This is a genomic window from Aeromicrobium sp. S22 (assembly GCF_009661045.1).
Classification (GTDB): Bacteria; Actinomycetota; Actinomycetes; order Propionibacteriales; family Nocardioidaceae; genus Aeromicrobium; species Aeromicrobium yanjiei.
The window spans coordinates 951,700-1,780,855 of the sequence record NZ_WJWV01000001.1 but is presented as its reverse complement, the minus strand read 5'-3'; the positions used below and the strand labels follow the sequence as shown (position 1 = coordinate 1,780,855).

General features: G+C 69.8%; 785 protein-coding genes, 6 tRNA genes and 3 riboswitches (1 of these 794 cut by a window edge). Of the genes, 284 read left to right on the top strand and 507 right to left on the bottom strand.

The annotated features are described in order from the left end of the window. Positions 1–344: 344 nt before the first annotated feature. Positions 345–1,604 (bottom strand): tyrosine--tRNA ligase, encoded by a 1,260-nt coding sequence (gene tyrS / locus GEV27_RS08655; RefSeq protein WP_309222122.1) that lies wholly within the window; start codon positions 1,602–1,604, stop codon positions 345–347. A gap of 64 nt (positions 1,605–1,668) precedes the next feature. Beyond that, positions 1,669–2,055, bottom strand: coding sequence for a universal stress protein (locus tag GEV27_RS08650; protein ID WP_153652911.1), 387 nt, complete (start codon positions 2,053–2,055; stop codon positions 1,669–1,671). Between the two features lie 73 nt (positions 2,056–2,128). Here GEV27_RS08650 and GEV27_RS08645 point away from each other — a divergent pair, with 73 nt between their 5' ends. Beyond that, positions 2,129–2,773, top strand: a complete 645-nt coding sequence (locus tag GEV27_RS08645; RefSeq protein WP_309222121.1) for a DsbA family oxidoreductase — start codon at positions 2,129–2,131, stop codon at positions 2,771–2,773. Here the strand turns inward: GEV27_RS08645 and GEV27_RS08640 are convergent. Genes GEV27_RS08640 through GEV27_RS08625 form a run of 4 tightly spaced genes read right to left on the bottom strand, consistent with a single transcriptional unit; the run spans position 2,770 to position 6,207 of the window. After that, positions 2,770–3,180, bottom strand: coding sequence for a universal stress protein (locus GEV27_RS08640; RefSeq protein WP_153652913.1), 411 nt, complete (start codon positions 3,178–3,180; stop codon positions 2,770–2,772). The genes GEV27_RS08645 and GEV27_RS08640 overlap by 4 nt on opposite strands. Continuing rightward, entirely contained in the window at positions 3,177–4,697 is a 1,521-nt protein-coding gene (locus tag GEV27_RS08635) for a tripartite tricarboxylate transporter permease (protein ID WP_153652914.1), read from the bottom strand. Before GEV27_RS08635 ends, GEV27_RS08640 begins: the two co-directional genes overlap by 4 nt. Next, positions 4,697–5,215 carry a tripartite tricarboxylate transporter TctB family protein gene (locus tag GEV27_RS08630; protein WP_153652915.1) on the bottom strand — a complete coding sequence of 173 codons (519 nt, stop codon included), beginning with the start codon at positions 5,213–5,215 and terminating at the stop codon, positions 4,697–4,699. Before GEV27_RS08630 ends, GEV27_RS08635 begins: the two co-directional genes overlap by 1 nt. Continuing rightward, positions 5,212–6,207 carry a tripartite tricarboxylate transporter substrate binding protein gene (locus GEV27_RS08625; protein WP_153933896.1) on the bottom strand — a complete coding sequence of 332 codons (996 nt, stop codon included), beginning with the start codon at positions 6,205–6,207 and terminating at the stop codon, positions 5,212–5,214. Before GEV27_RS08625 ends, GEV27_RS08630 begins: the two co-directional genes overlap by 4 nt. Positions 6,208–6,288: 81 nt before the next feature. Between GEV27_RS08625 and GEV27_RS08620 the strand changes: the two genes are divergently transcribed. After that, on the top strand, positions 6,289–7,875 hold the full coding sequence (locus GEV27_RS08620; RefSeq protein WP_153933895.1) for a sensor histidine kinase: 1,587 nt from the start codon (positions 6,289–6,291) through the stop codon (positions 7,873–7,875). After that, positions 7,872–8,540 carry a response regulator gene (locus GEV27_RS08615; RefSeq protein WP_309222120.1) on the top strand — a complete coding sequence of 223 codons (669 nt, stop codon included), beginning with the start codon at positions 7,872–7,874 and terminating at the stop codon, positions 8,538–8,540. Before GEV27_RS08620 ends, GEV27_RS08615 begins: the two co-directional genes overlap by 4 nt. Before the next feature lie 12 nt (positions 8,541–8,552). Here GEV27_RS08615 and GEV27_RS08610 read toward each other — a convergent pair whose 3' ends face one another. From GEV27_RS08610 to argG, 10 genes are all read right to left on the bottom strand, one after another. Then, positions 8,553–9,098: a DNA-3-methyladenine glycosylase gene (locus GEV27_RS08610; RefSeq protein ID WP_309222119.1), complete on the bottom strand. Its 546-nt coding sequence runs from the start codon at positions 9,096–9,098 to the stop codon at positions 8,553–8,555. 23 nt (positions 9,099–9,121) lie between these two features. Further along, positions 9,122–9,796 carry a peptidylprolyl isomerase gene (locus tag GEV27_RS08605; protein ID WP_153652919.1) on the bottom strand — a complete coding sequence of 225 codons (675 nt, stop codon included), beginning with the start codon at positions 9,794–9,796 and terminating at the stop codon, positions 9,122–9,124. 133 nt (positions 9,797–9,929) lie between these two features. Then, positions 9,930–11,342 (bottom strand): argininosuccinate lyase, encoded by a 1,413-nt coding sequence (argH, locus tag GEV27_RS08600; RefSeq protein ID WP_153910838.1) that lies wholly within the window; start codon positions 11,340–11,342, stop codon positions 9,930–9,932. Further along, complete coding sequence (locus GEV27_RS08595) at positions 11,339–11,854, bottom strand: arginine repressor (RefSeq protein ID WP_153652921.1); 516 nt, start codon at positions 11,852–11,854, stop codon at positions 11,339–11,341. The genes argH and GEV27_RS08595 overlap by 4 nt, the downstream gene beginning before the upstream one ends. Next, positions 11,851–12,780, bottom strand: a complete 930-nt coding sequence (gene argF, locus GEV27_RS08590; RefSeq protein WP_375335587.1) for an ornithine carbamoyltransferase — start codon at positions 12,778–12,780, stop codon at positions 11,851–11,853. Before argF ends, GEV27_RS08595 begins: the two co-directional genes overlap by 4 nt. Positions 12,781–12,785: 5 nt before the next feature. Continuing rightward, positions 12,786–13,949: an acetylornithine transaminase gene (locus GEV27_RS08585; RefSeq protein ID WP_153910836.1), complete on the bottom strand. Its 1,164-nt coding sequence runs from the start codon at positions 13,947–13,949 to the stop codon at positions 12,786–12,788. Next, positions 13,946–14,920: an acetylglutamate kinase gene (gene argB, locus GEV27_RS08580; protein ID WP_153652924.1), complete on the bottom strand. Its 975-nt coding sequence runs from the start codon at positions 14,918–14,920 to the stop codon at positions 13,946–13,948. The genes GEV27_RS08585 and argB overlap by 4 nt, the downstream gene beginning before the upstream one ends. Beyond that, entirely contained in the window at positions 14,917–16,068 is a 1,152-nt protein-coding gene (argJ, locus tag GEV27_RS08575; protein ID WP_153933894.1) for a bifunctional glutamate N-acetyltransferase/amino-acid acetyltransferase ArgJ, read from the bottom strand. Before argJ ends, argB begins: the two co-directional genes overlap by 4 nt. Before the next feature lie 79 nt (positions 16,069–16,147). Next, positions 16,148–17,194 carry an N-acetyl-gamma-glutamyl-phosphate reductase gene (gene argC, locus GEV27_RS08570; protein ID WP_153652926.1) on the bottom strand — a complete coding sequence of 349 codons (1,047 nt, stop codon included), beginning with the start codon at positions 17,192–17,194 and terminating at the stop codon, positions 16,148–16,150. Positions 17,195–17,232: 38 nt separating this feature from the next. Beyond that, a complete protein-coding gene (gene argG, locus GEV27_RS08565; protein WP_153652927.1) occupies positions 17,233–18,666 on the bottom strand; it encodes an argininosuccinate synthase in 1,434 nt (477 codons plus the stop codon). A 62-nt stretch (positions 18,667–18,728) separates the two neighbouring features. Between argG and GEV27_RS08560 the strand changes: the two genes are divergently transcribed. Beyond that, a complete protein-coding gene (locus GEV27_RS08560; protein WP_153910832.1) occupies positions 18,729–19,739 on the top strand; it encodes a DUF2207 domain-containing protein in 1,011 nt (336 codons plus the stop codon). A 187-nt stretch (positions 19,740–19,926) separates the two neighbouring features. Here GEV27_RS08560 and pheT read toward each other — a convergent pair whose 3' ends face one another. From pheT to infC, 7 genes are all read right to left on the bottom strand, one after another. Further along, on the bottom strand, positions 19,927–22,443 hold the full coding sequence (gene pheT, locus GEV27_RS08555) for a phenylalanine--tRNA ligase subunit beta (protein ID WP_153910831.1): 2,517 nt from the start codon (positions 22,441–22,443) through the stop codon (positions 19,927–19,929). Further along, a complete protein-coding gene (gene pheS / locus GEV27_RS08550; RefSeq protein WP_153910829.1) occupies positions 22,443–23,546 on the bottom strand; it encodes a phenylalanine--tRNA ligase subunit alpha in 1,104 nt (367 codons plus the stop codon). The genes pheT and pheS overlap by 1 nt, the downstream gene beginning before the upstream one ends. A 73-nt stretch (positions 23,547–23,619) precedes the next feature. Next, on the bottom strand, positions 23,620–24,660 hold the full coding sequence (locus GEV27_RS08545; RefSeq protein ID WP_153652931.1) for an ATP-binding protein: 1,041 nt from the start codon (positions 24,658–24,660) through the stop codon (positions 23,620–23,622). 54 nt (positions 24,661–24,714) lie between these two features. Then, complete coding sequence (locus GEV27_RS08540) at positions 24,715–25,530, bottom strand: RNA methyltransferase (protein ID WP_153910827.1); 816 nt, start codon at positions 25,528–25,530, stop codon at positions 24,715–24,717. Positions 25,531–25,563: 33 nt separating this feature from the next. Next, a complete protein-coding gene (gene rplT, locus GEV27_RS08535) occupies positions 25,564–25,956 on the bottom strand; it encodes a 50S ribosomal protein L20 (RefSeq protein WP_108578164.1) in 393 nt (130 codons plus the stop codon). Positions 25,957–25,999: 43 nt separating this feature from the next. Beyond that, on the bottom strand, positions 26,000–26,194 hold the full coding sequence (gene rpmI, locus GEV27_RS08530; protein ID WP_108578165.1) for a 50S ribosomal protein L35: 195 nt from the start codon (positions 26,192–26,194) through the stop codon (positions 26,000–26,002). Further along, complete coding sequence (gene infC / locus GEV27_RS08525; RefSeq protein WP_056610155.1) at positions 26,195–26,872, bottom strand: translation initiation factor IF-3; 678 nt, start codon at positions 26,870–26,872, stop codon at positions 26,195–26,197. 326 nt (positions 26,873–27,198) lie between these two features. Here infC and GEV27_RS08520 point away from each other — a divergent pair, with 326 nt between their 5' ends. The 3 genes from GEV27_RS08520 (at position 27,199) to GEV27_RS08510 (ending at position 30,327) form a co-directional block, all read left to right on the top strand. After that, complete coding sequence (locus GEV27_RS08520) at positions 27,199–28,206, top strand: GNAT family N-acetyltransferase (protein WP_153910825.1); 1,008 nt, start codon at positions 27,199–27,201, stop codon at positions 28,204–28,206. A 71-nt stretch (positions 28,207–28,277) separates the two neighbouring features. Further along, entirely contained in the window at positions 28,278–29,153 is an 876-nt protein-coding gene (locus GEV27_RS08515; protein ID WP_153910823.1) for a hypothetical protein, read from the top strand. A gap of 124 nt (positions 29,154–29,277) precedes the next feature. After that, the gene (locus GEV27_RS08510) at positions 29,278–30,327 is read left to right on the top strand and encodes a family 43 glycosylhydrolase (protein WP_194839814.1); all 1,050 of its coding nucleotides are present in this window, start codon (positions 29,278–29,280) and stop codon (positions 30,325–30,327) included. A 5-nt stretch (positions 30,328–30,332) separates the two neighbouring features. On the opposite strand, the gene GEV27_RS08505 is transcribed toward GEV27_RS08510, so the two are convergent. From GEV27_RS08505 to GEV27_RS08300, 43 genes are all read right to left on the bottom strand, one after another. Further along, on the bottom strand, positions 30,333–30,797 hold the full coding sequence (locus GEV27_RS08505; protein ID WP_153910821.1) for an SseB family protein: 465 nt from the start codon (positions 30,795–30,797) through the stop codon (positions 30,333–30,335). Next, positions 30,797–31,201, bottom strand: a complete 405-nt coding sequence (locus tag GEV27_RS08500) for a PH domain-containing protein (protein ID WP_153652937.1) — start codon at positions 31,199–31,201, stop codon at positions 30,797–30,799. Before GEV27_RS08500 ends, GEV27_RS08505 begins: the two co-directional genes overlap by 1 nt. Beyond that, positions 31,198–32,043 carry an ATP phosphoribosyltransferase gene (gene hisG, locus GEV27_RS08495; RefSeq protein WP_153652938.1) on the bottom strand — a complete coding sequence of 282 codons (846 nt, stop codon included), beginning with the start codon at positions 32,041–32,043 and terminating at the stop codon, positions 31,198–31,200. Before hisG ends, GEV27_RS08500 begins: the two co-directional genes overlap by 4 nt. Before the next feature lie 78 nt (positions 32,044–32,121). After that, complete coding sequence (locus tag GEV27_RS08490; RefSeq protein WP_153652939.1) at positions 32,122–32,385, bottom strand: phosphoribosyl-ATP diphosphatase; 264 nt, start codon at positions 32,383–32,385, stop codon at positions 32,122–32,124. 23 nt (positions 32,386–32,408) lie between these two features. Beyond that, on the bottom strand, positions 32,409–32,879 hold the full coding sequence (gene ribH / locus GEV27_RS08485) for a 6,7-dimethyl-8-ribityllumazine synthase (protein WP_153910819.1): 471 nt from the start codon (positions 32,877–32,879) through the stop codon (positions 32,409–32,411). Continuing rightward, on the bottom strand, positions 32,879–34,108 hold the full coding sequence (locus tag GEV27_RS08480) for a bifunctional 3,4-dihydroxy-2-butanone-4-phosphate synthase/GTP cyclohydrolase II (protein WP_153652941.1): 1,230 nt from the start codon (positions 34,106–34,108) through the stop codon (positions 32,879–32,881). Before GEV27_RS08480 ends, ribH begins: the two co-directional genes overlap by 1 nt. Next, positions 34,105–34,746 carry a riboflavin synthase gene (locus GEV27_RS08475; protein ID WP_153652942.1) on the bottom strand — a complete coding sequence of 214 codons (642 nt, stop codon included), beginning with the start codon at positions 34,744–34,746 and terminating at the stop codon, positions 34,105–34,107. The genes GEV27_RS08480 and GEV27_RS08475 overlap by 4 nt, the downstream gene beginning before the upstream one ends. Further along, positions 34,746–35,783, bottom strand: a complete 1,038-nt coding sequence (ribD, locus tag GEV27_RS08470) for a bifunctional diaminohydroxyphosphoribosylaminopyrimidine deaminase/5-amino-6-(5-phosphoribosylamino)uracil reductase RibD (RefSeq protein WP_153933893.1) — start codon at positions 35,781–35,783, stop codon at positions 34,746–34,748. The genes GEV27_RS08475 and ribD overlap by 1 nt, the downstream gene beginning before the upstream one ends. A gap of 89 nt (positions 35,784–35,872) precedes the next feature. Further along, a riboswitch (FMN riboswitch) is annotated at positions 35,873–36,008 on the bottom strand. A gap of 39 nt (positions 36,009–36,047) precedes the next feature. Further along, positions 36,048–36,710: a ribulose-phosphate 3-epimerase gene (rpe, locus tag GEV27_RS08465; protein WP_153652944.1), complete on the bottom strand. Its 663-nt coding sequence runs from the start codon at positions 36,708–36,710 to the stop codon at positions 36,048–36,050. Between the two features lie 32 nt (positions 36,711–36,742). Then, the gene (locus tag GEV27_RS08460) at positions 36,743–37,342 is read right to left on the bottom strand and encodes a TetR/AcrR family transcriptional regulator (RefSeq protein WP_243838694.1); all 600 of its coding nucleotides are present in this window, start codon (positions 37,340–37,342) and stop codon (positions 36,743–36,745) included. A 10-nt stretch (positions 37,343–37,352) separates the two neighbouring features. Beyond that, the gene (locus GEV27_RS08455; protein ID WP_153933892.1) at positions 37,353–38,636 is read right to left on the bottom strand and encodes an RsmB/NOP family class I SAM-dependent RNA methyltransferase; all 1,284 of its coding nucleotides are present in this window, start codon (positions 38,634–38,636) and stop codon (positions 37,353–37,355) included. Beyond that, positions 38,633–39,556, bottom strand: coding sequence for a methionyl-tRNA formyltransferase (gene fmt, locus GEV27_RS08450; protein ID WP_309222117.1), 924 nt, complete (start codon positions 39,554–39,556; stop codon positions 38,633–38,635). The genes GEV27_RS08455 and fmt overlap by 4 nt, the downstream gene beginning before the upstream one ends. 42 nt (positions 39,557–39,598) lie before the next feature. After that, complete coding sequence (locus tag GEV27_RS08445) at positions 39,599–41,593, bottom strand: primosomal protein N' (protein ID WP_309222116.1); 1,995 nt, start codon at positions 41,591–41,593, stop codon at positions 39,599–39,601. A 90-nt stretch (positions 41,594–41,683) separates the two neighbouring features. Next, entirely contained in the window at positions 41,684–42,871 is a 1,188-nt protein-coding gene (gene metK / locus GEV27_RS08440) for a methionine adenosyltransferase (protein WP_153652947.1), read from the bottom strand. A 61-nt stretch (positions 42,872–42,932) separates the two neighbouring features. After that, positions 42,933–44,135 (bottom strand): bifunctional phosphopantothenoylcysteine decarboxylase/phosphopantothenate--cysteine ligase CoaBC, encoded by a 1,203-nt coding sequence (gene coaBC / locus GEV27_RS08435; RefSeq protein WP_153652948.1) that lies wholly within the window; start codon positions 44,133–44,135, stop codon positions 42,933–42,935. A gap of 20 nt (positions 44,136–44,155) precedes the next feature. Next, a complete protein-coding gene (gene rpoZ, locus GEV27_RS08430; protein ID WP_153652949.1) occupies positions 44,156–44,449 on the bottom strand; it encodes a DNA-directed RNA polymerase subunit omega in 294 nt (97 codons plus the stop codon). An 18-nt stretch (positions 44,450–44,467) separates the two neighbouring features. Continuing rightward, the gene (gmk, locus tag GEV27_RS08425; protein ID WP_309222115.1) at positions 44,468–45,091 is read right to left on the bottom strand and encodes a guanylate kinase; all 624 of its coding nucleotides are present in this window, start codon (positions 45,089–45,091) and stop codon (positions 44,468–44,470) included. Beyond that, positions 45,084–45,422 carry an integration host factor, actinobacterial type gene (gene mihF, locus GEV27_RS17770; protein ID WP_153652951.1) on the bottom strand — a complete coding sequence of 113 codons (339 nt, stop codon included), beginning with the start codon at positions 45,420–45,422 and terminating at the stop codon, positions 45,084–45,086. Before mihF ends, gmk begins: the two co-directional genes overlap by 8 nt. A 33-nt stretch (positions 45,423–45,455) precedes the next feature. Then, on the bottom strand, positions 45,456–45,884 hold the full coding sequence (locus tag GEV27_RS08420) for a hypothetical protein (protein ID WP_153652952.1): 429 nt from the start codon (positions 45,882–45,884) through the stop codon (positions 45,456–45,458). A 35-nt stretch (positions 45,885–45,919) separates the two neighbouring features. Then, the gene (pyrF, locus tag GEV27_RS08415) at positions 45,920–46,756 is read right to left on the bottom strand and encodes an orotidine-5'-phosphate decarboxylase (protein WP_153933891.1); all 837 of its coding nucleotides are present in this window, start codon (positions 46,754–46,756) and stop codon (positions 45,920–45,922) included. Further along, entirely contained in the window at positions 46,753–50,073 is a 3,321-nt protein-coding gene (carB, locus tag GEV27_RS08410) for a carbamoyl-phosphate synthase large subunit (RefSeq protein ID WP_153652954.1), read from the bottom strand. Before carB ends, pyrF begins: the two co-directional genes overlap by 4 nt. Next, positions 50,073–51,191, bottom strand: a complete 1,119-nt coding sequence (carA, locus tag GEV27_RS08405; RefSeq protein ID WP_153652955.1) for a glutamine-hydrolyzing carbamoyl-phosphate synthase small subunit — start codon at positions 51,189–51,191, stop codon at positions 50,073–50,075. The genes carB and carA overlap by 1 nt, the downstream gene beginning before the upstream one ends. Further along, positions 51,188–52,486: a dihydroorotase gene (locus GEV27_RS08400; RefSeq protein ID WP_153933890.1), complete on the bottom strand. Its 1,299-nt coding sequence runs from the start codon at positions 52,484–52,486 to the stop codon at positions 51,188–51,190. The genes carA and GEV27_RS08400 overlap by 4 nt, the downstream gene beginning before the upstream one ends. After that, positions 52,483–53,457 (bottom strand): aspartate carbamoyltransferase catalytic subunit, encoded by a 975-nt coding sequence (locus GEV27_RS08395; RefSeq protein ID WP_309222126.1) that lies wholly within the window; start codon positions 53,455–53,457, stop codon positions 52,483–52,485. Before GEV27_RS08395 ends, GEV27_RS08400 begins: the two co-directional genes overlap by 4 nt. After that, complete coding sequence (gene pyrR, locus GEV27_RS08390; RefSeq protein WP_153652958.1) at positions 53,457–54,065, bottom strand: bifunctional pyr operon transcriptional regulator/uracil phosphoribosyltransferase PyrR; 609 nt, start codon at positions 54,063–54,065, stop codon at positions 53,457–53,459. The genes GEV27_RS08395 and pyrR overlap by 1 nt, the downstream gene beginning before the upstream one ends. 430 nt (positions 54,066–54,495) lie before the next feature. Then, complete coding sequence (locus tag GEV27_RS08385) at positions 54,496–55,227, bottom strand: WecB/TagA/CpsF family glycosyltransferase (protein ID WP_153933889.1); 732 nt, start codon at positions 55,225–55,227, stop codon at positions 54,496–54,498. Between the two features lie 90 nt (positions 55,228–55,317). Beyond that, positions 55,318–55,728 (bottom strand): transcription antitermination factor NusB, encoded by a 411-nt coding sequence (gene nusB / locus GEV27_RS08380; protein WP_153652960.1) that lies wholly within the window; start codon positions 55,726–55,728, stop codon positions 55,318–55,320. Beyond that, positions 55,728–56,291: an elongation factor P gene (gene efp, locus GEV27_RS08375; RefSeq protein WP_153652961.1), complete on the bottom strand. Its 564-nt coding sequence runs from the start codon at positions 56,289–56,291 to the stop codon at positions 55,728–55,730. The genes nusB and efp overlap by 1 nt, the downstream gene beginning before the upstream one ends. Then, positions 56,291–57,358 carry a Xaa-Pro peptidase family protein gene (locus GEV27_RS08370; protein WP_153933888.1) on the bottom strand — a complete coding sequence of 356 codons (1,068 nt, stop codon included), beginning with the start codon at positions 57,356–57,358 and terminating at the stop codon, positions 56,291–56,293. Before GEV27_RS08370 ends, efp begins: the two co-directional genes overlap by 1 nt. Next, positions 57,355–58,443: a 3-dehydroquinate synthase gene (gene aroB / locus GEV27_RS08365; RefSeq protein WP_153933887.1), complete on the bottom strand. Its 1,089-nt coding sequence runs from the start codon at positions 58,441–58,443 to the stop codon at positions 57,355–57,357. The genes GEV27_RS08370 and aroB overlap by 4 nt, the downstream gene beginning before the upstream one ends. Continuing rightward, positions 58,440–58,949, bottom strand: a complete 510-nt coding sequence (locus GEV27_RS08360; RefSeq protein WP_153933886.1) for a shikimate kinase — start codon at positions 58,947–58,949, stop codon at positions 58,440–58,442. Before GEV27_RS08360 ends, aroB begins: the two co-directional genes overlap by 4 nt. Then, positions 58,946–60,124 carry a chorismate synthase gene (gene aroC, locus GEV27_RS08355; RefSeq protein WP_153910805.1) on the bottom strand — a complete coding sequence of 393 codons (1,179 nt, stop codon included), beginning with the start codon at positions 60,122–60,124 and terminating at the stop codon, positions 58,946–58,948. The genes GEV27_RS08360 and aroC overlap by 4 nt, the downstream gene beginning before the upstream one ends. A gap of 57 nt (positions 60,125–60,181) precedes the next feature. Then, positions 60,182–60,871: an A24 family peptidase gene (locus GEV27_RS08350; protein ID WP_153933885.1), complete on the bottom strand. Its 690-nt coding sequence runs from the start codon at positions 60,869–60,871 to the stop codon at positions 60,182–60,184. 9 nt (positions 60,872–60,880) lie between these two features. Next, complete coding sequence (locus GEV27_RS08345; protein WP_153933884.1) at positions 60,881–61,684, bottom strand: shikimate dehydrogenase; 804 nt, start codon at positions 61,682–61,684, stop codon at positions 60,881–60,883. After that, complete coding sequence (mltG, locus tag GEV27_RS08340; RefSeq protein ID WP_194944159.1) at positions 61,681–62,805, bottom strand: endolytic transglycosylase MltG; 1,125 nt, start codon at positions 62,803–62,805, stop codon at positions 61,681–61,683. Before mltG ends, GEV27_RS08345 begins: the two co-directional genes overlap by 4 nt. Before the next feature lie 38 nt (positions 62,806–62,843). Next, positions 62,844–63,266, bottom strand: a complete 423-nt coding sequence (gene ruvX / locus GEV27_RS08335; protein WP_309222114.1) for a Holliday junction resolvase RuvX — start codon at positions 63,264–63,266, stop codon at positions 62,844–62,846. Between the two features lie 23 nt (positions 63,267–63,289). Further along, positions 63,290–65,944, bottom strand: a complete 2,655-nt coding sequence (alaS, locus tag GEV27_RS08330) for an alanine--tRNA ligase (RefSeq protein ID WP_153933882.1) — start codon at positions 65,942–65,944, stop codon at positions 63,290–63,292. Continuing rightward, the gene (locus GEV27_RS08325) at positions 65,944–66,222 is read right to left on the bottom strand and encodes a DUF6167 family protein (protein WP_153652971.1); all 279 of its coding nucleotides are present in this window, start codon (positions 66,220–66,222) and stop codon (positions 65,944–65,946) included. Before GEV27_RS08325 ends, alaS begins: the two co-directional genes overlap by 1 nt. Further along, complete coding sequence (locus GEV27_RS08320) at positions 66,222–66,689, bottom strand: hypothetical protein (protein WP_153652972.1); 468 nt, start codon at positions 66,687–66,689, stop codon at positions 66,222–66,224. Before GEV27_RS08320 ends, GEV27_RS08325 begins: the two co-directional genes overlap by 1 nt. Before the next feature lie 52 nt (positions 66,690–66,741). Further along, positions 66,742–68,106, bottom strand: coding sequence for a replication-associated recombination protein A (locus GEV27_RS08315; protein WP_153910797.1), 1,365 nt, complete (start codon positions 68,104–68,106; stop codon positions 66,742–66,744). A 173-nt stretch (positions 68,107–68,279) separates the two neighbouring features. Beyond that, complete coding sequence (gene aspS / locus GEV27_RS08310; RefSeq protein WP_309222113.1) at positions 68,280–70,046, bottom strand: aspartate--tRNA ligase; 1,767 nt, start codon at positions 70,044–70,046, stop codon at positions 68,280–68,282. Continuing rightward, complete coding sequence (gene hisS / locus GEV27_RS08305) at positions 70,043–71,344, bottom strand: histidine--tRNA ligase (protein WP_153933881.1); 1,302 nt, start codon at positions 71,342–71,344, stop codon at positions 70,043–70,045. The genes aspS and hisS overlap by 4 nt, the downstream gene beginning before the upstream one ends. After that, positions 71,344–72,039, bottom strand: coding sequence for an MBL fold metallo-hydrolase (locus GEV27_RS08300; RefSeq protein ID WP_309222112.1), 696 nt, complete (start codon positions 72,037–72,039; stop codon positions 71,344–71,346). Before GEV27_RS08300 ends, hisS begins: the two co-directional genes overlap by 1 nt. Before the next feature lie 63 nt (positions 72,040–72,102). Between GEV27_RS08300 and GEV27_RS08295 the strand changes: the two genes are divergently transcribed. Continuing rightward, on the top strand, positions 72,103–73,338 hold the full coding sequence (locus tag GEV27_RS08295) for a DUF349 domain-containing protein (protein WP_153652977.1): 1,236 nt from the start codon (positions 72,103–72,105) through the stop codon (positions 73,336–73,338). A gap of 148 nt (positions 73,339–73,486) precedes the next feature. Beyond that, positions 73,487–74,446, top strand: coding sequence for a type IV toxin-antitoxin system AbiEi family antitoxin domain-containing protein (locus GEV27_RS08290; RefSeq protein WP_153933880.1), 960 nt, complete (start codon positions 73,487–73,489; stop codon positions 74,444–74,446). A gap of 47 nt (positions 74,447–74,493) precedes the next feature. On the opposite strand, the gene GEV27_RS08285 is transcribed toward GEV27_RS08290, so the two are convergent. The 16 genes from GEV27_RS08285 to GEV27_RS17760 form a co-directional block, all read right to left on the bottom strand. Further along, the gene (locus GEV27_RS08285) at positions 74,494–76,800 is read right to left on the bottom strand and encodes a RelA/SpoT family protein (RefSeq protein WP_375335582.1); all 2,307 of its coding nucleotides are present in this window, start codon (positions 76,798–76,800) and stop codon (positions 74,494–74,496) included. Positions 76,801–76,964: 164 nt separating this feature from the next. Beyond that, positions 76,965–77,495 carry an adenine phosphoribosyltransferase gene (locus tag GEV27_RS08280; RefSeq protein WP_153652980.1) on the bottom strand — a complete coding sequence of 177 codons (531 nt, stop codon included), beginning with the start codon at positions 77,493–77,495 and terminating at the stop codon, positions 76,965–76,967. Between the two features lie 67 nt (positions 77,496–77,562). Continuing rightward, positions 77,563–78,672, bottom strand: a complete 1,110-nt coding sequence (gene secF / locus GEV27_RS08275) for a protein translocase subunit SecF (protein ID WP_153652981.1) — start codon at positions 78,670–78,672, stop codon at positions 77,563–77,565. Next, positions 78,669–80,315 (bottom strand): protein translocase subunit SecD, encoded by a 1,647-nt coding sequence (gene secD, locus GEV27_RS08270; protein WP_153933879.1) that lies wholly within the window; start codon positions 80,313–80,315, stop codon positions 78,669–78,671. Before secD (GEV27_RS08270) ends, secF begins: the two co-directional genes overlap by 4 nt. Beyond that, positions 80,315–80,614 carry a preprotein translocase subunit YajC gene (gene yajC / locus GEV27_RS08265; RefSeq protein WP_194944158.1) on the bottom strand — a complete coding sequence of 100 codons (300 nt, stop codon included), beginning with the start codon at positions 80,612–80,614 and terminating at the stop codon, positions 80,315–80,317. Before yajC ends, secD (GEV27_RS08270) begins: the two co-directional genes overlap by 1 nt. Before the next feature lie 112 nt (positions 80,615–80,726). Beyond that, complete coding sequence (ruvB, locus tag GEV27_RS08260) at positions 80,727–81,794, bottom strand: Holliday junction branch migration DNA helicase RuvB (protein WP_153652984.1); 1,068 nt, start codon at positions 81,792–81,794, stop codon at positions 80,727–80,729. After that, positions 81,794–82,384 carry a Holliday junction branch migration protein RuvA gene (ruvA, locus tag GEV27_RS08255; protein ID WP_153652985.1) on the bottom strand — a complete coding sequence of 197 codons (591 nt, stop codon included), beginning with the start codon at positions 82,382–82,384 and terminating at the stop codon, positions 81,794–81,796. Before ruvA ends, ruvB begins: the two co-directional genes overlap by 1 nt. Further along, on the bottom strand, positions 82,381–82,917 hold the full coding sequence (ruvC, locus tag GEV27_RS08250) for a crossover junction endodeoxyribonuclease RuvC (RefSeq protein ID WP_153652986.1): 537 nt from the start codon (positions 82,915–82,917) through the stop codon (positions 82,381–82,383). The genes ruvA and ruvC overlap by 4 nt, the downstream gene beginning before the upstream one ends. Before the next feature lie 96 nt (positions 82,918–83,013). Then, entirely contained in the window at positions 83,014–83,775 is a 762-nt protein-coding gene (locus GEV27_RS08245; RefSeq protein WP_153933878.1) for a YebC/PmpR family DNA-binding transcriptional regulator, read from the bottom strand. A gap of 29 nt (positions 83,776–83,804) precedes the next feature. Beyond that, on the bottom strand, positions 83,805–84,404 hold the full coding sequence (gene pdxT, locus GEV27_RS08240) for a pyridoxal 5'-phosphate synthase glutaminase subunit PdxT (RefSeq protein ID WP_153652988.1): 600 nt from the start codon (positions 84,402–84,404) through the stop codon (positions 83,805–83,807). A 279-nt stretch (positions 84,405–84,683) separates the two neighbouring features. Next, positions 84,684–85,574, bottom strand: coding sequence for a pyridoxal 5'-phosphate synthase lyase subunit PdxS (gene pdxS, locus GEV27_RS08235; RefSeq protein ID WP_194840023.1), 891 nt, complete (start codon positions 85,572–85,574; stop codon positions 84,684–84,686). A gap of 113 nt (positions 85,575–85,687) precedes the next feature. Next, positions 85,688–87,346, bottom strand: coding sequence for an FAD-dependent oxidoreductase (locus GEV27_RS08230; protein WP_309222111.1), 1,659 nt, complete (start codon positions 87,344–87,346; stop codon positions 85,688–85,690). 3 nt (positions 87,347–87,349) lie between these two features. Next, a complete protein-coding gene (locus GEV27_RS08225) occupies positions 87,350–88,375 on the bottom strand; it encodes a diiron oxygenase (protein ID WP_153933877.1) in 1,026 nt (341 codons plus the stop codon). A gap of 109 nt (positions 88,376–88,484) precedes the next feature. Further along, positions 88,485–89,993 (bottom strand): SulP family inorganic anion transporter, encoded by a 1,509-nt coding sequence (locus tag GEV27_RS08220; protein WP_153933876.1) that lies wholly within the window; start codon positions 89,991–89,993, stop codon positions 88,485–88,487. A gap of 18 nt (positions 89,994–90,011) precedes the next feature. Continuing rightward, positions 90,012–90,650, bottom strand: a complete 639-nt coding sequence (gene pgsA, locus GEV27_RS08215; protein WP_153652993.1) for a phosphatidylinositol phosphate synthase — start codon at positions 90,648–90,650, stop codon at positions 90,012–90,014. An 8-nt stretch (positions 90,651–90,658) separates the two neighbouring features. Next, entirely contained in the window at positions 90,659–91,204 is a 546-nt protein-coding gene (locus tag GEV27_RS17760; protein ID WP_309222110.1) for an HIT domain-containing protein, read from the bottom strand. Positions 91,205–91,346: 142 nt separating this feature from the next. On the opposite strand from GEV27_RS17760, the gene GEV27_RS08205 reads away from it, so the two are divergent. After that, complete coding sequence (locus GEV27_RS08205) at positions 91,347–92,075, top strand: SGNH/GDSL hydrolase family protein (RefSeq protein WP_309222109.1); 729 nt, start codon at positions 91,347–91,349, stop codon at positions 92,073–92,075. Positions 92,076–92,102: 27 nt separating this feature from the next. On the opposite strand, the gene thrS is transcribed toward GEV27_RS08205, so the two are convergent. Further along, complete coding sequence (gene thrS / locus GEV27_RS08200) at positions 92,103–94,079, bottom strand: threonine--tRNA ligase (RefSeq protein WP_153652995.1); 1,977 nt, start codon at positions 94,077–94,079, stop codon at positions 92,103–92,105. A 137-nt stretch (positions 94,080–94,216) separates the two neighbouring features. Between thrS and GEV27_RS08195 the strand changes: the two genes are divergently transcribed. Together GEV27_RS08195 and GEV27_RS08190 are read left to right on the top strand one after the other, a co-directional pair. Beyond that, positions 94,217–96,550, top strand: a complete 2,334-nt coding sequence (locus GEV27_RS08195; RefSeq protein WP_194944156.1) for a PAS domain S-box protein — start codon at positions 94,217–94,219, stop codon at positions 96,548–96,550. Positions 96,551–96,605: 55 nt separating this feature from the next. Further along, positions 96,606–98,135 carry a PQQ-binding-like beta-propeller repeat protein gene (locus tag GEV27_RS08190; RefSeq protein WP_153933874.1) on the top strand — a complete coding sequence of 510 codons (1,530 nt, stop codon included), beginning with the start codon at positions 96,606–96,608 and terminating at the stop codon, positions 98,133–98,135. A gap of 6 nt (positions 98,136–98,141) precedes the next feature. Here the strand turns inward: GEV27_RS08190 and GEV27_RS08185 are convergent, their stop codons facing one another. After that, a complete protein-coding gene (locus GEV27_RS08185) occupies positions 98,142–99,854 on the bottom strand; it encodes an FAD-dependent oxidoreductase (protein WP_153933873.1) in 1,713 nt (570 codons plus the stop codon). Between the two features lie 56 nt (positions 99,855–99,910). Between GEV27_RS08185 and GEV27_RS08180 the strand changes: the two genes are divergently transcribed. From GEV27_RS08180 to GEV27_RS08165, 4 genes are read left to right on the top strand one after another with little or no spacing between them, the layout of a single operon-like run. Next, a complete protein-coding gene (locus GEV27_RS08180; RefSeq protein ID WP_153933872.1) occupies positions 99,911–100,507 on the top strand; it encodes a TetR/AcrR family transcriptional regulator in 597 nt (198 codons plus the stop codon). Further along, positions 100,504–101,946 (top strand): NAD(P)/FAD-dependent oxidoreductase, encoded by a 1,443-nt coding sequence (locus GEV27_RS08175; protein WP_153653000.1) that lies wholly within the window; start codon positions 100,504–100,506, stop codon positions 101,944–101,946. Before GEV27_RS08180 ends, GEV27_RS08175 begins: the two co-directional genes overlap by 4 nt. Continuing rightward, on the top strand, positions 101,943–102,542 hold the full coding sequence (locus GEV27_RS08170) for an acetoacetate decarboxylase family protein (protein WP_208430771.1): 600 nt from the start codon (positions 101,943–101,945) through the stop codon (positions 102,540–102,542). The genes GEV27_RS08175 and GEV27_RS08170 overlap by 4 nt, the downstream gene beginning before the upstream one ends. A 19-nt stretch (positions 102,543–102,561) precedes the next feature. Beyond that, on the top strand, positions 102,562–102,963 hold the full coding sequence (locus GEV27_RS08165; RefSeq protein WP_153933871.1) for a hypothetical protein: 402 nt from the start codon (positions 102,562–102,564) through the stop codon (positions 102,961–102,963). A 3-nt stretch (positions 102,964–102,966) separates the two neighbouring features. Here the strand turns inward: GEV27_RS08165 and GEV27_RS08160 are convergent, their stop codons facing one another. Further along, complete coding sequence (locus GEV27_RS08160; protein ID WP_194944155.1) at positions 102,967–103,776, bottom strand: sigma-70 family RNA polymerase sigma factor; 810 nt, start codon at positions 103,774–103,776, stop codon at positions 102,967–102,969. Between the two features lie 304 nt (positions 103,777–104,080). Between GEV27_RS08160 and GEV27_RS08155 the strand changes: the two genes are divergently transcribed. Further along, positions 104,081–105,010: an ABC transporter ATP-binding protein gene (locus GEV27_RS08155; protein WP_153933869.1), complete on the top strand. Its 930-nt coding sequence runs from the start codon at positions 104,081–104,083 to the stop codon at positions 105,008–105,010. After that, a complete protein-coding gene (locus GEV27_RS08150; protein ID WP_153933868.1) occupies positions 105,007–106,590 on the top strand; it encodes an ABC transporter permease in 1,584 nt (527 codons plus the stop codon). Before GEV27_RS08155 ends, GEV27_RS08150 begins: the two co-directional genes overlap by 4 nt. Positions 106,591–106,607: 17 nt before the next feature. Here GEV27_RS08150 and GEV27_RS08145 read toward each other — a convergent pair whose 3' ends face one another. The 4 genes from GEV27_RS08145 to GEV27_RS08130 all read right to left on the bottom strand — a co-directional run bounded on the left by GEV27_RS08145 (position 106,608) and on the right by GEV27_RS08130 (position 109,971). Further along, positions 106,608–107,633 (bottom strand): alpha/beta hydrolase-fold protein, encoded by a 1,026-nt coding sequence (locus tag GEV27_RS08145; RefSeq protein ID WP_153653006.1) that lies wholly within the window; start codon positions 107,631–107,633, stop codon positions 106,608–106,610. Between the two features lie 504 nt (positions 107,634–108,137). After that, on the bottom strand, positions 108,138–108,329 hold the full coding sequence (locus GEV27_RS08140) for a hypothetical protein (RefSeq protein ID WP_153933867.1): 192 nt from the start codon (positions 108,327–108,329) through the stop codon (positions 108,138–108,140). Positions 108,330–109,009: 680 nt separating this feature from the next. Next, positions 109,010–109,081: transfer RNA gene (locus tag GEV27_RS08135), tRNA-Val, on the bottom strand. Between the two features lie 56 nt (positions 109,082–109,137). After that, entirely contained in the window at positions 109,138–109,971 is an 834-nt protein-coding gene (locus GEV27_RS08130) for an aminotransferase class IV (protein ID WP_153933866.1), read from the bottom strand. Positions 109,972–110,055: 84 nt separating this feature from the next. Between GEV27_RS08130 and GEV27_RS08125 the strand changes: the two genes are divergently transcribed. From GEV27_RS08125 to GEV27_RS08090, 8 genes are all read left to right on the top strand, one after another. Then, a tRNA-Gly gene (locus GEV27_RS08125) sits at positions 110,056–110,127 on the top strand. A gap of 27 nt (positions 110,128–110,154) precedes the next feature. Then, positions 110,155–110,225 (top strand) — tRNA-Cys (locus GEV27_RS08120). Between the two features lie 31 nt (positions 110,226–110,256). After that, positions 110,257–110,328: transfer RNA gene (locus tag GEV27_RS08115), tRNA-Val, on the top strand. Positions 110,329–110,470: 142 nt separating this feature from the next. Continuing rightward, positions 110,471–110,806, top strand: coding sequence for a hypothetical protein (locus GEV27_RS08110; protein ID WP_153933865.1), 336 nt, complete (start codon positions 110,471–110,473; stop codon positions 110,804–110,806). After that, entirely contained in the window at positions 110,803–112,026 is a 1,224-nt protein-coding gene (locus GEV27_RS08105; RefSeq protein WP_153933864.1) for a glutathionylspermidine synthase family protein, read from the top strand. Before GEV27_RS08110 ends, GEV27_RS08105 begins: the two co-directional genes overlap by 4 nt. A gap of 40 nt (positions 112,027–112,066) precedes the next feature. Beyond that, the gene (locus tag GEV27_RS08100) at positions 112,067–112,489 is read left to right on the top strand and encodes a DUF350 domain-containing protein (RefSeq protein WP_153653012.1); all 423 of its coding nucleotides are present in this window, start codon (positions 112,067–112,069) and stop codon (positions 112,487–112,489) included. 356 nt (positions 112,490–112,845) lie between these two features. After that, the gene (locus GEV27_RS08095) at positions 112,846–113,151 is read left to right on the top strand and encodes a hypothetical protein (protein ID WP_153933863.1); all 306 of its coding nucleotides are present in this window, start codon (positions 112,846–112,848) and stop codon (positions 113,149–113,151) included. A 69-nt stretch (positions 113,152–113,220) separates the two neighbouring features. After that, on the top strand, positions 113,221–113,451 hold the full coding sequence (locus GEV27_RS08090) for a hypothetical protein (RefSeq protein WP_153933862.1): 231 nt from the start codon (positions 113,221–113,223) through the stop codon (positions 113,449–113,451). A gap of 72 nt (positions 113,452–113,523) precedes the next feature. On the opposite strand, the gene GEV27_RS08085 is transcribed toward GEV27_RS08090, so the two are convergent. Next, positions 113,524–114,399, bottom strand: coding sequence for a YihY/virulence factor BrkB family protein (locus GEV27_RS08085; protein WP_153933861.1), 876 nt, complete (start codon positions 114,397–114,399; stop codon positions 113,524–113,526). 17 nt (positions 114,400–114,416) lie between these two features. On the opposite strand from GEV27_RS08085, the gene GEV27_RS08080 reads away from it, so the two are divergent. From GEV27_RS08080 to GEV27_RS08060, 5 genes are all read left to right on the top strand, one after another. After that, the gene (locus tag GEV27_RS08080) at positions 114,417–116,066 is read left to right on the top strand and encodes an acyl-CoA dehydrogenase family protein (protein ID WP_153933860.1); all 1,650 of its coding nucleotides are present in this window, start codon (positions 114,417–114,419) and stop codon (positions 116,064–116,066) included. After that, a complete protein-coding gene (locus GEV27_RS08075; RefSeq protein ID WP_153910754.1) occupies positions 116,066–116,692 on the top strand; it encodes a hypothetical protein in 627 nt (208 codons plus the stop codon). The genes GEV27_RS08080 and GEV27_RS08075 overlap by 1 nt, the downstream gene beginning before the upstream one ends. 309 nt (positions 116,693–117,001) lie before the next feature. Next, positions 117,002–118,684 (top strand): nitrite/sulfite reductase, encoded by a 1,683-nt coding sequence (locus GEV27_RS08070; RefSeq protein ID WP_153933859.1) that lies wholly within the window; start codon positions 117,002–117,004, stop codon positions 118,682–118,684. Between the two features lie 190 nt (positions 118,685–118,874). Next, positions 118,875–119,633 carry a sirohydrochlorin chelatase gene (locus tag GEV27_RS08065; protein WP_153653019.1) on the top strand — a complete coding sequence of 253 codons (759 nt, stop codon included), beginning with the start codon at positions 118,875–118,877 and terminating at the stop codon, positions 119,631–119,633. Positions 119,634–119,691: 58 nt separating this feature from the next. Beyond that, the gene (locus tag GEV27_RS08060) at positions 119,692–120,750 is read left to right on the top strand and encodes an AbrB family transcriptional regulator (RefSeq protein ID WP_309222108.1); all 1,059 of its coding nucleotides are present in this window, start codon (positions 119,692–119,694) and stop codon (positions 120,748–120,750) included. Here GEV27_RS08060 and GEV27_RS08055 read toward each other — a convergent pair whose 3' ends face one another. Next, on the bottom strand, positions 120,751–121,587 hold the full coding sequence (locus GEV27_RS08055; RefSeq protein ID WP_153933858.1) for a PPK2 family polyphosphate kinase: 837 nt from the start codon (positions 121,585–121,587) through the stop codon (positions 120,751–120,753). Positions 121,588–121,744: 157 nt separating this feature from the next. On the opposite strand from GEV27_RS08055, the gene GEV27_RS08050 reads away from it, so the two are divergent. From GEV27_RS08050 to msrB, 6 genes are read left to right on the top strand one after another with little or no spacing between them, the layout of a single operon-like run. Beyond that, the gene (locus tag GEV27_RS08050; protein WP_153933857.1) at positions 121,745–122,722 is read left to right on the top strand and encodes a D-alanine--D-alanine ligase; all 978 of its coding nucleotides are present in this window, start codon (positions 121,745–121,747) and stop codon (positions 122,720–122,722) included. Between the two features lie 59 nt (positions 122,723–122,781). Further along, positions 122,782–124,014 carry a sensor histidine kinase gene (locus GEV27_RS08045; RefSeq protein WP_153933856.1) on the top strand — a complete coding sequence of 411 codons (1,233 nt, stop codon included), beginning with the start codon at positions 122,782–122,784 and terminating at the stop codon, positions 124,012–124,014. A 4-nt stretch (positions 124,015–124,018) separates the two neighbouring features. After that, the gene (locus GEV27_RS08040; RefSeq protein WP_153933855.1) at positions 124,019–124,690 is read left to right on the top strand and encodes a response regulator transcription factor; all 672 of its coding nucleotides are present in this window, start codon (positions 124,019–124,021) and stop codon (positions 124,688–124,690) included. 25 nt (positions 124,691–124,715) lie between these two features. Further along, positions 124,716–125,366, top strand: a complete 651-nt coding sequence (locus GEV27_RS08035; RefSeq protein ID WP_309222107.1) for a pyrimidine reductase family protein — start codon at positions 124,716–124,718, stop codon at positions 125,364–125,366. Between the two features lie 38 nt (positions 125,367–125,404). Further along, a complete protein-coding gene (locus GEV27_RS08030) occupies positions 125,405–125,893 on the top strand; it encodes a hypothetical protein (RefSeq protein WP_153910750.1) in 489 nt (162 codons plus the stop codon). Between the two features lie 37 nt (positions 125,894–125,930). Further along, positions 125,931–126,359, top strand: a complete 429-nt coding sequence (msrB, locus tag GEV27_RS08025) for a peptide-methionine (R)-S-oxide reductase MsrB (RefSeq protein ID WP_153653023.1) — start codon at positions 125,931–125,933, stop codon at positions 126,357–126,359. Between the two features lie 70 nt (positions 126,360–126,429). On the opposite strand, the gene hemQ is transcribed toward msrB, so the two are convergent. Genes hemQ through hemE form a run of 3 tightly spaced genes read right to left on the bottom strand, consistent with a single transcriptional unit; the run spans position 126,430 to position 129,518 of the window. Further along, positions 126,430–127,146 carry a hydrogen peroxide-dependent heme synthase gene (gene hemQ, locus GEV27_RS08020; protein WP_153933854.1) on the bottom strand — a complete coding sequence of 239 codons (717 nt, stop codon included), beginning with the start codon at positions 127,144–127,146 and terminating at the stop codon, positions 126,430–126,432. Beyond that, the gene (gene hemG / locus GEV27_RS08015) at positions 127,143–128,474 is read right to left on the bottom strand and encodes a protoporphyrinogen oxidase (RefSeq protein WP_309222106.1); all 1,332 of its coding nucleotides are present in this window, start codon (positions 128,472–128,474) and stop codon (positions 127,143–127,145) included. Before hemG ends, hemQ begins: the two co-directional genes overlap by 4 nt. A gap of 3 nt (positions 128,475–128,477) precedes the next feature. Further along, positions 128,478–129,518, bottom strand: coding sequence for a uroporphyrinogen decarboxylase (gene hemE / locus GEV27_RS08010; protein ID WP_309222105.1), 1,041 nt, complete (start codon positions 129,516–129,518; stop codon positions 128,478–128,480). 70 nt (positions 129,519–129,588) lie between these two features. On the opposite strand from hemE, the gene GEV27_RS08005 reads away from it, so the two are divergent. From GEV27_RS08005 to GEV27_RS07990, 4 genes are read left to right on the top strand one after another with little or no spacing between them, the layout of a single operon-like run. Continuing rightward, entirely contained in the window at positions 129,589–130,182 is a 594-nt protein-coding gene (locus GEV27_RS08005; RefSeq protein ID WP_153653027.1) for a DUF3000 domain-containing protein, read from the top strand. Further along, positions 130,179–131,450 (top strand): ribonuclease D, encoded by a 1,272-nt coding sequence (locus GEV27_RS08000; RefSeq protein ID WP_153933853.1) that lies wholly within the window; start codon positions 130,179–130,181, stop codon positions 131,448–131,450. The genes GEV27_RS08005 and GEV27_RS08000 overlap by 4 nt, the downstream gene beginning before the upstream one ends. Positions 131,451–131,504: 54 nt before the next feature. Beyond that, positions 131,505–132,377 (top strand): iron uptake transporter permease EfeU, encoded by an 873-nt coding sequence (gene efeU, locus GEV27_RS07995; RefSeq protein WP_309222104.1) that lies wholly within the window; start codon positions 131,505–131,507, stop codon positions 132,375–132,377. Between the two features lie 52 nt (positions 132,378–132,429). Continuing rightward, positions 132,430–133,020 (top strand): hypothetical protein, encoded by a 591-nt coding sequence (locus GEV27_RS07990; RefSeq protein ID WP_153933852.1) that lies wholly within the window; start codon positions 132,430–132,432, stop codon positions 133,018–133,020. Positions 133,021–133,328: 308 nt separating this feature from the next. Here the strand turns inward: GEV27_RS07990 and GEV27_RS07985 are convergent, their stop codons facing one another. Continuing rightward, positions 133,329–134,306, bottom strand: coding sequence for an aldo/keto reductase (locus GEV27_RS07985; RefSeq protein ID WP_153933851.1), 978 nt, complete (start codon positions 134,304–134,306; stop codon positions 133,329–133,331). Positions 134,307–134,387: 81 nt separating this feature from the next. Here GEV27_RS07985 and GEV27_RS07980 point away from each other — a divergent pair, with 81 nt between their 5' ends. The 16 genes from GEV27_RS07980 (at position 134,388) to tgt (ending at position 148,038) form a co-directional block, all read left to right on the top strand. After that, on the top strand, positions 134,388–134,735 hold the full coding sequence (locus tag GEV27_RS07980; protein ID WP_153933850.1) for a hypothetical protein: 348 nt from the start codon (positions 134,388–134,390) through the stop codon (positions 134,733–134,735). Between the two features lie 53 nt (positions 134,736–134,788). Beyond that, positions 134,789–137,086: a protein translocase subunit SecD gene (gene secD, locus GEV27_RS07975; protein ID WP_153910741.1), complete on the top strand. Its 2,298-nt coding sequence runs from the start codon at positions 134,789–134,791 to the stop codon at positions 137,084–137,086. 41 nt (positions 137,087–137,127) lie between these two features. Then, positions 137,128–137,883, top strand: a complete 756-nt coding sequence (locus GEV27_RS07970; protein ID WP_153933849.1) for a hypothetical protein — start codon at positions 137,128–137,130, stop codon at positions 137,881–137,883. Positions 137,884–137,924: 41 nt separating this feature from the next. Further along, complete coding sequence (locus GEV27_RS07965; RefSeq protein WP_153910737.1) at positions 137,925–138,230, top strand: SAV_915 family protein; 306 nt, start codon at positions 137,925–137,927, stop codon at positions 138,228–138,230. After that, on the top strand, positions 138,227–138,523 hold the full coding sequence (locus tag GEV27_RS07960; protein WP_153910735.1) for a hypothetical protein: 297 nt from the start codon (positions 138,227–138,229) through the stop codon (positions 138,521–138,523). Before GEV27_RS07965 ends, GEV27_RS07960 begins: the two co-directional genes overlap by 4 nt. Beyond that, positions 138,520–139,788, top strand: a complete 1,269-nt coding sequence (locus tag GEV27_RS07955; RefSeq protein ID WP_153933848.1) for a hypothetical protein — start codon at positions 138,520–138,522, stop codon at positions 139,786–139,788. Before GEV27_RS07960 ends, GEV27_RS07955 begins: the two co-directional genes overlap by 4 nt. Before the next feature lie 90 nt (positions 139,789–139,878). Further along, positions 139,879–140,415: a DUF6318 family protein gene (locus GEV27_RS07950; RefSeq protein ID WP_255489067.1), complete on the top strand. Its 537-nt coding sequence runs from the start codon at positions 139,879–139,881 to the stop codon at positions 140,413–140,415. After that, a complete protein-coding gene (locus GEV27_RS07945) occupies positions 140,412–141,155 on the top strand; it encodes a hypothetical protein (RefSeq protein ID WP_153933846.1) in 744 nt (247 codons plus the stop codon). The genes GEV27_RS07950 and GEV27_RS07945 overlap by 4 nt, the downstream gene beginning before the upstream one ends. A 16-nt stretch (positions 141,156–141,171) precedes the next feature. Continuing rightward, a complete protein-coding gene (locus GEV27_RS07940; RefSeq protein WP_153653044.1) occupies positions 141,172–142,545 on the top strand; it encodes a cystathionine beta-synthase in 1,374 nt (457 codons plus the stop codon). Next, entirely contained in the window at positions 142,545–143,714 is a 1,170-nt protein-coding gene (locus GEV27_RS07935; protein WP_153933845.1) for a cystathionine gamma-synthase, read from the top strand. Before GEV27_RS07940 ends, GEV27_RS07935 begins: the two co-directional genes overlap by 1 nt. A gap of 62 nt (positions 143,715–143,776) precedes the next feature. After that, the gene (locus GEV27_RS07930) at positions 143,777–144,361 is read left to right on the top strand and encodes a DUF998 domain-containing protein (protein WP_194944154.1); all 585 of its coding nucleotides are present in this window, start codon (positions 143,777–143,779) and stop codon (positions 144,359–144,361) included. Continuing rightward, entirely contained in the window at positions 144,358–144,978 is a 621-nt protein-coding gene (locus GEV27_RS07925; protein WP_153653047.1) for an NAD(P)H-dependent oxidoreductase, read from the top strand. Before GEV27_RS07930 ends, GEV27_RS07925 begins: the two co-directional genes overlap by 4 nt. A 10-nt stretch (positions 144,979–144,988) precedes the next feature. Then, complete coding sequence (locus GEV27_RS07920) at positions 144,989–145,711, top strand: hypothetical protein (protein WP_153653048.1); 723 nt, start codon at positions 144,989–144,991, stop codon at positions 145,709–145,711. 49 nt (positions 145,712–145,760) lie between these two features. Continuing rightward, positions 145,761–146,165 (top strand): tetratricopeptide repeat protein, encoded by a 405-nt coding sequence (locus tag GEV27_RS07915; RefSeq protein ID WP_153933843.1) that lies wholly within the window; start codon positions 145,761–145,763, stop codon positions 146,163–146,165. Between the two features lie 4 nt (positions 146,166–146,169). Beyond that, on the top strand, positions 146,170–146,820 hold the full coding sequence (locus tag GEV27_RS07910) for a M50 family metallopeptidase (protein WP_153934033.1): 651 nt from the start codon (positions 146,170–146,172) through the stop codon (positions 146,818–146,820). A 12-nt stretch (positions 146,821–146,832) separates the two neighbouring features. After that, positions 146,833–148,038, top strand: a complete 1,206-nt coding sequence (tgt, locus tag GEV27_RS07905; protein WP_153653051.1) for a tRNA guanosine(34) transglycosylase Tgt — start codon at positions 146,833–146,835, stop codon at positions 148,036–148,038. Positions 148,039–148,176: 138 nt separating this feature from the next. Here tgt and GEV27_RS07900 read toward each other — a convergent pair whose 3' ends face one another. Then, a complete protein-coding gene (locus GEV27_RS07900; RefSeq protein WP_153653052.1) occupies positions 148,177–148,902 on the bottom strand; it encodes a queuosine precursor transporter in 726 nt (241 codons plus the stop codon). A gap of 45 nt (positions 148,903–148,947) precedes the next feature. On the opposite strand from GEV27_RS07900, the gene GEV27_RS07895 reads away from it, so the two are divergent. Next, on the top strand, positions 148,948–150,213 hold the full coding sequence (locus tag GEV27_RS07895; protein WP_153933842.1) for a geranylgeranyl reductase family protein: 1,266 nt from the start codon (positions 148,948–148,950) through the stop codon (positions 150,211–150,213). A 40-nt stretch (positions 150,214–150,253) separates the two neighbouring features. Then, positions 150,254–151,015 (top strand): hypothetical protein, encoded by a 762-nt coding sequence (locus GEV27_RS07890; protein ID WP_153933841.1) that lies wholly within the window; start codon positions 150,254–150,256, stop codon positions 151,013–151,015. A gap of 51 nt (positions 151,016–151,066) precedes the next feature. Here the strand turns inward: GEV27_RS07890 and GEV27_RS17565 are convergent, their stop codons facing one another. Next, positions 151,067–151,708 (bottom strand): hypothetical protein, encoded by a 642-nt coding sequence (locus GEV27_RS17565; protein WP_194944153.1) that lies wholly within the window; start codon positions 151,706–151,708, stop codon positions 151,067–151,069. Between the two features lie 187 nt (positions 151,709–151,895). On the opposite strand from GEV27_RS17565, the gene GEV27_RS07880 reads away from it, so the two are divergent. The 3 genes from GEV27_RS07880 to GEV27_RS07870 all read left to right on the top strand — a co-directional run bounded on the left by GEV27_RS07880 (position 151,896) and on the right by GEV27_RS07870 (position 155,470). Further along, the gene (locus GEV27_RS07880) at positions 151,896–153,548 is read left to right on the top strand and encodes an FAD-binding dehydrogenase (RefSeq protein ID WP_153933840.1); all 1,653 of its coding nucleotides are present in this window, start codon (positions 151,896–151,898) and stop codon (positions 153,546–153,548) included. Between the two features lie 49 nt (positions 153,549–153,597). Further along, positions 153,598–154,422, top strand: coding sequence for an aldo/keto reductase (locus GEV27_RS07875; protein ID WP_153653056.1), 825 nt, complete (start codon positions 153,598–153,600; stop codon positions 154,420–154,422). A gap of 232 nt (positions 154,423–154,654) precedes the next feature. After that, positions 154,655–155,470, top strand: a complete 816-nt coding sequence (locus GEV27_RS07870; protein ID WP_309222103.1) for an exodeoxyribonuclease III — start codon at positions 154,655–154,657, stop codon at positions 155,468–155,470. A 52-nt stretch (positions 155,471–155,522) separates the two neighbouring features. On the opposite strand, the gene GEV27_RS07865 is transcribed toward GEV27_RS07870, so the two are convergent. Beyond that, a complete protein-coding gene (locus GEV27_RS07865; RefSeq protein WP_153910711.1) occupies positions 155,523–156,344 on the bottom strand; it encodes an alpha/beta fold hydrolase in 822 nt (273 codons plus the stop codon). A gap of 291 nt (positions 156,345–156,635) precedes the next feature. Continuing rightward, positions 156,636–158,945 (bottom strand): immune inhibitor A domain-containing protein, encoded by a 2,310-nt coding sequence (locus tag GEV27_RS07860; protein WP_309222102.1) that lies wholly within the window; start codon positions 158,943–158,945, stop codon positions 156,636–156,638. A gap of 302 nt (positions 158,946–159,247) precedes the next feature. Between GEV27_RS07860 and GEV27_RS07855 the strand changes: the two genes are divergently transcribed. Then, entirely contained in the window at positions 159,248–159,712 is a 465-nt protein-coding gene (locus tag GEV27_RS07855; protein ID WP_153653061.1) for a CAP domain-containing protein, read from the top strand. A 223-nt stretch (positions 159,713–159,935) separates the two neighbouring features. Further along, positions 159,936–160,139 (top strand): cold-shock protein, encoded by a 204-nt coding sequence (locus GEV27_RS07850; RefSeq protein ID WP_153653062.1) that lies wholly within the window; start codon positions 159,936–159,938, stop codon positions 160,137–160,139. Positions 160,140–160,214: 75 nt separating this feature from the next. On the opposite strand, the gene GEV27_RS07845 is transcribed toward GEV27_RS07850, so the two are convergent. From GEV27_RS07845 to GEV27_RS07830, 4 genes are all read right to left on the bottom strand, one after another. Further along, entirely contained in the window at positions 160,215–160,391 is a 177-nt protein-coding gene (locus GEV27_RS07845; RefSeq protein ID WP_153653063.1) for a hypothetical protein, read from the bottom strand. A 64-nt stretch (positions 160,392–160,455) separates the two neighbouring features. Continuing rightward, a complete protein-coding gene (locus GEV27_RS07840; RefSeq protein ID WP_153910710.1) occupies positions 160,456–160,602 on the bottom strand; it encodes a hypothetical protein in 147 nt (48 codons plus the stop codon). A gap of 156 nt (positions 160,603–160,758) precedes the next feature. Then, a complete protein-coding gene (locus tag GEV27_RS07835) occupies positions 160,759–161,871 on the bottom strand; it encodes a sorbosone dehydrogenase family protein (RefSeq protein WP_153933839.1) in 1,113 nt (370 codons plus the stop codon). 52 nt (positions 161,872–161,923) lie between these two features. Continuing rightward, positions 161,924–163,387 (bottom strand): DUF6884 domain-containing protein, encoded by a 1,464-nt coding sequence (locus tag GEV27_RS07830; protein ID WP_153933838.1) that lies wholly within the window; start codon positions 163,385–163,387, stop codon positions 161,924–161,926. A 183-nt stretch (positions 163,388–163,570) separates the two neighbouring features. Here GEV27_RS07830 and trxA point away from each other — a divergent pair, with 183 nt between their 5' ends. After that, positions 163,571–163,948, top strand: coding sequence for a thioredoxin (gene trxA / locus GEV27_RS07825; protein ID WP_153653066.1), 378 nt, complete (start codon positions 163,571–163,573; stop codon positions 163,946–163,948). 11 nt (positions 163,949–163,959) lie between these two features. After that, positions 163,960–164,280 (top strand): putative quinol monooxygenase, encoded by a 321-nt coding sequence (locus tag GEV27_RS07820; protein ID WP_153653067.1) that lies wholly within the window; start codon positions 163,960–163,962, stop codon positions 164,278–164,280. 12 nt (positions 164,281–164,292) lie between these two features. Here GEV27_RS07820 and GEV27_RS07815 read toward each other — a convergent pair whose 3' ends face one another. From GEV27_RS07815 to GEV27_RS07790, 6 genes are all read right to left on the bottom strand, one after another. Next, entirely contained in the window at positions 164,293–164,973 is a 681-nt protein-coding gene (locus GEV27_RS07815) for a murein transglycosylase (RefSeq protein WP_309222101.1), read from the bottom strand. A 4-nt stretch (positions 164,974–164,977) separates the two neighbouring features. After that, positions 164,978–165,733, bottom strand: coding sequence for an HNH endonuclease family protein (locus tag GEV27_RS07810; protein ID WP_153934028.1), 756 nt, complete (start codon positions 165,731–165,733; stop codon positions 164,978–164,980). 115 nt (positions 165,734–165,848) lie between these two features. After that, a complete protein-coding gene (locus tag GEV27_RS07805; RefSeq protein WP_153910704.1) occupies positions 165,849–166,667 on the bottom strand; it encodes a dioxygenase in 819 nt (272 codons plus the stop codon). Between the two features lie 29 nt (positions 166,668–166,696). Then, positions 166,697–167,149 (bottom strand): hypothetical protein, encoded by a 453-nt coding sequence (locus tag GEV27_RS07800; protein WP_153910703.1) that lies wholly within the window; start codon positions 167,147–167,149, stop codon positions 166,697–166,699. 28 nt (positions 167,150–167,177) lie between these two features. Next, positions 167,178–168,332 (bottom strand): serine hydrolase, encoded by a 1,155-nt coding sequence (locus tag GEV27_RS07795; RefSeq protein WP_153933837.1) that lies wholly within the window; start codon positions 168,330–168,332, stop codon positions 167,178–167,180. Then, positions 168,329–168,598, bottom strand: coding sequence for a DUF3253 domain-containing protein (locus GEV27_RS07790; RefSeq protein WP_309222100.1), 270 nt, complete (start codon positions 168,596–168,598; stop codon positions 168,329–168,331). Before GEV27_RS07790 ends, GEV27_RS07795 begins: the two co-directional genes overlap by 4 nt. Positions 168,599–168,696: 98 nt before the next feature. Between GEV27_RS07790 and GEV27_RS07785 the strand changes: the two genes are divergently transcribed. Further along, positions 168,697–171,288, top strand: a complete 2,592-nt coding sequence (locus GEV27_RS07785; RefSeq protein ID WP_153933836.1) for a DEAD/DEAH box helicase — start codon at positions 168,697–168,699, stop codon at positions 171,286–171,288. A gap of 120 nt (positions 171,289–171,408) precedes the next feature. Here the strand turns inward: GEV27_RS07785 and GEV27_RS07780 are convergent, their stop codons facing one another. Genes GEV27_RS07780 through GEV27_RS17755 form a run of 3 tightly spaced genes read right to left on the bottom strand, consistent with a single transcriptional unit; the run spans position 171,409 to position 174,191 of the window. After that, positions 171,409–172,668, bottom strand: coding sequence for a histidine-type phosphatase (locus GEV27_RS07780; protein WP_153933835.1), 1,260 nt, complete (start codon positions 172,666–172,668; stop codon positions 171,409–171,411). Between the two features lie 18 nt (positions 172,669–172,686). After that, a complete protein-coding gene (locus tag GEV27_RS07775; RefSeq protein WP_243838705.1) occupies positions 172,687–173,370 on the bottom strand; it encodes an NUDIX domain-containing protein in 684 nt (227 codons plus the stop codon). Positions 173,371–173,423: 53 nt separating this feature from the next. Continuing rightward, the gene (locus tag GEV27_RS17755) at positions 173,424–174,191 is read right to left on the bottom strand and encodes a YbjN domain-containing protein (RefSeq protein ID WP_208430766.1); all 768 of its coding nucleotides are present in this window, start codon (positions 174,189–174,191) and stop codon (positions 173,424–173,426) included. Positions 174,192–174,290: 99 nt separating this feature from the next. Here GEV27_RS17755 and GEV27_RS07765 point away from each other — a divergent pair, with 99 nt between their 5' ends. Then, a complete protein-coding gene (locus tag GEV27_RS07765; RefSeq protein ID WP_153933834.1) occupies positions 174,291–175,760 on the top strand; it encodes an ADP-ribosylglycohydrolase family protein in 1,470 nt (489 codons plus the stop codon). Here the strand turns inward: GEV27_RS07765 and GEV27_RS07760 are convergent, their stop codons facing one another. The 5 genes from GEV27_RS07760 to GEV27_RS07740 all read right to left on the bottom strand — a co-directional run bounded on the left by GEV27_RS07760 (position 175,761) and on the right by GEV27_RS07740 (position 180,906). After that, positions 175,761–176,276 (bottom strand): hypothetical protein, encoded by a 516-nt coding sequence (locus GEV27_RS07760; protein ID WP_153933833.1) that lies wholly within the window; start codon positions 176,274–176,276, stop codon positions 175,761–175,763. It abuts the gene before it with no gap. 113 nt (positions 176,277–176,389) lie between these two features. Next, positions 176,390–177,685 carry an HNH endonuclease signature motif containing protein gene (locus GEV27_RS07755; RefSeq protein ID WP_153933832.1) on the bottom strand — a complete coding sequence of 432 codons (1,296 nt, stop codon included), beginning with the start codon at positions 177,683–177,685 and terminating at the stop codon, positions 176,390–176,392. A gap of 165 nt (positions 177,686–177,850) precedes the next feature. Further along, entirely contained in the window at positions 177,851–178,216 is a 366-nt protein-coding gene (locus tag GEV27_RS07750) for a hypothetical protein (RefSeq protein WP_153653078.1), read from the bottom strand. Positions 178,217–178,266: 50 nt separating this feature from the next. Further along, the gene (locus GEV27_RS07745; RefSeq protein ID WP_194944152.1) at positions 178,267–179,838 is read right to left on the bottom strand and encodes a serine/threonine-protein kinase; all 1,572 of its coding nucleotides are present in this window, start codon (positions 179,836–179,838) and stop codon (positions 178,267–178,269) included. 90 nt (positions 179,839–179,928) lie between these two features. Further along, positions 179,929–180,906 carry an FhaA domain-containing protein gene (locus tag GEV27_RS07740; RefSeq protein WP_153933830.1) on the bottom strand — a complete coding sequence of 326 codons (978 nt, stop codon included), beginning with the start codon at positions 180,904–180,906 and terminating at the stop codon, positions 179,929–179,931. A gap of 77 nt (positions 180,907–180,983) precedes the next feature. On the opposite strand from GEV27_RS07740, the gene GEV27_RS07735 reads away from it, so the two are divergent. Together GEV27_RS07735 and GEV27_RS07730 are read left to right on the top strand one after the other, a co-directional pair. After that, on the top strand, positions 180,984–181,715 hold the full coding sequence (locus tag GEV27_RS07735) for a hypothetical protein (RefSeq protein WP_153910689.1): 732 nt from the start codon (positions 180,984–180,986) through the stop codon (positions 181,713–181,715). Between the two features lie 29 nt (positions 181,716–181,744). Beyond that, complete coding sequence (locus GEV27_RS07730) at positions 181,745–182,323, top strand: hypothetical protein (RefSeq protein WP_153933829.1); 579 nt, start codon at positions 181,745–181,747, stop codon at positions 182,321–182,323. On the opposite strand, the gene GEV27_RS07725 is transcribed toward GEV27_RS07730, so the two are convergent. The 7 genes from GEV27_RS07725 to GEV27_RS07695 all read right to left on the bottom strand — a co-directional run bounded on the left by GEV27_RS07725 (position 182,313) and on the right by GEV27_RS07695 (position 197,012). After that, on the bottom strand, positions 182,313–183,233 hold the full coding sequence (locus GEV27_RS07725) for an NADP-dependent oxidoreductase (RefSeq protein WP_309222099.1): 921 nt from the start codon (positions 183,231–183,233) through the stop codon (positions 182,313–182,315). The two genes, GEV27_RS07730 and GEV27_RS07725, sit on opposite strands and share 11 nt — an antisense overlap. Further along, positions 183,230–183,802: a hypothetical protein gene (locus tag GEV27_RS07720; protein WP_153933828.1), complete on the bottom strand. Its 573-nt coding sequence runs from the start codon at positions 183,800–183,802 to the stop codon at positions 183,230–183,232. Before GEV27_RS07720 ends, GEV27_RS07725 begins: the two co-directional genes overlap by 4 nt. 28 nt (positions 183,803–183,830) lie before the next feature. Beyond that, entirely contained in the window at positions 183,831–187,106 is a 3,276-nt protein-coding gene (locus GEV27_RS07715) for a DEAD/DEAH box helicase (protein WP_194944151.1), read from the bottom strand. 172 nt (positions 187,107–187,278) lie between these two features. Beyond that, positions 187,279–189,054: an exodeoxyribonuclease V subunit alpha gene (recD, locus tag GEV27_RS07710; protein WP_153933826.1), complete on the bottom strand. Its 1,776-nt coding sequence runs from the start codon at positions 189,052–189,054 to the stop codon at positions 187,279–187,281. Continuing rightward, positions 189,051–192,347, bottom strand: a complete 3,297-nt coding sequence (locus tag GEV27_RS07705; RefSeq protein WP_309222098.1) for a UvrD-helicase domain-containing protein — start codon at positions 192,345–192,347, stop codon at positions 189,051–189,053. The genes recD and GEV27_RS07705 overlap by 4 nt, the downstream gene beginning before the upstream one ends. Continuing rightward, the gene (recC, locus tag GEV27_RS07700; RefSeq protein WP_309222097.1) at positions 192,344–195,673 is read right to left on the bottom strand and encodes an exodeoxyribonuclease V subunit gamma; all 3,330 of its coding nucleotides are present in this window, start codon (positions 195,671–195,673) and stop codon (positions 192,344–192,346) included. The genes GEV27_RS07705 and recC overlap by 4 nt, the downstream gene beginning before the upstream one ends. Positions 195,674–195,716: 43 nt before the next feature. Continuing rightward, positions 195,717–197,012, bottom strand: coding sequence for an HNH endonuclease signature motif containing protein (locus GEV27_RS07695; RefSeq protein WP_153933825.1), 1,296 nt, complete (start codon positions 197,010–197,012; stop codon positions 195,717–195,719). Positions 197,013–197,158: 146 nt separating this feature from the next. Between GEV27_RS07695 and GEV27_RS07690 the strand changes: the two genes are divergently transcribed. Next, positions 197,159–197,584 (top strand): hypothetical protein, encoded by a 426-nt coding sequence (locus GEV27_RS07690; RefSeq protein WP_153910680.1) that lies wholly within the window; start codon positions 197,159–197,161, stop codon positions 197,582–197,584. 15 nt (positions 197,585–197,599) lie between these two features. On the opposite strand, the gene GEV27_RS07685 is transcribed toward GEV27_RS07690, so the two are convergent. The 4 genes from GEV27_RS07685 to GEV27_RS07675 form a co-directional block, all read right to left on the bottom strand. Further along, positions 197,600–199,048 (bottom strand): MFS transporter, encoded by a 1,449-nt coding sequence (locus GEV27_RS07685; protein ID WP_153933824.1) that lies wholly within the window; start codon positions 199,046–199,048, stop codon positions 197,600–197,602. Next, a complete protein-coding gene (locus tag GEV27_RS07680; protein ID WP_375335586.1) occupies positions 199,045–200,076 on the bottom strand; it encodes a M20/M25/M40 family metallo-hydrolase in 1,032 nt (343 codons plus the stop codon). Before GEV27_RS07680 ends, GEV27_RS07685 begins: the two co-directional genes overlap by 4 nt. A 21-nt stretch (positions 200,077–200,097) precedes the next feature. Next, entirely contained in the window at positions 200,098–200,364 is a 267-nt protein-coding gene (locus GEV27_RS17750) for a hypothetical protein (protein ID WP_228764930.1), read from the bottom strand. Positions 200,365–200,428: 64 nt separating this feature from the next. Beyond that, the gene (locus tag GEV27_RS07675; RefSeq protein ID WP_153933823.1) at positions 200,429–200,764 is read right to left on the bottom strand and encodes a hypothetical protein; all 336 of its coding nucleotides are present in this window, start codon (positions 200,762–200,764) and stop codon (positions 200,429–200,431) included. A 27-nt stretch (positions 200,765–200,791) separates the two neighbouring features. Next, a riboswitch (SAM riboswitch) is annotated at positions 200,792–200,903 on the bottom strand. Between the two features lie 171 nt (positions 200,904–201,074). Here GEV27_RS07675 and GEV27_RS07670 point away from each other — a divergent pair. The 3 genes from GEV27_RS07670 (at position 201,075) to GEV27_RS07660 (ending at position 203,062) form a co-directional block, all read left to right on the top strand. Next, positions 201,075–201,674 carry a DUF2510 domain-containing protein gene (locus tag GEV27_RS07670; protein WP_153933822.1) on the top strand — a complete coding sequence of 200 codons (600 nt, stop codon included), beginning with the start codon at positions 201,075–201,077 and terminating at the stop codon, positions 201,672–201,674. Between the two features lie 8 nt (positions 201,675–201,682). Further along, a complete protein-coding gene (locus tag GEV27_RS07665; protein WP_153933821.1) occupies positions 201,683–202,270 on the top strand; it encodes a DUF2510 domain-containing protein in 588 nt (195 codons plus the stop codon). A 219-nt stretch (positions 202,271–202,489) separates the two neighbouring features. Continuing rightward, a complete protein-coding gene (locus tag GEV27_RS07660) occupies positions 202,490–203,062 on the top strand; it encodes a hypothetical protein (RefSeq protein ID WP_153933820.1) in 573 nt (190 codons plus the stop codon). 170 nt (positions 203,063–203,232) lie between these two features. On the opposite strand, the gene GEV27_RS07655 is transcribed toward GEV27_RS07660, so the two are convergent. From GEV27_RS07655 to GEV27_RS07640, 4 genes are all read right to left on the bottom strand, one after another. After that, a complete protein-coding gene (locus GEV27_RS07655) occupies positions 203,233–204,186 on the bottom strand; it encodes a hypothetical protein (protein ID WP_375335581.1) in 954 nt (317 codons plus the stop codon). Next, a complete protein-coding gene (locus tag GEV27_RS07650) occupies positions 204,183–205,850 on the bottom strand; it encodes an NERD domain-containing protein (protein ID WP_153933818.1) in 1,668 nt (555 codons plus the stop codon). Before GEV27_RS07650 ends, GEV27_RS07655 begins: the two co-directional genes overlap by 4 nt. A gap of 77 nt (positions 205,851–205,927) precedes the next feature. Beyond that, entirely contained in the window at positions 205,928–207,043 is a 1,116-nt protein-coding gene (locus GEV27_RS07645) for a hypothetical protein (RefSeq protein WP_153933817.1), read from the bottom strand. Between the two features lie 91 nt (positions 207,044–207,134). Further along, complete coding sequence (locus GEV27_RS07640) at positions 207,135–207,611, bottom strand: helix-turn-helix domain-containing protein (protein ID WP_194944150.1); 477 nt, start codon at positions 207,609–207,611, stop codon at positions 207,135–207,137. Positions 207,612–207,684: 73 nt separating this feature from the next. Between GEV27_RS07640 and GEV27_RS07635 the strand changes: the two genes are divergently transcribed. The 5 genes from GEV27_RS07635 to GEV27_RS07615 all read left to right on the top strand — a co-directional run bounded on the left by GEV27_RS07635 (position 207,685) and on the right by GEV27_RS07615 (position 211,506). Then, a complete protein-coding gene (locus GEV27_RS07635) occupies positions 207,685–208,980 on the top strand; it encodes a VWA domain-containing protein (protein WP_153933815.1) in 1,296 nt (431 codons plus the stop codon). Between the two features lie 28 nt (positions 208,981–209,008). Beyond that, positions 209,009–209,797, top strand: a complete 789-nt coding sequence (locus GEV27_RS07630) for an N-formylglutamate amidohydrolase (RefSeq protein ID WP_153933814.1) — start codon at positions 209,009–209,011, stop codon at positions 209,795–209,797. 303 nt (positions 209,798–210,100) lie between these two features. Next, complete coding sequence (locus GEV27_RS07625) at positions 210,101–210,448, top strand: hypothetical protein (RefSeq protein ID WP_153933813.1); 348 nt, start codon at positions 210,101–210,103, stop codon at positions 210,446–210,448. Beyond that, the gene (locus GEV27_RS07620) at positions 210,448–210,918 is read left to right on the top strand and encodes an AAA domain-containing protein (RefSeq protein ID WP_153933812.1); all 471 of its coding nucleotides are present in this window, start codon (positions 210,448–210,450) and stop codon (positions 210,916–210,918) included. The genes GEV27_RS07625 and GEV27_RS07620 overlap by 1 nt, the downstream gene beginning before the upstream one ends. 42 nt (positions 210,919–210,960) lie before the next feature. Then, positions 210,961–211,506, top strand: a complete 546-nt coding sequence (locus GEV27_RS07615; protein WP_153933811.1) for a hypothetical protein — start codon at positions 210,961–210,963, stop codon at positions 211,504–211,506. A 7-nt stretch (positions 211,507–211,513) separates the two neighbouring features. Here GEV27_RS07615 and GEV27_RS07610 read toward each other — a convergent pair whose 3' ends face one another. Beyond that, a complete protein-coding gene (locus GEV27_RS07610) occupies positions 211,514–214,807 on the bottom strand; it encodes a DEAD/DEAH box helicase (RefSeq protein WP_153933810.1) in 3,294 nt (1,097 codons plus the stop codon). A gap of 160 nt (positions 214,808–214,967) precedes the next feature. Between GEV27_RS07610 and GEV27_RS07605 the strand changes: the two genes are divergently transcribed. Both GEV27_RS07605 and GEV27_RS07600 read left to right on the top strand, forming a co-directional pair. Continuing rightward, complete coding sequence (locus tag GEV27_RS07605; RefSeq protein ID WP_309222096.1) at positions 214,968–217,949, top strand: helicase-related protein; 2,982 nt, start codon at positions 214,968–214,970, stop codon at positions 217,947–217,949. 406 nt (positions 217,950–218,355) lie between these two features. Beyond that, positions 218,356–220,146, top strand: coding sequence for a DUF262 domain-containing protein (locus tag GEV27_RS07600; protein WP_309222095.1), 1,791 nt, complete (start codon positions 218,356–218,358; stop codon positions 220,144–220,146). 22 nt (positions 220,147–220,168) lie between these two features. On the opposite strand, the gene GEV27_RS07595 is transcribed toward GEV27_RS07600, so the two are convergent. From GEV27_RS07595 to nrdR, 18 genes are all read right to left on the bottom strand, one after another. Further along, on the bottom strand, positions 220,169–221,371 hold the full coding sequence (locus GEV27_RS07595; protein ID WP_153933808.1) for a hypothetical protein: 1,203 nt from the start codon (positions 221,369–221,371) through the stop codon (positions 220,169–220,171). Next, positions 221,368–223,590 (bottom strand): 3'-5' exonuclease, encoded by a 2,223-nt coding sequence (locus tag GEV27_RS07590; protein ID WP_153933807.1) that lies wholly within the window; start codon positions 223,588–223,590, stop codon positions 221,368–221,370. The genes GEV27_RS07595 and GEV27_RS07590 overlap by 4 nt, the downstream gene beginning before the upstream one ends. Next, positions 223,590–229,850, bottom strand: a complete 6,261-nt coding sequence (locus GEV27_RS07585; RefSeq protein WP_153933806.1) for a DEAD/DEAH box helicase — start codon at positions 229,848–229,850, stop codon at positions 223,590–223,592. The genes GEV27_RS07590 and GEV27_RS07585 overlap by 1 nt, the downstream gene beginning before the upstream one ends. After that, positions 229,847–234,589, bottom strand: coding sequence for a class I SAM-dependent DNA methyltransferase (locus tag GEV27_RS07580; protein WP_228764929.1), 4,743 nt, complete (start codon positions 234,587–234,589; stop codon positions 229,847–229,849). The genes GEV27_RS07585 and GEV27_RS07580 overlap by 4 nt, the downstream gene beginning before the upstream one ends. Beyond that, positions 234,589–237,408, bottom strand: coding sequence for a helicase-related protein (locus GEV27_RS18245; RefSeq protein ID WP_153934020.1), 2,820 nt, complete (start codon positions 237,406–237,408; stop codon positions 234,589–234,591). The genes GEV27_RS07580 and GEV27_RS18245 overlap by 1 nt, the downstream gene beginning before the upstream one ends. Before the next feature lie 161 nt (positions 237,409–237,569). Continuing rightward, positions 237,570–238,769 (bottom strand): nuclease-related domain-containing protein, encoded by a 1,200-nt coding sequence (locus tag GEV27_RS07570; RefSeq protein ID WP_153933805.1) that lies wholly within the window; start codon positions 238,767–238,769, stop codon positions 237,570–237,572. A 220-nt stretch (positions 238,770–238,989) separates the two neighbouring features. Next, positions 238,990–239,901, bottom strand: coding sequence for a hypothetical protein (locus GEV27_RS07565; RefSeq protein WP_153933804.1), 912 nt, complete (start codon positions 239,899–239,901; stop codon positions 238,990–238,992). An 86-nt stretch (positions 239,902–239,987) separates the two neighbouring features. Further along, positions 239,988–240,278, bottom strand: coding sequence for a hypothetical protein (locus GEV27_RS07560; RefSeq protein ID WP_153933803.1), 291 nt, complete (start codon positions 240,276–240,278; stop codon positions 239,988–239,990). 12 nt (positions 240,279–240,290) lie between these two features. Then, positions 240,291–242,033 (bottom strand): DUF1998 domain-containing protein, encoded by a 1,743-nt coding sequence (gene drmB / locus GEV27_RS07555; protein ID WP_153933802.1) that lies wholly within the window; start codon positions 242,031–242,033, stop codon positions 240,291–240,293. Then, positions 242,023–245,124 (bottom strand): helicase-related protein, encoded by a 3,102-nt coding sequence (locus tag GEV27_RS07550; protein WP_309222094.1) that lies wholly within the window; start codon positions 245,122–245,124, stop codon positions 242,023–242,025. The genes drmB and GEV27_RS07550 overlap by 11 nt, the downstream gene beginning before the upstream one ends. Positions 245,125–245,126: 2 nt before the next feature. Further along, positions 245,127–246,902, bottom strand: coding sequence for a UvrD-helicase domain-containing protein (locus tag GEV27_RS07545; protein WP_153933800.1), 1,776 nt, complete (start codon positions 246,900–246,902; stop codon positions 245,127–245,129). Next, entirely contained in the window at positions 246,889–251,499 is a 4,611-nt protein-coding gene (locus GEV27_RS18240) for a sacsin N-terminal ATP-binding-like domain-containing protein (RefSeq protein WP_153933799.1), read from the bottom strand. Before GEV27_RS18240 ends, GEV27_RS07545 begins: the two co-directional genes overlap by 14 nt. A gap of 83 nt (positions 251,500–251,582) precedes the next feature. Continuing rightward, a complete protein-coding gene (locus tag GEV27_RS07535) occupies positions 251,583–252,668 on the bottom strand; it encodes a DNA cytosine methyltransferase (RefSeq protein ID WP_153933798.1) in 1,086 nt (361 codons plus the stop codon). Positions 252,669–252,677: 9 nt separating this feature from the next. Beyond that, on the bottom strand, positions 252,678–253,094 hold the full coding sequence (locus GEV27_RS07530) for a very short patch repair endonuclease (RefSeq protein WP_309222093.1): 417 nt from the start codon (positions 253,092–253,094) through the stop codon (positions 252,678–252,680). Positions 253,095–253,098: 4 nt separating this feature from the next. After that, a complete protein-coding gene (locus GEV27_RS17560) occupies positions 253,099–253,722 on the bottom strand; it encodes a hypothetical protein (RefSeq protein WP_194944149.1) in 624 nt (207 codons plus the stop codon). A gap of 108 nt (positions 253,723–253,830) precedes the next feature. Then, positions 253,831–254,835, bottom strand: a complete 1,005-nt coding sequence (locus GEV27_RS07520; protein WP_153933796.1) for an LLM class flavin-dependent oxidoreductase — start codon at positions 254,833–254,835, stop codon at positions 253,831–253,833. A 309-nt stretch (positions 254,836–255,144) separates the two neighbouring features. After that, entirely contained in the window at positions 255,145–258,078 is a 2,934-nt protein-coding gene (locus GEV27_RS07515; protein ID WP_153933795.1) for a vitamin B12-dependent ribonucleotide reductase, read from the bottom strand. A 115-nt stretch (positions 258,079–258,193) separates the two neighbouring features. Then, a complete protein-coding gene (nrdR, locus tag GEV27_RS07510; protein ID WP_153653121.1) occupies positions 258,194–258,694 on the bottom strand; it encodes a transcriptional regulator NrdR in 501 nt (166 codons plus the stop codon). A gap of 358 nt (positions 258,695–259,052) precedes the next feature. On the opposite strand from nrdR, the gene GEV27_RS07505 reads away from it, so the two are divergent. After that, positions 259,053–262,199 carry an EAL domain-containing protein gene (locus GEV27_RS07505; protein WP_194944148.1) on the top strand — a complete coding sequence of 1,049 codons (3,147 nt, stop codon included), beginning with the start codon at positions 259,053–259,055 and terminating at the stop codon, positions 262,197–262,199. A gap of 3 nt (positions 262,200–262,202) precedes the next feature. Here the strand turns inward: GEV27_RS07505 and GEV27_RS07500 are convergent, their stop codons facing one another. Next, positions 262,203–263,015, bottom strand: a complete 813-nt coding sequence (locus GEV27_RS07500) for a hypothetical protein (RefSeq protein ID WP_153910657.1) — start codon at positions 263,013–263,015, stop codon at positions 262,203–262,205. Between the two features lie 184 nt (positions 263,016–263,199). After that, complete coding sequence (locus tag GEV27_RS07495; protein WP_153653124.1) at positions 263,200–263,457, bottom strand: GlsB/YeaQ/YmgE family stress response membrane protein; 258 nt, start codon at positions 263,455–263,457, stop codon at positions 263,200–263,202. A gap of 143 nt (positions 263,458–263,600) precedes the next feature. Between GEV27_RS07495 and GEV27_RS07490 the strand changes: the two genes are divergently transcribed. Then, positions 263,601–264,173 (top strand): Dps family protein, encoded by a 573-nt coding sequence (locus tag GEV27_RS07490; protein WP_153653125.1) that lies wholly within the window; start codon positions 263,601–263,603, stop codon positions 264,171–264,173. A gap of 63 nt (positions 264,174–264,236) precedes the next feature. On the opposite strand, the gene GEV27_RS07485 is transcribed toward GEV27_RS07490, so the two are convergent. The 3 genes from GEV27_RS07485 to GEV27_RS07475 form a co-directional block, all read right to left on the bottom strand. Next, positions 264,237–264,464 (bottom strand): hypothetical protein, encoded by a 228-nt coding sequence (locus GEV27_RS07485; protein ID WP_153910655.1) that lies wholly within the window; start codon positions 264,462–264,464, stop codon positions 264,237–264,239. Further along, entirely contained in the window at positions 264,461–265,141 is a 681-nt protein-coding gene (locus tag GEV27_RS07480) for a type 1 glutamine amidotransferase (RefSeq protein ID WP_194839830.1), read from the bottom strand. The genes GEV27_RS07485 and GEV27_RS07480 overlap by 4 nt, the downstream gene beginning before the upstream one ends. Positions 265,142–265,230: 89 nt before the next feature. Beyond that, a complete protein-coding gene (locus tag GEV27_RS07475) occupies positions 265,231–265,614 on the bottom strand; it encodes a LysM domain-containing protein (protein ID WP_153910653.1) in 384 nt (127 codons plus the stop codon). 279 nt (positions 265,615–265,893) lie between these two features. Here GEV27_RS07475 and GEV27_RS07470 point away from each other — a divergent pair, with 279 nt between their 5' ends. Further along, entirely contained in the window at positions 265,894–266,868 is a 975-nt protein-coding gene (locus GEV27_RS07470; RefSeq protein WP_194839831.1) for a YihY/virulence factor BrkB family protein, read from the top strand. A 4-nt stretch (positions 266,869–266,872) separates the two neighbouring features. Here the strand turns inward: GEV27_RS07470 and GEV27_RS07465 are convergent, their stop codons facing one another. After that, on the bottom strand, positions 266,873–267,712 hold the full coding sequence (locus GEV27_RS07465) for an SDR family oxidoreductase (RefSeq protein WP_309222092.1): 840 nt from the start codon (positions 267,710–267,712) through the stop codon (positions 266,873–266,875). A gap of 84 nt (positions 267,713–267,796) precedes the next feature. Here GEV27_RS07465 and lexA point away from each other — a divergent pair, with 84 nt between their 5' ends. Continuing rightward, the gene (gene lexA, locus GEV27_RS07460; protein ID WP_153933793.1) at positions 267,797–268,534 is read left to right on the top strand and encodes a transcriptional repressor LexA; all 738 of its coding nucleotides are present in this window, start codon (positions 267,797–267,799) and stop codon (positions 268,532–268,534) included. A gap of 117 nt (positions 268,535–268,651) precedes the next feature. Here lexA and galE read toward each other — a convergent pair whose 3' ends face one another. The 7 genes from galE to miaA form a co-directional block, all read right to left on the bottom strand. Further along, positions 268,652–269,617 carry a UDP-glucose 4-epimerase GalE gene (gene galE, locus GEV27_RS07455; protein ID WP_153933792.1) on the bottom strand — a complete coding sequence of 322 codons (966 nt, stop codon included), beginning with the start codon at positions 269,615–269,617 and terminating at the stop codon, positions 268,652–268,654. A gap of 24 nt (positions 269,618–269,641) precedes the next feature. Continuing rightward, a complete protein-coding gene (locus tag GEV27_RS07450) occupies positions 269,642–271,579 on the bottom strand; it encodes a hypothetical protein (protein ID WP_153933791.1) in 1,938 nt (645 codons plus the stop codon). Positions 271,580–271,662: 83 nt separating this feature from the next. Further along, positions 271,663–273,582, bottom strand: coding sequence for a carboxypeptidase-like regulatory domain-containing protein (locus tag GEV27_RS07445; protein WP_153933790.1), 1,920 nt, complete (start codon positions 273,580–273,582; stop codon positions 271,663–271,665). Between the two features lie 43 nt (positions 273,583–273,625). Then, positions 273,626–275,575, bottom strand: coding sequence for an ATP-dependent DNA helicase (locus GEV27_RS07440; protein ID WP_153933789.1), 1,950 nt, complete (start codon positions 275,573–275,575; stop codon positions 273,626–273,628). Between the two features lie 57 nt (positions 275,576–275,632). Then, a complete protein-coding gene (gene hflX, locus GEV27_RS07435; RefSeq protein ID WP_153653136.1) occupies positions 275,633–277,042 on the bottom strand; it encodes a GTPase HflX in 1,410 nt (469 codons plus the stop codon). Beyond that, positions 277,039–277,875, bottom strand: coding sequence for a diaminopimelate epimerase (gene dapF / locus GEV27_RS07430; protein ID WP_153933788.1), 837 nt, complete (start codon positions 277,873–277,875; stop codon positions 277,039–277,041). The genes hflX and dapF overlap by 4 nt, the downstream gene beginning before the upstream one ends. Before the next feature lie 10 nt (positions 277,876–277,885). Then, the gene (miaA, locus tag GEV27_RS07425; RefSeq protein WP_153933787.1) at positions 277,886–278,812 is read right to left on the bottom strand and encodes a tRNA (adenosine(37)-N6)-dimethylallyltransferase MiaA; all 927 of its coding nucleotides are present in this window, start codon (positions 278,810–278,812) and stop codon (positions 277,886–277,888) included. A gap of 82 nt (positions 278,813–278,894) precedes the next feature. On the opposite strand from miaA, the gene GEV27_RS07420 reads away from it, so the two are divergent. Further along, positions 278,895–279,113 (top strand): antitoxin, encoded by a 219-nt coding sequence (locus tag GEV27_RS07420; protein WP_153653139.1) that lies wholly within the window; start codon positions 278,895–278,897, stop codon positions 279,111–279,113. On the opposite strand, the gene GEV27_RS07415 is transcribed toward GEV27_RS07420, so the two are convergent. Further along, positions 279,114–279,755 carry a hypothetical protein gene (locus GEV27_RS07415; protein WP_309222091.1) on the bottom strand — a complete coding sequence of 214 codons (642 nt, stop codon included), beginning with the start codon at positions 279,753–279,755 and terminating at the stop codon, positions 279,114–279,116. Between the two features lie 83 nt (positions 279,756–279,838). Here GEV27_RS07415 and GEV27_RS07410 point away from each other — a divergent pair, with 83 nt between their 5' ends. Further along, positions 279,839–280,435 (top strand): hypothetical protein, encoded by a 597-nt coding sequence (locus GEV27_RS07410; protein WP_153653141.1) that lies wholly within the window; start codon positions 279,839–279,841, stop codon positions 280,433–280,435. A gap of 2 nt (positions 280,436–280,437) precedes the next feature. Here the strand turns inward: GEV27_RS07410 and GEV27_RS07405 are convergent, their stop codons facing one another. Next, complete coding sequence (locus tag GEV27_RS07405) at positions 280,438–281,070, bottom strand: TetR/AcrR family transcriptional regulator (protein ID WP_153653142.1); 633 nt, start codon at positions 281,068–281,070, stop codon at positions 280,438–280,440. A 91-nt stretch (positions 281,071–281,161) separates the two neighbouring features. On the opposite strand from GEV27_RS07405, the gene GEV27_RS07400 reads away from it, so the two are divergent. Then, the gene (locus tag GEV27_RS07400; protein WP_309222090.1) at positions 281,162–284,041 is read left to right on the top strand and encodes an MMPL family transporter; all 2,880 of its coding nucleotides are present in this window, start codon (positions 281,162–281,164) and stop codon (positions 284,039–284,041) included. After that, positions 284,041–286,077, top strand: a complete 2,037-nt coding sequence (locus tag GEV27_RS07395) for a YhgE/Pip domain-containing protein (protein WP_153933784.1) — start codon at positions 284,041–284,043, stop codon at positions 286,075–286,077. The genes GEV27_RS07400 and GEV27_RS07395 overlap by 1 nt, the downstream gene beginning before the upstream one ends. A 19-nt stretch (positions 286,078–286,096) precedes the next feature. Here the strand turns inward: GEV27_RS07395 and GEV27_RS07390 are convergent, their stop codons facing one another. After that, positions 286,097–286,774: a helix-turn-helix domain-containing protein gene (locus tag GEV27_RS07390; protein ID WP_153910629.1), complete on the bottom strand. Its 678-nt coding sequence runs from the start codon at positions 286,772–286,774 to the stop codon at positions 286,097–286,099. 71 nt (positions 286,775–286,845) lie between these two features. On the opposite strand from GEV27_RS07390, the gene GEV27_RS07385 reads away from it, so the two are divergent. Continuing rightward, a complete protein-coding gene (locus GEV27_RS07385) occupies positions 286,846–287,994 on the top strand; it encodes an acyl-CoA dehydrogenase family protein (RefSeq protein WP_153910626.1) in 1,149 nt (382 codons plus the stop codon). A 6-nt stretch (positions 287,995–288,000) separates the two neighbouring features. On the opposite strand, the gene miaB is transcribed toward GEV27_RS07385, so the two are convergent. Both miaB and GEV27_RS07375 read right to left on the bottom strand, forming a co-directional pair. Then, the gene (gene miaB, locus GEV27_RS07380) at positions 288,001–289,467 is read right to left on the bottom strand and encodes a tRNA (N6-isopentenyl adenosine(37)-C2)-methylthiotransferase MiaB (protein WP_153653147.1); all 1,467 of its coding nucleotides are present in this window, start codon (positions 289,465–289,467) and stop codon (positions 288,001–288,003) included. 322 nt (positions 289,468–289,789) lie between these two features. Further along, positions 289,790–290,314, bottom strand: coding sequence for a hypothetical protein (locus GEV27_RS07375; RefSeq protein WP_153933783.1), 525 nt, complete (start codon positions 290,312–290,314; stop codon positions 289,790–289,792). Between the two features lie 99 nt (positions 290,315–290,413). Here GEV27_RS07375 and GEV27_RS07370 point away from each other — a divergent pair, with 99 nt between their 5' ends. Next, a complete protein-coding gene (locus tag GEV27_RS07370; RefSeq protein WP_153933782.1) occupies positions 290,414–290,683 on the top strand; it encodes an excalibur calcium-binding domain-containing protein in 270 nt (89 codons plus the stop codon). A gap of 553 nt (positions 290,684–291,236) precedes the next feature. Here the strand turns inward: GEV27_RS07370 and GEV27_RS18045 are convergent. The 3 genes from GEV27_RS18045 to GEV27_RS07355 all read right to left on the bottom strand — a co-directional run bounded on the left by GEV27_RS18045 (position 291,237) and on the right by GEV27_RS07355 (position 295,211). Further along, positions 291,237–291,878, bottom strand: coding sequence for a DUF305 domain-containing protein (locus GEV27_RS18045; protein ID WP_153653152.1), 642 nt, complete (start codon positions 291,876–291,878; stop codon positions 291,237–291,239). Beyond that, complete coding sequence (locus tag GEV27_RS07360; protein ID WP_194944147.1) at positions 291,875–294,304, bottom strand: Ig-like domain repeat protein; 2,430 nt, start codon at positions 294,302–294,304, stop codon at positions 291,875–291,877. Before GEV27_RS07360 ends, GEV27_RS18045 begins: the two co-directional genes overlap by 4 nt. Before the next feature lie 358 nt (positions 294,305–294,662). Continuing rightward, positions 294,663–295,211 carry a hypothetical protein gene (locus GEV27_RS07355; RefSeq protein ID WP_153910607.1) on the bottom strand — a complete coding sequence of 183 codons (549 nt, stop codon included), beginning with the start codon at positions 295,209–295,211 and terminating at the stop codon, positions 294,663–294,665. Between the two features lie 181 nt (positions 295,212–295,392). On the opposite strand from GEV27_RS07355, the gene GEV27_RS07350 reads away from it, so the two are divergent. The 5 genes from GEV27_RS07350 to GEV27_RS07330 all read left to right on the top strand — a co-directional run bounded on the left by GEV27_RS07350 (position 295,393) and on the right by GEV27_RS07330 (position 299,627). Beyond that, the gene (locus GEV27_RS07350; protein WP_153911146.1) at positions 295,393–296,121 is read left to right on the top strand and encodes an amino acid ABC transporter ATP-binding protein; all 729 of its coding nucleotides are present in this window, start codon (positions 295,393–295,395) and stop codon (positions 296,119–296,121) included. A 38-nt stretch (positions 296,122–296,159) separates the two neighbouring features. Continuing rightward, on the top strand, positions 296,160–297,065 hold the full coding sequence (locus GEV27_RS07345; RefSeq protein ID WP_153910604.1) for a glutamate ABC transporter substrate-binding protein: 906 nt from the start codon (positions 296,160–296,162) through the stop codon (positions 297,063–297,065). A 64-nt stretch (positions 297,066–297,129) separates the two neighbouring features. Beyond that, positions 297,130–297,777, top strand: coding sequence for an amino acid ABC transporter permease (locus GEV27_RS07340; RefSeq protein ID WP_153653156.1), 648 nt, complete (start codon positions 297,130–297,132; stop codon positions 297,775–297,777). Beyond that, positions 297,774–298,622 (top strand): amino acid ABC transporter permease, encoded by an 849-nt coding sequence (locus GEV27_RS07335; RefSeq protein ID WP_153910601.1) that lies wholly within the window; start codon positions 297,774–297,776, stop codon positions 298,620–298,622. Before GEV27_RS07340 ends, GEV27_RS07335 begins: the two co-directional genes overlap by 4 nt. Before the next feature lie 96 nt (positions 298,623–298,718). Next, complete coding sequence (locus tag GEV27_RS07330; RefSeq protein WP_153910598.1) at positions 298,719–299,627, top strand: SPFH domain-containing protein; 909 nt, start codon at positions 298,719–298,721, stop codon at positions 299,625–299,627. Positions 299,628–299,630: 3 nt separating this feature from the next. Here GEV27_RS07330 and GEV27_RS07325 read toward each other — a convergent pair whose 3' ends face one another. From GEV27_RS07325 to GEV27_RS07315, 3 genes are all read right to left on the bottom strand, one after another. Beyond that, the gene (locus tag GEV27_RS07325; RefSeq protein WP_153910596.1) at positions 299,631–300,068 is read right to left on the bottom strand and encodes a hypothetical protein; all 438 of its coding nucleotides are present in this window, start codon (positions 300,066–300,068) and stop codon (positions 299,631–299,633) included. A gap of 156 nt (positions 300,069–300,224) precedes the next feature. Next, positions 300,225–300,686, bottom strand: a complete 462-nt coding sequence (locus GEV27_RS07320) for a hotdog fold domain-containing protein (RefSeq protein ID WP_153910594.1) — start codon at positions 300,684–300,686, stop codon at positions 300,225–300,227. 44 nt (positions 300,687–300,730) lie between these two features. After that, positions 300,731–301,813 carry an exo-alpha-sialidase gene (locus tag GEV27_RS07315; protein WP_153933781.1) on the bottom strand — a complete coding sequence of 361 codons (1,083 nt, stop codon included), beginning with the start codon at positions 301,811–301,813 and terminating at the stop codon, positions 300,731–300,733. Between the two features lie 47 nt (positions 301,814–301,860). On the opposite strand from GEV27_RS07315, the gene GEV27_RS07310 reads away from it, so the two are divergent. Next, positions 301,861–302,409 carry a PadR family transcriptional regulator gene (locus tag GEV27_RS07310; RefSeq protein ID WP_153933780.1) on the top strand — a complete coding sequence of 183 codons (549 nt, stop codon included), beginning with the start codon at positions 301,861–301,863 and terminating at the stop codon, positions 302,407–302,409. Between the two features lie 14 nt (positions 302,410–302,423). Here GEV27_RS07310 and GEV27_RS07305 read toward each other — a convergent pair whose 3' ends face one another. The 8 genes from GEV27_RS07305 to GEV27_RS07270 form a co-directional block, all read right to left on the bottom strand. Then, complete coding sequence (locus GEV27_RS07305; RefSeq protein WP_228764928.1) at positions 302,424–302,948, bottom strand: regulatory protein RecX; 525 nt, start codon at positions 302,946–302,948, stop codon at positions 302,424–302,426. A gap of 5 nt (positions 302,949–302,953) precedes the next feature. Next, positions 302,954–304,030 carry a recombinase RecA gene (gene recA / locus GEV27_RS07300; RefSeq protein WP_153653163.1) on the bottom strand — a complete coding sequence of 359 codons (1,077 nt, stop codon included), beginning with the start codon at positions 304,028–304,030 and terminating at the stop codon, positions 302,954–302,956. A gap of 167 nt (positions 304,031–304,197) precedes the next feature. After that, complete coding sequence (locus tag GEV27_RS07295) at positions 304,198–305,193, bottom strand: Gfo/Idh/MocA family protein (RefSeq protein WP_153653164.1); 996 nt, start codon at positions 305,191–305,193, stop codon at positions 304,198–304,200. Then, positions 305,190–306,230, bottom strand: a complete 1,041-nt coding sequence (locus GEV27_RS07290) for a LacI family DNA-binding transcriptional regulator (RefSeq protein WP_153653165.1) — start codon at positions 306,228–306,230, stop codon at positions 305,190–305,192. The genes GEV27_RS07295 and GEV27_RS07290 overlap by 4 nt, the downstream gene beginning before the upstream one ends. A 19-nt stretch (positions 306,231–306,249) precedes the next feature. Then, the gene (locus GEV27_RS07285) at positions 306,250–307,611 is read right to left on the bottom strand and encodes a GH1 family beta-glucosidase (protein WP_153653166.1); all 1,362 of its coding nucleotides are present in this window, start codon (positions 307,609–307,611) and stop codon (positions 306,250–306,252) included. Beyond that, positions 307,608–308,429, bottom strand: a complete 822-nt coding sequence (locus tag GEV27_RS07280) for a carbohydrate ABC transporter permease (RefSeq protein ID WP_153653167.1) — start codon at positions 308,427–308,429, stop codon at positions 307,608–307,610. The genes GEV27_RS07285 and GEV27_RS07280 overlap by 4 nt, the downstream gene beginning before the upstream one ends. Then, positions 308,429–309,421 carry a carbohydrate ABC transporter permease gene (locus GEV27_RS07275; protein WP_243838713.1) on the bottom strand — a complete coding sequence of 331 codons (993 nt, stop codon included), beginning with the start codon at positions 309,419–309,421 and terminating at the stop codon, positions 308,429–308,431. The genes GEV27_RS07280 and GEV27_RS07275 overlap by 1 nt, the downstream gene beginning before the upstream one ends. Next, positions 309,422–310,711: an extracellular solute-binding protein gene (locus GEV27_RS07270; RefSeq protein WP_309222089.1), complete on the bottom strand. Its 1,290-nt coding sequence runs from the start codon at positions 310,709–310,711 to the stop codon at positions 309,422–309,424. A gap of 212 nt (positions 310,712–310,923) precedes the next feature. Here GEV27_RS07270 and GEV27_RS07265 point away from each other — a divergent pair, with 212 nt between their 5' ends. Beyond that, positions 310,924–312,000: an ABC transporter ATP-binding protein gene (locus GEV27_RS07265; RefSeq protein WP_153933779.1), complete on the top strand. Its 1,077-nt coding sequence runs from the start codon at positions 310,924–310,926 to the stop codon at positions 311,998–312,000. Here the strand turns inward: GEV27_RS07265 and GEV27_RS07260 are convergent. The 12 genes from GEV27_RS07260 to dapA all read right to left on the bottom strand — a co-directional run bounded on the left by GEV27_RS07260 (position 311,997) and on the right by dapA (position 322,405). After that, a complete protein-coding gene (locus GEV27_RS07260) occupies positions 311,997–312,191 on the bottom strand; it encodes a DUF3046 domain-containing protein (RefSeq protein WP_153653170.1) in 195 nt (64 codons plus the stop codon). The genes GEV27_RS07265 and GEV27_RS07260 overlap by 4 nt on opposite strands. A 26-nt stretch (positions 312,192–312,217) precedes the next feature. Beyond that, positions 312,218–312,520 carry a helix-turn-helix domain-containing protein gene (locus GEV27_RS07255; protein ID WP_153653171.1) on the bottom strand — a complete coding sequence of 101 codons (303 nt, stop codon included), beginning with the start codon at positions 312,518–312,520 and terminating at the stop codon, positions 312,218–312,220. 30 nt (positions 312,521–312,550) lie between these two features. Next, positions 312,551–313,039, bottom strand: coding sequence for a CinA family protein (locus GEV27_RS07250; RefSeq protein WP_309222088.1), 489 nt, complete (start codon positions 313,037–313,039; stop codon positions 312,551–312,553). Beyond that, a complete protein-coding gene (gene pgsA / locus GEV27_RS07245; RefSeq protein WP_153910585.1) occupies positions 313,036–313,644 on the bottom strand; it encodes a CDP-diacylglycerol--glycerol-3-phosphate 3-phosphatidyltransferase in 609 nt (202 codons plus the stop codon). Before pgsA (GEV27_RS07245) ends, GEV27_RS07250 begins: the two co-directional genes overlap by 4 nt. A gap of 30 nt (positions 313,645–313,674) precedes the next feature. Next, positions 313,675–314,112, bottom strand: coding sequence for a hypothetical protein (locus GEV27_RS07240; RefSeq protein WP_153933778.1), 438 nt, complete (start codon positions 314,110–314,112; stop codon positions 313,675–313,677). 2 nt (positions 314,113–314,114) lie between these two features. After that, the gene (locus GEV27_RS07235) at positions 314,115–316,589 is read right to left on the bottom strand and encodes a DNA translocase FtsK (protein ID WP_194944146.1); all 2,475 of its coding nucleotides are present in this window, start codon (positions 316,587–316,589) and stop codon (positions 314,115–314,117) included. Positions 316,590–316,686: 97 nt separating this feature from the next. Then, a complete protein-coding gene (locus GEV27_RS07230; RefSeq protein WP_153653175.1) occupies positions 316,687–317,415 on the bottom strand; it encodes a sirohydrochlorin chelatase in 729 nt (242 codons plus the stop codon). Between the two features lie 343 nt (positions 317,416–317,758). Next, a complete protein-coding gene (locus GEV27_RS07225) occupies positions 317,759–318,946 on the bottom strand; it encodes a molybdopterin molybdotransferase MoeA (RefSeq protein WP_153933777.1) in 1,188 nt (395 codons plus the stop codon). Next, positions 318,943–319,200 carry a DUF6457 domain-containing protein gene (locus tag GEV27_RS07220; protein ID WP_153653177.1) on the bottom strand — a complete coding sequence of 86 codons (258 nt, stop codon included), beginning with the start codon at positions 319,198–319,200 and terminating at the stop codon, positions 318,943–318,945. The genes GEV27_RS07225 and GEV27_RS07220 overlap by 4 nt, the downstream gene beginning before the upstream one ends. Further along, the gene (locus GEV27_RS07215) at positions 319,193–319,798 is read right to left on the bottom strand and encodes a molybdenum cofactor guanylyltransferase (protein WP_153933776.1); all 606 of its coding nucleotides are present in this window, start codon (positions 319,796–319,798) and stop codon (positions 319,193–319,195) included. Before GEV27_RS07215 ends, GEV27_RS07220 begins: the two co-directional genes overlap by 8 nt. 7 nt (positions 319,799–319,805) lie before the next feature. Then, positions 319,806–321,485: a ribonuclease J gene (locus tag GEV27_RS07210; protein ID WP_153653179.1), complete on the bottom strand. Its 1,680-nt coding sequence runs from the start codon at positions 321,483–321,485 to the stop codon at positions 319,806–319,808. A gap of 5 nt (positions 321,486–321,490) precedes the next feature. Then, positions 321,491–322,405 (bottom strand): 4-hydroxy-tetrahydrodipicolinate synthase, encoded by a 915-nt coding sequence (gene dapA, locus GEV27_RS07205; RefSeq protein ID WP_153653180.1) that lies wholly within the window; start codon positions 322,403–322,405, stop codon positions 321,491–321,493. 54 nt (positions 322,406–322,459) lie between these two features. Here dapA and GEV27_RS07200 point away from each other — a divergent pair, with 54 nt between their 5' ends. From GEV27_RS07200 to GEV27_RS07185, 4 genes are all read left to right on the top strand, one after another. Continuing rightward, complete coding sequence (locus tag GEV27_RS07200) at positions 322,460–323,257, top strand: thioesterase family protein (RefSeq protein ID WP_153910572.1); 798 nt, start codon at positions 322,460–322,462, stop codon at positions 323,255–323,257. An 82-nt stretch (positions 323,258–323,339) separates the two neighbouring features. Further along, the gene (locus GEV27_RS07195; RefSeq protein ID WP_153653182.1) at positions 323,340–323,555 is read left to right on the top strand and encodes an amphi-Trp domain-containing protein; all 216 of its coding nucleotides are present in this window, start codon (positions 323,340–323,342) and stop codon (positions 323,553–323,555) included. 64 nt (positions 323,556–323,619) lie between these two features. Continuing rightward, the gene (locus GEV27_RS07190; protein WP_153653183.1) at positions 323,620–324,786 is read left to right on the top strand and encodes a mechanosensitive ion channel family protein; all 1,167 of its coding nucleotides are present in this window, start codon (positions 323,620–323,622) and stop codon (positions 324,784–324,786) included. Then, on the top strand, positions 324,783–325,757 hold the full coding sequence (locus tag GEV27_RS07185; protein WP_153933775.1) for a glycosyl hydrolase family 18 protein: 975 nt from the start codon (positions 324,783–324,785) through the stop codon (positions 325,755–325,757). The genes GEV27_RS07190 and GEV27_RS07185 overlap by 4 nt, the downstream gene beginning before the upstream one ends. Here the strand turns inward: GEV27_RS07185 and GEV27_RS07180 are convergent. Next, on the bottom strand, positions 325,754–326,233 hold the full coding sequence (locus GEV27_RS07180) for a dihydrofolate reductase (protein WP_153933774.1): 480 nt from the start codon (positions 326,231–326,233) through the stop codon (positions 325,754–325,756). The genes GEV27_RS07185 and GEV27_RS07180 overlap by 4 nt on opposite strands. Continuing rightward, a complete protein-coding gene (locus GEV27_RS07175; RefSeq protein WP_153910561.1) occupies positions 326,230–327,024 on the bottom strand; it encodes a thymidylate synthase in 795 nt (264 codons plus the stop codon). Before GEV27_RS07175 ends, GEV27_RS07180 begins: the two co-directional genes overlap by 4 nt. 50 nt (positions 327,025–327,074) lie before the next feature. Here GEV27_RS07175 and GEV27_RS07170 point away from each other — a divergent pair, with 50 nt between their 5' ends. From GEV27_RS07170 to GEV27_RS07155, 4 genes are read left to right on the top strand one after another with little or no spacing between them, the layout of a single operon-like run. Then, positions 327,075–327,584, top strand: coding sequence for a hypothetical protein (locus GEV27_RS07170; protein WP_153933773.1), 510 nt, complete (start codon positions 327,075–327,077; stop codon positions 327,582–327,584). After that, positions 327,581–328,111 (top strand): GNAT family N-acetyltransferase, encoded by a 531-nt coding sequence (locus GEV27_RS07165; RefSeq protein ID WP_153933772.1) that lies wholly within the window; start codon positions 327,581–327,583, stop codon positions 328,109–328,111. Before GEV27_RS07170 ends, GEV27_RS07165 begins: the two co-directional genes overlap by 4 nt. Beyond that, a complete protein-coding gene (locus GEV27_RS07160) occupies positions 328,108–328,779 on the top strand; it encodes an AzlC family ABC transporter permease (RefSeq protein ID WP_153653189.1) in 672 nt (223 codons plus the stop codon). The genes GEV27_RS07165 and GEV27_RS07160 overlap by 4 nt, the downstream gene beginning before the upstream one ends. After that, entirely contained in the window at positions 328,776–329,081 is a 306-nt protein-coding gene (locus tag GEV27_RS07155) for an AzlD domain-containing protein (RefSeq protein WP_194839835.1), read from the top strand. The genes GEV27_RS07160 and GEV27_RS07155 overlap by 4 nt, the downstream gene beginning before the upstream one ends. Before the next feature lie 189 nt (positions 329,082–329,270). Here GEV27_RS07155 and dapB read toward each other — a convergent pair whose 3' ends face one another. Next, positions 329,271–330,014 (bottom strand): 4-hydroxy-tetrahydrodipicolinate reductase, encoded by a 744-nt coding sequence (gene dapB / locus GEV27_RS07150; RefSeq protein ID WP_153933771.1) that lies wholly within the window; start codon positions 330,012–330,014, stop codon positions 329,271–329,273. 118 nt (positions 330,015–330,132) lie between these two features. Between dapB and GEV27_RS07145 the strand changes: the two genes are divergently transcribed. Beyond that, positions 330,133–330,777 (top strand): hemerythrin domain-containing protein, encoded by a 645-nt coding sequence (locus tag GEV27_RS07145; protein ID WP_228764927.1) that lies wholly within the window; start codon positions 330,133–330,135, stop codon positions 330,775–330,777. 3 nt (positions 330,778–330,780) lie between these two features. Here GEV27_RS07145 and kynU read toward each other — a convergent pair whose 3' ends face one another. Continuing rightward, the gene (gene kynU / locus GEV27_RS07140) at positions 330,781–331,968 is read right to left on the bottom strand and encodes a kynureninase (RefSeq protein WP_153933769.1); all 1,188 of its coding nucleotides are present in this window, start codon (positions 331,966–331,968) and stop codon (positions 330,781–330,783) included. Positions 331,969–332,037: 69 nt separating this feature from the next. On the opposite strand from kynU, the gene GEV27_RS07135 reads away from it, so the two are divergent. Further along, on the top strand, positions 332,038–332,211 hold the full coding sequence (locus GEV27_RS07135; RefSeq protein WP_153933768.1) for a hypothetical protein: 174 nt from the start codon (positions 332,038–332,040) through the stop codon (positions 332,209–332,211). A 68-nt stretch (positions 332,212–332,279) separates the two neighbouring features. Here GEV27_RS07135 and GEV27_RS07130 read toward each other — a convergent pair whose 3' ends face one another. Together GEV27_RS07130 and rpsO are read right to left on the bottom strand one after the other, a co-directional pair. Continuing rightward, positions 332,280–334,505: a polyribonucleotide nucleotidyltransferase gene (locus tag GEV27_RS07130; protein WP_153653193.1), complete on the bottom strand. Its 2,226-nt coding sequence runs from the start codon at positions 334,503–334,505 to the stop codon at positions 332,280–332,282. A 248-nt stretch (positions 334,506–334,753) separates the two neighbouring features. Next, entirely contained in the window at positions 334,754–334,993 is a 240-nt protein-coding gene (gene rpsO, locus GEV27_RS07125; protein WP_372490364.1) for a 30S ribosomal protein S15, read from the bottom strand. 205 nt (positions 334,994–335,198) lie between these two features. On the opposite strand from rpsO, the gene GEV27_RS07120 reads away from it, so the two are divergent. Next, on the top strand, positions 335,199–336,089 hold the full coding sequence (locus GEV27_RS07120; protein WP_153933767.1) for an SGNH/GDSL hydrolase family protein: 891 nt from the start codon (positions 335,199–335,201) through the stop codon (positions 336,087–336,089). A 1-nt stretch (position 336,090) separates the two neighbouring features. On the opposite strand, the gene GEV27_RS07115 is transcribed toward GEV27_RS07120, so the two are convergent. Next, positions 336,091–337,020 (bottom strand): bifunctional riboflavin kinase/FAD synthetase, encoded by a 930-nt coding sequence (locus GEV27_RS07115; protein ID WP_309222087.1) that lies wholly within the window; start codon positions 337,018–337,020, stop codon positions 336,091–336,093. A 111-nt stretch (positions 337,021–337,131) separates the two neighbouring features. Here GEV27_RS07115 and GEV27_RS07110 point away from each other — a divergent pair, with 111 nt between their 5' ends. Genes GEV27_RS07110 through GEV27_RS07100 form a run of 3 tightly spaced genes read left to right on the top strand, consistent with a single transcriptional unit; the run spans position 337,132 to position 339,524 of the window. Then, on the top strand, positions 337,132–337,464 hold the full coding sequence (locus GEV27_RS07110; RefSeq protein WP_153933766.1) for a hypothetical protein: 333 nt from the start codon (positions 337,132–337,134) through the stop codon (positions 337,462–337,464). 6 nt (positions 337,465–337,470) lie between these two features. After that, positions 337,471–338,868, top strand: coding sequence for a cell wall metabolism sensor histidine kinase WalK (locus tag GEV27_RS07105; RefSeq protein WP_153933765.1), 1,398 nt, complete (start codon positions 337,471–337,473; stop codon positions 338,866–338,868). Next, positions 338,865–339,524, top strand: a complete 660-nt coding sequence (locus GEV27_RS07100) for a response regulator transcription factor (protein WP_153910542.1) — start codon at positions 338,865–338,867, stop codon at positions 339,522–339,524. Before GEV27_RS07105 ends, GEV27_RS07100 begins: the two co-directional genes overlap by 4 nt. Positions 339,525–339,528: 4 nt before the next feature. Here GEV27_RS07100 and GEV27_RS07095 read toward each other — a convergent pair whose 3' ends face one another. The 9 genes from GEV27_RS07095 to rimP form a co-directional block, all read right to left on the bottom strand. After that, a complete protein-coding gene (locus GEV27_RS07095) occupies positions 339,529–340,380 on the bottom strand; it encodes a serine/threonine-protein kinase (RefSeq protein WP_153933764.1) in 852 nt (283 codons plus the stop codon). Further along, on the bottom strand, positions 340,380–340,874 hold the full coding sequence (locus tag GEV27_RS07090) for a hypothetical protein (RefSeq protein ID WP_153933763.1): 495 nt from the start codon (positions 340,872–340,874) through the stop codon (positions 340,380–340,382). Before GEV27_RS07090 ends, GEV27_RS07095 begins: the two co-directional genes overlap by 1 nt. Before the next feature lie 101 nt (positions 340,875–340,975). Next, a complete protein-coding gene (locus tag GEV27_RS07085; protein ID WP_153910533.1) occupies positions 340,976–342,217 on the bottom strand; it encodes a phosphatidylserine/phosphatidylglycerophosphate/cardiolipin synthase family protein in 1,242 nt (413 codons plus the stop codon). 16 nt (positions 342,218–342,233) lie between these two features. Beyond that, a complete protein-coding gene (truB, locus tag GEV27_RS07080) occupies positions 342,234–343,112 on the bottom strand; it encodes a tRNA pseudouridine(55) synthase TruB (protein WP_153653201.1) in 879 nt (292 codons plus the stop codon). After that, complete coding sequence (gene rbfA, locus GEV27_RS07075; RefSeq protein WP_153653202.1) at positions 343,109–343,555, bottom strand: 30S ribosome-binding factor RbfA; 447 nt, start codon at positions 343,553–343,555, stop codon at positions 343,109–343,111. Before rbfA ends, truB begins: the two co-directional genes overlap by 4 nt. 84 nt (positions 343,556–343,639) lie before the next feature. After that, positions 343,640–346,456 (bottom strand): translation initiation factor IF-2, encoded by a 2,817-nt coding sequence (infB, locus tag GEV27_RS07070; protein WP_309222086.1) that lies wholly within the window; start codon positions 346,454–346,456, stop codon positions 343,640–343,642. 187 nt (positions 346,457–346,643) lie between these two features. After that, positions 346,644–346,901, bottom strand: coding sequence for a YlxR family protein (locus GEV27_RS07065; RefSeq protein ID WP_153933762.1), 258 nt, complete (start codon positions 346,899–346,901; stop codon positions 346,644–346,646). Between the two features lie 39 nt (positions 346,902–346,940). Beyond that, entirely contained in the window at positions 346,941–347,975 is a 1,035-nt protein-coding gene (gene nusA, locus GEV27_RS07060; RefSeq protein WP_153653204.1) for a transcription termination factor NusA, read from the bottom strand. After that, positions 347,975–348,424, bottom strand: a complete 450-nt coding sequence (gene rimP, locus GEV27_RS07055) for a ribosome maturation factor RimP (RefSeq protein WP_153653205.1) — start codon at positions 348,422–348,424, stop codon at positions 347,975–347,977. The genes nusA and rimP overlap by 1 nt, the downstream gene beginning before the upstream one ends. A gap of 139 nt (positions 348,425–348,563) precedes the next feature. Here rimP and GEV27_RS07050 point away from each other — a divergent pair, with 139 nt between their 5' ends. Both GEV27_RS07050 and GEV27_RS07045 read left to right on the top strand, forming a co-directional pair. After that, positions 348,564–349,049 (top strand): hypothetical protein, encoded by a 486-nt coding sequence (locus GEV27_RS07050; protein WP_153910531.1) that lies wholly within the window; start codon positions 348,564–348,566, stop codon positions 349,047–349,049. After that, positions 349,046–349,447 carry a DUF4439 domain-containing protein gene (locus tag GEV27_RS07045; protein ID WP_153933761.1) on the top strand — a complete coding sequence of 134 codons (402 nt, stop codon included), beginning with the start codon at positions 349,046–349,048 and terminating at the stop codon, positions 349,445–349,447. The genes GEV27_RS07050 and GEV27_RS07045 overlap by 4 nt, the downstream gene beginning before the upstream one ends. A gap of 100 nt (positions 349,448–349,547) precedes the next feature. Here GEV27_RS07045 and GEV27_RS07040 read toward each other — a convergent pair whose 3' ends face one another. Genes GEV27_RS07040 through GEV27_RS07030 form a run of 3 tightly spaced genes read right to left on the bottom strand, consistent with a single transcriptional unit; the run spans position 349,548 to position 352,547 of the window. Further along, entirely contained in the window at positions 349,548–351,287 is a 1,740-nt protein-coding gene (locus GEV27_RS07040; protein ID WP_194944164.1) for a proline--tRNA ligase, read from the bottom strand. A 23-nt stretch (positions 351,288–351,310) separates the two neighbouring features. After that, positions 351,311–351,673 (bottom strand): hypothetical protein, encoded by a 363-nt coding sequence (locus GEV27_RS07035; protein ID WP_153653209.1) that lies wholly within the window; start codon positions 351,671–351,673, stop codon positions 351,311–351,313. Between the two features lie 19 nt (positions 351,674–351,692). Then, complete coding sequence (locus GEV27_RS07030; RefSeq protein ID WP_153933759.1) at positions 351,693–352,547, bottom strand: GNAT family N-acetyltransferase; 855 nt, start codon at positions 352,545–352,547, stop codon at positions 351,693–351,695. 161 nt (positions 352,548–352,708) lie between these two features. On the opposite strand from GEV27_RS07030, the gene GEV27_RS07025 reads away from it, so the two are divergent. Next, a complete protein-coding gene (locus GEV27_RS07025) occupies positions 352,709–353,221 on the top strand; it encodes a hypothetical protein (RefSeq protein ID WP_153933758.1) in 513 nt (170 codons plus the stop codon). 27 nt (positions 353,222–353,248) lie between these two features. Here GEV27_RS07025 and ispG read toward each other — a convergent pair whose 3' ends face one another. The 5 genes from ispG to GEV27_RS07000 are packed head-to-tail and all read right to left on the bottom strand — an operon-like array spanning position 353,249 to position 358,654. After that, positions 353,249–354,394: a flavodoxin-dependent (E)-4-hydroxy-3-methylbut-2-enyl-diphosphate synthase gene (gene ispG, locus GEV27_RS07020; RefSeq protein ID WP_153653212.1), complete on the bottom strand. Its 1,146-nt coding sequence runs from the start codon at positions 354,392–354,394 to the stop codon at positions 353,249–353,251. Next, positions 354,391–355,689: an RIP metalloprotease gene (locus tag GEV27_RS07015; RefSeq protein ID WP_153933757.1), complete on the bottom strand. Its 1,299-nt coding sequence runs from the start codon at positions 355,687–355,689 to the stop codon at positions 354,391–354,393. The genes ispG and GEV27_RS07015 overlap by 4 nt, the downstream gene beginning before the upstream one ends. Beyond that, positions 355,686–356,888, bottom strand: coding sequence for a 1-deoxy-D-xylulose-5-phosphate reductoisomerase (gene dxr, locus GEV27_RS07010; RefSeq protein WP_153933756.1), 1,203 nt, complete (start codon positions 356,886–356,888; stop codon positions 355,686–355,688). The genes GEV27_RS07015 and dxr overlap by 4 nt, the downstream gene beginning before the upstream one ends. Before the next feature lie 33 nt (positions 356,889–356,921). After that, complete coding sequence (locus GEV27_RS07005; protein ID WP_153910515.1) at positions 356,922–357,743, bottom strand: ABC transporter permease; 822 nt, start codon at positions 357,741–357,743, stop codon at positions 356,922–356,924. Beyond that, positions 357,740–358,654, bottom strand: a complete 915-nt coding sequence (locus GEV27_RS07000; protein ID WP_153910512.1) for an ABC transporter ATP-binding protein — start codon at positions 358,652–358,654, stop codon at positions 357,740–357,742. The genes GEV27_RS07005 and GEV27_RS07000 overlap by 4 nt, the downstream gene beginning before the upstream one ends. A gap of 128 nt (positions 358,655–358,782) precedes the next feature. On the opposite strand from GEV27_RS07000, the gene GEV27_RS06995 reads away from it, so the two are divergent. The 3 genes from GEV27_RS06995 to GEV27_RS06985 are packed head-to-tail and all read left to right on the top strand — an operon-like array spanning position 358,783 to position 361,625. Further along, entirely contained in the window at positions 358,783–359,937 is a 1,155-nt protein-coding gene (locus tag GEV27_RS06995) for a histidine kinase (RefSeq protein ID WP_309222085.1), read from the top strand. Then, positions 359,934–360,587 carry a response regulator transcription factor gene (locus GEV27_RS06990; protein ID WP_153910510.1) on the top strand — a complete coding sequence of 218 codons (654 nt, stop codon included), beginning with the start codon at positions 359,934–359,936 and terminating at the stop codon, positions 360,585–360,587. The genes GEV27_RS06995 and GEV27_RS06990 overlap by 4 nt, the downstream gene beginning before the upstream one ends. Positions 360,588–360,638: 51 nt before the next feature. After that, positions 360,639–361,625, top strand: coding sequence for an SDR family NAD(P)-dependent oxidoreductase (locus GEV27_RS06985; protein ID WP_153933755.1), 987 nt, complete (start codon positions 360,639–360,641; stop codon positions 361,623–361,625). 5 nt (positions 361,626–361,630) lie between these two features. Here the strand turns inward: GEV27_RS06985 and GEV27_RS06980 are convergent, their stop codons facing one another. The 4 genes from GEV27_RS06980 to GEV27_RS06965 are packed head-to-tail and all read right to left on the bottom strand — an operon-like array spanning position 361,631 to position 364,097. Further along, the gene (locus GEV27_RS06980; protein ID WP_153653220.1) at positions 361,631–362,005 is read right to left on the bottom strand and encodes a histone-like nucleoid-structuring protein Lsr2; all 375 of its coding nucleotides are present in this window, start codon (positions 362,003–362,005) and stop codon (positions 361,631–361,633) included. A gap of 58 nt (positions 362,006–362,063) precedes the next feature. Continuing rightward, the gene (locus GEV27_RS06975) at positions 362,064–362,360 is read right to left on the bottom strand and encodes a transcriptional regulator (protein ID WP_153933754.1); all 297 of its coding nucleotides are present in this window, start codon (positions 362,358–362,360) and stop codon (positions 362,064–362,066) included. Beyond that, the gene (locus tag GEV27_RS06970) at positions 362,357–362,839 is read right to left on the bottom strand and encodes a hypothetical protein (RefSeq protein ID WP_153933753.1); all 483 of its coding nucleotides are present in this window, start codon (positions 362,837–362,839) and stop codon (positions 362,357–362,359) included. The genes GEV27_RS06975 and GEV27_RS06970 overlap by 4 nt, the downstream gene beginning before the upstream one ends. 49 nt (positions 362,840–362,888) lie before the next feature. Then, on the bottom strand, positions 362,889–364,097 hold the full coding sequence (locus GEV27_RS06965) for a saccharopine dehydrogenase family protein (protein ID WP_153910504.1): 1,209 nt from the start codon (positions 364,095–364,097) through the stop codon (positions 362,889–362,891). Positions 364,098–364,210: 113 nt separating this feature from the next. On the opposite strand from GEV27_RS06965, the gene GEV27_RS06960 reads away from it, so the two are divergent. Then, positions 364,211–365,587, top strand: coding sequence for an aspartate aminotransferase family protein (locus tag GEV27_RS06960; RefSeq protein WP_153653224.1), 1,377 nt, complete (start codon positions 364,211–364,213; stop codon positions 365,585–365,587). 57 nt (positions 365,588–365,644) lie between these two features. Here the strand turns inward: GEV27_RS06960 and GEV27_RS06955 are convergent, their stop codons facing one another. The 4 genes from GEV27_RS06955 to GEV27_RS06940 are packed head-to-tail and all read right to left on the bottom strand — an operon-like array spanning position 365,645 to position 369,736. Then, positions 365,645–366,472 carry an ABC transporter permease gene (locus tag GEV27_RS06955; protein WP_153933752.1) on the bottom strand — a complete coding sequence of 276 codons (828 nt, stop codon included), beginning with the start codon at positions 366,470–366,472 and terminating at the stop codon, positions 365,645–365,647. After that, positions 366,469–367,401, bottom strand: coding sequence for an ABC transporter permease (locus tag GEV27_RS06950; RefSeq protein ID WP_243838717.1), 933 nt, complete (start codon positions 367,399–367,401; stop codon positions 366,469–366,471). The genes GEV27_RS06955 and GEV27_RS06950 overlap by 4 nt, the downstream gene beginning before the upstream one ends. Beyond that, positions 367,402–368,589 carry an ABC transporter ATP-binding protein gene (locus tag GEV27_RS06945; protein WP_153933751.1) on the bottom strand — a complete coding sequence of 396 codons (1,188 nt, stop codon included), beginning with the start codon at positions 368,587–368,589 and terminating at the stop codon, positions 367,402–367,404. Next, complete coding sequence (locus tag GEV27_RS06940) at positions 368,573–369,736, bottom strand: spermidine/putrescine ABC transporter substrate-binding protein (protein ID WP_153933750.1); 1,164 nt, start codon at positions 369,734–369,736, stop codon at positions 368,573–368,575. Before GEV27_RS06940 ends, GEV27_RS06945 begins: the two co-directional genes overlap by 17 nt. Before the next feature lie 157 nt (positions 369,737–369,893). Here GEV27_RS06940 and GEV27_RS06935 point away from each other — a divergent pair, with 157 nt between their 5' ends. After that, a complete protein-coding gene (locus GEV27_RS06935) occupies positions 369,894–370,376 on the top strand; it encodes an Lrp/AsnC family transcriptional regulator (RefSeq protein WP_153653228.1) in 483 nt (160 codons plus the stop codon). On the opposite strand, the gene GEV27_RS06930 is transcribed toward GEV27_RS06935, so the two are convergent. Both GEV27_RS06930 and GEV27_RS06925 read right to left on the bottom strand, forming a co-directional pair. Beyond that, positions 370,373–370,822: an AMP-binding protein gene (locus tag GEV27_RS06930; protein WP_194839836.1), complete on the bottom strand. Its 450-nt coding sequence runs from the start codon at positions 370,820–370,822 to the stop codon at positions 370,373–370,375. The two genes, GEV27_RS06935 and GEV27_RS06930, sit on opposite strands and share 4 nt — an antisense overlap. Next, a complete protein-coding gene (locus tag GEV27_RS06925) occupies positions 370,822–371,541 on the bottom strand; it encodes an enoyl-CoA hydratase (RefSeq protein WP_153933749.1) in 720 nt (239 codons plus the stop codon). The genes GEV27_RS06930 and GEV27_RS06925 overlap by 1 nt, the downstream gene beginning before the upstream one ends. A 55-nt stretch (positions 371,542–371,596) precedes the next feature. On the opposite strand from GEV27_RS06925, the gene GEV27_RS06920 reads away from it, so the two are divergent. Next, positions 371,597–372,169 carry a YdeI family protein gene (locus tag GEV27_RS06920; protein ID WP_153933748.1) on the top strand — a complete coding sequence of 191 codons (573 nt, stop codon included), beginning with the start codon at positions 371,597–371,599 and terminating at the stop codon, positions 372,167–372,169. 20 nt (positions 372,170–372,189) lie between these two features. Here GEV27_RS06920 and rlmN read toward each other — a convergent pair whose 3' ends face one another. From rlmN to rpsB, 10 genes are all read right to left on the bottom strand, one after another. Further along, positions 372,190–373,329 carry a 23S rRNA (adenine(2503)-C(2))-methyltransferase RlmN gene (gene rlmN, locus GEV27_RS06915; RefSeq protein ID WP_153933747.1) on the bottom strand — a complete coding sequence of 380 codons (1,140 nt, stop codon included), beginning with the start codon at positions 373,327–373,329 and terminating at the stop codon, positions 372,190–372,192. 135 nt (positions 373,330–373,464) lie between these two features. Beyond that, positions 373,465–374,457 carry a putative zinc-binding metallopeptidase gene (locus tag GEV27_RS06910; RefSeq protein WP_153653233.1) on the bottom strand — a complete coding sequence of 331 codons (993 nt, stop codon included), beginning with the start codon at positions 374,455–374,457 and terminating at the stop codon, positions 373,465–373,467. Positions 374,458–374,500: 43 nt separating this feature from the next. Continuing rightward, positions 374,501–375,391 (bottom strand): transglutaminase family protein, encoded by an 891-nt coding sequence (locus GEV27_RS18235; protein ID WP_309222084.1) that lies wholly within the window; start codon positions 375,389–375,391, stop codon positions 374,501–374,503. Then, positions 375,388–377,844 carry a circularly permuted type 2 ATP-grasp protein gene (locus tag GEV27_RS06900; protein WP_309222083.1) on the bottom strand — a complete coding sequence of 819 codons (2,457 nt, stop codon included), beginning with the start codon at positions 377,842–377,844 and terminating at the stop codon, positions 375,388–375,390. The genes GEV27_RS18235 and GEV27_RS06900 overlap by 4 nt, the downstream gene beginning before the upstream one ends. Then, positions 377,841–381,134: a DUF2126 domain-containing protein gene (locus GEV27_RS06895; protein ID WP_153933746.1), complete on the bottom strand. Its 3,294-nt coding sequence runs from the start codon at positions 381,132–381,134 to the stop codon at positions 377,841–377,843. The genes GEV27_RS06900 and GEV27_RS06895 overlap by 4 nt, the downstream gene beginning before the upstream one ends. Positions 381,135–381,413: 279 nt before the next feature. Further along, a complete protein-coding gene (locus tag GEV27_RS06890) occupies positions 381,414–382,271 on the bottom strand; it encodes a phosphatidate cytidylyltransferase (RefSeq protein WP_153933745.1) in 858 nt (285 codons plus the stop codon). Then, on the bottom strand, positions 382,261–382,782 hold the full coding sequence (gene frr, locus GEV27_RS06885; protein WP_153911136.1) for a ribosome recycling factor: 522 nt from the start codon (positions 382,780–382,782) through the stop codon (positions 382,261–382,263). Before frr ends, GEV27_RS06890 begins: the two co-directional genes overlap by 11 nt. 62 nt (positions 382,783–382,844) lie before the next feature. After that, a complete protein-coding gene (gene pyrH, locus GEV27_RS06880; RefSeq protein ID WP_309222082.1) occupies positions 382,845–383,594 on the bottom strand; it encodes a UMP kinase in 750 nt (249 codons plus the stop codon). 47 nt (positions 383,595–383,641) lie between these two features. Next, positions 383,642–384,457 carry a translation elongation factor Ts gene (gene tsf / locus GEV27_RS06875; protein ID WP_153653239.1) on the bottom strand — a complete coding sequence of 272 codons (816 nt, stop codon included), beginning with the start codon at positions 384,455–384,457 and terminating at the stop codon, positions 383,642–383,644. Positions 384,458–384,508: 51 nt separating this feature from the next. Next, complete coding sequence (gene rpsB / locus GEV27_RS06870) at positions 384,509–385,483, bottom strand: 30S ribosomal protein S2 (protein ID WP_153653240.1); 975 nt, start codon at positions 385,481–385,483, stop codon at positions 384,509–384,511. Between the two features lie 311 nt (positions 385,484–385,794). Here rpsB and GEV27_RS06865 point away from each other — a divergent pair, with 311 nt between their 5' ends. Both GEV27_RS06865 and GEV27_RS06860 read left to right on the top strand, forming a co-directional pair. After that, a complete protein-coding gene (locus tag GEV27_RS06865; protein WP_153933744.1) occupies positions 385,795–386,679 on the top strand; it encodes a peptidoglycan DD-metalloendopeptidase family protein in 885 nt (294 codons plus the stop codon). Between the two features lie 35 nt (positions 386,680–386,714). Continuing rightward, positions 386,715–387,746, top strand: coding sequence for an adenosine deaminase (locus GEV27_RS06860; protein WP_153933743.1), 1,032 nt, complete (start codon positions 386,715–386,717; stop codon positions 387,744–387,746). Here GEV27_RS06860 and GEV27_RS06855 read toward each other — a convergent pair. From GEV27_RS06855 to GEV27_RS06840, 4 genes are read right to left on the bottom strand one after another with little or no spacing between them, the layout of a single operon-like run. Further along, on the bottom strand, positions 387,721–388,656 hold the full coding sequence (locus GEV27_RS06855) for a tyrosine recombinase XerC (RefSeq protein ID WP_153653243.1): 936 nt from the start codon (positions 388,654–388,656) through the stop codon (positions 387,721–387,723). The genes GEV27_RS06860 and GEV27_RS06855 overlap by 26 nt on opposite strands. 27 nt (positions 388,657–388,683) lie before the next feature. Beyond that, positions 388,684–389,820 carry a DNA-processing protein DprA gene (gene dprA, locus GEV27_RS06850; RefSeq protein WP_153933742.1) on the bottom strand — a complete coding sequence of 379 codons (1,137 nt, stop codon included), beginning with the start codon at positions 389,818–389,820 and terminating at the stop codon, positions 388,684–388,686. Then, the gene (locus GEV27_RS06845; RefSeq protein WP_153933741.1) at positions 389,817–391,397 is read right to left on the bottom strand and encodes a YifB family Mg chelatase-like AAA ATPase; all 1,581 of its coding nucleotides are present in this window, start codon (positions 391,395–391,397) and stop codon (positions 389,817–389,819) included. Before GEV27_RS06845 ends, dprA begins: the two co-directional genes overlap by 4 nt. Further along, a complete protein-coding gene (locus GEV27_RS06840; protein ID WP_153653245.1) occupies positions 391,397–391,759 on the bottom strand; it encodes a YraN family protein in 363 nt (120 codons plus the stop codon). Before GEV27_RS06840 ends, GEV27_RS06845 begins: the two co-directional genes overlap by 1 nt. 109 nt (positions 391,760–391,868) lie before the next feature. On the opposite strand from GEV27_RS06840, the gene cobS reads away from it, so the two are divergent. Further along, complete coding sequence (gene cobS / locus GEV27_RS06835) at positions 391,869–392,609, top strand: adenosylcobinamide-GDP ribazoletransferase (RefSeq protein WP_309222081.1); 741 nt, start codon at positions 391,869–391,871, stop codon at positions 392,607–392,609. A 3-nt stretch (positions 392,610–392,612) separates the two neighbouring features. Here the strand turns inward: cobS and GEV27_RS06830 are convergent, their stop codons facing one another. The 12 genes from GEV27_RS06830 to GEV27_RS06775 form a co-directional block, all read right to left on the bottom strand. Continuing rightward, positions 392,613–392,924, bottom strand: a complete 312-nt coding sequence (locus GEV27_RS06830) for a DUF2469 domain-containing protein (protein WP_153653246.1) — start codon at positions 392,922–392,924, stop codon at positions 392,613–392,615. Further along, entirely contained in the window at positions 392,921–393,568 is a 648-nt protein-coding gene (locus GEV27_RS06825) for a ribonuclease HII (RefSeq protein ID WP_153653247.1), read from the bottom strand. Before GEV27_RS06825 ends, GEV27_RS06830 begins: the two co-directional genes overlap by 4 nt. A 7-nt stretch (positions 393,569–393,575) precedes the next feature. Then, positions 393,576–394,235, bottom strand: coding sequence for a signal peptidase I (gene lepB / locus GEV27_RS06820; RefSeq protein ID WP_243838723.1), 660 nt, complete (start codon positions 394,233–394,235; stop codon positions 393,576–393,578). Positions 394,236–394,299: 64 nt separating this feature from the next. Continuing rightward, positions 394,300–394,995: a signal peptidase I gene (lepB, locus tag GEV27_RS06815; RefSeq protein ID WP_228764926.1), complete on the bottom strand. Its 696-nt coding sequence runs from the start codon at positions 394,993–394,995 to the stop codon at positions 394,300–394,302. Between the two features lies 1 nt (position 394,996). Further along, a complete protein-coding gene (gene rplS, locus GEV27_RS06810) occupies positions 394,997–395,347 on the bottom strand; it encodes a 50S ribosomal protein L19 (RefSeq protein WP_153653248.1) in 351 nt (116 codons plus the stop codon). 236 nt (positions 395,348–395,583) lie between these two features. After that, the gene (locus GEV27_RS06805) at positions 395,584–396,837 is read right to left on the bottom strand and encodes an ammonium transporter (protein ID WP_153933740.1); all 1,254 of its coding nucleotides are present in this window, start codon (positions 396,835–396,837) and stop codon (positions 395,584–395,586) included. Positions 396,838–397,033: 196 nt separating this feature from the next. Beyond that, positions 397,034–397,714, bottom strand: coding sequence for a tRNA (guanosine(37)-N1)-methyltransferase TrmD (trmD, locus tag GEV27_RS06800; protein WP_153653250.1), 681 nt, complete (start codon positions 397,712–397,714; stop codon positions 397,034–397,036). Between the two features lies 1 nt (position 397,715). Further along, on the bottom strand, positions 397,716–398,246 hold the full coding sequence (gene rimM, locus GEV27_RS06795) for a ribosome maturation factor RimM (RefSeq protein ID WP_153653252.1): 531 nt from the start codon (positions 398,244–398,246) through the stop codon (positions 397,716–397,718). A 2-nt stretch (positions 398,247–398,248) separates the two neighbouring features. Next, positions 398,249–398,500 (bottom strand): RNA-binding protein, encoded by a 252-nt coding sequence (locus GEV27_RS06790; protein ID WP_153653254.1) that lies wholly within the window; start codon positions 398,498–398,500, stop codon positions 398,249–398,251. A 2-nt stretch (positions 398,501–398,502) separates the two neighbouring features. After that, a complete protein-coding gene (rpsP, locus tag GEV27_RS06785; RefSeq protein WP_309222080.1) occupies positions 398,503–399,009 on the bottom strand; it encodes a 30S ribosomal protein S16 in 507 nt (168 codons plus the stop codon). Positions 399,010–399,136: 127 nt separating this feature from the next. Beyond that, a complete protein-coding gene (locus tag GEV27_RS06780) occupies positions 399,137–400,072 on the bottom strand; it encodes a sterol desaturase family protein (protein WP_153910470.1) in 936 nt (311 codons plus the stop codon). 65 nt (positions 400,073–400,137) lie between these two features. Next, positions 400,138–400,554: a pyridoxamine 5'-phosphate oxidase family protein gene (locus tag GEV27_RS06775; protein ID WP_194944145.1), complete on the bottom strand. Its 417-nt coding sequence runs from the start codon at positions 400,552–400,554 to the stop codon at positions 400,138–400,140. Between the two features lie 68 nt (positions 400,555–400,622). On the opposite strand from GEV27_RS06775, the gene GEV27_RS06770 reads away from it, so the two are divergent. Next, a complete protein-coding gene (locus GEV27_RS06770) occupies positions 400,623–400,982 on the top strand; it encodes an arsenate reductase family protein (protein ID WP_153653262.1) in 360 nt (119 codons plus the stop codon). Here the strand turns inward: GEV27_RS06770 and GEV27_RS06765 are convergent. The 4 genes from GEV27_RS06765 to GEV27_RS06750 form a co-directional block, all read right to left on the bottom strand. Continuing rightward, entirely contained in the window at positions 400,979–402,904 is a 1,926-nt protein-coding gene (locus GEV27_RS06765) for an ABC transporter ATP-binding protein (protein ID WP_228764925.1), read from the bottom strand. The genes GEV27_RS06770 and GEV27_RS06765 overlap by 4 nt on opposite strands. After that, complete coding sequence (locus GEV27_RS06760; protein WP_153933738.1) at positions 402,901–404,637, bottom strand: ABC transporter ATP-binding protein; 1,737 nt, start codon at positions 404,635–404,637, stop codon at positions 402,901–402,903. The genes GEV27_RS06765 and GEV27_RS06760 overlap by 4 nt, the downstream gene beginning before the upstream one ends. Before the next feature lie 198 nt (positions 404,638–404,835). Next, positions 404,836–406,224 (bottom strand): gluconate:H+ symporter, encoded by a 1,389-nt coding sequence (locus GEV27_RS06755; RefSeq protein ID WP_208430760.1) that lies wholly within the window; start codon positions 406,222–406,224, stop codon positions 404,836–404,838. Then, the gene (locus tag GEV27_RS06750) at positions 406,221–406,736 is read right to left on the bottom strand and encodes a gluconokinase (protein ID WP_153910462.1); all 516 of its coding nucleotides are present in this window, start codon (positions 406,734–406,736) and stop codon (positions 406,221–406,223) included. The genes GEV27_RS06755 and GEV27_RS06750 overlap by 4 nt, the downstream gene beginning before the upstream one ends. 105 nt (positions 406,737–406,841) lie before the next feature. Between GEV27_RS06750 and GEV27_RS06745 the strand changes: the two genes are divergently transcribed. Beyond that, a complete protein-coding gene (locus GEV27_RS06745) occupies positions 406,842–407,813 on the top strand; it encodes a hypothetical protein (protein ID WP_153933737.1) in 972 nt (323 codons plus the stop codon). On the opposite strand, the gene ffh is transcribed toward GEV27_RS06745, so the two are convergent. The 9 genes from ffh to GEV27_RS06700 form a co-directional block, all read right to left on the bottom strand. Continuing rightward, on the bottom strand, positions 407,797–409,329 hold the full coding sequence (ffh, locus tag GEV27_RS06740) for a signal recognition particle protein (RefSeq protein ID WP_153653268.1): 1,533 nt from the start codon (positions 409,327–409,329) through the stop codon (positions 407,797–407,799). The genes GEV27_RS06745 and ffh overlap by 17 nt on opposite strands. Before the next feature lie 57 nt (positions 409,330–409,386). Next, on the bottom strand, positions 409,387–411,654 hold the full coding sequence (locus tag GEV27_RS06735) for a [protein-PII] uridylyltransferase (protein ID WP_309222079.1): 2,268 nt from the start codon (positions 411,652–411,654) through the stop codon (positions 409,387–409,389). A gap of 105 nt (positions 411,655–411,759) precedes the next feature. Continuing rightward, positions 411,760–412,098: a P-II family nitrogen regulator gene (locus tag GEV27_RS06730; protein ID WP_153653272.1), complete on the bottom strand. Its 339-nt coding sequence runs from the start codon at positions 412,096–412,098 to the stop codon at positions 411,760–411,762. 2 nt (positions 412,099–412,100) lie between these two features. Continuing rightward, a complete protein-coding gene (locus tag GEV27_RS06725; protein WP_153910454.1) occupies positions 412,101–413,366 on the bottom strand; it encodes an ammonium transporter in 1,266 nt (421 codons plus the stop codon). Positions 413,367–413,592: 226 nt separating this feature from the next. Next, complete coding sequence (ftsY, locus tag GEV27_RS06720) at positions 413,593–414,735, bottom strand: signal recognition particle-docking protein FtsY (RefSeq protein ID WP_153653276.1); 1,143 nt, start codon at positions 414,733–414,735, stop codon at positions 413,593–413,595. Then, the gene (gene cydC, locus GEV27_RS06715; RefSeq protein ID WP_153933736.1) at positions 414,732–416,327 is read right to left on the bottom strand and encodes a thiol reductant ABC exporter subunit CydC; all 1,596 of its coding nucleotides are present in this window, start codon (positions 416,325–416,327) and stop codon (positions 414,732–414,734) included. Before cydC ends, ftsY begins: the two co-directional genes overlap by 4 nt. Further along, positions 416,324–417,940 carry a thiol reductant ABC exporter subunit CydD gene (cydD, locus tag GEV27_RS06710; protein WP_153933735.1) on the bottom strand — a complete coding sequence of 539 codons (1,617 nt, stop codon included), beginning with the start codon at positions 417,938–417,940 and terminating at the stop codon, positions 416,324–416,326. Before cydD ends, cydC begins: the two co-directional genes overlap by 4 nt. Before the next feature lie 5 nt (positions 417,941–417,945). Then, positions 417,946–418,941, bottom strand: coding sequence for a cytochrome d ubiquinol oxidase subunit II (gene cydB, locus GEV27_RS06705; protein WP_153910447.1), 996 nt, complete (start codon positions 418,939–418,941; stop codon positions 417,946–417,948). Between the two features lie 12 nt (positions 418,942–418,953). Then, on the bottom strand, positions 418,954–420,360 hold the full coding sequence (locus GEV27_RS06700; RefSeq protein WP_153653283.1) for a cytochrome ubiquinol oxidase subunit I: 1,407 nt from the start codon (positions 420,358–420,360) through the stop codon (positions 418,954–418,956). Between the two features lie 111 nt (positions 420,361–420,471). Between GEV27_RS06700 and GEV27_RS06695 the strand changes: the two genes are divergently transcribed. Both GEV27_RS06695 and GEV27_RS06690 read left to right on the top strand, forming a co-directional pair. Beyond that, positions 420,472–420,840 carry a BlaI/MecI/CopY family transcriptional regulator gene (locus GEV27_RS06695; RefSeq protein ID WP_153653284.1) on the top strand — a complete coding sequence of 123 codons (369 nt, stop codon included), beginning with the start codon at positions 420,472–420,474 and terminating at the stop codon, positions 420,838–420,840. Next, entirely contained in the window at positions 420,837–421,724 is an 888-nt protein-coding gene (locus tag GEV27_RS06690; RefSeq protein WP_309222078.1) for a M56 family metallopeptidase, read from the top strand. Before GEV27_RS06695 ends, GEV27_RS06690 begins: the two co-directional genes overlap by 4 nt. A gap of 7 nt (positions 421,725–421,731) precedes the next feature. Here GEV27_RS06690 and GEV27_RS06685 read toward each other — a convergent pair whose 3' ends face one another. The 4 genes from GEV27_RS06685 to GEV27_RS06670 are packed head-to-tail and all read right to left on the bottom strand — an operon-like array spanning position 421,732 to position 426,563. Further along, positions 421,732–422,289, bottom strand: coding sequence for an NYN domain-containing protein (locus GEV27_RS06685; protein WP_153653288.1), 558 nt, complete (start codon positions 422,287–422,289; stop codon positions 421,732–421,734). Positions 422,290–422,336: 47 nt separating this feature from the next. Further along, the gene (locus GEV27_RS06680; RefSeq protein ID WP_153933734.1) at positions 422,337–422,765 is read right to left on the bottom strand and encodes a thioesterase family protein; all 429 of its coding nucleotides are present in this window, start codon (positions 422,763–422,765) and stop codon (positions 422,337–422,339) included. After that, positions 422,762–426,313, bottom strand: coding sequence for a chromosome segregation protein SMC (smc, locus tag GEV27_RS06675; protein ID WP_153933733.1), 3,552 nt, complete (start codon positions 426,311–426,313; stop codon positions 422,762–422,764). Before smc ends, GEV27_RS06680 begins: the two co-directional genes overlap by 4 nt. Positions 426,314–426,362: 49 nt before the next feature. Further along, entirely contained in the window at positions 426,363–426,563 is a 201-nt protein-coding gene (locus GEV27_RS06670) for a hypothetical protein (RefSeq protein ID WP_153653294.1), read from the bottom strand. Positions 426,564–426,682: 119 nt separating this feature from the next. Between GEV27_RS06670 and GEV27_RS06665 the strand changes: the two genes are divergently transcribed. Together GEV27_RS06665 and GEV27_RS06660 are read left to right on the top strand one after the other, a co-directional pair. After that, positions 426,683–427,180, top strand: a complete 498-nt coding sequence (locus GEV27_RS06665; RefSeq protein ID WP_153653296.1) for a PH domain-containing protein — start codon at positions 426,683–426,685, stop codon at positions 427,178–427,180. Beyond that, a complete protein-coding gene (locus GEV27_RS06660; protein WP_153933732.1) occupies positions 427,164–428,477 on the top strand; it encodes a PH domain-containing protein in 1,314 nt (437 codons plus the stop codon). The genes GEV27_RS06665 and GEV27_RS06660 overlap by 17 nt, the downstream gene beginning before the upstream one ends. Before the next feature lie 149 nt (positions 428,478–428,626). Here the strand turns inward: GEV27_RS06660 and GEV27_RS06655 are convergent, their stop codons facing one another. The 4 genes from GEV27_RS06655 to GEV27_RS06640 are packed head-to-tail and all read right to left on the bottom strand — an operon-like array spanning position 428,627 to position 433,135. Continuing rightward, positions 428,627–429,886, bottom strand: a complete 1,260-nt coding sequence (locus tag GEV27_RS06655; protein WP_153653300.1) for a uracil-xanthine permease family protein — start codon at positions 429,884–429,886, stop codon at positions 428,627–428,629. A 53-nt stretch (positions 429,887–429,939) separates the two neighbouring features. After that, the gene (gene dusB, locus GEV27_RS06650; protein WP_153933731.1) at positions 429,940–431,082 is read right to left on the bottom strand and encodes a tRNA dihydrouridine synthase DusB; all 1,143 of its coding nucleotides are present in this window, start codon (positions 431,080–431,082) and stop codon (positions 429,940–429,942) included. Positions 431,083–431,136: 54 nt separating this feature from the next. Continuing rightward, positions 431,137–431,724: a hypothetical protein gene (locus GEV27_RS06645; protein WP_153933730.1), complete on the bottom strand. Its 588-nt coding sequence runs from the start codon at positions 431,722–431,724 to the stop codon at positions 431,137–431,139. 25 nt (positions 431,725–431,749) lie between these two features. Beyond that, the gene (locus GEV27_RS06640) at positions 431,750–433,135 is read right to left on the bottom strand and encodes a glycine--tRNA ligase (RefSeq protein ID WP_153653306.1); all 1,386 of its coding nucleotides are present in this window, start codon (positions 433,133–433,135) and stop codon (positions 431,750–431,752) included. A gap of 173 nt (positions 433,136–433,308) precedes the next feature. Here GEV27_RS06640 and GEV27_RS17710 point away from each other — a divergent pair, with 173 nt between their 5' ends. From GEV27_RS17710 to GEV27_RS06625, 4 genes are read left to right on the top strand one after another with little or no spacing between them, the layout of a single operon-like run. Beyond that, a complete protein-coding gene (locus GEV27_RS17710; RefSeq protein WP_228764924.1) occupies positions 433,309–434,235 on the top strand; it encodes a metal ABC transporter substrate-binding protein in 927 nt (308 codons plus the stop codon). Continuing rightward, positions 434,226–435,002: a metal ABC transporter ATP-binding protein gene (locus GEV27_RS06635; RefSeq protein WP_309222077.1), complete on the top strand. Its 777-nt coding sequence runs from the start codon at positions 434,226–434,228 to the stop codon at positions 435,000–435,002. Before GEV27_RS17710 ends, GEV27_RS06635 begins: the two co-directional genes overlap by 10 nt. Next, positions 434,999–435,838: a metal ABC transporter permease gene (locus GEV27_RS06630; RefSeq protein WP_153653311.1), complete on the top strand. Its 840-nt coding sequence runs from the start codon at positions 434,999–435,001 to the stop codon at positions 435,836–435,838. Before GEV27_RS06635 ends, GEV27_RS06630 begins: the two co-directional genes overlap by 4 nt. 9 nt (positions 435,839–435,847) lie before the next feature. Then, positions 435,848–436,234, top strand: a complete 387-nt coding sequence (locus tag GEV27_RS06625) for a Fur family transcriptional regulator (protein ID WP_153653313.1) — start codon at positions 435,848–435,850, stop codon at positions 436,232–436,234. A 15-nt stretch (positions 436,235–436,249) separates the two neighbouring features. Here the strand turns inward: GEV27_RS06625 and GEV27_RS06620 are convergent, their stop codons facing one another. The 7 genes from GEV27_RS06620 to GEV27_RS06590 form a co-directional block, all read right to left on the bottom strand. After that, positions 436,250–436,804 (bottom strand): hypothetical protein, encoded by a 555-nt coding sequence (locus GEV27_RS06620; RefSeq protein ID WP_153933728.1) that lies wholly within the window; start codon positions 436,802–436,804, stop codon positions 436,250–436,252. A gap of 41 nt (positions 436,805–436,845) precedes the next feature. After that, positions 436,846–437,457 (bottom strand): hypothetical protein, encoded by a 612-nt coding sequence (locus GEV27_RS06615; RefSeq protein WP_153933727.1) that lies wholly within the window; start codon positions 437,455–437,457, stop codon positions 436,846–436,848. A gap of 55 nt (positions 437,458–437,512) precedes the next feature. Continuing rightward, complete coding sequence (locus tag GEV27_RS06610) at positions 437,513–437,905, bottom strand: hypothetical protein (protein WP_153653318.1); 393 nt, start codon at positions 437,903–437,905, stop codon at positions 437,513–437,515. 11 nt (positions 437,906–437,916) lie between these two features. Next, a complete protein-coding gene (locus tag GEV27_RS06605) occupies positions 437,917–438,399 on the bottom strand; it encodes a hypothetical protein (RefSeq protein WP_153910412.1) in 483 nt (160 codons plus the stop codon). After that, complete coding sequence (locus GEV27_RS06600) at positions 438,396–439,958, bottom strand: hypothetical protein (RefSeq protein WP_153653321.1); 1,563 nt, start codon at positions 439,956–439,958, stop codon at positions 438,396–438,398. Before GEV27_RS06600 ends, GEV27_RS06605 begins: the two co-directional genes overlap by 4 nt. Positions 439,959–439,968: 10 nt before the next feature. Beyond that, on the bottom strand, positions 439,969–440,304 hold the full coding sequence (locus GEV27_RS06595; protein ID WP_153910409.1) for a hypothetical protein: 336 nt from the start codon (positions 440,302–440,304) through the stop codon (positions 439,969–439,971). Positions 440,305–440,398: 94 nt separating this feature from the next. Beyond that, positions 440,399–440,977 carry a hypothetical protein gene (locus GEV27_RS06590; RefSeq protein WP_153933726.1) on the bottom strand — a complete coding sequence of 193 codons (579 nt, stop codon included), beginning with the start codon at positions 440,975–440,977 and terminating at the stop codon, positions 440,399–440,401. An 86-nt stretch (positions 440,978–441,063) separates the two neighbouring features. On the opposite strand from GEV27_RS06590, the gene GEV27_RS06585 reads away from it, so the two are divergent. Further along, positions 441,064–441,504 carry a GNAT family N-acetyltransferase gene (locus GEV27_RS06585; RefSeq protein ID WP_153653327.1) on the top strand — a complete coding sequence of 147 codons (441 nt, stop codon included), beginning with the start codon at positions 441,064–441,066 and terminating at the stop codon, positions 441,502–441,504. Here the strand turns inward: GEV27_RS06585 and GEV27_RS06580 are convergent. Together GEV27_RS06580 and cimA are read right to left on the bottom strand one after the other, a co-directional pair. Next, complete coding sequence (locus GEV27_RS06580; RefSeq protein WP_153933725.1) at positions 441,501–442,259, bottom strand: hypothetical protein; 759 nt, start codon at positions 442,257–442,259, stop codon at positions 441,501–441,503. The two genes, GEV27_RS06585 and GEV27_RS06580, sit on opposite strands and share 4 nt — an antisense overlap. Before the next feature lie 42 nt (positions 442,260–442,301). Beyond that, positions 442,302–443,909, bottom strand: a complete 1,608-nt coding sequence (gene cimA / locus GEV27_RS06575; protein WP_309222076.1) for a citramalate synthase — start codon at positions 443,907–443,909, stop codon at positions 442,302–442,304. Positions 443,910–444,080: 171 nt separating this feature from the next. On the opposite strand from cimA, the gene GEV27_RS06570 reads away from it, so the two are divergent. After that, on the top strand, positions 444,081–444,776 hold the full coding sequence (locus GEV27_RS06570; protein ID WP_153653330.1) for a hypothetical protein: 696 nt from the start codon (positions 444,081–444,083) through the stop codon (positions 444,774–444,776). A gap of 16 nt (positions 444,777–444,792) precedes the next feature. Here GEV27_RS06570 and aspA read toward each other — a convergent pair whose 3' ends face one another. From aspA to GEV27_RS06555, 3 genes are all read right to left on the bottom strand, one after another. Next, positions 444,793–446,208 carry an aspartate ammonia-lyase gene (aspA, locus tag GEV27_RS06565; protein ID WP_153653332.1) on the bottom strand — a complete coding sequence of 472 codons (1,416 nt, stop codon included), beginning with the start codon at positions 446,206–446,208 and terminating at the stop codon, positions 444,793–444,795. A gap of 107 nt (positions 446,209–446,315) precedes the next feature. Then, positions 446,316–447,413, bottom strand: coding sequence for a branched-chain amino acid aminotransferase (locus GEV27_RS06560; protein WP_153933724.1), 1,098 nt, complete (start codon positions 447,411–447,413; stop codon positions 446,316–446,318). Positions 447,414–447,457: 44 nt separating this feature from the next. After that, positions 447,458–448,531: a 3-isopropylmalate dehydrogenase gene (locus GEV27_RS06555; protein ID WP_153933723.1), complete on the bottom strand. Its 1,074-nt coding sequence runs from the start codon at positions 448,529–448,531 to the stop codon at positions 447,458–447,460. A gap of 501 nt (positions 448,532–449,032) precedes the next feature. On the opposite strand from GEV27_RS06555, the gene GEV27_RS06550 reads away from it, so the two are divergent. Beyond that, a complete protein-coding gene (locus GEV27_RS06550) occupies positions 449,033–449,596 on the top strand; it encodes an O-methyltransferase (protein WP_153653336.1) in 564 nt (187 codons plus the stop codon). Positions 449,597–449,684: 88 nt separating this feature from the next. Here GEV27_RS06550 and GEV27_RS06545 read toward each other — a convergent pair whose 3' ends face one another. Then, positions 449,685–450,383 carry a YitT family protein gene (locus GEV27_RS06545; protein WP_194944144.1) on the bottom strand — a complete coding sequence of 233 codons (699 nt, stop codon included), beginning with the start codon at positions 450,381–450,383 and terminating at the stop codon, positions 449,685–449,687. After that, the gene (locus GEV27_RS17555; RefSeq protein ID WP_194944143.1) at positions 450,380–450,535 is read right to left on the bottom strand and encodes a hypothetical protein; all 156 of its coding nucleotides are present in this window, start codon (positions 450,533–450,535) and stop codon (positions 450,380–450,382) included. Before GEV27_RS17555 ends, GEV27_RS06545 begins: the two co-directional genes overlap by 4 nt. Before the next feature lie 60 nt (positions 450,536–450,595). Here GEV27_RS17555 and GEV27_RS06540 point away from each other — a divergent pair, with 60 nt between their 5' ends. After that, positions 450,596–452,044, top strand: coding sequence for a PLP-dependent aminotransferase family protein (locus tag GEV27_RS06540; protein WP_153933722.1), 1,449 nt, complete (start codon positions 450,596–450,598; stop codon positions 452,042–452,044). 224 nt (positions 452,045–452,268) lie between these two features. On the opposite strand, the gene ilvC is transcribed toward GEV27_RS06540, so the two are convergent. From ilvC to GEV27_RS06525, 3 genes are read right to left on the bottom strand one after another with little or no spacing between them, the layout of a single operon-like run. Further along, complete coding sequence (gene ilvC / locus GEV27_RS06535) at positions 452,269–453,294, bottom strand: ketol-acid reductoisomerase (RefSeq protein WP_153653341.1); 1,026 nt, start codon at positions 453,292–453,294, stop codon at positions 452,269–452,271. A gap of 42 nt (positions 453,295–453,336) precedes the next feature. Beyond that, positions 453,337–453,867 (bottom strand): acetolactate synthase small subunit, encoded by a 531-nt coding sequence (ilvN, locus tag GEV27_RS06530; protein WP_153653343.1) that lies wholly within the window; start codon positions 453,865–453,867, stop codon positions 453,337–453,339. Beyond that, positions 453,867–455,642 carry an acetolactate synthase large subunit gene (locus tag GEV27_RS06525; RefSeq protein ID WP_153653345.1) on the bottom strand — a complete coding sequence of 592 codons (1,776 nt, stop codon included), beginning with the start codon at positions 455,640–455,642 and terminating at the stop codon, positions 453,867–453,869. The genes ilvN and GEV27_RS06525 overlap by 1 nt, the downstream gene beginning before the upstream one ends. Positions 455,643–455,967: 325 nt before the next feature. On the opposite strand from GEV27_RS06525, the gene GEV27_RS06520 reads away from it, so the two are divergent. Beyond that, entirely contained in the window at positions 455,968–456,276 is a 309-nt protein-coding gene (locus GEV27_RS06520) for a hypothetical protein (protein ID WP_153910397.1), read from the top strand. 79 nt (positions 456,277–456,355) lie between these two features. Here the strand turns inward: GEV27_RS06520 and GEV27_RS06515 are convergent, their stop codons facing one another. Beyond that, entirely contained in the window at positions 456,356–457,813 is a 1,458-nt protein-coding gene (locus GEV27_RS06515) for an SDR family NAD(P)-dependent oxidoreductase (RefSeq protein ID WP_153910395.1), read from the bottom strand. A gap of 122 nt (positions 457,814–457,935) precedes the next feature. Between GEV27_RS06515 and GEV27_RS06510 the strand changes: the two genes are divergently transcribed. Then, positions 457,936–458,349: a hypothetical protein gene (locus GEV27_RS06510; RefSeq protein WP_153653350.1), complete on the top strand. Its 414-nt coding sequence runs from the start codon at positions 457,936–457,938 to the stop codon at positions 458,347–458,349. A 1-nt stretch (position 458,350) separates the two neighbouring features. Here the strand turns inward: GEV27_RS06510 and GEV27_RS06505 are convergent, their stop codons facing one another. Genes GEV27_RS06505 through GEV27_RS06495 form a run of 3 tightly spaced genes read right to left on the bottom strand, consistent with a single transcriptional unit; the run spans position 458,351 to position 461,289 of the window. Beyond that, positions 458,351–459,013, bottom strand: coding sequence for a hypothetical protein (locus GEV27_RS06505; protein ID WP_153933721.1), 663 nt, complete (start codon positions 459,011–459,013; stop codon positions 458,351–458,353). A 20-nt stretch (positions 459,014–459,033) separates the two neighbouring features. Further along, a complete protein-coding gene (gene ilvD, locus GEV27_RS06500; RefSeq protein ID WP_153910391.1) occupies positions 459,034–460,719 on the bottom strand; it encodes a dihydroxy-acid dehydratase in 1,686 nt (561 codons plus the stop codon). Between the two features lie 48 nt (positions 460,720–460,767). Further along, on the bottom strand, positions 460,768–461,289 hold the full coding sequence (locus GEV27_RS06495) for a hypothetical protein (protein WP_243838726.1): 522 nt from the start codon (positions 461,287–461,289) through the stop codon (positions 460,768–460,770). A gap of 190 nt (positions 461,290–461,479) precedes the next feature. Between GEV27_RS06495 and GEV27_RS06490 the strand changes: the two genes are divergently transcribed. Next, positions 461,480–461,977, top strand: coding sequence for a Pycsar system effector family protein (locus GEV27_RS06490; RefSeq protein ID WP_153653357.1), 498 nt, complete (start codon positions 461,480–461,482; stop codon positions 461,975–461,977). Here GEV27_RS06490 and GEV27_RS06485 read toward each other — a convergent pair. Beyond that, positions 461,936–462,649 (bottom strand): SatD family protein, encoded by a 714-nt coding sequence (locus tag GEV27_RS06485; RefSeq protein WP_153653359.1) that lies wholly within the window; start codon positions 462,647–462,649, stop codon positions 461,936–461,938. The genes GEV27_RS06490 and GEV27_RS06485 overlap by 42 nt on opposite strands. 56 nt (positions 462,650–462,705) lie before the next feature. Between GEV27_RS06485 and GEV27_RS06480 the strand changes: the two genes are divergently transcribed. Together GEV27_RS06480 and GEV27_RS06475 are read left to right on the top strand one after the other, a co-directional pair. Next, positions 462,706–463,560: a RimK family alpha-L-glutamate ligase gene (locus tag GEV27_RS06480; protein WP_153933720.1), complete on the top strand. Its 855-nt coding sequence runs from the start codon at positions 462,706–462,708 to the stop codon at positions 463,558–463,560. A 205-nt stretch (positions 463,561–463,765) separates the two neighbouring features. Further along, on the top strand, positions 463,766–464,650 hold the full coding sequence (locus GEV27_RS06475; RefSeq protein ID WP_194944142.1) for an alpha/beta fold hydrolase: 885 nt from the start codon (positions 463,766–463,768) through the stop codon (positions 464,648–464,650). A gap of 9 nt (positions 464,651–464,659) precedes the next feature. On the opposite strand, the gene GEV27_RS06470 is transcribed toward GEV27_RS06475, so the two are convergent. The 4 genes from GEV27_RS06470 to gatC all read right to left on the bottom strand — a co-directional run bounded on the left by GEV27_RS06470 (position 464,660) and on the right by gatC (position 468,396). After that, positions 464,660–464,950 carry a DUF1540 domain-containing protein gene (locus GEV27_RS06470; RefSeq protein ID WP_153653364.1) on the bottom strand — a complete coding sequence of 97 codons (291 nt, stop codon included), beginning with the start codon at positions 464,948–464,950 and terminating at the stop codon, positions 464,660–464,662. A 128-nt stretch (positions 464,951–465,078) separates the two neighbouring features. Beyond that, positions 465,079–466,578, bottom strand: a complete 1,500-nt coding sequence (gene gatB / locus GEV27_RS06465; protein ID WP_153653366.1) for an Asp-tRNA(Asn)/Glu-tRNA(Gln) amidotransferase subunit GatB — start codon at positions 466,576–466,578, stop codon at positions 465,079–465,081. Then, positions 466,575–468,086, bottom strand: coding sequence for an Asp-tRNA(Asn)/Glu-tRNA(Gln) amidotransferase subunit GatA (gene gatA, locus GEV27_RS06460; RefSeq protein ID WP_153653367.1), 1,512 nt, complete (start codon positions 468,084–468,086; stop codon positions 466,575–466,577). The genes gatB and gatA overlap by 4 nt, the downstream gene beginning before the upstream one ends. 1 nt (position 468,087) lies before the next feature. Next, positions 468,088–468,396: an Asp-tRNA(Asn)/Glu-tRNA(Gln) amidotransferase subunit GatC gene (gene gatC, locus GEV27_RS06455; RefSeq protein ID WP_153653369.1), complete on the bottom strand. Its 309-nt coding sequence runs from the start codon at positions 468,394–468,396 to the stop codon at positions 468,088–468,090. A 105-nt stretch (positions 468,397–468,501) separates the two neighbouring features. Between gatC and GEV27_RS06450 the strand changes: the two genes are divergently transcribed. Beyond that, positions 468,502–469,341, top strand: a complete 840-nt coding sequence (locus tag GEV27_RS06450) for an alpha/beta fold hydrolase (RefSeq protein ID WP_153653371.1) — start codon at positions 468,502–468,504, stop codon at positions 469,339–469,341. Here the strand turns inward: GEV27_RS06450 and GEV27_RS06445 are convergent. After that, positions 469,338–471,002: an FAD-dependent oxidoreductase gene (locus tag GEV27_RS06445; protein ID WP_153933718.1), complete on the bottom strand. Its 1,665-nt coding sequence runs from the start codon at positions 471,000–471,002 to the stop codon at positions 469,338–469,340. The two genes, GEV27_RS06450 and GEV27_RS06445, sit on opposite strands and share 4 nt — an antisense overlap. Positions 471,003–471,034: 32 nt before the next feature. Between GEV27_RS06445 and GEV27_RS06440 the strand changes: the two genes are divergently transcribed. Beyond that, positions 471,035–471,385 carry a YrdB family protein gene (locus tag GEV27_RS06440; RefSeq protein ID WP_153653374.1) on the top strand — a complete coding sequence of 117 codons (351 nt, stop codon included), beginning with the start codon at positions 471,035–471,037 and terminating at the stop codon, positions 471,383–471,385. On the opposite strand, the gene GEV27_RS06435 is transcribed toward GEV27_RS06440, so the two are convergent. From GEV27_RS06435 to GEV27_RS06380, 12 genes are all read right to left on the bottom strand, one after another. Then, positions 471,382–472,212, bottom strand: a complete 831-nt coding sequence (locus tag GEV27_RS06435) for a pseudouridine synthase (protein WP_208430802.1) — start codon at positions 472,210–472,212, stop codon at positions 471,382–471,384. The two genes, GEV27_RS06440 and GEV27_RS06435, sit on opposite strands and share 4 nt — an antisense overlap. A 137-nt stretch (positions 472,213–472,349) precedes the next feature. Then, entirely contained in the window at positions 472,350–473,267 is a 918-nt protein-coding gene (locus GEV27_RS06430) for an NAD(P)/FAD-dependent oxidoreductase (RefSeq protein WP_153910381.1), read from the bottom strand. A 56-nt stretch (positions 473,268–473,323) separates the two neighbouring features. After that, complete coding sequence (ligA, locus tag GEV27_RS06425) at positions 473,324–475,432, bottom strand: NAD-dependent DNA ligase LigA (protein ID WP_153653379.1); 2,109 nt, start codon at positions 475,430–475,432, stop codon at positions 473,324–473,326. Positions 475,433–475,441: 9 nt separating this feature from the next. Further along, positions 475,442–476,407: a methionine synthase gene (locus GEV27_RS06420; protein ID WP_153933717.1), complete on the bottom strand. Its 966-nt coding sequence runs from the start codon at positions 476,405–476,407 to the stop codon at positions 475,442–475,444. A 96-nt stretch (positions 476,408–476,503) separates the two neighbouring features. Then, entirely contained in the window at positions 476,504–477,592 is a 1,089-nt protein-coding gene (mnmA, locus tag GEV27_RS06415) for a tRNA 2-thiouridine(34) synthase MnmA (RefSeq protein WP_153653383.1), read from the bottom strand. Further along, on the bottom strand, positions 477,589–478,719 hold the full coding sequence (locus tag GEV27_RS06410; RefSeq protein ID WP_375335585.1) for a cysteine desulfurase family protein: 1,131 nt from the start codon (positions 478,717–478,719) through the stop codon (positions 477,589–477,591). The genes mnmA and GEV27_RS06410 overlap by 4 nt, the downstream gene beginning before the upstream one ends. Positions 478,720–478,884: 165 nt before the next feature. Further along, positions 478,885–479,499 carry a hypothetical protein gene (locus GEV27_RS06405; protein WP_153653387.1) on the bottom strand — a complete coding sequence of 205 codons (615 nt, stop codon included), beginning with the start codon at positions 479,497–479,499 and terminating at the stop codon, positions 478,885–478,887. A 66-nt stretch (positions 479,500–479,565) separates the two neighbouring features. Beyond that, a complete protein-coding gene (locus tag GEV27_RS06400) occupies positions 479,566–480,699 on the bottom strand; it encodes a cysteine desulfurase family protein (RefSeq protein WP_153653388.1) in 1,134 nt (377 codons plus the stop codon). Between the two features lie 4 nt (positions 480,700–480,703). Next, the gene (gene nadC, locus GEV27_RS06395; RefSeq protein ID WP_153910370.1) at positions 480,704–481,546 is read right to left on the bottom strand and encodes a carboxylating nicotinate-nucleotide diphosphorylase; all 843 of its coding nucleotides are present in this window, start codon (positions 481,544–481,546) and stop codon (positions 480,704–480,706) included. Positions 481,547–481,549: 3 nt separating this feature from the next. Then, positions 481,550–483,094, bottom strand: a complete 1,545-nt coding sequence (gene nadB, locus GEV27_RS06390; RefSeq protein ID WP_153933716.1) for an L-aspartate oxidase — start codon at positions 483,092–483,094, stop codon at positions 481,550–481,552. A 29-nt stretch (positions 483,095–483,123) separates the two neighbouring features. Next, positions 483,124–484,380, bottom strand: coding sequence for a quinolinate synthase NadA (nadA, locus tag GEV27_RS06385; protein ID WP_153910364.1), 1,257 nt, complete (start codon positions 484,378–484,380; stop codon positions 483,124–483,126). Then, positions 484,377–485,063, bottom strand: a complete 687-nt coding sequence (locus GEV27_RS06380) for an NUDIX domain-containing protein (RefSeq protein ID WP_153910362.1) — start codon at positions 485,061–485,063, stop codon at positions 484,377–484,379. Before GEV27_RS06380 ends, nadA begins: the two co-directional genes overlap by 4 nt. A 124-nt stretch (positions 485,064–485,187) precedes the next feature. Between GEV27_RS06380 and GEV27_RS06375 the strand changes: the two genes are divergently transcribed. Beyond that, complete coding sequence (locus GEV27_RS06375; protein ID WP_153933715.1) at positions 485,188–486,699, top strand: ATP-dependent DNA ligase; 1,512 nt, start codon at positions 485,188–485,190, stop codon at positions 486,697–486,699. 130 nt (positions 486,700–486,829) lie between these two features. On the opposite strand, the gene GEV27_RS06370 is transcribed toward GEV27_RS06375, so the two are convergent. Next, positions 486,830–487,429, bottom strand: a complete 600-nt coding sequence (locus tag GEV27_RS06370) for an SPFH domain-containing protein (protein WP_194839842.1) — start codon at positions 487,427–487,429, stop codon at positions 486,830–486,832. A 169-nt stretch (positions 487,430–487,598) separates the two neighbouring features. On the opposite strand from GEV27_RS06370, the gene GEV27_RS06365 reads away from it, so the two are divergent. Continuing rightward, positions 487,599–488,573 (top strand): sensor histidine kinase, encoded by a 975-nt coding sequence (locus tag GEV27_RS06365; RefSeq protein ID WP_153910356.1) that lies wholly within the window; start codon positions 487,599–487,601, stop codon positions 488,571–488,573. Next, entirely contained in the window at positions 488,570–489,229 is a 660-nt protein-coding gene (locus GEV27_RS06360; protein ID WP_208430960.1) for a response regulator transcription factor, read from the top strand. Before GEV27_RS06365 ends, GEV27_RS06360 begins: the two co-directional genes overlap by 4 nt. Positions 489,230–489,241: 12 nt before the next feature. Here GEV27_RS06360 and GEV27_RS06355 read toward each other — a convergent pair whose 3' ends face one another. The 12 genes from GEV27_RS06355 to GEV27_RS17550 form a co-directional block, all read right to left on the bottom strand. Then, positions 489,242–489,928, bottom strand: a complete 687-nt coding sequence (locus GEV27_RS06355; RefSeq protein WP_153910353.1) for a hypothetical protein — start codon at positions 489,926–489,928, stop codon at positions 489,242–489,244. A 52-nt stretch (positions 489,929–489,980) separates the two neighbouring features. After that, positions 489,981–493,382, bottom strand: coding sequence for an error-prone DNA polymerase (locus tag GEV27_RS06350; RefSeq protein ID WP_153933714.1), 3,402 nt, complete (start codon positions 493,380–493,382; stop codon positions 489,981–489,983). An 84-nt stretch (positions 493,383–493,466) separates the two neighbouring features. Beyond that, a complete protein-coding gene (locus tag GEV27_RS06345) occupies positions 493,467–494,972 on the bottom strand; it encodes a DNA polymerase Y family protein (protein ID WP_153933713.1) in 1,506 nt (501 codons plus the stop codon). Between the two features lie 10 nt (positions 494,973–494,982). Then, a complete protein-coding gene (locus tag GEV27_RS06340) occupies positions 494,983–495,639 on the bottom strand; it encodes a hypothetical protein (protein WP_153653408.1) in 657 nt (218 codons plus the stop codon). 71 nt (positions 495,640–495,710) lie between these two features. Further along, positions 495,711–497,423 carry an ABC transporter ATP-binding protein gene (locus GEV27_RS06335; RefSeq protein ID WP_153653410.1) on the bottom strand — a complete coding sequence of 571 codons (1,713 nt, stop codon included), beginning with the start codon at positions 497,421–497,423 and terminating at the stop codon, positions 495,711–495,713. Next, positions 497,420–498,391: an ABC transporter permease gene (locus tag GEV27_RS06330; protein ID WP_153653412.1), complete on the bottom strand. Its 972-nt coding sequence runs from the start codon at positions 498,389–498,391 to the stop codon at positions 497,420–497,422. Before GEV27_RS06330 ends, GEV27_RS06335 begins: the two co-directional genes overlap by 4 nt. Continuing rightward, entirely contained in the window at positions 498,384–499,313 is a 930-nt protein-coding gene (locus tag GEV27_RS06325) for an ABC transporter permease (RefSeq protein ID WP_153653414.1), read from the bottom strand. The genes GEV27_RS06330 and GEV27_RS06325 overlap by 8 nt, the downstream gene beginning before the upstream one ends. A gap of 135 nt (positions 499,314–499,448) precedes the next feature. Next, the gene (locus tag GEV27_RS06320) at positions 499,449–501,101 is read right to left on the bottom strand and encodes an ABC transporter substrate-binding protein (RefSeq protein ID WP_153653416.1); all 1,653 of its coding nucleotides are present in this window, start codon (positions 501,099–501,101) and stop codon (positions 499,449–499,451) included. Between the two features lie 234 nt (positions 501,102–501,335). Continuing rightward, positions 501,336–502,283, bottom strand: a complete 948-nt coding sequence (locus GEV27_RS06315) for an electron transfer flavoprotein subunit alpha/FixB family protein (protein ID WP_153653418.1) — start codon at positions 502,281–502,283, stop codon at positions 501,336–501,338. 15 nt (positions 502,284–502,298) lie between these two features. Beyond that, entirely contained in the window at positions 502,299–503,078 is a 780-nt protein-coding gene (locus GEV27_RS06310) for an electron transfer flavoprotein subunit beta/FixA family protein (RefSeq protein WP_208430961.1), read from the bottom strand. A 196-nt stretch (positions 503,079–503,274) separates the two neighbouring features. After that, entirely contained in the window at positions 503,275–504,051 is a 777-nt protein-coding gene (locus GEV27_RS06305; protein ID WP_153933712.1) for a hypothetical protein, read from the bottom strand. Between the two features lie 10 nt (positions 504,052–504,061). Beyond that, positions 504,062–505,234, bottom strand: a complete 1,173-nt coding sequence (locus GEV27_RS17550) for a hypothetical protein (protein ID WP_194944141.1) — start codon at positions 505,232–505,234, stop codon at positions 504,062–504,064. Between the two features lie 192 nt (positions 505,235–505,426). Here GEV27_RS17550 and GEV27_RS06295 point away from each other — a divergent pair, with 192 nt between their 5' ends. Genes GEV27_RS06295 through GEV27_RS06280 form a run of 4 tightly spaced genes read left to right on the top strand, consistent with a single transcriptional unit; the run spans position 505,427 to position 509,208 of the window. Further along, a complete protein-coding gene (locus GEV27_RS06295) occupies positions 505,427–506,773 on the top strand; it encodes a glycosyltransferase family 4 protein (RefSeq protein WP_228764923.1) in 1,347 nt (448 codons plus the stop codon). A gap of 1 nt (position 506,774) precedes the next feature. Then, entirely contained in the window at positions 506,775–507,488 is a 714-nt protein-coding gene (locus GEV27_RS06290) for a bifunctional 2-polyprenyl-6-hydroxyphenol methylase/3-demethylubiquinol 3-O-methyltransferase UbiG (RefSeq protein ID WP_153933711.1), read from the top strand. A 5-nt stretch (positions 507,489–507,493) separates the two neighbouring features. Then, on the top strand, positions 507,494–508,561 hold the full coding sequence (locus GEV27_RS06285; RefSeq protein WP_153933710.1) for a prenyltransferase: 1,068 nt from the start codon (positions 507,494–507,496) through the stop codon (positions 508,559–508,561). Further along, a complete protein-coding gene (locus GEV27_RS06280; RefSeq protein ID WP_309222075.1) occupies positions 508,543–509,208 on the top strand; it encodes a class I SAM-dependent methyltransferase in 666 nt (221 codons plus the stop codon). The genes GEV27_RS06285 and GEV27_RS06280 overlap by 19 nt, the downstream gene beginning before the upstream one ends. Before the next feature lie 147 nt (positions 509,209–509,355). Here GEV27_RS06280 and glgB read toward each other — a convergent pair whose 3' ends face one another. The 7 genes from glgB to GEV27_RS06245 form a co-directional block, all read right to left on the bottom strand. Beyond that, positions 509,356–511,272 (bottom strand): 1,4-alpha-glucan branching protein GlgB, encoded by a 1,917-nt coding sequence (gene glgB, locus GEV27_RS06275; RefSeq protein WP_153653428.1) that lies wholly within the window; start codon positions 511,270–511,272, stop codon positions 509,356–509,358. Beyond that, positions 511,269–512,675, bottom strand: coding sequence for a phosphotransferase (locus GEV27_RS06270; RefSeq protein WP_153910343.1), 1,407 nt, complete (start codon positions 512,673–512,675; stop codon positions 511,269–511,271). Before GEV27_RS06270 ends, glgB begins: the two co-directional genes overlap by 4 nt. Continuing rightward, positions 512,672–514,504 carry a maltose alpha-D-glucosyltransferase gene (treS, locus tag GEV27_RS06265; RefSeq protein WP_309222074.1) on the bottom strand — a complete coding sequence of 611 codons (1,833 nt, stop codon included), beginning with the start codon at positions 514,502–514,504 and terminating at the stop codon, positions 512,672–512,674. Before treS ends, GEV27_RS06270 begins: the two co-directional genes overlap by 4 nt. Before the next feature lies 1 nt (position 514,505). Further along, positions 514,506–516,470: an alpha-1,4-glucan--maltose-1-phosphate maltosyltransferase gene (locus GEV27_RS06260; protein WP_153933709.1), complete on the bottom strand. Its 1,965-nt coding sequence runs from the start codon at positions 516,468–516,470 to the stop codon at positions 514,506–514,508. 77 nt (positions 516,471–516,547) lie between these two features. After that, positions 516,548–517,225 (bottom strand): alpha/beta fold hydrolase, encoded by a 678-nt coding sequence (locus GEV27_RS06255; RefSeq protein ID WP_153910341.1) that lies wholly within the window; start codon positions 517,223–517,225, stop codon positions 516,548–516,550. Between the two features lie 70 nt (positions 517,226–517,295). Beyond that, on the bottom strand, positions 517,296–519,422 hold the full coding sequence (gene glgX / locus GEV27_RS06250) for a glycogen debranching protein GlgX (protein WP_153933708.1): 2,127 nt from the start codon (positions 519,420–519,422) through the stop codon (positions 517,296–517,298). Between the two features lie 41 nt (positions 519,423–519,463). Then, positions 519,464–519,961: a hypothetical protein gene (locus tag GEV27_RS06245; protein ID WP_153910339.1), complete on the bottom strand. Its 498-nt coding sequence runs from the start codon at positions 519,959–519,961 to the stop codon at positions 519,464–519,466. A 139-nt stretch (positions 519,962–520,100) separates the two neighbouring features. On the opposite strand from GEV27_RS06245, the gene GEV27_RS06240 reads away from it, so the two are divergent. After that, positions 520,101–520,799 (top strand): hypothetical protein, encoded by a 699-nt coding sequence (locus tag GEV27_RS06240; RefSeq protein ID WP_153933707.1) that lies wholly within the window; start codon positions 520,101–520,103, stop codon positions 520,797–520,799. Positions 520,800–520,911: 112 nt separating this feature from the next. Here the strand turns inward: GEV27_RS06240 and treZ are convergent, their stop codons facing one another. The 5 genes from treZ to GEV27_RS06215 all read right to left on the bottom strand — a co-directional run bounded on the left by treZ (position 520,912) and on the right by GEV27_RS06215 (position 529,162). Then, entirely contained in the window at positions 520,912–522,543 is a 1,632-nt protein-coding gene (gene treZ, locus GEV27_RS06235; protein ID WP_309222073.1) for a malto-oligosyltrehalose trehalohydrolase, read from the bottom strand. Beyond that, the gene (treY, locus tag GEV27_RS06230; protein ID WP_153933706.1) at positions 522,540–524,828 is read right to left on the bottom strand and encodes a malto-oligosyltrehalose synthase; all 2,289 of its coding nucleotides are present in this window, start codon (positions 524,826–524,828) and stop codon (positions 522,540–522,542) included. The genes treZ and treY overlap by 4 nt, the downstream gene beginning before the upstream one ends. Further along, entirely contained in the window at positions 524,825–526,933 is a 2,109-nt protein-coding gene (glgX, locus tag GEV27_RS06225; RefSeq protein WP_153653444.1) for a glycogen debranching protein GlgX, read from the bottom strand. The genes treY and glgX (GEV27_RS06225) overlap by 4 nt, the downstream gene beginning before the upstream one ends. A gap of 9 nt (positions 526,934–526,942) precedes the next feature. Beyond that, positions 526,943–528,874, bottom strand: coding sequence for a 4-alpha-glucanotransferase (gene malQ, locus GEV27_RS06220; RefSeq protein ID WP_309222072.1), 1,932 nt, complete (start codon positions 528,872–528,874; stop codon positions 526,943–526,945). 120 nt (positions 528,875–528,994) lie between these two features. Further along, entirely contained in the window at positions 528,995–529,162 is a 168-nt protein-coding gene (locus GEV27_RS06215; RefSeq protein ID WP_153653446.1) for a hypothetical protein, read from the bottom strand. 100 nt (positions 529,163–529,262) lie between these two features. Between GEV27_RS06215 and GEV27_RS06210 the strand changes: the two genes are divergently transcribed. After that, on the top strand, positions 529,263–529,841 hold the full coding sequence (locus tag GEV27_RS06210) for a hypothetical protein (RefSeq protein WP_153910336.1): 579 nt from the start codon (positions 529,263–529,265) through the stop codon (positions 529,839–529,841). Between the two features lie 85 nt (positions 529,842–529,926). Here the strand turns inward: GEV27_RS06210 and GEV27_RS06205 are convergent, their stop codons facing one another. The 3 genes from GEV27_RS06205 to GEV27_RS06195 all read right to left on the bottom strand — a co-directional run bounded on the left by GEV27_RS06205 (position 529,927) and on the right by GEV27_RS06195 (position 531,777). Further along, positions 529,927–530,706 carry an enoyl-CoA hydratase-related protein gene (locus tag GEV27_RS06205; RefSeq protein WP_309222071.1) on the bottom strand — a complete coding sequence of 260 codons (780 nt, stop codon included), beginning with the start codon at positions 530,704–530,706 and terminating at the stop codon, positions 529,927–529,929. Positions 530,707–530,841: 135 nt separating this feature from the next. After that, positions 530,842–531,252, bottom strand: a complete 411-nt coding sequence (locus GEV27_RS06200) for a hypothetical protein (protein ID WP_153653451.1) — start codon at positions 531,250–531,252, stop codon at positions 530,842–530,844. A 63-nt stretch (positions 531,253–531,315) separates the two neighbouring features. Beyond that, positions 531,316–531,777: an aminoacyl-tRNA deacylase gene (locus GEV27_RS06195; RefSeq protein WP_243838736.1), complete on the bottom strand. Its 462-nt coding sequence runs from the start codon at positions 531,775–531,777 to the stop codon at positions 531,316–531,318. A gap of 49 nt (positions 531,778–531,826) precedes the next feature. Between GEV27_RS06195 and GEV27_RS17705 the strand changes: the two genes are divergently transcribed. After that, the gene (locus GEV27_RS17705) at positions 531,827–532,687 is read left to right on the top strand and encodes an NUDIX hydrolase (RefSeq protein WP_208430756.1); all 861 of its coding nucleotides are present in this window, start codon (positions 531,827–531,829) and stop codon (positions 532,685–532,687) included. Positions 532,688–532,690: 3 nt separating this feature from the next. On the opposite strand, the gene GEV27_RS06185 is transcribed toward GEV27_RS17705, so the two are convergent. From GEV27_RS06185 to GEV27_RS06160, 6 genes are all read right to left on the bottom strand, one after another. Next, a complete protein-coding gene (locus tag GEV27_RS06185; protein ID WP_153933705.1) occupies positions 532,691–533,662 on the bottom strand; it encodes a hypothetical protein in 972 nt (323 codons plus the stop codon). Continuing rightward, positions 533,659–534,528, bottom strand: a complete 870-nt coding sequence (locus tag GEV27_RS06180; RefSeq protein WP_153933704.1) for a hypothetical protein — start codon at positions 534,526–534,528, stop codon at positions 533,659–533,661. The genes GEV27_RS06185 and GEV27_RS06180 overlap by 4 nt, the downstream gene beginning before the upstream one ends. A gap of 144 nt (positions 534,529–534,672) precedes the next feature. Next, positions 534,673–535,596: a tetratricopeptide repeat protein gene (locus GEV27_RS06175; protein ID WP_153933703.1), complete on the bottom strand. Its 924-nt coding sequence runs from the start codon at positions 535,594–535,596 to the stop codon at positions 534,673–534,675. Positions 535,597–535,671: 75 nt separating this feature from the next. Beyond that, positions 535,672–535,830, bottom strand: a complete 159-nt coding sequence (locus GEV27_RS06170) for a hypothetical protein (RefSeq protein ID WP_194839844.1) — start codon at positions 535,828–535,830, stop codon at positions 535,672–535,674. 48 nt (positions 535,831–535,878) lie between these two features. After that, positions 535,879–536,838 carry a methylmalonyl Co-A mutase-associated GTPase MeaB gene (gene meaB / locus GEV27_RS06165; RefSeq protein ID WP_309222070.1) on the bottom strand — a complete coding sequence of 320 codons (960 nt, stop codon included), beginning with the start codon at positions 536,836–536,838 and terminating at the stop codon, positions 535,879–535,881. A gap of 10 nt (positions 536,839–536,848) precedes the next feature. Then, complete coding sequence (locus tag GEV27_RS06160) at positions 536,849–538,039, bottom strand: acetyl-CoA C-acetyltransferase (protein WP_153933702.1); 1,191 nt, start codon at positions 538,037–538,039, stop codon at positions 536,849–536,851. A gap of 130 nt (positions 538,040–538,169) precedes the next feature. Between GEV27_RS06160 and mce the strand changes: the two genes are divergently transcribed. The 3 genes from mce to GEV27_RS06145 all read left to right on the top strand — a co-directional run bounded on the left by mce (position 538,170) and on the right by GEV27_RS06145 (position 541,559). Continuing rightward, on the top strand, positions 538,170–538,619 hold the full coding sequence (mce, locus tag GEV27_RS06155) for a methylmalonyl-CoA epimerase (protein ID WP_153933701.1): 450 nt from the start codon (positions 538,170–538,172) through the stop codon (positions 538,617–538,619). Between the two features lie 291 nt (positions 538,620–538,910). Further along, positions 538,911–540,248: a crotonyl-CoA carboxylase/reductase gene (gene ccrA, locus GEV27_RS06150; RefSeq protein ID WP_309222069.1), complete on the top strand. Its 1,338-nt coding sequence runs from the start codon at positions 538,911–538,913 to the stop codon at positions 540,246–540,248. Positions 540,249–540,368: 120 nt separating this feature from the next. Beyond that, positions 540,369–541,559, top strand: coding sequence for a DivIVA domain-containing protein (locus GEV27_RS06145; RefSeq protein ID WP_194944140.1), 1,191 nt, complete (start codon positions 540,369–540,371; stop codon positions 541,557–541,559). 21 nt (positions 541,560–541,580) lie between these two features. Here GEV27_RS06145 and GEV27_RS06140 read toward each other — a convergent pair whose 3' ends face one another. The 3 genes from GEV27_RS06140 to GEV27_RS06130 are packed head-to-tail and all read right to left on the bottom strand — an operon-like array spanning position 541,581 to position 543,895. Then, entirely contained in the window at positions 541,581–542,375 is a 795-nt protein-coding gene (locus tag GEV27_RS06140; protein ID WP_153653467.1) for an alpha/beta hydrolase, read from the bottom strand. Positions 542,376–542,392: 17 nt separating this feature from the next. Beyond that, the gene (locus GEV27_RS06135) at positions 542,393–542,659 is read right to left on the bottom strand and encodes a hypothetical protein (RefSeq protein WP_153653469.1); all 267 of its coding nucleotides are present in this window, start codon (positions 542,657–542,659) and stop codon (positions 542,393–542,395) included. Between the two features lie 42 nt (positions 542,660–542,701). Then, positions 542,702–543,895, bottom strand: a complete 1,194-nt coding sequence (locus GEV27_RS06130; protein WP_153933698.1) for a 3-hydroxyacyl-CoA dehydrogenase family protein — start codon at positions 543,893–543,895, stop codon at positions 542,702–542,704. A gap of 89 nt (positions 543,896–543,984) precedes the next feature. Here GEV27_RS06130 and GEV27_RS06125 point away from each other — a divergent pair, with 89 nt between their 5' ends. Then, positions 543,985–544,395, top strand: a complete 411-nt coding sequence (locus tag GEV27_RS06125; protein WP_194839846.1) for a hypothetical protein — start codon at positions 543,985–543,987, stop codon at positions 544,393–544,395. Further along, the gene (gene nucS / locus GEV27_RS06120) at positions 544,392–545,069 is read left to right on the top strand and encodes an endonuclease NucS (RefSeq protein ID WP_153653473.1); all 678 of its coding nucleotides are present in this window, start codon (positions 544,392–544,394) and stop codon (positions 545,067–545,069) included. The genes GEV27_RS06125 and nucS overlap by 4 nt, the downstream gene beginning before the upstream one ends. 104 nt (positions 545,070–545,173) lie before the next feature. On the opposite strand, the gene GEV27_RS06115 is transcribed toward nucS, so the two are convergent. After that, a complete protein-coding gene (locus tag GEV27_RS06115) occupies positions 545,174–545,707 on the bottom strand; it encodes a ferritin (protein WP_309222068.1) in 534 nt (177 codons plus the stop codon). A gap of 55 nt (positions 545,708–545,762) precedes the next feature. On the opposite strand from GEV27_RS06115, the gene GEV27_RS06110 reads away from it, so the two are divergent. Continuing rightward, complete coding sequence (locus tag GEV27_RS06110) at positions 545,763–545,927, top strand: hypothetical protein (RefSeq protein ID WP_228764922.1); 165 nt, start codon at positions 545,763–545,765, stop codon at positions 545,925–545,927. A gap of 190 nt (positions 545,928–546,117) precedes the next feature. Here GEV27_RS06110 and GEV27_RS06105 read toward each other — a convergent pair whose 3' ends face one another. Further along, positions 546,118–548,106 carry a protein meaA gene (locus GEV27_RS06105; protein ID WP_153933697.1) on the bottom strand — a complete coding sequence of 663 codons (1,989 nt, stop codon included), beginning with the start codon at positions 548,104–548,106 and terminating at the stop codon, positions 546,118–546,120. 91 nt (positions 548,107–548,197) lie between these two features. Between GEV27_RS06105 and GEV27_RS06100 the strand changes: the two genes are divergently transcribed. Then, positions 548,198–548,770, top strand: coding sequence for a cob(I)yrinic acid a,c-diamide adenosyltransferase (locus GEV27_RS06100; protein ID WP_153653477.1), 573 nt, complete (start codon positions 548,198–548,200; stop codon positions 548,768–548,770). 85 nt (positions 548,771–548,855) lie between these two features. Here the strand turns inward: GEV27_RS06100 and GEV27_RS06095 are convergent, their stop codons facing one another. The 17 genes from GEV27_RS06095 to rpmE form a co-directional block, all read right to left on the bottom strand. Beyond that, entirely contained in the window at positions 548,856–549,107 is a 252-nt protein-coding gene (locus tag GEV27_RS06095; protein WP_153933696.1) for a hypothetical protein, read from the bottom strand. A gap of 136 nt (positions 549,108–549,243) precedes the next feature. Beyond that, on the bottom strand, positions 549,244–549,690 hold the full coding sequence (locus GEV27_RS06090) for a DUF2550 domain-containing protein (RefSeq protein WP_153653480.1): 447 nt from the start codon (positions 549,688–549,690) through the stop codon (positions 549,244–549,246). A gap of 21 nt (positions 549,691–549,711) precedes the next feature. Continuing rightward, positions 549,712–550,107, bottom strand: a complete 396-nt coding sequence (locus GEV27_RS06085; RefSeq protein ID WP_153653482.1) for a F0F1 ATP synthase subunit epsilon — start codon at positions 550,105–550,107, stop codon at positions 549,712–549,714. Then, positions 550,107–551,558, bottom strand: a complete 1,452-nt coding sequence (gene atpD, locus GEV27_RS06080) for a F0F1 ATP synthase subunit beta (protein WP_153653484.1) — start codon at positions 551,556–551,558, stop codon at positions 550,107–550,109. The genes GEV27_RS06085 and atpD overlap by 1 nt, the downstream gene beginning before the upstream one ends. Positions 551,559–551,563: 5 nt before the next feature. Beyond that, positions 551,564–552,496 (bottom strand): F0F1 ATP synthase subunit gamma, encoded by a 933-nt coding sequence (locus GEV27_RS06075; RefSeq protein ID WP_153933695.1) that lies wholly within the window; start codon positions 552,494–552,496, stop codon positions 551,564–551,566. Between the two features lie 2 nt (positions 552,497–552,498). Beyond that, positions 552,499–554,139, bottom strand: coding sequence for a F0F1 ATP synthase subunit alpha (gene atpA, locus GEV27_RS06070; RefSeq protein WP_153653488.1), 1,641 nt, complete (start codon positions 554,137–554,139; stop codon positions 552,499–552,501). A 52-nt stretch (positions 554,140–554,191) separates the two neighbouring features. After that, on the bottom strand, positions 554,192–554,992 hold the full coding sequence (locus GEV27_RS06065; RefSeq protein ID WP_153933694.1) for a F0F1 ATP synthase subunit delta: 801 nt from the start codon (positions 554,990–554,992) through the stop codon (positions 554,192–554,194). Further along, positions 554,992–555,531 carry a F0F1 ATP synthase subunit B gene (locus GEV27_RS06060; RefSeq protein WP_153653492.1) on the bottom strand — a complete coding sequence of 180 codons (540 nt, stop codon included), beginning with the start codon at positions 555,529–555,531 and terminating at the stop codon, positions 554,992–554,994. The genes GEV27_RS06065 and GEV27_RS06060 overlap by 1 nt, the downstream gene beginning before the upstream one ends. Before the next feature lie 23 nt (positions 555,532–555,554). Further along, entirely contained in the window at positions 555,555–555,743 is a 189-nt protein-coding gene (gene atpE, locus GEV27_RS06055) for an ATP synthase F0 subunit C (RefSeq protein WP_153911113.1), read from the bottom strand. A gap of 107 nt (positions 555,744–555,850) precedes the next feature. Next, complete coding sequence (gene atpB, locus GEV27_RS06050; RefSeq protein WP_153653496.1) at positions 555,851–556,657, bottom strand: F0F1 ATP synthase subunit A; 807 nt, start codon at positions 556,655–556,657, stop codon at positions 555,851–555,853. Between the two features lie 175 nt (positions 556,658–556,832). Next, a complete protein-coding gene (locus GEV27_RS06045) occupies positions 556,833–557,237 on the bottom strand; it encodes a hypothetical protein (protein WP_153653498.1) in 405 nt (134 codons plus the stop codon). Positions 557,238–557,250: 13 nt separating this feature from the next. Then, positions 557,251–558,372 (bottom strand): MraY family glycosyltransferase, encoded by a 1,122-nt coding sequence (locus tag GEV27_RS06040; protein ID WP_309222067.1) that lies wholly within the window; start codon positions 558,370–558,372, stop codon positions 557,251–557,253. After that, complete coding sequence (locus GEV27_RS06035; RefSeq protein ID WP_153653502.1) at positions 558,369–559,031, bottom strand: L-threonylcarbamoyladenylate synthase; 663 nt, start codon at positions 559,029–559,031, stop codon at positions 558,369–558,371. Before GEV27_RS06035 ends, GEV27_RS06040 begins: the two co-directional genes overlap by 4 nt. Positions 559,032–559,217: 186 nt before the next feature. Beyond that, positions 559,218–559,760: a hypothetical protein gene (locus tag GEV27_RS06030; protein ID WP_153653504.1), complete on the bottom strand. Its 543-nt coding sequence runs from the start codon at positions 559,758–559,760 to the stop codon at positions 559,218–559,220. A 13-nt stretch (positions 559,761–559,773) separates the two neighbouring features. Further along, a complete protein-coding gene (prmC, locus tag GEV27_RS06025) occupies positions 559,774–560,625 on the bottom strand; it encodes a peptide chain release factor N(5)-glutamine methyltransferase (RefSeq protein WP_153933693.1) in 852 nt (283 codons plus the stop codon). A gap of 10 nt (positions 560,626–560,635) precedes the next feature. After that, the gene (gene prfA / locus GEV27_RS06020) at positions 560,636–561,715 is read right to left on the bottom strand and encodes a peptide chain release factor 1 (RefSeq protein WP_153655082.1); all 1,080 of its coding nucleotides are present in this window, start codon (positions 561,713–561,715) and stop codon (positions 560,636–560,638) included. Positions 561,716–561,811: 96 nt separating this feature from the next. Then, the gene (gene rpmE / locus GEV27_RS06015; RefSeq protein ID WP_108578858.1) at positions 561,812–562,018 is read right to left on the bottom strand and encodes a 50S ribosomal protein L31; all 207 of its coding nucleotides are present in this window, start codon (positions 562,016–562,018) and stop codon (positions 561,812–561,814) included. Positions 562,019–562,217: 199 nt separating this feature from the next. On the opposite strand from rpmE, the gene GEV27_RS06010 reads away from it, so the two are divergent. The 3 genes from GEV27_RS06010 to GEV27_RS06000 are packed head-to-tail and all read left to right on the top strand — an operon-like array spanning position 562,218 to position 565,398. Beyond that, complete coding sequence (locus tag GEV27_RS06010; protein ID WP_309222066.1) at positions 562,218–563,525, top strand: NAD(P)/FAD-dependent oxidoreductase; 1,308 nt, start codon at positions 562,218–562,220, stop codon at positions 563,523–563,525. After that, positions 563,522–564,448, top strand: a complete 927-nt coding sequence (locus tag GEV27_RS06005) for a bile acid:sodium symporter family protein (protein WP_309222065.1) — start codon at positions 563,522–563,524, stop codon at positions 564,446–564,448. Before GEV27_RS06010 ends, GEV27_RS06005 begins: the two co-directional genes overlap by 4 nt. Further along, complete coding sequence (locus tag GEV27_RS06000; RefSeq protein ID WP_153933691.1) at positions 564,445–565,398, top strand: SDR family oxidoreductase; 954 nt, start codon at positions 564,445–564,447, stop codon at positions 565,396–565,398. The genes GEV27_RS06005 and GEV27_RS06000 overlap by 4 nt, the downstream gene beginning before the upstream one ends. Before the next feature lie 4 nt (positions 565,399–565,402). On the opposite strand, the gene GEV27_RS05995 is transcribed toward GEV27_RS06000, so the two are convergent. From GEV27_RS05995 to GEV27_RS05975, 5 genes are all read right to left on the bottom strand, one after another. Beyond that, the gene (locus tag GEV27_RS05995; RefSeq protein ID WP_153653514.1) at positions 565,403–565,885 is read right to left on the bottom strand and encodes a glutathione peroxidase; all 483 of its coding nucleotides are present in this window, start codon (positions 565,883–565,885) and stop codon (positions 565,403–565,405) included. A gap of 101 nt (positions 565,886–565,986) precedes the next feature. Continuing rightward, the gene (gene rho, locus GEV27_RS05990; RefSeq protein WP_309222064.1) at positions 565,987–568,092 is read right to left on the bottom strand and encodes a transcription termination factor Rho; all 2,106 of its coding nucleotides are present in this window, start codon (positions 568,090–568,092) and stop codon (positions 565,987–565,989) included. 191 nt (positions 568,093–568,283) lie between these two features. Next, positions 568,284–569,171 carry a homoserine kinase gene (gene thrB / locus GEV27_RS05985; RefSeq protein ID WP_309222063.1) on the bottom strand — a complete coding sequence of 296 codons (888 nt, stop codon included), beginning with the start codon at positions 569,169–569,171 and terminating at the stop codon, positions 568,284–568,286. After that, positions 569,168–570,232: a threonine synthase gene (gene thrC, locus GEV27_RS05980; protein WP_153910320.1), complete on the bottom strand. Its 1,065-nt coding sequence runs from the start codon at positions 570,230–570,232 to the stop codon at positions 569,168–569,170. Before thrC ends, thrB begins: the two co-directional genes overlap by 4 nt. Continuing rightward, positions 570,232–571,551, bottom strand: a complete 1,320-nt coding sequence (locus GEV27_RS05975; RefSeq protein ID WP_153653518.1) for a homoserine dehydrogenase — start codon at positions 571,549–571,551, stop codon at positions 570,232–570,234. The genes thrC and GEV27_RS05975 overlap by 1 nt, the downstream gene beginning before the upstream one ends. 142 nt (positions 571,552–571,693) lie before the next feature. Between GEV27_RS05975 and GEV27_RS05970 the strand changes: the two genes are divergently transcribed. After that, positions 571,694–574,150 carry a carboxypeptidase regulatory-like domain-containing protein gene (locus GEV27_RS05970; RefSeq protein WP_153933690.1) on the top strand — a complete coding sequence of 819 codons (2,457 nt, stop codon included), beginning with the start codon at positions 571,694–571,696 and terminating at the stop codon, positions 574,148–574,150. Positions 574,151–574,167: 17 nt separating this feature from the next. Here GEV27_RS05970 and GEV27_RS05965 read toward each other — a convergent pair whose 3' ends face one another. Continuing rightward, positions 574,168–575,553 (bottom strand): MFS transporter, encoded by a 1,386-nt coding sequence (locus GEV27_RS05965; RefSeq protein WP_194944139.1) that lies wholly within the window; start codon positions 575,551–575,553, stop codon positions 574,168–574,170. Positions 575,554–575,638: 85 nt separating this feature from the next. Between GEV27_RS05965 and soxR the strand changes: the two genes are divergently transcribed. Further along, entirely contained in the window at positions 575,639–576,085 is a 447-nt protein-coding gene (gene soxR / locus GEV27_RS05960) for a redox-sensitive transcriptional activator SoxR (RefSeq protein ID WP_153933688.1), read from the top strand. 10 nt (positions 576,086–576,095) lie between these two features. Here the strand turns inward: soxR and lysA are convergent, their stop codons facing one another. The 3 genes from lysA to GEV27_RS05945 form a co-directional block, all read right to left on the bottom strand. Then, positions 576,096–577,490, bottom strand: coding sequence for a diaminopimelate decarboxylase (gene lysA, locus GEV27_RS05955; protein ID WP_309222062.1), 1,395 nt, complete (start codon positions 577,488–577,490; stop codon positions 576,096–576,098). 3 nt (positions 577,491–577,493) lie between these two features. Continuing rightward, a complete protein-coding gene (argS, locus tag GEV27_RS05950) occupies positions 577,494–579,158 on the bottom strand; it encodes an arginine--tRNA ligase (RefSeq protein ID WP_309222061.1) in 1,665 nt (554 codons plus the stop codon). Between the two features lie 316 nt (positions 579,159–579,474). Next, positions 579,475–579,870, bottom strand: coding sequence for a response regulator (locus GEV27_RS05945; protein ID WP_153910316.1), 396 nt, complete (start codon positions 579,868–579,870; stop codon positions 579,475–579,477). A gap of 53 nt (positions 579,871–579,923) precedes the next feature. On the opposite strand from GEV27_RS05945, the gene GEV27_RS05940 reads away from it, so the two are divergent. Beyond that, positions 579,924–579,998, top strand: a tRNA-Arg gene (locus tag GEV27_RS05940). 5 nt (positions 579,999–580,003) lie between these two features. On the opposite strand, the gene GEV27_RS05935 is transcribed toward GEV27_RS05940, so the two are convergent. Further along, entirely contained in the window at positions 580,004–580,711 is a 708-nt protein-coding gene (locus tag GEV27_RS05935; protein WP_153933687.1) for an N-acetyltransferase, read from the bottom strand. Between the two features lie 105 nt (positions 580,712–580,816). On the opposite strand from GEV27_RS05935, the gene GEV27_RS05930 reads away from it, so the two are divergent. Then, entirely contained in the window at positions 580,817–581,266 is a 450-nt protein-coding gene (locus GEV27_RS05930) for an OsmC family peroxiredoxin (RefSeq protein ID WP_153653532.1), read from the top strand. Positions 581,267–581,295: 29 nt separating this feature from the next. On the opposite strand, the gene GEV27_RS05925 is transcribed toward GEV27_RS05930, so the two are convergent. Next, positions 581,296–583,602 (bottom strand): glycosyltransferase family 2 protein, encoded by a 2,307-nt coding sequence (locus GEV27_RS05925; RefSeq protein ID WP_153933686.1) that lies wholly within the window; start codon positions 583,600–583,602, stop codon positions 581,296–581,298. A gap of 117 nt (positions 583,603–583,719) precedes the next feature. On the opposite strand from GEV27_RS05925, the gene GEV27_RS05920 reads away from it, so the two are divergent. The 6 genes from GEV27_RS05920 (at position 583,720) to GEV27_RS05900 (ending at position 591,468) form a co-directional block, all read left to right on the top strand. Next, the gene (locus GEV27_RS05920) at positions 583,720–585,303 is read left to right on the top strand and encodes a glycosyl hydrolase family 18 protein (protein WP_309222060.1); all 1,584 of its coding nucleotides are present in this window, start codon (positions 583,720–583,722) and stop codon (positions 585,301–585,303) included. A gap of 34 nt (positions 585,304–585,337) precedes the next feature. Next, the gene (locus GEV27_RS05915; RefSeq protein ID WP_194944138.1) at positions 585,338–586,381 is read left to right on the top strand and encodes a winged helix DNA-binding domain-containing protein; all 1,044 of its coding nucleotides are present in this window, start codon (positions 585,338–585,340) and stop codon (positions 586,379–586,381) included. 130 nt (positions 586,382–586,511) lie between these two features. Beyond that, entirely contained in the window at positions 586,512–590,306 is a 3,795-nt protein-coding gene (locus GEV27_RS05910) for a multifunctional oxoglutarate decarboxylase/oxoglutarate dehydrogenase thiamine pyrophosphate-binding subunit/dihydrolipoyllysine-residue succinyltransferase subunit (RefSeq protein ID WP_153933684.1), read from the top strand. A gap of 20 nt (positions 590,307–590,326) precedes the next feature. Further along, positions 590,327–590,503, top strand: coding sequence for a DUF6104 family protein (locus tag GEV27_RS17545; RefSeq protein ID WP_194839850.1), 177 nt, complete (start codon positions 590,327–590,329; stop codon positions 590,501–590,503). Positions 590,504–590,546: 43 nt separating this feature from the next. Further along, entirely contained in the window at positions 590,547–590,720 is a 174-nt protein-coding gene (locus tag GEV27_RS05905) for a DUF1059 domain-containing protein (protein WP_153653539.1), read from the top strand. Positions 590,721–590,742: 22 nt separating this feature from the next. Beyond that, a complete protein-coding gene (locus GEV27_RS05900; RefSeq protein ID WP_309222059.1) occupies positions 590,743–591,468 on the top strand; it encodes an AAA family ATPase in 726 nt (241 codons plus the stop codon). Positions 591,469–591,563: 95 nt separating this feature from the next. Here GEV27_RS05900 and GEV27_RS05895 read toward each other — a convergent pair whose 3' ends face one another. The 3 genes from GEV27_RS05895 to GEV27_RS05885 all read right to left on the bottom strand — a co-directional run bounded on the left by GEV27_RS05895 (position 591,564) and on the right by GEV27_RS05885 (position 594,281). Further along, a complete protein-coding gene (locus GEV27_RS05895) occupies positions 591,564–592,532 on the bottom strand; it encodes a zinc-binding dehydrogenase (RefSeq protein ID WP_153933683.1) in 969 nt (322 codons plus the stop codon). Positions 592,533–592,550: 18 nt separating this feature from the next. Next, positions 592,551–593,753, bottom strand: a complete 1,203-nt coding sequence (locus GEV27_RS05890) for an NADP-dependent malic enzyme (protein WP_153653557.1) — start codon at positions 593,751–593,753, stop codon at positions 592,551–592,553. Between the two features lie 132 nt (positions 593,754–593,885). Further along, a complete protein-coding gene (locus GEV27_RS05885; protein WP_153653559.1) occupies positions 593,886–594,281 on the bottom strand; it encodes a hypothetical protein in 396 nt (131 codons plus the stop codon). A gap of 153 nt (positions 594,282–594,434) precedes the next feature. Here GEV27_RS05885 and GEV27_RS05880 point away from each other — a divergent pair, with 153 nt between their 5' ends. Next, the gene (locus GEV27_RS05880; protein ID WP_082530375.1) at positions 594,435–594,686 is read left to right on the top strand and encodes a WhiB family transcriptional regulator; all 252 of its coding nucleotides are present in this window, start codon (positions 594,435–594,437) and stop codon (positions 594,684–594,686) included. 72 nt (positions 594,687–594,758) lie between these two features. Here the strand turns inward: GEV27_RS05880 and GEV27_RS05875 are convergent, their stop codons facing one another. Next, entirely contained in the window at positions 594,759–596,213 is a 1,455-nt protein-coding gene (locus GEV27_RS05875) for a sensor histidine kinase (protein WP_153653561.1), read from the bottom strand. 38 nt (positions 596,214–596,251) lie between these two features. On the opposite strand from GEV27_RS05875, the gene GEV27_RS05870 reads away from it, so the two are divergent. The 4 genes from GEV27_RS05870 (at position 596,252) to GEV27_RS05855 (ending at position 602,689) form a co-directional block, all read left to right on the top strand. Next, entirely contained in the window at positions 596,252–597,169 is a 918-nt protein-coding gene (locus GEV27_RS05870; RefSeq protein WP_243838749.1) for a DUF2785 domain-containing protein, read from the top strand. Between the two features lie 45 nt (positions 597,170–597,214). Next, entirely contained in the window at positions 597,215–598,906 is a 1,692-nt protein-coding gene (locus GEV27_RS05865; protein ID WP_153910309.1) for an acetolactate synthase, read from the top strand. Between the two features lie 331 nt (positions 598,907–599,237). Continuing rightward, entirely contained in the window at positions 599,238–600,938 is a 1,701-nt protein-coding gene (locus tag GEV27_RS05860; protein ID WP_194839851.1) for an ABC transporter ATP-binding protein, read from the top strand. Next, the gene (locus tag GEV27_RS05855; RefSeq protein WP_153933682.1) at positions 600,935–602,689 is read left to right on the top strand and encodes an ABC transporter ATP-binding protein; all 1,755 of its coding nucleotides are present in this window, start codon (positions 600,935–600,937) and stop codon (positions 602,687–602,689) included. The genes GEV27_RS05860 and GEV27_RS05855 overlap by 4 nt, the downstream gene beginning before the upstream one ends. Before the next feature lie 26 nt (positions 602,690–602,715). Here the strand turns inward: GEV27_RS05855 and GEV27_RS18145 are convergent, their stop codons facing one another. The 10 genes from GEV27_RS18145 to GEV27_RS05815 all read right to left on the bottom strand — a co-directional run bounded on the left by GEV27_RS18145 (position 602,716) and on the right by GEV27_RS05815 (position 609,541). Continuing rightward, positions 602,716–603,294 carry a hypothetical protein gene (locus tag GEV27_RS18145; RefSeq protein WP_194944137.1) on the bottom strand — a complete coding sequence of 193 codons (579 nt, stop codon included), beginning with the start codon at positions 603,292–603,294 and terminating at the stop codon, positions 602,716–602,718. 88 nt (positions 603,295–603,382) lie between these two features. Beyond that, positions 603,383–603,781 (bottom strand): pilus assembly protein TadG-related protein, encoded by a 399-nt coding sequence (locus GEV27_RS05850; RefSeq protein ID WP_153653570.1) that lies wholly within the window; start codon positions 603,779–603,781, stop codon positions 603,383–603,385. 3 nt (positions 603,782–603,784) lie between these two features. Beyond that, positions 603,785–604,213, bottom strand: a complete 429-nt coding sequence (locus GEV27_RS05845) for a hypothetical protein (protein WP_153653572.1) — start codon at positions 604,211–604,213, stop codon at positions 603,785–603,787. Then, a complete protein-coding gene (locus GEV27_RS05840) occupies positions 604,210–604,596 on the bottom strand; it encodes a TadE family protein (protein WP_243838750.1) in 387 nt (128 codons plus the stop codon). Before GEV27_RS05840 ends, GEV27_RS05845 begins: the two co-directional genes overlap by 4 nt. 2 nt (positions 604,597–604,598) lie before the next feature. Continuing rightward, a complete protein-coding gene (locus tag GEV27_RS17535; protein ID WP_194840033.1) occupies positions 604,599–604,760 on the bottom strand; it encodes a hypothetical protein in 162 nt (53 codons plus the stop codon). A 14-nt stretch (positions 604,761–604,774) separates the two neighbouring features. Continuing rightward, positions 604,775–605,689: a type II secretion system F family protein gene (locus GEV27_RS05835; RefSeq protein WP_153653576.1), complete on the bottom strand. Its 915-nt coding sequence runs from the start codon at positions 605,687–605,689 to the stop codon at positions 604,775–604,777. Continuing rightward, a complete protein-coding gene (locus GEV27_RS05830) occupies positions 605,686–606,546 on the bottom strand; it encodes a type II secretion system F family protein (RefSeq protein WP_153653578.1) in 861 nt (286 codons plus the stop codon). Before GEV27_RS05830 ends, GEV27_RS05835 begins: the two co-directional genes overlap by 4 nt. Then, entirely contained in the window at positions 606,534–607,772 is a 1,239-nt protein-coding gene (locus GEV27_RS05825; RefSeq protein WP_153653579.1) for a CpaF family protein, read from the bottom strand. Before GEV27_RS05825 ends, GEV27_RS05830 begins: the two co-directional genes overlap by 13 nt. A 133-nt stretch (positions 607,773–607,905) precedes the next feature. Beyond that, the gene (locus GEV27_RS05820) at positions 607,906–608,562 is read right to left on the bottom strand and encodes a GAP family protein (RefSeq protein WP_194839852.1); all 657 of its coding nucleotides are present in this window, start codon (positions 608,560–608,562) and stop codon (positions 607,906–607,908) included. A gap of 250 nt (positions 608,563–608,812) precedes the next feature. After that, positions 608,813–609,541 carry an ATPase, T2SS/T4P/T4SS family gene (locus tag GEV27_RS05815; RefSeq protein WP_153653583.1) on the bottom strand — a complete coding sequence of 243 codons (729 nt, stop codon included), beginning with the start codon at positions 609,539–609,541 and terminating at the stop codon, positions 608,813–608,815. A gap of 159 nt (positions 609,542–609,700) precedes the next feature. On the opposite strand from GEV27_RS05815, the gene GEV27_RS05810 reads away from it, so the two are divergent. The 8 genes from GEV27_RS05810 to GEV27_RS05775 all read left to right on the top strand — a co-directional run bounded on the left by GEV27_RS05810 (position 609,701) and on the right by GEV27_RS05775 (position 617,831). Beyond that, positions 609,701–610,219 carry a DinB family protein gene (locus GEV27_RS05810; protein WP_153653585.1) on the top strand — a complete coding sequence of 173 codons (519 nt, stop codon included), beginning with the start codon at positions 609,701–609,703 and terminating at the stop codon, positions 610,217–610,219. 42 nt (positions 610,220–610,261) lie between these two features. Beyond that, positions 610,262–610,885, top strand: a complete 624-nt coding sequence (locus GEV27_RS05805; protein WP_153933681.1) for a hypothetical protein — start codon at positions 610,262–610,264, stop codon at positions 610,883–610,885. Between the two features lie 77 nt (positions 610,886–610,962). Then, complete coding sequence (locus tag GEV27_RS05800) at positions 610,963–611,679, top strand: response regulator transcription factor (protein WP_153910298.1); 717 nt, start codon at positions 610,963–610,965, stop codon at positions 611,677–611,679. Between the two features lie 4 nt (positions 611,680–611,683). Next, entirely contained in the window at positions 611,684–613,126 is a 1,443-nt protein-coding gene (locus GEV27_RS05795; protein WP_153933680.1) for a cell wall metabolism sensor histidine kinase WalK, read from the top strand. Positions 613,127–613,417: 291 nt separating this feature from the next. Next, positions 613,418–615,235: a glycosyltransferase family 39 protein gene (locus GEV27_RS05790; protein WP_228764921.1), complete on the top strand. Its 1,818-nt coding sequence runs from the start codon at positions 613,418–613,420 to the stop codon at positions 615,233–615,235. Then, complete coding sequence (locus tag GEV27_RS05785; RefSeq protein ID WP_153933678.1) at positions 615,232–616,461, top strand: bifunctional glycosyltransferase family 2/GtrA family protein; 1,230 nt, start codon at positions 615,232–615,234, stop codon at positions 616,459–616,461. The genes GEV27_RS05790 and GEV27_RS05785 overlap by 4 nt, the downstream gene beginning before the upstream one ends. A 103-nt stretch (positions 616,462–616,564) precedes the next feature. Beyond that, positions 616,565–617,314 (top strand): PspA/IM30 family protein, encoded by a 750-nt coding sequence (locus GEV27_RS05780; RefSeq protein WP_153933677.1) that lies wholly within the window; start codon positions 616,565–616,567, stop codon positions 617,312–617,314. Between the two features lie 31 nt (positions 617,315–617,345). Beyond that, positions 617,346–617,831, top strand: coding sequence for a DUF2505 domain-containing protein (locus GEV27_RS05775; RefSeq protein ID WP_153933676.1), 486 nt, complete (start codon positions 617,346–617,348; stop codon positions 617,829–617,831). 22 nt (positions 617,832–617,853) lie between these two features. Here GEV27_RS05775 and GEV27_RS05770 read toward each other — a convergent pair whose 3' ends face one another. The 4 genes from GEV27_RS05770 to GEV27_RS05755 are packed head-to-tail and all read right to left on the bottom strand — an operon-like array spanning position 617,854 to position 621,331. Further along, on the bottom strand, positions 617,854–618,147 hold the full coding sequence (locus tag GEV27_RS05770; RefSeq protein ID WP_153933675.1) for a hypothetical protein: 294 nt from the start codon (positions 618,145–618,147) through the stop codon (positions 617,854–617,856). Between the two features lie 8 nt (positions 618,148–618,155). After that, positions 618,156–619,559 carry a wax ester/triacylglycerol synthase family O-acyltransferase gene (locus GEV27_RS05765; RefSeq protein WP_153653598.1) on the bottom strand — a complete coding sequence of 468 codons (1,404 nt, stop codon included), beginning with the start codon at positions 619,557–619,559 and terminating at the stop codon, positions 618,156–618,158. Positions 619,560–619,599: 40 nt separating this feature from the next. Next, positions 619,600–620,751 (bottom strand): hypothetical protein, encoded by a 1,152-nt coding sequence (locus GEV27_RS05760; RefSeq protein ID WP_153933674.1) that lies wholly within the window; start codon positions 620,749–620,751, stop codon positions 619,600–619,602. A 1-nt stretch (position 620,752) separates the two neighbouring features. Beyond that, positions 620,753–621,331, bottom strand: coding sequence for a hypothetical protein (locus GEV27_RS05755; RefSeq protein WP_153910292.1), 579 nt, complete (start codon positions 621,329–621,331; stop codon positions 620,753–620,755). Between the two features lie 190 nt (positions 621,332–621,521). On the opposite strand from GEV27_RS05755, the gene GEV27_RS05750 reads away from it, so the two are divergent. After that, a complete protein-coding gene (locus GEV27_RS05750; protein WP_153653604.1) occupies positions 621,522–621,761 on the top strand; it encodes a helix-turn-helix domain-containing protein in 240 nt (79 codons plus the stop codon). On the opposite strand, the gene GEV27_RS05745 is transcribed toward GEV27_RS05750, so the two are convergent. Continuing rightward, positions 621,745–622,248, bottom strand: a complete 504-nt coding sequence (locus tag GEV27_RS05745; protein ID WP_153653606.1) for a hypothetical protein — start codon at positions 622,246–622,248, stop codon at positions 621,745–621,747. The two genes, GEV27_RS05750 and GEV27_RS05745, sit on opposite strands and share 17 nt — an antisense overlap. 128 nt (positions 622,249–622,376) lie before the next feature. On the opposite strand from GEV27_RS05745, the gene GEV27_RS18140 reads away from it, so the two are divergent. Together GEV27_RS18140 and GEV27_RS05735 are read left to right on the top strand one after the other, a co-directional pair. Further along, positions 622,377–622,988 (top strand): LysM peptidoglycan-binding domain-containing protein, encoded by a 612-nt coding sequence (locus tag GEV27_RS18140; RefSeq protein ID WP_153933673.1) that lies wholly within the window; start codon positions 622,377–622,379, stop codon positions 622,986–622,988. Further along, entirely contained in the window at positions 622,985–623,470 is a 486-nt protein-coding gene (locus tag GEV27_RS05735; RefSeq protein WP_153653610.1) for an Rv3235 family protein, read from the top strand. Before GEV27_RS18140 ends, GEV27_RS05735 begins: the two co-directional genes overlap by 4 nt. A 36-nt stretch (positions 623,471–623,506) precedes the next feature. Here GEV27_RS05735 and secA read toward each other — a convergent pair whose 3' ends face one another. The 9 genes from secA to ahcY form a co-directional block, all read right to left on the bottom strand. After that, complete coding sequence (gene secA, locus GEV27_RS05730) at positions 623,507–626,230, bottom strand: preprotein translocase subunit SecA (RefSeq protein WP_309222123.1); 2,724 nt, start codon at positions 626,228–626,230, stop codon at positions 623,507–623,509. A gap of 62 nt (positions 626,231–626,292) precedes the next feature. Then, complete coding sequence (locus GEV27_RS05725; RefSeq protein WP_309222058.1) at positions 626,293–627,510, bottom strand: DNA glycosylase AlkZ-like family protein; 1,218 nt, start codon at positions 627,508–627,510, stop codon at positions 626,293–626,295. Next, positions 627,507–628,169, bottom strand: a complete 663-nt coding sequence (locus GEV27_RS05720) for a response regulator transcription factor (RefSeq protein ID WP_243838752.1) — start codon at positions 628,167–628,169, stop codon at positions 627,507–627,509. The genes GEV27_RS05725 and GEV27_RS05720 overlap by 4 nt, the downstream gene beginning before the upstream one ends. A 43-nt stretch (positions 628,170–628,212) precedes the next feature. Next, positions 628,213–628,836 (bottom strand): ribosome hibernation-promoting factor, HPF/YfiA family, encoded by a 624-nt coding sequence (gene hpf, locus GEV27_RS05715; RefSeq protein WP_153653617.1) that lies wholly within the window; start codon positions 628,834–628,836, stop codon positions 628,213–628,215. Between the two features lie 103 nt (positions 628,837–628,939). Beyond that, positions 628,940–629,641 carry a ComF family protein gene (locus GEV27_RS05710; RefSeq protein WP_153933672.1) on the bottom strand — a complete coding sequence of 234 codons (702 nt, stop codon included), beginning with the start codon at positions 629,639–629,641 and terminating at the stop codon, positions 628,940–628,942. Positions 629,642–629,701: 60 nt separating this feature from the next. Further along, positions 629,702–631,459: an LpqB family beta-propeller domain-containing protein gene (locus GEV27_RS05705; protein ID WP_153910289.1), complete on the bottom strand. Its 1,758-nt coding sequence runs from the start codon at positions 631,457–631,459 to the stop codon at positions 629,702–629,704. Then, positions 631,456–633,000 (bottom strand): MtrAB system histidine kinase MtrB, encoded by a 1,545-nt coding sequence (gene mtrB, locus GEV27_RS05700; protein WP_153653622.1) that lies wholly within the window; start codon positions 632,998–633,000, stop codon positions 631,456–631,458. The genes GEV27_RS05705 and mtrB overlap by 4 nt, the downstream gene beginning before the upstream one ends. Positions 633,001–633,010: 10 nt before the next feature. Further along, a complete protein-coding gene (gene mtrA / locus GEV27_RS05695; RefSeq protein ID WP_279586736.1) occupies positions 633,011–633,709 on the bottom strand; it encodes an MtrAB system response regulator MtrA in 699 nt (232 codons plus the stop codon). 79 nt (positions 633,710–633,788) lie between these two features. Beyond that, positions 633,789–635,216 carry an adenosylhomocysteinase gene (gene ahcY / locus GEV27_RS05690; protein ID WP_153653624.1) on the bottom strand — a complete coding sequence of 476 codons (1,428 nt, stop codon included), beginning with the start codon at positions 635,214–635,216 and terminating at the stop codon, positions 633,789–633,791. A 174-nt stretch (positions 635,217–635,390) separates the two neighbouring features. Between ahcY and GEV27_RS05685 the strand changes: the two genes are divergently transcribed. The 4 genes from GEV27_RS05685 to mctP all read left to right on the top strand — a co-directional run bounded on the left by GEV27_RS05685 (position 635,391) and on the right by mctP (position 640,088). After that, the gene (locus GEV27_RS05685; protein WP_153933671.1) at positions 635,391–637,070 is read left to right on the top strand and encodes a hypothetical protein; all 1,680 of its coding nucleotides are present in this window, start codon (positions 635,391–635,393) and stop codon (positions 637,068–637,070) included. 1 nt (position 637,071) lies between these two features. Then, entirely contained in the window at positions 637,072–638,076 is a 1,005-nt protein-coding gene (locus tag GEV27_RS05680; protein WP_153933670.1) for a hypothetical protein, read from the top strand. 78 nt (positions 638,077–638,154) lie between these two features. Continuing rightward, positions 638,155–638,424, top strand: a complete 270-nt coding sequence (locus tag GEV27_RS05675; RefSeq protein ID WP_153910283.1) for a DUF3311 domain-containing protein — start codon at positions 638,155–638,157, stop codon at positions 638,422–638,424. Next, positions 638,421–640,088, top strand: a complete 1,668-nt coding sequence (gene mctP / locus GEV27_RS05670; RefSeq protein WP_153933669.1) for a monocarboxylate uptake permease MctP — start codon at positions 638,421–638,423, stop codon at positions 640,086–640,088. The genes GEV27_RS05675 and mctP overlap by 4 nt, the downstream gene beginning before the upstream one ends. 4 nt (positions 640,089–640,092) lie before the next feature. On the opposite strand, the gene GEV27_RS05665 is transcribed toward mctP, so the two are convergent. From GEV27_RS05665 to GEV27_RS05655, 3 genes are all read right to left on the bottom strand, one after another. Next, positions 640,093–640,263: a Trm112 family protein gene (locus GEV27_RS05665; RefSeq protein ID WP_153653637.1), complete on the bottom strand. Its 171-nt coding sequence runs from the start codon at positions 640,261–640,263 to the stop codon at positions 640,093–640,095. A 63-nt stretch (positions 640,264–640,326) separates the two neighbouring features. Further along, positions 640,327–641,691: a phosphomannomutase/phosphoglucomutase gene (locus tag GEV27_RS05660; RefSeq protein WP_309222057.1), complete on the bottom strand. Its 1,365-nt coding sequence runs from the start codon at positions 641,689–641,691 to the stop codon at positions 640,327–640,329. Continuing rightward, a complete protein-coding gene (locus GEV27_RS05655) occupies positions 641,688–642,017 on the bottom strand; it encodes a DUF3499 domain-containing protein (RefSeq protein ID WP_309222056.1) in 330 nt (109 codons plus the stop codon). Before GEV27_RS05655 ends, GEV27_RS05660 begins: the two co-directional genes overlap by 4 nt. A 48-nt stretch (positions 642,018–642,065) precedes the next feature. Between GEV27_RS05655 and GEV27_RS05650 the strand changes: the two genes are divergently transcribed. Beyond that, positions 642,066–642,512, top strand: coding sequence for a metallopeptidase family protein (locus GEV27_RS05650; RefSeq protein WP_153653641.1), 447 nt, complete (start codon positions 642,066–642,068; stop codon positions 642,510–642,512). 1 nt (position 642,513) lies between these two features. Here GEV27_RS05650 and GEV27_RS05645 read toward each other — a convergent pair whose 3' ends face one another. From GEV27_RS05645 to GEV27_RS05635, 3 genes are read right to left on the bottom strand one after another with little or no spacing between them, the layout of a single operon-like run. Next, the gene (locus GEV27_RS05645) at positions 642,514–643,857 is read right to left on the bottom strand and encodes a DUF5719 family protein (protein ID WP_153933668.1); all 1,344 of its coding nucleotides are present in this window, start codon (positions 643,855–643,857) and stop codon (positions 642,514–642,516) included. Further along, positions 643,854–646,640 carry a glycosyltransferase family 2 protein gene (locus tag GEV27_RS05640; protein WP_153933667.1) on the bottom strand — a complete coding sequence of 929 codons (2,787 nt, stop codon included), beginning with the start codon at positions 646,638–646,640 and terminating at the stop codon, positions 643,854–643,856. Before GEV27_RS05640 ends, GEV27_RS05645 begins: the two co-directional genes overlap by 4 nt. Positions 646,641–646,675: 35 nt before the next feature. Next, on the bottom strand, positions 646,676–646,930 hold the full coding sequence (locus tag GEV27_RS05635; RefSeq protein ID WP_153653647.1) for a WhiB family transcriptional regulator: 255 nt from the start codon (positions 646,928–646,930) through the stop codon (positions 646,676–646,678). Between the two features lie 116 nt (positions 646,931–647,046). On the opposite strand from GEV27_RS05635, the gene GEV27_RS05630 reads away from it, so the two are divergent. From GEV27_RS05630 to GEV27_RS05615, 4 genes are all read left to right on the top strand, one after another. Next, entirely contained in the window at positions 647,047–647,817 is a 771-nt protein-coding gene (locus GEV27_RS05630) for a 2-phospho-L-lactate transferase CofD family protein (RefSeq protein ID WP_194944136.1), read from the top strand. Further along, positions 647,814–648,479: a TIGR03089 family protein gene (locus GEV27_RS05625; protein ID WP_153933665.1), complete on the top strand. Its 666-nt coding sequence runs from the start codon at positions 647,814–647,816 to the stop codon at positions 648,477–648,479. Before GEV27_RS05630 ends, GEV27_RS05625 begins: the two co-directional genes overlap by 4 nt. A 79-nt stretch (positions 648,480–648,558) precedes the next feature. Continuing rightward, positions 648,559–649,422, top strand: coding sequence for an ABC transporter permease (locus tag GEV27_RS05620; protein WP_153910277.1), 864 nt, complete (start codon positions 648,559–648,561; stop codon positions 649,420–649,422). Further along, positions 649,412–650,197, top strand: coding sequence for an ABC transporter ATP-binding protein (locus GEV27_RS05615; protein WP_309222055.1), 786 nt, complete (start codon positions 649,412–649,414; stop codon positions 650,195–650,197). The genes GEV27_RS05620 and GEV27_RS05615 overlap by 11 nt, the downstream gene beginning before the upstream one ends. A gap of 18 nt (positions 650,198–650,215) precedes the next feature. Here GEV27_RS05615 and GEV27_RS05610 read toward each other — a convergent pair whose 3' ends face one another. Together GEV27_RS05610 and GEV27_RS05605 are read right to left on the bottom strand one after the other, a co-directional pair. Then, complete coding sequence (locus tag GEV27_RS05610; RefSeq protein ID WP_153933664.1) at positions 650,216–651,628, bottom strand: LCP family protein; 1,413 nt, start codon at positions 651,626–651,628, stop codon at positions 650,216–650,218. Positions 651,629–651,739: 111 nt separating this feature from the next. After that, positions 651,740–653,176 carry an LCP family protein gene (locus GEV27_RS05605; RefSeq protein ID WP_153910275.1) on the bottom strand — a complete coding sequence of 479 codons (1,437 nt, stop codon included), beginning with the start codon at positions 653,174–653,176 and terminating at the stop codon, positions 651,740–651,742. Positions 653,177–653,333: 157 nt separating this feature from the next. Between GEV27_RS05605 and GEV27_RS05600 the strand changes: the two genes are divergently transcribed. Then, on the top strand, positions 653,334–654,467 hold the full coding sequence (locus GEV27_RS05600; RefSeq protein WP_153933663.1) for an LCP family protein: 1,134 nt from the start codon (positions 653,334–653,336) through the stop codon (positions 654,465–654,467). Between the two features lie 4 nt (positions 654,468–654,471). On the opposite strand, the gene GEV27_RS05595 is transcribed toward GEV27_RS05600, so the two are convergent. Further along, positions 654,472–655,122, bottom strand: a complete 651-nt coding sequence (locus tag GEV27_RS05595; RefSeq protein WP_153933662.1) for a DUF4203 domain-containing protein — start codon at positions 655,120–655,122, stop codon at positions 654,472–654,474. A gap of 166 nt (positions 655,123–655,288) precedes the next feature. Between GEV27_RS05595 and dapD the strand changes: the two genes are divergently transcribed. Together dapD and GEV27_RS05585 are read left to right on the top strand one after the other, a co-directional pair. Then, positions 655,289–656,233 carry a 2,3,4,5-tetrahydropyridine-2,6-dicarboxylate N-succinyltransferase gene (dapD, locus tag GEV27_RS05590; RefSeq protein WP_153653663.1) on the top strand — a complete coding sequence of 315 codons (945 nt, stop codon included), beginning with the start codon at positions 655,289–655,291 and terminating at the stop codon, positions 656,231–656,233. 9 nt (positions 656,234–656,242) lie between these two features. Then, a complete protein-coding gene (locus GEV27_RS05585; protein WP_153933661.1) occupies positions 656,243–657,067 on the top strand; it encodes a hypothetical protein in 825 nt (274 codons plus the stop codon). Between the two features lie 103 nt (positions 657,068–657,170). Here GEV27_RS05585 and dapC read toward each other — a convergent pair whose 3' ends face one another. Then, a complete protein-coding gene (gene dapC, locus GEV27_RS05580; protein ID WP_153933660.1) occupies positions 657,171–658,268 on the bottom strand; it encodes a succinyldiaminopimelate transaminase in 1,098 nt (365 codons plus the stop codon). A 6-nt stretch (positions 658,269–658,274) separates the two neighbouring features. Beyond that, positions 658,275–658,598 carry a ferredoxin gene (fdxA, locus tag GEV27_RS05575; RefSeq protein ID WP_153653668.1) on the bottom strand — a complete coding sequence of 108 codons (324 nt, stop codon included), beginning with the start codon at positions 658,596–658,598 and terminating at the stop codon, positions 658,275–658,277. Between the two features lie 96 nt (positions 658,599–658,694). On the opposite strand from fdxA, the gene GEV27_RS05570 reads away from it, so the two are divergent. Continuing rightward, entirely contained in the window at positions 658,695–659,657 is a 963-nt protein-coding gene (locus tag GEV27_RS05570) for a GNAT family N-acetyltransferase (protein WP_153910269.1), read from the top strand. Positions 659,658–659,734: 77 nt separating this feature from the next. Here the strand turns inward: GEV27_RS05570 and GEV27_RS05565 are convergent, their stop codons facing one another. Genes GEV27_RS05565 through mshB form a run of 4 tightly spaced genes read right to left on the bottom strand, consistent with a single transcriptional unit; the run spans position 659,735 to position 663,686 of the window. Next, the gene (locus GEV27_RS05565) at positions 659,735–661,909 is read right to left on the bottom strand and encodes a VanW family protein (protein WP_153933659.1); all 2,175 of its coding nucleotides are present in this window, start codon (positions 661,907–661,909) and stop codon (positions 659,735–659,737) included. After that, the gene (locus GEV27_RS05560) at positions 661,906–662,439 is read right to left on the bottom strand and encodes a flavin reductase family protein (RefSeq protein WP_153653673.1); all 534 of its coding nucleotides are present in this window, start codon (positions 662,437–662,439) and stop codon (positions 661,906–661,908) included. The genes GEV27_RS05565 and GEV27_RS05560 overlap by 4 nt, the downstream gene beginning before the upstream one ends. Continuing rightward, positions 662,436–662,771, bottom strand: a complete 336-nt coding sequence (locus GEV27_RS05555; protein ID WP_153653675.1) for a hypothetical protein — start codon at positions 662,769–662,771, stop codon at positions 662,436–662,438. The genes GEV27_RS05560 and GEV27_RS05555 overlap by 4 nt, the downstream gene beginning before the upstream one ends. A 6-nt stretch (positions 662,772–662,777) precedes the next feature. After that, positions 662,778–663,686: an N-acetyl-1-D-myo-inositol-2-amino-2-deoxy-alpha-D-glucopyranoside deacetylase gene (gene mshB, locus GEV27_RS05550; protein ID WP_153933658.1), complete on the bottom strand. Its 909-nt coding sequence runs from the start codon at positions 663,684–663,686 to the stop codon at positions 662,778–662,780. A 27-nt stretch (positions 663,687–663,713) separates the two neighbouring features. On the opposite strand from mshB, the gene GEV27_RS05545 reads away from it, so the two are divergent. Together GEV27_RS05545 and GEV27_RS05540 are read left to right on the top strand one after the other, a co-directional pair. Next, positions 663,714–663,878 (top strand): hypothetical protein, encoded by a 165-nt coding sequence (locus GEV27_RS05545; RefSeq protein ID WP_153933657.1) that lies wholly within the window; start codon positions 663,714–663,716, stop codon positions 663,876–663,878. A gap of 34 nt (positions 663,879–663,912) precedes the next feature. After that, positions 663,913–665,994 (top strand): S9 family peptidase, encoded by a 2,082-nt coding sequence (locus GEV27_RS05540; RefSeq protein WP_153933656.1) that lies wholly within the window; start codon positions 663,913–663,915, stop codon positions 665,992–665,994. Here GEV27_RS05540 and GEV27_RS05535 read toward each other — a convergent pair. Next, complete coding sequence (locus GEV27_RS05535) at positions 665,984–666,250, bottom strand: hypothetical protein (RefSeq protein ID WP_153653683.1); 267 nt, start codon at positions 666,248–666,250, stop codon at positions 665,984–665,986. The genes GEV27_RS05540 and GEV27_RS05535 overlap by 11 nt on opposite strands. Before the next feature lie 128 nt (positions 666,251–666,378). On the opposite strand from GEV27_RS05535, the gene GEV27_RS05530 reads away from it, so the two are divergent. Beyond that, a complete protein-coding gene (locus tag GEV27_RS05530; protein ID WP_153933655.1) occupies positions 666,379–667,998 on the top strand; it encodes an ABC-F family ATP-binding cassette domain-containing protein in 1,620 nt (539 codons plus the stop codon). Continuing rightward, positions 667,995–669,239, top strand: a complete 1,245-nt coding sequence (locus GEV27_RS05525; protein WP_309222054.1) for an FAD-binding protein — start codon at positions 667,995–667,997, stop codon at positions 669,237–669,239. The genes GEV27_RS05530 and GEV27_RS05525 overlap by 4 nt, the downstream gene beginning before the upstream one ends. On the opposite strand, the gene GEV27_RS05520 is transcribed toward GEV27_RS05525, so the two are convergent. Then, positions 669,226–670,092 (bottom strand): bile acid:sodium symporter family protein, encoded by an 867-nt coding sequence (locus GEV27_RS05520; protein WP_153910263.1) that lies wholly within the window; start codon positions 670,090–670,092, stop codon positions 669,226–669,228. The genes GEV27_RS05525 and GEV27_RS05520 overlap by 14 nt on opposite strands. 101 nt (positions 670,093–670,193) lie before the next feature. On the opposite strand from GEV27_RS05520, the gene GEV27_RS05515 reads away from it, so the two are divergent. After that, positions 670,194–670,931, top strand: a complete 738-nt coding sequence (locus tag GEV27_RS05515; RefSeq protein WP_309222053.1) for a DUF2071 domain-containing protein — start codon at positions 670,194–670,196, stop codon at positions 670,929–670,931. 3 nt (positions 670,932–670,934) lie between these two features. On the opposite strand, the gene GEV27_RS05510 is transcribed toward GEV27_RS05515, so the two are convergent. Next, positions 670,935–671,687, bottom strand: a complete 753-nt coding sequence (locus GEV27_RS05510) for a phosphotransferase (protein ID WP_309222052.1) — start codon at positions 671,685–671,687, stop codon at positions 670,935–670,937. A gap of 9 nt (positions 671,688–671,696) precedes the next feature. On the opposite strand from GEV27_RS05510, the gene GEV27_RS05505 reads away from it, so the two are divergent. Both GEV27_RS05505 and GEV27_RS05500 read left to right on the top strand, forming a co-directional pair. Next, entirely contained in the window at positions 671,697–672,965 is a 1,269-nt protein-coding gene (locus GEV27_RS05505; protein ID WP_153933653.1) for a YibE/F family protein, read from the top strand. A 243-nt stretch (positions 672,966–673,208) separates the two neighbouring features. Further along, positions 673,209–675,332, top strand: coding sequence for a DEAD/DEAH box helicase (locus GEV27_RS05500; RefSeq protein ID WP_153653694.1), 2,124 nt, complete (start codon positions 673,209–673,211; stop codon positions 675,330–675,332). Positions 675,333–675,341: 9 nt separating this feature from the next. Here the strand turns inward: GEV27_RS05500 and GEV27_RS05495 are convergent, their stop codons facing one another. Continuing rightward, positions 675,342–675,536, bottom strand: a complete 195-nt coding sequence (locus tag GEV27_RS05495; RefSeq protein ID WP_153653695.1) for a hypothetical protein — start codon at positions 675,534–675,536, stop codon at positions 675,342–675,344. Between the two features lie 123 nt (positions 675,537–675,659). Here GEV27_RS05495 and GEV27_RS05490 point away from each other — a divergent pair, with 123 nt between their 5' ends. Beyond that, positions 675,660–675,899: a hypothetical protein gene (locus GEV27_RS05490; RefSeq protein ID WP_153653697.1), complete on the top strand. Its 240-nt coding sequence runs from the start codon at positions 675,660–675,662 to the stop codon at positions 675,897–675,899. Between the two features lie 22 nt (positions 675,900–675,921). On the opposite strand, the gene rnhA is transcribed toward GEV27_RS05490, so the two are convergent. Further along, positions 675,922–676,380 (bottom strand): ribonuclease HI, encoded by a 459-nt coding sequence (gene rnhA, locus GEV27_RS05485; protein WP_208430965.1) that lies wholly within the window; start codon positions 676,378–676,380, stop codon positions 675,922–675,924. 59 nt (positions 676,381–676,439) lie between these two features. Here rnhA and GEV27_RS05480 point away from each other — a divergent pair, with 59 nt between their 5' ends. From GEV27_RS05480 to GEV27_RS05465, 4 genes are read left to right on the top strand one after another with little or no spacing between them, the layout of a single operon-like run. Continuing rightward, positions 676,440–676,784, top strand: coding sequence for an HNH endonuclease signature motif containing protein (locus GEV27_RS05480; protein ID WP_309222051.1), 345 nt, complete (start codon positions 676,440–676,442; stop codon positions 676,782–676,784). Between the two features lie 48 nt (positions 676,785–676,832). Next, entirely contained in the window at positions 676,833–678,173 is a 1,341-nt protein-coding gene (locus tag GEV27_RS05475) for an MFS transporter (protein ID WP_309222050.1), read from the top strand. Continuing rightward, complete coding sequence (locus tag GEV27_RS05470; protein ID WP_194944135.1) at positions 678,170–678,778, top strand: hypothetical protein; 609 nt, start codon at positions 678,170–678,172, stop codon at positions 678,776–678,778. The genes GEV27_RS05475 and GEV27_RS05470 overlap by 4 nt, the downstream gene beginning before the upstream one ends. Positions 678,779–678,800: 22 nt before the next feature. Next, on the top strand, positions 678,801–679,283 hold the full coding sequence (locus tag GEV27_RS05465; protein ID WP_153933652.1) for an SRPBCC family protein: 483 nt from the start codon (positions 678,801–678,803) through the stop codon (positions 679,281–679,283). Here GEV27_RS05465 and GEV27_RS05460 read toward each other — a convergent pair. Then, positions 679,280–679,492: a PLD nuclease N-terminal domain-containing protein gene (locus GEV27_RS05460; RefSeq protein ID WP_153933651.1), complete on the bottom strand. Its 213-nt coding sequence runs from the start codon at positions 679,490–679,492 to the stop codon at positions 679,280–679,282. The genes GEV27_RS05465 and GEV27_RS05460 overlap by 4 nt on opposite strands. A 9-nt stretch (positions 679,493–679,501) precedes the next feature. Then, positions 679,502–680,056, bottom strand: coding sequence for a hypothetical protein (locus GEV27_RS05455; RefSeq protein ID WP_153933650.1), 555 nt, complete (start codon positions 680,054–680,056; stop codon positions 679,502–679,504). A 90-nt stretch (positions 680,057–680,146) separates the two neighbouring features. Here GEV27_RS05455 and GEV27_RS05450 point away from each other — a divergent pair, with 90 nt between their 5' ends. Next, a complete protein-coding gene (locus GEV27_RS05450; protein ID WP_153933649.1) occupies positions 680,147–681,331 on the top strand; it encodes an HNH endonuclease signature motif containing protein in 1,185 nt (394 codons plus the stop codon). A gap of 29 nt (positions 681,332–681,360) precedes the next feature. On the opposite strand, the gene GEV27_RS05445 is transcribed toward GEV27_RS05450, so the two are convergent. From GEV27_RS05445 to GEV27_RS05435, 3 genes are all read right to left on the bottom strand, one after another. Then, positions 681,361–681,546 (bottom strand): hypothetical protein, encoded by a 186-nt coding sequence (locus GEV27_RS05445; protein WP_153933648.1) that lies wholly within the window; start codon positions 681,544–681,546, stop codon positions 681,361–681,363. A 12-nt stretch (positions 681,547–681,558) separates the two neighbouring features. After that, positions 681,559–682,095 carry an SHOCT domain-containing protein gene (locus tag GEV27_RS05440; protein ID WP_153933647.1) on the bottom strand — a complete coding sequence of 179 codons (537 nt, stop codon included), beginning with the start codon at positions 682,093–682,095 and terminating at the stop codon, positions 681,559–681,561. 79 nt (positions 682,096–682,174) lie between these two features. Then, complete coding sequence (locus GEV27_RS05435) at positions 682,175–682,798, bottom strand: class I SAM-dependent methyltransferase (RefSeq protein WP_153933646.1); 624 nt, start codon at positions 682,796–682,798, stop codon at positions 682,175–682,177. A gap of 48 nt (positions 682,799–682,846) precedes the next feature. Between GEV27_RS05435 and GEV27_RS05430 the strand changes: the two genes are divergently transcribed. Further along, on the top strand, positions 682,847–683,230 hold the full coding sequence (locus tag GEV27_RS05430) for a hypothetical protein (protein ID WP_153933645.1): 384 nt from the start codon (positions 682,847–682,849) through the stop codon (positions 683,228–683,230). A 1-nt stretch (position 683,231) separates the two neighbouring features. Here GEV27_RS05430 and GEV27_RS05425 read toward each other — a convergent pair whose 3' ends face one another. Next, a complete protein-coding gene (locus GEV27_RS05425; RefSeq protein WP_153653716.1) occupies positions 683,232–683,504 on the bottom strand; it encodes a putative quinol monooxygenase in 273 nt (90 codons plus the stop codon). A gap of 271 nt (positions 683,505–683,775) precedes the next feature. Between GEV27_RS05425 and GEV27_RS05420 the strand changes: the two genes are divergently transcribed. The 3 genes from GEV27_RS05420 to GEV27_RS05410 all read left to right on the top strand — a co-directional run bounded on the left by GEV27_RS05420 (position 683,776) and on the right by GEV27_RS05410 (position 685,922). Beyond that, positions 683,776–684,423, top strand: coding sequence for an ankyrin repeat domain-containing protein (locus GEV27_RS05420; protein ID WP_194944134.1), 648 nt, complete (start codon positions 683,776–683,778; stop codon positions 684,421–684,423). 120 nt (positions 684,424–684,543) lie between these two features. Beyond that, positions 684,544–685,122, top strand: coding sequence for a helix-turn-helix domain-containing protein (locus GEV27_RS05415; protein WP_153653721.1), 579 nt, complete (start codon positions 684,544–684,546; stop codon positions 685,120–685,122). Then, complete coding sequence (locus GEV27_RS05410) at positions 685,119–685,922, top strand: SRPBCC domain-containing protein (protein ID WP_153933643.1); 804 nt, start codon at positions 685,119–685,121, stop codon at positions 685,920–685,922. Before GEV27_RS05415 ends, GEV27_RS05410 begins: the two co-directional genes overlap by 4 nt. 446 nt (positions 685,923–686,368) lie before the next feature. Here GEV27_RS05410 and GEV27_RS05405 read toward each other — a convergent pair whose 3' ends face one another. After that, a complete protein-coding gene (locus GEV27_RS05405; RefSeq protein WP_228765066.1) occupies positions 686,369–687,280 on the bottom strand; it encodes a class I SAM-dependent DNA methyltransferase in 912 nt (303 codons plus the stop codon). Positions 687,281–687,328: 48 nt separating this feature from the next. On the opposite strand from GEV27_RS05405, the gene GEV27_RS05400 reads away from it, so the two are divergent. The 5 genes from GEV27_RS05400 (at position 687,329) to GEV27_RS05385 (ending at position 691,963) form a co-directional block, all read left to right on the top strand. Continuing rightward, on the top strand, positions 687,329–688,327 hold the full coding sequence (locus GEV27_RS05400) for a site-specific integrase (protein WP_153933642.1): 999 nt from the start codon (positions 687,329–687,331) through the stop codon (positions 688,325–688,327). Next, a complete protein-coding gene (locus GEV27_RS05395; protein ID WP_194944133.1) occupies positions 688,258–689,622 on the top strand; it encodes a Shedu immune nuclease family protein in 1,365 nt (454 codons plus the stop codon). Before GEV27_RS05400 ends, GEV27_RS05395 begins: the two co-directional genes overlap by 70 nt. A gap of 13 nt (positions 689,623–689,635) precedes the next feature. After that, entirely contained in the window at positions 689,636–690,061 is a 426-nt protein-coding gene (locus tag GEV27_RS17695) for a hypothetical protein (RefSeq protein ID WP_228764920.1), read from the top strand. Continuing rightward, positions 690,039–690,938 (top strand): DUF4263 domain-containing protein, encoded by a 900-nt coding sequence (locus GEV27_RS17690; RefSeq protein WP_309222049.1) that lies wholly within the window; start codon positions 690,039–690,041, stop codon positions 690,936–690,938. Before GEV27_RS17695 ends, GEV27_RS17690 begins: the two co-directional genes overlap by 23 nt. A gap of 65 nt (positions 690,939–691,003) precedes the next feature. Further along, the gene (locus GEV27_RS05385; RefSeq protein WP_153933640.1) at positions 691,004–691,963 is read left to right on the top strand and encodes a hypothetical protein; all 960 of its coding nucleotides are present in this window, start codon (positions 691,004–691,006) and stop codon (positions 691,961–691,963) included. A gap of 92 nt (positions 691,964–692,055) precedes the next feature. On the opposite strand, the gene GEV27_RS05380 is transcribed toward GEV27_RS05385, so the two are convergent. The 7 genes from GEV27_RS05380 to GEV27_RS05350 form a co-directional block, all read right to left on the bottom strand. Then, entirely contained in the window at positions 692,056–694,374 is a 2,319-nt protein-coding gene (locus GEV27_RS05380; RefSeq protein WP_153933639.1) for a hypothetical protein, read from the bottom strand. An 81-nt stretch (positions 694,375–694,455) separates the two neighbouring features. Then, positions 694,456–694,653, bottom strand: a complete 198-nt coding sequence (locus GEV27_RS05375) for a hypothetical protein (RefSeq protein WP_153933638.1) — start codon at positions 694,651–694,653, stop codon at positions 694,456–694,458. A gap of 684 nt (positions 694,654–695,337) precedes the next feature. Next, the gene (ychF, locus tag GEV27_RS05370) at positions 695,338–696,426 is read right to left on the bottom strand and encodes a redox-regulated ATPase YchF (RefSeq protein WP_153653727.1); all 1,089 of its coding nucleotides are present in this window, start codon (positions 696,424–696,426) and stop codon (positions 695,338–695,340) included. A gap of 19 nt (positions 696,427–696,445) precedes the next feature. Further along, positions 696,446–696,970 (bottom strand): GNAT family N-acetyltransferase, encoded by a 525-nt coding sequence (locus GEV27_RS05365; RefSeq protein ID WP_153933637.1) that lies wholly within the window; start codon positions 696,968–696,970, stop codon positions 696,446–696,448. A 2-nt stretch (positions 696,971–696,972) separates the two neighbouring features. Beyond that, positions 696,973–698,658 carry an alpha/beta hydrolase gene (locus GEV27_RS05360; protein ID WP_153933636.1) on the bottom strand — a complete coding sequence of 562 codons (1,686 nt, stop codon included), beginning with the start codon at positions 698,656–698,658 and terminating at the stop codon, positions 696,973–696,975. Beyond that, positions 698,655–698,957 (bottom strand): type VII secretion target, encoded by a 303-nt coding sequence (locus GEV27_RS05355; protein WP_153653733.1) that lies wholly within the window; start codon positions 698,955–698,957, stop codon positions 698,655–698,657. The genes GEV27_RS05360 and GEV27_RS05355 overlap by 4 nt, the downstream gene beginning before the upstream one ends. Before the next feature lie 10 nt (positions 698,958–698,967). Then, entirely contained in the window at positions 698,968–699,543 is a 576-nt protein-coding gene (locus GEV27_RS05350; RefSeq protein WP_153653735.1) for an LppA family lipoprotein, read from the bottom strand. 131 nt (positions 699,544–699,674) lie between these two features. Here GEV27_RS05350 and GEV27_RS05345 point away from each other — a divergent pair, with 131 nt between their 5' ends. The 3 genes from GEV27_RS05345 to GEV27_RS05335 are packed head-to-tail and all read left to right on the top strand — an operon-like array spanning position 699,675 to position 701,555. After that, on the top strand, positions 699,675–700,001 hold the full coding sequence (locus GEV27_RS05345) for an antibiotic biosynthesis monooxygenase (protein WP_153653737.1): 327 nt from the start codon (positions 699,675–699,677) through the stop codon (positions 699,999–700,001). A 52-nt stretch (positions 700,002–700,053) separates the two neighbouring features. Next, positions 700,054–701,130, top strand: coding sequence for a DNA recombination protein RmuC (locus GEV27_RS05340; protein WP_153910246.1), 1,077 nt, complete (start codon positions 700,054–700,056; stop codon positions 701,128–701,130). A gap of 2 nt (positions 701,131–701,132) precedes the next feature. Continuing rightward, positions 701,133–701,555 (top strand): DUF6542 domain-containing protein, encoded by a 423-nt coding sequence (locus tag GEV27_RS05335; RefSeq protein WP_153933635.1) that lies wholly within the window; start codon positions 701,133–701,135, stop codon positions 701,553–701,555. 86 nt (positions 701,556–701,641) lie between these two features. Here the strand turns inward: GEV27_RS05335 and GEV27_RS05330 are convergent, their stop codons facing one another. Further along, entirely contained in the window at positions 701,642–703,525 is a 1,884-nt protein-coding gene (locus GEV27_RS05330; RefSeq protein WP_153653743.1) for a Na+/H+ antiporter, read from the bottom strand. 101 nt (positions 703,526–703,626) lie between these two features. Between GEV27_RS05330 and ggt the strand changes: the two genes are divergently transcribed. After that, positions 703,627–705,456 carry a gamma-glutamyltransferase gene (gene ggt, locus GEV27_RS05325; protein WP_153933634.1) on the top strand — a complete coding sequence of 610 codons (1,830 nt, stop codon included), beginning with the start codon at positions 703,627–703,629 and terminating at the stop codon, positions 705,454–705,456. Between the two features lie 120 nt (positions 705,457–705,576). Here the strand turns inward: ggt and GEV27_RS05320 are convergent, their stop codons facing one another. After that, on the bottom strand, positions 705,577–706,572 hold the full coding sequence (locus tag GEV27_RS05320; protein WP_153910244.1) for a 4-hydroxy-3-methylbut-2-enyl diphosphate reductase: 996 nt from the start codon (positions 706,570–706,572) through the stop codon (positions 705,577–705,579). A 122-nt stretch (positions 706,573–706,694) separates the two neighbouring features. Then, positions 706,695–706,870, top strand: a riboswitch (cyclic di-AMP (ydaO/yuaA leader). A 2-nt stretch (positions 706,871–706,872) separates the two neighbouring features. Between GEV27_RS05320 and GEV27_RS05315 the strand changes: the two genes are divergently transcribed. From GEV27_RS05315 to GEV27_RS05305, 3 genes are read left to right on the top strand one after another with little or no spacing between them, the layout of a single operon-like run. Further along, positions 706,873–707,382 (top strand): C40 family peptidase, encoded by a 510-nt coding sequence (locus GEV27_RS05315; protein WP_153653749.1) that lies wholly within the window; start codon positions 706,873–706,875, stop codon positions 707,380–707,382. A 26-nt stretch (positions 707,383–707,408) separates the two neighbouring features. Beyond that, the gene (xseA, locus tag GEV27_RS05310; protein WP_153933633.1) at positions 707,409–708,668 is read left to right on the top strand and encodes an exodeoxyribonuclease VII large subunit; all 1,260 of its coding nucleotides are present in this window, start codon (positions 707,409–707,411) and stop codon (positions 708,666–708,668) included. Beyond that, positions 708,661–708,888: an exodeoxyribonuclease VII small subunit gene (locus GEV27_RS05305; RefSeq protein WP_153653753.1), complete on the top strand. Its 228-nt coding sequence runs from the start codon at positions 708,661–708,663 to the stop codon at positions 708,886–708,888. Before xseA ends, GEV27_RS05305 begins: the two co-directional genes overlap by 8 nt. On the opposite strand, the gene GEV27_RS05300 is transcribed toward GEV27_RS05305, so the two are convergent. After that, complete coding sequence (locus GEV27_RS05300; protein ID WP_228764919.1) at positions 708,861–709,388, bottom strand: DUF4245 domain-containing protein; 528 nt, start codon at positions 709,386–709,388, stop codon at positions 708,861–708,863. The two genes, GEV27_RS05305 and GEV27_RS05300, sit on opposite strands and share 28 nt — an antisense overlap. A gap of 110 nt (positions 709,389–709,498) precedes the next feature. Between GEV27_RS05300 and glpX the strand changes: the two genes are divergently transcribed. The 7 genes from glpX to GEV27_RS05265 are packed head-to-tail and all read left to right on the top strand — an operon-like array spanning position 709,499 to position 715,115. After that, positions 709,499–710,506 carry a class II fructose-bisphosphatase gene (glpX, locus tag GEV27_RS05295; protein ID WP_153653757.1) on the top strand — a complete coding sequence of 336 codons (1,008 nt, stop codon included), beginning with the start codon at positions 709,499–709,501 and terminating at the stop codon, positions 710,504–710,506. A gap of 17 nt (positions 710,507–710,523) precedes the next feature. Then, the gene (locus GEV27_RS05290) at positions 710,524–711,450 is read left to right on the top strand and encodes an alpha/beta fold hydrolase (RefSeq protein ID WP_153653759.1); all 927 of its coding nucleotides are present in this window, start codon (positions 710,524–710,526) and stop codon (positions 711,448–711,450) included. Continuing rightward, on the top strand, positions 711,447–712,091 hold the full coding sequence (locus GEV27_RS05285) for an FMN-binding negative transcriptional regulator (RefSeq protein WP_153653761.1): 645 nt from the start codon (positions 711,447–711,449) through the stop codon (positions 712,089–712,091). The genes GEV27_RS05290 and GEV27_RS05285 overlap by 4 nt, the downstream gene beginning before the upstream one ends. Positions 712,092–712,125: 34 nt before the next feature. Continuing rightward, positions 712,126–712,530: a molybdopterin-binding protein gene (locus GEV27_RS05280; protein ID WP_153933630.1), complete on the top strand. Its 405-nt coding sequence runs from the start codon at positions 712,126–712,128 to the stop codon at positions 712,528–712,530. Further along, a complete protein-coding gene (gene modA / locus GEV27_RS05275; protein ID WP_153933629.1) occupies positions 712,527–713,276 on the top strand; it encodes a molybdate ABC transporter substrate-binding protein in 750 nt (249 codons plus the stop codon). The genes GEV27_RS05280 and modA overlap by 4 nt, the downstream gene beginning before the upstream one ends. Before the next feature lies 1 nt (position 713,277). Further along, complete coding sequence (locus tag GEV27_RS05270; RefSeq protein ID WP_153933628.1) at positions 713,278–714,072, top strand: ABC transporter permease; 795 nt, start codon at positions 713,278–713,280, stop codon at positions 714,070–714,072. Beyond that, entirely contained in the window at positions 714,069–715,115 is a 1,047-nt protein-coding gene (locus GEV27_RS05265) for an ABC transporter ATP-binding protein (protein WP_309222048.1), read from the top strand. Before GEV27_RS05270 ends, GEV27_RS05265 begins: the two co-directional genes overlap by 4 nt. Before the next feature lie 10 nt (positions 715,116–715,125). Here GEV27_RS05265 and GEV27_RS05260 read toward each other — a convergent pair whose 3' ends face one another. Next, positions 715,126–715,539, bottom strand: coding sequence for a DUF6314 family protein (locus tag GEV27_RS05260; RefSeq protein WP_153933627.1), 414 nt, complete (start codon positions 715,537–715,539; stop codon positions 715,126–715,128). Between the two features lie 34 nt (positions 715,540–715,573). Here GEV27_RS05260 and GEV27_RS05255 point away from each other — a divergent pair, with 34 nt between their 5' ends. Together GEV27_RS05255 and GEV27_RS05250 are read left to right on the top strand one after the other, a co-directional pair. Then, the gene (locus GEV27_RS05255; protein WP_153933626.1) at positions 715,574–716,215 is read left to right on the top strand and encodes a spermidine synthase; all 642 of its coding nucleotides are present in this window, start codon (positions 715,574–715,576) and stop codon (positions 716,213–716,215) included. After that, entirely contained in the window at positions 716,212–717,597 is a 1,386-nt protein-coding gene (locus GEV27_RS05250; RefSeq protein ID WP_153933625.1) for an aspartate ammonia-lyase, read from the top strand. Before GEV27_RS05255 ends, GEV27_RS05250 begins: the two co-directional genes overlap by 4 nt. 129 nt (positions 717,598–717,726) lie before the next feature. Here the strand turns inward: GEV27_RS05250 and GEV27_RS05245 are convergent, their stop codons facing one another. From GEV27_RS05245 to GEV27_RS05215, 7 genes are all read right to left on the bottom strand, one after another. After that, positions 717,727–719,058: a DUF2079 domain-containing protein gene (locus GEV27_RS05245; protein WP_228765061.1), complete on the bottom strand. Its 1,332-nt coding sequence runs from the start codon at positions 719,056–719,058 to the stop codon at positions 717,727–717,729. Next, positions 719,058–720,221 (bottom strand): ABC transporter ATP-binding protein, encoded by a 1,164-nt coding sequence (locus tag GEV27_RS05240; RefSeq protein WP_153653777.1) that lies wholly within the window; start codon positions 720,219–720,221, stop codon positions 719,058–719,060. The genes GEV27_RS05245 and GEV27_RS05240 overlap by 1 nt, the downstream gene beginning before the upstream one ends. Continuing rightward, positions 720,218–721,198 (bottom strand): carbohydrate ABC transporter permease, encoded by a 981-nt coding sequence (locus GEV27_RS18230; protein ID WP_153933623.1) that lies wholly within the window; start codon positions 721,196–721,198, stop codon positions 720,218–720,220. Before GEV27_RS18230 ends, GEV27_RS05240 begins: the two co-directional genes overlap by 4 nt. Then, complete coding sequence (locus tag GEV27_RS05230) at positions 721,195–722,016, bottom strand: carbohydrate ABC transporter permease (RefSeq protein WP_153653781.1); 822 nt, start codon at positions 722,014–722,016, stop codon at positions 721,195–721,197. Before GEV27_RS05230 ends, GEV27_RS18230 begins: the two co-directional genes overlap by 4 nt. Continuing rightward, a complete protein-coding gene (locus tag GEV27_RS05225) occupies positions 722,013–723,218 on the bottom strand; it encodes an extracellular solute-binding protein (protein ID WP_153933622.1) in 1,206 nt (401 codons plus the stop codon). The genes GEV27_RS05230 and GEV27_RS05225 overlap by 4 nt, the downstream gene beginning before the upstream one ends. Before the next feature lie 84 nt (positions 723,219–723,302). After that, entirely contained in the window at positions 723,303–724,631 is a 1,329-nt protein-coding gene (locus tag GEV27_RS05220) for a PhoH family protein (RefSeq protein ID WP_309222047.1), read from the bottom strand. A gap of 315 nt (positions 724,632–724,946) precedes the next feature. Beyond that, the gene (locus GEV27_RS05215; protein WP_153653786.1) at positions 724,947–725,708 is read right to left on the bottom strand and encodes an isoprenyl transferase; all 762 of its coding nucleotides are present in this window, start codon (positions 725,706–725,708) and stop codon (positions 724,947–724,949) included. A 76-nt stretch (positions 725,709–725,784) separates the two neighbouring features. Here GEV27_RS05215 and GEV27_RS05210 point away from each other — a divergent pair, with 76 nt between their 5' ends. Beyond that, complete coding sequence (locus GEV27_RS05210) at positions 725,785–726,486, top strand: hemolysin III family protein (RefSeq protein ID WP_153653788.1); 702 nt, start codon at positions 725,785–725,787, stop codon at positions 726,484–726,486. Between the two features lie 46 nt (positions 726,487–726,532). On the opposite strand, the gene GEV27_RS05205 is transcribed toward GEV27_RS05210, so the two are convergent. Genes GEV27_RS05205 through GEV27_RS05195 form a run of 3 tightly spaced genes read right to left on the bottom strand, consistent with a single transcriptional unit; the run spans position 726,533 to position 729,609 of the window. Continuing rightward, entirely contained in the window at positions 726,533–728,518 is a 1,986-nt protein-coding gene (locus GEV27_RS05205) for a thioredoxin domain-containing protein (RefSeq protein ID WP_153933621.1), read from the bottom strand. Between the two features lie 29 nt (positions 728,519–728,547). Further along, positions 728,548–728,781, bottom strand: coding sequence for a hypothetical protein (locus tag GEV27_RS05200; protein WP_153910227.1), 234 nt, complete (start codon positions 728,779–728,781; stop codon positions 728,548–728,550). A 9-nt stretch (positions 728,782–728,790) separates the two neighbouring features. Continuing rightward, positions 728,791–729,609 carry an AraC family transcriptional regulator gene (locus GEV27_RS05195; protein WP_153933620.1) on the bottom strand — a complete coding sequence of 273 codons (819 nt, stop codon included), beginning with the start codon at positions 729,607–729,609 and terminating at the stop codon, positions 728,791–728,793. 59 nt (positions 729,610–729,668) lie between these two features. On the opposite strand from GEV27_RS05195, the gene GEV27_RS05190 reads away from it, so the two are divergent. Then, complete coding sequence (locus GEV27_RS05190; RefSeq protein WP_153910225.1) at positions 729,669–730,091, top strand: DUF3224 domain-containing protein; 423 nt, start codon at positions 729,669–729,671, stop codon at positions 730,089–730,091. A 3-nt stretch (positions 730,092–730,094) separates the two neighbouring features. Here the strand turns inward: GEV27_RS05190 and GEV27_RS05185 are convergent, their stop codons facing one another. After that, a complete protein-coding gene (locus GEV27_RS05185) occupies positions 730,095–731,033 on the bottom strand; it encodes a cation transporter (RefSeq protein WP_309222046.1) in 939 nt (312 codons plus the stop codon). A 4-nt stretch (positions 731,034–731,037) separates the two neighbouring features. Beyond that, on the bottom strand, positions 731,038–731,910 hold the full coding sequence (mca, locus tag GEV27_RS05180) for a mycothiol conjugate amidase Mca (protein ID WP_309222045.1): 873 nt from the start codon (positions 731,908–731,910) through the stop codon (positions 731,038–731,040). A gap of 123 nt (positions 731,911–732,033) precedes the next feature. Here mca and GEV27_RS05175 point away from each other — a divergent pair, with 123 nt between their 5' ends. Both GEV27_RS05175 and greA read left to right on the top strand, forming a co-directional pair. After that, entirely contained in the window at positions 732,034–732,408 is a 375-nt protein-coding gene (locus GEV27_RS05175) for a DUF4307 domain-containing protein (protein ID WP_194839860.1), read from the top strand. 68 nt (positions 732,409–732,476) lie between these two features. After that, positions 732,477–732,980: a transcription elongation factor GreA gene (gene greA / locus GEV27_RS05170; RefSeq protein ID WP_153910223.1), complete on the top strand. Its 504-nt coding sequence runs from the start codon at positions 732,477–732,479 to the stop codon at positions 732,978–732,980. A 26-nt stretch (positions 732,981–733,006) separates the two neighbouring features. On the opposite strand, the gene ilvA is transcribed toward greA, so the two are convergent. Further along, complete coding sequence (gene ilvA / locus GEV27_RS05165; RefSeq protein ID WP_309222044.1) at positions 733,007–734,197, bottom strand: threonine ammonia-lyase; 1,191 nt, start codon at positions 734,195–734,197, stop codon at positions 733,007–733,009. Between the two features lie 48 nt (positions 734,198–734,245). On the opposite strand from ilvA, the gene GEV27_RS05160 reads away from it, so the two are divergent. Beyond that, positions 734,246–734,674, top strand: coding sequence for a MarR family winged helix-turn-helix transcriptional regulator (locus tag GEV27_RS05160; protein ID WP_153933619.1), 429 nt, complete (start codon positions 734,246–734,248; stop codon positions 734,672–734,674). 8 nt (positions 734,675–734,682) lie between these two features. Here the strand turns inward: GEV27_RS05160 and GEV27_RS05155 are convergent, their stop codons facing one another. Together GEV27_RS05155 and GEV27_RS05150 are read right to left on the bottom strand one after the other, a co-directional pair. Continuing rightward, on the bottom strand, positions 734,683–735,015 hold the full coding sequence (locus GEV27_RS05155; RefSeq protein ID WP_153933618.1) for an MmcQ/YjbR family DNA-binding protein: 333 nt from the start codon (positions 735,013–735,015) through the stop codon (positions 734,683–734,685). Beyond that, the gene (locus GEV27_RS05150; RefSeq protein ID WP_309222043.1) at positions 735,012–736,121 is read right to left on the bottom strand and encodes an AI-2E family transporter; all 1,110 of its coding nucleotides are present in this window, start codon (positions 736,119–736,121) and stop codon (positions 735,012–735,014) included. The genes GEV27_RS05155 and GEV27_RS05150 overlap by 4 nt, the downstream gene beginning before the upstream one ends. A gap of 142 nt (positions 736,122–736,263) precedes the next feature. Between GEV27_RS05150 and msrA the strand changes: the two genes are divergently transcribed. Genes msrA through GEV27_RS05135 form a run of 3 tightly spaced genes read left to right on the top strand, consistent with a single transcriptional unit; the run spans position 736,264 to position 738,288 of the window. Next, complete coding sequence (msrA, locus tag GEV27_RS05145; RefSeq protein WP_153653812.1) at positions 736,264–736,899, top strand: peptide-methionine (S)-S-oxide reductase MsrA; 636 nt, start codon at positions 736,264–736,266, stop codon at positions 736,897–736,899. Between the two features lie 48 nt (positions 736,900–736,947). Next, the gene (locus GEV27_RS05140; protein WP_243838756.1) at positions 736,948–737,721 is read left to right on the top strand and encodes a potassium channel family protein; all 774 of its coding nucleotides are present in this window, start codon (positions 736,948–736,950) and stop codon (positions 737,719–737,721) included. Between the two features lie 15 nt (positions 737,722–737,736). Then, the gene (locus GEV27_RS05135; RefSeq protein WP_309222042.1) at positions 737,737–738,288 is read left to right on the top strand and encodes a mismatch-specific DNA-glycosylase; all 552 of its coding nucleotides are present in this window, start codon (positions 737,737–737,739) and stop codon (positions 738,286–738,288) included. Between the two features lie 8 nt (positions 738,289–738,296). Here the strand turns inward: GEV27_RS05135 and GEV27_RS05130 are convergent, their stop codons facing one another. Then, positions 738,297–738,656 (bottom strand): helix-turn-helix domain-containing protein, encoded by a 360-nt coding sequence (locus GEV27_RS05130; RefSeq protein WP_153933616.1) that lies wholly within the window; start codon positions 738,654–738,656, stop codon positions 738,297–738,299. 127 nt (positions 738,657–738,783) lie between these two features. Between GEV27_RS05130 and GEV27_RS05125 the strand changes: the two genes are divergently transcribed. Next, positions 738,784–739,635 (top strand): SDR family oxidoreductase, encoded by an 852-nt coding sequence (locus GEV27_RS05125; protein WP_153933615.1) that lies wholly within the window; start codon positions 738,784–738,786, stop codon positions 739,633–739,635. 5 nt (positions 739,636–739,640) lie between these two features. Here the strand turns inward: GEV27_RS05125 and GEV27_RS05120 are convergent, their stop codons facing one another. The 3 genes from GEV27_RS05120 to GEV27_RS05110 are packed head-to-tail and all read right to left on the bottom strand — an operon-like array spanning position 739,641 to position 742,836. Continuing rightward, a complete protein-coding gene (locus tag GEV27_RS05120) occupies positions 739,641–741,056 on the bottom strand; it encodes a cytochrome P450 (protein WP_309222041.1) in 1,416 nt (471 codons plus the stop codon). 6 nt (positions 741,057–741,062) lie between these two features. Further along, positions 741,063–741,881 (bottom strand): SDR family oxidoreductase, encoded by an 819-nt coding sequence (locus tag GEV27_RS05115; protein ID WP_153910219.1) that lies wholly within the window; start codon positions 741,879–741,881, stop codon positions 741,063–741,065. Between the two features lie 58 nt (positions 741,882–741,939). Then, on the bottom strand, positions 741,940–742,836 hold the full coding sequence (locus GEV27_RS05110; protein ID WP_153933614.1) for a pirin family protein: 897 nt from the start codon (positions 742,834–742,836) through the stop codon (positions 741,940–741,942). Positions 742,837–742,952: 116 nt separating this feature from the next. On the opposite strand from GEV27_RS05110, the gene GEV27_RS05105 reads away from it, so the two are divergent. Beyond that, the gene (locus GEV27_RS05105) at positions 742,953–743,897 is read left to right on the top strand and encodes an SGNH/GDSL hydrolase family protein (RefSeq protein WP_153653824.1); all 945 of its coding nucleotides are present in this window, start codon (positions 742,953–742,955) and stop codon (positions 743,895–743,897) included. 80 nt (positions 743,898–743,977) lie between these two features. Here the strand turns inward: GEV27_RS05105 and GEV27_RS05100 are convergent, their stop codons facing one another. Continuing rightward, complete coding sequence (locus tag GEV27_RS05100) at positions 743,978–744,820, bottom strand: Bax inhibitor-1/YccA family protein (RefSeq protein ID WP_153653826.1); 843 nt, start codon at positions 744,818–744,820, stop codon at positions 743,978–743,980. Positions 744,821–744,971: 151 nt separating this feature from the next. Between GEV27_RS05100 and trmB the strand changes: the two genes are divergently transcribed. Together trmB and GEV27_RS05090 are read left to right on the top strand one after the other, a co-directional pair. Beyond that, on the top strand, positions 744,972–745,685 hold the full coding sequence (gene trmB / locus GEV27_RS05095) for a tRNA (guanosine(46)-N7)-methyltransferase TrmB (RefSeq protein WP_309222040.1): 714 nt from the start codon (positions 744,972–744,974) through the stop codon (positions 745,683–745,685). Positions 745,686–745,694: 9 nt separating this feature from the next. After that, complete coding sequence (locus GEV27_RS05090) at positions 745,695–746,081, top strand: DUF3052 family protein (RefSeq protein ID WP_153653830.1); 387 nt, start codon at positions 745,695–745,697, stop codon at positions 746,079–746,081. Positions 746,082–746,100: 19 nt separating this feature from the next. Here the strand turns inward: GEV27_RS05090 and GEV27_RS05085 are convergent, their stop codons facing one another. Next, positions 746,101–748,458 (bottom strand): acetyl-CoA acetyltransferase, encoded by a 2,358-nt coding sequence (locus GEV27_RS05085; protein ID WP_153933612.1) that lies wholly within the window; start codon positions 748,456–748,458, stop codon positions 746,101–746,103. 88 nt (positions 748,459–748,546) lie between these two features. Here GEV27_RS05085 and GEV27_RS05080 point away from each other — a divergent pair, with 88 nt between their 5' ends. Next, positions 748,547–749,092: a TetR/AcrR family transcriptional regulator gene (locus GEV27_RS05080; protein WP_153933611.1), complete on the top strand. Its 546-nt coding sequence runs from the start codon at positions 748,547–748,549 to the stop codon at positions 749,090–749,092. Between the two features lies 1 nt (position 749,093). Here the strand turns inward: GEV27_RS05080 and GEV27_RS05075 are convergent, their stop codons facing one another. Continuing rightward, a complete protein-coding gene (locus GEV27_RS05075; RefSeq protein ID WP_153933610.1) occupies positions 749,094–750,074 on the bottom strand; it encodes an aldo/keto reductase in 981 nt (326 codons plus the stop codon). Positions 750,075–750,192: 118 nt separating this feature from the next. Here GEV27_RS05075 and GEV27_RS05070 point away from each other — a divergent pair, with 118 nt between their 5' ends. Next, positions 750,193–750,888: a GAF and ANTAR domain-containing protein gene (locus GEV27_RS05070; RefSeq protein WP_194944131.1), complete on the top strand. Its 696-nt coding sequence runs from the start codon at positions 750,193–750,195 to the stop codon at positions 750,886–750,888. A gap of 14 nt (positions 750,889–750,902) precedes the next feature. On the opposite strand, the gene GEV27_RS05065 is transcribed toward GEV27_RS05070, so the two are convergent. Then, the gene (locus GEV27_RS05065) at positions 750,903–752,045 is read right to left on the bottom strand and encodes an HNH endonuclease signature motif containing protein (RefSeq protein WP_153933609.1); all 1,143 of its coding nucleotides are present in this window, start codon (positions 752,043–752,045) and stop codon (positions 750,903–750,905) included. Positions 752,046–752,105: 60 nt separating this feature from the next. Continuing rightward, a tRNA-Leu gene (locus GEV27_RS05060) sits at positions 752,106–752,179 on the bottom strand. A 111-nt stretch (positions 752,180–752,290) separates the two neighbouring features. On the opposite strand from GEV27_RS05060, the gene GEV27_RS05055 reads away from it, so the two are divergent. After that, positions 752,291–753,148, top strand: a complete 858-nt coding sequence (locus GEV27_RS05055; RefSeq protein WP_153933608.1) for a methylenetetrahydrofolate reductase — start codon at positions 752,291–752,293, stop codon at positions 753,146–753,148. Here the strand turns inward: GEV27_RS05055 and GEV27_RS05050 are convergent. Genes GEV27_RS05050 through GEV27_RS05030 form a run of 5 tightly spaced genes read right to left on the bottom strand, consistent with a single transcriptional unit; the run spans position 753,145 to position 757,986 of the window. Then, positions 753,145–753,687, bottom strand: coding sequence for a DUF1638 domain-containing protein (locus GEV27_RS05050; RefSeq protein ID WP_309222039.1), 543 nt, complete (start codon positions 753,685–753,687; stop codon positions 753,145–753,147). The genes GEV27_RS05055 and GEV27_RS05050 overlap by 4 nt on opposite strands. A 55-nt stretch (positions 753,688–753,742) precedes the next feature. After that, entirely contained in the window at positions 753,743–755,653 is a 1,911-nt protein-coding gene (locus GEV27_RS05045; RefSeq protein ID WP_153933606.1) for an ASKHA domain-containing protein, read from the bottom strand. Then, entirely contained in the window at positions 755,653–756,537 is an 885-nt protein-coding gene (locus GEV27_RS05040) for a dihydropteroate synthase (protein ID WP_309222038.1), read from the bottom strand. The genes GEV27_RS05045 and GEV27_RS05040 overlap by 1 nt, the downstream gene beginning before the upstream one ends. 28 nt (positions 756,538–756,565) lie before the next feature. Beyond that, positions 756,566–757,231, bottom strand: coding sequence for a corrinoid protein (locus GEV27_RS05035; RefSeq protein ID WP_153653850.1), 666 nt, complete (start codon positions 757,229–757,231; stop codon positions 756,566–756,568). Next, positions 757,228–757,986: an IclR family transcriptional regulator gene (locus GEV27_RS05030; protein ID WP_153653852.1), complete on the bottom strand. Its 759-nt coding sequence runs from the start codon at positions 757,984–757,986 to the stop codon at positions 757,228–757,230. The genes GEV27_RS05035 and GEV27_RS05030 overlap by 4 nt, the downstream gene beginning before the upstream one ends. On the opposite strand from GEV27_RS05030, the gene GEV27_RS05025 reads away from it, so the two are divergent. From GEV27_RS05025 to GEV27_RS04975, 11 genes are all read left to right on the top strand, one after another. After that, positions 757,910–759,565: a trimethylamine methyltransferase family protein gene (locus GEV27_RS05025; protein WP_309222037.1), complete on the top strand. Its 1,656-nt coding sequence runs from the start codon at positions 757,910–757,912 to the stop codon at positions 759,563–759,565. The genes GEV27_RS05030 and GEV27_RS05025 overlap by 77 nt on opposite strands. A 2-nt stretch (positions 759,566–759,567) precedes the next feature. Further along, the gene (gene purU / locus GEV27_RS05020) at positions 759,568–760,437 is read left to right on the top strand and encodes a formyltetrahydrofolate deformylase (protein ID WP_153933605.1); all 870 of its coding nucleotides are present in this window, start codon (positions 759,568–759,570) and stop codon (positions 760,435–760,437) included. A 51-nt stretch (positions 760,438–760,488) separates the two neighbouring features. Beyond that, positions 760,489–761,313, top strand: a complete 825-nt coding sequence (locus tag GEV27_RS05015) for an IclR family transcriptional regulator (protein WP_153653856.1) — start codon at positions 760,489–760,491, stop codon at positions 761,311–761,313. A 118-nt stretch (positions 761,314–761,431) separates the two neighbouring features. Next, the gene (locus GEV27_RS05010) at positions 761,432–762,913 is read left to right on the top strand and encodes an aldehyde dehydrogenase family protein (protein ID WP_309222036.1); all 1,482 of its coding nucleotides are present in this window, start codon (positions 761,432–761,434) and stop codon (positions 762,911–762,913) included. Then, positions 762,910–764,625, top strand: coding sequence for a choline dehydrogenase (gene betA, locus GEV27_RS05005; protein ID WP_153933604.1), 1,716 nt, complete (start codon positions 762,910–762,912; stop codon positions 764,623–764,625). Before GEV27_RS05010 ends, betA begins: the two co-directional genes overlap by 4 nt. Next, positions 764,622–765,656 (top strand): glycine betaine/L-proline ABC transporter ATP-binding protein, encoded by a 1,035-nt coding sequence (locus GEV27_RS05000; protein WP_153653861.1) that lies wholly within the window; start codon positions 764,622–764,624, stop codon positions 765,654–765,656. The genes betA and GEV27_RS05000 overlap by 4 nt, the downstream gene beginning before the upstream one ends. After that, complete coding sequence (locus GEV27_RS04995) at positions 765,653–767,650, top strand: proline/glycine betaine ABC transporter permease (RefSeq protein ID WP_153653863.1); 1,998 nt, start codon at positions 765,653–765,655, stop codon at positions 767,648–767,650. Before GEV27_RS05000 ends, GEV27_RS04995 begins: the two co-directional genes overlap by 4 nt. A gap of 57 nt (positions 767,651–767,707) precedes the next feature. Continuing rightward, positions 767,708–768,679 carry an ABC transporter substrate-binding protein gene (locus tag GEV27_RS04990; RefSeq protein WP_153653864.1) on the top strand — a complete coding sequence of 324 codons (972 nt, stop codon included), beginning with the start codon at positions 767,708–767,710 and terminating at the stop codon, positions 768,677–768,679. 170 nt (positions 768,680–768,849) lie between these two features. After that, positions 768,850–771,366 carry an FAD-dependent oxidoreductase gene (locus GEV27_RS04985; protein ID WP_153933603.1) on the top strand — a complete coding sequence of 839 codons (2,517 nt, stop codon included), beginning with the start codon at positions 768,850–768,852 and terminating at the stop codon, positions 771,364–771,366. Between the two features lies 1 nt (position 771,367). Beyond that, the gene (locus tag GEV27_RS04980) at positions 771,368–772,123 is read left to right on the top strand and encodes an electron transfer flavoprotein subunit beta/FixA family protein (RefSeq protein ID WP_153933602.1); all 756 of its coding nucleotides are present in this window, start codon (positions 771,368–771,370) and stop codon (positions 772,121–772,123) included. After that, positions 772,120–773,103: an electron transfer flavoprotein subunit alpha/FixB family protein gene (locus GEV27_RS04975; RefSeq protein ID WP_153933601.1), complete on the top strand. Its 984-nt coding sequence runs from the start codon at positions 772,120–772,122 to the stop codon at positions 773,101–773,103. Before GEV27_RS04980 ends, GEV27_RS04975 begins: the two co-directional genes overlap by 4 nt. A 9-nt stretch (positions 773,104–773,112) precedes the next feature. Here GEV27_RS04975 and GEV27_RS04970 read toward each other — a convergent pair whose 3' ends face one another. Continuing rightward, a complete protein-coding gene (locus GEV27_RS04970; RefSeq protein ID WP_153933600.1) occupies positions 773,113–774,024 on the bottom strand; it encodes an NAD(P)-dependent oxidoreductase in 912 nt (303 codons plus the stop codon). Positions 774,025–774,115: 91 nt separating this feature from the next. Between GEV27_RS04970 and GEV27_RS04965 the strand changes: the two genes are divergently transcribed. Then, positions 774,116–774,772, top strand: coding sequence for a GntR family transcriptional regulator (locus tag GEV27_RS04965; protein WP_153933599.1), 657 nt, complete (start codon positions 774,116–774,118; stop codon positions 774,770–774,772). 5 nt (positions 774,773–774,777) lie between these two features. After that, positions 774,778–776,016 (top strand): alpha-hydroxy acid oxidase, encoded by a 1,239-nt coding sequence (locus tag GEV27_RS04960; protein WP_153933598.1) that lies wholly within the window; start codon positions 774,778–774,780, stop codon positions 776,014–776,016. 115 nt (positions 776,017–776,131) lie between these two features. Here the strand turns inward: GEV27_RS04960 and GEV27_RS04955 are convergent, their stop codons facing one another. From GEV27_RS04955 to GEV27_RS04920, 8 genes are all read right to left on the bottom strand, one after another. Continuing rightward, a complete protein-coding gene (locus GEV27_RS04955; RefSeq protein WP_153933597.1) occupies positions 776,132–777,544 on the bottom strand; it encodes a rhamnulokinase family protein in 1,413 nt (470 codons plus the stop codon). Between the two features lie 9 nt (positions 777,545–777,553). Next, on the bottom strand, positions 777,554–779,605 hold the full coding sequence (locus GEV27_RS04950) for a bifunctional aldolase/short-chain dehydrogenase (RefSeq protein WP_153933596.1): 2,052 nt from the start codon (positions 779,603–779,605) through the stop codon (positions 777,554–777,556). 16 nt (positions 779,606–779,621) lie between these two features. Then, positions 779,622–780,785: an L-rhamnose isomerase gene (rhaI, locus tag GEV27_RS04945; RefSeq protein WP_153933595.1), complete on the bottom strand. Its 1,164-nt coding sequence runs from the start codon at positions 780,783–780,785 to the stop codon at positions 779,622–779,624. Between the two features lie 91 nt (positions 780,786–780,876). After that, the gene (locus GEV27_RS04940; protein WP_153653879.1) at positions 780,877–781,221 is read right to left on the bottom strand and encodes an L-rhamnose mutarotase; all 345 of its coding nucleotides are present in this window, start codon (positions 781,219–781,221) and stop codon (positions 780,877–780,879) included. 84 nt (positions 781,222–781,305) lie between these two features. Continuing rightward, entirely contained in the window at positions 781,306–782,340 is a 1,035-nt protein-coding gene (gene rhaS, locus GEV27_RS04935) for a rhamnose ABC transporter substrate-binding protein (RefSeq protein ID WP_153933594.1), read from the bottom strand. Next, a complete protein-coding gene (locus tag GEV27_RS04930; RefSeq protein ID WP_153653883.1) occupies positions 782,337–783,431 on the bottom strand; it encodes an ABC transporter permease in 1,095 nt (364 codons plus the stop codon). The genes rhaS and GEV27_RS04930 overlap by 4 nt, the downstream gene beginning before the upstream one ends. Next, the gene (locus GEV27_RS04925; protein ID WP_153653884.1) at positions 783,428–784,459 is read right to left on the bottom strand and encodes an ABC transporter permease; all 1,032 of its coding nucleotides are present in this window, start codon (positions 784,457–784,459) and stop codon (positions 783,428–783,430) included. The genes GEV27_RS04930 and GEV27_RS04925 overlap by 4 nt, the downstream gene beginning before the upstream one ends. Continuing rightward, entirely contained in the window at positions 784,456–785,964 is a 1,509-nt protein-coding gene (locus GEV27_RS04920; RefSeq protein ID WP_153933593.1) for a sugar ABC transporter ATP-binding protein, read from the bottom strand. Before GEV27_RS04920 ends, GEV27_RS04925 begins: the two co-directional genes overlap by 4 nt. Positions 785,965–786,082: 118 nt before the next feature. Here GEV27_RS04920 and GEV27_RS04915 point away from each other — a divergent pair, with 118 nt between their 5' ends. Beyond that, a complete protein-coding gene (locus GEV27_RS04915) occupies positions 786,083–787,093 on the top strand; it encodes a LacI family DNA-binding transcriptional regulator (RefSeq protein WP_153910198.1) in 1,011 nt (336 codons plus the stop codon). 27 nt (positions 787,094–787,120) lie between these two features. Here GEV27_RS04915 and GEV27_RS04910 read toward each other — a convergent pair whose 3' ends face one another. From GEV27_RS04910 to GEV27_RS04870, 9 genes are all read right to left on the bottom strand, one after another. Further along, complete coding sequence (locus GEV27_RS04910; RefSeq protein ID WP_153933592.1) at positions 787,121–788,605, bottom strand: mannitol dehydrogenase family protein; 1,485 nt, start codon at positions 788,603–788,605, stop codon at positions 787,121–787,123. A 46-nt stretch (positions 788,606–788,651) separates the two neighbouring features. Beyond that, positions 788,652–789,578 (bottom strand): Ppx/GppA phosphatase family protein, encoded by a 927-nt coding sequence (locus GEV27_RS04905; RefSeq protein ID WP_153933591.1) that lies wholly within the window; start codon positions 789,576–789,578, stop codon positions 788,652–788,654. Positions 789,579–789,610: 32 nt separating this feature from the next. Continuing rightward, positions 789,611–790,945, bottom strand: coding sequence for a cation:dicarboxylate symporter family transporter (locus GEV27_RS04900; RefSeq protein WP_153933590.1), 1,335 nt, complete (start codon positions 790,943–790,945; stop codon positions 789,611–789,613). An 84-nt stretch (positions 790,946–791,029) separates the two neighbouring features. Beyond that, positions 791,030–791,551, bottom strand: coding sequence for a DUF501 domain-containing protein (locus tag GEV27_RS04895; protein ID WP_309222035.1), 522 nt, complete (start codon positions 791,549–791,551; stop codon positions 791,030–791,032). After that, positions 791,548–791,982, bottom strand: coding sequence for a septum formation initiator family protein (locus tag GEV27_RS04890; RefSeq protein ID WP_194944130.1), 435 nt, complete (start codon positions 791,980–791,982; stop codon positions 791,548–791,550). The genes GEV27_RS04895 and GEV27_RS04890 overlap by 4 nt, the downstream gene beginning before the upstream one ends. 141 nt (positions 791,983–792,123) lie before the next feature. Beyond that, complete coding sequence (eno, locus tag GEV27_RS04885; protein ID WP_153653895.1) at positions 792,124–793,401, bottom strand: phosphopyruvate hydratase; 1,278 nt, start codon at positions 793,399–793,401, stop codon at positions 792,124–792,126. A 39-nt stretch (positions 793,402–793,440) separates the two neighbouring features. Next, the gene (locus GEV27_RS04880; protein ID WP_153933589.1) at positions 793,441–794,364 is read right to left on the bottom strand and encodes a MazG family protein; all 924 of its coding nucleotides are present in this window, start codon (positions 794,362–794,364) and stop codon (positions 793,441–793,443) included. After that, complete coding sequence (locus GEV27_RS04875; RefSeq protein WP_153933588.1) at positions 794,364–795,017, bottom strand: hypothetical protein; 654 nt, start codon at positions 795,015–795,017, stop codon at positions 794,364–794,366. Before GEV27_RS04875 ends, GEV27_RS04880 begins: the two co-directional genes overlap by 1 nt. Before the next feature lie 23 nt (positions 795,018–795,040). Next, positions 795,041–796,552, bottom strand: a complete 1,512-nt coding sequence (locus tag GEV27_RS04870) for an APC family permease (RefSeq protein WP_153653901.1) — start codon at positions 796,550–796,552, stop codon at positions 795,041–795,043. A 197-nt stretch (positions 796,553–796,749) separates the two neighbouring features. Between GEV27_RS04870 and GEV27_RS04865 the strand changes: the two genes are divergently transcribed. From GEV27_RS04865 to GEV27_RS04855, 3 genes are read left to right on the top strand one after another with little or no spacing between them, the layout of a single operon-like run. Next, complete coding sequence (locus GEV27_RS04865; RefSeq protein WP_153933587.1) at positions 796,750–798,045, top strand: HNH endonuclease signature motif containing protein; 1,296 nt, start codon at positions 796,750–796,752, stop codon at positions 798,043–798,045. A 15-nt stretch (positions 798,046–798,060) separates the two neighbouring features. Beyond that, the gene (locus GEV27_RS04860) at positions 798,061–798,621 is read left to right on the top strand and encodes a 1-acyl-sn-glycerol-3-phosphate acyltransferase (RefSeq protein ID WP_153910189.1); all 561 of its coding nucleotides are present in this window, start codon (positions 798,061–798,063) and stop codon (positions 798,619–798,621) included. A 2-nt stretch (positions 798,622–798,623) separates the two neighbouring features. Further along, positions 798,624–799,361, top strand: coding sequence for a hypothetical protein (locus GEV27_RS04855; RefSeq protein ID WP_153910188.1), 738 nt, complete (start codon positions 798,624–798,626; stop codon positions 799,359–799,361). 30 nt (positions 799,362–799,391) lie between these two features. Here GEV27_RS04855 and mfd read toward each other — a convergent pair whose 3' ends face one another. Further along, complete coding sequence (gene mfd / locus GEV27_RS04850) at positions 799,392–802,916, bottom strand: transcription-repair coupling factor (RefSeq protein WP_153653909.1); 3,525 nt, start codon at positions 802,914–802,916, stop codon at positions 799,392–799,394. 59 nt (positions 802,917–802,975) lie between these two features. On the opposite strand from mfd, the gene GEV27_RS04845 reads away from it, so the two are divergent. Next, complete coding sequence (locus GEV27_RS04845; protein WP_309222034.1) at positions 802,976–803,845, top strand: glycosyltransferase; 870 nt, start codon at positions 802,976–802,978, stop codon at positions 803,843–803,845. A gap of 3 nt (positions 803,846–803,848) precedes the next feature. Here GEV27_RS04845 and GEV27_RS04840 read toward each other — a convergent pair whose 3' ends face one another. Together GEV27_RS04840 and GEV27_RS04835 are read right to left on the bottom strand one after the other, a co-directional pair. Beyond that, positions 803,849–804,874, bottom strand: coding sequence for an LCP family protein (locus GEV27_RS04840; protein WP_153933585.1), 1,026 nt, complete (start codon positions 804,872–804,874; stop codon positions 803,849–803,851). Between the two features lie 9 nt (positions 804,875–804,883). Continuing rightward, the gene (locus GEV27_RS04835) at positions 804,884–805,483 is read right to left on the bottom strand and encodes an acyltransferase (protein ID WP_375335584.1); all 600 of its coding nucleotides are present in this window, start codon (positions 805,481–805,483) and stop codon (positions 804,884–804,886) included. Between the two features lie 198 nt (positions 805,484–805,681). Between GEV27_RS04835 and GEV27_RS04830 the strand changes: the two genes are divergently transcribed. The 8 genes from GEV27_RS04830 to GEV27_RS04795 are packed head-to-tail and all read left to right on the top strand — an operon-like array spanning position 805,682 to position 819,284. Beyond that, positions 805,682–810,427: a DUF4082 domain-containing protein gene (locus GEV27_RS04830; RefSeq protein ID WP_153933584.1), complete on the top strand. Its 4,746-nt coding sequence runs from the start codon at positions 805,682–805,684 to the stop codon at positions 810,425–810,427. 13 nt (positions 810,428–810,440) lie between these two features. After that, positions 810,441–811,526, top strand: a complete 1,086-nt coding sequence (locus tag GEV27_RS04825) for a Gfo/Idh/MocA family protein (RefSeq protein ID WP_243838763.1) — start codon at positions 810,441–810,443, stop codon at positions 811,524–811,526. Beyond that, complete coding sequence (locus GEV27_RS04820) at positions 811,523–812,521, top strand: NAD-dependent epimerase/dehydratase family protein (protein ID WP_153933583.1); 999 nt, start codon at positions 811,523–811,525, stop codon at positions 812,519–812,521. Before GEV27_RS04825 ends, GEV27_RS04820 begins: the two co-directional genes overlap by 4 nt. Beyond that, positions 812,518–813,678, top strand: coding sequence for a DegT/DnrJ/EryC1/StrS aminotransferase family protein (locus GEV27_RS04815; protein WP_153653921.1), 1,161 nt, complete (start codon positions 812,518–812,520; stop codon positions 813,676–813,678). The genes GEV27_RS04820 and GEV27_RS04815 overlap by 4 nt, the downstream gene beginning before the upstream one ends. Then, positions 813,660–814,334: an acetyltransferase gene (locus GEV27_RS04810; RefSeq protein ID WP_153933582.1), complete on the top strand. Its 675-nt coding sequence runs from the start codon at positions 813,660–813,662 to the stop codon at positions 814,332–814,334. The genes GEV27_RS04815 and GEV27_RS04810 overlap by 19 nt, the downstream gene beginning before the upstream one ends. Then, positions 814,331–815,434, top strand: a complete 1,104-nt coding sequence (locus GEV27_RS04805) for a DegT/DnrJ/EryC1/StrS aminotransferase family protein (protein WP_153933581.1) — start codon at positions 814,331–814,333, stop codon at positions 815,432–815,434. The genes GEV27_RS04810 and GEV27_RS04805 overlap by 4 nt, the downstream gene beginning before the upstream one ends. Continuing rightward, complete coding sequence (locus GEV27_RS04800; protein WP_153933580.1) at positions 815,431–816,888, top strand: lipopolysaccharide biosynthesis protein; 1,458 nt, start codon at positions 815,431–815,433, stop codon at positions 816,886–816,888. The genes GEV27_RS04805 and GEV27_RS04800 overlap by 4 nt, the downstream gene beginning before the upstream one ends. After that, positions 816,885–819,284 (top strand): glycosyltransferase, encoded by a 2,400-nt coding sequence (locus tag GEV27_RS04795; RefSeq protein ID WP_153933579.1) that lies wholly within the window; start codon positions 816,885–816,887, stop codon positions 819,282–819,284. Before GEV27_RS04800 ends, GEV27_RS04795 begins: the two co-directional genes overlap by 4 nt. Positions 819,285–819,289: 5 nt before the next feature. Here the strand turns inward: GEV27_RS04795 and GEV27_RS04790 are convergent, their stop codons facing one another. From GEV27_RS04790 to GEV27_RS04780, 3 genes are read right to left on the bottom strand one after another with little or no spacing between them, the layout of a single operon-like run. Next, complete coding sequence (locus tag GEV27_RS04790; protein WP_194944129.1) at positions 819,290–820,168, bottom strand: glycosyltransferase family 2 protein; 879 nt, start codon at positions 820,166–820,168, stop codon at positions 819,290–819,292. Positions 820,169–820,215: 47 nt separating this feature from the next. Further along, positions 820,216–821,520: an O-antigen ligase gene (locus tag GEV27_RS04785; RefSeq protein WP_153933577.1), complete on the bottom strand. Its 1,305-nt coding sequence runs from the start codon at positions 821,518–821,520 to the stop codon at positions 820,216–820,218. A 46-nt stretch (positions 821,521–821,566) separates the two neighbouring features. Next, positions 821,567–822,307 carry a hypothetical protein gene (locus tag GEV27_RS04780; protein ID WP_153933576.1) on the bottom strand — a complete coding sequence of 247 codons (741 nt, stop codon included), beginning with the start codon at positions 822,305–822,307 and terminating at the stop codon, positions 821,567–821,569. A 660-nt stretch (positions 822,308–822,967) separates the two neighbouring features. Here GEV27_RS04780 and GEV27_RS04775 point away from each other — a divergent pair. Beyond that, a complete protein-coding gene (locus tag GEV27_RS04775; protein ID WP_194944128.1) occupies positions 822,968–823,711 on the top strand; it encodes a right-handed parallel beta-helix repeat-containing protein in 744 nt (247 codons plus the stop codon). 3 nt (positions 823,712–823,714) lie between these two features. Here the strand turns inward: GEV27_RS04775 and GEV27_RS04770 are convergent, their stop codons facing one another. The 6 genes in view from GEV27_RS04770 to GEV27_RS04745 are tightly spaced (at most 30 nt apart) and all read right to left on the bottom strand, a layout consistent with a single transcriptional unit that may run on beyond the window. Beyond that, positions 823,715–824,611 (bottom strand): FkbM family methyltransferase, encoded by an 897-nt coding sequence (locus tag GEV27_RS04770; protein ID WP_228765050.1) that lies wholly within the window; start codon positions 824,609–824,611, stop codon positions 823,715–823,717. A gap of 2 nt (positions 824,612–824,613) precedes the next feature. After that, positions 824,614–825,783: a non-hydrolyzing UDP-N-acetylglucosamine 2-epimerase gene (wecB, locus tag GEV27_RS04765; RefSeq protein ID WP_153933573.1), complete on the bottom strand. Its 1,170-nt coding sequence runs from the start codon at positions 825,781–825,783 to the stop codon at positions 824,614–824,616. Then, positions 825,780–826,460, bottom strand: a complete 681-nt coding sequence (locus tag GEV27_RS04760; protein WP_153933572.1) for a hypothetical protein — start codon at positions 826,458–826,460, stop codon at positions 825,780–825,782. Before GEV27_RS04760 ends, wecB begins: the two co-directional genes overlap by 4 nt. 30 nt (positions 826,461–826,490) lie before the next feature. Further along, positions 826,491–827,747 (bottom strand): UDP-N-acetyl-D-mannosamine dehydrogenase, encoded by a 1,257-nt coding sequence (gene wecC, locus GEV27_RS04755; protein ID WP_153653944.1) that lies wholly within the window; start codon positions 827,745–827,747, stop codon positions 826,491–826,493. Then, the gene (locus GEV27_RS04750; protein ID WP_153653946.1) at positions 827,740–828,546 is read right to left on the bottom strand and encodes a WecB/TagA/CpsF family glycosyltransferase; all 807 of its coding nucleotides are present in this window, start codon (positions 828,544–828,546) and stop codon (positions 827,740–827,742) included. The genes wecC and GEV27_RS04750 overlap by 8 nt, the downstream gene beginning before the upstream one ends. After that, a protein-coding gene (locus GEV27_RS04745) for a hypothetical protein (RefSeq protein ID WP_153933571.1) crosses the window boundary here: on the bottom strand, positions 828,543–829,156 show its 3' portion. Its footprint extends 562 nt past the window's final position; the window shows 614 of its 1,176 coding nt (coding positions 563–1,176); the start codon falls outside the window, past its right edge — the gene reads right to left on this strand; the stop codon is at positions 828,543–828,545. The genes GEV27_RS04750 and GEV27_RS04745 overlap by 4 nt, the downstream gene beginning before the upstream one ends.

The window sequence follows — 829,156 nt, the reverse complement described above, 5'->3', positions numbered from 1 at the left end:
ACACTGTTGAGTTCTCAAGGATCAGACGCTCACCTCGACCCAGCCACTGGCTGAATCTCAGGGCAACTCGTCCAACTTACACGGCTCGTTTTCACCGGTCAAACCCGGGTCGGTCACCATGTCGCTCTGCGTTCTCAGCGATCCGTTCCCTGGAGCCAGTGAAGGCTCCGTGCCGTTGATCGTTTCGGTTAAGCTGGCTGGAAGCTCGCATCCGGCTGGCGTTTCGGCCTGTCCGCTTGCTGCGCTGTCCAACAAGAAGAACATTACGGGTGCGTCTCCCGGTCCGTCAAATCGCATTCGCGTGCTCCATGCCACAGTCGGCGGGAGCCCTGAAATGACGGGGATCAGCTGATGCGGACGCCTGAGACGGACCGTTTGCCTTTGCGAACGACCGCCCACGTGCTGTAGAGGAGCAGATCGCCCTCGAGCACCTGGTCGGGGTCCGTGACCCGCACGTTGTTGACGTACGCACCCCCGTCGGCGACCGCCCGGCGTGCGGCGGACTTGCTGTCGGCGAGGCCCGATGCGACGAGAGCGTCGACGATCGTGGGTCGGTCGGCCGCGCTGAGGTCGGCGGCGCCGGCCTCGCGCAGGGCGGCGGCCAGCGTGGGCTCGGGCAGCTCGCCCAGCTCTCCCCTGCCGAACAGCGCACCGGCGGCGAGCTCGGCCGCCGCGGCCTCGTCTGCCCCGTGGACGATCGTGGTGACCTCCGCTGCGAGGCGTCGCTGTGCGAGGCGCAGCCCCGGCTTCTCGGCGTGCTCGGCTTCCAGCGCGGCGATCTCCTCCAAGGGAATGAAGGTGAACTGGCGCAGGTACTCCACGACCTTGGAGTCCTCCGCCTGGATCCACGACTGGTAGAAGGCGTACGGGCTGGTGAGATCGGGGTCCAGCCAGACGGTGCCGGACTCGGTCTTGCCGAACTTGGTGCCGTCCGCCTTGGTGATCAGGGGCGTCGCGAGCGCGTGGACCTTGCCGGCGTCCGCCCGGCGGATCAGCTCGACCCCTGCCGTGATGTTCCCCCACTGGTCGCTGCCGCCGGTCTGCAGCACGCAGCCGTGCCGCCGGTAGAGCTCCAGGTAGTCCATGGACTGCAGGAGGACGTAGCTGAACTCGGTGTAGCTGATGCCGGACTCCAGCCGGCTGCTGACGACGTCGCGGGCGAGCATCCGGTTGACCGGGAAGTGCTTGCCGATGTCGCGGAGGAAGTCGATCGTGCTCAGGCAGGCGGTCCAGTCGAGATTGTTGACGAGCGTCGCGCCGGTGGGTCCGTCGAAGTCCACGAACCGCGAGACCTGCGAGGCGATGCGGTCCACCCACTCACCCACGGTCTCCTTCGTGTTCATGATCCGCTCCCCCGCCTCCTTGGGGTCGCCGATCAGCCCCGTCGAGCCCCCCACCAGGAGCAACGGCTTGTGGCCGGCGAGCTGGAGGCGTCGGGCCGTGAGGATCTGCAGCAGGTTGCCGATGTGCAGGCTCGGCGCCGTCGGGTCGAACCCCACGTAGTACGTGACCGGCCCCGCTGACAGCTCCGCTCGCAGTGCGTCGCGGTCCGTCGAGTGCGCGATCAGTCCGCGCGCGTCGAGGTCGTCCAGAACATGTGTCACAGCAGTGCCTTTCGGGGTCGGTCGATCACCGCGACTGTATCGCGGTGGCCTGCGGCCCCTGCGGCTACGGCTTGACGGCCACGACGGGCACCGAGGCGTCCAGCAGGATCTGCTGCGCGACACTGCCCATGAGGATCTTGCCGACCGGGCTGCGGCGGCGGATGCCGATGACGATCGACGTCGCACCCGCCTGCTCCGCCTCGAACAGCACCGCGTCGGCGACGTTCTCGCCCACGGCCTGACGGATCTCGTACTCCACCTTGTCCGCGTCGAGCCTCTCCGCCAACGACTGCACGTGGTTGCCGCGTGCGAAGCCGGTGTCGAGGCGCGGCTCGACCCGGCTGATGTTGATGAGCACGATCCGGTCCCCTGAGGTCTTGGACTGCTCGACGGCCCAGTCGAGGGCCGCGCGCCCGAACTCGTCGGGACGGTAGGCGACTGCAATTGTCATGACATGAAACTACTACCTCGAGCCACCCTTGCGGAAGTGGAATGCCGGCGGATGCCGCGACGTTGACGAGCGCGTGAACGAGACGGTGAAGGTCGACATCTGGTCAGGCATCGCGTGCCCGTGGTGCTTCCTCGGCAAGCGCCGGTTCGAGACCGCGGCGGCGCAGTTCGCGGCGAGCGGCGGGACGGTGGAGGTCGAGCTCCACTCGTTCGAGCTGGCGCCCGACACCCCGGTCGACTTCGAGGGCAGCGAGATCGACTTCCTGGTCAGGCACAAGGGCATGGACGCCGGTCAGGTCGAGCAGATGCTGGCCCGGATGACCGACCTGGGCGCGTCCGAGGGCCTCGCGTACGACTTCGCCGCCCTCCAGCACACCAACACGATCAAGGCCCACGAGCTGCTGCACTTCGCCAAGGGCAGGGGGCGGCAGCTCGAGATGGCCGAGCGGCTGTTCACCGCCTACTTCGAGGAAGGCCGTCACGTGGGCCGCGTCGACGATCTCGCGGACCTCGCGGCTGAGATCGGCCTCGACCGCGAGGAGGCCCTCGAGGCGCTCAAGAACGAGGAGCTCCTGCCGGCCGTCCACGCCGACCAGGCCCAGGCGACCGCGTACGGCATCAACGGCGTGCCGTTCTTCGTGATCGACGGCCGCCTCGGCGTGTCCGGTGCGCAGGACCCCGCCGTCTTCCTGGAGGTCCTGCACAAGGCCCGCGCCTAGTCCAGCAGGTCGTCCGCCCCGTCAGGCTTGACGGCCAGGACCGGGCAGGTCGCGTCGAGGATCAACCGCTGCGCCACGCTGCCGAGCACGAGCTTGCCGACCGGCGTGCGCGGACGGATGCCGACCACGATCAACGACGCAGCCGTCTCGGCGGCCGCGTCGAGCACCGCACCGGCGATGTCGGGCACGACGTCGTGCCGCACCTCGGTGTCGACGTCGAGCCTGCCGAGAACCTTGTCGAGCCGCGCGACGTCCTCGGCACCGGCGAACATCCGGTCGACGTACGCGTCGCCCTTGGTCGGGTTGACGACGACGAGGCGCTCCGAGCGGCGCATGGCCTCCGTGGCCCCGTACGAGAGCGCCGTGTGACCGAACTCGTCCGGGCTGAACATGACGACGACACTCATGAGGACGCCTCTTCCTTGATGGGTTCTTCCCGGGTGGGTTCTTCCCGGGTGGGCCGTAGCCCGTTGACGACGATGTAGACCAGCGCGAGGGCGATGATCGCGTACACGATCACGGCGACGGGCTCGCTCCACAGGGTGCTGACGTCCCCTGAGGAGATCTGGAGCGACGTGGTCAGCTGTTCCTCGAGCTTGGGACCGAGGATCACCGCGATGATGAGCGGCAGCACCGGGAGGCCGAACCGCCGCATCGCGAGCCCCAACAGACCGATGACGAGCAGGATCGCGAGGTCGAAGGGCTGGAAGCTGACGCTGTAGGCGCCCAGGGAGGCGAAGAACAGGATCCCTGCGTAGAGGTACGGCCGCGGGATCTGCAGCAGCTTGGCCCACAGCGGCGCGAGCGGCAGGTTGAGCAGCAGCAGGAGCGTGTTGCCGATGAACAGGCTGGCCAGCAGCGCCCACACGAGCGTGGGCTCGGTGTCGAACAGCTGGGGACCGGTCTCGATGCCGTAGCTCTGGATGGCCAGCAGCATGATCGCTGCGGTGGCCGTGGTCGGCAGGCCGATCGCGAGAAGGGGCACCAGCGTGCCGGCGGCCGAGGCGTTGTTGGCCGCCTCCGGACCTGCGACGCCCTCGATGGCACCCTTGCCGAACTCCTCGGGATGCTTGGTCAGCTTGCGCTCGGTGACGTACGACAAGAAGGTCGGGATCTCCGCTCCTCCCGCGGGCAGTGCGCCGAACGGGAAGCCGAGCGCGGTACCACGCAGCCAGGGCTTCCACGAGCGGCCCCAGTCCTGGCGGCTCATCCAGGGCTGTCCCACCGGGATGATGTCGAGGGGACGACGACGCAGGTGCGCCGCGACCCAGAGCGCCTCGCCGATCGCGAAGATGGCCACCGCGACCACGACGATGTCGATGCCGTCCGCGAGCAGGGGGCTGCCGAACGTCAGCCGCGGCTGGCCGGTCTGCCCGCCGACGAGCCCGATCGCCAGGCCGAGGAAGAGGGCGATGAACCCGCGCAGGCGGGAGGTGCCGAGGACTGCGGTGACCGCGAACAGTGCCAGCAGGATCAGGGCGAAGTTGGACGGGTTGCCCAGCTTGACGACCTGTCCGGCGACAGTCGGCGCGAACAGCACGAGCAGCAGCGTGCCGATCGTGCCGGCGACGAAGGAGCCGATCGCGGCTGTCGCGAGGGCCTGCGCCGCACGTCCCTTCTTGGCCATCTTGTTGCCCTCGATCGCGGTCACGACCGAGGACGACTCCCCCGGGGTGTTGAGCAGGATCGACGTGGTCGAGCCGCCGTACATCCCGCCGTAGTAGATGCCGGCGAACATGATCAGCGCGCTGTCGGGCCCCACGCTGTAGGTGATCGGCAGCAGCAGCGCGAGCGTCATCGCGGGCCCGATGCCCGGCAGCACCCCGACGGCGGTGCCGAGGAAGACCCCGAGGACCGCGTAGAAGAGGTTCTCGAGGGTCAGCGCCGACTGGAAGCCCTCCATCAGCAGGTCGAGCGAGCCCATCACAGGATCCCGTCCAGGACGCCGGCCGGGATCGCCAGACCCAGGCCGGAGTAGAAGCCGTACCAGGTGCCGACCGACAGGGCCACGCCCACGCCGACGTCACGGATCAGCGTCCGGCTCCCGAGGACCCATGCGGTCCCGACGAACAGGATCGCTCCCGTGATCGCCCAGCCGAGCCAGTCGATCAGCGCGATGTTGACGGCGAAGACCGCGACCAGCTTGGCGACGGTCGCCCAGTCGCTCGGCTGGGTCAGGTCGACGTCCTCGCCCTCCTCGGCCTGCGGCACGTCGCCGCGGGCCGTGGCGATCGCCAGCAGCACCGCGAGGCCGAGCAGGACCGCCCCGACGGCGTACGGGAAGGCGTACGGCTGGACCGGCTGGTCCGCGAAGCCGTCCTCGAGGGTCGTGGCGTCGTACAGGATGTAGGCACCGACGACACCGATGAAGGCGGCCATCGCGTACTGGGCCTTGTCGATGATCCTGGTGCCCGCCTCTGTGGGCTTGTCGATCACGCTCATGTCAGTCCCAGCTCCTTCAACGTCGTCTCCACGCGCTCGTCCTGCTCGCGCAGGAAGGTCGCGAACTCCTCGCCGGTGGCGAACGAGTCGATCCAGCCGTTGCGCTCGACCGCGTCTTTCCAGCCCTTGGTCTGGTGCATCTTGGTGAACATCGCCACGAGCCGGTCCCGGGACTCCGCGGAGATGCCGGGTGGCGCGAGGATGCCCCGCCAGTTGGCGAAGGTCATGTCGACCCCGGACTCCTGCAGCGTCGGGGCGTCGACGTTGTCCAGACGCTCGGCCCCCGACACCGCCAGCACCCGGAGCGAGCCGTCCTTCAGCTGTCCCTCGAACTCGCTGGGGCCGGACGTGCCGACGTCGATCTTCTTGCCGAGCAGCGCGCTCGTGAGCGGCCCTCCCCCGTCGTACACGATGTACTTGACCTGCTTCGGGTCGACGCCGATGGTCTTGGCCATCTGCATCGGGAAGAGGTGATCGGGCCCTCCGGGCGACGAGCCGCCGCCGATCGTGACGCTCCCGGCATCGGCCTTCCAGGCCTTGACCAGGTCCTGGACGGTCCTGAACCGCGAGTCCTTGGGCACGATGAGCGCCTCCTGGTCCTCGATGAGGCGGGCGATGGGGGTGGCGTCCGAGACACGGGCGTCCGACTCGTTCGTGTAGGTCGCGCCGACCACGCCGAGGCCCATCGACATCACGAGGTCGTCGACGCCCTCCTCGTTGAGCAGGCGCTGCATCGCGACGGTGCCGCCGGCACCGATGACGTTGGTGACCTCGAACCGGCCGGACAGCTCGGCGTCCTCCAGGACGCGGGCGGCAGCGCGTCCGGTCAGGTCGTAGCCGCCTCCCGGGCTGTTCGGGATGTACATGCTGAGGCGACGGTTCGCCTCCCCCTCGCCGCCGCGGGTGACCCCGCACGCAGAGAGGGTCACCGCCGCGACGAGCGCGAGGGCGACGGCCGCTCGAGCTCGGTGGGTGCGCCTGGTCGACGTCATGGAACCTCCTGGGGTCGACCCGAGCATGGCGCGAAAGTGTGCCGTGGGTCACCATTGCGGAAGCAAAGGAGGTTGTGGACATTGTGGTCACTGCGGCAACGACGGCTGACGCTCGCCGGACAGTTCCTCGTCCTCCAGCTCATCGTGGTCGGTGTCGTGCTGGCGATCGTCGCGGTGATCTCGCTGCGGCAGTCGACGGCGTCCTTCGCCTCCGACCGGGGGACCCAGATGAGATCGGTCGCCGAGAACCTCGCCAACACCTCCGTGGTGCGCGACCAGGTCACCGGGCTCGACCCGGCGGCGGGTCTCGCGCCCGCGATCAACCGGGCGGTGAGCCTGTCGGGCGCCACCGACGTCGCGGTCGCGGACCCCGGCGGCATCGTCATGTCGTCGTCCGACCCGCGCTTGATCGGGACACCGGCGGCGCTGGGTGACTCCGGCGTGCGCGAGGGCCGCGGCTGGACCGGGGACGTCGACAAGAGCGGGCGCCGGTACGTCGCCGGGCACGCGCCCATCATCGACGACAACGGGACCCTCGTCGGCCTCGCCCTCGCCGAGCAGCGCTATCCCAGCGTGTGGGCACGGCTCACCGACGCCGCAGGCGACCTCATCCTGTACCTCGGGGTCGGGGCGCTGCTCGGGGCCGCGGGCTCGTGGCTCGTGTCGCGCCTGGTGAAACGACGGACCCGGGGCCTTGAGCCCCATGAGTTCGCGACGCTTGCCGATCACCGTGAGGCGCTCCTGCACAGCATCCGCGAGGGCGTCATCGCGGTCGACACCGACGGCCGGGTGACGATGGTCAACGACGGTGCGCGTGAGCTGCTCGGACTGGATGAGGACCCCGTCGGCCGCCGCGTGGACCAGCTCGGGCTGCCCGATCAGGTCGCCTCGGTGCTCACCGGCGGGACCGAGACCCACGACGTCGTCCTGCTCGTCGGCGACCGCGTCGTCGTGTGCAACCAGCGGTCCGCGTCCAGCCGCGGCGAGGGCATCGGTACGGTCACCACCATGCGTGACCGGACCGAGCTCGTCTCGATGCAGAGCCAGCTCAGCTCGAACCTGTCCATCACCGACACGTTGCGGGCGCAGACGCACGAGTTCGCCAACCAGCTCCACACGATCTCCGGGCTCGTCCAGCTGCGGGAGTACGACGAGGTGACGTCGTTGGTCGGGACGCTGACGCGCCGGCGCCAGGCCATCAGCGATGCCGTCACGCGGCGCATCAAGGACCGGGCGGTCGCGGCGCTGCTGATCGCGAAGTCCAGCGTGGCGGCCGAGGCCGGCGTGACGCTCACGATCGCGCCCACCTCGAGCCTGCCTCCGCTGCCCCAGGCCGTCTCGGCCGACCTGACGACCATCATCGGCAACCTGATCGACAACGCCGTCGACGCGTGCAAGGCCGGCCCCGACCCGTCCGTGCGCGTGGATCTGCACGCCTCGGACCGCGAGGTCGTCCTGGAGGTGCGTGACTCGGGCCCCGGGGTGGACGAGGAGGTGACCGACGCGATCTTCAGCCGCGGCTTCTCGACCAAGCCCGAGGTGCCCGGCGGCCGGGGCATCGGCCTGCCGCTGGTGCGGCTGGTCTGCCGGCAGCGCGGCGGATCGGTCACGGTCGAGCCGGGGCCCGGCGCCGTCTTCCGGGTACGCCTGCCCGTGGACCTCACGTGATCGGCGTGCTGGTCGTCGACGACGACTTCATGGTCGCGGGCATCCACTCCAGGTTCGTCGCGCGCACCCCGGGATTCGAGGTCGTGGGCACCGCGCGCACAGGAGCCGAGGCCCTGCGCATGTGCGCCGACCTCGACCCGGGCCTCGTGCTCCTGGACGTCCACCTGCCCGACATGAGCGGGCTCGAGGTGCTCCAGTCCCTGCGGGCGGCCGGCAGCGCGGTCGGCGTCGTCATGGTGACGGCTGAGCGGGACGCCGAGGCGGTGCGAACAGCCCTGCACGGCGGGGCGATGCAGTATCTCGTCAAGCCGTTCGAGTTCGACGACTTCCTGGCCAGGATGCAGCGCGTCCGGGAGTCCCTGACGACGCTCGCAGGCGGCGCCCCCGACCAGGCCGCAATCGATCGCGCGTTCGGCGGCCCCACCTCGGTCGCCGCGACCGCGCTGCCCAAGGGCCTCAGCCCGGAGACCGCCCAGCTCGTCCAGGAGGCACTCGTGGACGCCCGCGAGCTGTCGGCGGCCGACTGCGGCGAGCGGGTCGGCCTGTCGCGGGTCAGCGCACGCCGCTACCTCGAGTACTTCGTCGACCAGGGGCTCGCGACGGTGCGGCTCAACTACGGCAACGCGGGACGGCCCGAGCGGCGCTACCGCCCCAGGCCCGTCTAGACCGGGCACACCTCACGCGCGAGGGCTGCGGCGGTACGCGGAGACCGTCGGGTCGCCGGTGACCCAGAAGCGCCACGGCACGTCCGCGGCCTTGGACACCCCGACACGGGGGCCGCAGGAGATCGGCGGGTCCGTGTCCGGCGGGTCCCCCAGGCGTACGCCCTCGGGCGTCAGCAGCTCGGCGCCGAGGTCGTCCAGGGACACCCCGAGAGCCCGGGCGAGGTTGCCGGGCCCTCGGGCGAGCATCACGTCCTTGACGCCCGGTCGGCGCGACCGCGCGACCTCGATGCCCTCGACCACCTCGCCCGCGCGGACCAGCACCGCGGACGCGGTCTCGGTCGGGCCGGTCACGACGTTCGCGCAGAAGTGCATCCCGTACGACCGGTAGACGTACAGCCGCCACGCGGGGCCGTACATGATCTCGCTGCGCGGAGTCCGCGTGTAGGCGTGCGAGGCGGGGTCGAGCACTCCCCCGTACGCCTCGACCTCGGTGATCCGGACCGCGGCGCCGTGGCCGTGCAGCACCCGCCCGAGCAGGCCGCGGGCCCGCTCGACCACCTCGGGGGTGCCGCCGGGGTCGCTCAGGAGACCGACTCGATGACGACGTCCTTGGCCGGCGAGACGCCGTCGGAGGCGTTGCCGTCCTTCTCGATCTCCTTCGCGACCGCCAAGCCGGCGTCGTCGACCTTGCCGAAGACCGTGTAGCTCGCCGGGAGGTCGGAGTCGGCCAGGACGATGAAGAACTGCGAGCCGTTGGTGTCGGGGCCCGCATTGGCCATCGCGAGGGTGCCCGCGGGGTACGTCTCGTCGCCCTTGAGCTCGTCGGCGAAGCTGTAGCCCGGTCCGCCGGTGCCGGTGGCTGAAGGATCTCCGCACTGCAGCACGAAGCCGGGGACGAGACGGTGGCACTTGGTGCCGTCGAAGTAGCCCTGCTCGGCGAGCGACACGAACGAGCTGACCGTGCAGGGCGCGGACTCGGGGGTCAGCGTCGCCTTGATGTCACCCCGGTTGGTCGTGATCGTCACCTCGTCGGCCGCCTTCGGCGTGCTCGGCGGCAGCTCGGCCTTCTTGCCGGGCTCGGAGACCTTCTTGTAGGTGCACGATCCGCCGCCCGCAGGCGCTGACGTCGTGGCGGACGACTCGGGCTTCGCGGACGACGTGTCCGAGCCCTTGTCGTCGTCGTCGGACCCGCCGCAGGCGGCGAGCAGGGACACCAGGAGCACGGACGCCGTGGCGGCGAGCAGTCGAGAGCGCATGTCCCGAGCGTATCGACCGCTCCCCCGCACGTCCCTCCCGAGTGGCGCAACCCGATCCGCGAGTGGCGCAGTTGTGCACGACACGCCGTCTCAGAACCTTCAGACTGCGCCAGTCGCGGATCGGGGGGTGGGGTCAGGGCAGGCGGGAGCGGAGCTCGGCGAGCTGTTCGGTGACGCGGACGAGGGCGGTGCCGCCGCGCGAGTCGCGCGAGGCCAGCGAGCCCTCGACCGTCAGCACCTCGCGCACGCCGGGGGTGAGTGCCGGCGAGATCGCGGCGAAGTCCTCGTCGCTGAGGTCCCACAGCTCGATGCCGCGCTGCTCGCAGAGCTGGACGCACGCCCCGGACAGCTCATGGGCGTCCCGGAACGGCACGCCCTCGCGCACGAGCCACTCCGCGATGTCCGTCGCCAGCGCGAAGCCCTGCGGGGCGAGCTCCTGCATGCGCTCGGTGTTGAACGTCAGCGTCGCGACCATGCCGGTGAACGCGGGCAGCAGGACCTCGAGGGTGTCGATCGAGTCGAAGACCGGCTCCTTGTCCTCCTGCAGATCGCGGTTGTACGCGAGCGGGAGCCCCTTGAGCGTCGCGAGCAGACCGGTCAGGTTGCCGACCAGCCGGCCCGACTTGCCCCGCGCGAGCTCGGCGATGTCGGGGTTCTTCTTCTGCGGCATGATGCTGGACCCCGTGGAGTAGCCGTCGTGCAGCGTGACGAAGTCGAACTCCTTGGTGTTCCAGATGATGATCTCCTCCGCGAGGCGGGAGAGGTCGATGCCGATCTGCGCGGTGACGAACGCGAACTCGGCCACGAAGTCGCGCGCGGACGTGCCGTCGATCGAGTTGGCGGTCGATCCGGTGAACCCGAGATCGGCCGCGACCTTCTCGGGGTCCAGCCCGAGCGACGATCCCGCGAGGGCGCCGGCGCCGTACGGGGAGTCGGCTGCGACGCGCGCGTCCCAGTCGGCGAGCCGCTCCAGGTCACGCACGAGCGGCCACGCGTGCGCCAGCAGGTGGTGCGACAGCAGCACCGGCTGGGCGTGCTGCAGGTGCGTACGTCCCGGCATCGCGACGCCCAGGTGGGTCTCGGCCTGCTCCGCGATCGCCCGGGCGAGGTCGGTGACGAGCCCGCCGATCCGACGCCCGTGGTCGCGCAGGTACATCTTGAACAGGGTCGCGATCTGGTCGTTGCGCGAGCGCCCCGCACGCAGACGTCCGCCGAGATCGGGTCCGAGGCGCTCGAGCAGACCGCGCTCGAGGGCCGTGTGCACGTCCTCGTCGCCGGGCTCGGCGACGAACGCGCCGGACTCCACGTCCGCCGCGAGGGCGTCGATGCCGGAGATCAGGGCCGTGCAGTCGTCGCGGCTCAGCAGGCCGGCCGCCTGCAGCACGAAGGCGTGGGCCCGCGAGCCCGCAAGGTCGTAGGGCGCGAGTCGCCAGTCGAAATGCGTCGACCGCGACAGCTCGACGAGCTCGGGCGAGGGGCCGGTGGCGAAACGTCCGCCCCAGAGCGCAGTCTTCTGCGTGCCGTCAGCGGGGTCGTGGGAGGTCATGGGTTCTCCTTCGGGTGCGGACCGGCGAGGTCCGTGAAGCGTTGCGCCACGGCGGCGCCGCCGGCGGGGTCGCGGCTGATCATCAGCACGGTGTCGTCGCCGGCAATCGTGCCGAGCACGTCCTCGGGGGCGGAGTGGTCGATCGCGGCGGCAAGGTACTGTGCGGCGCCGGGCGGCGTGCGCAGCACCACCAGGTTGGCCGAGGCCTCGACCGTGACGAGCAGCTCACGGACCATGCGGCCGAGCCTCGACCGGGCCGCGTAGCCGCCGGAGGCGGGCCGGGGCGTGCGGTCGCCGCCCTCGGCCGGGACCGCGTAGACCAGCCCGCTCCCCTCGTGGCGCACACGGACCGCGTCGAGCTCGACCAGGTCGCGCGAGACCGTCGACGGCGTCGCGTTGACGCCCTGCTCCTCCAGCAGGTCGACGAGCTCGCCCTGGGACCGCACCGCGTGCCGGGACAGCAGCTCGACGATCAGCTGCTGCCGCGCGGTCTTGCTGTCCGCCGCGCTCATCGCGCCTCCGGCTGGCTCAGCAGCCAGACCAGCAGTGCCTTCTGCGCGTGGAGCCGGTTCTCCGCCTCGTCCCAGACGACACTCTGCGGGCCGTCGAGCACCTCCGAGGAGATCTCGAGCCCCCGGTACGCCGGGAGGCAGTGCAGCACGATCGCGTCGGGCGCGGCGAGCTTCAACGCGTCCTCGGTGATCGAGAAGTCGCCGAACAGCCGCAGCCGGGCGTCCTTCTCGGCCTCCTGGCCCATCGAGACCCACGTGTCGGTGATGACGACGTCGGCCCCGCCGATCGCGGCGGCGGGATCCTCGGTCACCTGCACCGATCCCCCGGTACGCTCGGCGATCGCTGTGGCGTCGTCGACGATGTGCCCGGCCGGCTGGTAGCCCGCGGGCGAGCCGATGCGGACGTGCATGCCGGCCGTCGCGCCGCCCAGCAGGTAGGAGTGGCCCATGTTGTTGGCGCCGTCGCCGAGGTAAGCGACCGTCAGCCCGGCGAGGTGGCCCTTGTGCTCGATCACGGTCTGCCAGTCCGCCAGGATCTGGCACGGGTGGAAGTCGTCGCTCAGGGCGTTGACGACCGGCACCCCGGCGTGCGCTGCCATCTCCTCGAGACCGGACTGGGCGTACGTCCGCCAGACGATCGCGCTCGTCATCCGGCCCAGGACGCGGGCGGTGTCGGCCGTGGACTCGCCGCGGCCGCCCTGCGTGGTCGCGGTGTCGAGGATCAGCGGGTTGCCGCCGAGATCGGCGATGCCCACGCCGAACGACACACGGGTGCGGGTCGAGGCCTTGTCGAAGATCACCGCGACCGTCTGCGGGCCCGCGAGCGGCTTGCGTCCGTACGGATCGGCCTTGATCGCCGCCGCGAGGGCCAGCACCTCGGCCTGCTCCTGCGGGCTCAGGTCGTCGTCCCGCAGGAAGCTGCGCACGCGGGTCACGACGAGACCTCGTCGAGGACCGACCGCAGCGTGGTCACCGCGTCGGCCGCCTGGTCCTCGGACAGGATCAGCGGCGGGGCCAGCCGGAGGCGGTCGGGCGTGGGGTTGTTGAGGATCAGCCCGGCCTCGAGCGCCGCCTTGTGCGCCTCGGCCGCCACGGGCTCGCGCAGCACGACACCGAGGAGCAGGCCCCGGCCGGTGACGTCCGCGACGAGCGGGTGGTCCTGGAGGCCGCGGCGGATCTGGTCGCCGATCGTGGTGACGTGCGCGAGCAGCCCGTCGTTCTCGATGGTCTCGATCACGGCGAGGGCGGCCGACGTGGCGACCGCATTGCCGCCGAACGTCGTGCCGTGGTTGCCAGGCTGCAGCAGGGTGGCCGCAGGTCCGACCGCGAGGCACGCGCCGATCGGGATGCCGCCCCCGAGGCCCTTGGCCACGGTGACGATGTCGGGCACGATGCCCGCCTCGGAGTACGCGAACCAGGCGCCGGTGCGGCCCATCCCGGTCTGCACCTCGTCCATCCAGAGCAGCGCGCCGTGCCGGCTCGTGATGTCACGTGCGGCCTGGAGGTAGCCGTCCGGGGGCACGACCACGCCGGCCTCGCCCTGGATCGGCTCGAGCAGCACCGCCGCGACCGTGTCGTCGACCGCGGCCTCGAGCGCTGCGGTGTCGCCGTACGGCACGAAGACGACATCGCCCGGCAACGGCTCGAACGGGGCGCGGTACGCCTCCTTGGACGTCAGCGCGAGCGCCCCCATCGTCCGGCCGTGGAATGCGCCCTCGGCCGCGACGACCTTGGTGCGCCCGGTGCGCCGCGTGAGCTTGAACGCCGCCTCGTTGGCCTCGGTGCCGGAGTTGGTGAAGAACACCCGGCTGTCGTGCCCGACGAGCCCGGTCAGCCGCTCGGCCAGCGCGATCTGCGGCTCGGTCGCGAAGAAGTTGGAGGTGTGGCCGAGGGTCGTGAGCTGCCGGGTGACGGCCTCGACGATCGCCGGGTGACCGTGGCCGAGCGCGTTGACCGCGATGCCCGCCAGCAGGTCGAGGTATCGCGTGCCGTCGGCGTCCCAGACGTACGCGCCCTCACCCCGCACGAGCATGCGCGCGGGGGTGCCGAAGGTGTTCATGACGGCACCCTCGTAGCGCTCGGACCACGTGGTCATGACGTCCCCTTGTCGACGCTCGTCGCGTACAGCGCGGTGCGCAGCCGGGTCGTGGCGCCGGGCACGACCTGCGTGCCGACGCCCTCGTCGGTGAAGATCTCCAGCAGGACCGCGTGGGGCTCGCGTCCGTCGACCACGGTCGCGCGCTTGACGCCGCCCTCGACCGCCTTGAGGCACGCGGTCATCTTGGGGATCATCCCGCTGGCCAGCTCGGGGATCAGCTCGGAGAGCGCCTCGGGGCCGATCTCGCCGATCACGTCGGTGCTGTCGGGCCAGTCGGCGTAGAGCCCCTCGACATCGGTCAGCACGAGCAGCTTCTCCGCACCCAGCGCGACCGCGAGTGCCGCGGCCGCGGTGTCGGCGTTGACGTTGTGGACCTGCCCGTGGTCGTCGGGCGCGACGGTCGAGACCACCGGGATGCGTCCGGCGTCGATGAGGTCCTGGACGGCCTCGGGGCGTACGCCCACGACCTCGCCCACCAGGCCGATGTCGGTCTCGACCCCGTCGATCACCGGGGTGGTCCGGCGAGCCCTGAACAGGCCCCCGTCCTCGCCCGACATGCCCACGGCGAGGTCACCGTGCTGGTTGAGCAGGCCCACGAGCTCGCGGCCGACCTGGCCCGTGAGCACCATCCGCACGACGTCCATCGTCTCCGGGGTTGTGACGCGCAGGCCACCACGGAACTCCGACTCGATGCCGAGCTTGTCGAGCATCGCATTGATCTGCGGGCCGCCGCCGTGCACGACGACGGGCTTGAAGCCGGCCATGCGCAGGAACACGATGTCCTCCGCGAAGGCCTCCTTCAGCGTGTCGTTGGTCATCGCGTTGCCGCCGTACTTCACCACGATCACCTTGTCGTGGTACTTCTTCAGCCACGGCAGCGCCTCGGCGAGCGTGGCGGCCTTGGCCGTGGCCTTCTTCCACTCCGAGGGGTTCCAGATGTGGTCGGGTGCGTCGAAGTCAGGGGTCATGAGGAGTACGCCGAGTTCTCGTGGACGTACGCCTGGGTGAGGTCGTTCGTCCAGATGGTGCCCGACTGGTCGCCGGACTTGAGGTCGATGGTCACCGAGACCGCGCGGGCCTCGAGGTCGATGGAGTCCGGTGACTCCCCCGGCCCGCTGTTGCGGCAGACCCAGACGTCGTTGAGCGCGACATCGAGATCGGCCGGGTCGAAGGTCGCCCGGGTCGTGCCGACCGAGGCCAGGATGCGTCCCCAGTTGGGGTCCTTGCCGAAGATCGCGCACTTGAACAGGTTGCTCCGCGCGACCGAGCGACCGACCTCCAGGGCGTCGTCGACGGTCGCGGCGTTCACGACCTCGATCGCGATCTCGTGGTCGGCGCCCTCGGCATCGGCCAGCAGCTGCATCGCGAGGTCGTGGCACACGGCCGTGACCGCATCCGTGAACGTTGCGGCGTCCGGCGTGGTGCCCGAGGCACCGGACGCCATCAGTAGCACGGTGTCGTTGGTCGACTGGCAGCCGTCGGAGTCGAGACGGTCGAAGGTCCGGGCGGTGGCCGAGCGCAGCGCCGCGTCGACGGTCGCGGAGTCGACGTCTGCGTCGGTCGTGATCACCACGAGCATCGTGGCCAGCGCGGGCGCGAGCATGCCGGCTCCCTTGGCCATGCCACCGACCGTGAAGCCGTCCGCCTGCACGACGGCCTCCTTGGCGACCGAGTCGGTCGTCATGATCGCGGTTGCCGCGGTGTGCCCGCCGTCGCGGCTCTGGCCCTCGACGGCCGCACGGACGCCGCTCAGCAGCGCCTCACGGTCGTTGAGCAGCCCGATCAGGCCGGTCGAGCAGACCTGCACGTCGATCGCGCCGATGTCGAGCATCTCGGCGACGGTCTCGGCGGTGCGGTGGGTGGTCGCGAAGCCCTCGGCGCCGGTGTAGCAGTTCGCGCCGCCGGAGTTGATCGCGACCGCGACGGCCGATCCGGTCTGGATCGCCTTCTCGCTCCACAGCACCGGATTGGCCTTGCACCGGTTGCTCGTGAACACCGCCGAGGCCGCCGACGACGGACCCTGGTTGACGACGACCGCCACGTCGGGCGCGCCGGTGGACTTGAGCCCGGCCGCGACACCGTAGGCGGTGAATCCCTGTGCGGCTGTCACGCTCATGCGGCCGCCCTCGTCAGAAACGGACGGTACGAGCACGCCCGCACGACTGCTGCTTCATCGTTCATTCGCTGGCGCTCACTCATGGGGCAAGTCCAATCGTGTCGAGGCCCGTGGTCTCGTCGAGGCCGAGGGCGAGGTTCATGGACTGGATCGCGCCGCCCGCGGTGCCCTTGACGAGGTTGTCGATCGCGGACACCACGACCAGTCGGCGGGCGCGCTCGTCGATCGCGACCTGCAGGTGGGCCGTGTTGGCTCCCAGGGTCGCAGCGGTGGTCGGCCACTGCCCTTCGGGCAGCAGGTGCAGGTAGGGCTCGTCGCCGTACGCCGCCTCGTACACCGCGCGCACGGCAGCGAGGTCGACGCCGTCCTTGAGTCGGGCCGTCGTCGTGGCCAGGATGCCGCGGGCCATCGGGACGAGCGTCGGGGTGAACGAGATCGAGACCTCGTCCGCGCCGGCGAGCCGCAGGTTCTGCATGATCTCCGGGACGTGACGGTGGGTGCCGCCGACGCCGTACGGGGACGCGGCCCCGAGGCCTTCGGCGGCGAGCAGGTTGGCCTTGGGCGCCTTGCCCGCGCCGGAGTAGCCGTTGGCGAGGACCGCGACGAGGTCCGTGGCCTCCACGAGCCCGGCCGCGACCGCGGGCTGGATGCCGAGCGTGATCGCCGTGACGTTGCAGCCCGGCACGGCGATGCGATCGACGCCCCTCAACGCGTCGCGCTGGCGACCCTCGCCGACGATGAGCTCGGGGAGCCCGTACGGCCAGGTGCCCGCGTGCTCTCCCCCGTAGAACTCGGTCCAGTCCTCGGCGGACTGCAGCCGGAAGTCGGCGCCCAGGTCGATGACCAGGGTGTCGTCGCCCAGCTGCGCGGCCACCGCGCCCGACTGCCCGTGCGGCAGGCCGAGGAACACGACGTCGTGGCCGGACAGGGTCTCGGCGTTGGTGGGCAGCAGCACCCGGTCGGCCAGCGGCACGAGGTGCGGGTGGTGCCCGCCGAGGGCGGTGCCTGCGCTCGAGGCCGCGGTCAGGGCGCCGATCTCGACGCCCGGGTGCGACAGCAGGAGGCGCAGCACCTCACCACCGGCGTATCCGCTCGCGCCCGCCACGGCGACGGTGATCGTGGTCATGTCTCCACCTTTGCAGAACTGGTCATGGGCGTACGTCGTCAGTCGGTGCCGAGCTCCATCGCGGCGGCGTCGAGCAGTGCTGCGTCGGCGTCGCTCACGGCGGGGTTGGCCTCGATGCGGGTGGCTCCGCCGGCCGGGAGCTCACCGAACAGGGTGCCGTTCTCGACCAGCACCTGCCCCTGGTCGAGGGGCTGCTCGGCGTAGAGCTCGAGCATGGCGCGCGAGTCGGCGATGTCGAGATTGCGCATCGTGAGCTGGCCGATGCGATCGGTCGGGCCGAACGCGGCGTTCTCGGTGCGCTCCATCGAGAGCTTCTCGGGCTGGTAGCTGAAGGCCGGTCCCTGGGTGTCCATGAGCGAGTAGTCCTCGCCGCGGCGCAGCCGGATCGTGACCTTGCCGGTCACGACGGACGCGATCCAGCGCTGGATCGACTCGCGCAGCATCATCGCCTGCGGGTCGAGCCAGCGGCCCTCGTACATCAGCCGTCCGAGGCGGCGGCCCTGCTGGTGGAAGTTGGCGATCGTGTCCTCGTTGTGGATCGCGTTGAGCAGCCGCTCGTACGCGATGTGCAGCAGGGCCATGCCCGGCGCCTCGTAGATGCCGCGGCTCTTGGCCTCGATGATGCGGTTCTCGATCTGGTCGGACATGCCGAGCCCGTGCCGTCCGCCGATCGCATTGGCCTCGTGCACGAGGGCCACGGGGTCGCCCGCGAAGGTCTCGCCGTTGATCGCGACCGGGCGCCCGGCCTCGAACGACACCGTCACGTCCTCGGTCTCGATCGCGACGGACGGATCCCAGAAGCGGACGCCCATGATCGGCTGGACGGACTCCAGCGAGGTGTCGAGGTGCTCGAGGGTCTTGGCCTCGTGCGTCGCACCCCAGATGTTGGCGTCGGTCGAGTAGGCCTTCTCCTGGCTGTCGCGGTACGGCAGCCCCCGCTCCGTGAGCCACTGGCTCATCTCGGTGCGGCCGCCGAGCTCGGCGACGAACGCCGCGTCGAGCCACGGCTTGTAGATGCGCAGCTCAGGATTCGCGAGCAGTCCGTAGCGGTAGAACCGCTCGATGTCATTGCCCTTGAAGGTCGATCCGTCGCCCCAGATGTCGACCCCGTCCTCGTGCATCGCGCGCACCAGCAGCGTGCCGGTCACGGCGCGGCCGAGCGGCGTGGTGTTGAAGTACGTCCGTCCGCCCGAGCGGATGTGGAACGCGCCACAGGCCAGGGCTGCGAGCCCCTCCTCGACCAGCGGCCGCTTGCAGTCGATCGAGCGGGCGAGCTCGGCGCCGTACTCCATCGCACGACCCGGGATGCCGGAGATGTCCGGCTCGTCGTACTGGCCGATGTCGGCGGTGTAGGTGCAGGGGACGGCGCCCTTGTCGCGCATCCACGCGACCGCGACCGAGGTGTCGAGGCCTCCGGAGAAGGCGATGCCGACGCGCTCGCCGACGGGAAGGCTGGTCAGTACTTTGGACATGGCTCACATTCTTGCATGGACCTGCAAGACTTTGCATTCTGGGTGCGTCTAGGATCCCGAGCATGCTGCGGCCCCTCCTACGCGTGCTCGCCCTGGCGGTCGCGGTCGGGCTGCTGGTCGTCCCGGTGCTGGCGTCGTCGCAGGCCCCCCAGCAGGACATCGATCCGCGCTCGGGGCTCATCACCGACTTCCGGGGTGACTACGTCCTGAGCGCCGACGGGACGCTCGCGGCGAAGGAGACGGTCACGACCGAGACCCGGGAGGGACAGCCCGGCGTCGCACGCTCCTGGGACCTGCGCGACCCGTTCGACAGCCACGTGAGGCTGGTGCCGGAGAACATCGCGGTCGAGGTGGACGGGCGCAGCCAGCCCGTCGAGCTGCAGTGGCAGCAGGGACGGCGGGTGCGGGTCGCGCAGATCGCGGACGCCGTCACGGCCGGCACCCACACGTACACGGTCCGCTACACGGTCGACGGTGTGCTCTCCTCCTCGGACGCCGACAGCGGCACCTCCCGTGAGCCGCGGACGCCGTCCGTCCTGCGCTGGGACGTGGTGCCACGAGGCTGGGACATGGAGATCGAGAGGTCCACGGCTCACCTCACGCTGCCGGCCGGCACCGAGAGCGTCCGGTGCGCGACGGGCCGCGACCCCGACACGACGTGCGACATCACCGGCACGGGCTCCGATCGGGTCACGATCACCACCGGGGCACTGCCCGCGCGTACGCCCGTCACGCTCCGCGCCGGGCTGCCCGTCGAGGCACCCGGCCGCGTCACGGCGCCGTGGCCGGTGCAGCTCGACCGGGCCCTCGGACGGTCGGTCCGAGACCTGGCAGCACTGCTCGTCGCGGCGTTCGCCCTGGGCGGCATCGCGTACGCCCTGGACCGGCGCTCGCGACACGCGGCGCCGCACGTCATCCTGACAGTGCTCGCGTGGGTCTCGCTGATCGCGCTGCTGGCGATCGGCATCCTTGCGCACCCGCCCGTCACGGCCTACCTGCTGCCCCTGGCCGGATGTGCGGTCGGCGGCGCCGGCCTCCTCGCCCGCAGGCCCGCCGCGCCCCACCCCCGCTGACGCGAGCCTCCGGTCCGCCGACGCGCGCCTCCGGTCCGTCGACGCGAGGCTTGCGTACGCCGACGCGAGCCTCCGGTACGCCGACCGGACATTCCCGTCAGCGGACGGGAGGCTCCCCTCAGCGGACCGGGGACTCCCGTCAGCGGACGGGGAGCTCCCCCCAGCGGACGGAGGGCTCCCCTCAGCGTCAGGCGCGGAGGGTCGCCCCGTGCTGCTCGTGGGCTGCGGCCACCGCGGACTCGCGGGCGGCGCGGATGTCGTCGTCAGTGAGCGTGCGGTCGGGGGCGCGCAGCCGCAGCGCGAACGCCAGCGACTTGTGCCCCTCGGACACCTGCTCGCCGGCGTAGACGTCGAACAGCCGCGCGGACTCGATCAGCGGACTCGCACCCGCGAGGGTCGCCTCCACGTCCCCGGCCGGGACCGAGGACTCGACGACCAGCGCGAGGTCCTCCTTCGCCACGGGGAAGGTGGAGAACTGCGGGCGCGGACCGACCTCGGGAGAGGCCGCGATCAGCGCGTCGAGGTCGATCTCGGCCGCGACGACCCGCGGCGGCAGTCCGTACGCCTTGAGGACGCGCGGGTGCAGCTCGCCGGCGTGGCCGATGACGACGCCGCGGAGCACGATCGCAGCGCACCGTCCGGGGTGCCACGGCGCGAGCTGCGCCTGCTGCACCTCGACGTCGACGTGGAGCGCGGCCGCGAGGTGCCGGACGATCGCGATAGCGTCGGCCCACACCGCGGGGCGACCCGCGCCGGCCCAGCCCGATCGGACGCGCTCGCCACTCATCACGAGGCCCACGTGGTACGGCTGCGCGGGCAGCGCAGCGTCGAGGGCCGCCAGCTCGTCCTCGGTCGGGCGGCGGTCGACGCCGTAGATCGGGGCTTCCGCGTCACCCGCCCGGGGCAGGAAGACCCGCCCGGTCTCGGTGAGGTGGACGTCGGAGTGGCCGCGGCCGACGTTGAGCACGAGGCTGCGCAGCAGCCCTGACAGCAGCGTCGTGGTCATGCCGGGATCCTCCGCGGACAGCGGGTTCTCCAGCAGGACCTGGCGGCGCCGCACGTCGTCCGCGGGAAGCCCGAGCTTGTCCCAGTCGGCCTCGCCGGCGAAGGGGAACGTCTTGACCTCGACGAGCCCCTCGCCCGCGAGGACGTGGCCGGCTCGACGGCGCAGCTTCTGCGCCTTCGTCAGCCCACGACCCGCGGGCGCAGCCGGGAGGACCGACGGCACCTGGTCGTAGCCGACGACGCGCAGGACCTCCTCGACGACGTCGTACGGATCGGTCAGGTCCGAGCGCCACGGAGGCGGGGTGACTGTGAGCCAGCGGTGGTCGACCCCGACCTCGCAGCCGTTGGCCTCGAGGGCCTCGACCGCCGCGACGGTGTCGATGTCGACACCCGTGACCCGGGCCGGCAGATCGGCGTCGAGCGTGATGTCGGGCAGGACGGGTGCCTCGCCGATGAGGGTCAGCCCCTCCTCGAGCGTGCCGCCACCGTGCTCGACGAGCAGGTCGGCGACCCGGCGCACGGCGCGAGCAGGAAGGGTCGGGTCGACGCCGCGCTCATTGCGCTTGGCGGCCTCGGACGAGAGCTTCTGGGTGCGGGCCGTCCGCGCGATCATCGGCGCGGACCAGACCGCGGCCTCGACCACGACATCGGTCGTGGTCGGGGTCATCTCGACCACCTCGCCGCCCATCACGCCGCCCAGGCCCACGGGGCCCCGGTCGTCGGTGACGACCGCATCGGCCTCGCTCAGGGTGCGGGTCGTGCCGTCGAGCGTCGTCAGCTGCTCCCCCGGCGTCGCCCGCCGCACCACGAGCGGTCCCTTGAGCAGGGACCGGTCGTAGCCGTGGATCGGGAAGCCGAGCTCGAGCATCACGTAGTTGGTGACGTCGACGGCCAGGGAGATCGACCGCATGCCGGCCAGCTCGATGCGCTGAGCGAGCCACGCCGGCGTCGGCCGGGCCGGGTCGATGCCGGTCACGGTGAGCGCGGCGAACACGGGGCACGCGGTCGGGTCCTGCACCTCGACCGGGTACGCGCCGGGGCCGTCGGTCGGGGTCGTGACGGCGTCGATGTCGGCGGGGTCGTGGAACGGCACGCCGAACGCGATCGCGGCGTCACGTGCCACGCCGCGCAGCGACAGGGCGTACGCCCGGTCGGGGTTGACCTCGAGGTCGAGGACCTCCTCGCCGAGCCCGAGCAGCTCGATCGCGTCGTCGCCCGGCTCGGCCGAGCCGGGCTCGAGCACGATGATCCCGTCGGCGTCGCCGGACAGGCCGAGCTCCGCGCCGGAGCAGATCATGCCGTCCGACACGTGCCCGTAGGTCTTGCGAGCCGAGATCTCGAAGCCGAGCGCAGGAAGCACGGTCCCGGGCAGCGACACGACGACGAGGTCACCTTCGACGAAGTTGTGCGCGCCGCAGACGATTCCGCGCGACGGGACGTCCTCCCCCGGGGCGTCCGGCACGGACGGATCGTTGTGCGCTCCCACGTCGACGCGGCACCAGTTGATGGTCTTGCCGTTCTTCTGCGGCTCCTTGACCAGGGACAGGACACGTCCGACGGTCAGCGGGCCGCTGATGCCCGAGGTCGCGATCTCCTCGAGCTTGAGGTCGTACGCCGTGAGGCGGGCGGCGAGGTCGACCGTCGACAGGTCCGCGGGCAGGTCGACGTACTGGCGCAGCCAGGAGACAGGGACACGCATTACAGCTCGATTCCGAAGGGCTCGGTGAAACGGATGTCGCCGTCGAACAGGTCGCGGAGGTCCGCGATGTCGTAGCGCGACGTGATGGTGCGGTCGATGCCGATGCCGAAGGCGAATCCGGAGTAGCGCTCGGGATCGACGCCGCAGGCGACGAGGACGCGCGGGTTGACGACGCCGCAGCCGCCCCACTCGACCCAGCCCTCGCCCTTGCAGGTGCGGCAGTCGGCGACTGCGTCGGGCTCGTCGTGGCACACGTAGCAGAGCAGGTCCATCTCGGCGCTCGGCTCGGTGAACGGGAAGTACGACGGACGGAACCGCGTGGTCATGCCGTCGCCGTAGATCGCCTGCGCGAAGTGGTCGAGAGTGCCCTTGAGGTGGGCCATCGAGAGACCCTCGTCGATCGCGAGGCCCTCGACCTGGTGGAACACCGGCGAGTGGGTCGCGTCGAGCTCGTCGGTGCGGAAGACCCGGCCGGGGCACGCGATGTAGATGGGCGGCTTGCGGGTCAGCATCGTGCGGGCCTGCACGGGCGAGGTGTGGGTGCGCAGCACCATCGCAGCCTTCTCCGGCGCCACCCAGAAGGTGTCCTGCATCGTGCGTGCGGGGTGGTCGGGGCCCAGGTTGAGCGCGTCGAAGTTGAGCCACTCGGCCTCGACCTCGGGCCCCTCGGCGATCTCCCAGCCCATCGCGACGAAGATGTCGGCGATGTGCTCGGACAGGGTCGTGACCGGGTGGCGCGCGCCGACCGGGGCGACGTCCCACGGCAGGGTGACGTCGACGGCCTCGGTTGCGAGCGCCTTCTCCTCCTCGGCCGCCTCGACCTCGGACGTACGCGCTGCGAGCGCCTGGTTGATCGCGCCGCGCGCCTGACCGACACGCTGGCCGGCCTCCTTGCGCGCCTGCGGGGGCAGGGCACCGATCTCCCGGTTGGCCAGCGCGATCGGCGACCGGTCGCCCACGTGGTCGATGCGGACCTGCTTGAGGTCGTCGAGGGTCACGGCGGCGGCGATCGCCGCCAGGGCCTCGTCCCGCATGCGCTCGACCTCGTCGGCGTGCAGCGGGGTGACCTCCACGGGATCGTACGAGGAGTTGGGCGCGGACATGGATGCCTTCCGGAGAGCACAGGTGGTCGAGCGGGCGAGCTCAACTGAGTTTATCGGTCGTTCCCCGGACGGGTCAGTCGGTCATCGAGTCGGGCTCATTGATCGGGAACCAGACCCGGATCCGCGCCCCACCGCCCTCGGAGTCACCGATCTGGGTGACCCCGCCGTGCTCCTCCACGATGCCCCGCACGATGTACATCCCCAGGCCGCTGCCGGCACCCGGACCCGAGCGCCAGAACCGGCTGAACACGCGCTGGCGCATCTCCTCGGGGATGCCCGGACCGTGGTCGTGCACCTCGAGGGCGACCCCCTCCTCGTAGGAGGGGTGCCGCTCGTTCTGCACCACGACCTCCTTGAGGCCGAAGCCGTGGCGCATCGCGTTCTCGACCAGGTTGGTGACGACCTGGTGGATGCGGTCGCTGTCGCCCCAGATCAGGTCGAGATCGTCCTTGATGCTGACCTCGAACGGATCGGTCGCACCGCCGGACACGCTCGTGAGGACGTGCCGGACGACCTCGTCGAGCTTGACCGGGCCACGCTTGAGGGTCAGTCGGCCCGCGTCGATGCGTGCGGCGTCGAGCAGCTCGGTGATGAGCCGGCTCAGCCGGTCCGCGTCGGAGTCGACCGTCTCCAGCATGAGCTGGCGCTGCTCCTCGGTGAACTTGTCCCACTTGCTCAGCAGCGTGGCCGTGAAGCCCTTGATGCCGGTCAGGGGTGAGCGCAGCTCGTGCGCCACCGTGGCGACCAGGTCGGAGCGCTCACGGTCGGCCTGGTTGCGGATGCGCGCATTGCGCACACTGACGACGACCCGTTGCACGGGACCGCCGCGGCGCTCGCGCACGAGCGAGGCGGTGATGAGGTACTCGCTGCCCTTGGGCGACCACCACGAGGACTCCGACGTGCGGGTACGGATGTTCAGACCGTCGTAGGGGCGGTTGCAGTCGTACCAGGAGTTGCCGTTGAGGTCGTCGAACGGGACGGCGTCGGACAGGTGCATGCCGAGCATCTCGTCCCCGACCGCACGTGCCATGAGCTTGATCCGCGGATTGACGTACTCGACCAACCCGTCCGCGCCGGCGATGATGACGCCGTCCGGGTAGTCGTCGTAGTCCATGACGAGAGAATCTAGTACCAATGGACTAGTTCCGACGAGACCGGTCCCGATGTTTCAGTCGTCGTGTCGCGCCCGAGCCGTCGCGTAGAGGCACACCGCCGCCGCGGTGGCGAGGTTGAGACTCTCCGCCCGGCCGTAGATCGGCACCGACACGACCGCGTCCGCCAGGTCCCGGGTCGCGGCCGGCAGCCCCCACGCCTCGTTGCCCATGAGCCAGGCGGTGGGGGCCGACAGGTCGAGCGAGTCGTCGAACAGGCCGACGTCTCCCCCGCCGTCGGCCGCGAGCACCTGGAACCCGGCCTCCTGCAGCGCGAGCAGTGCGCCCGCGGTGTCCCGCTCGATCACGAGGGGCAGGTGGAAGATGCTGCCGACCGTCGCACGTACGGACTTGGGGTTGTAGGGATCGACGCTGTCGCCCACCAGGACTACCCCGTCCGCGCCCGCGGCGTCGGCGCAACGGATCACCGCTCCGGCGTTGCCGGGATCGCGGATGTCGGCGCAGACCACCACGAACGTCGGTGACCGGTCCAGCAGCACCTCCAGCGGCCGGTCGAGCATCGCGCAGCGAGCCACGACGCCCTGCGGCTGCACGGTGTCGGCGATGGCCTCGACGACGTCGTCGGTCACGACGTGCCACTCGACCTGGGCCTGGCGGGCGGCCTCCACCAGATCGGTGTGCTGATCGGTCGCGGCGGCGGTCGCGAGCACCTCGAGGGTGGTGCCGGGTGAGGCGAGCGCCTCGCGCACGGCCTGCGGACCCTCGGCGAGGAACTCGCGCCGATCGGTCCGGAACGCACGAGTGGCGAGCCGCCTGGCGTGCTTGACGCGTCCTGAACGGACGGTCAGCTCACCAGGCGTGCTCGCCACCATGGTTCGTGCTTCAGCTCTTGACGGTCGCAGCGGTCAGGCCGCGGCGCCGTCCTTGGGAGCGTTGACGTCGGCCGGAAGGTTGTCCTTCGCGGTCTGCACGAGCGCCGAGAACGCGGCAGGCTCGTTGACGGCCAGCTCGGCCAGGATCTTGCGGTCGACCTCGACACCCGCGGCCTTGAGGCCCTGGATGAAGCGGTTGTACGTCATGCCCTCGGCGCGGACCGCAGCGTTGATGCGCTGGATCCAGAGACGACGGAAGTCGCCCTTCTTGGCCTTGCGGTCGCGGTAGCTGTAGACCAGGGAGTGAGTGACCTGCTCCTTGGCCTTGCGGTACAGGCGCGAACGCTGGCCGCGGTAGCCCGCAGCGCGCTCGAGTGTCTGACGGCGCTTCTTTTGTGCATTGACTGAGCGCTTGACGCGTGCCATCTCAGTTCTCCTTAAATTCTAGGGATTTGGGGTGGGAACGCGGTCAGAGACCGAGCATCTTCTTCACACGCGGGACGTCGTTCTTGGAGACGGCCGTGGTGCCGTCGAGGCGGCGCTTGCGCTGCGACGACTTGACCTCGAGGAGGTGACGACGGTTGGTCTGCTCGCGACGCAGCTTGCCGCTGCCGGTGAGCTTGACGCGCTTCTTCATCCCCGAGTGGGGCTTGAACTTCGGCATTTATGCCTCCATGTCTGGGTCGAGGTTCTCTGAACGACGACGGGGCTTCTTGGGGGTTGCGACGGCCTGGGCGGCCTCACGGTGGGCCTTGACCTCGGCCTCCTCGGCTGCCTTGTCGGCGGCCTTCGCATCCATGCTCTTGACCTTTTCGGCCTTGACCTCGGCCTGGGCCTCGGACTTCTTCTTGTGCGGACCGAGCACCATGGTCATGTTGCGGCCGTCCTGACGGGCGTTGGACTCGATGAACCCGAGATCCTCCACGTCGGCGGCGAGACGCTGCAGCAGGCGGTAGCCCAGCTCGGGGCGGTGCTGCTCACGTCCACGGAACATGATCGTGATCTTGACCTTGTCGCCGGCCTTGAGGAATCGGACGACGTGACCCTTTTTGGTGTCGTAGTCGTGCTGATCGATCTTGGGACGCAGCTTCATCTCTTTGATGATGGTGTTCGTCTGGTTCCGACGGGACTCGCGAGCCTTCTGTGCGGTCTCGTACTTGAACTTGCCGTAGTCCATGAGACGGCAGACAGGCGGACGAGCTGTGGGCGCCACCTCGACGAGATCGAGATCGGCTTCCGCAGCCAGTCGCAGGGCATCTTCGATACGAACGATGCCGACCTGTTCACCGCCAGGACCGACGAGGCGTACTTCGGGCACTCGGATTCGGTCGTTGACGCGCAGCTCTGTGGTGATGGATCCTCCTGGGGTCGTGTGGAGGGCCCAAAAAAAATAAGGCCCCCGTACGAAACGGACGCCACCGTCGCATCATTCCCCGGCAAGGGAAATGCGCAACCAAGGCCCCCTTGATCTCGGTCTTCACCGCACACAAGAGAACCGCTACCCCGCAGTCAGGAACCACGCAGGTGGGAGGTGACCTCCACTTCGTCCTCAAGGTTATCAGCGCCCGTGCCGGATCGTGAAATCCGACCCGCCGGGACCGCCGTCTTGTTGCCTGCGCGAAACACCGATGTCGTCGCGCGGAAAACTCGCCGGGCGACGATGGTGCCATGCTCTGGCGCGTACGCACGACCCTCGCCGACCGGCCCGGCAACCTGGCCTCGATCGCCCTCGCGTGCGGACAGGCCGAGCTGAACATCGTCTCGCTGCAGGTCTTCCCCACCACGCCGCTCGTGACCGACGAGCTCGTCGTCCGCGCCCCCGAGGGCTGGACCGACGTCCGGGTCGCGGAGGTCTTCGAGCGCGCCGGCGGCGCGACGGTCGCCGCGACCCGGGTCGACGACGACGCGATCGCCGACCCCGCGATCCGCTACCTGCGGGGCGTCCACGAGGTCCTGGAGGACGGGCGCGACATCGCCGACGTGCTGCACGAGCTGCTGGAGACCGAGCCCCCGGACGTCGCCGACTACGCGGGTCACGACGTCATGGTCCTGACCCGCCGGGACGGCTCGGAGCTGCAGATCGGCCGGGCGGTCCCGTTCACGGCGGTCGAGCACGAGCGCGCCCGGGCGATGCTGTCACTGGTCAGCGACGCCGGCATCGACGTCCCGCTCATCACCCCGTCCCCGCTCCACGACAGCGTCCCGGCGGTCCGCGAGGCGACGCTCGCCGACATCGAGCTCGTCTCCGCCCTGCACGAGCGGTGCAGCGTCGACACGTTGTACGACCGCTACCAGGTGCCGCTCAAGATGCCCATGACCACGCGCATGGCACGGCGGCTGGTGGTCCCGGACCACGGCTGCGCGCTGGTCGTGCAGGTCGGTGCCGACGCGGTCGGGCACGGCGTCCTCGCGCTCGACGACGACGTCTGGACCTTCCGGCTCATCATCGAGGACGCCTGGCAGGGCCAGGGCATCGGCGCGCTCCTGCTGCGGCAGGCGGCCGGACGCGCGAAGGGCGAGGGAGCCGAGCGGCTCACGTTCGTGACGGCGGGCTCGAACGACGGCCTGCTGCGCGCGGTGGGCGACGCCGGCTTCGTGGCCCGCGTCGAGCGCCACGACGGCAATGTGCACATCACGGTTCCGCTGCGCGACGTGAGGGAGGTCCGCACCGGGTGAGACCGGCCGTCTCCTATGATCTCGGGACCGGTGGGACCGACCACCGACACGATCACACTCCAGGGGGACACGTGGCACGACAGCTGGCACGGGCATCGGCGGCGCTGGCGCTCACACTGGTCGCCGCCTGCGGAGGCGGCGGCTCCGACGCACCTGCCAAGAAGGCCTCGGCGCCGCCCCCGCGCGTCGAGCTGACCGACCTCGCGGCCTCGCCGTCGGCGCCGTCGGCCACGTACGACGCGCCCATGGACCTCCGGTTGCCGGACGAGTCGTGGCGCGAGGGGTACCGCGAGGTGGCCGCCCGGCTGTCGGACATGATGCGCAGCGCGATGACGGATCCCGCCGGCTGGCAGCTGACGTCAGACAAGGCGGCGTACGCCCTCGTCTACGGCAAGTTCGACGTCACCGAGAGCTCGGGCAGCTACTTGGCCACCGCCCTGTACAAGAAGGCGCGCAGCAAGGCCGAACCGCGCGAGCGCATCGGCCACCGGGTCGCGAGCATCTTCCCGAAGGACGGCATGCCACGACGGGTCCGCGCGTACAAGGTCGGCTGGACCGCACAGGAGGTCAAGGACGGGCTGAAGGTCAGTGCGCAGGCGTGGGTCGGCTACGACGTGGGCAAGCCCGCTCCGGTGCTGATCACTCGCGAGCTGACGGTGACGATCATGCGACGCGACGACCGCTTCGACTACCGGGTGGCCTCGCCGCAGTACGGCACCTACACGGACAGCTGCTCGTCCCCGGTCGACGGCGTGCTCCGCCCGCCGTCGGACGGGCTCGATCGCGCGATGATCCCGGCCTGGAAGAAGGAGACCGGCGACAAAACGGTTCGGCCACTCAAGACGGCGTTCGCCGAGGTCGTCGCAGCGGGCGGATCGAAGGTGTCCGCGGCCAAGACCCGCGCGAAGGTGAAGAAGTGTCTGGCCAAGGCCGCAGCGAAGTCCTGAGGTCGCAGCGCAAAACGGTGGCGTCCCGGGGGTTGTGGTGGTGGTCAAGCGCCCCGATACTGACCGGACCGACATCGATGCAGGGGGACGCATGACGCACGCACGAGCACGACGTTGTCTGACAGTGGGAGTGGCGGCACTGGGTGCCGTGTCGTTGATCGCGGGGCTCAGCTCCGGGGCCTCCGCCGCGACGAAGAAGGTGCGCAAGCCGGTGGTGAAGTCGCTCGCCAATCCCGGCGTCGTGCAAGGAACCGACGGCCGCTGGGTCATCCACGGCACCGGCAGCTGGGCCAGCCACTCGGTGACGGTGTCGAAGGGCACCAGCGCTGCGGGCCCGTACGCGGGCGTCCAGAAACGCAGGCTCCTCAAGGAGTCCACGGTGCCGACGTGGATGGGCGCGACCAAGGAGGGCGAGCGCAACCGGAGCATCTGGGCGCCGTCGGTGGCCCGGTCCGGCGGGACGTACGTCGCGTACTTCGCGGTGACCGTCAAGGGAGCCGGCAGCGCGCGGTGCATCGGCACCGGGGTCAGCACCAATGCGCGAGGCCCCTTCACGGCCAGCCCCAAGGCGCTGGCGTGCTGGAAGGGCTCGGGCGCCAAGCCGTATGACCAGATCGCGTCCGAGGGCAAGGGCTTCTCCCTGATCGACCCCACGCCCACCTGGTTGAGCAGCACCCAGCTGGTGCTGACCTACAAGACGCAGATCAAGAGGAACGGCAAGTGGCACACCACGACGCGGCTGCTGCAGCTCGACCCTGCGGATCCCACGCGCGTCGCCGCCCAGCACGGCAAGAGCATCAAGATCAGCGATGCGCGGAGCAAGTACATCGAGGAGAACCCGGTGCTGGTCAAGCGCGGCAGCAGGTACACGCTGTTCACGTCGTTCGGCTGGTACGGCACGTGCAACTACCGCACCCGCTACCACCAGAGCAAGAACCTCTGGAGCTCCAGGTCCTGGCTGAAGGCCAAGCACACCAACCTGAAGTTCCCCAAGAACACCAACACGTGCGGGAACGGGAACGCCCAGGTCGTCAACACCGGCAGCGACAAGTGGCTCATCTTCTTCAACGGCCACGCCAACCGCAAGAAGACGCCCGGCGGCCCCTCGAACGTCTACGTGGGAACCGTCAAGTGGAAGTCCGCGAAGCCCTACGTGAGCAAGGTGCGCTCCTAGCGCGCCTAGACGACCCAGGCCGGGCCGGCATCGGTGCGCGTCAGCCGGTGACCGGCCGCCAGGTGCTCCACGTCCGCGGTCTCGATGACCGTGAACCCGGGGCTCGCGAGGTCCAGCAGGATCGCGGCCGCTCCTTCATCCAGGGTTGCCCGGGCGGCATCGCGCCCCAGGATCGGGACGGGGCGCGCCTTCGGGTCCCACGCGGCCATCGTCTGGACGCTGCTGAACGCGAGCAGGGCCTGCCGGCCATCGGCGCCGGTCATCAGGACGGCGGCCATGTCGGCGTTCTTGTCGCCCGCGGCCGGGGTCTCCCCCAGCAGCGCGACGATCGGGACGAACACGCGCACGTCCGGCAGGGCCTGCAGCACCGCGACGTCGTCACCGAGGGCGGCCGCGAGCTCGGGCGCGACGGTGCCGTCGTCGCCGGGGAACTGCGGGCTGGCCAGTGAGCGGTCGTGTCCGTGCACCATCAGCCGAGCCGTCCCCGCAGGTAGGCGACCGCCTCACGGGCGTAGCGCCCGTCGCTGCCCTGGATCGCGAACAGCATGACCCGCTCGTCGTCCTTGGTCACGAGGGTCGGCCACGGCGCACCGGTGTTCATCGCGAAGCCCTCGATGTCGGACCACTGCACGCGGTGCCGGCGATAACCGTTGAGCACCTCGAGGCCCTCGTCGGTCGCCCGGACGTAGCTGCGACCGACGCCGTGCAGCAGCGCGAGCACCGCCAGGATGAAGATCCAGAGCGTGACCGTCTCCGCGGTCGTGAAGTAGATCTCGTCGGGCAGCGCGTACGCGATGACCGCGGTGATCACCAGCATGATCACCGCGACGGCGTACGCGACGACGCGCGCGCCGCCGGGACGGAAGGTTCTCATATCCGGCACGCGAGGATGTCCGTGACCAGGATGCCGCGGGCACCCAGCCCGTAGAGCGCGTCCATGATCTTCTGGGAGGCGTCGCGCGGCACCATCGAGCGCACCGCGACCCAGCCCTCGCGGTGCAGCGGGGACACGGTCGGCGACTCGATGCCGGGCGTCAGCTCGACGGCCCGCTCGACCTGCTCGGCACGGATGTCGTAGTCCATCATCACGTACGTCCGCGCGACGAGGACGCTGTCGATGCGGCGCTTGAACACGGCGAAGCCGTCGGGCTCGGGGGCGCCGTGGCGGGTGATGAGGACCGCCTCGGAGGCCAGGATCGGCTCACCGAACACCTCGAGGTCGGCCTGGCGCAGGGTGCTGCCGGTCTCCACGACGTCGGCGATCGCGTCGGCGACGCCGAGGCGCACCGAGGACTCGACCGCACCGTCGAGGCGCACGACGTCGGCCGAGATGCCCCGCTCGGCGAGGTAGGCGCCGACGATGCCCTCGTACGACGTCGCGATGCGGCTGCCCTCGAGGTCCTCGATCGACGTCATCGTGCCGATCGGCGCGGCGAAGCGGAATGTCGAGGCGCCGAAGCCGAGGGTGATGTTCTCGGTGGCGTCCGCCTGCGAGTCGAGCAGGAGGTCACGGCCCGTGATGCCCGCGTCGAGCGTGCCCTCCCCCACGTAGATCGCGATGTCGCGAGGACGCAGGTAGAAGAACTCGACGTCGTTGTCGGGATCGATCGTGACGAGGTCCTTGGCATTGCGGCGCTGCCGGTAGCCGGCCTCGAGGAGCATCTGGGCGGCGGACTCGGCCAGCGCGCCCTTGTTGGGAACGGCGATCTTCAGCATGGGGTCTCTTCTCGGGAGGTCAGTGACGAAGGCGGAGGCACGGACGGGCTCGAACCCGCTCGGGGGCGTGCCGGTCCGTCACAGATGCGCGTAGACGTCGTCGAGCGAGATGCCGGAGGCGATCATCATCACCTGCGCGTGGTAGAGCAGCTGGCTGATCTCCTCGGCGGTCCGCTCGCGGCCCTCGTGCTCGGCGGCCATCCACGACTCGGCGGCCTCCTCCACGAGCTTCTTGCCGATCGAGTGCACACCGGCATCGAGCTCGGCGACGGTGCGCGAGCCCTCGGGGCGCGTCGCGGCCTTGTCGGCGAGCTCGGCGAAGAGTTGGTCGAAGGTCTTCATCGCAGGCAGTCTATCGGGGCGTCTCAGGAGACCGTGCGCAGGACGTTCCACGCGGACAGGGCAGCCTCGACGGCCTCACGACCCTTGTCCTCCTTGCTGCCCTCCAGACCCGCTCGGTCCAGGGCCTGGGCCTCGTCGTCGCAGGTCAGCAGCCCGAAGCCGACCGGGACCCCGCTGTCGAGCGCGACCCGGCTGAGACCGTCGGTCGCGGCCGCCGAGACGTACTCGAAGTGCGGCGTGCCACCACGGATGATGACGCCCAGCGCGATCACCGCGTCGAAGCCCTGTCGGGCGTACGCCTGGCACAGGATCGGCAGCTCGAACGAGCCCGGGGCCCGCACCAGGGTCACGTCGCTGACGTGCGCCTCGGCGAGGGCCGCCTGCGCACCCGCGATCAGGCCGTCCATGACCTGGGTGTGCCAGCTCGACGCCACGATCGCGACGCGTGCGCCGGTGCCGTCGACCGCGAGCGCGGGCGCCCCGTGTCCTGCCATCAGATGTTCTCCAGTCCGGGAAGGTCGTGGCCCATGCGCTCGGCCTTGGTCTGCAGGTAGCGGAGGCTGTCCTCCGTCGGGGCGATCACGAGCGGCAGCCGCTCGCTGACCTTGACGCCGTACGCCTCGAGGGCCGTCGTCTTGTCGGGGTTGTTGGTCAGCAGGCGGACCGACGTGACACCGAGGTCACGCAGGATCTGCGCCCCCGCGGCGTAGTCGCGCTCGTCCTCGCCGAAGCCGAGCTCGAGATTGGCATCGACCGTGTCGCTGCCCGCGTCCTGCAGGGCGTACGCCTGCAGCTTGTGCAGCAGGCCGATGCCGCGCCCCTCGTGCCCCCGCAGGTAGACCACTACGCCGGCGCCCGCGGCGGTGATCTCGGTCATCGAGAGCTCGAGCTGGGGGCCGCAGTCGCAGCGCCGCGAGCCGAACACGTCGCCCGTGAGGCACTCGGAGTGGATGCGCACGAGCACGTCCTCGGTGCCCGGGTCGCCGAACACCAGCGCGACGTGCTCGGAGCCCTCGATGCGGTCGCGGTAGCCGTGGGCCGTGAACTCGCCGAACTCGGTGGGCAGGCGCGTCGTCGCGAGCCGGTCGACCTGCGACTCGTGCAGACGCCGGTAGACCTGCAGGTCCTCGATCGACACCAGCGCGATGCCGTGCTCGTCGGCGAACTCGCGCAGCTCGGGCGCGCGCATGAGCGTGCCGTCGTCGTTGAGCACCTCGCCGATGACGCCGGCCGGGGTGAGTCCCGCGAGGCGGGCGAAGTCAACGGCGGCCTCGGTGTGGCCCGCGCGCTCGAGCACGCCTCCCGGCTTCGCGCGCAGCGGGATGATGTGGCCGGGCTGATTGAGCTCGAACGGCTCGGTCGCGGAGTCCGCGAGGACTCGGCACGTGCGCGCGCGGTCCGCGGCGGAGATGCCGGTGGTGATGCCGTCGCGGGCGTCGATCGAGACCGTGTACGCGGTGCGCATCTTCTCGCGGTTGTGCGGCGTCATGAGCGGGATCGCGAGCCGGTCCAGGATCTCCCCGGTGATCGGCGCGCAGACCAGTCCGCTGGAGTAGCGCACCAGGAACGCCATGAGCTCGGGCGTGGCCTTGCTCGCGGCGAAGATGATGTCGCCCTCGTTCTCGCGGTTCTCGTCGTCGACGACGACGATGGCCTTGCCCTGGCGGAAGTCCTCGACCGCGCGCTCGATGCTGTCGAGCCTCACCGATTCGTGCTCAGTCATGCGTCGTCCTCTTTCGGGTCGATCCGTTGTGCTGCGAGCAGACGCTCGACGTGCTTGGCGAGGATGTCCACCTCGAGGTTGACCCGGTCCCCCGGGCCCTTGGTGCCGAGCGTCGTGTCGGCGAGCGTGGTCGGGATCAGCGAGACTGAGAACCACGCTCCCTCCCCCGTGGACGCATCGGCGTCCGCGACCTCGACGACGGTCAGCGACGTCCCGTCGACCGTGATGGAGCCCTTGTCGACCAGGTACTTCGCGAGGCCGGACGGCAGGCCGATGCGGACGACCTCCCAGTGCTCGCTGGGCGTGCGGTCGATGATGCGGCCCGTGCCGTCGACGTGCCCCTGCACGATGTGCCCGCCGAGACGGGCCCCGGCACGCATCGCCCGCTCGAGGTTGACCTCGTCGCCGACGCCGAGGTCACCGAGCGAGGTCTTGTCGAGCGACTCCTTCATGACGTCCGCGCCGAACGTGTCGCCGTCCTGGGCCATGACGGTCAGGCAGCAGCCGTTGACCGCGATCGAGTCGCCGTGACCTGCGTCGGACGTGACGACGGGGCCACGGATCGTGAGGCGCACGGAGTCCCCGAGCTCCTCCACCGCGGTGATGGTGCCCTTCTCCTCCACGAGGCCGGTGAACATCAGTCGAAGTCCTCTCGCTGCATGCGTCCTGGGGTGCCGATGATGCGGATGTCGGGGCCGATCATGGTCAGGTCCTCGATGTGGATGGGGCGAAGGTCCGCGAGGGTCGTGGCCTCCCCCTCGAGCGCCGCGCGGCCCGATCCGAGCATCGCGGGCGCCATGTAGCCGATGATGCGGTCGATGACCCCGGCGTTCCAGAACGCTCCGGCCAGACGCGGTCCGCCCTCGAGCCAGATGTGCCGGATGTCGTTGTCGACGAGCTTGGCCAGCACGACCTCGGGATCGCGGGACTGGATCATGAGCGTCGGGGCGACCCGGTCGAACACCCGGAAGTAGTTGGGGATCTTGGTCTCGCCGACCACGACGCGCAGCGGCTGCTGGTCGTACGGCAGCGGCATGTCCTTGGCGTCACGGACCGTCAGGCGGGGATCGTCGGCCAGGACGGCACCCGTGCCCGCGACGATCGCGTCGGCACCGGCGCGGAACGTCTGCACGTCGCGGCGCGCCTCCTCGCTGGTGATCCACTTGCTGGTGCCGTCGGGGGCCGCGCTCAGGCCGTCGAGCGTCGCGGCGTACTTCCAGGTCACGAACGGGCGCCCCGACGTCACCGCGAAGGTCCACTCGACGTTGAGGTCGGTCGCCTCCTCGGCCATCACGCCCGGCTCGACCTCGATGCCGGCGGCGCGCAGGGTCGAGGCCCCGCCCGACGCGGTGCGGTCCGGGTCGATCTGCGCGAAGACGACACGCGCGACCCCGGCCTCGATCAGCGCCTGGGCGCACGGGCCGGTGCGGCCGGTGTGGTTGCACGGCTCAAGAGTCACGACCGCGGTCGCGCCGCGGGCGGCGTCACCTGCCTGCGTCAGCGCGTCGACCTCGGCGTGCGGCGTGCCCGCACCGTGGTGGGCGCCGACCGCGATCTCGGTGCCGTCCGGTGCCAGGAGCACACATCCCACGCGCGGGTTGGGCAGCGTACGGGCCGTCGAACGAGCCGCGTCCAGCGCGCGTCGCATCGCGGCGACCTCGACCTCTGATGCCATGTGCGTCCTCCGGGTGGTGGTCCTGGCTCACGCATCCCGGGGTGGGGCGACCGAATCGCCTGCAGGCCTCGGCGCACCGCACCGCGACCCACGCGCTCCTTCCATCCGGACTTTCACCGTCGGTGCCGGAATTCCACCGGCTCAACCGGGCCCCCTGTCGAAGCGGGACCGCGGGTCGCGGACTGTCACCGCCGGTTCGGACTCTCACCGACCCCGGAGCACGCGAGCTACTGCTCGTGAGGACATCCTATCGGGTGGGCCGCATCAGTGGACGTGACGTCCGCCGACGTCCCTCAGCTGCCTGACCATGTCCTCGGGATCGTCCGCGCCGAAGACCGCGGAACCGGCCACGAACACGTCCGCGCCGGCTTCGGCGCAGCGCTCGATCGTCTCCAGCGAGACCCCTCCGTCGACCTGCAGCCAGATGTCGCCGCCGTGCTTGTCGATCATCTGCCGGGCCCGGCGGATCTTGGGCAGGCACAGGTCGAGGAACTTCTGCCCTCCGAAACCGGGCTCGACCGTCATGATCAGCACCATGTCGAGCTCGGGCAGCATGTCCTCGTACGGCTCGATGGGCGTCGCAGGCTTGAGCGCCATCGAAGCGCGGGCGCCCTTGGCCCGGATCTCGCGGGCGAGCCTGACCGGGGCCGCGGCCGCCTCGACGTGGAACGTGATGCTGCCCGCGCCCGCCTCGACGTACGCGGGTGCCCACCGGTCCGGGTCGGCGATCATCAGGTGCGCGTCGATCGGCTGCGCCGCGACCTTGGCGAGGGCCTCGATGACGGGCGCGCCGAGCGTCAGGTTGGGGACGAAGTGGTTGTCCATGACGTCCATGTGCAGCCAGTCGGCGCCGCTGATGCGCGCCGCCTCGGCCTCGAGGTTGGCGAAGTCGGCCGAGAGCATGCTCGGCGTGATCTGGATGCCCATGCCGTCAGCGTAGTGGGGGCGTGCGGCGCGCCTCAGGACGCGTCGGGGGCCCGCAGGATGCCAGCGATGATGATGTCGAGCATCGGACGCGTCGCCGCCTCGTCCAGGCCGGCCTGGTCGGCGGCGCCCACGACCCCGCTCACGAGTCGGGTGACCTCCCGGGACTCGACCCCGTCACGCAGGGCGCCACGTGCCGCGATGTGCTGGAGGACCTGGTCGTTCGCACCCACGAGCACCTGGCACTTGCGGTGGATCGGCGAGGCCACGTCGTCCATCGCGGACACCACCTTGGCGGCGGCTCCCCGGTAGATCCCGACGTTGGCCACGACGCGGTCGAACCACTCGACGAGCGCCTCCCGCGGCTCGAGCCCGGACGCGATCACGGCGTCGGCGTCGGCTGCGACCCGCTCGGCCCAGTCGCGCATGACCGCGGCGATGAGGTCGTCCCGCGTCGGGAAGTGCCGGTAGAGCGTGCCCGGCCCCACTCCGGCGCGCCGGGCGATGTCGTCGAGCGACGCCTGGGCGCCGTTCTCGCGGAACGCGGCCTGAGCGGCCTCGACGAGCTTGTCGTGGTTGCGCTGGGCGTCGGCGCGCATCGCCCGTGACGGGCGATCCTCGGCCTGAGCGTCCACGGCGTCGATCTCAGCTCCTCCGCACGATCGCGCAGAACATCGCATCGGTGCCGTCGATGTGCGGCCACCACTGCTGCGTGGACTCCACGACGACATCGGAGCGTCCACGGGTCACGGCCTCGACGACGCCCGTCGTCTCGCGCAGGTGTGGCGAGCACGTCGCGTAGGCCACCACGCCGCCGGGACGGACCAGCTCGAGCGAGCGCCTGAGCAGGGCCTCCTGCAGCGGCACGAGATCGTCCAGGTCCTCGGGCTTGCGGCGCCAGCGCGACTCAGGACGGCGGCGCAGCGCGCCGAGGCCCGTGCACGGGGCGTCGACCAGCACCCGGTCGAACGAGCCGGGCTCCCAAGGCCCTTCGCGGCCGTCGAAGACCGTCACCTCGACGTTGTCGAGCCGGCGCACGCCGTGACGCACCAGCTCCGCGCGGTGCTCCTGCATCTCGTTGGCCACGAGAGAGGCGCCGCGACCCGCCGCGAGGGCGCCGAGCAGAGCGGCCTTGCCGCCGGGGCCCGCGCAGACGTCGAGCCACCGCTCGTCCGATCCCTCGACGACGGCATCGGCCAGGGCGATCGCGACCAGCTGGGATCCCTCGTCCTGCACGCCCGCACGGCCGTCGCGCACCTCGGCGATCGCGCCGGGGTCGCCGCCCTCGTCCAGGATGCGCGCGTACGGCGAGAGCCTGCCCGGGGTGCCGGGGAGCTGGTCAGGAGAGCTGAGGCCCGGCCGCGCGACGAGCGTGACGCGGGGCGGCACGTTGTCGGCCGCGAGCAGCTTGTCGATCTGCGCGGCGTGCCCCCCGAGCGCCTCCCGCAGGGCCTTGACGATCCACAGCGGGTGGGAGGCGCTGATCGCGCGTGCCTCGTCGGCGCCGAGGCCGGCGGTCACGAGGCCGATCCAGCCGTCGAGATCCTTCTGGCCGATCTTGCGCAGCAGTGCGTTGGTGAACGCGACCGGCTTGTGGCCGATCTCGCGGCGCACGACGTCGACAGTCTCCGAGACCGCGGCGTGCGCGGGCACCCGCATGTTGAGCAGCTGGTGCGCGCCGAGCCGCAGGGCGTCGAGCACCGGCGGGTCGATCGAGCGGACGCCCTTGCTCGCGACCCGGTCGATGATCGCGTCGTACGTGCCCTGGCGGCGCAGCGTCCCGTGCACGAGCTCGGTCGCGAAGGCCGCGTCGCGCCCCTCGATGTGGTGCTCGTCGAGCATCGCGGGCAGGACCAGGTTGACGTAGGCGTCCTGCTCGGAGACTGCGCGCAGCGCGTGGAAGGCGACGGACCGGACGGGATCGCTCATGAGAACCTCGGCTCGGTGTCGAAGCTCGTGCCACGCGCCCAGTCGGCGGCCGGCATCCGCTTCTTGCCGACGGCCTGGACCTCGCCGAGCACGACGTCGGTCGTCGTCGTGCCGACGCGGACCTCGCGCTTGCCGACGCCGATCCGGCCGGGCTCGAGCGTCCGGTCCTCGGCGATGCGGGCCGGACCGATCTTGACCCGGTCGTGACCGAGGACGGTCCAGGCGCCCGGCGCGGGCGTGCAGCCACGGATGTGGCGGTCGATCGCGAAGGCCGGCCGGTTCCAGTCGATGCGGCCCTCCTCCGTCGTGAGCTTGGGCGCGTAGGACACGTTGTCCTCGGGCTGCGGCACCGCGGCGATGTCGCCGTCCTCGATGTGGTCGACCACGTCGACCAGGAGCTTGCTGCCCCAGTCGGCGAGGCGGGCCAGGAGCTCGGCCGAGGTGTCGTCGTCGCGGATGGTCTCGGTGATCGTGCCCAGCACGGGGCCGGCGTCGAGCTCCTCGACCAGGCTGAAGACCGTCGCGCCGGTGACCTCGTCACCGGCCATGATCGCGCGCTGGACGGGCGCGGCGCCACGCCACGCGGGGAGCACGGAGAAGTGCAGGTTGATCCAGCCGAAGCGCGGGATGTCGAGCGCCTCGCGGCGGATCAGGGCGCCGTACGCGACGATCGGCACGCAGTCCGGCGCGATCTCCCTCAGGCGGTCCATGAAGTCCGGGTCCGACGGCTTCGCAGGCTTCAGCACCTCGATGCCGTGACGCTCGGCGGCCTGCGCGACCGGCGACGGGGTCAGCGTGCGACCACGACCCGCGGGCGCGTCGGGACGGGTGATCACCGCGACGACGTCGTGGCGGCTCGCGACGAGCGCCTCGAGGGACGGGATCGCCGTCTCGGGTGTTCCGGCAAAGACGACTCTCACGCCCTTGAGTCTAGGGCGTCGGCCGTGGTCGTCCCGGGCCGGTCAGAACGTCGGCGGATCGACCTGGATACGGGGCAGTGGCAGCTTGGCGGCGCTGCGCTCGGCGGCGTACGCCTTGAGGGCCGTGGCCAGCGCGGCGCCCTCACGACGCGGCGAGCGCAGGATGAGCCGCTCGCCCGCGTCGGGTGAGCGGACGTCGACCGGCACCGGACCCAGGACCTCGGTGTGCGGCGTCCAGGTGCGCGCCGCGAGCTCGGTCAGGACGTCGTCGGCCGCGTCGACCGCGACGAGGCGGGCGGTCGGCGGCAGGTGCGTCTCGGCCCGTGCGGCGAGCTCACGCGCCGCGAACCCCGTCGGATCGGCCCGCACGAGCGCTTGCAGCTGTGCGGGATCGCCGACGGCGACCGCCCGGGCACCCGGGCCGGCCAGGGCCAGCGCATTGAACCAGCGGCGGTGCGACTCCTCCTCGACCCGCACGTCGTCGCGCGCGAGCATCAGCCAGGTGTCCATCAGCACGACGAGGTCGTAGCCGCCGGCGACGTGCGGCTCGGCCCCCGGCGTGGAGAGCACGATGACCCGGCCGGCCGGCACCTCGTCGAGCACCGTGGCGCCGCCCGACGTGACGACCTCGACGCCGGGGAACGCCCGGGCGTACTCCTCGGCCGTGCGCAGCGCACCCACCACGGGCGAGCGCAGCCGGGTGCCGTGGCAGTGCGGGCACTGCCAGCGCGGGTGCTCGTGGGCACACCAGCGGCACACGATGCTCGCGCGCGCGGACGGCTGCACGAGCGGGCCTTGGCACGCCTCGCACCGCGCGGGCTCGCGACACTGCTGGCAGGCCAGCGACTCGCGGTAGCCGCGTCGCGGCACCTGGATGAGGACCGGGCCGGACGTCCGCCGGATCGCCGTGAACACCTCGTGCGGCAGCCGCACCGGCGCGGAGCCTGCGGTCACGCCGTCGGTCACGAGCAGCTGCGGCCAGGCCGAGCGGCGGGTCGCGCGATCCGCGACGATCTCGGTGCACCAGCCGCTCTCGACCAGCGACTGACCCTCGGCCGTGCGCGCGTGGCCGCCGACCAGCAGTCCGGCGCCGGTGGACGAGGCCCGCAGCAGCATGACCTCGCGGGTGTGCGGATAGGGCGCCCGGGGCTCGGCGTAGAGGTCGTCCCCGTCGTCCCACAGCGCCAGCAGGCCGAGATCGGCGACCGGCGCGAAGGCGGCGGCGCGGGTGCCGAGCACCACGCGGACATCGCCGTGGGCGGCCGCGAGGAAGGACCGGTAGCGGGCAGCCGGCTTCTGGGCGGCGGTCAGGACGACGTGCTGTCCTTCGCCGAGCACCGCGGCGAAGACCGCGTCCCAGCGCGCGACGTCACGGGCGTCAGGGACGCACACGATCGCACCGCGGCCCGAGGCCAAGGTCGCCGCGACGGCCTGGGCCACGCTCGTGGCCGGATCGTTGCCGGGCACTGCGGACCACCAGGCACGAGGGCTGGCGCCTTCACGCAACGAGGCGATGAGCTCGCGCCCGCCGACGTAGTCGGTCCAGGCCTCGTCGGTGGTCGACGTGGGAGCGGGCACCGGGGTGGGGCGGACCGCGGCCTCGGCGCGGGCGTGCCGCGGCGGGATCGCGAGCCGCAGGACGTCACCGAGCGTGCCGGCGTAGCGGTCGGCCACGAGTCGCGCGAGTGCCGCGACCGCGGGCGTCAGGACGACCTCGGGCGAGACGACCTTGGCCACGAAGGCCAGCCGTCCCTCGTGCGCCGTCGCCTCGACCCGCTCCAGGACGTAGCCGTCGACGAGCCGGCCGGCGAAGCGCACCTTGACCCGGCACCCCGCGACGGTCCGCTCGTCGAGCTCCGCGGGCACTGCGTAGTCGAAGGGCCGGTCCAGGTGCACGAGTCCTGAGTCGACGATCACCCGCGCGATCGGCAGCCGGGTCGCCCGCTCCATGACCGGCGCGGCGGGCGTGGCCCGACGGCGAGCCGCCGGGGACGGGACGAGCGCGAGCTGGTCCTCGTCACCCTGCTGATCACTCACGGTGCTGTTCTACCAGTCGCCACCCACACCGCGTCCGGACGCACGAGAGCCCCCGCCATGGCAGGGGCTCCCGTGGTGAGGCGGGGTGCGTCAGGCGCCGGCAGCAGCACGCAGGGCGTCGGCGCGGCTGGTGTCCTCCCACGGCAGACCCGGACGGCCGAAGTGGCCGTACGCGGCGGTCTCCGCGTAGATCGGACGCAGCAGGTCGAGATCGCGGACGATCGCCCCGGGGCGCAGGTCGAAGACCTCGAGGACGGCCTCGCGGATCTTGTCGACCGGGACGGTCTCGGTGCCGTAGGTGTCGACGTAGAAGCCGACCGGGTGGGCAACGCCGATCGCGTACGCGACCTGGACCTCGGCCTTGGTCGCGAGACCCGAGGCCACGATCGTCTTGGCGACCCAGCGCATCGCGTACGCGCCGGAGCGGTCCACCTTGCTCGGGTCCTTGCCCGAGAACGCGCCGCCGCCGTGGCGGGCGTAGCCGCCGTAGGTGTCGACGATGATCTTGCGGCCGGTCAGGCCCGCGTCGCCCATGGGTCCGCCGATGACGAACTTGCCCGTGGGGTTGATGTGCAGGCGGTAGTCCGAGGAGTCGATGTCGTACTGACCGAGGACCGCGTCGATGACGTGCTTCTTGAGGTCGACCGCGAGCTGGTTCTCCAGGTCGACGCCCTCCTCGTGCTGCGTCGACACGACGATGGCCTCGACCCGGACCGGCTTGTCGTTGTCGTCGTACTCGATGGTGACCTGGGTCTTGCCGTCAGGACGCAGGTAGGGCAGCGTGCCGTCCTTGCGGACCGACGTGAGCTGCTCGGCCAGACGGTGCGCGATCGTGATCGGCAGCGGCATGAGCTCGGGGGTCTCGTCGACCGCGAAGCCGAACATCAGGCCCTGGTCGCCGGCGCCCTGGAGATCGAGCGGGTCGACCGAGGACCCGACCCGGGCCTCCTCGGCCTTGTCGACGCCCTGGGCGATGTCGGGGCTCTGCGCGTCGAGGGTGACCTGCACCGCGCAGGACTCGCCGTCGAAGCCCTTGGTGGAGGAGTCGTAGCCGATCTCGAGGACCCGGTCGCGCGCGATGCGGGCGATGTCGACGTAGGCCTGCGTCGTGACCTCGCCACCGACCAGCACCAGGCCGGTGGTCACGAACGTCTCGGCCGCGACACGGCTCTTGGGATCCTCGGCCAGCAGCGCGTCGAGGATGCTGTCGCTGATCTGGTCGGCGATCTTATCCGGGTGTCCTTCGGTGACGGACTCGGACGTGAACAAGCGGCTCACATTGTCTCCTGGGTTGATGGCTGTAGGGAAGTGTAACGAGCGGAGTGCCCGGCGGGCCCGTTCAGTCCAAGCGATGGACGACGGCGTCCCAGATCTGGTGCGCCAGGGCGGACTTGGGCCCGTGGGCGAACTCGGTCACCGAGCCGTCGGCCCCGAGCAGCACCGCCTCGTTGTCGTCCTGGCCGAACACCTTGCCGGCGCTGACGTCGTTGACGACGAGCAGGTCGCAGCCCTTGCGGGCGAGCTTGGCCCGGGCGTGCTCGATCACGCTCGCGGTCGCATCGCCGGTCTCGGCGGCGAACCCCACGATCACCGGGCGCTTGCTGGTGCGCGCGGCGACCAGCTCGACCAGGATGTCGGGGTTCTCGACCAGGTGGATCTGCGGAGCGACACCGTCAGGCGCCTTCTTGATCTTCGCGTCGACGAACTCGGCCGGCCGGAAGTCGGCCGGCGCGGCGGCCATGACGACCGCGTCGGCGTCGGAGGCCGCCAGGTGCATCTGGTCGCGGAGCTCCTGGGTGCTGACGACGTCCACGACGTGGGCGCCCGCCGGACGCGGCAGGGTCACGTTGGCGGCCACGACCGTGACCCGTGCGCCGCGGGCGATCGCGGCCTCCGCGAGGGCGAAGCCCTGACGTCCGGACGAGCGGTTGCCCAGATAGCGCACCGGGTCGAGGAACTCCCGGGTGCCGCCGGCGGACACCACGACGTGCCGGCCGGCCAGGTCCTGGCCACGTGCGGCCATGACGTTGAGCGCCGCGGCGTAGATCTCGGCCGGGGCCGGGAGTCGTCCCTTGCCGGTGTCGGCTCCCGTGAGCCGGCCGACGGCAGGCTCGAGCACGACGTGCCCGCGGTCCCGCAGGGTCGCGACATTGGCCTGCGTCGCGGCGTTCTCCCACATCTCGGTGTGCATCGCGGGCGCGAACATCACCGGGCACCGAGCGGTCAGCAAGGTGTTGGTGAGCAGGTCGTCGGCGAGGCCGTGGGCGGCCTTCGCGAGCGTGTTGGCGGTCGCGGGGGCCACCAGCACGAGATCAGCCGACTGGCCGATGCGCACGTGCGGCACCTCGTCGACGTTCTCGAACACGCCGACCTGGACGGGGTTGCCGCTCAGGGCCTCCCACGTGGCAGCGCCCACGAAGTGCAACGACGACTCGGTCGGCACCACGCGGACGCTGTGACCGGACTCGGTGAAGAGTCGCAGCAGCTCGGCCGCCTTGTAGGAGGCGATGCCACCGGAGACTCCGAGGACGATCGATGCCATGGGCGGCCCCGCGAGGGGGATCAGGCCTTCTCTGCCGCTGCGGCTTCGGCCTCGGGGTCGATGTCCTCGACCGTCAGCAGCCCGTCGTTGATCTCGCGCAGCGCGATCGAGAGCGGCTTCTCCTGGACGCCCGTCTCGAGGAGCGGTCCGACGTACTCGAGCAGGCCCTCACCGAGCTGCGAGTAGTACGCGTTGATCTGACGAGCGCGCTTGGCGCTGTAGAGGACGAGCTTGTACTTGCTGTCCGCCTTCTCGAGCAGGTCGTCGAGGGGCGGGTTGGTGATGCCGATGGCAACCGAACGTGTCGTGGACACAGAGCCTCACAGAAAGATCTAGGAACGTACCCGACTCGTGCCGGATCTGAACAAGTCTACCAATTCTTCGCAAGCAGTCTCGACATCGGTGTTGACGATCGTCACGTCGAACTCCGACTCGGCCGCGAGCTCGGTCCGCGCGGTCTCCAACCGTCTGGCCCGCTCCTCGGGACCCTCGGTGCCGCGACCCACCAGACGACGCTCGAGCTCCTCGAAGCTGGGCGGCTTGAGGAAGCACATCAGTGCGTCGGGCATGCGCTCGCGCACCTGCCGGGCACCCTGCAGATCGATCTCCAGCAGCGCCGGGACGCCGGCGGCCAGGTGCTCCTCGACGGGCGCGCGCGGCGTGCCGTAGCGGGCTGCGCTGTGCACGACGGCCCATTCCAGCAGGCCGTCCTCGGCGATGAGCCGGTCGAACTCCTCGTCGGTGACGAAGTGATAGTGCACGCCGTCGACCTCGCCGGGCCGGGCACGTCGCGTGGTGGCGGACACCGAGATCCAGATCTCGGGGTGCGTACGACGGACGGCGGCGGCGACCGTGCCCTTGCCGACCGCGGTGGGTCCGGCGAGCACGACGAGACGTGAGCGGGCGGGGCTGGTGGACTCAGGGCCGGTGGACTCAGGGCCGGTGGACTCAGGCACGACCGGCACGTTCCGCCCGGTCGCCGAACTCCGCGAGGAGGGACGACACCTGGTTGGCACCGAGACCGCGCAGCCGACGGCTGTGCGCGATGCCGATGCGCTGCATGATCTCCTGCGCGCGTACCTTGCCCACGCCCGGCATGGCCTGCAGCAGGTCGACCACCTTGAGCTTGGCGATGACCTCGTTGGCCCGCGCCTCCTGGATCACCTCACCGAGGCTCGCGGTCGAGCTCTTGAGCCGGCTCTTGACCTCGGCCCGCAGCTGTCGGGCGACGGCTGCCTTCTCGAGGGCCGCCGCACGCTGCTCTGGGGTCAGCTCGGGGAGTGCCACTTCGTCACCTTCCTTGAACCGGGTATGTGGTCATCACAGCTCGACGCTGCACTCGGACTTCACGTTGGCCTCGACGCGCTTGCCGTGCTTGGCCACCGTCTTGTTGAACTGGTCGTACGCGTTGTTGAGGCTCTCGCTCTGCTCGACCGGCAGCTCCGCGACCGACGAGACCGAGACGTCCTCCAGCTTCAGTCCTACCGCCTTCTGGGCGTCCAGGACACCGCTCAGCGCGGTGGTCAGCGCGGTCCAGTCCTTCTTGGCCTCCGCAGGGGCCAGTGCGGCGAGCGACCGGGTGGTGCGGCGGTACTTCGCGAAGTCGTCGTTGGTGCGCTTCTTGGCGAACGTCTCCAGCGTGGACTGGTCCTTCTTGACCGCCGCGCAGTAGTCGCTGTCGCCGCCGCACGCGGACAGGGTCGTGGCGGCGACGACCGTCGCGACCAGCAGGGCTGCTGTCTTGCGCATCGAAGAGCTCCTCGGGCGATCGGCCATGAGCGGCGTCACGACCCTACAAGGTCGGCGTTGACGCGAGCCGCAGAATCGCGGAGGGCCTGCACGTCCGGTCCTGCGGCGAGCACACCGCGCGACGTCGACGCGATGACGTTGTCCAGGACCCCGCCGAACAGGCGCCGGATGTCGTCCGGAGTGCCGCCCTGGGCGCCGAGCCCCGGCACCAGCAGCGGCCCGTTGATCGCGAGGTCCTCGTCCGCCTCGCCGATCGTCGCGCCCACGACCGCACCGTACGCACCCATCGGCGTGGCCCCGGCGTTGAGCTCGGCGAGCTGGCGCAGGATCCCGCCCGCGACGGTCTCCCCCGACGCACCGCCCGCGGTGTCGGGCCGCAGGGCGTGCTGCACCTCGGGGCCTTCGGGGTTGGAGGTCAACGCGAGGACGAACACCCCCGCGTCGTTCTTCTCGGCCACCTCGAAGAACGGCGCGAGCGAGCCGAAGCCGAGATACGGGCTGACCGTGATCGCGTCGGCCGCCATCGGGGCGTCGTCGTCGAGGTACGCATCGGCGTACGCCTGGGCGGTCGAGCCGATGTCGCCGCGCTTGACGTCGAGCACGACCAGCGAGCCGGTGTGCCGCAGGTCCTCGATCGTGCGCTCCAGCACGACCACTCCCCTGGCGCCGAAGCGCTCGAAGAAGGCTGACTGCGGCTTGACGAACGCGACCCGGCCCGCGAACGCCTCGACGCACGTGCTGGCGAAGTGGTCCAGGCCCTCGACGGAGTCGGGCAGCCCCCACTGCTCGAGCAGCGACGGGTGCGGGTCGATGCCGACGCACGCAGGACCGTACGCCTGCATCGCGACCCGCGCGCGGGACCCGAAGCTCATGCCCGGGCCTCCGTCACCCGGCGACCCCACTCCTGCAGGGACGTGACGCCGATGCCCCCGCCGATCAACGCCTCGATGCCCTGCACCGCGGCCGCGAGTCCCTGGACCGTCGTGATGCACGGGATGCCCTCGGCGACCGCCGCGGTGCGGATCTCGTAGCCGTCGATGCGGGGGCTGCCGCCCGTGGTGACGCCGTGCGGGGTGTTGATGATGAGCTGCACGTCCTGCTCGCGGATCTTCTCCACGATCGTGCTGCGCGACTGACCCTCCAGCGGCTCCTCGTGGATCTTGCGGATCACCGTGGACTGCACGCCGTTGCGGGCCAGCACCACCGCGGTGCCGCTGGTCGCGAGGATCTCGAAGCCGAGGTCCGCGAGCCGCTTGACCGGGAAGATCATGTGCCGCTTGTCGCGGTTGGCGACCGACACGAAGACCTTGCCCGAGGTCGGCAGCCCGTTCTGGGCGCCTGCCTGCGCCTTCGCGAATGCCTGGCCGAAGCCGGCGTCGAAGCCCATGACCTCACCAGTCGAGCGCATCTCGGGGCCGAGGAGGGTGTCGACGTAGCGGCCCTCGTAAGTGCGGAAGCGGTTGAACGGCATGACCGCCTCCTTGACCGCGATCGGCGCGGAGTCGGGCAGCCGCCCGCCGTCCCCGGTCGCGGGCAGGACGCCGGCAGCACGCAGCTCGGCGATCGACTCCCCCAGCATGAGCCGGGCCGCCGCCTTCGCGAGCGGCGTCGCGGTGGCCTTGGACACGAACGGCACGGTGCGCGACGCGCGCGGATTGGCCTCGATGACGTAGAGGATGTCCGACGACAGCGCGAACTGGATGTTGATCAGTCCCCGCACGCCGACGCCCTTGGCGATGGCTTCCGTGGACTCGCGGATGCGCTGGATCTCCAGGTCGCCCAGCGTGATGGGCGGCAGCGCGCAGGCCGAGTCGCCCGAGTGCACGCCGGCCTCCTCGATGTGCTCCATGACGCCGCCGAGGAACAGGTCGGTGCCGTCGTAGAGCGCGTCGACGTCGATCTCGATCGAGTCGTCGAGGAACCGGTCGACCAGCACCGGACGCTCGGGAGAGATCTCGGTGGCCCGGCCGATGTAGTCCTCGAGGGTGGCCTCGTCGTAGACGATCTCCATGCCGCGGCCGCCCAGCACGTACGACGGGCGCACGAGCACGGGGTAGCCGATCTCGTCGGCGATGTCCTTGGCCTCGGCGAACGTCGTCGCCATGCCGTGCTTGGGGGCCGGGAGGTTGGCGTCCTCCAGCACCTTGCCGAACGCGCCACGCTCCTCCGCGAGCTCGATCGCGGCCGGCTGGGTGCCGACGATCGGGACACCTGCGGCCTCGAGCCCCGCGGCCAGGCCCAGCGGGGTCTGGCCGCCGAGCTGGACGATGACGCCCGCGACCGGACCGGCCTGCTGCTCGGCGGCGACGATCTCCAGCACGTCCTCGAGCGTCAGCGGCTCGAAGTAGAGGCGGTCGGACGTGTCGTAGTCGGTCGAGACGGTCTCGGGGTTGCAGTTGACCATGATCGTCTCGTAGCCGACGGCCGACAGGGCGAGTGCCGCGTGCACGCACGAGTAGTCGAACTCGATGCCCTGGCCGATGCGGTTGGGACCGCTGCCGAGGATCAGCACCGCAGGCTTGGTGCGCGGCTCGACCTCGGTCTCCTCGTCGTACGAGGAGTAGTGGTAGGGCGTGCGGGCCGCGAACTCCGCCGCGCAGGTGTCGACCGTCTTGTAGACCGGACGGACGCCGAGCGCGTGGCGCACGCCCCGCACGACGTCCTCGCGCATGTCGCGCAGCCCGGCGATCTGGGCGTCGGACAGGCCGTGGCGCTTGGCCTTGCGCAGCAGGGCGGGGTTGAGCTCGCTCGAGTCGCGGACCTCGGTGGCGATCTCGTGGATCAAGAACAGCTGGTCCACGAACCACGGGTCGATCCGGGTCGAGTCGTGCACCTCCTGCGGGGTCGCTCCGGCGCGGATCGCGTCCATGACCAGCGTGATCCGGCCGTCATGCGGACGCGCGATCGCGGCCAGCAGCTCGTCCTTGTCGCCCGGCTCGCCGGCCCAGTCGAAGCCGGCACCCTTGCGGTCGATCGAGCGCATGGCCTTGCCCAGCGCCTCGGTGAAGTTGCGGCCGATCGCCATCGCCTCGCCGACCGACTTCATGTGGGTCGTCAGGGTCGAGTCGGCGTGCGGGAACTTCTCGAACGCGAACCGCGGCACCTTCACCACGACGTAGTCGAGCGTGGGCTCGAACGACGCCGGCGTCTCGGCCGTGATGTCGTTGGGGATCTCGTCGAGCGTGTAGCCGATCGCGACCTTCGCGGCGATCTTGGCGATCGGGAACCCGGTCGCCTTGGAGGCCAGTGCGGACGAGCGCGAGACGCGGGGGTTCATCTCGATCACGACGATGCGCCCGTCGGCCGGGTTGACCGCGAACTGGATGTTGCAGCCGCCCGTCTCGACGCCGACCTCACGGATGATGCCGATCGAGATGTCGCGCAGCCGCTGGTACTCCACGTCCGTGAGCGTCATCGCCGGCGCGACGGTGATCGAGTCGCCCGTGTGCACGCCCATGGGGTCGAAGTTCTCAATCGAGCACACGATCACGACGTTGTCCGCCGTGTCGCGCATGACCTCCAGCTCGTACTCCTTCCAGCCGAGGATCGACTCCTCCAGGAGCACCTCGGTGGTCGGGCTGAGCGCCAGGCCGGAGCCGGCGATGCGGTGCAGGTCCTCCTCGTCGTACGCGAGACCGCTGCCCGAGCCGCCCATCGTGAACGACGGGCGGACGACGACCGGATATCCGCCGAGGCCCTCCACGCCGTCCAGGCACTCCTGCATCGTGTGGCAGATGACGGAGTTGGCCGACTCCGCGCCCCACTCGGGCGGGAGGGTCGCGACAACCTGCTTGAAGGACTCGCGGTTCTCGCCCTTCTCGATCGCCTCGATGGACGCACCGATCAGCTCGACGCCGTACTTGTCGAGGATGCCGAGCTTGTCGAGCTGGATCGCGGCGTTGAGGGCCGTCTGGCCGCCGAGGGTCGCGAGCAGCGCGTCAGGGCGCTCGATCGCGATGACCTTCTCGAGGTACTCCGGCGTGATCGGCTCGACGTAGGTCGCGTCGGCGAACTCGGGGTCGGTCATGATCGTGGCGGGGTTGGAGTTGACCAGGATGACCCTGATGCCCTCCTCGCGCAGCACGCGGCAGGCCTGGGTGCCGGAGTAGTCGAACTCCGCCGCCTGCCCGATGACGATGGGTCCGGAGCCGATGACGAGAATCGACTCGATGTCAGTACGCCTGGGCATCAGGCCTCCACCTTCGCTGCGTTCATGAGGTCGACGAACCGGTCGAACAGGTAGGCCGCGTCGTGGGGACCGGCTCCTGCCTCCGGGTGGTACTGCACGCTGAACGCCGGGGCGTCGAGCAGCGCGAGGCCCTCGACGACCTGGTCGTTGAGCCCGACGTGAGTCACGCGGGCCGGGCCGTACGGCGTGTCGAACGAGCCCTCGAGGGGTGCGTCGACCGCGAAGCCGTGGTTGTGGCTCGTGATCTCGACCCGTCCGGTCGTGAGGTCCTGGACCGGCTGGTTGATGCCGCGGTGGCCGTACTTGAGCTTGTAGGTGCCGCGGCCGAGCGCGCGGCCGAACATCTGGTTGCCGAAGCAGATGCCGAAGAAGGGCATCCGCCGCTCGAGCACCTGCTGCAGCAGGGCCACGACGTCACCGGCGGCCGCCGGGTCGCCGGGGCCGTTGGACATGAAGACGCCGTCCGGCGACACCGCGAGGACGTCGTCGATCGTCGCGGTGGCCGGGAGCACGTGGACCTCGACACCGCGCTCGGACATGCGCCGCGGCGTCATGCCCTTGATGCCAAGATCGATCGCCGCGACCGTGAGCCGCTTCTCCCCCACCGCCGGGACGACGTACGCCTCGGTCGTGGAGACCTCGCCGGCCAGGTTCGCGCCGGCCATGCTGGGCGCCGAGCGGACCGCGTCCAGCAGGGCGTCCACGTCGGTCGAGACCGAGCTGATGCCGGCCCGCATCGCGCCGGCCTCGCGCAGGTGCCGGGTCAGGGCCCGGGTGTCGACGCCGCTGATGCCGACGACGCCCTGACGGTCCAGCTCGTCCGCGAGCGGGTGCGTCGAGCGCCAGTTGCTCGGCACGCGGGCAGGATCGCGCACGACGTAGCCCGCGACCCAGATCTTGGACGACTCGTGGTCCTCGCCGTTCACGCCGGTGTTGCCGATGTGGGGAGCGGTCATCGCCACGATCTGGCGGCGGTACGACGGATCGGTCAGCGTCTCCTGGTAGCCGGTCATGCCGGTGTTGAAGACGATCTCGCCGACGGTCTCGCCGACGGCTCCGTACGACTCGCCGCGGAACACGCGGCCGTCCTCGAGCACGAGGATCGCGTCGGTCGTCATGAGGTCACACCTTTCACGAGTGCACGGTCCTGGACGGTCGGCCTGCCACGCAGGAAGGTCGCCACGACCTCGCCGGGCAGGGTCAGTCCGGCGTACGGGTTGTTGCGCGACAGCGATGCCGTGTCGCGCGGGTCGATGGTGCGGGACGCGTCGGGGTCGACGAGCACCAGGTTGGCGGGCTCACCGACGGCGAGGGGGCGGCCCTGGTTGGCGACCCGGCCGATCTCGGCGGGCTTGGTCGACATCGCGGTCGCCACCTGCTCCCAGGTGAGGCGGCCGGTGTCGACCATCGTCTGCTGGACGACCGACAGCGCGGTCTCCAGGCCCAGCATCCCGAAGGCTGCTGCCGACCACTCGCACTCCTTGTCCTCCATCGGGTGCGGGGCGTGGTCGGTCGCCACGATGTCGATCGTGCCGTCGGCCAGTCCCTCGCGGACCGCCTCGACGTCGTCGTTCGAGCGCAGCGGCGGGTTGACCTTGTAGATCGGGTCGTAGCTGCGCACCAGGTCGTCGCTGAGCAGCAGGTGGTGCGGGGTGACCTCGGCGGTCACGTCGATGCCGCGGCTCTTGGCCCAGCGGACGATCTCGACCGATCCACGGGTCGACAGGTGGCACACGTGCAGGCGCGAGCCGACGTGCTCGGCGAGCAGCACGTCACGAGCGATGATCGCCTCCTCCGCCACGGCGGGCCAGCCGGTCAGGCCCAGCTCACCGGAGAGCGGGCCCTCGTTCATCTGGGCGCCCTCGGTCAGCCGCGGCTCCTGCGCGTGCTGGGCGACGACACCGTCGAACGCCTTGACGTACTCGAGCGCCCGGCGCATGACGACTGCGTCGGAGACGCACTTGCCGTCGTCGGAGAACACCCGGACGCCGGCGGCCGAGTCGGCCATCGCGCCGAGCTCGGCGAGCTGCTGGCCCTGGAGCCCGACCGTGACGGCGCCGACGGGCTGCACGTCGCAGTAGCCGCCCTCGCGACCGAGGCGCCAGACCTGCTCGACCACACCGGCGGTGTCGGCGACCGGCTCGGTGTTGGCCATCGCGTGCACGCACGTGAAGCCGCCCCGCGCGGCGGCCTGCGATCCGGTGAGGACCGTCTCGGCGTCCTCGCGGCCCGGCTCGCGGACGTGGGTGTGCAGGTCGACGAGACCCGGGAGGGCCACGAGACCGGCGGCGTCGATCTCGATCTCGCCGGTCGCGCCGGCGCCGATCGCGGTGATGATCCCGTCCTCGAACGCGATGTCGGTGGGATCCCCGCCCAGGAGCCTGGCCTGGCGGATGACGTACGAGGTGGTCATGCACGTTCCTTGTCGCTGGAGAGTTCGTCGGAGCTGCCGTCGGCTGCGCCGCCGAGCAGGAGGTAGAGGACGGCCATGCGGACGGCCACGCCGTTGGTGACCTGCTCGACGATGACCGAGCGGTCGTGGTCGGCCACGTCTGCCGTGATCTCCATGCCTCGGTTCATCGGGCCGGGGTGCATCACGATCGCGTGGTCGGGCAGGCGGTTCATGCGTGCGGTGTCGAGGCCGTAGCGGCGCGAGTACTCGCGGGCGCTCGGGAAGTACGACGCGTTCATCCGCTCGGCCTGGACGCGCAGCATCATGACCGCGTCCGCGCCCTCCAGCGAGGCGTCCAGGTCGTACGACGTCGTGACCGGCCAGCGGTCGACGCCCACGGGCAGCAGAGTCGGGGGGGCCACGATCGTGACGTTCGCCCCGAGCGTGTCGAGCAGCAGCACGTTGGAGCGCACGACCCGGCTGTGCAGCACGTCGCCGACGATCGTGACGTTCTTGCCCTTCAGGCTGCCGTCGCCGTCCGCCGCCAGGTGCCGGCGCATCGTGAACGCGTCCAGCAGCGCCTGCGTGGGGTGCTCGTGCGTGCCGTCGCCCGCGTTGATGACCGCGCCCTGAGTCCAGCGGGCCTCGGCCAGCCGGTGCGGGGCGCCGGACGAGGGGTGGCGGATGATGACCGCGTCCGCACCCATCGCCTGCAGCGTCAGGGCGGTGTCCTTGAGGCTCTCGCCCTTGGAGACGCTCGACCCCTTGGCGGAGAAGTTGATGACGTCGGCGCTGAGCCGCTTGGCGGCCGCCTCGAACGAGATGCGCGTACGGGTCGAGTCCTCGAAGAACAGGTTGACGACCGTGCGACCGCGCAACGTCGGCAGCTTCTTGATCGGGCGGCTCGCGATGCCGAGGAGCTCCTCGGCGGTGTCGAGGACCTGGATCGCGTCGGCGCGGTCGAGGTCGCCCGCGCTCAGGAGGTTCTTGATCATGCGGTCCCGCCGTTCGTCGCCATGGCCTGGATCGTGACCGCGTCGAGACCGTCGGTCTCGGCCAGCGACACCTTGACCCGCTCGACGAGCGAGGTGGGCAGGTTCTTGCCGACGAAGTCGGCCCTGATGGGCAGCTCGCGGTGGCCGCGGTCGATCAGCACCGCGAGCTGGACGGCCCGGGGCCGGCCCAGCTCGGTCAGCGCGTCGAGCGCGGCCCGGATCGTCCGGCCCGAGAACAGCACGTCGTCGATGAGCACGACGACCTTGCCGTCGATGTCGTCGGGGATCTCCGTGTGCTCGAGGGCGCGCGCCGGCTTCATCCGCAGGTCGTCGCGGTACATCGTCACGTCGAGCGCGCCGGCCGCGATCTCGCGGCCCTCGACCTCGGACATGCGCTCCGCGATCCGGCGTGCCAGGTGCACGCCTCGGGTGGGGATGCCCAGCAGGACGAGACCGGCGGAGTCGCGGTTGCGCTCGAGGATCTCGTGGGTGATGCGGGTCAGGGCCCGGGAGATGTCCTGTTCGTCAAGGACCGTCCGGGCGGCGCCTGCCGCGGGGGGTTCGTGCAGCTTGTCAGCACGCGCTACGTCATCGGACGCACTCATGACTGACCTCCTTCTCCGCCTCTCGGGACGGCCGTTAAAGGATGTCGTTGGATCCCCCGAAGACTATCAGCGCGCAACCGTCCCTCCCGACGCGGCGCCACGCTCCCCGCCATCCCAGCCCGAACTCCCCCGGCGCGCCCCAGGCGGGACGAACGATGAGGGCTTGCGGCAGCGTCAACTACCGCAAACCCTCACCCCCCGTCACCCCCACGCCCGGCCGGGACGAACGATGAGGGCTTGCGGCACCCCCAGCAACCCCAAACCCTCACCTCCCGTCACCCCCACGCCCGGCCGGGACGAACGATGAGGGCTTGCGGCACCCCCACCAACCACAAACCCTCACCCCCCGTCACCCCCGCACCCGGCCGGGACGAACGATGAGGGCTCGCGGCAGTGTCAGCTACCGCAAACCCTCATCGTGTGTCCCGGCTCAGACGCGGGCGCGGCGCCAGTAGTGGGGCAGCACGTACTTGACGAAGACGGGCAGGCACTCCACGAAGTAGCGGCGGAAGAGCCGACGGGGCTCCTGCGCGAGGCGGTAGAACCACTCGATCTTCATGGCCCGGACCCAGGTCGGGGCCATCGTGGCGTTGCCGGTGGCCATGTTGACCGCGCCGCCGACGTTGATCACGACCCCGCTGAAGCCCGCCTTGCGGACCTCCTCGCCGATCATGTCGCCGAACGGCGGGGTGACGGCGACGATCAGCAGGTCGACCCCGTACTTCTGCAGCTTCTTGGCCAGCCGCTTGGGCTTCCAGTCACGCCGGTTGCCGTGCTCGCGGAAGACGACGTGCAGGCCCGAGTCGTGCAGCTGCCCGCGGAAGTCGTGACCCACGTGGCGATCCGCCCCGAGCAGCGCGGCCTTCTTGCCGTGGAACTGGCGCCCCGCGAGCATCCGCTCGATGAACTCCGAGCCCGTGACCCGCTCGGGGTCAATGCCGCGCGAGCGCATGAGCGACACGATGGGCCAGCCGTCGGCGGTGATGTAGTCGGCCCGCTCGATCGTCCGGGCGAAGTCGTCGGACCTCGCGGCCAGCGCCAGGTGGTGCAGGTTGACCGTCTGGATGCGCTTGGGCTGATCGTCGAGCACCGCGGCGTCGAAGTCCTCGTCGTTCAGGATGCACTTCTCGGCCATGAGGTCGATCAGCTCGTCGGTGATCACGCGCGTTCCCCTGTCTCCCAGCGAGACCTGTGGGCCTCACCATGGAAGAGGACGCACCACGCCGATCATGACGCGGGACGACGGACGACCTCAGCCGATCAGCGTCGGCTTCAGCTCCACGATCCGGCTGAGCAGCCCGTTGACGAACGACGGCGACTCGTCGGTGGACAGATCGCTCGCGAGGTTGACCGCCTCGCTGACGGCGACCGCGTCGGGGACGTCGTCGAGGTAGAGGATCTCGTACGCGCCGATGCGGAGCAGGTTGCGGTCCACGGCCGGCATGCGGTCGAGGGTCCAGTCCTTCGCGTTGTCGCTGATGATCTGGTCGAGCCGCTCACGGTGCGCCACGACGCCCTCGACGAGCGCCACCGCGTACTCGTTGACCGGGTACTCGGTGTCACCGACCCGGTCGGGCAGGGTCCCGCCGGTCGGGAGGTTCTGCGCCTCCGACTCGAAGAGGATGTCGAGGGCGCGCTTGCGTGACTTCGTCCGTGCCGACATCAGGCCTTCACACGACCGAGATAGCTTGCGTCACGGGTGTCGACCTTGATCTTCTCGCCGGTGGTGATGAACAGCGGGACCTGGATCTCCTTGCCGGTCTCCAGCGTCGCGGGCTTGGTGCCACCGCTCGAGCGGTCGCCCTGCAGGCCCGGGTCGGTGTGCTGCACGACGAGCTCGACCGAGGCCGGCAGCTCGACGAACAGGACGCGGCCCTCGTTGGTCGCGACGACCGCTTCCTGGTTCTCCAGCAGGAAGCCGACGGTGTCGCCCATGACCGCGGGCGAGACCTCGGTCTGCTCGAACGTCGTCGTGTCCATGAACACGTAGCTCGTGCCGTCGTTGTAGAGGTACTGCATCGTTCGCTTGTCGACCGTCGCGGTCTCCACCTTCGTGCCGGCGTTGAACGTCTTGTCGACGACCTTGCCCGACTCGACGTTCTTCATCTTGGTCCGGACGAAGGCCGGACCCTTGCCGGGCTTGACGTGCTGGAACTCCACGATGGACCACAGCTGTCCGTCGATGTTGAGCACCATGCCGTTCTTCAGGTCGTTCGTGGTGGCCATCAGCCAATCTCCAGGAGGTCTTTGGTCATCGTGGTGAGCACCTCGGGGGCACCCGCGGTCACGAGGACGGTGTCTTCGATACGCACTCCCCCACGGCCGGGCACATAGATGCCCGGCTCCATCGTGAGGACGGTGCGACTGGTCAGTTTACCTGCGTGCGTGCCCGACACGAACGGGTCCTCGTGGATCTCGAGTCCGACGCCGTGCCCGAGCCCTGTCGTGAAGGCCTCCAGCCAGCCCGCAGCCTCCAACGAGGCGCGTGCGGCGGTGTCGGACGCCGCCACCGCGACGCCGTCGCGCAGCAGCTCCAGACCCGCCGCCTGCGACTCGCGGACCGCCGCGTGCACCTCGCGCTGCCAGTCGTCCGCGCGCCCGAGCACCACGGTCCGGGTGCAGTCCGCGTGGTAGCCGTCGACCCTCGCGCCGAAGTCGGCCTTGAGCAGGTCGCCGGTCGCCAGGACGCGGTCGGTGGGGCTGTGGTGCGGGATCGCGGTGTTCGCGCCGGACGCGAGAATCGTGTCGAAGGCGATCGCCTCGGCACCGAGGTCGAGCATCGTGTTCTCGAGCTCGCGCGCGACCTGGCGCTCGGTACGTCCGACGAGGCGGCCGGCCAGCACCTGCTCCAACGCACGGGTCGAGATGTCGCAGGCGGACCGCAGCGCCTCGACCTCGGCGTCGTCCTTGACCTCGCGCAGCGACTCCACGACGCGTCCGGCGCTGCGCAGGGAGCCCGCCGCCATGAGCTCGACCAGGCGGGCGTGCGCGTCGACGCTCAGCGTGTGCGACTCGATGCCGTACGTGCCGGGGTGCGTGCGCTCGGCCATGCCGCCGAGCAGATCGCGGGTGATGACGTGCTCGAGGTCGGGCAGCTCGGCGTCGGCCTGGTCCCGGTAGCGGCCGTCGGTCAGGAACACCGCGTCGCCGTCGGCCGGCACGAGCAGCGCGGCGTTGGAGCCGGTGAAACCCGTGAGGTAGCGGACGTTGACCAGCGTCGTCACGAACAAGCCGTCGAGACCGCGGTCGGCCAGCTCGCGCGCAAGGCGCGTGCGCCGGGCCGCCGTGCTCATGACGAGATCGCCCGGTAGGAGTCGACCAGCACCGACTCCTCGGGCCCCGCCAGGATGGTCGGCTCCTCGAGCCCGTCGAGCACCACGAAGCGCAGCTGGTCGCCGCGGGTCTTCTTGTCCATGCGCATGGCTGCCAGCAGCGGCTCCCAGACGTCCGGCCGGTACGTCGTCGGGAGCCCGATGATCTCCAGCACCGAGCGGTGCCGGTCGAGCAGCCCCCGGTCGATGCGGCCCACCCGGTGCGCGAGCTCGGCGACGAACACCATGCCGATCGCGACCCCCTCGCCGTGGCGGATGCGGTAGCCCTCGAAGCGCTCGATCGCGTGACCGAGCGTGTGGCCGTAGTTGAGCGCCTCGCGGCCGATCGAGCCGTCCGCCCCGGTCTCGTGCAGATCGCCCGCGACGGTGCGTGCCTTGACCGCGATGCCCTTGGTGATCAGCTCGGCGACGATCGACGACCGGGGGTCGGCGATGGTCTCCGGCGCGGCCTCGATGAGCTCGAGGATGGACCGGTCGGCGATGAAGCCGCACTTGGCGACCTCGGCCAGGCCGCTGCGCATCTCGGCGGGCGGCAGGGTCTGCAGGACGTCCAGGTCGCACAGCACGCCGGCCGGCTCGTGGAACGCGCCGACGAGATTCTTGCCCTGCGCGGTGTTGATGCCGGTCTTGCCGCCGACCGCGGCGTCGACCATGCCGAGCACGGTGGTCGGCACGTTGACGAACCGCACCCCGCGCAGCCAGCTCGCGGCGACGAACCCGGCCAGGTCGGTCGTGGCTCCCCCGCCGAGACCGACGATCACGTCCGAACGGGTGAAGCCGGTCTCCCCGAGCACCTTCCAGCAGAACGTGAGGACGTCCGCGGTCTTGGCCTGCTCGCCGTCGGGCACCTCGATCAGGTGCACGTCGAGGTCGTCCTCCACGAGCGGTGCGCGCAGGATCTCGGCCTGCCGGCGCATCGACGGGGCGTGGATGATCGCGACCCGCAGCGCGTCCGGGCCGACCAGGCCGCGCAGCTGGTCCTGGACGCCGTTGCCGATCACCACGTCGTACGGCTGCGCGGTGGGGACAGTCAGGCGGGTGGTCATCGGTCCTCCTCCACGAGACGGACGACCTGGTCGACGACCTGGGTCGGGTCGAGGTCGTCGGTCACGATCGTGAAGCGGGCCACCTCGTCGTACAGGGGACGTCGACGGTCCATGAGGGCCTTCATCTGCGAGCGCACGTTGCCGAGAAGGAGCGGGCGGTTGCCGTTCATGCCGACGCGCGAGACCCCGGCGGCGAGGCCGACGTCGAGGAAGACCACCCGGTGACCCGCCAGCAGCGCGCGGGTGGCGTCGCTGAGGACGGCTCCCCCGCCGAGGGCCAGGACGCCGTCGTGCTCGGCGAGTGCGGCCGCGACGGCCTCCTCCTCGAGCGTGCGGAAGTGGGCCTCGCCCTGGTCGATGAAGATCTCGGACACCGGGACACCCGCGCGGGCCTCGACGTCGGCGTCCGTGTCACGGAACCCCACGCCCAGGCGAGAGGCGAGCGCCTCGGCGACGGTCGACTTGCCCGCCCCGGGAGGACCGACGAGGACGACGAGGGGGCTCAACGGAGCCTCAGGTTGGCGAGGTAGCCCTCGACGTTGCGCCGGGTCTCCTCCACCGAGTCGCCGCCGAACTTCTCGACGACGGCGTCGGCGACGACGAGCGCGACCATCGCCTCGGCGACGATGCCGGCCGCGGGGACCGCGCACACGTCGGAGCGCTGGTGGTGCGCGCGCGCCTCCTCGCCGGTCTCGACGTCGATCGTGCGCAGAGCCCGCGGCACCGTGGCGATCGGCTTCATCGCAGCACGTACGCGCAGCAGCTCGCCAGTGGTCATGCCACCCTCGGTGCCGCCGGCGCGACCGGACAGGCGACGGATGCCGTCCTCGGTCGGGACGATCTCGTCGTGCGCGAGCGAGCCACGGGTGCGCGCAAGCTCGAAGCCGTCGCCGATCTCGACGCCCTTGATGGCCTGGATGCCCATGAGCGCCTGAGCGAGGCGACCGTCGAGGCGCTTGTCCCAGTGCGTGTAGGAGCCGAGTCCCGGCGGCAGTCCCTCGACGACGACCTCGACGACACCGCCCAGGGTGTCGCCCTCCTTGTGCGCGAGGTCGATCTCGGCGACCATCGCGGCGCTCGCGTCGGCGTCGAAGCAGCGCACGGGGTCGGCGTCGAGCGCCTCCACGTCGATGTGGGACGGGATCACGCCGGCCGGCGCGCGCACCGTGCCGAGCTCGACGACGTGCGAGACGATCGTCGCGCCGGTCGTCTGCTGGACGAACTGGGCCGCGATCTCGCCGAGCGCGACGCGGGCCGCGGTCTCGCGGGCGCTGGCCCGCTCCAGGACCGGCCGGGCCTCCTCGAAGCCGTACTTCTGCATGCCGGCCAGGTCGGCGTGGCCGGGCCGCGGGCGCGTCAGGGGCGCATTGCGCTTGAGGCCGTCGAGCACCTCGGGGTCCACCGGGTCGGCGGACATGACCTGGTCCCACTTGGGCCACTCGCTGTTGCCGATGCGCAGTGCGATCGGGCTGCCCATCGTGATGCCGTGCCGCAGGCCGCCGACGATCTCGAGCTCGTCCTGCTCGAACGCCATGCGGGCGCCGCGGCCGTACCCGAGGCGGCGGCGGGCCAGGGCGGCCTGGATCTCCTTGCTGGTCACCTGCACACCCGCCGGGAGCCCTTCCAGGACGGCGACGAGCGCAGGGCCATGGGACTCACCAGCGGTCAACCAACGAAGCATGGGGCGATTCTTCCACGCCCCGTGCTGCACGTCGGACCCGTGTCGTGCGGCGGACGGTCAGGTCGCGTGGACGACCGGTCCCCACGCCGTGCCGATCACGGCCCCGGCGACCATGTAGGGCCCGAACGCGTAGCCCTGCGGGTCGACGATCCGCAGCCTGGCCAGCACGACACCGAGCACCGCACCGAGGACGAAACCCGCGTAGATGCCGACGAGCACCTCGCTGCGTCCGAGGGCGCCGAGCGCGAGGGCCAGCACACCCGACAACCGCACGTCCCCGTAGCCGAAGGCACCGCCGAAGAACCGGCTCCCGGCCCAGTGGAGCACCCGGAAGATCACGTAGACGACCACATTGGCCACGATCGCGTGCACGAGCACGTCCGGGTCACCCAGCAGCAGCGCGCCGACCGCCACGAGCAGCAGGGTGCCCAGGTAGAGCCGCGAGACCACCGCGAAGGGCAGCAGCCGCGTGTGCCAGTCGATGTACGCCAGCCAGCTGCCGACCCCCGTCACCAGCACCCACACGGGCACGAGCTCGGGATCGTCGATCGCCCAAGCCGCGACTCCCGCCATCAGAGCGGCCGCTGCGGCGAGCGCCCACGACACGAGCGGACGCGCGGCCAGCACGGCGTACGCGATCTTGTCCGGGTCGCGGTCCGGCTCGGGCGGCTCGGGCAGTCGTCGCAGCACGAGTGGTCCGGCCGCACCGATCAGGGCGGCGACGACGGCGGCGAGGGCGACAGTCACCCCCTGACACTAGCGAGGAGACAGGGCAGAAAGTGCGGCGTCGCGGAGCAGCTGTGGAGAGACGATCGAGCCGGTCATCAGCTCGACCTGGAGGGCGGCCTGGTGGGCGAGCAGGTCGATGCCCGAGACCACCGGCAGGCCGGCCTCGACGGCGGCCCGGCCGAGACTGGTCGGCCACGGGTCGTACACGACGTCGAAGACGGCCCGGGAGGAGTCGGCCAGCTCGTACGAGCGGGAGCCGACGGCCTCGTCGGGCACGGTCGACACCAGCAGGTCGACCTTCTCGATCAACGGCTCGTCGATGTTGCGCACGTGGACCTCGATCCCCCGTCCACGGGCGACCTGGGTGGCCTCGACCGCGCGCGCGGGGTCCCGCACGACGAAGCTCAGCTCCTCGACGCCGAGCCGCACCAGCGCCAGGGCCATCGAGGTCGCCGTCGCGCCGCCGCCCAGGACGCGCGCGGTGCGGGGCGCCTTGACGCCGACCTCCTGGATCGCGGCGATCGCGCCCGGCACGTCGGTGTTGTACGCCGAGAGCATCCCGTCGTCGACGACCAGCGTGTTGGCCACGCCCAGGGTCTCGACGACCTCGTCGTGCTGGTGCGCGGCGGCCGCGGCCTCCCGCTTGAGCGGCGCGGTCACGGACAGTCCGCGCACGTCGTCGCCGAGCGCACCCACGAACGCGCCCAGATCGCCCTCGTGGACCTCGACCGCCTCGTAGGCCCAGTCCAGCCCGAGCTCGGCGTACGCCGCACGGTGCATCACAGGTGACAGCGAGTGGGCGATCGGCGAGCCCACGACGGCACAGATCATCCGCAGACACCCTCCGGAGCCGTCTTGCAGTACTCCTGCAGCTGCGCGACCGCCTTGTTGTGCTCGCCGAAGGTGTCGGAGAAGACCGTCTCGCCGGTCTCCAGGTTCACCGCGACGAAGAACAGCCAGGAGCCCTCGGCCGGGTTGAGCGCGGCCTCGATGGTCTTCTCGCCCGGCGACCCGATCGGTCCGGGCGGCAGACCCGTGTTCTGGTACGTGTTGTACTTCGACGGGTCGGCACGCTCCTCGGGCGTCGTGAAGACGTCGCCCTTGCGCTTGCTGACGTACGACACGGTCGAGTCCAGCTGCAGGGGCATGCCCTGGTCGATGCGGTTGTAGAGCACGCGCGCGACCTTGGCGTAGTCCTCCTCGTTGTTGGCCTCGTACTCCAGGATGCTCGCGACGGTCAGCACCTCCTCGCCGGTCAGGCCGAGCGCCCGGGCCCGGGTGCCGATGTCGAGCGACTTCGCGACGTCGAGCGTCTTGGCGACCATCTGCTTGAGCAGGTCCGTCGCGGAGGTGCCCGGCGGGATCTCGTACGTCGCGGGGAACAGGTAGCCCTCGGGGTTGAGGTTGGCGACGTCCGGCAGGCCCAGCGTCTCGGGCTTGTCGAGCGCGGCCAGCAGGTCCTTCTCCTTGATCTCGCTGTTGGCGGCGATCAGCTCGACGATCTGGCCGACCCGGGCGCCCTCGGGGATCGTGACCTTGCCCTCGACCCGGTTGCCCTTGTCGATCAGGGCCACCAGCGCGGCCTCGGCGGACATCTTCTTGCGCAGGGAGAAGTAGCCCGCCTGCACCGACTGGAAGCGGGAGTCCTTGATCGCGAGCTGGTAGAACGCCTCGGCGCTCTTGACCACGCCGGCGTCCTTGAGGATGGTCGCGATCTGCTGGCCGCCGGCTCCCGACGGGATCTGGACGGTGACCTTGCCCGTGCCCTGGCCCACGTAGTCCTCGGGACCGCTCATCATGTCCGAGACCTTCTGGTAGCCGAACCACGCGGCGAGCAGCAGCGCGACGACCACCACGAGCGCCACGAGGCGGCGGCCCCACGGCTTGCGGGGAGGGCTGCTCGCGCGTCGGCGGCCGGGGCCGGGTGGCTGCTGTGCCTGGCCGTCCGTCATCAGGTCAAGTCCACTGTCACTCATACGTCTGCCGTCCCTCATGTGCTCTCGCCCGGTGCAGAGCCACGGGTCCGTTCGGAGTCCAATGCCGTTTGGAGGATCACCGTAGCGGCAGCCTGGTCGATGATGCCCCGTGTGGTGCGGGACGAGCGCCCGCCCTGGCGCAGCAGGCTGTGGGCGCTGGTGGTCGTCATCCGCTCGTCGAACAGCCGGATCGGGACCGGCGAGATGGCCGGGAGCAGCTCTGCGCAGAACGCCCGCACCTTGGTCGCCGCAGGCCCCTCACGGCCCGACAGCCCCATCGGCAGGCCCACGACGCACTCGAGGACGTCGAGCTCCGCGACGAGCTCGGCGATCCGCGGGATCGCGCCGGGCCCGGCCGCCACGGTCTCGACGGGCGTCGCCAGGATCCCGTCCGGATCGCTCACCGCGATGCCGATCCGGACGTCACCGACGTCCACGCCGAGCCGTCTCCCGCGGCGCATCAGGCGAGCGCCGCCTCGACCGCCGCGAGCGCGGCCGGGATGCCGGCGACGTCGGAGCCGCCGCCCTGCGCGACGTCCGCCTTGCCGCCGCCCTTGCCGCCGATCTGCTGGCCGACGACCTTGATGAGGTCGTTGGCCGACAGTCCGCGCTCCTGGGCCGCAGGGTTGAGCGCGACGACCGCGGCGGGCTTGTCGCCCGCGTCGCCGATCACGACGACGACCGCGGGACGGTCGGCGAGGCGCTTGCGGATGTCGAGCGCGATCGTGCGCACGTCTCCCCCGCCCGCACCGGCCGCGTGGTGACCGACGTACGCGACGCCACCCACGTCCTTGGCCGATCCGGCGATGTCGCCTGCGGCGCCGAGCAGCTGGGCGGCCTTGATCTTCTCGGCCGCCTTCTCGGCCGCCTTGAGGCGGTCCATCAGGTCCTGCACGCGGCCGGGCACGTCGTCGGGCTGGGTCTTGAGGATGTCGGTCAGCTGGCGGACGACGTCGCGCTCCTTGGCGAGGTACTGGAAGCCCTCGATGCCGGTGAGGGCCTCGACGCGCCGGTTGCCCGCGCCGACCGATCCGTCGGACGTGATGACGACCGTGCCGACCTGCGAGGAGTGGTCGACGTGGGTGCCGCCGCACAGCTCGCGGGACCACGGTCCGCCGATCTCGACGACGCGCACGTCCTCGCCGTACGTCTCGCCGAACAGCGCGAGGGCTCCCCACTCGCGAGCCGCGGCCAGCGACATGATGCGTGCGGTGACGGGCAGGTCCGCGCGCAGCGCGCGGTTGGAGACCGCCTCGACGCTGTGCAGCTGCTCGGGCGACAGCGCGCCGCTCCAGCCGTAGTCGAGGCGCAGGTAGCCGGGCCGGTTGTAGGAGCCGGACTGCAGCGCGGTGGGGCCTAGCACCTCGCGCAGCGCCGCGTGCACGATGTGGGTGCCCGAGTGCGCCTGGCGCGCGCCGAGACGCCACTCTGGGTCGACGGCCGCCTCGAGCGTGGCGTCGAGGGTTAGCTCACCGTCGAGCACACGCACCTGATGCACGACGAGACCGCGCACGGGACGCTGCACGTCGAGCACCTCGGCGCGTCCGCCGTCCCACACGAGGTGGCCGGCGTCTGCGTTCTGGCCGCCTGACTCGGCATAGAACGGGGTGCGGTCGAGCACGACCTCACCGATCGTGCCGGCGGCGATCGCCGGCACGGTGGAGCCTGCCGCGATGAGCGCGAGCACGCGCGACTCGGTGGTGAGCGTCGTGTACGCCTGCCAGTCGGTCGGGCCGTTGGCGTCGAGCGCGGCGCGGTAGACCGTGGTGTCGGCGTGGCTGCCCTTCTTGGCCTTGGCGTCGGCCTTGGCGCGCGAGCGCTGCTCGGCCATGAGCGCGCGGAAGCCCTCCTCGTCGACGCTGAGGCCCTGCTCCGAGGCCATCTCCAGCGTCAGGTCGATCGGGAAGCCGTACGTGTCGTGCAGGGCGAACGCCTTGTCGCCGGACAGCGAGGTGCCGCCCTTGTCCTTGACCGCGACGGCCGCGCTCTCGAAGATCTGGGTGCCCTTGCCGAGGGTCTGGCGGAACGCGTCCTCCTCCGCGTACGCGATCTGCGCGATGCGCGGGAAGTCGGCCTCGAGCTCGGGATAGGACGCCTTCATGCGCTCCAGGCTGACCGGCAGCAGCAGCGGCAGCGCGGGGTCCTCGAAGCCGAGCAGGCGCATCGAGCGCACCGCGCGGCGCAGCAGGCGGCGCAGGACGTACCCGCGGGCCTCGTTGCCCGGCGTCACGCCGTCGCCCATCAGCATCAGCCCGCTGCGGACGTGGTCGGCGATGACCCGGAAGCGCACGTCGTCGGTGTGGTCCTTGCCGTAGACGCGACCGGAGACCTCCGACGCCTTCTCGATGACCGGGAAGACCTCGTCGATCTCGTAGAGGTTGTGCTTGCCCTGGAGGAGGTACGCGACCCGCTCCAGGCCCATGCCGGTGTCGATGTTCTTGTTGGGCAGCTCGCCGAGGACGTCGAACTGGTCCTTGGCGCGGACGTTGGTGATCTCCTCCTGCATGAACACGAGGTTCCAGATCTCCAGGAAGCGGTCCTCGTCGACGATCGGTCCGCCGTCGGGGCCGAACTCGGGGCCGCGGTCCACGTAGATCTCGCTGCAGGGTCCGCCCGGTCCGGGGACGCCCATGTGCCAGTAGTTGTCGAGCAGGCCGCGGTCCTGGATGCGCTCGTCGGGCAGCCCGGCGACCTTCTTCCACAGCGCGCGCGACTCCTGGTCGGTGTGCAGCACCGTGACCCAGATCTTGTCGGGGTCGATGCCGAGGCCGCCCTCGTCGACGGATCCGGTGATCAGGCCCCACGCGTGCGTGATGGCGCCTTCCTTGAAGTAGTCACCGAACGAGAAGTTGCCGTTCATCTGGAAGAACGTGCCGTGGCGGGTGGTCTTGCCGACCTCCTCGATGTCGAGGGTGCGCACGCACTTCTGCACGCTCGTCGCGGTGTGCCACGGCGGGGTCTCCTGGCCGAGGAAGTACGGCTTGAACGGCACCATGCCGGCGTTGACGAACAAGAGGTTGGGGTCGTCGAACAGCAACGGCGCCGAGGGCACGACGGTGTGTCCCGCCTTCTCGAAGTGGTCGAGGAATCGGCGGCGGATCTCCGCGGTCTGCATCAGGTTGCCTTCTTGTCGGGTGCGGCCTCGTCGGGGCGGTTCGCCTCGAGGCTCAGGGAGGACTGGGGGTCGTCGGTCAGCCGACGGATGATGTCGCGCTCACGGGTCTGCATGCCGTCCTGCATCTCGGCACTGAACGCCCGCCAGCCGAGGCCGAGCGCCGCGGCCTGGTCGACGAGGCCGGGTGCCGACAGCCGGTAGGCGGCGCGGCGGGTCTTGACGGTGCTGTAGATCCCGGCCGCGGAGCCCGCGACGAACCACACGATGCGCGACCTCATCAGGACCCCAGCCATTCGTCGGAAGGTGACGACGGCCGGGCCGAGCGCACGGCCCGCCGGCCGGCCTGCAGGCGTTCGCGCCGACGGCGACGGAACTCGCGGCGCATCATCGCGGCGATGCGGTCGCGGCTCTCGGCCCGCAGGGCGTGCGCGAAGCCGTGGGCGTACACCGACAGGCGGACGCCCGGGCGACCGAGCGCGGCCTGCACGACCTGCTGCTCGCTCGGAGGGACGACGAGGCGCCCCTCCACGACACGTGGGACGAGCTCGTCGGAGACGACCGCGGCCGGCGCCTCGGGCTCGTGGAGCACGATCTCCGCAGGCCGGGTCACCGCCGGCTCGGGAGCCGGCAGTGCGGTCTCGGCGCGCGTGATGCGGCGCACCGCGCGCACCGCGATCAGGGCAGCGCAGATCGCGACCGCAGCGAGCACTGCGGTCGCCACCAGGATCACGACCTCTGTCGACACGAGGACGAGCCTATCGCGACGACGGCGAGGATCAATGCGCTGGCCGCGGGGCTCAACGGTCGCGCAGGATCTTGCGGATCATCGCGAGCCGTTCGCTGACCCGGGCCTCGAATCCGTGGTCGCCGGGCTCGTAGTAGGTCGCGCCGTCGACGTCGTCGGGTGCGTACTGCTGACCGACCACGCCACGCGGGTCGTTGTGCGGGTAGCGGTAGTCGTGCCCGTGCCCGAGCTTCTTGGCCCCCGAGTAGTGCGCGTCACGCAGCGCGGGCGGCACCGTGCCGACCTTGCCCGCGCGGACGTCGGCCTGTGCGCGGTCGATCGCGACCACGACCGAGTTGGACTTGGGGGCGGCCGCGAGGTGGATCACGGCCTGGGCCAGCGGGATCCGGGCCTCGGGGAAGCCGATCATGGCGACGGCCTGCGCGGTCGCGGTGGCCAGCGGCAGCGCGGTCGGGTCGGCCATGCCGATGTCCTCGCTCGCATGGATCATCAGCCGGCGGGCGATGAAGCGCGGGTCCTCCCCCGCCTCGATCATCCGGGCCAGGTAGTGCAGCGCGGCGTCGACGTCGGAGCCCCTGATCGACTTGATGAACGCGCTGATGACGTCGTAGTGCTGATCGCCCTGCCGGTCGTAGCGGACCGCCGCCTTGTCGACCGCGAGCGCCGCGTCCTCGACGTCGATCTCGGCCTTGCCCTGGGTCGTGGCGGCACCCGCGGCGGCCTCGAGGTACGTCAGCACGCGCCGGCCGTCGCCGCCCGCGAGGCGTACGAGATGGGACCTGGCCTCCTCGGTCAGCGTCACCGCGCCGCCGAGACCACGCTCGTCGGTGAGCGCGCGGTCGACCAGCACGCCGATGTCGTCGTCGGTGAGGCTCTCGAGGGTGAGCAGCAGGCTGCGGCTCAGCAGCGGCGAGATCACGCTGAAGTGCGGGTTCTCGGTCGTCGCCGCGACCAGCGACACCCACCTGTTCTCGACGCCGGGCAGCAGGGCGTCCTGCTGGGACTTGCTGAAGCGGTGCACCTCGTCGACGAACAGGACCGTCTCGACACCGGTCTGCGCGAGGGCCCGGCGGGCGCCGGCGATCGTCTCGCGGACCTCCTTGACGCCTGCGGACACCGCCGAGACCTCGACGAAGCGGCGGTCGGTGTGGGCGCTCAGCAGGCTCGCGATCGTGGTCTTGCCCGTGCCGGGCGGGCCCCACAGCAGGATCGTGAGCGGCTGGTTGCCGTCGATCATCTGCCGCAACGGGGAGCCCGGCGCGAGCAGGTGCTGCTGGCCCACGAGCTCGTCGAGCGAGCGCGGCCGCATGCGTACGGCCAGCGGCGCCGAGGAGTGGGTGTTGCCGCTGAGGCTTCCCCCACCGCTGCCCGTCGTCGGCGGAGCGTCCGGGATGTCGAACAGGCCGTCGGAGCTCATGCCCCGAGCCTAGTTGCCCCCACCGACCCCCGCCCCCGCCCATCACCCGATTCCCAGGAGAACCCCGGTTTCCTCACCGGGTCACGCAGGAACCCGGCACCCCTCCCCCGTCGCAACAGGGGTGAGGTGCCGGGTTCCGGGGTTCTCCTGGGAATCCGCGCCCGAGGTACGCGTCAGGCCTCGGGAGTCTCCGCCTTCGGCTTCCAGTCGACGCCGGCGTCGCGGCGCTGCTCGGGCGTGATCGGCGCGGGCGCCGCGGTCAGCGGGTCGTAGCCGCCGCCGGACTTCGGGAACGCGATGACCTCACGGATCGAGTCCGCACCGGCGAGCATCGCGCAGATCCGGTCCATGCCGACCGCGATGCCGCCGTGCGGCGGGGCGCCGAAGGTGAACGCGTCGAGCAGGAAGCCGAACTTCTCCTGCGCCTCGGCCTCTTCGATGCCCATGACCGCGAACACCCGCTTCTGGATGTCCTCGCGGTGGATACGGATCGACCCGCCGCCCAGCTCGCTGCCGTTGCAGACGATGTCGTACGCCCAGGCGAGCGCGTTGCCCGGATCGGTGTCGAACGTCTCGAGGTCCTGCGGCGAGGTGAACGCGTGGTGCACCGCGGTCCACGCGCCCTTGCCGACCGCCACGTCACCGGACGCCACCGCGTCACCGGACGGCTCGAACAGCGGCGCGTCGACGACCCAGACGAACTCCCAGGCGTTCTTGTCGATCAGGCCGCAGCGCTCGCCGATCTCCAGGCGGGCAGCGCCCAGCAGGCCCCGAGTCGCCTTCGTGGCACCGGCGCCGAAGAAGATGCAGTCGCCCGGCTTCGCGCCGACGTGGTCGGCCAGGCCGGCTCGCTCGGCGTCCGACAGGTTCTTGGCCACCGGACCGCCGAGCTCGCCGTCCTCGGAGATCGTGACGTACGCGAGACCCTTCGCACCACGCTGCTTGGCCCACTCCTGCCACGCGTCGAACTGCCGACGCGGCTGGGAGGCTCCGCCGGGCATGACGACCGCACCGACGTACTCGGCCTGGAACACCCGGAACGAGGTGTCCTTGAAGAACTCGGTGCACTCGACGAGCTCCTGGCCCATGCGCAGATCGGGCTTGTCCGAGCCGAAGCGGCGCATCGCGTCCGCGTACGTCATGTGCGGGATGGGGGTCGGCACCTCGTAGCCGATGAGCGACCACATCGCGCGGATGATGTCTTCCATCAGCTCGATGACGTCGGCCTGCTCGACGAAGCTCATCTCGATGTCGAGCTGGGTGAACTCGGGCTGGCGGTCGGCGCGGAAGTCCTCGTCGCGGTAGCAGCGCGCGATCTGGTAGTAGCGCTCCATGCCGCCGACCATCAGCAGCTGCTTGAACAGCTGCGGGCTCTGCGGCAACGCGTACCAGCTGCCGGGCTTGAGCCGGGCCGGGACGAGGAAGTCACGGGCACCCTCAGGGGTGGAGCGGGTCAGCGTCGGTGTCTCGATCTCGACGAAGTCGCGCCCGGCCAGCACCTCGCGAGCCGCGGCGTTGACCTTGCTGCGCAGACGGATCGCCGCTGCGGGACCCGAGCGGCGCAGGTCGAGGTAGCGGTACTTCAGGCGCGCCTCCTCGCCCACATCCACGTGGTCGTCGATCGGGAACGGCAGGGGTGCCGCGGCGCTGAGGATCTCGACGTCGTCCGCGATCACCTCGATCTCACCGGTCGGGATCGCGGAGTTCTCGTTGCCCGCGGGCCGCTGCTGGACGGTGCCGACGACCTTGATGCAGTACTCGGCGCGCAGCTGGTGCGCGACCTCCTCGCGGACGACGACCTGCACGACGCCCGAGGCCTCGCGCAGATCGATGAAGGCGACGCCGCCGTGGTCTCGCCGACGCGCGACCCATCCGGCGAGCGTGACCTGTTGGCCGATGTTCTCGGCGCGCAGGCTTCCGGCGTCATGGGTGCGGATCACGTGTTCTGCTCCTTGGGGGAGATCGAGGGGGTCAAGTCGATGGTAGGTGGCATCCACTGGTCCGGGTCGGCGTCGACCTGGTCACCGCTGCGGATGTCCTTGACGGCGGACGGCGGGAACCAGACGTACGGGATCCCGCGCTTCTCGGCGTTCTGGATCTGCTTGCCGAACTTGTCGGCCTTCGCGGCGACCTCCGTGGGGATGCCGCGCGCCCGCAGACGTCCGGCGATCGCATTGCTCTCGGCGCGCGAGTCCTCCGAGTCCACCGCGACGAGCACCGCGGACGGCACCGAGCGGGACGCCGACAGGCCGAGCGGCACGAGCAGGCGCGAGACGCCGAGCGAGATGCCGACGCCGGGGTACGTCGAGCGGCGGTCCTGCGCGAGCTGGTCGTAGCGGCCGCCCGAGCAGATCGAGCCGAGGTGCTCCCAGCCGGCCAGCCGGGTCTCGAAGACCGTGCCGGTGTAGTAGTCCAGGCCGCGGGCGATCCGCAGGTCGGCCGTGACGACGACGCCCTCGACCCCTCCGGCCCCCTCGACGACCTGGGCGAGCTCGGGCAGGCCCTCGGCGAGCAGCTCGTGCTCGACGCCGAGCGCCTGCACCCGCTCCACGAAGGAGGTGTCGGTCGTGACGATCTCGGCCAGTGCCAGGACGCGGTCGGCCTGGTCGCCGTCGAGGCCCTGCTCGAGCAGGAGCTCGCGGATCTTGTCCGCCGGCACCTTGTCGAGCTTGTCGACGACCTGCATGACGGCCGCGGGCTGCTCGATGCCCAGGCCCAGGTAGAAGCCCTCGAGGATCTTGCGGTTGCTGATCTGGAGCGTGGGCGTCGGGATCGGCAGCCCGGCCAACGCCTCGGCCATCACGCGGGCGACCTCGATGTCGAAGTGGAACGGCAGCACGTCCCGCGCGACGATGTCGATGTCGGCCTGGGTGAACTCGCGGAAGCGACCCTGCTGGGGACGCTCACCGCGCCAGACCTTCTGGATCTGCCAGCGGCGGAACGGGAACTCGAGCTTGCCCGCGTTCTCCAGGACGTACCGGGCGAACGGGACCGTCAGGTCGTAGTGCAGCGCGAGCTCGGCCGGCTCCCCCTCCGCGGCGGCCAGCCTCTTGACGGCGTAGACCTCCTTGTCGATCTCGCCCTTGCGCAGCAGGACGTCGAGCGGCTCGACCGCACGCGTCTCGATGCCCGCGAAGCCGTGGAGCTCGAACGTGCGGCGCAGGTGGTCCAGCACCTGCTGCTCGACGATCCGCTCGCGCGGCAGGAACTCGGGGAAGCCCGACAGCTTGGTCGCCATCAGGACATCAGCTCCTCGAGGAAGGGGTTGGTCGCGCGCTCGCGGCCGATCGACGTCTGCCCGCCGTGCCCGGGCAGCACGACGACGTCGTCGGCCAGCGGCAGGACGCGATCGCGCAGGCTGTCGAGCATCTGGGGGTGTGAGCCGCCGGTCAGGTCGGTGCGCCCGATCGAGCCGGCGAACAGGAAGTCGCCGGAGAACATGATCTGCGAGACGTCCTCGGGCCCGTCGTAGTCGACGCGGTAGAAGACCGTGCCCGGGGTGTGACCCGGCACGTGGTCGACTGTGAAAGTCAGCCCGTCGACCTCGATCTCGGCGCCGTCGACCGCATCGCGCACGTCGGCCGGCTCGGCGAACTCGGGCATCTCGGTCATGCCCAGCTGGCTCCGCAGCATCGCGGCGGACTGGCCCGAGATCGCGGCCATCGGGTCGCTCAGCAGGTGCCGGTCATCGGGGTGGATCCAGACCGGGCAGTCGTACGTCGCCGCGACGTCCTGGGCGTTCCACATGTGGTCGAAGTGCCCGTGGGTGATGAGGACGGCCTGGGGCCGCAGGTCGTGCTCGGCGACGACCTGGCGCACGCCGTCCATCGCGTCCATGCCGGGATCGACGATCGCACAGCCCGTGCCCGGGCCACGTGAGACGAGGTAGCAGTTCGCCTGCAACGGACCGGCAGGAAATGACGTGAGGAGCACGTGGCACAGGGTACGCGAGGCGGGTGAGATGCCCCGAGCGCGCCTGCACCTAGACTGTGGCTCATGAGCTCTGCGCCCACGAACCCTTGGGGTCGTGTCGACGATGACGGCAACGTCTACGTGAAGACCACCGACGGTGAACGACTGATCGGCCAGTGGCCCGGCGGTGACCCCGCCGAGGCGATGGCCTTGTACGTCCGACGCTTCGAGGGACTCGAGGTCGAGGTCGACCTCCTGGAGAAGCGGCTGGAGGGTGGCACGCTGTCCCCCGACGACGCCGCCAAGGCGATGACGAAGGTGCGTGCGCAGCTCGTCGACGCCCAGGCGATGGGAGACCTCGACTCGCTCGTCAAGCGCCTCGACGCCCTGCAGCCGGCGATCGACAAGCACCGCGAGGAGCGCAAGGTCGAGCGTGCGGCCAAGGTCGCCGAGGCCGCGACGGAGAAGACGCGCATCGCCGAGGCGGCCGAGAAGATCGCCGCGGGCAATGACTGGAAGGCCGGCGCCGACAAGCTCCGCGCCCTGCTGGAGGAGTGGAAGGCGCTCCCCCGTCTCAGCAAGTCCGCCGACGACGAGCTGTGGCACCGCTTCAGCTCGGCGCGCACGACGTACACACGTCGCCGCAAGAGCCACTTCGGCGAGCAGTCGACCCTCCGCGAGGCCGCCAAGGTTACCAAGGAGCGGCTCATCGCCGAGGCCGAGGCACTGTCGACGTCGACCGAGTGGGGTCCGACAGCGGGCAAGTACCGCGACCTGATGGCCGAGTGGAAGAAGGCCGGCTCCGCACCGCGCAACGTCGAGGACAAGCTCTGGAAGCGGTTCCGCGCCGCCCAGGACGCGTTCTTCACCGCGCGGGACGAGGCCAACGCCGAGCTCGACGCCGAGTACGAGGTCAACGCCGAGAAGAAGCTCGAGATCCTCGCCGACGCCGAGAAGCTGCTGCCGATCACCAACGTGGACGCCGCCCGCAAGGCGTGGCTCGACATCGCCGACCGCTGGGAGGCCGCGGGCAAGGTGCCGCGCGCCAAGATCAGCGAGTTCGAGGGCCGGATCCGCAAGATCGAGCAGGCCGTCAAGGACGCGACCGACAGCCAGTGGAAGAAGACCGATCCGGAGAAGTCCGCCCGCGCGGACGACATGATCGGCAAGCTGCAGCGCGCGATCGACGAGGTGGGCGAGAAGATCGCGGCCGCCGAGGCGAAGGGTGACGCCAAGAAGGTCAAGGACCTGACGGCCGACAAGGAGTCCAAGGAGGCCTTCCTCGAGATGGCCAAGAAGGCCCAGGCCGACTTCTCCTGACCCCCGTCCGCTGAGGAGGGGGTTACCGCCCGCTGACGAGGGGGTTACCGCCCGCTGAGGAGGGGGTTACCGCCCGCTCGCGAGGCGGCGCCCACCCCTGTGGACGGCGTGATGGACCGCGCAGGGCTGCATGTACTTGCATGCCCACATGGCGACATTGATCAACGACGGGTTTCCGTTCACGACGGCCCAGGCACCTGAGCTGGGCCTCACCCCGAAGATGCTGCGGCTCCGACTCGACCAGGGGCTCGTCCGTCGCGTCTTCCGCAGCGTGTACGTCGATGCCGCCGTACCCGACTCCCGCAGCGGACGGGTTCGTGCCCTGACGCTCGTCACCCCCGAGAACGCGATCGTCTGCGACGAGACTGCTGCCTGGGTCCGCGGTCTCGACGTGCACGCGCCCGGACGTCGCCGGGACCTCACGCCGTCCATGGTCGTCCGGCACGGCATGGCGAGGGTGGAGCGGCCCGGGAGCATGGGCCGGCAGGCGATCATCTCCAGCGACGACATCGAGTTCGTCGACGGACTGTTCGTCACCACGTCGCTGCGCACCACGTCGGACCTGCTGAGGCGCATGTACCGCCCGTACGCATTGGCCGCCGCGGACGCCTTCGCCCACGCAGGACTGATCGACGTCGACGAGCTCGCTGAGTACGTCGCTCGGCTCAAGGGATACCGGGGCATCGTCCAGGCACGCAGCCTCGCCGCGATCGTGGAGCCCAAGACGCAGTCGCCCGGCGAGTCCTGGCAGCGGCTGCGCATCCTCGATGCCGGCCTGCCACCACCTGAGCCCCAGTTCGAGGTCATCGACGACTTCGGCCGGTCCTACTTCATCGACCTGCCGTACCCGGACGTGCTCGTCGGCACCGAGTACGACGGCCGTGAGTTCCACACAGACGAAGTTCACCGTCGACACGACCAGGGACGCCGCGACTATCTCTCGGAGCTCTACGGATGGCAGTGGGTCATCGGCACACGAGAACGCATCTTCGGCGACGACACATCGTTCGAGCACGAGCTGGGCGAGGCGCTCGGGATCACGCCCTTGTCCCGGTGGTGGGGAACGGGGCAGCGGCGCCCTCGCCGCAGGGCGGCGCGGGCCTCGTGACGGGGCCGGAACCCGCTCCTCGCGGGGCGGGAAGGGCCTCGTCAGCGTTATTGGGTGAGGCGGTAGACGTCGAAGACGCCTTCGACGGTGCGGACGGCGCTGAGGACGTGGCCGAGGTGCTTGGGATCGGCCATCTCGAAGGTGAACTTGGACTTGGCCACCCGGTCGCGACCTGTCGACAGGGACGCCGACAAGATGTTGACGTGCTGATCGGAGATCACGCGCGTGATGTCGCTGAGCAGACGGGGCCGGTCGAGTCCCTCGACCTGGATCGCGACGAGGAACGTGCTCTTGCCGGTCGGCGCCCACCGCACGGCCACCAGGCGCTCGGGCTGGCTCCGCAACGAGATCAGGTTGGCGCAGTCCGCCCGGTGGACCGACACACCGTCGCCGCGGGTCACGAAGCCCTCGATCGCATCGCCGGGCACGGGCGTGCAGCACCGGGCGAGCTTGACCATGACGTCGTCGCCCTCGAGACCCTCGACGATGACCCCGGCGTCGCGCGGATCGGCACGACGCCTCGAGCCGATGCTCGGCAGGGTCGTCGCCTCGGCGAGATCCTCCTGCGCACCCTCGCGGCCGCCCGCGAGGTCGATCACGCGCTCGACGACGCTCTGCGCGCCCACGTTGCCCTCACCGACGGCCGCGTACAACGTCGACACGTCGGGCAGGTGGAGCTCGGCAGCGACGGTCGCGAGCGTCTCGTGCTTGAACAGACGATGGAGCGGCAGGCCCTCCTTGCGCATCTGCTTGGCGATGAGGTCCTTGCCGCGCTCGATGGCCTCCTCGCGACGCTCCTTGGTGAACCACTGGCGGATCTTGTTGCGCGCACGGGGGCTGACGACGAACTCGAGCCAGTCGCGGCTCGGGCCCGCGTCGGGCGACTTGGACGTGAAGATCTCGACGACGTCGCCGCTCTCCAGCGTCGACTCCAGCGACACCAGGCGTCCGTTGACCCGCGCGCCGATGCACGCGTGCCCGACCTCGGTGTGCACCGCGTACGCGAAGTCGACCGGCGTCGCCTTGGCCGGCAGCTGGATCAGGTCGCCGCGCGGCGTGTACGCGTAGACGCCGGCGTTGTTGATCTCGAAGCGCAGCGAGTCCAGGAAGTCGACCGAGCTCTCGGTCTCGGACTGCCAGTCGAGCAGCTCGCGCAGCCACACCATGTCGCTGCTGTCGGGTGCCTTGCCGCCGGTCTTGACGCCGCCGGCCGCATCCTCCTTGTACTTCCAGTGCGCCGCAACGCCGTACTCGGCCCGGCGGTGCATCGCGTAGGTGCGGATCTGCAGCTCGACGGGCTTGCCCTGCGGGCCGATCACCGTGGTGTGCAGTGACTGGTACATGTTGAACTTCGGGACCGAGATGTAGTCCTTGAACCGTCCTGGAATGGGGTTCCACCGGGCGTGCAGCACGCCGAGGACGCCGTAGCAGTCGGCCACGGTGTCGACCAGGATGCGCACCCCGACGAGGTCGAAGATGTCGGAGAACTCCCGGCCGCCCAGCAGCATCTTCTGGTAGATCGAGTAGTAGTGCTTGGGCCGGCTGGAGACCGTGGCCTTCAGCTTGACGTGGCGCAGGTCGGACTCGACGTCGCTGACCACCCGCTCGAGGAACTGCTCGCGCGACGGCGCGCGGTCGGCGACGAGCCGGACGATCTCGTCGTAGACCTTGGGGTGCAGCGTCGCGAACGCGAGGTCCTCGAGCTCCCACTTGATCGTGTTCATGCCGAGGCGGTGGGCCAGGGGCGCGAAGATCTCGATCGTCTCGCGCGCGATCCGCTCCTGCTTGTCCTGACGCAGGTAGCGCAGCGTGCGCATGTTGTGCAGGCGGTCGGCGAGCTTGATGACCAGCACGCGGATGTCGCGGCTCATCGCCACGACCATCTTGCGGATCGTCTCGGACTGGGCCGAGTCGCCGTACTTGACCTTGTCGAGCTTGGTCACGCCGTCGACCAGCTGGCGCACCTCGTCACCGAAGTCCGCGGACAGCTGGTCCAGCGTGTAGGCGGTGTCCTCGACCGTGTCGTGCAGCAGGGCCGCGCACAGGGTCGGGGCCGTCATACCGAGCTCGGCGAGGATCGTGGCCACCGCGAGCGGGTGGGTGATGTAGGGGTCGCCGCTCTTGCGCTTCTGCCCGTCGTGCATCTGCTCGGCGATCCGGTACGCCTTCTGGAGCACCGCGATGTCGCCCTTGGGGTGGGTCGACCGGTAGATCTTGATCAGCGGGTCGAGCACCGTGTCGGGCGAGCTGCCCTTGCTGCCGCCGATGCGGGCGAGACGGTTGCGGACGCGCGCAGACGCAGGAGCCGAGTCGTTCTTCGACTCGACCGCCGGTGCTTCGGTGCGATCAGCCACGCGCTCTCCTCACTGTCTGTTCAGTCTAGTCGGCCGCCGGTCATGCAGCGGTCAGAGGAGCTCGCCGAGCAGGGTCGCTGCGGCGCCGAGCACGAGGATCGCGACCAGCACGAGCGCGACGATGCGGACCTGGTGGGGGTTCATGGCTCTCGATTCGTCAGGGGTCAGTACGTGCGGAGGGCTGCGCAGCCGGTCGGCGCGAGCCGTTCGGCCCCGCCGAGCTCGGAGATCTCGATCAGGACGAGGTTGCCGGCCACGACTCCCCCGGCCTGGGTGACCAGGTCCGTCGCAGCGGCCATCGTGCCGCCCGTCGCGAGGATGTCGTCGACCACGAGCACGCGGGATCCCGACACGATCGCGTCGAGGTGCATGTGCAGCGAGGCCGAGCCGTACTCCAGGTCGTACGACGTGGAGTGCGAGGCGGACGGCAGCTTGCCGGGCTTGCGGACCGGGACGAACCCGGCTCCGATGCGAAGGGCGATCGCCGGTCCGAAGATGAATCCGCGCGCCTCGATGCCCAGCACTGCGTCGACCGGACCGAAGCCCTCGGCGAGATCGACCAGGCCGTCGACGACCGCGGCGAGAGCCTCGGCGTCCGCGAGCAGCGGAGTGATGTCACGGAACGTGACACCCGGCTCCGGCCAGTCGGGAATCTGTCGTACGAGCCGGTCGATCGTGGCATCCAGGTCGGTCATGCAGGTCCTCTCGCGGGCGGGTGCTGGGCGATCGGGCTCGTCAAAGCCCACCGTCCAGGGTACGAGCCTACGAACCGCCCTTGCCGCGCTGGGACCGGGGCTTGCGACTGGGCTGCGCCCGCTTGGCCGCGGCCGACGGTCGCACCGTCCGTGCGGGGGCCGGCGCGCCGGCCGGGACGGGGGTCTCGCCCTCCCGGGCCTCCTTGGCCCGCCGTGCCATGACCCTCGCGGCCTGCGCCTTGATCGCCGGCTCGCGCTCCTTGAGCTGCGAGGCGAGCGGCGTCGCGATGAAGATCGAGGAGTACGCACCGGCGAGCATGCCGACGAACAGCGCGAGCGCGAGGTCCTTGAGCGGACCGGTGCCGAGGATGAAGACACCCGCGAACAACAGGGCAGCGACCGGGAGCAGGGCCGTGATCGAGGTGTTGATCGATCGGACCAGGGTCTGGTTGAGCGCCAGGTTGGCCTGCTCGGCGTACGTCCTGGTGGTCGAGGTCAAGATGCCCTTCGTGTTCTCGCGGACCTTGTCGAACACCACCACGGTGTCGTACAGCGAGAAGCCGAGGATCGTCAGCAGTCCGGTGACCGTCGCCGGGGTGACCTCGAAGCCGGACAGCGCGTACACGCCTGCGGTGATGACCAGGTCGTGGATCAGGGCGACGATGCCGGCCACCGACATCCGCCACTCGCGGAAGTACGCCCAGATGAACACCACGACGATCAGCAGGAACACGATCAGGCCGGTGAGGGCCTTGGTCGCGACCTGTTTGCCGTACGTGGGTCCGATGAGGTTCTGGCTCACCTCGGTCGCGCCGGCCTTCTTCAGCGAGTCGGTGACCTGGGTGGCCTCGTCCTGCGTCAGGGCGCGGGTCTGGATGCGGATCGTGTCGTTGCCGGACGTCTGCACCGTCGGGTCGCCCGCATCGGGCACCCCGGCGTCCTCGACGGCCTGGATCATCGCGTCGGAGGACTGGACGTCGGCGACCGCGACCTTCGCGGTGAACTCGACGCCACCCTTGAACTCGACGCCGTAGTTGAAGCCGCGCACCATGAACGCGAGCGCTGCGACGACGACGATCGCCGCCGAGATCGCGTAGAAGAGCTTGCGCCGGCCGATGAAGTCGAACGACACGCGTCCTTCGTAGAGGTTGTGCCCGAACGTGCTGATGCGGCTCATCGGCTGACCTTCTCTGCCTTGTTCGGTTGCGTGCGCGCGATCTCGGTGACCTTGCGGCCGGTGATGCCCAGGTGACTCGCGTCGAGCCCGGACAGCTTGTGGCCCTGACCGAAGAACTTCGTCCGGGCCAGCAGCGAGACCAGCGGCTTGGTGAAGAAGAACACGACGAACACGTCGATCAGCGTCGTGAGGCCGAGCGCGAACGCGAATCCGCGCACGACACCGATCGCGAAGATGAACAGCGTGATCGCGGCGATGATCGAGACCGCGTCGGCGGCCAGGATCGTGCCGCGGGCGCGTACCCAGCCGGCCTCGACGGCCAGGCGCAGCGACTTGCCGTCACGCACCTCGTCGCGGATGCGTTCGAAGAACACGATGAACGAGTCCGCGGTGATGCCGATCGCCACGATCAGTCCCGCGATGCCCGGCAGCGTCAGGGTGAACCCGACGCCCTTGCCGAGCAGCAGCACCATGACGTACGTCAGGGCCGACGCCACGGCCAGCGAGCCGATGATGACCAGGCCCAGGCCGCGGTAGTAGAACAAGCAGTAGACGATGACCAGGAGCAGGCCGATCACGCCCGCGACCAGACCGGCATCGAGCTGCGTGCCGGCAAGCGACGGGCCGATCTCCTCGCTGCCGTTGACGGCGAACGTCAGGGGCAGCGCGCCGAACTTCAGCTGGTTGGACAGCGCCTTGGCCGAGTCGGCGTTGAAGCCGCCGGTGATCTGCGAGACGCCGTTGTTGATCGGCGCCTGTGACGCGGGCGCCGTGATCGTCTCACCGTCGAGCACGATCGCGAACCGGTTCTGGCCCGGGGTCAGCGCGGTGGTGACGGTCTTGAAGGCCGACTTGCCCTCACCCTTGAGCTCGATGCGCACGCTCCACTCGGCACGCTGCGCGTCGTACTGGGGCTCGGCGCTCTTGATGTCGGAGCCGGGGATGACCGTCGGGCTGAGGATCTGCACCTCGCCGTTGGACGTGTCACAGGTGACCAGAGGCTTGCCGGCGACATCGTCGACGTCGACGCCCTCGGGGTTGCACACGAAGCCGGCCGCCTCCTTCTGCAGCGCGGCGATACCGGCCTGGTACGCCTTGGGCAGCGTCTGGACCCCCTGCAGCTCGGCCTGGATCATCTGGTCGAGCGTGAGCTTGCTCCAGTCGATGCCGTCGATGATCTTCTGCTGGGCCGCAGCGTCCTTGGCCGCGAGCGGCTTGGTCGCGCTCGGCAGGTTGCCCGCCCACAGCAGTCGGAACCGCAGCTGGGCGGTCTTGCCGACCTCGTCGACGATCCCGGCCTTGCGCTCACCGGGGATCTCGATGATGACCTGGTCGTTGCCCTGGGTGGTGACCTCGGCCTCGGTCACGCCTGTCGCGTTGACGCGCTGGTCGATGATGTTGCGCGCCTGGTCGAGCTTGTCCTTGGTGACGTCACCCTCGGTGGCCTTGGCTTGCAGGCTGATGCGCGTACCGCCCTCGAGGTCGAGCCCGAGCCGCGGCTGCCACGCACTGTCCTCGCCCTTGTCGGTGCGGAGGTTGATCAACGCGACCAGTGCGTAGAGCGCCACGAGCACGACCAGGAACAGGGTCAGCGTCCTCTTGGGACGAGGAAGCGAAGAGCTGCGCTGCGGGGATTTTGCCATCAGCTGTCTGTGCTCGATTCAGGCTCGGTCTCGATCTCGTCGGCGATGATGCGCGAGACCGCGTGGCGGTTGACGGTGATCACGGTCCCGGGCGCGACGAGCAGCTCGACGGTCTCGTCACCGATCGTGACGGTCTCGCCGAAGATGCCGCTGGCCAGCATGACCCGCTGACCCGGAGCGAGCCGGCTCTGCAGCCCTTGGAAGTCGCGCCGTTGGGCACGTGCCGGCCGAAGGACCAGGAACCAGAAGGCCAGGACCAAGATGGCAATCGGCAGCAGGGTGGATGCCCAGTTTTCCACGGTGAATCTCCCGTAACGGTGGTGTGACCCGACATCGTCGGGCATGGCCGGAGGGCCGCCGGATAGTTTAGCCCGGCAACCTTCGCAGCATGACACGCGTCACGGTGTGGCGTTACGGCGAGTCGTCGGGCAGCGGGAGCTGATCGAGTCCGGCAGGGGCCGACAGGCCCAGATGGCGCCAAGCCGCGGGCGTCGCCACGCGTCCGCGCGGGGTGCGCGCCAGGAATCCGAGGCGTACGAGGAAGGGCTCGGCGAGCTCCTCCACGGTCTCGCGCTCCTCGCCCACCGCGACCGCGAGGGTCGACACGCCCACCGGCCCGCCGCCGAAGCTGCGGCACAACGCGTCGAGCACCGCACGATCGAGGCGGTCCAGGCCGAGCTCGTCCACCTCGTAGAGCGAGAGGGCGTCGCGGGCCACGTCGTGATCGATGACTCCCCCGGCGCGCACCTCGGCGAAGTCGCGGACTCGGCGCAGCAGCCGGTTGGCGATGCGCGGGGTGCCGCGCGAGCGGGAGGCGATCTCGCGCCCGCCATCGTCGCTGACGTCCAGGCCGAGCAGCCCGGCCGACCGCACGACGATCCGGTGCAGCTCTTCGGGGTCGTAGTAGTCGAGCTGCGCGGTGAAGCCGAACCGGTCGCGCAGCGGGCTGGGCAGCAGACCCGCCCGCGTCGTCGCGCCGACCACCGTGAACGGCGGGATCTCCAGTGGGATCGCGGTCGCGCCGGGACCCTTGCCGACTATGACGTCGACGCGGAAGTCCTCCATCGCCATGTAGAGCAACTCCTCCGCGGGCCGCGACATGCGATGGATCTCGTCGATGAACAGGACGTCGCCCTCGTTGATGCCGGACAGGATCGCCGCGAGGTCGCCCGCGTGCTGGATGGCCGGTCCGCTGGTGATGCGCAGCGGCGCCGAGAGCTGGGTCGCGATGATCATCGCGATGGTCGTCTTGCCGAGCCCGGGCGGACCGGACAGCAGGACGTGGTCGGGGGTGCGTCCGCGGCCCATCGCCGCCTCGAGCACGAGCGACAGCTGCTCGCGCACGCGTTCTTGGCCCACGAGCTCGTCGAGCGTGCGGGGACGCAGGGCCGCCTCGAACGCGCGGTCCTCGGGGCGCGCCTCGGCCACGATCGCCTCGAAGGCCCCGTCGTCGTACGCCTCGTCGTGATCGCCGTGCATCAGCGGGTCTTCGCAAGCGAGCGCAGGGCGTCGCGCAGGATCGAGGAGACGTCGGGGTCGGCGCCTGCAGGCAGGTCGGCGGACACCCGGTCGAGGGCCGCGTCGGCGTCCCTGGTCGACCAGCCGAGGCCCAGCAGGGCCTCGTGGACCTGGGACCGCCACGCGGGCGCTCCGGCGGCCACGGTCGTGGTGACGCCGACCCGGTCCTTGAGCTCGACCACGATCCGCTCGGCACCCTTGCGGCCGATGCCGGGGACCGTGGTGAGCGTCGCGAGATCGCCCTGGCCGATCGCCTGACGCAACCGGTCGGGATCGAGCACGGCCAGCATGGCCTGGGCGACCTTGGGGCCCACACCGCTCGCGGTCTGCACCAGCTCGAACATGTCGCGCTCGTCGGGGGTCGCGAAGCCGAAGACGGTCAACGAGTCCTCGCGCACCACCATCGAGGTGGACAGCTGCACCTCGGTGCCGATGCGCAGCGTCGCGATCGTGCCGGGGGTGCACATGATCTGCATGCCCACTCCCCCGACGTCGATGACGGCGGAGGTGAGGGTGACGGCGGCGACCGGGCCGCGGACGTGGGCGATCATCGGGGACCTCTCGTGGGGGTGGCGCGGGCCGCGGCGACGGCGAGCTCGAGCCGGTTCTTGGCGCCACCGCGCCAGATGTGGCAGATCGCGAGCGCGAGCGCGTCGGCCGCGTCCGCGGGCTTGGGCGCCTCGGTGAGCCTCAGCAGCCGGGTGACCATCTGCGTGACCTGGGCCTTGTCAGCGCGGCCGCTGCCGGTGACGGACGCCTTGACCTCGCTCGGCGTGTGCAGGTGCACCGGGATGCCGTGCCGGGCTGCGACGAGCATCGCGACACCACTGGCCTGGGCCGTGCCCATGACCGTGCTGACGTTGTGCTGGCTGAAGACGCGCTCGACCGCGACCACGTCGGGACGGTGCAGCAGCACGTCCTCCTCGATCGCCTGCTCCAGCCGGTGCAGCCGCCGCGCGGTGTCGAGGTCGGCGGGCGTGCGGTAGACGCCCACGTGCACCATCGTCAGCGGACGTCCCACCGTGCCGTCGACGACGCCCACACCGCAGCGGGTGAGACCCGGATCGATGCCGAGGACCCTCATGCGGGACCCGTCACCCAGATAGAACGCATGTTCGACAGCCTAGACCGCTCCCCCGTCACGCGGACGGCGACGCGCCGCAGGGCAGCCGCCCCGGGATCACTCGACCTGCGCCATGACCTCGTCGGAGGCGTCGAAGTTGGCGAAGACGTTCTGCACGTCGTCGCAGTCCTCCAGCGCGTCGATGAGCTTCATGATCTTGGTCGCCGCCTCGACGTCGACGTCGACCGTCATGGAGGGCACGAACGACGCATCGGCCGAGTCGTAGTCGAGCCCGGCCTCCTGCAGCGCGGTGCGGACCGCGACCAGGTCGGTCGGCTCGCTGATGACCTCGAACGATCCGTCGTGGTCGTTGACCTCCTCGGCACCCGCATCGAGCACCGCGAGCAGGACGTCGTCCTCGTTGGTCGGACCGCCCTCCTGATCCCGCGGGACCATGATGACGCCCTTGCGGTTGAACATGTAGGACACCGAGCCCGGATCGGCCATCGTGCCGCCGTTGCGGGTCATCGCGGTGCGCACCTCCATCGCGGCGCGGTTGCGGTTGTCGGTCAGGCACTCGACCAGCAGCGCGACGCCACCGGGCGCATATCCCTCGTACATGATCGTGGTGTAGTCGACCGCGTCGTCACCCACACCGCCGCCGCGCTTGACCGCGCGGTCGATGTGGTCCTTGGGCACCGAGGACTTGCGGGCCTTCTGGATCGCGTCGTAGAGCGTGGGGTTGCCGTCGGGGTCAGGACCACCGATGCGCGCAGCGACCTCGATGTTCTTGACCATCTTGGCGAACATCTTGCCGCGCTTGGCGTCGACGATGGCCTTCTTGTGCTTCGTGGTCGCCCACTTGGAATGGCCTGACATGGCGCTGCCCCTTACGTACGGATGACGGTCTACGACTGCTTGACGAGGTCCACGAAGTAGCGATGAATGCGATCGTCGCCCCCCACCTCGGGGTGGAAAGAGGTCGCCATCAGGCTGCCCTGTCGGACGGCGACGATTCTACCGGCTGCCTCGCCCGCCGGGATCGTGGCAAGTGGTTCGACGCCTTCGCCGAGGTCCTCGACCCACGGTGCGCGGATGAACACCGCGTGCACGGGATCGCCGAGCCCGTCGAAGTCGAGCTCTCCCTCGAACGAGTCGACCTGCCGGCCGAACGCATTGCGGCGCACCGTGATGTCGAGGCCGCCGAGGGTCTCCTGACCCTCGGCCGCGTCCTCGAGGCGGTCGGCCATCATGATCATCCCCGCGCAGGTGCCGAACGTCGGCATGCCCGACCGGATGCGGTCGACCAGCGGCTCGAACAGCTCGAACGTCCGCGCGAGCTTGTACATCGTCGTGGACTCCCCACCGGGCAGCACGAGGGCGTCGCAGCGCGCCAGCTCCTCGGGACGGCGGACGCGGACGGCGTCGACGCCGAGATCGTTCAGGACACGCAGGTGTTCGCGGACATCGCCCTGGAGGGCGAACACACCGATGGAGGGGGAAGGCACGCGGCAAGCGTACTGAGCAGGTCCGCGTGACGACGGCGGCGGCGTGAGAGACGAGTCTCCAGGGGATACGCCACCGCCGCCGCTCCCTCACGGAATTCCCTCCCGATCGGGTCCAGCGGAGTGAGTGACCCGGCACGAACGACTGGCGTCCGGCGGATCGAGCTCCCTCTTGCGCCAGCACATGAAGTGAGGCACTCCCATACCCCGCACGTGCTGACGTCTCGCAGCATACTCCCGCGACGTGAAATTTTCGCTACACGCCGCGAGAAGTCGGGCGGATTACCAGCCGCGCTCGGCCAGGCGGTGCGGCTCGGGGATCTCGTCGACGTTGATGCCGACCATGGCCTCGCCCAGCCCGCGCGAGACCTTCGCGATGACGTCGGCATCGTCGAAGAACGTGGTCGCCTTGACGACCGCGGCGGCCCGCTCGGCGGGGTTGCCGGACTTGAAGATGCCCGAGCCGACGAAGACGCCCTCGGCACCCAGCTGCATCATCATCGCGGCGTCGGCCGGGGTCGCGATGCCGCCGGCGGTGAACAGCACCACCGGGAGCTTGCCGGCCTCGGCGACCTCCTTGACCAGGTCGTACGGCGCCTGCAGCTCCTTGGCCGCGACGTACAGCTCGTCCTCGTTGAGCGACTGCAGACGGCGGATCTCGCCACCGATCTTGCGCATGTGCATCGTGGCGTTGGAGACGTCACCGGTGCCGGCCTCGCCCTTGGAGCGGATCATCGCCGCGCCCTCGGTGATCCGACGCAGCGCCTCGCCCAGGTTGGTCGCACCGCACACGAACGGGACGGTGAAGTTCCACTTGTCGATGTGGTTGGCGTAGTCGGCCGGGGTCAGGACCTCGGACTCGTCGATGTAGTCGACACCGAGGGACTGCAGCACCTGCGCCTCGACGAAGTGGCCGATGCGGGCCTTGGCCATGACCGGGATCGAGACCTGCTCGATGATCCCGTCGATCAGGTCGGGATCGGACATGCGCGCCACGCCGCCCTGCGAACGGATGTCGGCGGGCACGCGCTCGAGCGCCATCACGGCGACTGCGCCGGCGTCCTCGGCGATCTTGGCCTGCTCGGCGTTGACGACGTCCATGATGACGCCACCCTTGAGCATCTCCGCCATGCCGCGCTTGACGCGGGAGGTGCCGACCGTGGTTGCCTCAATGCTCACTGCAGTGTCCTTCGTGATGTCACCCGGGATGGTGCTGGAAGTCTACTCCCGATCGCAGCGCCACCTCGACGAAGGACAACTGACGGGACGGGACAAGGCCCCCACCGTCACCCCCGGCTGCGGCGTCGCCGGGTGGCGGGTGCCGCGTGGGCAGCGACCTCGAGCATCTCCCCCACGTCGTCCATCCGGCGGCGCGGTCTGCCCTCACGCACACCGGCCGCCCGCTCGTGCCGGTCGATCTCACGCCAACCGCGGACCCCGATCGTCGAGCCCACCCGGGAGCGCACGAGTCGCCGCAGATCTGCCGCGCTGCCGACCGGGACGTCGAGGGCCCCGGTGTTCGCGTCGCCGATCAGGCGGTCGACGGTCTCCTGCGCGCACGTCTTGTTCGTGCCGATGAAGCCGCTCGGACCCCGCTTGATCCATCCCACGGCGTACGTCCGCGGCATCCCGGCGACCCGGCCGAGCTCATGGGGCACCACCGCGCGTGCGTCGTCGAACGGCAGCCCGGCCAGCGGCGCGCCGCGGTAGCCGATCGACCGCAGCACGAGTCCCGTGCTGATCGCCTCGACGTCGGAGGTCTGCACCGACGTGACGACTCCCGTCGTCTCGACGAGGTCGTTGCGGCACACCCTGACCGCCTCGACGCGTCCGTCGCCCTCGAGCTCGAGCGGCGACGTCGCGAACCGGAAGACGATGCGGCGGGCGCCCGGGCGCGCGGGACGCGACTGTGCGGCCCGGAGCGCAGCCAGCTTCTGCTGCACGATCGGGTCACCGGTCACCGCGCGCAGGTCGTCACCCTCCACGACGATCTCGATGTCGTCGCGGGCGAGGAGCCCGACCAGCTCGGGCAGGGTGAACGCCGCTTGGGCGGCGCCCCGGCGCCCCAGCAGCACGATCTCGCGCACCGCGCTGCCGCGGAGCACCTCGAGCGCGTGGTCGGAGATGTCGGTCGTGGCGAGCCGCTCGGGGTCGGTGGCGAGGATCCGCGCCACGTCCAGCGCCACGTTGCCGTTGCCCACCACGACCACCCGCTCGGTGCTGAGGTCGAACGTCCGGGCCGCGTGGTCGGGATGCGCGTTGTACCAGGCGACAAAGGCCGTGGCCGTGTCGCTGCCGGCGAGATCCTCCCCGGGGATGCCGAGGCGGCGGTCCCGCGAGGCACCCGTCGCGTAGACGACGGCGTGGTGATGAGCTGCGAGCTCCTCGTGGGAGAGGTGGGTGCCGACCTCGACACCCAGCAGGTACGAGAACCCGTCCTGCTCCTCGATCTGCCGGAACAGCCCCTCGATGGACCGGGTGCTCTGGTGATCCGGCGCGACGCCCGCGCGCACCAGCCCGTGCGGTGTCGGCAGCCGGTCGAGGACGGTCACCCGCGTACCGGGCCGCTTCAACAGCTCGTCCGCGGCGTACAGCGCCGCGGGGCCCGCGCCCACGATCGCGACGCGGAGCTCGTCCGTGGTCGCCCGCGGGACGACCGCGGGCACGGGAGCCTGCGCCGGGTGGTCCCGCGGGACGTCGTGGAACATCGCGTTGATGTCGACGAACGGCAGCTGCGCGTCGGTCAGCTTGCCCTGCGGAGCGATCGCCCCCACCGGGCAGGCCGTCACGCAGGCACCGCAGTCGACACACGACACCGGGTCGATGTACAGCATCTCCGCGAGGCCGAAGTCGGGCTCGTCGGGCGTGGGGTGGATCGCGTTGACCGGGCACGCGAAGACGCACGACGCGTCGCCGCAGCAGGCCTGGGTGACGACGTGGGGCACCGCTCAGGCCTGTCCTGCAAAGGCGACCGAGGGCTCACTGCGGTAGCGGGAGGGACGGCCGTCGATGCGGCACAGCTTCCACATCCAGCGCGCCGTCCGCGTCTCGCGCAGGCCGGCCTGGTCGGCGAGCATGCGGACATCCCCGAACAGCTCCTGGAGCCGGGCCCGGGACGCCGGCGACCGCCACCACAGGTCCTTCATGACGCGCCGCGGGATGCCGAACTCCCGGCGGAACGACGCCGACGGCACCATGATCACGTCGCACAGCACCCGCATGATGACCGGGAACAGCATCGCCATCACTCGCTTCTCGATCGGTCCGAGCCGCGGGGCGTTGCGGCGGACGTAGTGGTGGGCGAACGAGATGTGCCGGGCTTCCTCGGCGACGTGGATCTCCATGACCCGCGACAGCACTGGAGGCAGCTCCTGACCGCTGCGCAGGATCGCCTTCTGCGTGTGGTCGATCGGCTCCTCGCCGGCCAGCACCCCGATGAAGAACCCGAAGGGCGCTGCCGACGCCGCCCACGGCAGCAGCCCGGCGATGCGGCGCATCAGCCACGGCATGCCCTCGACCGGAGCCCCGATGCGGTTGACGGTCTCCTGGAACATCTGGGTGTGGTGGCACTCCTCGGTCGCCTCGTGCGTGAGGTAGCGGTACTCCGGGGAGTCGTTGGGCAGCGTGAAGACGTACTGCATGATGCCGCGGATCAGGATGTTCTCGAACTGCAGGCCGACCTTGAGGATGTTGGCCTGGCGCCACTGCCCGATCGCGATGCGCCGCTCGAGCGACTGCGCCTGGTACCACGGGTGCGCGCCGAGGGGATCCACGTCCGCGGGCAGGACCCATCGCGGATCGTCGGACCGGACGGCGAAGTCGGGGTGCTCCCACGGGACGTCGACGAACGCGTCGAAGTGCCGGTCGACCGAGGCCTGCGAGAGCGCCCGGAGGATGTCGGCGTACTGCTCGGGCGACACGTCGACGGGGATGTCGGGCAGATCGGCACTGGGCGGGTTGATCGTCTGGGACATCGAGGCTCCTCGGGCTCGGCGGACCGCCAGCATCGCCCATACCCGGGGTATGTGTCAACGTCGATGTCACATAGTTGATGTCACGGTCCGGCCACCGGAGGGGCCCGGGCTACACGGTGCCGCTCAGGCGCCCATGGCGCTCGGCACTCGCCTGGTTCAGCCCGATGATCTGGACGGACGTGCCCCTGCGCTCGTACTTGGTGGTGATGGCGTCGAGGGAGGCGACCGTCGAGGCGTCCCAGATGTGCGACTGCGACAGGTCGATGACCACCGTCTCGGGGTCGTGGGCGTAGTCGAACTGGGTGTAGAGCTCGTTGCTCGAGGCGAAGAACAGCTCTCCCGTCACGGTGTAGACCGCCCGGGACGAGCCGTCGTCGTCCTGCACGATCGTGCGCTCGGTGTGGGTCAGGTGCGCGACCCGGCGGGCGAACAGGGTCATCGCCGTCAGGACGCCGACCGCGACACCGATCGCGAGATTGCGGGTCAGCACGGTGACGACCACCGTCACGAGCATGACGGCCGTCTCGCTGCGCGGCATCCGACGCAGGGTCGCGGGCTTGATCGAGTGCCAGTCGAAGGTGCCGACGGACACCATGACCATGACTGCGACGAGCGCCGCCATCGGGATGAGCGCCACGACGTCGCCGAAGCCGACGACCAGGACGAGCAGGAAGGCGCCCGCGAGGAACGTCGACAGGCGGGTGCGCGCCCCCGAGACCTTCACGTTGATCATCGTCTGGCCGATCATGGCGCAGCCACCCATCCCGCCGAAGAGTCCCGTGACGATGTTGGCGGCCCCCTGGCCCCACGTCTCGCGGGTCTTGTCCGAGCGGCTGTCGGTGATGTCGTCGACGAGCTTCGCGGTGAGCAGCGACTCCAGGATGCCGACCAGCGCCATCGCGAGCGCGTACGGCGCGATGATCGCGAGCGTCTCCAGGTCGAACGGGACGTCCGGGACGAACCACGCGGGCAGGCTGTCGGGCAGATCGCCCTGGTCCCCCACGTCCGGCACGTCGACCGCCCCGACGACCGTGAACGCCGTCAGCGCGACGATCGCCACGAGGGGCGCCGGCACCACCGAGCTGATGCGCGGGAGGCCGACGATGACCGCGATGCCCACCGCGGTCATCGGGTAGACCGCCCACGGCACGTCGATCAGGTGATCGACCTGCGTCTCGAGGATCAGGATCGCCAGGGCGTTGACGAAGCCGACCATGACCGAGCGCGGGATGAACCTCATGAGCTTCGCGACCCCGGCGAGCGCGAGCAGGATCTGGATGAGGCCGCCGAGCAGGACCGTGGCGATGAGGAAGTCGTAGCCGTGGTCCTTCATGACCGGGGCGATGACCAGGGCGACCGCGCCGGTCGCCGCCGAGATCATCGCGGGACGTCCGCCGAGGAACGAGATCGCGACCGCCATCGTGAACGACGCGAACAGCCCGACACGTGGGTCGACTCCGGCGATGATCGAGAACGAGATCGCCTCGGGGATCAGCGCGAGGGCCACCACCAGCCCAGCCAGCACCTCCACGCGGAGCAGGCGCGGGGAGCGCAGGGCGTTGCGGACGGTCGGCTCGAGCGGGGCGGGCTCGCCGGTGGAGGGTGGAGAGGTCTTCAAGGGGTTCGTCGGCCGCCGTCAGGACTCGAGGCCGGGGCTGTCGACGGTCTGCTTGTAGACGATGCGCATGCGCTGCAGCACCGTGATGAGGCTCGCGAACGCCAAGACCCACAGCGTGAGCTCTCGCAGGATCGGCAGGTCGAACAGGCCGGCCAGACCGGTCATGACCAGGATCGCGACCAGCCGGTCGGAACGCTCCGCGATGCCGCCCTTGGCCGTCATCCCGAGCGACTCGGCCCGCGCCCGGGCGTACGACGTGAGGTTGCCGAGGACCAGGCAAGCGAGGCTCAGGTAGAGATAGATACGGGTGTCGCCGAGATCCGCCTCGGCGTCCGACGTCGTGTAGTAGAGCACGAGACCGCCGAACACGGCAGCGTCACCGACCCGGTCGAGGGTCGAGTCCAAGAACGCGCCCCACTTGGACGGCTTGCCCAGCTTGCGGGCCATGTAGCCGTCCATCATGTCGCTGAAGACAAATGCGGTGATGACCAGGACGCCGACGAAGAACTGACCGCGCGGGAAGAACCACAGTGCGCCCGCGCTCACGCCGATCGTGCCGACGACGGTCACCTGGTTGGGGGTGACGCCGAGTCGCAGCAGCAGGTCGGCGAGCGGGGCCCAGACCTTCGTCCAGAAGTCGCGGAAACGTTCGAGCATGGGTTCGTCTACTCCTTCGCCCAGGCGGCCGCGAGCATCTCGCGGGTGTCGCCCAGCAGCTGCGGCATGGTCTTGGTGTGCCCGATGACGGGCATGAAGTTGGCGTCGCCACCCCAGCGGGGAACGATGTGCTGATGCAGGTGCGCGGCGATGCCGGCCCCTGCAGCCTGGCCCTGGTTGAGACCGAGGTTGAACCCCTGCGGGCTCGTGACCGTGCGCATGACCCGCATCGCCTGCTTGGTCAGCGCCGCGACCTCGGCGGTCTCCTGATCGGTCAGCTCGGTGTAGTCCGCGACGTGGCGGTAGGGGCAGACCAGCAGGTGGCCGGCGTTGTACGGGTAGAGGTTGAGCACCGCGTACGCGGACTCGCCCCGGTGCACGATCAGGCCCTCGGCGTCGTCCAGGGACGGGATCCGGCAGAACGGGCAGTCCGCGGCCGCGGAGGACGCGGGCTTGTTCTCGCCCTTGATGTACGCGATGCGATGGGGCGTCCAGAGACGCTCGAAGGCATCGGGGTCGCCCACGCCGTCCTGCTCGTCGCGCTGGTCCGTCACGCCAAACACCCTAGTCGTCCGCACGCGCTCCCCCGGCACCGACGTGCGGCGCGCCACAGCCAGCGGGATCGCTCCTGCCCTGCCCCTCTGCCGGTAGCCTGCTGTTTCCGTCGTCAGGGGGACTGCGCCAATGAGAAGGACCGTGACCGCCGTCGTGTGCGCCCTCACGGCGTGCGCGGCACTGGCACACCCCGGGCGCAGCCAGGACGCGGGCGCCACCGCCGCCGAGGACGTGCGGCAGGCCGCCGCGACGCCCGCACGCGCCACCATGGTCGTCATCGGCGACTCGATCAGCGCGGCCTACTCCGACACCGGCGCGCCCGAGCGGCGCGCGTGGTGGAGCATGCTCGCCGACACGATCGACGTCGACCCGATCGTGGTGGCCGAGGGCGGAGCCGGCTACCTGCGCCGCGGCACCCGTTGCCGTGGCAGGAGCTTCCAGCAGAGCATCGATGCCCACGCCGCGCTCATCCGCGCCGCCGAGGTCGTGGTCATCGAGGGCGGGGTCAACGACCGGTCGTACTGCCTGACCCGCCGCCGCAACGGGCACGGCGACGCGCCGAGCTCGGCCCAGCAGGTCTCCCGTGCCGTACGCCCCGCGCTGCGCCGGGTCGCCGAGCTGGCCGGCGACGACGCGACCGTGATCGTCACCGCGCCGTGGGGCGGGGCGAGGAAGATCGCCCCGAGTGGGCGCTGGATCCCCCGGATCATCGAGGCGGCCGCGCGCGAGAACGGGCTGGAGTACGTCGACACCGCCACGGACGCGATCCGCCCACGGCACCGCACGCTCGACGGCGTCCATCCCAGCCTCTCGGGCAGCACCGCGATCGCCAAGCACGTCTACTTCCGCAGCAGCCTGCACGAGCGCTAGGAGCCCCAGCGCCCGTGCAGCGAGGTCTCAGACCTGGGCGCGGGTCCGGATCGCCTCGACGATGCGCTCGATCGCGTCGTCGACCGCGACGCCGTTCTCCTGCTCGCCGCTGCGGTAGCGGAACGACACCGCGCCGGCCTCGACGTCGTTGTCGCCTGCGATCAGCATGAACGGCACCTTCTGCAGCTGCGCGTTGCGGATCTTCTTCTGCATCCGCTCGTCGGAGTCGTCGACCTCGACCCTGATGCCGAGGGCCTTGAGCCGCTTCGTGAGCTCGTAGAGGTAGTCGGCGTGGCGCTCAGCCACGGGGATGCCGACGACCTGCACGGGCGCGAGCCACGGAGGGAACGCGCCCGCGTAGTGCTCGACAAGGACGCCCATGAATCGCTCGATCGAGCCGAACTTGGCCGAGTGGATCATGACGGGCTGCTGGCGGGAGCCGTCCGCCGCGACGTACTCGAGGCCGAAGCGCTCGGGCGAGGGCATGTTGAAGTCGTACTGGATCGTCGACATCTGCCACGAGCGACCGATCGCGTCGCGCGCCTGCACCGACACCTTCGGGCCGTAGTAGGCCGCTCCGCCGGGATCCGGGACCAGCTCGAGACCGGTCTCGAGGCACACGTCCTCGAGCACCTTGGTCGCATTGGCCCACTCCTCGTCCGAGCCGATGAACTTGTCGGGCTTGGAGTCGTCGCGGGTGGACAGCTCGAGGTAGAAGTCGTCGAGACCGAAGTCGCGCAGCAGGCTGAGCACGAAGTTCAGCAGGTGACGGATCTCCCCGGGCGCCTGCTCGGGGGTCACGTACGAGTGCGAGTCGTCCTGGGCGAAGCCGCGCACACGGGTCAGGCCGTGGATGACACCGGACTTCTCGTTGCGGTAGACGTGCCCGAACTCGAACAGGCGCAGCGGCAGCTCACGGTACGAGCGCTGGCGCGAGCGGAAGATCAGGTTGTGCATGGGGCAGTTCATCGCCTTGAGGCGGTAGTCCTGACCGTCCACGTCCAGCGCCGGGAACATGCCCTCGCCGTAGTACGGCAGGTGCCCCGAGGTGTAGAACAGCCCCTCCTTGGCGATGTGCGGGGTGCCGACGTACTCGAAGCCCTCCTCGATGTGCCGGCGGCGGACGTAGTCCTCCATCTCGCGCTTGATCACACCACCCTTGGGGTGGAACACCGGCAGTCCCGAGCCGATCTCGTCGGGGAAGCTGTAGAGGTCGAGCTCGGTGCCGAGGCGACGGTGGTCGCGGCGCTGGGCCTCCTCGATGCGGTGCAGATGGGCGTCCAAGGCGTCCTTGGACTCCCAGGCCGTCCCGTAGATGCGCTGCAGCTGCTTGTTCTTCTCGTCACCGCGCCAGTACGCCGCGGCGCTGCGCATGAGCGTGAAGGCCGGGATGCGCTTGGTGGTCGGCAGGTGCGGGCCGCGGCACAGGTCGCTCCACGCGACCGATCCGTCGCGCTTGAGGTTGTCGTAGATCGTCAGGCCGCCCTCACCGACCTCGACGCTGGCACCCTCGGCCGCGTCGCCCGCGGTGGACTTCAGGCCGATCAGCTCGAGCTTGTAGGGCTCGTCGGCCAGCTCGGCGCGCGCGTCGTCGTCGCTGATCTCCCGGCGGTCGAACTTCTGACCCTCCTTGATGATCTTCTTCATCCGCGACTCGATCTTGGCGAGGTCCTCGGGGACGAAGGGCTCCGCGACGTCGAAGTCGTAGTAGAAGCCGTCGGTGATCGGCGGGCCGATGCCGAGCTTCGCCTCGGGGAAGAGGTCCTGCACGGCCTGCGCCATGACGTGCGCGGTCGAGTGGCGCAGGATGTCGCGGCCGTCCGCGGAGTCGATCGCGACGCCCTCGACGGAGTCCCCGTCGGCCAGCTCGTACGCGAGATCCTTCAACGTGCCGCTCACCCGGGCCGCGATGATCTCGGGGGTGTCGGCGAAGAGCTGCCACGCCTTCGTGCCCTGCTCGACGGATCGGGACTCGTGGTCGACGACGATCTGGATGTCCGGCACGGTGCTACCTCTGTTCGGGTCGACGCGCCCTACGGATGGCGCGTGCTGGTTCGGACCACCGTATCGCGGGGGTCCGGGCGCGAGATTTCGGCCTCGCAGTGCAGCACGGGACCACTCAGCCCTTTAATCTCGTACATATGGACAACCGCTTGCCGACCGTCGTGGTCGTCGACGACGCACCCGAGGTTCGAGCACTGGTCCGTACGCACCTCAGGCTCTCGGGCGCCTTCGAGGTGGTCGGCGAGGGCGCGGACGGAGCCGACGCGATCGAGCTCGTCCACCAGTTCCGCCCCGATCTGCTGGTCATGGACATGTCCATGCCCGACCTCGACGGCATCGACGCGCTGCCGGGGGTGCTCGCGGTCTCGCCCACCACCCGGGTCGTGGTCTTCACGGGCTTCGAGGGCGAGGGCCTGGCCGAGCTGGCCCGCTCGATGGGCGCCTCGGCGTTCCTGGAGAAGTCCGTCTCCCTCGACGTGTTGGTCGATCGGTTGCGCGACGTGCACGAGGGCCGGGCCCCTGCGGCGCCACCAGCGCCCGCACCGTCCCTTGCGGCTGTCGGCGAGCAGGTGACCGAGACCGACCGCGAGGTGCTGGACGAGCACCTCGAGCGTTTCCGTGAGGTCTTCGACGAGGCGGCCATCGGCATGGCGACGCTCACGCTGTCCGGCGGCATCGTCCGCGCCAACCGGGCCCTGGGCAAGCTCATCGAGCATCCTCACGAGGACCTGGTCGGTGTCGACTACGCCGCGTTGATGGCCGGACACGGGGAGCTGCTCGACGAGGCGCTCGCCGAGATCCAGCACAAGCAGGTCGACGTGATCCGCGTCGAGCACGGCGTCTCGGGGCTCAGGGAGCGCAAGGTCATGTCGACGCTGGCGCCCGTGCGCGACCGCGCCGGTCTGCCGCTCTACGTCTTCCTGCAGGTGCAGGACATCACGGAGCAGCGCGCCGCAGAGGACGAGCTGCGCCGCAGCGAGGAGCGCTTCCGCCTGCTCGTGGAGACGGTGGAGGACTACGCGATCTTCATGCTGGACCCCCAGGGGCACGTCGTGAGCTGGAACGCCGGCGCCGAGCGCGCGAAGGGCTACCGCGCGGACGAGATCATCGGCCGGCACTTCCGCACCTTCTACAGTGCCGAGCTGCAGGAGTCCGGGCACCCCGAGCGCGAGCTCGAGGCCGCCCTCCGCGACGGCCGCTACGCGGAGGAGGGCTGGCGCGTCCGCAAGGACGGGTCCCGGTTCTGGGCCAATGTCCTCATCACGGCGGTGTTCGACGACGGCGGCAACCACGTGGGCTTCGCCAAGATCACCCGCGACGTGACGTCCCGGCTCGAGTCGGAGGAGTCGCTGCGCCAGAGCGAGGAGCGCTTCCGCCTGCTCGTCGACGCGGTGAGCGACTACGCGATCTTCATGCTCGATCCCGACGGTCACATCGTCAGCTGGAACGCCGGCGCCCAGCGCACCAAGGGCTACACCGCCGACGAGATCATCGGCCGGCACTTCCGGGTGTTCTATCCCCCGGAGCTGCAGGAGGCCCGTCATCCCGAGCACGAGCTCGAGATAGCGCTGCGCGAGGGTCGCTACGGCGAGGAGGGCTGGCGCGTCCGCAAGGACGGCTCGCGCTTCTGGGCCAATGTGCTCATCACGGCCGTCCACAACGACGTCGGCAAGCTCGTGGGCTTCTCCAAGGTCACTCGTGACACGACCACCCAGTACCTCGCGCAGCAGGAGCAGGAGAGCGCCGCCCAGTCCCTCGCGGAGGCCAACGAGGCCCTGCAGACCCTCAACATGCAGCTGCGGCACGCGGCGTCCGACCAGTCCCAGTTCCTCGCGGTGACCGCGCACGAGCTCCGGACGCCGGCCACCGTGCTGGGCGGCTCCGCCGACGTGCTGTCCAAGCACTGGGGTGCCCTGGGCGAGGACGAGCGTCTGACGCTCCTCGACGGCATGACCACCAGTGCTGAGCGCATGCGCCGGCTGCTGTCCGATCTGCTCACGGCCTCGCGGCTCGACGCCAATGCGCTGCGCCTGTCCCCCGAGCCGACGGCGCTGCAGCCGCTGCTCCAGGCCGCGGCAGCCACGGCGCTGCAAGCCGCGAGCAATCAGGTCGTCACGGTTCAGGCGCCCGACGACGTCACGGTCATGGCCGACGGTGCACGACTGGCCCAGGTCGTCGACAACCTCCTGGACAACGCCCTCAAGCACGGTCGGTCGCCCGTCCGTGTGGACGTCACGGTGGCCGGGGGCCAGGCCGAGATCCGCGTGGCCGACGCGGGGCCGGGCGTACGGCCCGACGTCCGCTCACGTCTCTTCGGCAGGTTCGCGACGGGCGACGAGCTCGGCGGCACGGGCCTCGGCCTGTTCATCGTCCGCGAGCTGGCCCGCGCCCAGGGCGGCGACGCGACGTACGAGGATCCGACGCCCGAGCGACCGGGCGGCGCGTTCCTGGTCACCGTCCCCCTGGCCTGAGCCGCGCCGCGGCGGTTCCGCCCACCTGGACGGCCTTCTGTGCCAGATTGTCTCCATGAAGAAGATCATCGGGGTGGTCGTCGGCACGATGCTCGCTGCCACGGCGTGCACGAGCGCCGGCAGCGACGACCGGGAGGACAAGAAGGACGCGGCCGCCAAGGCCGCGGCGAAGCAGCTCACGCGGGACGCCACGACCGTGAAGCCCGCGTGGACGGTCAAGCAGAAGATGCTCGGCCAGCCCGAGGTCGTCGGCCGGACCGCCGTGGCGATCGTGAAGGCTCGCCAGAACGAGCTCGATCTCATCGGCGTGGACACCGCGACCGGGACCGTGACCTGGAAGCATCCGTACAGTCCCGGTGCTCAGGCTCCCGGCTATGCCTTGTCGCCGGTCATATCCCAGGACAAGAACGGCACCGCGTCGGTTGTCCTGCTCGAGCCACCGCGCCCGCTCAGCCTGGACAATCCCGGCTACTGGCTCACGCCCATCGTGGCGCTCGACCCGGCCACCGGGAAGGAGCGGTTCCGCACCCGCAACGTGCTGGCGGCCGTCCCGCTTGAGGAGTGCGACGACGAGGTGGATGCCTGCCTGCGCGCCTCCTACGGTTCCGGCACCGACTACCAGAACCTGCGTCTGGACCTCGAGACCGGACGCCTCGCGGTCGACCGCGATGGCCTCGCGGCCAACCGCCGTTCGATTGCGGACGGAGGGCTGTTCTCGACCGACGACCGCCCCGGCGAGCTGATCGGCGTCGAGAGGGACGGCAAGACCCTGTGGACGACCCCGGTCGAGGAGCTGGCGGGAAAGCACCACACCTCCGACACGGGCTGGAGCGTCGACTGGGACGAGAAGACGGACCGTTACACCGGCTACATCGGCATCGGCATGCCGAAGACCGTGAAGGACCGCGCTGCGGCCGGCAAGTCCTATGACTTCGACCTGGCGTGGAGGACACAGATCTCATTCGACGGCAGGACAGGTGAGCTCATCTGGCGCAAGGACGGCGTCAGGAAGCCGTGCCTGGGCGAGGGCGACGACTCCGATGACTCCGACAACGCCACGCGCGACCCCGTCAGGTGCGCCGTCTCGGGCACGCTGCACTTCGTCAAGGGCAAGCTCCGCACGCCCTCCGGCACCTCCGTCACGGTCCAGGGCTACGACCCGGTGACCGGCAGGACCCGATGGTCTGCGCCTCTCGACCAGGACGCGGCCCACGCATTCCTCCAGGGCGACAACGCGGACCTGACCACGGCTCCCGGCACCCTCGTCGTGCCCACCGCCAAGGGGCCCCGTCTGTACGAGGCCAGGACGGGCACGTCGGTCGCCATGGCCACCGATGACCTGTTCGCCTGCGAGGGCAAGACGGCCACCATCAAGTACGTCATCCCCTTCGACGCCGGCGGGGAGAACGAGAACCGGGAACGCTACGGCGACCCGATGATCGAGCAGTGCGGCCCCGACGGCACGGTCGTCGACCGGCCGATGACCGTCGCGACCGTCAAGGACAGCGCCCAGAAGGTGGATTCCTCGACGTACGTCCTGTCCCGCTCGTCGGGGCTCGTCGGCTACACGCTGCCGAAGGGCTGAGCCCGGTCAGCGGGGCGGGACGACCGGGACGGGCAGCAGGAGGGCCGCCGGCGCCCCCTCGGGCACGGCGGGGCTGACCGGCGCCACCGGGGCCACCCGCTCGTACGGCTGCCCGAGCGGTGGCCGCGGGTCGGCCTCCCCCTTGTTGGGCCACAGGGACATCGCCCGCTCGGACTGCGCCGTGATCGTGAGCGAGGGGTTGACCCCCAGGTTGGCGGTGATCGCCGAGCCGTCGCTGATGTGCAGCCCCTCGTGCCCGAAGACGCGCTGGTAGGGGTCGACGACACCGGTCTCGCGACTCTCGCCGATGACGCAGCCACCGAGGAAGTGGGCCGTCAGGGGCACGCCCGCCAGCTCGCCGATCGAGCTGCCGGGGTGCCCGCCGATCCGCTCGGCGATGTCCCGCGCGACCCGGTCCGCGACCGGGATGTACGGCGGGTTGGGCTCGCCGACTCCTTGCTTGCTCGTCAGCGTGCGTCCGAAGGGTCCCCGCTTGAGGTACGTCGTGATCGAGTTGTCCAGCGACTGCATCACGAGCACCACGATCGACTGCTCGGCCCAGCGCCGCGGCTTGTGCACGCGCAGCGCCCCGCGGAGCCCCAGGACCCGGTAGCCACGGACGACCGCACGCAGGCGGCCACCGGGGCCGGGACGATCGGGCAGCGCCATGTTGATCAGCGCCAGCGCGTTGGACCCGTGACCGTAGCGGACCGGCTCGACGTGCGTGTGCTCGTCGGGGTGGAACGACGACGTGATCGCGACGCCCGGGGTGTAGTCGGCGTCCTTGTCCGCCGAGCGCGCCGACAGGACGGCCTCGGAGTTGGTCCGGCTCAGCTCGCCGATCCGGTCCGAGAGGTGCGGGAGCGAGCGCCGCTTGAGCCGGTGCAGCAGGTTCTGGGTGTTGAGCGCATTGCCGGCGAAGACGACCTGGTCGGCCGTGAAGGTCGCGCGGCGCAGCCGGTTGCCCGTGCGCTGCGTGCGCACCTCGTAGCGCGGTGCCCCGCCCTCGACACGGGGCGCGATCGGCCGCACGTCCGTCACGGTCGTCATGGGGTGGACCTCGGCGCCTGCGCCCTCCGCGAGGTGCAGGTAGTTCTTGACGGTCGTGTTCTTGGCGTTGTGACGGCAGCCCGTCATGCAGGCCCCGCAGTCGATGCAGGTGCGCCGCGCGGGTCCCGCGCCGCCGAAGAACGGGTCCTCGACCTCGACACCCGGCTCGTCGCCGAACAGCACCCCGACGTCGGAGGCGTGGAAGGTGTCCTCCACGCCGTACTCCTTGGCGAGGGTCGACATCAGGTCGTCCGCCACGCTCGTCCCCGGGTACGCCGTGACGCCGAGCATCTTCTTGGCCTGGGCGTAGTGCGGGGCGAGCTCGTCCTTCCAGTCCGTGATGTGCGCCCACTGGCGGTCGCGATAGAAGGGGTCGAGCGGTTCGTAGAGCGTGTTGGCGTACACGAGCGAGCCGCCCCCGACCCCCGTCCCGCTCGCGATGAGGACGTCCTTGAGCAGCGTGAGCCGCATGATGCCGAAGCACCGGGCCCAGGGCGCCCACATGTAGCGGCGCGCGCGCCACGACGTCTCGGGCAGCTCGTCGTCGGCGAAGCGCCGACCCATCTCCAGCACCCCGACGCGGTAGCCCTTCTCGGTCAGTCGCAGGGCCGCGACACTGCCGCCGAAGCCGGATCCGATCACGATCACGTCGTAGTCACGCTGAGTCATGGGTCACACCCTACGGGCTTGTTGACACTCTGCCAATAGCGGACGACACTGGTGCCGTGCCCGCCCCCCGACTGCGCCTCGCGCCCGCCGAGCGCCGCCAGCAGATCATCGACGCGGCGCGGGTCCTCTACTCCGATCGCGCCTACGACGACGTGTCGACCGCGGAGCTGGCCGAGGCCGCAGGTGTCGCCCGGGGGCTGATCAACCACTACTTCGGCGACAAGCGCGAGCTGTTCCTGGAGGTCATGCGGGGCTCGATCCTCATGCCGACCCAGGCACTGCCCGACTACGACGGCCGCACGCTCGAGGAGCGGGCGCGGCTCACGATGGACTGGATCCTCGACGCCGCGACCACGTACGGCCAGGCGTGGGTGGCCGCGAGCGGGGCGGCGAACCTGCACGGCGCCTCCGACGTGCAGGCGGTGGTCGACGAGGCGGACGACCGCGCCGCCCGGCTCGTGCTCGACGCCCTCGGGCTGCCGGACTCCCCCCACCTGCGCGCCCGGCTGCGGCCGATGGCGGCGCTGACCAAGGCCGTCTGCCGCGAGTGGCTGCAGCGCAAGACGTACTCACGCGACGAAGCCCTCGACCTGCTGACCGACAGCGTCCTGCTGTTCGTCCACGACCACGCTCCCACGAAGGAACTTCCATGACCTCGATCGGCATCATCGGATCCGGCTTCGGCGCGATCGCCGTCGCCGTCGAGCTCAAGCGGTCGGGACACACCGACCTGCGCCTGTGGGAGCGCTCGGACGACCTCGGCGGCGTCTGGCGCGACAACACGTACCCAGGTGCCGGCTGCGACGTGCCGTCCCCGCTGTACTCCTACTCGTACGAGCCCAACTCCCAGTGGACGCGGCGCTACGCCCTCCAGGAGGAGATCCACGCGTACATCCGCTCGGTCGCGGACAAGCACGGCATCACCCCACTGGTGCGCTTCGGCGCCGAGGTGGTCGCGGCCGCGTGGGACGAGGACGCCGCGCGCTGGAGCGTCACGTTCTCGGACGGCACCGTGGAGACCGTCGACCTGCTCGTCAGCGCGGTCGGACAGCTCTCGCGGCCCAGGCTGCCCAGCATCGAGGGAGTCCAGTCGTTCACGGGGACCTCGTTCCACTCCGCCGAGTGGGACCACTCCTTCGACGCGACCGGCAAGCGCGTCGCGGTCGTCGGTGCAGGCGCCAGCGCGGTGCAGTTCGTACCCCACCTGGCCAAGGACGCGGCGCAGCTCGTGATGTTCCAGCGCACCCCGAACTACCTCCTGCCCAAGCCCGACAAGCCCTACACCGCGTGGCACCGCGCCCTGTTCAAGGCGCTGCCCATCAGCCAACGCATCGAGCGCGGCGGCATCTGGACGATCATGGAGCAGTTCGCCCGCGGGCTGGACGAGAAGTCCAAGGTCGGTCGCATCAACAAGGCGATCGCGATGCGTCACCTCAACAAGCAGGTCACCGATCCGGAGCTGCGCGCCAAGCTCACCCCCGACTACCCCATCGGCTGCAAGCGGATCCTGTTCAGCAACGAGTTCTATCCCGCCCTCGCCCAGCCCAACGTCGACGTCGTGACCCACGGCGTCACCCGGGTCACCCCGACCGGAGTCGTCGACGACACGGGCGCGGAGCACGAGGTCGACGCGATCGTCTACGGGACCGGCTTCGACGCCCAGGACTTCCTGGAGTCGATCGACATCACCGGCGTCGGTGGCCAGAAGCTCGCGACACACTGGACCGACGGGGCGCACGCGTACCTCGGCATGTACGTCCCCGGGTTCCCCAACCTGCTCGTCACGTACGGCCCCAACACCAACCTCGGCGGCGGCTCGATCATCTACATGCTCGAGGCCCAGGCGCGCCACATGCGCCAGGTCGTGGACCGCCTGGAGGCCGGCAGCTATCGCTCGGTCGTCGTGACCGAGAAGGCCGAGCGGGACTACGACCGCGAGCTCACCCGCCAGCTCGACAGCTCGGTGTGGAGCTCGTGCGACAACTGGTACCGCCACCCGTCAGGTCGCATCACGTCCAACTGGCCCGGTGCGACCCTCCCGTTCGCCAAGGCGACCAAGCACCTCGAGCCGGAGGCGTTCGAGTGGGCGTGAACGCATACCCGGCCGAGCCGTGGGACCTGCACGGCCACGCGTACATCGGCGTGTGGCTGGTGCCGGTCAAGGACCTGCCCGCCCCCCACTCGTCCGCGACGCGGCCCATCACCGTGCTCGGACGCGGGATCGTCTCGGCAGCGTTCTTCGTCTACGAGCGGCCCAGCCCGCTGACGTACGACGAGATCATGTCGACCGTGCTCGTCCGGCAGGGCTGGCGCCCCCGGGTCTCGATCACCCACATCTGGGTCGACAGCGCGGCGTCCCGCGACGGGGGGCGTGAGCTGTGGGCGATCCCCAAGGAGCTTGCGGACTTCGACGTCGAGCCCCACCACGCGTACGACGCGCACGGCATCGGCACGCTGACCGTGCCGCGGGTGCGCCGCTTGCCGTTCCGCCTGCCACTCGGGTTCACCATCGCGCAGGACCGCGCGGGGACCCTGCAGGTCTCCCCCGTGCGCGGCCGCGTCCGGCTCGGCGTCACCCGCGGCCGCTGGTCGTTCGCCGCGGGCGGACCGGTCGGCTTCCTCGCCGGCCGCCGACCGCTGCTCACGCTCGCGGCGCGCCCGTTCCGCCTGATCTTCGGCCGCAGCTGATCGGCACTACGCTCGAGGGATGCGCCGACTTGCGATCCTGACCGCGACCGCCCTCCTGCTCGCCGGCTGCACGTCGGGCGGGGACGACTCGTCGTCCGACGGCGCCCGTGGCGGTGACACCGAGACGGAGGAGTCGGGCAAGCCGTCCGCGACCCGGACGACACCGGTCCCCACCGGACCGGACTGCGCCGACGTCTGGAAGGCCGGGGCGACCCTGCCCCAGGACTACGAGCAGTGCCTGCAGGACGGCGAGCCCGGCCCGCAGGACGAGACGCCGTGCCTCGACGGCACGACCCTGGTGATCTTCGACGACGCGCTGTACGCCGTGACCGGCGGCAGGATCGTCGAGCCCGAGGCCTCCCCGCTGCAGGACACCGAGGAGTTCGGCGCCGCCTTCAGCGCGTGCACCGGCGAGGAGTGAACCTCACCCGGCCGTCGTGACCGCCGTCGCGCGGCGGATGGGGGTGACGGTCGCCGACCGCTCCCCGGCGCCCACCGCGGGTGTCGCGACCGCGCTGACCTCGCCGTTGACCTCCTGGAGGTCCAGGTAGACCGCCATGCAGGCCCTGCACGTCTCGAGGTGGGCGTGGACCTTCTCCTGGTCCCGCCGGGACGCGGTGCGACGGACCACTGCGGCGAAGTGCTCGCGGACGAAGAGACACGCCTGTCCGGCCGAGTCGTCCGTCGAGCTGACGTGCTGCTGCAGATAGGCCTCGCGCAGCCCCGCTCGGGCCCGGTAGACCAGCGCCGAGACGCTGTTGGGCTTCAGACCGAGGGCCTCGGCGAGCTCCTGGGGCTTGCGACCCTCGACGTCCAGCTGCCACAGGACCGTTCGCCAGCGCTCGGGCAGCGACTCGTACGCCGCGCGGACCGCGTTCCTCTCGAAGGAGTCCAGCTCACCGGCGCCGAACGGGACGGCGCTGTCGATGACGGTGTCGTCGTCCGTCGGCACGACGCGCTTGACGGCCTTGGCCCGACGACCGCACTCGTGACGGACCGCGGTGAACAGATAGGCCCGAAAGGCGCTGTCCGGGCCCTTGCCGCGCTGCAGCAGCCCGAAGATCTGCGCGAACGCGTCGGAGACGACGTCGTCGGACTCGTCGCGCTGGCCCAGGTGCCGGGCCAGGCGGCGCGCGCTGTACACGTACCGGTCGTAGAGGGCGGCGTACGCCTCGGTGCTCCCCTGCCGGGTGAGCTCGACGAGCGCACCGTCGTCGAGCTCCTCGAGCGTCATGTCGAGGGCAGACGAACGATCAAGATCGTGTTCAACCATCACAAGTAATTCCCCTGGGAGATGAGGATCCGACGGGGTGGTGTCGTCACCTCGATGTAACGGCCAGTTGCAGCCAGGAAAATACTTGCACGTAACCGCCGTCTCCGCGCGGTAACCGGGTGTGACGCAGCACTCCCCCCCGCCGGCGGATCGGCTCCGACGTGCCAGGGACCGACGACTCTGCCGTAGACCGAGTGCAGGCGGCAGTGTGCTGGCGAGAGGTGCGGTCACCCGGACCGTGACCGTACCGGGGAGGGACGCGGCGATGACCCCGGAACCGGCGCAGGACGTCCTGGCGATCCGCACGCACGGGCTGGTCAAGACGTTCGGCTCCTTCCGCGCTCTGGACGGTCTGGACCTGGAGGTCCGGCGCGGCGAGGTCCACGGATTCCTCGGGCCCAACGGCGCCGGCAAGTCGACCACGATCCGGGTCCTGCTCGGCCTCCTGCGGGCCAACGGCGGCTCCGCAGAGCTGCTCGGTGGCGATCCGTGGAGGGACGTAGTGGAGCTCCACCGCCGGCTCGCGTACGTGCCTGGGGACGTCGTGCTGTGGCCGGCGCTGTCCGGGGGCGAGGCCATCGATCTGCTCGGCCGGCTCCGCGGGGGCCTGGATGAGACGAAGCGCGCTGCGCTGATCGAACGGTTCGAGCTCGACCCGACCAAGCGGGGCCGCCAGTACTCCAAGGGCAACAGGCAGAAGGTCGCCATCGTGGCCGCCCTGGCGTCCGACGTGGAGCTCCTGATCCTGGACGAGCCCACCTCGGGGCTCGATCCCCTGATGGAATCGGTCTTCCAGGACGAGATCGCGAAGGTCAAGTCGGCGGGGGCGACGATCCTGCTGTCCAGCCACATCATGAGCGAGGTCGAGGCGCTTGCCGACCGGGTCAGCATCATCCGGTCCGGCACCATCGTGCAGACCGGGGCGCTCGAGGACCTGCGGGGGCAGGCCACGGTCTCGGTGAGGGCGACGCTCGCTCGCCCACCCGGCGACGTGTCGACCCTCAGCATCTTCCGCGATGCGCACGTCGACGAGCACGGCAGGTTCACCGGCAGCATCGAGTCCACCCGCGTCAGCGAGGCGATGGCGGCCCTGCTGCCGTACGAGATGAGTGGCCTCACCGTCACCCCACCCTCGCTCGAGCAGCTGTTCCTCGAGCAGTACGTGACCGCACCGTCCGGACCAGCCGGGCGATGAGCGCCTTTGCAGGGACGAGACCGCTGCTCCGGGTGTCGGCTCGCCAGGACGCCCGCAACATCGCACCGTGGATCGCCGGTGTCACGGCGCTCTCGGCCTCGTCGGTGCTGGCCTACGCCTGGATCTTCCCGGACCGGGAGGACCGTGAGGCGCTCGCGCGGGCGCTGGGCGGCAACCCGGCCCTGTCATTGATCTTCGGTCCGGCGCGCGACCTCCTGACCGCCGACGGCTTCAACGCCTGGCGGGCCGGCGGCCTCGGCGCATTCTTCGCCGCCCTCATGGCAATCCTGGTCGTGGTGCGCAACAGCCGGGCGGCCGAGGACTCGGGCCAGGCCGAGTTGCTCGCCTCGGGGGTCATGGGCCGTCAGACCCGGCTGGGCGTGGCGGTGACGCTCGGCGTGGTCGCGTCCGTGGCGCTCGGAATCGTCTCGTTCCTCGTCACAGTCGCCTGCGGGGGCGGCGCGGCAGCCACGTGCATCCTCTGTGCGACGTTCACCGGCGCGGGACTGATGTTCACCGGCGCGGCCGCGGTGACCGCCCAGATCTCGTCGGACGCCCGCACCGCGACCAGCCTGGGGGTGGCGACCGCGGGTGTGCTGTACGTGCTCCGTGGCTACCTCGACTCGAGCGGGGCTCCGGGCTGGACCGACTGGGTGACCCCGTTCGGCTGGCTCGAGGCGACCCATCCGGCGACCGACAACCGCGTGTGGCCCCTGCTGCCGGCAGTGGCACTCGCGGTCGTGCTCGTCGCCGTGGCCTTCGCGCTGCAGGAGCGCCGCGACTTCGGGCAGGGCGCTGTCGCCACCCGCCCCGGCCCGGCGCGTGGCGGCTGGGTGACGTCCCCCTGGGGCCTCGCCGTGCGTCTGCATCGCGGGCCCTTGGTGGCCTGGTTCATCGCGTTCGCCGCTCTCGGCGTGGTCTTCGGCAACCTGGCCTCGTCGATCGGTGACGTGCTCGCGGCCAACCCCGCAATGGCCGAGACGATCGCGGGCGGGGCGACCGGCCAGCGGGCCGCGACGCTCGGTTTCATCGTGACCATCCTGCATCTCACCGGCATGATCGCTGCGGTGCTGGGCGTCCAGGTGGCGCTGCGTATGCGTGCCGAGGAGGTCGACTACCGGGTCGAGCCGCTCCTGGCCGGATCGCTGCGGCGCAAGGTCTACCTCGCGAGCAACCTCGTGGTCGCCTTGGCGGGATCCGCACTCGCCATGGCGCTCGCCGGCGTGACCATGAGCATCGTCGGGCCGCGGGAGGACATCTCGGCTCGGGACATCATCGGGCAGGCCCTCGCCACGATCCCAGCGGTCTGGCTGCTGGTCGCCATCGCGTTCGCCGCAGTGGGCGCCGCGCCTCGCATCCGCCTGATCGGGTGGCTGGGCATCGTGGCCTCGTTCGGTCTCACGATCCTCGGACCGACGTTCAAGCTGCCGGACTGGGCGCTCGACATCAGCCCGTTCCGCCACGTCCCGGCTGTCGCAGCGTCCTCGACGGACTGGTCCGGTCTGGCCTGGCTGTGCGTGGTGGCCCTCGCCCTGATGGCCGTCGCCTTTGTCGGCTTCCGTCGTCGCGACGTGCTGTGAGTCCCCTTCGCCGAGATTCAGTCGCGGCCCGCCTGCTCGAACAGCCAGTCGCGGACGGCCGGGATCTTGTAGGCGGGCTCGAACGAGGCCATGTGCTCGGCGACGCCGCCGGGTCCGGAGGCGTCGGTCTCCTGCCCGTCCGCCTTCAGCACGGTGCCGGGCTCGAACGTCGCGAAGTTGGCCGTGTCGCCGTCCCCCAGCAGCTTGTTCGCCGCCGCGTCCAGCCGCCGCTCCGACCACGTCGCGTCCCAGGTAGCCGTGCCGAACGGCACCTTGGCGCGCTTCAGGAGGGCCTGCAGGTCCTTCTGCCCGTCCGTGGACCGGGTGTCACCGCCGGCCGCGATGTAGAGGAACGTCTCCGCGGCCATTCCTTCCAGCTGGCTCTTGTCCCACTGGCCCGACACGAGGAGCTCGGCAGCGAAGAGGTCGGGATACTTCGCCGCCAGATACAGGATCGTCATGCAGCCCATCGACTGGCCGGTGCCGTAGACCTCGTCGTCGTCCACGCTGTAGGTGTCCTCGATCGACTCCATGAAGCGTGCGGTCATCTCGACGTACTCGGTGGTCGAGTAGCCGTCGCGGTCGTCGATGATGACGCTCGGGTACTCGGGCACCAGCACGATGCTCTCGTGCTCCTGCTGGTCTCTGTCACCGGCCCAGACCAGGGCGCCGTACTGCGACAGCGGCGCCGTCACGTCCTGCCCCACCAGGCTCGCGTCCCCGATGAACAGCACCACCGGGTACTCCTTGGTCGTGCTGTAGCCGTCGGGCAGGAAGATGTTGTAGGGCAGCGTCCGTCCGGTCTCGGCGTCCTTGTAGGTCTTCTGCTTGAACTTGCTCTTGACCTGCGCCGCGAGCTCGGTGGCGTCGGCGCTGGCCGACGGGGTCTGCCCACCCGGCGGGCCGGTCGACGTCGAGGCGGGAGCGCGCGACGGCTGGTCGGAGTCGCCGTCGCTCGAGGAGCCGCACGCAGCGACACCCAACAGCAGGGCGCTGCAGGCAGCCGCGGTGAGGCAAGGACGGGAGAACCATGAACGTGTCATGTCGGACTTCCTGACGATCAAGATCGGGGAAGCGGTTCACCACCCCCCGTCCGCCCGCAGGACGAGCAGACCACTTGACTGTCCCGCGGTACCGCGCCGGGCAGGCAGAGGACGAAGTCCTCGCCGCCCCGGGCGCTTGGCCCACGGCGGCGAGCAGGCGCCGTGAGACCTCAGTCCCTCGACGGCTTCTCGCGGCGAAACCAGCTCCAACCGAGCACGGCAGCCGCCAACACCCAGTTGACAACGATCACCCATCCTCTGGATCTCTCGTCGTCCAGCGCCCACGCGAACGTGACCAATGCGGCGAAAACTGCAAGAGGCACGGCATCTCGCCACCACGCCCGCGGGCGCGGCACCCGCCCTCGTCCTACCCACCACGTGGATCGCCGAACGTCCGACCGGTCATTCGGCTCGAGGGACGGCATGTCGTCATGCATCACAGGGTGACGATGCCGTCGCAACCACTGGACTGCCGAAGATCCGTACCCCGATGGGAGCGCATGGCTAGTGCATCGCCTTCCAGTGGCGTCGAGCGTTCAGGAAACCGATGACGCCCACCACCGCGCCCACGCCTGCCCCCAGCCACGACTCCCGTGTGAGTGAGAGGACTGCGTAAACGGTGAACGAGGCTCCAGTCACCATGCCGATCCAGAACAACGGTCTGTCGTGCGGCGAGTAGTACACCTCATCGGGCATGACGTCACCGTATCGGTCCGCGCCCCCGATTCCCTCGAATCAGGGTCTCGCGCACCCCTCTTGCAGTCGAGGCTACTCGTCTGGGAAGTCGCTGAACCGGTCCACTACGCGGCCCTCGCCGTCCTGGACAACCCATGAGCCAATGGGTTTCCCGCTGACCGCCTCGAGCAGCGCCCGTAGGCGTTCCTCCTGAGGATCTTGTGCACGTGCGGCGTGGACGACGGCTCCGACTGGTAGTCCGCGTACACCAGAAACGGCTCGCTGCCCACGCTCAGGACGGACTGTCGGACATCCGCCGCCGCGTCATCGAAACTGCCCCATATGGGCCCAATCATGTTGTCCCACTGCTCGGGGGTCATCACGATCTCGACGTCGCGTCCGGTCTCGCGCAGCCTCAGGGTGATCCGACCGGGCGCAACTTCTCGCGCTGAGCCGATGCCGTCGAGAAACGTCAACAGTCGAGTCCACTGTGCCGCCACGTGGCGATCCCCAGCATCGCCATCCGCGTCATGGGTTCTCACGAACCCATTCATCGTCGGAGAAGGTGGGAGGTCAAGGCCGCACCGGTTCACGTCGGTGGCGCCAAGCCCCATGAGCGGCGATGCGGTGCAGGTAGCCCGATGGAGAAACGAGAGACCCTCTGACCGGCGATGATCGCTGATCAGAGGGTTCTGTTGCGGTGGGCGATACTGGGTTCGAACCAGTGACCTCTTCGGTGTGAACGAAGCGCGCTACCACTGCGCCAATCGCCCGCGGGGTGCGTCCGAAACTCTAACCTATCGCTCCTCGGCACCTCGACCCCGGTGACCTACGGGTCCATCCCCCGCATCACCTCACGCGCCCAGATCGCCTGCACGCGCTGCGTGATCGGCCCCGGCGCCGGCAGCTCCCGGTCGTCCACCTTCGCGATCGCCTGCACGTTGCGCGTCGTGCCGACGAGGATCACCTCGTCCGCGGTCTGCAACACCTCGATCGGCGCGTCCTGCTCCGCGACGTCGATCTCACCGGCGCACCACTCGAGCACGAGCGCCCGGGTGACACCCGCGAGCGGGCCGGCCGCCAGCGTGGGTGTGAGAAGTCTCTCCCCCACGACGTAGAAGATGTTGGAGCCCGTCCCCTCGCAGAGCTGGCCGCGCGTGTTCGCCATGACGGCCTCGGACGCGCCGCGAGCCAGTGCGTGCTCGACCATGAGCGCGTTCTCGGCGTACGACGTGGTCTTCAGCCCCGAGAGCGCGCCTCGCTCGTTGCGGGGCCACGGGACCGTCACGACGCTCGAGACGTCGGGAGGACGGTGGCACGGCTCGGAGATCACCACGTACGTCAGGCCTTCGGAGCCGCGCGGAGAGCCGAGCGGCCCACGGCCCGAGGTCACGGTCACCCGGATGCGCCCGAACTCGATGTCCTGGCCGTCCATCGTCGCTTCGACGCCCTCACGGACTGCGCCGACGTCGGGCGTGCCGATGCCGAGCCCTTCCGCGGACCGCACGAGTCGGTCCAGGTGCCGCGTCAACGCGAACGGCTCGTTGCGGCTGATCTGCACCGTCTCGAAGACTCCGTCGCCGACGATCATGCCGTGATCGAGCGGGCTGATCACTGGCTCGTCAGGGAATTTCAGCAGCTGGCCGTTGACCCATGTCTTCATGATCGAAGGCTACGCCGACCCCGGTTTTGGGTCTGCGGGAACCATCGGCTAATGTTTCATCTCGGCCTCCGGTAGAGGCCAAGTGCGGACATAGCTCAGTGGTAGAGCATCACCTTGCCAAGGTGAGGGTCGCGAGTTCGAATCTCGTTGTCCGCTCGGAGAGGGTCTCCATACCCATCCTGCGGTGGGTTGGCCGAGAGGCGAGGCAACGGACTGCAAATCCGTTTACACGGGTTCAAATCCCGTACCCACCTCGAACGTCACAACTTCATAAGCACCAGCAATGGGCGATTGGCGCAGCGGTAGCGCGCTTCCCTGACACGGAAGAGGTCACTGGTTCAAACCCAGTATCGCCCACACGGAAGAAGCCCCCGGAATCCCACAGATTCCGGGGGCTTTTCGTCATTCTCGGGAATGTCGAGGCGGTGGAGACGACCCCGGACGGCAATCGAGACAAGCGTTCGATAACCTTCCCGCCGTGGACAAGCGAAGGCGTTCGATGACCGTGGGAATCGGTGTGGTCACAGTCGCGCTGGTCGGTATCGGCGCCGCGGGCTCGCGGGCCGAGGAGCGCGGCGTGTGTGTCGACCGCTCCAGTGACGTGCGCGTGGCCGACGACCAGTGCGACGACGACAGTGCGACGTCCGGAGGCGGCTACGGGTGGTACTACATCCCCGCAGGCCGACGTGCGCCCGCAGAGGGTCAGGCGGTCGCGGGTCAGGGCTCCTTCGTGACCCCGACCAGCAAGTCGTTCACCAAGGGCGGCGTGTCCGCTGACGGCGGCACCGTGACGCGGGGCGGGTTCTACTCCGGCAAGGGCTCCTTCGGCGGATGAGACGTGTGCAGACGACGGCGCGGCCGGACTGGCTGAGCCGCGTGGAGGAGCAGGGCCTGACGTACGCCGTCGATCGCACCGGCGACGGGAGCGAGGTGCCGTACTGGGACGAGACCGCCTACTACGAGTTCACCGAGGACGACGTCGACTACCTCGAGCGCGTCACGGACGAGCTCCACACGATGGCCATGCAGGCGGCCGCGCGCATGGCGGACGACGCCCAGCTCATCCAGCGGCACAAGCTGCCTCCGGGCGCCGGCGACCTCCTCGCCCGGTCCCTGCGCGACGGCGCGGAGACGTCCATCTACGGCCGGTTCGACCTGGCCTGGGACGGCACCGGCCCCGCCAAGCTGCTCGAGTACAACGCGGACACCCCGGCCGGGCTCGTCGAGGCCGCCGTGTGCCAGTGGATGTGGCTCGAGGACCTGCACCCCGAGCGCGATCAGTGGAACATGCTCCACGAGCACCTGGTCAAGCGGTGGGACGAGTTCCGGCGGACCACGGGAGCCGAGATCGTGCACTTCGCCGTCGGCCAGAACGAGCCGACGGAGGACTGGGCCACGGTCGCGTACCTGCGGGACACCGCGCAGGAGGCCGGCCTCGAGACCGTCGGCATCACGATCGAGAAGATCGGCTGGCACCACGAGCGCCTGACGTTCGTCGACGTCAAGGACCTCGAGATCGCCCACTGCTTCAAGATGTACCCGACCGAGTGGATGCTGGACTCCACGTTCGGCCCGCTCGTGATCGACGGCTCGTCCCGCACGCGGTGGATCGAGCCGCCGTGGAAGCTGCTCCTGGGCTCCAAGGCGCTGCTCCCCGTGATGTGGGAGATGTTCGCGGGCCACGAGAACCTCCTGCCCAGCTACTTCGACGCCCCGTACGCGATGCGCGAGTACGTGACCAAGCCGCTGTTCGGGTGGGAGGGCGACGGCGTCGAGATCCACACCCCGCACGTCCGCGAGGCGGTCGAGGCGACGCACTCGGCCGGCCAGGAGCTCGTCTACCAGAAGTACGTCGAGCTGCCCGACTTCGACGGCAACCACCCGGTGCTGGGCACGTGGGTCATCGGCGGACGCGCGGCCGGGCTCGGTGTGCGCGAGTCGAGCAACCGCATCACCAACACCGAGGCGCGCTTCGTCCCCCACCTCATGTCCACCGCGCGGTCCTCCCCCGAGCAGGTCGCTGCCTGGCTCGCCGAGACCGGGCACACCCTGTGACCGCACGCGTCCCGATCAAACCGCACCACCTAGGAGAACCATGGACCTGCTGAGCTCAGTTGGATACGCGCTGGCCTACGCGGCGATGGGCCTCGCGGTCCTCGGAGTCGGCTATCTCGTGCTCGACCTGCTGACCCCGGGACGGCTCGGGGAGCACATCATGCAGAACGCCTCGGTGAACGCGGCCATCGTCACTGCGGCCGGCATCCTCGGGCTCGGCGGGATCGTCTTCACCGCGATCTGGACCAACGGCGACTCCTCGTTCGGCGCCGCCCTGGGCTGGACCATCGCGTTCGGGCTCGTCGGTGTGGTGATGCAGGCGGCAGCGTTCCGTCTCCTCGACCTCATCACGCCCGACGACCTGTCCAAGATCGTCACGCTGCCCGGCTTCCACCCGGCCTCGCTCGTCGCCGCGGCCACGCAGGTCTCGGTCTCGCTCGTGATCGTGGCCTGCATCGCCTGACATTCGCGAGACGATCCGGGCCGATCTGACATGGTCCAGACATGAGGCTCCTGTCATCGGCCTGTGCCGTCCTCGTTGCTGCCACGCTCGTCGGGTGCGAGACGTCCGGCGGCTCGTCTCCCGGTCCCCCGCGCACTGGAAGCCGGACCGCTGGCGTGACGCCGGACCACGCCGCTGAGCCCTGCCCCGACAAGCTGCCGCAGCCGACTGCATCGACGCAAGGCCCAAACTCGTCCCGCCCGGCCGAGCGCAGGCCGCGGCTGCCTCGGCTGGAAGCCGCCTGGGTGTGCGTGTACGGGGCGTTGACCCCCTCAGGTGACGGAGCAGCTCTCGAGTGGACTCGGCAGCGGCCGCCCGTGCGCGTCCCGCCGGGCCAGCTGCGCCGTTACCAGCGTGACCTGGACCAGCTGGTGCCCGCCGATCGCGAGCGCGCATGCCGGGCAGACCTCGGCCCGCGCTACCTCTTGGTCTACGCGCACGACGCGGGCCTCGCGGGCGTGACCGCCGACGCCTTCGGGTGCGAGGACGTGCGACTCACGGACGATCCCGCTGAGACGGCGCCCGGCGAACGGGGCGCGCCCGGCTCCGTTCCCGGCATCCTGCAGTCCCCCTCCGGGCTCCTGGACGCTCTCGAGGCCACGGCGAATGCGTCCGGCGCCTAGTCGCTCGCGCAGTGCGGGCCTGCACGCGGCCGGCGTGCGACCCCGACCTGCTGGCCGTACGGTCTGGTCATGCGAACGAGTGTGAAGGCCGATGACGCCACTTCCCCCGACCTGGTCCGCAAGATCGAGGCGGCCGACGAGTCCCTGAGGATCAGCTTCTCAGGCATGCCCATCGACGAGGTCGTGCCCGAGGTGGAGCGGTCGCTGAGCGAGCTCGATCTCGACCTCCCGGAGGCCACCGTGCAGGACTGGGCCCAGCACGTCGTGGACCGCGCGGACTACGTCCTCGAGATTCGGTGAGCTGAGCCCGCCACATCTCACGATCCCGGACATCTGGCGGGCTCAAGCCGCCAAATCTTGGTGCCGGCGGGGTCAGCCCCAGCGGGCGTCGTCGACGGCCTGCTCGACGGCGGCGTTGATCGCGGCGCCGATCAGGACCGAGATCGACAGGACGTACAGCCACAGGAGCACCGCGATCGGCGCGGCCAGGGGGCCGTAGATGGACATGCCGCCGGTGGAGAAGCCGAGCGCCCAGCGGACGAAATAGCTGCCGAGGATCCACAGCATGAGCGTGAAGACCGCACCCGGCATACCCACCCGCCACTTCTTCCGCACGGGCACCGCGAGGTGGTACAGCGTCGTGAGGAAGCCGATCGACAGCACCACCACCGCGGGCCAGTAGAACACCCGCAGGAACGACCAGCGGTCCGACAACGCATCGGCCGCGAGCTGGGGACCGGTCAGCACGAGCGGCACCAGCACGATGCCCACCATCAGGGCCGCGACGTACAGCGAGAACGACAGCGCGCGGGTCTTGATGATGCCGCGGTGCCCGCCCAGCCCGTAGATGATCGAGATCGTGTCGAGGAAGACGTTGAGCGCCCGCGACCCCGACCACAGCGCGAGCACGAAGCCGATCGAGATGACGTCGATGCGCCCCCCGCCCAGCACCTCGTCGAGCGTCGGTGCGATGACCTTGTCGACCGTGCTGTCGGTGAGCGCCTTGGACGCGAGGTCGATGATGCGCTCCTTGAGCACGTCGACCTTCGCGACGTCGAAGCGCTCGGCGATGAATCCGATCGTCCCCGCGAGGCCGAACACGAGCGGTGGGAGCGACAGGATCGCGAAGAACGCCGCCTCGGCCGCGAGGCCGGTCACCCGGTAGCGAAAGCAGCTGCTCACCGTCCGCGCGACGAGCTTCTTGACCTCTTCGGGGACGCCCGGTCGGTCTACCGGTTCCACCGCCATGGCTCTACCGTAGCGACATGGATCCCCTGCAGCGCGCACCCTCGAACCAGGCGTCGCCGCTCGTCGGCCACAACGTCGCGACCGGGGACCAGGCGCTCATGGACGCGGTGTCGGCGTTCGGCGGCGAGCACTCCCCCGCGATCGTCGAGGCGCTCACGCCCATCGGGTCCCTGGCCGGATCCGCGGAGGCCCGCGAGCACTGGCACCTCGCCAACGAGAACGAGCCGGTGCTGCGGACGGCTGACCGGTTCGGCACCCGGATCGACGAGGTGGACTTCCACCCCTCGTGGCACTGGCTCATGACGCAGGGCGTCGGGTTCGGCCTCACCGCCGAGCCGTGGGTCTCCCAGAGCCCCGTCGCCCACCTGCAGCGCGCCGCGGGCTTCCTCGCCTGGGGACAGGTCGAGCAGGGCCACATGTGCCCCATCACGATGACGTACGCCGTGGTTCCCGCCCTGCGCGCGGACGACGCTCTGGCGAAGCAGTGGACGACCGGACTGGCCTCCCGCACGTACGACTTCGGCCTCCGGGCTCCCGAGCTCAAGGCCGGCCTCCTCGCGGGGATGGGCATGACCGAGAAGCAGGGCGGCTCCGACCTGCGCACCACCACGACCCAGGCGCGTCCGACCGAGACGCACGGCGAGTACCTGCTGACCGGGCACAAGTGGTTCACCTCCGCACCGATGAACGACCTGTTCCTCGTGCTCGCGCAGGCCCCCGGCGGCGTCAGCTGCTTCGTCGTGCCGCGGGTGCGCCCCGACGGCACCCGCAACGCGTTGTCGATCGTCCGGCTCAAGGACAAGCTCGGCAACCGGTCCAACGCGTCCAGCGAGCTGGAGTTCACCGACGCCTGGGCCGTACGCCTCGGCGACGAGGGCCGCGGCATCCGCACGATCATCGAGATGGTGTCCGCGACCCGTCAGGACTGCATCCTCGGCTCGGCCGGCATCATGCGCAAGGCCGTCTCGGAGGCCGCGTGGCACACGTCAGGCCGTGCAGCGTTCGGTGCGACGCTGGCGGACCAGCCCGCAATGATCAACGTCCTGGCCGATCTCGCGGTCGAGAGCGAGGCCGCGACCATGGTGGCGCTGCGACTGGCCTCGGCGGTCGACAAGCCCCACGACGCCCACGAGCAGGCGCTGCGGCGCATCGGCCTGGCGCTCGAGAAGTTCTGGGTGTGCAAGCGGACCCCGTTCATGGTCGCCGAGGCCCTGGAGTGCCTGGGTGGCAACGGGTACGTCGAGGAGTCCGGCATGCCGCTGCTGTTCCGCGAGTCGCCGCTCAACTCGATCTGGGAGGGCAGCGGCAACGTGCAGGCCCTCGACGTCCTGCGCGCACTGAGCCGTGAGCCGGAGAGCCTCGAGGCCTGGGTCACCGAGGTCGGGACGGTCCGCGGCGAGAACCGTCACCTCGACGCGATGGCCGAGACGGTCCTGACCGAGCTCGCCGACCTGACGGACATCGAGACCCGGGCCCGACGGATCGCAGGACAGATGGCCGCTGTGCTCCAGGGCACGGTGCTGCTGCAGCACGGCGATCCCGACGTGGCCGACGCGTTCTGCGCCTCCCGCCTCGGAGGTGACTGGGGCGGTACGTTCGGCACGCTCCCCCACGGGCTCGCGCTCGCGGGCATCGTCGCCCGCACCACCCCACACCTGGAGTCTTGATGGGCCGTCCCCTCTCGATCGCCGCGCTCACGTCGGCGATCATCACCATCGTGTCCGCGCTCGCCCTGCGCGCCGCCGAGGCCACGCTCGCGGTCGCCGCGGTGGCCGGGGTCGCCGTCCTGCTCACCTGGTACGCCCAGCTGCACGCGACCGAGGACAGCGGCGCCGGCGGCCTCGTGAACCCGGCGTCCGCCGTGGCACTGGCGGTCGTCGGTCGCGGGCCCTGGTCGACCCTGCTGCCGGCCGTCGCCGCACACGCGGTCGGGGCGGTCCTGGGCGGTCTCGTCGCCCTCGCGCTGGACGACCGGCTCGGCGACACCCTGGTCTTCGCCGACCCCGATCTCGTGGTGGCCGGCATCGGGGCCGCCGTCGTCGGGCTCGTCGCCGCCTGGGCCACCCTGAGCATCGACGGCGGCGGGCCCGAGGGCCTCGCCGCGGTGCCGGCCGTCCTCGGCGGGGCGGTCCTGCCCCTCGGGCTGCTCGCGGTCTTCCACCCGGCCGCCGTCATCGGCCTCGCCACCGCCGGGATCGTCCCGTGGGACGCGGCGCTCGTGGCCGCGGGCGCCACCCTCCTGGCCGCCGCGGCCGGCGCGTACGCGGTGTCGGTCCTCGTCCCGGCCGAGTGACGCAGCCCACATACGACAGGGCTTTCCCCCGTGTTCGAAGGAGTGCTGACCAACATGTGGACAACCGTCTCAACCTTCGAGACCAGTGGTTGTCGGGAGAGCGCGGGCTCCCCAGACTGAGGACATGCTTTCGGCACAGACACTCTGGCTCGTGGGACGTCTCCACGTTGACCTCGGTCGTGCCCGCAACATGATGTGTCGCTGATCAACGCGCGACCTCTGCACTGATCTCAGACATCAATCCAGGCGCGCGGCGACCCCGTGACGAGCCTGTCGTGATCGCCGTGTGCCCTGCCCCAAGGGAAGTTCATGGCTACAGCCACCGGCACCAACGCCGCCCGCCGCCCCCGCCCCAAGCGCGGTGAGGGCCAGTGGGCTCTGGGCTACCGCGAGCCGCTCAACGCGAACGAGCAGTCCAAGAAGGACGACAACCCGCTCAACGTCCGCGCTCGCATCGAGAACATCTACGCTCACGGCGGCTTCGACTCGATCGATCCCGGCGACCTGCGGGGCCGGTTCCGCTGGTGGGGCCTCTACACCCAGCGCAAGCAGGGCATCGACGGCGGGAAGACCGCCACCCTCGCTCCCGAGGAGCTGGACGCCGACCGCTTCATGCTGCGCGTGCGCGTCGACGGCGGCCAGCTCGACCTCGAGCAGCTGCGCACGATCGCCGACATCTCGGTCGACTTCGCGCAGGACACCGCCGACCTCACCGATCGCCAGAACGTGCAGTACCACTGGATCGACGTCCGCGACGTGCCGACGATCTGGCAGCGCCTCGAGGCGGTCGGCCTGTCCACCCAGGAGGCGTGCGGCGACTGCCCACGCGTGATCCTGGGATCGCCCGTCGCCGGTATCTCCGCCGACGAGATCATCGACGGCACGTCGGCGATCGACGCGATCGAGAGCACCTTCATCGGTGACCGGAACTTCTCCAACCTCCCCCGCAAGTTCAAGAGCGCGATCAGCGGCCACCCCGACCACGACGTCGTCCCGCAGATCAACGACGTGGCGTTCACGGGCGCGATCCACCCCGAGCACGGTCCGGGCTTCGACGTGTGGGTCGGCGGCGGCCTGTCGACCAACCCGATGCTGGCCCAGCGGCTCGGCGCCTGGGTCTCCCTCGAGGACGTCCCCGAGGTCTGGAAGGGCATCGTCAGCATCTTCCGCGACTACGGCTATCGCCGCCTGCGCACCCGCGCACGGCTGAAGTTCCTCGTGGCGGACTGGGGCATCGAGAAGTTCCGCGAGGTCCTCGAGACCGAGTACCTCGAGCGCCGGCTCCCCGATCTCGACGCCCCCGCGATGCCCGAGACCCCGGCCGACCACGTCGGGGTGTTCCCGCAGACCGACGGGAAGTTCTACGTCGGCGTCGCCGCCACGGTCGGTCGCATCTCCGGCACCCTGCTGAACCAGCTCGCGGACGTCGTCGAGGCACACGGCAGCAATCGCATCCGGACCACCCCGATGCAGAAGCTCGTGGTGCTGGACGTCGAGGAGGACCGGGTCGAGAGCCTGGTCGCCGCGCTGGCCGAGATCGGCCTCCACGCCCGTCCCTCGCAGTGGCGCCGCAACACGATGGCCTGCACGGGCATCGAGTACTGCAAGCTCGCGATCGTCAACACCAAGGACACCGCACGGGTCCTCATCGACGAGCTCGAGCGCCGCGTCCCGGACCTCGACACCGCCATCACGGTCAACGTCAACGGCTGCCCCAACTCGTGCGCCCGCATCCAGACCGCCGACATCGGCCTCAAGGGCATGCTCGTCAACGACGCCGACGGCAACACGGTCGAGGGCTTCCAGGTCCACCTCGGTGGCGCGCTGGGACTGCAGGCCGGCTTCGGCCGCAAGCTGCGCGCGCACAAGGTCGCGGCCGACGACCTGCCCGACTACGTCGAGAAGCTCTCCCGGACGTACCTCGAGCAGCGTGACGTCGAGGAGTCGTTCGCCCGCTGGGTCGCCCGCGCCGACGAGGAGGTCCTTCGATGAGAGGCATCCCCTACCACTGCCCGTACTGCGCCGACGAGAACCTGCGTCCCCATGGCGAGACGCACGGCGAGTGGGAGTGCCGCTCATGTCTGCGCGCATTCCGGCTCGGCTTCATCGGCCAGCTGTCCCCCACCGATCTGACCACCATCGCACCGCCCATCGCACCACCCCCTGGAAGGAGGCAAGCATCATGACCGCACCAGCACTCATTGCTCTTGCGCACGGCAGCACCGATCCGCGTTCTGCCCAGACCATCACAGCCCTCACGGAGATGGTCGCGTGCATGCGTCCCGACCTCCGTGTCCAGCCGGCCTTCCTCGACCACGTGGGCCCCTCGTTCGACGAGGCCGTCGACCAGCTGGTGGCCGAGGGCCACCAGGAGATCGTGGTCGTCCCGCTGCTGCTGAGCGTCGCGTTCCACGCCAATGTCGACGTCCCGCGTGCCGTGGCGGGTGCACTTGCCCGGCACGACGGCATCAAGGTGCACGCCACGGGCGTGCTCGGCATCGAGGCCGCGTTCTTCCACGTCCTCGACAAGCGGCTGCGCGAGGCCCTGTCCAAGAACCGCGTGCGTGAGCTCGACGCCCTGGTGCTGGCCGGCGCCGGCTCGTCCGACCCGATCGCCAACGCGGCGATCTCGCGGGCGGCCCGGGCGTGGGGCTCCCACCACAAGCTGCCGACGATCGCGGCGTTCGCGTCGAGCGTCCCGCCGGCAGCCGGCGAGGCCGTCCGTCAGCACCGCGCCGACGGTCGACGTCACATCGCCGTCGGTCAGCTGTTCCTCGCTCCGGGTGTGCTGCCCGACCGGGTGACCGAGCTGGCGTACGAGGCCGGCGCCGTCGCCGTCGCCGAGCCACTGGGCGTCGACGTCGAGGTGGCCCGGGTCATCCTCGCGCGCTACGCGGTCGGTGCGGTCGACCTCGTCCCGCTGGAGGCGCTCTTCGCCTGACCTGCCGGGCCGGCCGGGGCGCTCCCCGGCCGGCTCGCGCACGTCCTACGTTGGGTGGGTGAGTTCCAGGCCCAGCCGCGAGTCCGTGGTGTCGTGGACGATCCTCGCGGCGCTGGTGGCCGGGATCTCAACGGTCCTCGGCCTCCTCGGCTTCCCCTCGGCCGTGCTGTTCGGGGGCCTCGCCGGCGGACTGGCGTTCTCCCTCAGCACGGGGCGGACCGTCGACGTCCCGGGCTGGTCGTTCACGATCGCCCAGGCGATCATCGGCGTCACGGTCGGCGCGGCCGTCGACTTCCAGACGCTCGCCGACCTCGGGAGCGACTGGCCCGCAGTGATCGTGATCTCGGTGGTCACGCTGGTGCTGAGCGTCGTGGCCGGTCAGCTGCTGCGGCTGCACCGCGGGGTCAGCCCCGTCACGGCCTCGTTCGCGTCGGTCGCGGGTGGCGCCTCCGGCATGACCGCGGTGGCGCACGACCTCGGCGCGGACGACCGCGTGGTCACGGTCATCCAGTACCTTCGCGTCCTCGTGGTGCTGCTGGCCATGCCCGCCGCCGTGTCCGTGGTGTTCCATGCCGACACCGGGACCGCCGCGGGGGTGACCGCGCCGGCCACGTCGGCCGCCGGCGTCGCGTACTCGGTGCTGGCCGTCGCCCTGGGCATCGGCGTCGGTCGGGCGCTCCACCTGCCTTCCCCCGCGGTGCTCGGCGCCCTGCTGGCCTCGATCGCCCTCGGCGCGGTGCCTGCGTTCGCCGACGTCGACGTCCCGCCCTGGGTGCAGGCCGCCGGCTTCGTGCTCATCGGGCTGCAGGTCGGGCTGCGGTTCACCCTCGACAGCCTCCGGGCGATCGGCCGGATGATCCCGACCGCGCTGCTCGTCATCGCGATCATCATCGGCGCGTGCGCCGCATTCGGCGTCCTCCTCGCCCGGCTCACCGGCGTGTCCGAGCTCGACGCCTACCTCGCGACCACGCCCGGCGGGCTGTACGCGGTGCTGGCAACGTCCGCGGACACCGGGGGCAACGTCACGTTCGTGACGGCCGTGCAGATCATCCGGCTCCTGCTGGTGCTGCTGGCCGCTCCGCTGCTGGGTCGGTGGCTGACCCGCCGCAGCGGCTAGCTACATCGCGGCCAGCCGCTTCTTCTCGGCCTCGACGTCGAAGTCAGGCGCCGGCCACTCGAGCTCCAGCGCGCGCAGCTGCTCGAGCAGCAGGGTCGCCACGGCCCAGTTGCGGTACCACTTGCCGCCGCTCGGCACGAGGTGCCACGGCGCCGCCTCACCGCAGCGCTCGATCGCGATCGCGTACGCCTCCTGGTACCCGTCCCAGAGCTCGCGCTCGTCCAGGTCGCCCGGGTTGTACTTCCAGTACTTGGTCGGGTCGTCGAGGCGCGCGGCCAGACGCTCCTTCTGGTCGTCCTTGGTGATGTGCAGGAAGCACTTGACCAGCACGCCCCCGGAGTCGGTGAACTCCTGCTCGAACGCGTTGATCGCGTCGTAGCGCCGCTCGATCTCCTCGGGCGGCGCGAGCTCGCGGACCCGGCCGATCAGGACGTCCTCGTAGTACGAGCGGTCGAAGATGCCGATCATCCCGGGCTCCGGCAGCGCCTTGCGCACCCGCCACAAGAAGTCGTGCCGGAGCTCGGCCCGAGTCGGCTTCTTGAACGACGTGATCGACAGACCCTGGGGATCGGCGAGTCCCGCGACGTGGCGGACGATCCCGCCCTTGCCGGCGGTGTCCATGCCCTGCAGGACCACCAGCAGGCGCGTCGTACCGGCCCCGGTGCGTCCGAGCGCGAACAGCCTCTCCTGCAGATCGCTGAGCTCGTCGCCGAGATCCTTCAGCGCCAGCTTGGCGTCGGCCTTCTTGCCGTCGAAGCCGGGCGTCGCGCGCGAGTCGTACGCCGACAGGTCGATCGCGCCGGACACGGACAGCTGGTACGACAAGGACGTGGGCATGTGGGCAGTATGGTCGCGGACCGGACGGTGCACCACAGGAGTGATCGGACCGGTACCTGAGGGCCGCTAGGCGGTACCTCAGGTGGATCCGAAAGGACAGGCTTTTTTCTACCGTTGCGCGTGAAGAGCCTCGCCCCGCCGTCCCGAGGAGCATCGGATGCCCACCACGCGACCCCTTGGTGTCGCCGTGATCAGCGGCGGGCGCGGCAAGGACGACCCGGCCGGTCTGGCCTCGGCCGCGTCCGTGGCCCGCTCACTGGCCGCCGGTCGCTTCGTCGTCACCCGTCTCATCATCGCGCCGGACGGCATCTGGCACGAGGGCGCGGAGCCGCTCAGCTACACGCCCGCCCGCAGCCTGTCCGCCGCGATCGGCGTCCTCGCCCGGTGCGACGTGGCCTTCCTGTCGGTTCACGGACGGCCCGGGGGCAACGGCGCCGTGGCTGCCCTCTGCACGCTCTCCGGCGTGCCCTTCGTCGGCAGCGACCTGCACGCCACCGCTCTGGCGGCCGACCGGGTCGTCACGAAGCTCGTGGCCTCCTCAGTCGGCATCACGACGCCCTCGGGTGCGATCGTCACGTCCGCAACCGTCCAGTCGGTCCGGTGGAACGGGCCCGTTGCCGTGAAACCGGTCACGAGAGGACGTGGCCGACGAACGGCGCTCGTCCGGGACGCCGCTGGGCTGCAGCATGCCCTCGACACCGCGCTGATGGCCGACGACAGGATCCTCGTGGAGGAGATCGTGGTCGGCCGAGAGGTTCACGTCGGCGTGCTTGGGCGGCCCGACGGCGAGCGTCTGGTCGGCGAGCTGATGGAGGTCACGTCCTCACCTGCCCTGATGGCCGAGAGCGAGACAACGGACGGGTCGGCCGGCATCCGTGTCCCCGCGCAGGTGAACGACGTGGAACGCAAGGGGCTCGTCGAGGCAGCGCTCACGATGTTCGGCGCCATCGGGTGCTCGGGCGTTGCTTGCTTCGCCTTCTTCCTGACGGCTGAGGCAGTCGTGCTCAACGAGATCACCACCACGCCCGGCCTGACAGAGCTGTCCGAGATACCTCGTATGTTCGCCGCCGCCGGCATGCCGTACCCCGCCCTCCTGGCCGAGCTCGTCCGTGCCGCCGAACAGGCCGGGCGGTGACATCTGGTCGCCAGCGTGCCATTCTCAGAGCCGTGCCGTTCGGAGCCGTCGTCTCGAGGATGAACCTCAGCGTGACCTCGCATCCGGTCTTCCGCATATCGTGGCTGCCTGCTCTGGTCAGCCTCCCCGTGGCGGCGCTCGGTTGGTTCGACCTGAAGCTGCGGTACAGCGGCTGGTCGGACGTCCCAGCGGGCGCGTGGGCCGGGATGCTCGGGTGTACGGTCGCCGCGGCGCTGTTGTTCCGTGCCCCGGGTGCTGCCTTGCTGACAGCGTGGCTGGCCAACCTCGCCATGATGACGGCCTCCGTCCACCTGACCTCAGCTCACCTCGTTGCTCTGCTCGTCAGTTTTGGCGCCGCTCGCTACGGCAACGCACTCGTCGTGTGGCTCAGCGGGCTCTCGATCGCGCTGGAGGCTGGCGTCGAGGTGCTGATCTTCCACCAGGACGGCGATCCCCTCGACGTACTACGGGTCGGTGACCGCGCCGGGTCCGTCGCCCACGGCGCGACGTCCGACGTACTCGCCCCCCTTGCCGTCGCCGTGGTCACCCTTTCGACACCCTGGCTGATCGGGCTTCTCCTGCGCAGCCACGACGCCAACGAGCGGTCGCGGATCGACAGGGACGTCGCGGAGGCGAGGCAGCACGAGGCCGAGGCTCGGCTCGCCCACGCCACCGAGGTCGCGGACCTGCGGGCGGCGCAGACGCAAATGGCCAATGAGGTCCACGACGTGGTGGGGCACTCGCTCGCGGTGATCCTCGCGCAGGCGGAGTCGGCCCGTTTCCTCGACGACGACCAGCCCGACCGAATTCGCGAGATTCTCCAGCATGTCGCCTCCGCGGCCCGCCTGTCCCTGCAGGACATCCACGCCGTCCTGCGGGCGGGCGGTTCCGATGCCGGGCCCGCCTCCGTGAGGGTCGAGGACCTCATCGACGGACTCAGAAAAGCCGGCAGGGACATCCGTGTCAGCGTCGTCGGAATGCCGCAGCCCCTTCCCCACGATGTGGAATTCGTCGCATTCCGTGTGCTTCAGGAGATGTTGACCAACGCGTTGCGGCACGGGCTGCTGGACGCGCCGCTGTGGGTGGCACAGCGCTGGGAGAATGACCTGCAGCTCGAGGTGCGCAACGTCGTCCGTCCGCCCTGTGAGCACCGCCCCGGGGGCGGCCACGGCGTGGCGGGCATGCGCCGCAGGGTCGAATCCGTCGGTGGCCGGCTGGCGGTCGAGACGCACGATCATGCCACCGGCGCCATGTTCATCGCCACCGCGAGCATCCCACTTCGCGTACCGTGACGGCATGACCAGCTCGATCCGCGTCGTCCTGGCGGACGACCAGGACCTGTTCCGCGCCGGGATCGCTGCCATCGTCGACGCGCAGCCGGACATGGAGGTCGTCGGGCAGGCGGCCGACGGTGCCGAGGCGGTGCTGCTGGTCGATGAGCAGTCACCGGACATCGTCCTCATGGACAACCGGATGCCCCACACGGACGGAGTGGAGGCCACCCAGTTGATCTTCTCGCCGGATCGAGTCAGCCATCGCGACAGGATCGTCCGCGTCGTCATCCTGACGACGTTCAACCTCGATGAGCGTGCTGCCACGGCGATCCGGCACGGTGCGAGCGGCTTCCTGCTCAAGTACGTCACCCCGGAGATGCTGTGCCAGGCCATTCGCACGGTCCATGCGGGCAATGCGGTGCTCTCCCCCACAGACCTCACGACGCTGATGTCGGCGACCTTCGCGGAGCCGCGTGTGCTCCCCGATGGATACCACGAGCTCACCGATCGGGAGCGCGAGGTGTTCGACGCCGTGGCCCGTGGCCTCAGCAATGCCGAGATCGCGGAGGAGATCTTGTCGAGTGAGTCAACTGTGAAGACGCACGTTGGCGGGATCCTGCGCAAGCTCGGCCTGCGTGACCGCGTACAGATCGTGGTCTACTCCCACGAGCACGGAATAACCAGCACCGTCTGAGCGAACATCGCCCTAGGGTGGACCCGTGAGCTTCGACGACGACGAGATCCGCCGGTTGTACGCGTATCCCTCGTCCGACCGGCCGTGGGTGCGCAGCAACTTCGTGGCCACCCTCGACGGCGCCGCCCACGACGCCGGTGGTCGCTCGGGCCCGCTCGGCGGGGACGCCGACACACACGTGTTCCACGTCCTGCGCTCCCTCGCGGACGTGGTCGTGGTCGGCGCCGGCACCGCCCGCGCGGAGGGCTACGGCCCGTCCTCGGTCCCGATCGCCGTGGTGAGCCGCAGCCTCGACGTGCCCGACGCGCTCGTCGTACCCGGGCAGATCGTCATCACCACCGCGGACGCCCCCGCCGACGCCCTCGCCCGGCTTCGGGAGACCGTCGACGTCATCACGCTGGGCGAGGGCGAGATCGACTGGCCCGCCGTCCTGGCCGAGCTCGGCTCACGTGGGCTTCGTCGCGTCCTGTGCGAGGGCGGTCCCACGCTGCACGGCGACCTCGTCGGTCTGGACCTCGTCGACGAGGTCTGCCTGACAATCGCGCCCGTGCTGGCCGCCGGCGACGCGCCCCGCATCGCCCACGGCCCGCACGCCGTCGACCGCGCCATGACACTCGGGCACGCGGTCGAGCTCGACGGCGTCCTGTTCACCCGATGGGTGCGCGAGCGCACCTAGACCGCACGTACTCTGGCACCAACGAAGGGACATCGCACATGTACGACGTGGCACTGCTCATCGAACGCCAGCTCAACGATCTCGACGCCGACCAGATCATTGCGCTCCACGAGGGGCTCGACGACACCGTCCGCTACCACCTGCTCCTGCCGGTCGAGAACGACGCAGCCGTGCTCGCGTCCTCGATGGGTGCCCTCGGCGGCCAGGTCGTGCCGTACACCGAGCCCGACGCGATCGACGCGGTCGAGAAGCAGATCGTCCGCGCGGGACAGGACGAGCTCGACACGAGCGCAGCACTGCTCGTCGAGCGCGGCCAGCAGGTCACCGCGACCCTGACCGAGGACGACCCGGTCGACGCGCTGCTGGAGCTCGTGAAGCAGACCGGCTCCTCCGAGGCGATCATCTTGACCGAGCCCCACGTCGTGAAGGAGTTCCTGCACATCGACTGGACGTCGCGGGCGCAGCGCAAGCTGGACGTCCCGAGCGTCCGCCTGCTCGAGCACGTGCCTTTCGACGCCCAGCGCTGAGCTCGTCCGGCTGGCCCGCCGACGTACGCTTGGGGGCATGACCCAGCAGAGCGACAAGACGTACGCCGTCGACAAGACCGACGAGCAGTGGAAGGCCGAGCTCAGCCCGGAGGAGTACCAGGTCCTGCGCAAGGCGGGCACCGAGCGTCCCTTCACGTCCTCCTACGAGACCGACCCGACCGTCGGCGTGTACGCGTGCCGCGCTTGTGGGACCGAGCTGTTCCGCAGCGAGACCAAGTTCGACGCCCACTGCGGCTGGCCGGCGTTCTACGCGCCGCTGGCCGAGGACCGGGTCGAGTACATCGAGGACCGCTCGCTGTTCGGTGGCGTCCGCACCGAGGTGCGCTGCGCGACCTGCGGCTCACACCTCGGACACGTCTTCGAGGGCGAGGGCTTCGCGACCCCCACCGATCAGCGCTACTGCATCAACGGCATCAGCCTGACGCTCCAGCCCGACGCCAAGTAGTCCGCGAAAGACCGATCTTTCGGCGTTTGCGCCGCCCTGGCGACGCAAACGCCGAAAGATCGGTGTCCCGTCAGGGCCAGAGCTCGGTGAGCTCGGCGACGGTGTGCGCCTTGCCGGTGTAGAACGGGATCTCCTCGCGGACGTGCCGGCGGGCCTCGGTCGCCCGCAGCTCGCGCATGAGGTCGACGATGCGGTGCAGCTCGTCGGCCTCGAAGGCCAGCATCCACTCGTAGTCGCCGAGGGCGAATGACGCCACGGTGTTGGCGCGCACGTCCGGGTAGTCACGGGCGGCCATGCCGTGCTCCTTGAGGATCGCGCGGCGCTCGTCCTCGGGCAGCAGGTACCACTCGTACGACCGCACGAACGGGTACACACAGACGTACGACCGCACCTGCTCCTCGGCCATGAACGCCGGGATGTGCGAGCGGTTGAACTCCGCGGGACGGTGCAGTGCCATCTGCGACCACACGGGCGCCATGCGCGAGCCGAGGGCCGTGCGGCGGAAGGCGTTGTACGCCGCCTGCAGGGACTCGCTGGTCGGCGCGTGCCACCAGATCATCAGGTCGGCGTCGGCGCGGAGGCCGCTCACGTCGTACGTGCCACGGACCACCACGTCGTCGGCGGCGAGCTTGGTGATGAGCGCATCGACCTCGGCGGCCTCGGCCTGGCGGTCGGCGTCGCCGAGCACGCGGTCCAGGCGGAACACCGACCACATCGTGTAACGGATGGTCTCGTTGATGTCCTTGGCGAGCTTGCCCTTGTTGGGGATAGGCGCAGCAGCAGTCATGACTCCATTGTCCCAGCGTCGAGCAAGCGCCGCGCAGCCGCCCGGCCCGATGCGATGACCGCCGGGATGCCGACCCCCCGGTACGCCGCGCCGCAGACCTCCAGGCCGGCCACCTCGGCCACCGAGCGCTCGATCGTCTCGACCCGGTCGAGGTGCCCCACGTCGTACTGCGGCAGTGCCCCGCCCCAGCGCTGCACGGCCTGGTCCGCGGGCTCGGGCAGCGATCCGAGGGCCTGCCGCAGATCGGCGAGGGCACGGGCGGCGAGCTCCGCGTCGTCGTGCTGCAGCAGCGTGGACTCCCCTGCGCGTCCCACCGAGGCCCGGATGACCGTACGGCCCGAGTCGCCGAGCCAGCCCCACTTGTTGGACGAGACCGTGGCCGCCTTGATGAACGTGCCGTCCACGGGCGGGACCAGGAATCCGGAGCCCTCCGGGACGTCGGCGTCGTCCAGCACGAAGGTCACGATCGCCATGCTGGCGTAGTCGATCGCCGCGAGTGCGAACGCTGCCGCCGGCACCTCGACCGCGAGCAGGCGCGCGGCAGCCGGGGCCGGCGCGGCGACCACGACGGCGTCCGCGTGCACCGACTCGACGTCCGTGGTCGGACCGACGGACAGCCGCCAGCCGTCGCCCGTACGCGCGACGGCGCGCACCGTCGCGTCGAGGCGGACCTCGATGCCGGGGGTCGCGGCGACCGCAGCGGGAAGCTGTCCGATGCCACCGACGAGCCCCGCGAAGACCGGCCCGGTGCGCGTCGCGGCGGCCCGGTTGGCCGCGGCGGCGGCGATCAGGTCCTCGCCGAGATCCGCGATCTGGGGCGTCGTGGCACGCAGCGACAGGTGCTCGGTGCTGCCGGCGTACACGCCGCCGAGCAGCGGCTCCACCAGACGGTCGAGCACGTCGCGGCCGAGCCGCTCGGAGACGAACTCCGCGACCGAGACGTCGTGATCGGGTGCCGGCAGGATCCGTGGCGTGGGCATCTCCGCGATGCCCGAGGCGGCCAGCGCAGCCGGGTCGGCCGGGATGCCCATGACCGTCGGCGGCATGGGACGCAGGGCGCCGTGCGTCCAGATCGCCGCGGTGGTGGTCGCGGGGTGGACGACCCGGTCGTCGAGGCCGATCGCGTGGATCAGGTCGAGCCCCTCCGGACGGCGGGCGAGGATCGACTCCGCGCCGAGGTCGACCGTGAGCCCGCCGACGTCGCCGAGACGCAGCTTGCCGCCGAGCCGGTCCGAGCCCTCCAGCACGACGACCTCGGCCCCTGCGGACGCGAGCTCGTACGCGGCGGCCAGTCCGGCCATTCCTCCACCGACGACGGCGACCCTCACTGCCTACGCCGTCTCGTAGCCGTGGACGAAGTCGACCAGGCGCGCCAGCGCGTCGGGGTCCGTGGCCGGCAGCACGCCGTGGCCGAGGTTGAACACGTGTCCCTCAGCCGCACGACCCGCCTCGAGGACCTCGGCCGCACGCGCCTGCATGAACTCCGTCGGGGCGAAGACGACGGTCGGGTCGAGATTGCCCTGCACCGCCTTGCCCGGACCGATGCGACGCACGGCCTCGTCGAGCGGGACGCGCCAGTCGACGCCCACGACGTCCGCCCCGGCGTCGCCCATCGAGTGCAGCAGCTCGCCGGTGCCGACGCCGAAGTGGATGCGCGGCACGTCGAGATCGGCCACGGACGCGAGCACGGCCGCCGAGTGCGGCTTGACGTACGCCTCGTAGTCCGCGAGCGACAGCGCACCGGCCCACGAGTCGAACAGCTGGATGGCGGACGCGCCGGCCTCGACCTGCGCCCGCAGGAACTGCCCGGCGATCGCGGCCATGCGCCCGAGCAGCGCATGCCACAAATCGGGCTCGGAGTACATGAGCTGCTTGGTCAGGCGGTGGTCGCGGGACGGACCGCCCTCGACGAGGTAGGACGCGAGGGTGAACGGTGCGCCCGCGAAGCCGATCAGCGGGGTCGCGCCGAGCTCGCCGACCAGTGCCGTGACGGCGTCGGTGATCGGCGCGATGTCGTCGGGCTCGATGTCACGGAACTGCTCGAGCTGCGCGTGCGAGCGGATCGGCTCCGCCACGACCGGGCCCGTGCCGGGGACGATGTCCAGGTCGACCCCGATGGCCTTGAGGGGGACCACGATGTCGGAGAAGAAGATCGCCGCGTCGACGCCGTAGCGGCGGACCGGCTGCATCGTGATCTCGACGACCATGTCGGTGCGGAAGCAGGAGTCCAGCATCGTCGTGCCCTCGCGGATCGCGAGGTACTCCGGCAGGGAACGGCCGGCCTGGCGCATGAACCAGACCGGGGTGTGGGCGGGGCGCTCGCCGCGGCAGGCCTGCAGGAACGCGCTGTCGGTCAGGGTTGGGGTGCTCACCGATTCAGTCTCTCAGGTCGTGCGGAGTGTCGAGGCCCAGCCCTGGCCCGGACACGCCTACCATCGCAGGGTGGCAGTCAGAAGCGAGATCGACCGCACGCCCGCCCAGTTCACGGATGCGGTCGCGCAGGTGCGAGGTGCCGTCCTGCGACCCGAGGTCGTGGTCGACGAGATGCCCGCACCCCAACGCATCGCCCCGCACGCATTCGCGATGAGCGGTGACGTGCTGGTCGGCGAGGACGAGCTCGCGACCGGGCGCTTCATCCTCCTGCACGATCCGGCCGGCAACGACGCATGGGGCGGTACGTTCCGCTGCGTCACGTTCGCCCGCGCCGACATCGAGGCCGACATGGCCGCCGACCCCGTGCTCCCGAGCGTGGGGTGGAGCTGGCTGACCGAGGCGCTCGACGCGTTCGACAGCGCGTACGCCGCAGCGAGCGGCAGCGTCACCGTCGTGCGATCCGAGGGATTCGGCGAGATGGCGGCCGATGGCGGTGACGCACAGATCGAGGTGCGCGCGTCCTGGACGCCCTTGGTCGAGCAGCCCACGTCCGACATGGGCGGGCACGCCGCCGCCTGGTCCAACCTGCTCTGCGCGATCGCGGGCCTCCCGCCCCTCGCGCCAGGCGTCATCCCCCTCCAGCGCAGGCGTGGTGCGCGTTGACCACTCCCCCCGAGACCGGGCCCGACGAGACCGCAGGCGCGGCGGAGGAGACTCCCGAACCGGTGGCACCCGAGGCGCCGCGGCTGCAGCTGCGTGACCCACTCCCGCCGGTCGTCGACACCCCGGAAGCCCTGCAGGACACGTGCGAGCGCATCGCGGCGGGCACCGGCCCGATCGCCCTGGACGCCGAACGCGCCTCGGGCTACCGCTACTCCCAGCGCGCCTACCTGATCCAGATCCGTCGCGAGGGCTCCGGCACGCACCTGGTCGACCCCACGGCGTTCGACAGCCTCGTGCCCCTCGACACCGCCTTCGACGGCAACGAGTGGATCCTGCACGCCGCGACGCAGGACCTCATGTGTCTCGCCGAGGTGGGCCTGTACCCCGAGGCGCTGTTCGACACCGAGCTCGCCGGGCGACTGCTCAACCTGCCGCGGGTCGGGCTGGCCGCCCTGGTCGAGCACTACCTCGGGCTGAGCCTGGCCAAGGAGTTCTCCGCCGCGGACTGGTCGACCCGTCCCCTTCCCGAGCCGTGGCTGGTCTACGCGGCACTCGACGTCGAGGTCCTGATCGAGCTCCGCGACCTGATCGACGCCGACCTGCGAGCAGCAGGCAAGCGTGAATGGGCCGCGGAGGAGTTCGAGGCGCTGCTGCTCTTCCAGGGTCCGCCCGAGCGCAAGGAGCCGTGGCGGCGGGTCTCCGGCATCCACAAGGCTCGTGGGCGTCGAGCCCTGGCCCTGGTCCGTGAGATCTGGGAGGCCCGCGACCGTATCGCCGAGGCCCGCGACACGACTCCCGGTCGGGTCCTGCCCGACAGCTCGATCCTCGAGCTGGCGACGTCGCCACCCCAGGACGTCACGGCGCTCAAGAACATGCGCATCATGCGCAACCGAGGTCCCCGCCGGTTCGCGAGCGAGTGGTTCGACGCGGTCGAGCGCGGTCTGGCGCTCGCGGAGATCAAGCTGCCCACCACCAACCAGCGCGTCGACGGTCCCCCACCGCCGCGCGCATGGGCGGACAAGAACCCCGTCGCCGCAGATCGCCTCGGTCGCAGCCGCGAGGTCGTGACCGCGATCGCCGAGGAGCACGACCTGCCGACCGAGAACCTCATCTCGCCGCAGCTGGTGCGCAACCTCGCCTGGGAGCCTCCCGCGGAGATCACGACCGAGGCCGTCGGCGCAGTCCTGCGCGAGCAGGGCGCCCGCGGCTGGCAGGTGGGGCTCGTCGCCGCCCCACTCGCCGAGGCGTTGGCCGACACTTCTTCGTGATCTCACAGGTCCTACGCAGCCAAGGACAGGCATGCCTGCCCTTACACTCATGAGGTGCTCGCCAACTTCCTCATCGGTCTCAGAGAGGGTATGGAAGCCAGCCTCGTCGTCAGCATCCTGATCGCGTACTTGGTGAAGACCGACCGGCGGCACCACATCCGCTACATCTGGATGGGGATCGCGGCCGCGGTCACCCTCGTCCTCGTCGCGTTCACCGCGATCAACATCGCGATCGGCTCCCTCCCCTTCCGCACGCAGGAGCTCGTCGGCGGCACCTTGTCGATCCTCGCGGCGGCCCTCGTCACGTGGATGATCTTCTGGATGCGGCGCACCGCCCGCGGGCTGAAGAAGGAGCTCGAGAGCGAGATGGCCGACGCCGTCACGCTCGGACCGCTCGCAGTCGCGTTCGTCGCCTTCCTGACGGTCGGGCGCGAGGGCCTCGAGACCGCCGCGATCATGTACGGGACGGTCGCGGACGCGTACACCGCAACACCGTTCATCGGCGCCGCAGGAGGGCTGCTGGTCGCGGTCGTCCTGGGCTACCTGATCTATCGCGGGGCCATCACGGTCAACCTCGGCAAGTTCTTCACGGTGACGGGCTATCTGCTCATCGTGGTCGCCGCGGGCGTCCTGGCCTACGGGATCTACGACCTCCAGGAGGCGGCGTTCCTGCCCCGGCTCACGTTCGAGGTCGGCGGCATCTCCGACCTCGGCAACGCAGTCTTCGACATCTCCTCGACCATCCCGCCCGACAGCTGGTACGGCACGCTGCTCAAGGGCACGGTCAACTTCCAGCCGAACCCGTCGTGGCTGCAGGTCATCGGCTGGGCCTGCTACCTGTTCCCCGTGCTGTGGCTGTACTCCCGCAAGCCCGCGGCCCCGAAGGCCGCCGCCCCGGCCGATGCCCAGGTGGACGTCGCCCGGTAGTTGATTCCCGCCGCTAACGTGGGCGCATGACATCGGCCCCCCGCGCAGCTCGATGAACGACTACAAGAAGCCGTCCCTGCCCGGTCCTGCCCTGTTCGAGGCGCAGGCCGGAGGCAGCGATCCCGCCGAGGCGACGGCTGCCGGGCATCGCATCGCCAACCTGCTCGTCCGTGGGCCGCGCACGGTCGACGACCAAGGACTCGTCGACCGGGTGCTGCACCTGGCCGACGAGGAGGGCCTCGGGGTCATCGCCGAGCTGTGGTCGCACGCCGCACCGGACACCGTCGCCGGAGCGCTGTGGCGGCTCTACCTGCTGCGCACGTCGGTGCACCGCCTGCCCGAGCAGGCCGCCCGCGAGTTCGCCGCCGGCAAGGCGTACGCGCCCGTGCACGAGGTGCTGGCCGGCGTCATCGACCCGCCGGGTCCCGACGAGGTGATCGCACTCGTCGACACCGTCGTCCGCGGCATCGTCGGCTCCCACTTCGACGTCACGCTGGACCGCGCCGCGGCGTTCGCGCACATCGTCGGGGTCGGTCGCGCGCAGCTCGAGGGGGGCGACCCCCACAGCGCCGCGAAGCTCGTCGACACCGCCCTGCACCTGCGCAAGGCAGCCGAGCTGGAGCGCGCCGGCGAGCTCCACTGAACGTCACACCGTCGGTGCTTGTGTGGTCACCGCGCTCGGTTAGTCTTGAGGTCGCGTCGGGCTGCGGTAGCCCCGGGTCCCAAAATTAGCCGCTTCGAGCGGCCATGCGCCGTGAGGCGCTTCCCAGCCCGGCGTGACCCCCTCTCCGTGACCACTCGGCATGGTCACCACGGACCAGATCGGCCGCGCTTTCGGTCGTTCCGGCCCCAGCCCGCCGTCCTGCGCCTAGCCTCATGACTGCGGGGACCGTTGAGCCCCCGACCGCCGACCGGCATCGATCCAGGGCGAAGGCCGGTCGGCTCGGTCGGCTATCTGGGTGCGTACGTCGTGTATGACTGCCGCGGACGACCGATCTGCGCCAGCTCGTCCAAATCGTCCGGCGACGGGACCCAGGCGGCCGCCGCGGCGTTGGCCGCGACCTGCTCCGGCCGGGTCACCCCGGCGATGACGCTCGACACGGCCGGCTGGGCCGCCAGACCACCGATCGCGAGGTCCAGCACGGTGATGCCACGGGAGTCGGCGAAGGCCTCGAGCTGCTCGATCCGGTCCCAGTCGGCAGTGCGCAGGCGTTCGGCCTGCGACGCCAGCTCGAGACGCGACCCGGCGGGCGGGGCCTGGTCCCGGCGGTACTTCCCGGTCAGCAGGCCGTACGCGAGCGGGAAGTAGGGCAGGATCCCGACGCCCAGCTCGAGGCACGCGGGGACGAGCTCCACCTCCGCGGTGCGGTTGTAGAGGGAGTACTCGTTCTGGGCGGTGACGTACGAGGCGAAGCCGTTCGTCCGCGAGATCCACGCCGCGTCCACGACCTGCCAGGCCTGCAGGTTCGACGAGCCGATGGCCCGGACCTTGCCCTCGACGACCAGCTCGTTCATCGCACCGAGGGTCTCCTCCATCGGCGTCGTCGGGTCGGGGGTGTGGAGCTGGTAGAGGTCGATGTGGTCGGTGCCCAGCCGGCGCAGGCTCGCCTCGACGGCCGTACGAACGTAGGCCGCGGTGCCCCGACGGCCGCCGTCATCACCGTTGACGCCGCCCATGTCCATGCCGAACTTGGTCGCCAGCACGACCTCGTCACGCCTACCCCGCAACGCCGTCCCCAGCAGGGTCTCGCTCTGGCCGCGACCGTACGAGTCGGCGGTGTCGAAGAAGGTGACGCCGTGCTCGAGTGCCGCGTCGACGACTGCGGTCGTGCGGTCCTGATCGATGCGCGTGCCGAAGGCGTTGCAGCCGATGCCGAGCGCGGACACTGCGATGCCGCTCGAGCCGAGGGTGCGAGAGGGGGTCGTCATGCTGCCACCCTAGGCAGGGGCGCGAGCGTGCACTTGGTCACGTACGACCCACGGTCCTTCCTCTCCCGTAGACTGGGAAGCATGCTCATGAGGTCCGCGGCGCGCAGAACCGCTGCTGTCCTCATGGTGGCGCTGGTCGCCATGCTGCTGGTCGCGACCGGCGGACCCGCGCGCGGCGCGCACCAACGGGTCAGCGCCAGCACCGGACACGCGACGGCCGCCGGTGTGCAGAGCGGGCGACACCTCGACGTGCAGGCCCCGACGCCGCAGCACGACCAGGCGTCCCATCTGCTCGACCTCGCGTCCACTCCCCCGTCTCCGGCCCCTCAGCGGGTCGATGCCGGCTGGACCACCCTCACGACCGACACCGCGACGTACGTCGGCGCTGACGCCGTGACCCCGACCGGACGGGCACCGCCGGCTCGCTGACCCGCGCCCACCCGTCCGATCCACGCCTCCCGGCGTCACCCCGAAAGTCCTCCATGACCTCCCGTGCTCCCTTGTGGCGGGCGATCGCTGCCTTCGCGATCGTCGCTGTGTCACTGCTGCTCGCCCTCAAGCTCGACGCCAAGCTCGGCCTCGACCTCAAGGGCGGCACCCAGATCGTCCTCGAGACCCGCGACTCCGAACGCGTCAAGGCCGACGCGGAGTCGACCGACCGCGCGCTCGGTGTCCTGCGCGGACGCGTCGACGCCCTCGGCGTGGCCGAGCCGACCCTCGCCCGCTCGGGCGACAAGCGCATCATCATCGAGCTCCCGGGCGTCCAGGACCCCCGCGAGGCGGCAAAGGTCATCGGCCAGACCGCCCAGCTCTCGTTCCACGAGGTGCTCGCGGTCCCCGAGGCCGACGCCAAGCCCGGCAAGGGCGAGAAGATCGTCGAGGACGAGGACGGTCGCCCCATCCTCATCGGCAAGCAGCTCCTGGACGGCAATGGCGTCAAGGATGCGAACGCCGGCCAGAACGAGCAGTCGCTGGGCCAGTGGATCGTCAACATCGAGTTCAACAAGGACGGCAGCAGCGGCTGGAAGCAGCTCGTGTCCGATGCGTGCGCCAACCCGGCTGCGGGTCAGCGCATCGCGATCCTGCTCGACAACGAGACCATCTCCTCGCCCGCCGTCCAGCCTGACCTGTGCGCGTCCGGCGGTGGCGGCTCGACCCAGATCACGGGTGACTTCGACTCCGAGAGCTCCAAGGATCTCGCCGCGCTGATCAAGGGCGGCGCACTCCCCGTCCCCGTCGACGTGATCGAGCAGAGGACCGTCGGCCCGACGCTCGGCAAGGTCGCCATCGACGCCTCGATCGAGGCCGCCATCATCGGCATCATCCTGACCGGCCTGTTCATCATGTTCGTCTACCGACTGGTCGGCTTCCTCGCCACGATCGCCCTCGCGACGTACGCCCTCATCGCCTTCGCCCTGCTGGTCTGGCTCGGGGCGACACTCACCCTGCCGGGCCTGGCGGGCTTCGTGCTCGCGATCGGTCTGGCGATCGATGCCAACGTCCTGGTGTTCGAGCGAGCGCGGGAGGAGTACGCCGAACGACGCTCGGCGGGCCTGTCCCCCGCGCTGACCACCGGCTTCAACAAGGCCTGGTCGGCGATCCTCGACTCCAACGTCACGACCCTGCTGGCCGCGGGGCTGCTGTTCTTCTTCGCGTCCGGCCCCGTCAAGGGCTTCGGCGTCACGCTGTCGATCGGCGTCATCGCCTCGATGGTCTCGGCTCTGGTCATCGCACGCGTGCTGTGCGAGTGGGCCATGCGCCGTGCGTTCGTCCGCAACCGTCCCGAAATCAGTGGACTGGCGGGCACCGGCCGCATCCGCAGGTGGCTGACCGAGAGCGGTCCTGACCTGATGAAGCGCAGCGGCACGTGGATCGTGATCACGCTGGTCGTGGCCGTCGTCTCCGTCGGTGGCATCGCGATCCGCGGGCTCAACCTGGGTGTGGAGTTCACCGGCGGACGCCTGCTGGAGTACTCGACGTCCAAGTCCGTCGACGCCGAGGACGCCCGTGTGGCCGTCAGCGACGCCGGGTTCACGCAGGCCGTCGTCCAGTCGTCGTCCGGCGAGGACGGCCGCGAGAACATCAGCGTCCGCCTCGACGAGATCACCAACGACGAGGCGGTCGAGGTCGAGAAGGCGCTCGCGAGCGTCGCGGGCGACGTCGAGAAGGAGCGCGACGAGCTGATCGGCCCGAGCCTCGGCAAGGAGCTGCGCGACAAGGCACTGATCGCCTTCGCGATCGCCGTGGCGGCACAGATGCTGTACCTCGCGTGGCGGTTCCGGTGGACGTACGCGGCGGCCGCCGTGCTGTCGATGTCCTCAGTCGTGCTGACGGTGGTGGGTGTCTTCGCCTGGTGGGGCAAGCCCATCGACGGCGTGTTCCTCGCGGCGGTGCTCTCGATCATCGGCCTGGCCGTCAACGACACGATCGTGGTCTTCGACCGCATCCGGGAGCACACACGGGAGAATCGCAAGCGGCCTCTGCGGGACGTGGTCAACGAGGCGATCCTGCAGACCATCCCCCGCACGATCAACACGGGTCTGGGAGCGATGTTCATCCTGGCGGCGCTGGCCGTCCTGGGTGGGGACTCGCTCACCGACTTCGCGATCGCGCTGCTCATCGGTCTGTCGGTCGGCATCCTCTCGACGATCTTCACCGCCTCGGCGCTGGCGGTCGTCCTGGAGGAGCGCTTCCCGCACGACCCGGACGCGGCCCCCAAGAAGGTCATCGACCCGTACGCCTCGGTCGACGACGGGCGGTCGACGGGTGCCGTGATCTGAAGCGCGTGCGCAGCGCGGCGGGATAGGCATATCGTGTCGCCATGAGCGACATCGGGGAGGTACGTTTCGGCGGGCGCGCCAAGTGGGGCGCCGTCGCAACCAACCTGATCATCGCCGCGCTGGGCACGTTCCTGGTGGTCGTGGCCTTCGTCGCGGTGCCGGCAGACGTCCACGCGCTGCGGGCGCTCGGCTGGTACACCGTGGCCGCCACGGTGCTCACCGTCGCTCTCGCCGTCGCGCTCGCCGCGACCGGCCGGCTGCCGACGGTGCACCGCGTCGACCTCGACGGCGAGGACGCACGTGGTGTCGAGTCGTGGCCCTGGCAGTGGCGCTACGACCTGGTCATCGACCTGGGACTCGGTGCCGCACTCCTCACGGTGGCCGGTATCGGTCTGGTCGAGGGAGGCTCGTGGCTCGTACCGAGCGTCGCTGTCGGTCTTGTCGGCATCTGGTTCCTGGTGCGCGCGATCTTGTCCGCGAGCGGTCGCCGCCGCAACGAGGCGCTGTGGCTCACCTCCGGCGAGCTCGTCCACGACACGGTCAACGGGCGTGAGCGCTGCGGTCGCGCCAGCGTCACCCGGGTCGCGGCCATCGATCAGTACGTGGTGGCTGACATCGAGGGCAGGACCCGGCATCAGCCTGCGCCCCCGCCCCGGCCCTGGCGCCGTCGCCGCCGGCTGGACAACCCGCGCACGGTCGTCTTCGACACGACCCTGACGGGCCACACACCTCAGCAGATGGCCGACTGGCTGCGGACCGAGCTCGAGCTCACCGACCGCCAACGGCTGCGACGCTGACCCACGACCGGGCACGACACGTCGACACACAGGGGATGACGATGAGCACGAGCACCACCGAGTCCGCGACCGGGCGCGCCATGCCGCCGGTCGTCTACGTCCCGACGACGGACGACCCCGACCCGCACCAGCGGCACATCGTGATGCACCACGTCGAGGACGGCAGGACTGCCCTCTACGCGTACTCGGCACCCGACCGGCTGGAGGACTTCTATCTTCCGGGCAGCCCCTGGGTGCTGTGCGACGTACCAACGCTTCAGCGCATCCACGACGAGACGCCCTACGACCTGCTGTTCGTCGACGTCGATCCCGGTCTGCGCGAGGAGACCTCGGAGGTGACCGCATGACCGGCCGCCTCGACGTCGACCTGGCCGCCCTCGCGTCGATCGCGTCGATGTTGGACCGCGGGGCGAGCGGGCTGGATGAGCTGTCCGGCTCGGTGCCGGCAGGCGTCGATGCCGGTCCCATGACGGGCGTCATCGCGAGCATGCTGAGCCAGGTCGTCGACAGTGCGGGCAACGTGTCGTCCGCGTCGAGCGGCGCAGCCGACCTCGTCCGGCTCAGCCGGGACTACTACCAACGTGCTGACGCCGAGGCCGAAGCCACGTTTGCCGACATCAAGAAGGCGACCGAGCGGTGAGCGTCGACACCGAGATCGAGGGCTCGCCGTCGTCCGTCGAGTCTGTCGCGACCTGGCTGCGCAACTCACTGGCGCCCGAGATCGCCGACGCCGCCGACGGCATGAACGACGCGCGCAAGTCCGCCGACGACTCCTGGCAGGGTCCGGCGGGCGACCAGTTCTCGTCCTGCATGTCGGGCGCCCGCGACAAGACGGACTCGCTGGAGAGCGCAACGAAGAAGATGGCCGAGGACCTCGACGACTTCGCCGAGAAGCTGCGCGGCTGCCAGAACGACATGGCCACGATCCGCAGCGACGCGACGGCCGCCGGCCTCACCGTCGTCGGCTTCATGGTGCAGGACCCCGGCCCCGGGCCGGAGCGCCCGCCGGACGGCTTCACCGGCACGCCCGAGGAGGTGACGGCGCACAACGCCAAGGTCACCGCGTACGACACTCACCAGGACAAGATCCGGGCGTACAACCACGCCTCGAGCGAGGCCGCACGCATCGACCGCAAGTACGCCACCGCCTGCCGGTCTCTCCAGGACGACTACACGGTCGGCCAGCACGCGTCGTGGCTGCTGACCACCGCTGACATCCTCGGGGACGCCGCGGTCGGCGCCCTCGGCGTCGCCGTCGCAGGCAAGCAGAGCAAGCTCAACAAGCGCGCGGCGGATCTCGTTGACGAGGCTCGACGCGCGATCGACGACCTGCAGGCCCATCCCGAGCGCTACATGAAGCGCAAGTGGATCTTCTTCAAGAGCCTCGACACGGCCAAGCTGGAGGCGGACCGGCTCGCCCTGGCGGGCAAGCTCGACGAGGCGGAGGACCTGCTGCGGCAGAGCCAGCTCGCAGGCGAGGGCAGGGTCCCCAAGGTGCTGGGCCGGTTCGGCAAGGTGCTCGGTCCGATCGGCCTGGGTCTCGGTGCCTACAACGACTACCAGGAGGGCGAGACCACGACCCAGATCGTCGTCTCGCAGGGCGCGTCGACCGGCGCGGGTCTGCTCGTCGGTGCCGGCGCCACGGTGGGGACGAGCGCGCTCGTCGGTGCCACGATCGGCTCCGTAATACCGGGCGCAGGCACGGCCGTCGGGGCGGTGGTCGGCACCGTGGTCGGAGCCGGCATCGCGATCTTCTCCGACGGCGCGATCGACTCGTTGTTCGAGAACGGTCCGGACGTCGGCAAGGCCTTCGACGAGGGCGTGGACGCGCTGAAGGACACAGGAGGCGCGATCAAGGACGGCGTCTCCGGCGTCGCCGGCAAGATCGGCGGACTCTTCGACTGATCCGCTGCTCCGGCGCCACACCTGGGCAGGTTGTGCACAGATCTGGTCCCAGGTCTTACCGAATCGCTGGTATTTCGGTAGTTTCCGAAGATGCGATTCGGGGGAATTGTCCTGGCGACGGCGTTGGCCCTCGGTGCCTGCTCGTCTTCTGACCCGGCGCCGATCGAGCCCCAGCGCTCGGCCACGACCCCGACGCCGACCGCCACGGCCCCACCCATGCCGGACCAGGCCCGCCAGGACTCCCCCGAGGGTGCCGCCGCCTTCGTCAAGCACTACGTCGACGTCTTCAACTACGCCGCGGCAACCGGGGACGTGGAGGAGCTCACCCGCCTCTCCGCCCCTACGTGCGAGGGCTGCCAGAGCTACATCTCGCTCTACCGCGACACCTACGCCGCGGGCGGCTACTTCAAGGGTGCTGACTGGACGATTGGCGACCTCCGACTACAGGAGGAACGCTCCGTCACTTACGCAACCACGCTGGTTAAGGCGGATCCAGGGCCCTACAGGGAGTCCTCGAAGGAACCAGAACAAGTGAGCAGCGGCAAGGACAATCAAGTCAGCTTCGCGCTTCAGCGATCCGCGACGGCTTGGCAGGTCACCCAAATCGGCCTCGGAGCTGTTCAATGAAGACGCCCCTCGCCGTTCTGGTTCTCATCGGGTTCCCTGTGACCGGTCATGACGACATCCGCGTGAAGCCCGCGCCGCACGAAGCTCAGGTGGTGTTGGAGGCGCGGCAAGTCACGGCTCCGAAATCAGCACCGGCTGCCGGTCGTCCCGGGACTGGATCGCCCGGTGCCGCGCCTGTCAACGATCCGACGTATGACCGGATCTACATGCAGTGTCGGGTGGATCCGGTGAACGCGATCTACGGTTGCCGCACCCAGACGCCGGAGGACCCGGAGGATCCCGAGGCTGAGGAACGGCGCGAGCTCACTCCGGGCGACGTCCTGCGGGCGGCGCGGGAGATCGGGCTGCCGAGCTTGCAGGTGCAGATCCAGCCCGGCGACGAGACGTTGGTGAACGTCGAGACGATCTTCTACGCGCAGCCGCAGGCGTTCGAGCGCAGCATCGAGCTGCTCGGCTACGACGTCGACCTGGTCGCGCAGCCTGCGAGCTATCACTGGGTGCACGGCGACGGCACGACACGATCGACCTCCACACCGGGCAAGCCCTATCCCGCGATGGACGTCACGCACCGCTATCGCGAGCCTGCGGACGACGTACGCGCGCGGGTCGACGTCACGTATCGGGTCCGATATCGCGTCGACGGCGGTGCGTGGCAGACCATCGGCCAGACGCTCGTGGCATCGGGTCCGGCCGCACAGCTCGACGTGAGGGAAGCGGCCCCCGTGCTGACGAGGCGTTGAGTGCAAGAATGGCCGCATGCCCATTGCAAGCCATATCGTCGAGCTGATCGGCAACACCCCGCTGGTCCGCCTCAACTCTGTCACCACGCCCGGATCGGCAACGGTGGCCGCCAAGATCGAGTACCTGAACCCCGGAGGCAGCGCCAAGGACCGCATCGCGGTCAAGATGGTGGACGCCGCGGAGGAGTCCGGTGCCCTGAAGCCCGGCGGGACCATCGTCGAGCCGACCTCCGGCAACACCGGCATCGGCCTGGCCCTCGTCGCCCAGCAGCGCGGATACAAGTGCATCTTCGTGTGCCCCGACAAGGTCGGCGAGGAGAAGCGCAACGCGATGAAGGCGTACGGCGCGCAGGTCGTCGTCTGCCCGACGGCAGTCCCGCCCGAGCACCCCGACAGCTACTACAACGTCTCGGACCGGCTCGTCCGCGAGACCGAGGGCGCCTGGAAGCCCGACCAGTACTCCAACCCCGCGGGTCCTGAGAGCCACTACGAGACCACGGGCCCCGAGATCTGGGCGGACACCGACGGCAAGGTGACGCACTTCGTGGCCGGTGTCGGCACAGGTGGCACGATCACCGGCGTCGGGCGGTTCCTCAAGGAGAAGAACCCCGACATCAAGATCATCGGCGCCGACCCCGAGGGCTCGGTCTACTCCGGTGGCACGGGCCGCCCGTACCTCGTCGAGGGCGTCGGCGAGGACTTCTGGCCCAGCGCGTACGACCCGAGCATCCCCGACCAGATCATCGCCGTCTCCGACGCCGACTCCTTCGACATGACCCGTCGCCTCGCGCGCGAGGAAGGTCTGCTCGTCGGCGGCTCCTGCGGCATGGCCACGGTCGCCGCACTGAAGGTCGCGGCCGAGGCCGGCCCCGACGCGCTCGTCGTGGTGCTGCTGCCCGACGGTGGCCGCGGCTACCTGGGCAAGATCTTCAACGACGACTGGATGTCGTCCTACGGCTTCCTGCGCGAGCCCCTCGACGGCACCTCCCACCAGCTCTCGGTCGGTGACCTGCTGCTGAGCAAGACCGGCGGTCTGCCGGCACTGGTCCACACCCACCCGTCCGAGACGATCCGCGACGCGATCGAGATCCTGCGCGAGTACAACGTCTCGCAGATGCCGGTCGTCGGTGCCGAGCCGCCCATCGTCATCGGTGAGGTCGCCGGCAGCGTCAACGAGCGCGCGCTGATCAGCGCCGTCTTCGAGGGCCGCGCCCAGCTGACCGACCCCGTGTCGCGTCACATGGAGCCGCCGCTGCCCCTGCTCGGCTCCGGCGAGACGCTCGACGACGCCCTCAAGGCGCTCAGCTCGAGCGACGCCGTGATGGTCGTCGAAGAGGGCAAGCCGCTGGGTGTCCTGACCCGCCACGATCTGCTGGGAGTGCACGTCTGATGGGCAACGACGAGAGCGCACGCGACGAGGGCCGGACGCACGGATTCGCGACCCGGGCGATCCACGCGGGCTACGAGCCCAATGCGGAGAACGGCGCGGTCAACGTGCCGATCTACGCCAGCTCGACGTTCGCGCAGGACGGCGTGGGCGGCATGCGCGGCGGCTACGAGTACGCCCGCACCGGCAACCCGACCCGCAAGGCGCTCGAGGGCAACCTCGCGGCGCTGGAGAACGGGACGTACGGCCGCGCGTTCAGCTCGGGCATGGCCGCGACCGACACCGCGCTGCGGTCGCTGCTGCGTCCCGGCGACCACCTCGTGATCCCCGACGACGCGTACGGCGGCACGTTCCGCCTGATCGACAAGGTCTTCACCCAGTGGGGCATCACATACACCCCCGCCGCGGTCAACGACCTCGACGCGATCCGTGCCGCGGTCACCCCGGCCACCAAGGCCATCTGGATCGAGACGCCGACCAACCCGCTGCTCAACATCGGTGACATCGCCGCGATCGCGGAGATCGCGCACGCGGCGTCCGCGACGTTCGTGGTCGACAACACGTTCGCCTCGCCCTACCTGCAGCAGCCGCTCACGCAGGGCGCCGACGTCGTCCTGCACTCCACGACCAAGTACGTCGGCGGGCACTCGGACGTCGTCGGCGGAGCGCTGATCACCGACGACGAGGAGCTCGACGCCGCGTTCGCGTTCCTGCAGAACGGCTCAGGCGGTGTGCCCGGTCCGTTCGACGCGTACCTGACGATGCGCGGCGCCAAGACGCTGGCCGTGCGGATGAACCAGCACTGCGACAACGCCGAGGCGGTCGTCGACTTCCTGCAGGGACACCCGGCGATCTCGTCGGTCCTGTACCCGGGTCTCCCCGAGCACCCCGGCCACGAGGCCGCGGCACGCCAGATGCGTCGTTTCGGCGGCATGGTGTCCGTACGCCTGAAGGATCGGCAGTCGGCGCTCGACTTCTGCTCGCGCACCGAGCTGTTCACCCTCGCGGAGAGCCTCGGTGGCATCGAGTCGCTCATCGAGCACCCCGGCGCGATGACCCACGCCTCCACGGCGGGCTCGTTGCTCGAGGTGCCCGACGACCTCGTGCGGCTGTCGGTCGGCATCGAGGACGTCGCGGACCTGATCGGTGACCTCGAGCAGGCCCTGAGCTGAGCGCGACCCACCGGCTCGGGCTGCTCGGCGCGGCCCTCTGGACGCTCCAACCGCTGTACGTCGTGACCGAGCTGGTGGTCTCGCGTCACACGTCGACGGACTACTCGCTGGCCCACAGCACGATCAGCGACCTCGGCAACACCGCGTGCCGGACGATCCGCGGCGACGTGCTGTGCTCGGACTGGCACGCGGGCATGAACGTCGCGTTCGTCTGGTTCGGCCTGACCCTGCTCCTCGGCGCGCTCCTGCTGGGCCTGCGCGCCCTTCCCGGGCGGGCCGGGCGGGCCTCGGTCGCGCTGTGGTGCGTCTCGGGCCTCGGCACGATCGGGGTGGGCCTCGCGCCGGTCAACGAGGACGGCGCGCTGCACAGCCTGGTGGCGGTACCGATCTTCGTGGCCCAGCCGCTGGCGCTGCTCCTGATGGGCCTCAGCCTGCGCTCCCGCAGCACGATCGTCGTCGCCGGGCTGTCGTTCGTCGGGGTCGTCGGCTTCGCCACGCTGCTGCTGACCGACGCCACGTCGTACGTCGGGGCGTTCGAGCGGCTCGCGCTGTGGCCGGGCTACCTGTGGGTCGCGGTCATCGCTCTCGCCGTGTCGGGCCCGAACGCCGGACGTACGACCTCGGGGGCTGCCAGAATCCCAGCATGAGTCGTGTGATGCTCCTGCTGGCCCACCCCCGGTCGACCAGCTTCTGTCATGCCCTGGCCGAGCGGGTCGCCGAGCAGCTGATCGAGCTCGGGCACGAGGTCCGCTCGCACGACCTGTACGCCGAGAGGTTCGACCCGATCCTCGCGACGTACGAGTCCCACACGACCGGTGACGAGACCGAGTCGGCGCTCGCGCGCGAGGAGGATCCGCTGATCAGCCTGCACCGTGCGGAGCTGCGCCAGGCCGACGGGCTCGCGGTCGTGCACCCCAACTGGTGGGGCATGCCTCCCGCGATCCTGACCGGATGGGTCGACCGGGTCGTCGTGCCCGGTGTCGCGTACCGGCTCGCCGACGCCACCGGGCACCCCGAGCCCCTCGCGCCGGTGCAGCAGCTCTTCGTGGTCAACACGTCCGACACCACGGACGAGCGCGAGGAGACGCTCTACAAGGACCCCCTCGCCTCGATCTGGGGGCGCTGCATCGCGCCCTATCTCGGCAGCCCAGCCGTGACTCGCCGCGTGCTCCGTCCCGTGGCGGGCTCGTCGGACGAGCAGCGCGCGGCATGGCTCGACGAGGTCGGCGTGCTCGCCGCCGAGACGTTCGGGGCCGTCTCCTAGGCTGGAGGACATGTCTGAACGTCGTGGTCTGTTCGGTGAGATCTCCTGGCTTCAGGTCGCAGGCAGCGTCCTGGCCGCTGTCACCTCCGCGTGGCTGGCGTCCCGGCTGGGTGTCGCGGGAACCATGATCGGCGTGGCGCTCGGCAGCTTCATCGCCACCGTCGGCTCGGCGTTCTACGCGCGTACGCTCGACAAGGGCAAGACCCTGCTCGCCCAGACCGCGTCGGGTGCGCTCGTGGAGCGGACGGTCCAGGACGGCGAGATCGCCGAGGCCCTCGACGAGATCGCGGAGGCCGAGCACTCCCCCGTCCGCAGCGCTGAGGTCGTCGACAACGACGGACCCGTCCTGCGCTGGAAGGCGGTCATCATCACGACCGTCGTGGTCGCCCTGCTCGCGCTCGCGGCCATCACGACGTACGAGCTCGTGTCGGACAAGACCCTCGGCGGGTCGAGCGGCACCACGATCGGCGACACGTTCGGCGGCAGCAAGAGCGACAAGGACGCGCCCGGCAAGGACGATGACAACAACAAGGACGACGAGAAGGACGAGGACCCGGATCCGGCGGTGACCCCCGACAACCGCGACCCGGCACCGGCGCCCACGGCCACGAGACCCACGCCGACGCGGACGGCCACGCCGGAGCCCACCCGGCCGAGCCCCTCGGTCGGCGAGACCGCCCCGACCCAGGACGCGCCGGAGCCCACCGATCCCGCTCCCGAGCGGGTGGAATGAACGCCTGCCTCGCGGCGTTGACCGCACCGACTTCTGAGAGGAGCGCAACATGACCATCTACATGACCCCCCACATCACGGACGACAAGATCGCCGCGATGGACGTCTTCGACGCATTCCGTCTGGGTGAGGAGCTCCTCGACTCGCGCTTCCCGAGGGACGCTGCCCGCGTGCTCCGCAAGGTCGTCGACGCCGAGCCCGGCCACGCCGGGGCGTGGGAGCTGCTCGGGCGGGCGCACTTCGCCGCCGCGCAGCTGTCGCCGGCCGAGGAGTCGTTCCGCCGTCTCGTCGACCTCGAGCCGACCAGTGCGTGGGCGCAGACCGCGCTCGGCCTCGCGCTGGACCGGCAGAGCCGCCATCGCGAGGGCGCAGTCCACCACCGCATCGCCGCGGCGATGGGCGCGTCCCCGCGGGACGCGACCCGGGTCGAGCTCGTCGACCGTCCGACAGGCTGATCCCCTGGACCCCACCTGGGCGGCAGCGGCGGCAGCCGTCGTGCTGATCGCCCTGCCGCCCGCCTGGTCCGTCACCCGTCACGTGGTGACCCTCGTCCACGAGGCCGGCCACGCGGGGGTCGCGGTGCTGACGGGCCGGCGCCTCAACGGCATCCGCCTGCACACCGACACCTCGGGCCTCACGGTCTCCTCGGGCAAGCCGCGCGGCCCCGGCATGATCGCGACCGCGGCGGCCGGCTACCTCGCTCCCGCGGCCCTGGGGCTGGCGTCGGTCGCCCTGGTCGAGAGCGGCCGGACCGCGTGGGCGCTCTACGCCGGACTCGCGACCCTCGCGCTCATGCTGGCGTTCATCCGCAACTGGTTCGGCCTGCTCGTCGTCGTGCTCAGCGCTGCCGCAGTGTCCCTGCTCGTGTGGCGGGCGCCGGAGCGGGTCCAGGACTTCGCCGCGCTCACGTTCGCATGGTTCCTGCTGCTGGCGGCCCCTCGTACGTCGATCGAGCTGTGGCCGCACCGGCGTCGCGTACGCACGCGCACCAGCGATGCGGATGTGCTCGCGCGCCTCACGATCCTGCCCGCGGCGGTGTGGAACGTCGTGTTCATCCTGCTCACCGGCGCCGCCCTGGCCGCCGCGGTCTGGCTCGTCGGACCGCCCTGATTGGATGGGGGCATGTTCTCCGTCGGCTCCCAGCTCGAAGGTGCCCTCGGTCGTACGGGCACCATCTCCACCCCCCATGGAGAGATCCGCACCCCCGCGTTCATCCCTGTCGGCACCCGGGCGACGGTCAAGGCCGTGCTCCCCGAGGCCATGGCCGATCTCGGCGCGCAGGCGCTGCTCGCCAATGCGTACCACCTCTACCTCCAGCCCGGCGCCGACATCGTCGACGAGGCCGGCGGGCTCGGGACGTTCATGAACTGGCCGGGCCCCACGTTCACCGACTCGGGCGGCTTCCAGGTGCTGTCGCTCGGCGCCGGGTTCCAGAAGACCCTGTCGATGGACGCCAAGGGGGTCACCGCCGACGACGTGATCGCCGAGGGCAAGGACCGGCTCGCCGTGGTCGATGACGACGGCGTGACGTTCAAGTCGCACCTCGACGGCTCCAAGCACCGGTTCACCCCCGAGGTGTCGATGCAGATCCAGCACCAGCTGGGCGCGGACATCATGTTCGCGTTCGATGAGCTGACGACGCTGATGAACACCAAGGACTACCAGGTCCAGTCGCTCGCCCGCACCCAGGCGTGGGCGCGGCGGTGCCTCGTCGAGCACCAGCGGCTCGACCTTGAGCGCGCGCACAAGCCACGGCAGGCGCTGTTCGGGGTCGTCCAGGGCGCCCAGCACGAGGACCTGCGCCGCCAGGCCGCCCGCGGGCTCGCCGACCTGGAGATCGACGGCCTCGGGTTCGACGGCTACGGCGTCGGTGGGGCGATCGAGAAGGAGAATCTCGGCACGATCGTGCGCTGGGTCAACGAGGAGCTGCCCGACGACAAGCCGCGGCACCTGCTCGGCATCAGCGAGCCCGACGACCTGTTCACCGCGGTGGAGAACGGCTGCGACACGTTCGACTGCGTGTCGCCGTCGCGGGTCGCGCGATCGTCCCGCGTCTACGCGATGACCGGCCGCTACAACCTGCTGGTCGCCGCCTCACGTCGCGACTTCGGACCGATCGACCCCGAGTGCGACTGCTACACGTGCGCCCACTACTCCAAGGCGTACCTGCACCACCTGTTCAAGACCAAGGAGTACATCGCCGCAACGCTCTGCACGATCCACAACGAGCGGTTCACCGTACGCCTCGTCGACGACATGCGCGCCCACATCGAAGCCGGCACCTTCCCCGACTTCCGCGACGACTTCCTCGCCCGCTTCTACGCCTGACCCCTCCGCCGGTTGTCGGTTTCCCACGGGACCGTGGGGTTTGTGCACTTCCCTAGCGTCACAACACGAGGGAAGTGACCAATTACCACGGTCCCGTGGGAAACCGACCACGGGGGAAACGGGGGCCGGGCGGGCGGGTCACTGCCAGTAGGAGGGCTCGCGGCGCTTCAGGGCTCGGATGACGACCATCGTGAGGGGCATGACCAGCAGCTCGACGGCGCACTTGAACAAGAAGCCGACGACGAAGTAGTTGAGGAACGCGCCGAAGCTGTCGACACCGATCGCCGAGGCGGCGATCGCGCAGAAGATCAGCGTGTCGGCCGCCTCGCCGACGCCGGTCGAGCCGGCCAGCCGTCGCCAGAGGCCGGGCTCGGCGGAGCGGGCCTTCATCCGCACCAGGACGTACGAGTTGAGGAACTGCCCCACGAGGTACGCCACCAGGGACGCCGCCACGATCTGCACGCCTGACCAGACGACGCTCTCGAACGCCTCCTGGTTGTCGTAGAACTCCGCGCTCGGCAGCTGCATGACGATCAGGAACGTCACGAACGTCATGATCGCGGTGCCGAACCCCACCAGGATCGCCCGCCGGGCCGCGCGCAGGCCGTACACCTCGGAGATCACGTCGCCGATGATGTACGCCAGCGGGAACAGGACCGCGCCGCCGTCGGAGAACACCGGGATGATCTGCACCGGACCGATCGACACGTCGCCGGAGAAGAACTGCGTGCCCTTGGTCGCCGCGATGTTGGACACGACCAGGACGACACAGAACACCGCGAGCAGGATGTCGTAGTAGGACGATCCGCGAGAGGCGAAGTGCACCTCGCGCTCCGCCCGGGCCGAGGTGTCCGCAGAGCTCATGTGCCCCATCCTGCCAGCCGCCGACCCCTCTGGGAGAATCGCTGCATGACCGCGCTTCCGACCCGCACCGACGTGCTTGTCGTCGGCGCCGGTCCCGCCGGATCCGCGGCCGCCGCCTGGGCGTCCCGATTCGGCCTCGACACCGTCCTCGCCGATGCGGCGACGTTCCCGCGTGACAAGACCTGCGGCGACGGACTGACGCCCCGTGCGATCGCCGAGCTCGAGCGACTGGGCCTCGGCGACTGGGTCCGCGGCCACGGCACCAACCGCGGACTGCGCGCCGCGGGATTCGGCCAGGAGCTCCTGCTCCCCTGGCCCGGCGGCTCCCTGCCCGACTACGGCTCGGCGGTCCCCCGCACCGAGCTCGACGACAAGCTCTTCCGGGTCGCGGTCGAGGCCGGGGCGACCCCGTTCGAGGGCGCCCGGGCAGTGGACACCGTCCGCGACGACGCCGGCCGCGTGACCGGTGTGGTCTTCCACGTCGGCCGCGAGCGCACCCCGCACACCGTCCACTGCGACCGCCTCGTGGTCGCCGACGGCGTACGCTCGCCGCTCGGTCGCGTCCTCGGGCGCGAGTGGCACCGCGACACCGCGTACGGCGTGGCGGGCCGGTCGTACGTCAAGTCCGGCCGCAGCGACGATCCCTGGATCTCCTCGCACCTCGAGCTGCGGGGCCCCGCAGCCGACGGATCGGGCGACATGGTGCTGCCCGGCTACGGCTGGATCTTCCCGCTCGGCGACGGCGAGGTGAATCTCGGCGTCGGCGCGCTCGCGACCGCCAAGCGTCCCGCCGACCTGCAGATCCGTCCGCTCATGGAGCACTACGCAGGCCTCCGCCGCGAGGAGTGGGACCTCAGCGGGGAGCTGCGCATCCCCACCAGCGCCCTGCTGCCGATGGGTGGCGCCGTCTCCGGCGTCGCCGGGCCTAACTGGGTGCTCGTGGGGGACGCCGCGGGATGCGTCAACCCGCTCAACGGCGAGGGCATCGACTACGGCATGGAGACCGGGCGTGAGGCCGCCGAGCTGCTGCGGTCCGAGACGGATCTCGCCGCCGCGTGGCCCGCCCTGCTCACCGCCCGCTACGGCGAGGCGTTCTCGATCGCCCGCCGGCTCGCAGGACTCATCACCGTCCCCCGGCTGCTCCCCACAGCGGGCCCCGTCGGCATGCGCTCGCACCACCTCATGACCTTCGCGCTGCGCGTGATGGGCAATCTCGTGACCGACGAGGACCGCGACCTCACCGCCCGTCTCTGGCGGTGGGCCGGACGCCAGTCGGTACGCCTGGACGACCGGCCGCCCTTCACGTCCTGAACGCCGCGCGGGTGGCGGGCCGGGCCACTACGGTCATGCCATGAGCGACCAGCCGCCCTCCCACGGCACCCCGTACCCCTACGCGTACGGCCCGCCCAGCTACGCCGCGCCCCCGCCGTTCCGCATCCCCGACGCGTTCGGGTGGTCGTGGGACATGTTGCGGGTGCACCTCAAGGTGTTGCTCGCCGCGATGATCCCGACGGTCGTGGTGGGCCTGGCGATCTACGCGATGTACTTCTGGCGGCTCGTGCCGATCTGGATCGACATGGCCGAGCCCACCACCAGCTCGACCGTGCAGCTCGACCGGTTCCAGGACCTGTGGGCGACGGTCGGCCTCTTGTACGCCGCGGCGCTGGTCGTCGCGATCCCGCTGTCGCTCTTCCACGGCAATCTCGTACGGATGTGCCTGCTCATCGCGGACGGTGGCACCCCGTCGTACCGGATGATCCTCAGCACCCGCCGTGCCGGCCGGGTCATGGTGACCACCGCCGTGCTGCTCGTGGCGGGTGTCCTCGGCACGATCCTGTGCCTGCTGCCCGGGATCGCCTTCGCAGCCTTCTCGATGTTCACGCTCCCGCTGCTGCTCGACCGGGACCTTCGGACGTTCGTGGCCATCCGCGCGAGCTTCGCGCTCGTCCGAGCCCACCTCGGCCTGTGCCTCCTGACGTTCGGCCTACTCATCGCCGTGGCCTACGCAGGGACGATGCTGTGCTTCATCGGCATCGCGGCGTCGATGCCGCTCGGCACCCTCATCCTCGTGTACGCCTACCGGTCCCTGCAGGTCACCGGCCGGACAGTCTGAGGACGCACGAAGGGCCCGGCCGAGGCCGGGCCCTTCTGGTGCAGTGTGCGATCAGCTCGCGGGCGGAGCCGGGGGGGCCGGCGGCGCGGGCGGATTCTGCGGTGCAGCCGGGGGCGGCGGCGTCTGAGCGGCGGGCGGCGCAGCCGGGGGCGGCGTCTGAGCCGGCGGCGGCGTGTACGCCTGCGGTGCCTGCGGCGCCTGCGGTGCCTGGCCCTGCGGTGCACTGCCGGTGCCGTTGCTGCTCTTGTTGATCTCCGGGATCTTCTCGCCCGAGTCCTTGAACAGCAGCGCGACGAAGACGACGAAGGCGATCACCGCGACGAACAGGATCCATCCGGACCAGCCCGGGCCGACCGAGATGTCGTCCAGGAAGTCCGGGACGTCGACCGTGAACGGCTTGATGATGAGGATGAGTGCCGCGATGACGGCGAGTGCGAGCGCGATCAGCGTCCAGGGCACCTCACGCGGGAGGGTGTCCCCCGCGAAGGCCTTCACGATGACGAGCGCGAAGGAGGCGATGAGCAGCAGGCACGCCAGGGTTCCCCAGCCGTCCCACGCGTTCGTGACGTTCTCCGACTGGCCACCTCCGCTGATGCGGATGTAGGCCCCGAAGAAGGTCAGGATGATCGCAAGGGCGCCCGATACGAGCGCTCCCTGGGTGTTGATGCCTAGAGACTTCAAGTCAACGGCCATGACAAATTTCTCCCAACGATGAATGATGACGCCCCTGAACATAGTGCTGATGAGTCACCACAGGTAGTCATTTCACCCTCGAAGGGCCCGGCGAGTCGGTTTGTCTCCTGTGGTAACGCGGCCCTTCCGCAGCCGCGTCGACCGCGCTTGGCGGGCCGACGGCACCCGCGTACGACACAATCGCGGCATGGAATCTGATGTGATCGTCGTCGGCGCCGGCCTGGCCGGGCTCGTCGCCACCGCTGAGCTCGTGGAGGCCGGCCGCAGGGTCCTGCTGATCGATCAAGAGGGTGAGCAGGGCATCGGCGGTCAGGCGTACTGGTCGTTCGGCGGGCTGTTCTTCGTCGACTCACCGCAGCAGCGGCGCATGGGCATCAAGGACTCGGTCGACCTGGCGATGCAGGACTGGCTGGGCAGCGCGCAGTTCGACCGCGACGAGGACCTCTGGCCGCGCCGGTGGGCCGAGTCGTACGTCCACTTCGCCGCCGGGGAGAAGCAGGCCTGGCTGAAGGAGAAGGGCCACAGCGTCTTCCCGGTCGTCGGCTGGGCCGAGCGCGGCGGCGGACTGGCGGGCGGCCACGGCAACTCGGTCCCCCGCTTCCACATCACGTGGGGCACCGGCCCCGGCATCGTCGAGCCGTTCGAGCGGATCGTCCGCGAAGGGCATGCGAAGGGACTCGTGCAGTACGCCTTCCGGCACCGCGTCGACGAGCTCGTCGTGACGGACGGGGTCGTCACCGGCGTGACCGGCCAGGTGCTGGAGCCCACGGACGCCGAGCGAGCCGCGCCCACCTCACGCACCGCGATCGGCGACTTCACCGCGTCGGCCCAGGCCGTCATCGTGACCTCCGGAGGCATCGGCGGCAACCACGACCTGGTCCGGGCCAGCTGGCCCGAGCGCCTCGGCACCCCGCCCCGGCACATGATCTCCGGCGTGCCGCAGCACGTGGACGGCCGGATGCTCGCGATCGCCGAGAAGGCGGGCGCCAGCCACATCAACCGCGACCGCATGTGGCACTACGTCGAGGGGATCAAGAACTGGGACCCGATCTGGCCCATGCACGGCATCCGCATCCTGCCGGGCCCGTCGTCGATGTGGCTGGACGGATCGGGGCACCGGCTGCCCGTCCCCGGCCTCCCCGGGTTCGACACGCTCGGCACGCTCAAGCTGCTGCGGCGCAGCGGCCACGACCACTCGTGGTTCATCCTCACCCAGGCGATCATCGAGAAGGAGTTCGCCCTCTCCGGTCAGGAGCAGAATCCGGACCTGACCGGCAAGAGCGTCCGCACACTCCTCAAGGAGCGACTGTCCAAAGGGGCGACCAGCCCGGTCGAGGCGTTCAAGCGCCACGGCGAGGACTTCGTCGTCGCCGACACGATCGAGGAGCTGGTGGCCGGCATGAACGGCCTCACCCCCGAGGCCCCGGTCGACCTGGAGCTCGTACGCCGGCAGGTGCTGGAGCGTGACCGCGAGCTCGACAACGACTTCACCAAGGACCTGCAGATCACCGCGCTGCGGCAGGCGCGGTCGTACCGCGGCGATCGGCTCATCCGGGTCGCCAGCCCGCACAAGATGCTCGACCCCACCAAGGGCCCGCTCATCGCGGTGCGCCTGCACGTCCTGACGCGCAAGTCGCTCGGCGGGCTCGAGACCGACCTGGACTCACGGGTGCTGGGCGCCGACGGTCAGCCGTTGGAGGGCCTGTACGCCGCGGGCGAGGTGGCCGGGTTCGGCGGCGGAGGTGTGCACGGCTACAACAGCCTGGAGGGGACGTTCCTCGGCGGCTGCCTGTTCAGCGGACGGGCCGCGGGCCGCGCCGCGGCGGCCCAGGTCAGCTGACCGGCCTCGCCTGGCTTGTCGAACGCGCCGGCGGACGTACGGTTGAGGCATGACCCTTGCACCCCTCGTGGAGCTCAACGACGGGCGACAGATGCCCGTCCTCGGCTTCGGCACGTACTCGATCGACGACCCGGCGATCTTCACCGAGGCGATAGCCGCCGGCTACCGGCTGCTCGACACCGCGACCCGCTACGAGAACGAGACGGCCGTCGGGCAGGGCATCGCCGACTCCCCGGTCTCGCGCGACGAGCTGTTCGTCACGACCAAGCTGCCCGGCGACGGCCACGGCAGCGAGGGGCCGCGTCGTGAGCTGGAGGCCTCGCTCGAGCGGCTCGGCCTCGATCACGTCGACCTCTACCTGATCCACTGGCCCAACCCGAGCGCCGACCTGTTCGTCGAGACGTGGAAGGCGTTCGTGGGGCTGCGTGAGGAGGGGCTGACGCGCTCGATCGGCGTGTCCAACTTCCTGCCCGAGCACCTCGACCGCATCGTGGCCGAGACCGGCGTGGCACCCGCGGTCAACCAGGTCGAGCTGCACCCCTATCTGCCGCAGACCGAGCAACGCGCGGCCGACGAGCGGCTCGGCACGATCACCCAGAGCTGGACCCCTCTCGGCCGCAAGAGCGACCTGCTCGAGCAGCCCGTGCTCGCCGAGATCGGCAGCAAGCACGATCTCTCCCCCGCCCAGGTCGTGCTGCGCTGGCACACCCAGATCGGCGCGGCACCGATCCCGAAGTCGGCCACACCGGAGCGGTTCCGCAGCAACCTGGACATCTTCGACGTCGAGCTCGACGCCGACGACATCCAGCTGATCGCGGGCCTCGAGAACGGTCAGCGCATCGGCGGAGACCCGCGGACGCACGAGGAGTACTGAGGCGCCTAGCCCCGCCCGGCCGCGTTGCGGCGTCGGCGGCGTCCACTACCCAGGCTCGAGAAGCCTGTGCCGAAGTCGTCGTGGTGGCCGAGCCATGCGGGACCTCTTCGACGACGTGACAGGACACACCGAGGCGGCCGGCCGGACCATTGTGCACGCTCTGCCGGCTCAGTGGGACCAGTCGCCGCCAACTGACGGCTCGCGCGTCGGAGGGCCTCGTTAAGGTGAAGCCGTGCTTCGTATCGCGACCGTCAACGTCAACGGCATCCGTGCCGCCCACAACAAGACCCGAGGCCAGTCGGCCGGCCTGAGCGAGTGGCTCGCCGAGCGCGGCGCCGACGTCGTGACGCTGCAGGAGGTGCGCGCGCCCGACGAGATCGTCCACCAGATCCTCGCCGACACCGGCTATCACATCGTCCACACGGAGGCAGCCGCCAAGGGCCGCGCGGGAGTGGCGGTCCTCAGCCGCAATCCCCCGACCGCTCACCGCATCGGCAACGGCGACGACTTCTTCGACGACTCGGGTCGGTGGATCGAGTCCGACATCCCGCTCGCCGACGGCTCGACGTTGACCGCGGTCTCGGCCTACGTGCACTCCGGCGAGGTCGGCACCCCGCGCCAGGACGAGAAGTACCGGTTCCTGGACCAGATGGTGGTGCGCATGGCCGAGATCCGCGCCACGGGCGCCCACGCGGTCGTCACCGGCGACCTCAACGTCGCGCACACCGAGCGCGACATCAAGAACTGGAAGGCCAACCGCAAGAAGGCCGGCTTCCTGCCCGAGGAGCGGGCGTACTTCGACCGGTTCATGGGTGAGCTCGGCTGGGTCGACGTGCACCGCAGCCTGGCCGGTGACGTGGACGGCCCCTACACCTGGTGGTCGATGCGCGGCAAGGCGTTCGACACCGACGCGGGCTGGCGCATCGACTACCAGCTCGCGACGCCCGAGCTCGCGGCCACGGCGCAGTCCGCCACCGTCGACCGGGCGATCAGCTGGGCCGAGCGCTGGTCCGACCACGCGCCGCTGGTCATCGACTACGACATCTAGGCCGAACGGCGGAGGCAGGGCCTGGCCGCAGGAGCGGAGACATGCTCGCGAGCTACTCGGCGATGAACGCGAGGATGTCGCCGTCGAGGGACTTCTGGTAGTCGCCGTAGATGCCGTGCGGCGCACCCGGGTACACGACCAGCCGGCCGTCCTTCACCAGGTCGATCGACTTCCGCGCGGCGGCCGCGATCGGGACGATCTGGTCGTCGTCGCCCTGCGCGATCATGATCGGTACGTCCAACGCCTTGAGGTCCTCGGTGAAGTCGGTCTCGGAAAACGCCTTGACGCAGTCGAAGGCGGCCGCGAGGTTCACGAGCATTCCTTGGCGCCAGAAGTCGTCCTTCGCACCCTGGGAGACCTTCGAGCCGTCGCGGTTGGCTCCGAAGAAGGGATCCGCCAGCTCCTTGTAGAACTGCGAGCGGTCGTTCAGGACGCCGTCGCGGATCCCGTTGAACGCCTCGATCGGGGTGCCTTCGGGATTGGAGTCCGACTTCAGCATGATCGGCGGAACGGCGCCTGCGGTGATGATCTTGACGACCCGGCCGGCTGCGTGCCGAGCGGCGTAGCGGACGACCTCGCCGCCGCCGGTCGAGTGACCGACGAGCACGAGGTCCCGCAGGTCGAGGGCCTCCACCAGCTGCGCGAGATCGCTGGCGTACGTGTCCATGTCGTTGCCCTCGTACGTCTTGGAGGACCTGCCGTGGCCGCGACGGTCGTGGGCGATGGCCCGATAACCGGCGTCCGCGAGAAGCTTGAGCTCGACCTGCCAGGCATCGGACGACAGCGGCCAGCCGTGGCTCAGCAGGACGGGCTGGCCCGCGCCCTGCTCGGTGTAGTAGATCTCGGTCCCGTCGGTGGTGGTGATGTACGGCATGGTGTCTCCTTCTGGTGGCGTGTCGGACTCGTGACACCCACTCTCGTCCTCCGCGGGCGGTCTGTCGACGGTGCTGACAGCCAACCTGCGGGCCGGCCGACCAGCCCGCGACCCCCAAGCCCGATCACCGGCCGTCGTGCTCGTCAGCATCGCCGTTCTCGCCACGGGCCACCGTCGGAAACACGAAAGGGGGCACGCATCGTCTGATGCGTGCCCCCATCGTGAGGGGGGTGCGAACGTGAGGAGGGACGCCCACCCCCCGATGAGCGTCCCCCCGTCCTTGGGGAAGGTCTAGTTGAACTTGACCTTCATGCTGGTGCCCTTCTCCTCCAGGACACGCATCTTCACACCGGCCGCGGGCAGCTTCACCCCGTGGTTGGGCAGCTCGGCGTACCAATACTTCTTGGTGTCGTCGAACAGCGGCTTGGCGGCCTGGCCACGGATGTAGCTGGGCTTGCCATTGGTGTGCAGCGTCATCGAGTCAGCCTTGTGCAGCGAGAACGGCGCGTCGTACATCTGGATGCGCGCTCGCCACGGGGCGCCAGTCACGATGTTCGTGATCGGCTCGGGGTTGGCGTCGATGATGAGGTTGCGGCCCGTGCCCGGGTGCACGTTGGTGTTGTTGTCCGACTGGGACGTGTCCCAGTACGACACGAGCAGGCCGTGACCGTACTTGTAGTGCTCGACGAAGTCGGGCTTGGTGTTGGCGTAGCCGAAGTTGTACGGCCCCGTCTTCAGGTACTTGTCGTACGAGACGTACGACCGGTGCCCGGCGATGTAGTAGTTGTCCGCCTTCAAGGTCGTCGTGGCTCCGACGATCGAGAAGCCGTCGAACGTCCAGGCGGTTCCGCCGGTCTCGGCGCCATCGGTCAGCAGCGACTGGCCGCCGGCCGTGACAGCGATGTCGTCGACGAACAGTCCGGCCTCGGCGACGCCACCATCGGTCTTGTAGTACAGACGCAGCTTGATCTTCTGGCCGTCGTAGGCGCCGAGCGGGACGTTGAGGTCCGCCCAGGTGGCCTGCTCGCCGTCGATCGCCGGCGAGCCGGACGGATCACCCGGGATGGCCTTGCCGTTGATCGTGCCGGCCAACGCCTTCCACGTCTTGCCGGCGTCGGTCGACGCCTGCACGTACGCGTAGTCGTAGCCCTTCTCGATCGAGTACCGCACCTTGGCCGTCATCGCCGCGCCGGTCTTGCCGGTGAGGTCGACGTCGGTCGTCATCGAGTTGGCCAGATCGTCCCCGGAGCCGGAGAAGAACTGCTTGGTGCCCGACGCCGGGGCGCCGTTGTCGACGAAGACGTCCTTCTGCGGCAGGACGACCACCGCGGCCTGCGCCTTCTTGGAGTTGTACTCCTGCGGGCCGAGGTTCAGCGTCTTCTTCTGCTTGTCGGCGACGACCTCGTAGTCGAGCCAACCGAGCTGCAGCTTGTTCCACGCTCCGAGGTCACCGGCACGGGTGCCGAGGGCCTCGCCCTTGGCGTTGAGCCGGGACTGGGCCATCAGGGTCCAGTACTCGTTGTTGTTGTCGCCGCGGCCGGAGGTGTCGTAGTCGTCCGGCAGACCGAGGTCGTGACCGAACTCGTGAGCGAAGACCGACAGGCCGCCGTTCTCGGGCTGGGCCGTGTAGTCACCCACCCAGATGCCGGTGTTGCCGACCTGGGTGCCGCCAAGACGGTTCTGGGCCGGGCCGGTGAGACCGGCGTCGGTGCCGAACGCGTACCAACGGTGCGACCAGATGGCGTCCTCACCCTGCTGCGGGTCACCGTCCGCCTCGTCGCCGCCGGCGTGGACGATCTGGAAGTGATCGATGTAGCCGTCGGGCTCGTTGAAGTCGCCGTCGCCGTCGAAGTCGTAACGGTCGTACTTGTCGTACGAGGCAATCGTCTTCTTGATCTGGGCGTCGGTCTTGCCGGCGGCCTTCTGATCGGCGACCCACGCGGTGAGCGAGTCCTGGATCAGGTTCCAGACCGTCTTGTAGGACTCGTCGCGGCCGTAGCGCGCCTCGTTGTAGGGCACCTTGACCCAGTCCTGGACCTGGCCGTCGACCGTGTAGCGGCCCGACGACTGCGTCTCGTAGTAGGTCTTGACCGACTCGACGCCCTTGCCGGTGCCGAAGTAGAGGTCCTGGTAGTGCTTGCGGTTGTAGTTGCTCTGCCAGACCGTCGAGTTGTCCTTGGTCCGGTCCGGAGCGGGGATCTTGTTGTGCAGGGGGCCGTCGAACGTCGTGGGACCCTCGACGGTCGGATCGGTGTCCTGGTCAGGGAAGTCCGGGTGACGCTCGTTGCCGAACTCGGTGAGGATCACGAAGATCTTGTCGGCTCGCTCCTGGCTGAGCTCGACGTACTGATCCTTCTGCTTCTTGCCCTGGATCGCCTTGCGCTGCTTCGACGATGCCTTCTTGTTGGCCAGCGCGGCCGCGTCAGCCGGGCTGTAGCCCTTGCCGACCTTGACGACGGAGCTGCCGGAGCGGTTCTGCGCCTTGGCGTCGCCGTCCAGGACCGAGGTGATGCCGGCCTCGCGCAGCGCGCGGCGCTTGGACTCCAGCGGGTTGGGCAGGTCGTCCTTGCCGATCTTCGACGGCTTGTCGTTCGCGTTCACCGATGGTGCGGGTGCCGCCGTGCCCGGTGAGGCGTATGCCAGACCGAGTGAGGCTGCGAGTGTGAGGCCTAAAAGGCCCGAGGTCACACGCTTCACTGTTCCCCCTTGAAAAGAACTTCCGAGATGACGGCGGCACGATCGCGCCCCCGCTGGTGAAGCCCGCCCTTGTGGGGCGGGCTGGATGCAACGTGAGCCAACTTAGGCAATTTTCAGGGGGAACGGCAGTCTTGACTTTTAGCCACAAGTAACCATCTGCAACTAGTTCTTTCTGACCAGAGCGGCCAGGGCGCTACGGTGGGCGGATGAACCGCACCCGCAGGTACACCGTTCGTACGCTCGCCGTGACCGCACTCCTGACGTTCGCGACCGTCTCCCCCGCCGCGGCCGTCTCGTCATCGACGTACGAGAAGCAGGTCATCACCCGCACGAACCACTTCCGCGTCGATCACGACAGGGTCAAGGTCAAGGCGCAGTCCTGCGTGGACCGCTGGGCCGAGGGCCAGGCCAGGTGGATGGCCAAGCACGGCAAGCTCGAGCACCGCAAGGGCCGCCTGCAGCAGGTCCTCGACGACTGCAAGCTCACCGGGGTGTCGGAGAACATCGCCTACGGCTACGGATCGGGCAACAAGACCGTGAACGCCTGGATGAAGTCATCCGGTCATCGCCGCAACATCCTCGCCACCAAGATGCGCTACATCGGCGTCGGCGCCGTGAAGGACGACGACGGGGTCTGGTGGGTCGCCCAGGTCTTCGGCACCCGCAAGTAGCCGGCAGCGAGCAGCTGACTCGTCGCCAAATCAGATGTCCCGGACGATTCCTCTCCCCAAACCCGGTTCCGGTGCCCTAGGCTCTGGGCCAGTTGCACGACGTTGGCCGTACGAATGAATGAGTTTCACTCTCGGGTGTCGAGTTCTTCTTGAAGGTTGGATGTACGTCGCGACCGCCACTCGCGAGAGGCGCGGGGGGTATCTCGTCAATGAGGAGCAGGACATGGCAACAGGCACCGTGAAGTGGTTCAACGCCGACAAGGGCTTCGGATTCATTGCACCCGACGACGGCAGCGAGGACGTGTTCGCGCACTTCTCGGCCATCCAGTCGAGCGGCTACCGCTCGCTCGACGAGAACCAGAAGGTCGAGTTCGACGTCGAGCAGGGCCAGAAGGGCCTGCAGGCGGCGAACATCCGCCCGCTCTGATCAAGTCACCCATGACACAACCCCCGGAGCGCTGCTCCGGGGGTTGTGTCGTTCTCGCGGGAGGGGGCGAACGGGCTACAGGCGCCCGGCCTCGTCCCATGCACGCCGGGTGAAGTCAGTTCCCGGGCTCGACGCCAGGTAGCTGACGTCGCCTGACGGCCTGGCCTCCGTGGGCGCGAGCCGGCGGGCCGGGAAGCGGCGCGAGGCCTCGGCCAGCTGGGCGGAGTCGATGTCGAAGGACGTCTCGTCCATGGCGGTCTCCCTCGGTTGGCAACGTTGACATGAGGATATCCTCATGTTTGCCCCGTGGGGACCCTTACCGGGCGGTAGGTTGCGTGTCCCCCGTCGAGGAGACTGCTGCGGGCGCGTCGCCCGACATGGTCGAGACGTTCGTGGTGGTCACGCTGATCGTGAACAGCGTGAGCAGGCCTGTGGCGACCATGAGACCGGCTGGCTTGCGCATGACGATTTACCCCCTTGGTGAACACGCTTTGCCGCACTCCACCGAGTGGGACGCGTAGACACTAGCGTCACTGGTCGGCCGGCGCTGAGAAAAAAATAAATTGATCCGATCTGTGCGTGACTCGTCAGCGTCCGTGCGTGACTCGTCAGCGTGGGGTCAGACGGTGACGCGCAGGATGCGGTCGTCGCCCTTGCGGGGGTCGCCGCGACCGTCGGTGTTGCTGGTCGTGACCCACAGCGCACCGTCGGGAGCCACGGCGACCGAGCGGATGCGTCCGTGGTCACCGGCGAAGTGGGCGACCGGCTTGCCGGCCCGCTCACCGTCCAGCGGCACCTCGAACAGGCACTCCCCCTGCAACGCGCCGACGTACGCGGTCGACTTCGTGACGGCCACGCCCGACGGGGAGCACTCGTCGGTGCCCCACGTGACGACCGGGTCGATCAGCCCACGGCCGCCGCCCTTGCCCTCGACCCGCGGCCAGCCGTAGTTGCCGCCCTTCACGATCAGGTTGAGCTCGTCCGCACTCTTCTCCCCGAACTCGGCCGCCCACAGCCGCCCCTCCTGGTCAAAGGCGAGCCCCTCGATGTTGCGGTGTCCGTACGACCAGGTCCGGTTGCCGAACGGATTGCCCTTCGCGGCCCGGCCGTCCTGGTCGATCCGCAGCACCTTGCCGGCCAGCGAGTCGCGGTCCTGCGCGAGCTCCCCGTTGCCGGAGTCGCCGGTCGAGACGAACAGGGTGCCGTCGTCGCCGAACAGCAGCCGCCCCCCGTGGTGCCGCGAGCCGATCGGGATGCCGGTGAGGATCGGCTCGACCTCACCCAGCGAGCTCCCGTCGATCGTGATGCGCACGACCCGGTCGTCGGCGGCCGTCGTCACGTACGCGAACAGCGTGCTGTCGTCGCCGGGGGCCAGCGCGATGCCCAGCAGACCCCCCTCGCCGCCGGGCACGCCGTTCGCGCCGGCGACCGATCCGAGCGTCGTGGTCCTGCCGTCGGCGCTCACCCGCACGATGCTGCCGGCGTCCCGCTGCGAGACCAGGGCGTCCCCGCCGGAGAGGAATGCGATCCCCCACGGCACGTTGAGCCCGGTGACGACGGTCCCGGCGATCCGGGGGGTGCGGGCACCAGGAGTCGACGACGCGGTCGGCGCGGGAGTCGTCGACGGATCGGACGGGGCCGGTGCCGGGCGTTCGTCCCGCTCGCGGCTGCAGCCCAGCAGCGAGACGGTACCGATGGCAGCCAGCCCGGTCAGCAGTGCGCGACGTTCCATGAACAGATCATGCCGGTCACGGTCAAGTCCCGCTGCGACCGTCGGCGGCGGATCAGGCGATGCCGCTGCGCATCTGGCCGAGACGGGTGCGGTACTCGGTCGCCGGTGAGCGGTCCACGTTGAGCGGCGGATCGAGCTCGTCGACGACCTGCTGCTCGAGCTCGCGGAGCGCACCGGGCTCGGCGCCCACCCAGCACGACACCGACAGGTGCTCGAGCATCCAGTCGGTGAGCCGATCGTCGTCGAGACTCGTCATCCGCAGGTGGGCGCGCAGCACCGTCGCGAGGTTCATCCGGAACGTCGAGGACCGGGCCAGGCCGTGCAGCTGGACGCGTTCGACGTGATCGCGCAGGTTGAGCACCGGATCGGCGAGCGAGTGCCAGCTGGATCCACCGACCTGACCGACGAAGATCAGGCCCGCTCGCACGGGCAGGCGCAGGCACCGGTTGAGCTCGCGGGCGCCGGCCGGATCGACGAACCAGGCGTACAAGCCCCTGCTCTGCGGCAGTCCGGAGAGGTCCGAGGCGGGCATCGCGCGGTGGGGATCGGCCAGGGCGTGGGCGATCGAGGACGCCGAGCCGATCTGGACGACCGGGGCGAGATCGGGCTCCTCCGGCTCCTGCGCGGGTGCCGGGGGCGCACTGTGCGTGATCGAGGGGATCACGTCTCCCGACGACACGACGGCCCCGGCCTCCTGCAGACCTGCGAAGAGTGGTCCTGCGAAGGCGTTGGGCGCGTCCAGCCGGACGTGGACGCCCTCGAGACAGCCCACGAGCGACTCGAGCCGGGTGACCACCCAGCTGGCCCACACGACCCGGTAGTCCGGATCCAGGTCGGCCAGGGTGCGCGAGTCCGGCGATATCCACTCGTTCGGCGCCACGAGACCGTGCTCGGCGGACAGCACGAACCACTCGCGACCCCACTGCTCGGCGTCGATCCGGCCGAGCTGGAAGGACATGTCGCGGTAGACCTCCTTGGCCGGTGCCGGGACGTTGACCCGCTCCCCCACGCTGCCGAGCAGGATCACGTCGGGGATGGCGGGTGTCTCGGCGTCGCTGGACTCCTCCGGGACCTCCGGGTCCTCGTCGTCGCTGTCGTCGCCGGCGGCCTCGGGCGGGACGGGCGCGCTGTCGCCCGTGGCCACAGGGGGCTGCCGGCGGGCAGCCGAGGGCGCGTGCAGGTGGGCACCGTTGCCCGACATCTTGATCTTGCTGGTCGAGACGGGTGGGGGGCCGGGGTCCTCCCCCCGTTCGTCGACGGGGATGGGTGCGTACTCGCCGCGGGCCACCCGGCGGAAGACGGGCGAGCGCTGGGCGAACTGCACGTGCTTGGCGCGTCCCCCGTCGGTCAGCCCGATGAGATGGGCCCGGATCGTCGCCTCGTTGACCTCGGGGTAGTTGGTGGTGAACCAGCTGCGGACGTCCTCGTAGCGGAACACCGGCGGCATCGCGTCGGCACACCGGTGCATGATCTGCCACACAGGCCTGTCGTACTTCACGACCCAGCTCCCGTCCACGATGACGCTCCCTTGGCCCCACGGCCTGACGCAGTGCGTCGTCCACGTGTGAAGAGCAGTCACGCGCGCCGTCATGACGCGATCTGCACGACAAGTTCGACCGGCCGCGGTTGCGCGCGGGGAATGCGGGCACCCCACTGGCCGTTGTGCACGATGTACGGAGTTTTCCAGCGAGAGGCAATCATGAGCACCGTCACCCTGACCAAGGACACCATCGACGAGGCGCTCGGCGCCGAGGGCATCACACTGGTCGACTGGTGGGCATCCTGGTGCGGCCCGTGCCGCCAGTTCGCCCCCGTCTTCGAGGCCGCGAGCGAGACGCACCCGGACGTCACGTTCGGCAAGATCGACACCGAGGACCAGCAGGAGCTGGCCGCCGCCGCGCAGATCACCTCGATCCCGACCCTGATGGCGTTCCGCGACGGAGTCCTCGTGTTCTCCCAGCCCGGCGCGCTCCCGGCCGCCGGCCTCGAGCAGGTCATCCAGGCCGTCCGCGATCTCGACATGGACGACGTACGTCGCCGCGTGGCCGAGGCCGAGGCCGCCGAGACGCAGGCCTGAGGCGCGGCGAGATGATCTTCATCGTCGTCAAGTTCCGCACCAAGCCTGAGTGGACCGATCGGTGGCTGGAGCTCGTGCGCCCCTTCACCGAGGCGACCCGCGCGGAGCCCGGCAACCGGTGGTTCGACTGGTCGCGCAGCGTCGACGACCCCCACGAGTTCGTGCTCGTCGAGGCATTCGACGACGACGCCGCGGAGGCGCACGTGACGAGCGCGCACTTCCAGGAGGCCATGCAGACGATGCCCCAGGCGCTCGCCGAGACGCCCCGCATCGTCAGCCAGACCGTCGACCAGGACGGCTGGAACGAGATGGGTGAGCTGACCGTCGCCTAGGTGGCCGGCAGATCAGACGACATCGGCGTACGCCGAGGCGGTCCTCGCGATCTTCTCGGCGTACGCCGTGCTCCGGTTGTACGTCAGCACGGCTCGCGACCAGCCCGTGGAGGTGCTGAGGTCGCGGCCCGCGTGGCACAGGTAGCGACCGGCACTCAGCGCGGCGTCGTCGATGTCGTGAGGATCAGGCTCGCCCCCGCTGGCGGAGGTGCCCCACCGCTGCCACGTCGTAGGGATGAACTGCATCGGCCCGACCGCCCGGTCCCAGGTCGTGTCGCCGTCGAGCGCGCCCCCGTCGGTGTCGCGGATCGCACGGTTGCCGCCGGTCCCGTCGAGCGGCACCCCGAGGATGCGGGGAGATGCCACGCCGCTCCGGTCCAGGCGGGCACCGCCGAAGGCGCCGTGGCTGCTCTCGGAGGCGCCGATGCCGGCCAGCGTGTTCCACGCGAGACCACAACGCGGATGCGAGCTCTTGAGCGACTCCGCGGCCTTGACGTACGCCGTCAAGGCCCGACGCGGGATGCCGGCCTCACGTGCCGTCCGGTTCAGGCTGTCCGGGGTGGCTGCGGGCGTCGGCCGATCGACCACCGGCAGATCCGCCCTCGGCTCGCTGTCGGGCCTGGTCACGATGATCAGGGCCAGCGCGACGGCCAGCGCCGCGACCAGCACGATCAGTGGGGTTGAGCGTCTCACCCCTTCAGTGTCCGGGCCCGGCCAAGCCTGCTGCCTCGATCTCGGGACCGCCGCCGAGCGGCACGGCGTACCGGCGCGGCAACCCCTGGTCGGGACAGCGGCCGAGCACACGCCGCATCGCGTCGCGCTCGGCAGCGGTGACCCAGAGGCCGTAGGCCTGCTTGACCGCGATCTGCCGGGCCACGTAGCCGCACCGGAACGCAGCGCGCGGCGGCAACCACGTGGCGGCGTCCCCGCTGCCCTTGGACGCATTCGTGTGCATGTCGGTCGCGCGGAGCTCGAGGACGTCGTTGGCGAACTGCTCGCGCTTCTCCGGCGTCCACTGCTGGGCACCCTTCTGCCAGGCGTCGGACAAGGCCACGACGTGGTCGATCTGCACCGCGCGCGACGTCGTGGTGCCGCGGACGAAGTCGACGACCTCCCCGGAATAGGGAGACGTGAGGGTGCCCGTGAGCACGAGGCACCCACGCGTGCCGGCCTTCAGCGTGATGTCACGCAGGTCGCGGCGCAGCACGTCGTTGCGCTGGTCGCACCCGTTGCGGTCGAGATCTCGCCAGGCCCGGCCGAACTGCTCGCGGGAGTATCCGGTCCGCGGCGCCCGGCCCTTCACCGTGAGCTCCTCCAGGGCGCTCGCGGCCTTGCCTCGGGCCACCGGCGGCTCCGCGACGGACGGTGTGGTGGCAGAAGGCGCCGGCGCCTCGGTGTCACGTCCGTAGGACGTGCCGATGAGCACGAGCGCCACGACCGCCACCAGGGCCATGACGGGGCCGCCTCGACGTGCAGATCCCACAGATGACCCCTCTTGCCCGACTCGACACCGGGCAGAAGTCTCACACGAGCGGTCCGGCGGCCCGCGCGTGGCCGGCCTGCGCCCGTCAGACGGTCACGAACGACCGCATGCTGATCGAGCCCATGTCGATCGAGCTGTTGAAGAACGAGATGTCCTCACCGTCCTCGAGCAGGCTGAGCGCCGCGACCAGGGGGCGGTAGTGGTCGTCGGTGGGCACCGCGAGGCGAGCCTCGGCCCAGGTGCCGTAGGGGTCCAGGAGCTTGCCGACCTGGCGCTCACGCAACGCCTCTGCCGTGTCGGCGTCGAACTGCTCGGCCCAGTCCCAGGCCGCCCCGCCGTCCCAGCGGGCCCGGCCGAGCGCGTGCACGATGTTGCCGCTGCCGATGAACAGGACGCCGCGCCGGCGCATGGCCCGCAGGCGGCCGTAGAGCTCGTAGAGCTGCGGCAGGGGCATCGAGTAGTCGATGCTGATCTGCAGGACCGGCACCTCGGGCCGCGGGGCGAGGAACTTCAGGATGCTCCACGTGCCGTGGTCAAGACCCCACTGCTTGTCGAGCTCGGCCTCGTAGTCGACGAGCTGTCGGGCCAGCAGTCGGGCGACGTCGGTGTCGCCCACCGAGTCGTACTGCACGCGGGACAGCTCGTCGGGGAAGCCGCCGAAGTCGTAGATGATCGGATTCCTCGGGGCGTCCGTGATGTGGGTGCTCCCCGGAGTCAACCAGTGCGCGCTCACCACGACGATCGCCTGGGCCGCAGGGAGCTCTTGGCCCATGCGGGTCCACGTGCGGGTGTAGCTGTTGTCCGAGATCGCGTGCATGGGGTTGCCGTGGCCCACGAACAGCACCGGCATGAGCGCGCTGGGGCTCAGGCGGTTGTCGAGATCGGCGATCGAGTACGTGGCCATGACGCATCCTTCAATAGTTGACCCTTCAACTATATCATCGCCCGCCGGCGCTCGTCGTCGAGATGCGTGCGAGCCCGCATCACCGCCCGGCGGGCGAGCAGCAGGGACTGCCGGTGCTCGTGGGGCACCAGGTGCCGGTTGCGCAGGTCGGTCACGAACCGGCTGATGACGCTGACCTGCATGCGCGCCTCAGCCGCAGAGGTGGGCAGTCGGTCGTCGGTGAGGAAGCCCGGCAGGCAGCGCAGCACGCCGTCGAGACCGAGCACGGTCCACAGCGCCCCGTCACGGACGAACTCGCGCTCCGCTGCCAGGAGGGTCGCGTCGTCGGGGTCCAGCCACTGCGTCATGTCGTCGACGTCGAGGAAGTCGTACAGCCGCAGCCGCACGCGCGCGTAGCGACGCACGGTCTCGGCCTTGCGGCCCTCGGCCAGGCGCAGGAAGAAGTCGTCGATCAGCGGCCAGCCGGGCTCCTCGAAGTACATGCCTGCACTCAACCAGCGGGGTCGGACACTACTGCTCGAGCGCCGCCAGCACCGCAGCGGTGAACCCGTCGAACGTCACCCGGTCGGGTGTCACGGGCCGGGCGCCGAGACGTACGGCGACGACCCCCTCGCTCGGCACGACGGCCACGTACTGGTTGCCGTAGCCGAACGCCCAGAACGCGTCGGCCGGCACGTGCGGCGCGAGCCGCCCCTCGTACGGCGCGATGTCCGCAGGGAATCCTGCCTGCCGATGCACCTCGACGACCCGTCCCTGGGCGTTGACCCACCACAGCAGGCCGTACGCCGCGTTGAGCCCTGACGAGGGACTCGTCGCCTCCTGGACGAACTCGGCCGGGAGCAGGCGCCGGCCCTTCCACACGCCGTCGTTGAGCATGAGGTGGCCGATCCGGGCGAGGTCGAGGCAGGTCGACGTCATGCCCGAGAACGTCAACGCGTTGCCGGCCGGGTCGCGTCCCCACGTCGTGTCGCGCATGCCGAGCGGGTCCAGCAGCCGCTCGTCGGCGTTCGCCGCGACGTCGCTGGAGTCGTCCAGTCCGTCCAGCACCGACTCGAGGGTCTGGACCGCGGTGTTGTCGTAGACCCACGCCTCGCCCGGCTCGCGGTCCTGCCCGACCCCCACTGCGAACGCCGTCGTGTCGGCCTCGCTGCGGATCATCCGGGTGTCGGTGGCGTCGTCCCAGTGCCGGCCGGACGTCATCGCGAGCAGGTCACGCACGGTGATCGCCTCCGCCGGGCTCCCCCGCCACTGCTCGACCTGCCGGGACGCCGACTCGTCGAGGTCAACCGCGCCGTCGCCGACGTACGTGCCGACGAGCATCGCCGTCAGCGACTTCGCGATCGAGTAGACCTTGTGCTGCGCCGCGGGTGCGCCCCCGTTCCAGTACGCGTCGTGGACCAGGCGGCCGTCCTTGACGACCGCGACGCACGTCGACCCGTTCGCCGCGAGATCGGCGTCCAGCGCCTGCCAGCTCCCCTGCTCGGACCGCGCCCACTCCTTGCCGGGGTAGGTCACGGTCGGCGTCGGCGCAGGTGCAGGCGTGGGGGTCGACGAGGAGGCGGCCGGGGCGGGTCTCGTCCGCTCCTCGGCTGCCGGCGCGCTCCCACCCGAGCACGCCGCGAGCAGCGCCAGCGTCGCGACGGCCGCGGCTGCGCGGGCCGTCACCGGCCGTCCGCGTCGGGGCCGGAGCGCCGGATCCGGATCGGTCCTCGCGCCGTGGCGAGGTCGACCGCCTCACCCTTCTGGGTGATGACGACCTGCCCGCGGTCGACGAGGCGTCCGGCCGCGTCTCGTACGGCGTCCATCAACGGGCGCCAGTCCTCCGGGGCGAGGTCGCGGGCGACGTCCGACGGGCAGATCGTGGCGGTCGGCGCGCGGGACGCGAGCAGCGCGAGGATGCGCTGCTCGAGCTCGTGGTCGGTGGGAGGCACGCACCCAGCCTCCCGTGCACGCCGCACGTCCACAAATGGTGACGTTCCTAACGGCACCGCCTCACCCGCAACTTGGACGCGTGGGCGACAATGGAGGGATGCCCTCTGCCATGGATCTGCGCCTCCTGCTGCGCTATCCGGTCGAGTTCGTCGCGAGCGAGGACCCGGCCGACTCGCGGTTCGTCTTCCACACCCCCGACGGCGACCAGACGGCCACCGCGAACGAGGCCGTCGGCCCGCTCAGCCAGGGCATCCGGGTCATGTCCGCGGACAAGTCCGTCCGCGCCTGGGCGACCCCCGCGATCCTCGCGCTGCGCATCATGGCGCGCGGTGCACTGGGCTCCCCCGACGCCACGGAGATCAACCAGCTGCAGAACGCCGGCGCCGCGATCGGTCCCAATGCGGGCGCGGGCCAGGCCTCGATCAACGCCTTCCTCAAGGCTCTCGCGGTGGACGCGCCCGCCGCGGCGTCGACCCCGCAACAGCGTCAGCCGTACGTCTCACCGCACGCCGCGCCCCAGCGCACGCGCGAGACGACCTTCTCGTGGACGCTCATCGTCTCGTTCCTGGAGGAGCCCACGCCGAGCCAGGCCGCGGTCGTACGACTGCGCGTGCATCCCCGGTCGGGATCGTTCGCGGCCTTCGACGCGGGTGACCTGTTCGGCGGCTCCTCGCACCCCATGGCCCAGGACGCCAAGGAGCCGACCGCGGCGATGCTGCGCCGGCTCGAGCCCTGGTGGGCGTCCGCCGCGACCCTGCGCGATCCGCACGCGCGCGGCGCCGTCACCGTCAGTCCCGACGATCTCGCGCGCCTCGGTGACCGCACCCTCGCACCGACGCTGATGGCCAACCGCATCGAGGTGCGCTGGCCGCCCGAGCTCGTGCGGGAGCTCACGACGTCCGCCGTCGTACAACGCCGCGAGACGCCCGGCTCCGACCGGCCCTCGGCGTTCACCCAGGGGCAGCTGTTCTCGTTCGACTGGCAGGTGGCGCTCGGCAGCGACGTGCTGTCGGCCGCCGAGCTCGATCAGCTCGCGCAGTCGCAGAGCGGGCTGCTCCGGCTGCGCGACCGCTGGGTCTTCGTGGACAAGTCACAGCTCAACAAGGTGCTCGAGCAGCGCACCCACGACATCTCCGCGCTCGAGGCGCTGCGCGCGGCCGTCACCGGCGAGCTGGAGATCGACGGCCGCCGCACCGAGGTCGACACGGTCGGCTGGCTCGAGGACGTGCGCCGGCGCCTCGCGGTGCAGGACCGCGACATCCAGCCGGGTCGTCAGCCGAACGATCTCGAGGGGCACCTGCGCGACTACCAGCTGCAGGGCCTGCAGTGGATGACGCAGCTGGTGGATCTCGGCCTCGGCGGCATCCTCGCCGACGACATGGGTCTCGGCAAGACCGTCATGCTGATCGCGCTGCACCTGCAGCGCGCCGTCGAGACGACCGCCCCGACCCTGGTGATCTGTCCCGCCTCGGTGCTCGGCAACTGGGAGCGCGAGATCCAGCGCTTCGCCCCCGGCGTCCCGGTCCACCGCTACCACGGTGCACGACGCACGCTCCAGGACGTCAAGGACGGCTTCCTCGTCACGACGTACGCCACGATGCGCGCGGACGCCGACCTCCTCGCCGAGCACGAGCCGGGCTGGGGACTCGTCGTGGCCGACGAGGCGCAGAACATCAAGAACCCCCACGCGCGTACCGCCCGCGCGATCCGGGACATCCCCGCGGTGGCGCGTCTCGCGCTCACCGGCACCCCGGTCGAGAACAACCTCTCCGAGCTGTGGGCGATCCTGGACTGGACCACGCCGGGGCTCCTCGGGACGTACGAGCAGTTCCGCCGCACCTGGTCGCGCGCGATCGAGTCGCGGCGCGACACCGAGCGGGCCACCGGCCTGTCGCAGCTCATCCGGCCGTTCGTGCTGCGGCGGCGCAAGTCCGATCCGGGCATCGCGCCCGAGCTGCCGCCGAAGATCGAGACCGATCACCGCATCAACCTCACCCGCGAGCAGGTCGGCCTCTACGAGGCGGTCGTGCGCAGCACCATGGCCCAGATCGAGCAGGCGCAGGGCATCCAGCGTCGTGGCCTCGTGGTCAAGCTGCTGACCCAGCTCAAGCAGATCTGCAACCACCCCGCGCAGTTCCTCCGTGAGCCGGAGTCGCGGCTCACCGGACGCTCGGGCAAGCTCGGCGTCTTCGACGAGCTGATCGAGGAGATCGTGTCCGAGGAGGGCGCGACGCTCGTGTTCACGCAGTACGCCCAGATGGGACGCCTGCTGACCCGCCACCTCGACGAGAAGAAGATCGCCAACCAGTTCCTGCACGGCGGCACCACGGTTCGCGGACGCGAGAAGATGGTGCACGAGTTCCAGGGCGGCCAGGTGCCCGTGTTCGTCCTGTCGCTGAAGGCGGCCGGTGTGGGCCTCAACCTCACCCGGGCCGACCACGTGATCCACTACGACCGGTGGTGGAACCCCGCCGTCGAGGACCAGGCGACCGACCGCGCGCACCGCATCGGGCAGACCAAGAACGTCCAGGTCCACCGCCTCATCAGCGAGGGCACGATCGAGGAGTCGATCGCCGAGCTGATCCGCTCCAAGCGCTCGCTCGCCGACGCCGTGGTCAACGGCGGCGAGGGCGCCCTCACCGAGCTCTCCGACGCCGCCCTGGCCGACCTCGTCCGCCTCAAGCGCTAGCCCCGCACCCCGCACCGCGCCCCGGGACCGAGATTTGGCGGCTTCAGCCCGCCAAATGTCGCCGGACGCGCGATGTGGCGGGCTCAAGTCGCCAAATCTCGGTCTGCGCGGGGTGGTGGGTCAGCGGAAGCACTTCTTGAGCTGGGAGACCCGGTAGAAGTAGCCGTTTCCGATCTCGGAGGGCCGGCACGGGCCGGCGAGCTTCACAGGCTGCTCGTTGTGACGGATGGTCACCAGGACCGACCCCGAGGAGTTCTTGTAGGCCGCCCACTCGATGTTGCCGGCCATGCGCCCCACGACGTAGCCGCGCCACGGATTGTTGCCGTACGAGAATGCGGACCTCGCCTGCGTCTGGCTCCGCGGCAGCCGCATCTGCGCCGCGACCGGCATCGTCACCTCTCCGTGCGAGTGACGGAACACCGCGGCGGTCCGGCCGCCCTTGGCGCGCTGGTCGAGCCGCGCGAAGAAGTCGTCCACGACCGGATCGGCCTGCTTGAACGAGCTGCGCTCCCCCGCGACGCCGGGACCGTACCGGTAGAAGTTCTGCGCGTCCTTGACCTCCGCGAGCTTCTTGGCCGCCGACAGCGGGACGTAGTCGGCGAAGCTCACCGTGGTGTCCTGGCTCATGCCGGCACCGATGCAGTACAGGAGGTAGACGTCCAGGGCAGCGTCCACCGGATCCTTGATCGTGGCGACGTACGCGGGTCGGTAGATCCGCAGCAGCACCTTCCTGGCCGCCGCGCGCACGCTGGAGCGACGCTCGACCGCGGCGATCGCGGCCTTGCCCTTCTTGGACGAGCCGTCCTCGATCAGCAGCGACGGGTCGGTGACCTGCTTGGCGTAACCGAGCTGTGGGAACGCCTTGCGCAGGCTGGTCTTCATGTAGTGCGCACTCTGCCGGGTGCGGTAGATCGGCGAGTTCGTCATCGCGACCTTGTCACCGGTCTTGACGACGCCGGCGAAGAAGTCACCGTACGAGGCGGCGGTCCGTCGCCCGATGCCTCGCCACTCGTCCTTGCCAATGGTGCTGAGCCGCCCGTAGCCGAGCTTCTTCTCGGCCTTGCCGAACGCCCTCAGGTCGTTGTCGAACCGCTTGCCGCGCGTGGTCAGCTGGCCCCGCCGCGACGCCGTGGACCACACGGACAGCGCCCGCTTCTCGGCGTTGGGGTTCGTCATCGCGCGTGAGCCGTGGCGGGCGACGGTCTCGAGGAAGAACATCTCGTACCCGCTCGGCGGGGCAACGGTCTTCGCGCTCGCGGGGTTGCCGTACGTCGTCTGGTTCGAGTAGTAGCGGGCGTTGCTGACGTCGGCGGCCACGGACGTCGCCGGCAGCGCCACCGCAAGACCGGTGAGCAGAACGAGCAGACGCCAAGATCGCATCGTTCCACTGTAGGCCGATCAGCGGCGAAGTGGAGGGTGCAGCGTCGTGACGTCACCGAGCGTGTATGTCTTGGCGGGGCGTCCGCGTCCCTCGGAGACCACGTCGCCGGTCTCGCGGACGAATCCCTCGACCGACTGGACCTTGCGCTGGAAGTTGGCCGGGTTGAGGTGCTTGCCCCAGACGATCTCGTAGACCCGGCGCAGGTCACCGATCGTGAAGACCGGTCGGCAGAAGGACGCCGCGATCGGGGTGTACTCGAGCTTGGAGCGGGCCCGTTCGATCGCGTCGGTCAGCATCTGGTGGTGGTCGAACGGCAGATCGGCGGCCAGCAGCTCGTCGACCGGCATCCAGATCGCATCGGCGTCCTTGCCCGTCGATCCCTCCGGCAGGTTGGGCAGCACCGCGAGGTAGAGGACGGCGAACGTCCTCGCGCGGGGGTCGCGGTCCGGCGCGCCGTACGTCCCGACCTGCTCGAGGTAGTCGACCTCGAGACCGGTCTCCTCGCGCAGCTCGCGCCGCGCAGCGGTCTCCAGGTCCTCGTCGAGGTGGATGAACCCGCCCGGCAGCGCGAGGCCGCCGCGATTGGGCTCCCCCGCGCGACGGATGGCCATGACCTTGAGCTGACGGTCACGGATCGTCAGCACCACGACGTCGACCGCGACGTACGCCCACGGGCGCTCCGGCGTGGACTGTGTCGTCACCGGCTCACCTCTCCACGGACAGGCGGTTGCGGGGCGTCGTGCAGGTCATCTGCTCACCAGCCTCTGGGCTTGACGACGTTGTCGGGCGCGTCGGCGAACAGGGGCGCGACGTCGGGGTCGGTGAAGCCTGCGTGCCCGCAGCCGACCCGCGTCAGCCAGAAGACCCGGTCGGGGTGGTCGGCGGCGAACTCGAGGAACCGGGCCGCGGCTCCCGCGAGGACGTCGAAGCCCTCCATCGTCGGGATCGCATAGCTGTCGCCGCGCAGTCCCTCGCTGACGCCGCGCTCGGCCCCGAACCGCTCGACCGCGAGCCGCGCGGCCCCGCCGGTGTGGCCGCCGGCCGCACCGCTGCCGAAGACGAAGACGCCTCCCGGCTCCAGGGACGTGACGGCGTCCGGGGTCGTGCGCGGCCGCGTCGTGCCGTCGTTCGCGATGCCGTAGACGGCCTCGAGCATCGGGCCGCAGTCGCGGGCGTACTCGGCCATCGCGTCCAGCGTGGTGTCGAGCACCTCGGCCGTGACGCCGTCAGGGTGCAGCCGCGCGCTCAGGAAGACAGCGCCCTCGTCACCGAGGATCACCTTCGCCCAGATCATCGCGCTGTTGAGGTGGTTGATCTCCGCCCACGCCTCGGTGGACACCTGCGTCGCGATGCGCGTGAACACGTGGACGTGCGGTCGCGGGTCCTCCACGACTCCCACGTAGATCTGCGTGCCCTGGACGTCGATCGGCCAGTCGCCGTCGTCGTCCACCGCGAGGTGGTCGACTCCGCAGGCCTCCTTGAGGGCCTGCTCGGCGCGATCTCGCATGTCGCTGTCGCTCATGTGCACCATCTCCTTCTCCACCAATGTGCCAGACGGGTCCGCCATTATTGGTGCGAGTGAGTATTAATGTGTTGACGGGTGAGACAGGAGGTGATCGCCATGCTGACGACCCATTCCCACGATCGGGCTGCCGGGGTGCTGCTCGGACAGGCGTGCGGCGACGCGCTCGGCGTGCCGTACGAGTTCGGGCCGGCCCTGCCGGAGTCGACAGTGCCGCAGATGACCGGCGGCGGACCGTTCGGCTTCGACCCTGGAGAATACAGCGACGACACCGCCATGGCCGTGTGCATCGCCGAGGTGGCCGCGACCGGTGCCGATCTCACCTCCGACGCTGCCCTCGACGAGATCGCCGAGCGCTTCCTCGCATGGGGTGCGACCGCCAAGGACGTCGGCAACCAGACCCGCGCCGTCCTTGCTGCCACCGGACGCCGTGAGGGCCCGCGCGGCCGGGCGATGCGTGCTGCTGCCGCCGAGCACGCGGCCGAGCACCCCGGCCGGGTCGGCAACGGCGCCCTCATGCGGACGTCCGCCGTCGCGCTGACCCGTCTGGACGACCGGTCGGCGACCGCGGAGGCGGCCCGCGCCGTCGCCTCGCTGACGCACGCCGATCCCCTCGGGCTCGAGTCCTGCGTGCTGTGGACCGAGGCGATCCGGCTCGCGGTGACCACCGGCCGGCTCGACGTCCTGGCAGGTCTCGACCTCCTCGACGCCGGCAGCCGCGACCAGTGGCGCACGTGGATCGAGGCGGCGACCGACGTCGACCCGCGGACGTTCGCCAGCAACGGGTTCACGGTGTACGCCCTGCAGGCCGCGTGGGCGGCGATCACGTGGACCCCGCAGCCCGCCCTCGACCCGCAGGCCGGGACGTTCCCGGCGCAGCACTTCGCACTCGCCCTCATGAACGCGGTCCGCGCGGGCGATGACACCGACACGGTCGCTGCGATCGCCGGAGGCCTGCTCGGCGGGTACTGGGGATGGTCGGCCATCCCCGCACACTGGTCGAGGCGGGTCCACGGCTATGGCGGTCACCGCGCCCGCGGCCTGGTCACGCTGGCGCTGCGCACCGCCGACCGCGGCACCTCCAGCGACCAGGACTGGCCGGTCGGCCCGGCCATGACGTCGTGGAGCTATCGCAACGCCCCGGACGACCTCGCGACCCACCCGCACGACGATGGCGTGATGCTCGGGACCTACCGTTCCCCCGCACACGCTTGGGACGCGGTCGTGTCGCTGTGCCGGGTCGGCACGGCTGACTTCCCGGGTGTCTCGGACCGGGTCGAGATCCGGCTCATCGACTCCGACGCACCGGACGACAACCCGCACCTGGACTTCGTGCTCGCCGATGCCGCCGCCGCGATCAAGGAGCTGCGCGACGAGGGCAAGACGGTCTTCGTGCACTGCGTCGCGGCACACCAGCGGACCCCCTCGGTGGCAGTGGCGTACGCCCGGCTGCTCGGCGTCCCGGCCGAGGAGGCCCAGGCCGACGTCCGCCGGGTGCTGCCGAGACTTCGCGGGCACGGACGCCTGTGGGAGCGGGCGGCCCTCGTCAAGGCGGCCGAGCACGGCTGATCACGGATCGGCCCGCCCACCGCGGATGAGCCGCAGCGCAGGCCGCCCCGGCGCCGGCGCGTCCTGGGGCGGCCGGCCCAGCCCGCAGCGGGCCGCCTCGATCGCTGCCTCCGTCTCGTGGGCCGCGCAGCCGACGAGGTCCTGATCCAGGAGCCCCGACCGCTGGAGCCAGGCGGCCAGTCGCCCGGCCAGCATGACCTGGGCGCGGGCGTCCGTCACCGGATCGAGCAGCCAGTCGTCATCGACGAACCGACCCAGGCACGCCAGCACCTCCTCGAGGCCGAACACGCCGAAGAAGCCATCCCCTCGTGCCCGCGTCGCGGCGAGCTGGGCGTTCTCCTGCAGATCCAGGCATCTGCTCATGTCGGCCTCGGCGAGGAACTCCATCAGCCGGTCGTGCACCCGGTCATGACGCATCCGCGTCGCGAGGGAGGCACCGCGGGACTGCTGCTCGAAGAATCGGTCGAGGGCCGGGAGCGCCTGCTCGCGGCGGCTCCTCTCGGACGGACGGTTCATGCCCTCGACGCTAGGCGCCGCGAGCCCCCGCGCGTACTGCCTGCCGGACCGCTGTGGACGCACCGGCAGCGCGCCCTCGCCTGTGGAGGGCCCTCTCGCCACGGCGACAGCTCCTACGCTGCGCGGGGCTGTTGTCGCAGGAAGCGGGCGTGACGGCGCGGCACCTGCTCGGGATCGACCCGGGGCGGTGGGATCACCTCGACCACTCCGTTCGGCGCCATGTGCGCGGACCACTCCCCCTCATGCAGCAGGTGGTGGTGGAAGTGGCACAGGAGTGCTGCGTTGTCGAGATCGGTGGGACCGTCCTCGGACCAGAAGGTCAGGTGGTGCGCCTCGCACCAGGACGGCGGCCGGTCGCACCCGGCCCACACGCACCCTCGGTCGCGAGCGGCGAGGGCGAGGCGCTGATATCGGTCGTAGAGCCGCTTGGACATGCCGAGATCGGCGACCCGGGAGTCCGAGTCGAGGTAGAGGGTCACCAGGTGCGCGTTGCACGCGATCCGCTGGGCGGTGGCGACGGACACCTCGGCACCCGACGACGTCGTCGCGGTGCCGAGGCCCGAGCGGAGCTTGTCGAGGTCGACGTTGATCGTGACCGTCGCGGCGAGGCCGCCCGCCTGCGGCAGTGCGTCCTCGCGCATGTGCTCGATGAGCTCGAGGAAGGCCAGCCCGAGACGTTGAGCGTGGGGCAGGGACGTCAGGTCATCGATCGACATGCCGTGCCGGACGGCGTTCTCGGCGTTGCGCCGCGGAGCGGCGATGCCTTCGACGGCCGCACGGAGCGTGTCGGCGAACTGGTCGGGGATCACGAAGGTGCCGCGGGTGGTGCCGTCGCCTCGTGCCCGCATCGCCAGCCGGGTCGCGTTCCACGCCCGCTTCTCCTGGTCCGCCAGCTGCTTGCCCAGCACCTCGTCCGCGCCGTCGGGATCGATCACCTCCAGGACCCGGTTGGCCAACCGCTTCAGATCGTCCAGGTTGTGGTGCCCGGCCAGCTCGATCAGGCGGGCCTCGGCGTCACCGCGCTCCTCGTCCCCGCACCAGTCGGGCAGGGCGTCGATCGCCCGCATGATGACGCCGGCCTGATCGGTCGAGATGGTCCCTGTGGCCCACGCGGCACGCGTCGCCTCGGTGTTGCTGGTCGTGACCCGGGCGAGCCCGACCAGGCGGCCGGCCTCAGCCTTGGAGACACCGGTCAGGTCCGCGAGCCAGGCCGACGTCGACGCCGCGCCGTCCTCCTTGGGCAGCCCCATGGCCTCCGCAGCCCCGGCCAACCGGGACGCCAAGGCGTCCAGCCCTGTGCGCGTGCGCTGGACCGCGGTGGCCACCTCTCGCAGCTCTGCTGCGGTCAGTGACCACGGCTCGATGGCAGCAGCATCCTCGCTGAGTGATGACAGCTGATCGAGGAACATGGCCACTCCGGTGGGGACTAGAACGTATGTTCGATCCTACTCCGCCACCCACCGCTCCCACAAGACCTCGAGGCAACTTTTTCCTTGGTATATCAGCGCATTTCGCGCATCATGCGGGTGGCCCTCCCAGCCTAGACCGGCCCTCGGACAGCGTCCGGAGCGTCCTCAGCCCTTGCGGTCCGCGACGATCGCGGCGACGTTGAGGGCGGCCCAGGTGAGGGTCGCGCCGAGCACCTTCGCCTTGCCGCCCGCAGTCGTGGCCTCCGGTGTGAGCAGCGCGGCGTCCGTCAGGTCCAGCACGACCCGGGCGATCATGGCCTGCTCACGTCCCGCCTCGGTCGGGGCGAGGATCGCGAGCGCGCTGACCGCGAGGTCACGGGGTCCGAACAAGCGGGCCACGACGTCGTAGTCGGCCTGGCGCACGGGGTTGCTCGTCAGGGCCTTGCCGAGGTGGCGGGGCCTCACGAGGGCGTACACCGCGTAACCGGCGGTCGCAGCGGACAGGATCGTGCTGTAGGTCGGCTTCGTCATGCCCCGACGCTAAAGGGACGCCGGGGCGCCCGCACCCTGAGATCAGGGGCTCAGACCACCTGCGGGTACGCGACGAACAGCACGATGGCCAGGACGGCCGCCCCGAGGTAGACCGCCGACATGAACATCGCACCCAGACGCGGTCGCAGGCGGGTGATCCCGCGCAGCGCCAACGCGACGGCCGCCGCGGGCATCAGCACCCAGCCGAGACCCCACCCGGTGCCGAGGACGTCGTCCGGCCAGACCCCGCCCGAGGCGCCCACCAGCGCGGCGACCGCGACGACGTACCACGGGAAGAGCATCGGGATCGAGCCCCGCAGCGCGGCACCGGCGGCCTGCCACAGACCCGCTCGCATGGGCGCGTCCACGAGCCGGTCGGGTCGTGGGCCGCCGACCGGTGGCCCACCGAGCGCCGCGAAGAACGTGTGGCGCCGCAGCAGGAGGTACGCCGTGGCGACGGCCACCGCGAGCATCCACCACGGCGTGCCGGACGCGTCACGCCACGCCGACGGCCGGTAGTCCTGGGGCACGAACGCGGTGGTCGTCCACACCAGCCCTGGCACGAGAGCGACGATGAAAGCGCTCAGCACCAGCCCGACCGCGAACGTCCCGAGCTTGCTCCAACGGGTCACGACCGGCCCGCCGAGCCCGCCCGCCACCGGCGCGGAGGGCAGCCCCCCGGCGGCGGGCACGACGCCGGTCGTGGTGCCGGTCGGCGACGCCGCCGACAGCGGCTGGGGGGACAGATCGGCCGCGGCCAGTGCAGCCAGCATCTCCTCGACCGACTGGTAGCGGTGGTCGGGCTCGACCGCCATGGCTCGCTGCACCACGCCGGCCAGGGACCGGGACACCTCCGGGGCCAGCGCCCGCGGATCCGGACGCGGGTGGTTGCGGTGGGCCATCAGCTGGGCCGCCATCGTGCCCTCGAACGGCTGCTTGCCGGTGAGGCACTCGTACAACAGGCAGCCGACGGAGTAGATGTCGCTGCGCTCGTCCGAGCGCCCGTCGAACTGCTCGGGCGCCATGTAGTGCGGAGTGCCGGCGACCGTCGCGGTCGCGTCGGACGCGGCCCGGGCGATGCCGAAGTCGACGATCTTGATCGCCCCGTCGGGCGTGACGAGGACGTTCGCGGGCTTGATGTCCAGGTGGAGGATGCCCGCGTGGTGGCAGGCCGCGAGCCCCTCGAGGACACCGCGCACGACCGTCACCGCTCGCAGGCTCGGGCCCTGGGACGCGAGCAGATCGCGCAGGGACGTGCCCTCGACGAGCTCCATGACCAGGTGCGGGGTGATCTCGCCGTCACCGTCGGCCATGTGGACGAGGTCGTGCACCGTGACCACGTGCGGGTGCGAGACGCGGGCGAGGGTCGCGACCTCGCGCCTGATGCGGCGCATCGCACGCGGATCGTCGGCCACGAAGTGCGAGAAGCGCTTGATCGCGACCTCGCGCTGCAGCTGGCTGTCACGGGCGCGGAAGACGACGCCGTGGTTGCCCGCCCCGATGCGTCCCAGCAGCTCGAACCGCTGCTCGACCGGGACAGTTCCCGTGCCCGTGCGGTCCGGCGCGGGCTCGGTCGTGGCCGGCGGCAGCGGCACCGGGGACGTGACCAGGGGATCTGGCATGTGGCTGATCCTCCTGCTCGGGATGGGCGGAAACCTCATCGTGACGGTTCGTCGTGCGGGTCCATTGTTCCTTGTCCCCCCTAGCGTCTCCTAGCGCCTTGAGACGTCCTGCAGGTGCACGGTGCCGGCGGTGTCGATCGAGGCGGTGACCCGTACGCCGGCCAGGGCGATCACCGAGCCCTGGTGGATCGTGGTCCAGTCCTCGCCGTCGATGCGCCGGCCGTCGACCGTCGTGCCGTTGGTGCTGCCGAGATCCTTCACCTGCCACTGGACGCCCTGCAGGCGGATCGCGAGGTGCCGGTAGGAGACCTCCGGCTCGGCGAACGCGACAGGGCTCTCGGGCAGCCGGCCGAGCACCGTGCCGGCGCGCTCGATCGCGTACGTCCTGCCGTCGCGCTCCAGGCGCAGGCCGCTGGAGACGTTCATGGTCGGTGCGGCGTCTTCGATGTCGCGGACCAGCGCGGGGTAGTTCACGGTCGCGTCGGGGTCGAGCGCGGGCTGGATCTTGGCCGGGCGCAGCACGGGGGGCACGGCGGCCGGGCGGGGCGCGGCCGCCTCCGGGACGGCGTCCCAGCCGACGGCCGGCCTGGCCTCGCGCTGCGCGGGCTCGGCGCGACCGCTGCCGCGGGCCGGCGGGATCCAGCCGGAGCGGAGCCCGGGGTCGACCTCGACCGTCACCCGCACCTGCCGCGGAACGGCCCAGCCGCAGCGCTCGGCGTGGGCGGCGTACAGCCGGGCGCCGTCCTCGCCGAGGCGCTCGAGGTCGCCGTCGGGATCGAGTCGCTCGAGGTCCTCCGGCGCGACCCGCACGGTCAGCTCGCCGAAGGCCAGGCGCTCCCCGCTCGGCATCACGACGTGCTGCCCGGTCAGGGCACGGACGAACCGGCGGCGCAGCACCGCTGACGATCCGGTCGGGTACGACACGAGCTTCGCGGCGACCTCGGTCGCGGCGGCCTTCTTCGAGCTCGTCCCGAAGATGCTCTGCGCGATCCGCAGCCCCACGTACACGACGACCACGAAGACGACGACGATCAGCAGGTTGACGGTCAATGCGGAGAGAGTGCCCATGGCATCATCGTCAGGGTCGTCCGTGGCCGGAGTCGAGCCACGGCGGAACACGTTCCAGAGCTCACGGAGGGGTCCCGGTGCTGCACATCGCCTGGTCGGCCGGCGAGCAGTACGCCGGCGAGGCCTCGCTCGACGTGGGCGCGGCCTTCGTCCTGGCGCGACGGATGAACCTGCCGGAGCAGCAGCCCCTGGTCGCCCAGACCATCGACGGGTCGACGTACGTGTTCGTGCGCCTGCCCTACGTCAGCGACCCCGCTCTGGTCATCACCGCGACGCCCGGCCAGCCGGTCGTCCATCGTGGCCAGCGCGACAACGGCGCGATCGTCGAGCTCTCCACACCCGGTGGCGGGTCCACCACGCCCGCACCGGGGCAGAAGATCTCGCTGACCCACAGCGGGTCTCGGGTCGAGCTGCGGGTCCCCGATCTGAGCTTCAGCGCCGTCGTCACGTTCGACGCCCCCGCCGTGGCGGCCCCCGACTCGGGCACGATGCAGCTGGACCTCGAGACGCTGCAGCGCTCGGACGCCTGGCTCGTGGGAGCGATCGCGGTGGCGCTCTCCCCCGAGCACGGGGTGGTCGCCCACGGCGATCTCAAGCAGGCTTTCGCGGCGTGGCGCGGCATCGAGGTGCCGAGCGACGGCTGGTTCGACCGCAATGCGTTGCGGCCCGCGATCGAGTCCCGCGGGCTCGACATGCCCGGTCCCCGTCTCAACAAGATCGTGTACCTCGTCGAGCGCTGCCGGCGCACCTCGGAGTTCCCGGCACGGCTGCTGGCCGACGTACGCGCCCGGCTGGATGCGACCGGCTGACGTCCCCACCGGGCTGAGAGAATCGAGCCATGAACTGGGACGAGCTGTGTGACGCCCTCGACGAGATCGACTCCGAGCCTCAGCGGGAGCAGCGACTCAGCGAGTACCGCCGCATGCTGGCCACCTTCTCGCCCGGGCAGGAGGGACGCGCGGAGACCCTCAGCCGCATCGCCGACGAGCTGGCCGCGGACGATCGACTCGACGAGGCCCGGTCGACGTACCAGGAGGTGCTCGACGACGGCGGCCGGACGATCCTCAGCCCGCTCGCCGGGCTCCTCGACGTCGCCCTGCAGCAGCAGGACGAGGCTCGTGTCGACGAGCTGCTCGCCCTCCTGCTCGTCCGCAGCCGGGCCGACGAGCTCGTCGTCGGCGACTACGAGTGGATCGCCGAGGCGCTCGAGGAGGCCGGCCGCCTGCGCCCCGCGCTGCGCTGGTTCACCATCCCGCTGCGCGACATCCAGCCCGGCGACCTGGACCTGATGCCGATCGTCGCGCTCGAGGGCCGGTGGCGCGTGCGCCGGGCGCTCGGCCTGCCCGTCGACGCGTACGACGACGCGCGCGACGTCTGGCACGAGATCAACGACCAGGCCGAGGCGGCTACACCGTGATGACGATCTTGCCTCGCGTGTGACCCTCCTGGCTCAGGTCCCACGCCTTCTGGGCGTCCGCGAGCGGGAACGTCGCGGCGATCTCGACCGCCAGCAAGCCGTCGTCGAACATGGCGGCCAGCTCGTCGAGATCGGTGACGTCGGGGGCCACGAAGACGTAGCGCCCGCCCATGTCCTTCACCCCGGTGTCGATGATCGAGGCGATCCGGCCGGCCGATGACTCCGCGAGGAGCTCAGGGCTGACGGCCAGGTCGGCCCCGTTGAGGTCGAGCACCGCCGTGACACCGTCCGGGGCGATCGCGCGCACCCGGTCGACCAGGCCGTCGCCGTAGACGACGGGCTCGGCCCCCAGCTCGCGCAGGTAGTCGTGGTTGGCCTCCGAGGCCGTGCCGATGACCCGCGCTCCGAGGGACCTCGCAATCTGCACCGCGAACGAGCCCACTCCTCCTGAGGCGCCGTGCACCAGGACGATGTCGCCTGCGACGACGTCCAAGACGTGGACGAGGCACTGGAACGCCGTCAGGCCGGCGAGCGGGATGGCCGCCGCCTCGGCGAAGCTCGCGTTGGCAGGCTTCTTGGTGACCGTACGGATGGGAGCGGCGACCTTCTCGGCGTACGTGCCGCCGTGCAACGCGTCCTTGCGGACGTAGCCGAACACCTCGTCGCCCGGTGCCAGGGTCGTCACCGCCGGTCCGACCGCCTCGACGACACCCGACACGTCCCAGCCCGGAGTGACCGGGAAGAACGTGTCCAGTGCACCGTCCAGGCCACCGGCGGCGACCTTCCAGTCGACCGGGTTCACCGAGGACGCCTTGACGTCGACCAGGACCCAGTCGGGGCCGATCTTGGGCTCATCGACCTCGGTGAGTGTCAGATCTTCCCCGTACGCGCTGAAGGTCGCAGCCTTCACGCATCGCCCCGACGATCCCCGGAGATCGGCTGATCGGCCACGTCGGTGTCGACGAGCTCGTCGATCGACTCCTCGATGTCGGGTCCGGAGGTGTAGACGATCTCGTCCTCGATCGCGACGTGGTCGTCGGCCAGCAGCGGGTTGACGGCGGCGCTACGGGCCGCGGGTCCGGCCGCGGGCATGTCAGCGGGGCTGGGCGCCGAGGAGCTGGGGGTCGAGGAGCTGGGGGTCGAGCTGTGCTTGCCGGCCGGCGCGTCGTCGGAGGAGGACGTCTCGGAGGAGGACGACTGGTCGTCCGACCCCTTGAACCCGGCGTCGCGCAGGACGTCCTCGCCGCGCTCGACCACGCTCTTGATGCGGGGGTCCTCGGTGACCTTCGTGGCGGCCTCGCGGACCCGGTCCTCGGCCTGGGCGGTGGCCTGCTGCACGCGGGGGTCGGACTTCACCTGCTGGGCGGCCTGGCGGATCTGCTCGTAGCGCTCGCGGCCGGCCTTGGCCCCGAGGACGTAGCCGCCTCCGAAGGCGGTCAGGAGGGTCAGCTTCTTGAGGGGGTGCTTGAAGATGCGCATGGCCGGTGCGTACCCACGATGCGCCGACTCACGCACCCAACAAGCCGCGGATGTCGTCGCTGCTGAGCGCTCCCGACAGAGCTGCCCCGTCGTCCATGACCGCGTCGAACAGCGCCGCCTTGCGAGCCTTGAGCTGCATGACCTTCTCCTCGATCGTGTCGACCGAGACCAAGCGGTAGACCATCACGGGGCGGACCTGGCCGATGCGGTGGGCGCGGTCGACGGCCTGAGCCTCGGACGCCGGGTTCCACCACGGGTCGAGGACGTAGACGTAGTCGGCCTCCACCAGGTTGAGACCGAATCCTCCGGCCTTGAGGCTGATCAGGAAGACCGAGGTCTCCCCCGCACGGAACGCATCGACCGCCCCGGCGCGGTCGCGGGTGCTGCCGTCGAGGTAGGAGTAGGTGATGCCGGCCTGGTCGAGCCTGGACCGGACACGGCCGAGGAAGCTCGTGAACTGGCTGAACACCAGCGCACCGTGCCCCTCGGACGTCACCTCCTGCAGGTGCTCGACCAGGACGTCGATCTTGGCCGAGCCCACGTCGTCGTGCTCCTCGTCGATCAGGGCCGGGTCGAGGCTGAGCTGACGCAGCTTGGTCAGCGAGCTCAGCACCTCGAAGCGGTTGCCGTCGGCGTCGTCGGCGAGCAGGCCCAGCACCTTCTGCCGCTCGCGCTGCAGGTGGGTCTGGTAGATCCGGGCATGCCGTGGGTTGAGGGCGACCTCGAGGACCTGCTCGGTCTTGGTCGGCAGGTCCGAGGCGACCTCCTCCTTGGTGCGGCGGCGCATGAGCGGGCGGATGCGGCGCTGCAGCAAGGCCAGGCGCTCGCGACCCTCGCCGCTCTCGATCGGCTTCTGGTAGTGCGTGACGAACCGCTTGGGGTCCGGGAACAGTCCCGGCGCCACGATCGAGAGCATCGACCAGAGGTCCATCAACGAGTTCTCGAGCGGCGTGCCGGTGATCGCGAGCTTGAACGGTGCGTCGAGGCGGCGCGCGCACTGATAGGTCTTGCCCTGGTGATTCTTGACGAACTGCGCCTCGTCCAGCACGAGCCCGGACCACGTCCGGGCGGCATAGGCGTCGTTCTCGATGCGGAACAGGGCGTACGACGTGACGACCAGGTCGGCGTCCTTGACCGCGTCGTCGAGCTCGGTGCCGCGCCGGGCGCGGGACTGGGTGATCGCCGCGACCCGCAGCCCCGGGGCGAAGCGGTGCGCCTCTCGCTCCCAGTTGGACACCACGCTGGTCGGTGCGACCACGAGGTAGGGCCCCGAGCCGCGCTCGACCTCGCGGACCATCAGGGCGAGCGTCTGCAACGTCTTGCCCAGGCCCATGTCGTCGGCCAGGATGCCGCCGAGGCCGTGGTCGGCCAGGAAGCAGAGCCACGCGAAGCCTTCGCTCTGATACGGCCGCAGCTGTGCGTCGATGCCCTCGGGCACCTCGGGCCGGCCGAGGTCGTCGATCTGCTGCAACGAGCCGACGGCCTTCTGCCACGAGGCGGACTGGCGGTCGACGGTGCCGAGGTTGACCAGCTCGTCCCACAGGCCCGCGTGGTAGCGGTTGACCCGCAGCTGCTCGCTGCGCCGGTCGGTCAGCTGACGGGCCTCGTCGATGAGGTCGCGCAGGCGCAGCAGCTCGGGCCGGTCGATCAGCAGGTAGGTGCCGCTGGGCAGCACGAGGTGGGTCTCGCCCGCCGCGAGCGCTGCGAACAGCTGCTCGAACGGCACCTTCTCCCCGTCGATCGTCACGGTGACCGCCAGGTCGTACCAGTCGCTGCGCCGGTCGGGTGCGTCGTCGAGGGTCACGTGGACGACCGGCTCGGACTCGCTGAGCCGGTAGTCGGGGCGGGTGCCGATCACGTGCACGTCGATGCCGAGGTCTTCCAGTGCGGGCAGCAGCTGCTGGCTCAGCACCGCGGCCTCGTAGCCGTCGACCTTGACCCGCGGCACGACGTTCGTGCGCCCGGCGGCGTCGACGTGGGTCAGCGGCAGGCCGACGTCGGGCGGGACGAGCCGGCCGACCAGCTCGCGCTCGGCCCGGACGTCGCGGAAGGGCTCGGCGCCCGCTCCGAGCGGCACGCGCACGATCGAGTCGTCGATCACATAGGCGAAGCCCCAGCGCAGCTCGGCCGCGAGACCGTCGTGCGTGACGGTCACGGACAGCCGGGGCGGGGCGATCTCGGGCACCGGGATGCGCGGGTCGACGCTGACCAGGTCGACCGCGCGGGCGATGCGCGGGTAGTAGTCGCGCAGGAACTCCGCAGCGTCCTGCGGAGGAATGTTGACCGAGCGGCGGTTGGCCAGCAGCATGCGCACCGTGTCGGCGATCGTGTGGTCGAACCGCACGAGCCGCAGGACTGTCGGGTGCTGGGCGTCCCACGTGGCGATCCCGTGGGCCGGCTGGCCGATCAGGCTCGTGTGCCCCTGCTCCCAGTCGTCCGACAACGCATCGTCACTCAGGGTCGCGCGCACGTGCAGATCGCCCGAGTGGTCCTGCACGATCTCGAGCCCCGCGGTCACCGGCTCGGGCCGGATCTCGACCGCCGCCTTCGCAGGGCCCAGCAGGGTGACCCCCGACTCGACCACCCGGTCGAGTGCCGCCCAGGCGTGCGGGGTCAGGTCGGCGAGGTCGATCTCGGCGGACGAGCTGCCGTAGCCGTACGCGTACGACGTCTCCTGCACCGACGCGCGCAGCTCGGCCAGCGCCGCGGCCTGACCGGAGTCGACGCCGGCCAGCGCCGCCTGCTGCACCTCGCCCCAGCTCGCGCCGGACTTGACCCAGCCTCCACGCGCGCCGCGGCGCATCGGACGTGCCGACAGCATGCGGATGCCGTACGTGCCGGCGCCGGTCAGGTCGATCTGCAGCGCCCACTCGGTGCTCGCCCGCGACCCCGATCCGCGGGCCGCGAGGGGACCGAGCGTCGTCTTCCACGACGGCTGGATGATCTGCGCTGGCCGCGGGGCGGGGCGGTCAATCGGCTCGGGCTCCTCCTCGACCGCGTCGGCGGGCTCGATCGAGCCGCGTACTGCGAGGATCAGCGCGACCGCGTGCTTGCAGTCGATCATCACGGGGCACGAGCAGCTCGCCGAGATGCGGACGCCTGCGGGGGCCTCGCTCAGCCTCACGGTCGTCGAGTACGCCTCGGCGCCGCTGCCGCGCACCTCGCCGCGGGCCACCCGGCCGTCAGCCTCGATCTCGCGGACCGTGACCCGGCCCGCGTGAGCGTATGGCTTGCCCCGGCTCAGCGCCCCGGCGTCGAAGGCGCGACGCAGCTCCGACTCGGTGAGGGAGGCGATCGTGGTCACCCTCACGAGGTTAGTCGGGCCCGGCGACACCCGGTCCCACGATCTCGACCCCGGCCCCCGCCCTCCGCAGCCAGTTTCCCAGGAGAACCTGGGAAACTGGCAGATCACCCCGCGGGCGACCAGTGCCACGTGCCAGATTCCGGGGTTCTCCTGGGAAACCGGGCGCCGGGGGTCAGGCGCCGAGCGCGCGGTCCAGGCGCTCGGCGAGGCCGCTGGCGCGCAGCACCGGGGTGTCGATCGCGGCGCGCACGGCCCCCTCGGAGCCCAGCAGGGTCACGCTCGACTCGGCACGGGTCAGCGCGGTGTAGAGCAGCTCGCGGGTCAGCAGCCGGGAGTCGTCGTCGGGCAGCAGCACCGAGACCCGCTCGAACTGGCTGCCTTGGCTGCGGTGCACCGTCATCGCGTACGCCGTGTGGACCGCGCCGAGCCGTGACGGCGCGAACGTGCGCCGCTCGTCCTCGGCGATCAGGACCTTGAGCCCCTCGCCGTCGGGGATCGTCATGCCGGTGTCGCCGTTGTAGAGCCGCAGCCCGCGGTCGTTCTCGGTGACCAGCACCGGTCGTCCGGCGAACCACGGTCGGCCGAGGGTGTGGCCTGCGTCCGCGTCGAGCCAGCGCTCGACCTGCTGGTTCCACGTCTCGGCCCCGAACGGGCCCTCGCGGTGGGCGCACAGCAGCCGGTGCGAGCCCAGGACGCGCAGCGCCCCCTCCCCGTCGCCGACGCGGGCGAGCTCGGCCATCGAGCGCGCATCGGGCAGCAGCAGCTCACGGATCGTCTCGGGCAGACGGTCGCCCGCGACGAGACGGACCGACGGATCGCCGGACCGCAGGATCTCGATCGCGGCGTCAGCATCGCCGTCGCGCACGGCCGAGGCGAGGTCGATGATCGCCCCGCCGAAGCGGTGACCCGAGCGCAGGTGGGTCACCGGGGACGACGGCGCGCTCCCCCAGCCACGCACGAGATCGCGCAGCACCGTGCCCGCCTCGATGGACGACAGCTGATCGGGGTCGCCGACCAGGACCAGCCGGCTGTCGTGGCGCACGGCCTCGACCAGACGCGCCATGAGCGTCAGCGACACCATCGAGCTCTCGTCGACGACCACCACGTCGTGGGGCAGCCGCCGTCGCCGGTCGTGGCGAAAGCGGGTGCCGTTGTCGGGCCGGAAGCCGAGCAGCCGGTGCATCGTGGAGGCGGTCAGCCCCTTGAGCCAGGCTCGTTCCTCGTCGGTGAACCCGTCCTGGTCGGCCACCGCCGCGACGGCTTCCTTCATGCGGGCCGCGGCCTTGCCGGTCGGCGCGACCAGCGCGACCCGCGGCGGTGGACGTCCGGCGGCCCGCGCCTGGGAGGCCAGGACGGCGAGCAGCCGGGCCAGGGCGGTGGTCTTGCCGGTGCCGGGACCACCGGTCAGCACCGTCGTCCAGCCCCGCGCCGCCCGCTCGCCGGCCGCACGCTGCTCGGCGTACGAATCACCCGGGAACAGCCGCGCGAGATCGGCCGCCAGCAGCTGCTCGTCAGGCTCGGGTGCGGCGTGCTCGTCCCGCCCGACGAGATCGCGGCACAGGTCGCTCTCGAGCTCGAAGTACCGGTCGAGATAGATGAGCCGTCCCTCGACCCGCATGACCGGCACGTCGGCGTCGACCAAGGGGCTGGCCGCGACCTCGGCGTGCCAGGCCTCGGGCTCGGGCCACGGCAGTTCAGGGTGCTGGGTGCTGCGGACGAGCTCGGCCAGCGAGATGCACGTCGAGCCGCCACGCACCGACCGCACGGCCAGCGCGAGCGCGAGACGTGCGGCCTCCGACTGCTCGCCCACCAGCTCGGCCACGCGCACGGCGATGCGGATGTCGGCCGCAGTCAGCAGCTCGGGCACGTTGAACTCCGCGAGCAGGCCGCCGACGCCGACCGCCACGTGCCGGTCGTGCCGGTCCTCGAAGACCAGGGGCTCGGTCATGGCAGGACTCCGTCCAGCAGATCGGACATCGCGACGATCAGCGACGCCGGCGGGTGCCAGGCGAACACGCCGTACGTCTGGCCGTCCGCGCGGGGGGTGTCGGGGCCGGCCATGCCGCGGACGTAGAGGTAGAGGGTGCCACCGAGGTGGCGCTCGGGGTCGTAGCCGGGCTGGCGCCAGCGCAGGAAGCGGTGGATCACGACCGAGTAGAGCAGCGACTGCAGCGGATAGGTGCCCGACAGCATCGCCGCGGTCAGTCCTGCCGGGCTGTAGCCGTCGAGGGTCAGCGGCTGCTGGAAGTCGCCGAGCCAGTTGGTCTTGTAGTCGACCACGAGGACCCGGCCGTCGGGCAGGCGCAGCCCGAGGTCGATCGAGCCGGACAAGTAGCCGCGCAGGCCTTGTGCCGCGAGCCCGGGTGAGCGCAGCCGGTCGGCGAACGCCCGCATCGGGTCGTCGGCAGGCAGGTGCTGCTCGAGCAGGGGCGCGAGATCGCCCAGGCACGGCTCGCGACCGCCCGAGCGCGCCTCGGCGCTGTCCCCGCCAGCCAGCGGCAGCTCGAAGTCGAGCTCGCGCAGCTGGCGGTCGGCCAGCAGCGTCTCGAGCGTCAGGTCGTCCGCGAGCGGCCCGAGCGGCGTACGGCAGACCGCGACGAGCGCATCGGCCAGCACCTGCGGATCGGCGTCGACACCCCAGTAGGCGAGCTCGCCCTGCACCAGCGAGGCGAGCTCTGCGCGCAGATCGCCCGCGGTGACGTCGAGGTCCTCCAGGACGCCGTGGACCAGGCTGCCGAACGACGCCCCGGTCGGCAGGTCGGCCATCGGCGACAGCACCCCGACCGGCTCCTCGACCGCGACGGTGACGGGCTCGTCGTCCTCGTCGGTCTTGCCAAGGTCGGGCACCTCGCTGTCGACCGTGGGCACGGCGTGGTCGTCGCGGGTCAGGCCGGTGTAGGACGTGCGACGCCAGGTCGCGTCCACGACCCGCTCGAAGCTGCGGATCGCGAGATCTCCCGCAGGCTCGTCGGCAGGTACGGCGGTCCGTTCGCGCGGCAGCGCCCGCTCGAGCACCGGCCCCCCGCGTGCCTGCCACTCCCCGAGGATGCGCACGGTGTCCTCGTCGCTCGGCACCTGGACCTTGTCGGGCACGGCCGCCTCACCCGGTCCGCGGCCGAACAGCAGCCGAGTGAGGCCCGCGTTGCCGGCATTCCAGCTCGCGCCCCACCACGCAACCACCTGCGACTGCGCGCGGGTCGCCGCGACGTACAGCAGCCGCAGCTGCTCGCCGCTGTCCTCGAGCTTCGCGGCCCGCTCGCTGTCGCGGAACGTGGGACTCGCGATCTTGCCGCCGATGTCGAGCACCCGCTCGCCGTCCCGGTGGAAGCGGACGACCTCGTCGGTCGGCACCCAGCGGTCGAAGACGTACGGCAGGTAGACGACGGGATACTGCAGGCCCTTGCTCGAGTGGATCGTCACGACCTGGACCGCGGCCGCGTCGCTGTCGAGGCGCCGGGTGCGCTCGGACGAGCCGGCGGTCGCGTCGTCGCGCTGGCCGCGCAGCCAGGCCAGCATCGCCGCCGGCCCGAGGCGTTCGCGCTCGGTGGCCTCGTGCAGCGCCTGGGCGACGTGGCGCAGATCGGTCATGTGCCGGCGTCCGTCGGGACGCTCCAGCACGCGTCGGGCCAGCTCGCCGTGACCCGAGGTCGCCTCGAACACCGCGGCGATGCCCCGGTCGCGAAGCAGGTCGGCCAGGTCGCGGACGCGGGTCGCGACCGCGTTGGTGAGGTCGTCTCCCGACGTCGCCAGCTCGGCGGCGGTGTGACCGAAGAAGTCCGTCAGCGCGGCGGCCCGCACCCGCGGGCTGCTCTGCGGACGCTCCATCGCCTCCAGCAGCGTGAGCCAGGCGTCGCCGGCCGGACTCGTGAAGACGTTGGTGCCACCGGTCAGCACCGACGCGATGCCGTGCTCACCCAGCACACGCTGGATCTGGGCGGCGTTGGCCCCGGAGTAGACCAGCACCGCGATGTCGCCCGCCTGCAGCGGCCTGCCGTCGAACGTCGTGCCGCCGGCCAGCGACGCGGCGATGTCGGCGGCCAGGTCGTGCGCGATGCGATCGCGCAGCACGTCGATGCTGATGGTCTTGCCCGGGTCGACGCCGCAGTCGTGGCGGGTCAGCACGCGCAGCCGGAACGGGTCGGTCGCAGTGGGACGGGCCAGCCGGGAGCCCTGGTGGTCGGCATCGACGTGGTGCACCACGATGCGCGGATCACCCAGCGCGGCACCCTCGAACGGCACCAGGAGGGACGTCACCAGCGGAGCGTCGCTGCGCCAGTTGGTCGACAAGGTGGCCTGCTCGCGCGCGGTCGCGGCTGCCTCGAGATAGGTCACCACGTCGCCGCCGCGGAAGGCGTAGATCGCCTGCTTCGGATCGCCGATCAGGACGAGCGTCGCGTGGCCGCCGAACGCGCGCTCCAGCACCTGCCACTGGACCGGATCGGTGTCCTGGAACTCGTCGACCAGCACGACCTTCCAGCGCCGTCGCATCTGGTCGCGGGCCGGTGACGCGTCACCCTCGAGCGCCGCGGCCAGCCGGCTCAGCAGGTCGTCGTAACCGAGCAGTCCGAGGGCCCGCTTGCGCCGGTCGAGCTCGTCGCGGACGGCCTGCGCGAAGCTGACCCGGTGGCCGGCCAGCGACTCGGGGTCGGCGTCCTCGGGCACGAGCCGGGCCTGCGGGTCGCCGACCGCCCAGCGCGCGATCGAGAGCGCGGTGTCGATCGTGAAGGGCGGCTGGTCGGTGAGGCGGTAGCGGGCGAGGTAGAGGTCGTCGACGATCTGCACGACCACGTCGTCGAGGCTCTCGACCAGCTCGGCGCTCGCGTCGGCGTCGCCCGCGGTGCCGAGGCTGCGCAGCACGATCTGGCAGAACTGGTGGGTCGTGGCGATCGTCGCCCCGTCGAAGTCGGCCAAGGCCGCACGCAGCCGCTCGCGTCGTTCGGCCACGACCGCCTCGTCGCCCTCGGCCAGCAGGGCGATCACCGCATTGGGGTGCTTGGCCGCGGCGTCGCGGTCGGCGAGCTCGCGCTCGGCCTCGACCAGCTGCTCGCGCACGCGCTCGCGCAGCTCGCGGCTGGCCGCCCGGCCGAACGTGATGATGAGCAGCTCGTCGAGCCGGGCGACACCCTCGGCGACGTAGCGGGTCACGAGCGCGCCAACGGTCCAGGTCTTGCCGGTGCCGGCGCTGGCCTCGAGCAGGGTCGTGCCGGTGGGCAGCGGATCGCGGATGCTAAAGGACCTCACAGGACGTCCATCCGTTCGAAGGTGAGCAGCGGGTCCCACAGGCGCTGGGCCAGCACCGCGAACTGGGCACCGGAGTCGTCGCGGTCGAGGATCGCCTCCAGCGGCGCCCCCTCACCCCAGACCAACGCGTGGTGGGGGTCGTGCGCCTCCTTCTCGATCACCGCTCCGTTCTTGAGCCGGGCGAGGTCCCACTCGTCGCGCGCTGCACGCAGCGCGATGTCGTGGGGGCGGTTGCGGCGCGCCTCGACGTACGCGAGGGAGGTCTTCAGCGGCAGCGGCAGCGGCTCGCACAGCCCGAGGTCGCGCAGTGCGACGAGGTCGGCCAGGTGGGTGCGGGCAATCTCGTTCAGCGGCCCGACCTCGGCGTGCATGCCGCCGGGGCCCCTGCTGCGGCCGATCGCGTGCGCGACCCACGGCACCTCGGGCTCCGACGCGGCCAGCGCCAGCAGGTTGAGCCACGACTGCAGCCGGTGCTTGGCGGCGAGACGCGAGTAGGTGACCGCGACCGCGCTCTGGCCGTGCACGTCGGCAACCGTCCCGGTGATGCGCCGGCCGTCGTCGAGGGTGACCTCGATGTCGACCGAACGAGCCAGGCCGCTGCGCAGCTCGGCGGTGCGCTGCATGAGCGGCTCGATGTTGGTGACCACCTCGTCGACGACCTGGCGCCCGAGGTGGCCGGGCGGCAGGGTACCGCGGAGGTATTCGGCCATGCGTGCCTCGCGCGGGTCAGCGCCGGCCAGGGCGTCGCGCAGCACGCGATCGCCGACGGACCACTTCTGCAGACCGTCCAGGTCGATCGGCACCTCGTCGACGAGGGCGTCGGCCTCGCTCAGCACGCCGACGTCGAGGCGCTGGCGCATGAACGCCTTGACCGGGTGGACCACGAAGTCGACGAGATCGCGCAGCGCGATGTCGTCCTGCGGAGGCGGGTCGAGCCGGCCCGGCATGAACGTCGTGGGGGCCTCGGGGCGTGCCGTGACAGTCGCCCCGGCCAGCGCCGCGGGGTCGAAGCTGAAGGGCTTGCCGGGCACCAGCGCACCCGGCAGCACGTTGCGCCGGTCGAACGGCTGCAGCGGGTGGTGCACGACCACTGAGCGGCGTACGTCGCCGGACGCGGTGCGCTCGAGCTGGTCGATCAGCTCACCGAGCGGCACCGCCGGCGGGCGCGGCTGACCCGTGCGCTCGTCGGCGCCGGTGTAGGTGATGACGAGCGTCTCGGTCGCGGCCATGACCGCGTCGAGCAGCAGCTGGCGGTCCTCGGTGCGCACGTCGCGCTCCCCCGTCATGGGGTCGCGCGCCAGCACATCGTCGCCGTGGACCGCGCCGACTCGGGGGAACTCGCCGTCGTCGAGGCCGATCATGCAGACGACGCGGTGCGGCACGGAGCGCATCGGCACCATCGTGCAGACCGTCAGGGTGCCGGTGCGGAAGCTCGACCGGGTCGGCCGCGAGCCGAGCGTGCTGTCGAGCATCTCGCTGACCTCGGCCAGCCGCAGCGGCGTGGTCGACCCGGCGCCGCTCTCGGCGAGGCGACCCAGCTCGTGCTCGAGCTGTGACAGCTGCCAGTCGTCGCGCCTGGGCGTCGCGGCAAGCGAGGTGATGCCGTCGAGCAGGGTCTCGACCCAGCCCGCGAGCGGCCGCTCGACGGCCATCTCGTCGATCGTCGTGCGCAGGCGGTGCAGCAGCTCGGCGAACCGGCCCGCGAGGTCGAGATCGCCGCTGCTGACGTCGTCCAGCGGCATGACGGTGTCGATCCAGCGTCCGCGCTGCTCGGCGACGGCCGCACCGAGCAGCACGCGGTCGAGGCCGAACTGCCAGGTGTTGGCCTTCAGGTCACCGAGCCCGAACGGCTCGCGGTGCGCCGCGTCGAAGCCCCAGCGGGCGCCGGACTGCTCGGTCCAGCGGGTCAGCTGGTCGATGTCGTCATCGGACAGCGCGAACCGCTGACGTACGGGCGCCAGGGCCACGAAGTCCATCACCTCGGTCGCGGTCGTCCGGCCGGTCGTCGCGAGGTCGAGCAGGGCCCGCGCGACCCCCACGAGCGGGTTGGTGCCGGCGGTGCCGCGGTCTGCCAGGCGTACCCGCAGCTGGTGCGCGGGGTGGCCGCCCTCGACCACGCCGATCAGCCCGAACGCGGCGCTGATCAGCGGCGCGTACGTGTCGATGTCGGGGCACATCACCAGGATGTCGCGCGGCTCGAGCGTGGGATCGTCCTCGAGCAGCCCGACCAGCACCTCACGAAGCACGTCGACCTGACGGGTGCGGCCGTGGCACGCGTGCACCTGCACGCTGCGGTCGGCGCGCTCGTACGCTCGCCCGTCCTGCCCGCTGCGGTCGTGGACCAGGTCGTCCTGCAGCCACCCCAGCATCGTGCTCGGCGCCGGCCGGTCGAGCGGCGCGAGGTGCTCGTGCACCACGTCGGCCACCCCGCCGAGGGTGCGCTGCATCTCGCGCACGTCGCGTCCGAGCGAGATCAGCAGCGGGTTGGGAGCCTCGGTCGGCGCGGGGTCGTCGCTGCGGCGGACCGTGCCGACGGCGCCGCGCTCGGCGAGCGTGCGCCACAGCGCGGGCGACGGGTGCGGCACCCACGCGTGGACGTCACGCCGCTGCCCGAGGGCGTCGAGCAGCCGGACCTCCCCGGCGGACAGGCGGGTGTGCCCCACCAGCGAGATGCGGGCCGGCAGGTCGAACGAGTCGGGCTCGTCCTGAAGCCGGGTGCTCGTCTCGGCGAGCCGCACGTCAGGCGTCGGCGCGTCCACGACGGCGGTGAGCCGGCGCCACAGCTCGGCCTGCCAGCGGACGTCGGCCTCGAGCGCCTTGCCGGCGCCGTCCTCGTCACGGTGCGCGTTCCACGCGGTGATCAGCTCGGGCCGCTGCGTCGCGTACGACGCGAACAGCCGCGCGAGCCGGCGGGCCACGCCGTAGCGCCTGCTCTGCCGGAGCTCGCGCTCGACCCCGGTGTGCTCGTGCCCGAGGTGACGCGACAACGCCTGGCACCACGGCTCGCCCAGCGACGCGTCGATGACGTCGAGCAGCGGCCAGACCACCCGGTCGGGGTCCCACGGGTCGTCGCCCTCGATGCCGAGCAGCTCGGCGACCAGCGAGTGCGGCGAGGCGAACCTGATGCCGGCGCACACCCCGTCCTGCCGCCCCTCGCCGGTGCCGAGCCGGTGACCCAGCTGCTGGGCGAGCCAGCGCTCGACCCCGCGGGCCGGCACGACGACGATCTCCTCCGCGAAGGGATCGGGCAGCGGGTCTGCCAGCAGCTCGGCGAGCCCGACGACGAGCGTGTCGAGCCGCTCGGCGCGATGGACGTGGAAGGTCACGCCCTGAGCCTAGAGCCCGGGCGCGACATCACGTCCGCCATCCTCATGCCGCCGCTGCGTCGGCTCGGAATCTGCCGTTGCGCAGACGCCTGCGCCGGGGATCGAGCGATGCGGGTGGGATGTAGTCGGGATAGCCGTCGGCGGCGAACTCGATGTCCCAGTCCTGGGTGTGGACGACCCGGTGGTGGTGGGCGCAGATGAGGACGATGTCCTCCAGGTTGGTTGCCCCTCCGTCTGCCCAGCGCTTGCGGGCGTGGTGTCCGACGCACCAGGCGGGCGGCCGGTCGCAGCCCGGGAAGGTGCAGCCGCGGTCGCGTCGCTCGGCGGCCCGACGCTGCGCCCTGTTGAACAGTCGCTGCTCGCGTCCGCAGTCGACCGGAAGCGGCTTGCCGTTGAACACCATAGGCAGGAGCCCCTGCTCACATGCCATCCGGCGCACCTCGGTGGCCGAGACGCGGCAACCAGTGGACAGCGTGCCGGCTTTGATGCCGTCGATGAGGCTCTTGAGGTCGATGTTGACCGTGACGGTCACCCCCACGCCTGCCACGTCGGGCAGTCGGTCGGCCGGCAGGTGCTCGATCAGCGTCATGAAGGCAACCGCCATCTGCTGGCCGTACGACGGCTTGTCGTCCAGCACCGCCAGCGCGGGGTCGTCCTCGGCCTTCTTGACCTGCGGGGCGTTGAGCGCCTCGAGGCAGTTCTTGAGCATCTCGCCCTGCGCCTCGGGGATGACGAACTCGCCCTTGTAGGTGCCGTCCTTGCGGTCGGCCATCCAGAAGTAGGACTTCTTCCTGGCCTCGGCCTCGCGGTTGCGGATCGTCTCGTCCTCATGGGCATCGACGTCGTCGGGTGCAAACGTCTCGGTGATGCGGTCGGCCCGGCGGCTGAGGTCTTTCAGCGACATCTTCTTGGCGTCGTCGAGCAGTTGCGTCTCGCAGCCCTCGCGCTGCGCCGGGGACGGGTCACCCGGCAGTGCCTTGAGCTTGTCAGCGATGAGCTCGGCCTGGGCCAGGCTCAACTCGCCCTTGGCCAGCGCGTCCTGGGTCGCGGACACCGCCTCGAGCTTCTTGGCCTGCTTGACCATCCGCCCGGCCGCGATCGGGTCACCGCCGAACGCTCCGGCCAGCATCGCCCCGGTCGACGTCGCGCCCACGGTCGAGGCGGCCTTCGACCGGTCGGCGGCCCCGGCAGCCGCCAGCTGGTGCGCCTTGACCCGGGCCTCGAGCCGCGCCAGCGCCTCGCACGCAGCGATCTGCTCGGCCGGGGACATCCGGTCGTACGAGTCGAGGCGGACGGCGTCGAGTGCCTCACCTGCGGCTCGTATCGACTGTTCGAACATGTGTTCTAGTCAATCAGAGGCCAGGCATCAGGTCAAGCGTTCCAGGCATCTTTTTTCCTGCAATATCAGGCAAAACTTGCCGACACAGAGTTCCCGGCTCAAGCCTAGACCTCCGCTGAGACACCCGATGGAGCCATAATGGTGACATGCAGACTCGTTCACGTCTCGTCGCTCTCTGTCTGCTCTCGGTCCCCCTCCTGACGGCCTGCGGCGGAGAAGCGGCTCCTGCACCGAAGCCCCCCGCGTCCACGTCCGCCGGCCCGACGAAGGAGGAGCTCAAGGTGAGCATCTGCACGACCACCGACCAGGCTGGGCGGCGGGCGGTGGAGATCTCGAACCGCACCGGCACCGCCGACGACGCCACGAAGGTCAAGACCTTGAGCGCCAAGGGCCTGGCCCTCGTCGAGTCGCTCGAGACGCTGTATCCGGGCGACCCTGACACCGACATCTTGAAGACATGGCTCGTCGCGGTCAGGGACGTGGTGCCGAAGCCCGACACCCCTGAGGACGAGTTCAGGGCGCTGGAGGCCACGTCAAAAGCCTGGGCCACCATCTGTCGCAGCAGGCTGTAGCCAGGCACCGCGTCCTCAGCCCTGCGCAGCCGCACCCACGAACGCGACCTTCGGCGCCAGCATCAGCGCGACCGCAGCGAGCAGCGCTGCTCCCGAGCAGACGCCCCACACCACCAGGTAGCCCGACAGCGGTGCCGCCGACTCCTCTCCCAACTTGTCGATCGAGCCGGTGGAGGCCAGCGCGATCGCAAAGATCGAGGACGCGATCGCACCGCCGATGACCTTGGTGCCGTTCGTCATGCCGGTCGCGATGCCCGTGCGCTCCGGCGGTGCTGCCGCGGCGGCGGCCGCCGGCAGCGAGGCCACCAGGGCACCCGAGCCGATGCCGGCGATCGCCATGTTGATGAGGGCCTGCAGCGTCGAGTCGTGGAACGGCAGCCACAGCGCGTACCCGAGGGCCACCAACAGGCAGGCGAGGATCAGCGTCCGCCTCACCCCGAAACGGCGCGTGGTGATCGGCAGCGTGAAGGCGCCGATCGCGAGCGTGATGACGTAAACGCCGATCAGCGTCGAGACGAAGCCGGAGTCGGCGCCGAGCCCGTACCCCCGCACGTCCGGATCGGCCTGCGCGAACGTCGAGAGCGGGATCTGTCCACCGAGGACGGGGATGCCGAACAGGAACGCCGTCAGCTGGATGGGCCACTGGTGGGGGCTGCTCAGCAGGTCGACGTCGACGATCGGGTCGACGACCGAGCGCTCGTGGCGTACGAACGGCACCAGGACCAGCACGCCGAGCACCATGACGAGCCAGGGGCGGACGCTGTCGGCACCGTCGAGGCGTACGAGCACGAGTCCGGCCATGACCAGCCCGAGGGCCAGCGTGATGAGTGCGAGACCCCGCCAGTCGATGCCGCCGGAGGACTCCCCCGGCGTGTCCGCGATGCCGAACCAGACGAGGACGAGCACGATCGTCACGACGACCGCCGGCACCGCGAGCACGATGGTCATGTCGAGGCTGTCGACGATCGCGCCGCTGGTCAGGGCCCCGATGATGACTGCGAGCTCGAGGGCGCCGACCAGCACCGCGGCCCCGCGGCGGGTCAGCAGCGACTGCCGGCCCGAGTCGCGCGTGCGGCGATGGATGATCGCGATCTCCAGCGGCAGCCAGATGATGGACGCACCCTGGAGCGCCCAGCCGATGAGGAAGGTCGTGAACGACGGGGCCACCACGGTGATCCACGAGCCGAGGGCGGTCACCGCGGTCGCAGCGAGCAGGACCTTCTTGTGCCCGATGAGATCGCCGAGGCGCGCGAGCAGCGGGATCGCCAGCGCGGAGACGATCAGCTGAGCGGCCTCGAACCAGTTGATGTCGCCCTCGGAGATGTCGAGGTGCTCGGCGATCTGCGGATAGATCGGCGTGTAGTAGCCCTGCAGCACGCCGCTGGCGATCTCGACCGCGACGAGGAAGCCGACGACGACGCCGAGTCCCTGGATCGGGGTGATGCGGCGTTCGTTCGTGGTCATGCGGGCAGCCTCTCGATCAGGCGTCCGTACCAGCGGACCCCGTCGAGGAACGCGTCCACGCCCAGGTGCTCGTCGTACGAGTGGATCGACTCGCGCTGGGCCTTGGTCATCCGGAACGGCGCGAAGCGATAGACCCGGGGGCAGATCGCGGTGAAGAACCGGGAGTCGGTGGCGGCCATCATCACGTACGGGGAGGGCACCGCGTCGGGGAACAGCTCGGTGATCGTCGACTCGATGAGCTCGAATGCCTCGTCCATCGGCGAGATGGGGCTCGGCTCGTTCTGCTCGACGACGTCGATGTGGACCTGGTCATCGTTGACCGTCTTGCGGACGTGCTCGAGCACGCCGGCGACGGTGTCGCCGACCATGATGCGGATGTTGACGCCGGCCTTCGCAGTGGCCGCGATGACGTTGAGCGCGGGCGCGCCGGACAGGGTCGTGATCGCGAACGTCGTGCGGGTCATCGCGGCCGGCTCGGGGCCGGCGGCGAGCAGGGCACGGGTCAGCAGCGGCTTGGCCCGGCCGGCGTTCTTCATGATCGGACGCAGGGCCAGCGGTGCGTGCGAGCCCATGCGGCGGAACAGCTCGACCGTCGGCGCCGGGACGCTCGCGGGCATCGGCGAGCGGTCGATGCGGGTGATCGCGCGGGCAATGCGAGCCGTCGGCCCCATCTTGGCCGGAGTGGACGCGTGCCCGCCGCGTCCCTCGACCCGCAGCTCGACCGACGTCACGCCCTTCTCGGTCACCCCGATGACCCCGATCGGCGCGGCAACGCCGGGGAACGCCTCGCTCGCGATCGCGCCGCCCTCGTCGAGGACGAACCACGGCTCGACCCCCTGGCGCTTCAGCTCTTCGACGGCCAGCACGGCGGCAGAGCCGGAGACCTCTTCGTTGCACCCGAACGACAGGCAGACGTCCTGGGCGGGGACGAAGTTTCTGGCCAGAAACCTCTCAACGGACGCGCAGATGCCCACGAGGCTGCCCTTGTCGTCCAGCGTCCCGCGACCCCAAATGTTGCCGTCGACGATGTCGCCACCGAACGCGGGATGCTACCACTCCCCCTCGACCGGCACGACGTCCAGGTGCGCCATCAGCACGGCCGGCCTGGCTGCGCTGGCGCCGGTCCAGCGGAACAGCAGCCCGTGGGTGTCAATGCGGGTCGGCTCGAGCCGCTCGTGCAGCAGCGGGAACCGGCGCCGCATCTCGGCCAACAGCTCGTCGAACGCCGCGATGTCGACCTTGTCAGGATCACGATCACTGACGCTCGGGATCCGGACCAAAGCCTGCAGGGCCTCGACCGCGGCGTCGTCATTCATGGCGGCAGACTACGTGCCGCGGCGGTCATTCGACTGCGGTTTCACGCGTGCGTGGATCGTGGAATCACAGCGTGGTGCACTCGCCGAGCCCTGCCTCGATGTCGTCCGAGACGCTGATCAAGAAGCCGCCACCAAGTCGCAGGACGTGATGGCCCACCAGGACACGCGCTCCGCCATGCCGGTCGACGATCGTTGAAAGACGAGCCGGATCGTGATTGAGGACGTTGATCGTCCCGTGCTGCGTGCCCAGCGTTATGACCTGCCCGGTGACGCCGAGGACTTCGACGGTGGTGTGCGGCCGAGGATCCTGCTGGGTGAGCCGCGCCTGGATCCAGTGCACGGAATGGCCCGGACGGAAGAGTCCGCAGGCCGCGGTGGACGGGGTGGTCGGATCGTTCATGAGGTGCTCGTTCCTGGAGGCTGCGCCTCCGATCGCTTGTCGCGGACGGTCATCCGTGACCTGCTCTTCTCCTGGGGCACCCACCACGTCGGGGGTTGCCGGACAGCCAGCCAGGTACTTGTCGCTGCCGCTCGTGAGCGTGGGGACGACGCTACGCGCTGGACCTGACAGTTCCGGCTGAGGCGCTTCGAAGTGACCACATGAGTGGCTCGCTGTGGCCATACCGGCCAACTTCGGTCGATTCCGCCTCCGTGCCGGTCGATGCTGACTCGGCGGGCGGCGCAGTGCTGCCCCGATCGGAGGGACTCCCATGAACACTCAACCCCCTAGCGGCAGCACGCCGCCCGGCTTCTACCCCGACTCGTCCGGCGCCATGCGCTGGTGGGACGGCAGCTCGTGGACCGAGCACACCCAGCAGGCAACGCCTGAGCAGGTCGCGCCACCGAAGAAGAGGCACACGTTCCGCAACGTCATGCTCGGAATCATCGCGGCGTGCGTCCTCTTCATCGCCGGATGCACCGCACTCCTCGGCAGCGCCGCGAATGAGGCCGGCAAGTCGATCGAGAAGGAAGTGGCCAAGGACAAGCAGCCCGGCGGCCCCGACAACCCGTTGACGATCGTCGAGGGCAAGAAGTTCTCCGTGTCGGGCTTCGACTACTCGTCCGGCTGGAAGGTCGACGAGGACGTGCTCGGCAGCGTCGACATCACCAAGCTGAAAGTCACGAACAACCGCGACAAGAAGGACTCGGCCCTCGTCGAGATCAAGTTCATGAAGGGCAGCGAGGTGCTCGCACTCGCCGACTGCACGACCGAGCCGGTAGCCATCGGTCAGACCACGACGCTCTCGTGCGGCAGCACGGACGAGCTGCCGAAGTCGTACGACCGCATCACGATCAACGACTCGTTCTGAGAGCGCGCATGACTGACAACGAAGCAGAGTCCACACCCACCCGGATCTGTCGCAAGTGCAGCGCCGCGAACACGTCGCCGGGTGAGTTCTGCCCCGGCTGCGGCACTCCGTACGTACGCCGGTCGCGCCGGCCGTCTCGCAAGGTTGCTCTGGTCGCGGCCCTGGTCGTGCTTCTCGTGGCGGGCGGCACGGCGGCCATCGCCGTGAAGAAACATCAGGACGGACTGGCAGGCGACCGAGCGGCGGCAGCCGCGGAGCGGCAGGACCGCCGCGAGCGAGACGCCGCTGCAGACGCGCGGGAGCGGGCCGACGAGGCCGAGCGAGACGTGCGTCGTGATCTGGTGGAGGCACTCGAGAAGCAGATCACCAAGGACGCGAAGGAGAATGTCGCCGACGACCTCCTAGAGGGTCCGATCAAGTACACGAGCTGCACGGCTACGGGCGGCGGATCCACTGACGATCTCACCGCTCTCACCGGGACGTTCGAGTGCATCGCTGTCAACGAGGAGAACAACGACGGGACGGCGTCGGGCTACCGCTACGCCGGCACGGCCGAATGGGACACCGGCTCGATCACCTGGAAGCTCGGTGGGTGACACCGGACCGTCAAAAGACCGTAAAAACCCGACATTCGAGGACTTTCTGGCCTGCTGTTCTGCGCGCCTACGCCCGCCTGATGGGCTATTTTTTCAGAACCGCGGCCACCCCAGCCTGCCTCCGGGCTCGATGCCTGGGACTCCCACAGCCGCGAACTTCCAGAAAGCAGGGGAACCATGACGCCTCGGGCCCCTCGCGGGACGTTCCGCTTTTTGTCTGTGTTCGTAGCATTCGCGCTCGGCATTGGCGCGTTCGCGACCACTCGAGACCTGGGCTGGCTCAGCCCGTTCGGGATCGAGTCGGAGAGCCACGACTCCCAAGTCATTCATGCGATCGAGCGCACCCAGGAGGTCTCTCTCCTCAGCCTTGGTGTCCAAGGCATCACCAATGAGAAGCGCTGCGCGGAGGCCTTCGGAAAGTGCATCCCTGGCAGTGCTGAACAGGTCTTCCTGCAGTACAACTTCAATGCAAAACTCGGGATCGATGGCGCCCAGGTCGAGGTGACCAAGTCGGGAGAGAACTCATTTCGCGTCTCCATTCCGGACTTCACGTTCATCGGTTACGAGAAGCCCACCTTCAAGGTCGCAACAGAGGACGCTGGGGTCTTGGAGTGGTTCACCCCAGACATCGACAAGGTCGAGATGATCAACAAGATCCTGGACAGCAAGGCACGGACCAAGTACTTGGCGTCGAACAGCGCACTCCTCAAGGACCAGACCGAAGTCTTCTACAACAGCCTGATCACCAGCATCGACCGCGATGCAGTCACGACCTACGAGTTCCGCTCGTAGCTGGCCGGGTGTCCGCGTCGTCTCGTCTCGCGCCGATCGGCCGCCAGCGCGTGCGCCCACCACGGGGGTGTGGCCCCCGAATTTTGTGGGAAGGTCCTGGCGTACGCGCCGGGTGCACGCTCGACCGGAGGGGCATCCCCTCGGGCGATCACCGTGTCGACGACGACCTCTCACCCACGAGGACTCTTCGAGGTCGCTGGCCGACGAGGATCGTTCTGGGGCAGGAGGCCACTGATGGGTGAGAAGTCGGTGTAGCGCTCGGAGAACGTGCGACGCCAGTCGTCGTGGCCGTCGACGGCCTCGACGATCGACTGGATCGAGTGGAAGCTCAGTCCGGCAGGATTCACCAGCTGCTCCTGGACCTTGGCGGTCGCAACGCGCGCGGCCTGGTCCTCGTCGCACGCGACGACCACGCCGAACGCGCGGTCGTACGCCTCGATCTCGATGGTCGCTTGCGTGAGGAGCTGGTTGAACCAGAGCTGGCGGAGACCGTTCTTGTCCAAGTGGGATGCCGCATCCGGCTGCCACCATTGACTGCTCGTGCGCTCAAGGAACTTCTGTGCGGCCGGCTTGCGCAGCGTCGCTTTCAGATCTTCGTGATACTTGCACTCCACCCCGACGAATCCCCGCTCTCCCGTCCCGGTCGTGTACTCGACGAACGCATCGAACGCGGAGCCGGAGAACGTACCTGTGCTCGGCGCCCACTCGATCCTGATGTCGTCGACGATGGATGCCTGATCGTCTATCTCCCGGATCCACGGCAAAATCGACGCCGGATCACTCGCCAGATGACCGAAGAGGTTGAAGCACAGCGGCTGCGACGAGAGGGCGTTGCGACGGAGGCGGTCCTCTTGGATCATCCCCGGACGCCCCTTCGAGTCGCTATTGGCCCGGTGAAATGCCGCGCGGGCAGCGGGCGTCATCAAGTTGACGTCGAGGGAGACATCGAGCGGCAACATCGAACCGACGAGCCGACCCGGCTGGCCGGTCGCCGGACCGGCCGGTTGACCCGCGATCGTCTGGCGCCACCACGTCTGCTGAAGCCGGAGGCCTGCCTGCCAGCGGTTGTCCGATGTCTCTCGCCAGACGGGGTCGTCCCACGCGGCAGCTGGGTCCGTGCTCATCTGATCCCCCTCAGTCGCTTCAGGACGGCCGGTCCGCCCTGTGCCTCGATGTGCTCCGCGTCCCCGCAGACCACCAACAGGTCCCGAGCGCGGGACAGTCCGACGTACAGACGCTCCGTCGCTCGATCCCGTCCCGGCTGCTCGTTGACTGCGAGGATCACCGCGGGTCGTTCAAGCCCCTTGAATCCCGAGACGTGTCCGTAGAAGACCTGGTCCTTGTCCCAGAACGAGTCCCAGTACGACTGCCAGCCGGCCTCCTGCCGCGACTTCTGCTCCGGGTGCCGCGGGCCTGTGGTCAGCACCGCGATGTCGGACGGCTGCCAGCCCTCGTCGATCAGCTGGTCGACCATGTCGTCGGCCCGGTCGAGAGCGTCCTCATGAGAGCACTCGACGAAGCGGACCTCCTCGCCTTCGTGCTGACTCACCCGGAGCCGGTTGGGCGCCATCGGCGAGAACGTCTGCGAGATCTGCTTGGTGTTGCGCAGGTTGCGGTCGAGGATGAGCGGCACGAGCCCGGCCGGCGAGTCCCCGAAGCGATGGAAGATGCGCTGGCCCTCGTCGGTGAAGACGTAGAGGCCGCTGTCCTCGTACTTCAGGGCCTCCAGGACGACGGGCCACCACGAGTCGGCGAAGTCCTGAGCCTCGTCGATGACGATGGCGTCGAACAGCTCGCCCCACTCGAGCTCGCGCACGAGGCCGAGCATCTCCTGCGGAAGTCGGTTCTCCCAGAAGTCGGAGTCGTTGTCGTCACCCTCGGTGGCGCCCCACTCCGCGCCGAGCCCGTGGAACGTGCCGACGTACGCCGGCTGGTCCTTGTGGCCGAACGTGCTGAGCCGACGCCCCATCCAGACGGACAGGCCGCGGGAATAGCTCATGAGCGCCACCCGCTGGCCGTCGCGCGCGAGCCGGCGTGCCTGCTCCACTGCGAGCCACGTCTTGCCGCTGCCCGCTCCCCCGCGGATCTCGACCTGGTCGACGTGCGCGATGAAGTCGAGGATGCGGGACTGCTCCAGGCTGAGTCGCTCGATGACGTCGTCGTGGTCGGCAACCCGGTCCGCCACGGCGTCGGACGGCAACGTCGCGGAGATCCGCTGAGGCAGGAACCTACCCTGCAGCGCCTCGTGGATCGCGACGATGTCCATCGCGTCGCACGGACGGGCGTCCCGCTCCTGCATCGTCAGCATGTTGCGAAGACGGCTCACGATGTCGTCCATGTCGGCTCGGTCCACCACCATCCACCGATGGCAGTCGGGCATGTCGAACTGCGGATCAAGTCGTACGTTCGGCAGCACGACGCCGTGCGCCCACAGGATCGGCCTCTTGCCGGCCCAGGCCATCGAGTCCTCGACCCACTTCTTCAAGACGTGCTTGGCCGTCATGGCCTGCTCGACGGGATCGCGGCGTCTCACGCCCTCGGGCAGCTCTTGGAACCACTTGCCGTCCTCGACCCAGACCTTTCCGCCCTTGATCTCGAGCACGACGACTCCGAGCCCTTCGAACACCACGGCGATGTCGAGCTCGTAGTCGCGAGTGTGGTCGGTGAATCGCTGGTTGGCGATGAGGAGATCGTTCTCGCCGAGCTGCTCTCGCAGAGCGGTCCAGACGCGCTGCTCTGCACCGCTGGCGAACTTGGGCTCTTCGGGCCACAGCATGGGAGTGGGCATAGCAGGGATCCTGTCACTGAAGTGGGGCAATTGCCCGGAAGGGAGGGAGATCTCGGGGTCGGCCGGGGTGGACGCCCTCACGCGGCAGCGCCGGTCTCGTCGGTGATCTCACCGATCGCGTCGTCCAGTGCCGAGACGACCTTGCGCCAGGCGATGACCTGCAGGAGGAGCGCATCCTGCAACGCGCCCTCGGTCGAGGCGGTCCTGCGTCTCGCCAGCTTGCCTGCCTCGATCGCAGCGTCGCGCCAACGCCGCAGCGATCTCCGCGAGTCGTCCGCGAGGTCACGCGCCATGATGACCAGGTCAGACCGGTCCCCGGACAGGCCGAAGAGCAGGAGCAGGTCCTCGTCGACGCCGAGAGCGACAGGCGTACCCGGACGCGGTCGGATCACCTTGGCGCCCACCCGGCCTCCTTCGTCCTGCAGAAAGCCGAAGGTCGAGTCGATGGCGCGGTCGAGATGTGCAGGGCAGAAGGGGTCGGCGTTCACCGTCGTCGCCACCACGAGGCTGTCGCCGATCAGCGAGAAGCAGAAGAAGTGGAAGCGCCCATTCAGCTTCAGCAGGCGCTTTCGCGCCTTGCGGACGTCGACGTCACGGGCGACGACGGCCCACACCTCGACGACCGGACGGCTTCGGCTCACCCGGATGTCGACCCTGCCGGCGTCGCGTGCCAAGCCGATCGACCCGTCGTCGCGAACCGGGGGCTCGAAGCCGAGGCGCTCGGACACGGCTCGTTCGACCCACTGCTGCAGATCGGCGCGGTCGAGTGGCGACACGGACTCCGGTGTGGGCGTTCGTGGGGCCGGTGCGGCGGGGGGCTCCGCAGGGTCAGCAAGGACCAGATCGCCTGCGAGAACCTCGACGAACGATGGGTGGACGGCACCGGCAGACTCGAGCGCATCCGAGATCACGCGGGCGTACGCGTCGATGCTGCCGGGGCCGAACGTAATGCTGCGCCCGTGCCGCGCGTGGGGTCGGTCCTGCTCGTCGTCCCACTCCCACAGCGCCTCGAAACGCGAGTCGCGCCGCGTCACGACCAGCTCGACCGTCCATCCGTCGTCGGCATCGGGCAGGCCCAGAGCCAGGACGTTGTGGACGCGCATGTCGGCCAGGCGGTCAGCAACACGGACGCGGAACGTCAGCCAGGCGCCGGCGACCTCACGGTCGACCACCATCTCCTCATAGCTGCCCATCGCGCATCTCCCATCGCTCGTCGTCGTGGTTGACGCTATGGGCGAGCACCGACAGTTTTATGCAACCGGCTAATTCAGTGATGCAGACTTGTCACCGGCGGGCGTCGAGCATCCCCTGCATGGCCCGCTTCTGCACCTCGGCGAGGACGTCGAGCCGCTCCCCCGGATCGAACTCCTCGACCAGGTCGAGGATGTCGCCGATCAAGTCCTCGCGCGACCCGGGCGCGGCATGCTCGCCACCGCCACCAGGGGCAGACGCGACTCGGAGCTCTGACACCCCGGGGGGTGGGCCGCCGGAGAGCAATTGCTCTGAAAACTGCTGTGCTTCCCGCACTTGAGAGCGGTCCTTGACGTCGCCCGGGATCGTCCGTTCGAGCGCCTCGACGCTGAGGTCCAGCGCCTGCGCGATCGCACGAGCGGCATTCCGGGACGGCTTGCGCAGCCCCGTCTCCAGCTGCGAGATGTAGGGGTACGAGAGCTCAGCCGCTTCGGCCAGCTGCGACCGCGACATGCCCTTGCGGTCCCGCTGCTCCTTGATCACCCGGGCGAAGGGTGGAAGAGAATTCACGACAATGCTCCTTGCATAATCTCTACTCGATGCATTATGCTGCTTGCACAAGCCTAGACGAAAGGAGCCGAGAATGGAACTCACCACTCGACTCGATCGGGATCGCTTCACCTGGCTGACCCCGAGCCTCACCTCCGCAGACCGGGCCTCGATGCTCGTGGAGGTCACCGCGCCGCCGATGCCCGACAGCACCCGTGCCGTCCCCACCCAGCTGGTGGTCGTGCTCGATCGCAGCGGATCCATGGCGGGTCCCCCGATCGAGCAGGCGAAGCAGGCCCTGTGCGATGTCGTCGACCGCCTCGCGCCGACCGACACGTTCGGTCTTGTCACGTTCGACGACACGGTAGACGTCGTCGTGCCTGTCGGGCCCGTCTCCGACCGCTCCCTGATCAAGGCGATGATCCGCTCGGTACGCCCCGGGGGGTCGACCGACCTCGCCGCAGGGCTCGTCCGGGGGCTGAAGGAAGCGCAGCGCCTCGAGTCGCACGACGGCGTACGCATCCTGCTCGTGAGCGACGGGCACGCCAACAGAGGCGTCACGGATCCTGCCGTGATCGGACGACGTACCGGCCAGTTCCTCGACCAGCGCATCAGCACGTCGGTGCTGGGGATGGGCCTCGGCTACGACGAGCTCCTGCTCGAGGCAGTCTCGATGGCCGGAGCCGGCAACAACTACTTCGCCGACGAGGCGGGCACTGCCGGCGAGGCCATCGCTGCGGAGTGCGGGGAGCTGCTCGCGCAGCGGTTCCTGTCGGTTCGCCTGACGGTGGTCCCGGGCAACGGCGTCCAGCGCGCGTCGGTCCTGGGTGACCTCAACGTCGCTGCCCACAACGACGGCGTGCAGATCGCCCTCGGCGCGTTCACCGCCGATCAGACTCGCAGCGTCGTGCTGCAGTTCGACCCGAAGCAGGCGCCCAAGCCCGGACGTCGCAAGGTCGCGACGGTCCGCCTGACGTACGTGCTGGCGGACGACCTCGAGGACTACTCGGTCTCGCAGACCGTGTGGGCGCACGTCGTCGACGGCGATGCGAAGCCCGCCAAGGTCGATCGCGAGGTCACGGCCGAGGTGCTGTTCCAGGGTGTCCAGCGACTCAAGCGCCGCGCGACCGACGCGCTGCAGGTCGGCGACATCGACGCCGCCCGTCGCCGGTACGAGCGCGCCCTGCGCACCGTCCGCCGGCACTGGGCGGACGTCCCGGCCCATCGCCGTCCTGAGTTCGAGAAGGACCGCGCCGTCATCGAGGACGCCCTCCGGCGGCTCGAGGTCGACTCGAGCCCCACGGGGATGTCGTACGTGAGCAAGGCGATGCTCACCGACGCCGCGTTCAACATGCGCGGCCGTGACCGCCGGCGCCCCAACGCCGGCTGATCCGCTCGCCGAGCAGAAAGGAGCACCGATGTTTGAGATCGTTCCCGGCGACCCGCGCTCCCGGGTGGTCATCCACGTCCCCCACGCGTCACGGACGATCCCGGCCGACGTGAGGGCAGGCATCTACCTGGACGACGCCGCACTCGAGCGCGAGCTCGACGCGGTGACGGACGCCTTCACCGGTGTCATTGCCGAGCACGTCGCGGCGCACGCGCCGGTGCGGCCCTGGTTGTTCGTCAACCGGCTCTCCCGCCTGGTCGTCGACCCGGGACATTTCCCGGACGAGCACGAGGAACTGAACGCGGCAGGGGTGGCTGCGGTCCGCACCCGCACGTCGGACGGCTTCGTCCTGCGCGACCCGTCGGACGACGAGATCTCGGGGCTCGTCGTCCGATGGCTTGCCCCCTACGCGAACGCCATGAGCAACCTCGTGGCCGAGCGCCTGTCGGCCACCGGCGGCGTGACGCTGATCGACCTCCACTCGTATCCGCTCGTGCCCCAGCCGTACGAGCTGCACGACCGTCCGCGTCCCGAGGTCCGCCTCGGCACGGACACCATCCACTCGCCCGACTGGCTCGTGCTGGACGCCCGGAAGGCCTTCGGACAGTTCGAGGCGAGCCTCGACTCACCATTCGCCGGCTGCTTCATGCCGCTCGGCCAGCGCCGCGGCGACGAGCGTGTCAACGCACTCAGGGTCGGGGTGCACCGCGACCTCTACATGGACGTGACCTCGAAGCTCGTCGAGCCCGCGCTCGAGCCGATCGTCCGTGCTCTCGTCAGCTTGCTCGACTTGGTTGAGCCCGGGGACTGTACATGAGCGTCCAACTCCCGCTCCGGGACATTGTCAGAGTCGTCAAGTCCACCGCGTTCACCCAATAACAGGGCCGGTCCGGCTCTACTGTTACTACCCGTCACATACTCAGGAGAACTAGCCATTACCGCCGTAAGCACATGGAGCACCGCCGAGCTATTCGAGCAGTACTCGATCATTCTTCGCGAGCTCCGCCGGCGCGAGATCACTCGAACCAATAACGCGCCAGCAGGCGACTACGCCGAATGGCTGGTTCAGCGTGCATTGGGCGGACGCCTCGCAGACAACTCTGAAAAGTCGTTCGACCTCGTGACGGAAGACGGAACCCTGGTGCAGGTGAAGGCCCGTGTTGTCTCCACGAAGATCCTCGCCGGCCAGCGGCAGATGTCACCGTTCCGCACCTGGGGTTTCGATCTCGCAGCCATGGTTCAGTTCGCTGAGCACGACTACACCGTCGTTCGGGGTGTCGTGGTGCCGGTCGAGCAAGTCCGTCAGGCAGCACGGTGGACTCCGCACGTGAACGGCCATGTGGCTCACATGACCGACGCCTTGATGTCTGCGCCGGGGGCGAAGGACATCACCGATGCGCTCCGAGCCGCCGCTGAGATGAGCCCCGGCGAGGTCGCACGTTGGGCCCCACAGGACGGTGAGCTCTGATGGTCATGATCTCCGGGGACGACGGGACATTCGTCCTCAGCCCGTCCGATCTCACCAGCTCGGCCATGTGCCAGTTCGGCTGGATGCGCGGGGTCGATATCAAACTCGACCGCGGGCCCCCGCGACCCATGACACCTGCCGACGTCCTGGTGGTCGCGCCGTACAACGCCCAAGGTGCCCTTCTTCGGCGAGAGCTCGACCGGGCGGGCTTCGCCGAGACCCGCGTCGGGACGGTTGACAAGTTTCAAGGCCAAGAAGCGCCTGTTGTCATCGTTTCGATGACAGCATCCAGCGCCGAGGACGTGCCGCGGGGCATGGAGTTCCTCCTCAATCGCAACAGACTGAATGTGGCCATCTCTCGCGGCCAGTGGGCGGCGTACGTCTTCCGGTCGGAGGCGCTCACAGATTTCTTGCCGGCGTCTCCCTCGGGACTGGAAGACGCGGGCGCATTCCTCCGCGCAACGGGCTGACAATCCAAGTTGCCCACCGAGACACAACCACTTAGGACACTCATGACGCAGATCAGTGCAGATCTCGACGCCACCTCCTTGGCCCGCGTGGCCCGTGCCTACGTTCGAGCACGCAACGAACGTCTACCGGACGTCGACTATCTCCGCGCGCGCTACTACGGCATCCGACGGGCCTTGCAGATGGAACGGCTGCTGCCGGACGAGCTCGAGCGCCCGCTGAGCCATGACGTCAGCTACTACAGAGCAGCCGAAGACGTCACCCGCGCACAACGCGCTGAGTGGCGCTGGCTGACTCCCATTCATGCCTTGCTACACGTACCAACCGGATGCAACCCACTGAGCGACGAGTGGCGTGATCGGTTCTTCTCGACTCTCAAGACCTTTTACCCAACACACGCACGCGCGCTCGTGGAGGCTCCGGAGGAGTACGAGGTGCGGACAGAACTCATGCTCACTCAGGCATTGGTCCTTCTCGAGCCAGACCTCGCTCAACGGGTGATCCCTCGGGACGAAGTGAGGGTTACCCGCGTCCGCCACCTGACCGGGGCGGACCTGGCCGAGATCAGAGAAGTAGAGGAGGACACCTGACCAGGGATCAGTCCACCACGGGTCTGACCTGACCGAAAAGCCTCTCCCTCTCGGCGGCGATCACGATTCTTGCCAGCTCAGCGTCCGAGACATCCACTGCATCCGGCGCACCCTTCGCGATGACGCTGTCACGCGCGAAATCGTCGAAGAGCTGCCGCTTCTCGGCCAGGATCTCCCGGATTCGTTCGTCCACACTGTCCTCGCTCAGCAGCCGGTGCACCTGCACGGTGTTCGTCTGCCCCATCCGATGGGCTCGAGCGATCGCCTGAGACTCCATCGTCGGTTTCAGCTGGGGTTCACAGATGACCACTACTGAAGCCGACTGGATGTTCAGTCCGACTCCCCCGGCAGTCATCTGTGCCACAAGAACGGCCCCACCCTTGGCCTTCGAGAACCGGTCGACAAGAGTCTGTCGATCCTTCGCAGGGAGCGAGCCCGTGAGCGGTCCGAAGACTTCACCGGGAAGGACTCGCGCGACTTCGGACAGGACGTCGCGGAAATAGGAGAACACGATGACCCGGCGTCCGTTGGCCTCTGCTTCCCCGACGATCTCGATGAGACGCTCGACCTTAAAAGAGCGTCCCGACACCATCGCGGCCCGACGCATCAGCATGAAGTTGCCTTCCTGCACTGCACCTCGGTACGACCGTTTATCTGAGTCGGACATCCTCATCCAGTCGTCGGTCTCGACGAGCTCGGGCAGCTCTGTGAGCACATCCTCCTGGTTTCGGCGGAGATACGCCGGCGCGACGTGCTTGCGGAACTTGGAAGGAAGATACTCCGGCGCTGATTCCGACAGGTCCGGCCGCACGTAGCCGACGAGGTTCCTGAACTCCTGAACGTTGTTCTCCAGCGGGGTGCCCGTCATCAGGATGGCGTACCGGAGCGAGCTGATCAGATCTGCAGCGGCTTGTGATCGTTGCGCGCTGGGGTTCTTGATGTAGTGCGCCTCGTCGAAGACTGCGCAGCCGATCTCCACCTCTGTGGCCTGCGCCTGTGCCCAGAGGAGCAGGTCGTAGGTCGTGACGGCGACGCCGCCGTTGCGCACCCATGACTTCGCCGCGTCGTTGCGCTCGGCGAGTGGACCGTGCAGGCGTACGGCTCTCATTTTGGTGTGCTTCGAGGTCTCCCGCATCCAGTTGCTCACCACGGCAGCAGGACAGACGACCAAGAAGTGAGAGTGTCCTACAGCCCGAAGGTGCGCAAACACCGCGAGTGCCTCGACTGTCTTCCCGAGACCCATCTCGTCACCAATGACCACTTTCTCCTGCACGATGCAGAAGCGGGCGCCGAAGCTCTGGTAGGCGCGGAGAGAGGCAGTCAGATGGTCACGCCTGAGCTCCTTGGCGCGCACCGCTTCGACGACCTCTTCCGGGAGATCCCCGTGCATCTTCTTCTCGTCCTCGGTGATGAAACCGAGCTCGGTGAGCATCCCGAAGTAGTCAGCCGGGCGAGAGAGGAAGTCGGTCCAGACGTCGGCCGGATCAGTGGTCTGGGCGGTTCGCCTCAGCGCTTCCGAGAGCAGGGAAGAAATGCCCGGTTGATCCGGCGGCACACGCCCTTGGACGACGGCGAGGACCCGTGTCGTGGCCTTCTTCGCCTTGAACAGCGAGAGGAGTCTGCTGGCGAGTGCGGCCTCGTCAGAGGTCGGGACGAACGTTCTGGCCCCGTCCCAAGCCCGGAGAGCGAGCAGGAGTGCTTCATCCTGCTTCCCGCGGCGCTTGACGTCAATGCGCACCGGCGTCTCATCGCGCACGCCCTCGTACAGGCGACGCACTGCCTGAACGATGCTCCGGGCCGAGGACTCACCGATCCCTGGGAGCTCGTGAAGATGGTGCTTCTCCTCGAACTTGTACACGTCCCAGACGTTGACCAGTCCAGCGTTCGACAGAGCGCCCACGCGAATCTGGTCATGGGAAGCCTTCCTGAGCGTTTCGAGGTCCATCGCCTTCAAAGCGCTCTTCACGTCGGCGGCGCGGACGGCTTCTGCAGCAGCCTTGGCAGCCCTTGACGCCGCAACGGCGGCGTCGGACGCGCTGACGATCGCCTCGACCCCGATCTTGGCGCGGCTGGTGAGATCTGCCGACAGCATCTCGGGCGTGCCGGACGGACGAGGCAAATAGCCACGGAGTCCAAGCGACGGGTCCAGCAACGTATCGAGGCTCTGCTCCGACGCAACCGACGGAGCGACCAGGCGCGCCAACTCCTTCTCGAACTCCTGCGCCTCTCTGACAGCCGCTGGTGCCAGCTCGTGAGCAGCACGGCAGCTGTCGTCCCTATGGCACTCCCATCGAGCGTTGAACCCCCTCTTGACCGGCCGGAGGAATCTCCCCGCCACGTCGAGCGCGTGTTGGAGCTTCTTCTCGTCCGCCGACGTGAGCGAGGCATCGCGGAGAAAGGTGAGGCTTGATATCAGCGCCGCGTTGTTGTCAGTGAGCGGGACCAGCCTCACCGTGAACTCACCAAGCTTCACTGCAAGGGCCTCCCGGAAAGCCGCTGCCACCTGTGACTCGACGTCAGCTCTGGCGACGTCGCGAGACTGCCGGATCTCGTCAACCCACCCCTGCCAGGTCTGCATCCGCTCGGCCAGCGCCCTGATCTGGGCCCTCTCCGCTGTGAGCTGGGTGGAAATTCGCTCGCCGGTGGCCCACATCTCTTGGAGTGCCCCGTTCGTGCGCACCTCGTGAAGGAAAGCAGCGAGCGTTGCAGCGGACGAGTGGCGGGGGCGGCAGCTGCCGTCGGCGCAGGACGCGGGATCGGTAAGCAGTCGTCTCGCCGCAGGCTCGTGGGTATCGACGACTCTTACCAGCGATGTCATTGCTTGTTTCTCGGACGTGCCGAGCACTCCTCCTCCGCCGACTGGCATGTGTGCCGCGTCGTCGAGCGTTGCTGCCATGTGTCTTCGTGCACCTTCGAGGTCCTCGAGCACCTGCCGGAGCCGCTCCGACTCGTCGCTCACCTGGGAAAAAAGCGCGGCTCGCATCTTTTTGAGCACTTCGTCAGAGGCGGCCTCCCGCACCGCCTGGTGGAACCAGGTCAGCCGCTCCGCCGCTTCGTGAGCCGGCTGCCGACTTTTCCTCCCGCTGAAGAGGGCTGGCCTCGCCAGCGATGCGGCGGACTCCAGGTCGCCCGAGGCTTCGGCCCTGTCGAACGTGGGCAGCACAGCGCCGTCCGCCCCCAGATCAACCGCTCCGGAAAGAGGCATGTGCGCCGACCAATGCCTCACCTCTTGGGCGGCACTGATCCATCCGCGGACGTCACCAATGACTTCTCTGATCTGAGCGCGCTCTGCGCGATTCATCCTGGTTCCTCATCGACAGGTGACGGCCCGCGCCACTCCGGTTCCGCCAACGTCGTCAGTGGGGTGGTGCCAAGATTAGTGGCCGACACCGGCGACCGAGTTGGAACCCGACTTCTTGCGCCTCTGATTGGCGTCAGTGGGTGATGATCAGGAGGAAGCAGTGCTGCTCGAGAAGCTCAAGTCAGGCACCCGCATCAAGGGAGTCATCCCCGCCGAGGTGGTGACTGTCATCTATGCCCAGTGGCACGGGGCCGACGCGCTCGAGCTGACGTACAAGACGGCGGCCGGAGAGCTGGGGCAGCAGGTCGTCTTCCGCAAGGACGAGGCGTCCCTGACCGTCGCTCAGACAGGGAGTCGCTCGTTCGATTCCTCGGCTGAAGATTTCAAGCTCGCGGCCGAAGCTCAGAGGATCACTTTGGCTGGGTTGTTCGACCCCATGCTCGCTGTAGCCACCAGCGATGTGCAGCCGCTGCCCCACCAGATCCAGGCCGTCTACGACGAGCTCCTGCCGCGTACCCCGCTCCGCTTCCTATTGGCTGACGACCCAGGGTCCGGCAAGACGATCATGGCCGGGCTTTACATCAAAGAACTCGTGCTGCGCGACGACGTCAAACACTGTCTCATCATCGCCCCCGGTGGATTGGTAGAGCAGTGGCAGGACGAGTTGTTCTTCAAGTTCGGGCTGCGGTTCGAGCTCCTGACCAATCAGCTCATCGACGCCGATGTCAACGTGAATGTCTTCGACTCCAGCCCGTTCCTGATCGCTCGGATGGACCAGCTCTCACGCAACGACACGCTCCGGGAGCAGCTCAAGGAGACCGCCTGGGATCTCGTCGTCGTTGACGAGGCGCATCGGATGGGCGCCCACTACTTCGGCGGCAAGCTCGTGAAGACCAAGCGGTTTCAGCTCGGCGAGGCCCTGGGCGAGATCACCAGGCACCTGCTTTTGATGACCGCCACTCCTCACTCAGGCAAGGAGGAAGACTTCCAGCTCTTCCTCACCTTGCTGGACCGCGACCGGTTCGAGGGCAAGAGCACGAGCTCCGCCGATCTTGACGGCATCATGCGTCGCATGACGAAGGAGGACCTGCTCACCTTCGAGGGGAAGAAGCTCTTTCCCGAGCGAATCGCCGAGACCGTCCCCTACGAGCTCACAGCCCTGGAGCGCCACCTCTACGAAGACGTCACGAACTACGTCCGCGAGGGGATGAACCGTGCCGAGAATCTCGACGGCAAGCGGAAGAACGCCGTGGGCTTCGCGCTGACGGTGCTTCAACGCCGTGTCGCGTCCAGCCCGGAGGCGATCTACCGAAGCCTCGTACGGCGTTCAGAACGGCTGGAGCGCAAGAAACAGCAGATCCTCACCGGAACGTACTCAGACCGTGACCTCACACCCCACCTCGACGCGCTCGACGCCGACGACTTGAGCGCCGGTGAGGTCGAGGAGATCGAGGAGGAACTCCTCGACGCGACCACTGCTGCCCGGACAGTCGAGGAGCTGAGCGCCGAGCTGATCGAGCTCGCGGACCTGATCGTGACGGCCAGGCGAGTACGCGACGTAGGCACCGACCGCAAGTGGGCCGAGCTGTCGTCGATCCTCCAGGACCACGCGCTGACCACCGATCAAGACGGATCGCCTCGAAAGCTCATCATCTTCACCGAGCACCGCGACACGTTGAATTACCTCCACACGCGCATCACTTCTCTCATTGGCAACCCCGATGCCGTCCGAGTGATCCACGGTGGGGTTCGCCGCACCGATCGCAGACAGATCACTGAGGAGTTCACCAAGAATCGCGAATGCCAGATCCTCCTCGCGACCGACGCAGCCGGCGAGGGCCTCAACCTGCAAGCAGCCCACCTGATGGTCAACTACGACCTCCCATGGAACCCCAACCGCATCGAGCAACGGTTCGGGCGCGTCCACCGCATCGGTCAGGAGGAGGTCTGCCGGCTGTGGAACCTCGTGGCATCGAACACCCGCGAGGGCGAGGTCTTCACGCGCCTGCTCGAGAAGCTTGACCAGATGCGTGCCACCTACGGCGGAAGGGTCTTCGACGTCCTTGGTGAAGCGTTCACCGAGACCCCGCTTCGTGACCTCCTTCTCCAGGCGATCCAGTATGGAGACCGTCCTGAGGTCAAGGCCAAGATGCACGAAGTCATCGATGCACGGGTCGGGGACGGGCTCGAGGACATCCTCACCGAACGGGCGCTCGTCTCGAACCGCCTCGCGGAACCGGACGTGGCGGCCATGCGACAAGCGATGGACCAAGCACGCACACGTCGCCTGCACCCTCACGACATCGAGCAGGCTTTCAAATCAGCGTTCGCCCGCCACGGCGGGCGCATGGTCCGACGGGAGAATGGACGCTACGAGATCGCGAACGTGCCCGCTCACGTTCGCGCCAACAGGCACGGACCGGTCGCCAGCAGGTACGATCGCGTCGCCTTCGGCATGGCGCACGTCCAGCCTGACGGCCTCTCCCGGGCCGACCTGCTCGCTCCTGGCCACCCGCTGCACGACGCCGTGATGGACGAGACGGTCCAGCTTCTCGGCGGCTCCCTGAACCACGGCACCGTCCTCGTCTCCCCCAGTCTTGATGAGCCACATCTGCTGGTCAGCGTCATCGAAGAAGTCGCGGACGCCACCGGATCGACCGTCGCCAAGCGTTTCGGGTACGCCTACGTCGACAGCCAGGGCACGGTCACGCCTGCCGGTCCGGCCCCGTACCTCGACTGCACGGCAGCGCCCGCTGAGACGGCGACAGTAGCTGCACATCTCCCCTGGATCGCTGACGCCGAGGACAAGGCCATCAGCTGGATCATCACCAACCAGCTTCCCCGGTACCTCGCTGAGGTGCGGCCCCGGCGGATCGCCGAGCTCGAGAAGTCCCGTGCTCTGATCACCGCACGACTCGGAGGCGAGCGGGACCGCCTTCTGCTCGACGCTGAAGCCGCAGCGTCGAAGGAACGGACAGGTGTCGCGACCGCCGAGTCAGCTGAAAGCCTGACCCGGAAGGCCGTCGACCTGGACATTCGTCTCCGAAGACGCCTTCAGCTGCTCGACCAGCAGGTGCTCATGTCGACCAGGCCCCCACATCTGGTTACGGCAGCCGTGGTTCTTCCTCGTCACACTGTCTGACAACAGTTTGGTGCTGAGGTCGCCGCCCGACGGAGCTCCGCTGGCGCTTCCTGCGGGCAGTATTTCCTGTCAGACCTTGTCCACCCAGGTGTCCCTTTTCTCGGTCGTCCCTGTGACTGCTTCCACCAGAGGCTCTGGCGCCGGGTCTGGTCCCACCGCCCCAACGAGCTCCTGATCGAAAAAATGAGGGCCTCCGCGCGCACTCCGCCTGATCTCGACAGGGTCACCCAGCGCTACGCCACTCCCAGGGTCTCGACCCGGGCAACCGCCGACCTCGTCAGGCCGAGCATTCGATCAACGAGCCGAGCTACCGCCCCTTCGGCTTCCTTCAGGTCCCGCACTGGGAGGTGACTTGCCGGCCCGCTGAATCCCCCGATCCCGAGACTTCCTGTGAAAGTGTCGTGCCGTGGCCAAGTACAGCGTGAATCAGCAGCCCGTCGAGATCCTCCTGGGCTGGGTGAGGTCGGGACAGATCGCGATTCCCGAACTGCAGAGACCCTTCGTGTGGAACAGCACCAAGGTTCGCGATCTTCTCGACTCGCTCTACAAGGGCTACCCGGTCGGATACCTGATCACGTGGCAGTCGCGAGGCGCGGCCTTGAAGGACGGCAGCCACGCGACCCACCAGCAGATCTTGATCGACGGTCAGCAAAGAGTCACAGCTCTTCGAGCCGCGATCGCCGGCGAGGAGGTCATGGGGAGCGACTACAAGACCGCCCGCATCCGCATCGCTTTCAACCCCGTGACCGAGGCCTTCGAGACAGCTACGCCGGTGATCCGCAAGAACCCTCAATGGATCGCGGACGTCGCGGAGCTGTTCAGCGGTTCGTCGTTGCTGACGTTCATGCGGGGATACTTGGAGCGGAATCCCGATGTGGCCGCTGAGGTCGTCGAGCGGAACATCGAGCACCTGCAGGGGATCAAGAACGCTCCAATCGGCATCATCAACCTCGCGGACGACCTCGACGTGGAAACGGTGTCCGAGATCTTCATCCGCATCAATTCCAAGGGCGTTCCTCTCAACAGCGCTGACTTCGCGATGAGCAAGATCGCCACGTACGGGGACGAAGGGAGGAATCTCCGTAAGCTGATCGACTACTTCTGCAATCTCGCCGTGGCACCGCACGTGTACGGGGACATCGTCAAAAACGACAAGGACTTCGCAGCCTCGAAGTTCATCTCGAAGATCGCTTGGCTCAAGGACGACTCGGAGGATCTTTACGATCCCAGCTTCAAAGACATCATCCGTGTTGCGACGATCGCGGGCTTCCGTCGGGGCAAGCCGTCCCATCTCGTCAGTGAACTGTCCGGGCGAGACCCGGAGACCCGGAAGTTCGACGAGACTCGCATACAGCCGGCGTTCGACCGGCTCGAAGAATCCTTGCTGAACATTGTCAACGAGCACACGTTCAAGCAGTTCGTGATGACGATCAAATCCACCGGCTTCATTGCTCCGACCATGATCGGCTCTCAGAACGCGCTGAACTTCGCGTACGCCTTGTACCTCATCCTGCGCAAGGACGAAGCGATGAGCGACGCTGCGACCAAACGAATCGTCCGTCGTTGGTTCGTCATGTCGATGCTCACCAACCGCCACTCCGGCAGCTTCGAGTCGACGTTCGACCAAGATCTTCGTCGAATCCGCGAGCAGGGAGCCGATGGTTACCTGGAGCACCTCGAGGCTTCAGAGCTCTCGGAGAGTTTCTGGACGGTGACTCTGCCCTCTGATCTCAACACGTCGAGCATCAACAGCCCTTACTTCCAAACGTTCCTCGCAGCGCAGGTGAAGCACCGAGCACGCGGTTTTCTGTCGAAGAGCATCACCGTCCAGGCGATGATCGAGAATCGTGGCGACATTCACCACATCGTGCCGCGCGATTACCTCAAGAAGAACGGTTTTCCCGACCGGGCCGACTACAACCAGGTCGCGAACTATGTGCTCACCGAGACACCGATCAACATCCACATCGGGAATCGACCGCCGACCGAATACATGTCTGAGCTGGACCGCCAGCTCGGCGGCAGCCCCCTCACGATCGGCGAGCTTACGTCCGCCGATGACCTTGCCCGCAATCTCGCGGAGAACGCGGTGCCCGGTCAGATCGCGAAGGTCGACGTCGAGTCGTATCAGACCTTCCTCGTCGAGCGACGCAAGATGATGGCCGGTCTGATCCGCGAGTACTACGCCGGGCTGTAGGCGTACGAGGACGTCGGGACCGTCACGACTTCCGCCTGATCTTCTCGACCCGCGCCTCGGTGCGATCCTTGACGATCTTCGCCACGTCGCGTGAGACGTCGGCCCCGATCGCGCGGGCCTCTACGGCGCGTGCTCGGACTTCGTGACGTGCCTCGGCAATGCCCGGGCGTATTGCTTCACGGTCGAGATCCGGCAGCTCGCTCCGGGTGCGATCGGCGAAGGTACCGGCCACTTCCCGGGCCGATCGCAACGCGCGGTCCATCTTGCTGATTGAACCACGACGGTGGATTTCCAGCGGCCGGACATCGCCGAGTGCGGCGGCGCGCTCGACGATCAGCCTGACCAGCTCCTCGTCGAGTTGGTGCTGCTGGTCGAGCATGTCGCGTGCGGACTCCACAGCGACCGCCAGGTGCTCGGGCTCGGTATGTCTGACCCGCTCCACGTACAGGTAGTGCCACAGGTGGAGAGCGTGCTCGGCCACCGTGATGAGCTGCAGCGAGCCGGCCACCGATTCTGTCGATGACAATTTTTCGACCGCCTTCACACGGTCAGGAAGGTCGTCCGACGGCGCCGTTGCCCGCACTGTGCTGGTCACGTAGGCGCGTAAACGTTCGAGCGCCGTGGACAGATCGCGGCGAGCGGAGTCAACGCTGTCCCAGTCCGCGTCCAGGATGCGCCCGACCTGCTGTGTCCTCGTGACGACGCGCTCCAGGTCTCGGAACAGACCGATCACCTCGCCAATCTCCCGAGCACGCACGTGCCGCTGCAGGTCCTCGACCTTGTCGTCGACCTCCTCGACTGCCTTCTTGACGTCGGCAATTGCCGAGCGAAGAGCAATTGCCATGGCTGCCGTCTGCAGCGCGACTGCCTGTTCGGCTCCCATCGAGACATGATCGAACGATAGGTGACCGGCGATCGAGCTGCCGTCGCGTCGGACCACGCCTGCCATGTCCCCCGCAGCGTTGGTCGCCTCGCCGAACTGTGCAACGAGCGCCTTGGCGGCCGGAGTCAACTGATAGAGCTCTCTCGTCGTTGACATCACCGCCCCGGCTGTCGCCGCCGCGGCGCCCACTTCAGCCACACCGGTCGCGACACCGCGACGTGACCGCTCGGCCGGCAGCGAGAGTTGTGTGAGCAGCGCGTCGATGTCGGACCGGGCGCCCTCCACCAGCAGACGGTCACCCTCGACGAACAGCAACACTTCGCCGCTCGGCGAGTCTGTCATGACCGTTCCTCCTGCACCGGCAGCATTTCGCTGGGCTCCCCGGCCCACATGACGACCAGTTCATCACGGGCGCGGGTCGCCGACACGTACAGCAGCGACCGCTCGCGCTGGAGGAAGTCGTTCTTGTCGGCCTCGTCGAGTCCCTTGACCAGGAACGATGCCGGCAACTCGTCGTGGCTCGCGCCGAAGATGATGACGCACGCGAACTCCATTCCCTTGGCTCGATGCATGGTCATCACCAACGGCATACCGGTGCCCGCCGTCTTGGTGTCGACCTGTCTGGCGGCGACGCCGCGTTCCGCCAGACCGTGCACCACCCGACTCATCTGCTGCTTGTCGCGCACCAGGACGCCGATGGAGTCCGGTGCCTGGCCGGCTTCGAGCCACTGGGCAACCATCTCCGCCGCTTTGTCGAGCTCATCGCCCACCGACGCTGTTGCGACGGTCTGCGGCAGAGGGCCCCTCCGCGCCGACCGGTACTGACCGACGCTTTCGACCTCCCCCTCGGCGTCAACATACGTCTCACCGGAGAGGATGCCGAGGGCGTACCCCAGGTTCTGCGCCGTCGTACGGTAGTTGAGCGTGAGCCGGCGGGAGCGGCCCACGATCTTGATGCCCATGCGGCCGAGCACCACCTGCTGACCGTAGATCCGCTGGTGGGCGTCCTCGGCGATGAACAGGTCATTCGGGCCTTCGGCGGCGACGGCCCGGAGGAACTGCCAGTGACTGGGAGTCAGGTCCTGGCCCTCGTCGACCAGCACATGATCGACCAACGGCCCGGACTGCTCCAGCGCGGCGGCGGCGATCGACGCGGCTTCGCTGTAGTCGATGCTTCCGTCGATGGCCGTCCACGCACGGTACGACTCGATCGTCGACCACACGGCCGCGCGCCGCGAGCGATCGAGCGCAACACCCCGACCGGGCCGCCTGGCGCGGTAGTAGTCGTCGCGTGACGTGATCCGGCCGGGGAGGACAACCATGGCGTACTCCGCCTGCATGAACACCGGGCTGGCCAGCCCTTCGCCGAGGTCGTTCCCAGCAGCTGCGATCGCCTCCTGCCACGCCTTCTGCGAGTTGGTGCGGCCGACGATCTCACCCGACCTCGATCCCAAGACGGCCTCGATGCCGATGGCTCGGTCGAGGGGCTCCGCCTTCTTCAGCACGCGGCTCACCGCAGAGTCGACCCCAGTGATGAACACACCGGGGTCGCCCATCTCGGCAGCCAATTTCACGGTGGGGTCCAGCTGCTTGAGCCCCGACCGGAGTGACTCGGCCAGTGTGGTCGTGTAGGTCGTGAGAAAGATCCGCGCCTGCGGGTTCTTCCGCGCAAGCTCGCGCGCGCGGTGGATGAGCACCACGGTCTTGCCGGTGCCGGCGCCGCCCGACAGCCGGAAGGGTCCGTTGTAGTCCGCCGTGGCGTACTTGCGCTGCTCGGGATGCAGGAAGGTCCGCCACGCAACGAAGTCGCCGTCGTCGATGGCACGCCGCAGTTCCTCGTCGTCCTCGATGAACGCGTACTGCATGGCGGCGGCCGGGCGGCGGAAAGCCGCCAGCACCTCCTCGTCATTCTCCTCACCCTCGGAAACCGGAATCGGAACCTTGACGGGTTCGCGGTCGAGCGCCAGGATCTCGCGAATGTCGTCGACCGACTTGCCGGCCGCGAGTTCGAGCAGCACGACGCCCTGCCACGTGCTGGCCTTCTCCGCCACGGCGTACAGCTCGTCCTCGTCGGCGGCGGCGAACGCCGCGTCGACGACCGGCACCTGGAGCCCCAGGACACCGATCAGGTCCTCGCGGGCGATCCCCCATGTCTGCAGGATCGACGTGTCCGGGCCCGTCACAGGCGTGGACTGCGGCTCGGTGGTCGCGGGTGAGTCAGCGACGTCCTCGCTCGCTCGCAGCACCTCGGGCAGCCCGTTGACCGGGTTGATCTCGAGGTACGCCTTCTTCGCCTCGGCGATCGCGTCGTCGTGCGGCCACACCCCGGCGAACAGGTAGTAGGCCGTGTCACCGGCTCCTTGCAGCTTGAACAGCACTGCCCGATAGAACTGGGTGACGCGCCCGGTCCGGACCCTCGAGTCCTTGGAATTGCTGATCGGCTCGATGTGCAGCCCCGGCAGGGTGTCGTCCTGCGCCAGCTTCATCAGGAACGACATGGTCTGCGCCTTGATGTTGCCGTCGAGCTTGTTCACGTCGGCGGTCATGATGAGTTGGGCCATCAGGGAGCTCCTTTTGTCGCTGCCAACGCCGCATGGATTGCGGTGACATCGGACGGGACCAGCGTCCAGCCCTCCGCCGACAGTTCGTCACGCTCGTCGTCGACGAACTCGATGTCGAGAGCAAGACGTTTGTCGGGCCACGAGACGTCGAGCGGGATCCCACCCGCGGATTCGAACCCGATGACCGGTTTGTCGACGTCGCTCGCCGCCAGCAACTGCAGCAGAGCGCGCTCGGCGCCGGTCGCCTGCGCCAGCAACGGCACCCAGTCGGCAGGCACCGACACCTCGTCCGGCGTCGAGGGTTTGGCGGCCTGCGAGTGGACCCCAATCGTGGTCGGTCGCGACCGGAGATTGAGCGCATTGCTCAGTCTCAGCCACTCCCGCCACGCGGGACGATGATCCTTGCCGAGTGCCGATGGACGATCGTCGAGCATGACCGCGACCTCGACAGAGTTCAGCGGGCCACCCGGTGACCGGGCGATCATCGTGACGGTGTCGGTGGACCAGATCCATGCACCGGTACCGGTGGGCGGCGGGGTCCCGTCGAGCATGTCCCGCGCGACGTCGACGAGCGCGGCTTGATCGGTGATCGCGACGTGCTGAGACTTCGCCACAGCGAAGTACGGCATGAGGTCCGCCAGCCTCCCGACCGACTCCGGGTCGGGGTCCTGGATCCACTGCACGAGGAATGCCATTGCACCTGAGGCCATGACGTCGACCTGCGACTGGGTGAACCCTCCGTCCGGAGCCGCGCGCAGGGCCGTGGCCGCAGCCGGATCGAACCAGCCGGGCACAGGAGCCTTACTGTCCAGCGCCTCGTCGAGGTCGGCCCAGCTGAGCCCCAGCACGACGTGGCCGGAGTCGCGCAGCACCTGGCGCTTGTGGGTGTCGTCGGGCAGTCGGTTGATCTCCGGGCTGGCATGGAACGCCCACCCGTCGCAGAAGATGGCGACGAGGGGCACCGGCTGGTCGCACTGCAGGACGAAGTCCGGCTTGGCCGGCCCGACGTTCTGCTGCGGCTCCAGCCGCCAGACCCGTCCGCCGCCGGCTCGGATGATCATGCGATTGCCGTGCGGGCCCGGCTTCTCGGTGACGGTCGCGCCGATGGCCTCGAGGCGCTGGGCCAGGACGACGCGGAACTTCTTCTCGATCTGCGTCTCAGGATCGAACGCCTGCACGGCCTCGTCCGTCAGCTTCCACGGCATCACGCCGCCGAGCTCGCTCTCGGAGTCACCGCCTCGCAGGATGTCGCGGAGGTGACGCTCGGCCGCCTGACGGGACACCAGCCCGACTCCGCCTCGCCCCGCGAACGGGAGCAGGCACCGGTGGCACGACAGCCGGTTCTCGTCCTGGCACGGGCAGTCCCGCACGACCTCCCAGGCGCGGCGCAGGATCGACCAGAACGTCTCGGCGTCCGCGAGGTCGGCCAGGTACCCCGTCCCACCGGGCACGATGTCGTGCAGGAGCAACGCGTCATGATTGTCACCTCCGTCGCTGAGGGTCGGATCGACGATGGCCTCGACCGCGAGGTGATCGGGAGCTCCTCCGATCATTTCCCGAAGCCCGAGCAGCAGAGCGGCGCTCAGGCTCGGGACGGCGAACTTGTCGCCCAGCGAGATCATTCCGGGCAGCCTGACGACCAGTCCCTCCGTTGACAGGGTGCGGGTCAGCGCGAGCGTCGTCGTCCTCTCCTCCGTCGCCCGTCTCTGGGGGCACCACGGCCGGTGCTCCGACGCCCGATTGGTGCGCGTCGACATGTCGAGCTGCCCGCAGGAGGAACACACACGGAACATGGCTGCGGCGTACTCACCGCCCGAGATCGTCCGCGCGCTGCCCTGAGCCGACGACTTGCCGACATTCGTCCACTGAATCGTCATGTTCCTCAGGTGACGGACGCCGAACCCGTAACCGTCGACGAACCACTGGCGACTCACCTTCTCCGGGTGGACGTCCGCCGACGTGACGACGGTGAACTGCTCGCGTACGCGCTCGTCGCTGGAGTCGTCGATCGACGCCTCCTCGCGCCTCATCGCCGAGGACACGCGGGACAGCTCGACGACGTCGACGCGCTGCTTGACATCGGCGAAGGCCGAACTGCCGCACCGCGGGCACGAACCGGGCTCACCGTCGGCCAGCGCCCGCGAGTAGCCGCAGGCCGGGCAGAACACCCAAGCCCGTACGAGTTCGCCACCGTGGCCGAGCTCGACCGCGTCGACCTTGATGCGGTGGCCGCGGGCGTAGAACGTCGCACCGGGCGCGAAGTCCCGCAGCGCGAGAGACGCGCCCCGGTCGAACGTCTGGGGCTCGTTCTCGAACTCGCCCGTATCCGGGTCGATCCAGCTGAACGCCACCTCCAGCTCGACCGAGTCGTCGAGCAGGGTGTAGTTGGGCAGGATGCCGTGGCTCTCCAGCACCCCGATCCAGTACTCCCCCCGCAGATCAGCGAGCTGCTTCCTGGCCAGACGGAGAGCGGCCTTCGCGGTACGGAACGCCGACTTGTCGTCGTCGGTCGCCGCAGGGCTGTCCTTGCGCTGCTCCAGCTCGGGCAGCACGTTCTCGATTTCGTGCGCCCGGTGGTTGAGCAGTTCGATCTCGACGGACCACTTGTGCGCCTCGGTGCACATACGTTGGGCCAGGCCGCTCGTGTCGGCGCTGCCGCCGGGCGTCGCCCACTCGCGCAGCCCAATCTCGGATTCCTTGCGCAGCGAGCCCAGTCCCGCGAGGAACTCGTCGAGGTACGTCTGGCTGTCCTGCTCGGCACGGCGAATCAGCGTCCGAAGAAAGCCGTCCTCGGCGTCGGCGTTCATGGCCTCGGTGGCCTTGCGGGGGTGCGGGGCGGTGATGTCACGGGCCAGCCGGTCGGCGACCGACGCGACGTACTGGCGCCGAAGGATCTCCTCGGCATCGACGTAGGTCGCCGGCGGCCTCACCTCACCGTTGATGACGGACAGCGGGTCTCCGAGGCGAGGCAACTGATCACCTCGCCCGGTGACGAACGCGAGGTTGAGCGCGTTGCCCGTCAGACGTCCGGCTCGACCGACACGCTGCAGGTACGACGCGACGCTTCGGGGCAGCGACGCGAGCATGACCGTCGACAGGTCACCGATGTCGATGCCCATCTCCAGTGTGGGCGTCGCCACCAGAACATTGGGCGACTGCGGCTCGCTGGCGCTGGCCTTGAACCCGTTCTCGTACTCCAGGCGGGTCTCGTCGTCGAGCTGGCTGGTGTGCTCGCGCGCCACGACCCGCTGGATGTCCGTCGACTCGTACATGCGGCGGTAGAAGTTGTCAGCGGCGCCCGAGCGCTCCAGCTCCCCTGGGCACCGGGCCACCATGCATGAGGCACCGTCCAACTGGTCGACGACGTCAGGCGTGCCGGGCACGACCGCCTGACACACCGAACAGACCAGCCGGACGCGCTTGCCTTCCAGGTCGACCAGATCGACCGGCGAGACCATGATCGACGAGGGCGCCAGTTGATAGACCTTGGCGCCGCTCTCGCTGTTGGCGACGTGCACGACTCCCGCCTGGGAGAGTCGCTCCATCAGCAGCTTTGCGAGCGACGCCGCTTCCGCGGCCGGCAACCCGAGCATCCGCGCAGCCCATCGCGTGTACCAGCTCTGTGCACCGGTGACCGGATCGAGATCGGAGTCCTTGGCCGACTTCGCACCACCGATACGGGGATAACCGGGGGCTGCACGACCCCGCGGGAAGGCGGGCATGCCTTCGGACCGCGGACGACCGCCCCAGATGCCGTAGCGGCGACCGTCCTCGGCCTGGTAGCGGCGGAACCATTCGTGCTCGATGGCTCCGCGTTCACGCATCCGCTCCAGGACACCCCGGACCCACGCGAGCTTCGTGATGTCGTCGACAGCGTGCCCGTGCTCGAGCTGCTGCTGGACGGCGTCGTCGATCGCACGCTGGGCGGCTCCGACGAGGACGGCCGGGGGCGCGTCGACCTTCGCAGCGACACTGCCGGTCAGCTCCAGCGTGCGGCCCACCCGCGACTGCAGTCCGAACTCGAGCTCCACGTCGAACAGCAGTCGGCGTCGCACCCGCGTTCGCACGCGAGCGGGCACCTTCGCCAGTGTCTCGCTGGTCCAGAACGGGCTGAACTCGTCCTGATCGGCGAAGTCCGGCGGCAGCACGCGGTAGCGTCGGTGCGGGTCGTCACCACACAGGTCGATGATGCGGTCAACCAGTTGGTCGAGTGCGATCTCCGTGTGGTCGGCCACCGCCTCGCGGATCACCGCGCGCAGGGTGAGGCTGTGCGAGCGGCTCTGCACAAACCCTGCCCGATGGGCGGCGTCCTGCACGCTGTCGGTGAAGACGAGCGCCTTCTTCTCACGGGTGTCGAGCCCCGAAGTGCCGAAGATCGAGGACAGCGATACCGACAGCATCGTGGCGATCGCCGAGCCGAGGAATCGGATGCCGTCCTTGCGCAGGCACGACGGGCACCAGTCGTCCTTGGACAGCGTTCCGGCGTCCTGACCCAGGTGGGTCAGGACGGGCAGGACCCGGCCCTCGCGGATCTCGAGCTCCTCGCCAGGCAGCCCTGCGCTGAGTTTCCGGCCGGAAACCGAGAACCATCGCAGATTGTCGACCTCGACGGCGCCTGCGAGCGCGGTCTCACCCTCGGCCGGCGCGTGGATCAGGGCGCGGAATCGCTCGTCGCCGACCATCTTGCGCCCGCGGATGCCCTCGTCGTCGGTGTCGAGCTCGGCACCGACCGGCGCCATCATCACGCCCCAGCCGGAACGGCCACAATGCCGGCAGTACACGGCAGGGAACACGGCCGTGCCACCGTCCTCACGCTCACCGTCATCGGACCAGTGGAAGCTGGGCACCACCGAGGCGCCCCGGTCGATGCGGGTGAGCTCGCGGATCCACAGGTGCAGATCGACAGACAGCGCTTCCCGTCCCACCACGGCACGGATGTGGCTCAGCGTGGCGGCGAACGCCAACAAGTACGCCTGGGCGGTCGCCTCGTCGGACGGGATCAGCTCGGCAAGGTCCGACACGTGGGCCGCGTCCCGGCAGGCGTTGACGAGTCGAACCGTGAGCGGCACGGACTTCACCAGGTCAAGCATCTCGGTCTCGGAGATTGCCCGTAGATCGCGCCGCTGATCGCCGTCGGCGAACAGGCTGCCGAGCACGACCTCGGCGATGGCCCGACCATCGGACGAGTCGACGTCACGGAGTGCCGCAATCGTTGCCTCGACGACGGTAGACGTCACCTCACGATCTGTCGGCACCACGTCGCCGATCCATTCATCGGCACTGAGCCTTGACTCCGTGACGACGGCGTCGGTGCCGAACTCGTCCCCGAAGACGGTGCGGGCGAACTCGAGCATCGCCTGCGGGTCGCCCTTGTCGCCCAGCGTCGCCGAGGTGGCAACCGGGGTGACGTGCCCGAGCGGGCGTGCCCGGTTTGACTCCGTGACGCGTGCGTCGTGGTCACCCCAGTGGCTCTTGAGCGCCAGGCCGAGGCGGCGCAGCAGCATCGTGACGTCGGTGCCCTGTGCGCCGTCGTAGGTGTGGAACTCGTCGAGCACGAGGTACTGCAGGCTGTGGGCGCTCTGCTCCCAGATGCGCGCGTCGGCGTCGCGGAGCAGCATCTGGTCGAGCATCTTGTAGTTGGTCAGGACGATGTCGGGCGCGGCACTGCGGATGACCGCGCGGTCGGTGATCAGTCCCTTGCTCGACACCTTGGTGCGCTCGGACCCCTGCTGACCGGTGTAGAGCGCGGCGGTAATGCCGGACAGTTCCCCGTGGGTGCTGATGAGTGTCGCAAGGCGCTGGGCCTGGTCATTGGCCAACGCATTCATCGGATAAAGGATCAGGGCTTTCATACCCGTGATGCCGTCGCGCTTGGCGCGGAGCACGTGATCGATGATCGGGTAGAGGAACGCCTCGGTCTTGCCCGATCCGGTGCCCGTCGTGACGAGTGTCGGCTCCGGCCGTGGTCGTTCGCCGTTCAGACCCACGCTGCTGAGCCGCTTGAACGCTGCCGCCTGATGGCCGTAGGGCGTGTGTCCCTCGTACCAGTCGAGCGAGTCCCGCCAGCCGTCCTCTGCTGCCTTGAACGGCAACCGAAGCCGCAGGTACGGCCCCTTGAAGATCCCGTTCTCGCGATCGCCGAGGAACTCCTCTAGGGCAGCGCCCGCGTCGTTGTCGGCCAATGCGAACGTGGTGCGCAGATAATCGGTCAGCCCGTCCCGCAGCGATTCCACCTGCCCGCTCGGCAGCAGCTCGCTCATACGTTGACCGCCTCACGTGAGTCGCCGCGAGTGCCGCCCGAGCCACTTGAGCCGTCCTCGCCGCTTGAGCTCGTCGAAAGCACCTTCTCGAAGTGGGCGTACGCCTGTCGCATGTCTGCTTCACGATCGAGGGTCACGAACGGAAGCTCGTAGGTGTAGGTGTTGCCGGCCTGGTTCCTCGCCGTCCGCTCCTCCTCGGTGATCGAGTCGCGCTTCTTCCGCCACACCGTCAGCACACCGTTGGGTACCAGGCGCCCATTGGCGTCGTAGTAGTACGTATTCCGGTCATAGCCGTAGAGCACGGAGAACTGAGTCCGGTAGATCGTGCAGAGCTCGTCGGCTGAGAGTCCGAACATCAAGGCGGCGATCGCATCAATCTCTACCAACGCTTGACGTCGATCGCTCGCGCGCCGAAGAGGAACCTCGTCAGTCCATGTCTCAGGTAGCGACCGAAATGCCCGGCGTCCTGGATACTCGATCCCTCCCGACCACGCATCGCGCCGATGAGGACTGTCAGCCATCACTTCGTTGTAGAGATCGCCGTAGGCGCTAGTAACTGAGTTCAGAAGCAGCGCACGAACGACTACATGGTCCGCGAGAGGACCATCCCCAAACGGCAGCTTCCCCACCAGAGATTTCGGGATGCTCGATTTCGGGACAGCTCGAACTAGAAAGTCAGCGATCAGAGATGACATTAGCCCGGCCACCAGAACGACCTTAAACGCTGGTTGTTGGGGGAAACCTAGCGCGTACATGTTCTGTTTCAGGTGCACCGCACCAGGCGGGATCAGGGCCGGGATCAGGGTTCGCTCGCCGGTCGAGGCCGCCATGCTTCGCCAAGCGACTCGGTAGTAATCCCGTGGGGACGTCTCCGTGAATCCTCGCCACCGAGGGAAGTTCGCGTCGTAGCTAGTTTGGTCGGTTGATCTCTTGTAGGTGGTGGTGGGAACCGCGTCGCCAGCCAGCTTCTCGAGATCAACACGCGACCAGTCAAGGTTATTCGCCATCGCGCGATTGGGCGCTTTGTAGAACGGGGTGGCCACGTGGATGTGCGGACCCATCAAAATTACATCGCGCCATCTTTCGGGTGTCCCCCACCCGACATCAAAAAGGCCCGCGCGTCGATCATCGACCTCGTGCCAGCCCATCGAGAATTCGTACCCCGTCTGTTCCAGACGCCGGACCTTCGCAAGCTTTGCAAGCGCCGCAGCAGACGATTGATTCACTACGTACAAAGTGCGACTCTGCAGTACAGGGGTCTCAGGCTGCTCCAGTAAGGCGTGCCACGTCGAAATCACTTCGGACGTGACGCGAATGAGGCGCTCACGGTGCGGTCGAACGTCCCACCTGCCCTCTTCATTTTTCAGGCCCGGCGCTGCCCCCAACCCGTTGTGCGCGAGCGACCTCTCAGCAGTGTCGGGATGGTAAAGAGAGTATGCAGAGATGAAGTCTGGGCGCTCGCGAACCGCGCCATACACGTGAACGCCGTATGAAACTAGGTGGTGAATCTCGAAAAGAGAAAGTTCGTTTATGAATTGCCAGTGCCTTCGGAGACGAAGGTAAGTAGCCGAGCGCAGAAGGCCAGCTTTCGCGTCAGTGAAGTGCGACTCGGGATGAACTAAGCCACTACTCCCGTCCTTCGACTGGTTTCGCCAGGCCAGCAGCATGAAGCATCGGTAGAGGTCGGGCTGTAACCGAGCGAGCTGCGGATACTGCGTGACAGCACCTAGAAACGCGGATGTGGAGGCGATTGCGGAACTCGCCGAGAGCAGAAGGTCTTGCATTCTCGGAAGCTCGAGCGTCGCGCGGCGACGAGCCGCAATCTGATCGAGGCTGGTTCTGGATCGCAGCTGCCACCATGGGTCCCCCTCAGCGAGGAGTGACTCGGCGTCGTATGTCGGCCTCACCCATGGCGGGTTGCCCACCTGAAGATCGAAACCACCAGCGGCGAACGTCGGCGCGAAGTCCAGCTCCCAGTGGAAGAAGCCGTACCGTTCGGCGATGCGGTCACAGACGACCAGCCAGGGGTGCTGAGCGAGCAACGACTCGATCGAGACCGCGCCGGCGTACCGCCGATCGCTGTCCTCTGCTTCTGCCAGATCCTCCCAGCTGGATGCGCTGGCCAATGACATCTGTCCCTCGGCAAATGGCTTCTTGACCTCCGGGGCTCGTCCGAGCAGCTTCTGCAGCGCGTCGATCCACTGGTCGAAGGTCGGGGGCTGGACGACGCGGTCGACGCGGTCGACGCCGTCGACCTCGATGGTCGTCTCGGTGGCAGTCAGTGGCCAGAACCAGAGGGCCGTCCAGGCGTCCATGACACGACGCAGGCGGCGGTAGGCGCCGTTCGCGTCGGCCAGGCTCTCCTCGATCTGTTCGCGCGTCACCGCTCCGCCGGCTTGGAGGTCATCCGCACCCCAGACGTCGACGCTACGCCGGATCTCGCGCTCGGCGATCTGCAGACGCTGCCAGGCGAGCTGCCACAGCGCCTCGACCCGGTAACCCAGTTCGATCAGCTGGTCGGTCTGCTTCTTGGTCGGTTTGGCCGCCACAGACTTGCGCCACTGCTTCAGCGCCGCCATCGCCTCGGGGGCCAGCGTCTTGGCCTCCTTTGCGTCGACGGCCGATCCCCACCCCTCGGCAGGTAGCAGGAAATGATGGACCGATCCTGCTCCGCCTCCGGGCCGTCCGTTCAGTACGTCGTCCGGCATGTCGGACATCGGCACGTCCCGGGGGACGGTCTTGAGCCAGCTCTTGCTCGAGACCTGCTCGCGGCTGTAGACGGCTCGACGGGCGCCGATCAGCGAGTTGCCGCGCCGAAGGTGCAGTCCGAACCACGGCGCCTCGAGCCCCTCGACCATGGTGTCGAGCCAGAGCGAGATCTCGGCGAGCTCGACGGCCGTGCCGTTGAGGTCTACGCCGTAGACCTGGTGCAGCGCAAGGTAGGCCTTGACCTTCTGCAGCTCGCGCGGATAGGCGTCGGGATCGATGGTCTCGCCGAGCTCGTTCTGGCGGCGCTTCAGATACTCGTCCGCGAGCTGGCGCACCGCCTCGATGGCGAATGCGCCCGAGCCGAGCGCCGGCTCGCACACGGTCAGCCCAAGGATCTCCGCTGCCGTGGTGATGTGGCTGTCCTGATCGAGCAGCTCCTCGAGTGCCTGTGAGACGACGAAACGGGTGAGGACCTCGGGGGTGTAGTACGACGCCGACTGCTGCCGCTCACGACCGGCGAGACGGTAGACGAAGGTACCTCGCTCGTGCAGCACCGGAACCAGCTCGTCGGTGACCGGATCTCGGGTCTTGACGAAGTCCGACTCGGAGATGTCGTCGGCACGATCGGTGGGCACCACCCAGGACCCCTTCGAGGCGTCGCCGCCCTTGGCGACCTCGAACAGGTCGGTCTCGGCGAAGAAGCCGGTGTACGACATCAGACCCTCGTAGACCGCGCCGAGCTGGTTGATGCCGAGCTCGGCGTAGGAGATGAAGCCGCGGTCCTTGCCCTTGCTCTCCTTGCTGAGCAGGAGGTGGCGCAACACCTGCTGCAGAGCGGAGTTGCCGAGACCGGTCTCGTCGATCAGGGCCGTGGCCGATGGCCGGAACAGATCCGCGCGCAGGCTACGGAAGGTCAGTCCTTCGTGTTCATCTCCCTCATTTTCAGGGGTGTGTCCGCTGTCGACGAGGCCGAACAGCACGCCGAGGGAGTCGTACAGATGAGTGCCGACGATCGATTGAGGATTCGTCATGTCCACCAACGTCAGGTCGCGAAGGCGGTCGAGGCTGTAGCCGCGTTCGTACTCCGGCGCACCGGTCGGCAGTACGCCGAGCTCGGGCGATGCCTCGGCGTAGAGCAAGAACAGGATCCGGTAGAGGAACCGCAGGGACTGACGCGCCAGCACCTGCGCCTGATCGGTGGGCAGCGGGTCGTGGCCCTTGGCCCGGCGACGGGTCACGACCTCGTTGGCGATGATCTCGATCGAGAGACGAACGCCTTCGCGCAGATCGGCCGAGACGCCGACGGTATGGCGGACGGACTCCTCCAGAGGTATGCGCCACCAGACCTCTCCGTCGGCGTCCGGCGCGAGCGATGCAGCGTCCAGGCACGTCAGCGCCCGGTCGACCTCTCCCCCACGCTTGTCGTCGTTGCGCTCGCACACGATCTGCAGGTCGACCAGGAGGTAACGGCCCTCGGCCCAGCGTTCCCGTTCGGCGACGAGCGCGAGGCGTCCCGCGAGGACGAGAACGAAGTCCGGGTGATCCGCGGCGGTGAACAGCGCCGATACCGTCCTGGCGACAGACGTGTGCCGTGTGGTCTCGTCGAGGTCGAACGGTTCGACCAGGGTCTCGGCGTCCTTGGCCAGGAGGTCCTCGACCGACTCGACGGCGACCGCGTGGACGATCGCCAGCGGGGCCGACCCGGTCATGCCGGCGGCGGCCACTCGGTGCACCGGTCCGTCGACGTGAACGGCCAGGCCCGGCCGGTCGAAGCCGAGAACCGCACGCAGCGTGGCGTACAGATCATCGACGCGGTCCGCGGCGCCCGGCGTGAGGTTGACGAAGGTGCTGAGCAGACCACCGCGTGCCGCGGTGAAGCGGGTGCGCGTCGTGCCGTGCTCCTTCTCCTCCTCCCACGCCTTGCGGCGCTCGATCACGCGCGCCTGGAAGGACTGCTTGGTCGCATCGGTGGTGAAGTAGTGCTCGCTGATCCAGCCCTCGCCGACGACCAGCGCGTCGCTGACCGGCATCAGGCGTTCCCGCCCACGGTGACGAGCAACGGTCGGACGAGCAATTGTGCGGGCAACATCTCGGCGGCCAGCTCCTGTTCCTTCGCGATGGCCGATCGTCGACTTCTGAGTGCGGCGTGCTGCACCAGCGCCTCGGCGTCGTGCTCCCACCGTTGCGCGCGGTGCTGCCACTGCTGCACGCGGCGGACGACTTCCTGACCGGCCGACCGCTCCAGGTCGGCCATCGGGTTGCGGGCAGCAGCGACGGCTGCGGAGACGAGCTTCTCGTACTGCTTCGGCGACGCCACGGCGCCGGTGTTGGTCGCGCGCACCTGTAGATCCTCCATTGCGCTCGCCACGGAGGCGTGCGGGGTCGGCAGGTTGAAGGCCGGGTTGTCGGCATCGGGGAACGACACGACCAGGAACGACGACGCGACGACCTGACCGCGCTTGTTCGTCAGGCTGCCGTGGATGAGCACGGCAGCGTCTTCGCGGTCGCTGCGGACCGCGAAGATCTGGTTGCGCGCGAGTGAGGCCAGCGCGCGATCGCTCGCCCAGTCCAGGACCGGGTGCAGGGGCGACAGATAGTGCGCATCAGGCCACAACGATGAGGAGTCGTCGCTACGTGCCTCCAGCAGCCGCTCGTTGCCGCGAATGGTTGACGTCGCCAGCATGAGTTTTTCGTTGACCCGCCGCTCCGACAGGTATGACTGCGGCAGCACCGAGAGCCGTGCCGCGAGGTCGACGCTAGGTGTCAATTCGGCCAGCGCCCCGCCGTGCTCCTTCCAGGCAACCCCGTTGGGTGCAGGCTGGGAGGGGGTGATGAAAACCTCGTCGAGAGCGTCGCGCAGGAATTCCAGGTCGGTCGCATAGACGCCGGTCCGGTCGTTCACGACCGCAGGAGTGGATGGCGCGGCGCCCGCCATCAGGCGCGCGAGCAGCGCTGCGACGTCGTCGCCTTCGGCTACCTGTTCGACGTCACGGATCTCGGCGTCGAGGTCCCGCTTCTCGGCCAGGACTCGGATGATGGCCCTCTCCTCGGCATCGACGTCGTACTTGCCCATGAGCGATGCGGCGTCCCCGAGGGCGCGGTGCGCCTCGTGCTCCTTCTCCATCAGCTTCTTGAGCACGCGGATGTCCCCGGCGAAGTTGTCGCTCGTCGGATTGAGCAGCAACGTGGTGATGCGTGGACGGTGCTTCTGCCCGTAGCGGTCGATACGTCCGTTGCGCTGCTCGATGCGGATCAGGCTCCACGGGATGTCGAAGTGGATCAGGTGGTGGCACTGCAGGTGGAGGTTGACGCCCTCGGACGCCACGTCGCCGGTCACCAGCACGCGGATGGGGGACGACTCCTGCTTGAACGACTCGACGACCGCCTGCTGCTTTTCGTCGCTGAGCTGGCCGTGGAGGACGACGATCTGCTCCTCCGACATCTTCAGGTCGGTCGCGAGGCGCTTCCGGAGCCAGTGCAACGTCGGCACCCGCTCGGCGAACACCACGGCGCGCATCGTGGACTTCCGCCCCACCCCGATGTCACGCAAGTGCTTCACCAGCGCGTCGTACTTGGCGGACTCACCGTCGACGGCGCGGGAGGCCATCTCGCCCAGGCGCGCCAGCGCATCGAGCTCGCGGCGGGTGGTGGTCGTGGACGCGCCCACGGTGCGGACTCGGTTCTTCACGGTCTCGGCCAACGCTGCCGGGGACGACAGGAAGGCCTTCGCGAGCGTCCAGGGGAACAGCTTCGCGTTCGCTCCCGAATACGGGGCGGTACCGGTCTCGGGATAGAGCCAGACAGTGTCGAGCTCGTCGGCGATCTCGTTCTCGATCGCCGACGCGGGCACGAGCACGTTCTCGGGCTCGAGACGCTCGGCCCAGTCGGCGCCGACCACGCTCGACACCTCGGGGCTGTGCCGATGCCGTCGGATGACGAGGCCCCTGACCAGGTCCTCTACTAGTTCGCCGTCCGGGGTGACCGCGCTCGGTTCGAGCATGCGGATCAGCTCGGCGAAGGACTCCGCCTTGCCGTTGTGAGGCGTTGCCGACGCGAGGATCAGTGCGTCACTCCGGGTGGCGAGCAGCCGCGCGAGGCGGTTGTTCTGCGCCGAGGAGTTCGTCACGTTGTGCGACTCGTCGATCACCACGGCGTCCCAGTGCTGCTTCTCCAGGTGGGCCAGATACCGATCGCTCTTGAGGGTGTCGATGGAGACGATGATGCGCTTGTAGAACGCGAAGGGGTTGCGGTTCGCCGGCAGCTTCTGGCGGATGCGCTGGATGCCGGTGGAGTCGAGGCGGACGAACGGCAGCGCAAATCGCGTCCAGAGTTCGAACTGCATCTGCTCGAGGACGTGCTTGGGCGTGACGACGAGGATGCGTTCCCCCCGGCCGCGTCGCACGAGCTCGCTGAGGATCATCCCGATCTCAAGTGTCTTGCCGAGACCCACGGCGTCCGCGAGCAGGATGCGGGGCCGGAGCTTGTCGGGGTCGAGCGCCTGCCGGACGGCGCTGAGCTGGTAGTCGAGGGTGTCGGCCAGCCCCCGGGTGGCCACGGTGAGAGCCGTGTCCGCCAGAGGAACGGACGTCTTGCGCATCGTCGACTCCAGCCACAGGCGGGAGCGGCGGTAGGCGGGCGAATCGTCGCCGACGACCTCCGCCTTGGCGGGATCGAGCGGCTCGATCGTGTCGAGCGCCGTCGAGAAGATCGCCTCGGTGTCGCGCACCAGCTCGGTCAGGCCCTGGACGTGCACGAATGTGCCGTCGGAGGCGGGTTCGAGCTGGGTGACCAGCCATTCCTCGTCACGAACCACGACGATCGATCCTGGGGCGATCGGGAGTTCCTGCATCGCCGCTGTGTCCGTCACGTACTTATCTCATCCCCGTCGAGTTCTGGTTTCCCCATCGCGATCCTAGAGCGTCCGGTCGAACGACGGGCCTCTCATGGTCGATTCCGTGATGGGAATCCAGTACTCCCAATCGCGGTGGCATTTCTCGGCCGCCGAGGGCATCACTCGTCTCCATCGATCTCTGCGGTGCGGGATGACAGATCATCCTCGAAACCTGCCGCCCCTATGTCGTCCCACGGCAAGCCTGGGGCCTCAAGACGCTCCAGCAGATCGATCACGGTAGGCCGTCTGATCGTCTGCCTTCGGCTCCGTGAGTAATCCCCGAACAGGTCGGCAAGTGCTCCGGTGCGGCGGACGATCACGGTTCCCGACTGCTCAGTCGCGATCTCGACGTCTCCGTAGTACGAAAGCATCGGGCTCACGAACCCGATGTCGATCGCCGGATCCGCTGCGGCGAGCGTTGCCAACAGCTGGGACTCCTTTCGTGCCTGACCCCTGTGGTCACCCCCGTCCATCACACGCCCGTCGACCGTGGGCGGACCGTTCGTGGGGACCTCCAGAGTGCCGACCAGAGCGGTGTCCTTCTGCTCGACGGTAAAGATCCCGACAGGAAGGATGACTAACGCGTCGACTTCCCGCTCCTGCGAACCGACCGCGATGGTGGCATTCAGCACCACGAGGCCATGTCCGATCTTTTCGAGCTCCTGCGCGAGCACGACCTCGCCGTTCGTCGTGGGAGGCGCGACATGAAGGTGCTGCGAACCTCCTGATCGCGACTGCCATACGCCCAGCGGCGGATGGCGAAGCTGGTCCCGCGGGACGCGACGGATCGACGGCCGGCTGGTGGAGGCTGCCGCGGCAGCGGACCGCTCGGCCTGCTTCACTTTCTGCTCGGCCCGCTCGACCTGAGTCTCCAGACCACGGAGCTTTTTCTCGAGCTCGCGCTGCTTGAGCTGAGCATTGCGGCTGTCGAGTTCGGCCTTGCGCGCCCGCTCACCCTCAGCCTTCATCCGGCTGAGCGCCCGATCCGCCTCGATCTCTGCGCTCCTGGCAGCCGCCTGCGCGTCCAGAGCTGCCTGCCGTTCGGCGTCTCTGCCTTCGGTCCGCGCTGCTTCCGCGAATCGGAGTTCCTTCGTCGCATCGACTGCTGCGCGAAGCGACTGAAGCGTACCGGGCGAAATCCTCGCCACTTTTCCCGCCATCAACAGCCGCCACATCCGCGACCAGTCAACCCCCAGGCGTTCGCTCGCGAGCTGCCTCATGAGAATCGCGAGTTCTTCGCCGGTCGCACCTAGAGCGACCTGCAGCTGCTCTGCGTTCAGTTCGACCGGGGCGGCTGTCACCGAGTTGCGGTCGCCCATGTCGTGCCCCGACACCGGGTCGGACCTCGTCTCTTTCACAGTCCACCGCTGATCCGCACCCAGGACAAATATCGATGACTGTAGAACTCGGCGGACCTCCTCCTCGGTCAATCGCAGCTTCCTCCCACGAAGGGCCGCGCTAATCTGCCTCTCGGACAGTGAAGGACGCAGTCGGAGGACTTCCACGATCGCCGACTTCGCAAGCTCGAGGTTTGTCCGGTCAAACATCCGGAGGTTTCGCCGTCGCTCGAAGACGCTGGCGCAAAGTGGCCACCGAGGCGGAGACCTCGGCACCGGTTCGAACCCTCGCGAGGGTCCATTTCGCGCCCAGGGCGGCAACCGGCCTGAGCACAGCGACCCCTGACATCACGCTGATGGCCAGACCTGCGGCGTTTGCTACGCCAAGTTCCTGCAGCTGCCCCGTGACCCACTGGCGCACCTCCGTGGGCGACTGCCCGGACTTCAGTCTCACGGCCGCAGCGGCTGTCAGCATGACAAGAGCCATCTCCGGCACGATTTCGTCGATTGCATGTCCCAGACCGAGATTGTCTACAAGCTCAGCGGTTTGCGCGCTCAGATCAGCGGCGCTGATGCCCGTATCGATCACATCCGCAGAACGACCGGCCTCAGCTGCGCGACCCGCCGCCTCGGACGTCACGGCCACAGGTATGCCGTCATTCGCATACTCGTCCATGCGGCCCGAGAAGTTCGTCCACGACCCGGCCTTGACCTGAATCTTCTCGACGATCTCTCCGCTGCCGTTCATGATCTCGACATCATGGCCGGTCTGGGTCAAAGATCCGGAAAGTCGGGCGCCGCTCGGGACATTTGACATGCCGGGCAGCTCGCCCGCCTGGGCCATGTCTCGGACACGGATCTCGAGAACCGTGCCCTTGACGCTGTTGGCGATGCCATCGAGCTGATCTTGCGTGAGATGGTCGAAGAGGCCGTACACGCCCGCCCGCTCCTCCACCCCGTACTTCCCGTCGTACCGAAGGTGACGGAACGCTTCGACGAAGTCGGCAGGCCAAGCGTCGGCGCTAGCGTCCGTTGCCGTATCAACTACGAGCGCGCCGTCGATGAGGGATCGTTCAATGCGAGCCAGGACCGCGGTCGCGCGGACGCGCTGCACCAGCGCCCCCCACTCCTCGCGATCGGGGCGTGTACGTCTCGCCTCGGCAGCCAGAGATCCCAGAGCCGACCGCGAATCCGGATTCATCAGAGCTGTCTGGCTTCCAGGGCTACGACTCGGTCCGTGAGCCCGTCGATGACCTTGGACTGCACGATCAGGACGTCCACCACCTCTTCGAGAAGATTCAGCACGTCGGCGAACGCCTCCTCCTGGGTGACCTTCTTGCGCGTGGAGTCGAGGGTGCGACTGGCTGCGCCCGCACCACTCCTGGCGCTATCCAAGACCCGTTTGGCCGTCGGTTCGGTGGCCGCGAATTCGTCGACTCTTTGCTTGGCAGCATTCAGGCTTTCACGCCACCCGCCCTTGTTCTCACTCACGTTTTCTCCCGTTCACCGGCGTGCAAGATCGGCGAAGAACCCAGCATCCGGCTCATCCGGCGTGCCCACGAGCAGCGCTCTGTCGAGGTACGTGTTGGCCACCTCGCAACTGGTCTCCGGAACGAGAAGACATGCGTGGCAGGCAGCCAGATTGAGCGCGTCCTTGCCAGCTGCCGTTGATTCGATGCACACCGGATCTGTCGAGCACCAGGACGCCCGGTCGATGCCTGACTTCAGCACAGCCCACAGCAGGTCTCCGTCGGCCTGCGCCGACAGCCCACCGAGGCTGCCAGCGGAGTCCGCAGACGCCGTGTAGATGAGCACGCCTGCCTGTCCATCGCCCGTGTAAAGGCGCTCCCGCAAAGACGCCGCCGGGTAGCCGGCGTCCAACGAGAGCTCGTTGATGAGAACGTGCGACAGCGTATGGAGGAACACTCTCTTGGCGCTGACTGTCGCAGCATCCTGGGCCCCGCCGTCCGAAGCTGCCTTCAGGTCCGATGCATGTTGCAGCATGGCGGTACGCCCGGTCACGAACGTCGAATCGGCCCACTCCTCGATCGCCTCCTCGTCGAAGTTCATGAAGATGCCTTCACCATGGACCTCGATCGCCGGCAACCACGCGCTGGGCTGCTGCGACAACTTGGCCACGTGGGACGACGCACCTGCGCCGTCACCGTCGGCCGGGGTTACTCGCGAGAACCCGTGCAAGGCACGAACTTCGCGCAATCGACTGACCTCGCACACCCTCGAGAAGATCCCGCGTGAATCGACCGGCAAGTCGTCGATCGGCTTGGCGACGAACTGCTGGTGAGAAGACTCCTCGGGGTAGCCGTCGAAGAGCGCCTTGAACTCGTCATCGCGCAGTTCCTGCTCCGTCACCGTCTCTGAACCGTCGAGCAACCCCTTCCGCTGCAGAACCGCTGAGATCACATCCTCGACCGTGACTCCCGAGAGAGCAGAAGCGACGAGCCCTTCGACCGTCGGCCTCAAGGACGGCAGCGGGATGTGCTCGAGGACCGGCCAGTACTTTCCGACCAGCTTGTGCACCTTGTCGGACCATGGAGGAATCGAAATCGCCGACCGGACGGCCGGAAACCAAACACTCGAGGAACCGCGCTGCATGGTCCGTGGAGTCTCCGAGCAGACCTCGTTCTCCGCGCCCTGGAGCCAAGGACGGCGGCCCGCACACTTGATCACGCCGACCATCGCTTTGGCGCCGAACGTGTTGGCCATCGTCTTGCGCTTCACGCCGCAGCTGCACGTCAGGACGATGTCGCGGAGCGACGAGCTTTCACCGAGGGTGGTGAGACGCATCTCGTGCTTCGCGCCCTCGGCATACTCCTGGTCGACGTGAAGCCACCGGAAGTATGGAAATTCGTCGATGTGCCCGGCTGTGCAGCTCACCACGAACCTGGACGGAGTGATCGTCCGGGAGCAGTCCTCGCAGACGTTCTTGTCGTACGTGCAGAACCGGAAGTGATCGTCCAGTCGCCGGCAGCTGGGGCAGTAGTGCTTGGACGGGAATCGGATGACGGGGACGTCTCGTTCCTTGTGGGAGCCGCTCGGCGGCAGGCGAAAGGTCTGCACCCCGAGCGATCTGGCCAGCCGAGGTTCAGGTATCTCGCGGCACAGGTCTACCCGCCAATCGTCGAGCCCGAGAATCATGAAGCTCTCGTCCTGGGCGGGGAAAAGTGCGCCGATCCCGTAGGTGGAGACCAGCTGAGTACGCCTGGACTCCGCAACGTTATTCGCCATTGGGGCCATTCTCCTTGCGGGCGGTGGGTACGAGAAAGAGATGCGACGTCGCGTCGACGTCACGAAGACTCGTCATCGTCGGCCACGGGGGCGCATCGACCGGATAGTCGAACTCCTCGTCGTCGATGACCGTGCTGGCATCTCTCAGCAGAGCCTTCTCCACACGTTGGAACCAACCCGGGTAGTGGGTCACCTGCCCCTCCGCAGCCGCATGACCCCAGGCGTCGATCAGCTCGTCGATCTGCCGCGCGAGGGCATCCGCTTCGTCGGGCGCGACGCACTCGCACCTTTTGAGGATGGTGTTCCTGGCCGATTGCAGACCGTCAGTCCATTCCGCGATGCGCCCCGCGGCCTTGTCCGGGCCGGCTCCCGACACGACTTGGCGTACCAGGGAGACGAGCATTCCGTGAAGCCCACGATCCCGGGCCCGCGCCGCGAACGGCGTCGCCCCGGTCGCCTCGACCTGTCGGTAGAGCGCCTGGTGATAGCTCTGAAAGAGCTCGTAGTGCGACAAGTCCCTCGACCGGGCCGCGTTGTAGAGCACGAGGACAAGACCCGGGAACTTTCGACCCACGCGACTGGTCGACTGGATGTACTCGGCGGTGGCCTGGGGCTGCCCCATCACAGCCATGAGCCCGAGGCGGTCGACATCGACGCCGACCGAGATCATGTTGGTGGCCAGAACCACGTCGGGCGACTCCTCGTCCGGCAAGCTGGTGCCGAGACGCTCGAGCGCACCCGGCACCTCCGATGAATCGATCCGAGAAGTCAGCTCCAGGGTGGAATCGTTCAGCTCACGCTGAGGCTGACCGTGGCGCCGCGCAATCACCTTCAGCCGATCGGGGACGTCGTCCTGAACCTGCATGAAGGCGCCACCGAGGACGCGGAGGCTGTTGAAATAGCCGAGCAACGTCCAGTAGGCGTCGCGCACGCTTTCGTCCGCCTCAAGCTCCGCCGCCGCTTGAAGGATCGCCGCATACACGCGGACCATCAAGGTCGTATGGCTGACGCTCGGCGACATCAGACCGACGTACAGCCGGTCACCCTTGACCTCCGGGGATGCTTCCACCGAGAAGTACGAATCGGCGGCGACGAGACCTGATGCGGGGAACTGTCGAGCACAGCGAGCGAATACTGCCTTCACCTGATCCTCGGCGCGACGAATCGTGGCCGTCGAAGCAACCACTTTCGGTCGCCCGACTCGAGAGCACGCAGCATCGACCGCGGTCTCGTACAGCCCGACCATCGTTCCCAGCGGACCGCTGATGAGGTGCAACTCGTCCTGCACGATCAGGTCGGGCGGCGGGTTCTGCCCGTCCGAGCCGAACAGAGCACCTGCCTGTTCTTTCCACGCCATCATCGCGAATTTGTCCACGGTGCCAATCACGAGCGAAGGTCGTTCCCGATAGACGTCCTCGTCGATCAGGTGAACCGGCAGACCATCGGCGAAGTCGCATGAGGCGTTCGGGCAGCGCACCTGGAGCCGGTCGGGCCCGCGCAGGACGCCATATGCGCTCAGCGGCAGATGCGTCCCACAAGCCGGGCAGTTGAGCAGTTGTCGAGGGTTGCCCTTCTTCGCGAACTCGTCGTTAGCCAAGGCCTTTAGCCCCGACCGAGCATCGTCGACGTTGTTCGGCGTGGCGCCCTGCCCGACCCACAACCCGAGAGAGATCGGAGCAGCGTCGGGCAGTTGTTGACGACGGATCGACTCCATCGCGCAGATCAGACCTGCCGCTCGTTCGAACTGCTGAATCGTGAGAAGACGCAGGGTGTAGCGCATCAGTACGGAGACTCCCCCGACCTGCGGATCTCGTAGCCGGCGCAGGAAGATCGAGTAGGCGATGAGGCCGAGGTACGCCTCGGTCTTGCCACCGCCGGTGGGGAACCAGAGCAGATCGACGGAGTCTCGACCCTCGGACTGCGGATCGGTGAGATCGGCAAGATTCATCAGGATGAACGCCATCTGGAACGGGCGCCACTCCTGGACAGACTGATCCGCTACCTCCTTTCCGTTACGCGCAAGATCCTGGCGATACCGCTGCAGCCGCATCGCCTCGTTCATCAGGGCGAACGCCTCGCCGGCTTCCTCGTTCTCCAGGAGAAGCGCAATACCATCGCGCATACGAGACGCCGCCAGCGCGGCCTCGGCCAGATGTTTCTCCGCTGCTTCACGCAGCTGGCCCTCGAGCGGGGCGGCCTCCGCCGTCCGGTCCGCAATCCATGTCTCGTATCCGGCGACCATCTGCTCGAGTGGCCGGACTCCGGTCTTCGCGGCGAAGTCCTTCATGAGCAAGGTCGACTCCCCCGAGCCCGCCGCCTCGGCGAGCGCGACTGCGTGCCGGGGGACGAACGTCGTCGTGACTCTTGTGACCCTGCCGGCCCCTTGTTCCCACTCGACGGAGCACCCGTGTCCGACCGCGAGGTCCCTGACTCCTCGGTACAGCAACGCATACGACGCCGCTTCCGCATCGGTGCCATGCCCTCGCGCCACGTTGCGATCGATGAACTCGCCGTCCTCGGCGGACAGTTCGATCCGAGGCTGGAACCAGCACGATCCGTCACGTTTGCCGGTGGCCGGGGGTGGCAGCGTGTTGATCAACGCCACGGTGATCGGGACGGACCCTCGAACCGCGCGGCGGACGAACACCTGGAGTTCGAGACCCTCGACCACATCGTGCTTCGTACGTCCGGCTTCGGTCGTCGACACGGTCACCGAATGGGCGGCGTCGACCGTCCGTTTCCACGACCCGCTCTCGTCGTCCTCGCCGTACAGGACAGCGGAAACGTCGATCGACATCTCCGGAGTCGCAGCCGTGTCGACCGCAACCGTCAGGCCCATCGAGGAGGGGTACTGACGGCGCGACAACGCAACCGCGGGATCGTATGTGTTGTCGGTGCCGTTCCCATCCGCAGCGTCCGGCACGTCGGGTTCGGCCTCCATGGAGCCTGCCGCCTGCGGGTGAAGGATCCCCATGACGAACCGATCCAGCGGTGCTTCGTCGAGGACATCGTCATCGGGCCCACCGACGAGGTCGGCGACGAGCGCGTCCACCAGCCGGCCACGCAAGTCGTACCACGGGTCCAGGTTCACCCTCATTCGTCCTCACCGTTCCAATCAAGTCTTGCCATGCCTGTCACCACTACTCCGAGCCAAAGGCTCAACACGTCAGGATGGGCGAGTTCCGGCCCACACCCTCGGGTCTCGAATCCATCGATCCGGAGGCCCTGGATGTGAGGCCAACCTCTGCCGGCCTTGCGGATCGAGCCCAAGCGTCTTTGCAGGTTGAACCCGAAGTCTTCGGAGGTGACACCGATACGTCGACCTCGGTGCTCGACGTCGTAGACGGGACGGGAAAGGTCCGAGGAGACCTTATTGAGGCGAAGGTCGACCTCGTCCCCGATCCTCGTCTCGTCGCGGATGTACTGAGACACGTCCGGGGCGCGGCCAGGATCGGTGTACGTGCGAGTGTCCGCCGGTCGGATCTCAAATCCGAACGTCTGCCACGCCTCGCGTCCCTGGAGAACCCATCGATCCGACATCTTGTCCCGGCGCAGGCCCCTGTCGAGATATTGGTCCACAGCGAATACCCGATCCCGTGAACGGGTCAGCGCTACGTACGCCTCCGAAGCATCATCGTTCGAAGCCTCTGCCGACAGCCAGCGACCGGTGTTGACCAGGAGTACGTTGTCGAACTCCAACCCCTTGCTGCGGTGGACCGTGGACACGACAACGTCCGCGTCGGCAGGCTCGAGGAGCTCAGCCGGGACGTCTCGCAGCGCGACGGCTCGTGCCAGACGGGCGACTTGGAGCGAGTCGCCGGTCTTGAAATCGCGTTCGGCTTGCTTGAGCAGGCGCCAGGCGTCAGCCGCAGAGCGGCCCGACGTGTCGTCCCACTGCTCCACGAACGCCGACCGCTTCATCTTGGACTTCGAGGCGTCGACCGCGCGCGCGACCCAGGCAGCCGCTCCCCGCTGCTCCGCCGAGCTCTGCAGGGCCGCCTCGACGCCGTTCGCTCGCAGCGAGTCTCGCACCGCGAGAGCAACTCCGTTGGTCTCGCACAGGAACGCCGTCCTGTTCGGGGCCCACTTCGACAAGAATGCGGGCATCTCACTGACGTCTCCCACGGTCGTGACCGAGGCCAGTTCACGTCTGACGACCTCGATGCGTCGTCGGTCCGGGAGTCCGTCGAGCTGAAAACCCAGCGATGCGAACCGGCGCGAGTCCTCGGATTCCGCACGGTAGTTCGTCCCGAGAGCTCTCAGCTCCGGCGCGAATTGCTGGTCCAGATATCCGAGGAACTGCCCCGACGTCACGCCACCGGTGTCCTTGATCTGGAAGTTGTAGATCGCCTGTTGCGGATCGCCGAGGACCGTGAAGCCGGCGTGCGAGCGCGTGGCACGCAGAATCTCCAGGACGAACTCAGCACGTACTCCGACGACGTCCTGAACCTCGTCAACGATCACGTGCTCGACCACCGCGAGCTCGTCGGACACGACATCGCGTCTCAAAACCTTCGTCGCTTGCTCGATGCGCCCGTCGAAGGAGCGTGCCGGCTCACCCGCCGACTCCTCAGTGGAGATGAGCCGTGCAGCAAGCGCGTCAAGAGTCCTGACGTTCGTGGCCCGCAGGGCTGCATCCTTGCCCGCGAGCCGACGTCTGATGGCGCTGACTGCCGCACGGGAGAAGGTCAGGATCAGGATGCCCTGAGAGGCAAGGACACCCCCGTTCGTCACCAGACTCTCCACCAGTGCAGCCACCGATTCGGTCTTGCCCGTGCCCGCGGGAGCAATGACCACCTGGCGCTCGCCAGGAGCAATCCCCGCCGCGGCCAGCTGGTCCTCGTCCAACGCGTCGTCACTGTTCAACATCGGAGTCCTTCTTCCACAGGTGCTCGAACTCGGTGAACGCGAGATCCGCCCCGTACTGCAGGACGTTGTCCTCGACGTTCACGATCTTGACCTTCTCCGAGCCTCCGTTGAGCGGTCCGCGGAGACCGCGACCGATCATTTGTTGGTAGAGGTTCGCACTGTAGGTCGGTCTCGTGACGTACACAGCTCGAACGGCGGGTGCATCGAAACCCTGGGCGAGGACGTTGTAGTTGGTGATGACCCTGACCCGGCCGGCCTTGAACTCGTCGATGTAGTGGCGTCTCGCGGCCATGTCGGTCTCCGCCGATATCGAGACTGCTGGTATGCCACGGAATGTGAGCAGCGACGCCAGCACACGTGCGTTGTCGACTGACGTCGCGAACAGCAGGACAGTCCAGTCCGGGGGCAGGGAAGCGACGGACTGCAGGATCGTCTCGTTCCGAGCGACGTTGGTGCCGAGCTTCAGCTGGACGCTTCGCGGGATGTCCTTGAACTTCTCCGTCTCGGCGAGTTCAGCTGCACTGAGCTCGATGTCAACCCCCTTGAGAATCTCCTGCTCCACATTGGCGAGCACTTTCTTCTTCTGGAGGTACTCGTACGGGTCACCGACGAACGCGCCCTCGTCGAGCCGGTTCTTGTCATAGCGTGAGGCCAACTGGCTGGTCTCTGCGACGTTCGTGTTCCTGAACGGCGTCGCAGTCAGTCCGATCAGAGGGCGCTTGCCTTTACGAGAGCGTCCTAAGCCCAGCCAGTCGAGCACCTCCGTGTACATAGGAGCCACAGAAGTGTGGGCCTCGTCCACGATGACGACGGAGTTCTCGGTGAGCCAGTCGTACGAAGCCTTGGGCTTGCACTTCAGGAGCTTCTGCGGTGTTGCCACGACGAGTTGGATGCCTGTGCCGACTTCTTCGACATCGTTGGTCGCCCACAAGCGACCGATGTGGAGCGGCTTGGAGGGTCCCAATGACCGCCAGATCACGGACCAAGTTTCGATCGCCTGCTCACACAGCTCGTCCGACTGCGCGATCCAGACCATGGGACCGCTCAGATTGCCCTCGGCAATCTCCTCGACGAGAGCCTGGACCGCAACCCGCGTCTTGCCCGCGCCTGTCGGCAGCGAGACCATCCCGCGTGCTTCCGCCGTTCCGCGCAGCATCGCCTTGATCTTGCTGGTCACAATGACCTGATAGTCATGAAGCGAGTCGAGTTCCGCGGGACCATCCACGCCGAACATGGCCGGTTTGAAATCGGACGCAAACCCTGCGAACTCCGCCGGGAAGCCGAGATCGGCCACGAAGCGGCGAGTCGACGAACCGCCGGCCCATTGGACAGGGGGCGTCAGTCCGCGATCCTCGAGCACCGCACGGAAGGCCTGGAGCGACCTCACGCCCAGCACGGCAACGGCCAGTCTGGCCAATTCGATCCCGGTCGGTTCTCGACCCAATTCTGCCCGGACCGACTCGAGGGCTGCGGCTGGGATATGACGTACCAGCGCCTCCTCACCCACCAGAAGGGCGAGCTTTTCCTCGACCCCTACGGCTGAGCGCACCGCAGCGACGACCTTACTCATCTCACGTGATCGCACGTGTTCGATGATCGAGAGGATCTCGTCGTCCGACATCTTGATCTGCAACTGCTCGGCCACGTCCCGTAGGGTCGCGCGCTCGTCGGACGCGGTCGTCAGCAGAACGTCGTCGTTCAAGTAGCTGGAGATCGGCCGGCTGCGGGTTCCGCTGTTGGTCACCGTCAAGAGTTCGATCGAGTCGCAGGGCTGCAGTTTGACTGACGCCGGCACGTCCCAGAGACGCAACTTCGGGTACATGTCGACGAGCACCTGGGGCTCGCCGACCGGTTCGAAAGCCAGCTCCTGCTCCAGAAGTGCTTTGCCGTTCTCCAGGCCCCAGGCCTCGATCAGCCTTTCGACATCCTCCGGCTCGCGAACCAGGATCACCGGACTGCGCTGCTCGACCAGTGAACGGAGATCCTCCTGGTTGGACACCACAGCCACGTCACGGGTCGAGACTGAGCGGGGCCGCTCACCCACCATGGCGATGAGTGAGTCCGGGGCTCCCGTCATATAGGCGCCCCACGCATACAGCAGGTTCCTTCGCTCCGGATCCCACGCCTCCGCCATTTTGAAGAGACGGCGCCACGTCGCCTCCCCCAGCGACTCAAGGTCGCTCGCTACGCCCACTTGTCTTGCGGTCTCCTCCGAGATGTTGACCGTGGGAAACACGTTGTCCGGTATGCCGTCGCCAGCCAGAAGGCATTCCTTGGCCGGAAACGGGCCGATCCCAGTTGCGAGAAACCCATGCTTGTGGACCCACCAGAGAACCGGGTCGCGGTATGTTCTCGGCTGGTAGGTCGCGACGGTGGCATGTCTGACTCGCCACGACTGCCCGGATGTCAGACCGAGAGCGATCTCCGTCATGATCACGCGCGCGGGTGGGGACAGCTCGTTCAACGAGTCAAGCGGCCAAGGGGGTACCGGCCCACTGGCGATGAGTTTGTCGACCGAGGGCTTCGCCCCCGTCAAGCCTTCGAGGTACTTCTCCTTGACGAGATCCTGGTAGGCCAGCAGCCAAGCCTCCTGCGGGACCTGCGCCCGAAGCACTGGCTGCGAAACGGCGCCGAATCGCTCCAGCAGCTCCAGATCTTCACGGTGGAAGTCGACATCAAGCGTGAACCGTTCGTCGCCTCGAGTTCCAGGCTTGATCACGCCGCCCGGAACGAACACGTTGCCCAACGGGACGAAGGAACCGACCCGGTTTCGAACTCGAAGGGATCCCTCCACCGGGTCCGGCAGTTCGTCACGCATCAGGTCGTACGCGACATCCTGAGAACAGTCGCGCGAAAGCGACCACACTGCTCCCCAGCTGATCTGTGCCGGGCTCTTGCCGGTCAACGCGTTTCTCAGTTCGCCGGCGCGATCCAGCAGTTTGATGCCGAGATCTTCCAGCGCCGAGACGACGCCGGGCAAGGCAGCCAATTCTGGATGAATGAACTGGAAGCCCTCCTCGTCCGCTGACGAACGCACGAAGACGCGACCACGCTTGGCCGGCGCGAGGCTCCCGTCCTCGAGCATGACGATTCGTGCCGATCGAGCCTCCTCGCCGAGGTCGCCGTCCATGGCGAGCTGCCGTACAAGATCAATGGCGATGGCCGAATTCGCGACAGTCGGCGAATGGAGCAATGCCTCCACCCATTCCTTGACGTTCGCGATGCTGTCTTCGGTGCCTCCGGCCAACAGACGTTCTGCTTTGGAGCGGCGCTCCGCGTTCGAGTCGACCGAGTGATGGACCCAACCGCTCGGGACGGGCACCACCGATGCCCACGTCGCGAGATGCGCGGGAGTGAGTCGGCGCGGATGGATTCTCAGATCGGCAGGACGCCTCAACGCGCCGGACACGTCAGGCAACGAGGCAACGGACCGGATCCGATCGATGATAGGTAGGTTCAGCTGGTCATCGGCCCAACTCCGGACTTCCCTCCCACGGGCCGGAAGCAGGTCCAATGCCCAAGCAGGGTCGTCGTGGTTATGGAGCTTGGGCCACTCACCAGCGATGAGAAGAGGCAACACCTCAGTGAGAATCTCGTTGTTGAACGAGCCGGGGAGAAGGTTCCGGCGATCATCGCTCAGCTTCCACGGAGCGTTGACGATTCCGGACAACGTCGTGCGGTCCTGCGTCGGAAAGAACGCCCAAAACTGTCCCTCCGCGTCCCGTCCACTCAGCGGCACGGCCCACGCGACGCCGATCGACTCCCGATGCGCAAGGTCGCCGGCGTCCTTGAGGGCGAGTCTGCCCGGCCGGTGGTCTCGTCGCGCCACTCGCCAACGGCTCTTCTCTCCAGCGTCAGACAGAACGATCTCGCCGTCCGACCGTGATGCGACCGAGATGACGCGGCGTCCGCGCGCCACGAGATCGATCAACTCCAGCTCCTTGGCATGCGGCGAGAAAAGTAGGAACGGAGCTGGAAAAGTCTTCAGGTCCGATGACAGCGGCGCGTAGCCGTCCGCGAAGGGGACCTTCACGACCGTAGTCGCCCACGACATGAGCTCGGCAAGCACCGGATCGGACGACGCTTCGAGGTGGGCGTCCAGCACACGAGCAATACGCATGATCGGGTATGACGGAGCGTCGGACACAACGGCCGAAATGAGCTCACGAGAATATGCGCGGTCGAACCCGAATGAGCCGGAGCGACTGAACACCTGGGGTGAGTCCGAGATGGCTACAACGGACTTGAAGCCCAGACCGAAACGACCGATCTCCTCGCCACGTTTGCGAGACAAATGAGAACCCATGAGCGCATGGACGCCCGCGACGCTCAACGGGCTGCCTTCGTTCGCGACATACAGGCAGGAGCCGTCGAGGACGACGCGGATGTTGCCGGGGCGACTGAGCATCGCGTCGGCGCCGTTCTGAATCAGCTCGTACAGCTGCTTACGCCCATAGCCGCCTTGCGCGATCCCCGCCTCGATCGCGGCGTCCTGCTCAACTCTGAGCCGATCTTCTCGGTACGTTCCCAGACAACGATCTGTTTGCTGCAGGACTTCTTTCGCAACGGCGCCGTCAGCGCCAACCCATTCCCCCACGATGCCTTGCTCCCCGTCGATCCCCTGTGTCGTACGACACGGTCATGTGTATCAACTGGGTGGGTCATTTACCGGTGGATCGTTCAACTCCTGCCGGGAATGGCTCGTTCGAGCCATTCGTCGTGGTGCTGGAGCAGAGCCGCCGCAATGGCGTTGGCGAGCGGCGGTGGCACCGCGTTACCGATCTGCTTGGCGATCGATACCTTCGTGCCGCACCACGAGAAGTCCTCGGCGAACCCCTGGATCAGCGCGGCCTCCGCATGCGTGATGGGCCGATCGGCGGTCGGGTGAAGGTAGCGCCCCTTCTCAGGCTTGAAGAATTCTGTTCGGATAGTGACGCTCGGTCTGTCGGCGTGCAGCCGGCCCATGACGTCTGCAGAACCCGACGTGTGCTTGATCCAGCAAGGTGCCTTTAGCTCATCAGGCAGATCCCGCCTGTCACCGCCCACGGGGATGGCCGCATACCTAGCCTTCGACAGCTCAGTAGGACGACGCGTGATGTGAATGTCCTGCAGCTTGAAAGGGCCCGGCACTGAGCGCCCGTTCAGGAACGTGCTGCTGATTGGAAGATCCGTTTCCACCACCGTGGTGCTCATGCCTCGCCAAGCACTCGAGACGGACCCCCCGACAGCACCGGTCGGTTTCAGCGGCACGCCAGGCTCGCCGCGCAAAGAACCGATGACGACCGCCCGGCGTCGATTCTGGGGTGCGCCGTACTCCGCCGCATTGACACGGAAAACCTCGATCTTGTATGCGGCAAGCCTCCCGTCCGACTCGAACTCGGAGGCGAAGTCCAAGAATTGCGGCGACTTCAGGAATTGCGGCACGTTCTCGAGCACGAAGTACCGCGGTTGGATCTTGGTCAGCGCTTCCACGTAGTGCAGCCACATCACGCTTCGCGGATCCGCGGGATCCTGCTTTCCCAACGACGAGAAGCCCTGGCAGGGAGGCCCGCCGACGACGATGTCAGCCGACGGAAGAGGACCGCCCACCCAATCAGCAATATCGCCCACGTGAACGTGCTGCCCGAAGTTCTGCGCGTAGGTCGCGGCGGCGTCGGCGTCCATCTCTACAGCTGCAACCGGATCCACCCGGCCAGTGGCAACAAAGCCAGCCGTCAGGCCGCCGCACCCTGCGAACAGATCTACCATCTTCATTCGCGGCGACATGCGCTGATTCTAGGCACTCCCAGCGTCACATCGGAGGCGACCCGCCGGCACCTGCAGCAGCGCCTCGATCCTCGTCACGGCGTCACCGACCGGCTCATGTTCCCAGAGCCGACAGACGGTCCAGCCGTCGTTCACCAGGAGGCTGTTCGTCTCCAGGTCACGCTCACGGTTGCGGTCGATCTTCAGCCGCCACCATTCGGCGTTCGATTTGGGCGACGTGGCGTGTGTCGGACATCCGTGCCAGAAGCAGCCATCGACGAAGATCGCAACTTTCTGGCCGGGGAACGCGATATCTATGCTTCGGCGCGGCGCCCCAGGTACGGGGTACCCGATGCGGTATCGATATCCGTCCGCGTGCAGCGCCTGACGAATCAGCATTTCCGGAAGCGTTCCCTGCCGCTTCTGAGCGCTCATTCGCCTCGACACATCTTCATGCGCCGGATCGATCGTTACTCACCTCCGAACGGTTGCCGCTCGTCTCGCTACCGGCGAGACGGGCCTCGTTCGACGTGCGGGCAGCGACGGCGGCAGCTACCGCCGTACGAAGTTCGACTTGATAGTTGGACCTGGGTTTGTAACCGGCGACGTACGTCAGCCCCAACTCGTCGAGAACCGCCGAGATGTTCGCGTACTTGAACTCGACAGCCCCACGGCTTCGGCCGGTCGCTTCCACTACTTTGCTGTTCTCGTCCACCTTGCGGTACGGGTCGCCGGCCAACTCGGCCTCCAGCATCCTGAAGTAGCTGTCCACCGTGACGGCGATCTCCTGGTCGCTCCACCCCTCGCGCCCCTTCTCGAAGGACGTTGTCTTCCGAACCAACGACCACGCGGCGGAACGGCCGCCGTCCATCCTTTCGAGCGTCCCCGAGTCGCGTAGTTTCTGGGCGGCCCAGCGCAGGTCGTACTGCCATGAATAGAAGAGATCGCCTGACGCGCGCAGATCTTCCTCGTGCTTTTCCCATACGGCGCGGGAAACCTCGATCACCGTCCCCGACCCACCTAGCGCCGTCAGCGCCTCGACAACCCATGGCATCAGTTGGTTCGACCTGCTCATGCGGACTTTTCTACCTCATCCCGACACGCAGGCGCAGATGAACGTCTCAGCCCACGAGTCGAGCGCAGCAGTTCTTTCTCGCAGTCCTCCCCGGCTCGTGGGCGAGGCTCATAACACTCCGGGTGACCCCGGTCGGCCCATGAAGACGTCAGCGAAGAGCTCCGCCGACCGCAGCCGCTGCTCGACCCGCGGGCTCTGGTGGGCGACGATCAGCTCGTCCGCGCCGGTCTGCTCGGCGAACTCAGTGACCTCCTTGAACACGAGGTCGGGGGTGCCGGCCGAACTGTAGGTCATCATCTGGCGCAGGTGGCCGCCCTGCGGCGAGGCGAGGATCTGGTCGGCCTGCTCGTCGGTGTACTTCGTGCCGGGGCGCACGAGCAGCGCCACGCGGCTGCGCAGCACCTCCTGCTGCTGGCGCTCGGCGTCGGCCTGGTCATCTGCGGCGAGGACGTTGAACGCCGCCATCAGGTAAGGCTTGTCGAGCTGCTCGGACGGCTTGAACTCGCGGCGGTAGAGCTCGATCGCGTCGTGCAGCGCGGCCGGGGCGAAGTGGGACGCGAAGGCGTACGGGAGGCCGAGGGCTGCAGCGAGGCCGGCGCCGAACAACGAGGAGCCGAGGATGTAGAGCGGGACGTTGGTGCCGTCGCCCGGGTATGCCGAGACGTCCGGGATGCGCGACTCACCGCGCAGGTACGCCTGCAGCTCGAGGACGTCCTCGGGGAAGGTATCGGACGACGTGGCGTTGCGCCGCAGCGCGTGCATCGTGTTCTGGTCGGTGCCCGGCGCGCGGCCCAGGCCGAGGTCGATGCGGCCCGGGTGCAGGGTTTCGAGCGTGCCGAACTGCTCGGCGATCTGCAGCGGCGAGTGGTTCGGCAGCATCACTCCCCCGGATCCGAGGCGAATGGTGTTGGTGTGGGCGGCCACGTGGGCGATCAGCACCGACGTCGCCGACGACGCGATCGCGGCCATATTGTGGTGCTCGGCGTACCAGACCCGCTTGTAGCCGGTCTTTTCCGCCGTCTGGGCCAGGGCGACGGTGCCCGCCAGCGCATCGGCGACGGACTGGTCGCGAGCGACAGTGGCAAGGTCGAGGATCGAGACCGGCACAGACATGAAACACCCTTCGTCGACAAGCGGGCGGCTGAGGAGCGCCGCCTTCTAGTGATGACAACCATGCGGGGGTCGGATCTCATCCCCGGGGGCGTTGTCGGGAATGTCTCGCCGGGGCTTGTTGGAGTCTGTTCGCCTCGGGCTTCGCCCTCACGGTCGCTGCGCTCCCTGGCGAACGAAGTGGCTCGCGTTGTTCGCCTCGGGCTTCGCCCTCACGGTCGCTGCGCTCCCTGGCGAACGAAGGGGCACAACGGGGCCGGCCCGGCCCCTCCGTGAGGAGGAACCGGGCCGGACGCTTGGCGCGACTACGTATCAGCTGCAGCCGCTGGTGCTGCCGCAGCCCTCGCACACGTGGCAGGAGCCGGCGGGACGCATCTTGGTGCCGCAGGTCATGCACAGCGGCGAGTCGACCGCGGAGCCGGTGATCTGCTCGAACAGCTCGGCGCTGGTGTGCGCGGTGGCCGGGGCGGGCTTGGAGGCGGCTGCCGCGTTGCTGTCGCCGGAGACGTTGATGTCCGCGGAGACGTTGACGTCGCCTCGGGCTTCGCCCTCACGGTCGCTGCGCTCCCTGGCGACCGGGACGTCCTCCACCGGGGCGTCGTCGATCAGCTCGGCGGCGGTGGTGCCCGCCGAGATCGGCTGGTGCGATCCGGTGTCGAGGTAGCGCTGACGCTCGTCGGCCGAGAAGATGCCGAGAGCCGAGCGGGTGTCGAAGTCCAGGTAGTCCAGGGCCAGGCGACGGAACGTGTAGTCCATGATCGACTGGCTCATGCGGACGTCCGGGTCGTCGGTCAGACCGGCGGGCTCGAACTTCATGTTGGTGAACTTCTGCACGAAGGTCTCCAGCGGCACGCCGTACTGCAGCGAGATGCTGATCGCGATCGAGAAGGCGTCCATCATTCCGGCCAGGGTCGAGCCCTGCTTGCCGAGCTTCATGAAGATCTCGCCGAGCGAGCCGTCCTCGTGGGCACCCGAGGTCATGTAGCCCTCGGCGCCACCGACGGAGAACGACGTCGTGATGGCCTGGCGCGACTTCGGCAGGCGACGACGGATCGGCTTCTCGACGATGACTTCCTTGATGACTTCCTTGACCTCGGTCGAACCCGACGACTTGGCCTCCTTGCCGTCCGAGAGCGGCTGGCCGACCTTGCAGTTGTCGCGGTAGACCGCGAGCGCCTTGAGGCCGAGCTTCCAGCCCTGGAAGTAGACGTCCTGGATCTCCTCGACCGTGGCGGTCTCGGGCAGGTTGACCGTCTTGGAGATCGCGCCGGACAGGAACGGCTGGCACGCAGCCATCATCTTGACGTGGCCCATGGGCTTGATCGAGCGCTGGCCCATCGCGGTGTCGAAGATCTCGTAGTGCTCGGTCTTGAGGCCGGGCGCGTCGACGACGTGACCGTTCTCGGCGATGTACTCGACGATGGCCTCGATGGTCTCGCCGGTGTATCCGAGCTTCTTCAGCGCTGCCGGGATCGTCTGGTTGACAATCTGCATCGAGCCGCCACCGACGAGCTTCTTGAACTTGACCAGCGAGAAGTCCGGCTCGATGCCGGTCGTGTCGCAGTCCATCATGAAGCCGATGGTGCCGGTGGGCGCCAGGACGGACGCCTGGCTGTTGCGCCAGCCGTTCTTGGCGCCGACCTTGAGGTTGTCGGCCCACTGCTTGGCGGCGGCGCGGTGCACGGCGATGTCCATGCCGTGGACCGTGCGGATCTCGTCGTTCGCGGCCTGGTGCTTGCGCATGACGCGCTCGTGCGCCGAGGCATTCTGGGCGAAGCCGTCGTAGGGACCGACGACGCCGGCGAGCTCGGCCGAGCGGCGGTAGGACGTACCGGTCATCAGCGACGTGATCGCACCGGCGAGGGCGCGGCCGCCGTCGGAGTCGTACGCCAGGCCCGAGGCCATGAGCAGCGCGCCGAGGTTGGCAAAGCCGATGCCGAGCTGACGGTACGCACGCGTGGTGTCGCCGATCGCCTCGGTCGGGAAGTCCGCGAAGCAGATGCTGATGTCCATCGCGGTGATGATCAGCTCGGTCGCCTTGACGAACGTCTCGGTGTCGAACGAGCCGTCGTCCTTGAGGAACTTCAGCAGGTTGAGGCTCGCGAGGTTGCAGCTGGAGTTGTCCAGGTGCATGTACTCCGAGCACGGGTTGGACGCCGTGATGCGGCCGGCCTCGGGCGAGGTGTGCCAGTCGTTGATCGTGCCGTCGTACTGGATGCCCGGATCGGCGCACGCCCACGCGGCCTGCGCGATGTCGGTCCACAGCTTGCGCGCGTCGACGGTCTCGATGACCTCACCGGTGGTGCGGGCGCGAAGACCGAACTCCGTGCCCTCCTCGACCGCGTGCATGAACTCGTCGTTGACGCGGATCGAGTTGTTGGCGTTCTGGTACTGCACCGACGTGATGTCGGCGCCGCCGAGGTCCATGTCGTAGCCGGCGTCGCGCAGGACACGGATCTTGTCCTCCTCGCGCGCCTTGGTGGCCACGAACTCCTCGATGTCGGGGTGGTCGACGTCGAGGACGACCATCTTGGCCGCACGACGCGTGGCGCCGCCGGACTTGATGGTGCCCGCGGACGCGTCCGCACCGCGCATGAAGGAGACCGGACCCGACGCGGTGCCGCCCGAGGAGCGGAGCAGCTCCTTGGACGAGCGGATGCGCGACAGGTTGAGGCCGGCGCCCGATCCACCCTTGAAGATCAGGCCCTCCTCCTTGTACCAGTTGAGGATCGAGTCCATCGAGTCATCCACCGCGAGGATGAAGCAGGCGCTGACCTGCTGGGGGCTGGACGTGCCCACGTTGAACCACACCGGGCTGTTGAAGCTGAAGACCTGGTGCAGGAGCATGTGCGTCAGCTCGTGCTCGAAGACCTCGGCGTCGGCGTCGCTCGCGAAGTAGCCGTGCTCCTTGCCGGCCGCGGTGTACGTCAGCACGACGCGGTCGAGCAGCTGCTTGAGGCTCTGCTCACGCTCGGGGCTGCCGACGGCGCCGCGGAAGTACTTGGTCGTGACGATCGTGGAGGCGTTGACGCTCCAGAAGTCGGGGAACTCCACACCGCGCTGCTCGAAGACGTTCTCGCCGGTCTTCCAGTTGGTCTGGACGACGTCGCGACGCTCCCAGGTCACGGCGTCGTACGGGTGCACCCCCGCCGTCGTGTAGACGCGCTGGATCTTCAGGCCCTTGCCTGAGGTCTTCGCGGCTGCCTTGCGAGGGGACCCCGTGGGGCCGCTGACCGTTTCCGTCATGGAGATGCTCCTGTGTGTGCGGGTGGGTGTACGTGCTGTGGTGCCGGAGTTTCAGGTGTCTCGGGCGTGCGGCGGGGTCACCTGTGTCAACAACCCCGGGCGGCTGGGTGTTTCGTCAGCCGTCGTGCTCGTGGGTGGAGTCGCGCGACTCCTCGGCCAGCTCTCCATCGGCCGAGGCGACCATCAGGCTCGCGATCTCGGCGGCGAAGTCGTCGACCGACTCGAAGGACTTGTAGACGCTCGCGAACCGCAGGTAGGCGACCTCGTCGAGGGCCTTGAGCGGCTCGAGGATGGCAAGGCCCACCTCGTGGGCCGGGATCTCTGCAGCGCCACGATCGCGCAACGCGTCCTCGACCTGCTGGCCGAGGCGCGCCAGGTCGTCGGCCGAGACCGGACGACCCTTGCACGCCTTGGCGACGCCGGCGATGGCCTTGTCACGGACGAACGGCTCGGTCGCGCCGGACCGCTTGGAGATCATGAGCTGCATCTGCTCGATCGTGGTGAAGCGCTTCTCGCACTGCGCGCAGACGCGGCGACGCCGGATGGCGCCACCCTCGTCGGCCACACGGCTGTCGAGCACCTTGGTGTCGGTGTTCTTGCAGAACGGGCAGTGCACGACGGCGCTCCTTCCGGTGGCGGCTTGGGGATGAATCTGTGGACCCACCTGTGCACTCGACGCGATATCTGTGCATCGAGGACGACTTCTGTGGACCAACATGTGGAGAACTACATCCGTGTAAGTACTAGATGTAGTGGTAACCATACGCCGCGGGTACGACGCATGCAATCGACTCTGGCAAACAGCGGTGACATTTCTGGGGTATGTCCCGGGGTCCCGGCAACTGCGCAGGTCAGGGGTAGTACGAGTCACACCAGTCACACGTGGAGGGCGTGTCGCTCGGGCGGTTTCCGGCCCGTGGACCCCCTCCCCACCTAGGATGAGCGAGCCCGCCCCCCTCCGATCGGAGTGCCGCATGCAGACTCCCTCGGTGGCGCCCTGCGCCACGGTGGACGCCGCCGGCAGGATCGTCGACGCGGACGCACCGTTCGTCTCGCTCCTGGCCGACGGCAGCGCCGACCTGATCGGGACCACGCTCGCCTCCCTCGGTCGTACGCCCGACGACGCCGACGGCATCGAGGAGTGCCTGCGGGCCGCCACGGCCACCCGCTCCTGCACCCACGTGGTCGTGCGCGTGAGGACTCCCGGCGGCCACGACCTCGACACCCGTCTCGTGCTGACCCCGACGGCGGACGACCGGCTGACCGTCGTCGTGATCGACGAGACCGACCACCGCGACTCCGAGCGCGAGGTCGCCCGGCTGCAACGCCACTGGCTGGCCCTGCTGCGCGGGTCGACCGACATCGTCTTCACCGCCGACGAGTCCGGCACCCTCACGTCGGTCACCTCCTCCCTGTCCGAGCGACTCGGCTGGGCCGTCGAGGACGTGGTGGGGCGCAACGGGCTGTCCTTCGTCGCCGAGGACGACCGGTGCCGGACCCACCAGGTCTGGCTCGACGTCGTGTCGGGACGACGTACGGGCGCGGCCTTCGAGACCCGCCTGATCCACCCGGGCGGAGGCACCAGCTGGGCGCGGGTCGTCATCCGCGATCTCCGCGGCGACCCCGACGTGCGCTCGATGGTCGGCAACCTCACCGACATCACCGAGCAGAGGGAGCAGGACCGCCGGCTCCGCGAGGAGGAGATGCGATTCCGGGCCCGGTTCGACCAGTCCCCGCTCCCCCAGGTCGTGCAATCGCTCGAAGGCACGTACCTGGCCGTCAACGACGCCTTCTGCGCACTGGTCGGCCGCGACCGTGAGGCGCTGATCGACACCGCCGCGGCCTCGATCACCCACCCGGACGACCCCGGTGACGCCGAGCGCGTCCTCGCCGCGCTGAGGCACGGAGCCACCGAGTGGGCACAGGTCGACCGCCTGCTCACGGACGCCGACGGCCAGCCCGTCCCCGTACGCATCGACGCGACCCTCCTGCGCGACGCGGACGGGCAGCCCAACGGCTGCGCCGCGGCGCTGCAGGACCTGCGGCCGCTCCGCGACAGCGAGCAGGCCCGCAGCCGCCTGCAGAGCACGTTCGACATCGTCGCCTCCCGATCGCGCGACTTCATCACGCTGTTCGACGCGGAGGGACGCAACGTGTACGCCTCCCCGGCCGGGCTCGAGATGTTCGGCGCGGACTACCTCGGCTCGCTCACCGATCCGTGGGCCTCGGTGCACCCCGACGATCGCGCGGAGGTCAGCCGGAACTGGACCCAGGCCATGTCGCAGCGCGCCTCGCACAGCTGGCGCTACCGCATACGACGGCCCTCCGGCGAGTGGATGTGGGCCGAGCAGACGTCCACCAACCTGCTGGACACCGAGGCCGCCGTCGTCGTCACGACCATCCGCGACGTCACCGCGCACGTCGAGGCCGCCAACGCGCTGCGCGACTCCGAGGCCCGTTACCGCGCGATCGCCGACACCGCCGAGGAGGGCATCATCGTGATCGGCCCCGACGGTGTCGTCACCTATGCCAACACTCAGTTCTCCGTGATGCTGGGACTGCCGCCCGGGGATCTCACCGGCACCGCGGCCTGGTCGATGTTCGACGAGGCCGGCGCGCGTGAGGTGGCCCGGAGGGTCAAGGAGCGCGCCCTTCGGGGGCCCGAACGCTATGAGCTCGCCTACAAGCATCCCGACGGCACCGCGCGTGCCCTGTGGGTCGCCGCCTCGCCCATGCCGGACGTCGACGGCGTGCCCCAAGGATCGCTCGCGATGGTCTCCGACATCACCGAGCAACGTCGCAGCGAGCGCGAGCTCCGGCATGCAGCCGAGCACGACGAGCTCACCGGCCTGGTCAACCGCACGATGCTGATGGAGCACCTTGCGAGTCCCGACGCCCCGGGCACGGCCGTTCTCTTCATCGATCTCGACCACTTCAAGGACGTCAACGACGGCCGCGGCCACACCGCGGGCGACGGGGTCCTGCTCCAGGTCGCCGACCGGCTGCGATCGGTCGTACGCTCCGAGGACCTCGTCGCGCGGTTCGGCGGCGACGAGTTCGTGGTCGTGCTGCACGAGACCACCGAGGAGGCGGCGTCCGCGACGGCGCACCGCCTGCTGGACGTGCTGGCCAAGACGTACCGGATCGACCATCACCGCATCCGCATCGGCGCGACCATCGGCATCGCGATGTCCCCCGCGCCGTCCGCGGAGGACCTGCTGCGCTTCGCCGACACCGCGATGTACGCCGCGAAGGCCAGCGGTCGCGGCCGCGCACGGATGTTCGACACCGCCCTGGCCGAGCAGGCCGAGGAGCGCTACACGCTCGGCGCCGACCTGCTGACCGCCCTGGCCGACGACAGCTTCGAGATGCACTACCAGCCCGTCGTCGACATCAGCACCGGCGAGGTCGCAGGAGTCGAGGCGCTGGCCCGCTGGCAGCACCCGACGCGCGGAGAGGTCGCACCGTCGCGCTTCATCGCTCTGGCCGAGCAGAGCGGCATCGCGGCCGAGCTCGATCGCTGGGTCATCCGTCGCGCGCTGCGCGACGTCGCCGAGCTCAAGGGCGACTGGACGATGCCAGAGCGAGCGACGCTGGCGGTCAACCTCTCCGGGCAGAGCCTCATGGAGGGGCTCGACACGTACATCATCGAGGCGGTCGAGGAGGCGGGACTCGACCCCGCCGGCATCACCTGGGAGATCACCGAGAGCGCGATCATGGCCGACAAGGACGTCGCGATCGACGTGCTGCAGCGGCTGCGCGACCACGGCTTCGGCATCGCGATCGACGACTTCGGCACGGGCTACAGCTCGATGGCGTACCTGCGCGACCTGCCGATCACGGAGCTCAAGATCGACCGCGGGTTCGTGCACGGCATCCCCCACGACGCGCACTCCCTCGCGATCGTGACGACGCTGATCGAGCTGGCCGGCTCGCTCGACCTGGTCGTCGTCGCCGAGGGGGTCGAGACCGCCGAGCACCTCGACGCGCTGCGGGCCCGCCGGTGCCCCCTCGCCCAGGGCTGGCTGTGGGGTGCCGCGATGTCGCCCGCCGAGCTGCGCGCCACTGGCGCCCTGGACCAGCGGTTCGACACCGACGGGACGACCGCGGCCTCGAGCTGAGGGCTACTGCTCGACGGCCCAGCGCAGGAACTGCGCGACGTGGAACAGGTCCTCGAGGTCCTCGCCCACGAGCTCGACCAGGAGGTCGTTGGTCCACACGACAAGCCGGCCGACCGTCCAGGAGCCGACTCCGGCGGCCGGGATCTCGACGCCGTACACCGCCTCGGCGATGCGCCGCTTCTCGTCGAGCGACAGGATCGGCAGGAACCGGTGGGGCTCGGCGATCGCGAGCGTCTTGGTCAGCAGCGCCTCGCCGAATCCGGGCATCGACTCGGCGTACGTCCCCTCGGCGAGCTCGGTGAAGCGGTCCTCGACGTCGCCCGGCCCGCGCAGCAGGTGCTGGATCGTGGCCCGTACGCGCCGCGCGCCCTCGAGCTCGCCCATGAGCGTCCAGGCCTTGTCGAGCTCGGCCGTGCTGCCGGGGTCGCCGCCGGTCCGGTCGTGCACGAACTGCTGCAAGTCGTAGTTGGCCGCGCGGTCCAAGCCGTCGGCCGAGAACACCCACTGATACTTCTTCCAGTGCGCCGCGACTGTGGGCGCGACCGCGTACGGCACCGTCGCGAGGAACTCGTGCTTGCGCATCAGCGCCTGCTGGACGCGCTCCAGGGGCGCGTCGGCGGCGGTCGGGAACTGCTTGCGCGCCACCACGATCGGCAGCACCGACGGCTTGACCGGAGCGGCCGTACGCGTGCGGGGCGCGGCCCTCGTCCGGGTCGCGGCAGGCTTGGGCGCCTCGACCGGGGACCCGTACGTGAAGACGAAGTCGCAGTCGTCGCACCGGGCCTCCTTGCGACCGTCCGGCAGGGTGCGGATCAAGAAGACATCGTCCTCACGGACGCACAAGGGACACACGATCAAGGCCACACCACCAATCTATGCCTGCCCGCCACACCCCTGCGGCCCAGCCACGGGGACCACCGCGCGCGAACGTCTGGTAGCCCCGGAACGCGAAGGACCGCCCCTCGCAGGTGAGGGGCGGTCCTTCGTGCGTACGGCGGGGTCAGACCTTCTTGCGACCCGTGATCGCGTTGTAGGCGATCAGCGCGACGATGGCACCGATGATCGAGCCGATGATGCCGGCGGCGGTCAGGTCGGCGGGGCCGTCACTCAGCAGCGAGCCGAGGAAGCCACCCACGAACGAGCCGATGATGCCGAGGATGATCGTGCCGATGATGCCGAAGTCGTCCTTGCCCGGGACAACTGCGCGGGCGATGAATCCGGCGATGAGGCCGACGACGATGAATCCGATGATTCCCATGGGGTTCCCTCCCTGGAGATGTTGCCGTTGCGGGTGCGCCTTGTGGGCGCGCAACAGCGGTGAAAGACACTAACGGGCTTCGACCGCAGATGCACATCGGCTCTCAGATGTGTGAAGACCGCTCAGATGGGTACGCACCGGCCATGGCTACTTCCACTCCGAAATTCACGATTCCCGGCCTCAGCAACGCTGAAGGCAAGAAGCTCGCCGGCATCCTGCAGGAGCGCCTCAACGCCCTGAGCGACCTGCACCTGACGCTGAAGCACGTGCACTGGAACGTCGTCGGCCCCCACTTCATCGCCGTCCACGAGATGATCGATCCCCACGTGGACGAGGTCATCGCGATGGTCGACGAGACCGCGGAGCGCATCGCGACGCTCGGCGTCTCGCCGATGGGCACCCCCGGTGCGATCGTCGCCGGCCGCACCTGGGAGGACTACTCCCTCGGTCGCGCCACGACGAACGAGCACCTCGGCGCGCTCGACGAGGTCTACATCAACCTGCTCCAGGACCACCGCAAGGCCCTCGACGCCGCGGGCGAGCTGGACCCGGTGACCGAGGACATGCTCGTCGGTCAGCTGACCAAGCTCGAGCTCTTCCACTGGTTCGTCCGCGCCCACCTGGAGAACACGGGCGGCGCGCTGTCGACGCAGGGCGCCAAGACGGAGAAGTCGGCGGCGAAGGCCGCGCACGAGGCAGCTGACGTCATCAAGTAACAACCCCACGGACGCGGAACCCCGACCCACGCGCTGAGTCGGGGTTCCGTTCTGTCCGCAGGCTCAGCGACGGCTGCGCGGGCGGGGCTTGGGGCCGGACCGACGCTCGCCCGGCGCCTTGTAGGTCCCGTCCGCGACGCGCGCCATCAGCAGCTGCTGGTCGCCCTTCTCGGCCTCGCGCACGAACTGGTGCGCCCGCTCCCCCCGCAGCACCGCGGCCTCGACGCCGTGGTGGGAGATGACGACCTCCTTGCCGCGGACGGTCCAGTCGTAGCCGCTCGGCCGGCTCATCGGGCCACTCGCAGGTAGTCCAGGGCCGCGTCGGTCAGCAGATTGGCCAGGTTGCGGGCCTTCGGCGCGTGCACGTACGCCTGGCGGATCAGGTCCTTCGGGTCCTCGCCCGTGTCGCCGAAGTAGCCGTCGCGGACCCAGCGGGCGTACGTCTGCGGCGTCACCTCGGGATGGAACTGCCAGGCGATCGCCCTGGCCCCGAATGCGTCGTCGATGAAGCACTGCGGGCCTCGCCACGACGTGCCGAGGACGCGGGAGGTCGGGCCGGGCGCGAAGACGTCCGTGTGCATCTGCCCCCATGGGCCCTCAGGGCACAGGACCGGGTCGACGGTGTCGACACGTGCCCAGCCGAGCTCGGCCCGGTCCGAGCGCCATGACGTGCCGCCCAGCGCGCGGGCCATGACCTGGGCGCCGTAGCAGATCCCCATCACGGGAGTCCCGTCCGCAAGCGCCGAGCGGATCAGCTTGACCTCGGAGGTGACCGCGTCGATCCAGCGGTCGTCATGGGCGGACTTGTCCGAGCCGAGCAGCAGGATCATGTCGCTGCCGCCGAGCGCGTCGTACGCCGTGAGGTCGTCCCGGTCGAGCTCGACGATCTCGCCGCCATGCTCGACGAGCCGATCGACGACGTAGCCGCCGTCGCGGTCCGACGCATCGGCCACCACATGAATTCGCATGCGGCCATTGTCCCCTACCGCAGACATGACGAAGCCCGGCGTGGTCACCTTCCCTTGTGACCTCGCCGGGCTGCGTCTGGTGGCGTCGGCTACTTGTCGTAGACCGGCACCGCGATCTCCGAACCCATCTGCAGGGCGGAGGCGTTGGGGAGCGAGTTGAGCTCGATGATGTCGTCGACCGTCTTGCGGATGTCACCGTTGGGGTTGGCCTCGGCAGCGATCTCCCACAGGGTGTGACCCGACATGACGCGCACGGACGTGGTGGCCCCGGGAGTGCCGGCCTCGCTGGTCGCGGTCGAGGACGGGCCGAACATGACCGCCAGCACGGCGATCGCGACGACGGTGGCCGCCAGGATGACGGCCTTGCCGCGCCGGGTCAGGCGTACGTGCGCGGCGGGCTGCTGCTGGCTGCGGACGCTGCGCACCGGGCGCATGTCGCGGGCGTCGAACTGGCTGAAGGTGATGGTGCTCATGGGTGCCTCCGTGGGGGAAGTGAGACGGTGTGGGGGTCTAGGTGGTTCGAGCGAACGCTGCTCTCGATGTCATTCGATGGTGCGAACAGGCGTTCGATCGAACACACGTACGACAATAGGGCGCACCTCCGACAAAAGGAAGCACCTGTCGAACACAATTTCGAACGCGTGGCGTCGTCTGCTGCAATACCGGCCAGAAATCGTCGGAGAATTGTTGGGCAGTCCGACTCAAGACGGCCTCGGCAGGCACGTGTCCCCCGCCGCCACTACGTTCGACGCATGAACGCGAAGACCACGATCCTGACCGCGTGGAAGCAGGCATCGGCCCATCAGGCCCCGCTCCTGGCGGCCGGTGTCGCGTTCTACACGTTCTTGTCCCTGTTCCCCGCGCTGATCGCGTCCGTCCTCGTGTACGGCCTGGTGGCCTCCCCCGAGACCGTGTCGCGCCAGTCCAAGGAGATCGCCGACGCGCTGCCGGCCGACGCCGCCTCCCTGGTCATCGGCCAGCTCGACTCGCTGACCCAGACGTCCAGCGGCTCGCTCGGTCTCGGACTGGTCGTCGCGGTGGCACTGGCGTTCTACAGCGCGTCCGGCGGCGTCGGCAACCTGGTCACCGCGATCAACGCGATGTACGGCATCCGCGACAACCGCAACTTCGTCAAGAAGAAGGCGCTGGCGCTCGGGATGACGGTCGGCGCGATCGTGTTCTTCCTCGTGATGATCACCCTCGTCGCCGCGGCGCCCGCGTTCTTCCAGCTCTTCGACGTCGTGCCGGGCGTGCGCGTCGTGCTCGACGCCGTGCGTTGGGTGCTGCTGCTCGCCGCCCTGGTGGTCGCGATCGGCGTGCTCTTTCGCATCGCGCCGGATCGCTCCGAGAAGACCCCGCTGGTCACCAAGGGTGTCCTCGTCGCGAGCCTGATGTGGGTCGCGGTGTCCCTGGCCTTCTCGCTCTACGTCGACAACTTCGGCAGCTACGGCAAGACGTACGGCGCCCTCGCGGGTGTGGTGGTGCTGCTGCTGTGGCTCTGGATCGGCCTCTACGCGATCCTGCTCGGCGCCACGATCGAGGCGGTGAGCGAGGAGATCGTCACCCCCGACACCGTCGCCGAAGATGCGGAGATCGCCGACCTCCGGGGGTCCGAGGCCGACGGCGACGAAGTCCACGTCGAGATCGTCGAGGAGCCCGAGGTCGTCGAGGAGCCGCGCAGGACCCCGGTCTTCAAGCGCCTTCGCAACCCGTTCCGGCGCACCTGACCCGTCAGGGGCGCAGGCCGGCCTTGGTGAGCCGGCGGGCACCGAGCCTGCGCAGCAGTGGGTCCGCCCACAGGGCCAGGGACGGCCACAGCGTCGCGAGGCGGCCGATGGCTCCTCGCCACAGCGGCACGGTCTTGTAGATCCGACGGGTGCCGAACATCCCGACCAGCTCCTCGGCCACCCTCGTCGGGGTCAGCATGACGCCCGCCGCGAGGATCTCGCGCGCACCCCCGTTGACGTCGAAGCCCTCGACCATCTTGGTGTCGACGCCGTCGGGGCAGATCGCGTGGACCCGGATGCGGTCGGCGTGCAGCTCGGAGGCGAGCGACGTGGTCAGCGACAGCACCGCGGCCTTCGTGGCCGCGTACACACTGAGCCCCGGCACCGGGGCGTGCGCGCTGAGCGAGGCCAGGATCCCGATCTCACCGCCACGGATCCCCTCGGACGCCTGGTTGCGGAACGCGTCGGCTGCGGCGCGTACGCCCCACATCACGCCGAGGACGTTGACGTCCACCATCAGGCGTACCTGGTCGACCGACAGCGAGGTGAGATCGCCGTCCGCGCCGACCCCCGCGTTGCAGACCCAGGCGCCGAGCGGCGCGATCTGCCGGGCACGCTCGGCGATCTCGCGGTTGGCGGCCGGATCCGTGACATCGAGCCGCATCCCGGCAACCGCGCCGATCTCTCGCGCCGTGCGCTCGGCGCCCTCACCGTCGACGTCTGTGACGAGGACCTCGTAGCCACGACCCACGAGCTCGATCGCGATCGCCCGGCCGATGCCCCGCGCACCTCCCGTGACGACGGCCGAACGAGGACTACCGGGCTTCACGAGGGTCTTGGGCACCGGCCAACGATAGGGGCAGGGCGTCGCGACACGCCATCGAACATATGTTTGAACATCGGGTGTGATCCGCGTTAACCTCTAGCCATGACCGATGATCGCAACGCAGACGTCACCGAGCTCCCCGACGGACCCGCCGACTCCTCCGGACTGACCGCGCGCCAGCGCAAGGTGCTCGAGTTCCTGCGCGACGAGATCGAGAAGCGGGGCTACCCGCCCAGCATGCGCGAGATCGGTGCCGCCGTCGGCCTGACCAGCACGTCGTCGGTCGCCCACCAGCTGCGCGCACTCGAGGGGCTCGGCTACGTCAAGCGCGACCCCAACCGTCCGCGGGCACTGGAGATCTTCCTCCCGGACGTCCTGGCGGCCCGGCGCTCGATGAGCGCGGCTCCCGAGCCGGCCGGCAGCTCGGCACCGTTCGACGAGACCGGCATCAACGACGCCGCCCCGTCCGCGGTCAACATCCCGATGGTCGGTCGCATCGCCGCCGGCGGCCCGATCCTGGCCGAGGAGCGGGTCGAGGAGATCTTCCCGATGCCCAAGTCCCTGGTGGGCGACGGCACGCTGTTCATGCTCGAGGTCTCGGGCGACTCCATGATCGATGCGGCCATCTGCAGCGGCGACTATGTCGTGATCCGTCAGCAGCCCGACGCCGAGAACGGTGAGATCGTCGCCGCGATGCTCGACGGCGAGGCCACGGTCAAGACGTTCCAGCGCAAGGACGGCCAGGTCTGGCTGCTCCCGCACAACGACGACTACTCCCCCATCGACGGCACCCACGCCACGATCCTGGGCAAGGTCACCGCGGTCATCCGCCGGGTCTGAGGCCCTGCGCACCGCCCCGCCCCCGGGGCGGTGGATCCACCACCGTTTGAGGCCGAATTCTGGCTCAGACGGTGGCGTAAGCACCGACCCGGGGGCGGGCGCGGGGTGGGGAGGCGGTCAGCTGGCGTGGGCCTGGCGGGCTTCCCAGGCGCTGGAGACCATGTCGGCCACCGAGTGGCGCATGGTCCAGTCCAGGTCGCGGGACGCCAGCTCGCCCGAGGCGACGATGCGCGCGGGGTCGCCCGGACGCCGCTCGGTGATCTCGGGCTCGAACGCGATGCCGGTCGCGTCGGCGACGGCGGTCATGATCTCGCGGACGGAGACGCCGTCGCCGCTGCCGAGGTTGTAGACCGGTTCCAACGTCTCGCCGACGAGCAGCTTCTGCGCCGCGACGACGTGGGCGTCGGCCAGATCTGCGACGTGGATGTAGTCGCGGACGCACGTGCCGTCGGGGGTCGGGTAGTCGTTGCCGTTGATGCGCGGCGTGCGCCCATCGAGCAGCGCCTCGATGACCAGCGGGAACAGATTGTGGGGGCTCGTGTCGTAGAGGTCCGGCACCGCGGAGCCGACGACGTTGAAGTAGCGCAGCGACGTGTGGTGCAAGGGGAACGCCCGGGCGGCATCGCGCAGCAGCCACTCCCCGATCAGCTTGCTCTCACCGTAGGGCGACTCGGGCGCGGTCGGCGTCTGCTCGGTGACCAGCTCGACGTCGGGGGTCCCGTAGACCGCGGCGCTCGAGGAGAAGACGATCTTGTCGACGTCCGCCTCGTGCATGGCCTGCAGCAGGCTGACCGTGCCCTGGACGTTCTGCTCGTACGTGTGCAGCGGACGCTGCACCGAGACGCCCGCGTACTTGAATCCCGCGAGGTGGACGACCGCGTCGACGTCGTGCTCGACCATGGCCTTGGCGACGACGGTGGTGTCCAGGATGTTGTGGTCGATCAGCACGACGTCCTCGGGTACGAACTCGCGGTGACCGCTGGAGAAGTCGTCCACGACCACGCAGTCCAGGCCGGCGAGCCGGAACGCGCGGACGATGTGTGAGCCGATGTAGCCGGCGCCGCCGGTGACCAGGACTGTCATGTCACCACCCTCTCAGGTTCGCGGTCAGCCCTTGAAGCGCAGGGTGCCGACGTTGTAGCCGCGGCCGGCCTTCACGGTGATCGAGTGGCGGCCGCTGAACGTGCGCCCGATGCCGCGCCACGAGTCGGAGTTGACCGAGATCGTCCACTTGCCCGACGGCAGACCGGCGACGTAGAAGACGCCCTTGCTGTCGGTGATGTCGGTGCGGATCACGCGGGTGCCGGCCGAGGACGAGAGGCGGACCATGATCTCCTTGTTGGTCTTGCCCTTCGCGCGGGTGACCCGGCCCTTGACGACCGCTCCGATCGGGTTGCGGCTCGTCTTCTTGGTGACCGTGCGGCCCGTGCCGGAGATGTCCATCGTGTTGACGGTGCCCGCGCCGTGCGCCTTGCAGTAGCCGCGGTACATCCAGCCCTTGTAGCCCCGGACGATCTTGTTCTGCTCCGCGCCCGTGGCGGGGTTGGGCTGGACGGTGCGCGCGATGCGCTCGAAGCCGCCGTTGGCGTTGCCGGACAGGTCGCGCAGGCGCTTGAACGCCTTCCACTTCTCCGAGCCGCGGTCCAGGCCCTTGAAGTACAGGCTGTTGTCCTTGAACTTGCTCGGGTACCAGTCCGAGCAGCCGGTGCGCCGGCCCACCTCGACCCAGTAGCGTCCCGGGGCGAGGTTCTTGAACGTCCGGTTGCCCGATGCCGACGCCTGTCCCTCGGCCACGACGGGCGCGTCGAGCACCGGGACGTTGGGGACCTTCTCGCGCAGCCGGATCCAGCGGTCGCCCTGACCGGTGGGCTTGTACCTGGGCGAGAACGATGCGCTGACCTTGACGGTGTTGTTGCTCTGCGAGGCGCCGAGCGTCTTGCCCACGACCGGCGCGGTCAAGGTGATGAGGTTGGCACGGGACCGCTTGTAGTTGGTCGCGTCGTGGCAGCTGCCGTAGCGGGTGCTGTCCTTGCCGTACCAGGCCTGGGTCTTGCTGTTGCGCGCGCCGACCATGTAGCGGTTGTTGCCCGACGACGTCATCGGCAGGAACGTCACGGCGTACGCACCGCTGCCGGACGCCTCGGTGCGGCCGAACACGTTGGCGCAGTACGGGAGGTCGAGCTCGCGCGTGACGACCGTGCCGCCACTGTAGGTGGCCGGCGGCGAGGCGACCGTGACGTCGGCTCCCGCGGCGGTCGTGCCCGAGATCGAGCCGTAGCGGAAGTCCGCCACGAAGTCCTTGGTCTTGGTGGCCTGGACCGCCATCGCCTCGCGCAGGTGCGCGCCGCCGCCCGTGGGCTTGCCGTCCTTGCCGCGCCAGTACCAGGAGCGGCGGATGCCGTCCTGGTCCTTGCCGCTGATCCGGAGCCGGTACGCGGTGCTGGGCGAGTTGGCGGCGCCCAGGTTGACCGCCAGTGAGAAGCGCCCGCCGTTGCCGCTGATGTCCTGGCCCTTGACGAGCTGGGTGTTGCCTCCGCGCAGCAGCTTGACCAGGTCGACGCGGATGTCCGAGGCCAGCACGGGGCCGTAGCCGGTGACCCGTCCGGTGATCTGCTGGCGCGAGACGAGCGTCTCGGTGGTGATCTTCTTGTAGTAGTGCGTGGTGTTGCGGGGCTTGTCCTCGTCGACCTTGACCGACACGTTGCTGACCGACTTGTAGTCACGCCCTGCGACGGCCGGGGCGTTGTGCGGGTTGACCGGCGCGTTGTTGTGCATCGCGATCGCGATGCGGGTCGTCTTGCCGCCCTTGACCGAATATTTTCGAGTGCGCGGCTTGCCCGTGTCGGCGGTGAACGACACCTTGCCCTTGCACGTGCTCTTGGAGCTGCACTTGACCAGGACGCTGCCGTTGCCGCTCGAGGAGATCGCGATGCGCGAGGACTTGACGTAGAGCTTGTAGCTCGCCGCCTCGGCCGGGGCTGCGGTCAGAAGGGCCGCGATCACTGCTGCTGCAGCTGACGCGATGACGGGTGTGCGCAGTCTCATTCGGATTCCCCGAGAACATGGTTGCGAGCAGTCGGTCCACCGCAGGCTATCAAACTCTCAGGGGGTCTCCCCCCGCCGCGAGATCAGCCCCGGAAGCGCAGCGTTCCCACGCTGTAGGACTTGCCGCGGGAGACGGTCACGGCCTTCTTGCCGTTGAACGTACGCCCGATGCCGCGCCACGAGTCGGTGTTGACCGAGACCGTCCAGCGGCCCGAGGGCAGGCCCACGACCGAGAAACGGCCGCTGCCGTTGGTGATCGTGGTGCGGATGACCCGCTTGCCGTCGGTGGACGACAGGCGCACCATCATCTCCTTGTTGGTACGACCGCCGGTGCGCTTGACGCGCCCGGTGACCGTGGCGCCCTTGGCCGAGGTGACCGAGATGCGCCGCTGGTCCGCGCCGGTGTTTCCCGTGCCGGTGATGTTGACCGTGGTGTAGTTGCCGGCGCCGCGCGCGCCGCAGACGCCGCGGTACATCCAGCCCGCGTAGCCGGCCGGCTTCTTCTCCTGCGCCTTGCCGGCGGGGTTGGGGCGGGCGTTGCGGGCGATGCCCTCGAAGCCGGAGTTCTTGCCGCCCGACAGCGAGCCGAGCGTGCGGAAGGCCTTCCACTTCTCCGACGAGCGGTCGGCGCCCTTGAAGTACGCGCTGTTGTTGGGGTAGCGGCTCGGGTACCAGTCCGAGCAGCCCGTGCGGCGACCGATCTCGACCCAGTACTTGCCCGGAGGCACGTTGCTGAACAAGCCGTTGCCCGCGGACGTCGCCTGGCGCTCGGCGACGACGGGGGCGTCGAGGATCGGGACCTTCGGGACCTTCTCGCGCAGGCGGAGCCAGCGGTCACCCTGGGCGGTGGGCTTGAAGCCCGAGAACTTGCCGTCGACGTACAGCTCGTTGTTGTTGCCGCTCACGCTGGCGTCGCGCACGGCCGGGCCGGAGCCGTTGACCGCGATGAGGTTGCTGCGGGAGTACGTGTAGTCCTGCACGTCGAAGCAGCTGCCGAAGCGCTCGCTGGTGCTGCCGTACCAGGCGTCGACCGAGCCCTTGCGGGCCGAGATCATGTAGCGCTTGTCGCCTGCGGTGCTGTTGTACGGCAGGAAGTCGATGCGGTAGCGGCCGCCCTTGGCCTTGGTCTCGCCGAAGACGTTGGCGCAGCCGACGTAGTCGAGCTCGCGACGGACGGTCGCGCCGCTGAAGCTGCGGGGCTGGCCGACGGCGGTGATGCTCGTGCCGTCCGAGGCCGCGCCGGCGATCGAGGAGTAGCGGAAGTCCGCGTCGAAGTTGCTGTTCTTGGTGGCCTGGATCGGGGTCGCCTCGTTGATGTAGCGACCGCCGCCGGTGAACTTGCCGTCGGCGCCGCGCCAGAACCAGGCCCGGGCGATGCCGTCCTGGTCCTTGCCCGTGATGCGCAGCCGGTACGTCGCGGAGGGCGAGTTGTTGGCGCCCAGCGGGACCGTGAACGCGTAGCCGTCGCTCAGGTCGTTGTCGAACTTCTTGACCAGGGTGTTGCCGCCGCGCACGACCGTGAGCAGCTCGACGCGCAGCTGGCTCACGGTGCTGCCGGCGACGCCGGCGGCGGTGCCGGTGATCTGCTGGCTGGACTTGCGGGTCTCGGTCGTGACCTTGTGGTCGTGCGTCTTCTTCTTGGGCGACGTCTCGGCGACGCGCAGCGTCACGCCCGTCTTGCGCTTGTACTCGCCGTTGACGGACTCGCCGTTGAACGGGTTGGCGGCCGCGCTGTCGTTGAGCGCGACTGCCTCGTAGGTCGTCTTCTTGCCCGGGACGCTGTAGCTCGTGGTCTTGGTCGACCCGAGGAAGCGGAGCTTGCCCTTGCAGGTGCTCTTGGTGCGGCACTGGATGGCGACCTTGCCCGTGCCCTTGGACGAGATCGCGATGCTCTTGGACTTGAGCGTTGCGCTGTTGCTCGCCGCCTCCGCGGGGCTCGCGATGAGCAGCCCGCCGACGAGCGCCGTGAGCGCAGGGGCGAGCAGGATGATGCGGTGCTTCATGAAATCCCCGGGACTTTTGTAGGTGGGCAGCCTGAGCACGGTATCAGTGCACGCCTGTCACCGAGGCATTTGCGGCATCATCGAGACGTCGCAGTGCCCCGAGGGCGACCTCGCGGTCGGTCGTGCGCCACATGTCGGGCAGTGACGCGGCCAGGAACGCGCCGTAGCGCGCCGTGACGATCCGGGGATCGAGGATCGCGACGACCCCCTTGTCGGTCGAGCGCCGGATCAGGCGCCCGGTGCCCTGCGCGAGCAGGAGTGCCGCGTGATTGGCCGCGACGGTCATGAAGCCGTTGCCGCCGCGCTTCTCCACGAGGCGCTGCCGCGCGCTCATCAACGGATCGTCCGGGCGCGGGAACGGGATGCGGTCGATGATCACGAGCTGACAGGTGTCGCCCGGCAGGTCGACGCCCTGCCACAGGCTCAGCGTGCCGAACAGGCAGGTGCTGGGCGTCTCGGCGAACCGGCGCGCGAGCTCGGGCAGCTGGGCGTCGCCCTGGCACCAGATGTCGATGTCGGGCAGCCGCTCGCGGACCTCCTCGGCGGCCTTCTCGGCACCGCGACGCGACGAGAACAGGCCGAGCGTACGTCCGCCCGCGGCCTCGATCAGCGCGGTGATCTCGGCCAGCTGGGCCTCTTCGAGACCGTCGCGGCCGGGTGCCGGCAGGTCGCGGGCGACGTAGAGGACGCCCTGCTTGCGATAGTCGAACGGCGAGCCGACGTCGAGCGCCGACCACGGCGGATCGTCTCCCCACAGGCCGAGCGAGCGGGCGACGGGCTCGAAGCCGCCGCCGAGCTTGAGCGTCGCGCTGGTGAGGATCACGGTCTTGTCGCCGAAGAGCTTGTCGCGCAGGGCCCCCGAGACATCGATCGGGGCGATGTGGAGCTGCTTCTCGCCGCGACGGTTGTCGGTGACCCAGAGCACCTCGGTCTCGCCCTTGGCGGCCATGCGCTCGGCGATCTTGCGGACGTCGTCGACCATGCCGCGGGCCTGCAGCTTGGCGGCGTCGGGCTCCCCCTTGTCCTTCTCCTTGGGGAACGCGGACAGGCACGCACGCGCGTTGTCGCGCACGAACGCCAGCACCTCCTGCAGCGGCTGGGGCGGCACGTCGACACGGCCCTCCTCGGTCCGCGCGAGGACGTCGGCGAGGGCGTCGGCGGCATCGGACAGGTCATCGGCCTCGGGGCCGTCCACCTGCGCGCGGGCCCGCCGGGCGGCGCGCTCGACGATCGACGGGTCGAGCTCGTCGGTCGAGGCCTGGGTCACCCGGGCGGCGAGCTCGTGGGCCTCGTCGACGACCACGGCGTCGTACTCGGGCAGCATCGGCACTCCCTCGATCGCGTCGATCGCCAGCAGGGCGTGGTTGGTGACGACGACCTGGGCGGTCTGCGCGTCCTCGCGCGCCAGCTCCGCGAAGCACTGGAGCGCATGGGCACACCGAGAGGCGCCGAGGCACTCGCGGTGGTTGACGCTGACCTGGCGCCACGCGCGCTCGGTGTGGGAGGGGGCGGAGTCGCGATCGCCGACGTGGCTGCCCGTTGCCTGCTCCTCGGCCCACTCGCGCAGCTCGAGGACCTCGGCACCGAGCGATCCGTCGGGGACGTCGATCAGCGTGCCCTGGTCGTCAGGGGCTCCCTCGCGCACGCGGTGCAGGCACGCGTAGTTGCTGCGGCCCTTGACCACCGCGTGGTGCGGCACCTTGTCGAGGGTTGCCCGGGCCGCCTCCTTGAGCGCGGGGATGTCGCGCTCGACCAGCTGGTGCTGCAGGTTGAGCGTCGCGGTGGCGACGACGACCCGCTTGCCGTGCAGGAGGCTCGGCACGAGATAGCCCAGCGACTTGCCGGTGCCCGTGCCGGCCTGGACCAGCAGGTGCTCGCGACTGTCGAGCGCCTTCTTGACCGCCTCGGCCATCTCGATCTGGCCGGGGCGGTCGGCGCCTCCGACCGCCTCGACCGCGGCGTGGAGGACGTCACGGATGTCGGCGGAGGGCATGCCTTGAGGTTATCTGCGTGACCCGCAGATCAGACAATCTGCGTCCACAGCCCTCGGTCAGCGGGCGTACGGCTCGAGCTCGGCGGCCAGGCTCCCGTTGACCCGACCGACGACGTGGGTGCCCTCGGCCTCGTGGTCGAGCGTGTCGATCTCACCACCGGTGTGGATCTGGTTGAGCAGATCGCCCCGCGAGTAGGGCAGCAGCACGTCGACCTGGACCGCGGGCTGCGGGAGATCGGCCTCGATCGCGCTGAGCAGCTCGTCGATCCCCTCCCCCGTACGGGCGCTGACCACGACGGCGTGCGGCTCACGTGCGAGCAGCTGCTTGACGACCAGCGGATCGGCGGCATCGGCCTTGTTGATCACGAGGATCTCGGGCAGCTCGCCCGCCCCGGCCTCCATGATCACCTGGCGCACGGCCGCGATCTGTCCCTCGGGGTCGGGGTCCGAGCCGTCCACGACGTGCAGGATGAGATCGGACTCGGCCACCTCCTCGAGCGTCGAGCGGAAGGCCTCGACGAGCTGGTGGGGCAGGTTGCGGACCAGACCGACCGTGTCCGAGAGCGTGTAGACGCGCCCGTCGGAGGTCTGCGTACGCCGCGTGGTCGGGTCGAGGGTTGCGAACAGGGCGTTCTCGACCAGCACCCCCGCGTCGGTCAGCCGGTTGAGCAGGCTGGACTTGCCGGCGTTGGTGTAGCCCGCGATCGCCACCGACGGGATCTCGTGCCGCTGGCGGTTGCCCTTCTTGGTCTCGCGGGCCTTGCCGAGCTCCTTGAGCTCGCGGCGCAGCTTGGTCATCTTCATCTGGATGCGACGACGATCGGTCTCGAGCTTCGTCTCACCGGGACCACGACCGCCGATGCCCTCGCCACCTGCGGCCTGTCCGCCCGCCTGGCGCGAGAGGTTGCCGCCCCAGCCGCGCAGACGCTGCGTCTGGTACTGCAGCTGGGCGAGCTCGACCTGCGCCTTGCCCTCCTTGCTCTTGGCGTGCTGGGCGAAGATGTCGAGGATCAGCGCGGTCCGGTCGACGACCTTGACCTTGCAGCGGTCCTCGAGGTTGCGCAGCTGGCTGGGCGCCAGCGCACCGTCACAGATGATCGTGTCGGCGCCGGTCGCCTCGACGGCCGCGCGGAGGTCCTCGACCTTGCCCGAGCCGATGTACGTCGCGGGGTCGGGCTTCTGCCGGCGCTGGATGAGGGCGTCGAGCACCTCGGAGCCGGCCGTCTCGGCGAGCAGCTTGAGCTCGGCCATCGAGTTCTCGGCGTCCTCGGCCGTCCCCTCGGTCCACACACCGACCAGGACCACGCGCTCGAGGCGCAGCTGGCGGTACTCGACCTCGGTGATGTCCTCGAGCTCGGTGCGCAGGTTGGCCACCCGCCGCAGCGAGTTGCGCTCCTCGAGGTCGAGCCCGTCGACGCCTTGCGCCTGGGCCGGCCCGTTCACTGAGTCAGTTGACGTGTCTGTCATGCAGTCCAATCCATGGTGCCCCGCGCGACGATCTCGGCGGGACCGGTGAGAACGATGTGGTCATCTGCGCCCCACGCGACGTGCACGGTGCCGCCGGGGACGTCGACCCGGTAGGTGCTGGGTCGCTCGGCTCCGTCGGCCACCGCGGTGGCCACGGCCACGGCGCAGGCGCCGGTGCCGCAAGAACGCGTCTCCCCCGAGCCTCGTTCGTGCACACGCATCGCCACGTGGCGCTCGCCCTCACGGACGACGAACTCGATGTTGACGCCTTCGGGATAGATCGACGTGTCGTAGTCGGGCTCGGTCAGCAGGGCGCCGGCGTCGCCCAGCCGATCGACGAAGGCGACAGCATGGGGGTTACCTGTCCTAACATCCTGCGCCTCCCACGTGTTCCCGTGGGCGCTCACCTTGGAGACCCCCTGCACATGGGGGACGCCCATGTCGACCGAGATGAGCGGTCCGCCGGGCGAGGAGGTGTCGAACGTGACGATCTTGTCGCCGTCGCGCGTGCCCACCACGAACGGAGCGGACGGATCGGCGAGCCCCTCCTGCACGAGGTGGAGCGCGAAGACCCGCACGCCGTTGCCGCACATCTCGCTGATCGACCCGTCGGCGTTGCGGTAGTCCATGAACCACTCACCGGCCGACTCGACGTCCGGCAGCGCCGCGGAGCGGATCACGCGCAGCACACCGTCGGCGCCGATGCCGCGGCGGCGGTGGCACAGAGCGGCCACGAAGGACGCGTCGAGGTCGCCGTGGAGCGTGCCGTCATGGTCCGGGAGCAGCACGAAGTCGTTCTCGGTGCCGTGCCCCTTGAGCCATGGAAAAGACATGGCCTTGAGTCTACTCGTCCGCGGGGACGCCCACGTGATGCAGCGCACGATCCACCAGGTCCTCGGCGTCGTACGGCAGCCAGTGGATGCGCGGGTCCTTGCGGAAGAGCCGGTCCTGGCGGCGGGCGAACTTGCGGGTGCCGGTCACGGTGGCCTCGCGGGCCTCCTCCTCTGTCATCTCCCCACGCAGGAAGGCCAGGATCTGCTGGTAGCCGAGGGCACGGGACGCGGTCCGGCTCTCCTCCAGGCCGAGCGGCAGCAGTCGGCGCACCTCCTCGACGAAGCCGTCGGCCCACATCTGGTCGACCCGCTGCGCGAGGCGTACGTCCAGGACCTCGCGCGGCACGTCGAGGCCGAGCATCACGAGCCCCGCATAGATCGAGTCGTGCCCGGGCATCGTGGCGCGGAACGGCTCGCCGGTCAGCTCGATGACCTCGAGCGCCCGCACGAGGCGGCGGTCGTTGGACGGCTGGATCTGCGCCGCGGCCGCCGGGTCCCGCCGGGTGAGCTCGGCGTGCAGGGCGTCGGCTCCACGGGACCGGAGCTCGGCGGCCCAGCGCTCGCGCACCGCGGGGTCCGTCCCGGGGAACTCGAGCCGGTCGAGCACCGCGCGGACGTACAACGCCGAGCCCCCGACGAGCACCGGCGTGACGCCACGTGCGTGGCAGTCGTCGATGACGGCCCGCGCCCACGACTGGAACTCCGCGACGCTGGCGGCCTCCGCGACGTCCAGGACGTCGAACAGATGGTGCACGACGCCCCCGCGCTCGGCCTCGGTCGGCTTGGCCGAGCCGATGTCCATGCCGCGGTAGAGCTGCATCGAGTCGACGTTGACGACCTCGGCGTGGCCGAGCCGCCGGGCGATCTCGACCGCGAGCGACGACTTGCCGGACGCCGTCGGGCCGACGACGGCGACGACGCGGTGAGGCACGGGCATACCGGAATTCTCGCAGTAGGCTGACGGTCAACGAGGGGCGGTCGCACCCGTCCCTTCTCTCTCGGACACCAGGAGCGCACCCATGGGATTTCTCGACAAGCTGACCAAGCGAGCGCCCGAGCTCAGGGAGAAGGCGGCCGACCTCGCCGCGACGCATCACGACAAGATCGAGCAGGGCATCGACAAGGCCGCGGACCTCGCGGACCGCGCGACCAAGGGCAAGCACACGAGCAAGGTCGACGGCGCCGCGGCGAAGGCCAAGGAAGCCGCCGACAAGCTCGGCGAGGGCCGCCAGCAGTAGCTACAGCACCCAGTCGGCCACGAGGTAGCCGACTCCGAGCGGTGCGGCGTCGAAGCGCAGGCGGGCGGTGACGTCGGCGCCCTTCGTGAGCTCCCCCAGCGTCCGCAGGGCCGGCACCCCGCCGGCGGCGAGTTCCTCGGCGAGGCCGAGATCGAGCGCCGTGAGCGCCTCGGGGTCGCCCGCCGCGAGCGCCGCCGCGATCGAGGCGTCGAAGCCCTCGGCGCGCTCGTCCAGGAAGCCGGGGGCCTGCAGGCTCCGCTTCGCGCTGCCGTCGGCCATCACGAGCAGTGCGACGCGCCCGTCGACGTCGGGCCGGCCCGTCGAGTACGTCCGCGGGCCGGCCCAGCCCGCGCGGTCCAGCAGCCAGGCACCGATCGTCAAGCTGAGCGGCAGCACCGTGGTGGGACCGCCGGCGTGGACGGCGGCACCGTACGCCGCGAGGGAGCCTCCGGCGTCCTCGTCGAGTTCATCGGCGGAGGGGCCAGGGCCGAGGACGACGACGCGCTCGGGCGCCACGTCCAGCAGGGCACGCACGGCCTCGTCGGCGGCCCGGCGGACGGGGCCCAGCTCGGCGTCCGTGCCGGGGCTGACCTCGGGGACCAGCGCCGGCGGGTGAGGGCACACGGCAGCGGCGAGGATCACCTGGCGAGCCTAGACCAGGGCACCACGGCGAGCCCCGCGACCACGGACAGGCCGTCGTCCGTCCGGCATGACACGATGAGCCGGTGCCGGACACCGAGGAGCTGCCGCCGTACCCGCCGGCACGCGATGCGTGGCAGTTCCCGCCGCCCCCCGTCCACCGCAGGTGGAAGTGGGTCGCGATCTCGGCCGGCGCACTCGCCCTCGCCGCCGCGGTCTTCCTCATCACCGCCGTGGTCGAGCTCGAGGGCCGCGACGCCCCGGGCCTGATCGAGGACGAGGAGCTCGTGTCCATCATCGACCGCGAGTGCGAGCTCATGAGCTCGACGGTGGCCTCGATGCCGGTCACTGGCACCCCGCGCGAGCAGGGGCAGACGATCATCGACCAGAACCTCGCGATCAGCCGCATGCTGAGCGCGATCGAGGGTCGCGCCGGCGACCGCATCGACGCCGACCGTCCGGCCCGGATGTGGCTCGACGACTGGACCACGCTCGTCGACGCCCGCAACAGGTACGTGCTCGCGGAGCTCGAGGACGGCTCCGCCCGGTTCCGGGTGCCGCGGGACCCCGACGGCCATCCCCTCCCCGAGCGGATGAACGACGCCTTCCTCGACGACGGGACCTGCGCGGTGCCGAAGGCCCTGCTCTCCCCGTATCCGGCCGGCCGGACCGCAGACGTCTGAGCCTAGGAGGTCGGCTCGGTCACCGCGACCAGCAGCGTGGGCAGCGTGATCTTCAGGAGCTCGAGGTCGATCGGACGGTCCTCGAGCAACGACTCGCGCAGCGCGGCGTCATAGGTGCCCATGAGGATCGACGCGACGTGTGACAGGTCGACCGTCAGCCGCAGCCCCAGTGCCTCGAGCGCGGACGCCATGAAGCTCTCGAAGTCGGCCCGCACCCGCCGCGAGGCCGCCACGAACTCGCGCCCCACCGCGTCGTCGCGGACGCCGCGCAGCTCGAACTCGGCGTGGACGAGATACCACTCGCGGTCGTGCTGCTGGCCGACCAGGAAGCGATCCATGATGACCGCGACGGCGTCGAGCGTGTCGAGGCCCTCGAACGAGGCGGGGTCGGCGGCCTCGCGCAGCGCCGCGAGCATCAGCTCTCGCTCGCGACCGAACAGCGCCAGGACCAGCTCGTCCTTGCTGGAGAAGTTGGAGTAGAACGCCCCGCGGGTGAATCCGGCCTGGTCGCAGATGTGCTCGACCGAGGCGCCCTGGATGCCCTCCCGGGCCAGCACCGTCCGGGCCGCGTCGAGAAGTCGCTCGCGCGTCGCAGCCCGCCGACGCACCGGGCGATCGATCGCCGTCTTCGCCATGGCACCTTCCTGTGTCGCGCCACCATCCTGTGTGACGCACAAGTCTACTCGATACATTGACGCACTGGATACACAAACGTATCGTCAAGTCGTGTCCACCTCCCTGTACGCCCTGGGCCGCTGGGCCTTTCGCCACCCCCGTCGCGTGCTCGGCGCATGGCTGGTGATCCTGCTCGTGACCGGCGTGGCCGCGCTGGGCCTCGGCGGCGGCACCAAGAACCAGTTCGACATCCCCGGCACCGAGTCGCAGGAGGCGATCGACGCGCTGGGCAGGACGTTCCCCGAGCTCAGCGGCGCCTCGGCCTACCTGGTCGTCGTCGCGCCCGACGGCCGGACCGTGGACGATCAACGCACCCGTCGCCTCGTCGACGACGCGATCGCCGGGATGTCGAAGGTCCCCGGCGTGTCCGAGGTCGTCTCCCCGTACGCCCGGACGAACAAGATCGGCGTCTCCGAGGACCGGGCCGCCGCCCAGGTGCAGGTGCAGTTCGACCGCGACCTCACCGAGGTCACGTCCGCGGACCGCGCGCAGCTCATGGACACCGGGGACGCGCTGAAGAAGGCCGGCTACACGACCGCGTTCGGCGGCGACGTCTTCGCCAGCACCGGTCCCCAGCTCTCGATCATCGAGGTCGTCGGCGTCGTCGTGGCGTTCATCGTCCTGTACGTCATGTTCCGCTCGCTGCGCGCTGCCGTCATGCCAATCGTGACCGCGCTGCTCGGCGTGCTCGTGACGATGGCGATCACGATCGCCGCGACCGGCTTCGTCACGATCTCGTCCACCGCTCCCCTGCTCGCGCTGATGATCGGCCTCGCGGTGGGCATCGACTACGCGCTGTTCATCGTGTCCCGGCACCGCGAGCAGCTCGCGGAAGGGCTCGAGCCCGAGGAGGCAGCGGCCCGGTCGGTCGCGACCGCGGGCTCGGCCGTCGTCTTCGCCGGTGTCACGGTCGTCATCGCCCTGCTGGGCCTGTCGATCGCCCGCATCCCGTTCCTCACGATCATGGGCGCCGTCGCCGCGCTCTCGGTCGTCATCGCGGTGGCCGTCGCCCTGACCGTGCTGCCTGCCCTGCTCGGACGGGCCGGGCACCGCCTGACGCCCGACGCCGAGCACCCGACGGGAGGGTTCTCCCGGCGGTGGGTCGAGGTGACGACCCGCTTCCCACTGATCGCGATCGTCCTCGTCGTGGTCGGGCTCGCGATCGTCACGATCCCGTCCAAGGACCTGAAGCTGGCCCTGCCCGACAACGGCACGGCACCGGCGGGCAGCACCCAGCGCGTCGCGTACGACCTGGTGGACGAGCACTTCGGCCCCGGCTACAACGGACCGCTGCTGGTCAGCATCGACATCATCGCCACGACCGATCCCGTGGGCGTTGTCGAGGCCATCGCGGACGACCTGCGCGGGCTGGACGGCGTCGAGGGCATCGGCCTGGCCACCCCGAACCGTACGGCCGACACGGGCATCGTCCAGGTGATCCCCTCGACCGGTGCGACCGACGAGCGCACCACCGACCTGGTCCGGGAGATCCGCGAGCGCGAGGCCGGCTGGCAGGACCGATACGGCGTCCCGGTCTCCGTGACCGGCCTGACCGCGGGCGGCATCGACGTCTCGGACCGCCTGCAGGAGGCGCTGCTGCCGTTCGGCGTCGTGGTGGTGGGCCTCTCGGTGCTGCTGCTCATGATCGTGTTCCGCTCGATCGTGGTCCCGCTCAAGGCGACGCTGGGATTCTTGTTGTCCACCGGCGCCTCGTTCGGGGCGGTGGTCGCGGTCTTCCAGTGGGGCTGGCTGAGCCAGCTGGTTCACCTGGACCAGACCGGCCCGCTGATCAGCTTCCTGCCGATCATCCTCATGGCGGTGCTGTTCGGGCTGTCGATGGACTACGAGGTCTTCCTCATGGCCCGCATGAAGGAGGAGTACGTCCGCTCCCGCGACCCGCACCGCGCGATCGCCGACGGGTTCGTCGGCAGCTCCCGGGTCGTGACGGCTGCGGCCGTGATCATGCTGGCGGTGTTCGCAGCGTTCGTGCCCGAGGGCGATCCCAACATCAAGCCGATCGCTTTCGCCCTCGCGATCGGGGTCTTCGTCGACGCCTTCCTCATCCGCATGCTCTTCGCCCCCGCGGTGCTCGAGCTGTTCGGTCGGCGGGCGTGGACGCTGCCCGGATGGCTCGACCGACGGCTGCCCCACATCGACGTCGAAGGTGAGGCGCTGCACCGGCAGGTCGAGCTGCAGGCGTGGCCCCGTCCCGGATCGACGGCCGCGATCACCGCGGCCGGGCTGACGACGTCCGGGCCCGAGGGGCCGGTCCTCAACGACGTGTCGGTCGAGGTCGAGCGCGGCGACTGGCTCGTCGTGCACGGCAGCGACGGTGCGGGCAAGACGGCGCTGCTGCTGACGTTCGCCGGACGCATGCCCTTCGACAGCGGTCGCCTGCGGGTCGACGGTCATCTCCTGCCGCAGGAGTCAGCCGCAGTGCGCCGCAGCGTCTCCCTCGCCGAGCTGGCCGGCTTCAACGACCTCGACGACAACCTGACGGTCGACCAGCACATCGCCGAACGGCTCTCGATCCGGTCGTTCGGGCTGTGGGTCAGCCGTCGCCGGGTGGCCCCGGTGCGCGCCGAGCTCCGCCACGCCCTCGAGCGCGCGTACGAGGACGCCGGGCTGCCGTGCACGCCCGTCGAGGGCAATGCCCTGGTCTCGTCGTTGTCGCGCCTCGAGCGCAAGCTGCTGGGCGTCGTGCTGGCCCTGACCGAGGACCCCCGCATCGTGGTGGTCGACGACGCGGACGACGTGCGCGCGGCCGAGCACGTCGACCTGCTGTGGTCTGCGCTCGCGTGGCTGCTGGAGGACCGCGACGTCACGCTCGTCGCGAGCGTCCAGTCCGCGTCCTCGGCGCCCCCTCCTTCCGACCGGCTCCACCATCTGGAGCTGGACACCTCCCGCACCCCCCACGAGTTGATGCTCTGATGATTCCCTCTCCCCCGCTGCCCTGGTTCGAGCTCGCCCGGTTCCGCCGCAGTCGGCTGACGCGCGCCGCCGTGCTCGCGGTGATGCTCGTGCCCCTGTTCTACGGCGCGATGTACGTCTGGGCCAACATCAACCCCACCGGGCACCTCGACCAGGTCAAGGCCGCCGTGGTCAACGAGGACGAGCTCGTCGAGATCACCGGCCGCGACGGCGAGAAGCAGCCCGTCGCGATCGGTCGCCAGCTGGCCGGCAACCTGGTCAGCGACGACGGCGACGACAACTACGACTGGGTGCTGACCGACGGCAAGGACGCCCGGCAGGGGCTCGCGGACGGCACCTACAAGGCGGTCCTGACGATCCCCGCCAACCTGTCGAAGGCGGCGACCTCGACGAGTGGCGACCCGGCGAAGGCGATCCAGGGCCGGCTCGACCTGCAGACCAACGACGCGGTCAACTACATCAACGGCACGATCGCGCAGACGATCCTGCGTGCCGCCAAGGGCGCACTGAACGCGCAGGTCACCGAGACGTACCTCGACAACGTCTATCTCAGCTTCACCGACATCAAGGGGGCGCTCGACGACGCCGCCGACGGCTCCGACCGACTGGCGGACGGCGCCGTGCAGCTGCGCGACGGAACGGCCGAGCTCGGTGACGGTGCGGACCAGCTCTCGGACGGGGCCGGCCGGCTCGCCGACGGAGCCGGACAGCTGGACGACGGCGCGGCGACGCTCGCCGACGGCCTCGACCAGCTCGACTCCCGGACGTCCGCCCTGCCTGCGCAGACCCGGCGGCTCGCCGACGGTGCCCGTCAGGTGGCCGACGGCAACGCCGAGCTCAACGACACCGTGCAGCAGGTCACCCGCGACCTGCTCGGTGCCAGCGAGGACGCCAACGCCGACATCGACGAGCTCGCCAAGAGCCTCGGAACGATCGCCGAGCAGTGCGAGGCCGCGCAGCCGGTGGGGGTCGACTGCAGCCTGCTGCGCCAGGCGGCGGGCCGCTCGGGCGAGCTCAAGGAGCTCGTCGGCGGGATCCGCGGGCAGGCCGAGGAGCTCAGCGCCGGCACGAAGCAGCTCGCCCAGGGCTCGGAGCAGGTCGCGGACGGCAACGCCGAGCTGGCCCGGGCCGTCCCCCCGCTGGTCGAGGCGATCGGCCAGGCGTCCGACGGCGCCGGCCGCCTGGCGAGCGCGACCGGCCAGCTCAGCGACGGAGCCGATGAGCTCGGCACCGGCGCCGGCCAGCTGGCGGCGGGCGCGGGACGGCTCTCCGGCGGAGCGGACGATCTCGCCACCGGCGCGCTCGAGCTGACCAACGGGCTCCGCGACGGCAGCAAGCAGGTGCCCGACTACGACGAGTCGGAGCGCGAGACCTTGGCCAAGACCGCCGCGACCCCCATCCAGGACGCTGCCGAGCGGGTCAACGGGGTCAAGAACTACGGCGAGGCGCTCGCGCCGTACTTCATCTCACTGGCCCTCTGGGTCGGAGCGATGGCGATCTACCTGCTGCTGCGGCCGCTCTCGGCTCGCGCAATCGCATCCAGCGCGGGTAGCGTCCGCACGGCGCTCGCCGGCTACGTGCCGGGCCTCGTGATCTCGGTGGTGCAGGTCGGGCTGCTGCTCGCGGTGCTGCAGGGCTTCCTCGACCTCCGGCCGGCGAACCAGTGGCTCCTCGTCGGCATCGCGCTCGCGACAGGCGCGGTCTTCACGGCGATCAACCAGATGTTCATTGCCCTCTTCGGCGCGGCCGGACGCTTCGTCGCGCTGGTGTTCGTCAGCCTGCAGCTGACGTCGGCCGGCGGCACCTATCCGATCGAGACGTCGCCGCCGTTCTTCAACGTGCTGCACGACCTGCTGCCGATGACGTACGCGGTGCACGGTCTGCGTGCGGCGCTGGCGGGCGGCACCGACGGCGTGGTGCGAGACGTCGTCGTCCTGGGCCTGTTCACCGTGCTGGCGCTGTCGGTCACGGTCGTGGCGGCGCGGCGGAAGCAGACGGTGACGATCGCCCGACTGCACCCCACGTTGGTGGTCTAGCAGGCGTCCACGATGTCGCTCAGCCCAGCGCCTGGGCCTGCACGCCGCGGACCAACGGCGCCACCGGCGAGAACAGCAGCGCCTCGGGCAGGACCAGCAGGACGTCGCGGCGACCCGAGAGGCGGACGAGACCGTCCCGCGCCGCGGTGCGCAGGTCGAGCAGGCCCTCCCACACCTGGTACAGGACGCCGAGTGGTGCCTCGACGAGGACGTCGACGTCGTACCCCGGATCGGTGAAGCACAGCGAGACGTCTCCGCGATCCACCACGAACCAGAACCGGGTGCGCCGCCCCTCCGACAGGACGACGTGGAGCACCGTCCTGCGCCGCCCCCAGACGTCGGGATCGATGCCCGCCCGGATCCACCACATGAGAACCGTGGGGTCGAGCTCGTCCTCGCGCGGCTCGCCGAACGCCCAGCGGGCTCCCCACTCCGCCAGACCGAAGATGATCGGCCTCAGCTCGTCGCAGGCCTGGGTCGGACGGTAGCGATCGTCCTCATGGACGAGCAGGCCGGCGCGCTCGAGCTGGCCGAGCCGTTTGCTCAGCAGGGCACGGGACATCCCCGGCAGACCGCGAGCCAGCTCGTTGAAGCGGTCCGCGCCGAGCACGAGATCGCGCACCACGAGCAGGGTCCACCGGTCGCCGAGGATCTCCAGCGACCGGGTGATCGGACAGTACTGCCCGTACCGGGACATCTCTCGATGATGCCCTCCCGGGTTCAGTTTGTGAACTAGTCACCGCTCGGCGACCGGAGGACGCTGCGAGGATGACACTCACAGATCCCGTCGTCGCGCAGACGACCACCATCACCGATGACGACGTCCTCTCCCTCGCGACCCAGGTCGGCCGGGAGGCAGCCGCGTACGAGGCCGTCCACGACCACGACGCCACCTTCGTCAGCGAGGCGTACGACCTCATGAAGTCCGTGGGCTACCTCGGCCTGCCGGTCCCCGTCGAGCTCGGCGGCCGCGGCGCCAGCATGCGCCAGATGGTCCTGGCGCAGGAGGAGCTCGGCCGCTGGTCGGGCGCCGCGGCCCTGTCCTCCACGATGCACCTCTACCTCACGTTCGTGCAGCGCTTCCGCCACCGCAAGGGCGCTCCCGACGCCGCCGGCGTCCTGACCAAGGTCGCCCGGGACGGGCTGGTGATGGCGACCAGCGGCGGCTCCGACTGGGTCTCCCCCAGCACCGTCGCGACGCAGGTCGACGGCGGGTACGAGCTGACCGGCCGCAAGGTCTTCTGCAGCCAGGCCCCTGCGGCCGACGTCCTGTCCACGTGCGGGGTGCTCGGGGAGCCGGGGCCGGACGCGACCGTGCTGCACATGGGCGTGCCCATGAGCTCGCCCGGCATCAGCGTCGTCGAGACCTGGGACACGCTCGGCATGCGCGGCACGGCCAGTCACGACATCGTCTTCGACCGGGTGTTCGTGCCGGCCGAGAAGATCGTCGGCACGCGTCCGTACGGCTCGCTGTCCGGTCCGCTGCTGGTCGCGGTCATCCACTTCTGCCCCCTCGGCGGGGCGGCGTACCTCGGCGTCGCGCACGGGGCGCTCGACGAGGCGACACGTGTCGCCCGCTCGCGCGGCGAAGCCACGGCGTCCGCGATCCGCCAGGTCGGGGACATGACCGCGCGGCTGCGGACCGCCCGGTGGGCGTTGCTCGGCGCGGTCGACGAGATGGGCGACGACCCGACCATGGACGAGGCCACCCTGGAGACCGTCCTCACCGCCAAGCGTCAGGCGGTCGTGGAGGCACGCACGATCGCCGACACAGCCCTCGAGGTGGCGGGAGGCGGAGCCTTCTTCCGCTCGTCGCCGCTCGAGCGCGCGTACCGCGACGTCCGCGGCGGACCGTTCCACCCGCTCCCGCCCGAGGCGACCCTCGAGCTGATCGGGCGGCGGGCACTCAGCGACTGACAGGGATCAGACGGCGCACGCGGGGGCCGGCGGCAAGGGCGCGGGGACGCCGAGCGACGGCATGCCGAGACCCACGGAGCGGACCTCGGTGCGACCCTGCCGCGACTCCCACGCATCGCCGGCCTTGGTGCGGCGGAACGAGATCGGCGGCTCGTCGCTGACCAGGTGGTGCGGCGCGGCGTACGTGACGAGGACCCGCACCATGTCGCCCGGGCGCACGTCGTGCTCGCCCGGCACGAAGTGGACGAGCCTGTTGTCGCGAGCGCGTCCGGTCAGCCGGTGCGTCGCGCCGTCCTTCTTGCCCTCGTGGTCGGCCACGAGCAGCTCGACGATGCGGCCCTCCTGCTTCTTCGCCTCGTCCCACGCCACCTGGTTGACGACCTCGATCAGTCGCTCGTACCGCTCCTGCACGACGGCCTTCGGCAGCTGGTCGGGCAAGGTGGCGGCGGGAGTGCCGGGGCGCTGGGAGTACTGGAACGTGAAGGCACTGGTGAACCGGGCCTTGCGCACGACCTCGATCGTCTCGGCGAAGTCCTCCTCGGTCTCGCCCGGGAAGCCCACGATGATGTCGGTCGTGATCGCCGCCTCCGGCATCGCGGCCCGTACCCGGTCGATGATGCCGAGGAACTTCTCCTGGCGGTACGAGCGCCGCATGGCCTTGAGCACGCGGTCCGAGCCCGACTGCAGCGGCATGTGCAGCTGCGGCATGACGTTGGGCGTCTCGGCCATCGCCGCGATGACGTCGTCGGTGAAGTCCTTGGGGTGCGGGCTGGTGAACCGCACCCGCTCGAGCCCTTCGATCTCGCCGCACGCGCGCAACAGCTTGGCGAACGCCTGCCGGTCGCCGAACTCGACGCCGTACGCGTTGACGTTCTGGCCCAGCAGCGTCACCTCGACCACGCCGTCGTCCACGAGCGCCTGCACCTCGGCGAGGATGTCGCCGGGACGGCGGTCCTTCTCCTTGCCGCGCAGGGCCGGGACGATGCAGAACGTGCAGGTGTTGTTGCAGCCCACGCTGATCGAGACCCACGCCGCGAACACCGAGTCGCGCTTGGTGGGCAGGGTCGACGGGAAGACCTCGAGCGACTCGAGGATCTCCACCTGCGACTCCTCGGCGATGCGGGCCCGCTCGAGCAGCACCGGCAGCGAGCCGATGTTGTGGGTGCCGAAGACGACGTCGACGTACGGCGCGCGCTTCGTGATCGTGTCGCGATCCTTTTGGGCGAGGCAGCCACCCACGGCGATCTGCATCCCGGGGTTCTTCTCCTTGACCGACGCGATGTGGCCGAGGTTGCCGTAGAGCTTGTTGTCGGCGTTCTCCCGCACCGCGCACGTGTTGAACACGACGAGGTCGGGTGTCGCACCCTCCTCGGCGCGCACGTAGCCGTCCGTCTCGAGCAGGCCGCCCAGACGCTCGCTGTCGTGGACGTTCATCTGGCAGCCGTAGGTGCGCACTTCATAGGTCTTCGTCATGACTGCTCAATCGTACGTGGAGGTTCGGCCTCCCCTGTCCGGCGGACGCGTCCCCCGGGGGCGCGGTGTTTCTGCCACCGTTTGGACGCGTTCTCGGGGGCCCGGTGTTTCTGCCACCGTTCGGACGCGTCCCCCGGGGGCCCGGTGTTTCTGCCACCGTTTGGACGCGTCCCCCGGGGGCCCGGTGTTTCTGCCACCGTTTGGACGCGTCTTCGGCTCCGTATGGTGGCGGAAACACCGCGCCGGGCGTATTCGGTGGCAGAAACACCGCGCCGATGGAAACCCGATCTCCGCAGGCTCACCGCTCTCGTCAGGACCGGCATCACTGATCGCAGAACGTCGAGCGCAAGGCATCGAGATCCGTGGTGGTCGGACGTTCGGTCTCGACCCTGCTGTCCCGGTCACCGCCGATGAGCCACAGGCCGTCGTCGAGCGCGTCGAGCTCAGCGGTCGTGAACCCGACCGACCCCATGGTGTGGTCGGTGTCCCCGCCCGCGGACACGGAGTACGTCGCCCGCGGGTCCAGGTCCTCCAGGGCATCCTTGACCTCCCAGTCCCCACCGGGATCAGCGGTGTCGAGGACGACGACATCCTGATTGTCGATGTCCGTGATCCACCGTGCGTCGTCGACGCGCTCCCTCGGCCCGTCGGTCCGCAGGGGCCCCGCGTGACTGATGGCGACGCGCTCGAGCGCGGTGTCGTCGCAGCGCATCACCGCCACCAGCAGGTGCCCGTCGCGCTGCGACAACGCCACGATCCCGACCTGCGCGGGACTGCACCCGGACAGCAGCACCATCGCGCCGGCGGCCAGCAGGACTGCCACGACGAGTCGGTCAGCTACGGCCATCACTCCCCCGATACATCGTCGTGGATGCTGAGTTTGCCGGACATCGAGGTCTGGCAGGGCGAGTATGGAGAACTCAGCCACGAACCATCGGGAGACACCATGCTTCGCCAGATCACCACCGCCGTCTGCACCGTCGCGATCGCCGGCGTCGGCGTCGTCGCGGTGACGTCGCCTGCCGAGGCGGCCAACAAGACGTACAAGAACTGCAAGGCCCTGAACAAGGACTACAAGCACGGCGTGGGCAAGCCCGGTGCGAAGGACAAGACGTCCGGCACCCCCGTCACGAACTTCAAGCGGAGCGCGAAGATCTACAAGAAGAACAAGAAGTCGGACCGCGACAAGGACGGCATCGCCTGCGAGAAGAAGTGACGGTCACCGTCCCGTGACAAGACCGCCCACTGGTGAGAGCCCGGCGGGAACGGTTGACCGACCTGCGCCTGCGGCGGATACTCGGCTCACCCGGTCGCAGGAGGCACGATCGTCGTGATCAGCACGTCCCGCAAGGCTCGCGCAGCAGCGCTCGTGCTGCTGGTTCCCACCGCCGTCGCACAGCCGGTCCTGTTCGTACCCGGCGCCGCTCAGGCGCAGCCGGCCGTCACGCCGGAGCCGCGCCCCCGCAGCGGACGTCCACTCCCACACCACGCAGTCACGCCGTGCCGATGCCAGAGGTTCGCACCCTCGAGGGGCTGCCGATCCCTCAGTTCCGGCCGGGCAAGCCGTGGCAGGACGAGCTCCCTCCCCCGGTGCCACCCCGGGTGGCTCCGGCACCGGACGCGGGCGGGCCATGGCGTGTCCACTGCACGGCCTGCAACCATGCGCGCCCCACCGTCCTGCCGTAGCGAGCCGCAGCTGCCGCGGCGTCGTGTCCGCAAACTGACAAAGCCGCGCCCGCCCCAGTGGGACGGACGCGGCTTGTCAGGTCTCACAGCCGCTTCAGGATGCCCTTCAGGCGGCTGATCTCGACGGTCTGCGTCGTGGCGACGTCCGCCGCGAACGTACGGTTCACGGCGTCGGTGCCTTCGTTCAACGCGGCGTCCGCCATGGCCAGTGCACCCTGGTGGTGCGCGATCATCTTCTTGACGTAGAACGTGTCGAAGGCGTTGCCGCGCAGCGTCCCGAGCTTCGCGAAGTCGGCCTCGGTCAGCATGCCCTGCATGTGCATCGCGTGGTGACCGGTGGCCTTCAGCGGAGCCTTCGGGAGCTTGCGGGCCTCGAGCCACGCCTGCATGGCATCGATCTCACCGCGCTGGGCGTCGCCGATGCGCGCCGCGAACTCGCCAACCCGCTCATCCTTCGCGTACTTCTTGGCGAGGGCGGCCATCTCGACCGCCTGGTGGTGGTGAGGCACCATCATCTCGACGAAGTCCTTGTCGGCGTCGTTGAAGCTCTTCTCGCCGGACGGGACGTCCGACTTGTCGATCTTCTGGTTGGGCTCACCCGGTGCGCCGGCCCGGACGGCGACGCCCGAGTCCTTCGCCTCGCCATCACTGCTGGAGCAGGCGCCGAGCGCGATCACCGCAGAAGCGATGACCGCGCCCAGCACCCGGGGACGAACAGATGTCACTTGACCACCTTGAGGGTGGCGTTCGTGCTCTTGCTCGACCCGATGTTGCCCGTGCCCGGGTAGAAGACCCGGACCGTGTAGCTGCCCTTCTTGAGCTTCGGGAAGGTCACGGAGACCTTGCCCTTGACCAGCGAGCCGGTCAGCGACTTCGACCCGATCCTGACCGTCACGTCGCCGGTCGGCGTGACGTTGCCGGCCGTGACCGTGACCGAGACCTTCGGCTTCGTCGAGGTCTTGATCGTGCTCGTGAACTTGCGGCTGACCTTCGACGCAACCTTGGCAACGGTCACCTTGGTGGCTGCCGACGACGATCCGAGCAGCTGGGTGCCGCTCGGGACGAACTCGGCCGTCAGGCTGCGCGTACCGGCACGAGTGTCGGCCGGCAGCTTGATCGTCGCGGTGCCGTCCTGGACCTGGACGCCCTTGGCGATGACCGTCGAGCCGTCCTTGAACGTCACGGTGCCGTCGATCTCACCCTCGGCCGCAACGGTCGCGGTGAGCGTGATGGACGACGTGCCGTACGTCTGCTTGGTCGAGCTGGCCTTCAGCGTCGTCGTGGTGGCGACTCCCTCGACCTCGACCGAGAAGCCGTACAGCTTCGCGTCGAGCTTGGTGTCACCACGGACCACGTAGGAGACCGTGCCGGGCGCGACGTCGTCGGCCTGCTGGAACGACAGCTGGATGCTGCCGTCCGCGGCGGCCTGACCGTTGACGATCGCCTCGGCGTCGTCGCCGGTCGACCAGATCTCGACGTACTCACCCTTGCCGAACGTGCCGGCCGGGGCCGTGACCGTGATCTCGGCGCCCTGTCCGGCGGTGGTGCTGGCAGGCGTCGCCTCGAGGGTCTCGAGCTCGCCGCTCACCTCCGGGGCGGTCTTCCACGGCCAGCTGATGACCTGCTGGGTCGCGGGGTTGCGGACGTCCTGGCGGTGACGGTTGGCGTCGGCGAACTCATCGCCCACCAGCTTGAAGACGTCCAGGCCGCGAGCGATCTCGCTGCCGTAGAGGTAGCCGTTGTGCGAGTAGACCGCCCAGTAGCCGCCGGTGACCAGCGAGGTGGTGCTGATCGGCCCGCGATCGAAGTAGCCGATCTCTTTGGCCTTGGACGTGTTGCTGAAGTCGATCAGCGAGGCGCCGCCCTGGTACCAGGCCTGGACGAGGACGTCCTTGCCGTCGACCTGCACGATGTTGCCCTCGTGGCCGACGCAGTTCTCGGTCGTGGCCTGACGCCGCGGGATCTTGTAGTAGCTCTTGAGCGTCAGGTCGTCGCCGGCGAGATCGAAGATCGCGTTGGCGCCGCGGTACTGCGGGGTGCCGGGAACGCACGTGGCCGAGCTGCCGCCGCCGAGCTCGTCCTGGAAGATGACCGAGGTCGCCGCGTTGTTGAACTGGGCGGTGTGCCAGAAGGCGTAGTTCTCGTCGCGCACGCGCTCGGTGACCGCCGGGTTCAGCGGATCGCTGATGTCCAGCAGCAGGCCGTCACCCATGCAGGCCGCTGCGAGCAGGCCCTTCTCGGGGTACGCCGTCAGGTCGTGGCAGCCGGTCGTGACCGACGTGTTGGCGCCACCGTTCGGGCGATCGGCAGCAGTCAGCGCCGGGTTCTCCGCATCCCAGAGCTTGACCTCCTTGGCGATGGCCGCGGTGCTGGGGTCGTCGAGCTCGACCTCGATGATCTCGATCTGCTCGTGCGGGTTCTTGCAGTACGCGGCGCTCGTGGAGGTGTCGTAGGAACCGTTGTAGAGGTACACCTTGTTGGCGTCGTCCTTGTTCGGGACGAGCGTGTGGGTGTGCGATCCGCAACGGGTCTTGACGGCGTTGACGTACTGCGGGTTCTCCTGGTCACTGATGTCGTAGATCCGGATGCCCTCCCACGCGTCGGGGCTCGAGGCGGGCACCGACGGCGCCCCGCACTCGTTGCCGTTGCGCGGCTGGTCCACGGAGAAGAACAGCAGGTCACCGGCGATGGAGAGATCGCCCTGGTAGCCCGGGCAGATGACCTCACGGACGACCTTGGGCTCCTCAGGGTTGCTGACGTCGTACACGGCCAGGCCGTTGTAGCTGCCCTGGTAGACGTAGTCACCCTTGAACGCGAGGTTGCTGCGCGTCGCCATGCCGGGGGTGCTCGCGGCGGGGAGCGAGGCGACCTTCTGCAGGTTCGCGGTCGACTCCTCCTTGTCCACCTCGGTGATCCGCTCGTAGTTCACGTCGAACGGAACGTACGGGACCTTCGTCCCCGGCGCGAGATTGCCCGGCGCCTCGTCCTCGGGCGCCACACGGGTGGCATTGCTGCCCTCCCCGAGACGCTTGGAGAGCTCGGTCGGCTCCGGGATGCCGGGATCGGCCATGGCCGGCGAGAGCAGGCCCAGACTGAGTGTCGTCGTGGCCAGCACCACGAGCGAGCTGCGGAGGAGACGTCTATGGGTCACAGGGTTCTCTTCTTCACATAGTGGACAGGGTGACTGCACCATGACAGAACCTCTTCGCGCGGCGCCAGACATCGTGTCGCACCATTTTGGGTGCAGCCTGCAACCACCCGATCACTCCCTCGCCGGACGACAAAAAACCCCCGCGGGCGCAGGACGAAAGGCCGGTTGGAAGGCCTCTCGTCCTACGCACTGCGAAGGTTACGATTCGATGTAGTTGGAACTCGGAGCGTCATGAAAGCGCCGGGGCGGTCTCCGCCCCTCACCTCACCGGCTGAAGATGGCGATCACGATGACCGTGCCGATCACCGAGATCGCCAACGACCCCAGGCAGCCCAGACGATTGCTGAAGAAGAGCACGTCAGCCGACGATGCGCTTCGCAAGGCCCTTCTTGACCTCGGTCGGGCGCTCCTGCTCGCCGGCGAACGAGCTGATGACGACGAGGGCCCCCGTCACTGCCGGGATGGCCCACTGCAGCAGGCGCAGCTGCTTCTGCGCGGCGGCGACATCGGGCGGGGTCGAGGGCGCGGGACGGGTGCCGGAGGCGACGGGCACCCGCTGCTGCTCGGCGACCTTGCGACCCAGCACGCGGCCGTACGCGGTCAGGCCGAGGGCAGCCGCGGTCAGGCCGGTCTTGGCGAGGGCCATCTGGGCGACACCCTCCTGGTCCTTGATGCGCGCCTTGTTGCCCTTGATCTGACCGATGCTGCCGATCAGGTGCGCGCCGATCGCGGCGGCGTTGACCGGGGTCCACCGGTCCCAGCCGACGTTGGCGACCGCGCCGGTGTCGGTGTCGTGCTGCGCCGTGGAGGCCGCGGAGTTGAGGGCGACGGCATTGGCCAGCGTTCCACCGAACCAGGCCGAGAGGCCGAGGTCGTGCAGGGAGCGCGAGAGGGTGTTGCGAGTCATGGTTCTCCTGAGTTGGTGACGGGAGGGGCGAGATACCCCCTGCGCCGCAGGGCCAAACACGTCCGCGAGTCGGTCTGGACCGGGTCGTTACATTTTGGTGACACCCGGATCGGGTACGAATGGCTCCCACGAGCGCCGACGAGATCCGGCTAGGTTGTCCCGCATGGCTGACACGATTCCCATGGTGGCGATGCACGGCGTGCAGAAGTGGTTCGGCGACCTGCACGTCCTGCAGGACATCGAGCTGGAGGTTGCTCCCGGCGAGGTCGTGGTCGTGATCGGCCCGTCCGGCTCGGGCAAGTCGACGTTGTGTCGTGCGATCAACCGCCTCGAGGTCATCCAGGAAGGCACCATCGTCGTCGACGGCAAGCCGTTGCCCGACGAGGGCAAGGAGCTCGCCCAGCTGAGGGCCGACGTCGGCATGGTGTTCCAGTCGTTCAACCTGTTCGCCCACAAGACCGTGCTGGAGAACGTGACCCTCGGCCCGATCAAGGTCCGGGGTCTGAAGAAGGCGGACGCCGACAAGCGAGGCATGGAGCTGCTCGCCCGTGTCGGCGTCGACTCGCAGGCGGGCAAGCTGCCGGCCCAGCTCTCGGGAGGTCAGCAGCAACGTGTCGCCATCGCCCGCTCGCTCGCGATGGACCCGAAGGTCATGTTGTTCGACGAGCCGACCTCGGCCCTCGACCCCGAGATGATCAAGGAAGTCCTCGACACGATGGTCGACCTGGCCAAGGGCGGCATGACCATGGTCGTGGTGACGCACGAGATGGGGTTCGCCCGCACCGCCGCTGACCGTGTGTTGTTCATGGCGGACGGCCGCATCGTCGAGGAGAACACTCCCCAGGCGTTCTTCACCAACCCCCAGACTCCCCGCGCCAAGGACTTCCTCGCGAAGATCCTCACCCACTGACGCACGTGACCGTTCACCACATCGAGGGAAGGTAACCCATGAAGTTCACCACCACACGATCGCGTCGGGCCCGTTGGGCTGCCGTCGCCGCCACCGCTGTGCTGGCTCTGTCCGCCTGTGGCAGCGCCGGTGAGGACAGCTCCGGCGACGACGACGTCGACGTCTCCTCCGACGCCGCCTCCTCGTTCGAGGACGGCACCCGCATGAAGGAGCTGGCCGAGGCCGGCACCGTCAAGATCGGCGTCAAGTTCGACCAGCCCGGTGTCGGCTTCAAGGCCGCCGGCGCCAAGACGCCCACCGGTTTCGACCCCGAGATGGGCAAGGTGATCGCGGGCAAGCTGGGCATCTCCCCCGACAAGATCGAGTGGGTCGAGACGATCTCGGACAACCGTGAGCCGTTCCTGCAGAAGGGCACCGTCGACTTCGTCCTCGCGTCCTACTCGATCACCGACGAACGCCGCCAGGTCGTGGGCCAGGCCGGCCCCTACTACGTGACGGGCCAGAGCCTGCTCGTGGCCGCGGACGACGACAGCATCAAGGGCCCGGAGGATCTCAAGGGCAAGAAGGTCTGCTCGGTCACCGGTTCGACGTCGATCAAGACGGTCGAGGAGGAGTTCGGCGCCCAGCCGGCCGGCTTCGACACCTACTCCGAGTGCGTCGAGCAGCTCAAGAACGGTTCAGTCGACGCCGTCACCACCGATGGCGCGATCCTGCTCGGCTACGCCGCCGAGGCACCCGACCAGCTCAAGGTCGTCGGGGAGCCCTTCTCGGAGGAGCGCTACGGCATCGGCTACAGCAAGGACAGCCCCGAGCTGTGCGAGTTCCTGAACGACACGCTCACCGAGTCGTTCGACGGCGGCGAGTGGAAGAAGGCGTTCGACGCGACGCTCGGCAAGTCGGGCAACGAGGCGCCGGAGACCCCGACCCTCGATCCCTGCAGCTGATCGACATGACGGCGGGCGGGTCGCGACGACCCGCCCGCCGCCCCTACTCATGAGGAGGTGACGCATGGACGCACTGACCGACAACCTCGACCTGATCCTGAAGGGATTCCTCGAGACGCTGAAGCTGCTGCTGTCGTCCGGATTGTTGGCGCTGGCGCTCGGAACCCTGATCGGGGTGTTCCGCCTCAGCCCGGTGCCGATCCTGCGCGGAGTGGCCGTCGCGTACGTCACCATCTTCCGCAACACCCCGTTGCTGGTCCTGATCCTGCTGACCTACTACGGGTTGCCGCAGCTGGGCATCGACTTCGGCTTCTTCTGGAACATCACCCTGGCGATGGGGTTCTACACCGCGTCGTTCGTGAGCGAGGCGATCCGCTCCGGCGTGAACGGCATCCCCCTCGGTCAGGCGGAGGCCGCCCGATCGATCGGCATGCCGTTCGGCATGACCATGACCCAGGTGCTGCTGCCCCAGGCGTTTCGGCTCGTCGTGCCCCCGCTGGCGAGCGTGTTCATCGCGTTGACCAAGAACACCTCGCTCGCCGCGGGCTTCGGCATCGCCGAGGCAACATTTCGGCTCAAGGGCCTGCTCAACGACCACGCCACCGAACGGGTCACGATCTTCGTGGGCATCGCGATCGGCTACATCATCATCGTCGAGCTGATCTCGTTCGGCGCCCACCTCTTCGAACGCAAGTACGCGGTGACCCGATGAGCAACGTCCTGTTCGACGTCCCCGGCCCCCGCGCCGTCCGCCGCCACCGGATCATCGGCGTCGTCACCGTGGTCGCGGTGATCGCGATCATCGGCGCCGTGATCTGGAAGTTCCAGGCCGAGGGCCAGCTGAGCTATGCGAAGTGGGAACCGTTCTTCACCCCCAGCCTCGTGCAGCTGATCCTGGAGGGCCTGGTCAAGACCATGCTCGCCGGCGCACTCGCGATCGTCCTCGCCGTTCCTCTGGGCATGATCATGGGCGTCGCCAAGCTCTCGGACCACCGGATCATCCGCTGGCCGGCCTGGCTGTTCGTCGAGTTCTTCCGTGCTGTGCCCCTCCTGATGCTGATCATCTTCATCTGGTCGATGCAGGGGTTCCCGCTCGGCACGATCTTCCCTCTGGTGCTCGGCCTGCTGCTCTACAACGGCTCCGTGCTCGCCGAGGTGGTCCGCGCGGGCATCAATGCAGTCCCGGCGGGCCAGGCCGAGGCGGCCTACGCCATCGGCCTGCGCAAGCACCAGGTCATGCGGATCGTCCTGCTCCCACAGGCGATCAAGATCATGCTGCCGTCGTTCATCAGCCAGTGCATCGTGGCGCTCAAGGACACCAGCTTGGGGTTCTACATCCTGGCTCCCGGCCTGACCTTCGCCGGCCGCGAGATCTACCGCACCTTCGGGAACTACCTGCAGACCGCGATCGTGCTCGCCGTCATCTACATCATCCTCAACCTGCTGCTGGGCCTGCTCGGCGAATGGGTGCAGCGACGGTTCGGCGGTGAGTCGAAGATCGAGCTGGTCGGCGGCATGGTGCAGGCACAGCCGGTCGGCGGGGCCGGCCGAGCGTAGAGCAGCTCTTCGTCGCGCGACTGACCGTGCGGCCCCGATGGTGCGGCCAGACTGCCTGTCTCGTAGTCTCGTGCCGCCACTGACCCGAGGAGACCCATGTCCGGCACCTTCGTCCTGACCCTGTTGTTCCTGGTCGTCGCCGTCGGCGTGCTGCTCGCCAGTGGCGCCGCACAGCCTGCGCTCAAGCGAGTGCTGCGGCTGGTGGCGTTCGGAGCGTTCGCGCTCACGGCGCTGTGCCTGGTGCTGTCAACCTTCACGGTCGTGCCGACGCGCGACATCGGCATCGTCACGAGCTTCGGCAAGCCGGTCGGCAACCTCGACAACGGCATCCACGCCAAGCTGCCGTGGGAGAAGGTCAAGACGCTCGACGGTGCGATCCAGACCGACTCGTACCTGGAGCGCAACAGCGACGGGTGCACCGAGATCCGCATCGGCAACGAGTCGACCGCGTGCGTCGACAACTCGATCCGTTGGCGCATCAAGCTCGAGGCCGGCGAGACGCTCTACCAGGACTACCGCGACATGGACAACATCCGTCGCTCGCTCGTGACCCGTGAGCTGACGGCCGCCCTCAACGAGGTGCTGTCGGACTACAACCCGCTCAGCCAGATCCAGGACGACAGCGCGAATGCGACCGGGCCCAATCTCAACGAGTTCTCCCGCCAGGTCGCCGAGAAGCTGCGCGCGCAGGTGGGCGATCAGATCGACGTCAAGAACGTGATCATCCCGCTCATCCACTTCGACAAGCCGACGCAGAGCAAGATCAACCTCTACCAGGCCGAGGTGGCCAACACGCGCATCGCGCAGCAGCGCGAGAAGACCGCGACGGCTCAGGGCCGGGCCAACGACAAGCTCAAGTCGTCGGTCAGCAACAACCCGAACGTGCTCGTCAGCCAGTGCCTCGACACCTTCAGCGAGATGGTCAAGGAGGGACAGACGATCCCGATCGGGTTCAGCTGCTGGCCTGGCGGGTCCGCGAGCTCGGTCGTGATCCCGCAGAAGTAGGCATCAGTGGCACACGCCCCACGAGGCGCGCGTCACGACCCAGCCGCCCCCGGACGTACGGGTGACCTCGACGATCCAGACGGGAGCCGTCGAGTTGGTCATCGTGACCTTCGTGCTCTCGTTGTCGGCAGGCAGCCGCTCCCAACCTGCGCTCGGGACCGGCGGCACCTGCGCGGCCTCACTGGCTCCCCAGGCCTTGATGGCCGCGAGCGGGCTGCCCGCCCCCGCGCCGTTCGGGCTCAGGTCGTAGTCGATCGTCTGGCACGGCGGCAGGTCGACCGGCGCGACCGAGGGCGGCTTGCCGGTCGGGGACGGCGTCGACGTCGTGGCGGACTCGCTGGTCCTGGCGGGGGTGGGGGGCTCGGCCGACTGGTCGTCGCTGGACCCCGAGCAGGCCGACGCGGCCAGCAGCAGCGCCACGAGCGACGTACGTACGGTCAAGGACATCATGCTCAAGGATGTCTCACCCGGCCCCTTGTGTCTCGCCGCCCACCCCCGCGAGTGGCGCAACCCGAGCCGCGAGTGGCGCAGAAGTCGACGACACGCCGTCCCATTTTCTCCAGCTTGCGCCAGTCGCGGGTTGGGGCGCGGGTTCGGTCAGGGCTTCTTGGGGACGACCCAGAGGTGGATGGTGCCCTCGACCGTGACGGTGCCGTCGGTCGTGACGGCCCTGACTCGCACCGGGACGTCCGGGGCGGCGGCCCAGTCGGCCTCGGTCGTCTCGGCGATGCAGGTCAGTGCGGTCGTCGACTTCGCGAGATAGCTGACCTCCATCCCCTTGGGCAGCCAGCGCATGTCGGCCGGGCAGGTGGCCTCGGCCAGCAGTCCCATCGCGGCCTCCAGTCCGTTGCACGCGGCGATCGCGTGGACCGTGCCGATGTGGTTCTTGACCGATCGGCGCTTGGGGATCACGATCTGCCCGAGATGCGGCCGCATCTCCTGGACCCTCATGTGGATCGAGGCGAAGTAGGGCGCCTTCTGCCCGTACAGGAGCGAGAACAGACGCTTGCCCAGCGGCAGCGCGGTGACACGGGTGTAGAGGTCCAGGGTGGATGACATGCCCGAATGTTACCGGCTGGTAACCCCGGGTGTCCGCAGGCGCGTCAGATCGACGTCGCGCGAACGGTGCAGACGTCGGGCAGTCCGGTGCGCACCTCGGCCCAGGTGCCGCCCTCGTCGTTGCTCACCCACAGCGCTCCGTGCCGGGTGCCCAGGTAGAGCCCGACCGGATCGGACCGGTCCGTCGTGAACGCATCGCGCAGCACGACCGTCCACGCCTCCGACGGGAGCCCCGGGCCGGTCTCGTGCCAGGTCTGCCCCGCGTCGTCCGAGCGCCAGACCGCAGGCTTGCCGTCCGGTGGGAATCGCTTGACGTCGGCGGTGAGCGGGAAGACGTAGATCGTCCCCGGCCGGTGGGGATGGGCGACGATCGGGAAGCCGAAGTCGGCCGGGAGCCCCTCATCGATCGCCTGCCAGGTCTCCCCCGCGTCGTCGCTACGGAACACGCCCCCGTGGTTCTGGGCGTAGAGGCGGTCGGGGTCGCCGGCGTCGACTGCGACCTTGTGGACGCACTGGCCGAACTCCGGAGGCTCCCCGGGCACGAAGTCGGCGCGGATGCCGTGGTTGTGCGGCGTCCAGCTCGCCCCACCGTCCTCGGACCGATAGACACCGCCGGTCGACATCGCCACCGTCACGATGTCCGGATCGCTGGGGTGCGGGACGATCGTGTGGATCGCCTGCCCGCCGAAGCCTGCGGCCCACTCGGGGCGGTGCGGGTGGTCCCAGAGGCTGCGGACCAGCTCGAACGTCCGGCCGCGGTCGGTCGAGCAGAACAGCGCCGACGGCTGGGTGCCGGCCCAGACGACGTCGGGCTCGGCCGGGGACGGGCAGAGCTGCCAGACGCGCTCGACGCTCGCTCCGAGATCGTCGGGAAACCGGACGGGCGACGGATCGCTGAGATCGAACGACCGGCCGCCGTCGGCGGACCGGTAGACGGCTGGCCCGAAGACGACGTGCGTCGAGCCGACCAGGACCAGCGGATCGTCCTCTCGGGGGTCCGCAGCGACCGCGTAGACCTCCTCCATCGGGAAGGCCGGGGCGTCCCACGCCCAGTCCGCGCGGGTCGCATCGGACCGGCCGATGAACAGGCCCTTGCGGGTGCCCGCCAGCAGGATCGTCTCGGACATGGACATCGCCTCCGTCGTATTCCTAACTGGAACAGTACGCTAGGAGCGTGACCACTCCCTTGTCAACGACCTCCTACGCCCTGCTGGGCCTGCTGATGTTCGATCGCGCCTCGTCCGAGGACGGCCTGACGGGCTATGAGATGAAGCAGCGCGCCGACCGGACGCTGCGGTTCTACTGGGTCTCCCCCGCGATGAGCCAGATCTACACCGAGCTCGACCGCCTGCGGCGCGAGGGCTACGTCGAGGCCGTCGACGACACGTCCGGACGCCGCACGACGCGCCGGTTCGTCATCACCGAGGCGGGCCGCTCGGCCCTGACGACGTGGCTGCACACCTCGGAGCAGGACTTCCCGGTCCTCAAGCACCCGATCGCGCTGCGTCTGCTGATGGGCAGCCTGATGGGACCGGGCGAGGTCGCAGCGATGCTCGACGCGTACGAGGTGGGGCTGCAGGAGCGGCGCCGTGAGCTCGAGGGCGTACGCGAGCTGCTCGGGGACAATGAGGCCCTCGCCTTCCCCGCTCACGTCGCGGAGTGGGGCCTGGCCTACTACGACTCCGAGCGGGAGATCGTGGACAAGCTGCGCAAGAAGCTCTGAGGCGCAAAGGTACGTCAGAGGCTCTCGAGCGGCGCGGGCTCGGCCCCCAGCTCTTGGCGCACGACGTCGAACGCGATCTGGGGCGAGTAGCCCTTGCGGGCCAGCAGCCCCGTCAGGCGACGGATCTTGGTCGTGTCGTCCAGTGCGCTCATCGAGCGGAGCTTGGTCTGGACGAGCCGGTGCGCCGCCTCGAGCTCGACCTCGGGGTCGAGCTCGTCGAGCGCCTCACGGGCGATCTCCTCATCGACGCCCTTGCGTCTCAGCTCCATCGCCAGCACCCGCGAGGACAGCCCCTTGCTGCGCTGGCGCGACTGCACCCACGAGCGCGCGAACTCCGCGTCGTCGACCAGTCCGGCATCCTCGAACTTGTCGAGGATTGCCCGGGCCACCTCGGCCGGCACGTGCTTCTTGGCAAGTGCCTGCTCGAGGTCGGCCCGGCTGCGCGCGGTGACGGCGAGCCGGTCGTAGACGATCTGCCGGGCCCGCGACATCTGCTCGGCGACGTCGTAGTCCTGGCTGTCGTCCTCGTCCGGGGACATGACGATCAGAACTCGGTGGCCGGGAGGTCCGGCTCCACCACCTCGAGGGCCGGCTTGTCGGCCTGCGGGCCGATGCCCTTGGCCTCCATGATGCGCTTCTCGAGCTCTTCGGCCAGATCGGGGTTGTCACGCAGGAACGCGCGCGACTTCTCCTTGCCCTGGCCGAGCTGGTCGCCGTCGTAGGTGTACCAGGCGCCGGCCTTGCGGACCAGCCCGATGTCGACGCCCACGTCGATCAGGCTGCCCTCGCGGCTGATGCCCTGGCCGTACATGATGTCGAACTCGGCCTGCTTGAACGGGGGGGCCAGCTTGTTCTTGACGACCTTGACGCGGGTGCGGTTGCCGACCATGTCGGTGCCGTCCTTGAGCGTCTCGATGCGTCGCACGTCGAGGCGGACCGACGCGTAGAACTTCAGCGCCTTGCCGCCCGTCGTGGTCTCGGGCGAGCCGAACATCACGCCGATCTTCTCGCGCAGCTGGTTGATGAAGATCGCGGTCGTGCCCGAGCCGTTGATGGCACCGGTCATCTTGCGCAGCGCCTGGCTCATGAGGCGGGCCTGCAGGCCGACGTGGCTGTCGCCCATCTCGCCGTCGATCTCGGCGCGGGGCACCAGGGCCGCCACGGAGTCGATCACGATGATGTCGAGCGCACCCGAGCGGATCAGCATGTCGGCGATCTCGAGCGCCTGCTCACCGCTGTCGGGCTGCGAGATCAGCAGCGCGTCGGTGTCGACCCCGAGCTTGCGGGCGTAGTCGGGGTCGAGCGCGTGCTCGGCATCGATGAACGCCGCGACCCCACCTGCGCGCTGCGCGTTGGCCACCGCGTGGAGGGCGACCGTCGTCTTTCCTGAGGACTCCGGGCCGTAGATCTCCACGACGCGGCCACGGGGCAGACCGCCGATGCCGAGCGCGATGTCCAAGGTGGTGGCACCGGTGGGGATGACCTCGATCGGTGCACGGGCCTGGTCGCCCAGGCGCATCACGGCACCCTTGCCATGGGCACGATCGATCTGGGCCATCGCGTTCTCGAGGGACTTGTCCTTGTCCTTGCTCGTCGCGAGGGAGCTGTTGGGCTGTGCCATGGTGGATCCGTTTCTGCTCGTGGGTGGCCGGTCATCGACGACGCTAGAAGGACCCTCAGACATATGTGGGCCTCGTCGACCCGCCTGTGGATGTCGTCCTTCTCACGTCCAACCTGTGCACCACTCTATACGAACACGTGTTCGACACCCGCCGACACGCCGACAGCTCAGAGCACTCCCGGACGGGGCTCCATCCCCGCTGCGCGATACGTCGCGTCGAGCAGGTCCATCGTGGACACCGCATCGTCCAGCCCGAGCGGTGGCGCGGCCCGGCCGCGCACCGCCGAGTCCAGGACCGTGAGCTGACGGGCGTACGACGTGGGGCCCTTGACCCACTCGCGGCGCTCGTCGCAGCCCGTCACGACCTGCAACCGCTCGTCGAGCTGCGGCAGCACGAAGCACGGCGCCTCGATCCGCCCGCGCGAGCCGGTCACGACCAGGCGCATGAGCATCTCCGGACCGGCCATGTGGGTCAGCAAGGACGCCGTCGCACCCCCGGGCAGGCCCACCTCGGCCTGCACCCACTCATCGACGCCCGGTCGACCCCTGCGCTCCCCCGCACGTGCGGACCGCACGACCGGCACCCCGCCGAGCCAGCCGGCCACCTGACTGAACGCATGGAGGCCGTAGCAGCCAAGATCCATCAACGCTCCCCCGGCGAGCTCGAGCGACCATCGGGGGTCGTCATCCGCCGGCGCGGGGATCATGACGGTGGCCTCGACGTGCCGCACGTCGCCGATCTCGCCGCTCAGCACGATCTCCCGGATCCGGCGCATCATCGGGTGCATCGCGTAGTGGAAGGCCTCCATCACGACCCGGTCCGTCGCGCGGGCCGCATCGGCCACCACGCGGGCCTGCGCGCCGTTGGCCGCGAAGGGCTTCTCGCTCAGCACGTGCTTGCCGGCGCGGACCGCACGCAGGTTCCATGGCGCGTGCTGGCTGTTCACCAGGGCGTTGTAGACCACGTCGACGTCGGGATCCGCGAGCACCTCCTCGTACGATCCGTAGGCCCGCTGGACGCCGTGCCGGGTCGCGAACGCCCGCGCGCGGTCCAGGTCGCGGGCGCCCACGGCGACCACTCGGTGGCCCGTCTGCCCCGCCGGGACGATCAGCGCGCTCTGCGCGATGCGGGCGGCGCCGAGGACACCGATGCGCAGGGTCACGGCGTCGTCCTGGCCGTGCTGGCACGAACGATGAGCTCGACGGGCAGGACGAGCTGCTCGGGGCTCTGCTCATCGGCGTCGACGTGCCGCAGCAGCATCTCGGCCATGGCCCGGCCGAGCCCCGTCAGCGGCTGGCGCACCGTGGACAGCGGCGGATCGGACGTCTCGGACGAGGGGGTGCCGTCGAAGCCGATCACGCCCACGTCCTCCGGCACCCGGCGACCGTGCGCCCGCAGCGACCTCAACGCACCCATGGCCATCAGGTCGCTGGCCGCGAAGACGCCGTCGATGTCGGGCCGCCGCGCCAAGAGCTCCTGCATGCCGGCCCACCCGCTCTGCTCGCTGAAGTCACCCTCGACCACGAGCTCCTCGTCGTACGCCAGCCCCGCCGCCCGGAGCGCCTCGGCGTAGCCGTCCAGGCGGTCCCGGCCCGAGGCCATGGCCCGCGGTCCCGAGACGGTCGCAATCGTGCGACGACCGGTGTCGGCCAGGTGCGCGACGGCCTGCCGCGCACCTGCGACGTTGTCGACGTCGACGAACGAGCCGGCCCACTGCGCGGAGCGGCCGCCCACCACGACCGGCAGGCCCCGCGCGGCCAGGTCCACCGGGAACGCCTCGTCGTCGTGCAGGGACAGCAGCAGCACGCCGTCGACGTGCTGGCGCGTCAGGTAGGCCCCGAGGCGTTCGGCCTGGTCGGTGCTGTGCACCAGGGACAGCACGAGCTGGCGCGATGCGTCGTTGAGGGCCGAGGAGATCCCACGGACCACTCCCGCGAAGAACGGCTCCCCGAAGATGCGCTCCTCGGACTCCGCGATGACCAGCGCGACGGTGTCGGTGCGCCGGGTCACCAGCGTGCGGGCGGCCTGGTTGGGCACGTAGCCGAGCTCCTCGACCGCCTGCATGACGATCTCGCGGGTGCGCTCGCTGACCTGCGGCGACCCGTTGATGACCCGCGATGCCGTGCCGCGCCCGACCCCGGCCCGCGCCGCGACCATCTCGAGGGTCGGCTGCTGGGCGCGGGTCTCGCCCACGCTCATGCGCTCGTGCCCGTCACGTTCACGTGCCCAGTATCCCGGCGCGGTGGCGACGGATGAGACCGGCATACCAATGTGCGCTGTCCTTGGGCGTACGCACCTGGGTCTCGTAGTCGACGTGGACGATCCCGAATCGCTTGTCGTAGCCCTCGGCCCACTCGAAGTTGTCCATCAGCGACCACGCGAAGTAGCCGCGGACGTCCATCCCCCGCTCCCGCATCGTGACGAGGGACGCGATATGGCTCTCGAGGAATGCGACGCGGTCCGCATCGTGCACGATCCCGTCGACGACCTCGTCGTCGAACGCCGCGCCGTTCTCGGTCAGGTAGACCGGGATCGCCGGGTAGTCGCGCTGCACCTGGCTGAGGATGTCCACGAGACCGTCCGGGTCCACGTCCCAGCCGGTCGCGGTCCGCGGCAGCCCGTTCTCGAGCTGGAACCGCGACGCGGCGGTCCCCGGCCACAGCCCCGCCCCCACGACGTGCCGGGTGTAGTAGTTGACGCCGAGGAAGTCCAGCGGCTGCGCGATCGTCTCCGTGTCGCCGTCCAGGATGAACTCCGCGTCGGTGACCGGAGCCAGGTCTGCCAGCACGTCCTTGGGATAGCTGCCCTTGAGCAGCGGGTCGAGGAACCACCGGTTCATCAGCCCGTCGATGCGGCGCACCGCGTCGTCGTGCCGACCCGACTCGTCGACCGGCGTGACCGGGTACAGGTTGACCGTGACGCCCACCTGCGCGTCCGGGACGATCTCGCGCAGCCGCTGCACCGCGAGCCCGTGGCCGAGCAGCAGGTGGTGGGACGCGGCGACGGCCTCGGCCGGATCGGCCCGTCCCGGGGCGTGGATGCCGCTGGCGTAGCCGAGGAACGCCGAGCACCACGGCTCGTTGAGGGTGATCCAGTGCTTGACCCGGTCGCCCACCGCCTCGGCGATGATCGCGGTGTAGTCGGCGAATCGCTCGGCCGTGTCGCGCACGGGCCATCCCCCAGCCTGCTCCAGCGCCTCGGGCAGGTCCCAGTGATAGAGCGTCGTCCACGGCGTGATGCCGCGCTCGAGCAGGCCGTCGACCAGTCGGTCGTAGAACGCGATGCCCGGTGCGTTGCCGGTGCCGATCCCGTCCGGCTGCACACGGGGCCACGCGATCGAGAACCGGTACGCGCCGAGGCCCAGCTCGGTCATCAGGTCCAGGTCCTCGCGCCAGCGGTGGTAGTGGTCGATCGCGACCGCCCCGTCGTCGCCGCCCGCGACCCGTCCGGGGGTCGCGGCGAAGGTGTCCCAGATCGACGGGGTGCGGCCGTCCTCCTCCACGGCACCCTCGATCTGGTACGACGAGGTCGCCGCGCCCCAGCAGAAGTCTCCGGGAAGCCCCGAGATGTCGAGTGTCATGCCTTGAGTCCACCTTCCATGATGCCGCCGATGATCTGGCGACCGAAAACGATGAAGACGACCACGAGCGGCAGGGTGCCGATGAGCGTGCCCGCCATGATGAGTGACTGGTCGGAGTAGTAGCCGCTGGACAGCCGCGACAGCGCGACCTGCACCGTCGGGTGCTCGGCGTCGAGCGTCAGGTAGGGCCACAGGAAGTCGTTCCAGCGCTCCATGAACGTCAGCAGCCCGAGCACCGCTGCAGCAGGTCGCAGAGCGGGGAACACGATGCTGAAGAAGATGCGGAACGTCGAGGCACCGTCGACCCGCGCGGCCTCGATCATCTCGTCGGGGATGGCCTGCTCCGCGAACTGGCGCATCATGAACACCCCGAAGCCCGCGACCACGAACGGCAGCGTCACCGACGGCAGCCCGCCGTTGAGGCCCAGCTTGGTCATCAGCATGTAGAGCGGGATCAGGCCCAGCTGGACCGGCACCATCATCGTGCCGATCACGAACAGCAGCAGTGCGTTGCGCCCCCTGAACTTGAGCTTGGCGAAGGCGAAACCGGCCAGGGAGGACGACACCACGACGCAGACCGTGGCGACCGTCGCGACCAGCAGGCTGTTGACCAGCGCCTGGCCGAACAGGACGTCGGGATTGTCGAAGACCCGGTCGACGTTCGGGAAGAGCTTGTCGCCCAGCGTCAGCGGCGGGGGCAGGGACACGATCTCGTCGTTGGTCCGCGACGCCATGACGAGCATGAAGTACAGAGGCCCGATCGAGAGCAGCACCGTCGCGACGAGACCGACGTACAGCAGCGGGTTCTTGGTCTTCATCAGTCCACCGACTTGATCCGGCGCAGCAGCGCCACGTTGATCACGGCGAAGACCGCGATGAGGATGAACAGGACCCAGGCGACCGTGGACGCGTAGCCGAAGCGCTGGCCCGTGAAGGCCTGCTGCACGAGATACATCGCGACGGTCTGGAACTGGCCGGTCGAGCCTCCCGCGATCGCGTTGACGCCCGATCCGAACAGCAGCGGCTCGGTGAACAGCTGGATGCCGCCGATCGTGGCGACGATCGAGACGAAGATGATCGTGGGTCGCAGCATCGGGACCGTGATGGACCAGAACTGCCGCCACGCCGAGGCGCCGTCGATGCGCGCGGCCTCGTAGAGCTCCTTGGGCACCGCCTGCAGCGACGCCAGCAGGATGAGGGCGTTGTAGCCCGTCCAGCGCCAGTCGACCATGACCGAGATGGCGAGCCAGGACGACCACCGCTCGCCCCGCCAGTTGATCGGCTCGACGCCGACGTGGCCGAGCGCCCAGTTCACGATGCCGTAGTCGCGGGCGAAGATGAGCCCGAAGATGATGCCGACGGCGGCGACCGACGTGACGTTGGGCAGCAGGACCCCCATGCGCCAGAACGTGCGTGCCCGCAGCTTGCCGTTGAGCACCTGCGCGAGCACCGTGGCGAGGATCAGCTGCGGGATGGTGGCCACCACGAAGATGCCGATCGTGTTGGTCAGGGCCCGCCAGAAGTCCGAGTCCTGCATGAGCTCGCGGTAGTTGGCCAGCCCGACGAACCCCTGGTCACCCGCGAGCAGGCTCCAGTCGTGCAGCGAGACCCACAGCGTGTAGAGGAGCGGGAACAGCCCGAAGATCGCGAAGACGATGAAGAACGGGGAGACGAAGGCGTACGGCGCGACCTTGGCCTCGGCCTTGGTCAGCCGGTCCCGCAGCCTCAGCGGACGTCTCCGGACCGGTCCGGCGCCTGTACCCGCTGGAGGACGAGTACGGGCGCCGGAGTCCTGGGTGCGAACGGTCACTTACTTCGCGGCCTTCTGTGCGGCCTTGACTGCTTCCTTCCATCCGTCGCCCTCGGACCGCTGCCCGTTCTCGACGCTGCGAAGGACGTTCTCGAACGCATCGCGGACGGGCACGTTCTTGGCACCGAGATAGACCGGCTTCAGGTTCTTCGCGCCCGCCACGAACAGCTGGCCTGTCGGGGCGTCGTTGAAGTAGGGGTTCTTGGCGTCCTTGAGCTCAGGGGTGTCGTAGAGCGCCGGGAGCGACGGCAGCCGTCCCTCTGACTTGAACGCCCCGAGCTGTCCGGTCTTGCCCGACAGGAACTGGATCAGCTCGACCGCCTCCTTCTGGTGCTTGCTCGACTTCGGCACGGCGAGCCACGAGCCGCCCCAGTTGCCGCCGCCACCGGGCACCGTCGCGATGTCCCACTTGCCCGCGAGGGCGTCACCGGCCTGGCCCTTGATGTATCCGGTCATCCACGCGGGGCACGCCACGGTCGCGAACGAGCCGTTCTTGAAGCCGGCGTTCCACTCGTCCGAGAACGCGACGAGCTTGGCGGTGAGCTTGGCCTCGATCATCTGGTTGGCCAGGTCCCACGCATTCTTGACGGCCGGGTTGGACTCCACGACGAGCTTGTTGTCGCGGTCGAAGTACGTCTCGTCGCCGCCCTGCATGAGGATCGAGTTGTACGTGTTGGTGGCCGCGTCGACGAAGTGCACCTTGTCGTCGCCGATGCCCGCCTGGAACTTCTCGCCCGTGGCGATGAAGTCCTCCCACGTCGGCCAGAGCTTGGCCACTTCTTCACGATCGGTCGGCAGACCGGCCTTCTCGAACAGGTCGCGGCGATAGCACATGGCCAGGCCGCCGACGTCCGTGCCGAGGCCGATCGTCGTCTTGCCGTCGACGGTCGTCGTCGCGTCGGCCACGAACGGCAGGTAGTCGTCCTTGATCTCCGCGAAGCCCTGGTCCTGCAGGTTGACGAACTTGTCGGCGGTCTGCAGGAAGTTGACCGTCTGGCCCTCCTCGATCGCGACCACGTCGCCCGCGGACGCATTGGCCGCGATCTGCTGGCTGAGCTTGGTGTTGTACTTGCCCAGGTCGCCCTCCGCGGTCTCCACGATCTTGACACCGGGGTGCTCGGCCTCGAACTGCTTGTACAGGTCCTTGTAGCCGAACTGGCCGAACAGGTTGACCCGCAAGGTGACGGATCCGTCGGACCCCTCGTCACCCGATCCTCCGCAGCCGGCTGCGAGCACTCCCACCACGAGGGATGAGACCGCAGCGGCGGCGATGCGCTGTGTGCGATTCACGTCATGCCTTCCTCCGACTCCCCCGGTGGGAGCGCTTCCATGGGAGTATGAGCCAGGTCACATCACGTCGTCAAGAGATTTTTGGGAGCGTTCCCAAATTTGTTGTTCGAAATGACTAATGGCCTCGACACGGCTCGGTCGGGGACGTACGGTGTGACCACCATCACTTGGATCGTCCGGCACGTACCCGCCGGTGAAGGGACCCACCAGCCATGTCAACCGTCACGTTCGACCGCACCACCCGTGTCTATCCCGGGCAGGAGGCCCCCGCCGTCGACCAGCTCGACCTGGAGATCCAGGACGGGGAGTTCCTCGTCCTCGTCGGCCCGTCGGGCTGCGGCAAGTCCACGTCCCTTCGCATGCTGGCCGGGCTCGAGGAGGTCGACGCCGGACGCATCCTCATCGGCGACGAGGACGTGACGCAGCTGCCGCCGAAGGCCAGGGACATCGCGATGGTGTTCCAGAACTACGCCCTCTACCCGCACATGAGCGTCGCGGAGAACATGGGCTTCGCGCTGAAGATCGCCGGTACGCCCAAGAGCGAGATCGCCACACGGGTCAAGGAGGCGGCGGTCCTGCTCGACATCGAGCAGTATCTCGGCCGCAAGCCCAAGGCCCTGTCAGGTGGCCAGCGCCAGCGCGTCGCGATGGGCCGGGCGATCGTCCGGCAGCCGCGGGTGTTCCTGATGGACGAGCCGCTGTCCAACCTCGACGCCAAGCTGCGCGTCCAGACCCGGACACAGATCGCGCAGCTGCAGCGCCGGCTCAACGCGACGACGGTCTACGTGACCCACGACCAGGTCGAGGCCATGACGATGGGCGACCGGGTCGCGGTGCTCAAGGACGGGGTGCTGCAGCAGTGCGCCGCACCGCGCGAGATGTACGACCGGCCGGCCAACCTGTTCGTCGCGGGATTCCTCGGCTCGCCCGGGATGAACCTCATGGAGCTGCCGGTGATCGACGGCGGTGTCCAGTTCGGCGACCGGGTGGTGCGGGTCGCCCGCGACACCCTGGCCGGCGCCGGGGCATCCACCGTGATGCTCGGCGTGCGCCCGGAGAACCTCGAGGTGGGTCAGGCGGGCATCAAGCTCGAGGTCGACGTCGTCGAGGAGCTGGGAGCCGACGCGTACGTCTACGGCCGGGCCGACGTGGGGCACGACCAGCAGACCATCGTGGCCCGGGTCGACTGGCGGCACCCTCCCGCCAAGGGCGAGACGATCAACGTCGCCCCCGTGGACGACACATCCATCCACGTCTTCGACACGTCGACGGGAAGCCGGATCGGCTAGCGCTCCGACGCGGGCAGGCCGCGGGTCGCGTGCACCGCACGCCACACCGTCTTGGGGTCCTCACCCGCGTCGAGGGCCTCGGTGACGGTGCGTCCGCCGAGGATGCTCATGACGTGACTCTCGGCCCAGACGCGCGCATAGCCCGCGCCGAGGTGGCGATCCATCCGCTCCCAGAACTCGCTGTGCCTCATCGGCGGTGCTCGATGCCGCGCAAGGCTCAGGCGGCCGAGACCGACACGTCGGACGGGCCGATCGAGGAGATGCTGGCGATCTGGTCGACCGACGCCTCCTCGAGCTCGAGCATCGCACTGACGTCGAGAAGCACCTTGGACAGCGGGACGTCCAGGGCGGCCGCCAGGGCTGCGAGCAGCTCGGAGCTGGCTTCCTTCTGGCCCCGCTCGACCTCGGAGATGTAGCCGAGGCTGACCCGGGCCTTGCCCGAGACGTCACGCAGCGTGAGGCCCTGCGCCATGCGCCGGGCACGGAGCACCTCACCGACGAGCTGACGCATCGCGGTCATCGGGCACCTCCGTTTGCTGTCATGACATGTTCAACCCCGATCGGATCGGGATTCTTCCCCCAGCCTAGCGACCAGCAACGACAACAGCGCAGCGACCGTCCCCGTGCGGATCGTTTCGCGGTCACCGTCCAGGTGCAGCAGAGCAGTCTCCACCCCGCCCGGACCGGCCACGCCCACGTGCACCGTGCCGGCCGGCTTGCCCTCGCTCGGTCCGGGGCCGGCCACACCGGTCGTCGCGAGGCCGTACGTCGCACCGAGGCGCTCGCGCACGCCCAGCGCCATGCTCGACGCGACTGCGGCGTCGACCGTGCCGACGCGGGAGATGAGCTCGGCGTCGACGCCGAGCAGCTGCGTCTTGAGCTCGGCGGCGTAGGCGATGACTCCTCCCCGGACGACCGTGGACGCACCGGGGACGCTGACGAGCGTGGCGCAGACCAGACCGCCGGTGAGGGACTCGGCCGTCGCGACGGTTGCTCCCGCGGCCCGCAGGCCCTCGACCGCCTCGGCCGCGACGCTCACGCCTCTGCCGCGGCCTTCGCGGACCGGCGCAGCTCGATCGCGTCGCGGACGTACTGGACGCCGGTCGACAACGTGATCGCGACGGCGCCCGCCATCAGGAGGTGGGTGATCCAGCGCAGGATGTCGCAGGGGACGTTGTCCCACAGCTCGAAGGGCAGGATGTAGCCGCCGAGGGCGACCACCTGCAGCATGGTCTTGACCTTGCCGCCCTGGCTCGCCGGCATGACGCCGTACTTCTTCACCACGAACCGCATCGCGGTGATGCCCCACTCGCGCAGCAGCACGACGATCGTCACGGCCCAGAAGAGCCAGCTGTCGTAGATGATCGCCAGGCCGATGAACGCCATCCCGGTGAGCGCCTTGTCGGCGATGGGATCGGCGAGCTTGCCGAAGTCGGTGACCAGGTTGTAGCGGCGGGCCAGGTCACCGTCGATGCGATCGGTGATCATCAACAGGGCGAACAGGACCCAGGCGGCGACGCGCAGGCCGATCGACTGGCCGTCCTCGGCGAGGAGGAGCCAGCCGAAGAACGGGACGCCCGCGATGCGCACGACCGTGAGGACGTTCGCGATGTTCAGGTTGCTCGGCGGCGTGGCCGTGTTCATGAGTCCCTCTCGGTGGGGTGAAACGACTCCTCAGTATGCGGCAGCGGGTCGGCGCTGCGCCAACTGAACCTCCGCCTCGCCGGGCGAGACATTCGTCGCAAGACCCAGGGGCGCGGTGTAGAACCGCTGGCCGTCGGTGCTGACGACCTTGATCCGCGGGTCGTGGATGAGCCCCTCGCGACGCTCGACCCGGATCTCGCCGAGCTCGCTCCACAGCAGGCCGACCCAGCCCTGCTCCGCGCGCAGCCGGATGCCGTGGTCGTCCGCGACGAACAACGGCGTGCTCCAGTCGCCGATCCCCCGCAGGTGGCCGAGGCCCACGGCCGCCAGCACGACGGCCGGGACCACCAGGAGGTACTGCTCACGGTCGTACGCGAACCAGCCGAAACCCGCGGCCAGCGCGAGGCAGACGAGACCGAGCAGCGTGAACAGCCCGGTCCGCCGGCGCACCTCGAATGCGTCCTCCATGCTCAGCCCGCCTGGATCGTGGCGAGGACCTGGTCGAGCTCGTCGGGCTTGACCAGGACGTCACGCGCCTTGGAGCCCTCGCTGGGCCCGACGATCCCGCGGCTCTCGAGGATGTCCATGAGGCGGCCGGCCTTGGCGAAGCCCACGCGCAGCTTGCGCTGCAGCATCGACGTCGAGCCGAACTGCGTCGTCACGCACAGCTCGATCGCCTGCAGGACGAGGTCGAGGTCGTCGCCGATGTCGTCGTCGAGCTCACGCTTGGCGGCCGCGACGGCCGTGACGTCCTCACGGTAGACCGGCTGCAGCTGCGTCTTGCAGTGCTCGACGATCGTGTGGATCTCGGCCTCGGTGATCCACGCACCCTGCATGCGCATGGCCTTGTTCTGCCCCATGGGCAGGAACAGGCCATCGCCCTGGCCGACGAGCTTCTCGGCGCCCGGCTGGTCCAGGATGACGCGGCTGTCGGCGAGCGACGAGGTCGCGAACGCCAGACGGCTCGGCACGTTGGCCTTGATCAGACCCGTCACGACGTCGACCGAGGGCCGCTGGGTCGCGAGGATCAGGTGGATGCCGGCGGCTCGCGCGAGCTGCGTGATGCGGACGATCGAGTCCTCCACGTCACGCGGCGCGACCATCATCAGGTCGGCGAGCTCGTCCACCACGACCAGGAGGTACGGATAGGGGGCCAGCACGCGCTCGCTGCCGGCGGGCAGCTTGACCTTGCCTGCCTTGACGGCCTTGTTGAAGTCGTCGATGTGGCGGTAGCCGAAGTTGGCCAGGTCGTCGTAGCGCATGTCCATCTCGCGCACGACCCACTGCAACGCCTCGGCGGCCTTCTTGGGGTTCGTGATGATCGGCGTGATGAGGTGCGGAACGCCCTCGTACGCGGTGAGCTCGACCCGCTTGGGGTCGACCATGATCATCCGGACCTCCTCGGGCGTCGAGCGCATCAGGATCGAGGAGATCATCGAGTTGACGAACGAGGACTTGCCCGAGCCGGTCGCGCCGGCGACCAGCAGGTGGGGCATCTTCGCCAGGTTGGCCACGACGTAGCCGCCCTCGACGTCCTTGCCGAGGCCGATCACCATCGGGTGGTGGTCGCTGCGCGCCTTGGCCGAGCGCAGCACGTCGCCGAGCGACACCATCTCCTTGTCGACGTTGGGGATCTCCACGCCGATCGCGGACTTGCCCGGGATCGGGCTGAGGATGCGCACCTCGTTGGACGCCACGGCGTACGAGATGTTCTTGGACAGGGCCGTGACCTTCTCGACCTTGACCGCCGGGCCCAGCTCGACCTCGTAGCGGGTCACGGTCGGGCCACGGGTGTAGCCGGTGACCCGGGCGTCGATCTGGAACTGCTCGAGCACCTCGGTGAGACGCTCGACGACCTCGTCGGACGCCTTGGAGCGCGCCTTGTGCGGCGAGCCCTCCCGCAGCATCGCGCTGTCGGGCAACGAGTAGACGACGTCGCCCGAGAGGGCGAGCTGCTCCGCGCGGGCCGGGATCGGCTCCATGGGCGGCAGCTCGGCCTCGACGTCGTCCTCCGGCTCCGGCTCGGGCTCGGGCTCGAACACGCGGACCGGGACCTGGCGATCCTCGTCGGGACCGTCGACCAGGGGGTTCTCGAACGGCTCGTCGTCGGTCACGAGGGTCGTCTTGGGGTGGCGCCGTTTCTTCGGCTCGGGCTCGGCCGCCTCGGCCTCGGGATCGGCCTTGCGGCCGAGCGCGGTGTCGCGCAGCTCGCGGACGCGGTCGGGGACCGCGTAGACGGGTGTGTTGGTGACGACCAGGACGCCGAAGGCCACGACGAGGACGAGGATCGGGGAGACCACGTACGCGCTGTTGAGCAGGTCCATCGGGATCGCGGAGAACAGGAAGCCGATCGCTCCGCCGGCCTCGCGCATCGCGTCCGGATCGGGATCGCTCGGGCGCGGCACGTCGTGCGCGATGTGGACGAGACCGAGGACGCCGCCGCAGATCGCGGCCCAGCCGATGACCTGGCGACCCGCGGGTCCGTTCTGGTCGGGGTGGCGCAGCGTGCGCCAGGCGATGACGACCAGGACGATCGGGACGGCCCAGGCCAGCAGGCCGACCGCACCGGCCGCCACGTCGCGGACCGCGTTGCCGACCCCGCCGGGCATGTCGGACCACACGGACCCGGCCACGATGATGCCGAGCGCGAGGATGCCGAAGCCGACCCCGTCACGGCGCTGCTCGGGGTCGAGGTCGCGAGCACTGTGCCCGATGCTGCGGGCCACCGCGCCCACGACACCGGCGAGACCGAGCCACAGGGCGGTCGAGGCGCGCAGGACCGCGCCGAGCACAACAGCAAGGGGGCCAGGACCGGTTCTGCGTGCCGCGGGCTTGCGAGCTGCAGGCTTGCGGGCCTGTGGCTTGCGCTTGTTCGCGGCCGGCTTCTTGCGGGCCTGGCTGCCGGACGGCCGCTTGCGCGGCGGGGAAGTCGTTCGGGTCGCCATGGTCAAAGGGTAAAGCACGACTCGAAGGTTGGGCGGGAATGAGGGTGTGGCGGCCCCGGCGCGGTGGATTCGCCACCGTCCGGGCCCGACAGCGGGCTCAGACGGTGGAGGACGCACCGCCCCAGCGGGGGACGGCGTCGAGGCCCGCGGCTGCCGGGACGCGGGCGCGTGCGAGCACCAGTGACACGAGCCGCGGATCGGGTGGCCCGCCGTCGAGGAACGGCTGCGTCACCACGTCTGCGCCGGCCTCCCCCATCGCCTCGTGGGCGGCGCCGTGCGAGAGCAGGTAGCTCGAGACCACGACCCGCCGGCCGTACGCCCGTGCGACGTCGACCGCATCGGCCAGGGGCGTGTCGGGGCCGCCGAGGGTGCCGACGTGGACCCGGCCGCCCCAGACCGCGCTGAGCAGCCTCGCGGCCTTGCCGACGTCGGAGACCGCTCGTTCGTCGCTCGCGGTCGCCGCGGCGAGGACGATCGTGTCGTCCGAGCGGGCACCGGCCTCGAACAGCCGGCGGACGCCGACCTCGGCCAGCACCCAGTCCGGCCCCAACGGCGCCGTGACACTGACTGCCGGGTCGAGGTGCGATGCCTGCACGATGTCGACGCTGACCGGACGGTCGTACGCCAGCAGGAGCGGGACGACCGCTCGCGGGCCGGAGGTCTCGCGCACGACCTCCGCGACGAGCGGGACCTGCTCGTCGATGAAGGCATCGACGACGTCGAGGTCCTGCGCCTCGCGGCGGACCGCGTTGACGAGACCCGCGAACGCCGCCCTCCCCCGTGGGGCCGTGGACCCGTGGGCGCACAGGATCAGCGTGCGGTTCATCCGGACCTCCCAGGTCTGCCAACCGCGGAGCCCGAGATGTCCGCGGTGGGTCGAGACGGGTGGCGAGCTGCCGTCGGAGTGCACCGGGCGGCTCCGCCGGCAGCTCGCACCTTCCTGACGTAGCCGGTCCCCGGTCGCCTCGTGACCGATGCGTGAACGGTCGAGGGCGCCGCGGGCCCGACGTGCCGACGAGGATCCGACGACGTCGAGGTGCCACGGTCGAGCATGTGCCACCCCTTCGGATCGACGGATCAGGGTCTCCCCGTCAGCACCTTCAGGTTCCGTGACCGCTGTTTCGCGCCGGTTAACGCAGGCGCGGGGTTTGGTTACAACTGGCGGTCCGTCAGGTCGTCGCGCGCCAGAGCGGCTCGAGCACCTCGAGCGACTGGCCGGTGCGCGCGCCCTCACGGGGGGCCACCAGCAGGCCGTCGGACGCCGAGAGGCCGCGCAGCATCGACGACGAGCTCCACCCGGTCGGCACCGCAGCGCCGTCGACGCGGGCGAACGGCAGGACGCGCGTGGCGCGCGGGAACGGGTCGAGGTCGACCCCCAGGACCTCCGAGGGCGGCGCGGCCGCCCGGCGCCCGGTCATCTCCTGGAGGGCGGGATGCACGACCGCGAGGAATCCCACGACCGCGGCCAGGGGGTTGCCGGGCAGGCACGCGACGAGTCGGCCGTCGGGCAGCACCGCGAGCAGCGTCGGCCCGCCGGGGCGTACCGCGACCGTGTCCACCGCGAGGGTCGCGCCCACGATCCCGAGCGCCTCGCGCAGGTGGTCGGCCTCCCCCACCGCCGTGCCGCCGGTGGTGACCACGACGTCCGCGGCCGACGAGCGCAGCAGGCGCACGAGCTCGGGCAGGTCGTCGCCCACCAGCGTGACCTGGCCGGGGGCCGCTCCCGCGCCGCGCGTCATGCCGCTGAGCAGCGGGCTGATCGAGTCGCGGATCGTGCCGGGAGCGGGCACCCCGCGCCGGACGACCTCATCCCCCGTGACGAGCAGGTCGACGACAGGTGGGCGCGAGACCTGCACCGCGTCGTGGCCGGACGCCGCGCTGACCGCGAGGGACACCGGGTCCAGCGGGGTGCCTGCCGGCAGCACGATGTCGCCCACGCGCAGCTCCTCGCCCCTGGGCCGGACGTCGCCGAGCGAGGGCTGCTCCCCGCGCGGCCCCGTCCAGTGCAGGAGGCCGTCGCGGACCGTCCCGTGCTCACGGCGCACGAGCGCGGTCGTCCCCTCGGGAACGACGGCACCCGTGCCGATGCCACGGGCCTCCCCCGGGCGCATCGGCCCGCTCGGCGGACGGCCGTTGACGATCCGGTCGAGCACGGTCCACGGACCGTCCCCTGCCGCCGCCCAGCCGTCCATCGCGGTGACGTCGGCCGACGGCAGGTCGACCAGCGACCGCAGGTCGTCGGCCAGCACCCGTCCGCCGGCACCGGCGAGGTCGACGAGCTCGCTCGCGACCGGCTTGGCCAGCCCGCGGGAGGCGGCTCGCACGTCGTGCCAGTCGCCGCGGACGAGCGCGGTCACGGCCCCTCGTCCTCGTCCCACCCGGCGATCGCTGCACGGACCCGCTCGAGCACCTCGGCGACCCGCGCGGGCTCGCCTCCGGCCTGACCGACGGCCACGCCCACCAAGTACGTCGTGAGGGGCGCGGCGGGGCGCATCACGCCGTGTGCGGCGTCCGCCGCGAGGTCGAGCACCTCGTCGACGCCCAGCACCTGCTCGATGCCGAGATCGCGGGCGAGCCCCTCCGCCCATCGCGGCAGCGGTCGTTCATCCATCACGGTCCTCCTCGGTCAGGCGTTCCAGGTCGCTCGGGGAGTCGATGTCGGCCAGCACCTCGTCCGGCAGGTCGATCTCCATCAGGTGCATACCCCGCGTGACCTGTCCCACGCCCCGGTCGGTCAACGGGACGTGTGCGGCCAGGGCTGTGCGCAGTGCCGCGGACCGGTAGACCGCGAGCAAGGGCTGTCGGTGTCCGTCGGACGACCGGGCCACGACGCCGTCCGCCTCGCCGCCGGCGGCGGCCGCCAGCAGCGCGGGCACCGCCTCGACGGCACGGGGCACGTCGGCCGCCAGCACCGCCACCAGGTCGGCGGGATCGGCCGCGAGGGCGCTCATCCCCGCCCCGATGGCCGCGGCCGGACCCGCGAACCTCGGCTCCTCCCGCACGACCGTGGCCCGCGGCGGCGTGCCGGCGAGCCCGTCCGGACCGACCACGACGAGTCGCCTCGCTCCGCCGACCGCCTCGCACGCGTGCGCCAGGAGGGGTCGTCCGTCGACGACGATCCCGACCTTGTCGACCCCGGGCATGCGGCTCGACCGACCGCCCGCCAGGACGATCGCGTCGTACGGGATCGCAGCAGGACGGCCGGGCACGAACGACTCAGGCCTGGATGACGACCGGGAGGATCATCGGACGGCGACGCAGGCGGCGTCCCACGAACGAGCCGAGCACGCGACGGATGACCTGCTGGAGCTGGCCGGAGTCGCGGGTGCCGTCGGAGATGGCCTCCTCGAGCGCCGAGATGATCTTGGGCATGATCTCGTCGAACGCCGAGTCCTCCTCGGCGATGCCGCGGGCGTGGATCTCGGGCCCGGACAGGATCTTGCCGGTGGCCGAGTCGACCACGACGACGACCGAGATGAAGCCCTCCTCGCCGAGGACGCGACGGTCCTTGAGCTCGGAGTCCGTCAGGTCGCCCACGGACGAGCCGTCGACGTACACGTAGCCGCAGTCGACAGCACCCGTGATGGACGCGTGCCCGTCGACCAGGTCGATGACGTAGCCGTCCTCGGCCAGCAGCACGTTGGGCACGCCCGTCGCAGTCGCGAGCTTGGCATTGGCGTGCAGGTGCCGGATCTCGCCGTGCACCGGCAGCACGTTGCTGGGCTGGACGATGTTGTAGCAGTAGAGCAGCTCGCCGGCCGAGGCGTGGCCCGACACGTGCACGAGCGCATTGCCCTTGTGCACGACGTTGGCACCCAGCTTGGTCAGGCCGTCGATCACGCGGTAGATCGCGTTCTCGTTGCCGGGGATGAGCGAGGAGGCCATGAGGACCGTGTCGCCGGGCTCGAGGCTGACCTGCTGGTGGCTGTTGTTGGCCATGCGCGACAGCGCGGCCATCGGCTCACCCTGCGAGCCGGTCGACATCAGCACCATCTTGTGCGGCGGCGCGGCGTCGATCTTGTCCACGACGACGCCGTCCGGCACGTGGAGGTAGCCCAGCTCGCGGGCGATCTGCATGTTGCGGACCATCGAGCGGCCCACGTACGCGACCTTGCGGTCGTGCTTGGCCGCGGCGTCGATGACCTGCTGGACGCGGTGGATGTGCGAGGCGAACGACGCGACGATGATGCGCTTCTTGCTCGACGCGAACACCGCGTCGATCGCCGGCGTGATGTTGCGCTCGGACGTCGTGAAGCCGGGGACCTCGGCGTTGGTCGAGTCGGTCAGGAAGAGGTCGACCCCCTCCTCGCCGAGCCGGGCGAATGCGCGCAGGTCGGTGATGCGGCCGTCGAGCGGCAGCTGGTCCATCTTGAAGTCGCCGGTGTGCAGCGCGACGCCGGCCGGCGTCTTGATCGCGACCGCGAGGGCGTCCGGGATCGAGTGGTTGACCGCGACGAACTCCAGCTCGAACGGGCCGAACGTCTCGACGTCGCCCTCGGACACGACGTACTTGGGGGCGTCCTTGAGCCGGTGCTCCTTGAGCTTGGGGTCCAGGAACGCCAACGTCAGCTGCGAGCCGATGACCGGGATGTTGCCGCGCTCGCGCAGCAGGTACGGCACGCCGCCGATGTGGTCCTCGTGGCCGTGGGTCAGCACGATGCCGACGACGTCCTTCAACCGGTCACGGATCGGACCGAAGTCAGGCAGGATCAGGTCGACACCGGGCTGGTTCTCCTCGGGGAAGAGGACGCCGCAGTCGACGATCAGCAGCTTGCCGCCGTACTCGAAGACGGTCATGTTGCGACCGATCTCTCCGAGTCCCCCGAGGGGGATGACGCGCAGGGCGCCTTCGGGCAGGGTGGGCGGAGCGCCGAGCTCCGTGTGCATGTGGCTCATGTGGCCTAGCTTTCGAGAAGGCCCGACGCCATGAGTCCGTCGCGAACGATCGCGACCTCGTCGTCAGTGGCATCGGGGAGCGGATCACGCATCGTGCGGTGCTCGAGCACGCCGAGGAGCTGCATGGCAGCCTTCGCCGTGATCGCGCCCTGCGTGTGATTCATCATCGCCGAGACGGCGGGAAGCAGCTGGTGGTGGATGGCCCGGGCCGTGGGCAGGTCGCCGGCGTCGACGGCCGCGACCATGTCGGCGTACTGACGCGACGCGGCGTGCGCGACGACGCTGACGATGCCGCTCGCTCCCATCGCGAGCCAGGGCAGATTGAGCGGGTCGTCGCCGGAGTAGATCTTCAGGCCGGTCTCGTTCATGAGCCAGGAGCCGCGGCTGAGATCGCCGACGGCGTCCTTCATCGCGACGATCTGCGGGTCGTCGGCCATCGCGAGGTAGGTCTCGTCCGCGATCTTGACGCCGCTGCGGCCGGGGATGTCGTAGAGCATGACGGGCAGGTCGTCACCGGCCCGCGCGACCTGCGTGAAGTGCGAGAGGATGCCCGACTGCGGCGGCTTGCTGTAGTAGGGCGTGACGACGAGGGTGCCGTGGGCGCCGGCCTTCTTGGCCTGCTGGGCCAGCGCGACGGAGTGACGCGTGTCGTTGGTGCCGACGCCGGCCACGACCGTGGCGCGGTCACCGACGGCCTCGAGCACGGCGACCAGCAGCCGGCCGTCCTCCTCGACGGTCGTCGTGGGCGACTCGCCGGTCGTGCCGCTGATGACCAGGCCGTCGTTGCCGTGGTCGACGAGGTAGGTCGCGACCTTCTGCGCGGCGTCGAGATCGAGCTCACCCTCGCGGGTGAACGGCGTGACCATGGCGGTCAGCACACGCCCGAAGGGCGCGGCCTCGGTGGCGAGCGGCGACGTCATGCCTCCGAGGCTACCGCCTGCCGACCTGTCGCCGACGACCGGCAGGATGGCGGCGTGAACGAGCGTACCGACGAGGACATCTACGACATCGACACGGCCTCCGCGCCTCGCGGCGACGGGATCCGTGACCTGAGGCTGACCGACCGGTGGAACACCCCCCTCGGCAAGCCCAACGGCGGCTACATCCTCGCCGCGATGTTGCGGGGACTCGGCGACGAGCTCGGCTCCGGCGACCCGCTCGTCGCCTCGATCACGTACCTCGCCTCCCCCGAGACCGGTGCGGCCGAGCTGCGCACGCGCCCCCTGCGGATCGGACGCCGCGTGCAGACCGGCACCGCGTCGCTGTGGGAGGGCGAGCGCCACGTCGCGGAGATGACCGCGAGCTTCGGTGACCGCTCCGGCGGCGAGAGCCACGAGCTCGGCACGCCGCCCGAGCTGCGTCCCCCCGACGAGTGCATCGATCCCCGCGAGCACGGCGCGCCGGGCGGCGGTCTCTTCGACCGCGTGGACTACCGGATCGACCAGGTGCCGGGCTTCTTCGTCGGGCGCCCGAGCGGCGATCCGACGATGACGGCCTGGCAGCGGCTCAGCGGCGGTCGCGAGATCGACTTCCCGGCGCTCGGCCTGCTCTGCGACTCGTTCGTGCCGCCGATCGTCGAGCTCGGCGAGGGATTCAACTCGATGACGGTCCAGCTCACGGTGCACCTGCACCGGCTGCCCCGCCCGGGGTGGGTCGCGACCCGGCTGACCACGCGCCACGTGGTCAACGGCTTCCACGAGGAGGACTGTGAGCTGTGGGACGAGGACGGCAACCTGCTCGCGCAGAGCCGCCAGCTCGGCATCCTGCTCTGAGCCGGGTGTCCGAGGCGCGGGCCGCTCGCCGGGTCGCCCGATAACGTGGTGCGCACCTGCCCCCGGATGAAGGAGACACCCGATGGACCTGTTCGAGACCGAGAGCACGCAGCGCCTGTCCCGCGAGGCCGCGGCCGAGCGCCTGCGCGCGCTGGCCGACGCCCTCTCGCGGCACAACTCGATCGAGCTCGAGCGAGGCGGCCACCGGATCACGGTCGACGTCCCCGATGAGGTGAGCTTCTCCCTCGAGGTCGAGGTGGGCGACGAGAACGAGATCGAGATCGAGCTCAGCTGGTGACCCGCATCCGGGCCGACCGGGCGCGTTCTGCGCACGATCGGCCCGGACTTGCGACCATGGGTCCATGAGCGACCCCTGGAAGGACTTCCTCCCGACGATCGGGATCGCGCTGCTCAACGCGTTGGTCCTGGCGGTGATCGTCGCCCTGGTCACCCGCCGGATCGGTCGCCGCTCCCCCGTCGCGCGCTATCTGAGCCGCGCCGCCGCGATCCCGTTCCGCATGCTGCTGGTCGTCGTGGCGTGCGCGATCGCGGTCTCCCGCAACGCGCCGTGGTCCGAGCGCGAGGACCTCGGCCGCTGGGTCGAGCTCGGCATGCGGGTCGCGATCATCATCACCGCCGCGTGGCTCGTCGGCGTCATCGTGCTGTCCCTCGAGGACATGGCCCTGCGCCGCTACCGCCTCGACGCGGTCGACAACCTCGCCGCCCGCCGCGCCAAGACCCAGACCGCGGTGATCCGCCGCGTCACCCTCGTCGCGATCGTGTTCCTGGCCGCGGCGGCGGTGCTGCTCAGCTTCCCGGGGGTCAGCGCGGCCGGCGCCAGCGTGCTCGCGTCCGCCGGCATCATCTCGGTCATCGCGGCGGTGGCCGCACAGTCCACGCTCAGCAACGTGATCGCCGGCCTGCAGATCGCGTTCAGCGGATCGATCCGCTACGGCGACGCGGTCATCGTGGAGGACGAGTGGGGGTGGATCGACGAGATCACGCTCAGCTATGTCGTCGTACGCCTGTGGGACGACCGCAACATGGTCCTGCCGGCGACGTACTTCACCACGACCCCGTTCCAGAACTGGACCCGCAAGCACTCCGAGCTGCTGGGCTCGGTGGAGTTCGACGTCGACTGGCGGGTCAGCCCCGACGGCATGCGCGCCGAGCTCGACCGCATCCTGCCGACCACCGACCTGTGGGACGGGCGCACCAAGGTGCTGCAGGTGACCGACGCGGTCAACGGCTGGGTGCGGATCCGCATCCTCGTGACCGCCAAGGACGCGCCCACGTTGTTCGACCTGAGGTGCTTCGTGCGCGAGCGGATGGTGGACTGGCTGCAGAGCGCCGACGAGGGCGGCCTGCCCCGCTTCCGGGTCGAGTCGGTCCCGCGCCGCGCCCCGCGCCGGGCCAGCGAGGAGGAGGCGACCGGCCTGTTCAGCGGTGACCAGCAGGGCGACGACCGGGCGGCCCGCATCACCGGTCAGCTGCCCGCCGTCGACGAGGACGGGCTCCCTCGCGAATGACCGCCACCGTGCGCTCGCGCCTCGCCCTGCTCTCCGCGGCGGTCCTCGTGGTCGGCGGACCCGCTGTCCCGGCGGCGGCGAAGGCACCCGTCAACGCCACCGGCTACGCGCTCCAGGGCTCGGCCAGCCCTTCCGACGTGACCCGCGACGGTCGCTACCTGCGCACGATCGCGATCTCCGGTGTCGCGCTCGACGGACCCGCCCGCATCTCCCCCGTCAGCGCCGACGTCGCCCAGCTGCGTCGCGCCGCGCACCGGCACGGTCGCAAGGCCGTCCTGCTGCTGAGCAACTACAGCGACGACCTCAAGGACTTCGACGAGCGCGTCGCCCACCGGATGCTGACCTCCGGACCGGCGCGCGCGGCCGTGATCCGGGCGCTCCGGAAGGCCACGCGCGGCTTCGACGGGCTGCAGATCGACCTGGAGTCGCTGAGGTCCCGCGACGTGGCGGGGCTGGTCGCGTTCACCCGCGAGCTCGATGCGGCCCTGCCCGGCAAGACGTTGTCGATGGCGTTCATGGCCTCGACCGATCGCCGCGGCTATCTCGCTCGCGGCTATGACCTCGCGGCCCTCGCGCCGAGTCTGGACCGCATGGTCCTGATGGCGTACGACCAGCACGGCCCCGGCTGGTCGCGTCCCGGTCCCGTGGGCTCGCTGTCGTGGGTCCGGCGCGAGCTGGGCTACTTCGCGAAGGTCCTGCCCAACCGCAAGATCGACCTCGGGGTGGCCGCGTACGGCTACCAATGGGGACGCGGGAGCCGCACCCTCACGGTCTCGCAGGCCCGCAAGCGCGCAGGCGACAAGGCCCGTTGGCGCGCCAAGCAGGGCGAGTGGTCCGCGAAGCTGTCCGGTGGGCGGACGATCTGGTGGTCGGACCGCCGCTCGCTGCGGGCCCGCGAGAAGATCGCCCGGTCGTACGGCCTGCACGGCGTGTCGATCTGGGAGATCGGCTCGTCGGGCCGCCTGCGCTAGGGCCTCGCGCGGTCGTACGTGACGATGTCGTAGCCGTCGTGGGCCTCGCGGCCGGACTCGTACCAGCGGGACCAGTCGACGTCGGGGAACCACGCGTCGCCGTCCGGCGACAGGTGCACCCGGGTGACGACCAGGCGGTCGACGACGTCGGCCTCGATCGCGGCGGCGTAGACCTGTGCGCCGCCGATCACGAACGCCTCGTCGTCGAGCTCGGCCGCCCGAGCGAGCGCAGAGCGAAGATCGCCTGCGGTCTCGACCCCCTGGGCCGACCAGGACGGGTCACGCGTCAGCACGATCGACTTACGTCCCGGGAGCGGCCGGCCGATCGACTCGTACGTCGCGCGGCCCATGACCAGCGGGTGGCCCATCGTGAGGGCCTTGAACTGCGCGAGGTCGCCGGTGGGCGGCCACGGCAGGTCGCCGTCCTTGCCGATGACGCCGTTGCGGCCGATCGCGACGACGACGGTGACCGTCATACGGCGATAGGCGCGGAGATCCGCGGGTGCGGGTCGTAGCCGGAGACCTTGACCGAGTCGAGCGTGAAGTCGTCGATCGAGGTGACGGCCGGGTCGAGCCACAGCTCGGGGAGCGCGCGCGGCTCGCGGGTGAGCTGCTCGCGGGCCTGGTCGAGGTGGTTGAGGTAGAGGTGCGCGTCGCCGAGCGTGTGGACGAAGTCGCCGACCTCCAGGCCCGTGACCTGGGCGACCATGTGGGTCAGCAGGGCGTACGAGGCGATGTTGAACGGGACCCCGAGGAACACGTCGGCCGAGCGCTGGTACATCTGGCACGACAGCTTGCCGTCGGCCACGTAGAACTGGAAAAACGCGTGGCACGGCATGAGGGCCATCGCGTCGAGGTCGGCGACGTTCCACGCGCTGACCACGTGCCGGCGGGAGTCGGGGTTGGCCTTGATCTGCTCGATGACGTCCGCGAGCTGGTCGATGTGCCGGCCATCCGGCGCGGGCCACGACCGCCACTGGTAGCCGTAGACCGGTCCGAGATCGCCGTTGTCGTCCGCCCACTCGTCCCAGATCGAGATGCCGTTGTCGCGCAGGAACGCGGTGTTGGTGTCGCCCTTGATGAACCACAGGAGCTCGCCGACGACCGACTTGAGGTGGATCTTCTTCGTGGTCACCAGAGGGAAGCCCTCGGACAGGTCGAAGCGCATCTGGTGGCCGAAGACGCTGCGCGTGCCGGTGCCCGTGCGGTCACCCTTCGCGACGCCTTCATCGAGGATGCGCTGGACGAGATCGAGGTAGGCCCGCATGCTCGCAGACTATCAATCACCACGCATCGATCGTGTGCGAAACTCTGTCCATGCCGCGTGACGAGTTCGACGCCAGTCCTGCCGAGGTGCGCAGCTTCGCGCTCCTGCAGGTCGGCCTCACCGCAGGCTTCTTCGTGCTCCTGTTCTTCATGCTCGGCGGCTCGGACGCGGACTACCCGCCGACCTGGATGGCCGTGGCGCTCGTCGTCCTGGTCGGCGTCGGCGCCTTCCTCGCCGAACGGGTCTGGATGTCGGCCGCTCCCCTGGACCCCGATCTCGCCCCCGCCGACCAGCACCGGCTCGCGGTCGGGGTCTTCGCCGGCCAGACCGTCCGCCGGCTGGCGTTCTGCGAGGCACCGCTGCTGATCGCGGTGCTCGTCACGTTCGTCACCGACCACGGCGGGTGGCCCCTGGTCATCGCGGGCGTCCCCGGTCTGCTCGTCCTGGCCTGGGAGATCTGGCCCAGCCTGCGCAACACGTCCATGACCGCCGCGATGCTCGACTCCCGCGGCGCGGACTCCCGGCTGGTGGAGAGCTTCATCGAACGTCCGGTCGCATGACGACGGCCGACGTCAGCGCCCGTCTCGCCTGGCCGGACGACGCCGCCGCGATCGTCCGCGTGCAGCTCGCGTCGTGGCAGGCGAACGACGCCGTGCCCGCCCCCGAGCTGGAGGCCCTCGATCCTGCGCTCCTCGCCGAGCGGTGGGCCACACTCGTCAGCTCACCTGTGGACGCGCGGCTGCGGGTGCTCGTCGCGCTCGAGCGGGCGGACGTCCGCGGCTTCGCACTGGTGCACCCGTCGTACGACCCCGACAGCGACCAGGTCACCGACGGCGAGATCGGCGAGCTCGTGGTCGACCCCGGTCACCAGCGCGCCGGGCACGGGTCACGGCTCCTGCAGGCCGCGGTCGACACCCTCGCCGCCGACCGGTTCACCCGCGCGCGCTGGTGGGTCACGTCGACAGACGATGCACTCCGGTCGTTCGTGACCGAGTCCGGCTGGGCGCCCGACGGTGCCCACCGTGAGCTCGCCGGCGACAGCGGGGCCACGGTCAAGCAGCTGCGGCTGCACACGACCCTGGCATGACCAGCGACCGATCGGTCATCGTCGACTCGCTCGGCGTCGGCCTGGCCACTGGCGCGTACGGCGTGTCGTTCGGCGCGATCTCCACGTCGTCCGGGCTCAGCGTGCTGCAGACCTGCCTCATCTCGCTGCTGGTCTTCACCGGCGCCTCACAGTTCGCGTTCGTCGGGATCATCGCGTCCGGCGGCAACCCCCTGACGGGCTCGCTGACCGCGATCCTGCTCGGCAGCCGCAACCTGTTCTACGGGGTCAGCATGGCCCCCAAGCTCGAGCTGACCCCTGCGCAGCGGCTCGCGACGGCGCACTTCGTGATCGACGAGTCGACTGCCATGGGCGTCACGCGCCCGACCAGACGCCAAGCCCGGCTCGGCTTCTACTGGACCGGGATCTCGATCTTCGTGCTGTGGAACCTGTCCACCGCCGCGGGCGCGTGGGCCGGCAACGCGATCGGCGACCCGCGGACGTACGGTCTGGACGCGGCTGTCGGGGCCGCCTTCCTCGGCCTGCTGTGGCCGCGGCTCGCCTCGGCGAAGGGGCGTCTCGTCGCGCTCGTGGGCGCCGCGGTGGCCCTCGGCCTCGTGCCGCTGACCAGCGCCGGGATGCCCATCATCCTCGGCGGTGGCGCCGCCGTGCTGCTGGGCCTGCTGTGGCGACCGGGGCGGGCCTCGTGACGGCGCTGTGGGGCGGCATCGTCGTGATGGCGGTGGGGTGCTTCGCCCTCAAGTACGCCGGGCTGTCCGTGCCCGAGCGGGTGCTGCAGCACCCCCTGACGGTGCGCGCGGTCGAGCTCATCCCCGCGGGACTGCTCGGCGCCCTGATCGCGGTGCAGGTGTTCGCCGACGGCACGTCCGTGCAGGTCGACGCCCGCCTGCTCGCCCTCGGTGTCGCCGCAGTCCTCCTGGCCCTGCGCGTCCCGTTCCTCCCCATGGTCGTCGCCGCCGCCCTCGTCGCCGCCCTCGCCCGCCAGCTCTGACCCCCCCGTCCCCCGTGGCCGGTTTCCCACGGGACCGTGGGAATTGCGCACTCCCCTCGCGTCTTAACCCGCGGGAAGTGACAAAGAGCCGCGGGAAGTGACAAAGAGCCGCGGGAAGTGACAGATCTTCCTAGGGAAGCGAGCACACCCGCGGTGAGTGACGGTTTCCCACGGGACCGTGGGAAACCGTCAGAGGCCGAGGACGTCGTCGAGGCCCACGGTGAGGCCAGGACGGCTGCCGACGCCGCGGACGGCCGCGACGACGCCGGGCATGAACGACGTACGGTCGTGCGAGTCGTGGCGGATCGTGAACTCCTCACCTGCCCCGCCCATGAGCACCTGCTGCGAGGCGACGAATCCGCGGGCCCGGACCGAGTGGACGGGGATGCCGTCGATCTTCGCGCCGCGGGCGCCGTCGGGATCGGTCGTGGTCGCATCGGGCAGGCCCGGCGACCCCGCCTCGCGGCGCGACGCCGCGATCAGCTCGGCAGTACGCACGGCAGTGCCCGACGGTGCGTCGACCTTGTCGGGGTGGTGCATCTCGATGACCTCGACCGACTCGAAGAACGGCGCCGCAGTCGCCGCGAAACGCATCATCAAGATCGCGCCGATCGAGAAGTTGGGCACCACCAGCACCCCGCTGGCAGGTGAGTCGCCGAGCGCCGAGCGTACGGCGGCGATGCGCTCGTCGTCGAAGCCGGACGTGCCCACCACTACGTCCACGCCGTGCTCGATGCACCACAGGACGTTGTCGAGGGCGACGTGGGGCTGGGTGAAGTCGAGCGCCACCTCCGCCCCGGCGGCGGTGACCTGGTCGAGGGAGTCGCCCAGGTCGATCTCGGCCACCACCTCCAGACCGTCGGCGGCGTTGATCGCCCGCACCGACTCCGAACCCATGCGCCCCTTGGCGCCCAGCACCGCAACCCGTGTCATGTCGCCGATCGTACGAGACGCGATCCGTGACACGCCCGCCGACTCGGGCCTACCATGGGCCAGCCTCGGGGCCCCGATGAGGAAAGGACCCACCATGCCCGAGGGCACACCGCGACCGATGAGTTGCGAGACCGATGACATGCTGATGATCCACCAGGTGTTCCGCCGCGAGTTCCGACTGGCGGGCCCCATGGTCCGCCACGTCGATGCCGGCAACACCGCGCAGGCCGCGCGCGTCGCGACCTACCTGGCCGAGATCGTCACCGCACTGCATCACCACCACCACAACGAGGACAAGATCCTGTGGGACACCCTCGTCGACCGCTCCCCCGGGTGCGCGCTGCACGTCGGGCAGATGAAGGCCCAGCACGCCGCGGTCTCCGATCTGCTCGACCGGGTCGAGGAGATCATCCCGGCCTGGACCCCGGCCGCGGACGCCGAGTCCCGCGAGCGGCTCGCCGCCGCGCTCGACGCGGTGTCGTCCGCGCTCGACGCCCACCTCGGGCAGGAGGAGGAGGTCATCCTGCCGGTCGCGGCCATGTCGCTCTCCCAGGCCGAGTGGGACCGCCTGGGCGAGGCCGGGATGGCGTCCGTCCCGCGCAACCGGCTCCTGGTCCAGCTCGGCTACATCCTGGAGGACGCCACGCCCGAGCAGCGCAGCATGGTGCTCGCCCACGTCCCGCTGCCGGCGCGGGTGCTCTACCGGCTCACCGGCCGGCGGCAGTACGAGAAGGAGATCCGCACGTTGCGCGCCCCGGTGTGAGGCCTACTCCGCGAGCCCGACCAGCACCGCGATGCCCGCGGCCGCCTCCGCGAATGACGTCGTCAGCGGCGACAGGCCGAGGCGGATCAGGTCGGGCTCGCGGAAGTCGGGCACCACGCCGCGCTCCACCATGTCCTCGGCCAGGCGCCGCGCATCGGGGTGCCGTACGGTCACGTGGCTGCCGCGCAGCGCCGGCTCCCGCGGGGTCACGATCTCCAGGCCCGCCTCGTCGAGCAGCTCGATCGCGTACGCCGTGAGCGCCTCGGACTTCGCCCGGATCTGCTCGACGCCGGCCTCGGCGATCAGCCGTACGCCCTGCTGGACCGCGAGAATCCCGGCCACCGGCGGCGTACCGCTGAGGAGGCGGCGGATCGTCGGTGAGGTCTCGTACGTGTCGGCCATCGCGAACAGGTCGGCAGCGCTCCACCAGCCGGCGATGGGCTGCTCGGCGGCTGCCAGGTGCCGCTCCGCGACGTACGCGAAGGCCGGCGCGCCCGGGCCGGCGTTGACGTACTTGTAGGTGCAGCCGACCGCGAAGTCGACCTCGAGGGCGTCCAGCTCGATCTCGACGACGCCTGCGGAGTGGCAGAGGTCCCAGATCACCACGCCGCCCGCCGCGTGGACCTCGGCCGTCAAGGATGCGAGGTCGAGCAGCGTGCCCGACCGGTAGTCGACGTGGCTCAGCAGCACGACAGCGGTCCGCTCCCCCAGCGCCGGGCGGAGCACCTCCACGGTGACGTTGTCCACCAGGTCGGGCGTCACCCACCGCACGGTCATGCCGCGTGCCCGCGCCACCGACTCGACGAGGTAGCGGTCGGTCGGGAAGTTCGTCGCGTCGATCACGATCTCGTCGCGGCCCGGGCGGACCCCGGCTGCGGCGTGCAGGAGCTTGTAGAGGTTGACCGACGTGGAGTCGGCGATGACCGTCTGTCCAGCGGCCGCGCCCAGCAGGGCCGCGCCGAGCTCGTCGCCGACGGTCACCGGCAGGTCGACCCAGCTCTCGGTCCAGCCGCGAATCAGTCGGCCTCCCCACTCCTCACGCACGAACGCCGCGAGCCGCTCCTGTGTCGCCTTCGGCAGTCGGCCGAGCGAGTTGCCGTCGAGGTACGCGACGAGGTCGTCATCGATCACGAACCGGTCGCGAAAGCCGCTCAGGGGGTCGGTGGCGTCGAGGTCGTGGGGCGTGGCCATCAGGCGATGCTCTCACGCCCCTCGCGCCCACCCGCCGACGAGTCACGTACGACCGCCGACGAGTCACGCATGACCGCCCACGAGTCACGTATGGCGTCCCACGAGTCACGTACGGAGGCGGGAATCGTCCACACGCGACTCGTCACCGTCCGTACGCGACTCGTGAGCGTCCGTACGCGACTCGTCACCGCCCGTACGCGACTCGTCACCGTCCGTACGCGACTCGTGAGCGTCCGTACGTGACTCGTGGGCGGGTGGGGGAAGCGGAAGGGCCCCGCTGCCGAAGCAGCGGGGCCCTTCACGGGTGCGGATCAGGCGTCGGCGTCAGCCGGCTCCTCGGCGGGGGCGGCGTCGCCCTCGCCCTTGTCCTCGATGACGGGGATCAGCGAGAGCTTGCCGCGGTCGCCGAGCTCGGCGATCTCGACCTGGATCTTCTGACCGACCGAGACGACGTCCTCGACGTTGTTGACCCGCTGGCCACCGTTGAGCTCACGCAGCTTGCTGATGTGCAGCAGGCCGTCGCGACCCGGGGACAGCGAGACGAACGCGCCGAAGTCGACCGTCTTGACGACGGTGCCGAGGTAGCGCTCGCCGACCTCGGGCATCGTCGGGTTGGCGATCGCGTTGATCGCGTCGCGCGCAGCCTCGGCCGCCTCGCCGTTCTCGGCGCCGACGTAGACCGTGCCGTCGTCCTCGAGCGAGATGTTCGCGCCCGTGTCGTCCTGGATCTGGTTGATGATCTTGCCCTTGGGGCCGATGACCTCACCGATCTTGTCCACGGGGATCTTGATCGTGATGATCCGCGGGGCGTAGGGGCTCATCTCGTCGGGCTCGTCGATGGCCTCGGCCATGACGTCGAGGATCGCGACGCGAGCGCCATACGCCTGCTGCAGCGCACCGGCCAGCACGTCGGCGGGGATGCCGTCGAGCTTGGTGTCGAGCTGCAGTGCGGTGACGAACTCACGCGTGCCGGCGACCTTGAAGTCCATGTCGCCGAAGGCGTCCTCGGCTCCGAGGATGTCGGTCAGCGTGACGAACTTCTGCTCGCCGTCGACCTCACCGGAGATGAGGCCCATCGCGATGCCCGCGACCGGCGCGCGCAGCGGGACACCCGCGTTGAGCAGACCGAGCGTCGAGGCGCAGACCGAGCCCATCGACGTCGAGCCGTTCGAGCTCAGCGCCTCCGAGACCTGGCGGATCGCGTAGGGGAACTCCTCGCGCGTCGGCAGCACGGGCAGCAGCGCACGGCCCGCCAGGGCACCGTGGCCGATCTCGCGACGCTTCGGCGAACCGACCCGGCCGGTCTCACCGGTCGAGTAGGGCGGGAAGTTGTAGTTGTGCATGTAGCGGCGCGACGTCTCGGGCGAGAGCGTGTCGAGCTTCTGCTCCAGGCCGAGCATGTTGAGCGTCGTGATGCCCAGGATCTGGGTCTCGCCACGCTGGAACAGTGCCGAGCCGTGGACGCGGGGAACGATGCCGACCTCGGCGCTGAGGGCACGGATGTCCTCCAGGCCACGGCCGTCGATGCGGACCTTGTCGCGCAGGACGCGCTCGCGGACGACCTTCTTGGTGACCGCGCGGATGGCCGCACCGATCTCCTTCTCGCGGCCCTCGAAGTCGGCGCCGATCTTGTCGATGACGTCGGCCTTGATCTCGGACTCGCGCTCCTCGCGGTCGGCCTTGCTGACGATCGTCAGGGCCTGGGCGAGGTCGTCCTTGGCAACGGCCTCGACCGCGGCGTAGACGTCGTCCTCGAAGTCGAGGAAGACCGGGAAGTCGCGGACCGGCTTGGCGGCGGTTGCGGCGAGCTCGGCCTGGGCCTCGCACAGCTGCTTGATGAAGACCTTGGCGGCGTCGAGGCCACCGGCGACGATCTCCTCGGTGGGCGCCTGGACGCCGCTCTGGACGAGGTCCCACGTGGCCTCGGTGGACTCGGCCTCGACCATCATGATCGCGACGTCGTCACCGGCGACACGGCCGGCGACGACCATGTCGAAGACCGCGTTCTCGAGCTGGCTGTGCGTCGGGAAGCCGACCCACTGACCGTCGATCAGGGCGACGCGGGTCGCGCCGACCGGGCCGCTGAACGGCAGGCCCGAGATCTGCGTCGACGCGGACGCCGCGTTGATCGCGAGCACGTCGTACGGGGTGTCGGGGTTGAGCGCCAGGACCGTGATGACGACCTGGACCTCGTTGCGCAGACCCTTCTTGAACGTCGGGCGCAGCGGGCGGTCGATCAGACGGCACGTGAGGATCGCGTCCTCGCTGGGACGTCCCTCGCGACGGAAGAACGATCCCGGGATGCGGCCGGCGGCGTACATCCGCTCCTCGACGTCGATCGTCAGGGGGAAGAAGTCGAAGTGGTCCTTGGGGTGCTTGCCGGCCGTCGTGGCCGACAGGAGCATCGTGTCGTCGTCGAGGAACGCAGCGACCGAGCCGGCCGCCTGCTGGGCGAGGACGCCGGTCTCGAAGCGGATGGTGCGGGTGCCGAAGGCACCGTTGTCGATGACTGTCTCGACGGAGTGAAGTTCGGACATAGATGTCCCTTCCGCAGACGTGTGTCTGCCTGTAGGGACGAGAACCGGGCGGGCGGTGAAACCATGCCGGTCTTCGATCGAGGCCTGCGGGCCACCCTGAGGCGCTCCCGAAGGCCACTACCGAGGACCGAGCGCGTCGTGTCCGAGGGTTCTCGTCTGTTGTGTTGCGACTGTGCAGTTGTGGGTCGTGCGAGGTGCCCCTTGCGGGGCGGGGCGGCCACCTCGTGTGAGGTGACCGCCCCGGCGAGCTAGCGGCGCAGGCCGAGACGCTCGATGAGCGAACGGTAGCGCTCGATGTCGTTGTTCTGCAGGTAGTTCAGCAGGCGACGACGCTGTCCGACGAGGAGGAGCAGACCACGACGGCTGTGGTGGTCGTGCTTGTGCTCCTGCAGGTGGCCGGTCAGGTGGGCGATACGAGCGGTCAGCAGCGCGATCTGGACCTCGGGGGATCCGGTGTCGCCGTCGCTGAGTGCGTACTGCTTGATGATGTCTTCCTTGGCGACGCCCGCAACTGTGGGCGCAGCAGTCTTCTTCGACACTTTTTCTCCTGGGGTTCCGTTGCACGGCGCGCCCGGGCACATCCACCGGGGCACTCTCTAGTCCGTGGCCGATCACACGGCAACGTCCAGACTATCAGCGCGGGGCGTCCGGCCGGAAATCCGTGTCACGGCCCCGGGGGTAGCCTCGCACATCATGCCCCCTACACGCCCGCTCCTCGCCGCCCTCGCCCTCATCGCCGTGACCGCCGCCTGCAGCTCCTCCGACGGCTCCGCCGACCGCTCCTCCGCCGACACCACGACAGGTTCCGGCTCCGACACGGCTGCCACGGGACCGCGCTACGTCGCCCTGGGCGACTCCTACACCGCGGGCCCGCAGCTCAACCCGACCGACAAGGCGTCGGACACCTGCCTGCGCTCGACCAAGAACTATCCGCACCTGCTGGCCGAGGCGATCGGCGCCGCCTCGTTCACCGATGCGAGCTGCTCGGGCGCCACGACCGACAACGTGCTGGAGTCCGTCGCGACCGTGGGCGGCGGCAAGGCCGTGCCGGCGCAGATCGACGCGGTCGACAAGGACACGCAGCTCGTCACGGTCGGCATCGGCGGCAACGACTCGTCGCTGTTCTCGAGCCTCTCGGTGGCGTGCACCCGGCCGGGCACTGCGTGCGAGGACTACCTCGACGACAAGGTGCCGGGCATCCTGCGCAACACCGGCAAGAACATCGCCACGGTCCTGGAGGCCGTCAAGGAGCGCGCCCCCCAGGCCCGGGTCGTCCTGGTCGGCTACCTCGGGGTGACACCGGCCGACCGCGGCTGCGACGCGCTCGGCGGCGACGCGCTGGACACGGCCGGCGTCTCCGCGGGTGAGCGGAGCATCGACCGGACGATGGCCGCCGCGGCCAGGACGGCCGGCGCGACGTACGTGTCGATGAACGCTGCGTCGAAGGGTCACGACGCGTGCGCGGGCGACGAGGCGTGGACCAACGGCCTGTCCCCCGCACTCGGTGACGGCGCCGTCCTGCACCCGCGGGCCGCCGGCATGGCGGCCGTCGCCTCCGCCGTCGAGAAGGTCGTCGCGTCCTGAGCTAGATGCCGAGTGCGTCGCGTGTACGCACGACGTCGTCGGCCATCTGGGCGATGAGCGGCTCGATGCCGTCGTAGCGGACCATCCCCCGCAGGCGGTCCACGAGCTCGACCCGGATCTCCTCGCCGTACAGGTCGAGGTCGGTGCGGTCCAGGACGTGCGACTCGACGCGCCGCTCGACCCCGTCGAACGTCGGATTGGTGCCGACCGAGATCGCTGCCGGGAGCCGCTCGCCGTGGTCGCGCACGACCCAGCCCGCGTACACCCCGTCCGGCGGCACCGCGTACGCCTCGTCGACCGGCACGTTGGCCGTCGGGTAGCCGAGCTCGCGACCGCGCTGATCGCCCTTGCGGACGACGCCGGAGATCTCGTGCGGACGTCCGAGCACCTCGGCCGCGTCGCGCAGACGGCCTTCGGCGATGTAGCGACGCACCAGCGTGGACGAGAACGGTTCGGCACCGCCGTCGAGCCCGAGCCCGTCGACCACGAAGCCGGCCCGCTCCCCCGCCTCGCGCAGGAAGGTCGTGTCGCCGCTGGCGCGGCGGCCGAAGCGGAAGTTGTCGCCCACCGCGACCAGGTGGGTGCGCAGCTGGTCGAGCAGGACCCGGTCGACGAACTCCTGCGGGCTCCAGGCCGCCATCTCGCGGGTGAAGTCGAGGATGCGGACCTCGTCGACGCCGGCCGCGTGCAGCAGCTCGACCCGGCGGCGCATCGTCGTGAGGCGCTTGGGCGCGCGGTCCGGTGCGACGACGGCGAGCGGGTGCGGCTCGAAGGTGATCGCGATGACCGGCAGGCTGCCGGCGAGCTCACGGGTGCGGGCGATGACGTGCTGGTGACCGCGGTGCACGCCGTCGAAGTTGCCCACCGTCACGGCTGCCGGATCGGTCCGCGGAGCCGTCGATGCCCCGGGGAAGTCTCGCCAGATCGTCACGGGGAAAACTGTGCCACACGTCGCCGCGGGCGCCCGCGGCGAGCCGGACCTAAGAACACTCTCATGCTGGGCTCATCGACCCCCTTGCCCACATCGGGCAGGGTGGAGCCCATGAACTGGACGAGGCGGGCCCCTGCTGCGGTCCTCGCGGTCGTCGCCGTCGCCCTCCTGGTCGTGATCGGCGCGCGCGTGTCGGCCGGCGCCGACCCCGCGCCGCAGGACACCTCCCCCATCGAGATCGCGCCCACGCCGGCGGCGACGCCCTCCACCCCGGTGCCCTCGCGCACCACGCCCGCGCCGAGCACCGTGCCACCCAGCACCGTGTCGCCGGACGACGTGGACGACGACGATGACGACGACTACGACAAGTCCTACCCCGAGCCTCGGGACTACGACGACGACAACGATGACCACCGGGGCCGCGACCACGACGAGGACGACTGACCCTCGATGGCACCTCCCTCGTGGTCGCGCCTCACGGTGCGGCAGCGGCTCACCGCCACGGTCGCCCTGCTGACGACTCTTGCGCTCGTGGCGGTCGGCGCGACCCTGTACGTGCTGGAGTCGCGGCGCATCGACCGGGCCATCGAGTCCGGCATCAGCCAGGAGCTCGGTGAGTTCCGGGCGCTGCGCTCCGAGCCCGATCCGGACACCGGCAGGCCGTTCGCGTCCGCCGAGCGGCTCCTCGAGGTCTTCCTCGAGCGCAATCTCCCCGATCCCGACGAGCAGCTGTTCGCGTTCCCCGCGCAGGGACGGCCGAGCTATCAGGGCGAGTACGACGCCCGGCTGCAGCGCTCCGCCGAGTTCCCCGCGCTGGTCCGACGGCTCAGCACGACCGGCGGCACGCGGACGCTGCGCATCGACGGCCACACGTACCGGGTCGCGGTGCAGCCCGTCAGGGTCGGCTCCTCGACCTCGGCGTTCGTGGTCGCCCACGACGTGTCGGCGAGCCGGGCGTACCTGCGCGAGCTGCTGGTCACGTACGCCCTGCTGGCCGCACTGTCGGTCATCCTCGTCGCAGGTGTCGCGTCGTGGAGCGCCGGACGCCTGCTGAGCCCCGTGCGGCGGCTGCGCGAGACCGCCCAGGGCATCAGCGACGGTGACCTCGGCGGGCGGATCGAGGTCACGGGTCACGACGACCTGTCGGACCTGCAGCGGACGTTCAACGCGATGCTCGACCGGCTCGAGGCCGCGTTCGCGGCGCAGCGACAGCTGCTCGACGACGCCGGGCACGAGCTGCGCACCCCGTTGACCGTGCTGCGTGGCCACCTGGAGGTGCTGGACGTCGACGACACCGAGGACGTCGCCGCGACCCGCACCCTGCTCCTGGACGAGATCGATCGCATGTCGCGCCTCGTCGACGACCTGCTGATGCTGGCCAAGGCACGCCGTCCCGACTTCGTCCGGACCCGCGCCGTCGACGTGGAGGCGCTGACCCTCGGTGCGGTCGACCGCGCGCGGGCGCTCGCGGACCGCTCGTGGGTCCTCGACGGCGTCGCGCGCGTCAACGCCCGGCTCGACGGTCAGCGGATCACCCAGGCGTTGCTCCAGCTGTCCGAGAACGCCGCCCGTCACACCCAGGAGGGCGACGAGATCGGCATCGGCTCCAGGCTCCACGAGGGCCGCCTCGAGCTGTGGGTCCGTGACACGGGCCCGGGGGTGGACCCCGTACTGGCCCCCACGATCTTCCGGCGCTTCGCGCAGGGCGAGGACGCCCATGAAGGCTTCGGTCTCGGCCTCTCGATCGTCAGCGCGATCGCCGAGGCCCACGGCGGCGACGTCGTGCTGGACCCCACCGATGCGGGCGCCACGTTCCGCATCCGACTACCCATGGAGGCTGCGACATGAACCGGATCCTGATCGTGGAGGACGAGGACCGGATCTCCTCGTTCGTCGCCAAGGGGCTCAAGGCCGAGGGGTTCACGACCTCTGTCGTCCGGGACGGCGTCACGGGTCTCGACTACGCCCTGACCGGCGAGTTCGATCTCATGGTGCTGGACATCGGGCTGCCCGGGATGGACGGCTTCCGGGTCCTGGAGCGGGTGACGGCGGAGCGCCCGAGCCTGCCGGTGATCGTCCTGACCGCACGCGACTCGGTCACCGACACGGTCGCCGCGCTCGAGGGCGGGGCGGCGGACTACATGTCCAAGCCGTTCAAGTTCGGTGAGCTGCTCGCCCGGGTACGGCTGCGGCTCCGTCCCCCCGGCGAGGCCGCCCCCGAGCAGGACCTCACGGTCGGGGACGTCCGGCTCGACCTGAGGCACCGCAGGGCGTACGTCGGCCGGCGGGAGGTCGAGCTGTCGGCGCGCGAGCTGACCCTCGCGGAGGTGCTGATCCGCAACCGCGGCCTCGTCCTGTCGCGGGAGCAGCTGCTGTCCCAGGTGTGGGGCTACGACTTCGACCCCGGGTCCAACGTCGTCGACGTCTATGTCGGCTATCTGCGCAAGAAGCTCGGCGCCTCGCTGATCACCACGGTCCGCGGCCTCGGCTACCGCGTCAGCTGATCCCTCAGAGCTTGATCCTGAACCCCGAGAGGTGGGCCCGCGGGAGGTTCGCGAGCAACGGCTCCAGACGCTCGGCCACCTCGTGCGGCTCAGGACGATCCTCCGCCCGCGGCGCCAGGCAGTCCAGGATCAGGTCCGCGACGGCCGGCGGCACGACGTGTGGCAGGTCGAAGGGGGCCTGGTCGAGCTGTGCCCACCGGCGCTCGCGGTCGTACGCCCGGAAGCCCGCCGCGGCGCGGAACATCGTCGCCCCGAACGCCCACATGTCGCTCGCGTGGCCGACCGTCCCGAGTTCTCCCGGCCGGCACTGCTCGGGGGCCATGTACTCGTCGCTCCCGACCGGGTCCGTGAGGTCGGCGGCCTGCTTGGCGTCCATCGCGACGCTGAAGTCGATCAGCCTGGCCGGGGCGCCCATGATCACGTTGCTGGGCTTGAGATCGAGGTGGCAGACGTCCTGCTGGCGCAGGTAGTGCAGCGCCGAGCACAGCTCGAGCCCGAGCGGGAGGAGCTGGTGCAGCGGCAGGTAGCCGTGTGTCGCGATCAGCGTGGACAGGTCGGGGCCGTCCACGTTCTCCAGCACGAGGTACGGCCGTGGCCCCTCGTCGTCGTAGGAGAACAGCCGGGCGATCCCGGGGTGGCTGAGGCGCGAGAGCATCTCCACCTCCCGCACGAGCCCGGCCCGGGACGCGTCGCGCTCGACGTGGCCCGGGCGCACGATCTTGACGACCACCGGCGCGTACAGCCGGTCGTCGAAGGCCAGCCAGGCCTCGTAGACGTCGCCGCCGCCGACCGGGCGGACGGCCGTGAGGCCGGGGGCGATCGCGTCGCCCCCGGCCAGGCCCCAGGTGTCGCTCATCAGGCGGCGCGCCCGTCGCGCGTGCCGGTGAGCGTCGTGTTCTTGGTCGGCGCCGTGTTCTTGGTCGGCGCCGTGTTCTTGGTCGGCGCCGTGTTCTTGGTCGGCGCCGTGTTCTTGGTCGGCGCCGTGTTCTTGGTCGGCGCCGTGTTCTTGGTCGGCGCCGTGTTGACCGTCTTCGACGTGTTCTTGGTGTTCTTGGTGTTCTTCGTCGGCGTCGTGTTCTTGGTGTTCTTCGTCGGCGACGTGTTGACCGTGTTGCTGGTCGGTGAGTCCCCCGAGCGAGCGACCCGGTCGTCATCGTTGTCATCGGGGTCGTCGTCGAGCTGGACCGACTGCACCCACGAGCTCGACGTGTCCTCACGCTTGAGCACGACGTCCTTGGACGCGGTGGAGCCGGCCGGCTCGGCCTGGGCGCTCGCGACCGCGAATCCCACGGCGCCGAAGGCGACCGTCCCGGCCACGGCCATGATGCCGGTGCGTACGTACTTGTCCATGTTCTCTCCTCGGTCAGGTGTGCTGATGAGTCGAGACTGTCGGTCACGCATGAGCCGGACGTGAGCCCCACGTGAGAGGACTCTCATCCGGCGCCGGGAGGTCAGAGCAGCGGACCCAGAGGGCGCAGGATCGCCTCGTAGATGCGCGCCAGGGCCGGGCGGGCCATCCACTCCTCGAGCGTCAGCTGCTCACACCTGGCGCAGTCGTCCGCGAACACCTGCTGCATGCCCCGGGCCAGGCCCGGGTCGAGGATCTCGAGGTTGATCTCGTAGTTGCCCAGCAGGCTGAGGCGGTCGATGTTGGCCGTGCCGATCGTGGTCCACTCACCGTCGATCGTCGCCGTCTTGGCGTGCACCATGTGGTCGCCGTAGCGGTGGATCTCGACCCCGGCGCGCAGCAGGCGCCCGTAGAACCCCCGCGAGAGCCAGTCGGTCACGACGTGGTTGGAGATCTTGGGCACGATGATCCGCACCCGCACGCCGCGCCGGCGGGCGTCCAGCAGCGCCGAGAGGATGTCACGGTCGGGGATGAAGTACGCCGCGGTGATGTCGATGCTCTCGTGCGCCCGGTCGATCGCCTCGAGGTACATGCCCCGGATCGGGTACATCAGCTGCCGCGGCACGTTGCGGTGCGCCCGGATCGCCGGCCGCCAGCCCGCGGACGGCATCTGGTCGAGCATCGGGGTGTCCCGGCGGGGATGCGTGTTCCAGAAGTCGACGAATGCGTTGTCGAGGTCCCACACCGCCGGGCCCTCGATCCGCAGGTGCGTGTCGCGCCACTCCGTCGCGTACGCCGAGCCGATGTTGTAGCCGCCCACATACGCCACGTGGTCGTCGACGACGAGGATCTTGCGGTGGTCCCGGCCGAGGTGCCGCGGGCTGAGGAACTTCCACGACGAGATGACCGGGTAGACCAGCACGTTGACCGCGGACGGGAACGTCAGGAAGCTGCGCTTGACCACCAGGTTGGCGAACTGGTCGTAGATGACGTAGACGTCGACGCCACGGTAGGCCGCGTCGATCAGCGCCTGCTTGAAGCGTTGACCGACCGCGTCGCCCTTGATGATGTACGTCTCGAGGAGGATCCGGTGCTTGGCGCCCTCGATCGCGGCCAGCATGTCGTCGAAGAGTACCTCGCCGTACGTGTACGTCGTCGCGACGCTGCCGTCGCTGATCGGGTGGGAGACCGGCTCGGCCGGCGGGAGGTCCGGGACCTTGCGTCCGCGCAGCAGCCGTCTGAGCCGGTCGGCGCCCATGAGCGTCGCCACCGCGGTGAGCTGTGCGACGAACACCGAGAGCAGACCCTGGCCGACCAGGCGGCGCGTGTTGCGGCTGAGGCTCATGGGAGGACCTTACCGATCAGACGAACACGGCCACCGGCTTGGCGACGCCTCCACGCTGCTCGTACAACGCCAGGAACTCCCCCGCCGGATCGAACACCGCGACGGGCCCGGGCGCTCCCAGCTGGATGCCGGTCAGCGCGCGGCCGAAGCGCACGTCGCTCGCCTCGCGCTCCCCGAGGTCGTACGACGCGAAGCTCGTCCGCGCGACGTCGTCGAGCCCGATCACGATCAGCTCGGACTCCAGCTGCTCCAGCGTGCGGGCAAGCGACAGGCCGAATCCACCGACCCGCGTGCGACGCAGCATCGTCAGGTGACCGCCGACGCCGAGATCGGCCCCGAGATCGCGGGCCAGCGCGCGGATGTAGGTGCCGCTGGAGCACACGACGCGGATGTCGACGTCCACGAGGTCACCCTCGTGACGCACCGCGTCGATCTCGAACGTCGAGACCTCCACGGGTCGCGCCTTGAGCGCGACCTCCTCGCCCGAGCGCACCTTGGCGTACGACCGCACGCCGTCGACCTTGATCGCCGAGACCGAGGACGGCACCTGCATGATGCGCCCGGTGTACGCGGGCAGGATCGCCCGGATCGCGTCCTCCTCGAGGTGCGCGGCCGAGGCCGAGGCGGTGACCTCGCCCTCCGCGTCGTCGGTGACGGTCGACTGGCCCAGCCGGACCGTCCCGACGTACTCCTTGTCGGCCATCGTCAGGTGGCCGAGCAGTCGCGTCGCGCGGTTGATGCCCAGCACGAGCACGCCGGTCGCCATCGGGTCGAGCGTGCCGGCGTGGCCGACCTTCTTGGTGCCGGCCAGGCGGCGCATCCGCCCCACGACGTCGTGCGACGTCCAGCCCGAGGGCTTGTCGACGATGACGAGCCCCGACTGCTGGTCGCTCACGCGTCGTCGTCCTCGTCGTCCTCGTCGGCGACCGGCTTCTTGTAGGGATCGGCGTCACCCGCGTACTGCGCGCCCGCGGAGCGCGAGGCGACCTCCTCGTCGGAGGCCTTGACCTTGGCCAGCAGGTCCTCGATCTCCTTGGCCGTCTCGGGGACGGCGTCGAGGTAGAACGTGACCGAGGGGGTGATGCGGGTGCCGAGCTGCTTGCCGACCTCGGAGCGGATGAGCCCCGTGGCGCTCTTGAGTGCCGCGGCGGTGTCGGCGCGCTGCGCCTCGTCACCCATGACGGTGTAGAACACCGAGGCCTGCTGGCCGTCGCCGGTCATGCGGACGTCCGTGATCGTCACGAAGCCCAGTCGCGGGTCCTTGACCCGGCGCTCGAGCATCTGGGCCACGACGACCTTGATGCGGTCGCCGACCTTCGCGTTGCGCGGTCCCGCCATGTTGTTCCATCTCCCCAAATCAGTGGGACGTCACCTGCGTACGAGCCCTGAGGGCTGGTACGCAGGTGACGTCCCGGTGGTGACTCAAGCGCGAGGCTTCTCGCGCATCTCGAACGTCTCGATGACGTCGCCGACCTTGATGTCGTTGAAGCCCCTGAGCACGAGACCGCACTCGAAGCCTTCGCGGACCTCGGACACGTCGTCCTTCTCGCGCCGCAGGCTCGAGAAGTCCAGGTTGTCCGCCACGACGGTGCCGTCGCGGAGCAGGCGTGCCTTGGCGTTGCGCTTGATCGTGCCGCTGGTGACCATGCAACCGGCGATGTTGCCGATCTTGCTGGAGCGGAAGATGTCGCGGATCTCGGCGGTACCGAGCTGCGCCTCCTCGAACTCCGGCTTGAGCAGACCCTTGAGCGACGCCTCGATCTCCTCGATCGCGTTGTAGATGATCGAGTAGTACTTGATCTCGACACCCTCGCGGTCGGCCAGCTCCGTCGCCTTGCCCTGGGGGCGGACGTTGAAGCCGATGATCACGGCGTTGGACGCCGCAGCCAGCATGACGTTGGTCTCGGTGATCGCACCGACGCCGCGGTCGATGACGCGGAGGGCGACCTCGTCGCCGACGTCGATCTTGGCCAGTGCGTCCTCGAGCGCCTCGACAGAGCCCGATCCGTCGCCCTTCAGGATGAGCAGCAGCTCGTCGGTCTCGCCCTTCTCCATCGAGGACATGAAGTCCTCGAGGGTCCGGCGGCCCGTGCGCTGCGCGAGCAGTGCGTTGCGCTCACGCGCCTCGCGCTTCTCGGCGATCTGACGGGCCAGGCGGTCGTCGGCGACGACCATGAAGTTGTCGCCTGCACCGGGGACGGCCGTCAGACCGAGCACGAGTGCCGGCCGCGACGGGGTCGCCTCCTCGATGTTGTTGCCGAACTCGTCGAGCATCGCGCGGACACGACCGAACGCGGGGCCGGCGACGATCGAGTCGCCCACCTTGAGCGTTCCGCGGTGGACGAGCACCGTGGCGACCGGACCGCGACCGCGGTCCAGGTGCGCCTCGATGACCAGGCCCTCGGCGTTCTGCTTGGGGTTGGCGCGCAGGTCCAGCGATGCGTCAGCGGTCAGGATGACCGCCTCGAGCAGCGCGTCCAGACCCGTGCCGGCCTTGGCCGAGACGTCGACGAACATCGTGTCGCCGCCGTACTCCTCGGGCACGAGTCCGTACTCGGTCAGCTGGCCACGAGCCTTGGTCGGATCGGCGTCGGGCTTGTCGATCTTGTTGACCGCGACCACGATCGGGACGCCGGCGGCCTTGGCGTGGTTGAGCGCCTCGACCGTCTGCGGCATCACGCCGTCGTCCGCCGCGACCACGAGGATCGCGATGTCGGTCGCCTGGGCACCACGGGCACGCATGGCGGTGAACGCCTCGTGACCGGGGGTGTCGATCAGGGTGATGCGACGCTCGGTGCCGTCGACGTCGGTCGCGACCTGGTAGGCACCGATGGTCTGCGTGATGCCACCGGCCTCCTTGTCCACGACGTTGCTGCTGCGCAGCGCGTCGAGGAGCTTGGTCTTGCCGTGGTCGACGTGACCCATGACGGTGACGACCGGCGGACGCGGCGCGAGATCTTCCTCGGCACCCTCGTCCTCGCCGAACTCGATGTCGAACGACTCGAGCAGCTCGCGGTCCTCGTCCTCGGGCGAGATGACCTCGACGTTGTAGTTGAGCTCCTCACCGAGGAGCAGCAACGTCTCGTCGTTGGCCGACTGGGTCGCCGTGACGATCTCGCCCAGGTGGAACAGCACCTCGACGAGCGATGCCGAGTCGGCACCGATCTTGTCGGCGAAGTCGGCCAGCGAGGAGCCACGGGTCAGACGAACGGTCTCGCCATTGCCCTTGCGGACGCGGACGCCGCCGATCGCGGGCGCCTGCATCTGGTCGAATTCCTGACGCTTCGCGCGCTTGCTCTTGCGTCCACGACGCACCGGACCACCGGCGCGACCGAAGGCGCCCTGGGTGCCGCCGCGGGTGTTGCGACCGGCAGGACCGCCCGTACGGGGCGGGCCGCTGAAGCCACCGCCACCGGGACGACCGGGTGCACCGCCGCCACCACCGGGACGACCGGCGAAACCGCCGCCGCCACCGGGTGCGCCACGACCGGGTGCCCCACCGGGGCCACCACGGCCCGGAGCGCCGGGGCGTCCGGGAGCGCCACGACCGGCAGACGGGCCCGGGAGGCCCGACTGGCGCGGCATCATGGCCGGGTTGGGGCGCGGCATGCCGCCGCCACCACCGGCAGCCGGAGCGGCGCCGCCGCCACCCTCACGGGCAGCGGGGGGACGCGGGGTGTTGCGCTGCATGCCCTGCGTGGACGAGAACGGGTTATTGCCGGGGCGAGCGCCACCGGCGGACGGACGCGGTCCGGGCGTGGGGCCCGGGGTGCGTGTGGGTGCCTCGGGCGCCGGGGTGGCAGCAGCCGCGGGCGCGGCCGGGGCTGCGGGTGCAGCCGGGGCCTGCTTCGCGACGGGTGCCGGCTCGGGAGCCTTGCGGGGTCCGGGGACCGGGCCGGGCGTACGCGCCGGGGCTGCAGGTGCAGCCGGAGCGGATGCCGGTGCCGCGGGGGCAGCGGGTGCGGCCGGAGCCGCAGGCGCAGGCGCAGCCGCCTCGGTCGGTGCAGCCGCGGGGGCAGGAGCCGCCTCGGCCTTCTTGGCGGGGGCCTTGCCACCGGACTTCTTCGCGCCCTGCGCACGCAGGGCCTCGCCGTGCTCCTCGTTGAGGCGCCGGACGACGGGTGCTTCTACGGTCGAGGAGGCCGACTTCACATACTCACCCATGTCTTTCAGGGTGTTGAGGACGACCTTGCTCTCGACGCCGAACTCTTTGGCGAGCTCGTGGACTCTGACAGCCACTTTTCTCCTTCAGGGGGGTCCGACCCCGAAGGAGGATCAGACCACTAGTTGACGAACGTGCTCATTGCGCAGTACTCATCGCGCAGTACTCATCGGCTGGTGCCGATCTGTGTGGTCATGAGCGGGCTCCGATTTCGTGTCATGGGAATCGTCGCGGGTGCGACGCCCGGGTGGTCGAGCTGATGTTTCATTGTTCCGCGACGACATCGGTCACTGCGCTGAGGTCCAGCGGCCCTTCTGCTCGAAGGGCCCGGCCGAACGCCTTGCGACGTGTCGCGAGCTCCAGGCACCGGGTCGTGGGGTGCAGGTGCGCCCCTCTCCCCGGAAGCGTTCCGCGCAGATCCGGTGTCACGACGACTGCCGTGGACTCCTGCACTGCGACGACTCGCACCAGAGTGGTCTTGTCCGCACGTTGCCTGCAACCGATGCACGTCCGGACGACCATGGCCAGTCTACCCGTTTCGCGAAGCGCTTGCGCCATCGGTCACGAGCCCGCCTGCGTGGGCGCCTCGGTGTCCGAGCGGATGTCGATGCGCCACCCCGTGAGCTTGGCGGCAAGACGGGCGTTCTGGCCCTCCTTGCCGATCGCGAGCGAGAGCTGGAAGTCCGGGACGACCACCCGCGCCGAGCGTGTCGCGGCGTCCACGATCGTCACGCTCTTGACCTGGGACGGCGACAGGGCGTGTCCGATGAACTCCGCCGGGTCGTCGCTGTAGTCGACGATGTCGATCTTCTCGCCGTGCAGCTCGTGCATCACGTTGCGCACCCGCGAGCCCATGGGGCCGATGCACGCGCCCTTGGCGTTGATGCCGGGCGCAGTGGCGCGTACCGCGATCTTGGTGCGGTGACCCGCTTCGCGAGCGATCGCGACGATCTCGACCGAGCCGTCGGCGATCTCGGGGGCCTCCAGCGCGAACAGCAGCTTGACCAGGTTGGGGTGGGTGCGTGAGACCTTGACCCGCGGACCCCGCAGGCCCTTCTCGACGTCGTAGACGTACGCCTTGAGGCGCTCGCCGTGCGCGTACTTCTCCTCGGGCACCCGCTCGGTGGCGGTCAGGATCGCCTCGACGCGGCCGAGGTCGAGCATCACGTCCTGGGGGTTGCGACCCTGCTGGATCACGCCCGAGACGATGTCGCCGACCTTGCCGGAGAACTCGCCGAACTTCGACTCGTCCTCGGCGTCGCGGATGCGCTGCATGATGAGCTGGCGGGCGATCGTGGCGGCGAACCGGCCGAAGTCCTCGGGGGTGTCGTCGAACTCCGCGGAGAACCTGACCTCCGGGCGGACCGGCTCCTCCCCCTCGGCGGGCTCGGGCGCCGGCGGCGTCTCCAGCCGCTCCTTCGCCCAGACCGTCACGTGCCCGTTCTTGCGGTTGAGCTCGACCCGCGCGTGCGGGTGGGCGGCGCCGGTCTTGTGGTACGCCGAGAGCAGCGCCGTCTCGATCGCCTCGCAGATCGCCTCGAACGGGATCTGCTTCTCCTGCTCGAGAGAGCGCAGAGCGGCCATGTCGATGTCCATCAGGCGTCCTTCGGGTTGAGCTCGATCTGCACGAGCGCTGAGGTGATCTGGTCGTACAGGTAGCGGGTCGTGGTCCTGCCCACGATCTCGACGCCCTCGTCGTCGGACGCGCCGATGCGACCGTCGACCGAGGTGTCGTCCGCGAGACGCAGGCGGACCAGGCGCCCCGCGTTGCGACGCCAGTGGCGCGGCAACGTGAGCGGGCGGTCGACGCCGCGTGATGTCACCTCGAGCGTGTAGGGCTCGTCGCCCATCACGTCGCTGGCGTCGAGGACCTCCGAGAGGGCGCGCGTGGCGTCGGTGATGTGGTCGATGCCCACACCGCCGTCCCGGTCCACCGCGATGCGGAGGACGCGCTTCCTGCCGGCCGGCGTCAGCTCCACTGCCTCGAGATCGAGGCCGAGCGACGACACGGTGGTCTCGACGAGGGTCTCCAGACTGTCCGTCATGGATGGTCCTCCGTCTTCTGTTGTGGACACCGCGTTCAGTGTCCGCACCACCTTACCGAACCGGCGCGGCTCCTCCCGCCATCCGACGACCCAGCACGTCCTGCCGAGCTCGCTCGCGGGCGGACGTTAACCTGCCATGGTGATCAGCCGACGCGTCCTTCTGGGGACGGGAGCCGCCGTGGCGGGTGGAGCGGCGCTTGTGGGTGTCGCGCATGTCACGCACGTGCTGGACGATGCGGCCGACCTCGTCGGGCTCGACCCCAAGCCCGAGCCGGACCCCGAGGACGACCGCTTGGTGCGGCGCGCCGCGTCGGGTGCAGCGACCCTCCTGGCCATGGTGGAGGCGACGGCCGCCACGCACCGGTCCCTGGCCCTGGCCCCCTTCGAGGCGCTGGTGCGCGAGCAGCTGACTGCTGTCGGCGGGACGACTGCGGCGACGGACGTCGCCGCCCCTCCTGCAGGGGCCGGGGCCGCGCTCGCGCAGCTGGAGAAGGCCTTCCGCGCCGCGGCCAAGGCCCGGGCCGCCGACGCGCTGCGGTCCTTCTCCCCCGACCTCACCCGGGTGCTCGCCTCGATGTCCGCAGGCCTCGCCCAGGGCGCCCGCGGGCTCGGTGACCTGCGATGACCGCCACCGAGGACCTGCAGACGTGGCTCGCGCTCGAGCAGGAGGCGGTGTGGCTCTACCCGGTCATCGGTGCCCGCTTCGCCGATCTACGACCCCGCGCCTCCACGGCGTTCCGGACGCACCGCGACACCCGCGACGCCCTGGAGCGCCGCATCCGGGTGGCCGGCGAGGACCCGGTGGCGAACCGGCTGACGTACGACGTGGGACCGGTCGACACCGAGCGGCGGGCGCTGCGGGCCGCCGGCCGCCTCGAGGCACGGATCAGCGCCGCGTGCCTGGCACTGGCCGGGGCGTCCGAGGGCGACCTGCGGGCGTACGCGATCAGGAACCTCACCCGCGCGGCCCTGGCCGAGCTCACCTGGGGCGCGAGACCGCAGGCCTTCCCCGGTCTCCCCTGACCCCCACCCCGCCCAGATTTGCGGAGTCCTGCACCTCTTCGCGGGCAAATTGCGTGCAGGAGCCCGCAAATCTGGGCGGGGGTGGGCGGGCGGGGGTGGGTCAGCCCCGCAGGTGTGCGATCAGGTCGGCGAGCGGGACGTCGGTGCGCTCGCCCGTGGCCCGGTCCTTGACCTCGACCACGCCGTCGACGAAGCCCTTGCCCACGACCACGATCGTCGGGACGCCGATCAGCTCGGCGTCCTTGAACTTCACACCGGGTGACACCTTGCCCAGGCGGTCGTCGAACAGCACGTCGAAGCCCTCCCCGATCAGGTCGTCGTAGACCTGCTCGGCGCCTGCGACGACGGTCTCGTCCTTGCCGGCGACGATCAGGTGCACGTCGAAGGGGGCGAGCTCCTTGGGCCACACGAGGCCCGCGTCATCGTGCGCGTACTCCGCGACCGCGGCGACCGCGCGGGAGACGCCCACGCCGTACGACCCCATCGTGACGGTCACGAGCTTGCCGTTCTCGTCGAGCACCTTGAGGTCGAGCACCTCGGCGTACTTGCGGCCGAGCTGGAAGATGTGACCCATCTCGATGCCACGCGCGAGCTCCAGCGGGCCCGAGCCGTCGGGGGCGGGATCGCCCGCGCGCACCTCGGCGGCCTCGATCGTGCCGTCGGAGGTGAAGTCCCGCCCGGCCACCAGGTCGATGACGTGCGAGCCCTGGATGTTGGCGCCGGTGACCCAGCGGGTGCCCGTGACGACACGCGGATCGGTCAGGTAGCGGATGCCGGTGTCGCTCTCGGTGCCCAGCGCGGCGGGGCCGATGTAGCCCTTCACCAGACCGGGATGGGCGGCGAACTCCGCCTCGCCGAACGGCTCGACCTCGGCGGGCGAGACCTGCGCCTCGAGCCGCTTGGCGTCCACCTCGCGGTCACCGGGAACGCCGATCGACAGCGGCTCGCGTGTGCCGTCGGGGTGGCGCAGCATGACCAGCACGTTCTTGAGCGTGTCGGCCGCCTCCCAGGGGCGGTCGTCGCGCGGGAACGCCTCGTTGAGGTGGGCGACCAGCGAGTCGATCGTGGGGGTGTCGGGAGTCTGCTCGGCGTGCGCGGCGGGCGCGTCGTCGTACGGCAGCGGGTCAGGCGCGATCGTCGTGACGGCCTCGACGTTGGCCGCGTAGCCGCCCGGGGAGCGGACGAAGGTGTCCTCGCCCGTCGGCGACACCGCGAGGAACTCCTCGCTCGCCGAGCCTCCCATCGCGCCGGAGTCGGCGTGGACGATCGCGTACTCGAAGCCCAGCCGGTCGAAGATGCGGACGTACGCCGCGCGGTGCGCCCGGTAGGACTCCTCGAGCCCCGCGTCGTCGATGTCGAAGGAGTAGGAGTCCTTCATGATGAACTCGCGCCCGCGCAGGATGCCGGCGCGGGGACGCGCCTCGTCGCGGTACTTGGTCTGGATCTGGTAGAGGCTCAGCGGCAGGTCCTTGTAGGAGGAGTAGAGGTCCTTGACCAGCAGCGTGAACATCTCCTCGTGCGTCGGGCCGAGGAGCATGTCATTGCCCTTGCGGTCCGCGAGGCGGAAGAGGTTGGGCCCGTACTCGGTCCACCGGTTGCTCGCCTCGTAGGGCTCCCGCGGCAGCAGCGACGGGAATCGCACCTCCTGCGCGCCGATCGCGTCCATCTCCTCGCGGACGATGCGCTCGACGTTGGCCAGCACCTTCAGCCCGAGCGGGAGCCACGAGTAGATGCCCGGTGCCACGCGGCGGACGTAGCCCGCACGCACCAGGAGCTTGTGGCTCGGCACCTCGGCATCGGCGGGATCGTCGCGGAGAGTTCGCAGGAAGAGCCGGGACATACGCATGCCCCGAGCCTATCGTTCTAGGACCTCGCGGCCTTCAGCGCGATGCGGATCATCGGGGCCTGCAGCGGCAACCGCGCGATCGTGCCGATCGTGAACCAGGTCGGCGTCCTCTTGCTGCGCACGGCGTCCAGGGTCATCTGGACGTTCGCGGGGAACACCGCCGCGAGCAGGCCCACCGCGCCCAGCCCGCCAAGGCGGCGCGTGCCCGGGTTGAGCATCATCGCGCCGAGCGCGATCTCCGCGGCGCCCGAGGCCAGCACGAGCTGCTTCTTGGCCGGCAGCGGCTTCGGCACGATGCGCTCGAACGGCCGGGGCCTGACGAAGTGCAGGATCCCGATGCCGACGAATGCGCCGGCCATGACCTCGATGTCGCGTCTCATGCGCGCAGCGTAGCCGTCGTCAGAGCAGGATCGAGGCGAACGTGGTGGTCTGCTCGAAGCCCGCCCGCTCGTACGCCCGTCGGGCCGGCGTGTTGTGGTCGTTGACGTACAGCGTCACGACCGGCGCGATGGTGCGGCGGACCTGGTTGACGACCGCGGAGATCGCGGGTCCGGCGATGCCGCGGCCCCGCAGGTCGGGGTGGACGTAGACACCCTGGAGCTGGCATGCGTACGGGGTCGCGGCCCCGACCTCGGTCTTGAAGATGACCTGGCCGTCCTCGATGATCGCGAACGACCAGCCCTGCGAGATCAGCTGGGCGACCCGAGCCCGGTAGCCGCTGCGGCTGCTCGCCTCGGGGTCGACGCCGACCTCCTCGGTGAACATCGCGACGCACGCGGGATAGACCGTGTCGAACTCGTCCATGACGACCGGGCGCACCCGCGGATCGGGACGCAGCCGGCTGTCGCGGTCGATGACCATGAACGGCTGGTCCAGGCGGGGCGAGCGGGCCGGGCCCCAGCGCGGCTCGAGCAGCTCCCACAGGGGCAGGACGGCCGATCGCAGGCCCACGACGGACGAAGGGCGGATGTTGTCGGCGAGGACCCGCTCGGCGAACGCCTCGATCGCGCGCGGTGTCGCCTCGACCGGGACGAGGTTGGTGCCCGCGTGGCAGGCCGAGACGAGCACGTCGTCCTCGAAGTAGCCCCAGATCTGGCCGCCGAGCCAGCGGGTCTGCAGCCCGGTCGCGTCGACGCGGTTGCGGACGAACAGATTGGCCAGTCGGTCGCGGTCCAGCAGCGCTCGCAGCTCCGGCAGGTCGTCGGGCGTCAGAGCGCGAACCTGTGTCGTCGTCCTCAGCACTGCGCCTCCCATGGTGGTGGAACCAGCCTACGACGAGCGCCGGTCCCCAGCACGACCGGCGCCTCGTCATGCCGGACGAATCCCGCGTCCACCGGTAGGGTCCCCTCAAGCAGCACGCCAGGACGCACGACGAGCGGGGAGCCATGAGGGGCAAGCGGCACACAGGATGGTGCGTGACGACTGCGCTGACGCTCCTGCTGCTCGGGGGTTGTGGCGGCTCGGACGAGCCGTCGGCGGCGTCGAGGTCCGCCGAGCCCACCTCGGCCGCGGCCGATCCCGACGGGCTCACCCCCGAGCAGCGCGAGGTGGTGGACGCGGTGGAGGCGTACACCGACGCGGTCGTCGGTCGGGGCGCCCAGCCGCTCGGGCCCGTCATCAAGGACCTGGTGACGAAGGAGGTCTACGACTTCATCGTGCCGGCCGAAACGAAGGCCCTCGAGGGTGCGGGGCTCCAGTACGTCGGGCAGGTCACGCTCAAGCCGTCGAGCGTCACGATCACGGGCGACAAGGCCCTCGTGAAGGGGTGCCAGGACAGCTCCGAGGCCTTCATGGTCACGAAGGGCCGGACCGCGCCGGACGCCGACGCGAAGCCGTTGCCGTCGACGAGGATCTCCTTCGGCCTGGTGCGCAGGGACGGGCGATGGATCGTCTCCGATCCTGAGGCCGCGCACGCGAAGGCGTGCTGACGCGGTCGAGGAGGGAACCTCTGGTCGTCAGCTGATGCTGACGGCCGGAGAGCCGCCCTCGACCGGCTCCATGCCCTCGGCGAGGCGCATGGCCTCCTCGATCAGCGTCTCGACGATCTTGGACTCCGGGACGGTCTTGATGACCTCGCCCTTGACGAAGATCTGGCCCTTGCCGTTGCCGCTCGCGACCCCCAGGTCGGCCTCGCGTGCCTCGCCGGGACCGTTCACGACGCATCCCATGACCGCGACGCGCAGCGGCACCTCGAGGCCCTCGAGCCCCGCGGTCACCTGCTCGGCGAGCGTGTAGACGTCCACCTGGGCGCGCCCGCACGAGGGGCACGACACGATCTCGAGCTTGCGCTCGCGCAGGTTGAGCGACTGCAGGATCTGGATGCCGACCTTGACCTCCTCGACGGGAGGGGCAGAGAGGGAGACGCGGATCGTGTCGCCGATGCCCTTGCCCAGCAGGTAACCGAACGCCGTGGCGCTCTTGATCGTGCCCTGGAACGCCGGCCCGGCCTCGGTCACGCCAAGGTGCAGGGGCCAGTCGCCGCGCTCGGCGAGCATCTCGTACGCCTGCGCCATGATGACCGGGTCGTTGTGCTTCACCGAGATCTTGAAGTCGTGGAAGTCGTGCTCCTCGAACAGGGACGCCTCCCAGACCGCGGACTCGACGAGCGCCTCCGGGGTGGCGCGGCCGTACTTGTCGAAGATGCGCTTGTCGAGCGAGCCCGCGTTGACGCCGATGCGGATCGACACGCCGGCGTCCTTGGCCGCCCGGGCGATCGCCCCGACCTGGTCGTCGAACTTGCGGATGTTGCCAGGGTTGACGCGCACCGCGGCACAGCCGGCGTCGATCGCGGCGAACACGTACTTGGGCTGGAAGTGGATGTCGGCGATGACCGGGATGTTGGAGTGCCGGGCGATCTCGGGCAGTGCATCGGCGTCGTCCTGGCTGGGGCACGCGACCCGGACGATGTCGCAGCCGGCGGCCGTGAGCTCGGCGATCTGCTGCAGCGTCGTGTTGACGTCCGACGTCAGGGTCGTGGTCATCGACTGCACCGAGACGGGGGCGTCTCCGCCGACGTCGACGCTGCCGACCTTGATCTTGCGCGAGCGGCGCCGCGGCGCGAGGACGGGCGGCGGCATCGCGGGAAGGCCGAGATCTGTCATGACAGGCTCACAGGGTTGACGATGTCGGCGTAGATCAGGATCACGCTCATCAGCATAAGGAGGGCACCCACGCCGTACGCGACGGGCAGCATCTTGGCCACGTCGACGAAGCCCGGATCGGGACGTCCTCGCAGCCTCGCGATGCCCCGGCGGATCGCCTCCCACAGCGCGCCGGCGATGTGACCGCCGTCCAGCGGCAGCAGCGGGATGAAGTTGAACATCGCGAGGAACAGGTTGAGCCCGGCGAGCAGGACCAGGACGCGCTGGGCCCGCTCGGACCACGTCGGGTCGTCGATCGTGAACGACTCCCCCGCGACCCGGCTCGCACCGACCACGCTGATCGGCCCCTCGGCGTCCCGCTCGGCACCGAATGCGGCCTTGGTGACGTCGACCATGCGCGACGGCAGGTGCCAGATCGCCTTGGCCGTGCCCACGACGTAGTCGCCCATGACGTCCACGACGTAGCCCGGACCCTTGCGGTCCATCTGCTCGGTCGGCGAGACACCGAGGAAGCCGACCTCGACGGTCTTGGTCGGGTCGTCGAGATCCGCACGTGCCAGCACCGAGGTGCTCACCGTCGCCGACATGTCGCGTCCGTCGCGCTCCCAGTCGATCGTCGCGCGGTCCGCGCCGTTGCTGCGGATGAGCCTGGACAACGTCTCCCACGAGTCGACACGAGTGCCGTTGAACGCGGTGATCGTGTCACCCGGCTGCAGGCCGGCCTTGCTGGCGGGGGTCTCGGGATCGGACGGCTTGCACGTGCGCCCGGCCTCGGTGTCGCTGATCGCGCAGTCCGACACCGTCTGCACCGTCGTGGTGGGCGTCAGCGCGCCGAAGCCCATGAAGACGACCGCGAACAGGATCACCGCGATGATGATGTTGACGATGGGCCCGCCGGACATCACGATGAGCTTCTGCCACCACGGCTTGCGGTAGAAGAGCCGGTCGAGGTCCTTGTCCTCGACGTGCTCGTACTCCGCCTCACGGGCGTCGGAGATGAGCTGGGTGAACATGCCGGTGTTGGTCTTGCGGACCTCGTGCGGGTCCTCGCCCTTGGCGGGCGGCAGCATGCCGACCAGCTTGACGTAGCCGCCGAGCGGGATCGACTTGATGCCGAACTCGGTCTCGCCTCGCTTGGTCGACCAGACCGTGTTGCCGAAGCCCACGAAGAACTGGGTGACCTTGATGCCGAACTTCTTGGCCGGGTACATGTGCCCGAGCTCGTGCAGCGCGATCGACAGCACGACGCCGAGCACGAACACCACCACGCCGAGGGTGTAGATCAGGGCGTTCATCGTTTCTCCACGAGGTTCGTGGCCCGCTCGCGAGCCCATGTGTCGGCCCCGAGCACGCCGTCGAGGGTCATCTCCTGGTGGGCGACGTCCGGGTCCGTGAGGTGCTCATCGAGGACTGCGCCCACTGTGTCCACTATGCCGAGGAAGTCCAAGTGCCCGTGGACGAATGCGTCGACGCAGACCTCGTTGGCGGCGTTGAAGACCGCAGGCCCCGTACGCCCGAACGTCCCGGCGCGGCGGGCGAGACCCACGGCCGGGAAGGCCTCCTCGTCGAGCGGGAAGAACTCCCACGTCGCGGGCCGCGACCAGTCGCACCCTGCTGCGGCGTCGGGGACCCGCTCGGGCCAGGCCAGGCCGAGGGCGATCGGCAGCTTCATGTCCGGTGGGGACGCCTGCACCATCGTCGCGCCGTCGACGAACTCGACCATCGAGTGCACGATCGACGGCGGGTGGACCACGACCTCGATCCGGTCGAAGCCGAGGCCGAACAACAGGTGGGCCTCGATGACCTCGAGCCCCTTGTTGACCAGGGTCGCGGAGTTGATCGTGATCACCGGGCCCATGTCCCACGTGGGGTGAGCCATCGCCTGCTCGGGCGTGACGTCCGCGAGCTCTCGGCGCGTACGCCCGCGGAACGGCCCGCCGCTCGCGGTGACGATCAGCTTGCGGACGTCCTCGGGCCGTTCGCCCCGCATCGCCTGCGCGAGGGCCGAGTGCTCGGAGTCCACCGGCACGAGCTGGCCGGGCGCCGCGGCGCGCGTCACGAGCTCGCCGCCGATGATGAGCGACTCCTTGTTGGCCAGGGCCAGGGTCACGCCGGTCTCGAGCGCCGCCAGGGTCGGCAGCAGGCCCACCGCCCCGGTCATGCCGTTGAGCACGACGTCGCACGGCGTGCGGGCGACGTCGCACGCGGCGTCGGGGCCCACGATCAGGCGCGGGATGCGGTGGTCGCCGTGGGCGTACCCGCGCCGCTGCGCCTCGGCATAGAGAGCGAGCTGCACGTCCTCGGCCGCGCTGCCTCGCGCGACCGCGACGAGCGGCACGTCGAAGGCGATGGCCTGCTCGGCCAGGAGCCGCGGATTGGCGCCACCGGCGGCCAGCGCGACCACCTCGAACCGGTCGGGATTGGCGGCGATGACCTCGAGGGCCTGGGTACCGATCGAGCCGGTCGAGCCGAGGATGGCGACACGCTTGCGCATGTCGCCATCCTCCCGCACCTCGCGGCCGGCGGCCTACTTGACCTCGGTCGTGAGCACCCGGCGCAGGCCGATCGCCCCCGGGATGCCGATCCACAGCAGGAGCGTGACCGCGAACTGGGCGTACTGCAGGACCCCGACGTCGACCGGGTCGCCGGCGAAGTCCTCGCCCGAGATCAGCGGGTTGGCCGCGTAGTTGAAGTCGACCCACGGGATGAGGTCCTTGGCCCAGTCGAAGGCGAAGAACAGTGGCGGGTAGACCATGAACGGCAGCAGCAGCGCGAAGATGTAGAACACCACGATCGTGCCGGGCGAGCTCAGGAACACCATCGACAGCGCGAACGCCATCAGGAAGTACGCGAGCTGCAGCACAACGGTCCACGCGATGTTGCTGGCGTCGAGGTTCCACATGACGTCGTAGCCGCCGATGGCCGCACCGACCACGTTGGCGATCGCACCCAGGACCAGGGCCAGCACGATCGTGCCGACCGCGAGCACCAGGACGCTGACCAGCTTGGCGCCGATGACCCGACCGCGACGCGGCTCGAGCGTGAAGAGGGACAGGTGGCTGCGCTGACCCCACTCGCTGGTGACCGTCACGATCGCGAAGACCGGGAGCAGGATCGACAGCGGGATCGTCAGGACCGACGAGAAGTCGCTGGCGGTGAGACTCGTACCCTCGTCGAGGGCGACGACCAGCAGGGTGATGCCGACGGTCAGGGCCAGCAGGATGCCGGTCGAGAGCATCAGCCAGAAGCCGGACCTGGTGTCGAACATCTTGCGGATCTCGACCCGGACCAGGCGCCCGAACGGGATCTCCGGCCGCGTCGTGTCAATGGTGGCGACTGCGCTGCTCATGACTGGACTCCTTCGGGGGTGATGACATCGCGCTGCGTGTCACCGGTGAGCTCGAGGAACATCTCTTCCAGACCGGCGCCTTCGGCCCTGCGCAGCTCCACGAGAGCGACGCCCCCAGCGGCAGCGGCCTTGCCCACCAGCTCCGCCGGGGCCTCGGTGCGCAACCCGCCGTCCCCGGATGGCTTGGACTCGATCCCGGCCGTCGTCAGCGCGTTCGCGAGACCGGACATGTCGCCGGCCTTCACGAAGGTGCCGGCGCTCTTGAGCAGCTCGTCCTTGGTGCCCTGGGCCACGATCTTGCCGTGCCCGATGACGATGATCTCGTCGGCGATGATCTCGATCTCGTGCAACAGGTGCGACGAGAGCAGCACCGTGCCGCCGCGGTTGGCGTACTCACGCAGGAGAGCGCGCATCCAGTGGATGCCCGCCGGGTCGAGCCCGTTCGCCGGCTCGTCCAGGATCAGGATCTTGGGATCCCCGAGCAGGGCGTTCGCGATGCCGAGACGCTGGCGCATGCCGAGCGAGTAGTTGCGCACGCGGCGCTTGGACTCGTCCTTGGTGAGGCTCACCAGGTCGAGCATCTCGTCGACACGTGACGTCGGCAGGCCCATCGTGAGCGCACTCAGGGTGAGGATCTCGCGGCCCGTGCGGCCTGCGTGCTGCGCGGAGGCGTCGAGCAGGACGCCGACCTGCGTGCCGGGGTTGGGGATGTCGTGGTAGTCCACGCCGTCGACTGTCGCTGTGCCGGAGGTGGCCCGGGTCAGGCCCGCGATGATACGCATGGTCGTGGACTTGCCGGCACCGTTGGGGCCGAGGAAACCGGTCACGGCGCCGGGGCGGCACGTGAACGACACATCGTCGACGGCACGGTAGCCGCCATAGGTCTTGGTGAGTCGGTCGACTGTGATCATGGCCCCTACTCTGGCCCATGCCGGACCGCGAGTCATCCACCTCCGGGCCTGTTCGGCGCGCCGAAAGTATGAGACAGGGCAGACCTCCAGCCGTGTCGACCACGCCCGCGCGGCCCTAGCCTTGGGATGTGCCCCCCACGACGTGCCAGCCCGAGCTCGGACTGTGGAGCCGCGCGTGGCGGATCGCGGCCGTCCTCACGCTGTCCGCGGCTGCGTGGGGCGAGGTGGCGGTGTGGCAGTGGGACCACCACCAGTGGTGGTTCTGGTCCGACCTGGGGCTCGGTGTCCTGGCCCTCGCTCTGCTGCGGTGGCGCCGGGCGTACCCCGTGCCGGTCGCGGTGGCTACCAACGTCGTGTCGATGGTCTCGTTCGCGGCAGCCGGACCGGCCACGTGGGCGCTCGCCTCGATGGCGACCCGACGTCGGTGGCGGGAGATCATCCCGGTCGCCGCGCTCGCGCTCGCGGCCGGGCTGACCGTCGAGGCACTCAACCCGGGCAAGGACGAGCCGTTCGCGATCACGATCCCCCTCGTCGTGCTGGTGATCGCCGTGACGGTCGGCTGGGGCATGTACATCGGCTCGCGCCGCGAGCTGCTGGCCACGCTGCGCGAGAGGGCCGAGACCACCGAGGCCGAGCAGGCCGCCCGCGTCGCCCAGGCGCGGACGGCCGAGCGGGCCCGGATCGCCCGCGAGATGCACGACGTGCTCGCCCACCGCATCTCGCTGGTGACGATGCACGCGGGCGCGCTGGTGTACCGCCAGGACCTGTCGGCGGCCGACATGCGCTCGACGGCCGGGATCATCCAGGACAACGCGCACGAGGCGATGATCGAGCTGCGCGAGGTGCTCGGCATCCTGCGCGACGGCCCCGGCGACGCGGACCCCGAGCTGCCGCAGCCCGCTGCCTCCGACGTCCCCGCGCTCATCGACGAGGCACGGTCGTCGGGCATGCGCATCGACCACGTCAGCTCGATCGACCTCTCGACCGTGCCGGAGTCGCTCGGCCGCACGGTCTACCGGGTCGTGCAGGAGGCCCTCACCAACGCCCGCAAGCACGCTCCCGACACGCTGGTCACGGTCACGTTCGGGGGCGGTCCCGCCGAGGGACTGCGCGTCGTGATCCGCAACCCGTTGCCCTTCGGCCCGCGGGCGGTTGCCCCGCACTCGGGCCTGGGCCTGGTCGGCCTCGCCGAACGTACCGCGCTGGCCGGAGGGACGCTGACGCACCGGATCACGCCCGAGCGGCAGTTCGTCCTCACGGCCTGGCTACCGTGGCCCGCATGACCGTCCGCGTGCTCCTCGCCGACGACGACGCCCTGGTGCGCGCGGGGCTCGCGCTGATCCTCGGCGGCTCGTCCGAGATCACGGTCGTCGGAGAGGCGACCAACGGGCGCGCGGCTGTCGAGGCCGTGCGTGCTGGTGGGGTCGACGTCGTCCTGATGGACATCCGGATGCCGGTGATGGACGGGATCGCCGCGACCTCCGCGATCCTGGCCCTGCCCGAGCCCCCGAAGGTCATCGTGCTGACTACTTTCGACGCCGACGAGTACGTCGTCCGTGCTCTCGCAGCGGGCGCCAACGGCTTCCTGCTGAAGGACACCCCGCCCGCCGACATCGTGGATGCGATCTCGCGCGTCGTGGCCGGAGAGCCGATGCTCTCCCCCACGATCACCGAGCAGCTCATCCGTCAGGTCACCGATGCCGCCCCGGACGGCCGGGCGGACGAGGCCCAGCGGCGGATCCGCTGCCTCACGGATCGGGAGCGCGAGGTGGCCGTCGCGATCGGGCGCGGCTCGTCCAACGCCGAGATCGCGCTGGCGCTGCACATGAGCGTCGCGACCGTGAAGGCGCACATCTCCCACATCTTCACCAAGCTGGGCGCGACCAACCGGGTGCAGGTCGCGATCGCGATGCACGAGGCCGGACTGCTCTGAGCCGACCGGTTTCGTCCGGCGGGGTCACGGGCGTCGTCCTACCGTGTGGGCATGCCCTCCGCGCTGACCTCCGTCCTCGACACCGCCCTCGACAAGTCCGTGCTGCTCGGGTACTCCTCGATCGGTCCGGCGCTGCGGCGCCGCTGGTGGCCGGGCGACCCCGACCCGCGGGCCCTCGTCGGGCGGCACGTGGTGGTCACCGGGGCGAGCAGCGGTCTGGGCCGGGCGGCCGCGGCCGGCATCGCCCGCCTCGGCGCGACCGTGCACCTGGTCGGCCGGGACGCCGAGCGGCTCGAGTCCTCCGCGGCCGAGATACGCCGTGACGTGCCGGACGCGGACCTGCTCGGCGAGGTGTGCGACGTCAGCGATCTCGACGACGTGCGGGCGTACGCCGCGGGTCTGCGCCAGCAGGTGCCTGCGCTCCATGCGATCGTCCACGACGCCGGGGTCATGCCCCCGCGGCGCACCGAGAGCGCGCAGGGGCACGAGGCGGCGCTCGCGACCCACGTGATCGGACCGCTGAGGCTCACCGAGGAGCTGCGCACCAGTCTCGCCGCGGCCGAGTCGCCGCGGGTCGTGATCGTGTCGTCCGGCGGCATGTACTCCGCGCCGCTGGACGACACGATCGGCGACGACATCGAGTACGAGCGCGGCGACTACGAGGCCGTCCGGGCGTACGCGCGCACCAAGCGGATCCAGGTGACGATGGCCGAGCTGATGGCCCGGCGGTACGCGGCGGACGGCATCACGGTGCACAGCATGCACCCCGGCTGGGCCGCGACCCCCGGAGTGACCGACTCGCTGCCGCGGTTCGCGAAGGTCGCCGGGCCGATCCTGCGCAGCCCCGAGCAGGGCGCCGACACGATCGTCTGGCTGACCGCCTCACCCGAGGCGACGGCCTCGTCCGGGCTGTTCTGGTCGGACCGGCGCCCGCGCCCGAGGTACTTCCTGCCGCGCCACGCCGACGACCCGTCGGTGCGCCGCGCCGTCTGGGCGTACGTGTGCGGTGCGGCCGGCATCGACCACCTGCCCGCCTGACGCCGTCAGCGCGAGGAGTGGGCCTCGTTGAACGCCTCGATGACCTTGGACGGGGCCCGGCGGTTCTCGCTGACCTCGTGACCGTTGGCCTTGGCCCACTCGCGCAGGTCGTGGATCGTGAACCCGTCGCGGATGCTCACCCCGGCTCCGCCGCGGCGGCGACGCGAGGGCGGTGAGGTGTCCTTGACCTCCTCCGCGCCGTCGAGCAGCTTCGACAAGAAGGTGTCGACCGCCTTCTTGGACTCCGACGACAGGTAGAGGTCGTAGACGCGGCCGTTGAGCAGGTATCGCTCCGGCGGCGTGTCCTCGGGCAGCTCCTTGCCGTCGTAGTCGTCGATCACGGTCACGATGGGGTCCGGGACGATCTTGCGCTTGGGCATGCTGTCTCCTTCGGCTGGACGCCGTCAGGATAGCGAGAATCCCCCACTTGCGGGTGTTTCAGCCTGTCTCGTCGGTGGCGTCGATGACGGCGCGCAAGGCCGCGACGTGCGCGGCGAACGCCTTGCGTCCTGCCGAGGTCAGCGCGAGCCATGTCGTGCGGCGCCCGTCCAGGGCACCCTTGCGCGCCACCACGTACCCCGCGTCGACGAGAGCCGAGACGTGCTTGGACAGCACCGAGTCGCTGACGTCCAGCCGCTCGCGCACGGTCGCGAACTGGGCGTCGTCGACCACCGAGAGCATCGCGCAGAGCCGGAGCCGCGCGGGCGCGTGGATGAGCGGGTCGAGATCGCTCAAGCGCCGTGCTCCGCCCGGTAGACGCGCATCCAGCGACGGCTGACCAGCACGAACACCACGAGCTCGACGGGCGCCAGGACGATCCCCAGCCACCACCAGCCGGCTGCCACCGCGGCGAACGCGACGACGAAGCCAAGCAGGCACTGGACGCCGGCTCCCGCGATGGACAGCGGCAGCGTGCGGCCGGCCCGCAGGCCGGACACCCAGGCGCCGTTGGCGCCCCGGAACCGGCGGACCGACCAGCCCAAGGCGACCAGCGCCACGACGAGCAGGACGATGCCCGCCGCGATCCGCCACGCGGGCCCCTCGCCCAGCACGAGGCCGACCGCCGCGACGTTGAGGCCGGCGGCCGTCCCCGCCGTCAGGTCGTACCCCGGCGGCACGACCAGTGCGCCGGCGACCTCGCGGCGTACTTGCTCGATCGAGGCGAGCTCCTCGGCGGGGGTGGGACGCAAGTCGTCGCGTCCGGAACTTTCCATAGTGGAAAGCTACTCCGCACTTTCCAACATGGCAAGTAGCCTCGTCGGCTCAGCCCAGCTCCTGCTGACCCCACGGCGAGCCGTAGCCGTCGCGCAGCAGCTCGAGGAACGGAACGGCGTCAAAGGCCTCGGGGCCGAGGACCCCCGCACCGGACCACGTGCCATTCGCGAGCAGCTCGAGAGCGACGACGGGGTTGACTGCGGTCTGCCACACGACGCACTGGTGGCCGTACTCCTGCATGGACCAGTCGTTGTCGACCACGTGGTAGAGGTACGTCGAGCGCGGCAGCCCGGCCTTGTCCTTGCCGGTGACCCAGAGCCCCGCGCACGTCTTGCCGTGCATCCGGTCGCCGAGCTCCGCGGGATTGGGCAGGCATGCGGCGACGACGTCCCTGGGCGCCACCTCGACGCCGCCCACGGAGACCTTCTTGGTGGAGTCGAGCCCCAGCATGTGCAGGGTCTTCAGCACCTCGATGAACTCATTGCCGAGGCCGTACTTGAACGTCGCCCGCTTCGTGTCGATCCATCGAGGCATCAGGAGCACCTCCTCGTGCTCGACGTTGACGCACTCGACGGGGCCGATGCCCTCGGGGAAGTCGAAGACCTCGGGCTCGCTGAACGGAGGCGTCGTGAACCACTCGCCGTCCTGCCAGACGACCGGCGGGTTCAGGCACTCCTCGATCGTGGTCCAGATCGAGAACGAGGGTGCGAAGTCGTAGCCGTCGACCGTCAGGTTGGCACCGTCGCGCGTGCCGAGCTCGTCGATCTCGCTGAACAGGTGATCCGCGGCGTAGCGGGCGAAGACGTCGGAGAGACCCGGCTCGACCCCGATGCCGACCAGCGCGAGGCGTCCTGCCGACTCCCACTGCCCGGCGACCGCGAACTGCTCGTCGCCGAGCTTGACGCCGGTGAGCGCGTGCGGCTGGTCAGGGTGCGGCTTCGACAGGCTCATCGCCATGTCGAGGTAGTCGGCCCCCGCGGCGTACGCGCCCTCGAAGATCGGCATCACGAAGCGCGGGTCGACCGCGTTCATGACGTGCGTGGCGCCGCAGTCCCGGACGAGCGCCTCGACCGACGCGGCGTCGGACGCGTCGACCTGCGCCGCGCTGAAGCGCTCGTCGTCGAGGGCTGCGACCGCGCGATCGGCGCTCTCGCGGGAGTAGTCCGCGACCAGCACCGACTCGAAGAAGTCGCGACGGGCCGCGATCGCACAGAACGCTGAGCCGACGCCGCCGGCGCCGACGAGGAGGATCTTCATGACGTCATCCAACCCCAGGACATCCACGCGTGGCAACGGAATCCGAAGTAAACAATGGATCACGCGACGAAATCCCTTGTATTGACCCGGCCCCCCTCGTGATACTGGGAGACATGGACACCGAAGACTACGACCGCCTGCAGAAGGCCGGCAAGCGTCACCTCTGGATGCACTTCTCCCGCCACGGCGCGTACGACGACGACCACGACATCCCCGTCATCACCAAGGGCGACGGGATGCACATCTGGGACGCGAAGGGACGCAAGTACCTCGACGGTCTCGCGGGGCTGTTCGTCGTCCAGGTCGGGCACGGACGCGAGGAGCTCGCGCAGGCCGCGGCGAAGCAGGCCGCCGAGCTGCCGTTCTTCCCCATCTGGACCTTCGCCCACCCCAACGCGATCATGCTGGCCGAGCGCATCGCGTCGTACACCCCCGGCGACCTCAACCGGGTGTTCTTCACGACCGGGGGCGGTGAGGCCGTCGAGACCGCGTGGAAGGCCGCCAAGCAGTACTTCAAGCTGACCGGCAAGCCGCTCAAGACCAAGGTCATCAGCCGCCAGGTCGCCTATCACGGCACCCCGCACGGCGCACTGTCCATCACCGGCATCCCGGCGCTGAAGCAGATGTTCGAGCCGCTCGTGCCGTCGACCGTGCACGTGCCCAACACCAACTTCTACCGCGCCCCCGAGCACGGCGACGACCTCGAGGCGTTCGGGCGTTGGGCCGCCGACCGGATCGAGGACGCGATCCTGGCCGAGGGCCCCGACACGGTCGCCGCGGTGTTCCTCGAGCCCGTGCAGAACGCGGGCGGCTGCTTCCCGCCGCCGCCGGGCTACTTCCAGCGCGTCCGGGAGATCTGCGACCGCCACGACGTCCTGCTGGTCTCGGACGAGGTCATCTGCGCGTTCGGGCGCCTCGGCGAGATGTTCGGCGCGACCAAGTTCGGCTACCAGCCCGACATGATCACGTGCGCGAAGGGCCTGACCTCCGGCTACTCGCCGCTCGGCGCGATGATCGCGTCGGACCGCGTGATGGAGCCGTTCCTCGAGGGTCACAACTCCTTCGCCCACGGCTACACGTTCGGCGGCCACCCGGTCTCGACCGCGGTCGCGATGGCCAACCTCGACATCTTCGAGCGCGAGGACCTCAACGGGCACGTGCGCCGCAACGAAGGCGCGTTCCGCGGGACGCTGGAGAAGCTGCTCGATCTCGACATCGTCGGCGACGTCCGCGGTGACGGCTTCTTCTACGGCATCGAGCTGGTCAAGGACAAGGCGACCAAGGAGACGTTCGACGAAGAGGAGTCCGAGAAGCTGCTGCGCGGCTTCTTGACCAAGGCCCTGTTCGACAACGGCCTGTACTGCCGCGCTGACGACCGCGGAGACCCGGTCATCCAGCTGTCCCCGCCGCTGATCGCCGACCAGTCCCACTTCGACGAGATGGAGCAGATCCTCCGCGGCGTCCTCACCGACGCCCAGTCCCTCCTCTAGCCCGGGGTTGCCGGTTTCCCACGGGACCGTGGGAAACCGCCAACGGGCGCGGAGGCGTCAGGTGGCGAGGGCTTTGGCCTGGCGGCGGCGGGTGATCTCGACGAGCAGGACGATCGCGACGGAGATGAGGAACATGGCCGTGCCGATCACGTTGACCTCCATCGGCACACCTCGCTGGTTGGCGCCCCAGACGAACATCGGGAACGTCACCGACTGCCCCGCGTTGAGGTTGGTGATGATGAAGTCGTCGAACGACAGCGAGAAGCTCAGCAGCGCCGCCCCCACGATCCCGGGCAGCACGAGCGGGAACGTGACCCGCCAGAACGTCTGCGCCTCGGTCGCGTAGAGATCCATCGCGGCCTGCTCGAGATTCGCGTCGAGGCCGCTGAGCCGTGCCTTGACCGTCACGATGACGAAGGACAGGCAGAACATGATGTGCGCGATGAGGATCGTCCAGAAGCCCAGCTGACCACCGAAGCCCGACGACACGAACAGCGCCAGCAGCGACGAGCCCATGACGATCTCGGGCGAGGCCATCGGCAAGAAGATGATCAGATTGGCCGAGGACCGGCCCGCGAAGCGGTGGCGCACCAGCGCGAACGCCGCGAGCGTGCCCAGCAGCGTCGCGACCAGCGTCGCGAACAAGGCGATGCGGACGCTGAGCCACACCGAGTCGGCCATGCCGGGCGCCCAGTCGCCCGGGTGGATCCAATGCTCGAGCGTGAACTCCTGGAACTTGTAGACGTTGCGCGACCGGCTGCTGTCGTTGAAGCTCATCAGCACCACGACGGCGATCGGCACGAACGTGTAGACCAGCACCAGCAGGCCGAGACCGAGGACGAGGTGGTCGCCCAGCCAGCGCTTGGCACGGCGCACCCCGTTCATACGAGCTCCTCCGTCCCGGCCGTGCGTACGTAGACGAGCACGGCCGCGATGATGATCGCCATCAGGGTCACCGACAGCGCGCCGGCCGTCGCGTAGTCCAGTTGGGTGTTGAACAGGCTCTGGATCACGTTGCCGACCATGCGGGTGTTGGGATTGCCCAGCAGCTCGGCGTTGATGTAGTCGCCCGCGGCCGGGATGAACGTCAGCAGCGTGCCCGCCACCACCCCAGGGAGCGACAGCGGGAAGGTCACCTTGAAGAAGCCGCGGATCGGCGAGGCGTACAGATCGCTCGCCGCCTCGATCAGCCGGATGTCCACCTTCTCGAGGCTCGCGTAGAGCGGCAGCACCATGAACGGCAGGAAGTTGTACGTCAGGCCCGCGATCACCGCGAAGGGGGTGGCCAGCAGCCGGTCGTCGGTGCTCGTGAGCCCGAGCAGGTTGAGCAGGTTGGTCACGTGCAGCGCCTGCGCGATGCCGACCACCCAGCCGTCGTCGGCGAGGATCAGCTTCCACGAGAGCGTACGCAGCAGGAACGAGGTGAAGAACGGCGCGATGACCAGCACCAGCATGAGGTTCTTCCACCGGCCGGCCTTGAACGCGATCGCGTACGCCAGGACGTAGCCGAGCACGAGGCAGATCAGCGTGGCGGTGCCCGCGTACGCCAGCGAGCGCAGGATCTGGGCCTTGTACTGCCCGATCGCGTCGGCGAAGTTGGCGACGTGCCAGGTCATGTCGTAGCCGGTCAGCACCGAGCCGTCGGGGTCGTACAGGCTGGCCGAGACCAGGGAGTAGAACGGGATGACGAAGAACAGCCCGAGCCACAGGGCCGCGGGCAGGATCAGCCAGTAGCCGGTCAGCTTGCGCCCGCGCGGCGGCTGGGGCTTGACCTCGTGGGGATTGGCGGGTGCGATGCCGGCGGTGGAGGTCACTCAGTCCTCCTCGATCCCGGCCTTGGCGTCCTGGCTGGCGTCGAGCAGGAACGCGTACTCGGGCCGCCACGAGACGTCGACCCGCGTGCCGACCGGCAGCATGCCGCGGGCGCCGGTGTTCTGCTCGAACGCGAGGATCTCCTGCCCCCACGGCATCATCACGGTGTACTGCATGCTGACGCCGACGAAGCTGATCTCGGTGATGTGACCGCCCTCGAAGACGCTGCCGGGCACGTCGATCGGCTCACCGGCCGGAGCGATCAGGACCTTCTCCGGACGGATGCCGAGCCATCCCCGGCCCGAGTCCGAGTGGGCCCGGTCGCCGCGCACCGAGGCGGTCCCGCCGGGCATCGTGACCCTGACGTGGTCACCCTCGCGCCCCTGGATCTCCGCACCGATGAGATTGGACTGGCCGAGGAAGTTGGCGACGAACGTCGTGCGCGGGTTCTCGTACAGCTCGGTCGGCGCCCCCATCTGCTCGATCACGCCCTGGTTCATCACCGCGATCGTGTCGGCCATGGTCATGGCCTCCTCCTGGTCGTGCGTCACGTGCACGAACGTCAGGCCGACCTCGGTCTGGATGCGCTTGAGCTCGAGCTGCATGCCGCGGCGCAGCTTGAGGTCGAGCGCGCCGAGCGGCTCGTCGAGCAGGAGCACCTCGGGCTTGTTGATCAGGGCCCGCGCGAGCGCGACGCGCTGCTGCTGACCGCCGGAGAGCTGAGCCGGCTTCTTGTGCGCCTGCGAGGTCAGCTCGACCAGCTCGAGCATGTCGGCGACCTGCTTCTTGACGTCCTTGACGCCGCGGCGCTTGAGCCCGAAGGCGACATTGTCCGCGATCGACAGGTGCGGGAACAGCGCATAGTTCTGGAAGACCGTGTTGACCGGGCGCTTGTACGGCTTCTGGTACGTCACCTCGGTCTCGCCCAGGTGGATCGTGCCGGACGTCGGCGTCTCGAGCCCGGCCACCATGCGAAGCGTCGTGGTCTTGCCACACCCGGACGGACCGAGCAGGGCGAAGAACGAGCCCTGCGGCACGACCAGGTCGAGGGACTTGACCGCGGTGAACGTCGCGTACTCCTTGGTCAGCTGCGACAGGCGCAGGTCGCGGATCGGTCCGGGCTCCCCGGCCGGGGAGTCCTCCGCGGAGTGCTTGCCGGCCAGCTCCTGCTGCTCATGCACCTGTGACATCGGCAAAGTCTCCTTCGTAGGTACGCATCGTGGCCTCGTCGAGAGCCATGAAGCGGTGGGTCTTGTCGAGGGTCTCCGACGTCGGGAAGATCAGCTCGTTCTCGACGTTGTCGGGGTTGACCTTCTCCATGGCCTCCTGCGCGCCCTTGACGGGGCAGATGTAGGAGTTGTAGTCGGCGAGCTTCGCGGCCACCTCGGGCTGGTAGTAGTAGTCGATCCACTTCTCGGCATTGCCCTGGTGGGTCGCGAGATTGGGCACCAGCATGTTGTCGGCCCAGATGATGATCCCCTCCTCGGGCGGGATCCAGACCAGGTTCTCGTCGCCGGCGTTGGCGATGTCACCCGACCACGCCTCGCACGCCACGATGTTGCCCGCCGCGAGGTCCTGCACGTACGAGTTGCCGGTGAACGAGCGGACCTGCCCGTCGCTGCGGGCCTTCTTCAGCAGGTCGATCGCGTTCTGCCACTGGGTGCCGTCGAACTTCTCCGGATCCGCCCCGTTGATCAGCAGCAGGAAGGCCATGGTGTCGCGCATCTCGGTGAGCAGCGAGATGCGGCCGCGGAGGTCCTTGCGGGTCAGCAGCTCCTCGAACGACTTGATCTCGCCGACCTTGGCCTTGTTGTACGCGATGCCGGTCAGCCCGCTCTGCCACGGCGCGGAGTACTCGCGCTTGGGATCCCAGTCGGGCGACTTCAGCGAGTCCAGGATGTTGGCGTGCAGGTTGGGCACCTTGGACGCGTCGAGCTTCTGTATCCAGCCGACCTGGATCATCCGGGCGGCCATCCAGTCGGTCAGGGCGAAGAGATCACGCTTGGACGAGCTGCACGAGCCCAGCTGGTTGGAGACCTTGGCGAAGAACTCGTTGTTGTCGTTGACGTCGGCGGTGTACGACACCTTGATGCCGGTGTCCTTCTCGAACTGCGTCTTGGTCGAGACGTAGTCCTTGTCGTCCTCGTCGATGTACTCGGGCCAGTTGGAGAAGACCAGGCGCTTGTCGTCGGCCGACATGTCCTTCGTGCTGCACGTCGCCGGGTCCTGCTCGCGGTCGGGGGTGTTGAAGCCGTACTTGAGGGCCACCCCGCTCAGGCCGAGTGCGGCTGCTCCACCCACGCCCTTCAGCACCGTCCGCCGGTCCACACCCGCCATGCGCCACCCTCAGTTCTCCCCGTGTCCACGCATACTCGCAACTTCGTGGACTCAGCACAAGGGAATCCGCCGTTAAGAGTGTGTTTCGCCATGGAAAGCGTCATCTGTGCGAGTCAGAGTGTCGAGAACGTCACCCGGGTGGGGCATGATGTCGGGCATGACCGAGCGCAAGTCGACTCCCGCCCGCGGCCAGACCCCCCTCGACGAGACGGCGAAGCGCATCATCGAGCTGCTCCAGGACGACGGCCGGCTGTCGTACTCGGCCATCGCGAAGGAGGTGGGCCTCTCGGAGGCAGCCGTCCGGCACCGCGTGCAGAAGCTCATCGAGGGCGGCGTGATGCAGGTCGTCGCGGTGACCGACCCGTTGCAGATGGGCTTTGCCCGCCAGGCGATGATCGGCATCAAGGTCAGCGGCCGGGTCCGCGAGGTCGCCGCCGAGCTCGCAGAGATGGACAAGCTCGACTACATCGTCATCACCACGGGACGCTTCGACATCCTCGCCGAGCTGGTCGCCGAGAGCGACGACGAGCTGCTCGACATCGTCTCGGAGCAGATCAGCGCGATGGACCGGGTCGTCACGACCGAGACGTTCGTCTACCTGCGCCTGGAGAAGCAGACGTACGCGTGGGGCGTGCGCTAGCCGATCGTCCTGCCGGCCTCGAGCACCTCGAGGATGTCGCCGAACGCCGCGCGCATCAGCTCCTCGTAGCCGTCCGGGTCGTCGGCCGGCGCCGGGTGGGGCTCCACTCGGCCGGCCTTGACGAGCAGGTCCCAGGCCACCTCGGTCGCGGGCGCGTGCAGCACGGGAGGTGTCCCGACCAGGCGGAAGTCGGCGGAGTCCGCCGGAATCGCGCCGATGCGGGCCATCGCGAGGACCGTCACGACGAGGTCCCGGCCTGGAGGGAGGTCGACCGTCACGAACGTGCCGGCCTCGATCCCCATGTGATGCAGACCCGCACCGATGCTCGCGGACTCGTGCAGCAGCTCGGCGTACGACGTGGTGCCGCGCTCGTCGCTGATCGCGATCTCGTCGGCGCGCCCGTGGATCACGTGGGCGTCGAGGATGCGAAAGACCAGGCTCGTCATCATCGCCCCTCGAAGACGGGGGCACGCTTCTCGAGCCGGGCCTGTGCGGCCTCCTGCACGTCCGCGCTCTCCCAGACGGCGTGGAAGCCCTTCTCGATCGCCGCGTCGTCCTCGTAGACGTCGTTGAGCACGCGCTTGTTGTGCGCGATCGTCAGCGGCGCGAGGGCGGCGAGCTCGTGCGCCCACGCGATCGCGTACTTCAGCGCGCCGTGCGCGTCGGCCAGCCCGCACTCGAGCGCCTCCTTGCGGTCCAGCGACTCCCCCGCGAGCAGCAGGCGGCGGGCGCGGCCCGTGCCGGCGAGCTTCTCGAGCGTACGGATCGTCCAGGCGTCGACGGCCATCGCGTTGCGGACGACCGGCACCGCGAACTTGGCCTTGTCGTCCACGACCCGCAGGTCGCAGGCCATGGCCAGCTGGGTGCCGGCGCCGATCGCGGGCCCGTTGACCGCCGCGATGATCGGCACGGGCAGCTGAGTGAGGTGGTGCAGCATCCCGTAGAGCGCGGTGAGGAAGTCAGAGCCGTAGACGCCGCCGAGATCGGCGCCCGAGCAGAAGGCCGAGCCCTTGCCGGTGATGACCAGGACGCGGGCGCCGTCGTCGACGGCCTCGTCCGCGGCACGCCGGATGGCGTCACACAGCTCGAGGTTGAGCGCGTTGCGCCGGTCCTCGCGCTGCAGCTCGATGACGACGACGTCCTTGTCGCGGGTGCTGGCGATCATGCACCCACGGTATCGATGGTGGCCACCTGTCGGTGCCCGGGCCTAGCCTGATCCCATGGTGAGCTTTGACGCCAAGCCGGTCCTCGACCTCACCCTCGCCGAGTGGGAGGCCTACCTCGAGGGCGCCCCGAGCGACGACGGCGTGCGGCTCAAGCTGCGCAAGAAGACCTCGTCAGCGCCGGGGATCACGTGGTCGGAGGCGCTCGACGTCGCGCTGTGCCACGGCTGGATCGACGGACAGTCCAAGCGGCTCGACGACGACTACACGCTGCAGGCGTTCACGCCCCGCCGCCGCAACAGCCCGTGGTCGCAGATCAACGTGGAGCACGTCGCCAGGCTGACCGATGAGGGCCGCATGCGCCCCGGCGGACTCGCGGAGGTCGAGCGGGCCAAGGGCGACGGCCGATGGGACGCGGCCTACCGCGTCAAGGGTGCCACCGCGCCGCCGGACCTCCAGGCGGCGCTCGACGCCGACCCGGCCGCAGCCGCGTACCTCGCGTCGCTGACCAAGGCGGAACGGTTCCGCATCTACTTCCGGCTGTCGACCATCAAGACGCCGGCCGTCCGCGCGGCGCGCATCCGCGACGTCGTCGAGAAGGCCGCCCGCGGCGAGCAGCGCTACCGCTGACCGCCCCGGTCGTCGGGCGCCTAGACCTCGACGGCCGCGAGCTGGCCGCAGGCCCCGTCGATGTCGCTGCCGCGGGTGTCGCGGACCGTGGTCGGGATGCCCTTCGCGATGAGGCGTCGGACGAACTCGCGCTCGTCCTCGGGACGCGACGCGGTCCACATCGAGCCCGGCGTCGGGTTGAGCGGGATCAGGTTGACGTGCACCCAGCCCCAGTCGCCGTACGACTGCAGGACGTCGCCGAGCAGGTCGGCGCGCCAGGCCTGGTCGTTGATGTCCTTGATCATCGCGTACTCGATCGACACGCGACGCTTGGTCTTCTGGGCGTACTCCCACGCCGCCTCGACCGCCTCGTGGACCGACCAGCGGGTGTTGATCGGGACCAGCTCGTTGCGCAGCTCGTCGTCGGGGGCGTGCAGCGACAGCGCGAGCGTGACGGGGATGCCCTCGTCGGCGAGCTGCTTCATGCGCGGCACCAGGCCCACGGTGCTGACGGTGATGTTGCGGGCCGACATGCCGAGGCCGTCCGGTGCGGGCGCGACCATGCGCCGCACCGCGCCGATGACCGCCTTGTAGTTGGCCATCGGCTCGCCCATGCCCATGAACACGACGTTGGACAGCCGTCCCGGGCCGCCGGCGATCTCGCCGCGGGCCATCTTGCCGGCCGCGTCGACGACCTGGTCGACGATCTCGGCGGTGCTCATGTTGCGCTGGAGGCCGCCCTGGCCGGTCGCGCAGAACGGGCAGGCCATGCCGCAGCCGGCCTGGCTGGAGACGCAGATCGTCGCCCGCTCGGAGTAGCGCATCAGGACCGACTCGACGAGGGCCCCGTCGAAGAGCTTCCACAGGTTCTTGACCGTGGCGCCCTTGTCGGCCTCCATCGTGCGGACCGGGTTGAGCAGCGTCGGCAGCAGCTCGGCGACGATGCGGTCGCGGCTCGCCGCCGGCAGGTCGGTCATGTTGGCCGGGTCGCGCTCGAGCCGGCCGAAGAAGTGGTGGGCGACCTGCTTGACACGGAACGCCGGCTCGCCGAGCGCCGCGGCGGCAGCCGTACGCTCCTCGGCGGTCAGGTCGGCGAGGTGACGCGGGGGCTTGGCACGACCGCGCTTCTGCTCGAAGACGAGCGGAAGCGGGTTGGGGTTGACAGAGGACACGTCCGCCATTGTCTCACCCCACCCCCAACGCCCCCCAATCCGCGAGTGGCGCAACCCGAGCCGCGACCGGCGCAAGCTGGAGAAACTGAGACGGCGTGTCGTCGACTTCTGCGCCAGTCGCGGTGCGGGGTGCGCCAGTGGCGGTCAGGCGCGAGCGGCCCGCGGGAGGTCGGCGACGAACTGGAGCTTCTCCAGGACCGGCGTCGGGATCACGAACGGGTAGAGCGGCGGCTTGCCCATGCTGCGGTTGATCTGGTTGAGCGCGATGCTCAGCGGGATCCACACGCCGATCACGAGGTCACGGAACGACGTGAACGTCTGCGGGCTCGCGACGGTCGCCAGTCCGTACGCCGACGCGGTCTCGATCGTGTCGCAGATGTGCATGTAGTGCGCGAACGTCTCGGCGAAGTCCTCGAACGGGTGCATCGTGGCGTACATGCTGATGAAGTTCTTCTCCCACCCCGCCGGCGGTCCCTCGGAGTAGTGCCGGTCGATCGCGTCGGCGTAGCTCTCCTCCTCGTTGCCGAACAGCTCCCGGGCCGTGCCGATGAGGTCCCCCCGGACGTGCTGCCACTCGATGTAGTGACCGATCTCGTGGCGGAAGTGACCCAGCATCGTGCGGTAGGGCTCGTCGAGGTTGACCCGCACCTTCTCGCGGTGCAGGTCGTCGCTCTCGGCCAGGTCGAGCGTGATGACGCCGCTGTCGTGACCCGTGACGACCTTCTCCTCGACGCTGGACAGCAGGTCGAACGCGAGCCCGTTCACCTCGTCCTCGGTACGCGGCACGATCGGGAAGCCGAGCGTGTCGAGCTCGACGATCAGGCGGCGCTTGGCCTCCTCGGCGACCTTGTACTCGCGCAGGCCCACGACGTCCTCGTCGCTCGGACGCGTGCGGGTCAGCCCGCAGCAGAAGCAGAACCCCCCGGGGAACTCGGTGAGCCACGTGCAGCCCGACAGGTTGAGGTTCTTGCAGACGTGCCAGATGCTTCCGTCCGCGTCGACGTACTGCCCCTTGCCGTCGACCGGGACGATGGCCCGCTCGGTGCGGGAGAAGCCGAGGTTGGTCTTGCACGAGACGCAGACCGAGTTCTCGAAGTACAGGGCGTTGCCGCACACGCGGCAGGAGAAGGCTTTCACCGGACCAGTGTTTCAGGCCGTCACCAAAGCGCGACCGCTGGCGCTACTCGGCATCCTCGACGGGTGCCACGTCGACCTCGACCCGCAGCGTCGACGTCTTGGCCTCGGTGAAGATCACCCCCTTCACGGGAGGGACGTCGCCGTAGTCGCGACCCCACGCGACCGTCACGTAGCGGTCGTTGACGAGCTGGTCGTTGGTCGGGTCGACCGCGAGCCAGCCGTCCCCGGGCAGCCACACCGCGAGCCAGGCGTGCGTCGCGTCGGCGCCCACGATCCGCTCCTTGCCCGGCGGCGGTGTCGTCGCCAGGTAGCCGCTGACGTACCGCGCCGCGAGGCCGTGGGACCGCAGCCCCGCCAGCATGAGGTGGGCGAAGTCCTGGCACACGCCGGCCCGCTTCGCGAAGATGTCGGGGACCGTCGTGGACACGGTCGTCGCGGTCTTGTCGTAGCGGAAGTCGCGATGGACGCGGCGCATGACCTCGACCACCGCCTCCCCCGCGGGCCGACCGGGCGTCAGCGACTCCGCGACGTACGCGTGTGCCTCCGCGGTCTGCTCGGCGAGCGGCGAGGCCAGCGCGAGGTCCTGCGCCCGCCAGGCGTCGCCGACATCGGGCCGCGCGGCCGGACGCGCGAGCTCCCACGGGGTCGCCAGCGCCTCCTCGGAGTGCTCCTCCCCCGTCACCTCGACCTCGCTCGTCGCCAGGATGTCGAGGACCCGGTGCGGCTCGACCACCTGGAAGTACGTCGTGGTGTTGCCGTAGTAGTCCAGGTCGTCGGTGCGGTCGGGCGTCGCGGGCGTCAGCACGAGATCGTGAGCCAGCACCTGCTGCCACGGCAGCTGCCGCGGCACGAGGTACGCGATGCCGAGGCTGTCGGTGACGTCGTCGTCGTACGAGTACGTGGTCCGGTGCGAGATCCGGTAACGGCGGCTCACTCGGTCACCGTCGCGAAGCCGAATGAGCGCGGGACGGGGCCGGCGGCGAAGTGGAGCTCACCCACGGCGTCCGCGAACCGGGTCAGCTGGCCGATGCAGCCCGCGAGGAACCGCTCGAGATTGGGCCGGTGCTCCCCCTCGATCGCGGTCAGCGCGGCGATCTCGGCGCGGGCGAGCTCGTCGGCGAGATCGTCCAGCAGCCGTTCGGGCCGGGTCGAACCGGTCGACTCGGGCATCCCGGCCAGGTGCGTACGCATCTCGGCGATCCCGAACGCCAGCGAGCGGGGGTTGTCCGCGTCCAGCAGGAGCAGCTCGAGGACGCCCGCGAGGCGCACGTAGCCCCGGTATCGGCGGCGGTGCGTGACCGCGCTCTCCGACGCCGACAGCACGGCCTGGTGGACCTCGCGGTCGACGTCGATGCCTCGCCGGGTCGTCGCCGTGGCACCCAGCAGGTGGCACAGCTGGAGCGCCCGCTCGACGGCCCGGCCGGTGCCGATCATGTGCCAGCCCGGGTCACGCACCATGTTGGCCGTGACGCCCTGCAGCGACAGGATGCCGGTCAGCATCTGCCCCGCGCTCTCGGCGACCTGGTGGCTGTAGGGGTACGTCGTGAGGTTCGCGGCGGCGCGGTCGGTCCAGCCGAATGCGTGCCAGGTGTCGGGCGAGAGCTGGTCGCGGACGCTCTGGGCCGCGTCCCGCAGGGCACTGACCGACTGGGCGACGGACCCGGGCCGGTGTGCGTCCAGCAGCAGCGAGCGGAAGTTGTCGTCCAGCTGGCCCGGACCGAACGGGGAGCCGCTCAGCCGTTGGATCGCGGACATCATCACAGCCAGGCTCGCGCCGCCCGCGGTGTGCGGCCGGGTGCGGAAGTCCTCGGCGCGCGAGTGCGTCGTCAGGACCAGGCGCAGCATGTCCTCGGCCCGATCGGCGTAGCGCCCGAACCAGAACATGTCCTCCAGGACGCGCGGCATCATCGCGGCGGGCGCGCGGACGTTGGTCAGCGCCATGACGTCCATCAGGCCTTGGTCCGGCGTCTCGGGACGGTCCTTCAGGACCCAGACGTCCTTGCTCGAGACGGCCTCACCCGCCTCGTACACGTTGGCCAGGCCGCCCACGAGCGGCCGATAGGTCGAGCCGTAGCGCAGCGTGAACGTCCTGAGCGTGACGGCCTGCGGCTCGACACCGCGGGCAGCCAGGGTCGGCGACTGCGACAGCGGGAGCATCTCCTGGCCGACGTAGCGGTGCGGCTCCGCAAGGATCGCTTCGCGCAGACGGTCCCGGGACAGCCCGGTGGGATCGACCGAGTGGTCGATCGCCTTCACGACCAGGCCGTCGAGGTTGTCCAGCACGTACGCCCTGGAGCGCTCGTCGCCGGCCCAGTGGGTCGCCACCGACGGCAGGCGCAACGGCTCGTCCAGCAGCAGCTCGCACATCGCGGACATGAACGGCAGCAGGCCCGGGTTCTCCAGGACGCCCGCGCCGAGCCCGTTGACGACGCGCACCGAGCCGCGGCGGACCGCCTCGGTCAGGCCGGCGACCCCCAGCTGGGAGCCCTTGCGCAGCTCCAGCGAGTCGCTCCAGTCGGCATCGACCCGTCGCAGGATCACGTCGACCCGCTCGAGCCGGCCGAAGACCCGCATCCAGACCGCGCCCTCGCGCATCACCAGGTCGCTGCCCTCGACGAGCGGGAAGCCCAGGCTCGACGCGACGAACGCCTGGTCGTACGCGGTCTCGGAGTGCGTGCCCGGCGACAGCACGACCACCCGGGGGTTGGGCGCGTGCCCGGGAGCCGAGTCGATCAGGGTCGAGCGCAGCGCCTGGAAGAACGGCGCCATGCGGTGCAGGCCGGCCTGGCGGTAGAGCTCGGGCAGGACCCGAGAGATGACGCGCCGGTTCTCCATCGCGTAGCCGATGCCGGACGGGGCCTGGGCGCGGTCGGCGATGACCTGCCACTCCCCGGCCGCGGTACGCCCGAGGTCGGCCGCGGCCAGGAGCAGCGGGTGCGGGTCGCGGGCGGAGGACCGCGCGCAGACGCGCAGGAAGCCCTGGTGGGCGAAGACCAGCGCGGGCGGGAGCACCCCGCTCGACAGCAGCCGCTGCGGGCCGTAGAGGTCGACCAGGATCGCGTTGAGCAGCTCGGTGCGCTGCGCGAGACCCACCTCGAGCGGCGCCCACTCCGCGGCGTCGACGATGAGCGGGACGGGGTCGAGCCGCCACGGCCCGGGCTCCTGCTCGGGGTACGTGTAGGTGACCCCGTCGTTGGTCAGGAAACGCTCGATGTCGCCGCCGACGCGGCGCAGGTCGGCCTCGGTGAGCTGGACCGCGCTCTCGGCCAGCAGACGCCAGCTTGGGCGCAGCGTGCCGTCGGGGGCGACCACCTCGTCGTACCTCGCCTGCCCCCCGGTCAGCGTCGGCTGGGTGACCGTCGTGGCGTAGTCGCGAAGTGCCGTCACTGCGCGGCACCACGGAACGGCGTGACGCGGCGCAGGTCGAGCGTGTGCGGGTACTCGTCGCTGGCCGCCCGGCGGCCGGCCTCCCGCAGCGCCGCGACGTCGAGCCGTCCCGCGGAGTGCCCGAACGGCTCGAACCGGCTGGACCGGCGGGCCTCCGCCTCGCGCGCGTTGATCGGCGGGTGCTCGTGGGCCCGGCCCCCGGGGTGGACGACGTGGTAGGTCGCACCGCCGAGCGAGACCCCCGAGCCGGCGTCGACCACGTCGAACCTCAGCGGCGCGTGCACGCCGATCGACGGGTGCAGCGCGGACGGCGGCTGCCAGGCGCGATAGCGGACCCCGGCGAAGTACTCGCCGGCGACGCCGGTCGGGGTCAGGGGCACGGGAACACCCTGACAGGTCACCAGGTGCTGGTGGGGCTGGACGCCGCGCACCGTGACCTGGAGGCGCTCGACCGACGAGTCGACGTACCGCGCCATGCCGCCGGACGTCGCCTCCTCGCCCAGGACGTGCCACGGCTCGATCGCCGAGCGCAGCTCGAGCTCCACGTCGCCCGCGCGGGCCACACCGATGCGCGGGAACCGGAACTCCGTGAACGGGTCCAGCCAGGACGCCTCGAAGTCGATGCCGTGCTCGCGCAGATCGGCCACCACGGAGGCGATGTCGCGGATCGCGCCCTGCGGCAGCAGGAAGTCCTCGTGCAGGGCGGTGCCCCAGCGCACCAGAGGTGCTCGGTATGGCTTCTCCCAGAAGCGAGCAATCAGGGAACGCACCAACAGGCTTTGGACGAGTGCCATCTGCGGGTGCGGCGGCATCTCGAAGCCGCGCAGCTCGAGCAGGCCGAGCCGGCCCCGGGACGAGTCCGGGCTGTACATCTTGTCGACGCAGAACTCGGCGCGGTGCGTGTTGCCCGTGAGGTCCGTCAGCAGGTGCCGCAGCGCGCGGTCCACCAGCCACGGCCGGGTCTCCTCGGTCTCGGCGGTCAGCCGGTCGATCTCCTGGAACGCGATCTCCGCCTCGTACAACGACTCGGGGCGGCCCTCGTCGAACCGCGGCGCCTGGCTCGTGGGCCCGATGAACCGGCCCGAGAACAGATACGACAGCGACGGGTGCCGTTGCCAGTACGTGATGAGGCTGACCAGCAGGTCAGGACGCCGCAGCATCGGCGATGCCGCCGCCTCGTGGCCGCCGAGGGTGATGTGGTTGCCGCCGCCGGTGCCCGTGTGGACGCCGTCGAGGTCGAACTTCTCGGTCGTGAGCCGGGCCCGGCGCGCGATGTCGTACAGGGTCGTGGTGAGGTCGCGCAGCTCGGACCACGACGCCGTCGGGTGCACGTTGACCTCGATCACGCCGGGGTCGCTGGCCACCACGAGCTGGGTCAGGCGGGGATCTGGCGGCGGACCGTAGCCCTCGATGACGACTCGCTGACCGAGCCTCGTCGCGGCCGTGTCGATCACGTGCAGCAGGTCCGCGTAGTCCTCGAGGCGCTCGGTCGGCGGGAGGAAGACGTGCACGAAGCCCGCGCGTGCCTCGACGGTCAGAGCCGTCGTCGGCTCCTTGACCGGGTCGACGACGGGGACGGACGGGATGCGCGGGTCGAGGCGGGGGCCGGCCTCGACGTACGACGCGTCGCCGGACGCACGCGGGTCCTCCCACGTGATCGACGACAAGGGCAGGCGCAGGCCGATCGCCGAGGTGCCCGGCAGCAGCACGATGCGTCCGCGGCGAAGGGACCAGTCGGGACTCGTCCACTCCTCCCCCGTGACCAGCGGGAGCACCCAGCCGGTCGGCTCGGTCACCTGTGCGTCGAGCTCCGCCGCGAGATCGGGCGTCGGGGCGAGGGGATCGATGCCGGGGCGATCGCCGTCGGGCCGGCGCAGGTCGTTGACGAGATCGGTGAGCGGGTCCTCGTACGCTCCGCGGAGCTGCTCGGGCGGCAGGCCCAGCAGGCGGGTGACCTCGCCGGCGAGGGCCGCGGCGCGTACCGGGGCGTCGTCCTCCGCCGAGGACTCGTCCCACGGGTCGGCGAGCAGAGCGGGATCGGACCACAGGCTCTCGCCGTCGCCGCGCCACTGCAGGGCGATCTGCCAGCGCGGCAGCTCCTCGCCGGGATACCACTTGCCCTCACCGCGATGCACCACGCCGCCACCTGCGTACACCTCGCGCAGCCGCTCGGCCAGCTCGCTGGCCTTGACGCGCTTGGCGGGTCCGTCGGCCTGGGTGTTCCACTGCGGTGAGGTCACGTCCTCCAGGCCCACGAACGTCGGCTCACCGCCCTGGGTCAGACGCACGTCGCCGGCCTCGAGGCGTACGTCGATCGCCTCGCCCAGGTCGTCGATGCGCTGCCACTCGGCGTCCGTGTAGGGCTTCGTGACGCGGGGGTCCTCGTGGATGCGGCTGACCGTGTTGTGGAACGAGAAGTCCACGCCCGCCCGCTCCATCAGCATGCCGGAGATCGGCGCTGCCGACGACGGGTGCGGCGTGGCCGACAGGGGGATGTGCCCCTCGCCGGCGAACAGCGACGAGGTGGGGTCCAGGCCGATCCAGCCGGCGCCCGGGACGAAGACCTCGGCCCACGCGTGCAGATCGGTGAAGTCCTCGGTCGGGCCGCTCGGGCCGTCGAGGGCCTCGGTGTCGGAGGCGAGCTGGACGAGGTAGCCCGACACGAAGCGGGCCGCGAGGCCGTACTGCCGCAGCAGCGAGACCAGCAGCCACGAGCTGTCGCGGCACGAGCCGATGCCGCGGCGCAGGGTCTCGTCGGGGCTCTGGACGCCCGCCTCCATGCGCACCGAGTAGCCGACTGCGCGATAGACCGCCGCGTTGAGCTGCACGAGGAACGGCACCATGGCCATCCCGTCCTCGGGCAGGTCGGGGAGCGTCTGCTTGAACTCGGTCACGAGCGGGCCGGGGGCGTCGGCGTCCGCCTCGCCCACCGGTCGCAGGTACGGAGCGAGATCCGCCGCGAGCGACGGCTCGTACGAGAAGGGGTACGTCTCGGCATACTCCTCGATGAAGAAGTCGAACGGGTTCACGACCATCATGTCGGCGACCAGACCGACAGTGATGTCGAGGGTCGAGACCTTCTCGGGGAAGACCAGGCGCGCCAACCAGTTGCCGAACGGGTCCTGCTGCCAGTTGACGAAGTGATTCGCGGGGCTGACCGTCAGCGAGTACGCCTCGATCGGCGTCCGGCTGTGCGGTGCGGGCCGCAGTCGGACGACATGGGGACCCAGCTCGACCGGTCGCTCGAACTCGTACGTGGTGCGGTGCTCCAGGGCGACCTTGATCGACATGCCTCAAGGGTGCCCGGGCGGCTCGGCGCGCACTCCACCGGGCTCCACCCTCGCCCACGAGTCACGCACGGACGCCGACGAGTCACCTGCAACCGCTGACGAGTCGCGTACGGACGGTCGCGAGTCACGCACGAAAGGCGACGAGTCACGTACGGGGGCGCGTCTCCCGCGTAGGTGACTCGTCAGCGTCCGTGCGCGACTCGTCAGCGTCCGTGCGCGACTCGTCAGCGGTCGTGCGCGACTCGTCAGCGGTTGTGCGTGACTCGTCGGCGGATGGGGTCAGGTGACGTCGACGAGCTTGTACAGGATCAGCCAGGCGATGGGGGCGACCGCGATCAGGGAGTCGAGCCGGTCCATCAGGCCGCCGTGGCCCGGGAGCAGGTCACCCATGTCCTTGATGCCGAGATCGCGCTTGATCAGCGACTCCGACAGGTCGCCCAGCGTCGCGAAGACCACCCCGGCGACGCCGAGGATGATCCCGACCCACCAGTCGCCGTCGAGCGCGTAGACGACCGTCGCGATGCCGGTGCCGATGCCGAACAGCAGCGACCCGGCGAAGCCCTCCCAGGACTTCTTCGGGCTGATCGTGGGCGCCATCGGGTGCTTGCCGAACAGCACGCCGGCGATGTAGCCGCCGATGTCGGACGCGATCGTCGCGATGATGAAGGCCACGATGCGCCACGGACCGTCGTCCTCCTTCAGCATGAGCAGCACGAACGTGCCCATCAGGAAGAGGTAGGACAGGCTGAAGATGCCCGCACCGACGTCGCGGACGAAGCCGTCCGCACCCTCGGTCAGGCGCCAGACCATCGTGCCGATCACGGTCAGGGCCATCGCGATCGCGGCGGTCTCCATGCCGCCCCAGTAGCTGCCCACGAGCATCGCGACGCCACCGACGGCCACCGGGACGACCGGCAGCCTGATGCCGGCGGTCGAGAACGCGCGGGTGAGCTCGTACAGACCGATCAGCAGGGCCACCGCCACGACGGCGATGAACGCCTCCTTGACCAGGGCCAGCGACAGCACGACCATCACCAGCAGGCCGACGCCCACCGCGATCGAGGCAGGAAGGTTGCGCCCGGCCCGGCTGGTCTTGAGGGACTCCGCAGGAGTGTCCTCGGGAGACTCAGACCTCAAGGAGCTCTGCTTCTTTGTTCTTCAGCAGCTCGTCGATCGCCTCGACATGCTTCTTGGTCAGCGCATCGAGGCGCTTCTCGGCGCCGGTGTTGTCGTCCTTGCTGATCTCGGAGTCCTTCTCGGCCTTGTCGAGCGCCTGCTTGGCGTTGCGACGCGCACCGCGGACCGCGATGCGGCCGTCCTCGGCCTTGGACTTGGCGAGCTTGACGTACTCCTTGCGCCGCTCCTCGGTCAGCTCGGGCAGCGTGATCCGCAGGACCTTGCCGTCGTCGCTGGGGTTCACGCCGAGGTCGGACTCACGAATGGCCTTCTCGATCGCGGGCTTCGCGCCGGCGTCGTAGGGCTGGATGATGACGGTCCGCGGCTCGGGGACCTGGAAGCCCGCGAGCTGGTTGAGGGGGGTCTGCTGGCCGTAGTACTCGGCGGTGATCTGCGCGAACATCGCAGGATGCGCACGACCGGTGCGGATCGCGGCGAACTCGTCGCGGGCGTGCTCGACAGCCTTGCCCATCTTGCTGTCGGCGTCACGCAGGGTCTGGTCAATCACGATGCTCTCCTTGGATGCGTGCCCGCCTAGACAGCGTGCACGAGTGTTCCGATCTTCTCACCGCGCAGGACTCGCGCAATGTTGCCCTCGCCCTCCATGCCGAACACGATCATCGGCAGCCGGTTCTCCATGCACAAGGCGAACGCCGCGGCGTCGACGACCTTGAGCCCCATGCGCAGGGCCTCCTCGAACGTCACGCTGTCGTACTTGACCGCGGTGGGGTCCGTGCGCGGGTCGGCGGAGTAGACCCCGTCGACACCGCTCTTGGACATCAGCACCGCGTCGGCCTTGATCTCCAGCGCGCGCTGCGCCGAGACCGTGTCGGTCGAGAAGTAGGGCATGCCTGCGCCGGCGCCGAAGATCACGACGCGGCCCTTCTCGAGGTGCCGAATCGCGCGCCGCGGGATGTACGGCTCGGCGACCTGACCCATCGTGATCGCGGACTGCACCCGCGTCTCGATGCCCTGCTTCTCGATGAAGTCCTGCAGGGCGAGGCTGTTCATCACGGTGCCCAGCATGCCGATGTAGTCGGCGCGCGAGCGCTCCATGCCGCGCTGGCTCAGCTCGGCGCCACGGAAGAAGTTGCCGCCGCCGACCACGATCGCGACCTCGACGCCCTCGGACACCGCCTCGGCGATCTGCTTGGCGATGCCGTTGACGACATCGGGGTCGATGCCGATCTGGCCGCCGCCGAAGACCTCCCCCGAGAGCTTCAGCAGGACGCGCTTCAACCCGTGACCGGAGGCCGGACCGTCGACGTGCTCAGCAGTGGTCACGAATCCGGCCTCTCGATCAGCGGGTTGAAGGGGGGTGTTGCTGGTGCTCAGGCGCCGATCTCGATGTGGGCGAAACGCTTGAGCGTCACGCCTGCCTCATCGAGGAGTGCCTTCACGGTCTTCTTGTTGTCCTGCACCGACGCCTGCTCGAGCAGGACCTGCTCCTTGAAGAAGCCGTTGAGGCGACCCTCGGTGATCTTGGCGATCGCCTGCTCGGGCTTGCCCTCCTCGCGTGCGGTCGCCTCGGCGATCTCGCGCTCCTTGGCGACGATCTCCGCGGGGACGTCCTCGCGCGTGAGGTAGCGCGGACGCATGGCGGCGATCTGCATCGCGACGCCGCGGGCGACGTCGTGGCTGTCGCCCTCGAACTCGACGAGGACGCCGACGGCCGGCGGCAGGTCGCTCGCACGACGGTGCATGTACGTCGCGACGTTGCCGTCGAAGCTGGCCACACGGCCGAGCTCGATCTTCTCGCCGATGACGACTGCGAGGTCGGCGACGGCCTCGGAGACGGTCTTGCCGTTCTCGAGCTTGGCGCTCGCGAACTCCGCCGCGTCGGCCGGCTTCACCTGGTCGGCGAGGACCGCGAGGTCCTCGGCGAGCTGGATGAACTGCTCGTTCTTGGCGACGAAGTCGGTCTCGGAGTTGAGCTCGACGATCGCGCTGCCGTAGTTGGCGACGAGGCCGGAGGTGGCCTCCCGCTCGGCACCGCGCTTGGCGGCCTTGGCGGCGCCCGAGATACGGAGCACCTCGATCGCCTTCTCGAAGTCGCCGTCGGCCTCGGTGAGCGCCTTCTTGGCGTCCATCATGCCCGCGCCGGTGGCGTCGCGGAGCCTCTTGACCTCAGTGGCAGTGATAGCCATGTGTGATTCCTTTGCGAATGTCTGTGCAGATCAGGGGGACGAACGCCGACGTCACGCGGAAGGCGTGGCGTCCTTCTCGGCGACGGCCGGATCGACGGCGACGTCGACCTTGTCGGCGCCCGGAGCAGCGGCCTCGGCAGCGCCGGGGGTCTCGTCCGCGGGAGCGTCGGTCGGGGCCGGCGTCTCGGCCGCGGCCTCGGTCGCAGCGGCAGGAGCCTCGGCAGCCTTCGCGGCGGCGTCGGCGTCCTTCTTCTCCAGCAGCTCGCGCTCCCAGTCGGCCAGGGGCTCCTCGGCACCGAGCTCGGCGCCGGGCTCTTCCTGGCCCGTCTTGGCACCACCGCGGGCGATGAGGCCCTCGGCGACGGCGTCGGCGATGACCCGGGTCAGCAGGCCGACGGAACGGATCGCGTCGTCGTTGCCGGGGATCGGGAAGTCGACGTCGTCGGGATCGCAGTTGGTGTCCAGGATCGCGATGATCGGGATGTTCAGCTTCTTGGCCTCGTCGACCGCGAGGTGCTCCTTCTTCGTGTCGACGATCCACACGGCGGACGGCGTGCGGCCCATGTCACGGATGCCGCCGAGGGTGCGCGAGAGCTTCGCGTACTCGCGGCTCATGCCGAGGAGCTCCTTCTTCGTGCGGTTCGAGCCCGCGACGTCGTCGAAGTCGATCTCCTCGAGCTCCTTCATGCGCTGCAGGCGCTGGTGCATCGTCTGGAAGTTGGTGAGCATGCCGCCGAGCCAACGCTGGTTGACGTAGGGCATGCCGACGCGCTTGGCCTGCTCCTCGATCGGCTCCTGCGCCTGGCGCTTGGTGCCGACGAACAGGATCGTTCCGCCGCGGGCGACGGTGTTCTTGACGAACTCGTACCCGGCGTCGATGTAGGCCAGCGACTGCTGGAGGTCGATGATGTAGATGCCGTTGCGCTCGGTGAAGATGAAACGCTTCATCTTGGGGTTCCAACGACGGGTCTGGTGCCCGAAGTGAACGCCGCTCTCGAGCAGCTGGCGCATGGTGACGACGGCCATGGTCGTATCTCCTTGTGGCACACGTGTGCCGGTCCTGGTTTGACTCACCGCCGGGCGGCGGTGACCTGGCGCCTGCCACATGACGTGGGCCAACCGTCCAGAAGACCGGACGGACCAGGACCACATCCGTATTCAGCTCTCGCGTCATACGGAGGACAGGCGCGCGAATTTCACTTCGATGAAGTGAGTGTGCCCAGTCTAGGGCACCGGACCCCCCGGCACGAAATCCACAGGCGGGCGATCCGACGTGGTTGTCCCCACCCCGTGGCCGAGGGGATGTGCGGGCGGCTCCGCGGGTCTTGGCTGGCCCCATGGGCCGCCCTCTCGCACTCGTTCCGCTCGTCCTGCTGCTCCTGCCGGTGGCGGCGGGTCCCAGCTCCCCCGAGAGCTGGTCGTGGCCGCTGGACGACCACGCGGTGGGCGAGAAGTTCGATCCGCCAGCCGATCGTTACGGCGCAGGTCACCGCGGCATCGATCTCCACGGGTCGGTGGGTGACAGCGTCCGGGCGGTCGCCCCGGGCAGGGTCGTCTTCGCCGGCCAGGTGGGCGGCGTGCCGGTCATCTCGATCGAGCACGGCGGCGAGCGCTCGACCTACCAGCCCGTACGGGCGCGGGTCCGCAAGGGAGACGCGGTGCGGGCGGGAGAGGTCGTCGGCACGCTGCTCGGCACCCGCAGCCACTGCCCCGGGCCGTGCCTGCACCTCGGCCGCCGGGTGGGCCGCGACCACCTCGACCCGCTGGACCTGCTCGGCACCGGACGGTTCCGGCTCATCAGCCCGGACGGTCCTGCCCCGCAGCCGCCCGCCGGGGTCGACGGTGACCTGCGGCGTCCTGTCGGTGGACCGATCACCTCACCCTTCGGCATGCGGGTCCACCCCCTCACCGGGGTGCGCAAGCTGCACGACGGCACCGACTTCGGCGTGCCGTGCGGCACCCCGGTGCACGCATCGGGCGCCGGCACGGTCGTCGAGACCGGGTACGCCGGCGCGTACGGCACGCGGGTCGTCGTCCGCCACTCCCCCGGCCTCGAGACGACCTACAACCACCTCAGCGTCGTCTCGGTCTCGGCCGGACAACGCGTCCATCCGGGCCAGACCATCGCCCGCTCCGGCACCACGGGGTTGTCGACCGGCTGTCACCTGCACCTCATGGTCGTGGAGGGCGGCAGGCCCGTGGATCCGATGCCACGGCTGTGACGGGAGCTCAGGACCATACCGGCAGGATGTTCCTCATGGATCCCCTCTTCACCCTCCCCAAGGCCGAGCTCCACCTGCACATCGAGGGAACTCTCGAGCCGGAGCTGGTGTTCGCGCTCGCCCGCCGCAACAAGCTCGCCGTCCCGTTCCCCGACGTGGAGTCGCTGAGGGCGGCCTACCAGTTCGACGACCTCGTCTCGTTCCTCGGTCTCTACTACTCGTGCATGGACGTGCTGCGCACCGAGGAGGACTTCGCCGACCTGGTCACGGAGTACGCCGATCGCGCCGCCGCCCAGGGTGTGCGGCACGTCGAGATGTTCTTCGACCCGCAGGCGCACACGTCGCGCGGGATCCCGCTCGACGTCGTGATGGCAGGGCTGACCCTGGGCGTCGATCGCGCACGGGCCACCCACGGCATGTCCACGGGCCTCATCGCCTGCTTCCTGCGCGACCGGCCGGTCGTCGAGGCGCACCAGACCCTCGAGGCGCTCGCGCCGCACGCGGACGCGCTGCTCGGCGTCGGCCTGGACTCCGCCGAGGTCGGCTACCCGCCGTCGCTGTTCACCGACGTCTTCCGGGACGCTCGCGGCCTCGGCCTGCGGGTCGTGGCACACGCTGGCGAGGAGGGACCCCCGTCGTACGTCTGGGAGGCGCTCGACCTGCTCGGGGTCGAGCGCGTCGACCACGGGGTCCGCGTGCTGGAGGACGAGGCGCTGGTCCGCCGCATGGCGGTCGAGCGCATGCCGCTCACCGTCTGCCCGCTGTCCAACGTCCGGCTGCGCGTGGTCCCCGACGTGGCCTCGCACGCCCTGCCGGCCCTGCTCTCCGCCGGGCTGGTCGCCACGGTCAACTCCGACGACCCCGCCTACTTCGGCGGCTACGTCGGCGACAACTTCGTGGCGCTGTCGCGCGATCTCGGCATCGACCGGGACGGCTGCGCGCTGCTGGCCCGCAACTCGTTCCTCGCCTCGTTCATCGACGAGGACCGGCGCAAGGAGCTCCTGGTCGAGGTCGACCAGTGGGAGGGCGACGTCCGTGAGGTCATGCCCGCGGGTGGGCGAGCCTGAACGCGCTGCGGAGGCGCTCGTTGCTGACGTGCGTGTAGATCTGGGTCGTGCCGAGCGAGGCGTGGCCGAGGATCTCCTGCACGCTGCGCAGATCGGCGCCGCCCTCGAGCAGGTGGGTGGCGGCGGTGTGGCGCAGACCGTGCGGCCCCAGGTCGGGCGCCCCGTCGACCGCAGCGAGGCGCTCATGGACGATCCGACGCACCGCACGCTGGTCGATGCGGCCCCCACGAGCACCGAGGAACACCGCGGCGCCGCTGGACTCGGTCGCGAGCTCGGGGCGACCTCGCTCCAGCCAGAGCTCGACCGCGTCGGACGCCGGCAGGCCGTACGGGACTGAGCGCTCCTTGCGGCCCTTGCCCAGGACGCGGACGACCCGGCGCTCGCGGTCGAGGTCGTCCACGTCGAGACCGACGAGCTCTCCCACCCGGATCCCGGTGGCGTAGAGGAGCTCGAGGATCGCGAGGTCGCGCAGGCCCCGGGCCCCGTCGTCGACCAGGGCGTCGGTCGTGGCGTCGAGCAGACCCCGCACCTCGGTCTCGCTCAGGGCGACGGGCAGCTCGCGGTGCGACTTGGGGTTGACCAGCAGGGCCCCTGCGTCGGAGTCCGCCCGTCCCGTGCGGGCCAGCCAGGTCGTGAAGACCCGGGCGGACGTCGCCCGACGTGCGAGCGTCGTGCGCGCCTTGCCCATCGTCTGCAGGTGGGCGAGCCAGCTGCGCAGGGTGCGGATCGTCAGCTGGGCGGGGTCGTCGACGCCGAGACGACCTGCGTGGGACGCCAGGCTCTGCAGGTCGGTGAGGTAGGCGCGCACCGAGTGGACCGAGAGGTCACGCTCGGCCCGGAGGTGCTGCTCGTACGCGGCGAGGACGCCCGACCATGCCTCGGTCAGCTCGTCCGGTGTCTCGGAGGTCATCGGCTCCAGTCTCCAGCGCGGCCGCGCTCAACCGGTGTCGGCGCGCCGGACCAGGACCCAGCCGTCGCTCGTCCGGGACGCCAGGCCGAGCCCCTCCAGCCGGTCGAGCGCCGCGTGCACCTCGTGCCCCGTGAGGCGCACCGCGGTCGCGATCTGCCCGGGGGTCCGTGCGTCCCGCCAGTCGAGCCCTTCGAGAGCCGATCGCATCGCCGGGGACAACGCGTCGAACGCCGTGGTCGGCCCTTCGACCTGCGACACCTCCGCGCCGAGACCGCCGAGCTCCTCCAGGACGTCCTGGCCGGACGTCACGAGCACGGCCTTGCCCTCGCGGAGGGCCACGTGCACCCCGCCGGAGGACTGCGACGTCACGGGGCCGGGGACGCCCATCGTGGTGCGACCCAGCTGATCGGCCCAGTTGAGCGTGTTGAGCGAGCCGCTGCGCACGGCCGCCTCCACCACGACCGTGCCACGGCTGAGGCCGGCGATGATCCGGTTGCGGGACAGGAACCGGCCCTTCAACGGCGTCTCCCCCGGCGCCTGCTCGCTGATCACGAGGCCGTCCTCGGCGATGCGCGCGAGGAGCGAGGAGTGGGAGCGCGGGTAGTCGACGTCCGCGCCGCACGCGAGCACCGCCACCGTGGGTCGTCCCAGGGCCAGCGCACCGCGGTGGGCGCAGCCGTCGATGCCATAGGCCGCCCCGCTCGTCACCGTCCACCCCGCGTCGGTCAGGTCCGCGCCCAGGTCGGAGGCGACCTCGGCCCCGTACGTCGTGCAGTCACGCGCGCCGACGATCGCGACCGCCTGGTCGCAGAGCGCTCGCAGGCTCGCCGTCCCGCGGACCCACAGACCGAGCGGCGCACCTGCGGTGCCCTGGAGGGGCAGCACGTGGTCGAGGTCCGCGAGGGACGTCGGCCAGTCGCCGTCGCCCGGACAGACCCATCGCAGGCCCGTCGACTCCGCGCGGGCCATCGCGCGGTCGACTCGGTCGGCCAGGTCGCGGGCCCGCTCGGTCCACGCCTCGGGGAGGTGCTGGTCGGGCAGCTGGACCTCTCCGCGCACCGCCCTCAGCACCCGGCCCGGGTCGTGGATCCGCAGCAGATCGCGCAGGCGTACGTCGCCCGGCTCCACGACCAGGCTCAGCGCCAGACGCTCCTGCCGGGTCATGAGACCTGCACCAGGTCGCGGAGCGAGCCCCCGAGGGCAGTGCCCCGGCGCAGCGACAGCGCCGACTCGACGTCGTCGCCCCGCGGGACGTCGTGGCCGTTGAGGTCGGCCACGCTCCAGGCGAGTCGCAGGATGCGGTCGGCGGAGCGGGCGTTGAGCTTGTTGGTGCGCAGCTGCTGGTCCATCAGCACCCGGCCCTGGTCGCTGACCGGCCAGCTCTTGCGCAGCTCCACACCCGGCACCTCGCTGTTGAGGCGCCACGGCGTCTCCCGCAGCCGACTCCCCTGCCGATCGCGTGCCTCCAGCACGACGGCTGCGAGATCTCGTGTGGAGCGGGCCCCGCCCAGGGCCGACACCACGTCGGGCCGGGTCAGCGAGGTCAGGGACCGGTGGATGTCGATGCGGTCGCGAATGGGCCCCGACAGCCGGTCCGCGTACCGCCGGCGCATCAGCGGCGTGCACCGACACTGATCGGCCACCGCAGAGCTGAGACCGCACGGACAAGGATTCGCAGCCAGGACGAGCTGGAAGCGAGCCGGATAGGCCGCTGTCATGGCGGCCCTGGAGACCACGACGCGACCGCTCTCGAGCGGTTGACGCAGGGCCTCCAGCACGTTGGACGCGAACTCGGGTGCCTCGTCGAGGAACAGGACGCCGTGGTGCGCGAGGCTCAGCGCCCCGGGTCGGATCACGCGACTGCCTCCGCCGACGATCGAGACCGCGCTGGCCGTGTGATGCGGGTCGAGGAACGGCGGCCGGGTCAGCAGCGGCGCGTCGCTGGGCAGGACTCCCGCGACCGAGTGCACCGCGCTGACCGCGAGCGACTGCTCGCGGGTCAGGTCCGGCAGCAGCCCCGGGAGCCGTTGGGCGAGCATCGTCTTGCCGATCCCCGGCGGACCGGTCATCAAGAGGTGGTGGCCACCCGCGGCGGCGACCAGCAGCGCCATGCGCGAGTCCTCCTGGCCCGAGATGTCGGCCAGGTCGAGGTGGGCCAGGCGATCGGCCGACGTCCACGAGATCGACGGGGTGTCGTCGAGAGGAGGCACGGGCGGGTCGTCCGGCTGCTGCTCCCCCGTCAGCAGCGCGACGGCCTGCCGCAACGACCGGACACCCACGACATCGATGCCCGGGACCAGCTCGGCCTCGGGCACGTTGACCTCCGGGACGAACACCCGCTCATAGCCGGCCTCCGCGGCGGCGAGGGTCGCCGGCAGGACACCGCGGATCGCGCGCAACCGCCCGTCGAGGGCAAGCTCGCCGAGGAACACCGAGCCGCTCAGGCGATCGGCCGGCACCAACGACTTCGCCGCGAACACCGCCAACGCGATGGCCAGGTCGTAGTGCGAGCCAGTTTTGGGCAACGTCGACGGTGCGAGGTTGATCGTGACCCGCTGGTCGGGCCAGGTCGTGCCGGAGTTGGAGACCGCCGACCGGCACCGGTCCCGCGCCTCGTTGACCATCGTGTCGGCCAGGCCCACCAGGACCGTCGTCGGCAGCCCGCCGCCGATGTCGACTTCCACCTCGATGGGTCGGCCCGAGAGCCCGTCGAGCGTGACCGAGTGGGTCGCCGCCGCCATCACGCGACCCCGGTGATGCGCTCGACGACCGGACCGCCACGGGGCGGGACCACCACCGAGATGACGTCGATGCGGATGCTCGGCGGGGAGATGTCGTGCACCTCGAGCCAGTGCATCGCGAGCCGTCGCAGCCGTGCGGCCTTCTGCCCGGTGATCGCCTCGAACGGACCACCGTGCCCGTACGACGTGCGCGTCTTCACCTCGCAGATCACCAGGGTCGAGCCGTCGCGGGCGACGATGTCGATCTCGCCGAACTTGCAGGTCCACTGGGTCGCCAGCACGACCATGCCGATGGATCTCAGGTGGTCGGCCGCGATCCGCTCGCCGTAGTCGCCGACACCCTTGTTGCGTTCGTAGGTCATGCCCTCGAGCCTCGCGGCCCCGAGGGCGGGGATCCAGCGGTCCCGCGCGGCCTGTGGACAGCCCACGGGCGCTGGGCGCGCTGTGGACATCCGGCCCTAGAATCGCCCGGTGACCGCACTGACGAGACCCTTTCGTGGCCTGATCCTCGCGGTGCAGTTCCTGACCCGGATCCCGACACCCCAGGTCAAGGACTTCCACGACGACGACATCGGACGGTCCGCCCCCTGGTTCCCCGCCGTGGGCCTCATCGTCGGTCTCGCGGTCGCCGTGCCGGTCGAGCTGCTCTCCGACCGACCGCAGCTCGCGGGACTCGCCGGGCTCGTCGTGTGGGTGTGGGTCACCGGCGCCCTGCACGTCGACGGCCTCGGCGACGTCGCCGACGCACTCGGGGCCTCCCACCGCGACCCGGCTCGCTATGCCGCCGCGCTGAAGGACCCCCACATGGGCGCCTTCGGCGTCGTGACTGTCGTGCTCCAGCTCATCGCCAAGTTCGTCCTGCTGTCAGAGGCCGCGCAGCAGGATCTGACCTGGGTCATCGTCCTCGTCCCGGCGTGGGCGCGGTGGATCAGTCTGGCGCTCCCCCGTCTGACGACATCGCTGCAGGCCGGCCTCGGCGAGCGCTTCGGCGGCCACATCACCTGGCCGACGGTCGCGGTGTGGCTGGTCGCGCTGTCCGCCGCGAGTGTCCTGACCGCACCGCCGCTGCTGGCGGCCATCCCGCTCGCCGGGCTCGTGGCCCTCTACTGGCACCGGCGCCTCGGCGGCGTGTCCGGCGACGGCCTCGGCGCCAGCACCGAGATCTCCGAGACCCTGCTGCTCATCGCCCTCATCGCGCCGACGTTGAGCTGAGACTCACTCGGCTTCGGGCACCTTGAAGTCCGAGCCCTGCAGCTCCTCGACGTTGACGTCCTTGAACGTCAGCACCTTGACGTTCTTGGCGAAGCGGGCGGGCCGGTAGATGTCCCACACCCACGCATCGTTCATCGACACCTCGAAGTACGCGTCGCCGGTCTCCGAGCGCACCTTCACGTCGACCGCGTTGCACAGGTAGAAGCGCCGGTCGGTCTCCACGACGTACTTGAAGATCGAGACGACGTCGCGATACTCCCGATAGAGCGCGAGCTCCATCTCCGACTCGTACCGCTCCAGATCTTCTGAGCTCATGCCGATCGCTCCATCGCTGCCTTGACGTTCACGTAGGTCTTGCGGTGCTGGTCGCACGGACCGTGGTCCCGCAGGGCCGCCTGGTGCACGGGAGTGCTGTAGCCCTTGTGCGTGGCGAAATCGTACGCCGGGAAGTCCTCGTGCATGCGCACCATCAGGCGATCGCGCGTCACCTTCGCGACGACGGACGCGGCTGCGATCGAGGCCGACACGCGGTCGCCCTTCCAGATCGCCAGCCCCGGGACGCCGAGGCCGTCGACCGGGAAGCCGTCGGTGAGGACGTAGCCGGGACGAACCTCGAGGCGCCACAGCGCGCGCCGGAGGGCCGCGATGTTGGCCTGGTGCAGCCCCATCTTGTCGCAGTCGGCCGCCGGGACGATCACGACCGACACGTCGGCCGCCCGCGCCATGATGAGGTCGAAGCACTCCTCACGACGCTTCTCGGTCAGCAGCTTGGAGTCGGCCAGCCCGGGGATCTGTCGGTCCAGGACGACCGCAGCGGCCACCAGCGGGCCCGCGCAGGCGCCGCGGCCTGCCTCGTCGACACCCGCGACGGGCTCGAGGCCCTGGCGGGCGAGCGCGCGCTCGTAGCCGTACAGCCCGGCGTCGCGCCGGATCGTCGAGCCCTTGGCCAGGCGGGTCATCGGCGGGTCACTTCCCGTTGACGGCTTCGAACGTGTCGGGCTTGTGGATGAACCCGGCGCGGCCGAACGGCCACACGCGGACCCATGCCTTGCCCACGACCGACTTCTCCGAGACCTGTCCGCCACCCGGATCGCCCTGGTGCGCACGCGAGTCCGAGGAGTTGCCGCGGTTGTCGCCCATGACCCACAGGTAGCCCTTGCGGACCTTGACCTCGAACGTCTGGTCCTTGGTCGCGCTCTCGTCGAGCAGATACGGCTCGTCGAGCTCCTTGCCGTTCACCGTGAGCTTGCCCTCGCTGCAGCACCGGATCGTGTCGCCGCCGACGCCGATCACGCGCTTGATGAGATGCCCGCCGGTCGGGAACAGGCCGATCTTCTCCATGCTGCTCTGCACGACGTTGCTCGCCTTGCGGGAGTCCTCCGGGGCCAGCCAGCCTCCCGGGTCGTCGAAGACCACGATGTCGCCGCGCTTGATGTCGCCACCCCAGTAGGAGACCTTCTGGACGAGGATCTTGTCGTCGACCAGCATCGTCGGCTCCATCGACTCCGACGGGATGTAGAACGCCTGGAGGAAGAACGTCTTCACCACGATGGCCATCACCATGGCGGTCGCGACCAGAAGGATCGACTCCTTCCAGACGGGGAGCTGCCGCTTCTTGTCACTCACGCGGTGAGCCTAGCCGGACCGCGCAACGAGTCCGGTCCTGCACTCGCGTGTCGACGACGCCCGGTCAGGGCTCGCCCACCCGGGCGAATGCGCGCGTGCCGTCGACCGACCCGATGCGTCCGAACGGCCACACCCGCACCCACGCCTTGCCCACGACGCTCGACTCGCGAATGAACCCGCGACCGGGGTCGCCGACGTGCTGGGGGGACGCGAGCGAGTTGCCGCGGTTGTCGCCCATGACCCACAGGCTGCCCCTCGGCACGATGACGTCGAAGCGGGTGTCCTTGGTGACCGACGGGTCCAGGACGTACGGCTCGTCGATCTTCTTGCCGTTGACGGTCAGCCGGCTGTCGGTGCAGCACGCGACGTGGTCGCCGCCGACACCGATGACCCGCTTGATGAGGTGGCCGCCGCTCGGCAGCAGGCCGACCTTCTCCAGGGCACGCTGGAACGGGTTGCTCGCAGCACGGGCATCGCCCGGGCCGAGCCAGCCCCCGGGATCGTCGAACACGACGATGTCACCGCGCTGGACGTCACCGCCCCAGTAGGAGACCTTCTGGACGAGGATCTTGTCGTCGACCATCATGGTCGGCTCCATCGAGCCCGAAGGGATGTAGAAAGCCTGGACGAAGAACGTCTTGACGACGATCGCCAGGAGCACTGCCACCACGACCAGCAGGATCGACTCCTGCCAGATCGGGAGCTGCCGACGCCGACGTCCGCCTCTCGGCGGGTCGTCGGTCGTCGGCAGCGGGCGCAACTCAGACGTCGCGCTTCTCCTTGATCTTGGCGGCCTTGCCGCGCAGGTTGCGCAGGTAGTACAGCTTGGCGCGACGGACGTCACCGCGGACGGCCACGTCGATGTGGTCGATCACGGGCGTGTGCAGCGGGAACGTACGCTCCACGCCGACGCCGAAGCTGACCTTGCGGACCGTGAACGTACGGCCGACGCCCGAGCCCTGGACCTTGATGCAGACACCCTTGAAGACCTGGATGCGCGAACGGCTGCCCTCGATGACCTTCACGTGGACCTCGAGCGTGTCGCCCGCACGGAAGCTGGGCAGGTCGGTACGCAGCGACTCGCTGGCAACCTGGTCGATGATGTTCGTCATGGTTCTGCTCCTCGCTGGTGCCACAGGTCACCCACGGATGGTGGTTCGAAAGGAAGTGGTGCGGCGGTGATCGACGGTTCCCCTGTGGCAGAGCCGTCCGGCGCCAAGGGTCAATGTTGCCACATCGGTGCACGTCCGAGCCAATCGGCCTTGGCCCGCGGCGCCGGCCGACGCCAACGCGCCCGCCGGGTGACCGGCGGGCGCGTGGGGTCGTGCTGTAACGAGCGATCTGACGCTCAGACGAGGGCGTAACCCTCCTCACCGTGCAGCACCGAGTCGATGCCGGCCGCCTCCTCGTCCTGGTGGATGCGGAAGCCGATGGTGCGGTTGATGACCGTCGCGATGCCGTACGACACCGCGAAGGAGTAGACCGCCACGCCGAGCGCGGAGATGGCCTGCAGGATCAGCTGGTCGAAGTTGCCTCCGCCGGTGAACAGGCCCGTGTCGATCGCGAAGAAGCCCAGGTAGAGCGTGCCGATGACGCCGGCCACCAGGTGGATGCCGACGACGTCGAGCGAGTCGTCGTAGCCGAACTTGAACTTCAGGTCGACCGCGATCGCGCAGACGCCGCCCGCGAGCAGGCCGAGCGCGATCGCCCAGATGGGCTGCAGAGCCACGCAGGACGGCGTGATCGCGACGAGGCCGGCGACGGCACCCGAGGCGGCTCCGACCGAGGTGGCCTTGCCGTTCTTGAAGTGCTCCACGATGATCCAGCCGAGGATGCCGGCCGCGGGGCACACGATCGTGTTGACGAAGATCAGCGTGGCCGATCCGTCGCCGGCCGCGGCGCCGGTGTTGAAGCCGAACCAGCCGAACCACAGGATCGCCGCGCCGATGAGCACGAGCGGGACGTTGTGGGGCTTCTGCAGGTCCTTGCTGAAGCCGACCCGCTGGCCGAGCACGAGCGCGAGGGCCAGGGCCGCGGCGCCGGCGTTGATGTGGACCGCGGTGCCGCCGGCGAAGTCGATCGTCGAGGCGTCGATGCCGAGGTTGGCACCGAGGTTGCCGACCCAGCCCGTCATGCCGTCGTCGTTGAACGCGAAGACCCAGCCCGCGACCGGGAAGTAGACGAGCGTGGCGAACAGGCCCGCGAACAGCATCCACGGGAAGAACCGCGCGCGGTCGGCGATCGCACCCGAGATGAGCGCCACGGTGATGATCGCGAACGTCGACCCGTACGCGACGCTGGCCAGGACTCCCCCGTCGCCCCCGGCGAACGAGTCCTTGGCGGCGTCCCACTGGCCGAAGTCGGAGAACGGGTTGCCGAGCACCTGCTTGATCCAGTCGTCGCCGCTGTTGTCCAGCGTGGCCATGTTGGCGCCGAAGAGCACCCACAGGACGGCGACCAGACCGATGGCTCCGAAGCTGAGCATCATCATCGAGACGACGCTCTTGGCCTTCACGAGGCCTCCGTAGAAGAACGCCAGGCCCGGCGTCATGAACAGGACGAGAGCTGCGGAGATGAGCAGCCAGATAGTTCCGGGGGTCATGAGAAACCTCTCTGAGGGGGGTGTCGTTCGGCCGGCACAGCGACGCTGCTGCTGTCGGACGCGAGTGACACTGTTGCGGTGAGAGGTTTTGCGAGGCTTGCCTCAGCATGTCCGTGGTGTTACGTGACACGCGATCGTGTTAAATCCACGTCGCATCGGCCCGGCCGCACCCCGGGGTTCCGGGCAGATCGGCCGGTCAGGACAGCAGGTCGGGGCGGCGGCGGCGCGTACGCTCGACGGCCTGCTCGCGACGCCACGCGGCGATCGCGGCGTGATTGCCCGACAGCAGCACCTCGGGCACGTCCCGTCCTCGCCACGACGCGGGCTTGGTGTAGACGGGGTACTCCAGCAGGCCGTCCTCGCCGTGGGACTCCTCCACCAGCGATGCGGGATTGCCCATGAACCCCGGCACCAGCCGAACGATGGCCTCGATCATGGCCAGGGCCGCGACCTCTCCCCCGTTGAGCACGAAGTCGCCGAGAGAGATCTCCTCGACCCGCCAGCGGTCCGACGCCTCGTCGATCACGCGCTGGTCGATGCCCTCGTAGCGGCCGCACGCGAAGACCAGGTGCGACTCGGCGCTCAGGCGCTCCGCCGTGCGTTGGGTGAACGGCGCGCCCGACGGCGTGGGGACGACGATCACGGCCTGCTCGCTCGCGAGCGAGTCGAGTGCCTCACCCCATGGCTCGGCCTTCATGACCATGCCGGCACCGCCACCGTAGGGGGTGTCGTCCACGCTGCGGTGCTTGTCCCGGGTGAAGTCGCGCAGGTCGTGGGTCCGGATCGTCAGCAGCCCCGACGACTGCGCCTTGCCCGCGAGCGAGAGCTGCAGGGCGTCGAGGTACGCCGGGAAGATCGAGACGACGTCGATGCGCACGTCAGACCTCGAGGTCGGAGGCCGCGTTCTCAGCCTTCGACGGGTCCAGCAGGCCGTCGACGTCCTCGACGGTGACGAATCCGCCACGGACGTCGACCACCGGGACGAGCTCGGTGACGAACGGGATCAGGACCTCACGCCCGTCGATGTCGACGGCGAGGGTGTCCTGGAAGGGCAGGTGCACGAGACCGGTCACGGTGCCGACCACCGCGTCGCCCGAGCGGACCTCGAGCCCGACCAGCTGGTGGTCGTAGAACTCGTCGGGGTCCTCGGGCAGGTCCGCGGGGTCCACCTCGGCCTCGAGCACGACACCGTGCAGGGCCTCGGCGGCATTGCGGTCGGGCACCTCGTCGAACGCCACGACGAGGCGGCCACCGTGGTGGCGCGCCTTCGTGACGGTCAACGTGCGTGCGCCGGCAACGACAGACGAGCCCGGGGCGAAACGCCGGTCGGGCTCGTCTGTGCGGATGTCGACGTTCAGCTCACCACGGATTCCGTGGGCACGGCCGATGCGGCCGATGACGACCAGCATCGTCAGCTGCGGCGATCCACGTCCACGAAGTCGATGCGCGCGCCGCCCCTACCGGCGATCGCGCCCGCGACCTTGCGGACGGCCGTGGCCGTGCGGCCCTGTCGGCCGATGACCTTGCCGAGGTCGTCCGGGTTGACCCGGACCTCGAACAGCTCGCCGCCCCGCGTCTGCTTGACGCGGACGTCGACGTCGTCAGGGCTGTCGACGATGCCGGCGACGAGGTGCTCGATGACCTCCACGAGGGGTGCGGCCACGATCAGGCCTTGCCCTCGTCGGCCTTGGGCTCCTCGGCCTTGGGCTCCTCAGCCTTCGGCTCCTCAGCCTTCGGCTCCTCAGCCTTGGGCTCCTCAGCCTTGGGCTCCTCAGCCTTGGGCTCGTCGGCCATGGGCTCGGCCTTCTTGGCGGCGGCCTTCTTGGTCACTGCTTCCGACTTGGACTCGCTGTGGAGCTCCTTGAGGGCGTCCTGGAAGATGTCTTCCTTCGAACGCTTCTCCTCGGCGAACTTCATGGTGTTGTTGCCACCGATGTCACCGGTGATCTTCAGCAGGGCGGCGACGGCCTCGGTCGGCTGCGCGCCGACTCCGAGCCAGTACTGCGCGCGCTCGCCGTCGACGTTGATGATCGACGGGTCGGCCTTGGGGTTGTACGTGCCGATCTCCTCGATCACGCGGCCGTCGCGCTTGGTGCGCGAGTCGGCGACGACGATGCGGTAGAACGGCGTACGGATCTTGCCCATGCGCTTCAGGCGAATCTTGACTGCCACGAGTGTGGTGTCTCCTCAGATGTGTGTGTGGTTGAGCTGCCGGTGACGCGTGGGGACACGGCCGACGAGATCGGTGAGCCGGACTGCGTCGAGATGAGAGGGTCCCGACACGTACGGACGCAAGGACTCATTCTGCCAGAGTTCCGCCACCGGCTCCAATTCGGCCCCGATCGACTCCCCCGGCGTGCGACCGGGGCGCCCACCCGGGCGGGCCGAGGACGTACCCGAGCTTGTCGCGGACCCCCCGGGCCTGCCGGACGTCCTGCCAGATCTTCTTGTACTCGCCGTACTGCAGCGACCACACGTTGTAGGTGTCGACGGGGACGGTGAGCCCGTACGTGGGACGGTGCAGCTCGGGCTGGAACGAGCCGAACAGGCGGTCCCAGACGATGAAGATGCCGCCGTAGTTCCGGTCCAGGTAGATCGCGTCCGAGCCGTGGTGCACCCGGTGGTGCGACGGGGTGTTGAACACCGCCTCCCACCAGCGGGGGAACTTCTCGATCTTCTCGGTGTGCAGGTGGAACTGCCAGATCAGGTTGAGCGAGAAGACGAAGTAGATCATCCACGGCGGGACGCCCAGCAGGGGCAGCGGCAGCCAGATCAGCACCTCGAACCACTGGTTCCACTTCTGCCGCAGAGCGGTCGAGAAGTTGAAGAACAGGCTCGAGTGGTGGGCCTGGTGGCCGGCCCAGCCGATGCGGACACGATGCGCGAAGCGGTGGTAGACGTACCAGAGGAAGTCCACGCCGATGATGACGCCGACCCACGTCCAGGGGTTGCTCGCCGAGAGGTGCCAGGGCGCGACGTGGACGTAGAGCACGGTGTAGAGCAGGAACGCGGCGGTGCGGAACACCGCGGAGAACGCGATCGAGGCGCCGAACATCGTCAGGCTGGTGCGGGTGTCCTCCGCGAGATAGCCCTTGACCTGGTGCGCGGACTGCTCGTCACGATCGTGCGCCTCCTCGCGACGGACCGCGAACATCTCGATGACCATGAAGAGCAGGAAGAACGGGATCGCGGCACCGGCCGGATCCTTCAGGTTGTGCGAAAAGGCGTCCCACATGCCGCGATTGTGGCACGCGGGAGGGCCGCCGTGTCAGCGATATGACCCGATTGACACTTCAGTGGTCACTGGCGGCGGACGCGGCGGCCGGAGATCACGCTCGGCCGCAGCACGATGAGCACGTCCCGCTCCCCCGGGGCCCACGGCCGCGGCCTGGCGCCCGCCGCCACCTGGGCGACGAGGTCGGGATCGTCGACCCGCGCAGTCGTCCCGCGCGCCATGACGTCCCACCCCTTTTGGTAGATGTCGTCGTGATGGTCCACCGCGAAGGCGACGTCGTCGTGCCCGTCGGCCAACGTCGAGATGGCCGAGCCCGCCATGGTCCGGAAGTAGACGTCCTGACCGTGCAGGGCGAAGTTGACCGGCAGGAGCTGCTGCCCCTCTGCGTCCACGAACGCGAGCCAGCCGACCGTGGTCGTGGCCATGAGCTCGAGGCACTCGTCCTGCGAGATCTCCGTGAACCGTCCCGGGCTGCGCACCATGACTTCTCCTCCTGCTCGTCCGGCCACCATCCTCACATGAGCGCCATCGGCCCGCCTATGCTCGCGACATGGCCGACCTCACGATCCTGCATCATCCCGCGTGCTCGACGTCCCGCCACGCCCTCGACGAGGCCGCGGCGGCCGGTGTCGACGTCGACGTCGTGCAGTACCTCAAGCAGCCGCTGTCCCGCGCCGAGCTCCTCGAGCTGATCGGCCGCCTCGAGGACTCCCCCGCCGACCTGGTGCGCAAGGACGGCTTCTTCAAGGGGCTCGAGCTGGACCCCGCGGCGTACGAGACGCCGGAGGCCGTCGCGGACCTCCTCGTCGAGCACCCCCGCCTGATGCAGCGTCCGGTGCTGGTCCGCGGTGACCGGGCGATCATCGGACGCCCGAAGGACCGGGTCGCGGCCTTCCTCGCCGGCCGCTAGGCGCTCGGCGCCGCGAACTGCGCGGTGTAGAGCCGCTCGTACGCCCCGCCGGCTGCCCGCAGCTCCTCGTGCGTGCCCTGCTCGACGATGTGCCCCTCCTCCATCACCACGATGTGGTCGGCGTCGCGGATCGTGGACAGGCGGTGGGCGATGACGAACGACGTCCGCCCCGACCGCAGAAGCTCCATCGCCCCCTGCACGAGCGACTCGGTGCGGGTGTCGACCGAGCTGGTCGCCTCGTCAAGCACGAGGATCGACGGATCGGCCAGGAACGCGCGGGCGATCGTCAGCAGCTGGCGCTGGCCTGCGCTGACGTTGGTCCCCTCGTCGTCGATCACGGTGTCGTAGCCGTCCGGCAGCGTACGGACGAAGTGGTCCACGAACGCGGCCTCGGACGCGGCGATGATCTCGGCCTCCGAGGCGCCCTCGGCCCCGTACGCGATGTTCTCGCGGATCGTGCCCTTGAAGAGCCAGGTGTCCTGCAGCACGACGCCGAAGTTGCGCCGCAGCGGTCCCCGGTCCATCCGCGCGATGTCGACGCCGTCGAGGGTGATGCGGCCGGCGTCCACGTCGTAGAAGCGCAGCACGAGATTGGTCAGCGTGGTCTTGCCGGCTCCGGTCGGTCCGACGATCGCGATCGTCTGCCCGGGCTCGGCGACCAGGTCGAGGTGCTCGATCAAGGGCTCCCCCGGCACGTACGAGAACGACACGTCCTCGAACACGACCCGGCCGCGCACCGGATCGGGGAACGGCGCATCGGCCTCGTCGGGACGCTCCTCGTCCTCGTCGAGCAGGGCGAAGACGCGTTCGGCCGACGCGACGCCCGACTGCAGCACCTGGATCATCGCCGCGAGCTGGGTCAGCGGCTGGGTGAACTGGCGCGAGTACTGGATGAACGCCTGGACGTCGCCGATGCTCAGCGATCCCGACGCCACGCGGAGCCCGCCGATGACCGCGACGAGCACGTAGTTGATGTTGCTGATGAACATCATCACCGGCTGCACGACGCCGGAGATGAACTGAGCCTTGAAGGACGCCTCGAAGACCTTGGCGTTGCGCGCCTCGAACTCCTCACGCGCCTCGGCCTGGCGGCCGAAGACCTTGACCACCTCGTGGCCCGTGAAGACCTCCTCGATGTGCCCGTTGAGGCGACCCGTGCTGGCCCACTGCTTCATGAACTGCGGCTGCGACCGCTTGGTGACCGCGCGGGTGATCACCAGCGCGAGCGGGATCGTGAGCAGCGCGACGATCGCGAGCAGGGGCGAGATCACGATCATCATCGCGAGCGTGCCGATCACCATGAGCAGCGACGTGAGCAGCTGGCTCATGGTCTGCTGGAACGACTGCGCGATGTTGTCGATGTCGTTGGTCGTGCGTGAGAGCACCTCGCCCCGCTCGGTGCGGTCGAAGTACGACAGCGGCAGCCGGTTGAGCTTGGCCTCGACGTCGTCGCGGAGCCTCGCCACGGTGCGCTGCACGACGATCGTGGTGATGCGGCCCTGGAACCACTGGAGCAACGACGCCAGGACGTACAGCACGAGCACGCCGCCCAGCACCCACGACAGGCTCGTGAAGTCGATGCCCGAGCCGGGCTGCAGGTCGACCGACCCGACGAGGGACGCGAGCTGGTCCTTGCCCTCGGCGCGGAGCTCGTCGACGACCTCGGCCTTCGTGGCGCCTGCCCGGAACTGGTCGGAGAGATATCCTGTGAAGACGATGTCGGTCGCCCGGCCGAGGACCTTGGGCCCGATCACGGACAGCGACGTCGCGATGACGCCGAAGGCCACGACCCCCCAGATGAGCCGGCGCTCGTCGAGCACCCGGTCGGCGAGACGGCGCAGCGTGCCCTTGAAGTCCTGTGCCCGGGCCGGCGGCATGCCCATGCCGGCGAGCGCGGGCCCTCCCGGACGTCCCCCGCTCATCGCGCGGCCTCCTCGAGCGTGAGCTGGGACAGCACGATCTCGCGGTAGACCTCGCAGGTGTCCATGAGCTCGTCGTGGCGCCCGGTGCCGACGACCCGCCCCTCGTCCAGCACGACGATGCGGTCGGCGCCGCGGATCGTGGACACCCGCTGGGCCACGATGACCACCGCGGCGTCGGCGGTGACCGTGCGCAGTGCGGCACGCAGGGCGGCGTCGGTGCCGTAGTCAAGCGCCGAGAAGGAGTCGTCGAACAGGTAGATCGCGGGAAGCTTGATGATCGCGCGGGCGATCGCGAGCCGCTGGCGCTGACCGCCGGACACGTTGGTGCCGCCCTGCGCGATCGGTGCGTCCAGCTGCTCGGGCATCCGCCTCACGAAGTCGGTGGCCTGGGCGATCTCGAGCGCGGCCCAGACCTCCTCGTCGGTCGCGTCCGGCCGGCCGTAGCGGACGTTGGAGCCGACGGTGCCCGAGAACAGGAAGGGGCGCTGCGGCACCAGGCCGATCGCTGCCCACACGTCCTCGGGGTGCAGGGAGCGGACGTCGTGGCCGTCGATCTCGACCGTGCCAGCGGTCGCGTCGAACAGCCGCGGGATCAGCCCGAGCAGGGTCGACTTGCCGCTGCCGGTCGAGCCGATGATCGCGGTGGTCTCGCCGGGCCGCGCCACGAGATCGATCCCGTGCAGGACGTCCTGCTCCGCGCCGGGGAACGCGAACGACGCCTCCCGGATGTCGACCCTGCCCTCGGTCAGGGCCACCGGGACGGCGTCCGCGGGGGCCTGCACGCTGGGCTCGGTCTCGAGCACCTCGGTGATGCGCTCGGCCGAGACCTCCGCGCGCGGCCACAGCATCAGCATGAAGGTCGCCATCATGACCGACATCAAGATCTGGACCAGGTAGTTCTGGAACGCCGTGAGGGTGCCGACGTCCAGGTCTCCGCTGCTGATCCGATAGCCGCCGAACCACGTCGCCAGCACCACCGAGACGTTCATGATCAGCATGACGATCGGGAACATCATGGCCATCAGGCGACCGACCGCGATCGCGACCTCCATGTTCTCGCGGTTGGCGTCACCGAAGCGGCGGGCCTCGTAGTCCTCCTTCACGAACGCCCGGATGACCCGGATGCCCATGATCTGCTCGCGCATGACCCCGTTGATCCCGTCGATCTTGACCTGGAGCAGCCGAAAGAGCGGCCGCATCTGGCGGATCACGAGACCGATGCTCACGACGAGGGCCGGGATCACGAGCAGCAGCAGCCCCGACAGCTCGACGTCCTGGCGCAGCGCCATGACGATGCCGCCGAAGCACATGATCGGCGCGGTCACGAGCAGCGTCAGCGCCATGAAGACGATGAGCTGCACCTGCTGGACGTCGTTGGTGGACCGGGTGATCAGGGTCGGCGCGCCCAGCTGGGCCATCTCGCGGGCGGCGAACGTCTCCACCTTGCTGAACACCCCGGCCCGCAGGTCGCGACCGAGCGCCATCGACGTGCGCGCGCCGTAGTAGACCGCGACGATCGTGCACACGACCTGCAGGATCGTGATCGCGAGCATCACCAGGCCGGTGCGGACGATGAATCCGGTGTCGCCGAGCACGACGCCGCGGTCGATGATGTCGGCGTTCAGGCCGGGCAGGTAGAGGTTGGCGAGCGTCTGCACGAGCTGGAAGAACAGCACCACTGCGATGGGACGCTTGTACGGCGCGAGGTACGTCCTCAGCAGCGGCAACAGCATTGCCTCAGGCTATCCCCCGCGCCCTCCTGCGGCCGTCCGGAATCGGCCCCGCCGCCCCCCTGTTCGCGGTTTCCCAGGAGAACCCCGGAAACCGGCAGGGCACCCCTGTCGTCACCGGGGCGACGCGTCGGTTTCCGGGGTTCTCCTGGGAAACTGCGGGTGGGGCCGGGCGGGCGGGCGGCCGGGCGGGCCGGGGGGCTAGACGATGAGGTTGAGCGCGAGCACCACGATCAGGCCGCTGACCGACAGGATCGTCTCCATGATCGACCAGCTCTTGATGGTCTGGCCGACCGAGAGGCCGAAGTACTCCTTGACCAGCCAGAAGCCCGCGTCGTTGACGTGGGAGAAGAAGACCGAGCCCGCGCCGATCGCGAGGACCAGCAGCGACACCTCGCCGCTCGGCAGGTCCGCGGCCACCGGGACCATGATCCCGGCCGCGGTGATCGTGGCGACCGTGGCGGATCCGGTCGCGACGCGGATGACGACCGCGACGAGCCAGGCGATCAGCAGGACGGACACCCCGCTGTCGCGGACGAAGTCCGCCACGACCTCGGCGATGCCGGTGTCGACGAGCGTCTGCTTGAAGCCACCGCCGGCGCCGACGATCAAGATGATGCCGGCGATCGGCGGCAGCGAGCTGCTGAGGACGTCCGACACGTCGTCCTTGGACATCCCCGTGGCCACGCCGAAGGTGAACACCGCCACGAGGACCGCGATGAGCAGCGCGACGAACGGCTCGCCGATGAAGTCCAGGACGCTGCGCAGCGTCGTCCCGTCGTCGACCAGGATGTCGCCGAACGCCTTGCCCATCATCAGCACGACCGGCAGCAGCACCGTCGCGAGCGTGACGCCGAAGCTCGGCCGGCGGTCGCGCTTCTGCGTCGTCGAGGCGTCGAACAGGTCGCCGGCCGGCACCGGGACCCAGCGGTCGGCGAAGCGGGCGAAGACGGGGCCGGCGACGATGATCGTCGGGATCGCGACAAGGACGCCGAGACCGAGCGTGAGGCCCAGGTTGGCGTCGACCAGGTCGATCGCGGCGAGCGGACCGGGGTGCGGGGGCACGAAGCCGTGCATCGCGGACAGCCCGGCGAGGGCCGGGATGCCCAAGGAGATGATCGACCGCTCGGCCCGCTTGGCCACCAGGAAGATGACCGGCATCAGCAGCACGAGACCGATCTCGAAGAACATCGGCAGGCCGATGATCGCGCCGATCGCGGCCATCGACCACGGCAGCATGCGGGGGCTCGAACGCCCCACGATCGTGTCGACGATCTGGTCCGCTCCACCGGAGTCCGCCAACAGCTTGCCGAACATCGCACCGAGCGCGATCAGCACGCCGACGCCGGACACCGTGCTGCCGACACCGGCACTGAAGCTGCCGACGACGTCCAGCATCGCCCGGCCGGCGATCGCGCCGACCGTCAGGGCGCCGAGGATCAGGGCCAGGAAGGGGTGCAGCTTGAAGTACGTGATCGCGATGACCAGCACCGCGATGCCGATCAGCGCGGCGGTGATCAGCTGTCCGGTGCCGGCGACGGCCTCGACCGGCTCGGGGGCGGCGGCAGCGGCGAGGGCGGCGAGCATCATGCGGGATCTCCTTCGGACAGACCGGACCGATCGATGAACGCGTCGACGATCTCGGCCGGGGACGGGGTGATGTCGAAGACCCAGCCGCGTTCATCGTCCTCGAGCGGCTCGAGCGTCTGCTCCTGCGACTCCAGCAGCGAGGACGGCATGAAGTGGTCTCGTCCCTCCATGCGGGACTTGATGAGGTCGTGCTCACCCACGAGGTGCAGGAACATCACCCGCGGCGCGGCATCCACCAGGACGTCGCGGTAGGCCCGACGCAGCGCCGAGCAGCTGATGACGCCGCCGCTGACCTCGCGGGCGGCCAGCCAGGCGCCGATGTCGGCGAGCCACGGCCAGCGGTCCTCGTCGGTCAGCGGGGTGCCGGCCGACATCTTGGCGATGTTGGCCTCCGAGTGCAGCGCATCGCCGTCCTCGTAGTCAACCTCGAAGCGCTCGGCGAGCTCGTGCCCCACGGCGGACTTGCCCACCCCGGAGATGCCCATGACGACGACCAGCGGGTGTGCCTTCATTGCTCGAACGTAGCGCAAGTGGTTGCTGTGTGACTCATACCTTCGGCTCGCGTCCTCGACCGACGGCCGATGCGACGCCGGCAGGACCCGACCTACGCTCGCGGCATGTCGACCACTGGGACGCGCTGGGGATCGGTCGCCACCGTCATGGTGGCGGCGCCGTGGCTGGCCGAGATGTCCTGGGGCGGCATCCCCTTCGCCGAGGTCCTGCTGGTGATCGCCTTCCTCGGCCCGATGTACGGCGGGGCGGCGCTGCTCATCCGCGAGCTGGCTCGCCGGACCGGACGGGGCTGGCCCACTGTCCTGCTGCTCGCGGTGGCGTTCGGAGTGTTCCAGGCCGGTGTCGTGGACCAGTCCCTGTTCAACCCCGCGTACGGCCGATACGACTTCCAGCACCCGCTGCACGTCGAGATCATCGACATCAGCCTGTACTACCTGCTCGCCTTCGTGTCCGGACACGTCGTCATGAGCATCACGATGCCGATCGTGCTGGCCGAGGCCTGGTCACGACATCCCACGGCGCCGTGGCTGACCCGCCGGGGTCTGGTCGTCGTCGCAGTGCTCTACGTCCTCGCGACGGCGGTCAACCACGTCGGCGTCAAGGACGAGGACGGCGGGGGCTTCCAGGCGTCCCCGCTGCAAGCCGGGACGGCGCTGCTCACGGTCGGGCTGCTCGTCGTCGCGGCATGCGCGTGGTCCCGCCGCACGACCACGGCGACCCGCGTCCCACCACGGCCGGTCCTCGCAGCGCTCGGATTCCTCGCCTATCTGTTCTACCTGCCCGGCGAGAGCGCCGCGGCGTTCGCCAGTGGGATCGTGGTGGTCACCGGTACGTGCCTCGCGGTGGGCCGTTGGTCGCGGGCGGCCGGCTGGACCGACGACCACGTGTTCTGGCTCGCGCTCGGTGCCCTGCTGACCGGCGCGGTCCTCCCCTACTGGGCGGAGCCGTACGACGTCGGGGTCAGCAGCGCCCGCGAAGCCCTCGATGACACAGTTGCCGCGCTGGTGTGCGTGACGGGTGCCGGACTGACGCTGTGGCGACGCCGCTCAGGTCAGCGCCTCAGAGCAGGTCCTTGAGCTCCTTGGGCAGCTCGAAGTCCTGACCGCCCTGGGTGGGGAAGCCGAACGCGTTGGCGCCCTCGTTCTTGGGCGCGGCCGTCTCCTGGGCGGCACGCTTGGCCGGATTGCCCGACACGCGCTTGCCCTTCTTCTTCTGCTGGGGCTTCTGCTTGGCACCCGCGCGCTTGCCGGCGCCCGGCATGCCGGGGATGCCGGGCATGCCCGGGATCCCGCCGCCCTTGGCCATCTGCTGCATCATCTTCTGCATCCCGAAGAACTGCTCGACGAGGCTGTTGACGTCCTTGACCTCGGTGCCCGAGCCCTTGGAGATCCTGAGCCGACGCGAGCCGTCGATGATCTTGGGGTTGTCGCGCTCCGCGGGGGTCATCGACTTGATGATCGCCTTGATCTTGTCGAACTGGCGCTCGTCGAAGTTGTTGATCTGCTCCTTGTACTGCCCCATGCCGGGGATCATGCCCATGACCTTGGACATCGAGCCGAGCTTGGCGATGCCCTCGAGCTGCTTGAGCAGGTCCTCCATCGTGAACGAGCCGCCCATGAGCCGCTCGGCGTCCTTGGCGGCCTGATCGGCGTCGAACGCCTTCTCGGCCTGCTCGATCAGGGTGAGCATGTCGCCCATGTCGAGGATGCGCCCCGCCATGCGGTCGGGGTGGAACGTCTCGAAGTCGGTGAGCTTCTCGCCCGTCGAGGCGAACATGATCGGGCGACCGGTGATCGACCGGACCGAGAGCGCCGCACCACCGCGGGCGTCGCCGTCGAGCTTGGTCAGCACCACGCCGGTGAAGTCGACACCCTCGAGGAAGGCCTGGGCGGTCACGACCGCGTCCTGGCCGATCATCGCGTCGATGACGAACAGCACCTCGTCGGGGTCGACGGCCGCGCGGATGTCGGCCGCCTGCTGCATCAGCTCGGCGTCGATGCCGAGGCGTCCGGCGGTGTCGACGATGACGACGTCGTGGAGCGTGCGGCGAGCCTCGGCCAGACCCGCGGTCGCGACCTGGACGGGATCGCCGACGCCGTTGCCGGGCTCGGGCGCGAAGACCGTGACCCCGGCCTGCTCGCCCACGACCTGCAGCTGAGTGACGGCGTTGGGACGCTGGAGGTCACAGGCCACCAGCATCGGCGACTTGCCCTGCTCCTTGAGCCAGAGCGAGAGCTTGCCCGCGAGCGTCGTCTTGCCGGCGCCCTGCAGGCCCGCGAGCATGATGACCGTCGGCGGGTTCTTCGCGTAGCGGATGCGGCGCGTCTCGCCGCCGAGGATCGTGACGAGCTCGTCGTTGACGATCTTGATGACCTGCTGGGCGGGGTTCAGCGCCTGGCTGACCTCCGCGCCGGAGGCCCGCTCCTTGACGTTGGCGATGAACTCGCGCACGACCGGGACGGCGACGTCGGCGTCGAGCAGGGCGACGCGGATCTCACGGGCGACCGCGTCGATGTCGGCCTCGGAGAGTCGACCCTTGCCGCGCAGGTTCTTGAACGCTGACTGCAGGCGATCTTGCAGGGTGTCGAACATGGGGTTGTCGTCGTCCTCAAAAAGATGGTGGGGGTCTGATCAACTCTAACCGAGGCCTCAGGCGAGAGCCGAGGCGATGGCGTCGCGAAGCCTGAGTGCCATGTCCTCGTCGAGCCGGTTCCCGTCGGCGTCGACGACGTAGAAGACGTCGCGGACCTCCTCGCCGTACGTCGACATGTGCGCCGAACGGATCGACAGCCCAAGATCTGCGATCCGGTGGCACACGGTCCACACGAGCCCCCGACGGTCGTGTGCGCGGACCTCGACGACCGTCGCGGTCTCCGACACGTGGGTCAGCAGACGCACCCGCGCGTCCTCGGCATCGGGGATCGACGCCAGACGGCCGGGCAGGTCCAGATCGCCCGCCATCGCGGGGCGCAGCCGCTCGGTCAGGCGTGCGGGGTCGACGTCCTGGCGAGACACCTCCCACAGCGACACCGCGACGTCGCCGAGAGTGACGGTGCGCGCCGAACGGATCGCGAGCCCGGCCAGCGCGAGGCCGCCCGCGAGATCGGCCATGACGCCGCGCCGGTTGGCCGTGACGACCGTGAGCAGCGATCCGCCTTGGTGCGGCTCGACCGTGAGGGTGAAGTCCGCGGGCCCGGTGGTCCCCCAGCCGGGGATCGGGACGTGGACGGGCCACCCCTCGTACGCGTCGGCGTCGGGCGTCGTCACCGAGTCGTCCAGCACCCCACGCACCTTGGCGACCAGACCCTCGATGAGGCCGCGACGCCACGTGGACCACGCGCTCGCGCCGGTCGCCTGGGCGTCCGAGGCGGTGAGCGCCGCGAGCAGGTCCAGGAAGTCCTCGGTGCCCACGATCTCCGCGACGTTCGTCGCGGTGGACGGGTCCTCGATGTCGCGGCGCGTCGCGATGGTCGGCAGGAGCAGGTGCCAGCGCACGAGGCGCCCCACCACCTCGGCGTCGGCCGCGTCGAACCCCCACCGTCGCGCGATGCGCTCGGCCATCGGTGCGCCCACCTCGGAGTGGTCGCCCGGGACGCCCTTGCCGATGTCGTGCAGCAGCGCCGCCACGGCCAGCAGGTCGGGACGCGCGACGTCCCGCTTGACCGCGGCGGCGTGCACGCACGCCTCCAGGCTGTGGCGGTCCACCGTGAACCGGTGCACCGGCGACGAGGAGCCGCGCAGGCGGATGGGCGCCCACTCGGGCAGCAGCCGGTCGACGACGCCGGCGAAGTCGAGCTCGTCCCACACGCGGACGAGGCCCGGGCCCGCGGTGAGCAGGTCGACCAGGTGGCGGCGGGCCGACGGCGGCCATGGGTCCGGCAGCTCGCCCATGGTCCTGGCCAGCCGCACGGCGGACCCGGGCCCGAGTGGCAGCCCCTCCCGGGCGGCCGCGGCGGCCGCCCGCAGCGCGAGCTCGGGATCGGTCGCGGGATCCGCGTCCTTGGTCACGATCACCTCGCCGGCCAGGACGCCCACCCCCTCGCTGATCACCGACACCTTGGGGCCCGTCGAGGTGATCGTGCCCTTGCGGGGCGGGGCCAGGGCGTCGTCGACCTTGCGCCACGCGAGCGAGGCGAGGTGGGCGATGCGGCGACCGATCTGCCGCGTGTGGAGGTCGAGCTCCTCGGCGCCCATCCCGAGCGCCGCAGCGACGTCGGGGATCGCCTCGGGATCGAGGCGCTCGACCCGGCGGCCCACGGTCTGGTGCAGCGCGTCGCGGACGTCCAGCAGCGAGGTGCGCAGCCACTCGGACTCCCCGTGCGGGACGTCGATCAGCCACGTCGCGACGAGCGCCCGCAGGGTCACGCTGTCGCGCAGTCCCCCGCCGGACTCCTTGAGGTCGGGCACCGCGGCGTGCGCGAGCCAGCCCGCTCGCTCGATCCGGGCCTCCCGGGCCCGGCGCACCTCCTCGACACGCGTACGGGCGTCGCGCCGCCAGTCGGCCAGCACCTCCGAGCGCAGGCCCAGGACGAGGCCCGAGTCGCCGGCGACCGGGCGGGCGTCGAGCATCCCCATCGCGGCCCGGTGGTCGTCGGCCGCCGCGGCACGCATCTGCCGGGTGTCGCGCACCGAGTGGTCGAGGGCCACCCCGTCGTCCCAGAGCGGATACCAGATCGCCTCGGCGACCTCACGGACCACGGACTCCTCGATCGACGGATCGTGCAGGAGCACGACGTCGAGATCGCTGAACGGCGACAGCTCGGAGCGGCCGTAGCCGCCCACCGCCACGAGCGCGAGCCCCCCGCCCTCGCGCGGATCGCCGTCGTGCGCGGGCGCCGCCGCGGAGAACAGCTGGCGGAGGCGGCGGTCGGCCTCGAGGGCTCGTTCGGCCCGGCGGCGGGCAAGGTCGTCTGTCACGCGTACAGGCTAGAGGTCCCCCGCACGACGCTGGGCCTGACGTTTCGACGAACACGCCGACGGCGTGTCTGCCAGTACGTCAGGCCCAGCGGGGAGGAGGGGTGGTTACAGGGCGGCCTCGTCGGTCTCGCCCGTCCGGACCCGGACGACGGAGTCGACCGGGACGACCCAGACCTTGCCGTCACCGATCTTGCCGGTCTGCGCCGAGGCCGTGATCGTCGAGACGACGCTCTCGACGTCCGCGTCGTCGACGACGACCTCGAGCCGGATCTTCGGCACGAGCGACACGTCGTACTCCGCGCCGCGGTAGACCTCGGTGTGTCCCTTCTGCTGCCCGTAGCCACTGGCCTCGGTCACCGTCATGCCTGCGACGCCTGCTGCTGCCAGGGCCTCGCGGACCTCTTCCCACTTGTGCGGCTTGATCACCGCGGTCACCAGCTTCATGCTCAGAGCTCCTTCAGAAGGTTGGATCCGCCTGCGCTGCTGCCGGCGTAGTCGTAGGCGGTCTCGAGGTGCTCGACCTGGTCGATGCCGGTCACCTCGTCCTCCTCGCTCACCCGGAAGCCGATCGTCATGTCAATCAACTTACCGATGACGTACGTGAGCACGAACGAGTAGGCCAGCACGGCGACCGCCGCGACGATCTGCTTGCCCAGCTGGGTGACGTCGCCGCCGTAGAACAGGCTGCCGATGCCACCGGTGTTGCCCTTGGTCGCCAGGACGCCGATCAGGACCGTGCCGACGAGACCGCCCACGAGGTGGACACCCACGACGTCGAGCGAGTCGTCGTAGCCGAGCTTGTACTTCAGCCCCACGGCGAGTGCGCACAGCGCACCGGCGATGATGCCGAGGACGATCGAGCCGACCGGCGAGACCGCTCCTGCGGCGGGCGTGATCGCGACGAGGCCGGCAACGGCGCCCGAGGCGGCACCGAGGCTCGTGCCCTTGCCCTCACGGACGTACTCCACCGCGATCCAGCCGATGATCGCAGCGCCCGTGGCGACTGCGGTGTTGACGAACGCGAGACCGGCCAGGCCGTTGGCGCCCACCGCGGAGCCCGCGTTGAAGCCGAACCAGCCGAACCACAGCAGGCCCGCGCCGAGCAGGACGAACGGCAGGTTGTGCGGACGCATCGGGTCACGTCGCCAGCCGACCCGCTTGCCCAGCACCAGGGCCAGGGCAAGACCGGCGGCGCCGGCGTTGATGTGGACGGCCGTGCCGCCCGCGAAGTCGATCGCCTCGAGCTTGGTCGCGATCCAGCCGCCGTTGTCACCGAAGTCGAAGACCCAGTGCGCGACCGGGAAGTACACGACCGTGACCCACACGACGACGAAGACCAGCCAGGCGCTGAACTTGGCCCGGTCGGCGATCGCGCCGCTGATCAGCGCCACGGTGATGATCGCGAACATCAGCTGGAAGCCGACGAAGACGTACTCGGGGATCGTGCCGGAGAGGCTGCCCTGGCCGACGCCGTCGAGGCCGGCCTTGCCGAAGCCACCGAGCAGGCTGCTGCCGTCCGGGCCGAAGGCCATCGTGTAGCCGTACAGGACCCACAGGACCGGGATGATCGCGAGCGCCGAGAAGCTCATCATCATCATGTTGAGCACGGTCTTGGAGCGGACCATTCCGCCGTAGAAGAACGCCAGTCCTGGCGTCATGAGCAGGACCAAGGCCGAGCTGGCCAGGATCCACGCGGTATCGCCGGTATCCATGAAACCTCCGAAGTAGTGACCGCGGGCGAGGTGCCACCCGCTGCGTCACAGCCTGATTGCGGAGAGTTTCGTGATGAGCCCCTGGGTGTTGCGCCCAGGTCACGGAAATCGAATCTGTGTAAACACCGTGTTACGCGCCCCACCCCCGCCCAGATTTGCGGAGCCCTGCACGCAATGTCCTCAGGAAAACGTGCAGGAGTCCGCAAATCTGGGCTGGGGGCTGGGGTCAGGCGAGGAGGGCGTCGACGAACTCCTCGGCGTCGAACGGCGCCAGGTCGTCCTCGCCCTCGCCGAGGCCGACGAACTTGACCGGGACGCCGAGCTCACGCTGCACCGCGATGACGATGCCGCCCTTGGCGGTGCCGTCGAGCTTGGTCAGGACGATGCCGCTGACGTCCACGACCTCGCCGAAGACGCGCGCCTGGGTCAGGCCGTTCTGCCCCGTCGTGGCGTCGATGACCAGGAGGACCTCGGTGACGGGGGCCTGCTTCTCGATCACGCGCTTGACCTTGCCGAGCTCGTCCATGAGCCCGGACTTGGTGTGCAGGCGCCCCGCGGTGTCGACCAGGACGACATCGGTCTCGTCCGCGATGCCGCGCTGGACGGCCTCGAAGCCCACGCTCGCGGGGTCGCCGCCCTCGGGACCACGGACGGTCGGTACGCCGACCCGCTCGCCCCAGGTCTGCAGCTGGTCGGCGGCTGCGGCGCGGAACGTGTCTGCCGCACCCAGGACGACGGTCTGCTCCTCGGCCACCAGGACGCGGGCGAGGCGGCCGACGGTCGTGGTCTTGCCGGTGCCGTTGACGCCGACGACGAGCACGACGCCGGGCTTCCCGTCGGTGCCCGTGGAGCGCAGCGTCCGGTCCAGGGTCGGGTCGACGAGGCGCACGAGCTCCTCGCGGAGCGCGGCCTTGGCGAGCTCGGGATCGGTGATGCCCTCGACGCGCAGCTTCGTGCGCAGGTTCTGCACCAGCTCGTCCGTCGCCGTCACGCCGACGTCGGCGGCGAGCAGGGTGTCCTCGATCTCCTCCCAGGCAGCGTCGTCGAGGCGAGCGCGGCCCAGGACGGACAGCAGTCCCCGGCCGAGCGAGCCCTGCGACTTCGCGAGCCGGGCCCGCAGGCGGACCAGCCGGCCCTGCGGGGTCTCGGGACGCTCCAGCGTGTCGACCGCGGTGGACGGCGGCGGGAGGTCCTCGTCCTCCAGGTGGGGCTCAGGACGCTCAGGGTGGTGGATGACCTCGTCGGTGATCTCCTGGAGATCCGCCGGCGGGGGCAGCTCGGCCCTCCCACGGGACATGACGAGGCCGATGCCGGCGCCCACGATGATGACGGCGGCAGCGATGACGATGAGGAGAACGGTCGTGGTCACACCGCGATCCTATGCGGGACGTGCTGGGCGTCGCCCACGGCCACGACCCGGCCGACGCGCTCGAGCACCGCGGCCGAGTGGCTGATGACGACCAGGCTCCGGTCGGGAGCCAGCGCCAGCAGGTCGTCCATCAGCGCCTCCCCCGCCGCGGCGTCCAGGTGCTCGGTGGGCTCGTCGACGATCAGGACGCGGTGACCGCCCAGCACCAGCCGTGCGAGGCACAGCCGCTGGCGCTCCCCGCCGGACAGCCGGTTGCCGCGCTCACCGACCGTGGTGCCGAGACCGTCGGGCAGCGAGGCCACGAAGTCGCCGAGACCGGCGGTGTCCAAGGCCTTGAGCATGTCGGCGTCGGTCGCCTTCGGGTCGGCGATGCGCAGGTTCTCGCGGATCGAGGTGTCGAAGACGATCTCGTCCTGCCCGAGGTAGCCGACCACCGAGCGCACGTCGGACGCCGCGAGCTCCCGGACGTCCACCCCACCGAGCAGCACCTGTCCCTCGCGGGCCTCCACGAGCCGGGCGAGGGTGTGGGCCAGCGTGCTCTTGCCACAGCCGCTCGGCCCGGTGACGCCCAGGACGCCGCCCTCGGGCAGCTCCAGGTCGATCCCCTTCGCGACGGTCGAGCTCCAGCCGACCGCGAGGTCCCGGGCGGCCAGGTCGTACGACGTCGGGAGCGGGTGGACGTCCACGGGATCGGTGATCGCCGCCGCAGCCAGTGAGAGCTCGGCCAGACGGGCCTCGGCGCCCTCGATCTCCGGACGCAGCCGCTCGGCCTCGGCCAGTGCCGAGAGCGACTCCACCAGGGCGAGCGGCGCGAGGACCACGATGCCGACGAGCACGGGGTTCAGGTCACCCGAGAGGGCCGCGATCGCGGCGACCGCGACCCCGGTGGCCAGCAGGACGACGGCCTCGCCCAGGCCCGAGACCACCGCGGCGCGCCGCTGGGCCGCCGCCAAGGAGGCGGTCGAGCGGCGGGTCTCGCGGCGCAGGACGTCGGTCGCCCCGTACGCGACGAGGTCGGGCGCGGCCAGGACAGCCTGCGAGACGTCCGCCGCGAGATCGCCGCGCCACCGGGCGGTCAACGCCCCGGCGCGCCGCACGGACCACGGGACGACCACGCGGACTGCGCCCATCGCCGTGATCGTCGTGGCGGCGAGGACGGCTCCTGCCCGCGGCTCGATCACGGTCGCGAGCGCGACGGTCACCGCGGCCGAGACGAGCGCCACGACCCACGGCCCGCGCAGCCGGAGCACGCGGTCCTGGATCGCGTCGACGTCCGACACCACCCGGCTCACCAGGTCTCCCCGCCGGTGGGACGGCATGCCGCCGGGGGCGACCCGGTCGAGGTCCCGGTAGACCGCGATGCGCGCCTCGGTGACCCGCGCGAACGCGGCGTCGTGGGTCAGGAGCCGCTCGACGTAACGGAGGGCCGCCCGCGCGAGGCCGAAGAACCGCACCGACACGATCGCGATCATCAGGTAGAGCACGGGCGGCTGCTCGGCGGCCCGGACGATCAGCCACGCGGACGTCAGCAGCAGGCCGATGCCGGCGAGCTCCGACATGACGCCGAAGAGCCGGCCCCAGATCATCTTCATGCGAGCACCATCCTCGAGGTGAGCTGCAGCTCGCGGTCCGCGGCCGCGATGGTCTCGGGGCGGTGGGCGACCACCACGACGGTCACGCCGAGCGACCGCACCGTGCGGAGGACGGCAGCCTCGCGCTCGGGGTCCAGCCCCGCGGTCGGCTCGTCGAGGAGCACGAGGTGCGCACTCCCCCGGCGTACGCGCAGCACGGCCCGCGCCACCGCGATCCGGCGGCGCTCGCCCGCCGACACATCGTCGCCCGACTCGTCGACGACGCGGTCCAGCGGAAGATCGGCCGCGCCTGCGTCGCGCAGCGCCGCCATCACGTCGTCGCGGCTCGACTCCCCGTCTCCGAGACGTACGTTGTCCTCGATCGTGCCGGGCACGAGGCCGGGCACCTGCGGCACCCAGGCGATCTGTGCGCGCCAGGCGACGGGGTCGATCGTCGAGAGATCCACGTCGTCGACCAGGACGTAGCCGGTCGTCGGACGCTCGAAGGCCATGAGCAGCGACAGCAGGGTGGACTTGCCGACGCCGGACGGTCCCGTGACGGCGATGAGCTCGCCCGGGCGGATGCGCGTGTGTGCGAGGTCCAGGCCGGGGATCGCGCGTCCGTCGCGGCGCACGACGACGCCGTCGAGGACGATCTCGGCGGAGCGCAGGTCCGGGGCGGGAGCGGTGCCGGTGTGCCGGTCGTGGTCCAGCAGGCTCAGCAGCTCCGCGGTGGCCTCGGCGCCCTCGGTGCTGTCGTGGAACATCGCGCCGAGGCGCTTGAGCGGGGCGAACGCCTCCGGCGCCAGGAGCAGCACGAACAGGGCCGGGCCCAGCTCGAGGTGGCCCTCGACGACCCGCAGCCCGACGCTGACGGCCACGAGCGCGACGGCGAGCGTCGAGAACAGCTCGAGCACCAGCGAGGACAGGAACGCGAGGCGCAGCGCACGCACCGACTCGCGGCGGTGCCGGTCGCCCACCTCCCGCAGCCCCTTCTCCTGGCGGCGGCCGAAGACCTTGAGGACCGTCAGGCCGTCCAGCACGTCGGCGAAGTGGCGCCCGAGTCGCTCGAGCGCCTGCCAGCGGCGGTCGATCCGCTCCTTGGTGACCATGCCGACCAGCACCAGGAACACCACCACGAGCGGCAGGGTCACGGTCAGCACGATCGCCGACAGCAGGTCCGCGGAGGCCACCGCGATGAGCACCAGCGGCGGGACGAGCGCCGAGAGCACCACCTGTGGCAGGAAACGGCCGACGTAGCCGTCGAAGGCGTCGAGGCCCGGACCGAGCAGTGCGACCACGCGGGCGCTGTTGGGACGCGCGCCCAACCGGCGGGGATCGAGCAGATCGTCCACGACCTCGTCGCGGAGCTCCGCCTTCACGGTCGCGGCCGCGCGCGCCGACACCGCGGTGTGGCACCACGCCACGAGGGCGCGTGCGCCCAGACCCACGGCGATCGCGGTCACGAGGGCGGCGACGGGCTCGCCGTCGAAGCGCCGGGCCACGACCTCCGCCACGACGTACGCGACCGCGATCACCAGCCCCGCGGTGGCGAGGCCCAGCAGCACGCTGGCGGCGAGGAGGCGGCGCACGCCGCTGGAGCGGCGGACGAGACGGGGGTCGAGTGGACGCATCGCGGTCAGACCGGGATGTGGTTCAGGCTGATGCGGCGGCGGAACACCCAGTACGACCAGCTCTGGTAGCCGATGACGATCGGGGTGAAGATCACCGCGACCCACGACATGATCTTCAGCGTGTACGGCGTCGAGGCCGCGTTGGTGGTCGTCAGCGACCAGGCCGCGTCGAGCGAGGACGGCATGACGTCGGGGAACAGGCCCGTGAACAGGGTCGCGACGACCAGGGCGATCGAGAACGCGGTGCCCGTGAACGCCCAGCCGTCCCGGCCGGCGACTGCACTGACCATGCCGAGCACGAACGCGACGGCTGCCAGGCCACCGAGGATCCAGACCGCGAGGCTGTCCTGCGCCAGCCCGGTCCACACGATGAACGCCACCGCGAGCGCTCCGGCGACGACACCGACCCGGAGGCCGAGCTTGATCGCCCGCTCGCGGATCTCCCCCTCGGTCTTGAGCCCGACGAAGAACGCGCCGTGGACCAGGAAGACCGTCAGCGTCACCAGGCCGCCGAGCAGACCGTAGGGGTTCAGCAGGGTGAAGAAGCCGCCGACGTACTCACCGTCCGCGTCGATCGGCACACCGCGGACGATGTTGGCCAGGGCGACGCCCCACAGCAGGGCCGGGACGACCGAGCCGAAGACGATCGCGATGTCGCAGTTGCGCCGCCACGACGGCTCGTCCCGCTTCGAGCGGAACTCGATGCCGATGATGCGCACGATCAGCCCGATCAGGATGAGCAGCAGCGGGAGGTAGAAGCCGCTGAACAGCGTCGCGTACCACTCGGGGAACGCCGCGAACGTGGCTCCGCCGGCGACCAGCAACCACACCTCGTTGCCGTCCCAGACCGGACCGATCGTGCTGATCAGGGCGCGGCGCTCCCGCTCGCCCTTGGCCATGACCGCCATGAGCATGCCGACCCCGAAGTCGAATCCCTCGAGCACGAGGTAGCCGACCCACAGGACCGCGATGATGATGAACCAGAAGGTCGTGAGCTCCATGTCAGTGTCCGATCAGTAGGCGTACGTGAGCGGCGCGTCAGCGTCGTCGAGGTCCGGGTCGCGGGGCGGGTCGAGCTCCGGCAGACCCTTTTGCACATAGCGCAGCAGCAGCCGGACCTCGATCACGGCCAGGACGCCGTACAGGAGGGTGAAGGCGGCGAGCGACGTCGCGACCTCGCCCACGCTCGTGCTGGGCGAGACACCCGCCGAGGTCGGCATGAGACCGAACACGACCCAGGGCTGGCGGCCCATCTCGGTGAAGATCCAGCCGAACGAGTTGGCCACCATCGGCAGCAGCGGCAGGACGATCGCGGTGCGCAGCAGCCACTTCGAGCGTGGGATGCGGTTGCGGCGGGTCGCCCAGAGCATGATCGCGCCGGCCAGCATCGCCAGGCCGCCCGTCGTGATCATGGCGCGGAAGGTCCAGTACGTGACGGGGATGTTGGGCTTGTAGTCGCCCGGGCCGTACTTCTGCTCGTACTCCTCCTGCAGCGAGTCGATGCCGCGGACCTCGCCGTCGAGGGTGCCGGTGCCGAGGAACGAGAGCAGCTTGGGAATCTCGAGCTTGAAGACCTCCTTCGAGCCGTCGAGCGTGCCGACCGTGAGGATCGAGAACGGCGCGGGGCCCGCGTCCTCGTACAGCGCCTCGGCCGCGGCCATCTTCATGGGCTGCACCTCGGTCATGACCTTGCCCTGGAAGTCGCCGGTGATCATGGTGCCGAAGCCCGCGACCAGCAGCACGACGGCGCCCATGCGGAACGCGGGGCGGAACGCGTCGGCGTCCCGGTCGGGGTGGCGCATCATGTTCCACAGCGCGACACCTGCGACGAACGCGCCGGCGACCATGAAGCAGCCGATGATCTGGTGCGGGAAGGTCACGAGCAGGACCTCGTTCGTCAGCACCGCCTTGAAGTCGGTCAGCTCCGCGCGACCCTTCTCGGTGTTCAGCGTGTAGCCGACCGGGTTCTGCATGAACGAGTTGGCGGCGAGGATGAAGTACGCCGAGAAGACGGTGCCGGCCGCCGCGATCCAGATGCACGCGAGGTGGACGCCTGGCTTGAGCCGGTCCCACCCGAAGATCCAGAGACCGAGGAACGTCGACTCCAGGAAGAACGCCAGCAGGCCCTCGATGGCCAGGGGGGCGCCGAAGATGTCACCCACGAACCGTGAGTAGTCGCTCCAGTTCATCCCGAACTGGAACTCCTGGACGATGCCGGTCGCGATGCCCATCGCGAAGTTGATCAAGAACAGCTTGCCGAAGAACTTGGTCAGCCGGAGCCAGCGCTCGTCACCCGAGCGGTGCCACTTGGTCTGCATCACGGCGACGAGGACGGACAGTCCGATCGTGAGCGGCACGAAGAAGAAGTGGTAGACGGTCGTGATGCCGAACTGCCAGCGTGCGAGGTCCAGGACATCCATGGTCGACTCCGTCTCTGGCTACTACGGTGCGTAGTAACTACTACGGAGCGTAGTAACTCGACCGGTCCAGCAGCAAGCCGATTTACTACGTGGCGTAGTAGATTAGGTCACATGCCTCATCTCGGAGAGCTCGAACGCTCGGTCATGAACATCCTGTGGGACGCCTCGGCGCCTCTCACGGTGCGCGGAGTGATCGACGAGCTCGGCGGGCGCGACCCCGCGTACACGACCGTCATGACCGTTCTCGACCGACTCGGCGCCAAGAAGATGGTGCGCCGCGAGCGCGACGGCCGGGCGTTCCGCTACGCCCCCGCGTTGAGCCGCGACGCCGCGACGTCCGAGCTCCTGCACGCCGCGCTCGACCAGGCCGGCACCGACCGCACCGCCGCGCTCGTCCACTTCGCCCGCACCGTCGACCCCGCCGAGGCCCAGGCGCTGCGTGCCGCCCTCGACGAGATCGAGTCCCGGATCTCGGAGTGACTCCCCTCCTGCTCGGGCTGATCGGGCTCGCGCTCGCGCTGCCCGTGCCCGCGCTGCTGGCCCGGACCAGCTGGCCCCTGCTCGTCCCGCGCGCCGGCATCATCTTGTGGCAGTCCTTCGCGCTCGCCGCCGTGCTGGCGATCTCCGGCGCTGCCCTCTCCACCGCGCTGTGGCTCGTCACGGCCGATCACCTCACCTGGTGGCGCATCACCCTCCACCTGGTCATCCTCGGCATCGGCGTGCTGGTGTGGACGCAGTTCTGGTGGGCCGCGTGGACCGTGTGGCAGGAGACCCAGACGCGTCGCCGCCGCCAGCGCCACCTCGTGGACCTGCTGGGAGAGCCCGACGGGATGGCACCCGCGATCCGCATCCTGCAGGAGCAGACGCCCATCGCGTACTGCGTCCCCGGGCGAACCTCCCCCCGCATCGTGGTCTCCCAGGGCACGATCTCGACCCTCTCAGCCGCCGAGTACGCGGCCGTCCTCGAGCACGAGCGAGCCCACGTCCGGCGTCGGCACGACCTGGTCCTCGAGGCCTTCACGGTGCTGCACCGGGCGTTCCCCCGCGTGCTGCGCACCGACGCGCCGCTCGTGCAGAGCCAGATCATGGTCGAGCTGCTGGCCGACGACGCCGCCCGCAAGTCCTGCGGCGACGCTGCCGTGGCCCGCGCACTGGTCACGCTCGCCGGGGCGCCCACTCCTGCGGGAGCGCTCGGCATCGGCTCGGCGACCCGCATCCGCATGGACCGGCTCCTGGACCCCGATCCCCGCAACCCCCTGGCCTCAGCTCTCGCGTACGCGATCTCGGCCGTCGTGCTGGTCGTGCCCACCGTGTTCCTGGCAGCACCGTGGATGGTTCACGCGATCCGCACCCTCGCGGCCTGAGCCTGCGTCAGAGGAAGTCGCGCGGATCGAACTCGGCGATCGGGATGACCCGGATGCGCGGCAGGCTCGTGTTGAACGCCTGCACGTCGTACTCGAGGTCGTGGAACTCCAGACCGCGATCGATCAGCGGCACGAAGCCCGCGCTGCGGAACTCGCGAAACGCCAGCAGCGCCGTACGCCGCCCGGGTTCCACCAGGGGGCTGAGCTGCTCGACGAAGTCGCCGTCGTTGCTCGCCAGCATGACGTCCGCCTCGCGGCGCCCGAGCTCCTCGAGGGTGCGCTGGATCGCGATGTCGACGACCTTCTCGTCGGCATTGCCCGACAGCGGGACGGCCCGGAAGCCGATCGCGGTCAGCGCCTGCACGAACGGCATCGGCAGCTCGCCGTTGGCCGCGAGGAAGAACAGGCCGGCGGCCGGCTGGTCCCAGGTGTCCTCGGCGAACTGCAGCAGACGGTCCCACCGCGGGCGCTCGTGGGGCTGAGGACGGCGCCCGAGGATGGACTGACCCAGGGTCGCGTCGATGTTCTCGCCGTCGACCAGGACGTAGGTGGTGCGATCAGTCATGCTCGGACCCTACGCGGTTCGCCGACCGGGACGCCCGGCGAGTCGCCTCACACGACCAGCGGGGCCACGGCGTCGCGGATCACGTCGGGGATCGGCGTGACGGTGCGCGCCTCGGCGTCGACGTAGACGTGCACGAACTGACCGATCGCCGCGGGCTCGTCATCGCCCTGGAACAGCGCGATGCGATACACGATGCTCGAGGTGCCGAGCCTGGTCACCGCGAGGCCGGCCTGCACGTCACCGGGGAAGTTGAGCTCGCGCAGGTACTCGCAGCGGGTCTCCTTGACCAGGCCCACCGCGTCGAGGCGCCGGATGTCGGTGCCCGTCGCCTCGATGAGGAAGCCGTTGACCGCGGTGTCGAAGTAGGAGTAGTAGACGACGTTGTTGACGTGCCCGTAGACGTCCTCGTCCTCCCAGCGCGTCGTGATCGTGCGCAGGACCGTGAAGTCGGTGCGCAGCCGCGGTTCGTCCCTCATGCGGGCTCCTCCTCGCGCAGGCGCTGGCTGATGACCGCCGACACTCCGTCGCCGCGCATCGACACACCGTAGAGCGCGTCGGCGACCTCCATCGTGCGCTTCTGGTGCGTGATCACGATGAGCTGGGAGTTGGCGCGCAGCTCCTCGTAGAGCTCGAGGAGGCGGCCGAGGTTGGCGTCGTCGAGCGCCGCCTCCACCTCGTCGAGGATGTAGAACGGGCTCGGCCGGGCCTTGAACAGCGCGACGAGGAACGCGACCGCAACGAGCGAGCGCTCACCACCGGACAGCAGCGACAGCCGCTTGACCTTCTTGCCGGCCGGACGGGCCTCGACGTCGATGCCGGTGGTCAGCATGTTCTGCGGATCCGTCAGCACGAGGGCGCCCTCGCCGCCGGGGAACAGCCGGCTGAAGACGTGCTGGAATGCGCTCTCCACGTCGTACCAGGCCTCGGTGAAGACCTGCTCGACCTTCGCGTCGACCTCCTCGACGATGTCGAGCAGGTCCTGTCGCGTCTTGCGCAGGTCGTCGAGCTGCTCGGACAGGAACTGGTGCCGTTCCTCCAGCGCGGTGAACTCCTCGAGCGCCAGGGGGTTGACCTTGCCCAGCATCGCCATCGACCGCTCGGCGGTGCGCAGCCGCTTGACCTGGGTCTCGCGGTCGTACGGCACGGGCTCGGTGGGCAGCGAGTCGTCCTCGCCCTCGACGGTGATCGGAGGGACCAGCTGGTCGGGCCCGTAGTCTGCGACGAGGGTCTCGACCTCGAGGCCGAGCTCCTCCAGCGCACGCGCCTCCAGGCCCTCCAGGCGCAGCCGCAGCTCGGCGCGGGCCATCTCGTCCTTGTGCACCGAGTCGGTGAGCCCGTCGAGCTGCGTCGACAGGTCACGCAGGCGGGCGCGGACACTGCGCAGCGTCTCCTCACGCCCCGAGCGCGAGGCCTCGATCTCGGTGCGGAGCGCGGACGCCGTCGCGATCGACTGCTCGAGCCTGGCCAGGACCTGGTCGCTCGCCAGGATGACCGCGCGGGCCGTCTCGGCCTCACGCAGCTGCCGCGCGCGACGCTCGGCCGCGCGGCGTCGGGACTGCCGCTCGGCCTCGGCGGCCTCGAACAGAGCCGTCACCTGGCCCTCGAGCGCGCGGGCCCGCTCCTCGTTGGTGCGCAGCGACAGCCGCGCCTCGGTCTCCGCGCGACGGCAGGCGGACGCCTTCTCGGCGAGCTCCTCCAGCAGGGCCGTGTCGGGCTCCTCCTCGGGCGCGGACTCGGCCTGCGCGAGCCGTTCCTCGAGCTCCTGCAGGCCAGAGAGATCGCCGGCCATGGCCTCCTCGGCCTTGGTGATCGCCGCGGAGAGGCGCTCGGCCTCGCCCCGCGCGCCACGCGTCGTGGCGCCCAGGTGGCCGAGCTTCTCGGCGACGGCGGCCATCGTGGCGTCCGACTCGTGGAGCTGGCTCAACGCGGCGTCGACCCGTTCCTGCGCGGCCGCGCGGGCGTTCTCGCCCGTCTCCTGCTCGAACCGCAGGCGCTCCAGCGTGTGGACCGCGGTAGCGAGGTCCTGCTCCGCCTTCGAGATCGCCGCCTGCACCTCGATGAGACTCTGCTTGGACGTCGAGCCGCCGGCGGCGAAGTGCGCCCCGAGCACATCACCCTCGCGGGTCACGGCCGTGACGTCGGGGGCCAGCCGGACGACCTCCTGCGACTGCTCGAGCGAGTCGACGACCGCGACCTTGAACAGGAGCCGGCGCAGGGCTCCCTGCAGCGCGTCGGGTCCCTCGACCACGTCGACCGCGTACGTCGCGAAGTCGGGCAGCCCGGGCCAGGTCGAGTCGTCGACCTCGCCGCCGCCCAGCAGCATGCCGGCGCGACCGAGATCCTCGGACTTGAGCTTCTCCATCGCCAACACCGCGGTGTCGAGGTGGTCGACCGCGACCGCGTCGGCGGCCGAGCCCAGTGCGGCCGCGATCGCGGTCTCGAAGCCGCCGCGCACCGTCAGCAGCGCTGCGACCGAGCCGAGCAGGCCACTGATCTCGTCGGTCGCCGCGAGCAGCGCCCCCGCTCCGTCCTTGCGCGCGAGGCCGAGCTCGAGCGCCTCCTTGCGCGCCGTCAGCGCCGCCTGCTGGCGCTCGGCGTCCTGGACCTGCGTGCCGAGGGCCGCGATCACGGCGGTGGCCGCGGAGAGATCGGCCTCAGCCGCCTCGAGCTCCTCGTCGAGCCCGGACTCCCCCGCGTTGAGCCCTGCGATCTCGTTCTCCAGGGCGGTGAACTGCCGTTGTGCCTCGGCCGCACGAGCCTCGGCCTCGTCGCGGGCCGCGGTCAGCCGCCCGATCTCCTCGCCGGCGGCCGTCGCGCGGCTCCTGAGGGCGTTGACCTGTCCGTGGAGCCGGGCGAGACCTTCGCGCTGGTCGGCGGCGGCCCGCAGCAGACCCGCGACCCGACGTTCCTCGGCGGTGTAGGTCGCCTCGGCCTCGTTGCGCTCGGCGATGACCGCGGCCAGCGCCTCGGTGGCCGCGGCGACGCTCGCGCTCAGCTGCGCGTGCTGCTCCTGGGCGCGGCGCGCCTCGGCCTCCATCTCTTCGGGCTCGCGCCCGACGTGGCGGTCGTCGGACTCCACGGCGGCCAGGCGTACGCGCTCATTGGCCAGGCCCGCCGTGCCACGGATCCGCTCGCGCAGCCCCGAGAGGGTGTACCAGGTCTCCTGCGCCGCGGAGAGCCGCGGCGAGTCCTCACGGAGGCGGTCCTCGAGCTCGGTCTCCTGCTCGCGGGCCGCCGCGATGGCCTGCTCGACCGCCTGCCGCTTCTGCTTCAACGCCGTCTCGTCGGCGAGCTCCTCGGCGATCGTCGTGCGCGCGGTGACGATGTCGTCGGCGAGCAGGCGGGCGCGGGCGTCACGCACGTCGGCCTGGATCACCGCAGCACGCCGGGCGACCTCGGCCTGGCGGCCCAGAGGCTTGAGCTGGCGACGCAGCTCGGTGAGGACGTCGTTGAGGCGGGTCAGGTTGCCCTGCGTGGCGTCCAGCTTGCGGATCGCCTTCTCCTTGCGCTTGCGGTGCTTGAGGACGCCCGCAGCCTCCTCGATGAAACCGCGGCGCTCCTCGGGCGTCGCCCGCAGGACGCTGTCGAGCTGCCCCTGGCCCACGATGACGTGCATCTCGCGGCCGATGCCCGAGTCGCTCAGCAGCTCCTGGACGTCGAGCAGGCGGCAGGTGCTGCCGTTGATCGCGTACTCCGAGCCGCCGTTGCGGAACATCGTGCGCGAGATCGTGACCTCGGTGTACTCGATCGGCAGGGCGCCGTCGGAGTTGTCGATCGTCAGCACGACCTCGGCGCGACCGAGCGGCGGGCGGCCGGACGTGCCCGCGAAGATGACGTCCTCCATCTTGCCGCCGCGCAAGGACTTGGCGCCCTGCTCGCCCATCACCCAGGAGAGGGCGTCGACGACATTGGACTTGCCGGAGCCGTTGGGGCCCACGACACACGTGATGCCGGGCTCGAGCTGGAGGGTCGTCGAGGAGGCGAAGGACTTGAACCCACGCAGTGTGAGGCTCTTGAGGTACAACGCGGCTCCTACGTACGACGGTTGGGAGCCACCCTAGTGTGGCCGAACGTCAGCGGGCGAGAGGCTCGGCGAGGTCGCCGGCAGTCACCAGGTCGACCTGCTCACGCAGCGCCGCGAGCAGTCCGTCGTTCTCCACCTTGAGGCGCAGGACCTCGTTCTCGAGGTCCGTGATCCGCCGACGCAGTGCCGCGGTCTCCTGGAGCTGCCCGGGGGTGGGTCCACCGAGATGTCCGAAAAGGGCTTTGGCCATGGTTGTTCTCCGCAAGAAAAGGACTGAGGTGAAGGGCAGAAAACGATGATCTGCGTCTCGCAGTCTCCCACTTTCGACACGTCCAGGTCAACTGAGGTCCTCGTGGCTACGCTGGCGTGATGGACGGACTCTTCGCCCCGGTCGAGGGCACGTGGCAGCCTGTCTCCCCACGGCTCGCCACCGTCCGCCGCATCCTGCTCGTCCCGCTGGTCGCCGCGGTCGCACTGATCGGCGTGATCCTGGTCCTGCTGCCCCTGGACACGTGGGTCACCGTGCTCGGCGGTGCCCTCGCGATCGGCGGGCTCGCAGGGATGGTCTGGACCTGGGTGTGGGCCGGTCGCAACCAGCGCAGCTGGGGCTACGCCGAGAACGTCGACGACCTCCTGGTGACGAGCGGCGTCATGTTCAAGCGGCTCGTCGCGATCCCCTACGGACGGATGCAGTTCGTCGACGTCCAGGCCGGACCGGTCGCGCGGGCGTTCGGGATCGCGACGGTCACGCTGCACACCGCGAGCCCCGAGACCGCGGCGCAGATCCCGGGGCTGCCGGCCGACGAGGCCACCCGGCTGCGCAACCGGCTGACCGATCTCGGCGAGACCCGTGGCGCCGGACTCTGACGTGGCCGCCCCCGAGGCGACAGGGCTGCGCACCCATCCCCTCACCGCCGTCGTGCAGGGCGCCCTCTGGGCCGCTGCCGCGACGGCGGGGCTGATCAGCTCGCTCGTCACGGGCGACGGCTGGGGTGAGCTGAGCCCGCTCGTCAGCCTGCTCGTGGCGCTCGGCGGCGGGCTGGTCCTCGGCCTGCTCCTGGGCTTCGTGACGTGGCGCTTCACCCGCTACGTGATCGACGGCACCGAGCTGCGGATCAACTCCGGTGTCCTCACCAAGTCGTCGCGCCGGATCCCGTACGAGCGGATCCAGTCGGTCGACATCGCGCAACCGCTCGTGGCGCGGGTGCTCGGTCTCGCGGAGCTGCGGGTCGAGATGGCCGGGGGCAAGGACTCCCGGACCTCGCTGCGGTTCCTGCGGGTGGCGGACGCCCACGAGCTGCGACGCGTCCTGCTGTCGCGTGCGCACGGCGACGCGACGACGACGCCGGACGAGCACAGGGCCGTGTTCACGGTCGTGCCCCCCGAGCGCGTGATCCTCGGGACGATCCTGTCCCTGGACTTCCTCGTCGCCGCGGTCGGCTCGGTCGTCCTCGTCGTGACGATGATCTGGTTCGGCCAGGTCGTCGTGCTGCTCGGCGGCGTCCTGCCCCTGGCGTCCTGGCTCGCGCAGATCGTCGCGCGACGCGTGGTCCAGCAGTGGGACTTCACGCTCTCCAGGGGCGAGCGAGGTCTGCGCATCGAGCGCGGCCTGCTCTCGCGGACGTCCCAGACCATCCCGTTCGCCCGCGTGCAGGGCATCGCGGTGCGGGAGCCGTTCGTCTGGCGACGCCTGGGCTGGCAGCGGCTCGAGGTCGACGTGGCCGGCTATGCCGACCGGGAGACCGAGCAGGACGACAGCTCCTCCTCGATCCTGCTGCCGATCGCGGACCGCGTGCTCGCCGCGGCCGTCATCGAGATGCTCATCCCCGGTGCTCGCACCGAGGACCTGGTCCGCACACGGGCGCCCCGGCGGTCGTGGCCGTTCGCACCGGTCGGGTGGCGCAACAGGTGGATCGCGGCGGACCGGACCGCGTTCATCGCCCACGAGGGGTGGATCGAGCGCCGCACGAGCATCGTCCCCCACTCCAAGACCCAGTCGGTCGAGCTGCGGCAGGGTCCGCTCCAGCGCCGGCTGCGCGTCGCAACGGTCGAGGTGCACACGCCGAAGGGTCCGGTTGACGCCGACGGCCGGCACCTCGACGAGCGAGACGCGCGCGCCGCCCTCGTCGCCCAGCTCGAGCGCGCCCGCGCCTCCCGCACCTGACCCCCGAGGCGCGGTGCGTACGCCACCGAAAGCCCGGGGCGCGGTGCGTACGCCACCGAAAGCCCGGGGCGCGGTGCGTACGCCACCGTATGAGGCCGGTTAGGCGCTCATACGGTGGAGGATCCACCGCCCCGGGGGCGGGGCAGGGGTCAGCGGGACCTGGCCTTCTCGACCGCGGTCATGACGTGGAAGACGACGATCGCGGCGATGGCGCCGAGCGCGATGCCCGTGAACTCCATGTCGCCGACCGTGATCCGCAGGTCGCCGATGCCGATGACCAGGGCAACTGCCGCGGTGAACTGGTTGACCGGCAGCGAGAAGTCGACGTTGTTGTCGAGCCAGATCTTGATGCCGATGATGCCGATGAGTCCGTACAGCGCGACCGTCACGCCGCCCAGCACGCCCGGGGGCACGGTGCGGATGACCTCGCCGATCTTGGGCGAGAGCCCGAGCAGGATGGCCAGGATGCCGGCGACCCAGTAGGCGGCGGTGGAGTAGACGCGCGTCGCGGCCATGACGCCGATGTTCTCGCCGTACGTCGTGGTGCCCGAACCGCCAGCGGCGCCGGCGAGGGTCGTGGCCAGGCCGTCGGCGAGCAGCGCCCGTCCTGTCGTGTCGTTGATCGTGTCGTCGTCGGCCAGCTGGGCCACGCTGCGCACGTGCCCCACGTTCTCGGCGATCAGCACCAGGACGACGGGCAGGAACGACGGCAGCACCGACCAGACCACGTCGGGCGACTGGAAGTCGGGCAGACCGATCCACGCGGCCTTCTCGACCTCGGTGAAGTCCAGCGCCCCCGCGAACGCCGCCACGACGTAGCCGGCGAGGACACCGACCACGATCGACAGCCGGGCCACGAGGCCCCGGGCGAACACCGCGACCAGCAGCACCACGGTCAAGGTGATGAGCGCGGTCCACGGAGCCTGCTCGAAGTTGTCCGTTGCGGCCCCTGACAGGTTGAAACCGATCAGCGCGACGATCGAGCCGGCGACGACCGGCGGCATGAGCGACTGGATCCAGCCGGTCCCCGTCCACATGACGATGACACCGATCAGCGCGAGCATGACGCCGCACGCCAGCACCCCGAACAGCGCGGCGCCGATGTCGTCCCCGCCCCCCTTGGCCGCCGCGATCGGCGCGAGGAAGGCGAACGACGAGCCGAGATAGCTCGGCAGCCGGTTGCCGGTCAGGATCAGGAAGAGCAGCGTCCCCACGCCGGAGAAGAAGATCGTCGTCGACGGCGGGAAGCCGGTCAGGATCGGCACCAGGAACGTCGCGCCGAACATCGCGACGACGTGCTGGGCGCCGAAGCCGATCGTCCGCGGCCAGCTCAGCCGCTCACCCGGGGCGACGATCTCCCCGTCCGTGATCGTCCGACCGTCACCGTGCAGGGTCCAGGGCAGAGGCATGAGGTGTCCTTCTCATCGTCGCAAGGGCGCTGCGTCGCGTCCGAACGCAAAGATTATCCGCCGGACGTGGCGTCCTCGGCGAGCGGGTCGAGCGGGGCGGAGATGGATCGCGAGTCGAGCCAGCCGTCCGGAACCGAGACCTTCTTGGGCGTGCCTTGGCGCCCGCGAGGCGTCCCGAGCTCGCCGACCGGGTAGGGCTCGTCCGGGTCGAGCCGTCCCAGCAGGTCGTCGAGGTCGGCGAACGACGACACCATGCCGAGGCGGCTGCGGACGTCCTTGCCGGCGGAGAAGCCCTTGAGGTACCAGGCGATGTGCTTGCGGAACTCGATGCAGCCGCGCTCCTCGCCCATGATGCCCGCGAGCAGCTCGGCGTGGCGACGCATGACCGCCGCGACCTCTCCGAGACGCGGCAGGCCGACGACGGTCTCGCCCGCGAACGCCGCGGCGAGATCGCGGAACAGCCACGGTCGGCCCAGGCAGCCGCGACCGACGACCACGCCGTCGCAGCCGGTCTCCTCGACCATGCGGATCGCGTCGGCGGCCTCCCAGATGTCGCCGTTGCCGAGCACCGGGATGCCGACCGACGACTTCAGCTCGGCGATCGACTCCCAGTCCGCGCGGCCCGAGTAGTGCTGCACCGCGGTGCGCCCGTGCAGCGCGATCGCGGCACAGCCGGTGTCCTCGGCGATGCGACCCGCGTCGAGGTACGTCAGGTGGTCCTCGTCGATGCCCTTGCGGGTCTTCATCGTCACGGGGACGCCGTACGGTGCGGCCGCGGCGACCGCCTTGGTGAGGATCTCGCCGAGCAGCACGTCCTTCCACGGCAGGGCCGCTCCCCCGCCCTTGCGGGTCACCTTGGGGACGGGGCAGCCGAAGTTGAGGTCGACGTGGTCGACGCCGTGGTCGTCGCACAGGATCTGCACCGCACGTCCGATCGTCTCGGGGTCGACGCCGTACAGCTGCACCGAGCGGAAGGTCTCGTTGGGTGCGAACGTGAGCATCGCGAGGCTGGTCTTGTCGCCCTGGACGAGCCCGCGCGACGTGATCATCTCGCAGACGTACAGACCTGCGCCCTGCTCCGCACAGAGCTGGCGGAACGCCGCGTTGGTGACGCCGGCCATCGGGGCGAGCACCACCGGCGTGGCGACCTCGAGGTCACCCAGCCGCAGCGTGCGGGGCATCGTGGCGATCGACATGCCTCCATTGTCGCCCACGAACGAACGCCTCCGGCACCCGTGCTGCCGGGACGCTCAGGGTCGCCAGGTGATGGCGTCCTTGGCCGCACCGGTCTGCAGGTCGACCGAGACCAGCGAGCGCCCCTTCGGGACGAGGTAGACCAGGCACAGCCGCGCCGACGCGCCGGGCAGGAAGCTCTTGGGCAGCGTCGAGCGCGGGCACGGCTTGAACGTCCCGACGATGTCGTTGGCCGGGAGCTGGGTGTTGCTGTCGTCGCGGACGAAGAGCGGAAGCGCAGCACCGCCGAGACCGGCCGGCCCGTCGTTCGTGACCTTGACCGTGACGTAGTAGGGCGTGGACCGCCGGGTCTCCGCGTCGAGGGAGAAGAACCGGAAGTCCTTGATCGAGCCCTTCTTGACCTTCAGCACCCGGACCGTGACGGCGCTCGCGGCGCGGTCACCGACCTGGTGCACCACCGTCGCGGGCTTCCCCTCGTCGAGCCTGGTGCCGCCCGATGTCAGCTTGACGCCCGGCGGCACGTCGAACCCCGCCGGGGCGGTGGTCTCCTTCGACGCCTTCGGCTTGTCCTCGGAGCCCGAGGAGCAGCCGCCGAGCACCAGCGCGGCGGCCGCCGCGACAGCTGCGATCCTTCGTGTCCTCACGCGCCGATTGTGCGGCACGAGAGGTTCAGCAGCCCGGCAGGCGCGCCGCGAGCCACGAGGTCACCTGGTCGAGCGCGATGCGCTCCTGCTGCATCGTGTCGCGATCGCGGATCGTCACGGCCTGGTCGTCCAGGGTGTCGAAGTCGACCGTGATGCAGTACGGCGTGCCGATCTCGTCCTGGCGGCGGTAGCGCTTGCCGATCGCCTGGGCGTCGTCGAACTCGACGTTCCAGAACCCCCGCAGCTCGGCGGCCAGCGCGCGCGCCTTGGGCGACAGCTCCTCGTTGCGCGACAGCGGGAGCACCGCGGCCTTGACCGGGGCGAGGCGCTTGTCGAGCTTCAGCACGGTCCGCTTGTCGGTGCCACCCTTCGCGTTGGGCACCTCCTCGTCGACGTACGCGTCGATGAGGAAGGCCATCATCGAGCGGTTGACGCCCGCCGCCGGCTCGATGACGTACGGCGTCCAGCGCTCGTTGGTCGCCTGGTCGAAGTACTGCAGGTCCTTGCCCGAGTGCTCGGCGTGGGTCTTGAGGTCGAAGTCCGTGCGGTTCGCGATGCCCTCGAGCTCACCCCAGGTGGAGCCGGCGAACTCGAAGCGGTACTCGATGTCGACGGTCCGCTTGGAGTAGTGCGAGAGCTTCTCGGCGGGGTGCTCGAAGAAGCGCAGGTTCTCCGGGTTGATGCCGAGTCCGGTGTACCAGTCCATCCGGATCTTCATCCAGGTCTCCTGCCACTCCTCGTCCGTGCCCGGCTCGACGAAGAACTCCATCTCCATCTGCTCGAACTCGCGGGTGCGGAAGATGAAGTTGCCCGGCGTGATCTCGTTGCGGAAGCTCTTGCCGATCTGGCCGATGCCGAACGGGGGCTTCTTGCGCGCGGTCGTCATGACCTGCAGGAAGTTGATGAAGATGCCCTGGGCGGTCTCGGGGCGCAGGTAGTGCAGGCCCTCCTCGGACTCGACCGGGCCGAGGAACGTCTTGAGCAGGCCGTTGAACATCCGCGGCTCTGTCCACTCGCCGCGGGTGCCGCAGTTCGCGCACACGATGAGGGTCATGTCGACCGAGTCGGGGTCGTCGATGCCCTTCTTCTCGGCGTACGCCTCCTGCAGGTGGTCCTGGCGGTAGCGCTTGTGGCACTTGCGGCACTCGACCAGCGGGTCGACGAACGCCGACAGGTGACCGGACGCCTTCCAGACATCGGTCGGCAGGATGACCGAGGAGTCGAGGCCCACGACGTCGTCGCGGCCCTGCACCATCGAGCGCCACCACTGGCGCTTGATGTTGTCCTTGAGCTCGACGCCGAGCGGTCCGTAGTCCCACGCCGACTTGGTGCCGCCGTAGATCTCGCCGCACTGGTAGACGAATCCCCTGCGCTTGCTGAGGCTGATGACGTTGTCGACTGTGGATGCCATGAGGGGATGTTCCAATCCGGCTGGGTGTCGGCGGGCCTGTGCACGACATCGTGATGACGTACGCCCGAGGGTGGCCTCAAGCCTAGCGGCGGGTGTCCCCCGTCCCCTCGGCGCGGTACGCACCGCCGGCGCAGATTTGACAATGATTCTCACTCTGGTTGAAAATCATTCTCATGAACAAGTCCCGCCTCCTGCTCGCCACGGTCCCTCTCCTCGCGGTGCTCACCGCGTGTGGCGGGGGCGCGCAGGATGACGGCCGGGCGTCCGTCGTCGCCTCGTCCTATCCCTTCGCCTTCGTCGCCGAGCGGGTCGGCGGATCGGCCGTCGACGTCACCAACCTGACCGCGCCGGGCACCGAGCCGCACGATCTGGAGCTCAAGCCCAAGCAGGTCGCGTCCGTGCAGGACGCCGATCTCGTCATCTACCAAGAAGACTTCCAGGCCGCGGTCGACCAGGCCGTCGACCAGGCCGGCCGGTCCGACGACGACACGATCGACGTCGCGTCGCTGGTCGAGCTGCTGCCGAACCCGTCGGAGGAGGAGGGCGAGCACCACGCGGACGACGGCCACGACCACGGCGACACCGATCCGCACACCTGGCTGGATCCCCGGACCATGAGCGCCCTGGCCGAGGCCGTGTCGACCGAGCTGTCCAGGATCGATCCCGAGCACGCCGCCGACTACCAGGCCAACGCCGACCGGCTCGTCGACGAGCTCACCGCGCTGGACGAGGACTTCACGGCAGGCCTCCGTGCCTGCCGCACCCGCACGATCGTCACGAGCCACGCCGCCTTCCAGTACCTCGCGGCGCGCTACGACCTCAAGCAGGTCGCGATCGCCGGGCTCGACCCGAGCAACGAGCCCTCTCCGTCCCAGCTGGGCGACATCTCACGGCTCGTCCGCGCCCAGAAGATCACCACGATCTTCACCGAGGAGCTCGTCAGCCCCGCGATCGCCGACACCATCGCGAAGGAGACCGGAGCCACCACCGCTACGCTCGATCCCATCGAAGGCCTGTCCGACCAGACCAAGGACGAGACCTACCTGACGCTCATGCGCCGCAACCTCGACACCCTGAAGAAGGCGAACTCGTGCCAGTGAGCCAAGCCCCACCACTGGTCGTCAGGGGGGTCGGCGTCGCCCTCGACGGCCGTCCCGTCCTGCGTCATGTCGACCTCGAGGTCGCTGCCGGCGAGTTCGTCGCGCTGCTGGGCTCCAACGGCTCGGGCAAGTCGACGCTGGTCCGCGCCGCGGTCGGGCTCGTCCCGATCAGCTCCGGCTCGATCGAGCTGTTCGGCACCCCGCTCGACCGCTTCCGCGACCGTCAGCGTCTCGGCTACGTCCCGCAGCGCACCCGCGCCGTCTCCGGTGTCCCGGCCACGGTCCGTGAGGTCGTGATGAGCGGACGCCTGGCGCGCCGCCGGTTCTTCGGCTGGCGCACCGCGGCCGATGTCGCCGCGGTCGACGCAGCCATCGACCGTGTGGGCCTCTCGGACCGCAGCCGGTCCTCGGTCAGCGAGATGTCCGGCGGCCAGCAGCAGCGCGCCCTGATCGCCCGTGCGCTGGCGTCCGAGGCCGAGCTGCTGATCATGGACGAGCCGACCGCCGGCGTCGACCACGACAACCAGGAGTCACTGGCCGAGCTGCTCGGCAGCCTGGTGCAGGACGGGACGTCTGTGCTGCTGGTCGCGCACGAGCTCGGCCCGCTGCGTCCGCTGATCGACCGGGCGATCGTGCTGCACGACGGCGAGATCGAGTACTCCGGACCCTGCGACGCGATCCGTGACGAGCAGCTCACCCACGTGCACCGCCACGGCGGCCAGCCCGACCATCCCGACGGCTTCAGCCCGAATCCGGTGGGCGCATGATCGAGCTGCTGGACTACGAGTTCATGCGGCGCGCCCTCGTGGCCGCCGTGTTCACCGGCCTGGCCGCGCCTGCGATCGGCACCTTCCTGGTGCAGCGCCGGCTGGCCCTGCTCGGCGACGGTCTCGGGCACGTCGCCCTGACCGGCGTCGCCCTGGGTCTGTTGACCGGCATCGCTCCCACCGTGACGGCTGTCGTCGTCGCGGCGCTGGGGGCCGTCGTGATCGAGCTGCTGCGGATGTACGGACGTACCAGCGCCGACGTCGCCCTCGCGATGCTGTTCTACGGCGGCATCGCGGGCGGAGTGCTGCTGACGAACCTGGCCGACGAGAGCGCCAACTCCCTCAACGGCTATCTGTTCGGCGCCATCACGACAGTCTCCAACGGCGATCTCGTGCTGGTCGGCGTGCTGGGGCTGCTGGTCGTCGTCCTGTCACTCGGCCTCTCGCCGCAGCTGTTCGCCGTCTGCCAGGACGAGGAGCACGCCAAGGTCAGCGGCGTGCCCGTCCGGCTCTACAGCATCCTTATCGCGGTCCTCGCCGCCGTGACGATCACCGTCGCGATGCGCACCGTCGGCCTGCTGCTGGTGTCGGCGCTGATGGTCGTCCCGGTCGCGGCGTCCCAGCAGCTCACCCGCAGCTTCCGCACGACGCACCTGGCGGCCATGGCGATCGGCCTCGTCGCGGCGGTCGGCGGCCTCGTCACGAGCTACGAGATCAACACGCAGCCCGGGCCGACGATCGTCATGATCGCGCTGGCGATCTTCGTCATCGCCTCGCTCACGGCGATGGTCGTGAGCCGAGGACGAGCGCGCCGCCACCGGATAGGTTCTCTCTGAGGAGAAGTCATGGTCGAAGCACCCCGCAACACCCGGCAGCGTCGTGCCGTCGTCGCGATCCTGGAGGATCTCGACGGCTTCGCCAGCGCGCAGGAGATCCACGACATCCTCAAGCAGCGCGGTGAGTCCGTCGGTCTCTCGACGGTCTACCGCAGCCTGCAGGTCCTGGCCGAGGCCGCCGAGGTCGACGCCCTGCGCAACGACGACGGCGAGGTGCTCTACCGCCAGTGCAGCGCAGGCCACCACCACCACCTGGTCTGCCGCTCGTGCGGGCGCACGGTGGAGGTCGAGGGGCCGACCGTCGAGCGCTGGGCCGACAAGATCGCCGGCGAGAACGGCTTCCGCGACGTCGCCCACACCCTCGAGATCTTCGGCACCTGCTCGAACTGCCCCTAGCCGGCAGCCGAGGCGTCAGCCGGCCTTGACCTCGATCGATTGCGCCATCTGGTGCAGCTCGTCGATGCGCTCGGGAGGAACGTCCGCGAGCGGGGCGCTGGCGCTGAGCAGGGCCCCGTTGACCACCCCCCCGGGGAACGATCCGAAGAGCGTGAGAATGCTGAGCTCCTCGCCGTCGTCGACCACGGCGAGCCAGTCCCGGCCACCCAGTCGGACCTCATACATCGCTGCGCCGCGGCCCTTCGCACTTTCCTCGGCCTGCTCCCTCGGGGACGTGCCGATGCCTGTGACGACCCGGATCTCGTACTGCACCCCGCCGGTCTCGATCGAGCTCGATGTCTCGTCCGCCTTGCCTGCCGCGTAGGACGCCGGAAACCGCCACACGATCGGCGAGTCCCCGCCGAACCTGAAGGTGTGGCTGGTCCGCTCGGCGGCAAGCAGATCTTCGCCCACGTTCGAGGTGTCATACGGATACCCCTCCTCGGCCGCCGTCGTCGCAGCCGCCTGGGGCTTGTCATCGGCTTCGGAGCCGCTGCACGACGCGAGCGACACGCTCAGCGCTGCAGCCACGACACTCATCACCCCGCGCCGGGCCCACCCAGCTCGCCCAGTCATCTCGAGCTGCCGGCCTCGATCTGGATCGACTGAGCCATCTGGTGCAGCTCGTCGATGCGCTCGGGCGGGACGTCCGCGAGCGGGACGTCAGCAGTGAGGACGGCCCCGGCGGTGACTCCCCCGGGGAAGCCGGTCAGCAACAGGACCCGGGTGAGCACCTTGCCGTCGTCTACGACAGCCACCCAGTCCCGGCCGCCGAGACTGACCTCTTGGACGATCTCCGTGCCCTTGTCCAGCCGTGTGGCGTACTCCTCGGCCTTCTTGCGGGGGGTGCTGCCGGTGCTCGCCACCGCCAGGAGCCCGAACGTCACCCCGTCCACCTCTGTCGTGGTCGAGGTCTCGTCCGTCGTCCCGTTCGCATAGAACGCGGGGAACCGCCACGACGCCGGCGCGTTACCCCCGAAGGACGAGCTGGAACGCTTCTCGACGAGCAGGTCGTCGCCCACGTCCGAGGTGTCATACGGATAGCCCTCCTCTGCGGCGGTCTTCGAAGCGCCGGCAGCGGGCTTCTGCTCCTTCTCCGAATCGCTGCACGACGCGAGGGACACGGTCAGAACCGCCGCCACCACGCCGCCCGCCAGACGGGTCCAGGTCGAGAGTCCGGTCATCATTTCTCCTCCAGGGTCGCGAGCGACGGGCGCACGCACCTGGTGCTCGCGCTGGTCATGGCGACACTTCCTTCGAACGTCGCACCTTGCCGAGATTGCCCTCACCACACGTTGCCTCCGCGTTGCCGCGGAGCACGTGGCGGGCGGGATCGTCGGGATCGAAGCACACCGTCTTGTCCGACAGCCCTGACAGCGGCCGCCAGATCGGGCCCGAGCTCTCGAACCATCGACCCCCTGCCCTGTAGCGGTACTCGACGTTGGCTCCCTCGACGGTGCTGCGACCGGCCCCGCCGCTGCTGCTGGTGCGTGTCTCGGGCTCGTACTCCGTGAACTCGACCTGGCTCGTCGACTGCGTCAGCGGCTCGTTCTTCGAGCTGCCCGTTCGCTCCACGGCGATGGCGATCCCGATCATCACCCCCACGCCGATCACGGCGAACGCCAGGACCAACAAGCAACCTTTCACGCCGGGCGTTCCCACGGGTGGACCTGGATCGCCCCCAGAACCTGTTCGAGGGTCGCCCGGCCGGCCTCCGTGTCGAGAACTGCGATCTCGACACGATGCATCCAGGTTCCGTCGGTGCTCGTGACGAGCGCGATGCGCGCCTCGCGTCCGCCGAGCACCGCGGTGACGACGGCAGCGCTCGAACCCAGCGCGCCGTCGACCGCGAGCTCGACCGGGCGCCGTACCTCGACGATCTCGTCCACCCGGTCCGACAGCTCGTCGAGCGCCGGACCCAGCGCGCGCTCGGGACCGCGCGGAGTGCCGAGGCGAGTCTCGCGGACGCCGACGAGCAGGCTCAGCAGCGGCTCACCCGTGCCCTGCCAGTGCCACAGGTGACCCAACGGGGCCTCGACCTGTCGCGGCCGCACCCCAGCGGGAACGGGAAGGCTGACCGGACCGAGAAGCACGCGGGCCAGGTCGATCGCCTCCGCCCCCGTCATCGCCGCGCCGCCTCAGGATCGATGTCGACCCAATAGCCCTGGCCGCCCTCCCGGACCCAGATCCGGTTGGCCAGCTCACCTTCGGCTCCGTACTCCACCTCGAGCTCGGCGACCTTGATGTCCACCTCGTGCTCCTCGCTGGCGTAGGTCTCGAGCGTGGTCGAGCGGACCACGACGTCGGCGTCGCTGTACGCGATGTCGACCGCTCGATCGACATCACCTGATGCTATGGCCGACTTGAACTCGTCGAACTTCGGGTTGTCCTCGTCCATCGTCAGGCGGACATCGACCGCCTGCCCGGTCGAGGTGCTCGCGGGAAGGTTGACGTCGAGCTTGTCGTTCGCGAGAGCGCCGCTGATGCGACCCTCCAGCACCGCCGAGGACATGCCGTCCCCGTCGAACTTGATGTCACCGGACAAGGAGGCCGAGCCTGAGAGGCCGGAGTCCTGGCCGCCGAGGCTCGCGTCGGCCGACGCCGCGATGGTGATGCCGTACTGCTCGGAGACCCAGTCGTAATAGCCGTCCATCCGGCCCTCGGCCTCGCCCTGCGCCACGGCGGTGTCGAACTCGGTGCCGACCTTTCCGTACACGCCCGTCCGGAAGCTCGTGATGTCCTGGTCCATGACGTAGTTGGCGACGTTCGAGGCCACTGCGCCCGGGACGTTGCCCATGTCGGTCAGGCCCAGATCGCTGGCGGCGTCGTCCAGCCCGTCGAGGAACGCGTCCGCCTCGGCCTGGTCCTTGAAGGTGAGCTCCAGCGTCGTCGTGCCGCCCGCGGACGCGTCCACCTCGGCACCCGCGACCTCGATCTCTCGACCGAGACCCGCCTCGAGGGTCAGGGCCATCACCACCTTGCCGTCGCCCATTACCTGGTACTGCGCTTCGGCATACCCCTCGATCTCCCACGTCGCGAGCTCGGCCTCGACCCCCAGCCACGCACGGAGGGAGTCGATCACGACGTCCTCGCCGTACTTGGCGGCGATCTCCTCCGGCGTCATGCCGTCCAGACCGGCCGGCAGCTGGTCGCCGGCATCGCCGAGCGACCCGTTGCCTCCGTCGATCGTCCCGTTCGCCGCCGCCGTCATCGCGCGGGCGAGATCGGCGTCCGCCTCCGCCGCCTTCGTCAGCGCGGCCGAGATCTGCGCCGCTACGGCGGTGAGCGTGATCTCCTCCGACATGCGCTCGAAGATCGACTCGTCGTCGTACGTCTTGGGGTCGGTGACCTCACCGCTTGTCGTGTCGACGGTGAACCCGTGCTTGCTCGCGGTGTCCATCGCGCCCTCGAGGTCCTTGCGGGCGGCGGCGATGTCACTGCCCGCCAGGTCGAGCGAGGCTGCGACCTTGGCCACCTCTGCCGTCGCGTCCCGCAGGCGGTCGACGAGCGCAGCGTGCTGCTGCGAGGCCGCGGTGGCGGCATCGCCCTGCCACGACAGGGGCACACGGGAGTCGTCGACCTCGTCCTGCAGGTCGACGAGGTCGCGCCGTGTCCTGTACAACCCGTCGGCGGCGGTGTCGAGCGAGGCTGACTCCCACGTCAGCAGCTCCGCGATGGTCACCATGGCCTGGTCCTCACTGCGCCTGGGCCATGGCCGGGCCACGGTTCGCGACGGAGTTGGCCTGCATCCGCATGGACGCGTCGTGGTCGGCGCGCGTGTAGGACGAGGCGCTGTTGGTCCGCGCGGTCGCGTGCGATGCGGCGTCGGTCGCCCACGTGGTGAACCGCTCGGTCCAAGCGGTCGACAACGTGGTGGCAGCGGCAGCACTGGCACTCCCGGGCAGCGCCGTGCTCACACTGCTCAGGCCGGCCGTGGGATCGGCCGCCTTGACCGTGTCGGCCGCACCGGTCATGCCGGTTGCGGACGCCGTGATGTCAGCCACCACCGCCTCGAACGTGAACATCGTCATCGCGTGCCTCCCCAACAGGAACGGTCTGTCGCAGACAGATTGCCACATCCTGCCGCCGCCTGCGAAGCGCGGGCCCGAGACCGCGCAGGGGCGATCACGAGCCGCCGCCGTCGCCCCCGCCACTCCCGAGGTCGCCGGACAGGTGGTCGGCCGGCCGGGACATCGTGCCGCTGCCGTCGTCGTAGTAGCTGCCGTCCGGTCCCGTCATGAGCAGCTGCCAGAACCCCGGTCGCGGCATGTCCTGCGCGGCCAGGTCCTCGCGGGTGATCTCCACGAGCGCGTCACCGGCCACTGCGCGCAGCAGGACGTACGGCTCGAACATCGATCCCCCGTTGACGACCAGCGACACGAGCTGCGCCTCGGACGCCCGCTGCACCGCGTCCGGGACGATCGCGGCCTTCACCGGGGCGACGGCTCGTCGCACACCCGCCCCGACGTACGCGGCTCGCAGCAGATAGCCGCACAGGATTCCGCCCAGGACGCCGTAGATCACCGCGGACTCGCGCAGGATGCCGGTCGTGAACACCCAGCCCGTCGAGACCAGCACGATGCTGATCGCGAGCGCGGACACCCAGGTGACCTTCTTCGCGCGGCCCAGCACGCGGGTCACGGTCTCCCTCGTGCGGTCCCACTCCCACCGGGAGACGCTGCTCACCACTTCTGGACCGTCCATGAGCTCTCCTCGCCGTCCGGGCCATCATGTCGGTTCCGGTCCGACGCCGCAGGGGATTGCTCGTCGCCACCTCCTAGGCTCATCCCATGAGCATCCGCATCGTGACCGGCGACCAGATGACCGCACAGGACGTCTACGACATCTGGAAGATCCGCGACGCGGTGTTCTCGGTCGAGCAGCAGTGCGACGAGGAGGACGTCGACGACCGCGACCTGCTGCCGACGATGACGCACCTGTGGCTCGCCGACGACAAGGGGCCCACGAGCTATCTGCGCTCGTACGTCGAGGACGGCGTGCGACACATCGGCCGGGTGTGCACCCGCAAGGACCAGCGCGGCAAGGGTCTGTCGGGCTCGCTGATGCAGGAGTGCCACCGGCTCTGGGGCGACGAGCCCATCGAGCTCAACGCCCAGGCGTACCTCGAGCAGTGGTACGGGCGCTACGGATACGTGCGGACGGGCGACAACTTCATGGAGGCCGGCATCGAGCACGTCCCGATGCGCCGCACTCCCCCGGCCGCGGACTAGCCCGGATCGGTCACGGCGTTGATCGCCTCGGCGACGTCGCCGTTCACGACCGTCGCGTAGTCGTCCACCGCGTCGATCGCGGTCTGGAACTGCTCGGCGTACGTGAACGAGAAGCCCCGGTTGGCCTCGACGCTGTCGGCCAGGGCGGTGGCCTGGTCGATCACGTACTGCACGGCTCCCCGGACCGTGGCCGCCAGCCTCTGCTGCCCCTGCGGCACGCGGACGGAGTCGAGCTCCGCCCTGGCCCGCGCGAAGGCCGGTATGAGGCGGGCGCGGACGGCCGCGCTGTCGCTGAGGACACCGGTGCCGACGTAGTCGCTGGCCCGCATCCCGAGGACCTTGCGCGCAGTCTCGATGTACGCGAGCGCGACGTCCGCGCGTCGGAGCGTCCGGTCGAGCCGACGGTACGGCTGCAGGAGCGCCTGCTGGGTGGCAACGGCCTCCTGCCAGACCTCCGAGCGCTCGGTCCCGTACGAGGGCGCGTCACCCAGCTCCGGGGGGTCCGCGACGGCCTTGCGCAGCACCCGGCGCAGGTCGCCCGGATCGGCCTGCCGTACGCCGCGCACCTCCCGGCCGACCTCGGAGCGGAAGGTGCTCACGTCGGCCAGGTACTGCGTGGCCACGTCGTCGGCCTCGACGACCTGGGCGTTCTGGCGCTGAGCCTGCACCACGACGAGGAGACCCACGAGCACCCCGAGGGCGAGCGTGACGAGCACGGGCAGGAAGATCGTCAGCCTCCGACCACGTGCGCTCATCCGTCCACCGTCGCAGCGCCGGGGCGTCCCCGCAACGCCGGATCAGTCGTTGATGCGTGGACGCACGCCGTGCAGGCGCAGGCCGTACGTGAGCGCGTCGACGAGCGCCTCCCACGACGCCTCGATGATGTTGGCCCCGACGCCGACCGTGACCCAGACGTCCTTGCCGTCGGTGGTCTCGATGAGCGTGCGGGTGATCGCGTCGGTGCCGTGCCCCTGGTCGAGGATGCGGACCCGGTAGTCGGTCAGGTGGAAGCGCGCGACGTCGGGATAGACCTGCTCGATGGCCTGGCGCAGCGCGTGGTCCAAGGCGTTGACCGGTCCGTTGCCCTCGCCGATCACCGCGAGGCGTACTCCACCGGCGACGAGCTTGACCGTGGCCTCCGCGACGGCCGCGTCACCGCGCCGCGACTCCGCCTGCACGCGCCACGACTCGACGTCGAAGAACGAGGGACGCACCCCGTCCATCTCCTCGGCCAGCAGCAGCTCGAACGAGGCGTCGGCCGCCTCGAACGTGTAGCCGGCCCGCTCCATGGCCTTGACCCGGTCGGTGACCCGGCCGAGCCGCTCGGGGTCGCCCGCCAGGTCGTAGCCCAGCTCCTTGCCCTTGAGCTCGATCGTCGCGCGCCCGGCCATCTCCGAGACCAGCAGCCGCATGTCGTTGCCGACGAGCGCGGGGTCGATGTGCTGGTAGAGATCGGGGTCCACCCGGATCGCGCTCGCGTGCAGGCCGGCCTTGTGCGCGAAGGACGAGACCCCCGTGTAGGGCTGGCGTGCGTGCGGCGGGTAGTTGGTGATCTCGGAGATCGCGTGCGAGATGCGCGTCGACTCGGCCAGGCTGCCCTCGGGCAGGACCGTCATGCCGAGCTTGAGCTCGAGGTTGGCCACGCAGGTCACGAGGTCGGCGTTGCCGGTCCGCTCGCCGTAGCCGTTGATGCACCCCTGCAGGTGGGTCGCGCCGGCCTGGACGGCCGCCATCGAGTTGGCGACCGCGCACCCGGTGTCGTTGTGGGCGTGGATCCCGAGGCGTACGCCCGTGGTCGCGACGTCCGCGACGATCTCGCTGACCCAGTGCGGCAGCATCCCGCCGTTCGTGTCGCACAGCACCGCGACCTCGGCTCCCGCCTCGCCCGCCGCGCGCACGACCTCCAGGGCGTAGTCGCGATTGGCCCGGTAGCCGTCGAAGAAGTGCTCCATGTCGACGAACACGCGTTGTCCCCCCTCGCGGAGGTAGGTCACGGTGTCGCGCACCATCGCGAGGTTCTCCTCGAGCGTCGTGCGCAGCGCCTCGGTCACGTGCCGGTCGTGGCTCTTGGCGACCACCGTGACCACGGACGCGCCGGACTCGCGCAGGGCCTGGAGCAGGGGGTCCTGCGACGCCTCGACGCCGGCCCGACGGGTCGCGCCGAACGCGGCCAGCGTCGCGTTCTTGAGCTCGAGCTCCTTGGCGGCCAGCGCGAAGAACTCGGTGTCCTTGGGGTTCGAGCCCGGCCACCCGCCCTCGATGTAACCGACACCCAGGTCGTCGAGATGACGAGCGATGTGGAGCTTGTCCTGCACGGAGAGGTTGAGCCCCTCCTGCTGCGCACCGTCGCGCATCGTCGTGTCGTACACGTGGAAGTCGCTCGCCTGCTGGTGTCCTGCGCTCACTGCTTCGTCCTTCGTCCGGTCACCGTCTCGATGGGCGACACCGTCTACATACAAAAAACTGCCCCCCAGTAGATGGGAGGCAGCGCGTCGGGCTGGAGGTTCAGTGCCCGGCGCGCCTGTCGATAATGATCGAGATGCTCTGCATGCGGGCCAGTCTAGACTGAGCGACCTATGACCGCCAGACCCGTTCCCCTCACGGTCGATCCGAGCGTCATGTACGCCGTCGTGACCGCCTCCCCGCTCGAGTCCGAGGACCTGATCCCCCCGCCCTCTCCCGAGCTGCTGCGTCGCTACGGGACGTCCGAACCCGCGTTGGAACGGCTGAGCTCGCGCCGCCACCAGCTGCTCCTCATGCGCAGCTGCCGCGTCGAGGACGCTGCCGCGACGCAGCGCGACGTACGCGTCGAGGCCCTCCGCCTGGCCGAGGAGCACGACGGAGTCGTCATCGACCTCGCGATCCCTCGCGTGGTCGAGGAGCGAGCCGACGAAGTGTCCCTCGCGCACGCGACCCAGTGGTACGTCGCGGACTACGCCCACCTCGACGCGGGTGAGCTGCGCACCGTCGGTCTCGCTTCGTTCGGACTGCCCGAGATCCACCTGAGCGGTGTCTCCCGTCAGCAGCATGCGATGTTCAGCGCGGTCCTGGCCGGCCTCGTCCACCGGCTCATCGCGGAGTGGCCGGCCAACGACCCGGTGGGCGACGCCACCGTGACCCTGCGCGACATCGCGTACGGTCTCGGCGACCCGTCGGCCGCCGAGACCCCGAAGGATCGTGCTGTGGGCGTCCGGATCGACTACGACCCGGACGAGAACGTTCTTCTCGTCCGGGTCGTCGACGACCCCGCCACGGCCCTGTTCGCTCCGTGAGCCGGCGGGGCTCAGCTCACCGCTCGCGTGCCCGCGGGCCGAGATTGGCCAGGGTCTCGGGACGCAGGATGGCCTCGAGCTCGGCGGGCGGCAGGAGCCCGTGCTCCAGCACGAGCTCGGCGACGCCCCGCCCGGTCGCGAGCGCCTCCTTGGCCACCTCGGTCGCGGCGGCGTAGCCGATGTAGGGGTTGAGCGCGGTGACGAGACCGATCGAGTTCTCGACCTCGGCCCGCAGCAGCTCGGCGTTCGCGGTGATGCCGTCGACGCAACGGGTCGCGAGCACCAGCACGGCCTCGCGCAGGCGGGAGATCCCGGCCGACAGCGAGTAGCAGATCACCGGCTCGAACGCGTTGAGCTGCAGCTGGCCCGCCTCGGCCGCCATCGTCACCGTCACGTCGTGGCCGATCATCTGGAACGCGACCTGGTTGACCACCTCGGGGATGACGGGATTCACCTTGCCCGGCATGATGCTCGACCCCGCCTGCACCGCGGGCAGGTTGATCTCGTTGAGCCCTGCGCGGGGGCCCGAGGACAGCAGCCGCAGGTCGTTGCAGATCTTCGAGAGCTTGACCGCGACCCGCTTGAGCGTGCCGGACAGCTGCACGAACGCGCCGCAGTCCTGCGTCGCCTCGATGAGGTCGACCGCGCTCTCCAGCGGCAGACCCGTCAGCCTGGCCAGGTGGCCGCACGCGGACGCGACGTAGCCCGCCGGGGCGTTCAGCATCGTCCCGATCGCCGTTGCCCCGAGGTTGATCTCGTGCAGCAGCAGGACGGCCTCGCTGAGCCGCGCGCGGTCCTCGGCGATCATCAGTGAGTACGTGCGGAACTCCTGACCGAGGGTCATCGGCACGGCGTCCTGCAGCTGGGTGCGCCCCATCTTGAGGACGTCGTGGAACTCGTCGGCCTTGCGGGCGAACGAGTCCTCGAGCACCTGCATCGCGGCCAGCAGGTCGTGCGTGGCCAGGATGACGGCGATCTTGACCGCGGTCGGATAGACGTCGTTGGTCGACTGGCTGAGGTTGACGTGCTCGTTGGGGTGCAGGACGTCGTACTCGCCCTTCTTGTGCCCCATGAGCTCGAGCGCCCGGTTGGCGATGACCTCGTTGGCGTTCATGTTGGTCGAGGTGCCGGCGCCGCCCTGGATGACGTCGACCACGAACTGGTCTCTCAGCGCTCCCCCGCGGATCTCCTCGCACGCGTCGCGGATCGCCGCGTGACGCTCGTCGTCGAGCAGCCCGAGATCGTGGTTGGCGGCGGCTGCGGCCTGCTTGACGCCGGCCAGGGCCTCCACGAGGTACGGGCTCGTGCCGATCGGGATGCCGGTGATGGGGAAGTTCTCGAGAGCGCGGAGTGTGTGCACTCCCCAATAGGCCTCGAGAGGAACCTCACGGTCTCCGATCAGATCATGCTCGGAACGTGTGGCGACGGACATGGACTCTCCTTGGTCGTGACGGTGGTCACACCCAGAGTTTCACAGATCCGTCGCCACCGATCCTGGCCCCGGCGACGCGGGACCGATGGCACTGTGCTGAGCAGCGCTCAGGAGCAGATGCGCCGCATCCAGCCGTGGCGGTCCTCGGCGCGGCCGTACTGGACGTCGACCAGCGCGGAGCGGATGTCCGTCGTGACCTTGCCCGGCTCGCCGTCGCCGGAGACGACCTCGCCGCCCTCCCACTTCAGCGACGCGACCGGGGTGACGACCGCGGCGGTGCCGCACGCGAACACCTCGGAGATCGTCCCGTCGGCAGCACCTTCGCGCCACTCGTCGATCGACACCCGCCGCTCGACGACCTCGTGGCCGAGGTCGCGCCCGATCTGCATGATCGAGTCGCGGGTCACTCCCTCGAGGATCGACCCCGACAGCTCGGGCGTCACGATCGAGCCGTCGGAGTGGACGAAGTACAGGTTCATCCCGCCCAGCTCCTCGATCCACTTCTGCTCGGTCGAGTCGAGGAAGGCAACCTGCGCACAGCCGTGGGCGGCGGCCTCCTGCTGCGGCAGCAGGGACGCGGCGTAGTTGCCGCCGCACTTGGCCGCCCCGGTGCCTCCCCTGCCTGCACGGGAGTACTCCGACGAGAGCCAGATCGAGACCGCCTGCACGCCGCCGGAGAAGTACGCACCCGCGGGAGAGGCGATGACCGAGTAGGTCACGTGCTGGCTCGGACGGACGCCGAGGAAGACCTCGGACGCGAACATGAAGGGACGCAGGTACAGGCTCTTCTCGCCCCCGGCCGGGATCCAGTCACGGTCGGCGTCGACCAGGGCCTCGATCGAGCCGAGGAACCAGTCGATCGGCAGCTCCGGCAGCGCGAGGCGGTGCGCCGACCGCTGCATGCGGGCGGCGTTCGCCTCGGGACGGAACAGCCAGACCGAGCCGTCCTCGTGGACGTACGCCTTGAGGCCCTCGAAGATCTCCTGCGCGTAGTGCAGGACCGCGGTCGCGGGGTCGATCTGGAGCGGGCCGTACGGGACGACGCGCGCGTCCGCCCAGCCCGTGTCGGGCGTCCACTCGGCCAGGAACATGTGGTCGGTGAAGTGATTGCCGAAGCCCGGGTCGGCCAGGATCGCGGCCCGGTCCTCGCCGGATCGTGCCGCGTCGTTCCGGGTGAATGTCGCGGCAAACGGGGTGGTGTTCATGGTGCTCACGGTACAACTCTCTTGTCGTCGAAGGGCAGTGGTCGTCAGCCGACCGGTACGCCCTCGGCCGCGCCCAGATCCGTGACGCTCTGCGCGATGGCCTCCCCCACCTCCTCGGTGGAACGGGGGGCGAAGCCGCGCGCGGCGATGTCCGCCTCGACGGCGGCCGTGATCTGCGCGGCTGCCTCGGGGACGCCGAGGTGCTCCAGGAGCAGGGCGCCGGAGAGGATGGCCGCGGTCGGGTCGGCCTTGGACTGCCCGGCGATGTCGGGTGCCGAGCCGTGGACGGGCTCGAACATGCTCGGCGTCGTGCGGTCGGGGTTGACGTTGCCGCTCGCCGCCAGACCGATGCCGCCGGTGATCGCGGCCGCAAGGTCGGTCAGGATGTCGCCGAAGAGGTTGTCGGTGACGATCACGTCGAAGCGGGCCGGGTCGGTCACGAGGAAGATCGTGGCCGCGTCGACGTGCAGGTAGTCGACCGTGACGTCGGGGAACTCCGGCGCGACGGCGGCGACCGTACGGCTCCACAGGTGGCCCGCGTGGACGAGGACGTTGTTCTTGTGGACCAGCGTCAGCTTCTTGCGCGGACGTGCCTGGGCGCGGGCGAAGGCGTCACGAACGACCCGCTCGACGCCGTACGCGGTGTTGATGCTGACCTCGGTGGCGAGCTCGTGCGGCGTACCGACGCGGATCGCTCCGCCGTTGCCGACGTACGGCCCCTCGGTGCCCTCGCGGACGACCACGAAGTCGATGTCGCCGGGATCGCCCAGCGGAGTGGCCACGCCCGGGAACAGCTTCGACGGACGCAGGTTGACGTAGTGGTCAAGAGCGAAGCGCAGCTTGAGCAGCAGGCCCCGCTCGAGTACTCCGGACGGCACGCTCGGGTCGCCGATCGCGCCGAGCAGGATCGCGTCGTGGCCGCGGATCTCCTCCAGCACCGAGTCCGGCAGGGTCTCCCCCGTCGCGTGGTAACGGCGCGCGCCGAGGTCGTAGTCGGTGGTGCTGAACGACAGGTCGTGGGTCTTGGAGACGACGTCCAGGACCTTCAGGGCCTGGGAGGTCACCTCGGGTCCGATGCCGTCACCGGCCACGACTGCGAGCGAGAAAGAGCGGGTCATGAGCGTCATCCTATCGGGCGACATCTCAGGATGTGAAACCCGAGTATCAACATTCGGTCAGTTGTCGTCGGGCCGGTCGGACAGCTCGACGTCGTGCTGTGCTGCCTCGTCACGCAGGTGCGCGGGTCCCCACTCCATCAGGTTGCGGTCCATGATCTTCTCCTTGTGTACGAACGGATGACGGCCGGTGCGGGTCCGGCGTAGGTCCGCCGTTCGGCACGCGCCACATGTCCGGAGATCGTCCGGGGAGAGATGTCAGATGTGCGAGTCAGATCATGAATCGCGAACCCTGCGGGCGGAACGGCGGGCCAACGCCGAAACACCGCGGCAGGGTGTGGCCCTAAGAGGCCCTGCCGCGGCAAGCGATGAGTACGAGCTGCTTCCGCATGGTGCTGACACGGTACGCCGCGGGTCCGGGCCGTGTCCGCATCCTGTGCGGGCGTCTCAGTCGCCGAGACGCCGTGGCCACGGTTGAGCGTGGGTCCGTGGAACACTGGATGTGTGAGTGCACCCGCTGAAGTCCCCGACCTCGTCGCGAGCACCCTGGACCTGTCCCGCCAGCGCGGATTCATCACCTCGATCCGCAACGAGACCGGACGCCTCCTCGCCACGCTCGCTGCGTCCCGCACCGGCACGCTCGCCGAGCTCGGCACCGGCTGCGGCGTCGGATCGGCCTGGCTCTCCAGCGGCGCCCCCAAGGGTGCCCGGGTCGTCAGCGCCGAGCTCGACCCCGTCCTCGCCGAGGACGTGCAGAAGATCTTCGCCCGGACCGACAACGTCGACGTGATCGCCGGCGACTGGTCGACGCTCGAGCAGTACGCACCGTTCTCGCTGCTCTTCGTCGACGTGCGGGAGGTCATGGAGAGCATCGACGTGCTCGCCGACCTGATGGAGCCCGGCGGCATGGTCATCCTCGACGACTTCGTCCCGTCGGCGTTCTGGCCGCCCATCGTCGAAGGCCGGGTCGACACCGTCCGCGAGCAGTGGCTGACCGACGAGCGCTTCGCCGCCGTCGAGATGCTCATCGACGTCGACGCCTCCCTCATCATCGCCACCCGTCGCTGACGAGTCACGCACGGACGCCGACGAGTCACGCACGGACGCCGACGAGTCACGCACGGACGCCGAGGAGTCACGTACGGAGGCCGAGGAGTCACTCAGCGTTGCCGCAAAGTGACTCGTCACCGGTCATAGGTGACTCGTCACCGGTCGTACGCGACTCGTCACCGGTCGTACGCGACTCGTCACCGGTCGTGCGCGACTCGTCGGCGGTCGGGGCGGAGGTGAACGGCATGAAGAGCTGGACGAGCGGGCCGATCGTGAGGGCGTACAGGACAGTGCCGACGCCGACCGTCCCGCCGAGGAGGAAGCCCACCGCGAGCACTGTGACCTCGATGACCGTCCGCCACAGCCGCACGCTGCGCCCCGTACGCCTGACAAGACCGAGCCACAGCCCGTCGCGGGGGCCCGGCCCGAGCGCGGCGCCGATGTACAACGCCCCGGCGAACCCGTTGCCGACAATCCCGCCCACGAGCAGCATGGCTCGCAACCACAGCTCGTCCGGCTGGACGATGACTGCGATGCCGAAGTCGGCAGCGAGGCCGATGACGAGCACGTTCAGGACCGTCCCCACACCCGGCAGCTGCCGCAGCGGGATCCACAGCAGCAGGACGAACGCGCCCGTGACGATGACGACCTGACCGAACGTCAGACCGACGTGCTCGGTCACCCCCTCGTGGAAGACGTCCCACGGGTCGAGGCCCAGCGTCGACTCGACCAGCATCGCCATCGTGAATCCGTAGAGGAACAAGCCGACGTTGAGGCGCACGAGCCGCCCGAGCAGGCCGTTCACCGGCGCAGCTCCCGCTCGACCCAGCTGCCGAGCTCTTCGCGGTGGCTGCGGGGCGGCGGGTTGGTGCCGAGGCCGTCTCGCGCGACCAGGCGCACGAGCCGCACGATGGACACCAGGCTCAAAAGCGCCAGGAAGACTAGGAACGCGGTCATGAGTCCAGCGTGAACCCAATTGGCCATGCCTTCCATAGCCAATCGTGAAACAGTGGACCCGTGGCCCTCACCCTCTCCGCCCGGCGCCTCGCCGATCTCCTCGGTCCCCTCGACAACGCCGGCCCGGCATACCGGGAGATCGCCGACCGCCTTCGCCTGCTTGTGGTGGACGGCCGCGTGGGCGACGGCAGCCGCCTGCCGTCCGAGCGCGAGCTCGCCGCCGCCATCGGCGTCAGCCGTACGACCACGACCCGGGTGTACGCCGAGCTGCGCGAGCTCGGCCTCCTGCGCTCACGACAGGGCTCGGGCAGCGTCGTGCAGGTCCCGCTCGCGGCGTCGAGCGTCAGCAGCCTGATCGTCACCCCCGACGACGCCGACACCATCGCCCTCACCTATTCCGCGCCCGCCGGCACCCCCGGCCTGGCTCGCGCGTTCGAGACCGCGGCGACCAGGCTGTCCGGCCTGCTGGCCACGACCGGATACCTGCCGGACGGTCTCCCGGTGCTGCGCGAGATCCTCGCCCAGCGCTACAGCGACGGAGGCCTGCCGACCGATCCCGAGCAGATCATCGTGACGAGCGGGGCCATGGGCGCGATCTCGCTGCTCGCCCGCGTCCTGGTCGACCCGGGCCAGCGCGTCGTCGTCGAGGGCATCAGCTATCCGCACGCCCACGAGTCATTCACCGCGGCAGGCGCGCGCCTGTCCGCCTTGCCGGTCGACCGGTCGCCGTGGGAGCCCGCCGCGATGGCGGAGACGCTGGCAGGGTCGCGGCACCGCGCGGCGTACCTGATCCCGGACTTCCACAATCCCACCGCCGCCGTGATGACGGACGCGGAGCGTGGGGCGTGGGCGCGCGAGCTGCGGCGCCACGACGTCGTCCCGATCATCGACGAGTCGCTGCGTGACATCAACCTCGACGGGGTCGAGATGCCACCGGTCTTCGCGACGTACGACCCGCGGGCGCTCCTCATCGGGTCGTCGTCCAAGGCGTACTGGGGCGGCCTCCGTGTCGGCTGGATCCGCGCACCGCACGCCCTCGTGATGCCTATCGTCCAGGCGCGGATGATGGACGATCTCGGCACGTCCGCCTTCGACCAGCTGGTCCTCGCCGAGCTGCTGACCGAGGGCGGGCAGACCGCCGCCGCGGGTCGAGCGCGCCTGCGTGCGGGGCGCGACCACCTGCTGTCCGAGCTGGCGCGTGAGCTCCCGGACATCGCGGCGCCGTGCCCGGCCGGCGGCCTCAACCTCTGGGCGACCCTCCCGGACCGCATCTCGTCGCGGCTCACCGCCGCGGCGTCCCGGCACGGCTTGCTGCTGACCCCCGGCCCTCGGTTCTTCAGCCGCGTGGGCGCTGCCGGCGAGCGCCACCTCCGCCTTCCGTACACGCAGTCCCACGAGACGCAGACCGAGGCGGTGCGTCGCCTCCGGCGCGCGTACGCGGAGGTCACCGGCTCGACCGAGCCGGCGACCACCCCGAGGCGTACGGGCACGCTCGAGATGATCGCCTGATCCAGGACGAGCTGCGGACGGGAGGCTCGCGTCAGCGAACCGGAGCCTCCCCTCAGCGGACCGGAGGCGCGCGTCAGCGGACCGGAGCCTCCCCTCAGCGGACCGGAGGCTCCCCTCAGCGGACCGGAGGCTCGCGTCAGCGGACGGGAGGCGCGCGTCAGCGGTGGGATGCGAAAGGGCGCCACCGCAGAAGCGGTGACGCCCTCGCGGCGTGGTGCGGGTGACTAGCGAGCGGCCTGGCCGTCGACGTAGTCGGCGTCCTGCTGCTTCCACGAGAAGTGCGAGCGCAGCACCTTGCCCGTGGCCTCGATCGAGTGACCGGCCTCCTTCTCGCGCAGTGCGAGGAACTCCGAGGCGTCGGCGTCCTGGTCGTCGATGAAGCGCTTGGCGAACGTGCCGTCCTGGATGTCGGCGAGCACGGCCTTCATGCGCTCCTTGACCGAGTCGTCGATGATGCGCGGGCCCGAGACGTAGTCGCCGTACTCGGCCGTGTCGGAGATGCTCCAGCGCTGCTTCGCGATGCCGCCCTCCCACATGAGGTCGACGATGAGCTTGAGCTCGTGCAGCACCTCGAAGTACGCGATCTCGGGCTGGTAGCCGGCCTCGGTCAGCGTCTCGAAGCCCGCCTGGACGAGGTGCGACATGCCACCGCACAGCACGGCCTGCTCGCCGAAGAGATCGGTCTCGGTCTCCTCGGTGAAGGTCGTCTTGATGACGCCGGCGCGGGTGCCGCCGATCGCCTTCGCGTACGACAGCGCGAGGTCCCACGCCTTGCCGCTGGCGTCCTGCTCGACCGCGATGATGTCGGGGATGCCGCGCCCGTCGACGAACTCGCGACGAACCGTGTGACCCGGCGCCTTGGGGGCGACCAGCACGACGTCGACGCCCTCGGGGGGCGTGATGTAGCCGAAGCGGATGTTGAAGCCGTGACCGAAGACGATCGCGTCGCCGTCGACCAGGTTGGGCTCGATCGACTCGGCGTAGACGTGGCGCTGCACCTGGTCGGGCGCGAGCACGACGATGACGTCGGCCTCCTCGACCGCCTCGGAGACCGAACGGACGCGCAGTCCCTCGGCCTCGGCCTTGGCCCGGCTCTTGGATCCCTCGGGCAGGCCGACGCGGACGTCGACGCCGGAGTCGCGCAGGTTGAGCGCGTGCGCGTGCCCCTGGCTTCCGTAGCCGATGACCGCCACGTGGCGGCCTTGGATGATGCTCAGGTCTGCGTCGTCGTCATAGAACATTTCAGCCACGGGGTACGTCTCCTTGGGTCGTGCTTCTGAGGTGCGGGTTGGTCAGCTTGCTTGCGTGCCGGGCACGGTACGCAGGGTGCGGTCGGTGATGGAACGGGCTCCGCGGCCGATGGCCACACGTCCGGACTGGGCGATCTCACGGATCCCGAACGGCTCGAGGACGTTCAGCATCGCGGTGAGCTTGCCCGCGTCGCCGGTCGCCTCGATCGTCACGGCGTCGGTGGCCACGTCGACCACCTTAGCCCTGAAGAGATTGACCGTCTCCAGCACCTGACCGCGGGTCTGCGGGTCGGTCTTGACCTTGATCAGCATCAGCTCGCGCTCGACCGCGCTCGATGACTCGAGCTCCACGATCTTGAGCACGTTGACGAGCTTGTTGAGCTGCTTGGTGACCTGCTCGAGCGGCAGCTCGTCGACGTTGACGACGATCGTCATGCGCGAGATCTCGGGGATCTCGGTCGGGCCGACCGCGAGCGACTCGATGTTGAAGCCGCGGCGCATGAACAGGCTCGAGACGCGCGCCAGGACACCGGGCGTGTTCTCCACCAGGACCGAAAGGGTGTGCGCAGTCATCAGATGTCCTCATCGTCCCACTCGGGCGCGAGATCTCGCGCGATCTGGATGTCGTCGTTGCTGGTGCCGGCGTGGACCATGGGCCACACCATCGCGTCCCGCTCGACCACGAAGTCGATCACGACGGGGCGGTCGGTGATCGCCATGGCCTTCTCGATCGTCGCGTCGAGGTCGGCCTCGTTGTCACAGCGCAGACCCACGCAGCCGTACGCGTCCGCGAGCTTGACGAAGTCGGGGATGCGGCGCGCGCCGATCGACTCCGGACCGGTGTTGAGGTCCGTGTTGGAGTAGCGGCTCTCGTAGAGCAGCGTCTGCCACTGGCGGACCATGCCGAGCGAGGAGTTGTTGATGACCGCGACCTTGATCGGGATGCCCTCGATCGCGCAGGTCGCGAGCTCCTGGTTGGTCATCTGGAAGCAGCCGTCGCCGTCGATGGCCCACACGACCTGGCCCGGCAGACCGACCTGGGCGCCCATCGCGGCAGGCACCGCGTAGCCCATCGTCCCGAGCCCGCCGGAGTTGAGCCACTGGCGCGGACGCTCGTAGTCCACGTAGTGCGCGGACCACATCTGGTGCTGGCCGACGCCCGCCGTGTACGTCGCGTCGGGCCCGGCGATCGCACTGATCCGCTCGATCACGGTCTGCGGAGCGAGGCCCTCGGCGGGCTTGTCGTAGCTGACCGGGAACTTGGCCTTGATGCCGAGCATCTGCGCCTTCCAGGCCGAGTAGTCGCCGCGGATGTCGTCGTCGGCGGCCTGCTTCTGCAGCATCGCGATCAGGTCGGCGATCACCTCGCGGCAGTCCCCCACGATGGGGACGTCGGCGACCCGGTTCTTGGAGATCTCCGCGGGGTCGATGTCGGCGTGGATGATCTTGGCCAGCGGCGCGAACGACGCCAGGTGGCCGGTCACCCGGTCGTCGAAGCGGGCACCCAGCGAGATGAGCAGATCGCTCTTCTGCAGGGCCGCGACCGCCGCGACGGTGCCGTGCATGCCGGGCATGCCGAGGTGCAGCTCGTGCGAGTCCGGGAACGCGCCGCGTGCCATGAGGGTCGTGACGACCGGCATCTGGGTCATCTCGGCCAGGACCTTCAGCTCAGCCGACGCGTCGGCCTTGATGACGCCTCCGCCGACGTACAGCACCGGACGCTTCGCGGCCGCGATCAGCCGGGCGGCCTCGCGGACCTGCTTGCCGTGCGGCCGGGTCGTGGGGCGGTAGCCGGGCAGCGCGAGCTCGCTCGGCCACGTGAACGTCGTCGTGGCCTGCAGCGCGTCCTTGCTGATGTCGACGAGCACCGGTCCGGGGCGACCCGTCAGCGCGATGTGGAACGCCTCGGCGATCGTGCGGGGGATGTCGTCGGGATCGGTGACGAGGAAGCTGTGCTTGGTGATCGGCATCGTGATGCCGCGGATGTCCGCCTCCTGGAAGGCGTCGGAGCCGATCGAGCCGCTCGCGACCTGGCCCGTGATCGCGACGATCGGGACCGAGTCCATGTGCGCATCGGCGATCGCGGTGACGAGGTTGGTGGCGCCCGGCCCGGAGGTGGCCATGCAGACGCCCACCTTGCCCGTGACCATCGCATAGCCCTGCGCGGCATGGCCTGCGCCCTGCTCGTGGCGAACGAGGATGTGGCGGATCGTGGAGTCGAACAGCGGATCGTACGCCGGGAGGATCGCGCCACCCGGGATGCCGAAGATGGTGTCAACGTCGGCGTGCTCCAGCGCCCTGACGAGGCTCTGCGCCCCGGTCAGCTGCTCAGGGATCTGCTCGGTCATGAGGTCGCTACCTAACTGTTCATCGCATGGTCTTGCCGGGGTGCGACCCGGCCTGTTCGCATAAAAAAATCCCCCGTCCCCAGACCGTACGCTGGGGCAATCGAGGGAGACGCGGGGCCTGGGCCGACGCGTCAGTCGTCTACTACTGCAAGGTTCCGGATCTGCACGTGACCCAGTGTCCTCTCCGTCGCGACGATTATCAACTCGTGAGACATTTCGTACCACCATGTGGACTCATTCGCGGATCTGACAACCGGCGCCGTAACTGACAGGATGTCCCGGTCGGCCCGCCAGCACGTGGACGGGCCCTAACTTTGGGGAGAACATGAAGAAGTCACTCAGCACGGCCATGATCGTCGCCGCGCTCGCGCTCACGTCCGCCTGTGGCGGCGGCGAGGATCGTCCGTCCAAGGGTGAGGTGAAGACGTCCATCACCAGCAAGGACAGCGTCTTCGGCACCTCGATCCCCGAGGCCGCCGCCGACTGCGTGGCCGGCCTCCTCGTCGACTCGAAGCTGTCGGACAAGACGCTCAACGCGATCGTCGAGAAGGACGAGGACTACAAGGGCAGCAAGGAGGACCGCGAGGCCCTCACTGACGTGTCCAAGAAGTTCAGCGAGTGCGTCACCAACTGACACCTGCTCGCCGACGGCCCGGAGGAGATCATCTCCCCCGGGCCGTCGTGCGTCCGGGGCCGGGGCAGCCCGGCAGGTGTCACCAGGGTGAGGGTGCGTAGTCCTTGAGGAAGACTCCGTGGACGTCCTCGCCGGCCTCGCCGCGCACGATGGGGTCGTAGACCCGGGCCGCACCGTCCACCAGGTCGAGCGGGGCCTTGAAGCCTTCCTCCGCCAGGCGCACCTTGGTCGGGTGCGGCCGTTCGTCGGTGATCCACCCGGTGTCGACCGCGGTCATCAAGATGCCGTCCTGCTCGAGCATCTCGCCCGCGCTCGTGCGGGTCAGCATGTTCAGCGCCGCCTTGGCCATGTTGGTGTGGGGGTGTCCGGGGCCCTTGTAGCGCCGGCTGAACTGTCCCTCCATCGCCGAGACGTTGACGACGTACGTGCGCCGCGCCTCCGCAGCCGCCATCGACGGACGCAGCCGGCTGACGAGGATGAACGGCGCCGTCGTGTTGCACAGCTGGACCTCGAGCAGCTCGAGGGCGTCGACCTCGTGGACGCGCTGCGTCCAGCTGTTGACGTCGACCGTGTCCGGCACGAGGCCGCCCGCGTCGATGCGCGCGAGATCGGCCGACCCCGCGGTCATCGCGAGCGACGTGAGCTCGTCCGCGGTGTGGGCGTCGCCGGCCAGGACGGGGTGCGCGGAGACCGATCCGACGAGAGCCGCGGGGTGGGCGTCACTGGTGTGGCCGAACGTCAGCAGCTCGGGCAGGGGCCCGTCCGGCAGCGGGGCCGACTCCGCCTCCGCGAGCGGGGCGTACGCACCGGGGGTGCGCCGGACCGTCTGCGCCGCGTTGTTGATGAGGATGTCGAGCGGTCCCTGCTCGGCGACCGCGTCCGCCAGGCCCACGACCTGGGCCGGATCGCGCAGGTCGATGCCCACGATGCGCAGGCGGTGCATCCAGTCCGCGCTGTCGGGCATGGCCGTGAAGCGACGGACCGCGTCGTGGGGGAAGCGGGTGGTGATCGTGGTGTGGGCACCGTCGCGCAGCAGGCGAAGGGCGATGTACATGCCGATCTTGGCCCGCCCGCCCGTGAGCAGCGCGCGCTTGCCGGTCAGATCGGTGCGGGCGTCGCGCTTGGACCGGTTGAGCGCGGCGCACTCGGGGCAGAGCTGGTGGTAGAACGCGTCCACGAGCGTGTACTTCTGCTTGCAGATGTAACAGGGCCGCGGCACCAGCAAGGTGCCCGCCGTCGCCCCCGCGACGTTGGACACGAGAGGGATGCCCTCGGTCTCGTCGTCGATGCGCGTCGGCGAGCCGGTCGCGGTCGCCGAGACCACCTCTCGGTCGGCCGCCGCGACCTGGGCGCGCTTCTCGAGGCGGCGGTGCTTCTTGACGTTCTTGTAGAACTTCCCGCACGCGCGCCTCAGCGCCACGTAGTCAGGGTCCTCCTCGTCCAGACGCTCGGCGGCCGCCAGCACGCGCAGGGCGATCGCCAGCTCGTCGGGGTCGATCTCGGAGGTGGGCAGGACGGGATCAACAGGGACGCTCATGACCCCTCCATCCTAGGCGGGACAGAGCGCCGTCCCCACACCCGTCACCTGCTCCCGGTGTCGCGAGGGTTGCAGCTTCTTGCTTTCATGGAAGGTCTTGCCCCCGAATCCCAAGGATCATCATGATGCGACGCACCATCGGGCTCGCGCTCGCCACCCTTGCTCTCACGGTCACGAGCGCCTGCGGAGGCAGCTCCTCGGACGGCGACAAGGACGCAGCGAGCGACGCCAAGACCTCGAGCACGCCGAGCGCGAGCAGCCCCAGCCCCAGCGCCGGCAGCGCAACGACGCCGGCGCCCGTCAAGTCCGTCGACCCCAACAAGCGTCCGACGGCCAAGCAGCTCGCCGAGACGCTCAAGAGCGCCGGACTGACCGAGAAGCAGGCCACGTGCTTCAGCAAGCAGCTCGTGGACTCGTCGTTGTCGGACAAGCTGCTTGCAGCCCTGGTCAACCGCGACGGCTCCTACAAGCCGAGCGCCAAGGAGACCGCGGCGTACCAGAAGATCGCCCAGGGGGCCGCGACCACTTGCTCCTGAGTCAGCGCCGCCAGAACCTCGGCCGCTTCTCACCGCGGACGCGGTCGGCGTCGCCGAGGGTCGCGCGCAGGGCCTCGGGGACTTCCTCGAGGGGCACCACGATGACAGTCGGCACGCCCAGGGAGTCCAGGTCGATCGACGCCGCCAGCGTTGTTCGGACGGCGTCCGCAGGCGCCGGTCCCCCGGCCGCGACGTAGGCGAGGCACCCGAGGGTGGGGCTGTCGTCGACGGTGAAGCCGAATGCGTACAGCTCGCTCACATGGCCGTCGGCGGCGTCGGCGAGAGCCTCCCGCGCGGACGCGTCGAGGCCGTCCCACGGCGCACGGCGTACGTCCGCCCCGTCGGGGAACGGCACCAGGTACCGCTTGAGCTGGGCCACGTAGTCGGCGGAGGCCGTCATGCCGGACGGGACCGCGGGATCGACGTGGATCCCGATGCCCGCCGGCAGCACGGTGAGCAGGGAGCGCACGCTGATCTTCTTGAGGTCCCACGACTCCAGGTGCAGCGCCTCCCCCGCGCGGGCCTCGCTGGTCCACACGCAGACCAGCTGACGCCCCGGCGCAGGCTCGCTGCCGGAGAAGACCCCCGTGGTGCGGTCCACGCCGATCAGGACCTGCGCGAACAGCAGGTCCCACCGGGTCGCGAAGACCTGGCCGCCACTCACCGCGTACGCTCCGACCGCTGCTAGCCGGTGATCGCGCCGTGTGCCGCTGAGCTGACCAGCTTGCGGTACTTCGCGAGGACGCCCGTCGTGTACTTCGGGGGCAGCGGCTCCCAGCCGACCTTGCGGGCCTCGAGCTCGTCGGCGTCGATCGCGACGTCGAGCCGCTTGTTGGCCACGTCGAGGGTGATCTGGTCACCGTCCTTGACGAAGGCGATGGGCCCACCATCGACCGCCTCGGGGGCGACGTGCCCGACGCAGAGACCTGTCGTGCCGCCCGAGAAGCGTCCGTCGGTCATCAGCAGGACGTCCTTGCCGAGGCCTGCGCCCTTGATGGCTCCGGTGATGGCCAGCATCTCGCGCATGCCGGGGCCACCCTTGGGGCCCTCGTAGCGGATGACGACGACGTCGCCGGCGACGATCGTGCCGGCCTCGAGCGCGTCCATCGCCTTGCGCTCGCCGTCGAAGACCCGGGCGGTGCCGGTGAAGACGTCGGAGTCGAAGCCGGCGCTCTTGACGACAGCGCCCTCGGGGGCGAGCGTGCCGTGCAGGATCGTCAGGCCGCCGGTCCGGTGGATCGGCTTGTCGATCGGACGGATCACGTCGCCGTCGAGCTTGAGCTCGATGTGAGCGAGGTTCTCGGCCATCGTCTTGCCGGTGACGGTCAGGCAGTCGCCGTGCATGAGGCCCGCGTCGAGCAGCGCCTTCATGATGACCGGGATGCCGCCGACCTTGTCGACGTCGTTCATGACGTAACGGCCGAACGGCTTGAGGTCGCCCAGGTGCGGGACCTTGTCGCCGATGCGGCTGAAGTCCTCGAGCGTCAGGTCGACCTCGGCCTCGCGGGCGATCGCCAGCAGGTGCAGGACGGCGTTGGTCGAGCCGCCAAGCGCCATGACGACCGTGATGGCGTTCTCGAAGGCCTTCTTGGTCAGGATGTCCCGAGCGGTGATGCCACGGCGCAGGAGCTCGACGACGGCCTCGCCGGACTTGATCGCGTAGTCGTCGCGGCGGCTGTCGATCGCCGGCGGAGCCGACGAGCCCGGAAGGCTCATGCCGAGGGCCTCGGCAGCCGAGGCCATCGTGTTGGCGGTGTACATGCCGCCGCAGGCGCCCTCGCCCGGGCAGATCGCGCGCTCGATCTTGTCGACCTGCTCACGCGACATGCGTCCGGCCAGGCAGGCACCGACCGCCTCGAAGGCGTCGATGATCGTGACGTCCTTGCCGTCGACGTTGCCGGGCATGATCGAGCCGGCGTAGACGAAGACGCTCGCGAGGTCGAGGCGGGCCGCGGCCATCAGCATGCCGGGCAGGCTCTTGTCGCAGCCGGCCAGCAGCACCGAGCCGTCGAGGCGCTCGGCCATCATGACGGTCTCGACCGAGTCGGCGATCACCTCACGGCTGACGAGCGAGAAGTGCATCCCCTCGTGGCCCATCGAGATGCCGTCCGACACCGAGATCGTGCCGAACTCCAGCGGGTAGCCGCCGCCGGCGTGCACGCCTTCCTTGGCGCGCTTGGCGAGCCGGTCGAGCGGCAGGTTGCAGGGGGTGATCTCGTTCCAGCTCGACGCGACACCGATCTGCGGCTTCTCCCAGTCCTCGTCACCCATGCCCACGGCGCGCAGCATGCCTCGTGACGCGGTGGCCTCGAGGCCATCGGTGACGGTACGGCTGCGGGGCTTGATGTCGATCTCGTTCTCGGGGGGCATGGGACCAAGATTACGGCTCAGCCCGTGCGCGTGGTGAGCGAGTCCACGTCACGACGCGATCTGGGCGAGCAGGTACGTCGCGAGATCGCGCAACCGCTGCTCCTCGGACCACCGAGCGACCTGCAGTCGGCGGCTGAGCGCCTGGGGCGAGACGCCGAGCTGGTGGGCGACCTCCTTCTGCGTCCGGCCCGTCGCCATCGCGGCCACCGCCTCCGCCCCACCCTCCGTACGGTCGGTGATCACCCGGGCCAGCGCATGGAGCGCCGTCTCCGCGTGACGAGTGCCCTCACCCTCGACCGCGAGGCCGACGGCGGTCGAGCTGGAGCGTTCGACTGCTGCCCGCGCAGCGATCAGCGCGGGTCCCCTGCTGGCGCGGACCGAGTCCGCGATGGGCTGGTCCACCGCCCCGACGCCGATGCCGATCCACCACGCCTGCGTGGCGACCACCGCGCAGACCAGGTCGACGACGACAGCCGGATCGTCCGACAGGCCCTGCACCTCGTCACCCGCCGTTCGCTCGAACTGCCGCACGAGCGCGTACTGTCCCAGCCGGTCCAGCAGATCGGGCACCGCGTCGTCGGTGTGACGACTTCGGCGTTGATCGATCGTGATCGCAAACACATCTCATGATCAGCGTTATTACATTGATTTGTCAAGATCAACGCCTGCATGCTGATCACAGTCAATCAACGCCAAATCATTGATTACGAGCAGGTCCGTGCTTGGTACCGTGGGCGTCCACCACCGACACGGAGGACACATGCCACGCAATCCGGCTCCCGACGTCGAGCTGGCGATCCTTGCGGAGGCCCGCAACGAGGTCGGAGCCGCGGACCACAAGGCCTCGATGGTGCTGGCGGTGCTGGGGATCGGCTTCGGCGCCCTGCTCGCAGGCCTGCTCGCCCGCGACTGGAGCCCCCGCGACCTCGACGCCGTGGGTGCGTTCTTCTGGTGGCTGGCCGCCGCGCTCGCCTCGTCGTCCGTCGCTGCCGCGGCGCTGGCCGTGTGGCCGCGGTTCACGGTCCCGGACAGGACCAAGGAGGTCTTCTACTGGGGCCACGCAGCGGCCTTCGAGAGCCAGCGGTCACTGGACGCCGTGCTCGACCGCCATCCCCCGAGGCTCGAGGACCGGACCCGGCACCAGCTCTTCGAGCTGTCGAGGATCGTCGCCAAGAAGTACCGGTACGTGCGCCTGGCCATGTCGCTCGCGGGACTGTCAGCCCCGGTCTTCCTGCTGGCGAGCCTGATCGGCTACTGATCGGTCGAACCACGCGGCGAACTGGTCGTGCGAGCTCAGCACGGCGAAGGCTCCGCTCCGCCGCAGGTTCTGCGACACCGCGGACGAGGAGATCCCTTCGGCCAGCGCCATGTCGACCTGGGACGCGCCGCTCAGGAGGTGGCGCAGCAGCCGCCGTGACCGCCCCGCCATGCGGGTGACGATCTGGTCGCGGGTCAGCAGGAACGCGTTCACGATCGCGGCCGGCGGGTGCTCGTCGCGTTCCGGGCCGGTCAGGCGCTCGGAGACCTGGTACCAGGTGCGCAGCGTCCGGTCGCGCGCGCTCTCACGGCTCTTGGCCTCCACGATCGCGTCGCGTGCAGCCCACCAGGCCGGCCCGTCCTGCAGCGGCCCGTAGGGCGTGCGACCCAGGTCCTCGACCGCACCCACCCCGATCCCCGCGCGACAGTCCAGCTCGTCCGGGAGGGCGAGGCGCAGGGCCAGGGTCGCGCGCACTGCAGAATCGACCGAGAGATAACGTGCCTGACACTCGTCGCCGAGCGTCGGCTCGAGGGGCTGGTCGAAGTCGACCGCCTCGTTGACCTGCTGCAAGGCCTCCAGCAGCCGCGCGTGGACCCAGGCCCGGTCGGGGTGTCGGCGCGATCCCACGAGATCGACGATGACCGCCACGCGAACGTTCGAAGCAGGGGTCATGCGTGAAGCATATGCATGAAGTTAAGACAGAACCGGGACGATGGCAGGATGGCCCGATGACGATCGCCTTCGTGACCAGCTCGGACCATCGCGCGTACGACCCCGACCTGCCGCTGCTCGAGGCAGCCGCGGCTGAGCACGGCACCCGCGGCGAGATCGTGACCTGGGACGACCCCGAGGTCGACTGGGGCTCGTACGACGCCGTGGTCGTCCGCTCGTGCTGGGACTACATCGCGCGTCGCGAGGAGTTCCTGCGCTGGGCCGCGACCGTCCCCCGCCTGCACAACTCGGTCGACGTGTTCACCTGGAACACCGACAAGGTCTACCTGCGCCAGCTGCAGGACGCCGGCGTCCCCGTGATCAGGACGCTGTGGGACGTCGCGGCGGGCGACGACCTCGGCGACCACGACGAGTGGGTCGTCAAGCCGACGATCTCGTCGGGGTCCAAGGACACCGCGCGCTGGAGCACCCGCGAGGAGGTCTGGGCGCACAGCGAGGAGCTCGTGGCCGCGGGCCGCACGTCGATGACCCAGCCCTACATCTCCTCGGTCGACGAGGAGGGCGAGACGGCGATGCTGTACTTCTCCGGGACGTTCTCCCACTCGATCCGCAAGGGCCCGCTGCTGCTGCGAGGCGAAGGAGTCCGTCAGGACCGGGACAGCCGCGAGGAGATCACGCCGCGCACCCCGACCGCACGACAGCGTGAGGTCGCCGACCACGCGCTCGAGACCGCCACGGCGCTGCTCGGCCTGGACGCCGCTCCGCTGTACGCCCGCGTGGACCTGGTCACCGCGGCCGACGCAGAGCCGATCCTCATCGAGCTCGAGCTGACCGAGCCCAGCCTCTTCCTCCCCCAGTCCGACGGAGGCGCGGGACGCCTGGTGCAGGCAGTGCTGAACACCCTGAAGTGAGCCCAGCCCTGCACCCGGCTGCCGCACCCCCGCGGCCGCGGTTTCCCAGGAGAACCTGGGAATCCGCAGGGCCTCACCCCGGTTCCTGACACATCACCCTCCGTACGACCGGGGTGCCGTGTCAGATTTCGGGGTCCTCCTGGGAAACCGCAGCCGGCCGTGGTCACGCGTTGCCGTTGCCCCCTTCGCCGTGGACAATCGGCGCGTGACCTCGCCGACTCCCGCACTCCTGCGCTACTACGACGTGAAGAGCGCCGACGGGACCCGCATCCGGGCGTGGACGAACGACGGCGACGGGCCGACGGTGCTGGTCTCGAACGGCCTGGGCACCAACCCGCACGCGTGGCCGTCACTGCTGCGGCCCGAGTCGGGGGTCCGCGTGGTCGGCTGGAACCACCGCGGCACCGGCGGATCGGCCCGGCCCACCGACGGACGCGTGGACCTCGACTCGTTCGTCGAGGACGCGATCGCCGTCATGGACGATGCCGGGATCGACTCCTGCGTGGTGGCTGCCTGGTCGACCGGGGTGACGATCGCCTTCGAGATCAACGCCCGCTTTCCCGGACGGGTGACCGGCATCCTGGCGGTGGCCGGCGTGCCCGGCAACACCTTCTCCACGATGCTCGCGCCTCTGCTCGTTCCCCCGCTGCTCGCCCGCAGCCTGATGGTCGGCGTGTCCCAGACCGTGACGGTCACCGGTCACGCGCTGGCGCCCCTCACCCGGCGGCTGCCGTGGACCAACGTGACCGCCGACCTGGTCCGCCAGAGCCGGTTCATCAACCCGGCCGCCGACACCGCCGAGGTGCGCGTGCTGCTGCAGGAGTTCTTCACGACCCATCCGGCTTGGTACGCCAAGCTCGCGATCAGCGTCTCCAAGCACGCCCGTGTCTCCCTCAGCGACGTGGACATCCCGGTGACGTTCCTGGCCGCCAAGTGGGATGTGTTCACCGGCGCACGGCACATGCGCACCGCCGCTCAGCGCATCAAGGGATCGCGCTACCGCGAGCTGAACGCGACGCACTTCCTGCCGGTCGAGTTCCCCGAGATCGTCCTGGACGAGCTCAACGAGCTGCTCGACCGGGTCGGCTGAGCCGGGCGGTCAGGCCGGCGCGTACGTCAGGCAGTCGGCGGCGTCCGTGCCGGGTCCGACGGAGATCGAGCTCGCCCCGCACTCCAGGCTCTCGTTGTGCCGGCAGTCCGTGCGGTGGCAGGCGCCGACCTTAGCGACCATCTTGCTCAGCCCACCGCTCGCGCCGATGTCGATGAACGTGCCGCACGCGGCTTGCGAGCCGGACACCGTGATCGCGCCCGCGTGGCACGCCGTGTCGCTGTTGTAGGAACACCCCTCGACGGAGCAGGTGTGGACTTCGGGGAGATCGATGACAGTCATGCGTGCCTCCTGGCCGGGTCGTTCTCACGACGGTAACCCCGGCACCCCCTGATCAGGACACCCTCACGAGCGCCACGACCGGGCTCGGCCGCCGGAGCGATCGACTGATCGCTCCGGCGGCCCGACGCTCACGACGTGAGCTTCTCCAGGATCAGCTCGCGGACCCGTCCGGCGTCGGCCTGGCCGCGCATCTCCTTCATCACGGCACCGATCAAGGCACCCGCGACACCGAGGTTGCCGGCGCGCACCTTCTGCGCCGCGTCCGGGTCGGCCTCGATCGCCCGGTCGACCGCCGCGCCGAGCGCACCGTCGTCCGACACGACCTCGAGCTTGCGTGAGACCACGACCTCCTCGGCCGTGCCCTCGCCCGCGATCACGCCGTCGAAGACCGAGCGGGCGAGCTTGTCGTTGATGCGCCCCGCGTCGATGAGCGCCTGGATCTCGGCCACCTGCTGCGGCGTGATGCCGAGGGCGTCGATGTCCTGACCGCTCTCGTTGGCGCGCCGCGCCATCTCGCCCAGCCACCACTTCTTGGCGGCCTGGGGCGTGGTGCCCGCCTCGACGGTCTCGACGATGAGGTCGAGAGCGCCCGCGCCGATCGTGTCGCGCATGTCGAGGTCGGAGAAGCCCCAGTCCGCCTGCAGGCGCGCGCGACGTACGGCCGGCGGCTCGGGCAGGGTGGCCCGCAGCTCCTCGACCCACTCCCGCGACGGCGACACCGGCGCGAGATCGGGCTCGGGGAAGTAGCGGTAGTCATCGGCGTCGGACTTCTCGCGGCCCGGCAGCGTCGTGCCGGAGTCCTCCTGGAAGTGGCGGGTCTCCTGCACGACCTTGCCCCCGGCGTCGAGGATGCCCGCGTGGCGCGAGATCTCGTAGCGCACGGCCCGCTCGACGGAGCGGAACGAGTTGACGTTCTTGGTCTCCGAGCGGGTGCCGAGGACGTCGGAGCCCTTGGGCTTCAGGGACAGGTTGACGTCGGCACGCAGCGAGCCCTGGTCCATGCGGACGTCGGAGACGCCGAGGCCGCCGATGAGGTCGCGGACGTACGAGACGTACGCGCGGGCGACCGCGGGAGCCTTCTCGGCCGGCACCTCGATCGTGCGGGTGACGATCTCGATCAGGGGGATGCCCGCACGGTTGTAGTCGACGAGCGAGAAGTCGGCACCGTGGATGCGCCCGGTGGAGCCGCCGACGTGCAGCGCCTTGCCGGTGTCCTCCTCCATGTGGGCGCGCTCGATCTCGATCCGGTACGTCTCGCCGTCCACCTCGACGTCGACGTGGCCGTCGAACGCGATGGGCTCGTCGTACTGCGACGTCTGGAAGTTCTTGGGCATGTCCGGGTAGAAGTAGTTCTTGCGCGCGAAGCGGCACCACTCGGCAATCTCGCAGTTGAGCGCGAGACCCATGCGGATCGCGGACTCCACGGCCTTGGCGTTGACGACCGGCAGCGCGCCGGGCAGCGCGAGGCAGACCGGGCAGACCTGCGTGTTGGGCTCGGCGCCGAACTCGGTCGGGCAGCCGCAGAACATCTTCGTCGCCGTGTTGAGCTCGATGTGGATCTCGAGCCCCATCACGGGGTCGTAGCGGCTGATGGCCTCGTCGAACGGGACCAGCGTCTCGGCGCTCATCGTGCAACCTCCAGCTCAGGTGCCCGGGACAGCAACGCGCCGCCCCACTTCTCCTCGAGCATCCGCTCGAGTGCCGCCGCGGCGTTGTAGAGCCGGTCGTCGGCCTTCTGCGGGGCGAGCAGCTGCAGCCCCACCGGGAGTCCGTCCTCGTCGGCCAGTCCGACCGGCAGGGACAGTCCGGGGATGCCGACCAGGTTGGCCGGGATCGTGGCGACGTCGCCCAGGTACATCGCGAGCGGGTCGTCGAGCTTCTCCCCCAGCGGGTACGCCGTGGTGGGCGACGTGGGTGACACCAGCACGTCGACGTCGGCGAACGCTGCGGCGAAGTCGCGCGCGAGGATCGTGCGCACCTTCTGGGCCGAGCCGTAGTACGCGTCGTAGTAGCCGCTCGACAGCGCGTACGTGCCGAGGATGATGCGTCGCTTGACCTCGTCGCCGAAGCCCGCGTCACGGCTGGACGCCATGACCTGCTCGGCACTCGGGTCGTCGACTCCGGCCGGGGGCACCCGGACGCCGTAACGCATCGCGTCGAACTTGGCCAGGTTGCTGCTCGCCTCGCTCGGCATGACCAGGTAGTAGGCGCCCAGTGCGTACTCCAGGCTCGGGATCGAGACCTCGACGACCTCGGCGCCCGCGCCCGTGAGCAGCGCGACGGCCTCGTCGAAGCGGGTCTGGACGCCGGGCTGGAAGCCCTCGCCGCCCAGCTCCTTGACGATGCCGATGCGCAGCCCCTGCACGTCGGCGCGACGGGCCGCGGCGACGACCGCCGGGACCGCGTCGGGGATGCTCGTGGAGTCCATCGGGTCGTGGCCCGCGATGAGCTCGTGGAGCAGGGCCGCGTCGAGCACGGTACGCGTGACGGGGCCCGCCTGGTCGAGGCTGCTCGCCATCGCCACGAGGCCGTAGCGGCTCACGCCGCCGTAGGTCGGCTTGACGCCGACCGTGCCGGTCAGCGCGCCGGGCTGGCGGATCGATCCGCCCGTGTCGGTGCCGATCGCGAGCGGGGCCTCGAAGGCCGCGACGGCCGCGGCCGAGCCACCACCGGAGCCACCGGGGATGCGGCCGGTGTCCCACGGGTTGCGGGTCGGGCCGTACGCGGAGTGCTCGGTCGACGAGCCCATCGCGAACTCGTCCATGTTGGTCTTGCCGAGGATCGGCAGGCCCGCGGCCTTGATCTTGGCGGTCACCGTCGCGTCGTACGGCGGGATCCAGCCCTCGAGGATCTTGGAGCCGCACGTGGTCGGCATGCCGCGGGTCGCGAGCACGTCCTTGACCGCGATCGGCACGCCGGCGAGATAGGACAGCTGCTCACCCTTGGCACGGCGGGCGTCGATGTCGGCCGCCGTCGCGAGCGCGCCCTCGGCGTCGACGTGCAGGTAGGCGTGGATCTCGCCGTCGACCGCACCGATGCGGTCGACCAGCGCCTGGGTGACCTCGACCGAGGACACCTCGTTGGCCGCGAGCGACTGGGCCAGCTCGTCGGCGGTCTTGCGGGTCAGATCGGTCATGTCAGTCCTCCCCGAGGATCTTGGGCACGAGGAAGCGCTGCTGATCGGACGCCGGGGCGCCGGCCAGCGCGTCCTCGGGGCTCAGGCTCGGCCGGACGACGTCCTCGCGGAAGACGTTGTCGACGGGGACCGGGTGGCTCATCGCCGGGACGTCGTCGCCGGCGGCGCGCTGGACGCTCGCGACGTGGTCGAGGATCGCCGGCAGCTCTGCGGCGAGGTGGTCGAGCTCAGCGTCGCTGAGGTCGATGCGGGCGAGGCCGGCCAGGTGGACGACGTCGTCGCGCGAGATACCCGTGACGGGCTCAGACATGCGACTTCCTTGCGATCGAGGGGTCGTGCGGTTGCTGATCCATCCTAGTGACCCGGCGCAGTCGCTCCCACCGGGCACCGTGCCCGTCAGGTGTCAGGATGGGGCATGGCCGAATCGCGCATCACCCAGCTCACCCACGCGGGCATGACGTTCGACGTGATCGACAGCGGACCGCTCGACGGCCCGCCCGTCGTGCTGCTGCACGGCTTCCCGCAGCGGGCGACGTCGTGGGCGAAGGTGTCCGAGCAGCTGAACGCCGAGGGCCTGCGCACGTACGCGCTGGACCAGCGCGGCTACTCCCCCGGCGCGCGGCCCACGTCCCGCTTCGCGTACGGCCTCGGCGAGCTCGTCGGCGACGTCACCGCGCTGATCCACCTGATCGGCCGGCCCGTGCACCTGGTCGGGCACGACTGGGGGTCGGCGGTCGCGTGGGCCGTGGCCGGCGGCCACCCCGAGCTCGTCCGGACGCTGACTGCCGTGTCGGTCGCGCACCCCACGGCCTTCATGAAGTCGATGGTCAGCAGCTCCCAGCCCCTGCGGTCGTACTACATGCTGCTGTTCCAGCTGCCGGTGCTGCCCGAGCGACTGCTCAGCACCCCCAACGGGCTGGGCGAGAAGATGCTGCGCGCGGCCGGCATGGACAGCGACATGATCGAGACCTTCCGGCGCGACATCGTCGCCGACGGCGCACTGCCCGGTGGCCTCGGCTACTACCGGTCGATCGTCCTCGGCGGCAAGGAGGTCGGCCGCAAGGTGTCGGTGCCCACGACGTACGTCTGGAGCGATCAGGACGCCGCACTCGCCCGTCGCGGCGCCGAGCTGACTGCGGACTACGTCACGGCTCCGTACGAGCTCGTGGTGGTGCGGGGCGCAACCCACTGGCTGCTCGACCAGAACGCTCCCGAGCTCGCCGAGATCATCGTCGAGCGGGTGCGCTCGGTCTAGGCCGGCGCGGGCGCCAGGTGCGCGTGCACCTGCGCGACCGCCCCCGCTCCCTCGCCACTCGCCGAGGCGACCCGCTTCATCGAGCCGGCCCGGACGTCGCCGGCGGCGAACACCCCCGGGACCGCGGTCTCCAACGCGGCCGGCGGCAGGCCGCCTCGCCAGGCCGACTTCGGGATGTCCCGGCCGGTCAGCACGAAACCCCGCTGGTCGCGGCTGACCTCGTCGGGCAGCCAGTCACAACCGGGCTCGGCACCGAGCAGCAGGAACAACCCGTCGGCGTCGTGCCGCTCGGTGGAGGGACCGACCGCCAGGTCGATCCACTCCAGACGTCCGTCTCCACCGCCGTCGACGACCTGCGCGCCGGTGAGCACCCGGATCCTGCGCTGGGTGGCGATCTCGTTGACGAGGTACGCCGACATCGTCTCCGCGAGGCCACTGCGTCGCACCACGATCGTCACCGACCGGGCGAACCGGGCCAGGTGGATGGCCGCCTGCCCCGCCGAGTTGCCGCCGCCCACGATGAAGACGTCGCGCCCCTCCATCTCACGGGCGACGCTCGTCGCCGCACCGTAGTAGACGCCGAGGCCCACGAGGTCCTCCAGGGCGGGCACGCCGAGCCGTCGGTAACGGACCCCGCACGCGATGAGCACCGCCCGGGCCCGGACGACGCCGCCGTCGTACGCGATCTCGTGCAGGTCGCCGACGCTCATCTCCTCGACCGGGCGCCCGGTGAAGATCCGTGCCCCGAACCGGGTGGCCTGCAGCCGGGCACGGAAGGCCAGGCGCATCCCGGACACGCCGCGTGGGAAGCCGAGGTAGTTGCGGATCATCGAGCTGGTGCCGGCCTGGCCGCCGACGGCCTCGGACTCGAGCACGATCGTGCGCAGCCCCTCGGACGCGCCGTAGACCGCCGCCGCGAGTCCTGCGGGGCCCGCGCCGATGATCGCGAGGTCCGCGACGTAGTCGTCGCCCAGGTCGGCCGGCGAGCCGTAGAACATCGCGGCGACCAGATGCTCGGTCGCGGCCGTCAGCGGCGGCCGGCCGAAGGCCGATACGAGCGGCAGGGCAGCACCCTCCCCCGCCTCGGCCAGGAGCTCTCGGCCCACAGGACTGTCGGGCTGGTAGCGCGTCCACGGGACCGCCATCCGGTCGAGGAAGTCACGGATGCCGGCGATCTCGATCTGGCCGCCGTCGTCGACGATGCGGACGCCGGCCACCTCCGGCGTCGACGTCGAGGTGGCCCAGTCCGAGAGGTACTCCGCGATCGCGGTGTGGAACTCCTCGTCGCGTGGCCCTTGCGGGATGAGGAGGTAGGTGTCGAGCCGGCCCACCGCGAGGGCCGGCCGCAGCTCGTCGAGCGACGCGCCGAACGTCCCCATCGGCACCAGGACGATCCGTCGGCTGCTGGGCGAGACGTTGCGCAGCACGTCCAGGACGTCCACCGCGTCGATCTCGAGCCCGTAGTCGACCGCGATGAGGGCGATGTGCCGGCCGCCGGCGACCACCGTCGCGGCGAGATCGGTGACGCCGAGGACGTCAGTGGTCACCTGGATGTCGTAGTCACGGGCGTACCTGCTCGCGAACTCGTCGGTCAGCACCGTCCGGTGCTCGTCGGAGGCCACGACGAGGATGATGGGGCTCGGGCGCGATGACTCGCTCATGGCGCGAAAGTAGCACTCCCTAGGCTGGACCCATGCCTCCTCAGAAACCTCAGGACCTCGGTCCCCTGGACGCGATCGCCTTCCTGTGCGAGATCGCGATGGTCGTGATCCTCGTCCTCGCAGGCCACGGATTCGTCGACGGCTGGCGGGGCTGGGCCGTCGGTGCGTTCCTCGCGATGGTCGCGGTCGCCATCTGGGCGCAGTGGATGGCCCCCACGTCCGCCCGCCGGCTCGAGCTCCCGACGCGGTTCGTCGTGCAGGTCATGCTGTTCCTGACGGTCGCGCTCTACGCCGCCGCCGGTGGGCTCGTCCTGCCGGGGATCGTCTTCGCGATCGTCGCGATCGGGGTCTTCGCGGCGCTGGCCCGCGAGAACGCCTCCTAGAGGGCCTCGGCCGGCAGCAGCGGGAGCGAGCGGACACTGGTGAACCTGCGCTCGGTGCCGTCGATCGGATCCGTGAACGCGATCTCGGCGGCCAACAGCTGCAGGGGCCGGCTGAAGTCGTCGACCTCGAGGTCGAGGACCGTCGGGTAGAGCGGGTCGTCGACGATCGGGATGCCGAGATCGTTGAGGTGCATGCGCAGCTGGTGCGTGCGTCCCGTGCGAGGTGTCAGCCGGTAGACGCCGTGCTCCCCGCTCCGGGACTCCAGCTCGACCAGCGTCTCGGCGTTCACGGGTGCGCCCGGCACCACCTCGGCCTGCCAGGTGCCGCGCTGCTTGACCAGGTGGTTGCGGACCACGAGCGGCAGCTCGAGGTCGTCGCGCACCGGCGCCACGGCCCGGTACGTCTTGCGGACCGCGCCGGCCTGGAACAGCGACTGGTACGGCCCGCGCCACTGTCTGGTCGTGGCGAGCATCAGCAGGCCGGACGTCACCCGGTCCAGCCGGTGCAGAGGTGAGAGCTCGGGCAGCTCGAGCTCGGCGCGCAGGCGGGTCACGACGCTCTGGCGCACGTGCCGCCCGCGCGGGATGGACGACAGGAAGGCAGGCTTGTCGACGACCACGAGCCGTTCGTCGCGGTGCACGACGACGATCTGGCCCGGGACCTCGACCTCGTCGGGGAGGTCACGGTGGAACCACACGAACGTGTGCGGTGCGTACGGCTGCTCCTCGGCGACCGGGCTGCCGTCGTCGTGGACGAAGCGCTGCTCGGCCAGCATCCGCTCGACGTCGACCCGTTCGGGCAGCCGGTGGCGCAGCCACGCGCCCATCGTCGGCCACGGGTCGGGGTGCGGCTTGTCCCGGTCGGGGGTCCGCAGCCACGCGGCGCCGAGACCGTGACGCGGCGGCAGCGGGGAACGAGGAGGCACGTGCCGAGCCTACGGGCGACGGCCCGCGCGGCCGCGGGTCAGGTGTGGAGCTCGTCGTCGATGATGTCGGCGTTGACGTCCATGCCCGCGAGCGTCCCGGCGCTCGCCGCCGTCACGAGGTGGGCGGTCGGGTCGGTGCAGTTGCCGGCGGCCCACACGCCCGGGACGCTCGTGCGTCCGTTGTCGTGGGTCGTGATCGCGGGGCCCATCGGGGTGTCCTCCATCGCGAGCCCGAGTCGCTCGACGAGGACGCCCGGCGGCTCCATGTCCGGCACCAGGAACAGCGCGTTGGCCGGCACCCGGGTGCCGTCGGCCAGCTGGACCCCGGTCAGCGCGCCGTCCTCGGCACGCTCGATCCTCGCGACGGCCCCGTCCGCGACGCGGATGCCACGACGTCGCAGCGTCGCGTGCGCATCCTCGTCGAGCTCGGCGACGTCATTGACCAGCAGCGTCACGTCGTCCGACCACTGGCGCAGCAGGTGCGCCTGGTGGGCCGAGCCGGCATGGGTCGCGAGGATCAGCAGCGGGCTGTCGGCGACCTCGTGGCCGTGGCAGTACGGGCAGTGCAGGACGTCCGAGCCCCAGCCCTCCCGCAGGCCCGGCAGGTCCGGGAGCGTGTCCGCGGTGCCCACGGCGATCACCAGCCGGGGTGCGACGAGCCGCCTCCCGCCCTCGAGCTCGACGGTGAACGCATCGTCCTTCGGCAGCGCCGCCGTGACGGTGTCCTCGACGACCTCGACCCCGTAGCGGGCGACCTCGTCGCGCCCGGTCGCCAGGACGTCGGCGGGGTCCGCACCGTCGCGGGACAAGAAGCCGTGCAGGTGGGCGGCCGCGCGGTTGCGCGGCTCTCCGGCGTCCACGACGACGACGCTGCGTCGCGCAGCGCCGAGGACGAGTGCCGCCGAGAGCCCGGCTGCCCCGCCGCCGACGATGATGACTTCGTGCGTGGGTTGCATGGCGCCGGACTACCCCGCAGCGCCGTGCGTCATACCTGCGTCAGGTGTGAGCCCCGTCAGGACTCCGGGGCCGGCTCGTCGTCGGCCGGCGGTGGCCCCTCGGCGAGCAGCTTCTCGAAGGCCTCCTCGTCGAGGATCGGGCGTCCGAGCTCCTCGGCCTTGTCGGCCTTGGAGCCGGCGTTCTCACCCACCACGACGTAGTCGGTCTTCTTGGACACCGAGCCCGAGGCCTTGCCGCCGCGCGCGATGATCGCCTCCTTGACCGAGTCACGCGTGAATCGCTCGAGCGAGCCCGTCACCACGATCGTCAGGCCCTCGAGGGTCCGCGGGATCGACTCGTCGCGCTCGTCCTGCATGCGTACGCCCGCGGCCTGCCACTGGTCGACGATGCCGCGGTGCCAGTCGACGTCGAACCACTCGACGACCGCCTCGGCGATCGTGGGGCCGACGCCGTCGACGGCTGCGAGCTCGGCCAAGGAGGCCTCACGGATCGCGTCCATCGAGGCGAAGTGGGTCGCGAGTGCGCGGGCGGCGGTCGGCCCGACGTGCCGGATCGACAGGGCCACGAGCACCCGCCACAGCGGCTGCGTCTTGGCGGTCTCGAGATTCTTCAGCAGCGCGATGCCGTTGGCGCTCAGCACCCGCTCACCCGAGCCGGCCTCGATCTCCTTCTTCTTGGCGGCGCGGGTGTAGAGCGGGACGCTCATGAGCTGATCGGCGGTCAGCGCGAACAGGCCACCCTCGTCGGTGAGCACCCCGGCGTCCAGCAGCGCCGTGGCACCCTCCCAGCCGAACACCTCGATGTCGAACGCGCCGCGCCCACCGACGTGCGTCAGGCGCTCCCGCAGCTGGGACGGGCACGACCGCGTGTTGGGGCAGCGGATGTCCTTGTCGCCCTCGCGTGACGGCGCCAGCGGGGTGCCGCACGAGGGGCACTCCGTGGGCATGACGAACTCGCGCTCGGTGCCGTCGCGCAGGGCCACGACCGGGCCGACGATCTCGGGGATCACGTCGCCGGCCTTGCGCAGCACGACCATGTCGCCGATCAGGACGCCCTTGCGCTTGACCTCGTGCTGGTTGTGCAGCGTGGCCATCTCGACGGTCGAGCCCGCGACCCGGATCGGCTCCATCACGCCGTAGGGGGTGACCCGGCCGGTGCGGCCCACGTTGACCCGGATGTCGAGCAGCCGGGTGTTGACCTCCTCGGGCGGGTACTTCCACGCGATCGCCCACCGCGGGGCGCGCGACGTCGAGCCGAGCCGACGCTGCAGTGGCACCTGGTCGACCTTGACCACGACGCCGTCGATCTCGTGCACGACGTCGTGGCGGTGCTCGCCGTAGTAGTCGATGAACTCCTCGACCTCGGCCAGGTTGGGGACGACCTTCGCCCGGTCGCTGGTGGGCAGGCCCCACGCCTTGAGCGCGTCGTACGCCTCGCTCTGGCGGGTCGGTGTGAAGCCCTCGCGGTAGCCCAGTCCGTGGCAGACCATCGACAACGGACGACTCGCGGTCACCGACGCGTCCTTCATGCGCAGCGTCCCGGCCGCGGCGTTGCGCGGGTTGGAGAACGGCGTCTTGCCGGACTCGGCCCACGCGGTGTTGAACTCCTCGAACGCCCGGGTGGGGAAGAAGACCTCACCGCGCACCTCGACGTACGCCGGGACCGGGTAGTCGTCGGAGGCCTTGAGCTGGTGCGGGATGACCTTGATCGTGCGGACGTTGTTGGTGACGTCCTCGCCGACGCGCCCGTCGCCGCGGGTGACGCCCCGGGTCAGGCGCCCGTTCTCGTACGTCAGCGAGATCGCGAGACCGTCGACCTTGAGCTCGCAGAGGAACTCCGCATCGTCCACGCCCTCTCGCACGAGCCGACCGTGCCACGACTCCAGCTCCTCGATCGAGAACGCGTTGTCGAGGCTGAGCATCCGCTCACGGTGCTCGTAGGCCTCGAACGACGACGAGGCGTAGCCGCCGACCGTCTGGGTCGGCGAGTCCGGCGTGCGGAGCTCGGGCATCTGCTCCTCGAGGGCCTCGAGATCGCGCATGAGCTGGTCGTACTCCGCGTCGGAGACGGTCGGCGAGTCGTCGACGTAGTAGCGCTCACGGTGCTCGAGGATCGTCTCGGAGAGCTGCTTGTGACGCTGTCGCAGCTCGTCGTCGTTGGCCATGGCTCGACTTTATCGCCGCGAGGCGACACTCTGCGCAGCGACGAGGACCGTGCGCGCCCACTGCGGCGACGCACCCGCGAGACCGCAGGTCGGGGTCACGACGAGTCGGTCGGAGTAGGTCTCCTCCGTGAAGCCGAAGCGCCCGAAGAAGGTCTCGACCTGGCCGACCGCGGCCTTCTGCGAGACCTGCCCGGCGTCGGTCGAGGGCAGGACGCCGCACCACAGGTCGACACCCTTCTCGAACGTCTCGGCCCAGACGTCGTCGGGGCGCACGAGACCGAGGTCGAACGAGATCGCGGTGAAGCCTGCTCCGGCGAGCAGCTCGACCGGCACGTCGGGCGCGCACGAGTGGACGACCGGGCGCGCCCCGGCGTCGGTGATCGCCTCGACGACGGCGCGCAGCAGGGCGTCTGCCTCGGGCGGGTGGACGCTGCGGTGGCGCGACCAGCCGCTCGCGGTCGGGATGCCGCCGGTGAGGACGGCCGTGATCGCGGGCTCGTCGACCTGCACCACGAGATCGGCGGCCGAGAACCGCCGGCGGACGTCCCGGACGTGGGCGCCGAGGCCCTCCGCCAACGACTGCGCGATCTCGCGACGGGCCCCGTGGTCGGCCAGCATCTTGTCGCCGCGCGGGCGCTCGACCGTCGCGGCGAGGGTCAGCGGGCCGGTGACCTGGATCTTGATCGGGCCCTCGTGCTCGGTCGCGAGCTCCTCGGCCTGGTCGAGGTCCTGGGCCAGGAGCGAACGCGCGCGGCGCAGGTCGGCGCCCTCCCCCACGCCGATGCGCCACCCGTCGGGCTGAAGGTCCGCCTCGAGACCGTCCAGGACTGCCAGCGTCCTGCCGATCATGCCGGCGTGGACGCCGCGGGCCGGGAGCTCAGGGACGTACGGGAGGCTCAGCTCGTCCAGGCCGAGGCGCATCGCGGCCGCGAAGTCGGTGCCGGGCATGGATCCGATGCCGGTGGCGAGCGTCATGGTGCTCCTTACGTTCTGTGGGGTGGGCGGTGCGCTGGCGTCCATGATGGGTCGCGAGGTGGACGCTGGTGCACCGCCCTCGAGTCGGGGTGGACGCTAGTGCACCGCTGCGCGGGACGTCGCTGCGATCGTGGCCGATCCGACGACCCGGGTGCCGGCGTAGATCACGCAGGCCTGGCCGGGGGCGATGCCGCTGGCCGGGTCGACGAGGTCGACCGTGACCAGGTCGTCCGCGACCGTGACCCGCGCGCGGTGCTCGTCGCCGTGCGCGCGCAGCTGCACGGTGCACTCGAGCGTGCCCGCGGGGGCGGCGCCGCACCACAGCGGCTTCACGCACTCGAGGGCGTCGACCGCGAGCGACTCCCGCGAGCCGACCGTGACGGTGCCGCTGACCGGCTCGATGTCGAGGACGAACCGGGGCTTGCCGTCGTCGGCGGGGACGCCGAGCCGCAGGCCGCGGCGCTGCCCGATCGTGAAGGCGTACGCCCCGTCGTGCTCGCGCAGCACCTGACCGTCCTCGTCGACGATCGTGCCCGGCCGAGGGCCCAGCTTCTCGCCGAGCCAGCCCGCGTTGTCGCCGTCGGGGATGAAGCAGATGTCGTGGCTGTCGGGCTTCTGCGCGACCTGGATCCCGCGGCGGGCCGCCTCGACCCGGACCACGTCCTTGGTCGTGTCGCCCAAGGGGAACAGCGAGTGAGCCAGCTGCTCCTGCGTGAGCACCCCAAGCACGTACGACTGGTCCTTGCCCATGTCGATCGCCCGGTGCATCTCGATCGTGCCGTCGTCGGCCGTGCGCAGCTGTGCGTAGTGGCCGGTGGCCACGGCGTCGAAGCCGAGCGCGAGCGCCCGCTCGAGCACCGCGGCGAACTTGATCTTCTCGTTGCACCGCAGGCACGGGTTGGGGGTGCGCCCGGCCGTGTACTCGGCGATGAAGTCGTCGACCACGTGGTCTGCGAACTCCTCGCTCATGTCCCACACGTAGAACGGGATGCCGAGCGCGTCCGCGGCACGCCGGGCATCGCCCGCGTCCTCGATCGAGCAGCAGCCGCGGGCACCCGAGCGGTACGACCGGGGGTTGCGGCTCAGCGCGAGGTGCACGCCCGTCACGTCGTGGCCGGCGTCGACCGCGCGTGCCGCGGCGACGGCGGAGTCGACCCCGCCGGACATCGCGGCGACGACCCTCATGACCCGCTCCGCACGAGCGAGGCCCGCATGGCCCGCTGGTGAACGGCCGGCAGCGCCGCGAGCAGGCGGTCGACGTCCGCCTCGGTCGAGGTGTGGCCGAGGCTGAAGCGCAGCGACCCGCGGGCGGCGACGTCGTCGTAGCCCATCGCCAGCAGGACGTGACTGGGCTGGGGCACGCCGGCGGCGCACGCCGAGCCGGTCGAGCACTCGATGCCTTGGGCGTCCAGCAGCATCAGCATCGCGTCGCCCTCGCACCCCGGGAACGTCACGTGGGCGATGTTGGGCAGGCGATGATCCGGACCCGGCAGCGGGTCGCCGTTGACGATCGCGTCGGGGACGACGCGCACGACCCCCTCGACGAGACGCTGGCGCAGTGCCTCGATGCGGGCGAAGGTCTCGGCCTGCTGACTCACCGTCACCTCGACCGCGGCGGCGAAGGCGGCGATGAGCGGCACGCTGAGCGTGCCCGAGCGCAGGTCGCGCTCCTGTCCCCCGCCGTGCAGCAGCGGTGTCGCGTCGATCTCACGGCCGATCATCAGGGCGCCGACGCCGACCGGTCCGCCCAGCTTGTGGGCCGTGATCGTCATCGCGTCGAGACCGCTCCCGGCGAAGTCGAGCGGGAGATAGCCCGCAGCCTGCACCGCATCGCTGTGCACCGGGATGTCGTACGCCCTGGCGATCTCGACGACCTCGGGGATCGGCTGGATCGTGCCCATCTCGTTGTTGGCCCACATCGTGGTGACCGCCGCGACGCTCGCGGGATCGCGCTCGACCGCTGCCCGCAGGTCGTCGACCACGATGCGGCCCTGCTTGTCGACCGGGGTCATGTCGACGTCCGCGCCCTCGTGCATCGCGAGCCACGTGACGGGGTCGAGGAGTGCGTGGTGCTCGATCGAGCTGAAGACGATGCGCCTGCGGTCGGGGTGCTGGCTGCGGCGTGACCAGTAGAGGCCCTTGATCGCGAGGTTGTTGGCCTCGGTGCCGCCCGAGGTGAAGACGATCTCGCTGGGCCGGGCGCCGAAGCGTTCGGCGATCAGCTCACGGGCCTCCTCGACGGTACGGCGGGCGGCGCGGCCGGCGGCGTGGAGGGAGGAGGCGTTGCCCGTGCGGGCCATCTGCTCGGTCATCGCGGCGATCGCCTCGGGGACCATCGGCGTGGTCGCCGCATGGTCGAGATAGACGGTGCCGTCCGAGTCGTTCATCGTGGTCAAGCGTAACCCTCGCCGACACACCCGGAATCAGCCGCAGGGCACCGACCAGCGTCCGCGCGGTGGACGTCCCGCTCGAGCGCGTCAGCGCCGGCAGTCCTGCTGGAGTCGGTCCGTGTCGACGGAGGTCAGGATCCACCGACCGTCGTCGCGGCTCAGCCGCGCGGTGGTCCAGTAGAAAGGCGTGACGTCCTCGACCGGGTTGTCATCTGCGTCGACCTCGAAGCTGAAGTTCTCCGAGCAGGCCCGGAGCACAGCCGAGTCGCCGTCCACCGAGACCCCCAGCACGTGGTCGCGCGTCCACCCGACGCTGCGGTGGTTCCTCGCCTTGAGGAGGTCGAGGTAGTCCATGACGTCCTTCAGGGGCTTGCCCCGGGACCGGTCGAGCCCGGGCGCGGGCTCGAGCTCGTCGTAGGTGGTGGCGACCGCGTCCCAGTAGATCATCCAAGCCTCCACGACCGACTTCTCCTCCGCGGTCTTGGCCACGCTGCTGCCCAGCACCGTGATGGCGACCTTGGCCGCCTCCGGCGTCGTGGTCGGCAGCGGCGTCTCGGTCGGCGTCGGTGCCTCGGTCTGTGTCGGTGAGGTCGTCGCCGCGGAGGTCGTCCTGGCAGGCGTGCTCGTCCGGGTGTCGTCACTGCCTCCGCAGGCCGACAACAGCAGGACCGGGACGGTGATCAGCAGCACCCGACGTTTCATGGTCTCCCCCGAAGATGAACAGCCTGTCGCTCACCCTAGGCGTTCGTGCCCCCGCGCGGGGCGGATTCAGCGCGGTGCTCCCCGGCCGCTGACGCTGGCTACGGCCCGGACGAGCTCGTCCGCCGCCGTGTCGAGGTCGTCGCTCGTCGTCGTACGCCCGAACGTGAACCGGACCGCGGTCTGGGCCACCTCGGGCTCGAGGCCCATCGCGAGCAGGACGTGGGACGGGTCATCGCTGCCGGCCGCGCACGCCGAGCCGCTGGAGCAGACGATGCCGCGCGCCTGCAGCTCGACCAGGATCGATTCGCCGCTCGTGCCTGCGAAGACGAAGGATGCACTGCCGGGCAGCCGGTGCGCGACGTCCCCGGTGAGCGCTGCGCCCGGAGCCTCCGCGAGGACGCGGGCGATGAACGCATCGCGTCGGGCGACGACCTCGTCGTTGCTGCCGCCCGCGAGGCGCAGAGCAGCGGCCATGCCGACCGCCGCGGCGACGTTCTCGGTGCCGGAGCGTCGTCCCCCCTCCTGCCCGCCGCCGTGCAGCAGCGGCTCGAACGGGACGCGCCGCTGGACGTACAGGACGCCGATGCCCTTGGGCGCGCCGATCTTGTGCCCCGAGATGCTCAGCGCCTGGACGCCGAGGCGGGTGACATCGAGGTCCAGCCAGCCCGCCCCCTGCACCGCGTCGGTGTGGAACGGGACGCCGTGGGCCGCGGCGAGCCGCGACAACGTCTCGACCTGCTGGATCGTCCCGACCTCGTTGTTGGCCAGCTGGATGCTGACCAGCGTCGTGTCGTCCCGCAGTGCCGCGGCGAGCGTGTCGGGCTGGACCATCCCTTGTCCGTCGACGGGGAGCACCGTGATCTCGTAGCCGATGCGGCCCAGGAACTCCGCCGACTCCAGCACCGCCGGGTGCTCGACCGCGGACACCACGACGTGCCGACCTCGGGGTGCTGCCAGCGCGATGCCCTTGATCGCGGCGTTGTCGGACTCGGTGCCGCCGGAGGTGAACGTGATCTCCGACGACCGCGCACCCAGCGCCTGCGCGACGTCGGCGCGGGCCTGCTCGAGCGCCCGGGCAGCCGACTCCCCCACCTCGTGATGGCTCGAGGGGTTGCCGAACTCGGGCCCGAGGAAGGGCCACATCGCCTCGAGCACCTCGCGCTTGACCGGCGTGGTGGCCGCCTCGTCGAGGTAGATCACGGGCTCAGGACACCGACATGTCGAGGCCGAGGTCGAGCGCCCGCACGCTGTGGGTGAGGGCACCGACCGAGATGACGTCGACGCCGGTGCGGGCGATGTCGGCGATCGTGTCGAGCGTGACTCCGCCGCTGGCCTCGACCAGCGCTCGCCCGGCGATCTTCGCGACGCCCGCACGCAGGTCGTCCAGACTGAAGTTGTCGAGCATGATGGTGTGCGCGGCGCCGGACTCCAGCACCGCGTCGATCTGCTCGAGCCGGTCGACCTCGACCTCGATGTGGGTCGTGTGGGGCAGGTCGATCCGCGCCTGCCGCAGTGCCGCCGTCACGTCGGGGATGACCGCGAGGTGGTTGTCCTTGGCCATCACGGCGTCCGACAGCGAGTAGCGGTGGTTGTGGCCCCCACCGCAGCGCACCGCGTGCCGCTCGAGCGCCCGCAGTCCCGGGGTGGTCTTGCGCGTGTCGACGACGCGGGCGGCGGTGCCGGCGACCGCCTCGACATACGTCCGGGTGAGGGTCGCGATGCCGCTCATGCGCTGCACCAGGTTGAGTGCGACCCGCTCGGCCTGCAGGACCGATCGCGCCGGGCCCTCGACCCGGGCCAGCACCGAGCCCCGGTCGAACGCCTCGCCGTCGGCGGCCTCGAGGGTCACCTTGACGGTGGGGTCCAGGGTCGTCATCGCGATCTCGAAGACCTCCGCGCCCGCCAGGACGCCGGGCTCGCGGGCGACCAGCTCGGCCCGGGCGACCGCGGTCGGCGGCACCAACGTCTGCGAGGTGAGGTCACCGAAGGGGGCGTCCTCGTCCAGGGCCAGGTCCACGACCCGCTGGATCTGTCGGCGTTCAAGCATGTGTCACACCTTCTGCTGGGTCGTGGCGCCGATCGCCGAGTGGGTGGCCTGCGCGGCATCCGTGTGCGGGAAGTCGGTGCGGTAGTGGCCGCCGCGCGACTCCTCGCGGGCCAGGGCGCTGGCCACGACCGCGCGTGCGACGACCAGCAGGTTGGCGTCCTCGGCCGCCTTGGCGTCCGTGACCGCGGGCGAGCGCCAGCGTCGGAGCTCTGCCGCGGCCTGCTGCAGCTCCGCCCCGTCGCGAGCCAGTCCCGCGGCGTCCCACATGAGCTGCTGCAGGTCCGCCCGGCTGACGTCCTGCGCGTCGGGGTCCTCGGACAGGTCGAGCTCGATCGGGACCTGCCACTGCTCGTCGAAGTCGTCGATCGGTGGCGAGGACAGGAGTCCCTCGACGACCCGCGAGCCGTACACGGCACCCTCGAGCAACGAGTTGGAGGCGAGCCGGTTGGCGCCGTGGAGGCCGTTGCAGGCGACCTCGCCCACGGCGTACAGGCCCGAGATCGAGGTGCGGCCCCACTCGTCGGTGCGGACGCCGCCCATGTAGTAGTGCGCGGCCGGGGTGACCGGGATCGGAACCGTGCTCCAGTCATGGCCCTGCGCGCGGCACGCCGCATCGATGTTGGGGAAACGGCGGGCCAGGAACTCCGCGCCCAGCGCGGTGGCGTCCAAGCAGACCGGGCCGTGGTTCTTCGCCCTCATCTGCTGCGCGATGGCGCGGGCGACGACGTCGCGGGGAGCCAGCTCGGCGTCGGGGTGCACGTCGGGCATGAACCGGTGGCCGTCGGCATCGATCAGCACCGCACCCTCACCGCGTACGGCCTCGGAGATCAAGAAGTTGCCCGGTGCGTCCAGCGACGTGGGGTGGAACTGGTAGAACTCCAGGTCGGCCGCGACCGCACCCGCGCGCAGGGCCATCGCCAGCCCGTCGGCCGTCGCGACGCCGGGGTTGGTCGTGCAGGGGAACAGCTGGCCGGCCCCGCCGGTCGCCAGGATCACGGCGTCGGCGCGGAGCACCTCTCCACCCAACAGGCTCACGCCCACACAGCGGCCGTCCTCGACGACGAGGTCGACGACGGTGGTCCGCTCACGGATCGCGACGGCGCTCTCGCGCAGACGGTCGATCAGGGCGTACGCGATCGCGGCCCCCGTCGCGTCGCCGCCCGCGTGGAGGATGCGGGCGAAGGCGTGCGCGGCCTCCAGCCCGTGCGAGAGCTGGCCGTCGTGGCGGTCGAACGGCACACCCCGAGCGATGAGCTCGTCCATCGCGGCCGGCCCCTCCGCGCACAGGATGCCGACCGTCTCGGCGTCACCGAGGCCGGCGCCCGCGACGAGCGTGTCGGCGACGTGCGAGGCGACGCTGTCGCCCAGCGTGGGGGCTCCGGGATCGGCCATGTCGTCGATCACGACGGCGACCCCGCCCTGCGCGTAGCGGGTGTTGCTCTCGGCGAGGTCGGCCTTCGTCACCAGGGTGACGTCGTGCGTGTCCACGGCCTCGAGGGCCGCGGTCATGCCCGCGACTCCACTGCCGACGATGATGATGCTGCTCATGGCACGTCCTTACCTGGGCTTACCTGGGCTTACCTGGGGAGCGCCGCGAGCATGCGCTCGAGCGCGATCCTCGCGTCGGAGGCGACGTCGTCGGGGACGACGATCTGGTTGTGGACCTCGCCGGCGACGAGGCCGTCCAGGGTCCACGCGAGGTAGCCGGGGTGGATCCGGTACATCGTCGAGCACGGGCACACCACCGGGTCGAGGCAGAAGATCGTCCGGTCGGGGAACTCCGCGGCGAGGCGGTTGACCATGTTGATCTCGGTGCCGATCGCGATCGTGTCCCCGGGCTCCGAGGCGATCACGAACTTGCGGATCGCGTCGGTCGAGCCCGCCGCGTCGGCGGCGTCGACCACCGGCATGGGGCTCTCGGGGTGCACGATGATCTTGACCCCCGGGTGCTCCGCGCGGGCCTGGTCGATCTGGGCGACGCTGAAGCGCTTGTGGACCGAGCAGAAGCCGTGCCACAGGATCACGCGCGCGCTCTCCAGGTCGTCCAGGCTGTTGCCGCCGAGAGGCTTGCGGGGGTTCCACATCGGCATCTGCTCGAGCGGGATGCCCATCGCCTTGGCGGTGTTGCGGCCCAGGTGCTGGTCAGGGAAGAACAGCACGCGCTGGCCCCGCTCGAACGCCCACTCCAGGACCGTCGCGGCGTTGGACGACGTGCAGACGATGCCGCCGTTGCGTCCGCAGAACGCCTTGAGCGCGGCGGAGGAGTTCATGTAGGTCACCGGGATGACCGGCTGCTTGCCGTCGGCGTCCGGCTCGGTGCCGTAGAGCTCGAGCAGGTCCTCCCAGCACGCCTCGACCGAGTCCTCGTCGGCCATGTCGGCCATCGAGCAGCCGGCGGCCAGGTTGGGCAGGATGACCTGCTGCTCGGGCCGGGCCAGGATGTCGGCGGTCTCGGCCATGAAGTGCACGCCGCAGAACACGATCGTGTCGGCGTCCGGCTTGGTCAGCGCGGCGTTCGCGAGCTGGAACGAGTCGCCCACGAAGTCGGCGTACTGGATGACCTCGTCGCGCTGGTAGAAGTGGCCGAGGATGACCAGCCGGTCGCCCAGCGTCTCCTTCGCGGCCCGGATGCGCGCGTGCAGCTCGTCGTCGCTCATCCGCTGGTACGCCGCGGGGAGCTGGCCCGGTCGGACGACCGGCTCGGGGACGCGGTCGTCCTCGGACGCTCCCGGCCCGTAGCCGGGGAACTGGTCGAACTCCCACGGGCCCTTGGCGAGCTCGACGTCGCAGCTCGCGGCCGGCTTCTCGACGATCTGGGTGTGGACGGAACTCATCGTGGCTCCTCGGTTGAGGGCGCGCCGGCCTCGAAGCGGAACAGCGCGGGGGGACGGTGGCTCGTGCCCTGCAGGCACGTGCCCGTGGGGACGAGGGTCTTGGTGGCCAGCGCCTGGCGGCGGAAGTTGGCCGGGTCGAGGGTCGTGCGCAGGACCGCCTCGTGGACCGCCCGCAGCTCGGCGAGGGTGAACTCCTCGGGCAGGAACGCGTGGGCGATCGGCGTGTAGGTGATCTTGGCCCGCAGCCGCGCCAGGGCGTAGTCGATGATCTCGGTGTGGTCGAACGCCAGCGGCGGCAGCTCGTCGGCGACGAACCACTCGACGTTCTCGCCGTCCACCGCCCGGGCGACCTCGTCGGGACGCACCAGCGCCCAGTAGACGATCGAGACGACCCGCTCGTCGGGCGAGCGGTCGACGTTGCCGAACGCGTACAGCTGCTCGAGGTAGTGGGGGGTCAGTCCGGTCGTGCGCTCGAGGGTGTGCCGGGCGCTGGCCGCGAGGTCCTCGTGGGCCTCGAGCGGTCCGCCGGGCAGGGCCCACTGACCCTCGTACGGATCACGGATGCGGCGCACGAGCGGGAGCCACAACGTCATCTCCCCGGTCTCGGGGTGCGGTCGCAGGGCGAAGATCACGGTCGACACGGCCAAGGACACCCGCTGGTCGATCGCCGAGGAGGTCTCCATGACGTACCTCCTGCGCTCGGTGCCCCGACTTAAGGTGTCAGTGACTTTAAGAGAACGGTAACCGACCCTTAGAGTCACGTCAACACTAAGTCGCAGATCACCCGATCTCGGTCATGATGGGGTCATGCTCCTCGCCGATGTCGTCGCCACGTCCGCGGCGGTGGCCGCCACCTCGTCCCGCTCCGCCAAGGCCGCTGCGCTCGGCGAGCTCCTGCTCCGGACGGCGACCGAGTCTCCCGAGGACATCCCCATCGTGACGTCGTACCTCGCGGGAGCTCTCCGGCAACGGCGCACCGGTCTCGGCTGGCGATCGCTGCAGGATCCCCCGCCGCCCGCGTCCTCCCCCTCGCTGACCGTCGCGGAGGTCGACGCGACGTTCGAGCGGCTGGCCGCGCTGTCGGGTGCCGGCTCGCAACGGGCGCGCGCCGACGCGACGGCCGACCTGATGGCGCGCGCGACCGCCGACGAGCAGTGTTGGCTGCGGGGCGTCGTGACCGGCGAGGTGCGGCAGGGCGCGCTGGACTCACTCGTTCAGGACGGCCTCGCGATCGCCGGTGGCGTGCGGCCGGCGGCGGTCAGGCGGGCCGCGATGATGGCCGGGTCGACGGTCGACATCGCGACCGCGGCACTCACCGGCGGCGAGGAGGCGCTGGCCGCGTTCGTGCTCGCGGTCGGACGTCCGGTGCTGCCGATGCTGGCCTCCACAGCACCCACGGTCGAGGCGGCGATGACCAAGGCCGGTGGCGGACCGGTCGCGGTCGACGCCAAGCTCGATGGCGTACGCATCCAGGTGCACCGCAGCGGGGACGACGTGCTGGTGGTGACGCGCTCGCTCGACGACGTGACGTCCCGGCACCCCGAGGTCGTGGCGGCCGCCCGCGCGCTCCCGTGCCGCGACGTCGTGCTCGACGGCGAGGTGCTGGCCCTCGGCCCGGACGGCCGGCCGCGACCCTTCCAGGAGACGGCGTCCCGGGCCGCCTCGACGTCGGGGGTCGAGCTGACCCCCGCATTCTTCGACCTGCTGCACCTGGACGGCGAGGACTTCGTCGACGCGCCGACCTCGGCCCGGCTCGAGGTGCTCGAGTCGATCGTGCCCGAGCGCTTCCGGGTCGCGCGGGTCGTCACCGCGGACGTCGCGGCGGCGGAGGCCTTCGCCGGCCGGGTGCTCGACCTGGGGCACGAGGGCGTCGTCGTGAAGAGCCTCTCGGCTCCGTACGCCGCCGGACGGCGCGGCGCGACGTGGGTCAAGGTCAAGCCCGTCCACACGCTCGACCTGGTCGTCCTCGCCGTGGAGCGCGGATCGGGACGTCGCAGCGGCTGGCTGTCCAACATCCACCTCGGCGCGCGCGACGGTGACGGCTTCGTGATGCTCGGCAAGACGTTCAAGGGGATGACCGACGAGATGCTCGCCTGGCAGACCGAGCGCTTCGGCGAGCTGCAGACCGCCGACGACGGCTACGTCGTGACCGTCCGGCCGGAGCAGGTCGTCGAGATCGCGTTCGACGGCGTGCAGCGGTCCACCCGCTACCCCGGCGGCGTCGCCCTGAGATTCGCCCGCGTCATCCGCTACCGCGACGACAAGACCCCCGCCGAGGCCGACACCCTCGAGACCGTCCGCACCCACCTCACCCCCTGACGCTCCCCCGGGTTGCCGGTTTCCCACGGGACCGTGGGGTTTAGTCACTCCCCTCGGGTCGCAACGCGAGGGAAGTGACCAAGACGCGCGGGAAGCGGCTCAGCAGGCGGGACGCCCGGGGCGGCCGCGCTCATCGGGCCCGGACGTCCCCGTCCACCGCGCGAAGCAGATCGGCCGTCAGCAGCGCCTCGACGTCGCCGACGTCCAACGAGATGACCTCGACGCCCCACGCGGACGTCACCCCCGTCGTGAGGGTCGGCAGGTCCGACTCGAAGCGCTGGCGTGCGACCAACAGGTCGGCGAAGCGCGTGCACGCGATCTCGCGGCCGAGATGGGCCTCGAGGGCGGCGAACGTCGCCGCGATCGGGTCGTCGGCCGCCACGACCGCCCGCGCCGGGTCCGTCACGTGCACCTGCGTCGAGGCCCGCACGTGCACCGAGATCCCGTCGAGGGTTGTGGCGGCCACTCCCAGCATCTGGCTCGTGGGCCGCAGCGAGATCGTGGTCCAGCGCTCGAGTCCGGGCACCCGTCGAACCAGGCCGGGACCAGCCACCCGGACCACTCGCCCCAGCCGTGTCACGACAAGACGCTGGTGCTCTGGGACGACCCGCATCGAGGCGAGGACCGCGCCGACCACCAGCACCAGGGCCACGAGCGCCCAACCCGCGGGCGACGGCCCCAGGGAGTCGGTCACGCTGGCTTGCAGGCCATCGATCATCAGGCGGTTCATCGTGGACGGCTCCTTCGAGGGGGTGCCGCAGGAGCTCGAACCCGCTGCTGCGGCCTGATCTCCAGCCTCCCCGACCGGCGCCACGGAAACCATCCGTGCCACCACCCATCTTTCGCCGCGTACGCCTGCCGCTTGGACAAGCGCGCCCGCGATGGGTGAGGCTGGCGCCATGACGACGGCGCTGAACCGGCTCCCCCTCTACTGGCAGATCTGCCTCATCAACGGGCTCGTCTTCCTGATCGGCACGATCGTCCTCGCGCTCTCTCCTGCCACGATCTCGACCCGCGTGCTGGTCTCCGAGGCGATCGTCCTGCTGGTGGGGTTCGTCCTGATCCTGGTGGCGAACGCCCTGCTGGTGCGCTCGACGCTGGCGCCGCTCGAACGTCTGACGCAGCTCAGTGAGCGCGTCGACCTGCAGTCCCCGCGGGAGCGGCTCACCGAGGACGGAGACGGCACCGTCGCCCGACTCGTCCGGGCGTACAACGAGATGCTGGACCGGCTCGAGGCCGAGCGGAGCAGCAGCAACGCCAAGGCGCTGGCCGCACAGGAGGCCGAGCGGCACCGCATCGCCCAGGAGCTGCACGACGAGGTGGGCCAAGGGCTGACGGCGGTGCTGCTCGGTCTCAAGCGCGCTGCCGACCGCGCACCCGACGACATCGCCGACGAGCTGCGGGGCGTCGCCGAGATCGCCCGCTCCAGCCTGGACGAGGTGCGCGACGTCGCCCGGCGCCTGCGCCCGGGCGTGCTGGACGACCTGGGCCTGCTCAGCGCGCTCGCCGCCGCGTGCACCGACTTCACCACCCACAGCGGGGTGCACGTCCGCCGCGGGTTCGCCCCGAGCCTGCCACCGCTGTCGGTCGAGAAGGAGCTCGTGGTCTATCGCGTCGCGCAGGAGGCCCTGACCAACGTCGCCCGCCATGCGCGCGCGAGCACCGTCACGGTGTCCCTGTCGACCCAGGGCGATGCGGTCGTCCTGCTGGTCGCGGACGACGGCGTCGGGATGAACGGCCGGAGCGAGAGCACCGGCATCCGTGGCATGCGCGAGCGCGCCCGACTGGTCGACGGCAGCCTCGTGGTCCGCGGCCGGATCGGTGGCGGCACCGAGGTACGCCTCTCGGTGCCCGTCGCGGCGGTGACGCCGTGAGCACCCGGCCGGACGTGCGGATCCTGCTCGCCGACGACCACGCGCTCGTACGCCGCGGGGTCCGCCTCATCCTCGACAGCGAGCCCGGCCTGAGGGTCGTGGCAGAGGCAGGCGACGGCGCCGAGGCGGTGGAGGCCGTCCGGACCCAGGAGATCGACCTGGCGATCCTCGACGTGTCGATGCCCCGCATGACCGGGCTGCAGGCGGCTCGGGAGATCTCGCGCCGCCGCGATCCCCCGCACATCCTGATGCTCTCGATGCACGACAACGAGCAGTACTTCTTCGAGTCGCTCAAGTGCGGCGCCTCCGGCTACGTCCTGAAGTCCGTCGCGGACCAGGACCTCGTCGGCGCCTGCCATGCGGCCGTCCGCGGCGAGTCGTTCCTCTACCCCGGCGTCATGAGCGCGCTCGTGCGCGACTACCTGGAGCGCCGCCGGCGAGGCGAGAAGGTCTCGGACACGGTCCTGACCCCACGCGAGGACGAGGTGCTCAAGCTCATCGCCGAGGGCTCGACGTCGCGCGAGATCGCCGAAGCCCTCACGATCAGCCTCAAGACCGTCGAGCGGCACCGCTCGAACATCCTGGCCAAGCTCGGCATGCGGGACCGCACGGACCTGACCCGGTACGCGATCCGCGCCGGCCTCGTGGAGCCCTGAGCCTCGACGGACTCAGCGCAGTCGCTTCTGGATCTCCTCGACGATCTGCTCGGCAGGGACGTCGAACGCGGCCGCCGGGATCACCGGATCGGGCCGGGTCCCCTTGAGGTTGATCAGCACACCAGCGGTCTGGCGCTGCTTCGTCTCCCCCCGGGTCCTGCCCCCGACCTGGATGCTCGCGCCGCGGACCCTCGACCACGGGACCTCGATCGCCGTGCGATAGCCGCGGTAGCTCAGGTCCTCGGGTCCCAGCACGACACGCCATCGGTGAAGCCGGCCGGTGACCAGTCGGAACCAGTCGGGCAGACCGAAGACGGTCGCGATCACGACGGCGAAGGCGGCTCCGGGCGACTCGATCGAGTCGACGTCGACGATCGCCTGCACCACGAACGCGGCGGCCAGGATCGGGACCGCCGCCCAGGCGGCGACCAGCGGCCAGACCAGGGATCCGGGCGCCTCGATGATCGTCCTCCCGGCCTCGTCGACCGGCAGCTCCCGGCGCCGACGAGGCAGCACGAAGGCTCGCAGCGCGGCGATCAGGTGCAGCCCGAGGAACACGAGCCCGGCCACGCCGACCACTCGTCCTGCGCCGTCGAGCGCGACTGCCATGGCTGCGAACGAAGCCAGTCCGACGAGGATCAGGACGACGACCCCGGCGACCCACCGGCGCGAGATCAGCCGTTGGCCGGTGGTCAGCATGCTGTCACCCTGTCCCATGCAGCGCCGACCGAGCAAGACCCGTCGGCGCGTCTCAGCGGAAGTCGCGTCCCTGGTGCCGGGCGGGGATCGCCCGACCCGCCTGGGGATAGACCTCCTCGATGCGCATGAGCTTGTCGGCGACCAGGTTGACGACTCCTTCCGGGCTCCGCTCGAGCATGCCGCGGATGACCATGCCGGCCGCATTGCGTCCCACGACCCGGTAGCGCTTCCAGAGCGCCTCGGAGCACACCACGTTGAGCATGCCGGTCTCGTCCTCGAGGTTGAGGAACGTGACGCCGGACGCCGTCGCCGGACGCTGCCGGTGGGTGATGAGCCCGGCCACCTTGACCCGCCGGGACGCCTCCGCGACGGCCGTGTCGGCCACCGAGAGGATGCCCTCGCCCTGCAGCAGGGGGCGCAGGTGCTCGACGGGGTGCGTCTGCGGCGAGATGCGGGTCGACCACAGGTCGGCCATCGTGACCTCGACGTCGCTCATGCCCGGCAGCATCGGCGGCGGTGCCGCGACCTGGGTGCCCTCGAGCTGGTCCTGGCTCTGCGTGTAGCCGGCGTTCCACAGCGCCTGACGGCGCGACAGGCCGAAGCAGTCGAACGCCCCCGCGGTGGCCAACGACTCCATCTGCGCGACGCTCAGCCCGGTGCGACGCGCCACGTCGGCCATGTCGGCGAAGGGACGCAGGTCGCGCTCGGCCACGATCCGCTGCGCCGCCTCACGTCCGATGCCCTGCACCTCGTCGAGGCCGATGCGTACCGCGAACGCCCCGTCGCGGCGGTGCTCGGGTGTCGGGTCGGGGGTGCCGGGCACGAAGTCACCGACCGGCGGCTGGATCCGCTCGAGGCACGCATCACGTCCGGCCGGGCCCGGCTGCCCCTCGACCGGTTCGAGGTCCGCGAGCGCTCCCGAGCGCAGGATGTCGGGGCGCAGGACCGTGACCCCGTGCCGCCGGGCGTCGGTGGTCAGCGACTGGGGCGAGTAGAACCCCATGGGCTGGTTGCGCAGGAGCGCGGCGAGGAACGCGCCCGGATAGTGCAGCTTGAGCCACGAGCTGGCGTAGACCAGCAGCGAGAAGCTGAGCGCATGGCTCTCGGCGAAGCCGAAGTTGGCGAAGGACTTGATCTTCAGGTAGATCAGGTCGGCCTCCTCCTGGCTGAGCCCGTGCTTGGCCATGCCCGCGAAGAGCTTGTCCTCCAGCGACTCGATGCGCTCGATGCCCCGCTTGGAGCCCATCGCGCGCCGCAGGAGATCGGCCTCGTCACCCGTGCAGTCACCGATCGCGATCGCCATCTGCATGAGCTGCTCCTGGAACAAGGGCACGCCCTTGGTCCGCTCCAGCACCGGCTCCAGGATCGGGTGCGGGTAGGTGATGGCTTCCTTGCCCATCGCCCGGCGGATGTACGGGTGCACGGCCCCGCCCTGGATCGGCCCGGGGCGGATCAGCGCGATCTCGATCGCGAGGTCGTACGCCCGACGGGGCTGCAGCCGCGGAAGGGTGCCGATCTGCGCCCGGCTCTCGACCTGGAAGACCCCGATCGAGTCCGCGCGACACAGCATGTCGTAGACCCCGGCCTCCTCCTTGGGGATCGAGTCGAGGTCCCACTGCTCCCCCAGGTGCTCCGCGACGATCCGCATCGTGTGGTCGAGCGCCCCGAGCATGCCGAGCCCCAGCAGGTCGAACTTGACCAGGCCCATGAACTCGCACGCGTCCTTGTCCCACTGCAGGACGGTCCGCTTGTCCATGCGGCCGCGCTCGATCGGGCAGACCTCCCCGACGGGTCGTTCGGTCAGGATCATCCCGCCGGAGTGGATGCCCAGGTGTCGCGGCGCGGTCATCATCTGCCGCGCGAGCCCCACGACCTGCTCGGGGACGCCCTGCACGTCCTCGCTGCCGATCGCACCCCACGCGTCGATCTGCTTGGACCACGCGTCCTGCTGCCCCGGCGAGTGGCCGAGCGCCTTGGCGGCGTCCCGGACCGCCGAGCGGGGACGGTAGCTGATCACGTTGGCGACCTGGGCGGCGTTGTGCCGGCCGTACTGCTCGTAGACCCACTGGATGATCTCCTCGCGCCGGTCGGAGTCGAAGTCGACGTCGATGTCGGGCTCCTCCTCGCGAGTCGTGGCCAGGAACCGCTCGAACGGCAGGTCGTAGAAGATCGAGTCGATCGCGGTGATCTTGAGGGCGTAGCAGAGCGCGGAGTTGGCCGAGGATCCTCGACCCTGGCACAGGATGCCGCGGCGCCGGGCCTCGGCCACGATGTCGTGGACGATGAGGAAGTAGCCCGGGAAGTCCTTCTCCTCGATCACGGCCAGCTCGCGCTCGATGCGCTCGCGGGCGAGCCGCTCGCGGCCCGCATAGCGTTCGCGGATGCCGATCTCGGCCAGGTCGCGCAGGTGCTGCATCGCGGTCTTGCCCTCGGGGATGCCGCGCTTGGGCAGGCGGGGCGTCGCGGCGCGCAGGTCGAACGCGATCTCGTCGGCGAGCGGGACCGTACGCTCGACGGCCCCCGGGAAACGGTGGAACAGTCGACGCATCTCCGCGCCGGAGCGCAGGTGCGCGGCCCCCGTGGCCGGCAGCCAGCCGTCCATGTCGGCGAGGCTGCGCCGGGCCCGGACCGCGGCCATCGACGCCGCCAGGCGTCCTGCGGACGGGCGGGCGAAGTGCACGTTGTTGGTGGCCACCGTGGCCAGGCCGTGGTCGATCGCGAGACCCGCGAGCGCGTCGTTGACCGAGCTGTCGGTCGGGAAGCCGTGGTCGATCAGCTCGACCCCGACCCCGTCGATGCCGAACAGCGCCGTCAACCGGTCCAGGGCGGCCGCCGCAGCGTCACGTCCGCCCGTGGCGAGTGCCTCGCGCACATGCCCCTTGCGGCACCCGGTCAGCACGACCCAGTGGTCGCGGCCCCGCTCGGCGAGCTCCTCGAGGTCGTAGACGGGACGACCCTTCTCATCTCCCCTCAGCTGCGCGTCGGTGATCGCGGCGGCGAGGCGGTGGTAGCCCTCCACCCCACGTGCCAGCACGAGCAGGTGGTTGCCCTCGGGATCGGCGACCCCGTTCTGGGGGCTGCGCAGGCCCAGCGACAGCTCGGCACCGTAGACCGTGCGCAGACCGTGCTGGGGATATTTGCCCGCCTCCTCGGCGAACCGGGGGGCGCCGTAGAAGCCGTCGTGATCGGTGATCGCGAGGCCGTGCAGGCCCAGCGCGATCGCCTCCTCGACCAGCGCGTCGGGGCCACTCGCGCCGTCGAGGAAGGAGAAGTGGCTGTGACAGTGCAGCTCGGCGTAGGGGACGACCGGTCCGCCCGGCGGCGCGATCTCCTTGGGATCGTGCTTGCGCCGCTTGCGGGACCAGCCCGGGGCGTCCCCGCCGTCCGGCTCCGGCCGGCCGGACAACCGGCGCTCGAGCTCGCGCCACGAGATGTCCGGATTGTTCCAGTTCATGTGGCGCAAGTCCGTCCGCGAGTGGCGCGGAAGTGGACGACACGCCGTCCCAGAATCTTCGTTCTGCGCCAGTCGCGGGTCGGGTCAGTCATAGCGGGCCTCGGTCCACCAGTGGCCGCCCTCGACGATCATGAGGAAGGCGCTGCCGTCGACGCCGACGACCTGGAACCGGGCGATCCGGCGCGCCGCCGCCTCGTCCCACCACTGCTCGTCGACCGGCCAGGGTCCGGCCCACGACGCGACGGGCTGCCAGTCCGCACCGGCCGCGGCCCGGAACCGCGTCGGCTCCCCCGACACCATGCCCCGTCCGGTGACGCCGATGGGCTGTCCCTCGGCACCGACGACCATCGCCTGCTGCGGCTCGGGATAGACCGTCGCGGGCGCAGGGGGCGGCAGGCTGCCCGGCCAGGGCAGGCCGACGGCTCGCGCCGCCACGGGACGCTCGCCCCACGGCGCCAGCAGCCGCCGCTGGGCCGGGCCGCGGCCACCCTGCACCGTGACCGAGACGACCGCCTCGTGGCCCACGATGCTCTGCACCCGGGCCACCCCCCGCTCGACCCGCTCGTCGGGGCCGCCGCCGAAGAGGCTGTCGGCGTGGTCACCCAGCGGCTCGGTGACCTCCGGGATCAGCCGCACCGCGTCGACCGGCGCGCGGATCGCACCGTCGACCGACAGCTGCCAACGGACCCGGTCGATGAGATCGGTGGGGCCGAACCAGCGCGGGTGCATCCACCGGCGGGACGTCGCGAGCGAGCCGTCGGCGTCGACCTCGATCAGCACCGTGGTGCACACCAGGCCGTGACCCGCGAGATCGGTCACGAACGCCTCGGCGGTCGTGCGCAGGCTGAACGCGATCGGCTCGACGAGCTCCAGCGGCGGCTCGAGGACCAGGGTCGCCTCGAACTCCGGCGGCACCTGACGTCGGCTGATCGGCTGCGCGTCCTGGCCTCGGGCCAGGCGGTGCAGCAGCGCCCCGTGGGTGCCGAAGCGGGTGTGGACGTCGGCCGCGGGCAGCGACGCGAAGTCGCCCAGGGTCAGCAGCCCCATGCGGCGCAGCAGCCCGACCAGGTCGACGTCGTCGAGGACGTCGATCGGCAGATCGCGCAGGAACTGCGCCGAGCCGCCCTCGGGGACGACCAGGCTGTCCTGCGCGAGCGCCCGGCGGGCGGCCTGCTCGGCGGCGAACAGCCCGTCGGCGACACCCGCGCGGACGTCCCACACGCCGAGCTCGACGAGCCGCTCGGCGATGACCGCTGCGGCCTCGGCCTCGCCGCCGTAGAACCGCGAGGGCACCGAGATCGCGCAGAGCCCTGGCCGCAGCGGGGCGACCCCGGGGCTCAGCTCCTCGATCGCGGTGAGGACCGTCTCGAACGCGCGCGCATCGGCATCGGGGTTGTGCTCGCGCAGGACCAGGTCGGGGCACCGCGACTGGGCGTCGCGGCGGCGCATCCCCCGACGTACGCCCTCGGCGCGCGCGGCCTGCGAGCAGGCCAGCACCTGCCCCTTGTCGAGCACGGCCGCCGGGGTCGAGGCCGGCACGTCGACCGCCACGACCGGCCAGTCCGGCGCCCACAGCACCATCGTCCTCATGACGCGGCCCTCATGACACGCTCCGCAGCCGGCTCGGGGACGGGGTGTCCTCGACGCGACGGATGACCTGGGACGCATCGGGGAGCCACAGCCGTCCGCGCCGGGCGGGAGCCGTGCCGCGCTGCACCTCGACGGTGACCCGGCGCGCCTGCAGGTGGCCGTGCCCCCGGCCGACGCCGACCCACTCGACGTCGCGCATCGAGAGCCGGGCCTCGCTGCGGGGCCAGTCGCCGTAGGCCACCAGGATGCCGCCGCGCTGGCGCAGGCGAGCACTGATGCGGCTCACGTCCTTGGCCGCGACGAAGGACGGGGCGCGCAGCACCACGACGCCCAGGACGTCGATCAGCGCGGCCGTGACCTCGAGCCACGCGTCCCCGGGATCGGGCACCAGGATCGTGCGGCGCAGCTCGACCCCGGCCGCGGCCGCGGCCTCCAGTCCCAGCTCGGCCGTGCCCACGACCCCGCACCAGGCCCCGTCGGCCGACGGCCCCGCCATCAGCGCGACCGCCAGGCTCATCGAGTCGACCGAGTAGGTGGAGCCGGCCTGCAGCTGGAGCAGCCCCGACAGGGCCGGGTGGGTCGCGACCGGCTGGGCGGCGGGCCGGCCCTGCATCTGCTGGACCCGCTCGCGCAGCTCACTGAGGGTCGGGGCTGCTGATGGACTCATTCATCCATCTTCGAACATCTGTTCGAGCGAGTCAATCTGCCCGATGGCGACGTCCCATCAGGCGGACGTCGTCACCGGCCCAGCGAGATCGACCCTCCCGGGATCGCGTCGAGCAGTCGGCGCGTGTACTCCTGCGTCGGGGTGTCGAACACCGCCGAGACCGACGCGGCCTCCACGACCTTGCCGTTCTGCATGACCAGGACGTCGTCGGCGATCTGCCGAACGACGGCCAGGTCGTGCGTGATGAACAGATAGCTCAGGCCGAGCTCGGCCTGCAGGTCGTTGAGCAGCTCGAGGATCTGCGCCTGCACCAGGACGTCGAGCGCCGAGACGGCCTCGTCACAGATCACGACCTCCGGGTCGAGGGCGAGCGCCCGGGCAATGGCCACGCGCTGGCGCTGGCCTCCCGACAGCTCGCCCGGAAAGCGCGACATGACCGTGGTGGGCAGCGAGACCTTGTCGAGCAGGTCGCGGACCTTGGCCTCGCGCTCCTTCTTGGTCCCGATGCCGTGTGTGCGCAGCGGCTCCTCGATCGACTGGTAGATCGAGTACAGCGGGTCCAGCGAGGCGTACGGGTTCTGGAACACCGGCTGCATCTGGCGACGGAGCCTCAGCCGATCCGCACGGCTCTTGAGGTCGGCGACGTTCTTTCCGTCGAAGATCACCTTGCCCGAGGTCGGCGGCAGCAGGTCCAGGACCATGCGGGCCACGGTCGACTTGCCCGAGCCGGACTCCCCCACGATCGCGGTCGTGGTGCCGCGACGCAGGCGGAACGACACGTCGTCGACCGCCGAGAAACCGACCTTCTGCCACGGCTTGGCACCGCGGAGCGTGAAGACCTTGGTGAGGTTCTCGGCGATCAGGATGTCGTCACGCCCCTCGCCCAGCGCCACCGAGCTGTCGGCGACCTCGGCCGCGATCTCCGCCGCGGTCTGGACCGCCTGCTCGCGCACCTCGACGCGCGCCTGCACCGACGACAGTCGCTGCGACGCGATCGACGGGGCCTTGGCCACGAGACGCTGCGTGTACGGGTGCTGGGGATCCTGCAGGATCTCCCGCGCCGGACCGGACTCGACGATCTTGCCGCGATACATCACCACGAGGTGGTCGGCCCGCTCGGCTGCCAGCCCCAGATCGTGCGTGATCAGCATGACCGCGACGCCGAGCGTGGACGTCAGGGTGTCCAGGTGGTCGAGGATCTGCTTCTGCACCGTGACGTCGAGCGCCGACGTCGGCTCGTCCGCGATCAGCAGGCGCGGCCGCGCGGCCAGGCCCATCGCGATGAGCGCGCGCTGGCGCATGCCGCCGGAGAACTCGTGCGGGTACTGACGGGCGCGACGCTCGGCGTCGGGCAGGCCGGCTTCCTCGAGGAGCTCGACGACGCGCTTGTCCGCCTCGTCGCCGCTCGCCACACCGTTGGCGACCAGCGCCTCCTTGATCTGGCGTCCGACCTTCCACAGCGGGTTCAGGTTGGACATCGGATCCTGTGGCACGAGACCGATCGAGGAACCGCGGAGGGCCAGCACGGCCTTGCGGTCCGAATCGGTGATCTCCCGCCCCTCGAACAGGATCTGGCCACCCATGACGTGGCCGGAGCCGGGCAGCAGATCGATGACCGAGTGGGCCAGGGTCGACTTGCCGGACCCGGACTCACCGACGATCGCGATGGTCTGGCCGGGGTAGATCACCAGGCTCGCGCCGTCGACGGCCGTCAGGACCGTCTTCTTGTCGGTACGGAAGCCGACTCGCAGGTCCCGGATCTCGAGCAGGGGGGTCTCGGTCATGACTTCTTCGCCTTCGGGTCGAGGGCTTCTCGGACGGCCTCACCCAGCAGCACGAAGCCGAGGACGGTGATGGCCAGGGCCGTGGCGGGGACCCACATGACGACGAGGTGCTGGCCCGAGCGGACGAGCGTCTGGGCGTCGGCGAGGTCGTTGCCCCACGACACCATGCTCTGCGGGAAGCCCAGCCCCAGGAACGACAGCGAGGACTCGGACACGATGAACACACCGAGCATGATGGTCGCCGAGACGATGACCGGCGACAGGGCGTTGGGCACGATGTGTCGGCGCAGGTTGGACACCTTGGACGCGCCGATGGCGGTGGCCGCGTCGACGAACTCCAGGTTCTTGACCTCCAGCACCGCACCACGCATCTGGCGGGTGATCTGCGGCCAGGCGAACAGCGCGAGCGCCATGACCACCACGAGCACCGAGCCCCAGAACCCGCGGTCGTCCCACAGGTTGTTGATCACCGAGATGACCACGATGCAGGCCAGCAGCAGCGGGATCGAGAAGAAGATGTCGCTGAGGCGCGAGACGATCGTGTCGACGATGCCGCCGTAGAAGCCGGCGATCGCGCCGGTGACCATGCCCAGCACGACCGTGACGACCGTGGCGAGCACGCCGACGGCCACGGACGCACGCGCGCCGTAGACCGTACGTGCCCAGATGTCCGCACCCTGGAAGTTGTAGCCGAACGGGTGGCCCTCGCTCGGCGGGGCGAACTGCTTGCCCAGCGAGGCCTCGTTGGGATCGGCGCTGGTGAACAGCGTCGGGAACGCGACCATGACCGCGAGCACCAGGATGATCAGTGAGGCCAACCAGAACAGCGGCGACTTGCGCAGCCGCTTCCAGGCCTCCTTCCACTGGCTCTCGGGCACGGCGTCGACGTCGACGGCGTCAATTGCGCGCAGCGGCGTCTCGTCGAGTGGGGCGACGAAACGTTCCTGCCCCGGGTGTGTCTCAGACATAACGGATCCTCGGATCGAGAACGGCGTACAGGAGGTCGACGATCAGGCTCATGAACACGTAGATCATGACCATGACTGCCACGACCGCGACGGTCACCGGCGCGTCGCCACGGTTGACCGCCTGGAAGGCGAGGTTGCCGATGCCCTGCACGTTGAAGATGCCCTCGGTGATGATGGCGCCGGCCATGAGCGAGCCGAGGTTGATGCCGATGTACGTCACGACCGGCACCAAGGAGTTGCGCAGCACGTGGTTGCGGATGACCGCGCCCTCGGGCAAGCCCTTGGCACGGGCAGTCCGCACGTGGTCGGCAGTCATGTTGTTGGCGACCGAGGTGCGGGTCAGGCGGGTCGTGGTCGCGATGTTGGCGATGGCCAGGACGAAGGCCGGCAGGAGGAGCTTGCCCACGGTCCAGTCGCCGCCCACCGTCGCGCTGAAGATCGCGAACTTGACGCCGAACAGGAACTGCAGGACGAAGCCGACCACGAAGATCGGGATCGACAGCAGGATCAGCGAGATGACCAGCGTGATCGAGTCGAACCAGCCGTTGCGGCGCAGACCGGCGATCGTGCCGACGACGATGCCGATGATCGCGTCCATCAGCAGGGCCATGAGGGCCAGGGTCGCGGTGACGGGCAGGGCGTTGCGGATCTTCTCGAACACCGGCTGTCCGTCGAGCCCGACGAAGTCGGGGTTGAACGTCACGACGTCCTTGAGGAAGTACAGCCACTGGACGAGGAAGAAGTCGTTCATGTGGTACTGGTCCCGGATGGCCTGACGAACTTCGTCGGACACCGGCTTGTTGCCGATCAGACCGTTGATGGGATCACCGGGCCGCAGGAACACCAACGCGTAGATGATGAGAGTGGCCCCGAGAAAAACCGGGATGGTCTGGAGCAGTCGCTTGGCGACATACCACCACACGAGGCCTCCTGGGATGTGAAGGGTGGGGCTGGAGCACGTTCACCTGGTCAAGGGACATGGTGCACCCAGTTCGGACGCGGCGCACGGGGGCAGTCCTGGTGAGGACTGCCCCCGCGGCCGATGGTGCCGGTCGAACTACTTCGTCAGAGCGTAGTAGTCCGGCTTCTGCTTCCAGTTGAACTTGAAGTCCTTCAGATCCGTCGTCGTCACTGCGGTGGCGTTCTGGTACCACAGCGGGATGGCCGGAAGGTCCTTCAGGAGGACGGACTGCGCCTCGCTGATCAGCTTGTAGCGCTCGTCGTCCGAGGCGGCGGAGGCCTCGGAGACCAGCTTGTCGAAGTCCTTGTTGCTGTAGTCACCGTCGTTCGAACCGGCGCCCGTGGCGTAGATCGGTCCGAGGTAGTTCAGCATCGACGGGTAGTCGGCCTGCCAACCGGTGCGGAACGGCGTCTTGATCGTCCGGTCGGTGATGACCGTGCGGAGCTCGTCGAACGTCGGGTACGCCTTCGGCGCAGCATCGATGCCCAGCGTGTTCTTGATCTGGTTGGCCATCGCCTCGGAGAACTCCTTGTTGCCCGCTCCGTCGTTGTTGTAGGCCAGCTCGAACTTGCCGTCCCACTTGCTGATCTTGTCAGCCTCGGCCCACTTCTTCTTGGCCTCGTCGGGGTTGAACTTCAGCACCTCGTTGCCGGGCACCTTGTCGGTCCAGCCGTCGAGCACCGGCGACGTGAAGTCGCTGGCAGGCGTACGGGCGTTGTTGAAGATCTTCTCGGTGATCTCGGGGCGGTTGATCGCCATCGAGATGGCCGCACGACGCAGCTCGCCCTCTTCACCCTTGAAGTGCTCGAGGCGCTCGGGGATCGTGAAGGAGGAGAAGCTCGAGCCGGGCTCGTTGTACGCCTTGATGGCCGAGTCGCTCTCGAACGTGGTCAGGGCGCTCGGCGGGACCTGGTCCAGGACGTCGAGGTTGCCCGACTGCACGTCGGTGTAGGCCGAGTCGGTCGAGTTGTAGAACTTGAAGACCAGTCCGCCGTTCTTCGGCTTGTGGACACCCTTGTAGTCAGGGTTGGGCTCGAGGGAGATCTGCTTGTTCTTCTCCCAGCCGCTCTTGGTCAGCTTGTACGGGCCGTTGCCGATCGGGGCGTCACCGTACTCCTTGGTGATCTTGCCCGACTCGTCGTACGCGCTGTCCGGCACCGGCATGTAGGCCGAGTAGCCAAGACGCAGCGGGAAGTCCGACTCCGGCTCCTTCAGCGTGATCGAGAACGACGTGTCGTCCAGCACCTTCAGGCCCGAGACGGTGTCGGAGCCCTTCTCGGTGTTGCCGACCTCGTCGGTGCCCTTGATCGGGTAGAAGAAGTAGTTGTTGAGCTGCTTGTTCTTCGGGTTGGCGCCGTAGTTCCAGGCCTTCACGAAGGAATCCGCGGTGACGGGGGTGCCGTCGGTGAACTTCCAGTCGTCCTTGAGCTTGACGGTCCAGACAGTGCTGTCCTCGTTGGGCTCGATGGACTCGGCGACCTCGTTGGTGACCGAACCGTCGGTGTTGTACGCCACGAGACCGGAGAAGAGGTTGTCGAGCGGGTCTCCGCCGCCGACCTCGTTGGTCGCGGTCGGGATCAGCGGGTTCTGCGGGTTGGTGCCGTAGACCGAGATGACCTTGTCGGTGGAGCCGCCACCGCCGCCACCCTCGCTCTTGTCATCGCTTCCGCCACCGCAAGCAGCCAGTGTCAGGCTGCTGGCCGCGATCAACGCCACACCCGCAAGGCGGGTACGCCGAGAGAGTCGCATGGATTCCTCCTGTGTTTGTCTGGCGCGCTGGCGCGCGCCCCCCTATGCCTATCACCGCGATCCAGTCCACAAACAGCGTGACAGGCCGCCTTAACCAAGTTGACACCAAAGAATGTCAATAGTTCTGAGGGATCATCGGCGCTGGTCACTCCGAGTGAATCCCTGTCTCCCACGTACGACGCCCGGCCTCCGCTGTCAGCGGTGACCGGGCGCCGTCTCGAAGCGGAAGCTGTGTCAGCCCTTGCGCTTCTTGACCTCTTCGGTCGCCTGCGGGAGCACCGACTTCAGATCGCCTACGACGCCGAAGTCGACGAGCTCGAAGATCGGCGCCTCGTCGTCCTTGTTGACCGCGACGATCGTCTTGGACGTCTGCATGCCCGCACGGTGCTGGATGGCACCGGAGATGCCGTTCGCGACGTACAGCTGCGGAGAGACCGTCTTGCCGGTCTGACCGACCTGGAAGCTGTGCGGGTACCAGCCGGAGTCGACCGCTGCGCGGGAAGCGCCCACGGCTGCACCGAGGGTGTCGGCGAACGCCTCGACCTCGGTGAAGTCGCCACCGGTGCCACGGCCGCCGGAGACGACGATCGCGGCCTCCGTCAGCTCAGGACGGCCCGAGGCCTCCTTGACCTTGGTCGAGGTGATCTTCGCGGTCTTGGCCGCCTCGGACACCTCGGCGGTCTTCGCCTCGACCGCACCCGCGCCGGCAGCGGCCTCGGGCGTCGTCGAGTTGGGCTTGACCGTGATGACCGGCGCGCCCTTGGTGATGGACGACTGCACCGTGAAGTTGCCGGCGAAGACCGACTGCGTCGTGGTGACGCTGTCGCCGCTGGCCTGGACGTCGACCGCGTCGCTGATCCAGCCGGACTCGGTCTTCAGCGCCACGCGGGCACTGATCTCCTTGCCCTCGGTGCTCGCGCCGACCAGGACCGCCGCGGGCGACGTCTCGGTGACGAGCTGGGCCAGGGCCTCAGCCTTGGGACCCACGAGGAACTCCGAGTAGACCGCGTCGTCGTACGTGTAGATCTTCTCCGCGCCGTACTGCGTGAGGGTGTCGGTGTCAGCGCTGCCGAACACGACGGCCGACGGCTCGCCGATGCGGCGGGCGATCGTCAGCAGCTCCAGCGAGGGCTTGGTGACCTTGCCGTCGGGAGCGTCGATGAGGACGAGTACTTCAGTCATGTGTCAGTGCCCTTCTCAGACGAACTTCTTGGCGGCGAGGAACTCGACGAGCTTGGCGCCGCCGTCTCCCTCGTCGGTGACGATCTCACCGGCGGTGCGCGGCGGGCGGGGCTCGTAGGACTCGACCTTGGTCCACGCGTTGTCCAGACCGACCGAGGACGCGTCGACGCCGATGTCCTCCAGCGTCCACTCCTCGACGGGCTTCTTCTTGGCGGCCATGATGCCCTTGAAGGACGGGTAGCGGGCCTCACCGGTCTGATCGGTCACCGACACGACGAGCTTGCCCGACGCCTCGATCTCCTGCGTCGCGACGTCGCCGTCGCGGCGGATCTTGACCGTGTCGCCGTCGACCGTGATCTCCGAGGCGAACGTGACGGCCGGCAGGCCGAGGCGCTCGGCGACCAGCGTCGGGACGACGCCCAGTCCGCCGTCGGTCGAGGCCATGCCGAAGAACACCATGTCGTACTCGAGCTTCTCGATAGCCTTCGCCAGGATCAGCGACGTCGCGAAGGCGTCCGAGCCGTGGATCGCGTCGTCCTGCACGTGGACGCCGGCGTCGGCACCCATCTGCAGGGCCTTGCGCACCGCGTCGGCTGCATCCTCGGGACCGACGGTCAGGACGGTCACCTCACCGTCACCGGCCTCGACGACCTGGAGCGCCTGCTCGACCGCGTACTCGTCGAGCTCTGACAGCAGACCGTCGACGCCCTCGCGATCGACGGTGTTATCGGCGCTGAAGGTCCGGTCTGCGGTCGCATCCGGCACGTACTTCACAGCGACAACGATTTTGGTCACAAGGACCCTCCTGTGAATTCTGGGTCACGGCGCCCAGTCGGGCGTCGCGGCAGTCTGGGACTGTTCGCGGGCCACCATTCCATGCCGTTGGGGGGCTCGGGTGAGGCGGCCCTACTTCATCTGAATGTTACCCAGCCGTAGTAATGCGGGCGATATGTCTGCCGCATGGGCTAGGTCACACCGCGAGCCGGCTGGCTCAGCCCTGGAGCCGCGCTCGCAGCAAGGACTGGGCCAGGACGCCGATGACCAGGTACGCCATCGAGCCCGCACCCCAGGCCACGAGCGACTCCTTCACCTCGGCGTCCTTGCCGGAGAACGAGAAGACGTCCCGCAGCGGGCCGACCAGGAGGTCGCAGACCGAGGTCACCGTGTCGTACGCCGAGCTCCCCTCCCCCGCCCCGAGCGCGACCAGCAGCGCGCCGACCGCCAGGACGAACGAGCAGAGCAGGCCGACCGCGCCGACCGCGCCCGCGAGCAACGAGACCGCCCGGCGCCCGGCGGTCCCGCCGTCGCGCCCACGCTCACGCCGGAGACGTTCGAGCAGTCCCTTCCGGGGCTCGCGCGGGGCCTCGACGATGTGATCGCGCGTGGCCGCGCGGCGGGCCTCCCGCTCCCGGCGGGTGGCCTCCTTCACCTCGGCGCGCTCCCGACGAGCCTGTGCCCTGGCTGTCTCACCCGCAGGACGCGCGGTCTCGCGGCGCGGCGCCGGCTCGTCGACGACCATGACCTCGGGAGCATGCTGCTCCGCGAGCTGCTGGTCCACACGGGCTGCGGCGCGGGCCCGCTCCACCTCGGCCCGCTTGGCCTCCCGAGCCTCGGAGCGCTCGCGGAACCTGGCCTCCTTGGCCTCACGACGCGCCTGGGCGCCCTGCTCGCGCTCCCGCCTCCTCGCCTGCCTCGCGGCTTCGCGCTCACCGTGGGCTGCGGCCTTCGCGTCCTTCCGGACGTCTGCGGTCGCTACGCCCTGCGTCACGGGGGATGCGTCACGTGCGTCGGACGACTCTTTTTTTGATCGGGGGGGCGAGTGCCCCGGTCTCGTCGCTCACCTCCGCGGGCAGCTGCGCGCCGGTCTCGTCCGGAGCCGTCGAGCGGACGTCGGCCAGCGCGCGGTTGGCAATCACGATGTGCTCCTGGGCCAGTCGATCGGCCTCGGCCTCTGCGGCGGCGAGCCACTCCAGCGCGGTGCGCTCGGCCTGCTGCAGCTTCTCCGCGGCCGCCTCCTTCGCGGCGCGGATGGTGTCGGCGGCGACGGTTTCGGCCTCCGCGGTGAGCGCAGCGGCCTCCTGCTTGGCCCGGGTGAGCAGCGCGAATGCCTCCTCGCGGTCGGCGGCCGCCTGGGCCAGGAGCTGCTCGGCCTCGGCGTGTGCGGCGTCGATCCGCCGCTGCGCGTCCTGCTCCGCCTCGGCCTTGGCCGCGGCGACGCGCTCGTCCGCGAGCGCCTGCATCTCGGCGATCCGGGACTCGGCGGCCTCACGCTGGGCGGACTCGTTCGCGCTCAGGCGGGCGGCGGCCTCGGCACGCTCGCGACTCGCCTCCTCCATCAGCCGGGCGGCCTCACCGCGCGCCGCGGCGACGCGCTGCTGGGCCGCGGCGCTGGCGGCCGCGAGCTTCTCGGCGAAGGTGATCGGGCCCGACGACCCTCCGACCGGCTCCGGGTCGGCCACCGGGCTCGGCTCGGCGACCGGCTCGGGCTCCGCGACGGGCTCGGGCTCGGCCACGGGCTCCGGCTCGGCCACGGGCTCCGGCGCCGCAACCGGCTCGGGCTCCGCGACGGGCTCCGGCTCCGCGACGGGCTCGGTGTTGACGATGGTCTCGACGAGGGGTTCCTCCACGACGATCGGCTCAGGCTGCGTGTCCTGTGCCGGGGCCTGGTCGTCCTGCGGGACGACGGCCTCGCGGGCGGCGTCGAGCTTCCTGGCCAGGCTCTTCTCGGCGGCCGACTGCTCACGCTCGCTCGTCGAGCCACGCACGGCCTGGCGCTTCTCGGCTGCGAGTGCCCTGGCAGCGGCGCGCTGGTCACGACGTTTGTCGGCGGCGGCCTGGCGGGCCGCCCGGGCGGCGGCGCGACGGGCGCGCGGGCTGTCGTCATCCCCCGCGAGCTGGGCGTCATCGGCCAGGCCACGCCCGGCCTGCTCATTCGACTCCACGTCGCTCATGACTCTTCCCTCTCTGCGGCACAGCATCTCTACACCGCCGATGTCACATCGGGTCAGTATGCCCCATCCGGGACTCCCACACCCTGGTTGTGGACTCCGCTCCCGGGCCTGAGCGACGAGTCGTCGGGGCCGGTTGCGGGGACATCCACATCAACGACCGAGCGTCAAGAAGGTCCCGCACGACATCCGCTGATGTTTGCCGACTGCGCACCGCTGATGCCGAGGTGGCCGGCACCCGGCATGATGGTCGTCTACCGACAAGTAACCGAGGAGGCCCGGGTGCGGATCGCGCTGCTGTCGTACCGGAGCAAGGAGCACTGCGGTGGACAGGGTGTCTACGTCCGCCACCTGAGCCAGGGTCTTGTCGATCTCGGCCACGAGGTCGAGGTGTTCTCCGGTCAGCCCTACCCCGAGGGCCTGGACCCCCGGGTCCGTCTCACGAAGGTCCCGAGCATGGACTTCTTCCGTGAGCCCGACCCCTTCCGCACACCGCGGCCGAGCGAGTTCAGCAGCGCGACCGACGTGCTGGAGTACGCGCTGACGCTCACGGGCTGCTTCGCGGAGCCGCTCACGTTCACGCTGCGCGCCGCCAAGATCCTCAAGCACCGGGCCGACGAGTTCGACATCGTGCACGACAACCAGAGCCTCGGCTACGGACTGCTCGCGCTCATGCGCCGCGGTGTCCCGCTCGCGGCGACCGTGCACCATCCCATCAGCCGTGACCGCAAGGTCGACATGGCCGCCGCGACCACGTGGCGGCGCAGGCTCTCGGTCTCGCGGTGGTACGGATTCGTGCCGATGCAGGCGCGCGTCGCCCGCCGCATCCCGATCGTGCTGGCCGTCGCAGGGGCGTCGGCTGCCGACTCGGTCTCGGACTTCGATCTCGATCCCGCGCAGATGCGCATCGTCCCGCTCGGCGTCGACACCGAGCTCTTCTCGCCGTCGGCCGAGCGGGTGCCGGGGCGGATCGTCGCGATCGCCAGTGCAGACCGACCGCTCAAGGGCGTCGTGCACCTGCTCGACGCGGTCGCCAAGCTACGCACCGACCACGACGTCGAGCTGCAGCTGGTCTCGCACCTCGAGCCGGGCGGCCCGACCGCGCGCCGCATCGCCGACCTCGGCCTCGAGGACGTGGTCCACGTCGCGAGCGGGCTCAGCGACGAGGAGCTCGCAGACCTGCTCGCCTCCGCCGAGATCATGTGCGTGCCGTCGTTGTACGAGGGCTTCTCCCTGCCCACCGTCGAGGCCATGTCGTGCGGCACCCCCGTGGTGGCCAGCCGCGCCGGCGCGCTGCCCGAGGTGGTCGGCACGGACGGCGAGGCCGGTGCGAGCGAGTGCGCCGTGCTCGTCGAGCCCGGAGACGCCGAGGCCCTGGCCGCGGCGATGCGCGATCTGCTCGACTCCCCCGAGACCCGGGCACGCCTGGGGGCGGCGGGCCGCCGCCGCGCGCTCGAACGCTACAGCTGGACGTCGGTCGCCCAGGCCACCGTCGCCGCCTACACCGAGGCCATCACGGCCGCCCGCACCCCGAGGACCTGACATGCTGACCGTTGACTTCGACCGACTCCGCGTCGGCCGCCGCACCCGCTTCATCGACGTCGGCGCCGGCGCCGGTCGGCACTCGTACGAGGCCCTCCGCCGCGGTGCCGACGTGATCGCGTACGACATGGACGAGGTCGAGCTCAAGGGCGTCGACGGCATGTTCGGCGCGATGCAGGAGGTCGGCGAGGTCCCGCCCGGCGGTACCGGCCAGGTCAAGGTCGGCGACATCCTCGACATGCCCTATGAGGACGGCACGTTCGACGTGGTCCTCGCGTCGGAGATCCTCGAGCACGTCCCGCAGGACGAGCGCGCGATCGCCGAGCTCGTCCGCATCCTCGCGCCCGGCGGGATCCTCGCGATCACGGTGCCGCGCTGGCTGCCCGAGCGCATCTGCTGGGCTCTGTCGGATGAGTACCACGCCAACGAGGGAGGTCACATCCGCATCTTCAAGGCGGACGCGCTGCAGGCGCAGGTCGAGGCGCACGGACTCCAGCTCACCCACCGCGAGCACGCCCACGCCCTGCACGCCCCCTACTGGTGGCTCAAGTGCGCGGTCGGCGTCAACCGTGACCAGCACCCGGCCGTCCGGGCGTACCACCAGCTGCTGGTGTGGGACATGATGAAGGCCCCGGTGGCGACCCGTCTGGCCGAGAAGGCGCTGAACCCGCTCATCGGCAAGTCGGTCGCGCTCTACTTCCACAAGCCGTTCTGAGCCGCATGAGCCCGGCCGCCTCCGTCCCCTTCGTCCCGGGCGTCCTGTCCGTCGCCCAGGTCGAGCAGACCGCGGACGCGCTGGTCGCGACGCAGCTGCCCTCCGGGGCGATCCCGTGGTTCACCGGCGGGCACACCGATCCGTGGGACCACGTGCAGGGGGCGATGGCGCTCAGCGCCGCCGGCCGGATCGACGAGGCGGTGCGGGCGTACGAGTGGTCGCGCCGGTCGCAGCGCGAGGACGGCTCGTGGGCGATCAAGTACGTGGACGACACGATCGAGGACGCCAACACCGACTCCAACTTCTGCGCGTATCTCGCGACCGGCGTCTGGCACCACTGGCGGGTCACCGGCGACCGCGCGTTCGTCGAGACGATGTGGCCGACGGTCGAGCGCGGACTCGACGTCGTGCTGACGATGCAGCGGCCCGACGGCGCCGTCGCCTGGGCCTCGTCCCGCGGCGTCGCGCTGGACGAGGCGCTGGTGACGGGCAATGCGAGCATCCACCTCAGCCTGCGCTGCGGGCTCGCGCTCGCCGACGTCGTGGGCGAGAGCCGCCCTCACTGGGAGCTGGCCGCGGCCCGCCTGCGGCACGCCCTCGACGAGCACCCGGAGCACTTCACCGCCAAGCCCGCCCACGCGATGGACTGGTACTACCCGGTGCTCGGCGGAGCGCTGGATCCCACCGCCGCCGCCGCACGGATCGACGACCGCTGGGACGAGTTCGTGGTGGACGGTCTCGGCTCCCGCTGCGTGTCGACCAATCCGTGGGTCACCGGCGCCGAGACGTGCGAGCTCGTGCTCGCCCTCGACGTCCTCGGCCGCCCGGATGCCGCCCGCACCCAGCTCGCCGCGATGCAGCACCTGCGCGAGCACGACGGCTCCTACTGGACCGGCCTGGTCTACGACGACGACGTGCGGTGGCCGGTCGAGCGCACGACGTGGACCGCTGCGACAGTGATCCTCGCTGCCGACGCGCTCACCCGCACGACCGCAGCCAATGGACTGTTCCGCGGCGAGGACCTCCCCCGCTGCGACTGGAAGGTGGACGCCCCGTGCCCGGCAGCGACGTGAACCCGACGTTCCCCGACGAGCTCGCGCGGCTCGTCGCCGCCACCAAGGGCTTCATGCCCGAGGACGAGGGTCTGGCGCTGCACGCCGCAGCACTGGACTACTGCGCGGGAGGCGTCTCGGTCGAGATCGGCACCTACTGCGGCAAGTCCACGATCTACCTCGGTCATGCGGCGTCCGTGCGTGACTCGGCCGTCGTCTCGATCGACCACCACCGCGGGTCCGAGGAGCAGCAGCCCGGCTGGGAGTACCACGACGAGTCGACCGTGGACCCCGAGCTGGGGCTCATGGACACCCTGCCCTTCGCCCGCCGCGCGATCGCGTCGGCCAGCCTCGAGGACGTCGTCGTGCTGATGGTCGGCCGGTCCCCTCTCATCGCGCGATGGTGGGAGACGCCTGTCGATTTGGTGTTCATCGACGGCGGGCACACCGACGAGGCGGCGCAGGCCGATCTGCGTGGCTGGGCCCCGCGCGTACGCCTCGGGGGCGCCCTCGTGATCCACGACGTCTTCCCGGATCCCGCAGACGGCGGCCAGGCCCCCTATCGCATCTATCGCGAGGCCCTCGACAGCGGCGAGTTCGTCGAGAAGTCCGTGACCGGCTCCCTGCGGGTCCTGCAGCGCGTGGTGCTGTCCCCCCACATCCACTGACCACCCGCCGACGAGTCACGTACGGATGGCGACGAGTCACGTACGACACGCGAGGAGTCACGTACGGGATCCGTACGTGACTCCTCAACGTCCGTGCGTGACTCCTCAGCGTCCGTGCGTGACTCGTCAGCGTCCGTGCGTGACTCGTCAGCGGCTGTCGGGGGTGAGCCAGACGACTCCTGCGGGCGGGAGCTGGACGACTGCGGAGCTCGCGAAGCCGTGCATGGGCACGTCCTCGGCCTCGACCGAGCCGAGATTGCCCACGCCCGACCCGCCGTAGATCTCGCTGTCGGTGTTGAGCACCTCGCGCCACGTGCCCGCCACGGGCAGGCCGATGCGGTAGTCCACGTGCGGTGAGCCGGAGAAGTTGGCCAGGCAGGCCAGCTGCGACCCGTCCGAGCCGATGCGCAGGAAGCCGATCACGTTGCCCGCGACATCGCTCGCGTCGATCCACCTGAATCCCTCGGGCCGGCTGTCCGCGGAGTACAGCGCGGGTGCCGAGCGGTAGAACGTGTTGAGATCGCTCACGAGGTGCAGGATGCCCGAGTGCAGCGGGGCCTGCAGCTGCTGCCACTCCAGCGAGCCCGACTCGGCCCACTCGTTCTCCTGGCCGAACTCGCCGCCCATGAACAACATCTGCTTGCCCGGGTGCGCCCACATGAACGCCAGCAGGCCCCGGACACCGGCGGCCTTGTTCCAGTCGTCGCCGGGCATCCGCTGCCACAGGGACCCCTTGCCGTGCACGACCTCGTCGTGGGACAACGGCAGGACGAAGTGCTCGCTCCACGCGTAGTCGATCGAGAACGTCATCTCTCCGTGGTGGTACGACCGGTGCACGGGCTCGTTGCCGAGGTACGACAAGGTGTCGTGCATCCAGCCCATGTTCCACTTGAAGCCGAAGCCGAGACCGCCGTCGCTGGTCGGGCTGGTGACGCCCGGCCACGCGGTCGACTCCTCAGCGATCATCAGCGCGCCAGGGTGGTGCTTGTAGACCGTCGCGTTGAGCTCCTGCAGCAGCTGGACCGCCTCGAGGTTCTCGCGACCGCCGTGCACGTTGGGGGCCCAGCCCCCGTCCTGGCGCGAGTAGTCGAGATAGAGCATCGAGGCGACCGCGTCCACGCGCAGGCCGTCGAGGTGGAACTCCTCGAGCCAGTACAGCGCACTCGCGACGAGGAAGTTGCGCACCTCGTGACGGCCGAAGTCGAAGACGTACGTGCCCCAGTCGGGCTGCTCGCCGCGCCGCGGGTCGGGGTGCTCGTAGAGGGCCGTGCCGTCGAAGCGGGCCAGCGCCCACTCGTCCTTGGGGAAATGCGCCGGGACCCAGTCCATGATGACGCCGAAGCCCCGCTGGTGGAGCTGGTCGACGAACCATCGGAAGTCGTCTGGTGAGCCGAATCGCGAGGTCGGCGCGAAGTAGGACGTGACCTGGTAGCCCCACGAGCCGCCGTAGGGGTGCTCGGTGACCGGCATCAGCTCGACGTGCGTGAAGCCGGTCTCGGTGAGGTAGTCGGCCAGCTCGTCCGCGAGCTCGCGGTAGTCCAGGCCGGGTCGCCACGAGCCCAGGTGCATCTCGTAGATGCTGATCGGGGCGTCCAGCCATCGGGTGGCGTCCCGCTCCGCGATCCAGGCGGAGTCCCGCCACTCGTGGCGGGACTGGGTCACGATCGACGCGGTCGCGGGCGGCACCTCGGTGCCGAACGCCAGCGGGTCGGCCTTCTCGTGCCACTGCTCGTCGGGGCCGAGGATGCGGTACTTGTACGCCGATCCGTGCCCGACGCCGGGCACGAACAGGTCCCACACGCCGGAGTCGCCGAGCGAACGCATCGCGTGGCCCATGCCGTCCCAGTAGTTGAAGTCGCCCACGACCTCGACCGCGCGCGCGTTGGGTGCCCAGACCGCGAACGTCGTCCCCGTCACGGGACCGTCGGCGCCCTCGTACGACCGCACGTGCGCACCGAGCACCTCCCAGAGGCGCTCGTGGCGACCCTCGCGGATCAGGTGGAGGTCCAGCTCGCCGACAGCCGGCGGCCAGACGTTGGTCACAGCGTCCGAGGAATTGGTCATGAGGTCCCCTCATCGGTCATCAGGCGGGCGATGGACGACAGCGGCACCGTCAGCCAGTCGGGACGGTTGGCGTGCTCGTAGCCGACCTCGTAGACGGCCTTGTCCAGCTCGAGCGCCCGCAGCAGATCGGACTGGTCACGTGGATCGCGACCCGCGACCCGCGCATAGCCGTCGCAAAACGCGTCTCGGTTGCGGGTCGACCAGGCCATCGCCCGCTCGGTGTCGTTGGGGTCCTCCGGCTGACCGACCAGCAGCTGCTGGGCGGCGTAGTCGAACGAGCGCAGCATCCCGGCCACGTCGCGAAGCGTCGAGCGGAGCGCGGCGCGCTCGGCGAAGCTTGCGGCGGGCTCGCCCTCGAAGTCGAGCACCAGCCAGCCGTTGAGGGTGCGCAGCACCTGTCCGAGGTGCAGGTCGCCGTGGACGTACTGCACGGGCACCGCACCGGAGATCTGGGCGACCTTCTCGAACGCGGTGCGCAGCCGTGGCACGTACGGCACGAGCTCCGGCACGGAGGCCGCGACCCGGTCGAGCCGGGCGAGCATCGCCTGCACGGTGCGGTCCAGGTCGTCCTGGTCGCCGTCCTCGACACCGAGCGCCCGGGCCAGGTCCGCATGGACCGTCGCGATCGCGGCGCCGAGCCGAGCGGCCTCGCCGGCGAAGTCCCCGCCGAGCTCCTCGGGCGGCAGGCCCTCGGCCATGTAGTCGCGCACGCTGGTCGTCGCCATGACCCAGCCGTCGACCGCGTCGGGCATGAAGCGCTGGAGCATGCCGATCGTCGTCGGCCCGCCGTCGAGCTCACCACTGATGGAGCCGAGCGGCTCGGCGATGTGCCGGCAGCCGACCTCGCGCAGCGCCCGGTGCAGCATCAGGTCCTGGTTGACGCCGGGCGTGAGCTTGCGGAACAGCTTGAGGATGTACTGATTGCCGTACACGAGCGAGGTGTTGCTCTGCTCGGACGTGATCGGGTGGGCGCGCAGCCCGGTCGCGAGCTCGGCGTCCGGCTCGTGCTCGAAGGTCAGACCGTCGACGACCTTGCCCTCGGACATGAAGTCGAGCAGGCAGGACGTCAGGTCGGCGTCGCCGCTGGCCTCGTAACAGGTCAGCCCGCTCTCGAGCCCGATGGACGCGGAGTGCGGGACGTCGGGCAGCTCGGCCTGTCGGCTGCCGATGAGCAGCTGATAGGCCTCGCGCCGGTCACCCTGCTCGACCTCGACCACGACGTGCAGCAGCAGCGGATCGCCGTCGAGCAGCGTGCTCCACGACAGTGGACGCACCGCCGAGATCGGCCGGTCCTTGCCGGCGAACCACCGCTGGCTGGGCAGCCACGCGGCCACCTCGTCCGTCAGCTGGGCGACCAGCTCCCCGTGCTCGCGCACGCCGGGACTGTCCAACGGTCCGCTCATGTCATGCTCCTTCGTTCGCCCTCGTCGCCCAGCTCGGACAGCTGGAACCAGTAGAAGCCGTGCCCCGGCAGGGTGAGCAGGTACGGCAGCTCACCGATGCGCGGGAACCGCACGCTGCCGGTCAGCTCGACCGGGATCGCGCCCTCGTGGTCGCCGAGCTCGAGCTCGACCGGCTGCGGGAAGCGCGAGAGGTTGTTGACGCACAGGACGACGTCCTGCTCGCCGTCCGGCCGGGTCCACACACGCTTGTAGGCCAGCACGCTCGGGTTGGAGCCGCCGAGGTCGACGAACTCCCCCTCGCCGAACGCCCGGTGCTGCTTGCGGACCGCGATCATGCGCCGGGTCCAGTTCAGCAGCGATGCGGCGTTGGTCTGCTGGGCCTCGACGTTGATGGCCTCGTAGCCGTAGGTGGGGTCCATGATCGGCGGCAGGTAGATCCGGCCCGGGTCCGAGCGCGAGAAGCCCGCGTTGCGGTCAGGCGACCACTGCATCGGCGTCCGTACGGCGTCGCGGTCGCCGAGCCAGATGTTGTCGCCCATCCCGATCTCGTCGCCGTAGTAGAGCACCGGCGAGCCGGGCAGGCTCAGCAGCATCGCGGTGAACAGCTCGAGCTGGTTGCGGTCGTTGTCGAGCAACGGCGCCAGCCGCCGGCGGATGCCGATGTTGGCCTTCATCCGCGGATCGGTCGCGTACTCGGAGTACATGTAGTCGCGCTCCTCGTCCGTCACCATCTCGAGCGTCAGCTCGTCGTGGTTGCGCAGGAAGATGCCCCACTGCGTGCCGGTCGGGATCTCCGGCGTCTGCGCCAGGATCTCCGAGATCGGGAAGCGAGACTCCCGGCGCACAGCCATGAAGATGCGCGGCATGAGCGGGAAGTGGAACGCCATGTGGCACTCGTCGCCGCCGACCTCGGGGTTGCCGAAGTACTCCACGACGTCGGCCGGCCACTGGTTGGCCTCGGCCAGCAGGATGCGGCCGGGGTACTCCCGGTCGATCGTCTCGCGGGTGCGGCGCAGGTACTCGTGGGTCCGCGGGAGGTTCTCGCAGTTGGTGCCCTCCTCCTCGAACAGGTAGGGCACGGCGTCGAGCCGGAAGCCGTCGATGCCGAGGTCGAGCCAGAACCGCAGGACGTCCAGCATCGCCTCCTGGACGGCCTCGTTCTCGAAGTTGAGGTCGGGCTGGTGGCTGAAGAAACGGTGCCAGTAGAACTGCCCGCGCACGGGGTCGTACGTCCAGTTGGACGACTCGGTGTCGACGAAGATGACCCGGGCGTCGGGATACTGCGAGTCGTCGTCGCTCCAGACGTAGAAGTCGCCGTAGGGCCCCTCGGGGTCGTTGCGCGACTGCTGGAACCACGGGTGGGCGTCCGAGGTGTGGTTGAGCACCAGGTCGGTGATGACGCGGATGTCGCGCTTGTGGGCCTCCTCCAGGAGGTACACGAAGTCGTCGACCGTGCCGAACTCGGGCAGCACCGCCCGGAAGTCGCTGATGTCGTAGCCGCCGTCGCGCAGGGGCGAGGCGTAGAACGGCGGGAGCCACAGGCAGTCCACGCCGAGCCACTGCAGGTAGTCGAGCTTGCCCGCGAGGCCGCGCAGATCGCCGGTGCCGTCGCCGTTGGAGTCGGCGAACGCGCGCACCAGGACCTCGTAGAACACGGCGCGCTTGAACCAGTCGGGGTCGCTCGTCGCCTGCTCGGCGTGCTCGAAGTCGGCCGCCTGCGGCTCGACGAGAGTGCCGTCCTCGGCGATGTCCTCACCGGTGTGAGGGGTGTCCTCGAGGCCGCTCAGGGCAGCATCGGGGGCGGGGGTCGTCTTGACGTCGTCTTCCACGTCAGGCCTTTCTGGGTTGAATGCTGATGACGTGCGCGACGGCACGTACGGGATCGAGTCGCACGTAGTTGTCCACGCCCCAGTCGTACGTCTCGCCCGTGACCTCGTCGTGGGCGACCAAGCGGTCGTCCCACTCCAGGCCGAGGGTCGGGAGGTCGAGGTGGACAGTGCCTTGCTGGGGGCCGTGCGGGTCGAGGGTCACCACGACGACGACGGTGTCGCCGGTCGCGGGATCGGTCTTGGAGTACGCGACGAGGGCCTCGTTGTCGACGTCGTGGACGTGCAGGGTCCGCATCTGCTGGAGCGCCGGGTGGGCGCGGCGGATCTCGTTGAGCCGGGTGATCCACGGCTCGAGCGAGCGCCCCTCGGCCAGCGCCGCATCGAAGTCACGGGGACGCAGCTCGAACTTCTCGCTGTGCAGGTACTCCTCGCTACCGGGCTTCTGCGGCTCGTGCTCGTACAGCTCGAAGCCCGAGTAGACCCCCCAGGTCGGCGACAGCGTCGCCGCAAGGGCCGCCCGGATGGCGAACATCGCCGGGCCGCCCACCTGCAGGTGCACGGGCAGGATGTCGGGGGTGTTGACGAACAGGTTGGGCCGGGACTCGTCCCAGTGGTCGCGGATCTCGTTGGCGAACTCGACGATCTCGTGCTTGTCGTTGCGCCACGTGAAGTACGTGTAGCTCTGCGTGAAGCCAGCACGCCCCAGCCCGTAGAGACGAGCCGGGCGGGTGAAGGCCTCGGCGAGGAACAGGACGTCGGGGTGGGACTTCTTGACCGTGGAGATCAGCCAGGCCCAGAAGCTCGTCGGCTTGGTGTGCGGGTTGTCGACCCGGAAGATGCGGACGCCGCGCTCGACCCAGACCATCGTCACGCGCAGCATCTCGGCGTACGCGCCCTCGGGGTCGTTGTCGAAGTTGAGCGGATAGATGTCCTGGTACTTCTTGGGCGGGTTCTCCGCGAACGCGATCGTGCCGTCGGGCAGCACCGTGAAGAACTCGGGGTGCTGGGCGGCCCACGGGTGGTCCGGCGCCGCCTGCAGCGCGAGGTCGAGGGCAACCTCCAGCCCGAGCGCCGAGGCGCGCTTCATCAGCGCGTCGAAGTCCTTGAAGCTGCCGAGCTCGGGGTGGATCGCGTCGTGACCGCCCTCGGCGGCACCGATCGCCCACGGCGACCCGACATCGTCCGGGGTGGGGGTGAGCGTGTTGTCCTTGCCCTTGCGGTTGACCCGCCCGATCGGGTGGATCGGGGGGAAGTAGACGACGTCGAAGCCCATACGAGCGACCCGGTCGAGCGCCTTCGCCGTGGTGCGCAGGGTCCCGTGCCGCGGCCGGCCCGCCTTGTCCACGCCGCCAGTCGAGCGCGGGAACAGCTCGTACCAGGAGCCGAACGCCGCCCGGACGCGGTCGACCCAGATCGTGTTGGTGTCGCCCTGCGTCACGAGCTCACGGACCGGGTTGTCGTGCATCGCCCGCTGCACGTCGTCGCCGAGCGCGAGCGCGACCCGGTCGGCCACGTCGAGCCGGGTCGAGCGGAGCGCAGCGGCCGCGTCCTTCAACAGGGTGCTTCCACGGACGGCGCCGGCCTGCTGGTCGAGCAGGCGGGCACCGATCTCCAGGTCGTTGGACAGCTCGTCGGCGGACTGACCGGCCTCGACCTTCACGGACGCCGCGTGCGTCCACGTGGCCCACGGATCGCCCCACGCGTCGACGCGGAACGTCCACATGCCGACGGCGTCGGGCACGATCGTGGCGGCGAAGTGGTCGAGGCCCGTGCCGATCTCGACCATGCGGGTGGTCCGCTCGGTGCCGTCGGGCCCGGTCCACACGACCGTGGCGGCCACGGCGTCATGCCCCTCGCGCCAGACGGTTGCGGTCACCGGGACGTGCTCACCGACGACTGCCTTGGCGGGGTCCTTGCCGTCCCCGACGATCGGTTGGACGTCGTCGATGCCGAGTCGGCCAGTCATGCGGTCCCTTCCGTGGACTTCAGGTTCCCGAGCCCCGTACCCACCCTCGCACGCCCTACGCACGGCGCGGGCCCCGGTCAGATGTCGATCGGTGACTCGCCCTGGAACGCCCGGGCGACGACACCTTGGGGCGTACGGCCGGGCAGCAGCGCGTCGGCCGTGAAGGTCGCCGCGAGCCGGTCGAAGTCGGCGTGACGCCTCAGCATCGCGTGCTTGCCGCCGCTCACCCGCACGTACGACACGTCGGCCGTCCGGCCGAGCAGACGCGCCGCCGCAGCCGCGTTGGCCGGGGAGGCGATGCGGTCGTCCGTGCCGTGCGCGATCAGCACCCGCCGCCCGGTCAGGTCGATGCCGCCGTCGGCGGGGTAGACCCAGGGGTTGAGTGCCACGACGCTGCGCACCTCGGGGCGACCGGCCGCGAGGATGGCTGCGCGGCCGCCGAGCGAGTGGCCCACGAGCCCCACGGGCAGCTGGGAGCCGAAGCCCTCGCGCAGCTGGTCGATCGCCCAGTGCACGTCGTCGACCGGCGTGTGCCGGGTGTCCCAGCCGCGGGTCGAGTTGAGCAGGCGGTAGACCGCGAGCCTGCCGTCGGTGTGCGCGAGGCGCTTCGCGATCGGGACCATCCGCAGCACCGACAGCTGGGTCGGGCTGACCATCGGGTTGTCCCGGCGGCTCGCGCCCCCGTGCAGGACGAGGGCGACCGCCTCGGCGTGGCGGGGCTCGGACGTCGCGATGAGCCGGGGGCTGTTGGGCATGGCGCTTCTGTGCCCGGATCCGTGCGGCACGAAACGCCTCGAACCCGAGGCGTCGATCACGTCGCGGCGCTCAGATCGCCCGCGGCGCCTTGAGCAGCAGCAGCGAGCGCCCGACCATGGTCAGGCTGCTGCCGGCCGCGAGCGGCTCCTCGTCGGTGGGCGCACCGTCGGGCGACCGCGTGTCGAGCACCGGCTCGAACGTCTCGCCGAACTCGCGGTCGGGAAGGGTGACCTCGAGCGGCTCGGCTCCCGCGTGCATCAGCAGCAGCCAGGAGTGATCGGTCAGCAGCTCGCCCTCACGCGTGCGGGACTGGCTGTTCGACCCATCGATCCACATCCCGAGCGTGCGTCGCTCCGGATCCTGCCAGTCGTCGTCCTCCAGCTCCTGGCCGTCCGGTCGCAGCCAGATCAGGTCGGGCCGCCCCGAGGGGGTGGTCCGTCCGTCGAAGAACTCGGGCTGGCGCAGCGCCGGGCTGCTGGCCCGCAGGTGGATCACCCGCCGGGCGAAGGCCAGCATCTCCTCGGACCCCTCGGAGGGCGTCCAGTCAACCCACGAGGTGGGATCGTCGAGGCAGTACGCGTTGTTGTTCCCGCCCTGGGTGCGCCAGCGTTCGTCACCGGCCACGAACATCGGTGTGCCGGTCGAGAGCATCAGCGTCGCGAACATGTTGCGGGCCTGCCGCCGGCGCAGCGACACGATCGCGGGGTCGTCGGTCTCGCCCTCGACGCCGTGGTTCCAGGACCGGTTGTCGTTCGTGCCGTCGCGGTTGTCCTCGCCATTGGCCTCGTTGTGCTTGGCGTCGTACGACACGAGGTCACGCAGGGTGAACCCGTCGTGCGCGTCGACGAAGTTGATCGACTGCCACGGCCGCCGCAGGGTGTGGTCGTACAGGTCGGACGATCCCGACAGCCGGAACGCGAGGTCGTCGACCCCGGACGCTCCGCGCCAGAAGTCACGGACCGTGTCGCGGTAGATGCCGTTCCACTCGGCCCACTGCGCGCCGAAGTAGCCGACCTTGTAGCCCTCGCCCGTCGCGTCCCACGGCTCGGCGATGAGCTTGCAGCGTGCGAGGTCGGGATCCTGCGCGATCGCCGTGAGCATCGCGGAGCTGGCGTCGAACGGTCCCCCTCCGGGCCGGCCGAGCGTGCTCGCCAGGTCGAACCGGAAGCCGTCCACGCCGAGCTCGGTCGTCCAGTAGCGCAACGAGTCGGTGATGAGCCGGACCACCGTCGGGGAGCCGGCCTCCAGCGTGTTGCCACAGCCGGTGATATCGGCCATGTTGCCCTGCTCGTCGTGCAGGTAGTAGGCCGTCGCCTCGTAGCCGCGAAAGCTCAGCGTCGGCCCGTCGGGACCACCCTCGCAGGTGTGGTTGTAGACCACGTCGACGATGACCTCGATGCCGGCTGCGTGCATCGCCGCGACCATCGTGCGGAACTCCTCGACCTCCCGGCCGGGCTCGCTCGCGTAGCCCGCGTGGGGTGCGAAGTAGCCGAGCGGCGAGTAGCCCCAGTAGTTGTGGCGGCCCGCGCGCACGAGCGAGGGCTCGTCGGCGAATGCGTGCACCGGCAGCAGCTCGACGCTCGTGACACCCAGCCGGATCAGGTGGTCGATGACCGCGGGGTGGGCCAGGCCGAGATATGTGCCGCGCAGGTGCTCGGGGAGGTCGGGGTGCTGCTGGGTGAACCCCTTCACGTGCAGCTCGTAGATGACCGTCTCCTCGAACGGCACCTCGGGCTTGACGCCCGTGTCGGGGCCCCCGGGGCTGGTCACGACGCTGAGCGGGACGCTGCCGAGGGAGTCCACCACACTCGGCTCGGGCCCGTCCGGCTCGTCCGCGTAGCCGTAGGCGGCCTCCATGTCGGTCACCGTGCCGCTGATCCGGCGCGCGTAGGGGTCGACCAGGAGCTTGGCGGGGTTGCAGCGCAGTCCGGCCTCCGGGTCGTACGGCCCGTGGATGCGGAAGCCGTACTTCTGCCCGGGTGTCACCCCCGGCACCAGGCCGTGCCAGACGCCGAACGTGCGCTCGGTCAGCTCGATCCGTCGCTCGTGGAGGTCGTCATCGACCAGGCACACCTCGACGCGCTCGGCGACGGTGCTGGCGACCGCGAACCGGACGCCCCCCGCCTCCGGGTGCGCACCCAGAGGGAAGGGGCGACCGGCAAGCACCTGGACGTCGGACGTGGGGTGGGTGGCCATGCGTCCAGTCTCGCAGCGTCGCGGGTCCGACGGCGAAGGAGTCAGCCGGCGAGGGCCTTGGTGGCCTTCTTCTCGGCCTTGGTGGCCTTCTTCTCGGCCTTGGTCACCTTCTTCTGCGCCTTGCGGACCTTGCGGCTCTCGCCGGTGCCGTCAAGGAGCAGGCTCGAGCCGATGCCGAGCAGCCAGACGTCCTTGGCCAGGCCGGTGCCGTCCTGCGTGGGGCGGATGCCGTCGCGCATGCCAGGCGTCTTGGCGTACAGGCCGAGCAGGCTGCCCGAGAACGCGGTCAGCGCCAGGCCGACCTTGCGGGACGAGACGACCGGGGTGAGCAGGGCGGCGCCAAGCGCCATCTCGCCGACGGCCAGCGCCTTGACGAACGCAGGCGGCTGGACCTTGTTGACGACGGGGTAGGTGCCGGCAGCGAATCCGTGCAGCCCAGCAGCGGTGTCCTCGTCGGCGGCCCACTTCGTGAGGCCTGAGTTGAGGATGAACGCCCCGGCGGTGGCGCGAAGCGGGGCGTGGGACAGGCGGAACGACATGTGGGGACCTCCGAGATGGATGACGGCTCAATCTTTCGGTCCCCACCGTACGGGGTGAGGTGACGACGTGCGCGGCGACGACAGCTCCGTCCCTCGCCACGTCGACACCGTGTCACTGTTCACTCCCTAGAGTGCAGGCATGGGCATCGATCGTGCGACCCGAGGCGTGCTGGCCCTGCGCACCGTCCTGGCCCGTCTGCAGGACCGCAGCATCGCTCCCCCGGCGGCCACACGGACGCCGGCCCCCCGGACGCCCTTCGAGGCCGCCTCCGGGACGTACACGCAGCCCGACGCGACCACCTGCGGCTCGGCGGTCCTCGTGATGGCCGAGATGCTCGCCGACCCGGCCTACGCGACGTTCGTCGCGACCGGCCGCCACCCCGCCACCGGCAGGACGTCCCAGCTGTCCCCCGCTGAGCTGTTCCACGCCGAGTCCCTCGCGATGCACCGGCAGACCGGCCGCTGGCGGGACCGCGCCGGGAGGCTCCAGTCGCCCTGGATCAGCGCTCTCGGCACCTCACCCTGGGGACTGGCTCGGCAGCTGACCCTGGCCACCGCACACCCGCACCGCGTGGACCTCGTCGACCCGGGCCGACCCGGTGCCGCGTACGACCGCATCGTGGACGCCGTCCGGGCCGGCCACCCCGTCCCGCTCTATGTCGGCAACGCCTGGTCGCCGCGGCACGTCGTGCTCGTGACGACAGCCTCCACCGACGCGTTGAGGGTCTACGAGCCCGCGGCCGGCAGGGCGGTCACCGTGACCCGGTCCGCGTTCGAGCGCGGGGACGTCGCCCTCGCAGGCTGGCGCGTGCCCTGGCTCGCGGTGGTCCCGTCATGAGGACGTACCGAGCGGCGCAAGCCGAACCGCGACTGGCGCAGAAGTGGACGACACGCCGTCCCAGAACCTTCAGCTTGCGCCACTCGCGGGACGGGTGAAGGGCGGCGGGGCGCTACGCGGCGGACACCTCGTAGGTCTCGGCGGCGAAGTCGACCCGCACCTGCCACGGTCCCCGGTGCATCACGAGCCACGAGTCGTCGTCGGCGACCTCGACCCGGAAGCCGTCCAGCGACGGATCTGCGAGCTCGGGGTGCTCGCGCCTCAGCGCGATGAGCGACCGGTAGGTCTCCAGCACCTCGCGGTGTCCCGCGGACGTGGGCTCCGACCAGTCCAGCGTCGACCGCTCGACCGTCGCGGGGTCCATCGGATCGGGCACCTCGGACTCGCCCCACCCGTGCCGGCCGAACTCGCGGCGGCGTCCGGTGCGGACGGCCTCGGCGAGATCGGGATCGGGGAAGGAGGCGAAGAACTGCCAGGGGGTCGAGGCGGCCCACTCCTCCCCCATGAACAGCATCGGCGTGTAGGGGCCGAGCAGGACGATCGCGGCCGCGCAGGCCTGCAGGCCCGGCGAGATCGTCGCGGAGATGCGGTCGCCGGTCGACCGGTTGCCGATCTGGTCGTGGTTCTGCAGGTACGCGAGGAACGCCGTCCCGGGCACGGCTGCGGTGTCGACCGGACGCCCGTGCGTGCGCTCGCGGAACGACGACCAGGTGCCGTCGTGGAAGAACGCACCCCGCAGCGTCTTGGCCAGCGCGCCGGGGGCCGCGAAGTCGGCGTAGTAGCCGTCGGTCTCCCCCGTCACCCGCACGTGCAGCGCGTGGTGCAGGTCGTCGGACCACTGCGCGTCCATGCCGAGACCGTGCTCGGCGCGCGGCGTGACCGTGCGGGGGTCGTTGAGGTCGGACTCCGCGATCAGCGTGAGCGGCCGCCCCAGCCGCGCGGACATCTGCGCGGTCTCGGCCGACAGCTCCTCGAGGATCGGCAGCGCCCGGGTGTCGGCGAGCGCGTGCACCGCGTCGAGGCGCAGGCCGTCGACGTGGAAGTGCTCGAACCACGCCATCGCGTTGTCGAGCACGTAGCGGCGCACCTCGTCGGACTGCGGACCGTCGAGGTTGAGCCCCGGACCCCAGTCGTTCTGGCCCGCGAAGTAGGGGCCGAAGCGATCCAGGTAGGCACCCGACGGGCCGAGGTGGTTGTAGACCACGTCGAGCAGCACGCCCAGCCCGCGCGCGTGGCACGCGTCGACGAAGCGCTTGAAGCCGTCGGGTCCGCCGTAGGACTCCTGGACCGCCCCCCACAGCACGCCGTCGTAGCCCCAGCCGTGGGGACCGTCGAACGAGTTGACCGGCAGCACCTCGACCAGGTCGATGCCGAGGTCGACGAGGTGGTCGAGCCGCTCGATCGCGCTGTCGAACGTGCGGCCGGGCGTGAACGTGCCGATGTGCAGCTCGTAGATGACTGACCGCTCGAGCGCGCGGCCCTGCCACGCCTGGTCGGTCCACGCGAAGCGGGAGTGGTCGTACGCCCGCGAGGGCGCATGGACCCCCTGCGGCTGCCACGTCGAGCGCGGGTCGGGCAGGGGCGTCTCGTCGTCGCCCAGCACGAAGGCGTAGTCCGTGCCGTGGGGCACGTCGACGTCGACGGACCACCACCCGGACGCGTCGTCGCGGTGCATCTCGTGGTCGCTGTCCGCGACCCTCGCCCGCACCCGTTCGAGCTCCGGGCCCCACACGCTCACCGTCACGAGGCGTCTCCCTTCACCAGCAGCGCCGCCGGATAGCGGGCCAGGACGTCCGCGACCGCGACCTCACCGCCGTCGACCTCCGCGCCCGTGATGACATCGGTCCAGCGTCCCTCGGGCAGGGACAGCGAGGTCGTGTCCCATCCGCCGCGACGCTCCAGGCCGATCGGGAGCCTCGTCGCGACGGCGATCAGGTCAGCACTTCGCGCGAACGCGATCGCGTGCTCGGCCGCGGGTCCGCTCGCCCGGAGGGGCGTGTAGCCCGCAAACAGCTCGGGCCGGTCGCGGCGCAGCGTCAGCACGCGGTGCACCAAGAGCATCTTCGCGGCACCCGACAGGTCGAGGTCCGGCACGAGGCCCTCGCCGAACCGGTCGAGCAGCTCACGGCGCAGGTCGTAGTCGACCGCGCGCCGGTTGTCGGGATCCACGAGCGAGAAGTCCCACAGCTCGGTGCCCTGGTAGACGTCGGGGACCCCCGGTCCGGCGAGCTGGAGCAGCTTGGCGGACAACGAGTTGGACCAGCCCGCCGGCGTGATCCGATCGACGAAGGCCTGCACCTCGTCGCCCAGCTCTGCCCTGACCCGGGCCGGCCAGGCCGCGACGGCCTGCTCGAAGTCCTCATCGGGCTCGGTCCAGGTCGTGCGGAGCTTGGACTCCTTCGCGGCCTTGAGGAGATAGTCCGACAACCGCTCGTCGCTGATGGGCCAGGCCCCGACGAGCGTCTGCCACGCGAGCAGGTCGAGCGAGGGCTCGTCGATCCCGCACCGCTCGTGCCAGCCGGTGACCAGCTCGGCGAACTCGTCGGCCACCTCGGCGAGCACGGCCATGCGCGCGCGGGTGTCCTCCGAGCGCTTGGTGTCGTGCGTCGTCAGCGTCGTCATCGTCGCCGGGGCGTCCGCGTCGCGGGCGGCGGCGAGCCGATGGAAGTCCTCGACGTCGATCCCCCAGCGGTCCGGCGATCCGCCGACCTCGTTGAGCGCCGCGAACCGGGTGAACCGGTAGAACGTGGTGTCCTCGGTGCCCTTGGCCACGACCATGCCGGACGTCTGCTGGATGCGTGTCGCGAGCTCGCCGTCCGGATTGCCTCGGACCTGCTCGTCGAGGGCCGCCAGGGCGCCGGACAGATCGGGACGTCGCGCGGTCGCCCGATCGATCGCCCGGGACCACTCGTCGCCCGCCTCGGGGAGGTAGGAACGATAGACGCCGAACGCGATCATGGTCTCCGCGACCGCCTCGCGGGCAGCGTCGACCTCGACGTCCCGCAGGAGCCCGGCGATGCGGCGCACCTCCGCGACGAGGATCGAGTCGGTGATGAGTCGTCGCGCCTGCTCCTCGACCGCTGCGTAGTCGGTCGGCACGCCGAGGCGCTCGGCCAGCTGCGTGAGGACTGTCTCCCCCGCGGGGTCGAGCAGCACACCCGACACCTCGCCCAGTGCGTCGTACCCGGTCGTGCCGTCGACCGGCCACGACCCGGGCAGGCGTTCGCCCGGGTGCAGGATCTTCTCGATCACGATCCACGCATCGGGAGCCGCCTCGCGGAGCCGCTGGACGTACGCCGTGGGATCGGCGAGGCCGTCGGGGTGGTCGACCCGCAGGCCCGTCACGTCACCGTCGGCGACCCAGCGCAGCACCTCGCGGTGCACGTCGTCGAAGACGTCGGGACGCTCGACCGTCACCGCGGCCAAGGTCGTGACGTCGAAGAACCGTCGATAGCTGAGCTCGGTGTTGCCGCGGTGCCAGTCGACCAGCTCGTAGTGCTGGCGGTCGTGGACCTCCTGCGGCGTCCCCTCCGTCGACCCGCTGATCGGGAACCGGTGGTCGTAGTAGACGAGCTCGTCGCCCTCGACCGCGAGGGCCGCGACGTCCTCGGCCGAGCCGAGGACCGGGACGAGGATCCGCTCGCGTGACCAGTCGATGTCGAAGTGGTGCGCGAACGGCGACTCGGCGCCGTCCAGGAGCACCGACCACCACCACGGATTGGCCGAGGGCACCTCGACCGACATGTGGTTGGGCACGATGTCCACGACCAGGCCCATGCCGCCGGCGCGGGCGGCACCGGCCAGCGCGAGCCGGCCCTCCTCGCCGCCGAGCTCGGGCCGCGCCTTGGTGGGGTCGGTGACGTCGTAGCCGTGGGTCGAGCCCGGCGTCGCGTCGAGCACCGGGGAGAGATAGACCGCACCCACCCCCAGAGCCTCGAGGTAGCCCACGACCCGCTCGGCGTCACGGAAGCCGAACTCGGGGCGCAGCTGCAGGCGATAGGTCGACGACGGCGTCGATCGCGAGGTCATGAGGCGCGCTGCAGCACGACCAGCGACCGCGCAGCGAGGTTCATGGTGTCGCCCGCCGCGTGGATCTTCGACCCGACCTCGTCGACCGCTCCGGTCGCGGTGTCGATGACGACGCTCCAGCTGTCGCCGTACTCCCCGTCGGGCAGCACGAGCTCGATGTCCTCGTGGTGCGCGTTGAACGCCATGAGGAAGGAGTCGTCGGTGACCCGCATGCCCCGCTCGTCGCGGTCCGCGATCGAGTCGCCGTTGAGGAACACGACGATGGACTTGCCGAATGCGTCGTCCCAGTTCTGCTCCTTCATCTCCTCGCCGCTCGGCGTGAACCAGGCGATGTCGGCCAGCTCGTCGGCCTTGCGGATCGGCTTGCCCTGGAAGAAGCGACGACGGCGGAACGCGGGGTGCTGACGGCGGAACTGTGTCACCGCGGTGGTGAAGTCGAGCAGCTCACGCTCACCCTCGTCCAGCTCCCAGTCGACCCACGCGACCTCGTTGTCCTGGCAGTAGGCGTTGTTGTTGCCGCCCTGGGTCCGGCCCATCTCGTCGCCGTGCAGGATCATCGGGACGCCCTGCGACAGCAGCAGCGTGGCCATCAGGTTGCGGCGCTGGCGCCGGCGAAGGTCCAGGATCTGGGGATCGTCGGTCTCGCCCTCGACGCCGCAGTTCCACGAGCGGTTGTCGTCCGCGCCGTCGCGGCCGTCCTCGCCGTTCGCCTCGTTGTGCTTGTCGTTGTAGGACACGAGGTCGTTGAGCGTGAAGCCGTCGTGGGCGGTCACGAAGTTGATCGACGCGTACGGGCGCCGGCCGTTGTCCTGGTAGAGATCGGACGAGCCGGTGAGGCGCGACGCGAACTCGCCCAGCGTCGACGGCTCGCCGCGCCAGAAGTCGCGGACGGTGTCGCGGTAGAGCCCGTTCCACTCGGTCCACAGCGGCGGGAAGTTGCCGACCTGGTAGCCGCCCGGGCCCACGTCCCACGGCTCGGCGATGAGCTTGACCTGGCTGACCACCGGGTCCTGCTGCACGAGCTCGAAGAAGGTCGCGAGCTTGTCGACGTCGTAGAACTCGCGGGCCAGCGTGGCCGCGAGGTCGAAGCGGAATCCGTCCACGTGCATCTCGGTGACCCAGTAGCGCAGCGAGTCCATGATGAGCTGCAGCGTGTGGGGACTGCGGACGTTGAGCGAGTTGCCGGTGCCCGTGTAGTCCATGTAGAACGCCGGGTCGTCCTCGACCGTGCGGTAGTACGCGCAGTTGTCGATGCCACGCATCGAGAGCGTCGGACCGAGGTGGTTGCCCTCGGCGGTGTGGTTGTAGACCACGTCGAGCACGACCTCGATGCCCGCCTCGTGCAGCGTGCGCACCATGCCCTTGAACTCCTCGACCTGGCCGCCCGGCTGCGCGGCGTACGCGTCGTGCGGGGCGAAGAAGCCGATCGTGTTGTAGCCCCAGTAGTTGGTGAGGCCCTTCTCCGACAGGTAGTGGTCGGTCACGAACTGGTGCACCGGCAGCAGCTCGATCGCCGTGACGCCGAGATCCTTCAGGTGGTTGACGATCGAGGGGTGGGCGATGCCCGCGTACGTGCCGCGGAGCTCCGGCGGCAGATCGGGGTGGTTCATCGTCAGGCCCTTGACGTGCGCCTCGTAGATGACGCTCTCGTTGTACGGCGTCCGCGGCGGACGGTCGTTGGCCCAGTCGAAGAACGGGTTGACGACCAGCGAGTACGGGACGTGGCCGGCCGAGTCGGCGTCATTGCGCTGGTCGGGCTCGTCGAGGTCGTACGAGAACAGGGACGGATCCCAGTCGATCGTGCCCGTGACGGCCTTGGCATAGGGGTCCATGAGCAGCTTGTTGGGGTTGCACCGCAGGCCCTGCTCGGGGTCGTACGGGCCGTGCACGCGGTAGCCGTAGCGCTGTCCGGGGTTGACGCCCGGCAGGAACGCGTGGTGCACGAAGCCGTCGACCTCCTCGAGGCGGACCCGCGTCTCGGTCCCGCTCTCGTCGAACAGGCACAGCTCCACGAAGTCGGCGACCTCCGAGAACAGGGCGAAGTTGGTGCCGGTGCCGTCGTACGTGGCTCCCAGCGGTGATGCACTTCCGGGCCAGGGCTGCACAGGACTCCTTCAAACAGGTTTCGACAGGGGAACGGCCGCTCGCGCGGTGCGGAGCGGCTCGATGGCTCTTTGTACCCCGTCGTCGTCAAAGAACGCATCGAGATCGACCGGCAGCGGGATCCGCCAGTTCGGGTACTCGTCGACCGTGCCCGGGAGGTTCGGCTGTCGCAGCTCCCCCACCACGTCGCTCGGCGAGCTGAGCACCAGGCTCGAGGCCGCGCGGGCGATCACGGCGTGCAGGCCGACGACGATGCTGGCCGTGTCGTCCTCGTCGAACGGCACCTGCTCGGCACGCAGCAGGTCCAGCAGCGCGGCCTTGTCGTCGGCGGCCTTCGCGTAGGCCTCGTCCTCGGGGCCGTCGAGCAGGTCGAGCGACGCCCGCAGTCGTACGTGCTCGGCGTTCAGCCAGCCGCTGGCGGTCGGCAGGTCGTGTGTCGTGATGCTGGCCATCGCCTCGACCGGCCAGTCCGCAGGACGGTCGTGCGGCTGCCCGGGGGCGTCCCAGTCGCGCTCGAACCACAGCACGGCCGAGCTGAGGATGCCCCGGCGGTGCATGGTCTCGGTGACCACGTCCTCGACCGTCCCGAGATCCTCGCCGACCACGATCGCGCCGGCACGCTGCGCCTCGAGCATCAGGACGCCCACCATCGCGTCGGGGTCGTAGTGCACGTACGCGCCGCGGTGCGCGGGCTCTCCCGGCGGGATCCACCACAGCCGCCACAGTCCCGCTATGTGATCCACGCGGATCCCGTCGGCGTGCCGCAGCACGCTGCGGACCACGTCACGGAAGGGGGCGTAGCGGGACTCCGCGAGCGCCTGCGGCTTCCACGGCGGCAGGCCCCAGTCCTGGCCGAGCTCGTTGAACGCGTCCGCGGGGCATCCCACCCGGACGACCGGCGCGAAGTCGTCGCGGTGCGACCAGGTGTCGGGGCCGCCCGCGCTGACCCCGACGGGGAGGTCGTGGACGATGCCGACCGGCATGCCGGCCGCACGGGCCTCGTCGCGTGCCGCGTCGAGCTGCTCGCGGCACAGCAGCTGGAGCCAGGCGTGGAACGCGATGCGGTCGGCCAGGTCGACCTGCACCTGACGGACGGCCTCGCTGGTCGGGTCCTGGAGCGAGGCGGGCCAGTCCCGCCAGTCGCCGCCGTGCCGCTCGGCGATCGCCGAGAACGTCGCGAAGGCCTCGAGCTCGGCATCGTGCGTGCTGCGGCGATCCTCCTCGGGGCGGTGCGGCCACAGGATGTCGAGGGCGGCGAGCTTGGCGTCCCAGACGGCGTCGTGGTCGATCAGCTCGCCCAGCTCGGGGGCGAGCGCGTCGACCTGTGCGCGCACGTCGTCGCCGGCCGCCGCGTACGCCGCGGTGTCGGCGAGGCGCAGGTAGAGCGGGTTGGCGAACCGCCGGCTCGACGGCGAGTAGGGCGATCTCTGGATCGGGTGCGTCGGGCTCACGGCCTGCACCGGGTTGACCAGCAGCACGCCGGCGCCCTGCTCACGGCCTGCACGCCGGGCCATCTCGGCGAGGTCGCCGAAGTCACCCATGCCCCAGGAGTGCGTCGAGTGCAGGGCGTACAGCTGCAGCATCCAGCCCCACGTGCGCGGCACGTCGGGCATGCGCTCGGGCACGACCAGCAGCGTCACGTCCTGGGTGTCCGTGACGATGCGGTGATAGCCCAGCGGCAGGTCGTCCGGGACCGATCCCACCTCGCGCGTCGTCCCGTCCTCCAGCACGAGGCGTGCCGGACCGGGGAGCTCGCGCCCGCTGCCCTCGACCACCACGACCGTCGGCGGCAGGTCGGTCGTGTCGGCGGCGCGCCGGGCCTCGGCCAGGGCACTCGTGACGGCCTCGGGGGTCGACGCGTCGACGCCGAGCATCTTCAGGACGGCCACGACGACGGGCGCGTCGACGTGCACCTGGGAGCGGTCGGAGCCTTCGTAGGACACGCCCACACCGTGGAACGTGGCGAGCTCGGAAAGGTCAGGGGAAGGGAGCTGTGGTGACACGCCACCAGCATTGCGGACCGGTCCTGACGACGCCATCTCAGCGGTCGTCACGCCGGCCCGTCAGGAGTCGCACGCGCGATATCCCAGGGCGCCTGCGGCGATGCCGAGCGCTGCGAGCGTCAGGCCCACCTGCCACTCGGCCAGGATCAGGAAGACCAGGCCGATGAGGGCCACCGCGACGCCGAGGAGGGTGATCAGGACAGCAGTTTGCACATCGAGCTTCGGCACTCCCCCAATCTAGGCAACGGCCACAAGGTCCCCAGATGCGGAGGTCCTTGTTTGCCGGCTCGCCGTACGGGTACGCCCGGCCAGACAGGGAGGAAACACCATGGACACTTTGAAGGACTTCGATTGGTGGGTCTGGGCCCTCATTGCGCTCGCGATCATCGCGATCATCGCAGTGGGCGTCATGATGGCCAAGCGAGCCGAGGTGAAGCGCAAGGCGGCTCGCCGCGAGCAGGCCTCGAGCATCCGTCACGAGGCGCGCGATGTCGAGATCGAGGCCCGGCGCAAGGAGGCCGACGCCGCGGCGATCCGCGCGGAGGCCGAGCAGGCCCGCGTCGAGGCCGAGGCCAAGGAGCGCGCCGCCCAGGAGCGTGAGCACGAGGCTTCCAAGGTCCGCAGCCACGTCGACGAGCGCCTCGCCGAGGCCGATCGCCTCGATCCCGACGGCACGGCCAAGGCCGACGACGGGCACAGCCGCACCGCCGGACGCAGTGACGAGCGGACGACGGGCAGCACCGACGCCAGGAGCGCGTACGTCGCAGGTCGTGAGGACGAGCGCGCCGCGAGCACCGACACCGGGCACGGCTCGCACGTCGACCGCGCGGCGGCCGAGGGTCCGGTCGAGGGCGGGACCTCCGACCGTCCCACCCACGTCGCCCCCACGGACGACGACCGCCGCTGATCCCCACTCCCGCTGGGCCTGACGTCTCTGCAGACACGCCGACCGCGTGTCGGCAGAGACGTCAGGCCCAGCGTCGGTCGGGGGGTCAGCTGCCGGTGAAGGTGGCCTTGCCGGGGCCGTTCTGGACGAAGGAGTCCATGCCGGCCTGGCGGTCGTCCGTCGCGAACAGGCCGGCGAACTCGACCCGCTCGATCTCGAGCCCGGTCTGCAGGTCCACCTCGAGGCCCCGGTCGACGGCGCTCTTGGCCGCACGCAGCGCGAGTGCCGGTCCGCCGACGAACTGAGCGGCCCACTCGACTGCCTTCGCGTAGACCTCGTCGGCAGGGTGCACCTGGTCGACCAGGCCGATCGCGAGCGCCTCCTGCGCGTCCACGAACCGTCCGCTGAAGATGAGCTCCTTGGCCTTGGCCGGGCCGATCAGGCGGGACAACCGCTGGGTGCCGCCCGCGCCGGGGATGATGCCCAGCAGGATCTCGGGCTGGCCGAGCTTGGCGTTGTCGGCCGCGAAACGCACGTCCGTGGACAGCGCGACCTCACAGCCGCCGCCCAGCGCGAAGCCGGTGATGGCCGAGACCGTGGGCTTGCCGATCGCCGCGATGTCGCGGGTGAACGCCTGCAGCAGGTGGGACCGACGGACCATCTCCGCGTACGTCAGGGTGGCCATCTCCTTGACGTCGGCGCCGGCGGCGAAGACCCGCTCCCCGCCGTGGACGACGACCGCGGCGACGTCGTCGCGGGAGTCGGCCTCCTTCGCCGCCACCGAGAGCTCGTCCTGCACCTGGGCGCTGATCGCGTTCATCTTGGGCCGGTCGAGCCGGATCGTCCCCACCCCGTCGCTGACCTCGAGTCGCACGAACTCTCCCACGATGTCCTCCTGACACTCATCGACGCCCGCGGCGGACGCCTTCGCCGTCGAGCATAGGGGCGCGCCCGGGCGGTGCGCCCGCGTCCACCTCGGCGGTCGACGTGGACGCCCGCGCACCGCCCCCGGGGCCGGGGTTCAGGCGACCTGGCCGGCGAACACGCAGTACGAGAAGAAGGCCACGCCCAGCACCATGCCGACGTGGCCGAGCAGCGAGAGGAACGGGCCCCGTGCCCAGCTGTCGTCGGTCGCCGCGGCGGCGTGCCGCCCACTCGCGGGGAGCCAGCGGGCGAGGATCAACAGTCCGATGAGCGCCTCGAGCGACCAGACGGCGACGGCCAGCACGCCGAAGGTCTCCGCGGGCGAGGACAGGTAGTAGGCACCGACCGCGAGCATCGCCACGCCGACGACCGTGTGCGCGTTGACCAGCCCGTCGGAGACCTGCGCGTGACCGGCCTGCGCCTCGTTGGCATGCAGGCGCAGCCTGGTCAGCAGCACCACGACGGCCGCCAGCGCGAGCAGCATCCACAGGACATTCTCGATCTCCACGGGGGCATAGTGGCACAGGTCACACCCGCTGACCATCCCTTCGCCCGGCGGACGCCCCGGGCGCTACGCGTCGTCGGAGATGTCGGCGACCTGCGCATCGAGCACCCGGACGACGTCCGCGGCATCCACCGTCATCGCGACGCCGTGGGCACCGGCCCCCAGCGAGATCCGACCGGTCACCGACGCGTCGACGACGACCGGCCACGGGGTCGTCGAGCCGAACGGGGTGATCGTGCCCCGCTCGTAGCCCGTGGCCGCGAGCGCACCGGCGGCGTCCGGCATCGAGAGCCGGGACGTGCCGAGGACGGCTCGCAGCTTGGGCCACGAGAACGTCCGGTCGCCCGGCACCAGCACCAGCACGACGTCGTCGTCGGCCCGGCGCACGACCAGCGTCTTGACGATCTCGCGCGGCTCGACCCCGCGCGATGCTGCCGCCTCGGCGAGGGACGCCACCGGTCCGTGGCGGGTGATCTCGTAGTCGATCCCGGACGCCTCGACGGCCGCCACGGCACGTTGCTCGCTCACCCGTCGAGCGTACGCGCCACGGCCGGGCGCGGCCGGATAACCTGAAGGCATGACCGTCACCCTGCGCGACGACGACCTCTCCCTCGTGCCCACCACAGGCTCCGACGAGTTCACCGGCTTCGCGATCGTCCTGGCCGACGAGCGCGTCGGCACGGTCGCCCTCCGCTCCGAGGGCCGGGGCATCGCCTCGATCCGGTGGAACTCGAGCATCCAGCAGCCGTTCGTGGTGGGCCGCGCGCTGCGGCTCGCGGCCGAGCACGCGTTCACGACGCTCGGTGTCGGCCGGATCGAGGTCCGCCTGCCGCTCGACGACGCGCCGCAGATCCGGGCGGCGTCCCTCAGCGGGATGCGACGCGAGGGGGTCATCCGCCTGCCCGGGGACCGCGCGGACGAGGTCCTCATGGCGCGGCTGGCCGACGACCCGCCAGCCTCCAGCAAGGAAGGCTTCACCGCGATCCTCAACGCAGGACTGCCGACCAAGCGCGTGATCAGCCAAGGCCTGCTGCGTGACGAGCAGGGCCGGGTCCTGCTGTGCGAGCTGACCTACAAGCGCGAGTGGGACCTGCCCGGCGGGGTCGTCGAGGTGGGCGAGCCGCCTGCGCTCGGCCTCGTGCGCGAGCTGGAGGAGGAGCTGGGCATCACGGCCGAGGTCCGCGGCCTCCTCACCGTCAACTGGCTGCCGGCGTGGCGGGGTTGGGACGACGCCTGCATCTTCTTGTTCGACCTCGGCGTGGTCGACGGCTCGATCACCGAGGGGATGACGCTGCAGGCCTCGGAGATCAAGTCGGTCACCTGGTGCGAACCGGCGACCGTCCGCGAGCGAGCGACCGCCGCCGCGATCGAGCTGCTCGAGGCCGTCGAGTCCGGCAGCCTGCCCACCTACCGCGAGGCGCCCAAGGCCGCGGAGTAGCGGTCAGGGGCTCGCGGTGCCGGCGGCGTCCGCGCTGACCACCCCGCCGTACTGTCCCAGCGCGCGCGGCTTGCCCGTTCCGCCGGGGATGTAGAGCAGCACCTGGTGGTAGTAGTTGAGCTTGCCCGATCCGGCGATGCCCGAGGCGAGGAACGCCTGCTGCGGGGTCCCCTCGGGCCACGTGATGGTCAGGCCCTCCTTCACGTCGTACGTGTCGGAGCGCAGCAGCGTCACGAACGCCAACGCTCCCCCGTCCGCGGTCCGCAGCGCGTATCGCACGTCGTCCGCGCCCCACGTCTGGGAGAACGTGACGCCCTTGAGGGAGCCGTTGGTCTGTGCTGCCGAGCGCATCTGCTCGATGAACGAGTCGCTGACGATGCTGCTCGCCTCGGGCGCCTTCGGATCGGACAGCACCTTCACGTAGGCGGCCGCCGCGTCCTGCACGGACATCGACATGCCGACGCCGTCCTTCGGCTTGACCGTGACGGGGGCGCCGGACTCCCGCCGGATCTGCGGCAACGTGGTGCCGTCGAGGATCTCGGGGGACGCGCTCAGGAGCCACGGGTCGACCGAGGACTCACGCTCGAAGATCTGGACCCGGCTGACGCCCGCGTCGGGGTCGCGCACCACCGCGAAGAACCAGAGCGGGTACGCGCCGAAGCGCGGGGCCAGCACCTGCGTGACCTCGACTGCGGACGTGTCGGTCTTCTGCGTCCTGGCCAGCCGCTGGGAGACCTCGAACGAGCCCGAGTCGATGGCGAGCACCGGACCAGTCTCGACGGTCGACAGCGGCTTGGCGTCCAGCAGCTCGATCGCGGTGTTGCGCACCTCGCGGTAGCGGTCGAAGATCCGGGCGACCTCGGTCTCGCGGGCCGCGGTCTTCTCGATCCTGGCCTCGCTGCGCTGGTGCGGCACCGCACATGCTGCCAGGGACAGGACGCAGACCAGGGCCGACACCCCGCGCAGCTGCCTCATCTGCTCTCCCCCTCGTCCACGACCTCGAACTCGTCCAGCTGGTCCTCGCCGACCTCGTGCTCGACGCCGTCCTCGTCCACGTAGACGTACATGACCTGCGGCTCCGGCTGCGGGTCCGGCTTCGACTCGGGCGCGGGCTCCTCGACCTCCGCCACGACCTCGAGGGCCCTCGCCTCGTCCGCAGAGATCTCGTGCTCGACGCCGTCCTCGTCGACGTACACGTAGACGATCTCCTCGACGACGTCCTCCTCCGGGTCGTCCTCGTCATCCACACCGTCGCCGCGGCGCACGAGGACGCCGATCCACGCGACACCGAGGCCCAGCAGGAGCAGGGCCAGGCCCTTGGCGAACCCACCCTTCACGCCGTACGCCACCGTGACCTCGAGCCCGGACAGATTGGACGAACCGACCGACAAGATCGCGAGCGAGACGGTCTGGTCCGGCAGCTGCGTGCTGATGCTGGCACCACCGAGGCCGGCCGAGCTGTCGATCCACCAGTCGAGGGCCGTCGGCGCGCCGGGCAGGTTGGGCCTGCCGTCCACCGACCGCGTCGTGATGTCCCAGGGGCGCTTGAAGTCGGTGACCTCGAGCCGCTTGGTGCGGCGTACGTAGTCACGGACGTCGACCGAGTTGGCCAGGCCCACGAAGACCGGCTTGCGGACCGGGACCTCGGCGAGCACGTCGAGCTGCACGTCGGCCCAGCTGATCACGCGGGGCGTCGTGACGACCGCCGCGTCATCGGTCTCGATGAGGTGCGGCCCGGTGGAGAACCGGCTGTCGGGTCCCAGCACGACCATGACGGCCGCGCCGAGGAGGGCCAGGAGCACACCGAGGACGGACAGGGCCCAGCCGCACCTCGTCCGCATCGCCACTCCCCCTCGCGCCCCCAGGCGGGTACGCCGCCCCGACCCTACCTCTCGGGATCGCCGAAACAGGTCAGGTTGCAGCGATGTCCGGCGGGTCGTGGTCGACCGGCCGGATCCGCCTGGCGAATGCGCCGGGGCGCCGACTCAGAAGAGGGCGGTGGCCAGCGCGCGGCGGGCCGTCATGACGACCGGATCGGCGATGCCGACCACCGTGAACAGCTCGAGCAGCCGCTCGCGGACGGTCTCGCGGTCGTCGCCGGACGTGCGCTTGACCAGGTCGATCAGGCGCAGGAACGCGTCCTCCACGTTGCCGCCGCTGACGTCCAGGTCGGCCACGAGCATCTGTGCCTCGATGTCGTCCGGATCGTCCGCGGCAGCCTTGCGGGCCGACTGCAGATCGGCGTTCTTGGTGCGCGAGAGCCACTTGACCCGGGCCAGACGCTCGGCGACCTCGACGTCGGCCGGATACTGCACGCGCAGCTTCTCGTACTCCGCCACCGCGGTGTCGAAGTCGCTCGCCATGAACGCCTCCTCGGCGGCGGCGAACCGCGGGTCCTCGGGCTCCTGCTCGGCCTCACCCTCGGCCGGGGCACCACCCACCGGCTGCGCACGCCCGGTCAGGCCGTTCTCCGCGGCGAGGCGGACGAGCTCGTCGAAGTAGCGACGCATCTCGGTCTCGTCGACCGCGCCCTGGAACAGCGGCACCGGCTGCCCCTTGACCAGGCCTGCGACGAAGGGCACGCCCTGCACGTTGAGCGCCTGCGCGATCTGCGGGCTCGCGTCGACATCGACGCGAGCGAGCAGGATCTGGCCGGCGTACGAGTCCACGACCCGGCCGAGCAGGTCGTTGAACGCCGCCCCCTGCGGGGCGCGCGAGGACCAGAGCCCGAGCACGACGACGTACGACATCGATCCCTCGAGGGCGACGGTCTGGAAGGTCCGCTCGTCGATGTCGACGACGTACGAGCCGCCGCCCGCGCCCGCTGCGCCGCCCGCGGCGGGCGAGGGACGGTTGGCAGGCTGCTTCAGCGCAGAGAGATCGATGGCACCGGGACGCGAGAAGGTCATGGCTCCATCATAGGAAGGTGATCGACAGACGGTCAGGTGCCGTCCATCGGGCGCCCCGCATCGCCGACCGGCTGCCTACGCGCTGAGCTCGCGGACGAAGGTGTCGAGCCGGTCCAGGGCGTCACGGATCCAGTCGTAGGCGTCGTTCACGGTGTCGGCGGCGCTCGCCGGCGAGTTCACCAGCTGATAGACGACGAACCCGACCACGAGCAGCAACAAGACCTTCTTCAGCACGGGTCCATGGTGCCAAGGCCGTCCCAGCGATCCCGACAGGCGCGCCGCTCAGAGACTCTCGACGAGGGTGTCCGCGGCAGCGAACGGGTCGGAGTCGCCCGCCAGCACCTGCTCGGCGAGGGTGTCGAGACGCGCATCACCGGACAGGGAGAAGCGCGAGCGCACCTCGGTCAGCGCGAGCGCCTCGATCTCGCGGCGCGTGCGCGCGAGGCGCCTGCGGCGCAGCTCACCGGACTCCTCGAGGTGCGCCCGGTGCGCGAGGATCTCGTCGACGACCTCGGCGACCCCCTCACCCGTCGTCGCGGTGGTCAGCAGGATCGGCGGCTTCCAGGCACCGTCGACCCGGTCCGTCATGGAGATGACCGATCGCAGCTCACGACGGGTCGCGGCTGCGCCGTCGCGGTCGGCCTTGTTGACCACGAAGACGTCGCCGATCTCGAGGATCCCGGCCTTCGCAGCCTGGATGCCGTCTCCCATGCCGGGCGCCAGCAGCACGAGCGTGGTGTCGGCGAGGCCGGCGACCTCCACCTCCGACTGGCCCACGCCCACGGTCTCCACCAGCACGACGTCGCACCCCGCGGCGTCCAGCACCCGCAGCGCTTGCGGTGCCGTCGCGGAGAGCCCGCCGAGGTGACCGCGGCTGGCCATCGACCGGATGTAGACGCCCTCGTCGAGCGCATGGTCCTGCATGCGGACCCGGTCGCCCAGGAGCGCGCCGCCGGAGAACGGGGACGTGGGATCGACCGCGAGCACGCCCACCCGCTTGCCCTGGGCCCGCAGCGCGGCGACGAGGGCAGAGGTCGAGGTGGACTTGCCGACGCCCGGCGAGCCCGTGACGCCCACGATGTGCGCGCTGCCGACCCACGGCGACAGCGCAGCGCTGACCTCGCGCAGCGCCGGCGAGCGATCCTCCACCAACGAGATCAGCCGCGCCACGGCCCGGGGCTGGCCGTCGCGTGCCTGCTGCACGAGATCGGCCACGGGCGTGGCACGGCTGCTCCCGGTCACTGCGGAAGGACTACTTCTTCGGGACGCGGATGATCAGCGCGTCACCCTGACCGCCTCCGCCGCACAGACCGGCGGCGCCGATGCCTCCGCCGCGACGACCCAGCTCGAGGGCAAGGTGCAGGACGAGCCGCGCGCCGCTGGCGCCGATCGGGTGGCCCAGCGCGATCGCGCCGCCGTTGACGTTGACGATGCTGTCGTCGACGCCCAGCTCGGAGGTCGAGGCGATGCCGACGGCGGCGAAGGCCTCGTTGATCTCGACCAGGTCCAGATCGGTGGGCGCGATGCCCTCCTTCTCGCACGCCTGGGCGATCGCCCGGGACGGCTGGCTCTGCAGGCTCGAGTCCGGACCGGCGACGACGCCGGCGGCGCCGATCTCGGCGATCCACGACAGACCGAGCTCCTCGGCCTTGGCCTTGCTCATGACGACGACGGCCGCGGCACCGTCCGAGATCTGGCTGGCCGAGCCCGCGGTGATCGTGCCGTTCTTGTCGAATGCCGGACGCAGCTTGCCGAGCGACTCGGTCGTCGTGTCGCCACGGACGCCCTCGTCGGCCGAGATCACGATCGGGTCGCCCTTGCGGGTCGGGATCTCGACCGGGACGATCTCGTCGTCGAAGACGCCGTTCTTCTGCGCGAGGGCCGCCTTCTGGTGCGAGGCGGCGCTGAACGCGTCCTGCTCCTCGCGGGAGAACTTCTGCTTCTCGACGTTGATCTGCTCGGTCAGGCCGCCCATCGCCTGATCGGTCATCGCGTCCCACAGACCGTCGGCCGCCATGTGGTCGACGAGCTTGGTGTCTCCGTACTTGGTGCCCTCACGCGAGCCCAGCAGCATGTGCGGCGCCTGGGTCATCGACTCCTGGCCACCCGCGACGATGATCTCGTGCTCGCCCGCGCGGATGAGCTGATCGGCCATCGCGATCGCGTTGATGCCCGAGAGGCACACCTTGTTGATCGTGATCGCCGGGACGGTGAGCGGGATGCCGCCCTTGTGGGCCGCCTGCCGCGCCGGGACCTGGCCCGCGCCGGCCTGGAGCACCTGGCCCATGATCACGTAGTCGACCTGGTCGCCGCTCACGCCTGCCCGCTCGAGGGCGCCCTTGATCGCCAGTCCTCCGAGATCCGAGCCGGAGAGGGTCTTGAGACCGCCGAGGAGGCGGCCGATCGGGGTGCGGGCACCGGCGACGATGACGGACTGGGTCATGGGAAGAGCTCCTTCGAAGGCAGTCTCTGAATAGACGGTGATCACACTTTACGCACTGGTAACCTGCCGCGACCGGGATGTGCCATGGATCACCCCGCCCCGCCCCGGGGGTGTGCCCTACCCTCGTGGCATGACGACCCCGTTGGTTCCCGACCACCTGCTCCTGACCATCGACCACGTCGGCATCGCCGTGCCCGACCTCGATGACGCACTCGAGTTCTACGCCACGACGTTCGGCCTGTACTCGGTCCACGAGGAGATCAACGAGGAACAGGGCGTCCGCGAGGCGATGCTCGCGGTCGGTGACTCCGACACCCGCATCCAGCTGCTCGCGCCGCTGAGCGAGGAGTCCACGATCGCCAAGTTCATCGCCCGCAACGGCCAGGGCATCCAGCAGCTGGCCTATCGCGTGGCCGACATCGAGGCCGTGTCGGCGATCCTGCGCGAGCGCGGCGTCCGCCTGCTCTACGACGCGCCCAAGCGCGGCACCTCGGACAGCCGGGTCAACTTCGTCCACCCGAAGGACGCCGGCGGCGTCCTGGTCGAGCTGGTGCAGCCGGCCCCGAGCGCGTCCCACTGATCCCCTCCCCCGTCCGCCGACGCGCGGGTTGCGTCCGCCGAGGGGAGAGTCCCGGCACGGAACGTCCGCCGTCCTCCGCGTCAGGTCGCTTTCCCGCCCGTTCTCAACCCGCGCGTCACCGGACCGGAGCCTCCCCTCAGCGGACGGAGGCCGCGGCCTGCGTCGCTGGGATGCCGGTCGTGTCAACTCCTCGACGAGTCGGGTACTGAGTCTTGGATCACAGGCTCGAACGGGTGACGCCTCAGGTTACGGCTCGGTAACATCGCCGGAACCAACCTGGAGGTTCCACCCGTGCAGCAGATCCTCGATGCCATCCTCGCCGGCGACACCGCCCCCGAGGACTTCGCTTCCATCGCCCTTCCCGAGAGCTACAAGGCGGTCACCGTCCACAAGGACGACGTCGACATGTTCGAGGGCGTCGCCAGCCGCGACAAGGACCCGCGCAAGAGCCTGCAACTCGACGAGGTGCCCATCCCCGAGCTCGCTCCGGGCGAGGCTCTGGTGGCCGTCATGGCCAGCGCGATCAACTACAACACGGTGTGGACGTCGATCTTCGAGCCGGTCTCGACGTTCGGCTTCCTGGAGCGCTACGGCCGCCTGTCGGAGTACTCCAAGCGCCATGACCTGCCGTACCACGTGGTCGGCTCGGACCTGGCCGGCGTCGTCCTGCGCACCGGACCCGGCGTCAACCTGTGGAAGCCGGGCCACGAGGTCGTCGCGCACTGCCTGTCGGTCGAGCTGGAGAGCCCCGACGGCCACGACGACACGATGATGGACCCGCAGCAGCGCATCTGGGGCTTCGAGACGAACTTCGGCGGCCTCGCGCACCTCGCGATCGTCAAGGCCAACCAGCTCATGCCCAAGCCCGACCACCTGTCGTGGGAGGAGGCCGCGAGCCCCGGCCTGGTCAACTCCACGGCGTACCGCCAGCTGGTGTCCAAGAACGGCGCCAACATGAAGCAGGGCGACGTCGTCCTCATCTGGGGCGCCTCGGGCGGCCTCGGCTCGTACGCGACGCAGATGGCACTCAACGGCGGAGCCATCCCGGTGTGCGTGGTGTCCTCCCCCGAGAAGGCCGACATCGTCCGGTCGCTGGGTGCCGAGCACGTCATCGACCGCTCGGCCGAGGGCTACACGTTCTGGAAGGACGAGCACAACCAGGACCCGAAGGAGTGGCAGCGCTTCGGCAAGAAGATCCGCGAGCTCACCGGCGGCGAGGATCCTGACATCGTCTTCGAGCACCCGGGCCGCGAGACGTTCGGCGCCTCGGTCTACGTCGCTCGCAAGGGCGGCACGATCATCACCTGCGCGTCGACCTCGGGCTACATGCACCAGTACGACAACCGCTACCTCTGGATGAACCTCAAGAACATCAAGAGCTCGCACTTCGCCAACTACCGCGAGGCGTGGGAGGCGAACCGGCTCATCGAGAAGGGCCTCATCCACCCGACCGTCTCGAAGGTCTACTCCCTCGAGGAGACCGGCCAAGCCGCGCTCGACGTGCACCAGAACAAGCACCAGGGCAAGGTCGGCGTGCTGTGCCTCTCCCCCGAGGAAGGACTGGGCGTCCGCAACGAGGAGAAGCGGGCCCTGCACATCGAGGGCATCAACCGTTTCCGCGGGGTCTGAGAGACCGCTAAGACCCTGCTCCGACGCGGGGGCACGACCGCTCACGGTCGTGCCCCCGCAGTTCTTCGGCGGGTAAGGTGGAGCACGTCACCCGAACACCTGCCACGAATGGGATCATGCATGTCCGACCAGCCCGGATTGTCCATCTTCGACGCAGCCGACCGGTCGGCCGACGCCTCGTTCCCGCTGGCGCGCCGCGGCGGGTATGACACCGATGCGGTGGACGCATGGGTCCGCACCCAGTCCGCCGAGCTGCACCGTGCAGCGGATGACCTGAGGGCACTGCAGGCCGAGAACGAGAGCTTGCGCGAGGCGGTCGACTCGCTCACCGCGCGCATCGAGGCGTTCGAGCGCCCCACCTACACCGGCCTGGGCAACCACGCCGCCCAGCTGCTCGGGCTGGCCGAGCAGGAGGCCGAGGTCGTCCGCAGCCGCGCCGTGCGCGACGCTGACGAGCTCGTCGCCAAGGCCGAGGAGGAGGCCACGCTGGTGCGGGTCGCGGCCGAGCACGAGGCCGAGCAGATGCGCAGTCAGGCCATCGTCGAGCTCGAGGACAAGCGCAAGCAGCTGCTCGAGGACGTCGAGGCGATGCGCGCCGAGGCATCCGCGCAGGCCGACGACCTCCTCGCCCAGACGCAGCGCGAGGTGGCCCAGCTCAGGCTCGCCGCCGAGCAGGAGGCGCAGAACATGCGCCTCGGGGCGACCCGCGACGTCGAGCAGGCCCGTGCGGCCGCCGACCGCGAGGTGACCGAGGCCCGCCGCGTGCTGGCCGTGGAGAAGGAGCGTCTCGCCCGCGAGGCCGCCGAGAACCACGCCTCGGCCACCGACCAGACCGCCAAGCTGGTCCAGGACGCCGAGACCCGCGCGAGCGCTGCGGACGCCCGTGCCCGCGAGGCCATGGCGCAGGCGGCCAAGGCTCGTGAGGCCGCGACCGCCGAGGCCGCTCGCGTCATGGAGAACGCTCGCACCGAAGTGGCCCAGCTCATCGCGAGCGCGACCGCCGAGGCGCAGAAGATCCGGGTGACCGCGACCACCGAGGCGGACCGGCACACCCGCACGCTGCGGGCCGAGGTCGAGGACCTGCAGCGCCGGCGCGAGGGCATCCTGGCCCAGATGGGGCAGCTGCGCGACATCGTCTCGTCGTTCGCCCCCACCTCGGTCGAGGTCACCCAGCCCGACGCGGTGGATGAGGACGACGCGGTGGACACCGACGAGGTCGAGGTCGCCGAGGCTGCCGAGACCGAGCCGGTCGATGCAGCTGCGGCCGCCGAGCCCGAGCCTGCCGTCCAGCAGCGCAAGGACGCCAGCTAGCACCGTCGCCCGGGCTGCGCCTCAGTCCGGCGGTGAGGGGCGCGGCTCGCTGAACGCAGCGACCGTCCGGTCGGCGTACGCCATGGAGTCGGCGCGCTCCATCGGACCGTCCCACGTGCTCGGCAGGGGCACGGACGCTCCGGGCGCGAGCTTGCGCACGATCTCGTCGAGGACCCGCTCGGAGTCGCCGACCCAGAGGTGCTTCGCGCCGTCCACGCCGATGACCTCGGCCTGCGGGATCGCGGCGAACCGCTCCCGCGCCTCGGGCGGCTGGAGGTAGTCGTCGTGCTCGGGGACGAGCGCCGTGACGGGGCGACCGGAGTCGGCCCACGCCTGCAGGTGCTCGGGCCGCGAGTAGCGCAACGGTGGCGAGAGCAGGACGGCTCCCTCGACCGACGGCTCGAGGCCGTACATGAGCGCGAGGTCCGTGCCGAACGACCAGCCCACGACCCAGATGTGGGGCAGCTCGGCGAACTCCGCGTGCTCGACTGCCGCTGCGACGTCGAACCGCTCCCCCACGCCGTTGTCGAACGTCCCCTCGCTCGTGCCCTGGACGCTGGACGTGCCGCGGGTGTTGAAGCGCAGCACTGCGACGTCGGCGAGGGCCGGCAGGCGGTATGCAGCCTTGCGGAACAAGTGGCTGTCCATCATGCCGCCGTGCGTCGGCAGCGGGTGCAGGCAGATCATCGTGGCCACCGGGTCCCGGTCGAGCGGGAGCGCGAGCTCGCCGACCAGGGACAGGCCGTCGGCGGTCTCCAGCGTGATCGGCTCGCGTCGTGCCGGCAGCACGGAGTTGCCGCGGATTCTCTCGGTCATGTCGTCCGTCCTCGGTGTCAGTGGCGCCGCGCCCAGCACGCGGTGTGCCAGTGGCGTCGTTCGTCGATCGCAGCCTCGCTCAGCAACGCCTTCTCGACCGGCCAGACCACCAGGTGGCCGAGGCCGCGGCCGATCAGCTGGGAGCACCCGGGACAGCGATAGTCCTTCATGGACGAGCCGCGGGTCGCGCGCACGTACCACTCGCCGTCAGCCTTGCGCTCACGCTGCTCGGGGGCCGCCCGCAGCGGCGGGGTCGACGGTCGGGCGACACGTCGACGGGGCATGGCTGCAGTCTACGGAGCGCGCCGAGGACGGTCCTCGGACCCTCAGTACGCGTGGAAGCCCGCACCGGTCTTGCGACCGAGCTTGCCCTCGGACACCAGCCGCTCCAACGTCGCCGCCGGCCGCCAGCCCGCGTGACCGAAGGTGTCGAGCAGCGAGCGCTGGATCGCGAGCGACACGTCGTTGCCGACCACGTCGAGCAGCTGGAACGGCCCCATCGGCAGCCCCGTCGCCTTGAGCGCCTCGTCGATCTCGTCCAACGGCGTGCCCTGCGCCTCGTGCAGCCTGATCGCGTCGTTGAGGTAGGGGAACAGCAGTGCGTTGACGATGAATCCGGCCCGGTCGCCACACGACACCGGGTGCTTGCCGGTGGCGAGGCACAGCGCCCGCACGGTCTCGTCCACCTCGACCGAGGTCTCGTCGGCCGTCACGACCTCGACGAGCTTCATGACCGCGGCGGGGTTGAAGAAGTGCATGCCGATGACGTCCTGCGGGCGCTGGGTGGCGGCGGCGCAGGCGTTGATCGACAGCGAGGAGGTCGTCGTGGCGAGGATCGCACCCGGCTTGGCGATGCGGTCCAGGTCGGCGAACAGCTCGAGCTTGATGTCCAGGTCCTCGGCGATGGCCTCGACGATGATGTCCGCATCGGCCAGCGCGGAGCGGTCGGTTGCGCCGGTGAGGCGCGCGAGCACCGCTGTCTTGCCGTCCTCGTCGAGCTTGCCGCGGGAGACCGCCTTGTCCAGGCTCTTCGTGATCGCGGCGACGACGCCGGCGACCTTGTCCTCGCCGCGACCGACGAACGTCACGGCGTACCCCGCCTTGGCGAAGACCTCGACGATCCCCGACGCCATGGTGCCGGTGCCGACGACCCCGACGCGCTCGATCGAGTGGCGCAGCTGCGGGGCGTCCGCGCCGGCGGCATCGACGGAGGCCGCGAACGTCCGGCCCTGCTCGGCGTTCGCGACGAGCACGGCGGCCGGCTGGTGGAGCTCGTCGCCGGTCTCGGCGTACAGCTTGTCCAGTCCCGTCACGACGGCCTGGGCGCCCCAGGCGTCCACCAGGGCCAGGGGCCCGATCGGGTAGCCACATCCGAAGCGCATCGCGGCGTCGATGTCGGGCGCCGTGGCGTAGCCGCTCTCGTACATCGTGGCCGCGTGGTTGAGGTACGGCAGCAAGAGCGCGCGTGCGATGTCGGCGGGTGCGTCACCGGCCGAGAGGCGATCGACGATTTCCTGCATGGCTACTCCTCAGTAATAAGACGGTCGTGACACACTAACGGCTCACTGCAGCTGGCCAATATGGGAGAACGATGAAACAACGTGTGACGATGGCCACAGCCGCGATCGGCCTCGCCCTGACGGCCCTGGCCGGATGCGGCTCGGACTCCGAGGGCACCAGTGACGGCCCCTCAGGCGGTGGCGAGGTGACGTCGCCCGCCGCGACGTCGACGCCCACCCCGGCGATCACGACCGAGGCCCCCTCGGTCGACCCCGAGGCCGACGGCGCCGCTGCCCTGCGCGGCGACTGGGAGATCCCCTCCGAGGACTACGTGCTGCACCTGATCGAGGACGGCACCTTCGTGCAGGACTACCAGGGCATCAAGGACTTCCGGACCGGCAAGTGGTCCGTCGAGGGCGACACGATCTCGCTCGTGGGCGATGACGGTGACACCGACAAGGGCACGATCAAGGGCGAGACCCTGGTGTTCACGCTCGGTACGGCCACGAGGGTGAAGTGAGACTGGTCATCGCCCGTTGCCAGGTCGACTACGCAGGACGGCTCGCCGCCCACCTGCCGCTGGCCACCCGGCTCATCATGGTCAAGAACGACGGGTCGGTGCTCATCCACTCCGACGGCGGCTCCTACAAGCCGCTGAACTGGATGAGCCCGCCGTGCACGCTCCGCGAGGGGATCTCCGACGACGGCGTCGCGGAGTGGACCGTCACGGCCGGCAAGACCGACGACACGCTGCGCATCCGCATCGAGGAGGTCCTGCACGACTCCGCATTCGACCTCGGCGTCGATCCGGGCCTGCAGAAGGACGGGGTCGAGAAGCACCTGCAGGAGCTGTTGGCCGAGCACACCTCGGCCCTGGGCGCGGGCATGAGCCTGGTCCGGCGCGAGTTCATGACGGCGATCGGCCCGGTTGACCTGCTGTGCAAGGACGCGGCCAACGCCTCGGTCGCGGTCGAGATCAAGCGCCGCGGCGACATCGACGGCGTCGAGCAGCTGACCCGCTATCTCGAGCTGATGAACCGCGATCCTGCGCTGCGTCCGGTGCGTGGCATCTTCGCAGCACAGGAGATCAAGCCGCAGGCGCGCGTGCTCGCGCACGACCGAGGCATCGAGTGCGTCGTCGTCAACTACGACGAGCTCCGCGGCATCGACGACCCCAGCCTCCGCCTGTTCTGACCCCCCGGCCCCGGCCCCCGCCCAGATTTGCGGGCTCCTGCACGTTTCTACGGCGCAAAAGCGTGCAGAAGCCCGCAAATCGGGGTCGGGGTGGGGGTGGCTGGCTACGCGCCGGCGATCGGGGGCGCGGTCGGGTCGTCGCCCGCGGCCTTGTCCTCGCGGGCGATCCAGTCCTCGATGCGCTCGTAGTCGGCCTTCGAGCGGGTCACGACCGCCAGCAGGTCGCTCATCTTCGACAGCTCCTCGACCTGCTCCTTGATGAACCACTGCATGAACTGGTCCGAGGCGTAGTCGTGGTTCTCCCGCGCGATACGGGTCAGGTCGTTGATCTGCGCCGTCACGCGCTTCTCCTGCTCCAGCGCCGCGGCGACCGGCTCGACGACGTCGCTGAAGTCGATGCGCGGTGCGGGCAGGGCCGGGATGACCGGGACGTGGTCGGCGTCCAGGAGGTACTGGACCATCATCATCGCGTGGTCCCGCTCCTCGCGGGCCTGCTGATAGAACAGCGCCGCCATCTGGGGCATCGTGAGCGCGTCGTAGTAGGTCGCGATTGCGACGTACTGCTGGTGCGCCGCGAACTCGTGGCCGATCTGCTCGTTGAGCCGCTCGACGAATGCTGGTGCTGCCATGTGTCCCATGCCTCCATTGTCATGCGTAAGGCGAGCCTCACCTCACGCTGGTACCGTGTGCGTCGTGCCCAAGCCGCCGAAGAAGAAGTGCTGCAGCGACAAGCCTGCCTGCAAGCGCTGCCCTCTTCGCATGCTCAAGGAAGGCACGCTGCCCGAGGGCTACACCGTCAAGAAGCGCAAGCTGGTCAAGGTCAAGAAGGACAAGACCAGGGCCGACGTCGCTGCCTGACGACGCGAGCCTAGGACACCGTCCGCCCCGCTCGCCACGTAGGAATGGCTAGCCTCAGCCCGCCCCCCGGGTCCCAGGTTTCCCAGGAGGACCCCGGAATCCTGCACCTCTCCCCTGTCGTACGCGGGGTGAGGTGACGGGAACCGGGGATCTCCTGGGAAACTGCGGCCGGGCGGGGCCGGGGCCGGGGTCAGGCGAGGCCGCGGGCCTTGCGGATCTCGTCGACGATCCGGGCCATGATCGACGTCATGCCGAAGTCCTTGGGCGTGAACACCGCAGCGACCCCGGCGGCCTCCATGCGACGACCGTCCGAGTCCGGGATGATGCCGCCGACGATCAGCGGTACGTCGTCGAGACCGGCCGCGGCCATCTCCTTCTGCACCTCGGGCACCAGCTCCATGTGGGAGCCGGACAGGATCGAGAGACCGACCGCGTGCACGTCCTCGGCCACTGCCGCGGCGACGATCTGCGCGGGGGTGAGCCGGATGCCCTGGTAGACGACCTCGAAGCCGGCGTCACGAGCCCGGACGGCGATCTGCTCGGCGCCGTTGGAGTGCCCGTCCAGACCGGGCTTGCCGACGAGGAAGCGCAGGCGCGTGCCCAGCTGCTCGCCCGTCTCGCGGACGCGATCGCGCACCGCCGTCAGCTCGGCGCCGGCCTCGGCGACGCTGGCGACGCCGCTCACGCCCGTGGGCGCGCGGTACTCGCCGAACACCTCGCGCAGCGCACCTGCCCACTCGCCCACCGTCGCGCCTGCGCGTACGGCCTCGAGGGTGGCCGCCATCAGGTTGGCGTCGGTCTTCGCCTCACGCTGGAGGCGGTGCAGCGCCTCGTCGACCGCCGCCTGGTCGCGCTGCGAGCGCCACGCCTGGACGTCGGCGACGGCATTGGCCTCGGCCTGCGGATCGGCGGTCATGATCGCGGTGTCCAGATCCGCCGTCAGCGGGGACGGCTCGGTCTCGACGTAGGAGTTGACCCCCACGACCTTCATCTCACCGGCCTCGATCTTGGCCCGGCGCTCCGAGTGCGATCCCACGAGCGCCTGCTTCATGTAGCCGGACTCGACCGCCGCGACGGCGCCGCCCATGGCCTGGACGCGGTCGATCTCGGCCTTGGCGCCCTCCACGAGCTCGGCGACCTTGGCCTCGACCACGACCGACCCCTCGAAGATGTCGTCGTACTCCAGCAGATCGGACTCGAACGCGAGCACCTGCTGCAGACGCAGCGACCACTGCTGGTCCCACGGCCGGGGCAGCCCCAGCGCCTCGTTCCACGCGGGCAGCTGCACGGCCCGGGCGCGGGCGTCCTTGCTCAGCGTCACGCCCAGCATCTCCAGGACGATCCTCTGGACGTTGTTCTCCGGCTGCGCCTCGGTCAGGCCCAGCGAGTTGACCTGCACGCCGTAGCGGAAGCGCCGCATCTTGGGATCCTGGACGCCGTAGCGCTCGCGGGTGATCTCGTCCCACAGCCGCCCGAAGGCGCGCATCTTGCACATCTCCTCGACGAACCGGACACCGGCGTTGACGAAGAACGAGATGCGCCCGACGACCTTCTCGAACTCCTCCTGCGGCACCTGGCCTGAGTCGCGTACGGAGTCCAGCACCGCGATCGCGGTCGTGAGGGCGTACGCGAGCTCCTGCGTGGGCGTCGCACCGGCCTCCTGCAGGTGATAGCTGCAGATGTTGAGCGGGTTCCACTTGGGGATCGTCGTGACCGTGTACGCGATCATGTCCGTCGTCAGCCGCAGCGACGGCGCGGGCCCGAAGACGTACGTGCCTCGGGACAGGTACTCCTTGATGATGTCGTTCTGGGTCGTGCCCTGCAGCTGCGACGGATCGACGCCCTGCTCCTCGGCCGCGACCTGGTACATCGCGAGCAGCCACATCGCGGTGGCGTTGATCGTCATCGAGGTGTTCATCGTCTCGAGCGGGATGTCCTGGAACAGCCGCCGCATCGCCCCGAGGTGCGGGATCGGGACGCCGACCTTGCCGACCTCTCCCCTGCTGAGCTCGTGGTCCGGATCGTAGCCGGTCTGGGTGGGCAGGTCGAACGCCACCGACAGCCCGGTCTGGCCCTTGGCCAGATTGCGTCGGTACAGCGCGTTCGACTCCGCCGCCGAGCTGTGGCCGGCGTACGTGCGCATCACCCAGGGCTTGTCGGGCGCAGTCTTGTCAGGCATGGGGGTCAGGCTACCGCTCGGTAGCTGCGGGGGTCACGAGTTCGATGGGGCGTCATGGCTCACATCCCGTGGACGTCCTAGTATCGCGAGCATGGTCAACCTGACACGGATATACACGCGTACCGGCGACGACGGCACGACGAACCTCGGCGACATGAGCAAGACCAGCAAGCTGGACCTGCGCCTGGCTGCCTACGCAGACGTCGACGAGGCGAATGCGCAGATCGGCTTCGCGATCGCCGTCGGCGGTCTCGACGAGGACGTCGTCGCAGTGCTGACGCACATCCAGAACGATCTGTTCGACGTCGGCGCCGACCTGTCGTGCCCGGTCGTGGAGAACCCCGAGTACCCGCCCCTGCGCGTCGAGGCGGACTACGTCGACCGCCTCGAGGCCTGGTGCGACCACTACAACGAGCAGGTGCCCAAGCTGCGCTCGTTCATCCTGCGAGGCGGCACCCCCGCCGCGGCGGCCGTGCACATCGCGTGCACCGTGACGCGGAGGGCCGAGCGCTCGGCCTGGGCAGCGATCGCGGAGCACGGGGACACCATGAACGCGCTGACCGCCAAGTACCTCAACCGCCTCAGCGACCTGCTGTTCATCCTCGGTCGCTACGCCAACCGGGAGACGGGCGACGTGCTCTGGGTCCCGGGCGGCGAGCGCTGACCCAGCAGACAAACCGCGCAAACGCCGACGCGCGGCTCACCGGCATCATGCCGGGAGCCGCGCGCGGGTGTGGTGCTGTGTGGGATCAGTCCCAATCGATGCGCTGGGTGGAGTAGCCACCACCGCTGCCGGCCGCGGGGGCCGGGGCGTCCCAGTCGATGGCCTTGCCCGGGGCGTCCCAGTCGATGACGCGAGGGGTGGAGATCTTGGGAGCGAATCCCTTGACCTTGACGACCGACTTCTCCGACGGAGCAACTGCGGAGGCGCCGGTGGCCGGGCCGAGGCCGATCACGGCGATGGCTGATACGGATGCGGCAACAACGAGACGCTTGAACACAGGGCACCTTCTTGTTCCAAAGGGACTCGCCCCGAACTCGGGTCGAGAAGAACTGTCTTGATTCTCCCCCGCAACTCCGGCGCCCGTCAACCACAACGCAGGAATCGTACAGGTGTACAGAGTCCCCCTCGGGGACTCAGAGCACCTTGTTGACCCGCTGACCCGGAGGCGACGACTCCAGCCAGGACAGCAGGCCGGTGAGCGCATGCGGGCTCATGGCCAGCTGCCGCACACCGGACGCATTCTCCGTGCTGACGATCAGGTGGCCGGCCTGCACCGCGTGCACCTCGCTGCCGACCGGGTCACGACGACCGTCGATCCGGACGTCGCCCCGCGTGAAGCGGTAGCGCGGGCGCATCGACACCGAGAACGTCCGGAACCATTCGAGCTCGGTGTCGCGGTAGACCGCGAGCCCCAGCATCCAGCCCTTCGCCGGTACCGACGCGCTCCGGTTGACGCTCATGTCGAACGTCCCTCCGGACCGCGCCAGCAGCCGACGTCGGAACAACAGCCAGATGACCAGCAGGACGACCGCAGCCACCACGAACGCGAGGGCATCGACCATCCACCACCACAGGGGCACGGCGATCTCCCTCCTAGAGCGTCAGGACGCCTTGTCGACGAGGCGCAGCTTGGCCTCCGCGCGCAGGACGGCATCAGCGTCCTCCGCAGCGGTCGCTGCCTCCAGCTCGGACTTGACCGCAGCCGCGTCGATCTCCGAGGCGAGGAACGCATCCTCGCTCAGGATCGACACGTGGTCGTCCGCCACCGACAAGAATCCCTCGCCGACCGCGGCCCTGACGACGTCCTCACCCTCGAGAGGGTGGATCTCGACGACACCGGGAACGAGCACCGACAGGAGCGGCGCGTGGCCCGCCAGCACGCCGAGGTCACCCTCGACGGTGCGGGCGATGACCTCGCGCGCCTGACCCGACCACACGACGCGGTCGGCAGCCACCAGCTCGATCTGCAGCGAGGACGTTGAATCGTTCGCGGCCATCAGAGGCTCTTCTGGATTTCTTCCCACTTCTTGTCGACGTCTTCGAGACCGCCGCACATGAAGAAGGCCTGCTCAGCCACGTGGTCGTACTCACCGTCACAGATCTTGGTGAAGCCGTCGATCGTCTCGTCGATGGAGACGGTCGAGCCCTCGATGCCGGTGAACTGCTTGGCCACGTAGGTGTTCTGGGACAGGAAGCGCTGGATGCGACGCGCGCGGGACACGAGCGTCTTGTCCTCCTCGCTGAGCTCGTCGACACCGAGGATCGCGATGATGTCCTGGAGCTCCTTGTTGCGCTGCAGGATGCTCTTGACGCGGTTCGCGGTGTTGTAGTGCTCGGCGCTGATGTAGCGCGGGTCGAGGATCCGCGACGTCGAGGTCAGCGGGTCCACGGCCGGGTAGATGCCCATCGAGGCGATCTCACGGTTGAGCTCGGTCGTCGCGTCGAGGTGAGCGAACGTCGTCGCCGGAGCCGGGTCCGTGTAGTCATCGGCCGGCACGTAGATCGCCTGCAGCGAGGTGATCGAGTGACCACGCGTCGAGGTGATGCGCTCCTGGAGCACACCCATCTCGTCGGCCAGCGTCGGCTGGTAGCCCACGGCCGAGGGCACACGGCCCAGCAGCGTGGAGACCTCGGAGCCGGCCTGCGTGAAGCGGAAGATGTTGTCGATGAACAGCAGCACGTCCTGCTTCTGGACGTCGCGGAAGTACTCGGCCATCGTCAGGGCCGACAGGGCGACGCGCAGACGCGCTCCCGGCGGCTCGTCCATCTGACCGAAGACGAGGGCGGTCTGTCCGAGGACGCCGGCCTCCTCCATCTCGACGATGAGGTCGTTGCCCTCGCGGGTGCGCTCACCCACGCCGGCGAACACCGACACACCACCGTGGTCGCGGGCCACACGGGCGATCATCTCCTGGATGAGCACCGTCTTGCCGACGCCTGCACCACCGAAGAGGCCGATCTTTCCGCCCAGCACGTACGGCGTCAGGAGGTCGATGACCTTGATGCCGGTCTGGAACATCTCGGTCTTGGACTCGAGCTGGTCGAAGTCGGGGGCCTTGGCGTGGATGCCACGACGCTCCTTGACCTCCCACACCTCACCCTCGGCGAGGTTCATGACGTCGCCGGTGGTGTTGAACACCTTGCCGAGCGTCTCGTCGCCGACGGGCACCATGATCGGTCCGCCGGTGTTGATGACCGTCGCGCCACGGACGATGCCGTCCGTGGGGCGCAGGCTGATCGCGCGGACCAGGCCGTCACCGATGTGGAGGGCGACCTCGAGGGTCAGCGTCTCCTTGACGCCGGCCACCTCGGTGTCGACCTTGAGCGCGTTGTACATGTCCGGGATGGCGTCGCTCGGGAACTCGATGTCGAGCACCGGGCCGATGACGCGCGCTACCCGGCCCGTGGCCAGCTCGGTGGTCTGGGTCTCTGCGGTGTTGGTAGTCATCTCTCTCACTCACTCCCAGCGGAGGCGTCAGCAAGCGCGTTGGCGCCGCCCACGATCTCGCTGATCTCCTGGGTAATACCGGCCTGGCGGGCCTGGTTGGCTGTTCGGGTGTACTTCTCGATGAGGTCCTGCGCGTTGTCCGTGGCCGACTTCATGGCCTTCTGCCGTGCCGCCAGCTCCGAGGCCGAGGCCTGCAGCAGGCAGTAGTAGATCCGGCTGTGGATGTACTTGGGCAGCAGCGCGTTGAGCACCTCGTGCGCGGACGGCTCGAACTCGTAGAGCGGCAGGACGTCGTCCTCGGCCGGAGCCTCGGTACCCGCCACGACCTCGAGCGGGAGCAGACGGATGACGTCCGGCTCCTGCGTCAGCATCGACTTGAACCGGGTGAAGACCACGTGCAGCTCGGCTGCCGCGACCGCGGGGTCGATCGTCTCCTCCTCGGACTCGTCGATGTGGAACGTCCGGACCAGCGTGTTGCCGATCTCCTTGGCGTTGGCGTACTCCGGCTTGTCGGAGAAGCCCGTCCAGGACTGCACGTACGGACGGTCGCGGAAGTTGTAGTACGCCTCGGCCTTGCGGCCCGAGAGGTACAGGTCGACTTCCTTGCCCTCGCTCTGCAGCTTCTCGACGAGGCGCTCGGCCTCCTTCATGACGGACGCCGAGTAGGCGCCCGCGAGACCACGATCGCTCGCGATGACCAGCACCGCTGCCTTCTTGGGGTCCGCCTTCTCCGTCGTGAGCGCGTGCTCGACGTTGGAGAAGGTGGCCACGGCAGACACGGCGCGCGTGAGCTCACGGGCGTACGGCGCTGCCGCCGCCGCCCGCTGCTGCGCCTTGATGATGCGCGACGCAGCGATGAGCTCCATGGCGCGGGTGATCTTCTTGGTCGCCTGGGTGGACCTGATCTTCGCGCGTAGCTCGCGTACCGATGCTGCCATCGTCAGCCCCGCTTCTGCTTGACGATCTGCTCCTGCGAGACGTCTTCGTCGGTCAGCGGGTCGAACTCTTCGTGACCGGCCTTGATCGAGTGGCCCTCAGAAGTCTCGAACTGATCGGTGAACGAGTCGTACGCAGCCTCGAGAGCCTGCTTGTTGTCGTCCTCGAACTTGCCCGTCTCGCGGATCGCCGCGAGGACGTCGCTGTGCGAGCGCTTCAGGTAGTCCAGGAACTCGGACTCGAAGCGGCTGATGTCCTCGACCGGAACGGCGTCGAGCTTGCCCGACGAGGCGGCCCAGATCGAGACGACCTGGTTCTCCACGGGGAACGGAGCGTACTGACCCTGCTTGAACAGCTCCATGATGCGCTGACCACGGGCGAGCTGCTGCTTGGACGCGGCGTCGAGGTCCGAGGCGAACATCGCGAACGCCTCCATCGCGCGGTACTGCGCGAGCTCGACCTTCAGCGAACCGGTGACGGCCTTCATCGACTTCTGCATCGCTGCACCACCGACCCGCGACACCGAGATGCCGACGTCGACAGCGGGACGCTGGTTGGCGTTGAACAGGTCCGACTGCAGGAAGATCTGGCCGTCGGTGATCGAGATGACGTTGGTCGGGATGTAGGCCGACACGTCGTTGGCCTTCGTCTCGATGATCGGCAGACCGGTCATCGAGCCGGCGCCCAGCTCGTCGCTGAGCTTGGCGCAGCGCTCGAGCAGACGCGAGTGCAGGTAGAACACGTCGCCCGGGTACGCCTCGCGTCCCGGCGGACGACGCAGCAGCAGCGACACGGCGCGGTACGCCTCAGCCTGCTTCGACAGGTCGTCAAAGATGATGAGGACGTGCTTGCCCGCGTACATCCACTCCTGGCCGATGGCCGAGCCGGTGTAGGGGGCGAGGTACTTGAAGCCGGCCGAGTCCGAGGCGGGAGCCGCGACGATCGTCGTGTACTCCAGCGCGCCGGCCTCTTCGAGCGCTCCACGCACGGCGGCGATGGTCGAGCCCTTCTGGCCGATCGCGACGTAGATGCAGCGGACCTGCTTGGTCGGATCGCCCGACGCCCAGAACTCCTTCTGGTTGATGATCGTGTCGATCGCGATCGCGGTCTTGCCGGTCTGGCGGTCGCCGATGATCAGCTGGCGCTGGCCGCGGCCGATGGGCGTCAGCGAGTCGATCGCCTTCAGGCCCGTCATCATCGGCTCGTGCACGCTCTTGCGCTGCATCACGTTGGGAGCCTGGAGCTCCAGCGCGCGACGCTTGTCGGTCTTGATCTCCCCGAGGCCGTCGATGGGCTTGCCCAGCGGGTCCACCACGCGGCCGAGGTAGGCGTCACCGACGGGGACCGAGAGGACCTCGCCCGTACGACGGACGGTCTGTCCCTCCTCGATGCCGGAGAACTCACCCAGGATGACGACGCCGATCTCGCGAACGTCCAGGTTGAGCGCCAGGCCCAGGGTGCCGTCCTCGAACTCGAGGAGCTCGTTGGCCATGGCCGAGGGAAGACCCTCGACGCGGGCGATGCCGTCACCGGCGCTCGCCACGATGCCGACCTCTTCGGTCGATGCAGCGCTGGGCTTGTAGTCGGCCACGAACTTCTGCAATGCGTCGCGGATCTCGTCCGGACGGATCGTGAGTTCCGCCATGTGTCTGCCTGCCTTCTTGGATTTGGAGAAAGTGCTGTCGGGGAGGGTGTTACTAGCCTGCAAGGCGCCTACGGGCGATCTCAAGGCGGGTGGACATGGAGCCGTCGACAACCTCGCCGGCGACGGAGACGGTGATGCCTCCGATGACCGCTGGGTCGATGACGATGTTCAGGTGGATGTCGCGCCCGTACTTCGCGGCCAGGGCCGCGGCGAGACGCTCCTCCTCGCCGGCGTCGAGCGCCGTGGCGACCCGCACCTCGGCGAGCAACCGGTTGCCACGAGCGGCTGCGGTCTCGGCGAACGCTGCGAGCGCCCGCTCGAAAGACCCGGTACGTGCCGCGACGGCCTGGCTGGTGAGGGCCAACGTCGTGCCCGTGACCTTGTCGCCGAGCAGATCGACCAGCAGCTGCGTCTTGGCCGCCACGGGCAGAGCCCGGTCGGAGACGGTCTGGCGCAGCTCGCCGTCGGACCGCACGAGGCGGCCGACCTCGAACAGCTCGGTCTCGACCGCGCTGAGCTCGCCCGCGGCGTCAGCCGCAGCGACCAGGGCGGTCACCCCGGCCAGCTCGAGACCGTCGCTCATGTCGCGACCCGAGGCCCACCGTCCGGTGGCCGCGATCTCGACGATCCTGGCCGCGTCCGGGCTGACCCGCGGGCCGAAGACCTGCTGGGCCAGTCCGGCCCGGGCCGGCGACTCGGTGGACGGGTCGGTCAGCACGCGGCGCAGGACAGGGTTCTGGTCGAGCACGGCGACGACGCCGAACAGCTCGCCGCCGAGGTCACCCAATCCGGACGTGACCGCGCCGACGGCGGCCAGGACCTCGTCGAGGGACTTCGCTGAAATGCCTCGCATCAGTTCGCCGACTCCTCGAGCTCGGCGATGAACCGCTCGACCGTACGCTTCTGGGCCGCGGAGTCGTCGAGAACCTCGCCGACGATGCGACCTGCGAGCGCGGTGGCCATGGATCCGACCTCACCCTTGAGCTGGGCGAGGACCTGAGCACGCTCGGCCTCGACCTGCGCGTGCGCGGTCGAGGTGATGCGCTCGGCCTCGGCCTGGGCCTGGGCCCGCAGCTCGGCGATGATCTGGGCCCCCTGCTCCTTGGCCTCCTCGCGGATGGCGGCAGCTTCCTGACGCGCTCCGGCGAGCTGGGCGGTGTACTCCTCGAGAGCGGCCTTGGCTTCCTTCTGGGCAGCCTGGGCCTCCTCGATACCGCCTTCGATGGCCGCGGTGCGGGCGGCGTACGCCTTCTCGAAGTTCGGGACGACGTACTTCCAGATCGCGAACACCACGATCGCGAAGACGACCAGACCGAGGACAAGCTCGCTCCATTCGACCGCGAGCGGGCTGTGCTCTTCACCCTCGGCAGCTGCGAGCAGTGTCGTAAACATGGCGATTCCTGTCGGCTACTGGATCAACTGAGGACGAAGGCGAGCGCGATGCCGATGATGGCCAGCGCCTCCGCGAGGGCGAAGCCCAGAATGGCGATTGCCTGCAGGCGAGCCTGCGCCTCGGGCTGACGTGCGACGCCGTTGATGTAGGCGGCGAAGATCAGGCCGATGCCGATGCCAGGACCGATCGCGGCGAGGCCGTAGCCGATCATGTTCACTGAGCCGTTGAGAGTGCCGTCCACGGCATTTCCTTTCGTTGTGACGCAACTGTTGCGCCAAGGGGAGGAGCTATGAAGTTGTAGGTCTGGGGTGATCTTTGTCAGTGCTCGTCGGCGAGCGCGCCGCCAATGTACATCGCGGTGAGCAGCGTGAAGACGTACGCCTGCAGGAACATGACCAGCAGCTCCAGGAAGCTCACGAGGATGCCGAGGATGAACGACAGGATGCCGACGGGGGCGTACGCGAGCTTGTCGGACTCGAAGATGAGGTAGGCCGCGCCGGTCGAGAACAAGATGAGCAGCAGGTGGCCGGCGAACATGTTCGCGAACAGACGAAGGGCCAGCGTGGCGGGCCGCACGACGATGTTGGAGAGGAACTCGAGCGGGATGAGCAGGACCAGGATCGGGCCCTTCATGCCGCCGGGAACGGTCTGGCGACGCAGGTAGCCGAAGAATCCGTGGCGGGCGATGCCCACACCGTTGTAGACGAACCAGGTCAGGGCCGCGAGGCCGTAGACGTAGCTGATGCGCGAGAACGTCGGGAACTGCAGGAACGGGAACACGCCGTAGTAGTTGTTCACGAAGACGAACAGGAACAACGAGAACAGGTACGGCACGAACTTCATGAAGTCCTGCGTGCCGATCGAGTCACGGGCGATGCCGTTGCGGACGAAGCCGTAGACGGCCTCGCCGGCGAACTGCAGGCGGCCCGGGACGACGGCGGCCGGGCGGGCCATGACGTACGTGACCGCGATGATCAAGACGCCGGACAGGACGATCAGGAGCATCGACTTGGTGACGTCGAGGCCACCGATGCTGAACGCGGGCGGGAGCTGGAAGTTGCCCGGACCCGGGGCGGTGAAGCCTTCGGCTACGAAAGTCAGCGATGCTGCGGTCGTCACGTACATACCCTTCAGATGGCGCGGTCACTAGTCGGTGCGGCTACGGCCTGCGTCATGCTATGCGGAACCGGCGGCCCCGCTGGCGTCAGTGGCCCGCGGTGCTGTCTGATGCCACAAGGGACGCGACTCCACGACCAAGTCTTGGTTGTTCCCGTCCTTGCGCGCTCAGGTTATCAGGCCCTCAGCGTTCGCTGTCGTCCAGGTCGTAGGTGGGGATCCTGGCCCGCTGCGAGGCGCGCACCTGCAGGAACGTCCACGCGAGCGTGGCGACGATGACGGTGGCGCCCAACGATCGACCATCCAGGTGTGCGCCCACGCCGTCGCGGTCGAACAGGACCGAGAACAGGGCGAGCAGCGCGATCACCTTGGTGAGGAAGAACATCATCGCGACGATCAGGGACAGGTGCGGGCTGACCTTGGTCACGGGGCCGAGGGCAGCCGGACTGGAGGCGAAGAACAGGCAGACGATGACTCCGCCCACGAGCGCGCCGGCGACTCCGTCCCCGCCCTCGCGCAGCCCCGCCACGACGGCACAGAGCGCCGTCACGACCAGAGTTGGCAGCACCACGGTGCGCAGCGTGGTCATCGGGTGTTCTCGTTCATGACCAGACCTTCTCTTCGAGCTTGGGGAGCAGGAACACCGCAGCGATCGTCAGGACGGCCAGGGCGCCGAAGCCGGCGATCGACTGCCAGCCGCTGAACAGGCTGATGACGACGCTGCCGAAGGCCACGAGTCCCGCGAAGGTGTACATCAGCAGGACGGCGCGGCGGTGCGAGTGGCCGATCTCCAGCAGGCGGTGGTGGATGTGCATCTTGTCGGGGCTGAACGGCGACCGGCCGGCGCGCGTCCGTCGTACGACGGCGAGCGCGAGGTCGACGAACGGCACCAGCAGGATCGTGAACGGCAGGATCAGCGGCAGCAGGGCCGGCAGGAAGCTGGCCTCCGCTCCCCCGATGCCCTCGGAGAGCTCGGTCGCCGGGAACTGGCCGGTGAGGCTGATCGACGAGCAGGCGAGCACGAAGCCGATCAGCATCGATCCGGAGTCGCCGATGAACATCCGGGCCGGGAAGAAGTTGTGGGGCAGGATGCCGATGCAGGCTCCTGCGAGCGCGGCCGTCAGCAGGGCGGCCGCGATCGCCCGGGTCTCCCCGTTCTCGACCGCGAGCACGAACGCGTACGCGAAGAAGGCCACGGCCCCGATCGCGACCATGCCGGCCGCGAGACCGTCGAGCCCGTCGACGAAGTTCACCGCGTTCGCCGTGCCCACGATCAGGAGCACCGTGAAGATCATGGCCTGCGCCTGGTCGAGACCGATGTAGTTGCCGTACATCGGCAGGTAGACGAACTGCACGCCCTGCGCGACGACGATGACCCCGGCGAGGACCTGGCCGGCGAACTTGCTGAGCGCGTCGAGCTCGTAGAGGTCGTCCACGATGCCGACCAGGCAGATGACCGCCCCTCCCAGCACGACGGCACGCGCGTCCTTGAAGACGCCGTCGTCCGCCAGGGAGAGGAATGGCAGGTGGGTCGCGACGAGATAGGCCGCGAGGATGCCACCCAGGATCGCGGGCCCCCCGAAGTACGGGGTCGGGATCGCGTGGACGTCGCGGTCACGGACGCGCGCGACGGCGCCGTAGCGATAGGCGGCCTGCCGGGCGATCGACGCCAGGAGGTACGTGACGCCGAGGGCGATGCCGAAGACGACGAGGTATTCCCTCACGCGGTGCCCTCGGTGCTGTCCTTGGCGGGCTCGATCGTGTTGTTGAACCGGTGGAGGACGTCCAGCGGGACAGCCCCCTGGCGCAGGATGCGCGGGGTCGCGCCGGTCGCGTCCAGGATCGTCGACGGCACGCCCGACGTGGTCGGCCCACCGTCGAGGTAGACCGCGACCCGGCCGCCCAGCATGTCCTGGGCCTGCTCGATCGTCTGCGCGGCGGGCAGGCCGGTCGTGTTGGCGCTGCTGACCGCCAGGGGGCCGGTCTGCTTGAGCAGTGCGAGGGCGCGCTTGTCGTCGGGCATGCGCACTGCGACGGTGTTGTGGGTGTCACCGAGGTCCCAGGTCAGGGACGCCTGCTGGTGGCAGATGATCGTCAGCGGGCCCGGCCACAGCGCCTCGACCGCCGACCGCAGCCACGCAGGAATGTTGGTCGCGAGCGCGTCGAGCGTCGTCGGGGCGCCGATCAGGACCGGTGGCGGCATGTCACGGCCTCGCCCCTTGGCGTCGAGGAGGTTCTGCACCGCCCGCGGCGAGAAGGCGTCGGCCGCGATGCCGTAGACCGTGTCGGTCGGGAGGACGACGAGCTTGCCCTCCTCGAGCGCGGCCTGGGCGGCCAGCAGGCCTCGGTCGAACTCCTCGTCCACGCTGCAGTCGAACTTCACCCATTCATCCTAGGCGCAGCCCCGTCCCCGCCCGTCACCCACAACCGCCGACGAGTCACGTACGGACGCCCACGAGTCACGTACGGATGCCGAACGTGACTCGTCAGCGGTCGTGGGTGACTCGTCAGCGGTCGTGGGTGACTCGTCAGCGGTCGTACGTGACTCGTGGGCGGTCGGGGTGAATGGTCAGAACCAGCTGACGTGGTGGAGCAGGAAGGCGATCGCGAGGAACTGGATCAGTCGCCCGGTGAAGACCATCGTCAGGAACAGCCACTGCGGCTGCTTGGACGCGCCGGCGAGGATCGTCACGATCGCCAGCGGAGGAACGCCCGTGAGCGAGGACATGAACGCCGTGAGGCCGCCCGAGTAGGGCCGGTCGAGCAGGGTCAGCAGCCAGTCGCTGGCCCTCTTGATCCCGCGGGACAGCCGGGTCCGCGCGAGCCGGCGGCCGGCGGCCCGCATCTTGAGCGACACGCCGTTGCGAGGCGGGCGCGGCTCCACCATCCGGATCTTGTTGGTCCCCCGCCGGGCCAGCTGGAAGACGAACATCTTGCCGATCGTCGTCGCGATGACGTGGACGAGGATCAAGAACGCCAGGAAGGGCCGACTGTCCACGGTCGCACCGATCGCCACGACGTAGAGCTCGGCATTGATGAAGACCGGCAGGACGGCCGCTCCGAGACCGACGGCGATGGCAGAGCCGATCAGTCCCAGCTCTTCGAGGCCCATGATGCGTCTGAGCCTAGCGGCGGGGCTTCGTCGCGGTGACGAAGCGGGGACGCTCGGCCAGGTCGCGGTGGTCGCGGACGTCAGCCCAGCGCGGCGCGAAGACCGCTGGGGCCGACTCGCCCTGCGCGTCCGCATGCTCGGCGCCGACCACTCCACCCGGCTTCAACAGCCGCCACGCGACCTTGTCGACGACCCGCATCGCGTCCAGGCCGTCGTCGCCTGACCAGAGCGCCAGCGCGGGATCGTGGTCACGCGCCTCGGGCGCCACGCTCTCCCACGCGTCCAGCGGGATGTACGGCGGGTTGGCGACGACGACATCCACCTGACCATCGAGATCGGGGAACGCGTCGGCCATGTCGCCGAGCCGCAGATCGACGCCCGTCCCGGCCAGGTTGCGCTGGGCCCACTCGTACGCCGGCTCGTCGAGCTCGACCGCGTGCACCTGCGCGCCGGGCACCTCATGGACGACCGACAGCGAGATCGCACCGGCGCCGGCGCAGAGCTCGACCACGACCGGAGACTCCAGCGTCTTGGCGTGCTCGATCGCCCAGCCGGCCAGCAGCTCGGTCTCCGGACGCGGGACGAACACCCCGGGCCCGACCTCGACGTCGACATAGCGGAAGGCCGCCGAGCCCGTGAGGTGCTGCAGCGGGACGCGCGACGCACGGGCGGTCACCATCGCGGTGAACGTCTTCACCTGCAGCCCGTTGGGCTTCGCGCTGCCCATCAGCATCATCCGGGGTACGCCGGTGACGTGGCTCAGCAGCACCTCGGCGTCGTGACGGGGGGATGACACTCCCCCGGCCTCGAGCTCGGCCGTCGCCTGCTCGAGCAGGCGCTCGGCCTGCGTGCGGACGGTGCTCATGCTCGCGTGCTCACGACCCGGACTCGACCGACGCGAGGCGCTCGGCCAGCTCCGCGTCGACCAGGGACTTGATGACGTCGTCGAGCGCGCCGTCCATCACCTGGTCGAGGTTGTACGCCTTGAAACCGGTGCGGTGGTCCGACAGCCGGTTCTCCGGGAAGTTGTACGTACGGATGCGCTCGGACCGGTCGACCGTGCGGATCTGCGACTTGCGCACGTCCGAGGCCTCGGCATCCGCCGTGGCCTGGGCCGCCTCGAGCAGCCGCGCCCGCAGGATGCGCATCGCCTGCTCCTTGTTCTGCAGCTGGCTCTTCTCGTTCTGGCAGCTCGCGACGATGCCGGTCGGCACGTGCGTGATGCGGACGGCCGAGTCGGTCGTGTTGACGCTCTGGCCGCCGGGACCCGACGAGCGGTAGACGTCGATGCGCAGGTCGCTGTCGTGGATCTCGACGTCGATGTCCTCGGCCTCGGCCAGCACGAGGACGCCGGCCGCCGACGTGTGGATGCGGCCCTGCGACTCGGTGACGGGGACGCGCTGGACGCGGTGCACGCCGCCCTCGAACTTCAGCAGCGCGTGGGGCGCCTCCCCCGGCTCGGGCGTGCCCTTGGCCTTGACCGCCATCGTCACGGACTTGTAACCGCCCAGCGCCGACTCGGTCGCGTCGAGGATCTCGGTCTTCCAGCCGCGCTGCTCGGCGTAGCGGGAGTACATCCGCAGGAGGTCGCCGGCGAACAGCGCCGACTCCTCGCCGCCCTCGCCGCCCTTGATCTCCAGGATCACGTCCTTGGCGTCGGCCGGGTCGCGCGGCACCAGCAGGCGCTGCAGCCGCTCGGACAGCTGGTGGAGCCGCGGCTCCAGGGTCTCGACCTCCGCGGCGAACGACTCGTCCTCGGAGGCCAGCTCACGGGCGGCCTCGAGGTCGTCGGTGACCTGCTGGAACTCGCGGTACGTCTTGACGATCGCGGACAGCTCGGCGTAGCGCTGGCCGAGCCGCTTGGCCAGTCCGGGGTCGGAGTGCACCGACGGGTCGGCCATGCGCTGCTCGAGCTCGGCGTGCTCGGCGACGAGCGAGTCGACTGCCTCGAACATGGACATGGGCGGCTCCTGGGGTGCGCTGGCGTGAAGGGGACGAACGACAGCGCCGACCCGCGCCCGAGAGGGGCGGGGGTCGGCGCTGGGAGGTCGCTACTTCTTGGCGTAACGCTTCTCGAAGCGGGCGACGCGTCCGCCCGTGTCGAGGATCTTCTGCTTGCCCGTGTAGAACGGGTGGCAGGCCGAGCACACATCGGCGCGCAGGACGCCTTCAGGTGCGGTGCTCTTGGTGGTGAACGTGTTGCCGCAGGTGCAGGTGACCTGGGTCTCGACGTAGTTGGGGTGGATGCCGTTCTTCATGGTGTCCTCTCGGCGGTCGCTGGGTCGTCTCGCGGGGTGCGGGGCCGTGAACCAGAACCAAGGATTGATTGTGCCAGTTGGTACCCGTTACAAGGAAATCGGTCCCCGATTCATTCCCACCCGTCGGCTGGCCTCTCCCCACCTGACCGCACCGTGAGAACCTGCGGCTGCGACCCCGCGGACTGGCAGACTGCCGCCTGTGTCCTCCCCGTCCACCTACGCCCTCATCGGCGCCGGGCCCTCGGGCCTCGCCGGCGCCCGCAACCTCGACCGCCGCGGCATCGCCTGGACGGGCTTCGAGCTCGCCGACGACGTGGGCGGGCTCTGGAACATCAATGCCCCCCGGAGCACCGTGTACGAGTCCGCGCACCTGATCTCGTCGCGGACCACGACCGAGTTCACCGAGTTCCCGATGCGCGAGGACGTCGCGGACTACCCGGGCCACCGCGCTCTCATGGCGTACTTCGGCGACTTCGCCGACACGTTCGGGCTGCGTGACCGGTTCCGCTTCGGCACCGAGGTGACCCGAGTCGAGCCGGCCGACCCGAGCACGGGCGGCTGGGACGTCACGAGCCGCGGCCCCGACGGCACGACGACGACCGAGACGTTCGCGGGCGTCATCCTCGCCAACGGCACCCTGTCCGAGCCCAACGTCCCGCAGCTCGAGGGCGAGTTCACCGGCGAGGTCATGCACACCAGTGCGTACAAGTCGCCCGAGGTGTTCCGCGGCAAGCGGGTGCTCATCGTCGGCGCGGGCAACAGCGGCTGCGACATCGCGGTCGACGCCGTCCACCACGCCGCCGCGGTCGACCTCAGCGTCCGGCGGGGCTACTACTTCGTGCCGAAGTACCTGTTCGGCAAGCCCGCCGACACCCTCAACCAAGGTCGTCCGCTCCCGGCCCGCCTCAAGCAGGCGATCGACAGCCGCGTCCTGCGGATGTTCACCGGCGACCCCGTCCGCTTCGGCTTCCCCGAGCCCGACTACAAGATCTACGAGTCCCACCCCGTCGTGAACACCCTGGTGCTGCACCACATCGGGCACGGTGACGTGGCCGTGCGCAAGGACGTCGCCCGGCTCGACGGCCAGGACGTCCACTTCGTCGACGGGTCGTCCGGCACGTACGACGTCCTGGTGCTCGCAACCGGCTACCGGCTGCACTACCCGTTCATCGACCGTCAGCACCTGAGCTGGACCGGCGCCGCCCCCGATCTGCACCTCAACATCTTCTCCCCCGAGCACGACGACCTGTTCGTGCTCGGGATGATCGAGGCGTCCGGCATCGGCTGGCAGGGCCGCTACGAGCAGGCCGAGCTGGTCGCCGCCTTCATCGCCGCGAAGGAGACCGGGAGCCCGGCGGCCGACCGGCTCCTCGAGCAGGTGCACGGCCCGCCCCCCGACCTCACCGGTGGCTATCGCTACCTGGGGCTCGAGCGGATGAGCTACTACGTCAACAAGGACGCCTACCGCCGCGCCGTCGGCCGGGCCATCAAGGAGCTGAGCGCGTGATCGCCAACGTCGACGTCGACTCCATCTCGATCGCGTTCAACGAGAGCTCGCTGACGCTGCTCAAGGTCGTGATCGGCGCGATCCTGTTCGGGATCGCCCTCGACACCCGGGTCGAGGACTTCCGGGCCGCGCTGCGCAAGCCTCGCGCCATGGCGGTCGCGATCGCGGGGCAGTTCGTGCTGCTGCCCGCCATCACCTTCGCCCTGACCCTCGTCCTGGACGTGCGGGGATCGGTCGCCCTCGGCATGATCCTCGTCGCCTGCTGCCCGCCGGGCAACGTCTCCAACATCTTGACCCACCGTGCCCGCGGCGACGTCGCGCTGTCGGTGTCGATGACCGCGGTGTCGAACGTCCTCGCGATCTTCTTGATGCCGCTGAACTTCGCCCTGTGGGGCGGGTGGCACCCCACCGGAGACGCCTTCCTGCGCGACATCGACGTCACTCCGTGGGACATGCTCAGCGAGGTCGTGCTCGTGATCGGCGTGCCCTTCGCGCTCGGCCTGACCGTGGCCCGGCTGTGGCCACGGGTCGCGGCGGCGGCGCACACCTGGGTCAGCCGGATCGCGTTCCTGGGCCTCGCGGCGATCATCCTGGTCGGCGTCGCCAAGAACTGGGACATCTTCACCGACTACATCGGAGTCGTGCTGCTCGCGGTGTTCCTGCACGACGCCCTGGCCCTCGCGCTCGGCTACGGCATCGCCCGCGGCACAGGGCTGGACGACTACAGCCGCCGCGCGATGACGTTCGAGGTCGGCATCCGCAATGCGGGCCTGGGCCTGCTCCTGGTGTTCCAGTTCTTCGACGGCCTCGGTGGCATGGCCCTGGTCGCCGCGTGGTGGGGCATCTGGGACATCATCGCGGGCCTCGTGCTGGCGACGTGGTGGGGACGCCGCGCGCCCGCACGCGAGCAGGTCGACGCATGACGGGGCACCGGGTCCTCGTGACGGGGGCGGACGGGTTCCTGGGGCGCTCCGTCGTGCAAGGGCTGGCCGCCTCCCCCACGGTGGACGTCGTCGTGGGGACGGACCTGCGTCTACCGGACGAGGCCACGCCGGGCGCGGTGCACGAGATCGCGGACGTCACGGACCCCGCCGCTGTCGACGCGGTGATCGGACGCCACGGGGTCGACACGGTCGTGCACCTGGCCTCGATCGTCAACCCGGGCCGCGGCATGTCCGACGAGCTGGCGTACCGCGTCGACGTGGACGGCAGCCGTCACGTGCTCGACGCGTGCATCGCCCACGGCGTGCGACGACTGGTGGTGTCCTCGAGCGGCGCGGCGTACGGCTATCACGCCGACAGCCCGGCCTGGATCACCGAGGACCAGCCGGTGCGCGCCAACGACGCCTTCGCGTACAGCCGGCACAAGCGACTCGTCGAGCAGATGCTGGCCGCCGAGCGCGAGGCCCACCCGGGCCTGGAGCAGGTCGTGCTGCGCATCGGCACGATCCTCGGCGCCACGGTCGACAACCAGATCACCGACCTGTTCCGCGCCAGGCGGCTGCTGCGGATCGCCGGATCGGACTCCCCGTTCGTGTTCATCTGGGACGAGGACCTCGTGGCGATCATGCTGCAGGCCGTGACCGGTCACGTCACGGGCGTCTTCAATGTCGCCGGCGACGGCGCGATGACCGTGCGGGAGATCGCCGCCGCCCTGGGCAAGCCGACACTGCCGGTGCCCGAGCCGGTGCTGCGCACGGCCCTGCGGGTCGCCAGGCCGCTGCGGCTGACGCAGTACGGCCCCGAGCAGACCAAGTTCCTGCAGTACAGGCCCGTGCTCGACAACAGCCGGCTCAAGGACGTCTTCGGCTATCGGCCCGCCAAGACGAGCCGTGAGGCGTTCGCCGCGTGGCAGGCCGCCCAGGGGTTGTGAGCGATCAGGCCGGCAGCAGCTTCTCGATGTCGGCCTTGATCTTCTCGGGCTTGGTCGCCGAGCCGTAGCGCTTGACGACGTTGCCCTCGGTGTCGATCAGGAACTTGGTGAAGTTCCACTTGATCGCCGACGGGCCGACTCCGCCCTTCTCCTGCTTGAGCCACTTGTAGAGCGGGTGCGCCCCGTCGCCGTTGACCTCGATCTCGGAGAACAACGGGAACGTCACACCGAAGTTCTTCTCGCAGAACGCGGCGGTCTCCTCGTCACCGTCGGGGTTCTGGTTGCCGAACTGGTCGCACGGGAAGCCCAGCACGACCAGGCCGCGGTCGACGTACTCCCGGTAGACCTCCTCGAGGCCCTTGAACTGCGGGGTGAAGCCACACTGCGTCGCGGTGTTGACGACGAGGAGGACCTTGCCCTTGTAGTCGGCCAGGAGCCGCTCGGTGCCGTCGATCGCGGTGGCGGAGAAGTCGTGTGCGGTGGTCATGGCGCCAGCCTAGGGGCCGACCTCCCGGGCGACCATCCGAAACCGGTACGACGAAGGGGCGCACCCGGTCACCGGATGCGCCCCTCCCCTTCGTGCACAGGTCAGCTGGTGGCGGCTGCCCCGTCCTCAGAGATCGTCTTGGTGATCTGCGCGAGGAACTCAGCGTTGTTGGGCGACTGCTTGAGCTTGTCGAGCATCAGCTCCAGGCCCTGGCGGCCGTCGAGGCCCGACAGCACGCGCCGCAGCTTCCAGACGATGTTGAGCTCGTCCTTGCCCATCAGCAGCTCCTCGCGGCGGGTGCTGGACGCCTCGACGTCCACCGCCGGGAAGATCCGCTTGTCGGCGAGGTCGCGACGCAGGCGCAGCTCCCAGTTGCCGGTGCCCTTGAACTCCTCGAAGATGACCTCGTCCATGCGGGACCCGGTCTCGACCAACGCGGTGGCGAGGATCGTCAGCGAACCGCCGTCCTCGATGTTGCGCGCGGCGCCGAAGAACTTCTTGGGCGGGTAGAGCGCCGACGAGTCGACGCCACCGGACATGATGCGACCGGAGGCCGGCGCGGCGAGGTTGTACGCCCGGCCGAGGCGCGTGATGCCGTCCAGCAGCAGCACGACGTCGTGGCCCAGCTCGACCAGACGCTTCGCGCGCTCGATCGCGAGCTCGGCGACCATCGTGTGATCGGTGGCCGGACGGTCGAACGTCGAGGCGATGACCTCGCCCTTGACGGTGCGCTGGAACTCGGTGACCTCCTCGGGACGCTCGTCGACCAGGACGATCATCAGGTGGCACTCGGGGTTGTTGGTCGTGATCGCGTTGGCGATCTGCTGCATCACGACGGTCTTGCCGGCCTTCGGCGGCGACACGATGAGGCCGCGCTGACCCTTGCCGATCGGCGACACCAGGTCGATGACGCGACCGGTCAGGCCGCCGGCCTCACCCTCGAGGCGCAGGCGCTCCGACGGGTACAGCGGAGTGAGCTTGGAGAACTCGACGCGCTTGGTCGCCTCCTCCAGGGCCATCCCGTTGACCGAGTCGATCTTGACCATCGGGTTGAACTTCTCCTTGCGCTCGCCCTCGCGGGGCTGGCGCACCTGACCGACGACGGCGTCGCCGCGGCGAAGGCCCCACTTGCGGACCATGGAGAGCGAGACGTAGACGTCGTTGTCGCTGGGCAGGTAGCCCGTGGTGCGCACGAACGCGTAGTTGTCGAGGATGTCGAGAATGCCCGCGGCGGGCACCAGGACGTCGTCCTCGGTGTACGACGTGTCGACGTCGAGGCTGCCGCGTCCGCCGCCCTGGCTGTTGCGGTTGCGACCGCGACGGTTGCGGCGACGTCCGCCGCCGTCCTCGTCGTCGTCGTGCTGCGCCGGCGCCGGCTGACGATCGGCCTGGGGCGGGTTCTGGTTGCGGTTCTGGTTGCCCTGGTTGCGGTTCGTGTTGCCGCCACCGTTGGCGTTCTGGCCGCGTCCACGACCGCGACCGCGGCCGCCCTCGGCGTCGTCGTCCCGGTCGTCGGCGGACTGGTCGCCGCGCGCGTTGTCGTGGCGGGACTCGTTCTTGGGCTCCGCCTGGGCGTCTGCCTTCGCACCGCCGCGCTGCGAGCCGTTCTTGCCGGCCCCGCCCTTGTCCGACTTGTCGGCACCGCTCTTGTCGGCACCGTTCTTGTCGGCACCGCTCTTGTCGGCGACGTTCTTCTCAGCGCCGTTCTTCTCGGCGCCGTTCTGACCCTCGTCGGTCGTGACGACATCGCTCTTGGCAGCCCTGGAGCGGCTGCGCGTGGGCTTGTCGGCCTTCGCGGCCGGCGCCTCGTCGGCGACGACGTCGGACGTGGGCTTGTCGGCCTTGGCGTTGCGGCCCCGCGCTCCGCCCCGCTTGGGGGCCTCGCTCTTGGCGGCCTCGCCGGACTCGGCGTCGTTCTTCGTCGGGGGGACGATCACGGGTGCGGCGTCGGCGGTGTCCGCGACGGCCGGTCCCGAGGCGGCCTTGACGGCGGCCTTCGTCGAGGTGCCCGCGTCGCCGCGAGCGATCTTGATGGCGTCGATGAGTGCGCCCTTACGCATCTTCTCCGCGCCGGTGATGCCGAGTCCCGCAGCGATTTCCTGCAGCTCGGCAAGCACCTTTCCACCCAGGCTTCCCCCGGTCTTGCGGGGGGTCCCGGCCGAGGCCGAGGACGCGGAGGCATCAGGTGTCGTGGTGGTTTCAGTCACGTAGGTTCCTTTGGATGAGGCCACAAGGCCAGTGGTCCGGAAAGCCGGATCGCGTGGAGGCTTGCCCGTATCTGACGGGCGACTTGAGTGGCACTGCTCACTTGCTGTCACTGTCGGGGAGATGAACTCGACTCCGACTCATCCACCATAACATCAACGGGTCCGCCGGAATTCCCGATCGGTTCAACTGCTCAGGCGCCGCTGCGGACGACCTCTGCGCCCGTGCGATCGACGCCCAGCTCGTGGACGACCCACCCGGCGGGAGCGCGGTCGGCCACTCCTCGCGCGAACACCAGGACCGTCGGACCGGCGCCCGAGATGATCGCCGGTACGCCCTCGACCCGCAGCTGGCGCAGCAGCTTGTAGGACTCGGGCATCGCCTCGGAGCGGTAGCCCTGGTGGATCCAGTCCTCGGTCGCCGACGCGAGGCGGTGCGGCGCCCCGGTGAGGGCGGCCACGAGCAGCGCAGCGCGGCCGGCGTTGCGCGCGGCATCGGCGTGCGGGACGCTCTCGGGCAGCAGCCCCCGGGCCTTCTCGGTCGAGACGGCTGCGGGCGGCACGAACACCGTGACCTCGACGTTGGTCTCGAGTCGCTCGACCTCGGCGGCGGCACCGTCGATCCAGGCGATCGTCAGTCCGCCGAAGAACGCCGCGGCGACGTTGTCGGGATGACCCTCGAGGTCGACCGTCAGCTGGTACGCCGCCGCGTCGTCCAGCAACGCCTCGCCGCCCACGACCAGCGCGCGCGCCAGCAGGACGCCGCCCACGATCGCCGCGGCGGACGAGCCGAGCCCGCGGCCGTGGGGGATGGTGTTGGTGCAGGTCAGTCGCAGCCCGGACGGGCGTCCACCGAGCAGGTCGAAGGCCGCGTGCATGGCCTGGACGACCAGGTGCGTCTCGTCCAGCGGCACGCCGTCCATGCCCTCGCCGGTGACGTGGACGTCGAGCCCTTCGTCGACGACCTCGGCCGTCAGCGTGTCGTGCAGGGTCAGCGCGAGACCGAGCGCGTCGAAACCGGGACCGAGGTTCGCGCTCGAGGCCGGCACCCTGACGGTGACCGGTCCGTCGACGAAGGTCACCGAAGGCCTGCGGCCTCGGCCGCAGCGTCGACGTCGGCCTCGATGATCGCGTCGACCATCGCCCCCACGCCCGAGAGCGCGGTGTCGATGTCCTTCAGCCCGTGACCGGTGACGGTGACCGCGATGGTCTGCCCCGGCTCGACCTCCCCGGCGACGGCCGCGGCCAGCAGGCCCGCGACGCCGGCGGCGGAGGCGGGCTCGACGAAGACGCCGTCGTGGGAGGCGAGATCGCGCTGGGCCTGGAGGATCTGCTCGTCACTGACCGACGCGATGCGACCGCCGGACTCGTCACGGGCCGCCGTCGCCAGGTGCCACGAGGCGGGGTTGCCGATGCGGATCGCGGTCGCGATCGTCTCGGGGACGGCGATCGGGGCGCCCTGGACGATGGGATCGGCGCCCTGCGCCTGGAAGCCCCACATCTGCGGGGTGCGCGTCGCGATGCCCGCGTCGGCGTACTCGCGGTAGCCCAGCCAGTACGCCGAGATGTTGCCCGCGTTGCCGACCGGCAGCACGTGCAGGTCGGGGGTCGCGTCGAGGGCGTCCACGATCTCGAACGCCGCGGTCTTCTGCCCCTGCAGGCGGACGGGGTTGACCGAGTTGACGAGGGCGACGGGGTACTTGTCGGCCAGCGCCCGCGACAGCTGCAGGCACTCGTCGAAGCCGCCACGGACCTGGATGACCTCGGCACCGTGCATGACGGCCTGCGCCATCTTGCCCGCGGAGATCTTGCCGTGCGGCACGAGGACGATCGGGGTCAGGCCGGCCGTGGCCGCGTACGCGGTCATGGAGGCGGACGTGTTGCCGGTCGACGCGCACACCACTGCCTTGGCGCCCTCGCCCACCGCGACCGAGACGGCCGTGGTCATGCCGCGGTCCTTGAACGAGCCCGTGGGGTTGTTGCCCTCGACCTTGATCCAGACGTCACCGTGCACGATGCCCGAGAGCCACGACGAGTGGACGAGCGGAGTGCCGCCCTCCCCCAGGGTGACGACCGGCGTCTCGGACGTCACGGGGAGCCACTCGCGGTACTCCTCGATGACGCCTCTCCACAGGTGTGCCATCAGAATCCTCCCTCGACGCGCATCACGGATGTCACGTCACGCACCATGTCGAGCCCGCGCAGCGAGGCCACCGTGGCCGACAGCGAGGCGTCCTCGGCCTCGTGCGTCACGATGACGAGCTGGGCATCGGACCCGCTGCCCTCCTGGCGGACGGTCTTGATCGAGACCCCGTACTCGGCGAACGCACTCGCGACCGACGCGAGCACGCCCGCGCGGTCGTCGACGTCGATCGACACGTGATAGCGGGTGCGGGCCCGCCCCATGTCGAGCACCTCGAGCTGCGCGTGGGTCGACTCGCCGGGCCCGAAGACGTCGCTGCGCCGGTTGCGGGCGACCGAGACGACGTCGCCGAGAACTGCGCTGGCCGTCGGGGAGCCTCCGGCGCCGGGGCCGTAGAACATCAGCTCGCCGGCCGACTCGCTCTCGACGAACACCGCGTTGTACGCCCCGTGGACGCTCGCGAGCGGGTGGGTCAGCGGGATCATCGCGGGGTGGACGCGCGCCGACACGGCCGGGCCGGTCGGGGTGTCCCGCTTCTCGCAGATCGCGAGCAGCTTGACGACGCAGCCCATCTCGTCGGCCGAACGGACGTCGGCCGCGGTCACCTCGGTGATGCCCTCGCGGTGCACGTCGCCGATCGTGACGCGGGTGTGGAAGGCGAGCCCGGCGAGGATCGCCGCCTTGGACGCAGCGTCGAAGCCCTCGATGTCCGCGGTGGGATCCGCCTCGGCGTAACCGAGACGCTGTGCCTCGTCGAGTGCCTCGGAGAAGCCCTGACCCGTCGTGGTCATCGCGTCGAGGATGAAGTTGGTGGTGCCGTTGACAATGCCGAGGACGCGCTGGACGCGGTCACCGGCCAGCGACTCGCGGAGCGGACGGACGATCGGGATCGCGCCGGCGACCGCAGCCTCGAAGTACAAGTCGCGCTCTGCCTTGTGCGCGGCCTCGAACAGGGTGGCGCCGTCCTCGGCCAGCAGCGCCTTGTTGGCGGTCACGACCGAGGCGCCGTTCTCCAGCGCGGTCAGGATCAGCTCGCGGGCCAGGTCGATGCCGCCGATGACCTCGATCACCACGTCGATGTCACCGCGCGACACGAGGCCGACTGCATCGGTCGTGAACAGCTCGCTGGGCAGGTCGAGGTCGCGCTCACGGTTCAGACGGCGTACCGCGACACCCACGAGCTCGAGCGGAGCGCCGACGCGCTGAGCGAGCTCGTCCGCATCCCGCGTGAGCAGTCGGGCGACCTCCGTGCCGACGACTCCGCAGCCCAGCAGGGCGACTCGGAGCGGACGTCCGGGGGTCCACGAGGAGGTGCTCACGCTGCAAGGGTATCGGCGTCCCTACCGAGTGGACGACACGGCCGTGAATCTGGTCATCTGCAAATCAGACAGCACGTCTGTCTACAATCACCGCTGGACGGGGGCAGCTCACCGGCCCCGCCGCACACGACCGGGGGGACCCATGACTTTCGCCGCACCGTCAGCTGACACCTCGACGCCGCGCAGGCGCCGGCTGAGCAGGCTCACCGGCGTGCTCGTCGCCGCCTGCCTCGCCGGGGCCGGACTGACGGCCCAGCCCGCTCAGGCCGACGACACGGGCTCCCTCACCGGCGCGGTGTTCACCCAGTCGGTCGGCGGCCCCAAGACAACCGCCGACGGGGGCTACCTCTACCTGTACCGGTGGGACCCCGCCGACGAGCGCTTCGCCTCGGTCGACGCCGATCCTTCGGACGACGACACCGACGCGTACCGGTTCGACGGCGGCACCTACACGCTGCCGAACCTGCCAGCGGGCTCCTACACGTTCGAGGTCCACGCATCGCCGGCCTATCAGAGCGAGTACTACAACGATGCCTTCGACGTCATGGACGCCACCACGCTGCAGGTCGGCTCGGGCACCACTGTCGCCGACGACGTGGTGCTCGAGGTGTCGGGCCAGATCACCGGCCGGGTGACCGACCGGGCCGGCAAGCCACTCGCCAACGCCTCGATCATGTTCAGGCGCTCGGAAATGGCCGGAGGTACGACGGTCCGGACAGACGCCGACGGCGTGTACAGCTCCGTGGGCATGCGTGGCGGAGGACTGGTGAGGGGCACGTACAAGGTCGAGGCCTCGGTCCACGCCGACAAGCCGGACGACCCCTCGTACGAGTCGCGCTACTGGAAGAACAGCACCACCTTCGCCGGCGCCGCGGACGTGGCAGTCACGCCCGGGAAGACCACCGACAAGATCGACATCGCCCTGGATCAGGCCCCCCGCATCCGGCTCACCGTCAAGGACCCGGCCGGCAATCCGGTGCCGGACGCGGCCGTCGGCGTGTGGCAGTTCTACGAGGGCGAGTGGGGCCCGCGCCGCGCCGGTCCGAACGAGACGGACGACGCAGGCGTCTATCGCCAGACGGTCCGGATCGGCGACCGCTACAAGTTCTTCTTCACTCCGCCGGCCGGCGTCGACGGTGTCACCGAGTGGTACGACAACGCATACTCCGAGGCTGCCGCGAAGGAGGTCACCGCGACCTCGCACGGCGAAGTCATCGACATCGAGATCAAGCTCGGCCCCGCGCCCGCGGTCGCCGGCTCGACGCCCACCATCACCGGGACGCCCCAGGTCGGCCAGCAGCTCACCGCCGACCCCGGCACCTGGGGACCAGCCGGCGTCGAGCTGGCCTACCAGTGGCTCGCGAACGGAGCACCCATCGAGGGCGCCACCCAAGCCACGTACACGCCCTCGATCGAGGACGCCACCAAGACCATCGCCGTGCGGGTCACGGGCACGCTCGCCCACCACACCACCACGGCCAAGACGTCCGCAGCGACGGCCCCAGTATCGAAGCCCGCGGTCGCCGGCTCGACGCCCACCATCACCGGGACGCCACAGGTCGGCCAGCAGCTCACCGCCGACCCCGGCACCTGGGGACCAGCCGGCGTCGAGCTGGCCTACCAGTGGCTCGCGAACGGAGCACCCATCGAGGGCGCCACCCAAGCCACGTACACGCCCTCGATCGAGGACGCCACCAAGACCATCGCCGTGCGGGTCACGGGCACGCTCGCCCACCACACCACCACGGCCAAGACGTCCGCAGCGACGGCCCCAGTATCGAAGCCCGCGGTCGCCGGCTCGACGCCCACCATCACCGGGACGCCACAGGTCGGCCAGCAGCTCACCGCCGACCCCGGCACCTGGGGACCAGCCGGCGTGGAGCTGGCCTACCAGTGGCTCGCGAACGGAGCACCCATCGAGGGCGCCACCCAAGCCACGTACACGCCCTCGATCGAGGACGCCACCAAGACCATCACCGTGCGGGTCACGGGCACGCTCGCCACCCACACCGCCACGACCAAGACGTCCGCAGCGACGGCCCCAGTGGCGACACCGCCCGTGGTCACGGGAGCCGCCCCGACGATCAGCGGCACGCCCCGCAGCGGCAAGACGCTCAGCGTCGCCACCGGAAGCTGGGGTCCGGCCGGCGTGACGTTGGCTCGGCAGTGGCGGGCCAACGGCGCCGCGATCACCGGTGCGACCGGGTCCACGCTGCGCCTGTCCAACGCCCACGCAGGCAAGAAGATCACCGTGACGGTCACCGGCACGATCGAGGGCGGGGCGCCGGTCGTGAGGACGTCTGCCGCGACCGCGAAGGTCCAGGGCGTCCTGACCGCCAAGAAGGTCACGATCAGCGGGACCGCCAAGGTCGGCAGGACGTTGCGCGCCAAGACCGGCTCGTGGGGTCCGGCGCCGGTGACCTCGAGCTACAAGTGGTATCGCAACGGCCGGGCGATCTCAGGCCAGAAGAAGAGCACCTACAAGGTCCGCAAGGCCGATGTCGGCAAGCGCATCACGGTGCGCGTGACCCAGAGGAAGAGCAGCTACGTCACCGTCAGCAAGCTGAGCTCGAAGACCGCCAAGGTCAAGAAGAAGTAGTCGCCGGGAGGCCGCGCTCAGCCGGGCGCGGCCTCCACCCGCATCGCCATCGCGACGCCGAGCGCCGCGACCGCGCTCGCGAGGCCGAGCACCATGACGTACCCCACCCTGTCGCCGACGGTCAGCAGCACCGCGAACAGGACGCTGCCGAGGGCGAGCAGGAGCGACTGCGCCACGGCATCGCTGATCTGCATGCCGGCGCTGTTCGCGCCCTGCTCGGCCGCAGCGGAGTGGTCGAGCAGCAGCACACCGAGCGTCGACAGGGCCATGCCCATCCCGAGGCCGCCGACGCCCCAGACCGCAGCAACGACCGCCACCGGCACCTCATCGAGGAGGGCGAGAAATCCGGCCGCGGTCCCGACCAACACGCAGACCGAGCCGAGCCTGACCCGCAGCGGCTTGGACGCCAGGACGGGGACGTGGGCGGCCAGCCACGAGCCGGCGAACCACAGGACGGCGCCGCTGGTCAGCAGCAGTCCGGCCTGAGCGGCACTCAGTCCGCGGTGCTGGACCAGCGAGAGCGGCACGTACGTCTCGGCGCCGACGAAGGCGGCACCGAGCAGGCTGCGGGTCGCGATCACCCGCGGCAGCCCCGGCCGGCCGCGCCACGAGCCCGGCGGCACCAGCCGGGGCCCGTACCGGAGGGTGACCACGAGGGCGGCGACCAGCAGCACCGGCCACCACGTGACCGCCCGCTGACCGGCGAGGCTCACCGAGAGGACGCCGGCGGCGACGAGCGCGGCCCACCACACCCGCCGACCCTCCAGGACGACGGCCGGGTCCCCGTCGATCCGGTCGAGCGCCTGCCAGATGAGTCCGAGCGACGCGAGCGCCACGGCCGGGACGGCGAGGAACACCCACCGCCACCCGACCAGGTCCGCGATCGTCCCGGCGAGGAGCGGGCCGACGAGGGCCGGCAGCACCCAGGCACTCGTCATGACCGTGAACACCCGCGCGCGCACGTCCTCGTGGAACGTCCGCCCGATCACGACGTAGAGCCCCACCGAGATGAAGCCGATCCCCAGGCCCTGCACGGCCCGGCCCACCAGGAAGACCGGCATCGAGGAGGCGAGTCCCGCGACGAGCAGCCCCAGCGAGAAGACCAGGACGCCGCCGCGCACCGCGAGTGCCGGCCCGTGGCGATCCATGAGCGGCCCGGCCAACGTCATCGAGACGACGCCTACCGCCATGGGCGCGGCGAACGAGAGGGCGTACAGGGTGAGCCCGTCGAGCTCGTCGGCGACCACCGGCATGACGGTGGCGACGGCGAGCGACTCGAACGCGACGAGGAACGCCAAGGAGAAGATGCCCAGCACGACCCGTCCGTCCGGGCCGGACCACAGCCACCCTGGGGGTCGCGGATCGCCCGGTCCTGTGGGTCGTTGCTCGCGGGTCGCGCTCATGCTGCTCCTTCGTGGTCGGTGCGACCACTCCACAACCTCAACCCAGGTTGAGGTCAACTCCATCGACCTGAACTATCGTCGTGGCATGTCGTCCCGGCGCCCCGAGCTCACCCCCGGCCAGGTCGCCGCACGGTCCGCCGTCACGGTGTCGGCGCTGCACTTCTACGAGCGCGAAGGCTTGATCACGAGCGTCCGGACGGCCGGCAACCAGCGACGCTACCACCGCGACGTGCTGCGCCGGGTCGCGTTCATCCGGGTATCGCAGGGCCTCGGGATCTCGTTGGCACGCATCCGCGAGGCGCTCGCCACCCTTCCGGACGACCGTGTGCCCACCAAGGCCGACTGGTCGCGCCTGTCCCGGCGGTGGCGGGCCGATCTGGACGCGCGCATCGACCAGCTGCGGCGCCTGAGGGACGAGCTCGACGGCTGCATCGGTTGCGGCTGCCTGTCGTTGAAGAGCTGCACGCTCCTCAACGCCGGCGACGAGCTCGGACGTGAGGGGCCGGGCGCCCGCCGCCTCCAGCGCGACTGACCGGGACGGGTCAGCCGACGTCGAGGGTCATCAGGTCGTCCTCGGTCTCACGCCGAAGGATGAGCCGGGCCTCGCCGTCACGGACGGCCACGACCGCCGCACGGGGCACGTGGTTGTAGTTGCTGGCCAGCGAGCGGCAGTACGCCCCGGTGCCCGGCACGGCAAGCAGGTCTCCTGCGGCGACGTCGCCGGGCAGGAACTCGTCCTTCACCACGATGTCGCCGGACTCGCAGTGCTTGCCGACGACGCGGCTCAGCACCGCAGGTGCTTCGGAGACGCGGGACGCGAGCGTGCACGAGTAGTCCGCCCCGTACAGCGCAGGCCGGATGTTGTCGCTCATGCCGCCGTCGACCGACACGTAGCGCCGGGCGGCTCCGCCGTCCAGAGCCACCGACTTGGTCGTGCCGACCTCGTAGAGCGTGAACGTCGAGGGGCCGGCGATCGCACGGCCCGGCTCGATCGACAGGTGGGGAACTGCGATGCCCATCGCCGCGCACTCGTCGGCGACGATCTTGAGCATGCCCCGGGCGAGGTCGTCGGGCGTGGACGGCGTGTCCTGCGTCGTGTACGCAATGCCGAAGCCGCCGCCGAGGTCGAACTCGGGCAGCGCGACACCGAGCTCCTTCTCGATCTCGGCGTGCAGGCGCAGCACCCGCCGGGCCGCGACCTCGAAGCCGTCCGTGACGAAGATCTGTGAGCCGATGTGCGAGTGCAACCCCCGCAGCTCGAGCCCGGGAGCGTCCAGCACGCGGCGGACCGCGTCGAGGGCGTCTCCCCCGGTGATCGAGAAGCCGAACTTCTGGTCCTCGTGGGACGTGGAGATGTACTCGTGCGTGTGCGCCTCGACGCCGGCGGTCACCCGGATCATGACCGGAGCGGTCACGTCGAGCTCGGCGGTCAGCTCACGCAGCCGGTCGATCTCCTCGAACGAGTCGATGATGATGCGGCCGACGCCGACCTCGAGCGCGCGCCGCAGCTCGGCGAGCGACTTGTTGTTGCCGTGCAGGCCGATGCGGGCCGGCGGGAAGTCGGCCTTGAGGGCGACCGCGAGCTCGCCCCCGCTGCACACGTCGAGGTTGAGCCCTTCCTCCGCGATCCAGCGGGCGGCGGCGACGCACAGGAACGCCTTGCCGGCGTAGTAGACGTCGGCGTCGGGGAACGCCTCCTTGAACGACCGCGCGCGACGCCGGAAGTCGTCCTCGTCCACGACGTAGGTGGGCGTGCCGAACTCGGCCGCCAGGTCGACGGCCGACACCCCGGCGACGGTCAGGACGCCGTCGACCTTGGAGACGCCGTCGGCCCACAGGTGCGGGACGAGCCGGTTGGGGTCCTCGGGGTTCCGCAGCCAGGCGGGACCGCGGTCGCCGGCCTGGCCGTGCAGGGCGCCGGCCTCGTGGGAACGCACGGACTACATCCTCTCGGGAGCGTGCACGCCGAGCAGGGCGAGCCCGTTGGCGATGGTCTGGCGGGTGGCCGCGACGAGCATGAGCCGGGCCCGGTGCAGGTCGCTCGGCTCCTCGTCGCCCTTGGGCAGCACGTGGGCGGCGTCGTAGAACTTGTGGAACGCCGCGGCCGTGTCCTCGAGGTAGCGGGCGACCCGGTGGGGCTCGCGCAGCTCGGCAGCGCGGGCGACGACCTTCGGGTAGTCCGCGAGCGAGCGCAGCAGCGCGCCCTCCTGGTCGACCACGAGCAGCGACGGGTCGAACGTGGACTCGTCCAGGACGACGCCGAGATCGGCCGCGTTGCGGATGATCGACGACAGCCGCGCGTGGGCGTACTGGACGTAGTAGACCGGGTTGTCGCTGGTCTGGCTGGCCCACAGGTCCAGGTCGAGGTCGATCGTGGAGTCCGTGGAGTAGCGGGCCAGCGCGTAGCGCGCCGCGTCGACGCCGATCGCCTCGACCAGGTCTTCCAGCGTGAGCACGGTGCCGGCCCGCTTGCTCATGCGCAGCGGCTGGCCCTCGCGCACGAGATTGACCATCTGGCCGATGAGGATCTCGAGGTTGACCTCGGGGGTGTCGCCGAACGCGGCGCACATCGCGAGCATGCGCGACACGTAGCCGTGGTGGTCGGCGCCGAGCATGATGATGCACCGGTCGAAGCCGCGCTCGCGCTTGTCGAGGTAGTACGCCAGGTCACCGGAGATGTACGCAGGCTGGCCGTCGGACTTGATGACGACGCGGTCCTTGTCATCGCCGAACTTGGACGTCTTGAGCCAGTGGGCGCCCTCGCTCTCGTACATCATCCCGAGCTCTTCGAGCCGGGCGATCGCGCGTTCGACCGCTCCTGACTCGTGCAGGTCGTTCTCGTGGAAGTAGACGTCGAAGTCGACGCCGAACTCGTGCAGGCTCCTCTTGATCTCGCCGAACATCTGGTCGACACCCTCGGCGCGGAACGTCTCGAGGGCCTCGGCGTCCGGCAGGCTCGCGGCGTCCGGGTGCTTGGCCAGGACGTTCTGCGCGATGTCGTGGATGTACTGGCCGCCGTAGCCGTCCTCGGGGGCCTCGTCGCCGCGAGCGTCGGCGAGGAGCGAGCGGGCGAAGCGGTCGATCTGCACGCCGTGGTCGTTGAAGTAGTACTCGCGTGTCACCTCCGCGCCGATCGCCGACAGGATGCGTCCGAGCGAGTCGCCCACAGCCGCCCAGCGGACGCCACCGATGTGGATCGGGCCGGTGGGGTTGGCGCTGACGAACTCGAGGTTGACCTTCTGCCCCGCGTAGAGATCGCTGGTGCCGTAGGCAGTGCCGGCCGCGACGATCTGGGGGGCCAGCGCGCCCTGTGCGCGGGCGTCGACGCGGATGTTGAGGAAGCCCGGGCCGGCGATCTCGGCGCTCGCGACACCGTCGGCGTCGCCGAGGCGGTCGGCCAGCAGCTGGGCGAACTCACGCGGGTTCATGCCGGCCTTCTTGCCGAGCTGGAGCGCGATGTTGGTCGCGTAGTCGCCGTGCTCCTTGACCTTCGGTCGCTCCACGACTACCTCGGCCGGCACACCGTCCGGCAAGGTGATGGCGCCCTCCTCGACGAGGGAGGTCAGGGCACTGATGATCGTGGAAGAAAGCTGGTCGGGGGTCACCTCTCTAGGGTATCCCCCGGTCTCCACGGCCCTGACGGCGGCGAAAAGCGTCCGGACGTGGGCGACCCGCAGGGGATGTGCACTCCCGGCCGGGCGAGCCCAGCGGCGGAGGCACGGGTCGAGTGGACAGCTCGACGCCCTGCGGGTCGGGTGACTGCGGGTATTCGCCGCCACCAGGTCCTGATGCACCAGGAACGGCTCCGTGGAGCCGGGCCTCGTGGCTAGCGGACAGCCACCTCACAAGTCCAAGACGAATTCATTCTTGGGACCACCTCCTCTCCGTGTACGAAAACCGTACGTCGGGATGGGGCAACGATCAAGAGGTCGGCGGACGGTCCTCGGTCCGGGCGATGACGTCCCGCACGGTCTGGATCAGGAAGTCCGGATCGAACGGCTTGGTCACGTAGGCGTCGACCCCTGCCTGCGTCGCGCGCTGGATGTCGGCCGGGTGCCCCTGCGTCGTGACCATGATGATGCCGATGCCGGCGAGCCGGCGATCCTCACGGATCGCGGAGACCGTGGCGATGCCGTCGAGGCGCGGCATCATGACGTCGACCGTGATCGCGTCCGGCAGGGTCTCCAGCCGTCGCAGGGCGTCGAGACAGTCCGCGCCGTCGACCGCTTCGACGACCTCGAATCCGGCAATCTCCAGGTTGGTCCGGATGAGGAAACGTATCGATGGGGTGTCGTCGACGACGAGCACTCTGGGCATGGACATCACCGTAGTGGGCGTGGGGTAGGCTCACACCGCAGTTGGCCGCATTGGCCCCCGTAGCTCAGGGGATAGAGCGCCGCCCTCCGGAGGCGGAAGCGCAGGTTCGAATCCTGCCGGGGGCGCCACAGGTTCACTCCTGTCGGCGCACGTACGCGTCGCCGGGCCCCGAGGGCCCGCTGCGACGGAAGAGCTGGACCGAGCCGACCGGCGTGAAGCCGGCCCGCAGGAGGGCGCGCAGACTTGCTGCGTTCCCGGGCGCCGCGGCCGCCACGACCACCTCGCCCCACGGCACCACGCGCAGGGCGTCCTCGATCAGCGCCGCCCCCGCCCCCTTGCGGCGGGCGGGCTCGATCTCGAAGCTCAGCTCACGCAGTCCGCCGATCCCGCGGGCCAGGATCGCCACTGCCGACCGCATCGGGTCCGCGTGCCCCCAGACCTCGACGTCGTCACGCACGACGGCAGCGTGCAGGACACGAGGATGACCCGCGAGGTCCGGACGCGCGACGAGCCCCGACGGGTGCGCGGCACTCCCCCGCCCGCGCGCGACCAGCAGCACGTCGAGGACGTCGATCCAGGCGTCCGGCCCCGCCAGGGCCGTCATGAGGCGTGGGTCGTGGGCGCCGCCGAAGCCGTCGACCCCCAGCGCCTCGAGCCGGGCGTCGGTGACGTCGTCCGACACGGCGAGCACCGCGTGGCCGGTGAACGCGACCACCGCCTCGAGGCCCGGACGCCACGGCCGAACCCTCTCCCAGCCGCCGTCCACCTCCGGGAAGCGACCGTCCGCGGCAGCCGCGATCAGCTCGCCCAACGGGTGTCCACGGCGCTCCGGCTCGTTCATGGCCCCACCCTCGCAGGTCGGCAGGTCCGAGCCCTCCTGCTCGGACTGGTTGCGCCGTCCGTGAGTCGCAGTAGCGTCAAGATCTCATCGACGAAGGGATCCAGCATGCCGACACGCACAGCACGCACCGCTTGGGACGGCGGTTTCGAGGACGGCTCCGGCCAGGTCGAGCTCACCGACTCGGGCCTCGGCACGTTCGAGATGTCGTTCAAGAAGCGCTCGTCCGAGGACGGCGGTGGCGCGACCAACCCCGAGGAGCTCCTCGGCGCCGCCCACTCGTCGTGCTTCACGATGCAGCTGACCGCGGTCCTCGGCCAGAAGGGCGCCACCCCGATCTCGATCGAGACGACCGCCAAGGTCACGCTCGGCGAGGACTCGGCCGACGGCGGCTTCAAGATCAGCAAGATCGCCCTGAAGGTCCGCGGCGAGGTCGAGGGCATCGACGAGGCGGGGTTCCTCGAGGCCGCGGAGGCGGCGAAGGTCGGCTGCCCGCTGAGCAAGGCCCTCGCATCCGTCCCGGAGATCACCCTCGACGCGGCCCTCGAGACCGCGTAGACGGCCAGGGGTGGGCGCCCCCGCGGCGCTCAGCCCTCCGATCGGCGCAGGCGCCGGCGTCGATCGCCGCGCCTGCGCAGGTCGCGCGCCAGCCGGCGGTCGCCGTAGTACAGGATCGCGGCCCAGTCGATCGTGTCGTCGTCGGTCGCGACCTGCTTCGCAGGTGCCTTGGGCTTGGGCTCGACGAACAACCAGTTGAGGACACCCAGTCCCATGTCCACGAACGACGCACGGACGCCGATGTAGGCGCTGATGGCCGCCGACGCCAGGATCGCGTTGAACATCGCGAAGCCGAAGTTGCCCCAGTTCTCCTGATGGAAGTCGCGCCACGCGGTCAGCAACGAGAACAGCACGATCAGGTACGGCACGAGGACGTGCAGTCCCGGGGCGGCCGTGCGATCGCGCACCTTGGGGGTGCGGGCGAACGGGATCTTCTCGCCCGTGAACGCCTGCTGGATCGACTTGAGCACGCCTGCGAGGTTGACCGGCAGCAGCACCAGGTTGAAGCCGTAGATGCGGAAGATGTCGGTGAACCGGTGACCGCACGCGCGCAGGTCACTGCCCATCGCGATGAAGTACGGCAGCGCGGCTCCCACGATGAGCGGGCTGAGGAGCCGACTGTCGTACGGGTAGAACAGCAGGAACAGCAGTCCGAAGCTCGCCCACGCGATCGAGGCCATGTAGTTGACCCGCAGCGCGAGCTCGACCAGGTGAACGCGCGTACGGCTGTGTCGCCGGTGCCGGACCTGCTCCCACAGCTTGGGCAGGATCAGCAGGCCGCCGTTGGCCCACCGCCGGCGCTGCACCACGAGCGAGCCGAAGTCGGGGGGCGTCGCGCTGTAGCTGAGCCGCTCGGGATAGTTGACCAACGCCCAGCCCGCGGAGCCGATGTCGATGCTGGACTCGGTGTCCTCGATGACGGTCCGGTCCTGGATGTACGTCTTGATGTCGTAGCCGGCGACGTTCTCGACCTCGACGATGTCCTCGAGCGCCCGCTTGCGGATCACCGCGTTCGCGCCCACCCAGAACGTCGCGTTGTGATGGGTCTTGCCCTGGTGGAGGATGTGCTGCAGATCGGTCGACGCGCCCGCGATCCGCTCGATGCGCGTCGGCGCACCGCGGAACGACGAGTACGGCGTCTGGATGATCGCGACGTGCTGGTTCTCGGTCTGCTCGAGGTAGTACACGAGCCGGATGCAGTAGTCGCGCAGCAGCTGTGAGTCCGCGTCCAGGGTCAGCACGTAGCCGGAGTCGGGGATGACGATGTCGCCGGGCCGGGGCGTCTCGACCTCGTCCAGCATGATGCCCGCGGCGGTCTCGTTGGGACGCCAGACGTGGCCCATGAGCCCGAGGTAGGCGTTGACGTTCATCGCCTTGTTCGCCTCGTGCGACAGGGACCCGTAGGCCTTGCGCTCGAAGCTCGTCAGGTCCGCCCGGAAGATCCAGGCGAGGCGACGGTGCAGCTCGAGGATCCGGCCGCTGTCGGGAAGGCCGCCCTGCTCGAGGGCTGCCTCGAGCGCGAGGGCCGTGAGGCTGAGCTCGTTGGCCAGTCCCATCAGCACCTGGTCGACGAAGAACTCGCTCACGTGGTCCACGACGTCCTCCGCGGAAGCCATCTCCTCCAGCCACGCTGCGGCAGCCCGGTACTCCTTCAGCAGGACCTTGACCGAGCGGCGCCTGACCGGTCCGCTCGCCAGCTCTGCCGTCGCGAGCTCGAGGGAGGCCTGGAACCGTTCGCGCGGCGCGGCCAGGGACTCCATGATGTCCGGCGCGAGTCGCCGGGTCGCCTCCAGCTTGGCCCGCACCTCCGGATCCGTCGGCGCCGGCGGGTCGTCGATCAGCAGCACGAGGTGCAGGTCCGGATACTCCTGCAGCGCCGCGCTCCAGAGCGTGAGACGCACGACGTCCGGCTCCTCGGCGTACGACGGGATCAGCACCGTGAGGCGCTCGGAGGTCGTGTCGGCGAAGTGCCGGTCGATCATCCCGCGGGGTGCGCGCACGTGGTCACGGAACCGCAGCAGCGCCCCTTGGCGTGCCACGAGGTACATGAGCGCCGAGAACGTGAGGAACGTCACGACCACGAGATAGGAGAAGGCCTCCATCGTGAAGCGGAAGTTGCCGCCGTAGTCGATGAACTCGCGGACGATCGTCGAGACGACGTAGCCGATCCACGACAAGATCGTGACGACGATCCCGACGCGTCCCCACGTGATCTTGGCGCCGCTGGGCACCGGATGGACGATCGACAACGGCTCCGAGCGGCGTTCGGCTCCCCACTGACGTCGGGTCCTCGGCTCGGTGGTGGGCTTGGACCTCGACCTCAACAGCAAGAGCATGTCTCCTCAAAGATTTCGGCGACAGCCTAGCGACACCTCGGCGTTCGGGGACCACGCTTTGCGAAAAGGTGACACCATGTGCCCGCTCGGGGTCGTTTGAGAAGAAGAGGGTCGTACGTGAGTCGGTTCGAGGGACGGCGCCTGTCGTGGGTACGTCTGACCATCTTGATGGGCGTCGTGACGGCGGTCGTGCTGGGCGGCACGTCGAGCTGGCGGTACGTGCAGGACTCCCAGGCAGCCGAGGCCAACGGCGACGCCTGGTACGCGGGATACGTCGACGCGACCGTGACCCCGCTCCACGAGTTCGAGCAGCCCGCGTCCAAGGCCGCCCGGGACGTCGTGCTGTCGTTCATCGTCACCGACCCGGGTGAGGCCTGCACCCCCTCCTGGGGTGCCGCGTACTCCCTCGACGCAGCCTCCGACGACCTCGATCTCGATCGACGCATCGCGCGCCTGCGCCAGCGCGGCGGCAGTGTCGTGGTGTCCTTCGGCGGGGCCATCAACTCCGAGCTGTCCACGACGTGCACGGATCCCGCAAAGCTCCTGAAGGCGTACCGCAGCGTGGTCGAGCGCTACGACCTGCGCACGATCGATCTCGACATCGAGGGTGCCGCCCTCTCCGACCGCGCCGCGGCGACGCGCCGGGCCGTGGCGATGAGGACGCTGCAGAAGGAGCGGGCCAAGGCCGGCCACGACCTGCGCGTCTGGCTGACGCTTCCCGTCGCGCCGAGCGGCCTGACCGCCGAGGGCACGGCAGCGGTCAAGGTGATGCTGGACAACGACGTCGAGCTGTCGGGCGTCAACGTCATGACGATGGACTACGGCGACAGCCGGGCGAAGGGCCAGTCGATGCTCGACGCGTCCACCTCCGCCCTGGAGCAGACCCACCGCCAGCTCAGCCAGGTCTACGCCGACTCGGGCGAGCGCGTCGGCGCCGCGACCCTGTGGCGCCGCATGGGGGCGACGCCGATGATCGGTCAGAACGATGTCGCGGGCGAGATCTTCACGCTCGCCGCCGCGCGGGGGCTCAGTGCGTTCGCGAAGGAGAAGGGACTCGGCCGGATGTCGATGTGGTCGCTCAACCGCGACCGGACCTGCGGCGAGAACTACCCCGACGTGACGATCGTGTCCAACTCCTGCAGCGGAGTGGACCAGGGCACCCAGACGTTCGCGAAGGCGCTCCGCGGGGGCATGAGCGGTCGCCCCGACATGAGCGAGGTGACGCCGGTCGTCCCCGGGCCCGCCGGCGGGCGCGAGGGTCGCGAGGTCGACCTGACCGACGACCCGGCCAAGAGCCCGTACCCGGTGTGGGCCGAGGACAAGACCTACGTCGAGGGCACCCGCGTCGTGTGGCACCGCAACGCGTACGTCGCGAAGTGGTGGACTCTCGGCGACCTGCCGGACGACCCGGTCGTCGACAAGGCCGCCTCTCCGTGGCAGCTGCTCGGGCCCGTGCTGCCGGGTGAGAAGCCCGTGCGCGTCCCCACGCTGCCCCGCGGGACGTACCCCGAGTGGAAGCAGGACCAGTCCTATCGCAAGGGCGAGCGCGTCATGCTGCGAGGCACGCCGTTCACGGCCAAGTGGTTCTCGTCCGGCGTCAGTCCCGATGCGCGAGCCACCCAGGACGAGCCCTCGCCCTGGCGACCGCTCACCGACGCCGAGATCAGGAAGGCGGCCGAGGCGGCCAAGAAGAAGCGGTAGCCGTCCTGTCGGTGGCGTGCGGGATGCTCCTCGCATGAGACCCGTGGTCGGCCGCCTGCACGCGCAGGGGCTCGATGCCCCGAGGTTCGACTCGGCCGGCCAGGTCGTCCGCCACCTCGGGTGCGTGCAGTCGCAGCTCCACGACATGGCACTGTGGGCGATCGCCCGGCGCACCGACGGGCTCACCCACGCCGACCTGCAGCACGCGTTCGCTCGCGGCGACTTCTTGCGCACCCACGTGCTGCGCCCGACCTGGCACTTCGTCGACGCCGCCGACATCCACGGATGGCTCGCCCTGACGGCCCCCCGCATCAGCCGGCTCATGGCGCCGATCGACCAGGGCCTGGGGCTCACCGACGCACGGCTCGACCGCTGCACCGAGGTGATCGTCGCCTCGCTCGCCGACGGCGCCACGCGCACCCGAGCCGACCTGGGCGCTGATCTGGCGGCAGCTGGTCTCGAGCACTCCGGACTCGCCCTGGCCCACGTCCTGATGCACGCCGAGATCGATGCGGTCGTCGCCAACGGTCCGCTCGACGGCAAGCAGCACACCTACCGGTTGCTCGGGCCGGGGCCGGTCCCCCCACCACGCGACGACCTGCTGGCCCTCGCCGCCCGCCGCTACGCCCGCGGGCACGGACCCTTCCGCGACAAGGACCTCGCGTGGTGGACGAGCCTGACGCTGACCGACAGCCGTCGAGCGATCGAGCTGGCCGACCTGTCCCCCGTCGACGTCGACGGCACGCCACACTGGCGTCTCGAGCCGCCGGTCGACGCGGAGGTCCCCCACGTCATGCTGCTGCCCAACTTCGACGAGTACGTCTCCTACGCCCGCGAGCCCGACGACTACGCAGCGTTCGCCGGTGCCGCGCAGGACGTCATGCGAGGCACCGGGCTGCTGATGGTCGACGGGCTGCTGGCCGGCACGTGGACGCGCAAGCAATCGGCCCGAGCCGTCGACGTCGTGGTGCGCGCCTCGGGCCCGGTCCGCAGCACGACGCGGCGCGCCGTCGAGGCGGAGACCGCCCTGTTCGGCCGGTTCCTCGGGCGCGAAGCACGCGTGACGGTCGTCTCGTGAGCACGATCTCGGCCGCGATTGCTCACGTTCGACGCGGCGACGTGGCACGGTGGAGGCAGAGCGGTGGCCGAGGCGAACCTGCCTGCAGACGGCTGGGCCTTCGCGTTACCCTGTTAAGCGACATTTGAGCATGCGCGCCAGCGACAATTCGGAAGAGGCGATCGAGGCTGTGGCCGAGTCCTCACAAGACCATTCAACCCCCGACTTCGGCACGAATCAGTGGCTCGTCGAGGAGATGTACGAGCGCTATCAGGAAGATCCCTCGTCCGTCGACGACACCTGGGTCTCCTTCTTCCGGACGGGCGACGGTGCCGGCCTGAACGGTGACGGGCCCAACGGAGCCGCCCCTGCGAAGGCAGCGCCCGTCGTGACCGCTGCGCCCACCCCGCCGCCGACGTCCCCCGAGTCGTCCACCCCGCCGGCCGCCAAGACGCAGCCGGCCACGGCCTCCGTGCCGGAGGAGAAGGCCAAGGACGCGCCTGCTCCCGTCGCACCTGTGCCCGCGACACCGCCCGCCAAGTCCAAGCCTGCCCCGTCCACCCCGGCCGCGAAGGACGCTCCCGCCGCCGGTCCCGGCGAGGTCGAGAACGTCGTGCTGCGCGGCGCCGCTGCGCGCACCGTCGCCAACATGGACGCGAGCCTGTCGGTCCCGACCGCGACGAGCGTCCGCTCCGTGCCGGTCAAGCTGCTGTTCGACCAGCGCATCGTGATCAACAACCACCTCGCCCGCGCACGCGGCGGCAAGGTGTCGTTCACCCACCTCATCGGCTGGGCGATCGTCAAGGCCCTCAAGGCCATGCCGGAGATGAACACCGGCTACGAGGTCGTGAACGGCAAGCCCAATCAGCTGAAGCCCGAGCACATCAACTTCGGCCTGGCGATCGACCTGAAGAAGCCCGACGGATCGCGCACCCTGCTGGTGCCGTCCATCAAGGCCGCCGACACCATGACGTTCGCCGAGTTCTGGGCGGCGTACGAGACGATGGTCGCCAAGGCCCGTGACAACAAGCTCACGGTCGCCGACTTCCAGGGCACCACGGTCAGCCTGACCAACCCCGGCGGCATCGGCACGAACCACTCGATCCCCCGCCTCATGCAGGGCCAGGGCGTCATCATCGGCGTCGGCTCGATGGAGTACCCGCCGGAGTTCCAGGGCGCGTCCGAGCACACGCTCGCCCAGATGGCCATCTCCAAGATGATGACGCTGACGTCGACCTACGACCACCGCGTGATCCAGGGTGCGCAGTCGGGCGAGTTCCTCAAGCGCATCCACGCGCTGCTGCTGGGCGAGGACGGCTTCTACGACGAGATCTTCCGCGCGCTGAGGATTCCCTACGAGCCCATCCGCTGGGCCCGCGACATCCCGGTCAGCCACGACGACGAGGTCCACAAGCAGGCCCGCGTCCTCGAGCTCATCCACGCGTTCCGGGTCCGCGGCCACCTGATGGCCGACACGAACCCGCTCGACAGCTCCCCGCGCATGCACCCCGATCTCGACACCGCGTCGCACGGACTCACCCTGTGGGACCTCGACCGCGAGTTCGCGACCGGCTCGTTCAAGAGCGAGAAGCGGTTCATGAAGCTCCGCGAGATCCTCGGCATCCTGCGCGACTCGTACGCGCGCACCGTCGGCATCGAGTACATGCACATCCAGGAGCCGGCCGAGCGCGAGTGGTTCCAGGAGCGCGTCGAGCGTCCGCACACCAAGCCGCCGCGCGAGGAGCAGCTGCGCATCCTGCAGAAGCTCAACCAGGCCGAGGCCTTCGAGACGTTCCTGCAGACCAAGTTCGTCGGGCAGAAGCGCTTCAGCCTCGAGGGCGGCGAGACCACCATCCCGTTCCTCGACGAGATCTGCGAGGCCGCTGCGGCCGACAAGCTCGACGAGGTCTGCATCGGCATGGCCCACCGCGGCCGTCTCAACGCGCTGGTCAACATCGCCGGCAAGCGCCCGAGCCAGGTCTTCCGCGAGTTCGAGGGCAACATCGACCCCCGCACCGTGCAGGGCTCCGGCGACGTCAAGTACCACCTCGGCGTCGAGGGTGAGTTCACCTCGGGCAACGGTGACAAGGTCAAGGTCTCGATCGCGGCCAACCCCTCGCACCTCGAGGTCGTCGACCCCGTCCTCGAGGGCATCGCCCGCGCCAAGCAGGACCGGCTCAACCGTGGTCAGGAGTACCCGGTCCTCCCGGTGCTCGTGCACGGCGACGCAGCGTTCGCGGGCCAGGGAGTCGTCGCCGAGACGCTCAACCTCTCGCAGCTGCGCGGCTACCGCACGGGCGGCACGATCCACCTGATCGTCAACAACCAGGTCGGCTTCACCACCTCGCCGTCCTCGTCGCGCTCCTCGACGTACTGCACCGACGTCGCCCGCATGATCCAGGCGCCGGTCTTCCACGTCAACGGCGACGATCCCGAGGCGTGCATCCGCGTGGCCCAGCTGGCGTACGAGTACCGCCGCACGTTCCACAAGGACATCGTCATCGACCTCGTGTGCTACCGCCGTCGCGGTCACAACGAGGGCGACGACCCCAGCTTCACGCAACCCCTGATGTACGACACGATCAACGCGAAGAAGTCGGTGCGCAAGCTCTACACCGAGGCCCTCGTCGGTCGTGGCGACATCACGCTGGAGGAGGCCGAGGCCGCGCTGACGGACTACCAGGCGCAGCTCGAGCGCAACTTCGCCGAGGTCAAGCAGGCCACGTCCGATCCGGACTACACCCGCACGCCGGACTACCCCGAGAAGCCCGAGCACGACGGCGAGCTGATCACCGCGATCACGCCCGAGACGATGAAGGCGATCGCGGACGCGTACACCAACGTCCCCGAGGGCTTCACGGTCCACCCGAAGGTCCTGCCGCAGCTCCAGCGTCGCGCGCAGTCCATCTCGGCCGGTCCGATCGACTGGGGCACCGGCGAGATCCTCGCGATGGGCTCGCTCCTGCTCGACGGACGCCCCGTGCGTCTTGCTGGCCAGGACAGCCGTCGTGGCACGTTCTCGTCCCGCTTCGCGACGATCATCGACCGCAACAACGCCCACGAGTGGACCCCGCTGTCGCACGTGGGCGACGAGCAGGCGACGTTCTACATCTACGACTCGCTGCTGAGCGAGTACGCCGCGCTCGGCTTCGAGTACGGCTACTCGGTCGCACGTCCCGAGGCGCTCACGATGTGGGAGGCGCAGTTCGGTGACTTCGTGAACGGCGCCCAGTCCGTCATCGACGAGTACATCTCCGCGGGCGAGACCAAGTGGGGTCAGAAGTCGGGCGTCGTCCTGCTCCTGCCCCACGGCTACGAGGGACAGGGACCCGATCACTCGTCGGGACGCATCGAGCGCTTCCTCGACCTGTGCGCGGACAACGCGATGACGGTGGCGCAGCCCTCGTCCCCCGCGTCGTACTTCCACCTGCTGCGTCGGCAGAACCTGCAGGGCCAGCACCGTCCGCTCATCGTCTTCACCCCGAAGTCGATGCTGCGCAGCAAGGCCGCGGCCTCGCAGCCCGAGGACTTCACGTCTGGATCGTTCCGGCCCCTCATCGGTGACGACGTGGCCGATCCGTCGGCGGTCGAGCGCGTGCTCCTCTGCTCGGGTCGCATCACCTGGGATCTCGTGGCCGAGCGGGAGAAGCGCGAGTCGGGCCAGTCCCGCACCGCGATCGTCCGCCTCGAGCAGATCTACCCGCGGCCGCTCGACGAGCTCAAGGCCGAGCTCGCCAAGTACCCCAACCTGCGCGAGGTCCGCTTCGTCCAGGACGAGCCCGCCAACCAGGGTCCGTGGCCGCACATCGCGCTGCACTTCAGCGGTGAGCTCGACGGACTGCCCCTGCTGCGGGTCTCGCGCCCGGAGTCGTCGGCACCCTCGGTCGGCTCGCACAACCGCCACGTCGAGGAGCAGGCCACGCTCATGCAGCAGGCCTTCAGCTGATCGGCGTCTGAGGACAGGTCATGTACTTCACGGATCGTGGCATCGAGGAGCTCCAGAGCCGGCGAGGTGACGAAGAGGTCACCTTCGCCTGGCTCGCGGAGCAGCTCAGCACGTTCGTCGACCTCAATCCCGACTTCGAGATCCCGGTGGAGCGGCTGGCCACCTGGCTCGCGCGCCTGGACGACGACGACGAGTGAGCCACCCCTGCCGTGTGTCGGCAGGGGTGGCTAGGCTCGCGTCATGGCGAAGATGATGATGTGTCCCTGCGGACAGCGGCTCGAGGGACGGACCGACGACGAGTTCGTCAGCGTGGTCGACACGCACCTGCGTGACAGCCACGGTGGACGGTCCTACCCGGCCGAGGCGATCTTGTCGATGGCGACCTCCGTGCCCGACGAGACCGTCGCGGACTGACCCGACCACCGACAGCTCGCCGGTGATCTTCGACCAGCCACCCGTCGTGCGGGTGAGCCGTGATCCGCACGCGACGTACGACCCCGCCGCGTGGCCGCACACCGTGCCGGCCGTCGCCCAGCTGATGTCCGAGGGACTCGATCTCCCGCCCGGTGTCACCTTCCTCGTGGGGGAGAACGGATCGGGCAAGTCGACCCTCGTGGAGGCCATCGCCATCGCGTACGGCCTCTCCCCCGAGGGCGGCAGCAGCCATGGACTGCACCAGACGCGGCCCACCGAGTCCTCGCTGCACCGCGACCTGCTCGTGCAGCGCGGCATCGGCACGAGGCGGTGGGGCTTCTTCCTGCGCGCCGAGACCATGCACGGCTGGTACACGTACATGGACGAGCACGGGGGCGGTGATGCCGACTACCACGCGATGAGCCACGGGGAGTCATTCCTCGAGGTGCTGACGCGCAAGTTCGACTCACCGAGCTTCTACTGCCTCGACGAGCCCGAGGCGGCCCTGTCCTTCAGCTCGACGCTCGCGCTCATCGGAGTGCTGCACGACGTCGTGCAGGAAGGCGGCCAGGTGCTGTGTGCGACCCACTCCCCCGTGCTCGCAGCGATGCCGGGGGCCCACATCCTCGAGGTCGGCAGCTGGGGCCTGCGCCCCACGTCGTGGGACGAGCTCGACCTCGTACGCCACTGGAAGGCGTACCTGGACGCCCCGATGCGCTACCTGCGGCACACCCTGGCCCAAGACTGACCCCACCCCAACCCAACCCGACCCAGATTTGCGGACTCTTGCACGGTTTCTGCACCGCAGAACGGTGCAGATCTCCGCAAATCTGGGTGGGGTTCCTAGCGGGTCAGGACGATCTTGCCGAAGACCGACCCGTCGATGATGCTCTGCAGCCCGTCCGCCGCCTGCTCCATCGGGATCTCCCGGTCGATCAGCGGGCGGGTGCCCGTGACGTCCATGAACTGGGCGAGGGCGTGCAGCTCGTCGCGGGTGCCCATGGTCGAGCCGTGCACCCGCATCTGCTGGAAGAAGATCCGGGTGAGCTCGGCGTGCGAGGGCGCGTCACCCGACGTCGCGCCGGAGATCACGATCGTGCCGCCGGGCCGCATCGACTTCACCGAGTGCGACCAGGTGGCCGCTCCGACGGTCTCGATCACGGCGTCGACCTTGGTGGGCAGCCGGGCACCGGACTCGAACGCCTCGTGGGCGCCGATCTCGATCGCCTTGGCCCGCTTGTCCTCGTCACGGCTCGTCGCGTAGACCCGGAAGCCGGCCGCACGGGCGAGGGTGATCGCCGCGGTGGCGACGCCGCCGCCGGCGCCCTGCACCAGCACCGTGTCGCCCTGCTTGAGCCCGGACTGCGTGAAGAGCATCCGGTACGCCGTGAGCCACGCGGTCGGCAGGCACGCGGCCTCGGCGAACGACAGCCCCGCGGGCTTCGGGACGACGTTGTGGGTCGGGACTGCGACCTTCTCCGCGAACGTGCCCTGGTGCCGCTCCGAGAGCAGCGAGCGCTTCGGGTCGAGCGTCTCGTCCCCGCGCCACGACGGATCGCTGATGACGGCGTGGACCAGCACCTCGTTGCCGTCCTCGTCGTAGCCGGCCGCATCGCAGCCGAGGATCATCGGCAGTGACTTCTCGCCCAGCCCGACCCCCCGCAGGCTCCACACGTCGTGGTGGTTGATCGAGGCTGCCTTGACCGTGACGGTCGTCCAGCCGTCCGGGACCTCGGGCTCGGGGCGCTCACCGACCACCAGCCCGTCCAGGGGGTTGTCGGGGGTGATCTGACCGGCGTAGACCGCGAACATGGGGCTCCTTGGATGGGGTCAGTACGGACGACGAGCGAGACCCTCACGACGTGCCGTGTCTGTCACGGCGCGGGCGACGGCCGAGGCGACCCGGGGGTCGAACGGTGACGGGATGACGTACGTCTCGCTGAGGTCGTCCCCGACGAGATCGGCGATCGCGGTGGCCGCGGCGAGCTTCATCCCCTCGGAGATCCGCGTCGCGCGGACGTCCAGCGCGCCACGGAAGATGCCCGGGAAGACGAGCACGTTGTTGATCTGGTTGGGGAAGTCCGAGCGTCCGGTGGCCACGACGCGGGCGTGACGGTGGGCCACGTCGGGGTGGACCTCCGGGTGCGGGTTGGCCATCGCGAACACGATCGCGTCCGGCGCCATCTTCGCGACCGCCTCCTCGGCGACCGTGCCGCCGGAGACCCCGATGAAGACGTCCGCGCCGTCCATCGCGTCCACGATCGACCCGGGACGTGCCCAGTCGGCCGTCTCGGTGGCGATCCACTGCTTGACCTCGTTGAGGTCGTCACGACCGGGGTGGATGACGCCGGCCCGGTCGACCACCGAGATCCTGCTCGCCCCGGCGGACTGCAGGATCTTCATGATCGCGACGCCCGCGGCGCCCGCGCCGGAGATGACGATCTTCAGGTCCTCGAGGAACCGGTCGGTCAGTCGGGCGGCGTTGATCAGCGCGGCGAGGGTCACGACCGCGGTGCCGTGCTGGTCGTCGTGGAAGACAGGGATGTCCAGGCGCTCGATGAGGCGGCGCTCGATCTCGAAGCAGCGGGGACTCGAGATGTCCTCGAGGTTGATCCCGCCGAACGTCGGGGCGAGGCGCACGATCGTCTCGACGATCTCGTCCACGTCGGTGGTGTCGAGGGCCACGGGGATCGCGTCGACGCCGCCGAACTGCTTGAACAGGATCGCCTTGCCCTCCATGACCGGCATCGACGCGGCGGGGCCGATGTCGCCGAGGCCCAGCACGGCGGTGCCGTCGGTGACGACCGCGACGGTGTTGGAGACCCAGGTGTAGTCGTGCGCGACATCGGGGTCGGCGGCGATCGCCTCGCACACGCGGGCCACGCCCGGCGTGTACGCCAACGACAGGTCGTGGGCGTCATTGATGTCGACGGTGGCGCTGATGCTCATCTTGCCGCCGCGGTGCAGGGCGAAGACGGGATCGTCAGGATCGGGAAAGCTCGAGTCCTGCAGGTCGATGTCTGTGGCAACCATGAAAGGGCATCCTCGGGAACGTGTCCGTGCTGGTCCTCGGCACCGATCAGGTCGCCGACGCGGCAGGTGTGCCGCAGGGTGTGCTGTCCCGCAGGAGCGAGAAGCGACGGGTTGTGCCCGGCTCTCACTCTCTCACACGGGTGAATCGCGGCTGAGCGCGCGGGTCACCGGCGGTGACAGCAGCGCGACGAGCGCGATCACGGCCGGAACCGCGACGACGGGAGCGAGCCAGGCCGGGTCCCCCCGCAGGTTGTACGCGAGGCCGAGGACGATGAGCTGGGCGAACACGAGCGGGCTGCGGGCCCACGCGTCCCCCTCGGTCACCCGCCGCGCCGCGTACAGCAGGCCTGCCCCGATCACGACGAGGAACAGCGTCGTACCCACTCCGAGGCCCACCCGGTCGCCGGAGATGTGGGCCGCCTCGACCACCGCCAGCACCAGGAAGGTCACGGCCTCGAGGGCCACGATCGCAGCGGCCACGAGCAGCAGCGTTCTGGCCGTCCCGGACGGCCGTCCAGAAGACGTCACGACGCCAGCCTAGGCACCATGTGACCGATGCGACAATTCGCCTGGCCCTCTGGCCCTTGTAAACGGTCCCGAATGTTGAAACCATGGTGTCTCAGCCCTGGGACGGACAAACAGTCCTGCCCTGGGCGCAACCGAACGGGAAGGAGTGTCCCCATGGACTGGCGCCACAAGTCGGCATGCCTCGATGAGGATCCTGAGCTCTTCTTCCCCATCGGCAACACGGGTCCTGCCATCTTGCAGATCGAAGAGGCCAAGGTCGTATGCCGCCGCTGTGATGTTCGCGAGCAGTGCCTCCAGTGGGCACTCGAGTCCGGACAGGATCACGGTGTGTGGGGAGGCTTGAGCGAAGACGAACGTCGTACGCTGAAGCGTCGCAATGCTCGGGCACGTATTCGTACTGCCTGAGCGTACGCACGTATCGGTGAACCCCGTGGCCTGACGGCCGCGGGGTTCTTTGTATCTGCAGGCGCAGGGCGCTCACACCACGAGCGTGATCGCGACCGTCGTGCCGCCGCCCACGCGCTCCTCGAACGCCAGGGTGCCGCCGAGCTCGCCCTCCACCAGCGTCGTCACGATCGAGAGCCCCAGGCTTCCCGCGGGGTCGAAGTCGTCCGGCAGACCCGCACCGTCGTCACTGACCCTGAGGCGCACCTTGTCGCGGATGCGGTTGACCGCGAGGGTGAGCGTGCCGCCGCCCTCGTCGTACGCGTGCGCCGCGGCGTTCTGGATCAGCTCGGTCAGCACCATTGCGAGGGGCGTCGCCACCTCCCCCGGCAGCAGGCCGAACGAGCCGAACCGCTCCGCGGCGATCCGGTTCGCGCCGGCCGGGCCGTCCGACACGTCGAGCACGGTGTGGAGCAGCCGGTCGGCGATCTCGTCGAACTCCACGAAGTCGCTGAACGACTGGCTGAGCGTCTCGTGCACGAGGGCGATCGACCCCACCCGGCGGACCGCGTCCTCGAGCGCGTCGCGCGCCTCCGGGCTCTCCATGCGGCGACCCTGCAGACGCAGCAGGGCGGCGACCGTCTGGAGGTTGTTCTTGACCCGGTGGTGGATCTCGCGGATCGTCGCCTCCTTGGAGACGAGCTCGCGCTCGCGCAGGCGCAGCTCGGTGACGTCCCGCAGCAGGATCAGCGATCCGCTGCGGCGACCGGCCGACCGCAGCGGGATGACCCGGAGCAACAGGGAGGCCTGCGAGTTCTCGATCTCGGCCTCGATGCTCTCGTCGCCGCCCAGCAGGCCGCCCGCGCCCCGATCGGTGGGCCGGCGGTCGACGAGGCCCGTGGTGACGTTGCCCAGGTGGGTGCCGACGAGATCGCCGGAGAGGCCGAGACGTCGGTAGGCCGACATCGCGTTGGGGCTGGCGTACCGCACGACCCCGGACGCGTCGGTGCGCACGAACCCGTCGCCGACCCGGAGCGAGTCCGACAGGTCGCTGCGGGTGCCCGGCAGCGGGAACTCGCCGCGCCGGATCATCTCGGCCAGCTCGTGGGCGGCCTCGAAGTAGGAGCTCTCCAAGGTGCTGGCCGTGCGCAGGCCGGCCGCGGCGCTGCGTTGGGCGATGACCGCGATCGTCCGGCCGGCCCGGCTGACCGGGATCACCGCGACGCGTACGCGGAAGCCGTCGCGCTCCTCGATCACCAGGTCGGGGACCACCCGGCCACTCCTCAGGGCGGCCTCGAGCACATCACCGCGTCCCGTCGGCAAGAACGTCCCGGCGACGTCCTCGAGCAGCGTCGTCGCGCCGGTGGTCGGGCGGATCTGCGCGGCGGCCCACATACCCTTGGCCTCGCCGTCGGGCACCCACAGGACCAGGTCGGAGAACGACAGGTCGGCGATGATCTGCCAGTCCGTGACCAGCGCGTGCAGCCAGGCGACGTCCTCTCCTGAGAGCGACGTCTGGAACTGCGCGATGTCGTCGAGCGAGGGCATTGATCCAGCCTAGTCGCGCCGCGTGGCACGATGGCTGAGTGTCTGAGGCGTACTGGCAATCGGTCATGCAGAGCGGGATGGCCGTCCCCTCCCACCGCGGTCTGGACGAGTGCACCGTCGAGCTGGTCGAGATGCTGGGACACCCCAATCCACGGGTGCGCGAGGACCTGGCCTATCCCCTGCTGACCACGTGGATCACCCGCGGCGTGTACGACGAGCTGCTGTCCGGCCTGGGCGACGGGATCGCGCCGGGCATGCGCTACGGACTCGGCCACGACGGCGACGTCTCGGTCATGCGTCGCTCGTACAGCGCGCTGATGCTCGCCGAGATCATCGGCCGCGACAACAACGAGCACCTCCTGCCCGCGGCGTCGGTGCTGGACTGGGGCGACCGGGCCACCGCCTGGTACGTCCGCGAGCAGGACCACCGCGGCTGGATCCCCGAGCAGGGCTGGGCCAACTCGATCGCCCACGGCGCCGACCTCCTGGCCGCCCTCGCGCGCTCGCGCCACTTCGCCCGGCTCGAGCTCACGGTGCTGCTCGACGTCATCGCCGACAGGGTGCTGACCCCCACGGCGTACATCTGGCGCCACGGCGAGGAGGACCGCCTGGCGTACGCGGTCATGACCTTGCTGCACCGCGACGCGCTCGATCCCGGCATCGTGGAGCCGTGGCTCGCCCGTCTCGGGGACGCCATCAGGCCGCCCCGCACGCGAGGGCACCTCGAGGCGGAGTGGCCCGCGCCCGCGGTGCGCAACACGTCCTCGTTCCTGCGCGCCCTGCACCTGCAGCTCGCGCTGGGCGTGCAGGGACGCGACGACCTGCGCGCGGACGCCGAGCTGTTCGCCGAGCAGCCGGCGCACCGGGCCGACCTCATCCTGGCGGTGCTCGACCAGATCCGCGCCGAGCAGCCGTGGCTCTACCGGTCGACGACGCGGGCCCGTCCCCTCGGCTGACGTTCGTCCGGGCGGTGCTCCCTACCGTCGAGTAACCTGCGTCACATGACGACTGATCCCGCCGGCCCGGCAGACACCACGACCCCCGCCCCGCCGCACGGCGGCATCCACGCGCTTGACGTGGCCCGCGCCCACGGGGTCGAGCAGATGTTCACGCTGTCCGGCGCCCATGTGTTCCCGTTGTACGACGCCGCGGTCCAGGCCGAGCCGGCCGTGCCGATCATCGACGTCCGCCACGAGCCGACCGCAGTCTTCGCCGCGGAGGCCATCGGCAAGCTGACCCGTACGCCCGGGCTGGCCGTGCTCACCGCGGGCCCCGGCGTGACCAACGGGGTCAGCCCCGTGGCCCAGGCGAGCTTCGCCGGGTCGCCGCTCGTCGTCGTCGGCGGGCGGGCGCCCAACAACCGGTGGGGCACCGGCAGCCTGCAGGAGCTCGACCAGCCGCCGATCTTCAGCACGATCTCCAAGTCCGCCACGACCGCGCGCAGCGTCGCCGACATCGCGCCGACGATCGATGAGGCGTTCACCCTTGCCGGCTCCTCGCACCGCGGGCCGACGTTCGTCGACATCCCGATGGACGAGTTCTTCAACAGCGCCCCCACGACGTACACCTCCGAGGGCAACGCCGTCTCGGCGATCGAGCCGGATGCGGACGCCCTGCGCGAGGTTGCGGCGCTGCTCGCGGCGGCGGAGCGGCCGGTCCTCGTGCTCGGCACCGACGTGTGGGCCGACCGCGCGGAGGAGGCGGCGCTGCACTTCGTCACCGAGACCGGCATCCCGGTCATCTCGAACGGCATGGGGCGCGGCATCGTCCCCGGCGGTCACCCGCAGCTCGTCACCAAGGCGCGTTCGACCTCGTTCACCCGGGCCGATCTCGTCATCGTGGTCGGGACGCCGCTGGACTTCCGCCTCGGCTACGGCATCTTCGGCGGCAAGGACGGGGCGACGCCGGCCAGGACCGTGCACCTCGCGGACTCCCCCGGCCAGGTCTCCGACCACGCCGAGCTCGCAGGTTCTGCCAGCGGCGACCTCACCACGGTCTTCACGACGCTGCTGGCCGCGCTGCAGTCGACGTCCGGCGGCCGGCCCGACTGGACGCCGTGGCTGTCGACGTTGCAGGACGAGGTGGCAGCGGCGACCGACCGCGACCGCGGGCTGCTCTCCGCCGCGTCCGACCCCATCCACCCCGCGCGCATCTACGGGGAGCTGCTCCCCCGCCTGGCCGATGACGCAGTCGTGATCGGCGACGGCGGCGACTTCGTGTCGTTCGCGGGCAAGTTCGTCGAGCCGAAGCGTCCCGGTGGGTGGCTGGACCCCGGACCGTACGGCTGCCTCGGCGCAGGCATGGGAGCTGCGATGGCCGCCCGCATCGCGCGGCCGTCCAGCCAGGTCGTCCTGCTCTACGGAGACGGCGCGGCAGGCATGTCGCTGATGGACGTCGACACGCTCGTGCGGCACCGGCTGCCGGTCGTCATGATCGTCGGCAACAACTCGGCGTGGGGTCTGGAGAAGGGGCCCATGCAGTGGCTGTACGGCTATGACGTGGCGGCCGACCTCGCACCGCAGACCCGCTACGACCAGGTCGTGACCGCGCTCGGTGGCGGCGGCGAGCTGGTCACCGATCCGCAGGAGATCGGTCCGGCGATCGACCGGGCCTTCGCCTCCGGCGTGCCGTACCTCGTCAACGTCATGACCGACGTCGACGCCGCCTACCCCCGGGCCACCACCGGCATCTGACCCCGCCCACGAGTCACGCACGGACGCCCGCGAGTCACGCACGGCGGCCGACGAGTCACGCACGGCGGCCGACGAGTCACGCACGGCGCCTGAGGAGTCACGTACGGACGCCCGCGAGTCACGCACGGGATGCGGTCACTCGGCCGTCATCCGTACGCGACTCCTCACCGTCCGTACGCGACTCCTCACCGTCCGTACGCGACTCCTCACCGTCCGTGGGTGACTCGCCGCGTGGTCCCCGGAGGTGGGGAGCGGGTGGCCATCCGGAAAGATGGTCGGGTGCACCTGGAAGGCCCGACCGCTGAGATCCCGACGATCGTCCCCGCAGCGCATGCCTGAGACCTCCCCACCGAGCACCGGTCTGCGCCTGATCGCGCGCAGCCTGCGCCGCCACCGCAGGCGCCTGTCGCTGGGCTTCTCGCTGATCATGGTCTGGCAGATGTGCGAGACCCTCGTGCCCGTTCTCATCGGCGTGATCGTCGATCGCGGGATCGCACGCGAGGACGGATCCGCCTTCTTGCTTGCGCTTCTCGGCTTCGCCGTGCTGTTCGCGGTGCTGTCCAACAGCTACCGCTTCGGCGGCCGCCTCGTCGTCCGCAGCCTGGAGGACGAGGCCCATCTCCTGCGCACGGAGGTGGCCGGGCACGTCCTGCACCCCAGGGGCGCCCGCACGTCGATGCTGCCCGGCGAGACGTTGTCGGTCGCGACCTCGGACGCCGAGCTGGTCTCGCAGGTGATGTGGCAGCTGGCGTTCGCGGTGTCCTCGATGGCCAGCGTCCTGGTCGTCGCGGTGTACGTCCTGCAGGTCGACCTGCAGCTCGGGCTGATGATCCTGATCGGGGTGCCCGCCGTCGTGATCCTCATCCAGGTCGTCACCCCGCTCGTCGCGCGCCGCACGCACCGCCAGCAGCAGAGCACTGCCCGCACGTCCGGGCTCGCCGGAGACCTCGTCCAGGGGCTGCGTCCGCTCAAGGGCATCGGCGGGGAGGACGTCGCCCTGCGCCGCTACCGCGCGTCCAGCCAGGCCGCCCGCCACGACACGATCGGCGTCGCGCGTTCCTGGGGCTACCTGCTGGGCATGACCACCGGGCTGAGTGGGATCCTCCTCGCCCTCGTGACGCTCGTGGCGGGCACCCTCGCCCTCGACGGCCAGATCACCCTGGGCCAGCTCATCGCCCTGGTCGGCCTCACCCAGTTCCTGGCCGAGCCGATCTCGGCGCTGGGCGACATCAGCGCCCAGTTCGCGGCCTCCCGTGCGTCCGCAGGCCGGATCGCGGACTTCCTGGCCACGCCCCGGATCGTCCCCGTCGGCGACCGTGTCCCGCACGGCGACCGCCCACAGCTCAGGGTCGACGCGGTGGTGGACGCGCCCCTGGACGGCCTGTCCTTCGCGACCCGGGACGGTGAGCTGCTGGCGATCACGATCGACGACCCGACGACCTCGGACGCTCTCGTGCACCTGCTCGCGGGGACGGCCCAGGCCGCCACCGGCTCCGTCACCCTCGGCGACGTGCCCCTCGCAGAGCTCACGATCGAGTCCCGCCGCGAGAACATGCTGGTCAGCCCGCACCACACCGAGATCTTCGAGGGCACGCTGCGGTCGGCGATCGATCCCGACGACGACCTGACGCCTGCCGAGCTGGACGAGGTGCTGGCCGCGTCGGCGGTCGACGACGTCGTGGCGCTCCATCCCGACGGTCTGGACCGCCCCGTACGCGCGGGTGGCTCCAGCCTCTCGGGCGGGCAACGCCAGCGCGTCGCCCTCGCTCGGGCGCTCGCGGCCGCCCCACCGCTGCTGGTGCTGCAGGACCCGACGAGTGCGGTCGACGGGGTGACCGAGCACGCGATCGCGGCCGGGCTGCGCGACGTACGCGGCCGGCGCGGGCACACGACGGTCGTGATCACCTCCAGCCCCGCGATGCTGCAGCAGGCCGACCGCGTGCTGTTCGTCCAGGCCGGCCGCGTCGTGGCCGAAGGGCCACACGGCCAGCTGATCGGCGACCCGTCCTACCGCGAGGCGGTGCTGCGATGAGCACCCAGGCACCCACCCACGACCTGCTGCCCGTCGCGTCGGCGCGCGACACCGCCGTGCTCGCGTGGCGCATGGTCCGCGGTCGTGCCGCCGGACTCGCGCTGACGATCACGTCGTTCCTGGTCGTCGGCCTGGCCGGGATCATCCCGGTCCTCATGATCGGCCGGGTCGTGGACGCCGTGCGGGACGGCTCCGACGCGTCCGTTATCCACCGGGCCGTCGCCGTGATGGTCGTGTCGGGCATCCTCGGCGGCGTGTTCGCGACGCTGTCGATGGCGGCACTCGCGCACACCGTGGCACCCGCACTGGCCCAGCTGCGCGAGGACGTCCTCGACCGCGCCCTGCACCTGGAGACCGCTCGCATCGAGGCGGCGGGCATCGGCGACATCGTCTCGCGCGTCGGGGACGACGTGCGGCACCTGACCCGGGCACTCGACGAGGCGATCCCCCTGCTCATCAACTCGCTCGCGGCAGTCGTCTTCACCGCGGGTGGCCTCTTCGCGCTGGACTGGCGACTCGGCCTCGCCGGGCTCGGCGCGATCCCCTGCTACGTCTTCGCGCTCCGCTGGTACCTGCCCCGCTCGGCCCCCTTCTACGCCCGCCAGCGCACCGCGGAGGGCGAGCGCGCGGACGCCCTCGTGACCGGCGTGCACGGCGCGTCGACCCTGCGCGCGTTCGGCCGTGAGCACGACGCCCTCGAGCGCATCGACCGCCGGTCGCAGGAGGCGGTGGACATCACCGTCGGCGTTTTCCGCCTCTACACGCGCTTCGGGGCCCGCATGAACAGCTCGGAGTTCGTCGGGCTGGCGCTGGTCCTCTCAGCAGGATTCCTGCTCGTCCGGGACGACGCCGTGACGGTCGGTGCGGCGACCACCGCGGCCCTGTTCTTCCACCGGTTGTTCAACCCGATCGGCGCACTGCTGTTCGTCTTCGACTCCGTGCAGTCCAGTGGCGCCGCGCTCGCACGGCTCGCCGGTGTGGCGCTCATCCCCCGCCGCCCGGTGTCGACGCAGGAGCCCGGCCCGGCGCCGGACCTGGTGCTGCAGGGGGTCCACCACGCGTACGAGGCCGACCGCGAGATCCTCTCGGCGATCGACCTGCGGATAGCCCCCGGCGAGCACGTCGCCGTCGTCGGGTCCACGGGGGCCGGCAAGACGACCCTCGGAAGCATCGCGGCCGGCACGATCGAGCCGACCGCCGGGACCGTACGCCTGGGGCAGCTCGACCTCGTCGCGGCGGACGAGGCGACCGTACGCCGGCACGTGGCGCTCGTGTCGCAAGAGGTGCACGTCTTCGCGGGCTCGCTGCGCGACAACCTGGTTCTCGCGCGTGCGGACGCAGACGACGAGCTGCTCTGGCAGGCCCTGCGCCGTACGGGATCGGAGCCGTGGGCGCGGGCGCTGCCGGAGCAGCTCGATACGCAGGTGGGTGATCTCGGGGCGCCGCTCAGCCCGGCCCAGGCGCAGCAGCTGGCGCTGGCCCGGGTCCTGCTGCTCGACCCCCAGGTCGTCGTGCTGGACGAGGCGACTGCCGAGGCCGGGTCGTCGGGGGCCCGGGAGCTGGAGCAGGCCGCGCTCGCCGCGATCGCGGGCCGGAGCGCGATCGTCGTGGCGCACCGGCTCGCCCAGGCGCAGTCCGCGGACCGGATCGTGGTGATGGATCGCGGTCGGATCGTGGAGCAGGGCACCCATGAGGAGCTCGTCTCCTCAGGAGGCCGCTACGCCGATCTCTGGACCGCCTGGGCGAGCTGAGGGCCGACCTCGACCGGGCTGGACGCTCAGGCGGCGGGCTTGTCGGTCTTCGAGCCGCCCTTGTCCTGGGCGCCACCCTGCTGGCCGCCCTGCTGGCCGGGCTGGCCGTCCTCGCCCTGGCCGTCCTTGTCGGGGCCACCCTCGCCGGGGCCGCCCTCGCCGGGGCCGCCCTCGCCGGGGCCACCCTCGTGACGGCCGCCGTCACCCGGTCCGCGGTGCTCCCATCCGTCGCTGTCCTGGTCAGGCGCCTGCTGGCCCTCGCCCATCTGGCCCTGCCCATCCCCGAAGCCGGGTCCGCCCGGTCCCTGGCCCATCTGCCCCGGTCCGTCGTATCCGCGGGCGATCCCGGGCCCGAAGTCACCCTCGTCGTCGCCGCCGCTGGCGGCCCCGATCGCTGCGCCGGCGCCCAGGCCGAGCAGCACCGCGACGACGCCACCCACGGCAACCGTGCGGGTCGACCACGAGCGGGTGGTCTTGGGGCTCTCCTGAGTGGTGGTCTCGTGCTCGTTCATCGTGCTGTGTTCCTTCGTGCTGTCTGACTGGTTGGACATGTTGCTGGGGTCGATCACGGTGTCGTTCTCACGTGTCGAGTCGTTGGGGTTCATGGATCTCTCCTCATTCATGCCTCCAGGATGAGCGGCCCACCTGTCAGGATCCTGTGTCCCCGGACAGCAGCCACTGGGTCATCGGGAGTCAGTCCCCCAGCCTCAGCTGAGCCGTCGCCTCGGAGACGATCGTCGTGCGGGACGTGAATCCCGGCGGCGAGATCGCGAGGTCGATCGAGCGCTCGAGGCGTACGCTCACCTCTTCCTCGTCCGTGCTGACCCGGACGATCCGGATCCCGTCGCCGGTGACGTAGCTGCCCACGAGACGGCGGGCCTCGGCGTCGTCGAGGGTGACCTCTCCGCGCCGGTAGAAGATGTCGCGGCTCAGGCCGTCCGCTGCTGCCAGAGCTGCACCGTCGGCCATGTTGTCGAGCTCCTGCCGCTCGAGGAAGGCCGCCGAGGCGTTGATCACGACCGCAGCGAGCAAGCCGATGAACACCAGGAAGCCGATCGTCATGACGGTGATCTGGCCCTCCTCGCGTCTCATGCGTCAGTGCTCCTTCCGGAAGCTGCCGTACGGCTCGGTGTGCGTGCTGTCCACCGTCACGCCGCCCAGCTGCGCCCCGAGCGAGCTCGGCGTGAGGGGCAGACGCTGCGTCGCTCGCACGACCACGCGCACGGACGACCCCGGCTGCAGGCACTCTCCGGGCGACGGCAGACACGTGATGCGTACGCTCGCGCCGTCCAGGCCCTGATCGTCCAACGCCACCCGTGCGGCCAGCCGAGCACGCTGCTCCGCAGTCGCCGGGTCCGGTGCCTGCAGGAAGGCGCGCGCGGCCGAGCGGCTGGCCGTGGACACCCCGAACGAGGCACGCTGGGTGTCGAAGACCGCGACGAGGACGTAGACGAAGGGCACCAGCAGGAGCAGCGTCAGCCAGACGAACTCGATCGTGGCCGTGCCCTCCTCGCGCTCCCTCACGGCTCGACCTCCCGCACCGCGTGCCCCCGCACCGTCAGGGAGACCGAAGGCCCGAACAGCCCGAGCGCCGGCACCTGTGCGCGTACCTCCACCTCGGTGCCCGGCGCCCCGCCCACCGTCGTCAGCGACGCGGCGACGTCGTCGGCGTAGCGGTCGTCGAGCGCGGTGCGGATCATGGTCCGGGTACGTTCGGCGCCATCTGCAGGGGTGGCCCCCAGCGGCGCGGCAGAGCGCGCACCCTCCGAGGCCGCGGCGGCCAGCGTGTTGCGCACGTGCAGGACGAGGGCGACCTGGGCGATGCCGAGCACGAGCGGCACGAGGAGCACCATGATCAGGACGAAGTCGACCACGGCGGCGCCGCGGTCAGGATCGTCCCGCTGCACGATCAGCCGCCGACGGCCGACAGCGCCTGGTTGAGCATGCTGCGCAGCTGAGGTCCTGCAGCGGCGGTCAGGATCGCGACGAGGCCCGCGGACATGACCGTGATCATGACCCAGCCCGGGACATCACCTCGTTCGTTGTGGCGATGGGTTGGTGGTCGCATCATGTGAGTTCCTTTCATCACGTGCCTGAGGTCAGATGGAGCCCGACATAGCCGGGGAAGAAGGCGAACACCACGGTCACGGGCAGGATCAGGAAGACGACCGGGATCATCATCGCGACCTCCTTGCGTCCTCCCGCCTCGATGAGCTCGCGACGTCCCGACTCGCGTACGTCCGCGGCCTGCGCGTGCAGGACGTCGACCAGAGGGGTGCCGCGCTCGACCGCGATGGCGAGGCCCTCGGCGAACCGCGCGATGCTGGTGACGCCGGTGCGCGCGGCCAGCCGGTCGAACGCCTCGGCCATCGGGGTGCCCGTGCGCACGTCGGAGATCACCCGGGCGAGCTCATCGGTCAGCGCGCCATGGCAGACCTTGAGGATGCGCTCGAGCCCGGCGATGGGGCTCTCGCCTGCCGCGACCGCGAGCGCGAGCAGATCGGCGACGACCGGGAACTCGGCCTGCATCTCCCGCTCGCGTGCGGTGACCTTCGAGGACAGGTGGCTGTCGCACCACAGGACGCCGACCACGAATCCCATCGCGGAGACGACCAGCAGCAACGGCACCGGCGTGCCGCGGCTCGACCAGAGCACGGCCGAGACCCCGGCGCCGACCGCGAGACCCGCCGCGCCCCACATGACCTGGGTGATGCGGAAGTCGTCGACCGATCGCGGCGACCCGAGCCGGACCAGGCGCCGCGAGACGCTCGCCGAGCCACCCACCAGATCGCCCACCACGGTGCCGAGGCGCTGCAGGGCCGGCCCGAGCACGGCATCGAGGAGAGGACCTGCGGGGCCGGGTGCGGCCGGGGACGGGTGGACGTCGCGGACGTACGGCAGGACGCGCTGGTCGAGCGACGGCCGGCGGGTGCGCAGCCAGCCCGACACGATCAGGACCAGGCCCGCCGACAGGCAGAAGCCGACGAGCGCCCCGCTCATGCGAGGATCCGCCGCTCGGTGGGCAGCCGGCCGATCCACATCATCAGGCGGTAGGCGACCACGCACAGCACTGCCCCGGTGGTCAGCACGACCAGCCCCGCGCCCGACGCGAAGCGGCCCACGACGTCGCCCTGCAGGCACATCAGGAGCAGCACGAGCCATGGCGCTGCGACCGCGAGCCGGGCACCGTTGACGGTCCAGGACTGGCGCGACTCGAGCTCGCCACGCGTCCGCAGGTCCTCGCGCAGGAAGCCCGACAGGGATCGCAGCATCCGTCCCAGGTCTCCGCCACCGACGTCGCGCGCGATGCGCAGCGCCTCGATGACTCGGTCGCCGACCGGGTCCGCGAGGCGGTCCTTGAGGCGGTCGAGCGAGTCGTTGAAGCGCCCCGTGCCGTGGTAGTCGCGACCGAACTGGACGAACGCGTCACGCATCGCCTCGGGCCCCCGCTCCCCGAGCTGGATCAGCGCCTCCGGCAGCGAGAGACCGGCCCGTACGGCCGAGGCCAGGTTGTCGACCGCATCGGGCCACAGGGCGGCGTGGTCGCGGAGCCGGCGGATCGCCCGGCCCCGAAGGACGCCGACCGGGAGTGCGCCAGCCATCGCACCGAACACGACCCCGATCGCCACGACGCCCGAGACCCCGGTCATGACCACCGCTCCGACGACGAACGCGACCACGCACGTGGCGACGAGCTGTCCCGGAGACACCCCGACGACACCCGCTGCGGCCAGGAGGTCCGCGACCGGGTGACGACGCGCGGACGTACGGCGGGTCGGCTGCCAGTCCGGCTCGGCGAAGGTCCACAGGACGAGCAGGATCCCCGCCCCGGCCACCAGCCCGATCAGGGCGCCCACCGGGTCACCCCCAGCACCGCGTCGAGATCGATGCCCGCCTGCTCGAACGCCTCGCGCCGAAGCGGCGCTCCGTGCCCTCGGACCAGCCGACCGTCCTGCCGCGCGAACACGGGGTCCGACTCGATGAGGTCGTTCTCGACCCGGCCCGTGACGGCCACGATCTCGCGGACCGCCCGGGACCCGTCCGGGTCGAGTCCGGTGTGGACCACGATGTCGACAGCCGCGGCCACGGTCGGGACCACGAACCGCGAGCCGATGTTGTCCCCGGCGAGCAGCGGCAGGGTGCACAGCTTGACCAGCGCCTGCCGGGCGGAGTTGGCGTGGATGCTGGCCATGCCGGGCAGGCCCGCATTCAGCGCCAGCAGCAGGTCGAGGCACTCGGCCGCGCGCACCTCGCCGATGACGATCCGCGAGGGCCGCATGCGCAGCGCCTCCTTGACCAGCATGCGCAGGTCGATCGCGCCCGTCCCCTCGAGGCCGGCCTGGCGGGTCTGCATCGCGACCCAGTCGGGGTGCCCGCACTGCAGCTCGAACACCTCCTCCACCGAGACCAGCCTCTGGGAGCCGGGGATCGACGCCGCCAGGCAGTTCAGGAGGGTGGTCTTGCCGGCCTGCGTCCCGCCGGAGACCACGATGTTGAGACCGGCCCGGACGCTGGCGTCGAGGAACGCAGCACTCGGCGGGTCCAGCGTCCCGAGGGCGACCAGGTCGTCGAGCGAGTGCGCCTTCGCGACGAACTTGCGGATGTTGACCGCCGCGAAGCCCCGAGCAATCCCGTCCAGCACGACGTGGAGGCGGTGACCGCCCGGCAGCATCGCGTCCACGAACGGCTGGGAGATGTCGAGGCGCCGGCCGGACGTCGACAGCATCCGCTCGACCAGCTCGCGCACCAGCTCGGCGGACAGGATCAAGGAGGTCAGCTCGTGCCGCCCCGCTCGCGCGATGAACACCCTCGACGGCTCGTTGATCCAGACCTCCTCGACGGTGTCGTCGTCGAGGTACGCCTGCAGGGGCCCGAAGCCGCTCACGTCGGCCACGATCTGGCCGATCACCACCTCCGGCTCGTCGAGCGTGCGCACCGCTCCGGTCAGGCTGCGGGCCTCGTGCTCGGCGATCGCATCGATCGCGGCCAGCCGCACCGAGGCGGTGTCGGTACGGGGGTCGATGCGACGCTGACGCACGAGGTCGCGGACTCGGTCCGCCAGTGCCGACGTCGACGATTCCATCGTGAAGCCCTTCCCCCGAAGAGTGCGTGTCACAAATAGTGCACAAGGCCGGGGAATATTGGAAGGCTCGGACCAACGTCCCTGTGGACCGCGGTAGACCGCGTCGGGCGCCGAGGTGACGACCGACGGGTGGTCACAGACCGATCATGTGGATGAGGCCCCGGATCACCAGGAAGATGCCCGCCGCGGCCAGCAGCAGGATCGTGATCAGGGGACCGCGCCTGTCGATGAAGTCACTCAGCACCTGCAGGCCCCGGCGCGTGGGATCGGGCGCCACCAGCGTCATCGCCAGGGGCAGCCACGCCGGCAACGCCCCCACGACGGCCACGATGCAGACCACGGTCAGGCGTCCGAGGACGTCCAGATGGCTGGCGGAGATCTCCTTGGCCACCGGGACCATGATCGCCAACGTCGTGAAGTTCGTCGCCATCGAGAACACGCCGAATCCGAACGCCTGGACCAGGCCGAGCCCGTAGTCGCGCGGCTTCTTGGCCTTGGGGGCACGCCGCCGGCGGTACCGGAGCAGCGCAGCGATGAGGATCAGGAGCAAGCCGAGGACGAGGTCGAGGGAGGCGCTGAGCCTGGGCTCCTTGGGCAAAGCGATGGAATGGCCGAAGGCCACCATGAGCCACAGGAGCACCAAGAACGTCCCGCCGACCCCGATCGCGTAGCAGCCCGCGACGCGGCGTCCGTCGCGCCCAGCCAGCAGCACGGTCTGCTCGGTGAGCATGACGGGGCTGACGGCCCCGGCGAGAGCCAGCGGGATCACGAGCACGAGGACGCTGATCATCAGGCAGAAAGCGTACCCGCGCCGATGCGGTGCCTGTGTTTTGGATCTCTGGCCATCTTCATCGCCCATTGCTTGTCGTACGCGCCCCACTCGTGTCCACCGAAACCGACGTGTGGGCGACGTCGACTGTTCACGATCGTCCACTCGCATGCCGACGAATCACGCTCGAAGTCTAGGTCGAACTGCGATCCCGCGTCCGTGCATGGTCATCGTGACCCTTCCGACCGTCCGCTTCCTTGCATCGGGGTGATTATCTATATTCCGGATGCCCGCACTGCAGCTCGAACACCTCCTCCACCGAGACCAGCCTCTGGGAGCCGGGGATCGATGCCGCCAGACAGTTCAGGAGCGTCGTCTTGCCGGCCTGGGTCCCGCCGGAGACCACGATGTTGAGACCGGCCCGGACGCTGGCGTCGAGGAACGCCGCGCTCGGCGGGTCCAACGTCCCGAGGGCGACCAGGTCGTTGACCGAGTGCGCCTTCGCGACGAACTTGCGGATGTTGACCGCCGCGAAGCCCCGCGCGATCCCGTCCAGCACGACGTGGAGGCGGTGACCGCCCGGCAGCATCGCGTCCACGAACGGCTGGGAGATGTCGAGCCGTCGCCCGGACGTCGACAGCATCCGCTCGACCAGCTCGCGCACCAGCTCGGCGGACAGGATCACGGAGGTCAGCTCGTGCCGCCCCGCTCGCGCGATGAACACCCGCGACGGCTCGTTGATCCAGACCTCCTCGACGGTGTCGTCGTCGAGGTACGCCTGCAGGGGCCCGAAGCCGCTCACGTCCGCGACGATCTGCCCCACCACGACATCCGGCTCGTCCAGCGACCTGACCGCGCCGGTCAGGCTGCGCGACTCGTGCTCGGCGATCGCGTCGAGGGCGGCACGGCGTACGGACTCAGCATCCGTGCGGGGGTCGATCCGGCGCTGTCGCACCAGGTCCCGTACACGGTCGGCGAGCGCCGGCGTCGAAGATTCCATCTCCACTGCCTCTTCCCCCGAAGAGATGATGTGTGACCTGATACTGCACGCATTTCAGGGGTTTTGGGAAGGGGCGTCACCCGAGCTGTGGAAAGCGGCCATGCGCAGACGACTGCGCGCGCGTGACACGGTGTCCGATCCTCATGGCACGATCGGCCCATGACCTGGACCGCGCCCGCGCCGCCTGCCCTGACCGACGGACCGACCACCGGCGACGACCGACCGATGCTGGAGGCCATGCTGGAGTGGCACCGCTGGACGCTGCCGAACATCTGCGCGGGTCTGAGCGACGAACAGCTCGCGACCCGCCCCATCGCGTCGAGCAACTTGTCCCTGCTCGGGCTCCTGCGGCACATGGCCAAGGTCGAGCGCATCTGGTTCCGCAAGCGCGTCGCCCAGCAGGACGTCGAGCACCTGCACGACTTCGACGCGCGCAACGACACCGACTTCAACGTCATCGACGCCTCCGACGCCGAGCGCGCGTACGACGAGCTGGTCCAGGAGCAGCGTGCCGCAGCCAGCTCGGTGGCCGATCTGCCCTTCGACCTGGAGATCGAGACCCACCACGGTGCGATGTCGCTGCGCATGGTCCACCTGCACATGATCCAGGAGTACGCCCGCCACAACGGTCACGCGGATCTGCTGCGCGAGGCGATAGACGGCACGACCGGACGGTGAGGCTGCCGCAGGAAGCGGCGGGACGACCGGCATCATGAGGGCATGAGGTTCACACGGCTCCTGCCGCTGGCTGCGGCCGCGTCCCTGCTCCTGCTGACCGCGTGCAGCTCCGATGAGTCACCCAGCGAGCCCACGGCCGCGCCCTCGTCCTCCACCGCGACGACTGCACAGCCTGAGCCCTCCCCCGAGCCCGAGGCCGAGGCAGCGCCTGCGCCGCGGCCGCAGCCGAGCGGACCCCCCGCCGAGACCCCGAAGCCGGGCGGACGGCTGCTGGTCTACGAGACCGACGACGTCAACGGCGTCAACATCGCCTCTGCCGCGGACACGGCCCGGCTGACCGGCGCGCCGGAGGACTTCAAGGCGTTCGTCCTGGCCGAGCTGGCTCGGGCCCAGAAGTCGCCCGAGCCGGGGTGCAGCGAGAAGCCGCAGGTCTACGTGTCCCGCGTCGACACCCGGGGCTGGGCCGCCGGCGGGCGCCTCGTCCCGCAGTGCGGCGGGACCGCGAGCCTGTGGGCCAAGCCCGGAGGCACGTGGAAGGAGGCCTGGAGCGGGCAGCAGCTCACGGACTGCGCGACTCTCGAGACGTACGACTTCCCGGCCGACGTGGTCGGTGGGACCTGCCTGGACGGTGAGGACGAACGTCCCTACACCCCCAAGTCGCAGTGAGATCTGGGCGCTGAATTCACAGCATTCACACATGCTGCCCTCATGTTGATCCGCTCCACCGCGCGCACAATGGGGGCATGGCCTCCTCCCTGACCCGCCCCGACGGCTCGCCCCTGCGCGTGCTCGTCGTCGACGACGAGGTCAACATCGCCGAGCTCCTGCAGATGGCGCTGAGGTACGAGGGCTGGGAGGTCCAGGTCGCCCACACGGGGCGCAAGGCGGTCGCGATGGCCAAGGACTTCGCACCGGACGCGATCGTGCTGGACATCATGCTCCCGGACTACGACGGGATGGAGGTGCTGCGCAAGGTACGGTCGTTCGCCCCCGACGTCCCTGTCCTGTTCCTCACCGCGCGTGACTCGGTGGAGGACCGGGTGGCCGGTCTCACGGCCGGCGGCGACGACTACGTCACCAAGCCGTTCAGCCTCGAGGAGGTCATCGCGCGCGTCCGGGGGCTGATGCGGCGCGCCGGTGCGACGGACTCCAGGCCCAATCACGTCATCACCGTGGGCGACCTGACCCTCGACGAGGACAGCCGCGACGTGTCGCGCGGGGGTGAGCCGATCGAGCTCACCGCGACCGAGTTCGAGCTGCTGAGATATCTCATGCGCAACCCGCGCCGCGTCCTGTCCAAGGCGCAGATCCTCGACCGGGTCTGGGACTACGACTTCGGCGGCCAGGCCAACATCGTGGAGCTCTACATCTCCTACCTGCGCAAGAAGATCGACGCCGGGCGGAAGCCGATGATCCACACCAAGCGGGGCGCCGGCTACGTCCTCAAACCGGCTGAGTAAGCGCATGCGCAGGTTGCTGCCGTCCTCCTTGACCGGACGGCTCATCGTCACCTCGGTGACACTCGTGGCCGTGGTGAGCGCGCTCGTGGCGCTGTCGGCCACGCTGGTCATGCGCTCGTACCTCACGGGCCGCCTCGACGATCAGCTCGAGCAGTCCAAGGAGCGCGCCGAAGGCGAGTTCCGGACCAACGGCCCGAGGTTCCGCCCGGCCGAGGACGACGCCCAGTTCTGCGGCGAGCCCCCTCCGCTCGCGCAGGGTCAGGGCGCCGGCAGCCTGACGGCCATCGTGACGTCCGACTGCTTCGCAGGCCTGGTGATCCCAAGCAGCGGTCGACCGCGAGCGCTGTCGCGCAGTGCGCTGGAGGCGCTCACGTCGGTCGAGGTCGGCGATGACCCGCGGACGATCCGGTTGCCCGCCCTGGGCTCGTACCGCGTCGTCGCAGCCGAGACCGACCAAGGCAGCACCGTCATCCAAGGGCTGCCGACCGAGGACGTCGACAGCACGATCTCGAGCCTGATCTGGTGGGAGACGCTGCTGGCCCTCGCCGGCACGGGCGTCGCCGCGATCGCCGGACGCATGCTCGTACGCCGTCAGCTGCAGCCCTTGCGAGAGGTCGCGGAGACCGCCCATCGGGTCACCGCGATGCCCCTCGCGACGGGGCAGGTCGGCGAGATCGTCCGCGTGCCCGACTCGCTGACCGACCCCACGACCGAGGTCGGCCAGGTCGGCGAGGCGCTCAACCAGATGTTGGGGCACGTCGAGGACGCCCTGGACGCCCGGCACGAGAGCGAGCAGCAGGCCCGCCAGTTCCTCGCGGACGCCTCGCACGAGCTGCGTACCCCGCTGTCGACCATCAAGGGGTATGCCGAGCTGAGCCGGCGTACCGAGCGCGCCGACCCCAAGGAGATCCTCGCCAAGGTCGAGTCGGAGGCCGGGCGCATGTCGACCCTCGTCGAGGACATGCTGCTGCTGGCCCGGCTCGACGCGGGGCGGGAGGTCGAGCGCCGACCGGTGGACCTGACCCGCCTGGTCGTCGAGGCGGTGAACGATGCGCGGGTCGTGGATCCCGAGCGGCAGTGGACGTTCGAGGTCCCGGACGAGCCCGTCACGGTCGAGGGTGACGAGCAGCGACTGCACCAGGCGGTGACCAACCTGTTGACCAACGCCAGCCGTCACACGCCGCCCCGGACCCGGGTCGACGTCCGCATCGTCGCCGGCGCCCCGGTCAGGGTGGAGGTGCACGACGACGGCCCCGGCATCGAGGCCGACCTGCTGCCCACGGTCTTCGAGCGGTTCACCCGGGGCGACTCCTCGCGCACCCGGGCGTCCGGCGGGGCCGGCCTGGGGATGTCGTTGGTCAAGGCGATCATGCACGCGCACGGCGGTGACGCATCGGTCACCAGCGTCCCCGGCGACACCACGTTCACCCTGACGTTCCCCACCTGACCCCGCTCCGGGCCCGCTGCCCGGGTGGTCGGTTTCCCACGGTCCCGTGGGGTTTTGTCACTCCCCTCGCGTCTCAACACGAGGGGAGTGACGAATTCCCACGGTCCCGTGGGAAACCGACCACCGGGTCACAGGGCGGGCACAGATGAGGCACACGGGGGTGCCAGCGGTGGGGACGAATCTGGGGGCATGACCCAGACGATTGCCTCCCCTGCGGCTGCCGCTCCGCAACGCCCAGCGGCCTCCTCGCCCGCCCGCAGACTCTGGCGGGGACGTCCAGACGACTCACCCATGGTCCGACCCGCGCTGATCGGACTGCTCCTCGCGACGGCGGTGCTCTACCTGTGGGGCCTCGGGGCCTCCGGGTGGGCCAACTCGTTCTACTCCGCCGCGGTCCAGGCCGGCTCCGAGTCGTGGAAGGCCTTCTTCTTCGGCTCGTCCGACGCCGCGAACGCCATCACGGTCGACAAGACCCCTCTGTCCCTGTGGCCGATGGTGGTGTCGGTCAAGATCTTCGGACTCTCCTCCTGGAGCATCCTCGTGCCGCAGGCACTGATGGGCGTCGGCTCCGTCGCCCTGCTGTACGCGACGGTCCGCCGCACGACCCGCAGCCCTTGGGCCGGTCTCCTGGCCGGGGCGATCCTCGCAGTCACGCCGGTCGCCACGCTGATGTTCCGCTTCAACAACCCCGACGCCCTGCTCACGCTCCTCCTGATCGGCTCGGTCTACGCCACGATCCGCGCGATCGAGTCCCCCGGACGTGCGGTGCGCTGGCTCGTGCTCGGCGGAGCGCTGGTCGGCCTCGCGTTCCTGGCCAAGATGCTGCAGGCGTTCTTGGTGCTGCCGCCGCTCGCACTGGGCTACCTCCTCGCGGCACGACCCCCGATCGGCACCCGCGTCAAGCACCTCCTCATCGCCTTCGCCGCCATGATCGTCGCCGGCGGCTGGTGGATCGCGATCGTCGAGCTGTGGCCCGCGTCCAGCCGTCCGTACATCGGGGGCTCGCAGCACAACTCGATCCTCGAGCTGACCCTCGGCTACAACGGCCTGGGTCGTCTCAACGGGGACGAGGCAGGATCCGTCGGCGGTCAGGGCGGCTGGGGCGAGACCGGTCTGCTCCGGCTGTTCAACGCCGAGATCGGGGGACAGATCGCCTGGCTGCTCCCCGCCGCGATCGCGCTGCTGGCGCTCGGCCTGTGGTTCCGCCGCGGCGCCGGTCGCAGCGATCTTCAGCGCGCCGGGCTCATCGTCTGGGGCGGCTGGCTGCTCGTCACCGGGCTGACCTTCAGCCTCATGGCCGGCATCTTCCACGCGTACTACACCGTCGCGCTCGCACCGGCCATCGCCGCGATCGTCGCGAGCGGTGCCAGCATCCTGTGGGAGCGGCGCGAGGACGCCGTCGCGACCTTCGGCGCGGCCTTCGTGGTCGCCGTGACCGCGGCCGTCGGCTTCGTCCTGCTCGACCGGGCGTCAGGGTTCGTGCCCTGGCTCAAGTACGTCGTCGTGATCGTCGGGTTCGCCACGGCGTTCCTGCTGGTCCTGCACCCATGGCTGACGCGTCGCACCGCTCTCACGGTGGTGACCGCCGCCGTGATGACCATGCTCGCCGGCCCGACGGCGTACGCGCTGGAGACCGCCGCGACCCCGCACACCGGATCGATTCCGAGCGCCGGTCCCAGCACCGGCGGACCCGGCGGCCCGGGCGGGCCCGGCGGTCCGCCCGGCGGAGGGAACACCGGCGGCCTGCTGTCCGGCTCGGAGTCGACCGAGGAGATCGACGCTCTGCTCAGCACGGACGCGGACGCCTTCACCTGGGCGGCAGCCGCGATCGGCTCCAACACCGCATCGGGCTACCAGCTCGCGACCGGCCTCCCGGTCATGGCCATCGGCGGGTTCAACGGATCGGACCCCAGCCCCACGCTGGAGCAGTTCAAGCAGCTCGTCGCCGACGGCGAGATCCACTACTTCATCGCCAGCGACGGCGGTCCCGGCGGCATGGCCCCCGGCGGCGGCACGAGCTCGCAGATCGCCTCGTGGGTGAGCGAGACGTTCGAGGCCCAGACCGTCGACGGCGTCACGATCTACGACCTGTCAGGAGGTGTCCGATGACCACGACCACCCTCGCCGCCCAGACGCAGGACCTGCCCCGGCTGGCGCCCGCTCTCGACGTCGTCATCCCGGTCTACAACGAGGAGAACGCGATCGTGGGCTCGGTCGAGACCGTCCGCGCCCACCTGGCGACCCTGCCGTTCACGCATCGCGTGACGATCGCCGACAACGCGAGCACCGACAAGACGCCCGTGCTCGCCCAGCAGCTCGCGGACACGTACGACGACGTGCGGCTCGTGAGCCTCGGCCAGAAGGGCCGTGGTCGCGCGCTCAAGCGGGCGTGGATGCAGTCCGACGCCGAGGTGCTGGTCTACATGGACGTCGACCTGTCCACGGACCTCAACGCACTCCTCCCGCTGGTCGCTCCCCTGCTGACGGGGCACTCCGACCTCGCGATCGGCTCCCGGCTGGCACGTACGGCCCGCACGACGCGCGGCCCGAAGCGCGAGGTCATCTCGCGGGGCTACAACGTGCTCCTGCGAGGCACCCTCCGCGCGAAGTTCTCCGACGCCCAGTGCGGCTTCAAGGCGATCCGCCGCGACGTGGCCCACGAGCTGCTGCCGCTGATCGAGGACGACGAGTGGTTCTTCGACACCGAGCTGCTGATCGTCGCCGAGCGCGCCGGCCTGCGGATCCACGAGGTGCCGGTGGACTGGGTCGACGATCCCGACAGTCGCGTCGACATCGTGCGTACGGCGCTGGCCGACCTGCGCGGCATGGGTCGCGTCGGCTGGTCGCTCCTGCGCGGTCGGATCCCGCTCGCAGAGGTCGCCCGGCGCCTCGGGCGGGCCACCGCGAGCAGCGCCGGTGGGCGGCTGAGCTCCCAGATGGTCATCTTCGCGCTCATCGGCATGCTGTCGACCCTCGCGTACGGCGTCCTGTACGTCGCGCTGCGTGGCGAGCTCGGCGCCCAGCAGGCCAACGTCCTCGCGCTGGGCCTCACCGCGGTGGCCAACACCGCGGCCAACCGGCGGTTCACGTTCGGGCTCCGCGGACCCTCGGGGGCGGTGAAGCACCAGCTCCAGGGGCTGCTCGTGTTCGGCTGCGGCCTGGCCGTCACCAGCGCAACCCTGTGGGCGATGCGGGCAATGGGGACCGTCGAGCACCCGCTCGTCGAGGTCGTGGTGCTCACCGCGGCCAACCTGCTGGTCACCGTCATGAGGTTCGTCCTGATGCGGGTCTGGATCTTCCGGCGGCGCCCGGCCGAGACCGGAAGCACGGCCTGAGGGGGCCGGCGGGGTCACATCGGTTGTACGGACCTGCCGAATGGACCAAGATCGAGGGACGACGGCACGCTCTCCCACGCCGACCGAACGAAAGTGATTCACCATGGCTCAGAAACAGTCCATCCTCGGGCGCATCGGTCAGCTGACCCGCGCCAACATCAACTCGATCCTCGACAAGGCCGAGGATCCCGAGAAGATGCTCGACCAGATGGTCCGCGACTACACCAGCTCGATCGCCGAGGCCGAGAACGCGGTGGCCCAGACGATCGGCAACCTGCGACTGGCCGAGGCCGACCACGCCGAGGACGTCGCAGCGGTCAAGGAGTGGGGCGCGAAGGCCCTCGCCGCCTCGCAGAAGGCCGACTCCCTGCGCGCTGCCGGCCAGCCCGGCGAGGCCGACCGGTTCGACGCCCTGGCCAAGGTCGCGCTCAGCAAGCAGATCAGCTTCGAGCAGGAGGCCAAGGCGGCCGCTCCCCAGATCGCCGCTCAGAACGAGACGGTCGAGAAGCTCAAGACCGGCCTGATCGGCATGAAGGCCAAGCTCGGTGAGCTGCAGACCAAGCGTGACCAGCTCGTCGCCCGGGCCAAGACCGCCGAAGCGCAGTCCAAGGTGCAGGACGCGGTCAGGTCGATCGACATCCTCGACCCGACCAGCGAGCTCTCCCGGTTCGAGGAGAAGGTGCGTCGCAACGAGGCGCAGGTCGCCGGGCACGCCGAGCTCGCCTCGTCCAGCCTCGACTCGCAGTTCGAGGAGCTCGAGGCCGCCAGCGCGATGACCGAGGTCGAGGCTCGGCTCGCCGAGCTCAAGGGCATCGGCTCGGGCCAGCCATCGGCCGTCGAGTCCGGCGAATGACACCCACCCGCCACGAGCAGAGGACGGCCGCATGAAGTTCTCCGAGAAGTTCTCCTACAAGGGCGCCGACGTCGAGGCGGTCTACGGGCTGCTCGTCGACCAGGCGTTCCGCACCGACTCGTGCGCCAACCAGGGGGCGAGCGACTACGAGGTCACGGTCGAGCCCCAGGGCGACGGCGCCACCGTCACGATCGCGCGTACGCAGCCGGCCGACCTGCCCGACTTCGTCAAGAAGCTCACCGGCAGCACCGTCAAGGTCAGGCAGACCGAGGTCTGGAGCGGGCCGGACGCTTCCGGCAACCGGACCGCGGACGTCAAGGTCAGCATCGTCGGTCAGCCGGCCGAGATGATCGGCACTGCCAAGCTGTATGCCAAGGATGACGGCTCCGAGTTCACCGTCGACGGCGACGTCAAGGTCTCGATCCCGTTCATCGGCAAGAAGATCGAGCCCGAGGTGGCCAAGGCCATCCGCACCTCGCTGCGCGAAGAGGTCGAGTACGGGATGTCCAAGCTCTAGAGCTCTAGAGCTGGTCGCCCACCTACGACGCCGTGCGCCGCACCTCGCGGAGCACGGCGTCGATCTCTTGCGGGGCGTACCACGCGAGATCGCCGCTGCCGTCGACGTCGAGGTGGTACGACGCCACGTCGATCGGGCGCACCGGTCCGTCGGGGTCGTCCAGCTCGACCGCGGCCGCCGCAGCACCGTGCTCGGCCGCCTCCTCCAGCGCGGCCAGCTCGTCCTCCTCGTCGAGCGACGCGGCCAGGAACGCCTCGGCGGGCGTGACGGTCTCGCCCGCCTCGAGGCCCGCGAGGTCGTCGGCCGTCAGGCTCACGTAGACCCTCATCGGCCGGCCGGACGCTGGCGCCCGCGCGGCGCACGTGTGCGCCGCCCCTCGACGGTCTCGACGAGCTCGGCGAGCGCCTCCTCGATGCACTGCGCCAGGACGTCGACGTCGGGCACGGCATCGCGGTCGGCGACGATGCCGAAGAAGACCTTGTGGTGGTAGGAGGTCACCCCGATCGACACGGCCCGCCGCCCGCTGAGCGGGATGCACGGATAGACCTCCGCCAGGGCCTCACCGGCCAGGTAGAGCGGATCTTGCGGCCCGGGGACGTTGGTGATGACGATCTGGTGGCCCCGGCCCGTCTCGGAGTCCGCGACGCGGGCGCCCACGGCGTGGAACGTGGAGGTCGCGAAGCCGGGCAGGGCCGCGAGCTTGCTGGCCGCGACGGCCGAGCCGGTCTCGCGGTGGTCCTTCAGCGCATAGGACACCTGGTGCAGCCGGACGACCGGGTTGGACTCCCCCACCGGCAGGGACAGCAGGTGCCCGCGTACCTTCGACCCGAGCGACGTCGGCAGACCGTCCTCGGCCACGACCGACATCGGCACCATGGCCCGCAGGCTGGTCTTGGCGGTGACCGGCTCCGCCCTGGTCAGCATCCACCCGCGGATGCCGCCGGTGATCGCGGCGAGGATCACGTCGTTGACCGTGCCGCCGTGCTCGTGACGGACGCGTCGGAAGTCCTCGAGGTCGGCGGCGAGCGTCGCGAAGCGGCGGTGCCGGCTCAGGTCGGTCGACAGGGCGCCCTGGGGCGTCTGCCCCTCGCCCCCGATGAGGGGCAGCTTGCGGGCGAGGCGACCGAGATTGTGCTCGGTGATGCGCAGGGCCTCTCCGGGGCGGCGGAAGTTGCGGCTGAGGGTCTCGGCCACGAGGCCCGTCGCGCGCGGCTCGGTCCGGGCGTTCCACTCCTCGTGCGGGATGTCCCTCTCGTGCGCTGCCTCCTCCAGCAGCACCTGGGCCAGATCGACGGTCTCGGAGCCGTCGACGAGTGCCTGGTGCGCCTTGAACAACAGGGCGACCTGGCCGCCCGTCAGGCCCTCGATGAGGTAGAGCTCCCACAACGGCCGGTCGAGGTCGAGGCGCCGGGCGATCAGGCGTCCGACCAGCTCGTGCAGCGCCTCGACCGTCCCGGGCCGCGGGAGGGCCGAGCGGCGTACGTGCAAGGAGATGTCGAACTGCTCGTCGTCCACCCACAGCGGGGTGCCGAGGGCACCCGGCACCGATCGGGGCACCTGGCGGTAGCGGGGCACCAGGTCGATGCGCTCGTTGATGACCTGGATCAGCCGGTCGTAGTCGAGCGGGTTGTCCACGGCCTCGAGGATCGCCAAGGAGGCGACCTGCCGCGGGACCGTCGGACTGTCCTGCTGCAGGAACATCGCATCCAGCGGGCTCAACCGTTGCATGACCCTCCTCGTGACGTCGTCCTGAGAAGTTACCACCGGGTCACGACCCGGACGCTGCGAGCGACGCCGTGGACGCGATGCGGTCGAGCACGAGCCCCGCCAGCACCTCCACCCGCGCCACGAACGGCGAGGACGGGGACGCCTCCCGGGGCGCCTGCCCGCTCACCGCCGCGAGGTCCAGACCCGACTGGTCGAGCGGCAGGTACGCTGCCGGCTCCAGGCCCGTGAGGCGCGAGACCGTCGCGCGGATGTCCCGTTCGCCCCACCCCAGCGTGGTGCGCACCAGGTTGATGACGAGCACCGTGTCGAGCCCGGGCGCGATCTCGGACAGGTCGTGCAGCCCACGCACCAGGCGGGCCAGTCCGACCGGCTCGGGCCGTCCCACCGCGACCGCGAGATCGGCTTGACCGAGGACCTGCAGGGTCGTCTGGTTGCGCCCGCCACCCCCGGGACCCGTGCCCGGCTCGAGCGAGAACCCGCAGTCGACCACCACGAGCTGCGAGCCCGACCGCAGCTGGGCCAGCACCACGTCCAGGGCGCCCGCACGCACCTGGGCCCACATCTCGGCGCGTGGCAGTCCTGTCAGCAGGCGGAGCCCGGGATCGACCTCGACGAGGTGGTCGACGACCTCGTGCCCACGTCCCTGGTTGGCCGCCCGACACGCGGCGACGAGACCGGACACGTCGTCGAGCACGCTCAACATCTGGCTCTGCGCGCCGCCGTGGGTGTCCGCGTCGACCAGGACGGTGTCGACGCCGCGTGCAGCCGTCGCGGACGCCAGCCCCAGCGCCACGGTGCTGCGTCCGGGAGCACCTGCGGGGCCCCAGACGGCGATCACGGGTGCGGTACGCCCGGGAGGCGACGCGGGGAGCACAGGCTCGTCCCGGGCGACCTCGTCGAGCGCTCCCAGGCGCAGCCGGCGGGTGATGCCGAGCGCCTCGCAGCGCCCCGAGTCCGCGCCCACCGCTGCGACTCGCACACCGGCCCGCTCGAGACGGTGGACCGCGTCGACGTCGAGCCCCGGCAGCTCGGCCGAGACGAGCGCTGCCGCGGCGCGTCCGGTCTGCGCCACGGCGAGCAGGTCCGCGACGTCCACACAGCGGCGGGCCAGTCGCAACGTCGACGAGCCCTCCACCTCACGGATCGCAGCGGACTCCCAGGCCGCGTCGCCGGCCGCGATCACGACGTCCACGTCACGACACCCGGACGAGGGTCACGTGGCCGGCCGCCACGGTGCTGATCACGCTCTCCTGCATCCGCTCGCGGGCGACGTCGACGAGCACGGTCTGGGCGAGGGAGCCGCTGGCCGCCGCGGCCTCACCACCCGTCTGCAGGACGCGTACCGACTCGAGCACCCGGACGGCCTTGCGCCCCGGCTCGTCGCCCGGTCCGGGCCCCACCCAGACGTCGACGAGATCACCGCGGGCGAGATCGGCCGGAGCCGCCCCGTCGTTCACGCTGAGAGGAAGCTGGCTGCGCGACTGGGTCGAGCGGGCGACCAGCGACGCCTTGCCGACCAACGATCCCGACCGCATCTCGTGAGCCCACACCAGCTGGTCGAGGGGGGCGGCGAACTTCTCGTCCGTCCGCAGGTAGTTGCCCGCCGCCCCTCCCGAGAGCCGCACCCGCGTGGGCTCGAGATCGTCGTCGAGGACCGGGTCACCGGGGCGGACGTCCTGCCGCACGGCCCAGTACTCCACGGTGTCGTCGCTGGCTGCGGCGAGCCGCGCGCCCAGCACGGTCGCCCCCAGCACCAGGAGCACGCCGATCACGAGGCGTGGATCCCGCCACGGTCGGATGCGCAGTCGCGTCGTCGTCCTGCCTGATCCCCCAGGCCCCCGCCAGCTCGTCATGGACTAGGTCTACCGACCCCGGGCCGGTCCGTAAAGCCCCTCTCCCCCTTGTCCACAGCGCTGGACGGACCGGAATCCTGGGTGACACCAGTCCGTGGGAAACTGAGGCATGTCCCCTTCCAGCCCGCGTTTCCTCACGCTGGCTGACGTCGCGGAGATCCTCAACGTCACGGTGCGACAGGTCTACGCGCTGGTGCGCTCGGGCGATCTGCGCGGCATCCAGATCGGTGGACGCGGGCAGTGGCGCATCGAGAACGACCAGCTCGAGGACTACATCTCGCGGCAGTACGCGCGCGCGGAGGCAGCCGACCTGGACGAGGTCGACGACGACATCAGGACCGACCGCTGACGAGCGCCAACGCGCTCCACAGCACGACCTGATCGCGGCCTGACCCGCTCCGCAGCCGGACGAAGTCGCGCCCGACCACGTCGACCACGCCCTCGCGGCTCGTGCCGTCGAGCAGACGGATCATCACGGTGTCTCCTGCGTCGCGCAGCGCCCGGAACACCTGACCCCACCCGAGGCGGGCGCTCACCAGCGTCCCCTCGTCCGCCCTCCGCTGGGCCTCGAGGATCGTGGCCACGGCTGCCACGGCGACGACCTGATCGGTCGTGTCGCCGCGGACCCGGATGAGGGAGCCGTTGACGAGCACGGCCTCGCCCTCGACCCGGCCCGCACCGCGGACCTCGATCACGACGTGGCCGCCCAGGAGATCGCGCCACGACGTCTCGGCCCACTCACCGTCGCTGAGATCGTCGACCAGGGCGTCGCGCTCCTCGAGCTCGAGGTCGGCGGCCTGCCCCTCGAGATCCGCGAACAGTCGGTCCCAGCGCACACCGGCACGCTAACCGATCCGCGGTTGCGCCGACAGTGTCCCCAGCCAGGTCCCGGGACCGTTGACAACCCGATACAAACGGTCTTGTGTGAGGTCAAACGTCATCAAACGTTACCAAAGGGGTCGACATGCGACTGTCGGGGTGGGGCTGGGCCATGACCGCGCTCGCCGCCGGCAGCGTGTACGTCCTGGCCCCCGAGGCGGCGAGCAGCGCTGACGCGCTCGCGGGCCCCTCCTTCGCCGCGGCCCTCCTGGCACTCGGCTCCCTCGTGCAGCTGGCCCTGTCCGGCTGGGTCCTCGGCGCGGTGCTGCTGACGCTCGCGGCACGCTCCTCCCGTCTCGCCTGCGCCGTCATGCCGGCTGCGATGCGGCGCGCCCTGTTCGTCGGTGCCGTCGGTGCGATGACGCTGGCACCTGCGCATGCCGAGGAGATCGCCGCGCCGGGCAGCCGGGCTCCCCACTCCGTCAACGGCCTGCGCCTGCCCGACCGACCGACCGCGGCCGCACCGTCCGACGTGACCTCCCGGGCACGCGCGACGCCGCGCCCCGTGATCGTCCGCCCCGGCGACACCCTCTGGGCGATCGCGTCCCGGTCCCTGCCTCCGGACGCCTCACCGGCCGTCGTCGCGCACGCCGTGGAGCGCTGGCACGCGGCCAACCGCACCGCCATCGGGAGCGATCCCGACCTCATCTTCCCCGGGCAACACCTCACCCCACCCACCGGGAAGGACCACCCATGAAGACCGCCACCGCCCTGCTCGCCCCCTCCGCGGGCCATCCCTCGTTCACCACGCCCGTGGTGCCCGCGTCCGGCCAGATCCCGCTGCCGTTCCCGGGCATGACGCCCGTGCTGCCGGTGCCGGTCGAGCGCGGGGACGCTCGACCGATCCGGGAGCGTTCGGCGCGGTTCATGCAGGCACTGGTCGAGGTGCTCTCGGGCGAGCGGCCCGTCCGCCAGATGGCCGCGTGGATGGCGCCGGACGTCTACGACCAGCTCACGTCACGCCTCGCGGTGCACGCACGGGTCCCGTTGCGGTCCCGCTCGGGCAGCGGAGCGCGCATCGTCTCCGTCCACGTCGCGATGGTGCACGACGAGGCCGCGGAGGTCGCGGGTCGGATGGTCCACCGCGGACGGTCGCGCGCGATCGCCGTACGCCTGGAGCTCCAGACCACCCACCGGGGCGACCGGGTCTGGCGCTGCACCGCCCTCACCTGGGCCTAGTCCCCCACCAGTGCTGGTGGGGGGCCAGGCGGTGGGTCAGCGGTTGTTCTTGCGCGACTTGCGCTGCTGCTTGGCCTTCTGGCGCGCGCGGTTCTTGGCGTTGGCCGCGCGACGAACCTCGGTCTCGGCCGAGTCCTCCTCGGGCGCCGCCTCCGCGCGCACCTCGACCTCGCCGTCCTCCGACGGTGCCGAGTACGCGAGGGCCTGCGGCGCCGACTTCACGCCCAGCCCCTTGGCGCTCAGCTGCAGCGCCTCGTCCGCGGACTCGTCGGCCGGCTCCTCGACCTGCACGTCGAGGTTGAACAAGAAGCCGACCGACTCCTCGGCGATGCCCTCCATCATGGCGTTGAACAGCTCATAGCCCTCGCGCTGGTACTCGACCAGCGGATCGCGCTGCGAGTACGCCCGCAGGCCGATGCCCTCGCGGAGGTAGTCCATCTCGTAGAGGTGCTCACGCCACTTGCGGTCCAGCACGCTCAGCACGACGCGGCGCTCGAGCTCGCGCATGACCTCGGATCCGAGCTCCTCCTCGCGGGCGGCGTACGCCCGCAGGGCGTCCTCGGTCAGCAGCTCCTGGAGCAGCTCGCGGCTGAGCCCGTCGCGTCCACCGACCTCTTCCTCGACGCCCTCGATCGTGAGGCCGACCGGGTAGAGCAGGCGGAGCGCGGTCCACAGCTGATCGAGGTCCCACTCCTCGGGGAAGCCCTCGGTCGCGCCGGTGACGTACGCCTTGACGACGTCCTCGATCGTCGAGGTGACCCAGCCCTGCATGTCCTGGCCCTCGAGGACCTGGCGACGCTCGGCGTAGATGACCGAACGCTGCGCGCTCATGACGTCGTCGTACTTGAGGATGTTCTTGCGGGTGTCGAAGTTCTGCGCCTCGACCTGCGACTGCGCGGACGCGATCGCTCCCGTGACGCGCTTGTTCTCGATCGGCACGTCGTCGGGGATCTTCATGGTCTGCAGGACCCAGTTGACCCAGTCGGCCTTGAACAGCCGCATGAGGTCGTCCTCGAGCGACAGGTAGAACCGGGTCTCGCCCGGGTCACCCTGACGGCCCGAACGACCACGCAGCTGGTTGTCGATGCGGCGCGACTCGTGCCGCTCGGTGCCGATGACGGCCAGTCCGCCGGCCGCGGTGACCTCGTCGTGCTCGTCGGCGACCTGCTGCTCCATCTGCTTGAGCGTCGCGGGCCATGCCGCCTCGTACGCCTCGGAGTCCTCGAGCGGGTCGAGACCCTGCTTGCGCAGCGCCTGGTCGGCCAGGAACTCGACGCTGCCACCGAGCATGATGTCGGTGCCACGTCCGGCCATGTTGGTCGCGACCGTGACGGCGCCCTTGTGACCGGCCATCGCGACGATCGCGGCCTCCCGGTCGTGCTGCTTGGCGTTGAGCACCTCGTGCGGGATGCCGCGCTTGCGCAGCTGCTTGGAGAGCCGCTCGCTCTTCTCGACGCTGGTCGTGCCGACCAGGATCGGCTGACCGTTGGCGTGGCGCTCGACGATGTCCTCGACCACCGCATCGAACTTGGCCTGCTCGGTGCGGTACACCAGATCGGGCTGGTCGACGCGGGCGACCGGACGGTTGGTCGGGATCGGGACGACGCCGAGCTTGTAGATCTTGTCGAACTCCGACGCCTCGGTCATGGCCGTACCGGTCATGCCGCCGAGCTTGTCGTAGAGGCGGAAGTAGTTCTGCAGCGTGATCGTGGCGAGGGTCTGGTACTCCTCGCGGATGCGCACGCCTTCCTTGGCCTCGATCGCCTGGTGCAGGCCCTCGTTGTAGCGACGACCGTCCAGGATGCGGCCGGTGTGCTCGTCGACGATCAGGACCTCGCCGTCGATGACGACGTAGTCCTTGTCGTTCTTGAACAGCTCCTTGGCCTTGATCGCGTTGTTGAGGAAGCTGATGAGCGGGGTGTTCACCGCGTCGTAGAGGTTGTCGATGCCCAGCTGGTCCTCGACCCGGTCGATGCCGGCCTCGGTCACCGAGATCGTGCGCTTCTTCTCGTCGACCTCGTAGTGCTCGTCGGGCCTCATCGCGCCGACGATCTTGGCGAACTCGCCGTACCACTTGACCTCGTCCTCGGTGGGGCCCGAGATGATCAGCGGGGTGCGGGCCTCGTCGATGAGGATCGAGTCGACCTCGTCGACCACGGCGAAGTTGTGCCCGCGCTGCACGCAGTCGGCGATGTCGTCGGCCATGTTGTCGCGCAGGTAGTCGAAGCCGAACTCGTTGTTGGTGCCGTACGTGATGTCGGCGGCGTACGACTCGCGTCGCTCGGCGGGCGTCATGTTGGGCAGGATCTGCCCGACCGACAGGCCGAGGAAGTGGTGCACGCGGCCCATCCACTCCGCGTGGTACTTCGCAAGGTAGTCGTTGACCGTGACGATGTGGACGCCCTTGCCGCTGAGCGCGTTGAGGTACGCCGGGAGGGTCGACACCAGCGTCTTGCCCTCACCGGTCTTCATCTCGGCGATGTTGCCCAGGTGCAGCGCGGCGCCACCCATGATCTGCACGTCGAAGTGCCGCTGGCCGAGCACGCGGGACGCCGCCTCGCGGACTGTCGCGAATGCCTCGGGCATGAGGTCGTCGAGCGACTCACCGTCGGCCAGGCGGCCACGGAACTCGTCGGTCATGCCGCGCAGCTCCTCATCGCTCATCCCGCGGAACTCGTCCTCGAGGGCGTTGACCTGCTTGGCGACGGCCTCGAGCTGCTTGAGGACCTTGCCTTCGCCCATGCGAAGAATCTTGTCGATGACCTTGGGCACGAAAATGCACTCCTGAAGCGGCGGGTACTCGAGATGAGGTATGAGCCTTCTCAGTCTAGTCGAGAGACAAGGGCGGACGTGAGTTCCCCGGCCAGATCGCCCTTGACCGGAGGCGCGATGGTGTCGAGCCCGAGCCACCGGGCCATGAGACGCAGCTCGTCGGCGAGCTCTGTGGCGGTGTGGGACGGCGCGTGCGACTCGGCCCACGCCCCATGGACGAGCAGCGTCGAGGACTGCCGATCTGCCTTGAGGTCCACGCGCGCGACCAGCCTGTCGCCCAGCAGGAACGGCAGGACGTAGTAGCCGTGCACACGCTTGTCGGCCGGGACGTAGATCTCGATGCGGTAGCGGAAGTCGAAGAGCTGCTCGGTGCGCGTCCGCTCGAACACCAAGGGGTCGAACGGGCTGAGCAGCGCCCGCGCGGAGACCTTGCGGGGCATGACGGCGTCGCGGTGCAGGTACGCAGGCCGGCGCCATCCGGCGATCGTGGCCGGCACCAGCTCGCCGCTCGCGACCAGGTCGTCGATCGCCGCCTTGGTCGGCGCGGGCTCCATGCGGAAGTAGTCGCGCAGGCACTGCGCGGTGCCCACGCCGAGCGCGCGGGCCGCGTGCCCCACCAGCACCCGGTGCGCCTCGGGCGCGTCCAGGGCCGGCGCCTCGAGCTGTGCGCGCGGGATGACCCGTTCGGGCAGGTCGTACACCCTCTCGAACGCGGCGTTGCGACGAGCTGCCGTCACTCGACCCTTGTAGAACAGGTACTCCAGCGCGGCCTTGACCTCCGACCAGTTCCAGCCCCAGCTGTCGCGCTCGCGCGGGACGTCATGCTCGATCTCGCGTGCGGTGAGTGGGCCGTTCGCTCGCACCTCGTCGAGCACCCACTCCACGAACTCAGGCTTGTCGCGCGCGATGCGGATCATCCCGCCCCACATGCGGGCGCCGGACTCCATGCGGAACTGGAACGCCTGCCACAGGTCGACGTCGACGAGGGCCGCCTCGTGGGCCCAGTACTCGAACAGGCGCCGGGGTGCCCGCCCCGACGCTCGGTGCAGGAGGTCCACGTCGTACGCGCCGAGGCGCGAGAACAACGGCATGTAGTGCGCGCGCTGGAGCACGTTGACCGAGTCGATCTGGAAGAAGCCGAGCCGCTGGATCACCCGCGCCACGTGGCGCGCCGAGACCTCACCGTCCCGGCCAGGCCGAGGGCGGGTGAACCCCTGCGCGGCCAGCGCGATGCGCCGCGCCTGCAGGACAGTGAGGGTCTGGGTCACGGAACGTCGTCGACGAGCTTGCTGCGCACGGCGTACATGGCCGCCTCCATGCGCGACTTCATCTGCAGCTTCTCCAAGATGTTGCGGATGTGGTTCTTGACCGTGTTCTCGCTGATGAACAGCTCTTCGGCGATCTCCCGGTTGCTGAGCCCCCGGGCCACGTGCCGCAGTACGCCGAGCTCGCGGGGCGTCAGATTCGTCGCGGGTGCCGGGCTCCTGGACATCTGCACGAACTCGTCGAGCAGCTTGGTGGCCATGCTCGGACTGATCAGCGACTGACCGGAGGCGACGAGCCGCACGGCCTCGGCCACCTGCTCGTACGTCGAACCGTCCTTGAGCAGGTAGCCCGAGGCACCGCTGCGGATGGACTCGTAGAGATCGGACTCGTCGTCACTGGCCGTCAGCATGATGATGCCGGTGGTCGGCGAGATCTCCTTGATCGCGGCGCAGACCTCGACACCACTGCGACCGGGCATGCGGACGTCGAGCAGGACGATGTCGTACGGGTTCTCGCGCACGAGCTCGAGAGCCTTGTCGCCGTCGTCCACCTCTTCGAGCTCGAGGCTGTCGTCAGCGCCGAGCACCATCTTGACTCCGCGTCGGAAGAGCTCCTGATCGTCGACCAGGAGCACGCGGATGCTGTCGCCCCGAGAAGTCACGCGACCGATCATGCCACGGACAGGGTGTCGGTGGGTGACAGGCTCACTCAGTGACGTCGAGGTGAATGACGCCGTAGTCGTAGCCCTTGCGCAGGTAGACGACGCTGGGACGCATCGAGTCCTTCTCCATGAACAGGTAGAAGTCGTGCCCGACGAGCTCCATCTCGTACATCGCCTGCTCGAGCGTCATGGGCGATCCCTGGTGGGTCTTCTCGCGGACCACGAGCGGGCTGTCGCCCTCGACGTGGATCGGGCCAGCCTGGTTCGTGTCGTCCTCGGGCTCGTCGCGCAGCAGGTCCTCGTCGAGCGGCAGGCCCGCAGTGGCCTCCGCCACCGAGACTGGGCGCTTCTCGCCGTGATGGATGCGCTTGCGGTCGACCACGCGGCGCAGACGCGACTCGAGCTTGTCGACGGCGGCGTCGAGCGCCGAGTGCTGATCGGTGGAGGTGGCCTCGGCCCGGACCGCGGGTCCGCGCGAGCGCAGCGTCATCTCGACCTTGGCGGCGGAGTCGTGCTGGCGGGGGTTCTTCTCGTGCGTGACCTCGACCTCGACGCGGAGGATCTTTTGACGAGAGTCGAACTTCTCGATGCGGGAGAGCTTCTCGGCTACGTGCTCGCGAAAGCTCTCGGAGATCTCGCTGTTGCGACCGTTGACGACAATTTCCATGGGAGCTCCCTTGTCTCGGATCACGCTCATGAGGCAGCGCGACGACTCATGCCATATCTGTGACGGTAGACCGCCCGGGGGCGTTGTGCCAGTTCGCTGTCCATCAACGGCGCCTCCTCCCTGGAACCCGAGGGGTGGCCGCCACGAACGACGCGCCGAGGGGTCGCCGACGGGCGTCGGTGAGCACGCGGACCGCCTCGGTGAGCGTCGCACCGGTCGTCAGGATGTCGTCGACGACCACCACGTCGCGACCTTCCGGGAGACCGTCGCGCGACATCCGGAAGGCGCCCGTGAGGTTGACCTGCCGCTCGGCGGCATCCAGCCCTGCCTGGTCGCGCGTCGATCGGGCGTACGTCAGCGCGGGCGCGACGGACACGTCGGCGCCGATCCGTCCGAGGCGGCTCGCCGCCGCCTGGGCGAGGTCGCCGACCACGTCGGCCCCCCGCCTGCGACGGCTCCGTCTCGACGTGGGGACCGGCACCAGCACGAGCGGTCGCCCCGCGCCGAGGTGCGGCACCACGGCGCTGGCGAGGTGCAGATCCAGGACTCCGGTGAGCCGTGTCGCGCCCTCCTCCTTCCAGGCCACGAGCACCCGCCGCAGCACGTCGGCGTTGACGCCCGCCGCGACGGGGACCACTGCCGTGGGCCTGCGCAGTCCCGGCGGCGCGGGGTCGGGCCAGACCGTCCGCGGGTCGGGGCACATCGCCAGGCCGCACGCCCGGCACAGCAGGAGCGCGGCCCGGCCGCAGCCCGCGCAGCGCGCACCCAGCACCAGGTCGGCGACCGGGACCACGATGTCGTGCACACGCCCAGCGTGCGCCTCGAGGCGGCGCGCCGACAGGGGGCGGGGCGGGCCCTGTGGACGTCAGCGGCCGAAGGTCAGGCCTGTGACGCCTTGGGCCTTCATGGCACGCCAGGACCCGTCGGACGAGCGGTACCACAACCGTCCGCGGGTGTCCGTCACGTAGAGACGCGGGACATCGCCCGGTCCGATCGCCAGGGCGTTGACGCCGGTGGCGGGCAGCGTCCCGGCGCCGCGGTCCAGGGCCTCCGGGGTGTCGGCTCCGTCGATCCCCACCTCGTCGACCCCCACGCCGGTGGCGGTGTCCGCGAGGAACCCGATCGTCGTGGTGGACGCCCACGAGGCCGATCGGACGTTGCGTGCCGAGATCGCGAGCCGGCGAGCCGTCCCCAGCCCGAGCAGCCTGTCCTTGGCATCGCGCAGCACCATCCCGACCAGGACCCGGTCGCCGCGACCGGCCCGTGTCGTCACCGCGTAGCGCGTGCCGTCGGGCGACAGCGAGAAGGAGGTGGCGTCCAGCCCGCGCAGCGCCCGCGCGTCGATACGCCGCAGACGGTCGCCGTCGACGACCCGCACCCGTGGACCGGCCGCCGCGGCGTCGACCAGCCAGAGCAGGCCGTCGTCGTCCCACCGGGGGGCGAGGAAGCCGTTGCCGTCGATCTCCCGGGCGCCCGTGCCCTTGCGGTTGGTGACGCGGACCTGGTCCCGTCCCGCCAGGACTCCGGCCACGCCCGCGGCGGAGACGCCGATGAGCTCGGCCCCCAGCGCGTCGCGCCCCCACGCCCCGCTCAGTCGTGACACCGAGCCGTCGTCGATCTCGACGACCCGGTCACCGCTGAGCGCATAGCCGTGGCCCCGGGCGAGGCTCGGGCCGTAGCCGCCCCACGCGCTCATCGGCTGGACCTCTCGGCCCCCGGCCGTCAGGGGCGTTGAGCCGCCGATGATCTGCACGGCGGTCATGTCGGGAACCTGCCGGAGCGTCCAGACCACCTGGGCCGACAGGTGGTCACGCGCCGAGTCGCTCAGCTCGCCGAGGTCGTCGGTGAGCTCGACGTCCGCCACACCCTCGTCCGTCAACGGCACGGACGGTCGCAGGTCGGGCAGCGGCGGGAGGTACGTGCGCGTGGCCTGGGCGATCGCACGCCCGGGTCCGCGCGCCAGGCTGGTCATGAGATTGGTCGCGAGCTGATCACCCACGACGAGGTGCACGGGATCGGCCACGAGACGTCTGCCGGGGCGGTCGAAGAAGAACAGGTTGAAGGGCCGGAAGTAGTCGCTGAAGAACTTGCTGTTGACCAGCGCGCCGGGCTGTGGGTTCGAGATCCGCCACTGCCCGTCGACCTCCTCCAGGGTGTACGTCACGGAGCCGCGACCCGAGCGCGGCGTGTAGTGACCCTGACGGTCCAGCACCGCCTCGTCGGAGAAGGCGAGACGTACGTCCACGGCTCCCGTCGAGACACCGCGCGGATCCTCCAGGCCCATCGTGGTCGGCACCCGCCCGGACACCGCCGGCTTGGAGTAGACCTCGACGCGGGCCGCCGGATCCCACTTGCGGGCCGCGTCGGGTGTCAGGAACGCCGCCGCCGTCCGTGGCGACGCCGGGAAGGCCAGCATCGCGTCGAGGTAGCCGCGCACGATCTGCTCGGGTGGCGCGTCCTGGACCGGCTTGGCCGGCAGGTAGCGCACGGTGCTCTCGCCGAGCCCTGTGTCGTCCTCGACCCGGGTGACCGGCCCACCGTTCGGGATGCCCGCGCACGCCGACACCGCGAGCGCGAGGACCGTCAGGAGCGCGACCCACGGTGAACGCCGGCGGGTGATCACAGGTACACCGAGACGAGGGGCGGGTTCTTGGCGGAGCCGCCGGGCTTGGGGATCGTGAGGATGAACTCGCTCCCCTCGCCGGGCCTCCCCCATGCCTGCAGGGTCCCGCCGTGCAGCACGGCGTCCTCGCGCGAGATGGCCAGACCGAGGCCGGTGCCGCCCTGCGCGCGGGCGGGATCTGCTCGCCAGAAGCGGTCGAACACCCGCACGTTCTCGTCGCCGGACAGTCCGATCCCGAAGTCGCGCACCGCGATCGAGACCGCCTCGTCGTTCTGGGCGACCTCGACCTCGATGACGTCCGATCCGCTGTACTTGACGGCATTGGCCATCAGGTTGCGGATGATGCGGTCGATGCGGCGGATGTCGGCCTCGACGATCGCTGGCTGGTCGACGCCGATCAGGCGCACCTTGATGCCCGCCCGCGCCGCCAACGGGTCGTCGGCGGCCTGGCGCGCCACCTGCGTCAGGTCGATCGTGTCGAGCTCGAGCTGGGCCGCGCTGGCGTCGAACCGGCTGAGGTCGAGCAGGTCGGCGAGCAGCGACTCGAACCGGTCGAGCTCGCGCTTGAGCAGCTCGGCGGATCGCGCGGACTGCGGATCCATCTGATCGCGTGCGGAGTAGATGACCTCGCTGGCCATCTGCACGGTCGTCAGCGGCGTCCGCAGCTCGTGGGAGACGTCCGAGACGAACCGCTGCTGCACGCGGGACAGCTTCTCCAGGCGGCGGATCTGGCTCTGCAGGCTCGCGGCCATCTGGTTGAACGACGTGCTGAGCCGGGCGATGTCGTCCTCGCCGCTGACGTGCATGCGCTGCTCGAGGCTGCCGCTGGCGTAGCGCTCGGCGATCCGGCGGGCCATGCGCACCGGATCGAGCACCTGCCGCGACACGAGCCAGGCGACACCGCCGACCATCAGCACCATCGCGAGCCCGCCGAGCAGCAGCGCGCGCCGTACGAGGTCGAGAGTCTCCTGCTGGTCCTCCAGCGAGAACAGATAGAACAAGGCATAGGTGTCGTCGCTGCCGGGAGCCCGCAGCTGGCTGCCCACGACCACCGCCGGCTCGGCATCGGAGGAGCCCAGCAGGCTGAGGTCGGCGTAGCGCCAGTAGGTGCCCGGGCCCGACCGCACGGACTCCACGAGGTCCTCCGGCAACGAGCCGGGGGCGATCGCGGCGGACGACCGCACCGGCACCTGGCCGTCGGAGGTGGCGAGGGGGCCCTCCAGGACCAGCTCGTACGTCCGCGCGGCCCCGCGCGAGCGCGTCAGGGAGTCCACCATCTGGGTCAGCGTCTGCGCCTGCGTCGCGGGCTCGGTCTCGAGCGAGACGTCGAGCTGGGTCTGGGCGTACTCGAAGCCCGAGCGGGCCTCGGACACCGCGGCCGTGCGGCGATCCTCCGCGAGGCCGTTCGCGACATCACGCAGCAGCGCCCAGCCGGTCAGCCCCACGACGAGGGCGCTGAGCAGGATCGTGCTGGTGACGACCCGGGCCTGGATCGAGCGACGCCACATCCGCGCGAGGTTGACCCGCGCGAGGCTGCGCATCAGCTGCTCATCACGGGGTCGGGCTGATCGCCTGGTAGCCAACTCCGCGCACGGTGCGGATGACCTCGGGATTCTCGGCGTCGTCCTCGATCTTCGACCGCAGCCGGGTCATGTGGACGTTGACGAGCTTGGTGTCCCCCGGGTGGTGATAGCCCCAGACCTTCTGCAGCAGCGTCTCGCGCGTGAACACCTGCGAGGGATTGCCGAGCAGGCACGCGAGGAGGTCGAACTCCAGCGGCGTGAGCTCGAGCGGCTCACCCTTGCGCGTCACGGTGTGGCCGGCGGGGTCGAGCACGATGTCACCGAAGACGAGCGGCTCCGCGAGCTGTTCGGAGCGACGGAGCCGAGCGCGGATGCGGGCGACCAGCTCGGTGTTCTTGAACGGCTTGGTGATGTAGTCGTCGGCACCGGCCTCGAGCCCGGCGACCACGTCGGGGGTGTCGGACTTGGCGGTGAGCATGATGATCGGGACGGCCGACTTCTCCCGGATCTGCCGGCACACGCTCATGCCGTCCAGACCGGGCAGCATCAGGTCCAACAGGACCACGTCGGGCTTGAACTGGGTGAACGCCGCCATGACCCGGTCGCCGGACCGGCACACCGCTGCGGTCAGGCCCTCACCCTCCAGGACGATCGTGAGCATCTCCGCCAGGGAGGCGTCGTCGTCCACGACGAGCACCCGGTCACGCTTCGTTCTTCGGTAGCTCACGAGGCAATAGTACGGAGGCCCGCACGCGAACGAGCGCCAGATGCGAACACCTGGCGCTCGTTCATGCTGCTACGTGGGCTCAGTAGCGGTAGTGATCCGACTTGTACGGACCCGCCACGTCGACACCGAGGTACGCGGCCTGCTCCTTGCTCAGCTCGGTGAGCTCGACACCGAGGGCGTCGAGGTGCAGGCGGGCGACCTCCTCGTCGAGGTGCTTGGGCAGGACGTGCACGCCCAGCTCGTACTGGCTGGCCTTGCTGTAGAGCTCGATCTGCGCCAGCACCTGGTTGGTGAAGGAGTTCGACATCACGAACGACGGGTGGCCGGTCGCGTTGCCGAGGTTGAGCAGACGTCCCTCCGACAGCACGATGATCTTCTTGCCGTCGGGGAAGATCCACTGGTGGACCTGCGGCTTGATCTCGTCCTTGACGATGCCCGGGATCTTGGCCAGGCCGGCCATGTTGATCTCGTTGTCGAAGTGACCGATGTTGCCGACGATCGCCTGGTGCTTCATCTTCTCGAAGTGCTCGACCCGGATGATGTCGAAGTTGCCCGTCGTGGTGATGAAGATGTCAGCCGTCTCCACGACCGACTCGAGGCGGCGGACCTCGTAGCCGTCCATCGCAGCCTGCAGCGCGCAGATCGGGTCGATCTCGGTCACGATGACGCGAGCGCCCTGTCCACGCAGGGACTCCGCGGAGCCCTTGCCGACGTCGCCGTAGCCGCAGACGACGGCAACCTTGCCGCCGATCATGACGTCGGTGGCGCGGTTGAGGCCGTCGATCAGCGAGTGGCGGCAGCCGTACTTGTTGTCGAACTTGCTCTTGGTGACCGAGTCGTTGACGTTGATCGCCGGGAAGAGCAGCGTGCCCTCACGGAAGCGGTCGTACAGGCGCAGGACGCCGGTGGTGGTCTCCTCGGAGACACCCTTGATGTCCTTGGCGATGTTGGTCCAGTGCTGCGGCTTGGTCTCGACCGAGCGGGCGAGGACGCGCAGCACCTCCTTGAACTCCTCGTTGTCGGTGCTGTCCTGCGAGGGGACGACGCCGGTCTTCTCGTACTCGACGCCGAGGTGCAGCAGCATCGTGATGTCGCCGCCGTCGTCGAGGAGCACGTTGGGTCCGCCCTCGGCGAAGTCGAAGACCTTCTCGGCCTCGTCCCAGTACTCGGCGAGGCTCTCGCCCTTCCACGCGAAGACCGGGGTGCCCTTCGGCTCCTCGGCGGTGCCGTCCCGGCCGACGACGACCGCAGCGGCGGCGTGGTCCTGGGTGGAGAAGATGTTGCAGGTGGCCCAGCGGACGTCGGCGCCGAGATCCACGAGGGTCTCGATCAGCACCGCGGTCTGGATCGTCATGTGCAGCGATCCGGCGATGCGGGCTCCGGCCAGCGGCTTGTCCTTGCCATAGCGCTCGCGCATGGCCATGAGGCCCGGCATCTCGTGCTCGGCGAGGTCGATCTCCTTGCGACCGTACTCCGCGAGGGAGAGGTCAGCGACGTTGTAATCCATTGCGCCAGCCTACCGGCGCACCCCCACTACCACCCAATCAAACGCCGTCGTCACACCCCGAACATCTGTGCGTGCCGCTCGTCGAGGCGGCACTGCGAAAGGCTGTGACAGATGTCGTCCTCACGGCTAGGCTGCCGACCACCAACGGGCGCAAGGTCATCGGGAGGCTGCACCATGGGGGACGGACCTGAGCAGGTCTTCGCCGAAATCACGTCCGGGCAGCCGGCCGTGCTCGACACTGCTATCGACATCTGCAGCACGACGATGCGCCACCTCTCCGACGCGATCGACCTCATCGGCCCCGCGACCGACATGCCCGAGTGGGACAGCTCGGAGGCGCACGAGGCCTACAACTTGCGCGCCTGGGCGACCCACGCCGCCGCGGAGGTCGCGTTCATCAGGGTCAACCGGACGTCGCTGGCCGTCCGGCAGGCGGCCGCCGCCTACGACTCGGCGGTCGAATCGGCCACCGACGTCATCGACTGGTGGCGCAGCACCAAGCGGTCCGACGTGAGCGGCGACGTCCTGTCGTTGGCCCGCACGATCGCATCACTGCAGCTGTACGCGGTGCGGATCGCGCTCAACGGCCGGCTGGCAGAGGCGTTGGACTTCCTGCAGACCGATCCCCTGTCGGGCGACGAGAAGAAGTGGCGCACCACGGGGCTGATCAAGTCGATGCTGCACGACCTGAGCTCCCCGACCGACCAAGGTCCGACGATTCCCAACACCCTCGCGACCGACGACGACGGTGGGTGGACGCCGCAAGGACTCGGCTACGACCCCGACGGCGACCCCCCGGCGCTGCTGCAGACCTCCTATTCGGGCGACAAGGCCCAGCTCGTGCGGATCGATCCCGAGACGGGCGAGCAGCTCGGCTTCGTGGACCTCGGCGGCCACGGGTCCGGAAACCCACCGGACCACGCCGGTGGGGTGACGGTGCACGGCAACCGAGTGGACGTGATGTCGTCCGACAAACCGCCACGCATGTTCACGTACGACCTCGATGCCATCCGTGAGGCATCGCCCGGGCAGACCGTGTCCCCGGAACGTGAGCCCCAAGACATGCTGGCAGGCGCGTACTCCACCATCGACGGGGACACGCTCTACGTGGGCACGTTCGAAGAGGACAAACCCGGGGAGCTCTTCGTCTACACCTGGGACGACGACAGGCGGAGGTGGGCGAGCCAGCCAGGCTCCTACGCGACCCCGCCCAAGACTCAGGGTGCCGCGGTCATCGACGGACAGATGGTGTTCTCGACGTCACACGGCAGGGGGAACCCCAGCGAGCTGCGCGCGTATCGGCTGGCCGACGTGCTCGGCGGACACGGCAACGACGATGACTTCAGCCTCGGCGAGGTCACGTTGCCAACGATGTCCGAGGGAGTCGTCGCGATGGACGGGAAGGGACTGATCAGCACGTACGAGTCGGGCGCCGCGGGGTACTCGAAGCCCACGGATGACGTCAAGCTCGAGGACCTCTGGGCCTCTCAGTCGATGACGATCACTCCGTTCTCCGCGCTCGGCATGACGGGCGGCATCGATGTCGTCCCGGTGACGCTCGACAAGGCGTCGGTCGAGTTCGACGCCGGCGGGCGCCGACTGCAGAGGGCCGGCTCGTCGATCGACGAGGTGGCCCTGCCTCCCGGTTGCCTGGGCGGGAACGCACAGGGAGACACCTTCGCGAAGTTCGTCACGTCGTACTGCGACCTGACCTCGGAGTGGATCTCGCAGGGGCGGATCTCGGCGGCGGTGACAGCGGACGGCCTCGTCACGTCCGCCCAGTCCTACGTCGACGCCGATCAGATGATTCGCAGCCTCTTCGAGACCCTCAATTTCCGAATGGGAGGATCGTGACGTGCGCCGGGCCCTGACGTTGCTGCTGACCGCGGCTGTGCTTGGCGGGTGCGGGTCCTCGGACGACCGAGCCGCGCTCGATTGGTCGTCGACGGACAAGCCGATCGGAACGGACACCGGTCTCGTCTGGGCCGACGCGCAGACCGGCGAGATCCACCTCTCGGACGGACGGATGCTCGACGCCGATCGGGCCATCAGCTCGTTCGTCGTCGCCGGCGACGGCGCCTACGTCGTCGATGAGGACGACGCACTCGTCGAGGTCACCACTGAGGGCGCCCGGCCGACGGGTGCCCACGTCGCCCAGAACGTGAAGGCCTCCCCTGACGGACGCTATCTGGCCTTCATCGACAGCCTGGCGGGCCCGACGTTCGAGGGGTCCGTGCACCAGCTGACGTCGGTCGTGGTCGACCTCAAGACCGGCAACGAGATCTTTCGCTCCACCCGGGGCATGGGTGACCTCGAGGATGACGACCTCACCGACCTCTACGAGGACGCCGGCTACGGCGTGCTCGGTGTGAGCGACAAGACCGCGTGGATCGATGTCGCGACGGGAGACGATCTGTCGATCGACCTGGAGTCGGGCAAGGTCGCCGCCCTGCCGGACGTGAGCTCGTCGGACCAGAAGAACCCTTGGGACGCTCCCCGCCTCCGCGGGGACCCGTCAGAGGGGCCGGCGAACCCCGACGGGTCCTGGGGCATCAGGCCGGCCAACCGGACGGTTCCGGAGCTGGCCAGCGATCCAGACGTGGACTTCGCCCGTGACGAGCTGGAGTCCAGCGACGGAACTGTGCTCGTCCCCCGGACGGGCGCAGCCAGCTGGAGCCTCGACTCGTGGCTGGACCCGACGACGGTGGTCGGGTACGCGAACGTCAACCTCCAGAACGCCGATCTCCTCAAGGAGCCTGAGGACAGGTCCCTGATGACCTGCACCGTCCCGGACGGCGCCTGCACCCTGGTGCCGGACTCCGAGAACGCGATCCTGCCCGAGTCGAGCTCCTATCTCTGACCCTTGCGTCGCGCGCTGCAACGATTAGGTTGGATCCTGGCGTGACGTGGGTCACGTCGCCGGCGATCGGGGGATCCCATGTCAGAGCACGCACCGCCCGGCAAGGGCCCGCTGTACGCAGCCGCGGTCGCGCTGGCCGTCGCCATCGCGCTCCCGCTTCTCGTCTCGACGTACGCCCGGCAGGACCCTGAGCTCGCCGGCATCCCGTTCTTCTTCTGGTACCAGTTCGTGCTCGTCCTGGTGTCGGTCGTCCTGACCTCGGTCGCCTACCGCCTGGTCCGCAGCCACGAGAAGCGACGGCGTGCGGCCGAGGGCCTCTCGGTCGACGGGAAGGGTGACGAGCGATGAACGACGTCGATCCGGTCGCCCTCGTCGTCTTCTTGTTCTTCTTCCTGCTCGTCACCGTCCTGGGATTCCTCGCCGCCCGCTGGCGCAAGGTCGGCGAGCTCGACAACCTCGACCAGTGGGGCCTCGGCGGCCGCAGCTTCGGCACGTTCGTGGCGTGGTTCCTCATCGGGGGCGACATCTACACCGCGTACACGTTCATCGCGGTTCCGGCCACGCTCTACGCGGGCAGCGTCACCGGCTTCTTCGCGGTGCCCTACACGATCATCCTGTACCCGATCATCTTCATCTTCCTGCCGCGACTCTGGTCGGTCTCGCACCGGCGGTCGTACGTCACGCCCGCCGACTTCGTCCAGGGCCGGTTCGACTCCCGCGCCCTCGCGCTGGTCATCGCGTTCACCGGCATCCTGGCGACGCTGCCCTACATCGCGCTGCAGCTCGTGGGCATCCAGGCGGTGCTCGACGTGATGGGGCTCGGCGGCGGCGAGGACGCAGGCTGGTTCCGCAAGGACCTGCCGCTGTTCATCGCATTCGCCCTGCTCGCGGCCTACACGTACTCGTCGGGGCTCCGGGCGCCTGCGCTGATCGCGTTCGTCAAGGACACGCTGATCTATCTCGTCATCATCGTCGCGGTCATCTACCTGCCGACGCAGCTGGGCGGCTGGAGTGGCATCTTCGACTCCGCCGAGAAGGCCTTCAGCTCGTTCAACACCGACAACGCCGACGCGATCGCGAGCGGCGAGGCGACCCCCAAGGGCCTCATCCCCGGCATGGGCGTCTCCCAGTGGGCGTACGCCTCGCTGTCGCTCGGCTCGGCACTCGCGCTGTTCATGTATCCGCACTCGGTGACCGCGGTGCTGTCGACCAAGAACCGCAACATCATCCGGCGCAACGCCGCGCTGCTGCCGGCGTACTCCTTCCTGTTGGGCCTGCTGGCACTGCTCGGCATCGCCGCGATCGCCGCCGGCATCCAGGTCAAGAACCCGCAGCTCGCGATCCCCCAGCTGTTCGAGCAGGAGTTCAGCCCGTGGTTCGCCGGCGTCGCGTTCGCGGCCATCGCGATCGGCGCGTTCGTGCCTGCGGCGATCATGTCGATCGCCGCGGCCAACCTCTGGACCCGCAACGTCTACAAGGCGTTCATCAACCCCGACGCCACCGATGCGCAGGAGGCCAAGCAGAGCAAGCTCGCGTCCCTGCTGGTCAAGTTCGGCGCCCTCGTCTTCGTTCTTGCTCTGCCCAACGAGTTCGCGATCAACCTGCAGCTCCTCGGCGGCATCTGGATCCTGCAGACGCTGCCGTCGATCGTCGTCGGTCTCTACACCCGCTGGCTCCACCGCTACGCGCTCCTGGCGGGGTGGGCGATCGGGATGATCTGGGGCACCTTCGCGGCCTACAACAAGCCGGTGGTGGGCAAGCCCGACTCGCACTTCGGCGGCTCGGTCGGTCCGCTCGAGGTCTTCGGCATCGAGATCAGCGAGAACCTGATCTATTTCGGCGTCACCGCGCTCGTGCTCAACCTGCTGGTCGCAGTGCTCGGCACGTTCGTGTGTCGTGCGCTGCATGTCGGTGCGGGCACCGACGAGACGCGCCCGCGTGACTACCTCGTGGACGCCGGTGATCCCCACGTCGCCGACGTGCTCGACCCGCTCGCGACGCCGAAGCGCTGAGAGGTCAGCTGATCGGACGGGCCTCGTCGACGAGCATCACCGGGATGTCCTTGCGGACCGGGTACGCCAGCGCGCAGGCGTTGCACACCAGCTCGCTCGCCTCGTCGTCGACGAACAGCGTCGCGCGGCACTGCGGGCACACGAGGATCTCGAGCAGGGCGGGATCAAGGTTCATGGGTGCAGCCTATGGCCTGGAAGCGTGCCAGGCTCACGAGGCTTCGCGCTGACGTTCGCCCGCTCAGTCTCCGCGGATGACCGCGAGGACGCCATCGCGCACGCGCGCCATCGTCTCCTCGTCGTCACCCTCGACGTTGAGACGCAGGAGCGGCTCGGTGTTGGAGGCCCGGACGTTGAACCACCAGGTGTCCGCGGTGACCGTCAGGCCGTCCATCGTGTCCTGGTCGTGGTCGGCGTACGCCTTCGTGAGCTCGGCCAGGATCGCGGGACCGTCCTCGACGGTGCTGTTGATCTCGCCGGACGCGACATAGCGCTCGTACTGCGCCATCAGCTCGGACACCGTGCCCTCGGTCTCGGCGAGCGCGGCCATGACGTGCAGGGCCGCGATCATGCCGGAGTCGGCGAGGAAGAAGTCCTTGAAGTAGAAGTGCCCCGAGTGCTCGCCACCGAAGACCGCGCCGGTGCGCGCCATCTCGGCCTTGATCAGCGAGTGCCCCACCGGCGTACGGACCGCGGTGCCGCCGTTCTCGGTGATGATCTCCGGCACGGCCTTGGACGTGATGACGTTGTGCAGGATCGTCGCGCCGGGCGTGGTCAGGAGCGCCCGGTGGGCGATGAGCGCCGTGATGGCCGAGGGCGAGACGACCTCACCGCGCTCGTCGATCACGAAGCAGCGGTCGGCGTCGCCGTCGAAGGCCAGACCGATGTCGGCGCTGGTCTCGCGGACCTTGGCCTGCAGGTCGACCAAGGTCGAGTGGTCCAGCGGGTTGGCGTCGTGGTTCGGAAAGGTGCCGTCGAGCTCGAAGTACATCGGGTGGAGCTGGACGTCGAGCGAGGCGAAGACCGAGGGCACGGTGTGCCCGGCCATGCCGTTGCCCGCGTCGGCCACGACCTTGAGCCGGCGGCCGGCCGGGACGGGCACGATCTTGTGGAGGTACTCCGCGTAGCGGCTGAGGGCGTCGCTCTCCTCGTAGGAACCAGTCGGCTCGGGCAGCTCGGTGCGGGTCAGCAGCTCGGTGGCCTTCTCGGCGATGGCCGAGAGCCCGGTGTCGTAGCCGATCGGCTTGGCGCCCGCGCGGCACAGCTTGATGCCGTTGTACTCCGCCGGGTTGTGGCTCGCGGTGATCATCGCTCCGGGGAGGTCGAGGTCGCCCGAGGCGAAGTAGAGCAGGTCGGTCGATGCCAGGCCGATGCTGATGACGTTGCCGCCCTGGGCGCGCACGCCGTCGGAGAACGCCTCGACGAGCAGGGGCGAGGTGTCACGCATGTCGTGACCGATCACCACGGTGCCGCGGCCGCCGTCCACCCCGGTCTCGAGCGCGAATGCCTCGCCGAGGGCGCGGGTCAGCACGGGGTCGAGCTGCTCGGGCGAGCGGCCGCGCACGTCGTACGCCTTGACCACCTGCTCCAGACGGGGATCGATCACGAATCAGGCCTCACGAGTCGAAGGGACGGCGGACCGTCAGGGATGGTGGTGGGCGTGCGCCCCGCCTCGCGGACCGCATCGGCCAGCGCGAGCAGGTCGTCGTGCGACGGCGCGGACGCCGTCGGGTCCGGAGCCAGGCGAAGGACGTTCCACCCCTGCGGGGCGGACATCCTCTGCGAGTGCTCGGCGCACAGGTCGTACGTGTGCGGCTCGGCGTAGGTCGCGAGCGGGCCCAGCACGGCGGTCTGGTCCGCGTAGACGTACGTCAGCGTCGCCACTGCTGTCTGGGAGCACGCAGATCGCGTGCAGCGTCGAACGGTTGCCACGAGGTGAGGTTAGTCCCCGGGCGGCGCGGATCGCGTTAGGCTCACCGCATGGATCATCTCGGCGGCATCGTGACGGGTCCGCGACCCGGCCGCATGCGGGATCGACGCGGTCGTGGGCCGCGCGGCCCGATGGCGCTCCCGGGGCCGTTGTCGCCGCGGAGCGTCCCGGCCCACCGCTCGCCGCGTGAGGCGTTCCATCTGCTGGTCAGCGACATCGTCGAGGCACTCGAGCCCCACTTCACGGTCGAGCCCGACCACGTCGAGATCCGGTTCGACGAGGCTCCGCTCCTGCCGCCGGAATGGACCGACGAGGTGCCGTTGGGCATCGTCGTGACCATCCCCGAGGGGCACCGGGTCGTGCTGTTCCGCATCCCGATCGCGCAGCGGTGCGGGACGACCGAGGAGCTCGAGGAGCTCACCTGGTCGGTCGTGCTCGATCGCCTCGCCGAGGTCTGGCACATGTCCCCCGACGATCTCGACCCGCGACCGCGCTGAGTCAGCCGACCGGTCGCACCTGCGGCGCCGGCGTGGTGACGGGGGCCGGTCGCAGCGCCAACGAGCTGATGCCGTCACCGTCGACGTACGTGGCCGCCGCGACGATGCGGCCCGTGGGCCTCAGCACGGCGTACGCCACCCCTCTGGTCGCGACCGTGACCCCGCGGGTCGTGCCACCTGTGACCTTGGCGCGGCGGGACCCGACCGGGCGCATCGCGGCGTCGAACGTCTCGATGACCACAGACGCGTCCTCGTCCGGAGCGGTCAGCAGCAGACGCGGGGGCTCGACATCGGTGCCGACGTCGACCGGGACCACGGTGGGCCCGGTCAGGACCGAGCCCGCCTCGGCGTACGCGTAGTCCTCCTCGCCCGGCGACATGCGCACGGTCGCGGCCACGGGCTTGTCGGACGTCACCCGCAACGCCTGTTCCCCCTCCCCGGCCGACGCCGGCACGGTGACGAGGCGCAGGGCGCCGGGTGCGACCCGCAGCTGCTCGAGACCGGCGGGGGTGAACGTCGAGCGTCGGCCGATGACCTTCACGTCGACGCGGGCGGTGGAGCTGCCCGGGTTGAGCAGCAGGAGGGTCCGTCCCCCCGATGCCTTCACCAGGCCTGCGACGACCTGGTCGCGGCCCGGCGGGCGGGTGGCCGTGACCGGCTCGGTCCCGCTCGAGGACGCCGTGGAGGTGTCGTTCGCGACGACCGCCACCGAGCCCCTCGTCCGGCGCACGTGGACCGCGAGCTCGGGCTCGGCCGCCGCGAGCGAGTCGACCCGGATGCGTCGCACCGAGAACGGCTCGATGACGACCCCCTGGGTGTCGACCGCGTCGATCCGGCCCTTGGGGCCCCACAGCGTCAGGTCGACCGAGGCGGTCGAGTCGGCCAGGTTGGTCAGGATCAGGGTCGAGAAGTGCTCATCGCCCGAGCCGAGCCCGAGCAGCCAGGCGTCGTCGACGATGCCGGGGCATGATCCGACGACGAGACCGCCGCCTCCGCTCGCGGGCGCGGTGCCGGCGAAGTAGCCGACGGCCCCCGATCGACGTCCGTCCTGCTGCACGATCACGCCGGGACCGTCGACCACGTCGCTCTGCCAGGCACCGGCGTCGCCCAGGGCGTCGACCGCCTCACGGCCGGGCAGGACCCTGGCGGTGCGTGACGAGCCCGCCGAGACCTGTCCCGCGGTGACGTCGATGACCGAGCCGGCCGGGCACGCGTACGTCGTCTGGCTGACCGGGACCGAGCTGGGCGGACGGGTCTGCTCGTCGTCGTCCGACGGGACCACGGCCGCCAGGATGACCAGCAGGACCGCGACCAGGGGCAGCGAGAGGGCCTTGAGATGGCTCATGCGGTCGTGTCCTCCTCGGTCGTCGGTGACGCGGGCCCGGTCCGCCGGCGCACCGGGAGGGTCAGCACGATCGCGATCAGCCAGGCGAGCACCTGCAGGCCCGTCAGCAGCACGTGCCACAGCGGCGCCGACACCTGCTCGCGCTCCGGGTCGCCCGTCACGGTCCAGACCCGGGAGCCTGGCTCGTCGCTGCCGGACGGGGAGAGGTACGCCGCGGCGTCGATGCGTCGCGCCAGCTCGTCGTCGGCCCGCGGGGCGTAGATCGCGTCGATCCCGAACGAGCTGAGCGCCTGGACGTCCTCGCCCGCCGACTGGGCGAGCAGGCGGCGCACCGTCGCGCTCAGCCGACTCGTGTCCGAGGCGGAGGGGGTCAGGGCCTCCTGGCCGAGGAACGGCCCCTCACCGGTCACGACGCGGTAGTCGACGCCGTCCTGGACGCTGCCGGTCAGCACCAGGGTGCTGCCCGGGCGCTCGGCGAGATAGACCGGCACCGTGTCGGGGCGCTCGTCGTCGAGCGGGTCGCCGGAGCCCTGGACGACCCAGACCACTCCCGCGCCGACCGGCAGCAGGAGGGCCGCCACGACGGCCGCCGCGAGCGCCGGTCGCGGCCACGACGACGCGGCCGGGACGGCGAGGAGGACCGCGGTGGCCAGGCCGCCGAGCCACAGCGCGGTCGGCACGCCCACCCAGGGAACGATGTCCGCGGGGCCTGCGGGGGTCGAGTAGGTCACGAGGGTCCCGGCCAGGGCGACGCCGAGACCGAGGAGGGCTCCGATCCAGGCGAGCTGGACGCCCGTACGGGTGCTGCGCGGCACGAGCGCGAGGACCGCGAGCACGATGAGGGCGACCGAGAGCCAGCCCGGAACGTGGCCCTCGCCGGTGCGGCCCAGCACGACGTCCTGGATCGTGGCGGCTCCCGGGAGGGGATAGCCGGCCTCCCACCACATGCGCCACGGCCGGGCGGCACGCTGCACCAGCCACGGGCCGAGCAGGACGATCGCCGCGACGAGCGCGATCACGAGCGCACGACCGGCACGCCGCCCCGTCAGCGCGAGGACGACGAGGGCACCCAGGCCGAGCACGAGGGAGATCGGGGCGAAGGCTGCGGCGAGGGCGATCCAGATGCCGAGCCGCAGACCGAGCTGCCAGCCGGGCCGGACCGCGAGCTGCCACGCGGTGTTGACCACGATCGGCAGGATGATCAGCGCGACCACGGTGCCGATGCGTCCGTCCGAGACTGCACCCGTGGCCAGCACGATCAGCCCGTACGACACGGCCCACACGATGCGGGGACCACGGTGCGGGCTGAGCAGACGGCCGAGGCGGTGGGCGGTCAGCGCCGCGAGCGGCACCGCGAACACCATGAACGCCGTGACGACGAGCCCGGGGGCGAACCAGACCGGCGTCGACACGACCGCGAGCGGCAGCGCGAACAACGGCGGCAGGGACGTGCTCGGGAGCCCGACGTCGTGGCTCCGCTCGAACAGCAGCTGCCACCAGCCGCCTGCGGTGTCGGGTGCGGGCGGCAGCGCACCACCGTTGAGGCCGCCGCTGAGCAGTCCCCGGCCGGCCAGCACCGACAGCACCACGAGCACCAGGACGACCGTGAACCACGGCCTGCGCACGAGCAGCGACGGCCCGTCGTCGAGGCCGACCGCATCGTCGGGCGCCTGCTCGACCACCGTCGAGCGTCGGCCCACCGTGGCGACCGCCTCAGGCTTGACCAGGCTGGTCACGGTGTGGCGCACCACGTCCAGGCCGTGCTGGTAGGGCAACCAGAAGGGAGCGAAGAGATCGCGGATCTCGCGCTGGGGCCGGCGTGCCGTGCGGGCGCGGCGTCGACGGGCGCGGGCCAGCCGCACGGGATGCACGTACGCCGAGCGCACCGCGAGGAGCTCGTCGCTCGCGGCCTCGGGGTCCTTGCCGATGATCAGTCCGATGACGCGGAGCAGCGATCCGAAGAACAGCCGGACGTACTGCCACAGGAAACGCGGCATCGGGGTGTTGGCGAGCTGGGTGTGGAGCGCGGCCCTGCGCCGCTCCCACGGCGGGACGTCGCCGGCGGTGCGGGGCCGGGTGCCGCGGCGGGTGGACTCGGCGTGGAAGATCACGGCCGCGGGCGCCGTGACCGTGCGGTAGCCGGCCCGCGCGAGGCGCCAGCCGAAGTCGATGTCATCGAAGTACATCGGGAGCTCGGGGTCCAGGCCGTCCAGCTCGAGCCACACGTCGCGACGCACCAGCATGCCGGCGGTGTTGACCGCGAGCACGTCGCGCGGCCGGTCGTGCTGGCCCGCATCGGGCTCACCCGTCTCCAGGCCCGTCTCCCGCGCACCCGTGCCCGTGACGGTCAGCCCCACCTCGAGGAGCCGGCGCAGCGAGGGCCACTCGCGGATCTTGGGACCGACCGCCCCGATGTCGGGGGCGGACGTCGCAGTGTCGAGCAGGCCCGACAGCGTCCCCGGCAGCACCGAGGCGTCATCGTGCAGGAGCCAGATCCAGTCGGTCTCGGGCATGTCGCGCAGCGCGAGGCGCACGGCGTCGCCGAAGCCCGTGCCGGAGGGGGCGTACGTGATGCGGTCCGCGCCGAAGGAGTCCCGCAGCAGATCGGCGCTGCCGTCGGTCGAGGCGACGTCGACGACGCGCCAGTGCGACGGCGCATAGGTCATGTCGCTGAAGGAGGCCAGCACCTGGGGCAGCCACCGGGCGCCGTTGTGGGACACGAGCACCGCGCCGACCGAGGGCGGATCGTCGTGCCAAGGGCGCGTCGCTTCAGTCCCGTCCACGTAGATCGACTCTAGAGGACGGTGGAAGGGCGCGCTTAGGCCCGCTTCTTGAGCTTGCGCCGTTCACGCTCGGACAGACCGCCCCAGATGCCGAACCGCTCATCGTGAGCCAGGGCGTACTCGAGGCACTCTCCTCGGACGTCGCACGTCAGGCAGACTCTCTTGGCCTCACGCGTCGAACCGCCCTTCTCGGGGAAGAACGCCTCTGGGTCCGTCTGAGCGCAGAGCGCACGCTCCTGCCACATGAGTTCCTCATCGAGCTCTTGCAGCAGACCCAGATCGAATGACATACGTGGAATTACAGTCCTGTGGCCTCTCACATGTCAAGCCGAATGGCAAGATTCTCGGAATCCCCGGCGTGTCGCCCCCGTGCCGGACGCCCTCGGGAGCACGACACAATGGTCGGATGCGGATCACGATCGTCAGCGGCGCCGATGGCGCCCCCTTCGTCCACGACCTGGCGGCCCGCCTCGGACCCGCCGACCAGCTGACGGTCATCGCCCCGACCGTCCGCGACCACTGGTCGGCCTGGCTCAAGGCCTCCCCCGACCTGGACGCGCTGCTGCTCGTGCCGGGCACCCCCACGACGTACGCGGTGGCCGATCAGCTGCGCACGATCGAGTACTCGCCCACGTGGCAGCGGACCAGCGACCAGGACGTCGCGACGCGCCTCGTGCGCACCGAGCTCATCGGCACGGGGTTCTCCCTCACCGAGGCGACCCTGGCCGCGGCCACCCGCAGCGGCCTCCCGTACGCCCTGCTGCCGGCGTGCGAGCAGCGCGCCGAGCTGCACGTCGTGGTCGGCGGCGACGAGCCGCGCGCGGTCCACGTCGAGGAGTACCTCGCCGATCCCGCCGCGCACTCCCCCACCGAGACCGTCCTGGTCGCCGAGTCGTTGTCGGTGTCGCCGGCCGTGACCACCACGCTGCAGCAGACCGACGTGCTCGTCCTGGCCCCGTCCAGCCGTACGCTCGCGATCGATCCCGTGCTCCGCGTCCCGGGCTTCCTGGACCTCGTGTCCGCAGACCTGCCGGTCGTCGTCGTCGACCACGAGGACCCCGCCCCGGCCGATCTCGTACGCGTCGCGGGCCTGCGCGAGCCTGATCCGGGTGCCGTCCGGACCTCGCCCGCGGACGCCGCGGCCGTCGTCGACCTGGCCCGGAGGATCACCGCATGAGGACCCTCGACCAGCTGCTGCGCGCCAGCGCCGATCCGACGCAGCCGCTGCTGACCTACTACGACATGGCCACGGGCGAGCGGGTCGAGCTCAGCACGGTGACCACGGCCAACTGGGTGGCCAAGACCAGCAACTTCCTGGTCGACGAGCTCGAGGTCGAGCCGGGTGCGCGCATCCGCATCGGGCTGCCCAGCCACTGGCTGACGGCCGTGTGGATCCTCTCGGCGTGGAACGTGGGCGCCGCGGTCGTCGACTCGCACGCCGACATCGGCCTCAGCGGTCCCGACCTCGTCGCGGACGAACCGGTCCGCGTCGCTGCGTCGCTGCGTCCGCTCGGGGGCAGGTTCGCGACCCCGCCCGAGGGATTCCTCGACCTCGGCGCAGAGGTGCCGGGGCACGGGGACCACTTCGTCGCGCTGGACCCTCCGGAGCCGTCCTCGCTCGCGCTCGAGCTCGACGGCGTCGCGCGTACGCATGCCGAGCTGCTCGCCCAGGTCGCACCCGACGCCTCGCGCAGGGTCGTGGAGCCGGGACCGATCGCGCGCGATGCCGAGATGCTCGTCGCGGCGTGCCTGGGCGGCGGCTCCCTCGTCGTCGTGGCGTCCGCCACGCCGGAACAGATCTCCCGCGTGGCGGCCCAAGAGGGCGGCCGTCCGGACTAGGCGAGTCCACTACACTCGACGAGGCCGCGGCACGAGCCCCCGCCGGTCTCGCCGTCTGAACAGTAGGGACACCACACGAATGACAACCGCCGAGGATGCGGCGCGCGCGGGCCTGATCAAGGTCGGTGGACGCCCCCCGCTCAAGACCTACGTCGCCGAAGTCTGGCGGCGCCGGATCTTCATCTTCTCGATGGCGCGGTTCAAGATCGAGTCCGAGAACCAGCAGAACTCGCTCGGCATGTTCTGGGTGATCCTCAAGCCCCTGCTCAACGCCTTGGTCTACGGAGCCATCTTCGGCTTCCTCATCGGCACCGAGGGACGCCCCGACCACTTCGTCGAGTTCCTCATCATCGGCGTCTTCCTGTTCGAGTTCTTCGCCCAGTCCTGGACCAGCGGCGGCAAGGCGATCACCAGCAACGCCGCCCTGCTGCAGAGCCTGGCGTTCCCCCGCATGGCGCTGCCCCTGGCCGCGGTCACGCAGCGCTTCCTGCAGTTCCTGCCCACGATCGCGATCATGCTGGTCTTCCTCGTGATCAGCGGTGGTTTCGGCGCGATCGAGGTCCAGTGGCTGCTGATCGTCCCCCTGCTGGCGCTGTACTACCTGTTCAACTGCGGCCTGGCGCTCGTCACGGCCCGGCTGTCGGTGCACTGGCGTGACCTCAACAACTTCCTGCCGTTCCTGACCCGATTCTTCTTCTACACGACCGGCATCTTCTTCAGCATCGAGAAGCGGTTCGCCGATCACCCGACGCTGGTCAAGATCACCGACGCCCAGCCCATCCACGAGTTCTTGAGCATCGCGCGCTCGCTCCTGCTGCAGGGCCCCGACTACCACGTCGACAACCGCTACTGGCTGTTCGTGACGCTGTGGTCACTCGGCCTGTTCGCCTTCGGGGTCTGGTTCTTCTGGCGCGCCGAGGAGAGGTACGGCCGTGTCGACTGAGCCCACCCCCACCCAGAGCACCGCCCCGACGGGGCGACGCCCGGTCGTCATCGTGGACGACGTCCACGTCGAGTACAAGGTCTTCGCGACCGGCAAGCGGCCCACCGCCGCAGACCGCCGTTCGCTCAACCTGCGCGGACGCGGCAAGCAGATGCGGACGGTCCACGCGCTCAAGGGCGTGTCCTTCACGGCGTACGAGAACGACAGCATCGGCGTGATCGGCACCAACGGCTCGGGCAAGTCCACGCTGATGCGCGCCATCGTCGGTCTCACCAGCACGAGCCAGGGCGCGATCTACGCGCACTCGCGCCCCAGCCTCCTCGGCGTGGGCGCAGCGCTCATGAAGGACCTGTCGGGCGACCGCAACATCATCCTGGGCGGCCTGGCGATGGGCTTCACGATGGAGGAGATCGAGGCGAACTACGACAAGATCGTGTCGTTCGCAGGCCTCGAGAAGTTCATCGACCTGCCCATGCGCGCCTACTCCTCGGGCATGACCGCGCGCCTGAAGTTCGCGATCGCCAGCGTCAAGACCCACGAGATCCTCATCGTGGACGAGGCCCTCGCCGTCGGCGACCGGACGTTCCGCCAGCGCAGCGAGGCGCGCATCCGCGAGATCCGCGACAACGCCGGCACGGTGTTCCTCGTCAGCCACTCGATGAAGTCCATCGTCGACACCTGCAGCCGGGTCATCTGGCTGGACCAGGGCACGCTCGTCATGGACGGTGACCCTGACGAGGTCATCTCGGCGTACCACAAGGCCCAGGACAAGTAACGCAACGAGCCGTTCGGCCTAGCAGTCGGCCTCGAGGTCGTCGGAGTTGTTGGCCTTGCGCGCACTCGGGTCCTTGGGGGCGTCGGTGGACGGCTTCTTGCGAACGCCCTCGGACGTGTCGATCGCCTTCTGGATCGCGGCGTGGATCGCCGGGAAGTCCGGCGTCACGGTGTTGAACTCCGGCGGGACGACCGACACCGTGCGGATCTTGGAGCCGCGTGACTTCAGTGCGAGGTCGGCGAACTGGCCGAGCTCCTTGCGCGGGATGTTGGTGCTGAGCAGCTCGCGGCCCGAGCTCGCGATCTTGGTCGCGTTGGTGAGGACCTTGGTGGGACTGAGCTGGTCCGCCATCGCCGCCATGAGGCACTTCTGGCGGCCCATGCGCGTGTAGTCGTCGGACTGGATCCGGCTGCGGGCGTACCAGAGCGCCTCCTGGCCGTCGAGCGTGCGCCGGCCGGGCTGGATGAACGTCTGCTTGTAGGCGTCGGCCTGCCCGAACATCGCGATCGGGGTCTTGACGTCCATCTCCACGCCGCCGACCGCGTCCACGAGGCCCTTGAACCCGTTGAGGTTGACCATCACGAAGTAGTTGACCTTGAGGTCGGTCGCGCCCTCGACCGCGTCGATCGTGGCGTCCAGCCCCGGGTCGTCGCTGCCCGGGTAGAGGTCCTTGCGGTCCTGCGCCGTCGTGTGCACCGCGTTCAGCAGGCACTCGGACCCGCAGTTGTAGCCGTTGGGATAGAGCTGGCGCATGGGGCTGCCCTCGGAGAACGGCACGTTCTGCAGGTTGCGCGGCAGGGAGACGAGGACGACCTTCCCGGTGTCGGCGTCCACGCTCGCCACGGTCAGCGAGTCAGGCCGTACGCCCGTGCGGTCCTCGCGGGCGTCCGAGCCGACCAGCAGGATGTTGTAGCGGCCTTTCAGCGGCTCGGACGTCGGCACGTTCTCCGGGAAGACCGTCTTCACGGTCTCGCGCGACACCTTCATGACCTGCGAGGCGTACGCGGTGGACCCCGCGACACCGCCGATGATCGCGAGATTGAGCACCGTGATGAGGGCTGCGCGCAGGAAGGTCAGCCGGAACGGCGAGGCAAGGCGCCACGCGTCGACGAACAGCACGACCCACAGCAGCGCGACCGCCACGAGGCTGACCCGCGCCGCGAGCAGGATGTCGGGATCGGTGAACCAGTCGAGCACCTGGGCGCGGTCGGTGCGGTACGTCACGAGCAGCCAGCCGCCCGCGACGAGCACCGCGAGCCACAGGGTCACGGCGATCCAGCCCACGATCTTCTTGCCGACCGCGATGTGCCCCGAGCCCGGGACCACGACCGTCATCAGGCACAGCAGCAGGGCGCGGCGGAAGCGGACACGCGGCGAGTCCAGGTGCTGGTCCTGGTAGCCGCGGCCCAGGAGACTCGCGCGATGCGACATGTTCCCTCACGGTGGTGCGGCCGACGAGGCTCCATTATGGGTGACAGGGGTGTCTCGGCGCGACATGAAATCCGATCGCGGGACGATCGGCCCTGGTGCTGCGGGTGACGGTCAGCAGGAGGCGCCGAGGTCGCTGCTCTGGTTGGCCTTGGTCGGGTCCTTCGTCTTGTCACTGGCCTTCGGCATCTTCAGCTTCGCGGTCGAGATGCCGGCCTTGGGCTTCGCGCGGCCCTCGGCCTTCGCGACGGCCTTGTCGACCATGCGCCGCACCTTGGGGTAGTCCGGGTTGCCGGTGTAGATCACCGGCGGGACCAGCGAGACCGTGGAGACCTTCTGCGTCTTGGCCTTCAGCGCCAGCGCCGCGAAGACGTCGAGGTCCTGCCGCGGGATGCTCGTGGTGAGCAGTGCCTTGCTGGAGTCGGCGATCTTCTCGACGTTGAGCAGCACCTTCTTGGGGCTGAGCTGCTGCAGCATCGCGTTCATGACGCACTTCTGCCGGCCCATGCGGGAGAAGTCGCTGTTCTGGACGCGGCTGCGGGAGTACCAGAGCGCCTGGTCGCCGGTCAGCTTCTGCTCGCCGGCCTCGATGTAGCCACGGATCGGTGAGCCGATGCCGCCGATCGCGGTGCGCTCGCGCACGTTCATCTGCACGCCGCCGACCGCGTCGATCAGCTTGGAGAAGCCGTGCATGTTGACCATCGCGTAGTAGTTGAGCTTGAGACCGGTGATCTCCTCGACGGCGCCCATCGTGGCCTTCATGCCGGGGTTCTTGGTGCCGAACTTGGCCGCGTTGTCGTTGGCCCACGTGTTGACCGCGTTGAGGTAGCAGCCGTCGCAGTCGAAGCCGTTGGGGAACTCCTTGTCCATGACCGACCCGGCCGGGAACGGGACGTCCTCGAGGTTGCGGGGCAGGCCGATCAGGATCGTGCGTCCCGAGTCCTTGTCGATGCTCGCGACCGTGAGGGAGTCCGGACGTACACCGCTGCGGTCCGGTCCGGAGTCGCCGCCGAGCAGCAGGATGTTGTAGCGGCCGGCGTCGGGCTCGGAGGTCGTGCCGGACGCGAAGACCGTGCCGATCGAGGAGTTCGCGGTGTCGACGAGGTGGGCGGCGAAGAACATCGTGCCGGCCGTGACGAAGCACAGGACGCTGTTGAGGCCCGTCATCGCCAGGCGGTGGTTGCGCGCCATCTCCAGCGGACGTCCGAGGCGCCACGCGTCGACCATCAGCGCCACCCAGGCCAGCGCGCCCGCCATGAGGACCCAGCGGCCGAGCGTGAGCGGGCCCGAGGAGTCGAGCGTGAACGAGAGCAGGGTGTCCCGGGAGAACAGGGCCAGGAACAGCACGATCGCCCCGAAGGCGAGGAATCCGAGCCAGACGCGCAGGCAGATGCGACCGATGCGCTTGTTGCCCATCACGAGCTGGGCGGATCCGGGCATGACGAGAGTCATCGCCATGAGGGTCAGGGCACGGCGGAACTGGATGCGGGCCGAGGTGTCGGCCGGGCGGTCGTAGGACCCACCCATCACACTCGAGCGAACGTCAGACATGGAGCCCTCACGTGGGGGAAGAAGCTGGGGCGCTCTCAGTATCCACAGAAACTCTCAATCGAAGGTTGAGGGCGCGCCGCGACACGCGAATTGATTTCGGTGGGTCCGGTGTGGCGGGTCCCGGGACCGCGGCCAGGGGTCCGGTACGGTCGTCTGCATGTCAGACGAGCGTCCCCAAGGCAACTACGGGTGGCTGTACGGGGACGACGAACCGACCCGTTCCGCGCCGCGGGCGGACGGTCCTCCCCCTCCCCCGCGCAGCGACCTCCCCCCGCCGAACCTCCCGCCGCCGGGGCAGCGCAACGCCGGGGCGACGCCGCCCGGCAAGCCGCGCAAGAAGCGCTTCGGCGCGCGACGCATCGTGCTGCTGCTCGTGGTCGCGTGGATCGTCTTCCTCGTCGCGGTCCCCATCTGGGCCTGGGGCAAGATTGCCAAGGTCGACGCGTCGCCCGCGAGCGGACGCCCCGACGACCAGCCCGGCACCACGTACCTGCTGGTCGGCTCCGACAGCCGCCGCGGACTGACCGAGGAGGAGCAGAAGCAGCTCTCCACCGGTGGCGACAGCGGCGGACGCGGCCGCACCGACACGATCATGCTCCTGCACACCGGCAGCGGTCCGAGCATCCTGCTGTCGATCCCGCGCGACTCCCTCGTCGACATCCCGGGCTACGGCCGCGGCAAGATCAATGCGGCGTACGCGTATGGCGGCGCGAAGCTGCTGGTCCGCACGATCGAGGGCAACACCGGCATCAAGGTCGACGACTACATCGAGGTCGGCTTCGGCGGCCTGGTCAAGGTCGTGGACTCCCTCGGAGGAGTCGAGATCTGCCCCAAGGAGGACCTGAAGGACAAGGACTCGGGCCTCGACGTGAAGAAGGGCTGCCAGACCGCCGACGGCGCGACCGCACTGGCGTACTCGCGCAACCGCCACTCGTACGCGACGCAGGACATCCAGCGCGTGCAGAGCCAGCGCGAGGTGCTCGGCTCGATCGCGGCCGAGGCCAAGTCGCCGTGGACCGTGCTCAACCCGATCCGCTACGTCCGCGTCGCGAAGGGGGCCTCGGGATCGCTGACGATCGGCGACGACGTCAGCCCGCTCGCCCTCGGGAAGTTCGCCCTCGCCCTGTCCGCGGCGATGGGCGGCAAGGGGCTCAGCTGCACCGTGCCGCTGCAGGACTTCGCGGTCAACTGGGACGCGAACCGGGCACCGAAGATGTTCGACTACATCAAGCAGGACCGGACCGACCAGATCGGCTCCCTGTGCACCAAGGACGGACTGCCCAAGCGCTGAGCCGTCAGTGCGCCCCCGTCGGGTTCGTGCTGCCGGACCACGAGCGGCGGGCGCCCTGGTCGAGGCCGACAGCGCGCACCTGGCTGACGATCCCGACCACCGCGATCACGAGCGCGAGCACGGCCCACCATCCCTCGTGGTCGACCCGGCTGGTGACCGCTCGCGACTCGAAGTCCGCGGTGTCGATCGCCCCCGTGAGCAGCATGAGCCCCGTGACGACGGCGGTGGCGCCTGCCGTGCCGCTCACGACGACGAGCAGGATCGACGGCAGCTGCACCATGATCGCGAGCGCGGCCACGAGCACCCCGACGACGACGCCGACCGCGATCGGCACCCAGGACCACGAGACGTCCAGCGCGACCATCGCGGCCGAGCCCAGCACGAAGCCCGCCGAGCCCATCGCGACGACGACGGCCACGGCGTAGTAGACGTAGGCGATCGCCGCGAAGAGGACGGCCAGGACCACCGCCACGACCCAGCCGAGCCAGGTCGTCAGGTAGCCGTCGCCGCTGGCGGAGGACTCGATCCCCGCGCCCAGGGAGAACCCGACGAACGCCCCCCACATCGACAGGGCGAGGCGCAGCGCCCAGTAGCCCCGAAAGCACAGCAGCGCCCCGGCCAGGACGGCCAGGAGGCCCAGCACGACGTCCTGCATGCGGATCACACCCTTCGACAACGGCCCGGTCGGCGGTCCGGCCGGTGCGATCGTCTCAGTGCGGCGACGGTCGCGCCAGGGCCGTTCTGCCCGTTCTCCGACGGGTCCTCGCGGCACGCCGCAGGCGGCGCCCGAGCGGCGATGAGGGACTCGATAGATTGTGAGCATGACTTCTGCGGATCTGGCCGGGGCCCACGCCTACGGCATCGCGACCCTGACCGACGACGGAACGGTGCTCGACGTCTGGTTTCCCGAGCCCCGCCTCGGCCCGGCCCCCGAGGCCGTGGTGGAGCCGGCCGAGCTGACCGCGCTGTCCGGCGACGACGAGGTGCGCGGCGTCCGCAGGGCCGTCGTCCTGGTCGAGGTCCCTGACCTGCAGGCTCCGCCCGCCGACGCGTACGACGTGTGGCTGCGCCTGCACCTGCTTTCGCACCGTCTCGTGAAGCCCCACGGGCTCAGCCTGGAGGGCCAGTTCGGCCTGCTCGCCAACGTCGTGTGGACCTCGATCGGCCCGTGCCCGGTCGACGGCTTCGAGGCGATCCGGGCCCGCGCCCGCGCCGCCGGCCTGCACGTCCAGGTCACCAGCGTCGACAAGTTCCCGCGGATGACCGACTACGTCGTGCCCACCGGCGTGCGCATCGGCGACGCGGACCGCGTACGCCTGGGTGCCCACCTCGCGGAGGGCACGACCGTGATGCACGAGGGCTTCGTCAACTTCAACGCCGGCACGCTCGGCACCGCGATGGTCGAGGGCCGCATCTCGGCCGGCGTCACGGTCGGCGACGGCTCCGACATCGGTGGCGGCGCCTCGATCATGGGCACCCTCTCCGGTGGTGGCAAGGAGGTCATCACCGTCGGCGAGAACAGCCTGATCGGCGCCAACGCCGGCATCGGCATCTCGCTGGGCGATGACTGCGTCGTCGCCGCGGGCACGTACGTCACGGCCGGATCCAAGGTGCGCATGCCCGACGGCGCGGTCGTCAAGGCGTCCGAGCTGTCCGGCCAGGACGGCATCCTGTTCCTCACCAACAGCGAGACGGGTGCGCTCGAGGCGCGCCCGCGCGGCGCCCGCACCGGCATCGAGCTCAACGCCGACCTGCACGCCAACTAGCGGTCGCTGGTGAGATTCCGCTGGTTCGTCGTCCTCGGACTGGTCGCCTCCGTGGTGCTGGTCGGGTCGACCCTCCGGGACCGCGCTCCCCTGCGCGCCGAGTACTGCGTCGCGAACGTCAACGGCGTCCGCGCCCAGGTCGATCTCGAGCAGGGCCGCTGGTCGTCGCTGATGGCGGCGATCGCCCAGCGTCGTGGCCTGCCGCCCCGTGCCACGACGATCGCGATCGCGACGGCGTTCCAGGAGTCCAGGATCCACAACATCGACTACGGCGACCGCGACTCCGTCGGCCTGTTCCAGCAGCGTCCGTCGCAGGGCTGGGGCTCGATCGCGGAGATCATGGACCCCCACTACTCCACGGGCGCCTTCTACGACGCGCTGGAGAAGGTCGACGACTACACCGGGATGAAGATCAACGACGCCGCACAGCTCGTGCAGCGGTCGGGGCACCCCGGGGCGTACGCCCAGCACGAGAACTACGCCCGGGCGCTCGCATCGGCGCTGCGCGGCTACAGTCCCGCTCGCTTCACCTGCCAGATCAACCCCGGTGGCGTGGGCAGCACGACGAAGGTGGTCCAGGACGTCCAGAAGTCCTTCGGGGACATCGCGGTGGAGCAGGACGGCGACGACGCGCGCTACCCGCTCACCGGGCTATCGGCGGACGTACGGGCGCGGGGCTGGGCGATCGCGCACTACCTCGTGGGCAATGCGTCCGAGCTCGGCATCAGCGAGGTCTCGTTCGCGCGGCGCACCTGGAAGGCCTCGTCGTCCGACCGCGGCTGGGTCAAGGACCCCGACGTGCCCAGGACCGAGGTCCGGGTCTCCACCAACTGACCCCACCCCGCCCAGCGCCCACCCCGCCCAGATTTGCGGACTCCTGCACGTTTCCGCCAGCGGATTGCGTGCAAAGGTCCGCAGATCTGGGTTGGGGTGGCGGTCAGGCGGTGAGGCGGGCGACGGCGGCGGCGATGCGCTCGTCGGTGGCCGTGAACGCGACGCGTACGTGGTGGGACCCGGCGGCACCGTAGAAGTCTCCCGGAGCCGCGAGGATGCCGCGCTCGGCCAGCCAGTCGATCGTGTCCCGGCACGGCTCACCACGGGTGGCCCAGAGGTACAGCGCGCCGTCGGAGTGCTCGATCCTGAAGCCGGCCGACTCCAGCGCGGCCCGCAGGTCCGCCCGCCGCGCGGCGTACACCGCGCGCTGCTGCTCGACGTGCGTGTCGTCGGCCAGCGCTGCGGCCATCGCGGCCTGCACAGGGGTCGGCAGCATGAAGCCGAGGTGCTTGCGGACCGCCAGGAGCTCGGAGACGACGGCCTGGTCGCCGACCACGAACGCGTCGCGGTAGCCGGCCAGGTTGGACCGCTTCGACAGCGAGTGCACAGCCAGCAGCCCCTCGAAGGAGCCGCCGCAGATGTCGGGGTGCAGCACCGACATCGGGCTGCCGTCCCACGCGAACTCGAGATAGCACTCGTCAGAGACGAGCAGCGCATTGCGCTCGCGGGCGAACTGGACGACCTTGCGGAGGTGGTCGGGCCCGAGGATCTGCCCGTGCGGATTGGCCGGGGAGTTGAGGTAGATCAGCGCGGGACGGCGCGGACCGAGCGCGACCGTGGAGTCGGCGGCCAGCACCTCGCAGCCGGCGAAGCGGGCCCCCACCTCGTACGTCGGATAGGCCAGCTCGGGGATGACGACCAGGTCGCCGGCGCCGAGGCCCAGCTGGACCGGGAGGTTGGCGATGAGCTCCTTGGAGCCGATCGTCGGCAGCACCTGCGAGGGGCTGAGACCGGTGACACCGAAGCGCCGCTCGATCCAATCGACCGCGGCCTGGCGCAGCGACTCGGGGCCGAACACCGTCGGGTAGCCGGGGGCGTCCGCCGCGTCCACCAGCGCCTCGCGGGCGACCGCGGGCGTGGGGTCGACCGGCGTACCGATCGACAGGTCGACGATGCCGTCAGGGTGCGCGGCGGCGCGTGCCTTGGCACCGGCCAGGGTGTCCCACGGGAACTCGGGGAACCGCTCCGAGACGGAGGGCATCGCGGACTACTCCTGGTTCTGCGGAGGGAGCGCTGCGATGATCGGGTGATCCTTGTCGATCACGCCCATCTTCGCTGCACCGCCCGGGGAGCCCAGGTCGTCGAAGAAGTCGACGTTCGCGGTGTAGTAGTCCTTCCACTCCGGCGGCGTGTCGTCTTCGTAGAAGATCGCCTCGACGGGGCAGACCGGCTCACATGCACCGCAGTCCACGCACTCGTCCGGGTGGATGTACAGCATGCGCTTGCCCTCGTAGATGCAGTCCACGGGGCATTCGTCCACACACGCGCGGTCCTTGATGTCCACACACGGCTGGGCGATCACGTACGTCACGGGCAGTTCTCCTTCGGCGAGCTGACTCCAGTATCCCGTCCACCCGGCGAGCCCCTCTAGTAAGGCTCACCTGAGACGACGTGGAAGTCTTGCCCCATGACTCTAGACGCTGCGGTGATCGGTCGGCGCATCGTCGTGCGCCATGAGACCGGAGGTGTCGGTGTCTCGGGCGGTCCCGAGATGAGCGACGTGATCGGTCACGTGACGGCCGTGGACGCCACGTCCGTCACGCTCGAGCTGCGCGACGGGCGTACGGCCGACGTCGCGCTGTCCACGATCGTCGCCTGGAAGCCGGTTCCGGAGCGGCCGTTGCGGCGGCGGAGGGCCTTGTCGATCGACGCCGACGAGCTGACCCGGATCACGTCCCTCGGCTGGCCAGCGATCGAGTCGGTCGCTCTCGGCGAGTGGGAGCTGCGGGCGTCGGGTCGCTTCACGGGCCGAGCGAACTCGGTCGCGACGACCGGCTCCCCCGGTGTGCCGTTCGACCAGGCGCTGCAGGAAGTCGAGGGGTTCTACGCCGCCCGGTCGCTGCCCGCACAGGCGCAGGTGATCGTGGGATCGTCGCACGAGCGCTCGTTCTCCGACGCCGGCTGGGTGCGGAAGGACGGCTACTACGGCGGTGCGGTCGTGCAGGTCGCCGATCTCGAGCCCGCGTACGAGGCCGATCCGGCGGCGCGGATCTCACCGAGGGCGGACGACGAGTGGCTCGCGCACTACGGGCGCGTCGACGACCCTGCCAGCGCTCGCGCAGTGATGGAGGCCCCGTCCCGGGTGGGGTTCGTGTCGATCGGCGGCCCGGTGCTGGCGATCGGCCGGGTCGTGGTGATCGGCGAGTGGGCCGGGCTGTCGGCCGTCGAGGTCGTCCCGTCGGCCCGGCGGCAGGGCCTGGCCCGTCGGATCGTCGAGACGTCCCTCGCCTGGGCGGTCGAGCACGGGGCCGACAAGGCGTACCTGCAGACCATGCGCACCAACACCGCGGCCCTCGCGCTCTACGAGCCCTACGGCTTCACCGACCACCACGACTACGTCTACCTCCAGCCCCCCGCCCCCGTCCGCTGAGGCGCGCCTCCCGTCCGCTGAGGCGCGGCTCCCGTCCGCCGAGGCGCGCCTCCCGTCCGCCGACGGGAGCCTCGGCGTCAGTCGTCCTTCGGCTTCTTGCCGCAAACGACGCGGTCCGCGGCCTGGTACTTGGCCGTGTCGGTCTCCGTCTTGACCTTCTTGCCGTCACGGAAGAACGTGCGGTAGATGTCGATGTCGAATCCCTCGACCGGCCCCTGGGGGACGCAGCGGTCCGTGTCGTCGTACTGGGTCCCGGGGCTGCGTCCGTTGCGCCGCTCGGACTTGCCCGCCTCGATCTTGTCCCAGACCTTGGTGCTCCAGAGCTCGACGTGCATCTTGCCCGGTGACGACGGCGTGCTCTTGTCGACGTACGACCGCACGAGCACGCCGTACTTGGTCGGGTTCTTCCAGCGCAGGTCGAGGCTGCCGAAGTAGACCGTGGCCTCGCGGCCGACCGGGTAGCGATCGATGTAGAACGCGTGCGGGTGGTGCTCGACGTCGTCCATGCCGCCGAAGAAGGCGGCGTTGTACATCGTCGTCGCGACCTGCGACACGCCGCCGCCGAGCTCCTCACGGAACACGCCACCGTTGATGACCGTGCCGTTGACGAAGCCGTTGGCCTCGGTGCGCTCCCCCACGACGTCGTTGAAGCTGAACGTCTCGCCGGGCTTGATGATCGTGCCGTCGATGAGCTCGGCGGCGCGGCCCTGGTTGATGTTGCGGTACTCGGCGTACGGGAACTCGGTCGTGAACTCGCCGACCTTCTCAGTGATCTTGAGCGCCTTGGCGTCCTTGGTCGTGAACAGCGGCTGGACGACCTTCGCCTCGATCTTGACGCGCCGTTCCTCGCCGGTCTTGGTGAGCGCCGGGACCAGCTTGGTGGCCATTTCCTTGGGCTGCAGGCCGAGGCCCTCCTTGCCCGGCACCACGACGGGCTTGCCGTTCTGGATCCTGACGGTTGCGTCCACGGCCTTCTTGCCGATGCCGGTCGTCGACGCGGTCAGCGGCTTGGCGAGCTTCTTGGCGTCGATGTGCGGGGTGAGCTGATTCTCCTCGACCCGGATGACGAGCGCAGGGGCGTACGCCGTGACCGGCAGCTCGACGTCCTTGTCCCCGACTGAGAGGGTCACGGGTCCGCTGACCACGGTCTTCGCGACTGTGCCCATCGCCTCGTCGAGCGCCTCGGCGTCCACCGATGGCTCGACCTCGACGGTGGGCACCGCGATGGGCTCGTCGCTGACCAGGTACGTCGCGCGGATCGCTTCGGCGGTGTCCGACTTCGACACGACCAGTCCCGCCTTGGGCTTTCGCGCGACCGGTTTGCCCTCGGGGAAGGTGATCTGCGGCTCGACCACGTCCTTGTCGACCGACTCGCTGATCGTGCCGATCGCGCTGTCCAACGCGGCGTCGTCCACGTCGAGCACCGGAGCGGTCGCGTGCTCGCCCGCGAACAGCGCCACCATGTCGCGGGGGTCCCAGCTGCGTCGTCCGCCGGCCGCCTCGACCGAACCCTCGACGTCGAGCGTCAAGCCGGCGTCCTTCGGGGCGATCTGGAAGTCCTTCTTGCCGTGCGTCAGCTCGATCTCGCGGTCCGCGTTGGGCGACAGCTCGCGATCCACGAGCGTACGCGCGGCGGACGGCGACTTGCCGCTGACGTCGACGCCGCCGATCGTCGCGTTCGCGGGCATACGGGTGCCGGTCAGGAAGTAGCCGGCGACGTACGCCGCGCCGACCAGGGCCACCAGCAGCAGCAGGGTGTTGCGCAGCCAGTGACGCCTCGGCTTCTGCGGCGGCGGCGCGGGCGGCTCGGCGTGCTGGTCGGGCTCGTCCACCTCGTTCGGGAAGGCTCCGGCCGGGATGACGACGTCATCCGGCTGGTGAGCGGGGCGTGGCTCGTACGCCGGCTCAGGCTCGTCCTCGTCCTCCTCGGGACCGACGGGGTCGTCGCCGTTGCCGAGGACGTCCTCGACCTCGTCGTCGGTGAACGCGTCGTCCGGCTCGGGATCCTCGTCATCATCGTCGGCGACGGCTGGCGCGGGGCGCTGGTCCTCCTCCGGGCCCAGGTCGAGCTCATCGTCCTCGACGACCAGCCCGGGTTCAGCATCCGTACGCGACTCCTCAGCGTCCGTACGCGACTCCTCGGCGTCCGTACGCGACTCCTCGGCGTCCGTACGCGACTCGTCAGCGTCCGTACGCGACTCGTCAGCGTCCGTGCGCGACTCGTCGGGGGTGGGGTCGGGACGGTCGGTCATGCATCTCTCCCGTACACGGTCTTCTCCGACTCCGGCAGCCTGACGATCGTTCCGTAGTGGGAACGGTAGTAGAGCAGCGGGTCGTCCAGGTCGTCCTGCACCCCGGCGCCCACGACCGCGCCGATGATGACGCTGTGGTCACCGCCGTCGACGACGGTCTCGGTGCGGCACTCGAGCCAGGACAGCGACTGGTCGAGCAGCACGACCCCGGACTCGCCACGACGGTGCGGAACGTCGTCGAACTGCGTCGCGAGCGGGCGGCCGCGGTGCGCGAACCACGCAGACGCCGCGATGCCCTCCTCCGCGAGGATCGAGACCCCCCAGATGCCGCTGGCGAGGACTGCGTCGTGGAAGCGGCTGCTCTTGTGCGAGCACACCAGCACGAGGGGCGGGTCCAGCGAGACCGAGCTGAACGCGCTCGCGGTCATCGCGTGGTCCACCCCGTCCAGGACCGTCGTCACGACGGTCACGCCGCTGGCGAACCGGCCCAGAGCCCCTCGGAATGCACTGGGATCGACCGTCACCGTCATGACACCAGCCTAGGAGATTTGAGCACGGCCAGGACGACGACCCCCAAGGACGAGACGGTGAATCCCCAGCCGAGCCAGTCCGCCGCGACGAGGTAGCTACCGCCCGGCGACCACTGCAACGCCAGCAGGCCGACGGCCCACCCGAGCGCGAACCACGCCGCACCGAGCCTGACGAGCACCCCCGACGCGACCGCGACGGCGTACGCCACGAGGACTGCGAGCGCGGCACCCCACGGCCAGTCGATCCCACCGACGACCCATACGTGCCGGTGCACGACCGCACCCAGCACGCACACGTAGAGCCCCAGCAGCACGAGGGCGGCACGACGCACGGCGGTCTACAGTCCCGCGAAGAGGTCTTCCTCGAACCCGCTCTCGCCCACCGGCCCGCGGGTCCCCTTCACCAGCCGGTAGAACTCGCTCCCCCACACCATCGAGGCGACGTCGATCCCGCCGGCGAAGAATGCGCCGTCCTCGGTGATCTGCGTCTTGTGCGCCTTCATGGCAGCGATCTTGGCCGGCACGTGCTCGGGCCCGACGACCATCGCGTCGAGGTACTCGTCCTCGATCGCGAACGGCGGCAGGTTGTCGGGGTCCATGCCCTCGAACGACGTGGTGTCACCGGACTCGCGGATCTCGCGCAGGCCGTCGCGGAAGCGCGAGGCCGACATCGCGACCCAGTAGACCTTCGCGACGTCCCACGCGTCGCCGAGCTCGGGCCTGAACGACCGGGCGGCGGCGAGATCGGCCGCGTAGTGCGCGACACGGTGGGCCTGGACGTGGTCGGGATGGCCGTAGTTGCCGAACTGGTCGTACGTCACGAGGACCTGCGGGCGCACCTCGCGGATGATCTCGACGAGCAGCGAGGCCGCCTCGAGCAGGTCCGCGTGCCAGAACGCGTTGTCGTGGATCTCGTCGGCGGCGGTCGCGTGACCGTTCTCGTCCCACTTCATCCCCGAGTCGCGGAACCGCCCCTCCCCGCCGAGGAAGCGGTGGTCGGTGACGCCGAGCGCCTTCATCGCGTCGGCGAGCTCGCCCGCGCGGTGCTGGCCCAGCATGTCGTCGCGATCGGCGGCGAGGTGCTCGAGCTCGGGCACCAGGACCTCGCCCATCTCGCCCAGGGTGCAGGTGACGAGGGTGACGTGGGCGCCCTCCTGCACGTACTTGGCCATCGTCAGGCCGTTGTTGATCGACTCGTCGTCGGGATGGGCGTGCACGAGCAGGATCCGACGGTCAGCAAGGGGCATGCCGCAAGGCTACTGAAGCGGCCCGACATGCGTGGGTTTGCGCGCCTGGTGCTGGTCGACCGCGGCACGCTCGACCGCGGCTGGGCGTACGCCGTGCTGCCGGTCGCGATCATCGCCGCCGCGGCGACCCGCGTGCTCACGATGTTCAAGGCGAAGGCCGAGGACACCCCGTCGGACGACCGCGACCACTGAGCACTCCCGCCGCCAAGGGTGGTTATGTAGGGGCATGACCGTGTCCTATCCCCGTCTGGCCGCCCGTACGCTCCGCTTCACGCTCGGCATCCCGCGCAACATCACGGTGTCGCCCGACGGCCGGACCGTCCGCTTCATCCGTACGCCCGACGGCGTGACCCGCACGGGCCAGCTGTGGGAGCACGACGTCGAGACGGGCACGGAGTCGATCCTGGTCGACCCGGTCGCCCTGCTCGGCGAGGACGGCGAGCAGCTGTCCGCGGAGGAGCGGTCACGCCGCGAGCGCAGCCGCGAGTCCGCCGCGGGCGTCGTGGCGTACGACGTCGACGACACCGGTCGCTGGGCCTGCTTCACCCTCTCCGGCCAGCTGTGGGCCGTGGATCTCGGTGCGCGAGCGGTCACCGCGCTGCCGAGCGTCGGCGCGGTCATCGACCCGCACCTGGACCCGACCGGGGCCCGCATCGCGTACGCCTCGGGCGGCGCGCTGCGCGTCATCGGCGTCGACGGCCAGGACGAGCGCGCGCTGGTCGAGCCGGAGTCGCCCACCGAGGTCTGGGGGCAGGCGGAGTTCATCGCCGCCGAGGAGATGGAGCGCTTCCGCGGCTTCTGGTGGGCGCCGGACGGGACGTCGCTGCTGGTCGAGCGGTTCGACGACGCACCCGTGCAGATCTGGCACATCGCCGATCCCGAGCATCCCGAGCGCGAGCCCGTCGCCCAGCGCTACCCCTCCGCGGGCACGTCCAACGCCGAGGTGACCCTGTGGCACGTGGCCCTCGACGGCAGCCGCACCGAGATCCGGTGGGACCGCGCGACGTACGAGTACCTGGGCCGGGTCAGCTGGACCGGGCACGGCGCTCCCCTGCTGCAGGTCATGAGCCGCGACCAGAAGTCCTCGCAGATCCTGGCGGTCGACGTCGCGACCGGCGCCACCACGGTCGTGCGCGAGCTCCACGACACGTCCTGGGTCGAGCTGTCGTCCGCCCCGCGACACGCGCCGGGCGGACGACTGGTCACGGTCGAGGACGTCGACGGCTGGCGGCGCGTCGTCGTGGACGGCACACCCGTCTCGCCGGACGGGTGGCAGGTGCGCGGGGTCGTCGAGGCCTTCGAGGACTGCGTCGTCGCCACCGCCTCGCAGGACCCGACACAGATCCAGGTCGTGCGGTTCTCGTACGACGGCACCGCGACCCCCGTGACCGAGGGGCAGGCCGTCCACGGCGCGGTCCTCGGCGGTCCGACCACGGTCATCGTCCGGTCCGGTCTGGACGTCGTGGGCACGACCGTCGTCGTGCACCGCGAGGACACCGACCCCAGCGCGATCCGCGTCGTGGCCGAGCCCGCACCGTTCGAGCCCGTGGTCACGATGATCGAGGCGGGCGAGCGCCGCCTCCGCACCGCTGTCCTGTTCCCCCGCGACCACCAGCCCGGCTCGGCCCGCCTGCCCGTCCTGATGGACCCGTACGGCGGCCCGCACGCACAGCGCGTGCTGTCCTCGGCTCGCGCATTCCTCGAGGCGCAGTGGCTAGCGGACCAGGGATTCGTCGTCGTCGTCGCCGACGGTCGTGGCACGCCCGGTCGTGGGTACGACTGGGAGCGCGCGGTGCTGCACGAGCTCGCCACCGTCACGCTCGACGACCAGGTCGACGCCCTGCAGGCCGTCGCGGCGGCGTACCCGGAGGATGTCGATCCCTCCCGGGTCGGCATCACCGGCTGGTCGTACGGCGGCTACCTCTCGGCGCTGGCCGTGCTCAAGCGTCCCGACGTCTTCCACGCCGCGGTCGCGGGCGCGCCGGTGACCGAGTGGCGCCTCTACGACACCTGCTACACCGAGCGCTACCTCGGCGACCCGCGCACACAGCCCGAGGTCTACGACCGCAACTCGTTGATCCCCATGGCGCCTGCCCTGGAGCGGCCGCTCATGATCATCCACGGCCTGGCGGACGACAACGTCGTCGCGGCCCACACGCTGCAGCTCTCGTCCGCCCTCCTCGCGGCGGGCCGCGCCCACACGGTCCTGCCGCTGTCGGGGGTCACGCACATGACGCCCCAGGAGGTCGTCGCGGAGAACCTCAAGCTGCTCCAGCTCGACTTCCTCAAGGAGCACCTCAGCGCTTGAGGCGCTGAGGTCCGTCGGGCAGCGGCGGCGGCTCCGGGGCGGCGCGATCGTCGCCGGCGAGCCAGCCGCCGTGCTCGTCGACCAGCTCGGCCACCCGGTCGTCGAACGGCTCGACGACCAGCACCCAGGCCCGGTCGTCCCAGTCCTCCTCGCCCGCGAACGCCTCACGTCGCAGGGTGGTGGCGTAGCCCTCGCGCTCGAGCGCCACGACGAGCTCGTCCGCGTCCTCGCCCTCGTCGAAATAGACCGCGTCCATGACCTGATCGTATGATGGCGCGGTACGCATCCCCGAGGACGAGGTCACCGGTCCGTTGAAGCTCTGAGGTCAGATCCCGCGCAGCAGCCCGCTTCGGCCTGCGCACCCATCGACCTCATGGAGCGCTCATGCGTACCTCGCTCACGACCCACCAGCTGGGGTTCACCTGGCCCGACGGCACCACCGTCCTGCGCGACCTCGAGCTCACGATCGGCCCGGGTCGCCACGGGCTCGTGGGCCGCAACGGGGCCGGCAAGTCGACCCTGCTCGAGCTGCTCGCCGGCCGCCTGACCCCCCTCGAGGGCACGGTCACCGTCGACGGCGCCCTCGCCCACCTCCCGCAGGACCCCGGGCTCGATCCCGGCCGCACGGTCTCCGACGTGCTGGGGGTGACCGGGACGCTCGGCGCGCTGGCGCGCATCGAGGCGGGCGAGGTCAGGCAGGACGACCTCGACCTGGTCGGCGACGACTGGGACGTCGCCGAGCGCACCACCGCCGAGCTCGGCCGCCTGGGGCTCGCACACCTGGGCCTCGACCGGCCCGTGGGCACGATCTCCGGTGGCGAGCTGGTGCTGCTCTCGCTGGCGGCACTGCTGCTGCGCCGTCCGGCGGTGCTGCTGCTCGACGAGCCCACCAACAACCTCGACGTCGCCGCACGTCAGCGCCTCATCGACATCATCACGGGCTGGCGCGGCACCCTAGTGGTCGTCAGTCACGACCGCGAGCTGCTCAACACCATGGACGACATCGGCGAGCTCCGTGACGGTCAGGTCCACTGGTACGGCGGCAGCTATGACGACTACGAGGCGGCGGTCGCGGCGGAGCAGGAAGCGGCGGAGCGCGCCGTTCGCGCCGCCGAGGCCGACGTCCGCACCCAGAAGCGGGAGCTCGCGGAGTCGCAGGCCGTGCTGGCACACCGGCGACGGTACGGCCAGAAGATGAACGCGCAGAAGCGCGAGCCGAAGATCGTCATGGGCAACCGCAAGCGGTCCGCGCAGGTGTCCGCCGGCAAGCTCCGCGCGACGCACGAGGACCGTCTCGCCGCAGCCGGTGAGCATCTCGACGTGGCCGAGGCCCGGCTGCGCGGCGACCGGGAGATCCGCGTCGACCTGCCGGCCACCACCGTGCCGCCTGCTCGTGACGTGCTCCAGCTGCAGGGCGTGCGGCCGCAGCACGGCTGGATCGAGCTCGACCTCGACGTCCGGGGCCCCGAGCGCATCGCCCTCACCGGTCCGAACGGCTCGGGCAAGACCTCCCTGCTGCGGACGATCACCGGCGAGCTCGAGCCGGCCGCGGGCACGGTCGACGTCCACGTCCCGTGGCGGATGCTGCCGCAGCGCATGGACCTGCTCGACGAGTCGTTGACCGTGGCCGAGAACATCGCGCGCATCGCACCCGACGCGTCCGAGACCGACCGGAGGTCCCGACTCGCGCGGTTCCTGTTCCGCGGACGGGCGGCCGACCAGCTCGCGTCGACGCTCTCGGGCGGCGAGCGGCTGCGCGCAACCCTCGCCTGCCTGCTGCTGGCCGAGCCGGCACCCCAGCTGCTCCTGCTGGACGAGCCGACCAACAATCTCGACCTGCCGAGCGTGCGGCACCTCGTCGAGGCCCTGAGGTCGTACCGAGGGGCGTTGATCGTGGTCAGCCACGACCAGACGTTCCTGGCCGATCTCGACCTGAACCGGCGCATCGAGGCGGCACCGTCCGGAGGGACAGGTGCCTGCCCAGGGCGCACACTGGACGAGTGACCGGGACCAACTGGGCAGGCAACCTGACGTACAGCGCGACCGAGCTCCACGAGCCCCGGTCGATCGACGAGCTGATCGACCTCGTCGCGGGCACACCGCGCCTGCGGGCGCTCGGCTCGCGCCACTCGTTCAACGCGATCGCCGACACCGACGCCGCCCAGGTCTCGGTGGCCGGGCTGCCCGTCCTCGTCGACGTCGACGAGTCCGCGCGCACCGTGACGGTGTCGGCCGGCCTCCGTTACGGCGAGCTGGTCGAACGGCTCGACCTGCAGGGCTGGGCCCTGCCCAACCTCGCGTCCCTGCCCCACATCTCGATCGCCGGTGCGGTCGCGACCGGGACCCACGGATCGGGCGACCGCAACGGCAGCCTGGCCCGCGCGGTCGCGGCGGTGGAGATGGTGCGAGCCGACGGCACCCTGCACCAGGTACGCCGTGGGGACGCCGACTTCGACGGCTCCGTGGTCTCACTGGGGCGCCTCGGCATCGTCACCTCGATCGCCCTGGACGTCGTGCCGACGTTCGAGGCGCGCCAGGACATCTTCGAGCACCTGCCGTGGGCGGAGGTCGAGGACCACTTCGACGAGATCACCTCCGCGGCCTACAGCGTCAGCATGTTCACCGACTGGAGCGACACCGGCCCGCACCAGGTCTGGCTCAAGTCCCGCTCGGACCAGCCCGCTCCGACCGAGCTCTTCGGCGCGACCCCGGCCGAGGACGAGGTCCACCCGCTGCCCGGCATCTCGGCGGAGTTCACGACGCAGCAGCTCGGCCGCTCCGGACCGTGGTGGGACCGGCTGCCGCACTTCCGCCTCGGCTACACCCCGAGCGACGGCGACGAGCTGCAGACCGAGTACCTGGTGCCGCGCACCCACGCGCTCGAGGCCATCGCCGCGGTGCGAGCGCTCGCGCCCCAGGTGCAGCCGCTGCTGCTCGTGTCGGAGATCCGCACGATCGCGGGTGACGACCTGTGGCTGAGCCCGGCCCACAGCACCGACTGCATCGCGCTGCACTTCACCTGGCGCCTCGACGTCCCGGCCGTCACGGCATTCCTGCCGACCCTCGACGACGCGCTCGCGCCGCTCGGCGCCCGTCCCCACTGGGGCAAGGTGTTCGAGACGACACCCGAGCGGCTCCTCGCGGCGTACCCCCGGCTGCCGGAGTTCCGCGATCTCGTCGCCAAGGCGGACCCGGACGGCAAGCTCGCCAACGAGCTGACCGAGTCGTGGCTCAGGTCGTCCTGACCGGCGCGCTCCGGCGCGACAGGACGTAGCCCCACGCGCCGGCGAAGACGAACATGAAGATCGAGTAGACCGCGGCGGGCACCGAGATCTCCGTCGTGTCGAGCACCTCGACCGCGATGTAGATCGCGAGGGTCGCGTTGTGGACGCCGATCTCCATCGACGACGCGATCGCCTGCGACTCGGTCACCCCCAGCGCCTTGGGCACGACGTAGCCGACGACCAGGCTGATCGCGCAGAACAGGCCGGTCGCGAGACCGACGTCGCCGAAGTAGTCCGCGATCTTGTCGCGCTGGTCCACTAGGATGCCCAGCACGAGCACCGCGAGGATCACCGCCGAGCCGATCCGCACGGGCTTGTCGGCCCGCGCCGCGACCCCGGGGTTGCGCGAGCGCACGAGCATGCCGAGCAGCACCGGCACCAGCACGACTGCGAACACCTCCACGACCTTGGAGAACTGCAGCGACACCGAGTCCTGCCGCTCGAAGTAGTCGATCGCCAGATTCGTGATGACCGGCAGCGTGAAGATCGCGATGATCGAGTTGATCGCGGTCAGGGTGACGTTGAGAGCGACGTCTCCGCGGAACAGGTGGCTGAACAGGTTGGCGCTCGTGCCGCCCGGCGATGCGGCCAGCAGCAGCATGCCGATGCCCAGCAGCGGTGGCAGATCGAGTGCGACCACGAGCCCGAAGCAGATCGCGGGCAGCAGCAGGAGCTGGCAGGCCAGGGCGATCACGACCGCGCGCGGGTGCTGCCGGACGCGACGGAAGTCCGCGATCGTGAGCGACAGCCCGAGGCCGAACATGATGATGCCGAGCGCCAGCGGCAGCCCGACGGTGGTGAGCGGCGAGTCCATCCGGACACCCTAGGGGTGACGCAGGTCACATCGTTGCATCGTGCGACCACCGACGCCGCGCTCGTCCGGCGCAATGCGGCACACGGGCACACACTGGATAAGTGAACACGTTCAACCCGCGAGCGCCGGAGCTCACCGGGCCGCGCCTGATGCGCCAGGACTGGACCCGGCTGACCTTTGTCCACTGGGCGGTCGACCCCGACCTGGTCGCCCACCTCGTCCCCCGCGGGACGCGACCGGACACGCTGGACGGCGCGACGTACGTCGGGCTCATCCCCTTCGAGATGCGGCGCGCAGGTCTCGGCCGAGGCCCCGCCGTCCCGTTCCTCGGCGACTTCCCCGAGACCAACGTCCGGCTCTACACCGTGGACGACGACGGACGCCACGGCGTCGTGTTCCGCTCGCTGGAGACCAGCCGCCTGCTGATCGCCGTCGGCGCGCGGCTCGCCTTCGCGACTCCCTACACCTGGGCCCGGATGCGGATCCGGCAGGACGGTGACCGCATCGAGTACGAGACGTCGCGGCGCTGGCCCGGGCCCCACGGCGCCGGCGGCCGGGTCGTCGCGACCCTCGGCCCGGCCATCGAGCGCCCCTCCCCCGTCGAGGAGTTCGTGACGGCACGCTTCGGCCTGCACACGCGCCATCTCGGACGTACCTGGTGGATCCCCAACCACCACGTCCCCTGGTCGCTGCGCACCGCGACCCTCGAGGACCTGCAGGACGATCTCGTGGCGGCCGCAGGAGTGCCGGGGCTCGCCCGCCGCACCCCGGACTCGGTGGTCCACGCCGACCGCGTGCACACCGTGTTCGGTCTGCCGAGGCCGATCAGGAGCCGTTGAGCCTCACAGCGCGGCCTCGATCGCCGGGATGCGCTCGCGGAACGCCGCGACCCGGTCACGGGTGCGCTGCGGCTCGCCGACCGCCGCCAGGTTGAGATGGCCCTGGTCGCCGCGCGCCTGGCCCGCCTCGATGCGGTTCGCGGCCTCGGTCATCCGCTCGACGACGGCGTCGAGGACCGTCATGGGGCCCCACTCGCCGTACGCGTCGACGAGGAGGTCGAGCCGCCGCGCCACGTCGTCCGCCGGGATCTCGCGGTACAGCGGGATGCCGGTCCAGGCGAGGAACGCGAGATCGTCGATCGGGCGGCCCGGACCGGCCATGTCCCAGTCGATCATCGCGACGAAGTGCCCGCTCTGGATGATCCAGTTGTACGCCCCGGGGTCGTTGTGGCAGATGATCTGGCCCGGCTCGAGCTCGGCCTCCCCACCGCGCCACGTGCGGGGACCGTCGGGCTGGAACCCCTCGACGATGTCGTGGAAGTCGCGCAGCCAGGCCACGGCCTCCTGCAGCACGGTGTCCAGGACGACCTCGCGGTCGATCGGCACGCCGCGACCCTCGACGTACTCGAGCACCTCACGACCCTCGTCGTCGACTCCGTGCAGCGCAGGGATGCCGCGCAGCCCGCTGTCGTGCAGATACGTCAGCAGCTCGTGGACAGCAGGGGTCCACGGCCCGGTGGGGCGGCGCACGGTCCGTCCGACGCGGGTGGCCCCGCCGACGGCTCCGGGGAGATGTTCGATGTCGTCCTCTGGCACGCTTTCATCGTGGCACATTCGCACTCGCACACGATTCCCGACGACGGACCACCTCGCCGACGGCTCGCGATCGTCCTCGGGGCCGTCGTCCTGTCGATCGCCGCCGTCGCCCTCGCGGCGATGGTCGCCCTGTGGCCGGACGCCGACGAGGTGCCGCGCGACCAGAACCCGTACGGCGCCGAGGGCGTCAGCACGGTCGACGCGACCGTGACCGGGGTCAAGCCCTTCAACTGCAACAGCGGCGGCGAGGGGCCTGACGGGACGATCGAGGTCGCGGGCGACTGCGCCCGCGTCACGGCGAAGGTCGACGGTGAGGGCACCGCGACGTTCGACCTGGACGCCTCGCGCTACCGGGCCGGGATCGACCCCGGCGACGACATCCGCCTGATCCGCATCGAGCCCGAGGGCCAGCCCGCGTCGTACGAGTTCCTCGACTTCAGCCGTGGCGTGCCGCTCACCGCCCTGGCCGTGATCTTCGCGGTCCTCGTCGTCGCGGTCGCCCGTTGGCGTGGCCTGTTCGCCCTGGCCGGCATCGGCGTCACACTGTTCGCACTCACCAAGTTCATGCTGCCCGCGTTCCTCGCCGGCGAGTCACCGCTGGCGGTCGCGATCGTCGGGTCCACGGTCATCATGATCGTCGTGCTCTATCTCGCGCACGGCATCTCGATCAGGACCACGTCCGCGCTGTTCGGGACGTTCGTGGGCATCGCGCTGACGGCCCTGATCGGCCTCGCCGCGACCGATTGGACCCAGCTCAGCGGCGTCGGGTCCGAGGACGACCAGCGGCTCATCGCGACCGTCCCGCAGATCTCCCTGTCCAGCATCGTGGCCGGCACCATGGTCATCGCCGGCCTCGGCGTGCTCAACGACGTCACGGTCACCCAGGCCAGCGCGGTCTGGGAGCTGCGCGCCGTGCAGCCGGCGGCCCGGGGAGCGGCCCTGTTCACCTCCGCGATGCGCATCGGCCGCGACCACATCGCGTCCAGCGTCTACACGCTCGTGTTCGCGTACGCGGGCTCGGCCATGACGGTCCTCCTGCTGGCCACGGCGTACCAGCGCGGCCTGAACGACATCGCCACGACCGAGGAGATCGGTCAGGAGATCGTCCGTACGCTCGTCGGCGCGATCGGGCTGGTGCTCGCGGTCCCGGTCACGACCCTGTTCGCGGTCTGGCTCGCACCACCGCGCGTCGCGGACGCGCCGGCCGCGGCGCCGGCGGGCGTACCGCCCACGGAGCCACCGTCGCGGGGCTCGCACGCCGGACCGCGCGGCGGCTGAGCCGACACTTCGCCCGACTTCAGCGACAGCGCGGCCCCGGCAGGGGTATCATGGAGGAAGCACCGAACCGCAGCACGTCGCTCATCCAGCGACAGGGGCTGCTCAGGACCGTGACGCGACGCCCGTTTCATCAGCGGCTCGCCGTATGACCACCGCTCGCCGCTCCAGCGGCCACGAGTCCAACGAGCAGATCCGGTGCCGTGACGCGCCGCGCACCCGCTCGGCTCTTCCCAGGAGGAACTCTTGGCTCGACGAGGCCAGCGCCAGTCCGGATCGACCCGGACGGCCACCCGCCAGCGCACTGCCCGACCCCTCGAGAAGGGCGACATCATCCGCGTCCTCGCGCGGGCCGTCCGCGAGGTCGAGGCCAAGGCCCAGCGGGGGCCGCTGTCGCCGTCCGGCCGCACCAAGTTCCAGGTCGTCGCCGTCCTGGTGCGCGAGGAGCGCAACCGGGTCAAGGCCGACAAGACCATGACCGAGGCGCACCGCGCCGAGCAGCTCAAGCGCCTCGACGGCGTCGCCACGATCCTGGCCCAGACCGTCGCGCTCGACCCGACGGTCTATCCCCTGCTCGACGAGCACGCCGTCTTCACCGACGCCGCCGACACGTTGCGCACCGAGATGCTGGAGGCCGCCGGCATCGAGCAGGCGCAGACCGAGGCCGCCGACGACGCGACCGCCACCCCTGCGGCCGCCGAGCGCCGGATCGTCCCGCAGTCCGTCATTGCGCGCCAGCTCGCGAACCCCTTCCTCGCCCCTGACTTCTCGGCCGTCGAGCAGCGCCCCGCCGGGCCCAAGCGGCTCGCGACGTGGGAGCTGCTCGGTCCGCTCTTCCGCGCATTCGAGTACGGCGGCGCGTCCTCGTGCATGCCGCTGCCCGAGCCCGGTTTCCTCATGACGCCGGGCGGGCTCGAGCTGATGCCCCACCAGGCGCAGGTCGTCGCGGCCGCAGCCGAGGGCCACCGGACGTTCTTGCTGGCCGACGAGCCGGGCCTGGGCAAGACCGCCCAGGCGCTGCTGGCCGCACACGCCGCCGACGCGTACCCCCTGCTGGTCGTCGTGCCCAACGTGGTCAAGACCAACTGGGCCCGTGAGGCCGAGATCTGGACGCCCAACCGCAAGGCCACGGTCATCCAGGGCGACGGCGACTCGATCGACGGCTTCGCCGACATCGTGATCGTCAACTACGAGGTGCTCGACCGGCACGTCGGCTGGCTCGGCGACTTCGGCTTCCGCGGCATGGTCGTGGACGAGGCTCACTTCATCAAGAACAAGTCCTCCCAGCGCTCGAAGCACGCCCTCGAGCTTTCCGAGCGCATCCGCTCGCGCACGGCCCGGCCGCTGCTCATGGCACTGACCGGCACCCCGCTCATCAACGACATCGAGGACTTCCGAGCGATCTGGCAGTTCCTCGGCTGGATCGACGACAAGAAGCCCCTCGCCGAGCTCATGGACAAGCTCGAGGAGACCGGGCTGACCCCGGCCGACAAGGGGTTCTACTCCGCGGCGCGCAACAGCGTCATCAGCATGGGCATCGTGCGGCGCCGCAAGGTCGACGTCGCTGCCGACATCCCGGCACGTCGCATCGCCGACCTGCCGGTCGAGCTGGACGACGTGGTCGGCCGCTCGATCCGCGAGGCCGAGCAGGAGCTCGCCCGTCGCCTGGTCGCCCGCTACGACTCCGCGCTCGAGACGCGTACGTCCCGGGCCAAGGTCGACGGCATCGACCACGAGCTGGTCCGCGCCGTCGCCCGCTGGGAGCGCGAGGACGCCGACGACGAGAAGACCGGTGAGAACGTCTTCGGCATGATGCGTCGCATCGGTCAGGCCAAGGCCGGGCTCGCCGCCGACTACGCCGCCCAGCTGGCCCGCAACGTGGGCAAGGTCGTCTTCTTCGCCAAGCACATCGACGTGATGGACGTGGCCGAGGAGACGTTCGCCAAGCGCGGCATCAAGTACTCCTCGATCCGCGGCGACCAGACGCCCAAGGTGCGCCAGAAGAACATCGACGAGTTCGTCAATGACGAGGACGTCGAGATCGTGGTCTGCTCACTGACCGCAGCCGGCGTGGGACTGAACCTGCAGGTCGCGTCCAACGTGGTCCTGGCCGAGCTGTCGTGGACCGATGCGGAGCAGACGCAGGCCATCGACCGCGTGCACCGCATCGGTCAGGGCGAGCCCGTCACCGCGTGGCGCATCATCGCCGCGCACACGATCGACGGCAAGATCGCCGAGCTGATCGACAGCAAGGCCGGTCTCGCCGCCCGGGCCCTGGACGGTTCGGACGAAGAGGTGTCCTCGTCGGCCGACATCCAGCTCGAGGCACTCGTCGCCCTCCTGACCGAGGCCCTCGAGGCCCGCGCCTGACAGACGGGGTCACTCGCCGCCGAGCACGCCTCCGTCATCGTCCTGGTCGGGACCGGCCTCGGCGGCGAGGTCACCCGGACGGCCCTCGCCGGTGTCGGAGGCGTCCTCGGGCGCGGCAGGCACGGGTCCGGGGTTGGCCAGCTGTCCGCCCTCGTCCGAGGTGCTGTCGTCGGTGTCGTTGCGTGCGTTGGTGGGATCAGTCATGGTCCGGACGTACCCCGCGACCGCCGGGATCAACCCGACGACGGTTTGAATCCCCCGCCGCAGGGAAAGGAACAGCGTGTTCCGGTCCGCCGCACGCGGATCGCCCGACCAGGAGGTCCCTGCATGTCCAGTCCGTCTGCCAGCAGAAGCAGCAGCGCCCGCACGCTCGTCATCATCTCGTTCGTCCTCGACGCGGTGGCACTGATCTTCCTGCCGATCATCCTCGGACCGATCGGTGCTGTCCTCGGATTCGTGGCCTACTCACAGGGCGAGAAGAAGCTCGGACTCTGGGCCGGCATCGGCGGCATCGTGGCCACCGTCGTCGGCATGGTGCTCGGCGCAGTCGTCGCCAACAACAGCTGACCCGAGACGGCGGCGGCGGGACTCAGCCCGCCGTCGCCATCGCCTCGAGCATCCCCTTGGTCGCCAGCTCGTCGGCCAGCTCGTTGTCGGCGACGCCCGAGTGCCCCTTGACCCAGAACCACTCGACCTCGTGACGCTCGCACGCGGCCTGGAGCCGCTGCCACAGGTCGACGTTCTTGACCGGCTGCTTGGCCGCGGTGCGCCATCCGTTGCGCTCCCAGCCGGCCACCCACTGCGTGATGCCGCTGCGGACGTACGTGCTGTCGGTGTGCAGGTGCACGATGACCGGGCGCGTCAGCGCCTCCAGCGCCATGATCGGCGCGGTCAGCTCCATGCGGTTGTTGGTCGTCGAGCTGGGCTCGCCGCCGAACATCTCGCGCACGTGGTCGCCCTGCCGCAGCACGGCGCCCCACCCGCCGGGGCCCGGATTGGGCGTGCAGCCGCCGTCGGTGTGGATGATGACCGGTAGTTCGTCGTTCACCGGACCATCCTGCCGCGGCGGTCCCGCCGACCGGGGCTCCCCCGCCGTACGATCGGCGTGTGCCATCTCGCAGTCGGACCGCCACGTACGCTCGACGCCGCCAGCGCCGGATGGCCAAGGTCACTCATGACCTGACCGACGAGCAGTGGGCCGCGCTGACGTCCGCGTGGGGCGGCTGCGCGTACTGCGGGGCGGAGGGCTCCGCGCTGCAGAAGGACTGCATGCTGCCGATCTCGCGCGGCGGCCGCTACACGCTCGCGAACGTCGTGCCGGCGTGCGCGTCGTGCAATGCGAGCAAGTGGAATCTCGAGGTCACGACCTGGATGCGGCGAAAGAAGCTCGACGAGGGGCGGTTCCTGCTGCGTCAGGTCGAGATCCTCGCGGCGGTCGCGCCGGTCGGCTGACGCTCCCGGCGCCTCGCGCTCGGACGTACCCGCTGAGAGGATGATCGGGTGCGTCGTGCCGTGGCTCCCCTGCTTGCCGTCACCGTCGCGATGGTGCTCGCGGACTCTGCGGTCGTCACCCTCGCGCTGCCGGACATCCTGCAGAACCTCGACGCGTCCGTCGGCCAGGTCGCCTGGGTGCTGATCGCGTACAACCTGGTGCTGGGGGTGGCCGCCGTGCCCGCCGCCGCGGCGTTCGCACGGGTGCAGCCCCGGGTCTTCAGCGCAGTCGGCGTGGCCGTGTTCGCAGGTGCCTCCGCGTGGTGCGCCCTCGCGGACTCGATCGAGGTGCTCATCATCGCGCGGTGCGTGCAGGCCGTGGGCGGTGCGCTGGCGCTGATCGGCTGCCTCGAGCAGCTGGTCGAGGTGCGCGGAGAGCGGCGTGGAGTCGCGACCTGGGTGACCGCGGGCGTCATCGGGACGGCCGCCGGACCGGTCGCGGGCGGCCTGCTCACCCAGGCCATCTCGTGGCAGGCGATCTTCGTGGTGCAGGTGCCGTTCGCGCTGCTGGCCGTGCCAGCGGCGCTCAGCGTGGCGTCCGCGCCTCCGCAGGAGGCCGACCGGCACCGTCCGGCCGTACGCGCGAACATCACCCTCGCCCTGATGTCGGCGGCGCTCACCGCGGCGCTGTTCCTGCTGGTGCTGCTGCTCGTCGAGGGGTGGGGCCGCTCCCCCGCCGCCGCGGCCGTGACGGTGTCGGTCGTGCCGATCGCCGCGCTCGCGGCCGGCCCGCTCGTACGCCTGCTGCGGCCGCCTCACGACGTCGAGGTCGCGGTCGGCTGCTTCCTGGTCGCCGGAGGCCTCGCCGCCCTGGCGATCCCGCCGTCGGCCCACCTCGCCTGGACGATCGCCCCGCAGGCGCTGGTCGGACTGGGGCTCGGGCTGACCGTCGACCGGCTGACGTCCCAGGCCATGGAGATGCGGCTGCCGCGAGCCCGCCACGCGGGGTGGACGATCAGCGCCCGCCACGTGGGGGTCGTCGTGGGCCTGGCGATCCTGACGCCGGTGTTCACCGCAGACCTGCAGGACGCCCAGGAGCCCGCACAGGAGGCCATCACCTCCCTCGTCCTCGACGCCCCGCTGCCGCCGGACGACAAGATCGCCGTGGCGCAGGCGCTGGGCGATGCGTTGTCCGACGAGCGGGGACAGGTCCCGGACCTGCATCCGGCGTTCGCGTCCCTCGACGTCGATACGAGATATCGCGCCGCGACCGACCAGCTCGAGCGCGACCTCGACTCCCAGCTCGAGCGCGCCGCCACCTGGGCGTTCCGCGACTCGTTCCTCATCGGCGCCGGCATCGCCCTGCTCGCGTTGCTCAGCTCGCTGCGCCTCCGGCGGAGGACGTCGTGAGAGCGCCGCGCTGGATCGGGCTCCCGGTCGCCGCAGTCGTGCTCGTGGCCGGGGTCATCGGCGTGCAGCTCGCGAACGGCGGCGGGACGTACGAGCCGTTGCGCCCGGCCGACCCGTGCGCCGAGCGTACGGTCACCTCACGGGCCAACGGCATCGACGGCCTCACCGAGCGGCTGGTGCTGCTCGGCATCAACAACGCCGCCTGCACCCTCGGCGTCACCCGGGAGGCGCTCACGCTCGAGCTGGCGCAGACCAGCACGCGTACCGACGCCGAGATCGACGCCCTGCGCGCGGGTCTGATCGAGGCGGTGCGGCAGATGAAGAAGGACGGCTCCCTGCCTCCCGCGTCCGACCTGGTCGACGAGGCACTCGCCTCGGCGAACCTCAACGGCCTGCTCGAGCGGGCGATCCGTCTCATCCCGGACTCGGTGATCGACAGCGCCCTGAAGACCGACGACGTCCTCGAGCGCGCGATCGAGGACCTGGACCTGCGTGACCTTCTCGCCAACCTCGACGACCAGGGCGACCTTGAGCGTCAGGTCGAGGCCGCCGTCACCGAGGCCGTGAAGGACTCCCTGCTCGACCGATTGCGCAACCTGATCTGACCCAGCGAAGGAGCGACAGCCCATGTCCGATCCGACACCTCACCGCCGACCACGCGACCTCGACGTCGACCGCGGCGCCCCTGTGCTGGTCGAGCTGAAGAGGACGATCGACGCTCCCCTGCCGCTCGTCTGGCAGCGCCACACCGACATCGCCGCGTGGCCGACCTGGCAGCCGGCCATCTCCCGTGCCACGATCGACGGCCCGATCGAGCCCGGCACCACGTTCGAGTGGGAGACCCACGGGCTCGACATCACCTCGACCATCACGCAGGTCGTCCTCAACAGCCGCATCGTCTGGGCCGGCCCGGCCGCGGGCATCGACGCGATCCAGGTCTGGACGTTCACCCCGACAGCGGACGGCGTCGTGGTGCACACGACCGAGTCATGGTCGGGAACGCCGGCGGAGGCCGACCCCGCCCACCTGCACGCCAACCTGACCCTGTCGCTGGCCGGCTGGCTCGACCGGTTGAAGGAGGTCTGCGAGTCCGGCGAGGCTGATTCCTAGCGACGGCCCTTCGCGAAGTACGCCAGCGGGCCGACCGGCTGCACGAACGACGCCAGCGCCCACGCGATCTTCGGTCCCCGCACCTCGTCGGCCGGCCGACGGGCCAGGTCCCACAGTGCCACAGCCGTCAGGACCGTCTCGACGGCTCCCGCGACGTAGATCGCTCGCTGCTGTCCGGGGCTGAGGTCCGACCACTTCTTCTGTGCCATGGCTTGACGTTATCGGTTGGCGCTCCCGCTCGGACCGGCTGCCTGGTCGACCTCCCGCGACAACACCTCGATCCGTGCGCGCAATCGGCGCGGCTCCGCCCATATCCCGTAGCAGGCGTAAGTGAAAAGCGGAATCGCGATCAGCCACCACAGCGAGTCCCGGAACTGGAGCCAGATCATGACGGCGGCTAAAACCAGCACCATTCCCCCCACCCACTTGTCGTCGTCGAGCTTTTCCAGGCGGTATCTCGCGGCGCGGACCGTCGCCAGGCGCAGCCGCGGATCGGACGGGATCGGACCCTTCGCCTCGGCGTGGTAGACGACCAGCAGCTCCGCGTCGCTGAGGTCGCTGCCGGCCGCCCTGCGCCATCGAGTCCGGTCACGGACAGACCCCCACCCCACGACGGACCCGAAGATCATGCCCCCGATCACGCCGCCGACCAAGGACCAGCCCCAGTCCTGGGGTTCCCGAAGTATCTCCCAGATCGCCATGGCCGCGCCGAAGAAGACTCCCGACGTGAGCGCCTGCACCCACCAAGGAGCCAGGTACAGACGTGAGCGCATGTCTCGATTGTGCCGCACATGTTCCCGATGTGCCGAAAACCTCCTGCGCTCGCAGGAAGAAGTGTCAGTGGCGACCTCTAGGTTTGAGGTATGGCCACCACGACAGCTCCGACGACAGAAGACCTGTCCGACGTTGTGCGCTGGCAGGCCCGAGCAGAGGCGTACGCGATCGGGCGGATGCTTGACTACCGCGACGCCGAGATGGCGCGGACCGCGTTGATCGAGTCGACATTGAGGCGCAAGATCGAGCGGTCCGCGATCGCGTTGACGATCGGCGAGGCCACCGGCATGTCCGAGGCGCAGATCCAGCTGCGGCTGTCGATCGCCGACCGGGTCCGCGAGAAGACGCCCCTCGTGTGGGAGGCATTCGTCGACGGGTTGATCGACTTCAACCGGGTGCGTGACATCAGCGCGACGATCGAGAAGCTGCACCGCGAAGAATCCATCGCCCGCCTCGAGAGTCGGGTCATCGGCTACGCGACCAGCCACACCGGCGCCGAGCTGCGGCAGTGGCTGCGCCGGTTCGTCCAGCGGGTCGAGGCTGATCTGGCCACCGAACGCGCCGACACCGAGCGCGCCGACCGGCGCGTGACGGTCACGCATGGTGACGACTCGATGTCCTGGCTGAACGCCTACCTGCCCTCGCACGAGGCTGCCGCGATCGAGGCACGCCTTCGCAAAGAGGCACGCAAACCGGCCGACCCGGACGACGACCGCACCGTCGCTCAGCGCGAGGCCGATCTGTTGGTGGCCTGGTGCACCGGCTCCGAGGCCGCGAAGGCGGGCATCGACGCCAACATTGCCGTCACCGTCTCAGCCGACGTGCTCGCCGGTGCGGCTCCCGGTTTCGCCGAGTCCACCGACGGGGCTTGGGCGGTCCCCGCCCCGTGGCTTGCGGACGTGATTGCGACCGGCAGCACGTTCTGGCACCGCATCGTGGTCGACCCTGTCACCGACGACGTTCTTTCTCACGAGTACGTGGGCCGTTTCGCACCCGACACCCTCGCTCTGGCGCTTCGGTTCCTGCACGGCGTCTGCCAGGCACCCGGGTGCATGGTGCCCTCGGAGCGGTGCGATCTCGACCACCGAATACCGCACCCGGTTGGTCCGACGACCGGCGACAACATGGGACCGCTGTGCCGACGACATCACAACCTCAAGGGCCACGGCCTGCTCCACTGGTCGACCAGCCCACCCCAACCGCCACCCGAGCCCCTCGTCATCGAGATCCACCCACCCCCGACCCACTTCGTCATGGAGTACGTCGCCGCCTGAGCGCAGGGGGGACGCCCACCCTCAATCCGCTAGCGATCTCGACTCGCAGATAGGCACATCGCGCCTGCCGCCACCATGAAGCCAAGTCCGGACACGAGCTGCAAAGCCCACATGAACGTGCCTGCTTCACCAGCGAAAAGGTCCAGCACGGCCACGACCAGGTAACAGGCGCCGGCGACGCCCAGGCACGCGACGAGCGCGTTCTGAGAGTTCATCGCGGCGACTCCTCACAGACCATCGATGATCTCCGCACGACGCTCGTCGTACTCCGCCTGGGTGAGCAGGTCCGCCTCCAGCAGGCTCTTGAGGTCGGCCAGCCGCGTGGCCGCAGGAACCGCGGGGGCAGGGGCCGGCACGGAGAGAGCCGTGTCGGGCCGACGCAGATTGGCGGCGAGGTACGTCGCCTCCAGTCCGCTCCCCGTCAGAAGCGTCATCTGGGTCGCCAGGTCGGGGTCCATGCCCGACTGCTTGGCGAGTGACCGGGCGGTGACGACCTTCCACACGAAGAACGCGACCCCGAGGAGGGCTGCGATCGCCATCAGGACGACTATTCCACTGCCCCCGCCTCCCGCCACCGGGTCATCGGGCCACGACGCCTTCCAGCCGTCACCGACCTGCGTACACGTGGGAGGCTCACCGTCTCGCTCGGAGCCCCGATCGATGCACTCCTGGAGCGTGTCCCCGTACGCCGAGGCGACCGGGCCCAGCACGAGGACCGCAAGGGTGGCGCCGATGGCCGCGAACGCGCGACGAGCTGGGGACATTGCCGCATCGTAACCACGCCAGCGCCGCTGTCGGCGGGAAACGGTGAACGTCCCGGAGCTGGCCGTGCGCTGGCCGGCGTCAGGCGACCCGGGCGGTGCCCTCGTAGACGTACGACCACGGACGCCCGACCGAGGGGCCCGCCAGGTAGTGCGCATCGAGTCCCGTGATCTGCAGGCCCACCGACGAGATCAGTGCGGGAACGTCGCGCGAGAGATGGCAGCCACCGGCAATGCGGCGTTCCAGCGGGTCAAGGCGGCGCTGCCACCGGGCGACCCCCGGCCCGGGCGCCAGCCCGTGCTCGAAGAACACGAAGCTCCCAGCCGGTCGCAGCACGCGGCGGACCTCCCGCAGGGCACGGTCCACATCAGGGATCGTGCAGAGCGTGAACGTCGAGAGCACGGCGTCGAACGACGAGTCGTCCTCGGCGAGCACCTGTCCGTCGAGGCCTGACCGAGTGATGGGTACGGGAGATGCTGCACGTCGGCCGGCCGACATCCGCCACGCCACGTCGGACGGCTCGACAGCCGCGACCGACTCGACCGAGGCCGGGTACTTCTCGATGTTGAGGCCCGAGCCGAAGCCGATCTCCAGGACGCGGCCCTGCAGCTCGACGCACAGCTGTTCGCGCCGCTCCATGACCTCGCCGACCGACAGCGATCGCTCGACGAGGTGCGGCACGACACGATCGGTCCACAGGCCCATGCAGCCGATCCTAGGCACCTGTCGGCCCACGGACCTAGTGTCATTCGCATGGAGCTGAGACATGTCGCTGCCGCGCTGCGCGAGTCCTGGGGACCGGACACCTGCTCGCCCGAGGACACCCGATCCTGGAGCCGGGACAACCCAGCTCGAGGTCAGTGCGCGACCACTGCGGTGGTGCTGCACGACCACTTCGGCGGCTGCCTTGTCGGGGGCGAGGTCTTCGTCAACGGCGAGCACGTCGACTATCACTGGTGGAACCGTCTGCCCGACGGCAGTCAGATCGACCTCACGCGCGAACAGTTCGGCCAGCACGAATCAGTCATCGGCGGGGTTGCCGTCGAACGCCCCACGGGCCCCACCCGGCTCGACGCGCAGTACGAGCTCCTGTCCTCACGAGTGTCTGCGTGCCTCGCGCGGTCGAGCCGGGTCTGACTCAACTCGTCGTGAAGCGGCGCTTGATACCTTGCACGACGCGTCCCCACTCGCTCGACACGGCCAGCTCATAATGAGCCTTGAATGCTGCGGCGTTGACGAACCGCTCGTCCACCTGCCACACGAGAGGGTCGGCCGTCTGCCGGACCACGAACGAGAGGCAGCCAGCCTCGCTCAGCGAGTTCCGGGTGTGGAGCGGCAGGTGGCGGCGCACCTGGGCCGCCTCGTCCTCGTTCGCACAGATCAGCTGTCCAGTCACGACGACATCAGTCATCGCGCACTTCTCGTGCTCCCCGTCACTGCTCATACGCCGTCGATGCTCCGCCCGGGTGATCCGCCGGCAGCCATCAGGACGATCGTCAGGGGGACGCTGACGGCAGCGAGCGCCCGATGGCCAGGAGACATGACCGCATCGTATCCACGTCGATGCCCTGACGGCCATGCACGAGAAGAAGGCGGCTGGTCAGGAGCACCGACCTGAGCGTTACGCTCTCGTTCGCGACGCCACGGCTGACCGCGGGAGAAGTGGAATCACCATGCAGCTCATGTTCAAGGAGATCATCGCGGGCGACATCGACGCGGTCCGGCGCAGACTGGCAAAGAATCCTGGCGCAGTCACCCTCGTCGCGACGTCACCTCCCAAGAAGTACACCGGCCAGTCTCCGCTGCAAGTCGCCTACAGCCAGGCTCAGTTCGAGATCGCAGCGCTCCTGCTGGCGCACGGCGCGGACCCGAACTTCATCGAGCATGGCGATCGAGAGCCGTGGGCGATGCCGCCCCTCCACCACGCCATCAAGGCTGCCGTGATGCGTTCTCGCTGGTTGCGACCCACCTGGCGCGAGGAGGATCCGTGGGAGACGCGGAACACCGCCGAACAAGCCGACGCCGCGTACGTGGCGCTGCGCCTCCTGCTCGAGTCCGGCGCTGACGTTCACAGCCTCGACTCCTACGGCAACTCCGCACTCGGACGTGCCGTGCTGGACGCCCGGCAGATCCTCCCGACGCACCACCACAGCGATCCGGACTGGGTGGATCCAAAGCCTCTGACCCCGGACCTGGTCGACGATCTCACCCGCATCTTCGACACCCTGATGGCGCACGGGGCGAACCCGCATCAGGCTGAGCGAGACCTGGGCGCGTCCGTCGTCGAGCACTATCGCGGCGAACCCGTCGCCCAGTTCCTCCACGCCTGATCCAGGCCACGCTGCTCGAAGTGATGTTCCGACTCAACGTCTGAATCGGCGCGCCACCATCCCGAGCAGGCGCGGGAGGCGACCGTTGACAAATATTCTTGTCAAGCGCACAGTCGCACTGTGTACGACATCGAAGTCATCGAGAGCGCGGAGGCAGCCGCCGCCGCACTTGACCCGGTCCGGGCGCGGCTCCTCGCCGAGCTGGCCGAACCGGCGTCCGCCGCCGGCCTCTCCGCCCGAGTCGGGATCGCGCGCCAGAAGGTGAACTACCACCTGAAGGCGCTGGAGGCTCAAGGTCTCGTTCAGCTGGCCGAGGAACGCCGGCACGGAGGCATCGTCGAGCGGGTGCTTCAGGCTTCTGCGGCGTCGTACGTCGTGTCACCTGCCGCCGTCAGCGCGGCCGCAGCCGATCCGAGCGCCAACGACGATCACCTCTCGGCGGGCTACCTCGTCGCGCTGGCCGGCCGCCTGGTGCGCGAGGTCGGCGCTCTGGCACGACGGGCCGGCACGTCGGGCAAGCGTCTGCCGACGCTCACCATCGACACCCAGATCGGCTTCCGCTCGGCCGCCGACCGTGCCGCCTTCGCAGACGACCTGACCGCCGCGGTGCTCGACCTGGCCGCGCGCTACCACCATGACGACGGACGTCCCCACCGGTTGCTCGTCGCCGCCCACCCCCTTCCCGAGGAGAGCACATGAGCACCACCCCGAACGTCCCGTACCGCCTGGAGTTCAGCGTCGAGGTCCCTGGCACGCCCGAACAGGTGTGGCAGGCCATCGCCACTGCCAAGGGCATGAGCGCCTGGTTCCTGCCCACCCGGATGGAGGAGCGCGAGGGGGGCTCCTTGCACTTCTCGATGGGCCCCGAGATGGGCTCGGACGGCCGGGTGACCGGCTGGGACCCGCCGCGCCGCCTCGCCTACGAGGAGGACTGGGCCGCCCTCATGGGCGCCGACCCCGACGCCCTCAGCGCCCTCACGTCGGAGTTCCTCGTCGAGGCGCAGTCCGGTGGCTCCTGCGTCGTCCGCGTCACCAGCAGCGGCTTCGGCACCGGTGCCGAGTGGGAGCCGGAGTTCTGGGAGGAGATGGGCACCAACTGGAAGCCGTTCTTCGACAACCTGCGGATCTACCTGTCGCACTTCCCCGGACAGGAGGCCACCCAGCTCGAGGCGACCGCGTCCCTGCCCGGCGAGGCGGAGGCACTGTGGTCGACGATGCACGAGACGCTCGGCCTGGGGGGCGAGGGCGCGGCGGTCGACGTACGCGGCGCGACCGGAACGGTCGAGCGGGTCGGCGAGCGGCAGACCTTGGTCCGACTGACGGAGCCGGTGCCCGGGATGATGAGCGTGTTCGCGTACCCCGAGGGCGACGGCAAGTCGACCGCGGGCGTCCGGGCGTACCTGTTCTCCCCCGCCGCCGCTGACTACGTGCGACGCGAGGAGCCGGCCTGGCAGTCCTGGCTACAAGGGCTCGACGCCCGCATGCCGGCCACCGAGTGATGGCGAGCCGATTCAGACGAATCTGGCAGGTCGTCCGCGGAGGCTCACTCCTCCCGCGCAGCCCGGAGAAGGCTGACTGCCTTCGGTCCGACGCCGTGCAGGTGGACCAGCCCGGCTAGGTCCTCGGGAAGGTCTCGGACGCTGAGATACCCGGCGCGCAGCAGCGCGCCCGCGGCAGGTCGACCGATCCGAATCCCGTCGAAATCCGGTCCGAGATCTTCGGCCGATTGCTCACCCACGGGGCCATCCAATCAGACGTGATCAGACGTTGGAGCGGAACTGAGGTTGGGGTACCGGACTGGTGTCGAAAGCCGTTGAAACTGCCTCTGACCTGCGGAAACGTCAGTTGTTATTGGTTGACTGAAATTGGCCAAATCGGGCTGTTTTGCGGACTGTTTGCGGACCGCTCGGCCTCGGCCGAGGACACTCACTCCCCCGACAAATCATCATTCGGTCTTGTCACCCGTATCGACCTGCAGTCGACTCTCCAGTGCAGACGCGACGGCCTCGAACTCCACCAGCGCGGCAGTCAGTTCCTCGACAATTTCGCGGGCGATGATCTCAGGCGCCGGCAGGTTGTCAGAGTCTTCGAGCGAAGCGTCGCGGAGCCAGGTGATATCGAGGTTGACCTTGTCGCGCGCGATGAGGTCGTCGTGAGTGAACGACTTCCAGCGCTCGGACTCAACCCGCTCATGGCGACTCTTTCCAGATAGGTAAGCGTCCACGAACTCATCGAGGTGGTGGCGGCGCAGAGGGTTTTGCTTGAGCGTGAAGTGCTGGTTGGTGCGCAGGTCGTAGACCCACAGCTTCGACGTCCACGGCTGCTCGGACGCCGGCTTCTTGTCGAAAAACAAAACGTTTGCCTTCACGCCTTGGGCGTAGAAGATTCCTGTCGGCAAGCGCAGCATCGTGTGCAGGTCGAAGTCGGCCAGCAACTTGCGACGCAGCGTCTCGCCGGCCCCGCCTTCGAATAGCACGTTGTCGGGTAGCACGACAGCGGCGCGGCCGTTGATGTCGAGGATCGTCATGATGTGCTGGACGAAGTTGAGTTGCTTGTTCGACGTGGTGACAACGAAGTCCTGTCCCTCCACCGGCACGCTGGAGGAGGTCCCGAACGGCGGGTTCGACAGCACCACCGACCAACGTTCACCGGGATCCGCGATGAGCGCGTCCCGGACCTCGATTTGCGAGTCCCCATCGGCGGTTCCGATGCCGTGCAACAGCAGGTTCATGGCGGCGAGTCGGGCTGTGCCGTCGACCAGTTCGAACCCCGCCGCGAACGTGTCGCGCAGGTGTGCGCGCAGCGTTGGGCTCATCGACTCCGCGCCTCGCGCGGCGTGTTCGTAGGCGACGAGCAGGAATCCACCGGTGCCACAAGCGCCGCTGTCAGGGATCGCGTCATCGGGATGGATCCCACCGACACTGTTCGTCTGCCTCGACGGCGTCGGGCCGACGCGGCGATGTCGATCCCGACCCCCGAGGAAGTCGGCCTGCTCATGGCCGTCGCCGAGGAGCAGGCGCGAACGTTCATCGCGCTGTGCGCCTTCGCCGGACTACGCCTCGGCGAAGCTGCCGCCGTCCAGCTCAATGACGTGAACTTCGTCCGGAAGACGCTCAACGTCACCCGACAGGTGCAACGCGTCACCGGCGGCGCCATCGACGTCCGGTCTCCAAAGTACGGATCAGAGCGAGTCGTCCACCTCGCCGACGGCTTGATCGATCTCGTCGCCCAGCACGTCGCCGACATCGGCACCGTCGGCGCCGAGCAATGGCTGTTCGGCGAGGACGGCGAGCCCCCGCACCAGAACACCGTCGGCTACTGGTGGCGAAAGGCCCTGCAGGCTGCCGGGCTCAGTGGGATCAAGCTCCACGACCCGCGCCACTTCTACGCCTCCGGACTCCTCGCGGCCGGCTGTGATGTCGTCACTGTCCAACGCTCGCTCGGCCACGCCAAGGCCACGACAACGCTCAACACCTACGCCCACCTCTGGCCGACCGCCGAAGACCGCACCCGCGCTGCCGCGCAATCGATCATCGAGGCATCGCTAGGCGATCAGTCGACTGCGGACGGCCCTGACCGGCACAGCCCGACGCACGACGAGGCACGACGAATTCAGCCATCCGCGATGGTTGCCGGTCCAACGACGTTTCCGCAGATAGCATCCGAGGATGGAAGGAAAGCTTCGAGCCGAGAGCAGTCCCAAGAGCGACAGCTCTGCACGGCCCCAGGATCGGTCAGGGCGGGTATTCAGCATCAATGGCGCCACCGCCAAGTATCGAGCCAATGGGAAGGCCCAGGCAAGTTCGAGCGGGCTCCTGGAGGGCCAATAACTCCATGGCACGATTCGGGTTACAACCGGGCGACCGCGGAAAGTTGGAGTCGCAATGGACCAGCCAAGGACTGATCCAGGGATTCTTCATTCCCAAAGAGAGGCCTGCGCCGGGAACTTCTGCTGCTGACCGAGCTGCAGCCGGTGTCAAACTCATCGAAGCAGATCCAGCCAATCGGCAACTCACTCTTTACCCCACCGATACACGCCCCCGGAGTGAGGACTTCCTGGGACCGAAGTACGCGAAGATTTCGGCAATCGTCCTCCCTTTCGAAGGACAGTCAGACTTGGATGTCCGGGAGATCTTGGAAGAGCTCCCGTCTGGCTTCACAAAGGACTATGAGTACGGACTCGGATTTGCGCGCGAGTGCAACGTAATCGTCGACCTCATCGAGGAGTTCACCGACTGCCGCGTAATCGAGTTCGTTGCGTCCGGCGATCCAAATGTCTCCGGAAGTACGTTCCGCATCGGTTTCCCTCGATTCGACGCCCTCCGTGATGAGTTGGGAAGGATCAAGAGCCGTGGCGACCTGGGAATTCGCCGAGTGAAGGAAACGCACGTCCACAACGACCTGGCTACGACACTAGGCCTCGAACCGCGGCAACTCTCCCTTGGGCGGCTACCCACATCGAAGTGGATGACGAGGGTCGCCGCAGGCGGACGACCGCTCAGCGACGAAGAGCAAGAGGAGTTGCTCGGAGCCACTGCTGCGAATGCTGCTCAAATTGCGGCGAAGGTTCCCGCGAGGGTGGCACGTCTGCAGCGCGACATCGAGGTGGTGAATCTAGATCAGCTCATCGCGTCGTACTCGGCTGCCCTCGCGGCCGGACACAACGAGGCTTGGTGGCAGAAATTCTTCGAGGAGAACGTGTTCGCTCTTCAACTCCTCTTTGGAGGTCCAACTGTGATCGTCGAGGCTCAGCTTCCGATTGGTGAGGGTGGAAACTCAGCGAAGGGTAAGAAGATTGCCGACTATTTGCTCAGGAATGCGATGACAAACAATGCCTCCCTGGTGGAGATCAAGAAGCCGAGCACCAAGCTGATGAAGCGCAAACCGTATCGCGGCGGGGTCTATGGCGTTCAGTCGGAAATTGGCGAAGCCGTGACTCAGGTCTTAGATCAAGCGCTCCAACTCACCCGGCACGAGACTGACACCAAGTCGCGGACTAGCGACAAGTCCTGGGCTAGCAATGCCCCTCGCTGTTTCGTCGTTGCGGGCCGTGCCAGCGAGCTTGACACCGCGGACAAGCAGAAGTCGTTCGACCTGTACCGCGAGCACCTATCCGGGGTGCGCCTCGTCACCTACGACGAGATTCTCGGACAGTTGAAAACGCTCCGCGACTTCCTTGCTGCTGAAGCGATCACATGACACGGGAAGAGCCATGCCGATCTTGACCTTCGGAGACCTCCCCGACCCGAACGAGGTCACGTTTGCGGAGCGACGTCTCACCACGCGCACATACGCAAGCAGAAACTTCCTGGCAGCGTTCGGGCAAGATCAGGGGCATCTTTCGCGGTACATCTACAGGGTCTTCGACGAGGTCATCACCGATGACGACAATGACTGGGATTGGACAAACGAAGTGGTCTTCACAACCCCGGGCGGGCGCAAACAGTTGCAGCTCCAAGTGGCCCGCTCGGCAGGCGTCGTTCGCAAACTACGCATCCAGAAGGTTCCAACGTCTGGTGATCTCGCCCGGCTGGAGACGGTGCTGGAGCTCAACCGCGATCAGTCCACGCGGCTCATCGACATGCTCCGGTCAATCGACTCCATACCGATCGAAGGTGAAAGGCACCGTCCATGTTGACGATCAACTACTCCGGGACGTGTTCGCCGATCCCACGGCGATGGCCAGCGTCTATGCAGACGACCCCGAGCGTTTCCGTGCACTCATCGAGAGCGACGCAGACGCCAGCGACGTGATCGCTCTCCAGCACCGACGTGAGGTCGCGGCGACGATGCGCCAATGGTTGGAGGACGACGACGCCTTTGCGCAGGCTAGCGCCGCAGCGGGAGGTCCCGAAAAGGCGTGGCAGACGTTGCTCGAAGCAAACCCCTGGGTGCTCGGTGTCGGGCTCGGTGGCCAACTGATGACCTCCTGGGAGGAGGGGAATCTGGAGCAGACCGTCGTTGGTCGGAGCATCAAGGGCGTTGGAAAGCGGGTCGACGCGTTACTCCGAACGGCAGGCATCATTCGTTCCTTGGCTTTCGCCGAAATCAAACACCACCAGACCCCCCTGCTCGGGGGCGAATACCGCTCAGGCTGTTGGAGTCCGTCAAAAGAGGTTGCGGGTGCCGTCGTGCAGGTCCAGCAGACGGCGCATCTCGCAACTCGAGAACTCGGCGATTACATTCAAGACCAGGCAGACAGCGGCGAGTTCCTCGGTACAGGAACATTCCTCCTGCAACCTCGTTCGTACTTGATCGTCGGTTCGCTCGACGAGCTAACCGGTAACAGCGGCGGCCCCATACCGGACAAGGTTCGAAGTTTCGAGTTGTTCCGACGAAACCTGAACGAACCAGAAGTGATCACGTTCGACGAGGTCGTCGCCAGAGCAGAGTGGCATATCGAAGCCGCTTCGGACGTATCGGCCACGTACGGGGAGCGGCCCTCGGAAACCGATGACTCTTTGGCTTCCGGAGAGGACCCAGGGCCAGCCGGGGTGGACGAGCCGCCGTTCTAGAGAATCCGCTCTATCTTGTTTCGAGATGGGTCGAGAGAACACGTGTGTATGGCAATGTGAGCCACGTGAATCAGCCTGAAACCGGCGCAAACAAGAAGCAGCGCCTCGCGATCAAGACCAACGTGATGCGCGAACTGATGTTCGCCTCAGGTGGCCGGTGTGCGATGACGAACTGTGGCCTCTCATTGATCTCGCCGTCGGGTGGCTGGGTCGGAACCGTCGCGCACATCGTCGCGGCTGAACCCGGTGGGCCACGAGGCGCTGGCACGATGTCAGCCGAAGATCGGAGAAAGGGCGACAATCTAATCCTGATGTGCGGGACTCACGGCCGCGAGGTCGACGATCGTGATACCGGCGAGTCCGAGTTTCCAATCGATCTGCTCCGCACAATGAAGGACACGCATGAGGCGAAGGTCGTAGAAGCGGTCGCCCAAGCGATCACGTACGAGGCCACCGGTGTGCGGACGGCAACATCACTTCTCGACACTTCATTCAGATCCTCCACCGAGGCCGAGACCGCTGAAGGTCTGGCTGAGATGGTGTATGACTACGACGCTTCCGCCTTGGTGGGGGGTCTCGCACACGCAAGGGCGGTGTTCCAACGTCTATCTCAAGTTGGACTTGACGCGCTGGCTCAGATTCTCGCTGTGTGGCAGGAGCACTGCTATGTCGCTACGAATGGCACCTACGAGTTCGGTGATCCATCCGATCGTGGACCGTATGTGCCGTTGCCGAAGGTTGGAAACCGGATTGGGCCTCACCAAGAGCAAGAGTGGTGGAATGCCTTTGCTGAGTTAGAAAACTGCTCCCTACTCGAGCTCAACGTCGACGAAGATGCGCAGGACTACGTCTTCAGGGATCCATGGAATGTCCAGGAGGGTCGCTACGCATGCAACTTTTGGATTTCCGCGGCGGAGTTCCTTTATCAGGCGCATGGCCTTCTGATCTCCGAGTGGGCGCGGAGTCTAGACTTCACAGTTTTTGACCGCCCCGCGCATGCTGGCCGGTCGGTGCCCTGGCGATAGAGCGCCTGACTGGATCGATGCAGTACGACGAAAGTCCGGCGTACGTAACGCCTGAGCCATGGACCAATTTCCGTCACCCGATGAGCGGACGATTACGTCTCGAATAGGACACCGGCATCGCGCCAGGCCTCGGCAGCTTTGGGTGTCGTAAGTGAGTGCGCGGCTTGGAACTGAGCTCGAGTCTCTTGACGCTCGCGGGCCGCGCTCGCCTGCTTGGCACTTTGATGTCTTGGCGGGTCACTGGCCGGATCGGCGTAGAACTTGCCGTCTCGTAAGAGGCCTTTCACGACTTCTGCGCTAGTACTGATCGCCTGTCCGATCTCTGCTCTCGTCAGACCGTCGGCCTGGAGGCGGACAACTAGGGCGCAACGTTCGAGGCGTTCCCGACGGGCAGCAGTATTGAAGTCGTTCCGGCCACGATTGTCTCCCATGACCTCCGGCGGAGGCTTTGCAGCCGCTTCTGCAGTGGCGATGAGCAGAGGTGACCAGGTCCAACCGGTGCGGACGCGCGGCGAAATCCAAGAGCCAAAGATCGCCGGCAGATTCGGTAGATCTCTATCTAAGATTTCGATCAGTCGTAGTCCGTGGCGTACTGCTAGGAGACGCTTGGCTTCCATCTTGGCGGCATAGGCCGGATCGTTGGGGAGCCCCCAAAGTTCGACCAACGTACCGTCCGGGAGGATCCAGTCGGCGCGACGAAGTCCGGTTGGGTTGAAGTCCTGGTCTTGGGGGTAGAGCGGTTCGCGGTCGTGAGCGATGCCGTGCTGATGCAGGAAGTCGCAGACGGCCTTCTCGCGCATTGAGTAGCAGAGATGCCCGTCGCGGGAGCGGATGAGGGTACCGCGGCTGGTTCGGAGGCCCCCCTCCGCGAAGCCTGCTGCTTCGAGCAGGAGGGTCCAAGCAATGCGCTTGCGGCCGATCGCGAATCGGAGCAGGAGGAGCTGGTCGATGATGGCTGGCTCGACCGGGTCTTCGGGGTTGACGTGAAGCGTTACGAGTTGCGCCTCGAGCATCGGTTGAGAATCGAACTCAAGATCGCTGATGGCCTTGAGCGCCGTGGCGGCCCGTGCCCTGTCTTCGACGAGGCCCGTCGCGGCAGCACTCAGACACACATGGCAATAAGTGAGTTCACGAGTGCTGATCGGAGTAGTGAACGTCGCGGCGTGGTAACCACAGAGGCGGCAGGGTTCGATAATCCCAGTGAAGGCGTGCTCAGGAAATAGGTCGGTGCGGGCAGCCACGAATTCCTCAAGTCTCAGGAAATCCGGATCGGGTTCGGTTAGCTGAAGAGGCTCGGCCAGCCAGGTTACGTCGCCGGTCAGGAGACCATCAGGAAGGATTTGAGCGAGATCGTCAAACAGACGTGGCTTCGATACGTAGATGCCGTCCTGTCCACGCCTCGTCGGGGCACGCAGCGAGCTCCAGGAGATCTCATGATCGAGCCCCCAAGACCGCTCGGGGAGGCCAACTTGTGCGGGGTCGATCCCCATCCGGTGGAAGCATCTGAGTGCTGGTGCTACCAAGCGGCTGTCTTCAACCCAGAGGATGTCGAGGGTTGGATTGTAGACGGCGAATGACTCCTGAGAGTTCGGGTTCTCTGGGTCGTGTGCACGAAGGTCTAGACTTTCAGCGCGTTTGCGGACCCAGGCGTTCGGGACAACATCGACCGGCCAGGTTCCGTCCTCCGCGAAAATCGGGTCGGTTACCGGCTGCCGGACTCGGATGTCCTGCTCTTCGAGCAGCACAAGCAGGTCTTCACGGTCTCGCTCGTCGACGGGTTCAAGGACGCCCTCAGTCACGCTACCTAGATAACTTGCGGTCTGCCGATCCAAAATCCGTAGCACTCTGGCGTCGTGGTCGTAGGAGCGAGCAGCGTCTATTTGTACATCGGTGAAAAGGACACGTGGCTTCCTATCGGCGGTGATGAGCTCAAGAGTTCGGGCAGTGTCCGGGGAGTTCCCTGCGTGAGTACGCAACGTGGGCGGGGTCGGAACTTCCCACGACGGTCCTCCAGACACCTTGACCCCACGCGGTTCAAGGAATGCACGGACCGCAGCCCCGACAACTTGGCCTTTGGGAATGTCGATGAGGAGGGTATCTGGACTCACCACGATCACAGCCACCTCGACTTCGCCGCCAGCGTGATCAATAAGTGCCGGAAGCGTGTCTTGACCCGCCCATTTCAGAAATCGTTCTGAGAGGTACCCGAGGTGCCGCTTCTTAAGGGATCCGCCGGCAGTCGCAGGTCTAGAAACGCTGATGGCGTTTCGGTTGTATCTATTGTGTTTGTGGCGGACGAGGACAGCATTCGTGAGGATGCCGGTCTCGCGGTAGTCACGCACACCAAAACCCGCTGCGAACCGTTCGAGATTCTCTTCCGAGTCGTCCCAGCCCGTGACTTCTTGGTACACGTTGGGGTCGCCGGTCGGTGGCAACGCGACACGCCCCAGGCGCTGTTGGACTTCGTATTCGGGCAAGGACGACTGCCCTGACTATTTCCAGCCCTTGCGGGCCGAGGGGAAACTGGCGCGGATATGCAAACTCGTCGCGCCAGAATGCTGCGTCAGCCCACCAAGGTCGAAGCCGAGTTTCTTAAGCTGAACTCCGAGAGAACCGTCGATCGAGTGGGTACGGTTGCTCCTGATATTTATCACGACCTCCGTTGCTCCGTTCTCCAGAACGCTGCTCACGGCGGCAGAGAACCCGGGTTCTGCCGGCCACCGTAAAGGCCGCGGATCCCGGGGTGCGCTGCCCGCGCCAGTGTGTCGGAAGTCGAAGCCACTGTTTTCTATCCGCAGCTGAGTCAGCTCTCCCCCGCGACGGAGGACCCTGGCTCGCACTCCGCGTCGAACGGTTACCTCGCCGTACGTCTCACAAGTGATCGAGGAAGCACCCAGCGTGTTCATAATTCGGATTGCCTCGTTGTATCGATCGCGGAGCGACCAATCGTCGTACTCCCCGAATGGAACCAAGAATGGTCCCGCTTCGCTGGGCACGCGAACGTAGACAAGCGCTGTTCGCGTCGCACCCTCGGTCGAGCGTGATCCGTCAGCCGACAATATTGGCGACTGATGGATCTCTACATGGCCTTTGAGTTCAACCGGGCTTTCGTCGTAATACGCAACAAGCTGACTCAACGGTTCCCTCCGAAGTGCGGTCTGATCACTGAGGTTAGGGCTTCAAGAGCAACCGTTCACAATGAACCCACAAATGGACACGCGATTCCGACACCATTGACCATCCTGGAACCCATATCGAAGGCGCGTCCCGGCGTCGAATGGCACCGAATCCGGACGGATCCTCCGGAAAATCTTGCGGACTGTTTGCGGACCGCTAGCCCGCTTTAGGCCTCTGACCTGCGCAAACGCGGCGATTCAGACGTTGAAGCGGAACTCCACGACGTCGCCGTCGGCCATGACGTACTCCTTGCCCTCCATGCGCACCTTGCCGGCGCTCTTGGCGGCAGCCATCGATCCGGCCTCGACCAGGTCGTCGAACGAGACGATCTCGGCCTTGATGAAGCCGCGCTCGAAGTCGGTGTGGATGACGCCGGCGGCCTGCGGAGCGGTGGCGCCCTTGGGGATCGTCCAGGCACGCGACTCCTTGGGGCCGGCCGTCAGGTACGTCTGCAGGCCGAGGGTCTCGAAGCCGACTCGCGCGAGGGCGTCCAGGCCGGGCTCCTCGACACCCATGTCGGCGAGCATCTCGGCGCGCATCTGCTCGGCCTCCTCGTCGTCGCCCAGCTCGACCAGCTCGGCCTCGGCCTTGGCGTCGAGGAAGATCGCCTCGGACGGGGCGACGAGGTCGCGCATCTTCTGCTTGAGCGCCTCGTCCTTGAGCTCGCCCGCGTCGCAGTTGAAGACGTAGATGAAGCGCTTCGCCGTCATCAGGTGCAGGTCGCGCAGCAGGTCGAGGTCGAGCCCGGCCTTGAGCACGCCGGTGCCGGCCTCGAGCGCCTCCTTGGCCTTCTTGGCCTCCTCGAACGGCGCGACGAGCGACTTGTCCTTGCGCGACTCCTTGTCCAGGCGCGGCAGGGCGTTGTCGATCGTCTGCAGGTCGGCCAGGGCTAGCTCGATCGAGATCGTCTCGATGTCGTTGGCCGGGTTCACGTCGCCGTCGACGTGGGTGACGTCCTCGTCGCGGAACACGCGGGTGACCTGGCAGATCGCGTCGGACTCACGGATGTGGGACAGGAACTTGTTGCCCATCCCCTCGCCCTCGCTGGCGCCGCGGACGATGCCCGCGATGTCGACGAACTGCACCGTCGCGGGGAGGATCTTCTCCGACCCGAAGATCTCGGCGAGCTTGGCCAGCCGGTGATCGGGGACGCCGACCACGCCGACGTTCGGCTCGATCGTCGCGAACGGGTAGTTCGCCGCGAGGACGTCGTTCTTGGTCAGTGCGTTGAAGAGGGTCGACTTGCCCGCGTTGGGGAGTCCGACGATGCCGATGCTGAGAGCCACAAGGGACGATCCTACGTGCTCACGGGTGGTCGAGGCCAAACGCCCGGAGCTCCTGGTCGTACCAGTCCGACGTCAGACCGAGATCGGTCATGCCCAGGCGCCGGCAGACGGCCTGCGAGCGGACGTTCTCGACGTCCGTCACGGCGTACACGCGCGGCATGCCCGCCTCGAACGCCCGCTCCACCAGGGCCGCACCCGCCTCGGTCGCGTACCCGTGCCCCCAGGCGTCGGGGTGCAGGTGCCAGCCGATCTCGTGCTCGTGGCGGTCCGCTCCCCCGCTGGCCGGGATCGGGACGAGCAGGGTCATGCCGATGAACGCGCCCGTGTCGCGCCGCTCGGTCGCGAACAGGGACGCCGCCGGATGGGTTCCGGCGCGCTGGCCGGCACGTTCGATGCGGGCGTACGCCTCCGAGACGTCCTGCATCGGGGTGCCCGTGCCGCTCCAGCGTGCGACCTCCGGCAGGGAGAACAGCCCGAACAGCGCGGGGGCGTCGTCGGACGTGAACGGACGCAGGTGGAGGCGCTCTGTGGTGATCGTGTCCATGGTCAGTAGGTCCCCGGTACGGGCCAGCTCAGCACGTCCCCGGCTCCGCGACCGTCGTCGTAGACGATGCGGTCGGAGTTGCCGGAGATCACCGCAGCCATGTTGTGCTGGCTCGTGGTGTCGCCGTTGAGGTACTCGCTGTGCCCGCCCGAGGCCTCGAACTCCTCACCGCCGAGCTCGGCGTCCTTGGCCGACAGACCCGTCATGCCGTCCATGTGGCTGGGGTCGATGCCGAACACTCCCCCGTCCGCGACCGCGTCGTTCTTGGCCTCGATGCGGAACGAGTGGTCGTCCGGAACGTCGATGTCGCCGATGTCACTCGTCCCGAGGCCAGGCGACCCGAAGATGACCATGTCGTCGACGCCGTTCTGCTGCTGCAGGGCCAGCCCTGTCGTCAGCGAGCCGTACGAGTGCCCCAGCGCCGTCAGGTGCGGGTCGTCGTCGCGGGAGGCGTCGATGCCGTTGTAGAAGTCGTTCAGATCGCCCGCCCCGGCCTGGGCCAGGTCGTCGTTCAGCACGCTGCGACCCGGGTTGACCAGATCCATCCCCATCTGCGGCGCGTCGTAGCCGATCCATGTCACCGTGGCCACGGATCCGTCGTCACCACCGGCGCGGGAGGCCTCCGCCTCGGACAGGCGTTGCAGCTCTGCCATGTGGGAGTCGTAGTCGCCCAGGCTGTCCTGGACGGTGCTGGTGAGCCCGGGCGTGAACGCCGCGACGTGATCGGCGGTGTCGACGTCGCCGATCGCCACCGCTGCGTGGAGCTGCTCACCGCTGTAGGGGTCGAGCAGCAGGAGCTGCCGATTGCCCATCGCAAGCGTGTCGTCGATCTCGTCGAGTGCCTTGAGCTTGTTCTTGACGTCCTCCAGGCGCGCGTCGTCGTTCGTGAACGTGCCGCCGAACCGGTTGTCGTCGAGATTGTCCTGCAGCCGGTCGGCCTCGTCCTGCAGCTCGGAGCGGTAGTCGTCGATCAGGTTGCGGTTGGCCTGGTCGCGTGCCCACGCCGGGATGCCGTCGGAGTTGCCGACCCATCGCGGGTTGTCGGCGATGACGGTGAGCTGCTCGGCCTCCGTCAGCCCGTTCCACCAGGCGTTCTGGTCCGCGGCACCGCCCTCGGGCGGAGGCAGCAGGTCGCTGCGGCCCTGGCCGGCGCCGGTGTCCGACGCGTCCGACAGATCGCCGCCGACGTCGAGCCCGGTCGCCGCGGAGCTGAGGACTGCGGCCATCTGCTCGTCGGCGTTGACCGCATTGCGCAGCGCCTGCTCGATCCGGTCGACGATCTCGTTGCAGACGGCCTGCCGGTCGGCCGCCTCGGTCTCGGTCTGCCCCTCGGTGCTGCGCATGTCGACCACGGCACCGGTCGTCGTGTCGACGCTGAACCCGTTGGACCGAGCGTGCTGCACCGCGTCACTGAGCTGCTGACACGCCAGCACGAGGGTCTGCCCCTCGGCGTCGACGGCGGTCAGCACCGAGCTGATCTCGGCGACCGTGTCGGCCAGGTCGTCCCCGAGACGCTGGTGCGCCGGGCGGGCGAGGGCAGCGGCCTCGGAGATCCATGAGGTCGGCGGCTGGCCACCATCGAGCTCGTCCTGCAGGTCGACCAGGGTGCGGCGGCACGCGACCAGGTCGTCGACCACGCCGGACAGCTGGTCCGGCTTCCAGGACAGGACCGCCGCGATCGTGGTCATTGGAGCCTCAGCAGGCGGGTCATCCGGTTGTACGCCGCGGCGTCCGCGCCGTCGTAGTTCTCGGCACTGCTCGCGAGGCGTGACTTCTGCGCCTCAGCGGCGGTGACCCAGTCCTCGAGCCGCCTCGTCCACGACGTCGAGCAGGTGCGCGCCGCGCTGGCGGAGTCGCTGCCGGGCAGGGCGGTGCTGATGCGCCCGACCGCGGTCCCGGGCGTCACTGCACCGACGCTCTCTACTGCCTCCCCCACCTTGCCGGCGGCGGTGCGCAGCTCGGCGGTCACGACCTCGATGTCCCCCATGGCGCCGAGATCAGCCCTTGTCCTTCTTGGCGTGGTCGGGAATCCCCGACGGAGCCGGCGCCGGTGCGGGCTGCGTGTCCCAGCGATGGCATCCGGTGCCGATGCTGATCACCGTGTTGGCCGAGCTCCCGACGACGTACCGCCCGCCGTTGGGGTCCTCACCGTAGATCTCCCAGTCGTCGGGCCGGTCGACGATCGTGCCGACCTCGTCGAAGCCGTGCGCGCGTCCGACCTTCCACACCGCCTCCATGATCGCGTCGCGATCGTCACCGGTCAGCGGCCCCTTCCGGGTGTAGTTCGGCAGGTTGGCGCGCTCGCCGTCCGGGTCCTCGCCGTTACGGCACCCGCTGCGCGACAGCTCCTTGATCGACGACGAATTCCCCCAGGCACCGGCGCCGGCGATCGCGTCGACCGCGGCCACCATCTCGGTGCGCATCTGCGTGTAGTCGTCGATGACCGTCTCCATGGACGGTCGATCCGCCGTGTTCTTCATCGTCGAGTCCTCGTCCTCTCCGCATGCCGTCAACAACCAACCGGCCAGCAGCAGGAGGATCAGGACGCCACGGTGTCGTCGCTGTCTGCCCACGCCGAGCTCCTCGCCGCTGTCGGCGGACCCCCCGATGGGCCCCGATTGCCCGTCACTCTAACCACCGGGACGGCGACCAGCCAGCCCTCGAACCAGGTGGCCGGCGCGGAGCCCGGGCTACGCTGCCAAGCATGACCGTCATCAAGATCAACGCCATCACCGTCCCCGCCGGATCCGGCGACGAGCTCGCCCATCGCTTCGCTGCTCGGGCAGGTGCCGTCGACGGCGCGCAGGGGTTCGAGGGCTTCGAGCTGCTCAAGCCCACTGACGAACGTACGCAGTGGCTCGTGCTGACGCGCTGGGCCAGCGAGGACGACTTCCAGGCCTGGATCAGCTCGCCGTCGTTCGCCGAGGGCCACCGGACCGCAGCCGAGCGGGCCGGCGGCGACGCCCCCAAGCCGGTCTCGACCCACAGCGAGGTCTGGAGCTACGAGGTCGCCGGCGGCTCCGAGGGCTGACCCTCGCGGATGGGGGGGCTGATTTGTCGGTGGGGGCGGTCATTGTTCTTGCATGGACGTCTTCCCCCTCCTTCTCACCGCCCTCCTCGCGCTGGTGGCCGGGCTTGCGATCGGTTATCTGCTCGGTGGCCGGCGCGCGCCGAGTGCCTCGGCCCACGACCTGAGCCTGTCCACGGCCGCCACCGCGCAGGCCGTCGAGCCGGTCAAGGAGAGCCTTGACCGCTTCGGCGAGCGGCTGCGCCAGCTCGAGGCGAGCCGCATCGAGTGGCACACCCAGCTGCGCGAGCAGGTCGACGCCGTCCGCCTGACCAGCGACTCGTTGCGCAAGGAGACCGCGTCGCTCGCCACCGCGCTGCGCCGCCCGCAGGTGCGCGGCCGCTGGGGCGAGATGCACCTCAAGCGCACCGCCGAGCTCGCGGGCATGCTCGAGCGCTGCGACTTCGACCTGCAGGTCAGCGTGAGCGACGGCGACTCGATCCTGCGCCCCGACATGGTCGTACGCCTCGCCGGCGGCAAGCGCGTCGTGGTCGACTCCAAGGTCCCGCTCGACGCCTATCTCGACGCCGTCCAGTCCGAGACCGACGAGGAGGGCGCCGCTCAGCTGCGCCGTCACGTCCGGCAGGTGCGCACCCACATCGACCAGCTCGCGGCCAAGTCCTACTGGTCACAGTTCGACCAGGCCCCCGAGTTCGTCGTGCTGTTCGTGCCCGGGGAGTCGATCCTGTCCGCGGCGCTCGAGGCCGAGCCGACCCTGCTCGAGTACGCCTCGGCGAAGAAGGTCGTCCTCGCGACGCCCACGACGCTCATCGCGCTGCTGCGCACCGTGGCGTACGCGTGGACGCAGGAGCAGCTCGCAGCCAATGCCCGGGAGATCCAGACGATCGCCCGCGAGATGTACGAGCGCATCGGCACGGTCGCCGGCCACGTCGACAAGCTCGGCCGCTCGCTGGAGTCGACGGTCCGGTCGTACAACGACGCGGTGAGCTCGATCGAGTCGCGCTTCCTCGTCACGGCCCGGCGTTTCAACGCGTTGCACGTGTCCACCACGCCCGTCGAGTCCCCCAGGCTCGTTGAGTCGACACCCCGTTCATTGACCGCTCCTGAGCTGGTCGATGAACTAACGTCTTAGCCATGACGCAGGCGGTGTCCCGCACACCAGCACGTGTGGCCCGGTACGACTTGAGTGCCGGCCAGGTCCTCGTCGCGTCCTGCGTGGCGATGGCCGCGATCGTCCTGCTCGACCTGATGGACGGCCGGCTCGGCCCGCTCTACTCGGTGGGCTTCGTCCTGGTCGTCGTCACCGCGCCGCTCAGCGTGGACGTCCGGGGGTTGTTCCCCACCGGCGTCCTGCCTCCTGTGCTGCTGATCGTCAGCCTGCTCGCGGTCTGCCTGTTCGCCCCCGACGCGATCCAGGTCAACGGCATGGCCAAGGACGCCGGCACGTTCGCCCGCCTCATCGCGGGCACGATCGACCACGGGCTGACGCTCGTGATCGGCCACGGGCTGGCGCTGGTCCTGATCGCCCTGCGCATCATCGGCGCCCCCGAGCGCTGACCCCCAGCCCAGATTTGCGGAGTCCTGCACGGAATCCGCGCGCGGAAACGTGCAGGAGTCCGCAAATCTGGGCGGGGACGGAGCGGTCAGCCCGTCGCCTCGTCGAGGAAGCACCAACGCCAGGCCTCACCGGGCTCGAAGCTGCGCATCACGGGGTGACCGGTCTGCTCGAAGTGGGCGGTGGCGTGCCCGTGCGAGGAGTCGCAGCACCCCACGTGGCCGCACCCCATGCAGAGCCGCAGGTGCACCCAGTCGAGGCCGTCACGCAGGCACTCCTCGCACCCCTGCGGAGTGACCGGGTCCGGCACCACGCACGCGACGGCCAGGTGCTCGCACGCCCCGTTCGGGTCGTACGTGGGACGCAGGTCGGTGTCGCGGTCCGCCGTCGTCTCGCCCTCGGACAGCCGGTCGAGGATCGACTCCTCGACGTCCAGCGCGTTCATGATGCGGGTCAGCACGGACTGGTCGACGGTGCCCAACGCACGGATCCGCAGCAGCTCCTGACGCTCGCGCCGCAGCATCTCGGCGCGCAGCCGGGAGTACTGCGCACTCGGCGTCTCGATGCCGCCCAGCCGCTCCCACACCGCGTTGGTGCGATCGGTAGCCCGCGAGCGCAGCCGGTCCATGACCGGCTCGGGCACCGTCCCCTCGACCTCCTTGTCGAGGTACTCCATGCCCGCGTCGGTCACCGCCTGGAAGATGGCCGCCTCCTGCAGGTGGTCCTCGTGCCGATCGGGCCCGGGCACCCTGAGCCGGCGCACCAGCCACGGGACGCTCAGCCCCTGGATCATCAGGGTGCCGACCGTGACGACGAACGCCATCAGCACCAGCACCTCGCGCTGCGGGGTGTCCTCGGGCAGCAGGAACACCGCAGCGAGCGTCACCACGCCGCGCATGCCGGTCCATGCCACGAGGAACGCCGACTGCGGCGTGGGCCGCTGCTCGTTCTCGGCCACGCTGGGGATGAGCCGGGGCAGGTACGTCGCGGGGAACACCCAGACCATCCGCACCACGATCACCGTGACCAGCACCGCGATGCACGACAGCGTGATCCGGGTGGCGGACAGGTCGGAGCCGCGGGCGTCGTCGACGATCGTGCGGATCTGCAGGCCGATCAGCAAGAAGACCGAGTTCTCCAGGACGTACGAGATCGTGGCCCAGTTGGTCCGCTCGAACAGCCGCGAAGCGCCGGACTGGATGATCGGCGACTTGTGACCGAGGATGATGCCCGCGACGACGACCGCGAGCACGCCCGACGGCTGGGAGTCGAGACCGGGGACGTGGATCTCCTCGGCCGGCAGGTACGCGATCCAGGGAGTCAGCAGCGACACCGCCACGTCGGTGACCTCGTCCTGGATGTGGCGGCGGATGCGGCCCACGACCATGGCCACCGCGAGACCGATCGCCACCCCGCCGACCGCCGAGACCACGAAGCCCGCACCCACTTGCCAGGCGCTGACCGACCCCGAGATCGCCGCGATCGACGTGCGCAGCGTGACGATCGCGGTCGCGTCGTTGACCAGGCTCTCGCCCTCGAGGATCGTCACGACCCGTCGCGGCAGTCCGATCCGGCGCGCGATCGCGGTCGCGGCCACGGCGTCCGGCGGCGCCACGACCGCCCCCAGCGCGAATCCCGCCGCCAACGGGATGTGGAGCAGCGCCGAGACCAGGAATCCGACGACGACCGTCGTGAAGAGCACCAGGCCGACGCTGAGCAGCGCGATGGGTCTGAGATTGGCCTCGAAGTCGATCAGCGACGTCCGGATGGCCGCGGCGTACAGCAACGGCGGGAGCAGACCCACCAGCACGATCTCCGGCGTGAGCCGATAGTCCGGGAACACCGAGATGTACGAGCCCGCGATGCCGACCACGATCAAGACCAAGGGGGCGGACAGTCCGTACTTGCCGGCGAGCGCGCTCACCGCGACGACGGTGGCCAGCAATGTCACGAGGGTGAAGGCAGTGTCCACCTCGACATTGTCTCAGCCGGCAACGATCTCCGCGGGCTCGCGCGGTCGGCCCGGCAGTCGTACGGTGTGAGGACGTCACCACTTCCGGGGGGAAGCCAACCATGACCGTTCTCGTACGTCGTAGCCGTCCGATCGTCGCCGTCGCCGCTGCCGCGGCCGTGGGGGCCGCCCTGGTGGGCGTCGCCCCGCAGGACGCCGGCGCGACACCGTCCGCGCCCTCGTCGGACGCCACCGCGTACGGCCGAGGGGGCGCCGTCAGCTCGGTCGACGCCAATGTCAGCCGCATCGGTGTCGAGGTGCTGCGCAAGGGCGGCAACGCCGCCGACGCGGCCGTCGCGATGGCATCCGCGCTCGGCGTCGCCGAGCCGTACAGCGCGGGCATCGGCGGAGGCGGCTACTTCGTCTACTACGACGCCAAGCGCAAGAAGGTCAGCACGATCGACGGGCGCGAGACCGCACCGGCGGGCATCAAGCCCGACGCGTTCGTCGACCCCGCGACGGGCAAGCCCTACACGTTCACGCCCGACCTCGTGTCGTCCGGCGTGGCCGTCGGCGTCCCCGGGACGGTCGCGACGTGGAAGTCCGCCCTCGACCGCTTCGGCACCCGCTCCCTCGCCCGCACGCTGGCGCCCTCGATCGAGCTCGCTCGCAAGGGCTTCGTCGTCGACGACACCTTCCGCAACCAGACCCTGGACAACAAGACCCGGTTCGCGGCCTTCCCCGACACGGCCGAGCTGTTCCTGCCCGGCGGGGACGCGCCCAAGGTCGGCACCCGGTTCCGCAACCCCGACCTGGCCCGCACGCTGTCCCGCATCGCGAGCCGGGGACCCGACGCGTTCTACCGGGGCACGCTGGCCGCCGAGATCGCGGACGTCGTGCGGCACCCGCGCAAGGACCCCGCCTCCGCACTGCCCGCACCCGCCGGCTCGATGACGACCCGGGACCTCGCGACGTACCGGGTCAGGAAGCAGGACCCGACCAAGGTCTCCTACCGCGGCCTGTCGGTCTACGGCATGGCGCCGTCCTCGTCGGGCGGCACCTCGGTGGGCGAGGCGCTCAACATCCTGGAGAACCACCGCCTCGGTGGAGGGACGCGCACCGCCCGCAGCCTGCACCTGTATCTCGAGGCGTCCGCGCGGGCGTTCGCCGACCGCAACGCGTACGTCGGAGATCCAGCGTTCGTCGACGTGCCGACCCGGACGCTGCTGAGCCAGCGCTTCGCCGACTCGCGCGACTGCACGATCGACCCGACCCAGGCCGCGCCGAAGCCGGTCGCGGCGGGCTCGCTGGACGGCAGGGGCTGCGCGACGCGGGCGGCCGCGGAGAAGCCCGACACCGAGAACGTCTCGACCACCCACCTGTCGGTCGTGGACCGCTGGGGCAATGCGGCGGCCTACACGCTCACGATCGAGCAGACCGGTGGCTCGGCGATGACGGTGCCGGGGCGCGGCTTCCTGCTCAACAACGAGCTGACCGACTTCACCGCGGCGTACGACCCGAAGGACCCCAACCGCATCGCCCCCGGCAAGCGTCCGCGCTCCTCGATGGCGCCGACGATCGTGCTCAAGGACGGCAAGGTGAAGTACGTCGTCGGCTCACCCGGCGGCGCCACGATCATCACCACAGTCCTGCAGATCCTGCTCAACCGGATCGACCTGGGCATGACCCTGCCCCAGGCCGTCGCGGCCCCGCGTGCGTCCCAGCGCAACGCCGCCACGACCCCCGCCGAGCCGGAGTTCATCGCGGCCTACGAGGACGCGCTCGCACCGTACGGGCAGCGGCTCGTGCCGTCGGGCGACCAGTTCACGTCCGCTGCGGAGATCGGCGCCGCGGCGACGATCGAGGTGGACAGGAGCGGCCGTTTCATCGCGGCCGCCGAGCCCAAGCGCCGAGGGGGCGGCAGCGCCCAGGTCGTACGCCCCGGGCGGTAGCTAGCCCCAGCCCCAGCCCGCCCCCAGCCCACATTTGCGGGGTTCTGCACTGTTTTCGCCCGCGAAAGCGTGCAGGACTCCGCAAATCTGGGCTGGTGGGCTGGTGGGCTGGGGGGCTGGCTACTTGTAGGGGACGCCTGCGGCCTTCATGTCCTTGCGGAGCTCGGGCGGCAGGGCGAAGATCAGGCTCTCGTCGGCGGTGCGCACGGCGTCGGCGTCCGGGTGGCCGTGATCGGCGAGATAGCCCAGCACCTCCTGCACGAGATCGTCCGGCACGGACGCTCCCGAGGTCACGCCGACCGTCTGGACGCCGTCGAGCCAGGCCTCGTCGATCTCGGAGATGTCGTCGATGCGGTAGGACGCCTTCGCACCGGCCTCCAGCGCGACCTCGACGAGACGCACCGAGTTGGAGGAGTTGGCCGAGCCGACCACGATCACCAGATCGGCGTTCTTGGCGATCTCCTTGACCGCGACCTGCCGGTTCTGCGTGGCGTAGCAGATGTCGTCGGACGGCGGATCCTCCAGCTGCGGGAACTTCGCACGCAGCCGGCTGACCGTCTCCATCGTCTCGTCGACGCTGAGAGTGGTCTGCGAGAGCCACGACAGGCGGGTGCCGGGCGGGAACTCGATGTGGTCGACGTCGTCGGGGGTCTGCACGAGCGTGATGTGCTCGGGAGCCTCGCCCGCGGTGCCCTCGACCTCCTCGTGACCCTCGTGGCCGATCAGCAGGATCTGGTAGCCGTCGCTCGCGAACCGCCTGGCCTCGTGGTGCACCTTGGTGACCAGCGGGCAGGTCGCGTCGATCGTCTTGAGCTGACGCTCGGCCGCCTCGGCGTGGACCATGGGCGAGACGCCGTGCGCGGAGAACACGACCGTGGCTCCCTCGGGCACCTCGTCGAGCTCCTCGACGAAGATCGCGCCACGGGCCGCGAGGTTGTTGACCACGTGCTTGTTGTGCACGATCTGCTTGCGCACGTAGACCGGCGCACCGTAGAGGTCCAGTGCCTTCTCGACCGTGATGACCGCGCGATCGACGCCCGCGCAGTAGCCACGGGGATCGGCGAGCAGCACGCTGCCACCGACCGGGGGCATGCCAAGGGAGACCTGGGAAGACATGCCTTCATCCTAGGTGACACGCAATGCGCCCGGGCCCGACGCGATGGTCCTCACACCTCATTCGGGGCGCACGAGGTTGATTCGGCCTGTAATGTCGGTCCGGTTGCCTCCACCGGGGCGGCACTGCGTACGCGCCGAGGCCCGTCACGTCCGCAGGAGTCAACACACGAGACGGGCATGGAAGACCCAGCACGACGGCTCCCACCGGAGCCTTGGGGTTAATCGGTATCGATCCGACAGGCATCCTTCGCGCCTGAACCCGACAGGTCATCTTTCACAGGCGTGCACGAAGGAACCCCTATGCGCACGTACACACGTGTCCTCGCGACCCTGTTCACCGCCCTCGTCGTCGTCCTGACCGGCCTGACGGGCACCGCAAACGCCAAGACCACCACCACGACCCGCGCAGACACCGTCCTCAAGCAGGCGGCCAAGCTCAAGGGCAAGCCCTACAAGTGGGGCGGCGCCGGCCCCCGCGCCTTCGACTGCTCGGGCTACGTCCAGTACGTCTACAAGAAGGCCGGCAAGAAGATCGGCCGCACGTCCGGCGCCCAGCTCAAGGGCAAGCGGATCGCCAAGGGCAAGAAGAAGCCCGGCGACATCCTCGTGTTCCGCCGCGGCGGCAGCGCGTACCACTCGGCCATCTACGCCGGCGGCGGCAAGATGTGGGAGGCCCAGCGCACCGGCGTCCCGGTCGGCAAGCACAAGATCTGGTCGCAGGGCTACGTCGTGGTCCGCCCCGGCGGCGGTCTCAAGATGACCAGCACCAACAAGGCCGTCAAGACGACCATCGCCGGCACGCACGGCTAGTCCGACCCCACCTCTAGGGTGATCGCATGGCCCTGGAGACGAGCGCGGAGACCCCTGCACCGCTGCGGCAGATCTCCCAGCTCCTGGCCGGCTACGTCGACCGCCTGGGCGCCGTGTGGATCGAGGCCGAGATCGCCTCGCTCACACGGCGCCAGGGGATGTGCTTCCTGACGCTGCGCGACCTGCAGGCCAAGGTCTCGATCGAGGCCAAGTGCCACGCGAGCGTGCTCGACGCCTCGCACGCCCCCATCACCGAGGGCTCGCGCGTCGTCGTGCACGCCAAGCCGAGCTTCTACGCCCCGCGCGGCAGCCTCGCCCTCGAGCTGCGGGAGATCAGACCCCAGGGAGAGGGCGAGCTGCTGGCCCAGCTCGAACGTCGCAAGCAGCTGCTCGCGGCCGAGGGACTGTTCGACCCGCGGCTCAAGAGGCCCCTGCCGGTCCTGCCGCGCGGCATCGGCCTGATCACGGGCAAGAACTCCGCCGCCGAGCGCGACGTCCTGCAGAACGCCCAGCTGCGCTGGCCCGACGTGCGCTTCGTGGTCCGGCACGCCCTGATGCAGGGCAACGACTCGGCGCGCGACGTGATGCGGGCGCTGGCCGAGCTGTCGGCGGACGCCTCGGTCGACCTGATCGTGATCGCCCGCGGTGGCGGCTCGATCGAGGATCTCCTCCCGTTCTCGGACGAGGGGCTGATCCGGGCGGTCCACGCCTGCACGGTCCCCGTCGTCAGCGCGATCGGCCACGAGCCGGACACCCCGATCCTCGACCTGGTCGCCGACCTGCGGGCGTCCACGCCGACCGACGCCGCCAAGCGCATCGTGCCCGACGTCCGCGAAGAGCTCGCCGGGGTCGCGGCCATGCGCGAGCGGGCGCTGCTGGCCGTACGCTCGCGGGTCGATCGCGAGCAGCGCGGCCTGGCGGACCTGCGCTCGCGCCCCGTCCTCGCCCGTCCCGCGACGCTCGTCGAGGCCGAGGAGGTCCGGCTCCACGACGTCCGTGACCGCGCCCGTCGCTCACTCGGGCACCGCCTGGACCGTGCCGGCGACGAGATCGGCCACCACCTGGCCCGGGTGCGAGGGCTGTCCCCGCTCGCCACCCTCCAGCGGGGCTACGCAGTGGCGCAGCTCGCCGACGGCGCGGTGATCACGTCGATCCAGCAGGTCCCCGACGGCACCGAGCTCACGGTCCGTGTCGCCGACGGCACGATCCGCGCCCGCACCCTGGCCGCCCTGCCCGCCCATCCTGCCGACATCCCCCTGCCCCCAGAGGAGCCCGACGATGACTGAGACCACTCCGGAGATCCCCTACGAGCAGGCTCGCGACGAGCTGATCGCCGTCGTGCAGCGGCTCGAGGCCGGCGGCACGAGCCTGGACGAGTCACTTGCCCTGTGGGAGCGCGGCGAGCAGCTCGCGGCGATCTGCCAGACCTGGCTCGACGGCGCGAAGGCCCGGCTGGCGGCCGCCTCGCGCTCGGGCGATCAGGACGTCGACAGCGAGGAGATGTAGCGCTCGACGACCTTGCGCGAGGCCGAGCTGTTGATCAGAGTCGTCACGCCGTCCTCGGCGCGGACGTAGATCCACCGGCCCTTGGGGCCCGAGCGGACCGACCACTCCTGCCCGTCGACCTCGGCCTTGCCCGCGGGCTTGCTGCCCTCGGCGAAACGGTCGACCGCACGATCGGCACTGACCTTGATCTGCTCCAAGCCGATGTAGTCGCCGGAGTCGGTGAAGACGCCGAGGTGCCACGCCTCCGGGTCGAAGCGGGCGGTCCTGGCCTCCCAGCCGCGCGGCAGCGACGTGGGCGCGAGCAGCGGGAAGGACGCGACCGGGCGGGCCTGCTCGACGACCTTGGCGTAGTCGATCGGGTCGATCGTCTTCGCGGTGTCGTTGGTGAACAGGATCTTGCCGAACGCCCAGAGCGCCAGCACGATGAGTCCGAGCACTGCGACGGAGCGCAGGATGTCACCCATTGCGGGATTGCCCCGGGAGGAACCGGTCGAGCTCATCGGCATCCTTTCGCGACGTCGGCGCGTCCACCCTACGGGGCCGGTCCACCTCGTCGTCCACGGACTGCACACGCGACTGCCCCACGGCCCGGGCCCGCTACGATGACCCCGTGGACAGCCTCAAGCCCGCCGCCCAGGCGCCTGACCGTAACCTCGCCCTCGACCTGGTCCGCGTGACCGAGGCAGGAGCGATGGCCGCCGGCCGGTGGGTCGGCCGTGGTGACAAGAACGGCGCCGACGGCGTCGCGGTCAACGCGATGCGCTCGCTCATCAACACCGTGCAGATGAGCGGTGTCGTCGTGATCGGCGAGGGCGAGAAGGACGAGGCCCCCATGCTGTTCAACGGCGAGGAGGTCGGTGACGGCACCGGTCCGGCGTGCGATGTCGCGGTCGACCCCATCGACGGCACGACCCTGACCGCCAAGAGCCTGCCCAACGCCGTGTCGGTCATGGCCGTCGCACCGCGCGGCTCGATGTACGACCCGTCCGCCGTGTTCTACATGGAGAAGCTCATCGCCGGCCCCGAGGCCGCCGACGTCGTCGACATCCGCCTGCCCGTCGCCGAGAACATCGCCCTGGTCGCCAAGGCCAAGGGCATCTCCCACAGCGACGTCACGGTCTGCGTCCTCGACCGTCCCCGCCACCAGGGCCTGGTCGACGAGATCCGCGCCGCGGGCGCCCGCATCAAGTTCATCATCGACGGCGACGTCGCCGGCGGCATCACCGCCGCGCGTCCCGACACCGGGGTCGACCTGCTGGTCGGCGTCGGCGGCACGCCCGAGGGCATCATCACGGCGTGCGCGATCAAGGCGATCGGCGGCACGATCCAGGGCAAGCTGTGGCCCATCGACGACGACGAGCGCCAGCGCGCGATCGACGCCGGCCACGACCTCGACCGGGTGCTGCACACCAACGACCTCGTCACCGCCGACGACTGCTTCTTCGTCGCGACCGGCATCACGGACGGCGAGCTCATGAACGGCGTCCGCTACGGCGCCGGCAAGGCGTACACCGAGTCACTGGTCATGCGCTCGCGCAGCGGCACGATCCGCAAGATCACGAGCGAGCACCAGCTGGGCAAGCTCCAGGCCTACTCGGCCATCGACTACGAACACTGATATGTCACCGTGGTGAGATGACGCGGTCCGGAGAGCTCTTCGCCTCACTGCCCTCGGGCATCGACATCTGCTTTGAGACGTTCGGCAGCCCGGACGACCCTGCGGTCCTGCTCATCATGGGCCTCGGCGGGCCGATGGGGTGGTGGTCGGTCCCGTTCTGCGAGCAGCTGGCCGAGCGCGGCTTCTTCGTGATCCGCTACGACAACCGCGACACCGGCCGGTCCACCAAGCTGCGCCAGCACCCGGTCAGCCGCGCCGACATCGTCCGCGCCTTCGCCAACCTGCCGGGTGCCGCGGGGGTCACGCCTCCGTACACCCTGAGCGACATGGCCGACGACGGCATCGGCGTGCTCGACCACCTCGGCATCGACCGGGCCCACCTGGTCGGCGTGTCGATGGGCGGCATGATCGCGCAGACGATCGCGATCGAGCACCCCGAGCGCGCCTTGTCGCTGGTCTCGATCATGTCGACGACCGGAAAGCGCACGGTCGGCCTCCAACACCCCAAGGTGCTGCCGGTCCTGCTCTCCTCCCCCGGGCGGACCCGCGACTCGTACGCCGCCAGGTCCGTCAGGGGCTCGAAGGTCATCGGCTCCCCCGGGTTCCCGTCCGACGAGCAGACCGATCTCGAGCGCGCCTACGAGACGTACGACCGGGGGTGGTCGGCGAGCGGGGTCCGCCGCCAGATGCTCGCGGTGCTGACCCAGCCCGACCGCACCCGGGCCCTGGGGCGGCTCGATCTCCCGGTAGCGGTGATCCACGGCCTGAACGATCCCCTCGTGCACCGCTCCGGCGGCAAGGCGACGGCCGACGCGATCCCGAACGCGGAGCACATCGAGATCGCCGGAATGGCGCACGACCTGCCGGCCCAGCTCTACTCGACGTACATCGAGACGATCGCCCGCACCGCCGCGAGGGCGTCGGGCACCGAGGAGGCGCGATGAGGCACAACCCGGCGTACGCCACCGACGACGAGCAGGTCGTGCGGCGGATCATCGCCGAGAACCCGTGGGGCATGATCGTCAGCCACCACGACGGCGACCTGGTGGCCTCGCACTACCCGATGCTGCTCGACGAGGACGCCGACGGCCTCACGATCGTCACCCACGTGGGTCGTCCCGACGAGCAGCTCCACGGCCTCGGCGAGAGCGAGGTGCTGCTGGTGTTCCAGGGGCCGCACGGCTACATCTCCCCTAGCTGGTACGCACCCGCGGCGGGCCGGATCCCGACGTGGGACTTCAGCACGGTGCACTGCCACGGCACGCCCCAGGTGCTCGGCGAGGAGGAGAACCTCGCCGTCCTGACCCAGCTCACCGCGCACTTCGAGCAGCACGTCGAGCACCCCGCGTGGCTCGACCAGGAGCTGGGTGCCCGCGCCGCCAAGGGAACGGTCGGGCTGCGGATCCCGGTCGACCGCTTCACCGCGAAGGTCAAGATGAGCCAGGACAAGGACCCGGCCACGGTGCAGTCCGTGATCGATCACCTGCGCGCACCCGGCCCGTACCACCAGCCCTACCTCGCGGACGAGATCGAACGTGCCCGGACCGAGCACGTCGGCTCCGCATCTGCGGATCACGAAGGCTGAGCACCTCCGCACCTGATCCCCTAAGGTGAGGATCATGGCGCACATACGGATCTCGGACGCTGCCCGGTTCCTCGGTGTCAGCGACGACACCGTCCGGCGGTGGGTCAGCAGCGGGGCGCTGACGTCCGTCCCCGATGCGGGCGGCCGCATGGCCATCGCGGGCAAGGAGCTCGCGGCGTTCGCGCAGGACCAGGCCCGCTCGATGGCCGATCCGTCCGGCGCCGCGAGCTCGGCCCGCAACCGGTTCGTCGGCCTCGTGACGGCGGTCAAGGCCGACACCGTGATGGCACAGGTCGAGATGCAGTGCGGCCCGTTCCGCGTGGTGTCGCTCATGAGCAGCGAGGCCGTCGACGAGCTCGGCCTCGAGCCCGGGTCGGTCGCCGTGGCCGTCATCAAGTCGACCAACGTCATCATCGAGTCGCCCGGGACGTCCGCATGAAGTGGCCGGCGGCTGTCGCCCTGCTGCTGGCGAGCCTGACAGCGTGCGGCTCCTCCTCCGAGGACGCGGCGGGCGACCGCACGCTGACGGTGTTCGCGGCGGCATCCCTCAAGGACTCGTTCAGTGAAGTCGCCGAGCAGTTCGAGGCCGAGAACCCGGGCGTCACGGTGCGGCTCAGCTTCGCCGGCTCGGCCGATCTGGTGGCCCAGGTCGAGCAGGGTGCGCCTGCCGACGTGCTGGCCACCGCGGACGAGCGCACCATGCGCGTCGCCCAGGACGACGGCCTGGTCGAGGTGCTCGACTCGATCGGGTCCAACCGGCTCGAGATCGCGACACCGCCGGGCAACCCCGCGGACATACGCTCCCTCGCCGACCTCGCCGGTCGAGATGTCCAGGTCGTGCTGTGCGCGCCCGCGGTCCCCTGCGGAGCGGCGGCGCACCGCGTGGAGAAGATCGCCGGCATCGACATCGAGCCGGTCAGCGAGGAGCAGTCGGTGACCGACGTGCTCAGCAAGGTCGCCGCGGGCGAGGCCGACGCGGGTCTCGTCTACGTCACCGACGTCAAGGCCGCGGGCGACTCCGTGGACGGAGTGCCGTTCGCCGAGTCCGCCGAGGTCGTGAGCACCTATCCGATCGCGAGCCTGTCGCGCAGCGACGAGGGCGTCCTCGCGCAGAGCTTCGTCGACTTCGTCGCGACCGGACCGGGCCAGGACGTGCTGCGCGCCGCCGGGTTCGGTCCGCGCTGACATGGCCCTGACGTCTCAGCACTCCGGCGTCCCGCGGTGGGTGCTCGTGCCCGCCGCGGCCGGCGCACTGTTCATCGTCCTGCCGCTCGTGGCCCTCGCGACCCGGGTCGAGTGGGGCAGCTTCTTCTCGCTGATCGGCTCGGACTCGTCGCAGGCCGCGCTGTGGCTGAGCCTGCGCACGTCCGCCGCGAGCACCGTGCTGTGCCTCCTGCTGGGGGTGCCGATGGCGCTGGTGCTCGCGCGCACGACGTTCCGCGGGCAGGCGGTGCTGCGCTCGATCGTGCTGCTGCCACTGGCGCTGCCTCCGGTCGTGGGCGGCATCGCGCTGCTCTACACGTTCGGGCGCAAGGGGCTGCTCGGCGAGACCCTCGACGTCCTCGGCTGGCAGATCGCGTTCTCCACCACCGCGGTCGTGATCGCCCAGACCTTCGTGTCGCTGCCGTTCATGGTCGTCAGCCTGGAGGGCACGCTGCGCACCGCCGGACAGCAGTACGAGGTCGTCGCCGCGACCCTTGGCGCGCGTCCGACGACCGTGCTGCGGCGGGTCACCCTGCCGCTCGTGCTGCCGGGCCTGGCCGCAGGTGCGGTGCTGTCGTTCGCGCGGGCGCTGGGCGAGTTCGGGGCGACGATCACGTTCGCGGGCAGCCTCGAGGGCGTGACCCGCACCCTGCCGCTGGAGATCTACCTGCAGCGCGAGAGCGACCCGGACGCCGCCGTCGCCCTGTCGCTGCTGCTGGTCGTCGTGGCGGTGCTCGTGATCGGGCTCGTGCGCGGTGGACGGGGCGCGGCGACGTGAGCCTGCACCTCGATGCCGCCGTCGCGGCCCGCGACGTCCGCGTGAGCCTGGACGTCGCGACCGGAGAGACCGTCGCGGTGCTCGGCCCCAACGGCTCCGGCAAGTCGACCCTCCTGGCCGCGATCGCCGGCATCCTGCGCCCCGACGAGGGCGCAGCCACACTGGGCGAGACCTGTCTGTTCGACGTCGCCGCGGGCACCTGGCGACCGCCCCACCTCCGCGGCACCGCGCTGCTGGCCCAGGACCCGCTGCTGTTCCCGCACCTCACGGTGCTCGACAACGTCGCGTTCGGACCGCGCAGTGTGGGCCGCTCTCGGTCGCAGGCGCGCACCCTCGCACGTACCTGGCTCGGCGAGGTCGACGCCGCCGACCTCGCGGACCGGCGCCCGGCCCAGCTGTCCGGAGGACAGGCCCAGCGCGTCGCGATCGCCCGGGCGCTCGCGGCCGAGCCACGCCTGCTGCTGCTCGACGAGCCCATGGCCGCCCTCGACGTCACGGTCGTGCCGGCGATGCGTCAGGTGCTCAAGCGGGTGCTGGCCGGGCGCAGCGCCGTGATCGTCACGCACGACGTCCTCGACGCACTGCTGCTCGCGGACCGGGTGGTCGTCATGGAGGGCGGCCGCGTCGTGGAGTCCGGGCCGACGCGGGACGTGCTGACCCGCCCGCGCAGCACGTTCGCGGCCGGCATCGCGGGGCTCAACCTGGCCCGCGGCGTCGTCGAGCACGGCGGCGTGCGCACTCCCAGCGGACTGCTGGTCGCGGGCCTCCACGGCGACGACCCCGTGCCCGAGCGGGCCCCGGCGGTCGCGGTGTTCAGCCCCAGCGCGGTCGGCGTCCACCGGGAGGCACCCGGCGGCAGCCCCCGCAACGTGTTCGCGACCACGGTGCGCGAGCTCGAGCCGCACGGCTCCCAGGTGCGGGTGCGGACCGACGAGGTCAGCGCCGAGGTCACCGCCCCCGTCGTGGCCGAGCTCGACCTGGCACCGGGGACGCCCGTGTTCCTCGCGGTCAAGGCCAGCGAGGTGTCGATCTACGCGGCCTGACCGATGACCTTCAGGCCCGGGTCAAGGTGGTGCGCATCGTGTAGTCCTTGGCCGGTCCGGTGACGTCCCACCTGACGGTCCACCGGTCGGGATCGACGACCTCGACGCGACCGACGTACGTGTCGGCGGCGCAGGGGTGGACGACCTCGTCGCCCGGCGCCCACGGGTGGAAGTCGCGGCCGTCCTCGAACGTCACGAACCACTCGCCGTCCCGCAGCTCGACGAACAGCACCCGGCTGACGGCCAGCACGAGCTCGCCGGTTCGCAGGCTGCCCTGCTCGCTCCAGCGGACCCGGCCGTCCGCGCCCAGCGCGAGCTCGGTCGTGCCCTCGACCGTCGACTGCTCTGCCTTCAGCCGGTCGTCGATCGTGCGGGACATGGTCCAGGCGCCGATGAGCGAGGTCGGGGCGGCGGGATGAGGCACGGGTCCACCCTAGGACGGCGGTTATCGTGGCGGCATGAGCGGTGCAACCTGGCGTCGCCGCGACGACGGCGCAACCGAGCTGCGGGTCAACGGGGTCTTCGTGATGGACGACGTGGAGACCTCGTCCGAGCGGGAGCTGGCCCGCATCGTGCTCGACCTGGGAGCGGCCGACGTCCTCGTCGGCGGGCTCGGGCTCGGCCACACCCTGCGCGAGCTGCTGGCGTCCGCGGACGTACGCCGGGTCGTCGTCGCCGAGCTGCAGCCCGAGATCGCCGGCTGGTTGCGTGACGGGACGCTGCCGGGAGCCGATCTGCTCGCGGACCCCCGCACCGAGCTCGTCCTGGACGACGTACGCGCGGTGGTCGCGGACCAGGCACCCACCACTCTGGACGCGATCGTCCTGGACGTCGACAACGGTCCCGGCTTCCTCGTGCACGACACGAACTCCGGTGTCTACGAGTCGACCTTCCTGCGGGTCTGCGCCGAGCGGCTGCGCCCGGACGGTCACGTGTGCATCTGGTCGATGGACCGCGCCCCGGCACTGTTGGACACCCTCGGTCGGGTCTTCGAGCAGGTCGATGCGCGAGGCATCCCCGTCCGGCTGCAGGACCGGGACGAGCACTACTGGATCCTCACGGGGTCGCGGCCGCGGGACAGCGCTATCGTGCGGGCATGACCGAATACCGCATCGAGCACGACACCATGGGCGAGGTCCGCGTCCCCGCCGACGCCCTCTGGCGCGCCCAGACCCAGCGAGCCGTCGAGAACTTCCCGATCTCCGGCACCCCCATCGAGTCCGCCCAGATCCGCGCCCTGGCGCAGATCAAGGCCGCCTGCGCGAAGGCAAACGCCGAGCTCGGCATCCTCGACCAGGACATCGCCGACGCGATCATCGCGGCCGCCGACGAGGTCGCGACCGGCGCGCACGACGCGCACTTCCCGATCGACGTCTTCCAGACTGGCTCGGGCACGTCCAGCAACATGAACACCAACGAGGTCATCGCGACCCTCGCGACCAAGGCCCTCGGCAAGGACGTGCACCCCAACGACCACGTCAACGCCTCGCAGTCGTCCAACGACGTCTTCCCGACGTCGATCCACGTCGCCGCGACCGCGTCCGCGACCAACGAGCTGATCCCCGCGCTCGACCACCTCGCGACGTCGCTCGAGGCGAAGGCGACCGAGTTCGCGTCCGTCGTGAAGTCCGGCCGCACCCACCTGATGGACGCCACCCCGGTGACCCTCGGGCAGGAGTTCGGCGGTTACGCCGCGCAGATCCGCCGCGGCATCGAGCGCGTCGAGTCGGCGTTGCCGCACACCGCCGAGGTCCCGCTCGGCGGCACTGCGGTCGGCACGGGCATCAACACCCCGATCGGCTTCCCGCAGCGCGTCATCGAGATCCTCGCCGCCAACACCGGCCTGCCGATCACCGAGGCGGTCGACCACTTCGAGGCGCAGAGCGCCCGCGACGGCCTGGTCGAGATGTCCGGCCAGCTGCGCACGATCGCGGTCAGCCTGACCAAGATCTGCAACGACCTGCGCTGGATGGGCTCCGGCCCCCGCACGGGTCTCGGCGAGATCGCGCTGCCCGATCTGCAGCCCGGCTCGAGCATCATGCCCGGCAAGGTCAACCCGGTGCTGCCCGAGGCGACGCTCATGGTCGCCGCCCAGGTCATCGGCAATGACGCCACGATCGCCACAGCGGGAGCGTCAGGCTCGTTCGAGCTCAACGTCATGCTGCCGGTCATCGGCCGCAACATCCTGGAGTCGATGCGCCTGCTCGGCAACGCCTCGCGCGTGCTGGCCGACCGCTGCATCGACGGGATCACGGCCAACGAGGAGCGCTGCCTCGAGCTCGCCGAGTCCTCGCCGTCGGTGGTCACGCCGCTCAACCGTCACATCGGCTACGAGAACGCCGCCAAGATCGCCAAGCAGGCGGTCAAGGAGAAGAAGACGATCCGCCAGGTCGTCATCGAGTCCGGCTACGTCGAGCGCGGCGACATCTCCGAGGCCGACCTCGACCAGGCCCTCGACGTCATGAGCATGACCCACCCCTGACCCCACCCCCCACCCCCAACGCTGAGGGGAGGCTCCCGTCCGCCGACGGGAGCCTCCCGTCCGTTGAGGGGTGGGTTGGGGCGCGCCTCACCGGACCGCGGGCGCGCCTCAGCGGACGGGAGGCGCGCCTCAGCGTCGTTGGGCGAGCTTGTAGCCGTTGTTGTCGTAGATGAGGTCGTACGTGCCGCCGTGGGCCCTCTCGGCGTACGCCACGACGTCGTCGGGTGAGCCGATGCCCGCGGCCACGTCGAACAGGACGTACTCGGGCTTGACGTCGGCATCACCGTCGCCGATCGACCCGATCCAGTAGACGGTGTGATCGGTGACCAGGTGGCTCAGCAGACCGATGTCGCCCTCCACCGTCGCCCCCTTCGGCACGAGTGACATCACGAGCCGGGCGCTCTGGGCCCGGGGCGGGTCCTCGTACGTCTGGGGGTCGACCAGGACCGCGACCGGCGAGTTGATCATCATGAACCCGCTCACGACGACGCCGCCGAGCGTCGCCCACCGCAGCACCGGCCGCCGCACGATCGCATCGATCATCGCGATGAAGACGATCGGCATCAGCACCAGCGAGTAGTGGTAGTCGGTGCCCCAGTAATAGGGCACGTCGTTGACGAACCGCCCCACCAGCGTCGGCACGACCAGCAGGACCCAGGGCGAGGCGAGGGCCGCGAGCCCGGTGACCGCCACGGTGAGCAGCGCCGTGGCGGCCTTGCGGTCGACCTGGTCGAACAGGGTCGTGAGCATCCCCCGCTCCCCCAGCGTGGAGTGCGTGTACTCCCCCGAGCTGTTGAACGCGGGGATGAGCAGCAGCACCACGGCCGCGGAGAACACCACGCCCCCGACGGCCAGGAGCACCCCCCGGCGACGTTCACCCGCGAGCCAGAGCACCGCGCCGATGACCGCGACGGTCAGGCCGAGGTCCTCCTTGACCAGCAGCAGCGGCAGGGACCACCACACGACCCGGTCGTAGCGCCGGTCGACGTACGCGGCCCCGGCCAGCGCGAGGAGGGGTGCGGCGAACGCGACCTCGTGGAAGTTCACCTCCACGGCCGACTGGAGGCCGAAGGAGAATCCGTAGAGGACCCCGATCACCAGGCCGACGGCCGTCCCGATCCGCCGCATCGCCAGCACCGCGATGACGTAGATCGAGATCGCGATGAGCACGACCTGCGCGAGCAGCACGGTTCGCGCCGAGGGGAACACCCGGTAGAACGGCGCGATCAGTGCCGTCACCGGCGAGAAGTGGTCGCCGAAGATGTGGTAGCCGGGCCCCTTGACGTCCGCGACGGGCGCGCTGAGACTCGCATAGCTCTTGATGACCTGCTCGAAGATCGCGTTGTCGTACGAGTTGATCGCGAAGCGGTGGAACCGGATCAGGGTGAGCGCACCGTAGACGACCGCGCACACCAGCGCCAGGGCGGCGGCGAGAGCGCGCTGGGCGCGAGTGGCGATCATCACAGAGTCAGGTTCTCACCCGTCTCGGGATCGAACACGTGCACCCGGTGCCGCGGGATGACCACGCTGATCGACATGCCCGGCTCCAGCGTGCTGTCCGCGGCCAGCTCGGCCACGAGGAAGCTCTGGAACAGATCGAACTCCAGCAGGTCCTCGACCTCCTCGAGCAGGTCCTCGACCTCCGGTGCGATCTCGTAGCCGAGGTACGCGAACTGCGATCTGCCCCGCCACTCGACGTCGTCGATCCGGGCGGTGAGCTCGACGCGCTCGGTGACCGCCTGCCCGCCGGGGCCCGTCGCGTCGTGGCAGTGCTCGGGCCGGATGCCCGCGACCACGACACCGCGGTCGCCGATGCGCTCGAGCAGGGCGTCGTCGAGCGCCATCGTGGCCAGCGGCATCACGAGCTCGCGGCCCATGGGGAACGCCGGGACGAGGTTCATCGGCGGCGAGCCGAGGTAGCCCGCGACGAACATGTCGGCTGGACGCTCGTACAGCTCGCGCGGCGTCCCGACCTGGTGGATGAATCCCTGGTGCATCACCGCGACGCGGTCGGCCGTGCTCAGCGCCTCCTCGACGCTGCTGGTGGTGAAGATCGAGGTGCGCCCGCGCTCCTGCTGCCACTGGGTCGTGACCGACCTGACGTGCGTACGCACCCGCTCGGACTGGGCCGAGAACGGCGAGTCGAACAGGTACGCCTGCGCGTCCCGCACCAACGAGCGGCCGAGCGCGACCCGCTGGGCCTGGGCGTCGTCGAGATCGGCGGGCTTGAGCTCGAGCAGGTCGCCGAGGGCGAGGAAGTCGGCGACCTCGTGGATCCGGTCGGAGAGCTCGTCCTTGTCGAAGCCGCGGCGCAGCAGGGACGAGAACGCGAGATTGTCGAAGACGTCGAGGTGCGGGTGCAGCGCGTGGTCCTGGAACACCATCGCGAGATCGCGCCCGCGGGGTCCGACCGTGTTGACGACGGTGTCGCCCACCAGGACGTCCCCCGACGTGTGGTCCTCGAGCCCCGCCAGCGTCCGCAGCAGCAGCGACTTGCCGCCGCCACGGGGCCCCGCGATGGCCAGGGTCGTGCCGTCCGGCACGTGAAGGGAGATGTCGTCCAGCAGCGGACGGCTCCCCGCGCGGCCGGCCGTGGTGAGGTGGCGGACTTCGATCGAGCTCATCGATAGGACCTTCCGAGGAGATGGTTGATCCGGCGCGGGAACAGCAGGAGCAGGACGATCGCGGGCAGCATCCACAGCAGTCCCGCCGCGGCGATCACGGAGCTGGAGTCCGCGACCTGTCCCGTCGCGAGCAGCAGCGTCGCGGGCAGCGGGGCGGTGCGCTCGTCGGGCGACAGCGCCACGCCGAGGACCGCGTCGTTGCAGCCGGCCACGAACACGAGCAGCGCGACCACCGCCAGCCCCGGCAGCAGCGCGGGCGCCGCGAAGTGCCGCAGCACCTGGCGTGGGGTCGCGCCGTCGGCCCGGACCGCGTCCAGCAGCGTCCACGGGACGTCCCGCAGCACCGTGACGCTGAGCCAGATCGCCAGCGGCAGGGTGAGCACGAGCGTCGGGGGCACCAGCGCGAGCCGCGACCCGTAGACGTCGAACGCGTCGAGCAGGTCGGTGTACGCCCCGGCGAGGGCCACGACCGGCATGAGTAGCACCGCGACGACCAGGCCGTACGCGAGGCGCTTGCCCCGCGCGGGCACGCGCACGAAGCCGTACGCCGCGGCGACGGCCAGCGGCATCGCGATGAGGGTGGCGAGCCCGGAGACGAGCAGCGAGGTCAGTGCGGCGTCCTGCAGGATGTCGGAGTGGATCGCGCCGTCGAACGCGCGCCACGTGACGTCCTGCGGCCACAACGCCTGCGGGGCGGTCCCCGCTGGTGCGGTCGCGACCGTGAACGTCCACAGCAGCGGGACGACCGTCAGCACCACCAGGACCTCCAGGCCCAGCACGGCCCAGAACGACACGTCCCGGCTCGTGTCGGCGAACATCACGCCCGCCGCGCCCGTCACCATGAACGCGAGCGAGACGACGATCCACAGCCACAGATCGGGTCTCGAGACCATGAGGATGCCGTAGTTGCCGAGCCCGAACCCGAGCGCGAACGCCACCGCGGACGCGATCAGCCGGGACCTCACCGAGGCGGTCACACGACCCTCCTGACCCGCGTCAGCGGCACGAGCACCGCGGCGAGCACGGCCGCGAACAGCAGCAGGAGCACGGACGTCGCGGCGCCGAGGCCGAGCTCGAAGCGTGAGAACGTCGCATCCCAGACCAGGGCCGGCACCGTGCGCACGTCGGCGCGCGGGTCGTCGACGAGCAGCGGGCCCTCGAGCATGCGCAGGGCGTCGAGCGCGCGATAGGTCGTGGCGACCGCGAGCGCGGGGGCCATCGCGGGCAGCACGACGAGGCGGAAGCGCTGCCACGCCGTGGCCCCGTCCGCGACGGCCGACGCCATCAGCGACGTCGAGACGCGCAGGAGACCCGCCAGCAGGATCACCGCCGTGATGCCGGTGCCCCGCCAGACCTCACCGAGCACGACCGCGACGAGCTGGCCGGTCGCACCGACGTCGTCGAGGTCGAACCAGGCGGCCGCGAACCCGGTGGTCACCGCGTCGCGCCACATCACCGCCGAGACGACGGACAGCATCGTGAACGGCAGCAGCACGAGGACGCGGGTGACGGGCCACAGCAGCGTCAGACGCCGGATCGCGGCGGCGAAGGCCAGGCCGAGCACGAGCTGGAGCAGCACTGCGGCGGCCACGATCGCGAGCGTCGCGGCAACGGCGATCCACCACGAGCGGGTCGTCAGCACGTCGACGTACGTGTCGAGGCCGACGAACGACCGATCGTCCGGGTGGGTCAGCGGCTGGGTGTGCAGCGAGGTCCACACGAGGCGCGCGATCGGCCACACCGTCACCACGAGCAGCACCAGGATCGCGGGCGCGAGCCACCGCCAGCCCCTCATCGCAGCCTGCCCTCGACAGCGGCCTCGACCGCGGCCTGCGAGGCGTCAGGGGTCGCGTCCTGCGTGACGTCAGCGGTCGGGGCCCACGTCTCGTCGATGGCCCGGCGGATCTGCGACCAGGTAGGGGTCGCCGGGACGATCGCGCCGGTCTTGACCGCCGCGCGGGCGACGTCCCCCTGCGGGTAGGCGGCCGCGACCGCCTTGTCGTCGTACGTCGCGAGGCGGCTCGCGCCGTGCTGGGCCTGGGTCATCAGGGTCGTCAGCTGCTCGGGCGAGGTGAGGCACCGGATCGCGTCGTACGACCGGCTCGGCTGCGGGGCGTTCCGGGGGACGGCGAGGCCCACCCCCGCCAGTGGAGCGATGCTGGTGTCGGCGACGGTCGGGTACGCCGCGGCGACCATGTCGGCCGAGACCGATGCCACCGCCGGGTCGGCGATCGCGGACGCGGAGGCGAGCAGGAATCCCCCGCCGGGCGCCGCGAACGCCGACAGGGCGTCCTTGGACGGGCCCGGACCGACCTGGGCCTCGTGGTAGAGCTCGATGGTCGACGCGGCGGCGCGACCGGCGTCCCCGGACAGCGCGACCTCGGCGTCGTCCCGACCCTGGCCCGAGACGATCCGGCCGCCGGCGCCGGCCACCAGCGCGTTGACCCACTCCGACAGCCCGCTGCCGTCGCGGTCCTGCACCTGGATGCTCACGCCGAGACGCTGGGCGCCCGCCACGAGGTCGTCCCAGCTGATGGGCTTGCCGGGGTCGAGCCCCGCGCGCTCGGCCACGTTGCCGCGGAACCACAGCACCTGCGGGTCGAGCAGCCAGGGCGCGACCACGAGCCGGTCGTCGTACGTCGCGGCGTCGAGCGCAGGCCCGGCGATGCCCTCGCTCAGCGGGCCGACCAGATCGTCCGGGACGGGCTCGAGGAAGCCGGCGGCGGCGAACTCCGCGGTGAACGACGAGTCCAGGCTCAGCAGGTCGATCGTGTCGTCGCCGGCGCGGAGCCGGCGCACCAGCAGGTCGTGCCGTGCCGTGACGTCGTCGGGCAGCTGCTCGACCTCGATCCGGTACGCGCCCGCGGCCTCGGCGTTGCACGTCGCCGCCAGCGCCGGCGCGTCCAACCGGTCGGGGCCGACGTGCCACGACAGTGTGGGCGCGTCGCCGGCCGGGGCCTCGGACGTACCGCACGACGCCAGGAGACAGGCCGTCATGACGGCAGCGGCGCACTGCGCGAAACGTGTCCCCTGTCCGTTCACGACGCCACTGTGCCACAAAGGGGGGCTCTCCCCCCGGCGTCAGAGCGTCAGGTCCTCCAGCATCTCGGTGACCAGCGCCGCGACCGGCGAGCGCTCGGACCGGGTCAGGGTCACATGGGCGAACAACGGGTGCCCCTTGAGCTTCTCGACGACCGCGACGACGCCGTCGTGCCGCCCGACCCGCAGGTTGTCGCGCTGGGCGACGTCGTGGGTCAGGACGACCTTGGAGTTGGCGCCGATGCGCGACAGCACCGTCAGCAGGACGTTGCGCTCGAGCGACTGGGCCTCGTCCACGATCACGTACGAGTCGTGCAGCGAGCGTCCCCGGATGTGCGTGAGCGGGAGCACCTCGAGCATCCCGCGGTCCAGGATCTCGTCGATGACCGCAGGCGACGTGACCGCGCCGAGCGTGTCGAAGACGGCCTGGCCCCAGGGGCCCATCTTCTCGGACTCGCTGCCGGGCAGGTAGCCGAGCTCCTGGCCACCCACGGCGTACAGCGGCCGGAAGATCACGACCTTCTTGTGCAGCCCGCGCTCCATCGTCGCCTCGAGGCCTGCGCACAGCGCGAGCGCGGACTTGCCGGTGCCGGCGCGGCCGCCGAGGGACACGATGCCGATGTCGGGGTCCAGCAGGAGGTCCAGCGCGATCCGCTGCTCGGCCGAGCGCCCGTGGATGCCGAACGCATCGCGGTCACCCCGGACCAGCTGGACCGTCTTGTCCGCGGTGACCCGGCCGAGGCCGCTGCCCTTGTCGGACACCAGGACGAGGCCGGTGTGGCACGGCAGCTCACGCGCCTCGGGGAGGTCAGCCGTCCCTGAGTCGTACAGCGTGTCGAGGTCGAGGCTGTCGATCTCGAGCTCACGCATGCCGGTCCAGCCCGAGTCGAGCGCGAGCTCGGCGCGGTACTCCTCGGCGACCAGTCCGACGGCCGAGGCCTTGACCCGCATCGGCAGGTCCTTCGACACGATCGTGACGTCGAGGCCCTCGTTGGCCAGGTTGCGGGCGACGGACAGGATCCGGGTGTCGTTGTCGCCGAGGCGGAAGCCGGACGGCAGCGAGGACGGGTCGGTGTGGTTGAGCTCGACGCGGATCGTGCCGCCCTCGTCGCCGATCGGCAGGGGGACGTCGAGCGTGCCGTGCTCGACCCGGAGGTCGTCGAGGAAGCGCAGGGCGCTGCGCGCGAAGTAGCCGAGCTCGGGATCGTGCCGCTTGCCCTCCAGCTCGGTGATGACGACGACGGGGATGACGACCTCGTGCTCGTGGAAACGGTTGACGGCGCCGGGGTCTGCCAGCAGGACGCTCGTGTCCAGGACGTACGTGCGGCGGGTGGAGCTCGGGCTCTTGCTCGTCGTGCGCGGTGCGGCCACAGCTGTCTCCTCTGGCGGGGCCCGCGCGCGCCTGCGCCGGCCCCTACTCGTGGGTGGGGTATCCGGGCTCAAGCGCGAGCGTCAACACATCTCGAACGCTAGGTCTGCGGGGCACCGATTCGCGGCACGACACGCTGAATCCCACATGACGTCCGCGTTAACGCTGACGAGTCACGTACGGCGCGTGGCGAGTCACGTACGGACGCTCGCGAGTCACCTACGGGATCCGTACGTGACTCGTCGGCGTCCGTGCGTGACTCGTCGGCGTCCGTGCGTGACTCGTCGGCGGTCGTGCGTGACTCGTCGGCGGTGGGGTCAGGCGCCGAAGCGGCGCTGGCGCAGGGCGTACGAGCGCATGGCCCGCAGGAAGTCGACGTGGCGGAAGGCCGGCCACAGGGCGTCGCAGAAGTAGAACTCCGAGTGGACGCTCTGCCACAGCAGGAAGCCGGACAGCCGCTGCTCCCCCGACGTACGGATCACGAGATCGGGATCGGGCTGCCCCTTGGTGTAGAGGTGCTCGGCGATGTCGTCGACGACCAGCGTCCCGGCGACCTCCTCGAGCGAGCGCCCCTTGGCGGCCTGGTCGAGCAGCAGCGAGCGCATCGCGTCGGTGAGCTCCTGGCGTCCGCCGTAGCCGACGCAGATGTTGACCCGCATGCCCTGCACGCCGACGGTCGACTCGGCCAGATGCTTCATCCGAGCGGCCGACTCGGACGGCAGCAGGTCGAGGTTGCCGATGACGGAGATGGGCCAGCGCTGCTCGGCGGCGAGCCGCTCCATCAGCCCTTCGACGGCCTCGAGGATGCTCGCGAGCTCCTCGGGCGAGCGCTGCAGGTTGTCGGTCGACAGCACCCACAGCGTGACGATCTCGACGCCCAGCTCGTCGCACCACTCGGCGAACTCCGCGATCTTGTTGGCACCCGCCTGGTAGCCGTCCTCGAACCGGCCGCCGGCCGACTTCGCCCAACGCCGGTTGCCGTCGACGATGGCTCCGACGTGGTGCGGGAGCTTGGCCGGATCGAGCTGTTTGGCGAGACGCCGTTCGTAAACGCCGTACGCGAGATCGCTGACTCCCATGATCTGAGGGTAACGCCCACCACATGTGGCACGGTCGCGCGGCGGTCCGCTTCCACCCGTGCAATATTCTTGATGCATGGTCAACATGGAGCACGAGAGCACCGTCCACGAGGCGAGCGACCGGCTCCGTGACACCGTCGACGACATCAAGCCGAAGCTGCGCGGATGGCTCCATGCGGTGACGCTCCCGCTGGCCTTCTTCGCCTTCATCGTGATGCTCGTGATCGCGGACGACATCCGCGTCCGTGCCGGTGTCGCGGTCTTCATGGTGAGCTCGATGATGCTGTTCGGCGTGAGCGCGGTCTACCACCGCGGCACGTGGTCCGATCGGGTCCGCGGCTTCTGGAAGCGCTTCGACCACGCCAACATCTTCTTGCTCATCGCTGGGTCCTACACGCCGTTCTCCCTGCTGCTGCTCAGCCGGCAGCACTGGATCATCATGCTGTCCCTCGTGTGGGGCGGGGCCCTGCTGGGCGTGGTGTTCAAGCTCTTCTGGATCGACGCGCCACGCTGGCTGTACGTCCCGCTGTACCTCCTGCTGGGCTGGGCAGCGGTGCTCTACTTCGACGAGTTCGTGGCGAACTCGTCCACGGCGGTCATGACGATGCTGGTCGGCGGCGGCGTCCTCTACACGCTGGGCGCGATCGTCTACGGCTTCAAGTGGCCCAACCCGTCACCGCGCTACTTCGGCTTCCACGAGGTCTTCCACGCGTTCACGATCGCGGCGTTCATCGTGCACTACATCGGCGTCAGCATGCTGGCGTACCAGCAGCGCTGACCCACCACCCCGCCCAGATTTGCGGAGTCCTGCACGGTTTCTTGGGTCAAGAACGTGCAGAAGCCCGCAAATCTGGGACGGTGGTGACGGGGCGCTGGCACACGAAGCCCCGGCACACGTACGCGGCTGCGTCGCCGTCCACGAGTTCTCGCTGCTCGAACAGCGGGATCGCCAGGCCCGGCTCCCCGGCCACGACGACGGCACCCGGCGACGTGAGCCCGAGCGCCGCGCGATGCAGCTCGGCACGCTGCTCCGGTGCACCCACGACCGCGATCTCCAGCGGCCCCGCGACCACCGCCTCGGCGGCGGCGAGCGTCCACCCGGCGAAGCGGGGCAGCTGCGTGCCGATCGGCGCGGCCGCCGCGATGCCCGACTCCGCGGCCTCCCGGTAGCGGTGCTCCCCCGTGATCGCGGCAAACGCGATCAGGGCGTGCACGGCGGCTGACGTGCCGGACGGGTAGGCGTTGTCCGAGGCGTCCTGCGGTCGTACGACGAGGGTCTCGGCGTCGTCGGCGGTGTCGAAGAACCCGCCCGCCGGGTCCGCGAAGTGGTCGACGACCCGGTCCAGCAGCACGCGGGCACGGTCGAGCCAGATCGCGTCACCGGTCTCCCCCAGCACCGAGAGGAAAGCCTCGGCGACCGCGCCGTGGTCCTCCAGCACCGCCGCGTTGGCCCCGGCCACGCCGTCGCGGGACGTGCGTCGGAAGCCGTCAGCGAGGTGGACGTCGTGGATCAGCTCGGCCGCGGCGAGCGCTGCGGCGGTGAAGTCGGGCTCGTCCAGCAGGACACCGGCCTCGGCGAGCGCCGAGATCGCCAGCCCGTTCCACGACGCGACGACCTTGTCGTCGCGGGCCGGGCGGGTCCGCTCCGCGCGAGCGGCCACGAGCCCCACCCGGACGTCCTGCCAGCGCGCGTCGTCGTCGGGGTCCTGCAGCAGCTGCAGCGTCGAGAACCCCCGCTCGAACGTCCCCGCCCCCGTCACGGACAGCAGCTGCGCGGCCCAGGCCCCGTCGGCGGCGCCGAGCGTGCGCATGAGCTGGTTGGGGTTGAAGACGTAGAACGTGCCCTCGTGTCCGTCGCTGTCGGCGTCCAGCGCGGACGCGAACCCGCCCTCGGGCGTACGCAGCTCGTCGAGCAGGAACCGGCCGGTCTCCCGCACGACCCGCTCGGCCAGCGGCGATCCGCTCTCGCGCCACCAGTGCAGGTAGACCCGCATCAGCAGGGCGTTGTCGTAGAGCATCTTCTCGAAATGCGGCACCCGCCAGTAGCGGTCGACGCTGTAGCGGGCGAAGCCTCCGGTGAGCTGGTCGTACATGCCGCCCCGCGCCATCGCCTCACACGTGCCGGCCACCATGTCGAGCGCTTGCTGCGACCCGGTGCGGGCGGCGGTGCGCAGCAGGAACTCCAGCACCATCGACGGCGGGAACTTCGGGCTCGCGCCGAACCCGCCCGCCTCCTGGTCGTACGACCCGGCGAGCGTCACGACCGCCTCGTCGAGCTCGTCGGGGCCGAGCGCACCGCTGCCCTGGTCGACCGACGCCTGCAGGTGCTCCAGCACGTCCCGGCTCACGGTCATCACCTCGTCGCGGCGGTTCTCCCACGCATCCGCGAGGGCCTGCAGCACCTGACTGAACGCCGGCGCACCCTGCCGCGGCTCGGGCGGGAAGTACGTGCCGGCGAAGAACGGCTCACCGTCGGGAGTCAGGACGCACGTCATCGGCCAGCCGCCGTGACCGGTCATGGCCTGCGTCGCGCGCATGTAGACCGCGTCGATGTCGGGACGTTCCTCGCGGTCGACCTTGATGTTGACGAAGTGGTCGTTCATGTACGCCGCGGTCGCCGCGTCCTCGAACGACTCGTGCGCCATCACGTGGCACCAGTGGCAGGCCGCGTAGCCGACGCTCAGCAGGATCGGGCGGTCGAGTGTCCGGGCCACCTCAAGCGCCTCAGGGCTCCACTCCCACCAGTCGACCGGGTTGTCCCGGTGCTGCTGGAGGTACGGGCTGGTGGCCTCGGCCAGGCGGTTGGGCATACGACCAGCCTAGGCGCGCGGCCCGACGATCAGCTGCGGTCGTGCGGGGTGGTGCGCTTGACGCCCGGGTCGGCGTCCTCGTCGTCCCAGGTCTCCAGCGCCTTCCTGCTGTGCCGCAGGAAGGACCGCGCGAGGATCGCGACGGCGATGCAGAGCAGGACCACGATCCCCAAGGCGACCCATCCGGGCTTGACGTCGTTCGGGTCGAGCTGCTTGTCGTCGACCTTCGCCGCGAGATCGGCCAGGAACACGTAGGAACGCATGCCTCCATCCTACGCGCCCGACCGAGCCTGCCTCTCGTACGTCCTCGGGGGCGTCCCCACGACTGCGGTGAACGCCCGGGTCAGGTGCGACTGGTCGGCGAAGCCGAGATCGACCGCCAGCGCGGCCCAGTCGGTGGGTCCTGCGTGGGCCGCCGCCGCGGCGTCGAGCAGCCTGAATCGCTGGACGACCCACTTGGGCCCGATGCCGAGGTACGCCGTGAACTGGCGCTGCAGTGTCCGCAGGCTCACGCCTGCCAGGTCCGCGAGCCGGTCGGCGCGGGTGATCGAGCGATCCACCTCCGCCCTGCGGACCAAGGCGTTGAGCTCGTCCGCGAGGGGATCGGGCTGCGCGCCGCAGGCGTCGAGGTGGGACTCGAGCGTTGCGGCCATCTCCTCGTCGCTCGCACCGGACCCGAGCAGGTCGGCGGCAACCGCGGAGTCGTCCGGACCGACCACGTCGCCGAGCGGCACGACCCTCCCGGCGACGACACCGAGATCCGCGCCGAGCACTGCTCTGAAGCTTGCAGGCCGGAACGTGGCGCCGATGACGTGCCCGGTTCCTTCGAGCGTGCGCATGAACGGCTCCCGCGTGATGCCGTTGACCAGCAGCCGCGGCACGCCCTGCCAGGTCTCGGCCGTCACGTGCACGCACGGCTGCGGGATGACCTGCTGGTCGTACGGCTCAGGGCATTCCCACCGGGCGATCCAGACGTACTCCACGAAGCGTGCCCACCGTTGCGACGGCGCGACCCGGGCCACGCTGAAGTGCTGCGCGGCGGCGGTCGGGCGCAGGATCGCGGCCTCTCCCCGCCCGTGCGGATCGGTCATGACACCAGTGTCGCGTTTGTCCAAGCCTGGGCACAGCCCTCGTCCGTAGCGTCGAGGGCATGACCAGACAGCACACCACCACCGCCAGGTTCACCGTCACGGGATGGGACGAGCAGGTCGTCGTCGACATCGACGGCGACGGCAAGCAGCTCCCCCAGCGAGGGTTCACCCGAGCCGACGTCACCTATGCGTACTCCGGCGCCATCGAGGGCACCGGGACGCTGACCTACCTCATCTCGTACCGACCGGGAGCGGCCCCTGTCGTCGGCTTCGAGCACTTCACCGGCTCGATCGACGGCCACGACGGGTCCCTGGTCCTGCAGCACGCGGGCGAGCACGACGCCGAGGCCGTGCGGGCGACCCTGCACGTGCTCGAGGGCCTGGGCACGGGCGGCCTCGAAGGGCTGAGGGGCGAGGCCACCGTCGAGCTCGCGGGACACAGCGACGACGGCTACGAGATCTCGTTGGCGTACGACCTGTAGCCGTCAGTCGGGTGGCTCGATCCCGTCAAGATCCGCATCCGGTGGCCGTCCCGGCCGGGACACCGTCAGCACGGCCTCGACCACCGCCTCCTCGGACTCGAGCCGGCGCTCGAGCGCGCGCAGCCGGTCCGCCACGACGGACTCGCTGTCGTCACCCACCAGGTCGACGCTCGCGACGAGGTAGACCCGGTGCGGGCCGACGAACTCGACGTGCAGGTAGCCAACACTGGAGACCTCCGGCATCGAGACGATGCGTCGGCGGACCAGGTCGTCGATCTCCGGCGGCACCGCCATGCCTACCAGGAACCTGCGGTTGCGGTCGATCAGCACCCACGCGATCACCCCGAGCAGCACGCCGACCAGGATCGAGCCGATCGCGTCGAAGACCGGCGAGCCGGTCGCCTGGTGCAGCCCGATGCCGGTCGCGGCGATGACGATGCCGATCAGCGCCGCCGAGTCCTCCGCGAACACCGCGCGCAGCGTCGGGTCCGACGTCGACAGCGCGGTCTGCAGCACCGTCTGTTCGGCGGCAGCGGCGCCCCGGTGCACCTGGCGGTACGCCTGCAGGAACGACGTCCCCTCCAGCACGAACGAGACGCCCAGCACGACGTACGCGATCGTGAAGCTGTCGTTGCCCTCGTCTGCCCCGAGCTCCTGGATGCCGTGGACGATCGAGACCGCCGCTCCGGCGACGAACAGCCCGACGGCTGCGAACATCGACCAGACGTACGCCTCGCGGCCGTATCCGTGCGGGTGGGTGTGGTCGGCGTGCCGGCGGGAGCGCCGATCGGCGATCACCAGGAAGACCTCGTTGCCGGTGTCGGCCCACGAGTGCGCCGACTCCGCGACCATCGACGCGGAGCCGGTCAGCACCGCCGCCGTCGTCTTGGCCAGCGCCACGAGGACGTTGGCCGTGAACGCGACGATGACGGTGATGTTCACATCGTCAGCGCAATCCTGCGAAGAGGTCGGTCTCGGGGATCGACGTCTCGACCTTGGAGTCCACGAGCTGATAGTCCTCGCTCGGCCAGGCCTCGGCCTGGATCTCGTGCGGCACCGCGAAGAACCAGCCGTCCGGATCGATCTGCGTCGCGTGGGCGAGCAGGGCCGCGTCCCGCACCGGGAAGTACTCGGCGCACTCGACGCGTGTCGTGAGGCGGGCCTCGTCCTCGGGCTTGCGCTCCCAGTCCTTGAACCGCTCGGCGTAGGGGTTCTCCAGCCCGTGCGCCTCCATCGCCTTCGCGATCGCCTCCATGCGCTCCCAGCTCCAGCCGAGGTGGTAGTAGAGCTTGGAGACCTGCCACGGCTCGCCGGCGTCGGGATAGCGCGTCGGATCGGCCGCAGCCTCGTACGCCTCGACGCTGATCTTGTGGCACATGATGTGGTCGGGGTGGGGGTAGCCGCCGTTCTCGTCGTAGGTCGTCAGGACGTGCGGCTTGAACGAGCGGATCAGCCGGACGAGCGGCTCGGCGGCCTCCTCGACCGACTTCAGGCCGAAGCAGCCGTCGGGCAGCGGGGGCTTCGGATCGCCCTCGGGCCAGCCGGAGTCGACGAAGCCGAGCCAGTCCTGGGTGATGCCGAGGATCGACCGCGCCCGGTCCATCTCCTCGCGGCGGATCAACGTGATGAGCTCAGGGTTGTCCTCGATGCCGGGGTGCTTGAACTGCGGGTTGAGGATCGAGCCGCGCTCGCCGCCGGTGCAGGTCACCACATGGACGTCGACCCCCTCCGCGACGTACTTCGCGGTGGACGCCGCCCCCTTGCTCGACTCGTCGTCGGGATGGGCGTGCACGTGCATGAGGCGGAGCTTCTCGGCCACGGTTCTCCTTCAGAGGGCGTTCACAAATCCTTGCACCTGCGGCAACAACGTACGCGGGGTGGGTGTTCCTGACGCACCAGCCCGTGCGCACCGTGGTTGGGTCGGTTTGAGACAATGACAGGCGTGACCGACCTCAGCTCTCGCTACGCGACCACCAAGCGCCCACGCTGGTTCTGGCCGGCAGTCGCAGCCGTCGGCATCACGATCGGCGTCGCGTTCGCGGCCTGGGTCGGCTTCCAGAAGGACCCCGTGACCGCGCGCCTCTGGGCGTACGACGTTGTCAACGACTCCTCCGTCGTGGTGACGCTCGACGTGGTCCGGCCCGATCCCGTCGCGGTGCAGTGCACGGTCTACGCGCAGGCCGAGGACCACTCGATCGTCGGTGAGAAGACCATCGACCTGCCCGCCTCCGACAAGGAGGAGATGCGGGTGACCGCGGAGATCGAGACCGAGCGGCCGGCCGTCAACGGCGTCCTGAGAACGTGTGTGATTCGTTGATTGAGTGCTAGCCTTGCAAGTTCACCCCAGGCGATGGCCTGGGGTGCAGCACGTAAAGGAGCACTCGCATGACTCAGCCGACAGAGACCGACACCATCTGGGTGACCCAGGAGGCGTACGAGCGTCTGCAGCAGGAGCTCGCGCACCTGAAGGGTGACGTCTGGGCAGACATCACCAACAAGATCGCCGCTGCGCGTGACGAGGGCGACCTCAAGGAGAACGGCGGCTACCACGCCGCCCGCGAGGAGCAGGGCAAGACCAAGGCACGCATCGACCAGCTCGAGAGCATGCTGCGCCGTGCCGAGGTCGGCGACAAGCCAGCCGACGACGGACTCGTCGAGGCCGGGATGATCGTCACGATCCGCTTCGATGGCGACTCCGACACCGAGCAGTTCCTGCTGGGATCGCGCGAGCTGCTCAGCATGGACTCCAGCGTCGACATCGACGTCTACTCCCCCACCTCGCCGCTCGGTGCCGCGATCGCGGGCAAGTCCGTCGGTGACACCGTCACCTACGAGACCCCCAACGGCAAGAGCCTCTCGGTGGAGATCGTCGCCGCGAAGCCCTTCTGACCCGACTCGGCCCCTACGGGGCCGGGTCAGAGCAGCTGGTAGCCCAGGTCGACCATCCGGGAACGCACCTCGTCGCGGTGCTGCGGACCGCGCGTGGCGACCTGGATGTCGACGTCGACCTGGCGTACGCCCAGCAGCTCGGACGACCTGTCGTGGTTGACGGTCATCACGTTGACCTGCATGAGCGCGAGATCGCTGAGCAACCGCATCAGCTCACCCGGCCGGTCACCGATCCGCACGCGCATCGTGAGGAACCGGCCGGCCGCCGCGAGGCCGTGCCGGATGACGTCCAGCAGCACCAGGGCATCGATGTTGCCGCCCGAGAGCACCGCCACGACCGGGCCCTCGAACGCCTCGGGCCGCTCGAGCAGCGCGGCGACGGCGGCGGCTCCTGCGGGCTCCACCAGCATCTTGGCCCGCTCGAGCAGCGAGATCAGGGCGCCGCTGAGTGACTCCTCGCTGACCGTGATGACCTCGTCGAGCAGCGAGTGCAGGATCTCGAACGGGATGTCACCGGGCTGAGCCACCGCGATGCCGTCGGCCATCGTGACGCCCATGTCGGAGGCGAGCGGCTGACCTGCGGCGATCGAGGCCGGGTACGCCGCGGCGTCCTCGGCCTGCACACCGATGATCCGCAGGTCGGGGCGCTCGGTGCGCAGCAGCGCGATGCCCGCCGCGAGCCCTCCGCCGCCGAGGGGAACGAGGATCGTGCGGACGTCGGGGCACTGCTCCAGGATCTCCAGGCCGACCGTCCCCTGGCCCGCGATGATGTCCTCGTGGTCGAACGGATGGATCAGCACCGCCCCGGTCGTCTCGGCGAAGGCCCGCGCCGGCACGAGCGCCTCGGTCACGCCGGTGCCGTGGAACTGGATGTCGGCCCCGTAGCTCTGCGTCGCGGCGACCTTGGGCAGCGCCGCCCCGACCGGCATGAAGATCGTGGACTTGATGCCCAGCAGCGAGGCCGCGAGCGCAACGCCCTGCGCGTGGTTGCCGGCGCTGGCGGCCACGACGCCGCGCGCCCGCTCCTCCGGGGTGAGCCGGGACATGCGCACGTACGCACCGCGAATCTTGAACGAGCCGGTGCGCTGCAGGTTCTCGGCCTTGAGGAACACGTCCTGTCCCGTGCGTGAGCTCAGCCATCGCGAGTGCGCCATCGGCGTCGTCTCGGTGACTGACTCCAGGAGCTCGCGGGCTCGTCGCACGTCGCTCAGGTCCACGCCATCAACCTATCTCGTCGGGTTCAGCAGACCCGTTATGGTTGCATCATGCAATCAGGTCCGCACTCGGCCGAGGAGGCGCTCGTCCGCCTCATGATGGTCGCCGGACGACGCTTCCGGGCCCGGTCCGCGGGCGTCATCGACCCCTCCCAGGCGTCTCTTCTCTACACGCTCAGGTGCAACGGGGCGATGCGCCTCGGCGACATCGCCGAGGCGATGAAGCTCGACGCCTCCACGGTCAGCCGTCACGTCCAGCAGCTCGGGGACCACGGCCTGATCGACCGCGAGCCCGATCCGGAAGACGGACGAGCCCGCCTCATCGCGCTGTCCGACGCCGGCGCGGCAAGCCTCGCCAGGACGTTCGACGAGCGGCTCGCATTCCTCAGCGAGGCCCTCGAGGGCTGGTCGGACGCCGACCGGACGCACCTGCGCGACGACCTGGTCAGACTCACGGCAGCCCTCGGCGACACCGCCTGAGGTGGCGCTCAGGGGCGGGCGCGGGCAGGGAGCTTGTCCACGACCAGGTCGTACGACTCCTCGATCAGCTCCGCGAGCAGCCCCTCGGGCAGGCTCCGGTCGAGCTGCACGGTGATCCAGTGCTTCTTGTTCATGTGGTAGCCGCGCTCGATCGACGCGTACGTCTGGACGAGCCCGGTCACGTCGGCGGGCTCGGCCTTGAGGTTGATGCTGGCGGGACCCGCGACCCCTGTCAGCGCGAAGATCTTGCCGCCGACCTTGTAGACCGCGGTGTCCTCGCCGAAGGGGAACGTGAGCACGGCTCCGGGCAGGGCCGCGCAGAACGCGTGGACGTCCGTCATCGTCCGGCCGACTCTGGGGGCTCAAGCGGGACGTCGGGCTCGGGCTCGTCCTGGTACTCCTTCGCACTGGCGACGAGGTGGTGCACGATCCCGTTCAGACATGCCGCGAGAGGCACCGCGATCAGCGCGCCCACGACGCCTGCGACCGTGACGCCTGCCCCGATGGCCAGGATGATCGCGAGCGGGTGGACCGCGACGAGCCGGCCCATCAGGAAGGGCTGCAGGACGTGCGACTCGAGCTGCTGCACGGCGATGACGACCAGGAGCATGAACAACGCGGTCAGCGGACCCTGCGAGACGAGGGCGACGAGCACCGCGACCATGCCCGACAGCAGGGCACCGATGATCGGGATGAACGCACCGAGGAACACCAGCACACCGATGGCCAGGGTGAGGGGGACGCCGAGGAGCCAGGCGCCCAGGGCGATGCCCACGGCGTCCGTGAAGGCGACGAGCACCGTTGCCCGGACGAAGGCGGTCAGCGACGTCCACGCTGTGTGGCCCGAGGAATCCACCTTGTCGCGGGCGGCGCGCGGGAAGAGCGCCACGACCCACGACCAGATGCGCTTGCCGTCGTAGAGGAAGAAGAACGAGGCGAACAGGGCGATGAAGAATCCCGCGACGAGGTGCGTCACGGTCGACCCGACCTCGCCGGCCTGGGTGAGGATCGAGGTGTCGCTCGAGGAGATCGACTCCTTGGCGCTGTCGACCCAGCCCTTGAGCTGGCTGTCCGTCAGGTGCAGGGGGCCGGTCTCGGCCCACCGCTGGACCTCGGAGATGCCGTCGACCACATTGGCACGCAGCTGGGTCGCCTGGGTCGAGAGCTGCTGCCCGACGAGGGTGAGCATGCCGAAGAAGGCCACGAGCATGAAGATCACGACGATGAAGGTCGAGAGCAGGCGCGGCAGCCCTCGGTCCTGCAGCCAGTTGACCGCGCCGGCGGTCAGGGCGGTCCCCAGTAAGGCGATCGCGATCGGGACCGAGATCTCCGAGAAGTAGCGCAGCAGCCAGATGACGGCGAGCCCCGCGCCTCCGATGACCAGCAGGCGCCACGCCCACTGGGTGGCAATCTCCACCCCGATGGGGACCTGATATCTCTCGCTCACACCCTCACCATCCTCCTGCGTCACACTATCCGCCACGGGGCCGAGGTCCCGGCATCCACGGGCCGGGAACACAGCGGCGCCCCTTCGGCGTTGCACACGTCGTGGAGCACGCCTTCGTAGACTCCACGTGAGAGGTGGAACCATGATCTTTGGTCGCAGCAAGTCAGAGCTCCCGACGCCCGACGCCGCCCTGCCGGGCCGCGAGGGCCGACAGTTCCAGGTCGGCGGCACGCACCTGGTCCTCGGCACCCCCGTCGAGACGCAGGTCCCCGAGGGCTACGAGTCGGCCGTGTTCGGCCTCGGCTGCTTCTGGGGCGAGGAGAAGACGTTCTGGGAGATCCCGGGCGTCTGGTCGACGTCGGTCGGATATGCCGGAGGGCAGACCCCCAACCCGACGTACGAGGAGGTCTGCACGGGCCGCACCGGGCACGCCGAGGTCGTCCGGGTCATCTGGGACCCCGCGAAGCTCAGCTTCGAGAAGCTGCTGCAAGTGTTCTGGGAGAACCACGACCCGACGCAGGGCATGCGTCAGGGCAATGACCGCGGCACGCAGTACCGCTCGGTCATCCTGACCACGACCCCCGAGCAGCAGCAGGAGGCCGAGGAGTCGCGCGAGCGCTACCAGAAGCGCATGACCGAGGCCGGCTACGGCGAGATCACGACCTCGATCCAGCCGCTCGAGCGCTACTACTACGCCGAGGACGACCACCAGCAGTACCTCGTCAAGAACCCGTTCGGCTACTGCCCGCTGCACGCCACGGGCGTCTCGTACGCCTAGGGGCGACGCACGGGGCCGGGTGGCCTGAGAGTCTGTCACCATCAGCGGGTGGCAGAACACCGACGAGACAACTGGGAGCGCCTGGTCGACGTCCCCATGACCGCATCGGCACTCATCTTCCTCGCCGCGTACGCGTGGCCGATCCTCGAGCCCGACCTCGCGGGCTCGTGGGTCGTGGCCTGCCGGTGGATCGTGTGGATAACGTGGGCGATGTTCGCGGTCGACCTGATCGTGCGCATCGCCCTGTCGGAGGACCGATGGGCCTTCGTGCGCAGCACGCCGGTGGACGTCGCCGTCGTGCTGCTCCCACTGATCCGGCCGTTGCGGCTGTTGCGCCTCGTCAGCCTCCTCCACGTCCTGAATCGGCACGCCGGGAGCACGATGCGCGGCAAGGTCGGCATCTACCTGGTCGGATCGGTAACGCTGATCGTCTTCGTGGCCTCGCTCGCCGTGCTGGACGTCGAACGCGGCGGCACGGGCTCGATCCAGTCCTTCGGCGACGCCGTCTGGTGGTCGATCACGACGATCACGACCGTCGGCTACGGCGACACCTTCCCCGTGACCACGACCGGTCGCTTCATCGCCGCCGGCCTGATGTTCTCCGGCATCGCCGTGCTCGGCGTCGTGACGGCGTCCTTCGCCTCGTGGCTGGTCGAGCGCGTGTCCGAGGCCAGCGACGAGGCGGAGGCGGCGACGGCCCGGGACATCGCCGTCCTCCACCAGGAGATCCTCAGCCTGCGCGAGATCATCCTGCGTCAGGGCGAGCCACCCCGTGACGGCCTGACGGACGACGAGGCGCCCGGCCCCGTGGTGCACCGCTGACCTAGGGTGTTCGACGTGGCCCTCACCCGCGCCGAGCTCGAGTCGTACGCCGGTCGGACGATCCCGGACCTGGTCCCTGACGACCTGCGCCTTCTGCTGGTCGGCATCAACCCCGGGCTGGTCAGCGCGGCCACCGGGCTGCACTTCGCCCGACCGGGCAACCGCTTCTACCCGGCGCTGCGGCTGGCCGGGATCCTTCCTGCCGACGTCCTGACACCACAGGACGCCGCACCGGTCCTGCTCGAGCGAGGCGTCGGCATCACCAACATGGTCGCCCGCTCGTCCGCCCGCGCGGACGAGCTGGACGACGAGGAGATCCTCGCCGGGCGAGCCCGGCTCGAGGCGTTCGTCGCCCGGCACCGGCCGCGCGTCGTCGCGTTCGCGGGCATCACGACGTACCGCATCGCATTCGCGGACAAGAAGGCCGCCGCCGGCCGCCAGGACCGCACGATCGCGGGGGCGGACGTGTGGGTCGTGCCCAACCCGAGCGGCCTCAACGCGCACGAGACGGTCGACTCGCTCGCGGTCGCCTATCGCGCCGCCGCCGAGGCCGCGGGCGTGGTCTGAGCCCCTGCTCAGACGCCGTCGCGCACGCGCATGACGTCGGGCATCACGCCATAGAGCGAGACGATCAACGCCTGCACCGCCTCCGCGACCTGTTGGCCCGCGGCCGTCAGGACGTACTCGACGTGAGGCGGCAGGGTCGAGTGCACCCGCCGGTCGACGAGTCCGTCCCCCTCAAGGGCCTTGAGGGTCTGCGAGAGCATCTTCTCGCTGATGCCGTCCACCCGGCGGCGCAGCTCGCCGAACCGTGCCGGCTCGCTCGACAACGCGGCGAGGGTCAGCACCCCCCACCGGCTCGTCACGTGCTCAAGCACCTCGCGAGACGGGCACATCGCGGTGAAGACGTCGAACGGAACCGACTCCTGGGGCATGGGAGACCTCCTGTCATCCGATGCTATCACTTGGTTAGTGCTAACTTTTAGTTGGCACTAACCAATAGTTAGTGTACGTTCTCTGGCAGTGCCCGGAACGTCCGCGGTGCCAAGGAGAGGAATCACCATGACCATCGCCGTCACCGCCGCCACCGGCCACCTGGGCTCGCTCGTCGTCAGCTCCCTGCTCGACCGGGTCCCCGCCGCCGAGATCGTCGCCGTCGTGCGCGACCGCGACAAGGCCCAGCCCCTCGCAGACCGCGGCGTCGACGTCCGTGTCGCCGACTACACCGATGCCGGATCGTTCGACAGCGCGCTCGCCGGGGTCGACCGGCTGCTGCTGATCTCGGGAACCGACTTCGGCGACCGTCGTGCGCAGCACGCCGGCATCATCGACGCGGCCGCTCACAACGGCGTATCGCTCGTCGCCTACACCAGCGCGCCCGCTGCCGACACGTCCACGCTGCCGGTCGCGCCCGATCACCTCGCGACCGAGCAGTATCTCGCCCAGAGCGGGATCGACCACGTCCTGCTGCGCAACGGCTGGTACCACGAGAACTACCTGCCGACCCTCGAGACCGCGCGCCAGACCGGCTCGGTCCTCACCTCCGCAGGTGACGGACGGGTCTCCAGCGCCGCCCGCACCGACCTCGCGGAGGCGGCGGCGGTCGTGCTGACGACCGACGAGCCCCTGAAGCCGGTCTACGAGCTGGGCGGCGACGTGGCCTGGTCGCAGGCCGAGCTCGCGTCCACGATCGGCGACGTGCTGGGCTCCCCCGTGTCGGTGGCGCAGGTGCAGCCCGAGGAGCAGGCTGCCATCCTCGCCGAGGCCGGCGTCCCGCCGTTCTGGGCCGACTTCGCGGTCAGCACCGACGCCTCGATCCGTGACGGCGAGCTCGAGGTAGCCGGCAACGAGCTCAGCACCTTGATCGGCCGTCCGACCACGCCACTGGCCGAGACGCTTCGCGCCGCTGTGTGACCCCTCTACGCCGCGGGGGCCGGGCCGGGCGTCCGCGGCGTGAGCGTCAGCTCGAAGCCGACCGGCATGAGGGTGAGCCGCTCGGAGATCCGCAGCTCGTACGCGGGATCGGGCTCGAGGTCGTAGCTGTGGAGCATCTGCGCGAGCACCAGGACCGCCTCGTGCAGCGCGAACTGCCGACCGATGCACGACCGCTCCCCCGTCCCGAACGGCTTGTAGGCGTGGGGCAGCCGGCCGCGCGACCGACCGGGCAGGAACCTGTCGGGGTCGAACTGGTCGGCGTCTTCGCCCCACACGGTCGGGTCGCGGTGCACGAGCGGGAGCAGGACGAGGGCCCAGTCACCGGGCCGCATGACGTGCCCCGTGCTCAGCGTGGTCGTTCGGCGCGGGCTGCGGCCGAACGCGGGCGCGGTCGGCCACAGCCGCAGCGCCTCGTCGAGCACCCGGCGGACGTAGCGCAGCTTGGGCACCTGCTCGAAGGTCGGCTCGACGTCGGGATCGGGGCCGAGCACCCGGTCGACCTCGGCCTGCGCCTGCTGCAGTGCGGCGGGGCTCCGGCTCAAGTGGTGCAGCGCGAACGACAGGGCGCCCGACGTGGTCTCGTGCCCCGCGACCAAAAAGGTCAGGATCTGGTGCCGGATGTTGACGTCGTCGAGCCGCTGGCCGGTCTCGGGGTGCGGCGAGTGCAGCATGATGCCGAGCAGGTCGTCATTGTCGTCGTCCCCGGCGCGCCGGGCCGCGATGAGATCGTCGAGCAACCGGTCGACGTACGCCTGGTGGTGCGCATTGCGCCGGTCGATCCTGCGCGCCATCATCGCTGAGCCGGGCATCGAGGCGAGCGTCCCCTTGCGCTGCCCTGCTCGGAGGGCGGCGATCATCGCCGGGATGAACGGATGCGGGTCCTCGCGGGTGAACGAGCCGAAGTCCTGGCTGAACGCGGTGCGGCTGATCGTCTCCAGCGTCAGGCGGGTCATGTCGGCCGAGACGTCGACGGGTCCCGGGCGCGCGTCCCAGGTGTCGAAGAGCTCACGCGCAGCGGCGAGCATGATCGGGTGGTAGCGGCGCATCGCGTCGCGGGTGAAGGCCGGTCTCAGCAGGTCGTGTGCCAGCGCCCAGTTGGTCTCGTCGTTGTAGGCGGTGAACAAGCCCTGCCCCGCGAACTCGCGCAGCGCCACGAGGGCGGGCGACAACGCCTTCTCGAACAGGCTCTCGTCGGCCAGCTCCGCGGCCAGCTCGGCCGAGGTGACGAACACGAACTTCTGGTCGAAGATCTTCAGCTCGAAGATCGGCCCGAGGCCTTCGGCCCGGCGCATCGTGCTCTGCAGCGGGGCCGCCGGGTCCGCGCCCAGCAGGTCACCGACGACGGGCCGCCGGCCGGGCGGGTGCGGGAAGGCCTGTCCCGACCAGTTGTTGCGCACCACGACCGATCAGAGACCGGAGCGACGGCTGACAGCGCGGACGACCCGTTGGTAGCCCGATCCGGTCAGCCGGACGAACGCGTCCAGCACCCACGCGTCCGGGCCGACCAGCACCCGCGCCTTGTCCTTCTCCACGCCCGCCAGGATGATGTCGGCGGCCTTGGCCGGCGACGTGCGGGCGAGCCGGTCGAACGACGAGGCCACGTGCTCGTGGTCGACCCCCTCGACCTCGCCGCCGTTGCGCGCGATGTTGGTCCTGATGCCGCCCGGGTGCACGCACGTCACCTTCACGGGACGGTTGCCGTTGATCATCTCCTGGCGCAGCGCCTCGGTGAAGCCCCGCACCGCGAACTTCGCGGCGTTGTACGCACTCTGCGACGGCACGGAGAACAGGCCGAACACGCTCGAGACGTTGACGACGTGTCCGTCACCGGACGCCACCAGGTGCGGCAGGAACGCCTTGGTGCCGTTGACCACGCCCCAGAAGTCCACGTCCATCACCCGGTCGATGTCCTTGAACGACATCTGCTCGACGGTGCCGGTGAATGCGATGCCGGCGTTGTTGAAGACCAGGTGCACGACCCCGAGCTGCTCGGCGACCGTGTCGGCGTACGCGACGACCCGTTCGCGCTGGGAGACGTCCAGGACCTCGGCACGCACCTCGGCGCCGACAGCCCGCACGAGCGACTCGGTCTCGGCGAGCCCGGCGACGTCGATGTCGCAGATCGCGAGCCGCGCACCCCGTCGGGCGAGCTCGACCGCGAGCGCCCGGCCGATGCCCGACGCAGCGCCGGTGACGACGGCGACCTTGCCGCTGAAGTAGGTCATGCGGTCCTCGATTCCAGATACTGCGAGTATCTGGATCGGACGCTAGCAGAAGATCCGGTCAGGTGACAGAGCGTCGGCGCGGCGTCAGGCGGACGTCCGGCAGCGGCGGGGCCGGCACGACCTCCGAGCCGTGCCCGAGGACGTGGCCGAAACGGGCGGCCCCGGCCTCCCAGTCCGCTCGGGCATCGGCGATGTCGTCGTGCGAGCGACCCACGAAGTTCCACCACATGACGAGCTCCTCGTCGAACGGCTCCCCGCCGATCAGCAGCAGGGTCGTGTCCTGCTGGACCTGCAGGCCGACCTCGGAGCGTCCCACGGCCAGATAGCGCATCTCACGATGGGCGATGTCCTCACCGTCCACGGTGACCGGGCCGTCGACCGCGAGGACTGCGTGCTCGAAGTCGTCCCGCAGCGGCAGCCGCACGAACCCCGGCCGTACGCGCACCTCGGCCCCCACGATCGGCGTGTGGGTAGTGGCCGGCGAGACCGCCCCGGCGACCTCGCCGAGCAGGACCGTCGCCGACCAGCCGTCGCCGCCTGCGGTGGGCAGGTCGGGGTGGTGCTCGAACTCCGCGGGCCCACGTCGCGCCCCGGCCGGCAGCGCGACCCACAGCTGGAGCGCGTGCATCGGGGCGTCGGGGTCACCGACCGAGAACTCCGAGTGGGACACGCCGTCACCGGACGTCATGAGGTTGAGCTCGCCGGGACGCAGCACGAGCTCGCTGCCGAGGCTGTCGCGGTGGCGGATCTCGCCGGCCAACGGCCACGTGACGGTCTGCAGACCGATGTGCGGGTGCGGCAGGAGGGTCATCTGGTCGGTCGTCGGCCCGAAGTGATCGACGAAGCACCAGGCCCCCACGGTCGGGAACCCGCGCTGGGGCAAGGTGCGGTGCACGGTGAGACCGCGCAGACCTCCCAACGGCACCTCCCGCGCGCCGAGGGTCATGTCGCTCATGACAGCAGCGTACGTCGCAGCCGGTCGGACTCGCTCGATCCAGGGGTATCCAACGTCACGCCTCCGCGACAGTGGCCAGGCGCGTCAGTGTCAGGGTGACACCGTAAAATCGGTGCGTGCCCCGTACCAGCAGAATCGCCACGACCGCCCTCATCGGTGGCGGGGCAACCGTCTCCGGGTTCTACGGCTTCCTGATCGGCGAGGCGATCCTGGCACGCAAGGCCATCGGGGTCACGGACGATCGTCCGCCGTCGCCCGACGGCCTCTACGGCGACGACCTGCCCGGCGCCCCGATCCGGGTGCTGGTGATCGGCGACTCCGCCGCCGTCGGCTACGGCACGGACCGCGCCGACGCGACACCTCCCGCGATGCTGGGCATCGGCCTGGCCCACGTCATGGACGCGCCGGTCGAGATCCGCTCCCGCGCAGTCGTCGGGGCCAAGACCTCCGACCTCGCCGAGCAGATCGACTCGGTCGACGGATGGGAGCCGCACGTCGCGGTCATCGTGGTGGGGACCAACGACGTGACCCACCGGGTCTCACCGCGGACGTCCGCCGAGCAGCTCGGCGACGTCGTCCGGCGCCTCGTCGCCTCGGACTGCGCGGTCGTCGTCGGCACCACTCCTGACCTCGGCAGCATCCGCCCGATCATGCAGCCCCTGCGCATCGTCGCCCGTCAGATCAGCCGCGACCTCGCACGTCGCCAGACCATCGCCGTCGTCGAGGCCGGCGGACGCGCCGTCTCGCTCGCCGATCTGCTCGGCGACCTGTTCACCGAGAACCGTGACGTCATGTTCGGCGCCGACCGGTTCCACCCGTCCGAGACCGGCTACGCCAACATGGTCTCGGTCCTGGTCCCTGCCGTCACGGCGTCGCTGCGCCAGCGGGCCTGGTCCTCGGCGTACGCCGACCTCGTCTCGCCGCAGCCCCCGCGCGACCTCATGTCGGTGCGCGACGCCGCAGCCGAGGCGTCCCAGCACGCCGGCACCCAGGTCGTCCAGGACGGCGGCCACGGCGGCGGACGGTGGGCCACCGTCCTGCGTCGCCGCCGCGCCGGCTGACATACCCTCACCTCCCCGAACAGACCGATGGCCGGCCCCCGAGGGGGCCGGCCATCGTCAGCTCACGGCTGCTGCGTCGATCAGTTGTCGCCGCGCAGGATCGCGAGGATGCGCAGGATCTCGATGTAGAGCCAGACCAGCGTGACGGTCAGGCCGAACGCCGCGCGCCAGGCCTCACGCTCGGGGATGCCGGCTGCGACACCCTTCTCGACGTAGTCGAAGTCCATGATCAGCATGAAGACCGCGAGCACGACCAGCGCGCACGAGACGAGCAGGCCGAGCGTGTTGAAGCCACGCAGGCCGCCGTTGTCGAGCACACCCGTCAGGCTGAGCACGAAGTTGACCAGCAGGACGCCCACGACGCTGAACATCGCGATCGTGACGATCTTGCGGAAACGGTCCGTGACCTGGATGTTGAAGAACTTGTACGCCGCGAGCGTGCCGGCGAAGGCGATGACCGTGCCGAGGACAGCCTGGAAGACGATCGACGGGGCGTTGACGTAGCCGGCGATGACCTTGGAGAAGGCACCGATGAAGACACCCTCGAAGACTGCGTATCCCAGCACCAGCGCGGGGCTGACGACCTTCTTGAACGAGTTGACCATCGCCAGGACGAAGCCGATGATCGCACCCAGGGTCGCGAAGGTCGCGGCCTTGCCGTACGCGGCCTCGCCGGTGGTCGGGTTCACGATGTCACCGATCGCGAACCAGGTGATGGCCGCGGCCACGGTCAGGACGCCGAGCGTGATGGCGGTCTTCTCGACGACCGAGTCCATCGTCATGCGACCGGTGCCGGTGCCGCGCTCGGTGTGGGTGGGCGAGCCGTTGAGGTCGACCTGCCACTGGGACGGGTCGTTGGCGATCGCGCCGCCGCGGCCGTTGAACTCGGCGCTGCGGGCGAAGACAGGATTGCTGCTCTTCATGTTTCCCTCCGTGGGATGGCTCCGAAAGATGGAGTCGTTGTGACTACCCTATCCAACGCGCGCGACAGCCTTTTTGATCCCTGATCGGTCGTTGCCCTTCGCAACCTCTCCCCGGTGCCGGTCCGAGGGCTCGACGTCTACGCTTGCCCGAGTGGAACCCACCCTCTATCGCTCAGAGCCCGTCTCGTTCACCCGCCGCGGAGGCCGCCTGACCGAGCGCCAGCAGGCCGCTTGGGACGCGCTCGCCGAGACGTACGTCGTGGACGTGCCGCGGCACGGACCGAACACCTCGATCGACCCGTCGTACGTGCTCGACCAGGAGTCGCTCTTCGGGCGCCGAGCGCCGCTGGTCGTCGAGATCGGCAGCGGAAGGGGTGAGGCGATCGTGCACGCCGCGAAGCAGCATCCCGAGCTGGACTTCCTCGGCCTCGAGGTCTACATCCCCGGTGTCGCCCAGACGCTGGTCACGATGCGGCACGAGGGCGTGACCAACGTGCGGCTCGCGATCGTCAACGCGGCAGAGGTGCTGGCGACCTCGCTCCCGGAGGGATCCGTGCACGAGCTGCGGATCTGGTTCCCCGATCCGTGGCACAAGAAGCGCCACCACAAGAGGCGACTCGTGACCCCGGAGTTCGCAGCGCTGGCGGCACGGGTGCTCGAGCCGGGCGGGGTGTGGCGGCTCGCGACCGACTGGCAGGACTACGCCGACCAGATGCGGGAGGTGCTCGACGGCTCCCCCGACTTCGACTTCTCCGGCGACTGGTCCGAGCGCTTCGAGGGCCGCCCGCAGACGCGCTTCGAGGGCAAGGGGCTGCGTGTGGAGCGGGACATCCGTGATCTCCACGCGGTCCGGCGTACGCCCTAGGATGACCGCATGACCGATCTCAGCAATGCCGCGAAGCTGCGGATCTCGGACGGTTTCGTCGTGTGGGTCGTCGGGACCTCGGTCGAGGAGACCACGCTGCTCGACCCGATGCCCGAGGGCGCGGAGATGGTCGAGGTGCGCGACGAGGAGGACCCGGAGTCCGTCGACGCGGCAATCCTGGTGGCCGACGACCGGCTCGTCCTCGCCGACCGCTTCGACGAGATCCTTCCGCAGATCGGCTCGATCCCCCTCGTCTGGGTCTGCTATCCCCAGCACGACAGCGCCGACATCGACGAGGAGTCCATCCAGGAGCTCGCCGCGGACTACGGCTGGTACGCCGAGGAGTCTGTGGTCCTCGACGACACCTGGGCTGCGCTGCGGATCGACCAGTCCTAGCCCGCGGTGCGCGTCCGCCTCAGCGGTTCTTCCACTGAGGCGCGCGCTTCTCCCCGAACGCCATGATCCCCTCGAGGGTGTCCTCGCTGATCAGCAGCTGGTCCATCGCGTCCGTCTCGTGACGGGCCGCCTCGACCGGGTCGGCGATGCCGCGGGTCTGCTCCATCGCCTCCAGCGAGAGTCGCACCGACGTCGGCGAGACCGCGACGACCTCCTGCGCCAGCCGGCGGGCGGCCGCCAGCGCGTCACCCTTGGGGACCGTGCGGGTCACCAGTCCCAGCTGGATCGCCTCCTCCGCGCCGATCGACCGGCCGGTCAGGATCATCTCGTTCGCGACCTTCTCCGGGACAGCCCGCGGGAGCCGGACGACGCCACCGGCAGCGGCGAACAGCCCCACCTTGACCTCGGGCAGCGCAAACGTCGCCGACTCGTCCGCGACCGCCAGCGTGCAGGCCAGGACGATCTCGAAGCCGCCGCCCATCGCGGCTCCGTTGACCGCGGCGATGACCGGCTTGCGCAGACGGCGTGACGTGAGGCCGCCGAATCCGCTGTCGGGGAACCACGGCAGGTCGCCCGTCGTCGCGGTCAGGTCGTTGCCGGCGCAGAACGCGTCCTTCCCGGCGCCGGTGATGATCGCGACCCAGAGCTCGGGATCGGCCTCGAACGCGTCGAAGACCTGCTCGAGCTCGACGTGCGCAGCCGCGTGAAGGGCGTTGCGGACGTCCGGGCGGTTGATCGTGACCTCCAGGACGTGATGGTCACGGTGCACGACGACGTGCTCGTAGTCCTCGCGCAGGCCCACCCGGGGAACGGGGAGCAGCTCGTCCGCCCGCTCGCGGGTCAGGGTGACCCGGTTGCCGTAGCCGAACGACCGGACGAAGACCCGCGAGCCGAGCGGCTCGGCGTCCCCCAGCAGCAGGTCGACGACGTCCTGGTCCCCCGAGACGGTCGAGGCCAGGAACCGCCTGCCGTCGGACTCGAGCCGGCCCACGACGATGCCCGTCGGTCCGCTGCGCTCGTGCTTGACCGTGTAGGTCTCGATCGTGGCCCAGCCGTTGGGCGTGGACGTCGTGTGGGCGCTCGGCTCCGCGTCCAGCTCCTCCTGCAGCACGTCGTTGTCCACGACGGGCCACGGCCGGGGCGTGGTCGCGTACACGCCGACCGAGTACTTCGACAGGATCCCGCCGTTGGCGGCGACCATCCCGTACGAGCCGGGCGTCGCTCGCACACGGTCCACGATCTCCGCGATCGCATGCATCGAGTAGTTGTTGCCCGCTCCCCCGAAGAACGGCAGGCCACCGGTGACCGTGAGCCCACGCGGGTCCTCCGCGGCGAGGCCGACACCGTCGCACACGGCCGAGACCGCGATCGGGTAGCAGCTGTAGAGGTCCAGGTGGGCCAGGTCGTCGACCCCGATCCCGGCCACGTCGAGCGCGTGCGACACCGTGAGCACCGCGGCGGGGCTTGCGCCGAGGTCCGGGCGGTCCATGATGGGGCGCTCCGCGGTGTCGGCGCGTCCATGCACGAAGACCCACCGGTCCTCCGGGACGCCCAGTCGGCGCGCCGCCTCGACCGACATCATCAGCACCGCGGCGGCCTGGTTGACCTGGTCACGGGCGACCAAGAACTTCGTGTAGGGATCGGCAACCATGCGGTTGCGCTCGGTCACGGTCACGAGCTCCTCGGCGGAGCGCTCCGTCGGCGCCGCCGACAGCGGGTTGGCTGCGGCGACGCGCGAGAACGGCGCGAACAGCTCGCCCATCGACTGCGCGTACGTCTCGCGGTCGGTCTTGAGCCTCGCTCGGCGTGCGTGCTCGAGCAGCGCGTACTGGCTGGGCGTGTCCGTCAGGCCGTGCCGCACCTGGGCGACCGTCACGACGCCCTTCAGCCCGTAGCCGCGGTCCTCGACCGATCCGCCCGGCTCGTCACTGAAGTCAGGCTTGTCCTCCGCCTGCGACAGGTGCCGGGCCGTCGAGATCGCCTCCGAGCCCACGAGCAGCACCACGTCTGCCTCGGCGCGGGTGATCGTCTCCCCCAGCTCGGACACGAGGTGCTGCGGGCCCTGGCCACCGGCGACCTCCAGGATCGCGCGGTCCGGATCCGCACCGATGTCCCGCGCGATCGAACGCGCGACGTTCGCCGAGCGCCCGAGCGGAGCGAAGCCGATCGGCGTCGAGATCTCGAACTGCCGGATCGCCGCGAGGGTGTCGATCGCGGCGGCCAGGTCCGGGGCCCCCGCGTCCGCCAAGGCGTTGCGGGCCGCCTCCGCGGCAAGCCCCACGGCGGAGAGACCGCGGTAGTCCGGGTCGTCGACCCGCTCTGCGAACTGGCCGACACCGACGAGGACGGGAGTTCGAGGATCCACGGGAGCACTCATGAGATGATGATACTGACGATTGCCGTTCAGTAATAAGGAGGTGACGACCATCACAAATCGCACCCTGGGTCGACCGCGTGATCCGGAGATGGAGCGACGGGTCCGCGATGCCACGTGCCGGGTCTACGGCCGCACCGGCTGGTCGGGCTTCAGCATCGAGGCGGTCGCCCGCGAGGCGGGAGTCGGCAAGGCGTCGATCTACCTGCGCTGGACCGACCGCAAGAACCTCCTCGTCGACTCCCTCGTCACGACGCTCGCCACCGTCGCGGACGTCGACACCGGCTCGCTGCGGGAGGACCTGCGCCTGATCGTCACCCACCACCTGCGCTACTACTTCGGCGACCTCAAGGAGGCCGCGTTCCGCATGGCAACCGAGGCCTCGTTGACACCCGAGCTGCGCGAGACCTGGGACACCTGGCGCGAGTCCCAGGCACTTGCCGCCCGCGCGACCGTACGACGCGGGATCCAGCGCGGCGACGTCCCCGCGGACGTCTCGGTCACGCTCGTGCTCGACACCCTGCTGGGCGGCGCACTGATGCACGCGCTGGTGACACCGCAAGCCATGGACGGGGCCGACATCGAGGAGCTGGCCGCGTCAATGGTCGACTTCGTGCTGGCCGCCGCCCACGCCTGAGCTACCAGCGCGGGTGGATCTCGTCGCGCAGCAGGCGGTCGTAGATGTCGCGCACGCCGGCATCGAAGCCCTCCGGGAGGACGACCTGCGCGGCCGCCGCGTTGCCGCGCGCCTGCTTCACGTTGCGGGCTCCCGGGATCGCCGAGGTGACGCCGTCCTGCGCGAGGATCCACGCGATCGCGGCCTGCGCGGGCTCGACGCCCTCGGGCACGAGGTCCGCGAACTCCTGGGCGGCACGGACGCCGGTCTCGAAGTCGACGCCGGAGAACGTCTCGCCCACGTCGAAGGCGTCGCCCGAGCGGTTGAACGTCCGGTGGTCGTCTGCGGCGAACGTGGTGTCGGCGGTGTAACGCCCCGACAGCAGCCCCGAGGCCAGCGGCACGCGGGCGATGATGCCCACCCCGGCCGCGCGAGCCGCGGGCAGGACCTCGTCCAGCGGCTTGAGCCGGAAGGCGTTGAAGATGATCTGGACCGAGGCGACGTACGGACGACGGATCGCGATGAGCGCCTCCTCGACCGTCTCGACGCTCACGCCGTAGGCCGCCATGGCGCCCTCCTGCACCAAGGTGTCGAGGTCCTCGAAGACACGCTCGTCGGAGAACACCGCAGAGGGCGGGCAGTGCAGCTGGACCAGGTCGAGGGTGTCGACGCCGAGATTCGCGCGTGATCGGTCGGTCCAGGCCCGGAAGGCGTCCATCGTGAAGTTCGTGGGGTCCTGATCGACCCGGCGACCCATCTTGGTCGCGACGAAGATGTCCGCGTCCGGACGCGAGCGCAGGTACTCCCCGATCAGCTGCTCGCTGCGTCCGTCGCCGTAGACGTCGGCGGTGTCGAAGAACGTGACGCCTTCCTCGACCGCCGCGTCGAGCACCGCGAGCGCCTCGTCGTGGTCGACGTCGCCCCAGTCGGCGCCCAGCTGCCAGGTGCCGAGCCCGACGACCGAGACGTCCCGTCCCGTACGACCCAGTGTGCGTGTCTCCATGGCGTTGCTCCTTCGAGGTGGGGGCCGGCCCGGCGGACCTCTCACGGCCATCTACCCCCGCCTGCCGATCCGAACCATCCGCGTGGCGCAGATGCCCGCTACTTGCCAGAATCGAGGCATGTCCAACGACGCGTCCGGCGACAAGTTCTCCGACATCGCCCGCGCCCTCAGCAACGAGCCGGGCGTCACGGCCACCCTCGAGAACGCGACCGCGACCGCCGTGGCGATCATCGACGGCTGCGACTACGCAGGCATCTCACTGGTCACGAAGCGCGGCGGCATCCAGACCGTCGCCCCGACACACGACATCGCCGCCCGGGCCGACCAGCTGCAGCAGGAGGCTGGCGAGGGACCCGACCTGCAGAGCATCTCCGAGCAGGAGACCATCTACGCGGAGGACCTGCTCAGCGAGGACAGGTGGCCCCAGTGGGCCAAGCGAGCCGCGGACGAGCTCGGCGTGCGCAGCGTCCTCGCGCTCCAGCTCTTCGTCGGCTCCCAGTCGCTCGGGAGCCTGAACCTGTACTCCCGCGCACCGGGAGCGTTCCCCGTGGACCAGCGGGCGACGGCGATGGCCCTCTCGGCGCACGTCGCTGTGGCCGTCGCCGCGTCGACGCAGCAGGACGACCTGGAGTCCGCGCTTCTCAGCCGCACGGTCATCGGCCAGGCCGAGGGCATGCTCATGCAGCTCCTGGGCATCACGGGCGACCAAGCGTTCGCGGCCCTCGTCCGCGTCTCCCAGACACGCAACATCAAGCTGCACCTCATCGCGGCCGAGATCGTCGAGCACGGCGTACGGCCCGATCTCTTCAGCTGAGTCGCAGGCGGAGGTCAGGCGGCGACGTACTCCATCACGATGGGTGTGCCCGGTGGGCTGGTCGACCAGTGCAGCAGGCCGTGCCCCTTGAGGTGATGATGTCGTCGGCACAGCGGTCCCATGTTGTCTCCGGTCGTCGGACCAACCGGGTGGGGTATTCGGTGGTCGAGATCGCAGCGTTCGGACGGCACCCTGCACCCGGGTGCCTGGCAGACGCCGTGCAGGAACCGAAGCGCCAGAGCGAGGGTGTCGGGTGCGAAACGGCCCACGTATTCGTGGGCCAGGACGTCGTCGGTGACGGGGTCGACGACCATGCGGTGCCAGAACGTGCTGCCGGTGGCGACCAGCTCGGCGAGCCAGGGGGCTGGGACGGCCCAGGCGCCGTCGGTGGACTCCGCGAAACCGGGCGTAGCCCCGGCGAGCACGTCGGCGGAGACGGTGACGGCAATGTTCGCGTCAACGGCTGAGGTGACGGCGTCCGAGCTGGTGCACCAGGCCACCAACAGATCGGCCTCGCGCTGAGCGACCGTGCGGTCGTCATCGGGATCGACCGGCTTGCGAGCCTGCTTGCGAAGACGGGCCTCGATGGCCGCAGCCTGATGGGAGGGCAGGTAGGCGTTCAGCCAGGACATCGAGTCGTCCCCGTGAGCCACGGACACATGCCGGTCGGCGCGCTCGGTGTCGGCGCGTTCGGTGGCGAGGTCAGCCTCGACCCGCTGGACGAACCGCCGCAGCCACTGCCGTAGCTCGGCGCCGGTGTGGTCGGTGGCGTAGCCGATCACCCGGCCCTCGAGCCGGGCAATGGACTCGTCCCGGTGCAGCTTCTCGATCGTCGCGCTGATGTCACCCACCCGGTTGAAGTCGATCAACCCGTCCACAAAGGAGGCCCACACGAGTGGTGTCTTCTCGCGCACGCGGTCGGCGATCGACAGTCGCAGGTGGATCTGCGCCTCGGACATCCCAGTCGCCTCACCGATCGTCAACGCGATCGCCGACCGCTCGATCTTGCGCCGAAGCGACGACTCGATCAGTGCAGTGCGGGCCATCTCCGCGTCGCGATAGTCGACCATCCGCCCGATCGCGTACGCCTCGGCCCGGGCCTGCCAGCGCACGACGTCGGACAGGTCTTCTGTCGTCGGTGCTGTGGTGGTGGCCATACCTCCAACCTAGAGGTCGCCACCGACACCCCATCTGCCGTGATCACAGCGGAATTTCGGTGCTCCCGGTGGGATTCGAACCCACACTGTGACGGGTTTAAGCCATCTGCCTCTGCCAGTTGGGCTACGGGAGCGGGTGGCCAGCCTAGCGGCGGGGCGACCTCCGCCCGGTCGGCAACCCTTCCGCGATCCCCGCGTTGCCGATAGTCTGACCATCCGGTGCGTATCACGAAATGAGTTGCCTCATGCGCAACAGATCGACAGCACGAGAACTGCGGCGGCTGCTCGAGAGCTCTCGCTACGAGGTCCTGCCCACCGCGTCGATCGAGGACAAGATCCTCGCGTCGGTCCCCCGGGGCCACACGATGACGATCACCGCGTCCCCGGGCAAGGGCCTCGGCGCGACGTTGGACCTGGCCGAGCGGCTCGCCGGTCACGGATACGTGGCGGTGCCACACCTGGCAGCCCGGATGATCAGCGGACGCGACGAGCTCACCGAGATCGTCGAGCGCCTCCAAGCGGCCGGCATCGACAGCGTCTTCGTGCCGGCGGGCGACGCCGATGCGGTCGGCGACTACTCCGGTTCGCTGGACCTGCTGCACGACCTGACCGCGATGGGCAGCCCGTTCCGCCACGTGGGCGTGACCGGATATCCCGAGTCCCACCCCACCATCGCCGACGACGTCACGGTGCAGGCCATGTGGGACAAGCGCCACCACGCGACGACCCTGGTCAGCAACCTGTGCTTCGATCCCCAGCTCGTACGCACCTGGGTGCAACGGGTGCGCTCCCGCGGTGCCGTCATGCCGCTGCTGATCGGGATGCCGGGTCCGGTCGAGCGCACCAAGCTCCTCTCGATGGCCACCAAGATCGGCGTGAGCGAGTCGACCCGCTTCCTGGCCAAGAACAAGTCCGTCTTCGCGCGGATCGCGATGCCCGGCGGCTTCAGCCCGGAGAAGTTCCTCGAGCGCATCGCCCCGACCACCCAGGAGCCGGCGTCCCACGTCGAGGGCCTCCACCTGTTCACGTTCAACCAGGTCGCCGAGACCGAGGCCTGGCGCCAGGAGCTGCTCGGGCGACTCGCGACCGCCGCGATCGCCTAGACCTGCAGCAACGCCCGCATCGAGCGGTCCAGCCCGCCCAGGCCGACGTCGACCTCGGTCAGTGGGAGACCGATCAGGGACGCGGCATCCACCGCCAGGGCCCGCAGCTCCGTGTCGGGCTCCTGCGCGAGCCACACCACCCGGGTGTAGTGCCCGAAGTAGTCCTCACGCAGCTCGGGGTACCGGTCGAGCCCGAGCTCCTGCACCACGGTCCGCCGGAACGAGCGCACCAGGAAGTCGGTCAGGACGTACGTGCCGGGCTGCTGCTCGAACATCGCGCGCATCCGGTCGGGGCCACCGAGGACGTCGTAGCAGTGCAGTCCGGCCAGACGGCGCACGCCGTGCCGCTCGCACACCGCGTCCAGCTCTCCGTAGGTCCCGCAGTCGGCATAGGCGATCGCCACGGTGGCGTACGCCGGTCGGAGCGTGACGAGAAGCCCCTCGACCTCCGACGCGATCAGGTGAGGGGCGTTGTGGAGCAGCGGCGGCAGTGGGTGGACGTCGACCGGCCAGTCGTGCGACCGGACGATCTCGGCCACGGGCCGGGCGATCGCCCCGCACGCGATCACGGCGGTCCGGCGGGCGTCCGCACCGCTAGGGGAAGGCGAGGAGGTCGACGAACCGGTCGTTGAAGTCCGGTCGGTCCGAGAGCTCGACATATGACACCTCCTTCAGCAGCGCCTCGGCGCCGGCCCGCTCGGCCTTGCTGAGCAGGGTCATCTTGGCGCCCTCGCCCGCCACGTTGCCGGCGCTGACGATGCGCAGGACGGGAAGCCGCGGGACGAGCCCGATCCGGATCGCACTGGCCGGGGAGAGATAGGAGCCGAAAGAGCCCGCGAGGAGGACCTGCTGCACGTCCTGCGCCTCGACGCCCATCTCCTCCAGCAGGAGCGTCCAGCCCGTCGAGATGGCCGCCTTCGCGAACTGCAGCTCACGGACGTCGCGCTGCGAGATGTAGGTGGACTCCGCGACGTCGCCCTCGGCGCCGGCCCAGTGCAGGACGAAGACGCGCTCCTCCCCGATCTGCACGAGCCGTCCGGCGAGCTTGGGCACGAGCTCCCGGGCGGCCTCCTCGCTGATCAGCCGGCCCGATCGGTCGAGCAGACCGATCCGCACGAGCTCGGACACCGCGTCGACGAGACCCGATCCGCACAAGCCCCGGGGCTCGACGTCGCCGATGACCTGCAGCTCGACGTCCTCGGGGGTCAGCGCGACGACCTCGATCGCCCCGTCGGCGGCGCGCATCCCGCAGCGGATCTGCCCGCCCTCGAACGCCGGACCGGCCGGCGCCGCGGTGGACAGCAGGCGCTCACCGTCGCCGAGGACGATCTCGCAGTTGGTGCCGACGTCGATGAACAGGCGCAGGCGCTTGTCGCGGTCCATCCCCGAGGCCAGGGTGCCGGCCACGATGTCGCCCCCGACGTACGCGCCGAGCGAGGGCAGGACGTACGCCGGCGCGGCCGGGTGGATCGCGACCCCGAGGTCTGCGGCCGCGAGGGTCGGGGTGGTCCGCGAGCTGAGGATGAACGGGGCGACGCCGATCGGCTCGGGATCGATGCCGAGCAGCAGGGAGACCATCGTCGCGTTGCCCGCGAGCGCGATCTCGTAGACCTGGCCGGGATCGATGCCCGCCTCGGTGCAGACGTTGTCGGTGAGCTCGGCGAGCGTGTCCTTCGCCAGCTCGGTGAGCCGCGGCAGGACGTCCGGGTCCATCATGGTGGCGCTGATGCGGGTGATCACGTCGCCGCCGAACGGCTGCTGCTTGTTGAGCATCGAGGCGACTGCCACCGGCGTGCCGGTTGTGGTGTCGAGCAGCGTCGCGACGACGGTCGTGGTGCCGAGGTCGAACGCCAGCGCGTGATGGGTCGCCGAGGTGTCGCCCGGCTCCACGTCGATCAGCTGGTCGTCCACGATGACCGCGGTGACCTTCCAGTCGGCCGCGCGGACCACGGTGGGGATGCGCCGCAGCGCGTGCAGGCTGACCGCCGGCTCCAGGTCGTCGATGGCCGCGAGCAGCCGGTCGACGTCGGGGACCTGGTCGGACAGCGTCGGCTCGGACAGCTCGACGTACCGCTTCTGGATCGCGGGGCGCAGGATGACCTGTCGCCCCACCCCGACCGTCGCGGCCTTGGGACGCGTCGTCAGCGGCGGGATCTCGACGGACAGATCGCTGTGGACCGCCGCGAGGCACGCGAGCCGCCAGCCCTCGGCCAGCTGATCGGGCCCGAACGCGCGCTGGTCCATGGGCGACACGGGGATCGAGCCGTCGAGGATCCTGACCTTGCACTTCTTGCACGTGCCGTGGCCACCACACGTGGAGTCGACCGCGATGCCGTTCCAGCTGGCGGCATCGAAGACCGACACCGCGGGCGGGACGCGCACCTCCCGGTCGGCCGGGGTGAAGTGCAGCCGCAGGCGCCCTGTCCCGTCCCACTCGGGATGGGCCGCCTGCTCGGCGTCCTCGTCGACGTGGATCGCCCGGGAGCGACGCGGCGGCTCGCTCATCAGGCGCTCGCGGCCTCCTGGGCCGCCTTCTCCGCAGCCTGGGCCGCCCGGTGCTCGGAGATCCAGGCCATGCCCCACTCGTCGTTGCCCATCACCACGTCGGCGGCGCGGACCGCGCGGACCATGCGAGGGCTGCGGGCGTCCATGATCGCGGAGGTCAGGCCCGACGCGATGGCCATGGGCAGGAACGAGGCCCCGAGGTCGTCACGGCCCGGCATGCCGAACGAGTTGTTGCCCGCGCCGCACGTCGTGTTGAGCCCCCACCGCTCGCGGATCATCGAGACCGTGGTGAAGAACGAGCGGCCCACCTGGGGGTCGGCGCCGATCGGCATCGCCAGCGGGTCGATCACGATGTCCTCGATCGCGATGCCGTACTCGGTGGTCGCGACCCGCACGATCTTCTCGACCAGCGCGATGCGCTTCTCGGGCTCCATCGGGATCTCGTCGTGGTCGTTGGGCAGCGCGATCACGGCCGCGTCGTACTTCTTGACCAGCGGGAGGATCGCGGCCATCCGGTCGTCCTCGGCGGTGATGGAGTTGACCAGCGCGCGTCCCTCGTACGCCTTCAGGCCCACCTCGAGCGCCTCGACGACCGAGGAGTCGATGCAGATCGGCAGGTCACAGGTGCTCTGCACCAGCGTGATCGCCCGGCCCAGCAGATCGGCTTCGTCGGTCAGGGGGACACCCATGTTGACGTCGAGCACCATCGCTCCCCCGGCCACCTGCGCTGCGACGTCCCGCTCGATCGCGGACAGGTCGCCCGCTCGCAGCTGCTCCTGGAAGATGCGCCGCCCCGTCGGGTTGATGCGCTCGCCGATGATGCAGAACTTCTGGTCGTGACCGAGCACGACCTCCTTGCTGGCCGATCGGATGACGGTGTGCACGGGGCGGCTCCTGGCTGTGGGTCGGTGGTCAGACCGCGACGGACGCGCGGCGCTTGGCGATCAGGTCCTTGGCCTTCTTGACCGTGGCGGAGGCGTCCGGCGCATAGGCATCGGCGCCGACTGCATCCGCGTACTCCTGCGTGACCGGGGCGCCGCCGACCATGACGATCACCTGGTCGCGCATGCCCGCCTTCTCGAGGGCGTTGATGTTGGCCTTGAACATCGGCATCGTCGTGGTGAGGAACGCCGACATGCCGACGATGTCGGGCTGGTGCTCGGTGATCGCCTCGATGAACTTCTCGGGCGCGACCTGCACGCCGAGGTCGATGACGTGGAAACCGGCGCCCTCCAGCATGATGTTGACCAGGTTCTTGCCGATGTCGTGCACGTCGCCCTTGACCGTCCCCATGAGGAACGTGCCGACCGTCTCGGCGCCGGTCTCGGCCAGCAGCGGGCGCAGCACGTCGAGCGCCCCGCTCATCGCGCGGCCGGCGATGAGCATCTCCGGGACGAAGAAGTCGCCCCGCTCGAACCGGGCGCCGACTTCCTCCAGGGAGGGGATCAGCGCGTCGAACAGGAGGGTCTCGGGCCCCATCCCCATGTCGATGCCCATGGTGGTGAGCTCAAGCACCCGCGGGGCGTTGCCGACCAGCGTCTCGTCGTACAGCCCTTGCAGCACTTCGTCAGGAGTCATGCCGGGGATACCTTTCGTGCGTGCCGGGCGAGCAGCCCGGTCAGCCGTTGGGACTCGGCCACCAGGAGGTCACCGATGCTCTTGTGGGAGTCCTCGAGGCGGAACGCCGGTCCGGACACCCCGATCGCTGCGACGACCCGCTGGTCGTCTCCTCGCACGGGAGCCGCGACCCCGTCGAGGCCCTGCTCCAGCTCGCCGCGCGTGATCGCGAACCCTCGGCCGCGCACCAGCTCCAGCTCCTCGCGGTACGCGTGGGGATCGGTGATCGTGGCCGGCGACCTGCGCTCCATCTCCCCCCTGGGCATGGGCAGCGCCCCGAAGGCGTGCATGACCTTGCCCAGCGAGGAGCAGTGCGGGGGCACGTCGATCCCCACCCAGTTCATCGCGCCGAGCATGTAGCTGGAGTCCACCTGGGCGACCTGGACGACCGTGCCCGCCCGCGCCACCGCGAGGTTGACCGTCTCCCCCGTCGCGTCCGCGATCCGGTCGAGCGTGGGCTGGGCCGTCGCGACCAGCGCCTCGACGCGGTCGAACCGGCGCGCGTAGTGCTCGAACAACGTCCCGCCGCGGAACGCCCCGTCGGGATCGCGCTCGAGCAGGCCGTTGCGCTCCAGGCTCTGCAGCAGGCGCGACGCGGTCGACCTGGCCAGTCCGGTCTGCTCGACGATCGAGGTGTAGGTGACCGGTTCCTCGGCGCGCACGACGAGCGACAACAGCTCGGCGGCTCGATCGAGGGACTGGGTGCCGTTGCTCATCGCGGTGCGACCTTTCGCCACATTTGTTCCATATTGTGGAACCACAATTCCACAACTTGAGGGTAGGATCCCGAATCGCAGGGGTCAAGCACAACGGTGCAGCGATTTCTCCCGGCCCCGCTCCGTCGTTGGAGGTCCGATGTTCAAGAACACGATGCCGCGCTACGAGATCCTGTCCGAGGACGCGATGGCGTCCCTCGAGACGGCCTGGCGCCGGCTGATGACCGAGGTCGGCGTCGAGTTCATGCACGACGACGCGCTCGAGCTGTTCCGCCAGGCCGGCCAGAAGGTCGTCGACAACACCGTCTTCCTGGACCCCGAGTTCGTGCTCGCCCAGGTCGCCAAGGCGCCACCCGAGTTCGACGTCCAGGCCCGCAACCCCGCCAACAACGTGCACATCGGCGGCGACTTCATGTCGTTCAGCGGTGTCTACGGCCCGCCGTTCGTCCGCGAGGGCGCGGTCCGGCGGGACGCCATGATGGACGACTTCCGCAACTTCACGAAGCTCGCGCAGGGCTACGACGAGCTCGACTCCGCCGGCGGCATCATCTGCGAGCCGTACGACACCCCGCTCGACTCGCGGCACCTCGACATGCTGCTCGCCCTGCAGACCCTGACCGACAAGGTCTACATGGGCAACGTGGTGTCGGGGGTCAATGCGCGCGACACCATCGCGATGGGCGAGATCCTGTTCGGCGGCCGCGAGGCCATCGAGGAGACGCCGGTCTCGATCTCCCTGATCAACTGCAACTCGCCACTGCGCTGGGACGACCGCATGCTGGAGTCCCTGCTGGAGTACGCCCGCGCGGGCCAGCCGGTCGTCCTCACCCCGTTCATCCTCATGGGCGCGATGTCCCCCGTCACGATCCCGGCAGCCCTCGTGCAGCAGATCGTCGAGGCGCTCTCGGGCATCGCTCTGGCCCAGCTGGTGCGGCCGGGCACGCCGGTGATCTTCGGCTCGTTCCTGTCCAACATCGACATGCAGTCGGGATCGCCGTGCTTCGGCACGCCGGAGTCGGGAATCGGCCTGCTCTGCACGGGTCAGATCGCCCGCCGGTTCGGCCTGCCGTTCCGCTCCGGCGGTGGCCTCACCTCGGCGCACCAGGCCGATGCGCAGGCCGGCTACGAGTCGCTCATGACGTTGATGCCCACGTTCCTGGCGGGTGCGAACTGGGTCATGCACTCCGCCGGATGGCTCGAGGGCGGGCTCGTCGCGGGCTACGAGAAGTTCGTGATGGACGTCGAGCTGCTGCAGATGCTGCGGGCCGAGTTCACGCCGCTGGAGATCGACGAGTCGTCGCTCGCCTTCGACGCCCACGTCGAGGTCGGCCACGGCGGGCACTTCCTCGGCGCGATGCACACGATGGAGCGCTTCCGCACCTGCTTCCACCGTCCGTTCCTGTCCAGCTCGGACAACTTCGACAAGTGGACCCGCAACGGATCCCTCGACACCAACGACCGGGCCTCGGTCGTCTATCGCAAGCGCCTCGAGGAGTACGAGCAGCCGCCGCTGGACGAGGGCATCCGCGAGGAGCTCGAGCGGTACGTGATCCGTCGCCGCGCCGAGCTCGGCGACTGAGGATGGCGGCCGAGGAGGGGCGCGCACCGGCGTACCTGCTGACCTTGTCCTGCGGGGACCGGCCGGGACTGGTCTTCGCGGTGTCGTCCTGGCTCATGCAGGTCGGGGGCAACATCGTGGACTCGCAGCAGTTCGACGACCCGCTGGGCAACCAGTTCTTCATGCGGGTGCACTTCGAGGCCGCGGACGTCCCGCTGGAGCAGCTGCGCAGCTCGTTCGCGGGCGTCGGCGACGAGCACGGCATGACGTGGCACCTGTTCTCGGCCGTCGCCCCCTACCGCACGCTGGTGCTGGTCTCCCGGTTCGGCCACTGCCTCAATGACCTGCTGTTCCGCCAGAGCACCGGCGCGCTCAACATCGTGGTGCCCGCGGTCGTGTCCAACCACCGCGACTTCGAGCGCCTCGCGGCTTCGTACGACGTCCCGTTCCACCACGTGCCGGTCACCCCTGACACCCGGGACGAAGCCGAGGCGCGCCTGCTCGAGCTGGTCGACGAGCTGCGGATCGACCTGGTCGTCCTGGCCCGCTACATGCAGGTGCTGTCCGACACCACGTGCCAGCGGCTGCGGGGCCAGGTGATCAACATCCACCACTCCTTCCTGCCCAGCTTCAAGGGCGCCAAGCCCTATCACCAGGCGCACGACCGCGGGGTCAAGCTGATCGGCGCGACCGCGCACTACGTGACTCCCGATCTCGACGAGGGGCCGATCATCGAGCAGGGGGTGACCCGGGTGAACCACCGGATGACGCCCGACGACCTGGTCAGAGCCGGCCGGGACGTGGAGGCGCAGGTGCTGGCGACGGCCGTCCAGTGGCACACCGAGCAGCGCCTGCTGCTCGACGGCTCACGGGTCGTGGTCTTCCCGCGCTGACCCCGGCCGACCCGCTCGTCAGTGTTGCTGATCGTGCAATATGGTCACGGCATGAGCAACGAGGCGACGCGCCCTGCCGGGGCGAAGGCGGTCACCAGCGCCGTCCAGTCCGTCGACCGGGCGCTGGCGATCCTGGAGATCCTGGCCCACGACGGCGAGTCCGGAGTCACCGACATCGCCGCTCAGCTCGAGGTGCACAAGTCCACCGCGTTCCGGCTCATCGCCACCCTCGAGCGCCGCGGCCTGGTCGAGCAGAACGACGACCGCGGCAAGTACCGCCTCGGCGTCGGCATCCTGCGACTGGCCGGCGCCACCACGGCCCGTCTCGACGTGGTCCAGGAGGCCCGGCCGCTCGCGCGGGCGCTGGCCGCCGCGACCCGTGAGACGGTCAACATCGCGGTGCTGTCGGAGGGAGCCGCGCTCTACCTCGACCAGATCGCCGGGGGATCGTCCCTGCAGTCGCACAACTGGGTCGGCCAGCGCATCCCGTTGCACGCGACCGCGAACGGCAAGGCGCTGCTGTCCGGGCTCGACCCCGCCGAGATCGGCGCTGCGGTCAGCACCCCGCTGAGGGCCTACACCGACACGACGGTCACCACGGTCAAGGCCTTGCTCACCGATGTCGCCGCCGTGCGCGAAGCCGGGTACGCGATCGCGATGGACGAGCTCGAGCACGGCCTCACCGCCGTCGCCGCCCCCGTCCGCAATGCACACGGCGACGTGATCGCGTCGCTGTCGGTCTCCGGGCCGACGTTCCGGTTCGACGAGGAGCGACTGTCCGAGACCGTGCGGTCGGTCGTCGAGACCGCCCAGGAGGTCTCGGAAAGACTGGGGTGGCGCGCGCGCGACCGCGGCGGGGTTGCCGAAAACGCTTGACGTGGCGGCCCACTGCCGCCAAGGTTGTTGCGTAGCCCGGCATATGTTGCACGATAAGCAACACGTAGACCCCCTCGTGCACCCCATACCGTTGGGCGCGCGATAGCGAGGAGCCGCGGTGACCGGACTGTTCGTCGATGGGGCGTGGCACGAGGCAGCGTCCCAAAGGACCCGGGAGATCCGCTGCCCCGCGGACGGCAGCCTGGTCGCGACGGTCCCCGAAGGTGGGCCCGAGGACTCCGAGCTGGCGATCGCCGCAGCGCGGCGCGCGTTCGACGGCGGCCCCTGGCCCGCCACCTCGTCATTGGAGCGCGGAGCGCTGCTGCACCGTGTCGCGGACCTGCTCGAGCGGGACAAGGAGACCGTCGCCCGGCTGGAGTCGCTCGACACCGGCAAGCGGGTCGTCGAGTCCCGCTACGACGTCGACGACGTCGTGGGGGTCTTCCGCCACTTCGCGGGGCTCGCCGGCGCCGAGAGCGGTCGGGTGGTCGACGCCGGACGCGCCGACGTGGTCAGCCGCATCGTCCACGAGCCCGTCGGCGTCTGCTCACTCATCTCCCCGTGGAACTACCCGCTGCTGCAGACGGCGTGGAAGGTCGCGCCGGCGCTCGCGGCCGGCAACACGTTCGTGCTCAAGCCGAGCGAGCTGACCCCCTCGACCGCGATCTGGCTGATGCAGGCACTCACGGAGGCCGGGCTGCCCGCGGGAGTCGCGAACCTCGTCCTCGGTGCCGGCCCCGATGTCGGTCCGACGCTGACGTCGCACCCTGACGTCGACCTCGTGTCGTTCACCGGCGGCCTGACGACCGGACGCGGGATCATGGCCTCGGCGGCTCCGACGGTCAAGCGGATCGCTCTGGAGCTCGGCGGCAAGAATCCCAACATCGTCTTCGCCGACGCCGACCGGGAGACTGCGCTCGACCTCGCGCTGACCGCGGTGTTCCTGCACTCGGGCCAGGTCTGCTCCGCGGGCGCCCGACTGCTGGTGCAGGACTCGATCCACGACGAGTTCGTGGCCGAGCTGGTCCGACGGGCCGAACGCATCCGCATCGGCGGGCCGTTCGACGACGACGCCGAGACCGGTCCGCTCATCAGCGCGGCGCACCGCGACAAGATCGAGGCGTACGTCGCGGCAGGACTGGCCGAGGGTGCCGAGCTGCTGACCGGCGGCGCGCGCCCCGAGGGTCCGCAGTACGACGACGGCTTCTACTACCTGCCCACGATCCTCGGTTCGTGCCGCGCGGACATGCAGGTCGTGCGCGAGGAGTCCTTCGGCCCCGTGCTGACCGTCGAGACGTTCGTCGACGAGGACGATGCGGTGGCCACCGCCAACGACAGCATCTACGGCCTGGCAGGCGCGGTGTGGACCAGCAACGCAGGTCGCGCCGAGCGGGTGGCCGGTCGCCTTCGCATGGGCACGGTGTGGATCAACGACTACCACCCGTACGTCCCCCAGGCCGAGTGGGGCGGCTACAAGCAGTCGGGCTTCGGACGCGAGCTCGGCCTGGCCGGACTCGAGGAGTACCGCGAGACCAAGCACATCTGGCACAACATCGACCCCGCCCCCCAGGCCTGGTTCGACGGCAAGGGGCCCTCATGAAGCGCGAGCGCTACGACATCGTCATCGTGGGCGGCGGCTCCGCGGGCTCCGCACTGGGCAACCGCCTGAGCGCGGACCCGTCGACCACCGTGCTGGTGCTGGAGGCCGGCCGCAGCGACAGCCGGCTCGACCCGTTCATCCACATGCCGGCCGCCCTGCCCTATCCGATCGGCAACCGTCTGTACGACTGGAAGTACGAGTCCGAGCCAGAGCCGTTCATGGCCGGCCGCCGGGTCTTCCACGCTCGCGGCAAGATCCTCGGCGGCTCGAGCAGCATCAACGGGATGATCTTCCAGCGCGGCAACCCCCTGGACTACGAGCGGTGGGCCGCCGATCCGGGCATGGAGTCATGGAGCTATGCGAGCTGCCTGCCGTACTTCAAGCGCATGGAGACCTGCCTGGCCGGGGCCGACGACTGGCGCGGCGGCTCCGGTCCCTTGATCCTCGAGCGCGGGCCCGGCACCAACCCGCTCTTCGGGGCCTTCCTCCGGGCGACCGAGGAAGCCGGGTACCCGCCGACCGACGACGTCAACGGCTACCGGCAGGAGGGGTTCGCCCGGTTCGACCGCAACGTGCACCGGGGACGCCGGCTGAGCGCGGCCCGCGCGTACCTGCATCCGGTCAAGCACCGGCCCAACCTGCGGATCGAGACCCTCGCCCACGTCACCGGCCTGCGGATGGAGGGGACCCGGGTCGTGGGGGTCGACTACCTGCGCGGCGGACGGCTGCGGCGCAGCATCACTGCGGGAGAGGTCATCCTGTGCGGGGGCGCGATCAACTCCCCCCAGGTCCTGCAGCTGGCGGGCATCGGCAACGCCGACGAGCTCAGTGCCCTCGGCATCGATCCGGTGGTGGACCTGCCGGGCGTCGGGGAGAACCTGCAGGACCATCTCGAGGTCTACATCCAGTACGCCAGCACGCAGCCGGTCTCGATCGGTCCGTGGCTCAAGCACCGGCACAAGCCGCGCATCGGCGCCGAGTGGCTGTTCCTGCGCCGGGGGGTCGGCGCGACCAACCACTTCGAGGCCGGCGGCTTCGTGCGCAGCAACGATCTCGTGGACTACCCCAACCTGATGTTCCACTTCCTGCCGATCGCGATCCGCTACGACGGATCGCAGCCGGCCGCCGAGCACGGCTACCAGGTGCACATCGGCCCGATGTACAGCGACGTGCGCGGATCGGTCAAGATCACCTCCACCGATCCGCTGAGGCATCCCGCACTCCGCTTCAACTACCTGTCGACCGAGACCGACCGGCGCGAGTGGATCGAGATGGTCCGCATCGCGCGGCGCATCCTCAACCAGCCGGCGTTCGACCCGTTCAACGGCGGGGAGATCTCACCGGGGCCCGAGGTGGAGACCGATCAGGAGATCCTCGACTGGGTCGCCAAGGACGCCGAGACCGCCCTGCACCCGTCGTGCACCGCGCGCATGGGCACCGACGAGATGAGCGTGATCGACCCCCTCACCATGCGGGTGCACGGGGTCGAGGGCCTGCGCGTCGTCGACGCCTCCTCGATGCCATACGTCACCAACGGCAACATCTACGCGCCGGTCATGATGCTCGCCGAGAAGGCCGCCGACCTGATCCTCGGCAACACGCCCCTGCCGCCCGAGACCGATGTGCCGTTCTATCGGTTCCGCGACGGCTCGCCCCTCCACCCGCCGGGCGATCCGCGCAACGCGGTCCCCTCGAAGCAGGAGAAATCATGACCGATCCCGCAGTCAAGGTGGAGAACCTCTGGAAGGTCTTCGGACCCCGGGCCGCACGGATCCCCGGCAGCCCCGAAGGTGACCTGTCCCGCGAGGAGCTGCGCAGCAGGACCGGCTGCGTCGCAGCTGTCAAGGACGTCAGCTTCGAGGTGCAGCAGGGCGAGGTGTTCGTCGTCATGGGACTCTCGGGCTCGGGCAAGTCAACCCTCGTGCGCTGTCTGACCCGGCTGATCGAGCCCACCGACGGGGAGGTCATGATCAACGGCACCGACGTGCTGACGATGTCGGAGTCGGCGCTGCGCGAGCTGCGGCGCAAGCACGTCGCGATGGTGTTCCAGCACTTCGGCCTGCTCCCCCACCGCCGTGTCCTCGACAACGTCGCGTACGGCCTGGAGGTCCGCGGCGTCGGCCGCAAGGAGCGTCACGCGAAGGCCCGGGAAGTGCTCGACCTCGTCGGCTTGTCGGGCAACGCCTCGTCGTACCCCGACCAGCTCTCCGGCGGCATGCAGCAGCGCGTGGGCCTCGGCCGGGCGCTCGCGGTCGACCCGTCGCTGCTGCTGTTCGACGAGCCGTTCTCGGCCCTCGACCCGCTGATCCGCCGCGACATGCAGAACGAGGTCATCCGGCTGCACCACGAGGTCAAGAAGACGATGGTCTTCATCACCCACGACCTCTCCGAGGCGCTCAAGCTCGGTGACCGCATCCTCATCATGCGCGACGGCGAGGTCGTGCAGGTCGGCACTCCCGACGAGGTCGTCGGTGCGCCTGCGGACGACTACGTGCGCGACTTCGTCAGCGAGGTCCCCAAGTCGCACGTCCTGACGCTCAAGTGGGTGATGCGGCCGCCCCTCGACGGGGAGGCCCTCGACGGACCCGAGCTGGCCCCGGACGTCGTCGTCCAGACCGCCGCCCGCCAGGTGCTCGCCTCCGACAAGCCCATCAAGGTCGTCGAGAACGACCGGCTCCTGGGCGTCGTGACCGACGAGGACATCTTGCGGGTCATCGTCGCGGAAGAAAAAGGCGCGGCGTGAGCACCGCGACGCTGGCACCCGAGGAACCGGAGGTCCGGACGCCGCCGCCGGCGCCCGAGGGCCGGCGGCCCAACCGGGCCGTGATCGTCGCGGGGATCCTCATCGTCTTCGCCGTCGTCGCGACGCTCCTCAACGGCAAGGACACCCGGCCGCTCGCGCGCTCGGACCTCACGGGCTTCCAGGACTGGCTCGGCGAGCTCAGCGACAAGCTCGAGTCCGCCCGCGACTCCAGCGCGATCCTGCAGGGACTGGGCCACATCAGCGACGCCCTCGACTCGGTGGCACAGTTCCTGGCCGAGCTGGTCAGCGAGCCGGCGTTCCCGCGCCCCGTGCCCGAGATCGGCTGGCTCGGGGTCATCGCGGTCGCGGTCTGGATCGCCCTGGCCGTCGCCGGCTGGCGGATGGCCGTCCTGACCGGTGTCAGCTTCGCTGCGTTCGGCCTGTTCGGTTTCTGGACCGAGAGCATGGAGACCCTGATCGTCACGTTCATGTCGGTCGCGATCTGCCTCGTCATCGGCATCCCGGTCGGCATCTGGATGGGCCGCAGCAGACGGGCCACGAGCGTCCTGACGCCCATCCTCGACGGCCTCCAGACGCTCCCCTCGTTCGTCTACCTGCTGCCGATCACCCTGTTCTTCAGCATCGGCGTCGCCGCGGCCGTGATCGTGACCCTCATCTACGCCCTGCCGCCGGTCATCCGCATCAGCGCCCACGGGATCCGCAGCGTCTCGCAGGAGACGATCGAGGCGATGCAGTCGCTCGGCACCAGCAGGTCGCAGATGCTGCGCAAGGTGCAGCTGCCGATGGCGAAGCGCACGATCATCGTCGGCGTCAACCAGACGATCATGGCGGCCCTGTCGATGGCGACCATCGCCGCGTTCATCGACGGACCCGGCCTCGGCAAGCCCGTCATCAAGGCCCTGGAGTCGCTCGACGTCGGCCGTGCCGCGACGGCGGGGCTCTGCATCGTGATCATGGCGATCATGCTCGACCGCGTCACCACCGCGGCGAGCATCCGCAGCGAGGCGATCCCGACCCCTCACGGGCGCCGCAACCGCTGGATCGGCCTCGCCGCGAGCGGCGTCGCGGCGATCGTGTGCGTCGTGCTCTCGCGCCAGTACCTCGACCTCGCCGAGTTCCCCGACAAGCCTGATCTCGGCCGCCCGTTCGCGGAGGGTGCCGACTCGGTCTCGGTCTGGCTCTCCGACAACGCCGCGGCCGTCACGGGGGCGATCAAGGACGCCATCACGTACGGGCTGCTCAACCCGCTGCAGGAGCTCATCGCCCAGTCACCGTGGTGGCTCGTCGCGATCGTGCTGATCGGGCTGTCCTACGTGATCGGCGGGCTGCGCTCGCTCATCACCACGATCGTGTGCATCGGCGTGATCCTCGGCGTCGGCCTCTGGCAGGACAGCATGGTCACGCTGACGATGACCCTGGTGGCCACGATCCTCACGATGATCCTCGCCCTGGTCCTCGGCGTGTGGATGGCGCAGAGCCGACGCGTCGACCTCGTGCTGCGGCCGGTCCTGGACGCCGCCCAGGTGGTGCCGCCGTTCGTCTACCTCGTGCCGGCCCTCGCCCTGTTCGACCCCACGCGCTTCACCGCGATCGTGGCCGGCATCGTCTACGCGTCCCCGGTCGCGATCAAGCTGGTCTGCGACGCGATTCGCGACGTCTCACCGACCGTCATCGAGGCCGCCGAGTCGGCCGGCTCGAGCCGCTGGCAGATCATCACGAAGGTCCAGCTGCCCATGGCGCGCAAGGGCATCCAGCTCGCCGCCAACCAGGGAATGCTCTACGTCTTCGCGATGGTCGTGATCGGCGGCCTCGTCGGCGCCGGGGCGCTCGGCTATCTCGTGTACGCCGGGTTCACCCAGGCCGAGCTGTTCGGCAAGGGGCTCGCCGCGGGCATCGCCATCGTCGCCCTCGCGATCATGCTCGACCGGATGGCACAAGGAACGTCGGCCCGCCGGGCGCGGACGGGCACATGAAGTTTCCTCCGATCCTCGGCCCCGGGGACCTGAGCGACACCAGATGAAGGAGCACAGATGAGAACAACGACACGACGGGTGCGTCTGGCCGGAGTCATCGCCGCCAGCGCCCTGCTGACCCTGTCTGCGTGTGGCGGCGGAGACATCGAGGAGGACGACACCGGGTCCTCGGGCGGCAAGAAGTGCGACCAGACCGTCAACATGGCCGTCAACCCGTGGGTGGGCTACGAGGCCTCCGCGCACGTGGTCGGCAAGGTCATCGAGAACGAGCTGGGGTGCAAGGTCGAGTACAAGGACCTCAAGGAGGAGGTCGCCTGGCAGGGCTTCGGCAAGGGCACGGTCGACGTCGTGATCGAGGACTGGGGGCACCCGGCTCTGGAGAAGAAGTACATCGAGGGCGACAAGTCCGCGATCGACGCCGGCCCGAACGGCAACGTGGGCCAGATCGGCTGGTACGTCCCGCCGTGGATGGTCGAGAAGTATCCCGACATCACGGACTGGAAGAACCTCAACAAGTACGCGAGCGAGTTCAAGACCTCCGAGTCCGGCGACAAGGGTCAGATGCTCGACGGCGACCCGTCGTTCGTCACGAACGACGAGGCGCTCGTCAAGAACCTGAAGCTGGACTTCAAGGTCGTGTACGCCGGCAGCGAGGCCGCGTTGATCACGGCCTTCCGTCAGGCCGAGAAGCAGAAGAAGCCGCTCCTGGGCTACTTCTACGCTCCGCAGTGGTTCCTGTCGGAGGTGGACCTGCAGAAGGTCAACCTGCCGGAGTGGACCGAGGGCTGCGATGCGGACGCCGCGAAGGTCGCGTGCGACTACCCCGAGACGGACCTGAAGAAGATCGTGGCGACGAAGTTCTCCGAGTCCGGCAGCCCGGCGTACGACGTGGTCAAGAACTTCACCTGGACCAATGACGACCAGAACCTGGTCGCCAAGTACATCGCCGAGGACAAGATGGACCCCGACGACGCGGCCCAGAAGTGGATCGACGCCAACCCCGACACGGTCAAGACCTGGCTCGGCTGAGGCCACCCCGCACGACGATCGCCGCACCCCGGGAGCCGCACTCCCGGGGTGCGGTGCGTCCGGAGCCCCACGACCCTTGACACCCCGGAGCGGCGGGCACACGATGGACCCACCTTGTCTCGCATAGCGAACCATGTTGCGTCTTTCGCAACGACCGAAGGGGTCATCCCATGGCAGAGCTGCCCTCCAGCGCACGCGTGGTCGTCATCGGCGCCGGCATCGTCGGCAACAGCCTCGTCTACCACCTCGCCCGGCTCGGATGGCGCGACATCGTGCAGATCGACAAGGGGCCGCTGCCCAATCCGGGCGGGTCCACGGGGCACGCCTCGAACTTCATCTTCCCGGTGGACCACTCCCGCGAGATCACGGACCTGACGCTGGACAGCATGAGGCAGTACCAGGAGATGGGCGTCTTCACCGAGTCCGGCGGCTACGAGGTGGCCCGCACCGAGGAGCGGATGGAGGAGCTCCGGCGGCGAATGTCGTCGGCCAAGGCCTGGGGCATCCCCTCCGAGATCGTGACGCCGGAGCAGGTGGCCGAGAAGGTCCCGTTCCTGGATCCATCGGTCATCGTCGGCGCGTTCTACACCCCGAGCGTCGGCGTGGTCGACTCCCTGCGGGCGGGCACGATCATGCGTGAGCGCGCGCTGGAGCTCGGTGCCCTGCAGGTCGTGCCGACCGTCGAGGTCGAGGGACTGGACGTCGAGGGCGGCCGCATCCGCCGCGTGCGCACGTCCGGCGGCGACATCGAGACCGAGACGGTCGTGATCGCGTGCGGCGTGTGGAGCCCGCGCATCGCCCGGATGGCCGGGGCGCACATCCCGCTGACGCCTGCGGTGCACCAGATGATCAGCGTCGGGCCGGTCCCCCAGCTCGCCGGCACGGTCGGCGAGATCTCGTTCCCGATCGTCCGTGACATGGACACGTTCTGCTACGAGCGACAGCACGGCGGCGACATGGAGGTCGGCTCGTACGCCCACCGCGCGATCCTGCACGATCCCGACGACATCCCCTCGATCGAGCAGTCCAAGCTGTCGCCGACCGAGATGCCGTTCACGGCCGACGACTTCGATCAGCAGCTCGAGGAGGCCCTCGAGCTGATGCCCGAGGTGCTCGGCAACCCCGACGTCGAGATCCGCTACGCGATCAACGGTCTGCTGTCGCTGACCCCCGACGGCAGCCCGATCCTCGGCGAGACGCCCGAGGTCAAGGGCCTCTGGTCGGCCGCCGCGGTGTGGATCAAGGAGGGTCCCGGCGTCGGCCGCGCGGTCGCCGAGTGGATGACCGACGGCAATCCCGAGATCGACATCCACCAGTCCGACATCGCGCGGTTCTACCCGCACCAGCAGACCAAGCAGCACGTCGCGGCGCGCACCAGCGAGGGCTTCAACAAGACGTACGGCATCGTGCACCCCTTCGAGCAGTGGCAGAGCGATCGGCAGGCCCGCCTCGCGCCGATGCACGCCCGGCAGCAGGAGCTCGGGGCGACGTTCTTCGAGACGGCCGGATGGGAGCGTCCGCACTGGTACGCCTCGAACGAGGCCCTTCTCAGCGACTACGGCGATGCGGTCATGCCCCGGGCCCACGAGTGGGACGCACGCTGGTGGTCGCCGATCATCAACGCCGAGCACCTCGCGATGCGCGAGCGCGCGGGGCTGGTCGACCTGTCGGCGTTCTCGCTCTTCGACGTCACGGGCCCCGGCGCGCTCGACGCCGTGCAACGCATCGCGGTCGCCCAGATGGACGTCGCACCGGGTCGCGTCGTCTACACCCCCGTCATCGACGAGCGCGGCGGCTACCGCGCGGACCTGACGATCATGCGGCTCGGCGAGTCACACTTCCGCGTCGTCACCGGTGGCGCGCACGGCAACCTCGACCGCAAGTGGTTCCGCGACCACATGCCCGCCGACGGCTCGGCCCAGGTGAGCGACCAGACCTCGGCGTTCACGACCATCGGCGTGTGGGGCCCCCGGGCCCGCGACGTCCTCGGCGCGCTGACCGACAGCGACATCGGGCACGACGCGTTCGGGTTCGGGACGTGCCGCCACATCGAGCTCGGCTCGACCCAGGTCCTGGCGTCCCGCATCTCGTACGTCGGCGAGCTCGGCTGGGAGCTGTACGTCCCCATGGAGGGCGGCGCCCGCCTCTGGGACCAGGTCAGCGAGGCCGGGCGCCCGCACGGCCTCGTCCCGGTGGGCATTGGCGTCTACGGGACGACGGGGCGCATCGAGAAGGGCTACCGGGCGTACGGGGCCGAGCTGGACAGCGAGCGGACCATCGTCGAGGCCGGGATGCAGCGGCCCAAGGTCAAGGACGCCGACTTCATCGGCCGCGAGGCGTACGTCAAGCAGCGCGGCGAGGACCCGCTGGCGGTGATGTGCACCCTCGCGGTCGACGACCACACCTCGGCCAGCGGCGTCGAGCGCTACATGCTGGGCGGCGAGCCCGTCGTGACCCCCGACGGCGAGCCTCTCATCGACGGCCGCGGCCGCCGGTCCTACGTGACCTCGGCCGGCTCGGCGCCGTCGCTCGGCAAGCACCTCCTCATGGCCTACCTCCCGCCCGAGAAGGCTGTCGTCGGCACCCGGTTGGCAGTCGACTACATGGAGGAGCGCTATCCCGTGACGGTCGGCTCGGCGGACGCGACCGGACTGTTCGACCCCAGCAACGACCGGGTCCGGGCCTGACATGACCGACGTCCTGGTCTGCATCAAGCGCGTGCCCGAGACCTCCACCCAGGTGCTGCTGTCCGACGACCGGATGTCGGTCGACGCCCGGCACGTCGGGCACACGATCAGCCCCCATGAGGAGGCGGCCATCGAGATCGCGGTCCAGGTCGCCGAGGCGAGCGGCGGGACCGCGACCGTGCTGACCCTGGGCCCGGCCGACGCGGTCGAGCAGCTCCGGGACGCGATCGCGCTCGGGTGCACCCGCGCGGTGCACATCGAGGCCGACTCCGAGGCGTTCGGACCCGCCGACGTCGCCGCGGCGGTCGCCGAGCTCGTCCGCGGCGAGGACTTCGGGCTCGTGCTGGTCGGCAACGACGCGGCGGACAGCGGCGACTTCCAGGTCGGGGTCCGGCTGGCGTACGCCCTCGGACGCCCGGTGGTCACCGGCATCTCGACCCTCACGATCGACGGCGAGAGGCTCACCGCGCGGGGCTCGGGCCCCGAAGGAGACGAGATCTACGAGCTGCCGTGCCCCGCGGTCATCGCGATCCAGGAGGGCGGTGTCGCACCGCGCTACCCCTCGATCGTGGGCCGGATGAAGGCCAAGAAGCTGCCGATCGAGACGATCTCGACGAGCGTGTCGCCCACGACCCAGCGGCTCGGGCTGACCTCCCCTCCGGAGAAGCCGAGCACGGTCGAGGTGCTCGGCGAGGGGCCCGAGGCCGCCAAGGCCGTCGTGGACATGCTGGTCGGCATCGGGGTGGTGTCGTCATGATCCTCGTCCTCGTCGAGACCGACGCGCAAGGTGTGACCCTGACCTCCCGCGAGGCGCTGACCTTCGCCCGGACGACGGCCGAGCGGATGGGCGACCAGCAGGTCGAGGCCGTCGCCCTCGGCCCCCTGCCCGACGCACCCGCAACCCTCGCCCAGCTCGGTGAGCAGGGCGTCGCGGTCCTGCACCACGCCGACGACGAACGCCTCGCGCCCTACGGCGCCGCGGCTTGGGCAGCGGCCGTGGTGGACGCCGCCACGTCCGCGGCGGCCCGCCTCGTCGTCGCCTCCGGCACCCCGCGCGGCATGGAGGTGCTGGCGCACGTGGCCACCCGCATGGACTGCCTGATGGCCGCGAACGTCGTCGCGGTCGAGGACACTGACCCGCTCGTCGTGTCCCGCCAGGTCATGGGCGGCGGGGTCTTCGAGCGCATGCGGCTGGACGGCGACGTCGCATGCGTCGCGGTCGCCGGGCACGCGGTCGAGCCCGCACCCGCGGCGCACCCCGGCACACCGGACGTCCGCACGTACGTGCCCACGCTCACCGACGCCGACCTGTCGACCCGGGTGGTGCGCACCGAGAAGGCCGAGGGCGACGACACCTCCGCACTCACTGGTGCGAGGGTCGTCGTGGGGGCCGGACGGGGTGCAGGCAGTGCCGAGGGATTCACCGACCTGCTGGAGCTGAGGGACCTGCTGGGTGGTGCGCTCGGCGTCTCCCGCGTCGTGACGAGCCTGGGCTGGCGCCCGCACCACGAGCAGGTCGGCCAGACCGGCAGCCGCATCTCGCCGGATCTCTACGTCGCGTGCGGCATCAGCGGGGCGATCCAGCACTGGGCCGGCTGCCAGAGCGCCAAGACGATCCTGGCGATCAACACCGACCCGGACGCCCCGATGGTCACCCAGGCGCACTACGCCGTGATCGGCGATCTGCACGAGGTCGTGCCGGCGATCAACGAGGAGCTCCGCCGGCGGCGGGGCTGAGCTGCCGGCTCAGCCGCGGACCACCACGAGCTCGGGCTCGCGCCCCTCGAGGAGGCGCTTCACCTGGGCGCGGACGATCGCGTCGATGCGCGGCTGCATCGCCGACGACATGCCCCCGACGTGCGGGGAGATGAGGACGCCGGGGACGCTCCACAACGGATGGTCCGCGGGCAGCGGCTCGGGATCGGTGACGTCTGCCGCGAATCGGATGCGGCCGCCCTGACGGACGATCGCGTCGGTGTCGGCGACCTTGCCGCGCGAGACGTTGACGACGATCGCCCCGTCGGGGAGCGCCGAGAGGAAGGCGTCGTCGACCATGCCCTCGGTCCGGTCGGTCAGGGGCACGGCCAGCACGACCGCGTCGACCGTGGGCAGCAGGGACGCGAGCTCGTCGTTGCCGTGGACCACGCCGCGATCGTCCTCTCGCCGGTGGGTCGCCACCCGGACGATCTCGGCGTCGAAGCCGTCGAGGCGCTTCTCCAGCTCTGCGCCGATCCCGCCGGTCCCGACGAGCAGGATCCGCCGGTCGATCAGGCTGGCGGTGAAGCGGCGGTTCCACTGACCGGCCTCGCGGGCGTACCGGTCGACCTCGCGCTGCGAGGCCAGCAGCAGCGCGACGGCCAGCTCGGCGGTCGAGGCCTCGTGCACGCCGACCGCGTTGCAGTAGGTGATGCCCGCGGGGAGGGTCTCGGCGACCCCGTCGTAGCCCAGCGCCTGTGACTGGATGACGGACAGGCGTGACGGGTCGAGGGTCTCGAGCCCGGCCGCCGCGACGGTGTACGGGCGCACCGCGAGGTCGATGTGGCGCTCGGGCTGCGGGTCCGAGAAGTCCCAGACCGTCAGGTCGACGTCCTGGAGATCCGAGAGCCGGTCGATCCAGCCGATGTCGGGCACGGTGACGCGGAGCGTACGAGGGGCCATGCCTCGATCATGCAGGCACCCGGAGCTCGCTGCGACAGCACCCTCATGCGCCACCCAGGATTGTCTGACAATCTGGTAGCGTCGACCCATCATGCCTGCTGACCCGACCGATGCCGCGGTCCGCCCCGACGCCGTCGTCGCGGCTCTGCGCGACGCGATCCTGCGCCGCGAGCTCGCACCGGCCGGCGCCGTCACCGAGGCCTACGTCGCCACGACGTACGCCGTCGCTCGTCCCACGGCCCGCATCGCGATCGATCGCCTGGTCGCCGACGGCCTCCTGACGCGCGAGCCGCACCACGCGGCGCGCGTACGCCGCCTCGGCCGCGACGACATCGACGACCTGTTCACGACCCGGGCCGCGATCGAGGCAGCCGCCGTCGAGCTGCTCGCCGCGACCTCCACCTCCCCGTCGGAGGCCCGCGACGCCAACCGGGCGCTCGCCGACCTCCCGGCCGACGAGTCGTACGCCGCTCGCGACATCGCCTTCCACCGGGCGCTGGTGCGGGGCACCACGTCGACCCGGCTCCCCCGGCTCCACGACCTGCTGATGGGCGAGATCGAGCTCGGCATCGCGCAGGTCGAGGCACATGGGCTGCGCTCGGTCGCCGAGGTCACCGCGGATCACCAGCTGATCCTCGACGCGATCGGCGCCGGCGACGTCGAGTCCGCCGGCCGGCTCGCCCGCGCCCACGTCCTTGCCTCCCGCGACCGCCTGGTCGCCCACTACGACGCCACCCACGAAAGGTGATCCAGATGGTGCAGCGCCAGTTCCCCCGTCCCCGCGAGGTCTTCGACCTGCTGCAGTTCAAGAAGCCGGTGCTCAGCCCCAAGCGCCGCCGCCTCGAGGCAGCGCTCACGATCCACGACCTGCGGCGCATCGCCCAACGTCGTACGCCGCGGGCTGCCTTCGACTACACCGACGGCGCGGCGGAGGGCGAGCTGTCGCTCGCCCGTGCGCGTCAGGCCTTCGAGGACGTCGAGTTCAGCCCGCGCGTGCTGCGCCCGGCCCTGGACGTCGACACGTCGACGACCATCCTCGGCGGGCCGTCACGCCTGCCGTTCGCGATTGCGCCGACCGGTTTCACCCGCCTCATGCAGACCGAGGGCGAGGTCGCCGGAGCCGGAGCCGCGGGCGCGGCCGGGATCCCGTTCACCCTCTCGACGCTCGGCACGACCTCGATCGAGGGGGTCAAGGCAGCCAACCCGCACGGGCGCAACTGGTTCCAGCTCTACGTGATGCGTGACCGCGAGGTCTCCTACGAGCTGACCCGCCGGGCCGCTGCGGCCGGCTTCGACACGCTGCAGTTCACGGTCGACACCCCGGTCGCGGGCGCTCGCCTGCGCGACAAGCGCAACGGCTTCTCGATCCCGCCGCAGATCTCGCTGCGCACGGTCCTCAACGCGGCAGTCCGTCCGTGGTGGTGGTACGACTTCCTGACCACGCCCAAGCTCGAGTTCGCGTCGCTGAGCTCGACCGGCGGCACGGTCGGCGAGCTGCTCGACTCCGCGATGGATCCGACGATCTCGTACGCGGACCTCGAGGTGATCCGCGGGATCTGGCCCGGCAAGATCGTCATCAAGGGCGTGCAGAACGTCGAGGACGCCAAGCTGCTCGCGACCCAGGGCGTCGACGGCATCATCTTGTCCAACCACGGCGGACGCCAGCTCGACCGCGCGCCGGTCCCGTTCCACCTGCTGCCCGAGGTCAAGCGCGAGGTGGGCGCCCACCTCGAGATCGGCGTCGACACCGGCATCATGTCCGGCGCCGACATCGTGGCCGCGTCCGCACTCGGGGCCGACTTCTCGCTGATCGGTCGCGCGTACCTCTACGGCCTGATGGCAGGCGGACGCGCCGGGGTCGACCGCACGATCGCGATCCTCGAGGACGAGATCGTCCGCACGATGAAGCTGCTGGGCGCGTCGTCGATCGCCGAGCTCGAGCCCGCCCACGTCACCCAGCTCGAGCGCCTGGTCCCCCGCGCCCGCCCCTGACCACCAACTGGCGCAACCAGGACCGCGAGTGGCGCGTAGTGACGTTTGTGAGACGGCGTGTCGTCCACTTCTGCGCCACTCGCGGGACGGGTTGCGCCACTCGCGGGACGGGTGGCTAGCTGCGAGGGGTGAAACGGACGAGGTCGTGGGTCGCGGCGATGAGGGCGCGCATGTCCTCGAGGGTGCCGCCGACCGCGCCGAGGGCGCGGGCCTGCACCAGCACGTTGCCGAGCGCGGTCGCCTCGACCGGGCCGGCCAGCACCGTACGACCGCTGCGGTCGGCCGTGGCCTGGCACAGCAGGTGGTTGAGCGAGCCGCCGCCGACCACGTGGACGGTCCGGATCGTACGACCTGAGAGCTTCGCGGCCTGGTCCAGCGCGTCGGCGAATGCCTGCGCGAGGCTCTCCACGATCGAGCGGACGAGGGCCGCCTTGCCGGCCGGCGCCCGTACGCCGCGCTCGGCGCACCACTCGGCGATCCGGGTCGGCATGTCACCGGGCGGCATGAACCGCGGGTCCTGGACGTCGAAGACCGGGACCTCGTCGGTGACGGCCGCCGCAGCGCGCAGGATGTCGGACAGCTCGACGGCGTCGCCCTCTGACCGCCACTGGCGCAGGGTCTCGCTGAGCAGCCATGTGCCCATGACGTTGGTGAGGAAGCGGGTACGACCGTCGACGCCGCCCTCGTTGGTGAAGTTGGCGGCGCGCGCGTCCTCGGTCATGACCGGCGCGTCGAGCTCGACCCCGACCAGGCCCCAGGTGCCGCACGAGATGTACGCCGCGTCGTCGCCCTGCATCGGCACGCCGACCACGGCCGAGGCGGTGTCGTGCGAGCCGACGACGGTGACGTCCAGTCCGGGGGCCCCGATGCGGGCACCCACCTCGGGCGTCACCGGACCGAGGGTGTCCCCCGGCGCGACGAGCTCGGTGAGGATGGCCGGCGACAGGCCGGAGCGCTCGACGAGGTCGAGGTCCCAGGCGCCGGTACGCGGGTCGAGCAGGCCCGTCGTCGAGGCATTCGTCAGCTCGGTCACCGAGCGCCCCGTCAGCCAGTAGCCGACCAGGTCGGGGATGAGCAGCATCCGGTCGGCCTCGTCCACGAGGGGGTCGACCGCGAGCTGGTAGATCGTGTTGAACGGCAGGAACTGCAGCCCGTTGCGGGCGTAGAGCTCGGCCGGCGACACCCGGGCGTGGATGCGCTCCACACCCGCGGTCGTCCGCTCGTCCCGGTAGTGGAACGGCACGCCCAGCATGCGGTCGTCCCGCATGAGGGCGTAGTCGACCGCCCACGAGTCCACCGCCACGCTCCCGAGCCCGTCGGGTGACTGGCTCACGGCTGTCCACAGTCCGTCGAGAGCGTGGCGGTAGAGCTCGAGGGGGTCCCAATGGAGGCCGTCCTGGAGGGTGACGACCTCATTGGCGAAGCGCGCGACAGCGCGCAGCTCGAGGCGCCCCGGCCCCACGTCGCCGACCATCACGCGGCCGCTGGAGGCGCCGAGATCGATGGCGGCGACGGAGACGGGGTGCATACGGGTCCTCTAGCGAAGGAACGCGGCGGCCACGCCGGCGTCCACGGGGATGTGCAGACCGGTGGTCTGGGTCAGGTCGGGTCCGACCAGCGCGTACACCGCGTTCGCGACGTGGTCCGGCAGGACCTCGCGCTTGAGCAGCGTGCGCTGCGCGTAGAACGCACCCAGGTCCTTCTCGTCGACTCCGTAGACCGCGGCGCGGTTCGCGCCCCAACCGCTGGAGAAGATGCCCGAGCCCTGCACGACGCCGTCGGGGTTGATGCCGTTGACCCGCACACCGTGGCCACCGAGCTCGGCGGCCAGCAGGCGCACCTGGTGGGCCTGGTCGGCCTTGGTCGCGGAGTACGCGATGTTGTTGGGCCCGGCGAACACCGAGTTCTTGCTGGAGATGTAGACGATGTCGCCACCCAGCCCCTGCTCGATCAGTGCCTTGGCGGCGGTCCGCGAGACCAGGAACGAGCCCTTGGCCATCACGTTGTGCTGCAGGTCCCAGTCCGCGACGGTCGTGTCCAGCAGCGACTTCGACAGCGACAGACCAGCGTTGTTGACCACGAGATCAAGACCGCCGAACGCCAGCAGCGTCGCATCGACAGCGGCCTGGACGGCGTCCTCGTCGGACACGTCGGCCTGGACGCCGATCGCGACGTCGGTGCCGCCGATCTCGGCGGCCGCGGCCTGAGCCTTGGCCAGGTCGAGGTCGGCGATCGCGACGACCGCACCCTGCGAGGCGAGCTTCTTGGCGATGGCCTTGCCGATGCCGGACGCGGCACCGGTCACGAGCGCGATGCGGGTCGCGAGGGGCTTCGGCGCGGGCATGCGCTGCAGCTTGGCCTCCTCGAGCGCCCAGTACTCGATGCGGAACTTCTCCGCCTCGTCGATCGGGGCGTACGTCGACAGACCCTCGGCGCCGCGCATCACGTTGATCGCGTTGACGTAGAACTCACCGGCGACGCGAGCGGTCTGCTTGTCCTTGCCGAAGCTGAACATGCCGACGCCCGGCACCAGGACGATGAGCGGATCGGCGCCGCGGATCGCCGGGCTGTCCGCAACCGCGTTGCGGTCGTAGTACGCCTGGTAGTCCTCGCGGTACGCGACGTGCAGCTCGCGCAGACGGGAGATCGAGTCCTCGACCGAGGCGTCCGACGGCAGGTCCAGCACGAGCGGCTTGACCTTGGTGCGCAGGAAGTGGTCGGGGCAGCTCGTGCCGAGCGCGGCAAGACGCGGGTGCTCGGACGAGGCGAGGAAGTCCAGGACGACGTCGCTGTCGGTGAAGTGACCGACCATCGGCTTGTCCTGCGAGGCGATCGAGCGGATCGTCGGCACGAGGGCGGCAGCCTTGGCGCGACGCTCGGCCTCCGGCAGCGGCGCGTAGCCGTCCAGCGCGGGCCCGAAGGGCTCAGGACGCGAGTGCTCGTCGATGTACGCCGCAGCGGTCTCGATGATCCACAGCGAGTTCTTCTCGGCCTCGTCGGACGTGTCGCCCCACGCGGTGATGCCGTGACCGCCCAGGATGCAGCCGATCGCGTCGGGGTTCTTCGCCTTGATCTCCGCGATGTCCAGGCCCAGCTGGAAGCCGGGACGACGCCACGGCACCCACACGACCTTCCCGCCGAAGATCGTCTGCGTCAGCTGCTCGCCGTCCGCAGCGGTCGCGATCGCGATGCCGGAGTCCGGGTGCAGGTGGTCCACGTGCGCCGCGTCGACGAGACCGTGCATCGCGGTGTCGATCGACGGCGCGGCGCCGCCCTTGCCGTGCAGGCAGTAGTCGAACGCGGCGACCATCTCGTCCTCGCGCTCGAGGCCCGGGTAGACGTCGACGAGCGCCCGCATGCGGTCGAGCCGGAGCACGGCCAGGCCCTGCTCCTTCAACGTGCCGAGGTCTCCTCCGGAGCCCTTCACCCAGAGCAGCTCGACGTCCTCGCCCGTGACGGGGTCGGTCTCGGTGCCCTTGGCGGAGGTGTTGCCGCCCGCGTAGTTGGTGTTCTTGGGGTCGCTGCCGAGGCGGTTGGACCGCGCGATCAGCTCGGCTGCGGTGCCCGATGTCGTGGAGTTCAGTGTCATGTGGGTGTCCTGTGTCCTAGTTCCAGCTGGCCTGGGTGCCGCCGACTCGCTCGGCCTCGATCTGCTCTTGGTAACCGCTCTCGGCGTACGCCTGCATGGGGTTGGCCGGCAGTCCCTGCTCCTCGCGCCACGCGGCGAGATCGGCGCGGACGTCGGTGTAGAACGCGTCCATGAAGATCTCGTTGGCGCCCAGCACGTCGCCCTCGTCCTGAGCCTGCTGGAGCGCTGCGGTGTCGAGCATGAGCGCCCGCGCCGTCATCTCCTGCACGTTGAGGACCGAGCGGATCTGCCCCGGGATCTTCTTCTCGATGTTGTGGCACTGGTCGAGCATGAACGCGACGTCACTGTCGGGGCCGTAGCCGCCGCCACGGACGACCTCGACCATGATGCGGAACAGCTGGAACGGGTCCGCCGAGCCCACGATCAGGTCGTCGTCGGCGTAGAACCGGCTGTTGAAGTCGAAGGAGCCGAGCTTCCCGAGGCGCAGGAGCTGCGCGACGATGAACTCGATGTTGGTGCCCGGCGCGTGGTGGCCGGTGTCGAGGCACACGAACGCCTTCTCGCCCAGCGCGGCGACCTGCACGTACGACGTGCCCCAGTCCGGGACGTCCGTGTGGTAGAACGCCGGCTCGAAGAACTTGTACTCCAGCACGAGGCGCTGGTCGTCGCCGATGCGGTCGTAGATCGTCGCGAGCGACTCGGCGAGCCGGTCCTGCCGGCCACGCATGTCGCCCTGGCCGGGGTAGTTCGTGCCCTCGGCGAGCCAGATCTTCAGGTCGCGCGAGCCCGTCTGGTCCATGACGTCGACACATGCCAGGTGGTGATCGATGGCCTTCTGCCGGATGCGCTTGTCGGTGTGCGTCAGCGCGCCGAGCTTGTAGTCGTCGTCCTGGAAGGTGTTGGAGTTGATCGTGCCGAGCCCGATGCCGAGATCCTCGGCGTAGCGCCGCAGGGCGGCGAAGTCGTCGACCAGGTCCCACGGGATGTGCAGGGAGACGAGCGGCGCGAGGCCCGTGAAGCGGTTGACGGTCGCGGCATCGGCGATCTTCTCCTCGACCGTACGTGGGGTGCCGGCCGAGCCGAACACCTTGAACCGGGTACCGGAGTTGCCGTAGGCCCAGGACGGGACCTCGATGGCCTGTCCTGCGAGCTGCGCGCTGATCGCGCTGAAAGTCGTCATCGTCTGCTTCTCTCGTTCCGCGGCGCCCGCTCGGCGCCTGCGCGTTAAATCGATTCAATCACACGGTCATGCGTCCCGCCACCGACGTACGTCAGGCGGTGGGACGGTCCAGCTGGTCCTCCAGGTGGAAGACCTCCTCGAGCTCCAGGAAGCCCGTGTCGGGAGCGGCGTCGCCGAGGTCGACGAAGAACTCGGCCATCTCGGCCTGCCAGCGTCCGTTCACCTCGGTGCGCGCCATGCCCTCCTGCGCGTCCCGCAGGGACGGGGTCTCGAAGTAGCCGATCAACAGGCCATCGGGACGCAGGAAGAGCGAGTAGTTGTGCCAGCCGGTGTCGGCCAGCGCTCGGAGCATGTCCGGCCAGACCGCCGCGTGGCGCCGCTTGTACTCCTCGATGCGCTCGGGCTTGACCTGGAGCTGGAAGCAGACGCGACGCATCGCACGGGGCCTTTCTCGCCGGGGAAGTGTGAGGGGGTGCCCGGCCGGCGGCACGAGGCCGCCGGCCGGGCGCGGTTCATCGACTCAGAAGTCGAAGTCGCCGATGTTGTCCTTGGTGAACTCGAACGGGTCGCCCAGCACGACGACGCCGTCCTTGCCGACGGTGTAGTCACCGAGCTTGCCGGCGGTGAACTTGTCACCCTCCTTGCCCGAGATGTCGCCGTCGACGAGCGCCTTGGCCGCGAACGCCGCCAGGTAGCCGAGGTCCTCGGGGTTCCACAGCGCGAACGCGTCGACGGTGCCGTTCTCGACGTACTCACGCATCTGGTTCGGCGTGCCGAGGCCCGTGACCTTGACCTTGCCCTTGTAGTCCGAGTCGGACACGTAGCGCGCGGCCGCGGCGATGCCGACGGTCGTGGGCGAGACGATGCCCTTGAGCTTCGGGTACTTCTGCAGCAGCGCCGACGTCTTGTCGAACGACGTCTGGTCGTCATCGTTGCCGTAGACCGTGTCGACGAGCTCGATGTCGGGGTGGTTGGCCTCGAGGTCCTTCTTCATGAGGTCGATCCACGTGTTCTGGTTGGTCGCGTTGGCCGCGGCCGACAGGATCGCGATCTGGCCCTTGCCACCGATCTGCTCGGCGATCATCTTGACCTGCACCTTGGCGATGCCCTCGGCGCTGGCCTGGTTGATGAACAGGTCGCGGTACTCCGGCTCGACGTCGGAGTCGAACGTGACGACCTTGGTGCCCGCGTCGCGAGCCTCCTCCAGTGCGTCACCGATGGCCTTGGGGTCGTTGGCCGAGACGACGAGCGCGTTGACGCCCTGCTGCGCCGCGGTGTTGATGAACGGGACCTGCGCGTCGGGGCTGGCCTCCTGCGGGCCGACCTCGGAGAACTTGCCGCCGAACTCCTTGACGGCGGTCTTGCCGCCCTTGTCGCTGGTATCGAAGTACGGGTTGCCCAGGTTCTTGGGCAAGAAGGTGACCGAGACGGACTTGCCGTCCGTGCCGCTTCCACTGCCCTCGCTGCTGTCGCTGCCGCCGCACGCGGAGAGCGTGAGCGCAGCGCTGGCAACCAGTGCCGTCAGGGCGCTGGCCCGCTTCTTGTTGAACTTCATTCGTTCTTCCCTTCGGTGTGAGCTGACGCCAGCTGCTGGCGCTCATCGGGGCGAGAGCCGCCCCGCTTCTTGATCCCTGTCGTCGCCCGAGAGACCGCGGACAGGAAGCTGGTGGACATCACGGAGATCACGAGGAGCAAGCCGATGATGATGTTGATGATGTTGTCGGTGACGTCCTCCAGACGCAGTGCGCTGGAGATGACACCGATCAGCAGGACGCCGGGGATGACGCCGTGCAGCGCCCCCCGTCCGCCGAAGATGGACACGCCGCCGAGCAGGACCGCCGCGATGACGCGCATCTCCATGCCGGTCGCGTTGTCGCCACGCGCACTGCCGAACCGCAACGTGAAGTAGACACCTGCGAACGCGGCGACCGCTCCGGCCATCACGAACAGCAAGAACTTGGTGCGGGCCACGTTGACGCCGGTGAAGTGGGCGGCCTCGTCGTTCAGGCCGATGTCGAAGATCCCCCGGCCGAACGAGGTGAAGTGCAGGAGCACGATGAAGAAGATCGCCAGCACCAGGAACGGGATCATGATGACCGGATAGCTGCTGTCGCCGATCCGGTCCTTGGCCAGATCAGTCCACTTCTCGGGGAAGTCGGTCACGGCCGTGGTGCCGAGCAGGCCGACCGCGAGACCGCGGTAGAGCGCGAGCGTGCCGATCGTCACGGCCAGGGAGGGCAGCCCGACGTACGCGATGAGGAAGCCGTTGAACGCCCCGCACACGATGCCGACCGCGATCGCCACGAGCGCAGCCGACGGGATCGACCAGCCGCTCTGGTGCAGGTCGCCGACCAGGACGCTGCTGAGCCCGACCACGCTGGCGACCGACAGGTCGATCTCCCCCGTGATGATGATGAGCGTCATGGGCAGGGCGATGAGCAGGATCGGTGCGAGGTCGAGCAGCAGGTAGTAGACCGTCAGCGGGCCGTCGAAGGCCGGGACCTCGCTGCGCGAGTAGAAGAACACGACGAGCAGCAGCGCGATGACGGCGAACTCGCGGGTCAGGATGACGCGCTGCCACAACGGCTTGGCATAGGACGCGTACGTGCGCCTGGTCGTGGTCGCGGGGTCTGTGGTGGTGGTCATGATGCGTCCCTCGCCTCGATGAGCTTGCGCGATCTACGGACGGCGAGGAGCCGGTCCAGGACGATCGCGCCGATGATGAGCACGCCGACGACGGCCTGCTGCCAGAAGTCCTGCACGCCGATGATGGGCAGAGCACGGTTGATCGTGATGAGCAGCCAGGCTCCGATGGCGGCGCCCCAGACCGATCCGCTGCCGCCGAAGATCGCGACGCCGCCGATCACGGCCGCGCCGATCGCCTGCAGCTCGATGCCGCTGCCGGCGTTGGAGGCGACCGTGCCGTAGCGGGCCGCGAACAGCACGCCGGCGAGACCGGCCAGGGCGCCGCACAGGACGAACGCACCGGCGACGCGACGGCGCACCTTCAGGCCGTAGAGGTGGGCGGCATCAGGATCGGACCCGATCGCGTAGAGCTCACGCCCGCCGCGGGTGGTCCGCAGGTAGTAGCCCACCGCGACCAGCACCACGACGGCGATGATCGTGAGCACCGGGATGGAAAGGATCGACTTGGTGCCGAGGGACAGGAATCCCGACGGCATGTCGGAGGCGTTGATGCGGTTGCTGCCGGCCCACTCGAGGACCACGCCGCGGTAGATGTAGAGCGTCCCGAGGGTGATGACCAGCGCGGGGACCCTTCCGAACGCCACGAGCAGACCGTTGATCAGTCCGAGCCCGGCGCCGACGGCGATGCCGATGACGAACACCAGCACGATCGGGATGCCCGGGTTGTCGACGAAGAGCCGGCCCGTCAGGTATGCGGTGAGTGCCAGCGTCGAGCCGACCGAGAGGTCGATGTTGCGGGTGATGATGACCACCGACTGGCCGACCGCCAGCAGGAGCAGGATCGCCGGGGCCAGCAGCAGGTCACGCCAGCTGTCGCTGCTGAACAGGAACGACTGGCGCTGCGACGTCGCGGCGAGCACGACCAGCACGAGCACCAGCGCGATGGCTGACTCGCGAGAGGTGAGGAGCGTCGAGACGAACCGCTGGGCGGACGACTTCCTGCTCGGGGCGACGAGGGTGTCGGTCATGCGGGGACTCCAGCGTTCGTGGCGGCGGTCATGACGCTCTCGGGCGTCGCGTCCGCGCGGTCGATGTCTGCGGTGATGCGTCCCTCGTTGACGACGAGGACGCGGTCGGCCATGCCCAGCACCTCGGGCAGCTCGGAGGAGATCATGAGGATCGCCATGCCTTGGCCGGCCAGCTCGGAGAGGAGACGGTGGACCTCGGACTTGGTGCCCACGTCGATGCCGCGGGTCGGCTCGTCGATGATCAGCAGCTGGGGATCCGTCGCGAGCCACTTGGCGATGACGACCTTCTGCTGGTTGCCACCGCTCATCGTCGCGGCGTTCATGCTGAGCGCGTTGGTCTTGACCTCGAGCCGTCCGGCCCAGGGCGCGGCAGCCTTGTTCTCCGCGGCACGCGTGAGGATCCCGAGCTTCGCGAGCTTGCCCCGGATCACGGCCGCGACGTTGTGCGCGACGGACGCGTCGACGACGAGTCCCTGCTGGCGACGGTCCTCGGGGACGAAGGCCATGCCGAGGCGGATCGCGGCCCGCGGGTTGCGCGCCGGGACGGGCGTGCCGCCGAGGACGACGGTGCCGGAGTCGTACGCGTCGACGCCGAAGACCGCGCGGGCGATCTCGCTGCGCCCAGCCCCGACCAGGCCGGCCAGTGCGACGATCTCACCCGAGCGGACCTCGAAGCTGACGTCGTGGAACACGCCGGCGCGCTCGAGGTTGCTGACCTGCAGCACCGGGTCGCCGATCTCGGCGGGCGTCTTGGGGAACAGGTCGCCGACCTCGCGGCCGACCATCTTGGCGACGATCTCCCCGCTGGTGGTCTCGGCGATCGGGTCGGTCGAGATGTACTCGCCGTCACGCATGACCGTGACCATGTCGCACAGCGCGAAGACCTCCTCGAAGCGGTGCGAGATGAACACGAGGGCACGTCCCTCGTCGCGCAGGCTGCGCGCGACCGCGAACAGCCGGTCGACCTCGACACCGCTCAGGGCGGCCGTCGGCTCGTCCATGATCAGGACGCTGGCGTCCAGGGAGATGGCCTTGGCGATCTCGATGATCTGCTGGTCCGCGATCGACAGGCCCTCGGCCAGGCGCCGCGGGTCCAGGTTGACGCCGAGTCGCTGGAACAGCCGCTGCGCCTCGGCGTGCATCGCCTTGCGGTCGATGCGACGACCCGCGCCGAGCGGCTGACGGCCCATGAACAGGTTCTCGGTGACCGACAGGTCGGGGAAGAGCGTGGGCTCCTGGTAGATGACGGCGATGCCGGCGTCCTTCGACGCGGCGGTCGAGGAGAAGTCGACGCTCTTGCCGTGCAGCAGGAACTCGCCACCGTCGCGCTGGTAGAGCCCCGCGATGATCTTGACCAGGGTCGACTTGCCGGCGCCGTTCTCGCCCACCAGGGCGTGGATCGACCCCGAGTGCACCGTCAGACTGCCCGATCGCAGCGCGGCGACGGGCCCGAAGGACTTGCGCACCTGCTGGAGCTGCAGAGCGACAGGACCGCTCGTGTTCATGTGATCTCCGTGATCTGTACGGCGTCTTTGAATCGTTTTAATGTACAACTCCGAGACTGTAGGTCGGCAATCGCGGGTTCGTCAACCCGTTTGGTTAAATCGTGTTAACCTCCTCGACATGCCCGTGGCCCAGGTGCGTGACGTCGCCGCTCTGGCCGGCGTGTCCCCCGCGACGGTGTCCAATGCGCTGAATCACCCGTCGAAGGTCTCCCCCGACACGTTCGCCCGCATCCAGGCGGCCATCGACGAGCTGGGCTACATCCGCAACGATGCAGCGCGGCAGCTCCGGGCCGGCACCAACCGCGCGATCGGCATGATCGTGCTCGACATCGGCAACCCGTTCTTCACCGACGTCGCGCGTGGCGTGGAGGACGTCCTGCTCGACCAGCAGCGCCCGCTCATCCTCGGCAACAGCGCCCAGCAGCCCGCTCGCGAGACCAACTACCTCGACCTGTTCGAGCAGCAGCGCATGGACGGCGTGCTCATCACGCCGGTCGGTGACGTCCTGGACCGGCTGCGGCGACTGCGCGACCGTGGGACGAGCGTCGTGCTGGTCGACCGCATGACCCGCGCGAAGGAGTTCTCCTCGGTCGCCCTCGACGACAAGATGGGCGGTCGCATCGCGACCGAGCACCTGCTGGCGACGGGCCGCGAGCGCATCGTGTTCATCGGCGGGCCGGCCAAGATCACCCAGGTCAAGACCCGTCTCGCTGCCGCCCGGCTCGCCGTCGAGCAGCACGGTGGTGCCGCCGAGCTCACGTTCGTGGAGACCGATGCCATGAACGCCGAGGCGGGTCGCGCCGGCGTCGAGCAGCTCCTCGCGCTGCCCGCCAAGCAGCGTCCCGATGCGGTCTTCGCAGCCAACGACCTCATCGCCCTCGGCGTGCTGCAGGCGCTGACGCTCGCCGGGCTACGCGTGCCGGACGACATCGCGATCATCGGCTACGACGACATCGACTTCGCCGCGTCGGCGGCCATCCCGCTGTCGTCGGTGCGTCAGCCGGCACACGACATGGGCTCGGTCGCCGCGAGGACGCTGATCGGCGTCATCGCCGACCCCGCGGGCTCGAAGGTCCAGCACGTCACGCTCAAGCCGCAGCTCGTCGTCCGCCGCTCGACCGGGGGCTAGTCCAGCGCCGCGCCCGACGCCGGACCATCAGCGTCCGTGCGACAGCAGGGGGTCCCCGAGCTCCCTGACCGAGGCCCGGGCTCCGTGGTCGCGCAGCCCCTGCATCGCCGTCACGTACACGGTCACGAACCGCTCGTCGTCCCGGACGCCCTCGAACATCGAGAGCGACAGCATCGCGGCGGGATCGCCGTCCTGTCTCGCGGCCGCCGTGGTGATCTCGTCGTGCCGGACGTCGACGAGCTCCAGCGGCCGGCCTTCGTCGTCGACGCCCTCGGCGTAGCGCGCCCACCCCGCGAGGGCCAGCACCGCGCGGTCGATCTCGCCGCCCGCCGCGAGCTGGGCACGCAGGACGGGAAGCAGGAACTTGGGCAGCCGCTCCGATCCGTCGACGCACTGACGGGCCAGCGTGTCGGCGATGTGGGCGTTGCCGAACCGCTGCATGAGCGTGGCCCGGTAGGCGGCGAAGTCGACGTCGGGCACGGGTTCGAGGGTCGGCTGTCCCTCGTGCTCCATGTAGCCCTCGACCAGCGCCGCGAAGTCATCGTCGTGGGCGGCGTCGTGGACGTAAGTCAGCCCGGCGAGCGATCCGAGGTAGCCCATGACCTGGTGGCTCGCGTTCAGCAGACGCAGCTTCATGAGCTCGTGGGGGCGGACGTCGTCGACCACGGTCACCCCGACGCCCTCGAGGTCGGGCCGGCCGGCGCTGAACTCGTCGCTGATGACCCACTGGAGGTAGGGCTCGCAGGTCACCGGACGCGCGTCGTCGATGCCGAACCGCTCCGCCAGGAACTCGCGGTCCGCATCGGTCGTCACCGGGGTGATGCGGTCGACCATGCTGTGGGGAAAGGCGACGCGCTGCTCGATCCACGCGGCCAGCTCGTCATTACGCAGAGCCGCGAAACCCTGGATCGCCCGACGGGCCACGGCTCCGTTGGCCTCGATGTTGTCGCACGAGACGACCGTGAACGGCTCCAGACCGCGCCGGCGACGGCGGTCGAGCGCCTCGGCGACGATGCCGAACACCGTCGCGGGCGTCGCACCCGGCTCGAGATCCGCCGTGACCGCCGGGGCGTCGGCGTCGAACTCCCCGTCCCCGCCGATCAGGTTGTAGCCGCCCTCGGTGATCGTCAGCGACACGATGCGGGTCGCCTCTGCCGCCATCTTCTCGATGACGGCCTCGGTGTCGTCGGGCGCGTACAGGAAGTCCACGATCGAGCCGATGACGCGCGCCTGCACGTCGCCGTCGGGGTGTCGCTCCACCACGGTGTAGAGGTGGTCCTGCGCCGCGAGCGCCGCCTGCATCTCCCGGTCCGGCGGGAGCAGACCCACGCCACAGATGCCCCATTCCGTCGCGCCGGCCTCGAGGAGCCGGTCGACGTAGACCGCCTGGTGCGAGCGGTGGAACCCGCCGACCCCCACGTGCACGATTCCCGGCGACACCGCCGAACGCTCGTAGGTCGGCCTCGCGACCTCAGGTGGCAGGTCTGCCAACGACGCGTCGCTCAGCCTCATGGAGTCATCATGGCTCAGCGCCGCCGCATCCGCAGCCGAGCACCCGTCAGGAGACCATGTCCCACGCGATGCCGTCGAGGATGTCGTGCTCGCTGACCACCAGCGTGTCGGTCTCCAGGGGCAGCAGCTCGATCAGTCGGTCCAGGATCAGTGCGCCGCCGCCGATGACGTCGGCTCGGCCCGGGTGCATGAACGGCAGGGCGCGCCGGTCCGCGACGGACATGCCGACGAGCGACAGGCACGCGGCCTGCACGTCCTCCAGGGCCAGCTTCGCGCCGTGAATGATCGCCGAGTCGTACGACGGCAGGCCCAGCGAGTGCGCGGCGACGGTCGTGATGGTGCCGGCCACCCCCACGAACGAGCTGATCGGGGCGAGGCCCGCGAGCACGGGACGGAAGACGTCGTCGAGGTGGGTCATGCAGTCGGCGACCTCGTTGACGCGTGCGGGGTCACCTGCGAGGAACCGCTCGGTCAGCCGCACGGATCCCACGTCGAGCGACACCGACCACTCGATCTCGTCGGCCGTGCCGACCACGAGCTCGGTCGATCCACCCCCGATGTCCACCACGAGGGTCCGCACCTGCTCCAGGTCGCGGGTCGCCCCGAGGAAGGACGCGCGGGCCTCGTCGACACCCGCGAGCACCACCGGTCGTACGCCGAGGATGCCCTCGACCGCGTCCTCGAGCTCGGCACCGTTGTCGGCGTCGCGCATCGCGGACGTCGCACAGAACCTGATGTCCGAGACGCCGAACATCGCGATGAGCTCGGCGTACTCGCGCGTGGCCTGCAGCGTACGCGCGACGGCCTCGTCGGCGAGGTGCCCTGTGCGGTCCACTCCCTCCCCCAGCCTGACGACGCGCATCTCGCGCAGCAGGTCGGTCTTGGTCTCCCCGTCGATGTCGCTGACCAGGAGGCGGATGGAGTTGGTGCCACAGTCGATCGCCGCAACGCGGCGACGGGAGTCGGCAGGCATGGCGATGATCGTATCGGCTGCCGCGGGAGGCGTCAGGCAGGCGTCACCTCGCGCTGCTCCTCCTCGTCCGGTGAGTCCAGCATCGTCGCCTCGTCGAAGGGCCGTTCCCCCGCCAGCACGGCATCGAGCTGGGCCCGGTCGAGCGAGCCGGTCCAGTGACCCACGAGCACGGTCGCGATGCTGTTGCCCGCGAAGTTCGTCAGAGCCCGCGCCTCGGACATGAACCGGTCGATCCCGACGATCAGGCCGACGCCCTCGACCAGGTCGGGTCGGTGGGAGTTGAGGCCGCCGGCCAGGGTGGCCAGGCCCGCGCCCGAGACGCCGGCGGCTCCCTTCGAGGCGATAATCATGAAGATCAGCAGCGAGATCTGCTCGCCGATCGACAGCGGGTCACCCATCGCCTCCGCCACGAACAGCGAGGCCATCGTGAGGTAGATCGCGGTGCCGTCGAGGTTGAACGAGTAGCCGGTCGGCACCACGACCCCGACCGTCGTGCGGTCGACGCCCGCATGCTCCATCTTGGCGATCAGCCGCGGGAGCGCAGACTCCGAGGACGACGTCGAGACGATCAGCAGGAACTCGCGGCCGAGATACCTGAGCAGGGAGAACACGCTGACGCCGGAGGCGACCCGCAGCAGCGTCCCGAGGATGCCGAAGACGAACAGGACGCAGGTGATGTAGAACGCGATCATCACCATGGCGAGGCTCTTGAGCGCGTCCACGCCCGTGGCCCCGACGACCGCCGCCATCGCACCGAAGGCGCCGATCGGCGCGAGCCACATGATCATCGCGAGGATCCGGAACACGACCCTCTGGATGTGCTCGATGCCCGTGAGGACGGGTTGGCCGGCCGAGCCCATGGCCTGCAGCGCGAAGCCGAACAGCAGCGCGACGAAGAGGGTCTGCAGGACCTCGCCGGACGTCAGGGCCGAGACCAGGGTGTCGGGGACGATGCCGAGGACGAAGTCCCAGCCGCTCTCCTTCTCCCCCACCTGCTCGGAGCCTGCGGACCGCAGCTCGTCAGTGAGGTTCAGGCCCTCGCCGGGCTTGATCAGGTTGCCGACGACCAGGCCGATCGCCAGGGCGAACGTGGACATCGTGATGAAGTAGCCGAGCGCGAGACCGCCGACCTTGCCGACCTGCGCCGCGCTCGCGACCGAACCGACCCCGAGGACGATCGTGCAGAAGATGACCGGCGAGATCATCATCTTGACCAGGTTGACGAACAGGTCACCCAGGGGCTGCAGCTTGACTGCGAAGTCCGGGACGACGATGCCGAGGGTGATGCCGGCGACGACCGCCACGATCACGCCGATGTAGAGGTAGTGGCTGCGATCCTTGCGGACCTTGGGCGTGCTGCTGCTCATGGACGCTCCCGGGGACGTGACGGGGGTCACAGCCCCCCGACTGCCCCCATCCTCACCCGGATGGGGCAGGGGCGCACGTGCAGATCAGCCGGCGGCGGGATCGGGGTCGGGCTCGACCCAGTCCGCGGCACACGGGGTGCCTTCCCACCACGCGCCGAGCAGCTCGATCGTCTCGTCGCCCAGCGGGTTGACCCCGGGGCCCTTCGCGAGCGAGTGGGCCACCAGGACGTGCAGGCACTTGACGCGGGTCGGCATGCCGCCGGCCGAGATGCCCGCGATCTCCGGGACGTGGCCGAGGGCCTCGCGCTCGGCGAGGTACGACTCGTGGGCGCGCGCGTAGTGCGCCGCGAGCTCTGGGTCGTCGGCGATGCGCTGGGTCATCTCGCGCATGAGACCCGACGCCTCGAGCGTGCCGATCTCGCCCGCGAGGCGCGGGCACGTGAGGTAGAACATCGTCGGGAACGGGGTGCCGTCGTCGAGGCGCGGCTCGGTCTTGACGACGTTGGGGTGCCCCGAGGGGCAGCGCGACATGATCTCGAGAATGCCCCGCGGGGGGCGGCCGAGCTGCTCGGCGACGGCATCGAGGTCGGTCTGGGCGACGTTCACTGGTCCTTCAGCACCTTGTCCGGGTCGGGGGTCGTGGTGGGGCGCGGCTTCGGGTCCTTGCCGGACTCCTTGACGCTTCCCCAGAGCTTGTCGTACCACTGCGGCTGCTCGGCCTCGGGCGGGGCGTCGAGGGTCGGGACGTCCGCACCCTGCACCTTGCCGTCGCTGCCGATCACGCGATAGCCCACCTCACCGGGCGAGACCCAGCCGAAGCGTTCCTTGGCCTGCTGCTTGACGTACGCGGGATCGTTCCAACGTTGCTTCTGGTCCTTGAGCTCGGCGATGTCGTCGCGGGTCGAGGCGATCTGCGCGCGCGTCTGCTGGATCTCGCCTCGCTGCTGCCACCACGCGTGCAGCGTCGAGGTGTAGGACGCGAGCAGCAGCAGCACGACTGCGAGCAGCACGATCGCGCGCGTGGTCAGCCGCGGCACGGACGCCGCGGAGATGCCCGGCCGCGACGGCGACTCGGGCCGGTCGGCCGGACGCGCACCCCGCTGCCCGGTCGGCTTCCCCGTGGGTGCTCCCCCACGAGGCGGCCGACCGGGACCGCGAGGTGAACGTGCGGCCATGGGTCAGAGCGCCAGCCGCGGGAACGCGGACGCGCCGGCGTACGTCGCCGACGAGCCGAGGAGCTCCTCGATGCGGAGCAGCTGGTTGTACTTCGCGACCCGGTCGGACCGGGCCGGGGCGCCGGTCTTGATCTGGCCACAGTTGGTCGCGACGGCGAGGTCGGCGATCGTGGTGTCCTCGGTCTCGCCCGAGCGGTGGCTCATCATGCACGCGAAGCCGTGACGGTGGGCGAGGTCGACGGAGTCCAGCGTCTCGGTGAGCGAGCCGATCTGGTTGACCTTGACGAGCAGCGCATTGGCCGCGCCCTCCTCGATGCCGCGGGTCAGGCGCTCGACGTTCGTGACGAACAGGTCGTCACCGACGATCTGGACGTCGTCGCCGATCGTCTCGGTCAGCGTCGCCCACCCGGACCAGTCGTCCTCGTCCAGCGGGTCCTCGATCGAGACGATCGGGAAGTCCGCGGCCAGCTGCGCGTAGTAGGCCGACATCTCCTCGGCCGACTTCTGCGCACCCTCGAACGCGTAGGCGCCGTCGGTGAAGAACTCCGACGCGGCGACGTCGAGCGCCATCGCGATGTCGGTGCCGACCCGCAGGCCGGCCTTCTCGATCGCGACCGAGATGAGCTCGAGCGCGGCCCGGTTGGAGTCGAGGTTGGGGGCGAAGCCGCCCTCGTCGCCGAGGCCCGTCGAGAGCCCGCGCTCGTTGAGCACCGACTTCAGCGCGTGGTAGACCTCGGCGCCGTGACGCAACGCCTCGGAGAACGACTCGGCACCGATCGGGGCGATCATGAACTCCTGGACGTCCACGTTGGAGTCCGCGTGCGAGCCGCCGTTGAGGATGTTCATCATCGGCACCGGCAGCACGTGGGCGTTGGGGCCGCCGACGTAGCGGAACAGCGGCAGCTTGGCCGACTCGGCGGCGGCGCGGGCCGTGGCCAGCGAGACGCCGAGGATCGCGTTGGCGCCGAGGGTGGCCTTGTTGGCCGTGCCGTCGAGGTCCAGCATCGCCTGGTCGAGCGCGCGCTGGTCGTCGGCGTCGAAGCCCACCAGGGCCGGGCCGATGCGGTCGTTGACGCCCGCGACGGCCTTGAGCACGCCCTTGCCGAGGTAGCGCGATCCGCCGTCCCTGAGCTCGACGGCCTCGAAGGCCCCGGTCGACGCGCCGGAGGGCACCGCCGCGCGGCCGATCGTGCCGTCGTCGAGGGCGACTTCGACCTCGACGGTCGGGTTGCCCCGTGAATCCAGAATTTCCCGTGCGCCGACGGCGTCGATGCGTGCCAAGAGACCGCTCCTCTGAGTGAAAGAACCTGCGTGGACAGCCTAGTCCCGCGGCGCCTGCACTCCGACCCGCCTCGCCCGGGGGTCCTGGACGAGCCGGCGCACGGCCTGGCGCAGCGTCTCCTCGGCGTCCAGGCCCTGCGCACGCGCCTCGGCCACGAGCGCGAGCAGGCGCGACCCGAGATCGTCGCCCGACACGTCGACGTCACCCAGGCGACCGATGATCTTGTCGGCGTACGCCAAAGCGGGCAGCGTCGCGGGGACGCCCTCGAGGGGCGAGGACCGCTGCTTCTCGCTGGCCTTGAGCCGCTGCCAGGCGGCGTCGACCTCCTCCGGCGTGCTCGCCGCTCCGTCCGCGAAGACGTGGGGGCTGCGACGGATCAGCTTGGCCGTGATGCCCGCCGCGACGTCGTCGATGTCCCAGCCGCCGCCCTCCTCGGCCGATTCCTCGGCCGCGATCCGCGCGTGGAACACGATCTGCATCAGGAGATCGCCGAGCTCCTCGCGCAGGTGCTCGCCGTCGCCGCTGTCGAGGGCCTCGAGCGTCTCGTGCGCCTCCTCCAGCAGGTAGTGGCTGAGGCTCGCGTGCGTCTGCCGGCTCGTCCACGGGCACTCCCGCCGCAGCCGGTCCATGACCTCGACGACGTCCAGCAGGGCCGAGCCCGGCAAGTCGTACGAGCCGAACACCACCTCGACCGACTCCTCGTCCGGTGCGGAGCCGCCCATCAGGTCGTCCGCAACCGCTCGGGCCCAGGCGGCATCACCCACGGGGGCGATCCACACCGTGCCCGGGTCGAGCGACGGCGTCCCCGGCGTGACCTCGACGGCCACCCCGGAGGCGATGACAGCCCGCACGTGCGGTCCGTCCTCGGCTGCGCGCACGACGGTCGCCGCCCGCAGCGCGTCCCACGCCGCGAGCGTGAGGATGCCCGGCGCGACGCGCGGGCTGAGGACCAGGATCTGCATCAGGAGCAGCGCTGCGTGTCCGGGAGCTCCTCGGCCGGCGTGGCCTCGAGATCCACCGGCGCCACCGAGATCGAGCCGGTGTCCGCACGGACCTGTCCGGACGAACTCAGGCCGAAGCGCGGCGCGAACTTCACGTCCTCGTCCGCGAACGCCTTGGTGATCTCGTCGCGGCCGATCTGGAGCAGCTGCTGCTGATTGGCGTCCGACGGGGCCTGACCGGTCCGCTTGGCAGCCAGGGCGATCGCGATCACCGAGACCTTGTTGTCCTCCTCGATGGCCCTCGCGAGCTCGTCGACGTTCGCGTTGGGGAACGCCTTGGCGAGCTGGTCGCGCATGCTGGGCGTGACCTCCCAGGCACTGGGCCTGACGTCGAGGTCCTCCCGCTTGGCCAGGTCCTCCGCCACGACCGAGGTCGCGAGGGCCACGACCGCCTGACGACGGATGTCGGCGTTGCTGATCGCCTGGACCGCACCTCCCTGCTGCTGCGCCGCGTTGAGGGTGAGCGTGCAGTACGCCTGCGCGGTCTCGTCGAGCGTCTTCATCGAGATCGTCTTCCCGTCCACGACCGCGGCCGAGCCGGGGTGGACGTTGCCGCACGCGGCGAGCGACAGGCCGGCCACGGCGAGGACGACAGCACGTACGCGAGTGAGCATGGTCACAGACTATCCGCGCGGGGTCACCGGTCGGCGCCGTCCCTCTCGAGAGGGATCTTCGTGTGCAGCTTGGAGTGGTGCCGGCCGTACGCCAGGTAGACGATCAGGCCGAGCGCGAGCCACACCAGGAACCGCAGCCAGGTCTCCACGGCCAGGTTGGTCATCAGCGCGATGCACAGCACGCCCGACACGACCGGGAGCAGCGGCACCTGCGGGGTGCGGAAGGGCCGCTTCATCCGCGGCTTGGTGCGACGGAGCACGACGACGGCCACCGACACGACGAGGAAGGCGAACAGGGTGCCGATCGACACCATCTCGGCGAGCACCGCGAGCGGCACGAATGCGGCCAGGACTGCGACCGCGACGGTCGTCCCGACCGTGATGACGACGGGGGTCTGGTACTTCGGGTGGATCCGGCCGATCGCCGGCGGGAGCAGCCCGTCGCGGCACAGCGCGAAGCCGATGCGGCCCATCGCGACGATGTCGACCAGGATCACCGACGTCAGGCCCGCGACCGCAGCCGTCCCGATGATGATGCTGGCCCAGCCGAGACCCGCCTGGTCGAAGGCGTCGGCGAGCGGCTCACCCGTGCTCAGCCGGGTGTACTTGACCATGCCGGTCAGCACGAAGCAGACGGCGACGTAGAGCACGGTGCAGACGATCAGGGTGCCGATGAGCCCGCGTGGCATGTCCTTGCCGGGGTTCTTGGTCTCCTCGCCGAGGTTGGCGACGGCCTCGAAGCCCGAGTAGGCGAAGAAGACGATCGCCGCCGCCACCAGCACGCCGGTCACGCCGTAGGCCGTCTGGTCGACGCCGGTGACCCACTGCCACAGGGGCTGCTTGAGCCCGCTGGCTCCCTCGACCTTCTCACTCGGGGGGATGTACGGCTTCTGGTTGTCCATGTTCACGTAGAACAGCCCGACCGCGATGATGAACAGGCAGATCGAGACCTTGATGACCACCAGCGAGTTGGTCACCAGCTTTGACTCACGGATGCCCATCGCGGCGACGACGCCCAGGACGAGCACGATGAACACCGCACCGAGGTTGACCACGCTGTCGTCCTCGCCGAAGAACGCCCTCGGCAGGTCGAACACACCTTGCAGGTAGCCCGACCAGCCACGTGCCACGACCGCGGCGCCGAGCGCGAACTCCAGGATCAGGTCCCAGGCGATGATCCAGGCGAAGATCTCGCCGATCGTCGTGTACGCATAGGTGTACGAGCTGCCGGCGGTGGGGACGGCGGCCGCCAGCTCGGCGTAGCAGAGCGCCGCGAGCATCGCCACGATGCCGGCGATGAGGAACGAGATCATGACCGCCGGTCCGGCATTGTCCTTCGCGGCGGTGCCGGTCAGGGTGAAGATGCCCGTACCGATGACGATGCCGATGCCGAATCCCATGAGGTCCCACACCGTCAGTCGGCGGCTCAGCCGGGTGTGGTGGTCATCCCCGGAGGGATCGTCGTCGTTCTGGTGAATGACGTCGTCGACGTCCTTGGTGCGCACCAGGTGCTTGAGCGATCCGCGGATGGGCATGGGGTCGATCGTAGACCGGCAGTTGTCGCCCGCAACTGTAGGCGACGTGGTCCCGGTCACCCCGGCCGGCGATCGTCGGCGAATCGTCAGACACGATTCTCTCTGGAATATCAGTAGAAATCTGCCCCAACACCCTTGCCGAAGACGCGAAGGAGCACTAGAATCGAACATATGTTCTAGCGGCTCTGGAGGCCCCGATGATCGTCGACCAGCTGTTGTCACTGGGTGATGATCTGGCTGCGCTCGAGCCGTGGACGTTGACCGGCGCCGAGGTCAAGCAGGTGTCCCTGTCAATCGTGAGGGCGCGGACGTGCCTGGATGCGGCGCTGTCGCGAGTGGCTGGTTGCGCCGAGGGCATGGGGCTGCCCAAGGACGAGGGAGCGACCTCGACGGCCGCGTGGTTGGCGAACAGCACCGGGATCAGCAAGGGCGAGGCGGCCAAGCTGGTCGCGATGGCGCGGGTCAGCACGTCTGACACCGAGACCACGCGCAAGGCATGGGCGTCAGGCGACCTGTCGACCGACCAGGCCGGCGTGATCATGAAGGCGATCGACGCGCTGCCTGACTGGTGCGGCGACCAGGAGCGGGCCGATGCCGAGGCGCACCTGATCGCGCTTGCTGGCCAGTACTCGCTGGACGACCTCCGGCGGCTGGCCAACCGGGTCCTGGAGGTCATCGATCCCGACGGTGCGGACGAGCATCTCGGGGAGCAGCTGCGCAAGCAGGAGCAAAAGGCCTGGGACGCCACCAAGCTGTCGGTGCGTCGCCGCGGCGACGGGACGACGCACGGAGCGTTCACGATCCCCGACGCGGACGCCGACACCTTGCGAGCCGCGATCGAAGGGATCATCGCCCCGCGCCGGACCGCGGAGAACGCCGACCGGCACGGCCTAGGAGCCGATGACTGGCTGGCGCTGCCACGGGATCAAAAGATGGGCCACGCTTTCGTGGAGCTGATCGATCACCTGCCCACCGGGGCACTCCCCGTCGCAGGTGGTCTCGCTGCCACGGTGGCAGTCACGGTCGACGTCGACGATCTCCGGACGGGGCAGGGCGTCGCGACCAACACCTCGGACACCACGATGTCAGCGACCAAGGCGCAGCGGATGGCCTGCAACGCGCACCTCGTGGCGATGTACCTGGAGAACGGCACCCGCGTCATCGACCACGGCATGACCAAGCGGTTGTACGACCGGCACCAGCGCCTCGCGCTGGCCGTGCGTGACAAGGGCTGCGTGTTCCCGGACTGCGATCGGCCACCGGCCTGGTGCGAGGCCCACCACCTGAGCTTCTGGTCCGAGGGCGGACCGACCGATCTCAAGAACGCAGCCTTGCTGTGCCACTTCCACCACTTCCTGGTCCACGAAGGGGAATGGGAGGCGCGGATGGGCGCCGACGGCATCCCCGAGATCATCCCGCCACCACGCATCGACCCCGACAGACGTCCCAGGCGCCACGCCAGATTCACCCGACAACAGCCCCGTGCCGCATAGCCATAGGGTTGGTCCATGATTCGTCAGCGACTGGCCCGCACGATCGTCCGGCTGATGCGTTACCGCATGGTGGGCGAGGTGCCGCAGACCGGAATCCTGGTCGGCGCGCCCCACACGTCCAACTGGGACTTCGTCACGATGCTGCTCGTGATGTGGCACGGCGGCGCGCACCCGCGGGTGCTGGTCAAGAAGCAGCTGTTCAAGGGACCGCTCGGCTGGCTCATCACGGCGCTCGGCGGCGTGCCGCTCGATCGCGACAACGCCGGGACGGTCGTGCGCGAGCTGGTCGACGAGGCCGGATCGGGCGAGCCGTTCCGGCTGATCCTCGCCGCGGAGGGCACCCGGTCCAAGGGCGAGTACTGGAAGTCCGGCTTCCTGCGCCTGTCGAGGGAGACTGGGCTGCCGATCACGCTCGCCTTCTTCGACCCGCCGACCCGGACCATGGGATTCGGCCCCACGTTCCACGCCTCCGACGACGTCAGCTCCGACATGGACATCGTCCGCGAGTTCTACGCCGACAAGCTCGGCATCAAGCCCAAGAACGCCACTCCCCCGCGCCTGCGCGAAGAGGGTTGACGGTGACGGACGTCGGTCGCAACGAGACGGTTCGCCTCGACGAGGACGACCCGTCCGACACCTTCGCCACCCACAGCGCATTCGCCCTCATGTCGTTCGACCACCTCGAGGCGACGGTTCCCGAGGGGCACTCCACGAGGCACGACCACAGCATCAAGACGATGCCGACGCCGTTCGACCGTACGAACCAGGACGACGCGGACCGGACCCAGGACGACCTGATGATCCAGCTCGCAGGGGCGGTCGACGACCACTGTCTGTCGGTCGTCCTCGACGACTCGACCGTCGAGGTGACCGAGCTGGAGGTCGCCGAGCTCGACGGCTGGATCCGTTCCGCCGCTCTCGACATCGTGCTGGACACCCGAGACAGCTGCGGGATCGACCTGCTGGTCGACGGCGAGCTCACGCCGTTCATCTCCTCATCGGTGCAGGAGGGCCGGCCGTTCGTCGACGTCGGGTGGACCAAGACGAACGTGTACGAAATGAACCGGCACCGGGCGGTCGAGAAGGGCTTCTACGCCGTCCTCAACCTGCAGCACGTCATCTCGCTGTCGGCCAGGGCAAGCCTCTTCTTCACGTCCCACTCGCTCGACCAGGCAACCGAGTACCTCAGCGCGCGCTGCGACGTCGCGTACGCGCCCCGGCTCGATTTCCACCCGGGCGCGGTGCGGGTCGCGCGCGTCGCCTTCGCCGACGAGGCGGCCTGGAGGACTGCCGCGCGCGCGGCTGCGCTCGACTGATCACCAGCCCTCCCCGCCCGCCGGGCGTGCTCAGGCCGCCGGCACGGGCGCCGGGACGAGCGTGTCGATGACGGTGCGGGTCCACTCCAGGAGCTCGCGGCCGACCAGGGGCTTGCCGCCGACCGCCGCCGTCTTGGGCCTCGGGACGAGCGCGACCTCGGCGGCGACCTTGTACGTGCTGCGGGGGTAGACCCGCTGCAGACGCATCTGCGCCGAGTCGGGCAGCTTGAGCGGAGCGAACCGGACGTTGGGACCCGCCGCGGTGACCTCGGTGAGTCCGGCCTCCCGCACGCGTACGCGCAGCCGGGCGACGTCGAGCAGGACGTCGACGGCCTCGGGCGGCTCGCCGTAGCGGTCGACCAGCTCGACCCGGATCTCGTCCACCTCGCGGAGCTCGCGGACGTCAGCGAGACGCTTGTACATCTCGAGGCGCAGGCGCTCGCTGCCCACGTAGTCGTGCGGCAGGTGCGCCTCGATCGGCAGCTCGATCTTGACCTCGCGCTCGGGCTCGGCGTCGCCGCGGAACTCCGCGACGGCCTCACCGACGAGCCGGACGTACAGGTCGAAACCGACGTCCGCGATGTGGCCCGACTGCTCACCGCCGAGCAGGTTGCCCGCGCCGCGGATCTCCAGGTCCTTCATCGCGACCGCCATTCCTCCGCCGAGCTCGGAGTGCTGGGCGATCGTCGCCAGGCGGTCGTGCGCGGTCTCGGTCAGCGGCTTCTCCGGCGGGTACAGGAAGTACGCGTAGGCGCGCTCGCGCGAGCGGCCCACCCGGCCCCGCAGCTGGTGCAGCTGCGACAGACCGAGCGTGTCGGCGCGCTCGATGATCATGGTGTTGGCGTTGGACACGTCAAGACCCGACTCGACGATCGTGGTGCAGACCAGGACGTCGTAGCGCTTCTCCCAGAAGTCGACCATGACCTCCTCGAGCTGGTGCTCGCCCATCTGGCCGTGCGCCGCAGCGACGCGCGCCTCCGGCACGAGCTCCTTGATCCGCGCGACGGCCTTGTCGATGCTCTGCACCCGGTTGTGGATGTAGAACGCCTGCCCCTCGCGCAGCAGCTCGCGGCGGATCGCCGCGATGACCTGGCGGTCCTCGTAGGGACCCACGAACGAGAGCACCGGGTGGCGCTCCTCCGGCGGGGTCGCGATCGTCGACATCTCGCGGATGCCGGTGATCGCCATCTCCAGGGTGCGCGGGATCGGCGTCGCGGACATCGACAACACGTCGACCGCAGCGCGCAGCATCTTCATCGCTTCCTTGTGCTCGACGCCGAACCGCTGCTCCTCATCGACGATCACGAGGCCGAGGTCCTTGATCTTCACGCCGGGCTGCAGCAGCCGGTGCGTGCCGATGACCATGTCGATCGAGCCGTCCGCCAGGCCCGCGAGGGTCTCCTTGGTCTCCTTCTCGGTCTGGAAGCGCGACAGCGGCTTCATCGTGACCGGGAACTGGCCGAACCTCTCGGCGAACGTGGCGAAGTGCTGCTGCACGAGCAGGGTCGTCGGGACCAGCAGGATGACCTGCTTGCCGTCCTGGATCGCCTTGAACGCCGCGCGCACCGCGATCTCGGTCTTGCCGTAGCCGACGTCGCCGCAGACCAGCCGGTCCATCGGGACCGTGCGCTCCATGTCGCGCTTGACCTCGTCGATCGTGATCATCTGGTCGGGCGTCTCGACGAATGCGAACGCGTCCTCGAGCTCGGCCTGCCACGGGGTGTCGGGCCCGAAGGCGTGCCCCTTGGTCGCCTGCCGGGCGGCATAGAGCTTGATGAGCTCGCCGGCGATCTGGCGGACGGCCTTGCGGGCCTTGTTCTTGCGGCTGGTCCAGTCCGAGCCGCCGAGGCGGTCCAGGGACGGCGACTCACCACCGACGTAGCGGCTGATCTGGTCGAGCTGGTCCATCGGCACGAAGAGACGGTCGGCCGGTTGTCCGCGCTTGGACGGCGCGTACTCGATCACGAGGTACTCGCGCGCCGCGCCCTGCACGACCCGCTGCGTCAGCTCGATGTACTTGCCGAGGCCGTGCTGCTCGTGGACCACGAAGTCGCCGGTCCTCAGCTCGAGCGGGTCCACCTGCTTGCGGCGACGGGCCGGCATCTTGCGCTCGGTACGGTCTGCGGTGCGCTGGCCCACCAGGTCGTCGTACGTCATGACCGCCAGCTGCAGCGCCGACGACACGAAGCCGTGCTGGAGCTCGCCGCAGCTGACCTGCACGACGCCCGGCGTGGGCTTGGTGACCTCGTCGTCCAGGGCCGACGCGACGTCGTTCTCGCCCAGCCACTCGCTCGTGCGCTGGGCCTGGCCGTGCCCGGGAGCCACGAAGACCACCCGCATGCCGGCGCCGACCCACTCCTTGATGTCGGCCAGCGCGGCGGCGGTGTCGCCGCGATAGGCAGCGGCGGCCTCCATCTCGACCGCCCGGGTCCCCTCGTCAAGATCGAGGCCGAACGGGGACTGGGTGAACCAGGTGTGCCCAAGGCCCATGGTCTCCTCGCGGACGTCCTCGAGCGAGCGGAACGCCGCCGAGCCGAGGTCGATCGGTGACTCGCCGCCCCCGGCTGCCGCGGCCCAGGAGGCCTGGAGGAACTCCTCGCTCGTCGCGACCAGGTCGGCGGCGCGCGCCTTGATGCGCTCGGGGTCCATCAGCAGGATCGCCGAGCGCTGCGGCAGGAGGTTGACGAACGACTCCATCTCGTCGGTCAGCACGGGGGTCAGCGACTCCATGCCCTCGACCGCGTGGCCCTGGGAGATCTTGGTGAAGATCTCGACCAGGGACGGGTGCTCGATCGCGAGCTGGGCGGCCCGGGCGCGCACCTCGTCGGTCAGCAGCAGCTCGCGGCACGGCGGGGCCCAGACGTGCGTGATCTGCTCGAGGGTCCGCTGGTCCGCCACCGCGAAGCGCCGGATCTCGTCGACCTCGTCGCCGAAGAACTCGATGCGCAGCGGGTGCTCCTCGGTCGGCGGGAACACGTCGATGATGCCGCCTCGCACCGCGAACTCCCCGCGGCGCTCGACCAGGTCGACGCGCGAGTACGCCGCCGCGGCCAGGTCGCGCACGACCTGCTCGAGCTCGACCCGGTCGCCCTGGTGCAGCTCGACCGGGACCAGGTCGGCCAGCCCCTTGACCTGCGGCTGCAGCAGCGAGCGGATCGGCGCGACGACCACGCGCACGGGCCCGGTGCTGGTGTCGGAGTCCAGCGCGGAGGGATCCGTCGGGTGCACGAGGCGGCGCAGCACCGCGAGTCGCCGGCCGACGGTGTCCGAGCGCGGCGAGAGCCGCTCGTGCGGGAGCGTCTCCCACGCCGGGAAGTACACGACCGCGTCGCCGCCCAGCAGCTCACCCAGCTGGGTCGTCAGGTCCTCGGCCTCGCGGGCCGTCGCGGTCACGGCCACCACCGTCGACTGCTGCGCGAGGGCGTGCGCGAGGAAGGGCCGCAGCGGCTCGGGGGCCTGGAGGTGAAGCTCCCGCAGCCCGTCCTGCCGATCGGTCAGGGCCTGCGCGATGGTCGGTTCGGTGGCGACGAGAGTCGCGAGAGGCTGCAGGTTCATGACCAGCCCAATCTACCGTTCAGCGGCAACCGGGCGACCTGGCGTGCCACGATGAAAGCGTGAGCAGCGCGCCGGCCACCGACGAGGGTCCGCACTTCGTCGCGAGCATCGTGATCCCGGCCCATGACGAGGAGCGCGTGATCGGCAGGACGCTCGGCGCACTGCTCGACGGCAGCGGCCGCTTCGACGTCGTCGTGGTCTGCAACGGGTGCACCGACCGCACCGCCGACCTCGCCCGCTCGATGGGTCCTGCGGTGCGGGTCCTGGAGATCGCCGAGGCCTCCAAGAGCGCTGCGGTCCGTGCCGGCAACGCAGCGACCGACGTCTTCCCGCGGGTGCACCTCGACGCCGACGTCGAGGTGTCCGGGGCCGACGTGGTGCGGCTCGTCGAGGCGCTCGACGACGAGGGCGTCCTGGCCACTGCGCCCCGTCGCCTGGTCCCCCGTGAGGGGTGCCACCCCCTCGTGCGGTGGTACCTGGACGTGTGGGAGCAGCTCCCCCAGGTCGCGGACGGGCTCTTCGCCCGAGGAGTGATCGCGCTGAGCCGCCCCGGTCAGGACCGGGTCGATGCGCTGCCCCGAGTCATGAGCGACGATCTCGCCATCTCGGACGCGTTCGCCGCGCACGAGCGCCGTGTCGTCGACACCGCCACCGTGATCGTCCGCCCACCGCGCACCGTGGGCGACCTCCTGCGCCGACGCGTCCGGGTGGCCACCGGCAACGCCCAGGCCACAGCTGTCGGCGTACGCCGGGCGGGCTCGGCCACCGGGCTCTCGACCCTCGGGCAGATCGTCCGCGACCGTCCGGCACTGGCGCCGCGCGTCATCGTCTTCCTGGCCGTCACCGTGGTCGCCCGGGCGCGGGCCCGCCGGCTCGTCCGGTCCGGCGACTTCACGACCTGGCATCGCGACGAGTCGTCCCGCAGCTGAGCCTCAGTCGACGATCGCAGGGGTCCGGCTGTCCGGGTTCGCGGCCAGCCACTCCGCGACAGCGTCGTCCCGCACGGCCGACCACAGCTCCTCGCCGCCGGACCGGTCCAGGTGGACGACGCTCTGCGATCCCTCCATCCCGGTGCCCTTGACAGGGACGGTCAGGTAGCCGATGCCCGCCGAGCGTAGGTGCCGCAGCGAGAGCAGCAGGCTGCGCATCTGACCCACCGACCAGTCGCTGTCCACGGACAGGTTCGTCGTCAGGATGTCGAGGATCCGGTACGCGTGGCGGGGTTCCCTGACCAGCTCCTGCGTCAGGGTCTCGTCCAGCAGGGTGCGCAGGAAGTGCTGCTGTCGGTGGATCCGGTCGAAGTCGCCCCCGGGGAGCCCCGCACGCTGGCCGACGTAGTCGAGCGCCTCGTCGCCGTTCATCGTGTGACGCCCGGCGGTCCAGGTGATGTCGCGGTAGCTGTCGTGCACGGTCTCGGGGACGTCGAGCGTCACCCCGCCGAGCGCGTCGGTGAGCTCGCGGAACCCGCTCCAGTCGACGACGGCCAGGTGGTCGATCCGCAGATCCGTCACGTTCTCGATCGTCCGCACCGCGAGTGCAGGCCCCCCGTAGGAGAAGGCGGCGTTGATCTTCGCAGGCCCGTGCCCCGGGATCGTGACCCAGGAGTCCCGCGGGATCGAGACGACCGAGGCGCCACGCCGGTCCGCGTCGATGTGCAGGATCATGATGGCGTCGGAGCGCTGCGCGCCGCGCTTCCACTGCGCCGAGGGCCCGTCGGTGCCGAGCAGCAGGATGTTGACCGCGCCCGCCGCCGCTCCGGACGCGCGCTCCGGACGCTCCCCGGGGCCCGCCGCGAACACCCCGTCGATGCGATCGATCTGGCTGGTCAGCCGGTGCTGCAGGTACAGCGCGAAGCCCAGCGACAGCAGGACGGGCACCATCAGGCAGACCGTCACGACCACGAGGACGCGGCGCAGGCGATGACACCGGCGTCGCCGCCGGGGAGCGGGCATCAGCATGTGTGGGTCTCACTCCGCCCGTGGCTCGAGGAGGTCCCCCTGTTGGACGTACGCCTCACCGGTCCGCGGGCAGGTGAGCTCCCCTGCACCCGCGTCCTCCAGCGGCACCCCCGCGCGGCCGACCCAACCGATCCGACGGGCCGGCACGCCGGCGACCAGGGCGAAGTCGGGCACGTCCCTCGTGACGACGGAGCCGGCCGCGACCATCGCCCAGCGGCCGATGCGGACCGGGGCGATGCACACGGCACGGGCCCCGATCGACGCACCCGTCATCGCGACGACTCCCACGGCGTCCCAGTCCTCGGCCCGCTTCAGCTCGCCGGCCGGCGTCACGGCCCGCGGGAACAGGTCGTTGGTCAGCACCGCCGCGGGGCCGACGAAGACGCCGTCCCCCAGCACCGCCGGCTCGTAGACGAGTGCATGGTTCTGGACCTTGCACCGGTCCCCCAGCACCACGCCGGGGCCGAGATACGCGCCCCGGCCGATGACGCACTGCTCGCCCAGCCGAGCCTCCTCGCGCACCTGTGCGAGGTCCCAGACAACGGTCCCCGTGCCGATCGAGGCACGGGGATCGATGTCAGCAGTCGCCGCGATGTGCGCGGCACGCAGGTCTTTCATGATCGCCCCATGGGACGAGTGTCCGCACGATCGTGAAAGGAGCGTCAAAAACGCCGGCCGCGCTCGAAGTCGTCCGCCAAACACCTGCCACTGGCTCCCGGCGGAGGCGATTCTGGCAGGAGTCACAGCAGGAACGGCGCTCTCGGCGGTCCTCGGAGGGTGACTGTGGGTCACGAAGCAGAGGTAGAGATGTCGAACTCCCGCAGGGGCCACCTGGCGCCCCGCCGTGCCGTGGTGGCGTTGGCCGGCGGACTCCTGCTCGCAGGCCTGCTCACCGCCGTCAGCAGCGCGCCGTCCTCCGCCGCCGTCGATCCCTGCGGACCGGCCGGCAACAAGATCTCGTGCGAGAACAGCAAGCCCGGCTCGCCGCCGACCGAGTGGGACATCGAGGGCGCCGGCGACGACGACATCCAGGGCTTCGCGACCGACATCAGCGTCAACGTCGGCAGCCGGGTCGACTTCAAGATCGACACCACGGCCCGCGCGTACTCCGTCACGATCTACCGCACCGGCTACTACGGCGGTGACGGAGCGCGCAAGATCGCGACACTCACTCCGTCCGCCGCCCTGCCGCAGCAGCAGCCCGCGTGCCTCACCGACGTCGCGACCGAGCTGTACGACTGCGGCACCTGGGGCGTCTCGGCGTCGTGGGACGTCCCCAGCACGGCGGTCTCCGGCGTCTACATCGCCAAGCTGCGCCGGGCGGACACCGGCGGCGTCAGCCACATCACCTTCATCGTCCGGGACGACTCCAGCACCTCGGCGATCGTCGCCCAGACCTCGGACCCGACGTGGCACGCCTACAACGAGTACGGCGGCGCGAACTTCTACAGCGGCGGCGGCAACGGGCGCGCGTACAAGCTGAGCTACAACCGACCGTTCGCGACCCGGCAGGGCGTCGAGGCGCGTGACTTCTACTTCGGCGCCGAGTACCCGCTCGTGCGGTTCATGGAGAAGAACGGCTACGACGTCAGCTACATCGCCGGCGTCGACTCGGACCGCAACGGGGCCCTGATCAAGAAGCACAAGACGTTCGTGTCGATGGGCCACGACGAGTACTGGAGCAAGGCGCAGCGCGCGAATGTCGAGGCGGCCCGCGACGCGGGCGTCAACCTGATGTTCCTCAGCGGCAACGAGGTCTATTGGAAGACCCGCTACGAGCCGTCCAGCACCGCAGGTCAGACCCCGTACCGGACCCTCACGTCCTACAAGGAGACCTGGTCCAACGACAAGATCGACCCCTCCGCCGAGTGGACCGGGACATGGCGCGATCCACGCTTCGCCCCGAAGGACAAGGGCGGAGGTCGGCCCGAGAACGGCCTGACCGGCACCCTCTACATGTCGAACGACACCGATCTGCCGGTCACGGTCAGCGCCGCGGAGGGAAAGCTGCGGCTGTGGCGGGACACCGGGCTGCAGTCCCTCCCCGCCGGCACGAGCGCGCAGCTCGCACCGCACACGGTGGGCTACGAGTCCAACGAGGACATCGACAACGGCTCCCGGCCCCCCGGACTGATCCGGCTCTCGACGACGACCGGCCCGGCTCCCCAGTATCTGCAGGACTTCGGCAACGACGTCGCCGCCGGCACCACGACCCACCACGTGACCCTGTACCGGGCGGCGAGCGGTGCCCTCGTGTTCTCCGCCGGATCGATCCAGTGGACCTGGGGCCTGGACGCCACCCACGACGGCAACGGTGCTGCGGCCGACCGTCGCATGCAGCAGGCCCAGGTCAACCTCTTCGCCGACATGGGCGCCCAGCCCACGACGCTGGCCACGACCCTGACCCCGGCGACGAAGTCGACCGACACGACCGGCCCGACGACCGCGATCAGCTCACCGGCCGGAGGCGCGACCGTCGCGAACGGCACCCGGGTCACCGCCACAGGCACCGCGACCGACAGCGCAGGCGTCGTGGCGGGAGTCGAGGTGTCGACGGACGGAGGGACCACGTGGCACCCGGCCAGCGGCACGACCACGTGGAGCTATCAGTACGTCCAGCACGGCACCGGCCCCACGCCGCTGATGGCCCGGGCGATCGACGACAGTGCCAACATCGGCGCCTCCACGAGCCGGTCCCTGACCATCACCTGCCCGTGCAGCGTGTACGGAGCGGAGGTCCCCGCCATCCCGGCGGCCGACGATCCGGCCGGCATCGAGGTCGGCCTCCGGTTCTCCCCGACGATGGACGGCTACGTCTCCGGCGTGCGGTTCTACAAGGGCGCCGGCAACTCCGGCACCCATGAGGGATCGCTGTGGAGCAGCAGCGGGCAGAAGCTCGCCGGCGTCACCTTCTCCGGCGAGAGCACGACCGGGTGGCAGCAGGCCACGTTCGCCTCGGCGGTCCCGGTCGTGAAGGACGCGACGTACGTCGTGTCGTACACCGCGCCCAACGGCCGCTACGCGGTCCAGTCGGGTGCCTTCACGTCGCTCGGGCTCGACTCGTCGCCGCTGACGGTGGCCGGCGGTTACGGCGCCGCACCGGCCGGCACGTTCGCCGACCCGGGTCGTTTCCCCACGAACTCGTATCGCAGCAGCAGCTACTTCGTGGACGCGATGTTTTCCGCCGTCGACGACTCGCCACTGACCGTCATGTCGCAGTGGCCCGTCGCGGACTCGTCCAGCGTCCCCGCCGGGTCGACGGTGTCGGCCACGTTCTCCAAGCCCGTGTCCGCCGGATCGGCGACTCTGGCGCTCACAGATGCGAACGGCTCAGCGGTCGCCGGCAGCACGACGTACGCCGCAGGCAGCCGAACGATCAGCTTCACGCCTGCCTCACCGCTCGACGGGTTCGTGAAGTACACCGCGAAGGTCGGCGGGGTCGACGCGCAGGGCACTGCGGTCACCGACGGCAGGACCTGGTCGTTCACGACCGCCCGCCCTGCCCCCGCACCGGGGGTGTGCCCCTGCAGCCTCTTCACCGACTCCACGGTCCCGACCCTTCTGCAGGACGCGGACACCGTCGCGGTCACCTTGGGGGTCCGCTTCGCCTCGGACTCGGCGGGCACCATCACGGGGGTCAAGTTCTACAAGGGCCCCAACAACACCGGCACCCACACCGGCACGCTGTGGACGACGTCGGGCACCAAGCTCGCGGAGGGCACGTTCACCGGCGAGAGCAGCAGCGGCTGGCAGACCCTCACCTTCACGCAGCCCGTCGAGATCGCCAAGGACACCGAGTACATCGCGTCCTACCGCGCCCCGGCGGGCCGCTACTCGGCCACGCCTGGTGGCTTCAGTGCGGACCGGCCCGGCTCCCCCCTCCGGACGCCGTCAAGTGGCGGCTCCTACACGTACGGTGCAGGCTTCCCCAGCTCTCGTTCCTCGGCGAACTATCTCGTCGACGTGGTCTTCGAGAAGCCTGTGCCGACGATCGCGATCACGTCGCAGGATCCGGCACCGGGCGCGATGGACGTCCCTCCGAGCACCAGCATCGAGGTGGAGCTCAACGACACGATCAAGCCGGGAGCGGCGATGACCGTGACGAGCGGCTCGTCCCCGGTCGGCGGGACCACGCGGCTCGGCCAGGACGCGCGCCGGCTGACGTTCGACCCCAGCGGATCGCTCCCCGGTGACAGCACCATCACCGTGACCCTCAGCGGCGTGACGTCGACCAGCGGCGCGTCGCTCGCCACGAAGACGTGGACCTTCCGCACCGCGGCATCCGACGACACCACGACACCGCAGACCCTGTTCAGCAATCAGGTCCCGGCCGTGCCGGCGGTGAACGAGGGCGCTGCGGTCGAGCTCGGCACGGTCTTCCAGCCGAAGAAGAACGGCCGGATCACCTCGATCCGCTTCTACAAGGGAGCCGGCAACTCGGGCACCCACGTGGGTCGCATCTGGAGCGCCACGGGACAGCAGCTGGCCACCGTCACGTTCACGAACGAGACCGCCGCCGGCTGGCAGACCGCAAAGCTCGCCCAGCCGCTCACCGTCACGGCCGGGACGTCGTACGTCGTGTCGTACCTGGCTCCGCAGGGTCACTACGCCTCCACCGGCGGCTTCTTCTCCACGCCGCTCACGAACGGCGACCTGACGGCGCCCGCCGGCAAGAACGGTCGCTATCTCTACGGCACGGGCGGCGGCTTCCCGATCTACGACTGGAACGCGACGAGCTACTTCGTCGACGTCGCCTTCGTCGCCGACGCCCCCACGATCACCGTGACGGACGTGAGCCCCCAGGACGGGGCGACGGACGTGCCGCGCCCGAGCAAGGTCACCGCATCGCTCTCGGCACCCGCGACGTCCGGCTGGTCGCTCACTGTCTGGGACGGCCTGACGCCGGTCTCGGGCACCGCCACGATCGCCAGCGATCAACGGACCATCACCTTCCAGCCGTCGTCCCCTCTGCCCGCGGGCGCCGATCTGACCGCGCGACTCAGTGGAGTGGTGTCGACCGAGGGCGCTGCCCTGCCGGTCAGGACCTGGTCGTTCCGGACCGAGGCGACCGGCTCGACGACGTACACGATGTTCGACGGGCAGACGCCCAGCATCCCGGCGATCAACGACAGCGACCCGGTCGAGCTGGGCACGGCGTTCTCGTCCTCCGTGGACGCGGTCGTCACCGGGATCCGGTTCTACAAGGGCGCGGGCAACAACGGGACGCACGTGGGCAGCCTGTGGTCGGCGAGCGGCACGCGACTCGCCACGGTGACCTTCACGGGCGAGACGGCCGGCGGGTGGCAGACCGCGCAGCTGTCGACACCTGTGCCGATCACGGCCGGGACGACGTACGTCGTGTCCTACTACGCCCCGCAGGGTCGCTACTCCGGGACGCCCCGCTTCTTCGCCTCGCCGTGGACGGTCGGCCCGCTGAGCGCGCGCGCCAGCAACAACGGCGTCTTCGCGTACGGGGCCGGCGGCGGGTTCCCGACCGGCTCGTTCAACGCCACCAACTACTTCGTCGACGTGATCGTGCGGGCGGCGTCCTGATGAGAGGAACATCGTGACAACTGACAACACACTCGGGGTCGCCGTCATCGGAGCGGGCTACTGGGGTCCCAACCTCGCGCGCAACTTCCGCTCCAGCGACGACTGGGAGCTGCGCGCCGTCTGCGACCTCGACCTGGACCGCGCCCGCAGGGTGGCCGGGGACGGTGTCACCGTCACCAGCTCGCTGGAGGAGGTGCTGGCCCGCCCCGACATCGACGCGGTGGCCATCGCGACGCCCGCGCGGACCCACCAGGCGATCGCCCTGCCGGCGCTGGAGGCCGGCAAGCACGTCGTGGTGGAGAAGCCGCTGGCCGACAGCCTCGCGAACGCGACGCAGATGGTCACGATCGCCCGGGACCGCGGTCTGGTCCTGATGGCCGATCACACGTACTGCTACACGCCGGCCGTCCTGAAGATCCGCGAGCTCATCGCGGACGGCTCGCTCGGCGACATCCTCTTCGTGGACTCCGTGCGCATCAACCTCGGGCTGATCCAGCCCGACGTCGACGTGTTCTGGGACCTCGCGCCGCACGACCTGTCGATCCTCGACTTCATCCTGCCGGGCGGCCTGCGCCCGTCCGGGGTCGCGGCCCACGGCGCCGATCCGCTCGGCGCCGGCCGGCCGTGCGTCGGCTACCTGACGCTGCCGTTCGGCGACGGCGCCCTCGCCCACGTCCACGTCAACTGGCTCAGCCCGACCAAGATCCGCCAGATGGTCATCGGAGGGACCCGTCGCACCCTCGTGTGGGACGACCTCAACCCCCAACAGCCCCTGAGCGTGTACGACCGCGGGGTCGACCTGGCCGGGCAGTCGTCCACGGCCGCGGATCGGCGGGACTCGACCATCTCCTACCGGCTCGGCGACACCTGGGCGCCGGCGCTGCCCCATCGTGAGGCCCTCGGGCAGATGGCGACCGAGTTCGCGGCGTGCATCCGCGAGGGCCGTTCGTCCCGCACCGACGGCGAGTCGGGCCTGCGGGTGCTCTCGGTCCTCGAGGCGGCCGCCCGGAGCCTGCGCACCGACGGAGCGCTCACCGGCATGGAGCCGGCACCCGTCCCCGTACCCCCGATCGCCACCAGGAAGGTGACAGCCGCATGACCTCACTCGACGGAGCCCGCGTGCTCGTGACCGGCGGTGCCGGGACGATCGGATCGACGATCGTGGACCAGCTGCTCGACGCAGGCGCGAGCCACGTCGACGTCCTCGACAACCTCGTGCGGGGGCGCCTGGGCAATCTCGACGCGGCGCTCGCCACCGGCCGGGTGACCCTGGTCGAGGGCGACATCCGTGACCGCGACCTGGTCCACGACGTCACCCTCGGCCAGGACGTCGTCTTCCACCAGGCGGCGCTGCGGATCACCCAGTGCGCCGAGGAGCCGAGGCTCGCGCTCGAGGTGCTGGTCGACGGGACGTTCAACGTCTACGAGGCGGCCGTCGACGGAGGCGTCGACAAGGTCGTGTCGGCCTCGTCCGCGTCCGTCTACGGGATGGCGGAGGAGTTCCCCACCGACGAGCGCCACCACCACCACAACAACGACACGTTCTACGGTGCTGCCAAGTCGTTCAACGAGGGCATGCTGCGCAGCTTCCGGGCGATGCACGGGCTCGACTACGTCCTGCTGCGCTACTTCAACGTGTACGGGCCGCGGATGGACGTGCACGGTCTCTACACCGAGGTGCTGGTGCGGTGGATGGAGCGCATCGAGGACGGTGAGGCGCCGCTCGTGTTCGGCGACGGGAGGCAGACCATGGACTTCGCGTTCACGACCGACATCGCCCGTGCCAACATCCTGGCCGCCGAGAGCAGCGTCACCGAGGGCGTCTACAACATCGCGTCGGGCTCCGAGACGAGCCTGCTGCAGCTGGCCGAGACCCTGTCCGAGGTCATGGGATCGCACGTCCCGGTCGAGCACGGGCCGGAGCGGGCCGTCAACGGGGTGGCCCGCCGGCTCGCGGACGTGTCGGCCGCGCGCCGGGACCTGGGCTTCGAGACACGGGTGGGCCTCGCCGACGGGCTGGCCGAGCTGGTGAGCTGGTGGCGGCCGCTGCGGGCGGAGATCTCGGTCGGCCGCAGCATGGAGACCCGCCGATGAGCCGCGTGAACGTGATGCAGCCGTGGCTCGGCAAGGAGGAGGTCGCCGCCCTCACCGAGGTGATCTCGTCCGGCTGGATCGCCCAGGGTCCACGAGTCGCGGCATTCGAGGACGCCTTCGCGCGCCTGCAGCAGGCCGACCACGCGATCGCCGTGTCCAGCTGCACGACCGCCCTGCACCTCGCGCTGGAGGTCGCGGGCGTACGGCTCGGCGACGAGGTGGTGGTCCCGTCCTTCTCGTTCATCGCGACCGCGAACGCCCCCACGTACGTGGGAGCCCGACCGGTGTTCGCGGACGTCGACCCGGTGACCGGCAACCTGACCGCCGACACGGTGGAGCGGGCGCTCTCGGAGCGGACGCGGGCGGTCATCGCGGTGGACCAGGGTGGCGTTCCCGTCGACCTCCGCGAGCTCCGCGCACTGTGCGATCCGCGCGGCATCGTGGTGATCGAGGACGCCGCCTGCGGTGCCGGGTCGACCTATCACGGGCGCCCGGTCGCCGCGGGCGCGGAGATCGCGGTCTGGTCGTTCCACCCCCGCAAGATCGTCACGACCGGCGAGGGCGGCATGGTCACCACGTCCCGTGCCGACTGGGCCGACCGGGCGCGACGCCTTCGTGAGCACGCGATGAGCGTGTCGGCGGCCGATCGCCACGGGACCACCTTGGCGCCGATCGAGGAGTACACCGAGATCGGCTTCAACTACCGCATGACCGACATGCAGGCCGCGGTCGGGATCGTGCAGCTGCGCAAGATGCGCGACCTGGTGGAACGCCGGCGAGAGCTCGCCGGGGTGTACACCAAGTACGTCAGCGACATCGAGGGCCTGCGCCCGGTCGCCGACCCGAGCTGGGGCACGACGAACTTCCAGTCGTACTGGATCGAGGTCACCGATCCCTACCCGCTCGACCGGGACGGCCTCCTGACGCATCTGGCGTCGCTGGACATCTCGGCGCGCCGCGGCATCATGACCGCGCACCGCCAGCCGGCGTACGCCCACGAGGCGCTCGGGACCGGCCCCCTGCCGGTCTCGGAGCACCTGAGCGACACGACGCTGATCCTGCCCCTGTTCCACCAGATGTCCGTGGGCGAGCAGGCCCGCGTCATCGCAGCCCTCATCAGCGGAAGCGGGGAAGAACGATGGACAACCTCATCCTGATCGGCGCCGGCGGGCTGGCCCGGGAGGTCGGCGAGGCCGTCACCGCCTCGGGCCGCTACCGGATCCTCGGCGTCGTCGACGACGACCCGGGCGTGCACGGGACCTCCGTCAGCGGGATGCCCGTGCTCGGCGGTCTCGACCAGGTCTACTGGGACCGCAGCTCGTACGTCGTGGTCTGCGCCGGACAGGGGCGGACACGGCAGGCGATCGTCGACCGGCTCACCGATCACGACATCGGGCCGTCGCGGTTCGGCACCGTGGTCCACCCGTCCGTGCAGGTCCCCCGCTCGTGCTTCCTCGGCGTGGGGTCCATGCTGCTCGCGCAGGTCGCGATCACCGCCGACGTGCGCATCGGCCGTCATGTCGTCGCGATGCCCAACGTCACGCTCACCCATGACGACGTCGTCGGTGACTACGCCACGTTGTGCGCCGGCGTGAGCCTCGCCGGCGGGGTCTCGGTGGGGCCGGCTGCCTATCTCGGCACCAACGCGAGCGTGCGGCAGGACGTGTGCGTGGGCGCCGGCAGCACGCTCGGGATGGGATCGACCCTGCTGCAGGACCTGCCCGACGGCGAGACGTGGGCGGGGGTCCCGGCACGTCTTCTCGCCCCCGGACGCCGCCTGACCGCGGCGACCACGATGGAGGCGGTCTCATGAGGGTCCCGCTGGTGGACCTCGGCGCCCAACAGGCAGAGGTCGCTGCCGAGGTCAGGGCCGGGCTCGACCGCGTGTTCGCCGCCACCGCCTTCATCGGCGGTGTCGACGTGGAGGAGTTCGAGCAGGCATATGCCGCCGAGACGGGCGTTGCGCACTGCGTCGGCGTCGGCAACGGGACGGACGCGCTCGAGCTCGCGCTCCGGGTCGCGGGCGTCACCCCCGGCGGGGAAGTGATCCTGCCGGCCAACACGTTCATCGCCACGGCCGAGGCGGTCTCCCGCATCGGTGCCCGTCCGGTCCTGGTCGACGTGGACCCGGTCCACCTGCTGATCGACCCGGACCGGGTCGGGGAGGCCGTCACCTCGCGGACCCAGGCCATCGTGCCGGTCCACCTGTTCGGCCAGATGGCTCCGATGGAGCGCATCGCCGAGATCGCGGCCCCCGCCGGCATCCCGGTCGTCGAGGACGCCGCCCAGTCGCAGGGGGCGGCCCGGCACGATCAGCTCTCGGGAGGGCTGGGTCTCGTCGCGGCGACCAGCTTCTACCCGGGCAAGAACCTCGGCGCGGCCGGCGATGCCGGCGCGGTCACCACCCATGACGCGGGCATCGCCCAGGCCGTTCGCGTGCTGGCCGCCCACGGGAGCCCCGCCAAGTACGTCCACGACGTGATCGGGATGAACTCCCGCCTCGACACGGTCCAGGCCGTCGTCCTGAAGGCCAAGCTCAAGCGCCTGGCGGGGTGGAACGAGAGCCGCCGCAAGGCAGCCGCCCGCTACGACGAGCTGCTCTCGCCCGTCGACCGCGTCGCCCGCCCCTGCTCGGCCCCGGGCAACATCGATGTCTGGCACCTCTACGTCGTCCAGGTCGACGACCGCGACGACGTCCTCGGCGCGCTCCACGCCGCAGGGGTCGGCGCGGGCATCCACTACCCGACCCCCGTGCACCTCACCCGGGCCTACGCCCACCTCGGCCTCGGCCGGGGGCGCTTCCCCGTGGCGGAGGCTGCGGCGGACCGGATCCTGTCGCTGCCGATGTTCCCCCACCTCTCCCCCGAGCAGCAGGAGCACGTCGTGGCGAGCCTCGTGGAGGCGTTGCGGTGACGTCGAGCGGGCACGACGCGGAGGCCACCGCCGCAGGGAACGCCTCGTCGGCGTTCGCCTGGAGCTTTGCCAACACCGTGATCGCGCGGCTCGGCACCTTGGCCATCGGCATCGCTCTCGCGCGGCTGCTCGGTCCCGAGGAGTTCGGCACGTACGCGGTCGCCTTCATCGCCCTGCTCGCGGTGCTGAGCTTCAACGAGCTCGGGGTCAGCCTGGCGATCGTGCGCTGGACCGAGGATCCGCGAGCCATCGCGCCGACGGTCACCACCGTGTCGCTCGCCATGAGCGCCCTGATCACCGTGGGGATGCTGCTGGCTGCAGGCCCGTTCGCCGACGCCATGGGCGACTCGAGCGCGGCCGGCATGGTCCGCGCGCTCAGCCTCTGCGTCCTGATCAACGGCGCGGTGGCCACCCCTGCCGCGCTGCTGCAGCGCTACTTCCGGCAGGACCGGCGGATGATCAGCGACCAGGTCAACGTCTGGGTCGGTGCCGGGGTGTCGCTGGCCCTGGCGCTGTCCGGGGCGGGCGCCTGGAGCCTCGTCATCGGCCGGCTCGCGGGGGCGCTGACGTCCGGCGTCCTGCTGCTCGCCTACTCCCCCCTGCCGTACCGGGTCGGCCTCGACCGCCGACACGTCCGGGCGCTGCTGCGGTTCGGCGGTCCGCTCGCCGGCGCGAGTCTCGTCGTCTTCGCGATCGGCTTCGTCGACCAGCTCGCCGTCGGGCACCTGCTCGGTCCGGTGGTGCTGGGCTACTACGTCCTGGCGTTCAACCTGTCCAGCTGGCCCGTCAGCATCTTCTCGCAGCCGTTGCGAAGCGTCGCGCCCGCGATGTTCGCCCGCCTGCAGCACGGCCCCTCAACCATGGCCATGACGTTCCATCACGTCCTGCGCGCCGTGGCCGCTGTCGCCCTGCCCAGCTGCCTGGTGCTCGGCGCCTGCGCCCCCGACATCATCCGGTTCGTGTACGGACCCGAGTGGGCGCCGGCGGCGACCCCCCTGCGATGGCTCTGCCTGCTGGCCGCACTGCGCATCTTCTTCGAGCTGTCCTACGACTACCTCGTCGTCCTGCGGCGGTCCCGCTCGATCCTCGCGATCCAGCTGGTGTGGCTCGTGGCCCTCGTCCCGTCCGTGATCGTGGGCGTGAGGATCGGCGGGGCAGGCGGGGCGGGGCTGGCCGTCGCGGGCGTGGCCGGGGTCGTCGTCCTGCCGTTGTACCTTCGTGCGCTCGCCGGCGTCGGCATCGACCTGCGCGCCGTCTGGCGGCACGCGGCTCTCCCGCTGACGGTGACCGTCGCCCTCGGGGTCGTGCTGACGGCTGCGGCTGCCACCCTCGGGACGTTCTCCACGCTGGCCGCCGCAGGGCTGCTGGGCGCGGCGACGACGGGCGGACTGCTGTGGCGTGAGCGGTCGACGATTGCGATGTTGCGGTCGCGGCCGACGGCGGTGGTCTCATGAGGATCCTCGTGTACCCGCACGACCTGGGCATCGGGGGCAGCCAGCTCAACGCGATCGAGATCGGCCACGAGATCAGCCGGCTCGGCCACGAGGTGATCGTCTACGGCCAGCCGGGCGCGCTCAGCGCCAGGATCGCCGACCTGGGACTCGAGATGATCGCCTCCCCGCCGCTGGGTCGCCGCCCGACCCGGTCCGTGGTGCACGACATCGGGCGCATCGTCGACGAGCGTCACATCGACATCGTGCACGGCTACGAGTGGCCGCCCGGGCTCGAGGCGTACCTCGCCTGTCGCGGACGTCCGCACGCCCGGGCCGTCACCACCGTCATGTCCATGGCAGTCGCGCCGTTCCTTCCGCGCTCGATGCCGCTGGTGGTCGGCACCGAGCAGATCGCGGCCCAGGAGCGGGCCGACGGACGCTGCCTCGTGTCGGTCCTCGAGCCTCCGGTCGACCTGACGACCAACCACCCCGGGGCGGCCGGCGACCTCCGGGCCGTCCGGGAGCAATGGGGCCTGCGCGACGACGTACCGACCGTGGTGTGCGTGACCAGGCTGGCCCGCCAGCTCAAGCTCGAGGGGCTGCTCACCGCGATCGACGCCGTGGGGGTCCTGCATCCCGAGCACCCGGTGCAGCTGCTCATCGTGGGCGACGGCGACTCCCGCGACGAGGTGGCGCGCCGCGCCGCGGAGGTCAACCAGGCCCTGGGACGCCGAGCCGTCATCCTCACCGGCGAGCTCGAGGACCCACGTCCGGCCTACGACCTGGCGGACGTCTGCATCGGCATGGGCGGATCCGCGCTGCGATCCATGTCATTCGCCAAACCCCTGATCGTCCAGGGCGAAGGAGGCTTCTTCCGCCTGCTCACGCCCGAGACGCTCCCTGACTTCCTCTGGACCGGCTGGTACGGACACGGCGGCTCAGCACCGGTCACCGCTCTGGCAGCAATGCTGCGGGAGCTGCTGGATGCTCCTCAGCGGCGCGCGGATCTGGGACGGTTCGCCCGCAGCACCGTCGAACAGCGCTTTTCCCTCGCCGCTGCGGCGGACCGACAGCTCGCGATCTATCGGACTGTTCTCGATGCGGCGCCGCCGGGCCCGGCCGTCACCTCCGAGGCCGCTGCCGTGGTCGGATTCGGCCGGTACCACCTCACCAAACGGATCGCTCGAGCGACAGGTCGGCACGCGACCGACGACTTCAACGCGAAACCCGTCGCCACCTCCGGTTCCCGATCGCCGGTCGAGGGCGAGGACGGCGTGATCGTCTACTTCGCGGGGGTGTCCTGGGACGCTCTCGCGGGCACGGACAACCACCTGGCGCGTGCTCTGGCGAAGGAACAACACGTGGTGTGGGTCGACCCGCCGATGTCGTGGACTGCTCGGCGACGCCAGGGCGTCTCCGTTTCCCCCGGAGGCAATGTCGCCGAAGGCATCCTGCGCGTCTCCACCAGCTGTCCACCGGGGGTCAACCGTCCCCTCACACGCCGCCTCGCCCGCTGGCTCACCCGACGACGCGCGAAGGCTGCGGTCCGCACTCTCGGGCTGCCGGTGGCCGCCATCGTCCTGAGCGAGCCGGGGCAGCAAATGCCCACGTGGTCCGGGGACATCGTCCGGGTGTACTACGAGACAGACGACTTCGTTGCTGGCGCCTCGCTGTTCGGTGCCAGCACCAGCCACACCGTCACGTGCCGCGCGGTGAACGTGAAGCGCAGCGACGTCGTCCTCGCCGTCACGGACTCCTTGAGGGACGAGCTCGCCGGAGATGGACGGCTTGCGGCGACCTTGCACAACGGTACTGACGGTCAGCACTTCGCAGACGTCGATCGCGTCTCTCCATCGCCGGACGTACGCCGTGACCGCCCGGTGGTGGGGGTGGTCGGACAGTTCAACGACCGCTTGGATCTCGCTGCGCTCGAAGCTGTGGCCGACCTGGACGTCAACCTTCTGCTCCTGGGTCCCCGCCACAGCTCCACGCCGCACGCCACAGAACGCGTCAACACGTTGACCGAACGACCCAACGTCCAATGGATCGACCGTCAGCCCTTCGACCGGCTGCCCTCGTACATGGCAGCGATCGACGTCGGACTCACCCCTTACACACCCACGGCGTTCAACCAGTCCAGCTTTCCGCTGAAGACGCTCGAATACCTCGCGGCCGGCCTCCCGGTGGTCTCGACAGATCTCCCGTCCGCTCGCGCCTTGGGAACAGATCTCGTGGATCTGGCTGCCACCCCTGCCGAGTTCGCGAAACGGACCGCAGAGCTGATCGAGCAACCGGTCGACCGTGAGCTGGTGGCACGCCGCCGTGCCTTCGCGCAGTCACACAGCTGGGAGGCGCGAGCGTCCCAGCTTCGGCGTGTCCTCGTCCAGGCACGAGCTCGACCGGTTCACTCCCGGTAGTGACATCAACGAGGAATGAGTCGGTCCGAGCAGCCGAGCTCCGGAGGGCGCGAGCCGGGTATGAGCAGCGCCGTCAGCGCGCTCATTGAATCCCCACGACCACGCGCGACCCACGACATCTCTCGGGCCACTGCGAGGAGCAGGTACACCGCGGACGCCACTGGGCCATGCCGTCGACGGTAGAGGCGGACCCTGTTGACGATCTGCATCGAATGGATCCGCGCAGACTGACCCGAGTGTCCGCCAAGATGCGTTGCCACTGCGGCCGGCTCGTACCGCGTGACCCACCCCAGGTCGCGCGCACGCAGGCAGTAGTCGGTCTCTTCCGAGTACAGGAAGAACGACTCGTCCCAGCCGTCGAGGTCGCGGTAGCAGGACCGCGAGAGAAGCATCACCGCCCCGGTCGCCCAGTCCGTGACCCCAGCCGAGTCGTACCCGTTGCGGTCGAGGTCCGCCTCGCTCAGGAAAGGACGTCCGGTGCGTCCGAGTCCGAGTGCTCGGGCCAGCGTGGGCTCGCGGCGACGGGAGAACGCCAGCCTGCCGCGTTCGTCGATCAACCGTGGGACGACCACGCCGGTTCCAGGGGCTGCCAGCCCCTCCATCAGAGCCTGGACGGACCCCGGGTGCATCCAGACGTCCGGGTTCAGCAGGAGAATCGGCCCATCGCCAGGTAGTGCGCGGACCCCTCGGTTCAGACCGGCCGAGTACCCCCTGTTCTCCGCCCTGATCAACACGCAGTCGGTCCGTCGCGCCACGACACTGCAGGTGTCGTCCATCGACCCGTTGTCCACCACGACGACGTGCGCGTGCTGCCCGCCCAGCGCAGCCGGAAGACTGTCAAGGAGGTGCCCGATCACAGGTGCGCTGTTGTACGTCACGATCACGACGGCGAGCGAGTCGTCACCGTCGGTCCCGCAGCGCGCCTGACACGTCATGAGTGTTGAGCTCCGGCCGCTGAGGATGCACCCAGCTCTCGAACCGGCAGCGACCGGTCACGGCTCTCGTCCTCCCGTTGGAGGCGCCACGCGGCGCCCGCGAGCCCCAACATCAGGAAGAACAAGCCGGCCGACATGGGGAAGCTGAAGCCGTCGAACAGGGCCAGTCCTGCCGCACCGGCGACGATCGATGCCACGAGCGCCTGACCGATCTCCGCTCGGTAGGGATCCGACGCGTGCTGTCTCACCGCGCGAGCACATCCGATGGCCGCGACGATCAAGCCAAGGACCATGACGAGTCCAACGACACCCACCTCGATCAGCAGGCCGAGATACTGGTTGTCCAGGATGCGGTAGCGCGGAAGGAAGGTGAAGAGCCCGCGACCGACCACGGGCGAACGCTCGACGAAGTCGAACGCGAGCCCGTACGATCCGGAACGGGACTGTGCACTGCTGTCGTCGCCGATACCGGTGAACATGCCCATGAGGGAGCCCAGCAGGCCCGGAACGGTCATGAACAGACCTCCGCCGAGAACCAGCACCATGGCCGCACCCCCGACGCGGCGAGCGCGACCCCAGCTTGCCCCGAGGATCACGAGGGCGAGCAGGGTTGCGATGAGCGCCGACCGGGAGATCGCCAGGGCCGTTGCCACGCCGATCGCGCCCACGGGATACCACCGTCGGACCCACCCGCGGTTCCGCTCGTTCAGCGCCATCGTCAGGGCGATGGGCAGGATCATCGCGATGACTGACCCGAACTCGATGGGGTGCAGCGCCGTACCGGATGGCCGGTTGAACCCATTCCGGATGGACACCCCGGTCAACGCGAGGTTGGCATGAAGACCTGGGATCTCGATCTTGTCCACGAACCCGGTCCCCGTTGCGAACTGCACGATTCCGACGGTGGCCAGGGCGCCACCGGCGAGGACAAGACGCCGCAGGAGAACGATGAGGCGCCGCCACGACCCGATGCCGTCGTTCGCGAGCAGCAATATCCCACCCCAGCCGGCAACCGTGACGATGCCCAGATCGGCCATGCTCGACTCACTTGCCTCGATCGGACGGGACATCGCCGCCACATAGCTCGCGAGGACCGCGCAGCTCATGAACACGTACATCGTTCGAACAGGCTGAGGGCCCGCGACCGGGGCTGTCGGGCGTTGGATCTCGTAGTAGATCCACCACACGAACGCAGCGAGGCCCACCAGCTGAGCGGGTGTGCCGGCCGCACCCAACGGAGCGACGGTCAGCCGGGACGGGACCGCTGTCAGCAGCAGCACGAAGAAGGACAGGAGCGACACTGCATCGGGCTGCTGTCGTCGCGGACCCATCAACCTCGACGAACCGTCAGGACGGACCCTGGGCGGGGACCACATCGCGCTTCCTCGTCTCGTCAGGTGCCGTCACGGCGTGGTGGGTGCTGCCGTTGTTCACGGCGAGACGTGGCGGCACGGCGGGCGGCCTCGGCGGATCGTGCTTGTCGCTCTGCTGAGCCCGACTTCGCACCAGCAGACGGTTGTCCACTGCGCCGACGACGAATGCGCTCAGCAGCAGCAGGAATGCCGCGGCTGCCGTCACCACTCGGATCTGCTTCTTGTTGACCACCCGAGGCTCCTCGTCGGTCGACACGACCTGAGGGGTGATCCATGCCGATCTGGCAATGCTCACCGACTCCTGGAGCTCCCTCAGCGTCACGGGCACCTGCTCGAGGACCGCATCGATGGCCTTCTGCGCCGCCGCCGGGGTCGCCGCAGTTGCCGTGACGATGAGGATGGGGGCGCTCGTCGTGGCATCCGCCTGCGTCTCGAACGTGCCGCTCGGAGCGGCACGCCTCACGGCGTCGTGGGTCTTCTCGGCATCGAGGGACCGGGTCAGAACGTCGACCGCCTGTCTCAACCCGCTCAGCGAGAGGTAGCGGTTCGCCGTCGGGTCCTCGACACTCTTCGGAGGCACCAGGACCACGTCTGCGCGTGACTCGTACGTGGGCGAGACCTGCGTGGACACGAAGAAGGTCAGCCCCCCGGCCACCAAGAAGCAGGCGAGCGCGAACGGCCACCGTCGGACAAGACTGTCCCATAGATCGAGCATGTACATCAGGAGCTGAGCCCCTTCCCTGAGGATGTCCCGCCACGCTAGGGCGCCACCGTCAAACCAGCGACAAATTCCTCCCGCACATGGCTGACCATCCCGGGCCGACATCCCCTGGGTGCAACTGGGTGTTGCGATTCCAGGGTGTTACGGTCGAAGGAGAAACGTCGCAAAGTCGGGCATTGCGGCCTCAGATACGTCCATTTCCTATCTTGAGCCAATCCCGAAAGTTGCCGCATGCCTCTTGGATCTCTCGTAGACCCCTCCATGCCCACCTCGTCCTCGACGAAGCACCGATGGCTCCTGACCGGCCTTCTCGTGTCGATCGTCCTGGCTCTCACCACCGGCTCGTCTGCAGCGTTCGCCCATCCCCGAAACGCCGACGCTCCGCCGTCCGACGCCCGACCGTCAGGCCAGGGCGCCATGCTGCCGGACGAATCCCACGAGACCGCCGGCTGCTACTGGACCCGCTCATGGTCCGGTTGGGGTCGTTCGTGGACCCGCGTCTGCCCCGACGAGCCGCCGCGACCGGATGTCGAGCCCGTTCCCACGACCCCTGCTCCTGAGGAACCCACGCCGACCGAGCCGACGCCCACTGAGCCGACTCCCACCGAGCCGACTCCGGACGAGCCGACGACTCCGGCCCCCTCTGAACCCTCTGTGCCGACCCCGTCCGGTGGCATCGCCAGCGTCGCCACGACGGGCGTCCCGGCAGGTACCGATCTGACCGCTGCCAAGGGCGACGTGAACATCACCAAGGACGGCACCGTCATCGACGGCCGGGACATCTCCGGCAACATCTGGATCGACGCGGACGACGTGACGATCAAGAACAGCCGGGTCGCAGGAGGCGGGTTCTCCGTCATCCAGGTCAAGAGTGGCTCCAAGAACGTCACGATCACAGACGTCGAGATCGACGGGATGGGAGTGCAAGCCGGGGCGATGGGCATCATGGGCCCGGCGACGGTCACCGGAGCCGACATCTCCGGGGTCGAGAACGGCCTGACTCCCGGAAGCGGATCGGTGCTCAAGGGCAACTACGTGCACGACCTGAAGTCCCCGGGCTCGCCGCACTATGACGGCATCCAGATCGACGGCGGCCTGTCGAACATCACGGTCACGGGCAACTACGTCGATCTGCATGAGCACAGCCAGACGTCCGCGGTCATGATCGACAACTACTTCGGTCCGATCTCGAACATCAAGGTCGACGGCAACCGTCTGATCGGCGGGGGCTACACCGTCTACTCCGACGGGCAGTTCTCCGGCGGCCCGATCACCGGTGTGTCCTTCACCAACAACCAGCTGGGCAAGGGCCGCTACGGGTACGCGTCGATCGTCGGCAATGACCCGGTCTGGTCCGGCAACGTCGACGTCGAGACGGGCGAGACCGTCAGGGGTTGACTCTCAACCTCGCCTCGGCACGGTCTCGACCCCGTCGAGAAGACCACGATCGATCGCGGCCCGACTCGCCCCTATCAGGTGGCGAGCGGGCCACGGTCGTTCGTGCCGGAGGACGTCGTCCACGTCCCACACCTCGTGGAGCCTCCCAGTGGGCGGCGCGAAGAAGAAGAACCGGTAGCCGTGGGAAGCGATCTTGGCGAACCACGGCAGCGAGCCCTCGCTGATCAGGATGATCAGGACGTCAGCGGACTGCCGAGCCAGAAAGGGCTCGGCTCCTGCCAGCACCTCGGCCTCGAAGCCTGCGACGTTGATCTTCAGACAGCTGACCCGGTCGAGGCCGAGATCCTCGAGGACCTCCCCGAGGGTGCGGACGTCCACGGTCGCCCCCGCCCCAGGCCGCTCGGAGCGGTCGAGCCTGCTGAGGAACGGGTTCTGCGCCGTCGGGAACAGCATCCTGCCGGTGCAGTCGGAAACGGCGATCTGGTGCACGCTGACCCGGCTCGTGATGCCGTTGCGGTCCAGGTTGGCCTCAAGCGTGCGGACGTTGTCGCCACTCGGCTCGAAGGCGTGGACGTGCGCAACGGGAAGCTTCGCTGCGAAGACCGTGAACTGTCCTATGGCGGCGCCGACGTCCACGACGACCCAGTCGGCACGGGAAACCCTGCGCAGAAATGCCATCTCAGGATCGATGTAGTCGCCGAACACCACCAGGGTCGGCACCAGCTGACTCGGGTTCGCGAAACCGAGGATGGGCCCGGACCGGAGCCGCACGACCCCTTCGGGGCGGGCGCGCACCCGCAGGACTGCCAGTCGCATCAGGCCGACAAGAGTCCTGCTGGGTCCCACGGCCCGGACACCCCAGAACAGCTTCGTCACTGCATTGCGGACCTGTGCCGTCATCTTCACGGCGCCACCTCGCCCGAGGGATCGAAGTCGACCGGTCTCGGCCCCACGTCGAAGTAGTGCTCGATCGCGCCGACAACTCTCCCCGCAGCCAACCCGTCCCCGTACGGGTTGACCGCACGGCTCATCTCCCGGTAGGCCACGGGGTCGGTCAGCAGCGTCGCCGTGGACTTGACGATGAGGTCCTCGTCCGTGCCGACCAACCGGACCGTTCCTGCATCCACGGCCTCCGGGCGCTCAGTCGTGTCACGCAGGACCAGCACCGGCTTGCCCAAGCTCGGCGCCTCCTCCTGCACACCGCCGCTGTCTGTCAGCATGATGGCGCTGGCGCGCATCGCCCCGGCAAAGTCCCCGTAGCTCAGCGGATCCGTCACCAGCACGTTCTGCAGCCCCTGGACCGGCGGCAGCAGAACCTCCCGAACAGCCGGGTTGAGGTGCGCAGGCAGCAGGAACAGCACCCCCGGCAGGTCTCGCGCGAGCCGGGCGATGGCCCGAGCAGTGCACGCCATCGGCTCTCCCCAGGACTCACGTCGGTGGCTCGTCACCAGAACGATCTGGCGGCCCGGCACCTCGTCGAGCACCCGAAGATCCTGGTTCTCGCGCGGCAGGTCTCGGCGGACAACGTCGAGCAGCGCATCGATCACGGTGTTGCCCGTCACCACGATGTCGGCGTCCTCGACCCCCTCCGCGCGGAGGTTCGCCGCCGAGATCGGGGTGGGCGCGAGATGGACGGAGGCAAGCTGCGAGGTGAGCCGCCGGTTGATCTCTTCCGGGAAGGGGTTGTGCCGGTCGTGGGTCCGCAGTCCGGCCTCGACATGTACGACCGGCGTCTTCAGGTAGAACGCAGCGAGTGCGGCGATGAAGCTCGTCGTGGTGTCTCCCTGGACGATGACCGCGTCCGGCCGCTCAGCCCGCATCACGTCGGTGAGGCCGCCCAGCGCCCGCATCGTGATGTCGTGCAGCTCCTGGCGTGGCTGAATGATGTCGAGGTCATGGCGAGGAGAGATGCCGAACAGCGCGTTGACCTGATCCAGCATCTCCCGGTGCTGGCCGGTCACTGCCACCACCGGCTCGAAGTGGGGCGACGTCTCCAGGGCCTGGACGACCGGCGCCATCTTGATGGCCTCCGGTCGCGTCCCGTAGACCACCAGGATGGTGCGAGTCCTCATGTGATGTCCGTTCTGCTGGGAGGGGTTCTGCTTGCTCGACCGGCACTGCGCCGGAGCAGCATCTGGTCCATTCCGATGGCAGCGAGGACGGTCAACGAGGCGCCGAGCAACAGTCCGGCCCCCGCAGCCCGCTCGGGGTCGCCCCCTGCGCGGTCGACCGCTGCTGATCGGGGAGTGGACGAGGTGGTGATCGTGTTCCTTGCCGAGATGCCGTCCTTTTGCTGCATGGTGGCCAAGGCGTTCTCGATCCGCCCGATCTGGTCCTGCAACGTCGAGCGGACCCACGCCTCCGAGGGACCCGCGACCTGCACGACCAGAGCAGGGCGGTCGAAGCTCGCCACCCATTGGCCCCCTGAGTCGGGAAGCTCGACCGAGTGCCCCTTGCGGATTCCCTGCCCTGTCAGGCTGACTGTCGAGGACGCAGTGGCCGGCGGCGGCGCGCCTTGGCTGACCATCCGGGAGACCAGGCCCGCGGTGGCGATGAGCGAGTCCGACGTGGCCTCGATCGGGTTCGGGGCTTGGGCACTTTTCGGCGCCAGGAACACGACGTCCGTCTGTGCGGAGTACACGCTCCGGTCCGATCCCAGCATGATCACGGCGGCGAGGGTCAGGGCGGCGCCTGTCACCACGACCGGCCATCGGCGTAGCAGGACCCTCATGACATCTGCAGCGGTCATCTCGTCACCCTCAGTCGTGCCTGACGCCTGCTAGCGCCACACGCCCCGGGTGTCGTAGACGACCTTGCCCTCGAGCCGGGACCGGCTCAGCGACTTGAAGTGGTCGTGGTCCACGAGCAGCAGCACGATGTCGGCGTCGGCGATCGCGCTGGCGGCCGGCTGCAGCTGGACGTTCCCGTGCGACGAGAGCGACTGCGGGAGCACGTGGACGAACGGCTCGGCGACCCGGATGTCCAGCTCGGGCAGCACGCGTGCGATCTCGTCGACGATCGCGACCGCGGGGCTCTCGCGCAGGTCGTCGATGTTGGGCTTGTACGCGAGTCCGAGGCATGCGACGGTCGGCTCGCGGAACCGCGCGGTCTTGACGATCAGCTGCTCGGCCACGTGGTGGGGCTTGGAGTCGTTGATCGCGCGGGCTGCCCGGATGAGCGGCGTCAGCTCGGGCGATGCACCCACGATGAACCACGGATCGACGGCGATGCAGTGGCCGCCGACGCCCGGGCCGGGGGTGAGCACGTTGACGCGAGGGTGGTGGTTCGCGAGCTTGATGACCTCCCAGACGTCCAGGTTGAGGTCCTCGCTGATGAGGGACAGCTCGTTCGCGAACGCGATGTTGACGTCCCGGTACGCGTTCTCGACCAGCTTGGACATCTCGGCGCTCGCCGCATCGGTCAGGAGGATCTCGCCCAGGCAGAAGACCCGGTAGATCGAAGCGGCCTTGCGGGCGCACTCCTGCGTGATGCCGCCGACGACCCGGTCGTTCGTGATCATCTCGATCATGATCTTGCCCGGCAGGACCCGCTCGGGGCAGTGCGCGACGTGGAGATCAGGCAGCCCTTCCGAGGCGTGCGCGGGGTTGAGGTCCGGCCGCAGCTCCTCGAGCCACCGGCTCACGTTCTCGGTCGAGCCGGGCGGCGAGGTCGACTCCAGCACGATGATCTCGCCGCCGCGCAGCCGCGGTGCGATCTGCTCGACCGCCGCCCGGACGTACGACATGTCGGCCTCGTGGTTGTCCAGGAACGGCGTGGGGACGGCGATGATGAACGCATCCGCCTCCGGCGTCACGGTCGAGGCGGTGAGCGATCCCATCGAGACCGCGCCGCTGACCCCGACCGCGAGATCGGGCTCGATGAACGGCACCTGGCCGTTCGCGACGGCCTTGACCGTGTCCTCGTTGACGTCGACACCGACGACCTCGACCCCCCGGGTGGCCAGGGCGACCGCGGTCGGCAGCCCGATGTAGCCCAGGCCGATGATCGCGACGCGCCCCTCGAAGATCTCATTCATGTGCGGTGCCTTCCTTGGCGGTGGTGGGTGGGTCGTACGGGCGCGTCCGACTGATCCGCTCCCGGATCAGCAGCAGCACGAACGCGGTGTTGGTGGTGAGATAGCGCCGCCAGAGGCGGCCCGGCTCCTGCAGCACCCGGTAGAGCCACTCCATGCCCCAGCGCTGCCAGCGCTCGGGTGCACGCTTCGTGAGCCCGCTCAGGACGTCGAAGGACCCGCCGACGCCGTGCAGCACCGGGACGCCGAGGGACGGGCCGTGCGTCCCGAGGAAGATCTCCTTGTGGGGCGACGGCATCGCGATGAAGAGCATGTCGGCCCCGGACGCCGCGATGCCCGCCGCGACCTCGGCCGAGGCGGCGGCGCCGAAGTAGCCGTCCCGGCTGCCGACGACGCGGGCACCCGGCCACCGTCTCGCGACGGCCTCCTCGACCCCACGCAGCACGCTCGGCGTGGCCCCGAGGAGATAGACCGATCGTCGGTCACGGTCCGCGAGCGCCAGCAGCTGCTCGAACAGGTCGATCCCGGCGACGCGCTGGGGCAGCGGCTGCCCCAGCAACCGACTCGCCCAGACGACCGACTGGCCGTCGGCGAGCAGGACGTCGCACTCGAGCAGCGACTCGCGCAGCAGCCGGTCCGATCGCAGGTGGACGACCTTCGCTGCGTTGACGACACCGATGAGCAGGCGCCTGCGGGACTGCACCGCCTGATCGGCCAGCCCGATCACGTCATCGGCCGTCAGGGCGTCCACCCGCAGGCCGAACAGCTGCCGTCGGGGCGCCGGGCCGAGCAGCGCGGTCATGCGCTCTCACCCTGTCGCGGGGGCCGCCAGGCGTACAGCAGCCAGCCCAGCTCGTACGGCCGGCACTCGTGGTCGACGCGGCTGACGGGGAACGCCCGGTCGAGCCCCGGCACGTGCATCCCCGGGCGGATCGCGGTGGTGACGGCCGAGATGCGGCGTACGGTCTTGGCCGGCTCCCGCCGCCCGGCCTTCCGCCAGATCAGGCCGAGGGACTCGGCCAGCAGCGGCTCGTCGACCTCCGGGTGGTCCTCGATCCATCGCAGCCCCCGCACGATCTCGGGCGTGCGGTCGGTGCCGCCGGCGTCCGCGAGGTCGAACAACGCCATCGGCGCCATCGCGTGCTGGTGCACGCTGTAGACCGGGAACCGCTCGACCACGTCACCCGTGCGCACGTCGTAGTGCCACCACCACTGACCAGCTGTTCCCTGCAGCTCGCAGAGCCGATCGGCGGTGGCCTCCGCGGCGCGCACGAGCCCGGCGTCGCCGCGCGCCTGTGACAGCCGCGCGAGCGCCTGGATCGGATAGACCTGGTCGGCGAACGAGCCGACGTGCCGCCGCCAGCGATTCTGCGAGTCAGCCGGCACCACGTGCGGGAAGATCCCGTGGGAGC

Coding starts and splice junctions, on each gene's coding strand:
- GEV27_RS08650 (WP_153652911.1), bottom strand. CDS start 2,055: ATGACAATTGCAGTCGCCTACCGTCCCGACGAGTTCGGGCGCGCGGCC.
- GEV27_RS08640 (WP_153652913.1), bottom strand. CDS start 3,180: ATGAGTGTCGTCGTCATGTTCAGCCCGGACGAGTTCGGTCACACGGCG.
- GEV27_RS08635 (WP_153652914.1), bottom strand. CDS start 4,697: ATGGGCTCGCTCGACCTGCTGATGGAGGGCTTCCAGTCGGCGCTGACC.
- GEV27_RS08630 (WP_153652915.1), bottom strand. CDS start 5,215: ATGAGCGTGATCGACAAGCCCACAGAGGCGGGCACCAGGATCATCGAC.
- GEV27_RS08625 (WP_153933896.1), bottom strand. CDS start 6,207: ATGACGTCGACCAGGCGCACCCACCGAGCTCGAGCGGCCGTCGCCCTC.
- GEV27_RS08605 (WP_153652919.1), bottom strand. CDS start 9,796: ATGCGCTCTCGACTGCTCGCCGCCACGGCGTCCGTGCTCCTGGTGTCC.
- argH (WP_153910838.1), bottom strand. CDS start 11,342: ATGACCTCCCACGACCCCGCTGACGGCACGCAGAAGACTGCGCTCTGG.
- GEV27_RS08595 (WP_153652921.1), bottom strand. CDS start 11,854: ATGAGCGCGGCGGACAGCAAGACCGCGCGGCAGCAGCTGATCGTCGAG.
- GEV27_RS08585 (WP_153910836.1), bottom strand. CDS start 13,949: ATGACCACGTGGTCCGAGCGCTACGAGGGTGCCGTCATGAACACCTTC.
- argB (WP_153652924.1), bottom strand. CDS start 14,920: ATGACCCCTGACTTCGACGCACCCGACCACATCTGGAACCCCTCGGAG.
- argJ (WP_153933894.1), bottom strand. CDS start 16,068: ATGAGCGTGACAGCCGCACAGGGATTCACCGCCTACGGTGTCGCGGCC.
- argC (WP_153652926.1), bottom strand. CDS start 17,194: ATGACCACGATCACCGTCGCCGTGGCGGGCGCGAGCGGATACGCCGGT.
- argG (WP_153652927.1), bottom strand. CDS start 18,666: ATGTCCAAAGTACTGACCAGCCTTCCCGTCGGCGAGCGCGTCGGCATC.
- GEV27_RS08560 (WP_153910832.1), top strand. CDS start 18,729: ATGCTGCGGCCCCTCCTACGCGTGCTCGCCCTGGCGGTCGCGGTCGGG.
- pheT (WP_153910831.1), bottom strand. CDS start 22,443: ATGCGTGTCCCTGTCTCCTGGCTGCGCCAGTACGTCGACCTGCCCGCG.
- pheS (WP_153910829.1), bottom strand. CDS start 23,546: ATGTCCGCGCCCAACTCCTCGTACGATCCCGTGGAGGTCACCCCGCTG.
- GEV27_RS08545 (WP_153652931.1), bottom strand. CDS start 24,660: ATGGACTACGACGACTACCCGGACGGCGTCATCATCGCCGGCGCGGAC.
- GEV27_RS08540 (WP_153910827.1), bottom strand. CDS start 25,530: ATGGTGGCGAGCACGCCTGGTGAGCTGACCGTCCGTTCAGGACGCGTC.
- rplT (WP_108578164.1), bottom strand. CDS start 25,956: ATGGCACGCGTCAAGCGCTCAGTCAATGCACAAAAGAAGCGCCGTCAG.
- rpmI (WP_108578165.1), bottom strand. CDS start 26,194: ATGCCGAAGTTCAAGCCCCACTCGGGGATGAAGAAGCGCGTCAAGCTC.
- GEV27_RS08520 (WP_153910825.1), top strand. CDS start 27,199: ATGCTCTGGCGCGTACGCACGACCCTCGCCGACCGGCCCGGCAACCTG.
- GEV27_RS08505 (WP_153910821.1), bottom strand. CDS start 30,797: ATGGTGCACGGACACGACCGCTCACTGGCCAGCCCGCAGTTCCCCGGC.
- GEV27_RS08500 (WP_153652937.1), bottom strand. CDS start 31,201: ATGAGAACCTTCCGTCCCGGCGGCGCGCGCGTCGTCGCGTACGCCGTC.
- hisG (WP_153652938.1), bottom strand. CDS start 32,043: ATGCTGAAGATCGCCGTTCCCAACAAGGGCGCGCTGGCCGAGTCCGCC.
- GEV27_RS08490 (WP_153652939.1), bottom strand. CDS start 32,385: ATGAAGACCTTCGACCAACTCTTCGCCGAGCTCGCCGACAAGGCCGCG.
- ribH (WP_153910819.1), bottom strand. CDS start 32,879: ATGGCAGGACACGGGGCGCCCGCGCTCGCGGTCGACGGCACCGGCGCA.
- GEV27_RS08480 (WP_153652941.1), bottom strand. CDS start 34,108: ATGACTGAGCACGAATCGGTGAGGCTCGACAGCATCGAGCGCGCGGTC.
- GEV27_RS08475 (WP_153652942.1), bottom strand. CDS start 34,746: ATGTTCACCGGCCTCGTGGAGGAGAAGGGCACCATCACCGCGGTGGAG.
- ribD (WP_153933893.1), bottom strand. CDS start 35,783: ATGGCATCAGAGGTCGAGGTCGCCGCGATGCGACGCGCGCTGGACGCG.
- rpe (WP_153652944.1), bottom strand. CDS start 36,710: ATGGGCATCCAGATCACGCCGAGCATGCTCTCGGCCGACTTCGCCAAC.
- GEV27_RS08455 (WP_153933892.1), bottom strand. CDS start 38,636: ATGAGCGATCCCGTCCGGTCCGTCGCCTTCCACGCGCTGCGCGCAGTC.
- coaBC (WP_153652948.1), bottom strand. CDS start 44,135: ATGGCATCGATCGTCCTCGGAGTCTCCGGTGGCATCGCCTCCTACAAG.
- GEV27_RS08420 (WP_153652952.1), bottom strand. CDS start 45,884: ATGCGCAAGACAGCAGCCCTGCTGGTCGCGACGGTCGTCGCCGCCACG.
- pyrF (WP_153933891.1), bottom strand. CDS start 46,756: ATGAGCTTCGGGTCCCGCGCGCGGGTCGCGATGCAGGCGTACGGTCCT.
- carB (WP_153652954.1), bottom strand. CDS start 50,073: ATGCCCAGGCGTACTGACATCGAGTCGATTCTCGTCATCGGCTCCGGA.
- carA (WP_153652955.1), bottom strand. CDS start 51,191: ATGACGACCGACGCGATCCTCGTGCTCGAGGACGGCCGCGTGTTCCGC.
- GEV27_RS08400 (WP_153933890.1), bottom strand. CDS start 52,486: ATGACCACCTCGTACGTCATCCGCCAGGCCAGGCTCCTGGGCGGGGAT.
- pyrR (WP_153652958.1), bottom strand. CDS start 54,065: ATGAGTGCGTCCGATGACGTAGCGCGTGCTGACAAGCTGCACGAACCC.
- nusB (WP_153652960.1), bottom strand. CDS start 55,728: ATGTCGGCACGGACGAAGTCACGCAAGCGCGCCCTCGACATCCTCTTC.
- efp (WP_153652961.1), bottom strand. CDS start 56,291: ATGGCCACCACGAACGACCTGAAGAACGGCATGGTGCTCAACATCGAC.
- GEV27_RS08370 (WP_153933888.1), bottom strand. CDS start 57,358: ATGAGCACGGCGGCCCGGCGCACGCGCCTTGCGCGCGAGCTGGCCGAC.
- aroB (WP_153933887.1), bottom strand. CDS start 58,443: ATGACCACCCGCCTGACTGTCCCCACCGCGCAGCCGTACGACGTGGTG.
- aroC (WP_153910805.1), bottom strand. CDS start 60,124: ATGCTTCGTTGGTTGACCGCTGGTGAGTCCCATGGCCCTGCGCTCGTC.
- GEV27_RS08345 (WP_153933884.1), bottom strand. CDS start 61,684: ATGATCTGTGCCGTCGTGGGCTCGCCGATCGCCCACTCGCTGTCACCT.
- mltG (WP_194944159.1), bottom strand. CDS start 62,805: ATGACGGACGGCCAGGCACAGCAGCCACCCGGCCCCGGCCGCCGACGC.
- alaS (WP_153933882.1), bottom strand. CDS start 65,944: ATGCAGACCGCGGAGATCCGCCGCCGATTCCTCGACCACTTCGAGAAG.
- GEV27_RS08325 (WP_153652971.1), bottom strand. CDS start 66,222: ATGAGGTCGCGCATCGTGTGGTTCGTCGCGGGCTCCGCGGCCGGGATC.
- GEV27_RS08315 (WP_153910797.1), bottom strand. CDS start 68,106: ATGAGCTCCGACGGCCTGTTCGACATCCCGGACGCTCCGCCGACGACG.
- hisS (WP_153933881.1), bottom strand. CDS start 71,344: ATGGCGACCAAGCTGTCGGGCTTCCCCGAGTTCCTGCCGCGCGAGCGG.
- GEV27_RS08295 (WP_153652977.1), top strand. CDS start 72,103: ATGAGCTCTGCGCCCACGAACCCTTGGGGTCGTGTCGACGATGACGGC.
- GEV27_RS08290 (WP_153933880.1), top strand. CDS start 73,487: ATGGCGACATTGATCAACGACGGGTTTCCGTTCACGACGGCCCAGGCA.
- GEV27_RS08280 (WP_153652980.1), bottom strand. CDS start 77,495: ATGACCGACCTGGATGCCACGATCGACCGGCTCGTACGACAGATTCCC.
- secF (WP_153652981.1), bottom strand. CDS start 78,672: ATGAGCCGCATCAGCACGTTCGGGCACAACCTCTACGAAGGACGCGTG.
- secD (WP_153933879.1), bottom strand. CDS start 80,315: ATGGCAAAATCCCCGCAGCGCAGCTCTTCGCTTCCTCGTCCCAAGAGG.
- ruvB (WP_153652984.1), bottom strand. CDS start 81,794: ATGCACGGCGATCACGACGAGGCGTACGACGACGGGGCCTTCGAGGCG.
- ruvA (WP_153652985.1), bottom strand. CDS start 82,384: ATGATCGCCCACGTCCGCGGCCCGGTCGCCGCCGTCACCCTCACCTCC.
- ruvC (WP_153652986.1), bottom strand. CDS start 82,917: ATGAGGGTCCTCGGCATCGATCCGGGTCTCACCCGCTGCGGTGTGGGC.
- GEV27_RS08245 (WP_153933878.1), bottom strand. CDS start 83,775: ATGTCAGGCCATTCCAAGTGGGCGACCACGAAGCACAAGAAGGCCATC.
- GEV27_RS08225 (WP_153933877.1), bottom strand. CDS start 88,375: ATGTCCCAGACGATCAACCCGCCCAGTGCCGATCTGCCCGACATCCCC.
- pgsA (WP_153652993.1), bottom strand. CDS start 90,650: ATGCTCGAACGTTTCCGCGACTTCTGGACGAAGGTCTGGGCCCCGCTC.
- GEV27_RS08195 (WP_194944156.1), top strand. CDS start 94,217: ATGGACAACCGCTTGCCGACCGTCGTGGTCGTCGACGACGCACCCGAG.
- GEV27_RS08190 (WP_153933874.1), top strand. CDS start 96,606: ATGAAGAAGATCATCGGGGTGGTCGTCGGCACGATGCTCGCTGCCACG.
- GEV27_RS08185 (WP_153933873.1), bottom strand. CDS start 99,854: ATGACTCAGCGTGACTACGACGTGATCGTGATCGGATCCGGCTTCGGC.
- GEV27_RS08175 (WP_153653000.1), top strand. CDS start 100,504: ATGACCTCGATCGGCATCATCGGATCCGGCTTCGGCGCGATCGCCGTC.
- GEV27_RS08165 (WP_153933871.1), top strand. CDS start 102,562: ATGCGCCGACTTGCGATCCTGACCGCGACCGCCCTCCTGCTCGCCGGC.
- GEV27_RS08160 (WP_194944155.1), bottom strand. CDS start 103,776: ATGACGCTCGAGGAGCTCGACGACGGTGCGCTCGTCGAGCTCACCCGG.
- GEV27_RS08155 (WP_153933869.1), top strand. CDS start 104,081: ATGACCCCGGAACCGGCGCAGGACGTCCTGGCGATCCGCACGCACGGG.
- GEV27_RS08150 (WP_153933868.1), top strand. CDS start 105,007: ATGAGCGCCTTTGCAGGGACGAGACCGCTGCTCCGGGTGTCGGCTCGC.
- GEV27_RS08145 (WP_153653006.1), bottom strand. CDS start 107,633: ATGACACGTTCATGGTTCTCCCGTCCTTGCCTCACCGCGGCTGCCTGC.
- GEV27_RS08140 (WP_153933867.1), bottom strand. CDS start 108,329: ATGCCCGATGAGGTGTACTACTCGCCGCACGACAGACCGTTGTTCTGG.
- GEV27_RS08130 (WP_153933866.1), bottom strand. CDS start 109,971: ATGAAGACATGGGTCAACGGCCAGCTGCTGAAATTCCCTGACGAGCCA.
- GEV27_RS08110 (WP_153933865.1), top strand. CDS start 110,471: ATGACCGTGGGAATCGGTGTGGTCACAGTCGCGCTGGTCGGTATCGGC.
- GEV27_RS08105 (WP_153933864.1), top strand. CDS start 110,803: ATGAGACGTGTGCAGACGACGGCGCGGCCGGACTGGCTGAGCCGCGTG.
- GEV27_RS08100 (WP_153653012.1), top strand. CDS start 112,067: ATGGACCTGCTGAGCTCAGTTGGATACGCGCTGGCCTACGCGGCGATG.
- GEV27_RS08090 (WP_153933862.1), top strand. CDS start 113,221: ATGCGAACGAGTGTGAAGGCCGATGACGCCACTTCCCCCGACCTGGTC.
- GEV27_RS08085 (WP_153933861.1), bottom strand. CDS start 114,399: ATGGCGGTGGAACCGGTAGACCGACCGGGCGTCCCCGAAGAGGTCAAG.
- GEV27_RS08080 (WP_153933860.1), top strand. CDS start 114,417: ATGGATCCCCTGCAGCGCGCACCCTCGAACCAGGCGTCGCCGCTCGTC.
- GEV27_RS08075 (WP_153910754.1), top strand. CDS start 116,066: ATGGGCCGTCCCCTCTCGATCGCCGCGCTCACGTCGGCGATCATCACC.
- GEV27_RS08070 (WP_153933859.1), top strand. CDS start 117,002: ATGGCTACAGCCACCGGCACCAACGCCGCCCGCCGCCCCCGCCCCAAG.
- GEV27_RS08065 (WP_153653019.1), top strand. CDS start 118,875: ATGACCGCACCAGCACTCATTGCTCTTGCGCACGGCAGCACCGATCCG.
- GEV27_RS08055 (WP_153933858.1), bottom strand. CDS start 121,587: ATGCCCACGTCCTTGTCGTACCAGCTGTCCGTGTCCGGCGCGATCGAC.
- GEV27_RS08050 (WP_153933857.1), top strand. CDS start 121,745: ATGCCCACCACGCGACCCCTTGGTGTCGCCGTGATCAGCGGCGGGCGC.
- GEV27_RS08045 (WP_153933856.1), top strand. CDS start 122,782: ATGAACCTCAGCGTGACCTCGCATCCGGTCTTCCGCATATCGTGGCTG.
- GEV27_RS08040 (WP_153933855.1), top strand. CDS start 124,019: ATGACCAGCTCGATCCGCGTCGTCCTGGCGGACGACCAGGACCTGTTC.
- GEV27_RS08030 (WP_153910750.1), top strand. CDS start 125,405: ATGTACGACGTGGCACTGCTCATCGAACGCCAGCTCAACGATCTCGAC.
- msrB (WP_153653023.1), top strand. CDS start 125,931: ATGACCCAGCAGAGCGACAAGACGTACGCCGTCGACAAGACCGACGAG.
- hemQ (WP_153933854.1), bottom strand. CDS start 127,146: ATGACTGCTGCTGCGCCTATCCCCAACAAGGGCAAGCTCGCCAAGGAC.
- GEV27_RS07990 (WP_153933852.1), top strand. CDS start 132,430: ATGAACGACTACAAGAAGCCGTCCCTGCCCGGTCCTGCCCTGTTCGAG.
- GEV27_RS07985 (WP_153933851.1), bottom strand. CDS start 134,306: ATGACGACCCCCTCTCGCACCCTCGGCTCGAGCGGCATCGCAGTGTCC.
- GEV27_RS07980 (WP_153933850.1), top strand. CDS start 134,388: ATGCTCATGAGGTCCGCGGCGCGCAGAACCGCTGCTGTCCTCATGGTG.
- secD (WP_153910741.1), top strand. CDS start 134,789: ATGACCTCCCGTGCTCCCTTGTGGCGGGCGATCGCTGCCTTCGCGATC.
- GEV27_RS07970 (WP_153933849.1), top strand. CDS start 137,128: ATGAGCGACATCGGGGAGGTACGTTTCGGCGGGCGCGCCAAGTGGGGC.
- GEV27_RS07965 (WP_153910737.1), top strand. CDS start 137,925: ATGAGCACGAGCACCACCGAGTCCGCGACCGGGCGCGCCATGCCGCCG.
- GEV27_RS07960 (WP_153910735.1), top strand. CDS start 138,227: ATGACCGGCCGCCTCGACGTCGACCTGGCCGCCCTCGCGTCGATCGCG.
- GEV27_RS07950 (WP_255489067.1), top strand. CDS start 139,879: ATGCGATTCGGGGGAATTGTCCTGGCGACGGCGTTGGCCCTCGGTGCC.
- GEV27_RS07945 (WP_153933846.1), top strand. CDS start 140,412: ATGAAGACGCCCCTCGCCGTTCTGGTTCTCATCGGGTTCCCTGTGACC.
- GEV27_RS07940 (WP_153653044.1), top strand. CDS start 141,172: ATGCCCATTGCAAGCCATATCGTCGAGCTGATCGGCAACACCCCGCTG.
- GEV27_RS07935 (WP_153933845.1), top strand. CDS start 142,545: ATGGGCAACGACGAGAGCGCACGCGACGAGGGCCGGACGCACGGATTC.
- GEV27_RS07925 (WP_153653047.1), top strand. CDS start 144,358: ATGAGTCGTGTGATGCTCCTGCTGGCCCACCCCCGGTCGACCAGCTTC.
- GEV27_RS07920 (WP_153653048.1), top strand. CDS start 144,989: ATGTCTGAACGTCGTGGTCTGTTCGGTGAGATCTCCTGGCTTCAGGTC.
- GEV27_RS07915 (WP_153933843.1), top strand. CDS start 145,761: ATGACCATCTACATGACCCCCCACATCACGGACGACAAGATCGCCGCG.
- tgt (WP_153653051.1), top strand. CDS start 146,833: ATGTTCTCCGTCGGCTCCCAGCTCGAAGGTGCCCTCGGTCGTACGGGC.
- GEV27_RS07900 (WP_153653052.1), bottom strand. CDS start 148,902: ATGAGCTCTGCGGACACCTCGGCCCGGGCGGAGCGCGAGGTGCACTTC.
- GEV27_RS07895 (WP_153933842.1), top strand. CDS start 148,948: ATGACCGCGCTTCCGACCCGCACCGACGTGCTTGTCGTCGGCGCCGGT.
- GEV27_RS07890 (WP_153933841.1), top strand. CDS start 150,254: ATGAGCGACCAGCCGCCCTCCCACGGCACCCCGTACCCCTACGCGTAC.
- GEV27_RS17565 (WP_194944153.1), bottom strand. CDS start 151,708: ATGGCCGTTGACTTGAAGTCTCTAGGCATCAACACCCAGGGAGCGCTC.
- GEV27_RS07880 (WP_153933840.1), top strand. CDS start 151,896: ATGGAATCTGATGTGATCGTCGTCGGCGCCGGCCTGGCCGGGCTCGTC.
- GEV27_RS07875 (WP_153653056.1), top strand. CDS start 153,598: ATGACCCTTGCACCCCTCGTGGAGCTCAACGACGGGCGACAGATGCCC.
- GEV27_RS07865 (WP_153910711.1), bottom strand. CDS start 156,344: ATGCCGTACATCACCACCACCGACGGGACCGAGATCTACTACACCGAG.
- GEV27_RS07855 (WP_153653061.1), top strand. CDS start 159,248: ATGAACCGCACCCGCAGGTACACCGTTCGTACGCTCGCCGTGACCGCA.
- GEV27_RS07850 (WP_153653062.1), top strand. CDS start 159,936: ATGGCAACAGGCACCGTGAAGTGGTTCAACGCCGACAAGGGCTTCGGA.
- GEV27_RS07845 (WP_153653063.1), bottom strand. CDS start 160,391: ATGGACGAGACGTCCTTCGACATCGACTCCGCCCAGCTGGCCGAGGCC.
- GEV27_RS07840 (WP_153910710.1), bottom strand. CDS start 160,602: ATGCGCAAGCCAGCCGGTCTCATGGTCGCCACAGGCCTGCTCACGCTG.
- GEV27_RS07835 (WP_153933839.1), bottom strand. CDS start 161,871: ATGGAACGTCGCGCACTGCTGACCGGGCTGGCTGCCATCGGTACCGTC.
- trxA (WP_153653066.1), top strand. CDS start 163,571: ATGAGCACCGTCACCCTGACCAAGGACACCATCGACGAGGCGCTCGGC.
- GEV27_RS07820 (WP_153653067.1), top strand. CDS start 163,960: ATGATCTTCATCGTCGTCAAGTTCCGCACCAAGCCTGAGTGGACCGAT.
- GEV27_RS07810 (WP_153934028.1), bottom strand. CDS start 165,733: ATGGCCCTGGTGGCGGTCGTGGCGCTCGTGCTCATCGGCACGTCCTAC.
- GEV27_RS07805 (WP_153910704.1), bottom strand. CDS start 166,667: ATGGCCACGTACTCGATCGCCGATCTCGACAACCGCCTGAGCCCCAGC.
- GEV27_RS07800 (WP_153910703.1), bottom strand. CDS start 167,149: ATGTACTTCGAGGAGCCCGGCTGGCCGCTGATCGACGACTTCTTCCTG.
- GEV27_RS07785 (WP_153933836.1), top strand. CDS start 168,697: ATGCCCTCTGCCATGGATCTGCGCCTCCTGCTGCGCTATCCGGTCGAG.
- GEV27_RS07780 (WP_153933835.1), bottom strand. CDS start 172,668: ATGCGATCTTGGCGTCTGCTCGTTCTGCTCACCGGTCTTGCGGTGGCG.
- GEV27_RS17755 (WP_208430766.1), bottom strand. CDS start 174,191: ATGAGCGACAGCGACATGCGAGATCGCGCCGAGCAGGCCCTCAAGGAG.
- GEV27_RS07765 (WP_153933834.1), top strand. CDS start 174,291: ATGCTGACGACCCATTCCCACGATCGGGCTGCCGGGGTGCTGCTCGGA.
- GEV27_RS07760 (WP_153933833.1), bottom strand. CDS start 176,276: ATGAACCGTCCGTCCGAGAGGAGCCGCCGCGAGCAGGCGCTCCCGGCC.
- GEV27_RS07755 (WP_153933832.1), bottom strand. CDS start 177,685: ATGTTCCTCGATCAGCTGTCATCACTCAGCGAGGATGCTGCTGCCATC.
- GEV27_RS07750 (WP_153653078.1), bottom strand. CDS start 178,216: ATGACGAAGCCGACCTACAGCACGATCCTGTCCGCTGCGACCGCCGGT.
- GEV27_RS07745 (WP_194944152.1), bottom strand. CDS start 179,838: ATGCCAGATCCCCTGGTCACGTCCCCGGTGCCGCTGCCGCCGGCCACG.
- GEV27_RS07740 (WP_153933830.1), bottom strand. CDS start 180,906: ATGGGCACTCTCTCCGCATTGACCGTCAACCTGCTGATCGTCGTCGTC.
- GEV27_RS07730 (WP_153933829.1), top strand. CDS start 181,745: ATGAACTGGGACGAGCTGTGTGACGCCCTCGACGAGATCGACTCCGAG.
- GEV27_RS07720 (WP_153933828.1), bottom strand. CDS start 183,802: ATGCGCATCTTCAAGCACCCCCTCAAGAAGCTGACCCTCCTGACCGCC.
- recD (WP_153933826.1), bottom strand. CDS start 189,054: ATGACCGAGCCCCTGGTCTTCGAGGACCGGCACGACCGGCACGTGGCG.
- GEV27_RS07695 (WP_153933825.1), bottom strand. CDS start 197,012: ATGTTCGAACAGTCGATACGAGCCGCAGGTGAGGCACTCGACGCCGTC.
- GEV27_RS07690 (WP_153910680.1), top strand. CDS start 197,159: ATGCAGACTCGTTCACGTCTCGTCGCTCTCTGTCTGCTCTCGGTCCCC.
- GEV27_RS07685 (WP_153933824.1), bottom strand. CDS start 199,048: ATGACCACGAACGAACGCCGCATCACCCCGATCCAGGGACTCGGCGTC.
- GEV27_RS17750 (WP_228764930.1), bottom strand. CDS start 200,364: ATGAATGACGACGCCGCGGTCGAGGCCCTGCAGGCTTTGGTCCGGATC.
- GEV27_RS07675 (WP_153933823.1), bottom strand. CDS start 200,764: ATGAACGATCCGACCACCCCGTCCACCGCGGCCTGCGGACTCTTCCGT.
- GEV27_RS07670 (WP_153933822.1), top strand. CDS start 201,075: ATGAACACTCAACCCCCTAGCGGCAGCACGCCGCCCGGCTTCTACCCC.
- GEV27_RS07665 (WP_153933821.1), top strand. CDS start 201,683: ATGACTGACAACGAAGCAGAGTCCACACCCACCCGGATCTGTCGCAAG.
- GEV27_RS07655 (WP_375335581.1), bottom strand. CDS start 204,186: ATGAGCACGGACCCAGCTGCCGCGTGGGACGACCCCGTCTGGCGAGAG.
- GEV27_RS07650 (WP_153933818.1), bottom strand. CDS start 205,850: ATGCCCACTCCCATGCTGTGGCCCGAAGAGCCCAAGTTCGCCAGCGGT.
- GEV27_RS07645 (WP_153933817.1), bottom strand. CDS start 207,043: ATGGGCAGCTATGAGGAGATGGTGGTCGACCGTGAGGTCGCCGGCGCC.
- GEV27_RS07635 (WP_153933815.1), top strand. CDS start 207,685: ATGGAACTCACCACTCGACTCGATCGGGATCGCTTCACCTGGCTGACC.
- GEV27_RS07630 (WP_153933814.1), top strand. CDS start 209,009: ATGTTTGAGATCGTTCCCGGCGACCCGCGCTCCCGGGTGGTCATCCAC.
- GEV27_RS07620 (WP_153933812.1), top strand. CDS start 210,448: ATGGTCATGATCTCCGGGGACGACGGGACATTCGTCCTCAGCCCGTCC.
- GEV27_RS07615 (WP_153933811.1), top strand. CDS start 210,961: ATGACGCAGATCAGTGCAGATCTCGACGCCACCTCCTTGGCCCGCGTG.
- GEV27_RS07610 (WP_153933810.1), bottom strand. CDS start 214,807: ATGAATCGCGCAGAGCGCGCTCAGATCAGAGAAGTCATTGGTGACGTC.
- GEV27_RS07595 (WP_153933808.1), bottom strand. CDS start 221,371: ATGACAGACTCGCCGAGCGGCGAAGTGTTGCTGTTCGTCGAGGGTGAC.
- GEV27_RS07590 (WP_153933807.1), bottom strand. CDS start 223,590: ATGGCCCAACTCATCATGACCGCCGACGTGAACAAGCTCGACGGCAAC.
- GEV27_RS07585 (WP_153933806.1), bottom strand. CDS start 229,850: ATGAGCGAGCTGCTGCCGAGCGGGCAGGTGGAATCGCTGCGGGACGGG.
- GEV27_RS07580 (WP_228764929.1), bottom strand. CDS start 234,589: ATGCCGGTCAGCGACGCGCTGGTCGTCGGCGAGGGCTGGATCAGCGAG.
- GEV27_RS18245 (WP_153934020.1), bottom strand. CDS start 237,408: ATGCAGGAACTCCCGATCGCCCCAGGATCGATCGTCGTGGTTCGTGAC.
- GEV27_RS07570 (WP_153933805.1), bottom strand. CDS start 238,769: ATGGGCGACCGCAACTCGGTGACAGCCGCCCCGGTCGAACTGAACGCA.
- drmB (WP_153933802.1), bottom strand. CDS start 242,033: ATGGCGAATAACGTTGCGGAGTCCAGGCGTACTCAGCTGGTCTCCACC.
- GEV27_RS07545 (WP_153933800.1), bottom strand. CDS start 246,902: ATGTTGAACAGTGACGACGCGTTGGACGAGGACCAGCTGGCCGCGGCG.
- GEV27_RS07535 (WP_153933798.1), bottom strand. CDS start 252,668: ATGTCGCCGCGAATGAAGATGGTAGATCTGTTCGCAGGGTGCGGCGGC.
- GEV27_RS17560 (WP_194944149.1), bottom strand. CDS start 253,722: ATGAGCAGGTCGAACCAACTGATGCCATGGGTTGTCGAGGCGCTGACG.
- GEV27_RS07520 (WP_153933796.1), bottom strand. CDS start 254,835: ATGTCTGTGCCGGTCTCGATCCTCGACCTTGCCACTGTCGCTCGCGAC.
- GEV27_RS07515 (WP_153933795.1), bottom strand. CDS start 258,078: ATGACGGAAACGGTCAGCGGCCCCACGGGGTCCCCTCGCAAGGCAGCC.
- GEV27_RS07505 (WP_194944148.1), top strand. CDS start 259,053: ATGCAGACTCCCTCGGTGGCGCCCTGCGCCACGGTGGACGCCGCCGGC.
- GEV27_RS07495 (WP_153653124.1), bottom strand. CDS start 263,457: ATGGGAATCATCGGATTCATCGTCGTCGGCCTCATCGCCGGATTCATC.
- GEV27_RS07490 (WP_153653125.1), top strand. CDS start 263,601: ATGGCTACTTCCACTCCGAAATTCACGATTCCCGGCCTCAGCAACGCT.
- GEV27_RS07485 (WP_153910655.1), bottom strand. CDS start 264,464: ATGAGCCGGCCGAGCGGCTACGACTGGACCGTCCGCGGCAAGGAGGTC.
- GEV27_RS07480 (WP_194839830.1), bottom strand. CDS start 265,141: ATGCGAATTCATGTGGTGGCCGATGCGTCGGACCGCGACGGCGGCTAC.
- GEV27_RS07475 (WP_153910653.1), bottom strand. CDS start 265,614: ATGAGCACCATCACCTTCAGCCAGTTCGACGCCCGCGACATGCGCCCG.
- GEV27_RS07470 (WP_194839831.1), top strand. CDS start 265,894: ATGAACGCGAAGACCACGATCCTGACCGCGTGGAAGCAGGCATCGGCC.
- lexA (WP_153933793.1), top strand. CDS start 267,797: ATGACCGATGATCGCAACGCAGACGTCACCGAGCTCCCCGACGGACCC.
- galE (WP_153933792.1), bottom strand. CDS start 269,617: ATGACAGTCCTGGTCACCGGCGGCGCCGGCTACATCGGCTCACACATC.
- GEV27_RS07450 (WP_153933791.1), bottom strand. CDS start 271,579: ATGAGACTGCGCACACCCGTCATCGCGTCAGCTGCAGCAGCAGTGATC.
- GEV27_RS07445 (WP_153933790.1), bottom strand. CDS start 273,582: ATGAAGCACCGCATCATCCTGCTCGCCCCTGCGCTCACGGCGCTCGTC.
- GEV27_RS07440 (WP_153933789.1), bottom strand. CDS start 275,575: ATGCCCTCCGCCGACATCCGTGACGTCCTCCACGCCGCGGTCGAGGCG.
- hflX (WP_153653136.1), bottom strand. CDS start 277,042: ATGACAGACACGTCAACTGACTCAGTGAACGGGCCGGCCCAGGCGCAA.
- dapF (WP_153933788.1), bottom strand. CDS start 277,875: ATGTCTTTTCCATGGCTCAAGGGGCACGGCACCGAGAACGACTTCGTG.
- miaA (WP_153933787.1), bottom strand. CDS start 278,812: ATGCCCGTGCCTCACCGCGTCGTCGCCGTCGTCGGCCCGACGGCGTCC.
- GEV27_RS07420 (WP_153653139.1), top strand. CDS start 278,895: ATGGGATTTCTCGACAAGCTGACCAAGCGAGCGCCCGAGCTCAGGGAG.
- GEV27_RS07405 (WP_153653142.1), bottom strand. CDS start 281,070: ATGGCGAAGACGGCGATCGATCGCCCGGTGCGTCGGCGGGCTGCGACG.
- GEV27_RS07395 (WP_153933784.1), top strand. CDS start 284,041: ATGATTCCCTCTCCCCCGCTGCCCTGGTTCGAGCTCGCCCGGTTCCGC.
- GEV27_RS07390 (WP_153910629.1), bottom strand. CDS start 286,774: ATGTCCCGGTACGGGCAGTACTGTCCGATCACCCGGTCGCTGGAGATC.
- GEV27_RS07385 (WP_153910626.1), top strand. CDS start 286,846: ATGACACTCACAGATCCCGTCGTCGCGCAGACGACCACCATCACCGAT.
- miaB (WP_153653147.1), bottom strand. CDS start 289,467: ATGACGAAGACCTATGAAGTGCGCACCTACGGCTGCCAGATGAACGTC.
- GEV27_RS07375 (WP_153933783.1), bottom strand. CDS start 290,314: ATGGCCGTAGCTGACCGACTCGTCGTGGCAGTCCTGCTGGCCGCCGGC.
- GEV27_RS07370 (WP_153933782.1), top strand. CDS start 290,414: ATGCTTCGCCAGATCACCACCGCCGTCTGCACCGTCGCGATCGCCGGC.
- GEV27_RS07355 (WP_153910607.1), bottom strand. CDS start 295,211: ATGACTCGCAACACCCTCTCGCGCTCCCTGCACGACCTCGGCCTCTCG.
- GEV27_RS07350 (WP_153911146.1), top strand. CDS start 295,393: ATGGTGGCGATGCACGGCGTGCAGAAGTGGTTCGGCGACCTGCACGTC.
- GEV27_RS07345 (WP_153910604.1), top strand. CDS start 296,160: ATGAAGTTCACCACCACACGATCGCGTCGGGCCCGTTGGGCTGCCGTC.
- GEV27_RS07340 (WP_153653156.1), top strand. CDS start 297,130: ATGGACGCACTGACCGACAACCTCGACCTGATCCTGAAGGGATTCCTC.
- GEV27_RS07335 (WP_153910601.1), top strand. CDS start 297,774: ATGAGCAACGTCCTGTTCGACGTCCCCGGCCCCCGCGCCGTCCGCCGC.
- GEV27_RS07330 (WP_153910598.1), top strand. CDS start 298,719: ATGTCCGGCACCTTCGTCCTGACCCTGTTGTTCCTGGTCGTCGCCGTC.
- GEV27_RS07320 (WP_153910594.1), bottom strand. CDS start 300,686: ATGTCATCCACCCTGGACCTCTACACCCGTGTCACCGCGCTGCCGCTG.
- GEV27_RS07315 (WP_153933781.1), bottom strand. CDS start 301,813: ATGTCCGAGACGATCCTGCTGGCGGGCACCCGCAAGGGCCTGTTCATC.
- GEV27_RS07305 (WP_228764928.1), bottom strand. CDS start 302,948: ATGTCCCCGGACGAGGACGACAGCCAGGACTACGACGTCGCCGAGCAG.
- recA (WP_153653163.1), bottom strand. CDS start 304,030: ATGGCACAGCCCAACAGCTCCCTCGCGACGAGCAAGGACAAGGACAAG.
- GEV27_RS07290 (WP_153653165.1), bottom strand. CDS start 306,230: ATGAGCGTGGGCGAGACCCGCGCCCAGCAGCCGACCCTCGAGATGGTC.
- GEV27_RS07285 (WP_153653166.1), bottom strand. CDS start 307,611: ATGACACTCGACATCTCGGGGCTTCCCGGAGACTTCTGCTGGGGCGCG.
- GEV27_RS07280 (WP_153653167.1), bottom strand. CDS start 308,429: ATGAAGACCAAGAACCCGCTGCTGTACGTCGGTCTCGTCGCGACGGTG.
- GEV27_RS07265 (WP_153933779.1), top strand. CDS start 310,924: ATGTCAACCGTCACGTTCGACCGCACCACCCGTGTCTATCCCGGGCAG.
- GEV27_RS07260 (WP_153653170.1), bottom strand. CDS start 312,191: ATGAGGCACAGCGAGTTCTGGGAGCGGATGGATCGCCACCTCGGCGCG.
- GEV27_RS07255 (WP_153653171.1), bottom strand. CDS start 312,520: ATGACCGCGATGCGTCAGCTCGTCGGTGAGGTGCTCCGTGCCCGGCGC.
- pgsA (WP_153910585.1), bottom strand. CDS start 313,644: ATGAACACGGCCACGCCGCCGAGCAACCTGAACATCGCGAACGTCCTC.
- GEV27_RS07240 (WP_153933778.1), bottom strand. CDS start 314,112: ATGGAGGACGCATTCGAGGTGCGCCGGCGGACCGGGCTGTTCACGCTG.
- GEV27_RS07235 (WP_194944146.1), bottom strand. CDS start 316,589: ATGGCGACCCGAACGACTTCCCCGCCGCGCAAGCGGCCGTCCGGCAGC.
- GEV27_RS07230 (WP_153653175.1), bottom strand. CDS start 317,415: ATGAACCGCACGCTGATCCTGTGCGCCCACGGGTCCACGGCCCCACGG.
- GEV27_RS07220 (WP_153653177.1), bottom strand. CDS start 319,200: ATGGATGAACGACCGCTGCCGCGATGGGCGGAGGGGCTCGCCCGCGAT.
- GEV27_RS07210 (WP_153653179.1), bottom strand. CDS start 321,485: ATGAGCCACATGCACACGGAGCTCGGCGCTCCGCCCACCCTGCCCGAA.
- dapA (WP_153653180.1), bottom strand. CDS start 322,405: ATGACGTCGCCGCTCGCCACCGAGGCCGCGCCCTTCGGGCGTGTGCTG.
- GEV27_RS07195 (WP_153653182.1), top strand. CDS start 323,340: ATGGACCTGTTCGAGACCGAGAGCACGCAGCGCCTGTCCCGCGAGGCC.
- GEV27_RS07190 (WP_153653183.1), top strand. CDS start 323,620: ATGAGCGACCCCTGGAAGGACTTCCTCCCGACGATCGGGATCGCGCTG.
- GEV27_RS07185 (WP_153933775.1), top strand. CDS start 324,783: ATGACCGCCACCGTGCGCTCGCGCCTCGCCCTGCTCTCCGCGGCGGTC.
- GEV27_RS07180 (WP_153933774.1), bottom strand. CDS start 326,233: ATGACGGTCACCGTCGTCGTCGCGATCGGCCGCAACGGCGTCATCGGC.
- GEV27_RS07175 (WP_153910561.1), bottom strand. CDS start 327,024: ATGCGGGCCTACCTCGATCTCGTCCAGCGCATCCTCGATGAAGGCGTC.
- GEV27_RS07170 (WP_153933773.1), top strand. CDS start 327,075: ATGCCGCGTGACGAGTTCGACGCCAGTCCTGCCGAGGTGCGCAGCTTC.
- GEV27_RS07165 (WP_153933772.1), top strand. CDS start 327,581: ATGACGACGGCCGACGTCAGCGCCCGTCTCGCCTGGCCGGACGACGCC.
- GEV27_RS07160 (WP_153653189.1), top strand. CDS start 328,108: ATGACCAGCGACCGATCGGTCATCGTCGACTCGCTCGGCGTCGGCCTG.
- dapB (WP_153933771.1), bottom strand. CDS start 330,014: ATGACACGGGTTGCGGTGCTGGGCGCCAAGGGGCGCATGGGTTCGGAG.
- GEV27_RS07145 (WP_228764927.1), top strand. CDS start 330,133: ATGAGTTGCGAGACCGATGACATGCTGATGATCCACCAGGTGTTCCGC.
- kynU (WP_153933769.1), bottom strand. CDS start 331,968: ATGGCCACGCCCCACGACCTCGACGCCACCGACCCCCTGAGCGGCTTT.
- GEV27_RS07135 (WP_153933768.1), top strand. CDS start 332,038: ATGACCGCCCACGAGTCACGTATGGCGTCCCACGAGTCACGTACGGAG.
- GEV27_RS07130 (WP_153653193.1), bottom strand. CDS start 334,505: ATGTCCGAACTTCACTCCGTCGAGACAGTCATCGACAACGGTGCCTTC.
- GEV27_RS07120 (WP_153933767.1), top strand. CDS start 335,199: ATGCCCCCTACACGCCCGCTCCTCGCCGCCCTCGCCCTCATCGCCGTG.
- GEV27_RS07110 (WP_153933766.1), top strand. CDS start 337,132: ATGAACTGGACGAGGCGGGCCCCTGCTGCGGTCCTCGCGGTCGTCGCC.
- GEV27_RS07105 (WP_153933765.1), top strand. CDS start 337,471: ATGGCACCTCCCTCGTGGTCGCGCCTCACGGTGCGGCAGCGGCTCACC.
- GEV27_RS07100 (WP_153910542.1), top strand. CDS start 338,865: ATGAACCGGATCCTGATCGTGGAGGACGAGGACCGGATCTCCTCGTTC.
- GEV27_RS07095 (WP_153933764.1), bottom strand. CDS start 340,380: ATGAGCGACACCTGGGGCCTGGCCGGGGGCGACGCGATCGCCCCCGGC.
- GEV27_RS07090 (WP_153933763.1), bottom strand. CDS start 340,874: ATGGACAAGTACGTACGCACCGGCATCATGGCCGTGGCCGGGACGGTC.
- GEV27_RS07085 (WP_153910533.1), bottom strand. CDS start 342,217: ATGAGCCTCAGCCGCAACACGCGCCGCCTGGTCGGCCAGGGTCTGCTC.
- rbfA (WP_153653202.1), bottom strand. CDS start 343,555: ATGGCGGGACCGCGCAACGCGAAGGTCGGCGACCGCATCAAGGTCGTC.
- GEV27_RS07065 (WP_153933762.1), bottom strand. CDS start 346,901: ATGGTCGTCCGGACGTGCATCGGTTGCAGGCAACGTGCGGACAAGACC.
- nusA (WP_153653204.1), bottom strand. CDS start 347,975: ATGGACATCGACATGGCCGCTCTGCGCTCTCTCGAGCAGGAGAAGCAG.
- rimP (WP_153653205.1), bottom strand. CDS start 348,424: ATGACGGACAGTCTGGAGACCCTCGTCGAGACCACCGTGTCGTCGCTC.
- GEV27_RS07045 (WP_153933761.1), top strand. CDS start 349,046: ATGACCGCCACCGAGGACCTGCAGACGTGGCTCGCGCTCGAGCAGGAG.
- GEV27_RS07040 (WP_194944164.1), bottom strand. CDS start 351,287: ATGTCCCGGCTCTTCCTGCGAACTCTCCGCGACGATCCCGCCGATGCC.
- GEV27_RS07035 (WP_153653209.1), bottom strand. CDS start 351,673: ATGAGACGCGACATCGAGGTCATGGCCGGCGCATTCGTCGGCATCGGG.
- GEV27_RS07030 (WP_153933759.1), bottom strand. CDS start 352,547: ATGGGAGGCGCAGTGCTGAGGACGACGACACAGGTTCGCGCTCTGACG.
- ispG (WP_153653212.1), bottom strand. CDS start 354,394: ATGACAGATCTCGGCCTTCCCGCGATGCCGCCGCCCGTCCTCGCGCCG.
- GEV27_RS07015 (WP_153933757.1), bottom strand. CDS start 355,689: ATGAACGCCCTGATCTACACCCTCGGCGTGGTGGTGTTCGTGCTCGGC.
- dxr (WP_153933756.1), bottom strand. CDS start 356,888: ATGCGCAAGCGTGTCGCCATCCTCGGCTCGACCGGCTCGATCGGTACC.
- GEV27_RS07005 (WP_153910515.1), bottom strand. CDS start 357,743: ATGAGCAGCGCAGTCGCCACCATTGACACGACGCGGCCGGAGATCCCG.
- GEV27_RS07000 (WP_153910512.1), bottom strand. CDS start 358,654: ATGATCACAGTCGACCGACTCACCAAGACCTATGGCGGCTACCGTGCC.
- GEV27_RS06990 (WP_153910510.1), top strand. CDS start 359,934: ATGACCGTCCGCGTGCTCCTCGCCGACGACGACGCCCTGGTGCGCGCG.
- GEV27_RS06985 (WP_153933755.1), top strand. CDS start 360,639: ATGCCCTCCGCGCTGACCTCCGTCCTCGACACCGCCCTCGACAAGTCC.
- GEV27_RS06980 (WP_153653220.1), bottom strand. CDS start 362,005: ATGCCCAAGCGCAAGATCGTCCCGGACCCCATCGTGACCGTGATCGAC.
- GEV27_RS06970 (WP_153933753.1), bottom strand. CDS start 362,839: ATGGAAAGTTCCGGACGCGACGACTTGCGTCCCACCCCCGCCGAGGAG.
- GEV27_RS06965 (WP_153910504.1), bottom strand. CDS start 364,097: ATGAAGATCCTCCTCGTCGGCGCCGGCGGCGTCGGCTCAGCGTTCTGT.
- GEV27_RS06960 (WP_153653224.1), top strand. CDS start 364,211: ATGGACACCGAAGACTACGACCGCCTGCAGAAGGCCGGCAAGCGTCAC.
- GEV27_RS06955 (WP_153933752.1), bottom strand. CDS start 366,472: ATGAACGGGGTGCGCCGTGCCAAGCGCTGGCTGGGCGACCACCTCGTC.
- GEV27_RS06945 (WP_153933751.1), bottom strand. CDS start 368,589: ATGTCACAGGTGCATGAGCAGCAGGAGCTGGCCGGCAAGCACTCCGCG.
- GEV27_RS06940 (WP_153933750.1), bottom strand. CDS start 369,736: ATGGCGGGTGTGGACCGGCGGACGGTGCTGAAGGGCGTGGGTGGAGCA.
- GEV27_RS06935 (WP_153653228.1), top strand. CDS start 369,894: ATGACCGAGCGCAAGTCGACTCCCGCCCGCGGCCAGACCCCCCTCGAC.
- GEV27_RS06930 (WP_194839836.1), bottom strand. CDS start 370,822: ATGACGAGCCTGGTCTTTCGCATCCTCGACGCCCACGTGATCCACGGG.
- GEV27_RS06925 (WP_153933749.1), bottom strand. CDS start 371,541: ATGATCGCCAGCACCCGCGACAAGGACGTCGTCGTCATCGAGCTGCAG.
- GEV27_RS06920 (WP_153933748.1), top strand. CDS start 371,597: ATGGTGAGCTTTGACGCCAAGCCGGTCCTCGACCTCACCCTCGCCGAG.
- rlmN (WP_153933747.1), bottom strand. CDS start 373,329: ATGGCGGACGTGTCCTCTGTCAACCCCAACCCGCTTCCGCTCGTCTTC.
- GEV27_RS06895 (WP_153933746.1), bottom strand. CDS start 381,134: ATGTCGATCAAGGTCGCCCTGGAGCACCGCACCACGTACGAGTTCGAG.
- frr (WP_153911136.1), bottom strand. CDS start 382,782: ATGGGCAAGGCTGTCGAGCACGCCCGCGACGAGTTCGCCGCGATCCGC.
- tsf (WP_153653239.1), bottom strand. CDS start 384,457: ATGGCTATCACTGCCACTGAGGTCAAGAGGCTCCGCGACGCCACCGGC.
- rpsB (WP_153653240.1), bottom strand. CDS start 385,483: ATGGCCGTCGTCACCATGCGCCAGCTGCTCGAGAGCGGCGTTCACTTC.
- GEV27_RS06865 (WP_153933744.1), top strand. CDS start 385,795: ATGGGCCGCCCTCTCGCACTCGTTCCGCTCGTCCTGCTGCTCCTGCCG.
- GEV27_RS06860 (WP_153933743.1), top strand. CDS start 386,715: ATGGATCCCCTCTTCACCCTCCCCAAGGCCGAGCTCCACCTGCACATC.
- GEV27_RS06855 (WP_153653243.1), bottom strand. CDS start 388,656: ATGACCTCCGAGACACCGGACGAGCTGACCGAGGCATGGTCGGGCGTC.
- dprA (WP_153933742.1), bottom strand. CDS start 389,820: ATGACCCGGCAGGAGCGTCTGGCGCTGAGCCTGGTCGTGGAGCCGGGC.
- GEV27_RS06845 (WP_153933741.1), bottom strand. CDS start 391,397: ATGGCGGCGGCGACCCACTCGGTCACGCTCGACGGGCTCTCGGGCCGA.
- GEV27_RS06840 (WP_153653245.1), bottom strand. CDS start 391,759: ATGACCTACGAACGCAACAAGGGTGTCGGCGACTACGGCGAGCGGATC.
- GEV27_RS06830 (WP_153653246.1), bottom strand. CDS start 392,924: ATGAGCTCAGAAGATCTGGAGCGGTACGAGTCGGAGATGGAGCTCGCG.
- GEV27_RS06825 (WP_153653247.1), bottom strand. CDS start 393,568: ATGACCCGCCTGGCCAAGGGCTCGACGATCCGGCGCGACGCCGGGCTG.
- rplS (WP_153653248.1), bottom strand. CDS start 395,347: ATGACGAACATCATCGACCAGGTTGCCAGCGAGTCGCTGCGTACCGAC.
- GEV27_RS06805 (WP_153933740.1), bottom strand. CDS start 396,837: ATGACCCCCGGAACTATCTGGCTGCTCATCTCCGCAGCTCTCGTCCTG.
- rimM (WP_153653252.1), bottom strand. CDS start 398,246: ATGCTGGTCGTCATCGGCCGCATCGGCCGTGCCCACGGAATCCGTGGT.
- GEV27_RS06780 (WP_153910470.1), bottom strand. CDS start 400,072: ATGTGGGACGCCTTTTCGCACAACCTGAAGGATCCGGCCGGTGCCGCG.
- GEV27_RS06775 (WP_194944145.1), bottom strand. CDS start 400,554: ATGGTGCGCAGCCCGGGACGGTTCACGGAGATCTCGCAGGACGAGTGC.
- GEV27_RS06770 (WP_153653262.1), top strand. CDS start 400,623: ATGGCCGACCTCACGATCCTGCATCATCCCGCGTGCTCGACGTCCCGC.
- GEV27_RS06765 (WP_228764925.1), bottom strand. CDS start 402,904: ATGAGCGGGGGACGTCCGGGAGGGCCCGCGCTCGCCGGCATGGGCATG.
- GEV27_RS06760 (WP_153933738.1), bottom strand. CDS start 404,637: ATGCTGTTGCCGCTGCTGAGGACGTACCTCGCGCCGTACAAGCGTCCC.
- GEV27_RS06755 (WP_208430760.1), bottom strand. CDS start 406,224: ATGATGCTCGCCGCCCTCGCCGCTGCCGCCGCCCCCGAGCCGGTCGAG.
- GEV27_RS06750 (WP_153910462.1), bottom strand. CDS start 406,736: ATGAAGGCACACCCGCTGGTCGTCGTCATGGGCATCTCCGGGGTGGGC.
- GEV27_RS06745 (WP_153933737.1), top strand. CDS start 406,842: ATGTCGACCACTGGGACGCGCTGGGGATCGGTCGCCACCGTCATGGTG.
- ffh (WP_153653268.1), bottom strand. CDS start 409,329: ATGTTCGACACCCTGCAAGATCGCCTGCAGTCAGCGTTCAAGAACCTG.
- GEV27_RS06730 (WP_153653272.1), bottom strand. CDS start 412,098: ATGAAGCTGGTGACCGCGGTGATCAAGCCGCACAAGTGGGAAGAGGTC.
- GEV27_RS06725 (WP_153910454.1), bottom strand. CDS start 413,366: ATGGATACCGGCGATACCGCGTGGATCCTGGCCAGCTCGGCCTTGGTC.
- cydC (WP_153933736.1), bottom strand. CDS start 416,327: ATGAAGATGATCTGGGGCCGGCTCTTCGGCGTCATGTCGGAGCTCGCC.
- cydD (WP_153933735.1), bottom strand. CDS start 417,940: ATGCGTCCACTCGACCCCCGTCTCGTCCGCCGCTCCAGCGGCGTGCGC.
- cydB (WP_153910447.1), bottom strand. CDS start 418,941: ATGGAGCTCACGACCTTCTGGTTCATCATCATCGCGGTCCTGTGGGTC.
- GEV27_RS06700 (WP_153653283.1), bottom strand. CDS start 420,360: ATGGATGTCCTGGACCTCGCACGCTGGCAGTTCGGCATCACGACCGTC.
- GEV27_RS06695 (WP_153653284.1), top strand. CDS start 420,472: ATGCCTCATCTCGGAGAGCTCGAACGCTCGGTCATGAACATCCTGTGG.
- GEV27_RS06685 (WP_153653288.1), bottom strand. CDS start 422,289: ATGACTGATCGCACCACCTACGTCCTGGTCGACGGCGAGAACATCGAC.
- GEV27_RS06680 (WP_153933734.1), bottom strand. CDS start 422,765: ATGAGGGACGAACCGCGGCTGCGCACCGACTTCACGGTCCTGCGCACG.
- GEV27_RS06670 (WP_153653294.1), bottom strand. CDS start 426,563: ATGGCCAAAGCCCTTTTCGGACATCTCGGTGGACCCACCCCCGGGCAG.
- GEV27_RS06665 (WP_153653296.1), top strand. CDS start 426,683: ATGGACGGACTCTTCGCCCCGGTCGAGGGCACGTGGCAGCCTGTCTCC.
- GEV27_RS06655 (WP_153653300.1), bottom strand. CDS start 429,886: ATGCCTCTGCCCTGGACCCTGCACGGTGACGGTCGGACGATCACGGAC.
- dusB (WP_153933731.1), bottom strand. CDS start 431,082: ATGTCGATCGCCACGATGCCCCGCACGCTGCGGCTGGGTGACCTCGAG.
- GEV27_RS06640 (WP_153653306.1), bottom strand. CDS start 433,135: ATGGCATCCACAGTCGACAACGTCATCAGCCTCAGCAAGCGCAGGGGA.
- GEV27_RS17710 (WP_228764924.1), top strand. CDS start 433,309: ATGAACAAGTCCCGCCTCCTGCTCGCCACGGTCCCTCTCCTCGCGGTG.
- GEV27_RS06630 (WP_153653311.1), top strand. CDS start 434,999: ATGATCGAGCTGCTGGACTACGAGTTCATGCGGCGCGCCCTCGTGGCC.
- GEV27_RS06625 (WP_153653313.1), top strand. CDS start 435,848: ATGGTCGAAGCACCCCGCAACACCCGGCAGCGTCGTGCCGTCGTCGCG.
- GEV27_RS06615 (WP_153933727.1), bottom strand. CDS start 437,457: ATGACCGGACTCTCGACCTGGACCCGTCTGGCGGGCGGCGTGGTGGCG.
- GEV27_RS06605 (WP_153910412.1), bottom strand. CDS start 438,399: ATGACGGGGGCGGAGGCGATCGACCTGGCCCGCGTGCTTCTCGGTCCG.
- GEV27_RS06600 (WP_153653321.1), bottom strand. CDS start 439,958: ATGGTGACCATCGCGGAGCTGCTGACGTGGGAGTCAGCCTCGCTCGAC.
- GEV27_RS06595 (WP_153910409.1), bottom strand. CDS start 440,304: ATGACGATGTTCACGTTCGAGGCGGTGGTGGCTGACATCACGGCGTCC.
- GEV27_RS06590 (WP_153933726.1), bottom strand. CDS start 440,977: ATGGACGGTCCAGAAGTGGTGAGCAGCGTCTCCCGGTGGGAGTGGGAC.
- GEV27_RS06585 (WP_153653327.1), top strand. CDS start 441,064: ATGAGCATCCGCATCGTGACCGGCGACCAGATGACCGCACAGGACGTC.
- GEV27_RS06580 (WP_153933725.1), bottom strand. CDS start 442,259: ATGAGCGCACGTGGTCGGAGGCTGACGATCTTCCTGCCCGTGCTCGTC.
- GEV27_RS06570 (WP_153653330.1), top strand. CDS start 444,081: ATGACCGCCAGACCCGTTCCCCTCACGGTCGATCCGAGCGTCATGTAC.
- aspA (WP_153653332.1), bottom strand. CDS start 446,208: ATGTCCGTCGCCACACGTTCCGAGCATGATCTGATCGGAGACCGTGAG.
- GEV27_RS06560 (WP_153933724.1), bottom strand. CDS start 447,413: ATGAACACCACCCCGTTTGCCGCGACATTCACCCGGAACGACGCGGCA.
- GEV27_RS06555 (WP_153933723.1), bottom strand. CDS start 448,531: ATGACCCGCTCTTTCTCGCTCGCAGTCGTGGCCGGTGACGGCATCGGA.
- GEV27_RS17555 (WP_194944143.1), bottom strand. CDS start 450,535: ATGACCGCGTTCCTAGTCTTCCTGGCGCTTTTGAGCCTGGTGTCCATC.
- ilvN (WP_153653343.1), bottom strand. CDS start 453,867: ATGACTGCGCACACCCTTTCGGTCCTGGTGGAGAACACGCCCGGTGTC.
- GEV27_RS06525 (WP_153653345.1), bottom strand. CDS start 455,642: ATGACCGAGCAGATCCCTGAGCAGCTGACCGGGGCGCAGAGCCTCGTC.
- GEV27_RS06520 (WP_153910397.1), top strand. CDS start 455,968: ATGAAGAAGTCACTCAGCACGGCCATGATCGTCGCCGCGCTCGCGCTC.
- GEV27_RS06515 (WP_153910395.1), bottom strand. CDS start 457,813: ATGAGCGTCCCTGTTGATCCCGTCCTGCCCACCTCCGAGATCGACCCC.
- GEV27_RS06510 (WP_153653350.1), top strand. CDS start 457,936: ATGATGCGACGCACCATCGGGCTCGCGCTCGCCACCCTTGCTCTCACG.
- ilvD (WP_153910391.1), bottom strand. CDS start 460,719: ATGCCCCCCGAGAACGAGATCGACATCAAGCCCCGCAGCCGTACCGTC.
- GEV27_RS06490 (WP_153653357.1), top strand. CDS start 461,480: ATGCCACGCAATCCGGCTCCCGACGTCGAGCTGGCGATCCTTGCGGAG.
- GEV27_RS06485 (WP_153653359.1), bottom strand. CDS start 462,649: ATGACCCCTGCTTCGAACGTTCGCGTGGCGGTCATCGTCGATCTCGTG.
- GEV27_RS06480 (WP_153933720.1), top strand. CDS start 462,706: ATGACGATCGCCTTCGTGACCAGCTCGGACCATCGCGCGTACGACCCC.
- GEV27_RS06470 (WP_153653364.1), bottom strand. CDS start 464,950: ATGACTGTCATCGATCTCCCCGAAGTCCACACCTGCTCCGTCGAGGGG.
- gatB (WP_153653366.1), bottom strand. CDS start 466,578: ATGAGCGCCGAGACGCTGGTCCCGTTCGACGAGGCCATCAGCCGCTAC.
- gatA (WP_153653367.1), bottom strand. CDS start 468,086: ATGACCGATCTGACCCGCAAGACCGCCGACGAGCTGGCCCAGTCGCTC.
- gatC (WP_153653369.1), bottom strand. CDS start 468,396: ATGTCTGAGCCCGTCACGGGTATCTCGCGCGACGACGTCGTCCACCTG.
- GEV27_RS06450 (WP_153653371.1), top strand. CDS start 468,502: ATGGCCGAATCGCGCATCACCCAGCTCACCCACGCGGGCATGACGTTC.
- GEV27_RS06445 (WP_153933718.1), bottom strand. CDS start 471,002: ATGAGCGAGTCATCGCGCCCGAGCCCCATCATCCTCGTCGTGGCCTCC.
- GEV27_RS06440 (WP_153653374.1), top strand. CDS start 471,035: ATGCCTCCTCAGAAACCTCAGGACCTCGGTCCCCTGGACGCGATCGCC.
- GEV27_RS06435 (WP_208430802.1), bottom strand. CDS start 472,212: ATGGGCGCGTGGCTGCGCCACCGGCTGCCCGAACGGGTCGACGTCGAG.
- GEV27_RS06430 (WP_153910381.1), bottom strand. CDS start 473,267: ATGCAACCCACGCACGAAGTCATCATCGTCGGCGGCGGGGCAGCCGGG.
- ligA (WP_153653379.1), bottom strand. CDS start 475,432: ATGGCCAACGACGACGAGCTGCGACAGCGTCACAAGCAGCTCTCCGAG.
- GEV27_RS06420 (WP_153933717.1), bottom strand. CDS start 476,407: ATGACGCTCGCCACCGGCATCGGATCCATGCCCGGCACCGACTTCGCG.
- mnmA (WP_153653383.1), bottom strand. CDS start 477,592: ATGAGGGTCGTCGCCGCGATGTCCGGCGGGGTCGACTCCGCCGTCGCC.
- GEV27_RS06410 (WP_375335585.1), bottom strand. CDS start 478,719: ATGACCGAGCAGATGGCCCGCACGGGCAACGCCTCCTCCCTCCACGCC.
- GEV27_RS06405 (WP_153653387.1), bottom strand. CDS start 479,499: ATGAAACGTCGGGTGCTGCTGATCACCGTCCCGGTCCTGCTGTTGTCG.
- nadC (WP_153910370.1), bottom strand. CDS start 481,546: ATGCTTGAACGCCGACAGATCCAGCGGGTCGTGGACCTGGCCCTGGAC.
- nadB (WP_153933716.1), bottom strand. CDS start 483,094: ATGAGCAGCATCATCATCGTCGGCAGTGGAGTCGCGGGCATGACCGCG.
- nadA (WP_153910364.1), bottom strand. CDS start 484,380: ATGAGTTCCGTCCACACCCAGATCGTCGAGAAGCCGGCCGCGAGCTGC.
- GEV27_RS06380 (WP_153910362.1), bottom strand. CDS start 485,063: ATGGAGACCTCCTCGGCGATCGACCAGCGGGTGTCCTTGGCCGTGTCG.
- GEV27_RS06375 (WP_153933715.1), top strand. CDS start 485,188: ATGCTCCTCGCCGATGTCGTCGCCACGTCCGCGGCGGTGGCCGCCACC.
- GEV27_RS06370 (WP_194839842.1), bottom strand. CDS start 487,429: ATGAACCGCCTGATGATCGATGGCCTGCAAGCCAGCGTGACCGACTCC.
- GEV27_RS06365 (WP_153910356.1), top strand. CDS start 487,599: ATGACGACGGCGCTGAACCGGCTCCCCCTCTACTGGCAGATCTGCCTC.
- GEV27_RS06355 (WP_153910353.1), bottom strand. CDS start 489,928: ATGCTGACCACCGGCCAACGGCTGATCTCGCGCCGGTGGGTCGCCGGG.
- GEV27_RS06350 (WP_153933714.1), bottom strand. CDS start 493,382: ATGAACTGGAACAATCCGGACATCTCGTGGCGCGAGCTCGAGCGCCGG.
- GEV27_RS06345 (WP_153933713.1), bottom strand. CDS start 494,972: ATGAGGACGATGGTGCTGTGGGCGCCGGACTGGCCGGTCGTGGCGGTC.
- GEV27_RS06340 (WP_153653408.1), bottom strand. CDS start 495,639: ATGAGTCCATCAGCAGCCCCGACCCTCAGTGAGCTGCGCGAGCGGGTC.
- GEV27_RS06335 (WP_153653410.1), bottom strand. CDS start 497,423: ATGACCGAGACCCCCCTGCTCGAGATCCGGGACCTGCGAGTCGGCTTC.
- GEV27_RS06330 (WP_153653412.1), bottom strand. CDS start 498,391: ATGTCTGAGACACACCCGGGGCAGGAACGTTTCGTCGCCCCACTCGAC.
- GEV27_RS06320 (WP_153653416.1), bottom strand. CDS start 501,101: ATGCGACTCTCTCGGCGTACCCGCCTTGCGGGTGTGGCGTTGATCGCG.
- GEV27_RS06315 (WP_153653418.1), bottom strand. CDS start 502,283: ATGACTGAAGTACTCGTCCTCATCGACGCTCCCGACGGCAAGGTCACC.
- GEV27_RS17550 (WP_194944141.1), bottom strand. CDS start 505,234: ATGAGCGACGTGGAGTCGAATGAGCAGGCCGGGCGTGGCCTGGCCGAT.
- GEV27_RS06295 (WP_228764923.1), top strand. CDS start 505,427: ATGTTTGCCGACTGCGCACCGCTGATGCCGAGGTGGCCGGCACCCGGC.
- GEV27_RS06290 (WP_153933711.1), top strand. CDS start 506,775: ATGCTGACCGTTGACTTCGACCGACTCCGCGTCGGCCGCCGCACCCGC.
- GEV27_RS06285 (WP_153933710.1), top strand. CDS start 507,494: ATGAGCCCGGCCGCCTCCGTCCCCTTCGTCCCGGGCGTCCTGTCCGTC.
- glgB (WP_153653428.1), bottom strand. CDS start 511,272: ATGACCAATTCCTCGGACGCTGTGACCAACGTCTGGCCGCCGGCTGTC.
- GEV27_RS06270 (WP_153910343.1), bottom strand. CDS start 512,675: ATGAGCGGACCGTTGGACAGTCCCGGCGTGCGCGAGCACGGGGAGCTG.
- GEV27_RS06260 (WP_153933709.1), bottom strand. CDS start 516,470: ATGACTGGCCGACTCGGCATCGACGACGTCCAACCGATCGTCGGGGAC.
- GEV27_RS06255 (WP_153910341.1), bottom strand. CDS start 517,225: ATGCCCAACAGCCCCCGGCTCATCGCGACGTCCGAGCCCCGCCACGCC.
- glgX (WP_153933708.1), bottom strand. CDS start 519,422: ATGGCCACCCACCCCACGTCCGACGTCCAGGTGCTTGCCGGTCGCCCC.
- GEV27_RS06245 (WP_153910339.1), bottom strand. CDS start 519,961: ATGTCGTTCCGCCTGTCCCACGCCCCGCTTCGCGCCACCGCCGGGGCG.
- GEV27_RS06240 (WP_153933707.1), top strand. CDS start 520,101: ATGGGCATCGATCGTGCGACCCGAGGCGTGCTGGCCCTGCGCACCGTC.
- treY (WP_153933706.1), bottom strand. CDS start 524,828: ATGACCTCGCGATCGACGCCGTCGTCGACCTATCGCCTGCAGCTGCGC.
- GEV27_RS06210 (WP_153910336.1), top strand. CDS start 529,263: ATGGACACTTTGAAGGACTTCGATTGGTGGGTCTGGGCCCTCATTGCG.
- GEV27_RS17705 (WP_208430756.1), top strand. CDS start 531,827: ATGACCGTCACCCTGCGCGACGACGACCTCTCCCTCGTGCCCACCACA.
- GEV27_RS06185 (WP_153933705.1), bottom strand. CDS start 533,662: ATGAGGCAGCTGCGCGGGGTGTCGGCCCTGGTCTGCGTCCTGTCCCTG.
- GEV27_RS06180 (WP_153933704.1), bottom strand. CDS start 534,528: ATGCGGACGAGGTGCGGCTGGGCCCTGTCCGTCCTCGGTGTGCTCCTG.
- GEV27_RS06175 (WP_153933703.1), bottom strand. CDS start 535,596: ATGACCTTCTCGCGTCCCGGTGCCATCGATCTCTCTGCGCTGAAGCAG.
- GEV27_RS06160 (WP_153933702.1), bottom strand. CDS start 538,039: ATGACCCAGTCCGTCATCGTCGCCGGTGCCCGCACCCCGATCGGCCGC.
- mce (WP_153933701.1), top strand. CDS start 538,170: ATGACGACCCCGTTGGTTCCCGACCACCTGCTCCTGACCATCGACCAC.
- GEV27_RS06145 (WP_194944140.1), top strand. CDS start 540,369: ATGTCCGACCAGCCCGGATTGTCCATCTTCGACGCAGCCGACCGGTCG.
- GEV27_RS06140 (WP_153653467.1), bottom strand. CDS start 542,375: ATGACCGAGAGAATCCGCGGCAACTCCGTGCTGCCGGCACGACGCGAG.
- GEV27_RS06135 (WP_153653469.1), bottom strand. CDS start 542,659: ATGCCCCGTCGACGTGTCGCCCGACCGTCGACCCCGCCGCTGCGGGCG.
- GEV27_RS06130 (WP_153933698.1), bottom strand. CDS start 543,895: ATGCAGGAAATCGTCGATCGCCTCTCGGCCGGTGACGCACCCGCCGAC.
- GEV27_RS06125 (WP_194839846.1), top strand. CDS start 543,985: ATGGCCACAGCCGCGATCGGCCTCGCCCTGACGGCCCTGGCCGGATGC.
- GEV27_RS06115 (WP_309222068.1), bottom strand. CDS start 545,707: ATGGGACACATGGCAGCACCAGCATTCGTCGAGCGGCTCAACGAGCAG.
- GEV27_RS06105 (WP_153933697.1), bottom strand. CDS start 548,106: ATGCCTGACAAGACTGCGCCCGACAAGCCCTGGGTGATGCGCACGTAC.
- GEV27_RS06100 (WP_153653477.1), top strand. CDS start 548,198: ATGGTCAACCTGACACGGATATACACGCGTACCGGCGACGACGGCACG.
- GEV27_RS06085 (WP_153653482.1), bottom strand. CDS start 550,107: ATGGCCGCGAACGATTCAACGTCCTCGCTGCAGATCGAGCTGGTGGCT.
- atpD (WP_153653484.1), bottom strand. CDS start 551,558: ATGACTACCAACACCGCAGAGACCCAGACCACCGAGCTGGCCACGGGC.
- GEV27_RS06075 (WP_153933695.1), bottom strand. CDS start 552,496: ATGGCAGCATCGGTACGCGAGCTACGCGCGAAGATCAGGTCCACCCAG.
- atpA (WP_153653488.1), bottom strand. CDS start 554,139: ATGGCGGAACTCACGATCCGTCCGGACGAGATCCGCGACGCATTGCAG.
- GEV27_RS06065 (WP_153933694.1), bottom strand. CDS start 554,992: ATGCGAGGCATTTCAGCGAAGTCCCTCGACGAGGTCCTGGCCGCCGTC.
- GEV27_RS06060 (WP_153653492.1), bottom strand. CDS start 555,531: ATGTTTACGACACTGCTCGCAGCTGCCGAGGGTGAAGAGCACAGCCCG.
- atpE (WP_153911113.1), bottom strand. CDS start 555,743: ATGATCGGCTACGGCCTCGCCGCGATCGGTCCTGGCATCGGCATCGGC.
- atpB (WP_153653496.1), bottom strand. CDS start 556,657: ATGTACGTGACGACCGCAGCATCGCTGACTTTCGTAGCCGAAGGCTTC.
- GEV27_RS06045 (WP_153653498.1), bottom strand. CDS start 557,237: ATGACCACGCTGCGCACCGTGGTGCTGCCAACTCTGGTCGTGACGGCG.
- GEV27_RS06030 (WP_153653504.1), bottom strand. CDS start 559,760: ATGGGCCTCGAAGAGCTGGGACTGATCGGCTCTGCCATCGCCGTCGGT.
- prmC (WP_153933693.1), bottom strand. CDS start 560,625: ATGAGCACCGTCCGCACGCAGGCCGAGCGCCTGCTCGAGCAGGCGACG.
- prfA (WP_153655082.1), bottom strand. CDS start 561,715: ATGTTCGAGGCAGTCGACTCGCTCGTCGCCGAGCACGCCGAGCTCGAG.
- rpmE (WP_108578858.1), bottom strand. CDS start 562,018: ATGAAGAACGGCATCCACCCCAACTACGTCGAGACCCAGGTCACCTGC.
- GEV27_RS06000 (WP_153933691.1), top strand. CDS start 564,445: ATGACGGGGCACCGGGTCCTCGTGACGGGGGCGGACGGGTTCCTGGGG.
- GEV27_RS05995 (WP_153653514.1), bottom strand. CDS start 565,885: ATGACCACCGCACACGACTTCTCCGCCACCGCGATCGACGGCACCGAG.
- thrC (WP_153910320.1), bottom strand. CDS start 570,232: ATGGCACACCTGTGGAGAGGCGTCATCGAGGAGTACCGCGAGTGGCTC.
- GEV27_RS05970 (WP_153933690.1), top strand. CDS start 571,694: ATGACTTTCGCCGCACCGTCAGCTGACACCTCGACGCCGCGCAGGCGC.
- GEV27_RS05965 (WP_194944139.1), bottom strand. CDS start 575,553: ATGAGCGCGACCCGCGAGCAACGACCCACAGGACCGGGCGATCCGCGA.
- soxR (WP_153933688.1), top strand. CDS start 575,639: ATGTCGTCCCGGCGCCCCGAGCTCACCCCCGGCCAGGTCGCCGCACGG.
- GEV27_RS05945 (WP_153910316.1), bottom strand. CDS start 579,870: ATGCCCAGAGTGCTCGTCGTCGACGACACCCCATCGATACGTTTCCTC.
- GEV27_RS05935 (WP_153933687.1), bottom strand. CDS start 580,711: ATGAACGAGCCGGAGCGCCGTGGACACCCGTTGGGCGAGCTGATCGCG.
- GEV27_RS05930 (WP_153653532.1), top strand. CDS start 580,817: ATGCCGACACGCACAGCACGCACCGCTTGGGACGGCGGTTTCGAGGAC.
- GEV27_RS05925 (WP_153933686.1), bottom strand. CDS start 583,602: ATGCTCTTGCTGTTGAGGTCGAGGTCCAAGCCCACCACCGAGCCGAGG.
- GEV27_RS05915 (WP_194944138.1), top strand. CDS start 585,338: ATGAGACCCGTGGTCGGCCGCCTGCACGCGCAGGGGCTCGATGCCCCG.
- GEV27_RS05910 (WP_153933684.1), top strand. CDS start 586,512: ATGCGCGCCAGCGACAATTCGGAAGAGGCGATCGAGGCTGTGGCCGAG.
- GEV27_RS17545 (WP_194839850.1), top strand. CDS start 590,327: ATGTACTTCACGGATCGTGGCATCGAGGAGCTCCAGAGCCGGCGAGGT.
- GEV27_RS05905 (WP_153653539.1), top strand. CDS start 590,547: ATGGCGAAGATGATGATGTGTCCCTGCGGACAGCGGCTCGAGGGACGG.
- GEV27_RS05895 (WP_153933683.1), bottom strand. CDS start 592,532: ATGTTCGCGGTCTACGCCGGTCAGATCACCCCCGACAACCCCCTGGAC.
- GEV27_RS05890 (WP_153653557.1), bottom strand. CDS start 593,753: ATGGTTGCCACAGACATCGACCTGCAGGACTCGAGCTTTCCCGATCCT.
- GEV27_RS05880 (WP_082530375.1), top strand. CDS start 594,435: ATGGACTGGCGCCACAAGTCGGCATGCCTCGATGAGGATCCTGAGCTC.
- GEV27_RS05875 (WP_153653561.1), bottom strand. CDS start 596,213: ATGCCCTCGCTCGACGACATCGCGCAGTTCCAGACGTCGCTCTCAGGA.
- GEV27_RS05865 (WP_153910309.1), top strand. CDS start 597,215: ATGACGACTGATCCCGCCGGCCCGGCAGACACCACGACCCCCGCCCCG.
- GEV27_RS05860 (WP_194839851.1), top strand. CDS start 599,238: ATGCCTGAGACCTCCCCACCGAGCACCGGTCTGCGCCTGATCGCGCGC.
- GEV27_RS05855 (WP_153933682.1), top strand. CDS start 600,935: ATGAGCACCCAGGCACCCACCCACGACCTGCTGCCCGTCGCGTCGGCG.
- GEV27_RS18145 (WP_194944137.1), bottom strand. CDS start 603,294: ATGAACCCCAACGACTCGACACGTGAGAACGACACCGTGATCGACCCC.
- GEV27_RS05850 (WP_153653570.1), bottom strand. CDS start 603,781: ATGAGACGCGAGGAGGGCCAGATCACCGTCATGACGATCGGCTTCCTG.
- GEV27_RS17535 (WP_194840033.1), bottom strand. CDS start 604,760: ATGATGCGACCACCAACCCATCGCCACAACGAACGAGGTGATGTCCCG.
- GEV27_RS05835 (WP_153653576.1), bottom strand. CDS start 605,689: ATGAGCGGGGCGCTCGTCGGCTTCTGCCTGTCGGCGGGCCTGGTCCTG.
- GEV27_RS05825 (WP_153653579.1), bottom strand. CDS start 607,772: ATGGAATCGTCGACGTCGGCACTGGCGGACCGAGTCCGCGACCTCGTG.
- GEV27_RS05820 (WP_194839852.1), bottom strand. CDS start 608,562: ATGATCAGCGTCCTCGTGCTCGTGATCCCGCTGGCTCTCGCCGGGGCC.
- GEV27_RS05815 (WP_153653583.1), bottom strand. CDS start 609,541: ATGGAATCTTCGACGCCGGCGCTCGCCGACCGTGTACGGGACCTGGTG.
- GEV27_RS05810 (WP_153653585.1), top strand. CDS start 609,701: ATGACCTGGACCGCGCCCGCGCCGCCTGCCCTGACCGACGGACCGACC.
- GEV27_RS05805 (WP_153933681.1), top strand. CDS start 610,262: ATGAGGTTCACACGGCTCCTGCCGCTGGCTGCGGCCGCGTCCCTGCTC.
- GEV27_RS05800 (WP_153910298.1), top strand. CDS start 610,963: ATGGCCTCCTCCCTGACCCGCCCCGACGGCTCGCCCCTGCGCGTGCTC.
- GEV27_RS05795 (WP_153933680.1), top strand. CDS start 611,684: ATGCGCAGGTTGCTGCCGTCCTCCTTGACCGGACGGCTCATCGTCACC.
- GEV27_RS05790 (WP_228764921.1), top strand. CDS start 613,418: ATGGTCCGACCCGCGCTGATCGGACTGCTCCTCGCGACGGCGGTGCTC.
- GEV27_RS05785 (WP_153933678.1), top strand. CDS start 615,232: ATGACCACGACCACCCTCGCCGCCCAGACGCAGGACCTGCCCCGGCTG.
- GEV27_RS05780 (WP_153933677.1), top strand. CDS start 616,565: ATGGCTCAGAAACAGTCCATCCTCGGGCGCATCGGTCAGCTGACCCGC.
- GEV27_RS05775 (WP_153933676.1), top strand. CDS start 617,346: ATGAAGTTCTCCGAGAAGTTCTCCTACAAGGGCGCCGACGTCGAGGCG.
- GEV27_RS05765 (WP_153653598.1), bottom strand. CDS start 619,559: ATGCAACGGTTGAGCCCGCTGGATGCGATGTTCCTGCAGCAGGACAGT.
- GEV27_RS05750 (WP_153653604.1), top strand. CDS start 621,522: ATGTCCCCTTCCAGCCCGCGTTTCCTCACGCTGGCTGACGTCGCGGAG.
- GEV27_RS18140 (WP_153933673.1), top strand. CDS start 622,377: ATGCGACTGTCGGGGTGGGGCTGGGCCATGACCGCGCTCGCCGCCGGC.
- GEV27_RS05735 (WP_153653610.1), top strand. CDS start 622,985: ATGAAGACCGCCACCGCCCTGCTCGCCCCCTCCGCGGGCCATCCCTCG.
- hpf (WP_153653617.1), bottom strand. CDS start 628,836: ATGGAAATTGTCGTCAACGGTCGCAACAGCGAGATCTCCGAGAGCTTT.
- mtrB (WP_153653622.1), bottom strand. CDS start 633,000: ATGCGCAGCCTCGCGCGGGTCAACCTCGCGCGGATGTGGCGTCGCTCG.
- ahcY (WP_153653624.1), bottom strand. CDS start 635,216: ATGGATTACAACGTCGCTGACCTCTCCCTCGCGGAGTACGGTCGCAAG.
- GEV27_RS05685 (WP_153933671.1), top strand. CDS start 635,391: ATGGGGGACGGACCTGAGCAGGTCTTCGCCGAAATCACGTCCGGGCAG.
- GEV27_RS05675 (WP_153910283.1), top strand. CDS start 638,155: ATGTCAGAGCACGCACCGCCCGGCAAGGGCCCGCTGTACGCAGCCGCG.
- mctP (WP_153933669.1), top strand. CDS start 638,421: ATGAACGACGTCGATCCGGTCGCCCTCGTCGTCTTCTTGTTCTTCTTC.
- GEV27_RS05665 (WP_153653637.1), bottom strand. CDS start 640,263: ATGAACCTTGATCCCGCCCTGCTCGAGATCCTCGTGTGCCCGCAGTGC.
- GEV27_RS05650 (WP_153653641.1), top strand. CDS start 642,066: ATGGATCATCTCGGCGGCATCGTGACGGGTCCGCGACCCGGCCGCATG.
- GEV27_RS05645 (WP_153933668.1), bottom strand. CDS start 643,857: ATGAGCCATCTCAAGGCCCTCTCGCTGCCCCTGGTCGCGGTCCTGCTG.
- GEV27_RS05635 (WP_153653647.1), bottom strand. CDS start 646,930: ATGTCATTCGATCTGGGTCTGCTGCAAGAGCTCGATGAGGAACTCATG.
- GEV27_RS05630 (WP_194944136.1), top strand. CDS start 647,047: ATGCGGATCACGATCGTCAGCGGCGCCGATGGCGCCCCCTTCGTCCAC.
- GEV27_RS05625 (WP_153933665.1), top strand. CDS start 647,814: ATGAGGACCCTCGACCAGCTGCTGCGCGCCAGCGCCGATCCGACGCAG.
- GEV27_RS05620 (WP_153910277.1), top strand. CDS start 648,559: ATGACAACCGCCGAGGATGCGGCGCGCGCGGGCCTGATCAAGGTCGGT.
- GEV27_RS05610 (WP_153933664.1), bottom strand. CDS start 651,628: ATGTCGCATCGCGCGAGTCTCCTGGGCCGCGGCTACCAGGACCAGCAC.
- GEV27_RS05605 (WP_153910275.1), bottom strand. CDS start 653,176: ATGTCTGACGTTCGCTCGAGTGTGATGGGTGGGTCCTACGACCGCCCG.
- GEV27_RS05600 (WP_153933663.1), top strand. CDS start 653,334: ATGTCAGACGAGCGTCCCCAAGGCAACTACGGGTGGCTGTACGGGGAC.
- GEV27_RS05595 (WP_153933662.1), bottom strand. CDS start 655,122: ATGCAGGACGTCGTGCTGGGCCTCCTGGCCGTCCTGGCCGGGGCGCTG.
- dapD (WP_153653663.1), top strand. CDS start 655,289: ATGACTTCTGCGGATCTGGCCGGGGCCCACGCCTACGGCATCGCGACC.
- dapC (WP_153933660.1), bottom strand. CDS start 658,268: ATGCCCTCCGTCTCGGAGCGGTTCCCCGAGTTCCCGTGGGACACCCTG.
- GEV27_RS05570 (WP_153910269.1), top strand. CDS start 658,695: ATGACTCTAGACGCTGCGGTGATCGGTCGGCGCATCGTCGTGCGCCAT.
- GEV27_RS05565 (WP_153933659.1), bottom strand. CDS start 661,909: ATGACCGACCGTCCCGACCCCACCCCCGACGAGTCGCGCACGGACGCT.
- GEV27_RS05560 (WP_153653673.1), bottom strand. CDS start 662,439: ATGACGGTGACGGTCGATCCCAGTGCATTCCGAGGGGCTCTGGGCCGG.
- mshB (WP_153933658.1), bottom strand. CDS start 663,686: ATGCCCCTTGCTGACCGTCGGATCCTGCTCGTGCACGCCCATCCCGAC.
- GEV27_RS05545 (WP_153933657.1), top strand. CDS start 663,714: ATGCGTGGGTTTGCGCGCCTGGTGCTGGTCGACCGCGGCACGCTCGAC.
- GEV27_RS05540 (WP_153933656.1), top strand. CDS start 663,913: ATGACCGTGTCCTATCCCCGTCTGGCCGCCCGTACGCTCCGCTTCACG.
- GEV27_RS05535 (WP_153653683.1), bottom strand. CDS start 666,250: ATGGACGCGGTCTATTTCGACGAGGGCGAGGACGCGGACGAGCTCGTC.
- GEV27_RS05530 (WP_153933655.1), top strand. CDS start 666,379: ATGCGTACCTCGCTCACGACCCACCAGCTGGGGTTCACCTGGCCCGAC.
- GEV27_RS05520 (WP_153910263.1), bottom strand. CDS start 670,092: ATGGACTCGCCGCTCACCACCGTCGGGCTGCCGCTGGCGCTCGGCATC.
- GEV27_RS05495 (WP_153653695.1), bottom strand. CDS start 675,536: ATGACTGATCCCACCAACGCACGCAACGACACCGACGACAGCACCTCG.
- GEV27_RS05490 (WP_153653697.1), top strand. CDS start 675,660: ATGTCCAGTCCGTCTGCCAGCAGAAGCAGCAGCGCCCGCACGCTCGTC.
- GEV27_RS05465 (WP_153933652.1), top strand. CDS start 678,801: ATGTCCGATCCGACACCTCACCGCCGACCACGCGACCTCGACGTCGAC.
- GEV27_RS05460 (WP_153933651.1), bottom strand. CDS start 679,492: ATGGCACAGAAGAAGTGGTCGGACCTCAGCCCCGGACAGCAGCGAGCG.
- GEV27_RS05455 (WP_153933650.1), bottom strand. CDS start 680,056: ATGCGCTCACGTCTGTACCTGGCTCCTTGGTGGGTGCAGGCGCTCACG.
- GEV27_RS05450 (WP_153933649.1), top strand. CDS start 680,147: ATGGCCACCACGACAGCTCCGACGACAGAAGACCTGTCCGACGTTGTG.
- GEV27_RS05445 (WP_153933648.1), bottom strand. CDS start 681,546: ATGAACTCTCAGAACGCGCTCGTCGCGTGCCTGGGCGTCGCCGGCGCC.
- GEV27_RS05440 (WP_153933647.1), bottom strand. CDS start 682,095: ATGTCCCCAGCTCGTCGCGCGTTCGCGGCCATCGGCGCCACCCTTGCG.
- GEV27_RS05435 (WP_153933646.1), bottom strand. CDS start 682,798: ATGGGCCTGTGGACCGATCGTGTCGTGCCGCACCTCGTCGAGCGATCG.
- GEV27_RS05430 (WP_153933645.1), top strand. CDS start 682,847: ATGGAGCTGAGACATGTCGCTGCCGCGCTGCGCGAGTCCTGGGGACCG.
- GEV27_RS05425 (WP_153653716.1), bottom strand. CDS start 683,504: ATGACTGATGTCGTCGTGACTGGACAGCTGATCTGTGCGAACGAGGAC.
- GEV27_RS05420 (WP_194944134.1), top strand. CDS start 683,776: ATGTTCAAGGAGATCATCGCGGGCGACATCGACGCGGTCCGGCGCAGA.
- GEV27_RS05410 (WP_153933643.1), top strand. CDS start 685,119: ATGAGCACCACCCCGAACGTCCCGTACCGCCTGGAGTTCAGCGTCGAG.
- GEV27_RS05400 (WP_153933642.1), top strand. CDS start 687,329: ATGGATCCCACCGACACTGTTCGTCTGCCTCGACGGCGTCGGGCCGAC.
- GEV27_RS05395 (WP_194944133.1), top strand. CDS start 688,258: ATGGCACGATTCGGGTTACAACCGGGCGACCGCGGAAAGTTGGAGTCG.
- GEV27_RS17695 (WP_228764920.1), top strand. CDS start 689,636: ATGCCGATCTTGACCTTCGGAGACCTCCCCGACCCGAACGAGGTCACG.
- GEV27_RS05365 (WP_153933637.1), bottom strand. CDS start 696,970: ATGGACACGATCACCACAGAGCGCCTCCACCTGCGTCCGTTCACGTCC.
- GEV27_RS05360 (WP_153933636.1), bottom strand. CDS start 698,658: ATGACCACGATCGCGGCGGTCCTGTCCTGGAAGCCGGACCAGCTGTCC.
- GEV27_RS05355 (WP_153653733.1), bottom strand. CDS start 698,957: ATGGGGGACATCGAGGTCGTGACCGCCGAGCTGCGCACCGCCGCCGGC.
- GEV27_RS05345 (WP_153653737.1), top strand. CDS start 699,675: ATGACCGTCATCAAGATCAACGCCATCACCGTCCCCGCCGGATCCGGC.
- GEV27_RS05340 (WP_153910246.1), top strand. CDS start 700,054: ATGGACGTCTTCCCCCTCCTTCTCACCGCCCTCCTCGCGCTGGTGGCC.
- GEV27_RS05335 (WP_153933635.1), top strand. CDS start 701,133: ATGACGCAGGCGGTGTCCCGCACACCAGCACGTGTGGCCCGGTACGAC.
- ggt (WP_153933634.1), top strand. CDS start 703,627: ATGACCGTTCTCGTACGTCGTAGCCGTCCGATCGTCGCCGTCGCCGCT.
- GEV27_RS05320 (WP_153910244.1), bottom strand. CDS start 706,572: ATGTCTTCCCAGGTCTCCCTTGGCATGCCCCCGGTCGGTGGCAGCGTG.
- GEV27_RS05315 (WP_153653749.1), top strand. CDS start 706,873: ATGCGCACGTACACACGTGTCCTCGCGACCCTGTTCACCGCCCTCGTC.
- xseA (WP_153933633.1), top strand. CDS start 707,409: ATGGCCCTGGAGACGAGCGCGGAGACCCCTGCACCGCTGCGGCAGATC.
- GEV27_RS05305 (WP_153653753.1), top strand. CDS start 708,661: ATGACTGAGACCACTCCGGAGATCCCCTACGAGCAGGCTCGCGACGAG.
- GEV27_RS05300 (WP_228764919.1), bottom strand. CDS start 709,388: ATGAGCTCGACCGGTTCCTCCCGGGGCAATCCCGCAATGGGTGACATC.
- GEV27_RS05290 (WP_153653759.1), top strand. CDS start 710,524: ATGACGCGGTCCGGAGAGCTCTTCGCCTCACTGCCCTCGGGCATCGAC.
- GEV27_RS05285 (WP_153653761.1), top strand. CDS start 711,447: ATGAGGCACAACCCGGCGTACGCCACCGACGACGAGCAGGTCGTGCGG.
- GEV27_RS05280 (WP_153933630.1), top strand. CDS start 712,126: ATGGCGCACATACGGATCTCGGACGCTGCCCGGTTCCTCGGTGTCAGC.
- modA (WP_153933629.1), top strand. CDS start 712,527: ATGAAGTGGCCGGCGGCTGTCGCCCTGCTGCTGGCGAGCCTGACAGCG.
- GEV27_RS05270 (WP_153933628.1), top strand. CDS start 713,278: ATGGCCCTGACGTCTCAGCACTCCGGCGTCCCGCGGTGGGTGCTCGTG.
- GEV27_RS05255 (WP_153933626.1), top strand. CDS start 715,574: ATGAGCGGTGCAACCTGGCGTCGCCGCGACGACGGCGCAACCGAGCTG.
- GEV27_RS05250 (WP_153933625.1), top strand. CDS start 716,212: ATGACCGAATACCGCATCGAGCACGACACCATGGGCGAGGTCCGCGTC.
- GEV27_RS05245 (WP_228765061.1), bottom strand. CDS start 719,058: ATGATCGCCACTCGCGCCCAGCGCGCTCTCGCCGCCGCCCTGGCGCTG.
- GEV27_RS05240 (WP_153653777.1), bottom strand. CDS start 720,221: ATGAGCTCGATCGAAGTCCGCCACCTCACCACGGCCGGCCGCGCGGGG.
- GEV27_RS05230 (WP_153653781.1), bottom strand. CDS start 722,016: ATGAGGGGCTGGCGGTGGCTCGCGCCCGCGATCCTGGTGCTGCTCGTG.
- GEV27_RS05225 (WP_153933622.1), bottom strand. CDS start 723,218: ATGACGGCCTGTCTCCTGGCGTCGTGCGGTACGTCCGAGGCCCCGGCC.
- GEV27_RS05215 (WP_153653786.1), bottom strand. CDS start 725,708: ATGGGAGTCAGCGATCTCGCGTACGGCGTTTACGAACGGCGTCTCGCC.
- GEV27_RS05210 (WP_153653788.1), top strand. CDS start 725,785: ATGGTCAACATGGAGCACGAGAGCACCGTCCACGAGGCGAGCGACCGG.
- GEV27_RS05205 (WP_153933621.1), bottom strand. CDS start 728,518: ATGCCCAACCGCCTGGCCGAGGCCACCAGCCCGTACCTCCAGCAGCAC.
- GEV27_RS05200 (WP_153910227.1), bottom strand. CDS start 728,781: ATGCGTTCCTACGTGTTCCTGGCCGATCTCGCGGCGAAGGTCGACGAC.
- GEV27_RS05195 (WP_153933620.1), bottom strand. CDS start 729,609: ATGACCGATCCGCACGGGCGGGGAGAGGCCGCGATCCTGCGCCCGACC.
- GEV27_RS05190 (WP_153910225.1), top strand. CDS start 729,669: ATGACCAGACAGCACACCACCACCGCCAGGTTCACCGTCACGGGATGG.
- greA (WP_153910223.1), top strand. CDS start 732,477: ATGACTCAGCCGACAGAGACCGACACCATCTGGGTGACCCAGGAGGCG.
- GEV27_RS05160 (WP_153933619.1), top strand. CDS start 734,246: ATGCAATCAGGTCCGCACTCGGCCGAGGAGGCGCTCGTCCGCCTCATG.
- GEV27_RS05155 (WP_153933618.1), bottom strand. CDS start 735,015: ATGACGGACGTCCACGCGTTCTGCGCGGCCCTGCCCGGAGCCGTGCTC.
- msrA (WP_153653812.1), top strand. CDS start 736,264: ATGATCTTTGGTCGCAGCAAGTCAGAGCTCCCGACGCCCGACGCCGCC.
- GEV27_RS05130 (WP_153933616.1), bottom strand. CDS start 738,656: ATGCCCCAGGAGTCGGTTCCGTTCGACGTCTTCACCGCGATGTGCCCG.
- GEV27_RS05125 (WP_153933615.1), top strand. CDS start 738,784: ATGACCATCGCCGTCACCGCCGCCACCGGCCACCTGGGCTCGCTCGTC.
- GEV27_RS05115 (WP_153910219.1), bottom strand. CDS start 741,881: ATGACCTACTTCAGCGGCAAGGTCGCCGTCGTCACCGGCGCTGCGTCG.
- GEV27_RS05110 (WP_153933614.1), bottom strand. CDS start 742,836: ATGAGCGACATGACCCTCGGCGCGCGGGAGGTGCCGTTGGGAGGTCTG.
- GEV27_RS05100 (WP_153653826.1), bottom strand. CDS start 744,820: ATGAAGAGCAGCAATCCTGTCTTCGCCCGCAGCGCCGAGTTCAACGGC.
- GEV27_RS05090 (WP_153653830.1), top strand. CDS start 745,695: ATGACCGATCTCAGCAATGCCGCGAAGCTGCGGATCTCGGACGGTTTC.
- GEV27_RS05085 (WP_153933612.1), bottom strand. CDS start 748,458: ATGAGTGCTCCCGTGGATCCTCGAACTCCCGTCCTCGTCGGTGTCGGC.
- GEV27_RS05080 (WP_153933611.1), top strand. CDS start 748,547: ATGGAGCGACGGGTCCGCGATGCCACGTGCCGGGTCTACGGCCGCACC.
- GEV27_RS05075 (WP_153933610.1), bottom strand. CDS start 750,074: ATGGAGACACGCACACTGGGTCGTACGGGACGGGACGTCTCGGTCGTC.
- GEV27_RS05070 (WP_194944131.1), top strand. CDS start 750,193: ATGTCCAACGACGCGTCCGGCGACAAGTTCTCCGACATCGCCCGCGCC.
- GEV27_RS05065 (WP_153933609.1), bottom strand. CDS start 752,045: ATGGCCACCACCACAGCACCGACGACAGAAGACCTGTCCGACGTCGTG.
- GEV27_RS05055 (WP_153933608.1), top strand. CDS start 752,291: ATGCGCAACAGATCGACAGCACGAGAACTGCGGCGGCTGCTCGAGAGC.
- GEV27_RS05045 (WP_153933606.1), bottom strand. CDS start 755,653: ATGAGCGAGCCGCCGCGTCGCTCCCGGGCGATCCACGTCGACGAGGAC.
- GEV27_RS05035 (WP_153653850.1), bottom strand. CDS start 757,231: ATGACTCCTGACGAAGTGCTGCAAGGGCTGTACGACGAGACGCTGGTC.
- GEV27_RS05030 (WP_153653852.1), bottom strand. CDS start 757,986: ATGAGCAACGGCACCCAGTCCCTCGATCGAGCCGCCGAGCTGTTGTCG.
- purU (WP_153933605.1), top strand. CDS start 759,568: ATGGCGGCCGAGGAGGGGCGCGCACCGGCGTACCTGCTGACCTTGTCC.
- GEV27_RS05015 (WP_153653856.1), top strand. CDS start 760,489: ATGAGCAACGAGGCGACGCGCCCTGCCGGGGCGAAGGCGGTCACCAGC.
- betA (WP_153933604.1), top strand. CDS start 762,910: ATGAAGCGCGAGCGCTACGACATCGTCATCGTGGGCGGCGGCTCCGCG.
- GEV27_RS05000 (WP_153653861.1), top strand. CDS start 764,622: ATGACCGATCCCGCAGTCAAGGTGGAGAACCTCTGGAAGGTCTTCGGA.
- GEV27_RS04990 (WP_153653864.1), top strand. CDS start 767,708: ATGAGAACAACGACACGACGGGTGCGTCTGGCCGGAGTCATCGCCGCC.
- GEV27_RS04985 (WP_153933603.1), top strand. CDS start 768,850: ATGGCAGAGCTGCCCTCCAGCGCACGCGTGGTCGTCATCGGCGCCGGC.
- GEV27_RS04980 (WP_153933602.1), top strand. CDS start 771,368: ATGACCGACGTCCTGGTCTGCATCAAGCGCGTGCCCGAGACCTCCACC.
- GEV27_RS04975 (WP_153933601.1), top strand. CDS start 772,120: ATGATCCTCGTCCTCGTCGAGACCGACGCGCAAGGTGTGACCCTGACC.
- GEV27_RS04970 (WP_153933600.1), bottom strand. CDS start 774,024: ATGGCCCCTCGTACGCTCCGCGTCACCGTGCCCGACATCGGCTGGATC.
- GEV27_RS04965 (WP_153933599.1), top strand. CDS start 774,116: ATGCCTGCTGACCCGACCGATGCCGCGGTCCGCCCCGACGCCGTCGTC.
- GEV27_RS04960 (WP_153933598.1), top strand. CDS start 774,778: ATGGTGCAGCGCCAGTTCCCCCGTCCCCGCGAGGTCTTCGACCTGCTG.
- GEV27_RS04955 (WP_153933597.1), bottom strand. CDS start 777,544: ATGCACCCCGTCTCCGTCGCCGCCATCGATCTCGGCGCCTCCAGCGGC.
- GEV27_RS04950 (WP_153933596.1), bottom strand. CDS start 779,605: ATGACACTGAACTCCACGACATCGGGCACCGCAGCCGAGCTGATCGCG.
- rhaI (WP_153933595.1), bottom strand. CDS start 780,785: ATGACGACTTTCAGCGCGATCAGCGCGCAGCTCGCAGGACAGGCCATC.
- GEV27_RS04940 (WP_153653879.1), bottom strand. CDS start 781,221: ATGCGTCGCGTCTGCTTCCAGCTCCAGGTCAAGCCCGAGCGCATCGAG.
- rhaS (WP_153933594.1), bottom strand. CDS start 782,340: ATGAAGTTCAACAAGAAGCGGGCCAGCGCCCTGACGGCACTGGTTGCC.
- GEV27_RS04930 (WP_153653883.1), bottom strand. CDS start 783,431: ATGACCACCACCACAGACCCCGCGACCACGACCAGGCGCACGTACGCG.
- GEV27_RS04925 (WP_153653884.1), bottom strand. CDS start 784,459: ATGACCGACACCCTCGTCGCCCCGAGCAGGAAGTCGTCCGCCCAGCGG.
- GEV27_RS04920 (WP_153933593.1), bottom strand. CDS start 785,964: ATGAACACGAGCGGTCCTGTCGCTCTGCAGCTCCAGCAGGTGCGCAAG.
- GEV27_RS04915 (WP_153910198.1), top strand. CDS start 786,083: ATGCCCGTGGCCCAGGTGCGTGACGTCGCCGCTCTGGCCGGCGTGTCC.
- GEV27_RS04910 (WP_153933592.1), bottom strand. CDS start 788,605: ATGAGGCTGAGCGACGCGTCGTTGGCAGACCTGCCACCTGAGGTCGCG.
- GEV27_RS04905 (WP_153933591.1), bottom strand. CDS start 789,578: ATGCCTGCCGACTCCCGTCGCCGCGTTGCGGCGATCGACTGTGGCACC.
- GEV27_RS04900 (WP_153933590.1), bottom strand. CDS start 790,945: ATGAGCAGCAGCACGCCCAAGGTCCGCAAGGATCGCAGCCACTACCTC.
- GEV27_RS04880 (WP_153933589.1), bottom strand. CDS start 794,364: ATGCAGATCCTGGTCCTCAGCCCGCGCGTCGCGCCGGGCATCCTCACG.
- GEV27_RS04875 (WP_153933588.1), bottom strand. CDS start 795,017: ATGCTCACTCGCGTACGTGCTGTCGTCCTCGCCGTGGCCGGCCTGTCG.
- GEV27_RS04870 (WP_153653901.1), bottom strand. CDS start 796,552: ATGCCCATCCGCGGATCGCTCAAGCACCTGGTGCGCACCAAGGACGTC.
- GEV27_RS04865 (WP_153933587.1), top strand. CDS start 796,750: ATGATCGTCGACCAGCTGTTGTCACTGGGTGATGATCTGGCTGCGCTC.
- GEV27_RS04860 (WP_153910189.1), top strand. CDS start 798,061: ATGATTCGTCAGCGACTGGCCCGCACGATCGTCCGGCTGATGCGTTAC.
- mfd (WP_153653909.1), bottom strand. CDS start 802,916: ATGAACCTGCAGCCTCTCGCGACTCTCGTCGCCACCGAACCGACCATC.
- GEV27_RS04840 (WP_153933585.1), bottom strand. CDS start 804,874: ATGCTGATGCCCGCTCCCCGGCGGCGACGCCGGTGTCATCGCCTGCGC.
- GEV27_RS04830 (WP_153933584.1), top strand. CDS start 805,682: ATGTCGAACTCCCGCAGGGGCCACCTGGCGCCCCGCCGTGCCGTGGTG.
- GEV27_RS04820 (WP_153933583.1), top strand. CDS start 811,523: ATGACCTCACTCGACGGAGCCCGCGTGCTCGTGACCGGCGGTGCCGGG.
- GEV27_RS04815 (WP_153653921.1), top strand. CDS start 812,518: ATGAGCCGCGTGAACGTGATGCAGCCGTGGCTCGGCAAGGAGGAGGTC.
- GEV27_RS04810 (WP_153933582.1), top strand. CDS start 813,660: ATGGACAACCTCATCCTGATCGGCGCCGGCGGGCTGGCCCGGGAGGTC.
- GEV27_RS04805 (WP_153933581.1), top strand. CDS start 814,331: ATGAGGGTCCCGCTGGTGGACCTCGGCGCCCAACAGGCAGAGGTCGCT.
- GEV27_RS04795 (WP_153933579.1), top strand. CDS start 816,885: ATGAGGATCCTCGTGTACCCGCACGACCTGGGCATCGGGGGCAGCCAG.
- GEV27_RS04780 (WP_153933576.1), bottom strand. CDS start 822,307: ATGCTCGATCTATGGGACAGTCTTGTCCGACGGTGGCCGTTCGCGCTC.
- GEV27_RS04770 (WP_228765050.1), bottom strand. CDS start 824,611: ATGACGGCACAGGTCCGCAATGCAGTGACGAAGCTGTTCTGGGGTGTC.
- wecB (WP_153933573.1), bottom strand. CDS start 825,783: ATGAGGACTCGCACCATCCTGGTGGTCTACGGGACGCGACCGGAGGCC.
- GEV27_RS04760 (WP_153933572.1), bottom strand. CDS start 826,460: ATGACCGCTGCAGATGTCATGAGGGTCCTGCTACGCCGATGGCCGGTC.
- wecC (WP_153653944.1), bottom strand. CDS start 827,747: ATGAATGAGATCTTCGAGGGGCGCGTCGCGATCATCGGCCTGGGCTAC.
- GEV27_RS04750 (WP_153653946.1), bottom strand. CDS start 828,546: ATGACCGCGCTGCTCGGCCCGGCGCCCCGACGGCAGCTGTTCGGCCTG.